This window comes from Kitasatospora sp. CMC57 (genome assembly GCF_045866025.2).
Taxonomy (GTDB): domain Bacteria; phylum Actinomycetota; class Actinomycetes; order Streptomycetales; family Streptomycetaceae; genus Kitasatospora.
This window is the reverse complement of record NZ_AP035881.2, coordinates 1-907,533: the sequence shown is the minus strand read 5'-3', so window position 1 is coordinate 907,533 and position 907,533 is coordinate 1. Positions and strand designations below refer to the sequence as shown.

Annotated in this window: 813 protein-coding genes, 3 tRNA genes, 24 pseudogenes and 1 riboswitch (1 of these 841 only partly in view); of the genes and pseudogenes, 457 read left to right on the top strand and 383 right to left on the bottom strand. The window is 71.6% G+C overall.

What is annotated here, in order from left to right; translation table 11 throughout:
* The 6 genes from aroC to ACKUU6_RS04175 all read left to right on the top strand — a co-directional run.
* Positions 1–206, top strand: the 3' end of a protein-coding gene (gene aroC, locus ACKUU6_RS04200) for a chorismate synthase (protein ID WP_407987070.1). It extends 979 nt beyond the left edge of the window; only the last 206 of its 1,185 coding nucleotides appear in the window; the start codon falls outside the window, past its left edge; the stop codon is at positions 204–206.
* Entirely contained in the window at positions 203–718 is a 516-nt protein-coding gene (locus ACKUU6_RS04195; RefSeq protein WP_407987069.1) for a shikimate kinase, read from the top strand. Before aroC ends, ACKUU6_RS04195 begins: the two co-directional genes overlap by 4 nt.
* On the top strand, positions 715–1,803 hold the full coding sequence (gene aroB, locus ACKUU6_RS04190) for a 3-dehydroquinate synthase (protein ID WP_407987068.1): 1,089 nt from the start codon (positions 715–717) through the stop codon (positions 1,801–1,803). Before ACKUU6_RS04195 ends, aroB begins: the two co-directional genes overlap by 4 nt.
* Positions 1,800–2,240 (top strand): type II 3-dehydroquinate dehydratase, encoded by a 441-nt coding sequence (gene aroQ, locus ACKUU6_RS04185; protein WP_407987067.1) that lies wholly within the window; start codon positions 1,800–1,802, stop codon positions 2,238–2,240. Before aroB ends, aroQ begins: the two co-directional genes overlap by 4 nt.
* Positions 2,241–2,281: 41 nt before the next feature.
* A complete protein-coding gene (locus ACKUU6_RS04180; RefSeq protein ID WP_407987066.1) occupies positions 2,282–3,019 on the top strand; it encodes an AAA family ATPase in 738 nt (245 codons plus the stop codon).
* A 67-nt stretch (positions 3,020–3,086) separates the two neighbouring features.
* Positions 3,087–3,896 carry an Fpg/Nei family DNA glycosylase gene (locus tag ACKUU6_RS04175; protein ID WP_407987065.1) on the top strand — a complete coding sequence of 270 codons (810 nt, stop codon included), beginning with the start codon at positions 3,087–3,089 and terminating at the stop codon, positions 3,894–3,896.
* Positions 3,897–3,903: 7 nt separating this feature from the next.
* On the opposite strand, the gene ACKUU6_RS04170 is transcribed toward ACKUU6_RS04175, so the two are convergent.
* Positions 3,904–5,022 (bottom strand): NADH:flavin oxidoreductase, encoded by a 1,119-nt coding sequence (locus ACKUU6_RS04170; RefSeq protein WP_407987064.1) that lies wholly within the window; start codon positions 5,020–5,022, stop codon positions 3,904–3,906.
* 172 nt (positions 5,023–5,194) lie between these two features.
* Here ACKUU6_RS04170 and ACKUU6_RS04165 point away from each other — a divergent pair, with 172 nt between their 5' ends.
* Positions 5,195–6,835 carry a peptide-N4-asparagine amidase gene (locus ACKUU6_RS04165; RefSeq protein ID WP_407987063.1) on the top strand — a complete coding sequence of 547 codons (1,641 nt, stop codon included), beginning with the start codon at positions 5,195–5,197 and terminating at the stop codon, positions 6,833–6,835.
* Between the two features lie 27 nt (positions 6,836–6,862).
* Here ACKUU6_RS04165 and ACKUU6_RS04160 read toward each other — a convergent pair whose 3' ends face one another.
* Together ACKUU6_RS04160 and ACKUU6_RS04155 are read right to left on the bottom strand one after the other, a co-directional pair.
* On the bottom strand, positions 6,863–7,870 hold the full coding sequence (locus ACKUU6_RS04160) for a helix-turn-helix domain-containing protein (RefSeq protein ID WP_407987062.1): 1,008 nt from the start codon (positions 7,868–7,870) through the stop codon (positions 6,863–6,865).
* Positions 7,871–7,897: 27 nt separating this feature from the next.
* On the bottom strand, positions 7,898–8,758 hold the full coding sequence (locus ACKUU6_RS04155; RefSeq protein WP_407987061.1) for an EamA family transporter: 861 nt from the start codon (positions 8,756–8,758) through the stop codon (positions 7,898–7,900).
* A gap of 119 nt (positions 8,759–8,877) precedes the next feature.
* Between ACKUU6_RS04155 and ACKUU6_RS04150 the strand changes: the two genes are divergently transcribed.
* The 6 genes from ACKUU6_RS04150 (at position 8,878) to ACKUU6_RS04125 (ending at position 13,719) form a co-directional block, all read left to right on the top strand.
* Positions 8,878–9,453, top strand: coding sequence for a helix-turn-helix domain-containing protein (locus ACKUU6_RS04150; RefSeq protein ID WP_407987060.1), 576 nt, complete (start codon positions 8,878–8,880; stop codon positions 9,451–9,453).
* Positions 9,454–9,595: 142 nt separating this feature from the next.
* Positions 9,596–10,708 (top strand): M24 family metallopeptidase, encoded by a 1,113-nt coding sequence (locus tag ACKUU6_RS04145; protein WP_407987059.1) that lies wholly within the window; start codon positions 9,596–9,598, stop codon positions 10,706–10,708.
* Positions 10,709–10,778: 70 nt separating this feature from the next.
* Positions 10,779–11,342 (top strand): elongation factor P, encoded by a 564-nt coding sequence (gene efp, locus ACKUU6_RS04140; RefSeq protein WP_407987058.1) that lies wholly within the window; start codon positions 10,779–10,781, stop codon positions 11,340–11,342.
* Between the two features lie 2 nt (positions 11,343–11,344).
* Complete coding sequence (gene nusB / locus ACKUU6_RS04135) at positions 11,345–11,785, top strand: transcription antitermination factor NusB (RefSeq protein WP_407987057.1); 441 nt, start codon at positions 11,345–11,347, stop codon at positions 11,783–11,785.
* A 127-nt stretch (positions 11,786–11,912) separates the two neighbouring features.
* Positions 11,913–12,728, top strand: a complete 816-nt coding sequence (locus ACKUU6_RS04130) for a thioesterase family protein (protein WP_407987056.1) — start codon at positions 11,913–11,915, stop codon at positions 12,726–12,728.
* Between the two features lie 124 nt (positions 12,729–12,852).
* Complete coding sequence (locus tag ACKUU6_RS04125) at positions 12,853–13,719, top strand: hypothetical protein (RefSeq protein WP_407987055.1); 867 nt, start codon at positions 12,853–12,855, stop codon at positions 13,717–13,719.
* 73 nt (positions 13,720–13,792) lie between these two features.
* Here ACKUU6_RS04125 and ACKUU6_RS04120 read toward each other — a convergent pair whose 3' ends face one another.
* Complete coding sequence (locus tag ACKUU6_RS04120; protein WP_057228131.1) at positions 13,793–14,296, bottom strand: transcriptional regulator; 504 nt, start codon at positions 14,294–14,296, stop codon at positions 13,793–13,795.
* A gap of 315 nt (positions 14,297–14,611) precedes the next feature.
* On the opposite strand from ACKUU6_RS04120, the gene pyrR reads away from it, so the two are divergent.
* The 15 genes from pyrR to ACKUU6_RS04045 all read left to right on the top strand — a co-directional run bounded on the left by pyrR (position 14,612) and on the right by ACKUU6_RS04045 (position 31,992).
* A complete protein-coding gene (gene pyrR / locus ACKUU6_RS04115; protein WP_407987054.1) occupies positions 14,612–15,217 on the top strand; it encodes a bifunctional pyr operon transcriptional regulator/uracil phosphoribosyltransferase PyrR in 606 nt (201 codons plus the stop codon).
* A gap of 79 nt (positions 15,218–15,296) precedes the next feature.
* Positions 15,297–16,601: a dihydroorotase gene (locus ACKUU6_RS04110; RefSeq protein ID WP_407987053.1), complete on the top strand. Its 1,305-nt coding sequence runs from the start codon at positions 15,297–15,299 to the stop codon at positions 16,599–16,601.
* Positions 16,602–16,651: 50 nt separating this feature from the next.
* Complete coding sequence (locus ACKUU6_RS04105; protein ID WP_407992033.1) at positions 16,652–17,158, top strand: hypothetical protein; 507 nt, start codon at positions 16,652–16,654, stop codon at positions 17,156–17,158.
* The gene (carA, locus tag ACKUU6_RS04100; RefSeq protein WP_407987052.1) at positions 17,155–18,330 is read left to right on the top strand and encodes a glutamine-hydrolyzing carbamoyl-phosphate synthase small subunit; all 1,176 of its coding nucleotides are present in this window, start codon (positions 17,155–17,157) and stop codon (positions 18,328–18,330) included. Before ACKUU6_RS04105 ends, carA begins: the two co-directional genes overlap by 4 nt.
* A 2-nt stretch (positions 18,331–18,332) precedes the next feature.
* Entirely contained in the window at positions 18,333–21,641 is a 3,309-nt protein-coding gene (gene carB, locus ACKUU6_RS04095) for a carbamoyl-phosphate synthase large subunit (protein ID WP_407987051.1), read from the top strand.
* 69 nt (positions 21,642–21,710) lie between these two features.
* On the top strand, positions 21,711–22,808 hold the full coding sequence (locus ACKUU6_RS04090) for a quinone-dependent dihydroorotate dehydrogenase (RefSeq protein ID WP_407987050.1): 1,098 nt from the start codon (positions 21,711–21,713) through the stop codon (positions 22,806–22,808).
* 112 nt (positions 22,809–22,920) lie between these two features.
* The gene (locus tag ACKUU6_RS04085) at positions 22,921–23,775 is read left to right on the top strand and encodes a dihydroorotate dehydrogenase electron transfer subunit (protein WP_407987049.1); all 855 of its coding nucleotides are present in this window, start codon (positions 22,921–22,923) and stop codon (positions 23,773–23,775) included.
* Positions 23,775–24,734, top strand: coding sequence for a dihydroorotate dehydrogenase (locus tag ACKUU6_RS04080; RefSeq protein WP_407987048.1), 960 nt, complete (start codon positions 23,775–23,777; stop codon positions 24,732–24,734). Before ACKUU6_RS04085 ends, ACKUU6_RS04080 begins: the two co-directional genes overlap by 1 nt.
* A 10-nt stretch (positions 24,735–24,744) precedes the next feature.
* Positions 24,745–25,578 carry an orotidine-5'-phosphate decarboxylase gene (pyrF, locus tag ACKUU6_RS04075; RefSeq protein ID WP_407987047.1) on the top strand — a complete coding sequence of 278 codons (834 nt, stop codon included), beginning with the start codon at positions 24,745–24,747 and terminating at the stop codon, positions 25,576–25,578.
* A gap of 282 nt (positions 25,579–25,860) precedes the next feature.
* Entirely contained in the window at positions 25,861–26,187 is a 327-nt protein-coding gene (gene mihF, locus ACKUU6_RS04070; RefSeq protein ID WP_407987046.1) for an integration host factor, actinobacterial type, read from the top strand.
* A gap of 72 nt (positions 26,188–26,259) precedes the next feature.
* A complete protein-coding gene (gene gmk / locus ACKUU6_RS04065; protein WP_407987045.1) occupies positions 26,260–26,817 on the top strand; it encodes a guanylate kinase in 558 nt (185 codons plus the stop codon).
* Positions 26,818–26,878: 61 nt separating this feature from the next.
* Positions 26,879–27,145, top strand: a complete 267-nt coding sequence (gene rpoZ, locus ACKUU6_RS04060; RefSeq protein WP_057228106.1) for a DNA-directed RNA polymerase subunit omega — start codon at positions 26,879–26,881, stop codon at positions 27,143–27,145.
* 136 nt (positions 27,146–27,281) lie between these two features.
* Entirely contained in the window at positions 27,282–28,499 is a 1,218-nt protein-coding gene (coaBC, locus tag ACKUU6_RS04055) for a bifunctional phosphopantothenoylcysteine decarboxylase/phosphopantothenate--cysteine ligase CoaBC (protein WP_407987044.1), read from the top strand.
* 130 nt (positions 28,500–28,629) lie between these two features.
* Complete coding sequence (gene metK, locus ACKUU6_RS04050; RefSeq protein ID WP_407987043.1) at positions 28,630–29,838, top strand: methionine adenosyltransferase; 1,209 nt, start codon at positions 28,630–28,632, stop codon at positions 29,836–29,838.
* 87 nt (positions 29,839–29,925) lie between these two features.
* Entirely contained in the window at positions 29,926–31,992 is a 2,067-nt protein-coding gene (locus ACKUU6_RS04045; RefSeq protein WP_407987042.1) for a primosomal protein N', read from the top strand.
* Positions 31,993–32,223: 231 nt separating this feature from the next.
* Here ACKUU6_RS04045 and ACKUU6_RS04040 read toward each other — a convergent pair whose 3' ends face one another.
* Positions 32,224–32,703, bottom strand: a complete 480-nt coding sequence (locus tag ACKUU6_RS04040) for a hypothetical protein (RefSeq protein ID WP_407987041.1) — start codon at positions 32,701–32,703, stop codon at positions 32,224–32,226.
* A gap of 204 nt (positions 32,704–32,907) precedes the next feature.
* Here ACKUU6_RS04040 and def point away from each other — a divergent pair, with 204 nt between their 5' ends.
* The 4 genes from def (at position 32,908) to ACKUU6_RS04020 (ending at position 36,997) form a co-directional block, all read left to right on the top strand.
* Entirely contained in the window at positions 32,908–33,447 is a 540-nt protein-coding gene (def, locus tag ACKUU6_RS04035; protein WP_407992032.1) for a peptide deformylase, read from the top strand.
* A 46-nt stretch (positions 33,448–33,493) separates the two neighbouring features.
* Positions 33,494–34,432: a methionyl-tRNA formyltransferase gene (gene fmt, locus ACKUU6_RS04030; RefSeq protein ID WP_407987040.1), complete on the top strand. Its 939-nt coding sequence runs from the start codon at positions 33,494–33,496 to the stop codon at positions 34,430–34,432.
* Between the two features lie 86 nt (positions 34,433–34,518).
* Positions 34,519–35,961, top strand: coding sequence for an RsmB/NOP family class I SAM-dependent RNA methyltransferase (locus ACKUU6_RS04025; protein WP_407987039.1), 1,443 nt, complete (start codon positions 34,519–34,521; stop codon positions 35,959–35,961).
* 64 nt (positions 35,962–36,025) lie between these two features.
* The gene (locus ACKUU6_RS04020; protein WP_407987038.1) at positions 36,026–36,997 is read left to right on the top strand and encodes an aldo/keto reductase; all 972 of its coding nucleotides are present in this window, start codon (positions 36,026–36,028) and stop codon (positions 36,995–36,997) included.
* Positions 36,998–37,062: 65 nt separating this feature from the next.
* Here ACKUU6_RS04020 and ACKUU6_RS04015 read toward each other — a convergent pair whose 3' ends face one another.
* Positions 37,063–38,520, bottom strand: coding sequence for an FAD-binding oxidoreductase (locus tag ACKUU6_RS04015; RefSeq protein ID WP_407987037.1), 1,458 nt, complete (start codon positions 38,518–38,520; stop codon positions 37,063–37,065).
* A 98-nt stretch (positions 38,521–38,618) separates the two neighbouring features.
* Between ACKUU6_RS04015 and ACKUU6_RS04010 the strand changes: the two genes are divergently transcribed.
* From ACKUU6_RS04010 to ACKUU6_RS04000, 3 genes are all read left to right on the top strand, one after another.
* Complete coding sequence (locus tag ACKUU6_RS04010) at positions 38,619–39,251, top strand: C39 family peptidase (RefSeq protein ID WP_407987036.1); 633 nt, start codon at positions 38,619–38,621, stop codon at positions 39,249–39,251.
* Between the two features lie 331 nt (positions 39,252–39,582).
* A complete protein-coding gene (locus ACKUU6_RS04005) occupies positions 39,583–40,050 on the top strand; it encodes a cupredoxin domain-containing protein (protein WP_407987035.1) in 468 nt (155 codons plus the stop codon).
* A gap of 91 nt (positions 40,051–40,141) precedes the next feature.
* On the top strand, positions 40,142–41,680 hold the full coding sequence (locus tag ACKUU6_RS04000; protein ID WP_407987034.1) for an ATP-dependent DNA ligase: 1,539 nt from the start codon (positions 40,142–40,144) through the stop codon (positions 41,678–41,680).
* 25 nt (positions 41,681–41,705) lie between these two features.
* Here the strand turns inward: ACKUU6_RS04000 and ACKUU6_RS03995 are convergent, their stop codons facing one another.
* Positions 41,706–42,560 carry an SCO6745 family protein gene (locus ACKUU6_RS03995; RefSeq protein WP_407987033.1) on the bottom strand — a complete coding sequence of 285 codons (855 nt, stop codon included), beginning with the start codon at positions 42,558–42,560 and terminating at the stop codon, positions 41,706–41,708.
* A gap of 167 nt (positions 42,561–42,727) precedes the next feature.
* Between ACKUU6_RS03995 and rpe the strand changes: the two genes are divergently transcribed.
* Positions 42,728–43,456: a ribulose-phosphate 3-epimerase gene (gene rpe, locus ACKUU6_RS03990; RefSeq protein ID WP_407987032.1), complete on the top strand. Its 729-nt coding sequence runs from the start codon at positions 42,728–42,730 to the stop codon at positions 43,454–43,456.
* A gap of 116 nt (positions 43,457–43,572) precedes the next feature.
* A complete protein-coding gene (locus ACKUU6_RS03985) occupies positions 43,573–44,532 on the top strand; it encodes a pirin family protein (protein WP_407987031.1) in 960 nt (319 codons plus the stop codon).
* A gap of 106 nt (positions 44,533–44,638) precedes the next feature.
* Here ACKUU6_RS03985 and ACKUU6_RS03980 read toward each other — a convergent pair whose 3' ends face one another.
* Both ACKUU6_RS03980 and ACKUU6_RS03975 read right to left on the bottom strand, forming a co-directional pair.
* Positions 44,639–46,129, bottom strand: a complete 1,491-nt coding sequence (locus ACKUU6_RS03980) for a sensor histidine kinase (RefSeq protein WP_407987030.1) — start codon at positions 46,127–46,129, stop codon at positions 44,639–44,641.
* Entirely contained in the window at positions 46,122–46,799 is a 678-nt protein-coding gene (locus tag ACKUU6_RS03975; RefSeq protein ID WP_407987029.1) for a response regulator transcription factor, read from the bottom strand. The genes ACKUU6_RS03980 and ACKUU6_RS03975 overlap by 8 nt, the downstream gene beginning before the upstream one ends.
* 325 nt (positions 46,800–47,124) lie before the next feature.
* On the opposite strand from ACKUU6_RS03975, the gene ACKUU6_RS03970 reads away from it, so the two are divergent.
* The 4 genes from ACKUU6_RS03970 to ACKUU6_RS03955 all read left to right on the top strand — a co-directional run bounded on the left by ACKUU6_RS03970 (position 47,125) and on the right by ACKUU6_RS03955 (position 49,539).
* Positions 47,125–47,421, top strand: a complete 297-nt coding sequence (locus ACKUU6_RS03970) for a hypothetical protein (RefSeq protein WP_407987028.1) — start codon at positions 47,125–47,127, stop codon at positions 47,419–47,421.
* Positions 47,422–47,573: 152 nt separating this feature from the next.
* Positions 47,574–48,221, top strand: coding sequence for a DedA family protein (locus ACKUU6_RS03965; protein WP_407987027.1), 648 nt, complete (start codon positions 47,574–47,576; stop codon positions 48,219–48,221).
* The gene (locus ACKUU6_RS03960; protein ID WP_407987026.1) at positions 48,218–48,835 is read left to right on the top strand and encodes a phosphatase PAP2 family protein; all 618 of its coding nucleotides are present in this window, start codon (positions 48,218–48,220) and stop codon (positions 48,833–48,835) included. Before ACKUU6_RS03965 ends, ACKUU6_RS03960 begins: the two co-directional genes overlap by 4 nt.
* Complete coding sequence (locus tag ACKUU6_RS03955) at positions 48,820–49,539, top strand: phosphatase PAP2 family protein (RefSeq protein WP_407987025.1); 720 nt, start codon at positions 48,820–48,822, stop codon at positions 49,537–49,539. The genes ACKUU6_RS03960 and ACKUU6_RS03955 overlap by 16 nt, the downstream gene beginning before the upstream one ends.
* Positions 49,540–49,553: 14 nt before the next feature.
* Here the strand turns inward: ACKUU6_RS03955 and ACKUU6_RS03950 are convergent.
* Positions 49,554–50,173: pseudogene (locus ACKUU6_RS03950) on the bottom strand (SAM-dependent methyltransferase); the annotation flags it as partial.
* Between ACKUU6_RS03950 and ACKUU6_RS03945 the strand changes: the two are divergent.
* The 3 genes and pseudogenes from ACKUU6_RS03945 to ACKUU6_RS03935 all read left to right on the top strand — a co-directional run.
* A pseudogene (locus tag ACKUU6_RS03945) lies at positions 50,165–50,701 on the top strand (sigma factor-like helix-turn-helix DNA-binding protein); the annotation flags it as partial. The pseudogenes ACKUU6_RS03950 and ACKUU6_RS03945 overlap by 9 nt on opposite strands.
* 254 nt (positions 50,702–50,955) lie before the next feature.
* Positions 50,956–51,135, top strand: a complete 180-nt coding sequence (locus ACKUU6_RS03940) for a hypothetical protein (protein WP_407987024.1) — start codon at positions 50,956–50,958, stop codon at positions 51,133–51,135.
* Positions 51,136–51,249: 114 nt separating this feature from the next.
* Positions 51,250–53,202 (top strand): S53 family peptidase, encoded by a 1,953-nt coding sequence (locus ACKUU6_RS03935; RefSeq protein WP_407987023.1) that lies wholly within the window; start codon positions 51,250–51,252, stop codon positions 53,200–53,202.
* 109 nt (positions 53,203–53,311) lie between these two features.
* Here ACKUU6_RS03935 and ACKUU6_RS03930 read toward each other — a convergent pair whose 3' ends face one another.
* Complete coding sequence (locus ACKUU6_RS03930) at positions 53,312–53,536, bottom strand: hypothetical protein (RefSeq protein ID WP_407987022.1); 225 nt, start codon at positions 53,534–53,536, stop codon at positions 53,312–53,314.
* A gap of 89 nt (positions 53,537–53,625) precedes the next feature.
* Positions 53,626–54,444 carry a FadR/GntR family transcriptional regulator gene (locus tag ACKUU6_RS03925; protein ID WP_407987021.1) on the bottom strand — a complete coding sequence of 273 codons (819 nt, stop codon included), beginning with the start codon at positions 54,442–54,444 and terminating at the stop codon, positions 53,626–53,628.
* A 353-nt stretch (positions 54,445–54,797) separates the two neighbouring features.
* Here ACKUU6_RS03925 and ACKUU6_RS03920 point away from each other — a divergent pair, with 353 nt between their 5' ends.
* From ACKUU6_RS03920 to ACKUU6_RS03880, 9 genes are read left to right on the top strand one after another with little or no spacing between them, the layout of a single operon-like run.
* Entirely contained in the window at positions 54,798–56,159 is a 1,362-nt protein-coding gene (locus ACKUU6_RS03920) for an ABC transporter substrate-binding protein (RefSeq protein WP_407987020.1), read from the top strand.
* Positions 56,156–57,055 carry a carbohydrate ABC transporter permease gene (locus ACKUU6_RS03915; protein ID WP_407987019.1) on the top strand — a complete coding sequence of 300 codons (900 nt, stop codon included), beginning with the start codon at positions 56,156–56,158 and terminating at the stop codon, positions 57,053–57,055. Before ACKUU6_RS03920 ends, ACKUU6_RS03915 begins: the two co-directional genes overlap by 4 nt.
* 55 nt (positions 57,056–57,110) lie before the next feature.
* Entirely contained in the window at positions 57,111–58,019 is a 909-nt protein-coding gene (locus ACKUU6_RS03910; RefSeq protein ID WP_407987018.1) for a carbohydrate ABC transporter permease, read from the top strand.
* Between the two features lie 35 nt (positions 58,020–58,054).
* Complete coding sequence (locus ACKUU6_RS03905) at positions 58,055–60,022, top strand: hypothetical protein (protein WP_407987017.1); 1,968 nt, start codon at positions 58,055–58,057, stop codon at positions 60,020–60,022.
* Positions 60,019–60,366: an L-rhamnose mutarotase gene (locus tag ACKUU6_RS03900; RefSeq protein ID WP_407987016.1), complete on the top strand. Its 348-nt coding sequence runs from the start codon at positions 60,019–60,021 to the stop codon at positions 60,364–60,366. The genes ACKUU6_RS03905 and ACKUU6_RS03900 overlap by 4 nt, the downstream gene beginning before the upstream one ends.
* Before the next feature lie 38 nt (positions 60,367–60,404).
* The gene (locus tag ACKUU6_RS03895) at positions 60,405–61,301 is read left to right on the top strand and encodes an amidohydrolase family protein (protein WP_407987015.1); all 897 of its coding nucleotides are present in this window, start codon (positions 60,405–60,407) and stop codon (positions 61,299–61,301) included.
* Positions 61,298–62,341, top strand: a complete 1,044-nt coding sequence (locus ACKUU6_RS03890) for a zinc-dependent alcohol dehydrogenase (protein WP_407987014.1) — start codon at positions 61,298–61,300, stop codon at positions 62,339–62,341. Before ACKUU6_RS03895 ends, ACKUU6_RS03890 begins: the two co-directional genes overlap by 4 nt.
* Positions 62,338–63,099 (top strand): SDR family oxidoreductase, encoded by a 762-nt coding sequence (locus ACKUU6_RS03885; protein ID WP_407987013.1) that lies wholly within the window; start codon positions 62,338–62,340, stop codon positions 63,097–63,099. Before ACKUU6_RS03890 ends, ACKUU6_RS03885 begins: the two co-directional genes overlap by 4 nt.
* A gap of 48 nt (positions 63,100–63,147) precedes the next feature.
* Entirely contained in the window at positions 63,148–64,146 is a 999-nt protein-coding gene (locus tag ACKUU6_RS03880) for an aldo/keto reductase (RefSeq protein ID WP_407987012.1), read from the top strand.
* Between the two features lie 27 nt (positions 64,147–64,173).
* On the opposite strand, the gene ACKUU6_RS03875 is transcribed toward ACKUU6_RS03880, so the two are convergent.
* The gene (locus ACKUU6_RS03875) at positions 64,174–67,284 is read right to left on the bottom strand and encodes an RICIN domain-containing protein (protein ID WP_407987011.1); all 3,111 of its coding nucleotides are present in this window, start codon (positions 67,282–67,284) and stop codon (positions 64,174–64,176) included.
* 257 nt (positions 67,285–67,541) lie between these two features.
* Here ACKUU6_RS03875 and ACKUU6_RS03870 point away from each other — a divergent pair, with 257 nt between their 5' ends.
* On the top strand, positions 67,542–68,219 hold the full coding sequence (locus ACKUU6_RS03870) for a FadR/GntR family transcriptional regulator (protein WP_407987010.1): 678 nt from the start codon (positions 67,542–67,544) through the stop codon (positions 68,217–68,219).
* Here the strand turns inward: ACKUU6_RS03870 and ACKUU6_RS03865 are convergent.
* Positions 68,216–68,596, bottom strand: a complete 381-nt coding sequence (locus ACKUU6_RS03865; RefSeq protein WP_407987009.1) for an ATP-binding protein — start codon at positions 68,594–68,596, stop codon at positions 68,216–68,218. The genes ACKUU6_RS03870 and ACKUU6_RS03865 overlap by 4 nt on opposite strands.
* 338 nt (positions 68,597–68,934) lie before the next feature.
* Here ACKUU6_RS03865 and ACKUU6_RS03860 point away from each other — a divergent pair, with 338 nt between their 5' ends.
* On the top strand, positions 68,935–71,802 hold the full coding sequence (locus ACKUU6_RS03860; RefSeq protein WP_407987008.1) for an ATP-binding protein: 2,868 nt from the start codon (positions 68,935–68,937) through the stop codon (positions 71,800–71,802).
* Between the two features lie 92 nt (positions 71,803–71,894).
* Here the strand turns inward: ACKUU6_RS03860 and ACKUU6_RS03855 are convergent, their stop codons facing one another.
* The 4 genes from ACKUU6_RS03855 to ACKUU6_RS03840 all read right to left on the bottom strand — a co-directional run bounded on the left by ACKUU6_RS03855 (position 71,895) and on the right by ACKUU6_RS03840 (position 77,258).
* Entirely contained in the window at positions 71,895–74,174 is a 2,280-nt protein-coding gene (locus tag ACKUU6_RS03855) for a beta-glucosidase family protein (protein ID WP_407992031.1), read from the bottom strand.
* 80 nt (positions 74,175–74,254) lie between these two features.
* A complete protein-coding gene (locus tag ACKUU6_RS03850) occupies positions 74,255–75,073 on the bottom strand; it encodes a carbohydrate ABC transporter permease (protein WP_407987007.1) in 819 nt (272 codons plus the stop codon).
* A complete protein-coding gene (locus ACKUU6_RS03845; RefSeq protein ID WP_407987006.1) occupies positions 75,073–75,969 on the bottom strand; it encodes a carbohydrate ABC transporter permease in 897 nt (298 codons plus the stop codon). The genes ACKUU6_RS03850 and ACKUU6_RS03845 overlap by 1 nt, the downstream gene beginning before the upstream one ends.
* Positions 75,966–77,258 (bottom strand): ABC transporter substrate-binding protein, encoded by a 1,293-nt coding sequence (locus tag ACKUU6_RS03840; protein WP_407987005.1) that lies wholly within the window; start codon positions 77,256–77,258, stop codon positions 75,966–75,968. The genes ACKUU6_RS03845 and ACKUU6_RS03840 overlap by 4 nt, the downstream gene beginning before the upstream one ends.
* Before the next feature lie 137 nt (positions 77,259–77,395).
* Here ACKUU6_RS03840 and ACKUU6_RS03835 point away from each other — a divergent pair, with 137 nt between their 5' ends.
* Both ACKUU6_RS03835 and ACKUU6_RS03830 read left to right on the top strand, forming a co-directional pair.
* On the top strand, positions 77,396–78,472 hold the full coding sequence (locus ACKUU6_RS03835; RefSeq protein WP_407987004.1) for a LacI family DNA-binding transcriptional regulator: 1,077 nt from the start codon (positions 77,396–77,398) through the stop codon (positions 78,470–78,472).
* A gap of 136 nt (positions 78,473–78,608) precedes the next feature.
* Complete coding sequence (locus ACKUU6_RS03830; RefSeq protein ID WP_407987003.1) at positions 78,609–80,096, top strand: endo-1,4-beta-xylanase; 1,488 nt, start codon at positions 78,609–78,611, stop codon at positions 80,094–80,096.
* 64 nt (positions 80,097–80,160) lie between these two features.
* Here the strand turns inward: ACKUU6_RS03830 and ACKUU6_RS03825 are convergent, their stop codons facing one another.
* Positions 80,161–80,979, bottom strand: coding sequence for a DUF1206 domain-containing protein (locus tag ACKUU6_RS03825; RefSeq protein ID WP_407987001.1), 819 nt, complete (start codon positions 80,977–80,979; stop codon positions 80,161–80,163).
* Between the two features lie 565 nt (positions 80,980–81,544).
* Between ACKUU6_RS03825 and ACKUU6_RS03820 the strand changes: the two are divergent.
* Positions 81,545–83,014: pseudogene (locus ACKUU6_RS03820) on the top strand (endo-1,4-beta-xylanase); the annotation flags it as partial.
* A 37-nt stretch (positions 83,015–83,051) separates the two neighbouring features.
* Here ACKUU6_RS03820 and ACKUU6_RS03815 read toward each other — a convergent pair.
* The 4 genes from ACKUU6_RS03815 to ACKUU6_RS03800 all read right to left on the bottom strand — a co-directional run bounded on the left by ACKUU6_RS03815 (position 83,052) and on the right by ACKUU6_RS03800 (position 88,127).
* Positions 83,052–83,816: a hypothetical protein gene (locus ACKUU6_RS03815; protein WP_407987000.1), complete on the bottom strand. Its 765-nt coding sequence runs from the start codon at positions 83,814–83,816 to the stop codon at positions 83,052–83,054.
* The gene (locus ACKUU6_RS03810; RefSeq protein ID WP_407986999.1) at positions 83,813–84,343 is read right to left on the bottom strand and encodes a SigE family RNA polymerase sigma factor; all 531 of its coding nucleotides are present in this window, start codon (positions 84,341–84,343) and stop codon (positions 83,813–83,815) included. Before ACKUU6_RS03810 ends, ACKUU6_RS03815 begins: the two co-directional genes overlap by 4 nt.
* Positions 84,344–84,465: 122 nt before the next feature.
* Positions 84,466–85,446 (bottom strand): expansin EXLX1 family cellulose-binding protein, encoded by a 981-nt coding sequence (locus ACKUU6_RS03805; protein ID WP_407986998.1) that lies wholly within the window; start codon positions 85,444–85,446, stop codon positions 84,466–84,468.
* 131 nt (positions 85,447–85,577) lie between these two features.
* Complete coding sequence (locus ACKUU6_RS03800; protein ID WP_407992030.1) at positions 85,578–88,127, bottom strand: RICIN domain-containing protein; 2,550 nt, start codon at positions 88,125–88,127, stop codon at positions 85,578–85,580.
* A gap of 424 nt (positions 88,128–88,551) precedes the next feature.
* Here ACKUU6_RS03800 and ACKUU6_RS03795 point away from each other — a divergent pair, with 424 nt between their 5' ends.
* The 3 genes from ACKUU6_RS03795 to ACKUU6_RS03785 all read left to right on the top strand — a co-directional run bounded on the left by ACKUU6_RS03795 (position 88,552) and on the right by ACKUU6_RS03785 (position 94,582).
* Positions 88,552–91,575 (top strand): RICIN domain-containing protein, encoded by a 3,024-nt coding sequence (locus tag ACKUU6_RS03795; protein ID WP_407986997.1) that lies wholly within the window; start codon positions 88,552–88,554, stop codon positions 91,573–91,575.
* A gap of 156 nt (positions 91,576–91,731) precedes the next feature.
* Positions 91,732–92,586: an amidohydrolase family protein gene (locus tag ACKUU6_RS03790; RefSeq protein ID WP_407986996.1), complete on the top strand. Its 855-nt coding sequence runs from the start codon at positions 91,732–91,734 to the stop codon at positions 92,584–92,586.
* Positions 92,587–92,785: 199 nt separating this feature from the next.
* A complete protein-coding gene (locus ACKUU6_RS03785) occupies positions 92,786–94,582 on the top strand; it encodes an alpha-L-fucosidase (protein WP_407986995.1) in 1,797 nt (598 codons plus the stop codon).
* A gap of 33 nt (positions 94,583–94,615) precedes the next feature.
* Here the strand turns inward: ACKUU6_RS03785 and ACKUU6_RS03780 are convergent, their stop codons facing one another.
* The 11 genes from ACKUU6_RS03780 to ACKUU6_RS03730 all read right to left on the bottom strand — a co-directional run bounded on the left by ACKUU6_RS03780 (position 94,616) and on the right by ACKUU6_RS03730 (position 110,908).
* Positions 94,616–95,104, bottom strand: a complete 489-nt coding sequence (locus tag ACKUU6_RS03780; RefSeq protein ID WP_407986994.1) for a universal stress protein — start codon at positions 95,102–95,104, stop codon at positions 94,616–94,618.
* 4 nt (positions 95,105–95,108) lie between these two features.
* Entirely contained in the window at positions 95,109–96,365 is a 1,257-nt protein-coding gene (locus tag ACKUU6_RS03775) for an SLC13 family permease (protein ID WP_407992029.1), read from the bottom strand.
* Between the two features lie 79 nt (positions 96,366–96,444).
* Complete coding sequence (locus tag ACKUU6_RS03770; RefSeq protein ID WP_407986993.1) at positions 96,445–98,559, bottom strand: beta-galactosidase; 2,115 nt, start codon at positions 98,557–98,559, stop codon at positions 96,445–96,447.
* Positions 98,560–98,626: 67 nt separating this feature from the next.
* Complete coding sequence (locus tag ACKUU6_RS03765; protein ID WP_407986992.1) at positions 98,627–100,372, bottom strand: cellulase family glycosylhydrolase; 1,746 nt, start codon at positions 100,370–100,372, stop codon at positions 98,627–98,629.
* Positions 100,373–100,532: 160 nt separating this feature from the next.
* A complete protein-coding gene (locus ACKUU6_RS03760) occupies positions 100,533–102,038 on the bottom strand; it encodes a glycoside hydrolase family 43 protein (protein WP_407986991.1) in 1,506 nt (501 codons plus the stop codon).
* A 14-nt stretch (positions 102,039–102,052) separates the two neighbouring features.
* Positions 102,053–104,191, bottom strand: coding sequence for a glycoside hydrolase family 36 protein (locus ACKUU6_RS03755; protein WP_407986990.1), 2,139 nt, complete (start codon positions 104,189–104,191; stop codon positions 102,053–102,055).
* 66 nt (positions 104,192–104,257) lie between these two features.
* Entirely contained in the window at positions 104,258–106,243 is a 1,986-nt protein-coding gene (locus tag ACKUU6_RS03750; protein WP_407986989.1) for a beta-galactosidase, read from the bottom strand.
* A 24-nt stretch (positions 106,244–106,267) separates the two neighbouring features.
* Positions 106,268–107,305 carry a LacI family DNA-binding transcriptional regulator gene (locus ACKUU6_RS03745; protein WP_407986988.1) on the bottom strand — a complete coding sequence of 346 codons (1,038 nt, stop codon included), beginning with the start codon at positions 107,303–107,305 and terminating at the stop codon, positions 106,268–106,270.
* An 11-nt stretch (positions 107,306–107,316) separates the two neighbouring features.
* On the bottom strand, positions 107,317–108,288 hold the full coding sequence (locus ACKUU6_RS03740) for a carbohydrate ABC transporter permease (protein WP_407986987.1): 972 nt from the start codon (positions 108,286–108,288) through the stop codon (positions 107,317–107,319).
* Positions 108,285–109,232, bottom strand: a complete 948-nt coding sequence (locus tag ACKUU6_RS03735; protein ID WP_407986986.1) for an ABC transporter permease — start codon at positions 109,230–109,232, stop codon at positions 108,285–108,287. Before ACKUU6_RS03735 ends, ACKUU6_RS03740 begins: the two co-directional genes overlap by 4 nt.
* The gene (locus ACKUU6_RS03730) at positions 109,229–110,908 is read right to left on the bottom strand and encodes an ABC transporter substrate-binding protein (RefSeq protein WP_407986985.1); all 1,680 of its coding nucleotides are present in this window, start codon (positions 110,906–110,908) and stop codon (positions 109,229–109,231) included. The genes ACKUU6_RS03735 and ACKUU6_RS03730 overlap by 4 nt, the downstream gene beginning before the upstream one ends.
* A gap of 264 nt (positions 110,909–111,172) precedes the next feature.
* Between ACKUU6_RS03730 and ACKUU6_RS03725 the strand changes: the two genes are divergently transcribed.
* The 5 genes from ACKUU6_RS03725 (at position 111,173) to ACKUU6_RS03705 (ending at position 119,877) form a co-directional block, all read left to right on the top strand.
* Positions 111,173–113,953 carry a glycoside hydrolase family 3 C-terminal domain-containing protein gene (locus ACKUU6_RS03725; RefSeq protein ID WP_407986984.1) on the top strand — a complete coding sequence of 927 codons (2,781 nt, stop codon included), beginning with the start codon at positions 111,173–111,175 and terminating at the stop codon, positions 113,951–113,953.
* A gap of 167 nt (positions 113,954–114,120) precedes the next feature.
* Positions 114,121–115,104, top strand: a complete 984-nt coding sequence (locus ACKUU6_RS03720) for an acetylxylan esterase (protein WP_407986982.1) — start codon at positions 114,121–114,123, stop codon at positions 115,102–115,104.
* A gap of 32 nt (positions 115,105–115,136) precedes the next feature.
* On the top strand, positions 115,137–116,516 hold the full coding sequence (locus ACKUU6_RS03715; protein ID WP_407992028.1) for a GH1 family beta-glucosidase: 1,380 nt from the start codon (positions 115,137–115,139) through the stop codon (positions 116,514–116,516).
* Entirely contained in the window at positions 116,513–118,795 is a 2,283-nt protein-coding gene (gene yicI, locus ACKUU6_RS03710) for an alpha-xylosidase (RefSeq protein WP_407986981.1), read from the top strand. The genes ACKUU6_RS03715 and yicI overlap by 4 nt, the downstream gene beginning before the upstream one ends.
* A gap of 89 nt (positions 118,796–118,884) precedes the next feature.
* On the top strand, positions 118,885–119,877 hold the full coding sequence (locus tag ACKUU6_RS03705; RefSeq protein ID WP_407986980.1) for a phosphotransferase family protein: 993 nt from the start codon (positions 118,885–118,887) through the stop codon (positions 119,875–119,877).
* A gap of 41 nt (positions 119,878–119,918) precedes the next feature.
* Here ACKUU6_RS03705 and ACKUU6_RS03700 read toward each other — a convergent pair whose 3' ends face one another.
* The 3 genes from ACKUU6_RS03700 to ACKUU6_RS03690 all read right to left on the bottom strand — a co-directional run bounded on the left by ACKUU6_RS03700 (position 119,919) and on the right by ACKUU6_RS03690 (position 123,616).
* Positions 119,919–120,950, bottom strand: a complete 1,032-nt coding sequence (locus ACKUU6_RS03700; protein WP_407986979.1) for an ABC transporter permease — start codon at positions 120,948–120,950, stop codon at positions 119,919–119,921.
* The gene (locus tag ACKUU6_RS03695; RefSeq protein WP_407986978.1) at positions 120,934–122,484 is read right to left on the bottom strand and encodes a sugar ABC transporter ATP-binding protein; all 1,551 of its coding nucleotides are present in this window, start codon (positions 122,482–122,484) and stop codon (positions 120,934–120,936) included. The genes ACKUU6_RS03700 and ACKUU6_RS03695 overlap by 17 nt, the downstream gene beginning before the upstream one ends.
* A gap of 79 nt (positions 122,485–122,563) precedes the next feature.
* Positions 122,564–123,616: a sugar ABC transporter substrate-binding protein gene (locus ACKUU6_RS03690; RefSeq protein ID WP_407986977.1), complete on the bottom strand. Its 1,053-nt coding sequence runs from the start codon at positions 123,614–123,616 to the stop codon at positions 122,564–122,566.
* A gap of 351 nt (positions 123,617–123,967) precedes the next feature.
* Between ACKUU6_RS03690 and ACKUU6_RS03685 the strand changes: the two genes are divergently transcribed.
* From ACKUU6_RS03685 to ACKUU6_RS03650, 8 genes are all read left to right on the top strand, one after another.
* Entirely contained in the window at positions 123,968–124,819 is an 852-nt protein-coding gene (locus tag ACKUU6_RS03685) for a fumarylacetoacetate hydrolase family protein (RefSeq protein WP_407986976.1), read from the top strand.
* An 11-nt stretch (positions 124,820–124,830) separates the two neighbouring features.
* Positions 124,831–126,162, top strand: coding sequence for an L-fuconate dehydratase (locus ACKUU6_RS03680; protein WP_407986975.1), 1,332 nt, complete (start codon positions 124,831–124,833; stop codon positions 126,160–126,162).
* Positions 126,159–126,920 (top strand): SDR family NAD(P)-dependent oxidoreductase, encoded by a 762-nt coding sequence (locus ACKUU6_RS03675; protein WP_407986974.1) that lies wholly within the window; start codon positions 126,159–126,161, stop codon positions 126,918–126,920. The genes ACKUU6_RS03680 and ACKUU6_RS03675 overlap by 4 nt, the downstream gene beginning before the upstream one ends.
* Positions 126,921–126,922: 2 nt before the next feature.
* Positions 126,923–127,918, top strand: coding sequence for an aldo/keto reductase (locus tag ACKUU6_RS03670; protein ID WP_407992027.1), 996 nt, complete (start codon positions 126,923–126,925; stop codon positions 127,916–127,918).
* Entirely contained in the window at positions 127,918–128,658 is a 741-nt protein-coding gene (locus ACKUU6_RS03665; RefSeq protein WP_407986973.1) for a (Fe-S)-binding protein, read from the top strand. The genes ACKUU6_RS03670 and ACKUU6_RS03665 overlap by 1 nt, the downstream gene beginning before the upstream one ends.
* A complete protein-coding gene (locus tag ACKUU6_RS03660; protein WP_407986972.1) occupies positions 128,655–130,112 on the top strand; it encodes a LutB/LldF family L-lactate oxidation iron-sulfur protein in 1,458 nt (485 codons plus the stop codon). Before ACKUU6_RS03665 ends, ACKUU6_RS03660 begins: the two co-directional genes overlap by 4 nt.
* The gene (locus tag ACKUU6_RS03655) at positions 130,109–130,744 is read left to right on the top strand and encodes a LutC/YkgG family protein (RefSeq protein WP_407986971.1); all 636 of its coding nucleotides are present in this window, start codon (positions 130,109–130,111) and stop codon (positions 130,742–130,744) included. The genes ACKUU6_RS03660 and ACKUU6_RS03655 overlap by 4 nt, the downstream gene beginning before the upstream one ends.
* An 83-nt stretch (positions 130,745–130,827) precedes the next feature.
* Positions 130,828–131,523 (top strand): FadR/GntR family transcriptional regulator, encoded by a 696-nt coding sequence (locus ACKUU6_RS03650; RefSeq protein WP_407986970.1) that lies wholly within the window; start codon positions 130,828–130,830, stop codon positions 131,521–131,523.
* Positions 131,524–131,596: 73 nt separating this feature from the next.
* Here the strand turns inward: ACKUU6_RS03650 and ACKUU6_RS03645 are convergent, their stop codons facing one another.
* Positions 131,597–133,189, bottom strand: a complete 1,593-nt coding sequence (locus ACKUU6_RS03645; protein ID WP_407986969.1) for a M4 family metallopeptidase — start codon at positions 133,187–133,189, stop codon at positions 131,597–131,599.
* Between the two features lie 277 nt (positions 133,190–133,466).
* Here ACKUU6_RS03645 and ACKUU6_RS03640 point away from each other — a divergent pair, with 277 nt between their 5' ends.
* From ACKUU6_RS03640 to ACKUU6_RS03625, 4 genes are all read left to right on the top strand, one after another.
* A complete protein-coding gene (locus ACKUU6_RS03640) occupies positions 133,467–134,270 on the top strand; it encodes a YhjD/YihY/BrkB family envelope integrity protein (RefSeq protein ID WP_407986968.1) in 804 nt (267 codons plus the stop codon).
* 123 nt (positions 134,271–134,393) lie between these two features.
* Positions 134,394–135,026 (top strand): dihydrofolate reductase family protein, encoded by a 633-nt coding sequence (locus ACKUU6_RS03635; RefSeq protein ID WP_407986967.1) that lies wholly within the window; start codon positions 134,394–134,396, stop codon positions 135,024–135,026.
* A gap of 83 nt (positions 135,027–135,109) precedes the next feature.
* Entirely contained in the window at positions 135,110–136,402 is a 1,293-nt protein-coding gene (locus tag ACKUU6_RS03630) for a DUF3533 domain-containing protein (RefSeq protein WP_407986966.1), read from the top strand.
* Positions 136,403–136,500: 98 nt separating this feature from the next.
* The gene (locus ACKUU6_RS03625; RefSeq protein WP_407986965.1) at positions 136,501–136,713 is read left to right on the top strand and encodes a hypothetical protein; all 213 of its coding nucleotides are present in this window, start codon (positions 136,501–136,503) and stop codon (positions 136,711–136,713) included.
* A gap of 11 nt (positions 136,714–136,724) precedes the next feature.
* Here ACKUU6_RS03625 and ACKUU6_RS03620 read toward each other — a convergent pair whose 3' ends face one another.
* The gene (locus ACKUU6_RS03620) at positions 136,725–138,155 is read right to left on the bottom strand and encodes a helix-turn-helix domain-containing protein (protein WP_407986964.1); all 1,431 of its coding nucleotides are present in this window, start codon (positions 138,153–138,155) and stop codon (positions 136,725–136,727) included.
* A 270-nt stretch (positions 138,156–138,425) separates the two neighbouring features.
* Here ACKUU6_RS03620 and ACKUU6_RS03615 point away from each other — a divergent pair, with 270 nt between their 5' ends.
* Positions 138,426–141,605, top strand: coding sequence for a M28 family peptidase (locus tag ACKUU6_RS03615; RefSeq protein WP_407986963.1), 3,180 nt, complete (start codon positions 138,426–138,428; stop codon positions 141,603–141,605).
* A 61-nt stretch (positions 141,606–141,666) separates the two neighbouring features.
* Here ACKUU6_RS03615 and ACKUU6_RS03610 read toward each other — a convergent pair whose 3' ends face one another.
* The 3 genes from ACKUU6_RS03610 to ACKUU6_RS03600 all read right to left on the bottom strand — a co-directional run bounded on the left by ACKUU6_RS03610 (position 141,667) and on the right by ACKUU6_RS03600 (position 143,937).
* Positions 141,667–141,930, bottom strand: a complete 264-nt coding sequence (locus ACKUU6_RS03610; RefSeq protein WP_407986962.1) for a hypothetical protein — start codon at positions 141,928–141,930, stop codon at positions 141,667–141,669.
* A 71-nt stretch (positions 141,931–142,001) separates the two neighbouring features.
* Complete coding sequence (locus ACKUU6_RS03605; protein ID WP_407986961.1) at positions 142,002–142,442, bottom strand: nucleotide triphosphate diphosphatase NUDT15; 441 nt, start codon at positions 142,440–142,442, stop codon at positions 142,002–142,004.
* 13 nt (positions 142,443–142,455) lie between these two features.
* Positions 142,456–143,937, bottom strand: coding sequence for an SDR family NAD(P)-dependent oxidoreductase (locus ACKUU6_RS03600; RefSeq protein ID WP_407986960.1), 1,482 nt, complete (start codon positions 143,935–143,937; stop codon positions 142,456–142,458).
* A 161-nt stretch (positions 143,938–144,098) separates the two neighbouring features.
* Here ACKUU6_RS03600 and ACKUU6_RS03595 point away from each other — a divergent pair, with 161 nt between their 5' ends.
* Positions 144,099–144,860, top strand: a complete 762-nt coding sequence (locus ACKUU6_RS03595; RefSeq protein ID WP_407992026.1) for a class I SAM-dependent methyltransferase — start codon at positions 144,099–144,101, stop codon at positions 144,858–144,860.
* A gap of 227 nt (positions 144,861–145,087) precedes the next feature.
* The gene (locus ACKUU6_RS03590) at positions 145,088–146,836 is read left to right on the top strand and encodes a glycosyl hydrolase family 18 protein (RefSeq protein WP_407986959.1); all 1,749 of its coding nucleotides are present in this window, start codon (positions 145,088–145,090) and stop codon (positions 146,834–146,836) included.
* Between the two features lie 60 nt (positions 146,837–146,896).
* On the opposite strand, the gene ACKUU6_RS03585 is transcribed toward ACKUU6_RS03590, so the two are convergent.
* The 6 genes from ACKUU6_RS03585 to ACKUU6_RS03560 form a co-directional block, all read right to left on the bottom strand.
* The gene (locus ACKUU6_RS03585; RefSeq protein WP_407992025.1) at positions 146,897–147,625 is read right to left on the bottom strand and encodes a DUF1295 domain-containing protein; all 729 of its coding nucleotides are present in this window, start codon (positions 147,623–147,625) and stop codon (positions 146,897–146,899) included.
* A 50-nt stretch (positions 147,626–147,675) separates the two neighbouring features.
* Positions 147,676–148,962, bottom strand: a complete 1,287-nt coding sequence (locus ACKUU6_RS03580) for a class I SAM-dependent methyltransferase (RefSeq protein ID WP_407986958.1) — start codon at positions 148,960–148,962, stop codon at positions 147,676–147,678.
* Entirely contained in the window at positions 148,959–149,684 is a 726-nt protein-coding gene (locus tag ACKUU6_RS03575; protein ID WP_407986957.1) for a DUF1365 domain-containing protein, read from the bottom strand. Before ACKUU6_RS03575 ends, ACKUU6_RS03580 begins: the two co-directional genes overlap by 4 nt.
* Complete coding sequence (locus tag ACKUU6_RS03570; protein ID WP_407986956.1) at positions 149,681–151,003, bottom strand: NAD(P)/FAD-dependent oxidoreductase; 1,323 nt, start codon at positions 151,001–151,003, stop codon at positions 149,681–149,683. The genes ACKUU6_RS03575 and ACKUU6_RS03570 overlap by 4 nt, the downstream gene beginning before the upstream one ends.
* A gap of 96 nt (positions 151,004–151,099) precedes the next feature.
* Positions 151,100–151,846 (bottom strand): anti-sigma factor domain-containing protein, encoded by a 747-nt coding sequence (locus tag ACKUU6_RS03565; RefSeq protein WP_407986955.1) that lies wholly within the window; start codon positions 151,844–151,846, stop codon positions 151,100–151,102.
* Entirely contained in the window at positions 151,843–152,430 is a 588-nt protein-coding gene (locus tag ACKUU6_RS03560; protein WP_407986954.1) for a sigma-70 family RNA polymerase sigma factor, read from the bottom strand. The genes ACKUU6_RS03565 and ACKUU6_RS03560 overlap by 4 nt, the downstream gene beginning before the upstream one ends.
* A 311-nt stretch (positions 152,431–152,741) precedes the next feature.
* Between ACKUU6_RS03560 and ACKUU6_RS03555 the strand changes: the two genes are divergently transcribed.
* Together ACKUU6_RS03555 and ACKUU6_RS03550 are read left to right on the top strand one after the other, a co-directional pair.
* Complete coding sequence (locus ACKUU6_RS03555; RefSeq protein ID WP_407986952.1) at positions 152,742–154,343, top strand: molybdopterin-dependent oxidoreductase; 1,602 nt, start codon at positions 152,742–152,744, stop codon at positions 154,341–154,343.
* Between the two features lie 101 nt (positions 154,344–154,444).
* Positions 154,445–155,086, top strand: coding sequence for a fasciclin domain-containing protein (locus ACKUU6_RS03550; RefSeq protein ID WP_407986951.1), 642 nt, complete (start codon positions 154,445–154,447; stop codon positions 155,084–155,086).
* A 51-nt stretch (positions 155,087–155,137) separates the two neighbouring features.
* Here the strand turns inward: ACKUU6_RS03550 and ACKUU6_RS03545 are convergent, their stop codons facing one another.
* Complete coding sequence (locus ACKUU6_RS03545; protein ID WP_407986950.1) at positions 155,138–155,620, bottom strand: MarR family winged helix-turn-helix transcriptional regulator; 483 nt, start codon at positions 155,618–155,620, stop codon at positions 155,138–155,140.
* A 141-nt stretch (positions 155,621–155,761) separates the two neighbouring features.
* Here ACKUU6_RS03545 and ACKUU6_RS03540 point away from each other — a divergent pair, with 141 nt between their 5' ends.
* The 4 genes from ACKUU6_RS03540 to ACKUU6_RS03525 all read left to right on the top strand — a co-directional run bounded on the left by ACKUU6_RS03540 (position 155,762) and on the right by ACKUU6_RS03525 (position 162,473).
* Positions 155,762–157,816 (top strand): MMPL family transporter, encoded by a 2,055-nt coding sequence (locus ACKUU6_RS03540; protein WP_407986949.1) that lies wholly within the window; start codon positions 155,762–155,764, stop codon positions 157,814–157,816.
* Between the two features lie 192 nt (positions 157,817–158,008).
* The gene (locus tag ACKUU6_RS03535) at positions 158,009–158,650 is read left to right on the top strand and encodes a transglycosylase SLT domain-containing protein (protein WP_407986948.1); all 642 of its coding nucleotides are present in this window, start codon (positions 158,009–158,011) and stop codon (positions 158,648–158,650) included.
* Positions 158,651–158,856: 206 nt separating this feature from the next.
* Complete coding sequence (locus ACKUU6_RS03530) at positions 158,857–160,296, top strand: GuaB1 family IMP dehydrogenase-related protein (RefSeq protein ID WP_407986947.1); 1,440 nt, start codon at positions 158,857–158,859, stop codon at positions 160,294–160,296.
* A gap of 341 nt (positions 160,297–160,637) precedes the next feature.
* Positions 160,638–162,473 (top strand): M1 family aminopeptidase, encoded by a 1,836-nt coding sequence (locus ACKUU6_RS03525; protein ID WP_407986946.1) that lies wholly within the window; start codon positions 160,638–160,640, stop codon positions 162,471–162,473.
* A 93-nt stretch (positions 162,474–162,566) separates the two neighbouring features.
* On the opposite strand, the gene ACKUU6_RS03520 is transcribed toward ACKUU6_RS03525, so the two are convergent.
* Positions 162,567–163,286: a DUF5995 family protein gene (locus ACKUU6_RS03520; RefSeq protein ID WP_407986945.1), complete on the bottom strand. Its 720-nt coding sequence runs from the start codon at positions 163,284–163,286 to the stop codon at positions 162,567–162,569.
* A gap of 339 nt (positions 163,287–163,625) precedes the next feature.
* Here ACKUU6_RS03520 and ACKUU6_RS03515 point away from each other — a divergent pair, with 339 nt between their 5' ends.
* Both ACKUU6_RS03515 and ACKUU6_RS03510 read left to right on the top strand, forming a co-directional pair.
* Positions 163,626–166,046 (top strand): protease pro-enzyme activation domain-containing protein, encoded by a 2,421-nt coding sequence (locus tag ACKUU6_RS03515; protein WP_407986944.1) that lies wholly within the window; start codon positions 163,626–163,628, stop codon positions 166,044–166,046.
* Positions 166,047–166,310: 264 nt separating this feature from the next.
* Positions 166,311–167,297, top strand: a complete 987-nt coding sequence (locus ACKUU6_RS03510; protein ID WP_407986943.1) for a hypothetical protein — start codon at positions 166,311–166,313, stop codon at positions 167,295–167,297.
* Between the two features lie 156 nt (positions 167,298–167,453).
* Here ACKUU6_RS03510 and ACKUU6_RS03505 read toward each other — a convergent pair whose 3' ends face one another.
* A complete protein-coding gene (locus ACKUU6_RS03505; protein WP_407986942.1) occupies positions 167,454–167,897 on the bottom strand; it encodes a DoxX family protein in 444 nt (147 codons plus the stop codon).
* Positions 167,898–168,492: 595 nt separating this feature from the next.
* Positions 168,493–169,224 carry a hypothetical protein gene (locus tag ACKUU6_RS03500; protein WP_407986941.1) on the bottom strand — a complete coding sequence of 244 codons (732 nt, stop codon included), beginning with the start codon at positions 169,222–169,224 and terminating at the stop codon, positions 168,493–168,495.
* Positions 169,225–169,426: 202 nt separating this feature from the next.
* Between ACKUU6_RS03500 and ACKUU6_RS03495 the strand changes: the two genes are divergently transcribed.
* Both ACKUU6_RS03495 and ACKUU6_RS03490 read left to right on the top strand, forming a co-directional pair.
* Positions 169,427–170,164, top strand: a complete 738-nt coding sequence (locus ACKUU6_RS03495) for an SDR family NAD(P)-dependent oxidoreductase (protein WP_407986940.1) — start codon at positions 169,427–169,429, stop codon at positions 170,162–170,164.
* Position 170,165: 1 nt separating this feature from the next.
* The gene (locus ACKUU6_RS03490; protein ID WP_407986939.1) at positions 170,166–171,227 is read left to right on the top strand and encodes an S-adenosylmethionine:tRNA ribosyltransferase-isomerase; all 1,062 of its coding nucleotides are present in this window, start codon (positions 170,166–170,168) and stop codon (positions 171,225–171,227) included.
* Between the two features lie 64 nt (positions 171,228–171,291).
* On the opposite strand, the gene ACKUU6_RS03485 is transcribed toward ACKUU6_RS03490, so the two are convergent.
* From ACKUU6_RS03485 to ACKUU6_RS03470, 4 genes are all read right to left on the bottom strand, one after another.
* Positions 171,292–174,207 carry a polysaccharide lyase family 8 super-sandwich domain-containing protein gene (locus ACKUU6_RS03485; protein ID WP_407986938.1) on the bottom strand — a complete coding sequence of 972 codons (2,916 nt, stop codon included), beginning with the start codon at positions 174,205–174,207 and terminating at the stop codon, positions 171,292–171,294.
* A gap of 180 nt (positions 174,208–174,387) precedes the next feature.
* Positions 174,388–175,398, bottom strand: coding sequence for a LacI family DNA-binding transcriptional regulator (locus ACKUU6_RS03480; RefSeq protein ID WP_407986937.1), 1,011 nt, complete (start codon positions 175,396–175,398; stop codon positions 174,388–174,390).
* Positions 175,399–175,549: 151 nt separating this feature from the next.
* On the bottom strand, positions 175,550–176,431 hold the full coding sequence (locus tag ACKUU6_RS03475; protein WP_407986936.1) for a GNAT family N-acetyltransferase: 882 nt from the start codon (positions 176,429–176,431) through the stop codon (positions 175,550–175,552).
* 250 nt (positions 176,432–176,681) lie between these two features.
* Positions 176,682–177,545, bottom strand: coding sequence for a LysR family transcriptional regulator (locus ACKUU6_RS03470; protein WP_407986935.1), 864 nt, complete (start codon positions 177,543–177,545; stop codon positions 176,682–176,684).
* A gap of 95 nt (positions 177,546–177,640) precedes the next feature.
* On the opposite strand from ACKUU6_RS03470, the gene ACKUU6_RS03465 reads away from it, so the two are divergent.
* Entirely contained in the window at positions 177,641–178,372 is a 732-nt protein-coding gene (locus ACKUU6_RS03465; protein WP_407986934.1) for an SDR family NAD(P)-dependent oxidoreductase, read from the top strand.
* Between the two features lie 31 nt (positions 178,373–178,403).
* Here the strand turns inward: ACKUU6_RS03465 and ACKUU6_RS03460 are convergent, their stop codons facing one another.
* Entirely contained in the window at positions 178,404–179,030 is a 627-nt protein-coding gene (locus tag ACKUU6_RS03460; protein WP_407986933.1) for an NAD(P)-dependent oxidoreductase, read from the bottom strand.
* 108 nt (positions 179,031–179,138) lie between these two features.
* On the opposite strand from ACKUU6_RS03460, the gene ACKUU6_RS03455 reads away from it, so the two are divergent.
* Positions 179,139–179,519: a winged helix-turn-helix transcriptional regulator gene (locus tag ACKUU6_RS03455; protein ID WP_407986932.1), complete on the top strand. Its 381-nt coding sequence runs from the start codon at positions 179,139–179,141 to the stop codon at positions 179,517–179,519.
* Between the two features lie 376 nt (positions 179,520–179,895).
* Positions 179,896–180,348, top strand: a complete 453-nt coding sequence (locus tag ACKUU6_RS03450; protein WP_407986931.1) for a calmodulin-binding protein — start codon at positions 179,896–179,898, stop codon at positions 180,346–180,348.
* 29 nt (positions 180,349–180,377) lie between these two features.
* Here ACKUU6_RS03450 and ACKUU6_RS03445 read toward each other — a convergent pair whose 3' ends face one another.
* The 8 genes from ACKUU6_RS03445 to ACKUU6_RS03410 all read right to left on the bottom strand — a co-directional run bounded on the left by ACKUU6_RS03445 (position 180,378) and on the right by ACKUU6_RS03410 (position 189,826).
* Positions 180,378–180,608, bottom strand: a complete 231-nt coding sequence (locus ACKUU6_RS03445; RefSeq protein WP_407986930.1) for a hypothetical protein — start codon at positions 180,606–180,608, stop codon at positions 180,378–180,380.
* A gap of 58 nt (positions 180,609–180,666) precedes the next feature.
* On the bottom strand, positions 180,667–181,239 hold the full coding sequence (locus ACKUU6_RS03440) for a copper resistance protein CopC (RefSeq protein WP_407986928.1): 573 nt from the start codon (positions 181,237–181,239) through the stop codon (positions 180,667–180,669).
* Positions 181,236–181,820: a hypothetical protein gene (locus tag ACKUU6_RS03435; protein WP_407986927.1), complete on the bottom strand. Its 585-nt coding sequence runs from the start codon at positions 181,818–181,820 to the stop codon at positions 181,236–181,238. Before ACKUU6_RS03435 ends, ACKUU6_RS03440 begins: the two co-directional genes overlap by 4 nt.
* A 172-nt stretch (positions 181,821–181,992) precedes the next feature.
* Positions 181,993–184,890: a hypothetical protein gene (locus tag ACKUU6_RS03430; RefSeq protein WP_407986926.1), complete on the bottom strand. Its 2,898-nt coding sequence runs from the start codon at positions 184,888–184,890 to the stop codon at positions 181,993–181,995.
* The gene (locus ACKUU6_RS03425; protein ID WP_407986925.1) at positions 184,890–186,749 is read right to left on the bottom strand and encodes an HSP90 family protein; all 1,860 of its coding nucleotides are present in this window, start codon (positions 186,747–186,749) and stop codon (positions 184,890–184,892) included. The genes ACKUU6_RS03430 and ACKUU6_RS03425 overlap by 1 nt, the downstream gene beginning before the upstream one ends.
* Positions 186,750–186,802: 53 nt before the next feature.
* A complete protein-coding gene (locus ACKUU6_RS03420) occupies positions 186,803–187,765 on the bottom strand; it encodes a hypothetical protein (protein ID WP_407986924.1) in 963 nt (320 codons plus the stop codon).
* Between the two features lie 223 nt (positions 187,766–187,988).
* Positions 187,989–188,741: an MBL fold metallo-hydrolase gene (locus tag ACKUU6_RS03415; RefSeq protein ID WP_407986923.1), complete on the bottom strand. Its 753-nt coding sequence runs from the start codon at positions 188,739–188,741 to the stop codon at positions 187,989–187,991.
* Positions 188,742–188,827: 86 nt separating this feature from the next.
* Positions 188,828–189,826: a GlxA family transcriptional regulator gene (locus tag ACKUU6_RS03410; RefSeq protein ID WP_407986922.1), complete on the bottom strand. Its 999-nt coding sequence runs from the start codon at positions 189,824–189,826 to the stop codon at positions 188,828–188,830.
* A 141-nt stretch (positions 189,827–189,967) separates the two neighbouring features.
* On the opposite strand from ACKUU6_RS03410, the gene ACKUU6_RS03405 reads away from it, so the two are divergent.
* Positions 189,968–190,315 (top strand): zinc ribbon domain-containing protein YjdM, encoded by a 348-nt coding sequence (locus ACKUU6_RS03405; protein WP_407986921.1) that lies wholly within the window; start codon positions 189,968–189,970, stop codon positions 190,313–190,315.
* A 297-nt stretch (positions 190,316–190,612) separates the two neighbouring features.
* Here ACKUU6_RS03405 and ACKUU6_RS03400 read toward each other — a convergent pair whose 3' ends face one another.
* Positions 190,613–190,921, bottom strand: coding sequence for a hypothetical protein (locus tag ACKUU6_RS03400; RefSeq protein ID WP_407986920.1), 309 nt, complete (start codon positions 190,919–190,921; stop codon positions 190,613–190,615).
* A gap of 182 nt (positions 190,922–191,103) precedes the next feature.
* Between ACKUU6_RS03400 and ACKUU6_RS03395 the strand changes: the two genes are divergently transcribed.
* Complete coding sequence (locus tag ACKUU6_RS03395) at positions 191,104–191,796, top strand: HAD family hydrolase (protein WP_407986919.1); 693 nt, start codon at positions 191,104–191,106, stop codon at positions 191,794–191,796.
* Positions 191,797–191,803: 7 nt separating this feature from the next.
* On the opposite strand, the gene ACKUU6_RS03390 is transcribed toward ACKUU6_RS03395, so the two are convergent.
* A complete protein-coding gene (locus ACKUU6_RS03390) occupies positions 191,804–192,577 on the bottom strand; it encodes a DUF2278 family protein (protein WP_407986918.1) in 774 nt (257 codons plus the stop codon).
* 237 nt (positions 192,578–192,814) lie between these two features.
* Here ACKUU6_RS03390 and ACKUU6_RS03385 point away from each other — a divergent pair, with 237 nt between their 5' ends.
* Together ACKUU6_RS03385 and ACKUU6_RS03380 are read left to right on the top strand one after the other, a co-directional pair.
* Complete coding sequence (locus ACKUU6_RS03385; RefSeq protein ID WP_407986917.1) at positions 192,815–194,044, top strand: MFS transporter; 1,230 nt, start codon at positions 192,815–192,817, stop codon at positions 194,042–194,044.
* A 138-nt stretch (positions 194,045–194,182) separates the two neighbouring features.
* Positions 194,183–195,349: an epoxide hydrolase family protein gene (locus ACKUU6_RS03380; protein ID WP_407986916.1), complete on the top strand. Its 1,167-nt coding sequence runs from the start codon at positions 194,183–194,185 to the stop codon at positions 195,347–195,349.
* Positions 195,350–195,414: 65 nt separating this feature from the next.
* Here ACKUU6_RS03380 and ACKUU6_RS03375 read toward each other — a convergent pair whose 3' ends face one another.
* On the bottom strand, positions 195,415–196,599 hold the full coding sequence (locus tag ACKUU6_RS03375; RefSeq protein ID WP_407986915.1) for an acyl-CoA dehydrogenase family protein: 1,185 nt from the start codon (positions 196,597–196,599) through the stop codon (positions 195,415–195,417).
* A 151-nt stretch (positions 196,600–196,750) separates the two neighbouring features.
* Entirely contained in the window at positions 196,751–197,659 is a 909-nt protein-coding gene (locus tag ACKUU6_RS03370) for an EamA family transporter (RefSeq protein ID WP_407986914.1), read from the bottom strand.
* An 83-nt stretch (positions 197,660–197,742) separates the two neighbouring features.
* Here ACKUU6_RS03370 and ACKUU6_RS03365 point away from each other — a divergent pair, with 83 nt between their 5' ends.
* From ACKUU6_RS03365 to ACKUU6_RS03350, 4 genes are all read left to right on the top strand, one after another.
* Entirely contained in the window at positions 197,743–198,669 is a 927-nt protein-coding gene (locus ACKUU6_RS03365; RefSeq protein ID WP_407986913.1) for a LysR family transcriptional regulator, read from the top strand.
* A gap of 128 nt (positions 198,670–198,797) precedes the next feature.
* Entirely contained in the window at positions 198,798–199,790 is a 993-nt protein-coding gene (locus tag ACKUU6_RS03360; protein ID WP_407986912.1) for a PAS domain-containing protein, read from the top strand.
* 27 nt (positions 199,791–199,817) lie between these two features.
* On the top strand, positions 199,818–200,885 hold the full coding sequence (locus ACKUU6_RS03355) for a PP2C family protein-serine/threonine phosphatase (RefSeq protein ID WP_407986911.1): 1,068 nt from the start codon (positions 199,818–199,820) through the stop codon (positions 200,883–200,885).
* Positions 200,886–201,141: 256 nt separating this feature from the next.
* Complete coding sequence (locus ACKUU6_RS03350; protein WP_407986910.1) at positions 201,142–201,948, top strand: beta-glucanase; 807 nt, start codon at positions 201,142–201,144, stop codon at positions 201,946–201,948.
* Positions 201,949–201,990: 42 nt separating this feature from the next.
* Here the strand turns inward: ACKUU6_RS03350 and ACKUU6_RS03345 are convergent, their stop codons facing one another.
* From ACKUU6_RS03345 to ACKUU6_RS03335, 3 genes are all read right to left on the bottom strand, one after another.
* A complete protein-coding gene (locus ACKUU6_RS03345; protein WP_407986909.1) occupies positions 201,991–202,701 on the bottom strand; it encodes a GH12 family glycosyl hydrolase domain-containing protein in 711 nt (236 codons plus the stop codon).
* Positions 202,702–202,965: 264 nt separating this feature from the next.
* Positions 202,966–204,048: a CU044_5270 family protein gene (locus tag ACKUU6_RS03340; RefSeq protein WP_407986908.1), complete on the bottom strand. Its 1,083-nt coding sequence runs from the start codon at positions 204,046–204,048 to the stop codon at positions 202,966–202,968.
* Positions 204,045–204,686 (bottom strand): RNA polymerase sigma factor, encoded by a 642-nt coding sequence (locus ACKUU6_RS03335; protein ID WP_407986907.1) that lies wholly within the window; start codon positions 204,684–204,686, stop codon positions 204,045–204,047. The genes ACKUU6_RS03340 and ACKUU6_RS03335 overlap by 4 nt, the downstream gene beginning before the upstream one ends.
* A gap of 376 nt (positions 204,687–205,062) precedes the next feature.
* On the opposite strand from ACKUU6_RS03335, the gene ACKUU6_RS03330 reads away from it, so the two are divergent.
* The 7 genes from ACKUU6_RS03330 to ACKUU6_RS03300 all read left to right on the top strand — a co-directional run bounded on the left by ACKUU6_RS03330 (position 205,063) and on the right by ACKUU6_RS03300 (position 215,058).
* Positions 205,063–207,531, top strand: a complete 2,469-nt coding sequence (locus ACKUU6_RS03330; protein WP_407986906.1) for a nitrate- and nitrite sensing domain-containing protein — start codon at positions 205,063–205,065, stop codon at positions 207,529–207,531.
* Positions 207,528–207,965 (top strand): roadblock/LC7 domain-containing protein, encoded by a 438-nt coding sequence (locus ACKUU6_RS03325; RefSeq protein WP_407986905.1) that lies wholly within the window; start codon positions 207,528–207,530, stop codon positions 207,963–207,965. Before ACKUU6_RS03330 ends, ACKUU6_RS03325 begins: the two co-directional genes overlap by 4 nt.
* On the top strand, positions 207,962–208,387 hold the full coding sequence (locus ACKUU6_RS03320) for a DUF742 domain-containing protein (protein WP_407986904.1): 426 nt from the start codon (positions 207,962–207,964) through the stop codon (positions 208,385–208,387). Before ACKUU6_RS03325 ends, ACKUU6_RS03320 begins: the two co-directional genes overlap by 4 nt.
* An 88-nt stretch (positions 208,388–208,475) precedes the next feature.
* A complete protein-coding gene (locus ACKUU6_RS03315; RefSeq protein ID WP_407986903.1) occupies positions 208,476–209,051 on the top strand; it encodes a GTP-binding protein in 576 nt (191 codons plus the stop codon).
* A 30-nt stretch (positions 209,052–209,081) separates the two neighbouring features.
* Positions 209,082–210,215 (top strand): FAD-dependent monooxygenase, encoded by a 1,134-nt coding sequence (locus ACKUU6_RS03310; protein ID WP_407986902.1) that lies wholly within the window; start codon positions 209,082–209,084, stop codon positions 210,213–210,215.
* A gap of 211 nt (positions 210,216–210,426) precedes the next feature.
* Positions 210,427–212,082 carry a glycosyltransferase gene (locus ACKUU6_RS03305; RefSeq protein WP_407986900.1) on the top strand — a complete coding sequence of 552 codons (1,656 nt, stop codon included), beginning with the start codon at positions 210,427–210,429 and terminating at the stop codon, positions 212,080–212,082.
* Positions 212,083–212,097: 15 nt separating this feature from the next.
* Positions 212,098–215,058: an acyltransferase family protein gene (locus ACKUU6_RS03300; RefSeq protein ID WP_407986899.1), complete on the top strand. Its 2,961-nt coding sequence runs from the start codon at positions 212,098–212,100 to the stop codon at positions 215,056–215,058.
* A gap of 16 nt (positions 215,059–215,074) precedes the next feature.
* On the opposite strand, the gene ACKUU6_RS03295 is transcribed toward ACKUU6_RS03300, so the two are convergent.
* Complete coding sequence (locus ACKUU6_RS03295) at positions 215,075–215,998, bottom strand: LysR family transcriptional regulator (protein WP_407986898.1); 924 nt, start codon at positions 215,996–215,998, stop codon at positions 215,075–215,077.
* Between the two features lie 102 nt (positions 215,999–216,100).
* Between ACKUU6_RS03295 and ACKUU6_RS03290 the strand changes: the two genes are divergently transcribed.
* Positions 216,101–216,838, top strand: a complete 738-nt coding sequence (locus ACKUU6_RS03290; protein ID WP_407986897.1) for an SDR family NAD(P)-dependent oxidoreductase — start codon at positions 216,101–216,103, stop codon at positions 216,836–216,838.
* Positions 216,839–216,998: 160 nt separating this feature from the next.
* On the opposite strand, the gene ACKUU6_RS03285 is transcribed toward ACKUU6_RS03290, so the two are convergent.
* Together ACKUU6_RS03285 and ACKUU6_RS03280 are read right to left on the bottom strand one after the other, a co-directional pair.
* On the bottom strand, positions 216,999–218,309 hold the full coding sequence (locus ACKUU6_RS03285; protein ID WP_407986896.1) for an aldehyde dehydrogenase family protein: 1,311 nt from the start codon (positions 218,307–218,309) through the stop codon (positions 216,999–217,001).
* Positions 218,310–218,363: 54 nt separating this feature from the next.
* A complete protein-coding gene (locus tag ACKUU6_RS03280) occupies positions 218,364–219,290 on the bottom strand; it encodes an NADP-dependent oxidoreductase (protein ID WP_407986895.1) in 927 nt (308 codons plus the stop codon).
* 117 nt (positions 219,291–219,407) lie between these two features.
* On the opposite strand from ACKUU6_RS03280, the gene ACKUU6_RS03275 reads away from it, so the two are divergent.
* From ACKUU6_RS03275 to ACKUU6_RS03265, 3 genes are all read left to right on the top strand, one after another.
* On the top strand, positions 219,408–219,839 hold the full coding sequence (locus ACKUU6_RS03275) for a MarR family winged helix-turn-helix transcriptional regulator (protein ID WP_407986894.1): 432 nt from the start codon (positions 219,408–219,410) through the stop codon (positions 219,837–219,839).
* 365 nt (positions 219,840–220,204) lie between these two features.
* Positions 220,205–224,110 carry a Pls/PosA family non-ribosomal peptide synthetase gene (locus tag ACKUU6_RS03270; RefSeq protein WP_407986893.1) on the top strand — a complete coding sequence of 1,302 codons (3,906 nt, stop codon included), beginning with the start codon at positions 220,205–220,207 and terminating at the stop codon, positions 224,108–224,110.
* 35 nt (positions 224,111–224,145) lie between these two features.
* Entirely contained in the window at positions 224,146–225,498 is a 1,353-nt protein-coding gene (locus ACKUU6_RS03265; protein ID WP_407986892.1) for a M1 family metallopeptidase, read from the top strand.
* A 34-nt stretch (positions 225,499–225,532) separates the two neighbouring features.
* Here ACKUU6_RS03265 and ACKUU6_RS03260 read toward each other — a convergent pair whose 3' ends face one another.
* The 3 genes from ACKUU6_RS03260 to ACKUU6_RS03250 form a co-directional block, all read right to left on the bottom strand.
* The gene (locus ACKUU6_RS03260; protein ID WP_407986891.1) at positions 225,533–227,833 is read right to left on the bottom strand and encodes an autotransporter; all 2,301 of its coding nucleotides are present in this window, start codon (positions 227,831–227,833) and stop codon (positions 225,533–225,535) included.
* Between the two features lie 142 nt (positions 227,834–227,975).
* Positions 227,976–228,197 carry a translation initiation factor IF-1 gene (infA, locus tag ACKUU6_RS03255; protein WP_407986890.1) on the bottom strand — a complete coding sequence of 74 codons (222 nt, stop codon included), beginning with the start codon at positions 228,195–228,197 and terminating at the stop codon, positions 227,976–227,978.
* A 34-nt stretch (positions 228,198–228,231) separates the two neighbouring features.
* Positions 228,232–229,023, bottom strand: a complete 792-nt coding sequence (locus tag ACKUU6_RS03250) for a GNAT family N-acetyltransferase (RefSeq protein ID WP_407986889.1) — start codon at positions 229,021–229,023, stop codon at positions 228,232–228,234.
* A 248-nt stretch (positions 229,024–229,271) separates the two neighbouring features.
* Here ACKUU6_RS03250 and ACKUU6_RS03245 point away from each other — a divergent pair, with 248 nt between their 5' ends.
* The 4 genes from ACKUU6_RS03245 to ACKUU6_RS03230 all read left to right on the top strand — a co-directional run bounded on the left by ACKUU6_RS03245 (position 229,272) and on the right by ACKUU6_RS03230 (position 234,635).
* Positions 229,272–229,724 (top strand): type II toxin-antitoxin system PemK/MazF family toxin, encoded by a 453-nt coding sequence (locus ACKUU6_RS03245; protein WP_407986888.1) that lies wholly within the window; start codon positions 229,272–229,274, stop codon positions 229,722–229,724.
* A 152-nt stretch (positions 229,725–229,876) separates the two neighbouring features.
* Entirely contained in the window at positions 229,877–231,934 is a 2,058-nt protein-coding gene (locus tag ACKUU6_RS03240; protein ID WP_407986887.1) for a phosphocholine-specific phospholipase C, read from the top strand.
* An 84-nt stretch (positions 231,935–232,018) separates the two neighbouring features.
* Complete coding sequence (locus ACKUU6_RS03235; RefSeq protein WP_407986886.1) at positions 232,019–232,813, top strand: arylamine N-acetyltransferase family protein; 795 nt, start codon at positions 232,019–232,021, stop codon at positions 232,811–232,813.
* 241 nt (positions 232,814–233,054) lie between these two features.
* Complete coding sequence (locus ACKUU6_RS03230; protein ID WP_407986885.1) at positions 233,055–234,635, top strand: cytochrome P450; 1,581 nt, start codon at positions 233,055–233,057, stop codon at positions 234,633–234,635.
* An 81-nt stretch (positions 234,636–234,716) separates the two neighbouring features.
* Here the strand turns inward: ACKUU6_RS03230 and ACKUU6_RS03225 are convergent, their stop codons facing one another.
* The 4 genes from ACKUU6_RS03225 to ACKUU6_RS03210 form a co-directional block, all read right to left on the bottom strand.
* The gene (locus ACKUU6_RS03225) at positions 234,717–235,742 is read right to left on the bottom strand and encodes a hypothetical protein (protein ID WP_407986884.1); all 1,026 of its coding nucleotides are present in this window, start codon (positions 235,740–235,742) and stop codon (positions 234,717–234,719) included.
* On the bottom strand, positions 235,739–236,662 hold the full coding sequence (locus tag ACKUU6_RS03220) for an ABC transporter ATP-binding protein (protein WP_407986883.1): 924 nt from the start codon (positions 236,660–236,662) through the stop codon (positions 235,739–235,741). Before ACKUU6_RS03220 ends, ACKUU6_RS03225 begins: the two co-directional genes overlap by 4 nt.
* The gene (locus ACKUU6_RS03215; protein WP_407986882.1) at positions 236,659–237,090 is read right to left on the bottom strand and encodes a GntR family transcriptional regulator; all 432 of its coding nucleotides are present in this window, start codon (positions 237,088–237,090) and stop codon (positions 236,659–236,661) included. The genes ACKUU6_RS03220 and ACKUU6_RS03215 overlap by 4 nt, the downstream gene beginning before the upstream one ends.
* A gap of 93 nt (positions 237,091–237,183) precedes the next feature.
* Entirely contained in the window at positions 237,184–238,566 is a 1,383-nt protein-coding gene (locus ACKUU6_RS03210) for a DUF2079 domain-containing protein (protein ID WP_407986881.1), read from the bottom strand.
* Between the two features lie 226 nt (positions 238,567–238,792).
* Between ACKUU6_RS03210 and nadE the strand changes: the two genes are divergently transcribed.
* Positions 238,793–239,623, top strand: coding sequence for an ammonia-dependent NAD(+) synthetase (gene nadE / locus ACKUU6_RS03205; protein WP_407986879.1), 831 nt, complete (start codon positions 238,793–238,795; stop codon positions 239,621–239,623).
* An 11-nt stretch (positions 239,624–239,634) separates the two neighbouring features.
* Here the strand turns inward: nadE and ACKUU6_RS03200 are convergent, their stop codons facing one another.
* Positions 239,635–240,063, bottom strand: a complete 429-nt coding sequence (locus ACKUU6_RS03200; RefSeq protein WP_407986878.1) for a nucleoside deaminase — start codon at positions 240,061–240,063, stop codon at positions 239,635–239,637.
* Positions 240,060–240,911: an LLM class flavin-dependent oxidoreductase gene (locus ACKUU6_RS03195; protein WP_407986877.1), complete on the bottom strand. Its 852-nt coding sequence runs from the start codon at positions 240,909–240,911 to the stop codon at positions 240,060–240,062. The genes ACKUU6_RS03200 and ACKUU6_RS03195 overlap by 4 nt, the downstream gene beginning before the upstream one ends.
* A gap of 94 nt (positions 240,912–241,005) precedes the next feature.
* Here ACKUU6_RS03195 and ACKUU6_RS03190 point away from each other — a divergent pair, with 94 nt between their 5' ends.
* Complete coding sequence (locus ACKUU6_RS03190) at positions 241,006–241,461, top strand: Lrp/AsnC family transcriptional regulator (protein ID WP_407986876.1); 456 nt, start codon at positions 241,006–241,008, stop codon at positions 241,459–241,461.
* 4 nt (positions 241,462–241,465) lie between these two features.
* Here ACKUU6_RS03190 and ACKUU6_RS03185 read toward each other — a convergent pair whose 3' ends face one another.
* The 11 genes from ACKUU6_RS03185 to ACKUU6_RS03135 all read right to left on the bottom strand — a co-directional run bounded on the left by ACKUU6_RS03185 (position 241,466) and on the right by ACKUU6_RS03135 (position 251,873).
* Positions 241,466–242,311, bottom strand: coding sequence for a class I SAM-dependent methyltransferase (locus ACKUU6_RS03185; protein WP_407986875.1), 846 nt, complete (start codon positions 242,309–242,311; stop codon positions 241,466–241,468).
* On the bottom strand, positions 242,305–243,075 hold the full coding sequence (locus ACKUU6_RS03180; RefSeq protein WP_407986874.1) for an alpha/beta fold hydrolase: 771 nt from the start codon (positions 243,073–243,075) through the stop codon (positions 242,305–242,307). Before ACKUU6_RS03180 ends, ACKUU6_RS03185 begins: the two co-directional genes overlap by 7 nt.
* The gene (locus ACKUU6_RS03175; protein WP_407986873.1) at positions 243,072–243,713 is read right to left on the bottom strand and encodes a LysR substrate-binding domain-containing protein; all 642 of its coding nucleotides are present in this window, start codon (positions 243,711–243,713) and stop codon (positions 243,072–243,074) included. The genes ACKUU6_RS03180 and ACKUU6_RS03175 overlap by 4 nt, the downstream gene beginning before the upstream one ends.
* Positions 243,706–244,428, bottom strand: a complete 723-nt coding sequence (locus tag ACKUU6_RS03170; protein WP_407986872.1) for a DUF6182 family protein — start codon at positions 244,426–244,428, stop codon at positions 243,706–243,708. The genes ACKUU6_RS03175 and ACKUU6_RS03170 overlap by 8 nt, the downstream gene beginning before the upstream one ends.
* Positions 244,425–245,609, bottom strand: a complete 1,185-nt coding sequence (locus ACKUU6_RS03165; RefSeq protein ID WP_407986870.1) for a hypothetical protein — start codon at positions 245,607–245,609, stop codon at positions 244,425–244,427. Before ACKUU6_RS03165 ends, ACKUU6_RS03170 begins: the two co-directional genes overlap by 4 nt.
* Positions 245,606–247,036, bottom strand: coding sequence for an FAD-dependent oxidoreductase (locus ACKUU6_RS03160; protein ID WP_407986869.1), 1,431 nt, complete (start codon positions 247,034–247,036; stop codon positions 245,606–245,608). The genes ACKUU6_RS03165 and ACKUU6_RS03160 overlap by 4 nt, the downstream gene beginning before the upstream one ends.
* Position 247,037: 1 nt before the next feature.
* Positions 247,038–247,943 (bottom strand): class I SAM-dependent methyltransferase, encoded by a 906-nt coding sequence (locus tag ACKUU6_RS03155; RefSeq protein WP_407986868.1) that lies wholly within the window; start codon positions 247,941–247,943, stop codon positions 247,038–247,040.
* A complete protein-coding gene (locus ACKUU6_RS03150; protein ID WP_407986867.1) occupies positions 247,940–249,646 on the bottom strand; it encodes a GH3 family domain-containing protein in 1,707 nt (568 codons plus the stop codon). Before ACKUU6_RS03150 ends, ACKUU6_RS03155 begins: the two co-directional genes overlap by 4 nt.
* On the bottom strand, positions 249,633–250,271 hold the full coding sequence (locus ACKUU6_RS03145) for a hypothetical protein (protein WP_407986866.1): 639 nt from the start codon (positions 250,269–250,271) through the stop codon (positions 249,633–249,635). The genes ACKUU6_RS03150 and ACKUU6_RS03145 overlap by 14 nt, the downstream gene beginning before the upstream one ends.
* A gap of 255 nt (positions 250,272–250,526) precedes the next feature.
* Positions 250,527–250,763 (bottom strand): hypothetical protein, encoded by a 237-nt coding sequence (locus tag ACKUU6_RS03140; RefSeq protein WP_407986865.1) that lies wholly within the window; start codon positions 250,761–250,763, stop codon positions 250,527–250,529.
* 147 nt (positions 250,764–250,910) lie between these two features.
* On the bottom strand, positions 250,911–251,873 hold the full coding sequence (locus ACKUU6_RS03135; RefSeq protein WP_407986864.1) for an SMP-30/gluconolactonase/LRE family protein: 963 nt from the start codon (positions 251,871–251,873) through the stop codon (positions 250,911–250,913).
* Between the two features lie 173 nt (positions 251,874–252,046).
* Here ACKUU6_RS03135 and ACKUU6_RS03130 point away from each other — a divergent pair, with 173 nt between their 5' ends.
* The 4 genes from ACKUU6_RS03130 (at position 252,047) to ACKUU6_RS03115 (ending at position 256,609) form a co-directional block, all read left to right on the top strand.
* Positions 252,047–253,534, top strand: coding sequence for an SDR family oxidoreductase (locus tag ACKUU6_RS03130; RefSeq protein ID WP_407986863.1), 1,488 nt, complete (start codon positions 252,047–252,049; stop codon positions 253,532–253,534).
* Between the two features lie 186 nt (positions 253,535–253,720).
* Entirely contained in the window at positions 253,721–255,127 is a 1,407-nt protein-coding gene (lpdA, locus tag ACKUU6_RS03125) for a dihydrolipoyl dehydrogenase (RefSeq protein ID WP_407986862.1), read from the top strand.
* Positions 255,128–255,223: 96 nt separating this feature from the next.
* Entirely contained in the window at positions 255,224–256,036 is an 813-nt protein-coding gene (locus tag ACKUU6_RS03120; RefSeq protein WP_407986861.1) for a DUF4184 family protein, read from the top strand.
* A 135-nt stretch (positions 256,037–256,171) separates the two neighbouring features.
* The gene (locus ACKUU6_RS03115) at positions 256,172–256,609 is read left to right on the top strand and encodes a MarR family winged helix-turn-helix transcriptional regulator (RefSeq protein WP_407986860.1); all 438 of its coding nucleotides are present in this window, start codon (positions 256,172–256,174) and stop codon (positions 256,607–256,609) included.
* A 13-nt stretch (positions 256,610–256,622) separates the two neighbouring features.
* Here ACKUU6_RS03115 and ACKUU6_RS03110 read toward each other — a convergent pair whose 3' ends face one another.
* Complete coding sequence (locus ACKUU6_RS03110; RefSeq protein ID WP_407986859.1) at positions 256,623–256,862, bottom strand: hypothetical protein; 240 nt, start codon at positions 256,860–256,862, stop codon at positions 256,623–256,625.
* Between the two features lie 549 nt (positions 256,863–257,411).
* On the opposite strand from ACKUU6_RS03110, the gene ACKUU6_RS03105 reads away from it, so the two are divergent.
* Positions 257,412–257,627 carry a hypothetical protein gene (locus ACKUU6_RS03105; RefSeq protein WP_407986858.1) on the top strand — a complete coding sequence of 72 codons (216 nt, stop codon included), beginning with the start codon at positions 257,412–257,414 and terminating at the stop codon, positions 257,625–257,627.
* A gap of 33 nt (positions 257,628–257,660) precedes the next feature.
* Here ACKUU6_RS03105 and ACKUU6_RS03100 read toward each other — a convergent pair whose 3' ends face one another.
* Positions 257,661–257,987: a hypothetical protein gene (locus tag ACKUU6_RS03100; protein WP_407986857.1), complete on the bottom strand. Its 327-nt coding sequence runs from the start codon at positions 257,985–257,987 to the stop codon at positions 257,661–257,663.
* 46 nt (positions 257,988–258,033) lie between these two features.
* The gene (locus tag ACKUU6_RS03095; RefSeq protein ID WP_407986856.1) at positions 258,034–258,675 is read right to left on the bottom strand and encodes a MerR family transcriptional regulator; all 642 of its coding nucleotides are present in this window, start codon (positions 258,673–258,675) and stop codon (positions 258,034–258,036) included.
* A gap of 116 nt (positions 258,676–258,791) precedes the next feature.
* On the opposite strand from ACKUU6_RS03095, the gene ACKUU6_RS03090 reads away from it, so the two are divergent.
* Both ACKUU6_RS03090 and ACKUU6_RS03085 read left to right on the top strand, forming a co-directional pair.
* Positions 258,792–259,295 carry a DUF4188 domain-containing protein gene (locus ACKUU6_RS03090; protein WP_407986855.1) on the top strand — a complete coding sequence of 168 codons (504 nt, stop codon included), beginning with the start codon at positions 258,792–258,794 and terminating at the stop codon, positions 259,293–259,295.
* Positions 259,292–260,560, top strand: coding sequence for a preprotein translocase subunit SecY (locus ACKUU6_RS03085; protein WP_407986854.1), 1,269 nt, complete (start codon positions 259,292–259,294; stop codon positions 260,558–260,560). The genes ACKUU6_RS03090 and ACKUU6_RS03085 overlap by 4 nt, the downstream gene beginning before the upstream one ends.
* Here the strand turns inward: ACKUU6_RS03085 and ACKUU6_RS03080 are convergent.
* Both ACKUU6_RS03080 and ACKUU6_RS03075 read right to left on the bottom strand, forming a co-directional pair.
* Positions 260,557–263,472 (bottom strand): FAD-binding and (Fe-S)-binding domain-containing protein, encoded by a 2,916-nt coding sequence (locus ACKUU6_RS03080; protein WP_407986853.1) that lies wholly within the window; start codon positions 263,470–263,472, stop codon positions 260,557–260,559. The two genes, ACKUU6_RS03085 and ACKUU6_RS03080, sit on opposite strands and share 4 nt — an antisense overlap.
* Positions 263,473–263,529: 57 nt before the next feature.
* The gene (locus tag ACKUU6_RS03075) at positions 263,530–265,041 is read right to left on the bottom strand and encodes an alpha/beta hydrolase (protein ID WP_407986852.1); all 1,512 of its coding nucleotides are present in this window, start codon (positions 265,039–265,041) and stop codon (positions 263,530–263,532) included.
* Positions 265,042–265,145: 104 nt separating this feature from the next.
* Between ACKUU6_RS03075 and ACKUU6_RS03070 the strand changes: the two genes are divergently transcribed.
* The 3 genes from ACKUU6_RS03070 (at position 265,146) to ACKUU6_RS03060 (ending at position 266,986) form a co-directional block, all read left to right on the top strand.
* Positions 265,146–266,045: a MerR family transcriptional regulator gene (locus tag ACKUU6_RS03070; RefSeq protein WP_407986851.1), complete on the top strand. Its 900-nt coding sequence runs from the start codon at positions 265,146–265,148 to the stop codon at positions 266,043–266,045.
* A gap of 104 nt (positions 266,046–266,149) precedes the next feature.
* Positions 266,150–266,569, top strand: coding sequence for a VOC family protein (locus tag ACKUU6_RS03065; RefSeq protein WP_407986850.1), 420 nt, complete (start codon positions 266,150–266,152; stop codon positions 266,567–266,569).
* A gap of 33 nt (positions 266,570–266,602) precedes the next feature.
* Positions 266,603–266,986, top strand: a complete 384-nt coding sequence (locus ACKUU6_RS03060) for a hypothetical protein (RefSeq protein WP_407992301.1) — start codon at positions 266,603–266,605, stop codon at positions 266,984–266,986.
* Positions 266,987–266,994: 8 nt separating this feature from the next.
* On the opposite strand, the gene ACKUU6_RS03055 is transcribed toward ACKUU6_RS03060, so the two are convergent.
* On the bottom strand, positions 266,995–267,645 hold the full coding sequence (locus tag ACKUU6_RS03055) for an MSMEG_1061 family FMN-dependent PPOX-type flavoprotein (RefSeq protein ID WP_407986849.1): 651 nt from the start codon (positions 267,643–267,645) through the stop codon (positions 266,995–266,997).
* A gap of 81 nt (positions 267,646–267,726) precedes the next feature.
* On the opposite strand from ACKUU6_RS03055, the gene ACKUU6_RS03050 reads away from it, so the two are divergent.
* The 10 genes from ACKUU6_RS03050 (at position 267,727) to ACKUU6_RS03005 (ending at position 276,361) form a co-directional block, all read left to right on the top strand.
* Positions 267,727–268,542: an SMP-30/gluconolactonase/LRE family protein gene (locus tag ACKUU6_RS03050; RefSeq protein ID WP_407986848.1), complete on the top strand. Its 816-nt coding sequence runs from the start codon at positions 267,727–267,729 to the stop codon at positions 268,540–268,542.
* A gap of 85 nt (positions 268,543–268,627) precedes the next feature.
* Positions 268,628–268,755, top strand: a riboswitch (FMN riboswitch).
* 164 nt (positions 268,756–268,919) lie between these two features.
* Complete coding sequence (locus ACKUU6_RS03045) at positions 268,920–269,591, top strand: riboflavin synthase (protein ID WP_407986847.1); 672 nt, start codon at positions 268,920–268,922, stop codon at positions 269,589–269,591.
* Positions 269,588–270,235: a nicotinamide mononucleotide transporter family protein gene (locus tag ACKUU6_RS03040; protein WP_407986846.1), complete on the top strand. Its 648-nt coding sequence runs from the start codon at positions 269,588–269,590 to the stop codon at positions 270,233–270,235. The genes ACKUU6_RS03045 and ACKUU6_RS03040 overlap by 4 nt, the downstream gene beginning before the upstream one ends.
* On the top strand, positions 270,232–271,509 hold the full coding sequence (locus tag ACKUU6_RS03035) for a bifunctional 3,4-dihydroxy-2-butanone-4-phosphate synthase/GTP cyclohydrolase II (protein WP_407986845.1): 1,278 nt from the start codon (positions 270,232–270,234) through the stop codon (positions 271,507–271,509). The genes ACKUU6_RS03040 and ACKUU6_RS03035 overlap by 4 nt, the downstream gene beginning before the upstream one ends.
* A 54-nt stretch (positions 271,510–271,563) precedes the next feature.
* Positions 271,564–272,049 carry a 6,7-dimethyl-8-ribityllumazine synthase gene (gene ribH, locus ACKUU6_RS03030; protein WP_407986844.1) on the top strand — a complete coding sequence of 162 codons (486 nt, stop codon included), beginning with the start codon at positions 271,564–271,566 and terminating at the stop codon, positions 272,047–272,049.
* Between the two features lie 77 nt (positions 272,050–272,126).
* Positions 272,127–272,399 carry a phosphoribosyl-ATP diphosphatase gene (locus ACKUU6_RS03025; protein WP_057238187.1) on the top strand — a complete coding sequence of 91 codons (273 nt, stop codon included), beginning with the start codon at positions 272,127–272,129 and terminating at the stop codon, positions 272,397–272,399.
* A 53-nt stretch (positions 272,400–272,452) separates the two neighbouring features.
* A complete protein-coding gene (hisG, locus tag ACKUU6_RS03020; RefSeq protein ID WP_407986843.1) occupies positions 272,453–273,301 on the top strand; it encodes an ATP phosphoribosyltransferase in 849 nt (282 codons plus the stop codon).
* 77 nt (positions 273,302–273,378) lie between these two features.
* Positions 273,379–273,822, top strand: coding sequence for a PH domain-containing protein (locus ACKUU6_RS03015; protein WP_407986842.1), 444 nt, complete (start codon positions 273,379–273,381; stop codon positions 273,820–273,822).
* A gap of 173 nt (positions 273,823–273,995) precedes the next feature.
* Positions 273,996–275,330: a hemolysin family protein gene (locus tag ACKUU6_RS03010; protein WP_407986841.1), complete on the top strand. Its 1,335-nt coding sequence runs from the start codon at positions 273,996–273,998 to the stop codon at positions 275,328–275,330.
* Positions 275,327–276,361: a hemolysin family protein gene (locus ACKUU6_RS03005; protein ID WP_407986840.1), complete on the top strand. Its 1,035-nt coding sequence runs from the start codon at positions 275,327–275,329 to the stop codon at positions 276,359–276,361. Before ACKUU6_RS03010 ends, ACKUU6_RS03005 begins: the two co-directional genes overlap by 4 nt.
* A gap of 6 nt (positions 276,362–276,367) precedes the next feature.
* Here ACKUU6_RS03005 and ACKUU6_RS03000 read toward each other — a convergent pair whose 3' ends face one another.
* Together ACKUU6_RS03000 and ACKUU6_RS02995 are read right to left on the bottom strand one after the other, a co-directional pair.
* Positions 276,368–278,134, bottom strand: a complete 1,767-nt coding sequence (locus tag ACKUU6_RS03000) for an AAA family ATPase (RefSeq protein WP_407992024.1) — start codon at positions 278,132–278,134, stop codon at positions 276,368–276,370.
* 459 nt (positions 278,135–278,593) lie between these two features.
* On the bottom strand, positions 278,594–279,187 hold the full coding sequence (locus ACKUU6_RS02995; RefSeq protein ID WP_407986839.1) for a uridine kinase family protein: 594 nt from the start codon (positions 279,185–279,187) through the stop codon (positions 278,594–278,596).
* Between the two features lie 218 nt (positions 279,188–279,405).
* Between ACKUU6_RS02995 and ACKUU6_RS02990 the strand changes: the two genes are divergently transcribed.
* Complete coding sequence (locus tag ACKUU6_RS02990; RefSeq protein ID WP_407986838.1) at positions 279,406–280,569, top strand: acyl-CoA dehydrogenase family protein; 1,164 nt, start codon at positions 279,406–279,408, stop codon at positions 280,567–280,569.
* 45 nt (positions 280,570–280,614) lie between these two features.
* Here ACKUU6_RS02990 and ACKUU6_RS02985 read toward each other — a convergent pair whose 3' ends face one another.
* Positions 280,615–281,049: a hypothetical protein gene (locus ACKUU6_RS02985; protein ID WP_407986837.1), complete on the bottom strand. Its 435-nt coding sequence runs from the start codon at positions 281,047–281,049 to the stop codon at positions 280,615–280,617.
* A 250-nt stretch (positions 281,050–281,299) separates the two neighbouring features.
* On the opposite strand from ACKUU6_RS02985, the gene ACKUU6_RS02980 reads away from it, so the two are divergent.
* The 4 genes from ACKUU6_RS02980 (at position 281,300) to fxsA (ending at position 285,783) form a co-directional block, all read left to right on the top strand.
* Complete coding sequence (locus ACKUU6_RS02980) at positions 281,300–281,740, top strand: Lrp/AsnC family transcriptional regulator (protein WP_407986836.1); 441 nt, start codon at positions 281,300–281,302, stop codon at positions 281,738–281,740.
* A gap of 67 nt (positions 281,741–281,807) precedes the next feature.
* Entirely contained in the window at positions 281,808–283,418 is a 1,611-nt protein-coding gene (locus tag ACKUU6_RS02975; RefSeq protein ID WP_407986835.1) for an amidohydrolase, read from the top strand.
* Between the two features lie 92 nt (positions 283,419–283,510).
* On the top strand, positions 283,511–285,124 hold the full coding sequence (gene lnt, locus ACKUU6_RS02970; protein ID WP_407986834.1) for an apolipoprotein N-acyltransferase: 1,614 nt from the start codon (positions 283,511–283,513) through the stop codon (positions 285,122–285,124).
* An 86-nt stretch (positions 285,125–285,210) separates the two neighbouring features.
* Entirely contained in the window at positions 285,211–285,783 is a 573-nt protein-coding gene (gene fxsA / locus ACKUU6_RS02965) for an FxsA family membrane protein (RefSeq protein WP_407986833.1), read from the top strand.
* A gap of 123 nt (positions 285,784–285,906) precedes the next feature.
* Here fxsA and ACKUU6_RS02960 read toward each other — a convergent pair whose 3' ends face one another.
* The 3 genes from ACKUU6_RS02960 to ACKUU6_RS02950 form a co-directional block, all read right to left on the bottom strand.
* Positions 285,907–286,281 (bottom strand): RNA polymerase-binding protein RbpA, encoded by a 375-nt coding sequence (locus ACKUU6_RS02960; protein WP_345286024.1) that lies wholly within the window; start codon positions 286,279–286,281, stop codon positions 285,907–285,909.
* Between the two features lie 241 nt (positions 286,282–286,522).
* On the bottom strand, positions 286,523–288,115 hold the full coding sequence (locus ACKUU6_RS02955; protein ID WP_407986832.1) for a hypothetical protein: 1,593 nt from the start codon (positions 288,113–288,115) through the stop codon (positions 286,523–286,525).
* A gap of 100 nt (positions 288,116–288,215) precedes the next feature.
* Positions 288,216–288,410 carry a hypothetical protein gene (locus ACKUU6_RS02950; protein WP_407986831.1) on the bottom strand — a complete coding sequence of 65 codons (195 nt, stop codon included), beginning with the start codon at positions 288,408–288,410 and terminating at the stop codon, positions 288,216–288,218.
* Positions 288,411–288,659: 249 nt separating this feature from the next.
* Between ACKUU6_RS02950 and ACKUU6_RS02945 the strand changes: the two genes are divergently transcribed.
* The 3 genes from ACKUU6_RS02945 to ACKUU6_RS02935 all read left to right on the top strand — a co-directional run bounded on the left by ACKUU6_RS02945 (position 288,660) and on the right by ACKUU6_RS02935 (position 290,470).
* Entirely contained in the window at positions 288,660–289,064 is a 405-nt protein-coding gene (locus ACKUU6_RS02945; RefSeq protein WP_407986830.1) for an ankyrin repeat domain-containing protein, read from the top strand.
* Between the two features lie 23 nt (positions 289,065–289,087).
* Positions 289,088–289,561 (top strand): GNAT family N-acetyltransferase, encoded by a 474-nt coding sequence (locus tag ACKUU6_RS02940; RefSeq protein WP_407986829.1) that lies wholly within the window; start codon positions 289,088–289,090, stop codon positions 289,559–289,561.
* A gap of 114 nt (positions 289,562–289,675) precedes the next feature.
* Positions 289,676–290,470: a CHAD domain-containing protein gene (locus ACKUU6_RS02935; protein ID WP_407986828.1), complete on the top strand. Its 795-nt coding sequence runs from the start codon at positions 289,676–289,678 to the stop codon at positions 290,468–290,470.
* 4 nt (positions 290,471–290,474) lie between these two features.
* On the opposite strand, the gene ACKUU6_RS02930 is transcribed toward ACKUU6_RS02935, so the two are convergent.
* Positions 290,475–291,200: a uracil-DNA glycosylase gene (locus ACKUU6_RS02930; RefSeq protein WP_407986827.1), complete on the bottom strand. Its 726-nt coding sequence runs from the start codon at positions 291,198–291,200 to the stop codon at positions 290,475–290,477.
* Positions 291,201–291,279: 79 nt separating this feature from the next.
* On the opposite strand from ACKUU6_RS02930, the gene ACKUU6_RS02925 reads away from it, so the two are divergent.
* Together ACKUU6_RS02925 and ACKUU6_RS02920 are read left to right on the top strand one after the other, a co-directional pair.
* Positions 291,280–292,167: a slipin family protein gene (locus ACKUU6_RS02925; RefSeq protein WP_407986826.1), complete on the top strand. Its 888-nt coding sequence runs from the start codon at positions 291,280–291,282 to the stop codon at positions 292,165–292,167.
* Positions 292,168–292,195: 28 nt separating this feature from the next.
* The gene (locus tag ACKUU6_RS02920) at positions 292,196–292,618 is read left to right on the top strand and encodes a CBS domain-containing protein (protein ID WP_407986825.1); all 423 of its coding nucleotides are present in this window, start codon (positions 292,196–292,198) and stop codon (positions 292,616–292,618) included.
* 106 nt (positions 292,619–292,724) lie between these two features.
* Here the strand turns inward: ACKUU6_RS02920 and ACKUU6_RS02915 are convergent, their stop codons facing one another.
* From ACKUU6_RS02915 to ACKUU6_RS02900, 4 genes are all read right to left on the bottom strand, one after another.
* The gene (locus ACKUU6_RS02915) at positions 292,725–293,138 is read right to left on the bottom strand and encodes a PaaI family thioesterase (RefSeq protein WP_407986824.1); all 414 of its coding nucleotides are present in this window, start codon (positions 293,136–293,138) and stop codon (positions 292,725–292,727) included.
* Between the two features lie 82 nt (positions 293,139–293,220).
* Complete coding sequence (locus ACKUU6_RS02910; RefSeq protein WP_407986823.1) at positions 293,221–294,468, bottom strand: serine-threonine protein kinase; 1,248 nt, start codon at positions 294,466–294,468, stop codon at positions 293,221–293,223.
* A gap of 20 nt (positions 294,469–294,488) precedes the next feature.
* Positions 294,489–296,015 carry a S8 family peptidase gene (locus tag ACKUU6_RS02905; RefSeq protein ID WP_407986822.1) on the bottom strand — a complete coding sequence of 509 codons (1,527 nt, stop codon included), beginning with the start codon at positions 296,013–296,015 and terminating at the stop codon, positions 294,489–294,491.
* A 69-nt stretch (positions 296,016–296,084) separates the two neighbouring features.
* Positions 296,085–298,940 (bottom strand): FAD-binding and (Fe-S)-binding domain-containing protein, encoded by a 2,856-nt coding sequence (locus tag ACKUU6_RS02900; protein WP_407986821.1) that lies wholly within the window; start codon positions 298,938–298,940, stop codon positions 296,085–296,087.
* A gap of 71 nt (positions 298,941–299,011) precedes the next feature.
* Here ACKUU6_RS02900 and ACKUU6_RS02895 point away from each other — a divergent pair, with 71 nt between their 5' ends.
* Positions 299,012–299,617, top strand: coding sequence for a hypothetical protein (locus tag ACKUU6_RS02895; protein ID WP_407986820.1), 606 nt, complete (start codon positions 299,012–299,014; stop codon positions 299,615–299,617).
* A gap of 7 nt (positions 299,618–299,624) precedes the next feature.
* Here the strand turns inward: ACKUU6_RS02895 and ACKUU6_RS02890 are convergent, their stop codons facing one another.
* Together ACKUU6_RS02890 and ACKUU6_RS02885 are read right to left on the bottom strand one after the other, a co-directional pair.
* Positions 299,625–300,617 carry a glycosyltransferase family 2 protein gene (locus tag ACKUU6_RS02890; protein ID WP_407986819.1) on the bottom strand — a complete coding sequence of 331 codons (993 nt, stop codon included), beginning with the start codon at positions 300,615–300,617 and terminating at the stop codon, positions 299,625–299,627.
* A gap of 205 nt (positions 300,618–300,822) precedes the next feature.
* Positions 300,823–301,593 carry a lytic transglycosylase domain-containing protein gene (locus ACKUU6_RS02885; protein ID WP_407986818.1) on the bottom strand — a complete coding sequence of 257 codons (771 nt, stop codon included), beginning with the start codon at positions 301,591–301,593 and terminating at the stop codon, positions 300,823–300,825.
* A 583-nt stretch (positions 301,594–302,176) separates the two neighbouring features.
* Here ACKUU6_RS02885 and ACKUU6_RS02880 point away from each other — a divergent pair.
* From ACKUU6_RS02880 to ACKUU6_RS02870, 3 genes and pseudogenes are all read left to right on the top strand, one after another.
* Entirely contained in the window at positions 302,177–302,368 is a 192-nt protein-coding gene (locus tag ACKUU6_RS02880; protein ID WP_407986816.1) for a hypothetical protein, read from the top strand.
* 37 nt (positions 302,369–302,405) lie between these two features.
* Positions 302,406–302,642, top strand: a pseudogene (locus ACKUU6_RS02875) (transposase); the annotation flags it as partial.
* A gap of 42 nt (positions 302,643–302,684) precedes the next feature.
* Positions 302,685–302,855, top strand: a pseudogene (locus tag ACKUU6_RS02870) (metallophosphoesterase); the annotation flags it as partial.
* A 34-nt stretch (positions 302,856–302,889) separates the two neighbouring features.
* On the opposite strand, the gene ACKUU6_RS02865 reads toward ACKUU6_RS02870, so the two are convergent.
* The 3 genes from ACKUU6_RS02865 to ACKUU6_RS02855 all read right to left on the bottom strand — a co-directional run bounded on the left by ACKUU6_RS02865 (position 302,890) and on the right by ACKUU6_RS02855 (position 308,474).
* A complete protein-coding gene (locus tag ACKUU6_RS02865; protein ID WP_407986814.1) occupies positions 302,890–303,765 on the bottom strand; it encodes a lysophospholipid acyltransferase family protein in 876 nt (291 codons plus the stop codon).
* A gap of 7 nt (positions 303,766–303,772) precedes the next feature.
* Entirely contained in the window at positions 303,773–304,600 is an 828-nt protein-coding gene (locus ACKUU6_RS02860) for a GNAT family N-acetyltransferase (RefSeq protein ID WP_407986813.1), read from the bottom strand.
* A gap of 154 nt (positions 304,601–304,754) precedes the next feature.
* Positions 304,755–308,474, bottom strand: a complete 3,720-nt coding sequence (locus ACKUU6_RS02855) for a tetratricopeptide repeat protein (protein ID WP_407986811.1) — start codon at positions 308,472–308,474, stop codon at positions 304,755–304,757.
* A 174-nt stretch (positions 308,475–308,648) separates the two neighbouring features.
* Here ACKUU6_RS02855 and ACKUU6_RS02850 point away from each other — a divergent pair, with 174 nt between their 5' ends.
* Both ACKUU6_RS02850 and paaI read left to right on the top strand, forming a co-directional pair.
* A complete protein-coding gene (locus ACKUU6_RS02850; RefSeq protein ID WP_407986810.1) occupies positions 308,649–309,569 on the top strand; it encodes a GNAT family N-acetyltransferase in 921 nt (306 codons plus the stop codon).
* 41 nt (positions 309,570–309,610) lie between these two features.
* A complete protein-coding gene (paaI, locus tag ACKUU6_RS02845; protein WP_407986808.1) occupies positions 309,611–310,048 on the top strand; it encodes a hydroxyphenylacetyl-CoA thioesterase PaaI in 438 nt (145 codons plus the stop codon).
* 52 nt (positions 310,049–310,100) lie between these two features.
* Here paaI and ACKUU6_RS02840 read toward each other — a convergent pair whose 3' ends face one another.
* The 10 genes from ACKUU6_RS02840 to ACKUU6_RS02795 all read right to left on the bottom strand — a co-directional run bounded on the left by ACKUU6_RS02840 (position 310,101) and on the right by ACKUU6_RS02795 (position 322,365).
* Entirely contained in the window at positions 310,101–311,357 is a 1,257-nt protein-coding gene (locus ACKUU6_RS02840) for a phenylacetate--CoA ligase family protein (RefSeq protein ID WP_407986806.1), read from the bottom strand.
* Positions 311,358–311,389: 32 nt separating this feature from the next.
* Positions 311,390–312,259 (bottom strand): SDR family NAD(P)-dependent oxidoreductase, encoded by an 870-nt coding sequence (locus ACKUU6_RS02835; protein ID WP_407986805.1) that lies wholly within the window; start codon positions 312,257–312,259, stop codon positions 311,390–311,392.
* Entirely contained in the window at positions 312,256–313,548 is a 1,293-nt protein-coding gene (locus ACKUU6_RS02830; RefSeq protein ID WP_407986804.1) for an MFS transporter, read from the bottom strand. The genes ACKUU6_RS02835 and ACKUU6_RS02830 overlap by 4 nt, the downstream gene beginning before the upstream one ends.
* The gene (locus tag ACKUU6_RS02825) at positions 313,545–314,768 is read right to left on the bottom strand and encodes a phenylacetate--CoA ligase family protein (RefSeq protein ID WP_407986802.1); all 1,224 of its coding nucleotides are present in this window, start codon (positions 314,766–314,768) and stop codon (positions 313,545–313,547) included. The genes ACKUU6_RS02830 and ACKUU6_RS02825 overlap by 4 nt, the downstream gene beginning before the upstream one ends.
* Positions 314,765–315,781, bottom strand: a complete 1,017-nt coding sequence (locus tag ACKUU6_RS02820; RefSeq protein WP_407986800.1) for an ATP-grasp domain-containing protein — start codon at positions 315,779–315,781, stop codon at positions 314,765–314,767. The genes ACKUU6_RS02825 and ACKUU6_RS02820 overlap by 4 nt, the downstream gene beginning before the upstream one ends.
* Positions 315,765–317,195: a KamA family radical SAM protein gene (locus tag ACKUU6_RS02815; protein WP_407986799.1), complete on the bottom strand. Its 1,431-nt coding sequence runs from the start codon at positions 317,193–317,195 to the stop codon at positions 315,765–315,767. The genes ACKUU6_RS02820 and ACKUU6_RS02815 overlap by 17 nt, the downstream gene beginning before the upstream one ends.
* 7 nt (positions 317,196–317,202) lie before the next feature.
* The gene (locus tag ACKUU6_RS02810; RefSeq protein ID WP_407986798.1) at positions 317,203–318,909 is read right to left on the bottom strand and encodes a class I adenylate-forming enzyme family protein; all 1,707 of its coding nucleotides are present in this window, start codon (positions 318,907–318,909) and stop codon (positions 317,203–317,205) included.
* A 179-nt stretch (positions 318,910–319,088) separates the two neighbouring features.
* The gene (locus ACKUU6_RS02805) at positions 319,089–320,453 is read right to left on the bottom strand and encodes a flavin monoamine oxidase family protein (protein ID WP_407986797.1); all 1,365 of its coding nucleotides are present in this window, start codon (positions 320,451–320,453) and stop codon (positions 319,089–319,091) included.
* Positions 320,450–320,728 (bottom strand): phosphopantetheine-binding protein, encoded by a 279-nt coding sequence (locus ACKUU6_RS02800; RefSeq protein WP_407986795.1) that lies wholly within the window; start codon positions 320,726–320,728, stop codon positions 320,450–320,452. Before ACKUU6_RS02800 ends, ACKUU6_RS02805 begins: the two co-directional genes overlap by 4 nt.
* Positions 320,729–320,748: 20 nt before the next feature.
* A complete protein-coding gene (locus ACKUU6_RS02795) occupies positions 320,749–322,365 on the bottom strand; it encodes an amino acid adenylation domain-containing protein (RefSeq protein WP_407986794.1) in 1,617 nt (538 codons plus the stop codon).
* 771 nt (positions 322,366–323,136) lie between these two features.
* Between ACKUU6_RS02795 and ACKUU6_RS02790 the strand changes: the two are divergent.
* Positions 323,137–323,403, top strand: a pseudogene (locus ACKUU6_RS02790) (hypothetical protein); the annotation flags it as partial.
* On the opposite strand, the gene ACKUU6_RS02785 reads toward ACKUU6_RS02790, so the two are convergent.
* From ACKUU6_RS02785 to ACKUU6_RS02775, 3 genes are all read right to left on the bottom strand, one after another.
* Entirely contained in the window at positions 323,359–324,009 is a 651-nt protein-coding gene (locus ACKUU6_RS02785) for a histidine kinase (protein WP_407986793.1), read from the bottom strand. The pseudogene ACKUU6_RS02790 and the gene ACKUU6_RS02785 overlap by 45 nt on opposite strands.
* 89 nt (positions 324,010–324,098) lie before the next feature.
* Positions 324,099–324,548, bottom strand: coding sequence for a DUF3237 domain-containing protein (locus ACKUU6_RS02780; protein ID WP_407986792.1), 450 nt, complete (start codon positions 324,546–324,548; stop codon positions 324,099–324,101).
* A complete protein-coding gene (locus ACKUU6_RS02775) occupies positions 324,545–325,711 on the bottom strand; it encodes a flavin-dependent oxidoreductase (protein WP_407986791.1) in 1,167 nt (388 codons plus the stop codon). The genes ACKUU6_RS02780 and ACKUU6_RS02775 overlap by 4 nt, the downstream gene beginning before the upstream one ends.
* Positions 325,712–325,783: 72 nt before the next feature.
* Between ACKUU6_RS02775 and ACKUU6_RS02770 the strand changes: the two genes are divergently transcribed.
* The gene (locus ACKUU6_RS02770; RefSeq protein WP_407986790.1) at positions 325,784–326,275 is read left to right on the top strand and encodes a MarR family winged helix-turn-helix transcriptional regulator; all 492 of its coding nucleotides are present in this window, start codon (positions 325,784–325,786) and stop codon (positions 326,273–326,275) included.
* 147 nt (positions 326,276–326,422) lie between these two features.
* Positions 326,423–327,550, top strand: coding sequence for a nucleotide disphospho-sugar-binding domain-containing protein (locus ACKUU6_RS02765; protein ID WP_407986789.1), 1,128 nt, complete (start codon positions 326,423–326,425; stop codon positions 327,548–327,550).
* Positions 327,551–327,611: 61 nt separating this feature from the next.
* Here the strand turns inward: ACKUU6_RS02765 and ACKUU6_RS02760 are convergent, their stop codons facing one another.
* The 3 genes from ACKUU6_RS02760 to ACKUU6_RS02750 form a co-directional block, all read right to left on the bottom strand.
* Complete coding sequence (locus ACKUU6_RS02760; RefSeq protein ID WP_407986788.1) at positions 327,612–329,549, bottom strand: glycoside hydrolase family 5 protein; 1,938 nt, start codon at positions 329,547–329,549, stop codon at positions 327,612–327,614.
* Between the two features lie 232 nt (positions 329,550–329,781).
* A complete protein-coding gene (locus ACKUU6_RS02755; protein WP_407986787.1) occupies positions 329,782–330,408 on the bottom strand; it encodes an SGNH/GDSL hydrolase family protein in 627 nt (208 codons plus the stop codon).
* Positions 330,409–330,470: 62 nt separating this feature from the next.
* Positions 330,471–330,890, bottom strand: a complete 420-nt coding sequence (locus tag ACKUU6_RS02750) for a hypothetical protein (protein WP_407986786.1) — start codon at positions 330,888–330,890, stop codon at positions 330,471–330,473.
* Positions 330,891–330,998: 108 nt separating this feature from the next.
* Here ACKUU6_RS02750 and sigJ point away from each other — a divergent pair, with 108 nt between their 5' ends.
* Positions 330,999–331,919, top strand: a complete 921-nt coding sequence (gene sigJ, locus ACKUU6_RS02745) for an RNA polymerase sigma factor SigJ (RefSeq protein ID WP_407986785.1) — start codon at positions 330,999–331,001, stop codon at positions 331,917–331,919.
* Between the two features lie 169 nt (positions 331,920–332,088).
* On the top strand, positions 332,089–332,958 hold the full coding sequence (locus ACKUU6_RS02740) for a hypothetical protein (RefSeq protein ID WP_407986784.1): 870 nt from the start codon (positions 332,089–332,091) through the stop codon (positions 332,956–332,958).
* A gap of 52 nt (positions 332,959–333,010) precedes the next feature.
* On the opposite strand, the gene ACKUU6_RS02735 is transcribed toward ACKUU6_RS02740, so the two are convergent.
* Positions 333,011–334,222: an MFS transporter gene (locus tag ACKUU6_RS02735; protein WP_407986783.1), complete on the bottom strand. Its 1,212-nt coding sequence runs from the start codon at positions 334,220–334,222 to the stop codon at positions 333,011–333,013.
* Positions 334,223–334,381: 159 nt separating this feature from the next.
* Between ACKUU6_RS02735 and ACKUU6_RS02730 the strand changes: the two genes are divergently transcribed.
* Positions 334,382–335,164 (top strand): sporulation protein, encoded by a 783-nt coding sequence (locus tag ACKUU6_RS02730; RefSeq protein ID WP_407986782.1) that lies wholly within the window; start codon positions 334,382–334,384, stop codon positions 335,162–335,164.
* A gap of 42 nt (positions 335,165–335,206) precedes the next feature.
* On the opposite strand, the gene ACKUU6_RS02725 is transcribed toward ACKUU6_RS02730, so the two are convergent.
* The 3 genes from ACKUU6_RS02725 to ACKUU6_RS02715 form a co-directional block, all read right to left on the bottom strand.
* On the bottom strand, positions 335,207–335,551 hold the full coding sequence (locus tag ACKUU6_RS02725; protein ID WP_407986781.1) for a hypothetical protein: 345 nt from the start codon (positions 335,549–335,551) through the stop codon (positions 335,207–335,209).
* Between the two features lie 161 nt (positions 335,552–335,712).
* Entirely contained in the window at positions 335,713–336,417 is a 705-nt protein-coding gene (locus tag ACKUU6_RS02720; protein WP_407986780.1) for a class F sortase, read from the bottom strand.
* Positions 336,418–336,543: 126 nt separating this feature from the next.
* Positions 336,544–337,074, bottom strand: a complete 531-nt coding sequence (locus ACKUU6_RS02715; RefSeq protein WP_407986779.1) for a hypothetical protein — start codon at positions 337,072–337,074, stop codon at positions 336,544–336,546.
* A gap of 411 nt (positions 337,075–337,485) precedes the next feature.
* Here ACKUU6_RS02715 and ACKUU6_RS02710 point away from each other — a divergent pair, with 411 nt between their 5' ends.
* Positions 337,486–338,139 carry a polysaccharide deacetylase family protein gene (locus ACKUU6_RS02710; RefSeq protein ID WP_407986778.1) on the top strand — a complete coding sequence of 218 codons (654 nt, stop codon included), beginning with the start codon at positions 337,486–337,488 and terminating at the stop codon, positions 338,137–338,139.
* A 7-nt stretch (positions 338,140–338,146) separates the two neighbouring features.
* On the opposite strand, the pseudogene ACKUU6_RS02705 reads toward ACKUU6_RS02710, so the two are convergent.
* The 3 genes and pseudogenes from ACKUU6_RS02705 to ACKUU6_RS02695 form a co-directional block, all read right to left on the bottom strand.
* A pseudogene (locus ACKUU6_RS02705) lies at positions 338,147–338,719 on the bottom strand (SAM-dependent methyltransferase); the annotation flags it as partial.
* A 53-nt stretch (positions 338,720–338,772) separates the two neighbouring features.
* Positions 338,773–341,520 carry a SpoIIE family protein phosphatase gene (locus ACKUU6_RS02700; protein WP_407986777.1) on the bottom strand — a complete coding sequence of 916 codons (2,748 nt, stop codon included), beginning with the start codon at positions 341,518–341,520 and terminating at the stop codon, positions 338,773–338,775.
* A gap of 70 nt (positions 341,521–341,590) precedes the next feature.
* Positions 341,591–342,220, bottom strand: a complete 630-nt coding sequence (locus ACKUU6_RS02695; RefSeq protein ID WP_407986775.1) for a TetR family transcriptional regulator — start codon at positions 342,218–342,220, stop codon at positions 341,591–341,593.
* Positions 342,221–342,340: 120 nt separating this feature from the next.
* Between ACKUU6_RS02695 and ACKUU6_RS02690 the strand changes: the two genes are divergently transcribed.
* The 3 genes from ACKUU6_RS02690 (at position 342,341) to ACKUU6_RS02680 (ending at position 344,390) form a co-directional block, all read left to right on the top strand.
* Positions 342,341–342,496, top strand: a complete 156-nt coding sequence (locus ACKUU6_RS02690) for a hypothetical protein (RefSeq protein WP_407986774.1) — start codon at positions 342,341–342,343, stop codon at positions 342,494–342,496.
* Positions 342,497–342,545: 49 nt separating this feature from the next.
* Complete coding sequence (locus ACKUU6_RS02685; RefSeq protein WP_407986773.1) at positions 342,546–342,806, top strand: DUF4190 domain-containing protein; 261 nt, start codon at positions 342,546–342,548, stop codon at positions 342,804–342,806.
* A gap of 132 nt (positions 342,807–342,938) precedes the next feature.
* Positions 342,939–344,390, top strand: a complete 1,452-nt coding sequence (locus ACKUU6_RS02680) for an MFS transporter (RefSeq protein ID WP_407986772.1) — start codon at positions 342,939–342,941, stop codon at positions 344,388–344,390.
* A 27-nt stretch (positions 344,391–344,417) separates the two neighbouring features.
* Here the strand turns inward: ACKUU6_RS02680 and ACKUU6_RS02675 are convergent, their stop codons facing one another.
* On the bottom strand, positions 344,418–346,049 hold the full coding sequence (locus ACKUU6_RS02675) for an FAD-dependent oxidoreductase (protein ID WP_407986771.1): 1,632 nt from the start codon (positions 346,047–346,049) through the stop codon (positions 344,418–344,420).
* Between the two features lie 256 nt (positions 346,050–346,305).
* Between ACKUU6_RS02675 and ACKUU6_RS02670 the strand changes: the two genes are divergently transcribed.
* The 11 genes from ACKUU6_RS02670 to ACKUU6_RS02620 all read left to right on the top strand — a co-directional run bounded on the left by ACKUU6_RS02670 (position 346,306) and on the right by ACKUU6_RS02620 (position 355,664).
* Entirely contained in the window at positions 346,306–347,400 is a 1,095-nt protein-coding gene (locus tag ACKUU6_RS02670; RefSeq protein WP_407986770.1) for a SchA/CurD-like domain-containing protein, read from the top strand.
* Positions 347,401–347,455: 55 nt separating this feature from the next.
* The gene (locus tag ACKUU6_RS02665) at positions 347,456–347,881 is read left to right on the top strand and encodes a cupin domain-containing protein (RefSeq protein WP_407986768.1); all 426 of its coding nucleotides are present in this window, start codon (positions 347,456–347,458) and stop codon (positions 347,879–347,881) included.
* On the top strand, positions 347,878–349,143 hold the full coding sequence (locus ACKUU6_RS02660) for a beta-ketoacyl-[acyl-carrier-protein] synthase family protein (RefSeq protein WP_407986767.1): 1,266 nt from the start codon (positions 347,878–347,880) through the stop codon (positions 349,141–349,143). Before ACKUU6_RS02665 ends, ACKUU6_RS02660 begins: the two co-directional genes overlap by 4 nt.
* Positions 349,140–350,378, top strand: a complete 1,239-nt coding sequence (locus ACKUU6_RS02655) for a ketosynthase chain-length factor (RefSeq protein ID WP_407986766.1) — start codon at positions 349,140–349,142, stop codon at positions 350,376–350,378. The genes ACKUU6_RS02660 and ACKUU6_RS02655 overlap by 4 nt, the downstream gene beginning before the upstream one ends.
* 34 nt (positions 350,379–350,412) lie before the next feature.
* Positions 350,413–350,667, top strand: a complete 255-nt coding sequence (locus tag ACKUU6_RS02650) for an acyl carrier protein (RefSeq protein ID WP_407986765.1) — start codon at positions 350,413–350,415, stop codon at positions 350,665–350,667.
* A gap of 1 nt (position 350,668) precedes the next feature.
* Positions 350,669–351,121 (top strand): SRPBCC family protein, encoded by a 453-nt coding sequence (locus ACKUU6_RS02645; RefSeq protein WP_407986764.1) that lies wholly within the window; start codon positions 350,669–350,671, stop codon positions 351,119–351,121.
* Positions 351,122–351,126: 5 nt separating this feature from the next.
* Positions 351,127–351,459, top strand: a complete 333-nt coding sequence (locus ACKUU6_RS02640; RefSeq protein ID WP_407992023.1) for a TcmI family type II polyketide cyclase — start codon at positions 351,127–351,129, stop codon at positions 351,457–351,459.
* A gap of 39 nt (positions 351,460–351,498) precedes the next feature.
* Positions 351,499–353,190 carry an acetyl-CoA carboxylase carboxyl transferase subunit alpha gene (gene accA / locus ACKUU6_RS02635; RefSeq protein ID WP_407986763.1) on the top strand — a complete coding sequence of 564 codons (1,692 nt, stop codon included), beginning with the start codon at positions 351,499–351,501 and terminating at the stop codon, positions 353,188–353,190.
* Positions 353,187–353,720, top strand: a complete 534-nt coding sequence (locus ACKUU6_RS02630; RefSeq protein ID WP_407986762.1) for an acetyl-CoA carboxylase biotin carboxyl carrier protein — start codon at positions 353,187–353,189, stop codon at positions 353,718–353,720. Before accA ends, ACKUU6_RS02630 begins: the two co-directional genes overlap by 4 nt.
* A 1-nt stretch (position 353,721) precedes the next feature.
* Entirely contained in the window at positions 353,722–355,098 is a 1,377-nt protein-coding gene (locus ACKUU6_RS02625; RefSeq protein ID WP_407986761.1) for an acetyl-CoA carboxylase biotin carboxylase subunit, read from the top strand.
* A gap of 197 nt (positions 355,099–355,295) precedes the next feature.
* Positions 355,296–355,664, top strand: a complete 369-nt coding sequence (locus ACKUU6_RS02620) for a hypothetical protein (protein ID WP_407986760.1) — start codon at positions 355,296–355,298, stop codon at positions 355,662–355,664.
* 64 nt (positions 355,665–355,728) lie between these two features.
* Here the strand turns inward: ACKUU6_RS02620 and ACKUU6_RS02615 are convergent, their stop codons facing one another.
* From ACKUU6_RS02615 to ACKUU6_RS02600, 4 genes and pseudogenes are all read right to left on the bottom strand, one after another.
* Positions 355,729–356,766 carry a methyltransferase gene (locus ACKUU6_RS02615; RefSeq protein WP_407986759.1) on the bottom strand — a complete coding sequence of 346 codons (1,038 nt, stop codon included), beginning with the start codon at positions 356,764–356,766 and terminating at the stop codon, positions 355,729–355,731.
* A gap of 33 nt (positions 356,767–356,799) precedes the next feature.
* Positions 356,800–357,861, bottom strand: coding sequence for a right-handed parallel beta-helix repeat-containing protein (locus ACKUU6_RS02610; protein WP_407986758.1), 1,062 nt, complete (start codon positions 357,859–357,861; stop codon positions 356,800–356,802).
* 160 nt (positions 357,862–358,021) lie between these two features.
* Positions 358,022–358,123, bottom strand: a pseudogene (locus ACKUU6_RS02605) (carbohydrate ABC transporter permease); the annotation flags it as partial.
* Positions 358,124–358,447: pseudogene (locus ACKUU6_RS02600) on the bottom strand (carbohydrate ABC transporter substrate-binding protein); the annotation flags it as partial.
* 272 nt (positions 358,448–358,719) lie between these two features.
* On the opposite strand from ACKUU6_RS02600, the gene ACKUU6_RS02595 reads away from it, so the two are divergent.
* Positions 358,720–361,119, top strand: a complete 2,400-nt coding sequence (locus tag ACKUU6_RS02595; RefSeq protein WP_407986756.1) for a glycoside hydrolase family 2 protein — start codon at positions 358,720–358,722, stop codon at positions 361,117–361,119.
* Complete coding sequence (locus ACKUU6_RS02590; RefSeq protein WP_407986754.1) at positions 361,116–362,153, top strand: LacI family DNA-binding transcriptional regulator; 1,038 nt, start codon at positions 361,116–361,118, stop codon at positions 362,151–362,153. The genes ACKUU6_RS02595 and ACKUU6_RS02590 overlap by 4 nt, the downstream gene beginning before the upstream one ends.
* A 24-nt stretch (positions 362,154–362,177) precedes the next feature.
* Here ACKUU6_RS02590 and ACKUU6_RS02585 read toward each other — a convergent pair whose 3' ends face one another.
* From ACKUU6_RS02585 to manA, 4 genes and pseudogenes are all read right to left on the bottom strand, one after another.
* Complete coding sequence (locus tag ACKUU6_RS02585) at positions 362,178–363,194, bottom strand: LacI family DNA-binding transcriptional regulator (RefSeq protein ID WP_407986753.1); 1,017 nt, start codon at positions 363,192–363,194, stop codon at positions 362,178–362,180.
* 154 nt (positions 363,195–363,348) lie between these two features.
* Positions 363,349–364,713, bottom strand: a complete 1,365-nt coding sequence (locus tag ACKUU6_RS02580; RefSeq protein ID WP_407986752.1) for a cellulase family glycosylhydrolase — start codon at positions 364,711–364,713, stop codon at positions 363,349–363,351.
* Between the two features lie 231 nt (positions 364,714–364,944).
* Positions 364,945–365,526 (bottom strand): annotated as a pseudogene (locus ACKUU6_RS02575) (SGNH/GDSL hydrolase family protein); the annotation flags it as partial.
* A gap of 80 nt (positions 365,527–365,606) precedes the next feature.
* Positions 365,607–366,831, bottom strand: a pseudogene (manA, locus tag ACKUU6_RS02570) (mannose-6-phosphate isomerase, class I).
* 184 nt (positions 366,832–367,015) lie between these two features.
* On the opposite strand from manA, the gene ACKUU6_RS02565 reads away from it, so the two are divergent.
* The 3 genes from ACKUU6_RS02565 (at position 367,016) to bla (ending at position 369,544) form a co-directional block, all read left to right on the top strand.
* Positions 367,016–367,975, top strand: a complete 960-nt coding sequence (locus ACKUU6_RS02565) for an ROK family protein (protein ID WP_407986751.1) — start codon at positions 367,016–367,018, stop codon at positions 367,973–367,975.
* A 126-nt stretch (positions 367,976–368,101) separates the two neighbouring features.
* Positions 368,102–368,542, top strand: a complete 441-nt coding sequence (locus ACKUU6_RS02560; RefSeq protein WP_407986750.1) for a VOC family protein — start codon at positions 368,102–368,104, stop codon at positions 368,540–368,542.
* 48 nt (positions 368,543–368,590) lie between these two features.
* Positions 368,591–369,544 (top strand): class A beta-lactamase, encoded by a 954-nt coding sequence (bla, locus tag ACKUU6_RS02555; protein ID WP_407986749.1) that lies wholly within the window; start codon positions 368,591–368,593, stop codon positions 369,542–369,544.
* Between the two features lie 115 nt (positions 369,545–369,659).
* Here the strand turns inward: bla and ACKUU6_RS02550 are convergent, their stop codons facing one another.
* Together ACKUU6_RS02550 and ACKUU6_RS02545 are read right to left on the bottom strand one after the other, a co-directional pair.
* Positions 369,660–370,055, bottom strand: a complete 396-nt coding sequence (locus ACKUU6_RS02550) for a peptidase inhibitor family I36 protein (RefSeq protein WP_407986748.1) — start codon at positions 370,053–370,055, stop codon at positions 369,660–369,662.
* Between the two features lie 32 nt (positions 370,056–370,087).
* Positions 370,088–371,227: a hypothetical protein gene (locus tag ACKUU6_RS02545; RefSeq protein ID WP_408649622.1), complete on the bottom strand. Its 1,140-nt coding sequence runs from the start codon at positions 371,225–371,227 to the stop codon at positions 370,088–370,090.
* Between the two features lie 28 nt (positions 371,228–371,255).
* Here ACKUU6_RS02545 and ACKUU6_RS02540 point away from each other — a divergent pair, with 28 nt between their 5' ends.
* From ACKUU6_RS02540 to ACKUU6_RS02520, 5 genes are all read left to right on the top strand, one after another.
* A complete protein-coding gene (locus tag ACKUU6_RS02540; RefSeq protein ID WP_407986746.1) occupies positions 371,256–371,666 on the top strand; it encodes a spore-associated protein A in 411 nt (136 codons plus the stop codon).
* A 172-nt stretch (positions 371,667–371,838) separates the two neighbouring features.
* A complete protein-coding gene (locus tag ACKUU6_RS02535; protein ID WP_407986745.1) occupies positions 371,839–372,282 on the top strand; it encodes a peptidase M23 in 444 nt (147 codons plus the stop codon).
* A gap of 240 nt (positions 372,283–372,522) precedes the next feature.
* Positions 372,523–373,275 carry a hypothetical protein gene (locus tag ACKUU6_RS02530; RefSeq protein ID WP_407986744.1) on the top strand — a complete coding sequence of 251 codons (753 nt, stop codon included), beginning with the start codon at positions 372,523–372,525 and terminating at the stop codon, positions 373,273–373,275.
* Positions 373,276–374,072: 797 nt separating this feature from the next.
* On the top strand, positions 374,073–374,579 hold the full coding sequence (locus ACKUU6_RS02525; RefSeq protein ID WP_407986743.1) for a hypothetical protein: 507 nt from the start codon (positions 374,073–374,075) through the stop codon (positions 374,577–374,579).
* 275 nt (positions 374,580–374,854) lie between these two features.
* Positions 374,855–376,108 carry a hypothetical protein gene (locus tag ACKUU6_RS02520; RefSeq protein ID WP_407986742.1) on the top strand — a complete coding sequence of 418 codons (1,254 nt, stop codon included), beginning with the start codon at positions 374,855–374,857 and terminating at the stop codon, positions 376,106–376,108.
* A gap of 40 nt (positions 376,109–376,148) precedes the next feature.
* Here the strand turns inward: ACKUU6_RS02520 and ACKUU6_RS02515 are convergent, their stop codons facing one another.
* On the bottom strand, positions 376,149–377,726 hold the full coding sequence (locus tag ACKUU6_RS02515; RefSeq protein ID WP_407992022.1) for an IS1182 family transposase: 1,578 nt from the start codon (positions 377,724–377,726) through the stop codon (positions 376,149–376,151).
* A 234-nt stretch (positions 377,727–377,960) separates the two neighbouring features.
* On the opposite strand from ACKUU6_RS02515, the gene ACKUU6_RS02510 reads away from it, so the two are divergent.
* The 5 genes from ACKUU6_RS02510 to ACKUU6_RS02490 all read left to right on the top strand — a co-directional run bounded on the left by ACKUU6_RS02510 (position 377,961) and on the right by ACKUU6_RS02490 (position 382,976).
* On the top strand, positions 377,961–378,131 hold the full coding sequence (locus ACKUU6_RS02510; RefSeq protein WP_407986741.1) for a hypothetical protein: 171 nt from the start codon (positions 377,961–377,963) through the stop codon (positions 378,129–378,131).
* 158 nt (positions 378,132–378,289) lie between these two features.
* Complete coding sequence (locus tag ACKUU6_RS02505) at positions 378,290–378,706, top strand: hypothetical protein (protein WP_407986740.1); 417 nt, start codon at positions 378,290–378,292, stop codon at positions 378,704–378,706.
* A gap of 380 nt (positions 378,707–379,086) precedes the next feature.
* Positions 379,087–379,362, top strand: a complete 276-nt coding sequence (locus ACKUU6_RS02500; RefSeq protein ID WP_407986739.1) for a hypothetical protein — start codon at positions 379,087–379,089, stop codon at positions 379,360–379,362.
* Between the two features lie 288 nt (positions 379,363–379,650).
* On the top strand, positions 379,651–381,603 hold the full coding sequence (locus ACKUU6_RS02495; RefSeq protein ID WP_407986738.1) for an AfsR/SARP family transcriptional regulator: 1,953 nt from the start codon (positions 379,651–379,653) through the stop codon (positions 381,601–381,603).
* A 491-nt stretch (positions 381,604–382,094) separates the two neighbouring features.
* Positions 382,095–382,976 (top strand): peptidoglycan-binding protein, encoded by an 882-nt coding sequence (locus tag ACKUU6_RS02490; RefSeq protein WP_407986737.1) that lies wholly within the window; start codon positions 382,095–382,097, stop codon positions 382,974–382,976.
* Between the two features lie 384 nt (positions 382,977–383,360).
* Here the strand turns inward: ACKUU6_RS02490 and ACKUU6_RS02485 are convergent, their stop codons facing one another.
* Positions 383,361–383,531 carry a hypothetical protein gene (locus tag ACKUU6_RS02485; RefSeq protein WP_407986736.1) on the bottom strand — a complete coding sequence of 57 codons (171 nt, stop codon included), beginning with the start codon at positions 383,529–383,531 and terminating at the stop codon, positions 383,361–383,363.
* 10 nt (positions 383,532–383,541) lie between these two features.
* A complete protein-coding gene (locus tag ACKUU6_RS02480) occupies positions 383,542–384,000 on the bottom strand; it encodes a Scr1 family TA system antitoxin-like transcriptional regulator (protein WP_407986735.1) in 459 nt (152 codons plus the stop codon).
* On the opposite strand from ACKUU6_RS02480, the gene ACKUU6_RS02475 reads away from it, so the two are divergent.
* Complete coding sequence (locus tag ACKUU6_RS02475; RefSeq protein WP_407992300.1) at positions 383,946–384,179, top strand: hypothetical protein; 234 nt, start codon at positions 383,946–383,948, stop codon at positions 384,177–384,179. The two genes, ACKUU6_RS02480 and ACKUU6_RS02475, sit on opposite strands and share 55 nt — an antisense overlap.
* A 114-nt stretch (positions 384,180–384,293) precedes the next feature.
* Here the strand turns inward: ACKUU6_RS02475 and ACKUU6_RS02470 are convergent, their stop codons facing one another.
* Positions 384,294–384,734, bottom strand: coding sequence for a universal stress protein (locus tag ACKUU6_RS02470; RefSeq protein WP_407986734.1), 441 nt, complete (start codon positions 384,732–384,734; stop codon positions 384,294–384,296).
* A 241-nt stretch (positions 384,735–384,975) separates the two neighbouring features.
* Between ACKUU6_RS02470 and ACKUU6_RS02465 the strand changes: the two genes are divergently transcribed.
* From ACKUU6_RS02465 to ACKUU6_RS02450, 4 genes are all read left to right on the top strand, one after another.
* Positions 384,976–385,644: a DUF4389 domain-containing protein gene (locus ACKUU6_RS02465; protein WP_407986733.1), complete on the top strand. Its 669-nt coding sequence runs from the start codon at positions 384,976–384,978 to the stop codon at positions 385,642–385,644.
* A complete protein-coding gene (locus ACKUU6_RS02460; RefSeq protein WP_407986732.1) occupies positions 385,641–388,208 on the top strand; it encodes a cation-translocating P-type ATPase in 2,568 nt (855 codons plus the stop codon). Before ACKUU6_RS02465 ends, ACKUU6_RS02460 begins: the two co-directional genes overlap by 4 nt.
* Positions 388,209–388,714: 506 nt before the next feature.
* Entirely contained in the window at positions 388,715–389,467 is a 753-nt protein-coding gene (locus ACKUU6_RS02455; protein ID WP_407986730.1) for an ABC transporter ATP-binding protein, read from the top strand.
* A gap of 3 nt (positions 389,468–389,470) precedes the next feature.
* A complete protein-coding gene (locus ACKUU6_RS02450; protein ID WP_407986729.1) occupies positions 389,471–392,392 on the top strand; it encodes an ABC transporter permease in 2,922 nt (973 codons plus the stop codon).
* Between the two features lie 13 nt (positions 392,393–392,405).
* On the opposite strand, the gene ACKUU6_RS02445 is transcribed toward ACKUU6_RS02450, so the two are convergent.
* Complete coding sequence (locus ACKUU6_RS02445) at positions 392,406–392,948, bottom strand: flavodoxin domain-containing protein (protein ID WP_407986728.1); 543 nt, start codon at positions 392,946–392,948, stop codon at positions 392,406–392,408.
* 188 nt (positions 392,949–393,136) lie between these two features.
* Between ACKUU6_RS02445 and ACKUU6_RS02440 the strand changes: the two genes are divergently transcribed.
* The 7 genes and pseudogenes from ACKUU6_RS02440 to ACKUU6_RS02410 all read left to right on the top strand — a co-directional run bounded on the left by ACKUU6_RS02440 (position 393,137) and on the right by ACKUU6_RS02410 (position 397,010).
* Positions 393,137–393,514 (top strand): hypothetical protein, encoded by a 378-nt coding sequence (locus tag ACKUU6_RS02440; protein WP_407986726.1) that lies wholly within the window; start codon positions 393,137–393,139, stop codon positions 393,512–393,514.
* A 28-nt stretch (positions 393,515–393,542) separates the two neighbouring features.
* Positions 393,543–394,190 carry an OsmC family protein gene (locus ACKUU6_RS02435; protein WP_407986725.1) on the top strand — a complete coding sequence of 216 codons (648 nt, stop codon included), beginning with the start codon at positions 393,543–393,545 and terminating at the stop codon, positions 394,188–394,190.
* A complete protein-coding gene (locus ACKUU6_RS02430; RefSeq protein ID WP_407986724.1) occupies positions 394,187–394,654 on the top strand; it encodes a CBS domain-containing protein in 468 nt (155 codons plus the stop codon). The genes ACKUU6_RS02435 and ACKUU6_RS02430 overlap by 4 nt, the downstream gene beginning before the upstream one ends.
* Positions 394,651–395,256, top strand: a complete 606-nt coding sequence (locus ACKUU6_RS02425; RefSeq protein WP_407986723.1) for a CBS domain-containing protein — start codon at positions 394,651–394,653, stop codon at positions 395,254–395,256. Before ACKUU6_RS02430 ends, ACKUU6_RS02425 begins: the two co-directional genes overlap by 4 nt.
* A gap of 196 nt (positions 395,257–395,452) precedes the next feature.
* Positions 395,453–395,620, top strand: a pseudogene (locus ACKUU6_RS02420) (DNA-binding response regulator); the annotation flags it as partial.
* A gap of 110 nt (positions 395,621–395,730) precedes the next feature.
* On the top strand, positions 395,731–396,027 hold the full coding sequence (locus tag ACKUU6_RS02415) for an SHOCT domain-containing protein (protein ID WP_407986722.1): 297 nt from the start codon (positions 395,731–395,733) through the stop codon (positions 396,025–396,027).
* On the top strand, positions 396,027–397,010 hold the full coding sequence (locus tag ACKUU6_RS02410; protein ID WP_407986721.1) for an Acg family FMN-binding oxidoreductase: 984 nt from the start codon (positions 396,027–396,029) through the stop codon (positions 397,008–397,010). The genes ACKUU6_RS02415 and ACKUU6_RS02410 overlap by 1 nt, the downstream gene beginning before the upstream one ends.
* Before the next feature lie 10 nt (positions 397,011–397,020).
* Here ACKUU6_RS02410 and ACKUU6_RS02405 read toward each other — a convergent pair whose 3' ends face one another.
* Positions 397,021–398,706, bottom strand: a complete 1,686-nt coding sequence (locus tag ACKUU6_RS02405; RefSeq protein ID WP_407986720.1) for a GAF domain-containing sensor histidine kinase — start codon at positions 398,704–398,706, stop codon at positions 397,021–397,023.
* 238 nt (positions 398,707–398,944) lie between these two features.
* Between ACKUU6_RS02405 and ACKUU6_RS02400 the strand changes: the two genes are divergently transcribed.
* From ACKUU6_RS02400 to ftsH, 4 genes are all read left to right on the top strand, one after another.
* The gene (locus ACKUU6_RS02400; protein WP_407986719.1) at positions 398,945–399,646 is read left to right on the top strand and encodes a helix-turn-helix domain-containing protein; all 702 of its coding nucleotides are present in this window, start codon (positions 398,945–398,947) and stop codon (positions 399,644–399,646) included.
* 60 nt (positions 399,647–399,706) lie between these two features.
* Positions 399,707–400,741, top strand: a complete 1,035-nt coding sequence (locus ACKUU6_RS02395; RefSeq protein WP_407986718.1) for a zinc-binding alcohol dehydrogenase family protein — start codon at positions 399,707–399,709, stop codon at positions 400,739–400,741.
* Between the two features lie 172 nt (positions 400,742–400,913).
* Positions 400,914–401,627: a VIT1/CCC1 transporter family protein gene (locus tag ACKUU6_RS02390; protein WP_407986717.1), complete on the top strand. Its 714-nt coding sequence runs from the start codon at positions 400,914–400,916 to the stop codon at positions 401,625–401,627.
* 413 nt (positions 401,628–402,040) lie between these two features.
* Positions 402,041–404,071, top strand: coding sequence for an ATP-dependent zinc metalloprotease FtsH (ftsH, locus tag ACKUU6_RS02385; RefSeq protein ID WP_407986716.1), 2,031 nt, complete (start codon positions 402,041–402,043; stop codon positions 404,069–404,071).
* A 799-nt stretch (positions 404,072–404,870) separates the two neighbouring features.
* Here ftsH and ACKUU6_RS02380 read toward each other — a convergent pair.
* From ACKUU6_RS02380 to ACKUU6_RS02370, 3 genes are read right to left on the bottom strand one after another with little or no spacing between them, the layout of a single operon-like run.
* Entirely contained in the window at positions 404,871–405,971 is a 1,101-nt protein-coding gene (locus ACKUU6_RS02380; RefSeq protein WP_407986715.1) for a hypothetical protein, read from the bottom strand.
* Between the two features lie 22 nt (positions 405,972–405,993).
* A complete protein-coding gene (locus ACKUU6_RS02375) occupies positions 405,994–406,230 on the bottom strand; it encodes a hypothetical protein (protein WP_407986714.1) in 237 nt (78 codons plus the stop codon).
* A 33-nt stretch (positions 406,231–406,263) separates the two neighbouring features.
* The gene (locus ACKUU6_RS02370; RefSeq protein WP_407986713.1) at positions 406,264–407,067 is read right to left on the bottom strand and encodes a sigma 54 modulation/S30EA ribosomal C-terminal domain-containing protein; all 804 of its coding nucleotides are present in this window, start codon (positions 407,065–407,067) and stop codon (positions 406,264–406,266) included.
* A gap of 918 nt (positions 407,068–407,985) precedes the next feature.
* Here ACKUU6_RS02370 and ACKUU6_RS02365 point away from each other — a divergent pair.
* The 3 genes from ACKUU6_RS02365 to ACKUU6_RS02355 all read left to right on the top strand — a co-directional run bounded on the left by ACKUU6_RS02365 (position 407,986) and on the right by ACKUU6_RS02355 (position 410,076).
* On the top strand, positions 407,986–408,297 hold the full coding sequence (locus ACKUU6_RS02365; RefSeq protein ID WP_407986712.1) for an Hsp20/alpha crystallin family protein: 312 nt from the start codon (positions 407,986–407,988) through the stop codon (positions 408,295–408,297).
* 164 nt (positions 408,298–408,461) lie between these two features.
* Positions 408,462–409,445, top strand: coding sequence for a CapA family protein (locus ACKUU6_RS02360; RefSeq protein WP_407986711.1), 984 nt, complete (start codon positions 408,462–408,464; stop codon positions 409,443–409,445).
* Between the two features lie 169 nt (positions 409,446–409,614).
* Positions 409,615–410,076: an RtcB family protein gene (locus tag ACKUU6_RS02355; RefSeq protein ID WP_407986710.1), complete on the top strand. Its 462-nt coding sequence runs from the start codon at positions 409,615–409,617 to the stop codon at positions 410,074–410,076.
* Positions 410,077–410,110: 34 nt separating this feature from the next.
* Here the strand turns inward: ACKUU6_RS02355 and ACKUU6_RS02350 are convergent, their stop codons facing one another.
* From ACKUU6_RS02350 to ACKUU6_RS02330, 5 genes are all read right to left on the bottom strand, one after another.
* Entirely contained in the window at positions 410,111–410,605 is a 495-nt protein-coding gene (locus tag ACKUU6_RS02350) for a universal stress protein (protein ID WP_407986709.1), read from the bottom strand.
* Between the two features lie 307 nt (positions 410,606–410,912).
* Entirely contained in the window at positions 410,913–411,194 is a 282-nt protein-coding gene (locus ACKUU6_RS02345; RefSeq protein WP_407986708.1) for a dsRBD fold-containing protein, read from the bottom strand.
* The gene (locus ACKUU6_RS02340; RefSeq protein ID WP_407986707.1) at positions 411,191–411,568 is read right to left on the bottom strand and encodes a hypothetical protein; all 378 of its coding nucleotides are present in this window, start codon (positions 411,566–411,568) and stop codon (positions 411,191–411,193) included. The genes ACKUU6_RS02345 and ACKUU6_RS02340 overlap by 4 nt, the downstream gene beginning before the upstream one ends.
* A 720-nt stretch (positions 411,569–412,288) precedes the next feature.
* A complete protein-coding gene (locus ACKUU6_RS02335) occupies positions 412,289–412,561 on the bottom strand; it encodes a hypothetical protein (protein ID WP_407986706.1) in 273 nt (90 codons plus the stop codon).
* 361 nt (positions 412,562–412,922) lie between these two features.
* The gene (locus tag ACKUU6_RS02330) at positions 412,923–413,363 is read right to left on the bottom strand and encodes a nuclear transport factor 2 family protein (protein ID WP_407986705.1); all 441 of its coding nucleotides are present in this window, start codon (positions 413,361–413,363) and stop codon (positions 412,923–412,925) included.
* Between the two features lie 90 nt (positions 413,364–413,453).
* Between ACKUU6_RS02330 and ACKUU6_RS02325 the strand changes: the two genes are divergently transcribed.
* The gene (locus tag ACKUU6_RS02325; RefSeq protein ID WP_407986704.1) at positions 413,454–414,026 is read left to right on the top strand and encodes a PadR family transcriptional regulator; all 573 of its coding nucleotides are present in this window, start codon (positions 413,454–413,456) and stop codon (positions 414,024–414,026) included.
* Positions 414,010–414,816: an SGNH/GDSL hydrolase family protein gene (locus ACKUU6_RS02320; RefSeq protein WP_407986703.1), complete on the top strand. Its 807-nt coding sequence runs from the start codon at positions 414,010–414,012 to the stop codon at positions 414,814–414,816. The genes ACKUU6_RS02325 and ACKUU6_RS02320 overlap by 17 nt, the downstream gene beginning before the upstream one ends.
* 248 nt (positions 414,817–415,064) lie before the next feature.
* Here ACKUU6_RS02320 and ACKUU6_RS02315 read toward each other — a convergent pair.
* The 5 genes from ACKUU6_RS02315 to ACKUU6_RS02295 form a co-directional block, all read right to left on the bottom strand.
* Positions 415,065–415,157 (bottom strand) — tRNA-OTHER (locus tag ACKUU6_RS02315).
* A gap of 168 nt (positions 415,158–415,325) precedes the next feature.
* Positions 415,326–417,143, bottom strand: a complete 1,818-nt coding sequence (locus ACKUU6_RS02310; protein WP_407986702.1) for a hypothetical protein — start codon at positions 417,141–417,143, stop codon at positions 415,326–415,328.
* Between the two features lie 404 nt (positions 417,144–417,547).
* Positions 417,548–418,150: a beta galactosidase jelly roll domain-containing protein gene (locus ACKUU6_RS02305; protein ID WP_407986701.1), complete on the bottom strand. Its 603-nt coding sequence runs from the start codon at positions 418,148–418,150 to the stop codon at positions 417,548–417,550.
* Between the two features lie 12 nt (positions 418,151–418,162).
* The gene (locus ACKUU6_RS02300) at positions 418,163–419,389 is read right to left on the bottom strand and encodes a PP2C family protein-serine/threonine phosphatase (protein WP_407986700.1); all 1,227 of its coding nucleotides are present in this window, start codon (positions 419,387–419,389) and stop codon (positions 418,163–418,165) included.
* Positions 419,386–419,850, bottom strand: a complete 465-nt coding sequence (locus ACKUU6_RS02295) for a universal stress protein (RefSeq protein ID WP_407986699.1) — start codon at positions 419,848–419,850, stop codon at positions 419,386–419,388. The genes ACKUU6_RS02300 and ACKUU6_RS02295 overlap by 4 nt, the downstream gene beginning before the upstream one ends.
* Before the next feature lie 497 nt (positions 419,851–420,347).
* On the opposite strand from ACKUU6_RS02295, the gene ACKUU6_RS02290 reads away from it, so the two are divergent.
* From ACKUU6_RS02290 to ACKUU6_RS02255, 8 genes are all read left to right on the top strand, one after another.
* The gene (locus ACKUU6_RS02290; protein WP_407986698.1) at positions 420,348–421,115 is read left to right on the top strand and encodes a PspA/IM30 family protein; all 768 of its coding nucleotides are present in this window, start codon (positions 420,348–420,350) and stop codon (positions 421,113–421,115) included.
* A gap of 352 nt (positions 421,116–421,467) precedes the next feature.
* Positions 421,468–423,261: an acetate--CoA ligase gene (gene acsA, locus ACKUU6_RS02285; protein WP_407986697.1), complete on the top strand. Its 1,794-nt coding sequence runs from the start codon at positions 421,468–421,470 to the stop codon at positions 423,259–423,261.
* 110 nt (positions 423,262–423,371) lie between these two features.
* Positions 423,372–424,313 (top strand): pyruvate dehydrogenase (acetyl-transferring) E1 component subunit alpha, encoded by a 942-nt coding sequence (pdhA, locus tag ACKUU6_RS02280; protein ID WP_407986696.1) that lies wholly within the window; start codon positions 423,372–423,374, stop codon positions 424,311–424,313.
* Positions 424,303–425,304: an alpha-ketoacid dehydrogenase subunit beta gene (locus ACKUU6_RS02275; RefSeq protein WP_407986695.1), complete on the top strand. Its 1,002-nt coding sequence runs from the start codon at positions 424,303–424,305 to the stop codon at positions 425,302–425,304. Before pdhA ends, ACKUU6_RS02275 begins: the two co-directional genes overlap by 11 nt.
* A gap of 1 nt (position 425,305) precedes the next feature.
* Positions 425,306–426,676: a 2-oxo acid dehydrogenase subunit E2 gene (locus ACKUU6_RS02270; protein WP_407986694.1), complete on the top strand. Its 1,371-nt coding sequence runs from the start codon at positions 425,306–425,308 to the stop codon at positions 426,674–426,676.
* Positions 426,673–426,915, top strand: coding sequence for an acyl carrier protein (locus tag ACKUU6_RS02265; RefSeq protein ID WP_407986693.1), 243 nt, complete (start codon positions 426,673–426,675; stop codon positions 426,913–426,915). Before ACKUU6_RS02270 ends, ACKUU6_RS02265 begins: the two co-directional genes overlap by 4 nt.
* 295 nt (positions 426,916–427,210) lie before the next feature.
* Entirely contained in the window at positions 427,211–427,852 is a 642-nt protein-coding gene (locus ACKUU6_RS02260; RefSeq protein ID WP_407986692.1) for a hypothetical protein, read from the top strand.
* Between the two features lie 215 nt (positions 427,853–428,067).
* Positions 428,068–431,685, top strand: a complete 3,618-nt coding sequence (locus ACKUU6_RS02255) for a hydantoinase B/oxoprolinase family protein (protein ID WP_407986691.1) — start codon at positions 428,068–428,070, stop codon at positions 431,683–431,685.
* A 396-nt stretch (positions 431,686–432,081) separates the two neighbouring features.
* Here the strand turns inward: ACKUU6_RS02255 and ACKUU6_RS02250 are convergent, their stop codons facing one another.
* The 16 genes from ACKUU6_RS02250 to ACKUU6_RS02175 form a co-directional block, all read right to left on the bottom strand.
* The gene (locus tag ACKUU6_RS02250; protein WP_407986690.1) at positions 432,082–433,044 is read right to left on the bottom strand and encodes a pyridoxamine 5'-phosphate oxidase family protein; all 963 of its coding nucleotides are present in this window, start codon (positions 433,042–433,044) and stop codon (positions 432,082–432,084) included.
* Positions 433,045–433,155: 111 nt separating this feature from the next.
* Positions 433,156–433,755 carry an ester cyclase gene (locus ACKUU6_RS02245; RefSeq protein ID WP_407986689.1) on the bottom strand — a complete coding sequence of 200 codons (600 nt, stop codon included), beginning with the start codon at positions 433,753–433,755 and terminating at the stop codon, positions 433,156–433,158.
* Between the two features lie 131 nt (positions 433,756–433,886).
* A complete protein-coding gene (locus ACKUU6_RS02240) occupies positions 433,887–435,362 on the bottom strand; it encodes an AAA family ATPase (protein ID WP_407986688.1) in 1,476 nt (491 codons plus the stop codon).
* Positions 435,363–435,591: 229 nt separating this feature from the next.
* Positions 435,592–436,266, bottom strand: coding sequence for a V-type ATP synthase subunit D (locus ACKUU6_RS02235; protein ID WP_407986687.1), 675 nt, complete (start codon positions 436,264–436,266; stop codon positions 435,592–435,594).
* The gene (locus tag ACKUU6_RS02230; RefSeq protein ID WP_407986686.1) at positions 436,263–437,636 is read right to left on the bottom strand and encodes a V-type ATP synthase subunit B; all 1,374 of its coding nucleotides are present in this window, start codon (positions 437,634–437,636) and stop codon (positions 436,263–436,265) included. The genes ACKUU6_RS02235 and ACKUU6_RS02230 overlap by 4 nt, the downstream gene beginning before the upstream one ends.
* A complete protein-coding gene (locus ACKUU6_RS02225; protein ID WP_407986685.1) occupies positions 437,633–439,360 on the bottom strand; it encodes a V-type ATP synthase subunit A in 1,728 nt (575 codons plus the stop codon). Before ACKUU6_RS02225 ends, ACKUU6_RS02230 begins: the two co-directional genes overlap by 4 nt.
* Positions 439,348–439,860 (bottom strand): hypothetical protein, encoded by a 513-nt coding sequence (locus ACKUU6_RS02220; protein WP_407986684.1) that lies wholly within the window; start codon positions 439,858–439,860, stop codon positions 439,348–439,350. The genes ACKUU6_RS02225 and ACKUU6_RS02220 overlap by 13 nt, the downstream gene beginning before the upstream one ends.
* The gene (locus ACKUU6_RS02215) at positions 439,857–440,078 is read right to left on the bottom strand and encodes a hypothetical protein (RefSeq protein WP_407986683.1); all 222 of its coding nucleotides are present in this window, start codon (positions 440,076–440,078) and stop codon (positions 439,857–439,859) included. The genes ACKUU6_RS02220 and ACKUU6_RS02215 overlap by 4 nt, the downstream gene beginning before the upstream one ends.
* Before the next feature lies 1 nt (position 440,079).
* Positions 440,080–440,496 (bottom strand): ATP synthase subunit C, encoded by a 417-nt coding sequence (locus ACKUU6_RS02210; protein WP_407986682.1) that lies wholly within the window; start codon positions 440,494–440,496, stop codon positions 440,080–440,082.
* Complete coding sequence (locus tag ACKUU6_RS02205; RefSeq protein WP_407986681.1) at positions 440,497–441,876, bottom strand: V-type ATPase 116kDa subunit family protein; 1,380 nt, start codon at positions 441,874–441,876, stop codon at positions 440,497–440,499.
* Positions 441,877–441,880: 4 nt separating this feature from the next.
* A complete protein-coding gene (locus ACKUU6_RS02200) occupies positions 441,881–442,801 on the bottom strand; it encodes a V-type ATPase subunit (protein ID WP_407986680.1) in 921 nt (306 codons plus the stop codon).
* The gene (locus ACKUU6_RS02195) at positions 442,798–443,238 is read right to left on the bottom strand and encodes a hypothetical protein (protein ID WP_407986679.1); all 441 of its coding nucleotides are present in this window, start codon (positions 443,236–443,238) and stop codon (positions 442,798–442,800) included. Before ACKUU6_RS02195 ends, ACKUU6_RS02200 begins: the two co-directional genes overlap by 4 nt.
* Positions 443,239–443,363: 125 nt before the next feature.
* Entirely contained in the window at positions 443,364–444,218 is an 855-nt protein-coding gene (locus tag ACKUU6_RS02190; protein WP_407986678.1) for a universal stress protein, read from the bottom strand.
* 172 nt (positions 444,219–444,390) lie between these two features.
* A complete protein-coding gene (locus tag ACKUU6_RS02185) occupies positions 444,391–444,561 on the bottom strand; it encodes a hypothetical protein (protein ID WP_407986677.1) in 171 nt (56 codons plus the stop codon).
* Positions 444,562–444,587: 26 nt separating this feature from the next.
* Positions 444,588–444,827 carry a hypothetical protein gene (locus ACKUU6_RS02180; protein WP_407986676.1) on the bottom strand — a complete coding sequence of 80 codons (240 nt, stop codon included), beginning with the start codon at positions 444,825–444,827 and terminating at the stop codon, positions 444,588–444,590.
* A 221-nt stretch (positions 444,828–445,048) separates the two neighbouring features.
* Positions 445,049–445,324, bottom strand: coding sequence for an SHOCT domain-containing protein (locus ACKUU6_RS02175; protein ID WP_407986675.1), 276 nt, complete (start codon positions 445,322–445,324; stop codon positions 445,049–445,051).
* Positions 445,325–445,518: 194 nt separating this feature from the next.
* On the opposite strand from ACKUU6_RS02175, the gene ACKUU6_RS02170 reads away from it, so the two are divergent.
* Complete coding sequence (locus tag ACKUU6_RS02170) at positions 445,519–445,878, top strand: hypothetical protein (protein ID WP_407986674.1); 360 nt, start codon at positions 445,519–445,521, stop codon at positions 445,876–445,878.
* A gap of 529 nt (positions 445,879–446,407) precedes the next feature.
* On the opposite strand, the gene ACKUU6_RS02165 is transcribed toward ACKUU6_RS02170, so the two are convergent.
* On the bottom strand, positions 446,408–447,211 hold the full coding sequence (locus tag ACKUU6_RS02165) for an exodeoxyribonuclease III (RefSeq protein WP_407986673.1): 804 nt from the start codon (positions 447,209–447,211) through the stop codon (positions 446,408–446,410).
* Between the two features lie 244 nt (positions 447,212–447,455).
* Here ACKUU6_RS02165 and ACKUU6_RS02160 point away from each other — a divergent pair, with 244 nt between their 5' ends.
* Positions 447,456–448,238 carry a GntR family transcriptional regulator gene (locus ACKUU6_RS02160; protein WP_407986672.1) on the top strand — a complete coding sequence of 261 codons (783 nt, stop codon included), beginning with the start codon at positions 447,456–447,458 and terminating at the stop codon, positions 448,236–448,238.
* Positions 448,239–448,314: 76 nt separating this feature from the next.
* Here the strand turns inward: ACKUU6_RS02160 and ACKUU6_RS02155 are convergent, their stop codons facing one another.
* Together ACKUU6_RS02155 and ACKUU6_RS02150 are read right to left on the bottom strand one after the other, a co-directional pair.
* Positions 448,315–449,475, bottom strand: coding sequence for an ROK family transcriptional regulator (locus tag ACKUU6_RS02155; protein ID WP_407986671.1), 1,161 nt, complete (start codon positions 449,473–449,475; stop codon positions 448,315–448,317).
* A gap of 337 nt (positions 449,476–449,812) precedes the next feature.
* Positions 449,813–450,100 carry a hypothetical protein gene (locus tag ACKUU6_RS02150; protein WP_408649621.1) on the bottom strand — a complete coding sequence of 96 codons (288 nt, stop codon included), beginning with the start codon at positions 450,098–450,100 and terminating at the stop codon, positions 449,813–449,815.
* Positions 450,101–450,385: 285 nt separating this feature from the next.
* Here ACKUU6_RS02150 and ACKUU6_RS02145 point away from each other — a divergent pair, with 285 nt between their 5' ends.
* Entirely contained in the window at positions 450,386–451,075 is a 690-nt protein-coding gene (locus ACKUU6_RS02145; protein WP_407986669.1) for a hypothetical protein, read from the top strand.
* 208 nt (positions 451,076–451,283) lie between these two features.
* On the top strand, positions 451,284–451,958 hold the full coding sequence (locus ACKUU6_RS02140; protein ID WP_407986668.1) for a class I SAM-dependent methyltransferase: 675 nt from the start codon (positions 451,284–451,286) through the stop codon (positions 451,956–451,958).
* Positions 451,959–452,062: 104 nt separating this feature from the next.
* Here ACKUU6_RS02140 and ACKUU6_RS02135 read toward each other — a convergent pair whose 3' ends face one another.
* The 4 genes from ACKUU6_RS02135 to ACKUU6_RS02120 are packed head-to-tail and all read right to left on the bottom strand — an operon-like array spanning position 452,063 to position 453,357.
* Positions 452,063–452,485 carry a GNAT family N-acetyltransferase gene (locus ACKUU6_RS02135; RefSeq protein WP_407986667.1) on the bottom strand — a complete coding sequence of 141 codons (423 nt, stop codon included), beginning with the start codon at positions 452,483–452,485 and terminating at the stop codon, positions 452,063–452,065.
* 10 nt (positions 452,486–452,495) lie between these two features.
* Positions 452,496–452,669 (bottom strand): hypothetical protein, encoded by a 174-nt coding sequence (locus tag ACKUU6_RS02130; protein ID WP_407986666.1) that lies wholly within the window; start codon positions 452,667–452,669, stop codon positions 452,496–452,498.
* A complete protein-coding gene (locus ACKUU6_RS02125) occupies positions 452,663–452,938 on the bottom strand; it encodes a DUF4267 domain-containing protein (protein WP_407986665.1) in 276 nt (91 codons plus the stop codon). The genes ACKUU6_RS02130 and ACKUU6_RS02125 overlap by 7 nt, the downstream gene beginning before the upstream one ends.
* 29 nt (positions 452,939–452,967) lie before the next feature.
* On the bottom strand, positions 452,968–453,357 hold the full coding sequence (locus tag ACKUU6_RS02120) for a hypothetical protein (RefSeq protein WP_407986663.1): 390 nt from the start codon (positions 453,355–453,357) through the stop codon (positions 452,968–452,970).
* Between the two features lie 73 nt (positions 453,358–453,430).
* Between ACKUU6_RS02120 and ACKUU6_RS02115 the strand changes: the two genes are divergently transcribed.
* The 3 genes from ACKUU6_RS02115 to ACKUU6_RS02105 all read left to right on the top strand — a co-directional run bounded on the left by ACKUU6_RS02115 (position 453,431) and on the right by ACKUU6_RS02105 (position 454,861).
* Entirely contained in the window at positions 453,431–453,556 is a 126-nt protein-coding gene (locus ACKUU6_RS02115) for a hypothetical protein (RefSeq protein WP_407986662.1), read from the top strand.
* A 124-nt stretch (positions 453,557–453,680) separates the two neighbouring features.
* A complete protein-coding gene (locus ACKUU6_RS02110; protein WP_407986661.1) occupies positions 453,681–454,139 on the top strand; it encodes an excalibur calcium-binding domain-containing protein in 459 nt (152 codons plus the stop codon).
* Positions 454,140–454,213: 74 nt separating this feature from the next.
* Positions 454,214–454,861, top strand: a complete 648-nt coding sequence (locus tag ACKUU6_RS02105; RefSeq protein ID WP_407986660.1) for a class F sortase — start codon at positions 454,214–454,216, stop codon at positions 454,859–454,861.
* A 7-nt stretch (positions 454,862–454,868) separates the two neighbouring features.
* Here the strand turns inward: ACKUU6_RS02105 and bioD are convergent, their stop codons facing one another.
* From bioD to bioB, 3 genes are all read right to left on the bottom strand, one after another.
* Positions 454,869–455,591 (bottom strand): dethiobiotin synthase, encoded by a 723-nt coding sequence (gene bioD, locus ACKUU6_RS02100; protein WP_407986659.1) that lies wholly within the window; start codon positions 455,589–455,591, stop codon positions 454,869–454,871.
* Complete coding sequence (locus tag ACKUU6_RS02095) at positions 455,588–456,820, bottom strand: adenosylmethionine--8-amino-7-oxononanoate transaminase (protein ID WP_407992021.1); 1,233 nt, start codon at positions 456,818–456,820, stop codon at positions 455,588–455,590. Before ACKUU6_RS02095 ends, bioD begins: the two co-directional genes overlap by 4 nt.
* Before the next feature lie 67 nt (positions 456,821–456,887).
* Positions 456,888–458,144, bottom strand: coding sequence for a biotin synthase BioB (bioB, locus tag ACKUU6_RS02090; protein ID WP_407986658.1), 1,257 nt, complete (start codon positions 458,142–458,144; stop codon positions 456,888–456,890).
* A 154-nt stretch (positions 458,145–458,298) separates the two neighbouring features.
* Here bioB and ACKUU6_RS02085 point away from each other — a divergent pair, with 154 nt between their 5' ends.
* The gene (locus ACKUU6_RS02085) at positions 458,299–459,021 is read left to right on the top strand and encodes a hypothetical protein (RefSeq protein WP_407986657.1); all 723 of its coding nucleotides are present in this window, start codon (positions 458,299–458,301) and stop codon (positions 459,019–459,021) included.
* A gap of 7 nt (positions 459,022–459,028) precedes the next feature.
* On the opposite strand, the gene ACKUU6_RS02080 is transcribed toward ACKUU6_RS02085, so the two are convergent.
* Positions 459,029–461,242 carry an RICIN domain-containing protein gene (locus tag ACKUU6_RS02080; RefSeq protein WP_407986656.1) on the bottom strand — a complete coding sequence of 738 codons (2,214 nt, stop codon included), beginning with the start codon at positions 461,240–461,242 and terminating at the stop codon, positions 459,029–459,031.
* Between the two features lie 225 nt (positions 461,243–461,467).
* Entirely contained in the window at positions 461,468–461,878 is a 411-nt protein-coding gene (locus tag ACKUU6_RS02075; RefSeq protein WP_407986655.1) for a VOC family protein, read from the bottom strand.
* A 489-nt stretch (positions 461,879–462,367) separates the two neighbouring features.
* Here ACKUU6_RS02075 and ACKUU6_RS02070 point away from each other — a divergent pair, with 489 nt between their 5' ends.
* The 5 genes from ACKUU6_RS02070 to ACKUU6_RS02050 all read left to right on the top strand — a co-directional run bounded on the left by ACKUU6_RS02070 (position 462,368) and on the right by ACKUU6_RS02050 (position 466,800).
* Positions 462,368–462,970, top strand: a complete 603-nt coding sequence (locus ACKUU6_RS02070) for a carbonic anhydrase (RefSeq protein ID WP_407986654.1) — start codon at positions 462,368–462,370, stop codon at positions 462,968–462,970.
* A gap of 73 nt (positions 462,971–463,043) precedes the next feature.
* Positions 463,044–464,519: a SulP family inorganic anion transporter gene (locus ACKUU6_RS02065; protein ID WP_407986653.1), complete on the top strand. Its 1,476-nt coding sequence runs from the start codon at positions 463,044–463,046 to the stop codon at positions 464,517–464,519.
* Between the two features lie 75 nt (positions 464,520–464,594).
* Entirely contained in the window at positions 464,595–465,644 is a 1,050-nt protein-coding gene (locus ACKUU6_RS02060) for a YihY/virulence factor BrkB family protein (RefSeq protein WP_407986652.1), read from the top strand.
* Between the two features lie 164 nt (positions 465,645–465,808).
* Positions 465,809–466,231: an ATP-binding protein gene (locus ACKUU6_RS02055; RefSeq protein ID WP_407986651.1), complete on the top strand. Its 423-nt coding sequence runs from the start codon at positions 465,809–465,811 to the stop codon at positions 466,229–466,231.
* An 86-nt stretch (positions 466,232–466,317) separates the two neighbouring features.
* Positions 466,318–466,800: a macro domain-containing protein gene (locus tag ACKUU6_RS02050; protein WP_407986650.1), complete on the top strand. Its 483-nt coding sequence runs from the start codon at positions 466,318–466,320 to the stop codon at positions 466,798–466,800.
* 39 nt (positions 466,801–466,839) lie between these two features.
* Here ACKUU6_RS02050 and ACKUU6_RS02045 read toward each other — a convergent pair whose 3' ends face one another.
* Both ACKUU6_RS02045 and ACKUU6_RS02040 read right to left on the bottom strand, forming a co-directional pair.
* The gene (locus ACKUU6_RS02045; protein WP_407986649.1) at positions 466,840–468,294 is read right to left on the bottom strand and encodes an alpha/beta hydrolase; all 1,455 of its coding nucleotides are present in this window, start codon (positions 468,292–468,294) and stop codon (positions 466,840–466,842) included.
* A 104-nt stretch (positions 468,295–468,398) separates the two neighbouring features.
* A complete protein-coding gene (locus tag ACKUU6_RS02040; RefSeq protein ID WP_407992020.1) occupies positions 468,399–470,897 on the bottom strand; it encodes a DEAD/DEAH box helicase in 2,499 nt (832 codons plus the stop codon).
* Positions 470,898–471,211: 314 nt separating this feature from the next.
* Here ACKUU6_RS02040 and ACKUU6_RS02035 point away from each other — a divergent pair, with 314 nt between their 5' ends.
* The gene (locus ACKUU6_RS02035) at positions 471,212–471,406 is read left to right on the top strand and encodes a hypothetical protein (protein ID WP_407986648.1); all 195 of its coding nucleotides are present in this window, start codon (positions 471,212–471,214) and stop codon (positions 471,404–471,406) included.
* Between the two features lie 61 nt (positions 471,407–471,467).
* On the opposite strand, the gene ACKUU6_RS02030 is transcribed toward ACKUU6_RS02035, so the two are convergent.
* Positions 471,468–472,751 carry a ricin-type beta-trefoil lectin domain protein gene (locus tag ACKUU6_RS02030; RefSeq protein WP_407986647.1) on the bottom strand — a complete coding sequence of 428 codons (1,284 nt, stop codon included), beginning with the start codon at positions 472,749–472,751 and terminating at the stop codon, positions 471,468–471,470.
* Positions 472,752–472,785: 34 nt separating this feature from the next.
* On the opposite strand from ACKUU6_RS02030, the gene ACKUU6_RS02025 reads away from it, so the two are divergent.
* From ACKUU6_RS02025 to ACKUU6_RS01920, 22 genes are all read left to right on the top strand, one after another.
* Complete coding sequence (locus tag ACKUU6_RS02025) at positions 472,786–472,998, top strand: hypothetical protein (protein ID WP_407986646.1); 213 nt, start codon at positions 472,786–472,788, stop codon at positions 472,996–472,998.
* Between the two features lie 190 nt (positions 472,999–473,188).
* Positions 473,189–474,031: a nitrilase-related carbon-nitrogen hydrolase gene (locus tag ACKUU6_RS02020; RefSeq protein ID WP_407986645.1), complete on the top strand. Its 843-nt coding sequence runs from the start codon at positions 473,189–473,191 to the stop codon at positions 474,029–474,031.
* Between the two features lie 11 nt (positions 474,032–474,042).
* The gene (gene hydA / locus ACKUU6_RS02015; RefSeq protein WP_407986644.1) at positions 474,043–475,440 is read left to right on the top strand and encodes a dihydropyrimidinase; all 1,398 of its coding nucleotides are present in this window, start codon (positions 474,043–474,045) and stop codon (positions 475,438–475,440) included.
* Between the two features lie 14 nt (positions 475,441–475,454).
* Entirely contained in the window at positions 475,455–476,471 is a 1,017-nt protein-coding gene (locus ACKUU6_RS02010; RefSeq protein ID WP_407986643.1) for a TIGR03842 family LLM class F420-dependent oxidoreductase, read from the top strand.
* Positions 476,472–476,650: 179 nt separating this feature from the next.
* The gene (locus ACKUU6_RS02005; protein ID WP_407986642.1) at positions 476,651–477,463 is read left to right on the top strand and encodes a dimethylarginine dimethylaminohydrolase family protein; all 813 of its coding nucleotides are present in this window, start codon (positions 476,651–476,653) and stop codon (positions 477,461–477,463) included.
* Between the two features lie 60 nt (positions 477,464–477,523).
* Positions 477,524–479,275 (top strand): FixH family protein, encoded by a 1,752-nt coding sequence (locus tag ACKUU6_RS02000; RefSeq protein ID WP_407986641.1) that lies wholly within the window; start codon positions 477,524–477,526, stop codon positions 479,273–479,275.
* Between the two features lie 130 nt (positions 479,276–479,405).
* A complete protein-coding gene (locus ACKUU6_RS01995; RefSeq protein ID WP_408649620.1) occupies positions 479,406–480,680 on the top strand; it encodes an MFS transporter in 1,275 nt (424 codons plus the stop codon).
* A 206-nt stretch (positions 480,681–480,886) separates the two neighbouring features.
* A complete protein-coding gene (locus ACKUU6_RS01990; RefSeq protein WP_407986639.1) occupies positions 480,887–481,714 on the top strand; it encodes an isocitrate lyase/PEP mutase family protein in 828 nt (275 codons plus the stop codon).
* Positions 481,715–481,854: 140 nt separating this feature from the next.
* The gene (locus ACKUU6_RS01985) at positions 481,855–483,081 is read left to right on the top strand and encodes an MFS transporter (protein ID WP_407986638.1); all 1,227 of its coding nucleotides are present in this window, start codon (positions 481,855–481,857) and stop codon (positions 483,079–483,081) included.
* A gap of 184 nt (positions 483,082–483,265) precedes the next feature.
* Positions 483,266–484,732 (top strand): XRE family transcriptional regulator, encoded by a 1,467-nt coding sequence (locus ACKUU6_RS01980; protein WP_407986637.1) that lies wholly within the window; start codon positions 483,266–483,268, stop codon positions 484,730–484,732.
* 140 nt (positions 484,733–484,872) lie between these two features.
* Positions 484,873–486,156 carry a SidA/IucD/PvdA family monooxygenase gene (locus ACKUU6_RS01975; protein ID WP_407986635.1) on the top strand — a complete coding sequence of 428 codons (1,284 nt, stop codon included), beginning with the start codon at positions 484,873–484,875 and terminating at the stop codon, positions 486,154–486,156.
* Positions 486,156–486,524: a cupin domain-containing protein gene (locus ACKUU6_RS01970; RefSeq protein ID WP_407986634.1), complete on the top strand. Its 369-nt coding sequence runs from the start codon at positions 486,156–486,158 to the stop codon at positions 486,522–486,524. Before ACKUU6_RS01975 ends, ACKUU6_RS01970 begins: the two co-directional genes overlap by 1 nt.
* A complete protein-coding gene (locus tag ACKUU6_RS01965; protein ID WP_407986633.1) occupies positions 486,521–488,059 on the top strand; it encodes a class I tRNA ligase family protein in 1,539 nt (512 codons plus the stop codon). The genes ACKUU6_RS01970 and ACKUU6_RS01965 overlap by 4 nt, the downstream gene beginning before the upstream one ends.
* A gap of 1 nt (position 488,060) precedes the next feature.
* On the top strand, positions 488,061–489,140 hold the full coding sequence (locus ACKUU6_RS01960) for an NAD(P)/FAD-dependent oxidoreductase (RefSeq protein WP_407986632.1): 1,080 nt from the start codon (positions 488,061–488,063) through the stop codon (positions 489,138–489,140).
* A complete protein-coding gene (locus tag ACKUU6_RS01955) occupies positions 489,137–490,435 on the top strand; it encodes an ATP-grasp domain-containing protein (RefSeq protein WP_407986630.1) in 1,299 nt (432 codons plus the stop codon). The genes ACKUU6_RS01960 and ACKUU6_RS01955 overlap by 4 nt, the downstream gene beginning before the upstream one ends.
* Entirely contained in the window at positions 490,432–490,785 is a 354-nt protein-coding gene (locus tag ACKUU6_RS01950; RefSeq protein WP_407986629.1) for a hypothetical protein, read from the top strand. The genes ACKUU6_RS01955 and ACKUU6_RS01950 overlap by 4 nt, the downstream gene beginning before the upstream one ends.
* Positions 490,782–492,140, top strand: coding sequence for an FAD-binding oxidoreductase (locus ACKUU6_RS01945; protein ID WP_407986627.1), 1,359 nt, complete (start codon positions 490,782–490,784; stop codon positions 492,138–492,140). Before ACKUU6_RS01950 ends, ACKUU6_RS01945 begins: the two co-directional genes overlap by 4 nt.
* A gap of 97 nt (positions 492,141–492,237) precedes the next feature.
* Positions 492,238–492,747 (top strand): flavin reductase family protein, encoded by a 510-nt coding sequence (locus ACKUU6_RS01940; protein WP_407986626.1) that lies wholly within the window; start codon positions 492,238–492,240, stop codon positions 492,745–492,747.
* Positions 492,748–493,935 carry an acyl-CoA dehydrogenase family protein gene (locus ACKUU6_RS01935; protein WP_407986625.1) on the top strand — a complete coding sequence of 396 codons (1,188 nt, stop codon included), beginning with the start codon at positions 492,748–492,750 and terminating at the stop codon, positions 493,933–493,935.
* A 48-nt stretch (positions 493,936–493,983) separates the two neighbouring features.
* On the top strand, positions 493,984–494,823 hold the full coding sequence (ddaH, locus tag ACKUU6_RS01930; protein WP_407986624.1) for a dimethylargininase: 840 nt from the start codon (positions 493,984–493,986) through the stop codon (positions 494,821–494,823).
* Between the two features lie 55 nt (positions 494,824–494,878).
* Positions 494,879–496,138: an ATP-grasp domain-containing protein gene (locus ACKUU6_RS01925; RefSeq protein WP_407986623.1), complete on the top strand. Its 1,260-nt coding sequence runs from the start codon at positions 494,879–494,881 to the stop codon at positions 496,136–496,138.
* 211 nt (positions 496,139–496,349) lie between these two features.
* Positions 496,350–497,840 (top strand): NCS1 family nucleobase:cation symporter-1, encoded by a 1,491-nt coding sequence (locus ACKUU6_RS01920; protein ID WP_407986622.1) that lies wholly within the window; start codon positions 496,350–496,352, stop codon positions 497,838–497,840.
* A 13-nt stretch (positions 497,841–497,853) separates the two neighbouring features.
* On the opposite strand, the gene ACKUU6_RS01915 is transcribed toward ACKUU6_RS01920, so the two are convergent.
* From ACKUU6_RS01915 to ACKUU6_RS01905, 3 genes are all read right to left on the bottom strand, one after another.
* The gene (locus ACKUU6_RS01915) at positions 497,854–499,413 is read right to left on the bottom strand and encodes a S8 family peptidase (protein ID WP_407986621.1); all 1,560 of its coding nucleotides are present in this window, start codon (positions 499,411–499,413) and stop codon (positions 497,854–497,856) included.
* A gap of 159 nt (positions 499,414–499,572) precedes the next feature.
* Entirely contained in the window at positions 499,573–501,117 is a 1,545-nt protein-coding gene (locus ACKUU6_RS01910; protein WP_407986620.1) for an APC family permease, read from the bottom strand.
* A gap of 103 nt (positions 501,118–501,220) precedes the next feature.
* Positions 501,221–502,747, bottom strand: a complete 1,527-nt coding sequence (locus ACKUU6_RS01905) for a PucR family transcriptional regulator (RefSeq protein WP_407986619.1) — start codon at positions 502,745–502,747, stop codon at positions 501,221–501,223.
* Positions 502,748–502,949: 202 nt separating this feature from the next.
* Between ACKUU6_RS01905 and ACKUU6_RS01900 the strand changes: the two genes are divergently transcribed.
* Entirely contained in the window at positions 502,950–504,134 is a 1,185-nt protein-coding gene (locus tag ACKUU6_RS01900; RefSeq protein WP_407986618.1) for an 8-amino-7-oxononanoate synthase, read from the top strand.
* Between the two features lie 7 nt (positions 504,135–504,141).
* On the opposite strand, the gene ACKUU6_RS01895 is transcribed toward ACKUU6_RS01900, so the two are convergent.
* The 4 genes from ACKUU6_RS01895 to ligD form a co-directional block, all read right to left on the bottom strand.
* Positions 504,142–505,149, bottom strand: coding sequence for a YdcF family protein (locus ACKUU6_RS01895; RefSeq protein WP_407986617.1), 1,008 nt, complete (start codon positions 505,147–505,149; stop codon positions 504,142–504,144).
* 21 nt (positions 505,150–505,170) lie between these two features.
* On the bottom strand, positions 505,171–505,824 hold the full coding sequence (locus tag ACKUU6_RS01890; RefSeq protein ID WP_407986616.1) for a hypothetical protein: 654 nt from the start codon (positions 505,822–505,824) through the stop codon (positions 505,171–505,173).
* 84 nt (positions 505,825–505,908) lie between these two features.
* A complete protein-coding gene (locus ACKUU6_RS01885; RefSeq protein WP_407986615.1) occupies positions 505,909–506,193 on the bottom strand; it encodes a hypothetical protein in 285 nt (94 codons plus the stop codon).
* A 78-nt stretch (positions 506,194–506,271) separates the two neighbouring features.
* The gene (ligD, locus tag ACKUU6_RS01880; protein ID WP_407992019.1) at positions 506,272–507,264 is read right to left on the bottom strand and encodes a non-homologous end-joining DNA ligase; all 993 of its coding nucleotides are present in this window, start codon (positions 507,262–507,264) and stop codon (positions 506,272–506,274) included.
* Between the two features lie 93 nt (positions 507,265–507,357).
* On the opposite strand from ligD, the gene ACKUU6_RS01875 reads away from it, so the two are divergent.
* The gene (locus ACKUU6_RS01875) at positions 507,358–508,419 is read left to right on the top strand and encodes an ATP-dependent DNA ligase (RefSeq protein WP_407986614.1); all 1,062 of its coding nucleotides are present in this window, start codon (positions 507,358–507,360) and stop codon (positions 508,417–508,419) included.
* Positions 508,420–508,426: 7 nt separating this feature from the next.
* On the opposite strand, the gene ACKUU6_RS01870 is transcribed toward ACKUU6_RS01875, so the two are convergent.
* Both ACKUU6_RS01870 and ACKUU6_RS01865 read right to left on the bottom strand, forming a co-directional pair.
* On the bottom strand, positions 508,427–509,584 hold the full coding sequence (locus tag ACKUU6_RS01870) for a type III PLP-dependent enzyme (RefSeq protein WP_407986613.1): 1,158 nt from the start codon (positions 509,582–509,584) through the stop codon (positions 508,427–508,429).
* A complete protein-coding gene (locus tag ACKUU6_RS01865) occupies positions 509,581–510,612 on the bottom strand; it encodes a phytanoyl-CoA dioxygenase family protein (protein ID WP_407986612.1) in 1,032 nt (343 codons plus the stop codon). Before ACKUU6_RS01865 ends, ACKUU6_RS01870 begins: the two co-directional genes overlap by 4 nt.
* A gap of 638 nt (positions 510,613–511,250) precedes the next feature.
* On the opposite strand from ACKUU6_RS01865, the gene ACKUU6_RS01860 reads away from it, so the two are divergent.
* Together ACKUU6_RS01860 and ACKUU6_RS01855 are read left to right on the top strand one after the other, a co-directional pair.
* On the top strand, positions 511,251–512,909 hold the full coding sequence (locus ACKUU6_RS01860) for a serine/threonine-protein kinase (RefSeq protein ID WP_407986611.1): 1,659 nt from the start codon (positions 511,251–511,253) through the stop codon (positions 512,907–512,909).
* A gap of 13 nt (positions 512,910–512,922) precedes the next feature.
* Positions 512,923–513,897: a hypothetical protein gene (locus ACKUU6_RS01855; protein WP_407986610.1), complete on the top strand. Its 975-nt coding sequence runs from the start codon at positions 512,923–512,925 to the stop codon at positions 513,895–513,897.
* A gap of 7 nt (positions 513,898–513,904) precedes the next feature.
* Here ACKUU6_RS01855 and ACKUU6_RS01850 read toward each other — a convergent pair whose 3' ends face one another.
* Positions 513,905–514,762: a carbon-nitrogen hydrolase family protein gene (locus tag ACKUU6_RS01850; RefSeq protein WP_407986609.1), complete on the bottom strand. Its 858-nt coding sequence runs from the start codon at positions 514,760–514,762 to the stop codon at positions 513,905–513,907.
* Between the two features lie 61 nt (positions 514,763–514,823).
* Between ACKUU6_RS01850 and ACKUU6_RS01845 the strand changes: the two genes are divergently transcribed.
* The gene (locus tag ACKUU6_RS01845; protein ID WP_407986608.1) at positions 514,824–515,327 is read left to right on the top strand and encodes a GNAT family N-acetyltransferase; all 504 of its coding nucleotides are present in this window, start codon (positions 514,824–514,826) and stop codon (positions 515,325–515,327) included.
* Between the two features lie 52 nt (positions 515,328–515,379).
* On the opposite strand, the gene ACKUU6_RS01840 is transcribed toward ACKUU6_RS01845, so the two are convergent.
* The 4 genes from ACKUU6_RS01840 to ACKUU6_RS01825 are packed head-to-tail and all read right to left on the bottom strand — an operon-like array spanning position 515,380 to position 517,577.
* Positions 515,380–515,754, bottom strand: coding sequence for a hypothetical protein (locus ACKUU6_RS01840; protein ID WP_407986607.1), 375 nt, complete (start codon positions 515,752–515,754; stop codon positions 515,380–515,382).
* A gap of 53 nt (positions 515,755–515,807) precedes the next feature.
* Positions 515,808–516,260: a roadblock/LC7 domain-containing protein gene (locus tag ACKUU6_RS01835; protein WP_407986605.1), complete on the bottom strand. Its 453-nt coding sequence runs from the start codon at positions 516,258–516,260 to the stop codon at positions 515,808–515,810.
* 37 nt (positions 516,261–516,297) lie between these two features.
* Positions 516,298–517,194 (bottom strand): transcriptional regulator, encoded by an 897-nt coding sequence (locus ACKUU6_RS01830; RefSeq protein WP_407986604.1) that lies wholly within the window; start codon positions 517,192–517,194, stop codon positions 516,298–516,300.
* Complete coding sequence (locus ACKUU6_RS01825; protein ID WP_407986603.1) at positions 517,194–517,577, bottom strand: hypothetical protein; 384 nt, start codon at positions 517,575–517,577, stop codon at positions 517,194–517,196. The genes ACKUU6_RS01830 and ACKUU6_RS01825 overlap by 1 nt, the downstream gene beginning before the upstream one ends.
* Positions 517,578–518,060: 483 nt before the next feature.
* Between ACKUU6_RS01825 and tdh the strand changes: the two genes are divergently transcribed.
* The 5 genes from tdh to ACKUU6_RS01800 all read left to right on the top strand — a co-directional run bounded on the left by tdh (position 518,061) and on the right by ACKUU6_RS01800 (position 523,612).
* Complete coding sequence (tdh, locus tag ACKUU6_RS01820) at positions 518,061–519,089, top strand: L-threonine 3-dehydrogenase (RefSeq protein WP_407986601.1); 1,029 nt, start codon at positions 518,061–518,063, stop codon at positions 519,087–519,089.
* A gap of 30 nt (positions 519,090–519,119) precedes the next feature.
* On the top strand, positions 519,120–520,337 hold the full coding sequence (locus ACKUU6_RS01815; RefSeq protein ID WP_407986600.1) for a glycine C-acetyltransferase: 1,218 nt from the start codon (positions 519,120–519,122) through the stop codon (positions 520,335–520,337).
* 162 nt (positions 520,338–520,499) lie between these two features.
* Entirely contained in the window at positions 520,500–521,315 is an 816-nt protein-coding gene (locus ACKUU6_RS01810) for a hypothetical protein (RefSeq protein ID WP_407986599.1), read from the top strand.
* Between the two features lie 304 nt (positions 521,316–521,619).
* Positions 521,620–522,537, top strand: a complete 918-nt coding sequence (locus ACKUU6_RS01805; protein WP_407986598.1) for a LysR family transcriptional regulator — start codon at positions 521,620–521,622, stop codon at positions 522,535–522,537.
* Between the two features lie 175 nt (positions 522,538–522,712).
* The gene (locus tag ACKUU6_RS01800) at positions 522,713–523,612 is read left to right on the top strand and encodes a Gfo/Idh/MocA family protein (RefSeq protein WP_407992018.1); all 900 of its coding nucleotides are present in this window, start codon (positions 522,713–522,715) and stop codon (positions 523,610–523,612) included.
* A 112-nt stretch (positions 523,613–523,724) separates the two neighbouring features.
* Here ACKUU6_RS01800 and rph read toward each other — a convergent pair whose 3' ends face one another.
* Positions 523,725–526,328, bottom strand: a complete 2,604-nt coding sequence (rph, locus tag ACKUU6_RS01795; protein WP_407986597.1) for a rifamycin-inactivating phosphotransferase — start codon at positions 526,326–526,328, stop codon at positions 523,725–523,727.
* 341 nt (positions 526,329–526,669) lie between these two features.
* On the opposite strand from rph, the gene ACKUU6_RS01790 reads away from it, so the two are divergent.
* The 4 genes from ACKUU6_RS01790 to ACKUU6_RS01775 are packed head-to-tail and all read left to right on the top strand — an operon-like array spanning position 526,670 to position 533,109.
* Positions 526,670–528,373, top strand: a complete 1,704-nt coding sequence (locus ACKUU6_RS01790; protein ID WP_407986596.1) for an acyclic terpene utilization AtuA family protein — start codon at positions 526,670–526,672, stop codon at positions 528,371–528,373.
* Positions 528,370–529,968, top strand: a complete 1,599-nt coding sequence (locus ACKUU6_RS01785; RefSeq protein WP_407986595.1) for an acyl-CoA carboxylase subunit beta — start codon at positions 528,370–528,372, stop codon at positions 529,966–529,968. Before ACKUU6_RS01790 ends, ACKUU6_RS01785 begins: the two co-directional genes overlap by 4 nt.
* A gap of 12 nt (positions 529,969–529,980) precedes the next feature.
* Entirely contained in the window at positions 529,981–531,891 is a 1,911-nt protein-coding gene (locus ACKUU6_RS01780) for an acetyl/propionyl/methylcrotonyl-CoA carboxylase subunit alpha (protein WP_407986594.1), read from the top strand.
* 45 nt (positions 531,892–531,936) lie between these two features.
* Positions 531,937–533,109, top strand: coding sequence for an acyl-CoA dehydrogenase family protein (locus ACKUU6_RS01775; protein WP_407986592.1), 1,173 nt, complete (start codon positions 531,937–531,939; stop codon positions 533,107–533,109).
* Between the two features lie 7 nt (positions 533,110–533,116).
* Here the strand turns inward: ACKUU6_RS01775 and ACKUU6_RS01770 are convergent, their stop codons facing one another.
* Positions 533,117–533,986, bottom strand: a complete 870-nt coding sequence (locus tag ACKUU6_RS01770) for a hypothetical protein (protein WP_407986591.1) — start codon at positions 533,984–533,986, stop codon at positions 533,117–533,119.
* Positions 533,987–534,097: 111 nt separating this feature from the next.
* Here ACKUU6_RS01770 and ACKUU6_RS01765 point away from each other — a divergent pair, with 111 nt between their 5' ends.
* The 3 genes from ACKUU6_RS01765 (at position 534,098) to ACKUU6_RS01755 (ending at position 539,012) form a co-directional block, all read left to right on the top strand.
* Entirely contained in the window at positions 534,098–535,675 is a 1,578-nt protein-coding gene (locus ACKUU6_RS01765; RefSeq protein ID WP_407986590.1) for an AMP-binding protein, read from the top strand.
* 96 nt (positions 535,676–535,771) lie between these two features.
* Positions 535,772–536,380: a TetR/AcrR family transcriptional regulator gene (locus tag ACKUU6_RS01760; protein WP_407986589.1), complete on the top strand. Its 609-nt coding sequence runs from the start codon at positions 535,772–535,774 to the stop codon at positions 536,378–536,380.
* 136 nt (positions 536,381–536,516) lie between these two features.
* Positions 536,517–539,012 carry a SpoIIE family protein phosphatase gene (locus ACKUU6_RS01755; RefSeq protein ID WP_407986588.1) on the top strand — a complete coding sequence of 832 codons (2,496 nt, stop codon included), beginning with the start codon at positions 536,517–536,519 and terminating at the stop codon, positions 539,010–539,012.
* 23 nt (positions 539,013–539,035) lie between these two features.
* Here ACKUU6_RS01755 and ACKUU6_RS01750 read toward each other — a convergent pair whose 3' ends face one another.
* Together ACKUU6_RS01750 and ACKUU6_RS01745 are read right to left on the bottom strand one after the other, a co-directional pair.
* The gene (locus ACKUU6_RS01750) at positions 539,036–540,583 is read right to left on the bottom strand and encodes an MFS transporter (protein WP_407986587.1); all 1,548 of its coding nucleotides are present in this window, start codon (positions 540,581–540,583) and stop codon (positions 539,036–539,038) included.
* On the bottom strand, positions 540,580–541,134 hold the full coding sequence (locus tag ACKUU6_RS01745) for a TetR/AcrR family transcriptional regulator (RefSeq protein ID WP_407986586.1): 555 nt from the start codon (positions 541,132–541,134) through the stop codon (positions 540,580–540,582). Before ACKUU6_RS01745 ends, ACKUU6_RS01750 begins: the two co-directional genes overlap by 4 nt.
* 171 nt (positions 541,135–541,305) lie before the next feature.
* Here ACKUU6_RS01745 and ACKUU6_RS01740 point away from each other — a divergent pair, with 171 nt between their 5' ends.
* Positions 541,306–541,716, top strand: a complete 411-nt coding sequence (locus ACKUU6_RS01740; protein WP_407986585.1) for an SsgA family sporulation/cell division regulator — start codon at positions 541,306–541,308, stop codon at positions 541,714–541,716.
* Between the two features lie 134 nt (positions 541,717–541,850).
* Positions 541,851–542,726 (top strand): SigB/SigF/SigG family RNA polymerase sigma factor, encoded by an 876-nt coding sequence (locus ACKUU6_RS01735; protein ID WP_407986584.1) that lies wholly within the window; start codon positions 541,851–541,853, stop codon positions 542,724–542,726.
* Between the two features lie 146 nt (positions 542,727–542,872).
* Here the strand turns inward: ACKUU6_RS01735 and ACKUU6_RS01730 are convergent, their stop codons facing one another.
* Positions 542,873–543,238: a PRC-barrel domain-containing protein gene (locus ACKUU6_RS01730; RefSeq protein WP_407986583.1), complete on the bottom strand. Its 366-nt coding sequence runs from the start codon at positions 543,236–543,238 to the stop codon at positions 542,873–542,875.
* A 228-nt stretch (positions 543,239–543,466) separates the two neighbouring features.
* On the opposite strand from ACKUU6_RS01730, the gene ACKUU6_RS01725 reads away from it, so the two are divergent.
* Complete coding sequence (locus ACKUU6_RS01725) at positions 543,467–543,817, top strand: WhiB family transcriptional regulator (protein WP_407986582.1); 351 nt, start codon at positions 543,467–543,469, stop codon at positions 543,815–543,817.
* A 51-nt stretch (positions 543,818–543,868) separates the two neighbouring features.
* A complete protein-coding gene (locus tag ACKUU6_RS01720) occupies positions 543,869–544,957 on the top strand; it encodes a mechanosensitive ion channel family protein (RefSeq protein WP_407986581.1) in 1,089 nt (362 codons plus the stop codon).
* Here the strand turns inward: ACKUU6_RS01720 and ACKUU6_RS01715 are convergent.
* On the bottom strand, positions 544,899–545,549 hold the full coding sequence (locus ACKUU6_RS01715; RefSeq protein WP_407986580.1) for a PP2C family protein-serine/threonine phosphatase: 651 nt from the start codon (positions 545,547–545,549) through the stop codon (positions 544,899–544,901). The two genes, ACKUU6_RS01720 and ACKUU6_RS01715, sit on opposite strands and share 59 nt — an antisense overlap.
* Positions 545,550–545,695: 146 nt before the next feature.
* Here ACKUU6_RS01715 and ACKUU6_RS01710 point away from each other — a divergent pair, with 146 nt between their 5' ends.
* Both ACKUU6_RS01710 and ACKUU6_RS01705 read left to right on the top strand, forming a co-directional pair.
* Entirely contained in the window at positions 545,696–545,974 is a 279-nt protein-coding gene (locus ACKUU6_RS01710; RefSeq protein ID WP_407986579.1) for a hypothetical protein, read from the top strand.
* Between the two features lie 323 nt (positions 545,975–546,297).
* Entirely contained in the window at positions 546,298–546,726 is a 429-nt protein-coding gene (locus ACKUU6_RS01705; protein ID WP_407986578.1) for an SRPBCC family protein, read from the top strand.
* A gap of 75 nt (positions 546,727–546,801) precedes the next feature.
* On the opposite strand, the gene ACKUU6_RS01700 is transcribed toward ACKUU6_RS01705, so the two are convergent.
* The 7 genes from ACKUU6_RS01700 to ACKUU6_RS01670 form a co-directional block, all read right to left on the bottom strand.
* Positions 546,802–547,194 (bottom strand): cell division protein SepF, encoded by a 393-nt coding sequence (locus ACKUU6_RS01700; RefSeq protein ID WP_407986577.1) that lies wholly within the window; start codon positions 547,192–547,194, stop codon positions 546,802–546,804.
* A gap of 369 nt (positions 547,195–547,563) precedes the next feature.
* Positions 547,564–548,283: a TVP38/TMEM64 family protein gene (locus ACKUU6_RS01695; protein WP_407986575.1), complete on the bottom strand. Its 720-nt coding sequence runs from the start codon at positions 548,281–548,283 to the stop codon at positions 547,564–547,566.
* Positions 548,284–548,324: 41 nt separating this feature from the next.
* Positions 548,325–549,113, bottom strand: a complete 789-nt coding sequence (locus ACKUU6_RS01690; protein ID WP_407986574.1) for an alpha/beta fold hydrolase — start codon at positions 549,111–549,113, stop codon at positions 548,325–548,327.
* A gap of 49 nt (positions 549,114–549,162) precedes the next feature.
* The gene (locus ACKUU6_RS01685) at positions 549,163–549,672 is read right to left on the bottom strand and encodes a DinB family protein (RefSeq protein WP_407986573.1); all 510 of its coding nucleotides are present in this window, start codon (positions 549,670–549,672) and stop codon (positions 549,163–549,165) included.
* A 111-nt stretch (positions 549,673–549,783) separates the two neighbouring features.
* Entirely contained in the window at positions 549,784–550,716 is a 933-nt protein-coding gene (locus ACKUU6_RS01680; RefSeq protein ID WP_407986572.1) for a deoxyribonuclease IV, read from the bottom strand.
* A gap of 50 nt (positions 550,717–550,766) precedes the next feature.
* The gene (locus tag ACKUU6_RS01675; protein WP_407986571.1) at positions 550,767–550,982 is read right to left on the bottom strand and encodes a DUF397 domain-containing protein; all 216 of its coding nucleotides are present in this window, start codon (positions 550,980–550,982) and stop codon (positions 550,767–550,769) included.
* The gene (locus ACKUU6_RS01670; RefSeq protein WP_407986570.1) at positions 550,951–551,811 is read right to left on the bottom strand and encodes a helix-turn-helix domain-containing protein; all 861 of its coding nucleotides are present in this window, start codon (positions 551,809–551,811) and stop codon (positions 550,951–550,953) included. Before ACKUU6_RS01670 ends, ACKUU6_RS01675 begins: the two co-directional genes overlap by 32 nt.
* A 181-nt stretch (positions 551,812–551,992) precedes the next feature.
* Between ACKUU6_RS01670 and ACKUU6_RS01665 the strand changes: the two genes are divergently transcribed.
* A complete protein-coding gene (locus ACKUU6_RS01665) occupies positions 551,993–552,187 on the top strand; it encodes a hypothetical protein (protein WP_407986569.1) in 195 nt (64 codons plus the stop codon).
* A gap of 49 nt (positions 552,188–552,236) precedes the next feature.
* Here the strand turns inward: ACKUU6_RS01665 and ACKUU6_RS01660 are convergent, their stop codons facing one another.
* Complete coding sequence (locus ACKUU6_RS01660; RefSeq protein ID WP_407986568.1) at positions 552,237–553,436, bottom strand: MFS transporter; 1,200 nt, start codon at positions 553,434–553,436, stop codon at positions 552,237–552,239.
* An 84-nt stretch (positions 553,437–553,520) separates the two neighbouring features.
* Between ACKUU6_RS01660 and ACKUU6_RS01655 the strand changes: the two genes are divergently transcribed.
* The 6 genes from ACKUU6_RS01655 to ACKUU6_RS01630 all read left to right on the top strand — a co-directional run bounded on the left by ACKUU6_RS01655 (position 553,521) and on the right by ACKUU6_RS01630 (position 560,002).
* Positions 553,521–554,699 (top strand): ROK family transcriptional regulator, encoded by a 1,179-nt coding sequence (locus ACKUU6_RS01655; RefSeq protein WP_407986566.1) that lies wholly within the window; start codon positions 553,521–553,523, stop codon positions 554,697–554,699.
* A gap of 104 nt (positions 554,700–554,803) precedes the next feature.
* A complete protein-coding gene (locus tag ACKUU6_RS01650; RefSeq protein ID WP_407992017.1) occupies positions 554,804–555,220 on the top strand; it encodes a TOBE domain-containing protein in 417 nt (138 codons plus the stop codon).
* Positions 555,221–555,222: 2 nt separating this feature from the next.
* Complete coding sequence (locus tag ACKUU6_RS01645; protein ID WP_407986564.1) at positions 555,223–555,915, top strand: glycerophosphodiester phosphodiesterase; 693 nt, start codon at positions 555,223–555,225, stop codon at positions 555,913–555,915.
* An 84-nt stretch (positions 555,916–555,999) separates the two neighbouring features.
* Complete coding sequence (locus ACKUU6_RS01640; protein ID WP_407986563.1) at positions 556,000–557,112, top strand: AI-2E family transporter; 1,113 nt, start codon at positions 556,000–556,002, stop codon at positions 557,110–557,112.
* Positions 557,113–557,322: 210 nt separating this feature from the next.
* Positions 557,323–559,311 (top strand): discoidin domain-containing protein, encoded by a 1,989-nt coding sequence (locus tag ACKUU6_RS01635; RefSeq protein WP_407992016.1) that lies wholly within the window; start codon positions 557,323–557,325, stop codon positions 559,309–559,311.
* A gap of 70 nt (positions 559,312–559,381) precedes the next feature.
* Positions 559,382–560,002 (top strand): TetR/AcrR family transcriptional regulator, encoded by a 621-nt coding sequence (locus ACKUU6_RS01630; protein WP_407986562.1) that lies wholly within the window; start codon positions 559,382–559,384, stop codon positions 560,000–560,002.
* Here the strand turns inward: ACKUU6_RS01630 and ACKUU6_RS01625 are convergent.
* Positions 559,978–560,937 (bottom strand): alpha/beta hydrolase, encoded by a 960-nt coding sequence (locus ACKUU6_RS01625; protein ID WP_407986560.1) that lies wholly within the window; start codon positions 560,935–560,937, stop codon positions 559,978–559,980. The genes ACKUU6_RS01630 and ACKUU6_RS01625 overlap by 25 nt on opposite strands.
* A 146-nt stretch (positions 560,938–561,083) precedes the next feature.
* Here ACKUU6_RS01625 and ACKUU6_RS01620 point away from each other — a divergent pair, with 146 nt between their 5' ends.
* The gene (locus tag ACKUU6_RS01620; RefSeq protein WP_407986559.1) at positions 561,084–561,929 is read left to right on the top strand and encodes a spermidine synthase; all 846 of its coding nucleotides are present in this window, start codon (positions 561,084–561,086) and stop codon (positions 561,927–561,929) included.
* A 137-nt stretch (positions 561,930–562,066) separates the two neighbouring features.
* Positions 562,067–562,237, top strand: a complete 171-nt coding sequence (locus ACKUU6_RS01615) for a hydrophobic protein (RefSeq protein ID WP_407986558.1) — start codon at positions 562,067–562,069, stop codon at positions 562,235–562,237.
* An 80-nt stretch (positions 562,238–562,317) separates the two neighbouring features.
* On the opposite strand, the gene ACKUU6_RS01610 is transcribed toward ACKUU6_RS01615, so the two are convergent.
* Positions 562,318–562,920, bottom strand: a complete 603-nt coding sequence (locus ACKUU6_RS01610; protein WP_407986557.1) for a flavodoxin family protein — start codon at positions 562,918–562,920, stop codon at positions 562,318–562,320.
* A gap of 78 nt (positions 562,921–562,998) precedes the next feature.
* Positions 562,999–563,265 (bottom strand): hypothetical protein, encoded by a 267-nt coding sequence (locus tag ACKUU6_RS01605; RefSeq protein ID WP_407986556.1) that lies wholly within the window; start codon positions 563,263–563,265, stop codon positions 562,999–563,001.
* Between the two features lie 191 nt (positions 563,266–563,456).
* Between ACKUU6_RS01605 and ACKUU6_RS01600 the strand changes: the two genes are divergently transcribed.
* From ACKUU6_RS01600 to ACKUU6_RS01580, 5 genes are all read left to right on the top strand, one after another.
* Complete coding sequence (locus ACKUU6_RS01600; RefSeq protein WP_407986555.1) at positions 563,457–563,936, top strand: flavin reductase family protein; 480 nt, start codon at positions 563,457–563,459, stop codon at positions 563,934–563,936.
* A 158-nt stretch (positions 563,937–564,094) separates the two neighbouring features.
* On the top strand, positions 564,095–564,850 hold the full coding sequence (locus ACKUU6_RS01595; protein WP_407986554.1) for a (5-formylfuran-3-yl)methyl phosphate synthase: 756 nt from the start codon (positions 564,095–564,097) through the stop codon (positions 564,848–564,850).
* An 8-nt stretch (positions 564,851–564,858) separates the two neighbouring features.
* Positions 564,859–566,262 (top strand): aldehyde dehydrogenase family protein, encoded by a 1,404-nt coding sequence (locus ACKUU6_RS01590; protein ID WP_407986553.1) that lies wholly within the window; start codon positions 564,859–564,861, stop codon positions 566,260–566,262.
* Positions 566,263–566,264: 2 nt separating this feature from the next.
* Entirely contained in the window at positions 566,265–567,371 is a 1,107-nt protein-coding gene (locus ACKUU6_RS01585) for an alcohol dehydrogenase catalytic domain-containing protein (RefSeq protein WP_407986552.1), read from the top strand.
* A 53-nt stretch (positions 567,372–567,424) separates the two neighbouring features.
* The gene (locus ACKUU6_RS01580; RefSeq protein WP_407986551.1) at positions 567,425–568,327 is read left to right on the top strand and encodes an SAM-dependent methyltransferase; all 903 of its coding nucleotides are present in this window, start codon (positions 567,425–567,427) and stop codon (positions 568,325–568,327) included.
* Positions 568,328–568,343: 16 nt separating this feature from the next.
* On the opposite strand, the gene ACKUU6_RS01575 is transcribed toward ACKUU6_RS01580, so the two are convergent.
* Positions 568,344–568,874, bottom strand: a complete 531-nt coding sequence (locus ACKUU6_RS01575; RefSeq protein ID WP_407986550.1) for an EF-hand domain-containing protein — start codon at positions 568,872–568,874, stop codon at positions 568,344–568,346.
* A gap of 130 nt (positions 568,875–569,004) precedes the next feature.
* Complete coding sequence (locus ACKUU6_RS01570) at positions 569,005–569,655, bottom strand: class I SAM-dependent methyltransferase (protein ID WP_407986549.1); 651 nt, start codon at positions 569,653–569,655, stop codon at positions 569,005–569,007.
* A gap of 122 nt (positions 569,656–569,777) precedes the next feature.
* Between ACKUU6_RS01570 and ACKUU6_RS01565 the strand changes: the two genes are divergently transcribed.
* The 5 genes from ACKUU6_RS01565 to ACKUU6_RS01545 all read left to right on the top strand — a co-directional run bounded on the left by ACKUU6_RS01565 (position 569,778) and on the right by ACKUU6_RS01545 (position 574,071).
* Entirely contained in the window at positions 569,778–570,599 is an 822-nt protein-coding gene (locus tag ACKUU6_RS01565) for a class I SAM-dependent methyltransferase (protein ID WP_407986548.1), read from the top strand.
* 508 nt (positions 570,600–571,107) lie between these two features.
* Positions 571,108–571,524 (top strand): hypothetical protein, encoded by a 417-nt coding sequence (locus ACKUU6_RS01560; RefSeq protein ID WP_407986547.1) that lies wholly within the window; start codon positions 571,108–571,110, stop codon positions 571,522–571,524.
* Between the two features lie 140 nt (positions 571,525–571,664).
* Positions 571,665–572,348 (top strand): DedA family protein, encoded by a 684-nt coding sequence (locus tag ACKUU6_RS01555; protein WP_407986546.1) that lies wholly within the window; start codon positions 571,665–571,667, stop codon positions 572,346–572,348.
* A gap of 140 nt (positions 572,349–572,488) precedes the next feature.
* Positions 572,489–573,157, top strand: a complete 669-nt coding sequence (locus tag ACKUU6_RS01550) for an O-methyltransferase (RefSeq protein ID WP_407986544.1) — start codon at positions 572,489–572,491, stop codon at positions 573,155–573,157.
* 29 nt (positions 573,158–573,186) lie between these two features.
* Positions 573,187–574,071 carry a Gfo/Idh/MocA family protein gene (locus ACKUU6_RS01545; RefSeq protein ID WP_407986543.1) on the top strand — a complete coding sequence of 295 codons (885 nt, stop codon included), beginning with the start codon at positions 573,187–573,189 and terminating at the stop codon, positions 574,069–574,071.
* A 39-nt stretch (positions 574,072–574,110) separates the two neighbouring features.
* Here ACKUU6_RS01545 and ACKUU6_RS01540 read toward each other — a convergent pair whose 3' ends face one another.
* From ACKUU6_RS01540 to ACKUU6_RS01520, 5 genes are all read right to left on the bottom strand, one after another.
* Positions 574,111–575,829 carry an amylo-alpha-1,6-glucosidase gene (locus ACKUU6_RS01540; RefSeq protein WP_407986542.1) on the bottom strand — a complete coding sequence of 573 codons (1,719 nt, stop codon included), beginning with the start codon at positions 575,827–575,829 and terminating at the stop codon, positions 574,111–574,113.
* Between the two features lie 75 nt (positions 575,830–575,904).
* Positions 575,905–576,723, bottom strand: coding sequence for a carbohydrate ABC transporter permease (locus ACKUU6_RS01535; RefSeq protein ID WP_407986540.1), 819 nt, complete (start codon positions 576,721–576,723; stop codon positions 575,905–575,907).
* Positions 576,723–577,694, bottom strand: coding sequence for a carbohydrate ABC transporter permease (locus ACKUU6_RS01530; protein ID WP_407986539.1), 972 nt, complete (start codon positions 577,692–577,694; stop codon positions 576,723–576,725). The genes ACKUU6_RS01535 and ACKUU6_RS01530 overlap by 1 nt, the downstream gene beginning before the upstream one ends.
* Before the next feature lie 30 nt (positions 577,695–577,724).
* On the bottom strand, positions 577,725–578,978 hold the full coding sequence (locus ACKUU6_RS01525) for a sugar ABC transporter substrate-binding protein (protein WP_407986538.1): 1,254 nt from the start codon (positions 578,976–578,978) through the stop codon (positions 577,725–577,727).
* A 343-nt stretch (positions 578,979–579,321) separates the two neighbouring features.
* Positions 579,322–580,347, bottom strand: coding sequence for a LacI family DNA-binding transcriptional regulator (locus tag ACKUU6_RS01520; RefSeq protein WP_407986537.1), 1,026 nt, complete (start codon positions 580,345–580,347; stop codon positions 579,322–579,324).
* A gap of 515 nt (positions 580,348–580,862) precedes the next feature.
* Here ACKUU6_RS01520 and ACKUU6_RS01515 point away from each other — a divergent pair.
* Both ACKUU6_RS01515 and ACKUU6_RS01510 read left to right on the top strand, forming a co-directional pair.
* Positions 580,863–583,520 carry a cellulosome protein gene (locus tag ACKUU6_RS01515; protein ID WP_407986536.1) on the top strand — a complete coding sequence of 886 codons (2,658 nt, stop codon included), beginning with the start codon at positions 580,863–580,865 and terminating at the stop codon, positions 583,518–583,520.
* Positions 583,521–583,605: 85 nt separating this feature from the next.
* Positions 583,606–584,115, top strand: coding sequence for a hypothetical protein (locus ACKUU6_RS01510; protein ID WP_407986535.1), 510 nt, complete (start codon positions 583,606–583,608; stop codon positions 584,113–584,115).
* On the opposite strand, the gene ACKUU6_RS01505 is transcribed toward ACKUU6_RS01510, so the two are convergent.
* From ACKUU6_RS01505 to ACKUU6_RS01495, 3 genes are all read right to left on the bottom strand, one after another.
* Positions 584,079–585,326 (bottom strand): FAD-binding protein, encoded by a 1,248-nt coding sequence (locus ACKUU6_RS01505; RefSeq protein ID WP_407986534.1) that lies wholly within the window; start codon positions 585,324–585,326, stop codon positions 584,079–584,081. The two genes, ACKUU6_RS01510 and ACKUU6_RS01505, sit on opposite strands and share 37 nt — an antisense overlap.
* 262 nt (positions 585,327–585,588) lie before the next feature.
* A complete protein-coding gene (locus ACKUU6_RS01500) occupies positions 585,589–585,996 on the bottom strand; it encodes a VOC family protein (RefSeq protein ID WP_407986533.1) in 408 nt (135 codons plus the stop codon).
* A gap of 322 nt (positions 585,997–586,318) precedes the next feature.
* The gene (locus tag ACKUU6_RS01495) at positions 586,319–587,146 is read right to left on the bottom strand and encodes a lysozyme (protein WP_407986532.1); all 828 of its coding nucleotides are present in this window, start codon (positions 587,144–587,146) and stop codon (positions 586,319–586,321) included.
* 182 nt (positions 587,147–587,328) lie between these two features.
* Between ACKUU6_RS01495 and ACKUU6_RS01490 the strand changes: the two genes are divergently transcribed.
* The gene (locus tag ACKUU6_RS01490) at positions 587,329–587,865 is read left to right on the top strand and encodes a GNAT family N-acetyltransferase (RefSeq protein WP_407986531.1); all 537 of its coding nucleotides are present in this window, start codon (positions 587,329–587,331) and stop codon (positions 587,863–587,865) included.
* A 21-nt stretch (positions 587,866–587,886) separates the two neighbouring features.
* Here ACKUU6_RS01490 and ACKUU6_RS01485 read toward each other — a convergent pair whose 3' ends face one another.
* On the bottom strand, positions 587,887–588,465 hold the full coding sequence (locus tag ACKUU6_RS01485; protein ID WP_407986529.1) for a hypothetical protein: 579 nt from the start codon (positions 588,463–588,465) through the stop codon (positions 587,887–587,889).
* A gap of 207 nt (positions 588,466–588,672) precedes the next feature.
* Here ACKUU6_RS01485 and ACKUU6_RS01480 point away from each other — a divergent pair, with 207 nt between their 5' ends.
* Entirely contained in the window at positions 588,673–588,912 is a 240-nt protein-coding gene (locus tag ACKUU6_RS01480) for a hypothetical protein (protein ID WP_407986528.1), read from the top strand.
* Between the two features lie 19 nt (positions 588,913–588,931).
* Positions 588,932–590,209 (top strand): hypothetical protein, encoded by a 1,278-nt coding sequence (locus ACKUU6_RS01475; RefSeq protein ID WP_407986527.1) that lies wholly within the window; start codon positions 588,932–588,934, stop codon positions 590,207–590,209.
* Positions 590,210–590,237: 28 nt separating this feature from the next.
* On the opposite strand, the gene ACKUU6_RS01470 is transcribed toward ACKUU6_RS01475, so the two are convergent.
* The 8 genes from ACKUU6_RS01470 to ACKUU6_RS01435 all read right to left on the bottom strand — a co-directional run bounded on the left by ACKUU6_RS01470 (position 590,238) and on the right by ACKUU6_RS01435 (position 602,211).
* On the bottom strand, positions 590,238–592,289 hold the full coding sequence (locus tag ACKUU6_RS01470) for an amino acid adenylation domain-containing protein (protein WP_407986526.1): 2,052 nt from the start codon (positions 592,287–592,289) through the stop codon (positions 590,238–590,240).
* A gap of 168 nt (positions 592,290–592,457) precedes the next feature.
* Complete coding sequence (locus tag ACKUU6_RS01465) at positions 592,458–592,946, bottom strand: glutathione peroxidase (RefSeq protein ID WP_407986525.1); 489 nt, start codon at positions 592,944–592,946, stop codon at positions 592,458–592,460.
* Between the two features lie 113 nt (positions 592,947–593,059).
* Positions 593,060–594,727 (bottom strand): sigma-70 family RNA polymerase sigma factor, encoded by a 1,668-nt coding sequence (locus tag ACKUU6_RS01460; RefSeq protein WP_407986524.1) that lies wholly within the window; start codon positions 594,725–594,727, stop codon positions 593,060–593,062.
* 215 nt (positions 594,728–594,942) lie between these two features.
* Positions 594,943–595,482, bottom strand: a complete 540-nt coding sequence (locus ACKUU6_RS01455) for an RBBP9/YdeN family alpha/beta hydrolase (protein WP_407986523.1) — start codon at positions 595,480–595,482, stop codon at positions 594,943–594,945.
* A gap of 58 nt (positions 595,483–595,540) precedes the next feature.
* The gene (locus ACKUU6_RS01450) at positions 595,541–596,950 is read right to left on the bottom strand and encodes a leucyl aminopeptidase (protein WP_407986522.1); all 1,410 of its coding nucleotides are present in this window, start codon (positions 596,948–596,950) and stop codon (positions 595,541–595,543) included.
* Positions 596,947–599,469, bottom strand: a complete 2,523-nt coding sequence (locus tag ACKUU6_RS01445) for a hypothetical protein (protein WP_407986521.1) — start codon at positions 599,467–599,469, stop codon at positions 596,947–596,949. Before ACKUU6_RS01445 ends, ACKUU6_RS01450 begins: the two co-directional genes overlap by 4 nt.
* A gap of 385 nt (positions 599,470–599,854) precedes the next feature.
* The gene (locus ACKUU6_RS01440; protein WP_407986520.1) at positions 599,855–600,982 is read right to left on the bottom strand and encodes an aminotransferase class V-fold PLP-dependent enzyme; all 1,128 of its coding nucleotides are present in this window, start codon (positions 600,980–600,982) and stop codon (positions 599,855–599,857) included.
* On the bottom strand, positions 600,979–602,211 hold the full coding sequence (locus ACKUU6_RS01435; protein WP_407986518.1) for an MFS transporter: 1,233 nt from the start codon (positions 602,209–602,211) through the stop codon (positions 600,979–600,981). The genes ACKUU6_RS01440 and ACKUU6_RS01435 overlap by 4 nt, the downstream gene beginning before the upstream one ends.
* Positions 602,212–602,435: 224 nt before the next feature.
* Here ACKUU6_RS01435 and ACKUU6_RS01430 point away from each other — a divergent pair, with 224 nt between their 5' ends.
* The 3 genes from ACKUU6_RS01430 (at position 602,436) to ACKUU6_RS01420 (ending at position 604,301) form a co-directional block, all read left to right on the top strand.
* On the top strand, positions 602,436–603,638 hold the full coding sequence (locus ACKUU6_RS01430) for a PQQ-binding-like beta-propeller repeat protein (protein WP_407986517.1): 1,203 nt from the start codon (positions 602,436–602,438) through the stop codon (positions 603,636–603,638).
* Positions 603,639–603,855: 217 nt separating this feature from the next.
* On the top strand, positions 603,856–604,017 hold the full coding sequence (locus ACKUU6_RS01425; protein WP_407986516.1) for a hypothetical protein: 162 nt from the start codon (positions 603,856–603,858) through the stop codon (positions 604,015–604,017).
* Positions 604,017–604,301: a hypothetical protein gene (locus tag ACKUU6_RS01420; protein WP_407986515.1), complete on the top strand. Its 285-nt coding sequence runs from the start codon at positions 604,017–604,019 to the stop codon at positions 604,299–604,301. Before ACKUU6_RS01425 ends, ACKUU6_RS01420 begins: the two co-directional genes overlap by 1 nt.
* A 30-nt stretch (positions 604,302–604,331) precedes the next feature.
* Here ACKUU6_RS01420 and ACKUU6_RS01415 read toward each other — a convergent pair whose 3' ends face one another.
* Positions 604,332–605,285 (bottom strand): polysaccharide deacetylase family protein, encoded by a 954-nt coding sequence (locus tag ACKUU6_RS01415; RefSeq protein WP_407986514.1) that lies wholly within the window; start codon positions 605,283–605,285, stop codon positions 604,332–604,334.
* A 191-nt stretch (positions 605,286–605,476) separates the two neighbouring features.
* On the opposite strand from ACKUU6_RS01415, the gene ACKUU6_RS01410 reads away from it, so the two are divergent.
* Entirely contained in the window at positions 605,477–607,081 is a 1,605-nt protein-coding gene (locus ACKUU6_RS01410) for a sensor histidine kinase (RefSeq protein WP_407986512.1), read from the top strand.
* A 51-nt stretch (positions 607,082–607,132) separates the two neighbouring features.
* Entirely contained in the window at positions 607,133–607,783 is a 651-nt protein-coding gene (locus ACKUU6_RS01405) for a response regulator transcription factor (protein ID WP_407986511.1), read from the top strand.
* Between the two features lie 8 nt (positions 607,784–607,791).
* On the opposite strand, the gene ACKUU6_RS01400 is transcribed toward ACKUU6_RS01405, so the two are convergent.
* From ACKUU6_RS01400 to ACKUU6_RS01375, 6 genes are all read right to left on the bottom strand, one after another.
* Positions 607,792–608,781, bottom strand: coding sequence for a TolB family protein (locus ACKUU6_RS01400; RefSeq protein WP_407986510.1), 990 nt, complete (start codon positions 608,779–608,781; stop codon positions 607,792–607,794).
* A complete protein-coding gene (locus ACKUU6_RS01395; RefSeq protein WP_407986509.1) occupies positions 608,778–610,034 on the bottom strand; it encodes an MFS transporter in 1,257 nt (418 codons plus the stop codon). Before ACKUU6_RS01395 ends, ACKUU6_RS01400 begins: the two co-directional genes overlap by 4 nt.
* Complete coding sequence (locus ACKUU6_RS01390; RefSeq protein WP_407986508.1) at positions 610,034–611,422, bottom strand: discoidin domain-containing protein; 1,389 nt, start codon at positions 611,420–611,422, stop codon at positions 610,034–610,036. The genes ACKUU6_RS01395 and ACKUU6_RS01390 overlap by 1 nt, the downstream gene beginning before the upstream one ends.
* 228 nt (positions 611,423–611,650) lie before the next feature.
* Positions 611,651–611,782, bottom strand: a complete 132-nt coding sequence (locus ACKUU6_RS01385; protein ID WP_407986506.1) for a hypothetical protein — start codon at positions 611,780–611,782, stop codon at positions 611,651–611,653.
* A 58-nt stretch (positions 611,783–611,840) separates the two neighbouring features.
* A complete protein-coding gene (locus ACKUU6_RS01380; protein WP_407986505.1) occupies positions 611,841–612,599 on the bottom strand; it encodes a hypothetical protein in 759 nt (252 codons plus the stop codon).
* 75 nt (positions 612,600–612,674) lie between these two features.
* The gene (locus tag ACKUU6_RS01375) at positions 612,675–613,367 is read right to left on the bottom strand and encodes an AAA family ATPase (RefSeq protein ID WP_407986504.1); all 693 of its coding nucleotides are present in this window, start codon (positions 613,365–613,367) and stop codon (positions 612,675–612,677) included.
* A gap of 267 nt (positions 613,368–613,634) precedes the next feature.
* Here ACKUU6_RS01375 and ACKUU6_RS01370 point away from each other — a divergent pair, with 267 nt between their 5' ends.
* On the top strand, positions 613,635–614,513 hold the full coding sequence (locus ACKUU6_RS01370; RefSeq protein WP_407986502.1) for an ATP-grasp domain-containing protein: 879 nt from the start codon (positions 613,635–613,637) through the stop codon (positions 614,511–614,513).
* Positions 614,510–615,292, top strand: a complete 783-nt coding sequence (locus tag ACKUU6_RS01365; protein WP_407986501.1) for an ATP-grasp domain-containing protein — start codon at positions 614,510–614,512, stop codon at positions 615,290–615,292. Before ACKUU6_RS01370 ends, ACKUU6_RS01365 begins: the two co-directional genes overlap by 4 nt.
* Positions 615,293–615,352: 60 nt before the next feature.
* Here ACKUU6_RS01365 and ACKUU6_RS01360 read toward each other — a convergent pair whose 3' ends face one another.
* The 3 genes from ACKUU6_RS01360 to ACKUU6_RS01350 all read right to left on the bottom strand — a co-directional run bounded on the left by ACKUU6_RS01360 (position 615,353) and on the right by ACKUU6_RS01350 (position 618,340).
* Entirely contained in the window at positions 615,353–615,583 is a 231-nt protein-coding gene (locus ACKUU6_RS01360) for a ferredoxin (protein ID WP_407986500.1), read from the bottom strand.
* Positions 615,580–616,773 carry a cytochrome P450 gene (locus tag ACKUU6_RS01355; protein WP_407986499.1) on the bottom strand — a complete coding sequence of 398 codons (1,194 nt, stop codon included), beginning with the start codon at positions 616,771–616,773 and terminating at the stop codon, positions 615,580–615,582. Before ACKUU6_RS01355 ends, ACKUU6_RS01360 begins: the two co-directional genes overlap by 4 nt.
* Before the next feature lie 181 nt (positions 616,774–616,954).
* Entirely contained in the window at positions 616,955–618,340 is a 1,386-nt protein-coding gene (locus ACKUU6_RS01350; protein ID WP_407986498.1) for a DUF2252 domain-containing protein, read from the bottom strand.
* A gap of 80 nt (positions 618,341–618,420) precedes the next feature.
* Here ACKUU6_RS01350 and ACKUU6_RS01345 point away from each other — a divergent pair, with 80 nt between their 5' ends.
* The gene (locus ACKUU6_RS01345; RefSeq protein WP_407986497.1) at positions 618,421–618,822 is read left to right on the top strand and encodes a TIGR03618 family F420-dependent PPOX class oxidoreductase; all 402 of its coding nucleotides are present in this window, start codon (positions 618,421–618,423) and stop codon (positions 618,820–618,822) included.
* A gap of 119 nt (positions 618,823–618,941) precedes the next feature.
* Positions 618,942–619,133, top strand: coding sequence for a hypothetical protein (locus tag ACKUU6_RS01340; protein ID WP_407986496.1), 192 nt, complete (start codon positions 618,942–618,944; stop codon positions 619,131–619,133).
* Here the strand turns inward: ACKUU6_RS01340 and ACKUU6_RS01335 are convergent.
* From ACKUU6_RS01335 to ACKUU6_RS01275, 13 genes are all read right to left on the bottom strand, one after another.
* The gene (locus ACKUU6_RS01335; RefSeq protein ID WP_407986495.1) at positions 619,067–620,686 is read right to left on the bottom strand and encodes a M4 family metallopeptidase; all 1,620 of its coding nucleotides are present in this window, start codon (positions 620,684–620,686) and stop codon (positions 619,067–619,069) included. The two genes, ACKUU6_RS01340 and ACKUU6_RS01335, sit on opposite strands and share 67 nt — an antisense overlap.
* A 225-nt stretch (positions 620,687–620,911) precedes the next feature.
* Complete coding sequence (locus ACKUU6_RS01330) at positions 620,912–621,712, bottom strand: DUF3050 domain-containing protein (protein ID WP_407986494.1); 801 nt, start codon at positions 621,710–621,712, stop codon at positions 620,912–620,914.
* Positions 621,713–621,729: 17 nt separating this feature from the next.
* Positions 621,730–622,698, bottom strand: a complete 969-nt coding sequence (locus ACKUU6_RS01325) for an alpha-ketoacid dehydrogenase subunit beta (protein WP_407986493.1) — start codon at positions 622,696–622,698, stop codon at positions 621,730–621,732.
* Complete coding sequence (locus tag ACKUU6_RS01320; RefSeq protein ID WP_407986492.1) at positions 622,695–623,663, bottom strand: thiamine pyrophosphate-dependent dehydrogenase E1 component subunit alpha; 969 nt, start codon at positions 623,661–623,663, stop codon at positions 622,695–622,697. Before ACKUU6_RS01320 ends, ACKUU6_RS01325 begins: the two co-directional genes overlap by 4 nt.
* Positions 623,660–624,565 (bottom strand): phytanoyl-CoA dioxygenase family protein, encoded by a 906-nt coding sequence (locus ACKUU6_RS01315; RefSeq protein WP_407986491.1) that lies wholly within the window; start codon positions 624,563–624,565, stop codon positions 623,660–623,662. The genes ACKUU6_RS01320 and ACKUU6_RS01315 overlap by 4 nt, the downstream gene beginning before the upstream one ends.
* 9 nt (positions 624,566–624,574) lie before the next feature.
* A complete protein-coding gene (hppD, locus tag ACKUU6_RS01310) occupies positions 624,575–625,606 on the bottom strand; it encodes a 4-hydroxyphenylpyruvate dioxygenase (protein WP_407986490.1) in 1,032 nt (343 codons plus the stop codon).
* The gene (locus tag ACKUU6_RS01305) at positions 625,603–626,886 is read right to left on the bottom strand and encodes a beta-ketoacyl-[acyl-carrier-protein] synthase family protein (protein WP_407986489.1); all 1,284 of its coding nucleotides are present in this window, start codon (positions 626,884–626,886) and stop codon (positions 625,603–625,605) included. The genes hppD and ACKUU6_RS01305 overlap by 4 nt, the downstream gene beginning before the upstream one ends.
* An 11-nt stretch (positions 626,887–626,897) precedes the next feature.
* Entirely contained in the window at positions 626,898–628,526 is a 1,629-nt protein-coding gene (locus ACKUU6_RS01300) for a class I adenylate-forming enzyme family protein (RefSeq protein ID WP_407986488.1), read from the bottom strand.
* 89 nt (positions 628,527–628,615) lie between these two features.
* Positions 628,616–629,113 carry a hypothetical protein gene (locus ACKUU6_RS01295; RefSeq protein WP_407986487.1) on the bottom strand — a complete coding sequence of 166 codons (498 nt, stop codon included), beginning with the start codon at positions 629,111–629,113 and terminating at the stop codon, positions 628,616–628,618.
* A complete protein-coding gene (locus tag ACKUU6_RS01290; protein WP_407986486.1) occupies positions 629,110–630,186 on the bottom strand; it encodes a beta-ketoacyl-[acyl-carrier-protein] synthase family protein in 1,077 nt (358 codons plus the stop codon). The genes ACKUU6_RS01295 and ACKUU6_RS01290 overlap by 4 nt, the downstream gene beginning before the upstream one ends.
* Positions 630,183–630,431, bottom strand: coding sequence for an acyl carrier protein (locus tag ACKUU6_RS01285; protein WP_407986485.1), 249 nt, complete (start codon positions 630,429–630,431; stop codon positions 630,183–630,185). The genes ACKUU6_RS01290 and ACKUU6_RS01285 overlap by 4 nt, the downstream gene beginning before the upstream one ends.
* Positions 630,428–630,691 carry a phosphopantetheine-binding protein gene (locus ACKUU6_RS01280; protein WP_407986484.1) on the bottom strand — a complete coding sequence of 88 codons (264 nt, stop codon included), beginning with the start codon at positions 630,689–630,691 and terminating at the stop codon, positions 630,428–630,430. The genes ACKUU6_RS01285 and ACKUU6_RS01280 overlap by 4 nt, the downstream gene beginning before the upstream one ends.
* Before the next feature lie 73 nt (positions 630,692–630,764).
* Complete coding sequence (locus tag ACKUU6_RS01275) at positions 630,765–632,066, bottom strand: class I adenylate-forming enzyme family protein (protein ID WP_407986483.1); 1,302 nt, start codon at positions 632,064–632,066, stop codon at positions 630,765–630,767.
* 303 nt (positions 632,067–632,369) lie between these two features.
* Here ACKUU6_RS01275 and ACKUU6_RS01270 point away from each other — a divergent pair, with 303 nt between their 5' ends.
* Genes ACKUU6_RS01270 through ACKUU6_RS01255 form a run of 4 tightly spaced genes read left to right on the top strand, consistent with a single transcriptional unit; the run spans position 632,370 to position 636,562 of the window.
* Entirely contained in the window at positions 632,370–633,455 is a 1,086-nt protein-coding gene (locus tag ACKUU6_RS01270) for an alpha-hydroxy acid oxidase (RefSeq protein WP_407986481.1), read from the top strand.
* A gap of 56 nt (positions 633,456–633,511) precedes the next feature.
* Entirely contained in the window at positions 633,512–634,282 is a 771-nt protein-coding gene (locus ACKUU6_RS01265) for a class I SAM-dependent methyltransferase (protein WP_407986480.1), read from the top strand.
* Positions 634,283–634,331: 49 nt separating this feature from the next.
* Complete coding sequence (locus tag ACKUU6_RS01260) at positions 634,332–635,279, top strand: alpha/beta hydrolase (protein ID WP_407986479.1); 948 nt, start codon at positions 634,332–634,334, stop codon at positions 635,277–635,279.
* Positions 635,276–636,562 carry a PLP-dependent aminotransferase family protein gene (locus tag ACKUU6_RS01255; RefSeq protein ID WP_407986478.1) on the top strand — a complete coding sequence of 429 codons (1,287 nt, stop codon included), beginning with the start codon at positions 635,276–635,278 and terminating at the stop codon, positions 636,560–636,562. The genes ACKUU6_RS01260 and ACKUU6_RS01255 overlap by 4 nt, the downstream gene beginning before the upstream one ends.
* 56 nt (positions 636,563–636,618) lie before the next feature.
* On the opposite strand, the gene ACKUU6_RS01250 is transcribed toward ACKUU6_RS01255, so the two are convergent.
* The 3 genes from ACKUU6_RS01250 to ACKUU6_RS01240 all read right to left on the bottom strand — a co-directional run bounded on the left by ACKUU6_RS01250 (position 636,619) and on the right by ACKUU6_RS01240 (position 639,712).
* Positions 636,619–637,374, bottom strand: coding sequence for an ABC transporter permease (locus ACKUU6_RS01250; RefSeq protein ID WP_407986477.1), 756 nt, complete (start codon positions 637,372–637,374; stop codon positions 636,619–636,621).
* A gap of 94 nt (positions 637,375–637,468) precedes the next feature.
* Entirely contained in the window at positions 637,469–638,425 is a 957-nt protein-coding gene (locus ACKUU6_RS01245; RefSeq protein WP_407986476.1) for an ATP-binding cassette domain-containing protein, read from the bottom strand.
* Positions 638,426–638,506: 81 nt separating this feature from the next.
* Positions 638,507–639,712 (bottom strand): glycosyltransferase, encoded by a 1,206-nt coding sequence (locus tag ACKUU6_RS01240; protein WP_408649619.1) that lies wholly within the window; start codon positions 639,710–639,712, stop codon positions 638,507–638,509.
* Positions 639,713–639,833: 121 nt separating this feature from the next.
* On the opposite strand from ACKUU6_RS01240, the gene ACKUU6_RS01235 reads away from it, so the two are divergent.
* From ACKUU6_RS01235 to ACKUU6_RS01210, 6 genes are all read left to right on the top strand, one after another.
* A complete protein-coding gene (locus tag ACKUU6_RS01235; protein ID WP_407986474.1) occupies positions 639,834–640,766 on the top strand; it encodes a 3-oxoacyl-[acyl-carrier-protein] synthase III C-terminal domain-containing protein in 933 nt (310 codons plus the stop codon).
* Positions 640,767–640,868: 102 nt separating this feature from the next.
* Complete coding sequence (locus ACKUU6_RS01230) at positions 640,869–641,156, top strand: phosphopantetheine-binding protein (protein WP_407986473.1); 288 nt, start codon at positions 640,869–640,871, stop codon at positions 641,154–641,156.
* A gap of 5 nt (positions 641,157–641,161) precedes the next feature.
* Positions 641,162–641,887, top strand: coding sequence for a hypothetical protein (locus ACKUU6_RS01225; protein WP_407986472.1), 726 nt, complete (start codon positions 641,162–641,164; stop codon positions 641,885–641,887).
* On the top strand, positions 641,884–642,633 hold the full coding sequence (locus ACKUU6_RS01220; protein ID WP_407986471.1) for a 4'-phosphopantetheinyl transferase family protein: 750 nt from the start codon (positions 641,884–641,886) through the stop codon (positions 642,631–642,633). The genes ACKUU6_RS01225 and ACKUU6_RS01220 overlap by 4 nt, the downstream gene beginning before the upstream one ends.
* On the top strand, positions 642,626–643,507 hold the full coding sequence (locus ACKUU6_RS01215; RefSeq protein WP_407986470.1) for a hypothetical protein: 882 nt from the start codon (positions 642,626–642,628) through the stop codon (positions 643,505–643,507). The genes ACKUU6_RS01220 and ACKUU6_RS01215 overlap by 8 nt, the downstream gene beginning before the upstream one ends.
* Positions 643,504–645,168, top strand: coding sequence for a condensation domain-containing protein (locus tag ACKUU6_RS01210; protein WP_407986469.1), 1,665 nt, complete (start codon positions 643,504–643,506; stop codon positions 645,166–645,168). The genes ACKUU6_RS01215 and ACKUU6_RS01210 overlap by 4 nt, the downstream gene beginning before the upstream one ends.
* A 2-nt stretch (positions 645,169–645,170) precedes the next feature.
* Here the strand turns inward: ACKUU6_RS01210 and ACKUU6_RS01205 are convergent, their stop codons facing one another.
* The 3 genes from ACKUU6_RS01205 to ACKUU6_RS01195 all read right to left on the bottom strand — a co-directional run bounded on the left by ACKUU6_RS01205 (position 645,171) and on the right by ACKUU6_RS01195 (position 646,718).
* A complete protein-coding gene (locus tag ACKUU6_RS01205) occupies positions 645,171–645,383 on the bottom strand; it encodes an EF-hand domain-containing protein (RefSeq protein WP_407986467.1) in 213 nt (70 codons plus the stop codon).
* Positions 645,384–645,498: 115 nt separating this feature from the next.
* Positions 645,499–645,867, bottom strand: coding sequence for a cupin domain-containing protein (locus ACKUU6_RS01200; RefSeq protein ID WP_407986465.1), 369 nt, complete (start codon positions 645,865–645,867; stop codon positions 645,499–645,501).
* A gap of 62 nt (positions 645,868–645,929) precedes the next feature.
* Positions 645,930–646,718, bottom strand: a complete 789-nt coding sequence (locus tag ACKUU6_RS01195) for a helical backbone metal receptor (RefSeq protein ID WP_407986464.1) — start codon at positions 646,716–646,718, stop codon at positions 645,930–645,932.
* Between the two features lie 129 nt (positions 646,719–646,847).
* On the opposite strand from ACKUU6_RS01195, the gene ACKUU6_RS01190 reads away from it, so the two are divergent.
* Both ACKUU6_RS01190 and ACKUU6_RS01185 read left to right on the top strand, forming a co-directional pair.
* Positions 646,848–647,723, top strand: a complete 876-nt coding sequence (locus tag ACKUU6_RS01190) for a hypothetical protein (protein ID WP_407986463.1) — start codon at positions 646,848–646,850, stop codon at positions 647,721–647,723.
* Positions 647,724–647,818: 95 nt separating this feature from the next.
* On the top strand, positions 647,819–648,745 hold the full coding sequence (locus tag ACKUU6_RS01185) for an AurF N-oxygenase family protein (protein ID WP_407986462.1): 927 nt from the start codon (positions 647,819–647,821) through the stop codon (positions 648,743–648,745).
* Between the two features lie 7 nt (positions 648,746–648,752).
* Here the strand turns inward: ACKUU6_RS01185 and ACKUU6_RS01180 are convergent, their stop codons facing one another.
* Both ACKUU6_RS01180 and ACKUU6_RS01175 read right to left on the bottom strand, forming a co-directional pair.
* The gene (locus tag ACKUU6_RS01180; protein WP_407986461.1) at positions 648,753–649,541 is read right to left on the bottom strand and encodes an SGNH/GDSL hydrolase family protein; all 789 of its coding nucleotides are present in this window, start codon (positions 649,539–649,541) and stop codon (positions 648,753–648,755) included.
* Between the two features lie 85 nt (positions 649,542–649,626).
* A complete protein-coding gene (locus ACKUU6_RS01175) occupies positions 649,627–650,553 on the bottom strand; it encodes a pseudouridine synthase (protein WP_407986460.1) in 927 nt (308 codons plus the stop codon).
* 92 nt (positions 650,554–650,645) lie between these two features.
* Here ACKUU6_RS01175 and ACKUU6_RS01170 point away from each other — a divergent pair, with 92 nt between their 5' ends.
* From ACKUU6_RS01170 to ACKUU6_RS01160, 3 genes are all read left to right on the top strand, one after another.
* A complete protein-coding gene (locus ACKUU6_RS01170) occupies positions 650,646–651,335 on the top strand; it encodes a pyridoxine/pyridoxamine 5'-phosphate oxidase (protein ID WP_407986459.1) in 690 nt (229 codons plus the stop codon).
* A gap of 101 nt (positions 651,336–651,436) precedes the next feature.
* Complete coding sequence (locus ACKUU6_RS01165; protein WP_407986458.1) at positions 651,437–652,450, top strand: WD40 repeat domain-containing protein; 1,014 nt, start codon at positions 651,437–651,439, stop codon at positions 652,448–652,450.
* Positions 652,451–652,482: 32 nt separating this feature from the next.
* Positions 652,483–653,052 carry a maltokinase N-terminal cap-like domain-containing protein gene (locus tag ACKUU6_RS01160; protein WP_407986457.1) on the top strand — a complete coding sequence of 190 codons (570 nt, stop codon included), beginning with the start codon at positions 652,483–652,485 and terminating at the stop codon, positions 653,050–653,052.
* 81 nt (positions 653,053–653,133) lie between these two features.
* Here ACKUU6_RS01160 and ACKUU6_RS01155 read toward each other — a convergent pair whose 3' ends face one another.
* Entirely contained in the window at positions 653,134–654,081 is a 948-nt protein-coding gene (locus ACKUU6_RS01155) for a DUF2797 domain-containing protein (RefSeq protein ID WP_407986456.1), read from the bottom strand.
* 134 nt (positions 654,082–654,215) lie between these two features.
* On the opposite strand from ACKUU6_RS01155, the gene ACKUU6_RS01150 reads away from it, so the two are divergent.
* The 4 genes from ACKUU6_RS01150 to ACKUU6_RS01135 all read left to right on the top strand — a co-directional run bounded on the left by ACKUU6_RS01150 (position 654,216) and on the right by ACKUU6_RS01135 (position 657,434).
* Positions 654,216–655,625, top strand: a complete 1,410-nt coding sequence (locus ACKUU6_RS01150; protein ID WP_407986455.1) for a DUF4190 domain-containing protein — start codon at positions 654,216–654,218, stop codon at positions 655,623–655,625.
* 152 nt (positions 655,626–655,777) lie between these two features.
* Positions 655,778–656,206 (top strand): hypothetical protein, encoded by a 429-nt coding sequence (locus tag ACKUU6_RS01145; protein WP_407986454.1) that lies wholly within the window; start codon positions 655,778–655,780, stop codon positions 656,204–656,206.
* Positions 656,200–656,457, top strand: coding sequence for a helix-turn-helix transcriptional regulator (locus tag ACKUU6_RS01140; protein WP_407986453.1), 258 nt, complete (start codon positions 656,200–656,202; stop codon positions 656,455–656,457). Before ACKUU6_RS01145 ends, ACKUU6_RS01140 begins: the two co-directional genes overlap by 7 nt.
* Positions 656,454–657,434, top strand: a complete 981-nt coding sequence (locus tag ACKUU6_RS01135; protein WP_407986452.1) for an NAD(P)-dependent alcohol dehydrogenase — start codon at positions 656,454–656,456, stop codon at positions 657,432–657,434. The genes ACKUU6_RS01140 and ACKUU6_RS01135 overlap by 4 nt, the downstream gene beginning before the upstream one ends.
* 18 nt (positions 657,435–657,452) lie before the next feature.
* Here ACKUU6_RS01135 and ACKUU6_RS01130 read toward each other — a convergent pair whose 3' ends face one another.
* A complete protein-coding gene (locus ACKUU6_RS01130) occupies positions 657,453–657,842 on the bottom strand; it encodes a hypothetical protein (protein WP_407986451.1) in 390 nt (129 codons plus the stop codon).
* 225 nt (positions 657,843–658,067) lie between these two features.
* On the opposite strand from ACKUU6_RS01130, the gene ACKUU6_RS01125 reads away from it, so the two are divergent.
* The 12 genes from ACKUU6_RS01125 to ACKUU6_RS01070 all read left to right on the top strand — a co-directional run bounded on the left by ACKUU6_RS01125 (position 658,068) and on the right by ACKUU6_RS01070 (position 673,923).
* A complete protein-coding gene (locus tag ACKUU6_RS01125; RefSeq protein WP_407986450.1) occupies positions 658,068–659,096 on the top strand; it encodes a LacI family DNA-binding transcriptional regulator in 1,029 nt (342 codons plus the stop codon).
* A gap of 499 nt (positions 659,097–659,595) precedes the next feature.
* On the top strand, positions 659,596–660,582 hold the full coding sequence (locus tag ACKUU6_RS01120; RefSeq protein WP_407986449.1) for an ABC transporter substrate-binding protein: 987 nt from the start codon (positions 659,596–659,598) through the stop codon (positions 660,580–660,582).
* A gap of 68 nt (positions 660,583–660,650) precedes the next feature.
* Positions 660,651–662,162, top strand: coding sequence for a sugar ABC transporter ATP-binding protein (locus ACKUU6_RS01115; protein WP_407986448.1), 1,512 nt, complete (start codon positions 660,651–660,653; stop codon positions 662,160–662,162).
* Positions 662,159–663,208, top strand: coding sequence for an ABC transporter permease (locus ACKUU6_RS01110; RefSeq protein WP_407986447.1), 1,050 nt, complete (start codon positions 662,159–662,161; stop codon positions 663,206–663,208). Before ACKUU6_RS01115 ends, ACKUU6_RS01110 begins: the two co-directional genes overlap by 4 nt.
* On the top strand, positions 663,205–664,191 hold the full coding sequence (gene yjfF / locus ACKUU6_RS01105; protein WP_407986446.1) for a galactofuranose ABC transporter, permease protein YjfF: 987 nt from the start codon (positions 663,205–663,207) through the stop codon (positions 664,189–664,191). Before ACKUU6_RS01110 ends, yjfF begins: the two co-directional genes overlap by 4 nt.
* 169 nt (positions 664,192–664,360) lie before the next feature.
* A complete protein-coding gene (locus tag ACKUU6_RS01100; protein ID WP_407986445.1) occupies positions 664,361–666,064 on the top strand; it encodes a ribulokinase in 1,704 nt (567 codons plus the stop codon).
* On the top strand, positions 666,061–666,741 hold the full coding sequence (locus ACKUU6_RS01095; RefSeq protein WP_407986444.1) for an L-ribulose-5-phosphate 4-epimerase: 681 nt from the start codon (positions 666,061–666,063) through the stop codon (positions 666,739–666,741). Before ACKUU6_RS01100 ends, ACKUU6_RS01095 begins: the two co-directional genes overlap by 4 nt.
* Complete coding sequence (araA, locus tag ACKUU6_RS01090) at positions 666,738–668,237, top strand: L-arabinose isomerase (RefSeq protein WP_407986443.1); 1,500 nt, start codon at positions 666,738–666,740, stop codon at positions 668,235–668,237. Before ACKUU6_RS01095 ends, araA begins: the two co-directional genes overlap by 4 nt.
* A 74-nt stretch (positions 668,238–668,311) precedes the next feature.
* A complete protein-coding gene (locus tag ACKUU6_RS01085) occupies positions 668,312–669,382 on the top strand; it encodes an aldose epimerase family protein (RefSeq protein ID WP_407986442.1) in 1,071 nt (356 codons plus the stop codon).
* Between the two features lie 192 nt (positions 669,383–669,574).
* Positions 669,575–671,053: a family 43 glycosylhydrolase gene (locus tag ACKUU6_RS01080; protein WP_407986441.1), complete on the top strand. Its 1,479-nt coding sequence runs from the start codon at positions 669,575–669,577 to the stop codon at positions 671,051–671,053.
* Positions 671,054–671,064: 11 nt separating this feature from the next.
* On the top strand, positions 671,065–672,504 hold the full coding sequence (locus ACKUU6_RS01075; RefSeq protein WP_407986440.1) for a family 43 glycosylhydrolase: 1,440 nt from the start codon (positions 671,065–671,067) through the stop codon (positions 672,502–672,504).
* Between the two features lie 72 nt (positions 672,505–672,576).
* Positions 672,577–673,923: a glycoside hydrolase family 43 protein gene (locus tag ACKUU6_RS01070; RefSeq protein WP_407986439.1), complete on the top strand. Its 1,347-nt coding sequence runs from the start codon at positions 672,577–672,579 to the stop codon at positions 673,921–673,923.
* Here the strand turns inward: ACKUU6_RS01070 and ACKUU6_RS01065 are convergent.
* A complete protein-coding gene (locus ACKUU6_RS01065; protein ID WP_407986438.1) occupies positions 673,907–674,608 on the bottom strand; it encodes a TetR/AcrR family transcriptional regulator in 702 nt (233 codons plus the stop codon). The two genes, ACKUU6_RS01070 and ACKUU6_RS01065, sit on opposite strands and share 17 nt — an antisense overlap.
* A gap of 134 nt (positions 674,609–674,742) precedes the next feature.
* On the opposite strand from ACKUU6_RS01065, the gene ACKUU6_RS01060 reads away from it, so the two are divergent.
* Both ACKUU6_RS01060 and ACKUU6_RS01055 read left to right on the top strand, forming a co-directional pair.
* Complete coding sequence (locus ACKUU6_RS01060) at positions 674,743–675,414, top strand: DUF4386 domain-containing protein (protein WP_407986437.1); 672 nt, start codon at positions 674,743–674,745, stop codon at positions 675,412–675,414.
* 42 nt (positions 675,415–675,456) lie between these two features.
* Positions 675,457–676,182: a Mut7-C RNAse domain-containing protein gene (locus tag ACKUU6_RS01055; protein WP_407986436.1), complete on the top strand. Its 726-nt coding sequence runs from the start codon at positions 675,457–675,459 to the stop codon at positions 676,180–676,182.
* A 4-nt stretch (positions 676,183–676,186) separates the two neighbouring features.
* Here the strand turns inward: ACKUU6_RS01055 and ACKUU6_RS01050 are convergent, their stop codons facing one another.
* Complete coding sequence (locus tag ACKUU6_RS01050; RefSeq protein ID WP_407986435.1) at positions 676,187–676,903, bottom strand: flavodoxin family protein; 717 nt, start codon at positions 676,901–676,903, stop codon at positions 676,187–676,189.
* Positions 676,904–677,158: 255 nt separating this feature from the next.
* On the opposite strand from ACKUU6_RS01050, the gene ACKUU6_RS01045 reads away from it, so the two are divergent.
* Positions 677,159–678,415, top strand: coding sequence for a pyroglutamyl peptidase (locus tag ACKUU6_RS01045; RefSeq protein ID WP_407986434.1), 1,257 nt, complete (start codon positions 677,159–677,161; stop codon positions 678,413–678,415).
* A gap of 21 nt (positions 678,416–678,436) precedes the next feature.
* Here ACKUU6_RS01045 and mmsB read toward each other — a convergent pair whose 3' ends face one another.
* From mmsB to ACKUU6_RS01020, 5 genes are all read right to left on the bottom strand, one after another.
* A complete protein-coding gene (mmsB, locus tag ACKUU6_RS01040) occupies positions 678,437–679,666 on the bottom strand; it encodes a multiple monosaccharide ABC transporter permease (RefSeq protein ID WP_407986433.1) in 1,230 nt (409 codons plus the stop codon).
* A 4-nt stretch (positions 679,667–679,670) separates the two neighbouring features.
* Positions 679,671–681,212, bottom strand: coding sequence for a multiple monosaccharide ABC transporter ATP-binding protein (gene mmsA / locus ACKUU6_RS01035; RefSeq protein ID WP_407986432.1), 1,542 nt, complete (start codon positions 681,210–681,212; stop codon positions 679,671–679,673).
* 68 nt (positions 681,213–681,280) lie between these two features.
* Positions 681,281–682,381 (bottom strand): multiple monosaccharide ABC transporter substrate-binding protein, encoded by a 1,101-nt coding sequence (gene chvE, locus ACKUU6_RS01030; RefSeq protein WP_407986431.1) that lies wholly within the window; start codon positions 682,379–682,381, stop codon positions 681,281–681,283.
* A gap of 227 nt (positions 682,382–682,608) precedes the next feature.
* Positions 682,609–683,709, bottom strand: coding sequence for a calcium:proton antiporter (locus ACKUU6_RS01025; protein ID WP_407986430.1), 1,101 nt, complete (start codon positions 683,707–683,709; stop codon positions 682,609–682,611).
* 134 nt (positions 683,710–683,843) lie between these two features.
* A complete protein-coding gene (locus ACKUU6_RS01020; protein ID WP_407992015.1) occupies positions 683,844–684,635 on the bottom strand; it encodes an LURP-one-related/scramblase family protein in 792 nt (263 codons plus the stop codon).
* Between the two features lie 162 nt (positions 684,636–684,797).
* Between ACKUU6_RS01020 and thpR the strand changes: the two genes are divergently transcribed.
* The 5 genes from thpR to ACKUU6_RS00995 all read left to right on the top strand — a co-directional run bounded on the left by thpR (position 684,798) and on the right by ACKUU6_RS00995 (position 690,142).
* A complete protein-coding gene (gene thpR / locus ACKUU6_RS01015; RefSeq protein WP_407986428.1) occupies positions 684,798–685,382 on the top strand; it encodes an RNA 2',3'-cyclic phosphodiesterase in 585 nt (194 codons plus the stop codon).
* 280 nt (positions 685,383–685,662) lie between these two features.
* Positions 685,663–686,859: a L,D-transpeptidase gene (locus ACKUU6_RS01010; protein WP_407986427.1), complete on the top strand. Its 1,197-nt coding sequence runs from the start codon at positions 685,663–685,665 to the stop codon at positions 686,857–686,859.
* A gap of 182 nt (positions 686,860–687,041) precedes the next feature.
* Positions 687,042–688,685, top strand: coding sequence for a phosphoglucomutase (alpha-D-glucose-1,6-bisphosphate-dependent) (gene pgm / locus ACKUU6_RS01005; RefSeq protein ID WP_407986426.1), 1,644 nt, complete (start codon positions 687,042–687,044; stop codon positions 688,683–688,685).
* 89 nt (positions 688,686–688,774) lie between these two features.
* Complete coding sequence (locus tag ACKUU6_RS01000; RefSeq protein WP_407986425.1) at positions 688,775–689,155, top strand: hypothetical protein; 381 nt, start codon at positions 688,775–688,777, stop codon at positions 689,153–689,155.
* A gap of 123 nt (positions 689,156–689,278) precedes the next feature.
* On the top strand, positions 689,279–690,142 hold the full coding sequence (locus ACKUU6_RS00995) for an alpha/beta fold hydrolase (RefSeq protein WP_407986424.1): 864 nt from the start codon (positions 689,279–689,281) through the stop codon (positions 690,140–690,142).
* Positions 690,143–690,193: 51 nt separating this feature from the next.
* Here the strand turns inward: ACKUU6_RS00995 and ACKUU6_RS00990 are convergent, their stop codons facing one another.
* Positions 690,194–690,778: a TerD family protein gene (locus ACKUU6_RS00990; protein ID WP_407986423.1), complete on the bottom strand. Its 585-nt coding sequence runs from the start codon at positions 690,776–690,778 to the stop codon at positions 690,194–690,196.
* Between the two features lie 584 nt (positions 690,779–691,362).
* Here ACKUU6_RS00990 and ACKUU6_RS00985 point away from each other — a divergent pair.
* The 4 genes from ACKUU6_RS00985 (at position 691,363) to ACKUU6_RS00970 (ending at position 693,717) form a co-directional block, all read left to right on the top strand.
* Positions 691,363–691,782 carry a BlaI/MecI/CopY family transcriptional regulator gene (locus ACKUU6_RS00985; protein ID WP_407986422.1) on the top strand — a complete coding sequence of 140 codons (420 nt, stop codon included), beginning with the start codon at positions 691,363–691,365 and terminating at the stop codon, positions 691,780–691,782.
* Positions 691,783–691,785: 3 nt separating this feature from the next.
* Positions 691,786–692,733: a M56 family metallopeptidase gene (locus ACKUU6_RS00980; protein WP_407986421.1), complete on the top strand. Its 948-nt coding sequence runs from the start codon at positions 691,786–691,788 to the stop codon at positions 692,731–692,733.
* A 116-nt stretch (positions 692,734–692,849) separates the two neighbouring features.
* A complete protein-coding gene (locus ACKUU6_RS00975; protein WP_407986420.1) occupies positions 692,850–693,425 on the top strand; it encodes a TerD family protein in 576 nt (191 codons plus the stop codon).
* A 22-nt stretch (positions 693,426–693,447) separates the two neighbouring features.
* On the top strand, positions 693,448–693,717 hold the full coding sequence (locus ACKUU6_RS00970) for a hypothetical protein (protein WP_407986419.1): 270 nt from the start codon (positions 693,448–693,450) through the stop codon (positions 693,715–693,717).
* A gap of 20 nt (positions 693,718–693,737) precedes the next feature.
* Here ACKUU6_RS00970 and ACKUU6_RS00965 read toward each other — a convergent pair whose 3' ends face one another.
* Positions 693,738–696,227, bottom strand: a complete 2,490-nt coding sequence (locus ACKUU6_RS00965) for an SCO7613 C-terminal domain-containing membrane protein (protein ID WP_407986418.1) — start codon at positions 696,225–696,227, stop codon at positions 693,738–693,740.
* A 245-nt stretch (positions 696,228–696,472) separates the two neighbouring features.
* Between ACKUU6_RS00965 and ACKUU6_RS00960 the strand changes: the two genes are divergently transcribed.
* Both ACKUU6_RS00960 and ACKUU6_RS00955 read left to right on the top strand, forming a co-directional pair.
* Positions 696,473–696,766 (top strand): LapA family protein, encoded by a 294-nt coding sequence (locus ACKUU6_RS00960; RefSeq protein ID WP_407986417.1) that lies wholly within the window; start codon positions 696,473–696,475, stop codon positions 696,764–696,766.
* 45 nt (positions 696,767–696,811) lie between these two features.
* On the top strand, positions 696,812–697,075 hold the full coding sequence (locus tag ACKUU6_RS00955; protein WP_407986416.1) for a DUF6296 family protein: 264 nt from the start codon (positions 696,812–696,814) through the stop codon (positions 697,073–697,075).
* A 9-nt stretch (positions 697,076–697,084) separates the two neighbouring features.
* Here ACKUU6_RS00955 and ACKUU6_RS00950 read toward each other — a convergent pair whose 3' ends face one another.
* Positions 697,085–697,666 carry a helix-turn-helix domain-containing protein gene (locus ACKUU6_RS00950; protein ID WP_407986415.1) on the bottom strand — a complete coding sequence of 194 codons (582 nt, stop codon included), beginning with the start codon at positions 697,664–697,666 and terminating at the stop codon, positions 697,085–697,087.
* A 47-nt stretch (positions 697,667–697,713) separates the two neighbouring features.
* Between ACKUU6_RS00950 and ACKUU6_RS00945 the strand changes: the two genes are divergently transcribed.
* Complete coding sequence (locus ACKUU6_RS00945) at positions 697,714–698,598, top strand: class I SAM-dependent methyltransferase (protein WP_407986414.1); 885 nt, start codon at positions 697,714–697,716, stop codon at positions 698,596–698,598.
* 311 nt (positions 698,599–698,909) lie between these two features.
* Positions 698,910–700,283: an FAD-dependent oxidoreductase gene (locus tag ACKUU6_RS00940; RefSeq protein WP_407986413.1), complete on the top strand. Its 1,374-nt coding sequence runs from the start codon at positions 698,910–698,912 to the stop codon at positions 700,281–700,283.
* A gap of 28 nt (positions 700,284–700,311) precedes the next feature.
* On the opposite strand, the gene ACKUU6_RS00935 is transcribed toward ACKUU6_RS00940, so the two are convergent.
* Both ACKUU6_RS00935 and ACKUU6_RS00930 read right to left on the bottom strand, forming a co-directional pair.
* Positions 700,312–701,520, bottom strand: coding sequence for a putative PEP-binding protein (locus ACKUU6_RS00935; RefSeq protein ID WP_407986412.1), 1,209 nt, complete (start codon positions 701,518–701,520; stop codon positions 700,312–700,314).
* A gap of 30 nt (positions 701,521–701,550) precedes the next feature.
* Entirely contained in the window at positions 701,551–703,407 is a 1,857-nt protein-coding gene (locus tag ACKUU6_RS00930; protein WP_407986411.1) for an FAD/NAD(P)-binding protein, read from the bottom strand.
* Positions 703,408–703,738: 331 nt separating this feature from the next.
* On the opposite strand from ACKUU6_RS00930, the gene ACKUU6_RS00925 reads away from it, so the two are divergent.
* Positions 703,739–704,395, top strand: coding sequence for a DUF6629 family protein (locus tag ACKUU6_RS00925; RefSeq protein WP_407986410.1), 657 nt, complete (start codon positions 703,739–703,741; stop codon positions 704,393–704,395).
* On the opposite strand, the gene ACKUU6_RS00920 is transcribed toward ACKUU6_RS00925, so the two are convergent.
* Entirely contained in the window at positions 704,367–705,164 is a 798-nt protein-coding gene (locus tag ACKUU6_RS00920; protein WP_407986408.1) for an inositol monophosphatase family protein, read from the bottom strand. The genes ACKUU6_RS00925 and ACKUU6_RS00920 overlap by 29 nt on opposite strands.
* Before the next feature lie 46 nt (positions 705,165–705,210).
* Positions 705,211–705,924: a beta-glucanase gene (locus tag ACKUU6_RS00915; RefSeq protein WP_407986407.1), complete on the bottom strand. Its 714-nt coding sequence runs from the start codon at positions 705,922–705,924 to the stop codon at positions 705,211–705,213.
* A 363-nt stretch (positions 705,925–706,287) separates the two neighbouring features.
* On the opposite strand from ACKUU6_RS00915, the gene ACKUU6_RS00910 reads away from it, so the two are divergent.
* Positions 706,288–707,106 carry a phosphotransferase gene (locus ACKUU6_RS00910; protein ID WP_407986406.1) on the top strand — a complete coding sequence of 273 codons (819 nt, stop codon included), beginning with the start codon at positions 706,288–706,290 and terminating at the stop codon, positions 707,104–707,106.
* Between the two features lie 54 nt (positions 707,107–707,160).
* On the opposite strand, the gene ACKUU6_RS00905 is transcribed toward ACKUU6_RS00910, so the two are convergent.
* The 3 genes from ACKUU6_RS00905 to ACKUU6_RS00895 form a co-directional block, all read right to left on the bottom strand.
* Positions 707,161–708,267 carry a ricin-type beta-trefoil lectin domain protein gene (locus ACKUU6_RS00905; protein WP_407986405.1) on the bottom strand — a complete coding sequence of 369 codons (1,107 nt, stop codon included), beginning with the start codon at positions 708,265–708,267 and terminating at the stop codon, positions 707,161–707,163.
* A 73-nt stretch (positions 708,268–708,340) separates the two neighbouring features.
* A complete protein-coding gene (locus ACKUU6_RS00900) occupies positions 708,341–709,900 on the bottom strand; it encodes an RICIN domain-containing protein (RefSeq protein WP_407986403.1) in 1,560 nt (519 codons plus the stop codon).
* Between the two features lie 53 nt (positions 709,901–709,953).
* Complete coding sequence (locus tag ACKUU6_RS00895; protein WP_407986402.1) at positions 709,954–712,185, bottom strand: alpha-L-fucosidase; 2,232 nt, start codon at positions 712,183–712,185, stop codon at positions 709,954–709,956.
* 528 nt (positions 712,186–712,713) lie between these two features.
* Between ACKUU6_RS00895 and ACKUU6_RS00890 the strand changes: the two genes are divergently transcribed.
* Positions 712,714–713,160 (top strand): hypothetical protein, encoded by a 447-nt coding sequence (locus tag ACKUU6_RS00890; protein ID WP_407986401.1) that lies wholly within the window; start codon positions 712,714–712,716, stop codon positions 713,158–713,160.
* Between the two features lie 442 nt (positions 713,161–713,602).
* Here the strand turns inward: ACKUU6_RS00890 and ACKUU6_RS00885 are convergent, their stop codons facing one another.
* From ACKUU6_RS00885 to ACKUU6_RS00870, 4 genes are all read right to left on the bottom strand, one after another.
* Positions 713,603–714,316 (bottom strand): MBL fold metallo-hydrolase, encoded by a 714-nt coding sequence (locus ACKUU6_RS00885; RefSeq protein WP_407986400.1) that lies wholly within the window; start codon positions 714,314–714,316, stop codon positions 713,603–713,605.
* Positions 714,317–714,584: 268 nt separating this feature from the next.
* A complete protein-coding gene (locus ACKUU6_RS00880; protein ID WP_407986399.1) occupies positions 714,585–715,406 on the bottom strand; it encodes an SAM-dependent methyltransferase in 822 nt (273 codons plus the stop codon).
* A gap of 113 nt (positions 715,407–715,519) precedes the next feature.
* Positions 715,520–716,212, bottom strand: coding sequence for an SDR family oxidoreductase (locus tag ACKUU6_RS00875; protein ID WP_407986398.1), 693 nt, complete (start codon positions 716,210–716,212; stop codon positions 715,520–715,522).
* A 160-nt stretch (positions 716,213–716,372) separates the two neighbouring features.
* On the bottom strand, positions 716,373–716,912 hold the full coding sequence (locus ACKUU6_RS00870) for a GNAT family N-acetyltransferase (protein WP_407986397.1): 540 nt from the start codon (positions 716,910–716,912) through the stop codon (positions 716,373–716,375).
* A 462-nt stretch (positions 716,913–717,374) separates the two neighbouring features.
* Here ACKUU6_RS00870 and ACKUU6_RS00865 point away from each other — a divergent pair, with 462 nt between their 5' ends.
* The 4 genes from ACKUU6_RS00865 to ACKUU6_RS00850 all read left to right on the top strand — a co-directional run bounded on the left by ACKUU6_RS00865 (position 717,375) and on the right by ACKUU6_RS00850 (position 721,863).
* The gene (locus tag ACKUU6_RS00865) at positions 717,375–718,475 is read left to right on the top strand and encodes a sugar ABC transporter substrate-binding protein (RefSeq protein WP_407986396.1); all 1,101 of its coding nucleotides are present in this window, start codon (positions 717,375–717,377) and stop codon (positions 718,473–718,475) included.
* Between the two features lie 85 nt (positions 718,476–718,560).
* A complete protein-coding gene (locus tag ACKUU6_RS00860; protein ID WP_407986395.1) occupies positions 718,561–719,340 on the top strand; it encodes an ATP-binding cassette domain-containing protein in 780 nt (259 codons plus the stop codon).
* Positions 719,337–720,602 carry a sugar ABC transporter permease gene (locus tag ACKUU6_RS00855; RefSeq protein WP_407986394.1) on the top strand — a complete coding sequence of 422 codons (1,266 nt, stop codon included), beginning with the start codon at positions 719,337–719,339 and terminating at the stop codon, positions 720,600–720,602. The genes ACKUU6_RS00860 and ACKUU6_RS00855 overlap by 4 nt, the downstream gene beginning before the upstream one ends.
* A gap of 13 nt (positions 720,603–720,615) precedes the next feature.
* The gene (locus ACKUU6_RS00850) at positions 720,616–721,863 is read left to right on the top strand and encodes an ROK family transcriptional regulator (RefSeq protein WP_407986393.1); all 1,248 of its coding nucleotides are present in this window, start codon (positions 720,616–720,618) and stop codon (positions 721,861–721,863) included.
* Between the two features lie 57 nt (positions 721,864–721,920).
* Here ACKUU6_RS00850 and ACKUU6_RS00845 read toward each other — a convergent pair whose 3' ends face one another.
* A complete protein-coding gene (locus tag ACKUU6_RS00845) occupies positions 721,921–722,241 on the bottom strand; it encodes a hypothetical protein (RefSeq protein ID WP_407986392.1) in 321 nt (106 codons plus the stop codon).
* A gap of 379 nt (positions 722,242–722,620) precedes the next feature.
* Here ACKUU6_RS00845 and ACKUU6_RS00840 point away from each other — a divergent pair.
* Positions 722,621–722,713: transfer RNA gene (locus ACKUU6_RS00840), tRNA-OTHER, on the top strand.
* 140 nt (positions 722,714–722,853) lie between these two features.
* Positions 722,854–723,123 (top strand): hypothetical protein, encoded by a 270-nt coding sequence (locus ACKUU6_RS00835; protein ID WP_407986391.1) that lies wholly within the window; start codon positions 722,854–722,856, stop codon positions 723,121–723,123.
* Between the two features lie 357 nt (positions 723,124–723,480).
* Here ACKUU6_RS00835 and ACKUU6_RS00830 read toward each other — a convergent pair.
* Positions 723,481–723,569 (bottom strand) — tRNA-Gln (locus ACKUU6_RS00830).
* A 410-nt stretch (positions 723,570–723,979) separates the two neighbouring features.
* Here ACKUU6_RS00830 and ACKUU6_RS00825 point away from each other — a divergent pair.
* The 4 genes from ACKUU6_RS00825 (at position 723,980) to ACKUU6_RS00810 (ending at position 726,139) form a co-directional block, all read left to right on the top strand.
* On the top strand, positions 723,980–724,543 hold the full coding sequence (locus ACKUU6_RS00825; protein WP_407986390.1) for a papain-like cysteine protease family protein: 564 nt from the start codon (positions 723,980–723,982) through the stop codon (positions 724,541–724,543).
* A gap of 10 nt (positions 724,544–724,553) precedes the next feature.
* Complete coding sequence (locus tag ACKUU6_RS00820) at positions 724,554–725,423, top strand: hypothetical protein (protein WP_407986389.1); 870 nt, start codon at positions 724,554–724,556, stop codon at positions 725,421–725,423.
* A 105-nt stretch (positions 725,424–725,528) separates the two neighbouring features.
* Positions 725,529–725,846, top strand: a complete 318-nt coding sequence (locus tag ACKUU6_RS00815) for a hypothetical protein (protein ID WP_407986388.1) — start codon at positions 725,529–725,531, stop codon at positions 725,844–725,846.
* Positions 725,847–725,914: 68 nt separating this feature from the next.
* Complete coding sequence (locus ACKUU6_RS00810; protein ID WP_407986387.1) at positions 725,915–726,139, top strand: PhzF family phenazine biosynthesis protein; 225 nt, start codon at positions 725,915–725,917, stop codon at positions 726,137–726,139.
* A 93-nt stretch (positions 726,140–726,232) separates the two neighbouring features.
* Here the strand turns inward: ACKUU6_RS00810 and ACKUU6_RS00805 are convergent, their stop codons facing one another.
* Positions 726,233–727,024: a maleylpyruvate isomerase family mycothiol-dependent enzyme gene (locus ACKUU6_RS00805; protein ID WP_407986386.1), complete on the bottom strand. Its 792-nt coding sequence runs from the start codon at positions 727,022–727,024 to the stop codon at positions 726,233–726,235.
* 160 nt (positions 727,025–727,184) lie between these two features.
* Entirely contained in the window at positions 727,185–728,297 is a 1,113-nt protein-coding gene (locus ACKUU6_RS00800; RefSeq protein ID WP_407986385.1) for an EcsC family protein, read from the bottom strand.
* Between the two features lie 268 nt (positions 728,298–728,565).
* Between ACKUU6_RS00800 and ACKUU6_RS00795 the strand changes: the two genes are divergently transcribed.
* The 4 genes from ACKUU6_RS00795 (at position 728,566) to ACKUU6_RS00780 (ending at position 730,541) form a co-directional block, all read left to right on the top strand.
* Positions 728,566–728,898 carry a hypothetical protein gene (locus ACKUU6_RS00795; RefSeq protein ID WP_407986384.1) on the top strand — a complete coding sequence of 111 codons (333 nt, stop codon included), beginning with the start codon at positions 728,566–728,568 and terminating at the stop codon, positions 728,896–728,898.
* Entirely contained in the window at positions 728,895–729,221 is a 327-nt protein-coding gene (locus tag ACKUU6_RS00790; protein ID WP_407986383.1) for a hypothetical protein, read from the top strand. The genes ACKUU6_RS00795 and ACKUU6_RS00790 overlap by 4 nt, the downstream gene beginning before the upstream one ends.
* Before the next feature lie 98 nt (positions 729,222–729,319).
* Positions 729,320–729,916, top strand: coding sequence for a TetR/AcrR family transcriptional regulator (locus ACKUU6_RS00785; RefSeq protein ID WP_407986382.1), 597 nt, complete (start codon positions 729,320–729,322; stop codon positions 729,914–729,916).
* Between the two features lie 46 nt (positions 729,917–729,962).
* Entirely contained in the window at positions 729,963–730,541 is a 579-nt protein-coding gene (locus ACKUU6_RS00780; protein ID WP_407986381.1) for a DUF4865 family protein, read from the top strand.
* A gap of 42 nt (positions 730,542–730,583) precedes the next feature.
* Here the strand turns inward: ACKUU6_RS00780 and ACKUU6_RS00775 are convergent, their stop codons facing one another.
* Both ACKUU6_RS00775 and ACKUU6_RS00770 read right to left on the bottom strand, forming a co-directional pair.
* Positions 730,584–731,702, bottom strand: coding sequence for a fatty acid desaturase family protein (locus tag ACKUU6_RS00775; protein ID WP_407986380.1), 1,119 nt, complete (start codon positions 731,700–731,702; stop codon positions 730,584–730,586).
* A 7-nt stretch (positions 731,703–731,709) separates the two neighbouring features.
* The gene (locus tag ACKUU6_RS00770) at positions 731,710–732,765 is read right to left on the bottom strand and encodes a ferredoxin reductase (RefSeq protein WP_407986379.1); all 1,056 of its coding nucleotides are present in this window, start codon (positions 732,763–732,765) and stop codon (positions 731,710–731,712) included.
* Between the two features lie 87 nt (positions 732,766–732,852).
* On the opposite strand from ACKUU6_RS00770, the gene ACKUU6_RS00765 reads away from it, so the two are divergent.
* Positions 732,853–734,043, top strand: coding sequence for a PucR family transcriptional regulator (locus tag ACKUU6_RS00765; protein WP_407986378.1), 1,191 nt, complete (start codon positions 732,853–732,855; stop codon positions 734,041–734,043).
* 55 nt (positions 734,044–734,098) lie between these two features.
* Here the strand turns inward: ACKUU6_RS00765 and ACKUU6_RS00760 are convergent, their stop codons facing one another.
* From ACKUU6_RS00760 to ACKUU6_RS00715, 10 genes are all read right to left on the bottom strand, one after another.
* A complete protein-coding gene (locus ACKUU6_RS00760) occupies positions 734,099–734,533 on the bottom strand; it encodes an AfsA-related hotdog domain-containing protein (protein WP_407986377.1) in 435 nt (144 codons plus the stop codon).
* Entirely contained in the window at positions 734,530–734,856 is a 327-nt protein-coding gene (locus ACKUU6_RS00755; protein WP_407986376.1) for a hypothetical protein, read from the bottom strand. Before ACKUU6_RS00755 ends, ACKUU6_RS00760 begins: the two co-directional genes overlap by 4 nt.
* The gene (locus ACKUU6_RS00750) at positions 734,853–735,356 is read right to left on the bottom strand and encodes an alpha/beta hydrolase (RefSeq protein ID WP_407986375.1); all 504 of its coding nucleotides are present in this window, start codon (positions 735,354–735,356) and stop codon (positions 734,853–734,855) included. The genes ACKUU6_RS00755 and ACKUU6_RS00750 overlap by 4 nt, the downstream gene beginning before the upstream one ends.
* 441 nt (positions 735,357–735,797) lie before the next feature.
* Positions 735,798–736,256, bottom strand: coding sequence for a hypothetical protein (locus tag ACKUU6_RS00745; protein ID WP_407986374.1), 459 nt, complete (start codon positions 736,254–736,256; stop codon positions 735,798–735,800).
* A 202-nt stretch (positions 736,257–736,458) separates the two neighbouring features.
* Entirely contained in the window at positions 736,459–736,989 is a 531-nt protein-coding gene (locus tag ACKUU6_RS00740) for a hypothetical protein (RefSeq protein ID WP_407986373.1), read from the bottom strand.
* Positions 736,990–737,125: 136 nt separating this feature from the next.
* Complete coding sequence (locus ACKUU6_RS00735) at positions 737,126–737,500, bottom strand: hypothetical protein (RefSeq protein WP_407986372.1); 375 nt, start codon at positions 737,498–737,500, stop codon at positions 737,126–737,128.
* Between the two features lie 152 nt (positions 737,501–737,652).
* Entirely contained in the window at positions 737,653–739,713 is a 2,061-nt protein-coding gene (locus ACKUU6_RS00730) for a hypothetical protein (RefSeq protein ID WP_407986371.1), read from the bottom strand.
* A gap of 85 nt (positions 739,714–739,798) precedes the next feature.
* Positions 739,799–741,859: a hypothetical protein gene (locus tag ACKUU6_RS00725; RefSeq protein WP_407986370.1), complete on the bottom strand. Its 2,061-nt coding sequence runs from the start codon at positions 741,857–741,859 to the stop codon at positions 739,799–739,801.
* A gap of 101 nt (positions 741,860–741,960) precedes the next feature.
* Positions 741,961–744,141 (bottom strand): DUF11 domain-containing protein, encoded by a 2,181-nt coding sequence (locus tag ACKUU6_RS00720; RefSeq protein ID WP_407986369.1) that lies wholly within the window; start codon positions 744,139–744,141, stop codon positions 741,961–741,963.
* 248 nt (positions 744,142–744,389) lie between these two features.
* Positions 744,390–744,575, bottom strand: a complete 186-nt coding sequence (locus ACKUU6_RS00715) for a hypothetical protein (protein ID WP_407986368.1) — start codon at positions 744,573–744,575, stop codon at positions 744,390–744,392.
* Positions 744,576–744,791: 216 nt separating this feature from the next.
* Here ACKUU6_RS00715 and ACKUU6_RS00710 point away from each other — a divergent pair, with 216 nt between their 5' ends.
* Positions 744,792–745,295, top strand: coding sequence for a hypothetical protein (locus ACKUU6_RS00710; protein ID WP_407986367.1), 504 nt, complete (start codon positions 744,792–744,794; stop codon positions 745,293–745,295).
* Positions 745,296–745,422: 127 nt separating this feature from the next.
* Here ACKUU6_RS00710 and ACKUU6_RS00705 read toward each other — a convergent pair.
* Positions 745,423–746,539, bottom strand: a pseudogene (locus ACKUU6_RS00705) (IS630 family transposase).
* A 169-nt stretch (positions 746,540–746,708) separates the two neighbouring features.
* On the opposite strand from ACKUU6_RS00705, the gene ACKUU6_RS00700 reads away from it, so the two are divergent.
* Positions 746,709–747,898, top strand: a protein-coding gene (locus ACKUU6_RS00700; RefSeq protein ID WP_407986365.1) for an IS3 family transposase whose coding sequence is annotated in 2 segments (ribosomal slippage) — positions 746,709–746,973 and positions 746,973–747,898 — 1,191 coding nt in all. Because the reading frame shifts where the segments join, the coding sequence is not laid out codon by codon here.
* 68 nt (positions 747,899–747,966) lie between these two features.
* Here the strand turns inward: ACKUU6_RS00700 and ACKUU6_RS00695 are convergent.
* The 6 genes and pseudogenes from ACKUU6_RS00695 to ACKUU6_RS00670 form a co-directional block, all read right to left on the bottom strand.
* Positions 747,967–748,560 (bottom strand): annotated as a pseudogene (locus ACKUU6_RS00695) (IS630 family transposase); the annotation flags it as partial.
* A gap of 33 nt (positions 748,561–748,593) precedes the next feature.
* A protein-coding gene (locus ACKUU6_RS00690) for an IS3 family transposase (RefSeq protein ID WP_407986365.1) occupies positions 748,594–749,783 on the bottom strand; the annotation gives its coding sequence in 2 pieces (ribosomal slippage) (positions 748,594–749,519 and positions 749,519–749,783; 1,191 coding nt in all).
* Between the two features lie 15 nt (positions 749,784–749,798).
* On the bottom strand, positions 749,799–750,188 hold the full coding sequence (locus ACKUU6_RS00685; RefSeq protein ID WP_407986364.1) for a helix-turn-helix domain-containing protein: 390 nt from the start codon (positions 750,186–750,188) through the stop codon (positions 749,799–749,801).
* Between the two features lie 33 nt (positions 750,189–750,221).
* Positions 750,222–750,590 carry a helix-turn-helix domain-containing protein gene (locus ACKUU6_RS00680; RefSeq protein ID WP_407986363.1) on the bottom strand — a complete coding sequence of 123 codons (369 nt, stop codon included), beginning with the start codon at positions 750,588–750,590 and terminating at the stop codon, positions 750,222–750,224.
* A 46-nt stretch (positions 750,591–750,636) separates the two neighbouring features.
* Positions 750,637–751,353 carry an RICIN domain-containing protein gene (locus ACKUU6_RS00675; protein WP_407986362.1) on the bottom strand — a complete coding sequence of 239 codons (717 nt, stop codon included), beginning with the start codon at positions 751,351–751,353 and terminating at the stop codon, positions 750,637–750,639.
* A gap of 180 nt (positions 751,354–751,533) precedes the next feature.
* Positions 751,534–753,465, bottom strand: a complete 1,932-nt coding sequence (locus tag ACKUU6_RS00670) for an RICIN domain-containing protein (RefSeq protein WP_407986361.1) — start codon at positions 753,463–753,465, stop codon at positions 751,534–751,536.
* A gap of 1,213 nt (positions 753,466–754,678) precedes the next feature.
* On the opposite strand from ACKUU6_RS00670, the gene ACKUU6_RS00665 reads away from it, so the two are divergent.
* The 11 genes from ACKUU6_RS00665 (at position 754,679) to ACKUU6_RS00615 (ending at position 762,570) form a co-directional block, all read left to right on the top strand.
* Positions 754,679–756,124 (top strand): non-reducing end alpha-L-arabinofuranosidase family hydrolase, encoded by a 1,446-nt coding sequence (locus ACKUU6_RS00665; protein WP_407986360.1) that lies wholly within the window; start codon positions 754,679–754,681, stop codon positions 756,122–756,124.
* Between the two features lie 345 nt (positions 756,125–756,469).
* Positions 756,470–757,045 (top strand): glycoside hydrolase family 97 catalytic domain-containing protein, encoded by a 576-nt coding sequence (locus ACKUU6_RS00660; protein WP_407986359.1) that lies wholly within the window; start codon positions 756,470–756,472, stop codon positions 757,043–757,045.
* Between the two features lie 381 nt (positions 757,046–757,426).
* Positions 757,427–758,212, top strand: a complete 786-nt coding sequence (locus ACKUU6_RS00655) for a hypothetical protein (protein ID WP_407986358.1) — start codon at positions 757,427–757,429, stop codon at positions 758,210–758,212.
* 118 nt (positions 758,213–758,330) lie between these two features.
* Positions 758,331–758,720 carry a peptidase inhibitor family I36 protein gene (locus tag ACKUU6_RS00650; RefSeq protein WP_407986357.1) on the top strand — a complete coding sequence of 130 codons (390 nt, stop codon included), beginning with the start codon at positions 758,331–758,333 and terminating at the stop codon, positions 758,718–758,720.
* Positions 758,721–758,854: 134 nt separating this feature from the next.
* Entirely contained in the window at positions 758,855–759,235 is a 381-nt protein-coding gene (locus ACKUU6_RS00645; protein WP_407986356.1) for a spore-associated protein A, read from the top strand.
* Positions 759,236–759,382: 147 nt separating this feature from the next.
* A complete protein-coding gene (locus tag ACKUU6_RS00640) occupies positions 759,383–759,871 on the top strand; it encodes a hypothetical protein (RefSeq protein ID WP_407986355.1) in 489 nt (162 codons plus the stop codon).
* A 459-nt stretch (positions 759,872–760,330) separates the two neighbouring features.
* Positions 760,331–760,462 carry a hypothetical protein gene (locus tag ACKUU6_RS00635; protein WP_407986354.1) on the top strand — a complete coding sequence of 44 codons (132 nt, stop codon included), beginning with the start codon at positions 760,331–760,333 and terminating at the stop codon, positions 760,460–760,462.
* A gap of 51 nt (positions 760,463–760,513) precedes the next feature.
* Positions 760,514–760,738, top strand: a complete 225-nt coding sequence (locus ACKUU6_RS00630; protein WP_407986353.1) for a hypothetical protein — start codon at positions 760,514–760,516, stop codon at positions 760,736–760,738.
* Between the two features lie 43 nt (positions 760,739–760,781).
* Entirely contained in the window at positions 760,782–761,324 is a 543-nt protein-coding gene (locus tag ACKUU6_RS00625) for a putative glycolipid-binding domain-containing protein (RefSeq protein WP_407986352.1), read from the top strand.
* 56 nt (positions 761,325–761,380) lie between these two features.
* On the top strand, positions 761,381–762,049 hold the full coding sequence (locus ACKUU6_RS00620) for a helix-turn-helix transcriptional regulator (protein WP_407986351.1): 669 nt from the start codon (positions 761,381–761,383) through the stop codon (positions 762,047–762,049).
* A 32-nt stretch (positions 762,050–762,081) separates the two neighbouring features.
* Entirely contained in the window at positions 762,082–762,570 is a 489-nt protein-coding gene (locus ACKUU6_RS00615; RefSeq protein WP_407986350.1) for a DUF3291 domain-containing protein, read from the top strand.
* Positions 762,571–762,599: 29 nt separating this feature from the next.
* Here the strand turns inward: ACKUU6_RS00615 and ACKUU6_RS00610 are convergent.
* Positions 762,600–763,040: pseudogene (locus ACKUU6_RS00610) on the bottom strand (transposase); the annotation flags it as partial.
* Positions 763,041–763,060: 20 nt separating this feature from the next.
* On the opposite strand from ACKUU6_RS00610, the gene ACKUU6_RS00605 reads away from it, so the two are divergent.
* Both ACKUU6_RS00605 and ACKUU6_RS00600 read left to right on the top strand, forming a co-directional pair.
* Positions 763,061–763,288 (top strand): transposase, encoded by a 228-nt coding sequence (locus tag ACKUU6_RS00605; RefSeq protein ID WP_407986349.1) that lies wholly within the window; start codon positions 763,061–763,063, stop codon positions 763,286–763,288.
* 224 nt (positions 763,289–763,512) lie between these two features.
* Positions 763,513–764,346, top strand: a complete 834-nt coding sequence (locus ACKUU6_RS00600; protein WP_407986348.1) for a class II glutamine amidotransferase — start codon at positions 763,513–763,515, stop codon at positions 764,344–764,346.
* 178 nt (positions 764,347–764,524) lie between these two features.
* On the opposite strand, the gene ACKUU6_RS00595 is transcribed toward ACKUU6_RS00600, so the two are convergent.
* Both ACKUU6_RS00595 and ACKUU6_RS00590 read right to left on the bottom strand, forming a co-directional pair.
* Entirely contained in the window at positions 764,525–765,958 is a 1,434-nt protein-coding gene (locus tag ACKUU6_RS00595; RefSeq protein ID WP_407986347.1) for a multicopper oxidase family protein, read from the bottom strand.
* Between the two features lie 383 nt (positions 765,959–766,341).
* Entirely contained in the window at positions 766,342–766,758 is a 417-nt protein-coding gene (locus tag ACKUU6_RS00590) for a spore-associated protein A (RefSeq protein ID WP_407986346.1), read from the bottom strand.
* A gap of 163 nt (positions 766,759–766,921) precedes the next feature.
* Between ACKUU6_RS00590 and ACKUU6_RS00585 the strand changes: the two genes are divergently transcribed.
* Positions 766,922–767,470 carry a hypothetical protein gene (locus ACKUU6_RS00585; RefSeq protein WP_407986345.1) on the top strand — a complete coding sequence of 183 codons (549 nt, stop codon included), beginning with the start codon at positions 766,922–766,924 and terminating at the stop codon, positions 767,468–767,470.
* On the opposite strand, the gene ACKUU6_RS00580 is transcribed toward ACKUU6_RS00585, so the two are convergent.
* Together ACKUU6_RS00580 and ACKUU6_RS00575 are read right to left on the bottom strand one after the other, a co-directional pair.
* Complete coding sequence (locus tag ACKUU6_RS00580; protein ID WP_407986344.1) at positions 767,460–768,686, bottom strand: cytochrome P450; 1,227 nt, start codon at positions 768,684–768,686, stop codon at positions 767,460–767,462. The two genes, ACKUU6_RS00585 and ACKUU6_RS00580, sit on opposite strands and share 11 nt — an antisense overlap.
* A 64-nt stretch (positions 768,687–768,750) precedes the next feature.
* Positions 768,751–768,954 (bottom strand): ferredoxin, encoded by a 204-nt coding sequence (locus ACKUU6_RS00575; protein ID WP_407986343.1) that lies wholly within the window; start codon positions 768,952–768,954, stop codon positions 768,751–768,753.
* Positions 768,955–769,156: 202 nt separating this feature from the next.
* On the opposite strand from ACKUU6_RS00575, the gene ACKUU6_RS00570 reads away from it, so the two are divergent.
* Positions 769,157–769,285: a hypothetical protein gene (locus tag ACKUU6_RS00570; protein ID WP_407986342.1), complete on the top strand. Its 129-nt coding sequence runs from the start codon at positions 769,157–769,159 to the stop codon at positions 769,283–769,285.
* Positions 769,286–769,424: 139 nt separating this feature from the next.
* On the opposite strand, the gene ACKUU6_RS00565 is transcribed toward ACKUU6_RS00570, so the two are convergent.
* The 3 genes and pseudogenes from ACKUU6_RS00565 to ACKUU6_RS00555 all read right to left on the bottom strand — a co-directional run bounded on the left by ACKUU6_RS00565 (position 769,425) and on the right by ACKUU6_RS00555 (position 771,795).
* A complete protein-coding gene (locus tag ACKUU6_RS00565) occupies positions 769,425–769,874 on the bottom strand; it encodes an SRPBCC family protein (protein WP_407986341.1) in 450 nt (149 codons plus the stop codon).
* A 308-nt stretch (positions 769,875–770,182) separates the two neighbouring features.
* Positions 770,183–770,356 (bottom strand): hypothetical protein, encoded by a 174-nt coding sequence (locus tag ACKUU6_RS00560; RefSeq protein ID WP_407986340.1) that lies wholly within the window; start codon positions 770,354–770,356, stop codon positions 770,183–770,185.
* A 73-nt stretch (positions 770,357–770,429) separates the two neighbouring features.
* Positions 770,430–771,795: pseudogene (locus ACKUU6_RS00555) on the bottom strand (NAD(P)/FAD-dependent oxidoreductase).
* Between the two features lie 301 nt (positions 771,796–772,096).
* Here ACKUU6_RS00555 and ACKUU6_RS00550 point away from each other — a divergent pair.
* Positions 772,097–773,818 carry an IS1634 family transposase gene (locus ACKUU6_RS00550; RefSeq protein WP_407986339.1) on the top strand — a complete coding sequence of 574 codons (1,722 nt, stop codon included), beginning with the start codon at positions 772,097–772,099 and terminating at the stop codon, positions 773,816–773,818.
* A gap of 733 nt (positions 773,819–774,551) precedes the next feature.
* Here ACKUU6_RS00550 and ACKUU6_RS00545 read toward each other — a convergent pair.
* Entirely contained in the window at positions 774,552–775,988 is a 1,437-nt protein-coding gene (locus ACKUU6_RS00545) for an EsaB/YukD family protein (protein WP_407986338.1), read from the bottom strand.
* A 1,049-nt stretch (positions 775,989–777,037) separates the two neighbouring features.
* On the opposite strand from ACKUU6_RS00545, the pseudogene ACKUU6_RS00540 reads away from it, so the two are divergent.
* From ACKUU6_RS00540 to ACKUU6_RS00520, 5 genes and pseudogenes are all read left to right on the top strand, one after another.
* Positions 777,038–777,451, top strand: a pseudogene (locus ACKUU6_RS00540) (short-chain dehydrogenase); the annotation flags it as partial.
* A gap of 110 nt (positions 777,452–777,561) precedes the next feature.
* Positions 777,562–777,813, top strand: a complete 252-nt coding sequence (locus ACKUU6_RS00535) for a UBP-type zinc finger domain-containing protein (protein WP_407992014.1) — start codon at positions 777,562–777,564, stop codon at positions 777,811–777,813.
* A gap of 124 nt (positions 777,814–777,937) precedes the next feature.
* On the top strand, positions 777,938–779,119 hold the full coding sequence (locus tag ACKUU6_RS00530) for a spore photoproduct lyase family protein (protein ID WP_407986337.1): 1,182 nt from the start codon (positions 777,938–777,940) through the stop codon (positions 779,117–779,119).
* Between the two features lie 38 nt (positions 779,120–779,157).
* The gene (locus tag ACKUU6_RS00525) at positions 779,158–779,964 is read left to right on the top strand and encodes an IS5 family transposase (protein WP_407992013.1); all 807 of its coding nucleotides are present in this window, start codon (positions 779,158–779,160) and stop codon (positions 779,962–779,964) included.
* Between the two features lie 99 nt (positions 779,965–780,063).
* The gene (locus ACKUU6_RS00520) at positions 780,064–781,872 is read left to right on the top strand and encodes a helicase-related protein (protein ID WP_407986336.1); all 1,809 of its coding nucleotides are present in this window, start codon (positions 780,064–780,066) and stop codon (positions 781,870–781,872) included.
* Positions 781,873–782,319: 447 nt separating this feature from the next.
* On the opposite strand, the gene ACKUU6_RS00515 is transcribed toward ACKUU6_RS00520, so the two are convergent.
* The gene (locus ACKUU6_RS00515; RefSeq protein ID WP_407986335.1) at positions 782,320–783,228 is read right to left on the bottom strand and encodes an AraC family transcriptional regulator; all 909 of its coding nucleotides are present in this window, start codon (positions 783,226–783,228) and stop codon (positions 782,320–782,322) included.
* A 99-nt stretch (positions 783,229–783,327) separates the two neighbouring features.
* Here ACKUU6_RS00515 and ACKUU6_RS00510 point away from each other — a divergent pair, with 99 nt between their 5' ends.
* The 5 genes from ACKUU6_RS00510 to ACKUU6_RS00490 all read left to right on the top strand — a co-directional run bounded on the left by ACKUU6_RS00510 (position 783,328) and on the right by ACKUU6_RS00490 (position 787,267).
* Positions 783,328–784,086, top strand: coding sequence for a nuclear transport factor 2 family protein (locus tag ACKUU6_RS00510; RefSeq protein WP_407986334.1), 759 nt, complete (start codon positions 783,328–783,330; stop codon positions 784,084–784,086).
* 16 nt (positions 784,087–784,102) lie between these two features.
* Positions 784,103–784,426, top strand: a complete 324-nt coding sequence (locus ACKUU6_RS00505) for a phenolic acid decarboxylase (protein ID WP_407986333.1) — start codon at positions 784,103–784,105, stop codon at positions 784,424–784,426.
* Positions 784,427–784,599: 173 nt separating this feature from the next.
* Positions 784,600–785,403, top strand: a complete 804-nt coding sequence (gene ygiD, locus ACKUU6_RS00500) for a 4,5-DOPA dioxygenase extradiol (protein WP_407986332.1) — start codon at positions 784,600–784,602, stop codon at positions 785,401–785,403.
* Positions 785,404–785,411: 8 nt separating this feature from the next.
* Positions 785,412–786,368 carry a macro domain-containing protein gene (locus tag ACKUU6_RS00495; protein ID WP_407986331.1) on the top strand — a complete coding sequence of 319 codons (957 nt, stop codon included), beginning with the start codon at positions 785,412–785,414 and terminating at the stop codon, positions 786,366–786,368.
* Entirely contained in the window at positions 786,365–787,267 is a 903-nt protein-coding gene (locus tag ACKUU6_RS00490; RefSeq protein ID WP_407986330.1) for an NAD-dependent protein deacetylase of SIR2 family, read from the top strand. The genes ACKUU6_RS00495 and ACKUU6_RS00490 overlap by 4 nt, the downstream gene beginning before the upstream one ends.
* A gap of 244 nt (positions 787,268–787,511) precedes the next feature.
* On the opposite strand, the gene ACKUU6_RS00485 is transcribed toward ACKUU6_RS00490, so the two are convergent.
* Positions 787,512–788,759 (bottom strand): transposase, encoded by a 1,248-nt coding sequence (locus ACKUU6_RS00485; protein ID WP_407986329.1) that lies wholly within the window; start codon positions 788,757–788,759, stop codon positions 787,512–787,514.
* Between the two features lie 590 nt (positions 788,760–789,349).
* Here ACKUU6_RS00485 and ACKUU6_RS00480 point away from each other — a divergent pair.
* Positions 789,350–790,453 (top strand): hypothetical protein, encoded by a 1,104-nt coding sequence (locus tag ACKUU6_RS00480; RefSeq protein WP_407986328.1) that lies wholly within the window; start codon positions 789,350–789,352, stop codon positions 790,451–790,453.
* Between the two features lie 70 nt (positions 790,454–790,523).
* Here ACKUU6_RS00480 and ACKUU6_RS00475 read toward each other — a convergent pair whose 3' ends face one another.
* The gene (locus tag ACKUU6_RS00475) at positions 790,524–791,363 is read right to left on the bottom strand and encodes an acetylxylan esterase (protein WP_407992012.1); all 840 of its coding nucleotides are present in this window, start codon (positions 791,361–791,363) and stop codon (positions 790,524–790,526) included.
* Between the two features lie 15 nt (positions 791,364–791,378).
* Here ACKUU6_RS00475 and ACKUU6_RS00470 point away from each other — a divergent pair.
* Positions 791,379–791,594: pseudogene (locus ACKUU6_RS00470) on the top strand (transposase); the annotation flags it as partial.
* A gap of 131 nt (positions 791,595–791,725) precedes the next feature.
* A pseudogene (locus ACKUU6_RS00465) lies at positions 791,726–791,902 on the top strand (IS3 family transposase); the annotation flags it as partial.
* 97 nt (positions 791,903–791,999) lie between these two features.
* On the opposite strand, the pseudogene ACKUU6_RS00460 reads toward ACKUU6_RS00465, so the two are convergent.
* The 5 genes and pseudogenes from ACKUU6_RS00460 to ACKUU6_RS00440 all read right to left on the bottom strand — a co-directional run.
* Positions 792,000–792,557: pseudogene (locus tag ACKUU6_RS00460) on the bottom strand (transposase family protein); the annotation flags it as partial.
* 41 nt (positions 792,558–792,598) lie between these two features.
* Positions 792,599–792,946, bottom strand: a complete 348-nt coding sequence (locus tag ACKUU6_RS00455; protein ID WP_407986327.1) for a hypothetical protein — start codon at positions 792,944–792,946, stop codon at positions 792,599–792,601.
* A gap of 449 nt (positions 792,947–793,395) precedes the next feature.
* Positions 793,396–793,645, bottom strand: a pseudogene (locus tag ACKUU6_RS00450) (phosphoadenosine phosphosulfate reductase family protein); the annotation flags it as partial.
* Positions 793,646–793,681: 36 nt separating this feature from the next.
* Positions 793,682–795,055 (bottom strand): pyridoxal phosphate-dependent decarboxylase family protein, encoded by a 1,374-nt coding sequence (locus ACKUU6_RS00445; protein ID WP_407986326.1) that lies wholly within the window; start codon positions 795,053–795,055, stop codon positions 793,682–793,684.
* A 10-nt stretch (positions 795,056–795,065) separates the two neighbouring features.
* A complete protein-coding gene (locus ACKUU6_RS00440; RefSeq protein WP_407986325.1) occupies positions 795,066–795,758 on the bottom strand; it encodes a hypothetical protein in 693 nt (230 codons plus the stop codon).
* Between the two features lie 310 nt (positions 795,759–796,068).
* Here ACKUU6_RS00440 and ACKUU6_RS00435 point away from each other — a divergent pair, with 310 nt between their 5' ends.
* Positions 796,069–796,668: a hypothetical protein gene (locus ACKUU6_RS00435; RefSeq protein ID WP_407986324.1), complete on the top strand. Its 600-nt coding sequence runs from the start codon at positions 796,069–796,071 to the stop codon at positions 796,666–796,668.
* Between the two features lie 70 nt (positions 796,669–796,738).
* Positions 796,739–797,401 (top strand): sulfotransferase family protein, encoded by a 663-nt coding sequence (locus ACKUU6_RS00430; RefSeq protein ID WP_407986323.1) that lies wholly within the window; start codon positions 796,739–796,741, stop codon positions 797,399–797,401.
* A 33-nt stretch (positions 797,402–797,434) separates the two neighbouring features.
* Here ACKUU6_RS00430 and ACKUU6_RS00425 read toward each other — a convergent pair whose 3' ends face one another.
* Complete coding sequence (locus tag ACKUU6_RS00425) at positions 797,435–797,974, bottom strand: hypothetical protein (protein WP_407986322.1); 540 nt, start codon at positions 797,972–797,974, stop codon at positions 797,435–797,437.
* Between the two features lie 437 nt (positions 797,975–798,411).
* Here ACKUU6_RS00425 and ACKUU6_RS00420 point away from each other — a divergent pair, with 437 nt between their 5' ends.
* Positions 798,412–799,977 (top strand): adenosine deaminase family protein, encoded by a 1,566-nt coding sequence (locus ACKUU6_RS00420; protein ID WP_407986321.1) that lies wholly within the window; start codon positions 798,412–798,414, stop codon positions 799,975–799,977.
* A 73-nt stretch (positions 799,978–800,050) separates the two neighbouring features.
* Positions 800,051–800,344, top strand: a complete 294-nt coding sequence (locus tag ACKUU6_RS00415) for a hypothetical protein (protein ID WP_407986320.1) — start codon at positions 800,051–800,053, stop codon at positions 800,342–800,344.
* A gap of 215 nt (positions 800,345–800,559) precedes the next feature.
* Here the strand turns inward: ACKUU6_RS00415 and ACKUU6_RS00410 are convergent, their stop codons facing one another.
* Positions 800,560–801,168, bottom strand: a complete 609-nt coding sequence (locus ACKUU6_RS00410) for a TetR/AcrR family transcriptional regulator (protein ID WP_407986319.1) — start codon at positions 801,166–801,168, stop codon at positions 800,560–800,562.
* A 486-nt stretch (positions 801,169–801,654) separates the two neighbouring features.
* On the opposite strand from ACKUU6_RS00410, the gene ACKUU6_RS00405 reads away from it, so the two are divergent.
* Entirely contained in the window at positions 801,655–803,754 is a 2,100-nt protein-coding gene (locus ACKUU6_RS00405; protein ID WP_407986318.1) for a hypothetical protein, read from the top strand.
* Positions 803,751–805,289, top strand: coding sequence for a hypothetical protein (locus ACKUU6_RS00400; RefSeq protein ID WP_407986317.1), 1,539 nt, complete (start codon positions 803,751–803,753; stop codon positions 805,287–805,289). The genes ACKUU6_RS00405 and ACKUU6_RS00400 overlap by 4 nt, the downstream gene beginning before the upstream one ends.
* A gap of 228 nt (positions 805,290–805,517) precedes the next feature.
* Here ACKUU6_RS00400 and ACKUU6_RS00395 read toward each other — a convergent pair whose 3' ends face one another.
* Positions 805,518–805,859: a hypothetical protein gene (locus ACKUU6_RS00395; protein WP_407986316.1), complete on the bottom strand. Its 342-nt coding sequence runs from the start codon at positions 805,857–805,859 to the stop codon at positions 805,518–805,520.
* 535 nt (positions 805,860–806,394) lie between these two features.
* Here ACKUU6_RS00395 and ACKUU6_RS00390 point away from each other — a divergent pair.
* Positions 806,395–806,610 (top strand): hypothetical protein, encoded by a 216-nt coding sequence (locus ACKUU6_RS00390; RefSeq protein ID WP_407986315.1) that lies wholly within the window; start codon positions 806,395–806,397, stop codon positions 806,608–806,610.
* Between the two features lie 180 nt (positions 806,611–806,790).
* Here ACKUU6_RS00390 and ACKUU6_RS00385 read toward each other — a convergent pair whose 3' ends face one another.
* Positions 806,791–807,078 (bottom strand): hypothetical protein, encoded by a 288-nt coding sequence (locus ACKUU6_RS00385; protein WP_407986314.1) that lies wholly within the window; start codon positions 807,076–807,078, stop codon positions 806,791–806,793.
* Positions 807,079–807,241: 163 nt separating this feature from the next.
* Between ACKUU6_RS00385 and ACKUU6_RS00380 the strand changes: the two genes are divergently transcribed.
* The 6 genes from ACKUU6_RS00380 to ACKUU6_RS00355 all read left to right on the top strand — a co-directional run bounded on the left by ACKUU6_RS00380 (position 807,242) and on the right by ACKUU6_RS00355 (position 813,935).
* The gene (locus ACKUU6_RS00380; RefSeq protein ID WP_407986313.1) at positions 807,242–807,559 is read left to right on the top strand and encodes a helix-turn-helix transcriptional regulator; all 318 of its coding nucleotides are present in this window, start codon (positions 807,242–807,244) and stop codon (positions 807,557–807,559) included.
* A 7-nt stretch (positions 807,560–807,566) separates the two neighbouring features.
* Entirely contained in the window at positions 807,567–809,816 is a 2,250-nt protein-coding gene (locus tag ACKUU6_RS00375) for a hypothetical protein (protein WP_407986312.1), read from the top strand.
* Positions 809,813–810,520, top strand: a complete 708-nt coding sequence (locus ACKUU6_RS00370) for a helix-turn-helix domain containing protein (RefSeq protein WP_407986311.1) — start codon at positions 809,813–809,815, stop codon at positions 810,518–810,520. Before ACKUU6_RS00375 ends, ACKUU6_RS00370 begins: the two co-directional genes overlap by 4 nt.
* On the top strand, positions 810,517–810,795 hold the full coding sequence (locus ACKUU6_RS00365; RefSeq protein WP_407986309.1) for a hypothetical protein: 279 nt from the start codon (positions 810,517–810,519) through the stop codon (positions 810,793–810,795). Before ACKUU6_RS00370 ends, ACKUU6_RS00365 begins: the two co-directional genes overlap by 4 nt.
* A 39-nt stretch (positions 810,796–810,834) precedes the next feature.
* Positions 810,835–813,477 carry a DEAD/DEAH box helicase gene (locus ACKUU6_RS00360; RefSeq protein WP_407986308.1) on the top strand — a complete coding sequence of 881 codons (2,643 nt, stop codon included), beginning with the start codon at positions 810,835–810,837 and terminating at the stop codon, positions 813,475–813,477.
* 83 nt (positions 813,478–813,560) lie between these two features.
* Positions 813,561–813,935 carry a hypothetical protein gene (locus ACKUU6_RS00355; protein ID WP_407986307.1) on the top strand — a complete coding sequence of 125 codons (375 nt, stop codon included), beginning with the start codon at positions 813,561–813,563 and terminating at the stop codon, positions 813,933–813,935.
* On the opposite strand, the gene ACKUU6_RS00350 is transcribed toward ACKUU6_RS00355, so the two are convergent.
* Positions 813,919–815,171 (bottom strand): IS3 family transposase gene (locus ACKUU6_RS00350; RefSeq protein WP_407986306.1). Its coding sequence is split into 2 segments (ribosomal slippage): positions 813,919–814,889 and positions 814,889–815,171, totalling 1,254 coding nucleotides; the frame shifts between segments, so codons are not numbered across the junction. The genes ACKUU6_RS00355 and ACKUU6_RS00350 overlap by 17 nt on opposite strands.
* A gap of 189 nt (positions 815,172–815,360) precedes the next feature.
* On the bottom strand, positions 815,361–815,822 hold the full coding sequence (locus ACKUU6_RS00345) for a hypothetical protein (RefSeq protein WP_407986305.1): 462 nt from the start codon (positions 815,820–815,822) through the stop codon (positions 815,361–815,363).
* Positions 815,823–816,090: 268 nt separating this feature from the next.
* On the opposite strand from ACKUU6_RS00345, the gene ACKUU6_RS00340 reads away from it, so the two are divergent.
* Positions 816,091–816,702, top strand: a complete 612-nt coding sequence (locus ACKUU6_RS00340; protein ID WP_407986304.1) for a hypothetical protein — start codon at positions 816,091–816,093, stop codon at positions 816,700–816,702.
* 55 nt (positions 816,703–816,757) lie between these two features.
* Here ACKUU6_RS00340 and ACKUU6_RS00335 read toward each other — a convergent pair whose 3' ends face one another.
* The 3 genes from ACKUU6_RS00335 to ACKUU6_RS00325 form a co-directional block, all read right to left on the bottom strand.
* Positions 816,758–817,015, bottom strand: a complete 258-nt coding sequence (locus ACKUU6_RS00335; RefSeq protein WP_407986303.1) for a hypothetical protein — start codon at positions 817,013–817,015, stop codon at positions 816,758–816,760.
* Positions 817,016–817,699: 684 nt separating this feature from the next.
* Positions 817,700–820,009 carry an FtsX-like permease family protein gene (locus tag ACKUU6_RS00330; RefSeq protein ID WP_407986302.1) on the bottom strand — a complete coding sequence of 770 codons (2,310 nt, stop codon included), beginning with the start codon at positions 820,007–820,009 and terminating at the stop codon, positions 817,700–817,702.
* A complete protein-coding gene (locus ACKUU6_RS00325; RefSeq protein WP_407986301.1) occupies positions 820,006–820,716 on the bottom strand; it encodes an ABC transporter ATP-binding protein in 711 nt (236 codons plus the stop codon). Before ACKUU6_RS00325 ends, ACKUU6_RS00330 begins: the two co-directional genes overlap by 4 nt.
* A gap of 45 nt (positions 820,717–820,761) precedes the next feature.
* Here ACKUU6_RS00325 and ACKUU6_RS00320 point away from each other — a divergent pair, with 45 nt between their 5' ends.
* The 7 genes from ACKUU6_RS00320 to ACKUU6_RS00290 all read left to right on the top strand — a co-directional run bounded on the left by ACKUU6_RS00320 (position 820,762) and on the right by ACKUU6_RS00290 (position 825,619).
* Positions 820,762–821,682 (top strand): sensor histidine kinase, encoded by a 921-nt coding sequence (locus ACKUU6_RS00320; RefSeq protein WP_407986299.1) that lies wholly within the window; start codon positions 820,762–820,764, stop codon positions 821,680–821,682.
* A complete protein-coding gene (locus ACKUU6_RS00315) occupies positions 821,679–822,431 on the top strand; it encodes a response regulator (RefSeq protein ID WP_407986297.1) in 753 nt (250 codons plus the stop codon). Before ACKUU6_RS00320 ends, ACKUU6_RS00315 begins: the two co-directional genes overlap by 4 nt.
* A 261-nt stretch (positions 822,432–822,692) precedes the next feature.
* Positions 822,693–822,965 carry a hypothetical protein gene (locus ACKUU6_RS00310; RefSeq protein ID WP_407986295.1) on the top strand — a complete coding sequence of 91 codons (273 nt, stop codon included), beginning with the start codon at positions 822,693–822,695 and terminating at the stop codon, positions 822,963–822,965.
* Complete coding sequence (locus tag ACKUU6_RS00305) at positions 822,962–823,510, top strand: PIN domain-containing protein (RefSeq protein WP_407986294.1); 549 nt, start codon at positions 822,962–822,964, stop codon at positions 823,508–823,510. Before ACKUU6_RS00310 ends, ACKUU6_RS00305 begins: the two co-directional genes overlap by 4 nt.
* A complete protein-coding gene (locus ACKUU6_RS00300; RefSeq protein ID WP_407986293.1) occupies positions 823,507–824,301 on the top strand; it encodes a hypothetical protein in 795 nt (264 codons plus the stop codon). The genes ACKUU6_RS00305 and ACKUU6_RS00300 overlap by 4 nt, the downstream gene beginning before the upstream one ends.
* A 256-nt stretch (positions 824,302–824,557) precedes the next feature.
* Positions 824,558–824,707, top strand: coding sequence for a hypothetical protein (locus ACKUU6_RS00295; protein ID WP_407986292.1), 150 nt, complete (start codon positions 824,558–824,560; stop codon positions 824,705–824,707).
* Positions 824,708–824,803: 96 nt separating this feature from the next.
* Complete coding sequence (locus ACKUU6_RS00290; RefSeq protein WP_407986290.1) at positions 824,804–825,619, top strand: DUF6042 family protein; 816 nt, start codon at positions 824,804–824,806, stop codon at positions 825,617–825,619.
* A 548-nt stretch (positions 825,620–826,167) separates the two neighbouring features.
* Here the strand turns inward: ACKUU6_RS00290 and ACKUU6_RS00285 are convergent.
* The 8 genes from ACKUU6_RS00285 to ACKUU6_RS00250 form a co-directional block, all read right to left on the bottom strand.
* On the bottom strand, positions 826,168–826,695 hold the full coding sequence (locus ACKUU6_RS00285; protein ID WP_407986289.1) for a hypothetical protein: 528 nt from the start codon (positions 826,693–826,695) through the stop codon (positions 826,168–826,170).
* 655 nt (positions 826,696–827,350) lie between these two features.
* The gene (locus tag ACKUU6_RS00280) at positions 827,351–827,536 is read right to left on the bottom strand and encodes a hypothetical protein (RefSeq protein WP_407986288.1); all 186 of its coding nucleotides are present in this window, start codon (positions 827,534–827,536) and stop codon (positions 827,351–827,353) included.
* Between the two features lie 14 nt (positions 827,537–827,550).
* Entirely contained in the window at positions 827,551–831,915 is a 4,365-nt protein-coding gene (locus ACKUU6_RS00275) for a hypothetical protein (RefSeq protein ID WP_407986287.1), read from the bottom strand.
* Positions 831,916–832,190: 275 nt separating this feature from the next.
* The gene (locus ACKUU6_RS00270) at positions 832,191–833,369 is read right to left on the bottom strand and encodes an ABC transporter permease (protein ID WP_407986286.1); all 1,179 of its coding nucleotides are present in this window, start codon (positions 833,367–833,369) and stop codon (positions 832,191–832,193) included.
* Between the two features lie 62 nt (positions 833,370–833,431).
* The gene (locus ACKUU6_RS00265) at positions 833,432–834,145 is read right to left on the bottom strand and encodes an ABC transporter ATP-binding protein (protein WP_407986285.1); all 714 of its coding nucleotides are present in this window, start codon (positions 834,143–834,145) and stop codon (positions 833,432–833,434) included.
* Entirely contained in the window at positions 834,142–835,443 is a 1,302-nt protein-coding gene (locus ACKUU6_RS00260) for an HlyD family efflux transporter periplasmic adaptor subunit (RefSeq protein WP_407986284.1), read from the bottom strand. Before ACKUU6_RS00260 ends, ACKUU6_RS00265 begins: the two co-directional genes overlap by 4 nt.
* A 9-nt stretch (positions 835,444–835,452) precedes the next feature.
* A complete protein-coding gene (locus tag ACKUU6_RS00255; protein WP_407986282.1) occupies positions 835,453–836,331 on the bottom strand; it encodes a hypothetical protein in 879 nt (292 codons plus the stop codon).
* 113 nt (positions 836,332–836,444) lie between these two features.
* Positions 836,445–836,756: a hypothetical protein gene (locus tag ACKUU6_RS00250; RefSeq protein WP_407986280.1), complete on the bottom strand. Its 312-nt coding sequence runs from the start codon at positions 836,754–836,756 to the stop codon at positions 836,445–836,447.
* Between the two features lie 530 nt (positions 836,757–837,286).
* Between ACKUU6_RS00250 and ACKUU6_RS00245 the strand changes: the two are divergent.
* Together ACKUU6_RS00245 and ACKUU6_RS00240 are read left to right on the top strand one after the other, a co-directional pair.
* Positions 837,287–838,030, top strand: a pseudogene (locus ACKUU6_RS00245) (IS630 family transposase); the annotation flags it as partial.
* A gap of 51 nt (positions 838,031–838,081) precedes the next feature.
* Positions 838,082–839,334 (top strand): IS3 family transposase gene (locus tag ACKUU6_RS00240; RefSeq protein WP_407986279.1). Its coding sequence is split into 2 segments (ribosomal slippage): positions 838,082–838,364 and positions 838,364–839,334, totalling 1,254 coding nucleotides; the frame shifts between segments, so codons are not numbered across the junction.
* A gap of 159 nt (positions 839,335–839,493) precedes the next feature.
* Here ACKUU6_RS00240 and ACKUU6_RS00235 read toward each other — a convergent pair.
* The gene (locus ACKUU6_RS00235) at positions 839,494–843,795 is read right to left on the bottom strand and encodes a ricin-type beta-trefoil lectin domain protein (RefSeq protein ID WP_407986278.1); all 4,302 of its coding nucleotides are present in this window, start codon (positions 843,793–843,795) and stop codon (positions 839,494–839,496) included.
* A 411-nt stretch (positions 843,796–844,206) separates the two neighbouring features.
* Here ACKUU6_RS00235 and ACKUU6_RS00230 point away from each other — a divergent pair, with 411 nt between their 5' ends.
* From ACKUU6_RS00230 to ACKUU6_RS00215, 4 genes are all read left to right on the top strand, one after another.
* Positions 844,207–851,733, top strand: coding sequence for a polymorphic toxin-type HINT domain-containing protein (locus ACKUU6_RS00230; RefSeq protein WP_407986277.1), 7,527 nt, complete (start codon positions 844,207–844,209; stop codon positions 851,731–851,733).
* On the top strand, positions 851,706–852,149 hold the full coding sequence (locus ACKUU6_RS00225) for an Imm10 family immunity protein (RefSeq protein ID WP_407986276.1): 444 nt from the start codon (positions 851,706–851,708) through the stop codon (positions 852,147–852,149). The genes ACKUU6_RS00230 and ACKUU6_RS00225 overlap by 28 nt, the downstream gene beginning before the upstream one ends.
* Before the next feature lie 166 nt (positions 852,150–852,315).
* Entirely contained in the window at positions 852,316–852,504 is a 189-nt protein-coding gene (locus ACKUU6_RS00220) for a hypothetical protein (protein WP_407986275.1), read from the top strand.
* A gap of 226 nt (positions 852,505–852,730) precedes the next feature.
* A protein-coding gene (locus ACKUU6_RS00215; protein WP_407986273.1) for an IS3 family transposase occupies positions 852,731–853,986 on the top strand; the annotation gives its coding sequence in 2 pieces (ribosomal slippage) (positions 852,731–853,013 and positions 853,013–853,986; 1,257 coding nt in all).
* Positions 853,987–854,861: 875 nt separating this feature from the next.
* Here ACKUU6_RS00215 and ACKUU6_RS00210 read toward each other — a convergent pair.
* Entirely contained in the window at positions 854,862–855,077 is a 216-nt protein-coding gene (locus tag ACKUU6_RS00210) for a hypothetical protein (RefSeq protein WP_407986272.1), read from the bottom strand.
* Between the two features lies 1 nt (position 855,078).
* Between ACKUU6_RS00210 and ACKUU6_RS00205 the strand changes: the two genes are divergently transcribed.
* A complete protein-coding gene (locus ACKUU6_RS00205; RefSeq protein ID WP_407986271.1) occupies positions 855,079–855,624 on the top strand; it encodes a hypothetical protein in 546 nt (181 codons plus the stop codon).
* A 125-nt stretch (positions 855,625–855,749) separates the two neighbouring features.
* On the opposite strand, the pseudogene ACKUU6_RS00200 reads toward ACKUU6_RS00205, so the two are convergent.
* A pseudogene (locus ACKUU6_RS00200) lies at positions 855,750–856,936 on the bottom strand (IS110 family transposase).
* A gap of 672 nt (positions 856,937–857,608) precedes the next feature.
* Between ACKUU6_RS00200 and ACKUU6_RS00195 the strand changes: the two are divergent.
* The 6 genes from ACKUU6_RS00195 (at position 857,609) to ACKUU6_RS00170 (ending at position 866,475) form a co-directional block, all read left to right on the top strand.
* Positions 857,609–858,007 carry a hypothetical protein gene (locus ACKUU6_RS00195; protein ID WP_407986270.1) on the top strand — a complete coding sequence of 133 codons (399 nt, stop codon included), beginning with the start codon at positions 857,609–857,611 and terminating at the stop codon, positions 858,005–858,007.
* A 373-nt stretch (positions 858,008–858,380) separates the two neighbouring features.
* Positions 858,381–858,956 carry a hypothetical protein gene (locus tag ACKUU6_RS00190; protein WP_407986269.1) on the top strand — a complete coding sequence of 192 codons (576 nt, stop codon included), beginning with the start codon at positions 858,381–858,383 and terminating at the stop codon, positions 858,954–858,956.
* Positions 858,957–860,013: 1,057 nt separating this feature from the next.
* Positions 860,014–860,934: a hypothetical protein gene (locus ACKUU6_RS00185; protein WP_407986268.1), complete on the top strand. Its 921-nt coding sequence runs from the start codon at positions 860,014–860,016 to the stop codon at positions 860,932–860,934.
* A gap of 276 nt (positions 860,935–861,210) precedes the next feature.
* Positions 861,211–864,246: a P-loop NTPase fold protein gene (locus ACKUU6_RS00180; protein ID WP_407986267.1), complete on the top strand. Its 3,036-nt coding sequence runs from the start codon at positions 861,211–861,213 to the stop codon at positions 864,244–864,246.
* Positions 864,247–864,257: 11 nt separating this feature from the next.
* Positions 864,258–865,510 (top strand): IS3 family transposase gene (locus ACKUU6_RS00175; protein WP_407986266.1). Its coding sequence is split into 2 segments (ribosomal slippage): positions 864,258–864,540 and positions 864,540–865,510, totalling 1,254 coding nucleotides; the frame shifts between segments, so codons are not numbered across the junction.
* Positions 865,511–865,569: 59 nt separating this feature from the next.
* A complete protein-coding gene (locus tag ACKUU6_RS00170; RefSeq protein ID WP_407986265.1) occupies positions 865,570–866,475 on the top strand; it encodes a hypothetical protein in 906 nt (301 codons plus the stop codon).
* Positions 866,476–866,674: 199 nt separating this feature from the next.
* Here the strand turns inward: ACKUU6_RS00170 and ACKUU6_RS00165 are convergent, their stop codons facing one another.
* The 6 genes from ACKUU6_RS00165 to ACKUU6_RS00140 form a co-directional block, all read right to left on the bottom strand.
* Positions 866,675–867,919, bottom strand: a complete 1,245-nt coding sequence (locus ACKUU6_RS00165) for a PQQ-binding-like beta-propeller repeat protein (protein WP_408649618.1) — start codon at positions 867,917–867,919, stop codon at positions 866,675–866,677.
* A 77-nt stretch (positions 867,920–867,996) separates the two neighbouring features.
* Complete coding sequence (locus ACKUU6_RS00160) at positions 867,997–868,428, bottom strand: DDE-type integrase/transposase/recombinase (RefSeq protein WP_407986263.1); 432 nt, start codon at positions 868,426–868,428, stop codon at positions 867,997–867,999.
* Positions 868,429–868,468: 40 nt separating this feature from the next.
* Positions 868,469–869,542: an AAA family ATPase gene (locus tag ACKUU6_RS00155; RefSeq protein WP_407986262.1), complete on the bottom strand. Its 1,074-nt coding sequence runs from the start codon at positions 869,540–869,542 to the stop codon at positions 868,469–868,471.
* Positions 869,539–871,842 carry a hypothetical protein gene (locus ACKUU6_RS00150; protein WP_407986261.1) on the bottom strand — a complete coding sequence of 768 codons (2,304 nt, stop codon included), beginning with the start codon at positions 871,840–871,842 and terminating at the stop codon, positions 869,539–869,541. The genes ACKUU6_RS00155 and ACKUU6_RS00150 overlap by 4 nt, the downstream gene beginning before the upstream one ends.
* Complete coding sequence (locus ACKUU6_RS00145; protein ID WP_407986260.1) at positions 871,839–872,552, bottom strand: hypothetical protein; 714 nt, start codon at positions 872,550–872,552, stop codon at positions 871,839–871,841. The genes ACKUU6_RS00150 and ACKUU6_RS00145 overlap by 4 nt, the downstream gene beginning before the upstream one ends.
* Positions 872,553–872,769: 217 nt before the next feature.
* On the bottom strand, positions 872,770–873,963 hold the full coding sequence (locus ACKUU6_RS00140; RefSeq protein ID WP_407986259.1) for a TniQ family protein: 1,194 nt from the start codon (positions 873,961–873,963) through the stop codon (positions 872,770–872,772).
* A gap of 114 nt (positions 873,964–874,077) precedes the next feature.
* Between ACKUU6_RS00140 and ACKUU6_RS00135 the strand changes: the two genes are divergently transcribed.
* Positions 874,078–876,417 (top strand): DEAD/DEAH box helicase, encoded by a 2,340-nt coding sequence (locus ACKUU6_RS00135; protein ID WP_407986258.1) that lies wholly within the window; start codon positions 874,078–874,080, stop codon positions 876,415–876,417.
* Between the two features lie 358 nt (positions 876,418–876,775).
* Here ACKUU6_RS00135 and ACKUU6_RS00130 read toward each other — a convergent pair whose 3' ends face one another.
* Positions 876,776–878,791 (bottom strand): hypothetical protein, encoded by a 2,016-nt coding sequence (locus ACKUU6_RS00130; protein WP_407986257.1) that lies wholly within the window; start codon positions 878,789–878,791, stop codon positions 876,776–876,778.
* A 334-nt stretch (positions 878,792–879,125) separates the two neighbouring features.
* A complete protein-coding gene (locus tag ACKUU6_RS00125) occupies positions 879,126–879,869 on the bottom strand; it encodes a hypothetical protein (protein ID WP_407986256.1) in 744 nt (247 codons plus the stop codon).
* Positions 879,870–880,300: 431 nt separating this feature from the next.
* On the opposite strand from ACKUU6_RS00125, the gene ACKUU6_RS00120 reads away from it, so the two are divergent.
* The 9 genes and pseudogenes from ACKUU6_RS00120 to ACKUU6_RS00080 all read left to right on the top strand — a co-directional run bounded on the left by ACKUU6_RS00120 (position 880,301) and on the right by ACKUU6_RS00080 (position 890,207).
* The gene (locus ACKUU6_RS00120) at positions 880,301–880,558 is read left to right on the top strand and encodes a helix-turn-helix transcriptional regulator (protein ID WP_407986255.1); all 258 of its coding nucleotides are present in this window, start codon (positions 880,301–880,303) and stop codon (positions 880,556–880,558) included.
* A gap of 151 nt (positions 880,559–880,709) precedes the next feature.
* Complete coding sequence (locus ACKUU6_RS00115; protein WP_407986254.1) at positions 880,710–881,588, top strand: DUF6083 domain-containing protein; 879 nt, start codon at positions 880,710–880,712, stop codon at positions 881,586–881,588.
* Between the two features lie 152 nt (positions 881,589–881,740).
* Complete coding sequence (locus ACKUU6_RS00110) at positions 881,741–885,001, top strand: DEAD/DEAH box helicase (RefSeq protein ID WP_407992002.1); 3,261 nt, start codon at positions 881,741–881,743, stop codon at positions 884,999–885,001.
* A 188-nt stretch (positions 885,002–885,189) separates the two neighbouring features.
* On the top strand, positions 885,190–885,792 hold the full coding sequence (locus ACKUU6_RS00105; RefSeq protein ID WP_407986252.1) for a hypothetical protein: 603 nt from the start codon (positions 885,190–885,192) through the stop codon (positions 885,790–885,792).
* A 13-nt stretch (positions 885,793–885,805) separates the two neighbouring features.
* On the top strand, positions 885,806–888,289 hold the full coding sequence (locus ACKUU6_RS00100; protein WP_408649617.1) for a hypothetical protein: 2,484 nt from the start codon (positions 885,806–885,808) through the stop codon (positions 888,287–888,289).
* Entirely contained in the window at positions 888,289–888,840 is a 552-nt protein-coding gene (locus ACKUU6_RS00095) for a hypothetical protein (RefSeq protein ID WP_407992004.1), read from the top strand. The genes ACKUU6_RS00100 and ACKUU6_RS00095 overlap by 1 nt, the downstream gene beginning before the upstream one ends.
* A gap of 201 nt (positions 888,841–889,041) precedes the next feature.
* Complete coding sequence (locus ACKUU6_RS00090) at positions 889,042–889,716, top strand: DUF402 domain-containing protein (RefSeq protein WP_407992005.1); 675 nt, start codon at positions 889,042–889,044, stop codon at positions 889,714–889,716.
* A pseudogene (locus ACKUU6_RS00085) lies at positions 889,649–889,906 on the top strand (NUDIX domain-containing protein); the annotation flags it as partial. The gene ACKUU6_RS00090 and the pseudogene ACKUU6_RS00085, both read left to right, overlap by 68 nt.
* Before the next feature lie 16 nt (positions 889,907–889,922).
* Positions 889,923–890,207, top strand: a complete 285-nt coding sequence (locus ACKUU6_RS00080) for a hypothetical protein (RefSeq protein WP_407992299.1) — start codon at positions 889,923–889,925, stop codon at positions 890,205–890,207.
* A gap of 181 nt (positions 890,208–890,388) precedes the next feature.
* Here ACKUU6_RS00080 and ACKUU6_RS00075 read toward each other — a convergent pair whose 3' ends face one another.
* The 4 genes from ACKUU6_RS00075 to ACKUU6_RS00060 all read right to left on the bottom strand — a co-directional run bounded on the left by ACKUU6_RS00075 (position 890,389) and on the right by ACKUU6_RS00060 (position 893,899).
* Positions 890,389–890,655, bottom strand: coding sequence for a hypothetical protein (locus ACKUU6_RS00075; protein ID WP_407986244.1), 267 nt, complete (start codon positions 890,653–890,655; stop codon positions 890,389–890,391).
* Positions 890,656–890,664: 9 nt separating this feature from the next.
* Positions 890,665–890,877 carry a hypothetical protein gene (locus ACKUU6_RS00070; RefSeq protein ID WP_407992006.1) on the bottom strand — a complete coding sequence of 71 codons (213 nt, stop codon included), beginning with the start codon at positions 890,875–890,877 and terminating at the stop codon, positions 890,665–890,667.
* A complete protein-coding gene (locus ACKUU6_RS00065; protein ID WP_408649616.1) occupies positions 890,874–893,009 on the bottom strand; it encodes a hypothetical protein in 2,136 nt (711 codons plus the stop codon). The genes ACKUU6_RS00070 and ACKUU6_RS00065 overlap by 4 nt, the downstream gene beginning before the upstream one ends.
* Before the next feature lie 443 nt (positions 893,010–893,452).
* On the bottom strand, positions 893,453–893,899 hold the full coding sequence (locus tag ACKUU6_RS00060) for a hypothetical protein (RefSeq protein ID WP_408649615.1): 447 nt from the start codon (positions 893,897–893,899) through the stop codon (positions 893,453–893,455).
* A 161-nt stretch (positions 893,900–894,060) separates the two neighbouring features.
* Here ACKUU6_RS00060 and ACKUU6_RS00055 point away from each other — a divergent pair, with 161 nt between their 5' ends.
* Entirely contained in the window at positions 894,061–895,701 is a 1,641-nt protein-coding gene (locus ACKUU6_RS00055; RefSeq protein ID WP_408649614.1) for a hypothetical protein, read from the top strand.
* A gap of 65 nt (positions 895,702–895,766) precedes the next feature.
* On the opposite strand, the gene ACKUU6_RS00050 is transcribed toward ACKUU6_RS00055, so the two are convergent.
* Positions 895,767–896,765, bottom strand: a complete 999-nt coding sequence (locus ACKUU6_RS00050; protein ID WP_408649613.1) for a DNA-processing protein DprA — start codon at positions 896,763–896,765, stop codon at positions 895,767–895,769.
* Positions 896,766–896,941: 176 nt separating this feature from the next.
* On the opposite strand from ACKUU6_RS00050, the gene ACKUU6_RS00045 reads away from it, so the two are divergent.
* On the top strand, positions 896,942–897,157 hold the full coding sequence (locus tag ACKUU6_RS00045; protein ID WP_407992011.1) for a hypothetical protein: 216 nt from the start codon (positions 896,942–896,944) through the stop codon (positions 897,155–897,157).
* 88 nt (positions 897,158–897,245) lie between these two features.
* Here ACKUU6_RS00045 and ACKUU6_RS00040 read toward each other — a convergent pair whose 3' ends face one another.
* A complete protein-coding gene (locus ACKUU6_RS00040; protein WP_408649612.1) occupies positions 897,246–897,467 on the bottom strand; it encodes a hypothetical protein in 222 nt (73 codons plus the stop codon).
* Positions 897,468–897,770: 303 nt separating this feature from the next.
* Between ACKUU6_RS00040 and ACKUU6_RS00035 the strand changes: the two genes are divergently transcribed.
* Positions 897,771–900,077, top strand: a complete 2,307-nt coding sequence (locus ACKUU6_RS00035) for a diguanylate cyclase domain-containing protein (protein ID WP_408649611.1) — start codon at positions 897,771–897,773, stop codon at positions 900,075–900,077.
* Positions 900,078–900,490: 413 nt separating this feature from the next.
* Here the strand turns inward: ACKUU6_RS00035 and ACKUU6_RS00030 are convergent, their stop codons facing one another.
* Positions 900,491–903,289: a TIGR02391 family protein gene (locus ACKUU6_RS00030; RefSeq protein WP_408649610.1), complete on the bottom strand. Its 2,799-nt coding sequence runs from the start codon at positions 903,287–903,289 to the stop codon at positions 900,491–900,493.
* Positions 903,286–903,924 (bottom strand): TnsA-like heteromeric transposase endonuclease subunit, encoded by a 639-nt coding sequence (locus tag ACKUU6_RS00025; RefSeq protein WP_408649609.1) that lies wholly within the window; start codon positions 903,922–903,924, stop codon positions 903,286–903,288. The genes ACKUU6_RS00030 and ACKUU6_RS00025 overlap by 4 nt, the downstream gene beginning before the upstream one ends.
* Positions 903,925–904,016: 92 nt before the next feature.
* Between ACKUU6_RS00025 and ACKUU6_RS00020 the strand changes: the two genes are divergently transcribed.
* Positions 904,017–904,229, top strand: a complete 213-nt coding sequence (locus ACKUU6_RS00020) for a hypothetical protein (RefSeq protein ID WP_408649608.1) — start codon at positions 904,017–904,019, stop codon at positions 904,227–904,229.
* A gap of 95 nt (positions 904,230–904,324) precedes the next feature.
* A complete protein-coding gene (locus tag ACKUU6_RS00015; protein WP_408649607.1) occupies positions 904,325–905,134 on the top strand; it encodes a hypothetical protein in 810 nt (269 codons plus the stop codon).
* Between the two features lie 232 nt (positions 905,135–905,366).
* Here the strand turns inward: ACKUU6_RS00015 and ACKUU6_RS00010 are convergent, their stop codons facing one another.
* Both ACKUU6_RS00010 and ACKUU6_RS00005 read right to left on the bottom strand, forming a co-directional pair.
* Positions 905,367–905,807 (bottom strand): hypothetical protein, encoded by a 441-nt coding sequence (locus tag ACKUU6_RS00010; RefSeq protein WP_408649606.1) that lies wholly within the window; start codon positions 905,805–905,807, stop codon positions 905,367–905,369.
* A 69-nt stretch (positions 905,808–905,876) separates the two neighbouring features.
* Positions 905,877–907,533 (bottom strand): helicase associated domain-containing protein (locus tag ACKUU6_RS00005; protein ID WP_408649605.1); only part of this gene is annotated, 1,657 nt, incomplete at its 5' end.

Here is a 907,533-nt window from a genome sequence, read left to right as displayed (position 1 = left end):
AGACCGTGGACGTGCGCACCGGTGAGCCCGCCAAGGCGCACCACCAGCGCTCGGACGTCTGCGCCGTGCCGGCCGCGGGTATCGTCGCCGAGGCGATGGTGGCCCTGGTGCTGGCCGACGCGGTGGCGGAGAAGTTCGGCGGCGACAACGTCTCCGAGACCCGCCGCAACGTGCAGGGGTACCTCGACAACCTGATCGTCCGATGACCGCACCGGTCGTCGTGCTGGTCGGGCCGCCCGGGGCGGGCAAGAGCACGGTCGGCAGGCTGCTGGCCGAACGGCTCGACGTCACCTTCCGCGACACCGACCAGGACGTCGAACAGCTCGCGGGCAAGCCGATCCCGGAGATCTTCATCGACGAGGGCGAGCCGCACTTCCGGGCGCTGGAGGTGCGCGCCGTCGAGGCGGCCACCACCGGGCACCCCGGCGTGCTCGCGCTCGGCGGGGGCGCGGTGATGGCGGAGCGGACCCGTGAGCTGCTGCGCGACCTCCCGGTGGTGTACCTGGAGGTGGCGCTCGGCGACGCGGTCAAGCGGGTCGGTCTGGACGCCCCGCGCCCGCTGCTCGCGGTGAACCCCCGGGCGGCCTGGCGCGAGCTGATGGAGGCCCGGCGCCCGCTGTACCTGGAGGTGGCCACCGCGGTGGTCGACACCGAGGGCCGTTCGCCCGAGCAGGTCGCGGACGCAGTACTGGAAGCACTGGAGTTGAAGACCCCATGAGTGACACCGTCACCATCCACGTCGGCGGCGGCGCCGGACACGACCCGTACGACGTGCTGATCGGCCGTCAGCTGCTCGGCGAGCTCGGCCGGCTGATCGGCACCCGGGCCAGGCGGGTGGCGATCATCCACCCCGAGGCGCTGGAGGCCACCGGCGAGGCGATCCGGGAGGACCTGGCCGCCGAGGGCTACGACGCGATCCTGCTCCAGGTGCCCAACGCCGAGGAGGCGAAGAGCGCCGAGGTGGCCGCGTACTGCTGGTCGGTGCTCGGGCAGACCGGCTTCACCCGCAGCGACGTGATCGTCGGCCTGGGCGGCGGGGCCACCACCGACCTGGCCGGCTTCGTGGCGGCCACCTGGCTGCGCGGGGTGCGCTGGGTGTCGATGCCCACCACGCTGCTCGGCATGGTGGACGCGGCGGTCGGCGGCAAGACCGGCATCAACATCGCCGAGGGCAAGAACATGGTCGGCGCCTTCCACCCGCCGGTGGGCGTGCTGGCCGACCTGGCCACCCTGGAGACCGTGCCGAAGCACGACTACGTCTCCGGCCTGGCCGAGGTGATCAAGTGCGGCTTCATCGCCGACCCGGTGATCCTCGACCTGATCGAGGCCGACCCGGAGGGCGCCAAGACGCCGGCCGGGCCGCACACGGTGGAGCTGATCCGCCGGGCGATCCAGGTGAAGGCCGACGTGGTCTCCGGTGACCTCAAGGAGAACGGCCTCCGCGAGATCCTGAACTACGGCCACACCCTGGGCCACGCGATCGAGCGCAACGAGCGCTACAAGTGGCGGCACGGCGCCGCGATCTCCATCGGCATGGTCTTCGCCGCCGAACTCGGCCGCCTGGCCGGGCGGTTGGACGACGCCACCGCTGACCGGCACCGCTCGGTGCTCGGCTCGGTCGGCCTGCCGTTGACCTACCGGGCGGACGCCTGGCCGAAGCTACTGGACGCCATGAAGATCGACAAGAAGTCGCGCGGCGACCTGCTGCGCTTCATCGTGCTGGACGGTCTGGCCAAGACCTCGGTGCTGGAGGGCCCCGACCCGCAGGTCCTGGTGGCCGCCTACGCGGAGGTCTCGGCGTGAGCCGGGTGCTGGTGCTCAACGGCCCCAACCTGGGCCGGCTGGGCAGCCGGGAGCCGGACGTCTACGGCGCCACCTCGTACGCCGGGCTGGTCGAGCGCTGCACCGCGCTCGGCCGGGAGCTCGGCTTCGAGGTGGAGGTCAAGGAGACCAACTCCGAGCAGCAGATGATCGAGTGGCTGCACTGGGCCGCCGACGAGAAGACTCCCGTGGTGATCAACCCGGGGGCCTTCACGCACTACTCGTACGGCATGCGGGACGCCGCCGCGCAGCGGACAGCTCCGCTGATCGAGGTGCACATCTCCAATCCGTACGCGCGGGAGACCTTCCGGCACAACTCGGTGATCGCCGCGGTCGCCTCCGGCACCATCGCCGGATTCGGGCTCGGCAGCTATGAGCTGGCGCTTCGTGCGCTCGCGGAGCAGCTGACCACCCGCTGACGCATGATCAGCCGTTATTGATCACTGGCCGGTGGCGGGCTGTGCCCGCCACCGGACCGACGTGTAGTGTCCCCGTCGGGAGGTGCTCAGTGACGCACGCAGGGGGAGGTCAGGTGCCGCCGGGCTACCCGGCCCAGCCGGTCCGGCCGCCGTACCCGCCGCAGGCGGCCACCGGCCAGTTCGCCCTGCCGGCCGGGGCGCCGGTGCAGCTGCCGCCGCCGCAGGCGCCCGCGCTCACCCTCGCGGTGCTGCTGATCGGCCCCGCCGGGGCGGGCAAGACCACGGTGGCCAGGCACTGGGCCGAACGCCGGCCGACCGCGACCGCGCACATCAGCCTGGACGACGTCCGGGAGTGGGTGCAGGCCGGCTTCGCCAACCCGCAGTCCGGCTGGAACAACGCCTCCGAGGCGCAGTACCGGTTGGCCCGGCGGACCTGCGGTTTCGCCTGCCGGAACTACCTGGCCAACGGCATCTCCTGCATCATCGACGACGCGGTCTTCCCCGACCTGCCCGCCGTCGGCCTGGGCGGCTGGAAGCGCCACATCGGGCCGGGCATGATCCCGGTGGTGCTGCTGCCCGGCCTCGACTCGGTGCTGGCCAGGAACGCCCGCCGCAGCGGCACCCGTCGGCTCAGCGACGAGGAGGTGGCCCGGATCCACGGCCGGATGGCCGGCTGGTACAACTCCGGGCTGCCGATCATCGACAACTCGCACCTCGACGTGCAGTCCACCGCGGCCGCCCTGGACCAGGTGATAGCAGCCCGGTTGGCAGGCCGCTGACCAGGCCCGGCTGTCGGTCCCACCTGCGATGATGGGCGGGTAGCCGGAACTCCTAGGGGGAGCAGCCTTGCCCGAGGGCCACATCATCCACCGCCTCGCCACCGCGAACGCCGAGGCGTTCGCGCACCGCCCGCTCCGGGTCTCCAGCCCGCAGGGCCGGTTCGCGGAGGGCGCCGCCCTGATCGACGGTCAGCGGCTCAGCGCGGCCGAGGCGCACGGCAAGCACCTGTTCCTCGGCTTCGAGGCCGGTGCCTGGCTGCACGTCCACCTCGGCCTCTACGGCGGCTTCACCTTCGGCGAGGGGCCGGCCCCCGCGCCGGTCGGCCTGATCCGGCTCCGGCTGGAGAGCGAGCAGTCGTACGCCGACCTGCGCGGCCCGAACACCTGCGAACTGCTCACCGAGGCCGAAAAGTCGGCGATCCACGCCCGGCTCGGCCCGGACCCGCTGCGCCCGGGCAGCGACCCGGGCCCGGCCTGGGAGCGGATCTCCCGGAGCCGGACCACGGTCGCTGCCCTGCTGATGGACCAGAAGGTGCTGGCGGGCGTCGGCAACGTCTACCGGGCCGAGGTGCTGTTCCGGCTCGGCATCGACCCGCACCGCCCCGGCCGGGGCGTCACCCGGGCCGAGTGGGACGCGATCTGGGCCGACCTGGTGGAGCTGATGCACGAGGGCGCCGGCATCGGACGGATCGACACCGTCCGCCCGGAGCACACGCCCGAGGCGATGGGTCGGCCGCCCCGGGTGGACGACCACGGTGGCGAGGTCTACGTCTACCGGCGGGCCGCCCTGCCCTGCCTGGTCTGCGGCACCGAGGTGCGGACGGAGAACCACGCGGCCCGCAACCTGTTCTGGTGCCCCCGGTGCCAGCAGCGCTGACGGGTGGTCAGGACAGCGTCTTGAGCGCGGCCACCGTGAAGGCGGTCAGCTCCTCGGTACGGTCGTCGAGGATCTTCGCGGCCCACTCCGGGTCGGCGAGCAGCGCCCGGCCGACCGCGATCAGGTCGAACTCGTCGCGCTCCAGCCGGTCCAGCAGCCCGTCGATGTCGGCGAGGCCGCTGCCCTGGCCGATGAACGCCTTGGTGAACTCGGTGTCCAGGCCGACCGAGCCGACGCTGACGGTGGGCCGGCCGGAGAGCTTCTTCACCCAGCCCGCGAGGTTGAGCTCCGAGCCGTCGAACTCCGGCAGCCAGTAGCGGCGGGTGGAGGCGTGGAAGGCGTCCACGCCCGCCTCGGTGAGCGGGGCGAGCACCGCCTCCAGCTCCTGCGGCGTGTTGCCGAGCTTCGCGTCGAAGTGGCCGGACTTCCACTGGGACATCCGGAACAGGATCGGGAAGTCGGGCGCCACCACCGCGCGGCAGGCCGCCACCAGCTCGGCGGCGAAGCGGGCCCGGGAGGCCGGGTCGCCGCCGTAGCCGTCGGTGCGCCGGTTGGTGTGCTCCCAGAGGAACTGGTCGACCAGGTAGCCGTGGGCGCCGTGGATCTCGATGCCGTCGAAGCCGCAGGCCTCGGCGGCGGCGGCCCCGGCGGCGAAGGCCGCGATCACGTCGTCCAGGTCCTGTCGGGTCATCGAGTGCCCGGCCTCGGAGCCCTCCAGCGGAATGCCGGAGGGGCCGACCCGGGGCGCCTGCGGGACGGGCGGCGCACCGGCCATCCGGGCCATCCCGACGTGCCAGAGCTGCGGCACGATCTTCCCGCCCGCGCGGTGCACCGCGTCCGCGACGCCGGCCCAGCCGGCCAACGCCTGCTCACCGTGGAAATGGGGTACGGCGGGACGGGTACCCGCCGAGGGATGGTCCACGTAGGTGCCCTCGGTGATGATCAGACCGACGCCACCGGCCGCCCGGCGGGCGTAGTACTCGGCGACGTCGGGCCCCGGGACACCACCCGGGGAGAACTCGCGGGTCATCGGGGCCATCACGATCCGGTTCCGCAGGCTGAGGCTGCCGAGCGAGAACGGACGGGCGAGTACTTCGGTGGCGCGGGACGCTGTGGTGCTGGGCATGTGACTCCACTTTCGGCGTGTGCGGTACAGGTGACCGAATCCGGGTGACGGGCCGTCACCTCGCAACAACTCAGTACCCGATCGATCGATTCCCAACTATCGGTGCTACATTGACAGGTTCTGGTCACCATCGGAAAGATACGGGTACCCCTGTCGGACCCTGGAGGTCGCGTTGTCCGCTCGTCCCGTCCTGCGTCGAGCGGCCCGCGCCCTCGGCGCGGCCGTACTGGCCCTCGCGGCCGTCCTGGCCGGAGGCGCCCCCGCGCAGGCCGACTTCGGCTCCGACTACCACGACCCGGTCTCCGCCGCACAACCGCTGACCAGACCGGACACCCGGTCCTGCAGCGTCGAGGTGATGCACGAACGGGCCTTCAGGAACGGCTACGGCAACCCGGCCGACACGCCCTACGCCGGTTCGCTCACCCCGCCCGCCGACTGTGCGGGGCCCTGGTCCAAGGTGGTCCTGGACCTGCACGGCAGCGTCGCCGGGCGGCAGTTCGACCGGCTGTTCACCGTCCGGGTGGGCGGCGTCGAGGTGCTGATGTCCTCCACGCCCGAGCCCTCCCAGGACGGCATCGAGTGGAAGGTCGAGCGCGATGTGACCCGGTACGCACCGCTGCTGACGGGCGCTCAGCCCTTCGAGTTCGACCTGCCCAACGTCACCGACGCCACCTACACCGGCGTCTTCGTGATCTCGGCCACGTTCACCTTCTACACCACCTCGCCTCGCTGGCCCGCCGCCCGCACCGCCGACCGGGTGCTCACCGGCGGCGGCTTCACGCTGGACCAGGCGCACCCGGGCAGCACCCGGGACTTCACCTTCCCGCAGAACCTGGAGAGCCTGACCGCCGAGGTGTACGCGCGGGGCGGGGGCGCCTGCGAGGAGTTCGCGTACGCCTCCGCGCCCGAGGAGTTCGTCCAGGCCAACCCCGGCCGGGGCTACTGCGGCCAGGGCCCGTTCCGGGAGCTGCGGATCGCCGTGGACGGCCGGGTCGCGGGGGCGGTCTGGCCCTACCCGGTGATCTACACCGGCGGCTGGGACCCGTTGCTCTGGCGGCCCACCCCCGGCATCTTCGCCTTCGACCTGCCCGCGTACCAGGTGGACCTGACCCCGTACGTCGGCCTGCTGCTGGACGGCCGCCCGCACGCCGTCTCACTCACCGTCAACGCGGCCGAGCGGCAGAGCAACGACTCCTGGACCGGCCAGCTGAACCTGTTCGCCGGCGTCGACCACGGCAGTGCCAGAACCTCCGGCGCCCTGACCCGGCACCAGGTCGCGCCCGAGGCCGCCGTGCGCACCGACCTCACCGACCTCGGCGGCAGCGGCGACTGGACGGTCACCGCAGCCCGCCACGACCTGGCCGAGGGCTGGGTGCAGACCTCGCACGGCCGGGTCACCACCGAGTCCAGGACCGACCGCACCTTCCGCTCGGCCCAGCAACTCCGCGACGCGGGCAACGCCCTGACGCTGCACAACCTCACCGACCAGAGCTGGACCAGCACCCGGCGGGGCGGCGGTCCGCAGCTCGTCAGCACCGTACGGGAGAGCGCGCCGCTGGACGTCGACTACCGCTACACGGCCGACGCGGCGGGCAACACCGACCAGCGCACCGCGATGGTGCTCGGCCACCACCGCACCGAGACCACCGGGGGCCTGCGCAGCACCGTCGACCACACCTACGCCCCGACCGCCCACCGGCACAGCGGCGACAGCACGGTCCGCACCGCCGACTCGGTCGAGACCTTCCGCAGCACCGGGCCCGGCGGCCCGTACGCGCGGACCATCACCACGCGGGACGGCTGGCCGGTGTGATGGGCGCCGACCCGCCGGAGGACGGGCTCAGCCGCCCAGGGCCTGCTGGATCGCCGCGGTGTCCTTGGTCCAGGCGAAGGACTCCGCCTCCTCGGCCGCTTCCGCCGCACCGAGCGTGCCGGTCCAGTCCCGGACCTGCTGCGCCAGCGCCGTGTCGGTGCTGCGCAGCGCGGCGAGCCAGCGGGCCGCCAGCTCGGTCCAGGCCGGGCCGGTGCCGGTGAAGTGCAGCTGGAAGCGCGGGTGGGCGAGCAGCCAGTTCTTGACCGTCGGCGCCTTGTGGGTGGCGTAGCTGTCGCAGATCAGGTGGACCTGGAGGCCGGCCGGCACGGTGGCCTCCAGCCCGTCCAGGAACTTGCGGAACTCCACCGCCCGGTGCCGCCGGTGCAGGGAGCCGACCACCTGACCGTCGGTCAGTTCGAGGAGCTCGGCCAGGCCCCGGTCGGGGTTGCCCGCGTACCCGGTGGCGCTGTGCCGGTTCTCGTCCACGCAGACCACCAGGGCCCGCTCCGGCGGGGCGAGGTAGAGGCCGACCACGTCATGGGCGCGGTCCATGGCGAGCGGGTCGGTGGCCAGCGTGACGGCCTCGGTGCGCTGCGGGGCCAGGTCGAAGGCGCGCCAGACCTTGGTGACGGTCTGCTGCGAGACGCCCGCCCGCTCGGCCAGCTCACGGGCCGACCACTGGGTGCCGAGCCGGGGCTTGCGGCCGAGCGTCTCGCCGACCACCTTGGCGATCTGCTCGTCCGTCACCGTCCGCGGGCCGCCGGCCCTGAGCTCCTCGGAGAGCCCGGCGAGGCGCTCGGTCAGGAACCGCTTGCGCCACTTGTTCACGGACTCCCGGGAGGCGTTCAGCTCGGCGAGCACGGTGTCCACCGGTACCGGCTTCGCCGCCTTGCCCTGTCCGGCGGAGGCGAGCACGATCTTGGCCCGCATCCCCATCGCGGTGGGCCGCTGCGCCAGCCCCTCCAGCGCGGAGCGCTCGGCGGCGGTCAGGTCGAACGAGGTGGTCTTGGATACGGTGCGTACGGTGCGTGCCATCCCGCAACTATAGGGACCCCCGGCTGGTCAGCCTGCCGCCAACAGCAGCGTCCCGGCCAGGGCGAGGCCCGCGCCGACCACCTGGACCCGCAGCAGCCGCTCCTTGAGCACCCCGCGCGCCATCAGGGCGGTGACCACCGGGTAGAGCGAGGCGAGCACGGCGGCGACGGCCGCCGGGCCGCTGTGCGCGGCGGCGGCGTACGCGCCGTTGGCGGCCACGTCGGCCAGGCCGACGGCGGTGAGCGGCAGCAGCTGACGCCTGGTCACGGCCAGGTCCGCGGCGGGACGGCCGGGCGGTAGTCGGCGGTACATCAGGACCAGGGCGGCGCCGCCGACCACGGTGTTGCAGACCCGCTGGACGGCGAGGGTGAGCAGCAAGCCGCCGTCGGCGGAGGCCTGCGCGATCAGCGCCATCACGGCGCCGAAGCCGAAGGCCGCGCCGACGGTCAGCGCGACCGTCCGCCCGGCGACGGCCTGGCCGCCGCGCTGCGGGCCGCCCGCCAGCGCCACGCCGAGCACGGCCACGGCGATGCCGGCGAACTGGACCGGCCCGGGCCGGTCGCCGAGCAGCAGACCGACCCCGACCGGTACGACGACCCCGACGGTGGCCAGAGGGGAGACCACCCCCATCGGCCCGAGGGCCAGCGCCCGGTAGAAGGCGAGCATGGCGAACGGCCCGACCACGCCCGCCGCGACGGCGTACCAGAGCGCGGAGGAGGCGTCGGCCAGGCCGCCGGTGGCGAAAACGGTGACCACCAGCACCACGGCGGCGGTCAGCTGGGAGGCCGCCACCACGGTGAGGGCGGGCAGCCGCCGGGTCAGTGAACCGCCGCCGAAGTCCGCCAGGCCCCAGAGCAGGCTGGCGGCGAGCGCCAGGACGGCCGTCATGAGGTCGGATTCCGGAACAGCATGGTGCACCTCGCGGTTCAGTGGAGTGGACCCGAGGAAGCGTAGTTCATCACAGTGAACTGAACGAACCATTATCTTCGACTGGCTAGGATTGCGCCGTGCCGGACCCCGACGTCATCTCCCAGGCCCTCGCCCGCAACCTCAAGCGCCTGCGCACCGAGCGGGGACACACCCTCGACGCACTGGCCGCCCGCTCCGGCGTCAGCCGGGGCATGATCGTGCAGATCGAGCAGGTCAGGACGAACCCCAGCGTCGGCATCGTGGTCCGGCTGGCCGATGCGCTGGGCGTCAGCATCGCCCGCCTGCTCGACTACGACGACACCTCGGTGGTGAAGATCGTGCCCGCCGAGCAGGCGGTGCCGCTCTGGTCCAGCCCGACCGGCGGCCGGGGCGTGCTGCTGAACGGCACCGAGGCGCCGGGCCCGCTGGAGCTCTGGCAGTGGGAGATGCTGCCCGGCGACGCCCACAGCTCCGACGCCCACCCGCCGGGCACCGCCGAGCTGGCCAGGGTGGACGAGGGGCAGCTGACGCTGGTCCTGGACGGCCACGAACACCTGGTGCCGGCCGGTTCCACCGCCTCCTACGAAGCGGCCTACCCACACGGCTACCGCAACGACGGCACCGAACCGCTGCGCTTCACGCTGGTGGTCTCGGTACCTCCGCCCGCCCGCTGACCCGGCGCGGTGGGGGTGCCGGCCCCTGACGCCCGCCCCGACACGGTGCCGACGCCGCTCCGCGCGGCATCGCCGGCCGACTCCCGGACCGATCGGGTGCGCTCGGGAGGCGGGTTGCCCCGGGGGTTCTTACGCTCGGGACATGGTTGAGGCATACGCGGCACGGCGTGAGCGGCTGAGGGAACTCTGCAGTGCCTCGGGGGCCGACGCGGCGCTGATCACCCGCGCCGCGAACGTCCGATACCTCACCGGCTGTGCTCCCTGCGGGGCGACCCTGTTGCTCACCCGGGAGCGTGCGGTGCTGGCGCTGCCCGACGACCTGCCGCCGGACGACAGCGGCGAGCACCTGCTGCCGGACGACCCGGAGGTGGCGCGCCTGCCGGTGTCCGGCGGGACGGACACCGCGCTGGCCGCCGCCGAGACCGCGGGCCGGCTGCGGGTGCGGGACCTCGCGGTGGAGGAGCACGACCTGACGGTCAGCCGGCACCGGGGCGTCGCGGGGCTGGCCGAGGGCGTCAACCTGGTCGACCTGGCCCGGGCCGTCGAACAGCTGCGCGTGGTCAAGGACGAGCACGAGATCGCCGACCTGCGGATCGCCGCCGAGATCGCCGACCAGGCGCTCGGCGAGCTGTTGGAGTCGATCCTGGTCGGCCGCACCGAGCGGCACCTAGCGATGGAGCTGGAGCGCCGCATGATCGACCACGGCGCCGACAAGGCCGCCTTCCCGGTCTCGGTCGGCACCGGCAGCCACTCCGGCCAGGAGTCCCACCTGCCGACCGACCGCCGGGTGGAGGAGGGTGACTTCCTGACCGTGGTGCTCGGTGCGCAGTACCGGGGTTACGGCGTCTCCACCGCGCGGACCTTCGTGATCGGAGCGGCTCCGGCCCCCTGGCAGGTCGAGCTGCACCGGCTGGTGTTCCGGGCCCAGCGGGCCGCCCGGGAGGCGCTCGGACCCGGCGTCCCGCAGCACGCGCCGGACCAGGCGGCCCGCGCGGTCCTCCAGTCCGGGGGGCACTCGCAGAGCTCTGCGCACCCACTCGGTCACGGCATCGGACTGGAGATCCGGGAGGCGCCGCGTCTCGGGCCCGCGGACATGGGTAAACTGGACAATCGCGTGCCGGTCACCGTCGGCCCTGGGGTGCACATCCCGGGGAAGGGCGGCGTCCGGATCGAGGACACGCTCGTGGTGCGCCCCCTCGAAGAGGGCGGGCCCGAGCTGCTCACCATCACCACCAAGGAGCTCCTCGCGCTGTAGCCGCCCCGGTGGCTGCGGTCCGCGCAATCCCTTGGTTCCTTGACAGCTATATCCAGGAGTTAGTGCGCCCGTGGCTTCCACGAACGATCTCAAGAACGGCATGGTCCTCAAGCTGGACGGGGGCAAGCTGTGGTCCGTCGTCGAGTTCCAGCACGTCAAGCCCGGTAAGGGTCCGGCCTTCGTGCGCACGAAGCTCAAGGAGGTCCTGACCGGCAAGGTCGTCGACAAGACCTTCAACGCCGGCACCAAGGTGGAGACCGCCAACGTCGACAAGCGTGGGATGCAGTTCTCCTACAAGGACGGCGAGCAGTTCGTGTTCATGGACACGGACACCTACGACCAGATCATGGTCGACCCGGCCGTCGTCGGCGACGCCGCCAAGTACCTGCTCGAGGGCTTCGAGGCCTTGGTCGCGATGTACGAGGGCTCGGCCATCTACATCGAGCTCCCGGCCTCCGTCGAGCTGGTCATCTCGCACACCGAGCCCGGCGTGCAGGGCGACCGCTCCACCGGTGGCTCCAAGCCGGCCACCCTGGAGACCGGCGCCGAGATCGCCGTGCCGCTCTTCATCGTCACCGGCGAGAAGATCAAGGTCGACACCCGCGACGGCAGCTACCTGGGTCGGGTCAAGTAAAAGTGTCAGCTGCGCGCACCAAGGCCCGTACCCGGGCCTTCCAGATCCTCTTCGAGGCCGACCACCGTGGTGTCGACCCGCAGCGGGTGCTCGCCGACTGGATCGCGCGTTCGCGCGACCCCAAGCCGGACGAGGGCATCCCGCAGGTGGGCGAGTACACCATGCAGTTGATCGAGGGATACGTCCAGCACGCCAGGAAGATCGACGACCTGATCTCCACCTACGCGGTGGGCTGGACCCTGGACCGGATGCCGATCGCGGACCGCAACGTCCTGCGCCTCGGCACCTACGAGCTGATCTGGGAGGACGGCGTCCCTGACGCGGTCGTCCTGGACGAGGCCGTCGAGATCGCCAAGGAGTACTCCACGGACGACTCCCCGGCCTTCGTGAACGGTCTGCTCGCCCGCTTCCTGGAGCTCAAGCCGACGATCCGTCGCGACTGACGCCCCGTCGGAGATGCCGCCGCCCCGCCCGGGGGCGGCGGCATTTTCGTGTTCCGCCGGGCGGGTGGGCTGACGTATGTTTGGCTACTGACGGGTAACTCTTTTTGGCGAGAGGGCGGCTCCACCCATGACCACCGCGACACGCAGCGAGTTCGACCAGGGCATCGCCCTCGGCCAGGCCGGGCCCGGCAGCTACCGGGGCGAGCTCGGCGAGGGCTGGCAGATCGGCGGCGGTGTCAACGGTGGGCTGCTGCTCGCGGTGGCCGGGCACGCCCTGTCGATGGAGCACCCCGAGCACCCCGACCCGGTCTCGATCAGCGGTTACTACCTCTCCGCCTCGACCCCCGGCCCGGTCACCGTGACCACCGAGACCGTCCGGCGCGGCCGCTCGCTCTCCACCGGCACCGCCTCGCTGATCCAGAACGGCGAGGAGCGGCTGCGGGTGCTCGCCACGTACGGGGACCTCGCGGGGCAGGAGGGGGAGGTGCGGACCAGTGCCGTGCCGTTCGAGATGCCGCCGCCGGAGCAGTGCATCGGCGTCGAGCACGCGCCGAAGCAGCTGATCGAGCAGGCCGCACTGCTGGAGCGGTTCGACCTGCGGCTGGACCCGGCGACGGTGGGGTGGGCGCTCGGGGCGCCGTCCGGGGAGGGGCGGATCCAGGGCTGGTTCAAGCTGGCGGACGGGCGGGAGCCGGATCCGCTGATGCTGCTGCTGGTCGCCGACGCGCTGCCGCCGGTGACCTTCGACCTCGGCATGCCGGGGTGGGCGCCGACCATCGAACTGACGGTCCACCTGCGGGCCCGGCCGGTTCCGGGCTGGCTCCGGGTCAGGCACTCCACCCGCAACCTGGCCGGCGGGTACTTCGAGGAGGACGCCGAGATCTGGGACGCGTCCGGCCGCCTGGTGGCCCAGTCGCGGCAGCTGGCGCGGGCGCCCAGGTAGGCATGCTCGGCGGGCGCCCGGTGTGCTCACGTTCAGTTACAGTCCTGTGACACCTGGTGCGTGTGCGATCGCGGTGGGCGGGGAGGAAGAGGGGCAAGCACCCCTCCACCTCCAGGAGCCCCCGATGAGCCGCAACGGTCGTAACCCCCGGTCCTCCCGCTGCACCGCCGCCGGTCGTGCGGCCCGGCAGGAGGGGCAGGCGTTCGTGACGGGGATCCTGACCAGTCGGGCCGACTTCGAGCGGGCGCGGGAGTGGCAGTTGGCGGAGGCGGCGGACTACGACAGCTACCTGCTGGACACCGCCGTGCTGCTGGACGAGGCGCGGCGGACCTTCGGGCTGGTCCAGGCGCGGATGTTCCACCCGGAGGACTTCGCGGACTTCTGCCTGCTGCACGGGCTCGACCCGGCGGAGCAGGGCTCCCGGGACCGGTACCTGGTCAATCCGCCGCTGCGGACCCAACTGCTGCCGTACCAGGGGGAGGAGCTGACCGGTGACTTCATCCCGCGTCTGGTCCGGGCCAGGGAGAGCGGTCTGACGCTGCGGCACGCGGACCTGCTGGTGGACGGCGGACTCTTCGAACCGGACGAGGAGACCGATCCGGCGGTGCGGCGGGCGTACCAGTCGGCGGCGGAGCTGTTCCGCCGGATGTTGGTGGGGGCCGGGGCGGGGACGTACCAGTTCCGCTGTGCGGTGGAGGGGCCGGGCGGCAGGCTGACCGCCGAGGCCAGCATCCTGCACTGGGAGGACGGCGTGGTGCGGATCAACGACGAGGACCTCGACCTGGTGGTCGCGGTGCTCTGCGCCGGCCTCTACCGCGAGCTGCCGGGCGCGGCGCTGCTGCACGGGACGCAGGGCTCGGCGGGCACGTGCGGCGAGTACCGGCAGGTGTCGTGGGCCTGGCAGAGCGGCGGGGCCGGGTACCGGCCCGCCACGGCGCAGCTGGAGGGGGTCCGGGCGGAGCCCGGGTTCAGCCTCGGCTCGATCTGCTGATGGGGAACGGCCGACTGCGGGACGGGTGCACGAAGCCCCGTCCCGCCGTGACGTTTCTGCACCTGGCGTCAGGTCAGCCAGCGTCCTCGTCCCGCACCGCGCGGCGCGCGTCCGGGTTCAGCACACCCCAGCTGATGAGCTGCTCGGTGAGGATCGAGGGGGACTGGTCGTAGATCACGGCGAGCGTGCGCAGATCGTCCTGACGGATCGACAGCACCTTGCCGTTGTAGTCCCCGCGCTGGCTCTGGATGGTGGCGGCGTAGCGCTGGAGCGGACCGGCCTTCTCGGACGGGACCTGGGTCAGTCTCTCCAGGTCGAGCACCAGGCGCGGCGGCGGCTCGGCCGCACCGCCGGGCGTACCGCCGGGCAGCAGCTCCTGCACCGGAACACCGTAGAACTCGGCCAGCTCGGCGAGGCGCTGCACCGTGACCGCGCGGTCCCCACGCTCGTACGAGCCGACCACCACGGCCTTCCAGCGCCCCTGGGACTTCTCCTCGACGCCGTGCAGGGAGAGCCCCTGCTGAGTGCGGATCGCCCGGAGCTTGGCCCCGAGCTGCTTCGCGTAGTCGCTGGACATTGGTCTCCCCGGACGAGATTGCTTCGCGTATCGCGTTGAGTGTGGGTCACGAACAGCGAGTGGTTCAGCTGCGGTTTCCGGTCGCGTTACCGATGGGTTCGGCGGCCGTCTCGTAACTCACTGTGAGGTTACGTAGAGTGAGGTAGTTGCGTCAAGCCGAATGGGGCAGTCGTGCGAACGACACCCGCAGGTCGGGGCGGCGGGCGGCGGTGATCGCGCTGTTAGGATGGCGATGGCTTCCGGCGCGACCGGGGCCCGTCCACAGACATCCTTTAAAGCCCGTCCAGTGAGGCGGGGAAGGAGGTCGGCTTCGGCATGACCACACGCATCGATACCGCGCGTCCACCGCACCAGGTGCTGGACGCCACCGACGTGGCCCGGGTGATCACCCGGATCGCACACGAGATCGTCGAGCGCGCCAAGGGCGCGGAGGACGTCGTGCTGCTCGGCATCCACACCCGGGGTGTCCACCTCGCCCGTCGGCTGCACGCCAAGCTGGCGCAGATCACCGGCCGCGACATACCCCTCGGCACCCTGGACATCACGATGTACCGGGACGACCTCCAGCTGAAGCCGGCCCGCGCGGCCGAGCACACCGAGATCCCGCCCGGCGGGATCGAGGGCAAGCTGGTGGTCCTGGTCGACGACGTGCTGTTCTCCGGCCGCACCATCCGGGCCGCGCTCGACGCGCTCAGCGACATCGGCCGCCCGCGCGCCGTGCAGCTGGCCGTACTGGTCGACCGCGGCCACCGCGAGCTGCCGATCCGGGCCGACTACGTGGGCAAGAACCTGCCGACCTCGCTGCGCGAGGCGGTCCAGGTGCAGCTCTCCGACGTCGACGGCCGCGACGCCGTCCTGGTCGGGGACCGCGACTACGCGGCCCGGTCCTCGCAGGCCCTCGCCTCCCGCCCCGGGGAGTAGCGGCCGTCGGCGCACCCAGCTCGACGCGTCCGTCCGCGATGCCCGGCACCCACGTACCGAACCTCCCCGGAGTACAGCTGTGACCAGCTACCTGATCCGTAACGCCCAGATCCTCGGCGGCGCCCCGCAGGACCTGTTCCTCGCCCACGGCGTCATCGCCGGGATCGGCACCGGCCTGACCGTCGAGGCCGACATCGACATCGACGCCCGCGGCCTGATCGTGCTGCCCGGCCTGGTGGACCTGCACACCCACCTGCGCCAGCCCGGCAAGGAGGACGCCGAGACCGTCCTGACGGGCACTCAGGCCGCCGCCAAGGGCGGCTACACCGCCGTGCACGCGATGGCCAACACCACGCCGACCGCCGACACGCCCGCCGTGGTCGAGCAGGTCAGGCAGCTCGGCCTCGACTCCGGCTACTGCGACGTGCACCCGGTCGGCGCCGTCACGGTCGGCCTGGAGGGCAAGCAGCTGGCCGACCTGGACGGCATGCACCGCTCGGCCGCCGCCGTGAAGGTCTTCTCGGACGACGGCAAGTGCGTGGACGACGCCGCGCTGATGCGCGCCGCGCTGGAGTACGTGAAGACCGTCGACGGCGTGGTGGCCCAGCACGCGCAGGAGCCCCGGCTGACCGAGGGTGCCCAGATGAACGAGGGCACCGTCTCCGCCGAGCTCGGCCTGCCGGGCTGGCCCGCCGTCGCGGAGGAGGCGATCATCGCCCGCGACGTGCTGCTCGCCTCGCACCTCGGGGCCCGGCTGCACGTCTGCCACCTGTCCACCAAGGGCTCGGTGGAGATCGTCCGCTGGGCCAAGGCGCAGGGCTGGGACGTCACCGCCGAGGTGACGCCGCACCACCTGCTGCTCACCGACGAGCTGGTGCGCACCGAGGACGCCGTCTTCAAGGTCAACCCGCCGCTGCGCACCGAGCAGGACGTCATGGCGCTGCGCGCGGCGCTGGCCGACGGCACCATCGACGCGGTGGCCACCGACCACGCACCGCACCCGGACGCGGACAAGGACTGCGCCTGGGCGGTCGCGGCGATGGGCATGGTCGGTCTGGAGACCGCGCTCTCGGTGGTGCAGCAGACCATGGTCGAGACCGGCCTGCTGAACTGGGAGGGCGTCGCGGACCGGATGTCGCACCGCCCGGCTCGGATCGGCCGGCTGACCGGCCAGGGGCGTCCCGTCTCGGTCGGCGAGCCTGCCAACCTGGTGCTCTTCGATCCCGCGTACCGTGGGACCGTGACTGCCGACAGCTTCGCCACCCGTAGCCGGAACACCCCCTTCAAGGGCCTCGAACTGCCCGGGAGGGTGCACGCCACCTTCCTGCGCGGCGAGGCCACCGTCCTGGCGGGCGAGCTCGCCGAGCCGGGGGTGGCGCTGTGATCGCGCAGGAGAAGGCGCGGATCACCGACTGGTCCGGCTACCTGGGCTGGATGGTCGGGCTGGCGATCCTGGTCGGGCTCGTCTACTGGCTGATGCGGCAGGGCTGGAACTGGCGCCGCACCCTGCAGTCCGACCTGCCGCCGCTGCCGGAGCTGCCCGCGGACCCGGGCACCCCGTTGCTGGAGGGCACCGGCCGCTACCACGGCTCCACCACCGCCGGGAACTGGCTGGACCGGGTCGTCGCGCACGGCCTCGGGACCCGCAGCCTGGCCGAACTGACCCTCACCGAGCAGGGCCTGTTGGTCCGTCGCCCCGGTGACGTGGACTTCTGGGTCCCGGCCGGGAGCCTGACGGCGGTCAGGACCGACTCCGGGATCGCGGGCAAGGTGGTCCCCGGCGGACTGCTGGTCATCACCTGGGACCTCGGGGGCACCGCACTGGACTCCGGCTTCCGGGCCGACCGCGCGGAGCAGCACACCGCCTGGGTCGAGGCGGTCGAGGCTCTGCTGACACGACGTACGACGAAGACGAAGAAGACGGAAGAGGCCATCTCATGACCGCACCTGCCCCCACCACCAAGCGCCACAGGCGGGAGCGAGTGCCCGCCGTGCTCGTCCTTGAGGACGGCCGCACCTTCCGCGGGCAGGCGTACGGCGCGGTCGGCGAGACCTTCGGCGAGGCGGTCTTCAACACCGGCATGTCCGGCTACCAGGAGACCCTGACCGACCCGTCGTACCACCGTCAGGTGGTCGTCATGACGGCGCCCCAGATCGGCAACACCGGTTGGAACGACGAGGACGACGAGTCGGAGCAGATCTGGGTGGCCGGTTACGTGGTCCGTGACCCCTCCCGGATCCCGTCCAACTGGCGCTCGCTGCGCTCGCTGGACGAGGAGCTGACCAACCAGGGCGTCGTGGGCATCAGCGGCATCGACACCCGGGCGCTCACCCGGCACCTGCGCGAGCGCGGGGCGATGCGGGTCGGCATCTTCTCCGGCCCCGCGCTGGCCGAGGAGGCCGAGCTGCTGGCCCGAGTCAACCAGGCGCCGGAGATGAAGGGCGCCGACCTGTGCGCCGAGGTCGCCACCGACGAGGTCTACGTCGTCCCGGCGATCGGCGAGAAGAAGTTCACCGTCGCTGCGCTGGACCTCGGCATCAAGGGCATGACCCCGCACCGGATGGCCGAGCGCGGCATCGAGGTGCACGTCTTCCCGGCCAACTCCACGGTCGAGGAGCTGTACGCGGTGCAGCCCGACGGGGTGTTCTTCTCCAACGGCCCCGGTGACCCGGCGACCGCCGAGCACCAGGTCTCGGTGGCCCGCGAGGTACTGGCGAAGAAGACGCCGTTCTTCGGAATCTGCTTCGGCAACCAGATCCTCGGCCGTGCGCTGGGCTTCGGCACCTACAAGCTCAAGTACGGCCACCGCGGCATCAACCAGCCGGTGCAGGACCGCACCACGGGCAAGGTCGAGGTCACCGCGCACAACCACGGCTTCGCCGTGGAGGCGCCGCTGGACCGGGTGAGTGACACCCCGTTCGGCCGCGCCGAGGTCTCCCACGTCTGCCTGAACGACGACGTGGTCGAGGGCCTGCAGTGCCTGGACACCCCCGCGTTCTCGGTCCAGTACCACCCCGAAGCAGCGGCGGGCCCGCACGACGCCGCCTACCTCTTCGACCGTTTTGTCGACCTGATGGCCGGCGCCCCGGCCCGCACCACCGCAGGGAGCTGACCGTGCCGAAGCGCACTGACATCAAGTCCGTCCTGGTGATCGGCTCCGGCCCGATCGTCATCGGCCAGGCCGCCGAGTTCGACTACTCCGGCACCCAGGCCTGCCGCGTGCTGCGGGCCGAGGGCCTGCGGGTCGTGCTGGTGAACTCCAACCCGGCCACGATCATGACCGACCCGGAGATCGCCGACGCCACCTACGTCGAGCCGATCACCCCGGAGTTCGTCGAGAAGATCATCGCCAAGGAGCGCCCCGACGTGCTCCTGCCGACCCTCGGCGGGCAGACCGCGCTGAACACCGCGATCTCGCTGCACGAGAACGGCGTGCTCGCCAAGTACGGCGTCGAGCTGATCGGCGCCAACGTCGAGGCGATCCACAAGGGCGAGGACCGCCAGCTGTTCAAGGGCGTGGTCGAGGCGGTCAACGCCAAGATCGGGCACGGCGAGTCGGCCCGTTCGGTGATCTGCCACTCGATGGACGACGTCATCAACGGCGTGGAGACGCTGGGTGGTTACCCGGTCGTGGTCCGTCCCTCCTTCACCATGGGCGGCGCCGGCTCCGGCTTCGCCCACGACGAGGGGGAGCTGCGCCGGATCGCCGGCCAGGGCCTGACCCTCTCGCCGACCACCGAGGTGCTCCTGGAGGAGTCCATCCTCGGCTGGAAGGAGTACGAGCTCGAGCTGATGCGCGACAAGAACGACAACGTCGTGGTGGTCTGCTCGATCGAGAACTTCGACCCGATGGGCGTGCACACCGGTGACTCGATCACCGTCGCCCCGGCGATGACCCTGACGGACCGTGAGTACCAGACGCTGCGTGACATCGGCATCGCGATCATCCGCGAGGTCGGCGTCGACACCGGCGGCTGCAACATCCAGTTCGCGATCAACCCGGCCGACGGCCGGATCATCGTGATCGAGATGAACCCCCGGGTCTCCCGTTCCTCCGCGCTGGCCTCCAAGGCCACCGGCTTCCCGATCGCCAAGATCGCGGCCAAGCTGGCGGTCGGCTACACGCTGGACGAGATCCCGAACGACATCACCGAGAAGACCCCGGCCTCGTTCGAGCCGTCGCTCGACTACGTCGTGGTCAAGGTGCCCCGGTTCGCGTTCGAGAAGTTCCCCTCGGCGGACGCCACCCTCACGACCACCATGAAGTCGGTCGGCGAGGCGATGGCCATGGGCCGCAACTTCCCGGAGGCGCTGAACAAGGCGCTGCGCTCGCTGGAGAAGAAGGGCTCGCAGTTCTCCTGGATCGGCGAGCTCGGCGACAAGGACGAGCTGCTGACCAAGGCCCAGGTCCCGACCGACGGCCGGATCAACACCGTGATGGACGCGATCCGGGCCGGGGCCACCCAGCAGGAGGTGTTCGACGCCACCAAGATCGACCCGTGGTTCGTCGACCAGCTGTTCCTGATCGACGAGATCGCGGTCGAGCTGGCCGAGGCCGAGCGCCTCGACCCGGAGCTGCTGCGGCACGCCAAGCGGCACGGCTTCTCCGACCAGCAGATCGGTGAGATCCGCGGTCTGAAGGCCGACGTGGTCCGCGAGGTGCGGCACGCGCTGGGCATCCGGCCGGTCTTCAAGACGGTGGACACCTGCGCCGCCGAGTTCGCCGCCAAGACCCCGTACTTCTACTCGTCCTACGACGAGGAGAGCGAGGTCGCCCCGCGCACCAAGCCCGCCGTGGTGATCCTGGGCTCCGGCCCGAACCGGATCGGCCAGGGCATCGAGTTCGACTACTCCTGCGTGCACGCCTCCTTCGCGCTCAGCGAGGCCGGGTACGAGACCGTGATGGTCAACTGCAACCCTGAGACCGTCTCCACCGACTACGACACCTCCGACCGGCTCTACTTCGAGCCGCTCACCCTGGAGGACGTGCTGGAGATCGTGCACGCCGAGCAGCAGGCGGGACCGCTGGCCGGTGTCATCGTCCAGCTCGGCGGCCAGACCCCGCTCGGCTTGGCCCAGGCGCTCAAGGACAACGGCGTGCCGATCGTCGGCACCCAGCCCGAGGCGATCGACCTGGCCGAGGAGCGCGGCGCGTTCGGCCGGGTGCTGCGCGACGCGGGCCTGCCCGCGCCCAAGCACGGCACCGCCTTCTCCTTCGAGGACGCCAAGGCGATCGCGGACGAGATCGGCTACCCGGTCCTCGCCCGCCCCTCGTACGTGCTCGGTGGCCGGGGCATGGAGATTGTCTACGACGAGCCGTCCCTCGCCTCCTACCTGGAGCGGCACGCCGGTCTGATCTCCGAGCACCCGGTGCTGATCGACCGCTTCCTGGACGACGCGGTCGAGATCGACGTGGACGCGCTCTACGACGGCGAGGAGCTCTACCTCGGTGGCGTGATGGAGCACATCGAGGAGGCCGGCATCCACTCCGGCGACTCGGCCTGCGCGCTGCCCCCGATCACGCTCGGCGGCTACGACATCAAGCGGCTGCGGGTCTCCACCGAGGCGATCGCCAAGGGCGTGGGCGTCCGGGGCCTGATCAACATCCAGTTCGCGCTGGCCGGGGACATCCTGTACGTGCTGGAGGCCAACCCGCGCGCCTCGCGCACCGTGCCGTTCACCTCCAAGGCCACGGCGGTGCCGCTGGCCAAGGCGGCGGCCCGGATCTCGCTCGGTGCCACCATCGCCGAGCTGCGCAAGGAGGGCCTGCTCCCGGCCGAGGGCGACGGCGGCACGCTGCCGGCCGACTGCCCGATCTCGGTCAAGGAGGCCGTGATGCCGTGGAGCCGCTTCCGCGACATCCACGGCCGCGGCGTGGACACCGTGCTCGGCCCGGAGATGCGCTCCACCGGCGAGGTGATGGGCATCGACAAGGTGTTCGGCACCGCGTACGCCAAGGCGCAGGCCGGCGCGTACGGCGCGCTGCCGACCTCCGGCAAGGTCTTCGTCTCGGTCGCCAACCGCGACAAGCGCAACCTGGTCTTCCCGGCCAGGGCGCTGGTCGAGATGGGCTTCGAGGTGCTCGCCACCTCCGGCACCGCCGAGGTGCTGCAGCGCGGCGGCATCCCGTCCACCGTGGTGCGCAAGCACAGCGAGGGCCCGGGCCCGGACGGCGAGCGGACCATCGTGCAGCTGATCCACGACGGCGAGGTCGACCTGATCATCAACACCCCGTACGGCACCGGCGGCCGGCTCGACGGCTACGAGATCCGTACGGCGGCGGTGTCGCGCGGCGTGCCGTGCCTGACGACCGTTCAGGCGATGGGCGCGGCCGTCCAGGGCAGCGCGGCGCTGGTGCGCGGTGACATCGGGGTGATGTCGCTCCAGGAGCACGCGGCGCTGATCAACGCCGGCCGTAAGTAGCAGGACTCTGGTGGGGGGCACCGCGGGCCGGTGCCCCCCACTTCCATGCCAGTTGAGGAAGGCTCAGCCTTGTACAAGCTCCTGTTCGACCTGGTCTTCAAGAAGATGGACCCGGAGAAGGCCCACCACCTCGCCTTCTTCTGGATCCGGCTGGCCGCCTCGGTGCCCGGTCTGCGGCAGCTGGTGAAGGCGGTGCTGGCCCCCAGGGACCCGGCGCTGCGCACCACCGCGCTCGGGCTCGACCTGCCGGGCCCGTTCGGCCTCGGCGCGGGCTTCGACAAGGACGGGATCGGGATCGACGGCCTGTCGATGCTCGGCTTCGACTTCGTCGAGATCGGCACCGTCACCGGCGAGCCGCAGGCCGGCAACCCGGCGCCCCGGCTGTTCCGCCTGGTCGAGGACCGGGCGCTGATCAACCGGATGGGCTTCAACAACCAGGGCTCGGCCCGGGTGGCCGCCCGGCTCAAGGCGCGCCCGCACACCAGCTCGACCCCGGTGATCGGCGTCAACATCGGCAAGACCAAGGTGGTCGAGGAGGTCGACGCGACCGCCGACTACGTGAAGAGCACCGAGCGGCTCGCCGAGTACGCGGACTACCTGGTGGTCAACGTCTCCTCGCCGAACACCCCCGGGCTGCGCAACCTGCAGACCGTCTCCACGCTGGGCCCGCTGCTGGTGGACGTCCGGCAGGCGGCCGACCGCTCGGTGGCGCACCACGTGCCGCTGCTGGTGAAGATCGCCCCCGACCTGGCCGACGAGGACATCGACGCGATCGCCGACATGGCGGTGCAGATCGGCCTGGACGGCATCATCGCCACCAACACCACGATCGGGCGGGACGGGCTGCGGGAGTCCGCCGCGCGGATCGAGGAGATCGGCATGGGCGGCCTCTCCGGGGCACCGCTCAAGGCGCGGTCGCTGGAGGTGCTGCAGCGGCTGCGGGAGCGGACCGCCGGGCAGCTGGTGCTGGTCGCGGTGGGTGGCATCGAGACGGCGGACGACGCCTGGGAGCGGATCACGCACGGTGCGGACCTGGTGCAGGGGTACAGCGCGTTCGTGTACGAGGGGCCGTTCTGGATGCGGCGGGTGCACAAGGGGCTGTCGGCGCGGCTGAGGGCGAGCGGCTTCACGTCGATCACGGAGGCCGTGGGCAGCGCGAAGGGGTAGCGCTTCCCCGACGGGTGGTGCCGACGGGTCGGGCGGGTGTACGGGCAGAAGTGACAGGGGGGCGTCCGGTTTGGCAGAGTGCGGCGCGAGTCTGCCGGAAAGGTGAGTTGTGATGGCCCATCCAGTTCAGACCGAGGCCGAGGTGGTCGAGTCCGCCCCGGCCGGGGCATACCGGCGGTTGGTGCTCCGGGCGCCCGAGGCAGCCCGTCGGGTCAGGCCCGGACACTTCGCCACGCTGGCTGTCGGCGGTGGTGCCTCCTCGATGCTGTTGCGGCGTGCCTTCTCGATCCACCGCGCCGATGTCGAGGCGGGCACGATCGAGTTGGTGATCGCCGAACGCGGCACCGGCACAAGGGAGTTGGTGCGCAGTCGGGTCGGCGACCGGCTGAACCTGATCGCCCCGCTGGGGACTCCGTTCCCGCTGCCCGACGGTCCGGTCAGCGCGCTGCTGGTGGCCGGCGGCTACGGCAGCGCACCGCTCCTCCCGCTCGCCGAGGAGATCAAGCGGCGCGGTGGCCAGGTCGGCTTCATCCTCGGTGCGGCCACCGAGCCGCGGCTGTTCGGGGTGGAGGCGGCCAGGGCGCTCACCCAGGACGTGCTGGTGGTCACCGAGGACGGTTCGGCCGGGCTGACGGGGCTGGCCACCGACGTCCTGGCGCAGGCCATCAAGGCGATCGACGCCACCGTGGTGCACGCCTGCGGCCCGATGCCGATGCTGCGCGCGGTGACCGCCGTCGCCGAGGAGCTGGGCACCCGCTGCTGGACCGCCGTGGAGGAGTCGATGGCCTGCGGCGTGGGCATCTGCATGACCTGCGTCCTGCCGGTGGTCGGTGAGGACGGGGTGAGCCGGTTCGTACGCTCGTGCACGGACGGTCCGGTCTTCGACGGGGCCAAGGTGCGCTGGGCGGACCTCGGTACCGTCCCCGCCGACCTGGAGGGCGCCGCCGCGATGGGGGTGCGGGGCTGATGGGGGCTCAGCAGGTCGACCTCAGCGTCCCGTTCGGCGGCCGCACGCTGCCCAACCCGCTCACCACCGCCTCCGGCTGCGCCGGGTACGGGCGGGAGCTGGCCAAGTTCGTCCCGCTGGACGAGCTGGGCTCGGTCACCACCAAGACGATCATGCCGTACGCCCGGTCGGGACGGGCCACGCCCCGGATGGCCGAGACGCCGTCCGGGATGCTCAACTCGATCGGCCTCCAGGGCGCCGGGATCGCGCACTTCGTCAAGCACGAGCTGCCCTGGCTGGCCGAGCGCGGCGCCCGGGTGCTGGTGTCGATCGCGGGGGAACGGCTGGAGGAGTTCGCCGAGGTCGCCGAGCAGCTCAACGGGCAGCCCGGGGTGATCGGCCTGGAGGCCAACATCTCTCGCCCGAACGTCGCCGACCGGGGCCTGGTCTTCGCCTGCAACCCGGCCACCTCCTACGACGTGGTGCGGGCGGTGCGCCGGGTGGCCGATGCCGAGCTGCCGGTCTACGCCAAGCTCTCGCCCGACGTCACCTCGATCACCGAGATCGCCGCCGCCTGCGTCCAGGCCGGGGCGGACGGACTCTCGATGATCAACACCACCCTCGGCCTGGCGATCGACCCGGTCACCATGCGACCGGCGCTGGCCGGGACCACCGGGGGCCTGTCAGGGCCGGCGGTCCGCCCGATCGCGGTCCGCTGCGTGTACCAGGTGCACGCCGAGATGCTGGCCGGACGCATCCCGAAGGTCCCGATCCTCGCGATGGGCGGCCTGCGCACCGGCCTGGACGCGCTGGAGTTCGCCCTCGCCGGTGCCTCGGGAGTCGCCGTCGGCACCGCCCTGTTCAACGACCCGGCCGCCCCGCTGCGCATCCTCGACGAGCTGCGCGCCGAGCTGGCGGCCCGTGATTTCACCCGTTTCACCGACGCGGTGGGGTACGCCCACCGCTCTGCCACCAGCTGAAAGGCCGTCCATGACCCTCGCTCCCTTCGGTGCCCGTCTGCACACCGCCCTGGAGACCCGCGGCCGGCTCTGCGTCGGCATCGACCCGCACGCCTCGCTGCTCACGGCCTGGGGCCTGAACGACGACATCGCCGGGCTGGAGACGTTCAGCCGCACGGTGGTGGAGGCGCTGGCCGGCGAGGTGGCGGTGCTCAAGCCGCAGGCCGCGTTCTTCGAGCGGTTCGGCTCCCGGGGTATCGCGGTGCTGGAGCGCTCGGTCGCCGAGGCCAGGGAGGCCGGGGCGCTGGTGCTGATGGACGCCAAGCGCGGCGACATCGGCTCCACCATGGCGGCGTACGCGGAGACCTTCCTCTCCCCGGACCGCGCGCTGTTCTCGGACGCCCTGACGGTCAGTCCCTACCTGGGCTTCGGTTCGCTGCAGCCGGCCGTCGACCTGGCCAGGGCGAACGGCTGCGGCCTGTTCGCGCTGGCGCTCACCTCCAACCCCGAGGGCCACGAGGTGCAGCGCGCGGTCGGCGCCGACGGTGTGAGCGTGGCGCAGGGCGTGCTGAACCGGCTGGCGGCGGAGAACAAGGGTGCCGAGCCGCTCGGCTCGTTCGGCGCGGTGGTCGGGGCGACGCTCGCGGAGGCGGGGGCGGACCTCGCGATCAACGGGCCGCTGCTGGCGCCGGGCGTCGGTGCCCAAGGGGCCACCGCGGCCGACCTGCCCAGGGTGTTCGGCGACTCGGTACGCAACGTGGTGCCCAGCGTGAGCCGCGATGTCCTCAAGCACGGCCCCTCGGTGGCGGCCCTGCGGGCGGCCTCGGCGCGCTTCGTCGAGGAGATCGCGGCCGCGGTGAAGTAACCCGCCCACGTGAGGAGCGTCACACCGGCTGCCCGAACGGGCCGTCAGGCCGGTCGATTTGCCCGGAAAAGTCCTGGTCGACCTCGGCTGACCAGGACTTTTCGTGTTCTTCTCCTGACGTGCGGCCTCAAGTTGGGTAGTGTCCGGCGGGAGGTCACCGAGGGGCGTCGAAAAATCGTCGCTCTCGCAGGTCAGAGCCCTTGGGTTCACCCTGCGGCGGTGTACTTCAGGTACCACCCAGTCATAGCTCATCCCTTCCTTCCACACCCTGAGGTGAACGGCGTGGCTCTTCCGCCCCTTACCCCTGAACAGCGCACCGCTGCGCTCGCCAAGGCTGCCGAAGCCCGTCGGAAGCGCGCCGATGTGAAGAACAAGCTGAAGCACGCCGGCGCTTCGCTGCACGACGTGATCAAGGCCGGCAAGGCCGACGACGAGGTCATCGGCAAGATGAAGGTCTCGGCTCTCCTGGAGAGCATGCCGGGCGTCGGCAAGGTCCGCGCCAAGCAGATCATGGAGCGTCTGGGCATCTCCGAGAGCCGTCGGGTCCGCGGCCTCGGGACGAACCAGATCGCTTCCCTGGAGCGGGAGTTCGGCAGCGCCGCCTCCTGACCGCCTCCTGCGCCGGTACCGGGTCGCGCCCCGGTGGTGCCCGGACCGTCCGCGATCCGGGATAATCGGTGCATGAGTGAACGTCCGCGGCTGACCGTGCTCTCCGGCCCTTCGGGGGTCGGCAAGAGCACGGTCGTCGCTCATCTGAGGAAGCAGCACCCCGAGCTCTGGCTCTCGGTGTCGGTGACCACCCGGCACCCGAGGCCCGGCGAGAAGAACGGGGTCCACTACTACTTCGTCGACAACGACGAGTTCGAGAAGCTGATCGCCAACGGCGAGCTGCTGGAGTGGGCCGTCTTCGCCGGGAACCGGTACGGCACCCCGCGTGCGGCGGTGCTGGAGCGGTTGGAGCAGGGCGTCCCGGTGCTGCTGGAGATCGACCTCCAGGGGGCCAGGCAGGTCCGCGAGTCGATGCCTGAGGCACGTCTGGTCTTCCTCGGCCCGCCGAGCTGGGACGAGCTGGTCCGCCGGCTCACCGGCCGGGGCACCGAGCCGCAGGACGTGATCGACCGTCGGCTGGAGGCCGCCAAGGTGGAGCTGGCCGCCGAGAGCGAGTTCGACACGACCCTTGTCAACAGGTCGGTCGAGCAGGTAGCAGCCGAGCTGCTAGCCTTGCTCGGTGTAGCCTGACCGGATCCTGTTTCGATCCGATCAGCATTCTGTCTTTCTCATTCTTTCGGAAGGTTTTCGCGTGTCCTCTTCCATGACCGCGCCCGAGGGCATCATCAACCCGCCGATCGACGAGCTGCTCGAGGCCACGGACTCGAAGTACAGCCTGGTGATCTACGCCGCCAAGCGCGCCCGTCAGATCAACGCGTACTACTCGCAGCTCGGTGAGGGCCTGCTCGAGTACGTCGGCCCGCTGGTCGACACCCACGTGCACGAGAAGCCGCTGTCGATCGCGCTGCGCGAGATCAACGCGGGCATGCTCACCGCGGAGGCCATCGACGCCGCCTGAGCCACGTCGCTCAGTGGAAGGGCCCGCCGGAGTTCGCTCCGGCGGGCCCTTCCGTGTGTCGAGGGCCATGGTGCGGTGCCGATCTGATGCGCCGTAGGGTTGGGCCCTACCCGCCCCTCGGCAGAGAGAGCCCGCGATGAATGCCAGCCCGCCCAAGGTCGTCCTCGGCGTGAGCGGCGGCATCGCCGCGTACAAGGCTTGCGAGCTGCTCCGCCGGTTCACCGAGTCGGGGCACCAGGTCACCGTGGTGCCGACCGCCGCCGCGCTGCACTTCGTCGGCGAGGCCACCTGGGCGGCGCTGTCCGGACGTCCGGCGGCCACCGAGACCTGGGAGCGGGTGCACGAGGTCCCGCACGTGCGGATCGGCCAGCAGGCGGACCTGGTGGTGGTCGCCCCGGCCACCGCCGACCTGATGGCGAAGGCCGCCCACGGGCTGGCCGACGACCTGCTCACCAACACCCTGCTGACCGCGCGCTGTCCGGTGGTGCTGGCGCCCGCCATGCACACCGAGATGTGGGAGCACCCCGCCACCCAGGAGAACGTCGCGACGCTGCGCCGCCGGGGCGTGATCGTGCTGGAACCCGCCGTCGGCCGGCTGACCGGTGTCGACACCGGCAAGGGCCGGCTGCCCGAGCCGGCCGCGATCTTCGAGTCCTGCCGCCGGGTGCTGGCCCGGGGCGAGCTGACCGCCGACCTGACCGGCCGTCACGTGGTGGTCTCGGCCGGTGGCACCCGGGAGCCGCTCGACCCGGTCCGCTACCTGGGCAATCTGTCCTCCGGGAAGCAGGGCTACGCGCTGGCCGTCACGGCCGCCGCCCGGGGCGCCAGGGTCACCCTGCTCTCCGCCAACGCGACGCTGCCCGACCCCGCCGGGGTGGACGTGGTGCACGTCTCCACCGCGCTGGAGCTGCGCGAGGCTGCGCTGAAGGCGGTGGCCGACGCCGACGCGGTGGTGATGGCGGCGGCGGTGGCCGACTTCCGGCCCGCCGAGTACGCCACCGGGAAGATCAAGAAGAAGGACGGGGAGGACCCCGCGCCGGTCGCGCTGGTCCGCAACCCCGACATCCTGGCCGAGCTCTCCGCGCACCGGGCCCGTCCGGGCCAGCTGGTGGTCGGATTCGCCGCCGAGACCGACGACGTGCTGGCGAACGGCCGGGCCAAGCTGGCCCGGAAGGGCTGCGATCTGCTGGTCGTCAACGAAGTGGGCGGGGGTAAGGCGTTCGGGCGGGATACCAACGCGGCGGTTCTGCTCGGCGCGGACGGCACGGAGGCCGAGATCGCCGACGGGCCCAAGGAATCACTGGCCGACGTGGTCTGGGACGCGGTGGTGGCCCGGCTCGGCGGGGCAGTCTGATCCATCTCACTTTCTGAGGGGATTGCCGCGCGTCGATTGCCGACCGTTACACTCCAGGAACCAGAGTCTTTCCGGATGTCCGGACCAACCGGACATTCAGTCAGCAGCCGCTGCAACCCCAGGGAGCGCTGTGTCTCGCCGCCTGTTCACCTCGGAGTCCGTCACCGAGGGACACCCCGACAAGATCGCTGACCAGATCAGCGACACCATTCTGGACGCGCTCCTCGCCGCCGACCCCAAGTCACGGGTCGCCGTGGAGACGTTGATCACCACCGGCCTGGTGCACATCGCCGGTGAGGTCACCACCAAGGCCTACGCGCCGATCGCGCAGCTGGTCCGGGACAAGATCCTGGAGATCGGCTACGACTCTTCGAAGAAGGGCTTCGACGGCGCCTCGTGCGGCGTGTCGGTGTCCATCGGCGCGCAGTCCCCGGACATCGCGCAGGGTGTCGACACCGCGTACGAGGCGCGGGTCGAGGGTGACGACGACGACCTGGACAAGCAGGGTGCCGGCGACCAGGGCCTGATGTTCGGCTACGCCAGCAACGAGACCCCCGAGCTGATGCCGCTGCCGATCACGCTGGCGCACCGGCTGTCGAAGCGCCTCTCCGAGGTCCGCAAGAACGGCCAGATCCCGTACCTGCGCCCCGACGGCAAGACCCAGGTCACCATCGAGTACGACGGTGACAAGGCGGTCCGGCTGGACACGGTGGTCGTCTCCTCGCAGCACGCGAGCGACATCGACCTGGAGTCGCTGCTGACCCCGGACATCCGCGAGTTCGTCGTGGAGCCGGAGCTCAAGGCGCTCGCCGAGCAGGGCATCGACCTGGAGACCGACGGCTACCGCCTGCTGGTCAACCCGACCGGCCGCTTCGAGATCGGCGGCCCGATGGGCGACGCCGGTCTGACCGGCCGCAAGATCATCATCGACACCTACGGTGGCATGGCCCGCCACGGTGGCGGCGCGTTCTCCGGCAAGGACCCGTCCAAGGTCGACCGCTCCGCCGCGTACGCGATGCGCTGGGTGGCTAAGAACATCGTCGCCGCCGGTCTGGCGTCGCGGGCCGAGGTGCAGGTCGCGTACGCGATCGGCAAGGCCGAGCCGGTGGGTCTGTTCGTGGAGACCTTCGGGACCGAGACGGTGCCGGTGCTGAAGATCCAGGCCGCGGTGTCGGAGGTCTTCGACCTGCGTCCGGCCGCGATCATCCGCGACCTGGACCTGCTGCGGCCGATCTACGCGAAGACCGCCGCGTACGGCCACTTCGGCCGCGAGGACGAGGACTTCACCTGGGAGCGCACCGACCGGGTCGAGCAGCTGAAGAAGGCCGTAGAGGCCTGATCCGCTGCCGGGCGGCGGTCATCCCTTCCACGGGGTGGCCGCCGCCTTCGGCGTTCCTGTCGGACCCGTCTGGTAGATGTTGGAGCGATGAGCAGCACAGACGAGGCCGGTGAGCAGCTCGCCCTCATCCGGGAGACGGTCCGCCGGGCCAAGCCCCGGACGTGGCGCGGTGCGCTGCTGGCCGACGAGCTGCCGGTGGCCCGGGTGGTGGTCGACAAGGGGCTGCTCAGCCTGGACAAGTTCTTCGACTACGCGGTGCCCGCCAACCTCGCCGAGGACGCCCAGCCGGGGGTCCGGGTCCGGGTCCGGTTCGGCGCCCGGGTCGGGACCGGCGGGCGGCGCGAGGGCGGGGAGCTGTACGACGGCTTCGTGGTCGCCCGGCTGGCCGCCTCGGACTTCCCCGGCGCCCTGGCGCCGCTGGCCCAGGTGCTCTCCCCCGAGCGGGTGCTGACGCCGGCTCTGCTGGCGCTCTGCCGGACGGTCGCCGACCGCTACGCCGGATCGCTGGCGGACGTGCTGCAGCTGGCGGTGCCGCCCCGGCACGCCAAGGCGGAGGCCGAGCCCTCGCCGGAGCCGTTGCCGCCGCCCCCCGCTCCGGCGCCGGGCAGCTGGGACCGGTACGTCGACGGAGCGGAGTACTTGACGGCGCTTGCGGACGGCCGCGCGCCCCGGGCGGTCTGGACGGCGCTGCCCGGGCCGACCTGGCCCGAGGAGATCGCCCGCGCGGTGGCCGCCACCCTGGCCGGCGGCCGGGGCGCGCTGGTGGTGCTGCCCGAGGGGCGGTCGGTGGCCCGGGTCGACTCGGCGCTGTCCGAGCTGCTGGGGGAGGGCAGGCACGTCGCGCTGGCGGCCGACCTCGGGCCGAAGGAGCGCTACCGCCGCTGGCTGGCGGTCAGCCGGGGCTCGGTCCGGGCCGCGATCGGGACGCGGGCCGCGATGTTCGCGCCGGTCCGCGACCTGGGCCTGGTGGTGGTCTGGAACGACGGGGACGGAAGCCACGGTGACCAGCGCGCACCGCACCCGCACGCCAGGGAGGTGGCGCTGCTGCGGGCGGCGGAGGAGGGCGCGGGCGTCCTGCTCGGCGGTCTGACCGTGACGGTCGAGGGCGCGCAGCTGCTGCGGACCGGCTGGGCCAGGCCGCTGGCCGCCGCCCGGGAGACGGTCCGGGCCGTCGCGCCCAGGGTGCGGACGGTGACCGATCTGGACCAGGGCCGGGACGCGGCGGCCCAGTACGCCCGGCTGCCCCGCCCGGCCTGGGAGGCGGCGCGCGACGCGCTGACCCGGGGGCCGGTGCTGATCCAGGTGCCCCGGCGCGGGTACGCGCCCCGGCTGGCCTGCGCGCAGTGCCGGACGCCCGCGCGGTGCCGACACTGCGAGGGCCCGTTGGCGGCCGGTTCGGCGGGGGCGGTGCTGGAGTGCGGCTGGTGCGGGACGGCCGAGCCGGAGTGGCACTGCGCCGAGTGCGGGTCGTTCCGGCTGCGGGCGCAGGTGGTGGGCGCGAAGCGGACGGCGGAGGAGCTGGGCAAGGCCTTCCCCCGGGTGCCGGTCCGGACCTCCGGGCGGGACTCGGTGCTGTCGGTGGTGTCGGGGGAGCCCGCGTTGGTGATCTCCACGCCCGGCGCCGAGCCGGTGGCCGAAGGCGGGTACGCGGCCGCGCTGCTGCTGGACGGCTGGGCGCTGCTTGGCCGGCCCGATCTGCGGGCCGGCGAGGAGGCGCTGCGGCTGTGGATGACGGCGGCGGGTCTGGTCCGTCCTGCGGGGGAGGGCGGGACGGTGGTGGTGGTCGCGGAGCCCACCGCCCGGCCCGTACAGGCGCTGGTGCGGTGGGATCCGGCCGGGCATGCGGCGGTCGAGTTGGAGGAGCGGGCGCAGCTGCACTTCCCGCCCGTGTCGCGGATGGCCTCGGTGACGGGGGCTCCGCAGGCGGTGCAGGACCTGCTCTCGCTGATCCGGCTGCCGGAGGGGGCGGACGTGCTCGGTCCCGTGCCCGCGCCCGGCGGGCGCGGGCAGGAGTGGGAGCGGGCGCTGATCCGGGTGGCACCCGGTCAGGGAGCCGCCCTGGCGGCAGCGCTGAAGGCGGCTCAGATCGCCCGGGTCGCGCTGCGGTCGCCGGACCAGGTCCGGATCCGGATCGACCCGCCGGACATCGGCTGACGCGGTATGCGGGCTGGTGGCACCTGCTGGGGGCTCGGGGAAGCTGCGTGGTCACGCGCCGGGTGTGGCTGACGCTCAGGCGAAAGTGCCTGACCATTCGCGCAGCGATCACGCCCCTGAGGCCGGCTTCGCAGTTCCCCGAGCCCCTGGGTCGTAGGCGGCGGGGGCCGTTCCCGAGCCTTGGGGCGTGGGCGGTTGGGCGTGGAGACCCGGCCTTTCGGGGCGGGTGTCTCAGCCTCGGAGCGGGAGGGTGGGGCGTTCGGGTTGGCGGGCGGGGGGGATGGCGCGGGTGAGGGGTGGGAGTTCGTCCTCGGCTTCGGGGCGGGGTTGGGCGGGGAGGGTCGGGGTGAGGTGTTCGGCGGTGGGGCGCCGCATGCCGTACCGGCGGTGGACGGCTTGCTTGGTGACGCCGAGGGCGGAGCCGACGGAGTCCCAGGAGAAGCCGAGGGCGCGGTCGAACTCGACGGCTGCGGCGACCAGGGTCTCGACGCTCTCCCGGAGTTCCTGGGCGAGCCGGACGGTGGGGGCGGGGGCCCGGCCGTAGACCACGAAGCCGGCCGAGGTGCTGGGCCGTCGTGGGCGGTAGACGTTGCCCAGTTGGGCGGTGAGGGTGCGGAGGGCGTCGACCTGGCGCCGTACCCGTTCGATGTCCCGCACCAGCAGGTGCAGGCTGGCCCGCGCCCGGGCGTCGTGGTTGATCTGCTCGGCCATGGCCTCTGGTGCCACCTTTCCCTACGTGTTTCCGGCCCGGGCCTTCGTGCGGCCCGGTCAATCCCACTTGACCAACGCCCGAGTGAGCGCCTGGTCACGCGCAAGGGGCAGACGGGATATGCCAGAAGCCCGGCCGAACCGGCAGGTGGCATTGCATAGACTGGCGGTTGGCCGTTGTCGATCGACCTTCAGGAGACCCTCGGTATGGCGATCCAGCCGATCCGGATGTTCGGTGACCCGGTGCTACGGGCCACCGCCCGGCCGGTGACCACCTTCGACAAGGAGCTGCGGCGCCTGGTGAAGGACCTCACCGAGACCATGCTGGACGCGCCCGGCGCGGGCCTGGCAGCGCCTCAACTCGGCGTCTCGCTCCGGGTGTTCACGTATCACGTGGACGGGGTGGTCGGTCATCTGATCAACCCGGACCTCTCGCTGAGCGAGGAGGAGCAGGACGGCCCCGAGGGCTGCCTCTCACTGCCCGGCCTGCGGTACGACACCAAGCGGGCGTTCGGCGTGGTGGCCAAGGGGTTCAACATGCACGGGGAGCCGGTGACCGTCGAGGGCACCCAGCTGCTGGCCCGCTGCATCCAGCACGAGACCGACCACCTGGACGGCATCATCTTCATCGACCGGCTGGACCGCGAGCAGCGGAAGGCGGCGTTGAAGGCGATCCGGGAGGCGGAGTGGGGCGAGCCGCCGGTGGTGCGGCTGTCGCCGCACTCCACCTTCGGCTCGGCGCGCTGACCCCTCCCTGACACCCGTTCAGATCCTCCGAAAGGCCCCCGCCCCCATGCGTCTCGTCTTCGCCGGCACCCCCGAGGTCGCCGTACCCGCCCTCGATGCCCTGCTCGCCTCGGACCGGCACGAGGTGGTGGCGGTGGTCACCCGCCCCGACGCGGTCTCCGGCCGGGGCCGGAAGATGGTGGCCAGCCCGGTCGCGCAGCGCGCCGAGGCGGCCGGGATCGAGGTCCTCAAGCCGGCGAAGCCGAGCGACGCCGAGTTCATGGCCCGGCTGACCGAGCTGGCCCCGGACTGTTGCCCGGTGGTGGCGTACGGCGCGCTGATCCGCCCGGGTGCGCTGGAGATCCCGAAGCACGGCTGGGTGAACCTGCACTTCTCGCTGCTGCCCGCCTGGCGCGGGGCCGCGCCGGTGCAGCACGCGGTGCTGGCCGGTGACGAGGTGACGGGCGCCTCGACGTTCCGGATCGAACAGGGGCTGGACTCCGGTCCGGTGTTCGGCATCCTGACCGAGGAGATCCGCCCGACCGACACCAGCGGCGAGCTGCTCGGGCGGCTGGCGCAGGCCGGTTCGCGGCTGCTGGTGGCGACCATGGACGGGATCGAGGACGGGGTGCTGCAGGCCGTCCCGCAGCCCACCGAGGGCATCACGCTGGCGCCGAAGATCAACGTCGAGGACGCCCGGGTCGAGTGGGCCCACCCGGCGCTCAGGATCGACCGGTTGGTGCGCGGCTGCGCGCCCGCGCCGGGTGCCTGGACCACCTTCCGGGGCGAGCGGCTCAAGCTGTCGGGCGCGGTGAAGCTGCTGACCGACAGCGCCGAGCTGGCGCCGGGCGAGCTGGCCGTGGTCGGCAAGAACAGCGTCCGGGTCGGCACCGGCAGCCACGAGATCGAGCTCGGCGAGGTGCAGCCGCAGGGCAAGAAGCCGATGCGGGCGGCGGACTGGGCCAGGGGCGTCCGGATCGAGCCCGGTGAGCTGCTCGGGCAGTGACCCCGGCCCCGCCGTTCCGGTGCCGGGCGCGGCACTAGACTGACCCTTTGCATCCGCAGCACCTTACGAGGCACCAGAGGCACCGCATGAGCACCCCCGGCACCACCCCGAACGGCAAGCGCCCCGCCCGTCCGCACCGCCGCCCGAAGAAGGACCCGGCCCGGATCGTCGCGTTCCGCGCGCTGCGGGCCGTCGACGAGCGCGACGCGTACGCCAACCTGATCCTTCCCTCGCTGCTGCGGGAGGCGGAGCAGAAGGGGATGGACCGCCGGGACGCGGCGCTGGCCACCGAGCTGGTGTACGGCACGCTGCGGCTCCAGGGCAGCTACGACGCGATCATCGCCGCCTGCGTCGACCGGCCGCTGCGCGAGGTGGACCCGCCGGTGCTGGACGTGCTGGCCCTCGGCGCGCACCAGCTGCTGACCACCCGGATCCCGACCCATGCGGCGGTCTCCGCTACGGTCGAGCTGGCCCGGGTGGTGCTCGGCGACGGCCGGGCGAAGTTCGTCAACGCGGTGCTGCGCAAGATCAGCGCGCAGGACCTGGACACCTGGCTGGCCCAGGTCGCCCCGCCGTACGAGCAGGACGCCGAGGACCACCTCGCCGTGGTGCACTCGCACCCCCGCTGGGTGGTCTCCGCGCTCTGGGACTCGCTCGGGCGCTGGCAGCCGGACGCCTCCGGGCGGGCCGCGCTTGAGGAGCTGCTGCGGGCCGACAACGAGCGCCCCGAGGTCACCCTGGTGGCCCGCCCCGGCCGCTCGACGGCGGCCGAACTCCTGGACGCCAGGCCGGAGTCGGAGCCGGGTCGGTGGTCCCCGTACGCCGTCCGGCTGGCCGAGGGCGGCGAGCCCGGCGGGATCGAGGCGGTCAAGGAGAACCGGGCCGGCGTGCAGGACGAGGGCAGCCAGCTGGTCGCGCTCGCGCTGGCCGCCGCGCCGGTCGAGGGCCGGGACCGGCTCTGGCTGGACGGCTGCGCGGGCCCCGGCGGCAAGGCCGCGCTGCTCGCCGCGCTGGCCGCCGAGCGCGGCGCGGCCCTGGTCGCCTCGGAGAAGCAGCCGCACCGGGCGCGCCTGGTGGCCCGCGCCCTGGACGGCAACCCCGGTCCGTACACGGTGATCGCCGCCGACGGCACCAAGCCCGCCTGGGCCGAGGGCACCTTCGACCGGACCCTGGTGGACGTGCCCTGTTCCGGCCTCGGCGCGCTGCGCCGCCGTCCGGAGGCACGTTGGCGCCGCCGCCCCGATGACCTGGCCGGTTTCGGTCCGCTCCAGCGCGACCTGTTGCGCGGCGCGATCCGGGCCACCCGGATCGGCGGCGTGGTCGGCTACGCGACCTGCTCGCCGCACCTGGCCGAGACCCGCGCGGTGGTGGACGACGTACTGCGGGACACCCCCGGCCTGGAGTGGATCGACGCCCGCCCGCTGCTGCCCGGTCTCCCCGGTCTCGGCGAGGGCCCGGACGTCCAGCTCTGGCCGCACCTGCACGGCACCGACGCGATGTACCTGGCGCTGTTCCGCCGTACGGCCTGAGCGACCTGACGTTCCGTCCGGAAACGCTGGACAGAGCGGTGGCGGCCGGGTGAGGGTGATCCGTATGGAGTTCACCCACCTCGGCCGCACCGGCCTGTCCGTGTCCCGCCTCTGCCTCGGCACCATGAACTTCGGCCCGCACACCACGGAGCCGGACGCCCACGTGATCATGGACGCCGCCCACGCGGCGGGCATCAACTTCTTCGACACCGCCAACGTCTACGGCTGGGGCGAGAACAAGGGCCGCACCGAGGAGATCCTCGGCAGCTGGTTCGCCCAGGGCGGCGGCCGCCGGGAGAAGACCGTACTGGCCACCAAGCTGTACGGCGACATGGGGGAGTGGCCCAACGAGGGCAGGCTCTCCGCGCTCAACATCCGCCGGGCCGTGGACGCCAGCCTGCGGCGGCTGAACACCGACCACATCGACCTGTACCAGATGCACCACGTCGACCGGGCGACGCCGTGGGAGGAGATCTGGCAGGCAATGGAGGTGCTGGTCGCCCAGGGCAAGATCATCTACGTCGGCTCCTCCAACTTCGCGGGCTGGCACCTGGCGCAGGCCCAGGAGAGCGCCCGGGCCCGGAACTTCCTCGGCCTGGTCAGCGAGCAGTCGATCTACAACCTGCTGGAGCGCACCGTCGAGCTGGAGGTGGCCCCGGCCGCCCAGCACTACGGCCTCGGGCTGATCCCGTGGTCCCCGCTGCACGGCGGCCTGCTTGGCGGCGTGCTGCGCAAGGAGCGCGAGGGCCTGCGCCGCCTGGAGGGCCGGGCCGCCGAGGCGGTGGCCGCCAAGCGCGAGCAGATCCAGGCGTACGAGGACCTGGCGGCCGAACTCGGCCAGGAGCCGGGCGACATCGCGCTCGCCTGGCTGCTCTCCCGCCCTGCCGTGACCGCGCCGATCGTCGGCCCGCGCACCCTGGACCAGCTGCACGCGGCTGTGCGGGCGCTGGACGTGACGCTGGACCAGAAGACCCTGGACCGGCTGGACGAGATCTTCCCCGGCCACCGGACCGCGCCGGAGGACTACGCCTGGTAGGCCGTTGCGCTGGCCGGGCCGTGCCCGGTGGACCGCTGCTCCGACCCACCGGGCCGCCCGGTGGGTCAGAGCGCCTGCGGGAAGTCGAGGACCCGGTCGGGGTCGTACGCGGCCTTGACCCGCTCCAGCCGGGGCAGGTTGTCGCCGTAGTAGGCGGTGCGCCACTCGGCCAGGTCGGGGTCGCGGTAGTTCTGGTAGGCGTGCCCGGAGGAGTACGGCGCCATCGTGCGGTGCGCGTCGGCCACCCAGGCGGCCGGAGGCCCGGGATCGGCGTCGGCGGGCCAGCCCGCGAAGTACTGGCCGAGCAGGACCGATCCCCGGTGGACGAAGGCGGTCGCGTCGGCCGGCACCCGGTTGACCGCGCCGCCCAGGGCGGTGAACGAGACCACCCCCTCGGCCCGGCCGCGCCGCTGGGCGAACCCGAACAGGTCGTCGACCGCCCGCCCGGGGAGGAACGCGTCGAAGAAGTGCGAGCCCGCCGCGAAGGCCTGGTCGCCCTCTCGCAGGCAGGAGGCCACGTCACGGCAGCCCGCGTAGGCGAGCATCGAGTCCAGGTACGGGCGGGTCACCACCTGCTCGGAGGTGGTCCGGCCGGTGGCGGCGAGCAGCGGGGCGACCAGCGAGCGCAGCTCGTCCGAGCCGCCGAGCAGGACGCCGCCCGCGTCCACCGAGGCGCCGTCCGGGCGGCACCAGACGTGGAAGTTCGACCAGAGTCGGTCCGGCGCCGCGAACGCCCAGTACTGCCACGCGGTCAGTGCCTCCCCGGCGTCGGGCCAGTCCCAGGAGTACTGGAAGACCGTGCAGTCCACCGCCGGGTGGGTCCGCATCCGCAGCGAGGTGACCACCCCGAAGTTGCCGTTCCCCGCACCGCGCAGGGCCCAGAACAGCTCCGGTTCGCGCTCGGCGTCGCAGCGCACCACCCGCCCGTCGGCGAGCACCACCTCCGCACCGGTCAGGCTGTCGCAGGTCAGCCCGTACGCGCGGCTGGTGACGCCGTGTCCGCCGCCGAGGGCCAGTCCGGCCAGGCCGACGGTGGGGCAGGTCCCGGCGGGGACGGTGCGGCCGTGCCGGGCCAGTTCGGCGTAGGCGGTCATCAGCGGGGTGCCCGGCCCCAGTTCTGCCTGGTCGCCCTCGACCTGCACCGAGTCCAGGTCGGCCAGGTCGACCACCAGCGGGGTGTCGCTGGACCAGCCGGCGTAGCAGTGGCCGCCGCTGCGGACCGCGAAACGGATGCCGGAACGGCGGGCGAAGCGCACGCACTCGGCGACGTCCGCGCTGTCGGCGCAGCGGGCGATCGCCTCCGGGCGGGCCTGCGGTGCGTACCGCAGGTTGCGCGGCAGGCGGGTCTGCTCGTAGCCGGCCGAGCCCGGCCGGAGCAGCACGCCGGTCAGGCTTGCCGCCAGCCCCGTCCAGTCCGGGCCGCCCGTGCGGGCCCGCGCGGTGGCGGGCCACGGGGCGAGCGCGGCGGCCGCGCCGAGCGCCAGGACGGTACGTCGGCCCACGGGGGCGGCCCGGTCGGTCATGGCTCCACGGTAGGACGACCGGTGTTCCACCGGCCGAGGGCGCGCGGAGCCGGCCCGGCAGCGGGGCGCGGACGCCGATGATGAGTGAGGATGATCGGATGAAGCCGATCACGCATCAGGTCCCCTACCACGCGCAGTGGGAGTCGCCCGAGCTGGTGCCCGGGATCCTGGCCGGGACGGCGCTGGCGGTGGACGACCCGCTCTGGGCGCAGTCCGGCGCGGCGGACCGGGAGGAGTACGAGTACTGGTCCTGGCGCCTGTGCGGGGTGGCCTGCCTGAGGATGGCGCTGGACTACTGGTGGGGCGTCAGCCCGCCCGCCGTCCGGCTCGCCGGGGAGTGCCTGGAGGCGGGCGCGTACGTCCGTCACCCGGACGGGCGCCTGGACGGTCTGGTCCACGCACCGTTCGCCGCCTACGCGGAACGCCGCTGGGGACTGCACGCCGAGGCGGTCTCCCCGCTGCCGGTCGAGCGGATCCAGGCGGAGCTGGTGGACGGGCGGCTGGTGATGCTCTCCGTCCACCCGTCGATCCGCACTCTGGACCCCGACCCGCCGCGCCCGGGCGGCCACCTGGTGCTCGCGGTCGGCGCGACCGACGACACGCTGCTGATCCACAACCCCTCCGGCTTCCCGGACGGTTCGCAGAGCTTCGCCCCGGTGCCGTGGTCGGCGTTGCCGCGCTACTACGCGAACCGGGGGATCGTGCTGGGCGGGCCGGGTGGCGAGGGCTGAGCCTCAGAGCGCGGCGCCCAGGGCGGCACCGGCGCGGGAGTAGGTTCGCGAAGGGGTCATGCACTGGCTCCGGAGATGGGTCGACGGGAGCTTCGGCCATGGGACTTGACGCTCCGTCGAGACTGCGCCGCACGGGTGCTCTGCCGTACCCCTCCGGTCGGATCCGTCCTCGGAGGACCGTCGGCAGGGCCGGACGGGTGAGCCCGCTCGACCGTGCGGGTGACCCGGCGCGTCCGGGCTGCCCGGGGTGACGCGGTGGGGCCGAAAGCTGGTCAGCGTCCTGTGGTCGCCACCGTGGCCGCGCCTCGCCCCCTTCTGGAAAGGACCCGTCGTGGACTCTCCCCGGCTCCTCCCCGCTCTCGGCGCCCTCCTACTGGCCCTGACCGTCGCCGGCTGCTCCAGCGGCTCCTCCGGAGGCGGCCCGGCCTCCGGCACGCCGACGCCGGCCGCATCGCAGTCCGCCGTGTCGCCGTCGCCGTCGTCCGCGTCGCCGTCCGCCGCGAGCCCGTCTGCGTCCGCGTCCGCCGCCGCCAGCTCGCCGGCGGCCGAAGTGCGGGTCTCCATCAAGGAGTTCACCTTCGGCCCGGACACGTTCACGGTGAGCCCCGGCGCGACGGTCACCGTCACGAACGAGGACTCCACCGCACACACTCTGACCGCCACCGGCAAGGGCGGCTTCGACAGCGGCACGATCGGCGCGGGCAAGACCGCGACCTTCACCGCGCCTACAGCGGGCGGTAGTTACCCCTTCATCTGCACCCTGCACCAGTTCATGAAGGGGACCCTCACGGTGGCCTGAGGTCAGCCCCCGCCCCGCGCGTCGCAGCCGGCGGGGGCACCGCCTCGCCGCATGATGGGAGCCCCCCGTACACCGTGGAAGGAGCCGGCCCGTGCTGCTGGAACGTCTGGCGGGGACCTCCCGCGCGGTGGCGGCCGAGCCGGCCAGGAACGCCAAGATCGCGCTGATCGCGGAGTGTCTCACCGAGCTCGGCCCGGCCGAGATCCCGGCGGCCGTGGCGCTGCTCTCGGGCGAGGGCCGGCGGGCCGGGGTCGGCTGGGCCGGCGTCCGGGAGCTGCCGGAACCGGCCGGGACCGCGACGCTCGGGGTGGGGGAGGCGGAGCAGCTGCTGACCCGGCTCGGCGAGGTGCACGGCAAGGGCGCCCAGGGCGAGCGGAAGCGGCTGCTGGACGAGCTGTTCGGACGGGCCACGGCGGAGGAGCAGGAGTTCCTGCGGGCGGTCCTGGTGGGCGAGTTGCGCCAGGGGGCGCTGGACGCGCTGATGGGTGACGCGGTGGCCAGGGCGGCGGGCGTACCGGCGACGGCGGTGCGGCGGGCGCTGATGCTGCGGGGCTCGGCCCGGGTGGTGGCGGAGGCCGCGCTGACCGGCGGGGCACCGGCGCTGCGCGCCTTCGGCCTGCAACTGGGCCGCCCCGTACGGCCGATGCTGGCGGCCTCGGCGCCGGAGGTGGCGGCCGCGCTGGAGAAGGTGAGCCCGGCGGCGCTGGAGTGGAAGCTCGACGGCATCAGGGTCCAGGTGCACCGGGACGGCGAGCAGGTCTCGGTGTTCACCCGCAGCCTGGACGAGATCACTGCCCGGGTTCCCGAAGTAGTGGAAGCGGCCCGTTCGCTGGCGGTCGAGCGGACGGTGCTGGACGGTGAGGCGATCGCGCTCGGCCCGGACGGGCGGCCGCGCCCCTTCCAGGTCACCGCCGCGCGGACCGCCTCGCGGCAGGACCCGGAGCGGCTGCGCGCCGATACCCCGCTCAGCGTGTTCTTCTTCGACCTGCTGCACCGGGACGGCACGGACCTGATCGACCGTCCGGCCGCCGAGCGCTGGGCCGCGCTGGCGGCGGTGACCCCGGCGGAGCTCCGAGTGCCCCGGTTGGTCACCGGTCGACTGCCGGAGGCCGAAGGGTTCTTCGCGGACGCCCTCGCCCAAGGCCACGAAGGGGTGGTGGTGAAGGAACCGGGCGCCCCGTACGCCGCCGGGCGCCGGGGCGCGGGCTGGATCAAGGTCAAACCCCGGCACACCCTGGACCTGGTGGTCACCGCCGCCGAGTGGGGCAGCGGCCGCCGCCGGGGCTACCTGAGCAACCTGCACCTGGCCGCCCGGAACCAGGGGGAGCCGTGTCTCGACCCCTGGGTGATGCTGGGCAAGACCTTCAAGGGCCTGACCGACCAGCTGCTCGGCTGGCAGACCGAACAGCTGCTGGCCAGGGAGACCCACCGGGACGCGTACACCGTGTACGTGCGGCCCGAGCTGGTGGTGGAGATCGCCTTCGACGGTCTCCAGCGCAGCCCGCGCTACCCGGCCGGGCTGGCGCTGCGGTTCGCCCGGGTGCTGCGCTACCGCGAGGACAAGTCGGCCGGGGAGGCGGACACGGTGGAGACGGTCCGGGCGTTGGCCGGGGCCGGCGGGTCGGGGTGAGCTCCGGTTCCGGGGCCGGTGGGGATCAGCTGCTGACCGGCAGGCCGATCGGGTTGAGCTGCGGGAGTTCGGCCCGGCAGGCGGTGGCGATCGGGGTCAGCGCGGCGGCCAGCTCGTCCAGTTCGGTACGGCGGAAGCCGGACCAGACGCGGGCGGCGGCCAGGTCGGTGGCCGCCTCCAGGGCCTGGTGGCGGTGCCGGCCGTCGGCGGAGACCGTACCGTCCCGGTCGAGCCAGCCCCGGGTGGTGAGGCGGTCGGCGGCGGCCTCCCACTCCTCGTCCGTCCAGCCGCGGAAGGGCTGGAGCTGCTCGCGCCGTGTGTCCAGGGCGCAGCGCAGGACGAGGGCCTCGCAGCCGTCCAGGCCCTCTGCGACCAGCGCCGCGACATGGCCGTCACCCCGGTGTTCGCGCAGCACGGTGGTGGCGTGCCAGAGCCGGGCGAGCGAACCCTCGGGGCGGGGCAGCGCGAGGTTGGCGGCTGCCAGGACGCGCCCGCAACAGTCCAGCCCGTCCACGGCGCGCCCCAGCAGCGTGACCGAACGGTCGATCAGATCGGGTTTGACGCTCTCCAGCACCCGTTCCAGGGTGGCCACCGCCCCGGCCAGCCGGGCTTCGAGGGCGGCCTCCGGCGTGGCCCGGGACCAGACCTCAGGGAGCGCCCGCTCGACCATCTGCGGCGCGAAGTTGAAGAACGCGGCGATCACCGGCGCGGCGTCCACCGGCCCGAGCGGGGCCGACCGCCCGGCGAAGTACCCCCGCCAACCGCCGCGCAGCCCGGCCGCCTCGTACGCGGCGCGGCCCTCGGGCGCGAAGTAGGTGAGCGCGTGCACCGGCTCGAAGAGCCACCACAACGCACGGGCGGGATGCACCGTCTCGGCCATCTGGAACCTTTCCGGTCAGGGGCGAACAGCGCTCGCGACCCTGGTGCGCGTCGGTTGTGACGCGGGTCACGAGCGATCTCACCGCTCACTTCCCGCCGCGGGCAGGAGAGATGATGTAGCCGAGCGGCAGCTCCAGCCGCCCGCACCGAGTGTGAAGGTTCCCTCAAATGGCGCAGATCAACCCGCCGGCCCCGAGCGATTCGCAGCGTCGCACCTGCCAGGTCAGTCCCAGCATCCTGTCGGCCGACTTCGCCCGTCTGGCCGAGGAGGCGGAGGCCGTCCGGGGTGCGGACTGGCTGCACGTGGACGTGATGGACAACCACTTCGTCCCCAACCTCACCCTCGGCGTCCCGGTGGTCGAGTCGCTGGCGCGGGCCACTCGTACGCCGCTGGACTGCCACCTGATGATCGAGCAGCCGGACCGCTGGGCACCGCAGTACGTCGAGGCGGGCGCCGGTTCGGTCACGTTCCACGCCGAGGCCGCCGCCGCGCCGGTCCGGCTCGCCCGGGAGATCCGGGCCAAGGGTGCCCGCGCCTCGATGGCGCTGCGCCCGGCCACCCCGATCGAGCAGTACGAGGACCTGCTGCCCGAGCTCGACATGATCCTGATCATGACGGTCGAGCCCGGCTTCGGTGGGCAGGCGTTCTTGGACATCATGCTGTCCAAGATCCGCCGCACCCGGGAGCTGATCTCCAAGCACGGCCTCGACCTCTGGCTCCAGGTGGACGGCGGCGTCTCGGCCGACACCATCGAGCGCTGCGCCGAGGCCGGCGCGGACGTCTTCGTGGCGGGCTCGGCGGTGTACGGCGCGGCCGACCCGGCGGAGGCGGTCCGCTCGCTGCGGGCCCAGGCGGAGGCGGCCACGGTTGGCGCGCCGTGGGCCTGCGCGCACTGACGGTCCGTTCTCCCTGGGGGCGGGGCCGTGGGCCTCGCCCCTGCTTTGCGTCGGGCCCTGACTGACGCATGATCGGATCACCAACGGTGTCGTCGTCCGGACGGAGCGCGTCAGCCATGAGCAACCTCGACCTCAAGCCCACTCCCACCACCTGCGGCGGGGAGGCCGACACCGGCCCGGTCAAGGATCTGCTGACCGGACGTACGGTGCAGCTCGGCGAATCCACCGTGGTCCGCCGGCTGCTGCCCAACCTGGGGCGGCGGATGGTCGGTGCCTGGTGCTTCGTCGACCACTACGGTCCCGACGACATCGCCGACGAGCCGGGCATGCAGGTGCCGCCGCACCCGCACATGGGTCTCCAGACCGTGAGCTGGCTGCACGAGGGTTCGGTCCTGCACCGCGACAGCCTGGGCAGCCTGCAGACCGTCCGGCCGCGCGAGCTCGGTCTGATGACGTCAGGTCGGGCCATCTCGCACTCCGAGGAGTCGCCGCGCGACCACGCCCCGCTGCTGCTCGGCGCCCAGCTCTGGGTCGCCCTCCCCGACGCGCACCGGCACACCGCTCCCGCCTTCGAGCACCACGCCGCGCTGCCGGTTGTCGACGCGGCCGGCCTGCACGCCACCGTCATTCTCGGCTCCCTCGACGGCGCCACCTCGCCGGGCACCACGTACTCGCCGCTGGTCGGCGCGGACCTGACGCTGCGTGAGGGCGCCGCCCACCGCCTGCCGCTTGAGCCCGGCTTCGAGTACGCCGTGCTGGCGATGAGCGGAAGCGTCGAGGTGGACGGCGTCCGGGTCGAGCCGGGCTCGATGCTCTACCTGGGCTGCGGGCGCCGGGAGTTGCCGCTGCTGGCCCGGACCGACGGGTCGGTGCTGCTGCTCGGCGGCGAGCCGTTCGAGGAGCGGCTGGTGATGTGGTGGAACTTCATCGGCCGATCGGGCGAGGAGATCGCCGAGGCGCGGGCGGAGTGGATGGAGGGCTCACGCTTCGGCGAGGTGCACGGGTACGACGGGGGTCGGCTGGCTGCGCCTGCGCTGCCGCCGGTGCCGTTGAAGCCTCGGGGACGGGTGCGCTGACCTGCGGTTGACGGTCGGACAGTTGCCCGACGAACACTGCCGTGCTGACCGGCCACGGATCCTGCTACCTCGCACTCCTGGGGCGATGCCCGGACCGCAGCGGGTCTCAGGCTTGGTGGCGGTCGCAGGTGCCGGCGTTCTGGCGGTCAGGGTGCTGATGAGGGGTCGGCGACGGCAGCAGGGTTCGGAAGGTCGTTCCGTCCGAGGTGTGGTGGACGGTGATGGTGCCCCCATGGAGGGCGGCGATCTCGCGGGCGATGGGCAGTCCCAGGCCGGTGCCGCCGTCGTCGCGGCTGCGGGCGTCGTCGAGCCTGGTGAACCGTTCGAAGATGGTCTCGCGGTCCTCGGGTGGGACGGGGGTGCCGTCGTTGGTGATGTCGAGGACGACGTTCCCGGCTGTGGAGTCCGTGGCCAGTCGGACGGTGATGGTGCCGGCGGCGTGGCGCTGAGCGTTGTCCAGCAGGTTGGTCAGCAGGCGGCCGAGCCACTGCGCGTTGCCGTGGACGGTGACGCTGTCCGGCGCCAGCAGGTGGACGGGGTGCGGCTGGGCGATGCGGCTGTGGACGGTTGCGCGGACCAGGTCGGCGAGGTCGATCTCGGCATCGGGCCGGGGCCGGCCGGGGCTGTCGAGGCGGGCGAGCAGCAGCAGGTCGGCGGCGAGTGCCTGGAGGCGTTCGGTGTCCTGGAGGGCCCCTTCGACCATCGCCTCGCGGACCGCTGAGTCGGGGTGGGTGTGGGCGACTTCGAGCTGGGTCCGTAGGACGGCGAGGGGGCTGCGCAGTTCGTGGGAGGCGTCGGCGATGAAGCGACGCTGGCGGTCGCCGGCGGCTTCGAGGCGCTCCAGCATGGCGTTCATGGTGTGGGCGAGTCGGGCGATCTCGTCGTCGCTGCCGGGGTCGGGGACCCGGCGGGTGAGGTCGCGGTCGCTGATGGTGGCCACCTCTGCGCGGATCGTCTCCACCGGGCGCAGGGCACGGCTTGTGGTGCGCCAGGTGAGGACGGCGACGGTGGCCAGGACGAGGGCGCTGAGCGCTGCCAGGGCGGCGGTGGTGAGGTCCTCGGCGGTGTCGGCGGTGTGCAGGGAGGCGCCGACGTGGATGGTGACCGGGCCGGTGGGGGTGTCGATGGTGGTTGTGGTGACGCGCTGGTGGGAGTCGTGACCGCGGTCGCCGAGGGTGTAGCTTCCGTCGTCGTCGGGAGCGAGGGCGGCCCGCCCTAGCAGGTTCTGGCTGGCGGCGGCGACGGTGCCATCTGCGTTGACGACCTGGATGAAGTCGGTGCCGTGGTCGAGCGGCAGGGGTGAGTTGAGCTGGCCGGCGGCGGCTTGGTGGGCGACGACCTGAGCCTGTTCGCGGACGCCGGTCTCGATGCTGCGTTCGAGGTTGATGCGCAGCAGGAGCAGGACGGTGCCGCAGGCGACGAGCAGCACGATGGCGACGCCGGTACAGGCCGCGGCGGTGGTCCGGGTACGGACGGAGCGCGGTGCGAGGCGTCGGACCAGGGTGGCGGTGTGCGGGTTGCGGGTGAGTCGCTGGGCCCACGCCGTGGCCCGGCCTCGTACGGCCGGAAGCAGCCGGGGGCGGTTGCGGTCAGCCACCGTCGGCCGCCAGCCGGTACCCGGCGCCGCGGACGGTCTGCACGGCGGCGCGTCCGAACGGTGTGTCGATCTTGCGGCGCAGGGCGCTGATGTGAACCTCGACGGTGTTGGGGTCGCTGTCAGGACCGCTCTCCCAGACCTGTTCGAGGATCTCTCGTTTGGAGACGGCCTCGCCGGCCCGGCGGGCGAGGTGATCGAGCACGGCGAACTCGCGGGGGGTGAGGGCGACGGGGGTGCCGCCCCGGCTGCACGTGCGGGCGGCGGAGTCGACGACCAGGTCGCCGAGCACGGTGCGCTGCGGGGCGCGGCTGCCGATGCGGCGGGCGAGCGCCTTGAGGCGGGCGACGAGGACGAGGAAGGAGAAGGGCTTGGAGAGGAAGTCGTCGGCGCCGGTGTCCAGGGCTTCCGCCTCGTCCCACTCCCCGTCCTTCGCGGTCAGCATGAGGATGCCGGCGTCGCAGCCGGCGGCCCGCAACCTGGAGCACACCCGGTAGCCGTTGAGGCCGGGCAGCATGATGTCCAGCACGATCACGTCGTACGGGTGGTCGGTGGCCCTGGCCAGGCCGGACAGGCCGTCGTGGACGATGTCGACGGTGAAGCCCTCCGCCGTGAGCCCGTGCTGCAGCGCCAGGGCCAGTCTGCGCTCGTCCTCCACCACCAGTACCCGCATACCCACAAGGGTGGCAGGTCGCCCGGCCGGGGAGCTGAAGACGCCTTCAGGTCTTCAGCAGACCTTCAGCGCGCTGCCGTCATGCTGGCCATGTCGTCCGGGCTCAGGGCTCGGATCGGTCGGGAGTCGGGTGGGTGTCATGAGGGATCCGGTGAGCGGGGCGCAGCCGCAGGAGAAGCCGAGTGTGACGACGGGGTCGGCGCACAGGTGGGCTCGCCGGCGATCGGCCCGGTCGATCGCGGCGGGCGTGGCTGTCGTGGCAGTGGTCGGAGGTGGTGCGGCGGTGGCCGCACACCATGGGCCGGAGGGGCGCCACCATCACGCGGTGGCCTCCGAACCCGGTCATGGAAGGCACGACGGCATGGGGAGCCGGAGCGGGGAGCGGTCCGACGGGCATGTCCGGGTTCCGGCGCCGTTGCCGTCCCTGGACGCGGCGGATGCGGTGGTCAAGGCGTCGTCCGCGGTTCCCGGCGGCAAGGTGGAGTCGATCCGCCCGGCCACCGAGCAAGGCGGCGGCCTTGCCTGGCAGGCCGTGGTGCTGGGACCGGACGGGGTCCGGCACCTCGTCACCGTGGACGGCGCCGACGCCACGATCACCGGCAACACCACGTCCTACGGCTGACCCGGCTTCGTCCGCGCCCCAGCGTGGCGCCTGTACGGCGGCCACCGGCGGGTGCGGGCCCGGTGAGCCTTGACCCCACGGCCGTCATCCGGCCTGCTGCCTGAAACTGGCCGCCCACTGCAATCGCACACCCCAGGAAAGGTATTACCGCGATGTTGTCCTCAACGGCCCTGCTGGCCGTCAATCCGCTCGACGCGGGTTCGCTGCTCGGTGCGTTCGGGACGCTGGGCATCGCCGTCGTCCTGTTCGCCGAGACCGGCCTGCTGGTCGGATTCTTTCTGCCGGGCGACTCGCTGCTGTTCACCGCCGGACTGCTGTGCACCACCGGCACCCACAGCGGCTCCCGGCTCGACCTCGCCCAGGTCCTGGCCGCCGCCGCCGTCGGCGCCCTCGCCGGCGCCCAGACGGGCTACCTCATCGGCCGCCGCGGCGGCCGCACCCTGCTCGCCCGCTCCCGCAACAAGCGCCTCCACGAAGGCGCCGTCCGGGCCGAGGAACTCCTCACCCGCTACGGACACACCAAGGCCGTGGTCCTCGCCCGGTTCGTGCCTGTCGTGCGCACCGTCCTCAACCCGCTCGCCGGCGCGCTCGGGGTGAACGTCCGCACCTTCACCCTGTGGCAGATCGTCGGCGGCCTCCTGTGGACCCTCGGCCTCGTGCTCGCCGGCTACACGCTGGGCTCGTCGGTACCCGACGTCGACCGCTATCTCCTGCCGATCGTCGTCGTCGTCGCCGCCGTGTCGCTGCTGCCGCTCCTGCTGGAGCTGGTGCGCTCGCGCCGCCGGGCCGGTGCCCGATGACGGCCCCCGCAACCACCCTGGCGGTGGACGGCCGCAGCATCGACGGCGGCCTGTACCTGCGCATCGACCACTGGGCCCAGCACCTGCCCACCCCCGTGCAGCACACGGTCGCCGCGTTCTCCGCGTACGGGCTGGTCCTGGTGGCGGTCCTGATGCTGTGGGCGTGGTGGCGCGCCCGTAGCGCCGACAGTGCCACCATGGCCCGGGCGCTCGCCGTACCACTGGTGGTCATCCTGGTGTTCGTGGCCGACACCCTGCTCAAGTCCTTGCTCGCAGAACCTCGACCCTGCCAGGCCCTCGATGCCGGGCGCACCCTGGAAGCCTGCCCCGGCGCTGCGGACTGGTCGCTGCCCAGCAACCACACCGTGATCGTGTTCGCCGCAGCTGCGGCTCTGTGGCACATCGAGCGACGCATCGGTCTGCCGGCACTGCTTCTCGCGGCGCTCATGGGGCTGTCCCGGGTGCTGGTCGGCGTCCACTACCCGCACGACGTCGCCCTGGCCGCCGTCCTCGGCACTGCCGCGGGATACGCCCTGACCGCTGTTGCCGGACGGGCGGACAGGCTGGTGGAGCAGGCCCGAGCGGGAGGACTGCGTCGGTGGCTGACCACGTGAGCCCGCGGCGGTGGAAGGTCGTCCTGGCCGCCGCCTGGGCGTCGTTCGCCGGGCTCGCCGGGCTGCTCGCCGCCCACGGCTGGGCGCCGTTCGCCTTCGAGCGGGCCGCCATCGACTGGTGTGTCACCCACCGGCCGCCCGCCGCCCGGGACCTCGCCCTCGCCGTCACCTCGCTCGGCACAGGCCCGGCTCCCTACCTGCTCGCGTTGGCCGCCGGCCTCGTCGCCGCCCGGGCCACAACCACGACGAGATCCTGGCGGTCCTCGGCCTGGGTACTGCTGGCGCCGGTGCTGTGGCTGGTCTCCGGGCAGCTGGTACGTCAGGGCCTGATGCACGCCTTCGCCCGGCCCCGCCCTCCCGAGGCCAACTGGGCGTTCACCGCCTCCGGCTTCGCGTTCCCGTCCGGGCACGCCTTCACCTCCGCCGTCTGCGCCGGACTGCTCGCCCTCGCCGTCGCCCGCGCACACCGGCACGCCGCGCGAGCGGCCGCCCTGGGCGCAATGACGTTCGCCGGCGTCATCGGGCTCACCCGCGTCTACCTCGGGGTCCACTGGCCCCTCGACGTCCTCGGCGGCTGGCTCCTCGCAGCCGGCTGGCTCGCCGCCGGAAGCGTCGTCCTGCGCCACCGGCCCGGACCCCACCCGCAGCCGACACCTCCGAGGACTGACGAACCAGCACTCGGGAACCCTTCTGCGGAGCGATGACGGACAGTCGATGCTCAGCAGGCCGCGCGCACCGCCGAGACCAGTCCGCCGACGCCCTCGTCCTGCTCCGACGGGGTGAGCATCGGTCGCCCGTAGGCCTCGGCGCACTCTCGGAGGGTGAAGGCCTCCGCCTACCAGCCAGGCCGCCGAGCCAGCCGACCGGGTCCTCCGGCATCTCCGAGACCCACATCGACGCTGCCGATCCCGGAGCGGCGTCCCTGCGGAAGCGTTCGACCACACCGCGCGAGCCCAGTGTCAGGCCCATCCGGCTGCCGGTGGCGGACAGCGCGCCGACCTGTTCGAGCAACGACTGCACCGCGTCCTCGGGCAGATAGATCAGCAGTCCCTCGGCGATCCACACCGTCGGCTGCGCCGGATCGTGCCCGGCCGTGGCCAGGGCGCCGGGCCAGTCCTCGTGCAGGCCGACGGGGACGGTGATCCGCTCGCAGTGCGGAACGGCCCGCTCCTGACGCAGCACCGAGGCCTTGAAGCCCAGCGGTTCGGCCGTGTCGACCTCGAAAAGCAGGGTCCCCGCAGGCCAATCCATCCGGAAGGCCCTGCTGTCCATCCCGGCTCCGAGCAGCACCACCTGCCGGATGCCGGACGCGACCGCCCGGTCCAGCAGGTCGTCCAGGAGGTCTTCGCCTTCAGCTACGCGGAGATCGCGGAGGCGGTGGAACGTTCGGAGCCGGCGGTCCGGCAGGCCGCGCACCGCGCCCGCGCACACGTCCAGGCCCGCCGCCCCCGTTTTTCCGCGGACCGCGCCCGGCAGCGTGACGTCACCGAGCGCTTCCTCGGGGCGGCGACCGGCGGTGACATCAACACGCTGATGGAGCTGCTCTCCCCGGACGTGACGGTGTGGACCGACGGCGGCGGCAAGGTCCGCCAGGCCCTCAGGCCGGTCGTCGGCCTGGAGACCGTGGCCCGCTGGTTCGCCGCCCTCGGCACCGTGACGTACCAGGGCGTCGAGCCCGGCCAGATGCGGGCGGAGCTCACCTCGATCAACGGCGGCCCCGGCGTGGTCTTCCGCGGCCCCGACCGGGTGATCGCCACGCTGACCTTCGACTTCGACCCGGAAGGCCGCATCGCGACCATCCACAACGTGGCCAATCCGGACAAGCTCCACGCCGTCGCGGCGGGTACTCGGCACGAACTCACCTGATCACAGCCCCCGTCGGGCGGCGCGTCGGTAGCAGGTCTGCAAGACCGTCCGTGCAGCCCTCGCCGGCCCGTCGTTTCCGCCGTGCGCTTCCGGCGGTGATCCCGCAAATGCACTGTCCTGACTTGGAGTTCGGCGTCTGACAGGAGGCGACGGGGGCTCGGTTCGACGGGGCTCGGGCGTCGTGCCGAGGATCTGGAATGGTGATCGGACACCAGATGACGGGCAGTCATTGTTTTTGTAGGACCGCGAACTGCGTGACGCCCGCGCAGTGGAAGGCCACCGTGCCGCAGCTCGTCGCGGTCACGGTCGAGGGCCGCGAGCACCTCGTCCCGCTCAACCTGGTCCGGACGTACGAGCCGGGGGCTCGTCAGGCCCTGACGCCGGGTGGGTGGGCGGGCGTCGGGGGTCTTCGTCGGTGGGATTCGGCCGACTGAGTAAAGCTTTCACCTGACAAGCGATCACCTGGCGTCGATCACTGGGTAATGCAACACCTGGTCGATACGATCCGCACCTGACAATCCACCAGGACATCCAGGGGGGATCGCTTCATGACCACCGATCACAACCGGCGCCGTACCGGCCTGCGGGCTGCGGCAGCCGTGTCGCTGCTGGCCGGCTCGCTGGCCGTCGGCATTCCGTCCGCACAGGCGGACCCCGGCCCGAACGGACGGGCCACGCTGGAGGGCACCGCTCCCGAGTGGACCGGCGCCGCCGCCGACGCCGGGGCCACGGCGGCATCCACGCAGGTCAGCGCCCGGGTCTACCTCTCCGGCCGGGACGCGCAGGGGCTCACCACCTACGCCGCCGCAGTGTCGGATCCGGCGTCGGCTTCGTACGGCAAGTACCTGACGCCCCAGCAGGCCGAGGACCGCTTCGGCGTGAGTCCGCAGCAGGTCCAGGCGGTCACCGCATGGCTGACGTCCTCGGGGCTGACCGTCACCGGTGACGGCCGGCACTACCTCTCGGTCACCGGTGACGCCGCGGCGGTGCAGAAGGCGTTCGCCACTCCGCTGCACGACTACCGCAAGGACGGCCGCACGTTCCACGCCCCCGCGCACGCCGCCTCCACCCCGCGTGAGCTGGCCGACGCGGTGCTCACCGTCACGGGCCTGGACAACGCGCCGCACCGGGCCAAGCCGAAGGACACCCTGCCGGGCCCCGGCGCGGGCTTCCGGAACGCTGGTCCGTTCTCGACCTACTACGGCTCGAACACCGCCGACACGCTGCCCGACGCGTACGGCGCGAAGATCCCGTACGCCGTCCACGGCTACACCGGCACGCAGCTGCGCGCCGCGTACGGCGCGGGCAAGTACACCGGCAAGGGCGTGACGGTGGCGATCACCGACGCCTACGCCTCGCCGACCATGGCGGCCGACGCGGCCGCGTACGCCAAGCGCAACGGCGACCAGGCCTACCGCAAGGGCCAGTACACCGAGGTCGTGCCGTCCAGCTACAACAGCGTGGAGGACTGCGACGCCTCCGGCTGGTACGGCGAGGAGTCCCTCGACGTCGAGGCGGTGCACGCACTCGCCCCGGACGCCAACATCGTGTACGTCGCCGGTGCCTCCTGCAACGACCCCGACCTGCTCGATGCGCTCAACAAGATCGTCGACAGCCGGCTCGCCGACATCGTCTCCAACTCCTGGGGCGACATCGAGGCCAACGAGACCTCCGACACCGCGGCCGCCTACGACCGGACCTTCAAACTGGGCGCGGTCGAGGGCATCGGCTTCTACTTCTCCTCCGGCGACGACGGCGACGAGGTCGCCAACACCGGCAAGAAGCAGGTCGACACCCCCGCCAACTCGGCCTGGGTGACCGCCGTCGGCGGCACCTCGCTGGCCGTCGGCAAGGGCGACCGGTACCAGTTCGAGACCGGCTGGGGCACCCAGAAGGCGGTCCTCTCCGCCGACGGCAAGAGCTGGACCGACTTCCCCGGCACCTACACCGGCGGCGCGGGCGGCGGCACCAGCTCCACCGTCAAGCAGCCCTTCTACCAGCGCGGGGTCGTTCCCGACTCGCTGGCGAAGGCCAACGGCCCGGCCCGGATGCGGACCATCCCCGACATCGCCGCGGTCGCCGACCCCAACACCGGCTTCCTGGTCGGCCAGACCCAGTCCTGGCCCGACGGCACGGTCTCCTACGACGAGTACCGGATCGGCGGCACCTCGCTGGCCGCCCCGGTCATCGCGGGCGTCCAGGCGCTGGCGCAGCAGGCGCGGCACTTCCCGATCGGCTTCGCCAACCCGGGGATCTACGCCCGCTACGACTCGCCGCTGTACCACGACGTGACCGACCGTCCGCTCGGCGCCGACCGTGAACTCGCCGTCGCCCGCGTCGACTTCGTCAACACTGTGGACGCCGCCGACGGCCTGCGCACCTCGGTGCGCAGCCTCGGCAAGGACAGCTCGCTGCACGCGGTCCGAGGCTACGACGACGTCACCGGCGTCGGCACCCCCGCCCCGGGCTACGTCGCCTCGTACGGGAACCCGTTCCACTAGTCCAGTCCCGACCCCGTCGCACCTGATGCCCGGCCGGCCCCGAAACCCTCGGGGGCGGCCGGGCATCCGCGCGTCCGGGGTCAGGCCATTTGCAGGCGGCGGGCGGTGTTCAGCGAGCGGTCCAGGTCACGCAGTGCGGCTCGTGCCAGCGGGTCCGTACGACCGTGCCGTCCACCGTCACGTGCTCGGTCATGGTGGTGATGCAGCAGACGCTGCCGCTGGGCGACGGCAGCTGCAAGTCGGCTGGTGGGGAGGCGGGTTGGGCCGGGGACGGGAGCGGGGAGGCTCCGGGTTGTCGGCTTCGGGACGGGCGGCGGCTCGGTTCCTGGGTCATCACCCCAGCATGTCGAGTCGTCCGGCCCCGGTCCCGCGGCGCGCCGCGGCGACCACCGAACGGCGCAGCCGGCCCGTAGCGGGGCGCCGCTAGCCGAAGAGGCGGCGCTGGATCTCCCGCCGGTAGTCCTCCAGGGTCCGTTCGAGGTGTACCACCGTCGCTGCGGCCGCCTCCTCGGGGCGGCCGTCGCGGATGGCCCGGTAGATCGCCTCGTGCTCCTCGACGGCTGCCGTGGCGCCCTCGCCGAGCATGTCGTGGATGCCGATGGCGCTGGACTGCCGCTGCAGCCGGCGGGCGTCGCGTACGGCGCTGAGCAGGAAGGTGTTGTGCGCGGCGGTCGCCACGGCGGTGTGGAAGTCGTCGTCCGCCTGGTTGAACACGTCGACCTGGGCATGGGCCACGCCGTGCCGGCACTGCTGCATGGCAACCTCGATGCTGCGCAGCTCGGCGGGGGTGGCCCGGGTGGCGGCCAGGCTGCTGGCGGCCGTCTCCTGCACCTTGCGGAACTCGAACAGCATCAGGACGTGGTCGAGGTCCACCGGGCGGAAGAAGCCGCCCCAGCGGCTGGTGATGAGCATGCCCTCGTCGTCCGCGACGAACAGGCCGCGCCCCTTGTGGGCCCGTACCCGGCCGAGCGCCGAGAGGATCTTCACGGCCTCGCGCACCACCGCTCTGCTGGTGTTGAGCGTCGCGGCCAGGTCGTGCTCGGTGGGCATCCGGTCGCCCGCCACCAGGCGCGCCTCGGCGATGTACTCGAGGATCCGCTCCGCCACGATCTCGTAGCCGGGCCGGTAGTCCCGCCGCTCCTCGCCCGAGCCGTTCACCGCTGCTGCGACCACGGCGGAGGCCGGTGCCGGTCCCGGTGATGGTGCAGGCAAGGCCGCTGCGGTCGCGGGCGTGTCGTTCATCTGTCCTGCCTCCGGGGTGACTGGCGCGAGGGCGACTGATCGCTGTGAGCCTGGCTCATCGTACCGCAGAGTGCGATGAGTAGTACTCATCTGAGTGGATCCTTTTGTATGGAGCTGGAGCCCAAGTCGGAACAAACCTTGCAAAATCAGCCTCAACGGCTCCCGTGTGGTTAATGAAGTATCAGAAAAGCGCTGCGCGAACCCTTGACGGATCTCCGGATAAGGCGGCTAATTTACTCCACGACGGCAGCGGACAGCCGTCTTCGGTACCTCGACGCCGCCCGGGGACGGCCCGGCGTCGGTTCATCCACCCCCTCCCGATCTGTCGGGGCGCCTGCACAGTGGAGTCGACCATGACCGTCAACCAGCCTTCGCCCGGCCAGAGCGCAGTGCCCGCCAGGAGACGAACGGTGCTGCTGGCCGCCTGTGCGGCCACCCTGGCACTGACCGTGGCGGCGTGCGGCAGCCCCACTCCCCAGAAGACCAGCAAGGACGGCTTCGCCCAGTCGGCCCAGACGGACGGGGCGCTGACGGTCTGGGTGGACGCGACCCGGCTGGCCGCCGCCAAGCAGTACCAGGAGCTGCACCCCGAGGTGAAGTTGGACATCGTCTCCTACGACGGCGACGCCAACGGGTCGAACTACCTCCAGACCAAGGTCCAGCTCTTCAACCGCACCGGCAAGGGCTGGCCGGACGTCGTCTTCAGCTCCCAGAACAACGAGGTGACCTGGGCGGTCGACGCGGGCTTCGCGGCGCCGCTCGACAAGGGCCTGATCCCGGCGGAGACGCTGGGGCAGTTCGCCAAGGGCGCCAACGACGTCTGCACGGTCGACGGCACGTTGTACTGCCTGCGCAACGACCTCTCGCAGGCGGTGCTCTGGTACAACGCGCCGTTGATGCAGCAGTTCGGCTACACCGTGCCGACGACCTGGGAGGAGTACCAGCAGCTGGGGGAGAAGGTCGCCGCCGAGCACCCGGGCTACCTGGTGGGCGACGCGGGGGACGCCTTCACCCCCGAGATCTACCTCTGGGCGAGCAAGTGCGGCGCCAACCACATCACGGGACCCAAGGCCGTCTCGGTGAACACCGGCGGCGAGAACTGCACCAGGATGGCCACGCTGCTGGACGGGCTGATCAAGAACAAGTCCATGTCCATCAGCGGCGTCTTCAGCACCGAGTTCAGCAAGAACCAGGCCGACAAGGTCCTGCTGATGCCCGGCCCCGCCTGGTACGGCGGTGCTGTGTTCAAGGAGACCCTCAAGACGCCGGAGAAGACGATAGGCGTGGCTCCCATCCCGCAGTGGAAGGGCGACACCTCGCCGTCCACCGGCAACGTCGGCGGCGGCACCTGGCTGCTGTCCCAGCACTCCACCCACCTCAAGGCGGCCACCGACTTCCTGAAGTGGGTCACCACCGACAACGCCTACCAGGGCGAGAAGTCCCCCGGCTTCCCGGCCTACGCGCCCGCCGCCGAGGTCTGGTTGAAGGCCCAGGGCACCGCCGGGTACTTCGTCGGCGAGCTCGGCGCGCTCAAGGACGCCTCCTCCCAGGTGTGGCCCGGCTGGGGTTCGGGCCAGTTCAGCCAGGAGAGCGTCTGGGCCGCCACGGTGAAGCCCGGTCTGACCCAGGGTCAGACCATCGTCTCCCTGCTGCCCGCCTGGCAGGAGTCGATCATCAAGCACGCCGAGTCGAACGGGTACAAGGTCTCCTCGTGACGGTCACCTCGCCCTCGGCCGTCCGCCTCGGTGGTACCGGTCAGCGCCGGGCCGGCCTGGCGTTCGTGGCCGGCTACGTGTTCCTGCTGATCGCCTTCGGGGTCGTTCCGATCGGCTACGCGGTCTACTTCGCCTTCACCGACGCCGGGGGCACGTTCACCGGGTTCGGCAACTTCGTCACCACGGCGCAGGACTTCCGGTTCCTGGACGCGGTGGGCCACGTCGCGGTGTACCTGCTGTGCTGGCTCGTCTCGCTGGTGGTGTTCGTGGTGGGCCTGGCGCTGCTGCTGCACCGCCTCTCCGCCGGGCTGACCGGCCAGGCGCTCCGCTTCCTCTACTACATCCCCGGAGCGCTGGCCGGTGCCGCGAGCGTGCTGGTCTGGCTGTTCATGCTCGACCCGACGGTGAGCCCGGTCAGTTCGCTGCTGGGGGCGCTGGGGTTCGACACCTTCGGCCAGGTCATCGCCCCGGACAACCTGCCGCTGCTGTTCACGATCATCGCGTTCTGGACCGGGGCGGGCGGCTGGATCGTCGTCATGTACGGCGCGCTCAACAACATCCCCACGGACGTCATGGAGGCCGCCCGGATCGACGGCGCGGGCGCCTGGCAGACCGCCTGGCACGTCCAGATCCCGATGCTGCGCAAGTGGATCGTCTACATGGTGATCCTCGCCTTCGCGGGCGGTGCACAGCTCTTCGTCGAGCCGCAGCTGCTCTCCCTCGCGAGCGTGGGTGTGGCCGGCCGTGACTACTCGCTCAACCAGCTGACGTACGACTTCGCCTTCCAGATGAACAACATCAACGGCGCCGCCGCGGTCTCGATGGAGCTGCTCGTCGTCAGCGTGTCGGTCGCGGGCCTCTTCGTCGCACGGTCGGGGTTCTTCGATGCCGACTGAGACCCCGGCCGGCCCGGTGGCCGGCACACCACGTACGGAACAGGAACCACGCGTCATGAACCGAGCTCCAGAGCGGGCGCCACGACGGCGGCACCGGCCCGTACGGCACACGTCGTACCGGCTGCTGGCCGGCTCCGTGCTGGCGGTGTTCGTGGTGTTCTTCGTGCTGCCGGTGCTGTGGCTCGTGCTCGCCTCGACCAAGACGGACCAGCAACTGGTCCACGGCCACCCGCTCGCCTTCGGTTCCTGGCAGGCGCTCAAGGCCAACTGGGACGCGCTGACGGCGTTCCAGGACGGCGCGGTGCTGCTCTGGCTGGGCAACTCGGCGTTGTACGCGGTGATCTCACTGGTCATCACCCTCTGCGTGTCCGTGCCGGCCGGGTACGCCCTGGCGATGACCGAGTTCCCCGGCCGACGCGCCCTGCTGGTCTCCACCCTGGTCGTGATGCTCATGCCGAGCGCCACGCTGGTGGTGCCGCTCTTCCTGGAGCTCAACGCGGCGCGGCTGATCGGCACCATGTGGTCGATCATCCTGCCGTACTCGTTCTACCCGTTCGGCGTCTACCTGACCTACATCTACTTCAGCACCGCCGTACCGAAGGACCTGCTGGCGGCCGCGCGGATGGACGGCTGCTCCGAGTTCGGGGTCTTCCGGCTCATCGCCCTGCCACTGGCGACACCGGTCATCGCGCTGGTGGGCTTCTTCAGCTTCGTCGCCAACTGGACCAACTACTTCCTGCCGTACGTGATGCTCCCCGAGAGCGACCAGATGCCGGTCCAGGTCGGCGTCGGCAACCTGCTGAGCAGTGTGCCGCAGTTCAACCCGACCGCCGGTTCGCTCGCGATCGAGCGTCCGCAGCTGGCCCTGGCGACCCTGGTGGCCATCACACCGGTCCTGGTCGTCTTCCTGTTCGCCCAGCGCTTCCTGGTCAGCGGGATGCTGGCCGGGGCCACCAAAGAATGACGCCCACGCCCTCACCCCGAACGGAGAGCCGCCCCATGTCCTCCAGCTCCACGGACCACGCCTCGGGCGAGGACGCCGCAGCCGCCCCGGTCGAGATCCGGGCCGGGGTGCCGCTGCTCGAGCCACCCGGCTGGGCCGTCGCCCAGCGTGCCCTGTTCGACCTGCTCGACCACGGCTGGCGTCGCTTCGCCCGTGACTTCACCGGCCCGGACGGCCGGCTGAACTACACCGGCTCCCTGACCACCCGCGACGGGGTGGACGACTTCTACGAAGTGTTCTTCAACTGGCCGCAGCTGTACCTCCTCGGCGGCGCCGACGACCTGCTGCCCGCCAGCGCGAAGCACTGGGAGGGCGTGACCGGGCAGCTGACCGAGCTGGACATGCTCCGCGACGAGTACGAGCGCGGCTACGACTGGTTCCACCAGGGCGAGAGCCTGCTCCTGCTCTACTTCCTCTGCATGGCAGACCCGGGGCGCTGGTCCGAACGCGCGCTGCGCTTCGCCGACCTGTACGTCGACCCGGCGCACGGCAACTACGACCCCGGGCACCGCATCATCACCCGCCCCCACAACGGCAGCGACCCCGGCCGGGAGGGCCTGTCCGAGGGCGACGTCTACCCGTGGCTGCCGAAGGAGGCCGACACGTACGGCTTCCCGCTCGAGTGGATCCCCGAGGCGGAGACGGGACCGTTCCCGCTCTCGGCGGACCCGCGCCTCGGGACGCAGATGCGGGAGCGGCTGGGCGTCGGCGACACTGCGGTCAACCTCGCCGCGGCCGGGCTGGTCCTCAACGCCTGGGTGCTGTCCGGCGAGCAGCGCTACCGGGACTGGATCGTCGACTACGTCGGCGCGTGGCAGGAGCGCACCCGGGCGAACGGCGGTCTCCTCCCGGACAACGTCGGTCCTGACGGGGAGGTCGGCGGTCTGCTCGAAGGGCGCTGGTACGGCGGCCACTACGGCTGGTCCTGGCCGCACGGCTGGCACAGCGTGGGCCACGCGGCCTGTGTGGCAGCACTCGCGGCGGCCGTGACCACCGGGGACGACCACCACCTGGCCATGGTCGCGACCACGCTCGACGCCGTCATCGCGCAGGGCAAGGTGATGCCCTTCAGCGCGTCCGACTCCAGCCTCCGGTCGAAGTGGGTGGTCGAGCTCGGCCCGGACGTCGACACGCCCACGCTCCACGTCCCGTTCCGGCACAACGACTCGGGCTGGTTCGACTACAACCCGGTCACCCCGCCGGTGCCGGTGGCGCTGTGGCACCACACCGCCTCCGACGCCGACCGCGAGCGGCTCGAGCGGCTGCGCGAGGCGGACGGCATCGACTGGCGCACCGTCAGGCCGTTCCGGGCCAAGGAGGAGTCCGGGCACGAGCGGGCCTGGTTCGCGTTCCTCGCCGGTGACGACCCCGACTACCCCGAGCGGATCCTCGCCGCCGCCCAGGCCCAGGTCCGCCACCGGCTGCGGCGGATGGATCGCTACCGCGACCTGGACGTGGACGAAGCCGACATCCACGTGTGGCAGCAGTGCAACCCCGTGGCCACCGAGGCGCTCGTCCAACTCACTTGGGGCGGCCCGCAGGTGCTCTACAACGGCGGGCTGCAGCAGGCCCGACTGCGCTACCACGACGCCGACGCCCGCCGCGCGGGCCTGCCGCCGGACGTGGCCGCGCTGGTCACCTCCATCGACCCCGGGGCGACCACCGTCGAACTGGTGAACCTCTCGCCCGAGGCGGAGCGGACGCTGATCGTCCAGGCGGGTGCGCTCGCCGAGCACACCATCACCTCGGTCCGGTGGACGACCTGCGCGGACGACGGCTGGATCGGCGACATGTACGACTACGGCCACACCGAGCCGGTGGTCACCGAGGCGGAGACCGCCTACGACGACACGTTCCTGACGGTCCGTCTGCCCGCGTCCACCCGGATCCGGTTGACCCTCCGGCTGGCACTGCGCACCCGTACCCCCAGCTACCGCACCCCGTTCGAGGAGACCTCCGCATGAAGCGCTACGCCCAGACCATCCGGCTCCGGCCCGAGCACCGGCGGGAGTACCTCGACCTCCACGCCGCCGTCTGGCCGGGCGTCGAAGCGGCCCTGCACCGGGCGCAGGTCCGCAACTACAGCATCTACCTGCACGGGGACGTGCTGTTCGCCTACTTCGAGTACCACGGCGAGGACTTCGAGGCGGACATGGCGGTCCTCGAAGCCGACCCCGTGACCCAGGAGTGGTGGAAGCTCACCGACCCCTGCCAGGAGCCCTGGCCCGACCGGGGCGAGTCGCGCCAGTGGACGGAACTCACCGAGATCTGGCACCTGGGCGCACCTGACGGCCCGACCACAGCCTGATCCGGCCCGAACCCGACCGACCCGATTTGGAGTCTCCCGTGACCCCGGCTCCCGTACTCGTCGACGCCCACCACCATCTGTGGGACCTCGCCGTACGTCCGCAGTCCTGGCTCGACGATCCCGCCCTGAAGTCGATCCGCCGCACCTTCACCCCGGACGACCTGCGCGCGACCGCCACCCGGCCGGTGGCGGGCCGTCGGCTCGGTGGCACCGTGGTGGTGCAGTGTGTGCCGGAGGTGCCCGAGACCGAGGACCTGCTCGCGCTCGCCGCGCAGGATCCGCTGATCCAGGCCGTGGTCGGCTGGGCGGACCTCACGTCCCCCGCGATCGGTGACGTGCTCGACCGACTGCTCGCCGGACCGGGCGGCAGCCACCTCCGCTCCCTGCGCCACCTGGTCCAGGGCGAGACCGACCCCGGGTGGTTGCAACGGCCGGACGTCGAAAGCGGGTTGGCGGCGGTCGCGGAGCGCGGGCTCGGATACGACGTGCTCATCCGCAGCCACCAGTTCGGCCAGGCGATCCGGCTGGCCGAACGCTTCCCGGAGCTGCCGCAGGTGCTGAACCACGCGGGCAAGCCGGCCATCGCCGACGGTGAACTGGCGGACTGGGAACGCCAGGTGAAGCGACTGGCCGGACACTCGCAGGTGGTCTGCAAGGTGTCGGGGCTGATCACCGAGGCCGTCCACGACACCTGGACGGTCGACGACATCCGGCCGGTATGGGACGTCCTGCTCTCGACCTTCGGCCCCGACCGGCTGATGTTCGGCTCGGACTGGCCGGTCGCCAACCTCGCGGGCGGCTGGAACCGCTGGGCCGCCACCGTGGACGAACTGCTCGCCGGGCACTCCGCCGACGAGACCTCGGCGGTCCTCGCGGGCACCGCCACCGCTTTCTACCGCCTCACCCGTACCGAAGAGACCCTGGGATCACGATGACGCTTGCTGTTCGTTACACGGCCGCTCGTACGTTGGACACGGCTTCGGTGGAGCCGTCGGAGCCCGGCCCGGGGGAGGTGTTGCTGGCTCCCGCGTTCGTCGGGATCTGTGGGACCGATCTGCACATCTTCCACGGCGACATGGACGCCCGGGTCGCCGCGCCCGCCGTCCTGGGACACGAGATGTCGGGGCGGGTGGTGCGGGTCGGCGCCGGGGTGGAGGGCTGGCAGCCCGGTGACGCGGTGACGGTGATGCCGTTGCGGTGGGACGGCACCTGCCCGGCGTGTCTGAGCGGTCATCAACACGTCTGCCAACAGCTGGACTTCATCGGTATCGACTCGCCGGGGGCGATGCAGCAGCGCTGGGTGGTACCGGCTTCCACGCTGGTCCGGCTGCCGGACTCGGTGGCGCTGGAGCGGGCGGCGCTGGTGGAGCCGACGGCGGTGGCCGTGCACGACGTCGGCCGGGCCGGGGTCGGCCGGGGCGAGAAGGTGGTCGTGGTCGGTGGCGGGCCGGTCGGCATCCTCATCGCGCTGGTGGCCCGGGCGGCGGGCGCCGAGGTCCGGGTGGTGGAGCTGAGTGCGCACCGGCGGGCACTGGCGGAGGAGTTGGGTCTGACGGCGTGGGATCCGGCTGCCGAGGACGTGCCCAAGTCGGTGCAGGAGTGGACCGGCGGCGCGGGGGCGGAGGTCGCGTTCGAGGTGTCCGGTGCGGCCGGGGGAGTGGAGACGGCGGTCGACGTGCTGGGCGTGCGCGGCCGGCTCTGCCTGGTGGCGATCCACCCCAGGCCCCGCGAGGTGAACCTGCATCGCTTCTTCTGGCGTGAACTCACCCTGGTGGGAGCCCGGTTGTACGACCGCTCCGACTTCGAGCGGGCGGTGACACTAGTCGCCGACGGCACGATCCCCGCCGAGCGCCTGATCAGCAGGATCGTACCGCTGTCCCAGGCGCCGGCCGCGTTCGAGGCCCTGGAGGCCGGCGGCGACATGATGAAGATCCTCGTGGACTGCACCGACGACGCTCAGGGAGCCACCGCGTGAACGCCTTCGACCTGACCGGAAAGCTCGCCGTCGTCACCGGGGCCCGGCGCGGCATCGGCCGGGCGATGGCCCGCGCGCTCGCCGAGGCCGGCGCGGACGTGATCGGGGTGAGCGCCACCCTGGAGGGCTCGGGCAGCGACGTCGAGAAGGACGTCCTGGCCGCAGGCCGGACCTTCGAGGCGATCCGCACCGACTTCGCCGACCCCGACGCGGTCCGCGCCCTGGGAGCGGACCTGGCGGGCCGGGACCGGCCGGTGGACATCCTGGTCAACAACGCGGGCACCATCCGCCGCGCCCCGGCCGCCGAGCACTCGGACACCGACTGGGAGTTGGTCCTCCAGGTCAACCTGAGTGCGCAGTTCGCGCTGACCCGCGCGGTGGGCGCCGCGATGATCGCCCGGGGTCAGGGGAAGATCATTTTTACGGCGTCGCTGCTCAGCTTCCAGGGGGGCATCACAGTCCCCGGCTACACCGCCGCCAAGCACGGCATCGCCGGTCTCACCAAGGCGCTCGCCAACGAGTGGGCCTCGCGCGGCGTCAACGTCAACGCCATCGCGCCGGGCTACATCGCCACCGACAACACCCAGGCGCTGCAGGACGATCCGGTGCGCAGCGCGGCGATCCTGGACCGCATCCCGGCCGGCCGCTGGGGCCGGGCCGACGATCTGGCGGGCGCCACCGTCTTCCTGGCCTCCGACGCCGCCGCCTACGTCCACGGCACCGTGCTGCCCGTGGACGGCGGATGGCTAGGCCGCTGACCAGCCACCCGACCGGCATCCCTCACCCTCGTCCGCAGGAGTATTGCTGTGCGCCAACGGAAGATCCCGAACACGTCGGTCGCGGTCACCGAGCTCGGTTTCGGTGCCTCGGTGATCGGCAACCTCTACCGCGAGACCCCGGCCCATGACGCGGTGGCCGCGATCGACGCCGCCTGGGCCGCCGGTATCCGGTACTTCGACACCGCACCGCACTACGGCCTCGGCCTCTCCGAGCGGCGACTGGGCGCCGCACTGCGGGACCGCCCGCGGGCGGAGTACGTCGTCTCCTCGAAGGTGGGCCGGCTGCTCGTGGCCAACGAGCGGCCGCGCGGCATCGACACCGAGGGATTCGCCGTCCCCGACGACCTGCGCCGCCAGTGGGACTTCAGCCGCGACGGCGTGCTCCGCTCCATCGAGCAGACGCTGTCGCGCTCCGGCCTGGACCAGCTGGACATCGTCTTCCTGCACGATCCCGACGACCACTGGCGGCAGGCCGCCGAGGAGGCCATGCCCGCTCTCGCCGACCTTCGCGACCAGGGCGTGATCGGCGCCATCGGCGCCGGTATGAACCAGTCGGCGATGCCCGCCCGCTTCCTGCGCGAGACCGCCGCCGACGTGGTGATGCTCGCCGGGCGCTACACCCTCCTCGACCAGTCCGCCCTGGACGACGTCCTGCCCGCGGCAGAGGAGCTCGGCAAGAGCGTGGTGGCGGTCGGCGTGTTCAACTCCGGTCTGCTCTCCCGCGACCGGCCCGTCCCCGGCATGAAGTACGACTACCGGAACGTCCCGGCGGAGGTGCTCCGCCGGGCGCGGGCGGTCGCCGACGTCTGCGAGCAGCACGGCACCACGCTGCCCGCCGCCGCGATCGCCTTCCCGTACACCCACCCCGCCGTCGTCAACGTCACCCTGGGGATGCGGAGTCCGGAACAGGTCGAGCGGAACGTGGAGCTCCACGGTCGACCCGTCCCGGACGGCCTCTGGGAGGACCTCCGGGCCCGGGGCCTGATCAGGCCCGACGTACCGGGGACGGCCTCTCCGGCGACCTGAGAAGCATGTCCTCCTCCTGAGGGGGCGTCAGCTCGTCCCGTTGACGATCTGCCAGAGCTGGCTGTCGGCGTTGGTATCGGTCGTCTGGACGACCTGAGCGCCGGCCGTCCTGGACGAGCCGGACGGTGCCAGCACCTTGCCGCTGTTCACGTTCTTGACCTTGACGTATCCGCTTACGGCGCTGGTGAGGGTCCAGTGCTGGTTCGGACCGTTCTTGTCCGACCACTGGACGATGGACGCCCCGTCCGCGGTGGAGGCCATGTAGACGTCCAGCAGCTTGCCGCTCCGCCGACTGACGATCTCGAAGCTGCCGTCGCCCACCGGGACGAACTGCCAGTGCTGGTTGTCGGCGCCGCTGTCGTTCCACTGGACGATGTTCGCCCCGTCGGAGGTCGATCCGCCGCTGACGTCGACCGCCAGGCCGCTGCTCTTGTTCAGGAGCTTGTAGTAGGCGTTGGTGGCGGGGAACGGCAAGGCGGCGAAGGCGTCCAGCGCACAGACGGTGTTGGTGGCGGAGGAGTTCTTCGTCCCGGTGCACACGACCTTGATGGTGTGAGTGCCTGGCGCGAGATCCGTCCGCTCGAACAGGGCGACCTGCTTCGTCACGGTCGGGCCGTAGGCGTCGATGCCCGACTGGGCGAGGCTGCCGTCGAGGTAGACGTCCACCTTGCCCATGTTCGGCTGCTTCATGCCGAGGTAGCGGACTCCCGTTCCGGTGAACGAGTACTGGACGTGGTCGCCCGCCCTGCTCGTGTAGCTCTCGGAGCCCTTGTAGTCGGCCGAGTCGCTCCAACTCGACCAGCCGGGACCGTAGGTGACGCCGGCGTCCTTGTCGTCGACCAGGTCCCACTGCTGCCGCACGAGCGCCTTCGACGCGGCCGAGGCGTTGCCCTGCGCGTCCACGACGTAGAGGCGGTAGTCACCGGTCGCCGCCGGGACGGTAATGCTGGTCGCGGTTCCGCCCGCGGTGGTCATGGTCCGGCCGACCGCGAACGTCGTCGTACCCGCAGGCGCCAGCCAGAGGGTCTTGCTCGCGTCACCGGCGCTTCGGACCGGAACCGAGGTCACGCCCTTTCCGGCGAACGTGCTCGCGGGCAGGAGCCGGTCCTGCACGCCGAGCCTGCTCGGCGGGACGAGGTCCCGGTACGCGTCCTCGAGGCCGGCGTTCACGGCGATGCCGTACGCCTGCGAGGGCCACACGCCGTCCGAGTAGACCTGTACGTCCTGGATGGTGCTGTTCGGGACGTTCTTGTTCGCGATCCTGCCCACGGTCCCGTAGGTGTTGGTGATGCTCAGGTCGTGCTGGCGGCCCCACGTACCGGAGTTGACCGCGTAGGCGATGTCGTGATCGAGGTCGAGCACGTTGTCGTGGAAGTCGAGGTAGGCGGATCCCTCGTCGGGGTGGAGGCCGTACTTGTGGCCGCCCGGGACGCCCTGGAGGTAGTTGTTGCTGATCACGGTGCCCGGCTGGCTGCCCAGGGTGTAGATGGGAGCGGAGTCGCCGAGCAGCTGCATCGTGTCGATGATGTGGTTGTAGCTGATGTTGTTGTTCCGCGCCGTGCTGGTCGGGACGCCGGGGCGGACCGAGTTCGCCGATCCGTCGAAGTTCCACCATCCCCAGCCGAGCGTCACGCCGGACCACGGGGTCTTCTCGATCCGGTTGTGCTGCACGGACAGCGAGTCGGCGAAGTAGGCCGACACCGCACTGGACCCCCGGAACAGCACCGCACTGTCGTAGAGGTAGTTGTCCGTGATCGTGATGTTCTTGCAGACGCCCTCGGCCTCGCTCGGGTACTTCTCGCCGTTCGTCGCGGTGTGGTCGCCGATGTACACGTGCTGGGGGTGCCCGACGGTGATGGCGGAGCCGCCGATGTCGTTCGTGTAGTTGCCGGTCAACCGGGTGTCCGAGACGTCGTTGACCATGTTGATCCCGTCGGTGCCGGTGTGCTGCACCGTGTTGCGCTGCAGGACGATCCCGTCGGCGTTCTCGATCTGGACGGCGCCCGGACCCACGTCCACGTTCCGGTAGTAGTAGGCGTGGAAGTTCTTCTTGGCGTACACCGACGCGTTGGCGTTGCCCTGCTGCCCCTGCCGGAAGACCGAACCCGCCACGTTGACCAGGTTCCAGTCGGAGTGCTCGACGGTGAGGCCGGAGAGCGTGATGTTGCGCGCGTGGTCGGTCGTCGAGGTGCCGGCGATCCGGATCAGGCTGGACACGTTGTTCGGCGCGAAGACCTGGGCGGACGTCATGTCCTCGGCGGCGGCCTTGTAGTAGTAGACCACCCGGTTGGTCTTGTCGAAGTAGAACTCGCCCGGCTGGTCCAGGAATTCGTACGCGTTCATGACCGTGTGGGTGCCGCCGGTGTTGAGGTTGCCGTTCGGCGGCCCCTGGGCGATGGCCCCGCCCGGCTGCTGGAACAGGGCCACGCGGTTGGCGCCGTCCGGAGTGGTGGTGATCTGACGGACTCCCACGATCGCGGTGGTCCAGGTCGTCGCCGACTCGATCTCGACGTCGTCCTGGTTGAGGGCGACGGCGGGTAGATCGGAGAGGCCGTACTTGGCGCCGTCGCACTGCGAACCCGACTCCCAGGCCCACGGTGCCTGCCCCGCCGTGACGGTGTACGTTCCGTAGCACCCGGCCGAGTTGACGGTCTTCGAGGCCATGACGGCGCGCTTGTCGTTGACGTAGAGCGCGCGGAGCTTGAGGTCGCGGTTGAGCGGAGCCTTCCAGATGTTCCCGCTGTGCTGGGTCCACCCGGTGACCTGGACGCCGCCGTTGAGGACGGGCTTCTCCGCCTGGTAGGCGGTGTACACGATGCGGTGGCCGTTGGTTCCGGAGTCGGCCGCGGTCAGGTCGATCGTGCTGCCGACCGGGTAGTTGCCGCCGCGGAGGTAGACGTAGATGTCTCCGGACATGGTGCTGTTCACCGTGCGCACCACGTCCCGCGCGTGCTGGACGGTCCTGAACGGCGCCGTGATCGTGCCGGGGCCGGCGTCGTTGCCGTCGGGGGCGACGTAGTACGTGGCCTGGGTGGAGGCGGCGGCCTGGGTGGAGGCCGCCATCGGTATCAGTAGCAGGGCGGACGCCACGGTGGCGAGCGCCTTCGGCCACGTGCGGGCGGTCGGGCCGGTGTTCATGTGCGGCTCCCTGAGGGTGGGCGGACTATGAGTTGCATTTATCTGCGGGATCCAGGGCCGCGTCAAGGGGATAGGCATGCATATTTTGCGCCTGGGTAACGCCTACGACATGCTTTGCTGCCATAAGCCCACGTGGAGGTTGGTGTCGTCGCGGGGAGGATCGTCGATCAAAATGACCTCTGGCACAGAGATGAGTAGTACTCATCTGGCCTGTCTCTGATCTTCTCGGGCCGGGGCCTGCCTGTTAGGTTGTCGCCGTGTCACTGACCGACAAGGCCATCGCCCGTATCCGCCAGCTGATCCAGGACGGTGAGCTGCGGCCGGGGGACAAGCTGCCGCCCGAGCAGCAGCTCGCGGCCGAGCTGGGCCTGTCGCGGAACCTGATGCGGGAGGCGGTCAAGACGCTCGTCGTCGCCCGGGTCCTGGAGATCCGGCGTGGTGACGGCACGTACGTGACCAGCCTGGCGCCCGGCCTGCTGCTGGAGGGCCTGGGTGGGGCGGTGAGCCTGCTCCAGGGGGACACGGTGCTCGAACTGACCGAGGTCCGCAGGCTGTTCGAGCCGGTCGCCACCGCGCTGGCCGCGTCCCGTATCACCGAGGAGGGCCTCGCCGAGGTGGAACGGCACCTGGTCGCGATGCGCGCGGCGCGGTACGACGTGGAGTTGCTGAACCGGCACGACGCGGACTTTCATGGGGCGGTGATCCGGGCCACCGGGAACGAGACCCTGGCGACCCTGCTGGAGCACATCTCGGGACGCACCCTGCGGGCCAGGATCTGGCGCGGCTCGGTCGACGCCGACGCGGCCGGGCGGACCATCGCCGAACACGAGGCCATCTACCAGGCCCTGGTCGCCCGGGACGCGGACCTCGCGCAGGCCGCCGCACTGATGCACATCAACGCCACCGAGCGCTGGCTGCGCGACCGCCTCGCTTAGGGGCCGTCCGACGCCCCGGTAACGGGCAGGCAGGCCACCATTCGGGTCCCGGCCGTGCTGAGGTAGGCGTGCGACCAACTGCTGCACTGCCGGACCAGCTCCAGACCCCGTCCGCAGGGCGCGTCGGCGTCCTCGGTCGCGCGTCGGACGGTGTGGCGGACCTGCCACCGTCCGGTGTCCCTGACCTCAACGGTGACGAAGGTGTCGTGGACCTTGATCAGTACGGTGACGTCGGGACTGCCGCTGTGCAGCAACACGTTCGTGACCAGTTCGGTGACGACCAGGGCGACCGAGTCGACGACGCTCTCCGGCAGCTGCCACCGCCCGGTGGTGTCACAGGCGAAGTGGCGCAGGGCCGGTACGGCGTCGGCGGTCACCGCCGTGGCGCAGACCGCCCATCCGGAAGGCCGGGGTCCGGCGGCGGCCCGTGACCCGCGGCCGCCGGGGATTCGGAGGTCTTCAGGGCCGATCGCGCTCGGTTCCCGAGCGGTCCGCAGTGACGTGATCATATTGGCTCCCGACAGGGCATTCCGGTGTCCCCACGCTGTCAGGACACCGCGCCGGGGCACCTGAAGTGATCCGGGACACGGTAAGACAGGTATACGCAAGAAATGCCGAGGGGCGGAGAACGCCCTCCCGTGGAGGCCCGGTCCGCCCTGCGATGATGGACGGGAGCCGGCACAGCCGAGAGGTACCCGGCAGAAGAGGTGATCGTATGGGCTCCCGCCTCCCGTTCGCGGCTGCACTTCCGACGGGCTTCCGGTTCGTCGGCCGGGAGCGGGAACTCGAGCTGCTGGTCGCCGCCATGCGCCGACCGCCGACGGTGGTGCTGGTGGAGGGCGAGGCCGGGATCGGGAAGTCGCGACTGGTCCGGGAGGCAGCCTCGGCGCTGACCGACCGGCTGGTCCTGACCGGCTTCTGCCACCCACTCCGCGAGCCGTACCCGTTCGGTCCGGTGATCGACGCCCTGCGGGAGGCCGGCCCCGCCCTTCCCCCTCGGGGCGTGCTCCCGCCGAGCACCGGGGCGCTCGGCCCGCTGCTGCCGGACCTCGCGGACCGGCTCCCGCAACCGCCCGCCCGGCCGGACGACCCCCGGGACGTCAGGCAGCAGCTGATCCAGGCGGTGCGCTCGTTCCTGTCCGCCCTGGGCCCGACCGTCCTGCTGGTGGAGGACCTGCACTGGGCCGACGACGCGACCCGGGAACTGCTGCTCCTGCTCCACCGCGACATGCCCCGGCAGCTGTCGCTCGCGCTCACCTACCGGGCCGACGACCTGCCCAGCGGCATGCCGCCGCTCGGCACCGCGCTGCGGCAGTCACCCGGTGCGGGCACCGTCCGGCTGCACCTTGACCCGCTCTCCGAACGGGAGGTGGACGCCCTCGCCCAGGACGTGATGGGCTCGGCCGCCGGCGCGGAGCTGGTCCGGGTGCTGTACCAGCGCAGCGAAGGCGTGCCGCTGGTCGCCGAGGAGGACCTGCGGACCCTGCTGGAGCACAGCCGCCGGCACCCGTCCGGCGAGTACGCCGGTGTGCTGGTGCGCGCCGAGGTGCCGGCCGGCCTGCGGGAGGCCGTCACCGAGCGGCTGACGAAGCTCTCGGCGGAGGCGGCGGCGGTGTCCGCCGCCGCGGCGGTCATCGGCGTCCCCGCGAGCGAGACGCTGCTCACCGAGGTCGCGGGCCTGCCGGTCGAGCTCGGCGCCGACGGTCTGTCCGAGGCGATCGACGCGGCGCTGCTCCAGGAGACCGCGGACCACCGGTACGCCTATCGTCACGCCCTGGCCCAGCAGGCCGCCTACGAGTACGTCCCGGGTCCCCAGCGCGCCCGTCTGCACCATCGGGCGGTCGAGGCGCTCAGGGCGCAGTCACCGCAGCCGCTGGTGCAGATCGCCTACCACCTCAAGGCGCTCGGCGACCGCGAGGAGTGGCTCCGGCAGGGCAGGGCGGCGGCCGACCAGGCCATCTCCGTCGGTGACCTGGGCACCGCCGCGGCACTGCTGCAACAACTCCTCGACACCCCGGCGCTGGAGATCGGGGCGCGCTCGCAGATCGCGCTCGCCCTGGCCAGGATCCTGGTCAACGGTGTCGACTCCAAGGCCAGCGCCGCCGCGCTGCGCGGGATCCTGGCTGACCCGCAGCTGGACGACGCGACCCGTGGCGACGTCCGGCTGACGCTCGGACTGCTGATGATCAACCACGACTCGGACTCCAGCGGGTTCCTGGAGGTCGAGAAGGCCGCCGCCGAGCTGCGCGGGGTACCCGAGCGGGCGGCCCGGGCGATGATCGCGCTGGCGATGAACGAGCGAGGCGACGCCGGGGGCCAGTGCTGGACGTGGCTGGAGCGCGCCGAGGAGCTGCTGCGCGACGGCCCCTACCCGGCCATGCGGGCGACGGCCCGTGCCACCCGGCTCACCCTGCTGGCGCGGAACGCGGACCCGGGCGTGTGGCCGTTGGTCGCACAGGTCCCGCGTCACTCCGAGGACCTCGAAGAGCTCCGGCAGAGCGCTCGGGCGCTCTACAACGTCGGCGAGATCGCCTTGGAACTCGGCCACGACGACCGGGGTGCCGCGCTGCTGGAGGAGGGCAGGGCCCTCGCCGCGCGGTCCGGCATGCCGCACATCGAGTGCTACAGCCGCACCGCCCTGCTCAGGCTGGAGCTCCTGAGCGGTCAGTGGGACGGCCTCGAGGAGTGCTTCGCGCTGCTGGCACAGGAGTTCCCCGACATCGTGATGGTCGCCGAGGAGCAGAGTCTGGCCTGTGCCCGGCTGGCCGCGTCCCACGGCCAGGTGGTCCGGGCCTTCAGCCGACTGGAGACCGCGACGGAGATCGGCCGGCACAGCAACCAGGTGACCGCGTCCTGCCGAGCGGCGGCGGGAACCGCCCTGCTCCAGCTGGCCCAGGGGGCGGCCGAGGCCGCCTGGGGCACCTGTGTCCCGGCCGTGGAGGCACTCCGCCTGGCCGCCGCCTGGCCGCGCGGGACGGGCCTGGTGCCGGCGGCCGTGGAAGCCGCGCTCGGCTGCGGCGAGGAGCGGTACGCCCAGCGTCTGGTCGCGGAGGCGGGCGCCGCACTGACCGGCCGGGACGCTCCGGGCGCGGTGGCGGACCTGTACACCGCGCGCGGCCTGCTGGCCGAGCAGGCCGAACCGGCCTTGGGCGCCCAGCAGTTCGGTCTCGCGGCCACGGCCTGGCGCCGGATCGGCCGGCCGTACGAGGCCGCCCGGTGCGCCGAACGGCAGGGGCGGGCCCTGGCGGACGGCGACCCGGATGCCGCCGTCAGCAGCCTGAACGAGGCGGTCGGCGTCTTCGAGAAGCTGGGAGCCTCCGCCGACGCCGGCCGCTGTCTCCGCACCCTGCGCGAACTCGGACTGGCCCGGCCCGGGGCGCGCGGCCGTCGCAGCTACGGCAGTGAACTCTCGCCGCGCGAACGCCAGGTGGCCGAGCTCATCGCGCGCGGCGTGACCAACCGCGAGATCGCTCAGGCGCTCGTCCTGTCGCCACGTACGGTCGAGCAGCACGCGGCCCAGGTCCTCAGGAAGCTCGGGGTGACCAGGAACAACGTCAAGGCCGCGCTCAGCGGGACGGACTGACCCGCGCCGGTGCCGGAACGCGCCGAACTCCACCGGTCCGCGCCGGCTGCGGCGGTACCGGTGGAGTTCGGCCTCGGTCAGGTCGCCGTGTACTAGCTGCCGTCGGCGGCCCCGACGGTGACGACCGGGTGCAGCCGCCGGGTGTGGTCGACCGGCCGGACCGGGCCGGTCAGGCGCAGCGGTACGGCGAACCGGATGTCGGTGCTGGAGGCGGAGATCCGCAGTTCCAGCGCGCCCGGTTCGACGATCCGGTGGCCCGCGCGGCCGGTGAACGAGGCCAGGTCGGCCGGGAGTCGGATCTCGACCCGGCACCCGGCGCCGGTGTCGAGCGGGATCCGCCGGTAGCCGACCAGCCGTTGGACCGGCTGCACCACGCTCGCCACCGGGTCGTGCAGGTACAGCTGGACGATCTCGCTGCCCGACCGCGCGCCGGTGTTGTGCAGCTCGAAGGCGCACCGGAACTCGCCGTCGGTGCCGGTCTCGGCCACCTCGACCTGGAGCCCCGACCAGGTGAACTCGCTGTAGCTCAGGCCGTGTCCGAAGCCGAAGGCGGGCGTCGGATCGGAGCTGGAGACCTCGCCGGCCTGACCCAGGCGTGCCGCCAGGTAGGTCGAGGGCTGGACGCCGGGGTGGACGGGGACCGAGACAGGCAGCCGTCCGGACGGGTTGACCCGCCCGCTGAGCACACCGGCCACCGCCTGGGTCCCGGCCTCGCCGGGGAAGAAGCACTGGACGATGGCCGCCGCCTCGCCGACCGCCCGCCCGAGCGCGTACGGCCGCCCGGCGAGCAGCGTGACTACCACCGGGGTTCCGGTGTCCAGTACGGCTTCCAGCAACTGCCGCTGCCTACCCGGAAGTTCGAGGGACTGCGCGTCGCAACCTTCGCCGCTGGTGCCGCGTCCGAACAGACCGGCCCGGTCGCCGAGGGCGAGCACCACCACGTCAGCCTCGCGTGCGGCCCGTACCGCCTCGGCGACGCCGTCGGTGGAGTCGCCGTCGACCGTCACGCCGCGGACGGTCACCGGCTCGGTGCCGAACTCGGCTGTCAACGCCTCGTGCAGGGTGGGGAGTTCGATGCCGAGCGGAGTCTCCGGGTGCTGGCCGCCGACGTGGACCGGGAAGGCGTAGCAGCCGAGCACGGCGGTCGGTTCGTCACCGTTCGGGCCGATCAGCGCGATCCGGGCCGGGTGGCGCAGCGGCAGCAGGCCGTCGTTGCGCAGCAGCACCACGGCCTGCTCGGCGAGTTGGGCCGCGAGCCGGCGGTTCTCGGCCCGGTCGAGGTCGACCAGGCCACGCAGCTTCTCGGGTTCGCCGAGGTCGGTGTCGGCGAGGACGGCCGGCACCGGGCTCCAGTCCGCGTCCAGCAGCCCGAGTTGGGCCTTCTGCACCAGGACCCGGTGCAGTGCCCGGTCGATCAGCGCCTCCGGGAGGGCACCGCTCTCGACGGCGTCCAGCAGCGGTTGGCCGAAGGTCTTCACGGTCGGCAGTTCCACGTCGACGCCGGCGGCCAGCGCGAGCGCGGCCGCGTCCGACCAGTCCTCGGCTACGCCGTGCAGCGTCTTGAGGAAGGCGACGCCGAAGTAGTCGGCCACCAGCGTGCCCGTGAAGCCCCAGGTGTCCCTGAGCAGTCCGGTGAGCAGGGCCTCGTCGGCGGCGGAGGGAAGGCCGTCGGTGTCGGTGTAGGCGTGCATGACCGAGCGCGGACGGCCCTCCAGGACCGCCATCTCGAACGGCGGCAGGATGACGTCCGCCCGTTCGCGCGGGCCCATGCCCACCGGCGCGAGGTTGCGGCCCGCGCGGGAGGCCGAGTAGCCGGCGAAGTGCTTGAGGGTGGCCACGATCCCGGCCGATTCCAGGCCCTGGACGTAGGCGGTGCCGACCGTGCCGACCAGGTACGGGTCCTCGCCGATCGTCTCCTCGACCCGTCCCCAGCGCGCGTCGCGGACCACGTCCAGCACCGGGGCCAGCCCCTGGTGCACGCCGACCGCCCGCATGTCGCGGCCGATCGTGGCGGCCATCCGCCGTACCAGCGACGGGTCGAAGGTGGCACCCCAGGAGAGCGGCACCGGGTAGGCGGTGGCTCCCCAGGCGGCGAAACCGGCCAGGCACTCCTCGTGGGCCAGCGCCGGGATGCCGAACCGGTTGGCGGCGGCGATCCGCTGCTGGCTGCGCAGCAGCGAGAGCGCGCCGAGCGCCGGATCGACCGGGGCGGTGCCGAACGGACGGGTCAACTGGCCGAGCCCGTAAGGCAGCAGGGTGCCGAGGTCGGGCGGCTCCTCCATCTCGTGCTGGTGCGGGGCGACCTCACCGCCCTCGTCGCTGGCACCGACCCAGACGCCGACCAGTTGGGCGGTCTTCTCGCGCAGGGTCATCGCGGCGATCAGGGCGTCCGCCCTGGCCTCCGGGGTGAGTGCGGCGTCGTTCCAAGCGGGCGACGCGTTCTGACGGCTGTTCACTTTCCTCCCATGCCCATCAGCCCCTGGACCAGGGCTCGACGGGCGAACAGGTAGACGACGAAGATGGGAAGCATGGACAGCACCACGGCGCTGAGCAGTCCGGGGACGTCCACGCCGTGTTCGGTCTGGAACTCGTACAGACCGAGGGTGATGACCTTGGTGGACTCGGACTGGGTGAGGATCAGCGGGAACAGGAAGCCGTTCCACGCCTGGAGCGCGGCGAACACCACGATCGAGGACAGGCCGCCCTTGGACAGCGGCAGCACCAGCTGCCGGAAGACCCGCCCCGGGGAGGCGCCGTCCATCGCCATCGCCTCGTAGAGTTCCGGCGAGATGTCGCGCATCGCCCCGGTCAGGATCAGGGTGCACACCGGCAGGCAGAAGGCGGTGGTCGGCAGGATGATGCCGATCAGGTGGTCGTACAGGCCGGTCTTGCTGACCACGTAGAACATCGGGACGATCACCGCCTGGGCGGGGATCGCGAGGCCGAGCAGGAACAGCCGGAACACCCAGCCGGAGGCCCGGCCCCGGGCGCGCACGATCGCGTACGCCAGGGGAGGGACGACCAGCAGCACGATGGCGACCACGCCGACGGTGACGACGAGCGTGTTGAGGAAGTCCTGGCCGAAGCCGTTGGAGAGGTCGGTGAGGTAGTTCTGGAAGGTCCACTCGACGGGCAGGCTGAGCGGGCCTTCGGTGGAGTAGTCGGAGCGGGTGCGGAAGGTCGCGATCAGCAGCACGTAGAGCGGCAGCCCGACCAGCACCAGCCAGACGATCGAGCCGAACCCGGCCAGGTAGTTGGGGCGTTGGCGCATCAGAGGCCCTCCGCCGTGGAGCGCATCCGGTCGTAGCCGGAGAGCCGGACGACAGCGAGCGAGATCAGGGTGGCGACCACGATCAGGACCAGGGCGATCGCCGAGCCCGCGCCGAAGTCGAAGCCCTTGAAGGCCTTCTGGTACATGTAGTACGCGCTCACGGTGGTGTCGGTGCCGGGGCCGCCCTGGGTGAGGATCAGCACCGTGTCGAAGGTGGTCAGGCCGCCGGCCACCATCAGGACCATCGAGGTGATGATCGTGTTGCGCAGCTGCGGCAGGGTGATGTGGAAGAACTGCCGTACGGTGCCCGCCCCGTCGACGGCCGCGGCCTGGTAGAGCACCGGCGGGATCGCCCGGGCGCCGCCCTGGTAGATCAGCGCGTGCAGCGGGGTGAACTGCCAGACACCGACGAAGGTCAGCACCGCGATCGCACCGGATCGGCTCCCTAGCAGGTTGCCGTCGCCGAACAGCCAGGTCAGCTGCGACGGCACGCCGAAGTTGGGGTCCAGGACCGCCCGCCAGACCACCGAGACGGCGGTCGCCGACAGCAGCAGCGGGACGAAGTAGACCGCCGAGAGCACCGCCCGGTTGCGCTGCGGGCCGGCGGCCCAGACGCCGAGCAGGATGCTGATCGGCGTCTGGGTCACCACGCCGAGCACGGTGAGCAGCAGGGTGGTCCCGATGGACTGGATCATCACCGGGTCGTGGATCAGGCCGGTCCAGTTCGCCAGGCCGTTGAAGTGCGGCTCGGTGATGCCGTTCCAGCTGGTGAAGGAGAGCACGGCGACCAGCAGCAGCGGCAGGATCGCGAACAGCAGGAAGAACACGGCGGCGGGAGCCGCCCAGACGAAGCCCGGCCGGGTCACCCCCGCGCCGGACCTCCCGCCGGAGGTCATGAGGTCGGCAAGGCCTGCATGGCCTTGATGAAGCCGTCGGCGTCGAGCTTGCCGTTGAAGAACTGCTGGACCGCGACGTGGATCGGGGTCATGGCGCTCGGCGGGTACGCCTGGTCCCAGGAGAGCTGGAACGAGGGTGCGGCCTTGACCAGCTCGTACTGGTACTTGGAGTACGCGGGGCTGGCCGCGGTGTCCAGGAAGTCGACCGTGTTGGTGGTGGTCGGCAGGTTGCCGATGGAGAGCTGCGCCTTGACGAACTCCTCGGAGTACATCAGCTTGAGGAAGGCCGCCGCCGCCTCCGGGTGCTTGGTCTTCTTCAGCACCGAGTAGAAGTTGTTGGTGTTGCCCACCACGTCGGCCTGGTCGCCCTTGCCGCCGCTGACCGACGGGAAGCCGGTGTAGCCGAGGCCGGACTTGGCGAAGTCGGGGTTGGCCTCCTGCTGGGTGGAGTAGTACCAGGAGCCCATCAGCTCGAAGGCCGCCTTGCCCTTCGCGACCAGGGCGGGGGCGCCGCCGTCGGTGAACTTCACCGAGTCGAAGTTGCTGCCGAAGGCACCGGCGTCCACCAGTTCCTTGAGGGTGGAGAGCGCCTTGCGGCTGTCCTCACCCGCCCAGGCCGCCTGGTCCCCGCTCAGCGCGTGCTGGAACAGGCCGGGGCCGGCTATCCGGTCGTACAGGTACTCGAACCACATCAGGGTGGGCCACTGGTCGGCGCCGCCGAGCGCGATCGGGGTCACGCCCTTGGCCTTCAACGTCTTGGCGGCGGAGACCAGTTCGTCCCAGGTCTTCGGCGGGGTGAGACCGTTGTCCGCGAGCACCTTCTTGTTGTGGAACAGCAGGACCGGCTGGGTGCCACGCATCGGCACGCCGTACGCCTTGCCGTCCACCACCGCCGAGTTGAAGACCGAGGGAAGGAAGTTGGCCTTCAGCCCCGGGTCCTCCGCGATGAAGCCGTCCAACGGGAGCAGCAGGTCGGCCTTGACGAAGGGCTGGATGGAGCCGCCGCCCCAGTTGAAGAAGATGTCGGGGGCCTGCGGGGTGTTGATGACCGTCTGCAGCTTCTGCTGGTAGTCCGCACCGGGGATGGTGTCGAGGACGATCTTGACCTTGGAGGTCTTGTTGAAGGTCTCGACGAGCTGCTTCTCGACCTTGTTGGCGGCGTCGCCGTAGACCATCACGTGGATGGTCCCGGAGCCTGCGTCGGCGGAGCTACCGCCCGACCCGCAGGCGGTCGCCGTGCCCAGGACGAGTGCGGTGGCCACAGCGATGGCGGCGAATCTCGATCCCATTACCTTGCCCTCGGTTTCGAATGTTTCGGTCAGATTGCCGAATGTTGTGGGAAACTTAGGGCCGTCCCGCGCGCCCGTCAAGGGGTCCGACGAGATCGGATCCGGGTCGTCGAGGGGCTAGCATCCGTGCCGTACACATGCCGACAACGACGTCCGCCCAGCAGGGGCAGTGCAGGAGGAGCTTCGTGAGCAGAGCGGCCACGCTCGCCGAGATCGCGCAGGAGGCGGGGGTCTCCGCGCCGACTGTTTCGAAAGTCCTGAACGGCCGGGCCGACGTCGCCCCGGCCACCCGGGAACGGGTCGAGGAGCTGCTGCGTCGGCACGGCTACCGGCGTCGGCGCGGCAGCGCCCAGGCCAGCCCGCTGCTCGAACTTGTCTTCCACGAGCTGGAGAGCGCCTGGGCGATGGAGGTGATCCGCGGGGTGGAGAACGTGGTGCGCGAGGAGGGGCTGAGCATCGTGCTCTCCGAGTCCTCCGGCCGGCTCAGCCCGGGCCAGTCCTGGGTGGACGGGGTGCTCGCCCGCCGCCCCACCGGCGTGCTGCTGGTCCTCTCCGGCCTCGACCGCTCGCAGCAGGAGCAACTGGCGGGCCGCAACATCCCGTTCGTGGTGATGGACCCGGCCGGTGACCCCGGCCAGGAGGTACCCGCGGTCGGCACCACCAACTGGGACGGCGGCCTGGCCGCCACCCGGCACCTGCTCGACCTCGGTCACCGGCGGATCGGCCTGCTCGGCGGCCCGGGCCGGATGATGTGCAGCCGGGCCAGGGCCGACGGTTACCGGGCGGCGCTCGACATGGCGGGCATCGTGTACGACCCGGAACTGGTCCGCGAGGGCGACTTCCACCACGAGGACGGACGGCGGGTCGGTCTGGAGCTGCTGGGTCTGGCCGACCGGCCGACCGCCGTCTTCGCCGGGAACGACCTCCAGGCGCTCGGGCTCTACGAGGCCGCCCGTGAACTGGGCCTGCGGATCCCCGAGGACCTCAGTGTGGTGGGCTTCGACGACCTCCCGCTGGCCCGCTGGGTCGGCCCGCCGCTGACCACGGTGCGCCAGCCGCTGACCGAGATGGCCGAGGTCGCGGCCCGTCTGGTGATCGACCTGGCCCGGGGGGTGCGTCCTGGCACGCTCCGGGTGGACCTGGCCACCAGGTTGGTCGTGCGCAGCAGCACCGCTCCGCCGCGAAGGGTTGACGGACCGTCGGACGGCCTCTAGGGTCACCGATCGGAATCGGCGGGACCGTCGAAACTTTCGAAGAAGGGACTCGAACGGGCTCCGCACTGTCAGCGTTCCACGTAACACCGCACGTCCAGCTCTCTCTGCCCCCACCCCAAAGAGAAGGGACCACCCGGTGCCAGTCCGGACGCTCCGCACCCCCAGCCCCACCCCGACCCCCAGGCGTCAGCGCCGCGCCCTCGGCGCTCTCGCCGCCACCGCCGCGGCCGCCCTGGCGGCAGCCGCCCTGCTGCCCGCCGGCCAGGCCGGCGCCGCAGGCCCCACCCTGCGCAGCCTGGCCGAGGCGAAGGGCATCTACTTCGGCACGGCGATGACCCAGAGCGACCTGAACAACTCCACCCTCACCGCCGTCGCCGGCAGCCAGTTCGGCATGCTCACCCCCGGCAACGAGATGAAGTGGGACACCGTCGAGTCCTCGCCGGGCAACTTCAACTACGGGCCCGCCGACCGGCTCGTCGCCTTCGCGCAGACCCACACGATGAAGGTGCGCGGCCACACCCTGGTCTGGCACAACCAGCTGCCGTCCTGGGTGAGCAACCTGCCCGGCAGCCAGGTGCAGGGAGCGATGCGCAACCACATCACCAACGAGGTCGGCCACTACAAGGGCAAGCTCTACGCCTGGGACGTGGTCAACGAGATGTTCAACGAGGACGGCAGCTTCCGCAACGACGCGTTCTACAACGCGATGGGCAGCGGCTTCGTCGCGGACGCGCTGCGCACCGCCCGGGCGGCAGATCCGGACGTCAAGCTGTACCTGAACGACTACAACATCGAGGGCCAGAACGCCAAGAGCGACGCCATGTACAACCTGGTGAAGACGCTCAAGAGCCAGGGCGTCCCGCTCGACGGCGTCGGGTTCCAGGCGCACTTCATCGTCGGCCAGGTGCCGTCCTCGCTGAAGGCGAACCTCCAGCGCTTCACCGCGCTCGGCGTCAACGTCGCCATCACCGAACTGGACGACCGCATCCCGCTCCCGGCGAGCAGTGCCAACCTGGCCCAGCAGGCCACCGACTACGCCAACGTCGTCAACACCTGCCTGGCGGTCTCCGGCTGCGTCGGCGTCACCCAGTGGGGCACCGGCGACGCGGACTCCTGGATCCCCGGCACCTTCCCGGGCTACGGCGCCGCCACCATGTACGACAACAACTACCAGCCGAAGCCCGCGTACACCGCCTCGGTGAACGCGCTCGGCGGAGCGACCAACAGTCCCTCGCCCTCCAACTCGCCGTCTCCGAGCCCGAGTTCAAGCCCGAGCCCCAGCCCCAGCCCCAGCCCGAGCTCCGGCGTCGGCTGCAAGGTGACCGGCGCGGTCAACGCCTGGAACACCGGCCTGACCGACAACCTCACGATCACCAACACGGGTTCCAGCACCGTCACCGCCTGGACGCTGGGCTTCACCCTGCCCGCCGGCCAGACGGTCACCTCCGCGTGGAACGCCACCATCACCCCGTCCAGTGGCCAGGTCGGCGCCCGGAACCTCAGCTACAACGGCACCATCAGCCCCGGCGGCTCGACCTCCTTCGGCTACCAGGCCAACCACACCGGCGACGCCGGCCTGCCCACCCAGTTCACCCTGAACGGCACTCCCTGCACCACCGGCTGACGCTCCGTCAACCCTAGGCGGCCCGCACCCGCCACCCCGGGTGCGGGCTCTGCAGCCAGACCTGTCACAGGCGCCGCCAGCGGGCGTTGGCGAAGGAGAAGCAGCCGAACAACAGCAGGCCCAGGGCGATCACGACCAGCAGCCAAGGGCCGACCGGTGTGGACGCGAAGGATCGGAGGGTGTCGTCAACTCCCTTGGCCTGACCAGGATCGAAGCGGACGGCCGCGACCAGCGCGAAGACACCGGCGGCGGCGAACACCGCACCACGGGCCACATTGCCGCCCGCGCCGGCGACGGTGACCGCGGTGCGGGTCCTGGGGCTCATCACGGCCGTGTCCAGCTTGCGGAGGAACTTCCGGAGGACGGCGCGGACGGCGATACCGATCCCGACACCGATTACCGCCAGTCCGACCGCTCCGACCAGGAAGCGGCCGCCCGGCTTGCCGAGCAGGGTCGCGCTCCAGTCCTGCGACTTGGTGTCGCTGTTGGAGGAAGCCCCCGCGCCGACGGCGAACGCGGCGGCTCCCCAGCAGACGACGGCGTAGAAGACGGCCCGGCCGCCGTTGAGGATCCGGGTGCCGGCCTTCCTCTGCTCCCCGCCACCGAAGACGGCCGCGGAGGCGCGCCAGAGCGCCATGCAGGCGAAGCCGACGACCAGGAGCCAGAGCGCCACCCGGCCGAACGGCTGCTCCGCCACCTGCTGGAACGCACCCTGGCGGTCGGCCTCCTCCCCGCCCCCGTGCCCGAGCGCGATCTTCAACGCCAGGTAGCCGACCCGGAGGTACACCACCCCACGGGCCACGAAGCCGGCCCGCCCGGCGACACGCAGCCACCGGCCGTTCCGGGCCGGTGCGTGAATCGTGTCCTTCGCTACGCCATTCACCGGGACGTCCTCTCTGTGCGGCACGACTCCCGCCCCTCGCGGTGCCCCCGCGTATGCCCGGCATCCGGGGCGGCCATGTCCTCGACGCGTCACGCGCCGTGGCGTCCGCTGGGCGGCCGCGGCTGCTCGACGTCGCGCACTGCTCCGACGAGAACGGGAGGCGCTGCCACTCCCGAGTTCATGGGAGCGCTCCCATTGAGTCCGCAACGGCCCACGGCATGAGTCCGGCCCCACGCTGCGGCACCCCGTCCCGACTGTCAAGAGTTTGCGCGCAGATTTGCCAACTCCCTTGGAAAGAAAGGTCGTTGGTCTTGACGGCCCACGCTGGGCGGGTATTGACTCCGGCCACGCCCCCCAACTCTGCTCGCTCCGTCCGGGGCAGTTCCGTGTGAGCGTTCACATCCTGCTCACGGCAGTGCAGGGCCGGGCCCGTCGGTATCCACGGGCGGCTCTGACGGAGTACCGAACCCCCCGCACCACCACCCCCACCTCGGCATGGCCGCGAAGCAGAGCGTCGGCCCTGCCGCCGGATCCACCTCTCCCCCCACCCAAGGAGAAGAACGCCATGTTCCGGATCGACAAACAGCACCGTCTCCGCACCAGGCTGACGGCCACCACCGGCCTGATCGTCGGCACCGTACTCGCCGCGACCGGAGCGACGGGCTGGTCGGCGCAGGCCGTCGCAGCCGGCTCGCTCGGAGCCCAGGCCGCCCAGTCCGGGCGGTACTTCGGCACCGCCGTGGCGGCCGGGAGGCTCGGCGACTCCACGTACGCGGGCATCCTGGACCGCGAGTTCAACATGATCACCCCGGAGAACGAGATGAAGTGGGACGCCGTCGAGCCGTCCCGCGGCAACTTCACCTTCGGGGCCGCCGACCAGATCGTGAACCACGCGGCCGCCCACGGCCAGCGCATGCGCGGGCACACCCTGGTCTGGCACTCGCAGCTCCCGTCCTGGGTGAGCAACATCGGCGACGCGAACACGCTGCGCAGCGTGATGAACAACCACATCACGCAGGAGATGAGCCACTACAAGGGCAAGATCTACGCCTGGGACGTGGTGAACGAGGCGTTCGCCGACGGCGGCAGCGGCCAGCACCGCAGCTCGGTGTTCCAGAACGTGCTGGGCAACGGCTTCATCGAGGAGGCGTTCCGCACCGCCCGGTCCGTCGACCCCGCTGCGAAGCTCTGCTACAACGACTACAACATCGAGAACTGGACCGACGCCAAGACCCAGGGCGTCTACAACATGGTCAAGGACTTCAAGGCCCGCGGTGTGCCGATCGACTGCGTGGGCCTCCAGAGCCACTTCGGCTCCGGCGGGCGGCCGGCCAACTTCCGCACCACGCTGTCGAGCTTCGCCGCCCTGGGCGTCGACGTCCAGCTCACCGAACTGGACATCGCCCAGGCCTCGGCCACCAACTACGCCAACACCGTCACGGACTGCATGAGCGTCGCCCGCTGCACCGGCATCACGGTGTGGGGCATCCGTGACAGCGACTCCTGGCGTTCCAGCGAGAGCCCGCTGCTCTTCGACGGCAGCGGCAACAAGAAGCCCGCCTACACCGCGGCGCTCAACGCGCTCGGCGGCACCACCGGCCCCACCGGGGGCATCGTCTCCGGCACCGTGTACACGCTCACCGACGTCGCGGCCGGCCGGGCGCTGGACGTGCCCAGCGGTCAGAGCGCCAACGGCACCCAGGTGCAGGTCTGGGACGCCAGCGGTGCCACCAACCAGCAGTGGCGGGCCAACCAGAACGCGGACGGCTCCTACACGCTGACCAGCATCGCCACCGGGAAGGCGCTGGACGAGCCCGGCGGTCAGACCGCCAACGGCACCAGGATGACGATCTGGGACTCCAACGGCGGTGCCAACCAGCACTGGCGCGCCACCCAGAACGGTGACGGCTCCTACACCCTGGTCAACGTCGCCTCCGGCAAGGCGCTGGAGACCCCCGGCGGCCAGACCGGCAACGGCAGCGCCGTGCAGATCTGGGACTCCACCGGGGGCGCCAACCAGCACTGGACCTTCAAGTAGACCGTCGGCCCGGCCGGGTGCCTCGGGCAGCTCCTCAGCGGGTCTGGGTAAATCCTCCCCAGACCGCGCCGGAGCCGCCCGGGCCCTGGCCCTCGACCCGGTAGCTGTCGCCCGTGGTCTTGCGGGTGCCGGTGGCGTGGTTGTACTGGGCGGCGAACTCGTGCTGTCCGGCCGGTACGGTCCGGCCGGGCTTGAGGACCCAGCGGTAGAGCAGCGCGCCACCGGTCTCCTGGACGGTGACCGTGAAGTCGTCGCTCGGGAGGGTCCGCCAGGTGCCGGTGTCCCGTACGTCGCCGGTCTGGGCGATGCGCAGTTCCACGGTGAGTGAGGTGAGTGGCTGGGTGGACCTGAGGGTCAGGTCGCTCTGGGCCCAGAAGACGTTGCTGTTACCGCCCATCGAGCCCTCCGACCACAGCGGCCCGTTCTGGGTCCGGGTCGCGGCCGATGGTGTCTGGCGCGGGCTGCTCGGCGTGGTGGACGGGGTTGGACCCGCGGTGGTGCTGCGGGCCGACGGCGTCGGCGTCGGAGTGGCGCTCGGGGACGGCGCGGGGGGAGCGGTGGCCGGCGGCGGCGACGGAGCGCCGACGATGGCGGCGACGGCGAAGCCACCGGTCGCCAGGATGCCGGCGGTGGCGAGGCCGGCGAGTACCGCCCGGGGCCCGGACCTCCTGATCGACGGTGTGCGGTGGCGGACGGCGGGGCCGGCCGCTCCGCGCTCCACGCGGGCCAGGATCCTTGCACGGTCGGGCTCGTGGGCCTCGGCAGCTTCCCGCAGCCGTCGGCTGATCTCCTCGTTCACCGGTTCCTCCTTCCTGCCGCGAGTTCGCCGACCGCTCGTGCGCCGAGCGTCCGTTCCAGCTCGGCCATGGCCTTCGAGGTCTGGCTCTTCACCGTACCGACCGATATGCCGAGCGCGGCGGCGGTGTCCTTCTCCGAGAGGTCGAAGGCGTGGCGCAGGACCACGCATGCGCGCTTGCGGAACGGGAGCCGGGCGAGCGCGGCCCGGACGTCCAGCACGCCGGCGACGTCCGGGCCCGTGACCTCGTCGGGACTGCGGGACCAGAACAGGGCGACCCGTCTCCGCTCGCGGACCGCGCTCCGGATCCGCTCCCGGGCCAGGTTGGCCACCACGCCGCGGGCGTAGGCGACCGGGTGCTGCGCCGCCCGCAACCGGTCCCAGCGTTGCCAGAGAGCGACCAACGCGTCGGCGGCGAGGTCGTCGGCCCCGTCCTTCTCGCCGGTCAACAGGTGGGCGAGACGAGCCAGTTCGGCGTAGTGGCGTTCGAAGAAGTCGTGGAACTCCGCGGACGCGTCGTCGAGGAGCATCTCCCTCGGTCGCCCTCTCCCTGCGATGTGCGCGTTAACAATCGGCCTGAGCGTAACAGTGGCCCGCAGTTCGACCGCACGGTGGGCGGCTCCGGGGACCTCGCCGCGGACGGACGGCACGGTCAGTGCCGGGCGAACTGGACCCGGGTCGGCTGGCTGACGTCCGCTCTGACGGCGATCCCGTCGACGGTCAGCTGTTCACCGTAGATGTCGGTGATCCTGACCGTCCCGCCGCAGCCGTTGCCGTCAGCGGCGAGGAAGTAGTTGTAGTCGGTGCGGGGCAGCTGCCGCCAGCCCTTGGCGGTCCGGAGCTCCAGCGTTGCCACCGGGTTGCGGTGGCCGATCACCTGGAGGGCGCACCAGTACGGGCTGGACCCGGTCTTGTAGCGGAGGGAGATCGTGTCGGGCGCGGCGGCGGGGCTCAGCAGCGTCCAGGTGATCGGCAGCCGGCCGACCTTGAGATCGGCGAGCTTGGCGAACGCCTGCTGGCTGAGGTCGAGTTGACCCGGTGCGCAGGGCAGCGGGCACTCGTTGACGATCCGCACCGTGACGGAGGCGCCGTTGGCGGCGCGGACCAGCACGTACGCCCCGCACGCCTTGGCCGACTCGTAGTCGGTGTGGTTCATCGCCGCGATCATCAGGTCGCCGGACGGGCCGAAGAGGCAGGCGCCGTTCCCGTCGGCCGCTTCGTAGGCGGTTGCGACTCCCTGGTTGCCCACGGCGGGCTTGATCCGTCCGGCCAAGGACCCGACCGAGGCCGCCGGCGTGATCGCGGACGGCGAGGACGTCGGTGTGGTGCGCGGGCTGCCGGAGGGCGTGGCGGAGGGAGCAGCCGTGGGCGACGGCGGCGGGCTGGTGACCGGTGGCGTCGGTGCGGGCGTGGCCTCCGCCGTCGCGGTGGGGGAGCCGGAGCCGGTGGGGACGCTTGCCGGGGCGGCCGCGACGGCCTGGCTGGCGGGACGCCCGGTGTCGGCCCCGCCCCCGGCCAGGAGCGCGGCGACCAGGCAGGCCACGACACCGGCGCCGAGCAGCGCCAGCGGGATGCCGAGGGCCCGCCGCTGCTTGCGCGGCGGCTGCTCCGCGCCGTGCTTCGTTGTCCTCATGCCCATCCGTTCGGTAGATCGAGTCGACGTGTCACTTCTCAGTGGCCGCCGGGGCCGAAAAGGTTGCCGCGATATCGGCAGACGCGGGCGGAGCGGCGGGGAGCATCGCTCGGCCCACGTCTGCCGGGTCGTCAGGACTGGTCGCCGTACACCACGCCACGGCCGTAGCCGCCCAGGTAGACCCTGCCGTACACGTCCGGGTCACCGGCGATGACGGAGACGGCGCTGCCGCCGAACTGGTGCTGGTCGTCGTTGATCCGGACCCAGCTCGAACCGCCGTCGATCGAGCGGAACAGCCCGGCGACCCCCTTCACCTTCCCGCTGAGGTAGAGCGCCTGGTACGAGGCGCCCGGCGCCGGCTTGCCGAAGCCCACGGCGGTCGCCTGCTGCACGTCGACGGTCTTGTTGAAGGCGGCCCCGCCGTTGGTGGAGTGCAGCAGACCCCGGTCCCCGCCCGCGATCCACAGGTCGCCCGCGGCGCCCGGGGCCGCCTTGAGCTGGCCGTTCCCGAGGTCGGCGCCTCGGGCGGCGAAGCTCCGGCCGCCGTTGGTGCTGGCGTACAGGGTGCCGCCGCTGAGGGCGTAGAAGGTGGTGGCCGCCGACCGGTCGGCCACCACGACCGCGTCCTTGGGCAGGCCGGAGACCGCCGCCCAGGTCGTGCCCCGGTCGGCCGACCAGGACGGCGTCCGGCCGTCGGGGGTCCAGATCACGGTGGAGCCGTCCGCCGCGACCGCGGCCGATCCGCCGCCCACGCCGTTGCCGGGTGCGCCGGCGAACGCCTTCCAGTTGGCCCCGCCGTCGGTGGACCAGGCGCCGTGCTGCTCGCCGCCGAGCCCGACCCGCACCATGAACTCCGGCTTGGACTGGGCGAAGTCGATGCCGGTGGTGTTGGTGAACAGCGGCCCGGAGAGGGCGCGGGCCGGCACCTTGGTCAGGTCCTCGTGCCGGAAGCCGCTGACGTCGCCGAGCGCGCTGATCAGCGGCTGGCCGGGCGCCTTGGCCAGGCCGAGCACCGCGGTCTCCTCCAAGCCGGCGGCCGGGACGGTCCAGTGGGTCTGGCCCGAGTGGTCCGCCGCCGTCACGTCGCGGCTGGCCCACATCCCCGACCCGGTGCCGTACAGGACGTGCCCGGAGTCGAACGGGTCGACGGCCATCGCGCCCATCCAGTGCCCGATGCTGTTGCCGACGTACGGGGCGGCGGAGCTGTCCCGCACCGAGGTCGCGCCGAGCGCCTTCCAGGAGGTGCCGCCGTCGGTCGACCGGTACAGCTCGTCCGAGGGCCACCAGCGGTCCAGGGTGGTGACCATCACCGTGCCGGGGTGCTGCGGATCGACGGCCAGGCCGGCGAAGCCGTAACTCCCGGTGGACGGTGAGACGTTCTTCCAGGCCCCGGTGGACGGCGTGTACTTCCACACCGAACCGGCCGTCACCCCGTTCGGGCCGGGGTTGTTGCCGTACGTCAGGTACATCGAACCGTCGCCCGAGAGCACCCCGTGGTGCGGCAGCTGCCCCTTCGGCTGGCCGGCCACGGACTGCCAGGTGCTGCCGCCGTCGGTGGAGCGGTACAGCGAGGTGCCCTTGTCGGCCACCCCGACGTAGATCGTCTTGCTGCCGGCAGGCCCGAAGGTCACGAAGGAGAGCCCGACGCCGCTGCTCGCGCCGTCCTTGACCGGGAAGCTCCCGACCTGACCCCACGTCACGCCGTAGTCGGTGCTGCGCCAGAGCCCGTTCTTCCGGGTGCCCAGGTAGAGGGTGCTGTGATCGGCCGGGTCCACCATGAGCCGCTCGCCCATGGACCGGCCGTCCTCGTTGCCGCCCAGCTTGAACGGCAGGTCGGTGCGCTGGAACGTCTTGCCCTGGTCGGTGGAGCGCAGGATCGCGCCGTTGCCTGCCCAGTCGTTGGTGTAGGTGCCGCTCGCCAGGTAGAGCCGGTTCGGGTCGACCGGGTCGGTCGCCAGGCTCTCGATGCCCAGCAGGTTCCAGTCCGCGCCGCCCACCCAGTCCGTCAGCGGTATCCACCGGGAGGCGGTCGCGTCCCAGCGGTAGGCGCCGCCGATGTCGGTCCGGGCGTACAGCAGGTCCTTGCGGGTGGGGTTGAAGACCAGGCCGGTGACGAAGCCGCCACCGACGATCTGCGCGTTGTTCCAGGTGTAGCCGCCCGTGCCGCCGACCTTCACCAGCTTCCACTGCTGGTTGGTGCTGCCCTTGTCGGGGTACTGGATCAGCGGCACGCCATCGCCGTTGGAGCCGCCCCACACGTCCAGCACCATGCCGGTGCTGCGGGAGACGAACTTCACCGCCGAGCCGTCCGCGTTCGCGAGCTTCCACTGCTGCGCGGGGGTGCCGCGGTCGGACTGCTGCTCGACGGCGGCGGTCGAGGCGGTGGACGCGCCCCGGATGCCGAGGACCTTGCTGCTGTTGCGGTTCACCAGCTCGTAGTAGCCGCCCTCGACCAGCTTCAGCTTCCACTGCTGGCTCGGCGCCCCGGCCACCCGGCTCTGCTGCCGGGCCCAGGCGCCGTCCGCCGTGTCCGCCCCGGGTACGTCCAGCACCTTGTCGCTGCGGACGGACACCAACTCGTAGTAGGCGCCCGGGTCCACCGTCGCGGCCTGCGAGTCGGCCTGGACGAACAGCAGGTAGGGACCGAGGACACCGGGCACGCCGAGCGCCAGACCGATCATCGTCCGGCGCCGACGGTGGCGGCCGCGCTTGGGCTGCCCGGCGTCGGCCGCACCTGCGTGCCGTCCGCGTCCGTCGGCGGTGGGACCGGTCTCGTTCATGGGCTGCTCCTTGCTTCGGCCGTTTTGTGGATCGCCCGTCAGTTGCCGCTGCTGCGCGGAAGGTTGCCCCCGGAACCGGAATCTTTTTTCGGCAGGCCACCCGTGACGCGAGGGCATCTCCGGGTGCGGGAGTACTTGACGACCCACCGGGACGGACTTACGTTCATCGCCGGCGCCTTGGGCGACGTGGTGGACTGCCGGGCTCCGGGACGGACCCCAGTCGATCGTCGGTCGCATCCGCCCGTCCGGCAGAGACTCCCGGGTCTCCGCAGGCTTGCGCATGTTAGCGCTCACATTTTTCGGACCCCGCCCACGAGAGGTCACCATGCACCAGCAACACAGGCCACCGCCACACCGGCGGCGGGCCGTTCATCTGTTCGCGGTCGTCGCGGCCCTGCTCTCCGCCGTCCTGACGGTGCCGCAGTCGGCCTCCGCCGCAGCGGTACCGGACGGGCTCACCGCGGGCAACGCCGCGCTCGCCTCGGTCGACCTGGCCGGAACGTGGAGCTTCACCCCCAAGGGCCGTGCGGCGACGACGATCACCGTGCCCGGCGGCGGCTGGTACAAGCAGGGCTTCACCGACGTGAACGAGGCGACGTACTCGCGCACCGTGACCGTGCCGAACACGGGACAGCCGCAGTCGGTGTGGATCGAGTTCGGCGCGGTGAACCACCAGGCGACGCTATCGGTGGACGGGCAGGTGGTCGCCACCCGGACCACCTCCTTCACGCAGTCGAACTTCGACATCTCCGCCTTCGCCGCCCCCGGCACCACCCACACGATCAGCGTGAACGTGAAGGGCCGCTACGCCCTGGTGAACGGGACCGGGAAGCAGACCCTGGTTCCCGACGCCGCCAACTGGTCCGAGGCGATCCCCCAGGGCATCTACCGCTCGGCGGCCCTGCGCGTGTACCCGGCGGTGTACGTCAGCGACACGTTCGTCCGCACCTCCGTGGCCAACCAGACCCTGACGTACGACGTGTCCGTGACGAACACCTCCGGCAGCTCGCGGTCGGTGACGCTGACCGGCGCACTCGCCTCGGACAACGGCACGTCGTTCAGCTACCCGTCGCTGCCGAGCAGGACGGTCACGGTGGCCGCCCACTCGACCGCCAAGGTGACGGTCGGTCCGGTGGCGTGGAACCTCGGCTCCTCCTCCTACTGGTGGCCGAACGTGCCCTACCGGGCCGGATACCGGGCCCAGCTGCACCAGCTGTCGGTGCGCGCGTCCACCGACGACGGCCGCACCAGCGACGCCAAGTACCGGTTCGGGTTCCGGGAGACCACCCAGAACGGCGAGTACTACTACCTCAACGGCACCCGCGTGAACTTCCGCGGTGACAGCCTGCAGGGCGCGGACTACGACCGGATCGACAACGGTGGCAAGGGCGACGCCTACGACACGCTGCCCGGCTTCCTCCCGCCGTCCACCGGCAACGGCGGCTGGCCGCAGGCGGTCGACAACTACCAGCGGCTCAACTACAACGTGGTCCGGATCCACCAGGAGCCCGGCAGCCCGTACATGCTCGACGTGGCCGACGAGATGGGCCTGATGGTCATCGACGAGACCGCCATCCGCGGCACCTGCAGTTGCCAGGACTTCGTCGCCGGGCACGACAACATGGTCGACCACGCGAAGGCGCTGACCCTGCGGGACCGCAACCACCCGGCGGTCGTCCGCTGGAGCCAGAGCAACGAGGCGGACATCAGCACCTTCGACTCCGAGGCGTTCGAGAAGGACCTCTACGCGGCGATGAACGGCAACGACGGCACCCGGCCGGTCAGCGCTGACACCGCGTGGAACACCAACCCGTGGCCCACCATGCTGAACGGTAACTTCGCCGTCTACTCGCACTACATCGACGGCATCGGCAAGTACGGCGAGGCGCGTGCCGATCTGCCCGGCCGGCCCGACGGTGAGGGCGAGTTCGTCTGGAACGCCTCCAACACCAAGCGGGGCTTCGAGTGGTTCGCCACCGCGACGGCGGCCAAGCGCGCCAAGGACGCCAGCGACCTGCGCCCGTACACCCTGCTGTCCGGCTGGGCGAGCTTCGTGCCCGGCGTGCGGACCACCGACTTCGTCCCCGAGGAGGGCGGTCACCCCGTCTACGGCGTGGACAACCTGTCCGACCCGTGGAGCAACCCGCAGATCCAGCGGATCCAGGCCGCCTTCAACCCGGTGGCCGCGATCGACCTGCCGTATTGGTCCGCCTCCGGCCAGTCGGACAACAACGGCAGCTTCCCGCTCCCGCAGGCGGTGGACACCTACAACTTCAACAGCAACGTCACCCGCAACATCACCGTCTTCAACGACGACTTCAGCAACACCTCCGTCACCCTTAACTGGTCGGCGCGCCTCGACCAGCCCACCGGCACGGTCATCGCGTCCGGGAGTTCGCCGCTCACCGTCCCGCTGGGGTCGCGGGTCACCCAGCCGGTCTCGTTCACCGCGCCGGGCAGCGGCAGCCGGGTGTACCTGGTGCTGTCGACCACGAAGGCGGGCAGCACCACGTTCACCGACTCGGTCGAGTACCTCAACCTGGGCAACCCGGCGGCCAACGTGGACGACGCCGCCACCGCAGTGAGCTACAACGGCAGTTGGAGCCACGCGAGCGGGGAGACCGGCCCGTACGCGGGCACGAACTCCTACAGTGACGTCACGGGCGACACGGCGGCGCTGAGCTTCGTCGGCACCGGCGTCACGCTGCACGCGGTGACCGCGCCCAGCCACGGCATCGTGGGCGTCTCCGTCGACGGCGGGACCGAGTCGCTGGTCGACCTGTACTCGGTGGCGCGCACCGGCGACGCCGCGGTGTGGACCAGCCCCCGGCTGGCCTCCGGCACGCACACCGTCCGGGTGCGCGTCACCGGCACCCAGCGGGCCGCCGCGACGCACGACTGGGGCACCGTGGACCGGTTCGAGATCGCCAACCAGCCGGTAGCGGGCACGAACTACCGCATCGTCAACCGCAACAGCGGTAAGCCGCTCGCCATAGCCGGGACCGCGGACGGCTCGCCGGCCGTCCAGCAGGCGTCCGGCAGCGCCTGGACCATCGATGCCGCCCCCGGGGGTGCGTACACCCTGAAGTACGTCCCCACCGGCAAGGCGCTCGACGTCAACGGCTACTCCTCGACCGTCGGGCTCCAGCTCCAGCAGTGGACCCCCGGCGGCGGCACCAACCAGCAGTGGTACCTGCGGCCCACCGGCGACGGCTACTTCACCGTGGTCAGTCACGACAGCGGGCTGGTGGCGGACGTGTACAACTGGGACAGCGGTGACAACGCCAAGGTCGTGCAGTACACCTCCGGCGGCGGCGCCAACCAGCAGTGGCAGCTGGTGCCCGCCTGATACCAAGCGAAGAGATGGGATGAATCAGGCTGAGGAGTGGGGACTTCGGCCCAGAGAAGCCGGTCGGCCCGCCGACCGGCTTCTTGGACATGGGATGTCCTGTTACCGTTGGCCGAGTCCGCCGGGAGGCGGTCTCGACGTGGAGGGGGCCCGCCGGTGACCCGGATCGACGCGCATCACCATGTGTGGCAGCTCGCCAGGCGGCCGCAGCTCTGGCTGGACCGGGCCGAACTGGCCCCGATCCGCCGGGACTTCACGCTGGACGGGCTTGCCCGCGAGACGCGCGCTACCGGGATCGACCGCACCGTACTGGTACAGGTCCTGCCGGACCCGGCGGAGACGGCCGAGTTCCTCGCCCTCGCCGCCGGGTCCGATCTGGTCGCCGGCGTGGTCGGGTGGGCTGATCTCACGTCGGACGAACTTCCGGACCGGCTGGCCGAGTTACGTGCCGGCCCGGGAGGCGACCTGCTGGTCGGCATCCGACACCTGGTTCAGGCGGAGCCGAACCCGTGCTGGCTGGCCCGCGCCGAGGTGCGACGCGGGCTGCGGGCGGTGGCCGAAGCCGGGCTCGCGTACGACCTGCTGACGCTCCCTCACCAGTTGCCCACCGCCATCGACACCGTACGGTCCCGGCCCGAGCTGACCTTCGTGCTGGACCACCTGTCGAAGCCGGCCATCGCCTTCGGTGAGTTGAGGCCCTGGACGAAGCTGGTCCGCGAGCTCGCGGCCGAACCGAACGTGCACTGCAAGCTGTCCGGCCTGGTCACCGAGGCCGAGTGGGACCACTGGACGGTCGCCGACCTGCGTCCGTACGCGGAGGTGGTGCTCGACGCCTTCGGGCCGTCCCGGGTGATGTTCGGCTCCGACTGGCCGGTCTGCCTCCTCGCCGCGTCCTACGCCGAAGTGGTGTCGACCGCTGGGGAGCTGATGGCTGGTCTGGCCGAGGAGGAGCGCGCCGAGGTCTTCGGCGGCACCGCCGTGCGCGTCTACGGGCTCGCAGACATCCGATAACTGAGGCGCGTTATGGCCAGGGATGGCGGAATTGCCGCCCTGTTCCGGTGATCTGACGGACATTCATCGGATCTGAGCTCTTGTCGGCGAGGTTTCGGGATCGTAAAGTCCTCGGCACCGCAAGCCGTCCCGGAGCAGCCCGGGAAGGGAATGCCGTCCTGCGGAAACGACCGGCACCCACCCAGCCAAGGAGCCCCGCATGTCCAGCGAGCAACTGAGCCGCCGCCAGCTGATCCGAGCCGCCGCCATCGCCGGGGGTGCCGCGGCCTTCGGGCTGCCGCAGATCCTGCTGGCCGACTCGGCCCGGGCGTACACGCTGCCGTCCAAGATGACCTGGTGGTACCAGGCCCGGTTCGGGATGTTCATCCACTTCGGGTCCTACAGCTACCACGGCACGGGCGAGTGGGCTTTCTCCAGCGAGAACTACACCAAGGCCACCTACCAGCCCCAGGTGTCCGCGCCGTTCAACCCGACCGGATTCAACGCCGACACCATCGCCGACCTCGCCCTGAACGCGGGCATGAAGTACCTGGTGGTCACCGCGAAGCACCACGAGGGCTTCGCGATGTACGACTCGAACGTGGCGAGCTTCACCGACACCACCGGCAGCAAGCCCTACAACCTGCGCCGCTACACCGCCTACCAGGGCGATCCGCTGGCCGCGCTCAAGAGCGCCTGCGAGGCCCGGGGCATCAAGTTCGGGCTCTACTACTCGATCATGGACTGGAGCCACCGGTCACAGACCATCAACCGCTCGGTGAACTTCACCGACATGGCGTCGATGGGCGCGCGGGCCGCCTACATCACCGACATGAAGGCGCAGTTGCAGGAACTGCTCACCCGGTACGACCCCGCCGTCCTGTGGTTCGACGGTGACTGGTGCGGCAACCCCGCCACCCCCACCCTCACCGACTGGTGGACCCAGGCCGACGGCGTCGAGCTCTACAACTGGCTGATCAGCCGCAAGCCCGACCTCATCGTCAACGAGCGGGTCAAGCGGGACGTGGGCCTGGGCGACTTCGCCTGCCCGGAGCAGACCGTGCCGGCCGAACCGCTCGGCCGGGCCTGGGAGACCTGCGCCACCATGAACGGCGCCTGGGGGTACGCCTCCTGGGCCGAGAACTCCTACCGGTCGGTCCGGACCATCATCCAGGAGTTCGTCACGGTGGCCTCGCGGGACGGCAACTACCTGCTCAACATCGGCCCCAAGGGCGACGGCACCGTCACGGCGGGCACCACCACCGTCCTCCAGGGCATGGCCAGCTGGATGGCCACCAACAAGGACAGCATCCACGGGACCAGCGGCAGCCCGTTCACCGCCGAGCCGTCCTGGGGGAAGTTCACCCGGAAGCCGGGCAAGCTGTTCGCCCACGTGTTCAGCTGGCCGACCAGCGGCACCTTGCAGATCCCGCTGGTCCAGAACACCGTCAACCGCGTTTACCTGATGAGCAGTCCGACGGTCCCGCTCAGCTACACGGTCAGCGGTGGCATCCTCAACGTCTCGGTGCCCGCCACCGCCCCGGACGCCAACGACTCGGTCGTGGTGGTCGAGGTCACCGGGATGCCGGCCGTGGTCGCCGACGGCGTCTACCAGCTGGTCTGCGCCCGGAGCGGCAAGGCCCTGGACAACGGCAACACCGCGATCGCGGGCACCCAGGTGGTCCAGTGGACCGTCAACGGCGGTGCGCCGCAGCAGTGGCGGGTGACCGGTCTCGAGGCGGGCCGCTTCAAGCTGGTCTCCGTCCGCAGTGGCCTGGCCCTCGACAACGGGGGCAGCACCGGCACCGGCACCACGCTGACGCAGCAGCCCGACAACGGGAGCGACCGGCAGCAGTGGAGCATCACCGCGCTGGGCGGCGGCTCCTACCGGCTGACCAACCGGGTGAGCGGGATGGCGCTGGACAACTCGAACAGCACGACGGAGGGCCAGGCGACGATCCAGTGGACCGTCAACGGTGGCACCCCGCAGCAGTGGAGCCTGGTCAAGGTCGGCTGAGCCGCCCGGCACCCTGCTCGGCCGTGGCCCGTGTCAGCCGGGGCCGGCTGCGGGGTGCGGCCAGACGAGCAGGACGGAGCACGGGGCGTGGTCGACGACGAAGCGACCGGCCGGCCCGAGGCTGTGCGGTCCGGGACCGGGGCGGGAACCGTCGCGGGCCAGCACCAGCAGCGAGGCGCCTGCCGCGGCGGCGACCACCTCCCGCTCGACCCTGCCGTACCCCACTCGGACGGTGGACGGCCGGCCGAGGCGTTCGGCGGCGGACCGCAGCAGGTCGGCGCCGGTGGTGGACGCGAGCTGTTCCAGGCGGGTGCCGGGATCGCTGCCCCAGCCCGCGCCCGGGTGGTCCGGGCGCGGGTGGCCGCGGCCGAGCAGTCCGGCGAACGCACCGTGGGCGGCGGCCGGTACCTCGGCTCCGGCGACGTACAGCAGGACGACCTCCGCCTCCGCCGGGGCGTGGGCGCGGGCGGCGTCCACGCAGGCGGGCCAGGTGCCCTCGGTGATCCAGACGACGACGGTCACGGTGTCACACTCCGAATGCGTGCAGTGACCCCCACAGTGCCACCACCGCCAGCACCAGGGAAGCAGGCACGGTGAGCAGTCCGAGCCGGGTGAACTCGCCCAGCCCGACCCTCGCGTCGTGGGCGTGCACGATCCGCCGCCAGAGCAGGGTGGCGAGCGAGCCGGCGTAGGTGAGGTTGGGGCCGATGTTGACCCCGAGCAGCGCCGCCAGGACCGCGCCGGGGCCGGCCGGGGCGGTGAGCGGGAGCATCACCAGGGTGGCCGGCAGGTTGTTGATCACGTTCGCCAGGACGGCGGCCAGCGCGGCGATGCCGAGCAGGGCCGACAGGCCGTCGCCCGTCGGCACGAGCTCGCCGAGTGCGTCGGAGAGGCCGTTGTCGACCACGGCCCGGACGACGATCCCGAGGGCCAGGACGAAGGCGAGGAATGGCAGGCTCACCGCGCGCAGGATCGCGACCGGCGTGGTGCGACGCCGGGCCAGGCCACGGACGGCGAGGGTCAGCGCACCGGCCAGCGCGGCCCAGGCGGGGTCGATCCCGACCGCCGAGGTGAGGACGAAGCCCGCGAGCGTGCCCGCGATGGTCAGCAGCGCGAACAGCGGCATCTCGGGCTCCGCCCCGGCCTGCTCGGCCGTGGCTCCGGCATCCAGGTCGGCGGCGAAGAACCGGCGGAACACCAGGTACTCGACACCGATCGCCACCAGCCAGGGCAGCGCCATCAGCGCGGCGAAGCGGGTGAAGGCCAGCCCGCTGGCCGCGAACGCGAGCAGGTTGGTCAGGTTGGAGACCGGGAGCAGCAGGGAGGCGGTGTTCGACAGGTGCGTACAGGCGTAGACGTGCGGTTTGGGCCGGGCACCCAGGCGCGCGGCGGTGGCGAACACCACCGGGGTCAGCAGCACCACTGTGGCATCCAGGCTGAGCACCGCCGTGATGACCGAGGCGATGGCGAACACCTGGACCAGCAGCCGTTTCGGTCTACCCGCCGAGGTGCGCGCCATCCACGCCCCGCAGGCTTGGAACAGGCCCTCCTCGTCGCAGAGTTGGGCGAGGACCAGCACGGCGGCCAGGAAGCCGATCACCGGTCCGAGCCGCTCGGCCTCCTGGGCCGCGTGGTCGAGGGAGATCGCACCGGTGCCGACCGCCAGGGCGGCGGCCGGCACCGCGACCACCGCCTCCGGCCAGCCGAACGGCCTGACCACCGCGCAGACCAGTACCAGCACCAGGAGGCCGACGGACAGTGCCTCGGCGAACGACGTACTCAGGACCCGCTCCCTTCTCGAACGATCACAGCCCTCATCGAAGCAGACCGGTCGAGCAGGGAAGGGCAGAGGGGGCTGCGACCTACGGCGTGGCGAAGACCCGTACGTCCCACGCGCCGAGGGACACCGATGTCCCGAGGGAGACCGACCCGCCGTCCAGGACGTCGGTCAGGTCCTCGGGCGCCCGGACCTCGGTGGGCTGCCAGCTCCAGTTGTGGACCACGTGCACGCGGCGGCCGTCGGGAGAGGTGCCGGTCGTCGCGGTGACCGACTCGGGCAGGTCGCGCCAGCCGCTGCGAGGCGTCGGCGCCAGCCAGGTGGCCAGCTCCCGGGCGAGGTCGCGTCCCGGTACGGTGCCGACGCAGGTCACCCGGCCCGCGCCGTGGCGGCGGGTCGTGACGGCGGGCCAGCGGCCGAAGTGCGGGTGGTCGTACTCGGCGAGCACCGTCGCGTCGACGACCGCGATTCCCTCCACCCAGCGGCTCGCGGTCGCGTCGGCGGGCAGCACCAGCGGGCTGTCGGCCGCAGCGCGCACCGGCAGGTCGGCGGCGAGGTTGCTGAACTCCTCGTACCGGACCCCGGCGGCCCTCACGAGGCGGGCGGGGGCCGCCTCGGGGCGCGCGCGGGCCTCGTGGTCGGCGTAGCCGGTACGCGGTCCGAGGACGAGGTGTCCGCCGGCCTCGGCGTAGGCGGCGAGCCAGTCGAGCATGGAGTCCTCGGCCAGGTACAGCCCGGGGACGATCAGCACGGGGTGGCGCTCGGCTGCCGACTCCGGTGGGACGCCGGCTCGTTCACCCCGGACGTCGTGCAGTTGGCGGGCGTGCAGGATCCGCACCTGGCGGCCGGCTTCGAACGCGCCACGGTAGAAGGGGTCGAAGATGCCGTGGTAGGCGGCCGGGTCCGGGCGCCCGTCGGTGGTGTCCAGCGGCGGGTACTTCTCCATCAGCCACCTGCTGGGATTCGAGTACACCATCGCGATGTCGGCGTCCGGCTCGATTCCGGCGACCAGCTGCCCCGCCTTCTCGAACTCCGCTCCCAGCCGAGCGAGTTCGGCGTACACCCGGCCCGGGCGAGCGCTGTGCGGCAGGATCCCGCCCCAGTAGGTCTCGGTGCCGAAATGCAGGGTGTGCCAGTGCCAGTACTCGATCATCCGCGCGCCGCGCGCCACCATGGCCCAGGCGGCCTGCCGCCACTGGCCGTCGAAGGCGGGCCGGTTGTCCGAAGGGCCGCCGATGGCCTGGGCGTTGGTCTCGGTGACCAGGAACGGTTCCTGGCGGGAGGAGAAGATCCGGTCGGCACTCTGGAGGAGTGCCCAGACGCCGGTGGCCTGCCAGCGGTCGTGGCCGTCGGGTGTGGGGTCGGGCAGAGCGAGGCTGTCCTGCATGTCGTAGTACGGGTTGCCCGCTGTGACGTCCAGACCGTCCGTCAGCTCGTCGTCCTCGAGTGCCGCGCGTCCGTACGAGATGCAGGTGGTGACGAACTGCTCGGGGCGGGCGTACTCGCGGGCGATGTCGGTCTGCCAGGCGATGAACTCGGTGGTCTGACGCGCCTGGAACGCCCGCCAGGCGACGTCGTACTGCGGCTGCTGGTTGCCGTCGGGCCGCCACAGGTCGGCCCAGGTGGAGAGGCGGTGCGACCAGTAGACCAGGCCCCATTCGCGGTTGAGGGTCTCCACGTCGCCGTACGTCTCACGGAGGTGGTCGACGAACCGCTGGAAGACGCCCTCGTTGTGAGGCAGGTGCACACCGGGCTCGTTGTCCACCTGGAAGCCGATCACGGCCGGGTGCGTGGCGTACCGGGCCAGGATCGCGCGGATGACGCGCTCGGCGTGGAAGCGGAAAGCGGGGTGGGTGAAGTCGGCCTCCTGGCGGGCACCCCAGCCGTGGCGCTCCCCGGTGGTCCGCTCGGCGGCGATCTCCGGGTACTGCCTGGCCAGCCAGGGCGGCACGGCGTAGGTGGGCGTGCCGAGCACCACGGAGATGCCGCGCTCGTGGGCGGCGTCCAACACCGGTTGCAACCAGTCCAGCTCGAAACGGCCGTTCGAAGGCTCCCAGGTGGACCAGACCGACTCGCCGACCCTGATGACGGTGAACTTCGCCGCCGCCATCAGGTCGAGGTCTTCCTTGAGCCGCTCGTACGGCTGGTACTCGTGGTAGTAGGCGGCGCCGAACAGGACGCGCGGGGGCAGCGGGAACATGACCGGACCTCGAAGGGTGGGGCCCCGGCCGCCCGGAGAGGGCGGCCGGGGCGGGGATGACGGATGGTCAGCCGACGGTGCCGGTCACCGTGCTGCCGGACTTGGTCACGTGGTACGTGACGGTGGCGCCGGTCCAGAAGCGGAAGGTGAACGTCACCGGGGCGTCGTCCTTGAGCGACTTGAGGAAGTCGGCCTTGACGGTGGTGGTGTTGGCGCCGTAGTCGGCGCGGTAGTTGTCGAACGACTGGTACGTGGTCCAGGAGGCCGGGCCGGCGGCGGTGCCGTCGGCGTACGTGGACTCCACGTTGGCCATCAGGGAACCGTTGAACCCGGTCGGGATGACGAGGCCGTCGGTGGTGCCGGTGGCGCCGGACATCACCGGCTTGTCGTACGAGCGCACGAAGAGCTTCCACGGCACGCCGTCGGAGAACCGGACTTCGAGGGTGGCGTTGACCCCGGCAGCACGGTCGCCGGCCAGCCGGGTGAGGGCGTCGGCGGTCAGGGTGAGCTGGTCGCCGTTGAGGGTGTAGTCGAAGTACGGCATCAGCGGGACGTTGCCCTGCCACAGCCCGGCGAACCACTGTCCGTTGCGGTTCAGGGTGATGGTCTGCGCCGCGATGGGGCCGGACTTCGGCAGGAAGACGTTGTCGGTGGAGGCGGTGCCCGAGCGGGTCCGCCAGGAGGTCTGCATCAGCGCCTTCATCTCGGGGACCTCCCACTGCATGGTGTCGCGGTTGAGGAAGTCGTGGTAGGCGTCCCAGACGGCGGTGGTCATGCCGTTGATCCGGGCTTCGTAGGCGACGTGCTCGAAGTACTTGAGCATCTCGCCGCGCTCGACGACGCCGGAGTAGGGCGAGGTGAGCAGGCCGTACTCGCCGAGGTAGACGGGGATGCCCTTGGCGACGAGGGTGTCGTGCACCCGGCGGAAGCCTTCGGTCAGGTCCGACTGGGCCTTGGCGTCGTAGGTCGGGCCGTTGGCGATGTTCACGCTGAACGGGTACCAGCTGTAGTAGTGCACGGTCGCCACCAGGTTGCGGTCGTGCAGCGAGTTGATCGTCGTCGACAGGTCGTCCAGCCAGTGCTGGGCGTTGTTGGTCTCCTCCGACGGCAGGACGAGCAGGCGGTCCTTGTTCTGCCCGCCGCTGTTGCGGACGATGTGGTGGAACGAGGTGTTGAGCTCCCGCAGGTACTGGGTCTTCTGGGCGTCGGTCGCGTCGGCGAACTGCGGCTCGTTGATGCTCTCGAAGAGCAGGGCGCGCGACTCGTCCTTGAAGGTGGTGGCGATCTGCTGCCAGGTCGAGTTGAACCGCGCCATGACGTTGTCGTGGTCGGTGGACATCTTGTTGATCCACTGCCACGAGTCGTGGTGCACGTTGATCTCGACGTAGAGGCCGTCCGCCAGGGCGAAGTCGACCACCTGCTTGACCCGCTTCATGTACGCCGGGTCGACGGTGTACGGCGCGGTGGCCGACTGGTGGGTGCTCCAGGTCACGGGGATCCGGACGCTGCGGAAGCCCTGGGCCTTCAGCCCGTCGAAGGTCGCCTTGGTGACGAGCGGGTTGCCCCAGGATGTCTCGTCGGGGATGGCGTCCAGGGTGTTGCCGAGGTTCCAGCTGGGCTGCATCGCGGCGACCGCGGCCATCGGGTCGTTGGGGACCCAGACCTTGTACGCTGCCGCCTGCGCCGAATCCGGGGCGCCCGGGGCGGCGAAGGCGGGGCCGGCGGTGAGACCGCCGGTGGTGGCCAGGGCCACCAGCAGGGCCGCGGAGCGGCGGAGCCGGCGGGTACGGGAGGTGCGCTGCACGTTCTGCACGGTTGTCCCTTTCGGTTGGAGCAAGATCCTGACGGGTGGTCAGGCCGTGATGCCGGTCACCGAGGTGCCCGACCGGGTCACCTGGTACTTCGCTGTGGCGCCCGAGTTGATGCCGTAGACGTGGTTGCCGGCCAGGCGGGCCGTTGCTCCTGACGAGTAGTCAGGAGAGTTGGTGGGGGTGGTAGTCGAACCAGTCGAAGTGGACGGTGCCTGAGGCGGCGTACATGCCGATCACCCGGCCGGTGAAGCCGCCGGCCACCTCGGTCGACAGGTAGCGGCCGTCGAGCTCGCCGAGCACGGTGAACGTCCCGTCCGGCGCCTCGATGCCGAAGGCGATCTGGTCGGGCCCGGTCCGCGGGCCCTGCGGCGGCTGCGGGGTGATCTCGAGGCCGAGGACCACCGGGCCGACGGGCACGGGGGCCGACCCCACCTCGGTGCGCAGCGGGCCGATCCGGGCGTACACCTTCACCTCGCCGGTAGCCGCCTCGATCTCGTAGTGGTGCTGCTCGTCCAGCCGGACGGCCAGGCCACCGCGCCCCTCGGTGGGGTCGACCAGGGTGCGCACCGCGCAGGACAGGTGCTGCTGGCGGCGGCCGACGAACGCCGGGTCGGGCTCGTCCAGGGAGGCGCCGACCGCGTGCAGGGTGAGCCAGCCGGAGCGCTCCTTGGTGGTGCACAACTGTGCCGGGCGCTCGCGCACCGAGATCCAGCAGGGCTGCAGCTCGGCGTGGTCGAAGTCGTCCCGGATCGGCGGCGTCGGGCCGGGCCGCAACGGCCAGGCGGGGGCAGGCGGTTCGAGCGAGAGCGGACCGACGACCGGCCAGTCGTCGACCCACTCCACCGGAGCGAGGAAGGTCTCGCGGCCGAGCACGTGCCAGCCGGGGGTGCCGCCGCCCGGCCGGACGCCGAGCAGCACCATCCACCAGGAGCCGTCGGGCGCCTGCACCAGGTCGGCGTGGCCGGTGTTCTGGATCGGATTACTGGTGCTTCGGTGGGTCAGGATCGGGTTGGCCGGGCACGGCTCGAACGGGCCCGCGGGCGTACGGCCGCGGGCGATGGACACGCCATGGCCGCGCTCGGTGCCGCCCTCGGCGATCAGCAGGTACCAGTAGTCGCCGATCCGGTAGAGGTGCGGCGCCTCGGGCGCCACGGCCGTACCCGACCACACCTTGTGCGGCTCGCCCAGCGTCTCGCCGGTGTGCGGGTCGAGGCGCACCTGCGACACCCCGGCGACGGTGCACCAGCAGGTGCCGTCCTCGTCCCAGGCCAGGTCCGGGTCGATGCCGTGCACTCCGGGCAGCAGGATCGGGTCGGACCACGGGCCGGCCGGGTCGGTGGCGGTGAACAGCAGGTTGCCGCTGTCGCTGACGTTGGTGACGATCAGCCAGAAACGGCCGTCGTGGTGACGCAGCGTCGGCGCGTAGATGCCGCCGGAGGAGGGCTGGTCGCGCGGTAGGCGCAGCTGGCTCGGCCGGTCCAGGGCGTTACCGATCTGCGTCCAGTTGACCAGGTCGCGGCTGTGGAAGACGGGGATGCCGGGGAAGTACTCGAAGCTGGAGCACACCAGGTAGTAGTCGCCGCCGACGCGGCAGATGCTGGGGTCGGGGTGGAAGCCGGGGATCACCGGGTTGGTGACGGTGCTCTCCGTGCGGTGCTGATCTGACACTTTGTCAAATCCTCTCAGTGAAGGTTGTGGTGGTCCAGGCGGAGCAGCACGGCCGACGGTGCGGCGGGAAGCGACAGGGTGAGTTCGGCGGAGTCCGGGTGCCAGGTGGGCACGGCCTGGCTCGCGGAAGGGTAGAGCAGCTCGGGCCGCAGGTCCGTGCCCAGCAGGTGGGGTAGCGGGAGGGTGGCGGTGTTCTCCGCCCCGGGGCGGCGCCAGACGGTCAGGTAGGTGACGTCGGCGGTGTGCAGGGCCAGGGCGACCCAGGGGGCGTCCCAGGCAGGCAGGCCCAGCGGCCAGGCGGGCACCGCCTGCGGCAGGTCGGCGCGTACGGACTTGTACACGGTCACCGCTTCGTGGACCAACGCCGTTGCTTCCGAGCCCAGTTCAGCCAGCTCGCCGGAGAGGTGGATCCGGCCGAGCAGCGCGGTGGCCATGGTGAAGGCCACCTCGTCGAGCGAGTCCTCGGGCAGCGGATAGGCCCACACGGCCCCCTGCTCGGGGGTGACGGCGGTGGGCGCCGCCGCCGCGATCGGCGGGTAGAGCAGCAGGTCCTGCTGGTCGCTGGTGGACTGGAGTTGGAGCCGGGAGAGCAGGGCGTAGTCCATTCGCATGCCGCCGGAGGCGCAGTTCTCGATCACCAGGTCCGGGTGGCGGTCGAGGATGCCGTCGAGCCAGTCCAGGTGGGCCCGGTTGTGCTCGAGCTGTCCTGCGGCCGGCGTCTCCTCCGGGTGGTTGCTGGTGCCCGAACCGTGGTTGGTGTTGTGGTCGAGCTTGAGGTAGCCGACACCCCACTCGCCGACCAGGCGGTCCACCACACGGTCCAGGTGGGCGCGGGCGGCCGGATGGCGCAGGTCCAACTGGTAGCGGCCGGCCGCCTCGACGACGCGTTGCCCGTCGCGGCGGAAGAACGCCTCCTCGGGCAGTGTCTTCGCCATCGGGCTGTTCACCCCGACCGCTTCCGGCTCCAGCCAGATGCCGGGGACCAGGTGCCGCTCCCGGATCCGGTCGAGGACTTCGTGGATCCCGCGCTCGCCGGGGAAGCGGGAGACGGACGGCTCCCAGGCGCCGACCGTGTCCCACCAGCTCTTCTGCTCTTCGGCGTACCAGCCGGCGTCGATGACGAAGTACTCCGCGCCCGCCTCGGCGGCGGCGTCGACCAGCGGCAGGAGGGCGGCCGTGGTGGGGTCGCCCATCAGGCAGTTCATGTAGTCGTTGAAGATGACCGGCAGCCGGGCGTGGTCGGCGTGCGGCCGGCGGATCGCCCGGCGGTAGCGGGTGAGCGTCGCGAAGGCCGCGTCCGGGCCGCCCTGCGCGGCGAACGCCAGGGCCACCGGTACGGTGCGGAACTCGGCCCCGGGCGCCAGCGGGTGGCGCCAGCCGTGGTCCTGGTCGGTGGGGCCGAACAGCGCCGCGTAAGCCGTGTTGTCCCGTTCGCCGCTCTCCCAGCGCCAGCCGCCACCGTTGTGCTCGATCTGCCAGACCCAGCTGCGGCCGGACCGACGGTCGGTCAGGCCGCCCATCGGGAGGTGGCCGAGGCTGGACCAGGTGCCCTCACCGGCCACCACGCGCGGGCTCTTGGCGCTGTTGAAGTGGAACCGGCGGTTCAGCGCGGGAGAGGTCACCCGCAGCGGGCTGCGCTGCCATCGGCACTCGGCCAGCCAGTCGTTCTCCGCCCACAGCAGGTCGGCGGCGTCCAGGTCCGCCGGGTCGCCGGAGGTGAGGCAGCCCGCGACGAGCGAGCCGACCGACTCCAGGTTCAGGATCGCCCCGCCCTCGTTGCGCAGCACCACCTCGCTGCGCAGCACCGGCAGACCGTCCGGGGACCGGTAGACGACCTCGGCGGTGAGGCCGGTCTCGGGCTCGTGGAGGTCGAGGGTGAGCACGTGCCAGTCACCTTCGCGGGCCGAACGGTGGGACCGGTGGCGCAGCCGGGCGCCGACGGCCGTGTCGATGAGGTTGCGGCCCGACCAGAAGCGGCCGTGGCCGGTGACCGTCACCTCCACCAGCGGGAGCGGGGCGCCCGGCTGCGGACACTGCCCGGTTTCGCCGGGCGAGCCGATGCGGGAGAGGCGAGGCCGGCCGTCCTCCTGGAGGGCGATCTCCAGTTCCAGGGCGCCGTGGCCCCAGCGGATCGTCTGGTCGTCGTCGGACATGGTGGATCTTCCTCCGGGGGGAGTCGAGGAGTCGTGCGCTGCGGACGGGCACTTCGGCCGTCCGGTTCAGTCGGCGCGCAGGACCGCGCAGCCGCCGGCCGGCAGGTGGTCGGCGGGGCCGCCGGTCAGCAGGTCGTGGGCGGGCCCGGGCAGCGGGGCGGCCCGGTCGCGGTGGTTGATCAGCACGTGCCAGCGGCGGCCGTCCGGAGCGTGCCGGGTGACCGCTTCGACGCCGGGAGGCAGGCCGGGCAGCGCCGGGCCCGCACCGCTCTCCCTGAGGAGCCGCTCGACCAGGGCCGCGTAGCCGGTGTCGTCGAGGCGGGTGGAGAGGTACCAGCCGACTCCCGCCCCGAAGCGGTGGCGGGTCAGCGCGGGGCTCCCGGTGAGCATGCCGTCGGTGTACGCGGCGAGCGCCTCGGCGCCCTCGGTCCGCAGCGACTCGCTCCAGGCGGTGCCGTACGAGCCGTCGGAGAGCACGGCTTGCTCGTCCCGGCGCAGTGGGCGGTACTCCTCCACCCGCACGCCCAGCGCCTCGCGCAGCGGCGCGGCCGGGTAGCCGCCGAGCCGGGAGTGCATGCGCTGGTCGACGGCGCCGCTGAAGTGCTGGACGAGCAGCGTTCCGCCGCCCTCGACGTAGCGACGGAGGTTCTCGGCGCCCGCGTCGGAGAGCAGGAACAGGGCCGGCGCAATGACCAGTCGATACCGACTCAGCTCGTGCTCGGGGTGCGCGAAGTCGGTGGTGACGCGGGCGTCCCAGAGCGCCCGGTGGGCGCGGCGCAGCGTGCCGTGGTAGTCCAGCTCGGCCGACGGCAGCCCGTCGGCGTCCATCGCCCACCAGGCGTCGGAGTCGTGCAGGACGGCGACCTCGGCGCGGACGGTGGACCCCGCGAGTTCACCGAGCCGGGCGACTCCCGCGCCGACCTCGGTCACCTCGCGGAAGATCCGGCTGTCCGGCCCGGCGTGCGGGACCATCGCCGAGTGCCACTGCTCGGCACCCGCCCTGGACTGCCGCCACTGGAAGAACAGCGCGCCCTCCGAGCCCCGGGCGATGTGGCCGAGGGAGTGCCGGAGGATCTCGCCCGGCTCCTTGCCGAGGATGCGGTCCCCGGCGTAGACGGTGTTGGTGCCCTGCTCCATCAGCAGCCAGGGAACGCCGCCGCCGAAGGAGCGGGCCCGGTCGGCGCCGAAGGCGGTGTCGGCGGCGGCGTCCACGCCGGGCGCGGCGGGGTAGTGGTCGACGGACACCAGGTCGACCTCGCGGCCGAAGGCCCACAGGTCCAGGTTCTGGTAGCCGGGTAGCATCAAGTTGGTGGTCACCGGACGGTCGCTGTGCGCGCGGATCGCGTCGCGCTGCTCGCGGTAGGCGGCGAGGGTCTCGTCCGACCAGAAGCGGCGGAAGTCCACCGCCTGGCCGGGGTTGTGGTGCCACTGGGTGGCGCGGGGCGGCTGGATCTGCTCCCAGGAGCCGTACCGCTGGCTCCAGAACGTGGTGCCCCAGGCCTCGTTGAGGGCATCGAGGGAGCCGTGGCGCTCGCGCAGCCAGACCCGGAAGGCCGCCGCGGTGTGCTCGCACCAGCAGAGTGTCACGTACTCGTTGTGCACGTGCCACAGGGCCAACGCCGGGTGGTCGCCGTAGCGTTCGGCGAGCGCGGCGGCGATCCGGGCGCAGGCGCGGCGGTATGCGGGCGCGGCCAGGCAGTAGGTGTCACGGCTGCCGTGGGTCAGGCGGTTGCCCTCGGGGGTGACCGGCAGGGCGTCGGGGTGGGCCAGGGTGAACCAGGGGGGCGGGGAGGCGGTCGGGGTGGCCAGGTCGACGGCCACGCCGGCCGCGTGCAGGCGGTCGAGCTGGGCGTCCAGCCAGGCGAAGTCGTAGCGGCCCTCCTCGGGTTCCAGCAGCGCCCAGGAGAAGACGCCGACGGTCGCCAGGTTGACGCGGGCCCGGCGCATCAGCTCCTCGTCCTCCTTCCAGACCTCCTCATCCCACTGCTCCGGGTTGTAATCGCCGCCGTAGGCGAGACCGCCCAGCCGGTCGGTCAGTCGACTCGTCGTCACGTATGGCTCCTGTCGTGGTGGGCATCAGCGGTGGAGACCCCGGAGCGGGGCGGGTGCGGTGCTCTCACGGACGATCAGTTCCGGTGTCAGCAGGACCTGTTCGTCCGTCGGCTGCACGCCGTCGGCCGCCGCGGCGATCCGGGCCAGCACCTGGCGGACGGCGATCCGGCCGATCTCCTGCTTCGGCCCGGTCACGGCCGTGAGCCGGGGAGCGAACCCCTCGGCCAGCGGCGTGGGACACAGGGCGACCACCGACGCGTCCTCCGGGACGGACCGGCCACCGGACCGCAACAGGCTCAGCAGCGGGCCGATCGCGCCCTCGTTCTGCACCACGAACCCCGTGGTGTCCGGACGGTCCGCGAGGATGCGGGCCAGGGTGCCGGCCGTGCTCTCGTACGTCCCCTCGCAGGTCCGGTGCAGGAAGCGCAGGCCGCGCTGCGCGGCCCGGTCACGGAAGCCGGTCAGCGTCCGCTCCGCGTAGCCGGCCTGACGCAGGTAGACGGCGGCGCCGTAGCCGACGAAGGCGACCTCGCGGTGGCCCAGGTCGGCGAGGTGGTCGGCGCAGAGCGCGCCGGCCGCCTCGAAGTCCTGGTCCACGCAGGAGAGTCCGCGCTGGTCGTCCGGCAGCCCGATCAGCGCGGCCGGTGTGCCGAGGGCGCGCAGCACCGGGATCCGGTCGTCGTCCAGCCGGACGTCCATCAGGATCACGCCGTCCGCGAGACCGGTGGCGGCGACCCGGCGGACCCCTTCGGGGCCCTCGTCGTTGGTCACCAGCAGCACGTCGTAGCCGTGCCGGCGGGCGGTGGCGGTGACCGCGACGGCGATCTCCATCATGATCGGCACGTTGACGTCGGTGTGCAGCGGCACCACCAGGGCGATGATGTGCGAGCGCTTGCCGGCCAGGGCGCGGGCGCCCGCGTTGGGGTGGTAGCCGAGGTCCACGACGGCCTGTTCGATCCGCCGTCTGGTCTCCTCCGCGATCGGGCGCTTGCCGCTGAGCGCATAGCTGACCGTGCTGGACGAGACGCCCGCGCGCCTGGCCACGTCGACGAGTGTCACCATCGGTTCGCCCGTCAGCCCTTGATGGCGCCGGTGAGCACGCCGGTACGCAGGTGCTTCTGCACGAACGGGTAGACGGCGACCAGCGGTACCAGGGTGAGGACCACCACGGCCATCTGCAGGGACAGCGGCGCGGTCTGCACGTGCGCGTTGCCGAAGCCGGTGTTGAGAGAACCCGGCAGGCCGTTGCCGCGGTTGACGTAGGTGAGCAGCACGTACTGCAGCGGCCACTTCTGACTGTCCGTCGGCATGTAGAGCATGACGTTGAAGAACGAGTTCCAGTAACCGACGCCGTAGAAGAGCGCGATCACCGCGGTCACCGCGCGCGAGGTGGGCAGCACGACGGACCAGAGGATCCGCCACTCGCCCGCGCCGTCCATCCGCGCCGCGTCGATCAGTTCCCCGGAGGTCCCGGAGTAGAAGGCGCGCAGTACCAGGATGTTGAAGACGGAGACCGCGCTCGGCAGGATCAGCGCCCACCACTGTCCGTAGCCGCCGAGCCCGGTGACCACCAGGAAGCTCGGGATCAGGCCGCCGTTGACGAACATGGTGATGATCAGGAGCACCAGGATGGGCCGGTGCCCGAGCGACCGGGGCCAGGAGAGCCCGTAGGCGCAGAGCACCGAGACGATCATCGACACCGCGGTGCCGACGGCGGTGATGCCGAGGCTCACCAGCAGCGCGGTGAGCACGGTGCTGTCGGCCAGCATCTCGCGGTAGGCCTGGGTGGTCAGGCCGTCCGGCCAGATCACCAGCCCGCCCGCCCGGTTGATGGCTCCCGGGGTGGAGAAACTGGTCAGCAGGATGATCCACATCGGGACCAGGACCACGGCCAGGACCCCGCCGAGCGTCAGCCCCTTGGCGGCCTGGCCGACCGTGCTCGGCGGCTCCTGCCACGGTGGACGGGCGGACCGGCTGCGGCGCCGGGAGGCGGCCGCCGCGCGGCGTTCGCCGCTCTTGCGGCCGATGGTGAGTGCATTGGTCATTTCCGGTACAACCCGTCCTCGCCGAAAGCGTGCGCCAGCCGGTTGGCGCCCCAGATGAGCAGCAGGGAGATCACGCTCTTGAAGAGCCCGGCCGCCGCGCCGTAGCTGTAGTCGCCGGTGGCGATGCCGTAGTAGAAGGAGAAGGTGTCCAGCACGTCCGCCGCGTCCTTGCCGACCGCTTCGCGCTGGATCAGGAACTGCTCGAAGCCCACCGACAGGGCGTTGCCCAGCCGCAGCACCAGCATCAGGACGATCACCCCGCGCAGACCGGGCAGGGTGATGTGCCACATCCGCCGGAACCACCCCGCGCCGTCCGCCGCGGCGGCCTCGTACAGCTCGCTGTTGATCGCGCTGAGGGCGGCCAGGAAGACGATGATCCCCCAGCCTGCCTCCTTCCAGACGGACTGGGAGGTGACGAGCAGCGCGAAGGTGTCCGGGTTGCTCATGATGTCCCAGGTACTGAGGTCGTGCTGGCGCAGGAAGTGGTTGAGCACGCCCGCGCCTCCCAGCATCTGTTGGAAGATGGTGAGCGCGAGCACCCAGGAGAAGAAGTGCGGGAGGTAGACGACGGACTGGATGAAGTTGCGTGTCCGTTCGCTGAGCACCGTGTTGAGCAGCAGGGCCAGCACGATCGGGATCGGGAAGAACAGGATCAGCTGGACGAAGCTGAGGTAGAGCGTGTTCTGCAACGACCCCCAGAACAGCGGGTCGTTCAGCAGCCGCTGGAACTGGTCGAACCCGACCCACTCGCTGTGCCAGACCCCGATCAGCGGGTCGTACTCCTGGAACGCGGTGGCCACGCCGAACAGCGGGACGTAGCTGAACACGATCAGGAGCAGGACCGCGGGCACCGTCATCAGCAGCAGCGAGCGGTCACGCCGCAGCTTGATCCGCCAGTTGAGCCGGGCCGGTGACTGCGGGCGCTCCGTCGGGGCGGTACTCACTGGCCCGTGCCGTACTTGCTCAGGACGTTGTCGGTCATCCACTGCTTCAGCCGGTCACCGCCGCCGGCCTTCCAGCCCGCGATGGCCTCCTGGACCTCGGAGACCTTCTTCTTCCCGTGGTAGCAGTCCTTGACGGCGTCCTCGACGCCCTTCGCGGCCAGGGCAGTGGACATCGCCTGCGGCATGCTGAGGTTCATGCCCAGGAACGGCGGCTTGGCGAGGTACTTGACGTTGGTGGCCTGCCAGGCGGCGTAGTCGGTGGTGATCCGGTCGTTGCCCGGGTTGCTGAGCACGTTCGAGGCGGAGGCCAGGAACGGGAAGGTGGTCGCCTGGACGTCCTTCTTGCCCTCGTCGGTGAAGGTCGGCACCCCGTTGACGCGGGTGTGGTGCTGGCCCTCCACGCCGTAGTTGACCATCGTGAACTCGGCGGTTCCGTACGGTGCGGCCAGGTAGTTGGCGACCTCGAGCAGTTCCTCGATCTGAGCGGGCTTCAGACCGGCGTTGAGGTAGCTCACCAGGCTGGCGGAGGGGCCCAGCGGGATCACGGGTGTGCTCTTGCCGTCGGCGGAGATGGCGCTGAAGGCGCCGCGCCGGTAGTCCGGGTTCGCGGCGGTCCCGGACTGGTGGTCGCTCAGGTTCCAGATGCCCATGCCGCCGCCCTGGATCAGGACCTGTCCGCTGTAGAAGCGGGTGTTGGCATTGGCGTTGTTGCCGGCCAGGGCGTCCGGGTGCATGTAACCAGAGGTGGCGAGGCGGTAGTGCCAGTCGAGGGCCTCCAGGTACTCCTGGGTCTCGTAGGCGTGGATCAGCTTGCCGTTGTCGACCTTCCACTTCTGCGGGGCGCCCCAGCAGGTGTACAGGTAGGTCCACACGTCGTCGAAGGCCCACACGCCGCGCTTGGCGTCGGTCAGTTCCTTGCCGAGCCGCATCAGGTCGTCGGCGGACTTGACCTGGTCGGCGGTGATGCCCCGGCTCTCGAGGATGTCCCGGCGGTAGAAGGTGCCGCCCGCGATGACGAAGGAACTGGAGTACGAGGGGATGCCGTAGAGCTTGTCGCCCCAGACCCCGACCTGCCAGGCGCTGGTGGGTATGGCGGCCAGGTTGGGGTACTTCTTGACCTTGTCGCCCGCCAGGTACGGCGTCAGGTCGGCGAGTTGGTTGCCGACGAGGCCGCCGGTGTTGAAGGTGGCGTTCCACCAGGCCGGCAGCTGGATCCAGTCCGGCAGCTGCTTGGCGGCGGTCATGGTCGCGATGATGGTGTCGTAGTTGTTCCCGTCCGCCGGCTTCATGGTGAGGTTCACCCCCAGCGCCTTGTTCATGGCCTGGTAGAAGGAGTTGCCCACCGGCGGGACGGTGCCCCAGAGCGGGGTGACCGCCGTGTAGTTGCCGCCCTTGCCGGGGACGCCGGAGACACTGGCGACCGGGGAGGCCGGGTAGGTCAGGAAGCCGGGATCGGTGGCCGAGCCGGCGGGACCGGCCACGGACGGGATGTCCGGCTTGACGGCGGCGCTGGCGGCGTAGGCCGGCAGGGCGGCCTTGAGGCCGGTCTCGGTGTTCGCACCGGTCTTGCGGTTGCCTCCGTCGCCGCAAGCGGTGAGGAGCGGGGCCATCGCGGCGGCTCCCGCGACGGACACGGCGGCACTGATGAAGCTCCTGCGGTTCAGCTCGGTTCTCATGGTGGAGACGGCCCTTCCACTGCGGAGTTGTCGAAGCGCTTGGATATTGCGGCGAGACTAACGACGCGTTACGGGTTCAGCAAGGCCCTGAACAATTCCAAATTTCCTCTGTGCACTGGTAGTTGACAGGCCCCCCGGGTCCATGTCAGCGTCGAAGCGCTTCGATGAATGGTCACAGCGCCACGCCTGTCCGAAGGGTTCCCGTTGACTTCCCAGCCCGTTTCCGCAGATCACCTGCCCCCGTTCCGTGATCCAGAGCTGCCGTTGCGCAAGCGCGTCGACGACCTGCTGGAGCGGCTCACGCCCGACGAGAAGCTCGCGATGCTGCACCAGTACGCGCCGGCCGTCCCGCACCTGGGTGTTGCCTCGTTCCGCACCGGCAGCGAGGCCCTGCACGGCGTGTCCTGGCTCGGGGTGGCGACGGTCTTTCCACAGGCCGTCGGCCTCGGCGCCACCTGGGACGAAGAGCTCGTCCGCCGGGTCGCCGAGGCGGTCTCGGTCGAGCTGCGTGCCTTCCACTACCACCGCCCGACCGCTTCGGGCACCGGCACCAACAGCCTGCAGGCCTGGGCGCCCGTGCTGAACCTGCTGCGCGACCCGCGCTGGGGCCGCAACGAGGAGGGCTACTCCGAGGACCCGGTGCACACCGCACGGCTCGGCGAGGCGTACTGCCGCGGGCTGGCCGGTGACCACCCGACGTACCTGCGCACGGCGCCGGTACTCAAGCACTTCCTCGCGTACAACAACGAGGACGACCGCTGCATGACCTCCTCCGCGGTGCGTCCGCGGGTGCTGCACGAGTACGACCTGGCGGCCTTCCGGCCGGTGGTCGCCTCCGGCGCCGCCACCGGGGCGATGGCAGGCTACAACCTGGTCAACGGCCGTCCCTGCCACGTCAGTCCGCTCATCGAGACGGAGCTGCGCCGCTGGGCGCGGCCGACCGGGCACGAGCTGTTCGTGGTGAGCGACGCCGAGGCGCCGTCCAACCTGGTCGACCCCGAGCACTACTTCGAGGACCACGCGCGGGGCCACGCGGCGGCACTGAAGGCCGGCATCGACAACTTCACCGACCACGGCGAGGACAGCGCAACGCCCGTCGGTCGCCTGCGCGAAGCCCTGGAGCGCGGTCTGATCGACCAGACCGACGTCGACCTCGCGGTCCGGCGGCAGCTCGAACTCCGGTTCCGGCTCGGCGAGTTCGACCCTGAGCTGGACCCGTACGCCGGGATCGGCCCTGAGGTGATCGACAGCCCCGAGCACCACGCCCTCTCCCGGGAGGCCGCCACCGAGTCGGTGGTGCTGCTCAAGAACGACGGCCTGCTGCCGCTCGATCCGGCCCGCACCCCTAGGGTCGCCGTGATCGGCCCGCTCGCCGAGATGCTGTGCGAGGACTGGTACAGCGGCACCATGTCGTACCAGGTCACCGTCGCCGACGGGCTCACCGCCGCGCTCGGTGCCCACGGCGGTGAGGTGGTCCGGGTGGAGGGCAGCGACCGGATCGCGCTGCGGTCGCGCGTCAGCGGTGAACTGCTGGGCTCCGACGCGTTCGACGTAACCGACTGGGGCCGGGGCATGCTGACCCTGCGGGCGGCCGGAACCGGCCGCTACCTCAGCCTCAAGGACGACGGCACGCTGGTGGCCGACCAGGAGATCCTCAAGAGCTGGGAGATCCACGAGACCTTCCGCCTGGAGCCGGCCGAGGACGGCGACGTGCTGTTGCGCTCGGTGCACTCCGGCCGTTACGCGGCCGTCGACCCGGCCGACGGCCGGGTGACCGTCACCGCCGACGGCCCGGAGAGTGCCGAACGCTGGCAGCGCGATCTGCTGCGCGACGGCAAGGCCGAGGCGCGGGCGGCCGCCGAGGCGGCCGACGCCGCCGTAGTGGTGCTCGGCAGTCACCCGCTGGTCAACGGCCGCGAGACCGAGGACCGGGTCGACACCGCGCTGCCCGCCGGCCAGGAGGCGCTGCTGCGCGCGGTGGCGAACGCCCGTCCGGAGACGGCGCTGGTGGTGATGAGCAGTTACCCGTTCGCCGTCGACTGGGCCGACGGGCACCTGCCCGCCGTGCTGTGGACCTCCCACGGCGGCTCGGAGACCGGGAACGCGCTGGCCGACGTGCTGCTCGGTGCGGCCGAGCCGTCCGGACGGCTTCCGCAGACCTGGTACCGGGGCGACGACCGTCTGCCCGCACCGCTCGACTACGACATCATCACCGCGGGCTGGACCTACCAGTACCACCAGGCCGCGCCGCTCTACCCCTTCGGCCACGGACTGTCCTACACCGAGTTCGCCCACCGGGACCTGCGGCTGTCCGAGCCGTCGATCACGCAGGACGGCTCCCTCGACGCGACGCTGACGGTGGCTAACACCGGCCACCGGCCGGGCAGTGAGGTGGTCCAGGTCTACGTCCGCGCCCTGGACGCCCGCTACCAGGCCCCACGCCTGCGCCTCGCCGACTTCGCCAAGATCCGGCTGGATCCGGGTGAGAGCCGGGAGCTGACCTTCCGGCTGCCGGCCGACCGGCTCGCCCACTGGGACGTCACCACCGGCGCGTTCACCGTCGACCCCGGCGCGTACGAGATCATCATCGCCCGCTCGGCCGAGCACCCGGTCCTCACCGCGCCGCTGACCGTCACCGGCCCCCGGCCGCAGCCCCGCGCGGTGGTCGAACGCCGGACCCTGGCAGTCGACTTCGACAGCCACGTCGGCAGCACCATCGTCGACGCCACCCGCACCGACGGCGACGCCGTCACCCCCGCCGACCCCACCCAGCCGGCCACGCTGCTCTTCCGGGGCGTCGACCTCTCCGGCGCGGTCCGGATCGAAGCCGAGACCGCACACGAGGTCACGGGCGACGCGAAGCTCGAATTCCGTTCCGGTGACCAGCTGTTGGCGGAGATCGACGTCCCCGCCACCGGCCACCGCCACACCTGGACCACGGTCGCCACCGAACTGAACACCCCGCCCGTCGGCCAGCAGGACCTGACGGTGACCCTGCACGGCGAGGTGCGCCTGCTGGCCTTCCACTTCGGCACAGCCCACTGAGTTCCGGGGAGGGTCCCGACAACTACCGTGTGGATCACCGGGAGTTGTCGGACCCGCCCCCGGTCACCGAGAACGGCGGCCCGCCCCGGGGGGACGGGCCGCCACCCGTACATCGCCCGGGACGGCCGTCACCCGTCCCCTCCGCTCTCCCATCCGAGGAAGCCGCCATGCCGCTCACCGACTTCGGCCTCGACGAACTGACCGCCTACCGGCCGGAGATGAACGCTCCGGAGGAATTCGACGCGTTCTGGCAACGGACACTCGCCGAAGCCCGCACCCACGACGGGGCCGTCAAGGCCGAACGTGTCACCTCGCAGTACGCACTGCGCACCGTCGAGGTCGACGACGTACGCTTCCCCGGCTGGAACGGCGAACCGGTGGCCGCCTGGCTGCTGCGCCCCGCCGGCGCGGAGGGCCCGCTGCCCGTCGTCGTCACCTACATCGGCTACTCCGGCGGCCGCGGGCTACCCACCGACCACCTCTTCTGGTCCGCCGCCGGATACGCCCAACTCGTCGTCGACAGCAGGGGCCAGGGCCACGACACCCCGGACCTGGGGATGGGCGACGGCACGCAGTGGAGCGAAGGATTCATGACCCGGGGCATCGACTCCCCGGAGAACTACTACTACCGCCGCCTGATCACCGACTGCGTGCGCGCCGTCGACGCCGTCGCGCAGCTGCCCGGCCTCGACACCGACCGGATCGTACTGACCGGCGGCAGCCAGGGCGGCGGCCTCGCGCTGGCGGTCGCCGGACTCGTCGGGGACCGGGCGGCAGCGGTGATGCCGGACGTACCGTTCCTGTGCCACTTCCGCCACGCCGCCCAGATCGCCGGCGAAGGGCCGTACCAGGAGATCGTCAAGTACCTGCGCTGGCACAGCCGCCACAAGGTGGAGCCGACCCTCGACACCCTGGACCACTTCGACGGTGTCCACTTCGCCCAACGGGCCACCGCTCCCGCCCTGTTCAGCGTCGGACTGATGGACCCGGTCTGCCCGCCGTCCACCGTCTACGCCGCCTTCAACCACTACGCCGGCCAGGACCGCACCATGACGGTCTGGCCCTTCGCCGACCATGGCGGCGGCTGCGGCTCCAACCCGCCCGCCCAGCTGACCTGGCTGCGCGAGCGTGGACTGGCGGTGCAGCTGTGACCACCACTCCCTCCGCCGCCCGGGCCTTTCCCATGCTGCCCGCCGGCTTCCGCTTCGGTGCCGCCACCGCCGCGTACCAGATCGAGGGCGCCCACGACCAGGACGGCCGCGGGCCCTCGATCTGGGACACCTTCAGCCACACGCCGGGGCGGACGCTCGGTGGCGCGACCGGTGACACCGCCTGCGACCACTACCACCGCTACCGGGAGGACGTGGAACTGCTGCGCCAACTCGGTGTGGACAGCTACCGATTCTCCTTCTCCTGGAGCCGTCTGCTGCCGGAGGGCACCGGCCCGGTCAACGCCAAGGGCGTCGACTTCTACGACCGCCTGCTCGACGAGCTGCTGGCCGCCGGGATCCGACCCGCCGTCACCCTCTACCACTGGGACCTGCCGCAGGCGCTGGAGGACCGCGGTGGCTGGCGGGTCCGGGAGACAGCCGAGGCGTTCGCCGGGTACACGGCTCTCGCCGCCGAACGGTTCGGCGACCGGGTGGAGCGTTGGATCACCCTAAACGAGCCGCACTGCTCAGCCTTCGTGGGCTACGCCGAGGGCCGCCACGCACCCGGCGCCCAGGAGGGCCGGGGCGCGCTGGCGGCCGCCCACCACCTGCTGGTCGGCCACGGCCTGGCCGTCCGGGAGCTGCGGGCGGCGGGCGCCCAGGAGGTCGGGATCACCCTCAACCTGGACCGGATCCACACCGCCTCCGACCGTCCCGAGGACCTCGCCGCGCTGCGCCGGGCCGAGGTCCTCCACAACGAGGTCTGGACCCAGCCGCTGTTCTCCGGCCGCTACCCCGCCGACGAGGCCGAGACCTGGGCCGGCCAGGCCGACGGCCCCTGGCGCCGCCCCGGTGACCTCGAACTCATCGGTGCGCCACTGGACTTCCTCGGCATCAACTTCTACCGCCCGATCACCGTCGCCGCCGCCCCGCACCGGGCGGAGGACCCCGAGCAGCGCTCCGCCGTGGACATCGGCGTCACCGAGCTGGACCCGTACGGGACCCGGCACACCACCATGGGGTGGCCGGTCGTCCCGGCCGCGTTCACCGAGCTGCTCACCGGGCTGCACGGCCGGTACCCGGAGTTGCCGCCGATCTGGATCACCGAGAACGGTTGCGCCGACCCCGACACCGTCGGTCCGGACGGCCAGGTCCACGACACCGGGCGGATCGACTACCTCGCGGACCACCTCGCCGCCGTCGCCGACGCCATCGCCGCCGGGGTCGACGTCCGCGGCTACTTCCTGTGGTCACTCCTGGACAACTTCGAGTGGGCCCGTGGCTACGACCAGCGTTTCGGTCTGGTCCGGGTCGACTACGACACCAAAACCCGAACGCCCAAGGACAGTTATCACTGGTACCGGGGCCTGATCACCGCGCAGCGCGCGCGGACAGAGGAACCTGCCCGATGAAATTCACCGACGGCTACTGGCTGATGCGCCCCGGTGTCACCGCGCGTTATGCCGCCGAGGTCGCCGACGTCCGGTCGGACGAGCACGGGATCACGCTCTACGCGCCGGTGAAGCACGTGCGCGGCCGTGGTGACACCCTCAACAGCCCTCTGCTGACGGTCGAGTGCTGGTCGCCGGCCGAGGGCATCATCGGGGTGCGCGCCACCCACCACGCCGGATCGGTGCAGCGCGGGCCGGAGTTCGCGCTGCCCGGGGCGGAGCGGAGCGCCGGGAAGGTGCGCCGCGACGGGGACGTGGTGGAGCTGGCCGCGGGCGACCTGACGCTGCGGGTGGACACCTCCCAGCCGTGGCAGCTGGAGTTCGCCGCCGACGGCCGGGTCCTGACCACGGTCGGGGAGCGCGGCACGGCGTTCGTCACCGACGACACCGGGCGTCACTTCATGCTCGGTCAACTCTCCCTGGGCGTCGGCGAACTGGTCTACGGTCTGGGGGAGCGGTTCACGCCGTTCGTCCGCAACGGGCAGGTGGTGGACATCTGGCAGGCCGACGGCGGCACCACCAGCGAGCAGTCCTACAAGAACATCCCCTTCCACCTGACCAACCAGGGCTACGGCGTCTTCGTCAACCACCTCGGCAAGGTCAGCTACGAGGTTGGCTCCGAATCGGTCGGCCAGGTGCAGTTCAGCGTCGAGGACCAGTCGCTCGAGTACTTCGTGGTCTACGGGCCCACGCCCAAGCAAATTTTGGAGCGCTACACGGCCCTCACCGGCCGTCCCGCGCTGCCGCCGGCGTGGGCGCTGGGGCTGTGGCTGACCACCTCCTTCACCACCGACTACGACGAGGCCACCGTCAACCGCTTCGTCGGCGGCATGGCCGAGCGCGGGATTCCGCTGAGCGTCTTCCACCTCGACTGCTTCTGGATGCGCGAGTACCAGTGGTCCGACTTCGAGTGGGACGCCGACACCTTCCCCGACCCCGCCGGGATGCTCGCCCGGCTGAAGCAGCAGGGGCTGCGGATCTCGGCCTGGATCAACCCCTACATCGCGCAGAAGTCGGCGCTGTTCGAGGAGGCCAGGCGCGAGGGGTACCTGGTGCGGCGCCCGGACGGCAGCGTGTGGCAGTGGGACCTGTGGCAGCCCGGCATGGCCCTGGTGGACTTCACCAACCCCGCCGCCGCCACCTGGTACACCGGCAAGCTGCGGCCGCTGCTGGAGCAGGGTGTGGACTGCTTCAAGACCGACTTCGGCGAGCGCATCCCCACCGATGTGGTCTGGCACGACGGCTCCGACCCGGAGCGTATGCACAACTACTACACCCACCTCTACAACCGGGCCGTCTTCGAGCTGCTCCGTGAGGTGCGGGGTGAGGGTGAGGCGTTGCTGTTCGCCCGCTCCGCCACCGCCGGCGGCCAGCAGTACCCCGTCCACTGGGGCGGCGACTGCGAATCGCACTTCAACGCCATGGCCGAGTCGTTGCGCGGTGGGCTGTCGCTCGGTCTGTCGGGCTTCGGGTTCTGGAGCCACGACATCGGCGGCTTCGAAGGCACCCCCACGCCCACCGTCTTCAAGCGCTGGGTCCAGTTCGGGCTGCTCTCCTCGCACAGCCGCCTGCACGGCTCCAAGTCGTACCGGGTGCCATGGGACTACGGGGAGGAGGCGGTCGACGTCACCCGCGAGTTCACGCTCCTCAAGCACCGCCTCGCCCCCTACCTGCAACGCGCGGCCCAGCAGGCACACACCACGGGCATCCCGGTGATGCGTGCCATGGTGCTGGAGTTCCCCGACGACCCCGCCGCCGCCACCCTGGACCGGCAGTACATGCTCGGCGAGGACCTGCTGGTCGCGCCGGTCTTCAGCGACGACGGCACGGTCGAGTACTACGTCCCCGAGGGGACCTGGACCAACGTCCTGACGGGGGACCAGGTGATCGGTCCGCGCTGGGTGAAGGAGCGGCACGGCTTCCACACCCTGCCGCTGCTAGCCCGGCCCGACTCCGTGCTCCCGCTCGGGGCCGACGACCAACACCCCGTCTCCGCCTGGGCGGACGGCGTCGAACTGCGGGTGCACGCCTTCGCCGCGGGAGCCGAACGCACCCTGGTCGTCCCCGACACCGAAGGCACCGGCAGCAGCGCCCGCTTCCACCTGCGCCGCGAAGGCGACCGGCTCCATGTCACCACCGACAGTCCGCACGCCTGGCAGCTGCGGATCGGCGGACCGGACGGCACCCTGCACGCCCACCCGGCGGGCACCGCCGAGGCGGACCTGCCGTACCCGGCCTGAACCCGGACCCGGCCCGAACCCGAACCTGAGGCGGGACCCCTCGTGGGGTCCCGCCTCAGGTTCGCCACCACCCCGGAAGTGCACCTGTCATGGAGAGCCTGACCAAGCGTCACCTGACCGGTGACCAACTCGATGCCCTGCTGCGCGCCGGTGCCGGCATCGGGTGCCGCCTGGAGGGTGAGCTGACCGACGGCTGGTTCAACAGCGTCCACCGGGTCCGGCTGGACGACGGCCGAGCCGCCGTGGTGAAGCTCGCTCCGCCGCCCGACGCGGCGGTCCTCCGGTACGAGCGCGGCATCCTGGCCACCGAGGCCATGGTCTACCGGCGGCTCACGACGCTGCCGCCCGGCGCCGTACCCTCGCCGCAACTGCTGTACGCAGGAGCGGAGTTCATCGTCCTGTCGGTACTGGACGGCATCCCGTGGGACAAGGCGGGCGACCGGCTGGACCCACGGACCGGGGCGGATCTGCGGCGCGAGCTGGGGGCGATCACCGCGCGCCTGCACACCCTGCGCTCCGAGGACGGCCGTTTCGGGTATCCCGCCGCCGAGTCCGCGCTGTCCGCCCCCGACTGGCGAACGGCGTTCACCGCCATGGTCGACGCGCTGCTCGACGACGCCGACCGTTGGCAGTCCCCACTGGGCGTGCAGCCCGGCGACCTCCGGGCCCTGGTGGCCGAGGGCCGCCAGGCGCTCGACGAGGTGACCGAACCTCGGCTGGTCCACTTCGACCTGTGGCCGGGCAACGTCTTCGTCCAGCCGGCCGACGGTGGGCGGCGGGCCCGCGTCACCGGGCTCATCGACCACGAACGGGCGTTCTGGGGCGACCCGGCCGCCGAACTGGTCTCGCTGGCCTTCGGTGGCGGCACCGGCCCGGGCAGCGACCTGGTGGCCGGCTACACCGGGGCGGGCGGCCGCCTGGACTTCGACCCCACCCTCCGGCACCGGCTGGCCCTCTACCACCTGTACCTGGGGCTGCTGCTGGTGGTCGAGTGCGGCCCGCGCGGCTACGGCGCGGACCACCTGGTGTTCTGCCGCGGCTTCCTCGACGAGAGCATCGCCCGGATCCGGGCGATGGGGTAGCTGACCGGCTGCCGCGCCGCGCCGGCGGTCTCAGGGAGCCGTCACTCCTGCTTCTCGCCGGAGGCGAAGCGGGAGATGATCAGCGCGACGATGATGATCGCGCCGTTCAGGAACTGGTTCCAGAGCGGCGGCACCCCGGCCAGGGTCATGACGTTGACCACGAGTTGGAGGGTGAGCACGCCGGTCAGAGCACCGAACAGCGTGCCGCGGCCGCCGTTCAGGCTGACGCCGCCGATGACGGTGGCGGCGAAGACCTGGAAGATCCAGCCGTTGCCCTGGTCGGCCGAGATGGAGCCGTAGTGGCCGGTGTAGAGGATGCCGGCGAAGGCGGCGAGCAGGCTGCCCAGGACGAGGACGGCCCAGGTGATCCGGTCGACCCGGATGCCGGCGGCGCGGGCGGCCTCGGCGTTGCCGCCGATCGCGTAGAGGGCGCGGCCGTGGCGCAGCCAGGCGAGCGCGCAGCCGGCGATCAGGAAGAGCAGGGCGCAGATCCAGATCGCGGCCGGGACGCCGAGCCAGCTGGTGCGGCCGAGGTAGGTGAAGGAGCCGGGCAGATTGACGATCGACTGGCCCTCGGAGATCGCGACCTGGAGGCCGCGCAGCAGGGTGAGCGCGCCGAGGGTGACGATGAAGCCGTTCAGGCGCAGCTTGAGGATCAGGAAGCCGTTGACCGCGCCGATGACCGCGCCGACCAGCAGGCAGAGCGGGACGGCCGTCCAGGTGGGGAAGAGCCCTAGGCCGTTGAACCGGGCGCCGTGGTCGGGCAGCACCAGCCAGACGGCGATGACCGGGGCGACGCCGATGGTGGACTCCAGTGAGAGGTCCATCCGCGCGGCGATCAGGATCAGGGCCTCGGCCAGCACCAGCAGGCTCAGCTCGGTGGCCTGCTGGCCGACGCCGAGCAGGTTGTCGGAGGTGAGGAAGGCGGGGGAGACGATGAATCCGATGATGCCGAGCACGAGCAGGACCGGGACGAGGGAGAGGTCGCGGTAGCGCGCCAGGCTGAAGCCGGGGCGGGCGGACGCGGGGACGGTGGTGGCCGAGTGCGCGCGGGCCTCAGTGGTGGGTGACATGACTTTCCTTCGTGTCGGTCGGGCCGGCCATGCCCTCCATGGCTGAGACCAGCTCTTCGTCGCTCCAGCCGTGGGCGAACTCGGCGACCACACGGCCGTGGAACATGGCCAGGACGCGGTCGCAGACCCGCAGGTCGTCGAGTTCGTCGGAGACGATCAGGGCGCTCTTTCCGGCGTCGGCGACCTCGCGGACGGTGCCGAGCAGGGATTCCTTGGACTTGATGTCGACGCCGTTGGTGGGCCGGATGGCGACCAGCACCTGCGGTTCGGCCGCCAGCGCCCGGGCGATGACCACCTTCTGCTGGTTGCCGCCGGACAGGGCGGAGACCGGGGTCGAGGGGCCGGGCGTCTTGATGTCGAGGCCGGCGATCATCCGCTCGGCGAAGGCCCGGGTCCGGGACGGCAGCACCGTGCCCCAGGGGCCGAGCTGGTCACTGACGGTCAGGGTGGCGTTCTCGGCGACGCTGCGCTGCGGGATGAGGCCCTGGAGGTGCCGGTCCTCGGGGACGAAACCGATACCGGCGGCGAGTGCGGCGGGAACCTGACCCGTACGCACCGGTCGGCCGGCCACGGTGACGGCCCCGGACTGCGGGCGGTGCAACCCGGCCAGGGTTTCGCCGAGTTGGACGTTTCCGCTGGCGGCCGCGCCGGCCAGGCCCACCACCTCGCCGGGCCGCGCGGTCAGCGCGACGTCCTGGTAGGCACCCGCCAGGCTGAGACCGGATACCTCCAAAAGTGGCGCACCGCCAATGTTCTGACGGCCCGACAGGCTCCAGGGTGCGCCCTGGGCGCTCTCCCCGGTCATCGCCTCGACCAGCGCCTGCCGGCCGAGTCCGGCGACCGGCGCGGTGACGATGTGCCGGGCGTCCCGGTAGACCGTGACCGTGGTGCAGAGGTCGTAGACCTCCTGGAGGTGGTGCGAGATGAACAGGAAGGCGACACCCTGCCGTTGAAGCGAGCGCAGCTTGTCGAAGAGCCGCTCGATGCCGCGGGCGTCGAGCTTGGCGGTCGGCTCGTCCAGGATGATGAAGCGGGCCCCGAGGGAGAGCGCCCGGGCGATCTCGACGAACTGCCGCTGTTCGACACCGAGGTCTCCGGCGCGTGCGGTCGGGTCGACGTCCACACCGTACTCGGCGAGCAACTCACCGGCCCGCTGACGTAGTTGCTTCCAGCTGATCGGCCGCATCGCAGCGTCGCTCTGCCGGTTGAGGAACAGGTTCTCCGCGACGGTCAGCGCCGGGATGATGGTGGAGCGCTGGTACACGCAGGCCACCCGGGAGCGCCAGGCCTCGATGTCGCCCGGCGCGGGGGCGGGTGCGCCGTCGAAGCGCAGGGTGCCGGTGTCGGGGTTCTGCAGTCCGGTGAGGATCGAGACCAGGGTGGACTTTCCGGCGCCGTTGCGGCCGACCAGCGCGTGCGACTCGCCGGGCGCGACCGAGATGCGGGCGTCGCTGAGCGCGACGGTGGCGCCGAAGCGCTTGCTGATCCCGTCGGCCTCGACGACAGGGCCCCGGACGGGGCTGGGGTCCGCCATGGCGGGTCCTTTCAGGGTCGTACCCGTGAGCGGCGGTGCGGCGGGGCCGTCGGTCCGCCGCCCACGGAGGTCGGTGGGGTCAGTTGCCGACGTTGTTGCCCCACAGGGCCTTGTCGTCCACGTTGTCCTTGGTGACCAGCGGGGCGGACAGCTGGTCCTCCAGGCCGTTCGGCAGCTGGATGATGGTGGACTCGTGGTCGGTAGCGCCGGGCTGGAAGGTCTTGCCCTCGGCGGCGGCCTTCGCGTAGTACAGCGCGTACTTGGCGTACAGGTCGGCGGGCTGGGAGACGGTCGCGTCGATGTCGCCCTTGCGGATCGCGTCGAACTCCTGCGGGATGCCGTCGTTGGAGACGATGGCGATGTGGCCGGGCTGGCCGACCGGCTTGAGCAGGCCCTTCTGCTGGAGCAGGGCGAGGGTGGGCTGCAGGAAGGCGCCGCCCGCCTGCATGTAGATGCCGTTCAGGTCCGGGTTGGCGGTCAGGGTGGACTGGAGCTTGGCGGAGGCGACGTCGCCCTTCCAGTCGGTGGCCAGCTCGATCACCTGGATGCCGGGGAACTTCTCCTTCATGCAGGAGGCGAACGCCTCCGAGCGGTCGCGTCCGTTGATGGAGCTCAGCGAGCCCTGGAACTCGGCGACCTTCCCCTTGCCACCGAGCTGCTTGCCGAGGAACTCGCAGGCCTTGGAGCCGTACGCCTTGTTGTCGGCACGCACCACCATGTAGACGTCGCCCTTGTCGGGGCGGGTGTCGACGCTGACCACCGGGATCTTCTTGGCCGCCAGGTTGTCCAGGGTCGAGGCGACCGCGCCGGTGTCCTGAGGGGCCATCACGATGGCCTTGGCGCCAGTGTTCTGGAAGACCTGGACGTTGGCGACCAGCTTGGTGACGTCGTTCTGCGAGTTGCTCACCGGCAGGGTGTTGAGGCCCTCGGAGGTGGCGTCCTGCTTGATGTACTGGGCGTAGGAGTTCCAGAAGTCGGAGTCCGCACGCGGCAGGTCGATGCCGATGGCCGGCTTTCCACCACCCGAGGCGGAGGCGGCCGAGTCACTGCCACGGTTGCAGGCCGTGGCAAGTCCCGCGAGGACGACCACGGCGGCGGCGGTGGCCATGATTCTGGACGAGCGAGCCTTCATGGTGCTGATCTCCTTGGCGGGGGCCGGGATTCCGCTGGGTGAGGCGGAGCGGGAGAGGGGGGCCGCAGTCATCGGATGGCTAGCGGTATCGAGGACCCTACGAGCCGGGCTGGCGGCTGACAAGAGAGAACCTCGGATGATTTTCGAAGCGTGACATTCGGGTTTCGCTCCCGTCTCACGGCGCCCGGAACGGCGCTCCGGTGCAGGGCGAGAGGAACGGTGGCGGAATCATCGGAGGACTTCTTGCCAGGAGGCGACCGCCCTCGTATGGTCATGCCACCGCAACAGTCATCCGATGTGTCGGCCTGATGGGGTACCCCGGCCTGCACGAACCACGGACGGAGATCGGGCATGAAGCTACTGCGCATCGGGGCACCGGGAGAAGAGCTCCCGGCGGTCCTCGACGAGGACGGACGCACGTTCGACCTCTCGGGGCTGACCGGTGACATCGACGGGGCCTTCCTGGCCTCCGGCGGTGCCAACCGCGTCCGGGCCGCCCTGGCCGCAGGCGAACTGCCCCTGATCGACCCGACTGGGCTCCGGACCGGCCCGCCGGTCGCCCGGCCCGGCAAGGTGGTCTGCGTCGGCCTCAACTACCGTGACCACGCTGAGGAGACCGGTGCCGCCGTCCCACCCCGCCCGGTGGTCTTCATGAAGGACCCGGCCACCGTGGTCGGACCGTACGACCAGGTGCTGATCCCGCGCGGCTCGGTCAAGACGGACTGGGAGGTCGAACTCGCCGTCGTCATAGGCAGCGAGGCACGCTACCTGGCGGACACCGACCAGGCGGCCGCCTGCATCGCGGGCTACGCGATCAGCAACGACGTCTCCGAGCGGGAGTTCCAGCTCGAGTTCTCCCCCCAGTGGGACCTCGGCAAGTCCTGCGAGACCTTCAACCCGCTCGGGCCCTGGCTGGTCACCCCGGACGAGGTGACGGACCCTCAGGTGCTCGGCCTGCGACTGACCGTCAACGGTGAGGTCCGCCAGGACGGCGACACCAAGAACATGATCTTCGACGTCGGGTACCTGGTCTGGTACCTCAGCCAGTACATGGTGCTCAACCCCGGCGACGTCATCAACACCGGCACCCCGGCCGGCGTGGCCCTGGGCCTGCCCGGTACCCCCTACCTGCGCGCGGGGGACACCGTCGAGCTGACCATCGAGGGCCTCGGCAGCCAGCGCCAGACCTTCTCCAACGCGTGAAAGGCACCACGTTGTCCGCAACCACCGCGCGGATCACCGCCGTCGACACCTACGACATCCGCTTCCCCACCTCGCGGGAGCTGGACGGGTCCGACGCGATGAACCCGGACCCCGACTACTCCGCCGCCTACGTCGTGCTGCGTTCCTCCGCAGGCGGTGACGAGGGCCACGGCTTCAGCTTCACCATCGGACGCGGCAACGACGTCCAGGTGGCCGCCATCGACGCGCTGCGCCCGCACGTCATCGGGCGTTCGGTCGCTGAGCTGTGCGACGACCCCGGATCGCTGTACCGCGACCTGATCGGCGACAGCCAACTGCGTTGGCTGGGTCCCGAGAAGGGCGTGATGCACATGGCCATCGGAGCCGTGGTCAACGCCGTCTGGGACCTGGCGGCCAAGCGCGAGGGCAAGCCGCTGTGGCAGCTGCTGGCCGACGCCGATCCGGAGTGGCTGGTCTCCCAGGTCGACTTCCGGTACATCGCCGACGCGCTGACCCCCGACGAGGCCCTGGACCTGCTGCGCGAGGGCAAGCGGGGCGCGGCCGAGCGGCAGGCCGAACTGCTGCGCCGCGGCTACCCCGGCTACACCACCTCCCCGGGCTGGCTCGGCTACTCCGACGAGAAGCTGACCCGCCTCGCCCACCAGGCAGTCGCCGACGGTTTCACCCAGATCAAGCTGAAGGTCGGCGCCGACCTCGAGGACGACATCCGCCGCTGTCGCGCCGCCCGCGAGGCCGTCGGCCCGGACATCCGGATCGCCATCGACGCCAACCAGCGCTGGAACGTCGGCGAGGCGATCGAGTGGACCAAGGCCCTCGCCGAGTTCGACCCGTACTGGATCGAGGAGCCCACCAGCCCCGACGACGTGCTCGGCCACGCCGCCGTCCGGCGCGGGGTCCACCCCGTCAAGGTCGCCACCGGTGAGCACGTGCAGAACCGGGTGGTGTTCAAGCAGCTCCTCCAGGCCGAGGCGATCGACGTCCTCCAGCTCGACTCGGCCCGGGTGGCCGGGGTGAACGAGAACCTCGCGATCCTGCTGCTGGCCGCCAAGTTCGGCGTCCCGGTCTGCCCGCACGCCGGTGGCGTGGGCCTGTGCGAACTGGTCCAGCACCTGTCGATGTTCGACTACGTCGCCCTCTCCGGTACCACCGAGGACCGCGTCATCGAGTTCGTCGACCACCTGCACGAGCACTTCCTCGACCCGGTGCGGATCAGTGCCGGCCACTACCTGGCCCCGACCGGGCCCGGGTTCTCCGCCGCGATGCACCAGACCTCCATCGACACCTACACCTACCCCGGCGGAGCGTTCTGGGCCGCCGACCTCGCGGGGGAGGGGCTGACGTGACGAGCGATCTCGCCGGGCTGACCGCCCTGGTCACCGGCGGTGCCTCCGGCATCGGCCTGGCCACCGCCCGCTTGCTCAGCGAACGCGGCGCCGAGGTCGCGGTCCTGGACCTCGACCCCAGTGGCGCTGGTGCCTCGCTGCGCGGCTTCACCGCCGACGTCGCCGACGACGCGTCCGTGCGCTCGGCCGTCGGGGCGGCGGCCGAAGCGCTCGGCGGGATCGACATCCTGGTCAACAACGCGGGCATCGGCGCGATCGGCACGGTGGAGGACAACGACGACGAGCAGTGGCGCCGGGTCCTGGACGTCAACGTGCTCGGCATCGTCCGCGCCACCCGCGCCGCCCTGCCCCACCTGCGCCACTCCGCCCACGCCGCAGTGGTCAACACCTGCTCCATCGTCGCCACCACCGGCCTACCGCAGCGCGCGCTGTACGCGGCCAGCAAGGGCGCCGTCCTCTCGCTGACCCTGGCGATGGCCGCCGACCACGTCCGCGAGGGCATCCGGGTCAACTGCGTCAACCCGGGGACGGTGGACACCCCATGGGTCGGTCGGCTGCTGGACGCCGCAGCCGACCCGGTCGCCGAACGCGCCGCGCTGAACGCCCGTCAGCCCACCGGCCGCCTGGTCACCCCCGAAGAGGTCGCGGCCGCCATCGCCTACCTCGCCTCCCCGGCCGCCGCCTCCGTCAACGGCATCGCGCTGGCCGTCGACGGCGGCATGGCGACCCTGCGGATGCGGCCGGAGCCGCAGTCATGACGCTGCGTCAGAACCGGCTCGGCCGGAGTCAGGTGACGGTGAGCGAGCTGGCCTTCGGCGCTGCGGCGATCGGCAATCTGTTCGCCCCGGTCACCGACGCCGAGGCCCAGCTGGCCGTGACCACGGCCTGGGACTCCGGCCTCCGGTACTTCGACACCGCCCCGCACTACGGCCTCGGCCTGTCCGAACGCCGGCTCGGCAGCGTCCTGCGCGGCCTGCCCCGCGCCGAGTACACGCTCTCCACCAAGGTCGGCCGCCTCCTGGTGCCCACCGGCCCCGGCGGCGGTGACGACCTGGCCGAGGGCGGCTTCGCGGTCCCCGCCACCCACCGCCGGGTCTGGGACTTCAGTGCGTACGGCGTGCGCCGCTCCATCGAGGACAGCCTCCGACGGCTGGGGGTGGACCGGATCGACATCGCCTACCTGCACGACCCCGACGACCACGCCGCGGAGGCGCTCGACCAGGCCTACCCCGAGCTGGAACGCCTGCGCGCCGAGGGCGTGCTCGGCGCGATCGGGGTGGGCATGAACCAGGCCGAACTGCCCGCCCGGTTCGTCCGCGACACCGACGTCGACGCCGTCCTGCTGGCGGGCCGCTACAGCCTGCTCGACCACCGCGGTCTGACCGAACTGCTCCCGCTCGCCGCCGAGCGCGGAGTCGGCGTGGTCATCGGCGGCGTCTTCAACTCCGGCCTGCTCGCCGACCCCCGGCCCGGCGCCACCTTCGACTACACCGCCGCCCCGCCCGAGCTGGTGCGGCGGGCGCTCGACCTCAAGGCGGTCTGCGAGAGCCACGGAGTGCCGCTGCGGGCGGCCGCCCTGCGCTTCCCGGCCGGCCATCCGGCCGTCGCGAGCGTGCTGGTCGGAACCCGCAGCGCGGCCGAGGTCGAGGACGCCGCCGCTATGCTCCGGCTGGCGATCCCGGCAGCCCTGTGGGCGGACCTGAGCGAACGCGGGCTGCTGCCGCCCGGCGTCCCGACCCCGGTGGAGGTGGGCTGATGCGCATCGCCCTGTTCATCACCTGCTTCAACGACACCCTCTACCCCGACACCGGCCGGGCGGTGCTGACCGTGCTGGAGCGGCTCGGCCACACCGTGCACTTCCCGCAGGAGCAGACCTGCTGCGGGCAGATGCACTTCAACACCGGCTACCGCCCCGACGCCGTCCCACTGGTCGCCCGGTTCGCCCGGACCTTCGCCGACTACGACGCCGTCGTCACCCCCTCGGCCTCGTGCGCCGGCATGGTCCGGGAGAACCACCCGCTGCTCGCCGAGGAGTACGGGCCGGCCGCCCTCCGCCGTCAGGTCACCGAACTGGTGCCCCGGGTGCACGAGTTCACCGAGTTCCTGACCGACGTCCTGGGGGTCACCGACGTCGGCGCGCGCTTCCCGCACCGGGTGGCCTACCACCCGACCTGCCACTCGCTGCGGGGCCTGCGGCTGGGGGACCGGCCTGAGCAGCTGCTGCGGGCGGTCAAGGACCTCGACCTGGTCGACCTAGCGGCCGCCGACTCCTGCTGCGGCTTCGGCGGCACCTTCGCCGTCAAGAACGCCGACACCTCGGCGGCGATGCTCGCCGACAAGAACGCCGCCGTCCTGGACAGTGGCGCCGAGGTCCTGTGCGCCGCAGACAACTCCTGCCTGCTGCACATCGGCGGGGGCCTGGCCCGCCAGGGCACCACCGTACGGACCATGCACCTGGCCGAGATCCTCGCCGCCACCGAAGGAGCCGCGCGATGAGCAGCGATCGCGGTGTCGTCTGGCTGGGGTCACCGTCCTTCCCGGACGCCGCTCGGGAGGCGCTCAAGGACGCCCAGCTGCGCGCGAACCTGAAGCGCGCCACCGGCACCATCCGTGACAAGCGGCTCACCGTCGCGGCCGAACTCGACGACTGGGAGGCGCTGCGGGAGTCGGCCGCCGCGATCAAGAAGCGCACGGCACGTCATCTGGACCGCTACCTGGAGCAGTTGGAGCGGTCGGTGAGCGCGGCCGGCGGCACCGTGCACTGGGCGGCCGACGCGGGCGAGGCCAACCGGATCGTCGCCGAGCTGGTGCGCGCCACCGGTGAGCGCGAGGTGGTCAAGATCAAGTCCATGGTCACCCAGGAGATCGGCCTCAACGAGCACCTGGCCGAGCAGGGCGTTACCGCGTACGAGACCGATCTCGCCGAGCTGATCGTGCAGTTGGGTGACGACCGACCCTCGCACATCCTGGTCCCCGCCATCCACAAGAACCGCACCGAGATCCGCGACCTGTTCGCCGCCGAGATGGGTCACTGGGGGCAGCCCGCGCCTGAGGGCCTCGGCGACGAACCCGCCGAACTGGCCGAGGCCGCCCGTCGGCACCTGCGGGAGAAGTTCCTCACCGCGAAGGTCGCCGTCTCCGGCGCCAACTTCGCCGTCGCGGAGACCGGCACCGTCGTGGTGGTGGAGTCCGAGGGCAACGGCCGGATGTGCCTCACCCTGCCGCCGACCCTGATCACCGTGATGGGCATCGAGAAGGTCGTGCCCGCCTGGTCCGACCTCGAGGTCTTCCTGCAACTGCTGCCCCGGTCCTCCACCGGCGAGCGGATGAACCCGTACACCTCGATGTGGACCGGTACCACGGAAGGTGACGGACCGTCGGACTTCCACCTGGTGCTGCTCGACAACGGCCGCACCGCCACCCTCGCCGACCAGGTCGGCCGCCAGGCGCTGGCCTGTATCCGCTGCTCCGCCTGCCTCAACGTCTGCCCGGTCTTCGAGCGCACCGGCGGCCACGCCTATGGCTCCGTGTACCCGGGGCCGATCGGGGCCGTGCTGACCCCGCAGCTGGTCGGGATCGGAAGTGACATCAACAACGGGGCGGCCTCGCTGCCCTTCGCCTCCACGCTCTGCGGGGCCTGCTACGACGCCTGCCCGGTGAAGATCAACATTCCGGAGGTGCTGACCCACCTGCGGGCCAGGGTGGTCGAGGCCGAGGGCCGGTCGGCGGAGGCGCTGGTGATGAAGGCCGCGGGCAAGGTGCTCGGCTCCCCGCGGCTGTTCGCGGCCGCGCAGAAGGCCACCGCCCTCGGTGGCCGGGCGCTGGCCCGCGAGGGACGGATCGGCCGGCTGCCCGGCCCGCTGCACGGCTGGTCCGACAGCCGCGACACCCCTGCACCTCCGGCCGAGTCCTTCCGTGCCTGGTGGCGCAAGAACAGGGAGAGCGAATGAGCAGCCGCGAGAGCGTCCTCGCCCGAGTCCGGGCCGCGCTCGCCGACGTACCCGCCGACGAGACGCCTGAGGACGTCCACGTCCCGCGCGACTACCGGCGCAGCCACACCGAGCCCGGTCAGGACACCGTCGCCCTGTTCGCCGAACGGGTGGCCGACTACCGCGCCACCGTCACCCGGACCGACCGGCCCGGCCTGCGCGAGGCCGTGGCCGCAGCCCTCACACTGCGCCGGGCCGGACGCCTCGCCGTACCGAGCGGGTTCCCCGACGAGTACCTGCCGAACGGCAGCTGGGTGTGGCACCGCGAACCGCTCGACGTCCCCGCGTTGGACGCGCTGGACGGCACGGTCACCCTGGCCGCCACCGCCATCGCGATCACCGGGACCATCGTCCTCGACACCGGCCCCGGCCAGGGGCGGCGCGCGCTCACCCTGGTGCCCGACTACCACCTGTGCATCGTCGGCGCCGAGCAGATCGCCGAGGACGTCCCCGAGGCGCTCGCCCGTCTGGACCCGACCCGCCCGCTCACCTTCGTCTCGGGCCCGTCCGCCACCAGTGACATCGAACTCGACCGCGTGGAAGGCGTCCACGGACCGCGCATCCTGGACGTGATCATCGTGGAGACCACCTGAGATCCGCCCCGGCGGACCGAGGACCTCGGCCGACCGGGGCAGGGCTATGCTGATTCGGATCGAACTACCGGAGGGACCGCGCCGTGCCAGTCACCGACGAGGCGATCGAGAAGATCAAGGCCATGATCGTCAGTGGTGAACTCCGCCCCGGGGCGCGCCTGCCGAAGGAGGCCGACCTCGCCGAGCGGCTCGGCCTCTCCCGCAACTCGCTGCGCGAGGCGGTGAAGGCCCTCTCCCTGATCCGGGTGCTGGACGTGCGTCAGGGCGACGGCACGTACGTCACGAGCCTGGAGCCCCGCCTCCTGCTGGACGCCCTCGGCTTCGTGGTCGACTTCCACCAGGACGACACCGTCCTGGAGTTCCTGGAGGTGCGCCGCATCCTGGAGCCCGCCGCCACCGCGATGGCCGCCCGGGTGATGTCGGACGAGGACATCGCCGACCTGGGCGCACTGCTGGACAGCCTGGGCGACAGCACCTCGATCGAGGAACTGGTCGCCAACGACCTGGAGTTCCACCGCAGGATCGCCGCCGGTTCGGGCAACTCGGTGCTCTGCTCGCTGATCGACGGTCTGTCAGGACCGACCGCGCGGGCCCGGATCTGGCGCGGGCTGACGGAGGAGGAGGCCATCACCCGCACCCGCCAGCAGCACCGCGCCATCGTGGACGCCATCGCCCACCGCCGCCCCGACCTGGCCCACGCCTGGGCCACCGTCCACGTGGGCGGCGTGGAGCAGTGGCTGCGCGACACCCTCGGCGCGGCCGGCTCCGCCCTCGGCTGACGCCCTCGGCCACCACACGAGGCCGGGTGCCGTCCGGGGCCGGCGAGCGCGCCCCGGACGGCATCTGCGCGGGTCAGCTGACGCTGACGGCGCTCCACGCCGCGGCGACCGCGTTGTACTCGGTGCTGCCCGCGCCGTAGAGGTCCTTGGCGGCGTTCAGGGCCGCGAGGCGGGCGCCCTTGTAGTCCGTGGTGGACGTCATGTAGACGGTCAGCGCGCGGTACCAGATCTTGGCGGCCTTCTGGTTGCCGATGCCGGTCACGGTCGAGGCGTTGCAGGTCGGGCTGTTGTAGGTGACACCGTTGATGGTCTTGGTGCCGCTGCCCTCGCTGACCAGGTAGAACCAGTGGTTGCCCACGCCCGAGGAGTTGTGGACGTCGAGCTGGCCGACCTTGCGGGTCCAGCAGTCGGCGGACCGGCCGTCCAGCGAGGGCTTGTCCATCCGGCGCAGCCACGGCGGGGTGGACTGGTCGCTGAACAGGTAGTCCGGGGTGTCGACGGCGTTGTTGGCGTACCACTCGACCATGGTGCCGAAGATGTCGCTGGTGGCCTCGTTGAGACCGCCGGACTCGCCGCTGTAGCGCAGGTTGGCGGTGGCGCTGGTGACGCCGTGGGTCATCTCGTGGCCCATGGTGTCGAGGTCGACCTGCTCGGGGTCGGTCACGCCGTCGCCGTCACCGGTCATCATGCAGAAGCAGCTGTCGGACCACTGGGCGTTGTCCCATTTGGTGCCGACGTGGACGAAGACGGTCGCGCCCTTGCCGTCGTTCTTGATGCCGTTCCGGCCGAAGGTGTTCTTGTAGTAGTCGTACGTCCAGGCCGTGTTGGCGTGGGCGTCCACGGCCGCGGTGGCGCGGTCCGTGGAGAACTTCTTGCCGTCGCCCCAGACGTTGTCCGCGTCGGTGAACAGCGTGCCGGAGCTCGCGCTGATCGAGCTCGACGAGACGTTGTGGGCGTCCTTGGTGGTGTGGCCCCGGGTGGGGTCGATCAGGGCGTAGCCACCGCTGGCCTGCGCCGTGGTGGCCAGGCTGACGTCGCCGGTGTACTCCGAGTGGCCGGTGCCGGCGGCCTGGTGCTCGGCGTCGTACGCCTCGATCTGCTCGCCGGTCGAGGCGTCGGTGACGACGACCTTGCCGGCCGGCTGGCCGTGCTCGCCGACTCCTGCGACGGTGGTGCGCCAGGCCAGGCGGGGGGTGCCGTCGGCGGCCCAGACCACCAGCTCGGGGGTGCTGGTGGCGGAGCTGATGCCCTCCGTGTCCCGGAGCGCGCCGCTGGCGCTGACCTGTGCGGGGACGGCCGGGACCGTGGTCTTCACCTTGGGGTCGTGGGCGTTGCCACGGGAGGAGTCCTTGAGCTTGCCGTGGGCGTCCTGATGGACCACCAGGTCGCCGCCGACGACCGGGAGTCCGCCGTAGGTGCGGTCGAACCGGACGTGCTGGGTGCCGTCGGCGTCGATGATGACGTCCTTGACCTGGAGATCCTGGCCGGTGCCGAATCCGAAGGTCCCGGCGTACCGGGTGACGTTGGCCCTGGCCTGGGCTATCGCAGCGTCGCGGCCGGGAGCGGCGGTGGCCGAGCCGGTCTGGGCGGTTGCGGCAACGAGGGCGGCGGTGACCGCAATTGCTCCGGCCGCGAGGTGGCGGCGGGGAGAGGAGATGGGGCTCACTCTGACTCCAGTTCGAGGGGTAACTGCAGCTGAATTGCTGGGACAGAGCTTGATGGTGAGCCGTCAAGAAAGCCATGCATTGCGTCGGATCTTGATGAATCCGTAGCCAAGAGCGACCGGAACTGTTCAACTCGTTGTCCAGTGCCCGATCTTGACAACCAGTGATGGTTCGCACACCGCCCCGTACGCGCCTGAGCGGCTTTCCCCGCGTTGACCTGCGATCATTCAGTGAGGAGGTCGAGGTACGGGCCGGGGTCGGCAGGAGGTCGGTGGGACCGTGACATGGGCAGCTGTCCGGCAGCGCGCCGAGCACGTCGCCAAGGCGGTGTGGCAGCGCGGGCGGGAGATCGAACTGCTGCACCGCGCGATGGCCTTCGCCGCGCTGTGCTTCGTCACCCTGGTCCCGCTGCTGATCGTGATCGCGGCGGCCTCGCCGACCGGTGGCATCGGCATCTCCGACTGGGTCATCGACGGCCTGGGCCTGTCCGGCGCCTCGGCGCAGGCCGTGAACGACCTGTTCAGCTCCCGGCGCGAGGTTCTGAGCACCACCACCGCGCTCGGCCTCGCCGGGCTTTCGTTCTTCGGGATCTCGCTCATGACCGCCGTCCAGAACGCCTACGAGCGGATCTGGCGGGTGGAGTCGGCCGCCTGGCACGCGGTGTGGCGGCAGGTGGTGGCCCTGGCCGGCCTGATCGGCTACGTCCTCGTCGCCGAGTGGAGCGGCGAGCCCTGGGGGGACACGCCCGTCCAACCGGCGCTACGGGTCTCGGCCACCTTGATCTGCGGAGTGCTGTTCTTCTGGTGGCTGCAGCGCCTGCTCCTCGGGTTCCGGATCCGGTGGCGCGCCCTGCTGCCAGGAGCGGTCGCCACCGTGGCCGCTCTGGTCGGCCTGCGGGTCTTCTCCCGGCTGGTCTTCGCGCCGCTGATCGCCTCCAACGCCATCACCTACGGCGTGATCGGCACGGTCTTCGTGGTGCAGTCCTGGATGATCGGGGTCGGGTACTGCGTCTACGCCGGAGCACTCGCCGGCGAGGCCCTCCACCGCGCGCATCCCAAGCGGTACCTGCACGGGCCGCACTGACCTCGGTACCGGACCCAACCCGTTGGGCCGAACCGGTCGGCCTTCGCCGGATGCGTTTCAGGGTGACGCGCGGCGGGACATGGGTCACCGACCGTGCAGTCCGCACCAGGGAGGCAGCCCGTCATGGCCAGACTGATCGTCACCGTGTTCGTCACCATGGACGGCGTGGTCCAGGCCCCCGGCGGCCCGGGGGAGGACGAGGACGCGGGCTTCGAGCACGGCGGCTGGCAAGTCCCCTACGTGGGCGACGACTTCATGGCCCTGATGGTCGACATCTTCGAACGGACCGCCGACCACCTCCTGCTCGGCCGGAAGACCTACGACATCTTCGCCGGCTACTGGCCGAAGGTCACCGACGAGAACAACCCGATCGCGGTACGGCTCAACGCCATGCCCAAGTACGTCGCCTCGCGCACCCTGAGCAACCCGCTGGAGTGGCACAACTCCCACCTGCTGGAGGGCGACGCCGCCGAGTCCGTGGCCCGGCTCAAGGAGCAGCTGGACGGGGTGATCATGACGCAGGGCAGCAGCGACCTCATCCACACCCTGCAACGGCACGACCTGGTCGACGAGTACCGGCTGCTGGTCAACCCGGTCATCCTCGGCACCGGCAAGCGGCTCTTCGCCGAGGGCGCCGCCCCGACCGCCTGGACCCTCACGGAGTCCCGCACCGCCGGCCCGGGGGTGCAGTACAGCGTCTACCGGCGAGCCGGGAAGCCCGAGTACGGAACCTTCCTGTTGGACGACGAGGAGTGACGGCCGGGCGTGGCTCCCCGGCGTTCGTGGTGCGCGCGGCTAGCGTGCTGCGGGGGCCGACCGATCGACGTTGACGGAGTGTCATGACCCCCGACCAGCCCGCCCCGCCGCAGGTGACCGCCCGGCAGGTGCTGCGCAACCCGAAGGTCTGGATCTTCCCGACGGTGATCGTCGGGTCGGTGGCGCTGCTGCTGTCGCTGCTCTACCTGGGCGGCATCATCAACCCCCGGGGCGACCTGCACCGGCTGCCGATCGGCCTGGTCAACTCCGACACCGGCGGCGACCTCGGCGGCACCCCGGCCAACCTCGGCCAGCAGATCACCGCCGGGATCGCCGCCGCACCCGACCCGGCCGAGGAGGTCTCCTGGCGGGTGCTGAGCCGGGCGGACGCGATGGAGCAGCTGGCCTCCGGCAAGCTGTACGGGGTCCTGGAGGCACCGGCCGGTCTGACCACGGCCGTGGCCGCCCTCGGCGCCTCCGCTCAGCCGGACCCGGCGCGGCCCACCATGGTGGTGCTCACCAACCCCGGGGTGGGCAGCCTGGCCTCCTCGCTGGCCTCCTCGATCTCCCAGCAGGCCGCCCACCAGGCCTCCAAGCAGCTCGGCGGCACGCTCACCGCCCTCCCGCCGGCCCAGGGCGGCGCCACGAGCAACGCGGCCCGCCTGCTGCTGGCCGACCCGCTGACGGTGGCGGTCGAGGTCGGCCACCCGATCGGCGCGCACAGCGGGCTGGGGCTGACGGCCTTCTACTACTCGCTGCTGCTGGTGCTCTGCGGCTTCCTGGGCGCCAACATCATCAGCAACGGCGTGGACGTCTCGCTCGGCTACGCGGCCAGCGAGCTCGGGCCGCTGCGCACCCAGCTGCCGCTGGTCCCGATCAGCCGGACCAGGACCCTGGCGGTCACCAGCGTGATGTCGGTGGTGCTCGCGGTGCTGACGTCCAGCCTGGTGATGCTGGCCACGGTGGTGATCCTGGACATGGACGCCTCGCACCTCCCGCTGCTCTGGGTGTTCTCGGTCTGCGCCAGCGCGGCGGTCGGGCTCGGGGTGCAGGCGCTGGTCGCGGCGTTCGGCGGGATCGGCCAGCTGGTCAGCATGTTCGTCTTCATCGCGCTCTCGCTGCCCTCCTCCGGGGCGACCGTCCCGCTCCAGGCGCTGCCCGGCTTCTACCGGGCGCTGGCGGTCTTCGAGCCGATGCGCCAGCTCGCCGACGGGGTCAGGTCGATCCTGTACTTCGACGCACAGGCCGACGCCGGGCTGACCCGGGCCTGGGTGATGATCGCGATCGCCACGGTGGCGGCGCTGCTGTTCGGCTTCGGGATGACCACCTACTACGACCGGCGGGGCCTGCACCGGGTGCACCCGGAGGTCAGCTGACCCGTCCGGCCACCCGGTCGGCCCTGGCGTGGTGGCCCCGGTGCGGTATCGGCAGTTGCATGGAGAGTGACCGAGTCCCCGTCGAACCGGGAGCCACCATGTACCAGATGTGGGCCGAACACGACCCGGCTGTCGAGCAGCCCTCGCTGCTGTGGCACGTCATCACCAAGGACGACCACGGGAGGTCCCTCTGCGGCCGGCTGCTGGCGGCGCCGTCGGTCTCCGGCGGCGACTCGGTGCTGGCGGAGAGCTTCTGCGGTCCCTGTATGACCTCCGTCCGGGAGGCGATGGGCCAGCCCGCCGCCGGCTGACCGCGCGTCGCTCAGGGCGCTAGCCCGGCCGGCCGCCTCGCGGCACCGGTGAGGCCGGTGTGCTCGGCCAACCTCGCGCGCAGGGCGCGCAGTTCGTGGCCGACCAGGGCGGGCAACCGGGGGGTGCCGGTTGCCAGGCCGGTGCTCTTCAGGGCGGGGCCGAGCAGCGAGATCGCGGTGTCAGGATCGTGCGCGCAGACGTGGCAGTCGGCGATCCGGACGATGAACAGCAGCCGGGTGGACGGCAGTTGGTGCGGTCCGAGCAGGTGCAGCGCGGTCCGGGCGGCGCTCGCCGCGCGCAGCGCGAGCCGGGGGTCGTCCACGGCGGCCGCCGCGTCGCGCAGGGCGGCGGCCGCACCGGACTCGACCCGGAGCCGCATCGAGGCGATCGACAGCCAGGGCACGTCGGACTCGTCCCGGGCGCCGATGTGGTCCAGGTGCAGCCGGGCCCGGCCGATGTGCCGGACGGTCTGCCGGACGTCACCCGCCAGCCCGTACGCCCGCGCCTGGCCGATCTGCGACATCGCGGCGGCCCAGTGCCGCTCCGGGGCGGCCCGGCCGATCTCGCGGGCGTAGCCGAGTGCGGAGCCCGGGTCGCCGTCCAGCCGGGCCAGGGTGCCCATGTCGCTGAGCGCGGCCACCTGGGTGGCCGGGTCGTCGGCCAGTCCCGACCAGCTGAGCGCGCGGTCGAAGCAGGCCATCGCGGTGGCGTTGCGACCCTGCTGCATCCGCAGGACGCCCGCCGCGTGGGCGTACTCGGCGGCCAGCCGGACCAGCGGGCGCCGCCGCCCGGCCGGAGTGCCGGGCAGCCGGGCGAGCACGGCCCGCAGGGTGCGTTCGACGGCGGTGGCGGTGTCCCCGTGGGAGTGCGCCTCACCGGCCCGCAGGTGGGCGGCGAGCAGCCCGGCGAGCGCGTGTGCGGTGTCCACGTCCAGCGGCGGCGCGGTCAGCGGGTCGGCGGTGCAGAACGCCTGGTGCAGCGCCGCGAGGTCGGCCGGCCCCGGCACCTCGCAGCCGGCCGCGCCGTGCAGCGGGCAGAGCATCCCGTAGTCGGGGAGCCGGGCCGGTGGCGGTCCGACCGGCGGTAAGGGGAGCGGTGGACGGCCGGTGCTGGTGCCGGGCAGCGGAGGGCGGGTGAGCTCGTGCGGGACCGGCGCCCCGGACCGTTCGCCCTGTTCCGCACGGCGGCAGGCGGCGCTCAGATCGCCGTCGGCGGCCAGCAGCCGGTCCAGCTGGTCGGCGACCCGGGGAGTGGCCCGGCGGGTGCCGTGTTCGAGCCGGCTGACCGCCGTGTGGTCGTAACCGATCCCGGTGGCGAGCTGGGCCTGGGTGAGGCCCGCCCGGCGCCGCCAGTGCCGTAGGCGCTCGCCGAACGCCGGCCAGGAGTCGCCGGCCGGCGGGGCGTTCTCGATCAGGGTCGCGCCGGTGTCGGTCCGGTGCACGGTGGTCCCTCCCCGAGTCCTTCGCGTCCTTGGACGGTACTGGACGGGCACCCGGTTCGTACATGAGGTGGTCTCAACCTCTCTGGGAACGCCGCAGCTTGACAGAGTTTGCCAACCGCACGGAGGGCCGGTGAGAGCCGTTGACGGTGGCATGACGGCGTGTGAGGGTTCCGGCACCCGAACGCTGACACCCCCTCAGCCACGCCCCCCGACGTGGCGCCGGAGCACGCCGTCGGCGTTCGAGGACCCCCACGTCCGAGGAGCCTCGCAATGAGACGAAAGATCCTGACGGCAGGGACCACCCTGGCCGTCCTGGCCGGCCTGCTCGCCGCCACCACGGCCGCGCGGGCCGCGCCCGGCCCGGCCCCGGCCCCGCCGTCGAGTGCGCTGGCCGCCGCCGTCTCGGCGGCCGACCAGGCGGCTGCGGCGGGCCTGGACGCCCTGGCCAAGGGCCCGGGCGAGAGCTACGAGCGGCACGCGGTGACCCCGTGGCTCGGCGGGCTCTACTCCGTCGCGTACGAGCGGACCTACCGGGGTCTGCCGGTGGTCGGCGGTGACGCCGTGGTGCTCGCCGACGGGCGGGGCCGGATCCACGGTGTGCAGTCGGCGTCCACCGGGCCGGTCGGCGTGCCGACCGCGCCGACGGTGACCGCCGCGGCCGCAGAGAAGACCTCGCGGGCCCAACTCCCGGCCGTGGAAACGGCTCAGGCCGGCCGCCTGGTGGTCCGGGTCAAGGACGGCCGCTCCCGGCTGGCCTGGGAGACCGTACTGACCGGCCGGACCGCCACCGCGCCCAGCACCCTGCACGTCTTCGTGGACGCCCGCTCGGGTGAGGTGCTCGACAGCTACGACGACGTCCGGGCGGGCACCGCCAACAGCAAGTGGAACGGTCCCTCCCCGACCATCAACACCACAGCGTCCGGAGGCACTTACTCACTGCGCGACCCCGGTCGTCCGGGGCTGAGCTGTGCCGACTACTCCTCGGGCGCGGTGTTCTCCAAGGCCACCGACACCTGGGGCACCGGGAACCCGACCAGCAAGGAGACCGGCTGCGCCGACGCGATGTTCGCGGCGCAGAAGGAGTGGGACATGCTCCGCGACTGGCTCGGCCGCAACGGTCACAACGGCAACGGCGGCAGCTGGCCGGTCAAGGTCGGCCTGAACGACGTGAACGCCTACTGGGACGGCTCCTCGATATCCATCGGCCACAACAACGCCAACGAGTGGATCGCCGCGATCGATGTGGTGGGCCACGAATTCGGCCACGGCATAGACCAGTTCACCCCCGGCGGGGCGAACAACGAGGCCGGGCTCGGCGAGTCGACCGGCGACATCATGGGCGCGCTCACCGAGGCGTACGCCAACCAGAGCGCGCCGTACGACGCCCCGGACTACACCGTGGGCGAGATGATCAATCTGGTGGGCAGCGGTCCGATCCGGGTGATGTACAACCCCTCGCAGGTCAGTGGGAACCCGAACTGCTACTCCTCCTCGATCCCGAGCACCGAGGAGCACGCGGCGGCGGGCCCGCTGAACCACTGGTTCTACCTGCTGGCCGAGGGCTCCAGCCCCGGCGGCGGCAAGCCCAGCAGCCCGACCTGCAACAGCAGTTCGGTGACCGGGGTGGGCATCCAGAATGCCGGGAAGATCTTCTACGGCGGGATGCTGCTGAAGACCAGCGGCATGACCTACAAGAAGTACCGGACCGCGACTCTGACCGCCGCCAAGAGCCTCGACCCGACGTGCACCTACTTCAGCCGGGCCAAGGCCGCCTGGGACGCGGTGAGCGTGCCCGCCCAGGCCGGTGATCCGACCTGCACGCCGTCCGGCAGCAACGACTTCGGGCTGACGCTCGGTCAGACCTCGGGGTCGGTGCAGCCCGGCGGCTCCACCACCGCGACGGTCAACACCTCGGTCACCTCGGGCAGTGCCCAGACGGTCAACCTGACCGCCTCCGGCGCTCCGGCCGGTGTCACGGTGACCTTCAACCCCTCTTCGGTGCAGGCCGGTTCGTCCTCGACAGCGACCTTCACGGCCGCCGCCACGGCGGTCGCGGGCACCTACACCGTCACGGTGACCGGCGCCGGCGCGGTCAGCCACACCGCGCAGTACACCCTGACGGTGGGCGGCGGCGGAAACCCCGGCGGCAACCCGCCGGACATCGACGTGGCCCAGGTGCAGGCGCACCTGACCCAGCTGAACACCATCGCCTCGCAGAACGGCGGCAACCGGCGGGCGGGCACGGCCGGGCACTCGCAGTCCGTCGCGTACCTCAAGGCCAGGCTCCAGGCGGCCGGTTACACCGTCTCCGAGCAGAGCTGCACCTCGTGCAGCTACCTCTCCAACAACCTGATCGCCGACTGGCCCGGTGGCCCGGCCGACCAGGTGACCATGTTCGGCGCCCACCTGGACAGCGTGGCGGCCGGGCCCGGCATCAACGACAACGGTTCCGGCTCCGCGGTGCTGCTGGAGAACGCGCTGGCGCTCGCCCGGGCCAACCCGACCCTGACCCGGCACGTCCGGTTCGCCTGGTGGACGGGTGAGGAGCAGGGTTTGCAAGGATCCGCCCACTACGTCGGCCAGTTGAGCTCCGCGCAGCGCAGCGCGATCAGGGGCTACTACAACTTCGACATGGTCGGCTCGCCCAACGCCGGGTACTTCGTCAACAACATCGACTCCGCGACCTCGGCGCCGATGAAGGCGTACTGGGACTCGCTGAACCTCCAGCCCGAGGAGAACGTGGAGGGCCAGGGCAGGTCCGACGACTACTCCTTCCAGCAGGCCGGCATCCCCACCTCCGGGTACGCGGCCGGTGCCAGTGCCACCAAGACGGCGAACCAGGCGGCGAAGTGGGGCGGCACGGCGAACCGGGCGTACGACTCCTGCTACCACCAGTCCTGCGACACCACCTCCAACGTCAGCGCCACGGTGCTGAACCGCAGCGCCGACGGCGTCGCGTACACGCTGTGGAAGACCTCGGTCGGGGGCACAGCGCCGGCCGACGACTTCTCCGTCGCGGTCAACCCGGCCACCGGCAGTGCCGCGCCGGGCGGTTCGGTCAGTGCGACGGTGTCCACCGCGGTGACCTCGGGCAGTGCGCAGACGGTGAGCCTGACCGCCTCCGGTGCTCCGGCCGGTGTCACGGTCACCTTCAACCCGTCCTCGGTGCAGGCCGGTTCGTCCTCGACGGTGACCTTCCAGGTGGGGTCCGCCACGGCCGCCGGCACCTACAGCATCACGCTGACCGGCTCGGGGTCGGCCACCCACGGCACCACCTACTCACTGGTGGTCGGCAGCGGTCCCGGCACCGGGACCTGGGCCGCCGGCACCACGTACAAGGCGGGTGACGTCGTGACGTACAACGGCGTCAGCTACCGCTGCATCCAGGGCCACACGGCGCAGACCGGCTGGGAGCCGCCCATCGTCCCGGCCCTCTGGCAGCGGCTGTAGCCCCATCAGACGTGCCGCGGTTCGTCGAGGGGGACGAGCCGCGGCACCGCCGTGCCCGCCGTCAGCGGGTGTCGCCGCCCCAGTCCCACCGCAGCGGGTCACCCGGGCGGGGGCGGTAGCGGGCCCGGCCGCCCGCGCCGTACGCGCCGATCTCGGTGGGCAGCGCGGCCCCGACGGCGAGCTGCTCGCCGCTCCAGCCCGTCACGTCGAGCAGCAGCCCGTCCAGCGGCCCGGCCACCAGCTCCCGGTAGGCCCGGCCGGGCCGGGGCCCGGCGTCCTCGTGGTCGCTGCCGTAGACCCGGCCCCGGAGCAGTTCGTCGTCCATGCCTGCCAGTTTCCCGGTCGGCACTGACAGGCGGAGTGTCGCGGTGCGCCGAACGGGCTCTCCGCGGCCGGTCAGCCGAGCGGGTAGCGCCAGGTGCCTGGCGGAGCCTGGTAGGCGGGCAGCCAGGTGGCGAGCACCTGGGCCGAGGGGTAGAACATCGGCTCCGGCAGGGCGTCCACGGGCACCCGCTCCCAGCCCGCGCAGGCGTGCGGTTCGGTGACCAGCGCGGGCAGGTCGCAGGGCGGGGCCAGCACGGCGGCGGTCAGCCGGGGCCGGCCGAGCCCGTGGTCGAGCAGGACGGCGAGCACCCGCATCCGCTCGGCGGGCAGCACGATGCCGGTCTCCTCGGCCAGCTCGCGCGCGGCGGCCTGTTCGAAGGACTCGCCCGGGTGGTCCACCTTGCCGCCGGGCAGGCTCCAGGTAGGCGGTTCGCCGGGCGTGATCCGACGGCCGACCAGCACCCGGCCGTCGGTGCCCGGCACGATCACGCCCGCTCCCAGTACGGGACCCACGATGCGTCAACTCCTACCAGGGGGAGGGGGCGTAGTCCTTGAGGAAGCAGCCGTACAGGTCCTCGCCGAGCTCGCCGCGGACGATCGGGTCGTAGACCCGGGCCGCGCCGTCGACCAGGTCGAGCGGGGCGTGGAAGCCCTCCTCGGCCAGCCGCATCTTGTCCGGGTGCGGGCGCTCGTCGGTGATCCAGCCGGTGTCCACGGCGGTCATCAGGATGCCGTCGGTCTCCAGCATCTCCTTGGCGCTGGTGCGGGTCAGCATGTTGAGCGCGGCCTTGGCCATGTTGGTGTGCGGGTGGCCGGCGCCCTTGTAGCCGCGGCTGAACTGGCCCTCCATGGCGGAGACGTTCACCACGTACTTGCGCCGTGCCTTGGCCGCCGCCATCGCCGGGCGCAGCTTGCTGACCAGGATGAACGGGGCGGTGGAGTTGCAGAGCTGGACCTCCAGCAGCTCGATCGGGTCGACCTCGCTGACGGTCTGCACCCAGCTGTTGGTGTCGTGCAGGTCGGGCACCAGGCCGCCCGCGTCGATCGCGGTGCCGGCCGCGATCCGCTCGACCGAGGCGGAGCCGGGCACCAGGGCCAGCGCGGTGACGTCCTCGGCGCTGATCAGCTCGCGGTGTCCGCCTTGTCCGGGCAGGGCCGGGCGGTCCACGCTGCCGCTGCCGAAGCTGCCGATCACGGTGGAGCTGGGCAGCTCACCGGCGGGCAGCGGGGCGTTCTCGGCCAGGACGAGCTCGCGGTAGGCGGCGGGGGAGCGGCGCACGGTCTGCGCGGCGTTGTTGATCAGGATGTCCAGCGGGCCGTCGGCGGCCACCTCGTCGGCGAGCGCGACCACCTGGGCCGGGTCGCGCAGGTCGATGCCGACGATCTTGAGCCGGTGCAGCCAGTCGGCGCTGTCCGGCATCGCCTTGAAGCGGCGGATCGCGTCGTTGGGGAAGCGGGTGGTGATGGTGGTGTGGGCACCGTCACGCAGCAGCCGCAGCGCGATGTACATCCCGATCTTGGCCCGGCCGCCGGTGAGCAGCGCCCGACGGCCCGTCAGATCGGCGTGGGCGTCCCGGCGGGCCCGGTTGGTCTTCGCGCAGGACGGGCAGAGCTGGTGGTAGAACGCGTCCACCTCGCTGTAGCGCTGCTTGCAGGTGTAGCAGGAGCGCGGGCGCTCGAGTATCCCGGCGATCTCGGTCGTGGTGACGGTGGTGAGGCCGAAGGCCCCGGCCGTCTCGTCGTCGATCCGGCCCGGTGCACCGGTCGCGGTGGCGGCCGTCACGGCCCGGTCGTGCGCGGTCTTGCGGGCCCGGGTCTCCTGGCGGCGGCGCTGCTTGAGCGTGCGGAACACCCCGCCGACGGCCTGCCGGACGGTGATCGCGTCCGGGTGGTCGACGTCGAGCTCGTCCAGTTCGGCGAGCACGCTGAGGCAGAGCTCCAGCCGCGCGGGGTCGATGCCCGGGCCGTACTCGATCTGCTCTTCGGTGCCTTGGGTCTCGCCCGCCATTACCGCACTGCTTCCTCTGCCGCCCTACCTGGTTACCCGGGAACTCTACGGAGTGCGGAGCGGGCGGCCAAACGTCGACCGAAAAGTAATGGCCTGAAACCAATTGCGCCCGTTACTTGTTGCTGTCTAGGCTGCGTAACAGACGAAGTGCAGAAACGACCATTACCGAGGGAGTCGGCATGAACGACTGGAACGACTGGCAGCGCAGCTGGGACCGCCAGCAGGAGTGGTACATGGCCGACCGCGAGGAGCGCTTCCGGGTGATGCTCGACCTGGTGGAGGCGGTCGCCGGGCCCGCACCCCGGGTGCTGGACCTGGCCTGCGGGACGGGCAGTATCAGCGAGCGGCTGTTCGCCCGGCTCCCCGGGGCGGTCAGCGTCGGCGTGGACCTGGACCCTGCCCTACTGGCGATCGCCCGCGGCCACTTCGCCGAGGAGCCCAGGCTCACCCTGGTCACCGCCGACCTGCGGGACCCGCAGTGGGCGGCGCCACTGCCCGAGGGCCCGTACGACGCCGTCCTCACCGCCACCGCCCTGCACTGGCTGAACACCGACGACCTGCTCCGGCTCTACGACGACCTGGCCGGGCTGATCCGCCCCGGCGGCGTCTTCCTGAATGCCGACCACACCCCCGAGCCGGACATCCCGCTGCTGCGGGCCGCCGACGAGGCGTTCCAGGCGCGCCGCCGCGAACGCGCGTCGGCCGAGGGTGTGCAGGACTGGCAGGGCTGGTGGGCCGCCGCGGCCGCCGACCCGGCGCTCGCCGAGCCGGTGGCCGCCCGCTCCACCGTCTACCGCGACCACAAGGACGGCGAGGTGCACCCGGCGGACTGGCACACCGCCCGGCTGCTCGGCGCCGGGTTCCGGGAGGCCGGGGTGGTCTGGCGCTCCGTCAGCGACTCGGTGGTGGCAGCGGTGCTCTGACGGGCGGTCGGGTGGGGTGGTCCGGTGGGGGGCCCGCCGCTGTCGGCCGGTGGGCGCACGGAGGCTTCGGTGACGAACTGTCAGGACTCTTGACAGACAGGTGGTCTAGTCCAACTATAAGCGGTGCCGTCCCGGTCGGGAGGCGCTGTGGGGGCGTGCGACCGGCCGGCGGGGCTTGCCCTGCCGTGCCACCAACCACCAACATCCACAAGTCTGTTGGAGAACCCATGCGCATACGTAGATCTGCCCGCGCCGTCGTGGCCGCGTTCGCGACCCTGGCCACGGCGGCCGGACTGATGACGGTGGGCACCGCCACCGCCCAGGCCGCGACGCCGCTGCCGACCCGGATCTTCGCCCCGTACTTCGAGGCCTGGACCGGGGCGAGCCCAGCCGCCCTGGCCGCGCAGTCCGGCGCCAAGAACCTCACCATGGCCTTCCTGCAGACCGCCACCAAGGGCTCCTGCACGCCGCTCTGGAACGGCGACACCGGGATGCCGGTCTCCTCGGCGACCTTCGGCGCCGACATCGCCACCATCCGGGCGAACGGCGGCGACGTCATCCCGTCGTTCGGCGGCTACACGGCGGACAACACCGGCACCGAACTCGCCGACAGCTGCACCGACGTGAACCAGATCGCGGCAGCCTTCGAGAAGGTCATCACGACGTACGACATCAGCCGGATCGACCTGGACATCGAGGACAACTCGCTGACCAACAGCGGCGGCATCGACCGCCGCAACAAGGCGATCAAGCTGGTCCAGGACTGGGCGGCGGCCAACGGCCGCTCGATCCAGTTCTCGTACACCCTGCCGACCACCACCGGCGGCCTGGCCGACAACGGCCTCAACGTGCTGCGGAACGCGATCGCCAACAACGCGCGGGTCGACGTGGTCAACCAGATGACCTTCGACTACTACGACAACGCGTCGCACAACATGGCGACCGACACCCAGACCGCCACCACCGGCCTGTACAACCAGCTGGCGCAGCTGTACCCGGGCCGGACCCCGGCGCAACTCTGGGGCTCGATCGGCATCATCGAGATGATCGGCATCGACGACTTCGGCCCGGCCGAGACCTTCACCCTGGCCAACGCCACCACGGTGTACAACTGGGCGCTCTCCAAGGGCGTCAACACCCTCTCGTTCTGGGCGCTCCAGCGTGACAACGGCGGTTGCGTCGGCACGGCGGGCTCCGACAGCTGCTCCGGCATCAGCCAGGGCACCTGGGACTTCTCCCGGATCTTCGCGCCGTACACCGGCGGCACCACCACCCCGGCCAACGACTTCTCGGTGACCGCGACCCCCGGCGCCGGCTCGGTCGTGGCCGGCTCCGGCACCACCGCCGCCATCTCCACCGCCGTCACCTCGGGTGCCGCGCAGAGCCTCACGCTGACCGTCAGCGGCGCCCCGGCCGGCGTCACCGCTGCGGTAAACCCCGGTACGGTCACCGCCGGTTCGGGTGCGATGCTGTCGGTCACCACCACTGCGGCCACCGCGCCGGGCAGCTACCCGCTGACCGTGAAGGCCACCGGTGCCTCGGGCAGCCACACCGCCACCTACACCCTGACGGTGACCGGCACCGGCACGCCGACGGGTCTGGTCAACGGCGGTCTGGAGACCGGCAGTCTGGCTCCGTGGACCTGCCAGGCCGGTGGTGCGGTGGTCTCCACCCCGGCGCACGGCGGCTCCCACGCGCTGCTGGCGGCGGCCACCGGTTCGCAGACCGGCCAGTGCGGCCAGACCGTCACCCTGGCTCCCAACACCAGCTACACGCTGTCGGCCTGGGTCCAGGGCAACTACTCCTACCTCGGCGTGAGCGGCGGCGCGACGGCCAGCACCTGGACGCCGGGCTCGGCCTCCTGGACCAAGCTCACCGTCCCGTTCACCACCGGCGCTTCGGGCACCGTCACGGTCTACCTGCACGGCTGGTACGGCCAGGGCAGCGTCTACGGCGACGACTTCTCGATCGTCTGACGATCCGTCCCACGGTGGCCTGGCCGTCGGCATCCCGCCGACGGCCAGGCCACCGGCACGTCAACTCCGGCGCGGCGGCCGGGGGAAGAAGCCACTGGTGCGGGCCGCGTACGCGGCCCACTCGGGACTGGCGGCGCTGCGGCCGCGTTCGGCCATCGGTTTCCCGCTGCCGTAGGCGAGCAGCCAGTTCATCAGCAGCGGACTCAGCACGGTGGCCCAGCCCGCCGGGTGGTCGGCGGCGAGCAGGAACAGACCCCACCAGACGCAGGCGTCGCCGAAGTAGTTCGGGTGCCTGGTCCAGGCCCAGAGGCCGCGGGTCATCAGCCTGCCGCGATTGGCGGGATCGGCCTTGAAGCGGGCCAACTGCCGGTCGCCGACGGTCTCGAAGGCCAGGCCGACCGCCCAGAGCGCGACCCCGACGGCGGCCGGCGGCCCGAGCGGGCCCGGCAGGTACTGGGCGACCTGGACCGGCAGTGAGACGAACCAGAGGATAGCCGCCTGCAACAGGTACACCTTCCGCAGCGCGTACCAGGGGCCGGGCCGGCGGGCCAGCATCCGGGCGTACCTGGGGTCCTCGGGGGCGCCGCGCGAACGCCACCAGATGTGTGCGGACAGTCGCAGGGCCCAGACCAGCACCAGCGCGGTCGCCAACAGCCGCCGTCCGTCGCCCCCGTGACCCGCCGACAGGCCGTACCCGGTCAGGGCGACGGCGGCGAAGGCGAGACCCCAGGCGATGTCGACCCCGCGGTGGCGCCCGCTGCGCAGGCCCACCGCGAAGGCGGCCAGCATGACCGCCAGGGCGGCGCCAGCGGTGGCGAGCAGGTTGAGGAGGAACGGGTTCACCGGGCGTCCCCCCGGGTCAGCAGGAACTGCCGCACGTCCAGGTAGCCGGAGCGGAACCCGGCCTCGGAGTAGGCGAGGTAGAGCTCCCACATCCGCCGGAAGACCGGGTCGAAGCCGAGCGCCGCGACCTCGTCCGCCCGTGCGGTGAAGCGCTCCCGCCAGAGCCGCAGCGTCTCGGCGTAGTGCGGACCGTAACTCCGGTCCTCGGTCAGCCGGAGCGAGCTGTGCCGCTCGGCGGACTGCGCCACGGCCTCGACGGAGGGGATCTGCCCGCCGGGGAAGATGTACTTGAGGATCCAGGTGTACGTCTCGGCGGTGGCGAGCATCCGCTCGTGGGGCATGGTGATGGACTGCAGCGCGACCCGTCCGCCGGGCGCGAGCACCCGGTCCAGGGTGCTGAAGTACGTCGGCCAGTACGGCCGTCCGACCGCCTCGATCATCTCCACGCTGACCACCGCGTCGTACGAGCCCTCGGCCGAGCGGTAGTCGCACTGCCTGACCTCGACCCGGTCGGCGAGACCGGCCTCGGAGATCCGGCGGCGGGCGAGTGCGAGCTGTTCGGCGGAGAGAGTCAGACTGACCACCCGGGCGCCCCTGGCAGCAGCCCGGATTGCCAACTCACCCCATCCGGTACCGATTTCGAGCACGGTGCGGCCGGGGCCGACCCGGGCCAGGTCGAGCAACCGGTCGATCTTCCGGTGCTGGGCGGTCGGCAGGGAGTGCCAGTCGGCCAGTGGTGCGCCGCTGCGCACGTCGGTGGGGAAGAGGGCCGAGGAGTAGCTCATGGTCCGGTCGAGGAAGAGCGCGAACAGCTCGTTGGAGAGGTCGTAGTGACGTTGGACGTTGCGCGGGGCGTGCTCGGTGCTGCCCAGCTCGGTGGCGGGTGGGCGCTGCACGTAGAGGCGCCGCAGCCACCGCGTGCCGGGCGGCACCAGGGTGCTCGGGTCGGTGGCCAGCGAGGTGATCAGCGCGACCAGGTCGGGGGAGTCCCAGTCGGCGGCCTGGTAGGACTCGCCGAAGCCGATCAGGCCGCCGGCACCGATCCGGCGGAGGAAGTCCCCGGGCCGGTGCAGCCGGAGGGTGGCCGCACCTGCCGGTGCGGGCACGAGCATCCGCCCGCCGGGGAGTTCGATCCGCAGGCCGTGCCGACGGGCGATCCGGGCCAGCAGGCGGCCTGCCACTGCGGCCCGTATCGGCGCGTCCGGCACCCGGGCCACGTCCGGCCAGCGGGTGGGGTCGATTCCGGCGGAGGGAGTGGTGGTCGGGTCTGCCACGGAAGTCACGACGGTGGTACCTCTCTGGGGTGGACGGGCAGGCCGCGCAGCAGCAGGCGGATGCCCTGGTAGCGGATGTGCAGGCTGACCGCGAAGGTCGCGAACGGGTGCCGAAGCACGGCGGCCAGCAGGGTGCGGACGGTGGCCGGGCGGCGCTCGCCGCGTACGGTCGCGGTGAACGCGGGTGCACCGTCGCGCTCCAGACGGATCGTCAGGTCGAGCCGCTGGTCCGGCTCGGGCAGGCGCATCCGGTAGTCGCCGTCCACCGGGAAGAACGGTGAGACGTAGAACTCCTTCGGCGTGCGCACCTGCTCCGGCCGGAGCAGGTAGCGGTGGTGCTGCCCGTAGGTGTTGTGCACCTCCGCGACGGTGCAGACCGGCCGGTCGGCCTCGTCCCGGCACCAGTAGACGGTGAGCGGGTTGAACACGTGCCCGAGCGAACGCGCCTGGGTGAGCATCAGCACCCGGCCGCCGGGCGGGTCCACACCCTGCTCGGCCAGATAACGGTCGAGGTTCTGACGCAGGCTCAGCCCGGGCGCGCCCGGGTGGTCGGCGGCGCGGAACCGGGCCAGCGGGCGCAGCCAGACCGGCACCGGCGGCAGCCGGTCCAGGTCGACCAGCCACAGGCTGGTGCGGTGCCGGAAGGCGTGCCGGAGCGGCGTGCTCCGGACGTGGGTGATCCGGGTCTCGTACAGCGCCGCGCCCCACGGCCCGGGCAGCGCGGCGGTCATGCCGGCACCCCGAGCACGCTCCGGGCGGCCTGCAGGCCGGAGCGGCAGCCGTCCTCGTGGAAGCCCCAGCCGTGGTACGCCCCGGCGAATGCGGTGCGGCCCCGGGAGAGTTCGGGCAGGCGACGCTGGGCGACGACCGTCGCGGCGGTGTAGACCGGGTGCTCGTAGACCGTCCGGGAGACCACGTGCCGCTCCGGGACCGGGCGGTGCCGGTCGTCGTTGAGGGTGACGAGGTAGTCCTCGGCGGTGTCCAGGCCGAGCAGTCGGTTCAGGTGGTAACTGACCTGGACCTGGTCGGCGTCGTCGTGGCAGTCGGCCATCAGGTAGTTCCAGGAGCCCCGGGCCCACGCGGCCTCGGGCAGCCGGGAGGCGTCCCGGTGCAGCACGGTGGGGTTGCGGGAGTAGCGGAAGGCCCCGAGCACCTCGGTCTCCGCGGGCGTCGAGTCGGCCAGCAGGCGCAGTGCCTGGTCGGCGTGGGTGGCCACCACCACCCCGTCGGCCCGGTACCGCCGCCCGTCCTCGGTGGTCACGGTGACGCCGTCCGGGTGTCGGTGCACCGAGCGGACCGGGGCCGAGCGGTGCACGGTGGGCAGGCGCTCGGCGATCCGCCGGACGTAGGTCTGCGAGCCGCCGACCACCGTGCGCCAGGTGGGCGAGCCGGTGACGCCGAGCATGCCGTGGTTCTCGAGGAAGGCGAACAGGTAGCGCGCCGGGTAGTCGCCCGCGAGGTCGGGGGCGCAGGACCAGACGGCGGCGACCACGGGGGTCACGAAGTGGCTGACGAAGTACTGAGAGAAGCCGCCGTCGACCAGGAACCGGCGCAGCGAGGGGTCACCCGCGCCGGGGTCCGCCAGCAGCCGCCGGGCCCGGCGGTGGAAGCGCGGGACCTCGGCCAGCATCCGCAGGTACCGGCCGTGCAGGACGCTGCTCGGCCGGGCCAGCAGACCGGCCGGTCCACGGGCCCCGGCGTACTCCAGGCCACAGCCCTCGCACCGTACCGACATGCTCATCTCGCTGACCCTGGTCTGCACGCCGAGCTCGCGGAACAGCCGGGTCAGCTCGGGGTAGGTGCGATCGTTGTGGACCAGGAAGCCGGTGTCCAGGGCGAGTTCGCGCCCGTCGGCCGAAGTGGCGGCCTGGGTGTGGGCATGGCCGCCGAGCCGGGAGTCGGCTTCGAACAGCTCCACCTCGGCCCCGGCCCTGCGCAGCTCGTAGGCGGCGGTCAGCCCGGACACCCCGGCCCCGATCACCGCCACCCGGCGGCCGCCGGGACTGACACGGTGCCGGGCGGTGGTGGGGGTGGTTCCGGTGTAGGTCACGGGGGCCCTCCGAGGCTCCGAAGTACTGGTCTGCACCGGTACTTCGGAGCCGGAGGTGGCGCGGATTGCTCCGATCGGGGAGGCGCCGGGCCGCCGTCAGGCGAACGGCAGCAGCAGCACCGGCGCACCGCTCGGGTGGCTCGACCCGCCGCTGGGCTCGACCGTGACGCCGATCCCGGCCGCCCCACGGATCGCGCCGTCCAGCAGCAGTGCTCCGTCGGTGGCCGGCATCAGACCGGCCGGGCGCATGGTGCCCGCGTCGTTGAACCAGAGCTCGTACGTCCGCCCGGCCGGCAGTGCCGGCATCCCGGCGGCCAGGAAGGCGGCCTGTCCCCGGCTCTGCGACCAGACCACGGTGCCGACGCCGCTCCCGGCAGGGCCGGACCTGGTCCGGGCGTCCGGGGCGGTGAGCAGTGACTCGAAACCGGCCTGCCGTTCCTGCAGCCGGAGCGCCTCCGCCCTGGCCCGGCCAGCCTCGTCGTGCTGGTGCACGGCGACGCCGCCGAGCAGTACGGCGGACGCCAAGGAGGCGGCCAGGGCCATCCTCGGCAGTGCCCGGCCGACCCGGCCAGGACGGCGGCCGGTGCCCTCCGGTTCCGGTGTGCGCGGCGGGTGCTGACGGACCGACGGCAACCGGGCCAGCACCTGCTGCTTCAACTCGGGCGGCGGGGTGGCCGCCTCGGCCGCGCCCAGCCTGGCCAGCGTGGCGGCGAACTCGGCCACCTCCTGTGCGCAGGACGGGCAGATCGCCAGATGCCGTTCGAACTCCGCGCGTTCGGGCTCGTCCAGCGCGTGCGCGGCGTACGCGCCGGTGGACGTGTGCAGATCGGGCGCGCTGTTCATGTCCCCACCCCCAGGCAGTCACGCAGACGGATGAGGCCGTCCCGCATCCTCGTCTTCACGGTACCGAGCGGCAGTGCGAGCAGCTCCGCCACCTGCGGGTAGCTGTAACCCCGGTAGTACGCGAGGGTCACCGACTCCCGTTGCAGCTCGGTCAGGGACTTGAGGCAGCGCCTGACCTGCTCGCGCTCCAGCCGTCCCTCGACCTGCTCGGCCACCTCGTCGAAGACCGGGGCGTGCGAGCGGGCGGCCACCTTCTGCTCCCGGTCGGCGGCGGCCTGTGCGGAGCGCACCCGGTCCACCGCCCGGCGGTGGGCCATCGTCAGCACCCATGGCAGCACCTCGCCGCGCTCCGGCTGATAACGGGAGGCGTTGCGCCAGAGGTCGAGCATCACCTCCTGGGTCACCTCCTCCGACTGCGCCGGATCCCGCAGCACCCGGCGGACCAGGCCGAAGACCGGTCCGGCGACCGCGTCGTACAACCGGCCGAAGGCGTCCTGGTCACCGAAGGCGGCCTTGGCCACCAGCTCCTGGAGATCAGGGCCTCGCCACTGCGGACCGGAGAGCTGGACGACGTTGCTGCTCACCGGGCCACCTCCCGGCCGTGGTACGGGCCGATGTGGGGCATACGGTTACCTCCAGAGCTGCCGGCGGTCATCCCGCCGGTCGGTGCGGACTCGACACCTGGCTTTCGGAGCCGCGCGCCGGTCGGATGGGTCCTGCCGAGCAGGTGTTCCCGGCCGGTCCGCCGGGCCGGTTCCCTCGGCTGCTGGCAAGGCCCGGACTCGGGGTGAACGAGCGGTACGCGTCCTTGTTACAGGTCCAGTCCCTGATGCCGCGTCAGGCGCCGGAAAAGAAGTTCTCGAACTCGACCCATCCGGTGACGGACCGGTACCGAATGGGCAGCGTGAGCAAGAAACCGCCCCTTCGAAACCGCCTGGCCCGGCTCGCCGCGGCCGCCGCCGTCGGCCTGGCCGCCGCGGTGGTGGCGGTCGGCGCCGGTGAACTGGTGGCCGCCTTCACCGGGCCGGACAGCGCCCCCGTGATCGCGGTCGGCTCGGCCGCGATCGACCTGACGCCGACTCCGCTCAAGGAGTACGCCGTCCGGACCTTCGGCACCAACGACAAGCCGGTCCTGCTGGCCGGCATCCAGCTCACCATGGCCGGGCTCGCCGTCCTCGCGGGCCTGCTCGCTGTCCGGCGGCGGGGACTCGGGGCGGCGGTCTTCGTCCTGTTCGGCGGCCTCGCCGTCTGGGCGGCGCTGTCGCGCCCGGTGGCCGGTCCCGCCGACGCGCTCCCCGCGCTGGCGGCGGGCGCGGTGGGAGCGGCCGCGCTGGTCCTGCTGGCCGCACTGGTCGGGCCGCCGCGGGCCGTGGCCGTCCCGGAGGACGGTCCGGTCTCCGCACGGACCGAGCCTCCGAGCGGCGGTCCGCCCCGGCGGGTGCTGCTGGCCGCCACCGGTGGCACGGTGCTGCTCGGCGGCCTGGCGCTGGCCGGTGGCCGGAGGCTGAGCGACAGCCGGTACGACGTCTCCGCCGCACGGGACGCCGTACGGCTGCCGGCCCCCGCCGTGCCCGCCCCGCCGCTGCCGGCCGGGGTCGGCCCTGGAACGCCGGGGCTGCCCCCCTTCGTCACCCCGAACCGGGACTTCTACCGGGTCGACACCGCCCTGACGCTCCCCCGGATCGACCCGCGCCGCTGGACCCTGCGGATCCACGGCCTGGTCGACCGGCCCCTGCTGATCACGTACGACGAGCTGCTGCGGTACCCGCTGGAGGAGCTGGACCACACACTCTCCTGCGTCTCCAACGAGGTCGGCGGCCCCTACGTCGGCACCACCCGCTGGCTCGGGGTGGCGCTGCCCGCGCTGCTGCGCCGGGCCGGGGTCCGCGCCGGTGCGGACCAGTTGGTCGGCCGTTCGCAGGACGGGATGACCATCGGGACCCCGCTGGAGTCCGTGCTCGACGGCCGCCGCGCCCTGCTGGCGGTGGCGATGAACGGCGAGGTGCTGCCGGTCGAGCACGGCTTCCCCTGCCGCACCGTGGTCCCCGGCTTCTACGGCTACACCTCGGCCACCAAGTGGCTGGTCGACCTGGACGTGACCACCTTCGCCGCCCACGACCCCTACTGGGTCAAGCGTGGCTGGGACCGGACAGGGGCGGTGCGGACCGCCTCCCGGATCGACGTCCCGGCGCCGTTCGCCCGGGTGGCCGCCGGTGACGTGACGGTGGCCGGGACCGCCTGGGCCACCCACCGGGGCATCGCCGCGGTCGAGCTACGGGTGGACGGCGGCCCCTGGACGCAGGCCCGCCTCGCCACCGACGCCGGGCCGGACCTGTGGCGGCAGTGGAGCCTCACCTGGTCGGGCGCCCGGCCGGGCACCCACCGGCTGGAGGTCCGGGCCACCGACGGTACCGGTGCGGTGCAGACCGAGGACCGCGCGTCCCCCTTTCCGGCCGGAGCCACGGGCTGGCACAGCACCGTGGTGACGGTCACCTGAACCCCCACTTCCCCACTCCACGCTGACCCTCCCTCAGGTTCCGGCGGCACCACAGCCTTGCCCGGAACCGGTTTTCCACCTCTTCCTAAGGAGCAGTTCCCATGTCCGTGCACACCTCCCGCCGCTCGTCCCTCGCCGCCCTGTTCGCCGCCGGCGCCCTGGTGCTCGGCCTGAGCGCCTGCAGCAGCGGTTCCGACACGGCCTCCACGTCGGCTTCCTCCTCGGCCTCCGCCTCGGCGGCCGTGACGAGCGCCTCCGCCATGGCGGCGGACCAGCCGTTCGGCGCGGCCTGTGCGGCCGTGCCGAAGGACGGCTCGGGCAGCTTCTCCGGTATGGCCAAGGACCCGGTGGCCACCGCGGCCTCCAACAACCCGCTGCTCTCCACCCTGGTCACCGCCGTGAAGCAGGCCGGACTTGTCGACACCCTCAACTCGGCGAACAACATCACCGTCTTCGCCCCGACCAACGACGCCTTCGCCAAGATCCCGAAGGCTACCCTGGACGCCGTGCTCGCCGACAAGGAGAAGCTCACCAAGATCCTCACCTACCACGTGACCCCGGACCGGCTCACCCCGGCCGCACTGGCCGGCACGCACAAGACCCTCGAGGGCAGCGACCTCAAGGTGACCGGTTCGGGACAGGACTTCACCGTCAACGGCAACGCCAAGGTGCTCTGCGGTGACGTGCAGACGGCGAACGCCACCGTGTACATCATCGACACGGTGCTGATGCCGACCTCCTGACGCACCGTCCATCCGCCGCACCGCCCTGCTCCGGCCGGGCGGTGCGGCGGGTCAGGGCCGACCGCCCGTCCTGCGGTCGGCCCGCAGCTGCTCCAGCTCCTCGGTCATCCGGCTCAGGAACCGCACCACCACGGCGAGTTCGGACGCGCTGAACTCGCTCCGGACCAGCTCCGTCCGCTCGGCGACCGGTACGAACCAGCGGCCGGCCATCCGGGTCGCGCCCGGGTTGTGGTGCACCCTGACCTGCCGGCGGTCGTTGGCGTCCCTGGTCCGCCGGACGTGCCCGGCGCGCTCCAGCCGGTCGAGCACGGCGGTGACCGCACCGGAGGTGAGGGCCAGTTCCTCGCGCAGCTTGCCTGGGGTGACGCCCTGGCCGCCGTTCGCCCGCAGGATCGCCAGCAGGGCCTGGACGTCGGTGCTGTGCAGGCCCTGGGCGTCCGCGAAGTCGTGGCCGAGCAGATTCATCTCGGAGGCCAGCCCTTGGAGCAGCAGGGCGAAGTCCCGGCTGGCGGGTGACGGGTGCTGCTCTGCCAAGGCGACCTTCCAAGGGCGGGGGTCTTCAGCCTAGCGGCCCGGTCGCGGGTCTCCGGTCGGTGATCTCTTATTCATCAAGTCTCTTGATAGTTGAGATATTATCCTCCGGTCGACCTGCCCATCCGGCCGAAGGAGCTCCCCGTGCCCGCTCGACGACTACTCGTCCCCCTGGTCCTGCTGGCCCTCTGGCTGGGCCTCGGCGGGGCCTTCGGCTCGTACGCGGGCCGGCTCTCGGAGGTCGCCACCAACGACGGCGCCGCCTTCCTGCCCCGCAGTGCCGAATCGACCGAAGTCGCGCGTCTGGCGTCCGAGTTCCAGGCCGGAGCGACCCTGCCCGTGGTCATCGTCTGGCAGGGCGAGGGCGGCCGGGTCGACGAGGCCGTCCGGCAGGGTGCGGGGCAGGCCCTGCGGGACGCGGCCGCCGTCCCCGGGGCGACCGGTCAGTCCTCGCCGCTGCTGGCCTCCGAGGACGGCGCGGCCGTGCAGGGCGTGGTCCAGCTCCGCGCCGACCTCGGGAAGGGGACCGCCGACAGTGTCCGGGCGATCCGCGACCTGGCCGCCGCCGTGCCGGGCACCGTCGTGGGTGTCGCCGGACCGGCGGCCGTCCAGGCCGACCTGGTCGGGGCGTTCGCCGGTATCGACGGCCTCCTGCTCGGAGTCGCCCTCGGGGTGGTGCTGCTGATCCTGCTCGCGGTGTACCGGAGCCTGCTGCTGCCGCTGCTGGTGATCCTGGGTGCGGTGTTCGCGCTCGGGGTGGCCTGCGCGGTGGTGTACGTCCTCGCCGACCACGGCGTGGTGCGGGTCGACGGCCAGGTGCAGGGGCTGCTGTCGATCCTGGTGATCGGTGCAGCCACCGACTACGCGCTGCTGCTCTCGGCCCGCTTCCGTGAGGAACTCGGGCTCCAGGACGACCGATTCGCCGCGATGCGGATCGCCTGGCGCCGGTCGGTCGAGCCGATCGCGGCCTCCGGTGCGACCGTGGCGCTCGGCCTGCTGGTACTGCTGCTCTCCGACCTGACGAACAACCAGGCCCTCGGCCCGGTCGGTGCGATCGGTATCGGGTGCGCCGTACTGTCCGCGCTCACCTTCCTGCCCGCGGCGCTGGTACTGCTGGGCCGGGCCGCGTACTGGCCGGCCCGGCCGCCCGCCGTCGGCGCTCCGGCGCACAGCGTCTGGCAGCGGGTCGCCGCGCTGGTGGCCCGCCGCCCCCGGGCCACCTGGGCCGCCGCACTGGCGGTACTGGTGGCCTGCGCGGCCTTCTCCCCGCTGCTCGACTCGCGCGGTGTGCCGCAGAGCGAGCTGTTCGTGAAGGAACAGCCCTCGGTGGCGGCACAGCGGCTGCTCTCCGCCCACTTCCCCGGCGGCTCCGGCAACCCCGCCGTGGTACTGACCGAGGCGGGCCGGGCCGAGCAGGTGGCGGCCGCCGCCACCGCCGTACCCGGGGTGGCGGCCGTCCGCCCGTACACCGGGGGAGCACCCGGCGCTTCGGCCAAGCAGGTCGACGGCCTGATCCGGCTGGACGCCACCCTCGCCGACCCGGCCGACAGCGACGCGGCCGTCAGCACTGTCCGGCGGCTGCGCGAGGCGGTGCACGCCGTGCCGGGCGCGGACGCCAGGGTGGGCGGCTACACCGCGCAGCAGTACGACACCCGGGTCACCGCACGGCACGACCGGTCGGTCGTCGTGCCGACCGTCCTGCTCTGCATCCTGGCCGTGCTGGTCCTGCTGCTGCGCTCGCTGCTCGCCCCGCTGCTGCTCGCCGCCACCGTCGCCCTCTCCTACCTGGCCACGCTCGGCGTCTCCGCGCTGGTGTTCCCACACGTCTTCGGCTTCAGCGCCACCGACCCCTCGGTGCCGCTCTACGGTTACGTCTTCCTGGTCGCGCTGGGGGTCGACTACAACATCTTCCTGATGACCCGGGTGCGGGAGGAGTCGCTGCGCCACGGCACCCGGGAGGGCGTGCTGCGCGGGCTGACCGCCACCGGAGGGGTGATCACCTCGGCCGGAGTCGTCCTGGCGGCGACGTTCGCCGCACTCGGGGTGATCCCGTTGGCCTTCCTGGCGCAGATCGCCTTCATCGTCGCCTTCGGTGTGTTGCTCGACACCCTGCTGGTCCGTTCCCTGCTGGTCCCGGCCCTGGTGTACGACCTCGGCGACCGGGCCTGGTGGCCGGTACGCCTGCGCCGGCGGGCGTGACGTTCTTCACCCGAGGGCCGACGGACGTACTGATGAGGCGTCAACTGTGCTCGTAGAGGGCCGAATCGGTGTCAAGTGTGGCGTCCGTCATGCCGGGACGGGGGTTTGCCGCGCCCCGTTCCTTCCCGCAGTGTCGAAAGCGCGCCCCGAGTGTGGCGCCCACTTTCACCCCACCCCCGGAGGCACTGCGGCATGCGCGCGTTCACCATCTCGAAGGTCCGAATACGGTACGACCGGCTGCCCAACCAGGTGCTCGGCATCGGTGTCGCCGGGGCGATCGCGGTTACCGCGATCCTCCCGGTCAGCCAGGCCCTCGCCGCCGAGCCTGCTGCCGCCCAGCCGGTCACCCCGGTCACCGCCCCGGTCGCGGCCGCCGCCCCCGCCGAGGCGGCCGCCCCGGCTGTCGAGCCGGTGGCGCAGCCCGCTGCGGCCCCGGCCGCTCCGGCTGCCGAGCCCGCCCCCGCCGCCCCCGCCGCGCCGGTCTACGCCGACAACCTGGACGGCTGGATCCAGCACGCCCGCGACCTGCTCGGTGCTGCCGGGAAGCCCGTCCCCTCCGCCAAGGCGATGCGCGCCACCGCGATGTCCGAGTCCACCGGCAACCCGAAGGCCGTGAACGGCTGGGACTCCAACGCGAAGTCCGGTACGCCCTCGATCGGGCTGACCCAGATGATCCAGCCGACCTTCAAGACCTACGCGCTGTCCGGGCACACCGACATCCGCAACCCCGTGGACAACCTGATCGCCAGCTCGCGCTACTGCGACGCGGTCTACGGCGGCATGGACAAGATGGCCGCGGCGCGTGGCTACGGCTCCCACTGGCACGGCTACTGAGCCCGGTCGGCCTGTAGGTTCCTACAGCAGCGCGACTACGCCGGGCGGGCGAGCTTGTGCGGATCATCAACGATTCCGCGTGAACTGGCTTTCGGCCGGGGTATCGATGAGTATTGACGGTTGGGTGCGGGGCGCCCGAGTGCGCCCGGCGGTCAGACCGCAACCGCACCCGAGGTCTACCTTCTCCCAGCCAGAGAGCCCTTTTCATGCGCTTCCTGAACGACATGTCGCCCGCTTACGACTTGACGTACGACGACGTCTTCATGGTCCCCAGCCGCTCCGCCGTGGGCTCCCGGCAGGGCGTCGACCTCTCCTCCAACGACGGCAGCGGGACCACCATCCCGCTCGTGGTGGCGAACATGACCGCCATCGCCGGCCGGCGGATGGCCGAGACGGTGGCCCGGCGCGGTGGCCTGGTGGCCATCCCGCAGGACATCCCCACCGAGGTCATCTCCGACGTCATCGGCTGGGTCAAGCAGCGCCACCTGGTGCACGACACCGCCGTCACGCTCGCCCCCGGCGACACCGTCGCGGACGCCCTATCGCTGCTCCCCAAGCGCTCGCACAACGCGGTCGTGGTGGTCGAGGGCGGCAGGCCGGTCGGTGTGGTCACCGAGTCCGACTGCCAGGGCGTGGACCGTTTCACCAGCCTCTCCGAGGTGATGTCGCGTGACCTGGTGCTGCTGGAGGAGGGCATCGACCCGCACGCGGCGTTCGAGAAGCTGAACGAGGCGCACCGCAAGCTGGCGCCCGTGGTGGATGCCGCAGGTCAGCTGGTCGGCCTGCTGACCAGGAAGAACGCGCTGCGCGCCACCCTCTACACCCCGGCCACCGACGCGGCCGGCAAGCTCCGGATCGCCGCCACGGTGGGCATCAACGGCGATGTGGCCGGCAAGGCCAAGGCGCTCGTCGAGGCCGGTGCCGACGTGCTCGTGGTGGACACCGCGCACGGCCACCAGGAGTCGATGATCAGCGCGCTGCGCGCGGTCCGCGGTCTCGACCCCCAGATCCCGATCGTGGCGGGCAACGTGGTCTCCGCCGTCGGCGTCCGCGACCTGGTCGAGGCCGGTGCGGACATCCTCAAGGTCGGCGTCGGCCCCGGCGCGATGTGCACCACCCGGATGATGACCGGCGTCGGCCGCCCGCAGTTCTCCGCCGTGCTGGAGTGCGCCGCCGAGGCGCGCCGGCTCGGCAAGCACGTCTGGGCGGACGGTGGCGTCCGGCACCCGCGCGATGTCGCGATGGCCCTGGCCGCCGGTGCCTCCAACGTGATGATCGGCTCCTGGTTCGCCGGTACCTACGAGTCGCCCGGTGACCTGCACACCGACGCGAACGGCCGCCAGTACAAGGAGAGCTTCGGGATGGCCTCGGCCCGCGCCGTGCGCAACCGGACCTCCGAGGAGTCGGCCTACGACCGCGCCCGCAAGGCGCTGTTCGAGGAGGGCATCTCCACCTCGCGGATGTTCATCGACCCGGCCCGCCCGGGCGTCGAGGACCTGATCGACTCGATCATCGCGGGCGTCCGCAGCTCCTGCACCTACGCGGGTGCGCGCAGCCTGGAGGAGTTCCACGAGAAGGCGATCGTCGGCGTGCAGAGCGCCGCCGGGTACGCCGAGGGCAAGCCGCTGCACGCCAGCTGGGCCTGATCGCCCCTCAGCCGGGCCTGATCGCCCGTCACGGCCGTGGCCGGTTCCCCGCCTGAGCGGGGGCCGGCCACGGCCGTTCCGCAGGTCCGGGCAGCGCCCGGCCGACCGCGCCGTCCAGCGTGCCGCTCTGAACGCCGCTGCGGCATGGGGCAGTTCACGCAGTGATCAGCCGGCCCGTGGCCCGCCGGTCGGGCCAAATTTCCAGTGGCATGGCCCTTTCAAAATCTCGGCATTCCTGTCACGCTCCGCCAGGTGAACCTCCGTCACCCGTCGGGCAATCGGGCCCCAGGCGATGCGCTCCCGATGTCCGACGCGACCCCCACTTGCGCCGAGAGGACATGATGAGAAGCCGATTCAGCGTCACGGCAGCCCTGACGCCGCTACTGCTGGCCGCCTCCGCCCTGGCAGGAGCCGGCAGCGCTCCCGCCCAGGCCGCCGACTGCACCCCCACGCAGGTCATAGCCAACCCGGGCTTCGAGTCCGGCACCGCTCCCTGGACGTCCTCCAGTGGCGTGGTCGACAACAGCGCCGCCGAGGCGCCGCACTCCGGTTCGTGGAAGGCGTTGCTGAACGGCTACGGCTCCACCCACACCGAGAGCCTCTCGCAGAGCGTCACCCTGCCGGCCGGCTGCTCCGCGGCGAGCCTCACCTTCTGGCTGCACATCGACACGGCCGAGACCACCACCTCCGTCGCGTACGACAAGCTGACCGCGAAGATCGGCTCCACCACCCTCGCGACCTACTCCAACCTGGACGCGAGGACCGGGTACGTCCAGAAGACCATCGACGTCTCCGCGTACGCCGGACAGGCCGTCACCCTCTCCTTCACCGGCACCGAGGACTCCAGCCTGCAGACCAGCTTCGTCCTGGACGACTTCGCGCTGGACGTCTCGGGCGGCAGCACCCCGCCCCCGACCGACTCGACCCGCACGCCCGCCGCGCCCGCGTACACGGTGAACCTCACCAGTGACAGCACCGGCGCGAACTGGACGGGCCACCAGAGCGTCAACTTCACCAACGCCTCGCCCGTCGCTCTGAGCGAGGTCTACCTGCGGCTGTGGGACAACTGGCACGGGTCCTGCCCGACCACCCCGATCACCGTCTCCAACGTCACCGGCGGCACCCCGGCCGCGCTCTCGGTGAACTGCACCGCACTCAAGATCACCCTGCCCGCGCCGCTGGCCCAGGGCCAGGGCGGCACGGTCGGCTTCGACCTCGCGATCAGTGTGCCGAGCGGTGCGGACCGGTTCGGCCGCGAGGGTGCGTTCAACTTCATCGGCAACGCGCTGCCGGTCCTCGCCGTCCGTGACGGCGCCGGCTGGCACCTCGACCCCTACACCAACAACGGTGAGTCCTTCTACTCGCTCGCCGCCGACTTCAACGTCACCCTGGACCACCCGAGCGGCGTCCTCGTCCCCGCCACCGGGACCTCCGTGGACATCCCCGGCAGCAGCGGACGGACCGTCAGCACCGCCACCGCGACCAAGGTCCGCGACTTCGCCTGGGCGGCCGGCCCGTTCAGCAAGGTCTCCGGCACCTCCACCGCCGGCGTCAAGCTGAACGTCTACTCGGTGAGCGGCATCAGCTCCACCGACGCCCAGTCGATGCTCTCCACCGCCAAGTCCGCCATCGACGCCCACGCGAGCCGCTTCGGCGCGTTCCCGTACGGCGAGGTGGACACCGTGCTCGACAACAACTTCTGGTTCGGTGGCATGGAGTACCCCGGCTTCGTGCTCGACCTGGTCAGCACCACCGCGCTCACGCACGAACTCGGCCACCAGTGGTTCTACGGCATCGTCGGCGACGACGAGTACACCAGCCCCTGGTTGGACGAGGCGTTCACCGACTACGCCACCGACCTCGCCCTGGGCAAGACCGGCACCAGCTGCTGGAACAGCGTCTCCTGGGCCTCCTCGGCCGAGAAGATCACCAACTCGATGGCGTACTGGGACGCCCACTCCTCGCGCTACTCCACCGTCGTCTACGGCTACGGCAAGTGCGCCCTGCACGACCTGCGCAGGCTGATCGGTGACACCGCGATGACCAAGCTGCTGCACGACTACGCCCAGGCGCACTGGTACGGCGTCAGCACCACCGCCGAGTTCAAGGCCGCCGCCCAGGCTGCCACCGCCACCGACCTGACGTCCTTCTGGACCACGCACCGCATCGAGGGGTAGTCGGCGAAGCCCCGACGGGGGCGTGAGGCTCCGCGCGCGGCGGACGCACCTGGTGCGTACCTCCCGTCGCGGGTGCCTCACGCCCCGACGCGTTCACCCGGCGGTGGTTGCCCGAGGTTCGCCGCGCCCGCCGGTGCCGTTGAGCGGGGTCAGGAGTGCTCGGCTGACCATGCCGACCGAGCTGGACAGCGTCGCGGCCATGGCGTCCCGGACGAACGGGATCTCGCGCAGTTCCCAGAGCGTGGCAGTGGTGCTCCAGGCGGCCTCGCGGGCGCGGTCGATGCTCCAGACACCGATCACGTGCAGCAGCGGGTCGGCCAGGTCGAGTACTTCGGGGCCGGGAAGGAGTTCGTCCCGCACCTGGTCCTCGACCTGGGCCAGCAGCGCGTTGATCCGCAGGTAGTCCGCCTCGAACGCGGCCGGCTCGCGGCCGAGCTCCCGGCACAGGTCCACGACGGACAGCGGCAGGTCGTGCTCGATGTGCGCGTTCATCCCGGCCAACGCGAACTGCAGCAGGTGGATGCCCCGGTGTCCGCGCAGCTCGAACAGCGGGCGCCAGCAGGTCGTCGGGCGGGCGCCCCGGGCGTCCGCGTCGACCGCCGCCAGCCAGCGCCCGGCAAAGATCGCGTCCAGCCGGGCCATCGCCGCCGGATCGTCGAAGTAGCCTGCGGTCAGGCGCTGTTGGACCAGTTCGGTGACGGTGAGGTACATCCCGTTGAAGACCCCGACGCCGTCACCTGGCGGCAGGGTGGCCTGCACCTGCCTCATCCGCTCGATGACCTGATCGACCGTCGGGATCTCACTGATCGTCATGGCGGGTTCAGCCTCTCGCGGCGAGCCGGTCGGATCATCCGATGGTAGCCCTGGGCGGCGGCCCTGCCGAGGGGGCGCGCGGCAACCGGGCGGGCGCGTGGCCGGGCTCTCCGGGTGGCGCGGGCGGGATTTCCCTGGCGGGCAGAAAATCCATTCACTGTATGGATCGGTGTCCATTCTGTTTCTGAATTCCCCGTCCACAGTTGACTGTTCTTTAGTAATGAATTGCTTGGCCATTGGCCAATATGCGCGCGGGCTCTGGGATGTTCTAGCAAGCGTTTTCGATCCCGGAACGCGTAGTCCCGGCCGGCCCCCACATGCCGGCCAGAGGAGGATCCCGTGCGCCCCCGCCCGCTCGCCCTGGCGGCAGCCTTTGCCGTCCTGCCGCTGACCGCGATCTCCCTCGGAGTCACCGCCGCCCAGGCCGCTCCCACCCCGAACGCCGCCTCCCCCCGCGTCGCGCTGCCGAACACCGTCACCCCGGCGGTCGCCCGCTCCGAGAAGAAGGGCGACGTACCGGCCGCCCAGCAGCTCTCGGTGGCTGTCAGCCTCAAGCTGCGCAACACCGCCGAGCTGGACCGCTTCCTCACCGCGGTGACCACGCCCGGCGCCGCCGAGTACGGCAAGTACCTGACGCCCGCTCAGTTCACCGCGCTGTACGGCCCGACCCAGGCCGCGGTGGAGCAGGTGAAGAGCTTCCTCAAGAGCCAGGGCCTGACCGTCGCGAGCGTCAGCGACAACCGCCAGGTGGTGAACGCCCAGGGCACCGCCGAGCAGATCGCCAAGGCCTTCGGCACCCACGAGAGCGCCTACCTCGACCCGCAGCAGCAGCGGACGTTCTTCGCGAACGACGCGGCCGCCTCGGTGCCGGCCGACCTCGCCGAGGTCGTCCAGGGCGTCTCCGGCCTGAACAACCACACGGTGCGCACCACCCGCCTGGCGCGGCCCCAGTCGCAGACGGCGCCGAACGCCACCCCGAACGCCACGCCCAGCGGCTTCGGCCCGAGCCAGTACGACGGGGCCTACAAGCTCAACGGCATGGGTGCGGACGGCACCGGCACGACCGTCGCCCTCTGGGAGTTCGACGGCTACAAGTCGGCCAACCTCAGCACGTACGACACCCAGTACGGCCTGTCCGGTCCCGCGGTCTCCACCGTCTCCGTGGACGGGGCGAACTACGACTCGGCGCCCGGTGGCGGCCAGGGCGAGGTCGAGCTGGACAGCGAGATCGTCCGCGGTGTCGCCCCCAAGGCGACCCAGCTGGTCTACGAGGCCCCGAACAGCGACCAGGGCGAGATCGACATGGCCGCCAAGATCGTCGCGGACAACCGGGTCTCGGTCATCTCGATCTCCTGGGGCTCCTGCGAGCCCGACACCACCGCCTCCTCCATGACGGCGGTCGACAACTCCTTCAAGCAGGCGGCCGCGCAGGGCATCTCGATCTTCTCGGCCTCCGGTGACGACGGCTCGCGCGACTGCACCCGCTCCACCAGCGGCTCCACCGTGAAGGCCGTCGACTTCCCGGCCTCCAGCCCGCACCAGACCGGCGTCGGCGGTACCAACCTCAAGGTCTCCGGCACCACTTACACCTCCGAGAGCGCCTGGAGCACCGCCGGCGGCGGCGTCTCCACGGTCTTCGCCAAGCCGTCCTGGCAGACCGGCACCGGTGTCACCGGCACCATGCGCACCGTCCCCGACGTGGCGTCCAACGCCGACCCGGCCAGCGGATTCGCGATCTACACCGCCGGCGGCTGGCAGGTCTACGGCGGCACCAGCGCCGCCGCGCCGCTGTGGTCCGGCTACGCCGCACTGTTCAACCAGAAGGCCAAGGCGGCGGGCAAGCCGGTGCTCGGCGAGGCCAGCCCCAAGCTGTACACGGTGGCCAACAGCGCGAGCTACGGCACCACCTTCCACGACACCGTCACCGGCAAGAACCAGGACTTCTCCACCAAGACCGGCTACGACCAGGTCACCGGCTGGGGCAGCCCGATAGCCGACACGCTGAGCACCGCGCTGCTCGGCGGCACCTCGACCGGCAACACCGTGACGGTCACCAACCCGGGTGACCAGAGCACCGCCACCGGTACCGCCGTCAGCCTCCAGGTCAGCGCCTCGGACAGCGCCGGCGGCCAGACCCTCACCTTCAGCGCCACCGGCCTGCCCACCGGCCTGTCGATCAGCTCGACCGGCCTGATCACCGGCACCGCGACTACGGCCGGCAGCTTCAACGTCACCGTGACGGCGAAGGACACCACCAACGCCACCGGCTCCGCCTCCTTCACCTGGACGGTCGGCACCGGCAGCACCTGCACCCCGGCCCAGCTGCTCGGCAACGGCGGCTTCGAGACCGGCACCGCCGCGCCGTGGACCGCGAGCAGCGGCGTCGTCGACAACGGCACCGGGGAGGCCGCCCACTCCGGCTCCTGGAAGGCCTGGATGGACGGCTACGGTTCCGCCCACACCGACACCCTCTCGCAGACCGTCACCATCCCGGCCGGCTGCAAGGCGACCTTCTCCTTCTGGGTGCACATCGACACCGCCGAGACCGGCACCACCGCCTACGACAAGCTGACCGTCCAGGCGGGCTCCACCACGCTGGCCACCTACTCCAACGCCAACGCGGCGGCCGGCTACGTGCAGAAGTCCTTCGACCTCTCGTCCTTCGCCGGACAGACGGTGACCCTGAAGTTCACCGGCGTGGAGGACTCCTCGCTCAAGACCAGCTTCGTGATCGACGACGCCTCGGTCGCCACCTCCTGACCTGCCCGATCCCGTACTCGTGAGTACCCCTGACGCGGCACCGCCGCCGGGGCCGGCCTTCGGGCCCGCTCCGGCGGCGGTGTTTCCGCCGTGTTTCAAGATCTACAAGCTTCTCCCACTGTTGTCGTGGTCACTGTCATACCTGCGACCGATGACGTACCCTCACGTCGTGCGTGGGGTTCCCCCGGCTCGGTCACGCAACTCCCAGCGCATACCGGCGGCGGGCCGGTCCCGCCGAACTCGCTTGGTGGGGAAGGTATCCGGATGGGCTCAGAACACTCCCAGAAGGCCGGCAGGCTTCGTCTGGTCGAGCAGCGGACGACCCAACCCGGTGCCGTGCCGATGGCCAGGACCGGTTCGGCCGGCAGCTTCGCCGAGGCCCTGAACGCGGCCGTCGAGGCGAGCGGCCTCAGTCTCGACCGGATCAGGGCCGCCCTCGCCGTCGGTGGCGTCCGGGTCAGCGTGACCACCCTCAGCTACTGGCGGCGCGGCCGCAGCCAGCCCGAACGGGCCACCTCACTGCATGCCGTCCACCTGCTGGAGGAACTGCTCGGCCTGCCGCACACCGGCCTCTCGGCGCTGCTCGCCCCGCCGCGCCCACGCGGCCGCTGGGCCGCCGCCCCGGCCGTCGGCAGCCTGCAACTGGAGGACGTCTGGCCCGGTGAGCAGCAGATATCGGACGTCTTCAGCGAGCTGGACGCGCCGCCGATCGGCGAGCTGGAGCGGCTCAGCATCCATGACGCGTACTACGTGGACGCCGAGCGGCGCGGCAACCTGCTGAGGATGCGCCAGGTGGTCCGGGCCACCGTGAGCGGCGTCGGCCGCTGCCTGGTGGTGCACAAGGCGGACGACGAGGCGACGGGCTGCCCGGAGATCACCTCCGTCCGGCACGCCCGGCTCGGCCGGGTCCGCCGTCGCCCCGAGATCGGCCTGATCGTGGCCGAGTTGATGCTCGACCGCCCGCTGGGGCTCGGCGACAGCACGGTGTTCGAGTACGAGGTGGACATCCCGCCGGGCGGCCCGACCACCGTCTACGGGCGGCGCTTCGCGGTACCGGTGCGCGAGTACGTGCTCCAGGTGCACTTCGACCCGGCGGCGGTGCCCGCACACTGCGAACGGTACGACCGCGCGCCCGGAGAGGACGTGGACCGGCGGCGGGAACAGCTCTGGATCGGCGCCTCGGCCAGCGCCCACGTGCTCTCGCCCGACCAGCAGCCCGGCCAGGTCGGCATCCGGTGGGAGTGGGAGTAGCGCGGTACGCGGGCGTGTCGACTGGGGGTCGCCCGGTGTTCGGGTGCTTCGGCCGGGAGTGGCACCGTGGCCGGGTGCTGCGGCGCGAGCCGGGGCATGGCCGCCGACTCGCAGCGCACCGCCGTTCCGGAGGGGCGGAACGGCGAGGCGGGGAGGTCAGCCGGTGACCGGTTCGGCGGCGACGCGGGCCGGCCGGCGGGCCAGGAGTCCGTCGAGGGCGAGCGCGCCCGGGCCGGTGGCGGCGATCAGCAGGAAGGCCCAGCAGTACGTCGCCGAGGCGACGCCGCCGTTCTGGATCGGCCAGAGGGCGACCTTCTGGTGCACGCTGAAGTACGCGTACGCCATCGAGCCGGAGCAGATCACCGCAGCCGTCCGGGTGCCCAGGCCGAGCAACACCAGTACGCCGCCGACCAGTTGGATCACGGCCGCGTACCAGCCGGGCCAGGTCAGTGCCTCCACCGTGCCGCCCTTCATCCCGCCCAGGACGCCGAACAGTGCGGCTGCGCCGTGGCAGGAGAACAGCAGGCCTATCGCTATCCGGGACAGGCCGACCAGGTAGGGCCGGGCGGAATCCACGGTGCTGGTGGGGATTAAGGACATCGAGGGGCTCCATGGGGGAGAGGGGACCGCTGCGACGGGGGACGCAACGGCGGCGAGCAAGGCCAGGCTCCGCCTTGTACAGGTCAAGATGCAGCGGTTTCCATGGAGCCTTCACGATTCCGTGACCGTCTGTTGATGGTTTCCTCACGTACGATTGTGAGCGTTAACATACTTATCACGCCGGGGAGTTGGAGGCCGAAACGTGACGGGACCCGGGAGCGTATCCAGCCCCCGGGCCCCTGAGATGCCACCCACTTGCACACACCGGCACGTTGAAGGGTGCGGATCATTCTGAGATCGACGTGTTCTCCCGTTGAACTACCGTGCCACGGTCAGAGGCACAGGCGGGACTTGAACCCGCATCCGTCGATGATCGTCCACGCCCGGTCGATCCGGTGATCGGCGGCGAATACTGAGACTGGAGCGAGAATCTGAGATTCATGGGACGTGCCTCTACCGCTTGGGCCACCTCGGCGCGTTGTGGTGCCGAGGGAGGGATTCGAACCCCCACTGTCGTCCCGTGGTCAGCTTCAACATCAGTTTCAGCTTGCGCTCTTCAGCGCACCCCCCGCTCGAACGGGGGGTGATCATGGGGCTACCTGAACAGGTAGCCGAACACCGCGTCGCCGACCCGCTCGTCGGTGACCTCGGTGTTGTTGGCCTCCTCGCGGGCGAACTTGACGGCCTGCTGGAGCTTCTCCAGACGCTCCGTCAGCTCGTTGACCCGGCGGGCGGGCAGTGCACCGGAGAACTTCACGGTCGTCCAGTAGCCGACCGGAATGTCCTCGTAGTACACCTCGACCTGCGCCGGGTGCTTCTCGGTGGCCTCGGCCTTCACGTGGTTGCGCGGCACCTTCTTGGTGCGGATGGTGCGCACCGGGTCGGTCTTCCAGGAGTCCGTCGACGGGTCCAGGTTCCACGACTCGGCGGCGTCCAGCACCGGGAGCTTGCGGACGAAGGTGTACAGGTCGGTGAGCTGCTTCTCCAGGAAGAGCAGGTACGGCACCGGGACGTCGGCCAGCAGGACCGTGCCGTCCACCACGACATCGGCGGCGGCCGTCCGGTTCGCCCGGTCCTTGGTGGCGGTCACGTCGAACAGCCGGGTCAGGGTCGCGGCGGTGCTGCGCAGGATGTCCTCGGCCTTCACCTGCACCCGGGTTGACTCGGGCGGCAGCTGCTCGCCCTCCTCGTCCTTCGGCTGGTAGGTCCGGGCGATGCCGGCCAGCAGGGCAGGCTTCTGGAGGTCGTGGTGAGCCTGGGTCAGCTCCTGGAAGGACTTGGACTTGACGCCCTTTTCGACGGCGATGATCTGATTCAGCTTCGGCACGCCACGGAAGCTATCAGCAAACGTTCGGATGGTCCGACCATTATTCGAGCGGTACGTGGTCGCGGGCGTACAGCGCTACCGGTCGCGGGCGGAGGGCAGATTCTTCTGGGGATGGCCCGCGCAGGCCCTAGGTCGAACGGCCGGGCGTAGGACCGGCGGGCGGCCGATCCGACCGGGGGACCGGGCGGCGGAGAGTGGAGGCATGAACACCACCACCGCAGGAACTGCTTCCCGACCCGTCGCTGTGATCACGGGCGCCTCCCGGGGCCTCGGACTCCAGCTCGCCAGGGCACTGGCCCGGCACGGCTGGCGGCTGGTCCTCACCGCCCGCAGCGCATCCCTGGCCGCCGTGCAGGCCGAATTGGCGGCCGTGACCGAGGTCGTCGCGCTCACGGGTTCCGTGGTCGACGACGACCACCGGGAGCGGCTCGCCAAGGCCGCCGAGCGGTTCGGCGGCGCCGGTCTGCTGGTCAACAACGCGAGCACGCTGGCCGGGTACGACCTCGCCGGTGCGCCGATGCCCGCACTGGCGGACTTCCCGCTGCCCGGCCTGCTGGAGACCTTCGAGGTGAACGTGCTGGCGCCGATCGCGCTCACCCGGCTGCTGCTGCCCCAACTGCGGCGCCACGGCGGCTCGGTCGTCAACCTCAGCTCGGACGCGGCTCGCGAGGCGTACGCCGGCTGGGGCGGCTACGGCGCGAGCAAGGCCGCACTCGACCACGCCTCCGCCGTCCTGGCCCTGGAGGAACCGGAGCTGCGGGTCTGGGCGGTCGATCCCGGCGACATGCGGACCGAGATGCACCAGGACGCCTTCCCGGGCGAGGACATCTCCGACCGTCCGCTGCCCGGCGACGTTGCCGTCCCCGGCATCCTCGCGCTGCTCACCCGGCAGCCCGCCTCGGGGCGCTACCTGGTCTCGGATCTGACCGGGGGGCGCTGAGATGACCACCGCACTGGAGAACCCGCTCGACTTCACCGTCCCGGCCGAACTCTCCGCCCGCGCACCGGCGGAGGCCCGCGGACTGGCCAGGGACGGCGTCCGGATGCTGGTCGGCCGTAGCCGTCCGCTCGCCACGGAGCACCGGCTCTTCGCCGACCTGCCGACCGTGCTCGAACCGGGCGACCTCCTGGTGGTCAACAACTCGGCCACCCTGCCCGCCGCCCTGCCGGGCCGCCTCCCCGACGGAACGCCGGTCACCCTCCACCTCTCCTCCGCCCGGCCCGACCGGCGCGGCCACCACCTGGTCGAGCTGCGCCGCCCCACGACCGGCGCGGCAGAGTACTTCCCGCCCGAGCTCTCACCCGCCCGGGCCGGCCTGCCGATCGCTCTCCCGGCAGGCGGCAAGGCCGAGTTGACCGCCCCGCACACGCCGCGCCTCTGGTACGCGCGGTTGGCGCTGCCCGCTCCGACCGGGGAGTACCTGGCCTCGTACGGCAAGCCGATCCGGTACGGCTACGTGGACCGCGAGTGGCCGCTCGCCGCCTACCAGACGGTCTTCGCCGACCAGCCGGGCAGCAGCGAAATGCCCAGTGCCGCGCGGCCGTTCACGCCCGAGGTGGTGGCCCGGCTGGCAGCGAGGGGAGTCCTGCTCGCCCCGGTGACCCTGCACACCGGGGTCGCCTCGCCCGAGGCGCACGAGGCACCGTACCCGGAGTGGTTCCGGGTCCCCGCCCACACCGCCGACCTGGTCAACCACGTCCGCGACAGCGGCGGCCGGGTGGTCGCGGTCGGTACGACTGTGGTCCGCGCCCTGGAGTCGGCGGCCCGTTCCGACGGTCGGCCGAGCCCGGCCGAGGGCTGGACCGACCTGGTCGTCACCCCGTCCCGCGGCGTTCGCACCATCGACGGCCTCCTCACCGGCTGGCACGAACCCCGGGCCTCCCACCTGCACCTGCTGGAGGCGGTGGCGGGGCGGCCGCTGCTGGAGCGGTGCTACGCCGAGGCGGTTCGGGGGCGGTACCTGTGGCACGAGTTCGGGGACGTCAACCTGCTGCTGCCGTGACGGTGGCGCCCCGCTCCGCGGGCGGCCCCGGTCCGGGCCGGGGCCGTCCGTGGAGCGGGTGGTGTCAGGAGCTGATGACCTCCAGGAACGGCTGGTGCGTCGGGTTCTCGCGGCTGGTGAGGTTGACGGCGAGACCGACCGTGCCGAGCGGCTGCCACACGGTGAGGGTGGTGGCGGGGCCGGTGAGGGCGGCGGTGACGTCGAGGGCGGTCCAGTCGGGGGTGGTGGAGAGGCGGCCGGTGCCGAGGGGGGTGCCAGGGGCCGGGGCGCTGTTCCACGTGAGGGTGGGTTCGGTCCAGGGGGTGGCGGCGGTGGTGAAGGCCTGGACGGTGGTCTGGGTGCCGCCGGAGTCGGCGACGGCGCCGTGCACCCAGAGGACGGCGCGGCGGACGGTGCCCGGGACGGCGGAGGTGTCGAAGGCGAGCAGGGCGCGTCGACTGAAGCCGCTGGCCGAGGAGTTGGTGTTCTTGACGGTCAGCGTGGTGGCGGTGCCGTACGCGGTGTCGGCGTACGAGCCGTCGCGGACGTAGGCGTCCCGCAGCGGTGCGAGGACGGTTGCGGTGGCGGACGGAGTGGTACCGGTCTTCCGCAGCGTGACGGTGCGGCCGGCGCCCTGGGTGCCGCCGGTCTCCACCAGGAGGGTGACGGTGCCGGAGAGGGAGAGGACGTTGACGCCGGGGGAGGGATCGGCCGAGGTCCAGCCGGGGCTGGCGAGGGTGACGGTCACGGTGGCCGCGAGCCGGGACGGGTCGGCGACGGTGACCGTCAGCACCCCGCCGGACTCCCGGAGCAGGACCGAGCAGGGCGCGGAGGCTGTGATCGGCCCCGCTGTTCCGGCGGCGAAGAAGTTGGCCGCCGTGACGCCGGAGGCGGCATCCGAAACGGCTTGGACGGAGGGCGAGTTGGCCAGCACGGTGGCCGTGGGAGCGGCGGCCCGGGCGGCGGCCGTGGCGGCCGTCGCGCCCGGCATCAGCAGGTACTCGTACGCCGCGCCGGCCGGGTCGGTGCCGTGGTCGAACCAGAGCGTCAGATAGCGGCGGGTCAGCTGCTCGGTGGTCCCGTTGGTGTTGATGTCGTGCCAACTGCCGGTGCGGGCGTCCCGCTTGGCGTGCAGCGTGGTGCCGGCCGGGAGGACGTAGCCGCCGAAGCCGGAGATCGCGACCGACCGGGCGCTGGTGAACTGCTGCGACCAGCCGAGGGTGGCGGGCTGGAGGGTGCCGTCCACGGTCAGGCCGTGGGTTCCGGTGGGGCCGAGGTTGCGGTTCTCGACCGTGGTCTCCACCGGGACACCGTCGCCGCAGCTGATGCCCGCACCCAGGCAGAGCACCGAATCGTCCAGCAGGAACCAGGACTTGCGGCCGGCGAGGGTGGAGGAGAGACCGCGCAGGTCCTGCCCGACCGCAGCGTAGGTGCCGTCGGTGGCGCCGCCCGCCCAGACGTTGTCCGGCCGCGTCGCACCCCAGGCGCCGCCCGCCGCGTCCGCCAGCGGCTTGGTGGAGACGGTGGTGCCCGGCAGTCGGTACGGGTCCACGGTGGGCCAGAAGGCGTCGGAGTACTGGCCGTTGCCGTAGTCGGCGCCCCACCAGGCGAGCAGGCCACTGTTGGTGTGCCAGCCCCGCAGGTGTTCGCCGTTGCCGGTCTCGTAGAAGGTGGTGCGCGCCGAACAGAGGCTCAGCGAGGCGGCCCAGCCGGTCCGGCGGACCACCGCGCGGTCCATCGCGAAAACCTGGGCACCGGCCGGTTCAGGCGTGGCGGTCACCGAGGAGTCGGACAACAGGGCCTGTGCGCGAGCGAGTTCGGGGACGTCCAGGTAGGCGTTGGAGAGGTAGGGGCGGTAGTGGTCCCGGGAGATCCAGCCCTTCACGGCGGTCCGCCACCCGGCGGACTGGGCGGCGGGGGCGGCACCCGAGTCGGCCAGCCGGAGGATGTGGCCGAGGATGGTGTGACCCCGGGTGTGGTCGTCCTGCTGGAGCTGGAGCAGGTCGGTGGACTGGCGGCCCCGGCTGACGGAGCGTCCGCCGACCGAGTCCATCACCAGGCCGTTGTAGAGGAACGGCGCCCAGGCGTTGGCGACGGCGTCGAAGACGTTCTGCCGCTGCGGGTCGGAGACCTGCCAGGCGGAGCCCGCGAGCAGCGCGAACAGCTTGCTCAGGCCGCCGAGCAACACCTCACCGTACGAGCCGGTGTACGGCACCCAGGTGTGCTGGATGAACGAGCCGTCGGTGTACAGGCCGTCACCGCTGAGCACGTACGGGAAGACCGGGGAGAGCGCGGTGGAGGCGGCGGCGAGCTGGGCCGAGCTGCGGCCGAGCACGCCGCACAGGGCGATCACCCGGCACAGGTCGACCCGGTTGGCGCCGGTGCTGGTGCCGCTGTAGGAGGTCAGCCGGGAGCCGGGGACGGCGTGGTCGACGGCGGCGAGGTAGCCGGTGAGCTGAGTGGCCGTCAGGCGGCCGTACACCAGGACGCAGGTGTCCAGCAGGGCCTGCGGCGAACCGATCTGCCAGTCCCACCAGTTGCCGTAGGCGGTGGCGGTCGGGGTGTAGGCGTTGGCGTACAGGTGGTCCAGGCCGGTCACGACGGCGGTGGCCAGGGCGGGATCGCCGGTCAGGCCGGTGCCGGGCTGGGCCCAGGCCAGGGCCATGGTGCGCAGGCGCAGGTAGCTGCCGGTGATGTTGGCGGAGGCGGTGCCGAGCGGCAGGTCGGGCCAGAGCGAGCCGGTGGCGGGTGCCATCGTGCCGTACTGCGTCCTGGCCCGGTCGCCGAGCCCGCGCAGGGTGGTCGCGTACGGCTCGGCGGCGGGGTCGAAGCCGGTGCCGGTGAGCAGGTCGCGCCAGCGCAGCCGGAGCGTGTCGTACGCGTCGGCGGCGGCCCCGGCCGGGGCGGCGGTGAGCAGGACGGTGCCCAAGGTGACCGACCCGACAGCGAGTTGGAGCACCCGGCGGCGGGAGAGCAGCGGGCTGGACGGCACGGCGTTCATGGGGCCTCCTGGCCGGAGCGGGTCCGGACGCGGCGAGCTGGCCGCTGGGCGCCGTGGGGGAGGCGCGGCGGCGCCCGGTCGGAGCCGTTCCGCTCCGGGCGGCACGACGGTAAGCGCTTTCCCGACGGGGAGTCAACGGCCAGGACGGTAACGGTCGCAGTGTGGCGAAGTGCGGCGGCCTCAGGGCGGGGGTGCCCCGGTGGTCCCGCGCAGGACGACCTCGACCGGCAGCTCGACGGTGCACGGCTCGGCCGGCCCGAGCGCCAGCCGTACGGCCTCGGCGCCCATCCGGGCCAGCGGCAGCCGGACGGTGCTCAGCGGCCGGCTCAGGTCCTCCGCGAGCGGGATGTCGTCGAACCCGGCCACCGAGACCTGGTCCGGCACCCTGAGTCCACGGGCCCGGAGCTCGGCCAGCGCGCCCACCGCACAGACGTCCGAGAGTGCCAGTACGGAGGTCGGCCGGGGCCCGTCGAGCAGGGCGGCCATCGCTCGGCGGCCGCCCTCCCGGCTGAACTCGGCGCTCACCACGGCGAGTTCGGTCAGCCTGACCCCGGCCTCGGCCAGGGCGTCCCGGACTCCGGCGAGGCGTTCGCCGGGCACCCGCAGCCGGGCCGGTCCGGTGATCACGGCGAACTCCCGGTGGCCGAGCGCGAGCAGGGCCCGGGTCAGCTCGGCGGCGCCGGACCGGTTCGCGGGACGGACGGTGTGGTACCCCGGACCGTGGTCGGTGACGGCCGCCACCGAACCGCCGGTGGCCCGGTACTCGGCGAGCGCCGCGTCCAGCCGGGCGGCCGCCGCCGGGTCGGTGTAGCCGGAGCCGGCCAGGATGATGGCGCGGACCCGCTGGGCGTGCAGCAGGCGGACGCCGCGCAGTTCGGTGGCCGGGTCACCGTCGGTGTTGACCACCAGGGGCAGCAGCCCGGCGGCCACGGCCGCGTCGCAGGCCCCCCGGGCCAGCGCGGCGAAGTAGGGGTCCGCCACGTCGTGCAGCAGCACCCCGACGGTGGCGGTGGCGGAGCGGGCCAGGGCCTGCGCCGGGGCGTTCGGCAGGTAGCCGAGCGCGGCCGCGCAGGCCCTGACCCGTTCGGCCAGGTCCGGACGGACCGTCCGGGCCGAGCCGTTCAGGGCCCGGGAGGCGGTGGCCAGCGACACCCCGGCCTCCCGGGCCACGTCGCCCAGCGTCACGCCCACGTCCGACCCCGTTCAGCAGTGGCAGATCCCCGATCCGGGCCGCCAGGCTACCCGTTCGGCGGGTGGCGGAGCGCGGGGGCGGGCGGGCGTGTGCCGAGAGGGCCGGCGGGCCGGACGAGGTACGGTCCGGGGCCGGCCCGTCCGGTGGCCGTCAGAGGTCCAGCTGGTGCTGGTGCGTCGTGTGCGTGGGTGTGTAGCCGAGGGCGTCGTTGATGTGTCGCATGTGCCGGTTGCTGTCGGCGGTGTCGGTCAGGAGGCCACCGAGGCCCGGATGCCGCTCATGGGCCTGGCGGATCGACTCGGCCTTCATCCAGCGGCCGAGGCCGTGTCCACGGTGCTCGGGCAGCACGCCGGTGCCGTAGTGCTGGCCGTCACCCGTGCCGGTGCCGGGAACGACGAGCTCCGTGAATCCGGCGATCGAGCCGTCGGAGGTGTCGAGGGCGACGACCGTGTGCAGCTGGTCGCCGCGCCGTTCGACGGCCTTCGCCGCAGCCCGGACCCGGTCGACGTCCCAGACCACGGCGCCGTAGTCGGTGTCCTCCATGGGCATGTCGTCCATGGCGCGACGTGAGGCGGCGAACGTTTCGGCGAGCTCGTCGGGGACGGTTCCCTGCCACGCCGCCAGCCGGTAGCCGGGATGCGGACGCTCGATGATCTCGGCGAGGGCGGTGGTGTCCACCTCGGCCAGTGGCAGGCGGGAGTACCTCAGCGTGAGGACCTTCCGGAAACCGCGCGCCACCAGGAACCGGTCGCCGGGGGCTCCGGCCTCGGCCTGCGCGATGACGCAGCGGCGGGCGTTGTCCCGGGCGGCGGCCACGGCGGCGTCGAGGAGCTGCGAGCCGACGTGCCGGCGTCGCTCCGCCGGATGGACCTGGAGGGTCAGTTCGGCCAGGTGCGCCTGTCCGGGACTGTCGAACAGGCGTAGGAAGGCGGTCCCGACGGGGATGGAGTCGGCGTCGGACGCCAGCCAGGCAAGGCGCCGGCTGTTCGCGCCGTGATCGGGGTCGGTCAGTGGGGTGATGCGAGACGACAAGGTGGCTCCGTCGTGAGGAGGTGGCGGTGGTCGGTACGCGGACTCAACTGCTGGGCACTCCTGCGCATGTGCTCCACACCTCCTTGTCGACGGCGCCGGTCCGGGGCGTCCGGTACGGCTGGCGGAGCCTAGCGGGGCCATCGGCTCTCGGCAAAGGATTAACGCACGGCCGGTGCGAGCGTGCGGTGACAGCCACTCAGCGACGGTCGCGACCAACACGGTTGCTCGGCCGCGTGCCGATCTGAGACCGTCACCGGTGGACCTGCTGGAGCCGGGTCGCGGTTCGGACCAGGTCGGCGACGGCCCTGGAGCGGCTCTGCCGGGGCCAGGCGATGACGGTGGTGACCACCGGTGCGTCCAGGACGGGCACGGCGGCGAGGTCGTCGGGCAGTTGGGCCCGGCACGACTCGGGTGAGACCGCGCAGGCCCGGCCCAGCGAGACGAGTTGCAGCAACTGGGTGTGGTCGCGGACCTGCGGGCCGGGGCCGGGCGGGTAGCTGCCGTCGCGGCAGGGCCAGCGCGGCAGCGGGAGGCCCGGCAGCCCGGTGATGTCGGCCATCTGCACGTGAGTCCGGGCGGTGAGCGGATGCCCGGCCGGCAGGATCGCGACCTGGCCCTCGGTGCTGAGCTCCTCGGTGTCGAAGCCGGCCGTCGAGTCGAACGGCCGGTGCAGCAGCGCCACGTCCGCCCGACCCTCCCGCAGGAGTCGTTCCTGCTCGGCCGGACCGCACAGGATGACGTCGACGGGGACAGCGCCGGGTTCGGCGGCGTACGCGTCGAGGAGCTTCGCCAGCAGTTCCCGGGACGCGCTGGCCTTGGTGACCAGGACCAGGGCCGGACCACCGGTCGCCGAGAGAGCCGCGCGGCGGGTCCGCCGCTCGGCGGCGTCGACCGCGTCGAGGGCGGCCCGGCCCTCGACCAAGAGCACCGAGCCTGCCTCGGTCAGCGTGACGGTACGGCTGGTCCGGTCCAGCAGCGGGGCCCCGAGCCGGCGTTCGAGCTGCTGGATCGCCCGTGACAGGGGCGGCTGCGCGATCCCGAGCCGCTGGGCGGCGCGCCCGAAGTGCAGCTCTTCGGCGACGGCGACGAAATAGCGCAGTTCCCGGGTCTCCATGCGGGCACGCTACCCCGGATCAATACCCGGGCGGTATCGCCGGGCACCCGATCGGTCTTGGACCCCGGTCGGGTTGCGCAGGCAGCATGATCCCCATGAGCGAACGAAGGATTGCGCTGATCACCGGCGCCAACAAGGGAATTGGTTACGAGATCGCGGCGGGCCTGGGCGCCCTCGGCTGGAGCGTCGGCGTCGGCGCCCGCGACGAGCAGCGCCGTGCGGACGCGGTCGCGAAGCTGCGCGCGGCCGGCGTCGACGCGTTCGGCGTACCACTGGACGTGACCGACGACGCGAGCGCGACGGCGGCCGCACAGCTGATCGAGGATCAGGCCGGGCGCCTCGACGCCCTCGTCAACAACGCCGCCATCACCGGCGGCATGCCGCAGGAGCCCACCCGGGTCGATCCGGCCACCCTCCGAACCGTCGTGGAGACCAACGTGATCGGAGTCATCCGCGTCACCAACGCGATGCTGCCGCTGCTGCGCCGCTCCGCGTCGCCGCGGATCGTCAACATGTCCAGTACGGTCGGCTCCCTGACCCGGCAGTCGGAGGCCGCCTCCGACCAGACGATCGGTCCGGTGGCCGCGGCGTACTCGCCGTCGAAGAGCTTCCTGAACGCCGTCACCCTCCAGTACGTCCGGGAGCTGCGCGGTACCAACATCCTGATCAACGCCGCCTGCCCCGGCTACGTCGCGACCGACCTCAACGGCTTCCGCGGCGTGCGGACGCCCCAGCAGGGTGCCGCGATCGCCGTCAGGCTCGCGACCCTGCCCGACGACGGGCCGACCGGCAGGTTCTTCGACGAAGCGGGCGTCGTGCCCTGGTGAACGGCACAGCAGTCGGCAGCCGCCGACGCAGTCAGTCCGCGCTACGGACACCGAGGTGCGTCCGGTGGTGGGTCGGCCGGTCGATCTCGTCCAGGAGGGCCACGGCCAGGTCGGGGTAGGAGATCCGGTCCGCGGCGTCGGCCGGGGCCAGGCTGTAGCGGCCGGTGCGGGTGCCCTGGTGGTCGAAGTCGCCGGAGGGGCCGACCACCAGCCAGTCGAGGGCGTCGGGGGCGGCGCGCAGCACCTCGGTGCCGGCGGCGTGCGAGAGGTAGAACTCGCGGTACTCCTGCGGGTAGCCCGGGGTGTCCATCAGCAGCGCGCCCGAGGCGGTCGGGAGTACGGAGGCCAGGCCGACCGAGAGCAGGCGGGGAACGCCGACGCTGGTCAGCCCCTCGACCAGGGCCGCCGACGCGGTGGCGAAGAAGTCGGGCACGGGGGCGTACGCCGCGACCACCGCGACGTCGTGAGCGGCCGCCAGCCGGGCGATCACGGCGGGGTCGGTCACGTCACCGGCGGTCAGGCCGCCCTCGGTGGCCGTCTCCGGGTGGGCGCCGGGGTCGCGGACCACGGCGGTGACCCGGTGGCCGCGCAGGCGGGCCTCGGCGGTGATCGCGCGCCCGGCCCGGCCTGCCGCGCCGAAGACGATGATGCTGCTCATGGGGAGGTCCTTCCGTCGGTGGCCGCCCGGTCGGCGACTCGTCAGGAAAGGTAGTCCCGGTGCTGGTTACCTCCGGGATACCTCCTGGCCGAGGGCTAGCCTGGCTTGATGCGAGAGCCACTGGACCCCGAGATGTTCGACCCGGTCTGCCCGTCCGACCTGTCTCCGATCAGGTTCGGCGACAAATGGGGCGGGATGGTCATCCGCTGCCTGGAGGACGGTCCGCGACGGTTCTCCGAGCTGCGGGTGCCGCTGCGCGGGATCACCGCCAAGGTGCTGACCAGTTCGCTGCGCGTGCTGGAGCGCGACGGGCTGATCGTCCGGAGCGAGGTGCCGGGCCAAGTGCGCCGGGTCGAGTACGAGTTGACTGCGCTCGGACGCAGCCTGTTGGGGCCGATGGACACCGCGTGCGAGTGGGCCAGGGTGCACTGGGACGAGCTGATCGACGCACGTGAAGCGGCGACCGGGCAGCTCCACAAGGCCGGCTGACACTTCGTCGGCGAACTCCGTACGTATGACAACGTGCTGAGGTTTCGTCAGTTCCTGACTTTCCGGTCCGTCGGGCCGAATCAGCCCTATCGGGCACTCTTCGGGGAGCCCCGGGTAGCCTTCGAGGTAATTTGGGTCGGCGTCGATCCGGCGGCACCCGCATGGTGGTTGACCTGCTGTGATATGCGGCTGACGGGTCATCGGAGACAGGAGGAGGTGTCCGGGCCACGACGGCACCGATGACCCGATAGGGCGGTCACGAAGTGTCCTCGCGGGCACTCCTGGGCGACCGCCGTCCATTTCGGGTGTCCGGCTGCTTACGGTCGTTGCAGACGGGTCGTGGCCCCACGGCCCGCAGAGACCGGAGGTATCGGAAATGCGACGTACCATCACCAAGTTCGGCAGTGTCGCGGCGGTTTCGATGTTCGCGCTGGCACTGGCGCAGCCCGCCGAGGCCGTGCAGCAGCCGACGACGGCGACCACGTCCTCGTCCGCGTACTTCGAGTTCACCGACGGCACGGACACCTTCGTCTTCAAGCTCACCGACTCGGCCAAGATCCAGCAGGCCCGGAACATCCTGAGCGGCGTGGAGACCGAGAACGTCGGCGTCATGGGCAAGGTCGTGAAGACCCCGGCCTTCTACAACTCGCCCTGGAAGTACCAGATCGCACCGAACTCGGTCTCCTTCTTCGGCATGGCGATGGAGGTGTGCGACGCGAGCATCGCCTACGTCGACGAGCACCTCAACGAGGTCGGCGGCGCGCTGCTGCCCGCCTCGACCTGGTGCCCGTGGCAGTCGAAGCTGACGCGCGAGATCACCGCGCCGTAAGGCGTACCCGCCAGGCGGGGTGCGGCCTCTTATGGCTCGGTCTGCTGGCCGGACTGCTCGGCATCCCGCTTGGGACGGTCGCGCACCGGGTGCTGGTCGACCACGTCGGAGCGGTGGACTTCCCGGCCGGGATGAAGGACGTCCGGCACCTGCCTCAGCTCGCGCTGCTCGCCGTGGCGGGGGGTCGTGATCGCGGTGCTCGGTGCGTTCGTCCCGGCTCGGGCGGCGGCGCGGCTGACCATCGCCAAGGTGCTGCACACGGAGTAGTGGAGCTCTGGCGGGGCGCGAGGAGGGGTGTTTGTGCCCCCGGGGTGGGGTTCAGGGTGTCCGGCGGCGCGGGCGGCGGAGCACCAGCAGCAGGGAGCCGACCACCAGTACGGCGTCCACGGCGAGCAGCGCCATGTTGAACGGGCCCTCGAAACCGTGGTCGTGCGCCGCCGGGGACGACTCGTTCTGGGCGGCCGGGGCGCTGGCGGGCGGCCCTACGCTGAAGGCGGTCACGCCGGAGACCTCACCGCCGCCGGTCAGGGTGAGGCGGTAGGTGGTCAGATAGGTGCCTGGGCCGGTGATCCGGACGGGGGCCACCACCCGGCGTCCTTCCACCCGGGCCGGGCCCCGGTTGACCTCCGGGCCGCCCTCGGCGGCCACCCGCAGGAAGACCGACTCGATCCCCTTCTCGCCGCCGAAGGTGAGCACCACCTCGCCGGGCGCCGCCGCGACCGCCGTGCCGTCGGCGGGGGCCGCCACGGAAAGCCGGACGGGCTCCGCCGAGCTCAGCCAGGCCAGCGAGAGCAGCACCAGGACCAGCAGGCCGAGCCCGGCGCCCATCCGGAACTGGAAGGCCCGCACCGGTCCGCGCGACCGGGGCGGGCCCTCCGGAACGACGGTCACGCGTCAGCCAGTTGGCGTTCGACCGACTGGCAGCTGCAGCTGGACTCGGCCGCCTCAGCGGCGCTCGGCCGCAGGTGCAGGTACATCGCGATCACCATCGGCAGGAACACCACGGTGTTGTAGAACAGGTGCAACTCCACACGGGGGAAAACGAGTTGGAGCACGCTGGTGGGCACCGCCTTGCCGAACAGGAAGTGCCCGCTCTGCGCCTGGACGAAGAGCAGCAGGTGCTCGATGTGGTGCCAGAACTGGATCACCAGCGCCGTGGTCCACCAGGTCCGGCCCCGGCCGACGAAGCCCCGGCGCAGCGTGAACAGGCCGATCAGCATGATCACCGCGTAGCCGTAGTGCATCCACTCGGAGGTGACCAGCCAGGGGTAGGCGAGACCGAGCATGCCCTTCGACTTGGGCACCGGCCAGCCGAGCATCCAGATCTGGTACGCCTGGGTGAGGTGTTCGGCCCAGTGCGCGAGGACGATGAACAGGAAGACGTTGAGGGAGGCCCGGTGGTGCGGCCCGTTCAACTGGTCCAGAAGTCCTCTGGGGCGTACGGCAACGGCTGGCTTGAGCAGCTCGGTCATGGGACCTCCGGTACGGCGATGCGAGGGGGCACCCGCTTCTGGGGCACCATGCTGCCCAGGTCGGACCACCCGAAACTTCTTCCAGAGTGCGCAGATGTCCCCAGGCTCCGGCCCTTGACAGCACGAAGGTCCGTACCCGGAGGGGTACGGACCTTCGGTGTCGGAGCGGACGTCAGGAGGACTCGGCCAGCCGGTCCCGTACGGCCGCCAACTCACTTGCCTCCTCGGCCAGTCCGGCCTGCTCGCAGCGCTGGATGCCGTCCGCCAGGCGCGCCCTGGCCGCGTCCGTGCGCCCGAGCGTGCGCCCCTCGATCAGGGCGGCCAGCCGGACCGCCTCGGCTCGCGCCGAGGCGCCTTCGGCGCCGCCCTCCTGGTAGGCGGCGATCGCCAGTTCGGCTGCGGCGAGGGCCGGTTCGCCCTGATCGGCCATCGCGTTCACCCGGGCCCGCTCGTAGTGCAGGGCGGCGTCCAGCTGCCAGAACGGCAGCTCCTCGCCGTCCTGCCCGGCCTGCTCGCGCACCCGCTCGGCCTCGGCCAGCCGCTCCAGCGCGGCGGGCAGCCCGTCCTGGCCCTGGGCCGCCACCGTGAGCCGGGCGAACTCGCGCAGCACGGCCAGGACCTGTTCGGTCCTCGGTGCCGTCCGGTGGGAGGCGAGGGTGCGCTCCAGGGCGGTGCCCGCGGCCTCCCAGAGACCGGCCTCCGCCAGGGCGACGGTCGCCTCCCCGGCGACCATGGTGTGGGTGTCCTGGTCCTCCCAGCCGGCCACCGCGTCGGCCAGACCGAGGTACTCCTCGGCCGCCGCGCGGTGCTCGCCCAGCGTGAACAGCCCACGGGCCAGGTCGAGTCGCACCTGTGCTCGCAGCCGCTCGTCCAGGTCAGCGACGTCGGACGCGAGCAGCACCGACTCCAGGACGGCGACCGCGTCGGGCAGTCGCCCGCTCTCCCGCAGTGCCTCGGCCAGCTGCAGCCGGACCTGGGCGGCCTCCGTGCCGTCCTCGGCCCGGTCGAACCTGGCGGCGGCCTCGGAGAGCGCTCGGATCGCGCCGCCGGTATCACCGAGATGCTTGCACGCGTGCCCGAGCAGCGCGTACGTCGGCCCGTACGGGAAGGAGGTCTCGCCCCAGCGGGCCGCCTCGGAGAGCGCCCGGTGCAGCAGCGGGACGCCGTCGCCGGGCTCGCCGCGCAGGAAGCCGAGCTGAGCCAGCTGGACCAGTACCCGGGGTGCCAGCCAGGGGAGTTCGGCCTCCTCAATGAGGTCCTTGGCCGTCCGTAGCTCGGTCTCGGCGGAGTCGGTCAGCCCCTGCCGGGCGTGCGCGTCGGCGACGTACTGGTGCGAGGTAGCCACCCGGCGGCTGTTGCCGTGGGCGGCGCTCTCCCGGCGGTAGCGGGCCATGACGGCGTCGAACCGTCGGGTCAGCTCCGGTGCCGGATCGGGCAGGGCCGAGGTCAACTCGCGGTGCACCGCCAGGGCGTGGCACTGGAGTACGGTCAGGTGGCCCTCGGCCGGGGCCTCCGGGTCGGCGGCCCGCAGTTCCTCGCTCTCGGCGAGCACGGCGTCCAGGGCGGTCCAGTCGGCGGCCCAGCCGTCCTGCTCCAGGCCCAGCACCAGCAGCCGGGCCCGTACGGCCAGCTCCTGGTCCGGTTGCCCGGCCGCCTCGAACCGGGCCCGTGCCCTGGTGATCTCGTCCCGTGCGAGCTCGAGGTCGTCCTGCTCGGTGGCGTCGAAGGCCCGTTGCAGCGCGACCTCTGCCAACAGGCAGTCCAGCGAGCCGATTTCGGGGTCCTCGGTGTGGACGTACCCCTCGGCGCCGATCAGTTCGCCGACCCGGTGCCACAGCACGTCGCTATCGGGGTGCCCGGTGGTACGCAGCGCGCGGGCCCGCAGCACCAGGCCCCGGAGGTCCTCGGGGAGCGGTTCCACCGGCGGGCGGTCGGCCGGGGCGACCGGTGCCGCCGCCTGCACTGCGGCGGCCCTGACCCCGAGGGCGAGCGGTTCGGCCAGTAGCGGCCGCTGGGCCAGCCGCCGCCGACGCCGGGCGCCGACCGCGTCGGTGCCGTTGCGGGCATCGAAGCGGTCCGCCAACTCGCTCGCCTCGGACCGGACGTGGGCCAGCAGCGTGCCGACCGTCCAGTTCCTCCCGGGCGGTCCGCTGACGTCCAGCTCCCGGTGCCCGCGGTCGGCCAGCCCGGCGGTCAGCAGCTCGACCCCGACCAGGAACTCCAGCCGGGCCAACGGGTCGCCGTGGCCGTCGAACAGGTCGCGGTTCTCGGCCAGGATCTCCAGACCGCGGGCCTCGTTGCCGGACAGCGCGCAGAACTCCAGGTGCAGGCCGATCTGTTCGGCCGTGCTGGACTTGCCCCGGGCGAACCGGTAGCCGACCAGGTGGCTGGAGACCGCCTCCTCGGTCCTGCCCTGCCGCAGCAGCGGCAGCAGGGCGTGCGCGTGGCTGGTGTACGGCTCCTCGGCGCAGGTGCGGTGGCCGTCGAAGACCGGCTGCCAGACCTCCAGCGCCCGGGCGTCGTCCCCGCCGTGCGCGTGGTGGATCGCCTGCGCCCTGATCTCGCAGGCCGGGCAGTCGCTGAACGAGGTCCGGCCCCGCCCGGCCCACAGCTCGAAGTCCTCGGGGCGGTCCTCCCCGAGGTGCGCCGCGAGGTGGAACCGCTGGGCGTAGTACGGCTGGAGCGCGTGCCCGGCGGCCCGGTAGCGGTCGCGCATCTCGGTGTGCCAGCGCCGGACGGCCGCCAACGGAACGTCGGGAACGCTCAGCAGGGCGGCGGCCACCCACTTGAACCGCCAGAAGACCTGCCGGGTGGCCCACTCGCCGAACTCCTCCGGGTCCTTGTCCCAGAGCTGCAGGATCCGGGCGAAGACCACCGGCGACTTGCGCTGCTCGCCGTCGTACTCGTATGCCTCCATCAGGTCGAGCAGGGCGGCGATCAGCAGCGAGGTGTCGTCGAACTGCTCCGCCGCCGCGACGAGTTCCTCGGCGGTGACTGTGCGGGGCCGTCCGTACGGCTGGCCGTCGTTGGCCCGCAGGGCCTCCAGTACGGCGTCCTGTGTGTCCAGCATCACGACTCCTCCTGCGGTGCGGTCGCCTCGTGGCCGAGCATGGCGTGGTCGAGCAGGCTGATGAACGACCGGTTGAGCAGCGCGCTCTCGCTGGCCCGCAGCGGGCGGCGGGTGAGCAGCACGGCCTGTCCGTACAGGGCCTCGACGGCCGTCACCACCAGATCCCGGTGGCCGATCGAGGCGGCCCGGCGGACCAGCGGGTTGAGGTGGTTCAGCACCAGCTGGGCGCGCGGCACCTCGGCCCGCAGCGAGCCGAGGATGTCGGCCCACAACCCGTCGGCATCGTCCGCCAGTTGGGCCCGGGTGCGTTCGTGCCTGGCCTCCCGGTTGTCCAGTAGCAGGGCGGGGGCGCTGGCCGGGTGGAAGCTGCGGAGCGCGACGTCGCAGTCGAACCGGCCGACCACCTCGCGGGCGATCGCCAGGAAGCCGGCCGCGGCCAGTTCGGCCTCCGGCGCGACGGTGTCCAGGTGCGCGGTCACCGTGCCGGGGTCGAGGTCGGCCACCGAGCTGCCGGGCCGGATCTCCGGGAGCCGGTGCACCAGGTCACGGTCGTAGGTGTACCCGCCGTTGACCACGCCGAGCCCGGCCGCACCCGCGATCGGGGCGACCTGGCGGAACTCCTCGACGGTACGGGCCACCAGGATCACCGGGTGGGTCCGGGCGAACTCGTCCAGCGTGACGTTGCCGTCGGTGGTCTCGAACGGGAGCCAGGGCAGCAGCATCCGGAGCAGCTCGTCATCGTGCCTGGCAAGGGACTTGACGGCCAGGTGGTGCACGCTGATGAAGCGGTGCAGCAGGGCCGGGTCGCTGGCGGACAGGCCGGTCAGCCAGTCCCTGATCCGGGCGCCGAGCGCGTCCCGGACGGCGGCCAGCGTCTCGTCCGCGTACAGGCCCTCGCGGGAGGCGGTCGGCCGCAGGCTGTCGGCGTCCACCACGCAGCGGACGAAGAAGGCCCAGTCCGGCAGGAGTTCGTCGGCCTGGTCGGAGACCAGCATGCCCTTGAGGTGCACCCGGTGGCCGGCCCGGCGGGACGGCGGCACGGCGTCGGGCAGCACGTACGCGGCGCCGCGCAGGCCGACCAGCGGGAGGTCGAGCTCGATGGTGTCCAGCGGGGTGAAGTCGAAGGTCGAGCGGCAGTAGGCGGTCAGCGCATCGCGGCGGGCCACCGGGGAGCCGTGCTTGGCGGCCCAGGGCGCGGTCACGTTGACCGTGGTGGCGGCGCCCCGGCCGTCGACGACGGTGACCTGACGGCGCAGCAGGCTCCCGTAGTGCCGGGCGAGTTCGACCACCTTGTCGGCCCTGGTCCACTCGGCGGCGTCGGCGCGCGGGACCAGGGTGACGGTGGTGCCGGGCTCGGCCTTCGCCGAGGCCGGCAGGGTGGTGATGGTGTACCGGCCGTCCGAGCTGCCGCGCCACTCGATCACCGGGGCGTCCGGTGCGGCGGCGGACCGGGTGACCACGGTGATCTCGTCGGCCACCACGAAGCAGGCCAGCAGACCGATGCCGAACTGACCGATGAAGTCCCCGCGCGCGGAGGCCAGCCCGGCCCCGTCCAGCCGCCCGTCGGCGTCCCGCTTGGAGCTGCGGCCGATGGTGGCCAGGAAGGTGTGCACGTCGGCCTCGGTGAGGCCGACCCCGGTGTCGGTGACCGACAGCCTGCCGTCGGCGACCACGGTGATGGTGGCGGGCGAGGCCGGGTCGAGCGCCTGGCGGGCGGAGATCGCGTCCACCGCGTTCTGCAGGAGCTCGCGCAGGTAGACCCGGGGGCTGGAGTAGAGGTGGTGCGAGAGAAGGTCCACCAGGCCGCGCAGGTCCACCTGGAAGGTGTGGGCGGCCGTGGGGCTTTCGGAAGAGGACACCGGTACGGGCTCTTTCGGTCGGTGCGGGTGGGTCAGGGAGGCGGACGGCGGGGCTACTTCGCGCAGCGGTCCCGGAGCGCGGTGAACGACGCGGCGGGGTCGTCGCCGTTCAGGTACTGCCAGGGCGAGCTGGTGACCGTGCCGTCGATGGCCTCGAACAGCTGCCGGGCGGTCCACTTCTCGCCCACCAGGGCGAACACCATGGCGAAGGTGTTGAACGCGGACTTCCAGCCCGCCGACCGCACGTAGTCGGGGTGCATGATCGAGCGCCCGAGCGCCTCGTGCAGCTCCGCCAGCACGTCCGGGCTGGTCAGGTAGGCGTGGTCGGTGCCGGACGGCAGGTCGAGCCAGTGCTCCAGGTGACCGAGCGCGACCAGCTCGCCGAGCGGGCTGCCGGGCGGCGCGGCCAGCATCGAGCTGCGGGCGAACTCGTGCATCTGCCGGTGCGAGCCGCCCCACTTGGCGCAGAGCTGCTGGAGCCGCTGCTTGTGCGAGCCCAAGTGTCCGGGGTGACGTCGGAGCGCCGCCTCGAAGCGGATCCGGCCCGCCTCCTTGTCCAGCGACGCGCCCCGGCCGCTGATCTGCAGGAAGTACCAGGGCGCGAGCCACTCCGGCTCGCGTTCGGCCACCTCGAACAGCTGCTGCTCGGCCAGCTCCAGGCGCTGCCCGAACACCTTCCACTGCTCCTCGGAGACATGCTGCGCCCGGGCCCTGGTCCTGGCCTCCCAGGCCCACGCCACCTGCCGGGCGCCGGAGAGCAGCAGCGGCAGCGCCGAGTCGGGTTCGCCGGCCACCGCCTCGGGGATCCACTCCTCGACCCCGCCGACCTCCGACACGCCCGCCAGCATCCAGGTCAGCTCGGACTGGTCCTGGATCGCGGTGAGGCCCGCGCGCAGGCCCGGCCAGTCGCCGGCCCCGGCCTGGCGGATCATCAGCGCCAGGGTCTCGTTGTCGCAGGCGGGATCGACCGCGGGCGGCACGCTCCGGTCGCGCGACCTCCACCGGAAGAACGTCATGGTACGGCCCTCTCACCTTTGTTCGCGGACTCCGCAGGCAGCCCGAGGGACCATCCTGGATAGGGAGTACCTATCGCCCCGAGCGCTGTGTGTTCAACGGATTATCACTGGTCGAACTGACGGCTGGTCCGGCGGGAGCCGAGCCCGCCGGGGCCAGCGGAACGATTGGTGCCGGTACGTCCCGGATCGGACGTACCGGCAGGTGAGCACGGGTCAGGCAGGGTCAGTCGCCCACCACCTCAGGGGTACCCGGGGTCAGCCAGTGCAGCCGGTCCGCCAGCCCGGCCTCGGCGAACCGGGCGTCGATCTCCGCCCGGCCCTCGGTGAAGTGCTCCCAGGAGGCATAGTGGAGGGGGACGACCCGCCGAGCCCCGAGCGAGCGCGTCAGGGCGGCGCCCTGGGCTCCGTCCATGGTGACCAGTTCGTCGCTGAAGGCCGCCACCCGGGCCGCGCCCAGGTGCAGCACGGCGGTACCGATCGAGAAGCGGCGGCCGATCTCGTCCAGCTCGGGGAAGTGGACCGTGTCGCCCGAGACGTAGACGGCCTCCTGCTCGCCCGGCACCTCGATGACGTAGCCGGTCACGTCGCCCACCGGGCCGTGCTGGCAGGGGGTGCCGGTGATCCGCAGGGTGTGCTCACCGACCGTCAGGGTGCGGGTCTCCCACGGGGAGAGGCCGACGGCCCGGCCGCCCAGTCGGCCCGCGCCGCTGACCGTGGTGAACACGGGATGGTCCGCCAGCAGGGTGCGGCCGGTGACATCCAGGTTGTCCGGGTGCTCGTCGTGGCTGAGCAACACGGCGTCGAACGGCGGAAGTTCGCTCGCTGCCAGGGCGGGCCCGGCGGTGCTCCGCAGGACGACGGGGCCGCGCCGGTACTCCGCCGGGGCGGCGTCGAAGGCCGGGTCGGTGAGCAGGCGCAGGCCAGCGATCTCCAGCAGGGCGGTCGCGGTGCCGATGTGCGTGACGGTGATCTTCAAGGCTGGTTCTCCTCGGGTGCGGGCGTGCTGGGTTGACCGGCGTCGCCGGGGTGTGGCGTCGGCGGCTAGGTGGAGGATCAGGGGGTCTAGCGGGCGGCAGGGAAGCGGCGGCGGTACTCGCCGGGGCTGGTGCCGAGGCGGTCGCGGAAGACGCGGTGCAGGGTCTCGACCGAGCCGAATCCGGAGCGGCGGCTCACCTCCTCCAGCAGGTGGTCCGACCGCTCCAGCAGCCGGCGCGCCGCCTCCAGCCGGGTCCGCTCGACGAACGCACCCGGGGTCGTACCGGTCTCGGTCTGGAACACCCGCGCGAAGTGCCGTTCGCTCAAACCGAGTCGGGACGCCAGCGCGGGCACCGACAGGTCGGCGTCGGGGTGCTCGCCGATCCACCGGCGCAGCTCGCCGACATCCTCCCGGGTGCCGGCCTGCTGGGACAGCGGGACACTGAACTGGCTCTGACTTCCCGGACGTTGGAGGTACATCACCATGATCCGGGCAACCTCGAGGGCGAGGTCGTTGCCGTGGTCCTCCGCCACCAGGGCCAGGGCCAGGTCGAGCGAGGCGGTCATTCCCGCGCTGCTCCACATCCGGCCCGAGCGGACGAAGATGGGGTCCGCCTCGACCTCGACCTCCGGGTGGTCGGCGGCCAGACGTTCGGCGGTGGCCCAGTGGGTGGCGGCGCGGTGGCCGTCGAGCAGCCCGGCGGCGGCCGTCAGGTGCGCGCCCGCGCAGGCGGAGGCCACCCGTCCGACCTCGGGCCCGACCTCACGGAGCCAGGCCGCCACCGCCTCGTCCACCCGGGGCACCGGACCGTCCGGGCCGACGTCGACCCGCCCCGGCACCAGCAGGGTGTCGGGCCGCTCCGGCCGTTCCCGGAACGACTCCCCGGCGTACAGCGGGACCCCGGAGGAGGTCGCCACCGGCCCGGGTCGCTCGGCGACCACGCGCACCTGGTACCCGGGCCGCCCGGCCGGCAGCAGCTGGCCGGCCAGCGTGAACACCTCGGCCGGTCCGGTCACGTCCAGGGCGTTGACGCCGGCGAAGACCGGGATCACGACCAGGTGTGCCAAGGCGGCTGAGGAGTTCATGGCCACAGCCTCTCCCGATGGTGCGCCGTCCGCAATGACCTGTTCCTGCAAGATCCTGCCATCGGCCGCAGGACCGCTTTCACCTGCGGTTTCGCGGGTTCGGCGGTCGGGGATGAGGGCGGGCTCGGATATTCTGGACGGATGAGCGAGAACCTGCCCGCGTGCCCGAAGTGCTCCGGCGAGTACACCTACGAGATGGACGCCCTGATGGTCTGTCCGGAGTGTGGCCACGAGTGGGCCCCGGACGGGGACGGTGCGGGCCCGGCCGAGCGGGTGGTGAAGGACGCGGTCGGCAACGTGCTCTCCGACGGCGACACGGTGACCGTGGTCAAGGCGCTCAAGGTCAAGGGCAGCCCGTCGGGGATCAAGGCGGGCACCAAGGTCCGCAACATCCGGCTGGTCGACGGGGTGGACGGCCACGACATCGACTGCAAGGTGGACGGCTTCGGTCCGATGCAGCTGAAGTCGAGCGTGGTGAAGAAAGCCTGACGAGCGGTCGGTGTCCCTCGCGGACCGGCCCGGCAGGGGGAGTCGGCGCCGCTGCTAGCATCCGCCCAGGTCGAACGATCGAACAGCGGGATCGGCGAGGGCAGGGCGGGCACGGATGAATCACGGCATGGAGCCGGAGCAGACGGCCGGGCAGGCGGCGGAGCAGGACGCCGTCCAGCTGACGGACGAGCAGCGCGCGGCGAAGGCGGCGCAGGGCCGCAGGCTCCTGCTCGGCATATCCGGGGGCGTCTGTCTCCTGGTCTTCGCCCTGGCCGGCGGGATGCTCCTGACGGGCTCTCACGGGGCCGCCCCGGCGGTGCCGGCTACGTCGCCGTCCGCCCCGGCCGGTGCTCCGTCCGCCGAACCGGCGTCGCCGACGCCGTCGGCGGAGTCTCCGGCACCGGCGACTCCCTCGGCCGATTCGCCCTCCCCGACACCGGCCCAGACCTCGCCGGCCCCGCCCACGCCTGCCAAGGCGGTGTCGGCGAAGCCGTCGGCCACCCGGCCGCCCCAGCCGACCCCGCCGCCGCGACCGGAGCCGACCCTGCCGGTACGGCCCGCCACCTGTCCGCCGGGCCAGTACCCGGTCTGGTCGGGCTGCGTCACCCTGCCGGCCCCGGTCACCACCTTCCCGCTGCCGCCGTTGCCTCCGCAGCCGACCTTTACCCCGTCCTGACCGTTGTGGGGGGCGCGATCCCGTTCAAGGGCCCGCTGCCGCCGCCGGTTTGAGAGCACGTGCGGCTCCGGGCCACCACCCTGCACGCCGGACGGCGTTCTATGATCGCAGCATGATCAAGGGCGTGATGTTCGACTTCTCCGGGACCCTGCTGCGCATCGAGTCGACCGAGGAGTGGCTCGCGGCGATCCTGGCCGAGACCGGTACGTCGCTGGGTGACGAGGAGTTCGCGGAGTGGGCGCGGCGCCTGACGGAGTGGGGGGCGCTGCCGGGCGGCGCGGCTCCGCTGCACCTGCCCGCGCACCTCGAAGGGCTCTGGCACGACCGGGACTTGAGCGCCGATCAGCACCGCGCCGCCTACCTCGGGCTGCTCCGGGAGGCCGGTCTGCCCACGGCGGATCTGGAGCAGGCGCTCTACGACCGCCACCGGACGCCCGCCGCCTGGCGACCGTACCCGGACGTGGAGCCGACGCTGCGCGAACTGCGGCGCAGGGGCGTCCCGGTTGCCGTGGTCAGCAACATCGGCTGGGACCTGCGGCCGGTCTTCCGCGCCCACGGTCTGGACGAGCTGGTCGACGCCTACCTGCTCTCCTTCGAGCTGGGCGTCCAGAAGCCCGACCCGGTGATCTTCCGGGCGGCCTGCGAGGCACTCGGCCTGGCTCCGGCGGACGTCCTGATGGTCGGCGACGACCGTACGGCGGACGGTGGTGCGGCGGCCCTGGGCTGCCCGGTGCACTTCGTCGACCACCTGCCGGTCGAGCAGCGCCCGTCCGGTCTCGCGCCGGTTCTGGAGCTGCTCGGGTAGTACCGCGCTAGTGAGGGTGCCCGGCCGCGTCGGTGTCGAGGGTCTGGGTGTTGAACTTGATCTGCCAGACGACCACTTGGCCGTCGGGGCGCTCGCAGAGCACCGCGCCGTCCTGCCAGATGCCGTCGGTGAGGTACCACTGGGTGTTCGGCGGGTCGCCCTGGTTGAGGTGGACGTCGTGGACACCGAGGCCGGTGGTGAAGCTCTGGCCGAACACGTAGATGCGGGCGGCGGCTTCGAGCTGCGGGACCAGGACGTCCAGGGCGTTGTCGCCGTCGCTGGCGATCCATGGGAAGAACCGCAGGTGCGGGTGGACCCAGTCGAGTCCGTCGATGCCGGTGATCCGGTGGCGCAGTCCCTGGACGAATCCGGCCAGGGTGTCGGCCAGATCGGGGTTGAACATCGGGCTGCCCGGCGGGTGCGGGGCGATCACGCGGTGGGCCAGGCCGGTCGCGGCGGCGAGCCACTCGAACCAGAGACGGTTGCGCAGCAGCGGGCTGCGGACGTAGTCGAGGGCGCCGGAGCCGGGGGTGGGGAGGAGCGGGTGGAAGCCGTCCGGCCGGACCCGGAGGGCCGCGATGTCGGCACCGCGCAGGTCGTCCACCAACCGGTAGCTGACCCCCACGCTGCCGGGAGCGTCCACGTCCAGCGCGGACTGGTACACGCCGACGGGGGTCTGCAGGAAGAGATGGCCGTGGTACCACTGGCCGAAGTCGTGGATCGGGTCGCGGGAGAAGTCGTGCAGGGTACCGATCGCGACCCCGTAGTTCGGAAGAGCCATACCTCCACTCTCCGCTCCCCCCGGCCGAGGCGCAGCCGACGGCCGCAGAGGTCGAGGTGAGGGTGGCGCGGAGGCGGCCGTCAGGCCGGAAAGCTCCCGTCCGGCCCGACGGTAATCATGCGGGACGCCCCGGCCGGGGTTGCCTCCCCGCGTTGTCGGTCCTGGGGGATACGGTGCTCGCTTCGATGCTTCCGGTGGCGGATCGGTGGTGCGGCTGAGCGGCGGAGGGCGTCGGGCATGGGGAGCGGGCGCAGGCTGGGGCGGCGGTTCGGGTGGCTCTGGAAGGCGTACGGGACCAGCGCGCTCGGCACCTGGCTGGCGTTCGGCGCCTTCCCGCTGATCGCGATCCAGGAGCTGCACTCGGGCCCGGTCGAGGTCGCCGCGCTCGCCTCCGTCGGGGCTGCGGTGGGCGCGGCCGCCGCTGTGCCGCTCGGCCCGTGGCTGGAGTTCCGCCGCAAGCGGCCGGTGCTGATCGCGGCGGACCTGGTGCGGTTCGCGGCGCTGCTGACGATCCCCGCCGCGTTCGCGTTCGGTCTGCTCACCTTCCTGCAGCTCCTGCTGGTGTCGGTCGTCGTCTCGGCGGCCGACATCACCTTCCGGGCAGCCTCCGGCGCCTACCTGAAGACGCTGTTGCCGGCCGGGGACCTGCTCGTCGCCAACGCCCGGTTCGAGTCCACGGCCTGGACGACCACGGTCGTCGGCCCGCCGCTGGGCGGTGTGATGATCGCCCTCCTCGGCCCGGTGGCCACGGTGGCGGCCGACGCGGCCAGCTACCTGCTCTCCGCCCTGGGCCTCTGCGCGATCGGCGGAGGTGAGCCGCAGTCCGAGCGCGGGGAGACCACCCGCCTGCGGGCCGGTGACCTGCTGGACGGTTGGCGGTACATCCTCGCCGACCCGGCGCTGCGGCCGCTGTTCTTCAACACCGCCCTGTTCAACGGCCTGGTGATGGCCTCCGGGCCGCTGCTGGCCGTCCTGATGCTCGGCCCGCTCGGCTTCGCCCCCTGGCAGTACGGCCTGGCCTTCGCCGCCCCGGCGATCGGCGGACTGCTCGGGTCGCGGTTGGCCGGGCCACTGGTCACCCGCTTCGGGCAGCACCAGGTGCTGGTGACGAGCGGGGTGCTGCGCGCGGTCTGGCCGGTCGGCCTGGCCTTCGTTGGTCCCGGTACCGGCGGGCTGCTGCTGGTGATCGGCGTCGAACTCGGCCTGATCTTCTGCTGCGGGGTCTTCAACCCCGTCCAGGCCACCCACCGCCTGGAGCGCACGGCGACCGACCGGGTCACCCGTACCCTCTCCGCCTGGGCGGTGACCACCAAGGCCTCGACCGCGCTCCTGACGGCCCTCTGGGGCGTGCTCGGAGGACTGCTCGGCCCGCGCACGGCCATCGGCCTGGCCGGGGTGCTTCTGCTGGCGACCCCCCTGCTGCTCCTGCGCCGCGCGGCAGCGCTCAGAATAGCGCCGACCCACTGACGGAGCTTCTTCGAGAATGCCCGGCGGGAGGGCGGTTCTTTCAAATTGCGCAGTTCCGGCCGGGTTGTCCTACGGGCCTTGTCGGCCGATCCGGCCGATCCGTAGCATGGGCGATTCCCGATGAAAGGCAGCAGGCCAGTGCAACCTTTCCGAATAGACATTCCCAAGGCCGACATCGACGATCTGCACCGGCGGCTGGAGAACACCAGATGGCCCGAGGAAGTGGCGGGTTCGGGCTGGTCGCGCGGTGTTCCGGTCGAATACCTCAAGGACCTGGCCGAGTACTGGCGCCTCGGTTTCGACTGGCGGGCGATCGAATCCAGGATCAACGAACTCCCGCAGTTCACCACGGAGATCGACGGGGCGAACGTCCACTTCCTGCACGTCAGGTCGCCCGAGCCGGACGCCAGGCCGCTGCTGGTCACGCACGGCTGGCCGAGCACGTTCGTCGAGTTCCTGGACGTGGTCGGTCCGCTGACCGATCCGCGGGCGCACGGTGGTGATCCCGCCGACGCGTTCCACCTGGTGATCCCGACCATTCCGGGCTTCGGCTTCTCCGGCCCCGTCCGCGAGGCCGGCTGGGACCACCACCGGGTGGCGCGGGCGTGGAAGGAGCTGATGGCCCGACTGGGCTACGAACGGTACGTGGTGCAGGGCGGCGACTGGGGAATGATGGTGTCGCTGGAGCTGTGCCTGGCCGACGCCGAACACGTGGCGGGCGTCCACGTGAACTCCCTGGTGACCTTCCCGCCGCAGGACCAGGCCGAGTTGGCCGCTCTCGACGAGGCGGAGATGCAGCGGCTGGGCAAGCTGATGCACTTCGACCTGGAGCTGTCGGCGCACCTGAAGCTCCTCGCCACGCGTCCGCAGACGGTGGCGTACGGCCTCACCGACTCACCGGTCGGCCAGCTCGCGTGGATCATGGAGAAGTACCGTGAGTGGACCGACTCGGAGCGGGTGCCCGAGGACGCGATCGACCGCGACCTGATGCTGGCGAACGTCACCGTCTTCTGGCTGACCGCGACGGCCGCCTCCTCGGCGCAGCTGTACTACGAGTCGCTGGACCGCACCAACCCCAACATCGCCGCCCGTCTGGGAGGTCCGTGGGAGCTGACCATGCCGGCGGGCGTCGCGGTGTTCCCGCACGACGCGGCCCTCCCGCTGCGCCGGTTCGCCGACCGGGTACTGCCGACCATCACGCACTGGTCGGAGTTCGACCGTGGCGGCCACTTCCCCGCGATGGAGGAGCCGGACCTGTACGTGGCGGACGTCCGGGCGTTCGCCCGCTCGCTCGGGAAGGACTGAACTGCCATACGCAGGAGGGGTGTTCGGGTCGCCGACCCGAACACCCCTCCTGCTGTCGCGCGGGCTCAGAGCAGATGGGTGTTGGGCTCCAGCCCGCACAGGACGCGCCCGTACAGCTCCAGGTTGGTGTTCGGGTGCAGGACACCGTGCAGGCTGATGGTCTGGACGTCCCGTTCGATGCGCTGCATCGGGTGGTCCGAGTAGATGGACGACCCGCCGCTGGCGGTGTTGAGGACGTCCACCGCCTCCTTGGCCCGCCGGGTGGACGCGCCCATCTCCATCCGGGCCAGGGCGCGCTCCTCGATGGACCAGTCCTCGCCGTTGCGGACCTTGCGGTCCACCCGCTCGGCCGCGCGGAGCACGTGGAACTCGGCCTCGTCGATCTTCATCGCCGCCTCGGCCACCTGACGGTGGGTCAGCGGGGCCTCGGCCTGGCGTTCGTACGTGGTGTAGGTGATCTTGCGGTTCGGCAGCCGCTCGAAGAAGACCTCCTGCGCGGCCCTGGCCATGCCCAGCGGCACGGCGGCGGCACCGGCGGCCGTGATCGGCGAGAACGGCGCCCGCCACATCGGGGACCCGGCGTTCAGCTCGGAGCGGTGCTGGTTCTGCAGCACCAGCGGGAGCATCGGCAGGATGCGCGCCTCGGGGACGAACAGGTCCTGCACGGTGGTCGTCACGCTGCCCGTGCCGCGCAGGCCCACGGTGTGCCAGTCGTCGACGACCGTCATGTCCGAGGTCGGTACGGCGATCAGCACCGGGGAGAAGCCGCCGTCCGCACCGGCCAGCACGGCCGAGTGGATGAACCACTGGCTGTGCAGCACGCCGGTGCTGAACGGCCACCTGCCGGTGAGGCCGGCACCGCCCTCGGCCGGCACGGCGACGCCGTTCGGGCTGACGCTGCTGCCGATGCGGACGTCCGGGTCGGCGAAGATCTCGTCCTGCACCTCGTCCGGGAACAGCCCGGCCAGCCAGGAGCTGATGGTCATCGTGCTGACGGTCCACCCGATGGAGCCGTCGCCGCGCGCGAGCTCGGAGATCACCTCGCAGACCGTCCGCACGTCCGACTCGTAGCCGCCGTAGCGGACCGGGACCCGCATCTTCATCAGGCCCGCGTCGGTGACCGCCTGGAGGACCTCCTCGTGCAGAGTCCGGTTCTCCTCCTGCCAGGCGGCGTGTTTCCGGATCAGAGGGACCAGCTCAGTGGCCCGACGGACGAGTTCGGCGGCCGCCGGTGCCTCGATGATCGCCATCTGTGCTCCTCGTTGCGATGACGGAACAGGAAAGTGCGGTAGTCGTCACCAGTCTGGTGGAAGGCGGCATTCGAACGCTTCTCTCACATTGCCGAGTTCTAGTTCGCCGAAATTCCTGTGAATGCCTGACAAATTTCCGGGGCGGCTGAATTCAGCCCGGGGATTTCTGCTGCTCCCTGCGGGCCGCGCCGATTCCGGCGGCGACCACCAGCACCGTTCCGCCGGCCTGGACGGCGGTCGGGGACTGGGAGATGAGGATGATTCCGGCCAGCAGGCTGATCGCCGGTTCGAGGCCGACCAGGGTGCCGTAGGTGGTCTTGCCGATTCGCTGGAGAGCCGTCATCTCCAGCAGGAAGGGCAGCAGCGGCATGAGCACCGCGATGCCCGCCGCCGCGGCGACCACGCCCCAGTCGAAGCCGGCGGCGACGGCGGGCGCGCCGAACGGGGCGCTCACCACGGCGGCGACCGTGAGCGAGAGGGCCAGGCCGTGCCGGGCGCTGAACCGGCTGCCGACGTGGGCGGTGCCGATCACGTACAGCGCCCAGCAGGCCGCCGAGGCCAGCCCGAACAGGATGCCGGTGCCGCTGACCGTGCCCGTCCAGGGGGAGGTGAGCAGCAGGACGCCGACTGCGGCGAGCGCGAGCCAGCCGAGTTCAGCACGGCGCCTGGAGGCGGCGACGGCGACGGCGAGCGGGCCGAGGAACTCGAGCGCGGTGGCGGTGCCGAGCGGTACCCGCGCGGTCGCCTCCGAGAACAGCAGCATCAGCGCCGCACTGACGGCGCCGAGCAGCGCGGTGGCGACCAGGTCACGCCGGGAGGCGGCACGCAGCGCGGGGACGAGCGAACGGCCGGTGCAGGCGAGCAGGATCACCGCGGCGAACGCGATCCGCAGCCAGGTGGTGCCCGCCGGGCCGATGGAGTCGAAGAGTTCGGTGGCGAGGGCGCTGCCGGTGTGCAGGACGGCCATCGCGGCCAGGACGAGCACCGCGCCCGGCACGCGCCGTGGGGCGTCCGTCCGGGGCGTCCGGCGGTCGGGTTCGATCGAGGTTGATGCGGTCACCCGCTCATTGGATCTCGCGGCCGTCGTTTCCGTCCACGGTCCATGGGTGGACCAACCGTCCACCATCAGTGGACAGTGTCCTCATGGAACCGACCGGTCGGCTGCCCGACCTCACCCGCCTGCGGCTGCTGGTCGAGTTGGACCGGCTCGGCACCATGGCGGCGGTGGCCGACCACACCGGATACGGGACCTCGGCGATCTCCAAGCACCTGGCGGTCCTGGAGCAGGAGGTCGGCGTGCCGCTGCTCCGGCCGGTCGGCCGCCGGGTGCGGCTGACGGCCGCCGGTGCGCGGCTGGTGGAGCGGGCGGTGGGGATCCTGGCGGCGGTGGAGGAGGCGACGGCGGAGCTGCGCGGAGGCGCGGAGCCGGCCGGGCGGGTGCGGCTGGCCAGCTTCTACACGGCGGTGGAGCCGGTGGTGCTGCCGATGGCGTCCCGGCTGCGGCGGCTCCACCCGGGGGTCGAGGTCGAGATGTCGGAGCACGAGCCGGAGGGGACCGTGGAGCTGCTCAGGTCCGGCGAGATCGATCTCGGGGTGGTGTACGACTACAGCCTGGTGCCGCAACCCTGGCCACCGGAGCTGAGCGCCCGGAGGTTCGAGGTGCAGCCGCTGTACCTCGCCGTCCCGGCCGACCATCCGGACGCGGGGCGGCCGGTCGCGCTAGCGGAGCTGACCGCCTTCGCCGAGAGCGGCTGGATCACCAACTCCCGTGGCACGGACGACGACGAGCTGGTGCACCGGGTGTGTGCGATGGCCGGTTTCGTCCCCCGGATCCCGCACCGGATGGACAGCCTGCACCTGGTCAACAGTCTGGTCGGAACGGGCCTGGGGGTGGCGCTGCTGGCGGAGTCCGGCATCGAGCGCGACCGTACGGACGTGGCGTTCCGCCGCCTCGACCCGCTGGCCGGCACCCGCCGCAGCTTCCTGCTGGCCCGCGCCGGGCAGTGGACCTGGCCCCCGATCGCCGCCGTCGCCGCCCTGATCCGGGCCCCAGGGCCGGGGAACGCCTGACGGCCGTCAGAACGGGCTGCCTCCCTGTTTCGCCGGAAACGCCCTGGGGCAGGCGCGGGTGAGTGGTCGGGGCGGTCGGCAGGATGCCCCGGGTCCGGGCGAGAGACGGCCGGGAGGTGTGTGCCGTGATGCCGGAGGAAGTTTTTGTCCCCGTCGACGGGGACGTGCTGTCCGGTGACCTGGCGGTGCCGTCGGACCGGGGGGTGGTGGTGTTCGCGCACGGCAGCGGCAGCTCACGGCACAGCCCGCGTAACCGGGCGGTGGCCGCCGTCCTGCGGCAGGCAGGGCTCGGCACCCTGCTGCTGGACCTGCTGACCGGCCGCGAGGAGCAGCGGGACCTCGTGACGGCCGAGCACCGCTTCGACATCGGACTGCTCTCGGCCCGGCTGATCGCCGCCGTCGACTGGCTCGCCGCCCGGCCGGAGACCGGCGGGCTGCCGGTGGGCCTCTTCGGTGCGAGCACCGGAGCGGCGGCGGCCCTGCGGGCTGCGGCGGAGCGGCCGGTGGAGGCGGTCGTTTCGCGCGGCGGCCGGCCCGACCTGGCCGGAGCCGACGCCCTCCGCCGGGTCCGGGCGCCGGTGCTGCTGATCGTCGGCGGCCACGATCCCGAGGTGCTGCCGTTCGTCGACGCGCGGGCGACGGAGGCCGCGATGCGCGAGGTGCTGGCCAACGGGCTCCCGCGCCTGGACCAGTTCATCACCGGTCGGACCCCGGCCGATCCGGAGGAGGAACACGCCTGGTCGGTCTCCTTCTACCGACTGGAGGACCCGGCCGGACGGATGATCGGCCTGGCCACCACGGCCGTGGACATCACCGAGCAGCACCGGGCGGCCACCGCCGCCGCCCGCGCCCGCCGCCGCCTGGCGATGATCGCGGACGCCTCCGTACGCATCGGTACCACCCTGGACCTCGACGTCACCGCGCGGGAGCTGGCCGGAGCCGTGGTGCCGGAGCTCGCCGACGTCGCCGCCGTCGACGTGCTGGACCGGGCCCTGACGGCCACTCAGCCCGCCGAGGACGACGGCGTCGCGGGGATGAGCTTCCGTGCGCTGGCCGTGAAGACTGCCTACGACTCCCCGGCGGCGGTGGCCGCCGACCCGGTCGGGGAGACCGCGCGCTAGGAGGCCGGACGGTTGGTCGCCCGCTGCGTGCGTACCGCCCGTCCGGTGCTGGTGGCGCGGGTGCGCGAGGACGACTTCGCCCGGATCGCCCGCGACGACCGGGCGGCGGCAGTGCTCAGGACGGCGGGCGTGCACTCCTACCTCGCCGTACCGCTGATCGCCCGCGGCGAGGTGCTGGGCGCCCTCGACCTGAAACGGACCCGCGACCGGCAGCCGTTCGACGCCGATGACGTGGTGCTGGCGACCGAACTCGCCGCCCGGGCCGCGCTCTGCATCGACAACGCGCGCTGGTACCAGCGCCAGCGACACGCCGCCCTCGCCCTGCAACGCCACCTGCTGCCGCACGCCCCGGCGCCGCCGTCCGGCCTGGAGATCGCCTACCGCTACCAACCCGCCGCCGGTGACGGCCAGACCGGCGGGGACTGGTTCGACGTCATCCCGGTCGTCGGCGACCGGACCGCGCTGGTCGTCGGTGACGTCATGGGCAGCGGGATCAACGCCGCCGCCACCATGGGCCAACTCCGCACCGCTGCTCGCACGTTGGGGCGCCTCGGGCTGGATCCCGCCACCGTCCTGGACCATCTGGACCACGCCGCCGCCGATCTGGAGGACACGATGACGACCTGCGTGTACGCCCTCTACGACCCGGCCCTGCACTCCTGCCGGATCGCCACGGCAGGCCATCCGCCGCCGGTGCTCGTACGCCCCGGCCGCCCGGCCGAACTCGTCGACGTCACGGCCGGTGCCCCGCTGGGTGTCGGCGCCGGCATCCCCTTCCCGACCGTCGACCTGCGACTGGACGTCAACGACGAACTGGTCCTCTACACCGACGGGTTGGTGGAACGCCGCGACCAGGACATCTACACCCGCCTGGAAGCCCTCACCGATCTGCTCAGCCACCCCCGGCGATCCCTCGAGGAAGACCTGCGACCTGCTGTTGGGAGCGCTGCGCCCCGCCGACGGCCGGGACGACGTGGCCCTGCTGATCGCCCGGGTACGTCCCGCCGACCGCGAGGAGTGAACCGACGGGTCTGCTGGTGTCCGTGGGTCAGGTCCTCCTGGAGGTGGACGGGGAGCAGCGGGGGCCGTACGTAACGGTCCGCCTGCGGCTCGGGCCCGGGGATCGGGCTCCTCCTGACGGTGCGCCAGGTCGCCGCCACCGGCACGCCGGGGTCGGCTGGTTCGATCGGATGTGCTGGAGAAGTTCGCCGCTTCGATGAGGAGTTCGGCTTCCTGCCCGTACGGGTGACTGGCTATGCACGCAAATCACCCGACTGTGCCGGAAGGGGCACTCTTCCTACGGTCGGGTGGACGTCACCCGGACGGTTCCGGCCCCTGACGGGAGATCGGCATGCAGCTGTTCTCACTCCTCCTGTCGGCGCTGCTGCCGCTGGTGGCGGTGCTGGTGCCGCCGGGCGAGCGGCCCGCCGTCGTCGACACCCGGATCGCCTTCTCCGACGGTTTCGACCGGTTGAGCGTTGGTGCGGGCGGCACCTGGGGCTGGCGGAGCACGGCGTACCGCGACGGCTGCACGGACAACCCGCAGGACTACAAGCTCGACCACCTCACCCCGGAGGCGCTGAGGTCCGAGGGCGGCGCCCTGGTGATCACCGCGCGGCCGGGGGACGCGGGGCGGTGGAACACCGGACTCCTGACCACCGGCGACTCCTGCGGCTCCGGCGGCAGCGGTGCCCAGGTGAGGACCGGCGACTTCCTGCTGACCCGGGTCCGGCTCCCGCAGGCCGGCACGGGCGCCTGGCCCGCGCTGTGGACCTGGCGGGACGGCCGCAACGAGCTGGACGTGTTCGAGTGGCACGCCGACCGGCCGCACACCCTGGAGTTCGTCAACCACGTGCGCGGCGGTGAGGGTACGTACAGCTCCTTCGACGTGGCACCCGGCGAGTGGACGTACGTCGGCATCCGGTTCGGTGAGTCCAGCACCACCTGGTACGTCGGGAGCGACCGCGACCGGCTGACCGAGGCGTTCGACGACGGTGCGGGAGTGGGGAGGGACTTCTCGGCCTATCTGGTCCTCAGCCTGTCGGTCAGCAGCGGGCGGTACCACCGTGCTCCGCAGCAGGCGGAGCCCGCCGAACTCGCCGTGGACGAGATCACCGTCTATCGCGGGACGCCACCCGGGGTGCCGCCGCAGCGGTAGTCCCCCGACGGACGCGCCCGCCGGGGGACCGGTGCCGGGCCGTCAGCCGGCGTTGACCGAGAAGGAGTTGGTGTTGAAGTTCAGGCCGCCGGCGGCGGAGGTGATCTCGTAACCGAACTGGACGTTGCCCAGGGTGATGTCGCCGATCCAGCCCTTGGAGTTCTTCATCCAGTTGAGGAGGGAGAGGATGTTCACGGTGCCGGAGTTGGTGTTGGAGCTGCGGACGAAGGAGAAGACGGCGTTGGCGCCGTTGGTCCCGCGGTAGACCGTCCAGGTGTGCCCGTCGAGGCTGAGCGTGCCCTGCGCGGTGCCGAGCGGACCGACCGGGCCGGTCTTGTTGACCCAGAGCATGATCTCGTTGGCGTTGCCCGAGTCCCAGATGTCGTACGCGGTCTCGTACGCGCCGGAGGACGGCACGCTCACGTTGAAGCTGGAGCTGACCGAGGACAGGGCGCTGAGCCTCTTGCCGACCCACTTGGTCGCGTTGGGGTACGACTTGATCCCACCGGTGTTCGGGTGGTCGGCCCAGACACCCCAGTTGGAGGGGGAGTTGGCCCAGATGGTCTGGTGGCCTGCTCCGCTGCCCCAGATGTTGTTGTAGAGCGTGTAGCCGCCGTTGCTCCAGCTGGCGTACTGGTCGCTGCTGTACCAGGTCGCCGCGTACGCGGGCTGGGCGACGAGGCCGAGGCCGGCGGTGAGGGCGGCGACCGTGCCGAGAAGGAGGGCGCGGCGCTTGGGGGAGCGCTGGTTCATGGGGGGTGCCTTCCGTGGGGGTCGAGTGCAACCCGCCGGCGACCCGCGCGGTGGTGACGAGCCGTCGCTACCCGGCTCGCGGTCCACGATAGGAGCGGCTCCGAGACGCGGGCAACGGGTCGGTGCGGTCCGCTTCCGGCCAGGTGGGAGCCGTTTCGAGGGGTCCGGGCGGTGGAACTCCGCATACGGCCCGAAGGGCATGTCGGGCACCGCCACCCGCCGCCCCGGCCCGAGTGGGCGGGCCGGAGCGGCGGGTGGCCGCGGTCAGGCCCGCGCGTCGCCGGGCCGCAGGCCCGGGGCGTCGGCGGCGGCGCGCCGGAGGACGGCGGTGTTCGCGGTGACGGTGCCGGCCTCGACCCCGTGGGCCGCGGTGACCTGGACGCTGCGCTCACCCAGGAAGGCGTACGAGGTGCGGTCGAAGATGATCTCGTCGCGGACGCCACTGGCGGGGTTGGTGCGGGCGATGGCGAGGCCGGTGCGCCCGGCGGCGTCGGTGGCACCGTCCACCAGGACGACGCCCGGGATGCGGGCCGCGGCCTGGTACAGCGCGGCGGCGAGCTGGCCGGGGACGGCCTGTTCGCGGACCAGGTCGGCGATGGTGACGAACGCCTCCTGGTCGGGTCCGGTGCCCGCGCCCTTCGTCTCGGTGTAGATCTTCCGCAGCAGGACCTCCGGGTCGGTGGGCAGGGTGCGCAGGTAGTCGTAGGAGGGGCTGTTCAGGTAGGCGCCGGTGCCCGCTTCGAGTGCCCGGCCCCCCTTCGGGGCCTTGCCCTCCTCGGTGAGCCAGCCGGTGCGGCCGTCGGCGGAGTGCCACACCTGGCGCTGGTGGGGCTTGTCGACCCAGGACTTCGACGTGCCGGTGTCGGCGTCGATGGTGCTCGCCAGGTTCGAGACGGTGCTCTCGACGTAGACGTACTGGCCCGGGCGCAGGACCAGGTCGGGTGCGGCCTGGGCGGCCGAGGAGATCCGCTCCACCGCGCCGGCCAGGGCCGCGGTGTCGCCGACCGTGACCTGGACGACGGGCGCCGCGATGCGCTCGCCCCGCGCGGGGGTGCCGTCCGAGCCGCCGAGTGTGGTGGCCGCGACGGTGGCGGCCAGGGCGAAGGCCGCCAGGGTGGTGGGCACGGCGATCAGCAGCCGGCGGCGGCTGCCGGACCCGGGGCGGACGGGCACCGTGGTGGTCTCGGCGGTGCGGGTTGTCTCGGGTGTGCGGGTGATCTCGCTCATCAGGAACTCCTCGATCTGGTGCTGCCGCCCGTGTGGGACGGCAACCGCTCCGGCCGCGGGCAGCAGGTGCCACAGCTCCGCTGGGTCGAGCGGCTGCTGCCGCTCCGGGGTGCTGGTCATCCGGTCCACTCCTTGTCCGACCGGGCCGGAACCATCCGGCCACCCTGTACTTGTCCGACCGCCCGCAGGGGTTCCGGATGATCTCTCGCGGCCCGCCGGAGTTCCTTCTCGGCCAGCGCGCGCAGCCGGGTCCGGGCCCTGGAGAGCCGGGACCGTACGGTGCCGACCGGGATGCCGAGCGCCGCGGCGGCCTCGGGGTAGCTGAGACCGGCCCATACGCAGAGCGCGAACACCTCGCGCTCGCCCCGCCGGAGTCGCTCCAACGCCGTTCTGGCGGCAAGAAGTTGTTCGTGGTCGGCGAGGCGGCCGACCAGCTCGTCGGCGAAGTCCGGGGACGGTTCGGGAGGTGGCATGCGGGCCAGGGCGGCCGCATGCCGGCGGGCGGCCCTGGCCCGGTTGCGGAGCACGTTGACGGTGATGCCCATCAGCCAGGGACGGGGTGTGCTGCCCTCGTCGCGGAGTTTCTCCCGGAGGCGCCAGGCCTCCAGGAAGACCACCGCCATGACGTCCTCGGCTCCGGCCCGGTCCCCGCTCACCCGGGCCGCGTGCTGGAGGACGGCCCCTGAGTGCTCCTGGAACAACTGCCGGAAGGCGGCGGGGTCGCCGGCTCTGATCCGTTGGTGCATCGAAAAGTCCACGCCTCTGGTTGTCCGGTGGGACCGGATCAGTTCCCGTGATCTGCGTCACAGGTGAGGGTGTCGGGAAATGTGACGGCGCGTGAACTTTGGCGCGAGGTTTCGTGGTTCTTATTCGATATGACTACTATCCCAACCGTCAACGTTCGGACAAGGTCGGTCTCCCGGGGCCACCGCCGTCTCCAAGGAGAATGCCCTGCGCGCGCGTGCGACTCGGCGGATCGCCCCAACGAAGCAGGGGTCGGCGGCCGAGCCGTCGCCCCCCTCGGCCGCCCGACGGGGTGGCCGGACCGGCCGCCGCCGGTCCCGGCTGTCACTGCGGTCCGCGCTGCTGATCCTGGCTATCGTCCCCGGTCTCGCGCTGGCCGCCCTCTGGGCGGTGACGACGGGTGAGACCTTCGTCAACTTCCAGCGGATGGCCGCCCAGGGGCAGTTGGCCCAGCAGGCCGGCCAGCCGTCCAACATCGTGTACTACAACCTCCAGGAGGAGCGGCGGCTCAGCGCCGAGTCGATCGCCAGGCCCGGCAGCGTGGCGGACCAGCTGCGTGAGCAGCGGCGGAAGACCGACGAGGCGATCGGCACCTTCCGGAAGCTGTCCGACGTGGCCACCGACGACGCGCCCGCCGAGGTGCGGGACGCGGTGCTCCAGGCCCGGCAGGCGATGGGGCAGCTCGACTCCCAGCGGGCCGCCGTGGACGAGGGCGGCTCGGCCGACCGGCAGGCGACCGTCTACCGCTACTACACCGACCTGATCGCGGTCGACCTGCGGCTGTTCGGCGCCCTCAGCCACGTGGACGACGGCAAGGTCACCACGATCTCCCAGCCGCTGGTCGCGCTGTTCTGGGGCAAGGAGATGATCTCCCGTTCGGACGCGCTGCTGGCGCGGGGCTGGCCGGCCGGGCGGCTCTCCGTGCAGGACTGGCAGCAGGTGCAGCAGGCGGTGCACGAGCAGCCGTTCCGCTACGGCACCGAGGTGGTCCCCTACCTGACGCCGGCCGAGTCGGCGAAGTGGCAGGAGATCGTCAACAGCCCTGCCTGGCAGGCCAAGACCGAGGTCGAGCAGTCCCTGCTCAGGCCCACCGCGGCCGACGCCGCCGGCAACGTGGCGCTGGCACCGAACCAGCAGAAGTGGCGTCAGGCGATGGACCAGCTGACGCCCAAGCTGGTCGCCCTGATGGAGAGCAGGACCAGCGGGGTGGTCGAGGTCGGCCTCGGCTCCATCACCCACCTGCTGTTCACCGTGGTGCTCACCAGCGTGATCGGCCTGTTCGCGGTCATCGCGGTGATCGTCACCACCTGGCGGCTGACCCGGTCGATGCGCCGGCGGATCACCGAACTCCAGGAGCAGGCCGAGCAGCTGGAGCGCAGTCTGCCCGAGGTGGTGGAACGGCTGGCCCAGGGCGAGCAGATCGACGCGGCGGCCGAGGCGGCCGCCATCGAGCAGGAGTCGCGCGGTGCGGGTGACGAGCTCGCCCAGCTCGGCCACGCGCTCAACCTGGCCCGCGCCAGCGCGATCGCGGCGGCCGTCCGGCAGGCCGACCAGCACCGCGGCTTCGAGAAGCTGCTGCAGCGGATCGCCCGCCGGACCCAGCTGCTGATCGGTCAGCAGCTGCGCAAGCTGGACGAGCTGGAGCGGCGGCACGAGGACCCGGAGGTGCTGGAGGGCCTGTTCGACCTCGACCACCTCACGGCCCGGCTGCGCCGCTACGAGGAGAACCTGGTCATCCTGGCCGGTGGCACCCCGCACCGGCGCTGGCGCAAGCCCGTGCCGCTGCTGGACGTGCTTCGCGCCGCCCAGGGTGAGGTGCAGGACTACACCCGCGTGGTGCTCGACCTGGACGGCAGCCCCTGGCTGTCCGATCGGGCGGTCGGCCCGGTCGCGCACGTGGTGGCCGAGCTGGTGGAGAACGCGCTGAGCTTCTCGCCGCCACCCACCCCGGTGGAGGTCAGGGCGGGGGCGGTCGGCCGGGGTCTGGCGATCGAGGTCGAGGACCGCGGTCTCGGCATGGACGAGGAGCAACTGGCGGCGGCCAACGAGCTGATGAGCCGTCCGCCCCGGCTGGACGTGCTGGCCAGGACCGAGGACATCCGGCTCGGCTTCCACGTGATCGCCCGACTGGCCGCCCAGCACGGGCTGCGGGTCGAGTTCCGGCAGTCGGCATTCGGCGGCACCCGGGCGATCCTGCTGCTCCCGGGCAGCCTGCTGGTCGCGGCGCCCGGCGTGCACCCGGTGGCGGACGCCCCGTCCGCCGAGGTGCTGCCGACACGCTCGCGGGGCGAGGCGCTGGCCAGGGCGACCGCCCCGGAGCTGCCCAGGAACCGCCCGGTTGCCGAACTGCCTTACGGCGGCGCGGAGTCGAGGCCGGAGCCGCAGCAGGACGGACCGTACGGGACCGGGCTCTACGGCGACCCGTTCCCGCAGCCCGACCCCTTCCCGCCGGCCGTGCCGTTCCCCGGCACCGGACCGTTCCCCGGCACCGGACCGTTCCCCGGCACCACGCCGCTCCCCGGTACCGGACCGTTCCCGCCGGTCGAGCTCGGCTACGGTGAGCCGCCGCTCCAGCAACCCGCGTCCTCCGGTGCTCCGGAGGCGGAGCCGCCACTGCCGCGCCGGATCCGCCAGGCCAGCCTGGTGGACGAGCTGCGGCTCGCGCCGGAGGAACCCAACACCCGCCCGAAGCCGCCCCGTTGGGACGAGAACCCGCTGCTCCGACCGGCCCCCCGACGGGCCGGAGCAGCGATCGGAGCGTTCCAGCGCAGGTCCAGGGCAGCCCGGGAGAATCCCGCGGCGCCGCTCGATCCCCGTGGGCAGGATCTGCCCAACCCTACGACGGAAGACCGGTCATGACGCGCACCACCGCCACCCATCAGGATCTCGACTGGCTGCTCGACGGCCTCGTGGACTCGGTGCCCGGGACCCGGACCGCCGTGCTGCTCTCCGACGACGGCCTGGTGGTCAGCCACTCGCGGACCATCGACCGCGCGGACGCCGAGCGCCTGGCCGCCGTCGCCACCGGGCAGCAGAGCCTGGCGCGTGGCGTCGGCCAGCTCTTCGACGGCGGCCCGGTGCACCAGGTCATCGTCGAGCTCGCCGAGTTGTGGCTGTTCATCATCACGGCCGGTCAGGGCACCCACCTGGCGGTGACCGCCTCCCAGGAGGTCGACGCCGAGCTGATGTCGCTGGCCATGCACAAGCTGGTGCAGCAGGTCGGCCAGAAGCTCAGCACGCCGGTGCGCGGCGACTTCGACGCCTTCGGGGCCCGTGGTGGTGGTCGGGGGTGACCCGGCCGCCGTGGTACCGGGAGCCGGCCACCGAGGAGGCCGAGGAGGACGCGGCCGACTCGATGGTGCGTCCGTACACCGTGACCCGGGGTCGGACGGCCCCGGAGCGGGACGACTTCAGCCTGATCACCGTGCTGACCACGGTCCGGGAGCAGAGCGACGCGTTCGGCGCCCCGGTCCGGCCGTCGGCGCGCGGACTGCAGCCCGAGCACCGGGTGGTGCTGGAGCGCTGCCGGCGCTCCGCTGCACTGGCCGAGGTGGCCGCCGAACTGCGGCTGCCGGTGTCGCTGGCCAAGATCCTGGTCGCCGACCTGGTGGACCAGGGACTGCTGCTCGCGCGGGCGCCGCTCGCGGTCGCGGTCGGCGGCCGGGCGGACCTCGGACTGCTCACCGCCGTACGCGAAGGTCTGCGGCGGCTCTGACCCTCTTTCACGTCCCGCACCCCCTCCCGCCCCACCGACCGGCCGCCGGCCCCCGCCGCGCGGCCGGCCGAGACACCCTGTGAGTGAGATGACAGACAGCCAGGTGGCCCAGGCCGCCGTGAAGATCCTGATCGCGGGCGGCTTCGGCGTGGGCAAGACCACCCTGGTCGGCGCGGTCAGCGAGGTCGCTCCGCTGCGCACCGAGGAGTACCTGACCCGGGCCGGGGAAGGCGTGGACGACCTCACCGGCGTCGGCCAGAAGGACACCACCACGGTGGCGCTGGACTTCGGCCGGATCACGGTCAGCCCCGAGCTGGTGGTCTACCTGTTCGGTACGCCGGGCCAGGAGCGGTTCTGGTTCATGTGGAACGACCTGGTCAACGGGGCGCTCGGCGGTGTGGTGATCGCCGACACCCGGCGGCTGGAGAGCAGCTTCGCCTCGATCGACTTCTTCGAGAGCCGGGGCATCCCGTTCGTGGTCGCGATCAACTGCTTCCACGGCCACAACACCCGTACGCCGCAGGAGATCAGGGCCGCGCTCGACCTCGACCCGGAGATCCCGCTGCTGGTCGGCGACGTCCGCGAGCGGGCGTTCGGCCGGGACACGTTGCTCGCCCTCGTCGACCACCTGATGACCCGGCCCGAGCCGACCCCCGTCGGCTGACGGCCACCCCGATCCCCGGAGACATCTGACATGGCAACACCCCTGCGCGTCCTGATCCACGGCGGCGGCATCGGCGGTCTGACCCTGGCCACCGCACTCGCCCGGCGGGGCCACCTGGTCCGGGTCGCCGAGCTGCGCGGCGAGCTGGACGCCCTCGGCGTCGGCATCATCCAGCCCTCCAACGCGCTGCACGTGATGCGGGAGATCGGTGTCCTCGCCGACTGCCTGGCGGCGGGCTTCGAGTGGGACACCCTGACCATCAACGACCCGGTCGGCAACACCCTCGCCAAGATCCCGCAGCCCCGGATGGGCGACGCGCCCGCCTGCAACGGCATCCCGCGTCCCGCGCTGGCCCGGGTGCTGGGCGCGGCCGCCGCCGCGGCGGGCGCCGAGATCAGCCTCGGCACCACCATCACCGAACTGGCCGACGACGGCTCGGGGGTGGAGGTCACGCTGTCCGACGGCAGCACCGGGCGCTGGGACCTGGTGGTCGGCTTCGACGGCATCGGCTCGCCGCTGCGCAGGCGGCTGTACGGCGAGCGTTACGCGCCCGAGTACACCGGCTTCGCCAACTGGCGGGTCACCGTGCCCCGACAGAGCGAGGTGCGGGGCGTGGTGATGAGCACCGGCGACCGGACCGCCAAGGCGCTGCTCACCCCGATCACCGAGGAACTGATGTACCTGGGCGCGGTGTTCGCCGAGCCGGCGGACTTCCGGCCGGACCCGGAGCGGGCGCACCTCCAGCTTGCCGAGCGGCTCGCCGCCTTCGGCGGACCGGTCGCCGAGGCGCTCGCCCAGGTCACCGACCCCGCCGCAGTGGTCCATTCGCGGATCTCCCAGGTCACGGTCGAGGAGCCCTGGCACGTCGGCCGGGTGGTGCTGGCCGGGGACGCGGCGCACGCCTCCACTCCGCACATCGCGCAGGGCGCGGCGATGGCGGTCGAGGACGCCCTGGTGCTGGCCGAGTCCCTGGACGCGACGGAGGACGTCCCCGCCGCGCTCGCCGCCTGGGAGGCCCGCCGCCGCCCGCGCGCGATGTGGGTGCAGAACATCTCCCGGGCGGTGCTCAAGCAGGAGACCGGCAGCCCGACCACGCCCGAGGAGGACGAGCTGTTGAAGACCGGCATCCCCGGCGCGGCCCACGTGCTGGTCCAGCCGTACTGAGCCGACGCGACCCGAGGCCACGGCCCGCTCCCACCGGGGGGCGGGCCGTGGCCTCTGTGTTTCGTCCGAAGACGGCCGGGTGAACGTCTGCCGTCGTCAGGTGCACAGCCGGCGAACAGCGACGACATCGGCGGGCAGTGGTCCATTGGTCTATACCAATTGCGCTACGCTGACCCCAGTCTGCTGTCAGAGACGCGGCTGTGGGGGCCTCATGACTGTGCATCACCTTCCTCAACCTCCTTCCGATCAGGAGCTCTACTGGTATTTCGGACCACAGCGCCGCTGGGTGCTGATCTGCACCTCGCTCGCCTTCGTGTTCACCGCGGCGACCATGCTCACCTTCTCGCTGCGCACCCCGGCCCTGTGGGCCTTCCTGGCGGTGCTCGCCCTCAACCTGGTCGCGCTCGCGCTCTCCTCGGTCAACAGCCTGCGCCAGCGCCGGCTGACCAGGCAGTCCCACGAGGTGCTGGTGAACGCCTGGCGCCCGGCCCGACTGCCCACCGTGGACCTGTACCTGCCGACCTGCGGCGAGCCGCTGGACGTGCTGGCGAACGCCTACCGCGCGGTCGCCGCCGTCGACTGGCCGGACGCGCTGACCGTCTGGGTGCTGGACGACGCGGACCGTACCGAGGTGGCGGCGTTGGCGGCCGCGCACGGCTACCGGTACGTGGTGCGCCCGGACCGCGGGCACCTCAAGAAGGCCGGCAACCTGAACCACGCGCTCACCCTGAGCTCGGCGGAGCACATCGCCATCCTGGACGCCGACTTCGCACCCCGGCCGGACTTCCTGCGCCACCTGGTGCCGTACTTCGCGGACGCCAGGATCGGCATCGTGCAGAGCCCGCAGTGCTTCGACACCGACGAGACGATGGGCTGGATCCAACGCGCCGCCGGGTCGGCGCAGGAGTGGTTCTTCCGCTGGATCCAGCCGTCCAGGGACGCCAGTGACGCCGCCATCTGCTGCGGCAGCAACGCCGTCTACCGGCGGACCGCGATCGACGCCGCCGGTGGCTTCGCCAGGCTGGAACACAGCGAGGACCTGTTCACCGGACTCGCCCTGTACGAACGGGGGTTCCGCACCCTGTACGTCCCGGTGCTGGTCGCCAAGGGCACCTCGCCGGACAACCTGGCCTCCTTCGTCAACCAGCAGTACCGCTGGGCGATGGGCAACCTGCACCTGCTCAGCACGCCCGAGCTCCGGCGGATCCGCGCGCCCTGGCGGATGCGGCTCTGCTTCTACGAGGGCATCGTCGGCTACCTGGCCACAGCGGTGAACATCTTCGCGGCGCCACTGCCGCCGGTGGTGATGATGTTCTGGTACCCGGACCAGATCCGGCCCTGGCACGTGCTGCCGCTGCTCGCCCCGCTCTGGCTCTGGCACGTCCTGCTGCCCCGGATCAGCCGGACCCGCTGGCGGGTCGAGGTGATCCGCTCCAACGTGCTGATGAGCGTGGCCGCCGGCGCCGCATTCTGGCACACCCTGCGCGGCCGCAGCGCCGCCTGGGTGCCCACCGGCGCCGGCCGGGCGAAGCCGGGCGGCCTGGCCCGCCAGGTGGTCGTGGTGTCGCTGGTCTGGCTCTGCGCCTCGATCGGCGCGGCAGGGGCCGGGTTGGCGCTGGCCATCGCCCGCAACGGGGTGGCTCCGAACTGGGGCCTCGGTCTCTACCTCGCGGTGCAGTGCCAGATCGGCATCCCGCTGATCCGTGACCTGATCCGTGAGCTGAGGCCCGCCAGGGCCGAGGCGCGGCCCGCCACCGGCATGCTGCCGCGCCGCTGGCCGGAGGCGCTGGCCGCCACCGCCGTCCTCGTGCTCACCGCCCTGCTCGCCTCCGGCTGGGTCAGCCCGATGCTGCCCTGGCTGGGCTGAAAGGTCGTCACACCGATGTCCTCGACCATGCTTCCCGACCTCCGCACCATCCCCGGCACACCCGCCCGGGCCCCGGAGCCGCCCCGGGCCAAGGGATTCCGCCCCGACATCGAGGGCCTGCGCGCGGTGGCCGTCCTCGCGGTGCTCGCCTTCCACGCCTCCGTGCCCGGCCTGGCCGGCGGATTCGTCGGAGTGGATGTCTTCTTCGTCATCTCCGGCTACCTGATCACCAGCCTGCTGGTCCGGGAGGCGATCACCACCGGACGGATCAGGCTGGGCGAGTTCTTCTCCCGCCGGGCCCGCCGACTGCTGCCCTCGGCGGCCCTGGTGCTCGGCGCGGTCGCGCTGGTCGGTGCCTGGCTGACCGTCCCGCTGCGCCGCACCGACCTCGAGTACGACGTGCTGGCCGCTGCCCTGTCGGTCGGCAACTGGCGCTTCGTCGCCCAGCAGACCGACTACCTGGCGGCCGGACGGGAGCACAGCCCGCTGCTGCACTTCTGGTCGCTCGCGGTGGAGGAGCAGTTCTACCTCTGCTGGGCGCCACTGCTGGCGCTGATCGTCCTCTTCGCCGCCCGGGCGGCCCGGCGCGGCCGGGCGGTGCGGTCGACGGTGACCGTGCTGGCCGGGCTGCTGACGGCCGGGTCCTTCGGCCTCTCGCTGTACTGGACGCACGGCTCGGTCTCGCTGGCGTACCTCGGAACGCCGTCCCGGGTCTGGCAGTTCGGAATCGGGGCGCTGCTCGCGCTGCTGCCCTGGCACCGGCTGCCCGGACCACGCCCGCTGCGGCTGCTCTGCGGCTGGGCCGGGCTGCTGGCGATCGCCTGGTGCGTGCTCGGCTACGACGCGACCACTCCCTACCCCGGGTTCGCGGCGCTGGTGCCGACCCTGGCCACCGCCGCCGTGATCCTGGCGGGCACGCCCGACCGGAGCGGCGGCACCCCGGTGCCGGGCGCCCGGTACGGCGTCGACCGGCTGCTGTCGGCCCGCGCGCCCCGGGCGGTCGGCCGGCTCTCGTACAACCTCTATCTGTGGCACTGGCCGGTGCTGGTGCTGGTCGAGGCCAGGTACGGCGCGCTCGGCTGGCCGGTGAAGGTGGCCCTGACGGCCGCCGCCGCGCTGCCCGCGGCGGCGGCGCTGCACTGGATCGAGCAGCCGCTGCGCCGCAGCCGGATCCTCTCCGAACTGCCCAGGCGGGGGCTCTCGTTGGGACTCGCCGCAGTGGTCGTCCCGGTGGTGCTGGCGCTGGTGGTCGGCACCGGGACGCTCCGGCTGCTCGGCCCCGCCGCCCCGGTCGACACGCTCGGCCTGCCGCCCGGTGCGGCGGACGGCACGTCCCTGCTGGCCCGGACCGGTGCGCCGCTCAAGGGCGGCCCGACGGTGCCGGACCCGGTGCAGGCGCGGAAGGACTTCCCGCCGGACGGCGAGTGCGAGGTGGCCCCGACCGCCACCACCAGCCCGGCCTGCCTGTTCGGCGTCACCGACAGCCCGGACCGGATCGTCCTGCTCGGCGACTCGCACGCCGGCCAGTGGTTCTCCCCGCTGCTGGCCATCGCGGCCGAACGGCGTTGGGCCCTGGAGGAGTTGGTCAAGCAGGGCTGCCCGTTGCCGGAACTCACCGTCATCAATCCGCAGTTGGGACGGACCTACCGGGAGTGCGACAGCTGGCGGGCGGCCGCGCTGACCCGGCTGCAGCAGGAGCCCAAACCCCGGCTGATCGTGGTCTCCTCGCTCAACCGCTACACCGCCGACCAGCAACTCCTGCTGGCCGGCTGGGAGAAGATGCTCACGCCGCTGCGCGCCCTGGGCGTGCCGATCGTCTACGTCCAGGACACCCCGGTGCCCGGGACGGACATCCCGGCCTGCGTCTCCGGGCACACCGGGGACCCGGCGGCCTGCGCCTTCGGCCGGGAGCAGGCGCAGTGGCCCGACCCGCTGGCGCAGGCGATCGCGGCCGGCCGACTCCCGGGCGTGCGGTCGGTGGAGGTCAACTCGGTCCTCTGCCCCGGCGCCGACCGCAGTTGCCCGGCGGTGCTGGAGCGGATCCTGCTCTACCGCGACGACGCGCACCTGACCAACGTCGCGGCGGTCGTGCTCACACCCCGGCTGGAGCGGCTGCTGACCGAGGCGGGCGCACTACCCCGGCGGGGCACCGACGGCTGGACCGAGGTGCTGCGGGACGAGTTCGACGGACCGGCGGGTAGCCGCCCTTCGGCCGCCAACTGGCTGTACGACCTCGGTACTTGCTACCCCGGCTGCCCGGCTCCGCAGTGGGGCACGGGCGAGGTCGAGACGATGACCGACTCCACCGCCAACGTCCGGCTCGACGGCAGGGGCGCCCTGGAGATCGTGCCCACGCTGGAGAACGGCCGGTGGAGCTCGGGTCGGATCGAGTCCCGCCGCTCCGACCTGACACCGCCGCCCGGCGGGGTGATGCGGATCGAGGCCTCGATCGCGCTGCCGGACGTGACCGGCCCGGCGGCGGCCGGGTACTGGCCCGCGTTCTGGACCCTCGGGGCCGGGCTGCGGGACGGCTGGACCGGCTGGCCGGCGATCGGCGAGCTGGACGTGATGGAACAGGTCAACGGCCGGGACTCGGTGTTCGGGACGATGCACTGCGGCACCCTGACCGGCGGCCCCTGCCAGGAGCCGAAGGGCCTCGGCTCGGGCGACGTGCCGTGCGCCGACTGCCGGACGTCCTTCCACACCTACGCGGTCGAGGTGGACCTCACCGCCGGTGCGGAGCAGGTGCGCTGGTACCTGGACGGCCGGGAACACCACCGGGTGACGGCCGCCCAGCTGGGCGCGGAGACCTGGGACCGGGCGGTGCACCACGGGCTCTTCCTGATCCTGAACGTGGCGGTGGGCGGCAACCTCCCGACCGCCCTCGGCGGGACGGTCACCCCGGCCACCGAGCCGGGGCACCCGATGCGGGTCCGGTACGTCGCGGTCTCGACCAAGGGCGCGACCCACTCCTGAGCCGGACAGGCGGCGATCACCGGGCCCGGTGATCGCCGTCCTCCGGTCGGTGCAGCCGGAGGACCAGCTCGGCCGCCAGGGCCTCGACCAGGGCTGGCCTGACGCCGGGCCGGGTGGCGCAGTACCAGGTGCGGACGGTGGGTTCGGCCCCGATCCGGACCAGCGCGAGGGTGTGCGAGCCGACGTACGGTGCGGCCACCCAGCGCGGCAGCACGGTGACGCCCTGACCGCTCGCGACCATCTCGATCAGGAGGTCGGTGATGACCGGCATGGTGGTGATCCGGGCGGGCCGGGCGCCGTGCGGGACCGGGAGCGGGGTGTTGGGCATCCGGCTCGGGTCGTAGAGGTCGTAGAGCACCAGGTGCGCACCGTCGAAGTCCCGGGCCGTCAGGTGCGGGAGGGCCGCCCAGGCGTGGTCCGCCGGGACCACCGCGACCATCTCGTCGTCGAACAGCGCGGTGAGCCTGAGCCGGTCCATCTGCGGGTCGGGCTTGGTGATCAGCGCGATGTCGAGGCGGTCCTCCAGCAGCGCGGTGATCAGAGTGTCGGCGGGCAGCGACTCGATCCGGACCTCGGCGCCGGGGCACCGCGCGCGGAAGCCCTGGATGACCGGCGGCAGCCACTGGAAGGTGGTGCTGCACTGCACCGCCAGGCGGACCCGGCGGTCCCGGCCGTCCAGCATCTCCCGCACGTCCCGGGTGGCCGAGTCGAGCTCGGCCAGCACCTGACGCGCCGCCAGCAGCATCCGCTGCCCGGCCGGGTTCGGCACCAGCCCGCGCCCCTGACGGTCGAACAGCTGGGTGCCCAACCGGCCCTCCAGCCGGGTCAGCCGCTGGCTGAGCGCGGGCTGACTGACGTAGAGCAGCTCGGCGGCGGCGGTCAGGGTGCCGGTGACGGCCACGGTGTGGAGGAGTTCGAGGTCACGCAGGTCGACGTCCATAACAGAGGATTATGGCTTACTTCAGAATCGATCGTGGAGTTATGGCGTGAGTCTTCGTACGGTTCTCGTATCACCCCAGCAGAACCTGACGGAGGATCAACCATGTCCGAGAACACCACAGTCGTCGTCACCGGCTCGTCCAGCGGCATCGGTCTCGAGATCGCCCGCGCCTTCCTGGCCCAGGGCGCCAACGTGGTCCTGAACGGGCGCGACCCGCACCGGCTGGCCAAGGCGGCCGCCGAGCTCGGCGCGGGGGAGCGGGTGGCCACCGTCAGCGGCGGCATCGGCGACGCGGCGACCGGCGAGGCCCTGGTGCGTACCGCGGTCGAGCGGTTCGGCCGGGTGGACGTCCTGGTCAACAACGCGGGCACGTTCGCGGCGAAGCCGTTCACCGAGGTCACCGAGGAGGAGTTGGACGGCTTCCTGGGCGGCAACCTCAAGGGCACCTACCTGACCACCCAGGCGGTGGTGAGGCAGCTGCGCCGGCAGGGCGGTGGCGGCAGCATCGTGAACATCGGCACCGTGCTGGTGGAGCACGCCATCGCCGGCTTCCCGTGCTCGGCCCCGATCGTCAGCAAGGCCGGGGTGCACGCCCTCACGGTCAGCCTGGCCGCCGAACTGGCCGCCGACGGCATCCGGGTCAACCTGGTCGCCCCGGGCATCGTCCGGACCCCGCTGCACGAGGGAAGCGAGGTGGACGCGTACGGCGGCCTGGCGCTGCTGAACCGGGTCGGCGAGGTCTCGGAGATCGCCGAGGCGGTGCAGTACCTCGCGACGGCGGGCTTCGTCACCGGCCACGTGCTGCGGGTGGACGGCGGCTACGTGACCGGCCGGGCGTGACGCCTCTGACGGCCGGTCACGGGGACTGATCGGGGGCCCGTGCCGGGGCGGACGGGAAGTCCGGGTCACCGGGTGCGTACGTGGGGGCGACGCTCCCGGCCCGGGCATGCGGAAGGAGCGGCGCACCCACGCCGCTCCTTCCCGGTGCCGATGCGGGTTCCTAGTGCAGCGGCTTGTCCAGCACCGCCTTGGTGTGGCTGAAGGTGTCGATCGAGTATTCGCCGTGGTAGCGCCCCATACCGCTCTCGCCGACCCCGCCGAACGGGAGCTCGGGCACGGCCAGGTGGGAGACCGGCAGACCGAACACCAGGGCGCCGGAGGAGGTCTCCTCGGCCAGCCGCTGCTTGGTCAGCTCGGACTCGGTGAAGGCGTACAGCGCCAGCGGCTTGTCGCGCTCGTTGACGAAGGCGATCGCCGCGTCCAGGTCGGGGACCGGGAGCACCGGGAGGATCGGGCCGAAGATCTCGGCCTGCATCACGGCCGCCTCGGGGGAGACGTCGGCCAGCACGGTCGGCGCCAGGTAGCGGGCGTCCCGGTCGTGGGTGCCGCCGGTGACGGTGCGGCCGTTGCCGAGCAGGGCGGTCAGGCGGTCGAAGTGCCGGGTGTTGACGATCCGTCCGTACTCGGGGTCGGCCGACGCGTCGTCACCGTACGCGGCCCGCACCGCCGCCACCAGCTCGGCTTCGAGGGCGGTGGCGGTGTCGCCGACGGCGAGCACGTAGTCGGGGGCGACACAGGTCTGACCGGCGTTCAGGAACTTGCCGCGGACCAGCCGTTGGGCGGTGACGGCGAGATCGGCGTCGGTGTCCACCACGACGGGGCTCTTGCCGCCGAGCTCCAGGGTGACCGGGGTGAGGTGCTTGGCGGCGGCGGCCATCACGATCCGGCCGACCGCGCCGTTGCCGGTGTAGAAGATGTGGTCGAAGCGCTGCTCCAGCAGCGCGGTGGTCTCCGGCACCGCGCCCTCGACCACGGCGACGGCCTCCGGGTCGAGGTAGCGCGGCAGCAGCCGGGCGATCGCGGCGGAGGTGGCGGGCGCCAGCTCGCTCGGCTTCACCAGGACGGTGTTGCCGGCCGCCAGCGCCCCGACCACCGGGGCGAGCGCCAGTTGCAGCGGGTAGTTCCATGGCGCGATCACCAGCACCACGCCGAGCGGCTCCCGCACCACCCGGGCCGTGGCCGGCTGGAAGACCTCCGGCACGGCGGCGGCCTTCGGCTCCAGCCACTGCTCCAGGTTCCGGACGGTGTGGTCCAGCTCGTGCACCGTGAAGCCGATCTCGGTGCGGTACGCCTCGGCCGGGCCCTTGCCCAGGTCGGCGTGGAGGGCCTGCTGGAACGCCTCGCTCTGCTCGGTGAGCAGCGCGCGCAGCGCGGCCAGCTGGCCGAGCCGCCACTCGACCGGCCTGGTGCGGCCGGTGGCGAAGGTGGCGCGCAGACCGGCCACCACGGTGGCGGGGGAAGGTGTGGTCATGGTGATCGTGCTCCCGGTGAGGATCGGTGCCTGACTGTCGGTCAACAGTCGCACTCAGGCGACGGTGACGACGATCTTTCCGCGGGTGTGGCCCTCGGCGTTCAGACGCTGCGCGTCGGCGGTGCGCTCCAGCGGGAAGGTGGCGGCGACCTCGACGGTCAGCAGGCCCTGGTCGGCGAGCTCGGCCAGCGCGGTGAGGTCGGCGGTGTCGGGCCGGACGAAGACGTACCGGCCGCCGAGCGCGAGCACGGCGCCGTCGGCGATCGAGGCCAGCCGGCCGCCCTCGGCGAGCAGCTCGGGGGAGACCTGGAGGGCGTCGCCGCCGACCAGGTCGAGGACGGCGTCCACGCCCTCCGGGGCGAGCGCGCGCACCCGGTCCGCCAGGCCCTCGCCATACGCGACCGGCTCGGCGCCGAGGCCGCGCAGGAAGTCGTGGTTGCGCTCGCCGGCGGTGCCGATCACCCGGGCGCCGAGCGCGGTGGCGATCTGGACCGCGAGCGAGCCGACGCCGCCGGCCGCCGCGTGCACGAGGACGGTCTCGCCGGGCTTGACCTCCAGTGCGCGGGTGAGCGCCTGGTAGGCGGTCAGACCGGCCAGCGGCAGACCGGCCGCGGCCTCGAAGCCGAGGGAGGCGGGCTTGTGGGCCAGGGTGCGGACGGGGGCGGCGACGTACTCGGCGAAGGTGCCGCGGCCGACCATGTCCTCGCGGACGTACCCCATGACCTCGTCGCCCGGCGCGAACTCGGTGACCGAGACGCCGACCCGCTCCACCACGCCGGAGACGTCCCAGCCCGGGATCACCGGGAAGACCACGTCCATCATGCTGTCCAGGTAGCCCGCCTGGATCTTCCAGTCCACCGGGTTGACCGACGCGGCCTTGACCTTGATCAGCACGGCGTCCGGGCCGAGCTTGGGCTCGGGGACCTCGCCGAACTCCAGGACGTCGGGGCTGCCGTAGGTGCGGTACGTGATGGCCTTCATGGCGGTGCTCCAGAACAGAAAGGGTTGATGTGCTGGATGGTTGAACCCATCAAGCAATAATTCGAAGGTAGACCTCGATGATTGAGGATGTCAAGTAATCGGGCCTACACTCGACGCATGACCCCGACCACACCACCCGAAGGATCCGAGCAGCTCATGGAGCAGCTCGCCCACGCCGCCGCCTGCTACTACCGGAGCTTCGCCGTCGTGGCCGGCGGCCAGGGGCTGACCCTGATCCAGGGCAAACTGCTCGGGCTGCTCCAGCGCCCGCTGCCCATGCGCGCCCTCGCCGAACTGCTCGGCTGCGACGCCTCGAACATCACCGGCATCGTCGACCGCCTGGAGGGGCGCGGACTGGTGCGCCGGGAGGCCGACCCGGCCGACCGGCGGGTCAAGGTCGTCGTGCTGACCTCCGAGGGCGAGGGCGCCGTCCAGCGCATCCGCGCCGAGATCACCGCGGGCCTGCCGGGTCTCGCGCGGCTGGACGCGGAGGGCCGCCGGGAGCTCTCCGAGCTGCTCGCGCGGGCCTTCTCGACGGGCGGGGCCTGACCCGGTCCGGTCGGACCGGGGCGTTCGTGATCCGTCAGGGCGTCATCTTCCACGTCGGCGCGCCCAGGGGGCCAGCGTGGTGGCCGGGAAGCGGCGCGCTCGGCGGATATGGTGTCGGTCACAGTGATCGAATTGAGCTGACGGCCCGTCAGACGACCTGACGGTCCGTCAATTCTTGGGCTGTGCACCCCGTCGAGCAGATGACGGATCGTCAGTTCTGCTGCCGATCAGGCCAGTCGGGGCCTCGCGGACCCACCGACTCGACATCTCGGGGGGTTAGCATCGGCCCGGTTGTCCGCTTCGGCCCGGAGCGCCGTGCCCGTCAGGGGCGTGCGGCGCGGTCCCCCCAGGGCCTGGCATCGGTCATGGACGGGGGAGACGGACAGGGGCGTACGACGGTGACGACGCAGATCTCCACCCGGCAGGACGAGGCGGCGGGCCCGCTCGCGCTCTACTCCGCAGGCGCGGCCCCCGCGCCCCGCACCCTGCTCGACGTGCTGGAGGCCACCACCCGGGAGCACCCGGGGGAGCCCGCGCTCGACGACGGCCACACCACGCTGACCTACCGCGCGCTGGCCGCCGAGGTGGAGGCGCTGCGCCGCCGGCTGGCCGCCGCCGGGATCGGGGCCGGGGACCGGGTCGGGGTCCGGGTGCCGTCGGGCAGCAACGACCTGTACGTCTCCATCCTGGCGGTGCTCGCTGCCGGTGCCGCGTACGTCCCGGTGGACGCCGAGGACCCGGACGAGCGGGCCGAGCTGGTCTTCGGCGAGGCGGCCGTGGCCGCCGTGCTCGGCGCCGGGCGCGCGCTCACCGTCACCGGCCGTCCGACCACCGGCCGCCCCGGGGCCCGGCCCACGCCCGCCGAGGACGCCTGGATCATCTTCACCTCCGGCTCGACCGGGAAGCCCAAGGGCGTCGCCGTCACCCACGCCAACGCCGCCGCCTTCGTGGACTCCGAGGCCGCGCTCTTCCTCCAGGAGGAGCCGATCGGGCCGGGGGACCGGGTGATGGCCGGGCTCTCGGTCGCCTTCGACGCGTCCTGCGAGGAGATGTGGCTGGCCTGGCGCCACGGCGCCTGCCTGGTGCCCGTGCCCCGGGCGCAGGTGCGCGGAGGAGCGGACCTCGGTCCCTGGCTGGCCGAGCAGGAGATCACCGTGGTCTCCACCGTGCCCACGCTGGCCGCGCTCTGGCCGGCCGAGGCGCTGATCGAGGTCCGGCTGCTGATCTTCGGCGGCGAGGCCTGCCCGCCCGAACTGGTCCAGCGCCTGGTCACCGAGGGTCGCGAGGTGTGGAACACGTACGGCCCCACCGAGGCCACCGTGGTCGCCTGCGGCGCGCTGCTCACCGGCGAGGGCCCGGTCAGGATCGGCCTCCCGCTGGACGGCTGGGAGCTCGCCGTGGTGGACGAGGCCGGACAGCCCGTCCCGACGGGCGGCACCGGCCAGCTGGTGATCGGCGGCGTCGGCCTGGCCCGCTACCTGGACCCGGAGAAGGACGCCGAGAAGTACGCCCCGCTGGAGTCGCTCGGCTGGACCCGCGCCTACCGCAGCGGCGACCTGGTGCAGGCCGACCCGGAGGGTCTGGTCTTCCTCGGCCGGAGCGACGAGCAGATCAAGCTCGGCGGCCGCCGGATCGAGCTCGGCGAGGTGGACGCCGCCCTCCAGGCGCTGCCCGGGGTGGCGGGTGCGGCCGCCGCCGTCCGGACCGCCAAGGGCGGCAACCAGCTGCTGGTCGGCTACCTGGTCACCCAGCAGGGCTGGGACCAGGCCGCCGCCGTCGAGCAGCTCCGGGCCGAACTCCCCGCCGCCCTGGTGCCGTTGCTCGCACCGGTGGAGAGCCTGCCGACCCGGACCTCCGGCAAGGTGGACCGGAACGCGCTGCCCTGGCCGCTGCCCGGTCTGACCACCGGTGGGCCCGGCGAGCAGCTCTACGGCACCGAAGCCTGGCTGGCCGAGCAGTGGACCGAGATCCTCGGTGTCCAGGTCGGCAGCGCCCAGGACGACTTCTTCGCGATCGGCGGTGGCAGCCTGGCCGCCGCCAGGCTGACCACCCTGCTGCGCACCCGCTACCCGGCCGCCGCCGTGCTCGACATCTACCAGCAGTCCACCCTGCGCAAGCTGGCCCGGCACCTGGAGCGCTCCGCCCAGGGCAACGGCGCCGCCCGCACCATCGCCCTGGTGCCCACCCGGGCCAAGGTGGTGCAGACCCTCCTGCTGCTGCCGCTGTTCACCCTGGTCGGGCTGCGCTGGACGGTCGGGCTGCTGGCCCTGGGCAACGCGCTGGCCTGGTTCGGCGACTACCCCTGGGCGCCGACCGCCTCCTGGTGGGCGGTCGGCGCGGGCGCGCTGCTGCTGTTCAGCCCGCCGGGCCGACTGGTGATCGCGGCGGGCGGCGCCCGGCTGCTGCTGCGCGGGGTGCGCCCCGGCAGCTACCCGCGCGGCGGCGGCGTGCACCTGCGGCTGTGGACCGCCGAGCGGCTGGCCGAGGTCTCCGGCGCCACCGCGCTGTCGGGCGCCTGGTTGGTCCGCTACGGCCGCGCGCTCGGCGCCAGGATCGGCCCCGAGGTGGACCTGCACTCGCTGCCGCCGGTCACCGGCCTGCTCCGGCTCGGCCGGGGCTGCGCGATCGAGGCCGAGGTCGACCTGTCCGGGTACTGGCTGGACGGTGACCGGCTGGAGGTCGGCCAGGTCAGGGTCGGCTCCGGCGCGGTGATCGGTACCCGTAGCACCCTGCTCCCGGGCGCCCGGGTCGGCAAGCGCGCCCAGGTCGCGCCCGGCTCCGGGGTCACCGGCCAGATCCCCACCGGCCAGCGCTGGGCGGGCGCGCCCGCCGTCAAACTCGGCAAGGCCGAGCGCAGCTGGCCCAAGCAGCGCCCGCCGCGCCGGGCCCGCTGGGCCGCGCTGTACGGCGCCAGCGGTCTCGGCCTGAGCCTGCTGCCGGTGCTCTCGGGGCTGGCCGCGCTGCTGGTGGTCAGCCGCTTCGTGCACCCAGGCGACGCTCTGGGCACCGCGCTGTCCGGTGCCCTGCTCGCCCTGGTGCCCGCCACGCTGGCCTACGGCCTGGTGTACGCCACCCTGCTGCTGGCCGGCGTCCGCCTGCTGAGCGTGGGTCTGCGGACCGGCAGCCACCCGCTGCACGGCCGGATCGGCTGGCAGGCCTGGACGGTCAGTCAGCTGATGGACCTGGCCCGGGGCACGCTCTTCCCGCTCTACGCAGGCCTGATCACCCCGTACTGGCTGCGGGCGCTCGGCATGAAGATCGGCAGCCGGGCCGAGGTCTCCACGGTGCTCGCACTGCCGAGCCTGACCACCGTCGGGGACGGCGCCTTCCTGGCTGACGACACCCTGATCGCCCCGTACGAACTGGGCGGCGGCTGGCTGCGGCTCGGTGAGGCGGAGATCGGCGAGCGGGCCTTCCTCGGCAACTCGGGGATGACGGCGCTCGGCCGGGCGGTGCCCGACCGGGGGCTGGTCGGGGTGCTCTCGGCCACGCCGAAGAAGGCGAAGAAGGGTAGCTCGTACCTCGGCATGCCGCCGATGCGGCTGCCCCGGTCGGCCGACACCGCCGACCAGAGTCTGACCTACGACCCGCCGGCCCGGCTGCTCTGGGCCCGGGGCCTGGTCGAGGTCTGCCGGCTGGTGCCGGTGTTCGCCTCGGCCGGGCTGGGCGCGCTGACGCTGGCCGTGCTGGCCCAGCTGGCCGCCACCGGTTCGGTGCTGCTCGCCGCGCTTCTCTCGGGTGTGGTGCTGCTGGGCGCCGGGCTGGCCGCCTGCCTGGTGTCGGCGGCGGCCAAGTGGCTGCTGGTCGGCCGGTTCCGCGCGGTCGAGCACCCGCTGTGGAGCGGTTTCGTCTGGCGCAACGAGCTGGCCGACACCTTCGTCGAGGTGCTCGCGGTGCCCTGGCTGATCGGCGCCGTGCCGGGCACGCCGGTGCTGAACGTCTGGCTGCGGGCGCTCGGCGCCAAGGTCGGCCGGGGCGTCTGGTGCGAGACCTACTGGCTGCCCGAGGCGGACCTGGTCACGCTCGGGGACGGGGCCACCGTCAACCGTGGCTGCGTGGTGCAGACCCACCTCTTCCACGACCGGATCATGCGGATGGATACTGTGATCCTTCGCGAGGGAGCCACCCTCGGCCCCGGCGGCATCGTGCTGCCCGGGAGCACCATCGGCGCGCGCAGCACCCTGGGGCCCGCCTCGCTGGTGATGCGGGCGGAGTCCGTCCCCGCCGACACCCGCTGGCTGGGCAACCCGATCGAGTCCTGGCAGTCCTGACGGACCGGCACACACAACGCAGGAGCGTACGACCCGTGAGTCCCAAGCAGGTGCCGGCTCCCGGCGTCGACCCCTACTTCCCGACCCACGGGGACGCCCGCTACCGGGTACACCGCTACGAACTCGCGCTGGACTACCGGCCCGGGCCCAACCGCCTGGGCGGCTCGGCCCGGCTGAGCGCGGTGGCGGGCGGGGCGGCGCTGGCCGAGTTCGCGCTCGACCTCGCCGAGTTCCGGATCGGCCGGGTGCTGGTGGACGGCAAGGCCGCGCACTACACCCACCGGGCGGGCAAGCTGCGGATCCGTCCGGCCAAGGCGCTCGCCGCCGGGGCGGCGTTCACCGTCGAGGTGCACTGGACCGGCAACCCCAAGCCGGTCCGCAGCCAGTGGGGCGGCCTGGGCTGGGAGGAACTGACGGACGGTGCCCTGGTGGCCAGTCAGCCGATCGGCGCGCCGTCCTGGTACCCGTGCAACGACCGCCCGGCGGACAAGGCCAGCTACCAGATCTCGGTCACCACCCCGTCCGCGTACACGGTGGTGGCCAGCGGCCGGCTGCTCACCAGGACCACCCGGTCCTCCAGCACCACCTGGGTGTACGAGCAGTCCGCGCCCACCGCGAGCTACCTGGTGACGGTCTCGATCGGCCAGTACCAGACGGTCCGGCTGATCGAGGGCTCCGCGGCCCCGTCCTCGTCGAACCGGGCGGTGCCGCAGACCGCCTACGTCCCGGCCCGGCTACTGGCCGAGTTCACCACCGACTTCGGGCGGCAGGCCCGGATGATGTACCACTTCGAGGAGCTGTTCGGCCCGTACCCGTTCGGCGAGTACGCCGTGGTGGTGGCCGACGAGGAGCTGGACGTCCCGGTCGAGGCGCAGGGCCTGGCCACCTTCGGCACCAACCACCTGGACGGTAGCCGGACCTCCGAGCGGCTGGTCGCGCACGAGCTGGCCCACCAGTGGTTCGGTAACAGCGTCACGATCGCCGACTGGCGGCACATCTGGCTGAACGAGGGCTTCGCCAAGTACGCCGAGTGGATCTGGTCCGAGCGCTCGGGCGGTCGCAGCGCCGCCGAGCACGCCGCCGCCGCGCACGCCCTGCTGGCCGGGCTGCCGCAGGACCTGCGGCTCGGCGACCCGGGCCGGAAGCTGATGTTCGACGACCGGCTCTACCAGCGCGGCGGTCTGACCGTGCACGCGCTGCGCTGCGAGCTCGGCGACGACGCCTTCTTCCGGCTGGTGAAGGAGTGGGCGGTGCGGAACCGTCACGGGGTGGTCAGCACGGCCGACTTCACCGCGCACGCCGACCGCTACGCGGCCGCGCCGCTGGACGGGCTGTTCCACGCCTGGCTGCACGACCCGTTGCTGCCCCCGCTGCCCGTGGCGCGCTGACCGGGCGTCAGGGGCGTGGTGAACTGACCGGGTGTCAGCGGCGGCGGTGGGACCGCCGGGCCGGGCGACGTCGGCGGCGCCGGAGCAGCAGCAGAACCGCGACGAGCACCGTGCAGACCGCGCCGGCCGCCCAGCCCAGCAGCGAGGGGCCGCCGCGGTCGGCCACCACGGGGGCGGCCACCCCGGCGGCGCTGTCCCCGGTCGCCGTCGCGGCGGCCGGACCGGTGACCAGGACGACGTCGTTGCCGTCGCCGCCCCGGTAACTGATCCGGTACGTCCGACCGACGGCTTTGACCTCGGCGCCTTCCGGCAGGTCGGTGAAGGTACCCGAGACCGGGCCGGCCCCGGTGTGGTCGATGAGGGTGAGGCCGGATCCGGAGAACGCGTCCAGGGTGAGCTTTCCCGCCAGCGTGACCTGGCCGGTGACCCGCAGGGCGGCCGGACCGCCGAGCGAGAGTCGACCCGCCGGGTCCTGGTGGTAGTCGCCTTCGACGGTGACCGAAGTCGCCGCCACCGTGCCCGCGTTGCCGAGGGCCCCCTTCACCACCCCGGTACCCCCGAAGGTGGTGCCGCTCCGCACCTGCGCGTCCCCGGTCAGGGTGGCGGCGGCCATCCGGACCGTCCCCGCCGCGACCTCCCAGCCGGTCGAGCGGCCGGGCCCGGAGAGGGTGAGCGCGCTGCCGCCGGTCTTGGTCACCGGCCCGGTCGCGACCAATCCGCCCGCGTACTCGGTGTCCTGGGAGTTGTCGAGGGTCAGCCGTCCCGCGGTGACGGTGGCCCCGGCGACGCCGCTGAGGTTGCGTACGGTCTGCTCGCCCGCCTTGGTCAGGTCCAGTACGGCCTTCGGGCCGGTGAGGCCGATCCCTTCGCTGGCCCGCAGGGTGCCGCCGGCGAGCGCGAGCACGCCCCCGGCGACCGTGGTCCGGCCGGTGTAGGAGAGGCCGCCGGTGAGGGTGACGGCCGCCGGGCCCGACTGGGTGAAGGAGCCCGCACCGCTGATGTTGGCCAGCGTGACGGCGGTGGTCGCGTTGCGGGTGACCAGGGCGCCGTCGTCGGTGATCCGGTCGTCGGGGCCGCTGAGCAGTGCGCCGTCCGCCCCGGCCGCGCCGGTGCCGAGCAGCAGGGTGGCGCCCCGGCCGATCGCGGTGGTGCCGTGGTAGTTCTGCGGCGCGGCGAACGTGACCGCGTTGCCCGGGGTGGGGTTCAGGGTGACGGTGCCGGTCGCGGGTGTGTCCAGCGACTGGTGGAACTGGCCGCCGGAGATGGGGGTGCCGAGGGTGACCGGGCCGTTGTAGTCGAAGGCGAGCGAGCCGTTGCCGTGCTGGTTGGCGTGCAGGTTGATGTAGGAGTTGGCGGCGGTGGCCGGCAGGAAGAACCTGGCCGTGCTGCCGTCGCCCCACTGCACGTGGGCTCCCTCGATGTTGATGCCCCGGGTGTTCAGGTCGTGCGGGATCTTCCTGAGGTTGACGGCCGGGTCGCTGAGCGAGGGGTCGGTGTCCGGGCCCTGGTCCGAGTAGCTGTAGACGCCGGTCATCACCACCTTGCCGTCCCGCCAGGTGTGGAAGTTGATGTCGCTGCCGTACTGCCGCTGGTAGAAGTCCTGACGCAGGGTCAGCGTGCGGTTCGTCATGGCGCTGACGATGGCCGACCCCTGGTTGAGCACCTTCCGGACGTTGGGGAGTTCGAGCGGGTACTCCGCCTTGCCGAAGTGCATCCCGGTGCCGTTGTCGATCAGGCCGGAGAAGGGATGGGTGCCGGCCAGGTCCAGATCGCCCCAGAGGAAGCGCGGCTGGGTCAGCAGACCGGAGCCGCTGATGGTGCCCAGGTTGAGCTGCCGGACGGCCGAGAGCCGCAGCGTGCCGTCCACCTGGATGTTGTCGGCGTTCAGCTGGAAGCCGGGCGTCTGGTACGGGTAGTGGCCGATCACCCCCGCCGGGCCACTGCCCGTGCCGTACTGGAGCGTTGCGCCGGCCTCGACGATCACGGCGGGCGGATCGGGGTTGGTGACGGTGGTGAACGCCGGTGAGCCCGGGGTCACGCTGACGGTCTGACGGCGGCGGCTCTCGGGCAGTTGGAAGTCGCTGTCCTTGGTGAGGATCAGGACGCCGTTCCCCCGCACCCGCAGCGTCCCGGTCCCGCTCAGGACCCCGGTGTACGTGCTGGTCCCGGCGGGGAGGTTGATCACGGAGTCACCGTTGAGCATGACGTCCCGACCGGCCAGGACGGTCGCGGTGATGTCGGTCGGACCGTCCGCCGCAGCCGTGCCGGAACCGGCCACCGGACCGGCGAGTACCACCAGGGCGGCGAGCAGCCGCGCGTACTGTCGAGCCTTCAACGTGCTGTTCTCTTCCCGGCCGGATGCGAATCGTACGGTCAGGAGATGGCGGCGGTCCCTGCGGATAACACTTTTCCGGACCGCGTTCTGCGGGGTCCGGGTCCGGGACCGGCGGGGCGGTCCCGGACCCGCTCCGGTGCGGCTACCGGTGGCGGAACAGGATCCGGCCACGGGTCAGGTCGTACGGGCTGAGCTCCACGAGCACCCGGTCGTACGGCAGGATCTTGATGTGGTGCCTGCGGATCTTGCCGCTGATGTGGGCGAGCACGTGGTGCCCGTTCTCGAGCTCCACCTTGAAGGTGGCGTTGCGCATGCACTCGACGACGGTGCCGTCGATCTCGATGCCTTTCGAGATTCTCGCCATGGCGTTCTCCTGTTCGATGGGTGGTGAGGGGGTGTCAGGAACGGACCAGCTCCAGGTTGGCGCCCACCCGGCGGGCGCCGATGCTTTCGAAGAGCTCGCGGGCGGCGTGGTTGGACTCGCTGACCTCCGCCGTCGCTCTGGCGACTCCCGAGCGGTGCAGCGCGCTCAGGGTGTGGGCCAGCAACGCCCGGGCGACGCCCTGCCGTTGCCGGTCCGCCAGGACGGCGATCAGGCCGATCCGGGGCTGCCTGGGCACCGGAGCCAGCCGGAGCAGGCCGACGTACCGGCCCTCCTGCACGGCCACCGCGCACTTCGACGGGTCCGGCACGGTGACCCCGTCCGGGAGGGGGATGACCTCGGCGGGCATCGACTGCCAGCCGACGGTGGCGCCGACCTCCGCGCGGATCACCCGGTCCAGCGCGCGCAGCGGGTCCGCCGCCGCCTGGCCGGCGGGCAGGACGGTCAGGCCCGAGGGCGGCGGTAGGGCGTTGAGCCCGGTGGTGCCCGGCTCGGTGGGTACGGCGTACTGCCACTCGCGGCGGTAGGCGGTGAAGCCGAGTCGCCGCCAACTCTCCTGTGACTGCTGGTCGTTGTCGTCGACCAGAGTGTACAGCGGTGTCGGCAACCGGGCCGACAGGGTATCGGCGAGCCGGTCGAAGACCGGGCCGTCCCAGGCGTCGACGCTGACGAAGGTACGTCCGTCGGGCCTGCGCCAGGCATCGGCCCGGCCGACGACCCGGCCGTCGGCCACGGCGTGCCACTGGTCATCGGAGACGTGCAGGACCGTCACCGGCCTGCCGGTCGAGTCCGCATGTTCAGGATTCATAGGTGTCTGCCTCTCAGGAGTGCTCTGCTCTCAGGCACTCCCGGCGACACCTACGTCAATCGCCCGACCGTGAAGGACAGGGGGAGTACCCACGTGTAACAGCGTTCACGGGTCCCACCTCCTGACTACGGCTTCACGGTTCGTCCGGACGGTATCAGCCTGCCGCCACCGTGCCCAACCCATTTTCGCGAGCTGCCTCCCGGTCAGGGAGCTTGATCCGCTCTGGCCGGGCTGACTAGCCTGCCGTCATGGCCGAGTTGACCCAGCAGGACGAGCACACCCCGGGCCGCTTCGGCGCCTCCGCGACCGTGGAGGTCGAGGCCCACGAGGTGGGCCGGGTGCACACCGAGTACGCCCCCGACCACGACGGTGATCCCGATCCCGGCGAGATCGTCTGGACCTGGGTGCCGTACGAGGAGCGGGACGGCCGGGGCAAGGACCGCCCGGTGCTGGTGGTGGCCAGGGAACCCGGCGGGACGCTGCTCGCGGTGATGCTCTCCAGCAAGGGGCACGACCGGGACGCGGACTGGGTACCGATCGGCGCCGGCCGCTGGGACCGCTCCGGGCGCGACTCCTGGGTGGCGCTGGACCGGGTGATGCGGGTGCACGACCAGGGCATGCGGCGGGAGGCCTGCGCGCTCGACCGGGCGCGGTTCGACCTGGTGGTGGCCGCGCTGCGGCGCCGGTACCGCTGGAGCTGACGGTTCCGGTACCGGAGTTGGCCGTACAACTGAGGCGAGGCGTTCGTCTGACGTACGACGGGCAGACATGACCTGTCCTTCGGGCGGTCCACCGCGCGCGTTGTTCTGGGGTCGCCCACCGCCCACCCTCAACCGCAGAGGTCCACTCACCCATGGCTGAACTCAACCGTCGCCGTTTCCTCCAGCTCGCGGGAGGCGCGTCCGCGCTCACCCTGCTCTCGGAGAGCATCGCCCGGGCCGCCGCCATCCCGGCCCAGGGCAGCACCGGCACCATCCAGGACGTCGAGCACATCGTCGTCCTGATGCAGGAGAACCGTTCCTTCGACCACTACTTCGGTGCGATGAAGGGCGTCCGGGGCTTCGGCGACCCCCGCCCGGTCACCCTGCCGAGCGGCAAGTCGGTGTTCAACCAGGCGAGCGGCGGCAAGGTGACCCTGCCGTTCCGGCCGCCGGGCGAGGACCTCGGAATGGAGTTCCTCCAGGGCCTGAACCACGACTGGGCCGGCGGCCAGCAGGCGTTCAACAAGGGCAAGTACGACCAGTGGGTGCCCGCGAAGACGGCCACCACGATGGCCTACCTGACCCGCGACGACATCCCGTTCCACTACGCGCTCGCCGACTCCTTCACGGTCTGCGACGCGTACCACTGCTCGTTCATCGGCTCGACCGACCCGAACCGCTACTACCTCTGGTCGGGCCACACCGGCAACGACGGCACGGGCGGCGGCCCGGTGCTCGACAACGCCGAGGCCGGGTACGGCTGGACCACGTACCCGGAGCGGCTGGAGGCGGCGGGCGTCTCCTGGAAGATCTACCAGGATGTCGGCGACGGGCTGAACGCGGCGGGTTCCTGGGGCTGGATCAACGACGCCTACCGGGGCAACTACGGCGACAACTCGCTGCTCTACTTCAACAGTTACCGCAACGCCCAGCCGGGCAGCCCGCTGTACGAGAAGGCCCGCACCGGTACCGATGCCAAGGCGGGCGAGGGCTACTTCGACCGGCTGCGCGCCGACGTGAAGGCCGGCACGCTGCCCAAGGTGTCCTGGATAGCCGCGCCCGAGGCGTTCTCCGAGCACGCCAACTGGCCCTCCAACTACGGTGCCTGGTACATCGCCCAGGTGCTGGACGCGTTGACCTCGAATCCGGACGTGTGGGCGAAGACCGCGCTGTTCATCACGTACGACGAGAACGACGGCTTCTTCGACCACGTGGTGCCGCCGTACGCGCCGTCCGGCAGCAGCCAGGGCCTGTCCACCGTCTCCACCGCGCTGGACTACTTCGGCGGCGCCACCGGCCGGGTGGCCGGGCCCTACGGTCTCGGGCCGCGGGTGCCGATGCTGGTCGTCTCGCCGTGGAGCACCGGCGGGTACAGCTGCTCGGAGACCTTCGACCACACCTCGGTGATCCGGTTCATCGAGCGGCGCTTCGGGGTGCACGAGCCGAACATCTCGCCGTGGCGGCGTGCCATCTGCGGTGACCTGACCGCGGCCTTCGACTTCGCCCGGACCTCGACCGCGCCGGTCGCGCTGCCGCCGACGGCGGGCTACTACCCGCCCGACCGCGACCGGCACCCCGACTTCAAGGCGCCCGCCCCCGCCGTCGGCACCATGCCGAAGCAGGAGCCGGGCAGCAGGCCGACCCGCCCGCTCAAGTACGCGCCGTACGTGGACGGTTCGGCGGACATCGCCGCCGGGAAGTACCGGCTGACCTTCAGCGGCGGGGCGGCGGCCGGTGCACACTTCTACGTCACCTCGGCCAACCGCACCGACGCGCCGTGGAGTTACACTGCCGAGGCGGGCAAGACGATCGCCGACACCTGGGACACCCGGAACTCCAAGGGCGTCACCGACCTGACGGTGCACGGCCCGAACGGCTTCCTGCGCCGCTTCCGCAACCCCGGCAAGAAGGCCGGCCCCGAGGTCACCGCCCGCCACAACGCGGCCACCGGCACCCTCGACCTGACCCTCGCCAACGCCGCCACCACCGACGCTCGCCTCACGGTGGTCAACGCCTACGGCGGCACCCCGCAGACCTTCACGGTCCGCAAGGGCACCACCGTCTCCGTCCCGCTGGACCTGAGCGGCTGCCGCCACTGGTACGACGTGACCGTCACCGCAGCGGGCACCGCCGACTTCGTCCGCCGGCTGGCGGGCCACGTCGAGACCGGCGCCCCCGGTCTGTCGGACCCGGGCATCATCACCTGCTGACCTCGCACCGGTCACGCGCCGTCCCGGGTACCGCCGGGGCGGCGCGCGGCCGGGGGCTTGCCGACGCCCGGCCGGTCGGGTGGAATGGTCGGTGTGGATCATTCCCTGACTCCGAGTGCCCTGACCGATGCGCAGGTGGACGCCTACCTGGCGCGGATCGGCCTGCCGCGCCCCGCCCGACCGGATCTCGCGGCGCTGGCCGCGCTCCAGCGAGCGCACCTGGGCGCCGTCCCGTTCGAGAACCTGAGTGTGCGGCTGGACGAGCCGATCGTGCTGGAGCCCGGCGCGCTGGTGGAGAAGATCACCGACCGGCACCGGGGCGGGTTCTGCTACGAACTCAACGGGGCCTTCGCGGAACTGCTCCGCGCGCTCGGCTACCGGGTGAGCCTCCTGTCGGCCCGGGTGTTCGGTCCGACCCGACCCGGGCCGCCGTTCGACCACATGGCACTGCGGGTGGAGCTGGACGGCGAAGGGACCTGGCTGGCCGACGTCGGCTTCGGCCGGTTCAGTGAGCTCCCGCTGCGGCTGGACGGACGCGGTGAGCAGACCGACCCCGCCGGGGTGTTCACGATCGTGTCGCACGGCGAGGAACTCGACATCCGGCAGGACGGCGCGCCGCAGTACCGTCTGGACCAACGCCCGTACGAGCTGGCCGACTTCGTACCGACCTGCTGGTGGCAGGCCACCTCGCCGGACTCGTACTTCCGGCGGGCCGCCACCTGCTCACGGCTCACGGAGGACGGCCGGATCACCGTCAGCGGCACCCACCTGATCCGCACCGCCCCCGACGGCTCCCGGACCGAGCAGGAACTCGACGAGACCGCCACGCTGGCCGCGTACCGGACGCACTTCGGCATCGAGCTGGACCGCCTGCCCTGACGGCGGGTCGGGGTAGGCGCAATTCCCTGACGGGAGAAGGGGGGAAGACCGGACGACCTGGCGGTCGGCCGCAGGCCGAGCAGGTCGCGGAAGACGGCCCGGCCGCCGGACAGGGCGAGGCAGAAGGCGGCCCGGGTACGGTCCGCGAGCAGTCCGGCGATCTCGGCGAGCGACACGGGTTCATCATGCCCCCGGCACGGTTCGGCGGCGGCCGAAGCGTCCCGGGTCTAGCCTGCGGGACATGAACAGCACCGAGCACAGCTTCGAGCGGTACGCCGACGTCCGGGCCGCCCTGGCCGATCCGCACCTGGTCCCGCTGCCTGCCGAACCGGGTCCGGTCGGCACGGTGGCGTGGCTGCGGGCGACGGTGGCCCGGTTCAGCAGTGGCGCCGAGCACGCCCGCCGACGGGCGCTGGTGGAGGCCGAGTTGGCGCGGCTGGACCCGGCGGCGTTGCGGCGCTCGGCCGCCGCAGGGCCCGGCGGGGACGCCCGGCTGCTCGCGGTCCGGGCGCTGGCCGAGGTGATGGGCCTGGCGGAGCCGGACGGCGTGGCGGCAGCGGTCGGCGCGGCGGCGGCGACGTACTTCGGTGGCGTGGATCCGGCGGCCGACGCGGCGGTGGCCTGGCTGCTGCCCCGGGTCGGGGGAGCGGACCAGGCGGCGGCCGCCCAGCGGATCGGCCTGCTCGTGCAGGCGTACGAGGCGACCGGCACGCTGGTCGACAACGCCCGTACCGAGCTCGGTGGTTGCACGGTACCGGCGCTGCTCGCCGAGACCCTGCGGCACGACCCGCCGGTCCGGGTGATGCGGCGGGTGGCGGTCCGGCCGACGGTGGTCGCGGGGGTGGCGATCGCGGAGGGGGACGGGGTGCTGCTGGACCTGGCCGCCGCCAACCGGGATCCCGAACTCTTCACGGAGCCACAGCAGTTCGACCCGAGCCGGTCCGGACCGCCCGCGCTCACGTTCGGCAGCGAGCCGAGGGTCTGTCCCGGCCGGGAGCACGCGCTCGCCCTGGCCATCGGAATCCTGACGCCGCAGGCCGCGCCGACACGGTCGGCCGCGTTCGCGGCGCTGCACCGGGCCGGAGCGCCGCTGCTGCTGCCGAACGCCTGGGACCACGCCTCGGCGGCCCTCTTCGCCGAGCAGGGATTCCCGGCGATCGGCACCACGAGTCTCGGTGTGGCGGCGGCGAGTGGGCTGCCGGACGGCACCGGGGTGACCAGGAGCGAGACGCTGCGGCTGGCCCGGCGGCTGGGCGGCGGCGCCTTCCTGCTGTCGGTGGACGTCGAAGGCGGATTCAGTGACGACCTGGACGAGGTGGCGGAGTTGGCCCGGGAGCTGGCCGCCGCCGGTGCGGTCGGCATCAATCTGGAGGACGGCCGGGCCGACGGCACCCTGGCCCCCGTCGGACTGCACGCCGCGAAGATCGTGGCGGTGAAGGCCGCGGTGCCGGAGCTGTTCGTCAACGCCAGGACCGACACCCACTGGCTGGGCGGCCGGCAGGCGGAGACCGCGTACCGGCTGGACGCCTACCAACAGGCCGGTGCGGACGGGGTGTTCGTCCCGGGGCTGACCGACCGGGCGGAGATCGCGGCGGTGCTGGACCGGATCGACGTCCCCCTGAACGTGCTCTACTCGCCGACCGGCCTCACCCTGCCCGAGCTGGCCGAACTCGGCGTGGGCCGGGTCAGCCTGGGATCGCTGCTGTACCGCGCGGCGCTGGGCGCCGCCCTCGGTGTGCTGGACGAGGTCAGGGCGGGCTGTCCGGTCCGGGCCGGGGCGCCGTCGTACGACCGGGTGGCGGGCCTGGCCGGGCTCTCCTGACGCGCCTGACGCCCTCTCGGGCCACGCGCCGTGACGGCAGGCGGTCGGTCCGGGAGGGCGTCAGGGGGTGGGCCGGAGAAATCAGTTGCCGAGCCGGCCGAGCCGACGGAAGGTCCAGGCGACCAGCGCGGCGGTGAGCAGCAGCAGGACGGCGGTCTCGATCAGCTGGATCGGCACCAGGTGCGAGGAGGGGTGGAACTCGCCCCACCAGCCCGCCACGCTGTCACAGTCCCTGGTGCAGAAGTTGGGCTGCCGGGTGCCGTCCGCGAGCACCGGGCCGGACTCCACCAGCCAGGCGTTGGTCGGCTGGTAGAACCCGTTGTGGACGCGGTCGAAGGGCTGGAAGCCGCTCACCACCGGATACAGGGCGGGCCGCAGGAGCCGCATCACCCCCATGCTGACCAGGCCGAGCAGGCCGGTGAGCAGGATGGCGGAGACGGTCCGGCGGCGCCAGAGGCCGATCGCCACACCGAGGGCGAAGCTGAACAGCGACCAGCTGAGCGGCATCAGGCCCAGCACCGGGTAGGTGAAACCCTGGAACGGCGGGTCGAACAGCACCGGCGAGTGGACGATGTCCGTCCACCACACCCAGCTGGACACCACGGCCAGCACACCGCTGGTCAGCGCGACGGCCGCCATCGGCACGCCGATCCGGGCGGCCAGCCAGCGGGCCGGGGTGACCGACTGCGACCAGACCAGCCGGTACGTGCCGCGCTCCAACTCCTGGGCCAGCAGCGGGGCGCCGAGCAGCATCCCGATCAGCAGCGGCAGGAAGGTCACAGCGGGCTGGAACACGTCGAGGTACAGGGCGGCGAACACCTGCACCCGCTCGGCCGTCTTGTAGCAGTTGGTTCCGTTCCAGGCCCCGGAGAGGGTGCAGTTCGCCGAGCGCAGGACGTCCGCCTGACCGGCGACGGCGAAGTGCACGGTGAGCGACATGACCGTCAGGAGCAGCAGACCGGCCGTCAGAACGAGGATCGCCGGCCTGCTCTGGCGCCAGGCCAGCCAGAGCAGGCCGCTCGGGCGCCGGCCGGGTCGGGCGCCGGTGGTGCCGGGGGTGGTGGTGATGATGCTGGTTCCGGATCCGTCGAGGGCAGTTGTGCTCATGCGGCGGCCTTGCTGTGGGTGCTGGTCGTGGGGGTGTCGGCGTCGGCGGCCGGGGCGCGCAGGTAGCCGAGCAGGAGGTGCTCCAGGCTCGGGCGCGTGCTCTCCCAGCCGTCCGTGGCGGCGGCGCCGGTGCGGACCAGGGCCGTGGTCCGGCGGCCGGTGGAGCGGCTCTCCACCACGGTGTGGCCGGTCAGGTGGGCCGGGTCGCCGGCGCCGGTCAGCAGCTGGTGGGCGTCCAGCAGCTCGTCCGCGTCACCTGCCAGCACGATCCGGCCCGACCGGACCAGCAGCAGGTGGTCGATCACCCCGTCCAGTTCGGCCAGGACGTGCGAGGAGAGCAGGATGGTGGTGCCGTGTTCGGCCGCCTCCGCCATCAGGGCGCCCATCAGCTGGTGCCGGGCGAGCGGGTCGAGATCGGCCATCGGCTCGTCGAGGAGCAGGAGTTCGGGCTGCTTGGCCAGCGCGAGCGCCAGGGCGACCCGGGTGCGCTGGCCGCCGGAGAGCGAGCCGATCCGGGCCTTGCCGTTCAATTCGCCCTGGTCGACGATCCGTTGGGCGAGGTCCTGGTCCCAGCGGGGATTCAGTTCGCGGCCCAGTCGCAGGGTCTCGGCGACCGTGAAGCTCGGGTAGAGCGGCTTGTCCTGGGCCACGAACCCGACCCGGGAGCGGAGTTCCGGCGTGTCCCGGGTCTCGCCCAGCACGCGCAGTTCGCCCTCGGTCGGGGCGAGCAGGCGGGCGCCGAGCTGGAGCAGGGTGCTCTTGCCGGCCCCGTTGGGCCCGACCACCCCGCACACCCGGCCGACGGGGAGCTGGAACTCGCAGTTTCGTAGCGCCCAACCACCCTGGTACCGCAGGCCGAGGCCCACCGCCTCCAACGCCGTGCCGCTCTGGAGCGGTCGGCTGTCCGTCGGGTGATTCACCCGTTCCTCCCCGTGTTCTCGTTCGGTCCTGCGGCCGGGGTCACCCCGGTGTCGAATCGCTGCTCCAGTACGGAGGCCATCAGCGCGGCGACGTCCTCGCGTTCCAGCCCGGCGGTCCTGGCCTCGTCCACCCAGCCGACCAGCCCCGCGCGCAGCGGTCCGTCGGCCGCTGCCTCCGGCCGGGCGAGCGAACGCCGGACGAAGGTGCCGAGCCCCGGCCTGGGCTCCACCAACCCCTCGCGTTCCAGCTCGCGGTAGGCCTTCAGCACGGTGTTGGGATTGATCGCCGTGAGCTCGACCACCTCGCGGGCGGTCGGAAGCTTGTCCCCCGGCTGCAACAGGCCCAGCCGCAGCGCCTGTTTGGTCTGCTGGACGATCTGCTGATAGGTGGAGACGCCGCTGCGCCGCTCGATGCGGTACTCGATCAAGCGCTGATCAGCCTTTCACTAGTGAATTAGTGGAATAGTGGCGGACTGCTCCGCCGTGGTCAAGCCGGTGCGACCCCGATCGGTCGCGGTGCATCAGTCGCGGTGCAGTAGGACCAGGCCGTCGTGCTCCACCAGGCGGCGGTAGCCCCGTTGTTCGTACGTCGCCAGCATCCGGACGGTGTCGGCGATGGCGCACGGCGCCTTGACGCTCGGATCGGTCAGGTCGACCGCCACCCAGTCCGGCGCCGGTGCGTCGTCCCGGCAGACCAGCGTCACCGTCGTGCGGGCCGTCAGCTGCGCCGCCAGTCGGTTGGAGGCGGCTGCCGTGGCGCCGTCCGGTATTCGGTCCAACATCGAGCGGGTCGCGACCAGCCGCGGTGAGGTCCGCCAGGCTTCGGGCATGACCACCTCGTGCAGCGGATAGAGCGGCACCGTGACGACGGTGACCAGTGCGCTCACCGCGAGGGCGCGCCGGGCGTGCTGCGGGTCGGCCCGGCGCAGGGAGTCCACCAGGGCGGCGAGGAGCAGCGGCATCAGGACCGCGCTGTAGTGGTAACTGACGCCCCAGTAGTGCGGGTTGGTGGAGACCAGCCGCCAGCCGAGGGTGGGAAGGCAGAGCAGGACCAGCGGTGAGCGCAGGCCGAGGAAGCCGGCGGTGGCGGCGAGCAGCACCAGCAGCAGCCACTTGACCGGGGGCCAGCCGAGGTGGAGGGCGGCCGACCAGAGCGCCCGGTCGTGGCCGGTGTCCGAGAGCTGCTGCCAGTAGTCGAAACCGCCCTGGGGATTGAACGCCGGCAGCAGGGCCAGCACCGTCAGCAGGGTGGCGAGCACCCCGCCGACGGCGAGCGCGAGCCCTGGTCCGGGGTGGCGGTCCGCGCGGCGGGCCTGGACGGCGATCAGTGCGCCGACGGCGGCGACGGTCAGGCCGAGATCCTCCTTGACCAGCAGCAGCGGCAGTGCCCACAGCGCCGCGGCCGTCCGGTGGCCCCGGCCGAGGGCGGTGGCCGAGAAGGCCAACAGCGGGACGGCGAAAGCGATTTCGTGGAAGTCGTCCGCGGCCGCGTTGACGATGCCCCAGGAGGCTCCGACCCCGCACCCGATCAGCAGCGCGGTCCGTGGGCCGCCCACCTCGTACGCCCAGCGGGTGAGCGGGACCACGGCGAGGGCCATCAGCAGCGCCTGGGCCACCAGCAGGGTGACGGGCGTCGGGAACACCCGGTAGGCCGGAGCGAGCAAGGCGAGCAGCGGGTGGAAGTGGTCGCCGAGGAGGTGGAAGCCAGGCCCCTTGAGCGGTACGACGGGTGCCTCCCCGTGGGCGTACGCGCGGACCGCCTGCTCGAAGATGCCCAGGTCGTAGGCCTGGGTGAGGCCCCGCCGGTGGCGGTTGACGGCAACGCAGCCGTAGGCGGCGGCGAAGGCGGCCGCGAGGGACCAGGCCAGGGCGGTCGGATGGCGCAGGGGTGGAGCTGGGCGCACGAGTAGTACCCTTTCACTATTGGAATAGTGAAAGGGTGGTGGGGAAGGGAGTGATCGTCAAACCCGTCCGCCGCGTCCGCCCCCTACCGGGACGGCGCAGGTGAGGCGGTGTCGTCGGGCCCGTCGCGGGCTTCCTCTAGAGTGCTTCCGTCCCTGTGCACGCCCGGGCCCAGGTCCGGGCGGCGCGTGCCCGACCCGCCCGTGCGGACCCGACCGAGGAGCAACCGTGACCGACCTGGCGTCCACTTCCCTGCAGCAGGAGATCGCCCGGGATCTCCAGGTGGCCACGTCCTTCGACGCGCGGGAGGAGATCGAGCGTCGGGTGGCCTTCCTCGCCGGTCAGTTGGCCGCCACCGGCCTGCGGTCCCTGGTGCTCGGCATCAGTGGCGGCGTCGACTCCACGACGGCGGGCCGGCTCTGCCAGCTGGCGGTCGAGCGGGTCAGGGCGGCCGGCCAGGAGGCGACCTTCTTCGCGATGCGGCTGCCGTACGGCGCCCAGGCCGACGAGAAGGACGCGCAGCTGGCGCTGGAGTTCATCCGCCCCGACCGGGTGCTGACGGTCGACGTGAAGCCGGCCTGCGACGCCGCGCTGGACGCGACGCTGGCCGGTGGCACGGTCTTCCGCGACGCGCGCCACCAGGACTTCGTGCACGGCAACATCAAGGCCCGGCAGCGGATGGTGGCACAGTACGCGGTGGCGGGCGCGCACGACGGCCTGGTGGTGGGCACCGACCACGCCGCCGAGGCGGTCTCCGGCTTCTTCACCAAGTTCGGCGACGGCGCGGCCGACGTGGTGCCGCTCACCGGTCTCACCAAGCGGCGGGTGCGGGCCCTGGCAGCGGAGCTCGGCGCGCCGGCCGAGCTGGTCCGGAAGACGCCGACCGCCGACCTGGAGACCCTGAACCCCGGCCTGCCCGACGAGGACGCGCTCGGCGTCACCTACGACGACATCGACGACTTCCTGGAGGGCAGGCCGGTCGACGGGAGCGCCGCCGGGATCATCGTCCGGCGCTACCGGCTCACCGAGCACAAGCGCCAGCTGCCGATCGCCCCCTGAACGCCGAGGGGTCAGCGGTAGTACCCCTCCACCACGGCCCGTACCTCCTCGAGCAGCGCGGGGCCTTCCTGCGGAACGGGGAGCCGGCCGCTGCCCGGCCTGATCTCCAGGAGCTGTTCGTTCGACAGCGCGAACACCACCCGGCGCAGCCCGGCCTGCTGGATGACGGCCTGGCACATCCCGCACGGCTGGCAGCTGGTGTACATCGTGGTCTGCGCCGCGACGGCCGGGTCCAGTTCGCCCGCGGCCCAGCGCGCCAGCTTCAGTTCCGGGTGCGCGGTGATGTCCCGGTCGGTACGGGTGCTGTTGCGTGCCTCGGCCAGTACCGTCCCGTCCGGCGCCGCCAGCAGCGATCCGAACGGTGGGTCACCGCCCTCGCGCGCCTCGGCCGCGAGGGCGATGGCGCGTCGGAGCAGGGTGTGGTCCCCGGGTGTCGTCATGACCGTTCCGTTCCGTGGAGGTGGGCGGCGACCGTGGCGAGGGCCCGCCAGGCCGTCTGCGGGTGGCAGGTCTCGCGCGGGTCGCCCTGGTAGGGGTCGAGGACGACGGTCTCGGCACCCAGGCGCCGAAGGTCGTCGAGGTCGCCCAGGATCTGTTCGAGGGTGCCCTCGCCGGCCAGCCGGTCCGGTCCTGTGACCGGTGCCGGGGTGAGCCTGAGGGCGATCCGGGGCGCCCACGCGGGGACCGGCAGCCGCAGTTCCTCGGCCGACTCCCGCAGTCGGAGGGCCGCTTCGCGCAGCCACGGCATGGTGCAGCGGAGCGGATGCCACGCGTCCCCGAGCCGTACGGCCCGGCGCAGCCCCGCGTCGCTGTTGCCGCCGACCCAGACCGGGATCCGCCGCTCCCCGTACGCGGCGGTGTCGGCCCAGGCGGCCCGGATGTCCCGCAGGTGATCATCCGTCAGCCGACCGCGCCGCTCGAACGGGATCCCGAGCGCGGCGAACTCCTGCCGCGCCCAGCCCACCCCCACGCCCAGCACCAGCCTGCCGCCGCTCAACGCGTCCAGATTGGCCGCCATCCGAGCGGTGAGCAGCGGATGCCGGTACGGCGCGATGAGCACCGTCGTGCCGAGCCGGATCCGGGTGGTCTGCCCGGCCAGCCAGGCGAGGGTGGTGAACGGCTCGTAGAAGGGCGCCGGATAGCGCTCGGCGACATCGGGCGTGATGGCGACGTGGTCCGAGACCATCAGCAGGTCGAAACCCAGCCCCTCCACCGTCCGGGCCCAGTCGAGCAGGACTCCCGGATCGGTGCCGGGGCCGAAATTGAGGACGTTCACTCCGATCTTCACAGCATCGAGCCTAGCCAGGGCACCGGGGCCGCCAGAAGGGATTCCTGCCTGTTCAGCGGGGGTTCGCCCGGGGAATCACCGGTAATCTGTGCGAATGACCGAGAGTCTTGACGCGACGGACTGGGCGATCCTGACGGAGGTTCAGCAGGACGGCCGGATCGCCTTCACGGAGCTGGCCCGGCGGGTGAACCTGAGCCCGTCGGCGACCACCGAGCGGGTCCGGCGGCTGGAGGCCGCCCGGGTGATCACCGGTTACCGGGCCGAGGTGGACCTGGAGCGGACCGGGCACGCCGTGCTCGCGGTGATCCGGCTCAAGTACCCCGGGACCCGGCACGAACCGCTGCGCCGCCTGATCGGCGAGCGCCCGGAGATCCTGGAGTGCCTGCGCACCACCGGCGACGACTGCTACGTCCTGAAGGTGACGGCCACCTCGATGGGCCACCTGGAGGAGATCGTCGACGCCCTGGCCCAGTTCGGCAGCACCACCACCAACCTCGTGCTCAGCCACACCCTCCCGTTCCGCGGCCCGCGCGCGCCCCGGACGTCCTGAGCCGTCAGGGGACCAGGCCGGTGGCCAGGACGTTGCCCTCGCTGATGTAGGCGTCGGGGTGGTTGAGGGGATGGCCGGGGTCCTCGGGGGAGCGGAGGTAGGGGAGCCAGCCTTCTGCGAGGCCGAGGTGGTCGGCCTGCTGGGCGAGTTGGGTGCAGGCCGTGGTGTAGAAGGCGTGGGCGTCCGGGCCGAGCGGGGCGTGGTGTTCGATCAGGACGGTCTGCTGCCGGACGGCCGTGAGGCCGGCGGCGCGGAGGTGGCGGTAGAGGTCACGGGTGCGGAGGAGTTGGTGGGCGTAGCCGGGGGTGCTGCCCGCCCGGCGGAAGAAGTCGGTGAAGAGGTAGGGGTCACCGGGGCGGGCGGTGATCAGGTGGGCGTCCAGGTCCTTGACGGCGATCAGCCCTCCGGGGCGGACCACACGGGCGAACTCGGCCAGCGCGGTGGCGAGTTCGGAGTCGTCGAGGTACTGGACGGTGTTGGAGCACCAGACGGCGTCGAACGAGTCGTCGGGGAGTGGAAGTTGGAGCACCGATCCCTGGCGGACCGACAGCGGCAGGCCGAGTGCGTCCGGGCCGAACCGGTCCGCGGTCAGGGCGGCGTTCTCGGCGGCCAGGTCGACGGCGGTGATCCGTCCTGCGGGGCCGAGGAGTTCGGCGATCGCGGGCAGGAAGTCGCCGGTACCGGTCCCCGCGTCCAGGACGTGCCAGCCGGGTTGTAGACCGGCCCGGCCGAGCAGGGCGAGGTACGGTTCGCGGCAGGCCCGGAAGTGGGTGTCCACGATGGCGTGGTGGGTGAAGCCCAGGCCGGTGGAGGACTGGTGGCCCCAGCGCCGGTGGTCCTCGGTCAGCACGCGACCGCCTCGATCCGGTCCAGGAGTTCGAGTAGGGCCGTGGCGACGAGGGTGGGCGACTCCAGGGGCTGGAGGTGGCCGGCCCCCGGTACGGTGACCAGGCGCCCCTGGGGGAGGGAGTCGGCGGTGTGCCGGGACTCGGCCGGGTCGACCAGTGCGTCCTCCTCGCCCGCGATCACCACGGCGGGCACGTCGGTGGCCCGCAGGGTGGCGGCGGCGTCCGGCCGGGCGGCGATGGCCCGTTGGGCCCAGGCGAGGGCCCGGGGATCGGCGGCGCGGGCGTCGGCGAGCAGCCGGGCGACCAGTTCGGGCTGCCGCTCCCGGGTGTTCGGACCGACCAGGAGGGGGGTGGTGCGTTCGATGACGGTCGGCCGGGCGGCGTCGTCCTCGATCAGGGTGGCGAACTGCAGCCGCTGGGCGTGCGCCTCGGGGCTGTCGGCGGTGGCGCGGGCGGAGAGCAGCGCCAGGCCCGCGGTCCGGCCGGGGTGCCGGGCCAGGAAGGCCATCGCGGTGTAGGCGCCCATCGAGGAGCCGACCAGGACGGCCTGCGGCAGGCCCTGGCCGTCCAGGAGTTCGGCCAGGTCGTCGGCGACCACGTCGAGGGTGGGCTCCGGCGTGCCGAGCGGCGCCGAGCCGAAGCCGCGCTGGTCGAAGGCGATCACGTGGTGGCCCCTGGCCCTGAGCACCTCGGTGTGGTGCGCCCACATCGAGGAGTGCAGCGAGAGGGCGTGCAGCAGCACCACAGCGGGCCTGGTGGTGGTCACCGGGACGCCTCCGCCTCGGCCGTGGCGATGAACTTCCTCACGTGCAGCGGGAGATCGGCGCCCCGGTGCCAGGCGAGGGCAACCGGCGCGGGCGGCAGGTCGTGTACCGGCAGGACCCGGACGGTGGGCGGCGCGATGTCCGCGAGCGAGGCCACCGAGAGGTGCACGGCGGCACCTGAGGCGACCAGCGCCAGCATCTCCGGGATGGCGCCGACCTGGTGGCGCCGGACGATCGGGCGGCCGCCCGGGGTGTACGGCGGAACCACCTCGTCCCAGACGTAGCCGGGGAGCTGACCCGGGCAGTGGAACGCGTCGTACCGGGCGATGTCCTCGACCGAGACCGAAGCGGCTCCGGCCAGGGCGAGCGGGTGCTCGACGGCGACCACCACCGCGCGGGCGTCCCAGCCGAGCACCCTGCTGACCGCCAGATCAGGTTCGCGCAGGCCGAACTTCACGATGGCGAGGTCGAGTTCACCGTGGCGCAGGCCACGGAACGGGTCCGCGATGTCGTACTGGCTCAGCTCCGCCGCCTCGGTGGCTCCGGCCAGCGCGGTGATCCGGTGGGCCACCTCGGCGGAGCCGTGGTAGCCGAGGTGGACGGTCCTGGTGAGCGGTGGTGCGGTTGTCGTCTCAGCCAACGGGAGTCTCCTCGGTGAGGCCGGCGGCGGCCTTGAGCCGGTCGGGGTGGTGTGGTTCGGCGACCACACGGAGCGCGGCGAACGGGGTGGCGACGCCGATCAGCCGGGGGACCTGGCGGAGCCTCAGACGGTCGCCGGGGGAGAGCAGTCCGTCCAGGACGGCTTCCACCAGGACGTGGTTGAGGTGCACCAGGGCCTCGGCGAGGCTGCATCCCTCGGTGGCCAGGTAGAGGTCCCGGTGACGTGCGGTGGGCGGTCCCGGCAGCTGGATCAGGGTGTCCGGCCGGGCCGGTGGCCCGGCCGGGGCGTCGAAGAGCCTGAGCAGGCGCCGTAGCGTGGTGGCACCCGTGCCGGGGCCGGGGGCGGTCCAGGCGGCGGTGGAGCCGGCGGCCACGTGGGCGAATCGGAACCGCTCCCGCAGGTTCGCCGGGTTGCCGGCGAGGAAGACCGCGCGGGTGAACGAACGGCGCCACCGTGCGCCGTCGGCGGGATCGAGGCCGAAGGCGAACTCGCAGGTTTCCCGAGCCCATTCGGCCAGGTCGAGGTGGTGGACCACCGCCACCACGAGGGTCTCCTCGGCGGCGGAGGCGACCGCCTGCTGGGCCTCCCGGAGACCGGCGACGGTGCCGAGGTCGAAGCGCTCGGCGAGGTCGGGCCGGGCGGTTCGGACCCGTCGGGCCGCCCGGTCGAGCAGCTGCTGCTGCACCGGGCTCACACGAACACCTCCCTGAGCAGCTCCGGGCTGGGCGCGGCGGCGCGCCTGCCGAGGAGCGAAGCGGTGAGCCGGTACGGGTCGACGTAGGTGTGGTCGCGCCGATGGCGGCCGAGCAGCCCGGAGAGGCCGGGCGATCCTGAGGGCCCGGGCGACCCCGCGGACTCCCTGGTGGCAAGCAGCCGTTGGGCCCGGCCCAGGCACTGCCGGAGCAGCTCCGGGCGGAAGGACTGCTCCTGCCCGGGGCCGAGTACGGCGATGAAGTAGAGCCGCATCCCGAGCCGGACGACGGGTTCGTCGTGCTCGGCCAGCGCGGTGGTGAGCAGCGGCCCGGCGTGGTGGTGGCCCCAGCCGCCGTGCCGGGCGGAGCGGATCGAGCCGTCGATCGGTACCCGGCCGACCGGGACCCGCCGGACGGTCGGACCGAGGTCGCCGAGCACCCGTTCGAGCAGTTGGTAGTCGGGGTCGAGCTCCGGGTCGTAGAGCAGCACGATCTCGTCGAAGTCACTTGCCAGCGGTACGAGTTCACGCAGCGCGCAGGCCAGGTAGTTGGGCCGCCCGTCGGCGGTGACGATCTGCCGCAGCGGGAGCCCGTGCCGGGTCAGGTCGAGGTGGACCGGCCCGCCGATCCGGCGGTGGTCCACGCACCTGCCCCGGGCCTCCAGTCCGGCCAGCATCTCGTCGAGGCCGAGCCCGGGCGGCTGGTGGGCCCGCAGGCCGGGGTCGTGCAGGCCGAGCGCCCGGTACTGTTCGGACCACAGCTCCAGTATTCGGGCGCTGGCGGGATGCACCCAGCCCTGCTCGACCGCGTCGGCGTACGGCCGCAGCGCCTGCGCCGAGGCACGCCGGTCGGCGGCGCGGAACGCCACGTAGTGGTCGCCGATCTCCTGTTCGGTGAGGTGCCGGTAGTCGGCGTCGCCCCGGGTACGGTCGAGGAACTCCCAGAAGCCCAGGGTCTGTTCGGTGGGGTGATAGGTGGTGTGGCTGTAGCGGTAGTGGACCTCGGCCAGCGGGCGGGTGGCCCGGTACATCACGTCCGTCCAGAGCAGTCCCTTCAGGTGACTGGGGGTCAGTGGCTTGGATGGCGTGATGGTGATCGGGGCCAGCAGCACCCGGCGCGGGCCGGCCGGGTCGGCGGGAGTGCCGGGAGAGCCGAGCGGAGCGGTCAGGAGATCGGCGGTCACAGGACCGCCTCCGTCGCCGCGCCGACCAGGTGGACCAGCTCGGCGCGGGTCGGCGGCTGCTGCGGGGCCTCGCCCGGCGAGGCCTGCCTGACCCGGGCCAGGAACTTCTCGTCGCCCAGCACCTCGGCCGGGGTGGCCAGCGTCATCAGCATCCTGGTGAGGCCGCGCCAGACCCTGCCGTCGGTGGCGGCGGCCGCCGCGATCTCGGCGGGACCGAGGCCCGTCCCGGACGGAGCGGGCGGGACGACGCCGTCCCGGGCGGCCCGCCAGCGGTCGATCCGGGCCTGGTCCGCTGCGGCGGACTGCTCGTACCAGGGGAGGTAGACCTCCGCCACGAGCCGCCCGGCCGCTGCCGTCAGCGGGTCGGCGGCACCGGCGGCACTCGTGGCACCGGGGCCGGGCCGGGCGGCGAGCAGGTCGGCCAGCCGGAAGGCGTGGGCCAGGGCCAGCGACATGCCCCGGCCGAACAGCGGGTTGGTGATGCAGGCGGCGTCGCCCACCGGGTACAGCCCGTCCACCGGGCTCGAAAGGGCCACCGAGCGCAGCGCGTTGGGCGGGACCGTGATCGCGTGCACCGGAGAGATCGGGACGCTGACGCCGGGCGCCAGCCAGCGGTCCAGTTCGGGCGTGGCCACGGCCGCTGCGGTGAACCCGGCCTCGGTGCGCAGCCCGGCCAACTCGTGGTCGCCGGGCAGGGTGGCCAGCGCGACGGAGAACGTTCCGGCGTCGGCGGGGTGCAGGACGCCTGCGTAGTGGTCCCAGATGCCGCCCGCCGCGTTGCCACGGTTGGGCGGGCCTGGAGGCGCCTCGCCGAGCAGGCGGTAGAACCGGGTGTAGCCGGTGAGCCCGGACGGAGCGGTGCGGTCCTCGGGGGTGGTGATCCGGGCCTCGGTCAGCCAGGCCCGGTGGGCCGCCCGGCGGCCGGTGGCGTCCACCACCAGATCGGCGGCCAGCCGTTCACCGGTGCTGGTGAGCACCGCGCGGACCCGGCTCCGCTCGTCCAGTTCCAGCCGCTCGACCGTGCTGCGGTGCCGGACGGAGACCCGGGGCAGTGCGCGGACCGCCCGGTACAGCACGAGCTCCAGGACGCTGCGGCGACAGCCCAGCGCGACCAGCTCCCGGTCGCCCGGCTCCGGTCCGGAGTCCGTGGCGGCCGCGGGTAACGCCGCCGTCAGGTCGAGCAGTCGGGCCCCGGCGTCGAGCAGCGCGTCGAGCACCCGGGGTGCCCGGTCGCGCAGCACCCGGACGCCGAGCGAGGTGAGGGTGTGCGAGTGCACGGCCTGTGGCACAGTGGGCCGTTCCTGCCCCGGCGCCTCGGGCGGTGCGTCGCCGCGTTCGAGGAGCAGCACCCGGTGGCCGGTGCCGTGCAGGGCCAGCGCACTGGCCAGTCCCGCGACACCGGCCCCGGCTATCACGACGGTAGGCATGTCAGTTCCGCCTCCCGTGGACGAAGAACACCCGTCGCACTCCGCGCTCCTCGCGCGGCGGCACGGGGTCCGGCCAGCGGCCGAAGTCGGCCCCGGGCTCGCCGGGCTGGACCGCCTCGGCGGTGTACCCGTAGGTGGCGAACAGCGCCTCGGGCTCGTCGCTGCCGAACAGCCACGGGCAGCCCCAGCCCGAGAACACCTTGAGCAGGGACGTCATCTGAGGGTGCGTCAGTGCCTCGGCGTTGACGAGGTCGGCGGCGATCCGGCTGCCGGGCGCCGAGATCGCGGCCACCCGCTGGAGGATGCGGTGGGTGTCGGCCTCGGGGATGTAGTAGAGCAGCCCTTCGAGCAGCCAGGTGGACGGGACGGACGGGTCGTAGCCGGCCGCCGTGAGCTGCTCCTCCCAGTCCGGTGAGGTCAGGTCGACGGCCACCCCGCGGTGGTCGACACGCGGGGTGAACGAGCTGAGCTGATGCTCCTTGTAGGCCAGCACGGCCGGGCGGTCCACCTCGAACCAGCGCACCCGGGACGGCCAGTCGAAGCGGTAGGCCCGGGAATCCATCCCGGCCGGTGCCAGCACGATCTGGGTGGTCTCCGGGTCGGCGGCCGCCGCCTGGAGGTAGTCGTCGAAGAACCGGGTGCGGATCGCGTTGTAGTCGGGCGTGCTCGGGACGGTCCGCGCACCGGCGGCCGGGAAGGTGGCGGCCCGGACCTCGGCGAGCAGCCCGAGACCGGTGTCGCCGGCCAGCGCGGCCGCGTACGGGTCCTCGTAGAGGCGGTCGGCGCGCTGGGTCTCGGTGGCCCGGAGGGCGGCGGTCAGCAGCGAGGTGCGCTCCACCGCGTCGAGCGCGGCGATGGCGGGTGACGCGGTGGCCACGGGGGCGGCGGTGTCCGGTGCGGCGCTCATGCGGGCTTCCCTTCGGCGGCCGGGCGGCCGGTGAGTCGGTTCCATTGCTCGGGGTCCTGCCGGAACAGCCGGTCCTTCACCTGGGTCGGCCGGACACCGGTGCCGACGGTGTGCTGCCAGTCCCGCAGGAAGGCCTCCGGGTCGAGCCGGAGCACGGTCGGGTCACCGAGCCGGGCCCCGGCCCCCGCCCCGGACCTGGCGGCCCGGTAGTCGGCGGACTCGGCGCGCAGGCCCTCGTCCAGCAGCGCGGCGAACCTGGTGGTCTCCTCGGCGCTCCACGGGTTGCGCGGGGCGACCGCGAACTCGTAGGCGGGGGTGGGTCCTTGGTCGCTGACCCGGCAGGCGACGTTGCGCAGCTCCAGGCCGGTGCGGTCGAGGGCGGTGGCCAGCGCCCGGGTGACCTGGCCGTCCCGCAGGCGTTCGCCGGCCGCGTTCGAGCGGGTGCTGCGGCCGGTGTACTCGACCCTGGGCACCCCGTCCACCCGGTCGACCACCCGGACCACGTCGCCGACGGAGTAGCGGTAGAGACCGCCGACGTGGCTGAAGACCACGTGGTAGTCGCGGCCCACCTCCAGGTCCTGCGGGTCCAGGGTGGCGGTGTCCGGGCCGAGGTCCTGGTCGGCGTCGGCGAACTCGTGGACCGCGGCGGTCACCACCAGGCTGCCCGCACTGCCGTGCCGGTCGAGGGCCACGCCGGTCGGCCCCTCCGAGGCGGCCACCGGGGCGGGCAGCGCCGTCACCCCGGCGCCGAACTCCTCGCGCAGCCTGGGCAGGTAGAGCGAGGCGAGGCCGGTGGTCCAGCAGAACAGGGCCCGCAGGTGCGGCCAGACGTCGGCCGGGCGGACGCTGCCGCGCCGGGCCGCGAGCCGTTCCAGCTCGGCGGCCCGGCGGGGGTTGGGCGCCCGGTGCGGCACGCCACCCAGTGTGCCGTCGGCGACCTCCCGGACGATCCTCGGCCACCACAGGTTCAGCTGGTACGGCAGGGCCGCGATCATCGCCGGATTGATCCCGATGACGCAGCGCACGTCGCTCTCCACCGCGAGCCGCAGGCGCAGGTACATCCGCTCCAGGTGCGCCCCGGGCTCGACGTGCACCGGCAGGGTCGCCCAGGGCGCACCGGTCCCGGGCTCCGCCGACAGCGGCTCGCCGAACCTGGACCCGAAGTCGACCTGGCTGGCGCCGACATGGGGCCGTCCGTCGCTGGTGGTCGGCGGGGCGGAGAGCGGGTCGTGCTTCAGGTTGAGCACCGCGTCCGGCCGGTCCAGCACGTCGGGGAAGTGCTCGATCAGCGGTGCCCAGGCGGCGAAGTAGAACGGGAAGAAGGTGGTGCGCATGAAGCGCGGGGTGACCGGGATCTTCTTGTGCGCGCCGGTGGTGCCGCTGCTGGTGAAGTAGACGGCGGGCTGATCGGCCGTCAGCAGGTTCGGCTCACCGGCGGCGGCCCGTTCGATCCACGGTCCGAGCGTGGAGTAGTCCTGCACCGGGACGGCCTTGCGGAAGTCGTCCAGGGTGCGGATCCGGTCGAAGCCGTGCTGCTTCCCGTATTCGGTACCGGAGTTGAACTCCAGCAGGTCGGCCAGCACCCGGCGGCGGTGGCCGTCGGCGTCGGCGAGCGCGGTGCGCAGCCCGGCCCGCTCCTGGAAGACTCGGGCGCGGTAGCGGAGCAGGCGGTCCGGGTCCTGCCAGGCCTCAGCCGAGCTCATCTTCGAGCACCTTTCGTATCGACTCCGCGGTCAGGTCCGGGTCGTCCTGCTGCTGGACCACGGTGACCGGGAGGTGGGAGATCTCGTCGTGCATCGTCTTGGCGAGGTCGTTCTGGTAGCGGCGGAAGCCGTCCCAGTTGGGCAGTTCGCCGTAGTGCTCCAGGCGGTTGAGCGCGGCGCCGGCCCCGCTGCGCTGCCAGGCGACCTCGGGTGCGACGTCCAGGTACAGCACCCGGCGCGGCTGCGGGAAGGTCCGCCACCAGCCGAGCAGCGCGCTGCCGTCCGCGCCGGCCAGCCGGGCCTTGGCGAGCAGCTTGTAGTAGTAGGAGTCCACCACCGTGGGGGTGGCGGGCTGCTCGGCCAGCCGGTCGCGCAGGTGGACGGCGGCGGTCTGGAGCATGGTGGCCAGGAAGTCCGGTGACCAGGCCCCGGCGCGTCCGGCCACCTCGCGGACCACGTCACGCCGCAGCCGGGCGAGCAGCGCGTGCTCGGGGGCGAGCTGGTCGTCGTCGACCGAGAGGATCCGCCAGGGCAGGTCGGATCTCCGCAGCCGGGACAGCGCCGAGGACTTGCCTGCGTAGTCGGGGCCGACCAGGACGCAGAAGGCCAAACTGTTTCCGGGCATGGATCGGCGCTCCTTCACAGAGGTGTGGGAGGAAGGCGGGTCGGGGCAGTCGCGCGGCGATGGAGGGTCGCTCCGCTGGTCGTCGCCGCCTTGTGATGATCGACCATGCCAATGGCACACGATCTAGTCAACGAGGGGCGCCCCCGCACCTTGACCTCGGAGCCCCTGGTTCCGTGACAGGGGTTGACCGCCGCGCCGAACGTCGGTTCGACTCCGCACACCTGGCGACCCGTCAGGCGGTGACTACTCCACCCGTCAGGCGGAGACCGCCGCCCGCAGCCGCGCGACCACCACCGCGGTGGCCTCCCTGGTCACCGGGTCGGGGTCGTCGAGGCGCTCGGCCAGCAGTTCGACCGCCGCCGTCACCACCGCCGCAGGGAGCACCACGTCACGCAGCCCCAGCATCTGGGCGGCCGCCCGCTGGCCGGCGCTGCCGTTGCCCTGGGCCGGGAAGGCCACCGGGGTGCTCCTGGTACCACGTTCGCTGCTCACTGCTGACGTACCTCCGTGCCGACTCGCGGCGGGGGCCGGTGCCCGCACTCCACCAGCACAACCGATCCCCGGGCCACGGGTTACGCCGGACGGACGGGTGACTCCGGCGGGCCGGCCACCGAGGGCGGTGGCCGGCCCGGTCCGGTCTCAGCCGCGCGGGACGGCGACCACGTCGTAGTCGGTGCCGGGCAGCGGTTCGGTGTCGAAGCGGGCGTTCGGCAGGTAGAGCCGGTCGCGGTGGGCCGCGACGGTGGTCGGGATGCGGAAGCGCGGGTCGGTGATCCGGCGGCTCAGCCGGCCGCTGCGGCCGGCGTGGTCCAGGCGCAGCACCGCGATCTCGTTGAACAGGTTGCGCACCACGAAGAGCTCGGGTCCCTGCCGGAGCAGGCCGTCGCCCCGGGTCAGGCTCTCGCCGGCGAGGTCCACCTTCCTGGCGTTCCCGCTGCGCGGGTCGACCCGGAACAGGCTGCCGGTGGTCATGTTGACCACGAGCAGGGCGCAGCCGTCGGGGGTGGTCTCGATTCCGTTGGCGCCGAAACTGCCCGGCGCCTGGTCGAACTCGCCGGTGAGCGGCAGGCGCACGACCTGGCCGGGCCGGGGCAGCCGACCGCCTGGGCCGAACGGCAGCCCGTACAGCACCGGTCGGGCGGAGTCGGTGAACCAGGCCGCCTCGGGCGTGAGCACCACGTCGTTGACGAAGGTGTCGTCCCCTGCGGCGAGCCGGTACGAGGCCAGCAGTTCGCCGGTCCGGGTGTCGAGCACCCGGGCGTCGCCGCCGCCGCCCCCGGCGACGAGGAGGCGCCCCCGGTGGTCCACCTTCATCCCGAGCGAAGGGGTACCGGCGGCGGGCCCGGGGCTGAACGGCGTACCCCGGCCGGTGGCCAGGTCGATCCGGTGGACGGCGCCGTCGGCGAGCGAGCCGACGTAGGTCCGGCCCCGGGAGTCGATGGCGATGCCCTCGGGCTGGAAGCCGTCCGGCAGCGGGAACCCGTCCGGCCAACGGTCGGCCGCGTACGCGCTGGAGGCCGGCAGGGCGGAGCGGAGCAGGGCGGTGGTGCCGACGGCGGCGCCCAGACCCAGCAGCCTGCGGCGTGAGATGTTTTCGGACATGCGGAAGCGTCCTTCCCCCGTGAAGTGTTGGCGACACTCCAGCACAGCGGGCGGGCCGCCGTACCGGAGATCCGGCCGTCTGCACAAGCGGTCCGGGTGCGTCCGGATGCGGCAGCGGTGACCATGGGACGGAACGCTGTTCTGACGCACCGTCCGCCGCAGAGGAGTCCGCCATGCCCGTCTCCCGATCCGGGCGCTGTCTGGTGACCGGGGCCACCGGCTACCTCGGCGGCCGGCTGGTGCCGGAGCTGCTCGGCGCCGGGTACGGGGTGCGCTGCCTGGTCCGGGACCCCGGGCGGTTGCGGGACCATCCGTGGCGGGCCGAGGTGGACGTGGTGGCCGGTGACGTGACCCGGCCGGAGACGCTGCCGGACGCGTTCGACGGCGTCCGGGTGGCCTACTACCTGGTGCACTCGCTCGGCACCGGGCCGGACTTCGAGGCGACCGACCTGGCGGCGGCCCGGGCCTTCGGGGCCGCCGCGGCGGCGGCCGGCGTGGAGCGGATCGTCTACCTGGGCGGTCTGGTGCCCGGCGGAGTGCCGACGGCGGAGCTCTCGCCGCACCTGCGATCACGGGCCGAGGTGGGCCGGGCGCTGCGGGCTAGCGGGGTGGACACCGCAGAGCTGCGGGCCGCGGTGATCATCGGCTCGGGGTCGGCCTCGTTCGAGATGCTCCGGTACCTGACGGAGCGGCTGCCGGTCATGGTGACGCCGAGCTGGGTCGGGACCAGGATCCAGCCGATCGCGGTCCGCGACGTGCTGCGCTACCTGGTCGGCGCGGCGGAGCTGCCCGCGGGGGTGAACCGGACCTTCGACATCGGGGGGCCCGACGTGCTGACGTACCGGCAGATGATGGTGCGTTACGCCGCGGTGGCGGGGCTGCCCCGCCGGGTGATCGTGCCGGTGCCGGTGCTGACGCCCGGGCTCTCCAGCCTCTGGGTCGGCCTGGTCACCCCGGTGCCCGGCGCGCTGGCCCGGCCGCTGGTCGAGTCGCTGCGGCACGAGGTGGTCTGCGGCGAGCACGACATCGCCCGGTACGTGCCGGACCCGCCGGACGGGCTGATCGGCTTCGACCGGGCCGTCGGGCTGGCGCTGCGGCGGATCAGGGACGACGAGGTGACCACCCGCTGGTCCTCCGCCTCGCTGCCCGGCGTCCCCAGCGACCCGCTGCCCACCGACCCGGGCTGGGCGGGAGGCAGCCTCTACCAGGACGTCAGGGAGCTGGCCGTGGACGCCTCCCCGGCCGCGGTGTGGCGGGTGGTCGAAGGCATCGGCGGTGAGAACGGCTGGTACTCCTTCCCGCTCGCCTGGGCCCTGCGTGGCTGGCTGGACCGGCTGGTCGGCGGGGTCGGACTGCGCCGGGGCCGCCGCGACCCCGGACGGCTGCGGGTCGGCGACTCGCTGGACTTCTGGCGCGTGGAGGAGATCCAACCGGGCCGCCTGCTGCGGCTGCGCGCCGAGATGCGGCTGCCGGGGCCCGCCTGGCTGGAGCTCTCGGTGGACGCCTCGCCGGACGGCGGGGCGGTCTACCGCCAACGGGCGCTGTTCCAGCCGCACGGCCTGGCGGGGCACGCGTACTGGTGGTCGGTGGCACCGTTCCATGCGGTGGTCTTCGGCGGGATGGCCCGCAACATCACCGAGCGGGCGCGTGCGGAGGGCTGACGCGGCCCGGGAAGCCGAGCGGCCGCCGCCGGGTTGTCACCGACGGCGGCCCGGCCGCCTCCAGGAGGGACCTGGGGGTGCACCGCTGGACGAAGCCGGGCGGTCAGGGCAGCATCGCAGGCGGTTCACCGTCGGGTACTGAGCGCCCGGCACCCTCACAGACGCACTCGGCACGAAGAAGGAAACATGAGCACGCATTTCGATCTCGTCGTTCTCGGGGCCGGTCCTGGCGGTTACGTCGCGGCGATCCGGGCCGCCCAGCTCGGCCTCCGCGCGGCGGTCGTCGAGGAGAAGTACTGGGGCGGGGTCTGCCTGAACGTCGGCTGCATCCCCTCCAAGGCGCTGCTGCGCAACGCCGAGCTGGCGCACATCTTCCAGCAGGAGGCCGACACCTTCGGGATCAAGGTCGACGGCACGGTCAGCTTCGACTTCGGCGCCGCCCACCGGCGCAGCCGCAAGGTGGCCGACGGCCGGGTGGCCGGCGTGCACTACCTGATGAAGAAGAACGGCATCACCGAGCTCAACGGCCGGGGCACCTTCCTCGACGACCGCACCCTGTCGGTGGCGCTCACCGCCGGTGGCACCGAGACGGTGACCTTCGACCACTGCATCATCGCCGCCGGGGCCACCACCCGGCTGCTGCCGGGCACTTCGCTGAGCGACCGGGTGGTGACGTACGAGGAGCAGATCCTCACCGACTCGCTGCCGGAGAGCATCATCATCGCGGGTGCCGGCGCGATCGGCGTCGAGTTCGCGTATGTGCTGCACAACTACGGCGTCAAGGTGACCATCGTCGAGTTCCAGGACCGGCCGGTCCCGCTGGAGGACGTCGAGGTCTCGGCCGAACTCGCCAAGCGGTACCGCCGGTTGGGCATCGAGATCCTCACCTCCACCCGGGTCGACGGGATCGACGACAGCGACCCGGCGGCCAAGGTCAGGGTGACCGTCTCCCGGAAGGGGACGCAGGAGGTGCTGGAGGCCGACAAGGTACTCCAGGCGATCGGCTTCGCGCCCCGGGTCACCGGCTACGGCCTGGAGAACACCGGGGTCGCGCTGACCGAGCGCGGCGCGATCGACGTGGACGCGCGTGGCCGCACCAACGTGCCGCACATCTTCGCGATCGGCGACGTGACCGCGAAGCTGATGCTGGCTCACGCGGCTGAGGCGATGGGCGTGGTGGCCGCCGAGACCATCGCCGACGTGGAGACCATGGAGCTCGACTTCGTGATGATCCCGCGCGCCACCTTCTGCCAGCCGCAGATCGCCAGCTTCGGCTGGACCGAGGCGCAGGCCCGCGATCGCGGCTTCGACGTCAAGGTGGCGAAGTTCCCGTTCACCGCGAACGGCAAGGCGCACGGCCTGGGTGAGGCGGTCGGCTTCGTGAAGGTGATCAGCGACGGCAAGCACGGCGAGCTGCTCGGCGCCCACCTGATCGGGCCCGAGGCGACCGAGCTGCTCCCGCAGCTGACGCTGGCCCAGCAGTGGGACCTGACGGTCCACGAGGTGGCGCGCAACGTGCACGCCCACCCGACGCTGGGCGAGGCGGTGAAGGAGGCCGTGCACGGTCTCGCCGGGCACATGATCAACTTCTGATCCACCCGGGGGCGGACGCGTGGGTCCGCCCCCGGTGGTCGGCCGAATCAGGCCGCACCCCTTGGGCTGACCAGGCAAGTTGGGTACGGTATGGCCGTGCCGTTCACCTTCAGTCACCCCGCTGCCGTCCTGCCCCTGCTGTCCCAGGGACGAGGCCGAGGTCGACTGATCGCCTCCGGTCTGGTGGCCGGGTCACTCACCCCCGACCTGCCGTACTTCCTCGCCTCGCTGGCTCCTGGTCTCTACCGCTTCGGCGAGCAGACCCACTCCTGGTGGGGCGTCCCGACCCTGGACGTGCTGCTGGCCGCGCTGCTGGTGCTGCTCTGGCACGGCCTGCTGCGGGCGCCGCTCGTCGCCCTGCTGCCGGTGCGCTGGGCGTGGGCGGCCGACCGGCTGACCGCCGCGCGGCGCCCCCGGGCCGAACTACCTTCCCAGATTGGCTGGTTGCTGCTGTCCGGCGCGATCGGCGCGGCCACCCACGTCGGCTGGGACGCCTTCACCCACCATGACCGTGCGGGCGTGCGGCTGCTGCCGTTCCTGGCCGACCGGCACCTGGGCGGCCAGCCGCTGTTCACGGTGCTGCAGTACGGCTCCTCGGCGGTCGCGCTGGCCGTACTGGGCTGGTACGTGGTGCGCGAGCTGCGGCTGATCGACGCCGAACGGGTCGCCCCGCTGCCGGCTCCGGCGTACAGCAGGGCCACCCGGCTGGCGGTGTTCGGCGTGGTGACCGCCGGTGCGGTGGTCGGTGCGGCGCTGCGGATCGACCGCTGGACGGATGCCTATCCGGGCTCCTCCGGCTGGGACCTGATCCCCACCACCGCCTTCGGCGTGGTGGCCGGGGTCGGAGCGGCGCTGGTGGCGCACGCGCTGGTGGCCAGGGCGGTCGCGGCCCGGGTGCGGACCTGGTGAGGGTGGGCTGCACCGGGCCGAGCCGACGGGACTCATGACGGTCGGTCAGCGATTGGTTCGAGTATTGACCTCCTTCGCATGGGCAGGTTAGCCTTGCCTAAGTATTGAGGTCGGCGAATCGCGAAAGAGCCACGCATGACTGTGACTTCCGCCCGGACGACCCGGCTGCTGGGCCTGACGACCTATCTGATGTCCAGCACCGGCCGCACCGCCCGGGCCAGCCTGGCGGCAAGGGTCGCGCGGCGCGGCCTGCGGCTGTGGCACGTGGCCGTCCTGGAGGCCGTGGTCGAGGCCGGGTCGCTCTCCAAGGGAGAACTCGCCGTCCGGCTGGACATCAACCCGAGCGACGTCGTGAAGGTGGTCGACGACCTGGTTGGCCAGGGCTACCTGGCCTGCACCCGTTCGGCCCGCGACCGCCGCCGGATCGACGTCTCGGCCACCCCCGCCGGCCGGGCCTTGCTGGCCGAACTGACCGAGGAGCTGACCGCCGTGGAACAGGACGTCCTGGCCCCGCTCACCGACGGCGAACGGGCCCAACTCGCCTTCCTGCTGAGCCGCCTGGCCGACTCCTGACGCCTCGCCGGGCTCAGCCGAAGCTGGAGCTGCGTACCGGCCCGGCGGACCGGACCCGGTCCCGGGAGCCGGTGAGCCAACTATTGGCCACCCGCTCGGCGAAGGCGGTGAGGGCCTGCTCCGGATCGGCCGGAGTCTCGCCGTCGCCCTCGTCCGGGTCGTCCTGGGCGGTCAGGACGGCCTCGGCCAGCTGCTCGGCCGAGCGCTCGTCCGCCGGGGCGTCCTCGGGCTCGCCGTCCTCGGTGAACGCCATACCGGACTCCCACGGGGCGACCACCACCTGCGCGAGCAGCGTGGAGATGTCGGCCGAGACGGCGGGCGGGTCGGTCCAGCAGGTGGCGTGCTCGTAGAGGATCTCGTCCGGCGCCCGCTGTCGTCGCCTTCGGAGCCGTGGTCTGGAAGCTGGGCTACTACACCGGCTCGCTGCCGCCGCTCGGCTGGTTCACGATGGACCACCCGGCGATCGCCGCGCTGGGCAACATGACCATGCTGCACGACTTCCTCGGTGTCGGCGGCACGGTCTTCGTCATGTGGACGCTCTCCTACGAGATGGTCTTCTACCTGCTCGTGGCGTCCCTGTTCGTCCTGGGTGTGCACCGGCGCAGCGCCGAGCTGTCCGTCGCGTTCGCCGCGGTCGCGCTCCTCGCCGTCGGTGCCTTTCCGCTCTACACGATCAGTCACGACCTGCCGAGCCTGCGCCGCGCGGTCGTGCTCGCGGCCGTCGCGATGGCGGTGGGGCAGTTCGCGGTGATGAGCCGCAGCAAGAGCCTGGCGGTGGCCGGGGCCGTGGTACGCCGTGCTGTTGAGCGTCCTGCTCTGGCTGATCACTCCCACGCCGGTCACCTCGCTGTCCTTGGGGACCCGGTCCGTGCTGGGCATCGGGTTCTGTGCCCTCGTGCTGGTTGTCAGCCACCTGACATTCCATCTGATCGAGCGGCCGGCTCAGCGGCTCGGCAGTCGGCTCACCAAGGCAGTCGACCGCCGCAGCGCTCACCGGGCCGGCTCGCTGGAGCCGTAGTTCGGACCGGCGGCCGCCGAGCCGGGCCCGGTCCTAGACCGTGCCCGCCGCCGTCCGGTACTCCGGGAGCAGGTCGCCGAGCAGCAGGCTCAGGTCGGCCGTGAGCGCCGCCCGGACCGGCGCGGGCGCGGCCAGCATCGGGTGGTGCCCTGCGGCGATGCTGAGCCACTGCTCCAGGACGTCGCCGACCCGGGGCGGTTCCTCGCCCGGAGCGAGGAACGTCCAGCCGGCCGTGGTCCGGCCGGGCGGCGCGGTCAGGCGGACCAGCCACACCTCCGCCGGGCCGGTGCGTTCGGCGTGGTGGATGGTGACGCCGTCCCGGTCGGCCAGTCGCCGGAGGCGTTCTGAGTGACGGAACACGCCCACCAGCCTGGCACTCCGGCGGCGACGGCGGAAGCGCTGGGCGTCAGAGGCCGAACCGCCGGGTGGCCTCCTGCTCCTGGGCCAGACGGCGCAGGCTGAGCAGGACCGGTTCGAACAGGACCGCCGAGACCACTGCGGCCTCGACCTGTTCGACCGGGGTGTGGTGGCGCTCCATCCGGTCCAGGTCGTGGACCGCGGTCCGCTCCATCTGCTCGGCGTACGGGGTCAGGTCGTCGGCGTCGAGCGGGTAGCCGAGCCGGTTGAGCGAGGCGACCGAGGTGATCAGCTCCCGGTAGACCGGGGAGAGCGGGCCGAGCTCGGCAACGTCGGTCCAGCCGAGCCGGGTGAGCATCCGGTTGACCTCCTGGGTGGCGGCGGCCACGGCAGGATCGTCCGGTTCCGGCTCGGGGGCCCGGGGGAGGGCCCAGAGCGCGGCGCCGAGCCGGATGGTGCGGCTCAGTGACTCGTCGTCGACCTGCGACAGCACCTCGCGGACGGTGGCCACCGGGATCCGGCCGACCTGGATCATCGCCCGGACCAGCCGCAGGCGGCGCAGGTGCGAGTCGTCGTACTCGGCCTGGGTGGTGTTCACCAGCTGACCGGGCATCAGGAGGCCCTCGCGCAGGTAGTACTTGATCGTGGCGATCGAGACCTGGCTCTGCTCGCTCAGATCGGCCAGCCGCATCCTCTTGTGCCTCCCCGTTGAATAGTGCCACTATCCCATATGTTGAATAGCCAGGCTATCCAATCATGGGGCGGTCGTGAGCCGTGTCGGCGCCGCCCGGTCACCAGGGGGGTGCCGTGTTCGCCAAGCCAAATCCCGGTCGTACCACCGCCGCTGCCGAAGGAGAGGTGGTCCTCTTCCTGCTCGGCATGCGGATCAATCACTTCTGGGCCGTGCACCGCTGGCTGCCGGTCGCCACCGCGATGCCCGGGATGCTGCGCGAGCTGTCCCGTGACACGGAGAGCGGCCTGATGGGCTGTCAGCTGCTCAGTGGCTCGCCGCGGACCTACTACCTGGTCCAGTACTGGGAGTCCAAGGAGAAGCTGCTGGCGTACGCGGCCGCGCCCGACCGGCTGCACCGCAGGGCCCGGGCGATGATCAACCGCTTCGAGCGGAACTCCGGTCAGCACGTGGGGATCTGGCACGAGACCTACATCGTGCCGCCCGGCAGCTACGAGTCGATCTACGGGGACATGCCGCCGTACGGGCTGGCCGCCGCCACCGGGGTGCTGCCGATCGAGCGGCGCGGCGCCACCGCCGCCGAGCGGCTGGCCCGGGCGGGGCGGGAGCAGGAGAAGTGAGCGCCCTCGGGGGCGCGTTCGGGCGGCGGGTGCTGGTCACCCTCGGCGTGGTACTGGTGTTCCGGTGGGGGCAGGCCCTGCCGCTGCCCGGGGTGGACGTCGCCGCCCTCGCCCGGTCGGAGGCCGGCCGGAGCGACCAACTGCACGGCCTGGCAGCGCTGTTCACCGGCGGTGGCCTGGGCCGGATGTCGGTCCTCGCGCTCGGCGTGGTGCCCGGCCAGGTCGCCGAGGTGGTCCTGCTGGTGCTGATCTCGGTCAGCCCCAGGCTGGCGGCGCTGGAGCGGGAGGGCCGGGCCGGGCTCGGACGGCTGGCGCAGCTCACCCGGGTGCTGACCGTCGGGGTCGGCGCCCTGCTGGGCGCGCTGCTGGTGGTGGCGGCGGCAGGCGGCCACGTCGGCCCGGGCGCCGGAGTGCTGCCGGACCGGAGCGGGCTCATACTGCTCGCCCTGGTGGTCTGCCTGGCCGGCGGCACCGCCCTGGTGATGCGGCTGGGCGAGCTGATCACCGCGCACGGCGTCGGGAGCGGACCAGCTGTCCTGTTCCTGGCCCAGGTCCTCGCGATCCTCCCGGGTCAGTTCGGGAGCCTCCGGGAGTCCTTCGGCGGACCGGCCTTCGCGGCGGTGCTCACCCTGGTGGTGGCGGTAGGAGTGGTCGTGGCGGCGGCGACGGTGACGGTCCACCGGGCCGAGCGCCGAGTCCCGGTGCAGCGGGCCAAACGGCTGATCGCCCGCATCCCGGCCGGTGGCACACCCACCTACCTGCCCCTCCCCCTCGCCCGGACCGGCCTGGGTCCGGTGGTCTGGCTCTCGCTGGCGCTGTTCGTGCTGCCCGCCCTGGCCACCCGGATCTGGCCCGGCACCGGATGGCTGCACGCGGTGGCGGCCGCGCTGATGCCCAGCAGTCCCTGGTACCTGACGGGATGTCTGGTGCTGGTGTTCTGCTTCACCTTCGGCAGTTCGATCGCCGGACTGGACGTGGTCGCGGTCACCGACTGCCTGGCACGGCAGGGCCAGTTCGTCCCCGGCATCAGGCCGGGCCCGAACACGGCGGACTACCTCGCCCATCTGCAGCTCCGGACCGCCCTGGCCGGTGCCGTGTTCGTGGGGACGGTCACCCTCCTGCCGCTCGCGCTGCCCGCGGTGCTCGGGACGGCGGACCGGCACCCCTTCAACGGCATCGGGCTCCTGTTGGTGGCCGGCCTGGGCGGGTCGGTGGCGGCCCGGATCACCGGGCAGGCCGAGGCCCTCCGAGTCGACGGGCCTTAGGGTCGGGTGGCCCGCTCCAGTTCGAGCAGGACGGAGTGGTACGGGCGCCCGGTGGCGTGCTCCATGCCGAGCTCGCACATACGGTTGGCCGAGAGGTGGGCGGTGAACTGGCGGGCCGTCACCTCGGTCGCCTCGCGGGCAGTGGCCGATTCGGTCAGCTCCCGGTGCAGCAGGCCCCGGTCGCCCGCGAACGCGCAGCAGCCCGCGTCGTCCGGGGTCACCACCTCGTCCGCGCAGGCCGCCGCGACCGTGCGCAGCTGCTCCTCGTCGCCGAGGTGCCGCATCGAGCAGGTGGGGTGCAGCACGGCCGAGCCGATCGTGCGCAGCACCGTCAGGTCGGGCAGCAGGTCGGCCGCCCAGACGATCGAGTCCAGCACCGTGAGCCCGGCGTGCAGTTCACGGTTGCGCGCGGTCAGGTACGAGACCACCTCGCGCGCGAGGCCGAGCGTGCAGGAGGAGGCGTCCACCACCAAGGGCAGCCGCCCGCCGGCGGTCCAGCCCCAGGCCGCCTCGACGATCCGGTTCGCCATCACGGCGTTGCCCCGGTCGTAACCCTTGGAGTGCCAGATGGTGGCACAGCAGGTTCCCGCCAGTTCGGACGGGATCCAGACCGGCCGTCCCGCCCGGGCCGAGACCGCCACCAGCGCCTCGGGCAGGTTCGGGCCCTGATGGCCGGCCGGCTCGCCGAAGATCCGGTTTACGCAGGCGGGGTAGTACACGGCAGCTGCGCCCGGGCGGGACGTCGGGGGCATGGTGCGCTCGGCCGCGCCCGGGACCTCGGGCAGCCAGGCCGGTACCAGGTCGGGCCGGACCGCCCGTCGGGCCAGGCCGGTGGCCGTCTCCAGCAGCCGGTCGCCGATCCGCTCGGCCGCGCGGACCGCGAGCCTGGCGGAGCGCTCCACCGCCGTGAAGTGCTCGGCGAACAGGGCGGCGGTGCGCTCCTCGCGCGGCGAGTGCCGCTGGTGCCGGAACTCCCGCATCAGGGCCCCGGTGTCGATGCCGACCGGACAGGCCAGCCGGCAGAGGGAGTCGCCCGCGCAGGTGTCCACGGCGTCGTAGCCGTACGCGGCCAGCAGCTCGGCCCCGACCGGGGAGTCGGCCGGCTGGCGCATCAACTCGCGGCGCAGCACGATACGTTGGCGCGGAGTGGTGGTCAGGTCACCGCTCGGGCAGGTCGGCTCGCAGAAGCCGCACTCGATGCACGGGTCGGCGATCGGCTCGACCCGGGGGATGGTCTTCAGACCGCGCAGGTGCGCCGCCGGATCGCGGTCCAGCACCACCCGGGGCGCCAGGATGCCGTTCGGGTCGAGCAGTTGCTTGGTACGCCACATCAACTCGGTGGCGCGCGGGCCCCATTCGAGCTCCAGGAACGGCGCGACGTTGCGGCCGGTGGCGTGCTCGGCCTTGAGCGAGCCGTCGAACCGGCGCACCGTCAGCTCGCAGAACGCGGTCATGAAGGCGGCGTACCGGTCCAGGTCACCACGGTCGGCCGGGTCGAAGGCCAGCAGGAAGTGCAGGTTGCCGTGCGCGGCGTGCCCGGCCACGGCGGCGTCGAAGCCGTGTTCGGCCTGAAGGGCGAGCAATTCCTCGCAGGCGTCCGCGAGTCGGGACGGCGGGACGGCGAAGTCCTCGGTGATCAGCGTGGTGCCCGGCGGGCGGGCCGAGCCGATCGCGGTGACGAAGGCCTTTCTGGCCCGCCAGTAGCCGCCGACGGTGGCCGGGTCGCGGGTGAAGGCGTTGGTTGCCGTGGCGACGGGCGTGATCAGCGGCAGCCCGCCGAGCAGGCCGACCGCCACCTGCTCGGCCGCCGCGAGCGTCACCTCGTCCGGGGCCCGGAACTCCACCAGCAGCGCGGCGGTCTCCCTCGGCAGTCCGGCCCAGTCGGCCGGTACGCCCGGTACGGCGGCGGAGGCGCGCAGGGTGTTGCCGTCCATCAACTCCACTGCCAGTGCGCCCGCTTCGTTGAACAGCGGCACGGCGGCGGCCGCCGCGCGGAGCGTGGGGAAGAACAGCAGCGCGGCCGAGACCAGCCGGTGCAGCGGCAGGGTGTCGAAGACCGTCTCGGCGATGAAGCCGAAGGTCCCCTCCGAGCCGACCATCAGCCCGCGCAGGATCGCGGCCGGGCTCGATGCGTCCAGGAAGGCGTCCAGCCGGTAGCCGTTGGTGTTCTTGATCTCGTACTTGGCCCGGATCCGCCGCACCAGTTCCGGATCCGCCTCGATCTCCGCCTTGAGGGCCGACAGCCCGGCGCAGAGCGCGGGTTCGCGCTCGGCCAGCAGCCGGTCGGCGTCCGGCGCGGCGGTGTCCACGATGGTGCCCGAGGGCAGCACCACGGTGAGCGAGGCCAGCGTGCGGTAGGAGTTGCGGGTGGTCCCGGCGGTCATCCCGGAGGAGTTGTTCGCCACCACCCCGCCCAGCGTGCAGGCGATCGCGCTGGCCGGGTCGGGGCCGAGCACCCGCCCGTGCCGCGCCAGCGTGGCGTTGGCCCGGGCCACCGTGGTGCCGGGCCTGATCCTGGCCCGGTCCCCCTCCACCTCGATGCCCGCCCAGTGCCGCCGGACGTCCATCAGGATGTCCTCGCCCTGCGCCTGCCCGTTGAGACTGGTGCCCGCGGCCCGGAGCACCACGTGCCGCCCGTGCCGGTGCGCGTACCCGAACACCGCCGACACGTCCGCCACCGACTCGGCGACCACCACCACCTGCGGCACGAAGCGGTACGGGCTGGCGTCCGAGGCGTACCGCACCAGGTCGGAGACCCTGCTCAGCACCTTGCCGGGGCCGAGCAGCGCCGTCAGCCCGTCGCGGAGCTCCGCCGGGGTGCCGCCGGAGCGGGCCGCCCCGACCCGGTCATGGGCGGGACCCGCCAGGACGGCCGGGCGCAGGGCCTCAGGATCGGGCTCCAGCAGCGGCATGGGCGGCACCCTCTCCTCGACCCGGCGGACCTCTCAGCTATACACGAACGACGGGCCCTAAGACCGGAGGTGCGCCAGAACGGCTCGCATCGCCTGCTCGACCGCCCGCACCGATTCGGGGGTGTGGTCCAGTACCTCGAAGCCGTGGTGGCCGTTCGGCACGTCGACCACCTCCACCTCGACCCCGGCGTCTCCGGCGGCGGTCAGGAACCCCGCGACCGTGGCCGCGATCTCCGGCGACTCCAGGCCCACCCGGGTCAGCACGACCGGTAGCCGCCCGGCGCCGCCGACCGCGGCCGTCGGGTTGAAGCGCGGGTCGACGATCCCCCGGCTCGGCAGCGGCCCGAGCACCGGGTAGCCGGCCGCCAGGCAGCGCAGCCATGAGGGCGGCGCGGCCAGCCAGTCGGTGGAGAGCGGGCCGCCGCCGGAGAAGAACCACAGCGCGACCCGGTCGCCGTCCACCCGGGGATCGGCCCGGACCAGCTCGACCGCCGCCGCGACGTCCTCGGCCGCCCGGGGGTAGTCGGCCAGTCCGTACAGGCGGTGGTCCACCGTTACCCCGACCACGCCCTGGCCCGCGGCGTACCGGCCGTAGCCGACGAAACAGGGCCAGTCGCGCGGGGTGGGCCGCAGATCGGCCGTGATCGGGCCGCCGTGCACGAAGACGATCGCCGGATGGGGGCCGTCGCCCTCCGGCAGGTAGAGGTCCACCCGGTCCAGCCGCTCGCGCGGCCGCTCGCGCGGCCGCTCGGGCAGGTCGAGCAGGAACGGGCGCAGGAACACGGGCTGGTCATCGGTGGGCGGGGCGACCCGGTGGCCCTCCCCGGCGGCGGCCCGGAGCAGCGTGTCCGCCAGCTCGGCCGGCGCGGAGAGCATCGGCCAGTGCCCGGTGGGCAGTTCGAAGAAGCCGACCCGGGGATCGGCCAGCACCCGGAACTGGGGCGGCCCGGCGGTCACCAGCTGTTCGACCACCGCGATGCTCATCCCGCCGGCGGTGCAGAAGACCCCGGTGGTCGGCAGGGCGGCGACCGCGCCGGTCAGTTTCAGCGGCTGGGTCAGGGTGCCCCGGGGCTGCGGCGTGGCCAGTTCGGTCAACCGGGCGAGCCCGTCGGGGGAGAGGCCCTCGACGCTGCCCCAGCGCTGCCACCCGTCGGCGGCCGGGGCGGCGATCGCCCAGCCGCTGTCGGTGGGGTGCAGCAGCTCCTCGCGCACCGCCGGGTCCGCGACCAGGGCGAGAGCGGCGTCGCCGTCCTGCGGCAGGCCCGCGTCCAGGTAGACGATCCGGGCGATCCGCTCCGGTCGGCGGTCCGCGGCGCCGAGCACGGGGTGGATGCCGTACCCGTGGCCGACGATCACCAGCTCGGGCGCGGCCACTTCGTCGATCAGCCGCACCAGGTCCGCGACGTGGGTCTCCAGACCGGTGTCGGGGCCGCCCTCGTCGCGGCGGTCGCCCAGACCGGTGAGGGTCGTCGGGTGCACCTCGGCGCCCGAGGCCAGCAGCCGTTCCGTCACCTCCTGCCACACCCAGCCCCCGGTGAAGCTCTCCGACACCAGTACGAACGCCGTCATGACCGTCTCCTCCTGTCGCCACGGCGGCCGGGTCGGCCGTCCGCGCTGGTCGGTACGGTAGGAACTCCCCCTGAGGGAGGTTCAAGGGGTGGCATCCTGAGGGCATGTGGAGCATCGGAGAACTCGCCGAGCGCGCGGGGGTCACGGTCAAGACGGTCCGGTACTACTCGGACCAGGGCCTGCTGCCCGAGGCGTCCCGGAGCGCGGGCGGCCACCGCAGGTACGGTCCCGAGGCACTCGACCGGCTCGGCCTGATCCGCTCGCTGCGCACCCTCGACCTGCCGGTGGCCGAGGTCGGCCGGGTGCTGGAGCGGGAGGAGCTGCTGGAGGACGTCATCGCCGGACGGCTCCGCGACCTCGGCTCGCAACTGACCGCGCTGCGCTGGCGGGAGGCCGCACTCCAGCTGCTCCGGGACTGTTCCGCCGCCGAGCGGGCCGACCGGCTGCGGTTGATCGGCGCGGTCAGCACCCCACCGGACACGGCCGTCCTGGCCAGGTTCTGGCGCCGACTGCTGCCGCTGCGCCTGCCTGCCCCGCTGGTCTCCTCGATCCTGGACGAGGCGGTGCCGCAGCCCCCCGCCGATCCGACCCCGGCTCAGGTGCTGGCCTTCGCCCGACTGCACGTGCTGGCCGAGGAGTTCTGCCGGAGCGACTGCCGGCCGGCCCCCCCGCAGGAGGAGGGCTACCGCCCGGCGGTGTTCTACGACGGTCTCGGCGAGGCGTACGCGCTGGCCAGGGCGGACCTGCTGGCGTACCGCCCGCCGGGCACCGAGGCGCTCGACTGCTTCGTCGCCGCCTACGCCGAGTCACGCGGCCTGCCGGACACCCCCGCCTTCCGGCGGCGGCTCAGCGGCCTCCTGGCGGAGAGCGCGGACCCGGTGATGGTCCGTTACTGGAAGCTGACCGCGGAGGTCTCCGGCTCGCCCGAGCCGACCATGGGCGCCGCCCACCACTGGCTGCACACCGCCCTGGACACCCAGCTCGGGCGGGCGCTGCCCGCCTGATGCAGCAGCTCCGGTGGGCGGCTGTCAGTGCCCGGTGCCAGGCTCTTACTTGCCCGGCCGACCGGCTGAGCGACCGTCAGCACCGCACGGAAGAGAGCCGTTCCATGGCCACGATGATCTTCGTCAACCTCCCGGTCACCGACCTCGACAAGTCGATCCGGTTCTTCGAGGCTATGGGGTACTCGTTCAACCCGCAGTTCACCGACGAGACGGCGTCCTGTCTGGTGATCAGCGACACCATCTACGCGATGCTGGTCACCGAGGCCCGCTTCAAGGACTTCACCAAGAAGCCGATCGCCGACGCGACCGCCGCCTCCGAGGTGATCGTCGCGCTGAGCGCGGACAGCCGGGCCGAGGTGGACGAGCTGGTGGACAGGGCGATGGCCGCCGGCGCCAAGCCCGCCATCGATCCGATGGACCTGGGCTTCATGTACAGCCGCAGCTTCCAGGACCTGGACGGCCACCAGTGGGAGTACGTCTGGATGGACGAGGCGGCGATGGCCGAGCAGCAGGCGCAGTCCTGACGCCCACCGGCGTCATCCGTCCTGCCGTCTGCGGTGGCGTCAGCTCCCGGTCCGGCCGAGGGTGGGGGTACCTGTACGCCGACTCGGGCGGCCCGGGAGCTTGTCCGCCACCGCAGTAGCGGCCCACCGAAGGCACCGCCCGCGCTGAGCCGCCGTCAGACCAACCTCGTCTTCGCCACCATCGTGCTCGGCATGCTGATGGCCGCGCTGGACCAGACCATCGTCTCCACCGCCCTGCCCACCATCGCCGCGGACCTGGGCGGCGGCGGGCTCTCCGAGGCCTGGCGCCGCTGGCTGGGCCACCACCTGGACGACTGGGACGTCACCGACCCCGCGGACCGGGTCGCCCTGGACCGCGCGGTCGAGTCGATCGCCGCCCGGCTGTACGAGGAGGAGCAGGAGCACGCCTCGGTCTGACCGGGTCGTCACTCGTAGCGGTGGAGCAGTCCCTCGCGCTCGTTCTGCTCGATCATCTCCAGGGTCAGCGCGGGGTCGCGCAGGTGGGCGAGGGTCACCTCGGCCGAGCTGGGGGCCGCGTCCGGGGCCAGCCACTGGTCGGGCTTCCAGGCGGCGCCGCGCAGGAACGCCTTCGGGCAGTGGCCGTAGACCTCCTCGACGCCGACGACCACCGCGCTGCGCGGCGGCTTGCCGACGGCGGTGAGCCGGGCCAGCAGCTGCGGATCGGCCGAGACGAAGGCGCGGCCGTTGACCCGCAGGGTGGTGTCCCGGCCGGGTATCACGAAGAGCAGCCCGACCCGGCCGGTGGCGACGACGTTGTGCAGGCTGTCCAGCCGCTTGTTGCCGGTGGCATCGGGGATCGCCAGGGTGTGGTCGTCGAGCACCGAGACGAAGCCGGGCGGCCCGCCACGCGGGGTGACGTCGCAGCTGCCGTCCGCTCCGGTGCTGGCCATCATCACCAGCGAGGAGCAGCCGACCAGCCGACGGGCTTCCTCGCCCAGGTGGTCGACCTGCTTGCGGTAGGCATACGGGCCCGGGTGCTCGTACAGCTCCCGGAGCTGGGTGGTCTCGGTCAGCGCGCCGGTCCGGAGGGCCTCGAAGGCCGTTGGTGTGGTCACGTACCGGCACTCTAGTGCCGCGGATCTTGAGGGCGGAGGGCGGCGCTGATAGTTTCGCGGAAAAACGAGACGGGGGCGGCCGTGGAGCCGATCGACGACCGGGTCAGCGAGTTGGGCGAAGGGCCGGTCTGGGACGCCAGGACGGGCAGTCTGCGGTGGGTGGACATCCCGGGCGGCAGGGTGCACAGCTCCGACGGTGGCTCCTGGCAGCTGACCGCGCCGGTGACCGCGGTGCTGCCCACCACCACCGGCTGGGCGACCGTCCTGCGGGACCGGGTGGAGCAGGACGGCCACGCCGTCCCGGTGCCGCTCGGCGGCGCCGACCGGTGCAACGATGCCAAGACCGATCCGGCCGGTCGGATCTGGGTCGGCACCCTGGCCGGGGGCGAACTCTCTCGCAAGGCAAGCCTGTTCAGAATAGATGGCGACACCGTCACCGAGCAGGTGAGCGGGGTCTCGATCTCCAACGGCCTGGGCTGGAGCCCGGACGGCCGGCGGATGTACTGGGCGGACACCCCGACCGACCGGATCAACGTGTTCGACTTCGACCCGGCCGACGGCAGTCTCCGGAACCGGCGCCCGTTCGCCGACACCGGCCTGCCGGACGGGCTGACCGTGGACGCCGAGGGGGCGGTCTGGGTGGCCCGCTGGGGCAGCGGCGTGCTGCACAGGTACACGGCCGACGGCGTCCTGGACACGGTGCTGCCGGTCGGCGTCTCGCACCCGACCAGCTGCGCGTTCGGCGGCCCCGACCTCCGCACGCTGTACGTCACCACCGCCCGGCAACCGACGGCGGACGGTCAGTTCTCGCGCCACGGCGGGCAGTTGCACGCCACCCGGGTGCCCGTGCCGGGGCTGCCGACCACCCCTGCGGTATTCCCCTCGGTGTCGACCTGACGTAGTGAAGCAGGACACAGGGACCACCCCTCCCGGCCCCCTTGCGGGCCGTGGCAGAATGACGGCAGTAGAAGCAGTGACGTTCAGCGCACTCCGGGGTCGGTGAAAATCCGAACCGGCGGTTACAGTCCGCGACCCGTCCGCAGCCAGCGGCCGGTTGACCAGGTGAAATTCCTGGACCGACGGTTAAAGTCCGGATGGGAGGTGTGCGCGGGCGAGTGGTGACCAGCGGTGCCACGGTTCTCCCCGAAGAGCCGTGGGTCAGGTGAGAGCTCTCCTGGTGAGAGCCCTGTCTGCGTACCCGTCGGTCCGCCGTTCGTCGTGTCATCTCCCAGTGCCGCCCCGGAGTCCGCGCTCTCAGCGCGAGGAGAACCCGGGTGTTCACCGGCATCATCGAAGAGCTCGGCGAGGTCGTCTCCATCGAGGAGATCGGCGACTCGTCGCGGATCCGCCTGCGTGGCCCCGTGGTCTGTTCCGACGCCGGCCACGGCGACTCCATCGCGGTCAACGGCGTCTGCCTGACCGTGGTCGACACACGTGACCAACTTGCGACCGCCACCGGCGAGTTCAGCGCCGACGTGATGGCGGAGACGCTGCACAGGTCCAGTCTGGGCGCGCTCGCCCCCGGCTCCCGGGTCAACCTGGAGCGGGCGATGGCACTCGGCGCCCGGCTCGGCGGCCACCTGGTCCAGGGCCATGTGGACGCCACCGGCGAGCTGCTCTCCCGCGAGCCCGGCGACCTGGACGCCGAGGGCCTGCCGCGCTGGGAGGTGCTGCGCTTCTCGCTCCCGCGCTCCATCACCCGCTACCTGGTGGAGAAGGGCTCGATCACCGTCGACGGCGTCAGCCTGACGGTGGTCGAGGCCGCGATCGACAGCTTCACCGTCAGCCTCATCCCGGCCACCCTCGCCCTCACCACGCTGGGCACCAAGCGCGTCGGCGACCCGGTCAACCTCGAGGTGGACGTCCTGGCGAAGTACGTCGAGCGGCTGCTCGACACCCGCACCCTGCCCGACACGCTCGCCACTCCGGACAAGGACGCCTCGTGAACTGGCTCAACGAAACCGCCTTCACCGTCTTCGGACAGTCCGTCAAGTGGACCGACATGGTGGGCAACCTGCTCGGCCTGGCCGCGCTCGCGCTCGGCTGGCGCCGCTCGGTGTGGAGCTGGCCGGTCCAGCTGCTCTCCGCCGTGGTGCTGATCGGCGCCTACCTGTCGGCCCACCTGACCGGGCTGATCGGCAAGCAGGGCATCGTGATCGTCGCCGCCGTCTGGGGCTGGACCCAGTGGCAGCGCGGCCGCCGCTCCACCGGTGAGATCGAGGTCCGGTTCGCCACCGCCCGGGAGCGCGTCCTCCTGATCGGCGGCACCGCCCTGGCCACCGTCGCGGTGGCCGGGATCTTCCTCGCCTACCCCTCGCTCTCCTGGAGCCCCTGGGCGGACGCCTACATCTTCGTCGGCACGCTGGCGGCGATGGTCGCCCAGGCCAGGGGCTGGGTCGAGTTCTGGTTCGCCTGGATCGCCGTCGACCTGGTCGGCGTCCCGCTCGCCTTCACCAGCGGCTACACCTTCTCCGGCCTCACCTACGCCATCTACTTCGTGCTGGTGCTGCTCGGCCTGCGGGCCTGGTGGCTGCGTACCCGCACCCCTCGTCCCGCCAAAGCGGCCGTCCTGCAGGGAGTCTCGGCATGACCATCCAGCCTGAGTCCGACATCCGTCAGCTGATCGACGACGCCTTCGCGCTCGACCCGGTCGAGCGGGCCATCGCCGACATCGCGCTCGGCCGCCCGGTCATCGTGGTGGACGACGAGGACCGCGAGAACGAAGGCGACATCATCTTCGCCGCCTCGGCCGCCACCCCCGAGCTGATGGCCTTCACCATCCGCTACAGCTCCGGCGTGATCTGCGTGCCGATGACCGGCGAGGAGCTGGACCGGCTGAAGCTGCCCCCGATGACCGCCGTCAACGAGGACCGCAAGGGCACCGCGTACGCCGTCTCGGTGGACGCCAGGGACGGCGTGGACACCGGCATCTCGGCCGCCGACCGGGCCCGGACCGTCAAGCTGCTGGCCACCGCCGCCACCGAGGCGGGCGACCTGACCCGCCCCGGGCACGTCTTCCCGCTGCGCGCGGTGGAGGGCGGGGTGCTGGTCCGTCCCGGCCACACCGAGGCCGCCGTGGACCTGGCCCGGCTGGCCGGGCTGCCGCCGGCCGGCGCGATCGCCGAGGTGGTCAACGACGACGGCAGCATGGCCCGGCTGCCCGAGCTGGTCGCCTTCGCCCGCGAGCACCGGCTGGCGATCATCTCGATCGAGGACCTGATCGCCTACCGGCGCCGCACCGAGCTGCACGTGACCCGTGCCGCCGTCACCCAACTGCCTACCGTGCATGGTGAGTTCACCGCAGTCGGCTACAAGGGCACGCTGGACGGCGTCGAGCACATCGCACTGGTCGCGGGCGGGCTCGACCAGGACGGCAGGGTGCCGTCCGGCGGGGACGTGCTGGTGCGCCTGCACTCCGAGTGCCTGACCGGCGACGTGTTCGGGTCGCTGCGCTGCGACTGCGGCCCGCAGCTGGAGACCGCGCTGGCCCAGGTAGCCGCGGCCGGCCGGGGCGTGGTGCTCTACCTGCGCGGCCACGAGGGCCGGGGCATCGGCCTGACCCACAAGCTGCGCGCGTACGAGCTCCAGGAGCAGGGGCGGGACACCGTGGACGCCAACCTCGAACTCGGCCTGCCCGCCGACGCCCGGGACTACAGCATCGGCGCCCACATGCTGGCCGACCTCGGCGTGCACAGCCTCACCCTGCTCACCAACAACCCGGACAAGGTCGCGGCGCTGACCGAGCACGGCATCAAGGTGATGGACCGTCGGCCGGTCGAGATCGAGGCCGGCGAGCACAACTCGGCCTACCTGCGCACCAAGCGCGACCGGATGGGCCACCAGCTGCCCAGGCTCGACTCCTGACACGCTTTCCTCAAGCACGACACCCACCCGACACCCACAGACAGGAAGAACCACGTGAGCGGCCACGGAGCCCCCGAGCTGACCCTCAAGAACTGCGCCGACCTGCGGGTCGCGGTGATCGCCGCGCAGTGGCACCAGCAGGTGATGGACGGCCTGCTGGACGGCGCGCACCGCGCACTCAAGGAGCTCGGCATCGAGGAGCCCACCGTCGTCCGGGTGCCCGGCACCTTCGAGCTGCCGGTGGCCGCCAAGCAGCTCGCCGACCGCGGCTACGACGCCGTGGTGGCGCTCGGTGTGGTGATCCGCGGCGGCACCCCGCACTTCGACTACGTCTGCCAGGGCGCCACCCTCGGCCTCACCCAGGTCAGCGTGGACACCGGCGTCCCGGTCGGCTTCGGGGTGCTGACCTGCGACGACGAGCAGCAGGCGCTGGACCGTGCGGGCCTGCCGGGCTCGGCCGAGGACAAGGGCCACGAGGCGGTCACCGCGGCGGTCGCCACCGCCGCCGCGCTGCGGGCCGTCTCGGAGCCCTGGCGCTGAGCCGACGTCCACGGGACTGTCCACGGTCCGGGACTGTTTACCGTCCGTCAGCCCGCAAGCCGTAAGGTGAGCCCATCATGGCTTCGAAGACATTCGAGGAGCTGTTCACCGAGCTCCAGCAGAAGGCCGCCACCGGCGACCCCTCGTCCTCCCGTACCGCGCAGCTCGTCCAGCAGGGCGTGCATGCCATCGGCAAGAAGGTCGTCGAGGAGGCCGCCGAGGTTTGGATGGCCGCCGAGTACCAGTCGGAGGAGGAGACGGCCGAGGAGATCTCCCAGCTCCTCTACCACCTTCAGGTGATGATGGTCGCTCGCGGGCTGACGCTCGACGACGTCTACAAGTACCTCTGAACACCTCCCTCCCGCACACCCCACGTCACTCCACAGCGAAGGATTCACCTCTCATGCTGCGCATCGCCGTCCCCAACAAGGGTTCGCTCTCGGGTCCCGCGGCGGAGATGCTCCATGAGGCCGGCTACCGCCAGCGCAAGGACCCCAAGGAACTGGTGCTGGTCGATCCGGAGAACCAGGTCGAGTTCTTCTTCCTGCGCCCGCGCGACATCGCGGTGTACGTCGGCTCCGGCCGGCTGGACATCGGGATCACCGGGCGTGACCTGCTGCTCGACTCGGCGTCCAACGCCGAGGAGGTGCTCGCGCTCGGCTTCGGCGGCTCGACCTTCCGGTTCGCCCGGCCGGTCGGCCTCGAGGTCGAGGATGTCGAGGGCCTGCAGGGGCTGCGGATCGCCACCTCGTACACCGGCCTGGTCGAGCAGCACCTCGCCGAGCAGGGCGTGAAGGCCACCGTCACCAAGCTGGACGGTGCGGTGGAGACCGCGGTCCAGCTCGGCGTCGCCGACGTGATCGCCGACGTGGTGGAGACCGGTACCAGCCTGCGCAACGCGGGTCTGGAGATCTTCGGCGAGCCGATCCTGGTCTCGGACGCGGTGGTGATCCGGCCCAAGGGCGCCGGTGAGGACGCCGGCGTCGAGCAGTTCCTGCGCCGGCTGCAGGGCGTGCTGGTGGCCCGCAGGTACGTGCTGATGGACTACGACATCCGGGCCGAGCAGGTCTCGGCGGCCGTCGCCCTGACGCCCGGCCTGGAGTCGCCGACCGTCTCGCCGCTGCACACCGAGGGCTGGGTCGCGGTCCGTTCGATGGTGCTCCGCAAGGAGGCCCAGCGGATCATGGACGACCTCTGGAGCATCGGCGCCCGCGCCATCCTGGTCACCAACATCCACGCCTGCCGGCTCTGACGAGCCCTCGGGGCGGGACCGGTCCTTCCGGTTCCGCCCCGCTCTCGTGTGTCCCGACGCCTTTCCGGAGAGCCACCGTGTCCAGCCCCGTCGAACTGCCCGTCACCTGGGCGCCGCGCCGCAACCGCGCCGTACTGGCCGGGCTCTGCGCCCTGCTGATGGTGCTGTTCAGCACACTGGCCTTCGCGCTGCCGTCCAACTGGCAGTTCAACGACCGGTTGGCGATATTCGTCAGCGGCCTGCTGTTCTCGGCGGTCGGGCTGATGCTGGCCCGCCCGAGGGTGAGCGCCGACGCCGAGGGCATCACCGTGGTCAACTTCGTCCGGCGGCACCGGCTGAGCTGGCCGCAGATCGTCCGGGTGAACTTCCGTCAGGGCGACCCCTGGGTGATGCTCGACCTCGCGGACGGCACCTCGCTGGCTGCCGTCGGCATCCAGCCCGCGGGCGGTCGGGAGCAGGCCGTCCGGGCCGCCCGGGCGCTGCGCGACCTGGTCGAGGACCACGGCGTGGCGCGGAACTGAGGGCCCGAACACACTCCTTATCCTCGTACGGATATCGTTTACGCTGGCAAAGCCGGGGCAAAGCCCCATCCTGTCCACCCACGACCAGAGGAGTGACACCTCACCTCGATGGACGATCCGTCCGGTAGTACCCGCGCCGCCTCACTTCCGACCACCGGAAGGCAGGCGGCACTGTGATCACCGCCTGGCTGCTGCTGCTCGCGGCCGTGCTGCTCATCCTCGCCAACGGCCTCTTCGTGGCCGCCGAGTTCGCCCTCGTCACGGTGGACCGGGGCGCCGTCGAACGCTCCGCCGCCGCGGGGGACCGCAAGGCCGAGAGCATCCTGAAGGCGCTCCGCCAGCTCTCCTTCCAGCTCTCCGGCGCCCAGCTCGGTATCACCGTCACCTCCCTGGTGGTCGGCATGCTCGCCTCGCCGGCCCTCTCCGTCCTGCTCAGCCCGGTGTTCACCGCGATCGGGGTGCCGGAGGCGGCCGCGCACGGGGTGTCGATCGCGGTCGGCATGGTGCTGGCCACCGTCTTCCAGATGGTGGTCGGCGAACTCGTGCCGAAGAACTGGGCGATCTCCCACCCGACCCAGGTCGCCTACGCGGTGGTCGGCCCGCAGCGGCTGTTCTCCGCAGTCTGCCGCCCGCTGATCAGCTTCCTGAACGGCTCGGCCGACCGGATGGTGCGGGCCCTGGGCATCGAGCCGCAGGAGGAGCTCGGCCACGCCCGTACCCCGGCCGAACTGGTCTCGCTGGCCCGGCACTCCGCGAAGGAGGGCGCCATAGACGAACAGTCCGCGACCCTCTTCGTCCGGACCCTCAGCCTGGCCGACCTGACCGCCGAGAGCGTGATGACCCCCCGGGTCGACGTGACCGCCCTGCAACGGGACGCCACCGCCTCGGACGTGCTCAACCTGACCCGCGCCACCGGTTTCTCCCGGTTCCCGGTTTACGTGGACAACCTGGACGAGGTCACCGGCACGGTCACCCTGAAGGACGCCCTGTCGGTGCCGGCCGAACTCCGCTCGCACACCCGGGTCGCGCAACTCGTCACCCCCGCTCTGCTGGTGCCCGAGACCCTGCCCGCCGAACTGCTGCTCGACCAGCTCCGCCGCGAACAGCCGATGGCGATCGTGGTGGACGAATACGGCGGCACGGCCGGGGTGGTGACCATCGAGGACATCGTCGAGGAGATCGTCGGCGAGGTGCAGGACGAACACGATCCGGCCGACATCCCCGAGCTGCGGCAGCTGCCGCCGCAGGACGGCCTGCCGGTCTGGGAGGCCGACGGCCGGGCCAGGACCGACCAGCTGGAGACGATCGGCCTGCACGCGCCCGACGGGCCGTACGAGACGCTCGGCGGCCTGCTCTCCGACCTGCTGGGCAAGCTGCCCGCGCCGGGTGAGCAGGCGTCACTGCCGGGCTGGCGTTTCACCGTGCTCGGCGTCGAACGCCACCGGACCAGCCGGGTGCTGGTCGAGCGGGTCGACCGGCACACCCACACCGAGGACGAGGACCGATGACCGCGCTCCAACTGGCCGCCTCGCTGCTGCTGCTGCTCGGCAACGCCTTCTTCGTCGGCGCCGAGTTCGCGGTGATCTCGGTCCGGCGCAGCCAGATCGAACCGCTGGCGGAGGCGGGCAACCGGCGGGCCCGTACGGTGCTGCACGCGCTGTCCAACGTGTCCGCGATGCTGGCGGCGGCCCAACTCGGCATCACGGTCTGCTCGCTGCTGCTCGGCGCACTGGCCGAGCCGACCATCGCGCACCTGCTGGAGGGCCCGTTCGCGACCTTCGGCGTCCCGGAGGAGCTGGTCCACCCGATCGGCTACGTGCTGGCGCTGGCCCTGGTGGTCTTCCTGCACATGGTGGTCGGCGAGATGGTCCCGAAGAACATCGCGCTGGCCGGCCCCGAGAAGGCCGCGCTCTGGCTCGGCCCGCCGCTGGACCGGCTGGCCCGCTGGCTGCACCCGGTGATCCGGTTCCTGAACGCCTTCGCCAACGGCCTGCTCCGGCTGGTCAAGGTGGAGCCCAAGGACGAGGTCGAGTCGGTCTTCACCACCGAGCAGCTGCTCTACCTGCTGACCGACTCCAAGGAGGCTGGCCTGCTCGACGAGGGACGCCAGGAGCGGCTGGAGGACGCGCTGGAGCTGGGCGGCCGGCCGATCACCGACGTGCTGCTGCCCGCCGACCAGCTGGTCACGGTCGGCAGCACGGTCACCGCCGCCGAGATCGAGGACCTCGCGGTGCGGACCGGGTTCTCCCGGTTCCCGCTGGTCGACGCGGAGGGCGGGGTGCTCGGCTACCTGCACGTCAAGGACGTGCTGGACGTCGAGGACCGGGACGCCCCGATGCCGGCCAGGCTCTGGCGCCCGGTGACGGTGCTGCGGGGCAGCCTGCCGCTGGACGACGCGCTCGGCGCGATGCGGCGGGCCGCGAGCCACCTGGCCGCCGTGGTGGACCAGGACGGCAGGCCGCTGGGCCTGGTCGCCCTGGAGGACGTCCTGGAGGAGCTGGTCGGTGAGATGCACGACCCGGACCACCGGACGGTGTAGTACCCGTCAGGACCGGCCGTCGATCAGTTCGCCGTACGCCTGGACCAGGTCGGGCAGGCGGAGGGTGGCCAGGTCCTCGCGGGACGGGGTGCCGGCGAGGGCGGAGAGGCGCAGGTCGCGGTAGGCGCAGGACTTCTCGTACAGGGTCCTGATGAAGCGTCCGTTGCCCAGGTTGTCGATCCAGCCCTCCCTGACCACGTGGGCGCAGATGCTGGCCAGCTCCTCGGTGGCGTCCCGGTCCCAGTCGTCGCCGCCGCCGGAGGCCAGGGTGCGGCCGATCGCGGTCAGTTCGGTGGGGCGGTAGCTGGGGAAGTCGACCCGGGTGGTGAAGCGGGAGTTGAGGCCGGGGTTGGTGGCCAGCAGCCGGTTCATGCCCTCGGGGTAGCCGGCCAGGATCACCACCAGCCGGTCCCGGTTGTCCTCGGCGCGCTTGAGCAGCACCTGGAGTGCCTCGTCGCCGTACGCGTCGCCCTTGCTGTAGCCGGAGTTGGAGAGGCTGTACGCCTCGTCGATGAAGAGCACCCCGTCCAGCGCGGAGTCGATCAGCTCGTTCGCCTTGACCGCCGTCTGGCCGAGGAACTCGCCGACCAGGTCTGATCGTTGGGCCTCCACCAGGTGGTCGCCGGAGAGCAGGCCGAGGGCGTGGAAGACCTGGCCGAGGATCCGGGCCACCGTGGTCTTGCCGGTGCCGGAGGGGCCGGAGAAGACGAAGTGCCGTTTCGGCGGCTGGACCGGCAGTTCCTGGTCGGCCCGCAGCCGGGACATCCGCAACTGCGCGGACAGGGCCCGGACCTGGCGCTTGACCGGTTCGAGGCCGACCATCTGTTCCAGGTCGGCGAGTGCGGCGTCCAGCGTCTGCGGGCCGTGCCGTCGCTGCGCGGTCCGGCCGGCCGGACCGATCGCGGCGGGGGCTTCGGCCCGGACCGGCAGCGGGGTGGGCTCGGGGAGCTGCGCCGGGGGCTCCGCGGCCGGGGCCTCGTCCAGTTCGAAGAACGGGACGAAGTCCTCGTCGGGCATGGGGAGTTCGCCGCCGCTGTCGTCCACCGGGACGAGTGTGTCGAGCACGCCGTCCTCGGTGGCGATCGCGGCCAGCCTGGCGGCGGTGTCCATGAAGCCGGGGTCGGCCCGGTGCACCGCGCGGTAGAGCGGGAGCGCTGCGGCGCTGCGGCCCGAGCCCTCGTAGGCGCGGGCCAGCCAGTACCGCAGCTCCTTGCGCTGGGGCTGCTCGGAGCGGCAGCGGGCCAGGGAGGCGGCCAGCGGGTGCTGGGCCTGCGCGCACATGTCGAGCCGGACCCGGGCCATCCCGGCGAACAGTCCGGCCTCGATGCCGAGCAGCTGGTCGTCGAGCAACTGGTCGGTGTCCCTGATGAGTTGCTCCCAGTCCTTGAGCAGGTAGGAGCGGCAGGCGTGCAGGAAGCGGACGGACGGGTCCTGCTCCGGCGCCGGGCAGCCGACCAGTGCGGCGTCCAGCTCGGCCAGGTGCCGGCCGTCCAGCCAGTGCGAGGCGTGCGCCAGCGCGAGGTCGCGTCCGTCCTCCAGGACCGGCTGGACCCACCAACCCAGCCAGAACCAGGAGCTGAGCGGCCGCCGGTGCCTGGCGCGCTGCTCGCCGAAGCGTTCCCGGTGGCGGTGCATGGCGAGTAACGCGCCCGAGGTGTCGCAGCGCAGCGCGTGCAGGCCGAGCCAGGCGTCGGCCATGCCGGGGTCGAGCTCGACCGCGGTGCGGAACTCCTCCTCCGCGCGGGCGTACGACCCGGCGGCGTAGGCGTCCATCCCGCGCAGCCAGGCGCGGTCGGCCAGCCGCTCGGGTCCCGCCGTACCGGAACTGTCCACTGTCACTCAGCCCCCCGCCGTGTGCACCGAAGGCACCCCCTAGTGCCTCTCCCGGCAGGGTCTGCCCCGTCGCGCCGCCGGGCACGCACTCTCGCCGCACCGGCCAAAGGCCCAAGTAGCTCCGCTACGGGGGCCTTTCTCCGGCACGCCGAGAGCACGCACCGAACGACGCTCCTGATGGGGCAGGCCCTGCCGGGAGAGGCACTAGGAATCGTACCGGGGCCGGGCTGATCCGGAAGGGTGCCGTACGGAGTCAAATCCGGCCGGGCGGGCGGTGGTTGGGATACGAAAAACGGCACCTCCGGCTCACGGGGGAACAAGCCGGAGGTGCCGCGTCTAATGTTGCGCGATCAACTAATCTCGCGCTGAGCAGAACCTAAGTCCTGAAGACTGCCCAGGTCAAGGGCGTCGGGCAGACTCACCGTGGGTACTCCGGACGATCCTCCCGGTGACTCCGTGCACCAGCAGATCGGCGTACGGGCGGCTCGGGTCGGCCGCGAAGTGCGCCAGCTCCGCCCGGCTCCAGCCCTCCCAGAACTCGGCCAGTTCCGGCCCGTCCCGCCGCTCGCCCCGGGCCCGGGCGGCGGGCTGGTCCAGTTCCAGCCAGATCAACCGGGCCAGCAGGGGGCGCAGTTCGCGCCGCCCGGCGCCGACCCCCTCGATCAGCACCGCGGGCGCGGCGGGCACTCGGCGGCTGCCCGCGAAACGGCCCAGCTCCCAGTCATAGACTTGGTGTTCGGTGCTCTCGCCGCGGCTCAACGGGTCGAGCAGCTGGGTCCGCAGTCGCTCCGCCCAGCCGAACGGCTCGGTGTGCGTCGCCAGGTCGTCCAGGTGCACCACCGGTGCCCCGCCGAGCGCCGCCGCCAGCCTGGCGGCGAAGGTGGTCTTCCCCGATCCGGCGTGACCGTCCACCCCGAACAGCCGCACCGGACCGCAGGACGGCGGCAGTGCGCGCAGCTCGGCGGCCAGCGAAACCAGCTCGGATCGGGTCATCGCACCACTTTACGGTCGGCCCGGTCCGACGTTATGGCACAGGTGTCCGAGTGATGTGCCGATCCGGACCGTGACGGCACGCCCGGTATCGGGCATACTCACATCGCCAAGCCCAGTGAACGGGCGTTCACCGCGATCCGGTGCCGCCCCGGGCCCGATCCGCCCTGCCGTACCCGAACCCAGGGACCGGCGCCCGACCGAGGAGGCGACGTACCGTCATGACCCCCGCCGCTGCCAAGCCCGTGGACCGTCAGCTTCCCAGCGAGGAGGCCAGGGAGCTGCTCGCCCTCACCAGGGACCTGGTGCGCAACGAGCTGGAGCCACGCGCCGCCGAGGACGAGGCCGCCGGACGGTTCCCGCGCGAGGTGTTCGCCACGCTCGGCGAGGCCGGACTGCTGTCGCTCCCGTACGAGGAGCAGTACGGCGGTGGCGGCCAGCCGTACGAGGTCTACCTCCAGGTGCTGGAGGAGCTGGCGGCCGGTTGGCTGGCGGTCGGGCTCGGGGTCAGCGTGCACACGCTGTCCTGCCACGCCCTGGCCACCTTCGGCACCGACGCCCAGCGCGAGCGCTGGCTGCCCGGCATGCTGGGCGGCGAGCAGCTCGGCGCGTACTGCCTCTCCGAGCCGCAGTCCGGGTCGGACGCCGCCGCGCTGCGCACCAGGGCCGACCTGGACGGCGGGCAGTACGTGGTGAACGGCACCAAGGCGTGGATCACCCACGGCGGGCAGGCCGACTTCTACAGCACGATGGCCCGCACCGGCGTGGACGGACCGCGCGGGATCAGCTGCCTGCTGGTGCCCGGCCACAGCGCCGGTCTGTCGGCGGCCCCGCCGGAGCACAAGATGGGCATGCGCAGCTCGCCCACCGCCCAGATCCACTTCGACGGCGTCCGGGTGGACCGGGACCGCCTGGTCGGCGAGGAGGGCCAGGGCTTCCAGATCGCGCTCTCCGCGCTGGACTCCGGCCGGCTCGGCATCGCCGCCTGCGCGATCGGCGTGGCCCAGGCCGCACTCGACCTGGCGGTCGAGTACGCGGGCACCCGGCAGCAGTTCGGCCGCCCGATCGCCGAGTTCCAGGGCCTGTCCTTCATGCTGGCCGACATGGCCACCAAGGTGGAGGCCGGGCGCGCGCTCTACCTCGCGGCGGCCCGTCGCCGGGACGCCGGGATGGCGTTCTCCAAGGAGGCCGCGATGGCCAAGCTGTTCTGCACGGACGCCGCGATGGCGGTCACCACGGACGCCGTCCAGGTGCTCGGCGGGTACGGCTACACCCAGGACTACGCCGCCGAGCGGTACATGCGGGAGGCCAAGGTGCTGCAGATCGTCGAGGGCACCAACCAGATCCAGCGCCTGGTGATCGGCCGACACCTGACCGGCCGCTGACCGCGGTTCCGGCGTCCGCCGACGAGCGGACGCCGGAACCGGCCGTCAGTGCCTGACCAGGCCGGCCCGCGAACGCTGGGCGGGCACCCGCACATGGCGCTCCAACGGGCCCGAGCCCGGGGCGCTCGCGTGCGAGAAGGGGCTGGTGCGCCAGTCGAACTCGGCGGGGGAGCTGCCCAGCGCCAGGCTCTCGACGGTGGCGTGCTCGATCGAGTCGCACTCCGTCAGGTCCGCGGTCGGGGCGCCGGTGCCGGGGCACAGCGCGGGGGAGAAGGGATGCCAGGCGGTCGGCAGCACCGCGTGCTGCGGCAGCCGCTCCTCGTCGCCCAGCAGGGCGATCGGGCGGTCGCACTCGGGGCAGTGCACCCGGAAGATGTCCCAGGTCTCGAGCTCGCCCGGGTCCACCCCCGGGAAGTCGTCGAGGTCGAAGCGTTCCTCGTCCTCCGCAGCGGTGCGGGAGGGCTGTTCGGCAGCAGGCATTGATCCCCCTCGGATGGGGCCCGGCCGACGTCGGCCCTGGCCAAGAGCACCATTTCCCGCTGACGGGGCCTCATAATCCTGCGTTCCGACGCAGCATGATGCACGTCGTGTGGCGCTCGCCACATTCACGCGGCATGTGCCGGAGCGTGCGCCCCCCGACCCGGTCACCCGACCCGGCCCCTGACCGTTCTCGGCCGGAACGCCCCCTGGTGTCGGCGGCCGGCTGCGCGGGGCAGTAGGTTTGCGCACTGTGGAGGATCTCGACCAACGCATCGTTCAGCTGCTCCTCGAGGACGGCCGGATGAGCTACACGGACCTGGGCAAGGCCACCGGCCTGTCCACCTCGGCGGTGCACCAGCGCGTGCGCCGCCTCGAACAGCGTGGGGTGATCCGCGGCTACACGGCGATCATCGACCCGGACGCGGTCGACCTCGCGCTCACCGCCTTCATCTCGGTCAAACCCTTCGACCCCAGCTCCCCGGACGACACCCCGGACCGGCTGGCCGGTCTGCCGGAGATCGAGGCCTGCCACAGCGTCGCCGGCGACGAGAACTACATCCTCAAGGTCAGGGTCGGCGCCCCCGGCGACCTGGAGGACCTGCTCGCCCGGATCCGCAGCGCGGCCGGGGTGTCCACCAGGACCACGGTGGTGCTCTCCACCCCGTACGAGGCGCGGCCGCCCAAGCTGTAGGGGCTGTCCGACAGCCCCGTGACCCCGGTACCGGAGCAGCACCCGTGCGGGTGCAGACTTGTGCCCCATGAGCGCATCCACCACCCGCCGGACCGTGCTGCTGCGCGGCGGTTCCGTCTACAGCCCCGCCGACCCGTTCGCCACCGCGATGCTGGTCGAGGGGGAACACATCGCCTGGGTCGGCAGCGACGGCGCCGCCGAACCGTACGTGGCGACCGCCGACGAGGTGATCGAGCTGGACGGCGCGCTGGTCACCCCGGCGTTCGTCGACGCGCACGTGCACACCACCTCGGCCGGCCTCGCGCTGACCGGCCTCGACCTGACCGGCTGCCCCTCGCTGGCCGAGGCGCTCGCCGCCGTCGCGGCCTTCGCCGGCGCCGCCGGTCCCGGCATGGTGATCGGGCACGGGTGGGACGAGACCAAGTGGCCCGAGGGCCGCCCGCCGACCCTGGCCGAGCTGGACGCCGCCGCCGGGGGCGCCGCGCTCTACCTGTCCCGCACCGACGTGCACTCCGCGCTCGCCTCCACCCCGCTGCGCGAGCTGACGGAGGGTCTGGCCGGCCGCGCCGGGTACGAGGCCGAGGGCCCGCTCAGCCGGGACGCCCACCACGCCGTCCGTCGCGCCGCCCTCGCCCACCTGACGGCGGATCAGCGCAGGGCCGCCCAGCAGGCCGCCCTGACCCGGGCCGCCTCGCTCGGCATCGGCGCCCTGCACGAGTGCGCGGGCCCCGACATCTCCTCCGAGCAGGACTTCACCGAACTGCTCGCGCTGGCCGCTGCCGGCACCGGGCCGGAGGTCTTCGGCTACTGGGGCGAACTCGCCCCCGCCGGGGTCGAGACCGCCCGCCGCCTCGGGGCCCTGGGAGCGGCCGGGGACCTCTTCGTCGACGGCGCACTCGGCTCGCACACCGCCTGCCTGCACGCCCCGTACACCGACGCCGAGCACACCGGGGCCGCGTACCTGACGGCCCGGCAGGTCGCCGACCACGTGGTGGCCTGCACCGAGGCGGGCCTCCAGGCCGGGTTCCACGCCATCGGTGACGCAGCACTGACCACCGTCCTGGACGGTGTCCGGGCGGCCGCCGACCGGGTCGGCCTGGACCGGGTGCGGGCCCGCCGGCACCGGATCGAGCACGCCGAGGCCCTCGACGAGAAGGCCGTCGCGGCCTTCGCGGAGCTCGGCCTGACCGCCTCCGTCCAGCCCGCCTTCGACGCCGCCTGGGGCGGCCCCGACGGCATGTACGCCCAGCGCCTGGGCGCCGAGCGCGCCGCCGGCCTGAACCCCTTCGCCGGGTTGCTGCGGGCCGGCGTCCCGCTGGCCTTCGGCTCGGACGCCCCGGTCACCCAGCTCGACCCCTGGGGCACCGTCCGCGCCGCCGCCTTCCACCAAACCCTGGAGCACCGGATCTCGGTCCGGGCCGCCTTCACCGCCCACACCCGGGGCGGCTGGCGGGCGATCGGCCGGGACCAGGACGGCGTGCTGGTCCCCGGCGCCGTGGCCAGCTTCGCGGTCTGGGCGGCGGCCGACCTGGTCGTCCAGGCCCCCGACTCCCGGGTGGCCGGCTGGTCCACCGACCCCCGCTCCGGCACCCCGGGACTCCCCGACCTCACCCCGGGCGAGCCCCTCCCCACCTGCCTGCGCACCGTGGTCCGGGGCCGTACGGTCTTCACCGCCTGAGAGCACCGGACCCCCGGCGACGGTGTGCCCCCACTCCGGGGTACCGTCTTCCGACCAGGATGGACCTGCACAGACAGAGAGGTGGTGCGCAGATGGCACTGCCCGTCGAGCAGGAGCACCCCGTGACGGAGCCCGACCCGGAGCCCTCCGCCCCCCGACCAGGGCGGGCCGCCCGGCTGGTGGCCGGGCTGCCCAGGACGGGCCTCGCGGTGCTCTGCGGTCTGCTGCTGGCGCTGGCCTTCCCGCCGTACGACCTCTGGCCGCTCTCGCTGGTCGGGGTGGCCGGGCTCTCGCTGCTGACCCGGGGGCGTACGGCCCGTCAGGGGGCGTGGACGGGCTTCGCGTTCGGGCTGCCGTTCTTCCTGCTGCTGCTCTGGTGGCTGCGGGTGATCGGCCTGGACGCGACCATCGGTCTGTCGGTGATCGAGGCGCTGTTCGTGGCGGCCCTGGGCGCCGGACTGGCCGCCACCTCCCGCCTGCCCGGCTGGCCGGTCTGGGCGGCCTGCCTCTGGGTCACCCAGGAGTGGGCCAGGGACCGGCTGCCGCTCGGCGGCTTCCCCTGGGGCCGGCTGGCCTTCGCCAACACCGCCACGCCCTTCACCCCGCTGGCGGCGCTCGGCGGGGCACCGCTGGTGACCTTCGCGGTCGCGCTCTGCGGCACCCTGCTGGCCTGGGCCGCGCTGCGCCTGCGCCGGGGGCCGGGCCGGGCCCCGGTGACCGCCGCGCTGGCGGCCGGCGGTGCGGTGGCGGTCCTGCTGGCGGGGTACCTGGTGCCCGTCCCGACGGCCGCCGCCGAGACCGTCAAGGTTGCGGTGATCCAGGGCAACGTGCCCAACCCCGGCATGCACTTCCTCGGCACCCCGATGACCGTGCTCAAGAACCACGCCAAGGAGACCGAGCAGCTCGCCGCCGAGGTCGCGGCCGGCCGCGCCGAGCGCCCCGACGTGGTGATCTGGCCCGAGAACTCCTCCGACTTCGACCCGTTCACCAGCCCCGAGGCGTACGAGCGGATCGACGCCGCCGTGAAGGCGATCGGCGTCCCGGTCCTGGTCGGCGCGCTGGTGGACGGCCCGGACGAGCAGCACGTGCTCAACCAGGGCATCGTCTGGGACCCGGGGACCGGCCCGGGCGCCTCGTACACCAAGCAGCACCCGGTGCCGTTCGGCGAGTACGTGCCGTTCCGGGACCAGCTGTCCAAGGTGATCACCCGGCTCCAGCAGGTCGCCCGGGACTTCTTCCCCGGCACCAGCAGCGGCGTGCTCCAGCTCGGCCCGGCCCGGATCGGTGACGTGATCTGCTTCGAGGTCGCGTACGACGAGATCGTCCGCGACACCGTCAACCAGGGCGGCCGGGTGCTGGTCGTGCAGACCAACAACGCCACCTACGCCAAGAGCGGCCAGCCGGACCAGCAGCTGGCGATGTCCCGGCTGCGCGCGGTCGAGCACGGCCGGGCCGTGCTGATCGCCGCCACCAGCGGGATCAGCGCGATCGTGGCGCCGGACGGTTCGGTGACCCAGCACACCGAGGAGCTGACGGCGGCCCAGCTGAGCGCGGTCGTCCCGCTGCGTGACGGCCGGACCCTGGCCGACCGGGTCGGTGCCGCCCCGGAGTGGACGCTCGCCATGGCGGGCCTGCTGGGCTGCGGCCTGGCGGTGCTGGGCGCGCTCCGTCGGCGCCGGAACGGCGGAACACCGGCCGCGTCCTAGCCGTTGTGCCAGGTGGTGCCCCGTAGCCGGGCCGGATCAGCCGGTCGGGCGGTGGATCGGGCGCCACGATGGAGTGGATCCGTACCGTGAGCCAGCACGTTCCCCCGGCCCCCTCGGCACCGACAGCACCGCGCGGGCGGGTGCGGCGGTTCCTGCCGCTGTCCGTCGCCGCCTGGCTGGTGGTGGAGATCTGGCTGCTGACCGTGGTCGCCTCGGCGACCAGCTGGTTCGCCGTCCTGCTGCTGTTGCTCGGTGGGTTGGTGCTGGGTGCCTGGCTGGTCAAGCGGGCCGGGCTGAAGGCGATCTCGGCGGCGATCGAGCAGAGCAGGCAGCCGCAGTCCCAGCAGCCGCAGACCGGCACCAGCATGACGGTGCTGGCGGGCATGCTGCTGATGTTCCCCGGCTTCCTGTCGGACGTGCTCGGCCTCTCGTTGCTCTTCCCGCCGACCAGGGCGCTCTGGCGGGTGTTGGGCCGCAGGTTCACCAGTACGGCGCTGCGCTCGACCGCGCCGGTGGGCGCCGACCGGCTGGCCGACGCGGTGCGGTTGCAGGAGCAGATCCGGATCCACCGGCCGGACGGCAAGGTGATCCAGGGCGAGGTGGTGGACCCGGCGCAGCCGTCCGGTCCTTCCACCGACTACCGGCCGCCGATCGACTGAGGCCTGGTGCGCTGGGTCTGCCCGGGCAGACCCAGCGCACCGGACGGGAAAAGCCGAGGGGCCCGGGCTTCGGGAGAAGCTCGGGCCCCTTCGGGTTCGGTGGCCGCTGCGGGCGGCGCTGGGTCAGGCGCTCTTGCGGGTGTCGCGGGGGTGGACCGCGAGGTTCATCCCGCCGGAGCGGAGTACGGCCAGGCGCTCTGCCAGGACCTCCTCCAACTCCTCCCTCGTCCGACGCTCCATCAGCATGTCCCAATGGGTGCGCGTCGGCTTGGTCTTCTTCTCCTCCGGCTCATCACCGTCCAGCAGCATGGCCTCCTGGCCACAGAAACGGCATTCCCAGGCCGAGGGAATCTCCGCCTCAACGGAGAAAGGAACCTCGAATCGGTGTCCGTTCTGACATGCGTACTCAACGGTCTGGCGGGGAGCCAGATCAATTCCACGGTCGGTCTCGTAGCTAGTGGCCCCGAGTCGCGTGCCGCGGAGAGCTCGCTCGCTCATGAATCGTGCCTCCCGGGCTTATGGCCCACAGGACTAGTGGTCGCTGTCATCGTCGTTCGGTCAACGCTCGGCCGTCGACGAAGATTCCCGTCCGGGGACATGCGTCGCCTGTCGTACCGCCACTGTTTGTACCCATCGTCGCCCGATTTGTCACATCTGAACGGATTTATCACCCAGCGTGTCATCAAATGTGCGGAGAGCGACCCGGTGACAGGTGGCGCGCCAGCTTACCGCTGTCCGCTCACCACACCGGACGCGGGCGGACCGCTGGGGGTTCCTTCGGCATTTCGGGGACGCTCGACGGGGTACTGGCCGAGGACTCGACCTTCAGGTCGTCCGCCGACGCCTCGGTCCTGGTGTCCCGGTGCGGCAGCAGGCTGATCACCGCCTCCCGGTGGGCGGCCGGCGCCTCGTCGTCCAGCGGGTCCACAGTGACCGGCACCTGGAGGCGGACCGGGGCGGACGCGCCGATCCGGGCGTAGCCCCGGCCCGGCGGAGTCTGGGTGGCCGGGGTGATGTCCAGCGGCCCGGCCAGGACGGCTTCGGCGGTGCCCGGGGTGGTCGGGCCGAGCACCACCCGGGCCCGGGTGGTGGCCCGGACGGTCGGCGAGATCCGGTCGTACGCGGTCAGGTCGTCGGCGACCACGACGGTGACCCGGGCCGCCCGGCCGTGCCGGAGCGGCAGCTCCAGCAACTCCTGCGGATCGGGCCTGCCCTCCGCGTGCGCCAGCTCGGTCAGCTCGGTGGGGTGGTCGAGCAGCAGCCAGAGCGGGCGGGTGACGTCCTCCGGGACCGCCACGCCGTGGTGGCGGGCGGCGTTGAGGGCGGTGAGCCGCCGTTCGGTCTCCTGGGCGGCCCACTCCAGCGCGGCCAGCGCGCCGTGCAGGCTGGTCTCCACCGTGTGCACGCCCGGCCGGTTGACCAGGCAGGCGTGCTCGCCCGTACCGGCCCCGTCGATCACCATCAGGTCGCCGTGCCGCAGCGCCTGGAGGGCGACCGAGCGGATCAGGGTGGAGGTGCCGGAACCGGCGGAGCCCAGTGCCAGCAGGTGCGGCTCGGAGGAACGGGCGCCGGTACGCCAGACCACCGGCGGCTGCTGGACGGTACTCCCGCCCTGGGCGACCGGGATGGTGCGGTGGCTGCCGTGGTCGTCGGTGAAGCCGAGCACGATCTCGCCGGGCGTGGTGACGAAGGGCTGGGCGAGGATGTCGGTGGCCAGTGGGGCGAGCGCGGTGACCCGGAGCCGGTTGGACTCCTCGTCCCAGTCGAAGCGGTACTCCCTGGACCGGCCGGCCTTGCCCTGGATGACCTGCTCCACCCGGGCCCGGGCGGCGGGCTCGGTGTCGGTGAAGTAGGCCGGGTAGACCAGGTCCAGGCCGGCCAGTCGGCCCTCGTCGTCGAACTCCCAGGTGCTGAACGCGTCCTGGTAGCGGCCCTCGGGACCGTACAGCGGGCTGAACTCCTCCGGTGCGGCCAGGTAGGGCGTGAGGGCGGCGTACAGCGCGGACAGTTTCAGTTCGACGGCGTCCGGCTCGGCCGCGGCGGCCGGGGCCTTGGGGGAGCGGCCGACCCACGCGGCGCTGGCCATCAGGGCGACCAGGGCGCCCAGGGGCCCGTGCGGGAGGAGGAAGACGCCGAGCAGGGCGGCGGCGGTGAGGAAGACCGTCGGACCGCGCTTCTCCTTGGGAGTGGCGGCCCAGCGGGCCTTCACCCAGTCGGCGTGGTGCCGCAGGCCGCGGCCGATCAGGGTGAGCGGGGCGAACATGTCGGCGGCGTGGTCGCCGGCGGTCCGGGCCAGGTCGCGGCCGCGGCTTAGATGGCGGGTCAGGGACATTCGGGACTTCTCCCCGGGCAGCTCGGGACGGGTTGGGGGGTGCGCACGGCCCGGGGCGGTTGGGAGCCGCACCCGGGCCGGAGGAGGGACTGAGCCGTCGTCAGAACTTCAGGCCACCGAGCAGGCTCGCCAGGCTCGCGCCGCCCGCCTGGATGCTGGGTGCGATCGAGGACCCCGCGATGTAGAAACCGAGCAGCGCGCACACCACCGCGTGCGAGATCTTGAGGCCGTCCCGCCGGAAGAACAGGAAGGCGATGGTGCCGAACAGGACGATGCCGGAGATGGAGAGAATCACGCGACTGCTCCTCGATCTGGGGACGGCGGGGACGCATATAAAGAAAAAAGGCGTAACCGAAAGTGCCCTAATCGTGACAAAAAGTAATAGATGATGGAACGTGGCAAACGGGTGGATCTCACCGAACCGCCTGCCTGGGGCGTAAACGGGCGGCAAAATTCGCCCGAACGGCCGCCCGGCCCACCCCGTCCCGTGTCGTCCGCTACGGTGCGGTACGGCACTACCGACCCGATCCGAGAGGGCCCAGTCATGGCCGACTCCGCACCCCAGACCCCGGACGCCGAGGTCATCGCACTCGCCGGCAAGCTCTTCGACGCGGCCCGCGCGGGCGACACCGCGCTGCTCACGGCCTACCTGGACGCCGGCGCCCCCGCCGACCTGGCCAACGACCGGGGCGACACCCTGGTGATGCTGGCGGCGTACCACGGTCACGCCGAGACCGTCCGGGTCCTGCTGGCGCACGGCGCCGATCCGGACCGGGTGAACGACCGGGGTCAGACCCCGCTGGCCGGTGCCGTCTTCAAGGGCGAGGCCGAGGTGATCACCGCCTTGCTGGACGGCGACGCCGACCCGCGCGCCGGGGCACCCACCGCGATCGAGACCGCCCGGATGTTCGGCAAGGACGACCTGGTGGCCCGCTTCGAACAGCGCTGAGCAGGGCCTTAGGCTTGGCGACCATGGAGATACGCACCACCGGTTACGGACACCCCGACGCCGCGAAGCTCGCGGCCGAGGTCCAGCAGGAGTACGTCCAGCGGTACGGCGAGATGGACCTGACGGTGATGCACCCGGACCACTTCGATCCGCCCGCCGGGTTGTTCGTGGTCGGCTACCTGGACGACGTGCCGGTGGCCTGCGGCGGCTGGCGGGTCAAGCAGGCCGGGCCCGACGACGTACGGGACGGCGACGCCGAGTTGAAGCGGATGTACGTCTCCGCGAGCGCCCGGGGCCGGGGGCTGGCCCGGGCGGTGCTGCGGCACCTGGAGCGGACCGCCGCCGAGGCGGGGCTGACCCGGCTGATCCTGGAGACCGGCACCGAGCAGCCGGAGGCGATCGCGCTGTACGGCTCCGAGGGCTACCTCCCGATCACCAAGTTCGGGTACTACCGGGACTCCCCGGAGAGCCTCTGCTTCGGCAAGAAGATCGGCTGAGGCCGGGCCCTTCGAAGCCACGATGAAGCCGGGACCGTACCGAACGGGCCCGGCTTCGCCGTCTCCGGCCGGGCCCGGGCGTCATAGCCTGGAGGCGGTACGGAGGTGAGCGGGATGTCGAAGGTACGGCCGACCGATGAGCTGCTGGCCGCCCGGATCGCCGCGCAGACCGTGGTGCTGGCCGGTCTGGAGCCGCTGGTCCGGGTCGACGGGCCGGACGCGGTGCACAGGATGCGGGTCAGCTGCCGACGGCTGCGGAGCGCCCTGCGCGAGTACGACGGGCCCGACCTGGCAGCGGCGGCCGGCTTGCGGCGGCTCGGGCAGGTGCTCGGTCCGGCCAGGGATGCCGAGGTGCTCGGGGTGGCCCTGGTCGCCGAGGCACGGGCGCTGCCGCCGGAGTGCGGGCCCGAGCTGATCGCGGCCGAAGTGGCCGGATGGGCCGGGCGGCGGGCGGCGACGACCCGCCCGGAGGTGCTGGCGGCGCTGGACAGTGCCTGGTACCGGGCGCTGTTGGGCGAGCTCGGCGAGCTGTCGGTCCGGCCACCGGACGGTACCGGCCTGCCGCCGTACCGGAAGCTGGCGCGGCGGGCCGAGCGCCGGGTCGCCCGGCGGCTGCACGCGGCCCGTGGTCTCACCGGCGCGGCCAGGGACACCGCGCTGCACCGGGCCAGGAAGGCGGCCAAGCGGGCCCGCTACCTGGGGGAGACGGCGGGGGCGGCCGGCCTGACCCGGCGGATGACGGCGGTGCAGGACGCGCTGGGAGCGCACCAGGACGCGGTGGTCGCCCGGCAGGTCCTACGGGAGCTGGCGCGGACCGGGCACCCGTTCGAGTACGGCGTGCTGTACGCGCGGCAGTCGGCGGTCGACTGCGTACCCGAGGAGATCGAGAAGCTGCTGCGGAGGGGCTGAAGGCTCAGAGCCCGGCCGAGCGGGCCGCTCCGGCGAGCAGGTCGCGGAGCATCGGGGTGGTGAGGCGGCCGGTGTTCGTGTTGCGCGGGCTGACGTGGTAGCAGCCGATCAGTTCGAGCGGTGGGCCGCCGTCGGTGGCGGGGAGGACGACCCGGGCGCCGTGGCCGAAGGCGGGCCGGGGACGGGGGATCTGCCAGCCCGCCGTGGCCAGCGCGGGGAGCAGCGCCTGCCAGGCGAAGCCGCCGAGCGCGACCACGGTGCGGACGGTCGGCCGGAGGAAGGTCAGCTCCCGGGCGATCCACGGGCGGCAGGTGTCCCGCTCCTCGGTGCTCGGCCGGTTGTCGGGCGGCGCGCAGCGCACCGGGTCGGTGATCCGGACGCCGTACAGCTCCAGGCCGTCACCGTGCACCACCGAGGTGGGCCGGTTGGCCAGCCCGAGGTCGTACAGCGTGGCGTAGAGCAGGTCGCCGGACGGGTCGCCGGTGAAGATCCGCCCGGTCCGGTTGGCGCCGTGTGCGGCGGGGGCCAGGCCGACCAGCAGCAGGGCTGCGTCCGGCGGGCCGAACCCCGGGATCGGGCGGGCCCAGTAGTCCCACTCCAGGTACGCGCGGCGTTTGACCCGGGCCGCCTCCTCGCGCCAGGTGACCAGGCGGGGGCAGGCCCGGCACCCGGTGACCTCCCGGTCGAGGGTGGTGAGGTCGGGCAGGAGGTGGGCCTGTGCTGGGTGCATGGCATCGATCCTAGGGACCGGTGGCGCCGGAGTAGCGTGGATTGCGGGTCCTTGGGTGAGGGTTGCCGAGGTGACGGCGATGATCGTTCTTGACGCTGTGTTGGCAGTGTTTCTGGTGGTGGCGGTACTGGCCGGGCTTGGGATGCGGGTGGTGCAGCAGTACCAGCGCGGGGTGGTGTTCCGGTTCGGCCGGGTCCGGGACGAGATCCGGCAGCCGGGCCTTGCCTTCCTGGTACCGGCCGTGGACCGGATGAAGAAGGTGAACATCCAGATCATCACCCTGCCGATCCCCGCCCAGGAGGGCATCACGAGGGACAACGTGACGGTCCGGGTCGACGCGGTCGTCTACTTCCAGGTGGTCGACCCCGTCCGGGCGGCGGTGAACGTGCAGGACTACGAGTTCGCGATCTCGCAGGTGGCGCAGACCTCGCTGCGTTCGATCATCGGCAAGAGCGAGCTGGACGACCTGCTGGCCAACCGGGAGCCGATCAACCAGGGGCTCGAACTGATGCTGGACAGCCCGGCGCTCGGCTGGGGCATCCAGATCGACCGGGTGGAGATCAAGGACGTGGCACTGCCCGAGTCGATGAAACGCTCGATGTCCCGGCAGGCCGAGGCGGAGCGGGAACGGCGGGCCCGGATCATCACCGCGGACGGCGAGTTCCAGGCGTCCGCCCGGCTCGCCGAAGCGGCCACCATCATGAGCCGGGCCCCGGCCGCCCTCCAACTGCGGCTGCTGCAGACCGTGGTGGAGGTCGCGGCGGAGAAGAACTCCACCCTGGTGCTGCCGTTCCCGGTGGAACTGCTGCGCTTCCTGGACAGCGCCACCCATCGGGCGGAGGCGGCGGCCGATGCACCGCCGCCACCGGCCAAGAGGGGGGTCGAGCAGCTCGAACTCCCGGACCTGGACGAGGTGCTGGCCCACCCGTTGCTGGGTGGCGGCGCCCCGGACGGCAGCACAGGATGAGAGGAGACCGAGGGCAGGAGGCGGGACGATGACCACTGCAGGTGACATCATGCACACCGGAGCCGAGTGCGTCGTGGAGCAGCAGACGCTGGCGGACGCAGCCCGGATCATGAAGGAACGCGGCGTCGGCGCTTTGCCGATCTGCGGCGAGAACCAGAAGCTGCTGGGAATCCTCACCGACCGCGACATCGTGCTCAAGTGCGTGGCCGAGGGCCGGGACCCGAGCACCGTGCTGGCCGGCGAACTCGCCCAGGGCAGGCCGATGGTGGTGGAGGCGGACGAGGACGTCGAGCAGGTGCTCCAGGTGATGGAGCAGCACCTGGTGCGACGGCTGCCGGTGATCAACCACCCGGACCACAAGCTGGTCGGGATGATCAGCGAGGCGGACATCGCGCGGGGACTGCCGCAGGAGCGGGTGGCGGAGTTCGTGACGACGATCTGCGCGGAGTAGCGCCCTTCGGTGCAGTGGATCCGCGCGTCGGCGGTCAGGCACTTCACAGGCCGGCCCCGGCGCCGGATCTCCTCGCAGTTCCCGGCGCCTCTGAACCGGCTGCCGGTCAGTTCGGGAAAGCGTAGACCGTGGTTGCGTGGGCGGCGGGAGCCTCGGTGCCCTCGGCGGTGAGAGTGACGTCCAGGAAGGCGAGGCGGCGGCCGAGCTTGGTGAGCCGGGCGTCGACCAGGACGTCGGCGCCGAGGACCGCGCGCTGGAAGGTGATGGACTGCTGGACGGTGGTCATCGGGCCGAACGAGCCGAGGGCGCTCGAGACGGCGATGACGCTCGCGGTGTCGGCGGCGGCCATCAGGGCCTGGCCGGAGAGCGCGCCGCCTTCGCGGGCGAGCTGCTCGGACCAGGGGAGCCGGAGCACGGCGTGGCGGTCGTCGGTCTCGGTGACCGAGAGGCCGAGGGCCTGCACCCAGGGCGCGAAGTTGTCGGCCAGGATCTTGTCCGCCTCGGCGGGGGTGAGAGTCACCGGGCCATTGTGGGGCTCGAGTTGGGCCCGGCGCCAGCAGGCAGGGCGGGTCGGCGAGCGGTTCGGACGCCGTGCGAGCTGCTCAGGCGGAGGTGGCGCCGGCCAGCGCGGCCCAGACCACCTCCGGGTGTCTGATGTCGCTGTGGGCGCCGGCGAACGGGGACTGGTCCTCGGCGATGACCTCGTCGCTGCGCAGCCGGTAGAAGTGCCCGGCCTCCAGGGGGTACGCCGTCCCCTCGGGCTTGAGGTCGAACTGTTCGACGCCGTCCTGCTGGAAGCCGTCGTGGCCCATGCCGCCCCAGCGGTAGGTGAGGTCCGAGGCGGCCTGGTCGTCCTCGTTGCTGAGCATCGAGGCGGCCGGGTACCACCAGCCGACCGCACGGTCCCCGAGCGAGAACGTGGACTGGAGCGGACCGGCCACCCGGTCGAAGTACGGTGCCAGGAAGCCCTGGTGGCCGTGGTCGATCGGGACCGGTGCGGCGAAGCTGAAGTGCGAGAAGGCGCCCTGCACCAGCAGCAGCGAGGCGACCGGACTGCCGACGCCCTCGGGCAGACCGGGAAGGGCGAAGGAGACCAGCCGGGCGCCGAAGCTGTGGCCGATCAGGTGGACCCGCAGCCCGTTGCCCGCGACCCGGCCGAGCAGCGGGCCGAGGCCGTTCCGGCCGATCACGCCGGCCCGGTTCTTCATCTCGTAGTAGCTGGCGGTGCGCAGTGCCTCGCGGGCGCCGCGCCAGAGCACCTTGAACGGGTTGGGGAGGCCCTGGGCGTCGCCCTGTTCGCTGGCCAGTCCCGCCAGTGCGCTGAACACCTCGCCGGTGGGTTTGGTCAGGACGGCCTCCTGGCCCCGGTCCTCCTCGGCCAGTGCGGGTGAGGTGACCAGCTCGGCGACCAGGCGGTGACATTTCGCCAACTGCTCCGGAACCTGCGGCTGTTGCTCCAGCAGGGTGGTGATCTCGGCGAGCCCGGCCTGCTGCGGAGCGGCGAACGCCGGGCCGAGCGCGGCGGCAAGTTCGGCGGGGGAGGACGGGGTGGCGGGCGTGTCGGGGGCGTCCTCGGGGAAGAGCAGCGAGGGCCAGAAGACGCCGACCACGCCGACCCTTCCCCGCCAGGCGGGGGCGAACCGGTCGATCTGGTGCGAGAGTTCGTCGAAGGTGTAGGCGTAGAGCGTACGGGCGCCGGTGTCCGAGTTGTTCCAGCCGTGCGAGAAGACGAACAGCTCGCTCACCCCCGTGCCCGGCAGCTCGGCCACCAGACCGTCGTCGTCCAGCAGGTGCCCGTCCTGGTCGAAGCGGATCTCCCAGTACGGAAGCCCCGCGATCGGGTCAGCCATGGTCAACTCACTCCTCGCCACTAGACGTTGGACATCACACGCATCAGGTCGAGCAGGCCGTGGCCCTCCAGGTAGCGGTCCCGGCCGAGCGAGGTGGCGTTGGCGCAGAGCAGCTCCTTGATCTCGCGCGGACGCCCGATGAACTCCTGCCGGACCGAAAGGAAGGCGGCGATCGCGCCGGAGACGTGCGGGGCGGCCATCGAGGTGCCGCTCTGCTCCACGTACGTCGGCAGGGTGGCCGGATCGGCGTCCGCCGAGAGCAGCGAGGCGAGCTGGGAGCGCAGCTCGCCGGTCGCGCAGGAGGTGATCCGCTCGCCGGGCGCCAGCAGGTCGGGCTTGAGGCGGCCGTCCAGCGTCGGGCCCTTGGAGGAGCTGTAGGTGACCCCGAACTCGTGCGGGCGGTCCCGGTGCGTGGAGCCGACGGTGATGGCGCCGTCGGCGTTGCCGGGGTCGGTGATGGTGGCCAGGACCGCGCGGTTGTCGGCGTCGCCCTCGCCAGGCAGCCGGCCCGCGAAACCGCCGTTGCCCGCGCTCACCACGACCACCACACCGCTGGCGGCCAGCAGGTTGACCTCGCGGCAGAGCGGGCTCTGGCCGCAGGCGTACTCGCTGGCGTCCCAGGCGCAGCCGAGGCTCAGGTTGACGCCGTGGACCACCAACAGCCGGCCGCCGGTGTTGACCTTCTCCCGGAGGTAGTAGAGCGCCTCGATCACCGCGCTGGACGAGGTGACCAGGCCGGGGCCGCGCTCGGCCAGCACCTTGAGGCTGACCAGTCCCGCGCGCGGGGCGATACCGGCGAGGGTGTGGCCCTCGTCGAGCGTGCGGGTGTGCCACGCGGGGAGGCCGCCGCCGGTCAGTTCGACCTGACCGATCAGCGGTGGCTGTCCGGCGGGCAGGCCGCCCGCGATGATGCCAGCGACGTGGGTGCCGTGCCCGGCGGGGTCGGTCAGCGGGGACTCCGGCGGTTCCGGCGTGGGGCCGCCGACGACCAGGGCGGTGAAGTCCCGGTGGAGCCCGGCGCACGGGCCGGTCAGGGTGCCGTCCGCGAAGTGCGGGTGCCGCTCGTCGATGCCGCTGTCCGCCACCGCCCAGACGATGCCCCGCCCGGTGGCGGCGTAGGCGCGTAACACCGCGTCGGCCTTGATGGTGGCGCAGGAGCGGTCGATGTGGGCGTCGAGGGTGTAGTCGGGCCAGACCCGGAAGACGGTCCGGGTGCCGGTGCGGTCGCGTGCCAGCAGCCGCTGGATCTCGGACGGGCTGAGCACGCAGCGTACGTAGCTCGCGGCCACCGGGACCGGCTCGGGCAGGCGCGGGAAGGTGGCCGCGTAGAGGTTCAGGAAGTCCGTACGGGTCTGCTCGGTCTCCGCGTCGCGGGTCAGGTCGAGCTCGATCAGCACCGGGCTGCGGTTGCCGGGCAGGACCGGGACGACCTCGCTGCGCCGCTCCGGCGTCAGGCCGACCCGGAGCATCGGGCTGACCGCGTCCCGGACGACACCGGGTTGGTCGGCCCGGGGCCGACCGGCGGGAGAGCCGGGGCTGCTGGTCATCGCGGGGGCCTCCCGTCGGCGGTGTTTCGGCGCCTCCGAAGTCCACGATCCGCTCGCCGGGACCGGCTGTCATCCGCGCTGTGCTCCGCTCTGGGCGCGCAGTGCGTCGCGAAGCAGTTCTGCCAGGTGGACGGCCCGGCGGCCGGCGGCCAGTTGGTCGATCTGGGTGCGGCAGCTGAAGCCGTCGGCGAGCAGGACGGTGTCCTGGTCGGCGGCCCGGACAGCGGGCAGCAGGACGCGTTCGGCGAGGGCGGTGGAGACTTCGTAGTGGCCGCGTTCGAAGCCGAAGTTCCCCGCCAGGCCGCAGCAGCCGGAGTCGAGCACCTGGTTGTCCAGGCCGGTCCGCCGGTCCAGCAGGCGGTCGGCCGCGGTGCCGAGCACGGCATGCTGATGGCAGTGGGTCTGGGTGATCGCCCGGACGCCGTCCAGTCGGGGCAGGTCGACGCCCTCGCGGTCGAGGAACTCGGCCAGCGTGTGCACCCGCGCCGGGACGTCCCCGGCCGCCTCGCCGAGCAGCCGGGGCAGCTCCTCGCGCAGGGTGGCGGTGCAGCTCGGGTCCAGGCCGAGCACCGGCAGGCCGGGCGGAATGGCGGCCAGGCTGCGCCGCAACACCCGCCGGGCGATGCCGAGTTGGCCGGTGGAGTGCCAGGTGAGGCCGCAGCAGACCGGGCCGTCCGGCAGCCGGACGGTATAGCCGAGCTGTTCGAGGAGTTCGACGGCGGCACGGGCCGGGGCCGGATCGAGGTGGTTGGTGAAGGTGTCCGGCCAGAGCAGCACCTCGCGGCCGCCGGGCACGGCGGTCCGGCGGCGGAACCAGCGCTCGAAGGTCTCGGGGGCCAGCGGCGGCAGGTCGCGCCGGGGGTCGATGCCGCCGATCCGTTTGAGCAGCGCGGCGGCCGGCGAACGGAACAGCCGGTTGAGCAGGCGGCGGGCGAAGGCCAGGCGCAGGGTGAGCGGCAGCCAGCCCATCGAGTAGTGCGAGGCCGGGCGCAGCCGCCGCCGGTAGTGCTGGTGCAGGAACTCGCTGCGATACATCGCCATGTCGACCTGGACCGGGCAGTCGCTCGCGCAGCCCTTGCAGCCCAGGCAGAGGTCGAGCGCTTCGCGGACCTCGGGCGAGCGCCAGCCATCGGTGACCAGCTCGCCCCTCAGCATCTCGGCCAGCAGCCTGGCCCGGCCGCGGGTGGAGTGCCGCTCCTCCTCGGTGACCAGGTAGCTCGGGCACATGACGCCGGGGCCGGGGTCCGTGCTGACGCACTTGCCGACACCGACGCAGCGGTGCACGGCGGTCAGCAGGCTGCCGCCGTCCCGCTCGTACGGGAGGGCGAGCGGGAGCAGGTCCCGGCCGGGGAAGCGCAGGTCGGCGTCGAGCGGGCGCGGGTCGACCACGGTGCCCGGGTTGAGCAGGCCGGCCGGGTCCCAGATCCGCTTGAACCGGCCGAACAGGTCGATGATCTCCGGCGGGTACATCCGGGTCAGCAGCTCGCCCCTGGCCTGCCCGTCGCCGTGCTCGCCGGAGAGCGAACCGCCGTGCGCCACCACCAGGTCGGCCGCCTGCTCCATGAACTCCCGGAACTCCGGCAGCCGCGTCGGCTCGGTGAGTGGGAAGTCCAGCCGCAGGTGGATGCAGCCCTCGCCGAAGTGCCCGTACGGGATGCCGCGCAGCCGGTGCCGTCCGAGCAGGGCGCGCAGCTCGCGGAGGTAGTCGCCGAGGCGTTCGACCGGGACGGCTGAGTCCTCCCAGCCCGGCCACGCCTCCCCGCCTCCGGGCAGTCGGGTGACGATGCCCGCGCCGGCCTCCCGGACGGCCCAGAGTTGGCGCTGTTCGGCGCGGTCGGTGACCACCGCGACGGTGGCCCGCGGCTCGCGGCGGACGGCGTCGGCGAGCTCGCGGGCGGCGTCCAGGGCGGCTCCGGGGGTGGCGCCGCCGGTCTCCAGGAAGAGCCAGCAGGCGCCCTCGGGCAGCCGGGCGAGTGCGGGCGGTCGGTGGCCGCCCTCGACCAGGGCGGCGATCAGGTCGGCGGCCATCCCCTCGGCGGTGAGCGGGCGCAGCGGCAGCAGCGCGAGGACGGCGTCGGCGGCGGCCGTCTCGTCGGGGTAGCCCGCGACCACCAGGGCGGTCGCGGCGGGGGCCTCGACGAGCCGGACGGTGGCGCCGAGCAGGACTGCGCAGGTGCCCTCGGTGCCGGTGACCGCCCGGGCCAGGTCGTAGCCGCGCTCGGGCAGCAGCGCGTCCAGGTCGTAGCCGGAGGTGCGGCGGGGCAGGTCGGGCATGCCCTGGCGGAGGGTGCCGAGGTGAGCGGCGGTCAGGTCCTGCAGCGCTCGGTGCACCTCGCCCTCGCGGCCGGGGCGTTCGCGCAGCGCGGACCGTTCGGCGGGGGAGCGGGGGCCGGTGACGGTCAGTTCGGTGCCGTCGGCGAGCAGCAGGTCCAGCGCGTGCAGGTTGTCGGCAGTCCGGCCCCAGGCGATCGAGTGCGAGCCGCAGGAGTCGTTGCCGACCATGCCGCCGAGCGTGCAGCGGCTGTGGGTGGACGGGTCGGGGCCGAAGCGCAGCCCGTACGGGGCGGCGGCCCGCTGGAGGCGGTCGAGCACGGCGCCCGGCTCCACCCGGGCGATGCGGGCGTCCGGGTCCACCGTGAGCACCCGGTTGACGTGCCGTCGGAAGTCCAGCACCACGGCGCCCGGGCCGATCGCCTGGCCGCCGATGCTGGTGCCCGCGCCGCGCGGCACCAGCGGGACGCCGTACTCGCGGCAGAGCCGGACGGCGGCGCGGACGTCGTCGGTGTCGGCGGGCCTGACCACGCCGAGGGGCGGGTGCCGGTAGTTGGAGGCGTCGTAGCCGTAGACGGCGCGTTCGGGGGTGTCGAAACGGACGTCGCCGCGGAGTTCGCGGCGGAGGGCACGGGCCAGTTCGCTGCTCGGCATGGGGAGATCATCGCAGTGCCTGGGTTACCCCGGTGGGAGGTGACGCGATGTCAAATGGCACCCTCTGGGGCATGAATGATGATCACGTCGAGCCGAGCCCGTACGTCGCCGGACTGCCGTTCGGTCAGGAGCTGAAGCTGCCGGAGTGCGTGGAGTGGGAGACCTTCCCGTTCGCGGGGACGCTGACCGTCCGCCCGCTGGAGCAGCCGGTGCTGCCCGAGCCGCCCCGGCACGGCGAGGACGGTCCGGAGAGCTGCGACATCTGCGGCCGGGCCGACCAGACCTACCTGTGGACCGACGAGCACTGGCGGTTGAGCACGACGGAGGAGCCGAACGGGCTGCCCGGCACGGTGCTGCTCTGGTCGCGGGCGCACCACGACCTGACCGACCTGCCCGCTGAGCGGGCCGCCGAGATCGGGCCGATGCTGCAGCGCGCGGAGCGTGCGGTGCTCGCGCTGGGCGGGATCGCCCGGGTGCACATCAGCCGCTGGGGCGACGGCGCCGCGCACCTGCACTGGTGGCTGTTCGCCCGACCGGAGGGGATGCTCCAGTTGCGCGGCAGCGACATGCCGCTGTGGGGCGACACGCTGCCGGCGCGGTCGGCGGCGGAGTGGCAGGCGAGCAGCAAGGTGATCGCCGCCGCGATGGCCGAGGGTGGCGGCACCGCGCACGTCTGACCCGGGGTCAGCGCCGTCCGGCCACTGCCGTGCGGGCGATCTGGCCGAGCTTGGCCACCTCGAAGGCCGGGTACGCGCCGCTGGCCAGCAAGGAGAACTTGACGCCCTCGCGGCCGTCCGGGCGGCGGTAGCCCTCGGGCAGGAAGGTGCGATAGTACTCGGCGGCGCGGTGGAAGAACTGGGGGCGCTCGGCGCGCGGCACGCACCCGGCGAGCTCCAGGACGAACAGCAGGTGCCGCACCATCCGGGTGAACAGGTACGGTCGCACCGGCGCCAACTCCTGGCGGGCCTCCAGCAGCTCGAAGCTGCTCCGGTACTGGTCGAACAGGTCGAAGTGGCTGCTGCCGGGCGAGCCGGTCGGGTGCAGGGTGTGCCGACGGCGGATCCGGACGCAGTCGCGGTCCAGCACCGCGATCCGCTGCGCGGCGAGCATCGCCCGGTGCACCACCGGGACCTCCTCGTAGCGGCCGTCCGGGAACTCCGGGACACCGGTGCGGCGGAGCAGCCGGTCCCAGACCAGCGGCGGCGCGCCGAGCAGCTCGGGGTGGTCGAGCGGCTCGAACACCCCGGCGCCCACCCCGGCCAGCAGCTGGGCGGAGCCGCCGGGCCAGACCTTGCCGCCGTGCTCCCGGCTGTGTCCGAACAGCAGCACGTCCACCGGTCCGGTCTCGGCCAGCCGGTCGGCCATCGCGGCCAGCGCCCCGGGGTCGAGCAGGTGGTCGCTGTCCAGGAACAGCAGGTACTCGCCGGTGGCGTGGGCGGCGCCCGCGTTCCGGCTCCGGCCGATGCCGACGGCGGCGTTCAGCCGGAGCATCCGCACGCGCGGGTCGCGCAGCTCGTACGCCGCCGCGACCCGCTCCGGCGACTCCGGGGAGCGGTCGACGACCAGGACCACCTCGACGTCGGGAAGCGACTGCGCGAGCAGCGAGTCCAGACAGTCCGTCAGCTGGTGGTGCCGGTCGTAGACGGGGAGTACGACGGAGATCAGCGGGTTGGGCATGGGCGGGAGGCTAAGGGCGTGCACACGGTCAGGCAAAGGCGCGAAGGGCGGCAAACCGGTGCATCCACGGACAGAGCCGGAGCATCGTGCCCGATACCTTCACCACACGCCCACCACCTGCGTGAACGCGCCGAAGGGCGGTCACACCCGGTTCGGGGTGACCGCCCTTCGGCGTGACGTCGGCTCAGGCCGGGGCCGGTGGGGCTCAGTACCAGCTGTGGGCCTGCCAGAAGCTCCAGGCAGCGCACGGGCTGCCGTAGCGCTCGTTCATGTAGCTGAGGCCCCACTTGATCTGGGTGGCGGCGTTGGTGCGCCAGTCGGCGCCGGCCGAGGCCATCTTGGAGCCCGGCAGGGCCTGGACCAGGCCGTACGCACCCGAGGACGCGTTGGTCGCGGTGACGTTCCAGGTGCTCTCGTGCTCCACGATGTTGCTGAAGCACTGCAGCTGACCGGCGGGCACGAGCTGCGCGGCGATCTCCTTCGGCGAGCCGGTCGGCGCGGCCAGGGCCTGACGCTGCTGGCTGCGGGAGGCGGCCTCGGCGTCGGCCTTCGCCTTGGCGTCCGCCTTGGCCTTCGCGTCGGCGGCGGCCTTGGCCTTGGCCGCAGCGGCGTCCGCGTCGGCCTTGACCTTGGCGTCGGCGGCGGCCTTCGCGTCCGCTGCTGCCTGGGCGTCGGCGGCGGCCTTCGCATCGGCGTCGGCCTGCGCCTTGGCGGCAGCGTCGGCGGCGGCCTTGGCGTCCGCGTCGGCCTGCGCCTTCGCGGCGTCGGCGAGGGCCTGGGTCTGCGCCTCGCCGGCCTGCTGGGCCTCGGCGGCGGCGTTGGCCGCGACGGAGGCGGCCACGGTCTGCGGAACGGCCTGAGCGGTGGGGGTGTCCTGCGGCAGCGCCAGGGCGAGGGTGGCGGAGCCCGCCACGGCCAGGGTGGCGACACCGGTGATGACGGCGTTACGGCGGTTCTTGAGGTGCTGGAGCTGCATGGAGGGGACAACCTCTTCCGTCGGGCGGAGCCGGAACGGGGCACACGGGTACCGCGAAGCGTGTTCGGAGGGAACAGGCCCGGGTGCCGTGGACTCGGACGGTCGGGACGCCCCGTCCTGGGACGGGGCTGGCGGGGGAGGGCGGGCCGGCTCTGCAGGACCGGTTGCTGCCGTGGGACTCGACATTCTTGGCAGACGGCCCCGGCGGAGGCAATGAGCGCTGATACGACTGCCGGTAGTAGACACAGCAGTGCGCCCGGCCTTGGCCGGACGCTTCGGGCGGGGTTACCCGACCCGTACTCCGCCGAAACCCCTCCGTGGCCATTTCACTGCTGACCAGGAGCGTTCGCGGGCGCTCCGGCGCCCCGAGGGTCGGTCGGCACGGGGGGCGCGCCTTCACGGCACCTTTATCTACTATCGGCGGCAGTAGGTGGCTCAGGCTCTGTGGGCGGACTCACAGGAACCGAGGCGGCGGGCTGCGCAGCGCGACCGGCCGGTCACCGTCTTCCAGGGATCGACGGGGAATGATCAGCACTCTGAAAGGATCGACCCGACACGAACCGACGGATCAAGGGTGGGCACGATGGGATTTCTGCTGCTGGGCATCTTGGCGCTCGCGGTCGGAGGGTGCGTGTGCGTGGTCTGGGCCGACCGCGGCGGGCCGCGCTGGGTGCGGCTGGTGGCGCGCGCGACGGTCGGTGCGGGCGAGCTGGTGCGGCGCGCTCAGCGGAGCCGCCGCCGAGGCGTGGGCCAGGGTGACTCCAGCGGCGACTAGAGCGTGTCTCTCAGGTGGGTTGAGCTGTTGATCGGATGTGTCTGTTCGGTTGGTGGTCAGTGATGTGATGTGGGGTCGACTTGAGCCGTTGATGCCGGCTGATCCGGTCCGTGGGCGGCGGTGGGCGGACCATCGCCGGATTTTGGAGGCCATTGCGTGGAAGTACCGGACGGGCGCGCCCTGGCGGGACCTGCCCGAGGCGCTCGGCTCGTTCAAGACCGCTCACAAGCCGCTGCTGCGCTGGGCGGTGGACGGCACGTGGGCCCGCATCTTCGGCGGCTGGGTGCTGCCGCTGGCCGTCGAACGGTGGCTGGCCTGGCCGGGCAACTATGTGGCCGAGCTGGCCAATCCGACCGTCGCCGGGCTCGAGCGGTACGGCGACACCCAGCTCTACGTCACCCGGGGCGCCGGGGCCTGGGGGCCGCCGGTCCGGGTCGGCGCACCGTCCGACATCACGGTGCTCACGCTGGCCTCGCTCCAGGCCTGATCCGGTCCGGGAGAAGGGCTGTCAGGGTGCCGGTTCAGCGCCAAGCGGCTGCTCCGGCTACCTGCTGGCGCTGCTGGGCCGGGACGTGAGGGCGGTCGACCCGGTGGGCGGCGCCGAGGTGGCTGCCGACGGCGGCCTGGGCGCGGCGGGCGAGCAGGCGGCGATCGGTGCCGGTGTCGGTGGGCATCGGGGAGTGGAAGACGAGCTCGGCGATCAGGCCCCGGGTGGCCAGGACCCGGCGGATGGACGGGAGCAGTTCGTCGTCGCCGACGTAGCCGGGGGTGGTGCAGAGGCGGCCGTCGGGCAGTAGGTAACGGATCGTCACGGGCTGGACCGGCGCCGCCGCGTCGATCGCCGCCTGGAACGCCGCCGGGCGGAACCGACCGCCCGCTGCGCCGCACCAGGTGCTGCCCTCGGGGAAGGCCGTCACCGGCCGTCCGGAGCGCAGCACGGCAGCCATCTCGCCCACCGTGCCAGGAAGTTGGCGCAGTCGGTCGCGGTCGATGAAGATCGTCCCGCCCCGTCCGGTCAGCGGTCCGAGCACCGGCCAGGACCGGACCTCGGTCTTGGCCAGCATCGGCCCCGGCCGGACGGCGCTGAACAGCACGATGTCCAGCCAGGAGATGTGGTTGGCCACCCGCAGCACGGCGCCGGGGGCGGGCGTCCCGACCACTCGCAGCCGGACGCCCATCGCGGCCAGGACCGTGCCGGTCCAGAGCCGGAGCAACGCGTCCCGCAGCCGGGGCGCTCGCTGCCAGCCCCGGGTCAGCCAGACCACGGCTATGCCGACCAGCAGGACGCCGAAGCTGCCGGCCCCGCGCAGCAGACGCAGCGGTGCGGACACCGTCGGCCCGGGGTCGGCGAGGCAACTCTCCGGCGTGCAGGGGGCGGTGGGGAGCCAGCTGCTCATGGCGCGTTCACGCGCCCGTTCCGGCCGAGAGGAAGTGCCGCAGGTAGCGCGGGTCGGTGCGCTCCAGCGAGAGCAGGACGTAGAGGTCGGCCACCCCGAAGTCCGGGTCGTACGCGGGCTCGCCGCAGACCCAGGCGCCGAGGCGCAGGTAGCCGCGGAGCAGCGCCGGGATCGCGGTCCGTTCGGACCGGGGCAGGCCGGTGGGGTCCCAGGGCCGGTGCGGTGTGACCCGGTACTCGGCCGGGGCCAGGTAGCGGGCGGCCATGGTGTCCCAGACCCCGGCCGCCGTGGCGCCGCCGTCGGCGAGCGGGATCGAACAGCATCCGGCCACCCAGGTGTTGCCGGTGTCGACCAGGTAGCGGGCGATGCCGCCCCACATCAGGTTGATCACGGCGCCGTTGTCCCGGTGCCGGATGTCGATGCAGGACCGGCCCACCTCGACCAGACCGGGGCGGACGGCCGTCAGGTTGGTCAGGTCGAACTCGCTCTCCGAGTACAGCCGCCCGGCCCGGACCGCCGCCTCCGGGCGGAGCAGCCGGTAGGTGCCGACCACCTCGCCGGTCTCGTTGTCACGCACCAGCAGGTGGTCGCAGTACTGGTCGAACGGGTCGATGTCGAGGCCGGGCACCGGTGTGTCCAGGACCGCGCCCATCCCGGTCGCGAAGACGTCGTGCCGCAGCCGCTGGGCTGCTCGGACATCCGCCTCGTCGGTGGCCAGCGAAACCGAGTAGGCCGGGGCGGGGTTGGCGCCGGGCCGGGCGACGGCGGGCCGCGTGCCAGCCGGCCGAGTGGGTCGGGTCAGAGTGGGGGAGCTCGGAGCGGTACCAAGGGCCATGACGGGTTCTCCCAGGCTTGGGTCGAGCGTGGCGATCGGTGCTGCCCTATGTCTCTCCAGATTGGTTGGCGTCGGCATGACCAGCCGGGAGAGTGGAGATGTGGACCTGCTGAATGCGCTGGTGCGGACGCCCCACGCGTCCCGGCGGCACCGCTCAGCGGGCTCGGTCGGCGGCGCGGCGGCTCAACAGACCTGCCAGGTGCAGCAGTTCGTGCACATCCGGGTCGTTGGGGAGAGGGGCGGTCAGGACCGCCGACTCGGCACGGGAGAGCGAGCCCGGCGGCCGGTGCAGCAGCGCACCCGGGTGGTGCAGGTCGTGCAGCAGGGCGGAGCCGTCCCGGGGCCCCGCCACGGGCCGTCCGGCGTACGTGACGAACCGCCCGTCCGGCGAGCAGCGGAGCGCCCGGGGCCACTCGACCGTGTCGGTCAGGTGGGGCGGTACGGGCACCGGGGTCAGCGTGAGCTGGTCGTAGAAGTGCACCCGGCCCTCGCTCGGGGCCAGGCCGCCGACCACCTGCCAGGCCGGTACGGCGAACAGGTTGCGCAGCCGTGGGGTGTCCCGGCGGAGGGTCGGACGGGGGAAGGAGCCGTCCAACTCCCACAGGGTCAGGCCGCCTTGGCGCCCCGAGCCGAGCAGTCGGCCCGCACCGGCGAAGGTCAGGTCGAGCAGTCGGCCGGACTCCTCGGGGACGGCGGCCGTGCCGAGCACGGCGCGCAGGCCGGTGTCGGTGAGGACCAGCCGCCGACCGTCGGAGAGCACCAGCCGGTCACCGGCCGGGGCCACCGCCAGCAGTTCGGCGTTGGCCAGGCCCCACGGTTCCAGGCCGATCTGCCGCAGCCCGGAGCGTCCGTCGTCCACCAGCGCGCCGGGGGTGAGCCGGAGCCCTGCCACGTACCCGGTGCCGGTCGGGACCAGCCGGGCGGCGGCCACCGCCGTTCCGGCCGCCAGCAGTTGAGGCCCGGCTGCCGAGTGCCTGACCAGCTCGAAGCGGGGGTCGTCGCCGCCGACCCGGCGGGCGGCCACCACCTGGCCGGGGCCGAGGCAGGCGACGGAGGAGTGCCCGGTCTCACCCCGGTGCAGGGCGGCCCGGCCGTCGCTGCCGAGGTCGAGGGTCTCGATCACCTCCTGGCGGTCGCCGTCGCCGGGGATGGCCAGGGCGACGGCGGGGCTGCCGAGGGCGAACGAGACGTGGTCGGCGTCGAACAGGTGCAGCCCGGTCGGCAGTCGGACGGTGGCCGCGGCGACCGCGCGGGCGGCGGCCGCCGCGACCCGGTGCGGGTCCAGCGTGGTCAGCCGGTGCAGCAGCTCCCGGTCGGCGGGATCCGGTGGACTCCAGTCGGTCGCGGTGAGCCGGGACGACAGCGGAACGGCGTCCACCAGCGGTGCGGCGCAGGTGAGTTCCCAGTACGCTGGCCAGTCGTGCTGCCGCGCCAGTTCGGCGGCGTTCACCCCGACCGGCACGGGCGGCGGGGTCCAGAGTCTCTTCGAGGGCGACCCCGAGGTCCGGTCGGCCGCGCGCAGCGCCTGCTGCTGCCCCTCGACCGCGCCGAGCAGAGCACCCCGGTGGGTCTCCGGGGCACTCTGGGCGAGGCGCTGCCAGAGCGCTACCGCCTCCGCGCCGACCGGTACGGCCTCGGCGGCCCGCCGGGCCATGGTGAGCAGTCGGCAGAGCTCGGAGAGCGCTGTGGCAAGTGCCTCGGCAGCGGGCTCCTCGGCGGCGGTCCGGTGCAGTGTCACCAGCTCCTGGCCCGCGTGTACGGCCTCGGCCCAACGCCCGGCGCGGGAAAAGTCGTTGCGCAGGTTGAGCAGCGCGTCGGCGAGTGCCGTTCGGTAGGTGGCCGGGTCCCCGGCCGCCAGCTCCCGCCACACGGCGACCGCCTCCCTGGCCGGGTCGAGGTCGTCGGACGTCCCGACGCCGCGCAGCGACAGCGTGGCCGCGTCGGTAAGTGCGGACGCCAGGCCCGCCCGGTGAGCGGCGTCCTGCTCCACCAGGCGGCGGTAGCGCTGGACCGCCTGGCGGACCGCCCGGTGTGCGTCGCCCCAACGGCCTGCCCGTTCCAGGAGCTTGCCGTACGTCGTGAGGGCTGCGGCCGGTGATGGCCCCAGGTCACCGTGCCGCCGCAGCAGTTCGACCACCCGCCTCTGGGCACTGACGGCCTCGTCCGCGCGCCCGGCCCGGCCGAGCCGGTCGGCCAGGGCGGTGAGCGCCTGCGCCAGCCGGTGCACGTACCGGTCGGGCTCGGTGGCCGCCGAGTGCTCGAGGAGCCGTACGCTCCGGTGCGCGGCCTCGACCGCCTCCGCGTCCCGGCCCAGTTCGCCCAGATGCTCGGCGTGCTCCAGGTGGATCCGGGCCTGCGCCGCCGAGTCCTCGGTACGGGCCAGCCGGTGCGTCAGCAGACGTACCGTCAGTGCGGCTCGGCCCGGTATCAGGTCGGTCGGGGTCGGGAACGGTAACTCAGCGAGGATCCGCTCCAGTAACTCCATAGGGATGTCAGGGAGTTCGGCGATACTGCTCAGGCCGGGACTGCCCGCGGCGACGGCGGTTCCGGGATCGGCGGTCAGTAAGGGGAACAGGCAGCCCGGCCCGACGTGTGGCCAGCGGGCCGCCGCCGCGGCCAGGACGGTGACGGACCGGCCTGACCGCCAGCCGGCTCCGGCCAGCGCGGCCGCAGTGGCCGGGGCCCAGGGCTGGGCCGGGTGGTCGGCCGGGTGGCCGGGCAGGGTGAGGGCGAGGAAGTCCTCGGCGAGGCGGTCCGGGGTCAGTGTGTGCAGCACGGTGCCGGGGTCACGCGGCGGGTAGCAGGCCGCGTGGTCGGCCAGCAGTGCGGCGGTCGGGTGATCCAGGCCCAGCGAGTCAATCAACTCGGTTCCGAGGTGCGACGGCTGAGGTCCGGTCAGAGTGGCTGCGAAGACGGTGCGGTTCATCACCCAGGGCGGGGAGCTGAACCGCCCGGGTCTGATCTCCCGGTGCAGGCGGGCCCAGTTGAACTGCTCCCGGTCGAGCAGGTAGACGGACAGTCCGTCCGGACCGGCCGGTGCCCGACGGCCGGTGGCGTACGCGTCGACGGCGACCAGCGCGGCCATCTGGACCGCCAGGGTCAGCCCGAACTCCGGCTGCTCCAGTGTCACCGGATCGTCCGGCGGCCGGACGCCGTACTGTTCGGCGAACGCGGCCAGCGCAGCCAGGTACACGGCGCGCCGGTCCGCTGGCGGCAGCGGGCCGAGGGTCTGCCGCGAGGTGTCCGGGAAGGCGTCCCGGAGGACGGACGGCACATCGGCGCCGCGCGCCAGCAGCAGCACCCTGGTCCGTACGCCGTCCCGGTGCAGCAGGGCGTTGCCGAGCAGCCGGGAGAGCCGGGTCGGCGGCCAGTGGTCGGCCCGGTCGATCAGCAGCAGCAGGCCGGGGGCACCGGACGGCCGGAGATCCGTACTCCCAGGCGGCGGTAACACCGCGACCGGCCCTTCGGTCGCGGTGACCACCGTCCAGCCGGACTCGACGAGCTCTCCGGCCAGTTGGTCGGCGATCCGGCTCTTGCCCTGTCCGCCCGGGGCGTGCAGCCAGCGGGCCGCCGCCGTCGGACCCTCGGCGCACCACCGTCGCAGCTCGGCCGACTCCCGCTCCCGGCCGGTGAACCCGACCACGGCGGACCGGGCGTCGAGCAGCCGGCTCGGCTGCTGGCCGAGCCAGGCGCCGTCGAGCCGCTCCGCCGCGCGCCAGTCGGCCAGCAGGTACAGCGGGACGCCCTCGGCGGACACGTGGACGTCGGCGCCGAGCAACCCGTACGCGGACCCGCCGGTGAGGGTGCTCGCCTCCGCTTGGTGGTCCGTCCGGGCCGTACGCGCAGGCCCGGCCACCGACGATTCAGTCAACATCTGGCCCCGATCAGATGTGCACGTGCGATCCGGACCATGCTGCCACCCGGCAGCCACCGTCGGCAGGCGAATGGGACGCCCGGTGCTGAGCGGGTGCAGGATCCGGGTGTGACCACGGCTCCGCCGGGCGAACCGGGTGGACAGCGGCGCCCGCGATGACCGAGGGTTCACGGCATGTCAGATCACCCGCCGCAGCCCCTGCCCGCCGGATACCGCACCCGACCCGCCACGGCAGCCGACCTCCCGGCGATCCACCGACTGGTGGAGAGCTGCGAGCAGGCCCTGTACGGAGTAGCCGAGACCGACCTCGACACCGTCGCCGCCGACCAGGCCCGCCCCGGGCTTGTTCCGGAGCTGGACACCGTGCTGGTCCACGCCCCGACGGGCGAACTGGCCGGCCGGGCCTGGGTGAACCGCCGCTCCGAGGTCCACGTGCACCCCGCCCACCGTGGCCTGGGCATCGGCGCCGCGCTGCTCGCCTGGGTGGAGGCACGGGCCCGCCGGGCGGGGACCGAGTGGGTGGCGCAGACCGTTCCCGACGGTGACCCGGCGGCCGTGGCGCTGGTGCGCTCCCGTGGGTACGAGCCGATGGTCACCAGCTGGCTGCTGGGGATCGACCTGCCCACCGAGCCGGTGCTCCCGGAGCCGGCACCGGGCATCACGGTGTGGCCGTTCCGACCGGGCGACGAGCATCCGGCGCACCGGCTCACCGAGGACGCCTTCGACGAGTGGCAGTCCCGGCGCAGGTCGTACGAGGAGTGGGCGCTGCTCACCGTCGAACGAAGCACCTTCGCACCCGCGATGTCCTCGCTGGCCTTCGCGGACGGTCAACTGGTCGGCGCCGTCCTGGCGCTGGACGTACCCGACGCCGACGAGGGGTACGTCGAACGGGTCGCGGTCCGGGGCGACCACCGCCACCGGGGGATCGCCCGGCTGCTGCTCCAGCACACCTTCCGGAGCTTCTACCACCAGGGCAGGCGCGGCTGTACGCTCTGGACGCACTCCGGTACCGGCGCGCTGACGCTGTACCAGCGGGTGGGGATGACGGTCCGCCGCAGCTCCACCGTCCACCGGAAGGTGCTCGTCGCCGGGTAGCGGGAGGTTGCCCGGCTGCTCATGGGGGAAGGCAGGACATCATGGGAACACTCGCCGGACCGGCCGTCGCGGGCCATCCGAGGATCGCCGCGCTGTACGAGCGCGACCAGACCTGCCAGACGCTGGGGATAGCCCTGGACGAGGTGGCCGCCGGGCGGGCGGTGATGCGGATGCGGGTGACCGCGGGCATGGTGAACGGCCACGGGATGGCGCACGGCGGCTACCTGTTCCTGCTGGCCGACGCGGCGTTCTCGTACGCCTGCAACAGCTACGGGCCGGTCACCGTGGCGCAGGCGGCGCAGGTCACCTTCCTGGCGCCGGCCGCCGTGGACGACGAGCTGGTGGCCGAGGCGGTGGAGCGGGTGCGCTCCGGCCGGACCGGCATCTACGACGTGACGGTGCGTCAGGCGGACGGGAAGGCCGTCGCCGAGTTCCGTGGGCACAGCGTGATCCTGGCCGGCAAGCCGCACAGCGACTGACCGGGCCGCCCTCGCCCCGCCGCAGCGGCAGGGCGAGGGCGGGTGGACCGGGTCAGGCCGGCGGGCGCTCGTCCAGGACCTGCTGAAGCTTGCCGGTGCGCGGGTTGGTGACCAGCTCGGAGGTCGGCACCCACTCGATCCCGAGGTGGTGGATCGCCCCGGCCGCCACCTCGGCCGGGAAGAGCGGGCGGGCGGCGTAGACGGCCTCGACCAGCTGCCGACCGAGCTCGGCGGGCGGCTCGTTGACGTACCCGAGGCGGAGGATCAGCCCGTCCCGGCCGTCCCAGCGGCGGTGCACCATCTGCAGGCCGACCATGAAGCCGTCGGGGTCGTTGGCGACCAGGACCGCGCGGACGTCCTCGATCGGCATCGCGACCGTCCCGACCCGGCCGCCCTCCAGGGACCGGCCGAGCAGCCGGAACCGCTGCCGCTCGGGATCGACCCACTCGGCGCGGTCACCGGCCGGGTAGCGCAGGACCGGCATCAGCGTCCGGAACAGGTTCGTGACCAGGAGTCGCCCCGGCACACCGGGGGTGGTGATCGGTTCGCCCGTCACGTCGTCGACCAGCTCGACCAAGGTGCGGTCGGGGAACGCCTCGTGCACGCGGACGTCGTCGCCCGGCACCGGCCGGCCGACCAGTCCCGCGTCGATCGAGGCGTAACCGACCGAAGCGATGGCCGCCTTGGGGAAGGCCCGGGACAGGATCGGCCGTAGGTCGGTGAAGAGCAGGTCGCCGCCGAACAGGAGCAGTTCGACCGAGTCGACGACCTGCCCGCGCTCGATCAGGTACTCGGCCACGGCGGCCAGCTTCATCGGCACGCCCGCCAGCACGTTCACACCGAAGCCGGTGATCAGGTCGACGATGTACTCGCTGGACGCGGCGGCGCCGACCGGCAGGCGGACGTTCTCCACCGGCGCGTGGTGCAGGGCGTTCTCGATGTAGAGGAACCCGCCGTAGAGTTCACCGGCCCAGAACAGATTGGCCACCCGGTGACCCGGTTTCAGCCCGGCCCGGACGATGCCCTCGCCGAAGGCGGTCACCGAGTCGGCGTGCTCGGTGCGGGACCAGACCGAGAGCTTCGGGACACCGGTGGTGCCGCCGCTCTTGTAGACGCCCGCGTCGGTCAACGGGCCGGTGAGCAGCCGGTTCTCCGGCCAGGTGTTCGCCTCCCAGAAGGCGGTCTGGTCGACGATCGGGAGCTGGGTGATGTGCGAGACCACCTCGGGCACCTCGCGGTACGCCTCCGCGTAGAACGGCGAGTGGGTCCGGGCGTGGTCGACCAGCTGTTGCAGCGATTTCGCGGGCACTGTCTCTCCTGTCGGTACAACCTGCTTGGTGGCTAAGGCAGTTCGGGCTGCCCGAGCCAGCTGCGGGCCAGCGCCTGTACGGCCGTGCCGTCCCGGTCGGTGAGCTTCTGGTCCAGGTACTCGGCGGCCCACCGGTTGGCCGGCACCCGGAAGGGCGGCCGCTCGGCGCGCAGGGTCCGCACGACGACCTCCGCCACTTCCCGGGCCGACTGCGCGGACGCCGCCCAGCCCTGGTTGCCGAGGGAGGCGACGTAGTCCGCGAAGGTGGGTGCGTACGGCCCCGAAGCGGCTTGCACCGTCCGGCGGTTGATGTCCGGGAAGATCCCGAACGAGGTGTCCCGGACGAAGCCCGGCACCACCACCGAGACCTGCACGCCGTGCGCCGCTGCGACCGGCGCCAGGCTCTCCATGAACCCCTCGACGGCGAACTTCGCCGCGCAGTACGCCTCGTTGAACGGCTGCCCGACCACGCCGTGCACGCTGCCGATCGTCACCAGACTGCCGCCGCTGACCCGCAGCAGCGGCATCGCGGCCCGGCTCACCTCGACCACGCCGAAGAAGTTGACGTCCAGGTTGGCCCGCAGCGCGGCCATGGTGGACATCTCCATGGTGGGGTCGAAGTTGGAGATCCCGGCGTTGTTGACCACCGCGTCCAGCCGCCCGTACGTGCGCTCCACGCCGGCGAGGCAGGCGGCGACGGAGTCCGGGTCGGTGACGTCGAGGCGACGGACGTCCAGGGTGACGCCCGCGCTGTCCGCCGCGTCCAGCAAGGCCCCGGCCCGGTCGGGCTCCCGCAGGGTCGCCACCGTGGTGTATCCGGCCTGGGCCGTGGCCACGGCGGTGGCGAGCCCGATACCGGAGGACGTGCCGGTGATCAGCACGATGCCGTGTTCGGCCGTCATGACGCGCTGTCCGCCAGGGCCGGGGCGCTACCAGCCGCCCGACCCTGCTCCTCGGCGGCCGCGTCGAGCAGGGGCTGGACCCCGAACGCGGGCAGGAAGGAGCAGGCGGCCAGCAGGGTGCCGCCCACCATCGTCACCCGGGCCGCGTCGAGGATTCCCAGCGGCCCGGTCAGTAGCGTGACGGCCACGCCGCCGACCAGCGCGGCCAGCGGGATCACGCCCCAGGTGAAGGTCCGGAAGGCCGCGTGCATCGCGCCCTGGTGCTGGGCGGACATCCGGGACTGCCGGATCGGCGCGCTGCACACGTTGATGCAGGACATGAAGAAGCCGTAGCAGCCCATCGTCACGGCGATCACCGGGCCTGTCGGCAGGGCGGGCGCGGCGAGCACGCCGAGGCCGACCAGGCAGTGCAGCAGCAGTGCCCAGGCCAAGGTCCTTCCGGAGCTGAGCCGTTGACTGATCTTCGGGGCCACCACGGCACCGACCAGCGCGCCCACCGCGGCCACCGACATGGCCGCGCCGAAGACGGCGACCGAGGCGCCGAGGCCCCGGTACGCGAGCACCGGGAGCACGGTGACGAAGACCGGGCCACCGCAGTTGAGCGTCACCGCCGCCAGCACCACCCGCCGCAGCACGGGGTCGGACCAGTTCAGCCGGAAGCCGATGGTCAGCCGCTGCCAGACCGAGCCGGTGGCGACGGTCCGCTCGCCCCAGGACGGCATCGAGCGGAAGCACAGGGCCGAGACCAGGTAGCTGGCCGCGTCCACCAGCAGGGCGGCCACACCGAGCGCGCTGTACAGGGCGGCCGCGATCGACGGCCCGGCCACCTCGGAGACCGAGCGGCTGCCCTCCAGCCGGGAGTAGGCGCTGACCAGGTGCTCCTCGGAGACCACGGCGGGGACGGCGACCAGGTAGCCGACGGTGAAGAAGATCGTCGCGCCGCTGATCAGCGCCACGCAGCCGAACAGCAGGGGCGTGGACAGCCAGTCCAGCCAGTACGCCACCGGGATCACCGCGACCGCGAGCAGCCGGACGAAGTCGCAGCCCAGCATCGTCCAACGCTTGTCCCAACGGTCCACCAGGACACCGGCGACGGGACCGAGCAGGGGGATGCCCAGGTACTGGGCCATCGCCACGATCCCGACCTGGAGGGCGCTGGCGTGGAGCACGAAGATCATCACGGTCGGCACCACGAAGACCGTGATCCGGTCGCCGACGGTGCTGACGGTCTGTCCGAACCAGTACAGGTTGAAGCCGCGTCCCAGCGAGACCGGCCTGCGCGGCTTCACGACTCCTCCCGGACGACCAGGTTGGAGGTCTTGCCGGTCCGGTCGTTGCTGATCAGCGCGTCGACCGCGCGGACCCGGAAGCACTCCGGGTCGTGCTGGAAGGCGGTGCTCAACGTGAAGGTGGTGGAGAGGAGTTCGGTACGGATCCGCTCGATGTCCGCCGCCGGGCCGCCGGTCAGCAGCAGGAGGTCGACGCCGGTGACGCGGCCGCGCTGCTGGGTGAGCAGGACCTGTGCCCGGCTCACACCCGGCTCCCGCTCCACCCGGTCGATGATCTCGTCCACGTGCAGGCCCAAGCCGCGCACCTGCACCACGCTGTCCCGGCGGCCGAGCACCCGCATCGCCCGGCCCGGACGACCGCACGGGCAGGACACCAACTCGCCCGCGTCACCCGTCCGGTAGCGCAGCACCGGGTTGAGCATCTCCGGGTTGAGCGTGGTGAAGTCCAGCAGTCCGTCCGGGTCGACGTGCACCAGTTGCTCGGGGAGGGTGTGGAAGGTGTCGTCCGGGCAGTCCGGGGTGTTGGTGCCGACCACCCAGGTCTCGGTGCTGCCGAACATGCCCCAGCGGCGCGCCTCCGGCGCCACCGCGGCCATGTCCTCGTTCAGTTGGGGCTGCCAGGCCTCGCCGAGCCAGAGCACCTTGCGCAGGGCCGGCAGCTTCACCCCGGCGGCCCGGGCGTTGGCGAACCACAGCCGCAGCACGCTCGGGGTTCCGCCGATCGCGGTCACCTTGCGGGCCGCGAAGAACGCCAGCCAGTCGGCGTACTCGTCCTTGGTGACCGACCCCACGGCGATCACCTGGGACCCACAGAGGTCGGCCAGCGCGGCGGCGAGGTAGTGCGCGCCCCACATCCGGCCCGCGCCCCAGGCGTTGACGAAGACGTCGTCGCGGTCCAGCGGCCGCCACTGCGCGTGGACCCCGGCCATGTAGAAGCCGGTGGGCGCGTAGCCGACCTTGGGAGCGCCGGTGCTGCCGCCGCTCTGGAACAGCCAAGTGGCGCCGACCTCGGCCTTGGGCTCCAGGTGGGCCAGGGCGACGTTGAGGTCGTCCTTCATCATCGGCGGCAGCGCGGCGAGGTCGGAGAGCGTACGCAGCCTGCCGAGACCGGCGTAGCGCTCGGCCAACTCCGGTACGGTCCGCAACAGTTCGAGCGAGTTCCGGGCGACGCGCAGCTGCGGCTCGGCCGTCTCGGCGGTCAGCGAGAAGGACTCGGTCATCGGACGTCCCCCGCCGTGCTGTTGGCCCACCACTTCGCGTGGGCGTCCCGGTAGGCGGTGAACCGGGCCTGGGTGATGCCCCGTTGGATGGTCCGGTCCGGATCGTCGAGGTCCGGGGCGATCACCCCGTCCGGTTCGAGTTCGGAGAACCAGAATTGCTCGCCGTCGTGCAGGAAGTCCACGCAGAAGAACGGGATCGGCAGCCGCTCGGCGAAGTACGCGGTGGCCTCGGCGAGTTCGGCCGGGATCTCGGCGAACTCCATGGTGCCGCCCCGGCTGGCGTTGGCCACCGGCGAGCCGTCCTCCGGTGTGCGCTTCAGGACCGCGTGGGGCTTGCCGTCGATGACGTACACCCGGTAGTCCACCGTGCCGTCGCCGAGGTACGGCTGCACCACCAGCGTGGTGTCGCCGCCCTGGGCCAGGCTGGCCAGGCCCCGGATGTCCTCCGAGCTGCGGGCCAGGTTGATGCCGCCACCACCGCACCAGCCGGCCGGTTTGACGATGGCCGGGTAGGTCATTTTCGCCAGCGCGACCTCGTAGAGGTGCTTGCCGACGTCCCGGCCGGAGCCGATCCGGATCGACGGGATCGGGGGAACGGGGGAGTCGTGCAGGTGCAGCAGGGTGGCCAGCTTGTCGTTGCCGATCAGCGAGACCTTGGGCGGGAAGGGCAGGTAGAAGCCGGCCTCCTCCAGCACCGCGTACAGCGCGTACTGGTTGAAGATGTCCATCGACTGGTAGGGCAGCGAGTACAGCGCGGTGACGAACAACGTGTCGTGCGGGCTGACCAGTTCGTCGTCCACGTAGACCCGGGGAGCGCCGCGCACGGAGCCGTCCACCGTCACCGCGTCGGGGGAGTGCCTGGTCCAGCGCATACCCTGCTGCTCGGCGACCTCCTCGTAGAGGTCCCAGAAGTAGTGCTTCCACATCGCGCCCGTCCGGGTGGACTCCCGGTCGGGGAAGATCCAGCACATCCGGCGCAGCGGGCCGGCGTCGTTCTCAGGAGTTCGGTTCACCGAGGGTCCTTCCGGTGGTTCGGGAGCACGGCCCGCCGGGCTGCTCGGACCACCAGCGGCGGCCGGGCTCCGGGAGGGTGTCCAGCGGGTCGTAGTAGGGGTGGCGCCGGTCGAGCGGCGCGTCGAGGCCGGCGTCTTCGGCCTGGCGGACCTCGAGTTCGGTGCGGTAGTTCTTCGTCCAGTACGAGATGCCGCGGATCCGGTCGTACGCCACCGCCTGGTGCACCCATCGCTTTCCGACGTCCGGGACGTCGCAGACGAGACGGGGGGTGGCGTAGCCGGGGAGGTAGCCCATGATCGCCTCCTGGAGCTGCTGGGCCTCGTGCATCGAGGTGCGCCAGTGCTCGGCGTTGGGGATCATGTCGCACAGGTAGAAGTAGTACGGAAGGATGTTCGCCTCGCCCTGAAGGGCGAAGCAGAGGTCGAGCAGGTCCTCGGGGGTGGCGTTGACGCCGCGCATCAGCACGCCCTGGTTGCGGACGTCCCGGACGCCCGCGTCCAGCAGAGCCCTGGCCGCCTCCGCGACCAGTGGCGTGACGGACTGCACGTGGTTGGCGTGGGTGTGGACGGCCAGGTTGACCGAGCGGTGGGCCGCGACCGCCGCGACCCGGCCGAGCCCGTCGAGCACCTGCGGCTGCAGCCAGTGCTGCGGGAGGCCGACCACCGCCTTGCTGGCCAGCCGGATGTCCCGTACCGAGCCGAGATCGAGCAACTGCATGAGGAACGACTCGAGTTGGGGCCACGGCACGTTGGCCAGGTCGCCGCCGGAGACCACCACGTCGCGCACGGCGGGGGTGCGCTTGAGGTAGTCGAGGATCTGCTCCTGCCGGTCGGCGGGCCGGAGCACCAGCCGGGTCTTGTCGACCTGGGGGGTGGAGTTGCCGACCAGATCCATCCGAGTGCAGTGCCCGCAGTACTGCGGGCAGGTGGAGACCAACTCGGCCAACACCTTGGTGGGATAACGGTGTGTCAGGCCCTCGACCATCCACATCTCGGCCTCGTGCAGCGAGTCCCGTTCGGACTTGGGGTGGCTCGGCCAGCGCGGGTGCCGGTCCGAACGCACGGGCAGCATGTAGCGGCGGACCGGGTCGGCGAAGAACGCCTCGGTGAAGGACTCCGGGTCCGTCGGGGCGTACGGCGCCATGGTGTTGAGCATCTGCGGTGGCAGCAGCATCGACATCATGGCGAACTCGGCCTGGTCGGCGGCCAGTTCCAGGTAGAACCGGTCGGTGAGCAGGTCGCCGACCACGGCCCGTAGCTGCCGGATGTTCTTCACGCAGTGCGCCCGCTGCCACTGGGCGTCCCGCCACTGCCGCGCGGTGACGTCGCGCCAGCCCGGCAGCCGCCGCCAGTCCGGCTCGGCGAGTGCGGTCCGGACGTACTGGTACGGCTGCCGGATCGTCTGGAGACCCATCACGGGTCTACCGGCCGGTGAGGATCGTGGCGAAGCGGGTCCGTAGCTCGCGCTTGAGCACCTTGCCGGTGGGCCCGACCGGGAATTCCTCCGGCGTCCGGGCGATGCTCACCCCGGCCAGGCCGGGGAGCCCGGTTGCGGCCAGCGCCTTGTTGGCGGCCTCCTGGACCTCCTCGGGGGTGCTCTGCGCGGCCTCGGACTGCAGGCGGACGACGGCGAACGGGCGTTGGCCCTCCCCGGCCGCTCCCGGCAGGCCGATCACCGAACAGTCCTGCACCAGCTCGGCGCAGTCGGCCAGCAGCACCTCCTCGATCGGGAGGCTGTAGACCGGGCCGCTGACGGTGTCGATCACGTCCACCGTGCGGTCGAGGTGGTAGAAGCGGCCCTCAGCGTCGCGGCGGGCCAGGTCACCGGTGAGCCAGTAGCCCGCCAGCTCGAAGGTGCCGGTGAGCTTGGGGTTGTTCCAGTACCCGGGGGTCCGGGAGGGGGTGACGACGCCGAGCATCCCGACCGTGCCGTTCGGGAGCTCCTGGCCGTCCTCGTCCAGGACGGCGGCCTTCAGCACCACTTCGAGCGGCTTGCCGACGCACCGGTCGTTACGGATGCTCTCCGGCGTGGTGACCTGGCCGAACAGCGCCATGCCCATCTCCGAGGAGCCCAGGCCGTCGATGAACTGCGAACCGGGCAGGGCGGGTTCCGTCTCCTGCTGCCGCGGCAGCAGCCAGGGCTTGATCAGCCCGGCCGGCCGCTCACCCAGCTGGACCAGGCGGCGGATGTGCCCGTAGTGCGCGCTGTCGCCGGTGTTGAACCAGGAGTGCACCTTGGCCGCGCCCTCGACCGGCAGCTCTCCGGTGGCCAACTCGACGAAGGTGCGCGGGAAGGAGGCGACCATGGTGGGCTGGAAGGCCCGCATCACCGGTTCCACCACCACGCGTCTCCAGTCCGACATCACCACGGTGGGCAGGCCGAGCAGGGTGGCGGTCAGGAAGTAGCTCAGGCCGCCCGCGTGGGTGTGCGGCATCAGCGACATCAGCCGGTCGTACGACTCGGCGGGGAAGCGCACCATTCGCGGCTGCTTGCCGTCCCAGAACTGACGGTGCGCCAGCATGGTGGACTTCGGAGTGCCGGTGGTGCCCGAGGAGTGGATCAGCGCCACCACGTCCTCGGCCGCGTGCCGGTACGGGTACACCTCGGGAAGGTCGGCCGGCCCGTCGTCGAAGGCCTGGATCTCGGCCGCCATGGCGATGAAGCGCGGGCGGGAGCGCGGGTCCTCCCGGTACGCCGCGGCGAGCCGGGTGGGATCGTCCGCGACGATCCCGACCACACCCACGTGGTTCAGGTAGCGGACCATCACGTCGTGCCGCATGGCGTCGTTGATCAGGGCGGGGACTGCACCCAGTGCGGTCAGCGCGAAGAAGTGCAGCAGTGGTTCCAGGCCCTCGCCGACCACCACGCCGACCGGTTCGCCGGGGCGGACCCCGTTCGCCCAGTACCACTTGGCGTAGCGGTCGCGCAGGGCGGCGAGGTCGAGCAGGCTGTGGCCGCGCAGCACGACCGCGCCGCGGTGGTCGGTGTGGTGGCTGTAGGCGAACGGCACCGCGCGGTTGGGGTTCACCGCGATGGCGTGGTCCAGGAAGTTGCCGGCCCCGAGCGTGGGCTCGGTCATCAGCTGCTGCCGGGCGGCGAGGGGTGCGATGGAACTCTGATCGCTCATGGCGGTCTCCCGGTGCGGGTCGCCCGGCGTGCGCTCTTGTGGAACGGCTGCCGGGTGAACTGGTCTGAGGGTTCTGGTTCTCAGTGGATCGGGGTGGTTCAGCGGATCACGGAGGTGCGGTGGATCGTGGTGGATCGGCGTGCGGCTGATCGGGTGTTCAGCGGTGGTGTGGCGGCGGTTCAGCTGGTGCGGGCGAGGATCTCCGCGACCACGCGGTGGCCGGAGCGGATCGCGCCCTCCATCAGCCCGAAGTACTCGGTGCTGGTCTCGGTCCCCGCCCAGTGCACCCGGTGGTGCGGTGTGGTCAGCGTCGGGCCGAGCCGGAGCCAGTCGCCCGGCCCGAACAGGGCGGCATAACAGCCTTGGCTGTACAACTCGTTGACCCAGTCGGTGAGCCGGAAGCCGATCGGCTCCGGCAGCATCGGGAACAGCCGGGCGGCCTGTTCGACCGCCGCCGAGCGCTGCTGCTCCGGCGGCAGGGCCGCGTACCGGTGGGCCTCGCTGCCGGTGACGAAGCCGGTCAGCACGCCCACGCCCCCCTCGGCCGGGGTGTCGTCCACCGTCGACAGCAACGGGCCCTCGGCGTTGACCGACCAGCCGGAGAGCCCGTGGTCACGCCAGACGGGGGCCGGGTAGACCAGGTTCACCTTGACCGCGCAGCCGCGTCCGGTTCGCTCGGCCGCCCGGCGTACGGGCAGGGCGGGGTGGTGGTCGACCGCGTCCGCCAGCAGCGGTGGCAGTGCCATCACCACCACGTCGGCCCGGTGCTCGCCGTGCGGCGTACGGACGGTGACCCCGTCGTCGCCCTGATGGACCGTCAGCACCGGCTCGCCGAGGCGTACTCGGTCACCGAGCCGTTCGGCCAGCAGCTCGCAGGCGAGGTGGGCGCCCCCGGCGATCCGGTCCTGCTGGGCGCCGCCCTCGAAGGCGTTGAGGTAGCGGAGGCCGCCGCCCGAGCGGAGGTAGAAGGCCATGTGCAGGACGGAGATATCGGCGGGGTCGGCGGCCATCATCTCGCCCAGGAAGAGCGGGAAGAACAGCCGGGCGTCCGGATGGGCCAGGTGCTGGTCGGCCCATTCGGCGGCGGTCAGGGTGTCCAGCCGTTCGGCGTCGGGCGTGAGCCAGGGCGCCTCGGGTCGTACGGCGGCAGCGAGTTCGGCCAGTAGCTCGAAGAGGTCGCCGAGGGCCACGGCGTTGAGCGGCGGGAACCGCCCGTCCCGGGTGGCGTGTTCGGCGCCGAGCGCGAAGCGGCTGGCGCCCTCCATCGTGGTCGGGGTGGTCTTGAGGCCCAGTTCGTCCATCAGGGCGTGCAGTTGCGTGTGCCGATCGCCGAGGTAGGCGGCGCCCGCGTCGATCCAGGCGTCCGGCCCGACCTGGAGGCCGTGGGTACGGCCGCCGACCCGGTCGCGGGCCTCGAGGACGGTGACCTCGATCCCCTGGGCCGCGAGTCCGGCCGCGGCCGTGAGCCCGGCCAGTCCGGCTCCGACCACGACGGCGCTGGTGGCGCCTCGCCGGCCGTTGCCCGTCGGGCGGGCGGCGGTCATCGGCCGCCCGCGATCCGGTCGGCGAGACCCTGGGGGGTGGGCGCGAGCACGAAGTCGTCGAAGGACAGCTCCACGCCGTGCCCCCGGGCGATCGCACTCAGCACCCGGGTCGCGATCAGCGAGTCTCCGCCGAGTTCGAAGAAGTCGGATTCCGCCGTGACCTCGGTGCTCTCCAGCACCCGGCGGAAGATCGCCACCACGCTCTCGACGTCGGTAGCGGGGGTGGCGGTCGTACCGCCGCCCGAGCTGGCGGAAGTGGTGGTGTCAACGCTCATCGAAGGTCTCCTTTGACCTGTCAGTGGGCTGTCGGTGGGTACTGGGTGCGCTTCCCGGGGTGCGCCACGGCTGTTGTGTGCCGCAGGTGCGAGGCCGCGCGGTCGACCTTTCCGCTTGCGGTGAGGACGAGTTGGGGGACCACGGTGATCCGGCTCGGCACCAGGTGCCCGGGGACCCGGGCGTTCAGGTAGGACCGGACCTCGGCGTCCAGGGCCTCGGCCGTCGAGGGGGCCCGTGGCACGACGTACGCGACCAGCGCGGACCTACCGGCCAGCGTGGTTCCCACCACGGCCGCCGCCTGCACGCCCGGGTGGCCGGAGAGATGGGCCTCGACCTCGGCCGGGTCGACCCGGATACCGCGCACCTTGATCTCGTGGTCGAGTCGGCCCTGATGGGTGAGCAGGCCGTCGGGTGAGCTGCTCACCCGGTCGCCGGTGCGGAACCGGCGCTCGCCGTCGACCACGGTGAACCTGGCTTCGGTGGCCTCGGGCAGCCCGAGGTAGCCGAGCGCGAGGGCGGGGCCGCCGATCAGCAACTCGCCCTGTTCGCTGATCTTCTGGACGACGTGCGGGAGGGCCCGTCCGATCGGCGCCCGGGTGCCGCTGTCCCAGGTCCAGCCGGGGGAGGGCGCCTCGGGTCCGTGCAGGTCGACCGCGTGGGTGATCAGGGTGGTCTCGGTGCAGCCGTAGGTGTTGAGCAGCCGGATCCGCCCGGTGTCCAGGCGGCTCCAGTCCGCCAGCCGGGCCGGGCTCGCCGCCTCGCCGCCGATCACCAGCAGGCGGACGCAGGCGGGCAGCGGCAGTTGGTCCTCGGTGAGGTAAAGCACCAGCTCGTGCCAGAAGGCGGTCGGCAGGTCGAGGACGGTGATCCGCTCCCGTTCGACCATCCGTAAGAAGCGGGGGAACGAGCCCGAGTGCGTCTCGGCGTCGAGGACGAGGGTGGCTCCTGCCGTGAGGGTCGGCAGGATCTCCTCGAAGCAGGTGTCCCAGTTCAGCGAGGCGAACTGGAGCACCCGGTCGTCGGGTGTCAGGCCGAACAGCTCTCGCAGCGAGTGGACGGTGGCGGAGATGGCCCGGCGAGGAGTGACGACGGGCTTCGGCAGGCCGGTGGAGCCCGAGGTGAAGAGGATGTAGGCCGGCGCCTCGGGGTCGACACTCAACTGAGCCGCCACCGATGGTTCTTGGTGCGGGCTGCGTGTGGCCGGGATGAGTTCGGCAGGCTGGCTCGGTTCCGTCGGCTCCGCCCCGAGATGGTCCGACTGCAGGTGTCGCAGCCCGAGTTGGTCCGCTGACGCGGGATCGGCGCCGAGGACGGTCCGGCAGTCGACCGCCGACAGCATCGCCTGCCGACGTTGCGGCGGGAATGCCGGATCGACGGGGCAGTAGACCCCGCCGGCCGCCAGTACGCCGAGCAGCCCGACAAGGGTTTCCGGCGTGTGCGTCGCCTGTACCGCAACCACGCCGGGATTGGTTCCCAGGTCTGCGGCAAGCTTGTTCGCCAGCTCGTGGAGTCGGCGATAACTCACGACGCGTCCATGGTGGATGAGCGCCGGATGGTCCGGGTTGCGAAAAGTAGTTTGCCTGAACGCGTCAAAAAGGTCGGAAGCGACCTCACTGGCGCTGAGATTGTTTGACATGCCCGCCCCAGGAATACTTCGCGAGCGCTCATTGGTGCTCGGCGATCCGGGACTCTACCTTCGAACATGTGTCGCCACAATGGTTGTTGAGGCTGTTTCTTCAAGGTCACGTGGTGGAGCTGTGAACAGGGCTGGCCTGGCAAGAAAGGCGGAAATGTGCCGATGCCCGGCTCCGGTCGGTGCGCACCCGGTTGCAAGGGGTGATCTCCGGTGGACCGTGTGCCCGTGGTGATGCGGCCAGAATTTCCGCAACGGCTTGACGTCACGTCAGAAATGGCCGATAACTGATGCGTTGGCGGTGCTCCGCCACTTCGGGCAGTTGAACTTCCTTTACCTTCAGGCTACTTCAGTGACCACGAGGTTCGGGGTCGGCGCGGTATGCGACGGCGGCCCGGCTGTCGAAGGTGCGGCACCCTGCGCGGAGGGCGCTGGAAATAGGACCTGGCAGATCGCAGTGCGGGGCGCTATGGTCAGCGGCGATGACTACTCACTCCGTTCACAGATCGGGGGTCCCGTCCGCGCAAGGTGAGTGCTGACGCTCACCTGGACCACGAATGGGGATTGCCGCCTTTCCCGCTGGCTGCGCGTGCGCGTGCGCGAGTTCGCCGTGGCGCCCACCGTGATCGAGACTGTGACCGCCCGCCGCCACGCCGGGGACTGGGCCGGGGCAGCGACCGGGGTGCCCGCGAGCGGGGCTGGCCGGCCCGGGGGAGTGGCTGCGGCGGGCACAGCCTCAGTCCACAGGAACGCCACGCCGTCCGCTTCCGGCCGGCGCGGGGCATCCCGCTGGTCGGCGGTGGTGGTACCGACCTGCGGGCCGGCTTCGTCCGAGCGCTCCGTTCGGGACAGCGACCTGACGTGATCGTGTGCTGACGGATGGTCAGACGCCGTGGCCGAGCAGTCGGCCGCCGTTTCGCACGGTGGTGGGCTTGTTCCCCCCGGGGCCGGTCGCGCACCTCCTGGGACGAGGACGATCCCCACCACGTACCGGACTCACCGCCCGACTGGGCCCGCGTGGTCGAGATCGGTTCGGGGTGAGCCGGTGGGCGTCAGCGCCCTCTCCAGGCAAGCGAGTTCGTCCAGCAGTCGGCGGCCCTGAGGTCCGAGGCCGCGTACCGCCTCCTCGGCGCGGCGCGGGTTGGCGGACAGTATGTACTCCGCACCGCCGGCCTGGACGGTCATCGCGGTCAGGTCGTGGGTGATCACGTCGTGCAGCTCCTCGGCCATCCTGGCGCGTACGGCCGCTCGGACCAGTTCGGTGCGGGCCGTCGCAGCCCGGTCCGCAAGCGAGGCCAGGTCGGCGCGGCGGGCCCGCGACCACAGCCCCGAGGCCCAGCAGAGCAGGAAGGGGAGGGAGTACGTCGCGGCGATGAGCACCAACTGCCCGGCCGAGAAGGAGCCGAGACTGCCGTCGGCGACTCCCCACGCCACGAGGACCGGTCCGGCCGCCAGTGCGCCGGCCAGGGCGGCCAACGAGAGCGGGGGAGTGCCGAAGCAGGCGCCCCAGCGGGCCAGCAGGAGGCAGCCGACCAGCAGGGGCCCGGGCCCGACACCCGCCCACCGGCCCAGCAGGAACAGGCCCAGCGCCCCGGTCCCGTCGGCGGCGACGGGACGGCGGAGCAACCACGCGTGGAGTCGGTTCACGCCGCCAGCGTAGGAGGCCCGGGGCTGACCACGAGTCAGCCGCTGAGGTGATCCGCCGTCCTCCTACCGGGGGACGCGCCGCTCGATGCTCAGGTGAGTGCGAACGCGTCGTAGCGGACGGCGTCGGCGGTGCGGGCAGCCGAGGCGACGGCGAGGGTGTGGTTCAGCCAGCGGTAGCGGTCGTCGCCCGTCTCGAAGCGGCAGAAGAGCCGGAAGTAGTACTCGCCCGGGTCCACCTCCTGGCCGGCGGCCAGCCTCCGGAGCACCTCGGGCGGCCCGTGGCGGACGCCGTTGGTGGTGAGGTGGAGGAGTGCGCCGTCGTGGGTGCGCAGGGTGGAGCGGGTGTCGAGGTCGGCGGAGCCGTCGGGGTGCAGCACCTGCCAGTCCGCTCCGCCGGGGAGGACCACCCCGGCCAGCCGGGGGCCGTCGAAGGTCCCGCCGACGATGTTGACGACCCGGCGACGGCCCAGGTGCGAGTCGCCGAGATCGAGCACCGGGGCGACGTGCACCTCGAACGCGGCCAGGTGCGCCAGCTTCACCGCACGCTCCACGTGGGGCGTTCGTTGAGCAGGACCGGGTCGAAGCCCGCGGTGCGCTTGTACGCGGCGGCGATCTCGGTGCGCTCGGCGAGCGGGACGACGTGCTCGATGTCCTCGAAGCCGTCGGGGGCGCGTTCGTGGGCGAGCCGCATCACCACCTCCGGGCCCTGCTGCCGGTTGGCGAGCTGGAGCGCGGTGGTGGCGGGCCGCCGGAGCTCCTCGTACGCGGCCGTCCCGCCGGTGGTGGCGAGCGAGTGGGCGAGCACCCGGGCGTCGATGATCGCCTGGGAGGCGCCGTTGGAGCCGACGGGGTACATGGCGTGGGCGGCGTCGCCGAGCAGGACGACGTCGTCCCGCCTCCAGCTCGGGAGGGGATCGCGGTCCACCATCGGGTACTCGTACGCGGCTTCGGCGGCCGTGATGAGAGCCGGTACGTCCAGCCAGTCGAACGTCCAGTCGGCGAAGTGCCCGGCGATGGCGGCCGGATCGGCGGGACGGTTCCAGTTGCCGCGCTCCGGGGGTTCGCCGTGCAGCGGCTGCTCGGCGATCCAGTTGACGAGGTGTCCGTCACCGATCGGGTAGGCGACGAACTTCTGGGTGCCGTCGCCCGCCATGATCATCGAACGGCCGGTCAGGAACGGCGTTCCGTAGGTCGTTCCCCGCCAGAGGACGAGGCCGTTCCACGGGGGTGCCCCTTCGTCCGGGTAGAGCGCGGACCTGACGGCCGAGTGGATCCCGTCGGCACCGACCAGCAGGTCGGAGTCGTGCCGCAGCGAGGTGATCCGGCTCCCGGTCCGGACGGCGTGGCCGCCGAGGCGCTCGCGCACGGCGTCCAGCAGGAGCAGCTGGAGCCGGCCCCGGTGCACCGAGTACTGCGGCCAGCGGTAGCCGGCGGCGAGCCCGCGCGGTTCGGCCCAGACGGCCTGGCCGTAGCGGTTGAAGTAGGCCAGTTCGGCGGTGGGGACGGCGATAGCGGCCAGCCGGTCGGCGAGGTCGAGTTCGGTCAACTCCCGTACGGCGTGCGGGAGCAGGTTGATCCCGACGCCGAGCGGGCGGATCTCCGGAGCCGCCTCGTGCACGACGACGTCCTCGAATCCGGCCGCATGCAGGCTGAGGGCGGTGGCGAGTCCGCCGATGCCCGCGCCTGCGATGGTGATCCGCACAGCATCCTCCCGAGATGATTGTTATGGCCGTAACAATCTCGTACGGGGACGCCATGCGCAAGACTCTGTCCTGTGGACCGACCAGATCTCAGATACGCCGACTACGCCCGCGACCGCTTGGCGAGCATGCCGCCACCGGCCGACCCGGAGGCGTTCACGCTCGCCCACCACCTGCTGCACCTGTCGTACCTGGTCGTCGCCGACCTGGAGAGCCGCATCCACCGGCCACGTGGCTGGACGCTCCCCGGCTTCCGGCTGATGTTCAAGCTCTGGCTGCTCGGGCCGACCCAGCCCGCCCGCCTCGCCGAACTCTCGGCGATGTCCCGCTCGGCCGTCACCAACGCCGTGAACACGCTGGAGCGCGACGGCCTGGTCGAACGCCGTCCGCTGCCCGAGGACCGCAGGGCGATCGCCGTGGCGCTGACGGCGCAGGGTGAGGACGCCGTCCGGGAGGCCTTCGGTGAACAGACCCGGCGCGAACAGGAGTGGTTCGCCGTCCTCGACCCGGAGGAGCGGGCCACCCTCACGGGACTGCTGACCCGCATCCTGGCCGCGCGTCCATAGGGGGCGATAGCGCACCGGTCGCCTCCTGGCAAGGCCCGTGGCAGAACGTCCGATTATCGATCGTACCGGGAACATCAGCTGACTGTCCGTCAGTTGCCGGTGTGCGGGCTACCGCCCGTGTTATCCGTGATCGATCAGGAGACGACCGTGCGCATACTTTTCACCGGGCCGGCTGCGCCCAGCCACCTCTTCCCGATGGTGCCGACCGCGCAGGCGCTGCGGGCGGCGGGTCACGAGGTGCTGTTCGCCAGTCCGCAGCCCGTGGACCAGCTCCGGCAGGCGGGATTCCCGATCGTCGAGATCGGTGACGGTCGGTCGCTCAAGGAGTCGTTCATGGCCACCAGCGGTGAGCAACCGCGGTACGCCAGGCCGGACTTGGGTCAGGACGAGATCTTCGAGCTGGCCGCCGCCGCGTTCGCACACGCCTCCCGCTCCACTGTGGACGGCCTGCTGGCCACCGCAGGCGAGTGGGGTGCCGACCTCCTGATCCACGACTCCTGCCTGGCGTCGGCCCAGTTGGTCGCGGCCAAGCTCAAGATCCCGGCGGCGTTGCAGAACTTCGGCTTCAGCTCGGGCCTCGACCTGGCCGCCCGGCTGGCCGCTCACTTCACCGACGTCTACGAGGCACACGGTGTGGCCGCCCCGGCGGAGACCACCCCGCTTAACGTCGTTCCGGTCTCGCTCGGCGGTGACCCGGGCGGCCTGCGGATGCGTTACATCCCGTACAACGGCGGCGGGGTGGTGCCCGGTGACCTGCTGCGCCGGGTCGGTCGGCCACGCGTCGCCGTCACCCTGGGCACCGTCGTCACCACGGTGGACGGCGTACAGGCCATCACCCGCCTGATCGAGGCCGCCGCGTCGGTGGACGCCGAGTTCCTGCTCGCGGTCGGCGACGCCGACCTCACCCACCTGGGTACCCTTCCGGCCAACGTCCGCCCGCTGCCGTGGGTCCCGCTGGCGGAGTTGCTGCGGGTCTCCGACGCGGTGGTCCACCACGGCGGCTCCGGCAGCGCGTTGACCGGTGTGCAGGCGGGGATTCCCCAACTGCTGCTTCCCCAGGGCGCCGACAACTTCCTCGCCGCCGACTTCCTCACCGCCACCGGTGCCGCCCTGCGCTCCCGCTCCGACGACGTCGACACCGCGCTGCTCACGCGCCTCGTCGACGACCAGGAGCTCCGCGAGGCCGCCGTCCGCCTCCGGGCGGAGAACGACGCCCTCCCCACCCCGGCCGCCCTGGTTCCCGACATCGAGGCCCTCGCGGCCGCGCCGCGCTGAGCGGCACGGTACGTCCACCGGAGCCGCAGGTCGTCCGATCTGCGGCTCCGGTGACAGCGGGTCAGCTCAGTGGGCGGCAGAGCAGGGCGTCGGGCACCCCGCCGTGGGTCCACTTCCAGGTGAAGGCGACGCCGGCGACGTACTCGCGGTCGGTGCACTGGCCCTTGTAGTAGCCGGGGGCCCAGTCGCTGCCGGTCGAGCCGCCGTTGGCCGGACGGTTGTCGCCGTGGTCGAACCAGACGTTGCGGCCGGAGGCGGGGAGCGGGGCGTTCGCCCGAGCGCAGAGCAGGGACGCCATCGCGGCGCCGCGAACGCTGTAGCCGACCGCGAGTTGGTCGTCCGGACACTGGAGCTTGTTGTACCCGGGAGCCCAGTCGCCGCCCGTCACGTAGCGCTCGTCGGTGACCCGAAGGTAGGGGGTGTCGGTGGGCGCGGGTTGGGCGGAGTCGGTGCACAGGCCCCGGCCGTCGCTGCGGCCGAGGCCGGTGAGGCGTTGGCCGTCGGGGCAGGCCGCCTTGCGCGCGCCGCCGTCCCAGTCGGGCAGGGCGAGCATCCGGGCCGAGACGACGTAGTCGGTGTGGTCGAGGTTGAGCATGCTCCAGTGCTCGACCTGGGCCACCGGGCCGGTGCGGCCGGGAGCGGTGATCAGTCTGCGCCAGTCCGTGATCCGCCAGTCGCCGGCGTCCTCGATGCTGAGCCGGGTGCCGTCGGGGGCGTACGAGAGCAGGGCCCAACTGTCCAGCGGTGCACCGTCCTTGGTCCAGCCGACGAGGGGCCAGACGGCGAAGTCGGTGTCGTTGGCCACCAGGATGTCGGTGAAGTTGCGGAGCCAGGCCTGCTCCTTGGCGTCGTTCGAACCGCGGCCGCCGGCGCCGAACTCGCTGATCCAGACGGGGGCGGTGAAGTGCTGCCCGGACTGGGTGACGAACAGGGCCTCCTGATCGACCACCTGGGCGAGTTCGGCCGGGGTGAAGTCCTGGTAGCGCGGGTCGTCGGTGGAGCCGAGTCCGCTGCCCGCGCCGCTGTTGGCCGGGCCCGTGTAGGCGTAGAAGTGCGCCGCGTACACCAACTTCCCTGACGCGATCAGGGTGTTGGAGAGGGTCCGGACGGGAGTGAGCATCGGGCGGCCGTGCGGGAGCCCGTTGAGCGGGATGCCGTACCAGTTGATCCCCTCCATGACGATGAGGAGGTCCGGAGCGGCCTGCAAGATGCGGTTCCCGGCGGCCTCGAAGGCCGCGTTGGTGTCATGGGAGTCACCCCTGCCCCAGTTGGGGTCGTCCATGACGTCCCGGCGGATCTCGTTGCGCAGGTCGGCGCCGACCACCCGCTTGTTCTGCCGGTAGCGCTCGGCCACGAACACCCAGTCGGCGATCCACTGCTCGGTGGACTGCCCGCTGTTCCAGCGTTCGTTGCCGTCCAGCCCGCAGCACCAACGGGCGGTGGTGGTGTGGTTGTTGAGGATCACCGCGAAGCCGTCCGCGGTGAGCGCGGCCACCACCGCGTCGAACACCTGGAGCCCGGTGGCTCCACGCAGCTGCGGGTTGGCCGCGACGGCGGTGTCCGGGACCGGGGTGGGGTCGTGGAGCAGGGCGTTGGAGAACGGGAGCCGGATGCTGTTGATGCCGAGCCCGTGGAAGTCGGCCAGGATCTTTGCCATCGGGACCCGGTCAAGCCCGAGCGGCATGTTGTGGGCGGGCTCGCCGTGCATGTGGTTCGCGGGGTCGCCGATGTCCCCACTGCCGAGCCAGGTGCCCTGGGCACCTTCCCAGTTGCCGGACTTGAGCTTGAACCGGTTGCCGTCGGCGTCGACGATCCAGCGGCCCCGGGTGCTGAGCGGACCGGTCCAGGACGCGGCGAGCTGCGCGCCGGTCTGCAGGGTCGCCGCTGCCGGGGCGGCGGACGCTGCGCCCAATCCGGCGGGCAGCCCCGACAGCAGGGCCGCCACGCACAGGGCCCGGGTGAGGGCTCTTCTGAGCGTGCCTGACCTGGCGTTTCTCACGTTCTCTCCCTTGAGGGTGGGTTGCGAGGCAGAGCAAATGCGTGAATGTACGCGTTCAGTGACCCACTCTCAGCCCTCGGGCTGCCGCTGACTACCCCTCGGTAACCACAACCTCCGTGACGATGACGGGCAGTCAGAGCCGGCGCGGTGGTCTCGCCGGCCGCCCGAAGGTCTGGACCGGCGGACACGACGAGGCCCCCCTGCCTCGGTCAGGGGGGACTCGTCGGGCCGACTACACGTCGGTCAACTCGCCAAGTCCCAGCGTGCGCAGGGTGTGGTTCGCCATCTGCAGGTGGCCGACGGCGTTGGGGTGGGCGGGGTCGTCGAGCCAGGGGATCGGGTCCGCGCCGTCGGTGAACCGGGCCAGCCAATGGGCTTCGTGGTCCACCAGCAGCGCGCCCGTGTCGTGGGCGATGTCCCGGACGGCCTGGCAGTAGGCGGGCAGTTCGGGGCGGGCCACGCGGCCGCTCACGCTGGTCAGCACGGGCGTGTGGAGCACGATCTGCGCGCCGTCGGTCCGGGCGATGATTGCCCGCAGATCGGTGTGGAACGTGTCGAGGCCCGCCAGGCCGGCCCGGGCGTCGTTGGTGCCCAGCGAGATCGACAGCACGTCCGGGGAGAACCGGCCGATCAGATGATCGTAAGCGCCGAGCACGTCGCCGGCACACCACGCGGAGACGCCGGAGTTGACGACGGTGTCGGTCAGCCGGTCGAGCTGGCAACGGATCCGTTCGTGGACGTGTTCGACCCAGCCCCGTGCCCCGTAGGTGTGCTGAACGGCCTGGGTGATGCTGTCCCCAGCCGCCACCCAGGTCATCGGTGCCGTCTGCAGCATCGGTGCCGTCGACAGCTCGATCACGTGACCATCCCCGCGCTCGCTCGCCCTCGTGCGTACCGTCCGCACGCACGGACCCTATTCGATCATGACGACTCGACGGATCCGCCCCGGCTCCCGCGCTGCCGAGCGGTGGAGCGCACCTGACCCAGCGCCAGCACGCTCAGTCCGAACATCAGGACGCCCAGCGGGACGTGCAGCGACGGTATGTGCGCCACGCCCAGCACCACCTGAACCGAGGCGAGGACGAGGAAGCCGGACGAGTACAGGATCGGGCGGGGCGAGCCGCCGCCCGGCCGCCAGGCCAGGATCGCCGCGAGGACGTACAGCATCGACGCGGCGTACATCACCCGGGCTCCGGCGCTGTGCAGCACCTCGCCCTGGTGCGTGGTCAGTAGGAGCCCGGCCGTGGTGGCCTGGACGAGGATGGTCAGGGTCTGCAGCGCTATCGCGACCTGAAGGAAGCTGAGCCTGGCCGGTGCTGCCGTCGCCCGGGTGGTGGCCATGATGCGGTCCTCTGTTCTGCCTCGCGGCGGTGGGTCAGTAGTGTCTCGGTATCCCGACGACGTGGGCCCGCGAAATGTGAGGCGAAGAGCCGAGGAGCAGTCGTGGCCGTGAGCAAGCCGACCGAGCCGGACCTGAGCGTGATCACCGGCGAGCGGCGCCATCTGATCAATCTCGCCTACCGGTTGCTCGGATCGCTGGTCGAGGCCGAGGACGCCGTGCAGGAGACCTACGCCCGCTGGTACGCGATGACGCCGCAGCAGCAGGAAGCCATCGCGTCACCCGGCGCCTGGCTGACGACGGTGGCGAGCCGGATCTGCCTGGACCTGCTCGGCTCGGCGCGGGCCCGGCGCGAGCGCTACGTCGGCCAGTGGCTCCCCGAACCACTGCCCGACCGTACGGAGTGGCTCGGCGGGCGGGTCGGCGGCGGCCCCGAGTCGGCCGACCCCGCCGACCAGGTCACCCTGGACGAGTCGGTGAACATGGCCTTCCTCGTCGTCCTGGAGTCGATGACGCCGGCCGAACGCGTGGCCTTCGTCCTGCACGACGTCTTCCGGTACCCCTTCGGCGAGGTCGCCGGGATCGTCGGCCGGACGCCCGCCGCCTGCCGCCAGCTGGCGTCCTCGGCCCGGCGCCGGGTCGGTGCCGCGAAGGCACCGGTGGGTCCGGCGGCCGGACAGGCCGGTCTGGTGCGGAACTTCAAGGAGGCGTGGGAGGCCAGGGACATCAAGGCCCTGGTCGACCTCCTCGACCCCGACGCCACGATGACCGCCGACGGCGGCGGACTGGTCGGCGCCGTCCTCCGCCCGGTCGAGGGCAGCGAGCGCATCGCCCAGTACCTGATCTTCATCGCCGACAAGGCCCCCGGTCTGACACTCCTGGAGCGGACGGTCAACGGCCTGCCCGGCCTGGTCGCCCAGCACACCGGCAGCACCGTGACGGTGGCGGCGTTCGAGCTCACCGGGGACCGGATCACCCGCATCTGGGCGGTCCGCAACCCGGAGAAGCTCGGCGCGTGGGCCCCGGCGTGACGGCGCCCGTGTCACGGAAGCCTCGTGCCTGACGGAGCGTCACCCGGGCGGCCGAAGGTGGCGGGGCCGAACGGCGCCGTCGGCAGGGAGCGCCGGATCAGCGGGGCTAGCTTCATGGACGAACGTGGGTGCCGAACCGTGCAGCCCGCGACCGTCCCGATGGAGACCCATGCGGATCCCCGCCGCCCTGGCCGCTGCCCTCGCGGTCGCTCTCGTCCCCGTCACCGCCCAGGCCGGCCCGTCCCCGCAGGCCGCCCCGCCGTACTCCGGCGACCTGGCGGTGACGGTTGCCGCGCCCGACCCGGCCGCCCCGCCCGGGGCCACCGTGCCGTTCACGGTGGTGGTCTGCAACCACGGCACCGAGACCCCGCAGGCCCCGGCCACCCTGGTGGTCAACGGGCCGCCGGCCGAAGGCATGGAGCTCTCGCCCGAGTACGGCGAGGCCACCGACGGTGGCTGGAACTGGATCCGCGTCCCGGTCGCCGAAGGGCTCCAGCCGCACCAGTGCAGCTACCTCAAGCTGCGCTCACGGACCATCAGCGGCCTGGCCGGCCCGAAGAGCTACCCCGGCGGCACCGCCGAGGTCAGCTGGGACGGCGAGCAGAAACCGGCGGACAACCTCGCCACCTGGACCTCGGAGATCTCCGTGCCGGTCACCGGTGCCCACCTCTCCCTGGCCCGGCCGCCGCTGCCTGCCGCACCCGGGAACCCGGCCGACTTCGAGGTCGAGGAGCGTAACCTAGGCCCGTCCACCGACTACCCGTGGCGCGGTCGGCTGATTGCGCAACTGCCGCCCGGCTCCTCGTTCCTGAGCTCCGCGCCGGAGGGCATTCCGTGCGACTACTCCGCTGACCGCACCACCGCGACCTGCCCCGACACGGTCGGCAACACCTGGTCCTGGCTCAACCGCGGCTTTGCCGTCCGGGTCAGTCCCACCGCCCGGCACGGCAGCACGGTCACGGCCACCCTGACCTACGAGGCCCCGGCCGATCCCGCGCCGCACGCCTTCGTCCTGAAGGTGGACATCCCGGTCCTGTGACTCCCCGGAGCCCGCCCGCCGACAACTCCCCGGCGGGCGGGCGCCCGCGCGCTCAGCGGACGCCGGTGGTGCGGGCCCGAGCCACGGCCGGCCGGGTGAGGAGCGTGACGGCGAGGGAGACCACCGCGACGGCGGTGACCGAGGCCCCCGGGGTGAGGTACTGGGCGGTGCCCCCGGCGATCGCGGCGCCCAGACCCTGCCAGGTCATCCGCCCGGCCGACTCGACGCCCTGCACCTGCCCGCGGACCGGCCCCGGAGTGCGTTCGAGCAGCTGCTCCTGCAAGGGAAGCGTGGCTGCGAAGCCGACACTCGCGAGGAACACCGCGACCGTCACCACCCCCGTCGGCGGGTGCAGCACGAACAGCAGGTACGGCGCCGCGAGCAGCAGCCGCAGCGCGAAGGCCCAGCGCCGCCGGCGGTCGGCGTCGAGCAGCCGCCCGACGGTCAGGTCGCCGACCAGCATTCCGGCCGATCCGGCGGCCAGCAGCGCACCGGCGTGGTCCGGCGCGTAGGAGAGGAACAGCGCCTCGCAGCCGACGATCAGGCCGTTGGGAACCCACAGGTTCACCAGCAGCGCCCGCTGCCCGGGGTCGGCGCAGAGCGCGGCGTTGGTGGTCCAGGTCTGCCGCAGCCCCGGACGGCGGGTCAGCCGGATCGAGTGCTCCCGGACGGTCGCCGCCACCACGGCCAGCCCGGCCGCAGTCAGGACCGCTGCCAGCACGAAGACCTGCTGGGGGCCCAGGTACCGCAGCAGGACGGCCCCGAGGGCGAAGCCGAGCACGGCCGTACCACCCGAAGTGATGTTCATCAGCGACCGGGCCATCGCGTAGGCGGAGGCCGGGACCACCTCGGTGAGCAACCCCATCCGGGTTCCCGTCCCCAAGGACTGGAAGAGCCCCAGCACCAGCAGCAGACCGAACCGGGCGGCCAGCGGCAACCCGGGTACCGCCTGGGCGGCGACCCCCAGCAGCGCGAGGCACTGGAGCACGACGAGGGTGCGGCGAGGACGACGCCCGTCCGCGACCGACATCAGCGTCAGCGCCCCGAGTACCGCGGCGAAGGTGGCCCCGTACATGCTGACGGCCGTCAGGAACGGGGAGCTGGTCTGCCGGCTGACCAGCGTGCCGAGGGCGAAGCCCGACAGGGTGTTCGCGGCGGTCGTCAGGGCGAAACCGGTGTACAGACCTGTGAATTCGGTGATGCTGAGCAGGTCGCGGTAGCCGGTGACGGCCCGCACCACGGGCGCAGAGGTGAGAGTGGGCATGAAAAAAGCCTCCGGGCGCCCGAATTGGGAACGCCGAAGGCCAACACCCTCATTCTAGCATCCCGTTGGCCCGGGAAGCGGACGGCCTCCACCCCGTCACCGGCCCGTACGCTGTCGCTACGCTGATCAGCGGTGCTGCGCCGACGAGAGGAAACTGCGATGGGATTCAAGCGCTTGCTGGCCGGGCTGGGTGCCGGAGGCGCCTCGGTCGAGACCGTCCTCGCGGACCCGAACGTGCTGCCCGGCGGCACGCTGCGGGGCGAGGTCAGGATCCAGGGCGGCAAGGTCGACCAGACGATCGAGGGGCTGACGCTCAGTCTCCAGGCCCGGGTCGAGGTGGAGGGCGACGAGAGCGAGCACCACCAGGACATCCGCTTCCAGCAGCACCGTCTCGGTGGTGAGTTCGAGCTACGGGAGGGCGCGCTGCACGCGGTGCCGTTCGCCTTCCAGGTGCCGTTCGAGACCCCGGTGACGACGGTGGGCGGCCAGCCGCTGCGCGGCATGGTGCTCGGGGTGCACACCGAGCTCGCGATCGACCGGGCGGTGGACGCGGGTGACCTCGACCCGATCGCGGTCCACCCGCTCCCCGTCCAGCAGTCCATCCTGGACGCCTTCGGACGGCTCGGGTTCCGCTTCAAGGCCGCGGACCTGGAGCGCGGTCAGATCCGCAACACCCGCCAGCGGCTGCCGTTCTACCAGGAGATCGAGTTCTTCGCGGCGCCGCAGTACCCCGGGCTGAGCCAGGTCGAGCTGTCGTTCGTCGCGGACGAGCACGCCGTGGACGTGGTGCTGGAGATGGACAAGCGCGGCGGCCTGTTCACCGAAGGCTCCGACACCTTCCGCTCGTTCACCGTGGCGCACTCCGAGGCGGCGGCCACGGACTGGGCGGACTACCTGCACCAGTGGTTGCACTCGGTGGGCGGCCGACGCGGCTGGATCTGAGCCGGCGTCGTACGCAGCGGCCCGGCCGGTACAGCGGGGGTGCTACGGCCGTTCGTCGTGCCGGCCGCTGAGCCAGGCCAGGGCCGCGAAGGCTCCGAGGGCGAAGTCGGAGTGGTCCGCGGCCGTCGGTGCGCGGCGCAGCTGGGCGGCCGCGGCCTGGCACTCGGCCAGCAGCTGGGCCCGGCAGGGGCCGTGGGCTCCGACCGCCGCCACCCGGGTGATGGGGGCGGGCACCGGCGCTCCTGCCGCCCACCAGTAGGCGACCATCAGGCCGCGCTGATAGGCGCTCCTCGGCCGAGGCCGTTTCCCCGCCTCGGCAATGGCGCTGAAGACCTCTTGCGCGGAGCGCACCCCGACGCTCTGAACCATCGCTTCGTCGACACTCATGCCGCCGACGCTACGGCCCGTCCTGCCTTCGCGCATCGCGTCGTGGGACGGCCGGGTGCCGCCCTGCCGCTTCGACCGGCCACTTTCGCGGACAACGGCCGTCGGCCCGGATAGCCCCTCCGGGTGACCGGACCCGCCACCGGCCGCGCGGAGCCGTCGGGTCAGGTCTGCCGGGAGGACTTGAGGTGGGCGAAGACCACGACGTTGTCCGTGTAGTCCTTGCGCTGCCGGTCGTACGCGCCGCCGCAGGTGATCAGCCTCAGCTGGGCCGTGTCGGTGTCCGCGTACACCTCGTGGTCCGGGAAACGGTCCTTGGGGAAGGTCTGGACCGAGTCGACCGAGAAGGTGGCGACGATGCCGTCCTCGCGGGTGATGTCGACCGTGTTCCCTGGCGTCAGCAGGTGGAGCATCAGGAAGACCGCGGGGCCGGTGGTGGTGTCCACGTGGCCTGCGACGACCGCGCTGCCGCGCTCGCCGGGGGAGGCGCCGTCCCGGTACCAGCCGACGAGGTTGCGGTCCTCCTTGGCCGGGGCCTCCAGGGCGCCGGCCGGGTTGAGTCCCAGCTCGACGAAGGGAGCCTCGACGAAGAGCTGGGGGATGCCGAGCTTGACCGGACGGGACCGGGGCAGCGCGGGCGCGACGGGCGCGGCGCGGGAGGACGTCCGGGCCGTGGGAGCGGAAACGGCCGGGGCGGCGGCGGCCACCTGCGGGGAGGTCACCGGACTGGTGTCCACGGACTGGTACATCACCATGAGGCCCAGGGCGGCCGCTGCCATCGCCCACCAGAAGGGCCTGAGACTGCCCGGGTGGGCGGCCGGGGGAGGGACGGTCGCGGGTGCACCGTTCGGCACGGTCTGACGGCCCATCGGGCCGGCTCCTCTCTCGGGGCGGAAGGGGGCGGAACGCGTCCGGGCGGCGGGGGCCGCTGCGCCCGGACGTCGCGTCGTGGCCGCCGCCCGGAGGCGACGACCACGATGCGGGGCTGCGGCCGGTCAGGCCACGCCGCCCCCGGTGTTGCGACGCCGCAGGGTGTACGCCCCGACGGCCAGGCCGCCGGCCAGCAGCGCGGCGCCCGAGGCCAGGCCCCCGCCGGAGACGGCGAGGCCGCCGCCACCGGTGTGGACGCCGCCGTGCGGCTTCTGGCCGTGCTGCCAGGAGGACTCGGGCGCGGCGTCCGCCTTGTCCTTCACGGCCTCGTCCTTCGCCGCCTCGTCCTTCACGGCCTGCTCCTTGGCCGGCTCGTGGTCCGCCTTCTTCTCGGCGGGCGGCTGATCCGGCGCCTTCTTCTCCTCGGGGGCGGCCGGGGCCACCGGGGCGGCCGGAGCCACCTTCTTCTCCTCGGGCGCGGCCGGGGCGGCCGGGGCGTCCTGCCACAGCTGCTGGTCGTCCACGGTGCGGGGCTGCTGCTGGGTGGTCTGGCCGCTGGGGGCACCGGGGACGGTCTCGGCCTGGGCAGTGGGAGCGCCGAGGACGAGGACGGCGGCGGTGGCCGCTCCGGCGAGCAAAGCGAGTTCGGAACGCATGGGGACTGCTTCCTTCCGGCGCCGCCGAAGGACTGCCGACACCTCATCGGCTGGTGAAGTCATCGGTGCGCCTCACTCACCGTCAGTTGGCCGGTCGCGGAACGCCACTGGTGGGCTCATCCGGGTGAGGACGCAAGTCCGTTCGGGGGGTGGGCTCAGCCGTTGGGAGGGGTGGCACACCCCGGTTGAGCGCTCGGCCGTGCAGGGCCGGAACTTCCGTGCGACAGATGGAACATGCTGTCGCACCGTCAGATCATGAGCCGTAGGAAGCTACTGTCCGTAGCTGGAATGACCCTCCTGGCCGCCGGGGCCTGCGGCGCGCCACCGGGCGGCTCCGGGGACACGGGTCCCGCGTCCCCCGCCGCCCTTCCACCCACCGCCGCGCCTTCGCCGGACGGGACCCCGGCCGCGGTGACCGCCGCGGCTCCGGTGACGGCTCCCGAGCCCAGCCCCGCCAAGCCCGTGCCGAGGGCGGTCGGCAATCCCGTCTACGAACTCCCGGCCACCGACAAGCTGGTGGCCCTGACCCTCGACGACGGCCCCGATCCCACCCACACGCCCGTGGTGCTGGGCCTGCTGCGGAAGTACGGGATCCGGGCCACCTTCTTCCTAATCGGCGAGAACGCCGCCGAGCACCCGGACCTGGTCCGGGAGATCGCCCGGGAGGGCCACCACCTCGCCAACCACACCTGGACCCACCCGGACCTGCGCCACCTGTCGGCGGCCCAGGTCCGGGACGAGTTGGAGCGCACCTCCGACGTGCTCCAGACCGCCGCCGGGAAACCCCTCACCTGGTTCCGGGCTCCCGGCGGGGACTGGTCACCCGTCGCCCTGAAGACCTGCTCCGAGCTGGGCATGCGCCCGATGGGCTGGTCCGTGGACCCCCGGGACTGGGCCCGCCCCGGGACCTCCCTCATCACCGAGCGCGTGCTGAAGGCCGTCCAGCCGGGATCGATCGTGCTGAACCACGACGGCGGCGGCGACCGCTCGCAGACCATCGCGGCCCTGCAGACCTACCTCCCGGTGCTGATCGACGACGGCTACCGGTTCACGGCTCCCCGGTGACGCGGGATCAGACCCGGTCGGCCGCGATGAGCAGGTACTGGAAGGAGCCGTCCTTGTACGAGTTGATGAATGCCTCCTCGATACCGGTGACGACGGACGTGGTGGCGCGGAGCTCCCGGTAGGGCAGGGTGTCGGGAGCCAGGTCGATGACGGTCTGCGGGACCAGGCGGTTGTCGGCCATGGCGAGGAGGTACTCGCGTCGGGAGTGGATGTTGCACTCGAAGTGGGCGTTGATCTGCGAGACCCACTGGGACGGCTGGCCGTAGACCGGGTTCCAGCAGCCGGTGATTGTCACGTAGCGGCCGCCGAGGCGCAGGACCCGGGAGTGCTCGGCGAAGAGGTCCTCGGGGTCCACGTACATGCTGGACTCGTTGTTCCAGGAGGCGGCGGCCTGGCCGGTCTCGAACGGCATGTTGAGCATGTTGGCGACGCGGGAGCGGACGGCGTGGTCGATGCCGAGGTCCCGGGCGCGCTGGTTGCCGAAGTCGGCCTGCTTGGCGGAGAGCGTGACGCCCTCGACGGTGCAGTTGAAGCGCTGGTGGGCCATCACCATCGAGCCGTCGCGGCCGCAGCGGGCCTCATGGTCCCAGTAGCGGGCGCTGTGGCCCAGTGACGCCGGGCGCGGCCGACGGCTCAGGGCAGCCGCTGCTCGGCCCAGATGACCTTGCCGCCGCCGGTGTACCTGGTGCCCCAGCGCTCGGCGAACTGGGCGACCAGGAAGAGCCCGCGTCCGCCCTCGTCGGTGCTGGCCGCGTAGCGCAGGTGGGGCGAGGTGCTGCTCCGGTCGGAGACCTCGCAGATGAGCGTGCGGTCGTGGATCAGCCGGACCTGGATCGGCGGGAGGCCGTAGCGGATCGCGTTGGTGATCAGCTCACTGAGTATCAGCTCGGTGGTGAACTCCAGGTCCTCCAGCCCCCAGTCGCCGAGCTTCGCGGTCACCTTGCCCCGGATGTCCCGGACGGCGGCCGGGTCGGGCGGTACGTCCCAGACCGCGACCCGCTCGGCCGGCAGGGCACGGGTCCTGGCCACCAGCAGTGCGATGTCGTCGGTCGGGTTGGCCGGCAGCAGCGCGTCCAGCACGTCGTCGCAGACCTGCTCCGGGCTGCGGTCGGCGCGGCTGAGCGAGGTGCGCAGCCGGTCCAGACCGAGGTCGATGTCCCGGTCGCGGTGCTCGATCAGGCCGTCGGTGTAGAGCACCAGGCTGCTGCCCTCCGGCAGTTCCAGCTCGGCCGTCTCGAACGGCAGGGTGACCAGGCCGAGCGGCGGCCCGGCCGCGAGGTCGACGATCTCCACCGTCCCGTCCGGCTGGACGACGGCGGGCGGCAGGTGGCCGGCCCGGGCCATTGAGCAGCGCCGGGAGACCGGGTCGTAGATCGCGTACAGGCAGGTCGCCCCGGTGATCGGCGCCTTGCCGTCGGCGGTGGCCTGCTCCTGGTCGATCCGGTTGACCAACTCGTCCAGGTGGCCGAGCAGTTCGTCGGGCGGTAGGTCGAGGGAGGAGAAGTTGTGCACGGCGGTGCGCAGCCGGCCCATGGTGGCGGCGGCGTGCAGACCGTGCCCGACCACGTCGCCGACCACCAGGGCCACCCGGGCGCCGGGCAGCGGGATGACGTCGAACCAGTCGCCACCGACGCCTGCGTGCGCGGGGAGGTAGCGGTAGGCCACGTCGAGGGCGTTCTGCCCGGGCAGGCTGCCCGGCAGCAGGCTGCGCTGCAGGGTGACGGCCATGGTGTGCTCGCGGGTGTAGCGGCGGGCGTTGTCGATGGAGACCGCCGCCCGGGCGACCAGCTCCTCGGCGAGCGAGCGGTCCTCCTCGTCGAAGGAGTTCCGCTCCCCGCTGCGCCAGAAGGCGGCGATGCCGAGGATCACGCCCCGCGCTCGCAGCGGCACCGCGAGCAGCCCGTGCACGCCCTGCTCCCGCACCTGGCGGACGCGTTCGGCGTCGTACTCCTGCCAGGCGTCGAGGGTGACGTTCAGGTCGTGCTCGACCTCGGCCTGTCCGTTCGCCAGGCTGCGGGCCCGTGGCGTGCCCGGCACCACCGGGACACTGGTGCCGACCGGGTAGAACGGACCGCCGGCATTGCTGCCGCTCAGCCCGGCCCGGCGCATCGGGGCTCCGGGCTCGGGTTCGTCACCGTGCAGGACGGCCTCGGCGAGGTCGACGGTGACGTAGTCGGCGAAGCCGGGGACGGCCGCCTCCGCCAGCTGCTGGGCGGTGCGGGAGACGTCCAGCGTGGTGCCGACGGCCAGGCCCGCGTCGTAGAGCAGCTTGAGCCGGCGCCGAGCCAGGTCGGCCTTGCCGGAGAGTGCCCGCAGTTCGGTCGAGTCGCGCAGGGTCACCACCAGGCCTGGCGGGCCGCCGTCGCGGTCGGTGGGGCGGACGTTGACGGCCAGCAGCTGGGACCCGGCGGCCACCACCTCGTCGCTGGCGGGCTGTCCGGAGAGCAGCAGCGCGGCCACCGGGCGGTCCAGGCCGAGCTCGCCGACGTGCCGTCCCTCGGCGTCGGGCGGAAGCGCGAGCAGGCGGCTGGCCTCGTCGTTGGTGAGCAGCAGCCGGCCGTCCCCGCCGATGATCAGCACGCCCTCGCGGACCGCGTGCAGCACCGCGTCGTGGTGCTCGTACATCCGGGTCATCTCGCCCGGGTCGAGGCCGTGCGTCTGCCGGCGCAGCCGGCGGCTGACCAGCGCGGCGCCGGCCAGCGCCAGCGCCAGGGCCGCCGCCGCACTGCCGAGCAGGATCGGCAGGTGCTTCGCCGCGCTGTCGCTGACCCGGCTGGTCCTGATGCCGGCCGAGACCATGCCGACCACCCGGCCGCCGCTGTCGGTGATCGGCACCACGGCCTGCACCAGGTGACCGATCGTGCCGTTGACCTCCTCGGTGATCGAATCACCGGCGAGCGCCGGGGCGGTGGTGCCGACGAACTTCTTGCCGATCCGGTCCGGCATGGGGTGGGTGTAGCGGATCGCGTCGGTGTTGAGCACCACGACGAAGTCGACGCCCGACTTGATCCGGGCGGCCTCGGCGCGGGGCTGGAGCACCGCGGTCGGGTCGGGTGAGCGCAGCGCCTCGACCATGCCGGGCGAGGCGGCGAAGGTCTCCGCCACCGCCAGCGAGCGGTTACGGGCCTCGGTCGCGGTGTCCTGGCGGGCCTGGAGCACCATCTGGGTCCCGGCGGCCACCACGAGCAGCAGCACGATCAGGACCTGGAGGACGAAGACCTGGCCCGCGACGCTGCGGGACCTGAGGGCCGCCCGCAGGCCGCCGCGCTGGTTCTGCCCGCGCCGCGCCGCCGGACCGGTTCGCTGGCGTCCGCCGTGCGGGCGCCGACCGGGGGACTCTGGTTCCGACGGGGCCCGGGGTCGACCGGTGTTGCGGGCCATACGCCATGTCTACCCCGGCCGGTCCCCCAAGGCCAAGAGGTCGGGCGTTTCCGCCCCGTCCGGCGGAGCCTCAGGAGTCGCGCCAGTGGCGACGGCCGACGCTGATCAGGCGCAGCTGACGGCGCGCCACCAGGCTGATCCGCAGCTCCAGGTCGGGTCGGTCGTCGGGGACCTCCAGGAAGGCCGTCGCGGTCGACACCAGGTGCTCGACGTACAGCTCGGCGAGCATCAGCAGGTCCTCCGGACTCCACCCCGCCGAGGCCGGCTGGGTCGCCAGCGCTCCGGCGACCTCGTCGGCGAAGCGGGCCAGCTCCCGGGCGATCGCCTCGCGCACCGGCCGTACGCCGCCGTGCCGCTCGCGGGCGAGGAACCGGACGTGTGCGCGGTGCTCTCGGACGTGGCGGGCGACCACGTCCATGGCCCGGTCGATCAGCTCCTCGGCGTCGTCGGGCCCGGCCAGCACGGCGAGCACCATCTCGTGCAGGCTGGCGAGGGACTCCTCGACCAGCGTCACGCCCAGGTCGGCGGTGTCGCGGAAGTGCCGGTAGAACCCCGCCGGGGACATCCCGGCCTCGCGGGTGACCTCCCGGACTCCGAGGCTGCTGAGGTTCTGCGCCTCGAGGAGGTGCAGTCCGGCGTCGAGGAGGGTGCGCCGGGTCTGCTGCTTCTGGGCCTGTCTGGGGCCTGCGGTGTGACTCACATCATTCAGTAAACAACTGTTTGCTGACATTGGCCAGCGTAGAGTGGAGAAATCGGCGAACAGTTGTCATCCCAAGTGTTCGCCCAATGGTCCTGTCCGATCCGACCGAGAGGCCCGCAGATGTCCCTCCTCGCCGTACTCGTCGCGCTGGCAGTGCTGGGCGGCGCGGCCGTCCACTCCTCCGGTCCGGTCTTCTTGGCCGCCAGCTGCGGCATCGTCGCCTGGCTGGCCGTCTTCGCCGTCCGCGAGCAGCTCGCCCGCGCCCGGCGGCACTGAGACCGCCACCATTTGCCGGGCGGTCCGACCCCCGAGAGGAGTCACCACCATGAACAGCACCATCCCCCGTACCCGGAGCGACGCGGACGGCATGGCCGTCGCCTCGTTCGTCCTGGGCCTGATCGGCCTGCTCTTCTTCAACCTGGTGTTCGGCCCGTGCGCCCTGGCCCTGGGCGGTCTGGCGCTGGCCCGTGGCACCCGCCGCAGGGGCCGCGCGCTGCTCGGCCTGACCCTCGGCGCCGCCGACCTGATCGTGCTGGCCGCCACCCTCGGCGCCGGACACGGCACCCTCTGGAACCTCGGCGGCTGACCACGGCCGAAGCGCTCCGCCGTCCGGGCGGTAGCTGCGCCGTGCCGCGCCCGGTCGCGCCGACCGGCGGGCCGGGAGTGGCGATACTGGGTGCCCGCTCTCCCGTCGGGGGCCCGGCCGAAAGGCTCGAGTGTGAGCACACCAACCCCTGCCGTGCCCGGCTCCCGGGGCGACCCTTCGCCGGCGGAGGACGAGCCCGGGCGGGCGAACCGCTGGCGGGCGCTGACGGTCTGTCTGGTCGCGGGGTTCATGACCCTGCTCGACATCAGCATCGTCAACGTCGCGCTGCCCTCCATCCGCACCGGCCTGCACATGTCCGAGAGCGGGATGCAGTGGGCGCTGTCCGGCTACGCGCTGGCGTTCGGGCTGGTGCTCGTCCCGGGTGGGCGGCTCGGGGACGCGTACAGCAGGCGCGCAGTCTTCATGACCGGCCTCGCCCTCTTCACGGTGGCCAGCGCGGCGGCCGGCGCCGCCCGGAGCGAGAGCTGGCTGGTGGTCGCCCGGCTGGTGCAGGGGCTGGCGGGCGGCCTACTGGTGCCGCAGGTGTCCGGCTTCATCCAGCAGCTCTTCCGAGGCGGCGAACGGGGCCGGGCGTTCGGTCGGCTGGGGTCCACGATCGGATTCTCCACCGCCGTGGGGCCGCTGCTGGGCGGGCTGCTGATCGAGGTGTTCGGCGAGCGGAACGGCTGGCGCTGGGTCTTCTACGTGAACCTGCCGGTCGGCGCGGTGGCGCTGGTGATGGCGTACCGGCTGCTGCCGGGCCCCACCGCGCGGGCGCCGGGCCGGCCGCGGTTCGACCCGGTCGGCGTGCTGCTGCTGGGCTCCGGGACGCTCTGCCTGCTGCTCCCGTTCATGCAGCAGCGGTGGCACGGCCGCACCAAGTGGCTGCTGCTCGCGGCCGCGCTGCTCCTGCTGGCCGCCTTCGCGCTCTGGGAGCGCCACTACGGCCGCAGCGGCGAGCCGCTGGTCCGGATGAGCCTGTTCGAGTCCCGCCCGTATGCGCTGGGCGTGCTGCTCGCGCTGCTGTACTTCGCCGGGTTCACCGCGATCTTCTTCATCTTCAGCCTCTACCTCCAGGGCGGGCAGCGGTACAGCGCGCTGCTGGCCGGGCTGTCGATCACACCCTTCGCGCTGGGCTCGGCCGGCTCGGCCCTGGTCGGCGGCCGGTGGGTGCAGCGGTACGGGCGGCGGCTGGTGACGGCGGGTCTGCTCCTGGTGGTGGCCGGGCTTGCTGGTGCCGCGCTCGCCGTCCACCTGTGGGCCGGACGCCACGTCGGCTGGGCCACCGCCGCGCCGCTGCTGGTGGCGGGGATCGGCAGCGGCCTGGTGGTCGCGCCGAACCAGACGCTGACGCTGGGCGAGGTGCCGGTGGTCCGGGCCGGGAGCGCGGCGGGCGTCCTGCAGACCGCCCAGCGGATCGGATCGGCGGTCGGCATCGCGGCGGTCGGCTCGGTCTTCTTCGCCGGGGTGGCGGCCCGGCCCGGGGACTGGTCCGGAGCCTTCCAACGCGGCCTGGGCGTGGCGCTCGGCTTCGTCGTGCTGGCTCTGCTGAGCCACCTCTGGGGCGGGCGCAGCAGGGCCTGACACCCGGAGCCGGGCGCCACCGCGGGGTCAGGAGCGCAGCCGGAGCACCGATTCGAGGACGTCACCGAGCACCGCGTCCGGGTCGGGCGCCGACCCCTCGGCCCGCCAGGCCACGAACCCGTCCGGCCGGACCAGCACCGCGCCCTCGGCGCTGGTGCCGTACGCCGAGGCCCAGTCGGTGCCGGGCTCGGGCGCCAGCTCGAACGCCGGGTCGGTGCCGATCCGGTACGCCTCCAGCGGGACGCCCAGCCGCTCGGCGGCCCGCTGGGCCGCCGCGAACCAGGCGCCGCCCTCCGGCCCGGTGAGCAGCGTCGGCGAGGTCTCGAACAGGTCCAGGGTGGAGAGCCGGACACCCGCGTGGCGGACCCAGACGTGCGGTGCCCGGCTGCCCGGCTCGCCCGCCGCCTCGAACCGCTCCGGTACGGCGGGGGCGGCAGGGTCGGTGCCGACCACCGCACCGACCGGGTAGCGGTAGCCGAGCGCGACGGCCAGCACGTTGGCCTGCCGGCCGGTGCCGGGCGTCGCCTCGTACCCCGGGTGCTTGTGCTCTGCGGAGCGCGCGGAGGCGCGCGCGCTGGTCGCGCGCGCCACCGGCCTGCGCTCCTCGCCGTACGTGTCCAGCAGCCCGGGCCCGGCCCAGCCACCCAGGACGGCGGCCAGCTTCCAGGCCAGGTTGTGGGCGTCCTGGATGCCGGTGTTGGAGCCGAAGGCGCCGGTCGGCGACATCTCGTGCGCGGAGTCGCCCGCGAGGAAGACCCGGCCCACGCCGTAGCGCTCGGCGACCCGTTCGGCCGCGTGCCAGGGGGCCTTGCCGGTGATCTCGACCTCCAGGTCGGGCACGCCGACGGCCGCCCTGATGTGGGCGATGCAGCGCTCGTCGGTGAAGTCCTCCAGTGTCTCGCCCCGGTCCGGCTGCCAGGGGGCGTGGAAGACCCACTGCTCCTGGTTGTCCACCGGGAGCAGTGCGCCCGGCCCCTGAGGGTTGGTCAGGTAGCAGGCGATGAACCGCCGGTCACCGACCACGTCCGCGATCCGCTTGGCCCGGAAGGTGATGCTGACGTTGTGGAACAGGTCGCCCGGCCCGTCCTGACCGATGCCCAGCCGTTCCCTGACCGGGCTGCGCGGCCCGTCGGCGGCGATCAGGTAGTCGGCGCGGACGGTGCGCCGCTCACCACTCTCCCGGTCCCGCAGCACGGCCGTCACCCCGTCGGCGTCCTGCTCGAAGCCGACCAGCTCGGTGCCGAACCGCAGCTCCCCGGTGAGTTCTCGGGCCCGGTGCAGCAGGACCGGCTCCAGGTCGTTCTGGCTGCACAGGCACCAGCCGGACGGGCTGAACCTGGCCAGGCCGCCGCCGGGGTCGATCTCCTTGAACAGCCACTCCTGGTCCAGCCCGGCCAGCGTGTCGGCCTGCAGGATGCCGTGGTTCTCGGCCAGCACCGAGGCGGCCTCGCGGATCTCCTGCTCTACCGCCGCCACCCGGAACAGCTCCATCGTCCGGACGTTGTTGCCGCGTCCGCGCGGGTGGTGCGAGGTACCCGCGTGTTTCTCGACCAGCAGGTGTCCCACACCCAGCCGGCCCAGGAACAGCGAGGCGGACAGTCCCACCAGGGAACCGCCCACGATGAGGACCGGCACCCGGTCCTCGGCCTTCGAGTTCATCGATCGCTCCAGTCTGTACGCGGCGTGCGGCAGGTCGGCGCCGACGCCGTGGTCGGAAGGTCCAGCTCCAGCCTCGGGGGCGGGCCGGGTTGACGCTCGGTCAGCTACGCCGGGGTGCCGCGGTTTCGCTCAGATGGCTTCCAGCCCTCGCGCCCCGGGTGCGGGGGAACCACGATCGAGCTCGGGCCGCAGCGGCGGCGTGACAGTCCGTGACCGGCCCCCCAGGTACCCGACTGTCCGTCCTCTGAGGAGAGCCATGACGACCCTGACCGAACCCGTGACCCGCCGTTCCGCGGCGACCACCACCCCCCGGCTCCGGGTGGTGCTGCTATGCGACATCCAGGACGGCGCTCAGCAGCGCTTCCTGGACGCGTACGAGCAGCTGCGCCACCAGGTGGCCTCGGTGCCCGGCCATGTCAGCGACCAGCTGTGCCAGTCGATCGAGGACCCGGCGCAGTGGCTGATCACCAGCGAGTGGGAGAGCGCCCGGCCCTTCCTCGCGTGGGTGGACAGTGAGGCGCACCGCGAGATGGTCCGGCCCCTGCACGGGTGCGTGCGGGACACCCGGTCCCTGCGTTTCAGCATCATGCGGGAGACCGCGGGTGCGGAGACCTTCGACGGGCCGGTGCCGGTCACCGACGGCGTGGTCCGGCACGCCCTCACGTTCACGGTGAAGCCGGGCAGCGAGCGCAAGGTGACCGAGATCCTGGCGGGTTACACCTCGCCCGCCGCCCAGGTGGACGAGCGCACCCGTCTGCTCAGGACCTCGCTGTTCATGCGCGGCAACCGGGTGGTGCGCTCCGTCGAGGTGGCCGGGGATCTGGCGGCCGCGCTGCGCCACGTGGCGCAGCAGCCCGAGGTCAGGGCGGTCGAGGAGGCCATCAACCCGTACCTCGAGCAGGCCCGCGACCTCTCGGACGCGGAGTCCGCGCGCTCCTTCTTCATGCGGGCCGCGCTGCCCGCGGTCCACCATGTGGCGGCGCCCGAGGTGCCGTCGCCCGGGATCACCCGGCACGCTCTGAGCTATCCGGTCCGGACCGGCTGCGGGGCGGCGGTCGCCGCACTGCTGGCCCGTCAGGACCGGCTCGCGGTCGAGGAGCGGACCGGGCCGCTGATGGCCAGCACCGTCTTCCAGCGTGAGGACACCGTGGTCCGGGTGGTGGACCTGACCGCCCCGCCCGAGTCGGTCCCCGACCTGGCGCTCGGCGTCGTCGGCGACCGCGCCGTGGGTGTGTTCAGCCGACTGGTCGACCTCGGCGGCCACGACCTGCGGGTCGCTCCCGAACTCGGCCGGTTCCTCGGCGAGTGCCGGATGTCCCTCGTCACCGACCGGTGTGCCAAGGACTCCTGAGCAGGTGACCAACCGTCAGGGACCTTCCCTGTCCAGCTATTCGGAGGAAGTCTTCATGACCACGCAGTTCCCACGCATCGTGCACGTCGACGAGGCCGAACCCAACCGACGACGTGGCGGCGACCTGCGCGCCATGCTCACCCCGACCGCGGTGGGCGCCACCAGCGGCTTCATGGGGCTGGCGATCGTGCAGCCGGGTGAGCGGATCGGCGAGCACTACCACCCGTACTCCGAGGAGTTCGTCTACGTGGTCGAGGGCAGGCTGGAGGTGGACCTCGACGGCGTCCCGCACGCCCTCGGCGCCGACCAGGGCCTGATGATCCCGATCGGGATGCGCCACCGGTTCCGCAACGTCGGGCGCACCGAGGCCCGGATGGTCTTCCACCTCGGCCCGCTTGCCCCCCGGCCGGAGCTCGGGCACGTCGACACCGAGGACACCCCGGAGAGCCAGCCGCCGGAACGCGCCGGGGTCGTCTCATGAGCCGACGGGTGGCGGTGACCGGCATCGGCATCGTCGCCCCCGGAGGCCACGGAGTCCGGGCGTTCTGGGAGCTGCTCACCGCCGGCCGCACCGCGACCCGCGGCATCACGCTCTTCGATCCTGCGGGCTTCCGGTCCCGGATCGCCGCCGAGTGCGACTTCGACCCGGTGGCGGCCGGGCTGGACGGCGAACAGATCGCGCGCTCGGACCGGTACGTCCAGTTCGCGCTGGTGGCCGCCGCCGAGGCGGTCCGGGACGCCGGTCTCGACGTGGCGGCCGAGGACCCCTGGCGGATCGGGGTGTCGCTGGGCACCGCCGTCGGTGGCACCACCCGGCTGGAGCGGGACTACGCCGAGGTCAGCAGCTCGGGCGCCCGCTGGGACGTCGACCACCGCAAGGCCGCGCCGCACCTGCACCGGGCGTTCGCCCCGAGCACGCTGGCCTCGGCGGTGGCCGAACAGACCGGCGCGTACGGCCCCGTGCAGACTGTCTCGACCGGCTGCACCTCGGGCCTGGACGCGGTCGGGTACGCCTTCCAGGCGATCGAGGACGGCCGGGCCGACGTCTGCATCGCCGGCGCCTCGGACTCGCCGATCTCGCCGATCACGGTCGCCTGCTTCGACGCCATCCACGCGACCTCCGAGCGCAACGACGACCCGGCGCACGCCTCCCGCCCGTTCGACGCCAACCGGGACGGGTTCGTGCTCGGCGAGGGCGGGGCCGTCCTGGTGCTGGAGGAGCTGGAGCACGCCCGGCGCCGTGGCGCCCGGGTGTACTGCGAGATCGGCGGCTTCGCCACCTTCGGCAACGCGTACCACATGACCGGTCTCACCCAGGAGGGCCTGGAGATGTCCGAGGCGATCGACCACGCGCTGGCGCAGGCCAGGGTCGACAGCTCCGACATCGACTACGTCAACGCGCACGGCTCGGGCACCAAGCAGAACGACCGGCACGAGACGGCGGCCGTGAAGCGCTCGCTGGGCGCGCACGCGTACCGGACCCCGATGAGCTCGATCAAGTCGATGGTCGGCCACTCGCTGGGCGCCATCGGCGCGATCGAACTGGTGGCCTGCGCCCTGGCGTTGACGCACGGGGTGGTGCCGCCGACCGCCAACTACGACAGCCCGGACCCGGAGTGCGACCTCGACTACGTGCCGAGGACCGCCCGCTCCGTCCCGCTGCGCAACGTCCTCTCGGTGGGCAGCGGGTTCGGCGGATTCCAGTCCGCGGTGGTGCTCCGCAGAGAGGGGGCCCCGGCATGACCCGCACCCGACCCGAGCGCCGCGCGGTGGTCACCGGCATCGGGGTGGTGGCGCCCAACGGGATCGGCGCGGACGACTTCTGGAAGGCGACCCGCGAGGGCGTCTCCGTCCTCGGCCCGGTCACCCGCGAGGGCTGCGCACACCTCCCGCTGCGGATCGCCGGCCAGGTCGGCGGCTTCGACGCCGAGGAGAGCATCGAGGGCCGCTACCTGGTCCAGACCGACCGGTTCACGCACTACGCGATGGCCGCGGCCGACCTGGCCCTGGCGGACGCGCGGTTCGACGCCGGGGCCGCCGAGCCGTACGGCGTGGGCGTGGTGACCGCCGCCGGGTCAGGCGGCGGCGAGTTCGGTCAGCGCGAGCTGCAGCAACTCTGGTCGCAGGGGCCGCACTTCGTCGGCCCGTACCAGTCCATCGCCTGGTTCTACGCGGCCAGCACCGGCCAGATCTCGATCCGCGGCGGCTTCAAGGGGCCCTGCGCGGTGGTGGCCAGTGACGAGGCCGGTGGGCTGGACGCGCTGGCCCACGCCGTCCGCACCGTCCGGCGCGGCACCGACACCGTGGTGGTGGGCGCCGCCGAGGCGCCGCTGGCGCCGTACTCGATGGTCTGTCAGCTCGGGTACGCCGAGCTCAGCCTGAGCGAGGACCCGGACCGGGCGTACCTGCCGTTCGGTGCCGACGCCTGCGGGTTCGTCCCCGCCGAGGGCGGTGCGATGTTCGTGGTGGAGGACGAGACCTCGGCCCGGCGCCGGGGCGCCCGGATCCGGGCCGAACTTGCCGGGCACGGCGCCACCTTCACCGGGGCCTCCCGCTGGGAGGAGTCCCGGCAGGGGCTGGCGCGGGCGATCCGCGACGCGCTGGAGGAGGCGCACTGCGCCCCCGACGAGGTCGACGTGGTCTTCGCCGACGCGCTCGGGGTGCCGGAGGCGGACCGGGCCGAAGCGCTCGCGATCGCCGACGCCCTCGGCGAGCACGCGGCCCACGTCCCGGTGACCGCGCCCAAGGCAGGAACCGGCCGGTCGTACTGCGGCGCCCCGATGCTCGACACCGCCGCCGCCGTGCTCGCCATGGAACAGGGCCTGGTACCGCCCACCCCCAACGTGACCGACGTCCGCCACGGCCTCGACCTGGTGACCGGCTTCGCGCGCTCCGCCGAGCTGCGGAGCGCCCTGGTCCTGAGCCGGGGCCTGATGGGCTCGAACGCGGCCCTGGTGCTGCGCCGGGCCCAGTCCTGAACACCTCACGATCCAGTCGAAGGAGAACCACCCGATGAACCAGCACCTGACGCACGGTGAGCTCGCCGAGCTGATCAAGACCCGGGCCGGCATCGCCGTCGAACCCGAGGCGCTCCGGAGCCCCACCGCCACCTTCGAGGAGTTCGGCGTCGACTCGCTGGGCCTGCTCGGCATCGTGGGCGAGCTGGAGAACCGCTACGGCCGGCCGATCGCCCCCGGCGCCGAGATGTCCAAGTCCCCGGACGAGTTCCTCGACGCGGTCAACGCGTCCATCACGGCAGGAGCCTGAGATGGCCGGCCACACCGACAACGAGATCCTCATCGCCGCGCCCGTCGACCTGGTCTGGGAGATTACCAACGACCTGGAGAACTGGCCGCAGCTGTTCAGCGAGTACGCCGCCGTCGAGGTGCTGAAGCGCGAAGGCGAACTGACCACCTTCCGGCTGACCATGCACCCCGACGAGAACGGCACCGTCTGGAGCTGGGTCTCCGAGCGGGAGACCGACCGCGACGGCCTCGCCGTCCGGGCCAGGCGGGTGGAGCCGGGCCCGTTCCAGTTCATGGACATCCGGTGGGAGTACGCGGAGGCGCCGGACGGCACCCGGATGCGCTGGATCCAGGACTTCGCCATGAAGCCCACCGCTCCCGTCGACGACGAAGCCATGACCAACCACATCAACCGCAACTCGCGGACCCAGATGGAGCTGATCAGGGACAAGGTCGAGAAGCGGATCGGGGCGTGAACACGATGCACCGCGCCCTCATCGTCGCCCGGATGAAGCCCGACTCGGCCGACGGCATCGCCGAGGTCTTCGGCAAATCCGACCAGGGCGAACTGCCGCACCTGATCGGCGTCACCGGCCGCAGCCTGTTCCAGTTCGGCGACCTCTACCTGCACCTGATCGAGGCCGAACGACCCCCGGGCCCCGAGGTCGCCAAGCTGGCCAAGCACCCGGAGTTCCAGGACGTCAGCCGGCTGCTCACGGCCTATGTCCAGGCCTACGACCCGGCGACCTGGCGCGAGCCCAAGGACGCCATGGCCCGGGAGTTCTACCGCTGGGAGCGCGTCGGCAGCGCGTGACACCACCTGTTCCACACCGCCGGAGGAGGAACCATCCACATGGCCGAGACCGAGGAACCGCCCGACTGGGTGCGGTGCGAGGGCTGCGCCGCGCTGGTCTACGGCAAGCGCTTCGTGAGGGCCCTGAGGGTCTGTCCGGAGTGCGGCCGGCACGCCAGGCTGACGGCCCACCAACGGCTGGAGCAACTGCTCGACCCGGGCTCGGCGGCGCCGATCGACCACGTGGAGCCCCTGCACGACCCGCTGGAGTTCGTCGACAGCCGGCCCTACCCGGACCGGCTGCTCGACGCCCGTACCAGCACCGGCCTGCACGAGGCCGTGGTCTGCGCGACCGGCCGGATCGAGGACCAGCCCGTCGTGGTGGCCGCTATGGACTTCCGCTTCCTCGGCGGCAGCCTCGGCTGCGGCGTCGGAGCGCTGATCACCGAGGCCGCGCACACCAGCCTCCGGCTGAAGGTCCCGCTGCTGTTGGTGACCGCCTCCGGTGGCGCCCGGATGCAGGAGGGCGTGCTCTCCCTGATGCAGATGGCCAAGACTGCGCTGGCCCTGGCCGAACTCGACGAGGCGGGCATCCTGGTGGTCTCGCTGATCACCGACCCGACGTACGGGGGAGTGGCGGCGTCCTTCGCCACCCTGGCCGACGTGATCATCGCCGAGCCGGGCGCCCGGATGGGCTTCGCCGGGCCGCGAGTGATCGAGCAGACCACCGGCGAGAGCCTGCCGGAGGGCTTCCAGACCGCCGAGTTCCTGCTCGAACACGGCATGGTGGACGACGTGGTGGCGCGCTCCGCACTGCGCCCCACCCTCGGCCGGTTGCTCGGCCTGCGCTCACCCCGCGACCGGGTGAGCCCCGTCGCGGACTCCCCGCCGGAGGAGCTGATCAGCAGTCAGCTGGACGAGGTGTTGGAACGCGACTCCTGGGAGTCGGTCCGGCTGGCCAGGCACCCGGACCGGCCGACCACCCTCGACTACGTGGGCCACCTGATCGACGACTTCCAGGAGTTGCACGGCGACCGGCTCACCGAGGACTGCCCTGCCATCGTCGGCGGGCCCGGACGGCTGGCCGGGCTGCCGGTGATGCTGATCGGGCACCACAAGGGCGGCCCCGACCTGGCCGAACGGCAGCGCCGCCGGTTCGGCATGGCGGCCCCCGCCGGCTACCGGAAGGCGGCCCGGCTGATGCGGATGGCCGCCAAACTCGGCCTCCCGCTGGTCACCCTGATCGACACCCCCGGCGCCAACCCGGGGCCGGACGCCGAACAGGGCGGCCAGGCGAACGCCATCGCCGAGAACCTGCGGCTGATGGCCCGGCTCCCGGTCCCGATCGTCTCCGTGCTCATCGGCGAGGGCGGCAGCGGCGGCGCGCTCGCCCTGGCCGTCGCCGACCGGGTGCTGATCTGCGCCAACGGCGTCTACTCGGTGATCAGCCCCGAGGGCTGCGCCGCCATCCTGTGGAAGGACCGGACGGCCGCGCCCGCCGCGGCGGCCGCCCTGCGGGTGCACGCCGGGGACCTGCTGCGGCTCGGCATCGTCGACGGCATCGTCCCCGAGCCCCCCGACGGCGCGCACCAGGACCACGCGGGAGCCGCCACCATGCTGGGCGCCGCCCTGACCGGCGCGCTCGACGAGCTGATCCCGTGGGAGCCCGAACAGCTGCTCCAGGAACGCAAGAGCCGGTTCCACGACTTCGGCCTCGCGGCGAAGCCCCCGGCGGGAAGAGGTGCTGAGTGACCACCAGGAACGTCCCCCAGGAGAACGGCCGGTCCGCGCCGGCCCGGAGCATCATCTTCGGCCCGCCGGAACCGGACCACCCGGCGGATCTGGGCCAGGTCTGCCGCAGCGTGGCGGAGCTGGCCAGGACCGCCCCGAGGCCGCCCAGCAGAATCCGCCTGCAGCACGGCGGCACCACGGTGGAGATGGAGTGGCCGGACCAGCCGGTGGCCGCCGTCGCCCCGGCCGCCGCCCCGGCTCCGGCTCAGGCAGCTGAGGAGAGCGGCCTGAGCTATGTGTGCGCGCCGATGGTGGGCACTTTCTACCTCGCGCGCGAGCCGGGGGCCGCGCCACTGGTCGCGATCGGCGACCTGGTCACGCCAGGGCAGCCGGTCGGGATCCTGGAGGTCATGAAGATGATGAGCACCGTCGAGGCGGACACGGCGGGACGGGTCGTGGAGATCCTGACGTCGGACGCCACACCGGTCGAGTTTCAGCAGCGCCTGATCGCCCTGGAGCCGGTGGTCGCGGCACCGGGTGAGGACGGCTGAGATGTTCTCGACCGTCCTCATCGCCAACCGGGGCGAGATCGCCCTGCGGGTCGCCCGGACCTGCCGTGAACTCGGCATCCGTACGGTGGCCGTCCACTCCACGGCGGACCGCGACTCCGCGGTGGTCCGGTTCGCCGACCAGGCCGTGCACATCGGCCCGGCGCCGTCCAGGAGCAGCTACCTGCACATCCCCTCGATCATCGAGGCGGCCCTCCAGACCGGGGCGGAGGCGATCCACCCCGGCTACGGGTTCCTCTCGGAGGACCCGGACTTCGCGGAGATCTGCGAGGCCAACGGCATCACGTTCGTCGGCCCGCCGCCTGAGCTGATGCAGCAGCTCGGCGACAAGGCGGTGGCCAGGGCGCTGATGGCGCGGGCCGGACTGCCCGTCCTGCCGGGCAGCGAAGGCGCGTTGAGCGGGCCGGCCGAGGCCGAGGAGACCGCGCAGCGCGTCGGGTACCCGGTGATCCTCAAGGCCGTGGCGGGCGGCGGCGGCCGGGGGATGGCGGTGGTCCGCGACCCGGCCGACCTGCTGCGCGCCTACGGGGAGACCCGGGCTCACGCGCGGGCGATCTTCGGCGACGAACGGCTCTACCTGGAGCGCTTCGTGGACGACGCCAGGCACGTCGAGGTGCAGGTGATCTGTGACCGGCACGGGTCCGCCGTCCACCTCGGTGAGCGGGACTGCTCGGTCCAGCGCCGCCACCAGAAGTTGATCGAGGAGTCCCCGGGGCCCAACCTCCCGCCGGAGCTGCGGGAGGCGATGTGCGCCGCTGCGGTCCAGGGCGCCCTGGCGGTCGACTACGTGGGGGCGGCCACCTTCGAGTTCGTCCTCGCGTCGTCGCACGAGTTCTACCTGATGGAGATCAACTGCCGTCTACAGGTGGAGCATCCGGTGACGGAGATGGTCACCGGAATCGACCTCGTGCGCGAACAGCTGACCGTGGCGGCCGGGCTGCCGTTGACGATGCGCCAGGAGGACGTCAGGCCGAGGGGCGTGGCCGTGGAGTGCCGGGTCAACGCCGAGGACCCGGACCGCGAATTCGTACCGACGCCCGGTCTGCTCACCGAGTTCGTGCCGCCGGGCGGTCAGTTCGTCCGGATGGACACCCACGCCTACCCCGGCTGGTACGTCGGTCCCGACTACGACTCGCTGCTCGCCAAGGCGGTCGTCTGGGCGCCCGACCGGGAGCAGGCGCTGGCCCGGATGGACCGCGCCCTGGGCGAGTTCAGGATCGACGGGCCCGGGCTGCGGACCACCACCGGGTTCCTGCGCCGGGTGCTCGCCCGTCCGGAGTTCCGCGCGGGAGCGCACACCACCGGGCTGGTCGACACGATGACGGAGGAGGCCCGCGCGTCGGTGACGGCCGGAGCGTGACGAGAGCTGCCGGTGCCGGGTGACCCGAACGGGTCACCCGGCACCGGCATGTGACGGATCATCAGTGATCGACTCCCCTGATGCCACGCCCCGGTGGCGGGCAACTGTGCCAAGACAGACGGTGATTGAGGTACTACTGCGACTCTCCTGCCGACGCCGTGTCGGCGATCGCCCGGAGTACCGGAAGGGCCATCCTCATGCGTTCCGCACGTACCCTGCTGACCGGTGCCGCGCTCGCGGCCACCGTCCTGCTGGCCGCCCCGGCCGCGTACGCCGAAGACGGTGCCACCGAACTGACCTGGGAGCAGAAGCAGGCCAAGGCCGCCACCACGGAAGGGCAGAAAACCTGGGAGGAGAAGCAGGCGACCGGCAAGCCGGACGGCAGCGCCACCCAGGACGAGGCGACGACCGAGTACAAGCAGCCCAAGGGCGGCGTGCAGGCCGGCGGCGGCGGTACGGCCCTCTCCGGCGGTGGGCTCGCGGTGGGCGCGGTCCTGCTGGCCGGCGGCCTCGGGGTCGGCGCCCACCTGCTCCGCCGCCGTCCGGGCGTCACCGGTACGGCCTGAGCTTCCGGCACAACGCGATCCGGCCTCGCCCTTGGTGGGCGAGGCCGGATCGCGTTGCGCGGGGTCAGGCGGGGAGCGTGCAGTCGAAGGCGTGCAGGTACGGGTTCACCGGTCGGACGTCCCGGACGTGCAGGCCGGCCTCGCCCAGCAGGGCGAGCAGGCTCTCCCTGGAGTGCTTCGCCCCACCGACGTTGAGCAGCAGCATCAGGTCCATCCCGGTGGTGAACCGCATCGAGGGGGTGTCGTCGACAAGGTTCTCGACCACCACCACCCGGGCGCCCGGGCGGGCGGTCGCCACCACGTTGCGCAGCGTGCGGCGGGTGCTCTCGTCGTCCCACTCCAGGATGTTCTTGATGATGTAGAGGTCCGCCCTGACGGGGATCTCGACCCGGCAGTCGCCGGGCACCAGCTCCGCCCGGTCGGCCAGCGGACCACCGGCGCGGAGCCGGGGATCGGCGTGGGCCACCACCTGCGGCAGGTCGAGGAGCGTCCCGTGGAGTCCGGGGTGCTTCTCCAGCAGTCCGGCCAGCACGTGTCCCTGGCCGCCGCCGATGTCGACCACGCTGGTCACGCCGTCGAGGTCGAGGAAGGCGGCCAGATCGGCCGCGGACTGGCGGCTGGAGTGGGTCATCGCCTTGTTGAACACCTGCGCCGAGTCGTCGGCGTCGTCGTGCAGGTACTCGAAGAACTCCTTCCCGTACAGGTCGGGGAAGATGTTGCGGCCGGTGCGGACCGCGTCGTCCAGCCGGGGCCAGGCGTCCCAGGTCCACGGTTCCGTGCACCACAGGGCGATGTACCGCAGGCTGTTCGGGGCGTCCTCGCGCAGCTGCCTGGACATGTCGGTGTGGGCGAAGCGGTCGTCGTCGGTCTCGGTGAAGACGCCGTAGCAGGAGAGCGCGCGGAGCAGTCGGCGGAGCGGCTTCGGCTCGGCCTGGACGGCGGCGGCGAGTTCCTCGGCGGTCATCGGCCGGTCGTCCAGGACGTCGGCGATCCGCAGCGAGGCGGCGGCGCGGACGGCGGCGGCGCAGGCCGCGCCGAAGACCAGTTCGCGCAGTCGCATCGCGGACTGGGGGGAGGTGGTCTGTTGCTGTGCGGTGGTCATCAGGGCCTCTCGGGGGCGAGGGTCGGGCGAGGGTCAGCAGCGGCCGGTCGGCTCGGAGAGCCCACAGGTGTTCCCGGCGAAGGTGTGGCCCTCCCCGGTGTCACGGTCGGCGAGGTCGGCGGGGCCGTTGTGCAGGGCGACGTTGTCCTTGACGGTGATCCGGGCGTTGGGGGCGCCCACGATGCTGCGGAAGAGCACGATGCCGCCGGACATCTCCGAGGCGCCGGTGTTGTCCTCCACCCGGTTGCCCGTCACCAGAGTGTCCTCCGCGCCGGTCAGCAGGATGCCGGTGCCTTGGATGGCACCGAGTCGGGGGGTGGCGGCGCAGTACTTGTTGTTCTCGTACACGTGGTTCTGACGGACGGTCAGGGCGCCCGCCCGGGGCACGCCCTCGTCGCCGACCACGAACACCCCACCGCAGTTGGCGGAGACGCTGTTGTGGTCGACCGTCAGGTCCCTGGCGCGGCGGAGCACGACGCCGATGCGGTTGCCGGTCAGCAGGTTGCGGCTGATCACGGTGCCCCGGGTGTCGAGAGCGCCGCCCTCCTCATCCACCGAGTTGGCCAGGAAGACGCCGGACTGGCCGTTGTCCCTGGACTCGTTGTCGGTGATCGAGGACCGGGTGGAACGCTCCAGGCTGATGCCCTGCTGGCCGTTGTCCCTGACCAGCAGGCGGTGCACGGAGAGCCCGTCGGTCCGGGAGGCGGAGAAGCCGTTCTTGGGGAAGCCCTCCACCGTCAGCGACTCGATCCGGACACCGGAGAGCACCCGGTCCGCCGTACCGGTGACGCAGAGGCCGTGACCGGCGGTGGCGCAGGCGGACCCGGACGGCCCGGCGGCCGGTGCGATCACGGTGGCGGGGCCGATCCCACGGAGCGTCAGCTTCGGGACGGTGATCTGGACGTTCTCCCGGTAGGTACCGGGCAGGAGTTGGACGATGTCTCCGGGGTGGGCGCCGTCGACCGCCTGCTGGATCGACTCGCCGGGGTGGACCACGTGCACCGGGCTCGCTGCCTGGGCCGGTGGGGCCACTCCCAGGCTCGACAGGAGTACGGCGGCAGCGCCTGCCAGGGAGTGGATGGGTCGGATGGGCATGGGGTGGTGACCTGCCTTCGGGATTCCGCCGGCGCCGGCCGGAGCACGGCAGTCGGGAGTGTGCGACCCTGCCGACGCTAGGGCGGATCACCAGCGGTCGCCACCCAAGGTGTACGGGCCGTCACCCGAAGTGAGGCATGGCCGGGCCGGACGGGCGGTGCTACTTTCCCGGGCCCTCGGCGAAGCCGTTGTAGATGTAGCGCCGGAGGAAGAGGAAGACCAGCAGGGTCGGGACGATGACCAGGACGGCGCCGGCCGAGATGGCCACCGCGGCCGGGATCATCAGGACGTCGCCGTAGTCCTCGGTGTTGAGGCGGATCTTCACCTCGGACTCGTAGTTGGTGATGCCCTCGAACTTGACCTTGACGTGCGGGTAGGTCTTGTTGAACTCGGCGGTGTAGGCGTCCATCTCACCGTTCTTCACCAGGTCGGTGCGGTGCGTCAGGACCTTGATCCCGCCCGAGACGCTGCCCGGGTCGCTCGGCGCCGCAGCCGCTCCTCCGGTGGTGGTCCCTCCGCCGCCGCACCCTGCGGCCGTCAGGGCGGCGAGGGCTGCGAACGCTCCGGCAAGGCGCTTTCTGGCCATGTGCCTGGCTCCTTCCAACGGTCTGGCCGAGGTGTCCGGCTAGCTGCCCGGAACTATGTCCGGAAGTGAATCGGTAAAGTGGAAGTTTCCAGCGCAATGCTCAATTGTTACCGACGGTTGGAGTCGATATGGAAAAAACCAGTTCAATGCGGGGTCAGTGAACTTAACAGCGCGAGAAATCCACGAAACCAGTTTATGGACACAGCGGGCGTCGAGGGCTAGGTTTGCCCCGCTCGCATCCGTGGGCCTGGTTCAGCCGATTGGAGTCCCCGATGAAGGACGTCACCCAGCTCGACCGGGGCTGGAGCCTGCACCACGACGGGTCGGTACTGCCCGCCCGGGTCCCGGGCTGCGTCCACACCGACCTGCTGACGGCCGGTCTGATCCCTGACCCGTTCATCGCGGCCAACGAGCACGAGGTGGCCTGGGTGGGCCACCGGGACTGGACCTACGAGACCGAGCTCACCGCCACCGAAGGCCACGAGCGGACCGACCTCGTCTTCGACGGCCTCGACACGGCGGCGCGCATCACCCTGGGCAGCGCCGAGCTGGGCCGGACCCGCAACATGCACCGCAGCCACCGCTTCGACGTCACCGGACTGGCCGGACGACTCGGCGTCCACTTCACCAGCGCGTATCAGGAGGCCGCCGAGGTCCGGGCGCTCACCGGTGGCCGGCCCAACGTCTATCCCGAGCCGTTCCAGTACATCCGCAAGATGGCCAGCAGCTTCGGCTGGGACTGGGGCCCGACCCTCCCCACCGCCGGCATCTGGCGGCCGGTCAGGCTGGAGCACTGGTCCACCGCCCGGCTCGCCCAGGTGCGTCCGCTGGTCACCGTCGAGGACGGCACCGGCCGGGTCGAACTCCGCCTGACGGTCGAGCGGACCGAGCAGGGCGCCGGACGGCCCCTCACCGTCCGGGCGACGGTGGGCGGCGCCGAGGCGACCGCCGTCCTCGACGGCGACGAGTCCGTGCTGGTCGTCGAGGTCGCCGACCCCGCACTCTGGTGGCCCCGGGGCCAGGGCGAACAGGCCCGGTACGACCTGGCGGTGACGCTCGCCGACGAGCACGGGCCGCTGGACAGCTGGCACCGCAGGATCGGCTTCCGCACCGTCGAGCTGGACCGCTCGCCCGACGAGTACGGGACCGGGTTCACCCTGGTGGTCAATGGCGTCCGCCTGTTCACCCGGGGCGTCAACTGGATCCCGGACGACGCCCTGGTCAGCCGGGTGACGCCCGAGCGCTACCGGGACCGCCTCACCCGGGCTGCCGAGGCCAACGTCGACCTGGTCAGGATCTGGGGCGGCGGCATCTACGAGGACGAGGCGTTCTACGACGCCTGCGACGAGCTCGGCCTGATGGTCTGGCAGGACTTCCTGTTCGCCTGCGCCGCGTACCCCGAGGAGCAGCCTCTGCGCGGCGAGGTCGAGGCGGAGGCCCGGGAGAACGTCGTACGGCTGATGCCGCACCCGAGCCTGGTGCTCTGGAACGGCAACAACGAGAACTTCTGGGGCTTCCGCGACTGGGGGTGGGAGCCGGAGTTGGCCGGCGACTCCTGGGGCGAGGGCTACTACCTCGGCATGTTGCCGCGCATCGTCGCCGAACTCGACCCCACCCGCCCCTACGCGGCCGGCAGCCCCTGGTCCGGTTCCTGGGATCACCACCCGAACGACCCTGACCACGGCACCCACCACTCCTGGGAGGTTCGGAACCGCCAGGACTACGCCGAGTACCGCGCCACCGTCCCCCGCTTCGTCGCCGAGTTCGGCTGGCAGGCCCCACCCGCCCACGCCACCCTGCTGCGGGCGCTGCCGGGGGAGGAGCTCGCGCCTGACTCGGCCGGTATGATGCACCACCAGAAGGCCGAGGACGGCAACGGCAAGCTCGACCGGGGCGTTGGCCGACACTTCGCCCCGCCCGCCGACTTCGACCGCTGGCACTACCTCACCCAGGTCGTCCAGGCCCGAGCCGTCGCCGCCGGCATCGAACACTGGCGCTCCCACTGGCCCCGCTGCGCGGGCACCGTCGTCTGGCAGCTCAACGACTGCTGGCCCGTCTCCTCCTGGGCCGCAATCGACGGCGACGGCCGCCTCAAGCCCCTCTGGTACGAACTGCGCCGCGTCTACGCCGACCGACTCCTCACCCTGCAGCCCGGCGACCGGGACGGCGCCACCGTGGCCCTGGTGAACCAGGCGGGTACGCCGTGGACCACGACGCTGACGCTGCGTCGGATGGCGGCGGACGGCACCGTACTGGCCGAATCCGCCACGGAGCTCACGGCGGCGGCCCGGTCGGTGACCGGGTGGGAGGTGCCGTCCGGGCTGGTACCTGTCGAGGGCTCCACGAAGGAGTTCCTGGTGGCCGACGCCGACGGGCTCAGGGCGGTGCACTTCGCCGTCACCGACCGCGCGTTCGCCTACCCCGTAGCCGACTTCGACGTCAGCGTGGAACCGGTGGACGGCGACCACGATAGGGTCGACGTCGTGGTGAGCGCACGCACTCTTCTCAGGGATCTCCTGCTCCAGGCCGACCGCCTCGCGCCCGGCGCCGTGGCGGACCAGGGCCTGCTGACGCTGCTCCCCGGTGAGCGGGCCCGGATCCGGGTCACGGGAAGCGGCCCGGTCGACGCCGACTCGGTGCGGGCCGCGCTGTTCTGCGTGGAACCCGCGTGAGCACACCGGCAGACCGGATCACCATCAAGGACGTCGCCGCTCTCGCGGGGGTGTCCAAGGGTGCCGTGTCACTCGCGTTCAACCACAAGCCCGGTGTCTCGGAGGGCACCCGGGAGCGGATCTTCGCGGCGGCGGCGGAGCTGGGCTGGACGCCCTCCAGCGGAGCCAGGGGCCCGGCCGGCGGCCCCCGGCTGGACAACGTCGGCCTGGCGATCTGCCGGCCCGCCAGGTCGCTCGGCCTCGAACCCTTCTACATGGAGTTCATCTCCGGGATCGAGAGCGTGCTGGCCGACCGGTCCAGCACCCTGATGCTGCGTCTGGTGCGGGACCTGAACGAGGAGATCGCGGTCCAGCAGAGCTGGTGGAAGGCCCGGCTGGTGAGCGGTTCCGTCCTGGTCGACTTCGAGGCGAACGACCCGCGCATCCCCGCCCTGCGTGCCCTCGGCCTGCCCGCCGTCGCGGTCGGCCACCCCGCCCTGACCGGCGGATTCCCCTCGGTGTGGACGGACGACGCCACCGCCGTCGCCGAGGCGGTCCGCTACCTCGCCGCGCTCGGCCACCGGCGGATCGCCCGGGTCGGCGGCCTGGCCGGGCTCGGCCACAGCGCGATCCGGGCCAGGGCCTTCGAGGCGACCGTACGGGAACTGGGCCTCGACAGTGGCCGTCAGGTCGCGACCGCGTTCGCCGACGAGGAGGGCGCCCGCGCCACGCGTTCGCTGCTGCTGAGCCCGGAGCGGCCCACCGCGATCCTCTTCGACAACGACATCATGGCGGTCGCCGCCGCCGGGGTGGCGGCCGAGATGGGCCTGACCATCCCGGAGGACCTGTCCCTGCTCGCCTGGGACGACTCGCAGCTGTGCCGGCTGACCCATCCGCCGCTTTCGGCGATGAGCCACGACGTGCACGGTTTCGGCGCCGAGGTCGCCCGGACACTCTTCGAGGTCATCGACCGGGGCAAGGCGGACTCCCGGCAGGTGGCCACGCCGTCGCTGACCCCCCGGGGTTCCACCGGGCCGCCGCGCAGCGGGAGTTGACGGGGAGCTCCGTACCTGTGGCGGTCAGCGGGCGGCCGGGCTGGTGCTCGCCCGGGGGACGAGCCTGGCCGGCTCCACGCTCTCACTCGTGCCGGTGCCGCCGGCGGTGAGGGCGAGCAGGATCTCGGTGGCCCGCGCGCTGTAAGCCCGGATGTCGCGGGTCAGCGCGGTCAAGGCCGGGCGCACGACGCGGGTGAGCACCGAGTCGTCCCAGGCGATGATCGACAGGTCCCGGGGCACATTGACCGTCAACTCCTGGGCTGCGCCCAGACCTGCCACCGCCAGGATGTCGTTGTCGTACACGACGGCGGTCGGCCGGTCCGAGCGCAGCAGCAGGTGGCGGGTCGCGCGCGCGCCCTCGTCACCGCTGTAGTCGGTGTGGATGATGACCGGCTCCGGGAGCCCGGCGCGGAGGCACGCCTCGCGGGTGGCCTCGTCGCGGACGGCCGTGTGGGCGAAGTCCGGTGGCCCCGCCACCCGGGCGATCGTGCGGTGCCCGAGGGCGGCGAGGTACCGGACCGCTTCGGTCGCGCTCTCCGCGTCGCCCGACCAGACGCTGGGCAGCAGCTCGGAGGCGGACGGCGGTCCCAGGATCACCGCGGGCATACCGAGCTTCTCCAGCACCGGGATCCGGGAGTCCTGGAGACGGACGTTCAGGACCAGCACACCGTCCACCTGCCGCTCCGCCCACCACCGCCGGTGGATCGCCGCCTCCTCCTCGGCCGAGGCGACCATGTGCAGCATCAGCCCGTACGAGGGACCGGCGAGCACGCTCTCGATGCCGCTGATCAGCTCCATGAAGAACGGTTCGTGGGTGAGGGTGGCGGCCGGCGGGCAGAGGACCAGACCGATGGCCCTGGCACTGGCGCCCTTGAGGTTGCGGGCGGCGTTGCTGGGCCGCCAGCCGAGTTCGTCGGCAATCGCCTTGATCGCGGCCCGGGTCTCCTCGGAGACGCCGGGCCGGTCGTTGAGGGCGTAGGAGACGGCAACCTTCGAGACACCTGCTCGCTCGGCGATGTCTGCGATCGTCAGCCGCTTCATGTGCCCCTTGCCCGACCGGGTCGTCCAGTTCCCGCAATCCGCGAAAGGGTCGAGTTTAGCAGTTGCACCGCCACCGACCGGCCGAAGCACCGGTGCCCCGCCCCGCGCCTCGGATCGCTCCGGGGGCGGGCCGGGAACCTCAGGTGACGTACCGTCAGCCGATTGAGCAGGCCGCGCCGTTGAGGACGAAGGCGGCGGGGATGCCGTTGGTGCCGGGGACGGAGGAGGCGTTGAAGCCGAAGCTCACGCTGCCGCCGGCCGGGATGGTGCGGGTCCAGTCCTCCTGGACGACGTGCACGGCCCTGCCGCTCTGGCTGGCCCTGGCGTTCCAGGCCGAGTTGACCTTCTGGTCGGCCGGGAAGGAGAAGTCCAGAGCCCAGCCGTTGACCGCGGCGGTGCCGGTGTTGCGGATGGTGACGTCACCGTTGAAGCCGGTGCCCCAGTCGCTGATCCGGTAGCCGACCGAGCAGGTGCCGGTGGGCGTGCCGGGGGTGGTGGGGGAGGGGGTGGGGGTGGGTGGCACGCCGTCGCCGAAGATGCTGGCCTCGTGGGAGGTTGCGCGGATGCCGTCGGCGCCGTTGACCAGCCGCTGGCCCCACGGGGTGAGCTGGGCGGGGTCGAAGCCGGTGGTCAGGTCGAGGTACTCCACGCCGCCACCGTTGCCGCTCCAGGACCAGCCGAGGTAGCCGATGCCGAGCCGCTGGGACTCGGCCATGATGGCGTTCTCGTCCGGGTCCCCGTCGGAGTGCATGTTGCCGAACTCGCCCACCATGATGGGAAGTTTGGCCTGGACGAAGTGGTCGAGATAGCTGGTGACCTCGGCGGCGGTGTCGAAGACGCCGTACATGTGGATCGAGAACACGGTGTTGTGCTGCGGGTCGGCGTCGAAGACTGCGGCCGCGTTGTCCCGCATGGTGAAGGCCCAGTCCTGGCCCCAGTTGGGCGCGTCGGCCAGCAGGGTGTGCTGGAAGCCCGCCGCACGCAGGCGCTGGACGGCGCTCTTGGTGTCGGCGGTCCAGGCGGCGTAGCCGACGTTGCCGAACGGCTCGTTGCCCAGGTTGAGGATGACGTACTTCTCCTGGCCCTGGAGGGCGCTCTTGACACCGATCCAGTAGTCGGCAGCCCGGTCGAGCGAGACGGCGCCGGACTGCTCGCCGTACCCGGTCGTGTCGTGCGCTTCGAGGATGCACACCAGGCGGTCGGTCTTGCACTGGCTGACGATGTCCGCGACCTCCGCGGCGCTGTTCCTGGTCCAGCGGTCACCCGTGGCGAGCACGACGCGGACGGTGTTGGCGCCGGTGGCCTTGATGTCCTTCAGCGCCTTGGGGGTGGTGGTGGGGTACCAGGCGTGGGCGTGGTTGATGCCCCGGGCCACGAAGTCCCGGTTGTTGGCGTCCAGCAGACGCCCGGCGCTGACGTGGAAGCCGGGGGTGTCGGCGGCCCCGGCCGGCTGCACGGCCAGCACGGAGGCGACAGCGGCGGCGACACCGAGGGCGGCACCGGCGAGTCTGAGTCTCATCCCTTGCTCCGAATTCGCTGACGCACGCCGGCCCGTCGAGTGAGCGGGCCGGCGTGGGGTGGGTGGGGGTGGCCTCCGGGGTCCGGCGAGGTGGTGCGGCTCGACCCGGGAGGCGGCTGGCACTCAGATTAGGGACGCCGAGGGGTCAGCACAACAGTGCGAACGGAATCGGTTAAGTCGATATTTCCAAGGGCTGATGGAAGCGCTTATGCCCAGGTTTAGCCAGAGCGTTCAGTCGGACAGTACGAGGTCGGCCCACGCTTCGGCGAGGACGCGGTGGCCCAATGGCGTCGGGTGGACGCCGTCGAGGACGACGAGTTCGGGTCGGCCGCTGGTCCGGGCGGCCTGGTTGAGGAGACCGTCGGCGGCGAGCAGCCGGGCGTCGAACTCGGCGGCGAGCCTGCGGACGGCATGGATGCGAGGGTCGAGGTCCTCGCGCCAGGACCACTGCTCGGGCGTGACCGCCACGAGGAACGGTTCCATGAGGACGAGCCGCACGCTCGGACGTTCACGGACCTGGACCAGCAGATCGCGGTAGTCCGCCTCCCACGCCTCGATGGCGGTGGGCCGCCCGCTGTCGTAGCGGCGCCAGGTGTCGTTCACGCCGATCATGACCGAAAGGAGGTCGGGGCGGTGGGCAAGCGTGTCCTGCTCCCAGCGGGCGTGCAGGTCGGTGATTCGGTCGCCGCCCACCCCGCGGTTGAGGACGGTGAGCGAGGGGTCCGAGGCGCGCAGCAGGTCGGCGGCGAGGTGTACGTAGCCCGTGCCGAGGTCGGTGTGCGACCTGCGGTCACGGCCGGCGTCGGTGATGCTGTCGCCTTGGAAGAGCACGGTGGCGCTCGGGGGCAGGGTCAGGGGCATGGCGGGCTTCCTCGTGGCGGGCTGACGGGCGGTCAGCGGTGGTCGGGGGCGGGAACTCGGGCACGGTAGACGGTAGCCGCGCCACGCAGCTCGGCGGGGATGCCGGTGGCGGGGACGAAGGCGCTCTCCCCGGAGTTCAGCGTGAGCGGCTGACCGGGTGCTGGGTGAGCCGAGCCGTACCGCCGACGCAGAGGAGGATCTGCGGGCCACGGCTGTCGAGGGTGACGCTACCGGCCAGGTCGAACCGTGAGAGTGCGAACTCCGCCGCCAGCGCCGGATAGTGGACCTCACCGTCGGCGCTCGGCAGGGCCGGGACGAGCGCCGGGATGGTGGGGTCGAGTCCACCACCGAGGCGAGGGCATCGACGTCGACGTGCTTGGTGCCAGGCCGCAGCGGAGGACGTTGTCGGAGTTGGCCATGATCTCGACCCCCGTCCCGCGCAGGTAGGCGTGCGGGAGCCGGGCCGCCAGGAAGAGCGCCTGGCCGGGCCGCCGCAGGCTGCGTGGTTGAGCAGGAGAGCCGCCACGATTCCCGGATCACCGGGATGGTCCTCGGCCGCCCCGGCGTACGCGGCGTAGGTCTGCGCGTACGGGCCCCGCGTCCGGCGGCTTCCTGGAGGGCCGGCGCGAGTTCGGCGACGGCCGTGCTGCCACGGGCGCGGTCGGTGCTGAGCGATTCGGCCAGGACGGTGCGGAGTGCGGTGCGCGGTTCAGCGGTGCGCAGCAGGGTGATCCACGGTGCGAGTGCGGGCGCCCTGAGCGGCGAGAGCAGATCGGCGGTCGCGGCAGGGGCGCGGAAGCCGCACAGGGCGTCGAAGTCGTCCAGGGCACAGATCAGTTCGGGCTCGTGATGGGGGTCCTTGTAGAGGCGTCCGGGCGCGTTGATCGGCACGCCGGCCGTCTCCTCGGCGGCGAACCCGGCCTCCGCCTGGGCGGTGGTGGGGTGGCCCTGGACCGAGAGGGCGTGCTCGGCCGCGAGGACCTTCAGCAGGAACGGCAGGCGGGCGCCGAAGCGTTCGCTGACGCTCCGTCCGAGTTCGCCCACGGGGTCGCGGTCGATGACGTCGGTCAGCGGTTCGGGTCCCTGTCCGCGATCCACGCGCGACGGTGCGGCCGGAAGGGCCCCCATCCACAGCTCGGCCTCGGGCCGCCCGGCCGGGCGCCGACCGGTGAGCCGGGCGAGGGCGGTGGTGGAGCCCCGGGCATAGGGGCGGATCTCGTTGACGAGCAGGCCGGCGGTCGGCCGAGGGGCGGTCATACGGCAGGACTATAGAGCGATTAGGGGCTCTGGCCACGGGTATTGTTGCTGGCTGCTCCGATATTACTAAACCTTGACTAAAGCTGGTATCGGGTTAACCTCACTTTACGTCAGCTGGAGACACGGCCTCGGAAGGCATGCAGACTCGACCCGATCCAGCCGTCTCACCGTGGGAGCTCTCACCATGCGTACCGACCGGGCCACCGGCCCTCCGCTGCTAGCCGCCCTGGACACCGGGGGTACGAAGATCGCGGGCGGCCTCGTGGACACGGCCGGTGCCCTGGTGTACCAGGTCCAACTGCCCACGCCCGGCCGGAAGAGCGCGGGGGAGGTCATGGGTGTCGTACGGCGGATCCTGGATCTGCTGGCCGGGCAGCGAGCGTGGAGCTCGGTCCGCACGGTAGGGATCGGCAGTGCCGGACCGGTCGACGTCGTGGCCGGTGCGGTGAGCCCGGTCAACATCCCGGCCTGGCGCGGGTTCCCGATCCGTCAGGAGGTGGCCGCTCATCCGGCGGTCGGCGGTCTGCCGGTGGTGCTGGGCGGCGACGCCGTAGCCATGACCGCAGCCGAGCAGTGGTGCGGAGCTGCCCGCCCGTACCGCAACGCGCTGTGCCTGGTGGTCTCCACCGGCATCGGCGCCGGACTGATCCTCGACGGGCGCCTGCACACCGGTCCCAGCGGCAACGCGGGCCACCTGGGCCACATCAGCGTCGACCTCGACGGCCGGCCCTGCCCCTGCGGATCGCGGGGCTGCCTCGAAGGTCCGGCGAGCGGTACGGCGATCGCCCGGACCGCCTGTGACGCGGGATGGCGCCCCGAAGGCGAGGGCACCTCCGCCGTGGCGGTCGCCGCCGCAGCCGCCGCCGGCGACCCGACCGCCCGGCACGCCTTCGACCAAGCCGCCCGGGCCCTGGCGGCGGGTATCGCCGCGACCGCGACCCTGGTCGAGATCGAAGCCGCCGTCATCGGCGGGGGTGTGGCCAAGGCGGGCGCCGTCCTCTTCGACCCGCTCCGGCGGCATCTGGCCACGTACGCGGCCCTACCGTTCACGGCCGGCCTCACGCTCACCCCGGCGTTCCTGGGCACGGACGCCGGGCTCATCGGCGCGGCTGCGCTCGCCCTGCCGGGAGTCGGCACGCGGTGACGCTCGTTGGTCAGCCGCTCAGCGCCCCGGTGGCGGCCTCGACTGCCGGGAGACGGCTCGCGTCCGACCCGTCGAGAGCGGTCGGATGAGCCGATGCTGTCGGCCCCGGCGCCTATCCTCGGGAGCATGACGATTCAGCGCATGGACAACGTCGGCATCGTCGTGGACGACCTCGACGCCGCCGTCGCATTCTTCACCGAGCTCGGCATGGAGCTGGAAGGCCGGATGCCGATCGAGGGAGCCTGGGCGGGAAGCGTCGTCGGGCTCGCCGGCATGCGGAGCGAGATCGCGATGATGCGGATCCCGGGTGCCCCTGGCCGGCTCGAACTGGCGAAGTACCACTCCCCGAAGGCGATCACCCCCACGCCGGAGGTCACCCCGGCGAACACGCTGGGTCTGCACCGCGTCATGTTCGCCGTCGACGACATCGAGGACACCCTCGCCCGCCTCCGGCCGCTCGGCGCCGAACTCGTCGGCGAAGTGACGCGCTTCGAGGACAGCTACCTGCTCTGCTACCTCCGTGGGCCGAGCGGAATCATCCTCGCGCTGGCCGAGCAGCTGAGCTGAGGGTGAGAAACGCCCCCCGCCCGGTCCGTGCCCTGCGATGATGCGATCGTGGAGACCTTCGAGAGGCGTCCGAGCCGACGCACGGTCCTGACCGCAGGCTTCGGGACGACACTGGCCGTGTCCCTGGGCGGCCCGGCCCGGGCGGCCGGCGGTACGCTACCGGACGCGGTGACCCGGGCGCTGGCTGACCTGGAGCGTGAACACGGCGCCCGGTTGGGGGTGTTCGCGCGGAACATGGTCACGGGTGGGTGTGTGGCCTACCGCGCCGACGAGCTCTTCCCGATCTGCTCGGTGCACAAGACGATCACCGCAGCTGCGGTCCTGAGGGACCTCGATCGGAACGGCGAATTCCTCGCCGAACGGATCCGGTACACCGAACAGGACGTCAGGAGCGCGGGCTACGCCCCGATCACCGGTACGGCCGAACATCTCGCCACCGGCATGACCGTCGCCGAGTTGTGCGCCGCCGCCCTCTGCTACAGCGACAACGCCGCCGACAACCTGCTGCTCCGTCAGCTCGGCGGCCCCACGTCGGTCACCCGCTTCTGCCGGTCCATCGGCGACGGGGTGACGCGGCTCGACCGGTGGGAGCCGGAGCTGAACTCTGCCGAACCGGGCCGGGTGACGGACACCACCAGCCCGGCCGCGATCGGGCGGAGTCACATGAAGCTCGTACTCGGCAACGCGCTCGCGCCGCACGACCGGCGGCAGTTGACCCGGTGGCTGCTCGCCAACACCACCAGCGGCGCCCGGTTCCGCGCCGGACTTCCGGAGGGCTGGGCCCTCGCCGACAAGACCGGCACCGGCAACTACGGCACCACCAATGACGTCGGCATCGCCTGGACCCCGGACCGGACCCCCGTCGTGCTGGCCGTCCTCTCCACCAAGCCGGCTGCCGACGCCCCGGCCGACGAACCCCTGGTCGCCAGAACCGCCGCCCTCCTGGCGGCGGCCCTCACCGGCCCGTCCGGGCCACCGCCGAAGCGCCCCGACGCCGGATGAGACGTCGGGACGGTGCGGCCGCTGATCGCCCTCGACGCGCGAAGCTGTGCAGGACGAGTCCCCAGCTCAAGAACTGAAGCCTCGTCACTGTTAGCGCCCGTTGCAGTACCAGAGCTCAGCCACAGAAGGGGATGGCGTACTTCACCGAGGCGTTCTCGTTGTACGTGTTGTCCAGGTTCGCGGCTTGGTGGTAGTTGAACATGTCGCTCGGGCCGCTGTAGTTGGAGTTGTAGTACACCCAGACCGTCAGGCACGAGTTGTCGACAGCCGAGGCCGCGTTGTTCTTGACGTGCTGCCCCTGGCCGTTGCCGGGGCTGTTGAAGGTGTACCCGGCGAGGTCGGGGATGCTCTGCGACACCACGAAGTGGGACCCCTGCTCGTTCGAGTTGTAGAACAGGCAGAAGTACGACTCCGGACAGTCGCTCGCGTCGGCGTGCGCGGCGGTGGCGAAGGCGGGGATGAGCAGGGCGGCGCCAAGGGCTGCCGCCGCGAGCTTGAGGGTGCGCTTCATTTCTTTCGGTCCTCCCATGGTGGAAAAGTTGTTCACTGATCGCGCAACACGACTTCGGCCTTGGCGAGTTGTTCGGTCTTCGCCTTGAGCGCCGCCGTGAAGTCGGCCTGCTGCCGAGCGATCAGTTCGTTCTGCAAGGTGGTCTCGGCCGCGAACCAGGTGTGGACCAGATTCACCTGCTGTTTGCAGACCACGTCCGCCGTCGCTACGTCGCGCTCCGGCTGCGTGGGCGAATCCCCCTGGAAGCGGCGGTCGCTGATCGCATCCAGCGGATTGGGGTAGGAGTAGCCCTTACCCTTCATGCAGCTGGACCAGGCGTCGAAAGCCCGCTTGACCTGCGGTGCCGACAGACTGGCCTTGAAGGTCTGGAAGTCGGCCTGTTGGGCAACCTCGCTCGAGCCGAGCTTCTCGGTGCCCGCCAGCTCCTTCTTCGCCTCGTCGTAGCAGCCGCCGGGCGGCACCGGTACTCCGTTGACCCGGAGTTCGGTGTCACCCGGACCGGTCTGCCCGGTGAGCGCTTTCTGCTGCTCGGCGGAGAACGTCGGCTTCACGACTGGGTGGGTCCGCGGGTCACGGTCACCGAGGTGGTAGCCGTTCGCCGTCACCTCGGCCAGGTCGGTCACGCCGTACCGACGCTCCATGAAGGTGCGGGGCCCGGTCGACTGGCCGGCCGGTGGGGTCGCCTGGTCGAGGCCGAACCTCTGCAGGCACTTCCTGCGCAGCACGGCCCCGGCCCGAGCCAGCTTCACCGAGTCCGCGTCGGAGAACAGATAGGTCTCCACGGGCAGGTGCAGCTCCGCAGCCGTCGGGAGTGCAGGTGTCGCCTGCGGCGTCTGCACCGCCTCACCGACCGACTGCCCGGCCGACGAACACCCGTTCAGCGCCAGGCACATGAGCCCGGTCAGGCCCACCAGCCTTGCGCCAGACGGCCGGTTGAAACTCTTCCGCATCTCGTCCTGCGTCCTCTTCCGCTCCGACGACGGCGGGCCGGCGGGGGAACCCTCGGCCTGGATGCAGCGTGCTGGAGGGAGGTATCGCGTCGGTCTCATCGGGTCCCGGATCGGGCGGATCGCCGGTGCGGGGTCGCGATACTGCCGCGATACCTGCGCGCGATCGTGGTCGATTAGCGTCGCGGCGCAGGTCGCGCCACCGCCCGAGCCCGGGCGCCGCACGGACGCGACCCCGTGCGAGGGAGTTCCCATGCGCCAACTCGTCCACCGCGCCACCACCGCCGTCGCGGTCGCGACCGCCGCCCTGGCCGGAGTGGTCCTCGTGCCCGGTTCGGCAGAGGCCGCCGTCTACAACGGCGCCTGCGGGAGCGGCTACACCGTCATCGACGCCCTGGAGGTCGGCGACTACGGGACCGTCTACCTCACCTACAGCCGGTCCACCGGCAAGAACTGCGTCGTGAACGTGCGCGACAACCCGGGCACCCCGCTGTACATGAACGCACTGGTCCGGGTGGCAGGCTCGCCGGACTGGATCGGCGACTACGGCCAGTTCACCACCTACGCGGGCCCGGTGTACGTCTCCGCGGCCGGCACCTGCATCGACTGGGGCGGCGAGATCGAGACCGTTTACGTGTACCGCCAGAACGTGCACTGCGGCTGACCGCCGCAGCGCACCGACACCGCGAGGTGCCGGCCCCGCCGCCTACCGACACCGCGACGTCCTGCCATCAGGACGTTCCGGCGCCGGGACGTCCTGCCATCCGAAAATGATCAAGAATGTGAGAGCAGCAATGCTTTTTACCCGTAAGGCACTTGTCACTGCGTCAATAGCGGTGTCAGCCGTTGTCGGCACCCTGGCCACGGCTTCTCCGGCGAGCGCAGGAATCTCGACCGGCTCGTACGGCGTCGGCGACTGTGACGCCCAGTGCGTGGTCCTCTACTACAACACCGGCTACGGCGGCTCGCACACGACCATCGAATCCTCCACTCCCGATGGCGGCGAGGGCGTCTACGACCTGTCGGGGTACACCTTCCAGAGCGGCGGTGCCGGGCAGGGGGAGAGCCTGAAGAACAACGCAGCCTCGGCGAAGGCCCGGGTCTGGGGCATCAACGCCAGCGTGACGGTCTACTTCAACAGCGGCTACGCCGGCCCCTGCGACAAGTTCCACAAGACCGAGTACCCGGTCGCCTGGCAGCTCTCGAACACGTACAACGAGAACGCGTCCGTTTACTTCCGGAACGTTGCAATCGACCAGGGCTGCGTCAACTTCGGTTGATCGGAGTCATGCATTCGTGGCGGCCGCGTACCCACGCGGCCGCCGTATTCCTCGTGGGAGATGTGGATGACTGTGGGGAGACAGGGCTTGCCGTCCGGGGCATCCCGCGCTCTGGTGTTTGTCGCGGCCGCGCTCATGGCGACAGCCGCCTGTTCGCCGACCAAGGACCGGACCGGCGGTGACCCCGGCGGTCGGGGCATGGACGTTCGTCCCTCGGCGGTGCCCTCGGGCCGTGTTCCGATGCCTGTCGAGAGGTTCGCTCTCACGGCCGAGGAGTCCGGCGCGGTCGACCGGGCCAAGGTCCTCCTGGCCAACGAGTGCCTGGCAGGCTTCGGCCCCGGCTCCCGGATACCGGAGCCCCCGCCGCTGGTCGCGGAATCCTCCAGGCGCTACGGGATATCGGACCGCGAGGTCGCCCGCGCCCTCGGGTACCACCTCCCGCCACCGGCCGGCGGGGCAGGCGCCACCAAGCAGCCCACCGAGGCGCAGGACACGATCCTGTTCGGAGAGACTCGTGCAGGAGAGCGGCAGTCGACAGCCCCCGACGGCCACCCGATTCCACCCGGCGGCTGCTACGGGGATGCCGAGGCCCGGCTGGACGGCGGCCCGCGCCCCGAATCCGACATCGCCGCCGCGGCGACCATAGACAAGGAGAGCTTCAAGCAGTCCCTGGCGACACCGACGGTCGAAGCCGCCTTCCACGCGTGGTCGACCTGCATGGAAGGCCGCGGCTACCACTACCAGAACCCCATGGCGTCCGTCGGGGACCGGGCGTTCGACACCGCGGAGCCGACGGAGCGCGAGAAGGCCGTGGCGCTGGCGGACATGGACTGCAAGACCGAGACAGGTCTGCTGAAGTCCTGGAGTGCGGTTGAGGCGGAGCTCCAGACACGCATGATCGAGGAGAACTCCACGGCGCTGAACCGGCTGAGCTCCTTCCAGAAGCGGAAGATCGGCCTTGCCCGCGAGGTGATCGCACGCCTCGGCGGCTGAGCTGCCCGGCCCGGCGAAGCCCGGGCGCGGCCGCCTCGGGATGAGGATCTCCGCCCACGCCCCCGCCGTCACGCAGGTGTCGGCGCGGCCCGCGTAATCCGGGATCTGCATGTCCTGCACGAAGTAGGCGCCGAACCCGTAGCCGCTGGAGTTGTAGTACAGGCACACCTGGCCGGTGGTGCAGTCGTACGCCGGAGCGGGGGCAGCCGATGCGGGTGCGGCGGTGACCATCCCGGCGGCCAGGACACTACTGGGCCACTGCGGCTGCCGCTATGAGCTGCTTGACGCGCATGACGTTCCTTCCTTTACGGGGGCGGGGGCCGTGCCCCTCGGGTGACACGGCTCCGCTTCGGGACGGTGGGGGCAGATCCGTACGGGCGGTGGTGCACCCGCAGTGACTGTTCGTCAGGACGTCTCCACCGCCTCGGGGTCAGTGGTGCTCGCGCCGGAAATGTTCCGTGATCACCGTTTCGCCGCCGTCGCGCCTCCATAACGCGCGCCCTATCGTCACCGGCCGATGCCGCACCCGAGGTTCGGTCACAGGCCCCGGACTGGTGTGACAGCGGGGTTATCCGGCTGATACGCGCCCTTCCTAGGTTGCTCCCGACGTGGACCGGTCGCGCGGGTTGCCGACTTTTTTCCAGGACACCGACGACCACCCCATCCGGGCCGGCGGCACCCAGAACCGAACCTGGGCAACCGGAACCACTGCAACACCTGATCGACCCGCAGCACCGCGACACCCAGAACCTCCGCCGCCCCGCGCCGTTGGGCGGCGGCCTTTCGGAAGGACTCTTGTGACACCCAGCAAGCCCGGTCGCTCCACGGCCCGCAGGCGCATCCTGCGCACCGCCCTCGTAGGCACGGCGATCGCCTGCGCGATCGGTCTGACCGCCACCAACGCGTCGGCCGCCGCCTTCGTCGCGAACTTCACGCTCTCCCAGTCCGACTGGACCGCCGGTGACAGCGCGTCGGCGGACAACGGCATGTCGCAGCTGGTCCTCCAGTCCGACGGCAACCTGGTGCTCTACAAGTTCACCGGAGCCGACAGCTACCCGGTCTGGGCTTCGGGGACCTACGGGGACGGCGTCGTGCGGGTCGACTGGTCGCGGTCCGGATACGTCAAGCTCCTCAACTCCTCCGGTGGCATCGTCTGCACCCTGGGCGCGCTCAACCCGGCGCCCGGCGGCCACGCCGAGCTGCGGAACGACGGCAACCTCGTCTTCCTCAACAGCAGTGGCAACGCCACCTGGGACACCGGCACCTCCAGCGGGATCGGCAACCGCAACTACTGCTACACCTGATCGACCCTCGCCGCCGGACACCTCCGCGACACGCACAGGGCGCTGCCCCGGGATGCTTCCGCTCCCGGGGCAGCGCCCTGTGCGTCTTCGGGTAAGGGCACCTGCCCCCTTGTGCAACAATCTGATGATCAGTCATCTGGTGCGCGTTCCATATTGCCGCAGGTCAGCAGTGGGCCGGGGGTTCGTGGCAGCGAGACCGGCTACGGCTGACGGCACAGAGCTGAGGGGGGATCCGGGGATGTCGGTACCAATCGTGGGCGGCGAAGGGGAGTCCGTTGCCCCGTAGGCCACGACCGATCGACCCCGACGACGGACCACTGCAGGCGTTCGCCTACGAGCTGCGGTGCCTGCGGCAGGCGGCCGGGAATCCGACCTACCGGGCACTCGCAGCCATCGCAGGCTTCAGCGCCACGACGCTGAGCGACGCCGCCGGCGGCGTGCGCAGGCCCACACTGGACGTGACGCTGGCTTATGTCGGCGCCTGCGGTGGCGATGTCAAGCTCTGGGAGAAGCGCTGGTACGCACTCGACCGCCGACTCGCCGGCAGCACCGGAGCCGAGGTGCAGGTCCGGGCGCTGAGCGTGCCGTCCGCACTGACCGTCTCGGAGGTGATCGAGCCGACGCAGGCGGACGCGGACAGCCGAGCCCTGGTGGTGGAGGCGTTCCAGGGACGGAGCTTCGAGCCCGGGCCGGTCGACGGCGAGGAGCCTGGAGCACCGCACCAGCGCCTGTGGCGGTCGCGGGCGTGGCTGCCCGTCATGGCCGTCGCCCTGGCGCTGGCGCTGACCGGCCTGCTCGTGGGTCTCAAGCGCGAGTCCGGCGATACCCCCACCGCCCAACCGGGCTGTCCGGTCGGCCCGGCCGGTGGGACCACCTTCCAGGGCATGACCTACAGCGGGAGCACCCGGGTCCGCAGCAGCGCGACCCGCAGCGCACCGGTGGTCGACCAGATCCCGTCCGGGTGCAGGCTCCAGTTCGTCGGCTTCTGCATCGGTGACGTCGAGGTGGACGTGACGGCCGGGACGCCCGATGTGCGCTGGTTCAAACTGGGCAACGGCGGGATGGTCTCGTCGGCGGTGGTACACGGCAATCCGCCGTGGGGTTTGAAGCCGGACCGCTGCCCGGGTGAGTTCCCGGCCCCATCGTCGATCTCCCTGGCGGTCACACCACGGCCCTCCGATCCCGAGGCCGTGGAACTGCGCGCCAGCGGAACCTACCTCGGCGTCGTGGGGTTCGCCGGGTACTTCTCCGACAGCGGCCAGGCCGTGCCCGTGGCGCGCTGGCACCAACTCGGCCTGATCGGTGTCGGCGTCGACGGATTCGTGCTCCCCTGGCGGATCGCGAAGCCAACGGCCGATCAGGGCCCAATCCAACTGGTCGCCGTCGCCTGCCTGGGCGGGGACGGCCCCACCGATGTGCTGGACGCGCTGACCCTCGCCCCTGCGACTCCCACCCAGCCGCGGCCGCTGTCGCTGGGCGACGCCGACCGGAGCACAGCCGCACGGACCGCCTGCCGCTACCCCGTCTAGAAGACTGATGAAGATCTTGGTGTGATCCGGGCTGCCTCCGTCAGGCGGTGGCCTGGATTTGCCAGGTCGTGCCGTTGTGGGTGAGCCCGAGGTTGATGAGGGTTCGCAGGTTGAGTGCGGCGGCACGGGTGTGGAGCCAGGACTGGTTCTTGATCGTGCCGGTGTGTCGGAGTCGTCGGTTGCCGTGGGCGACGAGCCAGGCGACGGCGCGTTCGACGGGTGGCCGCCAGCGGCGGTAGGCGGCCTGCCAGTCGGGGTCGGTGGCAGCGCGGTGGCGGGCGGCTGCGAGCAGGTCGTGGTGCGGGCGGATGGTGACGATCCGCCCGGCCTTGGCGGTGCTGCACCGTTCACGCAGTGGGCAGCCGATGCACTGATCGGTGAACTGTGCCTTCCGCTGCGACTTCTGCCCGGACGGCTCGGCCAGGGGGACGGTGTGGGCGGCCGGGCAGGTCACCGTGCCGCCGGTGGTGTCGATGGCGAAGTCGTCGAGGCTGAACCCGCCCGGGACGGCGGTCCTCAGCGGGGCGGGCTTGAGGAACAGCCGGTGCCCGGCCTGCTGCAACGCCTGGCGGGTGGGGCCGGTGGAGTAGGCGGTGTCACCGAAAGCGTCCACGGGCTCGTTCTCGTCGGCGAGCAGATCGACGGCGACGGTGGCCTCGTGGTGCTCACTGCCGCTCCCGGGGGTGAGGGCGACCGCGGTGAACAGGCCGGTTTCGGGCTCGACGGCGAGGTGGGCCTTGTATCCGTCCTGGTAGTGGCTGCGGGTCTTGTGGACGTGCCGGGTGTCGGGGTCGACGGTGGAGACGATCCGGTCCGGGGCGGTCCCTTGGGAGATGCGCCAGCGGCCGTCGCGGCCGTCGGAGTCGTCGGCGGGTTCGACGTCCTGTCCGGCGACCAGGGCCAGCAGACCGACCGCGTTCGCGGCCTTCTCGCCGAGCTGCTGGTCGGGCATGTGGCCCAGCAACCTGAGTGCGTCGCCGACCAGCGCATCGACCAGGTCCGCCCGGGCCTGCTGATCGTTCCAGGCGACGCGGGGCTTGCCCGGATCGCGGTAGTCGTGCGCGGTGCAGTGAACCGCGGCGACCGCATCGGCGCCGGGGACCTCGCGGATCACCGCGCGGACGGCGGAGATGATCTGGGTGACGGTGTCCTGGGTGGCGACCGCGTCGTCCAGCACGGTGGAATCCAGCGCCCTTCGGTGGCGGCCCTTCAGCACACCGGTCGCCTTCACGACCTCCCGCACCGCCTCGAAGACCCGGTCCGGCCGAGCCGAGCGGGCCAGCCGCCGGCGGAAGTAGGCCAGCAGCGACGAGTCGAACGCGGTGTCGTGCAGGCCCAGCCCGCAGGCGGCCTTCCACCGCAGGTCGCACCGCAGTTCCTGCACGGTCTCGAAGTCCGACAGGCCGTGCAGGGCCTGCAGCGTGATCGCCGCGGCCAGGATCTGCGGCGGCATGCTCGGGCGGCCGTTCGCCGACGGGTACATGTCCGCGAACATCCCGGCCGGGAACAGCCGGGCCCGGTGCTCGGCCAGGAACGCGAACACACTCCCTACGGGGATCAACTCCCGGCAGGTCTCCCACACGTCCGGCCCGACCGTCTCCCCGGCCCATTCCCCCATCGCCACAAAACGAGTCTGGCCCCACCACTCACACGACGGGGCCAGAACCCAACATCTTCATCAGTCTTCTAGTCCGGGTAGCGGGGAGGGACACCCGGCCCCTGCGCCGGCTGACGGTGCGGGGGCCGGGTGCGATACGGCGGTGATACGCGGCTGCGCCAGCATGGTCGCCGTTCGAGCGATGGTCCGCCTCAGACAGGGTTTCGTATGCACGTCCTCCGCCGAGTCCTCGCAGTGTTCGCCAGTGTGGCGATGCTCGCCGGCGTCGGCCTGTTCGCGTTCTCCACCCCCGCGCAGGCCGCCACGTCCTGCTCCGGCACCGTCACGTACGACGAGAGCGTCGCCCACGGCTACGTCCGGCCCGGCCACGAGTGCTCCGTGTCGAGCGGAACCCAGGGCTGCTGAGCCCTGCGTCCCGCCCTCGACGGGATGCGGGAATGCCCCCGAGGTCCCCTTCCCGGCTCCGGCGGGGTCGCCCCGTCGGCGGACCGACCAGAGCCCGACAGATCCGTATTTCCGACCGTGCCGAACCACTGGATGTTCGGCGCAAGAGAGGTTCTCCCGTGCCCAAGAAGCTCGTCTCCGTTCTCGGCGCCCTCGCGATGGCCGGAGCCGCCACCGTGATGACCGCGCCCGAGGCTTCGGCTCTCGCCGCCTCGCCGACGGAGGTCTGCGGCTCCGGCTACAAGGTCGTCGATTCCGAACAGCTGATCAACCGCGACGTGTGGGTCTACCTGACCTACAACAGCTCCAACGGCTACAACTGCGTGGTCACCATCCGCGGGACCGGCGGCTCCCCGGTGCACATGTCGGCCTCCCTCACCGTCGAGGGCAGCGCCCAGAAGACCGACACCGGCTATTACGGGTCCTACGCCGGCCCGGTCTACGGCTACGCGGCGGGCAAGTGCGTCAAGTGGGGCGGCTGGTTCAGCGACTTCGACCAGAGCTCGTACGAGAGCCCCTGGAGCCACTGCGGCTGAGCCGCCGACGGCGGCCCCGCCTCCGGACCCCGATCGCGCCCCACAGCGGTCCGGCCCGGCGGCGGGGCTTTCGGCGTTCCGCTCCGCCCGATCCGGCCCGCCGGGTGCGACAGAGAAGTTGCACCGCACCCGAAGAATGCCCTGCACGGCGCGGCCGGTTGCCGGACGGCACCGCCGGTCGCGCCGAGCCATGTCCTGTCCTTCCCTCACGAGGAGAATGGTGAATTACCATCACCTGCCGGGCCTGGTCCGGCGGATAGCCGGCGCCACGGTCGCAACCGTGGTGTTCGTTCTGCACGATCGTCGGCTACACCACTCCCACGACCATCGGCAGCACCAACCCGAACACCCCGACCGCGATCTGCGGCACCGGCTTTAAGGTGATCGACTCGCACGCCCTAGGCGGCGCGGTCGTCTACCTGCTGTACAACGGCTCTACCGCTCAGAACTGCGTCACCGCCGTGGCCACCAACCCGGACGGCAAGGTGGCAATGGACGCGACACTGGCCGCGCAGGGTGGCTCCTCGGCCGACAACCCAGGCAACTTCACGTACTACGCCGGCCCGGTGACCCTCAGCGCGGCGAACGTCTGCGTGCAGTGGGGCGGCTCCTACGCGGGCACCTCGTGGACCAGCGGTTGGAGCCACTGCGGCTGACCCCTGCTCCTCCCCGCGCACGGTGGGTGCCCCGCTGCCCGTTGTCCGGTTGTCCGACAGTCCGTTCGGACGTTGTCAGGACGTTGTACGGACTTCGTGAGGACAACGGAACGCCGGGCGCTTGTACGGGGTTGACCGCCCATCACCGGCTCAACGGTCCCTGAGAACCCGCCGTCGCATTAGATCTGGTCCGTCACCACGGTGCGCCCGGCAAACCCGCGAGCACCGTCCGGAACACCGACGGCGCGGGAGAACAAGCGAGTGGAATTCGGGATCCTGGGGCCCCTTGTGGTCCATGACGGAGCGCAGACCTGTACGGTCCCCGGCGGCAGGCAGCGGGCGCTGCTCGCGGCGCTCCTGATCCGGAACGGGCAACCGACGTCGGCGCAGTTCCTGACGGACGCCATCTGGGACGGGCACCCGCCCAGGAACGCCTCCGCCGCCCTGCGCAACTACGTGATGCGGCTGCGCAGGGCGCTCGGCGCGGCGGGTGCGCGGATCGAGACCACCGCCGGGGGCTACCGGATCAACGTCGACGCGCAGGAGTTCGACCTTCAGCGCTTCACCGCGCTGCGCGACGAGGGCATCGCCGCGCTGCGCCGACAGGACTTCGAGCGCGCCGCCGCCCGGCTGGACACCGCCCTCCAGCTGTGGCGTGGGCCCGCGTTGGCCGACATCCCCTCGGACGCGCTGCTCCGCAAGGAGGCCGGCTGGCTGGCCGAAGCCCGGCTGGACGCCGCGGAGGCGAAGCTGGAGGCACAGCTGCGGCTGGGCGGCGACGTCCGGGCGCTCGCCGCCGAGCTACAGGCACTCACCACCGAGTACCCGGAGCGGGAGCTGCTCTGGGCCCAGCTCATGACCGTGCTCTACCGCAGCGGTCGGCAGAGCGAGGCGCTGGCCGTCTACCAGCGGGTGCGGCAGACACTGATCGAGGAGATCGGCGTCGAGCCCGGCAGCGAACTGCGGGAGGTTCACCAGCGGGTCCTGCGTGGTGACCCCACCCTTGACGGGCCGACCCGGCCCCGCCCCGAGCCGATCAGCATCAACTCCGCGAGCGCCGACGCGGCAGCCGGCACAGGAGCCGATGCGGTGACCGCAGCGGGCGCGGACGCGTTCGGGCATCCGGCACCCGAGCGAACCGCGCACGGTCGACCGGCGTTCGCGGTGACACCGTGTCAGCTGCCTGCGGCGCTGCCCGAGTTCACCGGTCGTGCATGGGAGACGTCCCTGCTCACCGGCCGATTGACCGCCGGGGACCGCACCGCGCCGTTCACCGCCGTGATCTCGGGCCAGCCCGGCGTCGGCAAGAGCACGTTGGCCGGCCAGGTCGCGCACGCCACGCGGGCCGCGTTCCCCGACGGCACGCTGCACGCCGAGCTTCGTGGGACGGGCGACCGCCAGGCCCTTCCCGTCACCGTGCTCCGGACCTTCCTGATCGCGCTCGGCGTCCCCGCCGACCAGGTGCCGGTCGGACTGGAGGACCGGATCTCGCTCTACCGCTCGCTGCTGACCGGTCGCCGGGTCCTGGTGGTGCTGGACGATGCCCGCGACAGCGCCCAGGTCCGCCCGCTGCTGCCCGGCGACCCCGGCTGCGCGGCGCTGGTCACCAGCCGAAGCCGACTCGCCGACCTGGCCGGGGCACTGCCGCTCGCACTGGACGTGCCGGCGGCGGAGGAGGCCGAGCTGCTCCTGCGGCGGCTGGTCGGCACCGCACGCTTTGCAGCCGATCCGCAGGCGGCCGCCCAGGTGGTCGCCCGCTGCGGACGACTTCCGCTGGCGCTGCGGATCTGCGCGGCCCGGCTGGGCGCGCGCCCCGGCTGGAGCATGCGGCACCTCGCGGACCGGCTGGCCGACCAGCTGATGCTGTTGGACGAACTGCGGGTATGCAGCCTGGACATCAGGGCCAGTGTCCAGCCCAGCTACCGGGCCCTCGACCCCGCCGCAGCCCGGGCCTTCCGACTGCTCGCCCCGGCCACGGACGATCCCCTCTCGACCGTGCAGGCCGCCCAGGCACTACACCTTCCGCTGCCGGCTGCGGAACATCTGCTCGAACGGCTCGTCGACGCACACCTGCTGCTCACCGACGCGCCCGGCCGGTACCGCTACCCGGCCCTGCTGCGGGCCTTCGCTCGCGAGCAGGGCCGCCTGCGGCTCGGGGGAGTGCCGGCGCAGCAGGACAGGCGCGCCGCCGCCGGACGTCCGCTCACGCTCGCTGACTCGGGGTACGCGCCGGGCCACTGAGGTCTGACACGGCGTGCGGCCTGGGCGCGCGAGCTGTACATCGCGTTTTGCTCACAGAGTTGGTGACCTGACGACACCTGAGGTCTCGTTATATGCCGAGTCAGCGAGCTGAGTTACCGGCCGGCGACGGGCGTGATACGCGCCGCGTGGAGGATTCCCGTGGACTCGCGACCAGTCGGCCGCCGTACCGCCCCCAGCTCACGGAGGACCTTGGGCACGCACGCCCGTACGCGCACGAAACGCATCCGCACTCTCACTGCGCTCCTCGCGGTGGCCGCTGCGGCGGTGGGGACACCCGTCCTCTGTTGCTGACTGTCCGGCGGGGTGCTGCGAAGCCGGTCAGGTCCATCGAGCAGTACCGGTCCCCGAGTTGTGAACTCGTGGCGCTCACCGGCCCCAAGTCCTCCGCCCAGCCTCTCACCCGTCGGTGTGTCCGCCGCCGGGTCCGAGGTCAGGGCCGATCCTCTCCACCGAACCAGAAGGAACCACCCATGGCATCCGCCATCAAGACCCGCAAGACCGCAACCCGGCTGCTCACGGCCGCGGCCGTCCTGAGCGGCCTGGTGCTGAGCGCCGTACAGGCCCACGCGGCAACCGCACCGTCTCCCACCGAGGCCGTCGCCACCGTGCTGCCCGTGGTGGACATGGAGGCCACCGTCAAGGCCGCCCAGATCGACCCCCGGCGTGCCGACAGCACGCAGACCCCGGGGGCCCACGACTCGGTCCTGGCCGTCGAGCAGGCCCTGCAGGCCCGTGGCCTCCTGGACGCCCGCTGGGTCGACGGGTACTTCGGTACCACCACCGTCTCCGCCTATGCCGCGTTCCAGCGCTCGCTGGGCTACACCGGCCTGGACGCCAACGGGCTGCCCGGTGTCACCTCCCTCACCACGCTCGGGCAGGGCCGGTACACCATCACCCACCAGATCGGCGTCGGCGCGAAGCTCAAGCGCGACGGATACACCGTCAACACCCGCACCCAGAACATGCTCACCGAGGCCGAGCGCCTCGCGGGCCTCCCCTTCACCCTGGACCAGGGTTCCTACAACCCCGGCGGTGACCCGACTTCGGCGGGCACCCACGACGGTGGTGGCGTCGTGGACATCAACGTCGACGGCATGACCAGCGCCACCCGCACCGCCGTCGCCAAGGCCCTGCGCCAGGTCGGCTTCGCCGCCTGGGTCCGCAACCCCACCCAGGGCGACTGGCCGTGGCACATCCACGCCGCGGCGATCAGCGACACCGACCTGGCCACCCAGGCCCAGAACCAGACCGGCGACTACTACCTCGGCTTCAACGGCCTGGCGAACCACGCCGCCGACGACGGCCCCCGCATCGCCATCCAGACCTGGGAGGAGTACCAGCGCACCCACTGACGGCGCGCGGTACCACCCGAGCACGACATTCGAGCCGAGGGCAGTTCGCCGCCGGGTGGCGTTTGGCCCAGGCAGTCAGATGCCAGAGTGCCAACCGCCGACCGCGAGTCGTCCGGAACCTGGTCGCTGGCGGTGTCCGACTCGACGTCGTTCATCTGACGGTTTTTCAAGCTGTCTGCGGACATGGCACGCCTCCGGGAATATGGTTTGGGACCCTGTCGCACCAGGGCGGGGCCTAGGCTTTCCAACACCCTTGACACAGAGAATTGTTGAGCCATCGGGCGGAAATGGCAGACCCGGTGCTGCTGGGCGTCCGGTCACAGCACAGAGGCTAGAAGTAGCTGGATGTCACCACCCACAAAACTTGCACCGTCTTACACGGATTCACCCCAGTGCAGCTTCGGCCTCAGCGATCAGCCGTCGGGCCGTTGGCCCGCACACAGCCATCCTGGACAGCGTCCTGAACGCCTTGTCGTAGACGGCGATCTCGCCAGGAGCTGTGTCAGTGAAGGTTGCTGAGAGGGTTTCAGCAGTGACCTGCTCTTCGTCCAGCATGGTGAACGCTTCAGGGCCACATCTTCCGAGGAGCTGAGAAGGGGATCACAGCCAAGCTCACGCGGGGGAGCTTCATGACCTCGGTAAACCTCGCAAGCTGATCACGCATCGCGGCCTGGTCGCCGGACGGGTACCGGAGGACAGTCTCCTCAAGGACGATGGCGAAGCTGGTGGCGCCCTCGGTGAGCAGCGAGCCGCGTTCGAGCCTCGCGGTCACGGCATCGGCAACGTCATCCGGAGTGCCCTGGAAGTCGGTGATCGCACCCGTCAGGGCAGTGGCGTAACGAAGGGGTCTGAAGGACGCCCGGAGCGACGTTCGAGACGTAGATGCGGCACAGGCCGGTGCGCTGGAGCCTGGCCTCGAAGTCCTCGTGAGGCCGGCGCATCCCGTCCTGGTGGACCTTCTTCGACTCGGTGTACATCGAGTCGGCAGCTCGGCTCGCCGCGATGATGTCGGCCGCTTGGTCATCCGCACTGCAGGCGGAGCACCACGTCATGATGTCGGCCGGCGTCGGGGGAGTCTTGGCGCGCCCGATCCGGGAGACTTTGGAATTACTCCAAGTCACCTCCGAGGCGGTGCGCTACATGGGCAACCTGCTGCTGGAGGGGCAGAGCCAGCGGACGATCGCCACGGCGCTGGAAGTATAAGTCTTGCTCTGTCGGATCTCGGCCCGCAATCCCGGAGGCGAATACGTCGTGAACGGGGCATCCCGGCGACGGCGTCGGCCGCCCTGTGGAGCAGGTGAGAGAGCGCCGATCCGGCTACAACTCCTGGTCGCCGCGGACGACGACGACTGGGCACGGGGCATGTTGCACGCAATGCTGGCCCACCGAGCCCAGCAGTGTGCCGGCGAAGCCGCCAAGCCCGCGGTTGCCGACGACCAGGAGGTCAGCGCCACGCGCCCGTTCGAGAAGGATCTCCGCTGCGTGTCCGGACTCGACGATCTCCAGGATCTTGACAGGGGCGTCGTCCGTGGTGACCTCGGCGACGGCCTGCGCCAGCATCTTGCCGGCGACCGCTCCGAGTTCGCGGTCAACCGATGCCGGTGCCCAGCCGTAGACCGTCGGGAAGCGCCAGCACATCACTGCTTCGACCAGGGCGCCAGTCGCGGCAGCCTGTCCGAGAGCCCAGCGCAGTGCGCGTCTGGAGGGGGTTGAGCCGTCGACGCCGACGACGATCCGGTGAGGGACTGCGGTGTCCATCTCGTACCCGCTCTCGTCTCGGGAGCAATGCGGTCGCTCCTGATCCGACCGTGCACCGCAAGGTGTCGCAACTCAAGGGTCGACCGGCCCCCAGGCCGGGACCGGTTCGGCCCTCGCGACGGCCTCGTGTCTGGGCGAGCATGGGAGATGTGCGACGACGCGCCCGCCTGGGATGCACCGATGGCACAGCTCATGGCTCGCCACATCTCTCTCCGGCGTGCCGCCCAGGAGGTTGATCGCCATGACTGCTCCCGTCGGGTCGCCGGTCCGAGTAGAGGCTCGGTTGGACCTTCCGCTCTCGCGCTGGCTCTGGCTGGTGAAATGGGTTCTGGTCATCCCGCACTGGATCGTCCTGTGCTTGCTGTGGGTGGCCTTTGTCCTGCTGACCGTGGTCGCGTTCTTCGCGATCCTCTTCACCGGCCGGTACCCGCGCGGCATCTTCGACTTCAACGTGGGGGTGCTCCGTTGGTCGTGGCGGGTGTCGTACTACGCGTACGGCGGCCTCGGCACCGACCGGTACCCGCCGTTCAGCCTCCGAGAGGAGCCCGACTACCCGGCGCGGCTGGACATCGCCTACCCCGGTGTGCTCTCGCGCGGATTGGTACTGGTGAAGTGGTGGCTCCTGGCGCTGCCGCACTACCTCGTGGCCGGCTTCTTCCTGGGCGGCTTCCGTGAGGTGTGGGGCGGCGGCCTCATCGGTCTGCTCGCGCTGTACGCCGGTGTGGCGCTCGCTGTCACCGACAGGTACCCGGCCGGCATCTTCGACCTGCTCGTCGGCATGAACCGGTGGGTGCTCCGGGTTGCCGCGTACGCGGCCCTGATGACCGACACTTATCCGCCGTTCAGGCTCGACCAGGGAGGCTCGGATCCGGCTGACGGCATCCTCCTGAAGGAGCAGGCCGAGCGGTGACACCGACCGTCACCCGCCGCGACGGGCTCACCGGGGACCAAGCACAACAGCTGCTCGTGGTGCACGGGCCGAACGAGGTCGGCGCACCACCGAGCCCGCCCCTGTGGTCCCGCGTCGCCGCCCAGCTGCGCGATCCCCTGATCCTGGTGCTGCTCGTCGCGGTGGCGCTCACCGTGGCGACCGGTGACCACCCGGATGCGATCGTGATCGGGCTGGTCATCCTGGTCAACACCACCGTGGGGGTCACCCAGGAGATCCGCGCGGCCAACGCGGTGGCCGCGCTGTCCGCGCTCTCCGCCCCCGCGGCGCGGGTGCTGCGCGACGGTGAGGAGCGGGAGGTGGCGGCCGCCGCTGTGGTGCCCAGTGACGTCCTCGTTCTCGCCGAGGGGGACATCGTTCCCGCCGATGCCGAGCTGGTCGAGGCTTCGGCTCTGTTGGTGGACGAGTCGATGCTGACAGGCGAGTCGGTCCCGGTGGAGAAGGACGTGCCCGGCGACGTCGGCCTCAGCGCCGGGACGACGGTGCTGCGCGGGCGGGCGGTGGCCACCGTCACGGCCACCGGTGCGGACAGCTCTCTGGGCCGGATCGCGACCTCGCTGCATCCGCGCCCGCAGCCCACACCGTTGCAGCGCCGACTGGCCGGGCTCGGCCGGGTACTGGCGCTGGTCACTGTCGGCCTGTGTCTGGTGGTGTTCGGGCTGGGACTGGTGCGCGGCCAGGCGCTCGAGGCGATGGCGGTCACCGCGATCAGCCTCGCCGTGGCAGCGGTCCCCGAGTCGCTGCCTGCCGTGGTGACACTCGCGCTGGCGCTCGGCGCCCGCCGGATGGCTCTGCGGCATGCCGTCGTCCGAAGGCTCCCGGCCGTTGAGACGCTCGGGTCGGTCACCGTGCTGGCGACCGACAAGACCGGCACGCTGACCGAGGGCCGGATGGTGGTCGAGCGGCTCTGGGCGCCCGGATGGCAGGCGACGATCACCGGTTCGGGCTACCAACCGGTGGGGGAGGTCCACGTGGAGGGCGCAGCAGGGCTGCCGGAGGCCCAGGCTCTGTTGCGGGTGGCCGCGCTGTGCAATGACGCCATGCTGAGGCCGCCCGAGGTGGACGACGGTCAATGGACTGTCCTCGGCGACCCGACCGAGGCCGCACTGCTGGTGGCCGCAGTGAAGGCCGGCTGTGACCTCGCCGGCCTGGCCGAGGAGTATCCCCGGGTCGACGAGCTGCCCTTCGACAGCATTCGGAAGCGGATGGCAACCATGCATCGCACGCCCTCCGGGCAGCGGGAGACGTGCGTCAAGGGCGCCCCCGAAGCCGTCATCGACCCGGCCGTACTCGACGCCGACCCCGATGGGCTGGACCGGGCCCGGGAGGCTGCCGCCCGGCTGGCCGCTGACGGCTACCGGGTGCTGGCCGTCGCATCGGGGCTTCGGGAAGCCGCCGATGGTCAGGTCGAGTCCGGGCTTCGCCTGCTCGGGCTGGCCGCCTTGAGCGACCCGCCCAAGGCGGCAGCCGCCACGACAATCGCGGCTTGCCGCCGGGCCGGCATCACCCCGGTGCTGATCACGGGGGACCACCCCGCCACCGCCCGCGCGGTCGCGGACCGTATCGGCCTGTTCGAGGACGGTCAGGCGACCAGGGTGGTCACCGGCCGGGAGCTGGCCGCCGGGGCCGTCCCGGATCTGTCGCGGGTGCGGGTCTTCGCCCGTACGGATCCGCAGCAGAAGCTCGACCTGGTGGAGGCGTGGCGCGCGGGCGGTGCGGTTACCGCGATGACCGGCGACGGGGTCAATGACGGGCCGGCGCTTCAGCGGGCGGACATCGGGGTGGCGATGGGCCGGCGCGGCACCGAGGTGGCCAGGCAGGCCGCCGACCTGGTCCTGGCGGACGACGAACTCGCCACCGTGGTGGCGGCGGTGGAAGAGGGCCGCAGGGTCTACGACAACATCCGCCGCTTCCTCGTCTACGCGCTGTCCGGGGGCGCAGCAGAGATCCTGGTCATGTTGCTGGGCCCGCTCATGGGCCTGGCGCTGCCGCTGCGCGCGGGCCAGATCCTCTGGATCAACCTGCTCACCCACGGGCTGACCGGGGTAGCGGTCGGTGCCGAGCCGGTCTCCGGACACGCGATGCGACGCCCGCCCCGGCCGCCGGACGAGCATGTGTTGGGGGCCGGTCTGTGGCAGCGTGTCCTGCGCCTGGGCGTGGTGGTCACGGCGGTCGCGCTGGGTGCGGGGTTGTGGGCCGAAGGAGCCGGCCACGCCTGGCAGAGCGTTCTCTTCCTCGCCCTGCTCGCGGCCCAGCTCGGCGTGGTGCTCGGCCTGCGGGAGAGGCTGTTCACCAGGGCGAATCCGTTCCTCCCGCTGGCTGTCCTGGCCTCGGCGGGGCTCGGCGTCGCGGCGCTCTATGTGCCGTTCCTCCAGGACGTGTTGGAGACCGAGCCGCTGTCCTGGCTGGACGGCGGCGTGGTGACGGCCGCCGCAGTGGTCGCCTTCGCCGCAGCTCGAGTGGCCGGCCGACCCGGACGCCGTGCCGAGCGGCCGCGAGGGAACGGTGCGACGATCGCGAGCTGAGTCGGACCGAGTGCCGCTGTCCCGAACACCTGGTGCAGTGCGGGACGTCGATGATGGCGGCGGCGAAGGCCGGTGAGAGGGCGATGCCGCCCCGAGCAACTGTGGGTTGCTGAGGACGCCGATGGCGCGCAGCGAGACGTGTTCGGTTCGGGCCGCGAAGGCCGTGCCGATCTGGCAGGTGACGATGCCGAGCCAGGCAACGGTGGTGGCCTGTTGGTACGTCAGGTGCAGCGCGGTGCCCGCGCCGGTCGGGGCGCGTGCGCTCGTCGATGTGGGCGATCAATTGCGACTGCCGGCCCGTACTGCGCCAGTGCACCAGCCCCGCCGGCGCCCGACCAGGCCCGACCGGTCCATCGTGACCGGGGCCGCGCGGCACGGCAGGCAGCGCAGGTGGGAGGAAGCGCCCATCCGGCCCTGGCAGCAAGGGCCGACTGGTCCTGGGAGGGCCCGGAACCTTCGGCGAGGCTGGAGATCAGGGCATCCGCGCCGAACGCGAGGAGATGACCATGGACACCTGGACGCAGGACGGGCAGCGCCCGCTGCTGGTTGCCACCGGAGTCCGCAAGGTCTACCGGACGGGAACCGTCGAGGTGACGGCGCTGCGCGACCTCGACCTGACGGTGCAGGCGGGCGAGCTGGTCGGGGTGATGGGCCCCTCGGGCTCCGGTAAGACCACTCTTCTCAACTGCCTCTCCGGCCTGGACGACATCGACGCGGGCCGGGTCGAGGTGGACGGCCGCGACCTGTTCGCCATGTCGGACGCGGCACGCACCGAGCACCGAGCCCACGCGATGGGCTTCGTCTTCCAGGCCTTCAACCTGATCCCGGTCTTCTCCGCCGTCGAGAACGTCGAACTGCCGCTGCTTCTCACCGGCACGCCGCCTCGCGATGCCCGTGCCGGTGCCGTCGCGATCCTGGAGCGGGTCGGCCTCGGGAACCGGGTGGGGCACCGCCCCAGTGAGCTCTCCGGCGGTGAGCAGCAGCGCGTCACCATCGCCCGGGCGCTGGTCGCCCGGCCCGCGGTCGTCTGGGCGGACGAGCCCACCGGCAATCTCGACAGTGCCATGGCGGACCAGGTGATGGACCTACTGGCCACGCTCAACCGCGACGAGGGGCAGACCATCGTGCTGGTCACCCACGACGAGGCGATCGGCCGCCGGCTGCCCCGCCTGGTGCGGATGCGCGACGGCCGCCTGGTCTCCGACACCCGTCCCCGGCCTCCGGCCGGGGGTGCCCCCAGGGCCGAACTGGTGGGCTGACCGATGTACCCCGGCCTGCTTACCCCACTGCTCGGTATCGTCGGCGTCGCCCTGCTGACGCTGTTGCTCGTCGCCGTACGGCAACCGGTCGTCCGGCGCCTCGCGCTGCGCCAGGTCGCCCGGCGGCGTACCGAGGCGGCCCTGGTGATCGGCGGTTCCGTACTCGGCACCGCGATCATCGTCGGCGCTCTCGTCGTCGGTGACACCCTGAACTTCTCGGTCCGCCAGGAGGCGTACCGGACGCTCGGGCCGGTCGACGAGCGGATCGTCAGCACCGACACCGGAGGCCACGACGTGGCCTCCCGCCTCCAGCCGCTCGCCGCCGATCCCGATGTCGACGGGGTACTGACCGCCCAGGTGACCCAGGCCGCCGCAGTGAGCACCAGCAGTGCTGGCTCGGTTGCCGAACCGCGGGTGCTGGCCTGGCAGATGGACCTGGACGCGGCCGGCCGCTTCGGTGCGGGAGGCGGCGACTCCGGACTGCGCGGTCCGGTGCCCCCAGCCGGACAGGTCGTGCTCAACGAACCGCTCGCCCACTCGCTCGGCGTCGGCGCCGGCGAATCCATCACCCTGTATCTCTACGGCCACCCGGTCGACTACACCGTGGCGCGGGTCGTCCCGCAGCAGGGTCTCGCCGGCACCGGACTCGGCGGCCGGGTCAACCGGAACATCTTCCTGCCGCCGGGCGCACTCGACGCCGCGGGTGGCCGGGCGACGTCGGTGACCATGGTGTCCAACCGCGGCGGCGTCGAGGAGGGCGAGAAGCTCACCGACCCGGTCACCGCGAAGATCCGCGCCACGCTGGGGCCGGACAGCGCCCGTGCCGCCGTCGACACCCCCAAGCAGACCGTGCTCCAGCAGGCCCGGCAGACCGGGGACGCGCTCGGGGCGCTGTTCCTGATGATCGGCAGCTTCAGCATCATCGCTGGAGCGCTACTGCTGGTGAACATCTTCGTGATGCTGGCCGAGGAGCGGAAGGCACAGCTCGGCATGCTCCGCGCGGTCGGTCTCAAGCGTTCCCGGCTGGTCGGCTCGTTCTCCCTGGAGGGTGCCGCCTACGCGCTGGCAGCGACGGTGCCCGGGGTGGCGATCGGCCTCGGCGTCGGTTGGGGCGTGGCCGTCGTCGCGGCCCAGATATTCAAGAGCTGGTCCGTGGACGGCGGTGGCCTGGACATCGCCTTCGCGGTCACCCCCACCAGCCTGCTCAACGGCGCCGCCCTCGGCCTGGTGATCGCCCTCGCGGCGATCGTCGCCACCAGCGCCCGAATCAGCCGGTTCAACATCATCGCCGCCATCCGCGACCTCCCGGCCGACCCGGGGCACCGGACGCGACGCAGGCTGCTGGTCGTCTCCACGGTGCTCGGCCTGCTCTGCACGGTGGCCGCCGTCCCTGCCATCGCCCGTAGCCAGGCCGAGCAGACCTACCTGCTGCCCGCCCTCGCGGTCGTGCTCGCTGTGCCCGCCGCACGGCGGGTGATGCCCCGCCGGGCGGCGGACAGCCTCGCGGCCGGACTCGTCCTGCTGTGGACGCTGGTCGCCAGCGTCGTCAGGCCCGGCGTGTTCGACTCCCCGTCGATGGCGGTGTACGTCATCCTCGGCAGCCTCGCCGCGTTCTCTGCCGTCGTCCTCGTCAGTGAGAACCAGCGGACACTGGTACGCCCGCTGCGCCGCCTGATGGACCGGCCGACCCAGCAGGGCCTCGCCGCCCGGCTGGCCGCCGCCTACCCGCTGGCCAAGCGCTTCCGGACCGGGTCGACGCTGGTGATGTACACGCTCATCACCCTCGTTCTGGTCCTGCTCACCGAGATCTCCGGGATCATGAACGCCAGCGTCGACCGCGCTGTCGCGGACGCCACCGCCGGGTACACCCTGCGGCTCGACTACAACCCGCAGGCAGTCGGTGCCGACCCGCTCGCCGGCCTCGGGACTACCGCCTACGCGGGACAGATCTCCGGCGTCATCCCGCTGCTGGACGCACGCGGCCAGTCCACCGACCCCGGGCATCGCACCACGAAGGCGCTCGAGACGGCCGTCGTCGGCGTCCCCGCCGGGGCGGTCGACGCCATCACCTTCCGCGACCGGCTGCCCGGCCTGCCGGACGACGCGGCCGTGTGGACCTCGCTGGCCACCCACCCCGAGTACGTCGTCGTGGACAACTTCTTCGGCCACACCGGCGGCCCGGCCGGAAAGTACTACGTCCCCGGTGACACCCTGGCCCTGACCGATCCGGTGAGCGGTCGCACCGAGCAGAAGACCATCGCCGGCGTCCTGAACAGCGGGCTGGCCTTCTATCCCGCCACCGGCAGCAGCGCCACCGTCTACCCGCTGGTGGAGAGCCGGGCGAGCGTCACGGACCAGTTCGGCCCGCAGGCCCGGACCGCGAGCGCCCTGGTGCGCACCGGACAGGGCGCCTCGCCGGAGGAACTGGCCGGGCGGCTCCAGGGCTCCCACCTGTCGGCCAGCCTGGTCGCCACCCCGATCGCCTCCGACGTGCACCGGCTGTTCGCCGCCAACACGGCATTCTTCCGTCTCATGCAGGGCTTCCTGGCGCTCGGCCTCGGAATCGGCGTGACCGGGCTCGGCGTGGTCATGGTCCGCGCGGTCCGTGAGCGCAGGCGCACCATCGGCGTGCTGCGCGCTCTGGGCTGCCAGGCCGGTACCGTCGAGCGGTCGTTCCTGTGGGAGAGCGGGTTCATCGCGCTCGAAGGCGTGCTGCTCGGCACCGTACTGGGGGTGCTCACCACCTGGCTGATGTACCTGAAGAGCTCCGCGTTCGCCGGTCTCGAAGGCGGCTTCCCCATCGAATGGGGTCCCATCGCCACCCTGGGCGGGGCCACCCTGGCCGCCTCTCTGCTGGCCGCCGTCGGCCCCGCCCGTCACGCCGCCCGGATCAGGCCGGCGCTGGCCGTACGCCTGCCCGACTGACGAAGCCAGAGATTCACTCCGAGAGGCCCTCGCGAAGTGTTCGGGCGATCCCGTCCGCCCAGTCCTCGATCTCGGCCCAGTCGCGGTGGTCGCCGTATCGCCCTCCCATCATGCGGAAGACCAGCCGCCCGGTGATCGGCCAGTGCTCGGGTGCCACCGCACCGGCGAAGTCATGGTGGTCGACGGGGCGGAGCGCCGCCCGCAGCTCGGTCGGCAGCTCAGCCCCGCGCCTCGCCTTCAGACCGCGCAGCCGCCGGGCGACGCCAGGCCGGACGGCGCTGGTACGCCCGCCGACCAGGCTCACGCTGTACAGCCAGACCCGACAGCGGCCCAAGGTGTCGGCGTCGCGCCGGACCGACTCCACGGCCTCGGGCAGCCACTTTCCGTCGTGGACGGCGCTGCCGAGTACGACGGCGTCGAATCCGCGCGGATCCGTGGGCCGGTGCAGGGAGCCGAGGACGACTTGGTGGCCGTTGCGTCCCAGAACCGCCGCAATGCGTTCCGCGACTCCACGCGTGGAGCCATGCGCGGTCGCGTAGCCGACGAACACTTTCATGGCGTACCTCCGGGTGTGTTCGGCACTTCAAGCACAACATGCGGGTATCGGGAGTTGCGCAGTAGGGACGGTGAGTCCCCGGACCGACGGGCAACCGGCCCTGGTGCGGGCGACCCGGACGGGCAGCTCCTGGGCAGGCCGACCAGGGGCGGAGCGGGTCGGGCTCAGGTCTCGAGAGGAGGCTCTCGATGAAGAAGCAGAAGATCCTGGTCGCGTACGGAAGCAAGCACAGAGCCGCAGCGGGCATCGGCAAGGAGATCGGCCCGACGCTGCATCAGGACGGCTTCGAGGCAGCCGTCGTCCCCGCTGCGGACGCCCATGACGTGTCCGGGTACGACGCCGTGGGTTTGCGCAGCTCGCTGATCCGAGGCATCTCCGCCACCTCCCAGATATGCGGTCCACGGATGCCTGCCCTTACACAGTCTCTCGAGTCCGTGCCCGACCCGAGAGCCGAGCGTCCCCGTCCCGGGCCTGGTGAGGGCCTGTCCTGTCGGGCCGATCGACCCACCACGGAGGTCCTACCGGCCCTGTCGGTGGTGGGGCGGCGCCGCGTGTGCTGGTCGTAGGGAGGAAGCCCGCGGGTGGAGGACGATCATGCAGACCCAGACGATCCCGTATCAGCAGAGCCTGCTGCACACCAGGAGCGGCCGGACGCTCGCCGTTTCCCGGTTCGACCCGGGAGCGCTGCCGGCCGACTTGGGCCGCGTCGTGCTGGACGTTGCCTGCGAGCCGTACGACCGCACCGAGGTGTGGGCTTCACTCACGCCGACGGAGGCCAGGAAGCTGGCGGGGCTGCTGTTGCAGCAGGCCGCCGCCGTCGAAGAACCGCCGGCCGGCCGGTCGGGGCACCTGACCACTGTCGGTGTCAGCGGTGACGTCTACGCCATCACGACCCGAGGACACCTGCTGACGGTCGATCAACCCGTCTCGGAGGGCGGCACGGACACCGGACCGACGCCCGTGGAGCTGCTGGTCGCCGCACTGGCCGGTTGCATCGCCCACTACGCCGGTCGCTATCTCGACCGCCACCACATCCCGCGCGACGGGCTTCGGGTCAGCGCCGATCACACGATGGCGTCCCGCCGCCCGGCGCGGGTCGCGTCGGTCAGGCTCTCTCTGGCCGTGCCCACCCTGCCTCCCGAGCGGGCCGAGGCACTGCTCGCCGTGGTCCGGCACTGCGCGGTTCACAACACCCTCGGGCTCCCGCCCGAGGTCACAATCGTCCTGGAGCCCGAGCGATGAAGGTCGCCGAGCTGATGATCACTCCGCCGGTCACGGTGCCGCCCGAGACGACCGCGCGGCAGGCGGCGGCCCGAATGGCCGCTGAGGCGGTCGGCTGCGTCCTGGTCGCCGACGGAGGAGCCCTGTGTGGCATCGTCACCGACCGCGACCTCGTGCTGCGGGCGCTGGCCACGACCGCCGGGCCCGACACGCGAGTGTCGCAGCTGATGTCCGCGCCTGCCGTCACGGTCGAGGCCGCCCAGGACGTCGAAGTTGCCTACCGGACCTTCCGCCGCACCGGCGTACGGCGGTTGCCCGTGCTCGACGAGCACCGCCTGGTCGGCGTGCTCGCCCTCGACGACCTGCTCCTCGATGTCCTGTACCGCCTGTTCGACCTGCTGGGTCCGATCTCGTGGAGCGCGCTCCACGAGGGCGGCCCGGACGCCGACGCCCCACCGATCCGATCCCTGTGGAGGACACCATGACCAGTCAGTGGAACACCGTCGGCGAGGTCATGACCCATGCCGTCGTCGCTGTCGGCCGTGACGCGACGTTCCAGGAGATATTGGAGACGCTCCAGCGATGGAAGGTCAGCGCCGTCCCGGTGCTGGCGGGCGACGGGCGGGTGGTCGGCGTGGTCTCCGAAGCGGACCTGCTGGCGGCCGAGGACCGTCATGCGGGTCGTACCGAAGGCCTGCTCGCCGGAGGGCTGATGTCCGTGCCGGCCGTCACCGTCCACGCGGACAGCCCGACCGCCGAAGCCGCCAGGGCTATGGCCCGTGGACACTTCAAACGACTTCCGGTGGTCGACGCCGAAGACTGTCTGATCGGAATCGTCAGCCGCAGTGACCTGCTCAAGGTACACCTGCGCCCTGACGAGGACCTCGCAGACCAGGTCAGGTTCGAACTCCTGGCCGTGCTCGAGCCCCGACAGGTCTCGGGCCTCGACATCCGGGCCGAGGAGGGGCGGATCACCCTGACCGGAGTCCTTCCCGATCCCTCGGCGCTACCGGTGTTGGAACGGCTCGTCCGCGCGGTACCGGGCGTAGTCGACGCCGAGGTCAGGCTCGCCACCTCCGCGGTCTGACCAGCCGGTGGCGCTGCTCAGGCGGGCCCGCCGGAGCCGCCGGGCGGTCCGCCCCCGGTCGGCCCCACGTCGTCCGCGCCCTGTGCGGCACGGGTGGCCCGGTGGCCCATCCGACGCCGGGCCCGAGGCGGGGGCCGCGCAGCGCGGGCTCGCGCAGAATCGAAGCAGACATTCCCGGTCCGGCTTCGGTCGGTGAGGGACGACCAACCGGGAGATCGGCAAAATGCCTTGCCTCGCCGAGAAGACCGTCAAGGACCGCGTCTCGCGCCTCCTCGCCAAGCCCGGCTTCGAACGCATCCTCCAGGCTGCAGTGATCGCCGCTCAGGCCGATGAGGCCGGAAAGCATCCGGGCCGCCCGCACTGAGCCCGTCCGGACCAGCAGGTTGAGCCGATCGGCCCAAGCGCTGAGGAGAACCCGGGTGGACTGTGGTGATGAGGGCTACGGCCCTCAGGAGCACGGCCTAGGAGCTCGCGATGATGTACTGGAACGGCAACGGCACGAACGGTTGGGGCCTCGGCCTGATGAGCGTCGGCATGCTGCTCTTCCGGCGGCTGATCATCGTCGGTGTCGTCGCCCTGGCCCGCCACCCCGGCCGCCCGTCGCCGCAGCACGCCACCGGTTCGCCCACGCCTCCGCCGTGCGAGCGGTCGGCTCCCGAGCAGCTGCGCGCCGAGCGTTTCGCCCGGGGCGAGATCGACGCCGACGAGTACCGCCGACGCCCGGAAGCCCTGCGCACGGGTGCGGGCCGACCTCCGGCAGGGAGGACGTGATGATCACCATCGCCCTCGACGGCGCTGGGCTGGAGAAGCTCATCTCGGCCGCGGTCGCCGCGCCCTCGATCCACAACAGCCAGCCCTGGCACTTCCGCCTCCGCCCGGAGACTTCCATCCTCGAGGTGCGCGCCCGGAGGGAGCGCGCGGTCCCCATCACCGATCCCGAGGGCCGCGCCATGCTCATCTCCGTCGGCGCCGCCGTCCTCAACCTCCGTGTCGCCGCCCGCCACATGGGCTGGGCACCCGTCGTGCGGCTGCTGCCCGACCCCGCCGAACCGGATCTGCTGGCCGACGTAGAGCTGGATCAGCCCTCCCTTGCCACACTCCCGGCCAACGCCGAGCTCTTCGAGGCGATCTGGCACCGACACACCGTCCGCACGCCCTTTGCCGACGCGCCCGTCCCACCCGCAGTCCTCGACCGGCTGGCCGAGGCCGCCAGGGCAGAGCAGGCGGTGCTCCACCTGCCCGGCGCCGAGGAGCGGACCAGGCTGCTGGAGATCACGGCAGAGGCCGAGCGCAGCAACACCACCGATCCGGACCACCGCCGCGAGAGCCGCAGCTGGATCCAGGGCCCCGGTGCACCGCCGTACGGCATCCCGGCCACCGCACTCGGGCCGCAGGACCGCTCCGGGCATCTACCCGTGCGGGACTTCTCGGCGATCGAACCGGCCGAGCACCTACCGCCCACCGTGTTCGAGGCCGAACCGTGCATCGCCGTCCTGGCCACCGAGCACGACCGGCCTGTGGACTGGCTGCGTGCCGGACTGGCACTGGAACACGTTCTGCTGGTGGCGACCGTGCATCAGATCCGCGCCTCGCTGCTGCACCAGGCCATGGAGTGGCCCCAGCTGCGCTGGGCGACCCGGGATCCCGAACACGGGCCGGAATACGTCCAGATGCTGCTTCGGCTCGGCTACGGACCGGAAGGCGCGCCCACGCCCCGGCTGCAGGTCGGCGAGGTGCTGGACGCCGAAGGCTGAGCCGGTTCGGTCAGTCGGCCGGCAGCGGGACGTGCCAGACCAGCTCCGTTCCGCCCCCGGCGGGGGCACCGGCCTCGAAGTGGCCGCCCAGCGCAGCCGCCCGGTCGGCCAGGTTGGCCAGGCCGCTGCGCCGTCCACCCTGAGGCAGGCCGATGCCGTTGTCCTTGACGGTGAGCACCAGCTCCGCTCCGGCGTCCAGCGACACTGTGACCGTCGTCGGGCGTGCGTGCCGGGCGGCGTTGGACAGTGCCTCCTGCAGGACGACGAGGGCTTCATCCGCGACCTGGGTCGGTACGGACACGTCGAGCAGGCCGCTCATCCGCAGCTCGGGTGTGAAACCGAGAACGGTCCTGCTCCGTTCGATGAGTTCGACCAGCCGGGACCGTAGCCCTGTCGCGGCCGGGCCTGTCTCCCGGGGACGCAGGCCGAAGATGGTGGCCCGGATGGTCTTCGCAGTCTCATCCAGGTCGTCGATCGCCTGCAACACCCGGTCCATGGACTCCGGGTGCTCGATGAAACGGGTCGCACCCTGCAAGGTCATGCCAGCGGCGAAGAGGCGCTGGACGGCCAGGTCGTGCAGGTTCCTGGCGATGCGGTCACGCTCCTGCAGAAGGGCCACCTGTTCGGAGTTCCAACGCCGCTCGGCCAGCTCCATGGCGACCGCCGCCTGACCGGCGAAGCTGAGCAGCGGCTGCGACTCGTCCGCGTCGAAGAGCGGTGCGCCTTCGGCTCGCGCCACCATCAGTACCCCCCGAAGGCGATGTTCCGGCGTGCCGATCGGCACCGCGGCCGCCGGGCCGAGGCCCTCCCAGCGGGGCGGACCCGCCGTGATCCGGGGATCCTTTCGGACATCGGCGCTGACGACCAGCTCACCGGTGCGTGCGGCGGCTCCCATGAATGAGCCCTCCAGCGGGAGCACCAGGCCGCAGTGCTGGCGTTCACCCAGGCCCACCGCGATCCGTACTTCCAGTCCGCCGGAGTCGGGCAGCGGCAGCGCGACCACAGTGAGATCCGCACCCGCCACCTCGGAGGCGCGCGTGACCAGCAGGTCCAGCACCTCCTGCTCGGTACTGCCGGACAACAGGCTGCTGGTCACCTCGGCGCTCGCCGCCAGCCAGCGCTCGCGCAGCCGCGCCTGCGTGTACAACCGGGCATTTTCGATCGCCACACCGGCGGCGACGGCCAGCGTGGCAAGCACCGCCTCGTCCTCGGCGTCGAACTCGCCGCCCCCGCGCTTCTCCGTCAGGTACAGGTTGCCGAACACCTTGTCCCTGATCCGGATCGGCACGCCGAGAAAGCTGTGCATGGGCGGATGGTCGGCGGGGAACCCGTACGAGGCCTGGTGGTCGGAGATCCGGGCCAGCCGCAACGGAACGGGGTTCCGGATCAGTTCGCCCAGCAGTCCGTGACCGGACGGGAGCGGCCCGATCCGTTCCATCTGCTCGTCGGTCACGCCGACCGGGATGAACTGTGAAAGCCGCTGGTCCTCGCCGACCACGCCCAGTGCACCGTACTCGGCGTCCACCAGGCTCACCGCGGCCTCCACGATGTGCCGCAGCGCTTGGGTCAGCTCCAGGTCGCGGCCGACGGCCAGCACCGCCTCCAGCAGGCTGTGCACCCGGTCCCGGGAGCCCCTGGCGGCGTCCAGTCGCGCCTGGAGCTCGTCCAGCAGCTCGTCCAGGCGCAGCTGCGGCATCGGGGTCGGACCATCCGGTGCGCCGCCCACGGCTCCCTCCGAGTGTCGTCGGATACCCCTACCAGAGTAGTGCCGCGCCCTCGTGGCTGGCCGTCCCATGGCGGTCGTGCGCTCACGGGCTAACGCTGGAAGGAGGGCGCGACGGCCAGAACCGTCCCGCACCAGCAATTCGCGACGGGAGTGGACAGGACTCTTCCGCACCTGAACAGCCCCAGCCCCCGCGCGGGGAGGAACCACCGTGAACCGCTCAGACGACCCCACCGCAACCGCCACACCTCTCCCGGATTCCGCCGCCATCGCCCGACGCATCGCCGAACGACAGGGCCAGCTCCAACTCACCGAGGACATGCTCGCCACCCGCGCGGGCATGACCCCGACCTACCTCCGCTACCTCCTGAAAGCAGAGGCGGACTTCGACCCCGGCGGTCTGGTTCGCATCGCCCTCGCGCTGGACCTGACCTACCAGGAGCTGGTCGAAGGCCGCAGCGACCTGCCGCCAGGACAGGGCCCTGCACCGACAGTGCCCGCGCTGGTCCGCCTCACCACCCGTGAATGCTGGGACAGGGTCGGCGGAAGGGGAGTCGGCCGTATCGCACTGCCGACCGAGCCCGGTCCGACCGTCCTCCCGGTCAACTACGCCGTCGACGCCGGAAGCATCGTCTACCGCACGGACCCGGACGGCGCCGCAGCACCCGCACCAGGATCGGCGGTGTCCTTCCAGGTCGACCACATCGATGACCACCTCAGCACAGGTTGGAGCGTGCTCATCATCGGCACCGCCGAGCACATCGACAGCTCCGAGGCCATCCAGCGGCTCGAGACCGAGCACCAGATGGAACCGTGGGCCGGTGGAAGCCGACCGTTGTGGGTCCGCATACAGCCGGACACGGTCAGCGGACGCCGCATCGGCGCCATCGGCCCTGACAACCACCTGCACTGATCCAGCTGTGTCCGAGCTGTCGCCGCCCACGCCCGGGCTGCTCAGGAAGGACGTACCGAGATGTCCACCCCTGCCCGCCCCGCACCCGCCACCACCACCGCCTGGATCGTCGACCACAACGCGCCGGCCGCCGAGCACCCGCTGAGGCTGGTGGAACGCCCGCTGGCCGCGATCGATGCGCATGACCTGCTCGTCGAGATCGCCGCCTGCGGTGTCTGCCGCACCGACCTCCACCTGGCCGAGGGCGACCTCGCCCCGCACCTGCCGCACTGCACCCCTGGCCACGAGATCGTCGGACGCGTCCTGCAGGTCGGCGGTGAGCCCGGCGACTTCGAGCCCGGCGACCGGGTCGGCGCCGCCTGGCTCGCCGGCACCTGCGGCGAGTGCCGGTACTGCCGCGCCGGACAGGAGAACCTCTGCCCCCGCTCGAGCTACACCGGATGGGACCGGCACGGCGGATACGCCCGGCACGCCGTCGTCGACGCCCGGTTCGCCTACCACCTCCCCGAGGGGCCTCCGGCCGAGGAACTCGCGCCGCTGCTGTGTGCCGGCATCATCGGATTCCGGGCCCTGCAACGCGCCCAACTGCCGCCCGGCGGCCGCCTGGGAATCTACGGCTTCGGCGCCTCCGCCCACCTCACGGCCCAGCTCGCACGGTCGCGCGGTGCCACCGTCCACGTCCTCACCCGCGCGGAGGGAGCCCGTCGTCTCGCCCTCGACCTGGGTGCGGCCACCGCCCGAGGCGCGTACGACACCCCGCCGGAGCCCCTCGACGCTGCCATCCTCTTCGCTCCGGTCGGCGACCTCGTCCCCGTCGCGCTGGCCGCGCTCGATCGAGGCGGAACCCTCGCCGTGGCCGGCATCCACCTCACCGCCATACCGACCCTGGACTACCAGCAGCACCTGTTCCAGGAACGGACCTTGCGGAGCGTCACCGCGAACACCCGCGCAGACGGTCTCGCCTACCTCGCCGAAGCCACCCACGGTCGACCCGTGGTCCACGTCCGGCCTTACCCCATGGACGAGGCACCCGCGGCTCTCGCCGACCTGGCAGCCGACCGAATCACCGGTGTTGCCGTCCTCATGGCTGCCTGAGGCGGGCGCTTCCCGCGATCCGGGCGTGTCCCCGGCACGCCCTGCACACCGACTCCCGACACGCAGGCCGGCCGGGTGCCTCGACTGATCCACCCCTGACGGTCGACCCGGGGCGACAAGGTGAAGACCGCCGCCGACACTGATCCTTACCACCGGACGGGAGTACCACTCGATGACACGCCACGACCGGCTCACCCCTCACCCTGAGACGCACACCGCCTCCCGGGCCGGCTGGCTGCGTGCCGCCGTCCTCGGCGCCAATGACGGTCTGGTCTCCATCGCCAGCCTCATGGTCGGCTTGGCCGCCGGCGGGGTGAGCACGTCCACCGTGGCCACCGGCGGACTGGCAGGCCTGTCGGCAGGGGCAATGTCCATGGCCGCCGGCGAGTACGTCTCCGTCAGCTCCCAGGTTGACGTCGAGGCCGCCGACCGCGCCAAGGAGGCCAACGAACTCGCCGAAGCCCCCGAAGCCGAACTCGCCGAACTCACCGCCATCTACGAAAGCCGCGGCGTCCCTCGCGAGCTGGCCTGCCAAGTCGCAGAGGCCCTGCACGAAGCCGACCCGCTCAAGGCCCACCTGCGCGACGAACTCGGCCAGAGCGAACACACCGCCGCCCACCCCCTCCAGGCCGCCCTCGCCTCCGCCGCCAGCTTCCTGGTCGGCGGACTCGTTCCTTTCCTCGGGCTCCTCGCCTCCTCCGACTCTGCCCGCCTCTGGCTGACGGTCGCCGTCACCCTCTGCGGCCTCGCCCTCGCCGGCGTGCTCGCCGCACGCGCGGCCGGCACCACCATGCTGCGCCCCGCCGCACGCGTGGTCATCGGCGGCGGTCTCGCGATGGCTGTCACGGCCGCCGTCGGCGAACTTGCCCACGTCTCCGGGGTCTGAGCACCACCGGCGGCGGAATCGACGTCTGGGCGCTGCGGACCTGACAGCTCGTCCGTCGGTACTGAGCCGGCCCGGTATCCGAGAGCTTGTGCACCAGTCGCGGGCTCGCGCACGCGATCGACGAGGCACGCGCCTGACCGTCGCGGTGACTGTCGACTGCCGGGCCAGCCAAGGCTCACGGCTCTGCCTGAGGTTCGGGATCGCCGCGTGCGACAACAACTGGGCAGTACGCATGAAAGACGCAGTGCTGCCCAGAGGGCTGCGGGCAGACCCTGACTGTCCAGCGCGCGCAGTCTGCCGTGCGCCGGTCGGCCGCTTCTTCGCCCATCCGGCCCCACGGGCCTGGGTAGGTGGACCGATCGGCCCTGCCCTGGGCTCTTCTCGGCGACGGACGATGGGAGCGGAGGCACGAGATGATCGCACGCAGGCGCCTTCCCGCCCGACATCCGACCGGGCGGGCCAAGCCAGGGCCGCCGCCGGACCCGCCGAAGCCCGCGAAGCCCGCACCGGAATCGCCGCCGGGCTGGCGGCGCTGGCTCCTGCCGGTCGCCATCGCCGTGACCATGGTGTTCGTGCTGTTGTCCCGGATCCCGTCCGGCACGGGGACGCGGTACCCCTACACGGACTTCACCGGCAGGGTGGACGCGGGCCAGGTCAAGACGGTCGAGATCACCGACAAGGGCGCCGTCAGCGGCACCCTCAAGGACGGCACGAAGTTCACCACGCAGATCCCGACCGCGCTGGACAGCAGTGGGCTCACCCGGCAGTTGCAGTCCCAGCACGTCGAGATCACGGCGAAGACCACTGTCGGCAGCTCGGCGCTGACCACCCTGCTCGTCTTCCTGCCGCTGATCGTCCTCGTTGGGTTCTTCCTCTGGTCGGGGCGGATGGCGACGAGAGCCATGAGCGGCGGCCTCAGTGCGGTCGGACGGTCCCGGGCGAAGATCATTGAGGCGGAGCGGCCGAACACCCGTTTCGCCGACGTCGCCGGCTACGAGGGTGTGAAGCAGGAGGTCAGCGAGGTCGTCGACTTCCTGCGCAGCCCCGAGCGGTACGCCGCAGCCGGTGCCAAAGGACCGCGTGGTGTGATCATGGTCGGCCCTCCGGGCACCGGGAAGACGCTGTTGGCCCGGGCGGTCGCCGGGGAGGCGGAAGTGCCGTTCCTGTCGGTGACCGGGTCCGCGTTCGTCGAGATGTTCGTCGGGGTCGGGGCCTCGCGGGTGCGCGACCTGTTCGAGGAGGCGCGCAAGCGGGCCCCGTCGATCATCTTCATCGACGAGATCGACGCCGTCGGCGCCCGGCGCGGCGGCGGTGCCAGGCTCGGTGGGAACGACGAGCGCGAGCAGACCCTCAACCAACTGCTCGCCGAGATGGACGGCTTCGACCAGTCCACCGGCATCGTCGTGCTCGCCGCCACCAACCGCCCCGACTCCCTCGACCCTGCCCTCCTGCGGCCCGGCCGCTTCGACCGGCAGGTCACCGTGCCGCTGCCGAACCAGGCCGAGCGCTCCGCGATCCTCGCCGTCCACGCGCACGGCAAGACTCTTGCCGGCGACGTCGACCTGGACCGTGTCGCCCGGGGCACCCCGGGCTTCTCGGGGGCCGACCTGGCCAACCTCGTGAACGAGGCCGCCATCAACGCCGTACGGGCCGAGCGCACCGTGCTCACCGCAGACGACCTCGACAGCGCCCGCGACCGGGTCCTGCTCGGGCGCCGGGAGTCCTCGAACGCCCTGCTCCCGGAGGAACGCCGCGCGGTCGCCGTGCACGAGTCCGGACACGCCCTGATGGCGGCCCTGTGCGAGCACGCCGACCCGGTCGCCAAGGTCACCATCCTGCCCGCCGGTGTGACACTCGGCGCCACCGAACAGCTCCCGGAGGCCGAGCGGCACCTCTACAGCCAGGGCTACCTGGAGGACCTGCTGGCCGTCCAGCTCGGCGGCCGGGCTGCGGAACTGATCGTCTTCGGCGAGGGCTCCAGCGGCGCCGCCAACGACCTCGCCAACGCCACCGTCGTCGCCACCCGGATGGTCCGCGAGTTCGGCCTCTCCGGCGCTCTCGGGCCTGTCGGCTACGCGTCCGGCGGCACCCCCCAGTACCTCGGCGAGAACCTGGAGGACCGGCTGCGCCGTCCCTACTCCGAGCAGACCCAACGCCTGGTCGACGAAGAGGTGGCGCGCCTGCTGCGGCAGGCCGAGAAGCGGGCGGTGGACCTCCTGCGCGGCCACCGCCGCCACCTCGACGACCTCGCCGCGCTGCTGATGACGCAGGAGACGGTGGACGGAAGGGTCGTGCTCGCCATCATCGGCGCGCCGCCCCCGCCCGCACTGATCCGTACGTCGCCGGGACGTTCCCCCGCTCCCGAACGGGACGCGCCGGCACCCGCCGGGCGCGGCGGGGTCGGCATCGGTCGGACGCACGAGGGGTCCGGCGCGCAGGAATGAGCGGTCGCGGTCCGCCGTGGCCCGCGCCGGCGTCGGCGCCGGACCGTCCGGCACGGGCCCGGCCTGCGGTCGCACGCTGTCGTGCTGTGTGGAGGGTGGGAGTCCGGGAAGGGGGCGCTCTGCCGGAGGTACCGCGTGTCAGATGCTCGGATCACCGACCTGTACGAGGTGACGACGGCGCATTCGTACCTGGCGGAGGGAATGACCGCTTCGGCGACGTTCCTGCGGAAGTTGCCGCCGGGCCGCGGGTTCCTCGTCGCGGCGGGCTTGGACCCGCACGGGCGCAGGTGGCGCCGAGACGACGCATGAAGCGATCGACCTGTTGAGGGGGCGGCTCGAACCGGCTGGAGCACTCGACGCGGTGGCGCGGTAGGCCGCCGGTGGACCCTTTCGAGTGGCGCGGCCACGACGGGTTCGATTGCCCAGGTGCTGATGTGCGTGAAGACGCGGCGTGCGGTTGGGGCTGATCGGCGTCGGGATTGGGGGCGTTCGGCCCCTGGTGCCCGGATGCAAGGTGCATAGGCTGGGAAATGGCCTGCAGGGCGAGCGAGGGAGTTCGGCCGGAACGGCCTTGGGCGGTGACTGCGCTGGCCGGGGCTGATCTCGACGGCCGGGCTGAGAGGCCGGAGGGTGGTCGGCGAGACCCCGAAGGCGACCTCCATCACCTGATCCGGGCAATGCCGGCGTAGGGAGCCCACCTTGCAGGTTCCGCCATGGGGAAGGGAAGGTCCGCGTCGGCCGCAGACCATCTGCTGGGCCGACGCGGACCGCAGATGACGGGGCGCGCCGGACCGCCGGTTCACCCGGCGTCGCCTGTGTAGCGGAGCAGGGCTCCCAAACTGTCCGCAAGTGGCAGTTCATCGCTGGGGATGACGATGAGTTCGGCGCCGGTGCCGACGATCGCGCGGATGAGGGCGGCATCGGCCGGCTCCTGCCAGCAGGAGCCGATTCCGAGGGAGGCCAGCTCCTCACGGCTGAGGCCGACTTGTTTCGGTGCGACGCCGACCCACAGGCGCTGCTCGAGGTCGAACGGGTCGTTGACCAGGACGGCTTCGGCTTGTCCGTGGCGTAGGGCGGTGACGGTGGCCGCGAGCCCCTCGACCGCGCCGCTGCGGCGGGCGCGGCAAGCCAGGAAGCGGTCGACGCCGGACTGGTCGTGAGCGGAGAGGCGGCCGCGGAAGAGGTAGTCGAGTTCGTCCTCCAACAGGGCGCGTTCGGGCTGCCCCTCCCAGCCGTCGCTGTCGAGCCCGATGGTCCGATCACGCAGGCGCTTGGGCAGCTCGCGCGCGAGGGTGTTGCGGGCCCAGTGGTCGCCGGACAGGACGACGGCCTCGGCTCCGGTGCGCTCGGCGAGCCCGGTGAGCTGCTCGGCGACCTCGGGGGCGGTCTGCCGCCATTCGTGGGCCGGAGCCCGTCGGCGGGTGCGGTCTTCGGGTGCCACGCGGGCGGTGGGCCAGCGGCCGGCCTGCAGGTCGACTTCCAGTTCGGCCTCTTGGGGGCGCACGCCTGCCGGTGGGGCGGTGCGGTGCACCGCAGCGGCCACGTACGGGATGTCGGGGGCGTGCTGGAGGGCGAGCGGCATCGCGTCGGGCAACATGGTGAACCGGGCGGTGTCGTGGGACGGCGGCCGGGGCAGTTCCGCCGCGAGGGCGAGCCGTCCGTGGGCGGCGAAGACGGCCTGGCCGTGTCGGCCGGGCAGGTCGCGGTCGGTGCCGACCATGCGGACAAGGGCGCCGGTGGTGGTCATGTCGGCGCCCTGGGCGGCCAGTTCGGTCTCCACGTGGCGCCGACGCAGGCCGATGGCGCGGTCGGGGTCGTCGAGGTCGCGCGAGGTGTCGACGTAGGCGCACGCGTAGGGGCCCTGGCGTGCGTACAGCGGGCCGAGGAAGGTCAGCTTCATGACGGGTCGCTCCGATGGGCGTTCAGAGTCCTTGGGCGAGCAGGAGTTCGTGGGCCAGGCGGGCGGCACGGGCCGGCCGCTCGGGGTCGGGTTCCTGGTCGGGAATCTCCTCCAGGCCTTGGATGAGGGCGTGGATGGCCTGGCCGAGGGCCTGGACCCGGGCTTCAAGCAGTTCGACGCGTTCGACCGCGCTTTCGAGGTCGCGTCCGGTCGGGTGGGGGGCTACGTCCGGCGGGTCGCCATTCGGGTCGGGTGTCATCGTCGGCTCCCTTCGATCGAGGGTGCGGCTGGGCTATTCGGCGGGTGTGATCAGGCCGTAGTGGCCGTCGTAGCGGAGGTAGAGGACGTTGCCCCGGCCGGTGACGTCGTCGGTGTAGAACACGAACGGTTGACCGAGGGTGTCCATCCGCCGCTTCGCGGTGGCCGAGTTCATCCTGGGCGCGAGGGCGGGGCTCACCGTCAGCGGGAGGGCGACGGTGCCGAGCTGCTCGGGGTGGGGGCGGAGTTGGGCGAGTCGGTAGCCGGTGGGGGCGGCGTGGTAGAGGACGCTGTCCTCGCCGGTGTTGATCTCGGTGAAGAGATGGAAGCCGTAGTCCATGGTGGCCATCTCGAAGGCGGCCTCGTCGACGCTCTCGCGGGCCAGGGAGAATGACTTGTGGCGGATGATCTCGCGGTCCTCGGCCGGGCGGGGGAAGTGGTCGGGCCGGCGGGTGGGCTCGTCACCGTGCCGCCACTCGTGCTCGTCGGGCCTCGACTGGCCGCCGCGCTGGTTCTCCCAGTGCCTTCGCAGCCGGGCGAGTTGGAGGGCGAGGCGGTCGCGCAACAGGTCTATCGCCTCGGGCATGGACTCGGCGGCGACATGGGCGCGGGCGGCGCGGCCGTTGACGTCGAGGTTGGCCTGGGCGCCGTACGGGCGGTCGGTGGCCGGGTTGTGAATACGGGTGAGCCGGATACGCACGGACAGGACGGGTTCTCGTACCTGGTCGAGGAGGGTGAGGATCTTGTTGCGGGCGAGTTCCGCCATGCCCGGCGGGAGATCGCCCTGGGCTTCGAGCTCGATTTCGGGGGTCTGGCTGGCCACCGGGTCGGTTGCCATGGAAACTCCTCCGTTCGTGACCGTGGTCGGATGGTCGGTGGTAGCGGGTCAGGACGCCGATTTCCCGGGCGGGAGCGCCCCGGGATACCGGGCGTGACAACCCGGACGTGGCGCCGGTGAGCAGCGCGGCCCGGACGGCGGTATCGGCCGCGACGGTCCGGGCGAGTGGCTCTCCGCAGTGCGGCCGATCTGCGGGTCGAACTCGGTCATGGCCCGGCCGACCATCGTCGGGCAGGTCCAGGCGTCTACGGCGGAGCCCGCGAGCCTGGCCTGTTCGATCACCCACCGCAGCGCTTGCCCGAACATCGGCGAGCCGTCCACCCCCACCACGATCCGACGCACCGCTGGGGTTTCGTAGTCCATGGAGCACCTCGTTCGTGCTTCGAGAACAGCACCGTGCCCGGCCGGAAGGAGGCCCCGTCCTCAAACCCCGGGCTGGATCTGCGGGCCCCCGCTCGGGCCGGGAGCACCGGACTTCCAGGCTTTCACGTCGTGGCCGTCCCCGCAGTCCGCCCAGGAAACCGGTGTGCGTACTCCCAGTGTTTCGCCGTCCGCGGCGCAGGACAGTGCCGGACGGCCCAAGCGGGCCGGCGGACGGCCCATCCGAGACACCAGGCAAGGGCGGCAGCGCCGTTGCCTCCCTGTCGGCCTCCCTGTCGCGAGACCGCCACGCGCCCTCGTCCAGCTGCTCGGTGAATCTGTCGTCCGGAGTGGGGAGTTGCCTCGCGGCCCGATGTGCTTCCTATCGCGCGTATCCGTCCGGCGCAGCAGCATGGAGGAAGGCGACCGAACGAGTAAGGAGGGTTTGAGATGGCCGGAGAGTTGCTCCACAGACGCGCGCACTGGTGGCCGTCTGCCTTCTCGGAGTGGTTCGATGACTTCCCCATGGACTTGCGGATGGGGGAGCACCTCATCCGAGTGGAGGAGTCAGTAGAAGACGGGTCCTACGTGGTCAGGGCGGAACTGCCGGGGATCGATCCCGCCAAGGACGTCGAGATCACCTTCGAGGGCGGGGTGCTGACAGTTCACGCCGAACGCAGCGAGGAGAAGAAGGAGAAGCAGCGTTCCGAGTTCCGTTACGGCTCCTTCACCCGCAGCATCCGGCTACCCGAGGGCGTGAAGGACCAGGAGATCACGGCCAGTTACGACAACGGCGTCCTGACCGTGAAGGCCCCGATCCGCGAGGTCGAGAAGCCGAGCCGGCGGATCGAGATCGAAAGCAGCACCTGACCTGCGGCAGCCCAACGGCGCTGTGACCTCCGCGGCGCCGGTCGGCGGAGGCCGCTCGGCGAGCGGACACCGGCCCGATGCTGCGCACCGGCCGGTGTCCCCGCTTGTCGTGGCCTGTCCGGTGTGACACTCGACGTCTGACCACGGAGGGAGCGTGCAGCAGGATGGCGCTCACGGTGGCACTGGCCGGCGACACGATGCTCGGGCGCGGCGTCGCCGAGGCGCTGCGGCGCTCCCCGACACCGCAGACACTGTTCGCCGCCGAGGTGCGGGAGGCGCTGGCGGAGGCCGATCTCGTGATGCTCAACCTGGAGTGCTGTGTCTCCGATCGCGGGCACCGCTGGCCGAACCCGCACAAGCTGTTCTTCTTCCGGGCCCCTCCCGGCGCCGCCGACGTGCTCGCCGCGCTGGGGGTGGACTGTGTGACCCTGGCCAACAACCACGCCCTGGACTACGGCTTCGACGCCCTCGCCGACACCCGCACCCTGCTGGAACGGGCCGGGGTCCGTACGGTGGGTGCCGGTCGGGACGTCCTGGCGGCCCGGCAGTTCGTGGTCCTGGAGGCCGGCGGCGTGCGGCTGGCGGTGGTCGCCGTCACCGACCACCCCGAGGACTACGCGGCCACCGAGGAGCATCCCGGGGTGGCCTGGGCCGACCTCCGCGCGGGCATGCCCGCCTGGCTCGGCGCGCTGGTGGCCCGGGCCGCGAGGGAAGCCGACGCCGTGCTGGTCACCGCGCACTGGGGGCCCAACATGACCTCCCGACCACCGGCGCACGTGCTCGCGGCGGTCCCCCACCTGCTGGCGGCCGGGGCCACGCTGGTGGCGGGCCACTCCGCCCACGTGTTCCACGGTGTCGGCGACCGGACCATCTACGACATGGGCGAGTTCGTCGACGACTACGCCGTCCACCCGGCACTGCGCAACGACCTCGGACTGCTGTTCCTGGTCACCTTCGACGGGCCTGAGCTCGCACGCCTGGCCCCGGTCCGTCTCGAGGCGGTGCCGCTGGCCCTGGACTTCTGCCACACCCGCTTCGCCCATGGCGAGGAGTGGGAGTGGATTCGCGAGCGGTTCACCACCGCTTGCGCCGAGCTCGGCACCGCCGTGGGCGAGCGGGCCGGACGGTTGACGGTCGACTGGCGATGAGTGACGTGGAGATCGCGCTTGCACTGGATGCAGCGGCTGGTGCCCGCGCCGACCGGCAGTCGCTCTCCGAGGCCGTCTGCCGAGCCTTCGCCACTGCCGCCGGGGTGGGAATGGAACCTACGACATCTCCCACAACACCGCCAAACTCGAAACCCACGAGGTCGAAGGCGTGGAACGCCCGCTGTGCGTGCACCGCAAGGGCGCCACCCGCGCACTGCCGCCAGGCGCCCCGAGCCTGCCCGGGGACCTCGCCGGCGCGGGCCAGCCGGTGCTGGCGCCCGGCACGATGGGCCCCGCCTCGTACGTCATGGTCGGCTTCCGCGGCAACGACGCCGTCCGTACGGCGCCGGCCGAGTCTGGAGCCGTCCCCGCGCGCTGCGCATGGTGCGCGGCGAAGGGCTCCCGCGACCAACTGGAGGCGAGCGGCATCGCGGTGCGTCCGTCCTCGTGGCGCGGGCTCGCGGAGGAGGCACCGGAGGCGTACGAGGATGTCGACGCGGTCGCCGCAGCCATCGAGGGCGCCGGGCTCGCCCGCCTCGTCGCGCGTCTGGTGCCGCTGGGCGTTGTCAACGATCCGTGGGTCGGCGGACGGCGACCACCCCGTTCAGCGAGTGGCACATTCCGTCGATGATGGGGAACAGGGTGGTGGAGCCGTGCACGCCGGTTCATTCGGGGGCGGTCTCGCCTGCCGGTGGCACGACGACAACGGGGACGTGGGCATGGTGGACGACCTCGGTACTGGTCGAGCCGAGCGCGAGCCGCCCCCAGATGCCGGCGCCGCGGGAGCCCACCACGAGCAGACCCGCGTCCGCGCTGGCATCCAGCAGCACTTGGGCAGGACGGCCGCGCTCGCAGCGGACCTCCACCTCGACGAACGGCTCGCCGACCTGCCGGCGCAGCTCCTCGACCGAGTCCGTGACCTCGCGCGAGACGATGTCGTGCAGGTTCGGCGACGGCTCGCCGCTTGCCCGGTGCCAGCCCGTCATGCCCTTGTCCGATGATTCGGCGTGGCCACCGCCGTATGCACAGACGGCCCGCACCCCGACGTCGCGCAGCTGCGCCTCGCGAAGGGCGAAGACCATGGCCCGGCGGGCGTGCTCCGAGCCGTCCGTGCCGACCACGACCGGGCCGGGAGAGCTGGGTGCGGGACTGGTGCTCATGGGGACCTCCGGCAGCGTACGGCCTGCGCGCGGGATGCCAGGCACGGCGGGTCCGCCAGGTCGGAAGGAGACCGCGGCCGCCGTCCGGTCTGTACCTTCATCGTCCTCCGATGCCGCTGCGGTGGCACGTCCGCTTGCGTTGTGACCCGTGATTCGTGGGGACCGATGGGTGACTGTCCGCCGGGGAGACCGCCGTTCGCGTGCGCCCGCCGAGGAGTGACCGGTCGCCGACCCCGTTCCCTCCGCGAGACCGCATGCTGCCGTGACAACCGGACTGGCCGGCGGCGCTGGACCGACGTCTCGGCGGTCAGCTGTGCAGTGACGGTTCGTTGGCGTCAGCGTCGGTCATGCCGGCGCGGAGCAACTGGTGGCCGAGGTCGACCAGCGCGCGCCCGGCCGCGTATTCGTCGCCGATCTCCGGCACGGCCGGGTCGTGCGGGTTGCGGTGGGCTTCGGTGCGGCTCTCCAGCCGGTTGTCCCCGGTGTCGAGGACGGCGTGCACCCAGGTGACATCGCCTTCCTCGAAGAGGTCCAGGCGCAGGGTCCACGTCTTGGTGTGCATCGGTGTGTTCGTCGTCTGATCGTTCATGTCCAGACCTGTCCTTTCAGGGGATCGGTGAGGGTCTCGTCCGGGGGGATGGGCCAGTCGGGTCTCGGGGCCTGACCGGCGACGGGGCTTGTCGGTGCGGCGGCTGCCGGGGCGATGGTCGCGGCCCGGCTCTCCTGGTTGACGAAGCGGGTGAGCGCCCGGGCGCTCTCGAGGAACTGGGCGGGGAAGACGATGGTGGAGTTCTTCTCGGCGGCGATCTCGCCGAGGATCTGCAGGTTGCGCAGTTGGAGGGCGATCGGGTGCTCGGCGATGACATCGGCGGCCTCGGCGAGACGGCCGACGCTGAGGGCCTCACCCTCGGCCGCGATGATCTTGGCGCGCTTCTCGCGCTCAGCCTCCGCTTCCCGGGCCATAGCCCGCTGCATGCCCTGCGGAAACCCCGCGCTCGTACTGCCGCACGATCGCGACACCCAGATTCGGCACGGAAACCACCTTCTTCGTCCGGGGCCCGTAACTCCAGCGTGGACGAGATCGAGCGGCCGGGCATGGGCCGCCCGGCCCAACACTCCGCACCGGTCGGACGGAGTCCGGCGGGCACCGCGCGGACAGCCGCCGCCGTCAGGCGCCGGACGACCCCGTTCGTTCCCGCCTCGTCCCAGCTGTCGGGGAAGGACGGCGGGGCTCAGTCGAAGGAGACGCGGAGGTCGACCACCGCGGGTGAGCAGTCCGGGGCCGAGACGGATTCATCGAGGGGCGCTGTTCGGCGGGGCCGGCCGAATTGGTCGCCTGGACAGCGATGGGGCCGTTCGGCCCTGGTGCCGGGCGGTGGCGGGAGTATCTTGGGAGTTGGCCTGCAGGGCGAGCGAGGGAGCTCGACCGGATGGCCCCGGGCGATGGGCGGAGGCTCCGCGACGGGGTGTCTGTCGACGGTCGGGCTGAGAGGCCGGAAGGTCTGTGAGACCGGAAGGCGACCTCCATCACCTGATCCGGACAATGCCGGCGAAGGAAGCCCACCTTGCAGGTTTTCGCCTGCCCGCACAGCGCCGCTGCGAGACGCGATCACCGCCCAATATGCCGTCTGGTCGTCTCGGCCGGGGATGGACGCTCTTGCACTGGTGCCGCGTGTGGGCGTATCAGAAGGGCGTAGGGCCGTAGCCCTGGACCCCGAGCCACAGTTCACCGGTCTCCGTGTCGGTGACCTTGAACAAGCCCTCGCGCCCATCGGGGAACTGGATGAGCCCCTGCCGGGCCTGCCGGAGTTCGAAGGCGTGCTCCGCGCTGTCCGCGATGAGAGTACCGCCCCAGGACGTCAGCGGATCATCCCCTGACGCCGGCGACAGATCCGCCTGCGCCGGGAACGTCAACTCACCGCAAGTGACGATTACGGCGTCGTCGTAGGTGCTCATGGATCCAGGGTCCGCCTGCCTCGGTCGGAGCGCATCCGGACTGACACCGGGAAGCCTTGGTTCGCGACTTCCTCGTTGTTCGGTCAGCTGCGACGTTCCCGCGGCCCTCTCGCGAGCCGGGTTGTGCAACTCTTGCCCCGTGTCGCAGTAGCGCCGGCTCCGGCGCCCACGGTTTGTGCCCCTGTGGCGGGAGCCATCGCGCACGGCTCGGCGTGTGAGGTAACCGGGCATCTTCCCGTGGCATCGCCCGTGTGCTCGGCCAGCAGAGCCTCCCACGGGGTCGTCAGCTGCTGCTCGGTCACGGACACGGCGTCCCCCCGGGTGTCGCGGCTACTCGGTAGGGATGCCAACCGACGGCCCGTCAAGAGGCGGCGGGGTCCGGCACCAGGCCCGCCGTGACCAGGCCGCGCAGGACCGCCGCGGAGAGGGTCTGCACCGCCGACAGCGGCCGCACCATGACGGTGAACTCGTCGATCCGGCCCTCCTCGTCGAACTGGAGCAGGTCGATCCCGTGGATCTGCTTGCCGTCCACGGTGGTGCGGAACGGCAGGATCGCGGAGCGGCCGGGCTCGCCGCCGCCGGTCGGCTCGGCGGTGCCGTCGAACTCGCCCAGGTAGCGGAAGTCCTCGAAGGTGTGCAGCAGTACGCCGAACAGGCCGAACACCAGCGGGCGGCCCTCGAAGGGGGTGAACTTCACCGGGCTGAAGAAGCGCACGTCATCGCTGAAGAGGTCCTCGAGCGCGGCGTGGTCGCTCCTCTCGACGGCGGAACGGAAACGGTCGGCGGTGGGGTGCAGCGGCATGGCGAGATCTCCTCGATACTCATCAATTTGATTAGTCATTTTCATGAGTATGATGCAGTCGCGGACCTCGGAAGGGAAGGGGCGGAGGGAATGGCGCTGCGTCATGCGGTACTGGCCGCGCTGCTCGACGGCGAGTACAGCGGCTACCAGCTGGCGAAGGCCTTCGACATCGGCGTCGCCAATTTCTGGCACGCGCTGCCCCAGCAGCTCTACGCCGAGCTGGCCAAACTGGAGAAGGAGGGCCTGGTGTCGGGCCGTCAGGTCCTCCAGGAGGGCCGGCCCAACAAGCGGCTCTTCCGGGTCACCGAGGCCGGCCGGGGCGAACTGGAGGCCTTCGCCGAGGCGGTGGCCAAGCCGTCCTTCATTCGCGACGACCTGATGGTCAAGGTGCAGGCCGCCGACCGGATCGGTACCGCCGCCGTCCTCGCGCAGCTCGACGAGCGCGCCGAGATCGCCGCGGCCAAGGTGGACTTCCTGGTCGAGCTGCTGCGCACCCTGCGCGGCGGCGCCGACGAGGACGAGTACCTGCTTCACGGCGAGCGGATCGGGCCCTACTTGACCTGCCTCCGCGGTGTGGCGTTCGAACGGGAGACCAGGGACTGGTGCGTGCGGATCGCGGACGTCCTGCGAGCACGTGAGGAGAGCCGTGCGGAACAGAGCTGAGATCACCGAATCCGGCCGCTACCTGCGGTACGTCGCCCTCGGCGACAGCCAGACCGAGGGGGTCGGGGACGGCGACGACACCATCGGCCTGCGGGGCTGGGCCGACCGGTTGGCCGAGCAGCTGGCGGTGGTGGAGCCCCGGTTCCAGTACGCCAACCTGGCCGTACGGGGTCGGCTGGCCGGCCAGGTACGGGCCGAACAGCTCGGCCCCGCCCTGGAGTTGAAGCCGGACCTGGCCACGGTGGTAGCCGGGGTTAACGACCTGCTGCGGCCCGGGTTCGAGGCGGCGCGGGTGGCGGGCGAGCTGGAGCGGATGTTCGCCTCGCTCACCGAGGCGGGGGCCCAGGTCGCGACCGTGACCTTCCCCGACATCACCCGGATCGTCTCCCTCGCCAAGCCACTGCGCCCCCGCATTCTGGAGATCAACGACCACATCCGGGCCGCCGCCGCCCGCCACGGTGTGGTGGTTGCCGAGACCGCCCTCCCGGAGGCATCCACCGACCCCCGGATGTGGGCCGCCGACCGCCTGCACGCCTCTCCGCTCGGCCACCAGCGCATCGCCGACGCGGTGGCGGAGGCCCTCGGCCTGCCCGGCAGCTCGGGCACTTGGGCCGACCCGCTGCCTGCGCAGGCGGTCCCGACGGGCGTGCGCGCCACCGCTGCCGAACTCCGTTGGGCCGCCGCCTTCCTGGGGCCCTGGCTGGCCCGGCGGCTGCGCGGCCGCTCCTCCGGAGACGGCCGCAGCGCCCGGCGGCCAGTGCTCGGGCCGGTGGTGGCCGTCGGCGGCTGACGCCAGGTCAGTTTTCCCGCGAACGGGTGGGTCGAGGCGTCGCACTGCCCTCGTGGCGGTGGACGGCGTCCTCACCGGACCGGCAGTAGCCGGAGGGCGTCGGCGGCGACCCCCGATGCTGGCCCGGCGAACTGCTTCGAAGGTGGAGCCGATGGGGCACGGCGGTGGTGCCGGAAGGGCAGAATCGCTCGCGCTCTCGTTCACGACCAGTACGCCGTACCGGCCCGTGCAAGGCGGGGAAGGCGGGGCGGAGAGGGCAGGATTCGAACCTGCGCGGGCCCGAAGGCCCTGCTCGGCTGTTGCCAGCCTGGCACCCGATCAGCCGCTCCGGGCACCTCTCCCAGCCTCGGGGACGGTGCGTTGTCCCTTCCGGCGTGACACCACTGTGCCCGGCGGACCTGACACCGCCCTGACTCCGCCCTGACCCTGCGCTGACAGTCGGCACCCGTGGACGGGACAGAGCGAGGGGGCACGCGGACCGCGTGCCCCCTCACCTTGCTACCGCAGCGTCAGCTCACGTTGAAGTAGTAGTAGTACGTCTCGTGCGTCCGCCCGTCCAGGTCGGTCGGGTAGACGGAGAGGACGTGCTGCCCGCTGGTGTCCGGGGTCCAGGAGACCTGGGCCGTGCCGTCCGCCGCTGCGGCGACGGTGGTCTCGGCACCGAAGTCGAGAGCGTAGGTGTAGGACGCCGTGTTCTTCACCTTCGGAGCGAAGGTGAACACCCCGGTGACCCCGACCCCGCCCCCGGTGGCGCCGGATCCCGTGTCCTCCGGGTAGGTCTCGGAGGTGACGGTGGGACTGGTGTCCACGTAGGCGAACAGCCGGTTGGAGGAGCTGACCCAGCCGTTCGGGCTGTGGCTGCGCACCGTGATGACGCTGCCGCCCGCGTGGGCGAGGGCGAGCGTTACCGAGCCCGTGCCGTCCGTGGCGGCCGCCACGGTCTGCGGCGTGTCGTAGTTCACCTGCACGGTGTAGCTGTCCACTGCGGCCAGGCTCGCGTTGGGCGCCAACTGCAGGGTGAAGGGCGTGTCCAGCAGTGCCGGTGTCGGCAGGCCGGTCACCACGGGCATGGTGCTGGGGACGTAGAACCGGTAGCTGGTGGAGGGCGAGGGGTTGCCCGCCCGGTCGAGGCTGCGGACGAAGAGCGTGGCCGGGCCGTCGTCCGGTGGCGACAGCGTGAGGTTCACCGCGCCACCGAGCCGGGGAGCCCGGACGTGGCCCGGTCGGGTGTACGGGTCGGTCCACTGCGGCAGCCCGTTCGGGCCGTCGGACCAGCCGTCGACGGGGAAGTCCTGGGTCCAGCTGTACTGGTAACCCTCCACGTCCGCGGTCGAGTTCGAGGTGATCGTGAACTCGGCCGGTACCCCGCCGGGCCCGGCCTGGCCCTCCGGGAAGTTCGCCGAGGTCACCACGGGTGCGGCGGTGGGGCGGGTGACGTCGACGTGGAAGGTGCAGGGCTTGGACCAGGCGGACAACTCGGTGCCGTCGCCGCCCCGGACCTGCCAGGCGTACGTTCCGCCGTCGGCGAGCACACCCGGCGGAACGCTCGCGGCCCTGCCGCGGTCCTTGACCATGTTGTCGCCGGTGAACTCGGTGCGCTGCTCCGGGTGATCCACCGGCCAGACCGCGAAGGTGCCCGTGAGGTACTGGTCGTTCGCGTCAGCGTCGTGCAGCATCGCCGTCAGTGGCGGCGTCAGAGTCCCCAGGTACGGGCGCGCCTTGTCCGCGCAGGTGTACTGCTGGCTGTACAGGTCGGTGGGCACGCCGGGGGCGGTGTTGGACGTGGCGTACATGAGCATGCGGGGGCTGAGCCGACGCCCCAGCGCGGTGTTCGCCTCGTCCGCCTCGGACAGCCGCAGTTCGACGGAGAGCGTGTGGCTACCGGACGCGGCGGCGCTCGCGGCCGCGCTGTTCAGGTCCAGCCGCAGGTATGAGGCAGGGCCGCCGGCTGTGGTGGCCACCGTGCCCAGCAACTTCTTCTCGGCGGGCGCCCGGCGCCAGGTGACCGGGGCGGTCGGCGTCGCCGTCTGCCAGACCTCGACGGTGCGCGGGACGTAGCTCGTGGCCGAGGTCTCGCCGAACAGGAACCAGCCGGCCACCACGTGCTTCCCGGTGTCCTTGGCGGCGAAGCCCGCCAGGTCGAAGGAGGCGTAGATCCGCGACTTGTGGGTGGTGCCCTGCTCGTCGAGCCAGCTGCCCAGCGGCAGTTCACCTGTTGGTTGCGGGTAACTCGTCGTCGGCGTGGTCGCGTCGGTGTACGCCAGCGAGACCTGCGGCACCTGCTGGATCGGCGGCGCAGCGGCAGCCGACGAGGCGGACAGCATCACCCCCGCGAAGGCAACTGCGGCTGCAGTGACCAGGGTTGCAGGACGAATGCCCCGCCACCGTCCCATATGTCTTGCCATGGTTGGAAACTCCGTCCCCCGGCGCCCCGGAGGGCGATGTCGTATGGCGGGCACTCTAGTGCCAAGATCCGACACGGGCGAAGGAGTTGCGGCACCCCCCGAGAACAGCCTGCGGCGCCCGCACAACCATCCAGCCGCGTCTTCAGCAGCTGACACCCGGTCAGGCGACGACCGCCACCGGCGCCGTCCAGCCCCCTCCAGGGAGGCCGCAGGCCGCCCGAGGAGCGTCGGCGAGTGCGGTGATCCGGTCGATGCGGTAGCCGGAGTGGCCCTCGTTGTCGGGTCGGACATCGAACTGGCCCGCCCGGTTGTTCAGGGATGGTTGGTCATTCCTCGGTGGGGCCGAGGTCGGGCTGCTCGCGCAGCTCCACTGTGCGGGCGAGGCTTGTGGTGTGCAGTTCGAGCACGGTGATCTCGTTCGGTCCCGGGCGCAGGACGGGGCCGGGTACGTACAGGGAGCGCTGGGGGCCGCGGGACCAGTGGCGGCCGAGGTGGAAGCCGTTGATCCAGACGTTTCCTTTGGTCCAGCCGGGCAGGTGGACGAAGGTGTCGGCCGGTTCCTCGATGTCGAAGGTGCCCCGGTGGAAGACCGGCCCGACGGCGGGCTCCTCGGCGGGTGCGAAGGCGAGGCCGCTGAGATCGGTCAGGGGCAGCGGCCGGTTGGCCCAGCCCGTCAGTTCGGCGCCGTTGAGCAGGACGGGGCCGAGCAGGCCCTTGCGGTCGTGCATTCCTCGGCCGTAGTTCACGCGGCCCTGGTTCTCCACCAGGACACGCAGCACGCTGCCGGCCGCGGGGGCGGTGAAGGCGATGGCCCGTTCGTGGTTCTCCCGTTCGAGGACGCCGACGGGCTGGCCGTCGCTCGACCCGGGCCCTCGAACCCGGTGCCGGTCGACCCTGATCGGGGGCGCCGGACGGTGCCCGTCGGCCAAGCGGTCGGCCTTTCAGAGCCGAATGACGACGAGTGCCGTGTCATCGGTGGCGCCGCCGGGTGGGAGCAGTTCGGTGAGGACGGCGTCGGCGAGGGCGTCAGGGGTCTCGGAGCGGTGTCCCGCGAGTGCCCGTGCGAGGCGGTCCAGGCCGGCGTCGATATCCTCGCGGCGGCGTTCTATCAGGCCGTCGGTGTAGAGGGCGAGTGTGTCGCCTTCGGTGAACCGGGTGACTGCCTCGGGCCGCGCCTGGTGCTCGGGGCGGGCACCGAGCGGTGGGTCGGTGGCCCGGTCGAGGAACTCGACGGTGCCGTCGCCACGCAGCAGGGCGGGCGGGGGGTGACCGGCGCTGCTGTAGCTGATGGTGCGGGTACCGGAGTCGATGAAGGCGGTCGCGGCGGTAGTGGACTCGGCGCCGTCGACGGAGCGGGCGTAGAGGCCGAGGACTTCGAGCGCCTGGGCGGGGCCGGCAGCGACCCGGGAGGCGGCACTGAGGGCGCTGCGGAGCTGGCCCATCACGCCGGCGGCGACCAGGCCATGGCCGACCACGTCGCCGACGGCGACCGCCACTCGGCCGCCCGGGAGTTCGACGAAGTCGTACCAGTCGCCGCAGACATTGAGCGCGCCTACGGCAGGACGGTAGCGGACCGCGGCGTGGTGGCGCTCCAGCCGCCTGGGTGCGGGCAGCATGGCCTCTTGAAGCGCGAGCGCTACCTCCCGGTCGCGGGCGTGGGCCTCGCGTAGGCGTTCGTTGACCTCCTGGAGTTCGCGGGCGCGGGTGTAGAGCTCGGCTTCCAGTACGCGGGCGCGGTCGCCCTCGGGCAGGCCGTGGGTGCGGATGAGCTGGGTGATCTCCTCGACCCGGTGGACCAGCAGAACCGTACGGCCCTCGCCGTCGAGTACGGGGGCGTTGACCGGGCTCCAGTACCGCTCCTCCCACTCGCCGGGCCGGGTGACCGACTCAACGTCGTAGCGCTGCAGGGCCATGGTGTCGCGCTCGCCGGAGGCCAGGACCCGGCGCAGGGATGCCTCCAGGTTGCGGGCCCCGGTGGAGGCGGGGTCATTCGGGTTGTTGGGGAAGACATCGAAGAGGTACCGGCCGATGAGCTGCTCGCGGGTACGCCCGGACAGCCGAAGGAAGTCATCGTTGGCGTCGGCGTACACCAGGTCCGGGGTGAGTAGGGCGACCATGCCGGGCAGGGCGTGGAAGACCGTGCGGTAGTCGACCTCCTGGCCGGTCACGGCTTCGCCCCAGCACCCGGTGCGGCGGCGCGGACGACGACGACCGGGCACTGTGCGTGATGGACGCAGTGCTGGCTGACCGACCCGAGCAGGGCCTCGGTGAACCCGCCGTACCCGCGGCTGCCCACGACGAGCAGCTGCGCGCCGTCGGCGGCCTTGAGGAGCGCCGCAGCGGGATGGTCCTGGACGACGTGCTCGCGGATCTCGACCTGCGGGTGCTCGGCGGCGGCCTCCGCGACGGCCTCGGCCAGGGCCCGGTCAGCGTTGCCCACGAAGTCGAAGGACGGCAGGACCGGCGCGGGCCAGCCGTACCCTGCCGGGTACCGCCAGGCGAGCACGGCATCCACGGTGCTGCCGGTGAGCTCGGCCTGCTGGGCTGCCCACCCCAGCGCGGCCCTCGACGACGACGAACCGTCCACTCCCACGACGATCCGAGTCGATCGGCCGGTCTGCCCGCTCATCACTCGCCTCCGATGGCCGTGTGCTCACCACCGCCACCATCAATGATCGGTTCCATGCTCCTGACGGGCCGCTCGACGGCCCCGGACGTCGTGCAATCGTCCGGGCTCACGATCGTCCGAGTCTGGCCTCGACCAACCGCACGAAGTCCGCTCGGAGTTCTTGGGGCATCGTCAACGATACCCGGACCTCCGCGGCGAGTCCCGGTTCCGGGCGAACGAGGAGATCGTCCGGCAGCTGCACGTCCCACGGAGCAGGAGCGGCGGGGCGTGGAGACGGCGTGCTACGACTACTACCTGGAACGGCTCGGGCAGCGCCGCGCGTCGTCCCCATGTGGGAGGCCGTGTGCTGTGGGGACTGAGGCGGCGGGTTGTGCCGTGGCATCTGCGGAGAGACGGTGGAGGTGCCGCTGACGCTGTGAGTGCCGGTGATCCAGCGGCGAGTTCTCGCGTCACGGCCGTGCCGCGGCCGAGTCGTTGCAGGTAGGGAGTGGGTGTCCATGACCGGTATCGCGGACCGCATCGCAGAGCTGTTCCGGATCAAGGCGCACGCGGTGCTGGATCGGGCAGAGGACCCTCGCGAGGTGCTCGACTATGCGTACGCCCAGCAGGTGGACCTGTTGCAGCAGGTGCGGCGTGGCCTGGCGGACGTGGTGACGAGCCGGAAACGAACGGAACTGCAGATCGCCCAGGTGCGGAAGTCGAATGGGAAGCTGGAGGAGCAGGCGCAGCAGGCGCTGGCCGCAGGACACGAGGACCTGGCGCGGGAGGCGCTGGCCCGGCGGGCGGGTTTGCAGGGGCAGCTCAGCGGCTTGGAGGAGCAGGAACCGTTGCTGCGGGCCGAAGAGGAGAAGCTGACGGCGGCCGCGCAGCGGCTGGAGGCGAGGGTGGAGGCGTTCCGCACGCGCAAGGAGACGCTCAAGGCCGAGTACACCAGGGCCGAGGCCGAGTCCCGCATCGGCGAGACCCTCTCGGGCGTCGGCGAGGAGATCGGCAGTGTCGGCGCGGCGGTGCAGCGCGCCCGGGACCGGACGGAACAACTGCAGGCCCGCTCCGGGGCGTTGGACGAGCTGATGGCCTCCGGCGCACTGGAGGACGCCGCTGCGCCGGCCGGCCCCGACGAGGTCCGGATCGAGCTGGAGCGGATCAGTGCGGATCAGGACGTGGAGGAGGAGTTGAGGCGGCTGAAGGCGAAGCTGCCTGCAGGCCCGCGCCCGGAGGGGGAGGGCGTGCGTCGGGCGGAGTCGGGTGGGGAGTCGTCGGTGTGACCGCGCAGCTTCAGGAGGACGGGCGTGAACCGTTCGGCAGCTGCAGTGGTCCCCGCCGGAGACCGTGCCTTCGATCCTCACCCTGACGGTGAACCCACGGTGGACATCTGCTGCGAGGTCGACCGACTGGAGGGCATCGGGCAAGACCAGGATCCAGGTCCGGATCGATGGTGAGGGTCGGCTCAGTCGTGATCGATCGTCCTTCGGCTGTCGGGACGTCTCCTCGGTTCACAGGCTGGGTTCATCCCACGTCCGTGCCGGGGCGGGCGATCTGGCCCTTGCCCCCAGGCCAGGCGGTCCCGTGTCTGTCAGGCTGGAGGAGGCCCTATCGGCAACCCGGAAGGGAGTAGCCATGGAAACCGAGGCCATTCGTGCTCGGCCGGTGCAAGGAGCCGCGCCCAATCTCGCCGACTACGAGCGGGCCCGGCGCGATTTCTCGTGGGAGTCGGCGCGTGAGGCACTCGACGGGCTGCCGGGCGGCCGGGGGCTCAACATCGCGTACGAGGCGGTCGACCGGCACGTCACCGCCGGACGCGGCGAGCGCGCTGCGCTGCGCTGCGTTGCCGTGGATCGGCAGGTCAGCACGGTGACGTACGACGAGCTGGCCCGCTGGACGAACCGCTTCGCGAATGTGCTGCGTTCACTGGGCGTGGGCCGCGGCGACCGGGTCGCCTCGCTGCTGAGCCGCTGCCCTGAGCTGTACGTGTCCGTTCTCGGGACGCTGAAGAACACCTCGGTGTTCTGCCCGCTCTTCCCCGCCTTCGGACCGGTCCCGGTCGAGGAACGGCTGCGGCTGGGCGGTGTGCGGGTGCTGATCACGACCGAGGACCTGTACCGACGAAAGGTGGCGGCCCGGCGCGAGCAGCTGGCACAGCTGGAAACGGTGCTGATCGTGGGAGCGTGCACCGAGCCGCTGCCGGGCACCCGTTCCTTCGACGCGATGCTGGCGCAGGCGTCCGAGGCGTTCACGATCCCGGACACCGACCCGCAGGAGATGGCGCTGCTGCACTTCACCAGTGGCACCACCGGGACGCCCAAAGGTGCGATCCACGTGCACGAGGCCGTGGTGGCCCACCACGCCACCGCCGCGTTCGCCCTCGACCTGCATCCCGACGACGTGTTCTGGTGCACCGCCGACCCGGGCTGGGTCACGGGCACCTCGTACGGGGTCGTCGCGCCGCTCACCCACGGGGTGACGATGGTGGTCGACGCGGGGGAGTACGAGGCCCGCCGGTGGTACGGCATCCTCGCCGAGGAGCGGGTGAGCGTCTGGTACACGGCTCCGACCGCGATCCGGATGCTGATGCGGGCGAGCCCTCGGGGAAGCCCGCCCGACCTGCCGCGCTCCTTCGACCTGTCGTCGCTGCGGTTCATCGCCAGTGTCGGTGAACCGCTCAACCCGGAGGCGGTCCGCTGGGGGCAGGAGATCCTGGGCCTGCCGATCCACGACAACTGGTGGCAGACGGAGACCGGCGCGATCATGATCGCGAACTTCGCGGCCACCGAGATCAGGCCCGGCTCGATGGGCCGCCCGCTGCCCGGCGTCGTGGCGGGCCTGCTGGAGCGCGGTCCGGACGGGCGGGCAGTAGTGACGGACGGTCAGGTGGAGGAGGTCGGAACTCCGGGGCACGAGGGCGAGCTGGCGCTGCGTCCGGGCTGGCCGTCGATGTTCCGCGGCTATCTGAACGCCGAGGAGCGTTACGAGGCCTCCTTCGCGGGCGGCTGGTACCTCACCGGCGACGTCGCCCGGCGCGACGAGGACGGCTACTACTGGTTCGTCGGCCGCGCCGACGACGTGATCAAGTCCGCCGGGCACCTGGTCGGGCCGTTCGAGGTGGAGAGCACCTTGATGGAGCATCCGGCGGTCGCCGAGGCAGGGGTGATCGGCCGTCCCGACCCGGTCGCCGGCGAGATCGTCAAGGCGTTCGTCTCCCTCAAACCGGGATACGAGCCGGGCACCGGTCTGGCCCGTGAGATCACCGCTTTCGCGCGCAGGCGGCTCGGACCGGCCATCGCGCCCCGCGAGATCGCCTTCGACCAGCACCTCCCCAAGACCCGCAGTGGCAAGGTGATGCGCCGACTGCTGAAAGCTCGTGAGCTGGGCCTGCCGGAGGGCGACACCTCGGCCCTGGAGGAATCCCGATGAGCCCGCGCCGAACGGCGGCAGCACCGACTGCCTCGCGTGGCAGGACCCGCACGCACAACCGAGGCGGGCCCGCCCCGCAGGCGGCCCACCGCCGAGATCTCCTGCGGGAGATGGTACGCATCCGACAGTTCGAGGAGCGCTGCGTCGAGCTCTACAGCAGCGGCGAGGTACGGGGCTTCGTCCACCTGTGCATCGGCGAGGAGGCCGTCTCCGCGGGCGTGCTCGGCGCACTCCGACCCGAGGACGCGGTGGTCACCACCTACCGCGAGCACGGCCACGCGCTGGCCCGGGGTATCCCCGCCGAGTCGGTCTTCGCCGAGATGCTCGGCCGGGTGACCGGCTGTAGCCGCGGCCGTGGCGGTTCGATGCACCTGTTCGACGTGAGCCGGCGCTTCTACGGCGGCCACGGCATCGTGGCGGGCGGTCTGCCGGTCGCCGCCGGACTGGCCCTCGCCGACCGGATGCGCGGACTGGAACACGTGACCTGCTGCCTGTTCGGTGACGGCGCACTCGCCGAGGGCGAGTTCCACGAGACCGCCAACCTGGCCGCCCTGTGGGAGCTCCCCCTGCTGCTCGCCTGCGAGAACAACCTCTACGCCATGGGCACCGCGCTGAACCGCGAGCACGCCCAGACCGACCTGGCCGCACGCGCGGCCTCGTACGGGCTGGTGGCCTGGGAGGTCGACGGCATGGATGTGCTGGCCGTCGAGCGGGCCGCCGAAAGGGCGGCTCGGGCGATCCGGGACGGCGCCGGACCGGTGTTCCTGGAACTGCGAACCTACCGTTTCCGCGCGCACTCCATGTACGACCCGGACCGCTACCGGGACAGGACGGAGATCGAACGGTGGAAGGAGCGCGACCCGATCCAGACGCTCAGCACGCGCATGCGGGCCGAGGACGGCTTCGACGACAAGGCGCTCGCCGCGGTGGAGAAGGAGGTCGGGGAGGAGCTGGACACGGCACTCGACCTCGCGCGCCAGGGCGGGACCGAACCGGTGGAGGACCTGCTGCGCTTCGTGTACAGCCCGACCGGGGGGCGTCATGACCGGTGACGGGGCCCGTCGGGCCGAGCCGATGAGCTACCGCGGGGCGCTGCGTGAAGCGCTGCGTGAGGCGCTCTCGGCCGATGACCGGGTCTTCCTGATGGGTGAGGACGTGGGCCGCTACGGAGGGGCCTTCGGTGTCAGCCTGGGTCTGCTGGAGGAATTCGGCCCCGAGAGGGTCCGGGACACCCCGCTCTCGGAGTCAGGCTTCGTCGGGGCCGGCATCGGCGCGGCGATCGCCGGACTGCGTCCGATCGTGGAGATCATGACCGTCAACTTCAGCCTGCTCGCCCTCGACCAGATCCTCAACAACTCGGCGACCCTGCTGCACATGTCCGGCGGGCAGGTGGCGGTGCCGCTGGTGATCCGGATGACCACCGGCGCCGGCCGCCAGCTCGCAGCCCAGCACTCGCACAGTCTCGAAGCCTTCTATGCGCACATCCCCGGCATCCGGGTCCTCGCACCCGCCACCGTCGCGGACGCGCGGTGGATGCTCGCCCCAGCTCTGGCCGACCCCGATCCCGTGATCGTCTTCGAGCACGGCTCCCTGTACAACGGCACCGACACCACCGCAGACGACCCCGGACCGGTCGACCTCGACAGTGCCGCGGTACGCCGACCCGGCACCGACATCAGCCTTATCACCTACGGCGGCTCGCTGGGCAAGGCGCTGACCGCCGCCGAGCAACTCACAACCCAGAACCAGGTGGACGCCGAGGTGGTGGACCTGCGCAGCCTGCGCCCGCTCGACGACGCCACCGTCATCGGTTCGGTGCGCCGGACCCACCGCGCGGTGATCGTCGACGAGGGCTGGCGCAGCGGCGGCCTGTCCGCCGAGGTCGCGGCACGCATCACCGAGCAGGCCTTCTACGACCTCGACGCGCCGGTCGAGCGGGTGTGCGGCGCTGAGGTGCCGGTGCCGTACGCCGCGCAACTGGAGCAGGCCGCGCTGCCCCAGGTTTCCGACATCGTGGCGGCAGCGCTTCGGGCGGTGGGCTGAGATGGCCGAGTTCACGATGCCCGCACTCGGCGCCGACATGACCGAGGGCACCCTGCTCGAATGGCTCATCCACCCCGGCGACCAGGTGCACAAGGGCGACATCGTCGCCGTCGTCGACACCGCCAAGGCCGCGATCGAGGTGGAGTGCTTCGAGAGCGGCGTCGTGGAGCGCCTGCTGGTCGAGCCGACCGAGACCGTGCCGGTCGGGACGCCGCTGGCCGTGATCAACCCGGTGGGCGCCGTCACGCAGCGGCCGGCCCCGGCGGCGCCCGCCGAGCCGACAGCCGCGCCCGCACCGACGCCGCTGGTTCGTCGCCTCGCACGGGAGCGCGGGGTCGACCTGAGTACCGTGCACGGCACGGGGCCCGGTGGCCGGATCACCCGCGCCGATGTGCCGGCCGCCCCGCAGCCCGAGGCCGCGTCGCCGCAGACCCGGAGGGCGGTCGCGTCCCCGATCGCTGCCGCCCCCGTGGTGCCGCCGTCGGCGAGGACGACAAGCCGGGTCCGTGCGACGCCGATGGCACGGCGCCTGGCGGCCGAGGGCGGGGTCGATCTCGCGGGAGTGCTGGGGACCGGAACGGACGGTGCGATCCGGGTCGCCGATGTCCGGGCCAAGCTGACCGGCCCTGAGACCGCTCCCGCTGCTCAGAAGGCTCCCACCGTCGAAGTGTCGCCCACCCCCGACCGGCACGCCGAGACCGCCGGCCGTTCCGAGGCGATGCGCCGTGCCATCGGTGACCTGATGGCACGCTCCAAGCGCGAGATCCCGCACTACTACCTGTCCACCACCATCGACCTCGGCCCGGCGGTCGCCTGGCTGCGCGAGCAGAACCGCGGGCTCCCGGTCTCCGAGCGCCTGGTACCTGCTGCCCTCCTGCTCAAGGCCGCAGCGCGGGCCGCCCGTGAGGTCCCCCAGCTCAACGGCTTCTTCGCCGACGGTCGGTTCGTCCCGGCGCCCGAGGTTCACCTGGGCGTCGCGGTCTCCCTGCGCGGCGGCGGCCTGGTGGCTCCGGCCATCCACCACGCGGCCGACCTGTCGCCGGCGGAACTCATGGCCCGGCTCCGGGACCTGGTGGCCCGGGCCCGGTCCGGTCGGCTGCGCGGCTCCGAGACCACCGACCCCACCATTACCGTGACCAGCCTCGGCGACCAAGGCGTGGAAGCGGTCTTCGGCGTCATCTACCCGCCCCAGGTCGCCCTCGTCGGCCTGGGCAAGGTGGTCGATCGCCCCTGCGCCCTCGACGGCCTGCTCGGCGTCCGTCCCGTGGTGACAGCGACGTTGTCCGCCGACCACCGGGCCAGCGACGGCGCCACCGGCGCCCGCTACCTGACAGCTCTCGAACGGCTGCTGCGCACACCGGAGGAACTGTGAACCGTGACCAGGCCCTGCTCCTCGTCCAGGAGGCGCTCACCGAGATCGTCCCGGACGCGGACTTCACCACGATCGGACCCGACACCGCCTTCCGGGAAGCCCTCGAACTCGACTCGCTGGACTTCCTGAACCTGGTCGAACGAATGACCGAGCGCGCCGGCTGCCGGATCGACGAGGACGACTACCCCCGCCTGACCACCCTGAGCAGCGCCGCGGCCTTCCTCGCCGAGCGGACCTGACGCCCGTGCGGACGCGGAGAGTGGGGAGTTGCGACTGTGACAGCGGTTGTCCGCCGGACCGATCTGCACCGCTGGACCGGCCGATTGCAGCGGATGTGACCGCACCACCCACCCCAACCGGGATCGGCTCTCCCCGGTACGGGCCGTTAACGGCGTCTTGCGCGTTGCCGTCCGCAGGAGCGGTGTGAGACTTGAAGCACGCCCGGGTAATCGCCTCGCTCTCGGCCCGGCAGGGAGCCCACCGCGCCGATGCGGTTGGCGAGGGAGCTGGTGTCCTGGAACAGGAGGTGGCGGGGTGTCTCAGACCGGCCCGTACTGGTCGGGTCTGCTGCTTGGCGACCTGGCTGGAATGATCCGGCTCGCGAACAAGGCTCTGGGTGAAGCCACTGCTGCCTTGCTCGACGCGGCCGACGATGCTGCCGAGAAGGCGACGGCCGCCGAGAAGGCGCTGCACGAGCTCCGTGAGGAGATCGAGGACGACGCTTCGGCAGTTCTGCCGGACGCTTCGCCGACGGCTGACCCGCGCGCGATCGTCGTCGGCGTCCACGTCGGCACCGACGTGGAGTGCCTGGCGGCTCTTACCCGACAGATGGTCGAGCTTGCTTGGGCACGGCAGTCGAGGCAGCCCCTGCCGCCACGGCTACGGCTCCCCCTGCGAGGAATGGGGAACCTTGCCCGGACGATGGTCGGTCAGGCCGGTGACGTGCTGGAGGCCACAGAATACGAGACCATCGCCGACCTTCTCGGAGGCATGCACGAGATGGCCCAGCGCCAGCGGCTACTGTACGAGCAGATGCTCTCGGAAGCCTGCCAGGCCACCCCTGATGACATCGCCGATGCGACGTTGCTGAGCTGTTGCTATGAGCGATGCGCTAGCCACGCTGTGTCCATGGCCCGCCACGCGGCCCTCTTCGTCGGCTCCAGGCCGACCGGCTGAGCGACAGCCGGGCCCCCTGCCAGCACGACCCGCCTCTCACCCGGCGCGGTTTCACGGCAGACGCCGACCGGGTGGCCGCCAGTCCTGACTTTCGTCCGGAGGAAGCCGACACGCTCAGATATGTCGTGTTTGCGGTGTTTGATCGCCCGGTTGGATACTCGACCACGACAGGCTGCGGACACGGCCATCGCGCCGGGCGACGGAGGGAGCCGCGCGTGAAACCCAGGGGCTGGCAGTTCTGGGTGGACCGTGGGGGCACCTTCACCGACGTCGTCGCGCTCAGCCCGGACGGCCGGATGATGACGCACAAGCTGCTGTCACACTCCCCGGGGCACCTCCAGGGCCCGGCCGGGAACGGCGGTCCCACTCGTGATCCCGCGGTGGCGGGGATCCGCGCACTGCTCGGCCTGCCCGCGGACCGGCCACTGGCCGATGTCCGGATCGACGTGGTGCGGATGGGCACGACGGTGGCCACCAATGCCCTGCTGGAACGCAAGGGCGAGCGGACCGCCCTGGTGATCACCCGCGGCTTCGGCGACGCGCTGCGCATCGGCTACCAGAACCGGCCACGCATCTTCGACCGCCGGATCACCCCGCCCGAGCCACTCTACGAGCGGGTGATCGAGGCCGACGAGCGGATCACGGCCGAGGGCACCGTGCTGCGCACACCGGATCTCGATCGGCTGCGCGAAGACCTGCGAGGCGTCCATGAGGAGGGCATCCGCTCCGTGGCGGTGGTCTGCCTGCACAGCTACCTCCACCCCGCGCACGAACAGGCCATCGGCGGCCTCGCCGAGCAGCTCGGCTTCCCACAGGTGTCGCTCTCCGGCGAGGCCAGCCCGCTGATGAGGCTGGTGCCGCGCGGCGACACCGCCGTGGTCGACGCCTACCTCTCCCCGGTGCTGCGCCGCTACGTCACCCAGGTCGCCGAGGAACTACGGGGTGTGCGCCTGATGTTCATGCAGTCCAACGGAGGCCTCGCGGAGGCGGGCCACTTCCGCGGCAAGGACGCGATCCTCTCGGGCCCGGCCGGCGGCATCGTCGGCATGGTGCGGATGTCGCAACTCGCCGGCTTCGAACAGGTCATCGGCTTCGACATGGGCGGCACCTCCACCGACGTGTCCCACTTCGCCGGAGAGTACGAGCGGGTGTCCAGCAGCCAGGTGGCCGGGGTGCGGCTGCGCGCACCGATGCTGGCCATCCACACCGTGGCCGCCGGCGGCGGTTCCGTCCTGCACTTCGACGGTAGTCGGCTGCGGGTCGGCCCCGACTCGGCAGGCGCCGAGCCGGGGCCGGCGTCCTACCGTGCCGGTGGCCCGCTGACCGTCACCGACGCCAACGTGATGCTCGGCCGCATCCAGCCCGCGTACTTCCCGCACGTGTTCGGACCGTCCGGCGACCAGCCGCTCGACGGTGACCTGGTGTGCCGGCGGTTCACCGGGCTCGCCGCGGAGATCCGCGAGCGCACCGGTGATCGGCGCTCGCCCGAGCAGGTCGCCGAGGGCTACCTCCAGATCGCGGTGGCGAACATCGCCAACGCCGTCAAGCGGATCTCCGTGCAGCAGGGCCGTGATGTCACCCGGTACGTGCTGACCACGTTCGGCGGTGCGGGCGGCCAGCACGCCTGCGCGGTGGCCGACTCACTGGGCATCCGCAGCGTCCTTGTTCCCCCCATGGCCGGAGTGCTCTCCGCACTCGGCATCGGCCTCGCCGATACCACGGTCATGCGCGAGCAGTCCGTGGAGAGCTTGCTCGAACCGGCCTCGATGCAGCGGGTCCAGGCCGTCGCCGAGGACCTCGAATCGGCGGCGTGCGCGCAGCTGCTCGACGAGGGGACTCCACCCGAGCGGATCCGGGTGACCCGCCGCGCGCAGCTGCGCTACGAAGGTACCGACACCACCGTCGCGGTCGAACTGGCGGAGCCCGATGCCATGGCCGCCGCCTTCGAGACGAGCCACCGCGCCACCTACTCGTTCCTGATGGATCGCCCGATCGTCATCGAGGCCCTCTCGGTCGAGGCGACCGGGCTCACCGAACAGCCCGACCTGGGCCACCTCGGCGGACCGGGCTCCACCAGCGAGGCAGGGGTCGTACGGCTGTACACGAACGGCGCCTGGCGCGAGGCCCCGTTGCTGGAGCGGGCGGCGATGCGGCCCGGTGACACGGTGGCCGGCCCCGCGATCATCGCCGAGTCCGGCTCGACCACGGTGGTCGACGAGGGGTGGCAGGCGACGATGACACCGGTCGGCCACCTGCTGGCGGAGCGGGTGGCCGCACGAGCCGAGGCCGGCGTCGGCACCGAGGCCGACCCCGTGCTCTTGGAGATCTTCAACAACCTGTTCATGGCCATCGCCCAGCAGATGGGCGCACGGCTGGAGTCGACGGCGCAGTCCGTCAACATCAAGGAGCGACTGGACTTCTCGTGCGCGCTCTTCGACCCGGCCGGGAACCTCATCGCCAATGCCCCCCACATCCCGGTGCACCTGGGATCCATGGGCACCACCGTCAAGGAAGTGATCCGCCGCCGCGCCGGAGCGCTGAAGCCCGGCGACGCCTACGCGGTCAACGACCCGTACCACGGCGGCACCCACCTGCCCGACATCACCGTGGTGACACCGGTGTTCGACGCAGGTGGCCGACGGATCCTCTTCTTCGTCGCCTCCCGCGGCCACCACGCCGAGATCGGCGGGCTCACGCCGGGCTCGATGCCGGCCAACAGTTGCGAGATCCACGAGGAGGGCGTCCTCTTCGACACCTGGCTGCTGGTCGAGAACGGCCGGCTACGCGAGGCAGAGACGCTACGGCTGCTCACCGAAGCGCCCTACCCCTCCCGTGACCCGGCCACCAACCTCGCCGACCTGAGGGCGCAGATCGCCGCCAACCAGAAGGGAGTCGACGAGGTCACCGGGATGATCGACCACTTCGGCCTCGACGTCGTACAGGCCTACATGCGCCACGTCCAAGACAACGCGGAGGAAGCGGTCCGCCGCGTCATCGACGCCCTTGACGACGGCGCCTACCGCTACGAGACGGACTCCGGCGCGGTGATCGCCGTGCGGATCTCCGTCGACCGTGAACAGCGCTGCGCCACCGTGGATTTCACCGGCACCTCGCCACAGCTCGACACCAACCTCAACGCACCGTCAGCCGTGGTCACCGCAGCCGTGCTCTACGTCTTCCGCACCCTCGTCACCGACGACATCCCCCTCAACGATGGCTGCCTGCGCCCGCTACGCATCATCATCCCGGAGGGCTCGATGCTCGCACCCGTCTTCCCGGCCGCCGTGGTCGCGGGGAACGTCGAGACCTCACAGGCGATCACCGGCGCGCTCTACGCGGCGCTGGGTGTCCAGGCCGAGGGATCCGGCACGATGAACAACGTCAGCTTCGGCAACGAGCACCACCAGTACTACGAGACCGTCGCCTCCGGCTCCGGAGCAGGCGACGGATTCGACGGGACCAGCGTGGTGCAGACGCACATGACCAACTCCCGGCTGACCGACCCCGAAGTGCTCGAATGGCGTCTGCCCGTCCTGCTGGAGGAGTTCGCCGTCCGGCCCGGCAGCGGCGGCGCAGGGCGATGGCACGGAGGCGACGGGGCGGTCCGCCGGATCCGGTTCCGCGAGCCGATGACAGTGAGCCTCCTGTCCGGACACCGACGGGTGCCCCCGTACGGCATGGCCGGCGGATCGCCCGGCGCCCTCGGAGCCAACCAGGTGCAGCGCGCCGACGGCAGCATCCTGCGCCTCGGCGGCTGCGACCGCGCCGACCTCAAGGCAGGAGACGTGCTGGTGATCGAGACCCCTGGCGGGGGAGGCTACGGTACCGGCTGAACGAGCCCGGCTCGGCGTCCTGCTCCTTGTCGGCGCCTGCGTAGGGAGGCGCTCGGAGCGGCGCGCGAACAGTACGGCCACTTCGCACGTCCGCGCGCTACGCCCCGCCCGGGCCCGGTACGAGGGCCGGGGCGCGGGAGCTGCGCAGCCCAGTCCAAGGGGGTGAGCCCGGCGGCACCCGGGGTCGAGTCGAGCAGGCGACACCGCCCTCGACACCGGTGACAGCACACCGGAGAGCCGCGCCCTCCATCGCGCGCCATGACCCCGACGATCCGCCGGTACGGAGATCGGCGCCGAGCTCGCGGCCGGTCAGGCCCTGGTCCCACCCGGGGCGGCAGCCACTGCGGGCCGGGCGGGCCGGCAGCGGATGGGGCCACCAGGTGTGAGCGGATGACGTCACCGCGTCGGGTCGTCGGCGGTACGGATCACGCGGCCGCTGAGTTCGGTCGGCTTGATCCGGACCCACAGCTCGCGCTCGCCGCCCGCCCAGGGTGACGGCTTGTCGCGCTGTTTCAGGTGGGCCAGCGCCGGCCGGTCGTCGATCCGGTGGGCGTCACCGGTGACGAGCACGCTCCAGCCGGTGCGCAGCACCTCGTCGATCCGGTCGACCTCGAAGGCGACGCGCTGGCCGACGGTGGCGGCAAGTGGGCCGTCGGCAGCTGTGCGGAAGATCAGTGTGCCATCCAGCACCCAGTAGTTGACCGGGAGGACGATCGGACCCGTTGCGGTTCCGAGGGCCACCCGGCCGACTCCGTCGGTGGACAGTCGCTCCCAGCACTCGGAGCGTGCCAACTCTTCCAGTACCGGGTGCGCGGCGGCGCTCGCGCGGCCGGGCGGCAGGTCGAGTCCGCCGCCCAGCAACTGCGTGACCGATGTGTCCAGCACGGCGGCCAGCCTGGCCAGTGCTCCCCTTTCGACGTCGGTGGGCGAGGTTTCCAGGTACTCCAGGTACCTGACCGCCATGCCGGCCCGGACCGCGGTCTGTTCCCGGCTGAGTCCCAGCTGCTCGCGACGCAGCGCGACTCGTCTGCCCAGGTCGCCGGGGTTGCGCGGCCTGGCCTGTGCCGGACCGCCCGTGGGTTCCCCGGGCGCGGCCGGCCCGCTCCGCTCCGTCTTCGGGGAGGTGTGCGGTCGGTCTGATGGCGGGGGCGCCTGGCTGCTCGGGTCTTGGCTGGTGAAGTGGTGCAGGCGACTATCCGGACCGGGGAAGAACAGGGTGGAGTGCCCGGTGTCCGACCACAGGACTTCCCAGGGCGGTTCGCCGTCCGGCCGGTGCAGTGCGGTCACCTTTCCGTCGCGCCGCGGTACGCCGGGGCGCGTGCCTTCCACGATGACGCGGTCTCCGATGGCGGCTCTCATTGCGGTCTCCCAGGAGAATCTTCGGCGTGGAGCTCGGTGTCGGTCGGTGAGCCGACCGCGTAGATCGGTTGCGAGCGGCTCACCTTCCTCGCACAGGATTTTCAGGGATGGTCACTGCTGCGCGCTCTGCTGCGAACCGGCAGGCGATCGCCGCACGGATCCCCCGTGCGCCGCCCGTGACGATCGCCGCCCTGCCGCCCAATGCCTGCGTTCGCGCCAGCGTCGGACGACTCGAGTCCTGGCGTTGAAGGCGGTCCGCACGGTGCGTTCGGCAGCCGAGCCCCGGGGTGGCAACAGCCCGAGTTGACGGGCCCATTCGGCACCGTCGAAGGCGACTCGATCGTGTCGGACGCGGCCGGAATCGACGTCCATGAAATCGATGCCACGGATGTCGAAGGTGCGATTGTTCGGCGTGAAACCCTGGAACGGCTTGCCGTTGAACGTGCCCGTGATCCGCCATGCGACGGCGACCTGCTCCCCGGCCCCGGTGACAGCCTCAACGGTCATCGAGAAGTCGGGCAAGGCACCACGGAGCTCCGTGAAAAACTCCTTCACCGCAGCCCGTCCGCGTCGCTCTCCGAAGGGGAGGATGTCGTAAGTGGCGTCCTCGTGGACGAGTTCGGCGAACCGGTTGAGATCGCCGGTGCCGAGGGCATCGGCCGCGCTCCGGGCGACCGCGACCGGCGTGACGGGTGAGATGGGCGCGCTCATGACATTCTCCAGATGGTCGGCGGGGTGTGCCCCTTATCAGCCTCGCGCGGCGCGCGGGGCGGCGCAGCTGGGGGCACTGCTCCCTCCCTGGCCTCACGGATGAGGTGCAGGTGAGGGTGGATGGCGTCGTTCTAGGCTCCGTGGTAGAGGCGGTCCAGGGCGACGAGGATCAACTTGCCGTGGGCTTCGGCGGCGCGCAGGCGGGGGCTGAATCCCGCCGCGCTGTAGAGGGCGGGCCGGGTGCGGCTGACGTCCTCGCCGCGTCCGGCGACTGCGGCCACGAGCTGCTGGACCTCGTGGAGGTGGTGCAGATCCATCTCCTCGTTGCAGCGCGCCAGACCGACCGAGAGCAGCGTCCCCGGGTGGCCGCGGGCCTCATCGCGGACCACCACGTCGGCGCCGAGCGGCGCCTGCCCGGAGGCCATCGGGAGGGAGCCGGGTGAAGCCGTGGCCGGGGTCGATCCGAAGGTGTCCGCAGCGGCGTGTCCGACTGCCCATTCCCGGCACACCTGGGCGAAGCGTTGTTCCAGGACGGACTTTTCAAAGGACGGGCGGAAGGCCGGCCACACGTCTCGGGCCTCCTGCCGTTCGAGTGCGCTGCGGTGGGGCCGGATGACGGCGTGGTCGAAGGCGAGCAGTGGTTCGGCGATGCGGTAGTGCGTCACACCGGGGCGGAAGGCGTCCGTGGTGCCTTCGACGAAGCCGCATTCGGTCAGTAGCCTCAGGACGTGTGGTACGTCGGTTGCGGGGTGCTGCAGCCAGTCGGCGATGGCGCCGGGCGTCGCGCAGCCGTCCGTGATGGCAGCCAGGGTGGAGTGGCAGAGGGCACGGTCCCAGCCTTCCGGCTCCAGTTCGATCAGGTGGGCGGCCTTCCAGAAGAGCGGCAGCCGCGGGTTGAGGACGGTCCGGCACACCCAGGCGTCGAAATCGTGCCGGTTCGCGGGTGTGTCCTCGCCCGCCGGGTCGTGGCGAAAGGCCGGGTTCGCGCCGACGACGGCGTGGACCCGGAGGGCGAGGACGGGATCGTCGATGGTCCACAGCCGGGCGCCCTGCCGAAAGTCGAGCCGCCGGATCTCGATCTGGAAGTCGGCCGCCGCCGGGGCACCGGCGAGCAGCCGGTGCATGACCGGCATGGAGCTGCCGCACAGGAGCACTCTCGCCCGGTTCGGCCGGTCCGCGTCGCGCAGGCGGCGGCAGGCGCTGTGGATGGCTGCCGGCAGTGTGGGGCTCTGCCGTACGAGCTCGGGGAACCCGTCGATGACGACCGGAAGCGGCCGGTCCGCCGCGAGGAGCAGTAGGGTGTCGAGCGCCTCCTCCCAGCCCCGCCATTGGGGCGGTGGGCCTTCGCCGGTATGGCGAGCGAGCTGGTCGGCAAGTCGGCGCAGCGACTCTGCCTCGGCGGCCTCCTGGGCACCGAAGTAGAAGCCGCCGGTAGCGCGGGCCAGTTCCTGCAGGAGGTACGTCTTGCCCTGACCCCGGGGTCCGGTCACCATGCCGGTGGAAGGCCCGGGGCGGGGATCGCTCACGAAGCTGGCGAGCGCGTCCCACTCGTCCTGGCGGTCGAAAAGTGTCTTGGGCCGGTCGACGGCAGTGATGGCGGATCGCACGAGTGGGCCCTCCCATCGCTCGGCGGCAGCCTTCAGACCCAGTACACGCCCGCGACGGTTGCCCTGCCTCCCGAACGGCGGGGCCGGGTGGAGCCGGCGGGTGACCGGGTGGCCCTCCACCAGCAAGCCGGCTTCCTCGCCTACCAGATCGGCCTCGGACACGATGCCGACCGGGCAATTCTCGCTGTCCACCGGCACGGCGGTGATGTCGTTGCGGTGGAACAGTCCGTCATCTCGTCGTGTCGGCTCTGTCCCCGGAGCCCGCTCCCGCCGCCGACGGGCGTGCGGGCGTGCCGGCCGCCCAGCGCCGGCGGACCGCGTCCTCGTGCTCGGCCTGTTCGAGCCCCTGGTCCAGGTGGGCCAGCGCTTCGGCGAGGCGCGGAATCCAGTGCCTGCGCAGGGCGCGGACCCGCCGCCCGGTACGGTCGATCTCAGCCTGGACCAGGCCGGCCGCGGTGCGTGCCGCCGCGTACCCGGCAGCCGTCCGCACAACGGTGCGGTAGGCGGTCTCCGCGTGTGCGAGGGCGGTGTTGGCCGGCAAGGGCTCGGTGGGGGCCCGTACGGCGTCGGTGCAGACGGCCCTGGACGGGTGGCGTACGCCCATTGACACTGTCCATTCGACAACGACGTCGGCCCGGTTCGTGACGACCACCGCCAGCGCCCGCTCACCGCTCAGCAGCAGCCCGCGCAGCAGCCACGTCTCGGCCTCCTCAACCGCCGTGTGCCAGGCCTGCAGGGCGGCCTCCTCCTCGGCCGCCAACAGTCGGTGACGCTCGCGAAGGACGGCAACCTTGCGGTCCAGCAACCCGGCCCCGCGCAGCGCCGCCTCGAGCCGGTGCCGCAGGCGCAGCCGTCCCGCCCGCCCCGATTCGGGGTGCGGTCCTCCGGGGCGAGGCGGGGTCATGCGACACCGTGCCGGTCGAGCAGTTCGGACGGGACCATGGCGAGCTGGCCGCGGGGCAGGATGCGCAGTACCTCCCAGGCAAGCGCAAGGGAGGCGTCCAGCGGCCGGTTCTCGTCGGGGCGCTGGGCCAGGAAGCGGAGCTGGAAGGCCTCGTCGAGCTCCAGGTAACGCAGATCGGTGGGGGTGAGGGCAGGGAGGCCGATGAGGTCGGCGAGCTCTCGGACCTGCCGGGCCCTGGCGAGCGCGGCGAGCAGCTGGGCGGCGACGTCGAGATGGTCCTTCCGGGTGCGCCCGGGGCCGGCGCCCTTGCGCATCAGGCGGGAGAGTGAGGAGAGCGCGTCCACCGGCGGGTACACGCCGCGGGCGTGAGCCTCGCGGGTGAGGACGATCTGCCCTTCGGTGATGTAGCCGGTGAGGTCGGGGACCGGGTGGGTGATGTCGCCGGCGGGCATGGTGAGGACCGGCAGGACGGTGACCGAGCCGGAGCGGTCGCGGATGCGGCCGCAGCGTTCGTACAGCGATGCGAGGTCGCTGTAGAGGTAGCCGGGATAGGCCCGCCGGGCAGGGATCTCGCCGCGTGCGGCGGAGACCTCGCGCAGCGCCTCGGCATAGGCGGTCATGTCGGTCATCACCACGAGGACGTGCCGGCCGCCGTCGAAGGCCAGGTGCTCGGCGACGGTGAGCGCCAGACGGGGGGTGAGCAGCCGTTCGATCACCGGGTCGTCGGCGGTGTTGAGCAGCAGCACCAGCTCGCCGGCGGCCGAGCGCTCGGCGAGGGCGCCACGGACGAAGGACGCGTCGGCGTGCGTGAGGCCCATGCCGGCGAAGACGACGCTGAACTCCTCGCCGCCGGTAGTGGACTGCGCGGCGACCTGTACGGCGAGTTCGAGGTGCGGCAGACCCGCCGCCGAGAAGATGGGCAGCTTCTGCCCCCGTACGAGTGTGGTGAGCACGTCGATGGCACCCACCCCCGTGAGAACGGGCTCGGAGGGAGGCACGCGCCGGACCGGGTTGATCGGAGTACCGCCGACCTCGGCCTCGGCCGCCCCGAACACCGGCGGTCCGCCGTCGATCGGCACGCCTCGCCCATTGCAGACCCGGCCCAGCCAGCCCGGGCCGACCGGTACGCGCAGCGGGCCGCCCGCGAACGCGACCCGCATCGCCGCCGGGTCGATGCCCGCGGTGCCCTCCAGCACCTGGAGCACGGCGAGGTCGCGGTCGACCTCCAGGACCAGGCCGTACCGCTGCTCGCCCGAGGCGAGGGTGATCCGGACGAACTCGTCCCAGCCGACCCCGGTGACCCCGCCCACGACCGTGAGCGGACCGCGCAGTTCGCGGACATCCGTGTACTCGACCTCGCCCCATCTCACGGCCGGCCCCCCGGCGACAGCGCCTGCAGGACGGCGTCCCGCCGGGCGGCCACTCCTGCGGCGTCCCGGGGCCCGGTCTCCTCGCGGGCCCGCAGCAGCGGCGTGAAGTCGACGACCTCGACGGCGTCCGCCGGGGTGCCGGATTCCACCAGTTCCCGGCACCGGGCGGCGACCGCCAGGACGGCCTCCACCAGGGCGGCGGTCTTCTCCGGCGCGCAGTACGCGTCCCGCGGGGACAGCGCGCTCTGCTGGAGCACCCCCTCCCGGACCAGCCGGCCGGCCAGCACGCTGATCCGCTCCTGGTCCGGCAGCGCGGTGAGGCCGACCAGCTCGACGAGATCGGCCAGCCGGTCCGCCTCGGCGAGTACGGCGGCGACCTGCTCGCGGTGCTGCGCCCAGCCCGCGTCGCCGGAGCGCGCCCGGGCGGCGGACAGGGCTCCGGCGTCGCGGGAGAAGGAGCCCGCCCAGGAGATCGCCGGGTAGTGGCGGGCATAGGCCAGCTCCCGGTCGAGCGTCCACAGGCAGCGCACGAAGCGCTCGGTGTGCGCGGTGACCGGTTCGGCCAGGTCCCCGCCCGGCGGTGAGACGGCGCCCAGCACGGTCACCGTGCCCGGGGCGCCCGAAAGGGTACGGACGGCTCCGGCCCGCTCGTAGAAGGCCGCCAGCTCCGAGGCGAGGCGGGCCGGGTAACCCTCTTCGGCGGGGAGTTCGCCCATCCGGGAGGCGAACTCCCGCAGCGCCTCGGCCCAGCGCGAGGTGGAGTCGGCGATCACCACCACGTCGAGTCCCATGTCGCGGAAGAACTCGGCCACCGTCACACCCGTGTGGATGCTCGCCTCGCGGGCCATCATCGGCATGTTGGAGGTATTGGCGACCACGACCGTCCGGTCGGCGAGGCGACCCCCCGTCCTGGGGTCGTCCAGCTCGGCGAGTTCGGCGATCACGTCGGCCATCTCGTTGCCGCGCTCTCCGCAGCCGACGTAGACGATGACATCGGCGTGGCACCACTTGGCGATCTGCTGGAGCAGGACGGTCTTGCCGGTGCCGAAGCCGCCCGGGACGGCGACCGTGCTGCCCAGGGCCACCGGGAAGAGCAGATCGATCACCCGCTGACCGGTGTGCAGGGGTACGACGGCGTCGATCCGCGCGCGCACCGGGCGAGGGGTACGGACCGGCCACTCGGCAGCCATCCGGATCTCGGTTCCGCCGACCGCCGCGAGCACCGCGTCGGTCGGGTACGTGCCCTCGGGGGCGATCCGGTCCACCGGCCCCGAACAGCCGGGCGGCGCCAGCACGCGGTAGGGGACCGCCCGGGTGGTGACCGTCCCGAGCACGCCACCCCCGTCCGTCCGGTCGCCCGGTTCGACGGATGGGACGAAGCGCCAGGCCCGGTCGTCCGCACGGCTGCCGCCGCCCGGGACGAGCCGGTCCCCGGCACCGGCCAGCGGGCGGAGCAGACCGTCGAAGACACCGCCGAGCAGCCACGGCCCCAGCACTGCACGCAGTGGGCCGCCCCGGGGACGGGCCGGATGCCCCGGTGCCAGACCACCCGTGTACTCGTACGCCTGTACGGTAGCCACCCCGCCGCCGATCGCCACCACCTCCCCGGGCAGTCCGGCGTCACCGAGCAGCATCACGTCGTGCATGGCGAGGTCACCGGAGCAAGCCATCTCCACCAGCGGACCGGCTACGCGCAGGATCCGGTACGGGGTCACGGCTCCCACAGCACCTCCGCCTCCGCGCCCATCCGCTCCAGTGACCGGTCGGCCACGGCGGGCAGGCCGAGATCAACCACCCGTCCCGGGGCCGTCGCCAGGACGCCGCCGTCAGGGTGGTCGACGACCCGGGCATCCGGGCCGAGCAGGGATCGTGCCCGTGCTGCCAGCCGCTCGCCGTACGCCGGGTCGGCCTCGCACAGCTCGCGCAGGCGTGCGGTGATGCGCCGGCGAAGCTCCGCATAGGCTGCGCCCCGGACAGCCAGCTCGGCGTTCCGGGCGACGCCGCGGGCGCGGGTGAGGTCCTGCCGCGCCGCTGCCCGCCCGTCGGCCGCCCCGTCCTGCCGGGCGCGGCCGAGGATCGCCTCGGCCTCCCTCGTTGCGGCCGCGAGCGTGCGGTCGGCGTCCCGACGTGCCTCGGTGAGGAGCACGTCCGCATCCGCCAGGGCGGCGCGCATCAGCTCTGCGCGCACCGGGTCCAGTGCGTCGGTCGGTGGTTCGGCGTTCACGGCGGCATCACGACTGTCAGCGGCCGGGCCCCTTCCTCGAGTTCACGGCCGACCGCCCGGGCCGCGTCCGGTGTGAGGATGACCAGCTCCGCGCCCTCAGGCAGTCCGGCCCAGGCCCGCCGTACCTCCTCGGGCCGCTCGGCGACCAGTACCACCACCCCGGCCAGTGCCAGCCCGGCCACCCGGGTCCGCTCGCCGATGGCGGCCACCGCGCCCACGTCAGGCCTTCCCGATCAGCAGGATCGCCACCACCAGGCCGTACACGGCGATGCCCTCGGCGAGGCCGACGATGACCATCGCCCGCCCGAAGAGCTCCGGGCGCTCGCTCAGTGCGGCGATCGCGGCGGCTCCGGTGTAGGCGACGGCCAGCGACGCCCCGAGCGACGCGCCCGCCACCGCGATCGCGGCACCGATCAGCGCGGCCGACCCGGACCCGGAACTCGCGGCGGCTGCCGGCGCGTCGGCCCGGGCAGTGCTGTTGAGCGCGGTCACCAGGAGGGCCAGCGCACCGCCGATCAGCAGCACGTTCACCCCGAGCAGCCAGTACACGGCCGCACGGCCGCGCCGACGGGTCAGCAGGTGGGCGGCGCCGAACGCCGCGGCCAGGACCGGGAGCGCGATCAGCCAGGTGACCACTCAGCTCACCTCCGTACGTCGGACGGGCAGCCGCCAGGGCCGGAACGGCCGGCCCAGGCTTTCGAACACGCGCGAGAACAGCTCGTAGAACTCGAGCCGCAGGGCCTGGACCCCGGCCACCAGCCCTTCCAGCGCGAACGCCAGGGCATTGCCCGCGACGAACAGCAGCACCGCTCCGACCAGCGCGCCCGGCCCGCGACCGGCCAGAGCGACCGTGCCGTGCCACACCACCTGCCCGAGGGCCGCGTGGGTCAGGCCGAACGCGGCGAGCCGCGCGAAGGACACGGTGTTGGCGAAGATCCGCACCAGCACGTCGAAGAGCTGCACCCCGGTCTGCGCCGCGCCGCCCAGCCCGCCGCCGGTCGCGGCGTACAGGCCCGTACCGGCCAGCGCCAGTCCGGTGATCACCAGCACCGCCCCGGCGACCGCGGCCACCGGTGTGTGCAGATACGCTCCGCCGCCGACCACGCCCAGGCCGAGGAAGACCGCGAAACCGGCCACCCCCGACGTCGAGTACAGCGCCCTTGCCGGGCCCCCCTCCCGCCACCTGTTCACCGCCCCGGCCGCGTACGCCAGCCCCAGCAGCAGCCCGCCGAGGCCGACGGCCGCCAGCAGCAACCGCCCGGGCTCGTCCAGCGGATCCAGCCACAGCACCGGAAGCAGCCCGGTCGGACCGAAGAACTCCCCGTACGCCGCACCCGCCAGCGTGGCGGCCAGCCCGGCGGCGGCCACGAACGGCCACAGCCGCCGCAGCCGTGCGAGTCGGCGGGGACGACCGCGCCACAGCAGCAGCGCGGCCAGTACGAGCAGCAACCCGTGCCCGGCATCACCGAACATCAGGCCGAACATCACCACGTAGGCGACCCCGGCCGGCCAGGACGGGTCGAGGTCCGCGTACGGCACCGTGCCGTAGGTCGTCACCAGCGGGACGAACGACCGGTGCACCCGTCCGGCATCGCGCAGCTGCGTGGGCGGGTCGACCCCCCGAGGCGGGCGGAGCGGAAGCACCGCGCCCCCGACCTGGCCCAGCCGCTCGGCCAGGCGCGGCATGTCCACGGCGGGACACCAGCCCGCAAGGGCAGACACCTCGCCCTGCCGGACCGCGCTCGCCAGTCGCTCCTCCAGCTCCGCCTCGCCCGCCAGGAGATCACTCCGGTGCTGTCGTTCCAGCGCGTCGAGATCGGGTGGGGCGCCGGACAGGGCGGCGGATCCGCCCGGTGCGACGGTGAGACGCCGCAGCCGTCGGCCCGCCGGTCCCGGCGGTACCTCTTCGACCCGGTCGACCTCCAGACAGCCCGCCTCCGCGATCAGCAGCAGTGTTTCGCGCAGCGCCCCGGTGGGCGCCACGACCGCCACCCGCCGCATCCGAACCGGTGACATTTCCTCAGCCCAGCGCATCGAACGCCTCCGAAGGCCCGCCGCGTTCGGCCAGCACCAGCGCGGCCCGCACCCGCCACACGTCCGCGGACAGCACCGCCACGGCCCCCACCACCGGTGCGAGGCCGAAGCGGGTGCCGCGCAGCAACGCCGCGCCGTCGCGGTCGAGCACCGTCCACCAGCGGGCCTCCGCTCGCCACAGGTCCGCCGCGTCCTCGACCCCGTCCACCGCCCAGCGGGCGTCCGGCGCCAGGTGACGGCGGAACTCCTCGAACGAGGCCGCCTCGACGGCCCGCGGCCCCAGTAGCGGAACGGCGCGCCGCGCGGCCGCCGCGGACAGCGGACGCCCCATGACGTACCGGTCGCGGGCCGCCAGCAGTGCGGCCCGGCCCGCAGCCCACTGCCGCGCGGGCGGCACCGCTTCGGCGGTCCGGGCGGCGGCCGCGACCCGTAGTGCGGTGGCCACGGATGCCGGGTCCTCGCCACCCGGGTCCAGCCAGGCCGAGGCGGCCAGGGCGATTCGCAGCTCGGTGGGGCTCCCGGCCCGCGACAAGCGGCGCCAAGCGGTCGCCAGTGCCCCGAGTCGGTACGGCGGAGGAGACTCGACTCCCGTGAGGGAGCGCAGCCGACCCTCGATGTTGGCGATCTCGAACCCGCCTGCCAACACCCGGAGCGCGTTCGCACCGGCGCGCGGAAGCCAGCCGGCCAGCACCCGGAGGTGCCACAGCAGTGTCTCGGAGACCGCTCGCTGCGCCTGGGCAAGGTCGGCGTCCGGCGGGAGGTCCCTACGGTAGTGCGTTGCCGCCAACTGCCTCAGGGCATCACCGAGCGTGGGGGCGGACGCGAGTTCCCGCGCTCCTTGGAGCCCCAGGCAGCGGGAGTGCAGGGCCCGTGCCCGGGTTACCCCGCCGACCCATCCGGCGCTCACCGGAAGCTCCTCGGCTCGTCGGCCTGTGGCAGCGCCTGTGCTGCCGCCCGGTCGACCAGTGCGGGCATCCGTTCAGCAATCCGGCGGCGGGCGTCCGTCACCGCTCGATCGGCCGCCGCAAGAAGCCTGCCGGCCTCGGCCTCAGCCGGACGGCGCACTGCGGAAGCGGCCTCAACGCGGACCTGCGGCGCCTGGTCGCGGGCCTCCCGGACGATCTCCTCGGCCCGCTGCGCGGCCATCCGCCGCATGTTCTCGGCCTCTTGTGCGGCTGCGGCACGGATCGCTGCGGCCTCCTCCTGGGCCTGCGCCAGTCCGGCCAGGGACGGTCCCAGTTCCGCGGCCAACTCCGCCGCGCGGTCTGCGGGGACGCCGGTTGCACCCGGACCGGGCGATCCGGTCGGGCGGAACCGTGCCAGGAAGTCCCGGAACGTCACCACGCGAGCCCTCCTTGCAGGTCGGCCCCCACTCCAGTCTCCACGCGGACCGGCGGTTGTCATCCAAGACGTGCCCTGGCGGTGATCTGCGGGGGCAGTATGTCCGCCGGACCGGCCGGCAGCGGGGCTCAGCCGGATGCGGGTACGGTCACGACCGGGCAGTGGGCGCGGTGCAGCAAGCCGTGTGGGACGGAGCCGAGCCGCATTCCAGCGAACCCGCCTCGGCCGCGCCGTCCGACGACGACGGCCAGTGCGTTCTCGGAGGCCTTGGCCAGCTCCTCGACGGGATGTCCGCGTACCACCTGGCGGGTGACGGTGACGCCGGGGTGGTTCGCTGTCTGCTCGGTTACCGCCTCGGAGAGCTGGCGGCGGCATTTCTGGAGCACGTTTACTTCGTCCGTGGACTCCAGGAGCGACGGCTGCCATACCCACAGCGCCCGCAGCTGCGCGTCACGCGCTGCGGCGGCCTCGAAGGCGTGCTCGACGGCTGCGTGGGCCGCCGGGCTACCGTCGACTCCGACGACGAGGTGCGGCGGCTGCTCGGTGCTGTCCCCGGGTTCCAGTACCACGACCACCGGGCAGGCGGCCTGGGCGCTGACCGGTACGGCCACCGAGTTCGCGCTGAGGAACTCCTCCAGGCGGTTCAGCCGCCGTGAGCCGAGGACGACCAGGCACGCGTTGTGCGATGCGCGGCACAGCGTCCGGGCGGGCGCGCCCTCTTCCAGGACGGTGGCGATGTGGAGGCCGGGATGCCGACCGGAGAGCGAAGCGGCGGCCTCGTCGAGCAGCTGCTGTCCGGCCTTCCGTCGCCTGGAGCCGTCGGTTTCGAGCGGCCCGTGGTGGCCCGGTGACACCGCGTGGACCAGCCGCAGCGGTGCTTCACGGCGCTCGGCTTCGTCGGCGGCCCAGTCCAGGGCCGGCCGCACGCTGTCCCGCATGTCCACACCGACGACGACGGGACGGGACTCTCCAGGGCCGATCATCGCTCCTCCAGCCGGAGTCGTACCTTGCCCCCATGAGTACCGTACGGGCACCGGTAAGGCCGCCGGCAGGGCCGAGTGGCCCTGACCACGGAGGGCCGGGCGCACCTGGTCGGCCCGCCGTGCACCGCGACCAAGCGGATGATTCGCGACGCGGCCCGGCTGCGGCCAGGCCTCACACTCCTGCGGCGGTCACGACGGCGTCGGTGGCGAAGCCCAGTAGCAGGCCCAGCAGGATCATCCGGGTGGTCAGCTCCTTCGTGCCGGCACGGCGGGACACCGCGAGTAGCTCGATGATCACGTACATGATGGAGCCGGCGGCCAGGCCCAGGAACGCGATGCTCACGGTGTCGTTGACCACTTGCTGGCCGATCAGGGTGCGTCGGCGAGGCCGTGGGCGAGGGCGGCGGCGATGATGGTCGCGCCCCACAGGCCCCACGCTGCGACCGGTGCGTCGGAGGGCAGCAGGTTGGCGGCCAGCAGAGGCGGCCACGTGCGGTGGGCGGTCAGCGGGACTCGGGTGGGATCCTGCCGGTGACTTGGGGTCAGGCGCACGGCCGTGGTGGCGATCGCCGCGATCTGGAGGCCGATCAGGGCCCAGGCGAGGACCATGGCGGTCGCCGGGGGCGTGGACCGCGCCGGTTGCGGTCGGCGCGGGCGAGGACCGCGAACAGGACGGTGATACCGAGGAGGACGCCGAAGACGATCGCGGCCTCGGCGCAGCCGGGCAGACTGGAGATCAGATCCTCCCGGTGGCGTGGAGTTGGTCCCGGGGCGTCCTGCAGCAAGCCGCCCGAGTCGAGGAGTCTTCGTATCAGTGACGGTGCGCCGACTCAGGGGTGTGCGGTGTCGCGCAGCGCGGCGAGCCGCTTGCGGTACTCCTGGTCGTCGATCTCGCCGCGGGCGAACCGCTCGGCGAGCAGCTGCTCGGGCGAGGTTGGGCTCGGGGCGGCCGGCGGAGTCGGCGGCTCGGGGTGGATGGTCGAGCGGTCCAGTGCGCGGAAGAGCAGGACGCCGCCGATGACGAGCAGTGCGGTGAACAGCAGCATACCCAGGCTCATCCCGAACCAGCCCCAGCCGCTCATTCCGCCGTCGTGCCAGTACATCATCGCGGTCACCTCCCAGTGCCTCGTGGCGAGCCGCTCGGGATTGCCCGAAACCGGCTCCCACCTTCGACACTCCTCCGCCGGGGCGGCTTCGGCATGGGCCGTTCGGTCCCGTTCGGCCTGCCGACGGCCCCTACCCCCTGGGGGTAGCGCGGGAGGACAGTGGAAGGACGGACCGCGAGCGGGAGGTGGGCGCCATGGGAGTCGCCGATGTGGTGGTCGTCGTTGCCGCCGCCGTGCTGATCGGCGCTTTGGGCTGGTTCTTCTTCGGACCGCGCCGCGCCTCGTCCGCGCGGCTGGAGGGCCGGGTGCAGCGGGTGGACGTGACGGTGCGCGGCGGCTACCGGCCGGATGTGATCCGGCTGCGCCAGGGGATGCCGGCGGAGCTGGTCTTCGACCGGCAGGAGAGCGGCGAGTGCACCTCGCGGGTGGTCTTCCCGGACCTCAGGGTCCGCGCGGCGCTGCCCGCCTACCAGTGCACACCCGCACTGGTGCCGGCGGCACGACCGGCTTCGCGGAACACGGATATTCGTTCCGCATGGTCCCGCTGCCAGTGAAGGAGAGCGATCAGGTGGAGTTTCCAGTACCTGGCACACGGACGGGAGGACGTCGACGAGGCCGAATACCTCGCCCGTCGCGACGAAAGGCGGAGGGCCATCCGCTTGATCCACCCGGACTCTGAGCCCTGGGCCCGCCCGAGAGTCGGTGAGGCAGCCCTGTCCGCCCCAGATGAGACACCAGCGACCGACCTTGCCTATTCGTGGCTCTGGGAAGACCTCCGCACATTGGGCCTCGTAGCGGGCTTCCCGCCGCGATCCGGCAGGTGACACGCTGCGGCGACGGCAGCATTGCGCAGGCAGTGAACTCGACGTAAGGGCGGGCCTTCCTGACGCGACGGCGCGTCGGACCGGGGTTGGTTACGCGCTCGGCGTACTGCTCCAGGCTGTGACGCAGGGACGCGGCGGACTGCGTGGTGTGGATCGGTCGCGAGGCGGGGCAGGTGCCGAGCTGTCGGCGGCTGTTGTTGCGGCAGCCGCAGCGCGGGCTTCACCAGTTCCCAGCGCTCGGCGATGCCGGGTAACTGGGTCAGAGCTTGTGGTCGAAGACCGCCGTGACGGGCGCATGGTCGGACCAGCGCTCGGCGTGGGAGGCCGGCCGCTCCACGTAGGCCTCGGTACAGCGGCGTGCGATGCCCTCCGTTGTACAAACCAGGTCGATCCGCCAGCCGGAGTCGTTGTCGAAGGCGCGGCCGCGGTAGGACCACCAGGTGTAGGGGCCGTCCTGGTCGGGGTGGAGGGTGCGGACCACGTCGACGTAGCCGACCTCGTCGAGGACGCGGGAGAGCCAGGCGCGTTCCTCCGGGAGGAAGCCGGCGCTCTTCTGGTTGGCCTTCCAGTTCTTCAAGTCGGCTTCGCGGTGGGCAATGTTCCAGTCGCCGCAGACGATGACTTCACGGCCTTCGGACTCGGCGCGCTTGCGGAGTTCGGTGAGGTGCACCAGGAACTCGGCCATGAAGCGTTCCTTCTCGTCCTGGCGCTCGGTGCCGACCTCGCCGGAGGGGAGGTACAGGCTCGCGATGGTCAGGCCGGGAAGGTCGATTTCGACATACCTGCCCGAAATGTCGAATTCGGCCGAGCCGAAACCGATCACGGTCCGCGAAGGCTGCTGCCGGGACAGGATCGCCACGCCGGCCCTGCCCTTGCTGGCGGACGGCGCCCAGATGGCGTGCCAGCCGGGCAAGTCGCTTAGTTCGGTGGGGAGTTGCTCGGGTTCGGAGCGTACCTCCTGGAGGCAGATCACGTCCGCCTCGGTGGTCGCCAGCCACTCCAGCAGGCCCTTCTTGGCAGCTGCCCTGATCCCGTTCACGTTCACCGAAGTCACGATTGTCACTCGGGAAGGGTAACCGGCTGGTCGGGCCGCGATGTGCCCGGTCGGTCCGCGTCGTGAACGGTCTGTGAAGCCTGGTCCGATCACTGTCGGGCGAAGCCATTGGTCTTGACCATCTCAGCGGCGACCCCCTAGGGTCCTTACTGCAAAGACCTTTAATAAAGAAGGACGGATAAAGCCCGCCACTCCCACCTGCCGGAACACCGGGAGTGGGGCAGGCCCGCCGTCCTTCAGGGTGGAGGACACGGTGGGGCAGGGACAGCTCGCGGCGGCACCGGAGCCGAAGTACTGGCACCTGCGTACGGTGTTGGTGCGCACCATCGATGCGGAGTTCTCCACCGGCCAAGTCCTGCCGAACGAGCGGGAGTTGGCGTCCCGGTTCGGCGTGGCCAGGGCCACCCTGCGGCAGGCGCTCGACCAGCTGGAGCTGGAGGGCCGACTGGTCCGACGCCGTGGCATCGGCACGCTGATCGCCGCCCCCCGGGTCGGCGTCCCGGTCAGCCGGCGTGAGGAGGGCTGGCCCGGGGCCACCCGCAGCCAGTCCTGGCGCAGCATCGACTGCGTGAGCGCTCCGGCCTCCGCCCAGATCGCGCTGGCCCTCGGCATCGCGCCGGGCGAGACGGTGCACACCGTCCGCCGTCTGCGGCTGGTGCAGGGCCAGATCGTGGCCACCGAGTCGCTGCACGTGCCGGATTCGGTGCTGCCGCAGCTGCCCGCCGTCCCGCGCGTGGTCGGCGGCGAGGGCGAGCCGGCCCGCTCGGTGCTCCGGCGGTTGGAGCGGCTGGGCATCGACGGTGAGTCCCGTTCGGTGGAGCTCGGGGTCGCGGAGGCTGACCAGGCCGTCCTGCTGGAGCGTCCGCCGGGCACGCCGGTGCTGATCGTGACCACGCAGTACGCGTCGGCCGGCCGCCTGGTCGGGCTGGCCGTGTCGACCTACCGGGCCGACACCTGCAAGCTCACCTTCGGCGAGACCGGTCTGGTCGAGGTCACCGCGGTCGAGGCGCCGCAGCCGGTGGGAGCTGCTTCCTGAGGCGGTGCCACCTGCTGACAGCGTGACAGTGCCCCGCCGGCGGCTACGGCGGGGCACTTTCGTGCTCCGGCAGGGGTCAGCGGGCCGAGGCGCCCGGGGAGTCGACGGCGAAGAGCTGCTCCTCGACGGTGTCCAGGGCCACGCGCAGCGCGCCCATCGCCACCACCTCCTCGCCGAGTGCGGCGAGCACCACCTCGGGGGCCCGGAGGCAGTAGAGCGCCAGCTGCTCGCGCAGCGGCTCCAACACGCCGTCAAGGCCGGCCGCCCAGCCGCCGACCACCACGATCTCCGGGTCGAGGGCCAGCACCAGCGCGGCGACGTCGTGCACCAGCCGGCGCAGAAAGCGGTCCATCGCGACCTGGGCCACCTGGTCGCCCTCGCGGGCCAGCCGGAGGACCCGGGCCACCGCGGCCTCGTCCAGCGGGTCGAGCGGCTTGCCGGTGGTGGAGAGCAGCCGCTCAGGGGTGGCCTCCTGGCCGAGCAGGTGCAGCGCGCCGATCTCGCCCGCCGCGCCGCCGAAGCCCCGGTGCAGTCGGCCGTTGATGAGCGAACCGGCGCCGGGGCTGAGCCCGGCCATCACGAAGACCAGATCGCCCTTGCCGACCGCCGCGCCCTGCCAGTGTTCGGCGATGGCAGCCAGGTTGGCGTCGTTCTCGATCATCACGGGGCACCGGAACGAGCGGCGCAGCCGGGCTCCGAGGTCAAGGCCGGTCCAGCCGGGCATCGCGGTGCCCAGTTGGACGGTGCCTTCGCGGTCGACGATGCCGGGGCTGCCGACCGCGACCGCCCAGAGGCTGTCCCGCGAGACGCCGGCCTTCCGAAGCACCTCGGCGACGGTGGTGCGGGTCAGGGCGAGCCGCTCGTCCGGGGGGAGGGTCTCGGCCGCGCTCCTGGCGTGGCTGCCGAGCACCCGGCCGGTCAGGTCGGCCAGGATGACCCGGATCTCGTGCACGCCGATCTCGATGCCGAGGATGTGCCCGGCCTCCGCGCGGAACCTGAACCAGCGGGCCGGACGGCCGCGTTGGCGACCGCCGTCCTGCGACTGCTCGACCTCGGTGACGAGTCCGGCCTCGATCAGACCCTCGATCACGCCTTCGACGGTGGGCCGGGAGAGCCCGGTGTCGCCCACCAGCTGGGTGAGCGTGACCGCCTGTCCGTCGCGGAGCGCCCGCAGGGTCACCGCAGCGTTGATCCGACGCAACAGCGAGGAGTCTCCTCCGGTGAGCCGATCCGCCAAGTCGCTGCCCTTCCGCAGATTCGCGCGACAGCAGTGGCGCGCGTACCGAGTGCGCGGACGACGTCCCAGCGTGCCCCCGCGTGATGAACCGACCGGACTGCGCGACACGGGGTACGGGCGCCGGAGGGCGTGAGCCGGATGCTACTCGGCGGCCCATCGGCCCGCGAGCGTTTCCGCAGCTCATCACCTGTTCGGTATGAAAACGGTACGTAGCCCGCTGGTCCGGCGGCGTGCAGGGCAGGTGGTGGTGACCAGGGACGGGGCCTGTGCTGCTCAGCGCAGCGAGAGGCCCCGTCCCGCTGTCCGTCCCGGTGAGGGGGATCGGACCGCGTCGGTTCTACAGGCCGAGCAGGCCCAGGCCCAGAAGGCCGTGGTAGTGCTGCTGGCCGTGGCCGTGGTGGTGGCCGGAGCTGCCGTGGCTGTGCTGGGCCCCGCTGCTGCTGGAGTGGTACGTGGTGCTCTCGTCGTAGCTCACGTTGCTCGTGCTCGCGTGCACCTGGTGGTTGTAGTGCTGGTGGGCGCCACGGACGGGTGAGTCCGCCAGAGCGGTGCCGGCGGCCGGGACCGCGACGATGCCCGCGGTCAGGGCGACGGTTGCCACGGTCCGAGCCATGCGCTTGTTCATGAGGTGTCACTTTCGTCAGGGGAGGGACAGTTCCGCTCCTGCCACGAGCGACGCTATGAACCAGCGGCGGCAACTGCACCCCGGAGTCGGCCACTTGGGTCACCGTCCGACCGGGCGCCGACAGTCGCTCAGGTCGGCCCCCGAACAAGCCCTGAGACGACTGGGCGTCACGGGCAAGCCGGCAGGGCGAGGGTGCCGAATCACCACCAGGAAGCCCTGCTGCCCGGGTGGCACCTTCGCCTCCGGGAGACCGGCAGGGACCCAGCTCCGCAAGGACCGATCACCATGAAAGCCTCACTTCTCGCACCAGCGATAGCCGCCGTCCTGCTCGGCGCGGGCGCCGTGCCGGCCGTAGCCCACGAGGGGCCCGGAAGCGACGAGGGGCGGCACACCGCGTCCGCGTCCGTCGCGACCGGGGTCTCCCCGTTCCTGTCCCAGCAGCGCTCGGTGTTCACCCTGGCGATCCTGCTGCCGGTGCCGACCAACCACGTACACGGCGTCGGGACCGCCACGGTGCAGCTCAACAGCAACAACACCGCACGTATCACGGTCAACGCCACCGGCCTGCTCGACCAGGCACCCCACGCCATGCACATTCACGCCAAGGGAAACGGCGAGTGCCCGAACGCGAGCGCAGCCGGTATCCACAACGGCCGGCGCGCGATGAGCACCACCGATGGCCTGCCTGCCTATGGCCCGATCGGTGCCTCGCTCACCCTACGCGGCGACACCAGCCCCGCCAGTGCCCTTGCCGTGGACCGCTTCCCCTCCACCGGGACCTTCCACTACTCGCGCACCATCCAGCTCACCAGCGACATCGCCCAGCAGGTCCGCAGTGACAACGCCGTCGTCGTGGTCCACGGCATCGACTACAACGGCAACGGCCGCTACGACAACGTCCTCGGCCCCAGCGAGCTCGACCCCGCCTTCCCCATGGAAGCCACCGCCCCGGCCCTCTGCGGCCCCCTGCACTGACCGGGACTTCCTTGATCGGGCACCGTGCCGCCGGGCTTGTCGGACCGCCCTGGGCGCGATGCCCACGCCCGACCGGAGCGGCTCCGCTGACCGCAGATCACGCCCGCGACCGCGCGCCACGGTATCGGGTCCAGTCAGAGGCTTCGTGCTGCCGGCAGCCGGTATGACCTCTCCACCCAGTGCACTAGGGTCGCCTCACCGTTCAAAGATGGAGGCAGACCGGGTGTTGAGCACTCAAGGCAGTGTCACCGACTTCGTAGGCAGGTCCACCGTTGTCGGCCCGGTACCTTTCGTGCCCGAAGTTCGACTGCACCTCGCGGGGGCCGCGATCCCGTTGTGGGAGGAACTGGAAGCGTTGACGGGCGAGACCAATTCGGCGCCGCCTTTCTGGGCGTTCGCTTGGGCGGGCGGCGTCGCCATCGCGCGCTACGTGCTGGATCACCCGGAAGTGGTGAGGGGACGCACGGTCCTGGATATCGCGGCCGGCTCCGGTGTGGTCTCGGTCGCGGCTGCGAAGGCTGGTGCGGTGTCGGTTCGAGCCGTCGAGATCGACCCCTTCGCGATCGCTGCGATCAGGCTGAACGCGGATGCCAACGCAGTGAACATCCAGGCCGAGTGTGTGGATCTGCTGGGCGGGGACGGAGCACCTGCCGGCGTCGTGCTGGCCGGTGACGTGTTCTACGAGCGCACGATGGCTGCGCGGTTCCTGCCGTTCCTCGAACGCGCCTGCCGACGGGGGGCCGTCGTCCTTGTCGGCGACCCCGGCAGGGCGTACCTGCCGGCTGAGCGCTTTCAGAAGGTGGCCCAGTACGAGGTGCCGGTGTCCGCGGACCTGGAGGACAAGCCCGTGAAGACCACCACGGTCTGGCGACTGGTCGCCTGATCGACTGATGGTCTGCCCTGACGGGCCCGAAGAGGCGGGTCTGAACCCGGCAGGCCCTTGCCACCTGAGGGGGCGGCGGTCGCCGAGCCGTGAGGGAGAAGGTCTCAGGTCAGCGGCTTGGTCCAGCGGCGCCAGTGGTCCTCGCGGCCGTAGCCGGCGGCGGCCCAGGCGTGCCGGGCGCGCTCGTTGTCCTCCAGGACCATGGCGTCCCCCCGTCGGCCGCCCAGGGCGACGAACCGCTGTTCGGCGGCGGCCAGCAGTGTCTTGGAGATGCCCTGCCGCCGGTGCGAGGGCAGGACCGCGAGGCGGTAGAGCGAGGCCCGCCAACCATCCCAGCCCGCGATCACGGTGCCGACGAGCAGCCCGTCCAGCTCCGCCACGATCAGGGCTTCGGGGTCGCGCTCGATCAGGCGCGAGACGCCGGCCTCGTCGTCCGTGATGCTGGTGCCCTCGGCGGCCCGGGACCAGAAGGCCAGCAGGTCGGGCACCTCGGCCAGGTGTGCGGTGCGGATCTTGATCGTGGTCACGACGACCTGTCTAGCAGCAGTCGGCCGCCGCAGCAGAGTGGGATATCTCATTCGGCGAGACGCGCCGGGGGGACCGTGGGCGCTCGCGCAGCAGCAGGGCGGCGGTGGCGGCGGCCAGAGCGGTGAGGCCGTGCACGCCGTACGCGGTGCCGGGGGAGCCGCCGTTGTTCAGGACGATCAGCATGTCCCCGGTGGGACCACGGCTGAAGCGGCCAGCGCCCAGCCCAGCGCGCGCCGTTGGCCGTTCAGCAGCAGGGCCAGGATGACCAGGCCGGAGGCGCAGTAGCGGACGCCCTTGACCGTCAGGAAGGCCTTGCCGTCGTGCTGCGGCCAGCTGGACACCCCGAAGCCGGGTGCCATCGACTGCGGTGCGACCAGGTAGCTGAGGCCGATGTAGAGGATGAACGCGCTACCGGTGGCGGCCAGGGAGGTGGTGAGGTGCTTGAGCTTCACGGTGCTACTCCTACGGGGGAGTTGAGGGATCAGGGCCGGGTGCCGCGTACGGTGCGGACCCGGCGGTCGTACAGCGGGCGGCAGACCAGGGACCAGAGCAGCCGGGCCGGCCGGGGCAGCCCGCCCAGCACCATGGCGTGCTCGGACGGGTTGGCGTCCTCCAGCACGATGCCGAGGAAGAGCAACAGCTTGGGCGTGGGTGTGCTGGTGAGGAAGTGCTCGCCCAGCGCGTTCCACTCGGGCACGCGCAGCTGCCGGGCGGCCAGGGGTAGCAATTCCCTTTCCTCGTCGTCGAGATGCTCGGTCAGCAGCGTGCGGTGTTCGGTCAGTGCAGCCACCAGGGCGTCACGTTCGTCCTCGGCGGCGGCGGGTTCCCAGGCGAGGACGGCCGCCTCGGCGGCGGCCAGCGAGGCGGCCACCGGGGGAGCGGCGGAGCTGTACGAGGCGTTGCTGCCCTACCGCGACGCTCCGCCGCCCTCCTCGGGGTTGACCGTGGCGGTCCGCCCCGTGGCGCACACCTCGGGCGAACCGGCGGCGCTGCTGGGTCGGGAGGCCGATGCGCGGTCGCACTTCGCCCGGGCGGCGGAGATCGCCGGGCAGTGGCGGCCGGGACGGTAGCGGCCCGGAGGGGGTGGCGCGCGCCGGCGTGCGCTCGCGCCGGCGGGTCAGCCGGGTGGCAGGTGGGAGGCGGTGTGGACGTACTGGTGGCAGTCATGTCACCCGACGTACTGGAGTTGCTCTGATGCGTATTGCCCTCGCCGCCGGTGCGGCCCTGCTGATCTCGTCCGCCGGTCTGCCGCTCGCCGGGGTCGCCCACGCCCAGGACCGGGACTGCCCCGAGTTCCAGACACAGCCCGAGGCGCAGGCGGTCTTCAACATGGACCGCTCCGACCCGAACGGGCTGGATGCCGACCACGACGGGATCGCCTGCGAGAGCCTGCCGGCGGGTCTGCCGGCGGCAGCCGCCCCGAGTGGCGGCGCCAGCCCGGGTGCCGCTGCCAGTCCGGCGGGCCCGGCCAATACCGCCACTCCCGCTCCGCTGGTCCCACCGGCTCCGGCGCCGCACGGTGCGGTGGCGGCGGGCACCGGCCCGGCGGAGAGCGGCAGCACGACACTGGCGTTCTCGCTGGGCGCCGCCGCGGCGCTGGCGGCGGGTGGTGCGGTCGCGGTCCGCCGCCGTCAGGCCGCGCAGGAGAGCTGACGCTGACCGGGCCTCGGCCCTGGCCGGGACGGTAGCCCGCCGTCCCGGCCCCCGCCCGTAGCGAGGAGGAGCGCATGGCCACGTCCTTCGGCGACCGACGGCGAGCCGGGCGGTCGGCGTCCTGGCTGCTTCTCGCGCTGTCCGGACTGCTGGCCTTCGGTGCCTGGCAGCTCAGCCCGAGCGAACCGGCGCGGCCGGCCGTGCCGGTGGCCGTACCGGCGCAGGTCACCATCCCGGTGGTGGTCGCACCGGCGACGGCGGTCGACGGGCTGCCGCGCTCCGTACCGGTCCGGGTCCGGATTCCGGCCCTGGGTACTGACACGCCGCTGCTGCAGCTGACTCTCGATCAGGCTGGCGCGCTGCGCCCGCCCGACCCGGAGGACCCCGCGCAGGCGGGCTGGTACGCGGCCGGAACCAGCCCGGGAGAGACCGGCACCGCGCTCATCACCGGGCACGTGGACACCGTTCACGGCCCAGCCGCCTTCTTCGGCCTGTCCACCCTGACGGCCGGTCAGCGGATCGAGGTGGACCGCGCCGACGGCACCACCGCCCGCTTCACCGTGGACGCGGTGGAGAACCTGCCCAAGGACGGCTTCCCCGACCAGCGCGTCTACGGGGCCGCCTCACGCCCCGAACTGCGCCTGATCACCTGCGGCGGCCACTACGACCGGGCGCACGGTGGCTACCAGGACAACACGGTGGTGTACGCCCACCTGGTCTGACTGTCCGTCAGGCCGGGTGCGCCGCCGTGAAGGCGATGGCGTCCCAGCTGCCGCCGAGGGGCGGGGCCAGGAAGGACTTGGCCAGGGTGGCGAAGTCGGGCGAGTGCGGAGCGCCGTACGGGAGGGCGCCGAGCAGCGGGGCGTCGGCGGCGCGGGGGAGGTCGGTGAGGTTGCAGCGGGTGGCGAGATCCGGCTCCGCGGGCCAACTGCCGATCACCACGCCGAGGGTGTCCAGGCCGCGGCTGCGCAGCGCCTCGGCGGTGAGCGCGGTGGTGTTGAGGGTGCCGAGCCCGGCGGAGGCCACCACGAGGACCTGGACCGGGAGACCCAGGGCGGCGGTGGCGAGCGCCTGGTCGGCAAGGGTGTGGCCGTCGGCGTCGTAGCGGACCAGCAGTCCGCCCGCTCCCTCGACCAGTACCAGCCGGTGTGCGTCGGCGAGTTCGGCCACGGCGGCGGCCACCTGCTGCGGGCGCAGCGTGGGCAGGCCGGACCGGCGGGCGGCGGTGTCAGGCGCCAACGGGTCCGGGTAGCGGGCCAGTTCACGGATGGTGACGTGCGGCCCCGCCAGCCGGACGACCTCCTCGGCGTCCCCGGGCTCGGTCGCGGTGACCCCGGTCTGGCCGGGCTTCAGCACGGCCACCGACGGGGCGAGCGCGGTGACGGCCGCGGTGACGGCGGTCTTGCCGACCTCGGTGCCGGTGCCGGTGACGAAGAGGACGGTGGCGGTCATCCGGCCACCGCCGCGGCGGCCACGGCCGTGGTGATCCGGGCCAGGTCGGCGTCGGAGGTGACGAACGGGGGCATGGTGTAGAGCAGGTCTCGGAACGGCCGGAGCCAGACGCCCTCGCGGGCGGCGGCCTCGGTGGCGGCCCGGACGTCCACCGGGTGGTCGAGCTGGACCACGCCGATCGCCCCGAGCACCCGGACGTCGGCGACGCCGGGGATCGTGGCCGCCTCGGCCAGTCCCTCGGTCAGTCCGGCCTCGATCCGCTTCACCTCGGTCCGCCAGTCCTGCCGGAGCAGCAGGTCGATCGAGGCGTTGGCGACGGCGGCGGCCAGTGGGTTGCCCATGAAGGTCGGCCCGTGCGCCAGCACCGGCAGTTCGCCCTGGCTGATGCCGTCGGCGATCCTGGCCGTGCACAGGGTGGCGGCCATGGTGAGGTAGCCGCCGGTGAGGGCCTTGCCCAGGCAGAGCACGTCGGGGGAGACGCCGGCGTGGTCGGCGGCGAACAGTTCGCCGGTCCGGCCGAAGCCGGTGGCGATCTCGTCGAAGATCAGCAACACGCCGTGCCGGTCGCAGAGTTCGCGCAGCAGCCGCAGGTAGCCGGGGGAGTGGAAGCGCATCCCGCCGGCGCCCTGCACCACCGGCTCGACGATCACCGCGGCCAGCTCGTCCGCGTGCTCGGCGATCAGGGTGGCGAGCTGTTCGGCGTACGCCTCGTCCGGCTCGGCGGTGAAGCCGGCCGGCGGCTCGGCCGCGAACAGCTGACGCGGCAGCACCCCGGCCCAGAGCTGGTGCATCCCGCCCTCGGGGTCGCAGACCGACATCGGGTGGAAGGTGTCACCGTGGTAGCCGCCGCGCCAGGTGAGCAGTCGGCGCTTCTCGGGGCGGCCGATGGACTGCCAGTACTGCAGGCACATCTTGATCGCGACCTCGACGGCCACCGAACCGGAGTCGGCCAGGAACACGTGCCGCAGCGGTTCGGGGGTGATCTCCACCAGTCTGGCCGCCAGCCGGACGGCGGGTTCGTGGGTGAGTCCGCCGAACATCACGTGGCTCATCCGGCCCAGCTGGTCCCGGACCGCCTCGTCCAGCACCGGGTGCCGGTAGCCGTGGATCGCGGCCCACCAGGAGGACATCCCGTCGATCAGCTCCCGGTGCCCGGCCACCGGCTCGGCGAGCCGGAGCCGGACCCCGGCGGCGGACTCGACCACGTACGGGGTCGAGGTGCCGGGCATCGGCGCGTACGGGTGCCAGACGTGGGCGCGGTCGAGGTCGAGAAGGGTGTTCACGGTGCGTCAGTTCCTAGGCGTTCGGGGCCAGTTCGGTGCCCGCGCCACGGCGGCGGACCCGGACCAGGTCGGAGCGCACCTCGTCGTTCTCGTGCGTGCCGACGGAGCTGCCGACGGACGCGCCGACGGCCGTCTCGGCGGGCGCGTCGGTGTGGCCGCCGCACGGGCCGCAGCCGCCGGTGCCGCAGGCGTGCGCCTGCTCGGCGTCCGCGGAGCTGCCGCAGCCGCCGCCACCCGTGCCGCAGCCGCCGCCGAGGCCGGCCTCCGAGCGGTGCCGGGGCAGGGTCGGCTCGCCCGCGCCCTCCACCTCGAAGCCCGCGTCCGCGATCATGTCGAGGTCGGTCTGACCAGCCTGGCCCTCGCTGGTGAGGTAGTCGCCGAGGAAGATCGAGTTGGCGATGTGCAGGCCGAGCGGCTGCATCGAGCGCAGGTGCACCTCGCGGCCACCGGCGATCCGCACCTCGACGTCCGGGCAGACGAAGCGGACCATCGCCAGGATGCGCAGGCAGCGCTGCGGGGTGAGGTTCCACTCCTTGGCCAGCGGGGTGCCCTCGAACGGGATGAGGAAGTTGACCGGCACCGAGTCCGAGCCGATCTCGCGGAGCGCGAAGACCACGTCCACCAGGTCCTCGTCGGTCTCGCCCATGCCCGCGATCAGGCCGGAGCAGGCGGAGAGTCCGGCGCCGTGCGCCTTGCTGACGGTGTCCACCCGGTCGGCGTAGGTGTGGGTGGTGGTGATGTCGCCGTAGGTGGCTTCCGAGGTGTTCAGGTTGTGGTTGTAGGCGTCGGCGCCCGCCGCCTTCAGCCGCTCGGCCTGGTTGTCGGAGAGCAGGCCCAGACAGGCGCATACCTCGACGGCCTCGTTCGCGTCCTTGATGGCGGCGATGGTGTCGGCCACCCGGTCGATGTCACGGTCCGTCGGACCGCGTCCGCTGGCGACCAGGCAGACCCGCTTCGCGCCGCCCGCGAGCCCGGCGGCGGCGGCCTCGGCGGCCTGCTCGGGCTTGAGCCAGGTGTACTTGAGGATCTCGGCCTTGGACCCCAGCCGCTGCGAGCAGTAGTTGCAGTCCTCGGGGCAGAGGCCGCTCTTGAGGTTCACCAGGTAGTTGAGCTTGACCCGGCGGCCGAACCACTGGCGGCGCACCCGGCCGGCGGCCGCGACCACGTCGAGCAACTCGTCATCGGTCGTGGCGAGTACGGCGAGGGCCTCCTCCCGGGTGGGTGTTTCCCGGCGCAGGCCCTTGGCGGTGAGGGTGTCAAGCAGATCCATGGGCCTGATCCTGCCCGGGTGACCAGGAGTCGCGCCAGAGGGAACCACCCAGAAGATCCCCTGGAACGTGTGCGGGTTGTCACAGTCGCCCCGATGCGGTACGGCCGGGCCCCCGCGAGTCGGTTGTTCTGATCATCGGCTTAGAATCTGCGCCATGACCACGCAGGGGGAACGCCACACCCATCGGGCGCACGGCAGCCGACGCAGGATGATCGCCCTCTGCACGGCCGGCGCGGTGGCGGTCGCCATCGGCGTGTTGCTTACCGAGACCGGTGACTGGCTCGAGGGCGCCGGGCGGACCACCGCCGAGGCCAGGCGGGCATTGTCCACCGACGCCGTCCCGCCCTTGCAGCCGCTGTCGGAGAAGGACTTCTTCGTCGCCGAGCGGTACTTCCCGGCCACCCGGCCGATCGACCAGGACGGGTACAAGGCCCAGCGCACCCTGGGACACCAGGGCGAGGACTGCACGCTCACGCTGGCCGACCGCGCCCACGACGTGCTGCGCGAAACCGGCTGCCAGGGCTACGTGGTGGTCGGTTACCTGCGCGAGGACCGGCAGGTGGTCAGCAGCGTGACGGTGCTCCGCTACGCCGACCAGGCGGCGGCCGAGAAGGCCCGGCAGGTGCTGGCGGCGGACAGCGCCGCGATCGCCTTCGTGACGGCCGATCCCGCCGCCCCCACCCCCATCGGTTCACCCGCGCCGGGCGCGGCCAAGCCGGTGACCGACACTCAGGTGGAGGCTGTCGGCCACTACCTGACCGTCACCTCCTCCCGCTTCGCCGACCAGCGGCCGTCCGCCCCCGCGAACGACGGCTCGCTGGGCGCGGCGACCCGGGCGGTGTCGTTCACCGCCCGGGCGCCGTTCATGTGGCTCTGACCCCGGGTCAGGGGTAGCTGACCAAATCGGCCACGTTGCTGGCGGAGTTCGACGGACCGCCGGTGCCGTTGATCACGTGGTTGATGGTGCCGGTGCCGCCGAGCGAGACGGTCACCATGTCGTGGAACCGCACGCCGCTGCGGTTCGGGACCTCGAAGGCGTGCTCGGCCACCACCGCCGGATTGACGTTGAAGTAGCAGTAGCTGCCCAGGCCCCAGGCCTCGTGCGTGGTGACCGAGTCGGCCACCTTGTACGCGGCGTACCCCCTGGTGCCGCCGTTGGTCCAGGATGCCTGGTCCGGAGGGTCGTAGGGCATCTCGTTCTGGTAGAAGTACGTCCGCCCGCCGTTGCCGTTCCAGATCACCTGGTGCTGCTGGAAGTGCTCGACGAACAGGCCGTACATGGTGACGTCGGTGCCGTTCACCACCAGGCCGGTGGCGGCGGTGTTACTGGTCCAGCCGACGCCGCTGCCGTGGTCGGCGCGCCAGATCCACATGTGGTCGCCGATCACGTCGGAGCTGTTCACCACCAGGCTCTGGGTGGCGCGGCCGACGCCGGCGCCGCCGATCCGGAAGAAGACGTCGTGCAGGGAGGTCGGGTCGGCGGTGTGCCTGGTGGTCGCACCGGCCGGGCCGATCCGCATCAGCACCGGAGAGTCGACCGGGCCCGCGTCGATCAGCAGTCCGGCGATCTTCACACCGTCGACGTCGGCCACGGTCATCGCGGTGATGCCGTTGTCCGGGACCAGGGTCGCCAGGCCGAGGCCGAGCACCACCGTGTCGGCCCTGGTGACGTTCAGGGTCTGGTCCAGGTGGTAGACGCCCGGGGTGAAGAGCAGGTGCCTGCCCTGCCCGAGCGCGGCGTTGATCTGGGCGGCGGTGGCGCCCGGCTTCACCACGAAGAACTGGTCGATCGGCAGCGAGGTGCCCGGCTGGATGCCCGAACCCCAGCTGGTACCGGTGGAGTTGGCGCGCAGCGCGGGCATGAACACCCGGTACGCCCCGGCGCCGTCCACGTACAGGAACGGCTTCTCGCGGACCACCGGGGTCTGGCCGACCGTGGTGTACGGCGGGTTCGGGAAGGAGTTGGCCGGGGCGTTGACGTCACCGACGAAGACCATGTTCCAGTTGGAGCCGGTCCAACTGCCCCACTGCGAGTTGCGGGAGAGCCACTGCTGCTGGGAGCCGGAGCGGACCTGGCCGTCGATCTTCGAGTCGGCCATCAGCCCGCCGCTGGACCACCCGCCGTCGTCCAGCTGGAGGTTGCCCCGGACGTGCATCCGGCGGTACGGGGCAGCCTGCGAGACTGCCCAACGGTCGCTGCCCGAAGGCGGGTTGACCGAGAGGTTCTCGGCCGAGCGCCAGAAGTTCTGGGTGGCGTTGCCCTGGAACCAGTCCGCCTCGGCGTGCACCCCGCCGTTGATGGTGACGTCGTCGGGGGAGAGGCCGAGACCGGCGACCTGGGTGTAGAAGCCGACGTTCGCGTCCACGGTGTAGCTGCCCGGTTTGAACAGCAGGGCCTGGCGTTGGGTGCCGAACTGGTTGGTCTCCTGCTGCTGGAAGACCGCGTTCAGCTTGGACTGGATCGAGGCGGCGGACATCGAGGGGTCGAAGACGGCGACGTTCGGACCGAGATCGGGGTTGCCCGGGGTGACCGGCGCACCGAGGGTGAAGGACTGGGCGGCGGTGCCGTTACAGGAGTACTGCTGGAGCACCACCCCGTCGGCGGTCGAAGCGGCAGGCACGTCAAGGCACTTGCCGCTGTTGCGGTTGACGAAGTGGTAGCCGCCGCCGGTCTCCTCGACCGGCAGCCACTGCTGGTTGGCGCCGCCGCCGTACGCCCAGAGCTGGAGCTTGGCACTGTCGGCGGTCGAGACGTCGGTCACGTCGATCACCTTGGTGGCGTCGTTCTGGTTGGCGATCCGGACGTAGCCGGAGTCGGTCGGCTGGAGCTGCCACTGCTGCGCGCCGGTGCCGTTGCAGGAGTACTGCTGGACGGCGGTGCCGTTGGCGGTGGCGGCAGCGGCGGCGTCCACACAGCGGCCGCTGTTGCGGTTGACCAGCGTGGTCCAGCCGGTGGGGACGGCGGCGGCCTCGGCGGGCGCGGACGCGACCAGCGCGGCCGGGGCCAGCAGGGTGGCGGCGGTGAACAGGCTTACGGCGTAACGGTGTTGCCTTCTACTCACGGGGGTTCGCTCCTGACGTGGGGTTGGCAGGAGCATGAAAGCAGACCTGTCGAGGGGTTGGTAAGTAGTCGGGAGCGCTTTTTTCAGGACTTGAACTTAAGCGTGAAGTAACGGGTGGTCAGGAGGCGGTGGGCTGGGCGGGCCAGGCGGTCGGGCACGCGGCGGTCCCCCGGCCGCCCAGTTGGGGCCGGAGTGGTCTGGACCGGTCGACGGCTCAGGCCGTCGCCGGGCCGGCCGGCCCGGCGACGGGCGTGGAAGGGGTCAGCGCCGGGCGTACGGCCGGGTCATGATCTCCATGTTGTGGCCATCGGGGTCGGCGAAGTAGGCGCCCCGGCCGCCGAAGAGACGGTTGATCCGTCCCGGCTCCGTGTGGCTGGGGTCGGCGTAGTAGGTCACCGCCATCGCTTCCAGGCGGGCGATCATGGTGTCGAACCGGTCGTCCGGTACGAGGAAGGCGTAGTGCTGCGACTGGATCGCTTCGTCGGGCGTCTCGTAGTAGTCGAGCGTCACGCCGTTGCCGAGATCCACGGGCAGGAAGGGGCCGAACGGGGCGCTGACGGGTAGCCCCAGGATCTCGGCGAGGAACCCGGCCGACAGCTGACGGTCCGTGGCGCGGACCACGGTGTGGTTCAGCTGGACGGTGGTGACGGGCAGTTGGTGGTCGTGCGGCATGTGCGGTTCTTCTCCGAATCTGGATTCCGGTGCGACGAGGCGCCGTCAGGGCGCCGGAAGGGAAACCAGGAAGAGGGGCGGCCCTCTGGGTCGCCCGGTGCTCACGCCAAGGCCGGGCGTCTCACTCGTGTATGGCTCAAGGCCGACCCGGCAGTCACGCGAGCCATCCTAACGACCCGTCAGGACTCCTGAGAATCGAACTGAGGGGCCCGTGCCGGGCACCAGTGTGAGCGGTAACAAGATGTTAACCGGACCGGCGCAAGTTCCCCACAGGTACTGCTTTTGCCTCTCGCATACCCGTGTTTTACTGAGTCTTGACGCAGCACCAGGTCACCGGGGGGTCACCGACGGTCAGCGGGCACGGGTCCACCGTGCCCGGCCGCCGGACGGACGGCTTCCGCCGGACCGACCTGTGCTGGCGGTTACTCACCCGACAAGACCGCCCCGCCCCCGCCGTCCAGGCGAGGAGGCAGAAGGAGGCCTTCCCTCATGGATCCGTTCATCGACCGGGCTCGTACCTTCCCCCGGCGCGCCGGCCAGGCAGGCCGCGAGCTCGCCGGGCTCGCCACCGGCCAGACGCCCCAGGTGCTCTTCATCACCTGCTCGGACTCCCGGGTGGTCCCCGCCCTGATCACCGGATCCGACCCGGGTGATCTCTTCGAACTGCGCACCGCGGGCAACATAGTTCCGCCGTACCACGCGGACTCCGCCTCCGGCGAGACCGCCACCATCGAGTACGCCGTGGAGGTCCTCGGCGTCCGCGACATCGTGGTGTGCGGCCACTCGCACTGCGGGGCGGTCGGCGCGGTGGTCCGGGGCGACGACCTCAGCGTCGTACCCGCCGTCCGTTCCTGGCTGCGCAACGCCGACCGCACCGCTCTGCGCGCCGACGAGGCGGACGTCTTCGACCCGACCGTGGCCGGACCGGTGCAGCGCCATGTGCTCGGCCAGCTGGAGCAGTTGCGCGGGTACCCGGGAATCGCCCGGAGGCTGCTCGACGGCCGGGTCAGGCTGCACGGCTGGTTCTACGAGGTCCACACCGGGCTGGTCCTCGCGCACGGTTCCGACTCCGGGCTCTTCCTCCCGTTGTGACCGGCCGGGTGACTCCTGTCGTGACTCCCTTCGCACCGTCCGCCGTCCGTCCCACCAGTCAGCAGAGGACCTCATGATTCGTCGGCCCGCCCTTCGGCCCGCCGCCTTACGAGCGGATCTCGCCGCCTCCTTCGTCGTCTTCCTGGTCGCGCTGCCGCTCTGCGTCGGCGTGGCCGTCGCCTCCGGCGCGCCGGCCGAACTCGGCCTGCTCACCGGCATAGTCGGCGGGCTGCTGACCGGGCTGCTGCCCGGCAGCAGTCTCCAAGTCTCCGGTCCCGCCGCCGGGTTGACCGTCCTGGTGTTCGCCGCCGTGCAGGAGCACGGGCTCGCCACCCTCGGCGTGATCACCGCCGCTGCCGGGCTGCTCCAGATCGCCATGGGCGCCCTGCGGCTCGGACGGCTCTTCCGCGCCATCTCCGTCGCGGTCGTCCAGGGCATGCTGGCGGGGATCGGCCTGGTGCTGATCGCCGGTCAGCTCTACGCACTGGCCGACGCCAAGGCTCCCCGGAGCGGCCTCGACAAGCTCGCCGGCCTTCCGCGCCTGATCGCCGACACGGCGGCCTCGTCGGCGGCCCTCACGGCGGCCGCGGTCGGCGTCGGCACCATAGCCGTCCTGGTGCTCTGGCCCAGGATGCCCGCCAAGGTGCGGGTGGTACCCGCGCCGTTGGCCGCCGTCGCCGCGGCGACCGCCGCCACCGCGCTGTTCGACCTCGCCGTGGCCAAGGTCGAGGTCGCCGGGCTGGCCGGGGTGATCTCCCTCCCCGGCAGCGCGGAACTGTCGGCGCTCGGTAGCGTCGGCGTCCTCGGCACCATCCTGGCGTTCGCGCTGATCGCCTCCGCCGAGAGCCTGTTCAGCGCCGCCGCGGTGGACCGCCTGCACGACGGCCCGCGCACCCGGTACGACCAGGAACTGGTCGCCCAAGGCGTCGGCAACACCGTCTGCGGCGTGCTCGGCGCCCTCCCGATGACCGCCGTCATCGTCCGCAGCGCGGCCAACGTCCAGGCCGGGGCCCGTACCAAGGCCTCCCGGGTGCTGCACGGCCTCTGGCTGCTGCTGTTCGCCGCGCTGTTCCCCGCCGCCCTCTCGGTGATACCGCTGGCCGCGTTGGCCGGTGTCCTGGTGCACGCCGGGGCCAAACTGGTGCCGCTCAAGGCGCTGGTGCCCCTGTGGCGGGCGCACCGGGGAGAGGCCGTGATCCTGGTGGTGACCGCGGTGGCCGTCGTCGCGGCCAACCTCTTCGAGGGCGTGCTGCTCGGCCTGCTGCTCGCCGTCCTGAAGAGCGCCTGGGACACCTCGCACCTGCACGTGGCCGTCGAGGAGCGCGCGGACGGGGCGGCCGGCGTGACGCTGACCGGCAACGCCACTTTCCTCCGCCTGCCCCGACTGCTGGACACCCTGGAGAAGCTGCCGGCCGGCCGGATCGTCCACCTGGACCTGACCGGCCTGCGCCACCTCGACCACGCCTGCCGCAGCGCGTTGGAGGAGTGGGAGGAGCGCCACAACCGGGTGGGTGAGGCCGCGGTCGTCCGCGCGCCGGCGGCGGCCTGACCGCTGAGCGGCGCTGTCGGGGCCGCCTCTGCGGTGTCCGTGGTTCGGTCCGGCCGGTTGGGACAGACGCACGGCATGACTTCTCTCTTCCACCGCAGACACCTGGACCGCGACCGGGACGGCGACCGCGACCGCGACCGGGACCGGAACCCGGACCGCGTCGGCCCGAGCCAACAGGTCGAGGGGGCGGCCCCCGACGGTCCGACCGACCTGCCCCGGCGCTCCTGGTGGGCGGTGCTGCGTCGCACCGGCACCGAGTTCCTGGCCGATGAGCTGCCCGACCGGGCCGCTGCGCTCACCTACTACAGCGTCCTGGCGATCTTCCCCGCGCTGCTCGTCCTGGTCTCGGTGCTCGGTGTCATCGGGCGCTCCGCCACCGACGCCGTCCTGAAGAATTTGCAGAACCTGGCGCCCGGCCCGACCCGGGACATTCTGCGGGACGCCGTGAACCAGCTGCAGAACAACTCCGGCACCAGCTCGCTCCTGCTCGCCATCGGACTGCTGGGTGCCGTGTGGTCGGCCTCCGGCTACGTCGCGGCGTTCATGCGGTCCGCCAACGCCGTCTACGACATCCGCGAAGGACGCCCGATCTGGAAGACCACGCCCCTGCGGGTCGGTCTGACGCTGCTGTTGCTGGTGCTGCTGGCGGCGAGTGCGGCGATCGTCGTCTTCACCGGCCCGCTGGCGGACCGCATCGGCCGGGCCCTCGGCCTGGGCGACACCGCTCTGACGGTGTGGGCGATCGCGAAGTGGCCGGTCCTGGTCCTCCTCGTGGTGCTGATGATCGCGGTGCTGTACTGGGCGGCGCCGAACGTGCGGGACCGGGGCTTCCGGTGGATCTCGCCCGGCAGCCTGTTGGCGGTGATCCTCTGGATGGCGGCCTCCGCCGGATTCGCCCTGTACGTCGCCAACTTCTCCTCGTACAACAAGACCTACGGGACCCTGGCGGGCGTCATCGTCTTCCTCGTCTGGCTGTGGATCTCCAACCTCGCCATCCTTCTCGGCCTGGAGTTCGACGCCGAACTCTCCCGTGAACGGGCCATCGAGGGTGGCCTGCCGAAGGACGAGGAGCCGTACGTCGAGCCCCGCGACACCCGGGCCTGGCCCGACGACGAGAAGCCCTGACCATGGGCGGCCTGCGGCAGGCCGGTGACCCGGGAGGGTTTGCGAGGTGCGGGGCGGGCAAGACGGGGTTCGGGCCGTGCTCGACCACCAGGCCGGTTGACCGTCCAGGCGGCAGACCGCGTCGAACGCAGGGTGTGGCCGCCGGCTGCGGAGGGAGCAGTGCGATGCACGAGCACGAGCCCATACTCAGGGCGTTTGGCTGGGCACGGAAGTTCCCGGTGACCGGAGGCGTGCGCAACGGGCGGGCGTGGGCGAGGCAGCACCTCGACGAACTCGGCTGGACGGAGCACGCGCCGGAGACCGCCGACGCGGTCGTCCTGATCATCTCCGAGCTCATCACCAACGCTCACCTGCACGCCGTGAGTGACGCCGACCTCGTCCTCACCTGGGACGGCAAGTGCCTGTACGTCAGCGTGCACGACGATTCGCCGACGGCCCCGCGTCCCCGCGAGGCGGCAGCCGACGCCACCTCAGGCCGTGGCATGGCCCTCATCGACGCCCTCGCCGACGACTGGCAGACCAGGACCGGCCGCTCCGGAAAGACGGTGACCGCCTGCTTCCACCCGCCCACCGGGCCCGACGGCTGACACCCGGGCCGGACGGGTCGCGGCGGTCCGGCGACTGGTGGACTCCCCGAGGCAGCGCTGTCACCCCGGCGGTCTAGGCTGCCCTGATGGGTGATCCGATCAACTACGTGCGAGGGGACGCCACCGCGCCGATGGGCAAGGGCGTCAAGGTGATCGCCCACGTCTGCAACGACCTCGGCGGCTGGGGCAAGGGCTTCGTACTGGCGATCTCCAGGCGCTGGCCGGAGCCGGAGGCGGCGTACCGGCGGTGGCACCGGGAGCGGGCCGGTAACGACTTCGGGCTCGGTGCGGTGCAGTTGGTCCAGGTCGAGCGGTACGTGTGGGTGGCCAACCTGGTGGGCCAACGGGGCGTCAGGAGCAGCCGGTCCCAGGGTGTGCCGGTCCGGTACGAGGCGATCGATGCCGCGCTCGGGCGGCTTGCGCCGCAGGTGCTGGAGCTCGGCGGGGCGGTGCACATGCCCCGGATCGGCTGCGGTCTGGCGGGCGGGCGATGGTCCAGGGTCGAGCCGCTGGTCGAGGCGCGGCTGACCGGGGCCGGGGTGCCGGTCACGGTGTACGACCACGACTGACCGGATCGGTCGGTCTGCGGTCGACGGCCTGACCCGGCATCAGCAGTGGACGTCCTGGGCCGGGCGGTGGCCGGTGGTGAGGAAGTCGGTCACCACATGGTCGCCGCAGGCGTTGCCGTTGGCCAGGTAGGCGTCGTGACCGCCGGAGTCGACGGTGACCATCCTGGCCCGGGTACCCAGGGCCTGACGGAGCTTGAGGGCTCCGGAGTACGGGGTGGCCGGGTCACGCAGGTTCTGCACCAGCAGGACATCGGACGGGCCGTCAGGCGTGACCCGGACCGGCGGTTCGGCCGGCGCGGGCCAGAACGCGCAGGGCATCACGTTGACCGGCATCCCGGCGGTCAACGGGTGCTCGACCCGGGCGGCGGCAACCGCCTTGTCGTACGCGGGGGACAGGGCGGGCCAGCGCACGTCGTTGCAGAGCACCCCGACCGAGACGGCGACGGTGTTCTGCAGCGCCTCGTCCGGCGGCGCCGCCGCCACGGGGAGCGGACGCGAGCCGAGGCCCGCCAGCACCAGCCGGGCCAGCGTGGGGAACTTCTCGTCGTCGTACAGGCTCTCCAGCATCGTCTCGCGCAGCGCGTTGCCGTCCAGCACCGGAGGGTTGGCGCCGGGCCATCCGACCGGCTCGCGGTCCAGCCGGTCGGCGAGGGCGAGGAAGAGCGGCCGGACCTCCTCGGGGGTGGCGGCCAGCCGGTCCGGATTGCCCGGTGCGGCGGCCCAGGTGGCGAAGTCCGGGAAGCGGTCCTCGACGCCGACCCCGAAGGCGGCCAGCCAGCCGCGCTCGACCTTCTCCGGGTCCGGGTCGTCGTTGCTGTCGAGCACGATCCGGTCGGTGCGGCCGGGGAACATGGTGGCGTAGACGGCACCCGCGTACGTGCCGTAGGAGACGCCCCAGGCGGACAGCTTCCGCTCCCCGAGGGCCTGCCGGATCCGGTCGATGTCGCGTGCCTCGTTGGCGGTGGAGAGGGTGCGCAGCACCGGGCCGCCGTTGCGCAGGCAGGTGTCGGCGACCCGGCGGGCGGTGTCCACGTTCCCGGTGATCGAGCCGTCCGGCGCGGGCCACGGCCGGAGCTTCACCATCGCCAGGTCCTCGTGCGCCAGCCCGCAGCTGACCGGGGTGCTCGACCCGACTCCGCGCGGGTCGAACCCGACGAGGTCGTACGCGTCGCGGACCGACTGCGGCAGCTGCTTCGCCGCCTTGGACGGGCCGTTCAGCCCGCCGCCGCCCGGGCCGCCGGGAATCATCAGCAGGACGCCACGGCGACGCTCGGGGTGCTCGGCGGAGATCCGGGAGACGGCCAGGGTGATCTGCCGCCCGTGCGGCTCGCGGTAGTCGAGCGGCACGGTGACGGTGGCACACCGCTGACGGAGGTCATGACCGCCGTCCGGACAGGCGCCCCAGCCGAGCGCGGGACGGGCCTGGGCCAGCGGGGCGGAGAGGGTGAGCACGGAGGCGGTGACGGTGGCGAGGACTGCGAGGCGGTTTCTCATGCCCCGAAGTCTTCTCGGTCACCGGGCCCGCACCCATCCGGCCAGCAGGCCGGACGGTGGTGGGGAATTCCCCACCACCGGGCCGGGACTGACGGTCCGACCGGTCAGCCGTCGAGGCGGTTCACCCCGGTGACGCGGAGGACGGCGCGGCCCTCCTCGTCGGAGCCGTAGAGGTCGACCTCGGCGCTGATGCCCCAGTCCTGGTCGCCGGCCGGGTCCTCGAAGATCTGGCGGACCCGCCAGGAGCCCTCCTCCGGGTCCTCCTCGATCAGGAGCATCTTGGGGCCGCGCGCGTTGGGGCCGGTACCGAGGTCGTCGTGCTCCTCCCAGTACCCGTCCATCGCGTCCGCCCAGCGATCTGCGTCCCAGCCGTACTCGCCGTCCAACTCGCCCAGCGTGCCGTACTGTTCGAGCGCGCAGAGCTCGACCCGGCGGAACATCTCGTTGCGCACCAGGACCCGGAAGGCGCGGGCGTTGGCGGTGACCGGGGCGGGCTTGTCGTCGAGGCGGACCTCGGCGGCCTCGGGAGAGGTGGGGTTGGCCAGCTGCTCCCACTCGTCCAGCAGGCTGGAGTCGACCTGGCGGACCAGCTCGCCGAGCCAGGCGATGACGTCCTTGAGGTCGTCGGTCTTCAGGTCGTCCGGGACGGTCTGCTCCAGCGCCTTGAACGCCCCGGCGAGGTAGCGCAGCACGATGCCCTCGGTGCGGGCCAGGTCGTAGTGGCCGACATAGTCCGAGAAGGTCATCGCCCGCTCGTACAGGTCGCGGACCACGGACTTGGGCGCCAGGTGGTGGTCGCCGATCCAGGGGTGGGCCTGGCGGTAGACCTCGTACGCGTGGCCGAGCAGTTCCTCGAGCGGCTTGGGGTAGGTGATGTCCTGGAGCCGCTCCATCCGCTCCTCGTACTCGATGCCGTCCCGCTTCATCTCGCCGATCGCCTCGCCACGCGCCTTGTTCTGCTGGGAGGCGAGGATCTGGCGCGGGTCGTCGAGGGTGGCCTCGACCACCGAGACGATGTCCATCGCGTAGGAGGGCGACTCCTGGTCGATCAGCTCGAAGGCGGCCAGCGCGAAGGTGGAGAGCGGCTGATTGAGCGCGAAGTTCTCCTGGAGGTCCACGGTGAGGCGGACGATCCGGCCCTCGGCGTCCGGCTCCGGCAGGCGCTCGACCACGCCGCCCGCGAGCAGCGAGCGGTAGATCGCGATCGCGCTGCGGATGTGGCGGCGCTGGGCGGAGCGTTCCTCGTGATTGTCCGTCAGCAGGTGGCGCATGGCCTGGAAGGCGTTGCCCGGGCGGCCGATGACGGAGAGCAGCATGGCGTGGCTGACCTTGAACCGGGAGACCAGCGGCTCCGGGTCGGCGCCGATGAGGCGCTCGAAGGTCTCCTCGGACCAGCTGACGAAGCCCTCGGGGGCCTTCTTCCGGACCACCTTGCGCTTCTTCTTGGGGTCGTCACCGGCCTTGGCGACCATCTTGTCGTTCTCGATCACGTGCTCGGGCGCCTGGGCGACCACCTGGCCGACGGTGTCGAACCCGGCCCGGCCCGCCCGGCCGGCGATCTGGTGGAACTCCCGGGCCCGCAGCACCCGAACCCGCTGGCCGTCGTACTTGGAGAGCGCGGTGAACAGCACGGTGCGGATCGGCACGTTGACCCCGACGCCGAGCGTGTCGGTGCCGCAGATCACCTTGAGCAGACCGGCCTGGGCCAGTCGCTCGACCAGGCGGCGGTACTTGGGCAGCATGCCCGCGTGGTGCACGCCGATGCCGTGCCGGACGTAGCGGGAGAGGTTGCGGCCGAACTTGGTGGTGAACCGGAAGCCGCCGATCAGGTCGGCGATGGCGTCCTTCTCCGCCTTCGTGCACATGTTGATGCTCATCAGCGACTGGGCCCGCTCGACGGCTTCCTTCTGGGTGAAGTGCACGACGTAGACCGGCGCCTGACCGGTCTTCAGCAGCTCCTCCAGGGTGTCGTGCAGGTTGGTGCGGCGGTACTCGTAGAACAGCGGCACCGGACGGGTGGCCGAGCGCACGACGGTGGTCGGGCGTCCTGTACGGCGGGTCAGGTCCTCCTCGAAGCGGCGGACGTCGCCGAGGGTGGCGGACATCAGCAGGAACTGCACGTGCGGCAGCTCCAGGATCGGGATCTGCCAGGCCCAGCCCCGGTCCGGCTCGGCGTAGAAGTGGAACTCGTCCATCACGACCTGGCCGACGTCGGCCCTGGCACCGTCGCGGAGCGCGATGTTGGCCAGCACCTCGGCGGTGCAGCAGATGATCGGCGCGGTCGGGTTGACGCTGGCGTCACCCGTCATCATGCCGACCTGCTCGGTGCCGAACATCTTCACCAGGTCGAAGAACTTCTCCGAGACCAGGGCCTTGATGGGCGCGGTGTAGAAGGTGCGCTTGCCCTCGGCCAGCGCGGCGAAGTGCGCACCCGCTGCGACCAGGCTCTTTCCGGAGCCGGTGGGGGTGGCGAGGATGACGTTGTTGCCCGAGACCAGCTCGATCAGCGCCTCCTCCTGGGCGGGGTAGAGCGTGATGCCACGATCCTGCACCCACTCGGCGAAGGTCTCGTACAGCGCGTCGGGGGTAGCGGGCTTCGGCATCAGGTCCAGGAGGGTCACCGGGCCATCTTGCCTGGTCGGGAACGCCCTGGGCAAAGCTTCGGCGCGCACCTCACGGCCGCGCCGCCGCCCCGGCGGGCGGGTGACGTCTCGTCGTGCTCGAATCATTACCCTGAGTAGCGGGAAGAATTCCATCGACCGTGTACGAATCGATGGGGCGGGCGACGGAGGGCCATCCATACGCAGGCGACTCCTGGGGTGGGCCTGGCCGCAACCGGCCTCGCCGCCCTGCTGGTCGGCCCGGCCCGTGCCGATGGCAGCACCACCGTCTCGGTGACCGGCTCCCCGACGGGGTGGTGGCCAACTGTCCGCCGGGCACCGAGCTAGACGACTGGATGGTCACCAACGGCGACGGCAGCCCGCTCGGCCCGGACCACAGGGTCCGCTGGGCCACCGCCGGCGAGAACGGAATCGGTGCCTGGATCGCTCCGTACACCGGCTCCCCGACGCCCCCGGAGTCCATCACCCTGACCGGCAGCTGCACCTGCTGACGGCCTGTCGGGCCGTGCGGGCGGAGCCCCTGACAGTGCGGCTCCGCCCGCCGACCGAGGGTCAGCCCAGGGTCCACTTCTGGGCGATGCTGCTGTTGCAGGTCCACAGCTGGAGCCGGGTGCCGTCCGCCGAGGAGCCGTTCGGGGAGTCGAGGCACTTGGCGGAGCCGGGGTTCAGGAAGTCGTGGCCCGAACGGTACGTCCATTGCTGGGCGCCGGTGCCGTTGCAGGTGTAGAGCTGGATGACGGCACCGTCGTTGTGCGAAGCGCCGTCCACGTCCAGGCACTTGCCGAAGGCGCGGACGGTGCCGTCGGTGCCGACCGTCCACTGCTGGGCGGCGGCTCCGGTGCAGTTGTGCAGTTGGATGGGCGTGCGGTCGGCGCTGGAGGCGCCGGCGACGTCCACGCACATCCCGCCGGGGCCGGTGATCCGCCCGGTGTAGGGCAGGTCGGAGCTGCCGCCCCAGGTGGTGGTGTGCACGTAGTCGACGGTCATGGTCTGCGGGAAGGCCGACGAACCGTCGGGGCTGCCCGGCCAGTCGCCGCCGACCGCCAGGTTGAGGATCACGAAGAACGGGTGGTCGAAGACCCAGCGGTTGCCGCCCAGGTCGGCGGGCGTGCGGGTCTGGTAGACGTTGCCGTCCACCGACCAGGTGATCGCGGTGGGGCTCCAGTCGACCGCGAAGGTGTGGAAGGCGTCCGCGAAGGACTGCCCGGCCGGGAGGCTGTACGGGGCGCCGATGCCGCCCGCGCCCGAGTAGCCCGGGCCGTGGATGGTGCCGTGTACGGTGCTCGGCTCGCGACCGATGTTCTCGAACACGTCGATCTCGCCGCTGGTCGGCCAGCCTGCCGTGCCGAGGTCGTTGCCCAGCATCCAGAAGGCCGGCCAGATGCCCTGGCCGCGCGGGATCTTGATGCGGGACTCGAAGTGGCCGTATGCCTGGGTGAAGGTGCGGGCGGTGTTCAGCCGGGCCGAGGTGTACTGGCAGGCGCCGTACCAGCAAGCCAGGCCGGAGTCGGTGTTGCGCCTGGCGGTGATGACCAGGTTGCCCTGGCCGTCCAGGGCGGCGTTCTGGGCGCCCGGCGTGTAGTACTGGAGTTCGTGGTTGCCGTAGCCCGAACCGCCGGTCTCCAGTGTCCACTTGGCGGGGTCGACGGCCGAGCCGGACGGCCCGTTGAAGTCGTCGTTCCAGCTCTGCACGGCGACCGGTGCCGTGCCGTCGAGCGGGCTGGCGGCCCTGCCGGGGGCTGCCGGGGCGAGCAGGGCGGCCGCCAGCAGGCCGGCGCCGAGCAGGGACATGAGTCCGCCGAGCGGTCGGCGGCGTGGGCGAGTTGCAGCAGGCATGCGGGAACCACCCTCGTGTGGGGGAAGAAGGGGGATGACCTTGCTGAGAGCGCTCTCACGGCAAATCCTACGGACGTTCTTCAAGTCATGGCAATGTCAATGCGCCGACTTCTTCCTGCCGCCGCCGGTGATCGCCGACTCGATGATCCCCGTCGGCATCGTGCGCACCGCGGCCCCGGCGCTCGCCGGCTACGCCGCCGCGAGCTCAGCTCATCGGCGGTCGGCGGTCGGCGCCACCACGGGCTGACGGGTCATGTGGTGACGCAGTGTCAGAAACGAAGAAGTAACGCCCAGACACCTCGATTGTGATGTTTATCGGAGTGGTGCTGCGGCGGTGTCGCGGTGGAATGCGAAACACCGGAGAGCGTTACAGCGTGGCACTTCATTGACGGCCCGATAACTCCTACTCTCGGCTTTCTACAGCGAGGAGCGCAGCGATGAGCCGAGTGGTGCGAGCAGCCCTGTTCCAGACCTCGTGGACGGGCGATCCGGAGACCATGGTCGCGGCCCACGAGCAGGCCGCCCGGGACGCGGCCGCGCAGGGCGCGCAGATCATCGGGTTCCAGGAGGTCTTCAACGCCCCGTACTTCTGCCAGGTCCAGGAGCCCGAGCACTACCGCTGGGCCGAGCCGGTGCCGGACGGGCCGACGGTGCGGCGGATGCAGGCGCTGGCGAAGGAACTGGGCCTGGTGATCGTGGTGCCGGTGTACGAGGTCGAGCAGTCCGGTTTCTACTACAACACCGCCGCCGTGATCGATGCGGACGGTTCCTACCTCGGCAAGTACCGCAAGCACCACATCCCGCAGGTGAAGGGATTCTGGGAGAAGTACTACTTCAAGCCCGGCAACCTCGGCTGGCCGGTGTTCGACACGGCGGTCGGCAAGGTCGGCGTCTACATCTGCTACGACCGGCACTTCCCCGAGGGCTGGCGCGCGCTCGGCATCGCCGGGGCCGAGATCGTCTACAACCCCTCGGCCACCAGCCGGGGCCTGTCCGCCTACCTCTGGCAGCTGGAGCAGCCGGCCGCGGCCGTGGCCAACGAGTACTACATCGCCGCGATCAACCGGGTCGGCACCGAGGAGTACGGCGACAACGACTTCTACGGCACCTCGTACTTCGTCGACCCGCGCGGCCAGTTCGTCGGCGAGGTCGCCTCCGACAAGAACGAGGAACTGTTGGTCAGAGACCTCGACCTGGACCTGATCGAGCAGGTCAGGCAGCAGTGGGCGTTCTACCGGGACCGGCGCCCGGACGCCTACGGTCCGCTGACGGAAGCGTGAGGAGAGCTCCGATGACCCGTACCGTGATCCGCGGCGGCCTGGTGATCACCGCCGCCGAGGAGATGCACGTGGACGTGCTGGTCGAGGGCGAGCAGGTGGTCGCACTGGCCGCCAGTGGCAGCGACATCGCCGACGGCTGGACGGCGGACCGGGTGATCGACGCCACCGGACAGTACGTCATCCCCGGTGGCGTGGACGCCCACACCCACATGCAGCTGCCGTTCGGCGGCACCGAGGCCAGTGACACCTTCGAGACCGGCACCCGGGCCGCCGCGTTCGGCGGGACCACCACGATCGTGGACTTCGCGGTCCAGTCGGTCGGCTCCTCGCTGCGGGCCGGGCTGGACGCCTGGCACGAGAAGGCGGCCGGCGTCTGCGCGGTCGACTACGCCTTCCACATGATCCTCGGCGACGTGAACGAGGCCAGCCTCAAGGAGATGGACCTGCTGGTGGGGGAGGGGGTGACCTCCTTCAAGCTGTTCATGGCCTACCCCGGCGTCTTCTACAGCGACGACGGCCAGATCCTGCGGGCCATGCAGCGCGGCGCCGACAACGGCGGCCTGATCATGATGCACGCCGAGAACGGCATCGCGATCGACGTGCTGGTGGAACAGGCACTGGCGGCCGGGAAGACCGACCCGCGCCACCACGGCGAGGTCCGGCGGGAGCTGCTGGAGGCCGAGGCCACCCACCGGGCGATCAGGCTGGCCCAGGTGGCGGGCGCCCCGCTGTACGTGGTGCACGTCTCGGCCGCCTCGGCGGTGGCCGAGCTGGCGAAGGCGCGGGACGAGGGGCTGCCGGTGTTCGGCGAGACCTGCCCGCAGTACCTCTACCTGTCGACCGACAACCTGGCCGAGCCCGGCTTCGAGGGCGCCAAGTACGTCTGCTCCACGCCGCTGCGGCCGCGCGAGCACCAGGCGGCGCTGTGGCGGGGGCTGCGCACCAACGACCTCCAGGTGGTCTCCACCGACCACTGCCCGTTCTGCTTCGTCGGGCAGAAGGAGCTCGGCCGGGGCGACTTCTCGAAGATCCCGAACGGGCTGCCGGGCGTCGAGAACCGGATGGACCTGCTGCACCAGGCCGTGGTGGAAGGGAAGTTGACCCGGCGCCGGTGGATCGAGATCGCCTGCGCCACGCCCGCCCGGATGTTCGGCCTCTACCCGCGTAAGGGCACCGTCGCCCCGGGCGCCGACGCCGACCTGGTGGTCTACGACCCGAACGCCGTACAGACCGTCTCGGCCGCCACCCACCACATGAATGTCGACTACTCGGCGTACGAGGGCAGGCAACTCACCGGCAAGGCCCGCACCGTGCTCTCCCGGGGCACGGTGGTGGTCGACGGTGACGTCTACCTCGGCCGGGCCGGGCACGGCCGGTACCAGCCGCGCTCGACCTGTCAGTACCTCTAGAGAAGAGAACCGACTTGGACATCGGCCTTGTGCTCCAGACCGACCCGCCCGCCCGTCTGCTGGTCGAGCGGATGGTGCGCGCCGAGGCGGCGGGCTTCACCCACGGGTGGACCTTCGACTCGGTGGTGCTCTGGCAGGAGCCCTTCGTGATCTACAGCCAGATCCTGGCGCAGACCTCGCGCCTGACGGTCGGTCCGATGGTGACCAACCCGTCGACCAGGACCTGGGAGGTGACCGCCTCGCTCTTCGCCACCCTCAACGACATGTTCGGCAACCGGACGGTCTGCGGGATCGGACGCGGTGACTCCGCGATGCGGGTGGCCGGCCGTCGCCCGGCCACCCTGGAGCGGCTGTCCGCCGCGATGCACGCCATCAAGGAGCTGGCGGAGGGCCGGGAGACGGAGGTGGACGGCACTCCGATGCGGATCCCCTGGGTGCGGCCTGGCGCCGAACTCCCGGTCTGGATGGGCGCGTACGGTCCGAAGGCACTGGATCTGACGGGCCGTCAGGCGGACGGCTTCATCCTGCAGTTGGCCGACCCCTACCTGACCGAGTGGATGGTCAAGGCGGTCCGTACGGCCGCCGAGCGGGCCGGGCGTGACCCCGCCTCGATCACGGTCTGCGTGGCCGCGCCCGCGTACGTCACCGCCGACGACTCGCCCTCGGCGCTGGCGCACGCCCGCGAGCAGTGCCGCTGGTTCGGCGGCATGGTCGGCAACCACGTCGCCGACCTGGTCTCCCGTTACGGCGAACACTCCGGCCTGGTGCCCGACGCGCTGACCGACTACATCCGGGACCGGCACGGCTACGACTACGCCCACCACGGCCGCTCGGGCAACCCGGACACCGCCTTCGTCCCGGACGAGATCGTCGACCGGTTCTGCCTGATCGGCCCGCCCGAGGCGCAGCTCGCCAAACTCCGCCAACTGCGCGACCTGGGCGTCGACCAGTTCGCCGTGTACGCGATGCACGACGCGATCGAGTCGACCATCGACGCGTACGGGGCGGAGGTGATCCCCGCGCTGGGGTGACCGTTCGTCCTTCCGTCTACTCGGGCCGGGGTTGTTCTCCCGGCCCGAGTTGATTGTTTCGGCATCCGAAGATGGCGACCAATTCGGCGCTCTGTTGAACTCGGTGGTGCGCGGCGACCCGGACCGCACCTACCAATCGGCTGTATCGAGCCGGTTCCGACAGACCAGGGGATTGAACCGTGAACAGTGAGCTGCTGGTTTCCGACGCGAGGCATTTCCGGGTCGATTACGAGATCAACCCGTACATGCACACCGAGATCCAGCCCGACCTGGCCGCGACCGTCGCCGAGCACGAGGCGATCGTGGCGGCGCACCTGGCGGCGGGCCGCAAGATCGAGTACGTGCCGTCCGCGCCGGAGTGCCCGGACATGGTCTTCACCGCCAACGCGGCCGTGGTGCGCGGCGACCGGGCGATCCTCGGCAACCCGCCGCCGGAGCGCCAGGCCGAGGTGACCTACTTCCGCGAGTGGCTGAACTGGCGTGGGTACGAGGTCGTCGAGGTGCCCTACGCGTTCAGCGGCCAGGGCGACGCGCTGGCCTTCGGTGACCTGCTGCTCGCGGCGCACGGCCAGCGCACCGACCAGCGGATGATGCGGGTGCTGGCCGAGGAGCTCGACTACGAGGTGGTGCCGCTGCAGACCGTGAGCGCGCGCTGGTACGACCTCGACCTGGCCGTGGGCGTCGTCGGCCTGCCTAACACCCTGGCCTACTGCCCGCAGGCACTCGACGCGCCGAGCCTCCGCCGGCTGCACGGACTGGGGGCCGAGCTGATCGAGGTGTCGGTCGAGGAGGCGGCCAAGTTCGCGCTGAACATGGTCGGTGACGGCACCACCGTGACGATGACCACGGGTGCGCCGCGACTCGCCGCCGAGCTGCGCGAGCGCGGACTGCGGGTGATAGAACTCGACACCACCGAGCTGGCCAAGGGCGGCGGCGGGGTCCGCTGCACCGCCCTGACCCTCGACAACCCGCCCGGGCGGACGACCTCCTGACGACGACGCAGACGGCGCCGCCCTGAGGCGCCGATCACTACCAGCCGGGAAGTGCAAGGAATGACCGAACGATTCCTGCGGATCCGCCGCCGCCTCATCGGCGTGCTGATCGCGCTGTTCGCGGGCGCGCTGATGCTGCTCGGCGGGGCGGGAACCGCGGCCGCACACGCGGCACTGGTCTCGACCGACCCGGTGCAGAACTCGGTACTGCCGTCCGCGCCGACCGCCGTCACGCTCACCTTCGGCGAGGGCGTGACGCTCACCGCCGACTCGGTCCGGGTCCTCGACCCGGCGGGGAAGCAGGTCGACGCGGGCGACACCGGGCGCGCCGACGGCAAGGGCGACACCGCACGGGTCACCCTGCACCCCGGCCTCGGCAACGGCACGTACACGGTGGCCTGGCGGGCCGTCTCGGACGACTCGCACCCGGTCAGCGGGGCGTTCACCTTCTCGATCGGCGCGCCCTCGGCCACCGTGGTCCCCGCCGACTCGGCCCAGGGCGTCAAGGCGGACAGCCTGATCTCGTTCATGTACGACACCGGCCGGGTGGCGGCGTACGCCGCGTTCGCGCTGCTGGCCGGTGCAGTGGCCTTCGTCCTGGTCTGCTGGCCGGCCGGCGCGGCGGTCAAGCAGGTGCAGCAACTGCTGGTCACCGGCTGGCTCGGCCTGCTGGTCGCCACGATCGTCCTGCTGCTGCTGCGCGGCCCGTACGAGCGCGGCAACAAGATCTCGCAGGCGGCGGACCCGGCGCTCGCGCACGTCTCGCTGGACGGGCGGATCTACACCGCGCTGGCGGTCAGGCTGCTGCTGCTCGCCCTGAGCGGGGTCTACCTGGCCATGCTGGTCGGGCAGTCGGGCCAGCCGGGCGAGGAGCCAGCACCACGCTCGGCCCGGTCCAGGCTGGGTGTGGCCGGAGTGCTGCTGGCGGTCGGGCTGACGGCGACCTGGGTCGGTACCGACCACGCCGCCGTGGGCATGCAGGTCTGGCTGTCGCTGCCGACCGCCACCCTGCACCTGCTGGCGATGGCGGCCTGGCTGGGCGGCCTGGTGGCCCTGCTGGTCAGCCTGCGGCAGGGGATCGGGCCGACCGGTGTGCAGCGGTTCTCCCGGGTGGCGTTCGGCTCGGTGACCGTGCTGGTGCTGACCGGGGTGTACCAGTCCTGGCGCGGAGTGGGCTCCTGGAGCGCGCTGACCGGCACCGAGTACGGGCGACTGCTGCTGGTCAAGATCGGGTGCGTGGCCGTGATGCTCGCGGCGGCGTGGTTCTCGCGCCGCTGGATCGCCCGGCTGCGGACCGATCCGGCGGCCGACCGGTCCGGGCTGCGGCGCTCCGTGCTGGTGGAGGCGGCCGTCGCGGTGGCGGTGCTGGTGGTGACCACGATGCTCACCAGTGCGCCGCCCGGACGGGTGGCCCAGGAGGTCGCCGCCCTGCCGCCAGGACCGGCCGCGCCGGTGGCGTCCGGCCGGACCGCCCAACTGGTACTTCCGTACGACACCGGCGGCCGGACCGCCAACGCCAAGGGCACCGCCACGGTGGGCGTCACCCCGGTCGCGGTGGGCAACAACACCGTCCGGCTGGACCTGAGGGACCCGGCCGGACAGCCGGTGCAGGCGGCGGAGGTCCAGCTGACCTTCACCCTGCCGGCCAAGGACATCGGGCCCCTGACGGTGGCTCTGCAACCGGAGGGCACCGGCCGCTGGTCGGGCACCGCCCAGCTCCCGCTGGCGGGCGACTGGGTGGCCTCACTGACCGTCCGCACCTCCGAGATCGACCAGGCAACATCCGTGCAGCAATTGACGATTGGGAGCTGAGCGAAGCATGGGATCACGCACTGCCGAACCATGGTCCGAACCTGACAGAGTGCAGGAACCCGGCTATCCGGAACCGAGCGGGGGCGAGCAGTCTGGCAAGGTGATTCGAAACAAGCAGATCTGGCCATGGATGATTGCGGCCATCGGTTTCGTCGCGCTCGTCGGCGCGGCGGGCTTCCGGGCCACCCCCGGTGCACTGGTGGAGCCGCTCAAACAAGAGTTCGGTTGGTCGTCCGGTGTGATCGGACTGGCCATGTCGGTCAACCTCGCGCTGTACGGCGTCACCGCGCCGTTCGCCGCCGCGCTGATGGAGCGTTTCGGCGTCCGTAAGGTGACGGCCGGTGCGATGACCCTGATCGCGCTGGGCAGCGGTCTGACCGTGTTCATGACGTCGGCGTGGCAGCTGGTGATGCTCTGGGGCGTCCTGGTCGGCCTCGGCGCCGGCTCCATCTCGCTGGGTTTCGTCGCCACCATCGGCACCCGCTGGTTCGTCAAGCGCCAGGGCCTGGTCACGGGCATCCTGTCGGCCGGTGGTGCGACCGGATCGCTGATCTTCCTGCCGCTGGTGGCCTCGCTGACCGAGAGCTCGGGCGGCTGGCGGACGGCCGCGATCGTGGTGTCACTGGTGGCACTCGCCACGGTGCCGCTGATCCTGCTGTTCTTCCGCGAGCACCCCGCCGACCTGGGCATCCCCCCGTACGGCGGGGACGAGATCGTGCCGGCACCGGTCCCCACCGGCAGTGCCGCCCGGCTCGCCGTCGACGGTCTCAAGCAGGCCGCCAAGACCCGGACGTTCTGGCTGCTCGCGGTCGGCTTCGCGATCTGCGGTGCCACCACCAACGGCCTGGTGGCCACCCACTTCATCCCGGCCGCCCACGACCACGGCATGCCGACCGTCACCGCGGCGGGCCTGCTCGCCATGATCGGCATCTTCGACCTGATCGGCACCATCCTCTCCGGCTGGCTCTCCGACCGGGTCGACTCGCGCATCCTGCTGGCCGTCTACTACGTGCTGCGCGGTCTGTCGCTGCTGGTGCTGCCCTCGCTGTTCAGCGAGGAGATCACCGGGCCGATGGTCATCTTCGTGATCTTCTACGGGATGGACTTCATCGCGACCGTGCCGCCGACCGTGGCGCTGTGCCGCGAGCACTTCGGGATGTCGGCCGGGATCGTCTTCGGCTGGGTCTTCGCCTGCCACCAGCTGGGTGCCGCGTTCGCCGCCACGGCAGCCGGTGTCACCCGTGACAGTTTCGGTGACTACGCGCCGGCCTGGTACGTCGCCGGTGTCCTCAGCGTGGGTGCCGCGCTGCTGTCGATGCGGATCAAGCGAGTCCCGGTCGAGAGCGAGCCCGAGGCTCCGGCCGTCCCGGTCCCTGACCTCCTGCCCGAGGAAGCGCACAGCTGAGCAGCCCGCCCTCCCGCACACCCTGGTGGCGCCTCCGATCCGGAGGCGCCACTTCGGCGTTGGGGCCTTTCCCGGTGTGACCTGACGGATTGTCAGACGATGAAAGTGCCTGGTGGGGGAAGTGATGGAGTCCGTTCGGTTCCTTTGACGGTGTTCCGGCCGACTGGGGAACATGCCGGTAAACCCCCCTAGTGAAAGGTGCCGTCATGGCGAACACTCAGCAGGCCAAGGCCGTACTCCTCCGCGAACTGCACAAGGACGGCGTCCTGGTGCTGCCGAACGCCTGGGACGCCGGGAGCGCGGCGCTCATCGGCCAGGCCGGGGCCAAGGCGATCGCCACCACCAGCGGCGGGGTCTCCTGGGCGGCCGGCAAGCCGGACCAGCAGGCGCTCAGCCGCGACGAGATGGTGGCTCTGGTCGCCCGGATCGTCGACGCCGTGGAGCTGCCGGTCACCGCCGACATCGAGGCGGGCTACGGCCTCGCTCCGGAGGACGTCGCCGCCACCATCACCGCCGTGATCGGCGCGGGCGTCGTCGGGGTGAACCTCGAGGACTCCAAGCCGAACTTCGAGCTGTTCACGGCCGAGGAGCAGGCGGCCCGGATCCGCGCGGCGCGGCAGGCGGCCGAGGCGGCCGGCCTGCCGGAGCTGGTGATCAACCTGCGGACCGACGTCTTCCTGTTCGGGATCGGCGAGCCCGAGGGCCGACCGGCCGACGTGCTGGCCCGCGCCGCGGTCTACGCCGAGGCCGGGGCGGACAGCCTGTTCGTGCCGGGGCTGCTCGACCTCGCGGTGATCGCGGAGCTGGTCGAGGGCCAGCCGCTGCCGGTCAACGTGATGGCCGGGCCTGGTGCGCCGACGGTGGCCGAGTTCGAGGCCGCCGGGGTGCGCCGGGTCAGCGTCGGCACCGCTGTCGCCCAGGCCGCCTACACGCTGGCCCAGCGGGCCGCCGCCGAGCTGGTGGAGAAGGGCACGTACGACGAGCTGGCCGGCGCGCTGGACTTCGGCGCGGTGAACAGCAGCTTCAACCGCTGAGCGGTTGAGCGGAGCCGACGGTCGAGAGCCGTCGGCAGAGTCCCAACTCAGGTGGAACGTACGGGCAATGAGGTCCGGGCAGCATCCCGTTGCCCGGACCTTCCCGAAACCGTGCACAGCCAACCGGGATCGAGGACCCAATGACCGTCAGGACTGCCAAGAGAACGGACGCCCCGATGGGCGTCATCGCCACCCTGCGGGAGACACCGCTCCAGGTCAGGTACCTGCTGGGGGGCGTGCTCGTCAACCAGACGGGCGCGTTCGTCCAGACCTTCCTGGTGCTCTACCTGACCGCCCGTGAACTCTCCGTGGGTCAGGCGGGTTTCGCCCTCACCGCGTACAGCGCGGGCGCGGTGCTCGGCACTGTCCTGGGCGGTGAACTGACCCAGCGGTACGGGCCCAGGGCGACCATCGTCGGCGCGATGTGCACGTCGGCGGCGATCCTGGCGCTGATCCCGGCGCTGAGCGGGCCCGGGCGGTTCGGGCCGCTGCTCGCGGCGATCGCCCTGGCGGGCCTGGCCACCCAGTCGTACCGGCCGGCCGCGGCCGTGCTGCTCAGCGACCTGATCCCGGACGAGCACCGGGTGATGGGCTTCTCGATGATGCGGATAGCGATGAACGGCGGCGCCGCGCTCAGCCCGCTGATCGCGGCCGGGCTGATCCTGGTCGACTGGGACCTGCTGTTCTACCTGGACGCGGCCACCGCACTCGGCTACGCGCTGCTCGCCCTGACGCTGCTGCCGAAGGTGGCCGCACCGCAGGAGGAGGCGGTGGACAAGTCCGTCGCGGGGCTCGGCGCGTACGCGGTGCTGTTCCGGGACGGGCGGTACCTGGCCTTCCTTGCCTCGGTGCTGCTCGGTTCGGTGATCTACGTCCAGTACACCGTGGCGCTTCCGCTGAAGCTCACCGAGGAGGGGCACCCGGCCGCGCTGTACAGCGGGCTACTGACGGCCTCCTCGGTCATCCTGATCCTCTGCGAGCTGAAGATCACCAGCTATCTGAAGGGCTGGAAGCCGTACCTGGCCGGGGCCGGCGGCACCGCCCTGATGGGTCTCGGGGTGGCGGGCTACGGGCTGCCCTTCGGCTCCGGCGTGACGATCACCGCCTGCACGGTGCTGTTCGTCTTCGGCGTGATGACCAGCGGGCCGACCATGTTCGCGCACCCCGCCACCCACCCGGCGGCGGTGCGGACCCGCTACATCGCCGCCCACCAGGCCACCTTCGGGCTCGGCCTGGCGCTCGGCCCCACCTTGGGCGTCCTCGCCTGGACCACGCTGGGGAACGGGATCTGGGGGCTCTGCGGGATGCTCGGTCTGGTCGCCGCGCTCTGCGCCCGGGTGGGCATGCGGGGGAATCTTGCGAGCTGACGACGTCACGACGCACGGAGGAGCGGAGCTGCCGGAGACACCGGCCACGCGGATCCGCCGTGCATTTCCGTAGGTAGTACCCGGGGGAGTGGACCGGCCGGAGACACCGGCCGCCCATTCCCCCCGGGCGTTTCCATCGGCACACAGGCCGTCTGTGGGCCAGTGAACAAAAGGGGATGAAGACATGGGGAGGCCGGAGAAGCCGGTGGACGAGACGGGCGGCGCGGTCGCGGAGTTCGCGAGCGGGCTCCGTCGACTGCGTGCCGAGGCTGGCAACCCGACGTACCGGGACATGGCCAGGACCGCGATGTACTCGGCCTCGGTGCTGTCCAGCGCCGCCAACGGGCACCGACTGCCCACCCTGCAGGTGGCGTTGGGGTATGTGGAGGCCTGCCGGGGTGACCGGGAGGAGTGGCGGCGGCGCTGGTTGGTGGCCGCCGCCGGAGGCGGGGTGCCGGTGGTCGGGGCGCGGCCCGCGGTGTCGGTGACCGAGCCGGCCGCGGAGCAGCCGCCGCCGCTGTCGGCGGCGGCGCCGGCGTCGGTGCAGCCGCTCCCGGCGACCGCACCGCTGGGCGCCGGAGTGCCGGATGCCGGGCTGCCGCGGCCGGCCCAACTGCCACTGCGCCCGCAGGGGTTCGTGGGACGGAGCGCCGAGCTGGCCCGACTGGGCGGTCCCGGCGGCAGCCCGGTGCTGATCAGCGGGCGGGTCGGGGTCGGCAAGAGCGAGCTGGCGCTGCGGCACGCGTACGACCTGGCGGACCGTCTGGTGGACGGTCAGCTCTACGCGGATCTCGGTCCGTTGACCAAGGAGACCTTCAACCTGGCGGAGCTGGTAGGAGGCTTCCTGTCCGCGCTCGGGGTGCCGCCGGAGCGAATACCGGCCGCACCGGACCAGCAGGCGGGGCTGTTCCGCTCGCTGCTGGCCCGGCGCAGGGTGCTGGTGCTGCTGGAGAACGTGCACTGCGAGCGGCAGATCAGGCCGTTGCTGACCGAGAGCGGGACCAGTACGACCATCATGGTCAGCCGCACTCCGCTCCTGGGCCTGCGGGACGTCCGGCGGATCCGGCTGGAGCCGCTGCCCCGGCCCGACTCGGTCGAGCTGATCGACCGGGCGCTGCCCGAACGGGCCCGGGCGGACCACGCCGGGGCGGACCGGCTGGCCGAGCTCTGCGGTGACCTGCCGCTGGCGCTCGACATCGCCACCCGCAAGCTGGCCGCCAGGCCGGACATCTCGCTGCGCTGGGCGGTGAGCCGGCTGGAGTGCCCGGAGACCCTGCTGGGCTGGCTGAGCGTCGGTGACCTGTCGATGCGTGAGTCGCTCAACTCCGCCCACGTGCAACTGGGCGACCGAGCCGCCGAATTGCTCGATCTGCTGGTGAAGCAGCCGGATTCCGAGCTGCGGGCCGAGGAATCAATCCCGACCGGAGCCGACGAATTGATCGACGAGTTGGTCGATGCGGGGATGCTCGGACCGGGTGAGCGGCAGGGCACGTACCGGGTCGACCCGCTGGTGCGGGCCTTCGTCTCGGACCGCGATCCGGCCCACAACCTGCAGCCTCGCCGGGAGTTGCCCTTCCCGAAGATGCGACCGGGGACAACCGCGGGGCAGTTGACCGGTCCGGTCGAACAACTCGCTGCCGGGGCCGCTTGATCGGCCTTGCCGGACAAGGCTGTCGATCAACAGCCCCACTCGCTTGACTCGTCCTACCGAACGGCGCCGAACACAAGAACGGGGCCGGAACACCTACTCGCTCGAAGGGGCGGTAGGACGAGTAGCGAGGTGGCACAGCAATGACGAACCACAACGAGGTCGAGGTTCTGGCAATCGGTGCCGGCCCGTCCAACCTGGCCCTGGCCGTGGCAATCGAGGAGTCCGGCTCCTCCGGTCTGGCCGCCAACACCCTCATCCTGGAGCAGTACCCCGACGTGAAGTGGCAGCGCAACCTGCTGCTGCCCTTCGCCCGCAGCCAGGTCTCCTTCGTCAAGGACCTGGTGACCCTGCGCAACCCGCAGAGCCGGTTCTCCTTCCTCTCCTTCCTGCACGCCAAGGGCCGCCTGGACGAGTTCGTCAACCTCGGCACCTTCAACCCCTTCCGCCGCGAGCTCTCCGAGTACCTGCAGTGGGTGGCCAACTCCCTGGAGCACGTGGGGGTCCGCTACAACGCGAAGGGCCAGAGCGTCGCACCCCGCCGGGCCGACGACGGCACCGTGATCGGCTGGCGGGTCACCCTCACCAACGGCGACACCGTGGACGCCCGGGACCTGGTGGTCGGCACCGGCCGGGACGCCAACGTCCCGAAGGAGTTCGCCCACCTTCCCGCGGACCGGGTCATCCACAGCACCCAGTACAGCACCCGGATCGCCCAGTACCCGATCGACCGACCGGTCCGGGTGGTGGTGATCGGCGCGGCGCAGAGTGCCGCCGAGATGTTCATGGCCGTCCACAAGGACCTGCCGCTGAGCCAGCCGACCCTGATCCACCGCTCGATCGGTCTGCAGAACTACCAGACCAGCAAGTTCGTCAACGAGCTCTTCTTCCCCTCCTTCGTGGACCAGTTCCACGACAGCCCGGCCGAGTCCCGGAAGCAGATCCTCGAGGAGATCCGGCTCACCAACTACGCTGGTCTGGCCGCGCCGTTCCTCGACGAGACCTACTCGATGCTGTACGAGCAGAAGCTCTCGGGTTCGCAGCGCTCCGCCGTCCGGTCGATGACCGAGGTGCTGGAGGCCCGCGAGGAGGACGGCGAGGTGGTGCTGGAGCTGCGCGACCGCCGTACCGGCAAGGTCGACCAGGTCCGCTGCGACCTGGTGCTGCTCGGCACCGGCTACGACCAGCGGATGCCCGCCATGGTCCGTCACCTGGCCGGCCAGGTCGGCATCGAGGACATCGCGGTCAACCGCCGCTACCGGGTCGACCTCGGCGAGACCACCCGCGCCGGGCTCTACCTGCAGGGCTTCAACGAGGCCACCCACGGCATCTCGGACTCGCTGCTCAGCGTGCTGGCGCACCGGTCGCACGAGATCACCACCGACATGCTGGACCGCCGCAGCGTCTCCGCCACCCGGAGCCACTGATGGAGATCCGTCGCCTCGACCGGGCCAACCTGACCCCCGCCTACGGCATCCTCGGCGAACGTCTGCAGCCCTGGGACGCGCTCAACGCCCCCTTCGAGGGCGCCTGGTGCGTGATCAGCGGCGGCGGGGAGTCCACCCCGCACTCGCACCACGAGTACGAGATCTTCATCGCGATGGCGGGCCGCTCGACCCTGGTGGTCGACGGCACCTCCCACGAGTTCATCGCCGGCGACATCGTCCAACTGCCGCCCGGCTGCACGCACAAGGTGGTCAACGACCACCAGGAGGACTTCGAGTACTACGGGATCTGGTGGGACTCCGACATGTCGGACGCGTTCCTCGCCCGTCACCACAAGGAGAAGGCATGAGCAAGCGCGTGGCGGTGATCTCTCCCGCCCCGACCGCCAACGGAGACCTGCACCTCGGCCACCTGGCGGGGCCGTTCCTGGCCGCCGACGTCTACACCCGCTACCAGCGGGCGACCGGCCGGGAAGCCGTCCTCGGCACCGGTGCCCAGGACACCTCGACCTTCGTGGTCACCACCGCCCGACGGCTGGGCACCACTCCGGAGGCACTGGTCGCCGACTCGACCGCCCGGATCGAGTCCACCCTGGCCGCGATGGGCATCGAGGTGGACGGCTTCAGCCGGGACGAGGAGCGCTTCACCAAGCTGGTGCTGGAGTTCATCGGCCGGCTGCACGAGGCGGGCAAGGTGGTGCTGCGGCCGACCCGCTTCCCCTATCTGCCGAGCACCGGCGAGTACCTGGTGGACGGCTTCGTCAAGGGCGGCTGCCCGGTCTGCCTGACCGAGGGGTGCGCCGGGCTCTGCGAGAGCTGCGGCCACTCGTCGGCGGCCGGTGACCTGATCGACCCACGCTCCACCGAGTACCCCGACGCCGTCGTGGAGATGCGTGAAGTCCCGGTCCTGGTGCTGCCGTTGGAGGAGTACCGGGAGCAGCTGAAGGAGTACTTCGCGAGCAGCGGCGCCGCGCTCCGGCCACACATGGCCCTGGCCGTGCGGGAGATCCTGGACGGCCCGCTGCCTGACCTCCCGATCACCTACCCGATCTCCTGGGGCATTCCCGCCCCGTTCCCCGAGGTGGCCGGGCAGACCATCAACCCGAACGCCGAGACGATGGCCTGGTCCATCTACACCACGGCGCTGGGCGCCGAGAAGCGCGGCGAGGTGTTGGCCGCCGACGACCAGCTCTGGTGGCCGGAGTCCGAGACCGAGGTGGTCTACTTCCTGGGCTTCGACAACACCTTCCCGTTCGCCATCGCCGGTGCCGCGATGCTGCTGGCGCTGGGCGACCGGTACGCGCTGCCGGCCCGGTTCGTCACCAACGAGTTCTACGAGCTGGAGCACCAGAAGTTCTCCACCAGCCGGGGACACCTGGTGTGGGGTCAGGACCTCGCGGACCGGCTGCCCCGGGATGTCGGCCGGTTCCACCTGGCCGCCACCAGCCCGGAGAACCAGCGCACCAACTTCGGCTGGGGAGCCCTGGAGGCCGTCACCGGCGCCCGGCTGATCCAGCCGTGGAACCGGGTGGCCGCAAAGGTCGAGCAGTGGGCCGGGCGCACCCTGCCGGTCTCCGCCGCCTCCCGCTTCGCCGCCGACCGGATCACCCAACGCTTCGCCGCCGCCTACCAGTTGCCCGCCTTCAGCCTCGGCCGTGCGGCCGAGACGCTGGCCGAGCAGCTCGGCCGCCTGGACCGCTGGGAGGTGACCGAGGAGCTGGCCGGGGACTTCTGCCACCAGGTGGAGGCCGTCCTGCGCGGCGCCGCCCCGATCCTGATCGACCTGGCCGCCGCGGTCCTGGACGACACCGCCGTCCGGGACCGGGACGAGACCACCGAGATCACCCCGAAGGCCCTGCCCCGGCTCACCGGTGGGGCGGTCTGAGATGGCAACCGAAGCGCGTCGGGTGCTGGTGGTCGGGGCGGGGGTGACCGGACTGCTCACGGCGGTACGGGCCTCGCTGGCCGGTCACCAGGTCACCGTGCTGGACCGGGGGGCGATCCCCAACCCGGGCTCCACCTCCTTCGACCAGCACCGCGCGGTCCGGGCGCTCGACCCGGCAGACCTGGCAGGGACCAGGCGCACCGCGGTCGCGCACCGCAGGTGGCTGGCCATGGAGGCCCTGCTGGGCACCAAGTTCTACCGTCAGGTCGGCATGCTCTCCGCCTGGCCGGCCGCCGAGATCGACCAGGTGACCGCCGCTGCGGCCGACGCCGCCCTCCCGGTCACCCTGGTCGACCCGGCCACCCTCCCGCACGTGCGGTTCCCCGCCGACTCGGTCGGCGTGCTGGAGCACCAGGGAGGTGTCCTGCTCGCCGACCACGCCCTCGCGGCGGTGGTCCGCTGGCTGGCCGAGCAGCCCAACGTCACGCTCCGCCCCTGGCAGGAGGTCAAGGCCGTGGACCCGGAGACCGGCGAGGTGCACCTGCCCGACGCCGAGACCCTGGAGTCCGACCTGACGCTGATCGCCACCGGCCCCTGGTCGAAGAACCTGGTCGACCTGCCGATGCTGCTGCACCGTCAGACCCTGGTCTACCTCAAGCCGCCGGAGGACCTGGCAGCCGTCTGGGAGCAGACCCCCGGCATCGGCCGGATCGGCTCCGAGGGCACCGCCTGGCTGCTGCCGCCCGGTGAGGGCACGCTGCTCAAGGCGAGCTCGGCCACCGTCTGCCGAGAGGCCGACCTGGCCGCCGACGGCAGCCCGGCCGAAGAGCTCCGATGGGCCGAACAGGTGCTGTCCGAGCCGATCCTGACCGACCCGAAGCGCTACACGGTGATGGCGGTCAAGCGCTGCCACTACCTGGTGGACGCCGGCACCGGCGCCGCCCACCTGATCCAGCTCGGCCCGAAGACCTGGGCCAGGACCGCCAGCGGCGGCGACGGGTTCCGTACCGCCCCGCTGGTCGCCGACCGCATCGCGGCGGCTCTCGAAGACACCGACTACCTTGGAGGAGAAACGAAATGACCGCCGAAGACCGAGTGCTGCTGGTGATCGGCAGCGGACTCAAACTCTACCGCGAGTACATCATCGAGTCCGCCGCCCGGCGGGCGGCCGAACTCGGCCTCAAGCTGGTGCTGGTCAACAACCTCAAGCCCACTTGGCAGCAGGAGTACTTCGACGAGATCACCGTGGTCAACGTCTTCGACCACGAGCAACTGCGGGACGCGGCGCGGGAGATCGCCGGTCGCCGGACGATCGTCGGGGTGGCCTGCTACGACGAGCCGCTGGTGATGCCGGCCGCCGAGCTGGCCGCCGAGTTCGGGGTCCCCGGTCTGGGCCTGGAGGGTGTGCAGGGCTGCCGGGACAAGCACCGGACCCGCTCGCTGCTCTCCGCCGCCGGACTCCCGCAGCCCGGCTTCGAGTTGACCGACACCCTGGAGCAGGCCCGGGCGGTGGCCGACCGGATCGGCTACCCCGTGGTGGTCAAGCCGCGCGCCCTGGGCGCCTCGATGGGTGTCGTACTCGCCGAGGACCAGGCCCAGTTGGACCAGGCGTACCTGGTCGCCTCGAACGCCAGCCTGGTCGGCGACGAGCCGTTCCGCGGCGGGGCGATCGTCGAGGGCTACGCCGTCGGCCCGGAGATCAGCATCGACGGGGTGGTGCACCGGGGCGAGTACCGGCCGATGTTCATCGCCCGCAAGGAGACCGGACACCACCCGTACTTCGAGGAGATCGGCCACGTCGTGGACGCCGCCGACCCGCTGCTCCAGGACCAGGAGCTGCTGGACGTGCTGAGCAAGGCGCACGAGGTGCTGAACGTCGAGAACGGGATGACCCACACGGAGGTCAAGCTGACCTCGTACGGCCCGGTCATCATCGAGATCAACGGCCGGCTCGGCGGGGACCTGATCCCCTTCCTGGGCCGGATCGCCACCGGGATCGACGTCGGCGAGGTGCTGGTGGAGGCCGCGACCGGGATCCGCACCGACATCTCCTTCACCCGGCGCGAGGTGGCCGGCATTCGGTTCGGCTACCCGACCGAGGACGTCACCGTCCGCGAGGTGCGGGTGCCGACCGGCCTGCCGGGACTGGTGACCGCCGCTCCGATGGTCGAACCGGGCACCGAGCTGCGGCTGCCGCCCGGCGGCTACCTGGCCAGGCACTCCTTCGTGGTCTCCCAGGCCGAGGACCGGGAGGGCGTCACCGAACGCCTCCGGGAAGCACTGAACGCAGTCGAGTTGGACGCAGATCCGCTGGAACGAAAGGACGTGAGTGCGGTGCTGGAGATGCCTGCAGGGCTGTTGGACGTGGACAAATGAGGATCGACTACGACGGACGCCAGTTCCGGAAGCTCGAATCGACCGACGGTGTGGTGGCGGTCTACCACCAGCGGGACGACCTGGTCTGGGCGGACTTCGCCGGTGGCCCGGTCCGCCGGGGGAGCGTGGCCGGCACCTGCAGCGAGGACGGCACGCTGCGCCTCGCCTACACCATGGTGCTGACCGGCGGAGAGGTGATCGCGGGGCACTCGACGAACACCCCCGAGGAAGGCGCGGACGGCGAACTGCTGCTCCGCGAGGAGTGGGAGCGGTACGGCCCGCACGCCGAGACCGGAATCTCCTACCTGTCGGAAGTGACGACACGTCAGAAGCAGGAGGCAGTGCGATGACGATCGACTGGGAGAGCCTGCGGAGCCAGGTGGACGGCCGGGTCAGCCGGCCGGGGGAGCCCGGCTTCGAGGAGAACAGCAGCGCCTTCAACAAGCGCTACGCGGGCGTCACGGCAGCCGGGGTGCTCTCGGTGGCCAACGTGGCGGACGTTGCCCGGGGGATCGCCTGGGCCCGCTCGCAGGGGCTGCCGGTGGTGGCCAGGGGCGGTGGCCACAGCTACGCCGGGCAGGCCGTCACCACCGGGCTCGTGCTCGACCTCCAGGGTCTGGACGCGATCACGGTGGACCGGGGCTCGGAGCTGGTCCGGGTCGGCGGTGGGGTCCGGGCCGGCCAGCTGTACGCCGAACTCCAGCGCCACGACCTGGCGGTGCCGCTCGGCAACTCGAACGACGTAGGGATCGGCGGCCTCACCCTCGGCGGGGGTGTGGCCGCGGTCTCCCGGGCCTTCGGCCTCACCTGCGACGCTCTCGTGGAGACCGACATCGTGCTCGCCGACGGCACCCTGGTGACCTGCAACGAGCACGAGAACTCGGACCTGTTCTGGGCCTGCCGGGGCGGTGGCGGTGGCAACTTCGGGGTCAACACCTCGTTCACCTTCCAGGCCAGGCCCACTGTCGCCAGCTCCACCTGCCTGCTGATCTGGCCGCTGAGCGACGCGGCCAGGGTGCTGCCGGTGATGCAGCTGATCATGCAGGGCGCCCCGAACGAGTTCTCCGCCCGGATCGGCGCCAGCCGCTCCTCCGGGGACGACGGGATGGTCTCGGTCATCGGCCAGTTCCTCGGCCCCGCCTCGGAGTTGCGGAAGCTGCTGGCCCCCGTCCTGGACACCGTGGTGCCCGACCGGGCCGAGATCGAGGACCGCACCTACTGGGAGGCAAAGGACTACCTGCACCACGAGACCTCCGGCGACCCGTTCGCGGTCCGCACCAGGACGGTCACCGAGCCGCTCTCCGAGGAGGCGCTGCACACCGCGCTGACCATGCTGGCCAAGTGGCCGGGCAGCGGCAACCCGGACGGCGCCGGCCTGGCGCTCTTCACCTGGGGCGGCGCGATCAACAAGGTCCCGGCCACCGAGACCGCCTTCCCGCACCGGGACGTGCTCTTCCTGGTCTCGATGGACACCTCCTGGAGCACCGAGGACAGCGCCGAGGTCCGGCAGGCCAACCTGGACTGGCTGACCGAACTGCACTCCGCGATGGGCGAGTTCGCCCGGGACGCCAGCTACGTCAACTTCACCGACCCTGACCTGCCCGGCGCCCAGGCCGCCTACTTCGGCCCCAACCTGGACCGACTGCGTCAGATCAAGCGCCGGTACGACCCGGACCGGGTCTTCCACTTCCCCCAGGGAATCTGACAGATCTCCGCCCCCTCTTCCGGCATCTGACATACCGCCGTTCGACGAGCCGTCAATCGACGTACCGTCTTCCCACCGAGCACGAGAGGACCCTGACATGTCGCCCGATCTGCGCGGCGCGATGCGGAACTTCGCCACTGGAGTCTGCGTCGCCACCACCTACGCCGACCTCGAGGGCGCTCGCCGCCACGACGCGGTCACCCTCAACTCCCTGACCTCGGTCTCGCTCGACCCGCCGCTGGTCTCGCTCTCCCTGCACCGCGACTCGCAGTTCCTGACCGATCTGCTGGAGACCAAGAAGTGGGCGGTCTCCATCCTCGACTGCGAGGCCGAGCCGCTTGCCCGGCGGCTCGCCAAGGGCCGGGACGACCGGGCCGAGGCGGTCGGCGCGCTGCCGGCCACCCCGGGACCGATCACCGGGGCCCTGGTCCTGGACGAGCAGAGCGGCCTGGAGTGCGTGCTCTGGGACAGCTTCGACGTCGGCGACCACACGATGGTGATCGGCGAGGTGGTCTCCACCGGCGTCCGTGACCTTCAGCCCCCTCTGCTCTTCCTGCACGGCAGTTTCCAGCACCTGGCATCCGCCAGTACTTCCAAGGAGTCCTGAATGCCGAACAACCCGGCAGTCCCGAACACCGCCGCCGACATTCTCGCCGCCGCCAAGGCGCTGGCCCCGCAGCTGCGGGAGCGCTCGGTCGAGATCGAGCAGAACCGCCGGATGCCTGCCGACGTGGTCGAGTTGATCCGCGGCACCGGAGCCTTCCGGATGGGCTTCAGCAAGGCGTGGGGCGGCCCGGAGCTGACCTCGGTGGAGCAGACCGAGGTGGTCGAGGCACTGGCCTACGGTGACGCCTCGGCCGGCTGGGTCGCGATGATCGGGATGGACTCCGGCCTCTACGCCAACTTCCTGGACGAGGTGGTGGCCAAGGAGATGTTCCCCAGCATCGACATGACCACGGCCGGGCTGCTCTTCCCGACCGGCAAGGCCGACCGGGTCCCCGGTGGCTACCGGCTCAGCGGGCGCTGGCAGTTCGGCAGCGGCGTCACGCACGCCGACTGGGTGGTATCCGGTGCGTTCATCACGGAGAACGGCCAGCCCTGGCCGGCCGACGGTCCGCAGGACTCGATCCTGCTGGCGGTCCCGCAGTCCGACATCGAGGTGATCGACACCTGGAACACCACCGGCCTGGCCGGCAGCGGGAGTTGTGACTACACGATCACCGACGTGTTCGTCCCCGAGAACCGCACGATGACCTTCGCCGCCGTCCGCAACGGCGCGGGCCCGCTGGCCCAGCCCGAGGTGCACATGCGCAACATGCCGGGCGTCCCGCTCGGGGTGGCCCGGGCCGCGCTGGACTGGGTCCGCGAGCAGGTGGTCGCCAAGTCACAGCCCGGTGGCGGTGGTTGGAACGACAACTGGCGGATGCAGGTCGCCCTAGCCGAGTGCGAGGCGGACTTCAACGCCACCCGGAGCGCGGTCTACGGCGCGATGCGGCGCCAGTGGGAGGTGCTGGAGGCGGGCGGCACGATGGACGACATGACGGCCGACGAGCGCGCGGCGCTGCCGCTCTCCCGGCTGCACGCCTTCCGGACCGCCCGCTCGATCGTGATGCGGCTCTACGACCTGATGCAGACGGGGTCGATCTACCGCCCGAGCCCGCTGGACCGCTGGCTCCGCGACACCATGACGATGTGCCAGCACGTGGTGGCCCAGGACAAGATCCTGCAGACCGCCGGTGCGTACCTGCTGGGCAGCAAGCCCGGCTTCCCGCTGAGCCTCGGCATCACCGGCTGAGAGCAGCCCCGCAGGACCTCTTCCAACACCCCGGAAGGACACACCCTCATGACCGACCTCCTCACTCCCCCCGTCGCGACCCGGCGGCAGGCGCGCATCCGGCACTTCCTGATGTGCCGCCCGGACCACTTCGATGTCACGTACACCATCAACCCGTGGATGGACCCGGCGAAGCCCACCTCCAACGACCTGGCCGTCGCGCAGTGGGAGGTGCTGCACAACCTGCTGGTCTCGCTCGGCCACCACGTGCAGACCATCGACGCCGGGGCCGGTCTGCCGGACATGGTCTTCGCCGCGAACGGCGCCACCGTGGTGGACGACAAGGTGCTGGTTGCCCGGTTCCGGCACCCCGAACGGGACGGTGAATCGCAGCACTACGTCGAGTGGTTCAGGAAACAGGGGTTCGTCGAGGTCGTGCAGGCGCAGTACCCGAACGAGGGGGAGGGCGACTACCTGACCACCCGTCGGGCCATCCTGGCCGGCAACGGCTTCCGCTCCGACCCGCGTTCGCAGGCCGAGGCCGAGGCACTGTTCGGCCGCCCGGTGGTCGGACTGACCCTGGTGGACCCGCGGTTCTACCACCTGGACACCGCGCTGGCCGTGCTGGACGAGGACGAGGTCATGTACTACCCGGCCGCCTTCACCCCGGAGAGCCGCCTGGTACTGGAGACGCTGTTCCCGGACGCGGTGCTCGCCGACGAGGCGGACGCGGTGGTGTTCGGTCTCAACGCGGTCTCCGACGGCCACAACGTGATCCTCCCGGAGGCCGCCACCGGCCTGGCCGCCAAGCTGAGGGCCCGGGGCTTCCGCACCCACGGCGTGGACCTCTCCGAGCTGCTCAAGGCGGGCGGCAGCGCCAAGTGCTGCACCCTCGAACTCCGGCACTGACCCGCCCGGCACCCACCCCCCACCCCGTTCCTTCCGTGACAGGAGACGCACCACCATGACCGAGCAGCCCTGGATCATCGTCGGGTTCGTGAACGTCCTGCCGTACATCAAGGAGTTCGCTCCCGGTTCGGTGATCGTCATCGACGAGCCGGACGTGATCCGCAAGAGCAACGTCAAGGCCGCCCTGGAGGGCGCCGAGATGCTCCGCGAACTGATCGAGTGGGAGTATCAACTCCCGGCCTCGGCAGACGAGTTCTTCAACACCTATCCTGATCTGGAACCGGCCCTGGTCTCGCCGCTGGTTGAGTACGCCACCCCGTTCGCGGCCCGGCTGGCCGAGCGGTACGGGGTGCCGGGCGCTGGTGCCGGCGCGGCGCAGGTGCTGCGGGACAAGTCGCTGCTGCGCAAGGTCACCCGGGCGGCCGGTGTGCCCAACCCCGCCTCCCGAGAGGTCTCCTCCGTCGACGAGGTCCGGGAGTTCGCCGCCGTGTACCCGGGCTCGCTGGTCCTCAAGCCGGCCAACCGGCAGGCCTCCGTCGGCACCAAGGTGCTGCACTCGTTGGAAGGCCTGGACGCCGCCTGGGAGGAGTGCATCCAGCAGGACGAGGGCCTGGTGGTGCCGGACCGGGAGCGTGAACTGCGGATGCTGATCGAGCAGTTCGTGAAGGGCGAGGAGTACAGCGTCGAACTCCTGGTCCGCGAGGGCGAGGTGCTCTTCTCCAACGTCACCGGCAAGCTGCTGTTCCCCGGACCGCGCCCGATCGAGATGGGACACACCGTCCCGGCCGCCGGGATCTCGGACGAGCTGAGCGAGCTGCTGGTGGCGCAGACCGAGACCGTCATCCGGTCGGTCGGCTTCGGCAGCGGCATCATCCACTGCGAGTGGATCGTCAGCGACGGCCTCCCGTACCTGGTCGAGTGCGCCGGACGGTTCCCCGGTGACGGCATCCCGATGCTGATCGAGGAGGCCTACCGGATCAACCTGGCCGGCGACTTCTACACCGTCATGCAGGGCGGCCGGCCCGCGCCGATGCCGCGGCGGGCGGCGGGCGGCGCGGCGGTCCGCTTCCTCGAGGCGGCGCCCGGCGAAGTGGTCTCGGTCAGCGGGGTCGAGGAGGCGCGCGAACTGCCGGGCGTGCTTTCGCTCACGCTGAAGCCGGCCCCCGGCGACACCGTCCACGAGCTGCGCAGCTCCTGGGACCGGGTCGGCTCGGTGATGGCCCGCGGAGCCGACTCGCTGGAGGCGTTGCGGAACGCGGAGGCGGTGGTCGACGCGGTACGGATCGAGACCGACCCCACCACCGCGGAGCGGTGAGCCGAAGTGCCGTGGCCGGACGCGCCGTACCCCGGGAACCGTACTCGGCGGTCGGCGCGTTCTCGGCGTGCCCTGACCCCACGACAGCGGTCCGCCCGGTAAGGTTCCCGGGCTGTTTCCGGCGTGAAACGGTTCGGTCCCCGGGCTAGGCAACGGGCGGTGCAGTTGGGATCATCAACGCCACCCCACCGCGATCACCCGGGAGTTGCCCTTGTCCAGCCAACTGGTCCACCCCGACCGCCGGGTCGAACTGCTCCCCGACGTCGCGCTGACCGATCCGCGGTTCGCCAACGAGGACCTCCGCCCGGTGCCGGTGGCCGAGCGGCGCTGGACCACGTACAACTTCCTCGCGCTCTGGGTCGGGATGGCGCACAACGTGCCGTCCTGGACGCTGGCCTCCGGTCTGGTCGCGCTCGGCATGGACTGGAAGCAGGCGGTCCTCACCATCGGACTGGCCAACCTGATCGTGCTGGTCCCGATGCTGCTGACCGGCCACGCCGGCACGCGGTACGGCATCCCGTTCCCGGTCTTCGCCCGGGCCTCGTTCGGTCTGCGCGGTGCCAACCTGCCCGCGCTGCTGCGCGCCGCCGTGGCCTGCGCCTGGTTCGGCATCCAGAGCTGGATCGGCGGCTCCGCGATCTTCCTGCTGGCGGGTGAACTGATCGGCTCCGGCTGGCTGGAGGCGAGCACGGTCGGCGGCTACCCGTGGACCCAGTGGCTGTCCTTCCTGCTGTTCTGGCTGATCGAGATGCTGGTGATCGCCCGGGGCATGGAGACGCTGCGCCGGTTCGAGAACTGGGCGGCGCCGTTCGTGATCGTCGGTGCGCTCGCGCTGCTGGTCTGGATCTCCGTCAAGGCGGGCGGCTTCGGTCCGCTGCTCTCCCAGCCCTCCGCGCTCGGCTGGGGCAGTGGCTTCTGGCAGGTCTTCTTCCCGGCCCTGATGGGCATGATCGGCTTCTGGTCCACCCTGTCGCTGAACATCCCGGACTTCACCCGCTTCGGCGGCAGCCAGCGCGCCCAGGCGGTCGGCCAGGCCCTCGGCCTGCCCACCACGATGACGCTGTTCGCGCTGCTCTCGGTGCTGGTGACCTCCGGCTCGCAGGCCGTCTACGGCGCGCCGGTCTGGGACCCGGTGGCGCTGGCCGCCAAGATGGACAGCACCGTCGGCATCCTGTTCGCGCTGCTCACCGTGCTGATCGCCACCCTGTCGGTGAACATCGCCGCCAACGTGGTCAGCCCCGCGTACGACCTCGCCAACCTGCTGCCGCGGTTCGTCACCTTCCGCACCGGCGCGCTGATCACCGGGGTGGTCGGAATCGTGATCTTCCCATGGAAGCTGGTCTCCGACCCGGCGTTCTACATCTTCACCTGGCTCGGCACGGTCGGCGGCCTGCTCGGCAGCGTCGGCGGCGTACTGATCGCCGACTACTGGCTGATCCGCCGTACCGAACTCGTGCTGGCCGACCTGTACCGCCGCGAGGGCGGCTACTGGTACAGCGGTGGCTGGAACTGGCGCGCCGTCACCGCCCTGGTCGTGGGCGGCCTGTTGGCGGTCGGCGGTTCGCACGGCGGCCCGTTCCCGGCCGACGGCCTGATCCCGCTGCTCAAGCCGCTGGCCGACTACGGCTGGGCGGTCGGCCTCGGGGCGGCCCTGGTGCTCCACACGGCGCTCACCCGGCTCGCCCCGCCGCGGTCCGGGTGAGCGCCACGCCGGGTCAGAACCGCAGGGTCCAGGTGTCCAGGTAGCCGCTGAAGTAGCGGAGGACGTCGGTGACCCGCAGGCGCCAGGTGCCGTTGGCGGTCTCACTGGAGGCATCGACGGCGAAGACACCGGTCAGGTCGGGGCTGCCGTCGGAGATCTCCTCTGCCTTGATCAGGTACACCGTGCCGTCGGGGGCGATGAGTTCGACCCGCAGGTCGCCGCTCCAGCCGTGCTTGATGTCGAGTTCGACCTCGAGCTCGGCGGGGGCCCGACCGGAGATGCCGGTGACGGTGACGGGTGACTCGACCGGGCCGTTGTCGGTGATCAAGTCGGTGCTGTTGGTGAAGCGCGGCCCCGGCGGGCGGACGGGGGAGCTGCCGGTGTAGAGCAACCGGTCGGCCGAGCCCTCGCCGAGGTCGTGCAGCGAACCGGTGGTGGCGCTGCCGGTGAGGGCGGCGGCCACCTGGGCCGGGGTGGCGGTCCGGTGGGCCGCCAGGTAGATGGCGGCCGCGCCGGCCACGTGCGGGGCGGCCATCGAGGTGCCGGACATGGTGGTCTCGCCGTCCTCCCACCAGGTGGCGGCCGAGACGATGTCCGAGCCCGGCGCGAACAGGTCCACCAGCGGGCCGTAGTTGGAGTAGGAGGCGCGCCGGTCGGCACTGGTGGTGGCGCCGACGGTGAGGGCGGTGGCGACCCGGGCGGGCGAGTGCGCGGAGGCGTCCAAGCCATCGTTGCCCGCCGCCACCGTGTAGGTGAGGCCGGTGGCTATCGAGTTGCGGACGGCGGTGTCGATCGCCTCGTCCGGATCGCCGCCCAGGCTCATGTTGACCACCGCGGGTTTGACGGCGTGCGAGGTCACCCAGTCGACGCCGGCCACGACCTGTTCGGTGGTGCCCTCACCGGAGTCGTCGAGCACCCGGACGGCGACCACCCTGGCCTTCTTGGCCACGCCGTGCAGGGCGCCCGCCACGGTGGCCGCGACGTGGGTGCCGTGCCCGTGGCCGTCCTCGGCGACGGTGTCGCCGTCGATGGCGTCGTAGCCGTAGACGGCCCGGCCGCCGAAGTCGTGGTGACTGATCATCACCCCGGTGTCGACGATGTACGCGGTCACCCCCTGGCCCGCCGTGTCCGGGTAGTCGTAGCGGTGGTCCAGCGGCAGCCGGCGGTGGTCGATCCGGTCCAGGCCCCAGGACGACGGCGCGGTCTGCGTGCTGGTCGCGTCCAGCCGCACCCGGCGGTTGGGGACCACCGTGGCGACGGCCGGGTCGGCCGCCAGCCGGCGGGCCTGCCGGGAGTCGAGCTCGACCGAGTAGCCGTGGAACGCCGCGTCGAAGCTGCGGCGCAGCTTCCCGTGGTACCTGGCCGCCAGCTCGGTGCCGGAATCGGCCTTCAGAGCCCGGGACTTGAGGATCACCAGGTAGCTGCCTGGGACGGTGCCCGGTGCGCCGTCCCCGTGCACCACCCCCTCCTGGCCGGCGGCTGTGGCCGGGGCCGCGCCGCCCGCGACGGCCAGCGCCGCGGCGAGCAGCAGCGTGGCCGGGGCACGGTGGGACAGCAGGAATCTGCGGAGCATGTCTTCCCCCCTCGCTCGACCCGCGTCGGGGTGACGCGGGTACGCCGGGGGAGGCCGTGCCGGACGATCGCGTGGTTCTCCCCCCACCCGTACGAGCCTGACGGACAGTCAAGTCGCTGGCAAGGGTGATCGGTTGATCGGCACCGCACTGCCGTCGGTTCAGTCCTCGACGATCAGGGAGGGGGTGTCGTGCCGCAGGGTCCGCCCCCGGAAGTACGCAGGGGCGCGGTGCTGCCAGAGGAGCATCAGGACCAGGCCGAGCAGCAGCAGGCCGAAGCCGATCAGGAAGACGGTGCCGACGCCGAACAGCGAGGTGCCGGAGCCGTAGTCCGGGTCCCAGGTGTCGACGGCGGTCTTGGCGAAGACCAGGGTGAGCAGCACCGCGCCGGTCAGCGGGAAGAGGCCCTTGAACAGGAAGTCCCGTACGGAGTGGGTGAGTTCGCGTCGGAAGTACCAGACGCAGGCGTACGAGGTGAGGCCGTAGTAGAAGCAGATCATCATGCCCAGCGCGAAGATGGTGTCCACCAGCACGCTGTCGCTGATCAGGGTCATCACGGTGTAGAAGACCGCCGTGCCCACCCCGGAGACCAGGGTCGCGGTGGAGGGGCTGGCGAACCGGGGGTGGACCCGGGCCAGCCGGGCCGGGACGGCCTGGTAGGTGCCCATCGCGAGCATGGTGCGGGCGGGCGGCAGGAAGGTGGTCTGGAGGCTGGACGCGGAGCTGGCCAGGACGGCGACGAAGACCAGGATCGCCAGGCTGCCGAGCACCGGATCGGCCAGCGCGGCGAAGACGTTGTCCTCGGTCTCTGGATTGCCCAGACCGTACGAGGTGCTGCCGACCCCGGCGAAGCGCTGGGCCGCGACCGCGATCACCAGGTAGCTGGTGAGGATGACCAGCATGGTGAGCAGCGCGGCCCGGCCGGGGGTCTTGGCGCTGCCGCTGGTCTCCTCGTTGACGGTCAGTGAGGTGTCCCAGCCCCAGTAGATGAAGAGCGAGAGCGACAGCCCGGCGGTGAACGCGGCGAAGGACTCGACCGCGAACGGGTCCAGCCACTGCCAACTGAACCCGATGGCCAGCTCGGAGCGCCCCTGACCGGCCTTGACGAACGCGAACACGGCGAACAGGGCCAGCACCACCAGCTGGAGCGTCACCAGGACGTACTGCACCTCCTTGGTGAGGCCGACCCCCCGGTACGCGACCGCGGTGGCGGCGGCGACGAAGGCGACGCAGGTCAGGACGTTGACGCCCTTGTTGTCCGCCAGGTCCGCCAGGCCGGGATGGCCGAAGACCCGGGCCAGGAGGAGGTAGAGGAAGGAGACCGCCACGCCGGCCAGATTGGAGAGCACGATGATGGTGGCCACGACCAGACCCCAGCCGCACATCCAACCCACGTGCGGGCCGAACGCCTTCGCCGTCCAGGTGAACGAGGTGCCGCAGTCCGGCATGACCCGGTTCAGCTCCCGGTAGGCGAAGGCCACCAGCAGCATCGGCACGAACCCGGCCAGGAACACGGCGGGCATCTGCAGGCCGACCTGACCGACCGTCGGCCCCAGGGTCGCGGTCAGCGCGTACACCGGCGCGACCGAGGAGACGCTGAGCACCACGCTCGACACCAGGCCGACCGCGCCGGAGCGTAGGCCCTTCTCCTGCAGGTCCGGCTCCACCAGGTGTTCGCCGTCGGTACTGCGGTCGCTCGCGCGCACTAGGGCCTCCCGACAGGGATCATCGGCGCGGCGGCGGCGCGGTGTCACGGACCGGTGCGCCGACCCGCGCGGAACCACCCGTGCGGCGGTGCGCCCGGGGCCGTCACTGGGCGTCGTGCGCGAGCAGGGCCACGTAGAGCGAGGTGAGCTGCTCCAGGTCGTCCAGGTCGAGGCCGAGCCGGGCCTCGATGCTCTGCAGCCGCCGGTACAGCGCGGGGCGGCTGATGTGCTGCTGCTGGGCGGCCAGCGACTTGTTACGGTTGGTCCGCAGGTAGGTGCGCAGCACGTCCAGCAGGTCGGGGTGGTCCAGCAGCGGGCCGAGTTCACGGGTCACGAAGCCCTGGAGCTCGGGGTCGTCGCGCAGCAGCCGGACCAGGCCGCGCAGCCGGACGTCCCGCAGCCGGGCCACCGGACCGGTCGGCCGACAGGCCAGTGCGGCGTCCGCCACGTGCACCGCCTCGACGAAGGAGCGGCGCACCTCGTCCAGCACCGGGCAGCCGAAGCCCGCACCGACCACCACCCGGCCGGGGGCCAGCTGCTCGTGCAGCCCGACCGCGAAGCGGTGCAGCTCCGCCTCGGCGTCCACCGTGCTGAGCAGGACGGCGGTGGTGTCGCCAGGCCCGATCCTGGCGGTCAGGGCGGCCAGCCGGTGCTCGCTCAGAGTGCGCCCGACCGCCTCGGGCAGGCCGTCCAGTGGCTCGCGCGGGCGGACCACCACCGGGACGAAGGTGCGCCGGTCGACCGGCAGACCGGCCGCCCTGATCCGGGGGAGCAGCTGCTCGGGGCGGGCGGTGCCGGTGGCGAGGTCGGTAAGCAGCGCCTCGGCCGCCTGGTCCTCCCAGCTGCGCTCGCGGTCACCGAGCAGGCGGTGCACGGCCAGCGCCTCGGCCGCCCGCCGCCCGAGCAGCGCGGCGGTGCCGGCCTGCCCGAACAGCACCAGCTGACCCCACTGGCGACCGCGCGCCTCGAGCGGGTGGACCGTCCAGCCGTCCGGCGCCGAGGTCGCCAGCTGACGGGATATCCGCTCCCAGTCCCGCAGCAGCGCACCCAGCGCGGCCGGTTCACCGGCCGAGGCGAGCACCCGGTGCGCGGGGCTGACCACCACCGCCGGACAGCCCGCATGGGCCGCGATCTCCTCCAGCAGCCGGTGCAGCGGCACCCCGGCCAGGTTGAGCGCGGTGAGCGCGGTGCCCATCCGTTCGGCCTGGTCGAGCGCCGCGAACCGGCCGTGCAGCAGCCGGGCGTGCACCTCCTCGGTCAGCCGCGCGAACGGCGCCGGGCGGCGCAGCACCACCAGCGGCACCCCGGTCCGCTCGGCGGCCCGCCGCATCGCCTCCGGCGTCCGGCGGAACGCCCGCCCCAGGCCGAGCAGGACGGCCGCGACGTCGGCCCGGCGCATCGACTCCACGTACTCCACCTGGGCCCGCTCGTCCCCGGCCAGCAGCACGCCGGTGGTCAGCACCAGCTCACCACCCGTCAGCATCACCGCCACGTCGGACGCCTCCGCCACGTGCAGCCAGCGCACCGGCCGGTCCAGCCCCTCGGCGCAGGCCGCCACCTCCGGGTCCCACTGGGCGACCAGCTCCAGGGCGAGCACGTCACGTACGGTCAGTCGGGTCCGGTCGGTCAAGCGGTCCTCCGCGCTGAGTGGGGGTCACCGGAGTGTGCCACGCCCGGCGGGCCGCGCGGTCCGGCCGCCGCCGGGGCGGGTGAACTGAGCCACACGGCGAGCCGTCGGCAGCGGAGATCCCGCAGGTCACAGCCGTCCGCCGGGCGACCGCGAGCGGAACGGACCGTTGCCGGACGGGCGGGCCGGATGACAGAGTGCGGCCATGGTCAACTCCGCCGCGCCCGTCACCACCCCGCTGCCGGCTCCCGCCGCCGTCTTCGACTGGCTGGACCAGGCCGCCGGCCTGCGGGCCGCCGCCGGGCTGACCCGGACGCTGCGCAGCCGCCCCGCCGAGGACCCGCTGCTCGACCTGGCGGGCAACGACTACCTCGGGCTGGTCCGGCACCCGGCCGTGACCCGGGCGGCCGCCGACGCCGCGCTGCGCTGGGGCGGCGGCGCCACCGGCTCCCGGCTGGTCACCGGTACGACCGCGCTGCACACCGAACTCGAAGAGGAACTGGCCGCCTTCTGCGGCGCCGAGGCAGCGCTGGTCTTCTCCTCCGGGTACGCCGCCAACCTGGCCGCGCTGACCGCCCTGACCGACCCCGACACGCTGATCGTCTCGGACGCCCACAACCACGCCTCGCTGATCGACGGCTGCCGGCTCTCCCGCGCCGAGGTGCACCGGGCGCCGCACGACGACCCGGCCGCCGTGGCCGAGGTGCTCGCCGCCCGCACCCGACCGCGCGCGCTGGTGGTCAGCGACTCGGTGTTCTCGGTGGACGGCAACGCCGCCCGGATCGGCGAGCTCTCCGCCGCCGCCCGCGCGCACGGCGCCGCACTGCTGATCGACGACGCGCACGGTCTGGGCGTGCTCGGCCCCGGCGGCAGCGGCGCGGTGGCCGCCGCCGGACTGGCCGGAGCGCCCGACACGGTCGCCACCGTCACCCTCTCCAAGTCGCTCGGTTCGCAGGGCGGCGCCGTGGTCGGCCCCCGACGGGTGATCAGGCACCTCACCGAGACCGCCAGGACCTTCATCTTCGACACCGGCCTCGCCCCCGCCGCCGCCGGAGCCGCGCTGGCCGCGCTGCGCCTGCTGCGGGCCGAGCCGCACCGCGCCGACCGGGCCCGCAAGGTGGCCCGGATGCTCTCGGCCCAGCTCACCGCCGCCGGTCTGCGGGCCAGCATCCCGGACGCGGCCGTGGTCTCGGTCCGCGCCCCCGGCCCGGAGGCCGCCGTGGCCTGGGCCGCAGACTGCCGCACCGCAGGCCTCGCGGTCGGCTGCTTCCGCCCGCCGTCCGTGCCCGACGGCATCTCCCGGCTCCGCCTCACCGCCCGCGGCGACCTGACGGACGCCCAGATCGCCCACGCGGTGGAGGTGGTCCGCCGCACCGCCCCGCGCGGGTGACCCGGCGTCAGCCGTGTGCGCCGGCCGCACTGCCGAGCAGTACCAGGAGCAGGAGCGCGCAGGCGTTGGTGACGGGGTACGACACCAGTACGGCGACGAACTCGCGCAGGACGGCGCTCGGCCAGTAGTAGCCCGCCGTCGGCGCGCCGGTCACCTGGCCCGGGACGCCGGCCCGGCGGGTGATCAGCGCGGTACGCAGGACGTGGAAGTCGTTGGTTACCACCAGGCAGCGGTAGTGCTCCCGTTCGGCCGACATCACGGCCGCGCTGAACTCGAGGTTCTCGGCGGTGTTGCGGGACCGGTCCTCCAGCCGGATCCGGTCGGCCGGGACCCCACGCCCCGTCAGGTACCCGGCCATCGCGGCGGCCTCCGAGCACTGCTCGTCGGAGCCCTTGCCGCCCGAGACCACCAGCACCGGCGGCCGCCCCCGGGCGTCCTGCGCCGCACAGAGCTCGTACGCGCGGTCCAGCCGGGCGGCCAGCAGCGGGGGCACCTGGTCGCCGTCGACCAGTCCGGCGCCGAGCACCACCAGGAAGTCCGCGTCCCGGCGCACCGGCAGCCGCCCGTACAGCCAGGAGTACCCGAGGAAGCAGAGCAGCAGGAAGGCCAGGTACCCGGCGGGCAGCAGGACCGCGCCCGCCACCACATGCAGGGCCGTGGAGTCGACCCGGACGGCCGTCCAGAGCAGCGCGAGCACCCCGAGCACGGCCAGACCCGCGCCGAGCGACAGCAGGTTGGCCAGGCGTCCACCGCCCTCCTGGCGGGCCATCACCACGCCGTTCGCGAGCAGGCAGACGGCCACCGCCACGGCGGCGAGCACGGCGGCGAACGGGGTCAGCACCTCAACGGCGTCCAGCACCCGGTCCGGCAGCCGGTCGAGCTCGCCGAAGACGCCCAGCAGGAAGAAGGCGGCCGCGAGCCCGAGCAGCACGGCATTGCTGAAACGGCGGCGGTCCCGGCGGACGTTCCGGCCGAAGACCACCAGGAGCAGGGTGGCGAACGCGTAGGCGATCATTTGACTGATCCTAGGCGGCGGTCAGCGCTCTGCGAGCGGTACGCCGTTCCAGCGCCACCCGGTGAGGCGAGGACGGCCCGGGAGCTCGGCGCGGCCGGTGGACCAGAGCAGGGTGGGCCAGGGGTCGGTGTCGGTGGGGGAGTCGGGGAAGAGGCGGGCCAGCACCCGGGCGCAGAGGTCGGCGGGCGGGTTCCAGGCCAGGCCGAGGCCCTCGGACAGGTCATGGGCGTGGACGAGGATCTCCACGATGCCCATGGCGGTGAAGCCCTCGGGGTCGGAGACGCCGAAGACGTGGTGGGCCCGGACCTGCGGCGGTGTACAGCGGGCCATCGCCGCCAGCAGCGCACCGGTCGCCTCCAGCACCTGCAGCATCCCGGCGGGCCCGGCCGCACGGTCGGCGCCGATCGCGTTGGCGGGGCCGCCCGGCCGCTTCCGTTCCCAGCTGAACGGCACCTCGCGGTCCGGCGCCGGCGTGCGCGGGCCGAGCTGGGCGGCGTACGCGAAGAGGTCGTCGGCCAGGTGCTCGGCCGTCTCCCAGCAGGTCCACTCCAGCGACCCGGCGTTCCGCTCCCAGGCCGCCACCTCGGAAGACTCGCGGAGGGTGTCAACGGCGAGCCGGAGCGCCAGGTCGAGGTCGTCGGGTGTCACCGGCTGGGGTGAACGGATCACGGTCATGCCGGGACGGTACCCCGCCGCTCGGCGCGGATGCCGGTCATTACCGACGGATGCCAGAGCTGACGGCCGGTCGAAACACGACGCTCAGTCCTGGGACGGACGGGCGGCCCAGCGCCGCGTCACCGTGTCGTACAGGTAGGCGCAGCCCTCCGCCTCGGTGTCGAAGCTCGCTTCGACCCACTGTTCGCCACGCTCGTACACGGCGACGTACCAACGGCCGTCGAGCCCCTCGCCGAGGACCGGGACCGACTCCGGGATGTAGACGAAGGACTTCAGGTCCCGGGTGTTGACGCCGTAGACCCTGTCACTCACGCCGAACGCACGCAGCGCCGCCACGAGCTGGTGCCGGTCCATGCCTTCGGCTTGCACGATGCTCCATCCCGTAGACCCAGGTACCCCGCGGCGCAGGGCTCCTCGATCGTACCGGCAGCGGGGCGGGCGACCGCCTCAGTGCTTGCGGGCCCGGCTGGGCTGGACACGGGGTGGTTCGCCCTCGGCCTTGGGGTGGTCGGGTGGGTACGGCAGGTCGCCGACGCCCTCGGCGGCCTGACGGGCCGCCAGTTCCAGGAGGGGGTCGAGGCAGAAGGCGTGGTCGGGCAGGTCCGCGTGCACGTCGCCGAGTTCGGCGTAGCGGGCGGGCATGGTGCGGATGGTGAAGTCCTGCGGGGAGACCTGGTCCAGCTCCTCCCAGCGGAGCGGGGCCGAGACGGTGGCCTCGGGGTGCGGCCGGACGGAGTAGGGGGAGGCGATGGTGCGGTCGCGGGCCATCTGGTTGTAGTCGACGAAGATCCGCTCGCCGCGCTCCTCCTTCCACCAGTTGGTTGTGACCTTGCCCGGCATCCGGCGCTCCAGCTCCCGGCCGAGGGCGATCACCCCGTGCCGGCAGTCGGTGAAGGTCCACTCCGGCACCAGCGGTACGTACACGTGCAGGCCGCGGCCGCCGGAGGTCTTCGGCCAGCCGCGCAGGCCGTGTTCGTCCAGGACGGTGCGCAGCTCGTGGGCGGCCCGGACGGCGTCGCCGAAGTCGGTGCCCGGCTGCGGGTCGAGGTCGATCCGGAGCTCGTCGGGGTGTTCGGTGTCCGCGCTGCGGACCGGCCAGGGGTGGAAGGTCAGGCAGCCGAGGTTGACCGCCCAGAGCACGGCGGCCGCCTCGGTCGGGCAGATCTCGTCGGCGGTGCGGCCGCTGGGGAAGGCGATCCGGGAGGTCGGCAGCCAGTCGGGCAGGCTCTTGGGGGCGCGTTTCTGGTAGAAGAACTCGCCCTCGATCCCGTCCGGGAAGCGCTGCAGGGTGGTCGGCCGGTCGCGCAGGCCGCGCAGCGCGCCGGGGGCCACCGCGAGGTAGTACTCCGCCACGTCCCGCTTGGTGTACCCGTGCCCCGGGAAGTACACCTTGTCCGGATTGGAGAGCCGCACCGCCCGGCCGTCCACGTCCAACTCGATCGCCGTACTCGCCATGCCCCCACGCTAGGCCGACCGTGCCAAGCCCGCGCGTTGTGGCGCGCACAGGAGCTGACGGACCGCCACCATCGGGGTATGGAACTCCCCGTGCTGCCCCCCGTCTCGCCGATGCTCGCCAAGGCCGTCACCCGGATCCCGCCCGGCCTGCACTACGAGGCGAAGTGGGACGGCTTCCGGGTGATCGTCTTCCGGGACGGCGACGAGATCGAGCTCGGCAGCCGCACCGGCAAGCCGCTGACCCGGTACTTCCCCGAGGTGGTCGAGGCGGTGCGGGCCGAGCTGCCGGAGCGGTGCGTGGTCGACGGTGAGATCGTGATCGCGCACGACGGGCGGCTGCACTTCGAGGAACTGCTCGAACGCATCCACCCCGCCGCCTCCCGGGTCCGCACGCTGGCCGAGCGCACCCCCGCCTCGTTCGTCGCCTTCGACCTGCTCGCGCTCGGCAGCGACTCCTACCTGGGGCGACCGCTGAGGGAGCGCCGGGAGGCACTGGTGGCCGTCCTGGCCCGGTCCGGTCCGCCGGTCCACCTGGCGCCGGCGACCACCGACCGGGCGGTGGCCGAGCGCTGGTTCGGCCAGTTCGAGGGAGCGGGTCTGGACGGGCTGGTGGCCAAGCAGCTCGACCAGCCGTACCAGCCGGGGGTCCGGGCGATGTACAAGATCAAGCACACCAGGACCGCCGACTGCGTGCTGGCCGGCTACCGCGAGCACAAGAGCGGCCCGGTGGTCGGCTCGCTGCTGCTCGGGCTGTACGACGAGTCCGGGCGGCTCCAGCACGTGGGCGTCTGCGCCTCGTTCACGACCGCCCGCCGGGCCGAACTGGTCCAAGAGTTGGCGGAGTTGCGCCTGCCCGATGGGGCCGAGCACCCCTGGATGGCCTGGCAGGACGAGGCGGCCCAGGCGGCGGGCCGGCTGCCCGGCGGGCAGAGCCGCTGGAGCGGCGGGAAGGACCTGAGCTGGGTGCCGCTGCGCCCCGAGCGGGTCTGCGAGGTGGGGTACGACCACATGGAGGGCACCCGGTTCCGGCACACCACCCAGTTCAAGCGCTGGCGGCCGGACCGGACGCCGGAGTCCTGCACCTACGAGCAGCTGGAGGAGCCGGTGCACTACGACCTGGCGGAGCTGCTGGGGTCCTGACGCCGGGTCAGGGGAGCACGGTGCAGGGCAGCGGGTCGAAGCCGTTGAATCCCTGGGTCAGGTAACTCGTGGCGTAGGCACCGCTGGAGAGGATCCAGACCGGGTCGCCGGACTGCACCGCCCGCGGTACCAGGACCGGGGCGGGGGCGTAGGCGTCGTCGCTGTCACAGGTCGGACCGGCCACCACGGCCGGGACGTACTCCGCGTCCGGGTGGGTCGGGAAGACCAGCCGGTACTGCACCTCGTCCATCTCGTAGAGGCCGTTGAACTTGCCGCAGCTCAGGTAGAGCCAGTGCTGCGGCTCGCCGTCCGGTCGCCGGCGGGAGGACAGCCGGTAGACGTGGGCCCGGATCGCGCCATGGTCGGCGACCAGGTGGCGGCCGGGCTCGATGACGAAGTCCAGGGCGCCGCCCGCGAGTTCCCTGAGCCGGTCGGTACCCTCGCGGATGACGGCGAACATCTTGTCCAGCGGCGGGCCGAGCGGTGTGCCGTGCCGGTCGTGGTAGCCGAGCGCCGGAAGCCCGCCGCCGAGGTTGACGTGGTCCAGCCGGATGCCGCGTCTGCCGAGCGTCACCAGCACCTCCGCCAGCAGCTCGAAGGCGTCCTGCCAGGCCTCGGTGGTCATCTGCTGCGAGCCGACGTGCACCGACAGGCCCGCCGGGGTGAGCCCGGCCGCCCGGGCGGCCTCCAGCACCGGCACCGCGTCCGCCGCCGAGCAGCCGAACTTCCGGCTCAGCCCCCAGAGCGCGCCCTCCCCGCTGGTGGCCAGCCGGCAGAAGACCCGCGCGCCCGGGGCGTGGGCGGCGATCGCCGCCACGTCCTCCAGGCTGTCGGTGGCGAAGTCCCTGATCCCCAGCCGGTACGCCTCGGCGATGCCCCGGTCGGACTTGACCGTGTTGCCGTAGTGGATCCGGCCGGGCGGCACGCCGGTGCGCAGCGCCTGGGCGATCTCGTTGGGACTGGCCGCGTCGAACCCGGCGCCCTGACCCGCCAGGTGGGAGAGCACATGGTCCACCGGGCAGGCTTTCATGGCGAACCGTACCGAGACCCCGGGCAACTCCTCGACCAGCGTTGCGTAGCGTTCGCCGATCCCTGCCAGGTCGTAGACGATCCGGTCCCCGGTGGCGGTGGCAAGCGCGGCTCGCAGTCCGGCGCTCGGGATCACTTGGCGGCGTCCTGTCCGCGCCACGACCTGAGGCCGAGCAACTTCTCGCCGAGCTCGTCGAGTTCCGGACTGCCGTAGCGCTCCCACTCGGGCCGGACGGCGTCGCCGACCAGGGTCCAGTTCCACTCGGGGGTGCTGAGGGTGCGCCAGGAGTTGATCCGGGAGGTGCGCAGCTCCTCGTGCTCCTCCAGGGCGGGCATCATCGAGAGGTACTGGACCGCCCGGACACCGTCGGCAGAGGTGTTGGCGGCGACGCCGTGAGCGAGCAGGCCGTTCCAGATCAGCAGGTCACCGGCCTCGAGTTCGGGCCGGACGACCGGGAGTTCGGTGCGGTCCACGGCTGGCCGGATGGGGTCGCGGTCGGCGTGCTGCGCGGCCTGCCACTGGTTGAACTGCCGGAAGAGTTCCGGGTTGCACTGGAAACCGCCGTGGTCCACCCGGGTGTCGTTGAGGGCGATGATGCCCTGGACGCGCTGCGGGAGGATGCCCTGGGTGGTGTCGACGTCCCAGTGCAGTTCGATGTCGAAGCCGGTCTCGGTGGGTTCGATCAGGGAGCGCGAACGGTTGCCGGTGTTGGGCGGGTTGAGGTTGATCCGGTCCAGGGTGACCCAGAGCTCCTCGCTGTCCCAGACGTCGACGAAGGCGTCGTAGACCCGCCGGTTCTGCCGCATGCTCCACTGCAGCTGGTGCTGGTACGCCTCCACGAAGCCGTAGACGTGCAGGTGGCGGTCGAGCTCGTCCCGGTAGGGGCGCTCGGGGTACCAGGTCTCGGGGCGGTCGGGATCCATCTCCTGGAACTCCCAGGCGAAGTTGAGCAGTTGACGGGCTTCGTCGGCTGGCACTGCCTGCTTGACGATCACGTATCCGTACGTCTGCCAGAAGGCGAAGTCCTCTTCGGAGAGGACGCGCAGCGGGCGGTCCTTTCGGATCTCGCGCAGTGTCGTCCGCGCCAGGTAGGTCTCGCCGTCCGCGCTGAAGTACGGTCGGTCGGTTGCGGCGCGGTGGAGATACCGTTCGGGCGTCGGCATGCAGTCACTCCAGGTCGGGTGGTCAACGTGGCCCGGATTCCCCTCGGGGGAAAGGGCGTTGGAAGTCAGGCCGTGGGGAATGGACGTCGCACGGGCCGCTTCCCCCAGATTGGACTAGACCAACTTTCGGCGTCAAGCCTTTCCGGTCGACAACTCGGTTCGACGGCCCGATAACCGGTGGAATTCTGCCCTGACGGACGGTCAGGGAGTGACGATAAGGGCAGGGAAAAGCGGCCGGAAGATTATGTGCAAGGGGAGAACAAAGAATTCGGTGCGGCGCGTCGAAGGAGCGCGTGCTGACTGCGGGTCGGCTGCCCGATCACCCCGGCACGGGCTCCGGAAGGTCGGCCCCGCCGGAGAAGCTGCGCAGCGTCGGCCCGGCCGGCGCGGCCGGATGATCGTGTGCGGCCGGGTCGGGGGCAACGGGTTTCGGGCCGCGTGGAAGTCCAGGCCACGGAGAGTGACCACGAACCATCCTTCGCCCGTCTGTGCGAGGGGCCGTTCGATCCGGTAAGGACGACCTGGAGCGGTGAAGTTGTGACCTATCATCGCCCGCGGGCCGGAACCCGTCGGCCGTGGACCGCGTCACTCTGGGTGGCCACATGCGGTGTGGACCGACCTCTCGGGGGTGGAGACAGATGGACGACGCGACAGCCAAGGCCGGACCGCAGGACCAGCGGTGGGAGCTGCCGGACTACGAGCACGGGCGCGAGCTCGGCGCGGGCGCGGCCGGGCGCGTGGTACTGGCCCGGCACCGGGCCACCGGGACGCCGGTGGCGGTCAAGTACCTCTCCGGACCGGCGGCCGACCACGAGGGCTTCCGCGCCGAGGCCGAGCTGCTGGCCGGCCTGGACTCCCCGTACATCGCGCGGCTCTACGAGTACGTGGAGAGCCCGTACGGGTCCGCGATCGTCATGGAGCTGATCGACGGCATCTCGCTGCGCGACCTGATCAGGGCCGAGGGCGCCACCGGGCCCGAGGCCGCCCTGACCGTGCTCAAGGGTTCGCTGCTCGGCCTGGTCGCCGCCCACCGGGCCGGGGTGGTGCACCGCGACTACAAGCCGGGCAACGTCCTGGTCGCGGCCGACGGATCGTCCAAGCTGGTCGACTTCGGCATCGCGGTGAAGGTCGGCGACACCGGCGGGATCGCCGGGACCCCCGCCTACATGGCTCCCGAGCAGTGGGCCGGCCGGCCCGCCGCACCCGCGACCGATGTCTACGCCGCGACGGCCACCTTCTTCGAGTGCCTGACCGGCGCCAAGCCGTACGCCGGCACCACGCTGATCGAGCTGGCCGTCCAGCACACCGAGGCGGAGATCCCGGCCGAGCAGGCGCCCGAGGCGCTGCGTCCGCTGATCCTGGCCGGCCTGGCCAAGACGCCGGAGCAGCGGCCGGACGGTGCCGCCCTGCTGGTTGAGCAGCTGGAGGCGGTGGCGGGCGCCGCGTACGGGCCGGACTGGGAGGCCAGGGGGCGGCACCGGCTGGCCGCGCTGGTCGCCCTGCTGCCCGGGCTGCTGCCGTACGGCGGGGCGCCGTCGGTGGGCAGTACGTCCTTCGCGAGCACCACGCTGGGGCAGACGGCGGGCGGGGCCGTGCGGTTCGGTCGGCGGGCCAAGCTGCTGACCGCAGGTGTGGCGGTGGTATTGGTGGCCGGCGCACTGGCCGGGGTCGCGGTCGCGGGGGCGGCGGTCGGCTCGGCGGGAAGTACGGTGGCCGCGCCGAAGGCGACCACCACGCTCGGGCCGGCAGGAGCGGTGGTGCCGGTGCCGTCCGATACCGCGTCACCCAGTGCCTCGGCTTCGCTGTCGCCCTCGCCGTCCGCGGAGCCGAGCGCCACAGCCTCGGCGACCCTGGCTCCGCCGGTGCCGAGCCCGCCGAGCCCGAGCGCCAAGGCTCCGACGCCGACCTTCTCCGCCACAACCTCAGCGATACCGACACCGACCGCCGGTACGCCGACGCCGACCGTGACGCCGTCCGCCCCGCCGCTGAAGGTGTCGTACATCGCGGGCTCGTCGAGCTGCACGCCGTCGTACATGACGGTTTCGGGGACGGTCAGCACGGACGGGGCCGCGGACGGCACGCTGACGCTGACCTGGACCAGTAGTTCGTCCAGGCTGCCGATAGCCATCCACACCGTCGCGCTACCCAAGGGACAACGGACCGTCAAGTTCAGCGACTCGATGCCGTTCGGCGCGGCCTCGACGCTGAACGTCAGGCTGGCCAGCACACCGGCCGCCGACCGGGGGCAGAACTCGACGTTCAGCCTGAACACCATCACGTGCAACCCGCCCCGCTGAGAGCAGGACAGCCATGACCACTCCACCGGCGTCCGAACCGGACCACACCGTACGCCTCGGCAAGCCCGAGGACGACGCGCCCGCACCCGTGGTGGCGCTCGGACCGGTGCGGCCGTCGAAGCCCGCTGCTTCCGAGGAGACCGTCCGGCTCGGCGGTCCGGACGCCGGCCCGAACGAGACGGTGCAGCTCGGCGGGTGGGTGGTTGGTCCGAACGAGACCGTCCAGCTGCGGATCGAGCCCGAGGCGGTGGCGCTGGACGAGGAGCTGACGGTCCGGCTGAGCCAGGACGAGTCCGCCGGCACCGTGCGGCTCGGGCCGCCGCCGGCCGGGAGCACCGTGCAGCTGCGGCTGCCGGCGGAGGCGCTCGGCTTCGAGAGCGCGACCTTCCTCGACCCCGAGGTCTGGCCCGCGCCGACCGCCGTGGACCGCACCCGGCCCGACGCTCCCGCGGTCGCGCCCGCTGAGCCCGGTGCACCCGTCGAGCCCGCTGCACCCGTCGCGCCCGAGCCGGACGGTCTGCGCAGGTTCGGCCCCGGCGTCCCGCCCCAGGCGGCCGCCGTCTGGCACGGCACCGCCGAACCGCCCCGCAAACGGCGGTGGCGGCGCTGGCTGATCCTCCCGTTGCTGCTGGCGATGCTGGCCGCCCTCGGGTACTGGGCGTGGCAGCAGTACGGCCGTCCCATGGTGGTCAACTCCGTTGCGGTGCAAGCGGATCCGGCGCCGCTGACCTGCGACGGGACCCAGGTGGTCCGGGCCACCCTGGCCACCGACGGCGGTGGTGGGGACGTCCGCTACCGCTGGCGCCGCAGTGACGGTACGGACTCCGGTGAACTCGTCCAACACATCCCGCGTGGCCGTCGTGCCACCGAACTGGTGCTCCGCTGGTCCTTCCACGGCCAGGGCTCGATGGACGCCACCGCCACGCTGGAGCTGCTCGCCCCGGAGCCCCACACGGGGGCCGTCTCGTTCACGTACGACTGCGCCTGACCACCCGTCAGTCGAGCACGGCCGAGGTGCGGGGGAGCACCTGGGCGGTGAGGGAGGGATCGGTCAGAACGGGTTCGTCGGTGCGGGCCCGGGAAAGGGCGGCGGGGGAGAGGCGCGCGGTGGCCAGAGCCGGGCCGTCGGGGCCGGCCTCGGCGAGCAGGGTGCCGTCGGGGTTCCAGACGGCGCTGCCGCCGCAGCCGTGGTACGGGCCGCTCGGGCCACAGTGGTTGGCGAGGAGGACGTAGCCGGTGTTGTCGAAGGCGCGGGCCGGGAGGACGGTGGCACGCTGGTGCGCGCCGCTGCCCCGGCCGAGCATGGCGCCGAGCAGGTAGGCGTGGGCCCCGTCCAGGGCGGCGGCCCGGGCGTGTTCGGGGAAGCCCAGGTCCCAGCAGATGCCGAGCCCGAGCCGCCAGCCGTCCAGCGTGAGCGTGCAGCCCTCGGTGCCGGGGCTGAAACCGGCGGCGCGTTCGGCAGGGGTGGCGTGCTGCTTGTCGTAGCGGGTGACGAAGCGTCCGTCCCGTCCCAACACCAGCGCGGAGATCCGTAGTTGGCCGCTCTCCTGGTCGCGGGTCGGCGCACCGACCACCACGGCGGTGCGGCTCTCGGCGCAGGCGGCGGCCAGCGGGTCGAGCCGGGAGTCGTCCGCACCGAGGGTGTGGGCGGCGGGATCGGCGACGATGCCGTGCAGCTCGTACCCCGTGAGGAACAGCTCCGGCAGCACCAGCAGCGCGGACCCTTGGTCGGCGGAGCGGCGGACCAGCTCGGCGGCGGTGGCGACGTTGGTGGCGACGTCGAGCGCGACACAGGCGGCCTGACCGGCGCCCAGGGTGAGAGCGGCGGCCGGCAGGGCATGAAGATCACTCATGGACGGCCAGACTACAGCCGGACCGGGGATACTCGGGGACCGCCCTCGAACAGGAGACCGTGTGATCACCGCAGAGACGCTCCGGACCCCCAGGCTGACGCTGCTGCCGTTGCTGGTGGAGCACGCGGAGGAGATGACCGTCGTGCTGTCCGACCCGGGTCTGCACCGCTTCATCGGGGGTGAGCCGCTCGGTGCCGGGGAGCTGCGGGCGCGATACGGAGGGATGGCGGCGGGTTCGGGTGACCCGGGGGTCGGGTGGCTCAACTGGGTGCTCCGCCTGGAGGAGCGCGGGTGTTTGGTCGGTACGGTCCAGGCGACCGTGACGGCAGGGGAGCACGGGAGCACCGCCGAGATCGCCTGGGTGCTGGGGACGCCCTGGCAGGGGTGCGGTCTCGCCGCCGAGTCGGCCCGGGCGCTGGTGGGTTGGCTCCGGGAGCGGTCCGTGGCGGCGGTGATCGCGCACGTGCATCCGGACCACCGGGCGTCCGCCGCCGTCGCGACGGCCGCCGGTCTGGTGCCCACCGAGGAGTGGCAGGACGGCGAGGTCAGGTGGCACCTGCCCTGACGGCCCGGACCGCGAGCGGAGCCGGCAGGGCAGGTGGCTCGGAGCAGGCCGCTCAGACCTCCAGGTCGGACTCGATGCGCTTCAGTTGGTGGCGGGCCATCGCGAGGTTGGCCCGACTGCGGTCCAGGGCGAGGTAGAGGAAGAGGCCCTTGCCCGAGCGGCCGGTGAGTGGGCGGATCAGGTGGTACTGGCTGTTGAGCGAGATGAGGATGTCCTCGATCGCCTCCTTGAGGTTCAGCAGTTCGATCGCGCGGACCTTGGCACGGACCACGTCGGTGTTGCCGGCGGCGGCCACGTTCAGGTCGAGTTCGGCGCCGCCGCCCAGAGTGCCCAGCGCCATGCCGCTGTTGTAGTCGACCAGGGCGACGCCGATGGCGCCGTCGATCGAGCTCATGACGTCCTTGAGGGCGGCCTCGGTGTTGGCCATGGTGGCTCTCCTTCGCTTTGGTGAGGTTTTTCGGGACGGGTGATCGGGGCTGGTCATTCGCGGTCCTGGCGGGCCAGCACGGCATCGGACAGTTCGGCTATCCGCCGACCGGCCCGGCGGGCTTCGAGATGCAGGCGGCCGATGTTGGCGTCCGGCCCGGCCAGCAGGGTGAGCACGACGTAGCTGCCCGCCGCGTACGTGGCGGTGTAGCCGAGTTCGCCCCGGGTGAGCAGTTCGCGGAACTCGCCCTGCCCGGTGGCCTCGGCCAGTCGGGCGCCGACCCCGAGCGCGGCGGCGGTGAGTGCCGCGACCCCGGACGGCTCCAGGCTCCGGGTGTCGTGGGCGACCACCAGGCCGTCGGTGGTGGCGACCAGGCTGCCGGTCAGGTGCGGAACTCTGGCCCGGAGCGCGCTCAGCTCTTCCAGCAGACCGGGGCCGGCCAGTAGTTCGGGATCGATCAGGACGGGGGGCCGACGGCCGGTGAACTGTCGCAAGGTGCGCTTCATGACTCGTTGGGGCGGACGGTACGGACGGGTGGAACACTCACAGTCGGGCCTCCAGGCCGGCTCGGATCCTGAGCAGCAGGGCGACGTGCGGATCTGACGGGTCGTACGCCGGTGGAGCGGCGAGTCGGGGCGGCGTGGGGGCGATGGGCCAGGGCATGGGGGCGACGGGTCCGGCCGGCACGGGTGCGGCTGCGGGTGGTGGGACGGGTGGTGGGACCGGCTCGATCAGGCCCCCGGCTGCCAGGTGCCGGACGTCCAGCACGGTGCCGTACGCCGACCGGCCGAGCAGCAGCGCGATCTCGGCCGGGGTGCGCAGGCCGTCGGCGGCTTCCAGCACGGCCCGTCGCCGCCGGGTGCAGCCGCGCGGCACGCTGCCGGGGCGGCGGTGCAGGGCGGCCGAGTCCAGTTGGGGCGAGGGCCAGACCCGGTCGAGCAGGGACCGTCTGCGCCCGACGGCGGCGCGCAGCTCCCGGACGGTCATCGGCCGGGCCAGCGTGAACAGCGGCGCGGGCGCCGGGGCGTACCTGATCTCCCCCTCGGAGCGGCTCAGCACGACGTAGGCGGCGTCCAACGCGGCCGTCAGTTGGCAGAGTTGGAGCTCACCGGCGGTGACGCGACCGGACCGGACCAGCTGCTCGGCCATTGTCCGTCCGGTGGTCAGGCAGGCGTCGAGCTGTTCGGCCCAGTCCGCGTCGGTCAGCCTGCCGCAGCCGGTGAGCAGGGCCCGCACGTCCGGCGCGACCGGGCTCTGGGCGTCCACCACCGCGCCGTCGACCAGGTGCAGGGTGCCCGCGCTGCCGTACAGCGCGCCGGTGGCGCGGGAGGCGGCCAGGTCGGCGAGGGCGGTCTCGATCGAGCCGGCGGGGGCGAAGCCCGAGCGGCGCCGCCGGGGAAGCCGAGGGGCGGGTGCGGGGGCGTGCAGGGTGGCGGTCATCAGTCGAGCACCAACTGCTGGGCGATCGCGGCGAGCCGGAGTCTGGCCAGGGCCAGGTTGGCACGCTCGCGGTCCAGCCGGAGGTAGAGGATCAGGTTGCTGTCGAAGGCGGTCTCGACGAACCGGACCAGGTGGTACGCGGCGGCCGAACTGAGGATCAGGTCCTCGGCGGGCGCGGTACCGGCCGCCGGGTCGGCGAACGAAGCGCTCTGGGTGACCGCCCTGGCCAGCTCGGTCGCGTCGGCGGCCCCGGCCTCGTGGTCACCGCCGGGGCCCTCCCCGGCCGTGCCGAGCGCCAGCCCGCTGGTCCAGTCGACCAGGCTGACCCCGAGCGCACCCGGAACTCCCATCGCCTCGGCCAGGCAGTCATCGATTCCCGGCAACGGTCCGCATCCCTCCCGCCGTACCCGTGGCAGGGCACACCTGTGGTCCCGCGCTCACAGGCGGTAACCTTTTGCGGGACGTAACGCTAGCCCGGTCCGCCCGATCGTGGGTCGGATTCGGGCATATTCCTCGGGCATATGCCCGAATCTGCTAGAGGGACAACTGGCGCCCGGTGGAAGCGGTCTGGCGGGTAGTCGGCTGATCCTGGCTGCTCGGCTACGGCGGCCCGTGGGTCGGCCGGCGCTGGCGGTCCGCGAGGGCGTTCGGTACCGCCGTCCGGGTGGTGAACGGCACGGCGGCGGGGCGGTGGCGGTGGGCTCGGGGACGATCGTGAAGCCGAGCTGTGGCGGCCGTTAAGAATTCCTCGATGGACCGCAGCCGCGCTCAGCAGGCAGATTGCACAGTGCTGTGCGGCTCCGGTGAAGATCCGGTCCGGCCGTCGGCAGTCCAGTCCGTCCCACCGTGCGTCAGGAGCCGTCGCCGTGAAGGCACTCGTCAAGCAGAAGGCCGAGCCGGGACTCTGGCTGATGGACGTCCCCAGGCCCGTGATCGGCCCGGCCGAGGTGCTGATCAAGGTGCTGCGGACCGGGATCTGCGGCACCGACCTGCACATCAGGAACTGGGACGGCTGGGCGCAGCAGACGATCAGGACGCCGCTGACGCTCGGCCACGAGTTCGTCGGCGAGGTGGCCGAGATCGGCGCCGGGGTGACCGACGTCAACGTGGGCGACCTGGTCAGCGGCGAGGGCCACCTGGTCTGCGGCAAGTGCCGGAACTGTCTGGCCGGGCGCCGCCACCTGTGCCGCAACACCATCGGCCTGGGTGTCGGCCGGGACGGCGCGTTCGCCGAGTACGTCGCACTGCCCGCCTCCAACGTCTGGGTGCACCGGGTGCCGGTCGACCTGGACGTGGCCGCGATCTTCGACCCGTTCGGCAATGCGGTCCACACCGCGCTCTCCTTCCCGCTGGTCGGCGAGGACGTGCTGATCACCGGCGCGGGTCCGATCGGCATCATGGCCGCCGCCGTCGCCAAGCACGCCGGCGCCCGCAACGTGGTGATCACCGACGTCTCGCCGTACCGGCTGGACCTGGCCCGCGAGGTCGGTGTGACACTCGCGCTGAACGTGGCCGAGGAGTCGATCGAGGACGGGCAGCGCAAGCTCGGCATGCGCGAGGGCTTCGACGTCGGCCTCGAGATGTCCGGCCGCCCCGAGGCGATGCAGTCGATGATCGCCAACATGACGCACGGCGGCAAGATCGCCATGCTCGGCCTGCCCGCCGAGCAGTTCCCGGTGGACTGGGCGTCCGTCGTCACCTCGATGATCACCATCAAGGGCATCTACGGCCGGGAGATGTTCGAGACCTGGTACTCCATGTCGGTGCTGCTGGAAGGCGGCCTCGACCTGAGCCCGGTGATCACCGGTCGCTACGCCGCCGCGGACTACGAGGCCGCCTTCGACGAGGCCGCCGGCGGCCGCTGCGGCAAGATCATCCTCGACTGGACCGTCTGACCCCCGTCAGCTCAGCAGGTAGGAGCCCCTGTGTTCGACAACGTCCGCGACGACCTCGCCGCGACCCTGACCGAGATCCGCGAGGCCGGGCTGTTCAAGCCGGAGCGGGTGATCGGCAGCCCGCAGAACGCCACCGTGACCGTGACCGGCGGCGGCCAGGCGGGGGAGGTGCTGAACTTCTGCGCCAACAACTACCTCGGCCTGGCCGACCACCCCGAGGTGCTCGCCTCGGCCAAGGAGGCGCTCGACCGCTGGGGCTACGGCATGGCCTCGGTGCGTTTCATCTGCGGCACCCAGGACGTCCACAAGCAGCTCGAGGAGCGCCTCTCCGGCTTCCTCGGCCAGGAGGACACCATCCTGTACTCCTCCTGCTTCGACGCCAACGGGGGTGTCTTCGAGACGCTGCTCGACGACCGGGACGCGGTCATCTCGGACGCGCTCAACCACGCGTCGATCATCGACGGCATCCGGCTCTGCAAGGCCCGCAGGTACCGGTACGCCAACCGCGACCTCGCCGACCTGGAGAAGCAGCTCCAGGACAGCCAGGACGCACGCCGCCGGCTCATCGTCACCGACGGCGTGTTCTCCATGGACGGCTACATCGCGCCGCTCCGGGAGATCTGCGACCTGGCCGAGCGCTACGACGCGATGGTCATGGTCGACGACTCACACGCCGTCGGCTTCATCGGTGAAGGCGGGCGCGGGACCCCCGAACTCCACGGGGTCATGGACCGCGTCGACATCATCACCGGCACCCTCGGCAAGGCGCTCGGTGGGGCCTCCGGCGGGTACGTCGCGGCGCGAGCGGAGATTGTTGCGCTGCTGCGCCAGCGCAGCCGACCGTACCTTTTCTCCAACTCCCTGGCCCCCGTGATTGCCGCCGCCTCCCTGACCGTGCTGGACCTGATTGAGCATTCCGGGGACCTGCGTGACCGGCTGGCCGCCAACACCGCGCTGTTCCGGGCCCGCATGACCGCTGCCGGATTCGACATCCTTCCGGGATCGCACCCCATTGCTCCCGTTATGGTTGGTGACGCGGCCCAGGCTGGTCGGCTGGCCGAACTGCTGCTGGCCCGCGGCGTTTACGTGATTGGCTTCTCCTTCCCCGTGGTTCCCCACGGGCAGGCCCGTATTCGGGTTCAGCTTTCCGCCGCTCACTCCACCGAGGACGTGGAGCGCGCTGTCGAAGCCTTCGTGTCCGCCCGCGCCGAGCTTGCCGCCGAGCTTGCCGCCCAGGTTGGGGCGTAGCGCGTCGAACGCCGCCAGACCGGGATCGCGCTGACCGCCGCTCCCGCCGGACAGACCGCCGCCGGACAGACCGCCGGCTCCACCCGAGGACAGGGTGGGGCCGGTCGGGCCCTTGCCGAAGGTGGTGCCCAGCAGTGACATGCCGCCGTTCATCTGCTGGGTGTGGGTGTCCTCGTTCTCGGACAGGTTGCGGACCACGGTGTCCATCTTGTCGGCGGTGCCGCGGAACGAGTTGAGGATCCGGGTGAGCACGTCCGTGCCGACGGTCTTGGCGACCTCCTCGGCGACCGCGATGGCCAGCTTGCCGAACGCGTCACCGGGCTTGCCGACGTCCAGGCTCTCGACCACCCGGCGGAACGAGCTGCCCGCGCTGTCCACGTCGTCGGAGTGCTTGCGGATGTCCAGCGCACACTGGGCCATCGCCGCCACGTCGACGCCGAAACCCTGGCCCGCGCCACCGCTGCCCGAGCCGCTGGGGAGCACCTTCGCGACCGCGGCGTCCGCCAGGTCGGCGATCGGCTTGGCCAGCTCGTGGCCGAGCCGGGAGACCGCCTCGTCCAGGAGCTCGGTGAGGACCACCTTGCCGGCCGCGATGATGGCGGGTGTGCTCAGCCCGAAGGTGGCCGAGGAGGCCGCCAGCTGGGCCTGGATGTTGATCAGTTGGACGATCGCCTGGCCCTTGCACACCTGGATCACCAAGGCGGCGGCCTTGATCCCGGTGGAGGCGACGCCCAGGACGTCCACCACCATGCCGGAGTACTTGGATATGGTCCCCCAGAGCTCTGCCAGCTTGTCCGCGGACTCGCCGTGGTAGACCTCGGCCAGCTGGGCGAGCGCCTTGTCGGCCGCCATCTGGGTGGAGTCGATCGCCGATGCCAGCTTGTCCAGCTGGTCGGCGAGTCTGGTCAGCTCGTCCTCGTTCGCCTGGGGCCAGTTCACTCCGAGGAGTTTCAGTACGAACGCCAATTCCGAAGGTAACTCCAGTGCCATTGCTGCTGCCCCCCAGCTGCTCGTGGTCGGCCCGTGATCGCAGAACGCGACGATACACACGGAAGTCCGTTACCACTACAGAACCTTGGCCTCGTGTGGAAGCTGTATCCGGTGTGCTGACTGTGTGTCGTCGCTCGTAGCGTAGTAGCCGGGGCCGACAACGGAACGGGCGGTGAAGTCCTGGTACAACTCCGTTACGGCGTGGGGAAGATGGGGACCGGCGAGTTTCGGCCACGGCTGATCCGAAAGGGAGCGGTTCCGACCGGGAGTCGCGCGCTGGCAGAATGGGGGAGTGATCGACGCGAGACGGTTGCGGACCCTGCGGGCCGTGGCCGACCACCGGACGGTGACGGCCGCCGCCGCCGCGCTGTACCTGACCCCCTCCGCCGTCTCCCAGCAGCTCGCCGCACTGGAGCAGGAGACCGGCCACGAACTGCTCGCGCGGGACGGCAGGGGAGTGCGGCTGACCGCGGCGGGCGAGATCCTGCTGCTCCACGCCGACCTGGTGCTGGCCCAGCTGGAGCGGGCCGAGGCCGACCTCGCCGCGTACCGCGAAGGCGCCGCCGGTGAGGTGACGGTGGCGGCGTTCGCCACCGGGATCGCGCTGGTGGTGGCCCCCGCGATCGGCGCGCTGGCCGGGACCGCGCCCGGCGTACGGCTCCGGGTGCTGGACGCCGAGGGGGACGCCAGCGTCCCGATGGTGCTGGACGGCCGGGCGGACCTGGCGGTGGCGGTGGAGTACCGGGGAGCGCCCCGGGCCGACGACCAGCGGCTGACCCGGGTGGCGCTCTACGCCGAGCCGTTCGACGCGGTGCTGCCGCTCGGCCACCCGCTGGCCACCGGCGCGGGCCCGATCGCGATGGCCGAGCTGGCCACCGAACCGTGGATCGGCCCCTACCCCGGCAACCCGTGCCACGACGTGGTGCTGCTGGCTTGCGAGTACGCCGGGTTCCAGCCCCGGCTGGTGCACTCCTCGGACGACTTCCGCGCGGTGGTCGCGCTCGCCTCGGCCGGTGCCGGGGTGGCCCTGGTGCCGCGATCGGCGCTGCGGGGGACGGACCTCGCGGCGGTGGCGGTCCGCTCGGTGGACAGCGCGCTGGCCACCCGGAAGGTGTTCGCGGCGGTCCGGACGGGGGCGGAGCGGCACCCGCTGATCCGTCCGGTGCTGGCGGCGCTGAGTGCGGCGGCCGCGCCGCTGGCGGTGGAGTGACCAGCCGGCCACGCTGCCAAGTGTGCCGGTGATGGCTCGTTCTGACTGATCAGCACCCGTCCTGGCATATGCTGCTGGGCGTGGCCGGGCACCACGACGGCGTGGCGCCGCCGCTGGACGAACGGTTGGAGTACACCCGATGAGCGAGCACGTCCCGGACTCCGCGACCGAGCCGATCCCGGTCGGGGTGATCGGTCTCGGCGACATCGCACAGAAGGCGTACCTGCCAGTGCTGGCCGCCCTGCCGGGCCTGGACCTGCGGCTGATGACCCGGGACCGGGCCAAGCTCGACCGGATCGGCGACGGCTACCGGATCCCGCAGCGCTACACCGACCTCGGCGAACTGATCGACAGCGGGCTGCGGGCGGCCTTCGTGCACGCCGCCACCGACCAGCACGTACCGATCGTCACCGCGCTGCTGGAAGCGGGCGTCGACGTGTACGTCGACAAGCCGCTCGACTACCACCTTGGGGCCGCCCGGCGGCTGGTGGACCTCGCCGAGCAGCAGGACCGCTCGCTGATGGTCGGCTTCAACCGCCGGTACGCCCCCGGCTACGTGATGGCCAAGGAGCGGCCGCGCGACCTGATCGTGCTCCAGAAGAACCGCGAGGGCCTGCCGGAGGCCGCCCGGACGCTGGTCTACGACGACTTCATCCACGTGGTGGACACCCTGCTCTTCCTGGCCCCCGGCGAGATCGAACACGTCGACGTCCGGTCCCGGGTCCAGCACGGCCTGGTCGAGCACCTGGTGCTGACCCTGGCGGGCGACGGCTTCACCGCCCTGGGCATCATGAACCGCCTCTCCGGCTCCACCGAGGAGATCCTCGAGGTCTCCGGCGGCGACTCCAAGCGGGCCGTGCACAACCTCGCCGAGGTGATCGACCACCGCGGCCAGCCCACCGTACGGCGCCGCGGCGACTGGGTCTCGGTGGCCAGGCAGCGCGGGATCGAGCAGGCCGTGACCGGCTTCCTGGACGCCGTCCGGGCCGGCAAGGTGCTGTCAGCCCGGGACGCGCTGCACACCCACGAGCTGTGCGAACGGATCGTCAAGGAGCTTACTGCGCAGGCTGGTTGATCCTTCTACCGGCGCTGCCCCGGCGTCCGGGTTCCAGCACGGCTCGTCACTGGAGAACCCGGACGCCGGAAGGGCGGTGCCATCTCCTCGACCGTCCGTCCCCGGCGGCCCGTCAGGACAGGATCTCGACGTACCCGTCGGTGCCGTGGATGCGGATGCGCTGACCGTCCCGGATCAGCCGGGTGGCCCGGTCCACGCCCACGACGGTCGGCAGGCCGTACTCGCGGGCGATCACGGCGCCGTGGGTCATCAGGCCGCCCACCTCGGTGACCAGGCCCGCGATCCCGACGAACAGCGGTGACCAGCTGGGGTCCGTGAACGCGGTGACCAGGATGTCGCCCGGCTGGAGGTCGGCCTCCGCCATGTCGAGGATGACACGGGCCCTGCCCTCGACCGTCCCGGCGGAGACCGGCAGGCCGATCAGGGCGCCGGGCGGCACGTCGTCGCGCCGGTAGGCCCCGGTGAGGGCCTCGCCGTCCGAGGTGAGGACCCGGGGCGGGGTCAGCGCGTGGTACGAGCGGAAGGCGTCCTTGCGCTCGCGGATGAGCCGGCCGTCCGCCCGGTTCGAACGCACGGCGTCGTGGAGTTCCTGGAACGTGAGATAGAAGGCGTCCTCCACCTCGGGCAGCACTCGGGCCCGCACCAGACGTTCGGCCTCCGCCATCAGCGCCTGCTTGTAGAGGAAGTAGCGGCTCACGATGCCGTACTTCGGGTACTCCCGGTACCCGACGAAGGCGCGGACCTGATCGATCATCCGCTTGGTCCGGTCGGCCTTCCGGTCGCCGTCCGGCAAGGACCGCAGGCGGGACAGGACATCCTGCGCCTTCTGCTCCGCCTTCTGCCGCCCCTGCTCGAACCGCCGTGCGGCGGCGCCCGGTTCGAAGTTCCTGACGTTGTCGAGGATCGCGGGCACCAGCGCGCTGGGGTGCTCGCGCCACCGCGGCCGGGTGATGTCGATCTCGCCGACGCAGCGCATGCCGTACCGGTCGAGGTACGCCTCGACGGCGTCGCGCGCCTCGGTCCCGCCCGCGAGCTTGGGCAGCTCGTCCAGGTAGCCGTCGTCCTCGACGCCTTCGAGGAACGCCACCACCTCCGCGTGCGGGCGGATCACGTCCGCGACATCGAGCAGGGCCAGCCCCATCTCCGACGTGATGTTGTCGGGGGCGGACAGGGTGAGCGTGTCCGCCGCGTTCTTCTCGCCGAGCCACTCCTGCAGCTTGTCGTTGAGCCACCAGGTGGCCTCCATCGACGCCATGATCGCCTGGATGTTCAGCGGATCGCCGATGACGCGCTTGTGCTCCTCGAACGCCTCCAGCAGCGCGTCGAACAGGGCCGGCCCGGACTTCGCCCGGAGATCGCGCTCCAGCGCGGCGACGGACACCCGGGTGCGTTCGATCAGCTCGGCGACGACGGCGGGATCGACCTGGGCCGGATCGACCTCGGCCGGGGCGGTGGTCGGCGGCTCGCCGGGGCCCGCGTCCGGGAGCGCCGGAAGGAAGTCCCCGCGTTCGAGGACTGTCTCCAGCGCATCCCTGACCAGCGGATCGCCCCTCCCCAGGACGTCCAGGAGCGTGGAGCGGCTCGCGGGCGCGGCCAGGCGCGGGGTGACGTCGACGAACAGCCGCCCGGCCGCCTCGTACATCGGCACCATGGCCGTCAGCTGCCACATCGAGAGCCCCAGCGGCCGCATGGGGTCGGTCATCATCTGCCCGTGGCCGACGGAGACGTAGACGTGGTCTTCCTGGTCGTCGGCCTCCGGGACGGGAAAGAGCGTCGTGATCGGCCGGCTCTGCACGATTCGGAACTCGTCGTCGGCCAGGCACCATTCGATGTCCTGCGGGCGGCCGAAGTGCGCTTCGATCCGTCGCCCGAGGTCCACGAGGCGCAGGACCTGAGCGTCCGTCAGCGCCGGCTGCCCTTGGAGCTCCGGATCGACGGTCACCTCCTCCGTACCGCCGCCCGGCAGGGCGTGGACGGCACGCTGCTTGGCGGAGATCGTCCTGCCGACGACCTCACCGCCCCGCACCTTGAAGACGTCCGGGTTCACCAGGCCGGAGACCAGGGCCTCGCCGAGGCCGAAGCCCGCGTCCACGGTGGCGACCTTCCGGTGGCCGGTGACCGGGTCGGCCGTGAACAGGATGCCGGACGCCTCCGGGAGGACCATCTGCTGCACGACCACGGCCATCCGGACCGTACGGTGATCGATCCCGTTGCGCTGACGGTAGGTCACGGCCCGCTCGGTGAACAGCGAGGCCCAGCACCGGCTGACGTGCCGGAGGATCTCCGCCGCTCCCACCACGTTCAGGTACGTGTCCTGCTGTCCGGCGAAGGAAGCCGTCGGCAGGTCCTCCGCCGTCGCGCTGGACCGGACGGCGTAGGCGGCCTGCTCGCCGAGCCGGCCGAGTGCACCGGTGACCGCCGCCGCGAGCGCGTCCGGGAGGGCGGTCTCCTCGACGGTCCGGCGGATCCGCGCGCTGAGCGAGCGGACCGCCTCGCGGTCGTCGGGGTCCAGGTGCGCCAGCCGGTCGAGCTGCTCGTCGATCGCCGGCGCCTCCGCCACGATCCGCCGGAAGGCGTCCGTCGTCACGCAGAAGCCGTCCGGCACGCGGGTGCCGTTGATCCGCGACAGCTCGCCCAGGTGCGCCGACTTGCCGCCGACGAGCGCGACCTGCGTTGCGTCGACGTCCTGAAGTTCCACCACGTACTGCTCACTCACTGCGATACCTCCGAGACAGGCGCGTTCCGTTGCACTGCTGTAGCCGATCGAATCACCGGCGCCGCCCACTCCGTCGAACCTCCGGCCGGGCGCGTCCTGACTGATCCGACGTCATCGTGTCCTTTCGCAGGTCGGGGGCAACGGTGGACGATTCTGCGTCATGATCCGGGCCTTGTGGCAAGCCCCCGGGTGCGCTATATGTTGGGAGTGGCAAGGAGAGGATTTTCTCCTTGCCTTCGTCGTTTGCCCTCCTCGGAAGCCGTCACTCCGCTCCACCGTCGCTGTCCAAGAACAAGCATGCATGCTTGATTTGTTTCTGAGGGCCTGTCACGCTGCTGCCCGTGGGCGGAGCGGAGCCGGCTGGGGAGGCCAGGGTGCTGCGGATCGGGAATGCGTCGGGGTTCTACGGGGACCGCTTCGAGGCGATGCGGGAGATGCTGACGGGTGGGCCGCTGGACGTGCTCACCGGGGACTACCTGGCCGAGCTGACCATGTTGATCCTGGCCAGGGACCGGCTGAAGGACCCGGGACTCGGGTACGCCCGGACGTTTCTGCGGCAGTTGGAGGAGTGCCTCGGGCTGGCGATGGACCGTGGGGTGCGGATGGTGGTCAACGCGGGCGGGCTGAATCCGGGCCGACTCGCCGAGGCGATCGGGGAGTTGGCGGCCGGCCAGGGGGTGCCGGTGCGGCTGGGCGTGGTGGACGGGGACGATCTGCTCGGGCGGCCGGAGCTGCCGGGCGGTCTGTTGGCGGCCAACGCGTACCTCGGGGGCCAGGGCATCGCCGAGTGCCTGCGGGCCGGGGCCGACCTGGTGGTGACCGGGCGGGTCACGGATGCGGCGTTGGTCTCGGGGGCGGCCGCCGCACACTTCGGCTGGGGTGCGACCGACTTCGACGCGCTGGCCGGGGCGGTGGTGGCGGGTCATGTGCTGGAGTGCGGGGCGCAGGCGACCGGCGGCAACTACGCGTTCTTCCGCGAGCACGACGTGACGCACCCGGGATTCCCGCTCGCCGAGGTGCACGCCGACGGTTCCAGCGTGATCACCAAGCACCCGGGCACCGGCGGTTCCGTCACGGTCGGAACGGTCACCGCCCAGCTGCTGTACGAGACTTCGGGCGCTCGCTACGCCGGTCCTGACGTGACGGCCCGGCTCGACAGCGTCCGGCTGTCCGGGGACGGCCCGGACCGGGTGCGGATCAGCGGGGTGCGCGGGGAGGCGCCGCCGCCGACGCTCAAGGTCGGGCTGAACCGGCTCGGTGGCTGGCGCAACGAGGTGGTGTTCGTACTCACGGGGCTGGACATCGAGCGCAAGGCGGAGCTGATCAGGCGTCAACTGAATGGCAAGGTCAAGGCGTCAGAGGTCCGCTGGACGCTGGCCCGGACCGACCAGCCGGACGCGGCCACCGAGGAGACCGCCTCCGCGCTGCTCCGCCTCGCCGTCAAGGACCGCGATCAGCAGGCGGTGGGCCGGGCGTTCACCACGGCCGTGGTCGAACTCGGTCTGGCCGGCTACCCCGGCTTCCACCTCACCGCCCCACCCGGACCGGCCGCCCCGTACGGCGTCTTCGAGACCGCGTACGTGGACGCGGCGAGCGTCCCGCATCGGGCGCTGCTCCCGGACGGCACCCGCCGCGCGATACCGCCCGCGCCGCTCACCAGGCCGCTGGAGCGGGTCGAGGACCCACCGCTGCCACCGCTGCCGCCCGCCGGGCCGACCCGCAGGGTGCCGCTCGGGCAGGTCTTCGGGGCCCGCAGCGGCGACAAGGGCGGTGATGCCAACCTCGGCGTCTGGGCTCGCACCGAGGCCGGCTGGTGCTGGCTGGCACACCGCCTGACGACCGGGATGCTGCGCGAACTCCTCCCGGAGACCGAAGGGTTGCCGATCGACCGGCAGCTGCTCCCGGAGCTGCGCGCGGTGAACTTCGTGATCACCGGGCTGCTCGGCGAGGGCGTCGCCGCCCAGCACCGCTTCGACCCGCAGGCGAAGGCGCTCGGCGAGTGGCTCCGCTCCCGGCACGCCGACCTCCCGGAGGAACTGCTGTGACCACGCTGCCGACCCACCTCGACCCGGCCGGGCCCGAGTACCGCGCCAACCGGGAGGCGATGCTGGCGAAGCTGGCCGCGCTGGACGCGGAGCACGCCAAGGCGCTGACCGGGGGAGGCCCCAAGAACCTGGAACGGCACCGGAGCCGGGGCAAGCTGCCGGCCCGGGAGCGGATCGAGCTGCTGGTCGATCCGGGGTCGCCGTTCCTGGAGCTCTCCCCGCTGGCGGCCTGCGGCAGCGACTACCCGGTCGGCGCGGGGCTGGTCACCGGGATCGGCGTGATCGAGGGCACCGAGTGCGTGATCACCGCCAACGACCCGACCGTACGCGGCGGCGCCAGCAACCCGTGGACGCTGCGCAAGGCCCTCCGGGCCAACGAGATCGCGCTCGGCAACCGCCTCCCGCTGATCAGCCTGGTGGAGTCCGGCGGGGCCGATCTGCCCAGTCAGAAGGAGATCTTCATCCCGGGCGGGGCACTGTTCCGTGACCTCACCCGGCTGTCGGCGGCGGGCGTGCCCACGGTGGCGGTGGTGTTCGGCAACTCCACGGCCGGCGGTGCGTACGTGCCCGGGATGTCGGACCACACGGTGCTGGTGCGTGACCGGGCCAAGGTCTTCCTGGGCGGGCCGCCGCTGGTGAAGATGGCCACCGGCGAGGACGCCGACGACGAGTCACTGGGCGGCGCCGAGATGCACGCCCGGATCTCCGGCCTGGCCGACCACCTGGCCGAGGACGAGCACGACGCGCTGCGGATCACCCGCCGGATCGTGCACCGCCTGCACTGGCGGAAGGCGGGCCCCGGCCCCGACCCGGCCGCCGCGCCGCCGAAGTACGCCGACGAGGACCTGCTCGGCCTGGTGCCGGGCGACCTCAAGGTGCCTTTCGACCCGCGCGAAGTGATCGCCCGGATCGTCGACGGCTCGGACTTCGACGAGTTCAAACCGCGTTACGGCCCCAGCCTGGTGACCGGCTGGGCCGAGCTGCACGGGTACCCGGTGGGCATCCTGGCCAACGCGCAGGGCGTGCTGTTCAGCGAGGAGTCGCAGAAGGCGGCCCAGTTCATCCAGCTCGCCAACCAGCGCGACCGGCCACTGCTCTTCCTGCACAACACGACCGGCTACATGGTGGGCCAGACGTACGAGCAGGGCGGAATCATCAAGCACGGCGCGATGATGATCAACGCGGTCTCCAACAGCAAGGTCCCGCACCTGTCCGTGCTGATCGGCGCCTCGTACGGGGCCGGGCACTACGGGATGTGCGGGCGGGCGTACGAGCCGCGCTTCCTCTTCGCCTGGCCGAGCGCCAAGTCGGCGGTGATGGGCCCGCAGCAGCTGGCCGGGGTGCTGTCGATCGTGGCCCGGCAGTCGGCGGCGGCGAAGGGGCAGCCGTACGACGAGGAGGCCGACTCGACGATCCGGGCCATGGTCGAGCAGCAGATCGAGGCCGAGTCGCTGCCGGTCTTCCTCTCCGGCCGGCTCTACGACGACGGGGTCATCGACCCCCGCGACACCCGCACGGTGCTCGGTATCTGCCTCTCCGCGATCCACAGCGCCCCGGTCGAGGGCGCGCGCGGCTACGGCGTCTTCCGGATGTAAGGGACCTGACCGATGATCACCTCAGTACTGGTCGCCAACCGGGGCGAGATCGCCCGCCGGGTCTTCCGGACCTGCCGGGACCTGGGCATCGGCACGGTGGCCGTGCACTCCGACCCCGACGCCGACGCGCCGCACGTCCGGGAGGCCGACACCGCCGTCCGGCTGCCGGGATCCGCGCCCGCCGGGACCTATCTGCGGGCCGACCTGCTGGTTGCCGCAGCGCTCAGCACCGGGGCGGACGCCGTCCACCCGGGCTACGGATTCCTGTCCGAGAACGCCGAGTTCGCCTCGGCGGTGCAGGCCGCCGGGCTGACCTGGATCGGGCCGCCGGTCGAGGCGATCGCCGCGATGGGGTCCAAGACCGGGGCCAAGCGCCTGATGGCGGCGGCCGGGGTGCCCGTGCTCTCGGTGCCGGCCGAGCCGACCGCAGCCGACCTGCCGCTGCTGGTCAAAGCGGCGGCCGGCGGTGGCGGCCGGGGGATGCGGATTGTCCGCGAACTCGCCGAGCTGCCAGGCGCTTTGGCGGCCGCGCGGGCGGAGGCGGCGGGCGCCTTCGGGGACGACGAGGTGTTCTGCGAGCCCTATCTGCCGAACGGCCGGCACGTCGAGGTGCAGCTGCTCGCGGATGCCCACGGCACGGTCTGGGTGGTCGGCGACCGGGACTGCTCGCTCCAGCGACGGCACCAGAAGGTGATCGAGGAGGCCCCGGCGCCCGGCCTGTCCGAAGCCCTGCGGACGGAGCTGCACCGGGCCGCGACCGCCGCCGCCCGGGCGATCGGCTACCGGGGGGCCGGGACGGCCGAGTTCCTGGTCACCCCCGAGGGCCGGTGCTGGTTCCTGGAGATGAACACCCGGCTCCAGGTCGAGCACCCGGTGACCGAGTGCGTCACCGGCCTCGACCTGGTCGACCTCCAGATCCGGATCGCGGAGGGCGAGGCCCTGCCCGCCGAACCCCCACCGGTCCGGGGCCACGCGATCGAGGCCCGGCTGTACGCCGAGGACCCGGAGCAGGACTGGCAGCCCCGGACCGGAACGCTGCATCTGCTCGAAGTGCCGGGCGTCTCGGTCGAGTTCGGTACGGGAGTTCGGGACACCGGGCTACGGCTGGACTCCGGGGTGACCGACGGTGCCGAGATCGGGCCGCACTACGACCCGATGCTCGCCAAGCTGATCGCCTGGGCGCCCAGCAGGGCCGCCGCCGCCCGGCTGCTGGCTACCGCGCTGAGCCGGGCCCGGATCCACGGCCCGGGCAGCAACCGGGCGCTGCTGGTCGCCGCGCTGCGCCACCCGGCTTTTCTGGCAGGGGAGTTGCACACCGGCTTCCTGGCCGAGCACGACCTCGGGGACAAGGGTGAGAGCCTCGCCCTGCCCATGCTCGCGGCGGCGCTCTCCGAGGCGGGTGGCTCGCCGTTCCCCCAGGGCTGGCGGAACCTGCCCTCGCAGCCGGAGATCAGGCGCTACCGAGCGGCCGACGGCACCGAGCACGAGGTCCGCCACCGGCTCACCCGGGACGGACTCCAGGGCCATCCGGGCGTCGAACTGGTCGAAACCCGGAGGGACTTGGTCACGCTGCGGGCCGAAGGCCGGACACACACCTACCGGATCGCCCGGTACGGCAGCACCCTGCACCTGGACGGACCCGCCGCCGCCGTCACCCTGACCGCACTACCGCGCCTGCCCGAACCGCAGGCCGAACCCACCCCGGGTGCCCTGCTCGCCCCGATGCCGGGCACCGTCACCAGGACGGCCGCCGCACCCGGTGACCACGTCACCGCCGGGCAGCCGCTGCTCTGGCTGGAGGCGATGAAGATGGAGCACCGGGTCAGCGCACCCACTGACGGAGTGCTCACCGAACTGCGGGTCGCCACCGGCCAACAGGTCGAGCCCGGCACCCTGCTGGCCGTCGTCCGGCCGCACGACTGAGACCGGTTCACGGAACCCACCCACCGCACGGAAGGGACCTTCGCCATGTCCGCACCGCTGCTCAACCCGGCCGAACCCGAGGAGCACCAGGCCCTGCGCCGAGCCGTCGGTGACCTGGCCCGCCGCTACGGTCCCGAGTACTTCCGTCGTAAGGCCCGCGCGGGGGAGCCCGTCGACGAGCTCTGGGCCGAGGCCGGGAAGGCGGGCTACCTCGGTGTCAGCTTGCCGGTCGAGTACGGCGGCGGTGGCGCCGGGATTACCGAACTCGCCATCGTGCTGGAGGAGTTCGGCGCCGCCGGATGCCCGCTGCTGATGATGATCGTCTCACCGGCGATCTGCGGCACGGTGATCGCCCGCTACGGCACCGAGCAGCAGAAGCTGGCCTGGCTGCCCGGACTCGCCGACGGCAGCCGCCGGATGGCCTTCGGCATCACCGAGCCGGACGCGGGCTCCAACTCGCACCGGCTGACCACCACCGCCCGCAGGGACGGCGACGGCTGGCTGCTGACCGGCCGCAAGGTGTTCATCTCGGGCATCGACCACGCCGACGCGGTGCTCTTCGTGGCCCGTACCGAGGACGCCAGGACCGGCCGCCTGAAGCCCGCGCTGTTCGTCGTGCCGCGCGAGACGCCGGGCTTCGAGTACCGCGCGATCCCGATGGAACTGCTCACCGCCGAGAAGCAGTTCCAGGTCTTCCTGGACGAGGTGCGGCTGCCCGCCGAGGCGCTGGTCGGGGCGGAGGACGCCGGTCTGGAGCAGCTGTTCGCCGGACTGAACCCGGAGCGGGTGATGACCGCCGCCTTCGCCCTCGGCCTGGCCCGCCAGGCGCTCGCCACCGCCACCGACTACGCCAGGGCCCGTACCGTCTGGGACACCCCGATCGGCGCCCACCAGGCCATCGCCCACCCGCTGGCCCAGTGCGCGATCGAGATCGAACTGGCCCGGCTGATGATGCTCAAGGCCGCCCAGCTGTACGACCAGGAGTACTACGTGGCGGCGGGCGAGGCCGCGAACATGGCCAAGTACGCGGCCGCCGAAGCCGCCTGCCACACCGTCGACCAGGCCGTGCACACGCTGGGCGGCAACGGCCTCACCCAGGAGTACGGGCTGGCCGCGCTGCTCACCGCGACCCGGGTCAGCCGGATCGCCCCGGTCAGCCGGGAGATGATCCTCAACTACGTGGCCCAGCACACCCTGGGGCTGCCCCGTTCGTACTGACGATCCGTCAGGAGCGCTTCCACCAGCGGCGCGGGCGGTCTGCCCCCGGTCCCTGCTCGGGGCCGGTCTGCCGCTGGTCGCCCTGCTCCTGCTCGGCGAGGGCCCGGCGGGCGGCCTCTGCCGCCGCCGGGTCGTCGTACTCACGGGAGATCAGCTCGATCCGCCCGGTGGAGTGGTCGATCCGGACGGTGTCGAGCGCCATCCGGTCCAGGTCGGCGATGGCGTCCGCGTGGGTCTCCCGGTGGAGCGCGAGCATGGTGAAGGAGGGGTCGCCCTCGCCGAGGGTGATCTCCTCGGAGAGCAGGACGTTCATCAGCCGTTGGGCGGCGGCCGAGGGGAGTTCGTCGCTGACGGCCATGTGCAGCATGAGCTGTTCGAGGCCGGTGTCGAGCCAGCGGGCCTGGGAGACCCAGACGCAGTGGACCTCGGGGAACTCCCGCAGCCGACGGAAGACCGAGTTCCGCAGGGCCACGGCCAGCGGGTGGGTGGACCAGGTCAGCTTGAGCATCTGCCCCGTGCCGGGAATACCCTGCTCGGAGACCGCCCGGACCAGGAGGGAGGCCGGGACGACCACCCGCCATCCGTCCGAAGCGGTGGCGATCAGCCGCCTGGCCCCGATCTCGCGCACGACCTCCAGCAGCCGCAGGGCGTCGGCGTAGAAGGTGTCCGAGGCCTCGTCCACGTGCTGCACCGCCGCCGCGGTGGCGCAGATCTGCAGGGCCGTGGTGCCGTCGGTGTGGGTCAGGTAGTAGAGCGAGCCGTCCGGATGGACGGGCACGAACGCGCCCTCGGCCAGCAGGCTGCGGACGACCCCCGCCATGGCGGCGTCGGAGTCGCTCCGGGCGATGAGCTCGGCCAGGGCCGCGTCGAGTGTCATCGGGCGATCATAGGACAGCACAAATCCGTTGCGGCGCTCTGTCGCCCCCAGCCGTCAGCCGCCAGGCTGGGGGCGTCCGCTCCATCCGACGCCCGCTCAGGAGGCACCTTTATGGCGTTCCGTAGCGAATACCCCGACATCGATCCGCTCGACCTGCCGATCCACGACGCGGTGCTCGGCGGCTTCGCCGCGCACGCGGACGTACCGGCCCTGATCGACGGACTCACCGGACAGTCCGTCAGTTACGCCGAGCTGGACGGTGCCAGCCGCCGGTGTGCGGCGGGTCTGGCCGAGGCCGGGGTGCGCAAGGGCGACCGGATCGCGCTGTTCAGCCCGAACACGGTCGCGTACCCGATCGCCTTCTACGGGGCCACCCGGGCGGGCGCCACCGTCACCACGGTGAGTTCGCTCAGCACGGCGGCCGAACTGGCCGGGCAGCTCCGCGACAGCGGCGCCCGCTGGATCATCACCATCGCGCTCTTCCTCCCGGTCGCCACCGAGGCCGCCGCCGCACTGGCGGCCGAGGGCAGCCCGATCGAGGAGATATTCGTCTGCGACCGGGCCGAGGGCCACCGCTCGCTGGCCGACCTGCTGGCCTGCACCGGCCCCGAGCCCACCCCGGCGATCGACCCGGCCACCGACATCGCCGTCCTGCCGTACTCCAGCGGCACCACCGGCCTGCCCAAGGGCGTGATGCTCAGCCACCGCAACATCAGCAGCAACCTGCTGCAGACCGACGCGGTGCACGTCACCTGCCCGGGCGAACGCATCTTGGCCGTCCTGCCGTTCTTCCACATCTACGGGCTCACCTCGCTGCTCAACCACCCGCTCCGCTCCGGCTCCACCGTGGTGGTGCTGCCGCGCTTCGACCTGGAGCAGTTCCTGCGCACCATCCAGGACCAGCGGATCGAGGGCGTGTTCGTCGCCCCGCCGATCGTGCTGGCGCTGGCCAAGCACCCGCTGGTCGACCGGTTCGACCTGTCCTCGGTCCGCTACGTGCTGAGCGCCGCCGCCCCGCTGGACGCCGACCTGGCCGCGGCCGCCGCCCGCAGGCTCGGCCTGGAACGGATCCACCAGGGGTACGGGATGACCGAGCTCTCACCGGTCACCCACGTGGTGCCGCTGAACGACCCGAACCCGCCCGCCGGGACGGTCGGCCGGCTGGTCGCCTCCACCGAGCTCCGGGTCACCGCGCTGGACGGGTCGGGCACCGACCTCGGCGTCGGCGAGCGCGGTGAACTCCTCTTCCGCGGCCCGCAGGTGATGCAGGGGTACTTCGGCCGGAAGAGCGAGACCGACGCGATGATCGACGCGGACGGCTGGCTGCACAGCGGGGACGTCGGTGTGGTGGACGAGCAGGGCTACCTGTTCGTGGTGGACCGGGTGAAGGAGCTGATCAAGTACAAGGGTTACCAGGTCGCGCCCGCCGAGCTGGAGGCGCTGCTGCTCACCCACCCCGAGGTGGCCGACGCCGCCGTGATCGGCGTCACCGGCGCGGACGGTGAGGAACGGCCGAAGGCGTTCGTGGTCCGCACCCCCGGCAGCCGGCTGACGGAGCAACAGGTCGGCGACTTCGTGGCAGGGCAGGTGGCGCCGTACAAGAAGGTCAGGGCGGTCGAGTTCATCGACCAGGTGCCCAAGTCGGCAGCCGGGAAGATCCTCCGCCGTCAGCTGCGCGACCGGACCTGAGCGGCAGGCGGTCCCGCCGGTCTGACAGGATCGGCGGGACCGCAACGGCAGTGGTACGGGGGCAGCACCGACCGCAGGCAACGGAGGAGGGCCGGGATGACCACCCAAGCCGCTCGTACCCCGCAGCAGGATCGCAGCCGGGCCACCCGGCGCCGGCTGCTGGAGGCCGCCGTGGAGTGCCTGGCCGAGCTGGGCTGGAACGGCAGCACGGTCGCAGTGGTGGCCGAGCGGGCCGGGGTCACCCGGGGCGCGGCCCAGCACCACTTCCCGACCCGGGAGGACCTCTTCACCGCCGCCGTCGAGTACGTCACCGACGAGCGGCTGGCCGCCGTCCGGGCGGACACCGAGCGGCTGCCGCCGCCGGGCGAGTCGCGGACGGAGGCGGTGGTGGAGCTGATCGTCCGGCTCTACACCGGGCCGCTGTTCCGGGCCGCGCTGCACCTGTGGGTGGCCGCGGCCACCGAACAGGCCCTGCGGGAACGGATCGTCGCGCTGGAGAATCACCTCGGCCGCGAGGCGCACCGGGCGGCGGTCGAGTTCCTGGGCGCCGACGAGTCGCACCCCGGCGCCCGGGAGACGGTTCAGGCCACACTGGACCTCGCACGGGGTCTGGGACTGGCCAATCTGCTCACCGACGACGGCCCGCGCCGGGCCGGAGTGGTACGTCAGTGGGCCAGAACCCTGGACGCCGTGCTGATCACCTGAAAAGCTCAGCCCTCCTGCGGGTGTACCCCACCTGACGGACCAGCAGTAGCCGCCCTCTCCACCGCCGTGCAGTCTGGTGGAAGCCGATTCGCCCCGGCCACACCGGGGAAGGTATCTGACAGGTGATCCCCTGATCATGCATGGCAGCGAGCGCAACGCAGCGGACGGCACCGGCCCGGCGGCGGGTGCCGCTCCGTCGCGTCCGGAGGGGCATCCGCCACTGGGCGAGCGCCTGGAGGGGCACCGGCTGGTCCCGCTGGCGACCGCCCTGGTCGAGGGCGACGGCCGGATCCTGCACTGGAGCGAGGACGCCGAGGCGCTCACCGGCTACCCGGCGGGCGAGGCGGTCGGCCGGTACGCCGCCCGGCTGCTGCTCCCAGAGACGGATCGGCAGCGGGCCTTCGAGCTGTTCGAGCACATCATGGCGGGCAAGGGCTGGTCCGGGGTGTTCCCGATCCGGCACCGGAGCGGCCGGATGGTGGAACTGGAGTTCCACACGTACCCCATCGTCGGCCCCGGGGGCGAACTGCTGCTGCTGGCCACTGCCACCGACGTCGGCTCGCTGCGCCAGGTCGAGGGCGACCTCGCGGTGCTGGACGGGATCTTCACCCAGTCGCCGATCGGCATGGCCGTCTACGACACCGAGCTGCGCTACGTACGGCTGAACGACGCGCTGGCCCGAATCAACGGCCTGACCGTGGCCGAGCACCTCGGACAGCGGATCAGCGAGATCCTGCCGGGTATCAACAGCGCCGAGATCGAGGCGGTGATGCGTCAGGTGCTGGCCACCGGGCAGCCCGTGGTGGACGCCCGCTCGCACGGCCGCACCCCCGGGGACCCGCGCCGGGAGCGGGCCTGGTCCGCCTCCTACTTCCGGCTGGAGGACTCCACCGGCCGGGTGCTCGGGGTGAGCTCCTCGATCATCGACGTGACCGAGCGGTTCCAGGCCGAGGCCCGGGCCTCCCGGGCCCAGGAGCGGCTGGCCCTCCTGGCCGAGGCCACCGCCAGGATCGGCACCACGCTCGACCTCCAGCGCACCGCCGAGGAGCTGGTCGAGGCGGTGATCCCGCGATTCGCCGACTTCGCCACGGTGGACCTGCTGGAGCCCGTGCTGCGGGGTGAGGAACCGTCATATCTGCAGCCGGACCGAGGCGTCATGCTGCGCGCGGTGGCGGTCGGCGAGGCGTACGAGTCGGGCATGACCATCGCGGCGGACGCGGTCGGCGCCACCTCGGAGTACGACTCCAAGCGGGTCTATACCGAGTGCCTGCGCAGCGGGCGTCCGCTGCTGCGGCCGCACGTGGACGAGCAGGTGCTGGCGGCGTTGGTGAACGAGCAGTCCCGGGTCGGGCCCGGGGTCCGGGCCGGTATCCACTCCTACCTGATGGTGCCGATCCTGGCCCGTGGCATGGTGCTGGGCGGCTCGGAGTTCGTCCGGATGCGCAACCCGGAGCCGTTCACCGCGGCCGACGTGGCGCTGGCCGAGGAGCTGGTCGCCAGGACCGCGATCGCGCTCGACAACGCCCGGCTCTACCGGCGCGAGCGGGAGACCGCGCTCACCCTCCAGCGGAGCCTGCTGCCGCAGGAGATCCACCGCACCATCGGCCTGGAGATCGCGTACCGGTACCTGCCGAGCAGTGTGGTGAGCGAGGTCGGCGGGGACTGGTTCGACGTGGTGCCGCTCTCCTGCGGACGGGTCGCACTGGTGGTCGGCGACGTGATGGGCCACGGCATCCGGGCGGCCGCGACGATGGGCCAACTCCGTACCGTGGCAAGGACGCTGGCCACCCTCGACATGCCGCCGGACCAGGTGCTGACCCGGCTGGACGAGACCGCGATGGGCATCGGCGAGGGCCAGTTCGCCACCTGCATCTGCGCGGTCTACGACCCGGTGGACGGCACCTGCACGATCGCCTCGGCCGGCCACCTGCCGCCGGTCCGGGTCGCCCCGGACGGGACTTCACAGGCGCTCGCGCTGCCGCCGGGCGTACCGCTCGGGGTGGGCGGGGTGACCTTCGAGAGCACCGAGTTCACCCTGCGCGAGGGCAGCCTGCTGGCCCTCTACACCGACGGCCTGGTGGAGCGCAGGGGCGAGGACATCGACCACGGCATCGGCCTGCTGGCCCAGACCCTGGCCGGGCACGGCCGGACGCTCGAGGAGAGCTGCGACGCGGCGCTCGCGGCGCTGGTCCGGGACGGTACCGAGGACGACATCGCGATGATCATGGCCCGTGCGCTGCCGATCCCCGCCGACCGGATCGCCACCCTCGAACTCGACGGCGAGGGCCCGGCCCCCAGCCGGGCCCGCCGCTTCACCCGCAGGACGCTCGACGAGTGGGGCCTCACCGCCCTCTCCGAGTTCGCCGAGCTCCTGGTCAGCGAACTGGTCACGAACGCTCTGCTGCACGCCGACGCGCCGCGCCGCCTCCGCCTCTTCCGCGACCGCACCCTCACCGTCGAGGTGGCCGACTCCGGCACCCAGGCCCCCCGCCTGCGCGCCTCCGCCGAGGAGGACGAGGGTGGCCGAGGCATGCACCTGGTGAGCGAACTCGCCCACCGCTGGGGCACCCGGCAGACCAAGGACGGCAAGGTGGTCTGGGCGGAGATGGAGCTCGACTACCGCTACCGGTGAGCTGACGGTTGAGCAGCGGGTGGTCAGTGCACCAGTTCGGACGGCCGCGTGGCTGACGTGTCGTCAGCGGTGCGGCGCCGGAGTAGGTGCCAGGAGAAGGCGGCGGAGCAGAGGAGCAGGGCGGCGGCGATGAAGGCGGCGATGTTCATGCCGTGGACGAAGGCCGTGCGGCCGGCGGTGAGGAACTGGTCGCCGAGGGGGCCGGGGAGGGCGCCCGCCGCCTCGACCGCGTTGCCGAGGGACTCCTTGGCCTGGGCGGTCACGGCGGGGTCGGTGCCGGCCGGGGTGACCAGGGTGGCGGCGTAGATGGCGGTGACCACCGAGCCGACCAGGGCGATGCCGAGGGCGGTGCCGAGCTCGTAGGCGGTCTCCGAGACGGCCGAGGCGGCGCCGGACTTGTCGGCGGGGGCGGCGGTGAGGACCAGGTCGGCGGAGAGGGTGTAGACGATGCCCTCGGCGGTGCCGACGGCCAGGAAGGAGCTGCCGAGCACCAGGTAGCTGCTGTCCTGCCGGACCCAGCCCAGGACGGCGATGCCCAGGCCCATCACCAGCAGGCCGCCGACCAGGGTGACCCGGGCGCCGGTGCGTCGGGCCAGCCGGGCGGTCAGCAGGCCACCGACCACCGCGCCGACGAAGGCAGGGAGTTCGGCCAGTCCGGCGGTCAACGGGGAGTAGCCCCGTACCAGTTGGAGGTACTGCGACATGAAGAAGATCACGCCGGACAGACCGATCAGCGAGGCGAGCGAGCCGAGCACCGCAGCGGTGAAGCGCGGGTCGGTGAACAGCCGGACGTCCAGCAGCGGGGTGGGCAGCCGCAGTTGGCGCCGGACGAAGACGGTCAGCGCGGTGGCGCCGAGCGCGAAGGTGACGGGCACCGGCCAGTGGCCGAGGCCGCCGGCGGCGGCTTCCTTGACGGCGTAGACCACACCGATCACACCGCTCATCGAGAGCAGGACGCTGAACACGTCCCAGTGGCCCGGGTTCGGGTCCCTGGACTCCGGCAGCAGCCAGGCGCCGAGCACCAGGAGCAGGGCCAGGACCGGCAGGTTGAGCAGGAAGACCGAACCCCACCAGAAGTGCTCCAGCAGCACGCCGCCGACCACCGGGCCGAGCGCGGCACCGGCGGTGGCGCCCGCGCCCCAGATGCCGATCGCGGTGGCCCGCTCCCGGGCGTCCGGGAAGAGGCTGCGGATCAGCGAGAGGGTGGACGGCATGATGGTGGCGCCCGCGACGCCGAGCAGTGCCCGGGCGAGGATCAGCCAGCCGGCGCTCGGCGCGTACGCGGCCAGCAGCGAGGCGGCCCCGAAGGCGCTGGAGCCGAGCAGCAGCAGCTTCTTGCGGCCGATCCGGTCGCTGAGCGCACCCATGCTGACCAGCAGGCCGGCCAGGACGAAGGAGTAGCTGTCGCCGATCCAGAGCAACTGGGTGCCGCTGGGGTGGAGGGTCTCGCTGATCGAAGGCAGGGCGAGGGAGAGGACGGTCGCGTCGAGCGCGACCAGGGTCACCGCCAGCACCAGGACGGCGAGGCCGACCCAGCGCTGCCGGAAGGCGGATCGGTCGAGGGTGGTCATGATCGGTCGGGGCTCCTGAGGGCGCCGCCGAGGAAGAGCTCGGCGAGCGAGTAGGCACTGTCACGGGGGGCGAGGCGGCCGTCCTGGACGGCCCAGCCGACGCCGGCCACCAGGTCGAAGAAGGCTTCGCTGAGCCAGCCGGCCGAGAGTTCGATCCGGAACACGCCCTGCTGCTGGCCACGGAGGAAGAGGGCGCGGACCCGTTCGTCCTGGACCTCCCAGAGTTCGTTGATCTCCGGGTCGTCGAAGAGCTGGTTCTCGCCGGCCAGGAAGGCGCAGAGCGCCGCGTCCGGGACGACCGCGTCGACCAGGCGGCGCAGCGCGGCCTCGGCGTCGCCGTCGTCGATCGCGGCGGTGTCCAGGGCGGTGGCGAACTTGCGCAGGCCGAGCGCGCCGACCTCGCGGATCAGTACGTCCCGGCCGGGAAATATCCGGTGCAGGGTGGCCCGGCTGATCCCCGCCGCCCGGGCGATCTCGTCCAGGTGGGCGGTGGGACGGCGGGAGAGCACGCCGACGGCGGCTTCGAGGACGGAGTCACGGTCGGTGGCCATGAGTCGAGTGTAGATCATATGAGACGTTGATGTCTCACGTGAATAACGGGCGGCTCGGGCAGGGCTGTGAGCTGCCAGGTGGTAGCCGCCCCGCCCGAGGTGGCATGAGTCGGGCCGCTCCGGGCAGACGTGGCCCCGCCCCTGTCCGTGCTGCCGCAGAGGACTCCGCCCGTGCAAGAAGTGATCGCCCACGGTGTACCGGCCCTGATGGTCGGCCTGGAACCGCCCCGGATCGAAGTCTGCCTGGAGTACCGGCCCGACGATCCGTACGCGGTGAGCATGCTCGTCGGGGCGCCGGGTGCCCTCGGCGGTTGCCCGGTCGGCTGGGTCTTCGCCCGGCAGCTGTTGGTTGACGGTGTCACGGCCTCGGCGGGCCTGGGGAACGTCCGGGTCCGGCCGTACGACCCCGAGCAGACGGCGGTCGAGCTCAGGGTGGGTGGCGATCTCACCGTGCTGCTGGTCCGGACCTCGGCCGTCCGCCGCTTCCTGGCCGCGACCTACCAGGCGGTGGCCCCGGGAGCGGAGTGGCGGCGGATCGGGTGGGAGGAGGTGTTGGCCCGGCTGACCGAGGACCGCCCCTGAGAGATGGCCGGTAATACGACGGCGAAAGTGGGGTAAAAGTGGACATTGGGTGCCACTTTCCTGGATACAGGCATGCCTGCGGAAGTCGGGGGTAGGCGGCGGTCAACGATGTGTCGGACGACGGAAGGTGTGTCATGGCAGTGTCCAGTGAGACTTCGCTGACTCTCACGTACTCGGCGGGGGCCGGCGCAGCCCGTCTGCCCGAGCTTGCTGATCTTCCGGTGATCGAGAACCCGTCGGCGGTCGCGCCGCAGGACGCGAGGGAGCTGGCCCGGGCGCTGCTGGTGCGACTGGCGGACCTGGAGGAAGGTACGCCGGCGTACTCGTACGTGCGAGGGACGCTGATCGAGCTGAACCTGTCGCTGGTGCGGTACGCGGCGGGGCGGTTCCGGAACGCCAAGGAGCCGATGGACGACATCGTGCAGGTGGGGACGGTCGGGCTGATCAAGGCCATCGACCGGTTCGACCCCGACCGGGGGCTGGAGTTCTCCACCTTCGCGCTGCCGACGATCATCGGTGAGATCAAGCGCCACTTCCGGGACACCACCTGGGCCGCGCACGTGCCTCGGCGGATGCAGGAACTGCGGCTGACGCTGGTGAAGGCGCAGGAGGAGCTGGAGCAGCGGCTGGACCGCGCCCCGACGGTGGCCGAGCTGGCCGAGCGGATGGAGGTGAGCGAGGAGGAGGTCGTGGAGAGCATGACCGCCACCAACGCGCACACGGCCGGCTCGCTGGAGATGCGGCTGGCAGACGACTCCCCGGACAGCACGCTCATGAGGCGGCTGGGCTACGAGGACAGCCGCATCACCCGGGTGGAGGACCTCGAGTCCCTCAAGCCCCTGATCGCGGCCCTTCCGGAGCGGGACCGGCTGGTGCTCTCGCTGCGCTTCGTCGGTGAGCTGACGCAGGCCCAGATCGGTGAGCGGCTCGGCGTCTCGCAGATGCACGTCTCCCGGATGCTCAGCCGCACGCTCGCCAAGCTGCGTGCCGAGCTCACGCCCGAGGACTGACTCCGCGCCGCTCGTGCCGTTGATGCCCGAGCGGCGCCCAGCCGGTGGGCCGCCCCCTCAGGTGGCGGCCCACCGGCTGGGGCCTGTATCCGCCGGGCGGGCCTGATCCGACGCGAATTGTCAGACAGGCCCCAGCACGCGGTCGCTCAGGCGAACGGGCCGTTGTAGAACGGACCGTAGTAGGCGCCGTACTGCTCGCGGTAGGCGGCGTCGCCCTCGTGCTTGTGCGGGTCGAACTCGGGGCTGTTCTTGATCTCGTCCTTGCTGCGGTCCACGTAGACCTTGCGGTCGTTCTCGTCCACGCGCACGATCGTGCCGGCCGGGAGCAGGACGTGCTTGCCGAAGATCCAGGGGCCGGTGTCGACCACGAGGTAGGAGGAGTCGGTCTCCTCGGAGAGTTTGTCGATCTTGCCGATGTGACCGTCGGTGGCCTCGACGTGGTAGCCGATGAGATCGATCCCGGAGATGTGGCCGGAGGTGGAACGGAACTTCCAGATCTCGATGCCGCTCATGCGGTCTTCCTCTCCTAGTGCGCTGCTGCGGGCTGTTCCCGTCGGCGCGTCCTGAGCAGTCGGCTGCCCCCGTCCCCGGACTTCATGCCACCTGATCCGACTGCGGTCGCCTCCCGGGGGTTTGCCCCGGCGGCTATGGGTGAGACGAGTACGCACGGCGCTCCTGTGCGCCGCCAACTCGGCCGTCCTGAAGGGCAGCTGATCCCCACTCGGAGGAGGGAACCGCTGATGACCGACACCTCGCGCCTGCCCGGCGCGCTCGAACACCACTGGGACTGGCAGATACGTGCGGCCTGCCGCCGCCAGGACGCCGCGCTGTTCTTCCACCCTGCGGGTGAACGCGGCGACGCCCACGACGCGCGGGACGAGGCGGCGAAGCGGGTCTGCGGCCGCTGCCCGGTCCGTGCCGCCTGCCTCACGCACGCGTTGCAGGTCCGCGAGCCGTACGGCGTGTGGGGCGGGCTCACCGAGGACGAGCGCGCGGCGCTGCTGCGGCGGAGGGCGAACCGGAGCAAGAGCGCGGACAGGAGCCGGGTCAAGGGCCCGAGCAAGGGCCGGAGCGCCGGCCGGGCCGCCTGACCGGCAGCCGTCGGAGGGAGACGCTTCGTGGTTCTGTGGAGCATTCTGCGCATGTTGGTCCTGGCGGCCGCCTCGGCCCTGGCGGCCTTCGTGGTGGTCAGCGCGGTCGAGTTGACGGCCCGTCGGCTGACGGCGAGACGGCCCGGAGGTGGGGCGCTGCCCTTGGTGCGCAGGTGCCGCAGACCGTTCCTGCTGGCGGCCACCGCCGGACTGATGCTGGCAGGAGAAGCCTCGGCGGGGCTCGCGCCCACGCTCAGGGGTGCCGTGCGGCACGGGCTGGTGCTGCTCTGCCTGGCGGCCTGCGGCTGGTTGGCCGCCCGGCTGATCGCGTTGCTGATCGAGACGGGGGTCCGGCTGTCGGTCCGGCGCCAGGACCCCGGCCGGATCCGCCGGGCCCGCACCCAGGCCGGGATGCTGCGCCGGGTCTGCCAGGCGGTGATCGCGGTGGTCGCGCTGGCCGCGATGCTGATGACCTTCCCGGTGGTCCGGACCCTGGGCACCAGCCTGCTGGCCTCCGCCGGACTGGTCGGCGTGGTGGCCGCGATGGCCGCGCAGAGCACGCTCGGCAACCTGTTCGCGGGGATCCAGATGGCCTTCGGCGACATGGTGCGGATCGGTGACGAGGTGGTGGTGGCGGGGGAGTGGGGCACGGTGGAGGAGATCACGCTCACCTACGTGGTGGTGGCGACCTGGGACCAGCGACGGATCGTCATGCCGGTCTCGTACTTCGCCGGCCGGCCGTTCGAGAACTGGTCCCGCAACGACCCCCGGATCACCGGAACGGCCCTGCTGTACCTGGACCACAGCACCCCGATGGACGAGCTCCGGGCGGAGTTCGACACGCTGCTGGCCAAGTGCGAGCTCTGGGACGGCGAGGGCAGTGCGCTGCAGGTGGTCGACACCACCCCGTCCAGCATCGTGGTGCGCGCCCTGATGACCGCCCGGAACGCCGGTGACGCCTTCGACCTCCGCTGCCACGTGCGTGAGCACCTGGTGGGCTTCCTGCGCGAGCACCATCCGGGTGCCCTGCCGAGGCTGACCGTGGTCGGCTCCGAGGGCTCCGAGGGCTCCGAGCGTGACGTCAGGGCCGACCAGGGTGGGGGTGGAGCGGTACCGGCGGCTGCCACTCGATCATCATGATCGTGGCGTCGTCGGTGAGCACGCTGTCCTGACTGTCCAGCACCGCGTGGATCAGCCGCCGCAACGCCTCCGGCGCGGCCTCGCCGGCCGCGGTGGCCCGGCGGATCACGAAGTCCGCGAAGCGGTTCAGGCCGAACATCTCGTGACCGGTCCCCTTCGCCTCGATGATGCCGTCGGTGAAGGTCAGCACGCGATCGCCCGGCTCCGGCGACGCACTGTGCACCGTGCGGCCGACATCGACCAACTGTGCCAGCCCCAGAGGTGGTTCGGGCGGCGTGTCGAACGCTTCGGGCACCACCTCCTGACCGCGGATCAGCAGCGGCGGCGGGTGGCCGCAGTTGGACCAGTGCAGTGTGCCGCTCGCGAGATCGAGGCGGAGGAACACCCCGGTCGCGAAGCGGTCGGGGAACCACCGCACCATCGCCTCGTCGATCGTGTGCACCAGGCCGGGGAGGTCGGCCCCGTTGCGGCGGGCGTTGCGGCAGGCGGCGAGCGCGACCGCCGCCGTCAGGCCGGAGAGCAGGTCGTGGCCCATGCCGTCGAGCACGGCGGCGTGCAGGACACCTGCGGCCAGCGAGTTGGTCGAACGCATCGCCGCCGAGGTCGTAGGCCGGCTCCAGCACGGCCGTCGACACCACCTGGTCCGTACAGACCGTCCGGGGCGGCAGGAAGGTGCGGACGAGTTCGGCCGGGAGCGTCATCGCCTCGGCGCGGACCCCGCGCGCGTAGGAGTCGCTGGTGTCGCGCTTGGAGGTGATCACCATGGCCAGCAGGGAGGCGAGCATCCGGCAGCGGCGCAGGACCGACTGGTCGAGGCTCGCGGTCTCGACGCACAGCACGCCGAGCCGTTCGGCTCCGTCCACCAGCGGGAAGTGGGCGACCAACCCGCCGTTCGGGTGCTCGTCGACCCGGAGGGTGGAGGTACGGAAGGCCCAGCCCGCCTGGGTGCCCTCGATCGGCAGCGGCCGACCGCCGGCGATGGGGAACAGGATGTTCTGCTGGATGTCGGCGAGGTAGACGACGCTGCCGCCGATCCCGAGCGTCTGGGTGTACCGGTCGGCCAGGGCCGGGACGTCACCGGGCTCCAGGGTGCGGCCCGCGGTGAGGAAGTCCTCGATCAGCTGCTCGCTCGGGTTGAGGGGTTCAGGCGCCATGCCTCCACCCGAACCCAGGTTCCGCCTCCCGGCGCGGTGGTGCCTCCCGCCGCGCCTCCCGGTTCAGCCGGACGGCTCAGCCGGCACGTACCGGCTCGGGACCTGACGCACCGTCGGAGACGGCGGAGTGAACGGATTTTTCAGGGGCAGACGCGTCACGACGGCCTCAGGAAAGGACGAACTGCGATGTCGCACATAGCGGAGTCGGTCGAGGTGGCGGTGCCGCTGATGGCCGCCTACGAGCAGTGGTCACGGGTCACGGCGTTCCCGCGCTACATGCACGGTGTCGAACAGGTCGTGCAGACCTCTGACACGACGGTGCACTGGGTGGCCGGGGTGGACGGCGTGCAGCGCGAGTTCGAGACGGAGATCACCGAACGGGTGCCCGGCGAGCGGATCGCCTGGCGGTCCGTCAGCGGCACCGAGCAGTCGGGCGTGGTGACCTTCCACGCGCTGGGTGACCGGCAGACCCGGGTGATGATCCAGCTCGACCACACGCCGCACGGGGTGCTGGACACCATCGGCGACCGGCTCGGCTTCGTCGCCCACGAGGTGCACCGCTGCCTCCAGGACTTCAAGCAGCACGTCGAGAGCGACCCCGCGCAGCCCGGCTGATGCGCGGTTCGGCAGCCGGTGGAGCGGCGGCGGGCCCGGAACGACCGTGGAGGTCGTTCCGGGCCCGTCCGGTTGTCAGCTCTGGTTGTAGAAGCCGGTCTCGTCGAGCGGACGGTCGATCACCATCACCTCGACGTCGGCCGGGGTGAGCAGGAAGACCCGGCGGGCGATCCGCTCGATCCCGCCCTGGGTGCCGAAGACCAGGCCGGAGGCGAAGTCCACCATCCGCTTGGCCTCGGCGCCGGTCATCTCGGTCAGGTCCATCACCACCGGGACGCCCGCGCGGATGTGCTCGCCGACGGTGCGGGCCGCCTCGAAGCCGGTCGGCTTCAGGGAGATGATCTTCGCCGGGGCGGGGACGGCCACGGCCGACTCCTGGGTGGCCCACGAATCCTCGTAGACCGCGGCGGGGTAGTTTCCGGAGGGCATCAGCCACCCGTTGTGGTGCTCGTCGCGAAGTGCTCCCATTGCCGCGCCTCCCTCTCTCGTCCCGTACTCGTCCCCCCGGGCGACCACGTCAACTGACGCGTCATCCATCCGTCGGAACTGTCCGAGTATCGCACTGATCACCGCTTCGGTGCCCGTTCGCGACCGCCGTGCGGGGCGTGGCTCGCGGGACAACCCGGATTTTCCGGGCATCTCCTGCGACGTCGCTGCTCGCCGAACGGTTCCGCGCGTAGACCATATCGGTGTGCGTCAGGCCACAGTTGACTGCTCGTCAACAGTCCTGTAACGGATTCACCCACCGGTCGTGTCGCCCGATCGGCCTCCGGGGCCGGGCCGACGGTTCCATCCTGGCGGATCGCACCGACAGGGGACAGTGAATTCGACGGTGCGTCAGCGACCGGGTGACGGCACGGCGGAGAGAGCCGGTGCCTCGTCGGTGGCCGGCCCGGTAGCCGGACCGGTGGCCTGCTGTCGGCGGGCGGCCCGGTACGCCCGCCAGGCGGACACCAGGGTGAACAGGCACATCAGCACGATCAGCGCGGCCGAGATCAGGAAGGCCGGTGAGTCCGGGTGGCCGGAGCTGGCCCCGGCGATGACGTACGCGGCCGTGCCCGGCGCCACACCCAGTGCAGTGGCGACGGTGTACGGCAGGACCCGGACCCCGGAGAAGGCGGCGGCGTAGTTGGCGGCCTGGAACGGCACCCCGGGGACCACCCGGACCAGCAGCATGCTGCGGAAGCCGTGCTCGCTGAGCCGCCGGTCCAGGGCGGAGACGATCCTGCCGCGCAGCAGCGGCCGCACCGCGTCCCGGCCGAGGGCCCGCCCGAGCCAGAAGCCGAGCAGCGCGCCCAGCGTGGTCGCCGCGACGGCCACCGGTACGCCTTGGGCGGTGCCGAGCACCATGCCTGCGGCACCGTTCAGGGCGGGTTTCGGCACGAAGGCGAGCGTGGCCACCGCGTAGACCAGCAGGAAGACCGGGATCGGTACGCCGTCCCGCAGCAGGTCGATCGGGTTCCAGAGCAGCAGGCTGCCGGCGGCCGCCGCGAGGACCGCGAGCAACGCCCCCAAGCGGAACCACGGCGACCGGACCACGCGCGACACGACAGGCATCGGGTGAGTCTACTTTCCGCCCGGACGGCCGATCACACCGCTCAGGCCCCGGCGAGGAAGGGGAGCAGGGCGGCGAGCAGCTCGGCGGGCGCGTCGAGCGGGATCAGGTGGGCCGCAGTGGGGAACTCGACCAGGCGGGCGCCCGGGATCCCGGCGGCGTACCGGCGGGAGATCTGCTGGTAGTCCGCGACGTCCAGCAGGCCGATGCCGACCAGGGTGGGCACGGTGACGGTGGCCAGGTCGACGGGATGGACGCCCTGCGAGTGCTCGCCGCGGGCGTCCTGGTGCACGAGCGAGGTCCGGACCGGGCCCCTCAGTCGCTCGGCCAGGTCCGGGGCGACCTCCGCCCAGCTTCGGGACGGACCGCGCAGCCACATGTCGAGGTTGACCGAGACGGCGGCCTCCGGATCGCCCGCCGCCAGCGCCGCCGTCTCGGCCTCGTCGTACGCCACCAGCTCCGCCGACCAGTCGTACCCGGGCCAGTGCGCGGCCAGCATGGTCAGTGACCTGACCCGTTCCGGATGGTCGTGCGCGAAGCCGAGGGCGATCCGGCCGCCCCAGGAGGTGCCGACCAGGTCCGCCCGCTGGTGGCCGAGGTGGTCCAGCAGGCGGCGAAGGTCGTCGGTGTCGCGGTACGGACCGGCCGGGCGAGCGGACTCCCCGAAGCCGCGCAGGTCGTACCTGATCACGGTGTGCCGCTCGGCGAGCGCGGGCGCCACGCGGTCCCAGAGCTGGTGGTCGGTGACGCCGGCGTGCACCAGGAGGACGGGTGAGCCCTCGCCGGTGACGGTGTACGCGAGGTGGCCGAGGTCGTCGGCGAGGGTGATCATCCGCAGATGATCGCACCGCCTCCGGGGCAGTGCCAGCGGTTATCGCAGGTCAGGCACCCACGGTGCCGTCGACGCCCTCGCGGAGGAAGTCGGCGTGCCCGTTGTGGCGGCCGTACTCCAGCAGGACGTGCACCATCACCATCCGCAGCGAGACCTCCTCCTCCCACCTCGGCTGGTAGCCCGCCAGGTCGAGTGACTCGGCGGCCAGCTCTATCCGGCGGGAGTTCGCGACCTCGGCCTCCCAGGCGCCGAAGGCCTCCTCCCGGGTGGAGTTGCTCGCGTCGTAGGCGGCCTGGAAGTCGATCTTGTCGGACCAGACCATCGGTGCGTCGTGGTCCTGGAAGACCCGGCGGAACCAGGCACGTTCGACCTCGGCCAGGTGCCGGACCAGGCCGAGCAGGGTGAGGGTTGAGGGCGGCATCGAGCGCTGCCGCAGCTCCTCGTCGGTGAGCCCCGCGCACTTCATCGCGAGGGTCGCCCGCTGGTAGTCCAGGAAGGCGCGCAGCATCTCGCGCTCGGTGCCGAAGTTCGGGGGGCCGATCCGGGTGTCGTCGGTCACTGCTCGTGCTCCTCGTCGGTGCTGATGGGGCGACGCTGGCGCGTCCGTACTGGAGAGCCGGGCCCAGTATCGCGGTCAGCTGCCGGACGGGATCAGGCGGGTGACCCGCCGTCAGCTGCGGAGCTGCTTGAGCAGGGCGATGTCGGCCGCGTGCTTGGCGCCTTCGACGCGGGCCGGGTCGTGGCGGCCGTCGGGAGTCTCGATGATCAGCGGGACGCCCTCGGTGGCGGGGTGGGCGAGCAGGCGGCCGAAGGCGGCGGCGCCGATGTGGCCCGCGCCGATGTTGGCGTGGCGGTCCTTGCGGGCACCGGTGACGTCCATCGAGTCGTTGGCGTGGATCAGCCGGAGGCGGCCGGGGCCGACGGCGGCCAGCAGGGTGTCGAGGAGTTCGGTGACGCCCTCGGGGGCGGCCAGGTCGTGCCCGGCGGCGAAGGCGTGGCAGGTGTCCAGGCAGACGCCGACCCTGGGGTGGTGGTCGAGCGCCTCCAGGTAGGCGGCCAGGTCCTCCATCCGGGAGCAGAGCGAACTGCCCTGCCCGGCGGTGGGTTCCAGCAGCAGCCAGGGGGCGTCCTCGCCGAGCGCGTCCAGCCGGTCCAGCAGGGGTCGGACGTCCGTGCGGACCTGGGCCATCGCGGCCGCGTACCGGGAGCCGCCGTCGGCGGCCCGGCCGACGGCCGAGCCGGTGTGCACCACCACGCCGAGCGCGCCGATGCCGTGGCCGCGCTCCAGGGAGTGCCAGAGCGACTCGGCGGAGCGCTCCCGGGTGGCGGTGGAGTCGGAACCGAAGTTGATCAGGTACGGCGCGTGCACGTACGCCGGGATGGCGGCGGCCGCGCAGGCCTCGCGGAACTCCGCGTCCCGTGCCGGAGTCCCGGCCGGCGTGGCCCAGCCGCGCGGGTTGGCGACGAAGACCTGGACAGCCTCCGCGCCGACCCGCTCCGCGTACGCCAGCCCGGTGCCGACCAGCCCGCGACCGGCCACCGGCACATGGGCGCCGACGGGGTTGCGGGTGGCGGGAACGGGCGGCTGAGCTGCGGTGTTCATGGCCACGAGGGTAGCGGGGGCACCGCCGTGGCCGTCGGGCGTGAGGGGGATCAGACCTCCTGGGTGGCCGCCCAGCCCGCGAAGGCGGCCCAGGCGGCGGCCGGGAACTCCAGGTGCGGGCCCGCCGGGTTCTTGGAGTCGCGGACCGGGACGACGCCGTGCGAGGCCGCGAGGTTCAGCGCCGGCTGGACGCAGTTGCCTCCGGAGGCCCCGCTGTAGCTGGACGACTGCCAGTCAGCCCGGTTCAGCTCGGTGCTCGTCAGCATGGTGTTGGTGCTCCTTCGCTACCTTTTCAACGAGGTTCAGCGACGCTTCCGGTGACAGGGCGTCAGCCCGTGCCAGGTCGTAGGAGAGCCGCAACTCTCGTACCGTGTCGGGGTGTTCGATCAGCACACCGGCGTGCGGCGCCTCGACGTACCCCGTGTCGGGGATCCCGTCCGCAAAGGACATTAGCGTCATGGACCCCTCCAGCAACGCGTGCGCACCCCTGGAGGTCTCCAGCACCTGGATCACGACCTTCCTTGACCGGACGAGATCAACCAGGTGTCCCAACTGATCAGCCATCGTGCCGAATCCGCCCACCGGGCGACGAATGGCATTTTCCGCCAGAAGCCACCACAACAACGGACGTGTTGGACCACGGAGCAGCTCCTGACGGCCCAGCCGGGCGGCCACCTTCTCCTCGATGGTCTCCGGCGGGGCCAGCGGCAGCCCCGCCTCGAAGACCGCCCGCATGTACCCCTCGGTCTGCCCGAGGCCGGGGATCAGCTCGCCGCCGTACTCCAGCATCTGGCAGGCCCGGGGCTCCAGTTCGGCGTACGACTTGAAGAAGCCGGGGAACTGGCCGCGGGTGATGTGCGGCCAGAGCTTGGAGAAGATCCCACCGGTCTCCAGTGCCCCGTCGAGCCGCTCGGCGAACTCCCGGGTCGGGGTGCGGCGGCCGGTCTCTATCTGCCCGACCAGCGATCCGGTGTACCCGAGCACCTCACCCAGGTTCTCCTGGCTGAGCCGGGCCCGGGAGCGGTGTTCGCGCAGTTCGGAGCCGAACAGGGCCAGCATCGATTCGGAGGGGTCGAGTTCGCGTGGGCCGGGCATGTGTCGGTGCTTCCCCCTGGTCGGCGGGCCCGGCCGAGAGGGCGGTCGGGTCTGTCGGCTGGACTGTTGGACCGTCAACCCTGGTGGCGGTCGCTCTCCGTGTCGATGCTGTTACCAAGCTAGTCGATCGGGATCACCGTCGGCGGGGCAACGAGGCAGAGCGCGACAGCGGAGGTCGGCCATGGGTGAGTTGGCGGAACGGATCCAGGAACGGGCCCGGCCCGGGTGGACGGCGGGGGAGGGCCGGGGGTTCGACCGGGCCGAGTACGTCTCCGGCTCGGCGCTCTCCTTCGGCGAGTGTGGCTGCCCGATGCCGGAGTGCCCGATCCGGGCCGGGGACGGGGAGCGGCTGAGGCTGGACCGGGGGACGCGGTAGCGCCCGCCACCGCCGAGGGGGCGCGAGGCCGGCGCCCCACGCCCTGCCGCTACGCCGTGCGTACGCTCCGGCGGTCCGGGTCGTCGCTCGGCGCCGTTTCCGGGGAGGGGCTCCGGCGGAGGGCGCCCGCGCCGAGCACCAGCGCGGCGGTCAGTGCGGTGACCACCGTGAAGGAGACGGTCAGTGAGGTGGTCTGGGCAATCAGGCCGACCACGGCGGGGGCGACGAGGCCGGAGGTGTACGTGACGGTGGCGACGCCCGCGATCGCCCGGTTTGGGTTGCCGCCGGTGCGCCCGGCCGCCGCGAAGGCGAGCGGGACCACCACCGCGATGCCGATGCCGATCAGGGCGAAGCCGGGGATGGCCAGTACGGGCGAGTCGGAGCCGATCACCAGCAGGCCGCCCAGGGTGGCGACGCAGCCGCTCGCCCGGACCGCCCGGACCGGGCCGAGCCGGCGGACCAGCAGGTCGCCCGTCAGCCGGGCCGCCGTCATGGTGGCGGCGAAGGCGGTGAAGCTGGCCGCCGCGACGGTCGGCGAGGCGCCGGTGACGTCCCGCAGGTAGACGCCGCCCCAGTCCATGCTGGCGCCCTCGGCGAAGACCGCGCAGAAGCCGACCAGGCCGATCGCCAGCGCCGAGCGCGGCGGCAGGGCGAACCGCGGCGGCGCGGCCTCGCCCTCGGCCGGCCGGACGTCGATCAGCGCGCCGCAGACCGACCAGCCCAGCACCGCGAGGACCACCGCGGTGACCGCCAACTGCGCCCGGGCGTCGAGCTGCTGATGCGCCGCCAGCATGCCGAAGCCGGAGGCGACCAGGCCGCCCGCGCTCCACATGCCGTGCAGGCCGGACATGATCGAGCGGCCGAGCCGCTGCTCCACCTCCACGCCCTGGGCGTTCATCGCCACGTCGGCCATCCCCGCGGCGCCGCCGTAGACGAGCAGGGCGAGGCAGAGGGCGGCCAGGCCGGGCGAGAGCGCGGGCAGGGCGAGGGAGAGGCACCAGAGCACCAGCAGGCCCCGGACGGCCGCCCGCGCGCCGTACCTGTGGACCACCCGCCCGGCCAGCGGCATGGACAGTGAGGCGCCGAGCGCGGGGGCGACCAGGGCCAGGCCGAGCTGACCCGCACTCAGGCCGAGGTGGTCCTGGATCCACGGGATCCGGGTGACGAAGCTGCCGGCGACCGACCCGTGCACGGCGAAGACCAGGGCGATGCGCACCCTGGCCCTGCGGGCCTGCTGGTCACTGTCCATGACGTGATTTTCCCCTTCTGGCTGACTGTCCGACAAACTATCAGGCAGGTACCCTGATAGATAGCTCTGGAAGGATGCCTCCTCATGACCATCGCGCGCACGGCCACGCCGAGCACCGCCCGTGCCATCAACGACCGACTGGCCCTGGAGCTACTGCTCGCCCACGGCCCTCTCACCGCGCCCGAACTGCGGACCCTGACCGGTCTGTCCCGTCCCACCGTGGCCGATCTGCTGGAGCGGTTGCAGCGCGGGGGACTGGTGGCCGTGGCCGGCGAGAGCGGTGAGCAGCGGCGCGGCCCGAACGCCCGGCTGTACGCGCTGGTGGCCGACCGCGCGCACCTGGGAGCCATCGACGTCCGCTCCACCGGGGTCTCACTGGTGATCGCCGACCTGACCGGCCGTACGCTGGCCACCGCCGAAATCCCGGCCGGCCCCGGGCACGGCGGGGACCTGGTCGAGCGCACCGTCCAAGCGCTGCTCGACGCCGCCGCGCGGGTCGGGGCCGGGCAGCTGCACACCGTCGCGGTCGGCGCCCCCGGGATGGTCGACCCGGCCACCGGGGTGCTGAACAACTCCGGCCAACTGCCGCGCTGGCACGCCGAGCTGCTGGAAGCGCTCCGGGCGTGGCCGGAGACCGAGGTGATCCTGGAGAACGAGGTCAACCTGGCCGGGATAGCCGAGCACCGGATCGGCGCCGCGCAGGGCCGGGAGGACTTCGTGCTGCTCTGGCTCGGCCACGGCGTCGGCGCCTCGGTGGTGCTGAACGGCCGGCTGCGCCGGGGTGCGTCCGGCGGCACCGGGGAGATCGGCTTCCTGCCGGTCCCCGGTACCGGCATGCTGCCCAATGCGGTGGGGTGCGACGGCGGCTTCCACTCGCTGGTGGCCGCCGCGGCGATCTGCGAGCTGGCCAGGACGCACGGGCTGGCCGTCCCCGAGGGCGGCCCGGTCGAGCAGGCGGAGGGGGCGCTGAGGCTCGCCCTGAAGACGGGCGCGACGGCCTTCCTGGACGAGCTGGCCGAGCGGATCGCCGTCGGGGTGGCCGCCGTCTGCGTGGTGATCGACCCCGGCTGCGTGGTGCTCGGTGGTGAGATCGGCCGGGCCGGTGGCGCCGCGCTGGCCGCGCTGGTGGAACGACGGCTGGCCGGTCTGTCACCGTTCCGGACCGAGGTGCGGGCGGGAGCGGCCGGAGGCGGGGCGGTGCTCGCCGGGGCGGTGCTGACGGCGGGCGACGCGGTCCGGCGGGACCTGTTCGGCGAGCCCTGACAGGGGGCGGTGCCGGAGGGCGGCTGACGGGTCGTTGGCTGACCAGCGCCCCGATGCGGCAGGATGGCGGCGACAGCCACGAGCAGCAGCACACGGGAGCAGCCATGGGCCAGGCCGACCGGCCGGTCAATCCGTACCGCATCGGCGAGGCCGCCGCGATGCTGGGTGTCAGCGCCGACACCGTGCGCCGCTGGGTGGACGCCGGACGGCTGGCCGCCGAGCGGGACGAGCACGGGCACCGGATCGTCGCCGGGGCCGAGCTGGCCGCCTTCGCCCGTGAGCTGGCCAAGCCGGAGAACGCCGAGCCGGAGGGCCGTCCTTCGTCGGCCAGGAACCGGTTCCCCGGCATCGTGACGAACGTGGTGCTCGGTGACGTGGCCGCGCAGGTGGAGATCCAGGCCGGTCCGTTCCGGGTGGTCTCGCTGATCAGCCGGGAGTCCGCCGAGGAGCTGAACCTGGTGCCGGGCGCCCCGGCCACCGCCGTGATCAAGTCCACCAACGTCGTGGTCGAGCGGAGCTGACGATGCCTCACCAGGTGCTCGCCGTCGCCCACCGGGGCGACCCGTACCGCCACCGGGAGAACACCCTGCCCTCGGTCGAGTCGGCGCTCGCCGCCGGGGCCGACGCGGTCGAGGTGGACGTCCAGCTGACCCGGGACGGCGTCCCGGTGCTGCTGCACGACCTCACCCTGGACCGGCTCTGGGGCGACCCGCGCCCGGTCCGCCGGGTCACCCTGGCCGAGCTGGAGCAGATCGGCGGCCCGGGGCTGCGGATCCCGACGCTGGCCGAGGCGGTCAAGGCGGTGGCCGAACACCCGGGCGCCCGGCTGCTGGTCGACCTGGACGACCCCGGGCCGGCCGCCGCCGCGCACGCCGTGGTGGCCGGGCTCGGCGCCGAACGGCTGGTCGGCTACTGCGGCCCGGTCGGGGCGATGCTCGCCGTCCGGGCGCTGGACCCGGAGGCCGAGCTGTCGCTCACCTGGAAGCTGCCCCGGATGCCCGTCCCGGCCCTGCTGGCCGACCTCCGGCCGCGCTACCTCAACCCGCCGTTCGGCCTGGTGGACGCCGGGTACGTGGCCGAGGCCGCCGGTGCCGGACTGGCCATCAGCGCCTGGACGGCGGACCGGCGGCGGACCATGGCCCGGCTGCGCCGGGCCGGGGTGGCCTCGATCACCAGTAACCGGATCGCGCTGTTGCGCCGGGCGCTGGAGCGGTAGCCGCCAAGGTGTGCCGAAACGGACGTTTCGTCAGGTCCTGTGCTCAGATGAGCTGATCACCAGCAGCGCCGGGACGGAGGCCGAATGTCAGCGGAGCCCGCGTGGACCGAGCTGCCACCGGAGGACCGCCGCCCGGCGCAGCAGATGCTCCCCCCGGCAGTCCGGGCGACCGCCGCCTGGTCGCTCGCGGTCATCCTGTTCATCGCGGTGGCGACCCTGGTGGTGTACGCCTTCGTCGCGCTGCGCGCCGCCACCATCCCGATGGTCCTCTCGCTGCTGGCCACCGCCCTGCTCCAGCCGGTGATGCCCTGGCTGGTCGGGCGCGGGGTCAAGCGCGGTACGGCGGCCGGGCTGACCTGTGCGGTGCTGGTGCTGGTGGTATGCGGAGTGCTCGGAATCCTGACCAACTCCCTGGTGCACAGCGCCCCGCAGATCGCGGCAGCGCTGCGCGACGCGGGCGACCAGCTGGCCGACTGGCTCGGTCCGGTCGGCGAGAAGCTTCAGTTCGCGCTCTCCCAGTCGGCCGGCACCGGCAGTTCGCTGGTCGGTTCGCTGGCCAGCGGCGTGCTCTCCGGGCTCGATCTCGCGACCCAGGCGATCACCGGTGCGGTGCTGTCGCTGGCCCTGGTGTTCTTCTTCCTCCGGGACGGCCACCGCAGCGGTGACCTGGTCCGCTCGATGCTGCCGGCCCGGCAGGCCGGGACGGTGGTGGCCTGTGGCGAACAGGCGTTCAGGGCGATGGCCGGTTTCATGCGGGGCACCACGCTGATCGCCCTGATCGACGCCACCTTCATCACCGTCGGCCTGTTGATCCTCGGTGTGCCGGGGGCGCCCGGGCTGGGTGCGCTGGTCTTCATGGGCGCGTACATCCCGTTCGTCGGGGCCTTCCTCTCCGGCACCGTCGCGGTGCTGGTCGCGCTGGCCGACGGCGGCCTGGCGACCGCGCTCTGGACGCTGGGCGTCGTGCTGACCGTGCAGATGATCGAGGGCAACATCCTGCAGCCGGTGATCCAGAGCCGGACGGTCGAACTGCACCCGGCCACCATCATGTTCGCCGTGGTGGCGGGCTCGGGCGTGGCCGGCATCCTCGGTGCGCTGCTGGCGGTCCCGCTCTGCGCGGCGGGTCTCGGCGTCGTCTCGGTGCTGCGCGGGACGGCGGGCCGTCCGCGCGGGACCGCGGGCCGGGACGAGGAGTAGGGGTTCCCACTTCGCTTGCCTTGTGCCGGAGTTGGCGACAGTGACGAGTTATCAGGTCAGTTGTCCCGGACTGTTGACTCGGAGTCCAACAGTCGGGATTCTCGTGACACCGTGCACGCGCAACACGACTGAGTGGTGATCATGACTCGACACGCGCACAGCAGGCACAGACTCCTCGCGGTCCTCTCCTTGCTCCTCGCCCTGGTGGCGATGGCGCTGGGCCCGATGCCAGGGGCGGCGGCCCAGTCCGACTGGTGGACGCCGACCGCCCGCCCGACGCCCGACTCCGGGATCAACGTGACCGGCGCGCCCTTCCAGGGGACGGACGCCAAGGGCCAGGTCCGGGGATTCGTCGACGCGCACAACCACCTGATGTCCAACGAGGCGTTCGGCGGCCGGCTGATCTGCGGCAAGCCGTTCTCCCAACTCGGCGTCGCCGACGCGCTGAAGGACTGTCCGGAGCACTACCCCGACGGTTCACTGGCGGTCTTCGACATGATCACCAAGGGCGGCGACGGCCGGCACGACCCGGTCGGCTGGCCGACCTTCAAGGACTGGCCCGCGCACGACTCGATGACCCACCAGCAGAACTACTACGCCTGGGTCGAGCGCGCCTGGCGCGGCGGAGAGCGGGTGCTGGTCAACGACCTGGTCACCAACGGCGTGATCTGCTCGGTCTACTTCTTCAAGGACCGCAGCTGCGACGAGATGACCTCGATCCGGTTGCAGGCCCAGAAGACGTACGAGATGCAGGCGTACATCGACACCATGTACGGCGGCCCGGGCAAGGGCTGGTTCCGGATCGTCACGGACTCCGCGCAGGCCCGACAGGTCGTCCAGCAGGGCAAGTTGGCGGTGGTGCTGGGGGTCGAGACCTCCGAGCCGTTCGGCTGCAAGCAGATCCTGGACGTCGGACAGTGCAGCAAGGCCGACATCGACCGGGGGCTGGACGAGCTGTACGGGCTCGGGGTGCGCAGCATGTTCCTCTGCCACAAGCTCGACAACGCGCTGTGCGGGGTCCGGTTCGACGAGGGCGCGCTCGGTACGGCGATCAACGTCGGCCAGTTCCTGTCCACCGGCACCTTCTGGCAGACCGAGAAGTGCGCGGGCCCGCAGCACGACAACCCGATCGGCCTGGTCCCGGCGCCGAACGCGCAGCAGGACCTGCCGGCCGGGGTGAGCGTGCCCTCGTACGCCGCCGACGCGCAGTGCAACGCGCGCGGTCTGACCGAGCTCGGCGAGTACGCGGTCCGCGGCATGATGAAACGCAAGATGATGCTGGAGATCGACCACATGAGCGTCAAGGCGGCCGGCCGCGCCTTCGACATCATGGAGACCGAGTCGTACCCGGGCGCGCTCTCCTCGCACAGCTGGATGGACCTGGACTGGATCGAGCGGGTCTACAAGCTCGGCGGTTTCGTCGCCCAGTACATGAACGGTGCCGAGGCGTTCAGCGCCGAGGCCAAGCGCACCGACGCCCTGCGGGACAAGTACGGCGTCGGCTACGGCTACGGCACCGACATGAACGGAGTCGGCGGCTGGCCCGGACCGCGCGGTGCCAACACCGCCAACCCGGTGCAGTACCCCTTCCGGAGCGTGGACGGCGGTTCGGTGATCGACCGTCAGACGGCCGGGCAGCGCACCTGGGACATCAACACCGACGGGGCCGCGCACTACGGCCTGGTGCCCGACTGGATCGAGGACATCCGGCAGGTCGGCGGCCAGGGTGTGGTGGATGACCTGTTCCGCGGCGCGGAGTCCTACCTGCACACCTGGGGCGCCACCGAGCAGCACCGGGCCGGAGTCAACCTGGCCGCGGACTCGACCGCCACGGCCAGCTCGGCCGAGTCGAACCCGTTCACCAGCTACGCGCCCGGCCGGGCCGTGGACGGCGACGGGGGCAGCCGCTGGGCCAGCGACTGGAGCGACGACCAGTGGCTGCAGATCGACCTGGGCTCCGAGCAGCTGGTCAAGCGGGTCACGCTGGCCTGGGAGCGGGCGTACGGGAAGGCGTACCGGATCGAGGTCTCCACGGACGGGACCACCTGGCAGTCCGTCTGGTCGACGACGACCGGGGACGGCGGCCTGGACACCGCGCAGTTCGCCGGGGTGCCGGCCCGGCAGATCCGGGTGCACGGGCTGCAGCGCGGCACCCAGTGGGGCTACTCGCTGTACGACGTCGGCGTGTACAGCACCTGACGGCTCGCGACCGGACCGGCCCTCGGCCGGTCCGGTCGGCCATCTTCCAGTACGGAGGGGAGCACCACCCATGGCACGGATGCCGTCCGCCGACCGGCGCCGGCAGCTCACCGAGGCCGCGATCCGGGCGATGACCCGGGACGGCGTGGCCCGGACCACGACCCGCTCGATCGTCGCCGAGGCGGGTCTGTCGCTGAGCGTCTTCCACTACTGCTTCGACTCCAAGCAGGCCCTGCTGGAGTCCGTCATCACGACCATCACCGAGCACTCGGTCACCATGGTGCGGGGCGCGATCCAGCCGCAGGCCACCCTCCGCGAGACCGTGCGGGCCGGCTTCCGGGCCTACTGGGAGCACGTGGCGGCCAACCCGGCCGAGCACATGCTGACCTACGAGCTCACCCAGTACGCCCTGCGCCAGCCCGGCTTCGAGCACCTGGCCCGGCGGCAGTACGAGCTCTACACCGAGACCTACCGCGAGCTGATCGAGGAGGCCGGCAAGCGCACCGGCGCCGAACTGCTCGTCCCGGTCGGGGTGTTGGCGAGCTATCTGGCGGCCATGACCGACGGACTGACCGTCAACTACCTGGTGCTCGGAGACGCGGAGGTGGCGGCGGAGGTGCTCGACCTGGTCACCGACCACGTGGCGGGGCTGGTCAGGGCGGCGGATCAGCCGGACGGCGGGGGGAAGTAGGCGTCCATCCAGCGATCGAGTTCGGAGAAGACCCGGGCCCGGGCGGTCTCCCCGGACAGCACCAGGTCGTGCATCCCGCCGTCGATCCGGACGGTGGTGACGTGGCGGCCGAGCCGGGGCGCGAGCGCCGCGATGTCGTCCGCGCGCAGCACCGCGTCGGTGTGCAGCAGCGCCGGATCCCACTTGGTGGTGACGGTCGAGGCGGTGGAGGCCATCAGCAGCACCGGGCAGTCCACCCGCAGGCTCCGCCGGACCTCGCGGTGGCCGCGCTGGATCGCGGCCAGCCAGCCGGCGTACAGCGGGAAACCCTCGGCGGGCTTGAGCGCGAGGTCGAAGTCCCAGCTGCCCCGGTGGTCGCGGTGCAGGCTGTGCACGTAGTGCGGGTTGAGCGGCGCGGGCAGCTTGCGCAGTGCGGCGAAGCGGCCGAGCGCCTCCAGGGCGGGCGCGCCCAGGGTGCGCAGCGCGGGGGCGGTGGGCATGGCCAGGAACGGGCTGTTGAGGAAGAGCCCGTCGACCAGGCCCCGCCCGGCCCGCCGGGAGGCCCACAGGGCGGCGACCAGACCGCCGGTGGAGTGCCCGTTGACCAGCAGCCGGGTGTGGCCGTCCTGTTCGCGGATGATCCGGACGGCCGCGTCGAGCTCCTCGTCGTAGGCCGACAGGTCCCGGACGAAGTTCGGGGACTGGTGGGGCCTCAGCGAGCGGCCGTACTTGCGCAGGTCCAGCGCGTAGAAGGAGAAACCGGCGGCGACGAAGTGGTCGGCCAGGTTGGTCTGGAAGAAGTAGTCGGTGTAGCCGTGCAGGTAGAGCACCGCCCGCTGCGAGCCCGGCACCAGCCGCCGGACCAGGGTCGCGCTGACCGCGCCCTCCTCGTCGGGCGCCAGCGGCAGCTCGGCCGCCTCGTACGGCGCACCCAGGATGTCTTCTCGGAACTCCACTGCGGCACCCAACCTCTGCTCCGACCTGCCGTGGCAGGACCACCGACCCCCGACTCTACCGGCCGGTAGTCCCGGGCGCGGGGACCGGCCCTCCGGCGGGCCTATGCTGCGGACATGCCGACAGACACCCTGACCGGAGGTACCGCATGAGCCCCGAGGACCGGCTGCCGGTCGAGCGGGCGGTCGGGCTCGGCACGGCGAAGCTGATGCCCGATCTGGACTGCGACGACGGCTGGCTGCTGACCCTGGACGGCACGCCGCAGTCGTACGTCGACCTGGCCGACCCGACCCACCTCGAGTTCGAGTACACCCAGCGGATCGCCCACCTGCTGGACGCCGTCGCCCCCGCAGGGCAGCCGCTGGACGTCCTGCACCTGGGCGGCGGCGCGCTCACCGTGCCGCGCTACCTGGCCGCCACCCGGCCCGGCTCCGGACAGCGGGTGGTCGAGCTGGACGGGCCGCTGGTCGAGTTGATCGCCGATCAGCTGCCCTGGCCGGACGGCATCGAGGTGCAGGTCGGTGACGCCCGCGAAGCGCTGGCCGCCACCGCGGCCGGGTCGGTGGACGCCGTGGTCGCCGACGTCTTCCACGGCTCCCGGACGCCCGGGCGGCTCACCTCGGTGGAGTTCGTCCGGCTGGCGGCCGCCGCGCTGCGCCCCGGCGGCTGCTACGCGGCCAACCTGGCCGACGGTCCGCCGCTGGCCTTCGCCAAGGCACAGGCCGCCACCGTCCGTGCGGTCTTCCCGTACGTCTGCCTGGCCGCCGAACCCTCGATGCTGCGGGGCCGTCGCTACGGCAACGTCCTGCTGGTCGGCTCCGACCGGCCGCTCCCGGTGGCGGAACTGACCCGCGCGCTGGCCGCCGACGTCTTTCCGGCCCGGCTCTGCGACGAGACCGAACTCTCCCGCCTGGTCGGCCGCACCGCCCCCGTCACCGACGCGACCGCCACCGACTCGCCGCCTCCGCCGGAGGGCGCGTTCAGTGTCGGCTAGGGGCTGTCTGACGGGAGCTCAACTCCGCTGGGACGGTTCCGCCGGGGGAGTGAGCCCACGGAAGCGGGGCACACGAGGCTGCACGGTGCGACCCGTTGCCACGGGTCCGCCACTAGTCATCGTCCGTGGAGGTTCTGATGGTTCCGCTTCTTCTGGTCCTGCTACTGGCCCTGCTGCTCTTCGGCGCGGGCTTCGCACTGAAGGCACTGTGGTGGGTCGCGGTGATCGTACTGGTCGTGTGGCTGCTGGGCTTCGTCGCGCGTGGCACGAGTGCGTCCGGGAGCCGGGGCCGCTGGTACCGCTGGTGACGACGCATAAGGGAGAGGCCCCGACCGGCAGATCTGCCGGTCGGGGCCTCTCCCTTATGCGTCCATGCGTCTACGCGTCGTCAGGAGGCGGGCACGGGCCAGGGGCGGCCGGTGAGCGCGGAGGCGACGTGGTGGAGGTTGGCGGCCATGGTGCGGCCGGTGCGGTGGGCCCACTCGTGGCCGCGGTCCTCGTCCAGGTAGTCGGGGCCGGGGCCAGGGCCGAGGTGCCAGTAGGTCCAGGCCTGGGCGGGGATGGTGTAGCCGATGTCGACCAGGCCGCCGCAGATCTCACTGATCACGTGGTGGGCGCCGTCCTCGTTGCCGGTCACCACCACCCCGGCCACCCGGCCGTACGCCACCGGCCGGTCGTCGTCGGTCTCGGAGATCATCGCGTCCATCCGTTCCAGCACCCGCTGCGCCACGGAGGACGGACGGCCCACCCAGGTCGGGGAGGCGATGACCAGGATGTCCGCCGCCAGCAGTTTCTCGTGGACGCCGGGCCAGTCGTCCCCGGCGCCCTCGTCGGTCTTCACGCCCGGCAGCAGATTGAGGTCGACCGCCCGGACCGTGGCGACCTCCACTCCTCGTGAGGTCAGCTCCGCGCCCACCACGGACGCCAGTGCCTCGGTGTTGGACGGTTCGGGGGACGGCTTCAGGGTGCAGTTGATGATGAGAGCTCGCATGCGGGCCCGCCTACCCCGTAAATCGTCTCGAACTCCCGCACAACGGTGGATTCCACCCTATCGGTCCTGTGGCGCCGGTCAGTTGGCCGCCCGGCGGGCGGCGAGGTTTCCGATCACGACGTAGACGACCGCCGGGATTCCGTAGTCCAGGACCACTTGCAGCGCGTGGTCGGAGACCGTGAAGAGCCCGCGCGACCAGTCGGCGAGCCAGTCGGCGGCCGAGTGGAACCAGGTGACGAGGGTGTTCCCCCGGCTGGCGCCGAGCAGATCCATGAAGATCCAGATGACCAGGATGCCTGCGACGATGTGGGCCACTGCTCTGATGGCCGAATTCATGCCTCTCATGTGTTCCCGCCTTGCCCGGATCCGCTCCGGCAAACCGGCTGCGAGCGTCAAGTCCCTTGATTCTCGCGGTGGTTGTCCACCTGTCGGCCCGGCGCGGAGCAGTCGGCGGACCGGCCTCCCCGCAGTCTCGTCGCGCGAAGCGCAGAATCGGGGTTCCGAGGTCGGTGCGGTCGGTGGCGAAGGGCAGGACGATGACTGAGTTCGACGCTTTCGTGGAGTTGCTGGACTACCCCATGTACGTGGTGACCGCCGTCGCGGGAGAGGAACGCGGCGGCTGCCTGGTGGGATTCGCCGGTCAGTGCTCCCTGGAGCCGGCCCGGTTCGCGGTGTGGCTCTCCAAGGCGAACCACACGTACCGGGTCGCGCGCGACGCGGAACTGCTCGTCGTGCACCTGCTGCCGTCGCACCGACATGACCTGGCCCAGCTGTTCGGCGGTGAGACCGGCGATGAGCGGGACAAGTTCGGCCAGGTCCCGTGGAGCCCCGGGCCGAACGGGACGCCCGTCCTGACGGAGGCGCTCGCCTGGTTCGCGGGCCGCATCGAGCACCGGGCGGACTGGGGGGACCACGTGGGCTTCTCGCTCGCCCCGATCGCCGGGTCGGCCGACACCGACGGCAAGCCGCTCGCCTTCCACGACGCCCACGACATCGAGGCGGGTCACCCCGCCTGACCTCCCGTCAGCTGACGATGGGATGGTTCGTCCCCGTATGCACGGCGCACCGCCCGTGAGCCGAGCGCCCCGTGGGAACTCTTCGCGCCCTACCGGTGACCGCGGGTGGCGGAAATGATGAGCGTACCCAGGTGGGCATGCGGCGGAAGGAGCTCGTGGTGTTGCTTCTCATCTCCCCGGACAGTGTCGAGGAAGCCCTCGACTGCGTGAAGGCGGCGGAGCACCTCGACATCGTCGACGTCAAGAAGCCCGACGAGGGCTCGCTCGGCGCCAACTTCCCTTGGGTCATCAGGGAGATCCGCGACGCGGTGCCGGCGGACAAGCCGGTGTCCGCCACCGTGGGCGACGTCCCGTACAAGCCGGGCACGGTCGCGCAGGCCGCGCTCGGCGCGGTCGTCTCCGGCGCCACGTACATCAAGGTCGGCCTCTACGGGTGCACGACGCCCAACCAGGCCATCGAGGTCATGCGTGCGGTCGTCCGGGCGGTGAAGGACCACCGTCCCGACGCGCTCGTGGTCGCCTCCGGCTACGCCGACGCCCACCGGATCGGCTGCGTCAACCCGCTCGCCCTGCCCGACATCGCGGCCCGCTCGGGTGCCGACGCGGCCATGCTCGACACCGCCGTCAAGGACGGGACGCGGCTGTTCGACCACGTGCCCCCGGACGTCTGCGCCGAGTTCGTACGGCGGGCCCACGCCGCCGGTCTGCTCGCGGCCCTCGCGGGCAGCGTCCGGCAGGTCGACCTCGGCCCGCTGACCCGGATGGGCACCGACATCGTGGGCGTGCGGGGAGCGGTCTGCGAGGGCGGGGACCGCAACGCCGGGCGGATCCGGCCGGAGCTGGTGGCGGCCTTCCGCGCGGAGATGGACCGGCAGGCCCGGGAGTACGCCGTCGGCGTCCCCGCCCAGAGCTGACCACCGGCATGCCGACACCCGAGGGGGGCAGCGTCCCCGGACGCCGGGCCGCGCGGTTCTCCGTCGTCGATCCGGCCACCGGGGAGACCTTCGGCGAGGCCCCCGACCAGCAGCCGGGGGAGTTGGACGAGGTGGTGGCCCGCGCCGAACGGGCCTGGCGGGGCTGGCGCGCCGACCCCGCCGTCCGGGCGACGGCGTTGCGCGGCGCGGCCGACGCCGTCGAGGCGGCCGGCGACGGCCTCGCGCGGCTGCTCACCCGGGAGCAGGGCAAGCCGCTGGCCGAGTCGTCCGCGGAGGTCGCCCGTACCGCGGCCCGCCTGCGGTACTTCGCCGACCTGGCGCCCCGGACCCGCCGGATCGACGACGGCCGCCCGGTGCGCAGCGAAATCCGCTGGCGTTCCCTCGGGCCGGTCGCCGCGATCGTGCCGTGGAACTTCCCGCTCCAGCTGGCCGCGGCGAAGTTCGCGCCCGCGCTCGCGGCGGGAAACACCGTGGTGCTGAAACCCTCGCCGCTCACTCCGCTGTCGACCCGGCTGCTCGGCTCCGTCCTCGCCACCGTCCTGCCCGAGGACGTCCTGACCGTGGTCACCGGCCGGGAGCCACTCGGTGCCCGTCTCGCGTCCCACCCGGGCATCCGCCATGTCACCTTCACCGGTTCGGTGCCCACCGGGCGGGCCGTCGCGTCAGCGGCCGCGGCCTCGCTCGCCCGGGTCACCCTGGAGCTGGGAGGCAACGACGCCGCGGTCCTGCTGGACGACGTCGACGTGGAGCGGATCGCGGACCGGCTGTTCTGGGCGGCGTTCCGCAACTGCGGGCAGGTCTGCATGGCGGTCAAACGGGTCTACGTCCCGGCCCGGCTCCACGCCGAGGTGGTCGAAGCCCTCGCCCAGCGCGCGAAGAGCGTCGCGGTCGGGCCCGGCCTCGACCCCGACACCCGGCTCGGTCCGGTCAACAACGCCGCCCAGCTGGCCCGGGTCGGAGAGGTCACGGAGCAGGCCCTGGCGGACGGCGCCCGGGCAGCGGCCGGCGGCCACCGGCTGGACGGGCCGGGGTACTTCTTCGCTCCCACGATCCTCACCGACGTCCCGCCCGGCAGCCGGGTGGTGACGGAGGAGCAGTTCGGACCGGTGCTGCCGGTGCTGCCGTACCGGAGTCTGGACGAAGCCGTCGATGCGGCCAACAGCACCGGCTACGGACTGGGCGGCTCCGTCTGGGGCACCGATCTCGACCGGGCCGAGGCGGTGGCCGACCGGCTCGAATGCGGCACGGCCTGGATCAACCACCATGCCGAACTCTCCCTCGCCCAGCCCTTCGCGGGCATCAGGGACAGCGGAGTCGGTGTCGCGGGGGGAGCTTGGGGGCTCTACGGAAACCTCCGGCCGTTCGTCGTCCACCGCCCGCAGGAGGCGTGACGATGAGGTTCCGTGCTGCCGTGCTGCGCTCGTACCAGGACCCGTTCACCATCGAGGAGGTGAGCCTGCCGACCGAGCCCGCCGAGGGCGAGGTTCTGGTCGAGATCGCCGGCGCCGGGATGTGCCGGACCGACCTCGCGGTCCGGCGGTCAGGCGGCCGCAGCCCGTTGCCGGCCGTCCTCGGCCACGAGGGCGCCGGGGTCGTGATGCGGACGGGCGGTGGCCCGGACGCCGCGATCGACGTGGGTGACCACGTGGTGCTGAGCTTCGACTCCTGCGGACACTGCCGGAGCTGCCGGGGCGCCGCACCCGCCTACTGCGACTCCTTCGCCGCCCTCAACCTCTACGGAGGACGCGAGGAGGACCCGCCGCGACTCACCGACGCGACCGGGAGGCCGCTGGCTCCCCGCTGGTTCGGCCAGTCCTCCTTTGCCGAGTATGCGCTCGTCCCGGCCCGCAACGCCGTCCGGGTCGACCCCGCGCTGCCGCTCGAACTGCTCGGGCCGCTCGGCTGCGGCTTCCTCACCGGCGCCGGAGCCGTGCTGAACACCTTCGGCGCCGGCCCCGGCGACACCCTGGCGGTCCTCGGCGCCGGGGCCGTGGGCCTGGCCGCAGTGCTGGCGGCCACCGCCGCCGGCGTCCTGACCGTGGCCGTCGACCGGCACCCCCGCCGGCTCGCCCTGGCCGAACGGTTCGGCGCGATCCCGCTTGCCGCCGACACGGCCGGACTGGCCGAACGGATCCGGCGGCTCACCGACGGCGGCGCGCAGTACGCCCTGGACACCACGGCCTCGGCCCCGCTCATCAACACCGCGCTCCGAGCACTGCGCCCCACCGGCTGCCTCGGCCTGGTGGCCCGCCTGCACACGGCGCTGTCCCTGGAGCCGGGAACGCTCGACCGGGGCCGCAGCATCCGCCACATCTGCGAGGGCGACGCCGTACCCGGGCTGCTGATACCCCGGCTGACCGGGCTGTGGCAGGCCGGCCGCTTCCCGTTCGACCAGCTCATCCGCACCTATCCGCTGGCCGACATCAACGAGGCCGAACGCGACTGCGAGGCCGGCCGCGTGGTCAAACCCGTCCTGCTCCCGGCGGGAACAGGACGGTGAGCGAGATGCCCAGTGCCGCGAATCCACTCCCCACTCCCGCCCACGGAGGAAGCATGGCCGGAACGGCGCCCCAGCAGACCGATCTCGAAGGCGTGGACGGAGGCGTGGGCCTGACCGCCCTCCTGGTCGCCGCGGCACGGGCGATCGAGACCCACCGCCACGACAGCCTGGCCCAGGACGTCTACGCGGAACACTTCGTCCGCGCCGCCCCGGCCTGTGCGGCCTGGCCGGTACGCATCGCACAGGTCCCGGACGGGGACGCGAACCCGCTGTGGGGGCGGTTCGCCCGCTACTTCGGGCTGCGGACCAGGGTCCTCGACGACTTCCTGCTCCGGTCGGTCGGTCCGACCGCCCGTCAGGTGGTCCTGCTGGGCGCGGGGTTGGACACCCGCGCCTTCCGGCTGGACTGGCCGTCGGACACGGTGGTCTTCGAGATCGACCGGGCGGGCGTGCTGGCCTTCAAGCAGCAGGTGCTCACGGACCTGTCGGCCGACCCGAGGGTGAAACGGGTCCCCGTACCGGTGGACCTGCGCGCGGACTGGGTCGGCGCGCTGACCACCGCCGGCTTCGACCCGTCCGTGCCGAGCGTCTGGCTGGCCGAGGGACTCCTCTTCTACCTACCGAGCCACACCGAGACGGACCTCATCGACACGGTGGACCGGCTGACCACCGCAGGCAGCGCGCTGGCCTTCGAGGCGAAGCTGGAGAACGACCTGCTGGCGTACCGGGACAGCGCGATCTACACGGCGACGCGGGAGCAGATCGGCATCGACCTGCTCCGGCTCTTCGACCTGGGACCACGACCCGACTCCGCGGGCGACCTGACGGCCAAGGGCTGGTCCACCTCGATGCACACGCCCTTCGAGTTCACCCGCCGACACCGACGCGGCCCCCTCCCCGAGCCGAACGACGCGCTGGAGGGGAACCGGTGGGTGTTCGCGCACAAGGGCAGCTGACGACGGACGGACGGGGTCAGACCCGGGCGGCCGTCAGCTCGTCGCCCGGGATTCCGGCCAGGTCCGGGGCGTAGTACTCCTCGATGCCCCTGGCCCACGCGGCCACGGTGATGCGGTCCTCGGCGTCCGGGCCGAAGGCGTCGAAGAGCGCGTGGATGTTCGCCTCCCCGAAGCCGATCGCCGTCATCAGCGACACGAACAGCGGGCGCTCGATCAGGCCGTCCCCGTCGGGGTCGCCGAGTGCGGAGAGCGCCTCGGCGAACTCGGCGATGGTGGGACCGAAGCGCTCGGGATCGAGCACGAACGGGCGGAACGCCTCGACGCTGATCACACCGTCGCCGTTGGCGTCCAGTTCGGTGGCCAGCGTCGTCCAGTAGCGGCGGAACGCGGCCCGGATGGCGGCCTTGGCACCGTCGTCCGAGGCGACCGCCGCCTCCAGGACGCGGTCCGTCATCAGGTCGAAGTCGTCGGAGTCGAGGACTCCGTTGCCGTTGGCGTCGAAGAGGGAGAAGACCAGCTCGACCCGCTCGGCGGCCTCAGTTCGCATGTGCGTCACCTGTCGTCTGTGGCCCGTCGGTGCGGGCCTGGCTACTGCGTACTCCGGCTCAACCCGTGCCGGGAGGGAGACGTGACGGTCAGACGGTCACGGGTACCGGAAGGAGTGAGTGCACCGGCGGTCAGACCGGCGGGTCGTCCTCCCTACGGGCGAGCAGGTAGCCGCGGCGGGTCTCGGCCTCCTCCGGGTAGGGGGCCCGTTCCAGGCGGGCTTCGACGGTGAAGCCGGTGAGCAGCCGCTCGACGGTGGCGAGGTCAAGGAAGTGGAAGTCGACCTCGACCCGGTGGTCCCACCACTCGGTGAGGTGCCTGACCTCGGTGCCGAGGTGGAAGGCGAGGAGGAGCAGGCCACCGGGGCGCAGGGTGCGGTGGATCTCGGCGATCGCGGGGCGCAGTTCGGCCGGCTCCAGGTGGATGACCGAGTAGAGGGCGACGGCTGCGCCGAACTCGCCGTCCGCAGCCGGGAGACGGAGCAGGTCGCCCTCACGGAACTCGGACTCCGGGTGGTCGCGGCGGGCCAGGGCGACCATGGCGGGGGAGAGGTCGATGCCGACCGGGCGGGCGCCGTGCGCGGCCAGCCAGCCGGTGACGTGGCCGGGGCCGCAGCCCAGGTCGGCGACCGGGGCGCCGGGGTCGGTCTGCTCCAGCAGGGCCCTGAGCAGCGCGCGGTCGAGCGGCTTGCGGGCGAGCTCGTCGCCGATCCGGCGCCGGTACTCCTCTGCCACCGTGTCGTAGCTCTGCCGGACCCGGTCGTGGTGCGGGAACTCTGCCATCGGCCCAGGATGGCAAACGGTCGCCGCGCCTCGCCGGCCGGGGCCCAACGCGGTGTCAGACTGCGGACGGGGTCGCCTTGTCCGGCTCGGTCCGGTCTTCTGGCTCGGTGAAGGGAACTGTCGTGGAGGAACTGTCGGCGATCCCGGAGACGGCGCTGTGGACGCTGTACCAGCGTGCCAGCGAGGCCCGCAGGCCGGACGCGACGCTGTTCGATCCGAAGGCCGTCGAGCTGGTCGACCGGATCGACTACCCGTTCGCTGATCGGTTCGGCACCAGCGGCACGCTGGCCCAACTGCAGGCGCTGCGGGTGGCCTGCTTCGACCGTGAGGTGGCGGACTTCCTGGTCCGGGAGCCGCGCGGCACCGTGGTCTGCCTGGGGGAGGGGCTGGAGACCCAGTACTGGCGGGTCGACAACGGTCGAGCCCGGTGGCTCACCGTGGATCTGCCGGAGATGGTGGCGCTGCGCGAGCAGGTGCTGCCGCCCGGGCCGCGGCAGCGCTGTCTGGCTGCCGACGTCACCGAGCTGGGGTGGGCCGACGAGGTGGACCGAAGCCGTCGGGTGATGGTCACCGCGCAGGGCCTGTTGATGTATCTGCGGCCGGCCCAGGTGCGGGCCCTGATCGCAGGCTGTGCCGAACGGTTCCCCGGTGGCTCGCTGGTACTGGACGCCGTGCCGCGCTGGTTCAGCCGGCTCACCCTGAGCGGCAGGATGCGGACCCACGCTTACCAGTCGCCGCCGATGCCGTGGGGGATGGACGCGGGTGAGCGGGACAGGCTCGGCACCGCCAGTACAGCGGTGGCCGCGGTGCGGGACGTCCGTCCGATCGGTGGGCGCGGGCTGGTCGGCGCCCTGCTGCCGCTCGCGCTGACCGTCCCGCCGCTGGCCACCCGTCGTCCCTCGGTCGCCGTCCTGGATTTCGCCGAGCGGTCCGAGCGCTCATAGACGGTGGGCTGGTGGGCCGCGGTGCCCGGGCGTCCCCGCGGGCGAGGACGGATGGCCCACCAAGGTCACACCCTGCTTGTGGCAACCGCTCGGCCGCTCCACTGGTCAGCAGTACGTCCGGGCCTTCTTGCCGGACGCCGCCCCGACCGGCAGGCCGTCAGAGCCAGCAGCAGACCGACCGCGGCCACAGCAGTTGTCGAACGCCTCATCAGTTCCCCGCTCGAAGACTTCCGGCCATCCTCGGGGGCCTCACCCAGGGGCATAAGTCCAATCCCGGCCAGCTTGCACGAAGCGGCATCCTGCCAAGTCTGCTGGCCGACGGTGTGGACGCGCTGATCACCACACTCCGGGCGCCGCCCGCTCCTGGCTGGACCGGCGCTGCGCGTTGCGGAAGGCCTGACGGCCCGACCACCCGCCACGGCACGGTCGTGCCCGACGGCCCGGCCGGCTCCGGAACCAAGGAACGAGGTGAGGCGTCGTCCATTCGGGAGCAACTTGAGGCGGCGGAATGTTGCTGGAAACGCTGCTGGACACGGTGGCGGTCGTGCTGACGCCGGACGTCGGAGCAGCCGGACGCAAGGCTCGGAAGCTGACTCGGGCGTTCGAGGCGGGGGAGGCGGTGACCTTCGAGGGGTGCGTTCTCGGCACTCGCCCGTACTGCCGACCCACGCTCGGCTTCCTGACCGTCTCCGGTACCGGGTTGGCCACGTCGCCCACCGAGGCACCCGGGCTGAACAGTCGGCCCGTCCCGTTGCCGCAGGTGCAGCTCGTCCGCGTCCGCGACCGGGAAAGCACCGACCCGGCCACCGTCCGGCGCTGGTGGAGGGTGGCCGAATGCCGCGACGGCGAGAACACCGTCCTGATCGCCTGCGCGCCCCAGTACCTGCGGTTGCTCACCGTCGCCCTGGAGTCCGGCGGGAACTGACCCGGGCTTCGGGGCGTGACTGTTACCGGGTGGAACTGCCGACCGGGTTAGGCTGCCCTGGATCATCCACGACGCTCCCGACCCCCTTGACCGTCGCCGACTCTCGCCGGCCGAGGTCCCTGCCCCGGAGGTATCCGACCTTGCACATCGACGTATGGCTGGAGAGCGTGCCACCGAACGCGGTGTACGCGCTCGTCGGCGCGATCATCCTGCTGGAGAGCCTGGGCATCCCGCTGCCGGGCGAGATCGCGTTGGTGACGGCCTCCGTGCTGGCCGCCAGCGGCGTGGTCAACCCCTGGCTGGTGGCGGCGTGCGCGACCGCCGGTGCGATCGTCGGCGACTCGATCGGCTACTCGATCGGGCGCAAGGGCGGCAAGCCGCTGTTCGAGAAGCTCGGCCGGAAGTTCCCCAAGCACTTCGGGCCCGACCATCTGGCCACCGCCGAGCGGTCGTTCCAGAAGTGGGGCATGTGGGCGGTCTTCTTCGGCCGGTTCATCGCGCTGCTGCGGATCTTCGCCGGGCCGCTCGCGGGCTCGCTGAGGATGCCGTACTGGAAGTTCCTGATCGCCAACGTGCTCGGCGGCGTCATCTGGGCCGGTGGCACCACCTGGCTGATCTACACCGTGGGCAAGGCCGCCGAGCAGTGGCTGAAGAGCTTCTCCTGGATCGGCCTGATCCTGGCCGCGCTGTTCGGCGCCGGCTCCGCCTGGATCCTCAAGCGGCGGGCCGCCAAGCACCGGGCCGAGCACCCGGAGACCACGGGCGGCCGGCCCGTCGAGGCCGCCGCCGAGGTCGACGCGGCGGCGGCTCCGGCGGCCGACTGACGGACCATACGTCCCTCGGACCGCCGGTGACCCCTCGTCAGAGGTCACCGGCGGTTTCTCGTACGGACCCGTGGGCGGTCAGGTCGGTGGGCCGGGGCCATGATCTAGGGTGGAGCCGATCACCGACACGGGAGGCCGCAGTGGGTCAGGAACAGTGGACGAAGGTCGACGAGTACTTCAGTGAGCAGCTGATCGGGGACGACCAGGTGCTGACGGCGGCGCTGGCCGCCGCTGACGAGGCCGGTCTGCCGCAGATCGCGGTCGCGCCCAACCAGGGCAAGCTGCTCCACCTGCTGGCCAGGACGGCCGGGGCGAAGCGGATCCTGGAGGTCGGCACGCTCGGCGGGTACAGCACGATCTGGCTCGGGCGGGCGCTGCCGGCGGACGGGCAGCTGATCACGCTGGAGATCGACGCCCGGCACGCCGAGGTAGCCCGGCAGAACCTCGAACTGGCCGGACTGGGCAAGCAGGCCGAGGTCAGGGTCGGCCGGGCCGCCGACACGCTGGCGGCGCTCGCCGCCGAGGGTGTCGAGCCGTTCGACTTCTACTTCATCGACGCCGACAAGGTGAGCAACCCCGACTACGTGGCCTGGGCGGTCGAGCACTCGCACCCGGGCACCCTGATCGTGGTGGACAACGTGGTGCGCGGTGGCGCGGTCGCCGATGCCGACAGCACCGACCCGAGCGTGCTCGGCACCCGTCGGCTGCACGACGAGCTGGCGGCCTCGGACCGGGTGACGGCGACCTCGGTCCAGACGGTCGGCACCAAGGGGTACGACGGCTTCACCCTGATCCGGGTGGAGCGGTAGGTCTTTCGCGGGTGAGCAGGGAGCACGGAATGCGGATCGGACTGCTGGGCACCGGCCCGTGGGCGCAGCGGGTGCACGCACCGGCCCTGGCCGCCCACCCGGAGGCGGAGTTCGCCGGGGTGTGGGGCCGACGGCCGGAGGCGGCGGCGGAGTTGGCGGCCGGTTTCGGCGTGCCCGCGTTCGACGAGGTCGAGCGGCTGCTCGCGGAGGTGGACGCGGTGTCGATCGCGCTGCCCCCTGCGGTGCAGGCCGAGTACGCGGTGCGGGCGGCCGAGGCGGGCAAGCACCTGCTGCTGGACAAGCCGGTGGCGCTGACGGTCGATCAGGCGCGTGACGTGGTCGAGGCGGCGGAGCGGGCGAAGGTCGCCTCGGTGGTGTTCTTCACGCTGCGGTTCGGCGCCGACCAGGCCGCCTGGCTGGCCGAACAGGCCGCGCGGAGCGGGTGGTTCACCGCCCGTGCGGAGTGGTTCGGTTCGGTCTTCGCACCGGACAGCGCCAGCCCGTACGCGGACTCACCGTGGCGGCGGGAGAAGGGTGCGCTGTGGGACGTGGGCCCGCACGCGCTCTCGATGCTGCTGCCGGTGCTCGGCGACGCGACCGAGGTCACAGCGGTGTCCGGGCCGCTGGACACCGTCCACCTGGTGCTGCGGCACGTCGGCGGCGCGTCCAGCACCCTGACGCTCAGCCTGACCACCCCGGTGGCGGCGGCCGTGGACGGAGTGGTGGTCGAACTGCGTGGCGCGGCAGGCCGGTTGGTGATGCCCGACCGGAACGAGAGCCCGCAGGCGGCGTACGCCCGGGCGGTCTCCGCCCTGCTCGCCTCGGCGGCGGACGGGACGGCGCACCCGTGCGACGCCGCCTTCGGCCTGCGAGTGGTCGAGCTGCTGGCGGAGGCGGAGCGGTCGCTGCACTGACTACGGGTCACGGCGCTCCGGCTCGGCGGTGACGAGCGGTCAGCAGCGGCGCGCGTGGGCGGCCGCGAGCACCAGGTACACGCTCGCGGTCCAGGTGTAGGCACGGTCCCGAAGACCTTCACCGGTCACGGCGTCGAAGTTCTCGGCGAACCCGTGGCTCTCGCAGAGCCCGCGGAAACGACGGCTGACCTCGTCCGCCAGGTCGACGTGGCCGGCTCGGCGCAGGCCGTCCTCGACCAGCAGCGTGGACGGTGCCCAGATGGGGCCGCGCCAGTAGCCGTCGGCCTGGTACAGCGGCGAGGCCGGGTCCTCGGTGGCGAGACCGAAGTCGGTCAGGTGGACCCGGATCCGCTGCGCCAGGTGCTTGCTGACGGCAGCGGGCAGCTCCGCGCCGAGGACGATCGGCATCAGGTTCAACAGGCTGCGGCTTCCCCAGGTGCGGCCGTCCTCGACGCTGCGGCTGACGAAGTGGTCGTCCTTCCAGAGGTGTTCGAGCAGGTCCCCGAGCAGCTGGTCGGCAGCGGCGGCATGCCGGGCCGCGTCCCGGTGGCGTCCCAGTTCGGTGGCGGTGGCCGCCAGTTCGCGGAGCTGGAGGACCAGGAACGCGGTCAGGTCGGCGCTCTCGATCACCCGCTCCCGGTCGAAGGAGGTGGAGTTGTCCCAGCCGCTGTCGTTGCCGTGCTGGTAGTGCGGCAGTGCGCTGCCGGGCGCGGTGCGGAAGCCGGTCCAGAAGTCGGTCCAGCGCTCCAGCTGACGGTAGGCGGTCTCCAGCTCCGCGCGGCCGAGCGGTTCCCCGAGGGTGCCGCGCAGCATCCGCAGGGCCCAGCCGTGGATCGGGGGCTTGACGAAGTTGTAGAGCACCTCGGAGTGCGCCACCGAGTCAGGCAGGGCGCCGGCCTCGTCCTGGTGGTCGAACGGCACCTGGTACTGGTCCCAGGCGAGAGCGGGCCGGCCTTCGCCGAGGGCCAGGGCGTTGAAGCAGTGGTCCCAGCTCCAGACCTTGTCCATCCAGTGCTTGGACATCAGGACCGACGGGCGCCGCAGGAAGCCGGCCGGGCCGACGGTGGCGGACCACATGACGTACGCGGCGAGCCCTGCGGCGGGCGTGTCGCTGCTGCGCCAAGGAGCGACGTCGTCCACGAAGGTGTCGTAGCGCTGCCGGTCGAGGCGTGCGGCCTCGTCGAAGCCCACCCCCGGGACGTACCGCGTGCGGCTGCTCCGGTACTCCTCGACGGCCACCTCCCAGGGGAGGCCGTCCTCGCCGAAGGTGACCCCGCGCTCGCCGGCGCCGAGCGCCTGACCGCCGTCGTGCTGCGTGGCGGCACCGAGCAGGGGGGTGATGCGGTACCGGCGACCGGTCTCGTAGCTGGTGAAGACGTACGCGCCGGCGATGGGGTCGTGGAGGAAGTAGGTGCCGCTGAACGGTGTCAGCCGCGCGGCCGCCGCGCTGAGGCGCAGGCCGAGGCCCCGGCCCCGCAGGCGCAGGGTGTCGGCCGCCTCGAAGGTGGCGTCCAGCTGCCCGTCGTCGTGGTGCCAGGACAGCAGGCCGGGTCTGGCGGTGACGGTCGCCTGGACGGCCGCACTGTTCCGGCGGGGGACCAGCCGCAGCACCGGGTGCATGCCGGTCTGGTGGGAGACGAGGTGGACGTCCTCGGAGACGGTGTGCAGGGCGGTCACGGGCGAGAGGGCCAGCCACGAGCCGAAGGTACTGAACGGGATGTCCTGGACGGAGAAGACCGGGCCTTGGTCGGCGGTCATGAAGAGGGGGGTTCCTTCTGGGTCGGCAGGACGCGGCTGCTGACGGCAGCGCGTCCCGGTGGAGATGAGGGGCCGTCAGTCCTTGACCGCGCCGGTGGTGACGCCGGCCGCGACGTACCGCTGCGCGAGGACCAGGATCAGGGTGGCGGGGATCGACGCGACGACCGCGGTGGCCATGATGGCGTTCCACTGCTGGTTGTTGTTGCCGATGTAGTGGTAGATCCCGAGCGTGATCGGTTGCCGGACTCCGCCGCCGTCGAGGGTGCTGGCCAGCACGAAGTCGGACCAGGCCCACAGGAACGCGAAGAGCGAGACGGTGACGACGGAGTTCCTGCTGATCGGCAGGACGATCGACCGGAAGGTCCGGATCAGCCCCGCTCCGTCGACCCGGGCGGCTTGCAGGAGCTCGTCGGGGATCCCCGACATGAAGGCGGAGAAGATCAGGACGGCGAAGGGAACGGCAAGCGTGGAGTCCGCGAGGATCAGTCCGGGGACGGACCCCAGGAGCCCCAGCCGGAGGTAGATCGAGTAGAAGCCCATGGCCAGGATGATCCCGGGGATCATCTGCGCGATGAGAAGAAGGAAGGAGATCAGGCCACCGGCCCGGGGGCGCAGTTTGGCCAGCGAGTAGCCGGCCGGGGCCGCGACCAGGACGGTGAGCAGCACCGTGCCGATCCCCACGACCAGGCTCGTCCCCAGGTAGGGGAGCTGCTGGTCGAGCACCGCCCGGTAGCCGTCGAGGGTGCCGTGGGTCGGGAACAGGCTCGGGGTGGCTCCCCGCATGTCCTCGTCGCGGGTGAAGGAGTTGTTCACCATCCAGTACACGGGGAACAGCATCACGGCGGTCAGGAGCACGCCCAGCGCGGTGCTCCACCAGGAGCGTCGGTTCGTCATCACGCCTCCCGCTGCTTGTGCTGGAGCCGGATGTAGACCAGGCCGAAGGCCAGCGCGATGACGACCAGGAGGTTGCCGACCGCGGCGCCCGGGCCGAAGGCCGGGAGCTGACTCCCGAAGCCGAGCCGGTAGGACCAGGTCGCCAGGGTGGTGGACGAGTCGGCGGGGCCGCCCTTGGTCATGATCCAGATGATGTCGAAGACCTTGAGCGTGTAGACCAGGCCGAGCAGCAGGGTGATCGCCGAGACCGGGCGCAGCAGCGGGAAGGTGATGCGCCGGAACCGCTGCCAGGCGTTCGCCCCGTCGATGGCAGCCGCCTCGTGGAGGGCGTCGGGAATGGACTGCAGGCCGCTGTAGAGGACCACCAGGTTGAACGGGATGCCGATCCAGATGTTCGCGATGATCACGGACGCCAGTGACCAGGTGGGGGAGGTGAGCCAGTGCACCGGACCGACGCCCACCGAACCGAGCACCCAGTTGACCAGGCCAGAGTCGGAGTTGAGGAGCCAGCTCCAGGTCGAGGCGGAGACGATCAGCGGCAGCAGCCACGGCACCAGGAAGAGGGCCCGCAGGGTGGCGGAGAGCCTGAACCGCCGGGTGAAGAAGACGGCGAGCGCGAGGCCGATCGAGTACTGGAACCCGAGTGAGACGGCCGTGAAGACCACAGTGTGCAGCAGCGCGGGCAGCAACGTGGCGTCGCTTAGGACCTCCTGGTAGTTCGTCAGGCCGCTGAACGGGGCGCCGCCCTGGACGAACGAGCGGACCGTGTAGTGATGGACGCTCAGATCGAGATTCCGGTAGAGCGGGTAGGCGTAGAACAACGCCAGGTAGCAGAGGACCGGGGCCAGGAATCCCCAGGCGGCCCACTGGGTGGAACACGGCCGGACGCGGCCCCCGAGGGGAACAGCGCCTTCCCGGCGCGCCGGCTCGGCGCGGGTTGAGCCGGGGTGCCGCGCATGAGTTCGCGTCATGCTCTTCATGGTGCCGAGACGCCCGCTCTCCTACTTGATCTTGTTCTGGGCGGCGGAGAGCGCGGCCTGGGGGCTCTGGGCTCCGCTGAGGACGGACTGGACGGCGGTGCGGAGCTGCTCGGAGATGCCCGGGTACTTGGTGCCGAGGTTGTCGCTGGTACGCCCCTTGGCGCCGTTGACGGCCTTCACCCAGACGTCGAGGTCGGGGTTGGCGGCGACCTGCTTGGCCTGGACCGCGGTGGTGGGAGCGATGTACGAGAGGGTGGTGTCGGTGGCCAGGGAGCTATCGGCGTTGGTGAGGCAGTCGACGAGCTTGGCGGAGGTGGGGTACCGGGCGCTCTGCTTCTGCACGGGGACGGTGACGAACTCGCCGCCGGTGGGCGCGGGGGCCACACCGCCCGCCTTCGCCGGGACGGGGATGATGCCGAAGTCGAAGCCGGCCTTCTTGGCGCCGGCGAGCTGCCAGGTGCCGTTCTCGGCGAAGGCGTAGTCGCCGGAGGCGAACTCCTGCCAGCTGGTTGTCTGGGTGTTGTTGATGACGGAGTTGGGGGCGTAGCCCTTGCCGAGCCAGTCCTTCCACAGCGCGACCGCGTCGACGGCGTTCTGGGAGTTGAGTTCGGTCAGCTTCGCGCCGGAGCCCCAGAACCACGGCAGGAACTGGAAGGTGCCCTCTTCGGTGCCGATGCCGGAGAAGGTGATGCCCTTCTTGCCGGAAGCGATGACCTTGGCGAGGGCGGCGGTGAGGGAGGGCCAGTCGGTGACGGAGGCGACGTCGACGCCGGCGGCCTTGAGGACGTCCTTGTTGTAGTACAGCGCGAGGGTGTTCGCGCCGATGGGGACACCGAAGGTCTTGCCCTCGCCCTGGCCGGCGGCCAGCAGGTTCGGGGCGATCTGCGAGGTGTCGGCCTTCGTGTCCTCCGTACTGGTCAGCACACCAGCCTCGGCGAGCGTGGACACCACGGGGTTGTCGACGATCAGCACGTCGGGGGCACTGCCCTGCTGCGCGGCAAGGAGGGTCTTGTTGGTCAGGTCCGAGGTGTCGAAGGCGGTCCGCTTGATGGTGACACCGCTCTGCGAGCCGCAGCTCTCCAGCAGCTTCGCCCACTGCGAGGAGCCGTCGAACTGCGGGTACGGGTCCCAGACCGTGAACGAACCGCCCTGCCCGGCCGAATCCGAGCCGCCCGAGCCCGAGGAACAGGCGGTCGCGGCCGTCACCACGGCCAGGGCCACCGCCACCGCGCCGAGTGCGCGGGGCCGTCTACGGGGGTGAAACGCGATCGTCATGGGGGCTCTCTTTCGGTCAGTCGAACCGGTTCGGCGAATCGGTTCGATGAACATAAGCCGACCCTGCCATGACGTCAACGGGTTGCGTAAGATCTCGGAAACATCCGGATCGAACCGGTTCGATGCCGTGGCGCGGCAGGGCGTAGGCGTGACCCGGTCGGCGGATGGCCATCGATGACGGAGCGTCGCGAGAGAGGCGGTGGTCCGAGGTGGGGCTCGCTGTGCGGACGCGTCACGCAGTGCTGCGCGCACCGACGGCGCCGGGCGGATCAGGGCTGGAGCCGCCCGACGGCCTGACTCCTCGTCAGCGCTGCGGCGGGACGGGAGAAGGAGCGCCCAGGGGTCAGGCGCGGGCGGCGGGAGCCGGCGCGGTGCTCGAGCGGAGGGAGATGGGCGGGGCGAGCAGAAGATGTCGCGGCGGGGACTGCGGGGCCGCGATCCGTTCGATCAGCAGCTCGACCGCCCGGGTGGCCATCTCGGCGGCCGGGACGTCGGCCGAGGTGAGCGCCGGTCGGAACTCCTCGGCCCAGCGGCGCGCGGCGACACCGGCCACCGAGAAGTCCGCAGGTACGGAGCGTCCGGCCTCGGCCAGCGCGTGCTGGATGCCGGGGAGCGCGGCCTCGTTCAGCGTGGCGATCGCGGTGACCTCGGGGTGCTCCCGCAGCAGCCGCTCGACGGTGGCCTGCCCGGCGCCCGCATCGTCGGCGCACGCCAGCTCGACGCCCGTGACGCCCCGCTCGGCCACGCTGTCGACGAAACCCTGCCGCCCCCGGAGGCCGGGGCCGTAGCCGGCGGCGATCAGCTCGGCGGACCGGTTGATCAGGGCGATCTGACGGTGTCCCAGGTCGGCGAGGTGGTGCACGCACCGCGCGATGAGCGCCGCGTAGTCGACGTCCACCCAGCACATCGCGTCGGGGTTGGCCGTGCGGCCGATCCCGACGAAGGGCACGGTGGTCCGGCCGAGCCGGTCGACCCGGAGGTCGTGGAGACGGATCTCCATCAAAATCAGCCCGTCCACCCGCCCGCCGCTGACCAGGCGCTCGAAGGACCGCTCGTGGTTGCCGCCCGAGGAGGACAGCAGGACGTCCAGATCCGCCTGGGCGGCGGCCTCGACCACGCCGGCCACGAACTCCAGCTGGATGTGGGTGAGCGAGGCACCGGCCGGGGGGATCACCAGGCCGAGCGTGCGGGTGCGCCCCTCCTTCAGGGCTCTGGCTGCCGCGTTGGGGCGGTAGTCGGAGTCCCTGATGACCTTCTCGATGCGCTGCCTGGTCTCGTCGGAGACCGGCCGCTTGCCGCTCAGTGCGTACGAAACCGTGCTTCGCGACACGCCGGACAGTCGGGCGATCTCCCCGATGTTCATCGCCATCGCCTCTCCCCTCGTGGAGTGTCGAGCCCGCGCGGGGTGCGGCAGAGGACATCGAACCGATTCCGGATCGTAACCCCCGTCATGGACCTCGGTCAACGCGGACGCCCGCCGGGGGCCCGAGCGGGGTGCGGCGGCCATAGGCCAGGCCCGGCATGCGAGGAATCGAATGCGCCGACTCCTTGCGCGAAGTGTTGACGGCCTCGGAAGGCGCCTCTATGTTTCGTCGAATCGATTCCGCGAATCGGTTCGACTCCCCGGCGAGGCCGCCGTCGGCCTCCCGGGTCACGAGTGGCGACCATGTCGCCTCCACCGCGTCCCGTACCGGGCCGACGCATGCCGGTCACCAGGCCGGCCGCGTAAGGACGCCCCGCTGCCCTGCTGCTCAGCCGCGCGCCGGCCTCCGTTCTCCTCCCCCGAACAACCGGAGAGACACTGTGCAACCCATCCCCCGTCGCGGCGCGAGAGCGCGCACGGCGATCCGCTTCCCGATCCGGTCGTCCCGTCGCCTGACCACCGTGCTCCGAGCCGCAGCGGCCGCAGGCGCGGTGGTCGCTTCGCTGCTCGTGGTCCCCTTGAACGCGGTCGCCGCGACCGACCAGCTCGTGGTCGACCTGGGCACCTCCACGGGTGCCGTCCACGGTGGCGCGGCCGGCTCGCTCTACGGCGTGTACGGCGAGGGCCTGCCCAGCCGCAACCTGCTCGAAGGCATGAACCTGCAGACGGTGTCGACCAAGGCGCAGGACGGCCCGCAGCACCCGGGGGCGGACGCGCTGGAGATGGTGACCCCCTTCGCCGACACCGGCGGCAAGGACGTCTACATCTACATGACGGACATCTACCGGGGCTTCCCGTACGAGTGGCCGGGCAGCAACGGTGCCGAGCGGCTCGCCGACTACAAGGCGAAGATCACCAAGCAGGTCCAGCAGGTCCTCACCACCGGCGACTACCAGGACCACATCGTCTTCGTCCCGTTCAACGAGCCCGAAGGCAACATGTTCGGCACCGGGAGCTGGAGCTACGACAACGTCTCCTGGCGCACCGACCCGGCCGCCTTCTTCGCCGCCTGGAAGGACGTCTACCTGCTCATCAAGGGCCTGGCCCCGGACGCCCGGATCGCCGGGCCCAACACCAGTGCGCTGTACGACCAGATCCAGGGTTTCCTGGCCTACGCCAAGGCCAACAACGTGGTGCCCGACGTCATGACGTGGCACGAACTCTCCTCACCGTCCAGCGTGCGCACCAACGTGGCCAAGTACCGCGGTTGGGAGAAGGCGGTGGGCATCGGCCCGTTGCCGATCAACGTCAACGAGTACGGGTACAACTACCACCTCTCGGTGCCCGGCCAGGTCATCCAGTGGGTGTCGGCCATCGAGGACTCCAAGATCGACGCCGACCTGGCGTACTGGAACATCGACGGCAACCTCAACGACTCCGCCGTCGAGGCCAACCGGGCCAACGGCCAGTGGTGGCTGTTCAACGCCTACGGCCAGATGACCGGCAACACCGTCAAGGTCACCGCGCCGCACCCCAACGTCCAGTACACGCTGCAAGGCGTCGCCAGCCTGGACACCGCCAGGAGGCAGTCGCGGATCCTGCTCGGCGGCCAGAGCGGCAGCGCCGACGTGGTGGTCGACAACGTGAGCGCCTCGGTCTTCGGCGGCACCGTGCACGCCACGGTCCAGGAGATCCCGTGGACCGGCCAGGTCGGCGACTCGGCCCAGCCGCTGCGGCTCCAGGACACCGAACTCCCGGTCAGCAGCGGAAGAGTGACGATCCCGCTCACCGGCCTGAACGCGATGTCCGCCTACCAGGTCATCCTCTCCCCGGGTGGCAACGGCACCAAGCCGGCCGCACCGTCGGTGAGTTGGCGGCAGAGCTACGAGGCCGAGGCCGCCGGCTACACCGGCGGCGGCTACTCGAAGAACGGGCCCGAGGGATCGCCGTCCAACGTCGCCAAGTTCGCCACCTCCGGCGGCTACGACGTCGGCGGCCTTCGGACCGGCTCCGACGGCGTGCTCTCCTTCAGTGTCACGGTGCCGACCACCGGGACGTACGACCTGAGCGTCTTCGCCAACTCGTACAACCTGTACGGCCTGGTCCAGTCGCAGGGGCCGACCAACGTCTTCCTGCGAGTTGACGGTGCGTCACCGCAGGAGCTGCGGCTGCCGCTCGGCTACAAGTGGGTGGTGTGGGGCCACACCGACACCCAGGTCCAGCTGACGGCCGGTACGCACACCCTCACGCTCGCCGCGCAGGACGCCACCCTCGGCAGCACGAAGGGCGACGCCATCATCGACAAGATCGACCTCGCACTGCACGATGCCGCCGTCTCCGCCCCGGCGATCTACGAGGCCGAGTACGCCACCCTGACCGCGGGCGCCCATCCGGTCTACACCGTCGCCAACGCCTCCGGCGCGGGCGTCACCGAGCTGGCCCGCGACGAGACCGCCACGTTCTGGATCCACTCACCCACCGACGGCCCGGCGACGATCAGCACGGACCACTTCGGAGGAGGCAAGGCGCGCCTCGGCCTGAACGGCGAGTCCGTGGCACGGCCCCTGGTCGGCGGCACCACCGCAGGGACGAACAGCATGACGGTCTTCCTCTCGGCCGGCATCAACAAGGTCACGCTCAGGGGCACCACCGGAAACCTGCGCCTGGACCGCCTGCGGGTCACCCCCGCCGCCGGAGCGCTCGCCACCACCGTCTACCAGGCCGAGGACGGCACGCTCGGCGGAGCCGCGAAGGCCACCACCGACTTCACCTTCGCGGCCGGCGGCAGGTCCGTCACCGCGGTGGGCGACGGCGCCGCCAACTCCCTGAAGGTGAACGTCACCGCGGCCAAGGCGGGCCGCTACGCGCTCACCATCCGCTACTCCAACGGGGAACAGGCTCCGGCCACGCACTACAACCCCGACCCCGTCGCCCGCCACGCCGACCTGTCCGTGAACGGCGCCACCACGCAGCGGGTGCTGTTCCCGACCACCTTCCACTTCAACGCCTTCAAGGACCTGACCGTCCCGGTCACCCTCAAGCAGGGCTCCAACACGCTCACCTTCACCGCCGACGAACTCCCCGACTTCGACGGCACCACGTACAACGCCTTCCAGCAGCGGTCGGCCTTCGCGCCGGTCTTCGACCAGTTCGCCGTGACTCCGCTGACGACGCTCTAGGTCCCGCACGGTCCCGGTGTCGTCGCCACGACCGGCGCACCGGGACCGCGCTGTTGAGCTGCCCTCATTCACTTCGGGAGATCACATGCACCGGTACCGCTTCCATGCGTCGGCCAGAACCACCGCGCTCGCGGCGCTGCTTGCCTCGCTCGCGGCCGTCGCCCTGCCCGGCACAGCCGCCCGGGCCGCTGACACCACCGTGGCGGTCGACTTCTCCACCGTCGGGGGCACCCCCACGTACCGGGCCTCGGGCACCATCTACGGGATGACCGAGAACGGCTCGCTTCCGCAGGAGCACTTCTTCCAGGACATCAAGTGGAGGTTCGAGCGGGCGGGCGGCGCCCAGCTGGACGGCCAGGGGACAGGAGGATGGCTGGCCGGCAAGTACGACCGCCGCTGGAACTCCACCCTCGCCCAGTACAGGCGCACCAAGGCGCTCGGCGGGACCTTCGCCATCCTCCCGCACGACCTCTGGGGCTCCGACGGCAGCGTCATGCCCACCTACCCGGGGGACAACGGCGACTGGTCCGACTTCGACGCCTTCTACAACCTGTGGTCTCAGTCGGTAGCCGGGCCCAGCAGGGCGTCGCTGTAGGGGTTGCCAAACTTGCCTGCGGGGTCGAACTGCTGACGCAGATTCAGGAAGTCGGGCAGCCGCTCGTAGTGCGCGATGGCCTCGGCGGTGGGGGAGACCGAGACCTTGCCCCAGTGCGGACGGGCCCCCAGCTCCAGCAACTCCCGCTCCACAGTGGCGAGTACGGGCGTGACCGCCTCCAGGTCCGGCTTCCAGGTGAAGTGGAAGGCGACCGAGTCGCGGCCGTACGAGGGACTGAGCCACCGCGCGTCGGCGGCCACCGTGCGGACCTCCGAGATCAGCAGCAGCGGCGCGAGCTGCGGGCCGAGCCTGCGCAGCACGGCGACGGCTTCGGCTGCTGCGGCGCGGGGCAGCAGGAACTCCGACTGCAGCTCCGCGCCGCTGCTCGGGGTGAACTCCGGACGGAAGTGCGGCAGCCGTTCGTGCCAGGGGCCGGGAACGCCGAGCTGGGCGGTGCAGTTCTCGGTCGGCATGCCGGGGACCGGGTGGTGGGGTGTCTCCGCGAGCCGGGCACCCGGGATCCGGGCCGGGGTCTCGTCCTCCAGCTGCTTGACCCAGACCCGTCCGGTGTCGGAGCCCCAGTCGGTGAAGAGGCTGACGCTGTAGCCGCAGGCGTGGATCTCGTCCAGGTGCTCGGCGTAGTCGGCCAGCGCGAGATCCAGGTGCACGTGCTGGCGCAGCGTGAAGGTCGGGCGCAGGGCCAGGGTGAGGCTGGTGACGATACCGAGGGCGCCGAGGTTGACCACGGCGCCGTTGATCGGGTCGCCGGCGAGGGTCGACAACTCGCCGTCGGGGCCGATCAGTTGCAGACCGACCACGTCGGCGGCGAGGGAGGGGTTGGCGTCGCCCGAACCGTGGGTGCCGGTGGCGCAGGCGCCGGCCACCGAGATGTGGGGCAGGGAGGCGAGGTTGCCCAGCGCGTACCCGGCGGAGTGGAGGTGCGCGGCGAGTTCGGCGTAGCGGGTCGCCGCGGAGACGGTGACGGTGTCGCCGGCGATCTCGATACGGGTGGGCAGCCGGTCCAGCACGACCAGGTCGCCGGTGGTGTCGGCGACGGTGCTGAACGAGTGGCCGCTGCCGAGGGCGCGGACGCGGTCGCTCGCGCGCACCAGCTCCTGGAGCTCCTCGACGCTCCGGGGCCGGTGCACGGCCCGTGCGGCGAACGTCAGATTGCCCGCCCAGTTGGTCAGCGCGCCTGTGGTGGTGGTCATGGGGTGTCGCGGCCTCTCGTGGTCGTGTCGCGGACCGCTGCCGCGCCGGTCGTCCTGGCGTGGCGTCCGATGGTCGGCCGGACTATTCGTTATGGCGAAAAACAAACTATCCCGCCAGGGCCCCGGCGGGAAGACCCGGATCGATGAGGAGAGTCTCTGCAGCTCATGCCATGCGGCGGGGGTGGCCGGCGCCTTCGGAGGTGGCCGTGCGGTGCGCTCGGCTCCGCACGGCCCTGCATCCCCGGGGGAGTGCGTTTGGCGCTTACCTCAGCGGCTGAAGTGTCGCCTCATGGCTGTCGTAGGGACGGGTGATGATCTCCATGCCGTGGCCGGCCGGATCGAGGAAGTACACCCCGCGCCCGCCGTGGTGGTGGTTGATCTCGCCGGGCTGCTTCATGTGCGGGTCGGCGTAGTACGTGATCCCGGCCTGCCGGATCCGTTCGAACGCGGCGTCGAACTCGTCCTCGGAGATGAGGAAGGCGTAGTGCTGCATGGTGATCGACTCGCCGGGGATGGACGCGAAATCCAGAGTGACGCCGTTGCCGGTGGCGACGGGGATGAACGGGCCCCACGCGGTCCCGACCTCAAGGCCCAGGATCCTCGCCAGAAACTCGGCGGATTCCCGGTTGTCCCGGGCGTGAACGATGGTGTGATTCAACTCGACTGGCATGTGTGGAATGCCTCCGTAAGGCACCTCGCGGACACCTCCATGCCTCACCCAGCCGGTGACCGACACGCGATGCCGCCGCCGACGACCCTATGCGGCGCAGGCCCCGCAGTCGAGTGGCAGGGGCGGCCGAGTGCCCGGCGCAGGGCCGCCGGCCGGCCGCTCGTCCACCGTTGGCCAGGAAGGTCCGCCAGCTGGTCGAGTCGGCCAAGCGCACTCCCAAGGGCGGCTTGACCTGGTACGACACGGCTGGCGGACCTTCGAAGGGTGTGGCTGTCCGGTGAGGCGGCGGATGCTCGGAACCACTCGCCCAGTTGACGAGGGGTCAGCCCTTGGCGAGGGCTTGGAGGCGGTCGTACGCCCCGTTGAAGTAGTTCTGGTCGCCGGGAAGGGTGCCGGAGTCGGCGTACTGCCAGATGGTCTGGTAGCTCCAGCCCGCCGGCAGGGTGCCGACGGTGGAGGCGTAGCGGGCGATCCAGAGCGGGTTGGTGGTCCCGAAGGCGGAGCTGTTGCCGGTGCAGGTGGTCCACCAGTCGGTGGTGGTGTAGATCGTCGGGTAGCGGCCGGTGCGGGTGTGGACGGTGTTGCTGAAGTCGCGGATCCAGGTGACCATCCCGGACTGGGTGAGGCCGTAGCAGGTCGCGCCGTAGGGGTTGTACTCGATGTCGAGGGCGGGCGGGAGGGTCTTCCCGTCGGCGGACCAGCCGCCGCCGTGGTTGACGAACCAGGCGGCCTGGGTGGCGCCGGAGGAGTTGTTGGGCAGGGCGAAGTGGTAGGCGCCGCGGATCAGGCCCGCGTTGTAGCTGCCGTTGTACTGCTGGGCGAAGTACGGGTTCGTGTAGCTGGTGCCCTCGGTGGCCTTGACGTAGGCGAAGCGGGCGCCGTTGGCCGCGGCGGTGCTCCAGCTGACGTTGCCCTGCCAGCTGGAGACGTCCATGCCCTTGGTCTGGGTGACGGTCAGGGTCTGGACCGGGCTGCCGGATCTGCCCTCGTGGGCCGCGACGGTCGAGCCGGCGAAGTCGAGCTCGGGGTGGAAACCGGCGGGGGCGCCGCCGGCCGCCTGGGCCGGTACGGCGGCGGCACCCAGCAGCAGGGCGCCGGTGGCGGCGGCCAGGGCCGCCCGGTGGAGGAGACGGAAGGTGAGCACGGGCACTCCTTCGAGTCGGTGTGAGGGAGAGCAGGCTAGTCATGCACCGGACATGGTCACCATGGCGCGTAGACCACATGACGAGGGGTCAGAAGATGTGGGATCCCACCATGGCGAAGCGCGCGGCAGACGCTGTGGCACGATGCGGGCGGGGCCGATGGTCGGCCCGGGAGACGGGAGAGCGAACGATGACGTCGGAGACCTTCGCACTGACCTTCCGGCCGGCGGGGCCTGCCGATGTGCCCGCCTTGGTCGAACTGGTGGAGTCGGCCTACCGGGGTGACGCCAGCCGGGCCGGCTGGACCACCGAGGCGGATCTGCTGGACGGGCAGCGCACCGACGCCGAGGGGGTGGCCGCCGCGATCGCCGCGCCGGGCGGCGTGGTGCTGCTGGCCGAGCGGGACGGCGAGCTGGTGGCCTGCTGCCAGCTGGAACACCGGGGCGAGACGGCGTACTTCGGGATGTTCTCGGTGCGGCCCACGCAGCAGGGCGGCGGTCTCGGCCGGATGGTCCTCGCGGAGGCCGAGCGGGTGGCGCGGGAGCGGTGGGGCGTGACCGCGCTGGAGATGACGGTGATCGTCCAGCGGGCGGAACTGATCGCCTGGTACGAGCGGCGCGGCTACCGGCGGACCGGTGAGCTCTCGCCGTTCCCGTACGGCGACGAGCGCTTCGGGGTGCCCCGCCGCCCGGACCTGCGGTTCGAGAAGCTGGTCAAAGCGATCTGAGCGGACGGAGCCCCGGGTCCGTCAGCCGCCGTACAGGCTGCGGCAGACCCGGGCCTGCTCGGAGCCCGGTGCCCACTGGCCGAGGCGTTCGGCCTCCGCGCACAGCTGGAGCGAGGAGAGCGCGTCGGGGGCGGTGGCCGTGGCCGTGGGCGACGCGCCGGGCCGGGGCGTCCTGGCGGGCTTCGCGGCCTTGGGGGAACGGCTCTGACGAGGGGTCGGGGCGGCGGACGCCTCTGCATCGGGCGGGGGCGGGCTGCTGCTCACCGCCACGGGTGAAGGCGTCGGCAGTGGCGGGGGAGGTGGCAGCGGGAGCGGGGAGGGCAGCTCGACCGGGCTGGGTGACGGCGTGTCGAGTACCGACGGCGCGGGCCGCTCCGGATCCGCCGCGCAGGCGCTCGGCAGCCAGCAGAGCCCGGCCAGCACCACCGCTCCGCCCGCCGCCCAGGCCACCCGTCGCCGGACCCGGCTGCGCCGCGACGGCAGCGGCGTCACCGGCGGCTCCCACGGGGCCGGGGGCGGCGGCTGCGGGTCCCACGGGTTCTGGGGTGGTGGCTGCTGCTCCCACCCGTACTGCCAGGGTGCCTGCCACTGCTCGCTCACGCTGCTCCTCCCGCCCGGGGGCCGCCGCCGGTGGTCGGGGCCACCGTGCTCAACGAGCCACCGGCACGGGCGGAGCGGGGCCGGGAGCTTTCCGTCCGGGGGTGCGCCCTCGTCATCCGGTGGGCGCCGCTGCGGATCGGGCTGACGCTGCGCCAGGTGGGGGTGGTTCGGGTGCGGGCGACGGGCGGTCGGATGATGCTGGGCGGTATGGAGACCAACACCGATCGAGACACCGCCGCCCCGCTGGTCGAGGTGGCCGAGTTCCGTACCGACAGCCGCTACCGGCTGGTGCACTTCGCGGGGGCGGGGTGGGAGCCGCTGGCACCGGAGGAGTTCGAGCCGAGGGTGCACGAGCTGTTCCCGGACCTCGACCCGCACGACTCCGTCAAGGTGCGGTGGGCGGACCGCCCGTGGGAGTGGCCCGCCTGGCATCCCGGGGAGGCCTGACGCGCCGTAGGCTGGCCGGATGACAGCCGGGGGCGGATGGCAGGACGGGTGGACCGGCGGACGGCGGGCCGTTCAGCTCGGGGACGTGGCGGACTTCAACGCGCAGTTCGGACGGCCGGGGCCCGGCGCGTTGCGGCAGGCGCACCACTACTCGTGCCTGGCCGCGTTCTACACCCCGGACCCGGCCGTGCTGGTGCTGCCGCTCCAGGTCGAACCGGAGTGGACGGAGTGGCTGGCCCGGGTGCTGCGCTGGGATCCGGTCGAGGTGTACAGCGGGATCGCCCCGGACACCGGTCTCGCCGAGGCGCTGGCGGCCCGGCCGGGGCTGCGCGAGCGGATCAATGGCTCCGGTCTGCCGGTGCGGAGTTGGGGCGGGACGGGACCGGTGGTACGGCGGTTCGAGTCCAAGGCGGAGTCGCACCGGCTGTTCCGGCGGCTGGCCGCCGACCACCCGGCGGTCCGGGTGCCCGAGCAGTGGCGGCCGGGCTCGCGGTGGCGGCTGGCCGGACTGCTCCGGGCCCGCGCCGCCGCCGGGCTGACCAGCGTGGTCAAGGCACCGTACGGGGTCGGCGGCCACGGTACGGCTGTCCTGACACCCCGCCAGGTCCGGACCGCGGGCGGCGCGCTCGCGGCGCTGCGACGGTTGCGGGCGGAGACCGGCCGGCTGCCGCTGCTGGAGGAGTTCGTGGCGGGGCACGGTCCGCTGCGCGACCTCAGCTTCGACGGGGTGATCGGGCCGGAGGGCGCGGTGCACGCGGTGGGCACGGCCGTGATGCACATCGAGGGCACCGGCTACCGGGGTGCCACCGTCGGCCCGGACGCGGTGCCCGGCTCGCTGGCCGGGCCCGCCGCCGAGTTCGGGACCGCGGTCGGCCGGGTGCTCGCCGAGGCGGGCCACCGGGGCTGGTACGACCTGGACTTCGTGGTCGACGGGCTCGGCCGGCTCGCCCCCACCGAGACCAACCTGCGGCTGACGGGACCCTCGGTGGCCTTCATGCTGGCCGCCCGCCTGGGCGACGCGGCCCGCCACGTCCGGACCCTGGACCAGCTGCCGCTGGGTGCCCGGCTGCCGCAGCCCGCGCTGCTGGCCCACCTGGCCCGGCTCGCCGACCGGTGCGCGGCGCTCGGGGTGGGGCTGCTGCCGACCATCCCGACAGCCGGGTTCGATCCGCTGCCGTTCGCCGGGGTGGCGCTCTGGGCGGACACCGTCGAGCAGCTGGACGCGGCCGAGTACCTGCTGCGGGCCGCCAACCAGGCGCTCGCCGACCCGTTCGCGGGCGTGCTCGGCGGGCGCTGAGGGGGCGGCTCGGCGAGTGGTGGAGGGGTCACCGCTCTCCCGGCCGGCTCCGGTGCCAGGCGAGGAAGCCGATCAGGACCGCCGCCGCGCCGATCAGCGAGACATTGAACCCGTAGACCAGTGCGGCCTGCCGGGGCCAGTCGGTGGCGCGGCTGGTCCGGTACCAGTTGTCCTGCGGCCACCAGGCCGCGAGCAGCCAGGTGACGGCGAGTCGGGTGGCCAGAGTCAGGCCGGGCGGGCGGCCGTTACGGGCCAGCAGGGGGCCGCCGAGCAGCAGGAAGGCCAGGCCCAGGCCGAAGCCCGCGAACTCGACCAGGTAGAGCAGTTGGAACAGCGCGTCCCACGGCGACGGCACCCGGGACAGGTCGGTCGAACCCGGCCAGAAGCCGTCCGTCAGTACGGCGGCGGCCAGCGCCCCGGCGGCCGTGACGGCCGCCCACCTGGTGCCGGGGCTGAGCCGCCCGTACTCCGCCGCCAGGAAGCCGCCGCCCTTGGCGCCGGAGCGGGCCGCCTTGGCCGACCCCGCGCCGCTCCCTCCGGGTGCGGCGTGGTCGCGCGGCGCGGGCAGCGGCAGCGCGCGGATGTCGAGCTTGCCGGCCCGGGTCCTGGGCAGGGCCGGGAGCGGTACCACGGCCTCCGGCAGCAGGCGGTCCGGCAGCCGTTCGGCCAGGTAGGACCGCAGGGCCCAGGGCTCGGCCCTGGCACCCTCGGCCGCCACCACGTACGCGACCAGCCCGGTCCGCCGGGGCCCGGTCTCCACCTCGGCGACCGCGCTCTCGCGGACCTCCGGGTGGCCGCGCAGCAGCACCTCGACCGTCGCCAGCGAGGCGTCCGCCGCCGGGTCGTGGCCCTCGGCCCGGCCGACGAACTCCAACAGCCCGTCCGGCCGCAGCACCCCGATGTCGCCGGTCCGGTAGACCCGGCCGTCCTCGACGAAGCGTTCGGCGGTGAGTTCGGGCCGCTTGAGGTAGCCCCGGCCGACACCGGGCCCGGAGAGACAGATCTCGCCCGGCGTGCCCGGCGGCACCGGCCGCCCGGCCGGGTCCAGCAGCCGGATGCCGGTGCCAGGGAACGGCCGGCCGATCAGCGACAGCCGCTCGGGGTGGTCGGGCTCCTCGGCCAGCGTGGCGGTGTCGAACCAGGCGCTGTCCACCGCCGCCTCGGCCACGCCGTACACATTGACGTGCCTGACCCCGGGGCCTAGGTAGCCCTGCAACCGCAGCTGCTCGTCCAGGTACCACTTCTCGGCGCCGACCGAGAGCAGCCGGACGCCTCCCAACTCCAGTCCCAGCGGCTGGAGATGGGCGAACAGGCGGCGGAGGGTGTGGGCGTTGGTCTCCATCACGGTGATCCGCTCGCGCAGCAGCAGCTCGTGCAGCTCGGCGGGGGAGGCGGTCCGGTCCAGGGTGAAGTTGCGCTGCGCCAGCACCAGGACGCCGCCGCTGCACAGCGCCCGGATCCAGTCGGCGGTGAAGACGTCGAACTCCAGCGTCGCGGTCTGGAGGAACCGGTCCTCGGCGGTCAGCCCGTACACTTCGCGCCAACCCCGGTAGGAGTGCAGCAGGTTGCGGTGCTCGATCAGCGCGCCCTTGGGCAGGCCGGTGGAGCCCGAGGTGTAGAAGACGCAGGCGAGATCGGCCGGTCCGGCCGGATCGGGCAGCGGGCCGTGGTGCTCGGGGAGCTCGGTGCTGTCCAGGCAGAGCACAGTCCGCGCGGCGGCGTCGGTGAGGCGCACCCGGTACGCCTCCTGGGTGATCACCACCAACGGGTCGGCCTCACCCAGCACATGACGGATGATCCGATCCGGACCGGTCGGCTCCACCGGTACGTAGGCCGCCCCTGTCTTGAGCACGGCCAGCACGGCGGTCAGCAGGTCCGGGGTGCGGCCCAGCGCGACGGCCGCGAACTCGCCGCTGCGCAGACCGAGTTCCCGCAGGTGGTGGGCCAGCCGGTCGGCCCGATCGTCCAGCTCGCGGTAGCTGAGCCGCTGCTCGCCGCAGACCAGCGCCGGAGCGTCGGGCGTCAGTCGGGCGTGCTCCTCGAAGAGTTGGTGAACCGTCCGGTCCTCGGTCTGCTGCACTGGTCCGCCCTTCCCCCCGGGGGGACGGTCCCGCGCCGCCCCATGACAGTGTGCAGGCAATGAGGGCAGTGAACCGACGGTGAACGTACGGTAGTTGCAGACCTGTCACCTGGCGGGCACAGCACGGAGCCCGGCCGGGCGGACCGGCCGGGCTCCGAAGGGGTCAGGTCAGGCGGGGAGGTTGGCCTCGATCAGGGCGACGAGCTCGGGGGCCTCGGGCTCGGTGCGCGGACGGATCCGGGCGGCCACCGCGCCGTCGGGGGTGATCAGGAACTTCTCGAAGTTCCAGGAGACGTCACCGGCGGTGCCCTCGGCATCGGCCGACTTGGTCAGCTCGGCGTAGAGCGGGTGCCGGTCGTCGCCGTTCACGTCGAGCTTCTCGAACAGCGGGAAGGAGACACCGTAGGTGGTGGAGCAGAAGGTCTGGATCTCCTCGGCGGTGCCGGGCTCCTGGCCCATGAACTGGTTGCACGGGACGCCCAGCACGGTGAAGCCGCGGTCGGCGTAGCGCTGCTGGAGCCGCTCCAGGCCCGCGTACTGCGGGGTCAGGCCGCACTTGGAGGCGACGTTGACCAGGAGCAGCGCCTTGCCCTTGTAGTCGGCGAGCGAGGTCGCCCGGCCGTCGAGGGTGCGCAGCGGGATGTCGTACAGGCTCACGAGGGAGTCCTTCCGGTGGAACGAACGAGGATGGCCGAGCCGCACAACCGTCGGGAGGCGTGCGGTATTCCGTCGCGACCCTGTCAGGCGGGGATCGTCAAGGCCGGGACCCGTCAGGCCGGCGCGCCGAAGTTCTGGGTCCACCACGGGCCGCCGGAGGCGAAGTGGGTGCCGAGGCCCATCTCGGTGAACGCGCAGTTGAGGATGTTGGCCCGGTGGCCCGGGCTCTTCATCCAGGCGTCCATCACGGCGGCGGCGTCCTGCTGACCCCGGGCGATGTTCTCGCCCCAGGTGCTCCAGCGGTAGCCCGCCGCCTCGATCCGGGGCTGCGGGCCGTTGCCGTCGGGGTTGGTGTGGCTGAAGAAGTTCCGGGCCGCCATGTCGTCGGAGTGGCCCTGGGCGGCCGCCTGGAGCTTGCTGTTGGCCTTCACCGGGCCGCAGCCGTTCTTCGACCGCTCGGTGTTGACCAGGTCGAGCACCTGCTGTTGGGCGGCGGCCGAGCGGTTCGCCGCAGCGGTGACCGGAGCCGGGGGCGCGACGGAGGTACGGGCGGGCGAGGGCGCGGCCGGGCTCGGGGTGAGGGTGGGGCTGGGTGTCGGCGCTGGCGTCGCGGAGGGTGAGGCGGTCGGGGTGGCCGAGGACGGGGTCGGTACGGGCGACGGGGAGGTGGCCGGGGCGGAGACGGGCGCGGCCGCGTCGACCTGGACCGGCTGGGCCGTGACCCCTGCGACGGCCGCACCGTCGATCAGCGGCGGGGCCTGCGGCGAGGAGCTCCGGTCGGCACCCACGACAGCGACCACCGCGACGGCGGCCACCGTGGTGCCGATCACCGCGACCAGCACCCGTCGGCGGGCGCGCGGCTTGGCTCGGCGCCGTCCGCCGCCGCTCCTCCCGGGCCGCTGGGCGGCCGCCCGGCGCGCGGCCGCCCGGCCACCGGCCGGCACGGCGGGGACGTCCGACGGGGGCGTGAGGTCGGTCGGGGTGCCGCCCGGGTTCGACGGAGAGCCGATCGGGAACGCGACCGGCTGGTGCGGTACGGGCACCAGCGCCAGGCCGGCCAGCAGGCCCTCGGCCGGGAAGAGCCCCTCCCACTGCTGCGCGCAGTACCCGCACTCGCGTGCGTGCCGGCCGATCCGCTTGCGCCAGAGCGCGCCGGGAGCGCCGTCCCACTGCGCCGTCAGCTCGGCCAGCTGCGGGCAGGCGGGCTGGACGGCGAGTGCCCGGACCACCACCCGCGCGGTCTCCAGCTGGCCCTTCATCCGCTGCACCCGGACCGCCGCGTGCTGCGGGGACAGCTCCATCGCCTCGGCCAGCTCGGCCCGACTGAGCTCGCCGGCCGCCTCCAGCCACCACAGCGAGAGCAGCTCTCGGTCGTCCTGGTCCAGCCAGCGGGTGGCCTCGGCGACCTCGCGGCGCTGCCCGGCCAGGCCGAGCCGGACGATGGTGAGGTCCACGAAGTCCGCTCCGGGGTCGGCGGAGTCGTACGTCAGCCCGATCGGGATCTGGGCCTGGCCGGAGACCTGGTGGCGGCGGCGGACCTGGTTCATCGCGATGGCGACCAGCCAGGAGCGGAACCCGGCCGGATCGCGGAGCGAGGGCAGGTGGTCGACCGCGCGGAGCATGGTCTCCTGCACCACGTCGTCGGTGTCGGGGTGACCGTTGAGGGCGCGGCCGACGATGTTGTAGACCAGCGGCAGGTGAGCCCCGATCAGTTCGTCGGTGGCCTGCTGCTCACCGGCCTGCGCCCGGCTCACCATCCGCTCCGCGTCGTACCTGTCCATCCGCCTGGTCCACCTTGTCCGTCGGCCGGTCCGTACTGCCCTGTCGTGAATGGGAGATCAGCGGGCCGTCCGCCGATAACGGAAAATCTTCCGGGAGCCGGCGACGCCCGGTACCGACGGGAGCGTAATCGATGGCCGGCCGGGCCTTTCCGCGCCTCGGGGCCGGGGGCCGGGCCATGGCTGTGACCAAGGTCACCGGAAGCGGCGTGCCGGGGTCAGGCCGTCAGCTCGGCCAGCAGTGCGCGGCCCTGCGGCCAGTTGCCGAGGGCGGAGGCGGTGTTGAGGTGGCCGCCCCGGCCGACGGCGGCGAACGTCGCGCCCCAGGCGTCGGCGAAGGCCCTGGCCCGGTCGGCGGTGCACCACGGGTCGTCGTCCGAGGCGACCACGGTGGTACGGAACGGCAGTGGGGCGAGCGGGACCGGGCGGAAGTTCACCAGCTCGGGGACCTCGGCGGTGTCGATGTCGGCGGGGGCGACCAGCAGCGCGCCCAGCACCTTGGCCGTCAGCTCGGGCCTGGCTCCGGTCGCCCAGTGCGCGACGGTGATGCAGCCCAGGCTGTGCGCGACCAGCACCACCGGCGCGTCGGCATCCGCCACGGCCCGGTCGAGGGTTGCCACCCAGTCGGGCCGCTGCGGCGCGTCCCAGTCGGCCTGCTCGACCCGCCGGAACCTGGCCGGGTCGGACCGCTCCCAGTAGCTCTGCCAGTGCTCGGCCTCGGAGTTCTGGTATCCGGGCAGGATCAGGTGGGTGCTCATCGGAGGTTCGGCCCTCTCTACGGCGGACGGCGGACGGTGGACGGTGCGGGCACCGACCTTAGTCTCCGCGCGGGAGCAGGTAGTCGATCAGGGTTCGGACGCCGACGCCCGTACCGCCGGGGACCCATTCGCCGTCGTCGGTGTCGGAGAGTGCCGTGCCCTGGATGTCCAGGTGGGCCCAGGGGATGGTCGGCGGGACGAACTCGCGGAGGAAGAGGCCCGCGAGCAGGGCGGTGCCGTGCCGGACGCCGATGGTGTAGTTGGCCAGATCGGCCACCCGGGAAGCGAGTTGGCCCCGGTACGCGTCGGGCAGGGGTAGCGGCCAGAGCTCCTCGCCCGCCCGGCGTCCGGCGGTACGGAGGTCCTCGACGAGGGTGTCGTCGGTGCCCAGCACGGCGGTGATCCGGCGACCCAGGGCGACGGCGGCCGCGTCGGTGAGGGTGGCGAGGTCGATGATGGCGTCCGGCGTGCTCTCTCCGGCCAGGGACAGGGCGTCGGCGAGGATCAGACGGCCCTCGGCGTCGGCGTGCCGGATCTCGACGGTGGTGCCGCTGCGCATCCGCAGCACGTCGCCGACCCGGACCGGGTCCGCGTTCGGCATGTTCTCGGTCAGCGGCAGCCAACCGTCCACCGCGACCGGGCAGTTCAGGGCGGTGAGAGTGGACATGGCAGCGAGGACGGCCGCCGCTCCCGCCATGTCCGCCTTCATGGCGGCGAGTTCGGCGTTCGGCTTGAGCGAGAGGCCACCCGCGTCGTAGGTGACTCCCTTGCCGACCAGGGCGATCCGCCGTACCGCCGGGGTCGCGGGCCGGTAGCCGAGCCGGACCAGCCGGGGTGGCTGCAGGGAGCCACGGCTGACGCCGAGCAGGCCGCCGAGCCGCTCGTGGGCGATCCGGTCGGCCTCCCAGACCTCGCACTCCAGGCCGGTGTCGGCGGCGATCTTCCGGGCCCGCTCGGCGAACTCCGGTGGGGTGAGCGCCTCACCGGGCTCGTTGACCAGATCGCGCGCCAGCAGCACGGCTTCACCGACCCGCAGTCCGGCGGCGAGCGCGGTGCGGGCCTCCGGGGTGCCTTCGGTGACCAGGTCGATCCGCTGCCCGGGGACGGGCGGGGTGGTGAAGTACCCGGCGAAGCGGTACCCGCCGAGCAGGTAGCCCTCGACCAGCGCCCGCAGTTCGGCGCCGGGGACGCGGACGGCCAGCCGCCGGTAGCCGGGCACGGCCCTGGCCAGCCGGGCACCGGCCGCGCGGGCGGTGTCGCGGTCGTACTTGGCCCGGGGGCCGCAGCCCAGCAGGACGGTAACGGGGTGGCCGGGCAGGTGCAGGGTCTGGCCGGGCGTGCCGGAGAAGCCGCTGCCCGCCAGGAAGGCGGGACTCAGGTCGGCCGGCAGCTCGTCGGACCAGACCGGCGTCACCACGGCCTCGGCGTCGAGCGGCTGATCGGGCGTCAGCCGCCACTCGGCGCTCATGCGGTCCGCGCGGCGCGGCGGGCCGCGCCCCACGCCTCGAGGTCGGCCAGGTACCGCGCGGCCAGCTCGCCCATCCCGTTGGCCGGGCCGACGGCGGCCCAGCCCCGAGCGGCGGAGACGGCGTACGGGTCGATCCGGAGCGCCTGGAGGTAGCAGTCCTCGGCGAGCAGCGGCTGCCCGGCCCGCGCGAAGCAGTCGCCCGCCGCCGCGTAGCCGAAGGCGGTGGAGACCGGACCGAGCCGGGCCGTGCGCAGGTAACTGTGTGCCGCCTCCTCGTACTTGTCCTCCTTGAGCAGACCCTCCGCGACCTCGATGTGGGTTTTGGGCTCGTACGGGTCGAGGGCGAGCGCCTCGGCGACCAGTCGGTGTGCCCGCTCGTTCTCGCCGAACGCGTAGAACTCCTTGGAGCGGCTCTCCACACAGGCCCGGAGGTTCTCCCGCCGCAGGAACTCCTGGTACTCGCCGACGGCAGGCACCGCCCTGGCCAGCTCCTCGGCGCGGTCCATGTCGGCGGCCAGCCGGACGGTGTCCCGCTGCAGGAAGGGTACGTAGCTGACGCTGCGGTAGAACCGGCTCTCCATCATCATCTTCTCGAACGGCGAGTACTGCGGATCGGCCAGCAGCTCGGCCAGCGCCTTCTCGCCGAGCTCCCGCCAGGCGAGCGCGGTCTTCAGCGAACCGGTCTCCCGCGCCTCGTAGATGACCGAGAAGACGGCGATCACGAACCGCAGGTGCGTCGGGCAGGCCGGGTGCTCGACGATCGCCGAGGAGTTGGCCGGGGCGGTCACCGAGGGCCGCCCCACCGAGCCGACCCAGCGGACCACGTCGAGCCAGTGGTGCAGCCGCAGCTCGGCCGCCGTGCTGAGCTCGGCGGCCGGGGTGAAGGGGATCAACTCCCGGACCAGCTTGATGAATCCGAGCCGGTAGAGCACTACGGCGACCTGGTGCTGCCGCTCCGCGTCGTACGTGGCGAACTCCGCCACCCACCCGCACAGGGTGTCCCAGGCGGGGGTGCGCAGGCGGCCCGGGAGTTCGGCGGGGTGGGCGACGGCGAACTCCGTCAGCCCGGACTCGCGGATCAGGTTGGTCCGGAAGGCGGGTGGCATCAGCCGCTGCCAGTTGACCTGCGGCGGGGTGCCTCGCTCGGCGAACTCGAAGGCCAGGGTGGGCAGTCTGGCGTACAGGCCCGGCGAGGCGGACTCGCCGAGGTTGAAGTACGCCGCGTGCATCCGGTAGTGCCAGTTGTTCGCGTACGGGCGCTCGGGGTCGCGGGTGGCGGCCTGCCGGACCACCTCGGCCAGTGGCTCGTCACCGGCTTTCAGGCAGCTCGCCACCAGCCGGTCGCGGGTCGCGGAGGCGCGCGGCGCGGCCCGGAAGGCCCGCTCGGTGAGCACCCGGGCGAACTCGGCCTGCCCGGTCTCCTCGGCGCACTCCGCCGCGTGCAGCAGCGCGAACCCGGTTCCGTACGGCCCGAGCCGGGCGGCGTGCAGGAAGCCCGCCAGCGCCTCCTCGGGCCGGCCCGCCCGCCGGTGTGCCTGAGCGCTCTGCATCCGCAGCTTCACACAGCTCGGGTCGATCGCCAAACCCTCGGTGAGAGCCCGCTGTTCGGCCTCCGTGTCGCCCAGCCTGACCGCCATCTCGACCCTGCGGTCGATCAGCCGCCGCCTGGTCTCCAACAGCACCAGGGCGTCGTCCTCGTCGGTGGCGGTCAGCTCGTCGACGGACTGTTGGGCCGCCGTCAGCCGGGCGGCCGCTCCGGCGAAGTCCTGCTGCCGCTCGGCGTACATCACCTCGCGCAGGGCAAGGCGGGCCTCCAGGACGGTGCGCTGAAAATCGGTCAACTCGCCCGCCAGCTCGGCGAAGAGGCGGTTGGCCCGGTCGAGGTGGTGCGGGACGGCCGAGTCGTCACCGCCGTGCCGGGCCAGCAGGTAGCCCCAGCCGGCCACGGACTGGACGTGTGTCAGGGTGGGCGCCGGGTGGTCGACCAGCGGCCGGTAGGCGGCCGTCGTCCGGTCGGTGAGACCTTCGAGGCCGAACAGCGCCACCGCTCGGGTGGATTGGAGCCCCGCCGTCACCGGGTCCTGGCAGGCCGTGCCGTTGAGGTCCGCCGGTACGACGTCCAGCACGGCGGGCAGCAGACAGGCGGCTATCAGCCAGTGCGCCAGACCGGCCAGGTCCACGGCGTCCAGGTCGGCGCGGTGGCGGTACGCCTCGGCCATCCGCCGCCAGGCGGGGGAGGCCAGCTCTTCGGGCAGTTCGGTCGGATCGGCGGCCCGGTAGCGGTGCAGCCGGGACTCCTCGACCAGCAGCCGCCGGTAACTCGCGGGCATCGTCATACCGAAACGCAGTGCACCCGGAGTGCGCTTCTCGAACCGACGGGCCGCCAGGATCGCCGCCCGGGCCTGAATGACCGTCAACGGGCTCTCGGCGCCGTCGAAGTACGGGCGGTGAACCTCGAAGGTCAGCCAGCTCGGGGCATTCACCCCGGCTGTGCCGTGACTGAACTGCCAGCGGTCCACGGTGCCATTCCCATCGTTGTCGAAGTGCCTCGGAGTTGCCCCCGAAAGTGCCGGCGGCGCGACCCGAAGTGCCGTCGGCGCCCCGCCGGAGAACTGAGATGCGCCCTGCGACCAGCGGTCACAGGGCGCAACACCAGGGGGACGGATCAGGTGGCGTCGTCCATCAGACAGGTCCAGCAGTCAGCCGCACCCGTGGTGATCTCGACCTCGTCCGCAAGGGACTCCCAGGACTCGTACGACATTTCGTACTCCCTTCACCGAATGACCGGACACGTATATTCGCGCCGGTGCTGGTGAGGGGAAACTATGACAGGCCGTCAGGTTCCGTCAAGCGCAATCCGGCGTATTTCTGGCGTAATTCGAGCGACCTTGTCAGGTATTGCAGTCAGGGTGTCACTGAAGCCTTCAAGTCGTGAATCCTGGAGAGGAAGAGATCGACTTCCTCGTCCGTCGTCCAGTAGTGCGGGGAAACCCGCACGAGGCCCGCCGGGACGGAGACCTGGACCGCCGACCCGACCAGGGCGTCGACGAGTCGGGCGCTGTCCACGCCGGGGGCCGAGAAACTGACGATGCCCGAGTGGGAGGACGGCTCGGGCGGGGTGGCGAGGGTGTAGCCGATATCGGAAACACCCGTCCGTGTTCGCTCCGCGAGCCGGAGGACCCGGTCGGCCACGGCGGTGAGGCCGACGGTCTCCAACTCCGCCAGTGCGGCGGCCAGTCCGGCCATGCCGACCATGTCGTACATGCCGCCCTCGACCCGGGCGGTGGTGGACCGCTCGGGGAGCCGGTAGCTCAGCGGGCCCGGGCCCTTCATCAGTTCCGCGGCGCCGTCGAAGCCGAACCAGCCGGTCGGGGTGGACCTGAGCAGATCCAGCCGCCCGGCCCGGCAGAAGAAGACGCCCGTCCCCGGCGGCCCACCGAGCCACTTGTGGCCGCCCGCAGCCAGGAAGTCGACGGGGGTGTCCGCGAGCGAGAGCGGCAGGGCGCCGAGGCTCTGCACCGCGTCCACGCTGACCAGGGCACCGACGCGGGCCGCGAGGGCGCAGACCGCGTCCAGGTCGATCCGGAAGCCGGTGGCGAAGTTGACGTGGCTGACGGCGACCAGCCTGGTCCTGGGGCCGATCGCGGCGGCGAGGTCCGCCATCCGGTAGCCGCCCGCGTGCATCGGCACCCAGACCGGTTCGACACCGAGCCGGGAGAGCCCGGTCCAGGGGCGGACGTTGGCGGGAAAGTCACGGTCGAAGAGCACCACCTGGTCACCCGGCCGCCACTCCAGACCGTCCGCGACGAGGTGCACGCCCGTCGAGGTGTTGGGTACGAAGGCCACTTCCTCCGGGGTGCAGTCGAGCAGCCGGGCCATCGACCTGCGGGCGGCCAGGCGGGTCGCGAAGATCCCGCCGAGCCGGGCGCTTCCGTACGGCAGCACCTCGGTCAGCACGCTCCGCATCGCGCTCACCGCGGCGGGCCGAAGCCGGCCGAAGCCGGCGTGGTCCAGGTACGCGCTCTCCGTCACCGGGCCGTCTCCCCGACCGGCCGGGGCGGTCGGCCCGGGGCGCCGGCCGTGACCGCCGCCCAGGCCGCGACCAGCAGCGGGACGCCGTGCAGCAGCAGCACCCACTGCGGCACCCAACCGGGTTGCAGGGCAAGACTGGTGACGAGCAGCCCGGCCATGAAGCCGCTGTTGACGACGATCTGACCGAGGCCGAAGGCGCGGCCGCGCCGGTCGTCGGGCAGTCGCTGCATGGACTGCTTGAAGGTGATCTCGCTCAGGGAGTCGCCCAGCCCGGCGACCACGGCGCAGAGCAGCCGGGGCCACCAGCCGTCCAACCAGAAGATGCCGATGAACCCCGCCGACATGACGATGGTCGCCAGGCAGAAGACCACCATCGGGTTGCGCTCGATGACCCGCTTGGCCAGCGGCCTCAGCCCGAAGCTCGCCAGCAGCAGACCGGCCGCCCAGCAGGCCCAGACCGAGCCGGAGACGAAGGTGGGCGATTCGGGCCGCAACTCGCTGCCCAGGATGGGCAGTCCGACGTGCTGGGAGGCGCTGCCGAAGGCGTCCAGACCGCGCAGCACCACCAGCACGGCCAGACCCGCGCCGACCAGCAGCGGCCAGGCTCCGGTCCGGTCCCGCCGGGCACCGGCCGCCGATCCCGGCTCGCGCATCCGCAGCCGGAGGGCGGTGAGCACCAGCGCCGAGAGCGCGTAGGTGCCCGCGTCCAGGGCGAAGACGCCCCGGTAGCCGATCAGCGGCACCAGCACGGTGGCCAGACCCATGCCGAGCATGAAGGCGAGGCCCTTGAGCCCGGCCAGCACGCTGTTCACCACCTGGGTGCGCTCCCCGGCCAGGACCGGTGTCGCAGCGGACAGCGTGCCCTCGAAGACCGAACGGCCGGTGCCGATCAGGGCGACGGCCGCGTACAGCCACCAGTTCTGCACCGCGTCCGGCAGCAGTGCGAGCAGGGCGAGCATCAGCATCCGGACCAGGTCCGCGCCGATCATCACCCGCTGTCGGTCCCAGCGGTCGCCGTAGCGGTGGCCGAGGCGGCCGCCGGCGATCGCGCCCGCGTACAGCGCGGTGCTCACCAGGCCGGTGGCGAAGGCGGAGTGGCTGCGCTCCCAGACGAAGACCGACAGGCAGATGAAGTCGAGCGAGTAGCCGATGTCCGAGATCGCTTTGGCGGCGAGGAACACCCCCAGGTCACGGCGGGACGCCTGGGGCGCCGGGCCGGTGCGGGTCACCGCTGCACCAGAAGCATCCGTCGCACCCTCCGCTCGCTCCGCCGGGTGTGCCGCCCCAGTGGGCATCCGGACCGGGACCAGCGTCCCAGTGGTTGATCGAATTGGGTAGAGGGCAATTGCCGGGAGACCGTGCACGCGGACGGCCACGCTCGAGCCGGCGCCTTCCGGGCCTGGTGGGGCCCGTTATCCTCCTTGGTCACTGGACGCGGGAGGGGTGGGCCGGGGTGTACACGGGGGAGCAGGTCGGGTCGATAACGCTGGACGAGCCCGAGGGTGGTGGTGCGCCGACGGAACAGTTGGCGGCGGCGCCGGGCGGGCCGTCGCGCCGTCAACTGCTGCTCGGTGCGGCCGCACTGGCGCTGGGCGGATCGGCCTGGTGGTTCGGCCTGCGAGGGGAGCGGGAGCCGGAGCAGCGCCGGGCCGCCGTCTCCGGACCCGAGCCGCTCTGGACGTACCGGTGCGAAGTGCCGCATCTCGCACAGCGGTTGACCGGCGCCGGGACGGTGCCGCTGGTGGCGACCGCCGACGAGCTGTACCTGCTGGCACCGGACAGCGGCACTGTGGTCAAGCGGATCGAGCTGCTGGGCGGAGGTGCAGGGTCGGCCGCCGATGACCTGCTGGCGGCGGGCACTCTGGTCCACCAGGCCGGTGTCGGCCGGTTCGTCGCGTACGGAGCCGGGCCCGACCGCTCGACGGCGATCCCGCCCGAGGCCAGCCGGTACGGCCGACTGCTCGGCGCGGACGGGGATGTGCTGTTCGGGCTGGGCGGCCTCGCCGACGGTCTGCTGTTCGCGCTTGAGCTGCCGACCGGCAGGGTGTGGTGGGTCCGGTCGAACCGCGAGGGCGAGGGCTTCCTGACGGCTCTGCAGCCCGCACTCGGTGGCCGGTTGGTGGCGCGCAGCTCCCGGGACGAGGTGGTCGCGCTGAGCGCGGCGGACGGGTCCGTCCTGTGGAGCACCCCGGCCGACCAGGCGCTCAGCTGGCGGGAGTGTGACGCCGAACGGGTCTACACGGCCCGGCGCGCCAACGGTGTCCGGGCGCTCGGGCTGGCCGACGGCAGGCCGGGCTGGGTGGTCGAGGACGAGAGATCGCGTCCGATCCGGCCGCTGGCCGCCGACGGTGCGCTGTACCTGCTGCGCGACACCGGCGAGGTGACCCGGAACCAGCCCGCCGACGGCAGCGAGGTGTGGTCCTGCCGACTGCCGTTCCGGCTCGACTCCCGGTGCCGGCCGGTGGCGGTGGGCGGGACGCTGTTCGTCCCCGGTCCGGCCAGTGGCGGGGTGTGGGCGCTGGACATTGCGACGGGTGCCGTGCGGTGGACCTTCCGGGACGCCGAACCGGGCGTCCAGGTCTGGCGGTTGAACACCGACGGCAGGCGGCTGTTCGCCGGTCACGACCGGGTGGTGCACGCGCTGCCGGTCAGCTGAGCGTGCGGTCGCCCGACGTGCTCTCGTCGTCCCCGCTGCCCCCGGTCCGGTGCTCCCGGGATCCACCGAGCTCAGGACGGGGCTGCTCCGCTGGTCACCATGCGCATGACCAGGGGGACGGCGGGGAATATGACAACTGGTCAGTCCGGAGAGCCGAGCCCGTCCGGCACCGATCATGCTCGCAGCGCGATACGGTCTGTGCACAGGAGGTGACGGCATGGTGGACACGCAGGTCTGCCCCGCGTGCGGGGGCGGTCGGTTGACCGAGAAGACCGAGCACACCGTCGAGACCGACAGCCGGGGTGACCAGGTGGCCCGAGTGCACCGGTACGTCTCGCCGTGCGGCCGCTGCGGTGGCGCCGGGGAGGTGACCGGCTGATGCGGCTGGTCTTCCGCTGCCAGGAGTGCGAGCTGCACTACCTGCCGCCCGAGGAGCTGCAGTACGGCGACGGCAGTCCGGCCAGTCCGGTCTGGTGCAGCGCCTGTCAGGCCAGGATGGCCGCCTGCGGCATCGCCGAACCGCCTGCGGCGGCGGCGGTCGCCCTGCTGGCCGCACGTGCGGCGGCCGCGGCGGTCGAGTTGGCCGCGCCCCGGCAGCTCCGCCCCGCGCGGGCGGTGCGGTCGGCCCGGTCCGGCCCTGGCACCCGGAGCCGGCTGCGCTGAGCGCGCGCTCCACAGGGGGCTGACCCGGCGTCAGCCCAGGTAGTCGTCGAGCCGGGCCAGGGCGAAACCCTGTTCGGTGACGGTACGCAGGACCTGACGGGCCATGTCGGTCATCGACCCGGACCAGTCCTCGGTGCCCCGGAAGTGGGTCAGGATGATGTCGCCCGGGTGCAGCCGCCGGTCGAGCTGGCGGTACTCCATCCGGTCCGGGAAGGCCTCCTCGTTCCACATCGGCACCGCCGTGATGCCGCAGGAGCGGGCGGCGCGCAAAGTGTCGGTGGTGTACTCGCCGTACGGCGGCCGGAACAGCACCGGGCGGACCCCGATCTCGCGTTCGAGCTCGTCCTGCTGGCCGCAGATCTCGGCCCGCTGCTGGGTGTAGTCCAGTCTCCGCAGGTCCTTGTGGTTGACCGTGTGGTTGTTCACCCGCACGCCCTGCTCGTTCAGGTCGCGGAAGTAGCCGTAGTCACTGCGGGCGAGGTAGCCGGAGACGAACGCGCTGAAGGGCAGGCCGAGTTCGCGCATCATCCGGTTGAACCGGAGGTCCTTCTCCTTCCCGTCGTCCACGGTCAGGAAGACCACCCGGTCCTCGGTCGGTACCCGCCGCACCAGCGCGGGCAGGTCGTCCGCGACCCGGGTGACGTGTGCCCCGGCGCTGAGGACGGGCTTGCGGGCGGGCGCGGGCGGAGCCGTGAGCGGTACGGAGTCCAGGCCCCAGTCCCGGGCGGACTCGGCCTGCTGACGCTCGGTGAGCACCCGGTCGGCGCCGGCCCGCAGCGCGCTGTCCTCCTGCTCGGCGGCCCGCCCTGGCAGCATGGCGGGCCGGCCCGGCAGGGCGGCGGCCTGGAGCGCGACCGGCGGCTGGGGAGCCCGGGAGGCCGCTGTCCCCCCGCTCTCGGCCGGGCTGCCGCAGCCGACCGCGGTGAGCGCCAGGCAGACGCCAGTGGCCAGTCGGGCCCAGGACGCCCGTGATCCGAATTGCATACGTACAGATCATCCGGACGAGGATGCGAGGGCGAAGCAGGCGCGCCGGGCAGTCCACCGGATGCCGTACCGGACGGCCCGTGGGTTGCCGTACCGGACGGGCCGTCAGGTGGGCCCGCGACTTTGGTCGCGGTGCGGTCGCGACCAACGGCGACTGCCCGTGGGGCCCCGGCTCGCCTACCCTCGCACGAGTGGTGATCGAGCGGATCGTGAGCGGGGCGGGAACGGTGGTGGCCAGAGCGCTGCCCGGACCGTGGCGGCGGGGTGTCGTGCTCCGGGAGGGCTCGGCCGCGCTGCTGGTCGGCCTGGTGAGCGGCGGCCTGGGGTCGGTCGGCGCGGACGGGCCGGTGCCGGGCACGGTGATCGGGCTCGGGGCGGCGTTGCTCTTCCTGCTCCGGCGCGGGCTGCCGGGCCTGGCCCTGGTCGGCGCGGCGATCGGCAGCGGCACGCTGGGCAGCTGGCTGCCGCTGCTGATGATCACCAGCTGGTCGGCCGGCCGCCGGATCGCGCGGGCCCGCCACGCGGTGGCGCTCTTCCTGCTCTCCTTCGTCCTGATGACGGCCGTCTCGCTGCTCACCGACCTCGACGAGATGCCGCTGCCAGCCCTGATCGGCGTCGGTGTCGGCGGCTTCCTGCTGCTGGCCGTGCTGCCTGCGGTCTTCGGCCGCTACCGGGCCCAGCGCGGGGCCCTGCTGATCGCCCTCCAGGAGCGAAACGAGCAGCTGCTGCGCGAGCGCGCCATGATCGCCAGGCAGGCCCGGCTGCGCGAACGGCACCGGATCGCCCAGGACATGCACGACAGTCTGGGCCACCAGCTCGCGCTGATCTCCGTGCACACCGGCGCGCTGGAGGTGGACCGCAGCCTGACCCAGGGTCAGCGCGAGGCCGTCACGGTGCTCCGGCAGGCGGCGGTCGGCGCGATGCGGGAACTGCGCGGCGTGGTCGGTCTGCTGCGCGACGAGTCCACCGGCGAACCCCAGGAGGTGGGCGGCATCGGCGAGATCGAACGGCTGACCGGCGCCTCCCGGGCGGCGGGCACCGAGGTCACCCTGAGCCGGACCGGCGGGGTCAGGGAGCTCACCCCCGCCACCGGCCACGCCGCCTACCGGATCGTCCAGGAGGCGCTGACCAACGCGCACAAGCACGCCCCCGGCGCGCCGATCGGCGTCGCGCTGCGGTACGAACCGGACGCGCTGCTGGTCGAGGTGGTCAACGGCGCGGGCACCGCCACACCCACCGCCGCCGTCAGCGGTGGCCAGGGGCTGACCGGTCTGCGTGAACGCACCCGGCTGCTCGGCGGGATGCTGCACGCGGGGCCCGCCCCTGACGGCGGCTACCGGCTGGCGGGGGTGCTCCCGTACGACGGCTCCGGCGGGCCGGTGACCGAGGACGACCCGGACCTGCCCGCCGCCCCCGCCGAGGAGCTGCCTCGGCGGCGGCCCGCACTCGGCTGCGCGGTGGTGGTGGCGGGCGTGCTGCTCAGCGTGCTCGGCCTGCTGCTCTGGGGCGGCGTCAAGTTCTTCGAGTCACTGGACCGGGCCACTCTGCCGGACGCCCGGTTCGACTCCTTCCAGGTCGGCCAGTCCGAGGCGGAGATCCGCGCCCAACTGCCGCCCGGGAGCCACCTGATGACGAACGGCTACCCGGCGGCGGGCCCGGCGGTCCCGGCCGGGGCGGACTGCGCCTGGTTCACGTCGGACCACCAACCGGACCAGCTCGCCAGCTCCAGGGTGTCCCGGCTGTGCTTCCGCGACGGGGTGCTGGTGGAGAAGGTGCACTACCGTGCGGACGACTGAGACCGCCGTCGACCGGGTGGCGGCACCTCACCGGACGGAAGGCCAGCGCACGTGATCCGAGTCCTCGTCGCCGACGACGAGCCGCTGATCAGGGCGGGCATCAGGATGATCCTGACCAGCGCCGAGGACATCGACGTGGTCGCCGAGGCGACCGACGGGCAGCAGGCCCTGGAGCTGGCCAGGGAGCACGCGGTGGACGTGGTGCTGCTGGACATCCGGATGCCGGTGCTCGACGGCCTGAGCGCGCTGGCCGAACTGCCGCGCTACGCACCGGCGGCCAAGGCCCTGGTGCTGACCACCTTCGGTGAACGGGAGAACGTCCTGCGGGCCGTCAGTTCCGGCGGGGCGGGCTTCCTGCTCAAGGACACCGCCCCCGCCGAACTGATCCTGGCCGTCCGGGCCGCCGCCGGAGGCCACGCCTTCCTCTCCCCGGCCGCCACCCGGCACATCGTGGACAGCCTGGCCACCACCCCGGCGGCCGGCGCCCGCGCCGAGGCCGCCCGGCGCAGGCTGGCCGCCCTCTCCCCGCGCGAACGCGAGGTGCTCGACCTGCTCGGCGAGGGCCTCTCCAACGCCGACGCGGGCAGCAGGCTGGCGATGAGCGAGGCCACGGTGAAGACGTACGTCAGCCGGATCCTGGCCAAGCTCCGGTGCGAGAACCGGGTGCAGGCCGCGCTGCTGGCCCGGGACGCGCTCTCGTAGGTCCGGCGTCAGCCGACCGCCACCGGGGAGGAGGCGCCCGGGACGGCGAGCCGGGGTGTGCCCGCGCCGTTGGCCGGGACGGACCAGAGGTCGGTGGTGCGGCCGTCCGCGTTCGGGAGGGCGTAGGCGACGGTGCTGTCGTCGAGCCAGGCGGCCTGGTCGTCGACGCTGCGGGATTCGGCGAGCGGCTGTTCGGTCATCGTGCGGAGGTCGAGGACGTAGAGCCGCCAAGGGGAGTCGGTTCCCTCGCTGACCCGCTTCTTGAAGGCGATCCGGGAGTTGTCGGGGGAGAGGGACGGGCACTCGACGTTCTCCCGCAGGGCGGTGGCGGACCAGGCGGCCAGGTCGCCCTCGACCAGGTAGGTACGGCCGTTGGTGGAGGCGGTGGCGTAGAAGCGGTTGTCGTCGCGGGCGAAGGTCACGCCCCAGTAGTTGATGTCGGGGGCGTGGTAGCGGGCGCCGTCGATGGTGAGCGGGATCTGTTCCATCGACTTGATCAGGTAGCCGGTGTTCAGGTCGAGGATCGAGGTCCGGGTGGAGAACGCGGAGGTGGCGTAGGAGTCGCCGGTGGCGAACATGGTCCAGGCGAGCATCCGTCCGGAGGCCGACACCCGGGCCCGGTTGGGGATGCCGGGGAGGGTGATCCGGCGGGTCTCCCGCAACTGGCGGTCGAGGACCACCACATCGGCCCTGGCCGGCAGGCCGGGGAGCCGCTGGAGGCAGAGGGCGGTGTCGCCCGCGGCATGGAAGCGCTCGCAGGAGGGGCCGCCCACCACCGAGGCGGCGTCGGGGCCCGGTGGTCGGTACGCGACCCGGCCGGTGTCGCTGTCCCGGTAGTAGAGCCGGGGTCCGGCCAGGGTGAACGAGGAGTCGGCGGTGGTCCGTTGGGGCTCGGCGTGCTGGCGGGCACGGAGGACGTAGCCGAGCGAGCCGCCGCCGAGCAGCAGGACTGCCAGCAGGACGACCGCGAGGCGGGCGCGCGGGGAGAGGGCGTTCACGCAGCAGTGCCTTCCGGGGACGAGGGGTGCCTGAGCAGCAGCCAGGCACCGGTCAGGGCCAGGGTGAGCAGGGCCAACGCGGCATACAGGGCGGGGCGTTGGCCCCAGAGGGTCCAGGCGGCGCCGAATCCGGCGGTGCCGAGCAGACGGGTCAGGGCCTGTCCGGTCTGCAGCAGCGCCAGGCCGCCGGCCCGGCCGGACGCGGGCAGGACCGGTCCGGCGAGGGCCATCAGCACACCGTCGGTGGCCGCGTAGAACACCCCGAGCAGCACCAGGACCAGGACGATGGCCACCGGCCGCAGCGGCGTCAGCAGCACGGTGTACACGCCGAGCAGGGCCAGGTGCCCGCAGAGGAACGGCAGTCGGCGCCCGACCCGGTCGGCGATCCGGCCCGCCGGGACCGCCAGCAGCAGGTAGCTCGCGGCCACCCCGAGTGGCAGCAGCGGGAACCAGCCCGGTGACAGGTCGAGTTCGCGTTGCAGCAGCAGATAGACGAAGGAGTCGCCGACGGTGGCGGCGCCGAGCAGCCCGGCGGCGGCCAGGACGCGCCGGAAGGCGCGGTCGCGGAGAGCGGCGAAGCGCTTGGTGCGTACGGGAGTCGCCCTGGTCTCCGCCCGGCCGCCAGGGACGTACAGCAGCAGCACCAGCACGCCGAGCAGGCCGATGCAGAAGCTGACCACGAAGACGGCGTCGTACGCGTCGGCGGTCGCCCAGAGCACGGCGAACGCGGCGAGCGGGCCGAGCAGGGCACCGGTGGTGTCCATGGCGCGGTGCACGCCGAACGAGCGGCCCAGGGTCTCCGGCGGGCCGCTGAGCGAGATCAGGGCGTCGCGCGGGGCGGTCCTGATGCCCTTGCCGATCCGGTCGGCGGCCAGGGCGGTGGCCAGGCCGGCCGTGGCGCCGCCCGCGAGCAGCAGGCCGAGCCGGGAGCAGGCGGAGAGCAGGTAGCCGATCCCGGCGATTCGCTTGTGCCGTCCGCCCCGGTCGGCGGCGTGACCGCCGATCAGCCGGACGAGGGCCGAGGCGCCGTTGAACAGGCCGTCCAGGAAGCCGAACTGGAGCGGGGAGAGCCCCAGGCCGACCACCAGGTAGAGCGGCAGGACGGCGGTCACCATCTCGGAGGAGACGTCGGTGACCAGGCTGACCGTGCCGAGCGCGATGACGGTCGCGGGGACCCGGCGCCCCGCCCCGCCGCCGGTGGGCGGCGAGGCGGGAGCGTCGTCCCGGCGGCCGGTGGTCGCCAGGTACGTCATCAGTGGCAGCTGTACTTCGGGCTGGTGTCCTTCACCTGGCCGTCGATGCCGACGTAGGTCCAGCCGTAGCCGGTGTCGGTGAAGTCGAGCTTCAGCACGCCGTACTGGCCGCTGATCCGCTTCTGGCTGTTCGGCTGCACGGTCTCGATGTCGTAGGGCTCGGCGCCGCCCATCCCGCCGACGATCTCGACCATGCCGGCCGAGGTGGCCTTGCCGTCCGGGTCCTGCGGCGCGAACCGCTCGTAGTGGTGGTCGTGCCCGTTGAGGATCAGGTCGGCCTTGGCGGCGTACAGGATCTTCCAGACCGGCTTGGAGACCGGGTCGTTGCCGTGGCCGCCGGAGGAGTACAGCGGGTGGTGCCAGTACGCCGCGATGCAGGACTTGGCGTTCTTCGCCAGGTCGGCCTTGAGCCAGTCGATCTGGGCGGTCTGGTCGAAGGAGTTGGAGTCGAGGGCGATGAAGTGCCAGTTGCCCTCGTCGAAGCTGTAGTAGCTCTTGCCCTGCGGGTAGGCGATCGCGCCGAAGTACTCCTTGTACCCCGCCAGCGAACCCGCCGGGTCGTAGGTCTCGTGGTTGCCCGGGATGGGGTGGGTCTTCGCCTTGAAGGCGCCCCAGCTCTTGTCGTAGTACGCGCGGTAGTCCGAGATCCGGGCGTCGTCGTACTGGTTGTCACCCATCGTCAGGTAGAACTTCGGGTTGATCTGCTGGGCGAGCGCGGCCGTCTTCGGGTGGGCGCAGGCGCTGTCCGCGGCGGTGCACTGAGCGGCGATGTCACCGGCCGCGACGACCGTGAAGGCGCCGGTCGGCGTGGTCGGGGACGGGCTGGGTGTCGGCGTGGGCGTCGGGGTGCCGCCGCCGAAGTTTCCGTAGACCTCGACGCCGTAGAGCGAGTAGCCGTACGAGGTGCCCCGGGCGGTGCCGTAGACGCGCAGGTAGCGGCCCTTGCCGCTGAGGCCGGTCCAGTCGTCGGTACCGCCGTTGCCGGCGGTCTCGTTGGCGATCCTGGTCCAGGTCGAGCCGTCGTCGGAGAGCTCGACGCGGTACGTCTTGCCGTACGCGGCCTCCCAGTTGAGGGTGACCCGGCTGACGGTGGCGGTGGCGCCGAGGTCGACCCGGAGCCACTGCGGGTCCTTGCCCTCGATGCTGGCCCAGCGGGTGGCCGCGTTGCCGTCGAAGGCGTTCTGGGCGCCGTAGGAGGAGCCCTCGACGGAAGAGGCGGTGGCGGGCTTGCCGGTCGAGATGACGGTGTCGACGGCGGCGCCGGCCCGTGCGGGCGCCACCAGCAACAGGCCGCCGACCAGCAGGAGGACGGCGGCGAGGACGGCGGCGACGGTGCCGGGGCGGGTTGCTCCGGTCAGTCGTTGGAGGGGTTGAGGGTGCAGGCGCATGTCTGAACTCCCTGGCCTGGGAAGGGGCGAGAGCTAGGTACTGGAACGGACCGCTGCTCCCCTCGGACGGGGGATGGCGCTCCAGCGGCCGGGTCAGAGCTCTCACTGAGCGCGTCATGCCCCGAGGTCAGGACACCGCGCCGAGCCGCCGCGGTGAATGCTAGCGGTTAGGAAAGTTTCCTACCAGTGGTCGGCCGACCTGATTCCGGACCCCTTCCCGGTCCGGGATCAGTGCCACTGGGAGGACGTGCCGCTGCCGCCGAGGGCCCAGACCAGCAGCAGGATCAGCCCCACCACCAGCAGCACCATCAGTACGCAGCCCGATATCCCGACCAGTCGGGATGATCTCTTCTCGCTCACCCGCCCATCTCAGCGGGGTGGTCAACGAACAGTCAAGTGTGCGACCCGGTACGAACGTTCAGGCCTCGGCGGCCAGTCGGGCGAGCGCCGATTCGGCCAGGTCCAGCTCCTCGGTCCGCTCGGCGCGCAGCGTCGGCAGCAGCGCCAGCGCGGCCCTGGCCGCCTCCGGCGCGGCGTCCGGGTCGGCCCGGACGGCGGCGACCGCGGCCTGCAGCGGCATCGGGGTGAGCGCGGTCTCCCAAGCGGACCGGTGCTCGGCCGTGGCGTAACGGGAGGTCAGGAACTCGATCGGGGAGAGCGCCAGGCCGTCGGCCCCGTCCGCGCGGTCCGGCTCGGTGAGGCGGTGCTCCGGGAGCAGCCAGGCGATGCCGTCGCGGGCGATGAGTTCGAAGGCCCGGTTCTCGTCCGGGACCGCCGAGCTGCCGGTGGTGGCGGCCGCCAGCAGCCGGGTGAGCATCCGCTCCTCCCGCTGATCGGCAGTGCGTTCCGGGTACGGCCGGTCGCCGATCATCTGCTCCAGGTGGTACCGCTGCCCCCAGTTGCCCACCCAGCGGTGCAGCGCGCCCGCCCTGGTCTCCCGGATCGCGGCCAGCGCCAGCGCCCGGGTGGTCAGGTCGCGCCGGGCCAGCACCGCCGCGTTCTCCGGTCCGTCCTGCGTCAGCGCCGACCGGACGGCGGCCACCGCCGGGCCGTCGTACCAGCGGAGGGTCCAGCTCTTCCGGGCCGGGTCGAACAGCGGCTCGACCTTGACGCGGTGCTGGGTGCCGAGCCGCTCGGCGAGCCGGCGGAGGCGCGCCTCACGTGAGGTAGGGGGCATGACCGCACCCTAGCCAGCCGACCCCGGCGCGCCGCGCGACCCGCCCGGCGGCTCACCCGTCCTGCCTCATGGGTGTCACACGGAGAGCGGCTCGCCGAAGCCGATCCGCCGGAGCTCCAGGGCGCCCGGCCGGGAGAGCAGCACGGTGCTCGCGCAGCCGTCCACCGGACCGGCCGAGGCGGCCAGCCTGGCATGCAGCCGGGCGGTGGCCCGGCGGTGCCTGGCGAAGGCGTACGCGGAGACCCGGCGGCCCCGGGCCCGCTGGCCCTGCTTGGCCTGGGTCGGGCTGCTGTCCAGCACGATCAGGTGCAGCCGGCGGCCCTGCCGGGTAGCGGTCCTGGAGAGCCAGCCGCGCACCCAGGGCAGCGTGCCGCAGTCGTGCACCAGCAGCGGACCGCCCGTCAGCAGGGCCCGCCGCAGCCGCAGGTAGTGCCGCAGCCGCACCAGCGGCCGGTACAGCGCGTACGGCAGCCAGCCGGGCAGGCGGCCGGCCCAGTGCTCCCGGCTCTGCTGGGAGTCGATCACCGGCGCTCTGGCGCAGCGCCGCATCAGGGTGCTCTTGCCGCTGCCCGGGAGCCCGGAGACCACCACCACGTCGTCGGCCGGGTAGAGGAGCACCGGGGGCGTGGGCCGGCGCCGGAGGTCGTGCAGCCCGCGCGGCCGGAGCGGCTCCGGCCCGGTGGGGCCGCGGGAGCCCCTGGGGCGGCCGGGTATCCGTGGTCCGTCCGGAGCCGTCCGGACGGGGCCCGGACTGACGGTCTCGTGCACTGCCCCTCCTTCACGATCCCGATGACCTGCCCTGATCGGACAAGTCTTCATCAAGAGAGAGTAATGGGCCGGTCCGGCGCAGGGCCCGACGGCGGCCGACTGGCGCCTGCCCGCAGCGACTTCGGGACCCGCCCGTGACGTTCCGGATGGCATCGTGGCCGGTCCGTTGCCGATTCCTTACGGTGCGAATGATCTTGGGTCGGCCTGTTCGTGGCATTCTGTCGGTCTCTGACGGGCAGACAGTGGGCGGGGTAGGGGGCGGTGCGGATGAGGTTCTGCTTTCTGGTGGAGGAGCAGTACCGGAACGACGGCATACCGGTGGACGTGGTCCGGCAGCTGGCGGACTGGGGCCACCGGGTCGACGTGCTGCGCCCTGGCGGCTCGCTGCTCGACCTCGGGCGGCTGGTCCGGGCGGGCAGTCACGACGCGTGGGTGCTGAAGACGGTCTCCGGCGGACCGGGGCTCGGCCTGCTGGAGGCCGCCGCGGCGGCCGGGCTGACCACGGTGAACGACGCCCGGTCGATCCGGTGCGTACGGGACAAGGCGAGCGCGGCGGTCCGGGCGGCCGGCCTCGGGCTGCCCGTCCCCGAGACCTGGGCGGCGGCCCGGCTGTCGGACCTGGCGCAGATACCCGCCGACCGCTACCCGCTGGTGGTCAAGCCGGCCGAGGGCAGCCAGGGGCGGTCCGTGCACCGGGTCGACGACCCTGGGCAACTGGTGCTGGCCGCCGGTGAGTTCGCGGGCGAAGGAATGCTGATCGCCCAGCCCTGGGTGCAGAACTCCGGCATCGACCTCAAGGTCTACTGCGTGGACGGCGAACTGTTCGGCACCGAACGGACCTCACCGCTGGTGCCCGGCAAGCGGAAGGAGCGGCCGGTGCCGCTCAGCGCCGAGGTGGCCGCGATCGTCACCGAGGTCGGCGCGGTCTACGGGCTCGACCTGTACGGCGTGGACGTGGTGCTCGGCCCCGACGGGCCGATCGTGGTCGACGTGAACGACTTCCCGAGCTTCCGTCAGGTGCCGGACGCCGTGCCCCGCGTGGCCCGGGCGATCATCAACCTGGCCCGGCGAGGCGCGACGACACCGGCCCCGGTGCTGCCGGTGCCCAGGACGGCGCTGGACGCGGTCGGCGGGGGCGTGCGATGAGGGTCGGCGTGATCGCCTGCGACCCCCGGCACCCGCTGCTGACCGCGACGGCGGCGCTGCTCACGGCGGCCGGGCACTGGGTGGAGTTCGCCGCCCCCGACCCGGCCGACCCGGCCGACGTCTACCTGCTCAAGGCCCGGACGCCGGCCGCGCTGGGGCTGGCCAGGCGGTTGGAGGCGGCGGGTGCGGTGGTTCTCAACTCGGTCGGTGCCACCGAGCGGTGCCAGGACCGGGCGCTGATGGCCGAACTGGCCGGGGAGGCGGGCCTGCCGTTCGCCCCGTCGCTGTCGCCCAACGCGCTGCGCTATCCGCTGGTGGTGAAGAGCAGGCACAGCCGCAAGGACGACCTGGTCGCCAAGGTGCAGGACCCGGCCGGACTGGCCGAGCTCCGGCGGCAGTGGCCGGACGAGCCGGTGGTCCACCAGAAGTTCGCCGAGGGGGACGGCTGGGACCGCAAGCTCTGGGTGGTCGGCCGCCAGGTCTTCGGCGAGCTCCGCCGCTCCGAACTGGCGGCCGGTACCGGCAGCGAGAGCTGGACCGTGCCGTTGGAACTGGCCGAACTGGCGCTCTGGGTGGGCGAGGTGTTCGGCCTGGACGTCTACGGCGTGGACGTCCTGGAGACCGGAGGCGCCCCGCTGATCGTGGACGTGAACGCCTTCCCGGGCATCCGGGGCCAGCAGGGCGCCCCGGAGGCCGTGGTCCGGCTGGTCCAGCGTCAGCGCCCGGTCTCCGCGCGGGAGAGCCGCTGGCCACCGGGGCTCGGCGGCCGGCGGAGCTGACCCGACGCCCGCAGGGCCTGGCCCGTCGGAACGGTGGACCGGGCGGGCGTCGGGGCGGCGTCACCAGTCCGGCGCGACCTGTTCGCCGGTGTCGGTGCGGTGGATGGTGATGGCTTCGACCGGGCAGAACTCGGCCGCCTCGGTGAGCTGGTCGAGGTGGACCGGGGCCGGGGCCAGCAGTTCGGCCCGGCCGTCCGGGCCGAGGGTCAGGTCGGCGGGTGCGGTGGCGGCGCAGGCGCCGGTGCCGACGCAGCGGGTGCGGTCGACCCGGCTCTCCAGCGGGGCGCTCACCAGGTGACCGGGAGGGTGAGCGGGCTGCGGGTGAGCAGGCCCTCGCGCCACTCGATCCGCTCGACGGGGTGGGCGAGCCTGAGCTCCGGCAGCCGGGCGGCCAGGCTGTGCAGGCCGGACTCCAGCTCCATCCGGGCCAACCAGGCACCGAGGCAGTGGTGCGGCCCGGCGCCGAAGGTCAGGGTGGACGCCCCGGCCGGGGCGAACAGGTCCGCCCACTCGCCCTCGGCGGGCACGGGGTGGACCGCCGGGTCGTGGTTGGCCGCGAAGGTGTCGGCGGCCACCACCGCACCGGCCGGGATGGTGACCCCGCCGATCTCCAGCTCCTCGGTGGCCCGCCGGAGCATCCCCGGCAGCGCCGTCCGGTCGCCCAGCGGGATGGTGCGCAGCAGCTGTTCGGTGGCGACGCCGGCCTCGTCCCGGGAGGCGCCGATCCGGGCCCAGGCCGGGCGGTCCTCGGTGAGCAGGAAGACCAGCGCGTTGCCGAGCGTGGTCATGGTGGTCTCGTGCCCGGCGACCACCAGCCCGAGCACCAGCTTGGTGAGCTGCATCTCGGTCACGCCGTCGGTCTCGTCGGCCGCCTGGACCAGGCTGCTGACCAGGTCGTCGCCGGGGCTCTTGCGCCGCTCCAGCACCAGATTGAAGCTGAACTCGGCGAACTCCGCCATCGCCCGCTGGATCTCCTCGGCGGTGTACGCCGTGGTGGAGAGCGCGTGGTCGCTCCAGTCGCCGAGCTTGCGCAGGTCGAGCCCGTCCAGGCCCATCAGCCGGCTGATCACGGCGACCGGCAGCCGCCGGGTGTAGCCGGCGACCACGTCGGCGGGGGCCGGTTGGGCCACCAGCTCGTCGATCAGCTCCTCGACGACCGTGGAGACCCACGGGCGCCAGCGCTCGATCGCCCGGGGGGTGAAGGCGCGTTGGACGGTGCGGCGAAGCTTCTGGTGCTCCACGCCGTCGATGTTCAGCAGGCCGTCCGGGTCGTCCAGCAGGTTCGGGACGACGGAGAGCTCCGGCGCGTCCGGCGCGTAGAGGGAGGCCCGGTCCAGGCGCGGGTCGGTGAGCGCCTGCCGGACGTCGGTGTGCCGGGTGAGCAGCCAGGCCGGGGTGCCGGTGGGGAGTTCGGTGAGCCGAGGCGGACCCGGTTCGGCCTGGCGCAGGCAGTGCAGGGGGACGAGGGGAGCGGTGGTCATGACTGCTTCTTCCTCTGCTGGTGGTGCCGAGGGATACTGGGCCGGGGGACGGGGCGGAGATCGACGGAGCGATTCCGGGCCAGCACTGACCGTAAACCCCGGGGTGTCGCGCCCGACAGGGCGCGAACCGGCCAGCGACCGCACCGTTCCGGTCACGAGCGCCCCCGGCACCACCAGTCGGTCAGATCCCGCTCTCGGCCGGGAGCCGCCCCGCCTTGACGGCCGTGACCAGTTCGGCGTGGTCGGCCTCGGTCCGGTCCGCGTACGCCACCGAGTAGGCGGCGATCGCCTCGTCCAGCGCCTCGTTCTTGCCGCAGTAGCCGGAGACCACCGCGGCGTCCACGGTGTGCGCGTGCGCCCTGGCCAGCAGCGCGCCGGTCAGCCGGCCGTAGTCGTCGAGCTGTCCGGGCTGCAGCGCGGCCGGGTCCACACTGCCCTTGCGGTTGCGGAACTGGCGGACCTGGTAAGGGAGTCCGTCCACCGTGGTCCAGCCCATCAGGGTGTCGCTGACCACCTGCATGCGCTTCTGCCCGAGCACCACCCGCCGCCCCTCGTGGACGGCCGGCCCGGCCACTCCGTACCCGGCCCTGGCCAGATGCGGCAGCAGGACCGAGGGCCTGGCCTCCTTGACCTGGAGGACCAGGGCCTCGCCGCGCTGGTCGAGCAGCAGCACCACGTACGAGCGGGTGCCGACGCTGCCGGTGCCGACCACCCGGAAGGCCACGTCCTGGACGCTGTACCGGGACAGCAGCGGGTGCAACTCGGCCGGGACGGTGGCCAGGTAGTCGGTCAGGGCCGAGGCCACCCCCGAGGCGGTGCGGTCGTCGACCTCGCTGAGCACGGGCGGGGCGGGGGTGAAGCGGTACCGGCCGTCCCCGTCCGCCACGGTGGCCTTGGCGGCGAACCGGGCGCTGGTGTTGCGCAGCGCCTTGGCGGCCACCGCGCTGATCACGTCCCGGAGTTCGTGCGCGTCGGCGACGGCGACCAGCTGCTCGTCGGCGATCGCGTTCCACGCCTCTATGGCGGGCATCGCGGCCAGCACCCGCATGGTCCGACGGTAGGAGCCGACCGTGTCGTACGCGGCACCCCGGCACTCGTCCTCGCTCGCGCCGGACTGACGGCCCGCCAGCACCAGGCTGGCGGCCAGCCGCTTGAGGTCCCACTCCCAGGGGCCGGGGACGGTCTCGTCGAAGTCGTTGATGTCCATCACCAGCCGGCCCCTGGCGTCGCCGTACAGGCCGAAGTTGGCGGCGTGCGCGTCCCCGCAGAGCTGGGCGGTCAGGCCGCTGGTGGGGCTGACGGCCAGGTCGTGGGCCATCAGCCCGGCGGAGCCGCGCAGGAAGGCGAACGGCGAGGCGGCCATCCGCCCGGTGCGGATCGGCGCCAGGTGCGGCAGCCGTCCGACGTTGGCGGACTCCACCGACGCCACCACGTCCGGCCGGTCGGCCGGCAGCTCCAGCCGGCCGTGCGACTCGCGCGGCGTCTTCTCCCGCAGTCGCTTGCCGCGGCGTCTCGCCCCGCCCTGCGGCGGCCAGGCCGCGAACCCCTCGACGTCGAACTCCCGCACTGTGACCCCTCCCGTACCCGGTTGACGGGAGGTACCGTACCGCGCGCCGACGCCGCCGAGCAGGCACGTAGCATTCCGGCATGGCTCATGACCTCGGCGCCCTCGGTGACTCCTTCCACGACTTCTGGCGGGAACGCCACCTGGCCACCTTCACCACGCTGCGCCCGGACGGCACCCCGCACGTCGCCCCGGTCGGGGTGACGTACGACCCGGAGACAAGGATCGCCCGGGTGATCAGCAGCGGCAGCAGCCGGAAGGCGCTCAACGTGCTGGCCGCCGGGGAGGCCGGGCTGCGGGTGGCGGTCTGCCAGGTGGACGGGGCGCGGTGGTGCACGCTGGAGGGCAGGGCAGTGGTCCGGTCCGAGCCCGAGGCGGTCGCCGAGGCGGTACGCCGGTACACCGAGCGGTACCGGGCGCCCAGGGTGAACCCGGCGCGGGTGGCGATCGAGATCGCCGTGGACCGGGTGCTCGGGCGGTTCTGAGCGGTTTCCCCACGGTTCTCGGCCAGAGTGAACAGTGGGACGTTTATCGGCTGTTGAGCCGGGCGGGGCAGCATCGGCGGAGTCGAACTCACGTACCGTCAGATTGCGAAGCCCTCACCGTGAACGAGCAGGACACCGCCAACTTCCAACGGCTGCTGGACCGGCTGGCCGGCTACTTCGAGGCGGACGCCGGGACGGTCCGGAGCGGTGACCCGCTCCGGACCGAACGCACACTGCCGACGAGTCAGTTGACCGCGACGGCGGACCAGGCGGCGGCGACCGCGGCGTACTCGGTGCTGCCGGCCCCGTAGAGGTCGGTGGTGGCCTTGAGGGTGGCGGTGCGGGCGCCCGCGTAGTCGGTGCCGGAGGTCATGTAGACCGTCAGCGCGCGGTACCAGATCTTGCCCAGCTTTTCCCGGCCGATGCCGCCGACGGTCGAGCCGTTGCAGGTCGGGCTGTCGTAGGAGACGCCGTTGACCACCCGGGCGCCGCTGCCCTCGGCGAGCAGGAAGGCGAAGTGGTTGGCCACGCCGGAGGAGTAGTGCACGTCCAGGCCGCCCACGCTGGAGCTCCAGCAGTCCGCGGACTTGGTGTCCTTGGACGGCTTGTCCATGAAGCGCAGCGCCTCCTTGCCGAAGCCCGGCTTCACGATCTCCTCGCCGATCAGGTAGTCACCGGGGTCGCCGGCGTTGGCGGCGTACCACTCCACCAGGGTGCCGAAGATGTCCGAGGTGGCCTCGTTCAGGCCGCCGGACTCGCCGGAGTAGGTGAGCTTGGCGGTCCGCGAGGTGACACCGTGGGACATCTCGTGCCCGGCCACGTCCAGCGAGACCAGCGGGCCGAAGACGTTGCCGTCCCCGTCGCCGTACGTCATGCAGAAGCAACTGTCTTGCCAGAAGGCGTTGTTGTAGGCGCTGCCGTAGTGCACCCGGTTGTACGCGCCCTTGCCGTCGCCGGCGATGCCGTTCCGCCCGTGCACGTTCTTGTAGTAGTCCCAGGTGACGTTGGTGCCGTACTGGGCGTCCACCGCCGCGGTGGCGCGGTCGGCGTTGCTGCCGGTGCCCCAGTGGTTGTCGGCGTCGGTGAACAGGGTCGCGGGCGCCCGGCTGAAGCAGATGGTGCCGAAGCACAGGTCGGTCTTGTTGGCCGCGTCACCGGTGTAGGTGTTGCCCCGGGTCGGGTCCTTGAGCTGGTAGGTGGAGCCGGAGAGGGTGGACTCCAGCGGGACGGTGCCGCCGTAGAGGGACTGCCCGTCGCCGGTGGCGGTCTCGATCGCGTCCCAGGCGTCGATCTGTGCGCCGGTCCGGGCGTCCACCAGCACGGTGCGGGCGACCGGGTTGCCCAGCGAGTCCTGCCCGCTCGCGGTGGTCTGCCAGGCCAGCCGGGGCGCTCCGTGTAGTGCGTCGATGACCAACTGCGTTGCGGATTCGGCCTGCTGGACGGCCTTGCCCTCCGCCCTGGCGGAGCGGTTCAGCTCACCGACGGCCAGCTGCCCGGCGCGGTCGGCGGAGACCGAGGGCGTGGTGGAGGCGACGGCTATCGGGCCCGCCACGGCACGGTCGGTGGACTTGGCCGCGCCGCCGGGTGCCAGATGGACGACCAGGTCGCCGCCCAGCACGGGTAGCCCCGCGTAGGTGCGGTCGTACCGGATGTGCCGACTGCCGTCCGGATCGGCCATCACGTCCCGGACGGTCCGGCCCTCGCCCGCCACAGCGGTCCGATCGAGCGCGGCCTCGGCACCGGCGGGGCCGGCCGAACGGGAGGCCGCGCCGTCGGGGGTGACGGCCGGGGCGGCGGCGGTGAGCGTGCCGGCGGCCAGGGCGACCACGGTGGCGACGGCGGCGGTTCGCATGCGGATGTGCATCGTGCTCCTCGGATCTCGGGGGCGCCGGAAGGACCGAGCCATGGGTCGGCCCGGTCCCCGGGCGGGATGCGATGAGACAGACTGCGAACCGGCAGCGAACCGTCGAGCGCACGGGTGAGGGGGAGGCGCTGTACGTCGGAGGACTGGGAGGGGGACGCTGCCGGGACGCCTTTCTACATGTACCGGTCAGGTTGTGTCCAGAGTGCGTTCCCCACCGGCCTCCTGTCAGTCCGTCAGCTCCTCGAACGCCGTCTGGACGCTGGTCCAGAGCTCGACCCGGCCCGCCAGGGCGGTCCGCACGGTCTCCCCGCACTCGTCCCACTTCTGCTGGTCGTCACCGCACAGGTCGATCAGCATCTGCATCGCCATCGGCGTGTGCTGCTCGCCGTCCACCTCGATGTGGCGGGCCAGGTAGTCCTTGAAAACGGTGAGGGTGCCGTCCGGGTCCTCGATCCGGATCACCTGCTCGAACATCTCCGGGATCAGGTCCTCGCGGCCGAAGGCGAAGGCCGCCGCCCGGCAGTGCACCGGCGCGTTCTCGATGATGCTCCAGGTGATGGAGGTGAAGTCGGCCGCCGCCGCGGGTACTTGCGCCAGCTTGAGCGCCTCCGGCACCGGGGTGCCACTGCCCAGCAGCTCCAGGAAGGCGGTCATCGGCGCGGTGTCGGCGCCCGCCTGGCGCATGCCGTCGAGGTACAGCTCGAAGTGGCTGGTGAAGCCCTCTCCCAGCTGGTCGCTCTCCTCCACCAGCACGATCTCGTTGATCAGTCTTCGGCTCGCGGTCGGACCGGTCGGCAGCCACGGCACGTCCACGCTGGTGAGCTCGCGTTGAAGGCTCTTCAGCAGCGACATGAAGTCCCAGACGGCGAAGACGTGGCGTTCGAGGAAGGCGCGGACCCGGGGCCGGCTGTTCAGCTCGGCGTAGACGGAGTGGTCCACCACCTGGCGGCGGAGCGGCTCGATGGCCGCCTGGAGGCCGGACAGGCCCGGGTGCGTACGGTCCCAGCTGTAACGGTTGTCGGACATCTCTGCTCCCGGGAGGCTCAGTGTGCGAGGACGGCGAGAACGGCGTGCCGGAGTTGGTCCCGGCCGGGCTGGAGAGCCCGGTCGAGCTCGCGGGCGAACGGCAGTACGGCGCCGTCCGGGCGGGTGATCCGGCGGGGTGGGGCGGTCAGGCGGTACTGCTCGGCGGCGGTGGCCAGGATCTCCGCCCCGATCCCACAACTGCGGTTGGAGTCGTCGATCACCACCAAGCGCCCGGTCTTCTCCAGCGAGGCGCCGAGAGCCTCCCAGTCGAAGGGATGGAGGGTGCGCGGGTCAAGCACTTCGACCGAGATTCCGTACGCGTCCAACTCCCCAGCCACGGCCAGGGCTTCGTGCACCAGATGGCCGACGGCGACCACCGTGACATCGGTGCCGGGCCGGTGGACCCGGGCCCGGCCGAGCGGGACCGCGGTGAGCGGCCCGGTGACGTCCTCGCGGACGCCGAGCGCCGCCGCCGGGGCGAAGACCACCACCGGGTCGGGATCGGCGATGGCGGAACGGAGCAGTCCGTAGGCGTCGGTCGGGGTCGCGGGCACCACCGTCTTCACGCCCATGTGTGCGAACAGCCCGTACGGATGGTCCGAGTGTTGCCCGGCCCAGCCGTCCCGGGAGCCCGAGCCCGGTACCAGGCAGGTCAGCGGCACACTGGCCTGACCACCCGTCATCAGCGAGAACTTGTGAGCCTGGTTCACCAGTTGCTCGAAGGCCAAGAAGAGCAGGGCGGGAATCTGGAACTCGATCACCGGCCGCAGCCCGGCCAGGGCCGCACCGACCGCCACCCCGGTGAAGCCCTGCTCGGAGAGCGGGGTGTCCACCACCCGCGCCGACCCGAACCGCTTCTGCAGTCCGAGGGTGGGCCCGGCCAGGCCGGCCCCGATGTCCTCACCGAGCAGACAGACCGAGGGGTCCTCGGCCAGCGCGTCGGCCAGCGCCCGGTTCAGTGCCTTGGTGTACGAGAGCCGGCTCATGCCGCCGCCCCCGCCCTCGGCCGTAGTCCGCTCGCGTACAGGTGGTCGGAGGCGCCGGCCGGATCGGGCGCGGGTGAGCCGAGCGCGAACTCCCGTGAGCCCCGCAGCTGTTCGGCCACCTCGGCGTCCAGGGTGGTGGTGTCCCCGATCAGTGCCGCAGCCCGGGTGAGCGGGTCGCGGTTCCGCCAGGATGCGACCTCCTCGGCCGTACGGTAGTCCAGCTTGATCCGCCGCTCCATGGTGTGGTGGCCCTCGAACCGGTACGTCCGGCACTCCAGGAAGCTCGGCCCACCGCCCTCCCGGGCACGGGCGACCGCCGCCAGCGCGGCCGCCCGGACGGCCTCGGTGTCCATCCCGTCCACCGTCACCGCCGGTATGCCGAAGGCCTCGGCCCGACCCAGGACGCTGCCCGCCACCCCGATAGCGGCCGGCAGGGTGGTGGCGTAGCCGTTGTTCTCGCAGACGAAGACCACCGGAACCCGCCACATCGCCGCCAGGTTGAAGGACTCCAGCAGGACACCCTGGTTGAGCGCGCCGTCCCCGAAGAAACTCGCCACCACTCTTTGCTCACCCGTCAGTTGGGCCGCCCAAGCGGCGCCGACAGCGATCGGCGCACCCGCGCCGACGATGCCGTTCGCGCCCAAGATGCCGAGCGAGAGGTCGGCGGCGTGCATCGAGCCGCCCCGGCCCCGGTTCAACCCGCCTTCCCGGCCGGTCAGTTCGGCCAGCAGACGGGCCGGGTCCGCGCCCTTGGCGAGCACGTGGCCGTGGCCCCGGTGGGTGCTCGTCAGCCGGTCCTCCGGCCCCAGCGCCGAGCAGACCCCGACCGCGACGGCCTCCTGGCCGACGTACGGATGGATGCCGCCGATGACGTCGCCGGAGCGGACCAGCTCCAGGGCCAGTTCCTCGAAGCCCCGGATCAGCCGGACCATCCGGTACCGGTCGGCGGGAGAGTCCAGGCTCATACCGCTCCCCGCCAGATCGGCGGGCAGAACTCCGGGTCCGCGTAGTCGGGGCGTCCGTCGGCCGTCCGGCGGACCAGGATGTCGTGGTTGTAGGCGACCTGGGTGCCGTCGGGCCGGGTGTGCGCGCGGTACTCGTTGGCGCCGTCCTGGAGATGCAGCGAGACCGCCCGGCGCGGGGTCGCCGCCAGGTTGGGGCCGCTGCCGTGGTAGGTGCGGCAGTGGTGGAAGCTGACGTGGCCGCGCGGGATCACCATCGGGATCTTGCGGACCTGGGCGCCGTTGAACTGGGCGTTCTCGATCAGCAGTTGCTCCAGCTCGCTGCGGTCGCGCTGGGCGAAGTGGCGGCTGGAGTCCTCCTCGGCCGGCCGCTCCTGCCAGCGGTGACTGCCATCCACCATGGTGATGGTGCCCAGCTCCTCCCCGCAGTCGTGGAACGGCACGAACGCGGTCAGCATCCGTTCGGAGGTGCTGGTGGCCCAGTAGTGCCGGTCGAAGTGCCAGGGCACCCGGTTGCTGGGTTCGCCCGCGATGGGCGGCTTGTAGATCAGGGTGGCCTGGAAGACCCGGATCTCCTCGGCCTCGGCCAGTAGCGCGGCGACGGCCCCGAGCAGCGGCTTGCGCAGGATCCGCCCGATCGCCTCGCTCTCGTAGTGCACGTAGTCGTTGTGCCGCTGCACCGGCCCGTGCGACGGATCCCAGGCGGCCAGGTTCGGCGGTCGGACGGCCAAGGCGCGGTCGCGGTGGCCCTCGTAGTACTTCTCGGTGGCGTCCTGGAGGAGGTTGAGCTCCTCGTCGGTGAACAGCTTCCGGGAGAGGTACCAGCCGTGCTCGGCGTACCCCGCCACCTCGGCCGGCGTCGGCAGCAGGGCCCGTTCGGCCTCGGTCAGTTCGAACTCGGTCATCGGTGCTCCTCAGGTGGCCGGGGCGGGGGTGGAGGTGACGGTTTCGGCGGCGGCCGGGGTGGCGGTGACCGTCGTGGCGGCGTGTTGGCGCTCGACGGCCTCGTACAGGGCCCGGATGTTGGCGGAGCCGAAGGTTCCCGCACCTTGACGCTCTATCAGCTCCAGGAAGAAGGTCCGCCGGTCGTGCGCCGAGCGGGTGAAGATCTGGTACAGCTGGCCGCCGTGGTCCTGGTCCACCAGCACGTTCAGCTCGCGCAGGGTCTCGACCGGGACGCCGGTGGCCCCGATCCGGTCAGGTAGCGAGTCGTAGTAGGTCTGCGGGGTGGTGAGGAACTCGACGCCGCGAGAAACGAGTTCGCGTACGGCGGTGGCGATGTCGCCGGTGTGGAAGGCCAGGTGCTGGACGCCCGGGCCCCGGTGCCGGTCCAGGAAGGTGTCGATCTGACCCGGCGGCCGGGCGGTGTCCGGCTCGATCAGGGTGAAGGTGACCAGGCCGGACGGACTCTGCACCACGCTGGAGTCCATCGCCTGGGCGCCGACCTCGATGTACTCGTCGAAGATCCGGTGAAAGCCGAGCGCCTGCTCGCAGAACTTCACCGCACCGGCCAGCTCCCCGGCCGGGACGCAGAGTGCGGCGTGGTCCAGGAACTGCAACAGGTCAGTTGTGGCGGCCGGCTGCTCCGGATCAGCGACGAAGCGCAGGGCCACGTCGCCGAAGCCCGCCACCAGGCCGGGCGCCAGCGGTCGGGCTCCGTTGCGGAGCGCCTGGTCCAGTGCGGCCGCCGGATCGGTGCAGCCGAGTGCGAAGACCGCCACCCCGTCGCCGTGCCGGGCCACGAACTCGGCCACCGGATGGACCGGTTGGTCGGCCGAGCAGAGCAGGAGGCGGATCGCGCCCTGGCTCACCCAGATCCGGCGGACGCCCGGTTCGGTGGCGGCCGGTGGCTCCGGGGTGAAGGCGTACGCTTCGACCAGGTGGGCAGCGAACCGGTCCGCGTCGGCGCAGTGGAACTCGACGTGGGCGATGCTCTGGACGGTCAACGGGTCTCTCCCGGCTGGTGTCTGGTGGCGCGGGTGGACGGCGGCCCGAAGATCAGGCTGAGGTTGTGACCGCCGAAGGCGAAGGAGTTGGAGAGTGCGGCTCGGACCCGGCCGGTGCGCGCGGTGCTGCGGACGTGGTCGAGATCGCAGGCGGGGTCGGGATCGTCCAGATTGACGGTGGGCGGCAGTTCGCCCCAGGCCACGGCCAGTACCGAGACCACCGCCTCGACCGCACCGGCCGCACCCAGCAGGTGACCGGTGGCGCCCTTGGTCGAGCTCACGGCCGGCTGCCCGGTGCCGAAGACCGTATGCAGCGCGGCGACTTCGGCCAGGTCGCCGAGCTTGGTGCCGGTGCCGTGCGCGTTGACGTAGTCGATGTCACCGGGAGTCAGACCGGCGCTGCGCAGCGCCAGGCGCATCGCGTCGGCCGCTCCGGCGCCGTCCGGACGGGGCATGGTGGGGTGGTGCGCGTCGGTGCTGCCGCCCCAGCCGACCAGGTCGGCGTAGCCCGCCGCACCTCGGGCGTCAGCGTGCTCGGCCCGTTCGACCACCAGGGCAGCGCTGCCCTCACCGAGCACGAAGCCGTTCCGCCGGGCGTCGAACGGACGGCTGGCGCGTCCGGGGTCCTCCCAACCCTGGGCCAGCGCATGGGCATTGGTGAACGCGGCGGCAATGGTCGGATGCAGCGAGGACTCGCTGCCGCCGCACACCACCACGTCCGCCTCGCCGGCCCGGATCAGCCGGAGCGCCTCGGCGACCGCCTGGGCCCCCGCCGCGCAGGCGGTGACGGGTGCCGAACTGTAGCCCCGGACACCGTGCTTGATGGCGATCCGGGCGGCCGCCATGTTGGCCAGCATGCCGGGCAGCAGGTAGGGGCTGACGGCGGGCCGACCGCGCTCAAGACGGCGGTGCGACTGCTGCTCGAAGGTCTCCAGGCCCGCGCCGCCGGTGCCCAGCACCACGGCGATCCGGTCCGGGGCGACGTCCCGGCCGACCACGATCCCGGCGTCGGCCAGCGCGTCGTCGGCGGCGGCCAGCGCCAGCAGTACGAACCGGTCCACGCAGCGGGTCCCGGTCGGCGGCAGTACCTCGCGGCCGTCGATCGCGGGAGCGATCCCAGCGGCCCGCAGCCAGCCGAACGCCGGGTGGCCTTCGGGGACCGGGCCGATGCCCGTGCGTCCGGCGGTGAGCGCCTCGAAGACCTCCGGAACCTTCCGGCCCAGGGGCGTGAACAGGCCGAGGCCGGTCACCACGGCGCCGGTCACGGGGCCAGAACTCACCGGGGCGGCGGTCACCGGGCGATCCCGGTGGTGCTGCTCGCGAGGTGCCACTCGCGGAGCAGGACCTTGCGGACCTTGCCCGTGGGCCCGAGCGGGATGCGGTCGTCCGGGACCATCAGCACCCGGCGTACGGTGGCGGCCACCCGTTCGTCCAGTGAGGCCGTCACTTCCTTGGTGCGGTCGGCCAGTTGGTCGGCCTCCGGATCGAGCTGGAGCAGCACGTCGGTGACCACGTCGTCACCCTCGCGGACCGCGACCACCGTGCAGTCCAGCACCTCGGGGCAGGCAGCGAGCACCCGCTCCTCGGACATCGCGGTGTACAGCCGGTGCCCGTCGGGGAGTTCGACCGAGTCGACCGCGCGGTCCACGTGGTAGTAGTAGCCCTCCTCGTCCCGGTACACCAGGTCGCCGGTGAGGAAGTAGCCACGGACCCGGGTGCGGAAGGTGGTGACCGAGTCGTTCCAGTAACCGAGTGCCAGCGTGGGGGAGTTGGTGCCCAGTTCGCCGATCTCGTTCGGACCGAGCTCGGTGCTGTCCGGGCCGAAGACGGCGCAGTCCACGAAGGCGTGCGGGCGGCCGACGCAGCGGCCGTAGCGGTCGGTGTCGCGACTGTGCGTGATGAAGAAGTGCGAGTGGCCCATCTCGGTGGAGCCGAGGCCGTCCACGAACACCGAGCCGGGGGTGCGGACCCGGCCCGCGCGGGTGACCTCCTCACGGGAGCCCGTGGCGATCAGGCGGCGGATGTGCGCCTCGTGCGCGCAGTCACCGGTGTTCCACCAGAGCGCCACGCTGTTTAGCTGACGGCTGCTCAGGTTGTGCCGGGCGAGGTCGGCCCAGGTGGCCGCGAAGCCGATGACTCCGCGTGGTTGCCAGCTCTCCACCGCGTCCAGTACGCCCGCGCCGCCCTGCGCGGAGAGCAGCGCGAGCTGGGCCTGCGAACTCAGCGCCAGATTGGTGATGATCAGTGTGGCGGCGTGCGGGGAGGGCAGCGCGGAGAGCATCCGCTCCGAGCCCTGTGGGCGCGGCAGCGCCAGGCGGTGCCGGATCGCCGCGTACAGGCTGTCGTGCGAGTGCACCACGGCCTTGGGCAGGCCGGTCGTGCCGGAGGAGTGGGTGATCGCCACCGGGTCGCCGCCCCAGTGCCGGTACGGCTCGGGGGCGGCGGCCGGGTCGCCGTCGGCGAGCGAGGCGATCTCCGGCAGGAGCGGGGCACCCGGGTCGTACCCGGTCAGCAGCTCGAGGTGGGCAGGGTCGGTCAACACACCGGTGGCGCGGAGCCGGTGGATGTAGCGGGCCGCCTTCTGGCCGTCCAGGTTGGGGTTGAGCAGCGCCGGGATCGCGCCGAGCCTGGCCAGCGCCAGGAAGCCGAGCACGTGGTCGGCGGCGGCGCTCGCGTAGATCACCACCGGGTCGCGGCGGCCGATGCCGAGCTTGTGCAGGGCGGCGGCTCGGGCGCGGACGGCGCGGTCCAGCTCCCGCAGCGTGAAGGGCTGCCAGGCGGCGTGGTCGTCGACGGGGGTGTCGAAGGTCAGCAGTGGTTCGTCGAGGCCCTCGCCGAGGGCGATCCGGGTGGTCAGGACGTTGCCTGCGCCCACGGCGGGGTCGTCCGCCAGTCGGGCCCGGATGCTGCGGATGCTCACGGTGGATCTGTCCCTCCCGATGGCCGGTGGCCATGCCGGTGAGATGAGCCGCTGGCGGGCAGCGGCGGAGGCTGGTGATGTGGTGTCAGTCAGGCGGTGAGCAGTACGGCCACGGCCTGGCCCGGGTCGGCGGGGTCGGCCTGTTCGGCGGCGATCAACAGGAGCTGGTCGGCGTCGCCGTCGGCCAGCAGCAGGGACGCCAGTTCAAGGGCGTCGGGTGGCACCTCGCCCGGTACGGGGACGATCGGTGGGCTGGTGGCCACCACCGGGCCGGTCAGGTTCCAGCGGGCGGCGAGGTGGCCGAGTACCGCGTTCGGGTTGGACTGGAAGAACAACAGTGGTGGTACGCGGCGGTGGCCGGCGGCTGCCGCGCCGATGGCTCGGGCGGTGCCCAGGTCGCCGCTGGCGCTGGTGAGCAACAGTCCGGTGCGGCCGGGTAGTTCGCGGTCCCAGGTGCGGAGGCAGCGTTCGGCGGCGGCTACGATGAGTGGGTTGAACGGGGAGTCGGTGAAGCCGGGCAGCCGGGGCAGGGCGGTGTCGCCGGGCTCGGGCCAGCGGCCCTGCGCCAGCACGCGGAGAACGCTCATGCCGCAGCCACCAGCAGTGCGGTGTTGGCGCCACCGAAGGCTGAGTTGAGGCTCAGCGCGTACCGGAGCGCCCGCGCCCCGGACCCGACCTGCCGAGGCTCGTTCAGCACCAGATCCAGCGCACACTCCGGATCCGGCCCGAGCCACCCCGCGTTGACCGGCAGCAGGCCGGCCCGCAGTGCCTCCACGGTCACCACCAGCTCGAGCAGGGCCGACGCCTCCAGGGCATGCCCGTGCACCGACTTGCTGGAGCTGACCGGCGGCGGGTTCGGCCCGAAGACCGTGTGCAGCGCGCGCACCTCCGCCTGGTCCGCGAGCGGTGAGCCGGTCGCGTTCGCGTTCACGTAGTCGATCTGACCAGGAGCCAGCCCGGCTCGGCCGAGTGCCGCCCGGATGGCCCGGGCGAGCCCTGAGCCGTCGGGTGCCGGGCGGCAGACGTGGTAGCCGTCGCCCGCCCGACCCCAGCCCGCCAGCACGGCCAGTACCTCGGCGCCGCGCCGGAGTGCCACCGCCTCGGATTCCAGCACCACAGCCACCACGCCGTCGCCGAGCATGAGCCCGCTGCGGCCGGCGCTGAACGGCCGGGCCGTGCCGTCCCGGGCCAGTGCCCGGCCGGCGTCGAAGACCGCGAAGGTGTCCGGTTCGACCAGGTAGCCGGCCGCGACCAGCACCCGGTCCTGCCGTCCGGTGACGATCAGGGCCGCGGCGTCGGCCACCGCCGTACCGGCCGCCACGCAGGCCCCGGTGTACACCCGGCCCGAGCCCCAACGCTCGTGCACGGGTGCGCAGTCGGCAGCGGTGACCGGGTCGCCGTGCCGGGCCAGCAGGAGTGGACCGCCGGGCACGCCCGCCTGGTCGGTCGCCTCCGTCAGTACCGTCGTGATCGCTTCGCCGAGGACAGGGGAGCCCGGCGCCAGCGCGGCCCGGCGGGCCTGGCGGTGCGTCACGTCGAAGCGGTCGACCGGCCCGAACCCCGGCGTGCCGTGCAGGGCGGCGGCGAGCAGCGGCCCGATCCCGGCACCGAACGCGGAGCGCACTCCGACTCCCGTGACCGCGACCCGGATGCCGGTCATGGTTGCCCACGTCCGGCCGGGCCGACCGCACCCCGCAGCAGCTCGACCGCGTCGGTGACCGTACGGACCGCGTCCACCGCCTCGTCGGGCAGCTCCAGGTCGCCGTAGCGCTGCTCGAACTCGGCGATAAGCCAGGTGAGTTCGAGCGATCCGAGCTGCTCCTCGACCGTCTCGGGCGGACGGTCGTGGAAATGCGCCAGTACGGTCAGCACCTCCGCCCGGTCGGGCAGCGGCGCCCTGGTCACGCCGGGGTACCGGCGGCGGCGAGGCGCTTGGCCACGTCGGCGGTGAACTCGTCCAGGGTCATCAGCGCGGTGCCCTCCATGTCGTCCAGGTCGAACTTCACGCCGTACTCCTCCTCGACCTGGACGGCCAGGTCGGCCAGCGCGAGTGACTCCAGGTCGAGACCGGCCGGGCCGAGGTCGGTGTCACCGGTGGCCTCGGAGACGTCGTAGTTCATCGCGGTCAGGGCGGCGAGCACGAACTCGCGGATGGCGTCCTGCATCGGGGGCTCCGTTCAAGGATCGATGGGAGGTGAGCGACTCCCGGGCATGGCCCGGGGCGGTGGTACAGAGGGGTCAGCGCCCGGTCAGTGCCGCCGCGCGCAGCCCGGCCGGGTCGCGCAGCAGCTTGCCGGTGGCGGTCCGGGGGAGTGCCGGCAGTAGGGACAGCCGCCGGGGGCGTTTGTAACCCGCAAGCCGGAGTTCCAGCCCGGCCCGGATCTGTTCGGCCCCGGCGCCGTCGGCCGGGACCAGGTAGGCCGCGACCGCGCCGGACTCGAACACCACCACGGCCTCCCGGACTTCGGGCAGCGCGGTCAGGGTGTGCTCGACCTCGGTCAGGTCGACCTTGAGGCCGCCGATCGAGACCTGGGAGTCCCGTCGGCCGAGCACGGTGAGCAGGCCGGTCGCCCGGTCCAGCTCGGCGGCGTCACGCGTGTGCAGCCATCCGTCGGACCAGCGGCTCGGATCGGTGAGCCCCAGGTACGGCGAGTCGGCCCGTGCGATGTGCAGTTCGCCGTGCTCGATGCGCAGTTCGAGACCGGGTACCGGCCGGGTGCCGGGGTACAGGGTGCCGGTGAGATCGGCGGCGATCACACCGAGTTCTGTCATCCCGTACATGGTCCCGAGCGGCACGCCGTACCGTTCGCCGATCGCCGCGGCCACGCCCCGCCTGGTCAGTTCCCCCGCGACGATGATGCGGGTGAGCTGGGGCAACGGGCGCGGGACGCGGACCCCGGCGAGCAGTTCGGCGTGGAACGGTACCCCGATCACGGTGGTCGGGGAGCCGTCCTCGGCGATCGCGGCCAGGATGCCGGCCGCCGTCATCCGTTCCGGCAAGTTGAGTCGGACCCCGCTGTGCAGGCTGTGCAGCAATCCGCCGACCAGGCCCAGGACATGGACCACGGATGAGAGCAGCACGGTCCGCTCGCCCGCCTGTGGGAAGCCGGACAGAGCGCGGTAGCAGGCGAGTTCGCGGAGCAGGTCGGTGGCCGTCCGGGCGATCACCTTGGACGGTCCGGTCGAGCCGGAGCTCAACTGCACCAGCACGTGCGGCGATCGGGCCGGTCGGCCGTCGGGTAGCGGGACGGCGACCGGTTCGATCTCGCTGAACCCGCGCAGCCCCGAAGCCGGGTGCCGGTCCGCCTCGACCAGTACCTGCGGGGCGAGCCGGGCCAGCGCCGCCGCCACCTCGTGCTCCGTCAGCCGGTGGTCCAGCAGGCAGACCTGGCCGCCCAGCCGCCAGGCGGCGAGCAGGGTGCTGACGTAGCCGAGCGAGGGCGGCAGCCGGATGGCCACCGTACCGCCGGGCGCGAGCCCGGCGGCGGTCAGTCGCGTCACCTGGTCGGCGACCAGGGAACGCAAGTCGGTACGTGTCACCGGCTTTTCGAACCGGAGACACTCTTCTTGACCGGGACCGGCCAATAGGAAGTGCTCGACCCAGGCTTCCGGTGGTCCGGAATGCGGGGGCGGAGAGCTGGGGAAACCGGTCAACGCCACTCCACGAATGGGGGAGACAAAGATGGCAGTCGGTTCACTTTCAGCGGCTCGGAATTCCGCGTTCCCCGACCCTGGCACAGACGATTGGATCGGGTCAAGGTCTATACCAATGAGGGATCGGGCCCCTACGCTGCCGAGCCGGGAGCGGCCCGCACGCGGTCGCCCGGGAGGGTGTGGCAGCCGATGGATCCGCTGACCTTACGGGAGATCGAGGAGGACGCCCGTAGGCGGCTCCCGGTCGCGATCCGGGAGTTCATCGACGGGGGCAGCAGCCAGGAACGGACGCTGGCGGGCAACCTGAGCCAGTACGGCAGATGGGGCTTCCGCCCCCGCGTGCTGGTGGACGTCTCGACTGTGGACCTGACGGTGGACCTGCTCGGCAGCACGCTCGCCGCGCCGATCGGGGTGGCCCCGATGGCCTACCACCGGCTGGTCGACCCGGAGGGCGAGACCGCCACCGCCCGGGCGGCCGGGCGGCACGGACTGCTCACGGTGGTCGCGATGTTCGCCAGCCGGACGGTCGAGGAGATCGCCGCCGAAGCCACCGGACCGCTCTGGCTCCAGCTGTACTGGCTGCGTCGGCGGGACGTGCTGGCCGGTCTGCTGGAACGGGCCGAACAGGCCGGCTACCGGGCGCTGCTGCTGACCGTGGACGCCCCGAGGATCGGCCGTCGGCTGCGCGACCTGAGGAACGGGTTCGCCGTTCCACCGCAGGTCAGGGCGGTGAACCTGGAGCCGGAGCTGATGACGTCCACCGGCCGTTCGGCGGTCGGCAGGTCCGCGATCGCCACCCATGCCGAGGAGCAGTTCGAGACCACGCTCACCTGGTCGGACCTCGCCTGGCTGCGCGAGCGGACCAGCCTGCCGCTGGTGCTCAAGGGCATCCTGACCGCGGAGGACGCCCGGCTGGCGGTCGGGCACGGCGCGGATGCGGTGGTGGTCTCCAACCACGGCGGCCGCCAACTCGACGGCGCCGTGCCCACCCTGACCGGCCTCCCCGAAGTGGTCGCCGCCGTCCCGGCCGACTTTCCGGTGCTGCTGGACGGCGGCGTCCGCTCCGGCACCGACGCCGCCACCGCGCTGGCGCTCGGTGCCCGGGCGGTGCTGGTCGGTCGCCCGGTGCTCTGGGGCCTGGCGGCCGGCGGTGAGGCCGGGGCGGCCCGGGTGCTCGGGCTGCTCCGGGACGAACTCGAACACACCCTGGCGCTGCTCGGCCGCCCCCGCCCCGGCGACCTCGACCGCAGCGCCCTCGCCGATCTCGGCGTCTGATCCGCGCTCATATCCCGCGGATACCTCGTGCATATCCAATGAAAGGCGGTACCGCAGTGGACAGGTTCTCCGACTGGGACTGGGAGAATCCGGAGGAGCTGGCCGTCCGGATGGAGGAATTCAGCGCCGGAGTGGCGGACTGCGAGAAACTCGAAGCGATATCCGGCACACTTCCGCACAGCCGCGAGGATTTCCTCGCCCTGGGCCTGACCGGAATCGAGTTCGCCGCATTCAAGACCGCCCACCCGCAGGGTCTCGGCACCGATATCACCCCACTCACCGGCCCCGGGGCCACGACCGAGCCGGGCACCCTCTACCGGGTCGACGGTGAGCGCTGCTTCACCCAGCTCGACATCTCCCGGCCGCTGCCGTTCGCCGATGCCAGCGTGGACTGGGTCTACGCCGAGCACCTGATCGAGCACGTGCCGCTCCCCGTGGCGCTGGGCTGGCTGCGCGAGTGCCACCGGGTGCTGCGCCCGGGCGGCGTGCTGCGGATCACCACCCCGGACCTCCGGCGCTACCTGGCCGGCTACGTGAACGACGACGGCTTCCTTGGGAGGCACCGCCGACGGCTGAGCATGCTCGGCTTCGGGCCGCCCATGCCCGAGCGCAAGGCGTTCCTGGTCAACCAGATCTTCCGGTACTACGGCCATCAATGGATCTATGACCAGGAGGAGTTGGAGTACGTGTTGGGTGAGGCCGGTTTCGGCCCCGAGGCGGTGCAATTGTGCGCCTATCGTGAAGGCATGCACACCGAGATTGCAGATCTCGACACCGCGTTCCGCAGCGACGAGACGATCTATGTGGAGGCGTGCCGGCGAACCTGACGAATGGTCAGTCGGAATCCCTGTACCCGAAAGGAGGTTGAGCGGCATCATGCCACTCGACCCACAAGTCCTGGCGCTCCGGGCCCGGCGCGCCGAGGCCGGTACACCCCCCCTCTACACCCTGACCCTGGACCAGGCGAGGGCTGCCGACCTGGCCGCCGTGCAGGCGGCGGGTGGCACCCCGGAGCCGGTCCACTCGGTCACCGAGCTGGAGGTCCCCGGCCCCGGCGGATCGCTCGCCATGCGGCTGCACCGGCCGCACGGTGGCGCCCGACTCCCGGCGCTGGTCTACCTGTTCGGCGGCGGTTGGACGCTCGGCTCGCTGGACACCTGTGACGCGATCTGCCGCCGGCTGGCCAACGCCGCCGGCTGTGTCACGGTCTCGATCGGCTACCGGCGCGCCCCCGAACACCCCTACCCCGCCGCCGTCCAAGACTGCTACGCGGGCACCGCCTGGCTGGCCGAACACGCCGCTGAACTGGGCCTGGACCCGGACCGGATCGCGATCGGCGGCGACAGTGCGGGCGGTAACCTGGCCGCCGCCGTCACCCTGCTGGCCCGCCGCGCGGGCGGCCCCGCGCTCCGCCACCAGCTGCTGGTCTATCCCAACACCGCGTACCGGGCGGACACCGCCTCGGTTCGCGAGAGCGAGGACCCGCTGCTGTTCAACCGGCACTCGGTGGACTGGTACTGGAGTCACTACCTCAAGGTCGAGGCGGACGGTGACGACCCGTTGGCCTCGCCGCTGCGCGCCGACGACCTGTCGGGACTCCCGCCGGCCACTGTGATCACCGCCGAGTACGATCCGCTCCGGGACGAGGGGGAGGCGTACGCCGCCGCGCTGACGGCGGCAGGGGTGCCGGTGCTGGCCAGGCGGTACGACGGCATGGTGCACGGCTTCTTCGCCATGGCGGGCACCCTGGACTCCGGTCGCGCCGCCCAGGACTGGGCGGCGCGGCGGCTGCGGGCGGCCTTCGGGACGGGCGAGCCGGAGTGACCCTGTACCTGGACCAGTTGCACGGTTCGCTGGCCGATCCGCTGCTGGACTCGATGACCTTCCTGAACGAGATCACCGACCGCCACCCGGAGGCGATCTCGTTCGCCCCCGGGCGCCCCTTCGAGGGCTTCTTCGAGACCGATCGGGTGGCCGAGTACCTGGACGTCTACGTGGAGCACCTGCGCTCGGAGCGTGGCCTGATGGAGGACCAGGTCCGCAGCACCCTGTTCCAGTACGGCCCCACCAAGGGCATCGTGGCCGAGCTGATCGCCCGCACCCTGGCCAACGACGAGGGACTGGCGGTGGCCCCCGAGGCGCTGGTGGTCACGGTCGGCGCGCAGGAGGGCATGGTGCTGGTGCTGCGCGCCCTGTGCGCCGACCGGGACGACGTCCTGCTGGTCAGCTCGCCCTGCTACGTCGGCGTCACGGGCGCGGCCCGGCTGCTGGACATCAGCACCGTGCCCGTGCCCGAGGGCGATCCGGCGGCGGTCGTGAACGCCGCCCGGGCGCTGCGGGCCGAGGGCCGCCACCCCCGGGCGCTGTACGTGGTGCCGGACTTCGCCAACCCGTCCGGGGTGAGCCTGCCCACGGCGGTGCGCCGGGAGCTGCTGGCCGCCGCCCGCGCCCAGGGCCTGGTGGTGATCGAGGACAACCCGTACGGCTTCTTCACCCGTACCGGCCGCACCCGGCCGACCCTGAAAGCGCTGGACGAGCACCGAGTGGTGGTCCACCTGGGCTCGTTCGCCAAGACCTGCTTCCCCGGTGCCAGGCTCGGCTACGTGCTGGCCGACCAGGAGGTGGTGGCGCCGGACGGCGGGGTGACGCTGCTGGCCGACCAGTTGGCCAAGCTGAAGAGCATGACGACGGTCAACACCCCGGCGCTCAGTCAGGCCGTGATCGGCGGTCTGCTGATCCGGCACGACTTCCGGCTGCGGGCGGCGAACGCCGCTGCGGTCGCCCACTACGCGGCCGGACTGAGCACGCTGCTGGCCGAGTTGGAGCGGACGTTCCCGGCAGCCGAACGGGCCGCCGGGCTCGGGGTGAGCTGGAACCAGCCGGAGGGCGGCTACTTCACCGTGCTCTCGGTGCCGTTCCGGGCCGACGCGGCGGCGGTGCGGCGGTGCGCGGAGGAGTACGGCGTGCTCTGGACGCCGATGGCCGACTTCTACCCAGGCGGCGGCGGTGAGCAGCGGCTGCGACTCTCGTCGAGCAGCCTGACGGTCGCTCAAGTGAGAGAAGGAGTAAGGAGACTGGCGGCCTTCATCCGGGCCGAAGTCGGATGAAGGAACGCGGGAGCGGGGCGGGGCCGACCGGCTCCGCCCCGCTCCCGCGCCTGTAGTCAGCGCACCCGCTCCGCGAACAGCCGGGCCGACCACCAGACCGTCACCACGGTGAGCACTGAGACGATCAGCAGGCTCTGCCAGACCGAGCTGTCCCCGAGCCGGCCCGCGAACAGGGCGCGCATGCCCTCCACGGCCCAGTAGAAGGGGTTCCACTCGGCGATGGACCGGAGCCACTGCGGCGCCAGCGCGAGCGGCAGCAGTACGCCGGAGAGCAGCGCGATCGGCTGCGCCACCGTGTTCACCACCGGGGCCAGCGCGGCGTCGCTGCGCACCAGCAGCGCCAGGCCGTACGAGATGGCGGAGGTCATCAACGCCAACAGGGCGAGCAGCAGATAGGCCAGCAGCAGGTTGAACGGGCCGACCGAGAGGCCGAACGGCAGCGCCAGCAGGGTGATGATGACCGCCTGTGCCAGCAGCGCCAGCACCTCGCGCAGCGCCCGGCCGAGCAGCAGGGCGAGCCGACTGACCGGGGTGACCCTGGACCGCTCGATGATGCCGGCCCGTAGCTCACCGAGGAGGCTGTAGCCGGTGAACAGGCCGCCGAAGATGACCAGGACGGCCAGCAGTCCCGGCACGTAGATGCGGTACGCCTCCTGGTAACTCCCGGCTCCCAGGACCTGCTTGAGAAGGGGCGCGAAGAGCAGCAGGTAGAACAGCGGCTGGACCACGCCGACCACCAGCCAGATCGGCGTACGGACCATCAGCAGCACCTGACGCTGGAACACCAGCCAGGTGTCGCGGGCAAGCTTCATGGGACGGTTCTCCGGCTTCGGACGGCTTCGGACGGCTTCGGGCGCGCTTCGGGCGACGTCGGACGGCGTCGGACGGGCGTCGAGGTGGGCCGCGTCAGGCGAGCGAGCGCCCGGTACGGGCCAGGAAGACGTCGTCCAGGCTCGGGCGCTGGAGTTGGACGGTGGCGGGCACCACGCCCGCGCCGTCCAGGGTGCGGAGCAGATGCGGGATCGCCGAGGCCCCGTCCCGGACGTAGAGCCGCAGGCCGCCGTCCTCGGGGGTCTCGACCCGGTGCAGTCCTGGCTCGCCGCGCAGGGCCCCGGCGGCCTTCTGCACCAGGTCGGCGTCGGTGAGGCCGACCAGGACCACGTCGCCGGAGATCTCCTGTTTGAGCTCCTCCGGGGTGCCCTCGGCGACGATGCCGCCGTGGTCGATGATGCCGATCCGGTCGCAGAGCGCGTCGGCCTCGTCCAGGTAGTGGGTGGTCACGAAGACCGTCATGCCCTCGCCGCGCAGCCGCCGGATCTCCTCCCAGACCTGTGCCCGGGCGGCCGGGTCGAGGCCGACCGTCGGCTCGTCCAGGAACAGCACGGCGGGCGAGTGGATCACCCCGAGCGCGATGTCCACCCGGCGGCGCTGGCCGCCGGAGTACGTCCGGCAGTGCCGGTCGGCGAACTCGCCGAGCTCGAAGGCGGCGACCGCCCGCTCGGCGCGCCGCACGGCCTCGGCCTTGCCGAGGCCGTGCAGCCTGGCCTGGTGGACGAGTTCCTCCCGGCCGCTGACGGTGTCGGTGGTGCCGCCGCCCTGGGCGACGTAACCGATCCGTCGGCGTACCCCGGCCGGGTCGCGGCGCAGGTCGGCGCCTGCGACGGTGGCCTCGCCGCCGCCCGGACGGATCAGGGTGGCCAGCATTCGCAGCGTGGTGGTCTTCCCGGCGCCGTTGGGTCCGAGGAAGCCGTAGATCTGGCCGGCGGCCACGCTGAGGTCGAGGCCGGTGACGGCATCGACCGTGGTGGCCTGGCGGCCGTTGCCGGACTGGTAGGACTTGCGCAGCCCCGTGGTCTCGATCAAGCCGGAACTCCCGTACTGGGGGGGGCTGGTCAGGGGAGGGCCCGAGGGCGCCTCAGGGCGGCCGCGATCGGGTACTGCGAGTCACCCTAGGGGCTGCACGGACTCCGGAACAATGGTCTGGACCAACCGGTTTCCATTCTGACGGGCCATCAGGGCCAGCTGCTCAAGCCGGTCAACTGCCGTGCGTGCGCCACCCTTCGCGCGGAGTTCCGCACCGAGCCGCTCCGCCCCGGCGCGCAGGGCCGGTTCGTCCAGGGCCCGGCGCAGCGCCTCGGCGATCTCGGCCGGGCTCGCCCGCTCGAAGGGGATCCGCAGCCCGGCTCCGGCGGCGGCCACCCGCTGCGCCACCAGCGGCTGGTCGTGCCGGATCGGCGCCAGCACCGGCGGCACGCCGTACGAGAGCGCCTCGCCGGTGGTGTTCAGGCCGCCGTGGCCGAGCACGGCCGCCACCCTGCCGCCGGCCAGCAGGTCCAGAATCGGTGCCCGCTCCACCGTCACCGTGCCGTCCGGGAACTCCGGCCAGAGCTCGCGCGGTGCCAGTACGACCGCCTGGACGCCCGGCCCGAGCAGGTGCAGCGCGGCGGCGGTCCGGCGCAGGAAGTCCGCCGTCAGCTCCTCGGCCAGGGTGCCCAGGGAGACCAGCAGTTGGCGCCGGGTCAGGTCCAGCCGGTGCCAGGGGAATTTCGGCTGGGCCGGGCGGTCGGTCAGCACCGGGCCGACCAGGGCGAGAGCACCCCCGGTCCCGCCGGCCTGGGATTCGCCGGCCAGGGATTCGCCGGTCAGCGCGAGCACCAGGTCGGGGGAGAAGCGCGGGTCCAGGTACTGCTCGGCAGGGAGCCCGGCCCGCTGCCAGAGACCGCGCAGCCGCTGCTCGATCCACGGCTCCAACTCGGGGAACGGCCGCCCCAGCTCCATCAGCCCGGGCGCCAGCGAGGCCCAGCGCAGGCCGTGCCGGTATGCCGTCAGGGCGCCCGCTGGAGTGTGCTGGTCCACCACCAGCACATCGGGCCGCCGGCTGCGGACGGCGGCGTCCAGCGCCTTGGCGGTGAACCGCGCGTACGGCACCACGAAGCCGTCCCAGAGCGAGTGCACGGCCGCCGGGCCCGAGCCGCCCTGCGGGCGGAACAGCCGGGAGCCGGTGCCCAGGATCTCGCTGCCCGGGTCCAGCAGCTGCCGCAGGGCGGGCTCCGAACCGGTCCAGACCACCCGGTGGCCGCGGGCCAGCAGCTCGCGGCCTAGACCAATTGTGGGAAGTACGTGTCCGGTCAGTGGCGGCACAACGAGCATGAAACCACTGGTCAGAGGGGTATGACGAGCCATCAGGGAGGTCTCCACCTGCTCGGGGGCACCCGCGTTCGGAGCGGAACGCATCTTGTGCCGCTCGCGGGGCGTGGGAATACTAGCCCGGGTGACCGCACTGGAGGCGGTGGCCGTCCACCTTCCCGACCTTGCCGAGCCCGTCGAGGCGGTTGGGGAACGGATCGGTCTGACCCCGCGTCAACTCAAGCTCTTTCGCCGCTTCCACGGCCTGGACCAGGTGCGCCTGGACCCGGACGGGACGCTGCTCGACCTGCTCACCGGCGCCCTCGGCGCCCTGACCGAACTCCGGGGACGGGAGCACAAGGTCCGGTACGTGCTGCACGCCCGCAGCATGCCGGTCTCGACGCCCTACCCGGCCAACCCGCTGCACGAGCTGCTCGACCGCTTCGGCCTCGGCCACGCCAACGCCTTCGCGGTCACCCACCACGCCTGTGCGGCAGGTCTGCTGGCCATCGACCTGGCGGGCAGACTGCTCGCCGCCGAACCCGACCCGGACGCGCTGGCCCTGGTGCTGACGGGGGAGAAGACCTTCACCAGGGACGCCCAACTCGTCCCGGAGACGGCGATTTTCGCCGAAGGCGCGGCCGCCTGCCTGGTCCGGGCCGGGGGCGGCCGGGATGAGGTGCTCTCCTACGCCGTCCGGCAGCTCGGCGAGTTCGACGGCCGGCTGGCCGAGGATCCGGAGCTGCTGGCCGAGTACCAGCGGGTCTATCCCGAGGCGATGGCCGAGGTGATCCTGCAGGCGCTCGACCAGGCCGGGATCGGGCTGGACCAACTCGCGCTGGTCCTGCCGCACAACGTCAACAGCGTGTCCTGGCGCGGCCTGTGCCGTCGTCTGGGCTATCCGGTGGAACGGGTGGTGCTGGACAACGTGGCCTCGGTCGGGCACAGTTTCGCCGCAGATGCTTTCATCAATCTTCACACTGCCACCGCGCGGGGCCTGCTCCGGCCCGGTGACCGCTACCTGATCGTGGCCTCCGGTCTCGGTGCCACCTTCTCGGCGATGGCCGTCCGTCACTGACGGGACTTCTCCCGCAGCTGACGCACCATCAGATCCACTCTCCGCCAAGCCGGCTACTGCTCCGCTGTCGAGCCGTGCCATGCCCGATGGGACGTACCACCGATGGACGACATCACTCTTCCGGCCGACCTCGCCCTCCGTGGCCGGGTGCTGACCGGCATCGGCACCCTGCTGCCCCGGGTGCTCAGGAAGGAACTCCCCGAAGTCCCGGAGAACGCCTGCCTCTTCGACGACCTCGGGCTCACCTCGGCCGGCACTCTGGAGCTGATCCTGGAGCTGGAGGAGGCGTTGGACATCCAGGTCGACGTCGAGCAGATCGGCGAGGACGACCTGCGCTCGGTCGCCAGCCTGGCCGACTTCGTCGCCGGACACACCATCGCCGAGGGCTGATCGGAGTGCCGCCGCACCAGGCCGGGCCGCACCTCAGGACCGGCGAAGGCGGACTGCGGATCAGCCGGGCGCTGACCCAGCGGTTCGACGGCCGCTCGGAGACCTCGCTCGACCCGGACCTGCGGGTCTTCGCCGGCGACCTGGCCCGGCCGTACGGGCTGGCGCTGCGTGAGGACCTGCTCGCCGAAGGCGCGGGCCAAGCGTACGGCGAGATGGGCGAGGTGCTGATCGACCGGCTCGGGCTGACGGCGGACCAGCCGGTCGACCTGCTGATCCTGGCCTTCGCGGTGCCGGACGTCCAGCCCGGCCGGGCCGTCACCCTGCACCTGGCCCGCCGCTGCCCGGGGCGACCGCTCGCCTTCGCGATCGGCGACCAGGGCTCGGCGGCGCCGTTCACCGCCCTGCGGATCGCCGACCAGTACGCGCGGACCGGAGCCTGCCGCCGGGCCGTGGTCCTGATCCTGGAGCAGACCACACTGCACTACCTGCCCGCCGGTCCCGTGACGCTGCCGAAGCGCCACCAGGGCGTCCTGCTGTTGCTCGAACCCGCCACGGAAGGAACGGACATGACGGTCAGTCAGGGGCGTGGCCCGCTCGGCGGAGGCCATCCGGACCAGCCGCTGACCGGGTGCTGGGCCGGACTGGCGGGAGAGGCCGGCCCGGTGCGGGTCACCGATCTCGACGAACAGTTCGGCCGTTGGTCGGCGCTGGACCAGCCGGCCGTCCGGTGAGCACCGACACGGTCACGCTCTGGGTGATCCCGACCGATCAGCCCGCGCCCGTGGTCGACCGCCTGCACCGGCTGCTCGACCAGGGTGAACGCGAGCGGGCCCGGGCCGTGCCGGACCCGATCCGCCGGTCCAGGTTCGTGGTGGGCCGGGGTGCGGTCCGGCTGCTGGCGGCCCGGCCACTCGGGCTGTCCCCGGTCGAAATCGCCTGGCGGCGGGGCCCGCACGGAAAGCCCGAGCCGGTGCACAACCCAATTGGCGCGCGGTTCAGTTGGTCAGGCTCCGGGCCGCTCGCGGTGCTCGCCGTCGCGCACGGCCGGCCGGTGGGAGCCGACGTCGAGGAGCTGCCCGCCGAACGCGTGGCGGTCCGGGTGGCCGGTCGGTACTTCCCGCCCGAGGAGGCCGGATTCGTCGCCGAGGGACGGTCCGCGCGGCACCGCTCGGCCCGGTTCGCTCAGCTCTGGTGCCGCCGGGAGGCGGGCGTGAAGGCGTACGGAGGGCGGCTCGCCCAGGGCCTGCCGCTCCGGCTGGCCGGCCGGAGTCCGCTCCGGCTCGATTCTCTCAACGGCCTTTCACCCGGCCCCTGTTGGATTCGCGACATCCGGCTGCCCGGGCCGTTCCGGGCCGCCGTCGCGCTGGACGGCCCGGCGCCCTTCGTGGTCCGCCGTCGGACCTGGACCTCGTACACCCCACCCGACCTCGAACCACCCGACCTCGAACCACTCGAACCAGGAGCAGCCGATGACTGACCTCCACCCGTCCGGAGCGGCCACCCTGCTGCCCACCGACGTCCCCGGTGTGGTCCTCTACTCCGGCGCCTTCGAGGCCCTGATCGCCGACCTGCGGCTGGGCATCGAGACGCTCGGCGCCGACGAGCCCTTCGACCGGATCGCCGTCCCGCCGGTGATCTCCCGGGCGCTGGTCGAGCGGGCCGGGTACGTCAAGGCGTTCCCGCACCTGCTCGGCACCGTGCACAGCTTCACCGGCACCGCCTCCGAATGGGGCGAACGCTCCGGCCGTCCGGACTGGCACACCGCCCAGCAGATCGGCGACCTGGTCCTGCTGCCCGCCGCCTGCTACCCGCTGTACGCCACGCTGGAGGGCCGGGAGCTCACCGAACCGGTCAGGTTCGCCACCTCGGCGCACTGCTTCCGGCAGGAGGGCAGCCACGAGCCGGGCCGCCTGCGCAGCTTCCGGATGGCCGAGTACGTCACCGCCGGGAGTCAGCAACACTGCGAGGAGTGGCGTGCCCGCTGGCTGGACCGGGTGGCCGACTGGCTCGCCGCGCTCGACCTCAAGGCCGCCGTTGAGGTGGCCGACGACCCGTTCTTCGGCCGGGCCCGGCGGATCTTCCAAGCCGCCCAGCGCGCCCAGGAGTTGAAGTACGAGCTGCGGGTCGAGCTGGCCGACGGGCTGGTCCAGGCGATCGCCTCGGCCAACTGCCACAAGGACACCTTCGGGACCGTCTTCGGCTTCACCGCCGACGGCGAGCCGGGGCACACCGCCTGCGCCGCCTTCGGCCTGGAGCGGATCGCGCTGGCGCTGATCCACGCCCACGGGCCGCACCTGGCGCACTGGCCGCAGTCCGTCCGGCTCGCGCTGACCGGGGGCCGGGGCCGATGAGCGTGATCACGGTCCGGTACGACGGCGGCAGCTCCGGCTCGGGGCCGCTGACCTTCGGCCAGGACAACATGATCCTGTGCATCCGTCGGGACGACCCCGACCAGATCAACAAGCACGCGGTCTGGCCTGTCCCGCCCGGCACCGGGGTGCCCGAGGTGCTGGCCGTGCTGCGGCAGCTGGCCGAGCGGCACGAGTCGCTGCGCACCCGGTTCCCGGCGCCCGGTCCCGACGGGGAGGCGCGGCAGGAGGTGCACGCCGCCGGGGCGTTCCGGGTGACCCTGGTGGAGGCCGGTCCGGATGACGAACTCGACGTACTGGCAAATGAGTTGGCGCGGAAGGACCGGCCGGTCGGATTCGACCTGGCGGTGGACTTCCCGATCCGCTACACCCTGCTGACCCGGGACGGCCGACCGGTCCGGCTGGCGGTGGTGGTCTGTCACTCCGGTGCGGACGGCGCGGCCACCTCCCGGCTGTTCGAGGAGTGGTACACCCTGCTGAGCGGCGGTGAGCTCGGGCCGCTCAGCGCGCCCACGCCGCTGGAGGTCGCGCAGTCCGAGCGCACCCCGGTGGGCCGCCGCCGGGCCACGGCCTCGCTGCGGCACTGGGAGAAGATCCTGCGCACCAGCCCGCAGGCGGTGTTCGCCGACTCGGGCCTGACCGGGCCGCCCGGACGGCTGGCCACCCTGGCGATCCGCTCGCCCTCGGCCGCCACCGCACTGGCGGCCGCCGCGCAGCGGACCGGCGCCAGCCCGTCCAGCGTGCTGCTCGGCGTTTTCGCCGCCCTGGTCGCGCACCGGGCGGCGCAGCCCAGACTGGTGATCGCCGCGCTCTCCGCAAACCGGCACCGGTCCCAACTGGCTAACCACGTCGGCAGTTTGGCCCAGGATGCGCTGCTCGCCGTGGACACCGGTGCGGCGGACCTGGACGAGGTGATCGGCCGGACCAAGGCCGCCGCGCTGGCGGGCTACTGGCACAGCACCTTCGACGCCACCCGGATCTGGGAGCTGATCGAGGACGTTGCCCATCTGCGCGGCTCGCGCTGGGCCCGGCAGGTGGTGGTGAACGACCTCAGCATGACCATTCCGGACGCCGCCGCGCAGGCGCGCCCGATGCCGTACACCGATCCGGAGCTCAGCTGGTACCCGGACGAGGAGGTGCCGGTCCGGGTCATGCTCAACATCTGGCGGGTCAGGGACTGCGTCGAACTCTCGCTGCACACCTGCCCGCAGGTGTTCGACCGGGACGACAGCGAACGGCTGGCCCGGGGTCTGCTCACCCTGGTCGAGGCGGCGGCGAACGGACCGGTGGCGCTCGACCGCCTGACCGGGCTGACCGGCCTGGCACCCGGCGTACGGGAGGGCGAGTGGGTTCAGGTCGACGGCTCGTGGATCGATCTGGCGGCCGTCCGGGACCTGCTGCTCCAGGCGCTGGGCGCCGACACCGGCCCGTCGGCGGCGGTGGAGCACGGGCGGCTGACCGCCAGACTGGACTCCGGCGCGCGGACGCTCACGCCGGTCGAGGCGCACCGCGCGGTGCTGGCCGGACTGTCGGAGTGGCAGACCGCGATGGCCCCGCAGTACTACGTGATCGACGGGGCCGTCCCGGCCGAAGGAACCGGCCGGGACGGTGGGGTGACCGACTGGCAGACCCGGTTGGGCTGAGATCAGGCGTTCTGGGCGGCCCAGAACTCGTCGAAGTTCAGCACGCCGTCCTTGCTGGTGTCGGCCTTGTTGATGAGTGCCTGGGCGACGGTCTCGGTGACGTACGGGTCACCGAGCTCCGCCATCGCCTTGGTGTACTCGGCCGCGGTGATGAAGCCGTCGCCGTTGGCGTCGAAGCGTGCGAAGACCTGCTTGGCGGTCTCGATGTCAGCCATGGTGGTACCCCTCCTGATGGGTCGTGGTGCAGGTACTTTATCGGCCCATCGAGGGAGGTACGGACGCCGGACCCCCGACCGTGACATCCCAGGTCGGACGTCCGGTGAGGGGCGGTCAGGCGGACCGCTTCGCGTAGTCCGCGTAGCCCTGCCAGTCGATCAGCACGCAGGGCTCGTCACCGACCACCCAGGCGTCGTGCCCGGGAGCGATGGTCATCACGTCACCGGGGCCGAACTCCTGCTCCTCGCCGTCGTCCATCCGGACCGCGATCCGGCCCGAGACGCAGTACCCGGTGTGGGCAGCCTCGCAGCTCTCGGTGCCCGCGATCGGCTTCACGTGCTCGGACCAGCGCCAACCCGGCTCGAAGGTGGCCCGGCCGACGGCCATGCCGTCCATGTCCACCAGTGCCAGCTGTCCCTTGCCGCCCTCGAAGGGACGGACCTCCTCGGGACTCTCCAGACTCTTCCGCAGCAGACCGGTCATCACGCCATCTCCTTCAGCGGCCGCCCGGACGTGCTCTCCCGTCGGGAGGGCGGCCCTTCCTCTCACGGTACGCCGCCTGCCGGGAGGTCTCCCTTCGATGGATCGCCCCAGGTCAGGGGTGGTCCGGCTGACCGCAGGGCCCGGTCGAGGGCAGCTGCCAGGACCTGGGGCGCCTCGGCGAGGGAGGGCCCGTACCAGGTGAGGTGACGGCCGCTCAGCAGCGCCGCCGGGACGCCCGGAAAGGCCTCGGGGCCGTCCTCGGCGGTGAAGCGGTACGGCTCGTCCGGCAGCACCACCAGCTCAGGGTCGGCGGCCAGCAGCTCGCCTATCGGGATCGCCGGGTACCGCTCCGGGTGCTCGGCGTGGATCAGCCGCACCCCGAGCCGCCGCAGCACGTCCCCCGCGAAGGTGTCCCGGCCCAGCACCATCCACGGCCGCCGCCAGATCGGTACCACTGCCCGGACCTGCGACCGGTCGGGCAGCCCCTGCCAGGCCAGTTCGGCGGCGTCCAGCCAGCCCGGCCTGGCCAGGCCCAGGTCGCCGGTCAGCAGCGCCGCCAGCTTGGCGAACGCCTGCGGCAGCGTACGGACCTCGGTGACCCGGACCGGCACCCCGGCCGCGCGCAGCGCCGCCAGGTCCACGGCCCGGTTCTCCTCCTCGTTGGCCACCACCAGATCCGGCCGCAGCGCCACGATCCGTGCCAGATCCGGATTCTTCGTCCCGCCGACCCGCGCCACCGCCAGGTCGCCGGGTTCGGTGCACCAGTCCGTCACCCCGACCAGCAGCTCCCGCCCGCTCGCCGCGATCGCCTCGGTGAGCGAGGGCACCAGCGACACCACCCGCATCGTCATCCGCCCACGCTACCGCCGGTGTTCCCCGGAACGGGCGCGCGGGTGACAGGACCGTCACGGGGCGGCCACCAGGGTGAACCGAGCCGGGTGCCGGGGCGTGGCGGGCCGACGGCGGGGTACCCGCAGGGCATGGGACTGATTCGCAGGCGCCGTCACCAGGACTTCGTACCCGAGCCCGGCGGGGAGGACGTGGCGGCCGAGCTGGCCGCGCTGTCGGCCGAGATGGAGCGGGAGCTACCGGAGAAGCACGCGGCCGTCCGGGAGGCCTGGTACCGGCGGAAGGGTTCACAGCGCGCCAAGTCGCTGGTGGGTACGGTGGCCCGGGTGCTGGGGCGGGGCGGGCTGGCCGCGGCGAAGGGCGCGGGGTACGGCGGGAAGGCGCTGGCGGACCGGCTGGTGACGGCCGCGCCGCGGATCCCGGTCCGCGGCCTGGCCACGCTGCGCGCGCAGCACCCGACCGCGGTGACCCCGGAGGAGCTGGCCGAACTGATCACGCTCGGAGCGTGCCGGTCCTCGGCCGCGCTCGGCGCCGGGGCCGGTGCGGCGGCGATGCTGCCGGTGCCTCCCGCGATGGCGGTGGAGATCGCGGCCGAGACGCTGTCGGTCGCGGCCGTGGAGATCAAGCTGATCGCCGAGCTGCACGAGATCTACGGGACGCCCGCCCTCGGTACGGCCACCCAGCGGGCCGCCGCCTACCTCGGAGCCTGGGCCGACGGACGCGGGATCGACCGGATGGCGCTGATCCGGCCGGCAGGGCTGGCCGCGATGGCCGTCGGTTCGGAGGTGCGGCAGAAGGTGCGGAAGCGGCTGGCCAGGAGCACGCTGCGCAAACTGCCCTCGCTGATCCCGCTGCTGATCGGGGCGGGTATCGGCGCCACCATGAACCGCCGGGACACCCGGAGGCTGGCCGACCGGGTGCGGGCCGACCTGGCCGGGCGTGCTCCGCTCGACGCCGGGTACTGGGCGGCAGCCGCGCCGGGCGCCGGGCGCGCCGTGGAGTCCTGACGGTCAGAACTGTTGACGGTCAGTCTAATAATCTCTAGCTTCTCGGGCAGAGGGGCGCGCCGTGCCCTTCGGCGAGCCCGAGGAGGAGAGAGCCGATGACCACCGCAGCCGGCCGCAGGCCGACCGTCAGGACCGCCCCCGAGGAGTGGCCGGAGGAACGCCGCCGGACCGCCGAGCGGCTGCTCGCCTCCTCCGCCAAGGTCTCGTTCGACCCGCTGACCGAGGTGGACTGGGCCTCCCCGCCGGTGCCCGGCCGCTACTACAGCCCGGCGCACAACCTCTCGCTCTACGGCACCCCGCTCTGGGACGCGCTGACCGAGGAGCAGCGGATCGAGCTGAGCAAGCACGAGGTCGCCAGCATCGCGAGCGTCGGCATCTGGTTCGAGGAGATCCTGATGCAGATGCTGCTGCGGCACGCCTTCGACCGGGACCCGACCAGCGCACACGTGCAGTACGCGCTCACCGAGATCGCCGACGAGTGCCGGCACTCCGTCATGTTCGCGAAGATGATCTCCTGGATGGGCGTGCCGGCGTACGGTCCCGGACGGCTCTCGCACGAGCTCGGCCGGCTCTTCAAGGCGATCTCGACGCACAGTCAGACCTTCGGCGGCACCATGTACGTCGAGGAGATCCTCGACGCCTTCCAGCGCGAGCTGATGAACGACGAGTCGATGCAGCCGCTCACCCGTCAGGTCTCCCGGATTCACGTGATCGAGGAGTCCAGGCACATCACCTACGCCCGCGAGGAACTGGTCCGCACCAGGGTCGGCCCGGTGCGCCGCCGCTACGAGCAGCTGCTGCTCGGCCTGGTGGTGCACCGCTCCACCGTCGGCCTGATCAACCCCAGGCTGTACGCGGTTGTGGGCATCGACCCGAAGGCCGGCCGCCGGGCCGCCCGGAACAACCCGCACTGGCGCGCCACCAAGAAGCAGATGGCGGCCAAGGCGATCGACGTACTGGACCGGGCCGGCCTGGTCGGCCGAACCAACCGCTGGCTGCTCCGGTCGGCCGGGGTGATCTGACGGTCACTCAGAGCGGGGACAGCTCCGGGCGCTTGGCCTCGACGTGGTCGCCGGAGGACTCGCCGCGCAGGCGTCGGCCGACCCACGGGACCAGGAACTCCCGGGCCCAGTGCAGGTTCTCCCGGCGCTGCTCGGCGACCGAGAGCGCCGGGGCGGTCGGCCACGGCGCGTCCGGGTCCTGCGCGGCGGTGAGCGGCAGGCCGACCGCGCGGGCCGCCAGCAGGGCGACCCGCTGGTGGCCTTCGGGGGAGAGGTGCAGCCGGTCCTCGCTCCAGGCCCGCCGGTCGTGCACGGCGCGCAGCGACCACAGGTCGGCGACCGCGCAGTCGTTGCGGTCGGCGATCGCCCGCAGGTGGCCGTTGTAGGTGGCGATCTTCCCGCGCAGCAGCCCGAGCAGCGGGATGCCCCGGGTGTCGAAGCCGGTGCAGATCAGTACCCGGCCCGCGTGCTGCCGCAGCTCCAGCACGGCGGCCTCGAAGCGCTCGGCCGCCTCGTCCGGATCGCTGCCCGGGCGGAGGATGTCGTTGCCGCCGGCGCAGAAGCTCACCAGGTCGGGCCGGATCTCGGCGACCCTGGGCACCTGCTCGGCCATCACCTGGTCGAGCAGGCGGCCGCGCACGGCCAGGTTGGCGTACCGGAAGTCGGCTTCCGGGCGCTGTTCGGCGAGCAGCTGGGCGAGCCGGTCGGCCCAGCCCGCGTACCTGCCGTCGGGTCCGGGGTCGTTCAGACCCTCGGTGAAGCTGTCGCCGAGGGCGACGTACGAGCCGAAGTCGGTGGTCTCCTGGTAGTCAGCCATGAAGACGATAGTTCACCTTGTGAAGTTCCTTACGCGAACGTATGTGGCACCCGAAGGCCGTGATCTTCGCCACCCCGAGCGGCGCTCAACCCTCCGACGGCCAGGCCGAGAGCCGACGGGCGCTCTCGAAGCGCATCGGAGCACCGGTCACCGGGTCGGTGAACTCCAGCGTGTGGGCCAGCAGTTGGAGCGGACGGCGGAAATCGTCCGGGGCGGCCTCGGCCAGCACCTCCGGGTAGAGGGGGTCGTGCAGGATCGGGATGCCGAGCGCGCTGAGGTGCACCCGGAGCTGGTGGGTCTTCCCGGTCTCCGGGAGCAGCCGGTAGCCGCCGAGGCCCGCCCGGTGCGTCAGCAGCTCCACCACGCTGCTGCTGTTCGGCGGGCCCGGCACCTCGCGGGCCGTCAGTTCGCCGCGCTCCTTCACCAGGTGGCTCCGCACCGTGCGGGGCAGGCTCAGCTCCGGGTCGAAGGGCGCGACCGCGCGGTACTCCTTGCGGAACCGGCGCTCCGCGAACAGCGCCTGGTAGGCGCCCCGGTACTCCGGCCGTGCCACGAAGAGCGTCAGCCCCGCGGTCAGCCGGTCCAGCCGGTGGGCCGGGCTCAGCTCGGGCAGCGCCAACTCGTTCCGCAGCCGGGACAGCGCCGTCTCCACCACGTGCCTGCCACGCGGCGTGACGGCCAGGAAGTGCGGCTTGTCGGCCACCACGATCCGCTCGTCGCGGTGGAGCACCGTCACCGGGAACGGCACCGGCACCTCCGGCTCCAGCTCGCGGTGGTACCAGACGTAGGCACCCGGCAGGTACGGCGCACCGGCCGGGAGTACCCCCGCCTCCCCGTGCACGGCGCCCTCGGCGAACATGGCGTCGACCAGAGCGGGCGGCACCGGCAGCCGGTCGACCAGGTAGTCCCGCACCGTCGCCCAACCGCCGTCGAAGGGCAGCCGCCGCCGGACCGGATCGACCCCGCGCCGCTGCGGCAGCGGGGCGGGCGGTACGGCGGCTCGGCGTCTCATGTCGAGCCAGCCTAGTCCAGTGACCGAGGCCGGTCCGGGACTCGGCCCAGGGCAGAATGGGACCCGAACACCGAGAACTGGGAGGCAGTACCGTGACGCGACCGGCCCAGCAGAGCGAAGAGTTGGCGACGCTTCGTCAGCTGCTGCGCTCCCGACCGCCGATGGACCGGGAGCTGCCGGCCTTCGTCCCGGCCGACGCCCCCGAGGACCCGGCCGCCCTGCACGTGTCCTGGCTGCTGGCAGCGATGACCGCCGAGCTGCCGGACGCCCAGGTGGTCACCGTCTCCACCTCGGACGGCGACGGCCACGCCGACGCCCGGGTGCTGGTGCTGCGTGACATCGACCCGGCCACCGGCGGCTGGAGCTTCTTCGCCGACCGGCGCAGCCCGCTGGGCGAGCAGCTGGCTGTCACCCCCTGGGCCGCCCTCACCTCGTACTGGCCCGCCGTCGGCCGCCAGGTCCGGGTGCGCGGACCGGTCGAGGCGGTCGACCGGCAGGACGCCCCACCCGCCGAGCGGGGTGTCGGCCCGGCCGGTCACACCGCCGCCGTGGTCGGCCGGCAGAGCCAGCGACTGGGCAGCACGTCCGAGTTGGAGGCCACCTGGCAGGCGGCCGCCGCCGAGGTCGCCGCCGCTCCGACCGCGCCGGTGCCGGGACTGACCCGGTACGTGCTGCGCGCGGAGACGGTCGAGTTCTGGCAGGGCGACCCGGGCCGCCGGCACATCCGGCTGGCGTACGAGCGGGCCACTTTCGGGTGGGAACGGGGACTGCTCTGGCCGTGACGGGCCGCCGTCCGTGACGGGGCGTCAGCGCACGGCGGCCGGGCTGGGAGGGCGGCCGGGCCGCGTGCGATGATCGCCGTGTGCTCAGGGTGCCCGGACGAATGGTCCTTCGGCGGAGCCGGTCCGCCGGACCGGTCTCGGCGCTGGGGGCTGCCCTGCTGCTGGTGCTCGGCCCGGCCGCCGCCCCGGCGGCCGCCGACGGCAGCCCGCACCGCGAGTTCACCGTCCAGGACGCGCGGATCACCGAGTCCAGCGGCCTGGCCGCCAGCCACCGCCACCCCGGCGTCTACTGGACGCACAACGACAGCGACGACGGCCCGTACGTCTTCGCCGTCGACTCCCAGGGCCGCACGGTCGCCACCGTCACCCTGCGCGGGGTCACGCTGCGGGACGCCGAGGCGATCGCGCTCGGTCCGGACAACCAGCTCTACCTGGCCGACATCGGCGACAACTTCAACGGCAAGTGGCCCGAGGTCTGGATCTACCGCTTCGCCGAGCCCGCCCAGCTGGGCGACCAGACCGTGCAGGCCACCCGCTACCGGGTCCGGTACGCGGACGGGCCGCGTGACGCCGAGGCGCTGCTGGTCCACCCGGTCACCGGCCGGGTGTACATCGCCAGCAAGAGCGACAAGGACCAGGGCCACCTCTACCAGGGGCCCGAGACCCTCTCCACCACCGCCGTGAACACCTTCACCGGCATCGCCGACGTCCCCTGGGTCACCGACGGCGGCTTCTCGCCGGACGGCACCGAGGTGGTGCTGCGCGGCTACTTCTGGGCCAAGCTCTACGACTGGAAGGACGGCAACATCACCGCCCCCCGCTCGGTGAGCGTCCCGTTCCAGCGCCAGGGCGAATCGGTCACCTTCGCGGCGGACGGCGGCTCCCTGCTGTTCGGCAGCGAGGGCAAGCAGAGCGAGGTGTGGCGCGTTCCGCTCGGCAGACCGACCCCGAGCCCGACTCCCACCCCGCCGCACGCGTCCCCGTCCCCGTCCCCGGCCGCACCGGCCGCCGCCCCCGAACCGAGGAACGAACCGAACCACGCGGGCGCCCTGCTCCTGGCGATCGCCGCCGTCGGCGCCCTGTTCCTCTGGCGCAGGGGCCGCACATCCGACTGAGGCCCACGTCACCCACCATGAAGGAGCCGTTGATGGCCGTCATCCACAACACCACCATGAACCCGGGCAAGCTCGAGCTGCTCACCGAGTGGCTGCCGCAGCAGAGTTGGTACCTCGGCGCGGGCCGGGTGCCGGTGCTCGTCAAGGCCGGCGGGTTCCGGCTGGACGACCCCGAGGGCGAGGTGGGGATCGAGCTCATGGTGGTGGTGGACACGGCGGCGGCCGATCCGGTGGCGTACCTGGTGCCGTTGGCCTACCGGGGTGCCCCGAACGGGACCGGCCCGGAGGCGGGGCTCATCGGTACCTCCGAGCACGGCGTGCTGGGTACCCGGTGGATCTATGACGGGACCGCCGACCCCGTCCTGATGACCGAGCTGGCCGCGCTGCTGAACGGGAAGGCCGTCCCGCAGCAGCAGAGCGAGAGCGACGCCCCGGACCCGACCGTCACGGTGCACCCGGTCGGCGCCGACGAGTTCAGCTACGAGGTCGTCCGGGTCCTGCGACCGCTGGAGGGCCCGGCAGGCCCGGGCCAGGTCGTCGCGGGCTGGGTCTGGCCGGACGGCACCTCCGCCCGAGGCGTCTTCGCCACGGCCCTGCCGTAGCGGTCCCGCTCAGCGGCGGCCGGGTGGTCGGGCGGTCGGGTCGGCCGGTGTTGCGGCGGCCGGCCGCCTGCCTCCCGCCGGTCAGAACAGCGCGGCCTGTTCGGCCGGCCGGGCGCGGAGCTGTTCGGTGAGCCCGGTGCACGGGCCAGGCGGGGTGGGCCGTAGGGCCCAGCCGATCAGCAGCCGGGTGTCCAGCAGCACGGGCGTGGCGCCGCTCTGATCGGGCGTCAGGAAGAGATGGCGGCCGATCGGTGGGTGCAGCGTGCCGCCTAGGGTGGCGCCCCCAGCGAGGGCGGTGACCTCGCGGTAGGCGGTGGGTGGCCCGTCGGTGAGGCCGAACAGGTCCACCTGGTCGGTCACCGGCTCGGACGGGAAGAGCTCGATGGCGTGGCCCGCCAGCACCCGGAGCACCTGGGCCCGCAGCGCGTCGACCGCCGCCACCCGCTCGTCCGGCGGGGGCAGCCGCCACCAGCCGCCGACCTTCGCCTTCGCGGTGAACCGCTCCCTGGCCAACCCGGACTGTGCCACCGTCAGCTCGGCCCTGCGGATGCCCGGCAGCGAACCCCGGGCGACGAACGTCCAGGCCAGGGCGGCCTGTTCGACCAGCCGGGCGGTGCCGCGCTGCTCGGCGGTCAGGCCGACCTTGGCCAGGCCGGGGCCGAACCAGGCGAGGTAGAGGCGGTACGTCCGCCCGTCGTCGAGGATCTGGTCCCTGGCGAGGGCCAGACCCTGGTCGGCGTCCTGGCAGGAGCCGCACTGGCCCGCCTTGCCGCCCGGCTCCAGCTCGGCCGCGACCGGACACGGGTGGTGGCGGTGCGCCGTCCGGATCCCGACGCAGCGGCGCGGGCCGACCACCGTCCAGCCGACCCGGCTGCCGGTGGCGACCTCGCGCTCCAGCACCCGGGCCCCGCTCGCGGCGGTGAGCCGGGGAACGCCGTCACGCCAGCGCAGGCCGGTGGCCGTCCAGCCGCCGGCCGCTGGGCTGTTGACCGCCCGGTCGGTGACCGCCTGCCCCGGGTTGCTCGTCATGGGACGTGAGCGTACGGGTCGGCACTGACAGAGCCGTCCCGCGGGGCGAATCCATTGGGAGTGCGGTCTGATGATCGGCTATATTCGCGCAGCCGTCGGACCCGACGGCAGTGCAGCTTCGGGGGAGTCCCACGGTGTCGTCCGAGTCCGACCAGTCCAGCAGTTCGAGCAGCAGCGACACCGGCGGTAGTGACACCGGCACCAGCCAGAGTGGCGGCAGCGACATCGGCAGCAGTGACACCGGCGGCGGCTCTGCGGAATGGTCCCCGCCGTCCGGCAGCGACAGCGTCCCGGAGCCGGCTGCGAGCGCGCCGTACGAACCGCCCCCGGCGGACGCCAACCCGTACGCGCCCCCCTCGGACGGCTTCACCTCGTACGCGCCGCCGGCCGATCCGTACGCGCCGCCCACGGGTCCGTACCCGCCGTCGCCCGGGCCGTCCGGCGCGGTGCCGTACGCGTACCCCGGTCAGTGGGCCGGCGCCCCGGCGCCGTACGGGCAGCCGTACTGGACCGGTCCGCAGGCGCCGCCGCAGGGGAGCAACGGGCTGGCCATCGCCTCGCTGGTGCTCGGCATCCTGGGGTTCGGCTGCTGCCTGTGGGCGCTCGGCCTCGGCTTCGGCATCGCCGCGCTCGGCCAGATCCGCCGCCGTCCGCAGCGGGGCAGGGGGCTGGCCATCGCGGGCATCGTGCTCTCCTGCGTCTGGGCGGTGCTGACGATCGGGCTCGCGGGTGTGTTCGTGGCGAAGGGCGATCTGGACGACATCGCCGACCGGACCAACGTCTTCAGCCTGACGCCCGGCGACTGCACGAAGGAGAGCAGCGGCGACCACGGCGCGGTGGTCCGCCGGTTCACGGTGGTGCCGTGCACCCTGCCGCACCTCGGGGAGGTGTTCGGCACGGTCACGCTCCCGGATGACCAGGGGGCGAACGCCCCCTATCCGGGGGACAAGGTGCTGCAGGACGCCGTCGCGAAGGAGTGCGTCCAGCGGCAGTACGAGTACGTGGCCGACTACCTCGCCATACCCCGGGAGGTGGACGTCACCACGCTCTACCCGGACCCCACCGCCTGGAAGTCGGGCGGCAAGCGGCTCGGCCTGTGCGTCTTCGAGTCGAAGGAGAACCTGACCCGGACGCTCCGTCAGGAGACCGCAGGCGGTACGGGCGAGCAGCGCAGCTACCTCGCGGCCTCCAGGGAGCTGAACCAGGTGCTCGACCAGTGGCCGATGGACGAGCCCGAGGACGCCGATCCGGGCGTCTACCAGGAGTGGGCCCGCAAGCTGGTCAGCGCCGCCCAGATCGAGAAGAGCCAGCTCAACGCCGCCCAGTGGTCCGACCCGGTCCGCGCGCAGGTGGCCCCGCTGCAGGCCGAGCTGGACCAGGTCATCGCGCACGCGGAGAAGCTCCGGAAGACGGCGGACACCGGCGCGCAGGAGGACGAGGTGCTGGAGCTGGAGGACCTGGCCCGGGGCCCGGCGGACACCAGGCTCCGCACCGCCCTCAAGCTCCCGACCAGCGCCCAGGCCGCCCGCCCGGCCACCGTCTGACGCTTCGTCACCCCTCGCCGCCCCGGTTCCCGCCGTACGGGACCGGGGCGGCGCCGTCGGTTGGCGCGCCGCATTCATGTACAGAAACCTTGACATGGTGTCGGCTCTGCTTGACACTCGGGATGTCTGGTTTTCTTGACATTGGGAGTGGGATGGCAATCGAGGAGAAGCGTGCCTGGACGATGCTGCTGGTCAGCATCGGGGCCTACGGGGCCTACCTGGTGGCGGTGCTGGACCGGCCCGAGGGAGCGGGTCTCACACAGGCGCCGTACGTGACGGCGCTGCTCTGGTCGGTCGGTGGGGCGATCCTGACCTCGATCGTGCTGCACGTCGCGATGACCACGTTCTCGCCCAAGGAGGAGAACGTCCGGGACCAGCGGGACCGGGAGATCCACCGCTTCGGCCAGTACGTCGGCCAGTCCTTCACGGTGATCGGTGGCGTCGCCGGGCTGGTCCTGGCGATGGCGGGGCAGGACCGGTTCTGGATCGCCAACGCGATCTACCTGGCCTTCGTGCTCTCCGCGGTGCTGAGCGCGGCCGCGAGGATCGGGGCCTACCGGTTCGGGCTGCACCCGTGGTGAAGCCGACCCGGGTCACCAACGTGATCCGCACCCTGCGATTCACCCACGGCGAGATGACCCAGGCCGAACTCGCCCGCCGGATCGGGGTCACCCGACAGACCGTCATCGCCATCGAGCAGGGCCGCTACTCGCCCTCGCTGGAAGTGGCTTTCCAGATCGCCCAGGTTTTCCAGGTCCCGCTGGACGACGTGTTCCAGTACCCCGCCGCTGCCGCCCCCGCTGCCGCCACCGAGGAAGAAGCCCGCCCGTGAAGGCCGTCCTGCACGACGTCTACGGTCCGCCCGAGGTGCTGCGGGTCGAGGAGACCGACCGGCCGGTGCCCGCCGAGGGCGAGGTGCTGGTCCGGGTGCACGCGGCGGGCGTCGACCCGGGAGTGTGGCACCTCACGTCCGGCCTGCCGTACCTGATCCGCGCAGCGGGCTTTGGCCTGCGGGCCCCCAAGCAGCGGATCCGGGGCCTGGCCGTCTCCGGCCAGGTGGACACGGTCGGCCCGGGGGTCACCCGGTTCCGCCCCGGCGACGAGGTGTACGGCATCGCCGCCGGCGCGTTCGCCGAGTACGCCTGCGCCAAGGCGGACAGGCTCGCCCACCGCCCGGCGAATCTCACCCACGCGCAGTCCGCCGCCGTCCCCGTATCCGGCCCGACCGCCCTCCAGGCCGTGCGCGACGCGGGCCGTCTGAAGCCCGGCCAACGCGTCCTGGTGATCGGCGCGGCCGGCGGTGTCGGTACCTTCGCGGTCCAGATCGCCAAGGCCCTCGGTGCGCACGTGACCGGGGTGTGCAGCACGGGCAAGGCGGACCTGATCCGCTCGCTGGGCGCCGACGAGGTCATCGACCACACCCGTACCGACGTCACCGACGGCGGCCGTCGGTACGACCTGGTCCTCGACATCGCCGGCAACCGCCCGCTCGCCCTGCTGCGCCGCACGCTCACCCTGGACGGCACTCTGGTGATCGTCGGCGGCGAGAACGGCGGCCGTTGGACCGGCGGCAGCGGCCGACAGGTGCGGGCCCTGCTGCTCTCCCTCTTCCTCCGGCAGCGCCTGCGCGGCCTGATGGCGAGTGAGCACCACGCCGACCTCGACACCCTCACCGGCCTGATCGAGAGCGGTGAGGTGACCCCGGTCCTCGACCGGACGTACCCGCTGGCCGAAGCTCCGCAGGCGGTCAACGACCTGATGGCGGGTCGGTCGCGCGGCAAGCTGGTGATCCAGGTGCGGGGGGACTGAACTCCGGCTCGCTCGGCGTCAGGTCCGGGCTTCCCATCCGGTCGCGCCGTGGTACCAGTACGGCGGACCGGCGAGGGAGCTGTGGGCGGCTCGGGCCTGACGGGCCGACCACGCCGCGCCACCGGCTCCGGCGGCGAAGGTGGCGAGGCCGACCAGGAAGACGACGGCGGCCGCCAGGTAGCCGAAGGAGAGCAGCAGTTCCCAGGTCAGAGCCTGTGCTGCGGTGACCAGCAGGAGCACGCCGATCCGTGCGGGCACGGTCAGCCGTGCCGTCAGCAGCCCGGTGACCAGACCGAACAGGACGGCGGGTCCCAGCGTGACGAGCAGCCCGAGGGCCAGCATGAAGAGCAGGGCGAAGATCACGGCGGGCGCTCCGGTCCATGGGACGGCAAGTGGTGACATCGCCATTCTGGCAGATGATTTGAACGTGTTCAAGACGGTGCTGCCGGGGCGCGTTCGAGGGGGCACGGACGTGCAAAGATGGCCGAACGGGGCATGATCACCCTGATCAGCGGTTCGGGGAGTGGAAATCCTGGCCCGCTGGTAGAGGTCCGCGGTGATCTCGTGCAGTGTGTGAGCGTGAACAACAAGTACGCTCTGCGGAACGCCATCAGGAAACCAAGGGGGCCGTTCGTGGGGACCGACAGTGCCGAGCTCCGGCAGCCGGTGATGGCGGACGTGGCGAAGCTCGCCGGGGTGTCGCACCAGACCGTCTCGCGGGTGCTCAACGGCGCGCCACACGTCCGCCCCGACACCCGGGACCGGGTGCTGGCAGCCATCCGGGAGTTGGACTACCGGCCGAACTCGGCCGCCCGGGCGCTGGTCACCAAGCGGTCCCAGACGCTCGGCGTGGTCAGCTTCGACAGCACGCTTTACGGTCCGGCCTCGATGCTGGACGGGATCGAGCAGGCCGCGCGCAGCGCCGGGTACTTCGTGAGCGTGGCGAGTCTGCGCTCGCTGGACAGCCGTTCGGTGCAGGAGGCGGTGGACCGGCTGCGTGACCAGGGCGTCGAGGGCGTGGTGGTGATCGCGCCGCAGATCTCGGCGGTCTCCGCGGTGGCCAGGCTGAACAGTTCGGTGCCGGTGGTCGCGGTCGGTTCGGGGAACCAGGCACGGGTGCCGATGGTCTCGGTGGACAACCAGGCGGGCGCCACGGCGGCGACCCAGCACCTGCTGGACCTCGGCCACGAGACCGTCCACCATCTGGGCGGTCCGACCGGCTGGCTGGAGAGCCAGGACCGGCAGGCCGGCTGGCGGCAGACGCTTGAGGCGGCCGGGGCCCGGGTCCCGCAGGTGTACAGCGGTGACTGGAGCGCCCGCTCGGGCTACCAGGCCGGGCTGCGGTTGGCCGAGGATCCGGAGGTCAGCGCGGTGTTCTGCGCGAACGACCACATGGCGCTCGGGCTGCTGCGGGCGATGCACGAGGCGGGCCGGTCGATCCCCGGCGACATCTCGGTGGTCGGCTTCGACGACATCCACGAGGCGGCGTACTTCACCCCGCCGCTGACCACCGTCCGACAGGACTTCGGCGAGCTGGGCCGCCGGGCGCTGGAGCTGCTGGTGGACGCGGTCGCGGGCGCCGGACAGGCTCGCGAGCACGCGCTGATCTCGGCGGAGCTGGTCCTGCGCCGCAGCAGCGGCCCGGCCCCGGCCCGCGCCTGAGCCTGCGCGAGAACGTCGCTCGCCGTTGGCAGCGCGAGAACGTCGCCCGCCGCTGAGCGTGCGCGAGAACTGACCCCTGGTCGGCCGCGCAGCGGCGCGCTCACGCCTGCCCTGGAGCCCGTGCCGGGTGGCCCTGACGCCTGCCTGCCGGGAGTCGGCACGGGAGTCGGGCAGTAGCCGCGCTGCGCCGACGCCTGCCCGGAGCGCGGCCCGCAGCCGCCCGTACGAGGCGCCATCCGCCGCCCCTGCCGGGAAGCGCCGACCGAAGATCCGGTAGACCGCCCGCCGCGAGCGAACGCCGCCCCCGGTCAAGATTCGGTAACTGACCGCCCAGCCCTTGCCCCGGCGAATTGTTAGCGTTAACAATCTCACTCAGACGAAACACTCCCGGCATCGCCCGTTCACCGCGGACGCCGCTCGGAGGACCCACCTTTCGTGCTCGGGTCGCGTATCGCCCCCGGTCGCATCCCGCAAGCCCCCACCCGAGAGGAACCCCCAAATGTCCAAGAGAGCTGCGGTGGCCCTGATCACCACCGCGATGGCCGTTGCCCTGACCGCCTGTGGTTCGGGCGGCGGTTCGGGTGACAAGGCGGGCGGCAGCGGCGACAAGGCGCTCACCGTCGGCTTCTCCCAGGTCGGCGCGGAGAGCGGCTGGCGCACCGCCAACACCAAGTCGGTCCAGGACGCGGCGAAGAAGGCCGGGATCACCCTCAAGTTCTCCGACGCTCAGCAGAAGCAGGAGAACCAGATCAAGGCGATCCGCTCGTTCATCCAGCAGAAGGTGGACGTCATCGCCTTCTCGCCGGTGGTCGAGTCCGGCTGGGACACGGTGCTCAAGGAGGCCAAGGACGCCAAGATCCCGGTCGTCCTGACGGACCGTGCCGTCGACTCCAAGGACGAGTCGCTGTACGCCACCTTCCTCGGCTCGGACTTCGTCGAGGAGGGCAAGAAGGCCGGCGACTGGCTGGTCAAGGAGTACCAGGGCAAGACCGACCCGGTGAACATCGTCGAGCTCCAGGGCACCACCGGTTCCGCCCCGGCGAACGACCGCAAGGCCGGCTTCGGTGACGTCATCAAGGGCGACGCGAAGTTCAAGGTGGTCGCCTCGCAGACCGGTGACTTCACCCGCGCCAAGGGCAAGGAGGTCATGCAGGCCTTCCTGAAGTCCCAGCCGAAGATCGACGTGCTGTACGCGCACAACGACGACATGGCGCTCGGCGCGATCCAGGCGATCGAGGAGGCCGGCAAGACGCCCGGCAAGGACATCAAGATCATCTCGGTGGACGGTGTCAAGGACGCCTTCACCGCGATGGCCGCCGGCAAGATCAACGTCGACGTCGAGTGCAACCCGCTCCTCGGTGACCAGCTGATGGACCTGATCAAGAAGGTCAAGAAGGGCGAGACCGTCGAGCGACGGATCAAGACCGTCGAGGGCGTCTTCACCATGGACCAGGCGGCCGCCGCGCTGCCGACCCGTCAGTACTGACCGAACACGGTGTGCGGGCGGCCGTCGGCGGACGGCCGCCCGCACGCCGACCACGAGAGGAGGAGCGGGTGCAAGCGCAACCGGTCCTGGAAGTACGGGGAATCCGTAAGGAGTTCCCCGGCGTGGTGGCACTGGACGGGGTCGACTTCCGGCTCTTCCCCGGTGAGGTGCACGCGCTGATGGGCGAGAACGGCGCGGGCAAGTCCACCCTGATCAAGGTGCTCACCGGCGTGTACGAGTCGGACGGCGGCCAGGTCACCCTGGCCGGGCAGACGGTACGGATCGGCGGTCCGCTGGAGGCCCAGCAGGCCGGCATCAGCACCGTCTACCAGGAGGTCAACCTCTGCCCGAACCTCTCGGTCGCGGAGAACATCTTCATCGGCCGCGAGCCGCGCCGCTTCGGCATGATCCACTGGTCCGAACTCCGGCGCCGGGCCGCCGCGTCGGTGGCCGCGCTCGACCTGGACATCGACGTCACCACCCCGCTGAACAGCCACTCGATCGCCGTCCAGCAGCTGGTCGCGATCGTCCGCGCGGTGGACGTGCAGGCCAAGGTACTGATCCTGGACGAGCCGACCTCCAGCCTGGACCGCGACGAGGTGCGCCAGCTCTTCACCGTGCTGCGCCGACTGCGCGACCAGGGCGTGGCGATCCTGTTCGTCTCCCACTTCCTGGACCAGATATACGAGATCTGCGACCGGCTGACCATCCTGCGCGGCGGCCGCCAGGAGGGCGAGTACCTCACCAGCGAGCTGAACCAGGGCCAGCTGGTCGCCCGGATGATCGGCGGCGAGCTGACCGGCCTGGCCGAGCTCGCCGACGCCGCCAGGACCGAGCCCACCGGCACCTCCTTCCTGCGCGCCGAGGGCCTCGGCCGCCGGGGCGCCGTGGAACCGTACGACCTGGCCATCCGGCCCGGTGAAGTGGTCGGTCTGGCGGGCCTGTTGGGCTCGGGACGGACCGAGGCGGCCCGACTGCTGTTCGGCGCCGACCAGAGCGACCAGGGCACCCTGAAGATCGACGGAACCGTCACCGCGCTGCGCAGCCCCCGGGCCGCGATCGGCCACGGGATCGCGTTCTGCTCGGAGAACCGCAAGACCGAGGGCCTGGTCGGGGAACTGACGGTCCGGGAGAACATCGTGCTGGCCCTGCAGGCCGCCCGGGGCTGGACCCGCCCGCTCTCCCGCTCGGCCCAGGACGAGCTGGCGATCCGCTGGATCCGCGCCCTCGACATCCGCCCGAACAACCCCGAGGCGCTGATCCGCAACCTCAGCGGCGGCAACCAGCAGAAGGTCCTGCTGGCCCGCTGGCTGATCACCGACCCCAAGCTGCTGATCCTGGACGAGCCGACCCGGGGCATCGACATCGGTGCCAAGACCGAGATCCAGAAACTGGTCGCCAAGCTGGCCGGTGACGGTATGTCGGTGCTGTTCATCTCCGCCGAGCTGGAGGAGGTGCTGCGCCTCAGCCACCGGGTCGGGGTGCTGCGCGACCACCGGCTGGTGGCCGAACTGCGCAACGACGGCACGCTCACCCCGGAGCGGATCATGGCGACCATCGCGAGCGGAGCCACCTCATGAAAATGGTGACCAAGCACCGCCTGTTCTGGCCCGCCGCAGTGCTGATCGCGCTGCTGCTCGCCAACCTGGCGTTCACCCCCGACTTCTTCGCCATCCGGGTCAGGGATGGCCACCTGTACGGCAGCCTGATCGACATCCTGCACTTCGGCTCGCCGCTGATCCTGGTCGCGCTGGGCATGACGCTGGTGATCGCCACCGGCGGGATCGACCTCTCGGTCGGCTCCACCGTGGCCATCGCCGCGGCGCTGGCCTGCCTGCACATCAGTGACTCCGCCGACCCGGGCAGCGTCGGTACGGTGCTGACGGCGGTGGCCATCGCGCTCGGCGTGGCGCTGGTGCTCGGCGCTGCGAACGGCGTCCTGGTGGCCAGGGTCGGGGTACAACCGATCATCGCCACCCTGATCCTGATGGTCGCCGGGCGCGGTGTGGCCCAGCTCATCACGGACGGTCAGATCATCACCGTCACCAGCGAGCCGTTCAAGTTGATCGGCGGCGGCTACTGGCTCACCGTGCCGTTCTCGATCCTGCTGGCGGCCGTGGTCGTGCTGTTCGCCTCGATGCTCACCCGGCGCACCGCACTCGGGATGCTGCTCGAGTCGGTCGGCGGCAACCCGGTGGCCAGCCGGCTGGTCGGCATCCGGGCGGCCGGGCTGATCGGTCTGGTCTACGTGGTGAGCGCGCTCTGCGCCGCACTGGCCGGGCTGATGATCAGCTCCAACGTCTCGGCGGCCGACGGCAACAACGCCGGACTCTGGATCGAGCTGGACGCCATCCTCGCGGTGGTGATCGGCGGCACCTCGCTCAACGGCGGGCGGTTCTCGCTCGGCGGCACGGTGCTCGGTGCACTGGTGATCCAGACCCTGTCCACCACCGTCTACACCATCGGCATCCCGCCGGAGACCACGCTGGTCTTCAAGGCCGTCGTGGTGATCACCGTCTGTCTGGTCCAGTCGCCGGTGTTCCGCGCCAAGGCCGCCCGCCGCAGGTCCGGCGCGCGGCACGGCAGCCGGCCGGTGGCGTCGAAGAAGCTGGAGGTCGGCGCATGAGCACCGACACCGTCCTGTCGAGGTTGGGCCGGCACGGCCGGAGCCAGATCCCGATGCTGGTCACCTCCGTCCTGCTGGTGGTGATGTTCGCGGCGGGCTCGGTGAGCTACGACGGCTTCCTCTCCGGCCAGGTGCTGCTGAACCTGCTGATCGACAACGCCTTCCTGCTGGTGGTCGCGGTCGGCATGACCTTCGTGATCCTGACCGGCGGCATCGACCTCTCGGTCGGCGCGATGGTCGCGCTGTCCACCATGCTCTCCGCCTGGCTGGTCCAACTGCACGGCTGGCCGCCGCTGTTGGTGATCCCGCTGGTGCTGGCGGTCGGCACCGGGGCGGGTCTGGCGATGGGCTGGGTGATCCACACCTTCGAGATCCAGCCGTTCATCGTCACGCTGGCCGGCATGTTCCTGGCCCGTGGCCTCTGCTACACCATCAGCATCGACTCGATCTCGATCACCGACCCGACGTACACGTCGATGGCCCAGACCAGGATCCCGCTGGGTGACCTGTTCATCTCGCCGAGCGTGCTGGTCGCGCTGCTGGCGGTCGGGGTGGCCTTCGTGGTGCTGCACTACACCCGGTTCGGCCGGAACGTGTACGCGCTCGGCGGCAGTGAGCAGTCCTCGGTGCTGATGGGTCTCCCGGTCTCCCGGACCAAGATCGGCGTCTACGGCGTGAGCGGCTTCTGCTCGGCGCTGGGCGGCGTGCTGATGACCTTCTACATGCTCTCCGGCTACGGACTCCACGCGGTGGGCCTGGAGCTGGACGCGATCGCCGCGGTGGTGATCGGCGGCACGCTGCTCACCGGTGGCTCCGGCTACCTGCTCGGCACCGTGCTGGGAGTGCTCGTGCTCGGTCTGATCCAGACCGTGATCAGCTTCCAGGGCACGCTCAGCTCGTGGTGGACCCGGATCGTGATCGGCGCCCTGCTGTTCGTCTTCATCCTGCTGCAGCGGCTGCTGACCTCGCGTCGACGAAGCTGACCGTCACCCCACGCTCCGCCCGCTGGACCGGCCCACCCGCTTCGGTCGCCCAGCCGCGCGGCCCCGTTCCCAGGAGCTTCCCCGGAACGGCGGACCGGCCGCCGGGCCCGCACCGTCGCGGACCCGCCCGGCGGCCGGCACCAGACCCACTCTCAAGAAGGACGTGAACGTGCCACCGACACCCGAGACCTCAGAGCGCTACGTCGTCGGCGTCGACTTCGGAACCCTCTCCGGCCGCGCCGTCGTGGTGCGAGTCAGTGACGGAGAGGAGCTCGGCACCGGCGTCCACGAGTACCCGCACGGTGTGATCGAGACCCGACTGCCCGGCACCGACGCCCTGCTGCCGCCCGACTGGGCGCTCCAGCACCCCGAGGACTGGCGTCAGGTACTGCGTACCGCCGTCCCCGCCGCGCTGGCGGCGAGCGGCGTCGACCCGGCTGCCGTGATCGGCATCGCCACCGACTTCACCGCCTGCACCGTGCTTCCCGTACGGGCCGACGGCACCCCGCTGGCCGAGACCGAGCTCGCCGAACACCCGCACGCCTGGCCGAAGTTGTGGAAGCACCACGCCGCCCAGGGGCAGGCTGACCGGATCAACGAGCTGGCCCACCAGCGCGGTGAGAAGTGGATCGGCCGGTACGGCGGCAAGATCTCCGCCGAGTGGCAGTTCGCCAAGGCCCTCCAGCTGCTGGAGGAGGACCCGACGGTCTACGCCGCCACCGAGCGTTGGATCGAGGCCGCGGACTGGATCATCTGGGAGCTCACCGGCGCCGAGAGCCGCAACACCTGCACGGCCGGCTACAAGGGCATCTTCCAGGACGGCAGTTACCCCTCCGAGGAGTACCTCGCCGCCCTGCACCCCGACTTCGCCGACTTCGCCCGCACCCGGCTGGAGCACCCGCTCGCCCAGCTCGGCTCCCGGGTCGGCTCGCTGACCGCCGAGGCCGCCGCCTGGACCGGCCTGCCCGAGGGCATCGCGGTCGCCGCGGGCAACGTGGACGCCCACGTGGCCGCCCCCGCCGCGCAGGCCGTCGAGAACGGCCAGCTGCTCGCCATCATGGGCACTTCCACCTGCCACGTGGTCAACGGCGCAGCCCTGGCCGACGTCCCCGGCATCTGCGGTGTGGTCGAGGGCGGCATCGTCCAGGGTGCCTACGGCTACGAGGCCGGGCAGAGCGCCGTGGGCGACATCTTCGCCTGGTGGCTGCGGCAGGGTCTGCCCGCCGACTACCTGGCCGAGGCCGAGGCGGCCGGCGAGGACGCCCACCAGCTGCTCACCCGCAAGGCCGCCGGCCAGCCGGTCGGCGGGCACGGACTGGTCGCGCTGGACTGGCTGAACGGCAACCGCTCCACTCTGGTCGACCACCACCTCTCCGGCGTGATCGTCGGCCTCACCCTGGCCACCCGCCCCGAGGACGTCTACCGCGCGCTGCTCGAGTCCACCGCCTTCGGCACCCGCACCATCGTCGAGGCGCTGGAGCAGGGCGGCGTCCCGGTCACCGAGTTCATCGTCACCGGCGGTCTGAAGAAGAACGCCCTGCTGATGCAGATCTACGCCGACGTGCTGCGCCGCCCGGTCTCGCTGGCCGCATCCGCCCAGGGCCCGGCCCTCGGCTCGGCGATCCACGCCGCCGTCGCCGCCGGGGCCCACCCCGACGTCCGGACCGCCGCCGCCGCGATGGGCCGGGTCGAGCGCGCCGCGTACCTGCCCGACCCCGAGCGGGCCGACGCCTACGACGCGCTGTACGCCGAGTACGCCGAACTGCACCGGCACTTCGGCACCGCCGCCGACAAGCAGCTGCACCGGCTGCGCCGCATCCGCAACACCGCCCTGACGGCCCAGGCCGCGACCCGGAACAGCGAGGAATCATGACCGACCCGATCGAGCTGCTGCGCCGTCAGGTCAGCGACCTGCACCAGGAGCTGGTCCGCTACCAGCTGGTGGTCTGGACGGCCGGCAACGTCTCCGCCCGGATCCCGGGCCAGGACCTGATGGTGATCAAGCCCAGCGGCGTCGCGTATGACGAACTGACACCCGAGAACATGATCCTCTGCGACCTCGACGGCAACGTGGTCGAGGGTGAGCACAGCCCGTCCTCCGACACCGCGGCGCACGCCTACGTCTACCGGCACATGCCCGAGGTCGGCGGCGTGGTGCACACCCACTCCACGTACGCCTGCGCCTGGGCCGCCCGGGGCGAGGCCGTGCCGTGCGTGCTGACCGCGATGGCCGACGAGTTCGGCGCCGAGATCCCGATCGGCCCGTTCGCCCTGATCGGGGACGACTCGATCGGGCGCGGCATCGTGGACACCCTGGGCGGGCACCGCTCGCCGGCCGTGCTGATGAAGAGCCACGGCGTCTTCACCATCGGCAAGGACGCCAAGTCCGCCGTCAAGGCCGCCGTGATGTGCGAGGACGTCGCTCGCACGGTGCACATCTCCCGCCAGCTCGGCGAGCCGCTGCCGATCGCGCAGAGCGACATCGACAGCCTCAACTTCCGCTACCAGAACGTGTACGGCCAGCAGCCCGTTAAGGAGACCCACGCATGAAGTCCACCGAGGTCCGTGAGGTCTGGTTCCTGACCGGCAGCCAGGGTCTGTACGGCGAGGAGACGCTCCGTCAGGTCGCGGCGCAGTCCCAGCAGATCGCCGAGAGCCTGGGCGGCTCGCTGCCCGTCAAGGTGGTCTGGAAGCCCGTCCTGACCGACGCGGGCGCGATCCGCCGGGTCTGCCTGGAGGCCAACGCGGCGGACGACTGCATCGGCCTGATCGCCTGGATGCACACCTTCTCGCCGGCCAAGATGTGGATCGCCGGACTGGACGCGCTGCGCAAGCCGCTGCTCCACCTGCACACCCAGGCCAACGTCGAACTGCCTTGGGGCACCATCGACATGGACTTCATGAACCTGAACCAGGCCGCCCACGGCGACCGCGAGTTCGGCTACATCCAGTCCCGGATCGGCGTCACCCGCAAGACCGTCGCCGGTCACGTCAGCGACCCCTCGGTGGCCGTCCGGATCGCCTCCTGGGCCCGCGCCGCGGCCGGCCGCGCCGAGCTCACCTCGCTCAAGCTGGCCCGCTTCGGCGACAACATGCGCGACGTCGCGGTGACCGAGGGCGACAAGGTCGAGGCCCAGCTCCGGTTCGGCGTCTCGGTCAACACCTACGGCGTCAACGACCTGGTCGAGGTGGTCGACTCGACCGGCGACGCCGAGATCACCGAGCTGGTCAAGGAGTACGAGGAGCTGTACCGGCTCGCCCCCGAGCTGCGGCTGGGCGGCGAGCGGCACGACTCGCTGCGCTACGCCGCCCGGATCGAGCTCGGCCTGCGCGGCTTCCTGGTGGAGGGCGGCTTCAAGGCCTTCACCACCAACTTCGAGGACCTCGGCGGACTGCGCCAGCTCCCCGGCCTGGCCGTGCAGCGGCTGATGGCCGACGGGTACGGCTTCGGCGGCGAGGGGGACTGGAAGACGTCCGTCCTGCTGCGCACCCTCAAGGTGATGGCGCAGGGCCTGTCCGGCGGCACCTCCTTCATGGAGGACTACACCTACCACCTCGAGCCCGGACGGGAGTTGATCCTCGGCGCGCACATGCTGGAGGTCTGCCCGAGCATCGCCTCCGCCACCCCGTCCTGCGAGATCCACCCGCTGGGCATCGGCGGCCGCGAGGACCCGGTCCGGCTGGTCTTCGACGCCGAGCCCGGCCCCGCCGTGGTGGTCGGTCTGGCGGACATGGGCGACCGGTTCCGGCTGGTGGCCAACGAGATCGACGTGGTCGAGCCCGCCGCCCCGCTGCCCAGCCTCCCGGTGGCCCGCGCGGTCTGGCAGCCCCGGCCGGACTTCCGGACCTCCGCCGAGGCCTGGCTGGCCGCCGGCGCCCCGCACCACACCGTGCTCAGCAGTGCGCTCGGCGCGGAGGAGCTGGACGACCTGGCCGAGATGCTCTCGACCGAGCTGGTCCTGATCGACGCCGACACGACGATCCGTCAGCTCACCAAGGAGCTGCGTTGGAACCAGGCCTACCACCGCCTGGCGCAGGGTTTCTAGTCCTAACGAGTCCCTGGGGCGGCGTCCGAACCGGGCGTCGCCCCATCCGTCTTGAGTGAACGGAGCACCGTGCGATGACCGGTGACCTGACCATCCAGCACCACCACGCGGGCGAACTGCCGGACGGCCGGGCGGTCGACCGCTGGGTCTTCGGTACGGCGGGCAGCGTCACGGCCGAGGTGCTCAGCCTCGGTGCCCGCCTCCAGTCGCTGCACGCGCCGGACCGGGACGGACGCCGGGCCAACGTGGTGCTCGGTGGCACCTCGACCGGCGACCTGCTCGGCGAGGCCGCGTACTTCGGCGCCACCGTGGGCCGCTACGGCAACCGGATCGCGGGCGGCCAACTGCCGCTCGACGGCACGGTGCACCGGCTCGCCGCCCAGCCGAACGGCCACACCCTGCACGGCGGGCCCGACGGCTTCGCCACCAGGGTGTGGAACGGTACGGAGGTGCGGGACGGCGACCGGGTGGGTGTCCGCCTGGAGCTGCACAGCCCGGACGGCGACCAGGGCTTCCCCGGCGCGGTGGACGTGTCCGTGACGTACCTGCTGGACCGTGCGGGCGAGTTGACGATCTCGTACGAGGGGGTCACCGACGCCCCGACGGTGGTGAACCTGACCAACCACGCCTACTTCAACCTCGGTGGCGAGGGCAGCGGGATGGTGCTGGACCACCTGCTCCAGGTGGCCGCGGACCAGTACCTGCCGGTGGACCGGGAGTTGATCCCGTTCGGCCCGCCGGAGCCGGTCGTGGACACGCCGTTCGACCTCACCGCGCCGACCGGTCTGGGCGGGCGGGTCTCGGCGGCACACCCGCAGATCTGGCTGGCAGGGGACGGGTACGACCACAACTGGGTGCTCAGGCCCGGCGAGGGCCTCCGGCAGGCGGCCACCCTGCTGCACCCCGGCAGCGGCCGGCGGCTGGACTGCCTGACCACCGAGCCCGGGCTGCAGGTCTACACCGGCAACCACTTCGACGGCCGCCTCACCGGCCCGGGCGGCAGCCCCTACCGCCGGTACGCCGGGATCGCGCTGGAGACCCAGCACTTCCCGGACTCGCCGCACTTCCCCGACTACCCCTCCACCGTCCTGCGTCCGGGGGAGCGGTACCGGTCGACCACGGTCTACCGGCTGTCGGTGGAGTGATCCGAACGAGATCGTCGGGGGCCTTGACCCTCGTTCTGTGAGCGTTAACATTCTCGACACGCGGCCGATACGAACGGCGGGGTGTCGGCGGTATCCACGAGCCCCAGTGCCGAACCGCCGCCCCCGCCGTGCCGTTGAACGGCCGCACCTTCGCCGGTGCCCGCGGGGACGCCACCCTCGAAGGGACCCTCCATGAGCCGTACCCGCTCGTACCCCTGGATCGCCTTGGTGGTCGCGGTGCTGGCCCTGCTCGGCAGCACGCTCGCCGAGCGCCCCGCCACCGCGGCGGCCGGGCGGACGTACACCAACCCGGTCAAGTCCCAGAAGGGCGCCGACCCCTGGCTGGAGTACTACAACGGCAACTACTACCTGGTCACCACCTCCTGGTCGTCCGAGATCACCATGAGGAAGTCACCGACCCTGGCCGGGCTGGCGACCGCGCCGAGCGTGCAGATCTTCAAGGACACCAACCCCAAACGGTGTTGCAACATCTGGGCGCCCGAGATCCACTTCTTCAACAACAAGTGGTACCTCTACTACGTCGCCGGGCAGGGCATCGCCGACTACAACGCGACCCAGCGCCTGCACGTGGCCGAGAGCGTCGGGACCGACCCGATGGGTCCGTACGGCTTCAAGAACGACCTGGCCGCGCCCGGCAGCGACACCTGGCTGATCGACGCGAGCGTGCTCAAGGTGGGCAGCGCGCTCTACCTGCTCGGCAGCGCGTTCAGCGGCGGCACCCAGAATCTGGTGATCGCGCCGATGAGCAACCCGTACACGGTGAGCGGTGCGCTGAGCGTCATCTCGACGCCGACCTACGCCTGGGAGAAGTCCGGTGCGGCGGTCAACGAGGGCCCGGAGCCGCTCTACCACAACGGCAAGACCTTCATCGTGTACTCCGGGAGCTACTGCACCACGCCGGACTACAAGCTCGGTCAGCTCGAACTGACGGGCAGTGACCCGCTGTCGGCCTCCTCCTGGACGAAGAAGTCGACGCCGGTGTTCCAGCGCAACGACGCGGCGGGGGTGTACGGTCCCGGCCACAACGGGTTCTTCAAGTCGCCGGACGGCACCGAGGACTGGATCGTCTACCACGCCAACAACTCGGCGGCCGGCGGCTGCGACAACAACCGCACCACCCGGGCGCAGAAGTTCAGCTGGAACGCGGACGGCACCCCGAACTTCGGCACCCCGGTGGCGCTCGGCACCTCGCTGGCCGGCCCGTCCGGGGAGACCGCGGTGACGCCGGGCAGCTACAGCTTCGTGAACCGCAACAGCGGCAAGTGCCTCGACCTGGCCGACGGTTCGCCGGCCGACGGGGCGAACGTGCGGCTGTTCACCTGCAACGGTTCGAACGCCCAGAAGTGGCGGGTGGAGGACCAGGCGGACGACACCAGCCGGCTGGTGAACGTCGCCAGCGGCAAGGTGCTCGACCTGGCCGACTGCTCAGCCGCCGACGGTGCGGACCTCCGCCAGTGGTCGTGGCTGAACAACAGCTGCCAGCGCTTCCGCCTCGTGCTCAGCGACTCCGGCGGCTGGGTCCGGCTGGTGAACGCGAGCAGCGGCAAGGTTGCCGACGTGACCAACTGCGGTACGGCCGACGGCACCGACGTACGCCAGTGGTCCTGGCTGAACAACGCCTGCCAGCAGTGGCAGATCACCGCCAACTGAGGAGAAGCGCGATGACGAAGACCCGTTCCCTGACGATCGGCGCCGCGCTGCTGGCGGCCCTGATGCTGCCGGTGGCCCCCGCGCAGGCGGCCGTCCCGGCCTCGCCCGCGGTGTCGTACACCAACACCCTGATCAGCCAGCGCGCCGACGGCCAGATCTACAAGCACACCGACGGCTTCTACTACTTCACCGCCACCGCCCCCGAGTACGACCGGATCATCCTCCGCCGGGCCACCACCATCCAGGGCCTGTCCACCGCCCCCGAGACGGTGATCTGGACCAAGCACGCCAGCGGCGCGATGGCCAACCACATCTGGGCGCCGGAGATCCACTTCATCGACGGCAAGTGGTACGTCTACTTCGCGGCCGGGGACTCCGCCGACCAGTGGAAGATCCGGATGTACGTGCTGGAGAGCTCGGCCGCCGACCCGGTCACCGGCAGCTGGACCGAGAAGGGCCGGATAGCCACCCCGATGGACAGCTTCTCGCTCGACGCGACCACCTTCGTGGTCAACGGCGTCCGCTACCTGAGCTGGGCGCAGAAGGACCCGGCGATCGCGACCAACTCCAACATCTACATCGCCAAGCTGGCCAACCCCTGGACCATCAGCGGGACCCCGGCCCGGCTCACCGTCCCGACGTACGCCTGGGAGTCGGTCGGCTACAAGGTCAACGAGGGCCCCGCGGTGATCCAGCACGGCGGCAAGGTCTTCATGACCTTCTCCGCGGCCGCCACCGACAGCAACTACTGCCTCGGCCTGCTCACCGCCTCGGCGAGCAGCGACCTGACCAACCCGGCCTCCTGGACGAAGACCGCCACCCCGGTCTTCACCAGCAACGCGGCCACCTCCCAGTACGGCCCCGGGCACAACCAGTTCACCACCTCCGAGGACGGCAAGAGCGACATCCTCGTGTACCACGACCGGGGCTACAAGGACATCGTCGGCGACCCGCTGAACGACCCCAACCGCCGCACCCGGGTGCAGAAGCTGTACTGGAACGCCGACGGCACGCCGAACTTCGGCATCCCGGTCGCGGACGGGGCCACCCCGGTCCGGCTGTCCTCCTACAACTACCCCGACCGGTTCATCCGGCACTGGGAGTACCGGGCCCGGCTGGACGCCGACGTCACCAACCTGGCCGACTCGCAGTTCCGTACCGTGCCCGGTCTCTCCGGCTCCGGCACGGTGTCGGTGGAGTCGGCCAACTTCCCCGGCTACTACCTGCGTTCGCGCAACGGTGACGTCTGGGTGGAGAAGAGCGACGGCTCCACCGCCTTCAAGGACAGCGCCAGCTTCCACCAGCGCCCCGGCCTCGCCGACCCGGCCGCCGTCTCCTACGAGGCGTACGGCCTGCCGGGCCAGTACCTGCGGCACTACGACTACCTGCTCCAGATCCAGCCGGTGAGCACCACGGTCGGCAAGGCCGACGCGACCTTCTACCAGCAGTAGGCCCCCACGTTCGCGGGTCCGGCCGTTCGCCCCCGACAGTCGGGCCCGTCCACCCCAGAAGGAGCAGACACCTTGTCAGGAACCCTCCGCCGGCTGGCGGCCGCACTCGGCGCCGCCCTGGCCCTCGCCGTCGTACCGGTCACCGGTGCGTCGGCCGCCGCGCCCCCGGCCGGCTCGACGACGCGGTACACCATGACCGCGTTCACCAACACCAGCGAGTCGAACATGTACGTCTACGACTCCCCGGACGGCACGGGCTACCGGCTGCTCAAGTCCTCGGCGTACACGCCGCCTTCGGGCCTGATCCGGGACCCGAGCATCATCCGGCACACCGACGGCAAGTACTACATCACGTACACCACCGACTGGTCCGGCAACACCATCGGCTTCGCCTCCAGCACCGACCGGGTGAACTGGACCTTCCTCGGCAACCACACCATCCCGCTGGCCGGCCTGCAGCGGACCTGGGCGCCCGAGTGGCACGTGGACACCGACGGCAGCGTCAACGTGATCGTCTCGCTCTCCACCTCGGCCTCCGGCGCGGACTTCCAGCCGTACCGGCTGACCGCGACCAACTCGGCGCTCACCTCGTGGACCTCGCCGACCCCGCTGGCCGGTATCACGGGCAACCACATCGACACCTTCGTGGTGAAGATCGGCTCGACCTACCACGCGATCACCAAGAACGAGACCACCAAGTACCTGGAGCACGCCACCGCGAGCAGTCTCGGCGGCCCGTACACCATCACCGGCACCGGCAACTGGGCCGGCTTCGGCAACTGGGTCGAGGGCCCGGCGCTGGTCCAGCTCGACAACGGCGGCTGGCGGATCTACTACGACGGCTACAGCGCGCATAAGTACTACTACAGCGACAGCTATGACGGTCTGGCCACCTGGACCACACCGACCGAGCTGCCCGGACTGACCGGCTTCGCCCGGCACTTCACCGTGCTCAGGGAGACCGTCCCCGGCGGCACCACGCTGCCGGTCAACACCACCCGCTCGCTCCGGTCCGTGAACTTCCCGGACCGCTACGTCACTTCGCGCTCCGGGCTGGGCTACCTCGACCCGGTGAGCTCGACGAGCAGCAGCACGGTCAAGCAGGACGCCACCGTGACGGTGGTGCCCGGTCTGGCGGACGCCAACTGCTACTCGCTGCGCGCCGCCGACGGCCGCTACTTCCGCCACTGGGACTTCAAGCTCCGGCTGGACGGCAACGACGGCTCCGCCGCCTTCCGGGGCGACGCCACCTACTGCGCCCGGCCCGGTTCGGCGGCGGGTTCGGTCTCGCTCGAGTCGTACAACTACCCCGGGCGCTACCTGCGCCACTACAACTACGAGCTGCGGGCCGACCTCTACCAGGACAACGACACCTTCCGCGCCGACAGCTCCTTCCAGGTGGTCAGCCCCTGGGCGTGAGGCGCTGCCCGGCCGAGGACCAGCCTCGCTGCCGGAGACCTTCGAGACCGTCCAGGAGCAGGTCCAGGGCGAACTCGAACTCGAACTGATCGTCACAGCCGGGGCCCACGACGGACTTCTCGTCGTGGGCCCCGGCCGTCGCGAGTTCGGCGACGTACGGGTAGTGCGCCGCCATGGCCCGCAGCACGGCGGGGTCGGCCGGGGAGGCGCCGGGGGAGACGTCGAAGAGCTCCTGGGTGAAGCCGAGCATCCGGCTGCCGAGAGCGTGCATCGCGTGGTGGGTGAGGTCGACGGAGAAGCCGCCGGTGCGGAACAGGCCGATCACCGAGTCGGTGTACCCGAGCAGCGCCGGGGTCGGCGCGGGGCGGGACTGGATCACCTGCGAGGCCCAGGGGTGCCCGAGCAGCGCGCTCCGGGCGGCGAGGATCCGCGCCCGGACGGCGCTGCGCCAGTCCGGGCCGGGGACGGCCGGGCCGATCTCGCCGAGCACGCAGTCGACCATCCCGTCCAGGAGCTCGTCCTTGTTGGCGACGTGCTTGTACAGCGCCATCGGCACCACGCCCAGCTCCTGCGCGAGCCTGCGCATGCTGAGGGCGTCGATCCCGGTCGCGTCCGCGAGCGCGACGGCGGCGCGCAGCACCCGCTCGCGGCTCAACGGTGCCCGGGGGGCCGGTTCCCGAGTCATCGTCAGCTTCCTCAGCTCTCTCAGTTCCGTCGTGATCCGCCCGGACGACCGGCGGCTCGTGTTGACGAGTGTACGGCGTACGCCTAACCTCTGTCTCGGGTGTACGCCGTACACCACTCCCTGGGAGGGTACTGATGAGCTCCATCAGAAGGACCGCGTTGGTCACGGGCGTGCTGTTCCTCGTCACCGAGGTGGCCGCGATCGCCGGCCTGCTGCTGTACGGCCCGGCGTTGAAGGACGCCGGCTACGTGCTCGGCGCCGGAGCCGACGCCCGGGTGTTCGCGGGGGCGCTGTGCGAGATCGTGCTCGTGCTGGCGGTGATCGGCACCGGGATCGTGCTGTTTCCGGTGGTCAAGCGGTGCAACGAGGGAGCCGCGCTCGGGTACGTCTGCGGCCGGCTGCTCGAAGGCGCCGTGATCGCGCTCGGGATCATCGCTGTCCTGTCGGTGGTCACGCTGCGGCGGGAGGCGCCGGGCGGGGAGGTGGCCACGGTGGCCAGAGCGCTGGTGGCCGTCCACGACTGGACGTTCCTGCTCGGGCCCAACTTCGTGCTCGGGGCGAACACGCTGGTGCTGGCGGTCCTGATGTACCGCTCGCGGCTGGTGCCCCGCTTCATCGCCGTGCTGGGGCTGGTCGGTGGCCCGCTGATCTGCGCCTCGGCCGTCGCCGTGCTGTTCGGGGTGTACGGGCAGGTCTCCCCGCTGGGGTCGCTGGCGGCCGTGCCGGTGTTCGCCTGGGAGGTCACGCTCGCCGTCCGACTGATCGTCAAGGGCTTCGATCATGTTGCGCGGTTGCCGGCGGCGTGACCCGCGTGGGACCCCGGGGGCGGCGGCTGGCATGCTGCTGCTGTGGAGAAGCCGGAGATCTGGATCGAATTCGCCGCCGAGCTGCACCTCTTCGTCGGCGCGAGCCGGCGGGCGGGCTGGTCGGCGGTGCGGACCGACGGCGTCTCGACGCTCGGTCACGTGGTGGAGTCGCTCGGCGTGCCGCTCACCGAGGTCGGCGCCCTGCGGGTGGGCGGTGTACCGGTCCCCACCGCCCACGTGCCCGAGGCCGGGGAGCGGATCTCGGTGGAGGCCGTGACCAGGCCCCAGCAACTCCCGGGACCGGCCCGCTTCCTGCTCGACGTACACCTCGGCACGCTCGCCCGCCGGCTCCGGTTGCTGGGCATCGACGCGGCGTACGAGAACGTGGACATCGGCGACCCGGCCCTGGCAGCCCGCTCGGCCGCCGAACAGCGGGTCATGCTCTCCCGCGACCGGGGGCTGCTGCACCGCCGCGAACTCTGGGCGGGCGCCTACGTGTACAGCCACCGCCCCGCCGAGCAACTACGGGACGTGCTCTCCCGGTTCGCCCCGCCGCTCGCGCCCTGGACCAGGTGCACGGCCTGCAACGGGACGCTGCGCGACACCGCCAAGGCGGAGGTCAGGCAGCAGCTCCGGGACGGGACCGAGCGTTCGTACGACGTCTTCGCGCAGTGCGCCGACTGCGAGCGGGTGTACTGGCGCGGCGCCCACCACTCGCAGCTGGAGGCGATCGTGACGGCAGCGGTGGAGGAGTTCGGCCGAGTGTGAACCGTCAGCGGTGCTCGGGGTTCTCGAAGTCGAAGCGGCAGCCGGCGTCCCACTCCGAGCGCTGGTTGCCGTGGGCCGGGATGCCTCCGGCGTCCTTCAGCAGGCGGGCCAGGTGGAGCTGGTTCCAGGTCATGAACGTGGTGTTGCGGTTGGTGAAGTCGTTCTCGGGGCCACCCGAGCCGGGGTCCAGGTAGGACGGCCCCGGGCCGGCCGGGCCGACCCAGCCCGCGTCCGCCTGCGGGGGGACGGTGTAGCCCAGGTGCTGGAGGCTGTAGAGGACGTTCATCGCGCAGTGCTTGGCGCCGTCCTCGTTGCCGGTGATCAGGCAGCCGCCGACGCGGCCGTAGTAGGCGTACTGGCCCTGGGAGTTGAGGATCGACGAACAGGCGTAGAGCCGCTCGATCACCTGCTTCATGACGGAGGAGTTGTCGCCCAGCCACACCGGCCCGGCCAGGGTGAGGATGTCGGCGGCCATCACCTGGGAGTAGACCACCGGCCACTGGTCGGTCTCCCAGCCGTGCTCGGTCATGTCGGGCCAGACACCGGTTGCGATGTCCAGGTCCACCGCCCTGATCACCTCGACCTGGACGCCCTGGCGCTCCATGATGCCGGTGCTGATGTCGATCAGCCCCTGGGTGTGGCTCCGCTCGGGGGACCGCTTGAGCGTGCAGTTGATCACCAGGGCACGCAGATCACGGTGGGAGGCGGCTGGCTCCGACATCGGTGGGACTCCCTCGGGCGCGGCAGGCCGACGGGCCCGGGGCCCTTCGCTGCGGTGGTATCGCTGCATCAGTCCTCCCAGCCGACCAGGGTGTTGCCGCCGCCGCACGGCGGGCTGGGCCGTCGGCCTGAACGGGTACACCCGGCCGGGGTCGATGGGAGTCCGGCAGCGCGAGACCCAAGGGCGGTCCCCGGGACCGGGCATTCCTCCGGTTCGGGCCCGAAAGCATCGCAGTTCTGTGTAATGTCACATGCCATGAGGCTCTCCCTTGTCGCCGTGCTCGCGGCGAGCGCGTTGCTCCCCGCTCTCGCCGTCACTCCCGCCCAGGCCGGGCAGGCGCCCTGTGCCGTCGTGGCGCCCCAACGAGGGGCGGAGGAGCGGCGGTTGGCGGATCCGCGGAGCGCCGAGCTGGTGACCGGCGGTGGGTTGGGCGGCTTCACGGCGCGGTTCCCTGCGGCGCTGTGCAGCGTCCGATCGGCGCCGGAGGCAGAGGAGTTGACGGACTCCTGGGGCACGGCGCTCTGGCAGGCGGCGGTGAACCGGAGCCAGGGACGGCGCCCCGGTGGCGACCTGGCGCCGGCCGACGACCGGCCGTTGTACTGGGCCCGGCTCGCGATGGTTGACCAACTGGCTGGCTGGAAACCGCAGTTCACTGTGGACGCGGATGCGCTGCGGGCCCGGTTCGAGGACGCCTCGCGCGGGCTGAAGGAGAACGACTTCGGGACTGCCGCAGGAGTGAAGCGGATCTTCGTCAGCGGATTCGACCCGTTCGGCCTCGACGGTGACCTGCGGACCGCCAACCCGTCGGGTTCGGCGGCGCTCAGTCTGAACGGGCGGCGGGTGGTGCTGGACGACGGCAGCACCGCCGAGATCCGCGCCGTGGTCCTGCCGGTCCGCTACGCCGACTTCGACCACGGCATCGTGGAGCGGGCGTTCGCCCCGAGGCTGGCGGCCGGTCCCCGAGCGGCCGACCGGATCACCACCATCAGCCAGGGCTACCCGGGCCTGTTCACGGTGGAGGCCTGGGCCGGACGGGCCCGCTCCGCCGATCCGTACCCCGACAACACGGGGGCGCTCTCCGGCGGCACCTACCAACACCCGGTGGTGGCACCGGGGATGGGCCCGGGCGCGGAGTTCATCCCGACCACCCTGCCCGGGGCGGCCTGGGAGGCGGCGGCCCAGAGCCCGTACCCGGTGCTGGTGAACACCGAGGTGACCGAGATCCCGGCGGGGGAGAGCGGACCGGTCGACCGGGCCGAAGGACCGACCCCGGGGTCGCGGGCGGTGGCGGGCGGGGGAGGCGGCTACCTGTCCAACGAAGTGGCGTACCGGAGCAACCGGCTGCGGCTGGAGCTGCGCCCTGAGCTGCCCGGCGGCCACCTGCACACGCCCGTGCTGACCGGCCTGCCCGCCGACCGGACCCGGCTGACGGGAACGGAGTTCGAACAGAACGAAGTGGCGATCACCGCCGAGGTCCTCACCCTGCTCAGGGCGGGGTGGCTCGTGCGGTGACCGCCACTGGCGGACGGTCGGTCAGGAACCGACCTTGCGCTTGTTGTAGACGTCGAAGCCGACGGCGGCGAGCAGCACCATGCCCTTGATGACCTGCTGGTAGTCGGTGCCGATGCCGACCAGCGACATGCCGTTGTTGAGGACACCGAGCACCAGGCCGCCGATGATGGCGCCGAGCACGGTGCCGACACCACCGGTTGCGGAGGCGCCACCGATGAAGGCGGCGGCGATCGCCTCGAGCTCGAAGTTGATGCCGGCCTGCGGGGTGCCCGCGTTGAGGCGGGCGGCGAAGACCAGACCGGCCAGCGCGGCGAGCACGCCCATGTTGACGAAGGCGAGGAAGACGACGCGCTTGCTCTTGACGCCGGACAGCTTCGCCGCCGCCTCGTTGCCACCGATCGCGTAGGTGTGGCGGCCGAGGATCGAGTTGCGCATCAGGTAGCCGAAGCCGACCAGCAGGCCGCCCAGGATCAGCAGCACGATCGGCACACCGTGGTAGCTGGCCAGCAGCATGGTGAAGACCGCGACCGCCGCGGTGATCGCCGCCAGCTTGGCGACGAACATTCCGACCGGCAGCAGCTCCAGCCCGTACGAGGCGGCCTGGCGGCGGCCCCGGACCTCCTGGAGCACGGCGATCGCCAGCACGGCCGCGCCGATCAGCAGGGTCAGGTTGTGGTAGTTGGTGTTCGGGCCGACCTGGGGGAGGAAGCCGCTGCCGATCTTCTGGAAGCCGGTCGGGAACGGGGCGATCGACTGGCCCTGCAGCAGGATCTGGGTGCCACCGCGGAACAGCAGCATGCCGGCCAGCGTGACGATGAAGGACGGGATGCCGATGTAGGCGATCCAGAAGCCCTGCCAGGCTCCGGCGACCGCGCCGATCAGCAGGGAGACCACCAGGGCCACCGGCCACGGCACCTGGTGCTTGACCATCATCACCGCCGAGGCGGCGCCGACGAAGGCGGCCAGCGATCCGACCGAGAGGTCGATGTGACCGGCGATGATGACGATCATCATGCCGATCGCCAGGATCAGGATGTAGCCGTTCTGCTGGATCAGGTTGGTGATGTTGAGCGGCTGGAGCAGGATGCCGTCGGTCCAGAACTGGAACAGCAGCACGATCAGGGCCAGCGCCACCAGCATGCCGTACTGGCGGACGTTGCCTCGCAGGGCACGGGTCAACAGCGCTCCGGTGGAAGGCCGTTCGGTCTGCGGCTGCACCGGTGCCTCGGGGGACTCGGTCGTCTGGGCCATTGCCTTACACCTGCTCGTGTCGTTGGTCCGCGGTCTGGGTCATCAGCCGCATCAGGGATTCCTGGGTCGCCTCGGAGCGGTCCACCTCACCGGTGATCCGGCCCTCGGTCATGGTGTAGATCCGGTCGCAGAGGCCGAGCAGCTCGGGCAGTTCGGAGGAGATCACCAGGACCGCCCTGCCCTGCGCGGCGAGGTCGGCGATCACCGTGTAGATCTCGGCCTTGGCACCGATGTCGATGCCCCGGGTCGGCTCGTCCAGGATCAGCACCTCGGGCTCGGTGAAGATCCACTTGCTGAGGACGACCTTCTGCTGGTTGCCGCCGCTGAGCTTGCCGGTCTCCGCGAACACCGAGGGGGCCTTGATGTTCATGGACTTCCGGAACGACTCGGCGACCTTGGTCTCCTCGTGCTGGTTCACCCAGCCCCGCCGGGCCACCTTGCCGAGCGCGCTCAGCGAGATGTTGCGGCTGATGTCGTCCATCAGGTTGAGACCGAGCTGCTTGCGGTCCTCCGTCACGTACGCGATGCCGTGGCCGATCGCCTCGGGCACCGTACGGGTGCGGATCTCCTTGCCGTCCAGCAGCACCCGGCCGCCGGTGTACCGGCCGTAGGAGCGGCCGAAGACGCTCATCGCCAGTTCGGTACGGCCCGCGCCCATCAGGCCGGCGATGCCGACGATCTCGCCGCGGCGGACGTTGACCGACGCTCCGTCGACCACCTTGCGCTGGTGGTCGAGCGGGTGCTGCACCGTCCAGTCCTCGATCGCCAGGGCGATCTCGCCGATCTGGGGAGTGCGCTCGGGGTAGCGGTGTTCCAGGTCACGGCCGACCATGCCCCGGATGATCCGGTCCTCGGTGATGCCCTCGACCGGGATGGTCTCGATGGTCTGCCCGTCCCGCAGGATGGTGACCGAGTCCGCGACCCGGGCGATCTCGTTGAGCTTGTGCGAGATGATGATGCAGGCGATGCCCTGGGCCTTGAGCTCCAGGATCAGGTCGAGCAGCTTGCGACTGTCCTCGTCGTTCAGGGCGGCGGTCGGCTCGTCCAGGATGAGGAGCTTGACCTCCTTGGCGAGCGCCTTGGCGATCTCGACCAGCTGCTGCTTGCCCACGCCGATGTCGGCGACCCGGGTGTGCGGGTTCTCGTCCAGGCCGACCCGCTTGAGCAGCTGCTGCGCGTGGGTCAGGGTGCGGTTCCAGTTGATGAAACCGCGCTGGGCGTGCTCGTTCCCGAGGAAGATGTTCTCCGCGATGGAGAGGTACGGGACCAGCGCGAGTTCCTGGTGGATGATCACGATGCCGCGCCGCTCGCTGGCGCGGATGTCGCGGAACTCGCAGGGCTCGCCCTGGAACTGGATCTCGCCCTCGTAGGTGCCGTGCGGGTAGACCCCGCTGAGCACCTTCATCAGGGTGGACTTGCCCGCGCCGTTCTCGCCGCAGATCGCGTGCACCTCGGCGGGTGCCACGCTCAGGTTGACGTTCGAGAGCGCTTTGACACCGGGGAAGGTTTTGGTGATCGAACGCATCTCCAGGATGGGTCCGGCCATGATGGTGCATCCGTTCGCCGGGTGGCCCGCTCCGGGTGGGAGCGGGCCACGGGGATGGTGAGGGGAGGCTACTTGAGCTGGTCGGCGGTGTACTGGCCGCCGTCGACCAGGACCTTCTGGTAGTTCTCCTTGTCCACGCTGACCGGCTGCAGCAGGTAGGCGGGAACCGTCTTGGTGCCGTTCTCGTACTGGGTGGTGTCGTTGACCTCGGGCTTGCCACCGGTGAGCAGCGCGTCGCCCATCTGGACGGCCACCTTGGCGAGCTCGCGGGTGTCCTTGTAGACGGTCTGGGTCTGCTCACCCGCGATGATCGACTTCACCGAGGCCAGCTCGGCGTCCTGGCCGGTGACGATCGGCAGGGTCTTGCCCGAACCGTAGCCGACGCCCTTGAGCGAGGACAGGATGCCGATCGAGATGCCGTCGTACGGCGAGAGCACCGCGTCGACCCGGGCGGAGGTGTACGACTTGCTGAGCAGGTTGTCCATCCGGGACTGGGCCACGCCGCCGTCCCAGCGGAGGGTGGCGACCTGGTTGAACGCGGTCTGGCCGCTCTGCACGACCAGCTTCTTGTCGTCCAGGTACGGCTTGAGCACGCTCATCGCACCGTTGAAGAAGAAGTTCGCGTTGTTGTCGTCCGGGGAGCCGGCGAACAGCTCGAGGTTGAAGGGGCCCTTGCCGTCCTTCAGGCCGAGCTTGTCGACGATGTAGGTGCCCTGGAGGACGCCGACCTTGAAGTTGTCGAAGGTGGCGTAGTAGTCGACGTTCTTGGTGCCGCGGATCAGGCGGTCGTAGGAGATGACCGGGATCTTGGCGTCGGCGGCCTTCTGCAGCACGTTGGTGAGCGAGGAGCCGTCGATGGCGCCGATCACCAGCAGCTTGGCACCCTTGGTGATCATGTTCTCGAGCTGCGAGACCTGGTTCTCGACGACGTTGTCGCCGTACTGGAGGTCGGTCTTGTAGCCCTTCGCCTGGAACTCCTTGGCGATGTTGTTGCCGTCGTTGATCCAGCGCTCCGACGACTTGGTCGGCATCGCGATACCGACGAGGCCACCCTTGGCGTTGCCGCCGCCCTTGGCAGCGTCGTCCCCAACGCCGTTGGAGCTCTGGCCGCAGGCCGCCAGGGTGAGCGAGAGGCCCGCCGCAGCGAGTCCGATCGAGAGCTTGCGCACTGTTCCTCCAAGAGTGACCACACCGCTCGAGTGGGGGCGGCGGTAGCCCTGAGTGTTAACGCTCACAGAAACGCCGTCAAGGCCCTTCAGGGTCACCGTTCTGTCTCGTGCCACCGGTTTGACGAGGAGGATTGTTAGCGCTAACAATCTCGCAGGGCACGCGCCCCCGGCCATTGTGTCGAGCCGCCGGCTCCCGCGACCGACCGGCCGCGCGGGCCGGGAACGGATCAGGGACTGACGGCGAGCACCAGGAAGGCGGCCATGATGGCCAGGTGCACGCCGCCCTGGAGCGGCGTGGCCCGGCCTGGCATGACGGTCAGGGTGCCGACGGCGATGCTGAGGGCGAGCAGGATCATGTGGGTGGCGCCGAGGCCGAGCACCAGCGGTCCGCTCAGCCAGACGGAGGCCAGCGCGACGGCCGGGATGGTCAGGCCGATGCTCGCCAGGGCGGAGCCGTGGGCGAGGTTCAGGCTGGTCTGCATCCGGTCCTTGGCGGCCGAGCGGACCGCCGCGATGGTCTCGGGGAGCAGTACCAGCATGGCGATCACCACGCCGACCACCGAGGCCGGCAGGCCGGCGTCGGCGACCACCTTCTCGATGGTGGGCGAGACGCCCTTGGCCAGTCCGACCACCGCGACCAGCGCCAGGCCGAGCAGGGCGAGACTGGTCCGGGCCGCCCGGGCGGTGGGAGGGTCGGCGTGCTCCTCGCCGTCCGGCATGCCGCCTTCGGCGGTGAGCGGGAGGAAGTAGTCCCGGTGACGGAACGTCAGGGTGCCGACGAAGAGCCCGTACACGATCAGCGAGGCGCCCGCCGCGAAGACCAGCTGGGTGGTGGAGAACTGCGGCCCCGGCTTGCTGGTGGTGAAGGTCGGCAGCACCAGGCTGAGCGTGGCCAGGGTGGCGATCGCACTGAACGCGGCGCCGGTGCCCTCCGGGTTGAAGACCGCCACCCGGTGGCGGAGCGCGCCGACCAGGATGCAGAGCCCGACGATGCCGTTACAGGTGATCATCACCGCCGCGAAGACCGTGTCGCGGGCCAGCGTCGCGTTCTTCTCACTGCCGTCGGCCATCAGCGTCACGATCAGCGCGACCTCGATGACGGTCACCGCGACCGCCAGCACCAGCGAGCCGAACGGTTCGCCGACCCGGTGCGCGATCACCTCCGCGTGGTGCACCGCCGCCAGCACGGCCGCCGCCAGGAACGCCGAGATCAGCACCACCAGCGCGGTGGGCAGCGATCTGCCCCAGGTCAGAACCAGCAGCACGAAGGCGAGCGCGGGCGCGACGGTGGTCCACTGCAGGGCTGCACTGCGGGCCTTGGTGATCATCCCCCGAGTTTTCCAGGGCCGGGCCGTCAAGCAGCTCGGCCCGGCGGTCTCGGCGTGTCGACGCGTTGGCGGACGGCGGAGCCCCGCCGTCCCGACTGACCGGGGGACGGGGCTCGGCGCAGCGCGGGGCGTCTCTAGCCGAAGCCGCGGGCGTCCTGCTTCAGCGCGGTGTCCACGGTCAGCGCGGTCGCCACGACCAGGCTGATCAGCGGGTCGGCGAGCGGGCGGTGGATCTGGAGCACGTAGTTGTCGGCCGTGGTGAACATGGTCTTCGCCAGGCCCTCCCAGGTCTTGGTGATCCGGGCGATCTCGGTGTCCGTCTCGTCGACGATGGAGAAGTTCCAGGCCCGCCAGTTCTCCGCCTTGACGGCGCCGATCTTGTGGCCGCCGGCCTCCAGCGCAAAGTTGATCTTGCCGATGGCGTTCTGCTGGACGATCTGGCCGACCTCGTGGCCGTCCGGGCGCTGCACGATCACCCGTGACTTGATGAACTTCGCCGGGCGGGTCAGCAGCAGTGCCGGGACGCCCTGCGCGTCGCGGATCTCCAGCTTGTGCGTCAGGTACTGGTCGATGGAGAAGAAGAGTCGTATCAGCTTGCGCAGACCGCTCTGGCCGACCTGGACCACCGAGCCAAGCGTGCCGCCCTGCTGGTCGAAGACCGCGTACTCGTTGGTCAGCTCGATCAGCTTGGCCTTCTGGTTCACCACCAGGACCGGCTCGGAGAAGAGCGTGCCGCCGCCACCGGAGACCGGTCCGACGCCCGCCTGCTGCTGGACCTGGCGCTGCACCTTGGCGGGGTCGCCGGCCACCGGGGCAGTCGGCTGCCCGGGGATACCCGGGGTGTTCGTGTTCTGGGACATGGCGGGCACGTTAGGCCCACCGCTCCGCGGATGGCCATTTCGTTCTGCACCGTCCCCCGGCTCCAGGGGGTCTCATGGTGGCGACCACCTGGACGTTTGGGTGCTGCTGGTAGCAGTTGACCCCATATCCCGACGGGCGGGACGTGGTCCATCTCACACCGGCGTCGCCGCGGTGTCGAAGCCCGGCGCGAGGGTCGCTCCCGGGCGGCGAGGTGTTAGAAATCCCTGGTGAACGAACTCCCCGAGCCCGCGACCCTCCGCGTCTTCGTCGCGCTCGCCCCACCCGACGAGGCGAAGGACGAACTGGCCCGGGTCCTGGAGCCCGCCTATGTCACGTACCCGCGGCTGCGGTGGAACCGGATCGAGGACTGGCACATCACCCTGGCGTTCCTCGGCGCACTCCCCGCCACGGCGGTCCCCGCACTGCAGCGGGCACTCGCCGGAGCGGCGGCGGCGCAGCCCGCGCTGGACCTGCGACTGCGAGGCGGCGGCCACTTCGACGAGCGGCTGCTGTGGGCCGGGATCGACGGGGACCTGGACGGACTGCACCTGCTCGCCGCCGAGGTCAGGGACGTGGTCAGGGCCTGCGGGATCGAGTTCAGGGAACGGCCGCTGCGTCCCCATCTGACCCTGGCCCGGTCCCGCCGCGACGATCCCGTCGGCGTGCCGCAGGCCGTCGACGTCCTCACCGGATTCGTCGGACGACCGTGGCGGACCGAACGCCTGCACCTGGTCGGCGGCGCCGTCACCCCCGGCCCCGGGCCGATCCGCTACCGCGACCTGGACGCGTGGCGACTGGGGCCTGTCTCTTGAATCCCGCCGGGCGGGCGGCCCCCACGTCCCTCGACGGCTTGTCGTCGGTCGCCGATGCGCTGCATCAGGCTTCTTCCTCCGCACCGCCGATGCACGCACCCGAACACCGCCCGCTGATCCGACGGGATTCAAGAGACAGGCCCTGGGCGGCCCCGGCTAGCCGGGCGGCACCGGCCCGGGCTGACCGGTGGTCTCCGTGGCCGAACGGTTGGGAAACGAGGAGAACCGCTTCGTATGCTTCGCGCGTGGTGTCGAGGGAACGGCACTGGGAGAGGGACGGATGAAACGATTTGGCAGGGCACTGACCTCCGGCGCGCTCGGTGGCGTACTGGCGCTGACGGTGGGGTGCTCAGGGGGCGGGGCTCCGAAGGCGGAAGAGCGGGTGTCGGCGAGCCCGTCCGCGCCGAAGACCTCCTCGGCGGTGATCAGCATCGAACCGGGCAACGGGAGCACCGGCGTCCGACCGGCCGGTGCGCTCAAGGTCTCGGTGCAGGGTGGGAAGCTCACGGAGGTCAAGGTCGCGGCGAAGGACGGCGGCGTGGTGCCCGGGACCTTCACGGCGGACGGCTCCGGCTGGACGCCCGCCGGCGACCTCGCGGTGTCGACCGAGTACCGGGTCGACGCGCACGCCGTGGACGCCGACGGGGTGGCGGCCGGCCTCCAGGGCGGGTTCAGCACGCTGACGCCCGGCAAGGGCGCGGGCCCCTTCGACAACATCGCCGACGGCCAGACCTACGGGGTTGGCATGATCGTCTCGCTGGAGTTCCGCGTGCCGGTCAAGGACCGGGCGGCGGTGGAGCAGGCGGTCGCGTTCGACACCGGCGACGGCACGGTGGTCAAGCCGCACTGGTTCTCCGCGCAGCGGGTCGACTTCCGTCCGGAGAAGTACTGGAAGCCGCAGAGCCGGGTGACCGTCAAGTACCGGCTGAAGAGCGTGGAGACCTCGCCAGGCGTCTACGGCGAGGTGGACAAGGACCAGACCTTCACGGTCGGCCGCTCCCGGATCAGCACGGCCGACGCGAGCAGCAAGCAGATGGTGGTGCAGGAGGACGGCAAGCCCGACGAGACCGTGCCGATCAGCGCCGGCGCCAGCTCCCCGGCCTCGCAGAACACCTTCAACGGCACCATGGTGGTGATGGCGAAGGAGGGGACCGCCGTGATGGACTCCAGCACCGTGGCCAACCACGAGGGCGCGGCCTACCGGGTGGAGATGCCGCACGCCCTGCGGCTCACCCCGACCGGGACCTACGTGCACGGCAAGAACGTCGCCCAGAGCATCTTCGGCCGGCAGAACGTCAGCCACGGCTGCATCGGCCTGTACGACGGGCCCGGTGACGGGCGGTCCGACCTGCCCGGCGGCAAGTTCTACGACGCGGCCATGGTGGGTGACGTGGTGACGGTCAAGAACTCGGTCGGCGGACCGGTGGCCCCGGACAACGGCATGAGCGGTTGGAACATCGAGTGGAGCAAGTGGTGACCGCCCGGAGCGTTGCCGCCGTCTGACCCGACGTCACCGCTGCTTCGACGGCGAACGGCAACCGGCGCGAGCCCGGTTAGGCTGCCCTCTGGCAGGCCCGCCCCCGCAGGGCGGGCCGAGCCGGTCGCCAGAGGGCGGCGCCGTCCGCCACCGGGCAGCGCCGACGGACGAAAGAGGACACGATGGTGCACGCAAGGGCAGGCCGGCAGGCCGAGCCGCAGGATCTGGTCGACGTCGCCCGACTGGTGACGGCCTATTACGCGCTGCGCCCCGACCCGTCGGAGGTCGGGCAGCGGGTCGCCTTCGGCACATCCGGGCACCGGGGGTCCTCGCTGGACACCGCCTTCAACGAGGACCACATCGCCGCGACCACCCAGGCGATCTGCGAGTACCGGGCCGCGCAGGGCACCACCGGGCCGCTCTTCCTCGGCATCGATACCCACGCGCTCTCCGAACCCGCCCGGGTGACCACCGTCGAGGTGCTGGCCGCCAACGGCGTGACCGTGCTGCTGGACAGCGCCGACGGCTACACGCCGACCCCCGCGGTGTCGCACGCGATCCTCACCCACAACCGGAGCAACCCGGCCCGGCGGGCCGACGGCATCGTGGTGACGCCCTCGCACAACCCGCCGGCCGACGGCGGTTTCAAGTACAACCCGCCGCACGGCGGCCCGGCCGGCTCGGACGCCACCGGGTGGATCCAGGACCGGGCCAACGAACTGATCCGGGGCGGCCTCGCGGACGTGCGCCGGATCCCGTACACCCGTGCGCTGGCGGCGGAGACCACCGGGCGGTACGACTTCCTCGGCACCTACACCGAGGACCTGCCCTCGGTGCTGGACCTGGACGCGGTCCGCGCCGCGGGGGTCCGGATCGGGGCCGACCCGCTGGGCGGGGCCTCGGTGGCGTACTGGGGCCGGATCGCCGAGACGCACCGGCTCGACCTGACGGTGGTGAACCCGCTGACCGACCCGGCCTGGCGCTTCATGTCGCTGGACTGGGACGGCAAGATCCGGATGGACTGCTCCTCCCCGCACGCGATGGCCTCGCTGATCGGCCGTCGGGACGAGTACGCGATCGCCACCGGCAACGACGCGGACGCCGACCGGCACGGCATCGTCACGCCGGACGGCGGCCTGATGAACCCCAACCACTACCTGGCCGTCGCGATCGACTACCTCTACCGGCACCGCCAGGACTGGCCGGCCGGAGCCGCGGTCGGCAAGACCCTGGTGTCCTCGTCGATGATCGACCGGGTGGCGGGGGACCTGAAGCGCCAACTGGTGGAGGTGCCGGTCGGGTTCAAGTGGTTCGTGGACGGGCTGCTGAGCGGATCGATCGGGTTCGGCGGGGAGGAGTCGGCCGGGGCGTCGTTCCTGCGCCGCGACGGCGGGGTGTGGACCACCGACAAGGACGGCATCCTGCTCGCTCTGCTGGCCGCCGAGATCACCGCCGTCACCGACCGCACGCCGTCGCAGCACTACGGCGAACTGACGGACCGTTTCGGCGCCCCGGCCTACGCCAGGGTGGACGCCCCGGCCGACCGGGCGCAGAAGGCCGCGCTGGCCAAGCTGTCGGCCGAGCAGGTGAAGGCCGCCGAGCTGGCCGGCGAGCCGATCACCGCCGTCCTCACCGAGGCCCCCGGCAACGGCGCGGCGATCGGCGGGCTCAAGGTCTGCACCGAGAACGCGTGGTTCGCGGCCCGGCCGTCGGGCACTGAGGACGTGTACAAGATCTACGCCGAGAGCTTCCACGGCGCGGACCACCTGGCCCGGGTGCAGGAGGAGGCGCGGGCCCTGGTGGGCGAGGCGCTGAGCGCCGTCTGACCCGGTGTCGGGCCCTCTCCCGGGGCATCCGCCTGCGGGGAGTGGGCCCGGTCGTCCGGTGGCGACCGGGGAGGGACTAGGATTTGGCCATGTCGAACCCCGATGGGCTGCTCGTCGACATCGCCGCGATGGTGGAGTCCGAGCACAGTAATCAGATGCCCCTGACCGTGGTCGTCCCCGGCGCCGTCATCACCGGACGCCTGGCCCCGCAGAGCCTCTGGCAGGAACGGATCGCCGAAGTCCTCGCGGCTTCGGAGCATCTCAAACCCTTTGCCACGCTCTTCACGACCCCCGACCCCGCCGGCGCGGACGGTCCCCCGACCGCCGCCCGGCCGACCCACCTGCACCTGCACCTCGCCCGGATCCTCCAGGGCAGCTACGGCCTTCCGCACACCGGCGGCATGTACCGGATCGCCATCGCCGACATCAGCAGCTGGACCGTCGGCGACCTCAGCTACACCGACCAGTAGGCCGCCGCACCCGACCCGAACCCCGGGCCGGGCGGGGCCTGGACCACGAGGGTTCAGGCCCCGGCCGGTACGGTCGCGGGAATCGGTCCCGCCGGGCGTCCCGGGTGTGTGATCGTTGCCCGCATGCCGATCTTCTCTTCGTATGACCATGTCGGAATCTGGTACGAATCGGCCGGTCAGGGCGATCCCCTGGTGGTGCTGGGCGGTGGGCCGGGGACGGATTCGCGGTACCTGGGCGACCTCGGTGGGCTGGGTGAGCACCGTCGGCTGATCTTCGTGGACGGGCGGGCCACCGGGCGCTCTGAGGTGCCCGAGGACCGGAGCACGGTGTCGTTCGTCGCGCAGGCGCGGGACGTGGAGGAACTCCGGCTCCACCTGGGGCTGGAGCGCTTCGACCTGCTGGCCCACTCGGCAGGGTGTCTGACCGCGCAGGAGTACCTGGCGGCCCGTCCGGGCCGAGTACGGCGCGCGGTGCTGGTGACCCCGGTCGGCCGGGTCGAGCGGGAGCCCGATCCGGTGGAACTGGCGGAGCTGCGGGCGGCGCGCTCCGGTGAGCCCTGGTACGAGAAGGCGGCCGAAGCGCACCGCCGGCTGACCGAGGGCGAGGCCACCGGCGCAGAGCTCGCCGTACTGCAGAGCTGGACCCTGCCGTTCTCCTGGTACCGGTGGAGCCGGGACCGCCTGGTGGATTACCGCCACGAGCACGCCACCTCACTGCCGTGGCTGCGGGACGCCTTCTACGCGGGAGCCCCGGGGCCCGGGGAGCTACCGGACCGGCTGGCCCGCCTCGCGGCCGGGACAACTCCCGTACTGGTGCTGGCCGGTGCGGCCGACGCCCTGATCGGGACGGTACCTGCGCGGCGGGTGGCGGAGAGCCACGCCGACGGCCGGCTGGAGATCCTGACGGAGTCGGGACACCGGCCCTGGGTGGAGGAGCCGGAGCGCTTCGTCGCCGAGGTGACCGCGTTTCTGGCCGAAGCGGAGTAGCGGCGAAAGCTGGGCTCCCGCGTCGGCGGGAGCCCAGCCTCCGGCTAGGGCCTAGAGGTGTGGGGTGATGGCCGGCAGCAGGTCCTTGAAGGTGCGGCCGCTGGCGGGAGCGCCGATGGCGGTCATCTGCCAGCCGGTGCCGATGCGTTGGACCTTCGCCATGATCTGGGCGGTGTACGGGCCGCCGCCGGTGAGGGTGTAGCGGGCGAGTTCCTGGCCCGTGCTCTCGTCCACCAGGCGGCAGAAGGCGTCCTGGACGGCCTGGAAGGTCTGCCCGGTGAAGGAGTTCACGGTGAAGACGATCTGCTGGACCCGGGCGGGGACGCGCTGGAGGTCCACCAGGATGGACTCGTCGTCGCCGCCCGGGACCGATCCGCCGGTCAGGTTGTCACCGGTATGGCGGACCGAACCGTCGGCGCTGGTGAGCCTGTTGAAGTAGACCACCTCCACCAGCTCCCCGCCGGAGGCGAACAGCACCGCCGAGGCGTCCAGGTCGATGTCACGGGCCGTCAGCCTGGCGAGGAAGCCCTTGCGGGGCGCTGCCTGCCAGCCCAGACCCATGCGCACCACGCTGAGGTCACCGCCGTCCGACTTGCGCAGGCTGATTCCTTGGCCCTTGGCCAGGTTCACACTCACGGTGGCTCTCTCCTTCTACGGACACGTCCGGGGCACGACCCCGCCGAGTACTCCGACCTGTCAACTCCCGAGGGACGCGATCCGTTTCACCGGTCGGCCCGTCGCGCGCTGCCGGGGCGTCGAGTCCACAGCACTCTAGATCCGGAGCGGGCGGTCCCAGCAGCCGGATCCGGTCGAACGCGGGAGGGCGAGAGGGAGGATCGCCGGGAGCTGCCGGCGGATTGCTCCGATGGAGTGCAGGACGTCCTGTGCGGGTGGTGTTGACGGTCGAAGCCGGTGGCTCTGGGCCAGGCTGGCCCCCGCCGGGAGAAATCTCCGGCCACTCCGAAGCCTGGAAGCAGCGTGGGACAGCTACGAGTACGCAGGCATCGCTCTGCTCCCCACACAGGCCACCGCCCTCGAGGCGGTGCACAAGACCACTGACGACGCCACCATGCAGGTCATCAAGACCTACCAGGGGCCCGAACCGCAGGCCGCCTGACTGGGGTCCAGGCAGGGCTCGGTCTCGCGTTGTGCCCTGCCAAACCTCAGTAGGATGAACGGCCACCGCCGTGCCGCGCGGTACCGGACCGGGAGGGGACGTCATGACGCAGGGCGCGGACGTGCCCGATCAGGGCCGCAGGCGGGGGCAGGGGGAGCTGGAGGCGGCGCTGTTCCGGGTGCTGGGCCGGGCCGGGGGGCCGGTCACGGCGGCGTGGGTGCAGGAGAACTTCGACGGGGAGTTGGCGTACTCCACGGTGATCACCATCCTGTCGCGGCTGCACGAGAAGGGTGCCGTGACGCGGGTGCGGGACGGGCGGTCCTACCTCTGGACACCGGCCGCCGACGGGGCGGGTCTGGCCGCGCTGCGGATGCGGCGGGTGCTCGACCGGGAGGCTGACCGTGACGCGGTGCTGGCCAGCTTCGTCACCGCCCTGTCGCCCCACGACGAGCAGCTGATCCGCTCGCTGCTGGCCGGGACCGACCCGCAGTCGGGGCCGCAGGCGAGCGGGCGGGAGGGTTGAGCGGTGGGGTTCTTCGTCTTCCTCCCGCTGATCCTGCCGCTCACCGCGCTGCCGATCGCCCGCCTGGCCGAGCAGCACCTGCACCCGCGTACGGGAGCCCGGCTGCTCACCGGTCTGGCGGCGGTCCTGGGCCTCTGCAGCACGCTCTGCCTTGTGCTTCTCGGCGTGGTGGGCACCGCGCAGATCCCCGGCAATCCGCTGCCCGACGCCTGGGCCGACCCGGCGGTCCGGGAGGTGGTGCCCTACGACGAGGCGGTTGGCACCGTCTCGATCGCCGCGCTGCTGGCAGTGACCGTCTCGGTGGCCGTCGCCGGCTGGCGGCACTGGCGGGTCGAATCCGGTGCCAGGCGGGCGCTGGCCGCCGTGCCGGGCAGCGGTGAGGTGGTCGTGCTGCCGGACGACGCCCCCTACGCGTACGCCGTTCCGGGCCGACCGGGCCGGATCGCCGTCTCGACCGGGATGCTGGCCTGCCTGGAGGCCGGGGAGCAGCACGCGCTGATCGCGCACGAGCGGGCCCACCTGAGGGCCCGTCACCACCGGTACCTGCTGCTGGTACGGCTGGCGGCCGCCGTGAACCCGTTCCTGCGCCCGCTGCGCGAGGCGGTGTCGTTCGGTACCGAGCGCTGGGCCGACGAGGAGGCCGCCCAGGCGGTGGGGGACCGCCGTCTGACGGCCCGTGCGGTGGGCCGGGCGGCGCTCGCCGGGCCCTCGGCCGTACCGGTCGGGCTGGCCGGCTTCGCCGCGCCCGGGCCGGTCCCGCGCCGGATCGCCGCCCTGCTGGCCCCCGGTCCCGGTCCCGGTCTGCGCGGCTGGCCGCCGGCGCACAGCCGTACGGGCGTGGCCGCGTTGGTCGCGGCGGTGGGGACCACGGTGTCCGCAGTGTCCTCGCTGAACGCGTGCCTGGCGCTGCTGCTGGTGCTGCACGTGGTGCCGATGAACCCGCTGGGCTGAGCGGGCGTCAGGGCCCGGTCGGGGGCTCGGCTTCGGCTCGTTCTCTACAGTGCTGTAGATTCACAGCTCAGCCGCCGGGTCTCCGGAACCCGGCCGGGAACTTCAGGAGGGGCATCGTGGGAGTCTCGCTCGCCAAGGGTGGCAACGTTTCGCTGACCAAGGAGGCGCCCGGCCTGAGCGCCGTCATCGTCGGTCTCGGCTGGGACGTCCGGACGACGACCGGCGCCGCTCACGACCTGGACGCCAGCGCCCTGCTCTGCAACGCGAGCGGGCGGGTGCTGACCGACCAGCACTTCGTCTTCTTCAACAACCTGAAGAGCCCGGACGGTTCGGTCGAGCACAGCGGCGACAACCTCACCGGCGGCGGTGACGGCGACGACGAGCAGATCAAGGTCAACCTCGCGGCCGTCCCGGCCGACGTGGCCAAGGTCGCCTTCCCGGTTTCGATCTACGACGCCGAGAACCGGCAGCAGAACTTCGGCCAGGTCCGGAACGCCTTCATCCGCGTGGTCAACCAGGCCGACGGCACGGAGATCGCCCGGTACGACCTCACCGAGGACGCCTCGACCGAGACCGCCATGATCTTCGGCGAGCTCTACCGCAACGGCGACGAGTGGAAGTTCCGGGCGATCGGCCAGGGCTACGCCTCCGGCCTGCGCGGCATCGCCCAGGACTTCGGCGTCAACGTCTGATCCCTCCACCGTAAGGACAGCGGTGCACCCTCCCCAGGAACAATCCGGTGCGGTCCGGCAGGCCGACGCGACGGCGTGGTCACCTCCGGAGCGGGAGACCAGAGCCGTCTTCCAGCCGGTCGAGGTCCGGTTCGAGGACGGCCGCTGGGCGGTCGGCCGGATCAACGCCTGGTGGCAGGCCGAGGACGGCCGGCTCTGGTGCAGGCTCCGGGTGATGGGCGACGGTTCGGGGGCCCGCTGGCAGCCGTACGACCCGGACCGGGTGACCCTGCTCCCGTCCCACGGCACCTGAGCGTGCGGGCCCGCGGGGGATCAGGCCATCCGGCGCAGCCCCTCGCGGGCCCGGCGGGCGTCCCGTAGCCGCTGCTCGTAGGTGGCGCCGAGCACCAGCAGGAGCAGCCCGGCGGCGGCCAGCGGGAGCCAACGCGGCAGCACGTCCAGCACCTGGACGACCAGTGGCGCCAGTTCGTGGCAGGCCACCAGCAGCAGGGTGCCCGCGCCGAGCACCAGCGGGGCCCTGAGCAGGCGGCGGGCGCCGAACACCGTCAGGGCCAGGGCGAAGGCGCCGAGCAGCAGCGGGCGCGGCCAGTGCGGATCGGTCCAGGTGGCGAGCAGGCTGGGCAGCAGGGCCGTGCCGAGACCAGGTCCGTACGTGGTCCAGGACGGCGCCGACGGCTCCCGGCGCCGCCGCAGGTGACCGATGGTCAGGGCGGCCACGGCGACGCTCACCGTGTACGGCTCGGGCGCGGTCACCTCGGCGAGGACCAGGCGGACCCAGGAGGCGAGGATCAGCAGCGCCGCCGCTGCCGGTCCGGCCAGGCGTCGGCTGTCCGGGCGCAGGGCGGCGACCCCGAGTGCCAGCAGGCCGGCCACCGTCAGCAGCAGGCTCGACGCGTCGGGGTGACCGGCCGTCAGCACCAGGGCGAGCGGTGTCAGCGCGTACCCCGAGAGCTCCACAGCGAGGCCGAGACCGCCCCGGCGGGTCGCGGCCGGGACGGACAGGGCGGTGACGGCGAGGACCGCGAAGGCGTACTGGTGCGGAGCGAGCCCCGCCGTCGTACCGGCCGTCACGGCGACCACCGCGAGCGCGAGGACGGCGGCCACGGCGGGCGCGGAGGCCCACCGGACCGGCAGGGTGGCGGCCAACAGGGCGGCCAGCACGGCGAGTACGGACCAGACGGCGATGGTGGTCGGCCGGTCGGCCCCGGCCCGGAGCACCGCCGCCACGGTGCTCGGCGCGACCAGTACCAGCGCGGCGGCCGGGCCGTCCGGTCGACGGACCAGCGCGGCGGTGGCCCCGGCGGCGAGCAGGACGGCCCAGGCGGCACCGGCCCGGAGCGGCAGCTGAAGCACCGCAGGCAGCAGCAGGACAACCGGGGCCGCGATGGCGAGTGCCGCGCCGGACAGTTGCCGGGCCGCCGGTCGCCGCCCGGTCCGGGCACAGCGGGCGGCCGCCGCGCCGAGCACCGCGACGAGCAGCCACGGCAGCGCGAACGGAACCGGGGCCAGTGCCCAGGCCGCGTGGGTGGCGTCCCACCCGAACCAGGTGCTGCCCCACCGGGCGGCCGGGCCGAAGTACGCGGTCACCAGGGCGGGCAGACAGGAGAGTTGGGCCAGGACGAGGGTGGCGCCCGCGAGGCAGAGCAGGCCGAGCCAGGCGGAATCGTGCCGAGGCTGGGCGGCGGTCAGGGCGAGCACGCAGGCCAGGGCGAGCAACGCGCCCGGGATGGCGTACCCGGCCGCGATCCAGTCCGTCGGGAGGGCGAAGCGCAGACTGCCGCCGACCCCCGTGAGCAGGGCGGCCCCGGCGACTGCGGCAGCCACGGTGCGCGGTTCGGTGGCGAGCAGGGGGACGGGCAGCGCGGGAGACAGGGCGACCGCGAGGCCGAGCCCCGCCAGCAGTGCCAGCGGCAGGCAGGAGGGCCGGGCGTCGGCGAAGGTGGCGGCGTCCACCAGTCGACCGCCGGCCGGCAGGCCGCCGAGCAGTGCCCACCCGGCGGCGGCGTACACCTGGGCGGTGGCGTAGACCGGGGCGGTGACGCGGGCCGTGAGCGCGAGGTCGAGCAGTGCGGTGGCCAGGCAGGCGACGGCAAGGCCGGTGGGGCTCGCATCGATGGCCAACGCAGCTAGTAGACAGGGGAGTTGGAGCAGCAGCAGAGCCGCCGGCAGCGGTCCGCGCAACCGCACCGCCGCGCCGTACGCTGCTGCACCGGCGGCGGTCAGTACGGTGGCGGCCGCCCAGTAGCCGGCGGCATCGATCCGGTCGAGGGCGACGAGGCCCACGGCGCGGGTCGCGTACCAGTCGAGCAGGACCAGCGACAGTCCGAGGGCCGCCGCAGTCTCGGCGGTGGCGGTCAGCCCGCGCCGACGCAGCGGCAGGGGCGCGAGCAGTGCGCACACCGTGACGGCGGCGAGGATCAGCGCCTTGACCCCGAGGTCGAGCCGGCCCCAGCTGACCACGGTGAAGACCAGCGCCGCGATGCCGACCAGCAGACCGCCCAGGACCAGCAGCACGGTCTGCGCGGACGGCCCCGAGACCTCCCGGCCGGTGGGAGGGACGTACGGCGCGTGCGGCGGCGGATCGGGCAGGTCCTGCCGGGCGCGCAGCCCCGCCAGCAGGTGGTCACGGTGCAGCAGCAGCGACTGCCGCTGCGCGTCGAGGCTCGCCAGGGTGAGGGTCACCCGCCAGAGGGCGGCCGCGTCCGCGCCGAGCAGTGGCAGGCGGCACTGCGGGCAGCGGGCGACGGGGGCGGGACCCAGGGGCGAAGCGCAGCCCGGGCAGGTGGGCGAACCGGTGTTCATGCCGGTGATTGTGCTGGCCACGCCGCCGGGGCGTCATGAGTACGGGTACTCATGTTCCGACCGGACGGGACGTCGCGCTCCCTTGGGGCCGGGCCGCCGGGCGAGCGGGCGGTGCGGACCGGTCGCATGCTGGAAGGGATCTTGTCCGTCGCGGGTAGGAGAGAAGAGGTCTGCTGATGGGTTTCCGGTCTGCCGGTTCGGTTCACGGAACGACGCCGAAGCGCACTCGGACGAGCGCGACGTGGGTGGGGGTGGGGCTGTTCGCCCTGGTGCTGCTGGTACTGCTGATCTTCATCCTGGAGAACACCCAGCAGGTCGACGTGGCGTTCTTCGGCACGCACAGCCACCTGCCGCTCGGGGTCGCCCTGCTGCTGGCCGCCGTCTGCGGGATCCTGCTGGTGGCGATCCCCGGCACCGCCCGGATCCTGCAACTGCGGCGGGTGGCACGGCGGAACGCGGCCCTTCCGGCATCGCCCCCGCCAGCGCCCACGGAGACCGTCGTACCCCCGGAGCCGGCGCCCGAGCGGGACCTGGAGTGAGCGGGACCTGGAGTGAAGGACCGGACGAGGACCTAGGAGAGCGCCATGGCCAGCCAGAGATTCGCCCTGACCTTTCCCGGCGATCCGGGATCGCACGGTGAGCAGGACGTCGTGGTCGTCGAGTCCACCGGCGTGACAGGACCGGGCGGCCACCCGGTCTACGCGGACCCGACGGGAATCGTCCGCGCCGAGATCAGCGACCGCGGCGAGGTGCGGATGCTCGCCAGCGGCGGCCACCAGATGCCGCGCACCCCGATGACGGCGGAGCCCGTCCCGGGCGGTGGGGAGCAGGGCGGACTCCCGTCCTGACCCTCCGGCTCACTCGGTGGACCGGAGGTGGCTGCGCTGCCCGTCGTGGTCGAAGATGCCCAGGATGTCGGCCGGGCCGCCCTGTGCGCCGATGGCGTGCGGAACCATGGTGGAGAACTCGGCCGCCTGCCCTGCCTCGACCACGATCCGCCGCTCGCCGAGCAGCAGCACGATGGTGCCGGACAGCACCGTGAACCACTCCTTGCCCGGGTGGACCTTGAGCTGGGCCTTCGGCGCACCGGCTGAGGCCGGCGCTGGTCTGGTGATCCGCATCCTGGCCACGTGGACGTCGGGATTGCGGCTGAAGGTCCACTGGGTGAGCCCCCGGGACGGGTCGTGGTGAGGCCGGATCACCACGTCGCTGTCGTCCGGGGACTCCACCAGCTGGTCGAGGGTGGTGCCCAACGCACGGGAGATCGAAGCCAGTTGGTCCAGGCTGATCCGCCGGTGGCCGGTCTCGATGCGGCTGAGGGTGGAGGGGCTGAGGAAGCAGCGCTCGGCCAGCTGGTCCAGCGAGAGGCCCATCGCGACCCGCAGTCCCCTGATCCGTTTGCGCACCAAGGCGTCCAGGGCGCCGTCTTCTTGCGTCATGCGCAAGATGCTATGCGATATCCGCAAGCTCTCGTAGGGTCGGCGCCATGGCCCACCACACGCACCAGCACCACCACCACACCGGACAGTCCGAGGCGGACGAAGCAGCCCTGGCCGCCATCCTCGACCTCGATGCCGAAGTCCTGAGCGCCCACCTCTCCGAGCTGACCGCCTGGCTGGCGGACCTCACCCGCGACGACGCGCCCGTACGCCGGATCCTCGACCTCGGCAGCGGTACGGGGACCGGCACCCTCGCCCTGCTGCCACGGTTCCCCGACGCCGAGGTGGTGGCCGTCGACCAGTCCCCGTACCTGCTGCGCCACCTGCTGGACCGGGCGCACGGACGCGGTCTCGCCGAGCGGGTGCGCACCGTCGAGGCGGACCTGGACGCCGGGTGGCCCGACCTCGGCCGGGCGGACCTGGCGTGGGCCTCGGCGTCCCTGCACCACCTGGCGGATCCCGGCCGGACCCTGCGGGAGGTGTACGCGGCGCTGCGGCCCGGGGGCCTGCTGGCCGTGGTCGAGATCGAAGGCTTCCCGCGCTTCCTGCCCGAGGACATCGGCCTCGGCACGCCGGGCCTGGAGGAGCGCCTGCGGGCCGAGCTGGCCGGCCTCCGGGCGGAGCAGATGCCGCTCCTGGGCGCCGACTGGGGGCCACGCCTGGCCGAGGCCGGGTTCACCGTCGAGGCCGAGCGGCTGGTCACCATCGAACTGGGCCACCCGCTGCCCGAGGCCACCGGACGCTACGCCCAGGCCCTGCTGCGCCGGACCCGGGACGCCGTGGGCGACCGATTGAGCGCGGACGACCTCGCCGGACTGGACGTCCTGGTCGACGGTGAAGGGCCCGAGAGCCTGCTGCGCCGCGAGGACCTCGTCGTCCGGGCCGAACGGAGCGTCTGGGTGGCCCGCCGTCCGGCGCGGCCGACCGGGTGACGGTGCCTCACCGCCCTCAGCGTGGCCGACGGGCACGGGGAAGCGGCGTGTGCGAACGTGGGGTCACCCGTCCCGAGAGGAGTGGTCATGTCGTCGAAGCGCCGTCGTAAGAAGAAGGCCCGCGCCAAGCGCGGGGCGAACCACGGTCGTCGTCCCCAGTGCTGAGTGCTGAGCGCTGACCGAGCGGTCACCTGCGGTTGCTGACGGCGCCGCAGGTGACCGCTCTGTCGTGCGCGGCAATCGGATGCCAATCGGCTGACAAGCCGCGACGGTCATGCTGTCCCCGTAACACCGGGGACGAGGAGGACGGCATGCCGGAGAACAGCGGAACGGGCAGACACGCAGTCGTGGCCGGGGCGGGCATCGGGGGGCTGCTGGCGGCCCGGGTGCTTTCGGAGACGTACGAGCGGGTGACCGTGGTGGACCGGGACACGCTCCCGCAGGCGGGGGTGCCGCGCCGGGGGGTGCCGCAGAGCCACCACGCGCACGGGGTGCTGTCGCGGGGGTTCGAGGTGATGGAGGAGTTCTTCCCCGGCCTGGGGGAGGACCTGGTCGCGCAGGGCGCGCTGGTGCGGGACGCGCAGGCGGACGTGCGGTGGTTCAACGACGGTCACGAGCTGCGGGTCGGGGACTCGGCGCTGCCCTGCCTGATGGTCAGCCGGCCCGCGCTGGAGACCTACTTGCGTTCGCGATTGGCGGCGCTGCCCGGGGTGGAGCTCCAGGACCGGTGCGAGGTGCTGGAGCCGGTGGCGGACGCGGCCAACGCCCGGATCACCGGCGTCCGACTGCTGCGGGTCAACGCCGAGCCGCAGACGGTGGCCGCCGATCTGTTCGTGGACTCCACCGGGCGCAGCAACCGGGGCGTCGCGTGGCTGCGCGGACTGGGCTACGAGCCGCCGGAGGAGGAGCGGGTCGACTCCAAGGTGGTGTACGTGACCCGCGAGTACCGGCGGCGGCCGGGCGAGGCGGCGGCCGACGCGTACGTGGTGGGTGCCTCGGCGTCGGCGCCGCGCGGCGGGGTCGCGCTGAGCGCCGAGGGGGACCGCTGGCTGGTGACGCTGTTCGGTATGAACGGTGACGACCCGGCGGTGGATCCGGAGGGCTTCCACCGCTTCGCCGGGCGGCTGCCGGTGCCCGACCTGCACCGCCTGCTGGAGCGCCTGGAGCCGTTGACGGAGCCCCGGGCGATGCGGATCCCGGTGTCGGTCCGGCGCCACTACGAGCGGATCGACCGGATGCCGGCCGGCTACCTGGTCTTCGGTGACGCGTTCTGCCAGTTCAACCCCTCGTACGGGCAGGGCATGACGGCCGCCGCCCTCCAGGCGGTCGCGCTGCGGGACTGCCTGGCCGGGGGGAGCGGTCCGGCGGCGATCCGGGAGTACTTCCGGCGGGCGGCGCAGGCGGTGAGCGTGCCGTGGGACATGTCCGTCGGCGGCGATCTGCGGTTCCCGTTCGTCGAGGGCCGCCGCACGCTGAGGGTGAGGCTGCTCAACCGGTATGTGGCGCGGCTGCACCGGGCGGCGGCCGTGGACGGCGAGGTGACCAGGGCGTTCCTGGCGGTGGCCAACCTCAAGTCGCCGCCACAGGGGCTGTTCGCGCCGAAGGTGCTGGCCAAGGTCCTGTGGGGCCGCCCCGGCGGAGCCGGGGAACGGTCGGCGGCGCGACCGGCCCCGGCACCGTCGTAGGCTCCGGCCATAGGGTGCTGACGTACCGTCAGGCGGCCTGCCGGGCCGGGTCCGACCCGAGGAGCACCTGACGGAGTTCGGCGGTGCACATCATGAAGCCGTCAGGGGTCGGCAGGCGTTCCAGGTAGTGGGCGAGGTCTGAGCCCAGCGCGAAGACCCGGACGGGCGTTCCGGCCGCGTGGGCGGACTCCACCACCCGCCGTACTCCGTCCAGGACGGCCGGGTGGCGGGTCTGGTAGGACTCGGCCACCAGGTGGTTGCCGCGGTCGGCGGCCAGGTAGAACTGGACCAGGTCCTTGACACCGACGAAAAGTTCCCCGGCGCCCGCGGCGCAGATCGCCGGGGTGGCGTGCACGGCGGCGGGCGTCTCGATGAAGGCGGAGAGCTTGACCCCGGGCGGGAGTTGGAGGTGTGCCCGGAGCTGGGTGAACTCCTCCGCGTCGTTCAGGAACGGTACCGAGAGGTGCACTCGGCCCGCTGCGTCGCCCAGCCGCTCGCGCAGGGAGCGGAGCACGGTGTGCAGCGCGTCCCGGTACTCGGCGGAGCCGAGCAGCCAGCGAGCGCCGTGCAGGCCCAGTTCGGGGTTGGGTTCGACCGCGACCGGGGCCAGGCGGGTGACCCCGGCGGCGTGGTCGGAGCGGAGGTCGAGCAGCCGCAGGACCAGCCGCTGGTCGGGCAGCAGCGCGTCGGCGAAGGCGCACAGCCGGTCCGCGACGGCCCGCCCGTACGCCGCGACGGCGGCTGGGCCGCCGTCCAGCGCGTCGAGCGGCCGCAGGCCGGCTGCCAGGCAGAGGAACTCCTCCCGGATGAAGAAGGACTCGACCCGCTTCGCGTTGGGCCCGCAGGCGTTGACGGTCTGGATGTCCTGGAGGTCGGCGATGACCGCGCAGGCCGAGCCGAGGTCGTCCACCGACGGACTCCCGGCGGACGGGTCCGAGGTCCCGGTGTCCGGGTCGGGCCCGAGGACGATCGACTGGCTCTCCAGGTCGAGCGTCACCTCGCCCACCAGGTCGGCGAGATCGGCCTGGTCGACCCGGAGCACGGGGATGCCCCGGCCTCGGCAGAGCGACTGCATGTGGCCGGTCAGCCCGCCGGAGCCGCAGACGACGGCACGGGCCGCCACGATGGCCTCGTACAGCGCGGCTTCCAGGGAAGGGGCGATCAGGATGGATCCCTCGCGCGGAGTTCTCGTACGGTTGCAGGTGCCGCGCAGAACGCTCTGCGTGCCACCGGTCAACAGGAATCCCTGAATCCGTCGCCCGTTCACCTAGTCCTCCAGCTCCTCGTCGTTCGCCAGTCCCAGTTGGCGGCGCAGCTGCCTCGGCGTCACGGAGACGTCGGTGAGCCGTTCGACCGCGGCGCGGTTGACGACCGTCCTGAGCAGCCGGTCGCACTGGGATTCCTCCAGACGGAGGGTCAGGAGTTCGCCCACGGACCGTAGTCGGGCGCCCAGTTGGGCATCGATCAGTTCCCGCTCGGTTCGGGTCCGGGTGGCCAGCCTCTTCGCCTCCAGGAGAACAGCCTCCTCGTAGCCCTCCGGGGCCGCTTCCTCGATGTTGCTGACATGGCCATGGAATTGAGCCAAGTTTCGGGCCAACCTGCTTTCCCGAAGCTCCAGTTGCTCTATCGCGCACGCGGCCACCGCGATCGAGTGGTTCTTGATGGCGGCGAGATTGAAGGTGAACGCACCGGTCCGGCCGTTCCGCACGATCTCGTCACCCTCGCGCAGCACACCGACGGCGGAGACCGGACCGGCCGGTTCCCCGTCACGGCCCAGCAGCGTCCCGTGTCCGTCCACCTCCAGACCTCGCCCGGTGCGCGCGTGGGGCACCGCGATGCCCTTCCGGAGCAGATTGCGCCAGAGCGACTGTCCGACCCTGCTGTAGTCCGACTCCCGGCCGAAGTTGGACACCACCAGGTCGGCCTCGACGGCGTGCTTCTCCTCCGGAGTCGTGACCGTGACCACCAGCCGTCCCGATTCGGCCGGAGCGATCCCCTCCACCTTGCCGACGAGCAGCTGCACCGGCCCGTCCACCGGGTCCATCGCGCGCTCGATGACCGACATCGTGTACTCCACCGCACCAACCCGGAACGCGGCGATCGCGGTGCCGAACTCATCCAGCAGGCTGCGCAGTTCGGCCGAAGGAATGCGGGCGAGGACTTCGGGCAGATGCGGCTCCCACGCCTTCGCCACCCGCTCGGCCACCACCGCCGGGTCGATGTCCGGGCGGTTCCGGACGACCACGGCGCACGCCGCCTCCCACTCGGCGCCGACCCGGCCGAGGAACTCCTCACGATTCCGGTACGTCTCCAGCAGTGAGGTGGGGCAAGGGAGTTGTAACACTCCGTGCTCGTGGCCGCCCGGGTAGGTCCGGAACATCGTCCCGGTCCTGGAGATCAGGTGGATCCGCCCGGTGTGGCCCCGCCGCAGCAGCAGGCCGGCGGAGTCGTAGGCGCTCAGGACGGAGCCGACGATGGCGACCGTCGCCTCGGGGGGCAGCGCCTGGAGCTTATGGACACCGGCGGCGGAGTACGGGTGCCGTACGAAGGACGGGTGTGCGTGCACGCCGGCGGCGAAGGGCGGCTCCCGCTGCTCCAGGCCGGTGGCGAGGACGACGTGGTCGGCTGACAGAACCGCGTGGGTTCCCTCTGGATGACGCACCGTCACCTTAACGACAGAACTCTCCAGTTCGAGGTCGACCGCCTCGCCTTCCGCCTCGATGAGCACGACGCCCGGACCGGCCTCCCGCCTCGCCTCGCTCAGGCGGTCGATCAGGTAGTCCTGGAAGATTCGCCGGGGTGCGGGTCCCTGCTCGACGAACTCGCATTCGGCCCAGGGCGCGGGCCAGTCCCGGCGGTCCGCCTCGCGGTTGGCCCACCGGACGAAGTCGTGGACGTCCTCCCGGAACGCCGACATCCGACCGGCCTGGATGTTGAACACGTGGTCCCAGGGATTGCCGTCCCGGTGGTAGGCGACACCGGCCGACCGGTAGTCCGACCGCCGCTCCAGCAGGACCACCTCAAGCGGCCTGCGCGCGAACCGGAGCAGCCGGATCGCCGTGGCCGTGCCGGCCAGACCCGCCCCGACGATGAGCACCCTTGGACACGTGCCTGTTCGACTCATGGTGAAGCCTCCCGTGGTAGGGACCGGAGGAAGCGGATCGTCCGGGCACCAGGCTAGGGGAAGCGGCGGGGGTGGAAGGGCGTGTTGCCTGAGGTGATGAGGTGTCAGAAAAGCTGGAAGGGTGTGTAGTTGTGGACCAGTGAGAACGGGGCCAGCGGCTGCGAGGGCATCGGCCTGCGGCCTCCAGTGCGACGGGCCTTGCGCACCAGACGGACCGCTTCGGTCCGCAGCCGCGCAGCCTGCCGAGTGCGGACACGTCGGCGGGTCGAGACGGCCTTCCGAGGGCGGCGGTCTACCGTGGACCAGCGATCTCGGGTGCTGGGAGGAGCCGATGTGCTGGAGCGCCGAGGCGGATCTCGTCACCGGCACCGTCGTCACCGGGCTCGGTGTGGCCTGCCTCAGTGGGGTGCGCCGGTTACGACAGCTGCCGCTCGCCGCGCTGCCTCTGCCGCTCGGCGTGCACCAGCTGGTGGAAGCCGCGGTCTGGCTCGGCGGTGAGGGGAGGGCCGTTCCGAGGGTCGCTCAAGCCGCCCGGATGGTCTGGGCGCTGATCGCCATGCCGGTCCTGGTGATCCTGGTCCCGTTCGGTGCCTGGTATGCCGCCGGGCGGCCCCGGCGGCTGCTCCCGTTCGTCCTGCTCGGCGTCGCCACCGCCGTGCCCCTGGCGGTGGCGGTCCTGGCCGGACCGGTCAGCGCCGAGGTACACGGGCACACCCTCAGCTACGCCGTCGGCATCCCGCTGGCACCGCTGCTGCTGGTCGCCTACCTGCTCGCCACCCTCGGGCCGCTCCTCCTCCACCCCGACCCCGCCCTCCGGCAGCTCGGATGGGCGATGGCCGCCGCAGCGCTGCTCTGCACCGTCCTCTGGCGTACCGCCTTCGCCTCCACGTGGTGCGCGCTCGCCGCCCTGGTCAGCGTCCTGCTGCTGCGCTGGGTCCGGCAGCCGGCGGTCCATCGTGCTACCCCTGACTGCGGATCAGCTCCATGAGCGAGGCATGGGTCTCGGCGTCGGCGACCGCGATCAGGCCGCGTCCGGCCGGTCCGAGCGGGCCGCCGTCGATGCCGGTGAGCACACATCCGGCGGCGCGGCACAGGGCTATCCCGGCGGCGAAGTGCACGCTGGCGGACAGGTCGCCGCCGTCGGTGACGTACGCGGCGCGCTTGCCCGCCGCCACCCAGGCCAGGGCCAGCGTGGTGGACACCACCCGGGGCCGGAACCGTTCGACGAATCCCGGGTGCGCCAGCAGTTCCACCGCCCGGAAATCGGGCGCGCCTGGGAACGGGGGATCGAGGTTGACGTCCACCAACCGTGTCGCGGAGGTCGGAGCCAGCGGGAGGTCGGTCCCCTCGCGCCGGACCCGGGCGGTCACACCGTCGGTGAAGAAGGTCTCGCCGCTGAACGGGTCGGCGACCGCCGCCGCTCCGTCGCGGAGCGCCACGTTCACCGCCACCAGCTGGTTGCCGACGGCGTAGTTGAGCGTGCCGCACAGGGGGTCGACCAGCCACTGGCGTACCGCCTCGGCCGCCCCCTGGTGGCCGCCCTCCTCGCCGAGCACCGCGTCCTCGGGACGGGCGGAGCGGAGGACGGCGAGGATGGTCCGCTCGGCCTCGACATCGGCGGCGGTGGCGAAGTCCCCCTCGCCCTTGTCGAAGCGCGCGAGCCGCCGGCCGTACATGCTGCGCACCACGTCCGCTCCGGCACGGGCTGCGGCCACCGCGACCCCGGCATCGTCCAGGTCTGTGTAAGAGTCGATCATGTCGTGCAGGGTATCGACGGTCCGGCCGTCAGCGTCTGCCGGGCCGTCAGATGGCGCGGTGGACCCGCAGCTCCCGGCAGCGCCAAGAGAGTTGGCGAGCGTCGGGCCGGGGCTTCCGGTGGCCCCACTGCCCGGCCGCGACGGACAGGTTGACGATGATCCAGGCCCGCCAAGCGGGGCCCACGCCCCGGCCGTCGGCGTACACCTCGCGGCCGTTCACGGACCAGCGCACCGAGTCGGTGCCGAACAGGCAGCTGACGGTGAGCCACTGGCCCGGCGTGACCAGGCCGTCCAGGTAGGCCGAGTCGCCGGGGCGGACGTGGTTGGTCAGTTCGAGCATCCGGGGGTGCCCGTCGTGGTACTCGAGGACGTCCACCTCGCCGTGGCCCGGCTGCGGGTGACCGGGGGAGAGGTCGCGGCCCCAGGTCCAGATCGCCGGCCAGGCACCCTGTGTGGCGGACAGCAGGCACTGCGCCTCCAGCAGGTCACCGGGCCGGAGTTCGAAGCCGCCCTCGGTGTTCTCGGTGGTCACCAGCGGGGTCCTCCAGCGGCGCGAGGTCTCGCGGACGGCCGTGAACCGGTCTCCGTCCGGCCCGTAGCCCGGAACCAGGTGGTCCAGCTTGTTGTCGTCGGGGTTGGCTCCACCCGGTGGGTAGGCGGACGTGACGCCGGCCGCCCACTGCCTCCGGTCGGAGAACGGGGCGTCGAACACGACGGTCTGCCCGGCCGGAGGACTGCTCGGGAAAGGCGATTCGGTCACCGGACACTCCTGGGTTCGCGCGGTCGGTTCACCACGGGTATGCCCGGAGGGTCGTGCACCGAGCGCCTGGTCAACCGGCGTGCGGGAGCGCCAGGACCGGCGGACGGGGGTGTGGAGGGGCGGGCGCGGCGGCCCGAGATCCAGTTCTCTCGAATGTGTGCCCGCCGAGTGCGTGTGGTCGGCGTCGGCGGCCTCCGCGCGCTCCTGCCGCCCGGACCGGCGGTCCGCTGTCGGCCCGGGTGGCCAGGCAGCGGCCTCCCCGGCGGGGACTGGACCGCAACCCGGCAGGAGTTTGGCACCGTCCTGAACACCTGCGAGCCCAAGTGACACCATGCGTTGACGGATTGTCAGCGGGGGGCGTACATGACGGATCGATGGGGCACTCACGGGGTCGAGCTGCTGGCGGATCGCGTGGTCAAACGCTTCCGGTCCCATAGTGACGGCGAGCATCGGCGGGAGTGGGTCGGTCTTACTCTCCTGGACCGGTACGCCCCGGGCCTGGCTCCCGTGCCTCTGCGGGCCGACCTGTCGGCGGATTCCCCGACGGTGGAGATGTCCCGCCTGGGTGGGGCGCCGCTACGGGGGCAGCGCCTTTCGCGCGGTCAGTTGGAAGCCATGGCCGGAGCTCTGACCATCCTCCACGGGGCTGTCCCCGGGCATGTGGCGGCGCGGCTGCCGAACCGGCTGTGGAATCAGCTCCAGGCCGTTCAAGGTGTCCGGGCTCGGTGGCAGCAGTTGACGGCCCTGGTGGCGGACCCGACGGTTGCCCGGGCGGTTGCCGCCGGGATGTGTTGGCTGGAGCAGTCGGAGCTGGAGTCGGGGAAGGGGTTGGACGGTTCGCCCGTCTTCGGCCAGGCGGATGAGAACCTCGCCAACTTTCTGTGGGACGGAACACGGGTTCGCCTGGTCGACTTCGAGGATTCCGGGTGCAGCGACCGCGCTTATGAGCTGGCGGACGTGGTCGAGCACGTCTCGGCGTGGGTGGACAGCGAGGTGGACGTTCCGTACTTCCTCGACCTCTTCGAGCTGTCCCGAGGTGAGGCGCATCGGTTGGTCGAGTGCCGGCGGCTCTTCGCGCTGCTGTGGCTTCTCGTTCTAGCGCTCGAGGATCCGGCCGGTCGCCGGAACCCGCCGGGCACGGCCGGGCGGCAGGCGGAACGGCTGCTGGCGCTGTTGGACTGACGCCGCCGTTTCCCGGGACCTGGGCGGGGAGGGGCTCAGGTCCCGGGAGTGGGGTCAGCCGGCGGTGAGGGTGGTCCAGGTCTGGTTGGAGCCGCGGTTGCAGTCCCAGAGCTGGAGCTGTGTGCCGTCGGCCGTGGAGAAGCCGGGGACGTCGAGGCAGCGGCCGGAGACGGGGTTGCGGTAGCCGCCGTTGTAGGGCTGCCAGACCTGGTTGGCGCCGCCGTGGCAGGCCCAGAGCTGCACCTTGGTGCCGTTGGCCGTGCCTGCGCCCGCCGCGTCGAGGCACTTGCCCAGGGAGCGCAGGGTGCCGTCGGTGTAGGCGGACCAGAGCTGGTTGACGCCGCCGCTGCAGGACCAGGTCTGGACTGCGGTGCCGTCGGCCGTGCCGGCGCCGCTGACGTCCAGGCACTTGCCGGCGATGCCGGACTGCACGCGTGCGGCGGCCGGGGCCGGGTTCTTCAGCCACCCGGCGCTGTCCGCCGCCTGGATGCCGCGACGGAAGGCGTCGGCCATCTTCTGGTACCCCGCGTCGTTGGGATGCAGGGCGTCGGCCAGGTCGGCCGTCGTCAGGCTGCTCATGTCCACGTACGCCACGTGCTTGCCCGCCGCCTGGGCGTCGCTCACGATCTGGGGGATGGCCTGGTTGTACGCCGCCCGGTACTGCTCCTCCGTGCCGCTGGTGGAGACGACGAGGGAGGCCACCAGGACCGTCGCGTCGGGGACGTCGGCGGTGATCTGGTTGACCAGCGACCTCAGCCGGGTGGAGGCCGTGGAGGGCTGGTAGTTCCCGTTGAGGTCGTTGGTGCCGATCTCCAGCGTCACGACGTTGGGCCGGTAGCGGGTCAGCGGAGCGTCGGCGAGTGCGGCGATCTGGTCGATGCGGTAGCCGGAGTGGCCCTCGTTGTCGGGATCCGACATCGAACCGCCCCGCCCGGTGCCGACGAAGTCCAGCGGGTGGCCGTCCGCCGTGAGCCTGTCCCACAACGGAGCCCGGTAGCCGTTGCCCGTGCTGCTGCCGACGCCCCAGGTGATCGAGTCGCCCAGCGGCATGACCCGCAGCGGCGTGTTGGCGGCGGCGGAGGCCGAGGTCGCGCCGGTCACCGCCGTTCCGAGCGTGGCGGCGACGAGCGAGATCAGGGGGAGTACCCAGGACTTCTTCATGCAGGCCTTCTCTTCCGTGAGTCGGGGCGCTGACTGACGCGCCGTCAGAACGGCACTCTGTTGACAGGTGCCGTCACCAGCCGGTCGGCAGACCGGAGATGAACGAGGTGAGCCGGTCGGCGATGAGCCGGTCGTCGTGGGCCGAGTAGTGCCAGTCGCAGCCGAGGAAGTCCAGGCCGGAGCTGTCGAGCGCCCAGGCGCGGACCCCGCCGTCGCCGGCGTCGTTGCGTGCCTTGACCACCTGCTGGACGTGGTCGGCGTACTGGCCGGCGGCGACCGCCACGATGGTCGTCCCGGTCCCGTACCGCGTGCGCAGCTTCTGGAGGAAGTCGCCGTAGGCGTTGCGGTAGGCGGCAGCGAGGCTGTCGGCGGTCCACGGCTCACCAGGGTTGACGGCGGTCGAGAAGTCGTTGGTACCGAGGTTGACCACCACGACCTGAGGATGCCAGGTGCCGGAGTTCTGCCAGACGTCGCCGGACACGTTCAGCAGGGCGCGGTCGTAGAAGCTCCGGTAGGTGACGTCCGGTGAGCCTCCGTTGAAGTTGCGCACCATGCCGAGGCCGGAGTAGCCGTTGATCTGATAGTCGGCGTTGAACTGCCGTGCGGTGAGGGCGCCGTAGCTCACGTCGGCGTTGGTGCTGTGCCTGAGCTGATCCCCGGTGCAGGCGCGGGAGGTCGAGAGGTTGCCGTAGCCCGCCGTGAGGGAGTCGCCGATAAACTCGATCTGACGGCTCCGGGCGGCCGGCTTGCCCAGTACGGCACCGCCGGACGCGGCGACGAAGCCGCCGAACGTACTGGTGTCCCAGGGGGTGTCGTTGCGCTTGACGAGCCGGACGGTGTGCGTGCTGTTCGACAGGCCGTTGATCCAGTGCGTGGTGTTGCCGGGCGTGACGAGCGTGACGACGGTGGCCCCGTCGATCTGGACGTCGTAGTCGGCGGCCGAGTCGTCGAGCACGATCCCCACGCCGGTGCCGCTGACCCGGCCCTCGAAGTACACGCCGGGCCAGCTGTACTGCACCGTGCTTCCGGCGTCCTTGACCCGACCGGCGGTGTGCACCTGCGCCAACACGCCTGACACGCGGACCAGTCGCCACTGCTGATTGGCCCCGCCCCAGTCGGTGAACTGGACCACCTTGGCACCGTCCGCAGTGGAGCCGTTGTCGACCTCGACGGCCTTGCCGCTGTTGCGGTTGATCAGCCGGACGTAGCCGTCCGCCGAATCCGCCAGCCGGAACTGCTGGTTGGCGCTGCCCGCGTCGCTCCACTGCACGAGGTCCGCGTGGTCCACGGTGGAGTAGCCGTAGACGTCCAGCACCTTGCCCGAGTGCTGCGCCTTCAGCCGGTAGTAGCCGCCACCCGAGTCGACGAACTGGAACCGCTGGTTGGCGCCGTCATGGCGGGTCCACTGCGAGAGGGCCGCCCCGTCGGCCGTGCTCGCTCCGGCCACGTCGAGTGCCTTGCCGCTGCCCCGGTTGACCAGCACGTACCAGGCACCGGTGTCCACGGTGGCCGCCCGTGCCGTCCCGGCGGCCCCCAACCCGGTCAGCAGGGCCGCCAGGATGGCGGTCACCGCGGTGAGCACACCCGTACGTCTCCCGCGTCGCCACCACCACGCGCTGAGTGTCGGTCGCATGCCGTCCCTCTCCCCTCGTCTTCCTTCTTCCGAGTGCGACAGTGCTCGCCCGGCTACACCGCGGTGAAGCTCCACAGCAGGTTGGAACTGCTGTTGTAGGTCCACTGCTTGGTGACGGAGCCCGATGTGACGTTGCCGCCGCCGTCGAGGACCAGACCGGTGGTGCGGTTGGCGACCGAGTAGTGGTCGCCGCCCCGGTGGGTGATGGCCCACTGCTGGTTGGTGCCGCCGTTCCAGGCGGCCTGCCGGGCGGTGGAGCCGTTGGCGGTGGCGCCCCAGCCGTCCGCGACCATGCCGTTCGTGCGGTTGACCAGTCGGTAGTAGCCGCCTCCGACCGGCTCCGCATGCCACTGGAGGTTCGAACTGCCGTCCCAGGTCCACTGCTTGAGGTCCGAGCCGGAGGCGACGTTGCCGCCGCTGTCCAGGGCGAGGCCGTTGGTGGCGTTGGTGATCCGGAAGTACGTGGCCGGGTTGAACTGGACCCGCAGCGAGGTGATCTGGTCGTTGTTGCCGGTGACCCTGAGGTCCGGATTGTCGGCGGTGAAGGTCCAGGAGGTGCCGGTGAAGTTGTCCCCGGAGTACCCGACCACCTGGTAGCCGGGAGCAGGCCGCAGGGAGGAGAGAGTACGCGTGCCAACTCCGGCTGCGGTCAAATCCGTTGCGGTGTAGTCGCCGAGCGCGAGCGTGGCGTAGGCGCCGCTGTAGCCGACGTCCGCGAAGCCGATGGCACCGGCGGCGGGTCGCAGGCCCGGGATGGTGCCGGAGAAGGCGAACTTGAGCACGTAGGCGTTGGCACCGTACGGAGCCGAGGAGGGCAGGGCGATCGTGAGGCCGGACGCGCTCTGGGTGGGCGTGGGCAGGTCGATGTAGGTGCCGGCGGTGGTCCCCAGGAGCTTCACCGACGAAAGCGAGGAGAGACCGATCCGGTCCGAGCCGAGCGTCTTGACGGTCAGCGAACTACCGGGCCAGCCAAGGACGGTGGCGTACAGAACGGTGCCGGCCTTGTTTCGGGTGAAGCGGATGTCCTGCGGCGTACCGGCGTGGGGCGTGGTGAACGCGCCGCCGCCCATCTTCGTCGGACCCTCGCCGTACGCCGTCCAGGCGCGGGTCGAGTACAGCGACTCGCCGAAGCGCTTCAGGTGGTCCCCGATGGCGAGCAGGACGTCCTTCTGCGCCTGGGGGATGGTGCCGTCGGCCATCGGCGCGATGTTCAGCAGCATGTTGCCGTTCTTGCTGACCCGGTCGATGAACGAGTGCAGCATCTGCTGGGTGCTGTAGTAGCCGATGCCCTGGGTCCAGCACCAGCTGGAGCTGGAGATGCTGTCGTCGGTCAGCCAGTACGGGGAGGTGACGTCGGCCGGGCCGCCGCGCTCGTAGTCGAAGACCTCGCCCTTGCCGTTCAGGCCGTCCTTGTAGGTGGCGACCACCTCGCGGCCCCAGCCGTTGGCCTGGTTGTAGTAGTACGCCAGGAACTTCAGGCGCTGCGTCTCGTCGACGGCGCTCAGGTCGAAGTCCTGCCAGAGGATGTCCGGTTGGGCGCGGTCGATGACCTCCTTGAGCTTGTCGTACCAGAGCTGGTTCTGCGCGGCCGAGCCCAACTGCCCGTAGAGCTTCTTGAGGCTGGGATCCGTCTGGGCGGGGACGAACTCGTAGAACCCGTTGAAGTTGTAGGCGTGGTGCATGGCCACCAGCAGCTTCAGACCCTTGGCGCGGATCGCCGTGGAGAAGAGCTGCAGCAGGTCGAGCCCCGGTCCCTTGTTCACCGAGTTCCACTCGTTGACCTGACTGCCCCACATGGAGAAACCGTCGTGGTGCTCGGCAACCGGCCCGGCGAACCTGGCACCGGCATCCACGAACAGCTGCGCCCATTCGTCGGGGTCGAAGTTTCCACCCGCGGACTTCAGCTTCGGCGCGAACTTCACCGGGTTGCCCGCCAGGTCCCGGGCTCCGTTGATGAAGTTGTGGTACGGCCAGGCGGACGGCTGGCCGTAGACCGCGATGTGGTGCTGGTTGGCGGAGTTCCCGGCCTGGTACATGTTGCGCGGGTACCACTCGTTGCCGTACGCGGGCACGCTGAAGACGCCCCAGTGGAAGTAGATCCCGAACTTCGCGTCCTGGAACCACTCCGGCGCCGCCGGGTGCTGGTCCACCGAGCTCCAGTCAGGCGTGTACGTGCTCGGCGCCGCCTGGGCGATCCCGGCACCGAGTGCGCCTCTGGCCATGGCCGCCGCGGCCACCAGGGTGGCGCCGGCCAGAAAGTTGCGCCTGCTGAACGAGCTTGTCATGGACACGTCCCTTGCGCTCGAGGGGGAATGGGGGAGTGCTGGGGTTCGAGCAAGTGGCCCGGCGGGCGATGGGCGCCGCTTGTTACGAATGAAGGTCCGCCATGTAGCCATGGGATGTCAACGGGTGAGCGGCGACCGGAATGGGCTGCTGGTGGAGTGGTTTGCCTATTTTCGTGACGGTCTGTCATGAACTGCGGCGCGGGCAGACATGGAATGTCTGATGCTGGCTCATGGTCGGTCAGGCTCCTTGAGGGCCAAGGATCGACGGGGTGGATTCTCCGTCGATGGCGCGCGCGAGGTGTCCCGGTCGGGCCTGCGTTGCTGCGCCTGTTCCGGTGTGAACATATGCTCGGCACCCCGTAAACATCCCATGTCTGAGCGGCCGAGCGGGCGGTGACTGCAACGGCGTGGGACTGACGTCATGTCACCCGCCCCTGGCGCTGGGGGAGCGGCCTGATCTTGTCATTCGACCCAGGGCCCTGGATTCTGGCGTGGTCAAGGTTGTGCCAGGGGATGGGGCAAGTCGCGGTGATCGAGTCCGTCAGGTACCCCTCGCAGTGCTCGGGCTGTGGCTCGGAGACGGAGTGCGTCGGCGTTCAGGCGTTGGTCGGGCAGAGGCTCGAATGGGACATCGGCTACCACTGCCCAGTCTGTGACGACGCGTCGTACGAGTGTGGTCCAGGAGGAAGCCGGATACCTGACGACCTGCGTCGGCGTCTTCTGGCGGAGCACGGTGAGGCGCGGCTCGTACTGAGTGATCCTCTCGCCGGCCCGGCCGTCGTGATGAAGGTTCTTCGCGCCGAGCTCGGCGGAGAACTGGCAGAGGCGAAGGCGGCACTTCAGCAGATCAGGGCCGGCGTGTTCGCAGGGACGATGCCGGAGATGACTCTTCTCGTTCACCGCTTGCGGACTGCTGGTGTCAAGGCGGCGGCCGAACGTGCGGAGCAGTGTGACGAAGCCTCAGCCCCTTGCTGATCCCGGGCATGGCGAGGTGGAGGCAGCGGGCTTCGTCGAGGGCGCCAGCGTGACAGGGGGGAGGAGTGGGACGGCACCCCCAGGCGCCTGTGGCTGATGCCTGGTGAGGTGAATAGTTGCTGGGCGAGGTGGCCCTGGCCGACTCCGGCAGGTTGGGCATGTGCCCATCCGGCCCGGTCGCCGGGAGGGGGTCGGCAGACCTTCGCAGTGAAGGTTCACTTCGGCTGATCGGGCTTGTCTGCCTTGCCCGTTGCCGCCGCCTGCCCGGTATCCCTGACGGCCTCGCAGAGGCAGTGCCCGAAGCCGGGCAGTCGGCGTGCTCCGGCCATGATCTTCCTCTCGGAGGCGCGCCGAAGAGGCCGAGGAACGCGCTGTCGCCATCCCCTGGGGGCAGGCCCGGTGTGCTGCCGGGGCGCTGCGTTGCTCCGTCCGTGTAGGGGGATCAGTGGGCTGCGGTGCGGATCGTGGCGGTGAGGTCGGTGGGGGTGCCGTGCCAGGGGGCGCCGTGGCCCGGCAGGATCCAGGAGGTCGTCAGGTGGGTGAGGCGGTCGAGTGACGCGAGGGCTTGGGCGGGGTGGTCCGTGAAGGGCGCGGGCTGGGGACCGGTACGGCCGGTGAGTACGTGACGGGTGGTCAGCGCATCGCCGACGCAGACCGCGTCCACGGAGGGCAGGTGGACGGCGACGCTGCCGGGTGAGTGGCCCGGCATGGCGATGATGACCGGGCTGCCGGGCAGGGCGAGGACGTCGCCGTCGGAGATCTCGGTGACCTCCTTGAGGTATTCGGTTCGGAGGCCGTTCTTGCGCAGCCCGTACCAGAAGAAGCCCAGGGCGGGGGCCGGCCGCATCGGTCCCGCCGGAGCCTTGGGCTTCTCGCCGGTTCGTGCGCGGTGCGCGTCGGCACTGTGCACGTACACCGGGACGCCGTGATCGCGGCGAAGACGTTCCGCGAAGCCGATGTGGTCGCTGTCGCCGTGCGTGAGGATCAGGCCACGGATGTCGGCCGGGGTCTTGCCGAGGGCGTCCAGCTCCTGCTGGAGGTCACTCCAGTGGCCGGGGAGTCCGGCATCGATCAGGGTGATGCCTTCGGGGGAGTCGAAGAGGTAGCAGGCCACGATGTCGGTTCCGAGCCGGTGCAGGTGCGGGGCAAGTTCCATGACGTCACTTCCGTTGCGGCGGACGGGGGTTGGCCAGATTCGGTGGCTGGATGGTGCGATACCTACGCTACTTAGCTTCCTTGGCTATGGTCAATAGCTTTTGGTGCAGGAGTGAGGTGGCACCTCGGCCATTGGCGGCACTGATCGCCGGCGGAGTGAGCGCAAAGCACAGCGCTGTACGCAGATGGGTGGAGCGACACCCGCCGCGCCCGGGCGGGGCGGGTGTCCCCGTGGCCCCTGGCGGGTCGGGGCTCCGGGCCCGCCGGGGTCAGAGGGTGCGGGCAGTCGCGCCGTAGCCGAGTACCTTCGACGGGGTCTGAGCGTCCACCGCGTGGCCCGGGGTGGGCCGCCAGTCCGCCATCAGGGTCAGCCCCGGCTCGACGAGTTCCATCCCCTCGAACCAGGACGCGATCACGTCTCGCGGACGGACGTGGAGCTGCTGGCCCACGCCGGCGAGGTAGGCGTCGGTCATCCGACCGACCTGGGCCCGCGTCTCAGGGTCGGCCAGGTCGTCGGACAGGTGCGAGATCGCCAGGAAGCTGCCGGGCGCGCAGGTGTCCCGGTAGCGGGCCACCAGCTCGGCCGGGTCGTCCTTGTCGTCGACGAACACCAGCAGGCCGCCCATCAGAATGCCTACCGGCCGGCTGAGGTCGATCAGCTCGCGGACCCTGGGGTGCTCCCAGATCCGCTCCGGGAACCGGCCGTCCGCCTCGACCATCGCCACCAGCGGCTCGTCCGCGAGGATCTCCTCGCCGTGCAGCACGGCCGAGGGCTCGTGGTCCACGTACACCACCCGGGCCTTCGGGTTCCGGGCGTGCGCCACCTCGTGCACGTTACCCATGGTGGGCAGCCCGGACGCGAGGTCGACGAACTGGTCCACCCCCTGCGTGAGCAGGTACCGCACCGTACGTCGCAGCCAGTCCCGGTTCGCGCGGGCGAGCAGCTCGACGCTGGGCAGTATCGACCTGATCCGCTCGGCCTTCTGCCGGTCCACATCGAAGTTGTAGAGCCCACCCAGGTAGTAGTCGTAGATCCGCGCGATGTTGGCGGATTCGACGTCGGCCACCGGACGCCCGGTGCTTGTGGTCATGGGGATCCCTCGCCTCGAATGGCGGCACATCACGACGGCATGCCGTCCACCGCCCGCGAGTATAGTGACGCCCCATCAACTCCGTTGCTGAACAGCACTGTTGAGCCAGGGCTTCAGCCGAGCTGTCCGGTCGGCCGCATGGTGATCTGGTTGATGTCCACGCCCGGAGGCTGGTTGAGGGCGAAGGCGATCGTGTCGGCGATCTGCTCGGGGGTCATCGCGTCGCCGGGGGTGCCGCCGCGCTCGGCCCAGAAGGCGGTGTCCACCACTCCGGGGGCGACGACGGTGACGCCGACTCCGTCCCTGCCGACCAGCAGCCGGGTGTTCTCGGCCAGCGCGTGCGCGGCCCACTTGGTGACCGAGTACAGGTTGCCGGGCGTGTTGCGCACCCCGGCGACGGAACCGATGAACACGATCCGGCCCTTGGACGCCCTCAACTGCGGCAGGGTCTCGCGCACCAGGAGGGCCGGGCCCAGAACGTTGGTGAGGACCATGGCGCGCATGTCCTCGGGAGAGTGGCTCTCCAGGTTGCCGGGCAGCGAGAAACCGGCGTTGGCAATGACGTTGTCCAGCCGACCCCATGCCTGAACCACCCGGCGCACGGCGGCGGCGACGTCCTCCGCCTCGGCGGCGTCGCCAGTGATCGTCAGCAGCCGCTCACCCCCTCCGGCCGAAGCGGCGAAGGCGGCCAGCTTGCCCGCGTCACGTCCGGTGACCGCCACACGGTGCCCCTGCTTGAGGAGGGTACGGGCGGTGGCGGCACCGATCCCGGTCGATCCACCAGTGATCAGCGTGACGGGCTCCATGCAACGGCCTCCTCGGCGGCGTGGTCATCAGTTCCCCAAAACGCCTGCACTATACGTGGGGTGAGCGGCTGTCAGGGTTGTCACGCGCGTACCGACTGCGCTCAGCCACGCTTGTGGTTCGGCGCGGTCCTCAGTTGGATCTGCGCTGTCGAGCACAGGTTCAGTCGAACCGGGTGGCCGATGACCGCACGCCGAACCACTGCTCGGCGCCCCAGGCCTCGAAGCGCTCCGCCTCGGTGAAGCCCAGCTTCGCCGCGAGGCGCATCGAGCTCGAGTTGGCGGTCTGGGTGTAGAGCACCACCGGCTCACCGGGCACCGCGCCGGCGAACCGGTCGAGCGCCGCCGTGCACGCCTCGGTGGCGTACCCGTGGCCCCATGCCTGCGGTAGGAACAGGTAGCCGAGCTCCGTCTCCCCGGCCTCCTGACGGTGGTTGTCCGGGGCGTGGGGTTTGAGCTGGACCGTACCGATCATTGCTCCGTCGAGCTCGACCACGAACCAGCCGGGGCGCTGTCCGGGCACCTCCGGCATCGTGCGTTCGAGCTCGGCGCGCGGCTGAGGGCCACCGAGGTAAGCGTTCACCTCCGGCGAGGCGTTCAGTTCGATGGCTGCCGCGCGGTCCCGGGCTTCGGATGCACGGAGAACGAGCCGCTCGGTCCGTATCGGGGCAGGTGGCCAGGCGGCGAGTCCAAGATCAGTCATGTCTGGCAAGCTATCGCACCCTCGCTGGGCAGGAGGCTCCAATGGCTGTCAGCGGCAGGGGTTCTGACCGTCGGCCCGCAAGGCCTCGTCCCACTCGGTGAGTAGACCAGCCGTCAACGAGCGGTGCGGGGCCGGTCGCTGCACCCGTCGCGCGAGGGTGCGTGTGCCGAAGTGTTCAACCCTGACCCGGCAGTTGCCGGACCGCTGCCCGCCGAGGGCGTCGGCGCCGCTGGGGGTCAGCCGGGCGTGCGGTGATCCGATCGTTACGACGCGGTGTCTGCCCTGGGTCTGGCGGGGTCGTTCCACAGCGCGTATGTTCCCGCTCACAACATTCAATCCGCAGTGCTTTCCCGCACGGTGACCATCGCACCGGTGCCCTGTCTCCCCGCCTCCGTCCGTCACCCCTCGGCACCCCTGTGCCTCCGGCACCGGCTCGGCCGTGCCCCGAAAGGACCTGCCCCCATGTCCAAGAGACTCCTCGCCGCCACCTCCGTTGCCGTGCTCCTGCTGACCGCGGTGACCGCCTGCGCGAGCTCCAGTTCCAGCTCCTCCAACGGCGGGGCGGCCAGCGGCAAGAAGGCGAAGGTCGGCGTGATCCTCCCCGACAGCAAGTCCTCCGTCCGCTGGGAGACCGCGGACCGGACCTACCTCACCGCGGCGTTCAAGGCGGCCGGGGTGGACTACGACATCCAGAACGCCGAGGGCGACAAGCAGGCGTTCCAGACGATCGCCGACCAGATGATCACCAGCGGTGTGGACGTGCTGATCACCGTCAACCTCGACAGCGGCACCGGGAAGGCCGTCCTGGACAAGGCCAAGGCGCAGGGCGTGGCCACCATCGACTACGACCGGCTCACCCTGGGCGGCTCCGCCCAGTACTACGTCAGCTTCGACAACACCGAGGTCGGCAAGCTGCAGGGCCAGGGCCTGTCGAAGTGCCTGGGCGACCTGGGGGCCAAGAACCCCGTCGTCGCCGAACTCAACGGCTCGCCCACCGACAACAACGCCACCCTCTTCGCCGGCGGCTACAACAGCGTCCTGGATCCCAAGTACGCCTCCGGCGAGTACGCCAAGGGCCCGAACCAGTCCGTTCCCGACTGGGACAACGCCCAGGCCGGGACCATCTTCGAGCAGATGTTCACCAGTGCGCCGAACATCGCCGGCGTGCTGGCCGCCAACGACGGCCTCGCCAACTCGGCCATCGCCGTCCTGCGCAAGAACCACCGCAACGGTCAGGTCCCCGTCACCGGCCAGGACGCCACCGTCCAGGGCCTGCAGAACATCCTCGCCGGAGACCAGTGCATGACCGTCTACAAGGCGGTGAAGAAGGAGGCCGACGCGGCCGCCGCGCTCGCCATCGACCTCGCCCACGGGACCAAGGGCAAGGGCACCAGCACCGTCCACGACCCGGTCGGCAACCGTGAGGTCCCCGCCGTCCTGCTGACCCCGGTGGCCATCTTCAAGGACAGCGTCCGCGACGTCGTCACCGACGGCTACGTCGCCAAGAGCGAGCTGTGCACCGGCACCTACGCGGCCCTGTGCACGGCGGTCGGCATCAACTGAGCCGACGTCAGGCCGCACCGGCCCCGCGCATCCGCCGGACCGTGCCGGGCCGTGTACTCCCTACCCCTTCCAGGAGCCAACCCCCATGACACAGCCACCGGTCCTGCGCCTGCGCGGGATCGACAAGAGCTTCGGTCCCGTCCAGGTCCTGCACGACGTCGCGCTGACCGCCCACGCGGGAGAGGTGACCGCGCTCGTCGGTGACAACGGCGCCGGCAAGTCGACCCTCGTCAAGTGCATCGGCGGGATCCACACCGCCGACGGCGGCGAGTACCTGTTCGAGGACCGACCCGTGCAGGTGCACAGCCCGCGCGACGCCGCCGCGCTCGGAGTGGAGATCGTCTACCAGGACCTCGCGCTGTGCGACAACCTCGACATCGTCCAGAACATGTTCCTGGGGCGCGAGCTGCGCCGCGGCCTCGTCCTGGACGAGGCCACGATGGAGGAGAAGGCTGCCGCCACCCTCAAGGCACTGTCCGTGCGCACGGTCACCTCGCTGCGCCAGAAGGTCGCCAGCCTCTCCGGCGGCCAGCGCCAGACGGTGGCCATCGCCAAGGCCGTCCTGTGGAACAGCAGGCTCGTCATCCTCGACGAGCCCACCGCCGCCCTCGGCGTCGCCCAGACCGCCCAGGTCCTGGAACTGGTACGACGCCTGGCCGACAACGGCCTGGCCGTCATCCTCATCTCCCACAACATGAACGACGTCTTCGCCGTCTCCGACCAGATAGCCGCCCTCCACCTGGGCCGCATGGCTGCGCAGGTCAGGACCTGCGACGTGACCCACGCCCAGGTCGTCGAACTGATCACCTCCGGCCGCAGCGGTGACCTGGGCCTCGACCCGAACTCCAAGGGAGCCGCCCTGTGAACGCGCCCGCCCCCGCCGCCTCCCACCGGACCGACCAGCCGGCCGCGGATGCGCCGCCCGCGCCCACCCTCGGCGACCTCACCCGCACCTACGTCGCCCAGCTGCGGGCCGGCGAACTCGGTGCCCTGCCCGCCCTCGGCGGCCTGGTCGTGCTCGGCGTCTTCTTCGCCGTGCTGCGCCCTGTCTTCCTCTCCAACCTGAACTTCGCCAACCTCCTCACCCAGAGCGCCGGCAGCATCGCCATCGCCATGGGCCTGGTCTTCGTCCTGCTGCTCGGCGAGATCGACCTCTCCGCCGGGTACGCCAGCGGCGTCTGCGCCGCGGTCCTGGCAATCCTGCTGACCAACCACGGCTGGCCCTGGTACGCGGCGGTGGCCGCCGCCGTGCTCACCGGCGCAGCCATCGGCCTGCTGCTCGGCACGCTGGTCGCCAAGGTCGGCATCCCCTCCTTCGTTGTGACGCTGGCCGCGTTCCTCGGCTTCCAGGGCATCGTGCTCATCCTGCTCAAGGAGGGGACCAACATCTCCCTCCACGACCCCACCGTCCTGGCCATCGCCAACGACAACCTGAGCCCCGCCCTCGGCTGGATCCTGCTGGCCGGCTGCGTCGCCACCTCCACCGCGCTGCAACTGCGGCGCAGCCGTACCCGGCGCAACCGGGGCCTGCCCGGCACTCCAGCCGCCCTGCTGGCCGCCCGCACCGCCACCATCGCGATCGTCGGCGGCGCGGCGGTGTTCTTCCTCAACGAGGAACGTAGCCGCAACGTCGTGGTCGCCTCCCTCAAGGGCGTGCCCCTGGTCGTCCCGCTTATCGCCGCCCTCGTCCTGGCGGGTACGTTCATCCTCCAGCGCACCCGCTACGGTCTGCACATCTACGCGGTCGGCGGCAGTGCGGAAGCAGCCCGCCGGGCCGGAATCAACGTCCCCCTCATCCGGATCAGCGCCTTCGTGATCTGCTCCTGCCTGGCGGCCGTCGGCGGCATCATCGCCGCCTCGCGCGGTAACTCGGTCGACCCCAACACCGGCGGCAGCAACGTCCTGCTGCTGGCCGTCGGCAGCGCCGTCATCGGCGGCACCAGCCTGTTCGGCGGCCGCGGCCGGGTCGTGGACGCCGTGCTCGGCGGACTGGTCGTGGCCGTGATCCAGAACGGCATGGGCCTCATGGGGTACAGCTCCGGGGTCAAGTACGCTGTCACGGGCTCGGTACTGCTGGTCGCCGCCGGCGTGGACGCCCTCTCCCGCCGCCGCTCCGTCCAACGATGAGGTTCGCGCCCCGATGAAGGCTGGTCCCTCCCAGGAAGAGATCCGCCAGCACAACCTGGGCGTCCTGCTACGCCACGTCCACCTGGGCGGGCCCACCTCACGCGCCGACCTGGCCGCCCGGATGGGGCTCAACCGCAGCACCATCCTGGCGCTGGTCAGCGACCTCACCTCGGCCGGCCTGGTCCACGAGGAACTTCCCACCATGACCGGCCGCGCCGGCCGTCCCTCCCTCGTGGTCCGGCCCCGGCCCACCCGCGCCCACGTCCTGGCCCTGGACGTCGGGGTCGAACGCCTCACCGTCGCCCTGATCGGGCTCGGGGGAGTGTTCCTGGACCGTCGCGAATGCGCCTGGCCCCCGACGCGCCCCCAGGACCCCGCGGAGGTGGCCGACATCCTGGCCGGCTACGCCCGGCAGATGCTGGCCGCAGCCCCTTCGGGAAGTTCCTGCGTCGGGGCCGCCGTGGCGGTGCGGGGCATCATCCGCCAGACGGACGGACGGGTGAGCCTCACCCCCAACATGGGCTGGAAGGACGTCGACTTCTCCGCGGAACTCACCCGGCGGCTCGACCCGCGCACGCCCGTCCTGGTCGCCAACGAGGCCAACCTCGGTGCCCTCGCCGAACACCGGCGCGGCGCCGGCCGCGGCAGCCAGAACCTCATCTACCTGCACGGCGAGATCGGCATCGGCGCGGGCATCGTCATCGACGGCGAACTGCTGCGCGGCCACCACGGCTACGCCGGCGAGATCGGCCACACCACCGTCAACCCCCACCATGGCCGGCCGTGCGGCTGCGGGGCCCGGGGCTGCCTGGAAGCCGAGGCGGGCGAGCGCGCCCTGCTCGAAGCCGCGGGCCGTGACAGCCACCTCACCGGCACCGACGCGGTACGGGCGGTGGTCACCGCCGCCGACCGGGGTGACGTCACCGCCCGCGCGGCCCTGCAGCGGGTCGGGGACTGGCTCGGCATCGGCGTCGCCAATCTCGTCAACCTCTTCAACCCGGACCTGATCATCTTCGGCGGCACCCTGCGCGACGTCTTCCTCGGCTCGGCCGCCCAGGTCCGCAGCCGCGTCAACACCAGCGCCCTCGCCGCCTCCCGCGCGGACCTGCGCCTGCGGGTCAGCGAACTCGGCAACGACACCGTCCTGATCGGCGCTGCCGAACTCGCCTTCTCCGAACTCCTGTCACGCCCCCTGGTGACCCTGGGCCACGCCTCGGAGCCGCTTCCCGTCCGGGCTGCGGGGGCGGATCCGGCGTCCTGACCACGTGCGCCGGAGCGGATGGTCGAGGGCCGACGGTTTTTTGGAAGGGGGTCGGCGCTACGGCACGAGGGGGCCGATCGCGATGGAGGTGTACCGAACCGGGCTGCTGCCGCAGTTGGCCGTGGCGGTGCCGTCGCCGAGGCGCAGCCCGCTGGTGACACTGATACCGGACTCGCAGGTGGCGTGCACGGCCCAGGCACGCCTCGGTTCGATGCCGGAGCAGACGCCGACCCCGAACGGGCCGGAGGGGTAGGCCGTACACCAGCCGCCGTTCGGGCCGGGGATCCACGTGGACTCGGCGTGCGCGGCGGACGGGGCGACCAGGACACCGGCGGAGGCCAGGAGGACGGTCATCAGCAGTGCGGCGGTGCGGCGCATCGAGGTGGTCCTTTCGAAAGCGGTCGGGCACGGAGATCCGCGGATCGGGCGAGCGGAACGACGGCCCAGGGCTGTGCAGGACGGGTGAATCCTGCGGGGATCGTGTGATGACTGTCAACGGGCGATGACATGGACAGGCGAATACGCGCCACCTTTACCAGGCGGCAGCCACCGCCCTGAGGTCGCGGCCCCGCAGCACCCGGGCTCGGATGGGGGGCGACGGCGTGCCGGTTCGCGGCGACGCCCTGCCTCCCGGCAGGCAGGGCGCGGCCGCCCACCGGCCCATCAGCGCCCCGTCAGCCGTAGGTCAGGCCGCCGTCAGCGTTTGCGGGCACAGTGGTGTCACGCCGAAGGGGCAGCGCACCGCCCCCGAGGCTTGGGAGAGGTGCCCGGAGTGGCTGATCGGGTGCCTGGCCGGTAACGGCCGAGCAGGGCCTCCGGGTCCACGCAGGTTCGAATCCTGCCCTCTCCGCCCAGCTCATCCCGGGCTCGCTCGACCGGTTCCGCCTTCAGTCGCAGGATGGCGCCCTCGGGTTTGCGATGCCGGGGGTGGGTGACACGTAGAGCATGGGTAGCTACGTAATCACAGTCCCCGGGACAGTCCAGCGACCGGTGGGGGAGGAGGCGCGCCACGCTCTGCTGGCCGTCGTGCACGGCGCCGACCCCGACGAGGTCGGCGCGGAGGTGCCCGACCTCGACGTGTTGACCCTCGACGAGCCGGAGGGAACGTTCGTCCTGCGCCTGGAGGTCGAAGCCGCAGACCGCACCGCCGCCGGGGAAGCGGCGTTGGGCCTGGCCCGGCGGGCTTTCGCAGCGGCCGGGTTCGAGGAGAGTGCGGTGGCTGTTGGTATGCCGGTGGTCACGGGCATCGACGTCGGCTGATCTTTCGGACGCGCTGGTCCTGGTCGCTCCCGGGCGGCGCGTTCGTGATACCTGCTGCTGGAGATGGCCGCCGTCTCAGGGGAGCGGCCGATCCCCTTGTCCGCTGTCCCCGCTCGGCCCGGCAGGCCCTCACGCGTACTACCGGCCATACTGGATGGGAACTTTGACGGTATGCCAGGTTTGTTCTGCGGGAGAGCGGTCAGACGAAAGAGCGGGTAGCGGTTCCGGGCGTCGACCCCCCCGGATGCTCGGGACCGCACCCTCGCGCAGACTCGGCCGCCGCAGGCTCCCCCCGCCCGGCGGCCGGGGTATGCCGGGCATTCCGGGCCGCTGCTTCCTGGCCGGCCGTTGCTGTTGCGGAGAGGGCAGGATTCGAACCTGCGTGGGTCTGAACCCGACCAGAGCCAGAGCCCCGGCCCCCGATAAGCCGCTCCGGGCACCTCTCCCAACGTTTGCGGCTCGGTTTCCCGTGCCGTTTACATGGACAACAGTGCCCGGTCCTCCTGATATCCGGCTGACCCCCAGCTGACGTATGCCACCATGAGCCTTCGTCGCGCTGGACGGGCCGACGATGCCCACGCCGCCGCTCGCCGAAAGGGTCGGTCGGCCCTGATCCACAACGGCACAGTGTCGGGCCGCGATGTCCCGGGCGGGCACCCTCATTTCCGTATGGTCAGCCGACTGCCATATCTGGCGCCCTTCCGTATGGCAGGTGCCGCTGGGCCGCTGCAAATATGACGATTCATCCCTTGGATTGATGGTTTCTGCACTTACTGTCTTGGTCCTGCCAATTCGTGCTGTCATTGCTCTGCCAGATCCCCCGGCACGCATCGCACTTTCGCGGGAAGGCAGGAAGATGGGCAGATCCACGTTCGCGGCCACGGCGGCGGCCGTCGCACTGGCGGTTTCGGCGCTGGTCGCCGCCAGTGGCAGCTCGGCCCACGCCGAGGCGGGGCAGGACAACATCGCCATGTACAAGCAGGAGAAGTCCCAGTGGTGTTGGGCCGCCTCCGGACTGACGATCGCCAAGTTCCAGGGCTACGGCAGCACGCAGACGGACTTCTGCGACCGGGCCCATCCCTACTACGGCTGCAACAACCAGCCCGCCACGCTCGACGACATGGCCAGGGGGTGGAACAGCCTCGGGATGACCCATCCCGGCTCCGGCCTGAGCAGCGCGGCCACGTTCAACCAGGTCTACACCGACGTCAAGGCAGCCCGGCCGGTCGCCGCCCGCATCGGGTGGACGTCCGGGGGTGGCCACATGAACGTCGTCTACGGCTTCGACACGTCGAACAGCACCATCGCCGTCGCCGACCCGTGGCCGGACACCGCCACCTACACGTGGTGGAACTACAACGACTACGTCAGCAACAGCTCGTTCAAGTGGACTCACTCCCGGATCGGCATCTCCCGTTAAGGCAGGCGGCATGCACGGAACACGAACGACCAGCCCGCGAGTGGCCTCCCGCCGCTCCCGCCTGACCACCGTCCTGGTACTGGGCGCGTCCGCACTCCTGTCCGTCGCCGGTCCGGCCCAGGCGCTGGAGCCCACGGACCCGCTCCCGGCGGACATTCCTGACTACCGGGCCGCCCTCGACCTGGTGAGGTCGGCCGACGTCCGCAACGCCGTCTGCCGCTTCCTCGGCGTTCCGGTACCCCAGGGCGACGGAGCCGGGGCGCCGCAGGCGATCCCCGACAAGGCCGACCCCTGCGAGGGAATGCCGGCGTTCACCGTGAAGGACCCGCTGGCCCTGAACGAGGTCGCCCCCGGTTTCGTCGCGGGGACGTCGCTGCCGACCGCCACGGAGGCGGTCAAGCTGAGCTATCTGGTCGCCGCACTGGACGTTCCGGTCAACGGGCGGAACGTCACCGTCATGCTCGCTTCCACCGAGGGTGGCGGCTGGCACCTGGCGGCCCTGCGCGACGGCGACAGCGACGCCACGTACGCGGGCAAGGCCACGGTGGGCACCCTGGTATTCACCGAGCCGCAGATCCGCGGTTGGTACCAGCTGAAGCTCACCACCGTCGAACCGCTCAACGACCAGGCACGGCAGGGTCTGAACGGTCAGTCGTCGGTTTCGCTGAGTGGCTATCAGAGGCTGGTCAAGGCCCGCTATGCCGACAAGCTGCCCGGTTCGGAGTACGACACCGCAGGCATGTCCAGCGGCTACGGCGTCGCCACGAGCGCGGAGGCCGCCTCGCTCTCGACACCCGTGCTCGTCGGTGGTTCGAGCGCGGTCCTGGCGCTCGCGGGTGGCGCCTTCGCCTTCCGCCGGAGGCGCACCACCAGCGGCTGAGTCCGGCCCCTCGCCCTGGCCGAAGGGCGGGGCGAGGGGGCTTCACCGCAGGAACGTGACTGCGGGAAAGGCCGGGGACGGCCCGTCGAGCAGGTGCCCCGGGCGGTGGCGCAGGTGCTCGTCGAAGAACGCGAGCGGGTACGCCTGCTGGATCTGGACCGCTTGGTCGGGATCGAGGGAACCGATCACGTCCTGGAGCTGCTGCCTACTGACGGCCTGTCAGCCTCCTTCGACCCGGGCCAGGTCAGCCTGCGCGAGGTCCGAGGCCCCGAACTGGAGGCGGTCGCACAGGGCCTCGGACTGACCCCGGCGGCGGTTGCCGGGGACGCCTGCGTTGCGTCGAAAGGGCGGCCGAGGCTTCTGCTGCCCGTCCGGTCCCGGCCCGTGCTCGCCGGACTTCCCCCTGCTGCGCACGGCCTGTGACCGCCACGGCCTGCTGGGCTGCTAACGCCTACTCGCCCCCCGGACCGGCACGGCCGGACAGCAGCCAGGTGTTCGCGCCGTCGATCGGCGTCCCCGAGGACATCGCCAACGCCAACAGCATGGCCTGCTTGGCTGCGCGCACGGCCGGATCGGGAGCGGACCGCCTCACCGTCGACATGGGTGACCACCTCGGCCGTCCGTCGACCGTCACGGCGGCCGTCCACCATGACGGCCTGGAGCGCCGGATCCGGGTCGGGGGCCGAGCGGCGATCGTACGGACTCTCGTGCGCTGAGGCCTGTGGCCGTGCGGGCCGGCCCCCGTGGAGACCGGCCCGCGGGCTGTCGGCCGGTGCGGCCAGCGCGACGCGTCGGGTGCTCGACCGGGCTCAGAACTCGGAGTTGGCGAACCAGCGCGCCAGCAGCTCCCGGTCTCCCGTGTGTTCGAGGACCGCCGCGTCGAGGGGCAGGCGGCCGTAGACGAGCAGCAGCAGATCGGCTGCGGTTCCCTGGACGGCCGCATCAGGGGCGTCCGCTCCTTCGCGGGCCGGGTCGAGCCCGAAGCCGTCGGGCCGCAGCCGGATCAGCCAGTCGCCGTCCCCGTCGGTGGAGCGGAACCGGATGGTCTCGCCGTTGCCGCGCAGGTTGGCCACCTTGGGGGCAAAGAAGGTGGCGGAAGGCAGGTTGACCAGGAACTCGTCGACGCCGTCGACCGCGAGCGCACGGTCGATTTCGGACCGGATCCCCAATGCCTGCTCCGCGTCGACCCGGTGCAGCAGGGTCTCGAACAGCATCCGTCGCGCCCAGAACCTGGCGTGCGGATCGGCGCCCCACGCCCACATCGGGGTGTCAGGGTCGGTCGCCGCGAACGCGCCCGCCGCCTCGGTCGCGCTGTCGGCCAGCCAGGCGGCCCAGCCGTCCGCCCGCTCCGGCAGCCGCAGGTCGACGTCGCGGCTGCGCGGGGGCTCCTGGATGCGCGTGCGCAGCAGGACCGAGAACCAGCGCTGCACGCTACCGGCATGCCGGACCAGGTCGGCCAGCGTCCAGCCGGGGCAGTTGGGCACCGGGGTCGTCAGGTCGACGTCCGTGACAGTCGCCACGAACCGGGCGGTCTCGGCCGCGACGGCGGCGCGGTGGTCGACCGGGGACGGCCCGGGGGTGGGACTGTCAGAGGTGTTCATCGTGTCGTGCCTCTCGGAAGATTGACGGTTCTGACGGTGCCGTACCGGGAGCCCGCATGTCGTTCTACCCTGCACGGTCGGTCGAAGCCAACTCCGGACCGTGGCGTCAGCCTCGCGAAGGTCAAGCCCACTGAACGGCGCACCGGGACCACCCGGTGGATCAGGGAACGTCGGGGCCGCCTGCCTTGGCGAGTTCGGCGAGGACGCTGATCGGCTCCTCGGCGGAGTCCACGCCCTCCTCGTCTGCGTCGAGGAACGAACCGGTGGCCTCCTGCTCGCCGAGATGCGGGTACTTCTCGATGAGGAACCGGCGCCGGTAGGCCAGGCCGGCCGTGTCGACGATCCGTTCCAGCATGGACCAGTTGAAGGTGCTGCCCACGAGGATCCCGACTCCGGGAACGACCTTGGCGAGGCCCTTCTTGGTGAGCCGTACGCCGAATGCCTTGGAGAACTGCACGGAGACCTGGGTGACCAGGGACTCGCTCAGGACATCCCAGGTCTTGCCACGGACGAGTGCCTGGGTGAGCCGGGATATGTCGGCCATCGCGGCGGTCTTCGCGGAGGCCGTGCCGGCCGTACCGGCGTTGACCACGGACATCACGAACAGCTTCTCGGCGGGCGATTCCGGGTCGTAGCCGTAGGACAGCGACACATGGCCGACCACCCGGGAGGCCAGTCCGAGGACGATCGCGGCGTCGCCCGCGAGGGCGCCCACGATCATGCCTCCCGAGGGCGCTGCCGCAGCCCCCGCCGAGGCGGCGACGACCAGCTCCCCGCCCGAGATCACCAGCCCGGCCGTCGCTCCCGAAAGCGCTGCGGCGGCCGGGTAGTACCAACTGGCCGCGCGCCCCCGGGCCGCATCGACCTGCTCCAGGTCGAGTCGGCGAAGGTCGGCCAGCGAGGTCACGTCGTGGCCGCGCTTCTGGTGGTGCTTCACCACCCGTGCCGGGGTCAGCCCCGCACGGGACAGCCGCCCCACCGTCTGCCGGGTGGACTGGACGGCCGCGCCGCTCCAGCCGGGCAACGCGTCGGTGGCCCCGCGCGCGGCGGTGCCCGCCTTCTGTGCGCCCTTGGCGATGATCTCCTGTCCGCGTGTCACGGCGGAGCGGGCCCGTGGGTGCTTCTCCAGCCCCATGGCCGCGCGCTTGCCGAGTTTCGCTGCGCCGGCAGCGAGTTGTTCACCGGCTTCGCCCATCGTCCGGGACAGCGGACGGCCCCTGAAATTCTGGATGTCACGCCACGCTTCGAGCTCGTAGGCCGAGGGTTCAGTCACACGGAGATCGTAGGTCTGCCGCACGTGCCGCGACGGGGAGTTGGGGAGTTCTCCGGGAATCGGTGCCGCCTGCCGGCCCCGGGGGCTTCGCCGTCGAGACCAGCAGTCACCGTAGCGGTCCAGTCCACGGCGCCTACCGGCGCGATCGCGACCACCGTCGCGGACGGATCCCGGGTACGGTCCCGTCACCCGACCGGAAGCGGCTACCGTCGTCAGCACAGGCCCGGCCCGGGGCCGGGACAAGCCGACACGGAGAGGGATGGTGGGGATGAGCGCCCAGCCCGCCGAACACAGCGGAGGCCACCTCGGGCTGCCGCCGATGGACACCGTCCAGGAACTGCGCGCCGCACTGCGGGCCGGTCACGGCTTCCCCGGCGACGCCGAACACCTCGACGCCGAGCTCGCCGAGCAGCTGCTGCGCCGGGTCCCCGTCGACCAGGTCGCGGAGGTCCACGAACTCGGCACCGTGGTCGACCTGGTCACCGTCGCCGAGATCCTCGCCGCCTACCGGGGCCGGGTCCACCTGTCCGCCGACCGCGAGGCCACCGCCGCGACCGACGAGGTCGTCGCCGAACTGCTCGCCCGGCAGGGCGCCGAGTGAGCCACCCCGACCGCCGGGACGGCGAGGTGGTAGCCGTCGTCACCGACCGAGCCGCGCAACGGGCCAAGGAGATCGGCGCCGACGACGCCCTGGAGCGCCTGCGCCGCGAACTCGAACACCAGCCGCGCCTCGGACGGCTGATCCGCACCGTCACCGAAGGCGGCCAGCGCGTCGAGCTGTACTCCACCCGGATCGAAGCCGACCCCGCTCTCGGCCACCCCGCCCTCAACGTCGTCCACGCCTACGCCCCCGCCCCGCCGTGGCCCCCGACCGTGCGCATCGCCGCCGTCGTCCCCGAGGACCCGCCCCGTCCCGAGCTGTAGGGAACGGGCCGGGCTCGCTCGTACCCCGCTACTCACGGGCGGAGCCGGTGGACGTTCAGGAGTGGCCTTCTGTACCTACTGGTATGTACAGTGAGCTCATGGCGACCCAGGAGCGGCTGATCGAGAGCACCCAGGAACTCCTCTGGGAGCGCGGCTACGTCGGCACCAGCCCCAAGGCGATCCAGCAGCGGGCCGGCGTCGGGCAGGGCAGCATGTACCACCATTTCGACGGCAAGCCCGATCTCGCGGCCGCCGCCCTGCGGCGCAGCGCCGAGGAGATGCGCGCCGTCGCCGAGGAGCGGCTGGCCGGGCCCGGTACCGCCTACCAGCGGATCGAGGCGTACCTGCTGCGCGAGCGCGAAGTGCTGCGCGGCTGCCGGATCGGCCGGATGGCGCAGGACCCCGAGGTGGTCGCCGACCCCCGGCTGCGGGCCCCGGTCGAGGAGACCTTCGACTGGCTGCGCGGCCGGATCGCGGAGGTGATCGCCGAGGGCCGGGCGGCCGGCGAGTTCGGCGACGGCGCCGACCCGGCGGACGCCGCGGCCGCCGTGGTCGCGGTCGTCCAGGGCGGCTACGTGCTGGCCCGGGCCGCCGACAGTGTCGAGCCGTTCCGGCAGGCCGTACGTGGAGTCCTCGCCCTGCTCGCCGGCCTGAAGACGCCGGCGCTCAACGCGTCGGGCAGAGACGGGTCCTAGCCTCCGTACCCCGCAGACAACACCCTCCCGACCGGAGAGGACCACCGTGCACGCGATGCAGTACGAGATCACCCTGCCCGCCGACTACGACATGGAGATCATCCGCAAGCGGGTCGCCACCAGGGGCCACCTGATGGACAGCCACCCCGGGCTCGGCCTGAAGGCGTACCTGATCCGCGAACGCGGCGACGGGAGCGGTTCGCCGGTGAACCAGTACGCGCCGTTCTACCTCTGGCACACCGTCGAGGGGATGAACAGCTTCCTCTGGGGCCCCGGCTTCCGGGGCATCGTCGCCGACTTCGGCCGTCCGGTGGTCCGGCACTGGCTGGGTGCCGGGTTCCGAACCGGCCCGGCCGTGGACGCCGTGCCGCTCACCGCCACCCGCCGCATCGAACCCATCCCGGAGGGCACCGACCCCGCCGAGGCGGTCGAACGGGCACTCGCCGAGCTGCCCGACGGCGAGGCGCTGCACAGCGCCGCCGTCGCCGTCGACCCCGACCGCTGGGAACGGCTGCGCACCGCCCTGTGGCGGGGGAGCGCGCCTGAGCAGGACGGCACCCGGTACCAGCTGCTGCACCTGTCCCGTCCGGGACTCCACGAGCTGCCGGCCGGCCGGCACTGGTGAAAGGACCCGTCGCGATGGCCCACCCGGGTTCAGTACCGGGAATCAGGCCGCGACGAGCTCCTGCTTGCGGTCCGGCGTCTTCGCCTTGGGTTTCCGGTTCGGCAGGGAGAGACGGAAGACCTTGTGCCAGGCGGAGAACACCTGCTTGGGCAGCGGTCCGGTGACGTACTCCAGCTCGTACTTGTCGAACAGCGCGCGCACCTTCACCGCGACCTCGGCGTACCGGTTGCTCGGCAGGTCGGGGAAGAGGTGGTGCTCGATCTGGTGGGACAGGTTGCCGGTCATGAAGTGCATGGCCTTGCTGCCGCTGATGTTCGCGGAGCCCATCATCTGGCGCAGGTACCACTGGCCGCGCGTCTCGCCGTTGATCGACCGGCGTTCGAAGACCTGGACGCCTTCGGGGAAGTGCCCGCACATGATCACGGAGTGGGTCCAGACGTTGCGAACCACGTTCGCGGTGAAGGTGGCGGCGAGCGTGGTGAGGAAGGAGGGGCCCGACAGCAGCGGGTGGATCACGTAGTCCTTGAGCACCTGCTTGCGGATCTTGCGGCCCACCGCCCTGGCCCGCGCGCGGAACTCCGGGTTCTTGCGGCGGCGCTTCTGCAGGTTCTTGCCGAGCTCCAGGTCGTACGCGGCGATGCCGTACTCGAAGAAGCAGGCGTTGATGAAGTTCCACAGCGGCTGGCCGAGGTGGAACGGATGCCACCTCTGGTCCTCGTCGACGCGCATGATGCCGTAGCCGAGGTCGTTGTCCTTGCCGATCACGTTGGTGTACGTGTGGTGCAGCTCGTTGTGCGAGTGCTTCCACTGGTCGGACGGCGAGACGTGGTCCCACTCCCAGGTGGTGGAGTGGATCTTCGGGTCCCGCATCCAGTCCCACTGGCCGTGCAGGACGTTGTGGCCGATCTCCATGTTGTCCATGATCTTCGCCACGGACAGGCCGGCGGTGCCGATCAGCCACGCGGGCGGGAAGATCGAGAACAGCAGGACGGCCCTGCTGGCCAGTTCGAGCTTGCGCTGCGCCGAGATGACCTTGCGGATGTAGGCGGCGTCCTTCTCGCCGCGGTCGGCGAGCACCTCGTCGCGGATCGCGTCCAGCTCGCGGCCGAGCTCCTCGATCTGGTCCGCGGTCAGGTGGGCGGTGGGGTCGGTGGCGGTCACGGTGCTCCTACCGTTCGAGGTCGCAGGGGCCCGCCGCGGCGGACACGCAGGTCTGGATGAGGACGCCCGGCTCGGCCTCGGTGATCTCGCCGGTTCGCAGGTCACGGACGGCGCCCGCCTTGAGTGGCGTGACACAGCCGAAGCAGATGCCCATCCGGCACCCGGAGGGCATGAGCACCCCGGCCTCCTCGCCGACGTCCAGCAACGGCGTGGCGCCGTCCGCGTCGACGGTCCTGCCGGTGGCGCTGAACGTGACCTCGCCGCCGTCGCCGGCGACGACGATGCGGGGGCGGAAGCGTTCGACGTGCAGGCGCTCCTGGGCGCCGTGCCCGGTCCAGTGCTCTTCGGCGGCGTCGAGCAGGCCCGTGGGCCCGCAGGCCCAGGTCTCGCGCTCGGCCCAGTCGGGCACGAGTTCCTCGAGACGGGCGAGGTCGAGCCTGCCGTCGGTGTCGGTGTGCACCTCGGTGAGGCGCAGCTTCCCGTCCGCGACCAGGCCGTGCAGTTCGGCGCGGAAGATCACGTCCTGCGGCCGGGGCGCGCAGTGGACCATGACGGCGTCCTCGAACTCCGTGTCGCGCAGCATGCCCATCACGGGCGTGATGCCGCTGCCGGCCGTCAGGTAGAGCACCTTGGCGGGCTCGGCCGGCGGCAGCACGAAGTCACCGGCCGCCTGGTCGAGCTGGACCAGCGTGCCCGGGGTCGCCCGGTGGACCAGGTGGTTGCTGACCTTGCCGTCCGGGATCGCCTTCACGGTGATCGTGACGCGGCCGTCGCTGCGGTGCGTCGGCGAGGTGATGGAGTAGGTGCGCCACAGGCGCGTGCCGTCGACGTCGACGCCGATCCGCACGTACTGACCGGCCGTGTGGCCGCGCCAGCCCCGTCCAGGCCTGATGACGACGGTCGCGGCGTCACCGGTCTCGAGGTGCACGGCCTCGATCCGCCCGCGCAGGTCGGCGCCCGCACGCAGCGGGCTGACCAGGTCGAGGTAGTCCGACGGCAGCAGCGGCGTCGTGACCATCTCCAGCAGTTTCCACGCCCTGCTGCGGAGGGCTGTACTCGTCATGACTCCAGCTTGCTGCGCCTCAGGGCGTAAAGTCCTGACCGTAGGACGTAAATTCGGTCAGCTGAATTGTTCGCAGGGAACAGAGACGTGAGCCATGTAATCCGGAGGGCCAGTGAACTGGTCCTGGACGAGACGACGGTCACCGCGCTCCGGGCCGCGCTGAGGACCACCGCCGACGAGGTCGTCGAGGCGATCATCGACGAGGTCCCTCCTTATGCCAACGCCCTCTCCGGCCGTATGGGCGACACCATCCGCCGATCCGTCCGCACCGCTCTGGGGCACTACCTGGACCTCGCGAGCGGGCACGCCACGGGCGGCGACGCCGGTGCCGCGGCCTACGAGCTGGGCCGCGGCGAGGTGCGCGACGGCCGTTCGATGGACGCCCTGCTCAGCGCCTACCGCGTCGGCGCCCGCGTGGCCTGGCGTGGCCTGGCAGCCGGTGCCGTGCCCGCGGGTCTGCCGGCCGCCGAGGTCGCCAAGTTCGCCGAGCTGACCTTCGCCTACATCGACGAGCTCTCCGCCGCGAGCGCCGCGGGCCACGCCGACGAACTGGCCTCCCAGGGCAGGGCCCACGAGCGCCACCTGGAACACCTGGCCCGCGACCTCCTCGCCGACGCGAGCCCGGACGTTCTGCTGGCCTCGGCTCAACGGGCCCGGTGGCAGCCCCCGGTCTCGCTGACCGCGGTCCTGCTACCCGCCGCCGAGACCCGGCCCGCCTACCGCGCGCTCGACCCGGGCACTCTCGTCCTCGAGGATCTGCCGGACGCCACCGGTGTGCTGCTCGTCCCCGACGCGGACCGGTCACACCTCCTGCGACAGCTGACCGACCGCACCGCCGTGGTCGGCCCGGCCCGGCCGTGGACCCGGGCGTCCGCCTCGTACGCACGAGCCGTACGCGCGCGCTCCCTCTCCTCCGACATCCGCGACACCGAGGACCACCTGCCCGAGTTGGTGCTGAGCGCCGACGCGGACGCGTTCGCAGACCTGCGGGCCCGGGCCCTCGCACCGTTGCGGGCCCTGCCTGTCGCGACCGGACGGCGGCTGGAGGAGACGTTGCGGGCGTGGCTGCTGCACCAGGGCCGGCGGGAGGAGGTGGCGGCGGCGTTGTTCGTCCATCCCCAGACGGTCCGCTACCGGATGTCGCAGCTGCGGGAGCTGTTCCCGGACCTCGCATCACCACATCGGGTCCTTGAACTGACACTGGCGGTGGGCGGAGTGGCGCCACGTGGCCGCCGTCCTGGGAAGGACGTCAACAGCCCTTCAAACGAAGCTGTTTGACGTTCCGTCAGCTCATCTCGGCCGAGGGTCGAGGTGCGGTGACGGGGTTCGACCGTCAGAGTCCTTGGGAGGTGAGGGTGGCGGAGAAGACCGTGCGGTCGTGCTGGACGGCGGTGATCCGGGCGTGGGGATGGCCGAGGGATTCCGCGGTGATCCAGCAGGGGGCGTCGAGTTCGACCCAGCGGAAGAACGCGGCGTCCATCGCGACGGGGAGGGCGGGGTGGGTGGCTCGGGCGGCCTGGCGGGTGGCCTCCAGCAGGAGCATGTCCGGAGCGTGGTCGACGGGGTGGTCGAAGAGGACGGGATGGTCGAGGATCCCGGGGGCGGTGCCGGCGAAGCCCGGCGAACCATGGTGCTCGGCCGCCCAGTAACGGGTGAACCCCAGCGGATCGAGGGCCTGCGCCAGCTCCAGGGAGGAGCGCAGCGCCTGGTCCGGGCCGGATCCCTCGCCGACCGGCGTCTGGTCGAGAACGGACAGGCGGAGAGTCACGCCTCCACCTCCGACAACCCGCTCCCGGCACCGGCCATCGTGGCCGGCACGATCCGGAAGTCCCGCTGCAACACCAGGTTGTGCAGATCGGCGGTGACGATGGCGCGCAGCGTGGGCACCTCTGCGGCGGCCTGCTCGTCGGTGAAGACGTTCAGCGGCCACTCGCCCACCGTCGCGCCGCGCACGTGCGGGTGGTGGAAGCCGGCGCCGTAGTGCGCCAGCAGCGTGATCGGCTGGATGCCCGTCTCGCGCTGCTCTGCCCAGGACAGCCGCCAGGCCGCGAACACGCCGTCCGTTCCCCGCTGGACGCCGGTGGCGGTCACCTCGCCCCGGCCCAGCAGCGGGCGCTCGTCCAGCTCGTGCAGGACCTGCTGCCTGCCGTCCCGCAGGTCCGCGAAGTGCCCCAGCTGGGGAAGTTGCCCCGGTGGCGGGTGTAGGAGGGGGCGGTACAGGAGGGGTCCAGCGGCGGGTACGCCAGGACCTGCGCGGCCAGCGGCAGCTCCCGGTCACGGCAGGCCATCGCGGCCACCGCGGCCAGCGTGCCGCCCGCACTGTCGCCACCGACCGCCACCGCGGTTGGCCCCGCCTCGGCGGCGGCCTGCGTGAACGTCCAGTCCAGCGCGGTCAGCACGTCGGCCATGGCTTCCCGGTGACGGTGGGCCGGTGACAGCCGGTACTCCACGCTCACCACCGTGCAGCCGGAGATCCGGGCCAGGTCGGCGGTGGCGCCGTGCCAGCCCTCGACCGACCCCGCCCGCCAACTGCCGCCGTGGGCCCACACCAGCCAGCCCACCGGCCGCGCCCCCGGCGTGAAGACGCGCACGCCCACCTGGCGCGGCCCGGACGGAAGCCGGACGGAGCGCCACCGGAAGACACCCGGTCCGGCAAGTTCCTGGAAAGCCACCGCTGTACCCCTTCTGACGGTCTGTTCATGGCAACCCTGCCGTTCTGTTCGAGCCCCAACCAGGCCCCTGGGCCTGAAAGCACCGGTATGCGTAGCACTGCCAGGGACAGGTAACCGGCACGCCGCGGACACTCCGGCGGACGCGCCGTACCGGGCACCCCGTCGGCCGCCGCCCTCGACCTGCTCGCCGCCACGGTCGCCGCGCAACCGTCCCGGGTCTCCATGAGCGACGCAGCGGACCACGTGCCGATCGCGCCCTGACGCACCGTCGGCGAACCACGCGCGGGCAGCTGACCGGAGAACCGCCCCGTGGCGCGGGTGGCGCTCGTACGTCGAGCACCACCCGCACCGGGAGTCACGTCACATGGTGATCGGCCCGGCCTCGACGTCCCCGTAGGCGATCCCGTTGTTGACGACCCAGGTCTTCGAGAACTCCTGGCAGCCGGGGAAGGCCCCGACGCCGCCGCTGGGCACGGTGTAGAGCGTGGTGCCGCCCGGCCACATCAGCACCGTGGTGTTGGTGCCGGGCGTCCAGTTCACGGCGCCCGAGGTGCCGCACCGGTAGCCGATCTGCACGTGCAGGTAGACGTCGGTGGAGCCGCCGGTCGCGATCACCTTGCCGTGCAGGTAGCCACTGCTGTCCTGGTAGACGCACGGCAGCAGGCTGTAGCCCTGCACGGTGACGGGGGCGTAGCGGCAGACGTTGTCCCCGGGGTGCGCACTGGCCGTGCCGACACCGGTCACGGTGGCGGCGGCTGCCAGGGCCGTGGTGGCGGTGGCCAGTCCGAGCGTCCGGCTGAGCGAAGGACGGAGGTTCATGACAGTTCTCCCCACTGATAACTGGATCATGGCGCACCTCCCGACCGCCGAAAGACGGTGTCCGGTGAGCGCGTGACGCGATCCTGACAGCAGCGAGATCCCCGGACGAGCTATTCGGCCGTCCCCGAATAGTGATCGAACCGGCCGGGGGGGAGAGCCGCTGGTGGCGGTCCGGGCCGGGCCGCCACCAGCGGGGCCGGGCTCAGGCGAAGGCGACCCGGGAGACCCGGGCGCGGTAGAACCTGGGGGTGTGCGTGTGCCCGAGGGAGAGGGTCTGCGACTGGATGAACTCGCCCTGGGGGTCGAAGAAGTCGACGCGGTGGTTCCACCATGCACCCGGCTGGTTCGGGTCGGTCCCCGCGAGCGCCTGGATCCAGAGGCTCTCGCCGGTCTTGAACCGGGCGTAGGACTTCACCCCGACCGTCCCGAGTGCCCTGCCCCCGAGGGTCGGCACCCACGGCGTGACGGTGCCGTCCGCCTTGGTGACCCGGCCGACGGTCGTGCCGTTGGTCATGAGGAGGAACTGCGGGTCGCTGAGGTCGGCGTCGAGGCTGTGTCCGCCCCTGAGCGGGAACGTCTTCACGTTGTGGAGCTGGAAGTCCGTGTTGCAGGTGCCCGACCAGCTGTACTTGATCAGGCATTCAAAGCCGAGGACCCACAGGTGGGTGCCGTCGTACCAGACGCCGTGCGCGCCCTTGAAGGTGAACTCGGTGACCTTGGTCAGGCTGCCCATGTCGTCGGACCTGCCGGCCTGCGGAGCGTAGACGGTGACGAAGCCGTCGATCGGGTGGTTGCCCGGCCCGCCGAAGCCGCTGTCACTTGTCGCTGGAGACGACGATGACGGCTCCCACGCCCGGGATCCGCTCGATCTAGGGGGTGGCCGACCACAGCAGGGCGTCGGTGTCGCCGATGTCGACGATCCCTACCCGCCCGTAGGAGGCGGTGGTGAGGGCGACCCATCCGTGCGCGGTGGTGTCGCGGAACTTCACGTCCGACAGGTTCTGCCAGGTGTTGAACCCCCTGACGGTGTCGGTCGGCGCCGTCCAGGACCAACGGCAGTTGGCTGCGGTCCAGGGGCCGGCCGCCGGGTGGATCAGGATCTGGCTCTTGGCCTGCTCGCAGACGGCCACGTCGTACGAGCCGATGGTCGAGGCCGAGGCCGAGGCGGCGGGCAGGGCGAGCGAGGCCAGCGCTCCGCCGGTGGCGGTGGCGGCCATGCCCTTGAACAGTGAACGGCGATGCATGTGCTCCCCCGACGATCGGCTCTTCGTTTCCATGCGAACGTATCCCACACGCGTCTGACTGGATGTCAGGGGATCGGGAGCAGACCGAGAAACGGCGCCGGCGGTGTCCGGCCGGCGCCGTCACTCTGGTCACTCCCTCGGTGCGGCTGGTGTCATGAGGGCTTCTTGTCGATCACCAGGTCGGCCTCGGGGGTCTTGACGACGTTCCCGGGAGGGCCGGCCGGGTTGCTGGTGTTGTTGTCGGTGTCGGGGTCGTGGGTGTCGGAGCTCGCGGTGGCGATGTTGCGGATCTCCGAGCCGTTGCCGACGTAGGCGGGGTCCAGTCGGACGGTGAACACCCAGCGGTGGGAAGTACCGGAGGCGATCGCGGCCGGACCGCAGGTGACGGCCTGGCCGGCGGCGGTGCAGCCGTCGGCGGAGGACACGAACGCCAACTGGGCGGGGAGGGCGTCGTGGAACACGACGTTGAGCGCGTCGGAGGGCCCGTTGTCGGTCGCGGTCACGGCGTACTGGAAGGTCTCGCCGGGTGCGACCGGGGTGCTGGTGACGGTCTCCTTCGCGGCGGAGACGTCGGCGCTGGGGGTGCCTGCGCCGCCGCCGGGCAGGTCGGCGGTGGAGGTGTCGTTGTCGGTCCTGGGGTCGATGTTGTCGGCGGTGACCGTGGCGGAGTTCTTCAGGTTCGTGCCGTCCCCCCGGTAGGCGGGGTCGAGTCTGACCGTCAGGACGTACTGCTCGCTCTCGCCGACCTTCAACGGTGTGGGTCGCGTGCAGGAGACGACGGTGCCGGTCTCGGTACACCCGGGCGGGGTGGAGGAGATGTAACGCAGCTCTGCGGGCAGCTTGTCGGCGAGGGCCACGTTGTACGCGTCGGCGGAGGGGCCGTTGTTCACGATCGTGATCAGGTAGTCGAAGGTCGCGCCCGGTGTCGGTGGTGTGGTGCCGACCGCCTTCTTGGTGACCCCCAGGTCCGCGGTGGGCGGGTTGACCTTGGCACCGGGCGGGCCGGCCGGGGCGCTGGTGTTGTTCGCGGGCACGGGGTCCTTGGTGGCGGAGCCCACGGTGGCGGTGTTGAGGATGTCCGAGCCGTCACCCCGGTAGCCGGGGGCGATCTTCACCTTGATGGTCCAGGTGAGGGAGTCGCCCGCGCTGAGGTTGGGCCGGGGGCCGCAGGTGACGGTGGCTCCGGCGGCGGTGCAACCGTCCGGCGAGGAGACGAAGCTGAGCATCGCGGGCAGCTTGTCGGTCGCGGTGACGACGGTGGCGTCCGAGGGGCCGTGGTTGGTCGTCGTGATCCGGTAGTCGAAGGTCTCGCCGGGGGCGACCGGCGTGTCGGTCGCCGCCTTCTTGACCACCGACAGGTCGGCTGTGGGGCTGGACAACCCTCCCGGCGGGTCGGCAGGCTTGCTGGTGTTGTTGGAGGGGTCGGGGTCGGCGGCGTCGGATTTGGAGGTCGCGGTGTTCTTCAGGTCGGTGCCGTCGCCCCGGTAGGAGGAGGCCAGCTGGACGGTGATCTTCCAGGAGGTGGAGCTGCCGGCCGCGAGCGTCTTGACGGGCCCGCAGGTCACCGTCTGGCCGGTGGCCGTGCAGCCGTCCGCCGAGGAGACGAAGGAGATGGCGGCGGGCAGCTTGTCGGTGATCATCGCGTTCGGGGCGTCGGACGGACCGCTGTTCTTGGTGGTGATCAGATACTCGAACTGCTGCCCGGGGACCACCGGTCCGGCACCGACACCGATCTTGGTGGTGGACAGGTCCGCCTTGCGGTCGAAGGGGCCGTCCGGCCGCACCGGCGGGTTGGCGTTGTTCGCCTGAGCCGGGTCGTGGGCGTCCGAGTCCGTGGTGGCGATGTTCCCCAGGTCCGAACCGTCGCCCTCGTAGGAGGGGCTCAGCCTGACGAGAATGCTCCAGTTCTTCGTCACGCCGACCGCCAGGTCCACTGGGCCGCAGGTCACCTTCTGTCCGGCGGCCGTGCATCCGTCCTCGGAGGAGACGAACGTGATCCCTGCGGGCAGGGTGTCGTGCGCCATGACGTTACGGGCCACTGACGGGCCCGCGTTCCTGGTGCTCAGCGTGTAGGTGAACGTCTCGCCCGGCGCCACCGCCGGTAGGGCCGCCAGGGCCGGAGCAGCCGGCCACAGGGCCGCCACAACAGCCAGCGTGGCTGCTGCCGTCCGGCGGGTCGGCCACCGTCGGCCGGAGGTTCTCATCGTGCGCATCGGCTCCTGCTTCGTAGTCGGGACGGTCCTTCGCCGGGCAGCGGAGATGGCGGACCGGCGGGGGAGGGCTGGTGCTGACCGGGGGTCAGGGGATGGTCTTGCCGATGCCCAGGTCCGCCTGGGGCTGGCTGACGCTGCCGCCGGGCGGTCCGGCGGCCGGGCTGGTGTTGTTCGCGGGATCGGGGTCCTGGGTGGCCGAGGTGGCCGTCGCCGTGTTGCGGATGTCCGAGCCGTTCCCCTGGTAGGAGGGGTCGAGCCGTACGGTGAACACCCACGCCTTCGCCGTGCCCGGGGCGAGCGGGCCGGTGGCGGCACACGTCACGGTCTGGCCCGTGGCGCTGCAGCCGTCCGTGGAGGAGACGAACGACAGCATCGCCGGGAGGGCGTCGACCGCCTTGACGCCCACCGCCTGGGACGGTCCCGCGTTGGAGACGGTCACCTGGTAGGCGAAGGTCTCCCCGGGAGCGACCGGCGTACTCGTGACCGGCTTCTTCGCGGTGGAGAGGTCGGCCCGGGCCGCCGCCGTACCGCCGGGCGGCCCGACGGCGGCGCTGACGTTGTTGCCGGGCTTCGGGTCGGGCCCGTCCGCCTTGGAGGTCGCGGTGTTCAGCGCGTCGCTGCCGTTGCCCGTGTAGGCCGGATCGAGGCGCACCGTGACCGTCCAGGACACCGACTGCCCCACTTTCAGGGCCGCGACCGGCCCGCAGGTGACCATCCGCCCGCTTGCGGCGCAGGCCGGCGAGGAGGAGACGTGGGCGAGCGGGCTGGGCAGCAGGTCCGTCATGGAGACGTTGATGGCGTCAGCCGGTCCGAGGTTGCTGGTAGTGATCCGGTATCCGAAGGTCTGCCCCGGGATCACGGGCCCCTGGCCGAGACTCTCCTTGGTGGTCGCGACGTCGGCGGGGCCCGCTGTGACCTGGGTGATGGCGGTGGCGGAGTTGTCGGCGATGTTCAGGTCGGCGCGGTCGGCCGGCGCGGTGACGGTGGCGGTGGCGGTGATCGTGGTCGGTGACGGTGGGGCGGTTCCTGTGACGGTGTACGTGGCGGTGCCGCCGCGTTTGAGGTTGGCGGTGGTGTCGGGCGCTCCGCTGCCGGACGCCCCTGAGCAGGAGCTCCCCGAGGATGCAGTACACGTCCAGGACACCCCGGTCAGTGCGGGCACGGTCACCCGGACGATCGCGCCGGCGACATCGTTGGTGGTGTCGTTGGACACGGTGACCGTGTAGGTCACCGTGTCGACGCTCGCCCGGACGCTGGCGGGTGAACCGGTCATGGTGGCGGACAGGTTGACCGGAACGTTGATCTTGAGGTCTGCGACCTCGTGATTGTTGGTCGCGGCGCCGGTCGAGGCGGAGAAACCGACCTTGAGCGTGGCAGGCAGCTTCGGCTGACTGGTGATCGTCATGACGTCGAAGTCGGTGATCAGCTGGGCGAAGGCTGTGCCCGGTCCGGTGTCGGACCAGAGGGAGAACAGCACCTTGCCGCCGCTGGGCCGGACGGAGATCCTCACGGTGCGCAGCTTGGCCCGGCTGCCCGTCTCGACGGATCCGCCGGGGGCGGCGACGCCCGTGCCGAAGCGGTATCCGGTGGTCCTGTCGCCACCGCCGCGCAGCACGATGTTGTCCGCGGCCGGGCCCGGTCCGCCGTTGCCGACGGAGGACGACGAGAAGTTACCGTACTCGTCGAAGCCGACGCCCAGGAACGCCCCGGGGACACCGTTGGTGTTGCACCCGAACCAGCCCACACTGCACGCGTACCCCAGGGCTCCGCCGGATGCTCCCGTCCCGTTGGCGGAGCCGCCGTCGGCGAGGAAGAAGGACATGCCGTCGCCGCGCCTGCCGCTGTAGCTGGTCCCGCCCCACGAGGCGTACTGGAACTCGGCGGTGATGCCCAGGTCCGTCGGGAAGCCGTCGGTCATCTCCCAGGTGCCGGCCTGGTTGGTGGACGTGCCGGTCAGGCGCATCCAGCCGCTGTCGAACGTCACCGAACCGCTGGTCTGCCCGCTGTTGGTGGCCGAGTCGAAGGTCTCGTGCACAGGGAAGGCGAGGGTGCCCCGGTGAGCCGCTCCGCCGGGCGGCAGCGCCGGGCGGGTACGTGGTGCGGCCCCGGTGGCCGAGGAGGTGACCAGGGCCAGCACGGCCAGCACGGCCAGGACGACGGCGAAAGCGGAACGGAACGGAGCCGGCCGCCCTCGGCGCGGCGCAGCGGTCGTCCGGAGGCTCCGGCCCCAGGCGCGGCGCGGCCGCCTCATGACCCGGCCCGGTGACGGCCGGGGGTGGCCCGGCGCAACCGGCGGGCCAGCAGCACGCCCGCTGCCCCGGCGAGGAGGAACCCAGCCGTGGTGGGGGGCAGCCAGCCGGGCAGGTCGGCGCCGGTGCCAGGCAGTTCGCCCCGGCCGGGGACGTGCGGTGGGGCAGGGCTGGTGGTCGTACTGGTCGGCTTCGGTGCCGGGACCGGTGTTGGTGTCCGGGTTGGCTTCGGGGTCGGTGTCGGTGTTGGTGGGATCGTGACCGGGAGCGGTCCGCCGTCGGGGCCGGTGGTACCCGCCTGGTTCGAGTTGTTGGCCGGTACGGGGTCGGGGGTGTCGGAGACGGCGGTGGCGATGTTGTCCACCACTCGGCCGGTGCCGCGGAAGTCCGCCGCGAGTCGGACGGTCAGGTCGAACCCGGCTGTTCCGCCCACGGCCAGGGGCCCGGTCGGACGGCAGGTGACGGTGCGACCGGTCGCCGTACAGCCGTCCGACGCCGAGACGAGGGCCAAGGGGGCCGGGAGCGGGTCGGTGATCGTCACGGCGCGTGCGTCGGACGGGCCGTGGTTGGTCACGGTGACGCGGTAGGTGAACACGTCTCCGGGCGTCACGGAGGTCCTTCCGGCCGGGAGGACCGCTCGTTTGGTGGTCTCCAGGTCTGCGCTCCCGGCCAAGGTGGGGACCGTCCAGATAGCCGAGTCGTTTGCGGGGTTCCCGTCCTCCGGGCCTCGGACGACGGCTGTGCCGCCACCGAGTGTGGCGGTCGGGGGCGCCGAGGGTGCGACGAGTACGGGCAAGCTGACCGAGAGCGCACCCGGGGCGAGGATGCACTGCACCTGCCGCCCGCTGTCAGAAGCCGTGCACTCCGGGGGGAGGCCCGAGGCCGGGACGGTGGTGTGCTCGGGCATCGTGATGACGACAGTGGCGGGCTTCCTCCGGGTGGAGGGTCCGTGGTTGGTGACGGTGAAACGGGCGGTGGTCCGTTCACCCGGCCGGACCGCCGGGGTGTCGGCGGCCGCGATGCTGAGGTCCGCGGCGGGAGGCGCGGGGTGGACGGCCGCGTCGGGGTTGGGCAGGCCGGTGGCGGTGGCGGTGTTGTCGTCCTGTCGCTGGTCCGGGGTCGCCGAGCTCACGGTCGCGCGGTTGACGACGTCCGATCCGTCCCCGTCGTAGGCGGGATCGAGGCGGACGGTGACGGGGTACGTCTTCGAGGCGGCGGGTTCGAGGCTGTCGGCAGCCGGACAGGCCAGCGTCGCACCGTAGCTGTCGGCCGGTCCGGTGCACCCGCCGGTGGAGGAGACGAAGCTCAGCATGGTCGGCAGCTGGTCGGTGACCGTCACCGTCGCCGCCGTCGAAGGACCGTGGTTGACCACGGTGATCAGGTAGTCGAAGGTCTCACCGGGGGCCACCGGCTTGGTCCCCGCCGGTTTCTTGCTGATCGTCAGATCGGCGACCGGGCCGGTGGTCGATCCGTCGGGCAGGCCGGCGCCCGGGTGGGGGCCGGTGTTGTCGGCGGGGACGGGATCGGGGGTGCCCGAGACCACGGTGGCCTGGTTGGCGATGTCCGACCCGGTCCCGCCGTAGGCCGGGTCCAGCCGTACGAGGATGACCCAGGAGGCCGTCGCGAGCGGAGCGAGGAGGGGTAGCGGCCCGCAGGTGACCTTCTGCCCGTTGGCCGTGCAGCCGTCCGCCGAGGACACGAAGGCCAGCGCCTTCGGGAGGCGGTCGGTCACCTGGACGTCCCGCGCTGCGGAGGGACCGCGGTTGAACACGGTGATCGTGTACCGGAAGGTCTCACCCGGTGCGACCCGGCTGGACCGGACGCGTCCCAGTGCCTGCACGTCTGACTGGGCCTCGACGGCGGCGGCCTCGGTGCCGGACCCCAGCGATTGCCACGCCGGGTCCGCGAGCGGTACGTGCAGCTGCGCCCGGCACTCCGGCGTACGGGCGGGAGCCGCCGCGAACGGGTTGGGCCTGGTGTCCGGGCTCCGCTGCACGAGCGGCCCCGGGACGTCGCCTTCGCAGCCGACGGTGCTCCCGACCGCAGAGCCGGCAGGAGCGGTGCAGACTCCGACCAGTGCGAGGGCCGCGACCGTGGTCGTCAGCGTGGCTGCAAAGCGGCGGACCTTCGTCGGCGGGGTGACCCTCCGCGAGGCGTACGCCTCGGTGCCTACCGTCACGCGTCATCTCCTGGGGGGGGTCGCTCAAGGCCCCACCCATACCCGGGATAGATACGACAATATGCTCCCACGTCAGATGATCACTGCTTCGGCGGCATGTGGAGGTCCGCTCCAGAACCTGAAATGTTCGGTAAGGGCCTTCTGTCGCACGGCAGCTGACTGGGCGTTTCATAGCACCGCAGCTTCCCGGTGGAGACGGACCGGGAGGCCCACCACCCCGAAGCGGATGGTGGGCCTCCCGTGGCAGGTCAGTGCACGAGGGCGCGAGTCGGCTCCGGGTTCGCGACTTCGGTGGCCCAGGCGTCGAGGCTGCCGGGGAGGGGGCCGCTGGGCAGGGTGCGGCGGGGCGGTGCCTGGCGCTTCTTGTTGGACAGTGGGGCGTTGTGGGTGGTGGTGCCGGTGACGGCGTTGATGACGATCTCGTTGACGAGCATGGCGTGGGGGCGCCGGTGCGGTCGTCGCCGAGGGCTTCGGCGGCGGCGATGAGGCCGCCTGGGGTCAGGCCCACGATCCCTCGGCTCCGGGGCCGGGCACGGTTCGCAGGACGTCGCCATGGACAGTCCTGCCAACCGCCCGGCGCTCCCTGAATAGTGGGCTCCGAGACCCGGCGATTACGCCGGTCGGCTCTGCAACCGGGGTGGGGATTCGGTATGGCAAGGCAGGTTCGGGGGCCCGATCTCGGCGCGCTCCACCGTAGTTCGTCCGTCATCGGCATCCCCGGGGTGATCTGGCAGGTCGGGCGACGGTTCGTCCTGCTGTTCTGCGTGGCGCTGCTCATCGGGCTGGTGGTGATGCGGCCGGACAACGCCGTAGTGAAGGCCGTGATCGTGGTGGGGATCCCGCTGGCGGTCTACGGCATCGCCTTCTCCTGGCGCTGGTTGGCAGGACGGCTCGGCATGTGTCAGTGCCATCTCCGCGAGGACGGCGTGACCGTGACCGACCTCTTCGGCCACGTCCGGGACGCGGTCGCGTGGCGCGACATCGCGACGGTCAAGGAGACCAACGCGACGGGGATTCTCATGGCCTTCCGCCGCTTCGAGTTCCAACGCCGTACGGGACATCAGTCGACGGTGATCGTCCTATCGATCCACCGCGCCTTCGCGAGGGACCTCACCCGCCTCGCCAACGAGAAGATCGGCACCTCAGGGTCCTGACCCGGAGCGAGAGACGGTCGACGGCCAGGGTGAAGGTCCGTGATCAGTCGGAAGCCTGGTCACCTGGCTCAGGTGGATCTGCGGCAGGAGTGATGCTGCGACCGGAACCGATCGCCAGGTTGCATGATCACGCGGCGGGAGCGGGTCGTCCACCCCAGCGCAGGCTTTTCTCGCTGCGGATGCGTGCGCGCTCGCGACGTTGGGCGGCCAGCGCGTCGGGGCGACGGGCGTTGGCATTGCGCCAGCGCAGGTAGGCGTGCAGCGCACGGGTCTGAACCGGGTGATTGGGGCGGTTCGAGTCCGCCAGGGTGAACTGCCGCAGCGGCCCGAAGTGCGCCTCGATCGGGTTGGCCCAGGAGGCGTTGGTCGGGGTGAAGCAGAGCTCCACCTTGTTCTTCCGGGCCCATTGGCGGATCTTGGTGCCCTTGTGGGCGGAGAGGTTGTCCATGATCACGTAGACCGGGGCGCCGTCTGGGCGGGCGGCACGGATCGACTTGAGTGCGGTAAGAGTGTTCGCGGTTCCCTTGCGGCGATGGTTGACGCCCCAGAGGGTGGCGTCGCTGATGGAGTAGCAGCGATGGAAGTAGGTCACGCCGTGGGTACGGTGGTAGGTCGCCGGGACCCGGTCAGGCCGGCCCTGCTCGGCCCAGCAGGATCCGCCGGTCGGGCGTATGCCGAGCGGCCCGAACTCGTCGAACGCGAAAACGCGGTCAGGGAAGCCGTCCAGGACGTGCTCGATCCGGTCCAGCTTGGCGTCGCGGTCGGGGTCGGTGGACTCCTTCCAGGTCTTGGTTCGCTGGAAGGTGATGCCGCGTCGGGTGAGCAGGCAGCGCAGCGCCTCGCGGCCGATGCGGATCACCCGGCCGTGCACGCGGCGGAGGTAGGCGGCGAGCTTGCGGATGGACCAGGGTGAAGGGCTGGGCGAGCTTGGTCGGGCGGGTGGTGGCCGTCTGGACGACGAAGTTCTCGTCATCAGAACTGAGTTGGCGGGGACGGCCTCCCGCTCACCGAGGGTCCAGACAGGCCAGGCCGATCTCGTTGAAGCGGTGAACGATGTCGCGCACGGTGTCCTCGTCGGCCGCCGCCAGCTGGGCGATCACCGGGACGGGGTTCCCGCCGGCCGAGGCCGGCAGCGTCATCGCCCGCCGGTAGCGCACTGAACTGGTACTGCCCCGACGCACGATCTGCTGCAGCCGCTGCCCCTCCTGATCAGTCAGTCTGCGGACCCTGACCGGCTCTGCCACCACGCCTCCACACAATGGATGGAGGTCAGCCCCCATCCAATCGGCCCCAGCCCTCGCCCGGGCAGAAACGCGGTGAACCTATGCGGTCAGAGCACTAGTGAGCTGCTCTGAGTTTGGTGGAGTCCCTGAAGCCAGGGTTACGATCCTGGCGTAAGGAGAACCGCCTGCTGTGCCAGCACCACGTAAGTACCCCGACGAGCTCCGTGAGCGCGCGATCCGCGAGGTCCGCACCACGGGCCGCCCGATCGCGCACGTCGCGCGGGACCTCGGCATCCACAAGGAAGCCCTACGAAACTGGGTCCGCCAGGCCGAGGCCGACGCCGGAGAGCGCGACGACCGGCCGACCAGCGACGAACTCGAGGAACTCAAGCAACTACGCCGAGAAAATGCGGAGTTGCGGCGGGCGAACGAGATCCTCAAGGCCGCCAGCGTGTTTTTTGCCCAGGAGATCGACCGTCCCCGGACGAGGCCGAGCAGGTGATCGACCACCTGCGCGACGGCTTCGGGGTCGATCCCGTATGCCGGGTTCTGGACCTGTCACCGTCCACCTACTTCGCCCGCAAGCAGCGGCCGAAGTCCGCCCGACGGCTCCGCGACGAACAGCTCATGCCACTGATCGCCCAGGTCCACGACGAGTCCGGAGCCACCTACGGTGCCCGGAGGATCACACGCGCGCTCAGGCGCAAGGGCGTAGAGGCCGCCCGGTGCACGGTCGAGCGGCTGATGGCCGAGCTGGGCATCGAAGGCGTCATCCGCGGCCGGCGGCGCCGCACGACGATCCCGGAGCCGACCGCGCCCAGGCCACCGGACCTTGTCGACCGCGACTTCACCGCCGAGCGGCCCGACCAGCTGTGGCTCGCGGACATGACCTACGTGCGGACCTGGTCCGGCTGGGTCTACGTCGCGTTCGTCCTGGACGTGTTCTCCCGGACGATCGTCGGCTGGCAGGTCGCTGACCACATGCGGACCGAACTCCCTTTGGACGCGCTGGAGATGGCCCTGTGGCGCCGGAGAATTAAGAAGGGCTCCGGGCTGATTCACCACAGCGACAGGGGGTCGCAATACGTGTCCATTCGCTACACCGAACGGCTTTCGGAGATCGGCGCCGCCGCGTCGGTCGGTTCCGTCGCGGACTCGTACGACAACGCGATGGCCGAGGCCCTGAACGGCACCTTCAAGGCCGAGTTGATCGAGATGCAGGGGCCGTGGACCGGGTTCGAGCAGGTCGAGCGGGCGATCTTCCAGTGGGTCACGTGGTACAACGAGGAACGGCTCCACTCCGCCCTCGACTACCTGCCGCCGGCCGAGTACGAACGCGACTACTGGCGGACCCAGGCCGCCACCCCGCAGTCCGCCTGAACACACAATCACGGACTCCACGAAACTCGGGACAGCTCACTAGTGTGATGCGCCAGAAGTTCTGATGGTTAGTTTGACTCTGTTCTCTGGTTGTCGGCGCCGACTTTGGTGAGGTAGTCGGCGAGGGAGTTGAGGATCTCGTCGGCGGTCTTGGTCCAGATGAAGGGCCGTGGGTTGTTGTTCCAGGTGTCGATCCACGCGGTGATGTCGTCCTCCAGTGCCTTGACGGACTTGTGGACGCCGCGGCGGGTGAGCTTGTCGGTCAGCAGGCCGAACCACCGCTCGACCTGGTTCATCCAGGAGGCGCCGGTCGGGGTGAAGTGGATGCGGAAGCCCGGGTGCTTGCCCAGCCACGTCTTGATCTCGGCCGTGTTGTGGGTGGCGTAGTTGTCACAGACGAGGTGAACGTCGAGCCCGGCGGGCACCGCCTTGTCGATCCGGACCAGGAACTTCCTGAACTCGATCGCGCGGTGGCGGCGGTGGAGCTGGGATATGACGGTTCCGTCGGCGATGTTGAAGGCGGCGAACAGGCTGGTGATGCCGTGCCGGTAGTAGTCGTGGGTCCGGCGTTCGGGCATGCCCGGCATCATCGGCAGGACCGGCTGGGATCGGTCCAGCGCCTGGATCTGGGACTTCTCGTCCACGCAGAGCACGACTGAGCTGTCCCGAGTTTCGTGGAGTCCGTGATTGTGTGTTCAGGCGGACTGCGGGGTGGCGGCCTGGGTCCGCCAGTAGTCGCGTTCGTACTCGGCCGGCGGCAGGTAGTCGAGGGCGGAGTGGAGCCGTTCCTCGTTGTACCACGTGACCCACTGGAAGATCGCCCGCTCGACCTGCTCGAACCCGGTCCACGGCCCCTGCATCTCGATCAACTCGGCCTTGAAGGTGCCGTTCAGGGCCTCGGCCATCGCGTTGTCGTACGAGTCCGCGACGGAACCGACCGACGCGGCGGCGCCGATCTCCGAAAGCCGTTCGGTGTAGCGAATGGACACGTATTGCGACCCCCTGTCGCTGTGGTGAATCAGCCCGGAGCCCTTCTTAATTCTCCGGCGCCACAGGGCCATCTCCAGCGCGTCCAAAGGGAGTTCGGTCCGCATGTGGTCAGCGACCTGCCAGCCGACGATCGTCCGGGAGAACACGTCCAGGACGAACGCGACGTAGACCCAGCCGGACCAGGTCCGCACGTAGGTCATGTCCGCGAGCCACAGCTGGTCGGGCCGCTCGGCGGTGAAGTCGCGGTCGACAAGGTCCGGTGGCCTGGGCGCGGTCGGCTCCGGGATCGTCGTGCGGCGCCGCCGGCCGCGGATGACGCCTTCGATGCCCAGCTCGGCCATCAGCCGCTCGACCGTGCACCGGGCGGCCTCTACGCCCTTGCGCCTGAGCGCGCGTGTGATCCTCCGGGCACCGTAGGTGGCTCCGGACTCGTCGTGGACCTGGGCGATCAGTGGCATGAGCTGTTCGTCGCGGAGCCGTCGGGCGGACTTCGGCCGCTGCTTGCGGGCGAAGTAGGTGGACGGTGACAGGTCCAGAACCCGGCATACGGGATCGACCCCGAAGCCGTCGCGCAGGTGGTCGATCACCTGCTCGGCCTCGTCCGGGGACGGTCGATCTCCTGGGCAAAAAACACGCTGGCGGCCTTGAGGATCTCGTTCGCCCGCCGCAACTCCGCATTTTCTCGGCGTAGTTGCTTGAGTTCCTCGAGTTCGTCGCTGGTCGGCCGGTCGTCGCGCTCTCCGGCGTCGGCCTCGGCCTGGCGGACCCAGTTTCGTAGGGCTTCCTTGTGGATGCCGAGGTCCCGCGCGACGTGCGCGATCGGGCGGCCCGTGGTGCGGACCTCGCGGATCGCGCGCTCACGGAGCTCGTCGGGGTACTTACGTGGTGCTGGCACAGCAGGCGGTTCTCCTTACGCCAGGATCGTAACCCTGGCTTCAGGGACTCCACCAAACTCAGAGCAGCTCACGACTGCCTTCTCCGGCGGGTGGTGGTAGAGGCCGACGACATCGACGACCTTGGCGACGAACTGCGGGTCGGTGGACAGTTTGAAGGAGTCCTGCGGATGGGGCTTGAGGTCGAACTTCTTCCAGATCCGGCCGATGGTCGACTTCGACAGGCCGGTGCGTTGGGCCATCGAGGCCCGTGACCAGTGCGTGTCCCTGCCCGCGGGTGACTCCAGGGTGGCGATGACGACCTCCTCGACCCGGTCGAGAAGGATCGAGGGTGGCCGGCCCGAGCGGGGTTCGTCCTGCAGGCCGTCCAGGCGGTGGGTGATGAACCGGGCGCGCCGGCGGTCCACGGTCGACCTGTCGATGCCGAGGTCGGTCGCGGCCTACTGGTTCGTCCCGCCCTCGTCGCACCGCAGTACGATCCTGGCCCGCAACGCGAGGAACTGCGCGGTCTTTGCCCGCCGTTCCCATTGCGTCAACTGCCGCCGCTCGGCATCGTCCAGGACCAGGTCGGCCTTGGGCCGGCCGATCCGGCCGGCGGCCTCCAGGCCCGCGATCCGCTCTGCGGCGAAGGCCCGGCGCCATTTGCCCACCGTCTTGGGCGGAACGCCGACGGCTCGTCCGACAGCCGCATTCGACGCACCTTCAGCGCATGCCAGGATGATCCGTGCCTTCTCGGCCAAGCGCCGCTGCGGCAGCTTTGACCGACGCACCAACTCAGCCCTCTCGGCCTCGGACAACGTGATCGGCACAGCTGACGGCCCCGACGCGACAGGGCATCAGAGTACTGACTAACCATCAGAACTTCTGGCGCATCACACTAGATAGGACGCCAGGCCCACGGTGATGTCGAGGTGGCCGGTGGCGTCTGCTCTGCGGCCGCGTTCGAGAGGCTTCCGCGTGGCTGCGCAACGCCAGGCATGGGTCGGTCGGCCAAGCTGACGCCCGGCCACGCCTTCGAATCGCGTGGCCGGGTCTGGAGTCCTGGTTTGAGCATGCGCGGATCGCCCGCGAGGGGGTGGCGCGTACGTTCGCCGAAGGTGTGGTGCCGGCCCTGGAGGATGACGGGATGACGGGATGTCGGTTGTGGCGCAGGAACCCGCGTGCGGTGCCGGAGCGGTGCCTACCGGCAGAGGGGACGCCGAACGGAAGTGCGCGGTCCGGGAGGTGAGCACCGCTCAGGGGACAGAGCCACTGGATGATCGGGGTTTCCGGATTGACGGGGCCGCTCGGGACGTCAATGCAGTTGCCGCTGTTGATGTCGACCAGCGAGAAGGTGCCGTCGCCGTGGTCGGCCGCCTCCCACAGCTGACCGGGGCCGCCGGAGGCGGTCTTCTGCACCGCCGCCGCTCCGTCGGCCACGGAGTCCCCCAGCACGGCGGCGTTCTTGCCGCTGTTGGCCGCCGTCAGGGTGTAGACGTGGCCGCCCTGCGGCGCACCCGCGGCCGAGGCGTCTCCCGCCGGGGCGAGCGCGAGTCCGGCGGCGGCCAGGCAGGTGGCGGACGCCGTGGCCATGAGTCTGGCGGCGAGCCTTCGGGAGGTGGGCAGGGGCGGCCCTTCTTCTGGGTGGGGACGTGCGCGTCTTCTGCGCGGAGACGTGCGGGTCGAGAGGGCTGGGGCACTCAGGAGGTGCCCGCCGGGACCGCCGCCGCCGCTCCTCGCTACAGGCCGAAGAGGAGACGGCCGGGGGTCAGGTCAGGACGGGATGATCTGCCATTGCTGCTGCGTCAGTGACGCGTACGGCTGCTGTTCGATGTTGGCGCCGTCGGCGGTGCCGCCCTCGTCGACGGCGAGGCAGAGGCCGCTGTAGCGGTTGATGAGGAAGTAGTGGCCGTCACCGGTGGGCGTGACGGCCCAGTGCTGCTGGGGGGCGCCGGCGTCCGACCAGATTCCGACGTTGCCGCCGTCCGCGCGGGAGAGGCCCGCGACCTCCAGGAGCTTGCCGCTGCCGACACCCTTGATCTTGTAGTAGCCGTCGCCGGTGCTGGTGAAGGTCCACCTCTGGTTCGTCCGGTTGAGCCAAGGCCATTGCAGGACGTTGCTGTTGTTCGCGGTGCCCCCGCCCTCCACGTCGGCGACCTTGCCGCTGTGTCGGGCGACCAGTCGGTAGACCGTGCCGTCACCCGGCAGCGTGGTGGACACCAGTGCCGGCTTGAGCGACCGGCCACCGATCCTGACGCCGCTGATGTTGGCGTAGCCGCCGGTGGCCGCGTTGACCTGGATCCGTACGAAGCCGACGTTCCGGTTGGGCCACTCCACCAGCTTGGGTTTGCCGTTGCCGGCCCAGGTGCCGGTGGCGACCTGGGTGAAGGTGACTCCGTCGGTGCTGGTGAGGATGGTGTAGGAGGTGATGTCGCCGTCGGTGGAGTTGTTGCGGTTCCACTGCTTGGGCAGGTTCTCCAGGGTGGAGACGTTGCTCCACACCCCGCCCAGGTCGATGGTGATGGACTGCGGCAGCGGCAGGCCCCAGGTCGACCAGCAGGTTTCGTAGCGAACGTCGCTGAGTCCGTCGATGGCGCCGAGCGGGCTCTCGCCGGTGTGGAAGGCGGTGGCGTACGCGTTGACCGGTGTGACGGGGTGCTCGGCGCGCAGTGGCTGGGTGGGCAGCGGCGGCCTTGAGGTGTTGGGGCTCCAGGCCGCGCCGACTTCGGCCAGCCGGTTGACGATGTTGGTGTCCAGCATGCCGTTGCGGTTGGGTGGGCAGTTGAGGATGAACGAGGTGTACTTCGGTTCCAGGTCGGCCAGGTGCGAGAGGATCGCGGCCTGGCTCAGGAGGCTCTCGGTCGGGGTGGTGGGGTGCCAGAACCAGCCGTTGCTGATGGTCTGTCCCTGCATTCCGGCGTAGGTGTTGCCCACGGGTGCCGTGACGCCCAGCGGCTCCTCGAAGAAGAGCGCGTCGCTGAGGAAGGGCTCCGACAGTCCGCCGATGTCGATCATGACGCAGTCGGGCTGAAGCTCCTTCACCAGTGAACGGATCCTCTGGTAGGAGACCGCCTGCTGTCCCATCTGCCATGAGTAACCGTCAGTCATGAAGATGTCAATGGGGCCGTAGTTGGTCAGCAGCTCGGTGATCTGGCCGAGCATGTAGGTCATGTCGCCGGGCTGGATGGCATCGTTGATTTCGAGCCCGGTCACCTTGTGCCGGCTCTCCCACGCCTCGACGCCGAAGGTGCGGTCCCAGATCGAGTAGTAGAACCCGACCTTCAGCCCCTTCGCCCGGAAGGCGTCGCAGTAGGCCTTCACCACGTCCTGCCTGTAGGAGCTGTTCGCGACGTTCTGGGTACCGTGGGCGCTGGGCCACAGGGCGAAGCCGTCGTGGTGCTTGGTGGTCAGGATGCCGTAACTCATCTTCGCGGCGGCCGCCGCGTCTGCCCATTGCGCGCAGTTGACGCTCGGGGGAGCGAAGAGGGTGGGGCTCTGATTCGGTTCCGCCCACTCCTGGTTGGTGAAGGTGCCCAGGCTGAAGTGGTTGAACATGCCGAACCGCATGTCGACCATCTTGCTCAGGTTGGTCTGTGTGTCCGCGGCGGATGCCTGCGACAGAAGGCCGGAGAAGCCGGGGACGATGGGCAGGGCGGTCACGGCGGTCGCCGCACCCGCCGCCCCGAGAAACGTACGGCGAGTCATTCGTGATGAGGACACGGCCCACTCCTGTGGATCGACGGCATTGGTGGCGGTGAGGACGAGGGCCCCGTGCGCAACGGCGAGGCCCGCCGGGGACGACGGCCATGCGGGCGTCCCTCGGGCGGGTGATCGGCTCCGGCACGGACTTCTCCTGGCAGTTCGCAGGACGGGTCACGCTGCCATAGCAGGACTTGAACGCAGCGGGTGTTCGGCAAAGCATCGGATGTATTAACAGGCATCAGCCGACGGCCTGTCCAGGGGTTTGACAGAAATTGCCAGACCAACCCCAACATGGCAGCTGACTGGCGCGGTTGAGCTGCGGACTGGGTAACTCAATTCATTGGATGTGTTTGGCCTGGCGTCGGCTGTGGCCGTGCCACCGAGATCCCGCGCCCTCGATGGTTGCCCTTGCCGTCGGCCTCGGTGCCTCGCCATGCACTTCTGTCGCCCGGCGGCACGGCTGGAGGCCGCTGCGCTCCCGCTTTGCTGCCGTGCGCGAGCGGTCCCCGGGAGAGGCCGTCGAACGTCCGGCGCGGCATGGGACTCGACCTCCCCGGGCCGCTCCTGGCCGGGCCGGCGGCCGCTGACCGCCGCTTACGCCTTGCTCGCGCTGCGCCACCCCGTGGGGCACATGGTCCAGGCGTACCGATGAGGGCATGGCCTCGACACCGATGGACCGATGCCTATCGAGTGAATGGCAGGCTGCACCGTGTACCGACCAGGCCATATCGACCCTGTCCGCGCAGCGGCTCTCGCTGCCCTCGACGCGCGGCCTGGCCAACGTTCTGGGGCGGGGTGCGGATCGGACCATGTGCCGGCAGCGCGGACTGGCAGAGCCAAGCCAACTGCCGCCCGCGCCGAAGAGTGTGAGCGCTCACGGGAGGCCCGTCAACACCTCTGTCAGGACGAGATTCTGATGACGCCTCAGTAACGGACAGGTTGCGGCAGGGTACTTGACGGCCTCTCATGTCCCATGGTTTTCTCCCTGCAACACGCCGGATGTTCGACTTTCAAGTTGTTAGCGCTAACAACCCGTCGAGAGTCCGGTCCCCCACTCCAGCAGGGGTCACGTCTTGCCGCCGCCTCGGACGTATCGTGCCCGGTCCGCACGCACCGAGAAGGACCGACCGCTGCTCAAGTCGCCCCTAGGAGGGTGCAGATGAACGTTCCCGGTACAGCTCCACGAACCTCGACGCGGCGCGGATGGCGGCCGCGGATGGCCGCCCTGCTCTCGATGGTCTTCGTGGCCGGCTTCCTGGCCATGGTGAACCCGTCGTCCGCCTCGGCGGCTTCGGTCGACACCGGCAAGTGGTACGTGCTGGTCAACCGCAACAGTGGCAAGGCGCTGGACGACTACAACTTCGCCACCGCCGACGGTTCTCCCCTCGTCCAGTGGACCCGCTCCGGCAACGAAGCCCAGCAGTGGCGCTTCCTGGACTCCGGCAGCGGCTACTACCGCCTGCAGAACCGGAACTCCGGCAAGGTCCTGGACAACTACAACTGGTCCACGAACGACGGCACCGACGTCGTCCAGTGGAGCGACCTCAACGCGACCAACCAGCAGTTCCGCCTCGCCGACTCCCCCGACGGCTACGTCCGCCTGCTGAACCGTCTCAGCAGCAAGGCCCTCGAGGTCCAGGGCGCCTCCACCGCCGACGGCGGCAAGATCGTCCAGTACGCCGACTGGGGCGGCAGCAACCAGCAGTGGCAACTCGTCCCCGTCGCCAACGTCTCCACCGGCACATGCGCTCTTCCGACGACCTACCGCTGGACATCGACGGGTCCGCTGGCGGAGCCGGCGAACGGGCAGCTCGCGCTGAAGGACTTCACCACCGTGAAGTACAACGGCAAGAACCTGGTCTACGCGACCACCTCCAACGGCACGTCGTGGGGCTCGACGGCGTTCAGTCCCTTCACGAACTGGTCGGACATGGGGGCGGCCACCCAGACCGCGATGAGCCAGCCCGCGGTGGCGCCCGAACTGTTCTACTTCGCGCCCAAGAACGTCTGGGTGATGGTGTCCCAGTGGAGTCAGTGGCCGCTCTACTACCGCACGTCCAGCGACCCCACCAACCCCAACGGCTGGTCCGCCGCGCAGCCGCTGTTCACCGGCAGCCTCCCCGATGGCCCCCAGGGCCAGAAGGAAGCCCCGATCGACCCGACCATGATCGCCGACGACCAGAACATGTACCTGTTCTTCGCCGGTGACAACGGCAAGATCTACCGGGCGAGCATGCCGATCGGAAACTTCCCGGGCAGCTTCGGCTCCTCGTACACGACGGTCATGAGCGACACCTCGAACCTCTTGTTCGAGGCGCCTGAGGTCTACAAGGTCAAGGGTCAGAACCAGTACCTCATGATCGTCGAGGCGCAGGGCGCGAACCGCTACTTCCGCTCGTTCACCGCCTCCAGCCTGAACGGCCCCTGGACCGTCCAGGCCGGCAGCGAGAGCAGCCCCTTCGCGGGCAGTGCCAACAGCGGTTCCACCTGGGCCCAGGGCGTCAGCCACGGTGACCTGATCCGCGACACCGCCGACCAGACCAAGACCATCGATCCCTGCAACCTGCAGTTCCTCTACCAGGGCCTCCTCAAGAACGTCCCGGCGGGCACCGACTACCTGAGCCTGCCGTACCGGCCGGGCCTGCTCACCCTGCAGCGCTGACCCGCCTGATCGCGGTGGTCGCGATGTGATGCGGTCCGCCGACGTGTGGACGAGCTGTCCACGCGTCGGCACTCCACCTGCTGACCGGTTGTCACCGCACCGAGGAACCCCAGCCGCGCATCGGCTGGGGTTCCTCATCCTGTGTGCAGGCAGTTTCCGGGCCCCCGCTGGGAGCCCGGACTGGGGTCACTGTCGCCGGCCCGGTCGAGGTCAGGGCCACGCGCATGCTGAACCTGAACGAGATCCTTCCGCACGCCCGGGGTTTCCGGGCAGCCGAACACGTTGGCCGCCTACCTGATGGAGCACACCGCCCGGGGGAGCGGAACGGTCCGGACCACCTCCACGGTGACCACTCCGTTCGCCACCCCCTGGCGCGCGGTGGTGACCGGTTCCACGCACGCCGAACTGGTCCACAACGCGGAGCTGGTGCTCAACCTCGCCCCCGTCAATGCGCTGGCCGACACCTCGTGGATCAGACCCGGCGAGGTCTTCCGCTGCCAGCTCACCACCGCCGCCGGCACGGCGGGCGTGGACTTCGCCGTCGCCCGTGGTCCGCAGTACATCGAGTACGACTCCGGTTGGTACGACCCCGAGCGCAGTAGCACTGACGCCACCAAGTCCATCCCCGAGATCGACCTGCCCACCGTCCTCTCCAACGCCGCCGCCAAGGCAATCGGCCTGCTGCTCTGCGTCAACCCCATGGCGCTGGCCGACGCCGACAGTCTGTTCGGCCTCTACAAGAGCTGGGGAGTCGCGGGCGTCAAACTTGGCTTCATCAACGACGGCACCCAGGCGACGACGAACCAGATGGTCGGGACAGCCAACTATCCGTCGCCGGCCCCGGGGCGCGGAGCGAACAGGCTGCCGCCGGGCCGCTGCGTTGGCTCTCGGGGTCGGGATGCGGGCGGGAACCGCGGCTGACCAGTTGATGCCAAGCGTCGCCCGGCTGCTTCCCGCGCCTGCGGGGCTGCACCGGGACGTCGGCGTCTGCGGGCATGACACGGTTGAGACCACCGCGATACCTCCGCGCACCACGATGGTGTCCAGGGCGGGAGGCTGACCCAGTGGCCCCCTGCTGACGGACCGGAAGGGGACGCGGGGCGACATGCGGACGAGGGGCAAGCAGCTGGCCATGAGGGCAGCGGTGACCGCGATCAAGGCTGTCGGCGCATGAGGTCTGCCGTGCATCAGCGACTGGCTGCCTTGGCGGGGTTCATCTGCCTCGCGGTGGCCGGTTGTTCGGCACCGGGGTCGTCGGCTACCGGAGCGGTGCCGGTCATGCAGACTCCGTCCGTTCTCCCGGTGAGTGCCGATCCGAACCTTCCGATCGAGACGTATCTCTTCTCCGAAGCGGAGGCGGAGACGTTGGCCAGGGCGGGAGTCGTGCTGCGCAGGGCGTGTCTGCAGCGGTTCGGACTCGACTACGCCGTCAACCCCCCAGGACCGCCGACCGGACCGCTCACGTTCATGGACCGCCGGTACGGAGTGACGGACCGGGTGGAGGCGGAGGCCAACGGTTACCACCTGGGCGACCGTGACCCCCGCACCCATCCGGTCCGCCCGGCGCAACTCTCCGCCGAGCAGCAGGAGGTGCTGACCGGGCACCTCCCGGGGGAGTCCGCTGCGGACGGCGCGGAGCTCCAGGTCAACGGCGTGCCGGTACCACCCGGTGGCTGTTACGACGAGGCGAAGCGGGGTCTGGCCGGGGTGGGGGAACTGGGCCCGAGCAGGGTGGCCCAGCAGGCCAACTTCCAGACCTTCAAGGACAGCATGTCGGCGGCGCAGGTCACTCGGGTGTTCGAGGCGTGGTCCCGCTGCATGAAGGAGAAGGGTTACGTGTACCCCAATCCGATGGATGCCATGAGCGACCCTCGCTTCCTTGGGGACTCACCCACGCCGCTGGAGGTCCAGGTGGCGACGGCTGACGTGGCCTGCAAGCAGCAAGTCGACCTGATCGGCACCTGGTTCGGGGTCGAAGCCGCCTTGCAGAAGGAATTGATCGCGCGACAGCAGGCCGATTTCACGGTGGCGCTCGCAGCGAAGACCGAGGAACTCGCCAAGGCCGACGCGGTGCTGCGCGATCGGTGAAGCAGTGAAGCAGTGGGCTGACACTTTTTCACGTCCGGGCGCGCCCACCTTCTCCTGGCATGCCGAGGGGATTGCACTCACACCCGGAACGTCCATCCAGAGAGGACCGGAGATCAAAATGAAGCGCACCCTCAAGTTCGCGGCAGCAGCCCTGGGCGCTGCCCTGCTCGTCCCCACCCTCGCCACCGGCGCGCAGGCAGCCGTCAGCGATTGCGGGGAGGGCCAGTTCTGTCTCTTCTACAACTCCAACGAGCAGGGCTCCCACATGGTGGTGCGGTCGAGCATTCCCGACCTCGCCGGGTACACCTTCACGAGCCCGGGCAACGGCCAGGGCCAGCACGTCAAGAACAATGCCGCATCGGCCGTCTCCAACGTGTGCATGACGGTCTGGGTGAATTTCTACTCGAACTACGGCGGACCGCGTGACATGTTCAACTACCGCAACGCCGCGAACCTGGTCAACACGTACAACGAGAACGCCTCGGTGAAGTTCGCCTCCGACTGCTGAGCCCTGCCCGCCCGTTGAACCGGTCCCGTGCGCGTTCCGACCTGCCGGGACCGGGCTTTCCCCTCACCCGTTCCACCATCACCTCCGGAGCATCAGCGCTCATGAAGCGAAGCATCAAGCATATCCTCGCCCGCGTGGCGGTCGCCGCGGTCGCCACGGCGGGCGCCCTGGTCGCCGTCCCCTCGGTGGCGCAGGCCGCCACCTACAACGGGGTCTGTGGTTCGGGCTACCGCGTCATCGACTCGGTAGAGCTCGTGGGTGGCACCGCGTTCCTGACCTACGACAGTTCGACCGGGCAGAACTGTGCCGTGACGGTCCGCACCAACCCCGGCGACAAGGTGTACATGCTCGCCTCCATCAGGGTCGGCATCCCGAACAGCCCCTGGCACAAGGACGGCGACTACTACGGCACTTACGCCGGACCGGTCTACGTGAGCGCGCCCGGCCAGTGCATCGACTGGGTTGCCCAGATCGACCAGTCCTCGTCCGTGAGGTTCGACATCCACTGCGGCTGAGCCGGCGGGCACGACGGGGGTGTGCGGCCCGTGTGGTCGGGCCCGGCGGCGCGATACCGGTCCGAGACGGCGGTGGGACGCGGGGGCGCCATGCTCGTCTGGTGGCTGACAGTCCGGTCGGCCGCTTCCTGGAGAAGGATCCACATCATGTACGGAACAGCGCGCCGGCTCGCGGTCGGAGCAGCGATGCTGCTCTCGGCGACCAGCGTCTTAGTCCTCCCAGCTGCTCCCGCCAGTGCGGCCGGCTGGGGCTGCTCGGGATCCGAGGTCAGCGGTTCGCCGTACGCCGTGACCACTGGCGGGGGCGCCGTCTACAGCTACGTGCACCTGTACTGGGACAGTTCCACAGGGGAGAACTGTGCCGTCAACGTCAAGGTCGGCCGGCTCTCGGGCACGCCGACCCTGACGGAGGTCGCACTGACGGCCTGTCGCGAGGACAGCCCGGTGGGCGGCGGACCCACGCAGTGCACCGCCATCGAGTACCCGATGGATCCGAGCCGCTCCGACATCTACTACAGCTCCTACGCCGGTCCGGTCACCGTGAACGGCGCCGGGCACTGCATCATGGTGACCGGCATCACGTACGACACCAACGGCAACAGTGCCGAGTACCGCAGCCGGATGTTCCACTGCTGAGCCGGTCGACCTGACGCACCGTCCGGCCGCCGCGTCGAACCACAGCGGCGTGGTGCGGTGCCCGGAACAGTGAGTGCGACCGGCCGTTCGGGGGGCGCGCCGGTCCTGCTGCGCAGGCTTCGCACCGAGCCGCTGCCCGGCCCTGCTCGCGGGCGAAGGCCCGCAGCAGGGCCGGGCAGCGGCTCGTCCACCTTGTGGGCGAAGGATCCGTGCGGGCACCTACTCCCTCCTAGCTCTGGGCCGGTGGCTGGGGTACGTCCTCGGCACGGGCGTCCCCGATCGCCGTGCCGGCGTGGGTGGGCTGATCACCGCCACGCCGGGCGCGTCCCGCTCCCGGCTGGACCGGTGCTGCGCATCGCCGACGGCCTGACACCCCCGGTTGAGTACGGATACTCATTCCCCTCTTGATCCCGCGTTGTCAGGATGGTGGCCACACGAAAGATCCTGAGGGGGACCAAGATGCGTACGAAAATTCTCGCGGCCGTGGCGGCGCTGGCGGCGTGTGCGGTGGCCGGTGCGTCGCCCGCGTCGGCGGCGGACGTCCTGCTCCCGCACCCCGGGCCGGATGGCCTGGTGTGGGTGCCCGAGTAGACGGGCGACGGCGGGGTGGTGTCGGGCGGGGCGTGGACCAGCCTGCCGACTGTGCTCACGGTGGCCTGCGAGGGCGGCGGCAGCGTGCGGGTGACGATGCGGTCGGAGCTGGAGACGGAGGTTGCCGCGTTCACGGTGGACTGCCCGGTCGGAACCGCAGGGGTGGGGTCGGTGTCCATGGCCCCGGGCGTGGTGGCGGCGGGATCGTTCTCCGTGCAGGTCGACGCTTCCGGTGAGGCGATCCGCTGGGCGCTGACGGTGACACAGCCGGAGTAGCCGTTCGGTGGTGTGGCGGGGGGCTCGTACTACGGTGGCGGGCATGACCGTGCCGAGCTGGGAAGTGACCGCGAGTCAAGGATTCGAGACCGCCTGGGTGGAGCTCGGTGCCGACCGGCTGACCGCGCGCGGGCGGGTGGTCGGCACCGTCCCGGAGCCGTACTGGCTCACCTACCGGCTGGAGACCGACGCCGGTTGGGTCACCCGCCGACTGTCGGTCACCGCCGACACGGCCGGCGGCACGCGGGAGCTGGACCTGCGTCGGTCCGAGGACGGCCGGTGGACGGCCGACGGCCGGGACCTGCCCGTGCTGGCCGGTGCCCTGGACTGCGACCTGGGGCTGTCGCCGCTCACCAACACCATGCCGGTGCTGCGCCACGGCCTGCACCGGGCGGGGAGTGTGGAGGACTTCCTGATGGCCTGGGTCTCCGTGCCGGACCTGGCCGTTCGGCCGTCCCGGCAGCGGTACACCCACCTGGGGGCCGGGGTGGTCCGGTACGCGTCTGGGGACTTCGCCAGTGAGCTGACGTTCGATCAGGACGGACTGGTCCGCGACTACCCGCAGCTGGCCCGGCGCCTGGGGTGACCCGTCCGGCCCGGCGGCTTTCTATCTCCAACCTGCGTTGTTCCTAGAATGGCGGGGTGAAGGATATCGATGCGATCGCGGTGTTGCAGGACCCGGTGCGACGACGCCTGTACGAGTACGTGGTGGCGCAGGGCCGTGAGGTCGGCCGCAACGAGGCCGCCGAGGCGACCGGGATGGCGCGCACGCTCGCCGCGCACCACCTGGACAGACTGGCCGAGGCCGGACTGCTGGAGAGCGGCAGCCGCCGGCTGACGGGCCGTTCGGGGCCGGGGGCGGGCCGGCCCGCCAAGGTGTACACGCGGGCCCCGGGCGAGCATGCGGTGTCGCTGCCCGCCCGGGACTACCGCACCCTCGCCGAGCTGCTGGCCGAGGCCGCCGAACAGGCCGGGCTGGACGCCGGGCTGTACGCCGCCGCGCGCCGCCGGGGGGAGGGGCTGCGTGGTTCGGGGGAGGCCTGTGGCGGGCTCGACGAGGCGATGGAGGTGCTGTCGGCGCGGGGGTACGAGCCGCACCGAGAGGGCGCGGAGGAGGGCCACGAGGTGGTGCGGATGCGCAACTGCCCCTTCCATGCCGTCTCCGAACGCTTCCCGCCGCTGGTGTGCGGCATGAACCTCGCGCTGCTGGAGGGGTTGATCGGTGCGGACGGTCCGGTCCGGGCCCGGATGGACGCCCGGCCGGGGGAGTGCTGTGTGGTGGTCGAGCCTTCTAAAAACAATAATCGTTGACATAGAAAAGCATGCCGTGCTGGGATGAGGCCATGACCGTATCCGCGCCCGGCGCCCACCTCGCCCAGCTCAACGTCGCCACCCTCCGGTACCCCCTCGACGACCCCCGGATCGCCCCGTTCGTCGAGATGCTCGACCCGGTCAACGAGGCCGCCGACCGTACGCCCGGCTTCGTCTGGCGGCTCGCCGAGGAGGGGGAGAACGACGCCACCGGCCTTCGGCCCGCAGGGGAGAACGTCATCGTCAACCTGTCGGTGTGGGAGAGCCAGGAAGCCCTGTGGGACTTCGCCTACCGCAGTGGGCACCTGGAGGTGATGCGGCGTCGGCGGGACTGGTTCCACCGGCACGTCGAGGCGCACATGGCGCTCTGGTGGGTCCCCGTAGGTCACCGGCCCACGGTCGGTGAGGCGTTGGAGCGGCTGGCCGAGCTGCGGGAGAAAGGGCCGTCCCCGCGTGCCTTCACCTTCGCCTCCTCCTACACCGCCGCCGAGGCGGACCCGCAGCCGGAGGCGGCGGTGTAGGAGTGCCCCCGCTCTTCGGCCGGTGTGACCTGGCCCGGCGTTCGCCGACGACGTTGCGGCGCCCGCGTTGGCGAGGGGGCCTTCGTGTGGAGGATCCTGACCCCGCGTCGGACCCGGGCGGGGGTGAACTTGTTCGGTTCCGCCGGCTTCTCCCAGAGGTGGCGGAGTTCGGCGAGAGCCGGGCGGGCGAGGCGGAGCTGGGTGTGGGCGGCGATCACCAGCCAGGTCCAGCGGTCGGCCGCCGCCGAGTCGCGCAGGCAGGGCCGGGTCCAGCCGAGCGTCTGCTTGAGCAGGCGGAACGTGTGCTCCAGGTGGAAGCGGCGCAGGAACGACCGCCAGCAGCGGCCCACGACGTTCGGGGCGGCACCGGTGCGCGACGACCAGAGCCAGACCGGCCGGTTCACCCCGCCGCTGGGCAGCTTCTCGACGGCCAGCCGGATCACCGTGCCTTCGAGGAGCGGTAGGTCGCCCTTGCAGATAGGGGACAGGGATGGGGCCGGGCGTTGACGCGATCCTCTGTGTGGTGCGGACCGGGGGCGCTTCGCGGCGGCTGCCGAAGGGCTTCGCGCCGTGGCCGACGCTCCACTGGTACTTCACGTGGTGGCACGGCGACGGCAGCGTGGAGCGCATCCACGACGGGCTGTTCGCGCTGTGGCGGTACTCGTTCGTCAGACTCGGTCTTCGTCTCGTTGAGCGTCGTGGTGCTGCTGGAGCCTGACGCGCTCCAGAACCTGCACGGCATTGGCCCCGGTGGCCGGGTGAGTGCGAGCGCGGAGCGTCTGGCGTGGCGATCATCTGAGGGGCTCGCGAAAATGAGAGGGCCGGGGAACCAGCCCCCGGTGGGCGTGTCCGGGCCGGGGGCCAGAGGATTCTGAGCCGGCGAGGCCGCGCGGGATCTGCGCCCGTCGCAGCAGGTAGCAGTTGGAACACAGGTGATCGCACATGTGTCGATGGCTCGTCTACTCGGGGACCCCCATGTTGCTCGACACCATCCTCTACAAACCCGCCCATTCGCTGATCGACCAGAGTCTGCATTCCAAGCTGGGTGTGGAGACGACGAACGGTGACGGGTTCGGCATCGGCTGGTACACGGACAACGACGACTCTCCGGCGCTCCTCAGGGACGTCGGTCCCGCCTGGAACAACCGCAACCTGCGGGAGGTCGCCGAACACGTGCGCTCCCCGCTGTTCTTCGCCCACATCCGCGCGTCGACGGGGACGGCGGTGCAGCAGTCGAACTGCCACCCCTTCCGGCACGGCCACTGGATGTTCATGCACAACGGCGCCATCACGGATTTCCACCTGATGCGCCGGGACCTCACCCTGCTCGTCGACCCCGCGCTCTACGCCGACATCGAGGGGACCACGGACTCCGAGGTGATGTTCTACCTGGCCCTCACCCTGGGCCTGGACCAGGACCCGCCGACCGCCGTCGCCAGAATGGCGGGAGTGGTGGAGCGCGTCGGCCGCGACCACGGTGTGGAGCTCCCCCTACAGATGACACTCGCCATCACCGACGGCGAACGCCTCTGGGCCTTCCGCTACTCCAGCGGGCACAAGTCCCGGTCGCTGTTCTACAGCAGCCGTGTGGACACACTGCGCAGACTCCACCCCGATGTCGCGTTCCTGCAGGGCATCTCGGAGGAGACCCGCCTCATCGTCTCCGAACCCCTTGGCGACCTGCCCGGTGCGTGGAACGAGGTACCGGAAAGCAGCTACGGCGTCATACAGCCCGGGGCGGACGAGCTGAATACCTTCAGGCCGGAACCGGTATGACACGGTGACTGACGCACACAGCCGATGGATGAACCACTCGCCGCCGAACACGGGCTGCTGTGGCTGCGCACCCCGTCGACGGTCGCACCTCTCGGTGCCCGAGTGCCGCCTTCGCCGTTCATTGAACACTCCCCAGCCGGCCCGACAGGGTGACGACCGTCCCGGCTGGGGCGGCTGTTCATGGTTCGACGTAGTCGACGGTCTGCATCATGCCGAGGTCTTCGTGGTGGAGCTGATGGCAGTGGGCGAGGGTGCGGCCGGTGAAGTGCTCGTACTTGACCAGGAAGGTGACGCTTTCTCCGGGTGTGCCGCCGGTCAGGCCGATGGTGTCGTGCCAGATCGGCGGCTGTAGCCGTTGGCCGTTCCTGTGGGTGACCAGGACCTGGTTGGTGTGCAGGTGGAAGGGGTGGTTGAAGGCAGGGATGGTCTCGTCGGTGCGGATGGTCCAGCGTTCGACGGTGCCCAGGCGCAGGGTGTGGTTGGCGTAGGAGGGGTCGAAGAGGCCGTAGGCGGGGTCGTGGGTCAGGTCCCCGTCGGGGTCGGCCGCAGGGGTGGGATTGGTGCCCAGCATGCGGAAGGCGTTGGGGAATGCCCCGGCGAACACACGCGGGTCGGCGTGGAAGACCACCTCGCGGTCGGCGGTGGGGTTGGTGATGTCGTTCTCGTCGAGGAACGGCCGGCCGGGCGGCATCGAGGTCGGCAGCTCCATCGGTGGTTCGACGGGCTCTCCCACGACCTGAATCGTCATCAGGGGCCCGGGCACGCGCTCGGCCCGCAGTTCGTAGGTGCCGGGCACATCGCCGCGGATCAGTACGTCGGCGCGGTTGCCCATGGCCAGGTCCACCTGTTCCCGGGCGACCGGCGTGGCGAAGGTGACGCCGTCCTGGGCGATCTGGTGCATCGTCAGATGCCGGCTGCCTGCGGTGACCTGGAGGTTGAGGGCGGTGAAGGCCGTCGCGGCGACGAGCCGCCAGCGCTGGAGCTCGCCGGGGCGCAGGGTGATGGTGGGGTTGAGCGCACCGTTGACGGTGAAGGTGGAGGGGACGTTTGCCACCCAGTTGCCGGACGTGAAGGCGGGGACCCGGCCGTCCTTGAGCTTGAGTTCGTTGATGCAGACGACGATGTCGGCGGCGGCCCTGATCTGGGGCACGTCGTCGCTGTCGTCTTCGACAATGATCACCCCGGTCATGCCGCCGACGATCTGTTCGGTGGTGGCTCCGTGCAGGTGCGGGTGGTACCAGTAGGTCCCGGCGGGGTGGTCGGCGGGGACGTGGATGGTTGTCGTGTACTGCGGCTCCGGAAGGCCGGCGGTGACCTGCTCCTCGGTGCGCGGTGCGAACTCGCGCAGGACGTTGTCGGCGTCCCCGGAGGGGGAGACATGCATCCCGTGGGTGTGCAGGTTGAAGCTGTTGGGGTGGTGCGGGGTGTTGTGGCCGCCGCTGTGGGGCGGGTTGGGCGGCAGCCCGTTGACGTGCGTCAGCCGCAGGGTGTCCCCGCCGCGTACGCGCAGGGTCGGCCCCGGGATCGTCCCGTTGTAGGTCCGCGTGGTGACCTGGCCGTAGCCGGGAACGGAGACGTCCGTGAGTCGGACGTCGAGCGTCTGCTCAACCACCCGCGACTCCGGGCCGGGACCCGGCTGCGGGGCGGATACCGTCGGCGGTGGGAGGAACGTCGTCTCCACCGCCGCTGCGCGAGCGGCGATCCCCTCGGTTGCCACCGCGAAGCCGGCGGCGGCCTTGAGGACCGCGCGACGACTGAACCTACCGCTGTCTCCCATATCGGGGCAATCTAGATCAAGCAGTGCGAAATGCCCTGGCGGCGCACCGTCCCTGGCCGCAGACCCTCCCATCGGCCCTGCCGCCGCGAAGGCTGGTCCCGGCCACACCGTCCGTATCGAGGACGGAGCGGGCCTGGGTTCAGGCGCGTCGCGGGGCCGGACGGGTACCCGCCGCGAGGGGGCCGGTGCGCCGACCGGTTGTGCGGAGGATCGAGCGGTCAGCCGCAGTGGGAGTCGAAGCCGCCGCTGATGTTGTCGCCGATCCCGCCCTCCCAGTCGATGCAGGAGTTCGGTGCGTAGAGGTACACCGGGCCTGCGTAGGTGGTGTAGTAATTCTCGTCGAGGTCCGCCCAGGTGGAGGCGCCGGCCTTCTTGAGGCCGGCGAGCATCTGCAGTGCGGGGCCCGGGCTGTTGCGGATCGTCACCACGCAGTTCTTGCCGGTGGAGCGGTTGTACGTGAGCCAGACCGTGCCGCCGGAGTTGAGGTCCCGGTGGTCGATGCTGCTGTAACCCGAGCCGCAGGCTCCGTTGTACGAGGCCGCCTGGGCGGCCGTCGGTACGGTCACCGCGGTGGCGCCGGCCACCAGGGCCAGCACTGCTGCCCGGGCGACGGTTCGCTTGCTTCGCTGGTGCATCTGGTGCTGCGCTCCACTCTCGTCCGATCCGCCACGGGCCGTTCCCGGACGGAAGTCCCAGAGCGTAGACGGTGGCGGTATCAGCCATGTATCGGCGCGGGGCGCGGGTGGTGACGGCCGGTCCGAATCGGACAGCCGACTGCGGTCGGTCGATAAGGAGGCGTTGAACGCCTCGCCGGCGGCGTTGCCCGCGGAACTGCCGACCGCGCTTGTCGACCTGGTCATTCCGGCCGCAGTGCAGGCGTCGGCGAACGCCTTCGACGTGTACTGGGTGGATTCAAGCGGTCGTCGCAACACCTCTGTGAGCGAGGCGACCACTCTGCCGAGGCGGAGGGTCGCTCTCGCAGAGCGGTTCGCCGGTGACCCGATCCAGGCCCACGTCGGCGAACTGCTCGGCTGGGTGCGCGGCCGGCTGGACCAGGAGGACTTCGCCGCCCGGGCGCTGGAGGTGCTCCTCGGTGGGTGCGCGGCCGTCCTCAGCCTGGGGATCGAGCTGCGGGCCATCGCCCGTCCGCAGGACGGCTTCGCCGAGCGGGCCCACCTGCAGGCGGCCCTCCCGGACGGAGCGCGGGTCCACTGCTCGGCGCCGACCCTCCGCCTCCGCGCTCCACGGCGGGTCCGAGCGCGGTCGGTGAGCCGGCGTACGAGCGTCGGCGACTCGGGTTCGCGGGCTGACGGTGGCGAGGCCGGTCCGGCGCGGCTCACCAGGTGACTGGCAACTCCCGCAAGCCGTGCACCACCGAGGAGGTGCGGTACTCCAACTCTTCGAAGGGAACTGCCAGTTGAAGACCGGGAAGACGGCGCAGCAGGGTGCCGAGCGCGATCCGGAGTTCGTAGCGGGCCAGCGGCTGCCCCAGGCACTGGTGCACGCCGAAGCCGAAAGCGAGGTGGCGGCGGGCGTCCCTGGTGACATCCAGCTCGTCGCCGTCGGTGAACATCTCCTCGTCCCGGTTGGCGGTGGAGACCATGCAGATGACGCCCTCGCCGGCCCGGATCAGGGTCCCGTCCAGCTCGACGTCCTCCAGCGCCACCCGAGGGATGCCGTGGTGAACGATGCTCAGGTAGCGGAGCAGTTCCTCCACTGCGCCGTTCATCAACTCGGGCTCCGCCCGCAGGCGCTGGGCCTGGGCCGGGTTGCGGAGCAGGGCCACCGTGCCGAGCGCGGTCATGTTGGCAGTGGTCTCGTGCCCGGCGACCAGCAGGAGCAGGCCCATCGCGGCGGCCTCGCCGAGGGTGACCTCGCCGCGTGCCACCAGTCGGCTCAGCAGGCTGTCGTCGGGCGTGCGCCGCTTGGTCTCGGCGAGTTCGACCAGATAGCCGGTCAGCGCCTGCTGGGCGGCGGCGACCTCGTCGATGTCGGCCGTCAGGTCCAGCAGGGTGCGGCTGTGCTGCTGGAAGAAGTCGTGGTCGGTGTAGGGCACGCCGAGCAGCAGGCAGATCACCAGCGAGGGGACCGGCAGGGCGAACTCGGCGACCAGGTCCGCCGGTCCGTTGCCGGCGGTCATCCGGTCCAGTGCCTCGTCGACGATCCGCTGGATCTGCGGGCGCAGCGCGTCCACCCGCTTGATGATGAAGTCCCCGGTGAGCAGGCGGCGTTGGCGGGCGTGCTCGGGGTCGTCCAGGCGGATGAAGCTGGGGGTGGTGCGGGCGACCAGTTCCCGCCGGCCGGGGGAGAGGAACGGGAAGCCGGGGTGTCGGGCGTCTGCGCTGAAGCGATGGTCGGAGAGGACCGCGCGGACCTGCCGGTACCCGGTCAGCAGCCGGCAGCCGGTGCCGTCCCAGAGCCGGGCCTCGCCGATCGGTGCGCTGCGGTGCGCCTCGCGGTACGCGGGCGGCGGGTCGAAGGGGCAGCCGCCGGGGGCGGCGGGGAGATCGGTGACGGCGGGTCCGGTGTGGCTCGGCTGTGTGGCGGGGGTCTCGATGCTCATCGGGCAGCGGTCCTTCCAACATCCAACGGCGGTGGCGTCCGTACGGGGGCGCCCGGGGGTCGGTTCAGTCGGGCCGGCCAGACAGGGTGATGGCGCCGCCCGGGCAGAGCGCGGCCGCGAGCCGTACGTCCGGAGCGGAGGCGGGCCCGGGTTTCGGGTCGAGCAGCCGGACGAGGCCGTCGTGCTCGCTCTGGTCGAAGACGCCGGGGGCGGTCAGCACGCACTGGCCGGAGCCGCAGCACCGGTCCTGATTGACGGTCACCTGCATGGTGGGCACCTCGGTCTCAGTGTGAATCGGTTTCCCTAGGCAACCAATTCACCGTAGCCCAGTGCGCATCGCATACGAAGAGGTAGCGCGGTCCATGCTGGAAATGGCGGGAAACCGCCCGTCGGGTCCGGGTCGAAGCGGCCGTGTCAGTCCTTGCCCCGGGCTCCTTCGTCAGCAGTCCCAGTACCGGGAGCGCAGCCCGATGGTGCGGACTGATGCGGGACAGCCGGTCGGCGAGCAGCTGGGAACGTTCGGCGCGGATCCGGGCGAACGCCTCGCGGCCGTGCTCGGTGAGGGCGATCAGGCCGGTCGGATGTCGCAGGCCCTCTAGGGCGCGCCGCACCGGATGGCGGACGAGCCTCTGTGGGGGCGAGTGCACGCCGCGTCGGCGCTGGGAAGCTGATCGCTCGGCCCGCGTGAGGGCGCCCCGGTCCGCGTTGTGCGGACCGGGGCCAGGTGGTGCGGGTGTGTCAGAGGTTGCGGCGGTAGCCGCCGGTGGCGGTGCCGCGGTCCTCGATGAAGTGCTTGAAGCGCTTGAGGTCGCCCTTGACCTGGCGGTCGGGCATGCCGGTCATGTCGGCTGCCTTCTCGGCCATGCCTTCGGGCTGGAAGTCCATGGTCATCTTGATGTGGGTGTGGGTGGCGTCGATGGGTTCGAAGGAGACCATGCCGGTCTGCTTGATGTCGCCGCTGGTGGTGCGCCAGGTGACGTGGTCGTCGGGGGTCTGGTCGACGATCTCGGTGTCGAACTCGCGGCTCACTCCGGCGATCTTCGTCTTCCAGTGGTTGTGCCGGTCGTCGATCTGGGTGATCTCCTCGACGCCGTCCATGAACTTCGGGAAGTCCTCGAACTGGGTCCACTGGTTGTACGCGGTGCTGACCGGCACGTCCACGTCGATCGATTCCTGCACCTTGCTCATCACTCACTCCACTTCCTGGAATCGCACAGTTTCGGGCATCGGCCGCCTGCCCCGCTCCGTCGCGGGCATGCGAGCCCACCACCGATGCCGTCTCCTGCGCGCCAGCGGGGCAAGCGGACCCGGCCGGTGGAGTGACGCCGGACTCAGGGAGGGCCACCCCGAGGAACAGCGCGATCGTGGTCAGGTAGGCCCAGACCAGCAGCGGCCCGTAGACGGCGTGGAACGATCCGCTGAGCCGCAGGTAGAGGGTGAGTGCCCAGGCACGCACCCCGACGACGCCCGCTGATCCGATTTCCCAAGAGGCAGCCCTAGAGGTGGTTCGCCGAGGGGAGTCGGCCGCGTGTGTGACGAGCCGTCAACCGTCGACGGGCCGTCCGGGGGAGCAGTGCGTCCCGACGCCGGGCCCGGCGGCCGGGCCGGGCGCCGAGGGCGAGGACGACGGCCAGGAGGACGGGCGCGAACAACAGGATCAGGATCGACACGGGCGGTCCTCTCGGGGGTGGACGGCAGGGTGATCTTCTCCTGATGACCTGCCCTGCCGTCCGCCAAACCCCGTCAGGAGCCGGTCGGTGCACCCACTTCGGCCAGATGTGTGCGCACCTCCTCGGCCGACAGGTAGGTGTCGGTGCGCTCGAAGGCCCGCAGGGTGGCGGTCTGCCGGGCCAGGAATCCGGTGCGCACGTAGTCGTCCCCTGCGGTCGCGTTCAGGATCCAGTTCGCCAGCACGCGGCTCCGGGCGACCGTGGTGGGCAGGGCCATCAGGTGGTAGCTGCGTGACCAGCTGCGCGGCCGCACCGGAGAGTTCGATCCCGAGCGGTTTCGAGACGGCGTCCGCTCCGCCGAGGTCGACGACCAGCCCGAGGTCGCGGTGCCGGTAGGGCGTCAGCGCGTACCCGCGTACGGTCGCGACCAGGTTGTCCGCTGCGACCTTGCCCTGCCGTCCGGCGTGCTGGGCGGTGGGCGGGCAGATCGCGTCGGCCTGAGGCTTGGACAGATCCGGTACGGCTGCGGCGTCCCCGAGTGCGAAGACGCCGTCGAGCCCGGGGACGGTCAATTCGGGTGTCACCGCCAGGCGCCCGGCGCGGGTGTCCGCGCCGAGCCCGGCCACCAGGGGACTGGCGGCCACACCGGCGGTCCAGATCAGGGTGCGGCAGCCGAGCTCGCGGCCGTCGGTGAGGGTGACGGTCTCGGCGTCGACGCGCACCACCGAGGCTCCGAGCGACACGTCGATGCCCCGCCCCCGCAGGACCTCGAGCGCTCGGCGACCGAGCCGGTCGCCGAGTTCGGGCATCAACCTGTCGGCGACGTCCACCAGGTGCCACTGGATCAGACCCGGGTCGAGCCGCGGGTAGCGTCGGGCCGCCGCGGAGGTGATCCGCTGGAGGCAGGCGGCCGTCTCGGTTCCCGCGTAGCCCCCGCCGACCACCACGAACCGCAGTCGCGAAACGCGTTCCGCCGGGTCGGTCGCGGCCGAGGCCAGGTCAAGCTGGGCGATCACGTGGTCACGGACGTAGGCGGCCTCGGCGAGCGTCTTCATACCGCGGGCCTGTTCGGCCAGGCCGGGGATGTCGAAGGTGCGGGTGACGCTGCCGGGAGTGAGGACGATCAGGTCGTACGGCTCGTTCGCCACCTCGTCGGTGATCTTGCGGACCACGCAGATCTTCGCCTCCGGGTCGATGCCGACGGCCGACCCGGGCAGCACCCTGGTCCGCCGCAGCAGTCGGCGCAGCGAGACGGCGACCGACTGCGGAGTGACCACCCCGGCCGCGACCTGCGGCAGCAGCGGGAGATAGAGCTGGTAGGAATCGGGGGTGACGAGGGTGAGCTCCGCCTCGTCGGGCCGCAGGCGGCGCTCCAGCCTGCGGGCACAGGCCAGGCCCGCGAAGCCGCCGCCGACGATGAGGATGCGTTGACGCTGCACTGGTACGCCTCCGGGAGGATCGCCCGGCTCGCGGACGGCGGTGACGACTGGTCACCGGCGGGCACCGACGGCGCCGTTGCGAGTCCGTGGCAACTCGTCTGGCCGCTGGGCGACGGGACAAACCAGACCCACCTTCGCCCTGCGTTCCGCGTAATTCGGGGGTTCTGGAGTCCCTGCCGGGTTGAAGGTGCAGGTCAGTGGGCTGGGGGCTGGTGACGCGGCCGGATTCGCCTAGAGACGCGATTTTTCTGATTCGCCTGCGCTGACCTGGAGTTGGTCCATAGGGTCTGGAGTCGTGTACGTGAAGACGACGAAGCGGGAGAACAAGTCCGGCACGGTCCGGTACCTGCACCTGGCCCACAACGAGTGGGATCCGGTGAAGGGCCGGGCGGTCCCGAAGGTCCTGTTCACGTTCGGCCGTGAGGACGACCTCGACCGGGACGCGGTGAAGCGCCTGGTCGCGTCTCTATCGAGGCTGCTGGAGCCGGGCGAGGCACTGGCGTCGACGGCAGCGGGTGACCTGGAGTTCGTCTCATCGGTCCCCTTCGGCGGCACCTACGTCCTCGATCATCTCTGGCGGCAGCTGAGGATCGACAGGATCGTCGGGCAGGTCGGGCAGCACAAACGGGGCCGGCGCCGGGACATGTCAGTGACCGAGCGGGTGCTGTTCTCGCTGGTCGCGAACCGGGCCCTGGCCCCGTCGTCGAAGCTGGCAGCCGCGGACTGGGTCACGCACGACGTGCACATCGAGGGCCTGCCGGCCACCGACGACGACGCCTGCTACCGGGCGATGGACTGGCTCCACGAGGTGACCGACGACCTGGAGAAGCGGGTGTTCGACGAGGTCGCGAACCTCCTCAACCTCGAGGTCGACCTGCTGTTCTTCGACACCACCAGCACCTACTTCGAGCTGGAGGAGGCCGACGAACCCGCCGCCCGGGACGACAGGGGCCGTCTCCTGACGGACGATGGCCCAACCGCCGAAGAGGACGGCGAGCCCGCGGAGCAGGCCGGGTTCCGCACTTTCGGCAAGTCGAAGGACTCCCGCGACGACCTGCCGCAGATCGTGATCGGGATGGCCGTGACGCGGGACGGGATCCCGGTCCGCGTCTGGTCCTGGCCCGGCAACACCGGTGACCAGAAGCTGATCCGGCAGGTCAAGGACGACATGCGGGACTGGACCCTGAGCAAGATCGTGTGGGTCACCGACCGGGGATTCTCCAGCGAACGCAACCGCCGCTACCTCCGCCAGGGCGACCACGCCTACATCGTCGGCGAGAAACTCCGCTCCGGCAGCCCGGAGGTGAAGGCCGCCCTGTCCCGCCAGGGCCGCTACAGCGAGATCGCCGGGAACATGCGGGTCAAGGAGGTGCGGATCTCGGAGACCGAACGGTTCGTGATCTGCCACAACCCCGAAGCCGCCACCCGTGACCAGCACATACGCGAACAGCTCGTCGCCCAGCTCACGACCCTGATCGAAGGCACCGACAAGCTCAGCGACTTCAAGCGCGGCGAGCTCCGCGGCAAGCTCGCCGACAAGCCCGGCCTCAACCGCTACCTCCGCACCACCCCGGCCGGCAAGCTCCGCATCGACACCGCGAAGATCAAGACCGAGGAGAACCTCGACGGCAAATACCTGCTGCGATGCTCCGACCCGCACCTGTCGGCCGAGGACATCGCCCTGGGCTACAAGCAACTCCTCGAAGTCGAGCGGGGCTGGCGGGACATGAAACAGATCATCGACCTGCGGCCCGTCTATCACCGGCTCGAGGAACGCATACGCGCACACGTCGTCCTCTGCTGGCTCGCCCTGCTGCTGATCCGCATCATCGAGACCACCACCGGCGAGACCTGGACGACTGTCCGCCGCGAGCTCGACCGGCTCCACCTCGGCACGTTCACCGGCCCCACCGGCCTGTTCCGGCAGGTCACCACCCTCACCAAGCCCCAGACCGACCTCCTGGCCAAGCTCGGCATCCCCGCACCGAAGCAGATCATCGCCCTCGAACCCGCACCCCGCTGACCAGCACGAACACCAGCGCCTAGAGAAACGCTTCTCAGGCGCCCTCACCCATGTCCGCGCAGGTCAGACCCCAGATTCGTGACTCCAGGCCGCTGAATTACGCGGAACGCAGGTTCGCGCGCGGCTTCGGAAGAAACCTCGAAACCGAAGAGTTTGCCCGCCGCGATCGGGGTCAGACGAAGCCCTGAGACCGTCGGACGCCCAGCTCATCCCCCTGGCTGTTCGGCGTCCACACCCCCCGGACGGTCTCGGGTGAGTGGCCCCGGCGCGACGAGACGATCTGTACTCGGCCGCGCTGGGGCACCACCTGTTTCGCCGTCAGCTCGCCTGATCGGCTTGGTGGGCGGCGCCGGTCCGATCGAGGCGGCGGCCTGCGGTGGGTCAGTGGCGCTGGCCCTCGTTCGCCTGGCAAGTGGCGTGAATCCCGGACCGGGGTCGCGTGTGGTTGGACCTGTTGGGATGTGTGCGGGGGGGTGTGGTGAGGCCGCTCGGGGCCGGTGGGGTGTTCTGGGCGGGTTGTCGGGTTGTCGGGTTGGTGGGGCGGGCCAGGTGCCGCGTGGCGCCGGTTGTCGGGTGGTGGTGCGGGGTTTGTGTCGCCGGTCCGGGGGCAAGCGCCCCGATTCCCGACATCGCGATGACGGCGAGGCGAGGGAATCCCGGTTGCCCGGCTCGGTCGGCTGCCCATGACGGGATCCTGTCCCCTCCTCCGAGCAGGGCCTCGACCCCCGGGAAATCAGCCGCCGAAGGCGGTGGCTGCGGCGGCGAGGATGGCGAGGGCGGGCTGGGCGATGTCGGCCGCGGAGGCGAGGATCGCCCGGAGGCGCTCCACCCGGGTGGGTCCGGCCGGCTCGGCGACGGCCGGGTCGCGGGCGATCTCGTGGACGAGCTGCGCCGCAGTCTCCCGGTCGGCGTCGGACAGGTCGCGGCTGGAGAGCAGCAGGGCGAGCAGCCGGCCGAGTTCCGGGGCGCCGGAAACGGTGGCGTACGTGTGCTGGAAGTCCCGGACCACGGTGTCCGTCGGGCGGTTGATGAAGGTGGTGTTGGTGCCCTGGAAGTAGAAGTTCTCGGTCACGGAGGCTCCTGAGGTGAGGACGACACGGCAGTCGGTGAGGTGCAGGTGCCGCGGGAGGGGCCGCGCGTCGGCGGCCGGGCCGGCGGGCCGTAGCCGCGCCCGGATGGCGGCTTCGGCAGCGAGCACGCGGGCGAACGCGTCCGGCGCCGCATCCGGTCCCGGGGTGGTCACGGCGTGCAAGGCCCGGGGAACGGTGGTCGCCCGGGTGGCCGCGGGGAGGCGTCGCCGGTGCTCCGCGTAGGTGTCCAGCGGCCCGGGGGACCGCGGGTCCGGTGAACTCGGCCCGAGCGCCTCGGCGATCCCGCCGAAGAGGTTCCGGAAGTACCGCGGCGTCGCCTCCTCCACCGGGAAGATGATCCGCCGGTCGGACCGCTCGCCCGGCCCGGCGGTGGGGAGGAGCACCAGGCAGGGCAGCAGCGCCGGGTCCACCCCCAACCGGGCGGCCAGCTGGTAGGCGCCGGCCGGGTCGTACGGTTGCCAGCGCAGCCACTGCATGGCCCCGAGGCGGCGGAAGAGCCCGGGCTCCAACCGGCGTCTCCAGTACCGCCGCGCCTCGCTCCAGGGCGGGTACCGCTCGATGACGAACACCCGGGTGGCCGGCCCGGACAGTGCGTGCAGGTCGTGGAAGTGGGTACGGACGTAGGTGGCCAGCTCCGGGTCGGCGTCGGTGTAGAGCAGGACGCCCCACAGCCGGGGCTCGCCCTCGACGTCCGGAAGGTTCATCGCCAGCTGCAGGGTCTCCAGCAGCGCCGCCGGGTTACGGGCCGCGCCCATGCTGTACATGGCACGGGCGGGCTGTTCGATGCACAGGAACAGCAGGTCGCCGTCGTCCACGCCGAGTTCGTCCAGCCGCCGGTGATCGGGGAGACGGGTGTTGGTCGCCGGGTCGTCCAGCCAGACGCGGAGTGGCGGGTGGGCCGGATCGAGCGGCTCGGCGAGCCCCCGGCGGCGGGCCTCGGCGGTGGCGGCGTCGATCAGCTCACGGACGGGCGTGGCGTCGGGTACCGAGAGTTCGAGGACGTTCCGCTCGGCCTCCGCGTCCAGGGCCAGCCAGCCGCCGTCCCGCCGGGTCAGCTCCCGGGCGAACTCCGTGCCCATCGGCTGGTGGAACCCGGACCAATCATCCTCGTGGACCCTGATCCACAGTCGCACGGGTAACTCCACCGCCGTCTCGCGCCCTGGCCTCCTCGGACACTGCGATGCTACTGGCGGAATGACGTTGCGTCAGGTGATCGATCCCTTCCGTCGGGCGGGGGTGCTGTCGCCTGCTGTGACCTGCACAGATGAGCGCGTCCCCCCGTAGGCCACGACAGTCCGATCCGGCCGCCGAACACCGGATCCTGCACGCCGTCCGCGCCATGGCCAAGGGGAGGATCACGGTCCTGGTCACCCACAATCTCGCCGACACCCGGCTGGCCGACCGCATCCTTGTTGTGAGCTCCGGGCGCATCGTCCAGGAGGGCAGCTACGACGACCTGGCCGCCGACCGGGACGGGCTGTTCCACGAACTGCTCGACCTCCAGTTCGACCGCTCGGCCGGCCCAACGCGCCGCCGAAGGTCACCGATAAGGCCGAAGGTCACCGATAAGAAGGTCGGTGGACCGGGCGGGCTGCTCCGCCCGTCCGGTCCACCGACCTGGTGCCACGAAGTCGCGGTGCCACCGGCCGCCGCACGGCCATGGTGGTCCGTTCGCGGCCCGGTTGTCGGTGGCCTCTGGCACCCTCCGATCAGGGGGTCTGCCGCTGGGAGGTCAGGCGGCCATGGGCCCGTCCTCGGAAGGATCCGCGCGATCCGGACGTGATCATGAAGGAGGCGGGGTTCGAGCCGCTGGAGCCCTACCCGGCACGAGCGCTCCGTGGCGGTGCCGCCACCTGGTGTGCGGCCGCGAGGCCTCCCCGCGGTTGGGCAACATCGCATCGGGCCGTCAAGGCGGGTGCCTGCGCTGCTCCGGCCGGGTTCCGATTCCCCCCGATGAAGCCGTCGGCCTGATGCGGGCCGCGGGGCCCCCGACCGAACCACCACCGGGAAGCAGCGCGACGGCCAGCACGACGACCAGAAGCAGCGGGCCGGGCAACCAGAAGCACCGGGCCGGATGGCCAGGAGCGGCCGGCCGGGAAGCCATGGTGGAGCGCCAGTAGCGGACAACGGCGTCGAAGCGTTCGCGCACTCCCTGCAGGCCGAACTCGCCCACCGGCACGTCGGGGTCGGCATCGCCTACCTGAACTGGATCGACACCGACATGGTCCACGACGCCGACCAGCACACCGTCCTGCGGAAGCTGCGCGCGCACATGCCCCGCCTCGCCCGCAGGGTGTACCCGGCGCACACCGTGGCGGCGCGGCTGGTGAGGGCCGTCGAACGGCGCTCTCCGGCCGTCTACGTCCCCGGCTGACTGCGCGCCGTCCAGCCCGTCCGCGCCGCCCTGCCACCGCTGGTCACCCGCCTGTCCCGCACCGAAGTGCCGCGCATCGCCGCCCACCACGCCTTCCGCGCCACCGGCCTGCTCGGCGCCGGGGGCCGGGACGCCACCACCCCCGGCGGGCCGCACCGGCTGCGGTGAACCGATGCCGGTGCGGAGCGGTGCCGGGTACCGTGGGCGGTGTGAAGGACCAGCACGAATGGCGCGTCGCGGTGGACCGGGGACTTGTCGTCCAACCGGTCTGCCGGCACCTGGACGCGATCCGGGAAGTACCCGCCCACCCGGCCGCCGGTTGTGAGGACTGCCTGCGGGAGGGCAGCACCTGGGTGCACCTGCGGGCGTGCCTGAGCTGCGGACACGTCGGCTGCTGCGACAGCTCCCCCCGACAGCACGCCCACCGCCACGCTCACAGCGCCGACGGCCATCCCGTCGCCCGATCGCTCGAACCCGGCGAGGGCTGGGCCTGGTGCTACACCGACGAACTCTTCCTGCTCCCCGCGTGACCGCACGGGCGGAACCGCAGGTGAGGGCACCGGTCGGCGTCCGGCCGGGCGAGCCGCCCGACTCGTCCGCAGCGGCGCCCGCGCACGGGCCCGTCCGACCGGCGCCTTTCCGTACACTGAGGGCATGCGACAGCGCCCCGGAGGGCCGGGAGACGGGGCCGAGGGCCTGTTCGACCTGGATGAACTCGTAGCCGCCTCGGCACCGGCCGGGGAGGTGGCCGAGCGGTCGTTCCGCGACGGGGAGCAGGCGCGCAGGCTGCTCGACGTGGCCGAGATCTACGCCGAGCCCGCAGCCGCGCGCTCCTGGCGGGGGCGGCAGATCATCGCCCGCTTCCCCCGTGCACGGCTCGTCGAGACGGACTCCCACTGGCGCATCCCCGACCTGCACGGCAACGCGGGCAACGTGGAACGCTGGGTGCGGATCAAACGCGGCACCCTGGTCCTCGGCGAGCGGAAGTCCTTCGGCATCCGCCCCAACGGGCGGTCGGCCGACTGGATCGCCCCGGCCCTCTCCAACGGGTGCGCCATGGCCTGCGCGTACTGCTATGTCCCGCGTCGCAAGGGGTTCGCCAACCCGATCACCGTCTTCACCAACGCCGAGCGCGTCCTCGCCGCCGTGGAACGGCATGTCGCGGCCACCGGTCCCAAGCGCGAGCCCAACCAGTGCGACGAGCGCGCCTGGGTCTACGACATCGGGGAGAACGGCGACTGCTCGGTCGACGACCTGATCAGCGACAACACCGCCGACCTGGTCCGGGCCTTCCGCCGCCTGCCCACTGCCAAGGCCTCCTTCGCCACCAAATTCGTCAACCCCGACCTGCTGCGACTCGACCCCCGGGGCCGCACCCGCATCCGCTTCTCCGTGATGCCGCCCGACGACTCCAGGCACCTCGACATCCGCACCAGCCCGGTCCCGGAACGCCTCTCGGCGGCCGCCGACTTCCTGGACGCCGGCTACGAAGTGCACTTCAACCTCTCCCCGGTGGTCATCCGCCCGGGATGGGAACGGGACTGGGACGAACTGCTGCGCGCCATGGATGACACGCTCCCGGGCCGGGTCAAGGACCAGGCCGCCGCGGAGGTCATCATGCTCACGCACAACCGGGACCTGCACGAGGTCAACCTCGGCTGGCACCCCCGCGCCGAAGAAGTCCTGTGGCGGGAGGACCTCCAGCAACCCAAGCGTTCCGAGAACGGCAGCTGGAACGTGCGCTACCGCACCGGCGTCAAGGCGTCCGCCGTCGAGGCGCTGCGCGTGCTGATCGACGCTCGTGCCCCGTGGCTACGGGTGCGTTACGCGTTCTGAGAGGACGTTCGCGTCGCTGAAGAGCCTATCCGAGTGATCTGTCCGACGCCCGCTGGGCCCTGGTGGAGCCGATCCTGACCGCCTGGCGAGCCGAAAGGCAGAAGACCTCGCTGGGCCTCGGCGGCAAGGTCGCCGACCTGCGCGAGGTCATGAACGCGATCCTCTATGTGAACCGGACCGGGATCGCCTGGCGCTACCTGCCGCACGACCTTCCGCCCCACACCACGGTGTTCTCGCACTTCAGCGCCTGGACCGCCGACGGCACGATCGAGAAGCTCGGTATCCGGCTGCACCGCCTGGTGCGGGAGAAGGAAGGCCGGCAGCCCGAACCGACCGCCTGCGTGATCGACGCCCAGAGCGTCAAGACCGCTCCCAGCGTGCCGACTGCGACCCAGGGCATTGATGCGGGCAAGAAGATCGTCGGCCGCAAGCGCAGCATCGTCGTCGACACGCTCGGCTTCCTCCTGCTCGTCACGGTCACCGCCGCCGGCGTCTCCGACAACGACGCCGGAAAGCAGCTCCTGACCCAACTCGCCACCACCCACCCCACGATCACGAAGGCGTGGGTCGACACCGGCTACAAGACCCAGGCGATCGAGCACGGGGCGAAGCTGGGCATCGACGTCGACGTCGTCCCACGAAATGCCCAGGTCAAAGGCTTCTCGGTCGTCCCGCGGAGATGGGTCGTCGAGCGCAGCTTCGGCTGGATCATGCTGCACCGCCGACTCGCCCGCGACTACGAGACCAAACCCGAGCACTCCGAGAGCATGATCCGCCTCGCGATGATCTCGAACCTCGCGAAGCGAGCAACGGGCGAAAGCACCATAACCTGGCACAATCCATGAACTTTCCCTCAAACGAGCAGCACGTCCTCTGAGAAGTTCGAGGCGATCTGCCGCGCCGGCTCCCTGCGCACTGCCCTCGCCGAGGTCGATTGCCTGGTCGTGGACGAGATCCACTTGCTCGGCGACCCGGTCCGCGGCCCGCTCCTGGCGCGGGTGCGCGAGGACGCGGCGCGGGTGCGGATCGTCGGCCTGTCCGCCACCGTTACCAACGCCGACCAGGTCGCCGCCTGGCTCGGTGCCCGCCTCATCCGCTCACCCTGGCGCCCCACCCGCCTGACCTGGCAACTGCCCGCCATGCCACTCGAGGCGGTCGCCGCCGACTGGACCACGCGCAACTACGCCCACACCCGCCGCACCGTCGACCTCGCCCGCCACCACACCGCCGACGGCGGCAGTGTCCTGGTGGTCTGCGGCAGCAAACGCTCCGTGCGTACCACCGCTCTCGCCCTGGCCCAGGACCGCGGTGTCGATACCGCCGGCGCCGACCCGGACGACAGCGACCTCGTTGAGCGCCTGTGCACCAAGGCCGGGGTGCGCCTGCACTACCGCGACCGGCCCCACAAACGCGACGCCGAACACGCCTTCCGCACCCGCCAGGCTGACATCCTCGTCGCCACCTCCACGGTTGCCGCCGGAGTGAACCTGCCCGCCCGTGCCGTCATCGTCCGCGACACCCAGACCGGCATGAGCCGCATCGAAGTGTCCATGGTCCAGCAGACGTTCGGCCGCGCGGGGCGCATCGGCGCGGGCGAGCGTGAGGGCCACGCCTGCCTACTCACCGCTCCCAGCGACCGCCACTACTGGCAGGCCCGCCTGGCCGCCGGATACACCGTCACCTCCCGCATCCGTGACCGCCTGCCCGACCATCTCCTCGCCGAGGCCGTCCAGATGCGCATCGCCACCCTCACGCAGGCCGAGACCTGGTGGAAGAGCACCTTCGCCTTTCACCAGGGTCACCACCCCTTCGACCCCCTTCACGACGCCGCTGACTTCCTCACCGACACCGCCTACCTCACCCGCACACCCGACCCCGACGGCGCCGACGGTGGTGAGGACCGTCTGGAGGCCACCGAACTGGGCCGTCTCACCAGCCGTTTCATGGTCGACGCTGACCTCGCCTCCACCCTCGCCGACGCCACCACCCACCTGATGGTCCCCATCGACCCGGACACCGCCGAAGACACCCTCATCACCACCCTCGCCACCCGCCTGCCCACCCTCGAACAAGCCCCCTTCACCGACCGCGCCAAAGCCGAGCTCTACAACGTCCTGCGCATCCTCGGCCGACCCGGCGGAACCCACCCCGACAACCAGGACCACGAAGGGGAGGAAGAGGAGTGGCAGCCGGTCGCGGGCGACCTCGCCCGCGCCGTCCTGCTCCTGGTCGCCCGCGCGCCCCGAGCCTTCCGCGGCCGGCCCGCCTACATCCGCGGCATCCCCGCCGACTCCATGGCACCCGTCCTCGACGACGCCCAGCGCTGCCTCGCCTGGCTCGGCGCCCAAGGCTCCCTCGCCACCGTCCACCCCTGGATCGCCATCACCGCCGCCGACCTCGCCAGCCGCATCCGCTGGCGCACCCTGAACCGCTCCGGGTTTGCCCTCGCCCCTGGGCGGGGCGGGGGCCGGCTGCTGTGGATGTGCGAACAGATGGCCACCCCCGCCCACACCCACGCCCTGGTCCCCGGCATGTGGCAGGCCGCCTGCGCCCGCGGCATCGACTCACCCGACTGGCCCGGCACTACCCCACCCAGCGCCTGCCGCCTCAACCAAGCCGACTACCGCACCCTCCTGAACGCCCGCGCCACCGGCACCGCCATCACACTCCATCCCGACCACGCCCACATCAGCGCGCCGCGCGGAGCCACCGTGATCACCTGGAACGGAACCGCCACCGCCCGGCACCGCTGACGCGCCCGTCGAGGTTCCCTATCCGGCGTCCGGGTCTGTAAAAAGAACGGCTCTGTCCCGTAATCGGCCGATTACGGGACAGAGCCGTTCAATGGACAGACCACGCGTTCCCGAACCGGTGCGCCAGGCAGTCACACCTAGGAGTGGCCAAAGCGGACTCCACCCCGGTGATGCCGTACAGAAGCGGCATAAGGTCCTCCGGGGCGGCTTGTTGGCGTCGGCACTCTCCGAGCTACCGCGCGGCCCCATTTCCCATGCCCGGCGCCGACCAGGATCACCCCATCGAGCAGGGGATCTGGCCTTCAACGACGCCTGCACAAGATCGCTGACACGCCCATGACCTGCACGTCGAGGGTGGGGCGGTTCGCCGAAATGATCGACCGCGTGAGCGCGGTGGACGATTCAGGCTGCGCGAGGATGCTGCAGCCGACCGGGCCATGTCGACGGTCAGGGGCGTTGACGCGCGCGGAAGACGCCAGGGGGCAGGCCGGTCTCCCGGGTGAAGAACTTGCCGAAGTTGGTGGGTTCGGTGAAGCCGAGGCGGCGGCCGATGGTGGCGACGGGCAGGTCGGTGTGGGCCAGGAGGCGACTGGCTTCCAGGGCGACGCGCGCGTCGATGAGGGTTTTGGCGTTGCGGCCGGTGGCGGCTTGGCAGGCGCGGTTGAGGGTGGGCAGGGAGTAGCCGATCCGGGCGGCGTAGGCGGCGGCGCTGCGGGTAGTGGCGAAGGAGCGTTCGAGTTCGTGCTGGAAGCGCAGGAACGTGTCGCCTCCGGTGGTGGCGGGTCCGGGCGGGCTGCCGTCCGGGGTGGGGAGTCTGGCGATGCGGAGCACGAGTGCGGCGAGCAGGTGACGCAGGAGCTCCGCGGTGGCCGCGCTGCCTGGGTCTCGCACGGCGCTTCGGTATTCGGTGGCCAGTTCGTCCAGGGCGGCGGTGAGTGGGGTGTTCTCGTGTGGTGCGAGGTTCCGGACGGCGGGGTCGAAGGGGGTGAGCAGGGTGCGGGCGGCCTCCAGGGGCGGCAGGAAGGCGGGGGTGAACAGCACGATGGTCGCCTGGACCGGGGCGTCTGGGTGGAGGGGGCGGGGCAGGCGTAGTACCCGGCCGGGGGCCACGTGCAGCAGAGTGCCCGGTGGCGAGGAGTGATCGTGGAAATCGACCATGGTGACCGCTTCACCCGCGGTGACCACGATGATCTGATGGAAATCGGTGCGGTGTACGCCGAGAAGTGACTGCTGGGAGAGTTTCCTGGCCAGTTGCGCAATGCTGGTCACTTCGATGCCCAGCGAGGTGCGGTCTGGGTTGTGGAAGCCGTACTCGGCGAGGTGTGCGCCTGCGGCCCGATGCTCGCTTTTGACCATGATGCTTCCGGATCTTACCTCGCGCCTGTGGCGCACCTGGCCGAAGGTGGAGGTGCGACTGGCGGGGACGGCTCCGCCTCCGCATCGGAAGGGACTGTCATGGGCAACAAGGAACTGGTTCTGCAGGCCGCCGATGAGCTGTTCGGCAAGAAGGACCCCTCCGCGGTGGACCGCTGGGTCGCGGCCGGCTACCGCCAGCACAGCAGTCTGGCCGCGGACGGCCCGGAGGCGCTGCGCGACCTGGTGGCCGGTCTGCCCGACGGTTTCCGCTACGAGGGCGCCCGGGTGATCGCGGACGGCGACCTGGTCGCGCTGCACGGCACCTACCACGGCTTCGGACCGGACCCGCTGGTGGCCTTCGACCTGTTCCGCGTCGATGCCGACGGCAAGCTGGCCGAGCACTGGGACGCCCTCACCCCCGTCGTGGCGAACACCGCTTCGGGCCGCTCGCAGACCGACGGGCAGGGAGCGCCGCGTGACCTGGAGCGAACCGAGGCGAACCGGGCGCTGGTCCTGGAGTTCGCAGAGCGGGTGCTCAAGGGTGCCGACTACTCGGTGCTGACCGACTTCATCTCGACCGAGACCTACCTTCAGCACAACCCGGAGGCCGCCGACGGCCTGGACGGCTTCGGCGCCGCCGCCGCGAAGTGGGGCGAGCAGGGCAAGAACCTGGTCTACAAGACGGTGCACAAGGTCGTCGCGGAAGGCGACCTGGTGCTGCTGCAGTCCGAGGGCGAGTTCGGGGTGCCGGTGGCGTACTGGGACCTGTTCCGGGTCGCCAACGGCAAGATCGTCGAGCACTGGGACGTCATCGCGCCGGTCCCGGCCGAGCTGCCGCACTCCAACGGCCTGTTCTGAGCGGCTGGAGGACGTCGTGAGCACTCTGACCTACGCCGGGAAGAAGTTCCGGTTCACCGTGGACAACGGCACGGTGTTCCACAACACCTACGCACCCGACGGCACCGAACTGCGCTACGAGACCGTCGCCGGCCCCGGCACAGGCACGGTCGAAGACGTCGACCTGCACGCCGCCGAGGTCGCCACCGGGGTGTTCCTGGTCGGCTGGACGGAGAAGTCCGGCATGAGCATCACCCATGCCATGAACATGAACAGCAACACGGTCCACGCCTTCTGGACCTACGAGACTCCCGACGGCCGGGTCGGCGAACTGCACACCGGCACCCTCGAAGAGCTCTGAGGACAACCGACGGCGAGCGGCCGGACCGCGCCCGCGGTCCGGCCGCTCGCCGCCTGGCACCCGAAGTTCCCCGGCGCCCGTGCCCCCTTGCGCCCGCCGCCTCCGAGGCATCCTGCGGCCGACGTCCGCGATCCGACTTCTTCCCTCCGCGATCCGACTGTTGAGGAGTACCGGTGACCACCGAGCCCGGCACCATGCCCGCCGTCTTCGTCGGCCACGGCAGCCCCATGAACGCCCTGGAGTCCAACCAGTGGACTTCGGGCTGGGCGGAGCTCGCCCGATCCATGCCCCGTCCGCGCGCGATCCTGTCCGTCTCCGCCCACTGGTACGTGCCGGGCGTCCGCGTCACCGCGGCCGAGCAGCCCCGCACCATCCACGACTTCGGCGGCTTCCCGCCCGCCCTGCACCAGGTGCAGTACCCCGCGCCGGGCTCCGCCGAGCTGTGCCGCCGGGTGACCGAACTGCTCGGCCCGCAACCGGTGGCCGCCGACCAGCGGTGGGGCCTGGACCACGGCACCTGGTCCGTGCTGGTCCACATGTACCCGGGGGCCGACATCCCGGTCCTCCAGCTCTCCGTGGACGAGAACCTCACCCCGCGCGAACACTACGAACTGGCAAGACGCCTGCGCCCGCTGCGCGAGGAGGGCGTGCTGATCCTCGGCTCCGGCAACGTGGTGCACAACCTGCACACCTACGCCTGGGGCCTGACCCGCGACGAGCTCTTCGACTGGGGCGTCCGCTTCAACCAGCGGATCCGCGAAGCCGTCCCCGCCGGCCGCGTCGACGAGCTCGTCGACTACGAGCAGTGCGGTCAGGACGCCCTGTTGTCCGTGCCGACCCCCGAGCACTACCTGCCGTTCCTGTACGTCATCGCCCAGTGCCGCCACGACGAAGGCATCCAGGAGCCGGTCACCTTCCCCGTCGACGGGTACGACGGCGGCGGCGCGATCTCCATGCTCTCCGTCCGGATCGGCTGACACCCGCCATGACCCCGAACGCCCTGCGCCTGGACGCCTACCGGACCGCGATCGCCCTGGACACCCCGCCCCGGCCGCTCGCACCACCCGCGCCCGCCGAGGACCTGCCCGCCCTGACCCGCGCCGCGCTCCGGCTGCTGGCCGGCGACCCGGCCGCCCTGCGGCTCGGGCTGACCGCGAAAGACCTCGAACAGGCCGACGACACCCGCGCCCGGCTGCTGCTGCGCACCGTACTGACCGTGCGCGCCCCCGGCCCGCTGCCCGCCGGAGCCGCCAGGATTCTCGACGCCCTGCTCGGCGGCGAACGCCTGGCCCGGACGGTCACCGACCCCGCGCGACTGCCGACGCTCGCCGACCAACTGCCCACCACCGCCTACCGGGCGGCCGACCGCACCACGCTCTGGCAGGGCGACATCACCACACTCGCCGCGGACGCGATCGTCAACGCCGCCAACAGCGCGATGCTCGGCTGCTTCGTCCCCATGCACCCGTGCATCGACAACGCCATCCACAACGCCGCCGGGCCCGGACTACGCGACGACTGCCACACCGTCATGGAACTCCAGGGCCACCCGGAACCCACCGGTACCGCCAAGATCACCCGAGGTGGCCGGCTGCCCGCCCCGTACGTCCTGCACACCGTCGGCCCCATCGTCGACGGCACCTCCGGCCCGGACCACGAACAGTCACTGGCCTCCTCCTACCGCGCCTGCCTCGACCTCGCCGCCGAGACGGGCGGCATCCGCACCGTGGCGTTCTGCTCCATCAGCACCGGCGTCTTCGGCTTCCCCAAAGCACCGGCCGCCCGGATCGCACTGGACACCGCAGCCGACTGGCTCGACCAGCACCCAGGCGTCCTCGACCGCGTGATCTTCAACGTGTACGCGGACCACGACCACGCCACCTACCTGCACGCCCTGACCAGACCCGCACCCGACCCGCTCGAAGGAAACCTGTCGCGATGAACACCCACCACGTGCCAGGCTCCGACCTGGCGGTCGCCGCCCGCACCGTCCGCACCTGGCTGGACGAGGCGGACCGGGTCCTGGTCACCGCGGGATCCGGACTGAGCGCCGCCGCCGGGTACGACTACGGCAACCAAGAGCGACTGAAGGAGCTCTTCCCGGCCCTGCACCGGATGGGACTGCGCTCCCGCTACATCGTCGGCGTACACCTTCCGCCCGCCCTGTGGTGGGGCTACTGGGCCGTCCACATCGACGACATCCGCTACACCCCCGGCCCGAACCCCCTCTACCAGCGGCTGCGGGCACTGGTCTCGGACAAGGAGCACTGGGTGATGACGTCCAACGTCGACACCCTGTTCGCCCGCAACGGCTTCGACCCGCAGCGGATCTTCACCCCGCAGGGCGACTACGGCCGCTACCAGTGCACCAGCCCCTGCCTGCGCACCACCTGGGACAGCCACCCGCTGGTGGAGCGGCTGCTCGCCGCGTACGACCCCGCCACCGGTGCGATCACCGACCCCGCCGCCCTGCCACGCTGCCCCAACTGCGGCGAGGACGTGGAGATCAACGTGCGGATCGGGCCGCAGTTCGTCGACGAGCCCTACCTCCCGGCCGGCAACCGCCTCCAGGAGTGGCTGAACAGCGCCGACAACGGCACCCGGCTGCTGATCCTGGAGTTCGGAGCCGGATTCAACACCCCCGGCGTCATCCGGACACCCGGCGAACACCTCACCCGGCACCTCCCCGGCGCCCGCCTCGTCCGCGTCAACCCCAGCCACTCGCAGATCCCCGCCGACCTCCGCGACCAGGCCCTGCCCGTCCCCTTCAGCACCGACCGCGTACTCGACGCACTCGACGGATGCGGGCCGAACGCCGTAGGGGCCCCCTCGGCGAGGTAGCCCAGACGCCGAACAGGACTTGGCTCCAGGGCTTCGCCGATCTCGTCGTCCGCGACGAACGCCAGCGGCCAACCCATGCCGGGCCGCTCTCCGGTCTTGCCCACCCGCGCCCGAAACCGCGGACCGCATTCGAGGGCGCCGCGATGTATCGCCGTCATCGGCGACTTGCTAGAGGTGGACGACGACCAGGTCGCCGCCGAGCCTGCCAGGAGCGCCGAATGAGGAACCCGCAAGAGGGTCACGGCTACGCTCGCACCCATCTACGACCAGGACATGTCGACCGGTGAACCGCGCCACGATCAGCGGTGCGGCGGTGGGTGAGGAGGTCGGGTAGGGGACCGCCGTGCCAGCCCTGGCTGACCTGGCCGCGGGGGCAGGTGACTTGTCGGCGGTCGAAGTCGATGTGGAAGTCGTCCCGGTCGAAGCCCTCGTTGCGGTGGTGCTGGCTGGTGGGGTTGCCCGGCAGCGGCCCGCTGACGGTGACCTGGTGTTCGCGGGCAGCTCGTTCCAGGTGGACCAGGGAGGTGTACCCGCCGTCGACCAGGTGCTCGGCGGGCAGCAGCCCACGGCGCGCCAGACGGGTGTGGATGCCGGGCAGGGCCTGGCCGTCGTTGGTAGCGGCCGAGGTGGTTGCCACGTCCGTGATCACGTTGACACTGCCGGCGGCGCACGTCTCGGTGAGGTGGGCGGCGAACCCTTTCCAGCGGATGATGTGCCCGTGACGGACGTAGCGCGCCGTGATGTCGTAGGGAGAGACGATCGCGGCCGAGGAGGGCGGCAGCCCGCCGTCATCAGTGGTTCGCCAGCGCAGGCGGCCTGCCCCGTCGCGGTAGTAGTTCTGCACGATGATCCGCCGCAGTGCCTCGGCCGCTGGCCCGGGCCGGTAGCCGGGACCGTGCCGGTAGAGGTGTCCCAGAAGCCGATCGGCGTCGTCGCCTGCGGCGAGGATCCGGGTCTTGGGCCGGGTGGGGTTCTTACCCAGACGCACCGGACGGCCGTAGCGGCGCCCCCAGTCCTCGTCGACCAAGCCGGTCAACAAGTGCGAAGCGGTGCGGGCGACTTCCTCCAGCGCGGCACGGACCGCCTCGGTGATCAGTTCCAGGCGGGTCAGGTCGCGCACCGCGGCCAGGATATGGGTGGAGTCGGTGCGCTGCGTGGTGCGCTCGCTTACGAGTCCGGCTTCTTTCAAGCGCGCGAGCGCCAGGTCGAGGAGGCGGTCGGCGCGGTCGTCGTGCGTGAGGCGCTCTCGGAAGTCGGTGAGCACGCTGTGGTGGAAACCGGGATCGTCCAGCTCCATGGCCAGGGCGTATTTGAAGTCGATGCGGCAGCGGACCGCTTCCGCCGCCTGACGGTCCGACAGGCCGAGCAGGAACTGCAGCACGCACACGGTGGCCAACTGGGCCGGTGAAAGACCGGGTCGGCCATCGCGCGGATACCAGCCCGCGAAGTCCTCGTCGCACCACAGCCCGTCCAACCGGTCCCGTACCCACATCGCGGTCGTACCACCCGGGTTGCCCGCCCGCGCGACCTTCGCGGTCAGAGTGGGGACTTGCTCACCGGAACGGGGGCGGAGCGACAACTGACACCTCGACAACTGCATCGGTCTTCGATCAGCCACGAGCATGCCCGCTGGCCAGGCGGGCACACCGGGAAACTCCAAGATCCCCGACAGAGTCAAGCTTAGCCCCGCGTCCGCGAGGCATGGCAGCGAAAGCCCCGGGCACGGTCGGTTGTGGATCATCCCGATAGGCGGGCCATGGCCGCGCCCGGTACCCGGTGCCCGTGGTCTCACCTCTGTCGGCCCGCAGTAGTCCGGCCTCTGGTGTTCCTTACAACGGACGTTTCCGCGGGCCCAAGCCTGAGGGCCGGCCCGCGCACTTTCGGCGATCACTTCTCCCCCTCCCCGAAACCGGCCGAACTCGACCGCACGTAAGCCGAGGCGTGTCGGCACGAGTCGGTGATCGTTGTCCCTCACGAGCGTCCGGAGCAGGACGTGCGGGTCCCTCTGGGCGGTCCGCGCGATCCGCCGACTTGAACGGGCGGCCGACGGTGCATCGTTGATCTGCAGGCATGGGGCAGCACATGACCACACGAAGGGCCTTCCTCGGCTCCGCCGCCGCGGCCGGTGCCGTGAAGCTTCTCGGCACCGGCCGACCGTCGGCCGACCGGGTAGGCCGGCGCGATTCCCCCGTGAACGGGCAGCAGGCGCGTGCGGCGCTCATCCAGGTCGACACGGACACGCAGAAGCACTACGACGCGCTGCGGGTCGGGGTGGCGGCGCACCTGTCGCCGGTCATCGTGGTCTACAACGACTACGCGGGCGGTCTCTTCACGCTCGTGCACGACGGGGCGCGGATCTCTGAGCACCCGGTTTCGGAAGTATTCGAGCTGGCGAAGTCGGTCGCGCATGCGCCGTTGGGGATCTTTTCGATCCTGGCTCCCTGTCTGGACAGCTGGGTCCCGAATCTGCCCAACGCCGATCACCTGGATGCGCACGACCTGCGGACGGTCGCGTTCGAGGGACCGCGGTCGACCGAGTGGATCACGCCGCTCAAGGCGTTCGGGGACACGCTCTCGGCTGCTCGCCGCGCGGTCGGGTCCGCGGATCTCGCCCCCGATCTGGAGGCGTCGTGCAGGAGGATCCTCGATGCGGCGCTCCGGTTCATCGACCGGAGCACGGCGGCGGGTTCGTTCGACATGAAGTCGTTCGAGGACTTCTCGGGCAGCCTGTACGAGGACATCGGTACCACCATGGACTGGGCGGCGAGGGTCCAGATCGAAGGTGTCAAGGACATCATGACGCGGTGGCGGGCGAGGGTCGGGGAGAAGGACTGGGCGGACCTCTACATCGTCGTCATGTCGATCTGGACGACCTCCGCACTCAACCAGAACAGCATCATCCTCAGGCAGTACCTGAACGCGGCCAAGGTGGACAGCCACCTGATCGACCTGATGATGGCTCAGTTCCCGGCCGACCCGGTGGCGGTGGCCCTGGACAACCTGGCGCGGATCGTGCAGGACAACGTCGCGGCCGAGATGGTCTTTCCGCTGGACCGGAAGCTCGCGGACGCGCTGAAGGGCCAGGAGGACCTGCTGGCCCCCGCGATCCAGAAACAGCTTGCCTGCCCGTTCCAGAGCAAGCAGAAAGCCGCGAAGGCGGCTGCCCGTGGGGCGTTGCCGATGTGACGGTTCGTCGCCGAGCCGCGGGAACCGGTCCGGCGCTGGCAGGGGCCGGCCGGGTCGGTGCCTGCGTCCGCTACGTCACGGACGCCGCGAAGGCGAGCGTTGCGGGGATGTGGTGCCCGCCGCCGCCCTCGTGCCCGTTGTAGGTGTAGGCGCTGATCTCCTTCGGGCCGAGGTAGTGGTTGTAGGAGGCGAAGACGGTCTCTGGCGGGCACACCTCGTCCATCAGCGCGACCGAGTACAGCGCCGGGGCGGTGGCGCGGGCGGCGAAGTTGAGGCCGTCGAAGTACGACAGGGTGCCGAAGACGGTTTCCACCTTGTCGCGGTGGACCTTGCAGAAGTCGGCGATCTCCTTGTAGGGGAACTCGTCGGTGATCTCGGTGGCGCGGCGGATGTGTTGCAGGAACGGGACGTCCGCGATGACGCCGGCCAGGTCCGGTACCAGGCCCGCGACGGCCAGGGCGAGGCCGCCGCCCTGGCTGCCACCGGCCACCACGACGCGGGCCGGGTCGATGCCGGGATGCGTGCGCACGGCGTCGACCGCGCGAACCGCGTCGGTGTAGAGCCTCCGGTAGTAGTACGAGGCCGGGTCGAGGACGCCGCGGGTCATTGACCCGGGATGGGCCGGACCCGCGCCGGGCGCCTCGTCGGATGTGTCGCCGACGGACCACCCGCCGCCCTGCCCGTGGGTGTCCATGATCAGGTGGGCGTAGCCCGCGCTGGCCCACAGGAGATGGTCGTGGGGCAGTCCCCGCCCGCCGCCGTACCCGACGTAGGTGACGATCGCCGGCAGCGGGCCCTCGGCGCCGCGCGGGCGTACCAGCCAGCCTCTGATCGCCTGCCCCGCGAAGCCGGGAAAGCTGAAGCTTCCCCCTGGACTTGGACACCTGGAGACTGGGACGTGAGGTTCCAGAGGAAGTAGAGCCAGGTGAGCAACGAGCAGGGCAAGCGGTACTCAGAGGAGTTCAAGCGGGACGCCGTGGCGTTGGCCCGGTCCTCCAGCAAGACGGTCACCGAGGTGGCCCGGGACCTGGGGGTGAGTCCCGAGGGCCTGCGGAGCTGGGTCAAGCAGGACAAGGCTGACCGCGGTGAAGGCAATCCGGGCGAGCTGACCAGCGCCGAGCACGAGGAGCTGCGTCGCCTGCGCCGGCAGAACCTCGAACAGCAGAAGACGATTGAGGTCCTGAAAAAAGAGCGACCGGTGATCGAGGTCTACCGGTTCACGCGGCGGAGAAGGCCACCTACCCGGTCACGTTGTTGTGCCGCATCCTCGGCGTGCCCCGCTCCTCCTTCTATGCCTGGGTCGACGGGCAGGAGGCGCGACGCGCGCGCCTTCGGGCCGATGACGCGCTCGCCCATGAGATCACGGTGGTCCACCTCGCCTCCAGGGGCGCCTATGGTGTGCCACGCGTGCATGCCGAGCTGCGGCGGCTGGGCCACGGGGTGAACCACAAGCGGGTCGAGCGGCTGATGCGTGAACGCGGCATCGCCGGGATCACCCGACGCCGGCGCCACTCGCTGACCCGCCCGGACAAGCAGGCCCGCCCCGCACCAGGCCGGTGCTTGGGTATCCGCCGTCGGCGATCGTCGTGGTTCGGCCGACGGCGGCCTTTGCCCCGGGCTCGGCCCAGGCCTTGCAGTCGTTTCGGTTGCCGGGCACGGGACGCCCGACGGCGACGACCAGCCGGGTGTCGGCGTCGACGACGACCTGGTGATTGGTGGAGTAGCGGTAGTTCTTGGACTTCTCGGCGATGCTGTGATCGCGGGTGGGGACCAGCGTGCCGTCCACGATGAGCACGGTGTCCTTCCGGAACCGCTGCCGTTGCTTGAGTGCGAGCAGGGGTCCGAGGTGGCCGACGACACGGTCTGCTGCCGACTTCGAGAGCCCGAACAGTGGCGCAAGCTGCCGCAGTGTCAGGTTCGTGCGCCAGTAGGCCGCGACAAGGAGCGCGCGGTCCTCCAGGGGCAGCGACCAGGGTCGTCCCGGGTGCACTGCGTCGGCACCCTCGCGCCGCAACATCGTGATCAGCTTGCCGAACGCACCTGGGCTCAGCCTCGTGAACGGGCCTATCCAGGACGGCGCTGACGCCGTGATCACACCAGGCACGCCAAGATCATCCCACTGGCGCGGCGGCGGAGCGGGGCTGTTCAGAATCCCGGGATGAAGTCGGGGTTGATCCCGAGCGCGGTGACTCTATCGCGCACTTCTTCGATGAAATCGACGAGTTCCGGGAGGAGGCTCTCCCAGGTCACTGGGGGGATCGGAGCGTCTGCGGCGAAGACGGAGCCAACCTGCCAGCCTTCATCGCTCGCCGTGATCCGAACTGCTCCGAGCACGTCGTACGTCATCGAGTCGAACGTGAAGTTCCCTCGCTCGCCATCCGGGAGACGGAGCCAGAGCGAAAGGGCGCGGGCCAGTTCCGCCACCGGGAACCTCTCCTCGTTCCACAGCGTGCGGCTCCCGTCGCTGATGGCCAGGTCCGCTTCGATGTCCACGAGCAGCACCGCGACGGGGGCGGAGCTCGCGGTGAGTCCACGACGACGCAGATCCGGCGCGCCGAAGTTCCGACAGGCGAACTTCAGTGCTTGATCACCTCGTGCAGAGCCCAACGGCTCATCGCATGGACGGAACATCTCAATCTAGACAACCCTAGCCGGAGCGCCCGGCCCAGCCGGGCGCACGCCACGTATTACGGGACTGAACCGCCCCGGGTTCGGTAGAGATCCCGATTACGGGCCAGAGCCGTTGATCAGACACTCCTCGTGCAGACGCCGGGCGGTGGGGGAGCCGGGGTGAAGACAGGTCAGGTCAGCGGTGCTCCCAGCTCATCGGGCGGTAGGAAGGCGTGCGCGCCGCCTTCTCTGGCGTTCCGGCCCGACGCGGGCAGCGACTCTCCGGACCGGAGTGCCAGGGTGAGTTGGGTGCGCGAGCGGACGCCCATCTTGCGGTAGGCGATGACCTCGGGGAAGTTGTGGCCGGTGTCCACGTGCAGCAGCGAGAACGGGATGGCCGCCGGCGCTCGCCTTCAGCGCCAGGTGCAGCATCACGATGGAGTCCTTGCTGCCGGAGAACAGGATCACCGGCCGCTCGAACCCACCTGCCACCTCGCGGAAGATGTGCACCGACTCCGCCTCCAGGGCGTCCAAGTGCGAGAGCGCGAACGGTGGCTCGGTCTCGCCGGGGCCGGTCTCCAGCGGGCTGTCCGCCACGGTGGCGAACCTGATGCGCCGTCACGCCCCTCTTTCGGCCCTCGCTTCCGCTTCCAGGCGGCCGTGCAGGTGGTCGAGGTACGTCTCGCTCTCGGGCTTCATCAGGACGCTGCGCAGGATGCGCGCCTCCGGACGGTCTGTGGCGAGCCCCGAGCCGCGCTTGCCGAACGCTGCCGCCGAGATCCGCGACAGACTGACGAACAGCGGATCCGGGGCCGTCGAACAGCGGTCGGCCACGGCCTCGGAGGCGCGGTCGACGGCGGTCATCGTGAGGGCTGCCGTCTTCGGGAAGTAGGTGACGATGTCGAGTTCGGGCCGCTGGAAGAGGGAAAACTCCTCCGAGTCGGTCAGGAGCCCGGCCCACCGTACGGCGGCTCGGCGGCCGGCCGCCAGGATCGAGCCCAGGCCCGAGGCCGTCAGGGGGATGACCTGCAGGGTCAGCCACAGGGCCGCCGCGGCGGCGCCCGGGCGTGAGCACTCCAGGCTGATCTCGCCGAGGTGGGGCCTGCTCGAGGTGTAGTAGGTGTAGGGGGAGTCGTGCCGGTAGAACCGGGTGACGTCCGGGTCGGCGAACAGGACGGCCCCGCAGCCGTAGGGCTGGAGCCCGTGCTTGTGCGGGTCCACCACCACCGAGTCGCACCGGCTGATCGCCCGCCAGGGGGCCGGATCGCCGAGCGGCCGGGTCGGGTCGTCGGCCAGGAGGCGGAAAAAGCCGCCGTAGGCGGCGTCGACGTGGACCCGGACTCCGGCTTCCCGGGCGAGGTCGGCGATGCTGTGGACGGGGTCGACCGCGCCGGTTCCGGTGGTACCGGCGGTCGCGACGACGGTCCCGATTCGGCCGGTGGCGAGGAGACTGCGCAGTTCCGACACGTCCATGCGGCCGTGTCCGTCGGCCGGGACGAGGTGCACCGGAACGCCCAGCAGGTGGCACATGCGGGCATGGGTGTAGTGCGCCTCCTCGCTGACCGCGATGCCGAGCCCCGGGTGGGATTCCCGGGCGACGAAGAGGGCTTCGAGGTTGGCCATGCTGCCGCCCCCGGTCAGGTGTCCCAGCGGTGTGCCGAAGCCCACCATGCCGGCCAGTTGGTCGATGACCTCCTCCTCGAGCCCGGTGGTGGCGGGCCCGCCGTCCAGCGCGTGGTTGTTGGGATTGACGAGCATTGCCGCGAGCTGCCCGACCACGGCGACCGGGTGGGGAGGTTTGATCATCTGTCCGGCGTAGCGGGGGTGGAAGAACGGGTAGCAGCCGCCCAGCGCCTTCGCGAGGCGCTGGAAGGCGTCCTCCATCCGTTCCTCGTCGACGGTGGTGGCCGGGTGGTGCACAGGCCCGCCGTGCTGCTCGGTCCAGGACCGGTGCTCGTCGACTGCGCGAAGGAGCCATGATGAGAGGTCCATGGGTTGCCTTTCAGGCCGGTGGTCGTGGTGGTCGGCTCCCGGCGGCCGAGCAGTGCCTGGCTTGGTGGAGCCGATCGAGGACCAGGAGGGAGTCGTCGCCGCCGAGGAGGGAAGGCCGACGGCCGACGAATCGGGCGCAGACGCCGTGGTGGGCGGCAGCGGTTTCGTCGAGGGCGTCGAGCAGGGTGCGTCGAGCGGGGCAGTCGGCGCGGCAGGAGAGAGCGTGGTGGTTGCCCCACAGGCCGAGCTCGGTGACCAGGGCACGGTGGTCGGCCGACCAGAGGCCGGAGAAGCCCTCGACCGGCAGGTTCGGGGGCATCATCGCCGGCCGGACGGTGCGGTGGTAGGCGGCCTGGTCGAAGGTCGCGGTCAGTGTCATGGCTGCGGCTCCGGCCCGGAGGGCGTGCGCGGCGGCTTCCGCGCCGGCGCGGCGGCAGCCGTCGGCCCGTGCCTGCCGCAGGGCTACCACGGTGAGCTGGTTGAGGGCGAAGAAGAGCCGGTGCCCGGCTTTCCACCTCTCCAGGGGCCCGGCGTGCGCCGGCCACCCCGAGCCCGGCTCGGCAGTGAGGCACAGGCCCGCCAGGCGGGCCGCCCGGGCGAACGCGGTGCGCTGGTCCGTACCGGCGCAGGCGTAGCCGGCGGACAGGGTCGCCTTCAGGGAGTGGGCGAGGTGCAAGGCCGGGTGACCCGAGGAACGGGTCACCGCGAAGAACTCGTCGTAGCAGCTCTCCCGAGGACTAGGGCGTGGGGTGGGCGGCCCGGGGCTCGGCCTCCTGCGGCTGGTCCCCGCTGCCCGTACCTCCATGAGGGATCGCGGAAGGTGGTCCGGATGCGGGAGGTGGAGGGCGGGAGCGGGCGTGGTCATGGATGCCATCCAATGACGGCTAGCAACGGAGCGCGCGCCGGATGAGCCGAACAGGAGAACTCCGGAGCTTCGGGTTGCGGCGTATGCGCACTTTGCTTAGCTGACAGTGGCCAAGGACAACTCTTCGCAATCGCTCTGGAGTGCCGCCATGACGCTTTCCCGTCGCTGTCCGACTGCTCTCGCCGCCCCGGTGGCCGCCCTGCTCTGGCCCGCCGCGGCCATGGCCCATGTCCCCGGTCCGGTGACCGGGGTACGGTCCTTGACGGCCGTCACCTGCGTCATCGGCGGATCCGGAAGCTTTGCGAACTCCGCCAACACCGCGCAGGGCATCACCAACCTGAGCCCGCGCAGCGTGGACGTCACCGCGTCGGCCTCCGGCTCGTGCCTGGACCTGCGGACCGACAAGTCCGCCACCGGCGGTCACGGCATCGTCAGCAGGGCGGTGAACATCACCGGCCATCTGGACGGCGCCACCTGCGTCCTCGCCTCCGGCCACTACGAGGCGACGGCGACCTGGACCCTCGACGACAGTTCCACCGTCACCAGCACCAACTCCATCGACATCGCGGCCGGCAACTTCCTGGAGAACGTCCCCGGCCTGGGAGCGGTGGGCACCGGGCTCTTCTCCGGCGCCACGGTCGAGAACAACACCGTCCTGACCAACGCCCTCGCGAACACCACGGCGTGCACCACCACCACCGGCCTCAAGAACTACACCTTCGTCACGCAGGTCAACGTGGTGCAGTAACCCCGCCACCCGCCGGTGCGTAGGAGGCCTCCGAACGGACCGCTCCGCACCGGCACGAAGGAGTACACGGATGGACGTCATCGGCGCGGGCTTCGGCCGCACGGGCACCGCCTCCCTGCAGGAGGCGCTTCATACTCTCGGGTACGCACCCTGCTACCACTGGCGGACCCTGTTCGAGGAACCGGCTCGGGAGGCACAGTGGCACCAGGTCCTCGCTGACCTCGAAGCAGGCAGGCTGCCCCGGTGGGACGCCGTCTACGCCGGGTTCAACGCGGCGGTCGACTGGCCCACCGCGGCGTTCTGGCGAGAGCTCACGGAGTTCTACCCCGCGGCCAAGGTGGTCCTGACGGTCCGTGACCCGGAAACCTGGTACGCCAGTTTCGCCCAGACCATCGGCGTCTCGATCGGGGCCACGGAGCCCCGGGGCGAAACCCGCGAGGCGATGGCCGCACACGGCATCACCGGCGCACCGGCGTGGGACGAGCTGGCACGCCGCGTCATCGCCGGCCGGGTCTTCGGCGGCCGGGCGGACGACAGGGAGCACGTGCTGGCGGTGTACCGGCGCCACGTCGCCGAGGTCGTCGCTGCCCTGCCCGCGGAGCGGCTGCTGCTGTTCGACCCCGCGGACGGCTGGGGTCCACTCACCCGGTTCCTCGGTGTCGCAGAGCCGCCGGAGGAGTACCCCCATGTCAACCAGCGGCCGGACTTCTGGCGGCTGTGCGCCCCCACGTAACCCGTCGGGCCGTCAACAAGCAGGCAAACAAGGTTAGTTGATGGCCAGAGTGGCCACGCTGTCGATCCTGGAGACGGTCCCCAGTCCAAGCGTGCAGGCGAGCACGTCGGTGGACGGGCCGACGAGCTGGTAGACGACCGAGTCGCCGGCGAACAGCCCGGAGGTGACCGTCCCCGTCACGGTGGTGGTGAGCGCGGCGGCGGCGAGGTTCACGGTCCGGGTGCCGGTGACGACGGAAGTCGCACCGTTGTTCCAGGTGAAGCTGATGGTGGTGGCGGCGGTGCTGAGCAGGGTGAGGCAGGAGTATGACGGGATGGTGACCTGATGCACCGTCACGGGTGCCGAGGTGATGGCCGGCACGCTCAGGGAGGTGCAGGTGTTCAGGTCCCGGGTGATGGTCACGGTGGTACTGGCGGGTGTGAGACCGAGCGGCGGCGAGTACGTCGAGGAGTCGCTGCTCGGGGCCGTACAGAGGATGTCCCCCGTGGCGGCCTGCGCCGGCGAGCCCGCCAAGAGCGTTCCTGCGGCGAGTGCCAAGGCGCCCGACAGGCCGATGACAGAGTTCCGCTTCACTGAGAAGCCCCCTTTATTCCGAGGACCCGATTCTCCTCGGCCGCAGCCCAGGCGGCCAGCGGTCTCCCGGCCACAGCGCACGGTGTGCGCCGGCAAGTCCCACAGGCCGCTCCGGTCATCCCTCGCACGTCGCCTTCGCCCCGGTGAGCCGGAACCACTCGCCAGGGTGCCGAGCCCAAAGGAACAGACAGCCCATAACCGGGTGAAACGGTCGTCCTGGAGGGGCCGGTCGCCGGCCCGCACGGCTCGTACGGAGCTGACGGGCGACTGCAAGTGGCCGGTCCCCGCCGGTCGCCGGTTGCGTACTCGCCTGCGGGAGCCCGTGTCGCAACAGCCGGTACGCGAGGCGAGGTGCGTGAGCACTCCTTCGGGTGGTCGGTGAACGACACACCCGCGGCCCCGGCACGCCCCCTGTGCCCAGGCCCGACGATACGGTCATGATCTCGCTTCGCCATGCCACCACGGTGGCGCTCGCCGTCTGCCTCACCCTGATCCCCCTGGCTTCGGCTCAGGCGGGGCAGGTGCCCGACCGGGCTGCCCGGTCCGGCTCCGTCGAGACCCGTGTCGACGCCTATCTGGACGGCGTCAGGAACGACCCGGCGCAGCTCCGGGCATTCCTGCGGGACCTGCCCAAGGGCGGTGACCTGCACAACCACCTGTCCGGTGCGGTCTCCACCGAACTGCTGATCCAGCTCGCGGCCGAGGACGGCCTGTGCGTCGACCGGACCACACTGACCGCCCTCGCCCCACCCTGCACCGCCGACAGCCGCCCGGCCACGGACGCGCAGAGCGACCCGGACTTCCGCCGGCAGGTCATCCGAGCGTGGTCGATGCAGGACTTCACCCCGGGCGCGGAGAGCGGCCACGACCACTTCTTCGCCACCTTCGGCAAGTTCGGCGAGGCCTCCTGGCGCCACCCCGGCCGGATGCTGGGCGAGTTCACCGACACCATGGCCGGACAGCGCCAGACCTACCTGGAGACGATGCTCACCCCCGCCTCCTCCGGTGCCGCGGCGCTGGCGGCCAAGGTCGGCTTCGACCCCGACCTCCCACAGCTGCGCGACAAGCTGCTCGCCGACGGCGCCATCGCCCAACTGGTCGCCCAGGCGAGGTCCGACGCCGACAAGGCGATGGACGAGTACCGCACCGCCTCACACTGCGACACGGACACCCCCGCACCGGGCTGCGCGGTGACGGTGCGCTTCATCTCGCAGGTCTCCCGCGCCTCCACGCCCGCCCGGGTGTTCACCCAGCTGCTGCTCGGCATGGAACTCGCCACCCGGGACCCGCGGTTCGTCGCCGTCAATCTGGTCCAGCCCGAGGACGCCCCGGCAGCGCTGGAGAACTACGGCCTCCAGATGCGGATGCTCGACTACCTCCACCCGCTCTACCCGGACGCCCACATCAGCCTGCACGCCGGCGAGTTGGTCCCCGGCCTGGTCAAGCCGCAGGACCTGACCTTCCACATCCGTGAGGCCGTCCTGACCGGACACGCCGAACGGATCGGCCACGGCGTGGACCTGGTCCACGAGGAGGACTCGGACGGTCTGCTGCGCACCCTCGCCGACCGGCACGTCCTCATCGAGGTCCCGCTGACCAGCAACGAGCAGATCCTCGGTGTCTCCGGCGCCGATCACCCCTTCCCGCTCTACCGCCGCCACGGCGTCCCCACCGCCCTGGCCACGGACGACCCCGGTGTCTCCCGGATCGACATCACCCACGAGTACGAGAAGGCCGCCGCCACCTACGGCCTCGGCTACCGCGACCTCAAGAACCTCGCCCGGACCTCGCTCGAGTACGCCTTCCTTCCCGGCCGCAGCCTCTGGCGGGACCGCGACCACTTCGAGCCGGCCCCGGAATGCGCCGACGCCCGCCCCGGCGCCGACCACCCGAGCGCGGCGTGCGACGCGCTGCTCGCAAGCAGCCCCAAGGCCCAGCTCCAGTGGCAGGAGGAGTGCGCGTTCGATGCCTTCGAGACGGCAGTGCTGCAGCGCACCGACTGAGCGGCGCCCGGGGCCCTGGGGCGAGCCGGAATCCACCGGCTCGCCCCAGGATCGGGTGCTACACCCTGTTCGGGTGAGCCCCACCGGGCTCCGGGTCTGCCGGTCCTGGTCCGGACACCGGGACGAGGCGGAGCCGGCTCGGTGGCGGTGTGAGCAGGATGTCGGGCCGGGGCGCGTCGTCGCCCCGGCCTTTCGGCACGCCGAGCAGGGCGTGAAGGGCAGTCAGGTGATCGGCCACGGCCTGGTCATGCCGGACGCCCAGGGCGAGCTGCTCACCGTCCGTCACCTGCATCTGCTCCCGCGTCTCGTCGGCCGACTCCGGGGCGATGGCCGCGAGCAGTTCCCCGGGGACGAGCCGGACTACTGAGGTTTTGGGAGTGTCTTTAGACCGCCGACCGCTGGACCTGGACCGTCATCACGGCCCACACCCAGCTCCGCCTCGAGCGGTTGCGGACCTGATCGCCGGGCCGGTCCTGCCGCGAGGTGGTCGGCGGCCCGCTGGACGGCCTCCTGGACGTCACCGACCGGCGGGAGGGTCAGCTGCTCGGCGACGAGGCAGGGGCCGCTTGCACCCCGGTGATCTCAGGGCCGGCGTTCCAGCTCCTCCTGCGGGTAGACCGCGTTCAGCAGGTTGTGGACGAAGTGCTCGAGGTTCTCCAGGCCGGCGGCGGTGGTGGCCACGCTGCCGGGGCGGTCGACCAGGAGGTGGAGGATGGCGCCGTGCAGGGCGAGCGTGACGACGGCGGCCTTGTCGGGAGTGACGGGGAGGCCCGCGACCCGCTGGGCGAGTTCGAGGCCGGTGAAGTCGTCGGTGGCCACCCGGTCGAGGATGGTGGCCAGGCGGGGGTCGCGCGCCGCTTCGCTCCGCAGCTCGAAGTAGGCGAGCATGCGCGGTCGGCCGGGCCCGGCGACGTTCTCCAGTAGTCCTCGGAGTAGGCCGGCCAGCCCTTCGCGATCGCGGGGCCCCGGTCCGCCGGCTGTCAACTGTGCAGCAATCTGGGCGTACTGCTCGACGCAGCGCTCGGCCGCCGCGCGCAGCAGGGCTTCCCGGGTCGGGAAGTAGTTCTTCGTGGTCCCCACGGGCACTTCGGCGGCCGCGTCGACGGCGCGGTGCGTCAGGCCGCGTCCGCCCGCGTCGGCCAGGACGTCGATCGCCGCGTCGCGCAGCGAGTTCCGGCGGTCTTGGTTCACCACGTGCTCCTTGCTCCTCGGCCCCTTGCTCACACTACCCCAGCCGTGGTACTACAGGTGTGGTACCACAGTGGGGGCTGTCGGCCTGCCAGAGGGTGAGCAGGGTTCCACCGTAGGGGCCGGCGGGCGGTTGGGGAACCGGCGCCATCGGGGGAGGGCGGACGGTCGAAGGGCGGACGATGTCCGTCGGGCCGGTCCGCGAAGAACGACAGGTCGGGGGAGGGGTATCCGGTGCAGCAGCGGATCGGCGAGTCGGTTCGGTCGCTGCGGCGGTACCATCGTGCGCGGGCCCGGCGCACCGGGACGTCCGGCCACCAGCTGCCCTGAGGCCGCCAACAGGACGACACTCCGCGTGAAGTGACGATCCGTCAGAGATCGCTCGCCTCCGGTACGCGCGGCCCGGAAAGCAACTTTCACCTGCGCACCGCACACCCGCACCGTTCGCACAGCGTCTTCCGGCACGTCCACTCAGCGGTCAGGAGAACAATGGGCACGAGCCTCCACGGTCAGAGCGCACTGCTGGACACGTTGGTCCCGTACTGGCTCGGCCTGGAACGGACAGGTGAAGCTCTGCTCCGCTCCAAGGGCCGCGACAGCGGGCCCGTCGTCCAGGTGATCGGCGGCAGAGGCGCGGGCAAGAGCGCCCTGCTGAACGCCCTCTACGAGGCCTACCACAACCGACTGCCGCTCGCCCACGCCGATCTGGACGCGCCGGGCTTCGGCCACGCCTCACTGGTCGGCCTCGCGGAGAACGAAACCCCGAACTCCTCGCCGGTCACCAGCCTGCTCTACCTGCTCTCCGACCAACTCGGCCTGAAGGTCGAGAGGTTCGGCCACGGCCTGCAGTTCCGTCGGCTCTCGGTCGGCCTGCTGGTGGTCAGCACCTGGCAACCCGTCGGGATCACCGAGGAGGCGCCGGGCCGTCCCGAAGGTCTCCGGGCGGCCGAGCGGCGGCTGTTCGAGATCCTCCGGACCGAGAGCAACGACCAGCGGCGGCGCAAGGAGGTGCTGCGCCAATGGCTGGACGCGCTGCTTCCCGCCGTCAGCGGCGCCGTCGGAGTACCCGCCGGCCTGGACCCGATGTTCCAGGCCGTCGCCAGGACGGCCCGCGAGCTGCTGCTCGCGGCCCGCCCGGACCGCGGGGCGCTGCGGTGGTGGCACGACCAGCTGCCGATGTTCACCGGCGACGGCCTCCAGCGGCTGCTCCCCTTCGTCCTCGGCTTCCGCGGCATGGCCGACTGGCGACAGAAGGCCGAGGCCCTGCTCGTCGCCGCCTTCCTCGCGGACATCGACGAGAACTACGGCTGGCACAGGCACCACAACGACGCCCCGTACCCGCTGCTCCTGCTGGACAACCTGCACACTCCGCAAGGGGCGCGGGTCCTGCGGGTGCTGCTGCTCGCGTACCAGCAACTGCCCCGGACCACCCGGCACGTCACCAGGCCGGTGATCGTGGCGAGTTCGCTTGGCGACGCCACGGCCGACTCCGTCACCGCACTGGCCGACGCCACACGTGCCGCCGACCGGCCGCCCGGCGGCCACGCTGGCGGACCCCACGTCCTGCGCCTCGGCCTGCCACCGGTCGGGCGCGAGGAGATCATAGGGATGCTGAGCCCGCTGGACTGCCCCCGCCACCTGCCGTTGCTCGTCGAGCGGCTCAGCGGCGGCCGTCCGTCCACCGCCCGCCTGCTGGTGGACGCCGCCGCCCAGCTGGTGCCGGCGGCCGGCGTCCTGCGGATGACCGACTTCGTCGCGCTCCTCGACGGGACGGCAGGCGGTGACCTCGTCACCCGGTTGCTGCGGCAACTGCTGCCGGCCCCGCACCTGTTGGACCGGCTGACCCTGCTGTCGGCGGCCCTGGACGGCGCTGCGGCCCGCCGGCTCTGGAGCTCCCGGTATCCCGACGACAACGCGTTCAACCGCGTGCACGAAGCCGCCGAGCACCTGGACCCGACCCGGTGGAACCTCCAGCCCTGGTCGGCCGCCGACCCGCCCGCCCCCTTCGTGACCGACCGGGCCCTGCGCTCGCTCCTGTTGCTCCGGCTCCGCACCGGCCTCTCCTCCGAGGACTGGGGCCAGACCCAACGACGCCTGCGGTCCGGCTACGCGCCGCCCGACCCCGCACTGCCACCCGACCCCCAGCAGGTCAGGTACCTGCACCACAGCCTCGCCCTCGGCGAGGCGAACCTGGTCGTCCGGTACCTGCACCGGCGCTTCGATGAGGACGGACTGCACGCGTGGCTGGCGACGGTGAACCAGATCTGCGCCGCCCCGCTCACACACGAGGACTCCCTCCTCCAGGCGCCGCCCCTGGAGCTCGCCCTCTGTCCCAGCTGCACCGGCCCCACCGCCGAACACGTCCACCTGGCCATCAACCGGCTGGTCCGCGCACTCTGGCGGCAGTCCGACCCACTGACGGTTCCTCAGGACGCGTCCATCGAACGCGTCGAGTCCGCGCTGGGCACCCTGTACGAGCACGTCACTGAGAGCCACGCCCTCCAACGAGCCCATCGGGACTGGCCCAAGTCCCTACGGGAGGGCGTCCAAGCCCCTGATCTGCCGATTTCGGGAGGACTCCGCCCATGAGCATCCTCAATCCGCGCACCTGGGGCACCCTGACCCGATGGGCGGTCGGTACAGCGGCCGTCCTGCTGCTCGTGGCAGCGGGCTGGACGGGCCACGCGCTGCTCCAGCCCAGCCTGGACTGCGCGCCCGGTGTGCAGAAGCGCGGACCCCAGCAGGAGTGCACCGGGGTCAGCGACGGCGGGTTCAGCTTCGCACCGGCCCTCGACGACGTCTCACGCCGGATCAAGGCCGAGAACGACCGGATCGCCGGCCGGCCGCACGCCACCGTCGCGTTCATGGTGTCGATGGTCGGCGCCAGCGACGTCACCCAGCAGCAGATCCTCCGGGAGATCCAGGGCGCCTACCTCGCCCAGTACCGGGAGAACCGGGACAACAACCTGTCCCCGGCCATCCGCCTGGTCCTCGCCAACCCGGGGTCGGGCGGTGCCCAGTGGCGGTCGGTCGCCGACCAACTGGGCACGATGGCCCGCTCGGCAACCGACAACCTGCGGGCGGTCGCCGGCTTCGACACCAGTGTGAACACCACCAAGGAGGCCATCGGCTACCTCACCAACACCCTGCGCATCCCGGTGATCGGCGGCCTGATCACCGCCGACGACATCGCCAACAGCGACGAACACCCCAGTGCCTTCCCCGGCCTCGCCCGGGTCGTGCCGACCAACACCCAGGTCGCCGACACGCTCGCCACGTACGTCGGCAAGCGGGCGACTCCCTCCACGACCAAGGTCGTGGAGGACCTCCGAGAGGACGACAACTACATCAAGAGCCTGCGCGTGGCCTTCGGCAAGCACACGTCCCTGCCGTCGGAGCAGTTCCGCTCACCGGGCGACATCCTCGCGACCGGCAACCTGTCCAACGACTTCCAGCAGATGGTCTCCAGCCTCTGCACCTCGAAGGTCGAGACGATCTACTTCGCCGGGCGGTACACCCAGCTCCGGCAGTTCCTCAACGAACTCGGCAAAAGGGGCTGCCGAGACAAGACGTTCACCGTCGTCACCGGCGACGCCGCCGACACCCTGGCCTCGGATCCCGAGTTCAACTGGGAGATCCTGAAGACGAACAAGGAGAACGGCCGGATCGTCGTCCAGTACGCCGCCGTGGCCAACTCGGCCATGTGGGACCAGGGAGAGACCGTGAACGGTGGCTCGAAGGATGAGCTCACCCACCTGACCGCCGAGCTCGACAAACAGGACCTCAAGGGGTTCGGACCGGTCGACTTCCGGGGATCGCGGACGATGATCGCCCATGATTCGGTCCGGACGGCGGTCGCCGCGATCCGCAAGGCCGCAGTGCTGAACCCGATACCCGGTCTTCAGGACACGCGCGACAAACTGCTCCGACTCCACGGCGACGCGCGCATCAACGGCACCAGCGGCTGGATCTGCCTGGACAACAACGGCAACCCCGATCACAAGGCCCTGGCAGTGGTCGAACTCGACCCCGAGGCCCCGACCAAGGAGAAGGCCATCAGGGTCAAAGCCCTGACCTGGGCCGGGGATTCGCCTCCCGAACCGGACTGCCCCACCAAGAAGTGACCGAAGCCGGCCCCACGGAGTCGTGCACGGGCGCGTCCCGCGTTGTCGACGCGCCGGCCGTCAGCGGGGCCGGGGACCGGAGCGGTGGCGATGCTCCGCTTCCAGTGCCCGGCCCCGCGCAGCCAGCCGGTGTCGGCGATCGTCGTTGCCCGGCGGAGCTCAACGCCGTACGGCGTAGGCGCGCTGACGGGCGGTCGACCACGCTGGGGCCACCACCGCGTCACGGCCTCACTGGCCGACGGAGGTGTTGGTGCTCCAGACGGCGTTGCCGATGCCCTCGCCGCCACCGCCGGCCTGCTCGCCAAGGCCGGCGGTGGCCACCTCGCCGCCTACACCACCGAGGTGGAGCACAAGCTGCCCGGCCGCCGGAGACTGTTCGCCGACCTGGTGCTCCGAGACCCGGGCGCGGACGTTCCCGTCCTCCTGGTGGAGGTCGACCGCGACAACGAGGGCAACGGGACGCTGCTCGACAAGCTCGCCGCCTACCGCGCCTGGTGCGAGCTGCCCGCCCGCTACACCATCCGCAAGGCCTTCGAGGCATCCCTCGAGGTCGTAGGACCCGCCACCCACGACCTGCGCCTGTGGTCCGCCCTCTACCCGCCCACCGGCCGAGCAGGCCTGCCCCCGTCGCCCTCGTCCTGGAGCCCGGCCGCAAACGCCCCGCCCCGGCACCGCACCCCTCACCGCGGAGCAGAAGAAGGCCAAACCCGAACGCGACCACCAACGGATGCTGCGCCGCCTCGACACTCTCGAAGCCGCCTCCCGCGCCACCTGGAAACCCCGCCACTACACCGGCGAGGGCATCACCGCCCGCTCCTACCACCGTGCCCTGCTCGTGGTCGCCACCACCCTGCCGTGCGCCGCTTCGGCGCCGGAGCGGAGATCTGGATCCGCTTCGGCCGGCCCGGCTGGCACTCCCTCGCCGACGCTTTCGCCAACGAGGACGGCGACGAGCTGGGACGAGAGGCAGTAGGTCGCCTAACCCGGCCCCGCAGGCGGACCGGACCCGTGCGGACGAACTCGCCCGTGCCCTGGCCGAGCGGGACTGTCCTGGCGATCTTGTGGCCGATAGCGTGGTGATGGCTGGTGCGACCAAGGGACGGGGATGAAGATGCGGGTCACGTATGACGTCAAGGCCGGCATGGTCTACGTCTACTTGGTCGATGCCATTGCTCCTGGTGAAGCGGTACGGCAGGTGATCGCTGGCGAGGACATGGCTGCGGTGCTCGACTTCGACGCGGACGGGTGGTTGTTGGGGGTTGAGCTCTCTACGAGTCGGTTGCACCCCGATCTCTTGGCAGTCGCCCAGCAAATCGGGTGAGCCCTGCCTCGATCACTGCGCACCTGTTACTCGTTGGCTCCGCACGCCCCCAGGACGTCAGCGCACCACAATGCCACCTTGATCGGCAGGACAGGCACTAGCGGCAGGTCGTGCTCCCGGCGGGGCAGCCGATAGAGCTGGTCGGCAATGGTGGCAACGTCCGGCACCGGATCTCCTCTGCTATCCCGCTTCACTCGGCTCGGACAGCAGAGCATCGGCCTCGGAAGCGGGGATCTTTTGCCAGCCGGCGAAGTCGGGCGTCACGTAGCTGCCCAGACCTTCGACGCGTCCGTTGCGGCTCAAGCCGCGGCGCCAGCCGAACGCGACGCCCAGCGTCTCGGCGTGATGCTCGAAAGCGGCCGGTGCCCGTCCGACGCACTGCACCAGGAAGGCCCACTCTGTCGAGGGCGCCCCGTCCTTGAAGTTCCTGTACATCCGGCCTTCGCGGAAGAACTCGGTCTCGGTCATGACACGCTCCCAGATCGACCTTCACCTCCAAGTATCGGCACTCGCCAGTGGCGGCGCCCAGCCCGCTCGCGAGGGGCATGCGGCATGAATGATTCCTGTGTGCGACATTCTATGTGTGCCTACTGATGAATTCTGTGATAGCTTATCGGTTAGGAGGTATGTGATGTCTGAGATCTTCTCGGCGGTTGATGCACTGATCGCCAAGGCCCGGGACGGTGGTGACCTGCCGCAGCCCGCCGAGCGGGAGCGCCTGCGCAAGGCCGCCGGCCTCACTCAGGTCGAGGTCGCCGAGGCCCTGGATGTACGACGCGAGACCCTCGCCCGTTGGGAGAGCGGCAAGGCACACCCGCAAGCCAGTAAGCGCGGCGCCTACGCCTTCCTGCTGGCCGGCCTCGCCGACATCCACGGCACTCAAGGCCCCGACGGCTGGCTGATCCCGGCCCGTGCCGCCAAGCCCGCCAGCACCGAGAAGGGGGAGTGAGAATCTGATGGACCGCCAGACGTACAACGCCGAGCTCGCCGGTCTGCGCGAGCTGCGCACCGAGATCGGCCAGGCCGAGAAGACGGTCGCGGCCGCGCAGAAGGAGCTGGACAAGCTCGCCGCCCAGCGCTCGCGCCGCGTGGCCGGGCTCGCGGGGTACGAGAAGGCCGACGCCGCCACGGTCGCCAAGGCGTCTGGCCTGACGCTGGCGGACGTGGTGCGGATCGCGCCGCTGCTGGACCCGACCCCGGCCGCCGTCCGTACCGCCAGGGCGGAGGACCAGGCCGCCGCCGTTGTCCCGGCCGCCGCGCCGGTGCAGGCCCCGGTGGCCGAGCCCGCGCAGCACCCGGAGCCCGCAGGTGCGCTCACCCCGGCGTTGACCCGACCGGCCCCCGCCGTCGAGCAGCCGGCCCCGGCTGGTGTGACGGCTGCGGTGCCGAGCGAGGTCGAGGACCTGGCTGTTGTCGTCGTGGAGGTGCCGTCCGAGGTCCCCGCCGCTTCGGTCGCTTCGGTCGCTGCCCCGGCCCGTCTGGCGGTGGAGTCCGGGCCGCGTGAGCTGCCGACTCTCCCGGAAGGCCCGGACGGTGCCCGCTTCGAGGCGGTGACCACCGGCCTGGTGTCCAAGCGCCCGAACTTCACCCAGCAGGCCCGCGCCACCGTGTTCCTGGACGCGGCGACCGGTGACCTGGCGGTGCGCGACCAGGTCGTGCGGCTCACCCTGGGTGCGAAGTCGCCGGGGGAGATCCTGGACGCGGTCCTGGCGACCGCGCCTGGCACGGAGCGGATCTACGTCACCGCGGGTGCCCCGTGGCACGTCGGTGCCGAGCGGTACTCGACTCTCAAGGACGCGGTCGCGGGCTGGCTGAACACCCCCTCCGAGCGGTGGACGACCGCGGTGGGGGCGGGCCGGGACAAGCTGGCTGGGCACTTCGTCCACCAGCGTCAGCCCGTCGGCCGCTACGCCCCCGCTACTGCCCCGGACACCGCGATGGTGGAGATCCGGTCGATGGGGGAGTGGTTCGACGCGGACGGTGCCGACGTCGCCACGTGCCGCCTGGCGTTCACGCTGCTGTGGCAGGCGCTGCGCCGGCACTGGGACGACGCGGTGCTGATGGGCTCGCCGTCGCAGACCGGCCGGGACCTGTGGACCCGCACGATCCCCACGAAGGGGAAGTGGGCGGGCGGCTACCCAGTCCTCTCCGAGGAGCTGCGGGGTCTGCTGCACGCCACCGGCGGCCAGGGCCGCACCGAGCTGATCCTCCCGCCCCGGGTGCCGGAGCAGCTTCCGGCGCTGGTGGAGTACGACCGCACGTTCGCCTACGCGAAGCACCTGTGGAAGTCCCCGGTCGGCACCCCGACCCGCATCACCGCCGCCTCGTTCGCGGCGATGACGGAGGCGGAGCAGGCGAAGGCGCTGATGTCCTGCTCGCACTGGAACATCCGCGTGACCGTCCCGCAGGGGTGGAATCACGTCGGTCTGCTCCCGGCGCCGGTGACCGGTGACCGCGCCTGGGTCTACCCCTCGGAGCCCGGCACCACGTTCACCACGTGGGCGGGCGGCGCGGAGGTCCACCTCGCTCTGTCGAACCACATCGCGCCGTGGAAGGTCGAGATCCTCGGCGGCCTGGTGTTCGAGGACGGCAAGCCGCTGGACGACTGGGGCAAGAGGCTCAAGGCGGCCTGGGCGGACCTGACGAACCTCTCGAAACTGCACGGCGACGAGCGGCAGATGCAGGCGGCCTACCTCGCCTCGCGCGCGGTCCGCTCGGTGCTGCTGTTCGGCCTGGGCGGGTTCGCGCAGCGCCCGCGCCTGGTCTCCGGCACCACGCCGGCCGGGGAGGCGCTCCCGGCCGGGGTGGAGATCCTCGGCCAGGACGGCGAGGTGGTGACCTGGCAGCGGCAGGCCGGGTTCTCCCGCGACCCGTACGCCCACCCCGAGTGGGCCGCCTACGTGTGGTCGGGCGCGCGGGCGGCGCTGCTGGACATGAAGTACCGCGACGGCAAGGAGGTCGTCGGTGTCGCCGGAGCCCTCCATGCGAAGCCGGGCACGGTCGTGTACTTCGGTACCGACGGCATCGCCCTGACCGAGCGTCAGCCGTGGCCCTACCGGGGCGAGGTGGGCGACTACCTCCTCAAGGGCCACCTCACCGGCCCGGTCCCACACCCCACCAGTCAGGAGCAGTACCTCCAGCTGCGCGCCCAGGGCCGTGCCGCTCTCGCCGCTGCCAACGTCCAGACGATCGGGGGTGACCGATGAGTCCGGGGACGCCGCAGAACCCGAACGAGGCCGCGCAGTTGACCCAGCAGCTCCTGGACGAGGGGTACACCAAGCGGCAGGTCGCCAAGATGCTAGGCCGCGACGCGAGCCTGGTGAGTCAGTTCTTCACCAAGGGCAAGGGCGCCGCGTTCGTCGGGGCGCTGCGCCAGATGGTGCGGGCGGTCCGGGGTGGCGAGCGGGACGCCGAGGCGCTGTCCGGTATCGCGGCTGAGAACACGAAGCGGCGTACCACCAAGACCGGCCAGAAGGCGCGGGTGCGGGGCAAGGACACGATCGGCACCCCTGGCGGCAGCATGGCCGGCCGGGCCGGGAAGCAGGCCATCAGGTCGGGCGCCGCCCACCTCGCGCCGGTCGTCCACGAGACCGGCCAGGCCGGCGGGAAGCTCGCCTTCACCGTCCGGATGAAGGCCGACCAGTACGTCTACTCCGCCGGGTCGGAGAAGGACTCCCCAGGGGTACGCCGCGGCTTCATCCCGCGCGCGGACGGCACGGAGGAGCGCACCTACGGCTCCAGCTCATCCGGCGGGTTCGATGCCGCGGAGTGGTCCCAGCGCGTCGCCGACCACCACGGCGACGTCACCGAGGCGATGAAGGAGTGGCTGGTGGAGACCGGCCGCGCTGTCGAGGATGCCGACATCCAGTACCTCGAAGTCCGCGCCTGGGTCCCAGAGGTGAACGGATGACGGAGCATCCGATGTTCGGTCAGCCGAGGCCGGCCTGGTTCCGGGGATCCGCCGACAAGCTCGCCGTCCTCAAGGAAGCCGCTACGAAGGCCGGGGTCGTCCTGCAGCAGGACGTCACGCCCTCGGTCGACGAAGCCCAAGGCCTCGAGGAAGCACTGGCCGAGATTCTGCAACGGCGCGGATTCGAAGCCGGCTGGGAGATCAACGCGTTCGGTTCCCTGGTCGAGAGCCTGATCGACGGCCTCCACCAGTACGCCTACCCCGACGAACACTGACCCTCAGCACCACCCGGCATCCGAGGAGATCACCGCGCCGTGGACACCACGACCAGTACCGCCATCGAGCAGGACGTTCCGTCCGGGCTGCGTGGCCAGGCTTTGCTGCCCGCCCAGGCCGAGCCGCCCGTCCTGGTGAACCCGCTGCCGCTGCACTGGTTCCAGAAGGACGCTGTCGCCGCCGCCGTGAAGGCCGTCAAGAACGGCGGCCGCGCGACGATCGTCGCTGCGACCGGCTCCGGTAAGACGTTGATCGCGGCCGGGTGCGCCCGGCGTCTGGCGGCGAGGGGTCTGGTGCTGGTGCTGGTGCCGACGATCGAGTTGCTGGAGCAGACTGCCGCCGCCTGGTCGCTGAAGGGCGGCCGCCGGGGTCTGGCGGTCGCGGCGTGTTCGCGGGCGGAGGCGCTGGAGAGCGCGGAGGCCGGCGGCCGCGTCGACGCACATGTGACCACCCGGGCCGCCCGGATCGCGGACCTGGTCGCCAAGGCCGAGCCCGGGGACCCGGTGACCGTCTACGCCACCTACGCCTCCCTTGAGCGGATCGTCGCCGCGCACAAGGACTTCGGGCTCCCCGTCTGGGACGCCGTGGTCATCGACGAGGCCCACCGGACGGCAGGCTCGGAGGGGAAGGCGTGGGCGGCGATCCACTCCGACGCCAAGGTCCCCGCGCTGCGGCGGCTGTACTTCACCGCCACCCCGAAGATCGCCGACGACTCGAAGGCCAAGGCCGGGCTGGCCGACCTCACCGCAGGCGGCGACGGCCAGGGCGCGGAGCAGCTGCCCGCGCTCTGCTCCATGGACGACCCGGCCGTCTACGGCGAGACGGTGTTCACCTGGACCCTCGGACAGGGCATCGAACACGGCTACCTCGCCGACTACCGGGTGCTGGTCCCCGTGGTGACGGATGAGGACCTGCGCGAACTCCTCAACCTCCCCGCCGTCGCCGACCTCCGCTCCCAGCGCTCCAACGAGGAACTCCTGCGCATGGCCCTGCAGATCGCGGTGCTGCGCGCCGTCGCCGACCTGCAGCTGCGCCGGGTCATCACTTTCCACTCCCGCGTCACCGCCGCCCGGGAGTTCGCCGCCACCATGAACGCCACCGCCGAACTGCTGCCCATCGCCGACCGCCCCGAGCGGGTGACCGCCCTCGCGGTCGCTGGCTCCGACAAGCTCAAGGACCGCCGGGCCGCGTTCGCCACCTTCACCGCCTCCACCGGCGAGCGGCCGGGGGAGGAGGGCGAGGAGTGCTGCATCATCTGCAACTCCCGGCTCCTGAACGAGGGCATCGACGTGAGAAGTGTGGATGCGATCGTCTTTTCGGATCCGAAGTCGAGCGTCATCGACGTGGTCCAGGCCGTCGGCCGGGCCCTGCGCCAGGCCTACCGGCAGGGCAAGGTCTCCTGGATCATCATCCCCGTCTACCTCCCCACCCCCGAGATCGGCGACGACACGATGGCCGCCGACCCGGCCGAGATCACCGACGCGGGCGAGGCCGTGAAGGCCGAGGCCGACGACGAGATCGAGGCGTCCTCCTTCCGCACGATCTGGCGCGTCCTGCGCGCCCTGGCCGCCCACGACGCCCGCGTGGTCGGCCGGATCACCGAGCTGCGCACCAAGCGGGCCGGGGAGAAGGAGGACGTCACCGAGGCGGAGGCGGGCGAGGAGTCCGGCGAGGCCGGGGACAACGGGCAGCCAGCCGCCCCGGAGGAGGCGCCGGTGGACTGGCTGCGGATCAACGCCCGCAAGCACGCCGCCCAGATCCTGCGCACCGTGAAGCTGCGCGCGTTCAACCCGCACGCCACCGAGTGGCAGCGGATGTTCGACCTGGCCGCAGCATTCCAGGCCGGGCACCACCACCTCGACCCCACCGACAAGACCCACGACGCCGCGCTCATCTCCTGGCTGGACCGCCAGCGCTACCTGCGCGGCGCCGGTCTGCTCTCCCCAGTGCGGATCCACGAGCTGGACCAGCTCGGCATGATCTGGGACAAGCACGCCCGCTCCTGGGACCGCGGCTACGCCCACGCCCGCGCCTGGGCCGAAACCCACGGCCACCTCGCGGTCCCGGCCGCCGAGAAGCTCGACGGCCACGCCGTCGGCGCCTGGGTCGGCCGCCAGCGCAAGAACACCAAGCTGACGGCAGATCAGGACGCCAAGCTCACCGCCCTGGACGCGATGTGGCGGATCGAGCCGGACTGGAACCGCTCCTACCGCCGGATGCTGGCCTACCTCGCGAGCGACGGCACCCTGGAGGGCCCGGCCAACCGCACCGGCGGCGAAGCGGACCCGACCTTCCGGCCCGGGGCGTGGCTGCGCAAGCAGGAGAAGGCCACCGCCGACGGGAAGCTGACGGTCCAGCAGACGGCCCTGCTGGACGCGCTGTCCACCGTTCAGGCCGAGCAGCAAGTGCAGGAGGAGGACCAGGAGCAGGACCAGGGCCCGGCCGAGGGCTCGGTCACCTGGACCGCCGAATGGACGTGCGGCGCGTGCGGCGACGGAGGAGACGCGCAGTTCGAGGACGGCACCAGCGTCGACGCCGACCACGACTGCGACCAGGACGACGGTCCCGAGATCGGCTGGGAGGGCCGGGCCGAGTGCTCCGCCTGTGGCTGGTCCACCGAGACCGACTTCCCCGACGGCGAGTACATCGAGTCCAACCACCACTGCGCCACCGACCAGTAGCAGCACACCGCCCACGGGGGCGGCCCGGCCGCCGGGCCGCCCCCGTCACCCTCTCTTCGCTGACCCGGAAGGCAGTACCCGCGATGACCGACACCACCCCTCCCGGCCCCGCCACCGCGCCCGCCCCGCTGGAGCTGCTCTCCAGCCGTAGCCAGCCGCTGCCCGCCCACCGGGACCTGGGCCGGGCGATCCTCGACTCGGCGCTGGTGCGCGGTGCGATCTGGCTGCGCTGGTCCGGCCACGACGGGATCCGCACCCTCCACCACGGCGACGGCCTCGCCCGCGGCTGGGTGGAGAAGGACCTCGACGGCCACGAGGGCTGGGCCGCCCTGGTCGACGGGCGGCTCGTCGCCACCCGCGACGGTGACGGCCGCACCCAGCCCGTTCTGCACGCCGAGTCCTGGGAAGCCGGGGTGAACCGCCCCGGGTTCGGTAGAGATCTCAGGTTGTGGCTGTGACCAGGGGTTTCGTGGTCGACAGGTAGTAGTTTTCCTCGTACTCGACAGGCGGGACGTGGCCTATCTCACCGTGGAGTCGTCGGTGGTTGTACCAGTCGGTCCACTCGGCGGTGGCGAGCTCGACGTGCGAGAGCGTCTTCCAGGGCCGCTGGGGCTTGATCACCTCGGTCTTGTACAAGCCGATGGTGGATTCCATCAGGGCGTTGTCGTAGGCGTCGCCGACGGATCCGATCGAGGCCGCGATATCGGCGGCGTCCAGGTGCTCGGCGAGCCGGAAGCTCGTGTACTGCGACCCGGCATCCGAGTGATGTATCAACTCGCCTCGCTGGTGGGGGAATCCGTCGCGGTCGCGCTGCCACAGTGCCATGTCCGGCGCATCCAGGACGAGCCGGGCCTCCTTGGTGGTTGCGGCCGACCAGCCGACGATACGGCGGGAGAAGGTGTCCACGACGAAGGCGACGTAGACGACTCCGGACCAGGTGGCGATGTGCGTGAAGTCGGCGACCCAGCAGCGGTTCGGCGCGCTGGCGACGAAGTTGCGGTCCACGAGGTCCGGGGCGCGTTCGGCGGCCGGGTCCGCGATGGTGGTGATGACCTTCTTGCCGCGCACGGCGCCGGCGATGCCGAGTTCGCGCATCAGCCGCTCGACAGTGCAGCGGGCAACCGTGTGGCCTTGCCGGCCCAGCTCACGCCAGATCTTCCGGGCCCCGTAGACGCGGTAGTTGGCGTTGTAGACCTCCTTGATCAGCGGCTTGAGTTCCTCGTCGCGCACGGTGCGGGCGGCAGGCTGGGCCAGGCGCTTGCGGTGGGCGTAGTAGGTGGAGGGGGCGATGCTGCAGCCGTGCTCGGTCAGCACGCGGCAGATCGGCTCGACGCCGCCGAAGCGGCCCCGGTGCTCGTCGATGAACGCTACGAGCGCAGGTGTGGCCGGTCGAGCTCGGCCGCGAAGAAACTCGCTGCGGCCTTGAGGATCTCGTTGGCGCGCTTGAGCTCGGCGATCTCCTTCTTCATCGCCTTGATCTGCGCGGACTCCTCTGTGGTCGTGCCCGCACGCTGTCCGGAGTCGACCTGGTCGCGCCGGACCCAGTTGCGCAGCGTCTCGGCGGAGCCGATGCCCAGCTTCTCCGCGACGGCCCGCAGCGCGGCCGACTCGTTCGGGTAGTCACCGAGGACCTCGGCGACCATGCGCACCGCACGACGGCGCAGCTCAGGAGGGTAGGAAGAGGGACGTGCCATGACTCGAATCCTTACACGAAATCGAGTCCCCACCGAACCCGGGGCGGTTCACCACTGCTTTGCCTACCGGCCTTGACACACAGGCGCAACACCTAACTGAACGGCGTTGGTACTAGGCCGGCACGAGCAGGCGGCGGTGTGGCTGCAGATCTGGGCTGACCTGGGGAGGACGCCGAGGACCATCGATGCCTACGCCCGCGGACTGACCGAGTACCTGCTGATGTGCGAGCGGGACGACGTCGACCCGGTGACCGCGAATCGCGCGCACATCGCTGTCTTTGTCCGGGAGTTGACGTCGCGGCCGCACCGGCGGGGTGTGAACGTGGTGTCGATCAACTCCGGTTCGGCCCGCTCCTCGCCCGTCCGGACCGCCCGCTCGCAGGCCCGCATGAGCAGGGTCATCAGAGAGCCGATGTGGCCGGTGGTGCGCGCGAACAGGTCGTCGGCCAGGTCGTCGGCCAGCATCCCGGGATACTTCTCGGCCAGCACCAGACGTTGTTCCAGAGCCAGTAGCAGGCTCCGCCACTGGAGGCGCCCCCGCTCGTCCTCGATACGGAACGGCTCCAGCCCCAGCGGGGTGACCCGCCGTTCGAGCTGGGGGTCCAGGTAGAGCCCCTTGCCTCTCAGATCGTGGCCGATGAACAGCAGCATCGCGGGAACTCGTTAGCGATGAACTTGAAGTGGTTGCTCAGCTCCGTCCCGGACTTGCTCTGGAACTGAAGGAACTGAAGATCGTCGACTTTACCGACCGCAGGAGCTCGGACACCGGCTCTGAACTGCGACTATCCATAGACTACATGTCCGTGACGGTGCCTCACGTGCTTCTGGTGTCGCCCGATGGGGTAGTTCTCAAGTGCCCTCGTCGGGCGGACCGTATTTCACTGTCCACCAACAACAAGATCGACTATGTTGCGGTGCCATGAGAGGCAGAGACCAGTCGGTGGACATTGCTGGACTCGATGGTGCCTGGAACAGGTCGTGGCCCAAGTGCCCGCCGGAGGCCCGACGTCTGCGCCACCGGTTCCCGGAGCGGTGGGTCCGCTTCCACGCTCTCCCGGGGAGCAAGAGGTATGCGACCTCGGACGCCGAGCACGCCGAGATCCTGCGTCGCCACCACGCGCTTCTGGAGGATCTCCTCGGCGAGGTCACGGTCGGCGATGGAGGATTGGTGGCAATCACCTGCTCGTGGTCCGCGACCGGTTTCCCGACTCCGCGAGACACTATGGTCGCTGCCACCACGCCCGGGGCCGCGCACTGGCGAAGCGATGACCTGGCCGTCGAGCCGGGCTTCCACTCATGGCAGCACCACTACGTCTCCGCGACGGACCTGCACGATCCCGCACTGGACCGGCTCCTGCTCTGTGTGGCCGACGACATGACCTCCGGCGTCATCCTGACCGAACCCGCCTGCGCGTGGGCTGTCCACCCCTATGACGGCGGCGTGGACCTCTTCGCCGAGAGCACCAAGGTTCGTGACCAACTCGCCGGCAGATATGCCGAGTGGCTGCCGTCGAGGCCGAAGGGGACGTGACCTGGAACGGCGTCAGGAAGACGAGGGAGGCTCGACAGCTCCGGCCAGGCGGAGATCACGACTGACCTTCCCCTATGTGGGGGTCGGCGCCGGAGAGCACATCGAGGTAGGCATCCCAGAGGCCGGTGCCGGTGAAGCCTTGGTAGGTGCCGAGGAGACTACGGCCGATCAGCTCCGCGCCCCGGCGCCTGCCGATGTCTACCGTCTCCTGGGACACGGCAGCCAGCTCGAAATCCTCCACCGACCCGTCGAGACCGTAGAGCGGCCGCAGGAAGACCACCGAGCCTGGCATAGCGGCCAGGATCTCTTCCACGACCGTCACCTCGGAGTCGTCCTGCGCCGGGCCACCGGTGGGTTGAGGCGCCGAGGGCCGCCTGTGGTCGGTCATGCACCGAGCATGTCACGGCCCTGCTCCGGCCGGAAACCCGCATGCCGACCACGTGGTGCGCTCCCAGGGCCGCGGCAAAGTGACGCTTCGTCCGGTTTGGTGATCACGTGATCCCGAGGGGGGTGTGGGGGCTTCTGGCGTTGCGTCGCAGGCCGGCTGCGATGTTGGTTGCCCCAGCGAGTCGGAGTGCGCCGATGGCGAGGTTTCGCCCGGTGGCCATCGCGCGGGGTGCGTTGCCGGTCCGTAGTTGGGAGGCGTCCTCGGCGAAGGTGGTGTCCCGGACATGGTGCAGTGGGGATTGTACTCGCGTCCGAGGAGGATCAGCTGGTTGAGGTGGGCGGCCTTACCCGTGACGGCCAGCGCGTGGCGCCCGGAGAACGTCCAGGGCACTGGGCGGAGGAGCCGTCCCGCCAGTGCGGGACGATCAGGCGCCCTTGACCTCGATCAGCTGATGACAGCGCGCGCATACATGAAGCGGACCGTGCCACCCAGCAGTCGGCCCTCAGCGGTGCGCGTCTCCCGCGATGGTCAGCACAGGAGCGTATCTGTAGAGCCAAGCCAGCCGTCGGCTGGCTTGGCTGGTTCCAGAGGCTGGTGCTGACGGGGGATCTACTCGGTGTGCAGCACCGAGGCGATGGTCGTCCTGGCCGCCGCCCGGGCCGGGACCAGGGCGCCGAGGACGGCGATCGCCACACCCGCCAGGAGCATCGCGGCCAGCTGCGGCGCGTGCCACACGTCCTTCATGTGCTCCGGGAAGTCGACCACGCCGACATGGTCCACGGCGAGGCGGTGGGCCACGATCCCGAGCGGGATGCCGAGCAGACCGCCGGCCGCGCCGAGCCCGGCGACGGAGGTCACCGTCATCACCACCACCTGCCGGGGGGTCATGCCGATCGACTTGAGCATGCCCAGGTCCCGGCGCCGCTCGCGGGTGTTGAGGAGCACGGTGTTGAAGACGCCGAGGGAGGCGACGGCGGTGAGCAGCACCGTGAACACCGTGGAGAAGGTGATGACGGTGGCGGTACCGGCGTTGCTGGAGTCGAGGACCGACGCGTGCAGGCCCGGGTCGAGCGCCGCGACCGCCTCGGCGTAGGCGCGCGCGTCGGCGCCGGGGGCGAGCCGCACCGTGTACTCGGAGGCGGGGGAGCCCGGTGCCAGCTGGGTGTAACTCTCCCAAGTGGCTTCCAGAGCACGGGCGTTGCCCTCGATGACCTGGCCCACCACGGTCGCGCTGATCTTTCTGCCGTTCAGCTCCAGGGTGACCCGGTCGCCGAGTTTGAGGCCGCGCTGGGTCAGGAAAGCCGGCCCGGCAACGACCTCGCCCGCCGCGGCCGGTGCCCGGCCCCGGACGATGCTGTGCTTGTACCCCGAGTCGTCGCCCCGGTAGAAGTCGGCGAAGACGGGCTGGTTCTGGCCGGTCATGTTCGCCTGGGACAGCGCGCGGGCCCGTACGCCCTTCGCGCCCGGCAGGGAGCGCAGCTGTTCCTCGATCTGCACGTCACTGAGGCGGGGCGGGGTCCCGTCCTTGCCCGACCCCCCGGTCGTCACATGGATTCGGGTGCCTCCGTCCTCCTTCCCGACGTTGCCGAAGGCCGCCATGGTGCTGGTGAGTCCGGTCGACAGGGTCACCGTGGTGACCCCGAGGACGATGGCCGCCAGGGTCAGCAGGGTGCGGGCGGGGCGGGCGAAGGGCTGGCCCAGGCCCAGGCTGACCGGGCGCGGCAGCCGGGTGGCTCCGAGCATCCGCTGGACGCGCAGCCCGCGCCCGGTCCGCGGCGCGGCGCCGGCGCTGATCGCCCGTGCGGCGGGCAGCCGGTGGGCGCGCAGGGCGGGGACCATCGCGGTCAGCAGAACGAGGAGGGGCATGCCCACGAGGCAGGCCACGGACACCCACGGGCTGATGTCGCCGACCGAGGCCCGGCCCACGTCGATGCCGGTGAACGCGACCTTCAGGATCGGCCCGGCCAGCGCGTTGCCGGCCAGCGTGCCAAGGGCGCAGCCCACCACGGCCGGTACGGAGAGCATTGTCAGGTAGACGGCGACGACCTGGTTCGGGGTGAAGCCCAGGGCCTTGAGGACCCCGATGTGGCGGTACCCGGAGACGACCGCCCCGCTGACCACGTTGCCGACGATCAGGACGGAGACCAGCAGACCAAGGACACCGAAGAGCGTCATGAACGGGAGATATGAGTCGGCCAGCGCGGAGAAGGCCTGCTTGAGGGTGAGGTAGGTCTGCGTGCCGGTCAGTGCTTCCTCGGGCAGTCCCGTGGTGGCCCGTGCCAGCCCGGCGCTTAGCTCGGCCTCCGTGGCGGAGTCCGTGAAGCGGTAGAGCATCTGGGCGGAGGTCGGGTGCAGTGTGCTCATCGTCTCGGGTGAGACCCAGGCGCTGGCCGACTTGCTCATGCTGGTGGCGAATCCGACGACGGTCAGGGGTGCTCCGCCGGGGACCTCCAGCCTGGTGCCGAGCAACGCCGTGCCGGGGGAGCCCTGGACGGACCAGTTGACGACGATCTCGCCGGGGGCGGTGGCCCAGTGGCCCTCCAGGAGCTCGATCCGGTCCACCGGGCCCGCCGGATCGGCCCGGCCCACCACACTGAGGGTGCCGCCCGCCATCCAGAGCCAGTCCTTGGGGATGTCGACGACGGCCTGCCCGAACGGTCCGGCCGCGGCCGCCACCCCGGGCTGCCGGGCGGTCCGCGCCAGCTGCTCCGGGGAGACCTTCGTGGTGTCGAAGGCCGCCACCGTGTGGGCACCGCGCTGTTCGGCGTAGGCCTTGTCGAAGGGGCTGGAGGCGGCGGTCAGCAGGGCAAGTGCGAGCAGGACGGTCGTGGTGGAGCAGAGCACGACGAGTCCGACGACGAAGGTCTGGAGCCGGCGGCGCTTCACGGCCGCTCGCGAGGCTCTCCACACGGCGCTCACGCGGTCGCCTCCAGCGTGCTCTCGCGGGCGACTCGGCCGTCGGCGACTTCGATGAGGCGGCTGGCGCAGCGGGTGGCCAGATGCGGGTCGTGGGTGACGATCAACAGGGTCTGGCCGATCTGGTTGAGGTCGATCAGCAGGTCCATCACCTGCTCGCCCGACCGGCTGTCGAGGGCACCGGTCGGCTCGTCGGCGAGGAGCAGCGCCGGGCGGTTCATCAATGCCCGTGCGACGGCTACGCGTTGGCGCTCGCCTCCGCTCAGCGTGGCCGGATAGTTGTTGCGGCGCTCGGCGACGCCCAGTTCGTCCAGGAGCTCCAGGGCACGGCGGCGCGCCTGGCGGGCCGGGGTGCCGGTCAGCTGCGCGGCCAGGGCCACGTTGTCCAGGACGGGCAGGTCGTCGATGAGGTTGAAGAACTGGAAGATCATGCCGACGTTCCGCCGCCGGAACAATGCCAGGCCGGTCTCATTCAGCTTCCCGAGGTCATGGCCCTGCACCTCGACCGTGCCCGAGGTCGGCCGGTCCAGGCCGGCCACCATGTTGAGAAGGGTGGACTTGCCACAGCCGGAGGGGCCCATCACGGCGACCGCGTCGCCCGCCCGGATCTCCAGCGACAGGCCGTCCAGGGCCTTCGCGTCGCCGTACTCCTTGTGTACGCCGTCCAGCCGCACCACTACCTGCCGGGCACCGTCATGATCAGTTGTCATACCTCGAACCTAGGCCGGGGCCGATGGCGGGACGTCACCCCCCGGATGTATCTGTTCGGGGAGGTCATCCTGGGGATGTACGGAGCCGCGTCCGGGGTGCCGATGCGGGGCGCCTCGTACACCTGCGAGGATGAGCAGGTGGGGGAATCTTGGACGGTCTGGCTGGTCATGGCTCTGGCGGCCGTCGGCGCCGCCGGTTGGCAGTACGCGGCGGCGGTGCGCGCGCGACGGCTGCACCGGGCGGCCATCGAGGAGCGCGGCTGGCTCCTGGAGCGGGAGCGCGAGAGCGCGTCCCGGACCGCTGTCGACGCCGAACGCGCCAGGATCGCCGCCGAGCTCCACGACATCGTCAGCCACAACGTGAGCCTCATGGTGGTCCAGGCCGGGGCCGCCCGCGAGGTCCTGGCCACGATGCCCGAGGAGGCGGCGGCGGCAATGAGCGCCGTCGAGACCGCCGGACGGAACGCGATGACTGAGCTGCGGCACCTGCTCGGCCTGCTCGCACCCGCGCAGAACGGCGACGACGAACCCTATGACGTCGATCTGTCACCGCAGCCGAGCCTGAGCCGGCTCAGCCCGCTGATCGACCGGATCGCCTTCGCCGGCCTGCCCGTGGAGATGCGCATCTCCGGTGAGCCGCGCCCGCTGCCGACCGGGATCGACGTCACCGCCTACCGGATCATCCAGGAGGCCCTGACCAATGCCCTCAAACACGGGGACGGAGCGAAAGCCGAGGTGACGGTGCGATACGCGGACAATCACCTGCGGGTCGAGGTGCTAAACAGCGGGCCGAGCGTCCTGTCGGGCGGCCGGCCCGCGACGGCCCCGGGCAAGGCGGACGGGACGGGCCGCGGGCTGCTCGGCCTTCGGGAGCGGGTCGCCGTCTACGGCGGCGATCTGGACGCTCGCCGCCGCCTCGGCGGCGGCTACCGCGTCCGCGCCCGGATCCCGCTGGACCGGCCATGACGACGCGCACCGAGCCCGCCCCTCGCGTCGTGATCGCCGACGACCAGGAGCTGGTCCGCACCGGCTTCCGCCTGATCCTGACCGCCCGTGGCCTCGACGTGGTGGGCGAGGCCGGTGACGGAGCCGAGGCCGTGGCCGCCGTGCTGAGGCTGCGGCCCGACGTCGTCCTGATGGACATCCGGATGCCCGTCATGGACGGCCTGGAGGCTGCCCGCCGCATCCTCGCGCAGGCCCCGGACTGCCGGGTGATCATGCTGACCACCTTCGACCTCGACCAGTACGTCTACGCAGCCCTTGCCGCCGGAGCCAGCGGATTTCTGCTCAAGGACGTCACCCCCGCGCATCTGGCCGCCGCCGTACGCCTGGTTGACACCGGTGACGCCCTGCTCGCACCCGCGATCACCCGCCGCCTGGTGGAGCGCTTCGCCCCCAGCCCGCCCAGAACCGGTTCGGGTCTCGCAACCCCGGCCGTCCACCGAGACCTGGCCGCGCTGACGCCGCGAGAGCGCGAGGTGCTGACGCTCATGGGCCAGGGCCTTTCCAATTCCGAACTGGCGCGGGAGCTGACGCTCAGTGAGGCGACCGTGAAGACCCACGTGGCCCGGATCTTCGCCAAGCTGACCCTGCGCGATCGGGCCCAAGCCGTCGTCCTCGCCTACGAGACAGGACTCGTCTCACCGGGCGAGGCCGCCGACACCGCCTACCCCTGCCGCGGTGACCGTGCGCGAGTGGATGGAACGGATGACTGACGGACAGTCTGAGGAAACGACATCACCCGGAGACCGCAGCCGGCCGACACGTCGTGATACTGAAGGGAAACGTCCTGGTCACAGCGGTGGCGTCTGACACCGAAGGTGAGAACCCACACCCCCACCAGCCGGCTGTCGACCACACCGAACCCGCCCAGTAGATCGCTCACGCAAGAGGGACCGACCCGCTGACAACCCGTCAGCCGCTACCGTCATCCTGCGGACCGTTGCCACGGCCGCCGCCGCACCCGGGAGGGGCCGATGAGTCCGCAGTCCGAACCCGTCCCCGACCCGGGCCAGGCGCAGCCGTCGATCACCGCGTCCGTCACGATGTCCGGGGTGGAGGCGCAGATCCTGCGGGACCTGGCCGCCGTGCTCGGCCGCACCCCGGAGGAGCTGGCGATCGAGCACGCCGCCGGCCTCCTGCCGATCCCCACCGAACCGCTGCCGCCGGTGGACTGGGCGCTGTTCGACGGGCCGCCGGACCTGGCCACCCGCGCCGACGAATGGATGCACGAAGGCACCGGCCGGTGACCGCCACCGCCCCGCTCGGCGTCGCGGTCGCCGACACCTCCGTCCTGCTCGCGGCCTTCAACCGCAAGGACGACCTGCACCAGCAGGGCGCCGACGCTCTGTCCCTTGCCCGGGTCCTGATCGTCTCCCCGATGGTGATGACCGAGCTCGACCACCTCCTGGCCCGCCGCGCCGGAGAAGCCGAGGCCATCAACGCGGTCACGAGGCTCGGCGCGCTCGCCGGACAGGGCTTCGTCGTCCTCCCACCCACCGACGGCGCCTGTACGCCGACGCCGAAGCCCTGCTCCGCCAGTACCAAGGCCTCGCCCTCGGCCTGGCCGACGCCGCCAACGCCGTCCTCGCCTGGCGCCTCCAGAAGCCGGCCATCCTCTCCTTCGACCACCACTACCAAGACGTCCTCGCCCCGCCGAAGGGCGGCCCGCGAATCGACATCCACCCGGGCCCGCTCCACCGCCGACGCCCCGCCCTCCCGACTGTCAGGGCCGCACGGTAGCGTTGCCGTCACACCGAGCGACGAACCACGGTGCGGGAGGGGAACGGCATGAACGAGACCGACCAGGCCGACGAGCAGGACACAGTCCTCGACACCGAAGCGGACACGGACCCGCCGTTCACCTGGCACACCACCCGCGCCGCCGCCTTCACCGTCCAGACCGACCTGGCCGACGCGGCGAAGGCCGCCCCGGGCAGCGACGAGTGGAACGACGGCCTGCTCAACGCCTCGATGTACTACCGAGTCCCCGACCGCGCCGCCGCCGAGCTGCGCCGGATCGCCGACCTCGCCGACAGCCTCTCCCAGGGCCTGGAGAAGCTAGCCCGGGTGTCCGACGACGATGACTGGGAGAGCTTCGATCCGGCGGCCGTCGACCTGCCGGCCATGACCGCCGAGGTCCTGCAGTTCGGCCTCTTCGCCGACGCAATACTCGTCGGCGCGGCCGACCAGCACCGCGAAGCGCTCTCCGAGCTGGCCAACCCGACGTTCGACAGCGCCTACGCCGTCTGGAACGCCGACAAGCACGACCTCGCCGAATCCCTCCTGGGCCACCTGCGCGTCCTGATCGGCACGAACCCCGGCACCGGCCGCACCTACGTGTACCGCTGGCTCCTGCTGACCGAGTTCACCGCCCGGGCCATCGACGGCGACCTCGCCGCCGAGAACATCCTCAACGCGGTCGGCCTCGGCGCCGACCGCGTACACCGCGCCAAGGCCCTTGGTTTGAGCGACTCAACCGACCCCGCCTTGCGAAAGGCCATCGCCCAAGCCGAGCGCGACCTCGCCGCCCGTCGTTCCGAGTTCGCCAGGTGGGCCGACGCGGTCCTGGCCCGCACCAACTGAGCCGGCGGCGGAGCGGAGCATGCGGCCGCCCCGACGCCCACGCCCGTCGCATGCGCGAATCCCACCGCGCCGCGCCCGCCGACCCGTACCCCGCAGCGGTGCCGCGTGAATCCCCGGAAATGGCCGGGCCCCTCACGCTCGTCGACGTGAGAGGCCCGGCCATCAGCGTACGCAACGCCTTCCAGCCAGAACCGGCGATCAGCCTTCCCGCAGCGCCCGCGCCCGCCATCCTGGAAGCGGCTTCGGGAGGGGAGAGATGGACTTCGAGTACGACTGCTGGGACTGCGAGGCGACCAACTCGGTGTACGGCGAACCGCTTGGCTTCTTCAGCGTCCACAGCTACCGGCTGCCCTACGACTGGACTTGCTTCAACTGCGGCGCCGTCAACATCACCCCCGACGACTGACCCCGGCGTCGGCAGGACCGCTCAGCACGGCGCGGGAGCCCACCGGAGGCGGCGTAGCCTACCGACCGACGGCACACCGACGATCTTGGGGGAGCCATGGCCGAGACGGCCTCTCTGCTGGACTGGACCGATGACGAGATGCGCGGGGAGCACCTACGCCGCGCCGCACGGGGAGGCTGGTCGAGGATCCGCCCCATGGCGGCGATGATGCTGATCATCGGCTCCGTCATGGAGGGCGCGCCCTTCACCCGCGAAGAGCTCGGCCCGTTCGTCTCCACGACAGACAACCCCACCGGCCTGCTCACCCACTCCTGCTGGGACACCGGCGACGACTTCGACGAAGAAGCGACCGCCGAAGCCGCCGCGGCCCTGCCCGGCCAGATCGCCGACGCCACCCGCTACGCCGCCCACTACGGCCTGCCGCCGCTGGAGACCATCGACGACGTCATCACCCTGCTCGTGACGGCCAAGGTCCTGCACGAGCTCCCGGACGACGCCGGCGTGCTGCGCCTGCACCCGGCCAGCCCGCTGCCGTTCCCGAGCGAGGTCCTGCCGCTGAGCGCCGAGGAGGAGCAGGTGCAGCGCGAGCTGCGGATGAGCCTGGTCTACTCCGACGACTCGTTCGAGATCATCGGCATGTTCGAACCGGACGGGCGCCGCATTGAAGAGGTCACCACCAGCCTGCAGCGCCTGGCCCGAGCCATCGACGGCGACCCCCACGACGCCCGCCAGGCGGTCCTGCTGCTGCTCGGCGAAGGCGACTTCACCGCCACCGAGGAGGACATCACCTCGGTCGCCGAGCACAAGGTGTTCCGGCTGCGGTGCGACTGGGAGAAGTTCGACCAGAGCCGCATCTCCATCCACGGCGTCAACGACGACGGCCAGCTCGTCGTGACCCTCCCGGAGGACTGACAGCGCCACCTGGCCGACGGGGTCGGGAACTGCGCCCGCCGAGTGTCGCGTGTTGGTCAGCTGTCCCGTTCCGCGCCGCAGAACTTCGCCAGCCACCTGAACAGCGGGCGTGCACTCGGACACATGCGCCTTCGCGAGCTCAGCGGCTGGGATGTGGGACCAGCAGCTAGAGGGGGATGATCCTCGTCAGCCGGACGACGTAGTTGTGGCTGTCGATGACGTACTCGACCAGGCCACGTCGGTCAACCGACGCAATCCGTTGACCTGCGTCTTTACGCGCGCCTGAGTGCGTACCCTCCCTTGCTGTGCAAGATCACTTCCCAGAGTGCTGGTCGGAGTGCTGGGTCGACCGCGCCCTCTCCTGGCGCGGCGGCTGTCGCACTCCGCGAACCGACGGCCACGCACTGCTGGCGGCCCTGGGGTTCCTCACCGCCAGCCCGTGCGGGCGCTGCGGGGCGGGTGGTTGCCCGGCGGGCCGGGGGTTGTCCACGGACCCTGGCCCACCGGAGCGCTGTGACGGTCTGTCAGCGGACGGATAGCTGGAGGTCCTAGTCGCGGAAGTCGACGGCGTACCAGGCGATGACCTGGGAGGCGGCCTTGAACATCTGCTGATGGATGGGGACGAGGACGGGGAACTTCAGCTGGACCTCGTAGGCGGGCCGGAAGGGGTAGGGGCCCAGGGTGGCGACGGGGACGTCCAGCAGCGGGTTCGGCTCGACCTGAAGGACGTCGGCGACGTCGCTGTCCAGCATCCTGACGATGGAGGCGCCAATCGCGCCGGCGCCGGGGGCGACCTTGCGGTCCAGCCAGTCGAAAATGCTGTGGGAGAGCGTGATGCCCTCGTCGGAGGGTGCGCGGTAGCGGACGGCGTCGGCGAGGACCTGGTCGCACTGGTCGAGGGTGCGCAGGTTGTACTTGTCCTGGACGCCGATGATCCGTCCGCCGACCCGGAACAGCTGGACCAGTTCGTCGATCTGGCGGGGGTCGGTGTGGAAGCCGAACTTGATCGCCAGCTGGAGGTTGTAGACGCCCATGTAGCCGAGCCCCTGGACCTCCAGGCACTGGCTGATTGGCATGCCGTCCCGGCCAGGTTCCAGCCGGGGGCCCGGCCCTTCTGGCGGACGGCGGTATGAACTACCGCGGGCTCCGGCTGGTGATCCGGCCGGAGCCCCGCGGGGTGGTTTGCGTCGGTGCGTCAGGTCTTTTCGCAGTTGACCGGGGCGGTGATCGCGACCCTACAGGTGTCGGTGCCCAGACCGCCGTCCGCACCCAAAATTCAGGGCAACGGTTGATGGTGTCGTTGCCCGCTTGGCCGTTCACGGAACCGCCCTTGTCGACGAAGTTGACTCGGTCGGGTGATGTCCAGTCGGTGCGTGCATGAAGGCAGGGCCTCCTGTCCAGCTCGGGATTGTCGAAGTCCAAACGAGCCGGCCAGGAGGCCCTGTGTTGAAGTCTTGCGTTCCGATGACCGTGTCGTCCAACTCGGTTACCCGGTCGTGTGATTGCCTCGCTCACCGGTTCGTCAACGCGGGCGGCCGTCCGGACAGCGTGCACTGCTACGACTCGGACATGACGGACGCCGAGTGGATGGTGGCGCGGGACGCGATGCCGGTCCCGCCGTGGCTGGAGGGCCAGGGCGGACAGCTGACACCCGCGGCGTCGACGGGGTGCGGCGGAAGGCCGGGATGGATCTCGTCCGTCCCGGCCTTCCGTTCGGGGTTGGCCGCTCGGTCAGCGAAGGAACAGAGGTGGGAGCAGGACGACCGCCACCATGCCCAGGACCAGCAGGAGTGCCAGTCCGAATCCGCGCAGGATCCGGCCGGGCAGCGGGCCGGAGGCCAGGGCGGTGAAGGCCGCCCCGACCACCAGCACAATCAGCAGGAACACGCCCGCGATGAACAGGACTCCTAGGGCCATCGGGTCAGCCTGCCTCAGGGGGTGTAGGGACTGTTGAAGGTGGCGCCGGTGTCGTCGCAGTGCTTGACCCTACTCGGGATGTCACCGGGGGCGTTGCCGAGCACCGGGAACGGGATCCCGATGTTCCACGGGTTGCCGCCGCTGCCCCGGGCCTGGACGTCGCACTGCGAGAAGGCGTTCCCGGCGTCGCTGTTGACGCCGGGGATGTTGGAGAAGTTCTTCCAGTCGCCCTTGTGGACCGGTCCGCCGGTGGGCTTGCCGGTGTTGTCCACCAGCTTGCCGTCGAGGTACAGGTACAGGTCGGGCATGTAGCTCTGGTAGACCAGGCCGTACTGCGGGTCGGAGTCGACATTCGGGAAGTTCTGGGTCGGCTTGACCGAACCGTCCGCGCAGAACGCCATGCTGATGTTGTGCCAGATCGGCGGGGCGTTGCCGATGGTGTTCCCGAAGGTGTTGTAGCCGAGCGGGCCCCAGTTCTTGAAGAACATCTGGTAGATCTCGTCCACCAGCTGGGCCACGGCCGGCTGCACGTCGGTGCGCGCCTTGACCTTGTCGAGCCAGGCCTTGTAGTTGTCGTTGATGCTGGTCTGCGCGGTCATGGCACGGTAGCCGTGCACGCCGCCGCCGACGTGGCGGACGTCCACGCAGCTGTTGTCGGGGCTGAGCCGGGCGCCGCGGGTGTGCGGCAGGTATGCCTGGCCGGGGGTGTCGCCGTCGGTCAGCGGGTCGGCGTGCAGCGTCTGGCCGCCGCTGTAGCGGTAGGCGTCGATGACGTCGTACGACAGGTCGGGCTCGGGGATGCCGTAGTCCTTGGCCACCGCGTGGATGACGCCGGTGACGAACTTCGGCAGGTGGGCGTTGCCGACCAGGGTCTCGCCGTCGGCGAACTCGCTACCGGGGATGATCTTGTTGGTGTCGTCGAGTAGGTAGCTGACGCTGACCTTGCTCTTGATCTTGTAGCTGTCCTTCGAGGCGTACGCGGCCGACGGGGCCAGCGTGGGGTCGGGACGGCGGTTGGACATGCCCATCCAGACCGGCAGGGACATGGTCGGCGCCGAGCCGTCGGCGTTCACGGTCTGGCCGCCGGCCACGATGTCGCCGTACCACTGCTGTGCCACCGCCCGGACGTTCGGCGCGGCGCAGGGCTGGGCCACGAAGGTGCCGCAGGCGGGGTCGGCGAGGATGCCGCTCACGTTCTTGGAGCTGTCGGACCAGAGCGGGCCCTGGTTCGCCAGACCGGCCGCCCAGCGGTAGAGCGTGCCCATGCCGCGCATCGGCGTGTTGATCTGGGAGGGCATGTTGCTGTCGAGGCTCTGGTTCGGGTCGAAGACCGACACCGCGTCGAAGGAGCGCTCGACGAAGCGGCCCTGGACCGGGACGACCGCCATCGCGTCGAAGGCGATGTCGGCGTCGCCGGTGCCGCCGTCCGTGACGCTGGACAGCCGGACGGTGGGCTTGCCGTTGAACATGAAGACCCCGACTGGGACCCAGCGGTTGCCCGTCCCCGGCTGGGAGATGACGCGGCTCCGGGTCCCGTTGGCGGTCTCCACCTCGTACTTGGCCTGGGTGGTCTGGGTACCGTGGTCGGGCAGGTGCACTAGGACGCGGGCCGGGCCGTTGAGCGCCTGGTCGAAGTTCCAGGTACCGGTCACCCGCAGCTTGCCGCCGTTCGCGTCGGCGGCCCGGGTGTGGGCGAAGTAGAAGTGCCCGCCGAAGCCGGCGCCCAGCTGGTGGAAGTCCACCTTTGAGGGGTACTTGCCCGCCGAGTCCGAGGCGAAGTCCAGCGAGAAGCTTCCGTTGTTGGGCGTTCGGGAGCAGCCCGGGCGCACCGAGGGCACGTCGGACGGCAGGTCGTCGACGACCAGCGCGCCGGCCGGCAGGCCGGTCAGGGTGCAGTTGGGCGGGTAGGCGGTGCCGTCCGCCTCCTCCGGGTAGGTGGTGTTGAAGCGGATGACCTCGTTGCCGCAGCTGTAGGAGCAGTCGCTCTTCCAGGTGGCCGGCTGGTTGTACCAGCACTTCAGGTCGTACTGCCCCGCCGCGTTCTGGTGCGCGCACGGGCCCGACTTGGCCCCGGCCACCTCGGGCGCGTTGGGCTGGAAGGACTGCCCGGGGCGGCAGTTGTTGCTGTCGTTGCAGAACTGGTTGGCCGGCGGGGAGACGGTGTACCGGTTGAGGGTCGCCAGGTTGGCGTCCGCCCCGTTCCACCAGGCGGCGCGGAAGCCGGGCACGGTCTTGCCGGGGGACTCCAGGCCCTCGATCGGGTAGGCGGCCCAGCCCATGATCTTCTCGGGGTACGGCCAGTCCTGCGGGTGCGCGGCGTCCGCGTAGCTGTTGTTGTTGAGGAACGGCTTGCGGTTGGCCGGGTAGTTGGGGTTGGCGGGGTTGTTCGCCCAGCCGAGGCCCCACGGGCTGCCGTCCGAAGTCTTCGGGTAGAAGCCGGAGTTGTAGGCCCAGGCGGCGTAGAACCAGTTCTCCGGCTTCAGCGGGTCACCGTTGTTGATGGTCATCCCGGCCCGGCGGGTCGTGTTCCACTTGTCCTGAATGGTGCGCAGGCCGGCCGCGATGTTGGCGGCGTAGTCCAGTGCGACGGCGCGCTGGGTCTGGTACGGCAGGGCGGTCTGGCCGGTCGGGGTGAACTCCGCCAGGCGCATGCCGTCGGTCTGCTGGGTCAGGCCGTAACCGCAGTCCGCCTTGGCGAAGTTGACGTCCCAGTCGTCGGCGGTGGAGGCGTTGTAGACCTCCCGGCCGTAGAAGTTGCCGATCAGCGGGTTGGCGGTGACGCCGGGCACGGCGGCCCGGGTTGCCTGCCACATGTTGGACTCCTGGGCGATGACGCCCAGCATGATCTGGGCCGGCACGTGGCCGCCGCCGTCCAGCGGGATCGACGGGAACAGGCCCTGCGGCGTGTACGCCGGCATGCCCAGGTTCTTCCAGTTGGCTGGGCGCTGGGTGTTCAGGTTGCCGACGATCGCCTGGTCGACGGCCCACTCCACCTGACGGGGCTTGGGCTGCATGGCCTGGTTCCGCGGGTCGTTGCGCGGCACCGCGCAGACCCGCTCGGCCTCGACCGGGTTGGAGGAGGAGCCGGCGGTAGCCGGGACGGCCAGCAGCCCGGCGCTCACGGCTCGGCCCTGCGGAGCGGGGGTGGCGGACCCGGTGGTGAGGGCGGCGGCGGGCGGGGCGCTGTCCGCGCCGTTGGCGGCGGAGGCCGTCGGCTGCACGGTGAAGCCAGCCGACTTGCCGGTGTCCGGCACGCTCAACTGGATAGTGACCGGCCGGGGTTCGGTGCCGGTGGGGGCCACGGGCTGCGGGGTGCTCTGGTCGGCCCAGCGGGTGCGCTCGACCACCGAGCGGCCCTCGGTGGAGACCGTCGCGTCGATGGGGGCGGTGACCTTCTTCACCGTGCCGGGGAGCTTCCCGGTCTTGGTGGGCGCGCCGGTGATGACCACCTTGCCCTGGGCGGCGGCGGTCAGGCCGAGCTGGTCGATCGCGCCGCTGGCCAGCAGGTCAGGGCGGGGCTGGGCGGCCGGAGCCTTACCTGCGCGGCCCGCGAGGCGCTTGACGGTGGACTCCTTCTCGGTGTGGTCCATGAAGACCACACCGCCCTCGGAGTCGGCCTTCAGGTGGAACGGGACGCCATCGGTCCTGGTGAGCTCGGTCCGCCTGCCGTCCTGCTCGATCCGGACCATCCGGTTGCTGTCGGCTGCCACGTAGGAGCCGTCCTTGGCCGGGACGGCGGAGGAGACCTGGCCGGGAACCTCCAGCGGGGCGGCGACCTTCCCGGTGGCCGCGTCGACGCGGATCAGCCGGGTAGCGGCCTTGTCCTCGCCGCCGCCCTGGGTAAGCACGACCTGCTCGTCCGCGCCGCAGCCGGGGCTGTAGTAGGCGAGCGATGCCTTCACGTCGAGCTTGGTGACGGCGCCGCTCTCCAGGTCCACCACCGCACTGAAACCGCCGCGGGCGAACAGCTCGGGCCTGTTGGTGAAGGTCCGGGGCGCGTAGACGGCGACCATGCGCTTCCCGGAGCCGGTGACACAGGCGTTGCCGATCCACTGGTCGGCGTCGAAGCCGGGTTCCTTGAGGGTGGCTGCCGTGTTCCAGGCGTAGCCGGCCTTCGCGTCCGCGGTCAGCACGTGGAAGCCGTCGGCGTCGCCGGAGGTGGTCCAGGCTCGGTCGGCGGACTTCTCCCAGCCCTTGCCGAGGATTTCGTTCCGCTGCTCCGGCTTAATCTCTGACGGGCTGTCGGAGACGGGGGTGGTCGGCGGTTGCGGTGTCCGGGCGTCGGCGAACGCGGGGGCTGCCTGGAGTAGGGACGCGGCTACGACTGCGGCCGCGACGGCTGCGATCGGGCGTGCGGCCCTGGGTGGGGTCGACCTCATCGGCTCCATACCTGTTCTTCGTGGTCGGTCCGGATCGTTCGGGCAGTCGGGTGCTTCGTGGCTGCCGGTGTGACCGGTATCCGCCGGCCGCTGTCGACGGCTGGAGAGGACGGCCACTCGGTATCCCGCTGCGGCTCGACAGCCGATCCGGATGCGTGGTTGATGTGACAAGTCATGTGCCGGTGCGGGCGCATGACGGATCGACGGTTCGGCGTTCGGAGGCGGTGCTCCGTACGCCGTCCGGCGAGGACTGGACAGGTGGGGCAGTGCGGGGATCAGCGCCGGAGCGCTTCGACGGGGGCGATCCTTGAGGCCCGCCACGCCGGGTAGGCGCCCGCGACCAGCCCGGTCAGCAGGCCTAGCAGAGGTGCGCTCGCCACCGCGGCCGGGGGGAGGACCGGGGTCCACTCCTTCGCGGCGGAGACTGCCACGATGCTGACCGTCCCCAGGGCCGCTCCGACCAGGCCGCCGAGCAGGCCGAGCAGCGTCGACTCGGTGAGGAACTGGCAGGTGATGTGCCTGCCACGCGCACCCAGCGCGCGCCGCAGCCCGATCTCCCCGGTGCGCTCCATGACCGCGACCAGGGTGGTGTTGGCGATGCCGACGGCTCCGATGAACAGGCAGACTCCGGCGAGCAGGAGGAAGAGCTGGCCGAGGTCCGACTTGACCCCTGTGCGCAGCGTCTTGGGATCCGGCGGGGGTACGGCGCGCAGCCACTGCGGATGGTCGGGGCGCAGTGCCAGAGCGGCTTCGCCGGCGATCTGGGTCGCGGCGCCCTGGCGGGTGGTGACCAGCATCCTGGCCCGGTCGTCCGTGGGCTGTCCCCACTGCCGCTCGGCGGCCTTGCGCGGCACGATGACCGACATGAGCAGGTCCGGCCGGCGCTGGACGTCGCTCAGGATGCCGATGACGGTGAACGCGGTGCCGTCGACAAAGACGGCTGGACGGTTGTACACCGAGGTGATGCCGAGCCTGCGGGCGGCTGCCGCACCGAGGACCGCAACGTGCTCGGCGCGCTGCTCGTGGAAGGTGTCGAAGACTCTGCCTTCGGCCAGGGACGGGCCTGCGGCGGCCAGCAGTCCCGGTGAGGCCGCCAGGAGTTGGGCCTGGGAGTCAACGGTCGCCGCCTGCGTCACGCCGTTGGCGATCTGCTGTCCCGGTCCCAGCCGCACCCGCCAGCTCACGCCGGCTGCGGTGACGCCGTTCAGGGCGGTCATCCGCGTGTCGGCGTCGGACGGGAACGCGAGCGGGGCGGTTCCCTCCGGGCTGGTGGCCACGTCCTCCACGGTGACCTCGGTGGCGGTGAGCTCGTCGAAGCGCTCGTCGATCTGGGCCGCGGCGGTACCTGTGAGGCCGAGCACGGCGATGAGGGCTCCGACACCGAGGACCGTGCCGAGAGCGGTCAGTGCCGAACGTCCGGGGCGCTGCAGGACACCGGCGACCGCTTCGGACATGAGGTCCCTCAGGGCCAGTCGGGAGCGGGCCGGCCGGGGACCGGCCGCGGGCTTGCGGCTAATCACAGCTGCCTCTCGGGCTCTGTCTCGGTCAGGTGGCCGTCCCGGATGGTCACTGTGCGGCGCGCGCGGCGTGCCACCTGCTCGTCGTGGGTGATCACCATGATCGTCATGCCGTCCCGGTGGAGTCCGTCGAACAGGTCGAGGATCGAGGAGGTGGTGGTGGAGTCGAGGTTGCCGGTGGGTTCGTCGCAGAGCAGCAGGGAGGGCTCGGCTGCCAGGGCGCGCGCGATGGCGACTCGCTGGCGCTCGCCCCCGGAGAGTCTGGTCGGCAGTGCCGAGGCGCGGTGAGCCAGCCCGACACGGGAGATGACCTCGGCCGCGCGCTCGCGCCGGACGCGGCGGGCGATGCGCTGGTAGAGCATCGAGAGCTCGACGTTCTCCAGGACTGTGCGGTGGGGCAGTAGGTGGAACGCCTGGAAGACGAATCCGATGCGGGTTCCGCGCAGTGCGGTGCGCCGTGCGTCCGACAGCGTTGCGACGTCCACGCCGTCCAGCAGATGCCGGCCCGTGGACGGGGTGTCGAGCAGGCCGACGATGTTGAGGAACGTGGACTTTCCTGCGCCGGACGGGCCGACCACCGCGAGGTAGTCGCCTTGATGCACCGTCAGGTCGCCGGGGTGCAGTGCCGTCACGGAGGGCGGGCCGGGATAGGTGAGTCCGACTCCCTGGAGCTGGAGAACCGGCTCGGGGAGCAGCGCGGCGGTAGCGGTCATGGCCGCCCTCCGCGCGGCTGGACTCCGACCACGACCTCGTCGCCGGCGGCCAGTGCCGTCGGTCCCTCGGCCGTCACGGCCACGAAGCCGTCGCCGGACGGGCCCGGCTCGACCGTGACCTGCTGCACCGATCCGTCCGGCGCCAGGACGCTGACGCTGCTGCGGCCGTTAGCACCGGCCGACAGGGCGGAGGCGGGCACCGCGAGCATGGCGCTGCCGGAACTGGCGGCCGTCACGGTGAGGCGGGTGTCCTGACCGACCAGGTCAGCGGGCAGGGGCTTGTCGGGCTTGATCCGCACCGGGTAGCCCGTGGCGCCGGATCCGCTCTGGTCGGTCTTGGCCTGTGCGGCGGTCTCGGAGACGGACACCACCGTTCCGGTGGCTCTGGTGCCGGTGCTCTCACGGAGGATCTCGGCCTTCTGCCCGGGCCTCAGGAGGCCCTTCTGCGGGGCCGTGACCGTTGCGTCGATGACCAGCTCTCCGGTCGAGATCGACATCAGCTTTTCGCCCGGGGCCTGCCCCACGGTGGCTGACACGGCGTCGGCACGGGCCGGCAGAGGGTCCAGGTAGACGACCTCGGACATGGGAAACACGACGGCTCCCGCGCCGCCGTCCCCGGCCGCCGGCGGCATGGCAGACGGGGACGCGGTCGGCTGCGGGGCTTGCGTCTCGGGGGTGCTGCCGCCGGTCATCCGGTCGTTGGACGCGGTGGCGGTTCGGACCGGCTGGTATCCGTGCGTCTTGTAGAAGGCCGTCACGGCCCGTTCGGTGCCGGCCGCGAAGGTTCCCTTGGGGTCCGGCGCGGTCGGGTGACCGATGTCGGCCAGGGCGCGCTGGAGCTGCTCGACGTCCTCGCCGGTGCTGCCGGTGCGCAGGTCCCGGTAGGCGGGAAGCGCCCCGTTGAGGGTGAGGACCGGTCGGCCCGACACCTCGAAGAGCTGCTGGCCGGGCAGGACCGCTTCGCCCTGCTTGACCTTGACCTTGGTGACGATCGCACGGGCGCCCGGCACACCCGAGGGGGCGCTTCCCTGAACGGCCAGCGCGGAGGTCGCGACGACTTTGCCGCGCAGGACCACGGTGTCGCTGATGATGCGGCGCTCGGCCACTGCAGTCAGCCGATCCGGCGCGGGAGCGGCCATCTCCGCCGCGACCTGGGCCGGAGACTTCAGCATCTTGGTGGCCAGAGCTCCGCCGGCGCCGGCTACCAGGGTCGTGGCGATGACGACGACGAGCAGCCTGTGCCGTCGGCGGATCTCGGTGTCGGGGGCAGTGCGGGACGGTGTGCGGGACTCGGACACGCCTGTCGCTCACTTCCCGCCGGCGAGCACGCCGGCGGCCTTCTTGATCGCCCGGTCGAGTTCCCCGCGCTCTGCGCGCAGAGCCTGGGCGTTCTGTTCCTGTGCGGCCTTCTGCAACCTGGCTTCGGCGTCGAACCAGGTCTTCGCGACCCCGGTCCGCCCGCGGCAGGCAAGGTCTGCCAGAGCGGTGTCGATCTCCGGCTGGGTGACGTCGCTGCCGGTGAACCGGCTGTCGTCGCTGGCGTCCAGGGGCTCCTTGTAGGAGCGGCCGCTCTCCTTCATACAGGCGGACCATTGCTTGAACTTCTCGGCGACCTCGGGCTCCTGCTTGGAGCGGATGAACGCCTCGTTGGCGAGCCGCTGGGCGAGCTCCCCGTAGGTCTTCTGCCCGCCGCCGAGCGCCTCCGCCGCCTGCCGCCCACAACTCGACAGTGTCGCGGGATCGAGCACGTCGGTCCCATCGACGAGGCCGACCCGAAGGGCGGCGTCGTAGGCGGCCTGCTCGGCCAGGTCCGGGTGGTAGCCACGCTTGGCGGACAGTCCCTGGTCGTGGATGCCGTAACGCCAGTCGGTCAGGGTCTTGGGCCCGAGCTTGGGAAGGGCGGGGGCAGGCGTCCACGCCGTGTTGCCGCTCTTGCGGACACAGTCATGGGTCAGTGCGGTGGACGCCTTTCGAAGCTGCGCCTGTTCTGCGTCCGAAGGCAGGTAGGCCTCCATCGGAAGCTTCCAGGTCATCGGGTTCGCCTCGTCGAACGCCACGGTCTCGAAAGGCTCCTGTCCGGCGCCCTTCACGCCTGCGGGCGCGACAGTCTGCGAGCAGGCGGCGGCGGCCAGACAGATGATGCCGGTGAGCGAAAGGACGATTGACCGGCGAGCGGAAAACAGCATCGGATCTCCCCGGGACGCGCGCGGCGCGGCCCGTCAACAAGAATTGGAAAGAAGTCGGATGCGGCCGACCGGCGAGTGGTCGGGTGGGTGCCGGTCGGCCGCCGTGTCGCGTACTACACGAAGTTGAAGGACGCGTTGTTGTTGTAGGTGCTCTTCAGCTGGAACCAGCTCGAGAACGGCGAGAGGATGTCAGTGGCGCCCTTGTATCCGCTGTTGTAGTAGAAGGCCGCACGGAAGCTGGTGTGACGGTTCTGGGCAGAAGCGGCGTTGTTCTTGAGGGCCGCGTTCGAGCCGGCCCTGCCGTTGTCGCAGAAGTGGAGGGGCATTCCCCCGCTGACGCCGTCGTCGACGTTGTTGAAGTCGTAGACCGGCCAGCCCATGTTCCGGTGGGACCCCGCGTACGAGGAGTTGTACCAGAGGGTCACCCAGAAATTTTCGGCGCTGGTGCTGGCGCTGCAGGCCTTGGGGCTCCACAGGAGTTCTGAATTGTTCACTCCCTCGTTCGCATGGGCTGCGGCCGGTGTCGTCATGGCGCTGGCGGCCAGTAGTGTGGAAGCGCCCGCGAAAACGGCGCGCGAATACCATGAAGTCATCATTGGGGATCAATCTCCATCATCATCCCAGCGGCGACCGGGGCATGCACGGTGCGCTCGAGCCGGGAAGGAAGCCATAGGAAGCCTGCAGAGAAAGCGCGACAGGCACAGATTCATTACAGCATCCCCATAAGCCACAAATCGGACATGCTACCCAGGGTGAGGTCACGGCTGGATACCGTTCGTTGACGATCCACTTGACTCCCCCCATCCGGCGGGGGTGACGCGCACAACCCCGCCGACCGGCGGGGTTACTAGTGTGATGCGCCAGAAGTTCTGATGGTTAGTCAGTACTCTGATGCCATGTCGCGTCCGGGGCCGTCAGCTGTGCCGATCACGTTGTCGAGGCCGAGAGGGCTGAGTTGGTGCGTCGGTCAAAGCTGCCGCAGCGGCGCTTGGCCGAGAAGGCACGGATCATCCTGGCATGCGCTGAAGGTGCCTCGAATACGGCTGTCGGACGAGACCTTGGCGTTCAGCCCAAGACGGTGGGCAAATGGCGCCGGGCCTTCGCCGCGGAGCGGATCGCGGACCTGGAGGACGCCGGCCGGATCGGCCGGCCCAAGGCCGACCTGGTCCTGGACGATGCCGAGCGGCTGCAGTTGACGCAGTGGGCCCGGCGGGCGAAGACCGCGCAGTTCCTCGCGTTGCGGGCCAGGATCGTACTGCGGTGCGCCGAGGGCGGGACGAACCAGCCGGCCGCGACCGATCTCGGCATCGACAGGTCGACCGTGGACCGCCGGCGCGCCCGGTTCATCGCCCACCGCCTGGACGGCCTGCAGGACGAACCCCGCTCGGGCCGGCCGCCCTCGATCCTTCTCGACCGGGTCGAGGAGGTCGTCATCGCCACCCTGGAATCACCCGCGGGCCAGGACACGCACTGGTCACGGGCTTCGATGGCCCAACGCACCGGCCTGTCGAAGTCGACCATCGGCCGGATCTGGAAGAAGTTCGACCTCAAGCCCCATCTGCAGGACTCCTTCAAGCTGTCCACCGACCCGCAGTTCGTCGCCAAGGTCGTCGACGTCGTCGGCCTCTACCACCACCCGCCGGAGAAGGCGGTCGTGCTCTGCGTGGACGAGAAGTCCCAGATCCAGGCACTGGACCGATGAACCGCCCCGGGTTCGGTGGGGACTCGATTTCGTGTAAGGATTCGAGTCATGGCACGTCCCTCTTCCTACCCTCCTGAGCTGCGCCGTCGTGCGGTGCGCATGGTCGCCGAGGTCCTCGGTGACTACCCGAACGAGTCGGCCGCGCTGCGGGCCGTCGCGGAGAAGCTGGGCATCGGCTCCGCCGAGACGCTGCGCAACTGGGTCCGGCGCGACCAGGTCGACTCCGGACAGCGTGCGGGCACGACCACGGAGGAGTCCGCGCAGATCAAGGCGATGAAGAAGGAGATCGCCGAGCTCAAGCGCGCCAACGAGATCCTCAAGTCCGCGGCGAGTTTCTTCGCGGCCGAGCTCGACCGGCCACACCTGCGCTCGTAGCGTTCATCGACGAGCACCGGGGCCGCTTCGGCGGCGTCGAGCCGATCTGCCGCGTGCTGACCGAGCACGGCTGCAGCATCGCCCCCTCCACCTACTACGCCCACCGCAAGCGCCTGGCCCAGCCTGCCGCCCGCACCGTGCGCGACGAGGAACTCAAGCCGCTGATCAAGGAGGTCTACAACGCCAACTACCGCGTCTACGGGGCCCGGAAGATCTGGCGTGAGCTGGGCCGGCAAGGCCACACGGTTGCCCGCTGCACTGTCGAGCGGCTGATGCGCGAACTCGGCATCGCCGGCGCCGTGCGCGGCAAGAAGGTCATCACCACCATCGCGGACCCGGCCGCCGAACGCGCCCCGGACCTCGTGGACCGCCAGTTCGTCGCCAGCGCGCCGAACCGCTGCTGGGTCGCCGACTTCACTCACATCGCCACCTGGTCCGGAGTCGTCTACGTCGCCTTCGTCGTGGACACCTTCTCCCGCCGTATCGTCGGCTGGTCGGCCGCAACCACCAAGGAGGCCCGGCTCGTCCTGGATGCGCCGGACATGGCGCTGTGGCAGCGCGACCGCGACGGATTCCCCCACCAGCGGGGCGAGTTGATACATCACTCGGATGCCGGGTCGCAGTACACGAGTTTCCGGCTCGCCGAGCACCTGGACGCCGCCGATATCGCGGCCTCGATCGGATCCGTCGGCGACGCCTACGACAACGCCCTGATGGAATCCACCATCGGCTTGTACAAGACCGAGGTGATCAAGCCCCAGCGGCCCTGGAAGACGCTCTCGCACGTCGAGCTCGCCACCGCCGAGTGGACCGACTGGTACAACCACCGACGACTCCACGGTGAGATAGGCCACGTCCCGCCTGTCGAGTACGAGGAAAACTACTACCTGTCGACCACGAAACCCCTGGTCACAGCCACAACCTGAGATCTCTACCGAACCCGGGGCGGTTCACACAACATCAGATGGACCAGTCACTGGACACACCCGGGACACAGGCCGGGCCCGCAGCGTATGTCGTGCTGCGGGCCCGGTTCTGTTCTCTTCAGCTTGGCGCGTCTGCAGCCTTGTTTATACGGCTGGTTGTCAGGGGTTGGTGGGGAGTGCGGGGGTGTTGATGGTGGGGATGCTCCAGGTCTGGGCGGGAGTCGTGTTGCAGTCGTAGATGGTGAGGCGGGTGCCGGCGGTGGTGTTGTTGCCGGGGAGGTCGAGGCAGCGCTTGGAGCCGGGGTTGTAGAGGCTGCCGTCGGGGCGGGGGAGCCAGGTCTGGTTCCAGGCGCCGGGGGTGCAGGTCCAAAGGCTGATGCCGGTGCCGTTGGCGGTTCCACCGCCGGTGATGTCGAGGCATTTGCCGCCGGCGCTGATGGTGCCGTTGGCGGGGTTGAGGGTGAACTGCTGGGCCGGGCTGTTGTTGCAGGTGTAGAGCCAGACGCCCTGGGCGGTGTCGTTGCCGGGGATGTCCAGGCAGTTGTTGCTGGCGGCGTGCCGGATGACGGTGGTGGAGGCAGTGGTGGCGGAGGCGCCGTCGTAGACGGCGAGGTTGCTGATGCTGCCCTTGAAGCTGACCATAAGAGGATCTGGGTATTGGTAGCGGCCCATGACGAACTTTCCGCTGGGTGCGGGGCTGGTGGTGGCGTTGTGGTAGTTGCTGCCGGCGAGGGTGCCGTCGACGTACAGGCTCATCTGGCCGGTCGTGGCGTTGTAACTGGCGGTCAGCTGGGTCCACTTGCCGACCTGCACGAGGGCGGAACTGTTGGTGGTGTTGGTGAAGTCGTAGGGCCACGAGTCGTCGTCGGCGGTGGCCAGGGCGAACCGCCAGGCCTTCCCGCCACCGGTGCCCTCGCTCCACAGGATAAAGCTGCTGGCGTGGGTGAGGTTCTGGCTGGCGATGATGCCGCCGGCGGTAGTGGACTTGGCCCAGGTGCTGATGGTGAAGCTTTTTCGGGTGTCCACCACCGGGCCCGTGGTGGCCAGCGCCGAGTCGGAGCTGTTGAAGGTGGCGACGTTGGTGCTGCGCCCGTCGACGGTGTCGTTGCCGAAGGTGACGTTGGTGTTGGTGGCGTTGTAGGTGGTGGGGTTGGACGCGGCCGAGGTGCTGTTGGCGGTGTCGTTGAGCTTCCACTGGGCGGTGGGGGCCCGGGTGTCGCCGCGGTAGTGGTCGTTGGTGAGGCCGGTGACGGCCTTGTTCGTGGCGACGCCGGGCCATACGTGCAGGTTGCCGGTGGCGTCCAGGGCCCACAGGTCGGGGACGCCGTCGTCTGTCTGGTCGCCGTCGGCGCCGACCGTGGGGAAGGCTGTGGTGGTGAAGCCGGAACCGATGGGGGTGGCGGGGCTGGTGGTGACGGCGGTGACGACGGTGAAGTCGCCGAGAGCGTCGCTGCGGGCCGCGGTGGTCAGTGCGTACTGGAAAACGCTCCCGGTACTGCGGTCCCTGGCCCACAGGGCGGGGGCGGTGTCGGTACCGATGTTCAGGGTGTTGCCGGGGACCATCAGGTCGCGGTTGTCCCAGCCGCCGGTGGCCACCAGGACGGGCGCGCGCAGCGAGACGGCGTTCTTGGGCGGGTAGTACCAGAGGCTGCCGGATTCGACGGTGAGGATTCCGGTGGCGTCGGTGAACTTACCGCTGGGGGTGCGGGTGGTGCTGGTGGAGCCGATCGGGGTGATCTGAGAGGTGTACTCCCAGGTGCTGTCCTGGTGGTACCCCGTACAAGCGGCTGCTGTGCCCGTGCAGTTGGGCCGGTCCAGCGTGGTGGCCGCACCGAGGGGGAAGTGGCCCGGGTCAGCCTTGTTGTTGGGGTAGTAGTGGAGCTCGTCGCCACTGTCGCGGTGCACGAAGAGGTCGTCGGCGTTGTTGCCGGGGTCGCGGGAGCCGCGGTGGGTGATGTGGAAGGCATTCCAGGTCTTGCCTTCGGGCGCCTGAGCGGCTGGGGCGGCGGTGCCGGTGGGGGGCACGTTGGTGTTGCCGGGGTCGGTGGCGCGGCCGTGGGTGACGAGGTTGCCGGCGGTGTCGGGGACGAGGATGTCGGGGCGGGCGTCGCCTGTGGTGTCACCGAAGGCGACGGGGCCGGGGGCCCAGGGGACGTAGAAGGCGTACGAGAGGGTCTGGGAGATGTTTCCGGCGTTGTCGTAGACCTGCGCGTACAGGATGTTGGTGCCCCAGTGGGTGGGCTTGGTGGTGATCTCGGTGACGTTCAGCGGGGTGCCGTTGCTGCCGCAGACCTGTTCGTGGGTGGCCATCTGCGGGTCGTAGCTCCACCGCACGCAGGCCAGTCCCGAGGCGAGCAGCCCCGAGGGGTTGGGGTCGGAGGCGGTGAAGGGGATGTGCCCGGTGTCCCCGAGGCGCAGGTTGGTGGTCTGGCCGTTGCCGGCGGGCGGGAACTGGGTGCTGGGGTCGGTGAAGGTGCCGAACGCGGCGATCGGCGGGGTGGTGTCCACGGCGAAGTGACACACGGGGCCGCCCGGGCCGCGGAGGATGCCGTCGTCGCCCTGCGTCTGCCAGCCGTAGTTGTGGCCGTCCTTCAGCGTGCCTTGCGGGACGGTGTAGGAGGCGCGGCTGCCACTGGGTACGAAGCCTGACCAGCCGTTGCTCACGCTGGGGGCACCGGCGAGGGCGTTGTCCCAGATGTTCACGAACTCGGTGAGCTGTGCCTGGTTGTAGCTGCTGACCACGGAGGTGAGAGTGGTGCCGGTGCCGGTCACCCAGCCGTACTCGGACAGCGGCGCGTTCCAGCAGGCGTCCGTGTTCGGGGCGGTGACGCGCTGCGGGCTCGGCAGCGCCTGCGGGTCGGTCGGTGTCAGCGGGACGTGGTCGTACTCGGTGGAGAGGATGGCGGTGTAGCTGAACCGCTTGAGGGCGTTCCTGTCACCGGTGCCCTCCTTGCCCACGAGCGCGAACGCCAACGGGGTGCCGGTGTTGGCCAGGGCGTTGCGCATGGGGGCGGTGACGTTGAAGTCGATGCCGAGTTCGCCGGGGCAGCCGGACTGGCCGTTGCCGGGGACGCTGCTCTTGCCGTCGACGTACTCGTAGGTGGTGTAGTTGTTCCAGTTGACGGTGTCGGTGAAGGCGGCGGCCCGGTAGAGGCTGAGCGGGTAGCCGGTGGTGCAGGAGAAGTCGGAGGAGCTGGTCTGCGAGATGTGCAGGTTCGCGTAGTTGATGACGGTGGTGCTGAGGTAGCCGTTGAGGTTGAACTCGTACAGGGACCGCTCGATGCCGTATGGGGATTCCCAGCCGTTGTAGCCGACACCGGGATGGTCGCGGGGGAGCGAGCCGGTGCGGTCGAAGTTCCCCGCTGTGGTGTGGGCCTGCATCACCCAGGCGTGGTGGCTCTTGCCCCGCGCGTCGTTCGACCACACCGGGTCCACATAAATCGGGTAGCTGGTGTTCGCCCCGTCCAGCAGCTCAGGGCTCGGCGACAGCCGGATCACACCGACGCCCTTCGCATCCGCGCTCGCAGAAGCGGGGACGTCCGCAACCGTCGCCGTCGACCCGGGCCCGTCCGTGCTGCTCGGCACGTCCGGCGTCTGCTGCCCCGTACCAAGGGCGTCGGATGCCGGGGCGCTCCGCGTGCCGGCAACGCTGTTCAGGGACATCGCAGCCACACTGCCGCTGGTGGCGGCCGGTGCCGCGGCGGACCACATCTTCGGCGTGGGCGCGGTGAACACGATCTCGCCACCGCTGGTCGCCCGCAGGTCCCCGTCCGCGGCCGAGGACAGCTCGAGACCCTTGGAGACAGTGGGGAAGCTGAGCGCGCGCACGGCCGGGTTCGCCGCAGCGGCCGGTGTGTGCAGCACCAGCACGGTGGTGTAGCCACCGAACTTGGTCGCCGTCACCTTCAGGTCGACATCCGGCGCCACCGAAGTGAACAACGCACTGTTGCCACTGACCACCGGAGCCGGCAGCGCGCCGGGGAAGGGTGAGCCCACGGCAAGCTGCTTGCCGTCCTTGGTGGTCATCGTCGCCAGCGGCCCCGTACCGCCACCGGAGATCACCAGCTTCTCACTCGCCGCCACCGGCGACAGCGAACCATCCGCACCACGCACCAGCGTGTCGTCCAGCGCAGCCCACGAGCCGTCAGCGCGCCTGGTGCGCTGCGCCTCCAGGTTCTGGTCCCGGCGTATTTTGCCGGCCGGGGTGGCGACCGAGGTGCTGTACTCGTCGGTCAGGGCGGGGATCGGTACGTCCTTACCGGTCCGCTTCGCCTCCGCGATCGCGACGTCCGCCGGGCGGGGTTGCAGGTTCTCGCCCGCATGCTTGGCGTCCCCGGCCAGGACCGCTGCCTGGAAGTCGGCGGTGGCATCTGCCTGGGCGGACGCGGGGGCGAGAGTGAGCAGGCCGGCCGCCAGGGACAGGACAGCTGCCACCGAGCCCGCCCGCAACGCCCGCTTCACGGGGCGAGGGTGAGGGTCCGTCAATTTCTGATGGACCGTCAAATAAATGGACTTGGTGGGGCGCACGCGATCCTCGTAATCGGCTCATTCTCTGGCGCTGGAGTCGCAGAGATCTTCCGTACGTTTCCAGGGCTTTGTCGGTCCGTCAACATCGCTATTCAACGATTGCCCTTTTTGAGGTAGAGGGAACCCATAAGAGCCTCAGTGGCCTGCGTCACAATTTGGCTATAGCTGATATATCTCTGCAGGTCAGCACCCTCTTGCCATAGGATCCGCTCCACGGTCACCGTTCTAGGTGACAGCACATCACATCACTCTTCAACTCTGGAGTTGCAGGTGTCAGTTCGTAGAAAGAGCCGAACGGAAGTCGGCTTCCGAAGGCGAATAGCCGGACCTTTGGGGCTGGCAGTGATGGCCTCGCTCCTGGGTCCTCTGGCCACTCAGGCCGCAGCTGCCGCACCGGACTTCTCCCGTATCTGGGCGCCCTCCAACACCCCGCTGCCGGGCACACCTTCGGTCCCTGTCACCAAGGCAGCCAAACCAGCTGAAGCCACGCCGCACTACGCCGTGCCCAAGCCATCAACTCCGCAGGCCCGCAAGACCTCCGGCAAGCCCGAAAGCGCCACGGCACAGGTGAGCGGAACACCGGCCAAGGCCGGAAATCTCCCGGTATGGGTGAACACCGCCCCGCCGCAACCCCCCTCCCGGAGCAAAGCCGAAGGCCCAGCGACAACGGTCACCGCAGTGACGGTGGTCCAGTCCGACGAAACAGCCGCAACCGCCGCAGGCGTCAACGGCCTCCTGCTGTCCCTGTCCGCCACCGCAACCACCCCGACAAGTGCAGCTCCCAGCGCCCGCACGGAGACCGGTGCCACCACCGCGCCGGTACAGGTCGGCCTGGACCTGGCGGCGCTGGACGCCGCGACCGGCGGCCAGTTCGCATCCCGCGGACGACTGATGTCGCTGCCGGCCTGCGCCCTGACCACCCCTCAGGTCCAAGCCTGCCTGGTCCGCACCCCGGTGGCCACCCACTACGACGCGGCCACCAAGCGCGTGACCGCCGACGTAGCCCTGTCAACAGCCCCCACAGCAGCCGCTGCGCCGGGTTCGGGAGTGGTGAAGTCGTCCTTCTCGGCTGCCGCACCGGCAGCCCCTGCAGCCGTGCCGGCGTCCACGCCGATGCTGCTGAGCGCGGAAGCTGGATCGTCCGGCGGTGGCGGCACCTACAGTGCCACCAGTCTGAGCGCCTCCTCCGGCTGGTCAGCTGGCGGCTCCACTGGCAACATGACCTACAGCTACGGCATCCAGGTGCCGCCGGCTCTAGGCGGTGCGGCTCCTGCGGTGTCGTTGGGCTACAACTCTTCTGCTGTGGACGGCAGGACGTCGGCGACCAACGCGCAGGCCTCCTGGATCGGTGACGGCTGGGACTACAACCCCGGCTTCATCGAGCGCACCTACAAGCCGTGCGACAAGAACGGCATCACGGGCTCCGGAGACCTGTGCTGGGGCGGCTTCAACGCCACCCTCTCCTTCGGCTCGCACTCCGGACCGCTCGTGCGTGCCACTGACGGTCCGGTCGCCTCGGACGACGCCACCGGCATCTGGCACCTCAAGGGCGACGACGGAACGAAGGTCGAGTTCGGCACCGGCGCGGCCAACGGCACCGACAACGGTGCCTACGCGAAGGTCACCGACAGCTCCGGCACGGTCTACTACTTCGGCCTCAACCACCTGCCCGGCGGGGACAAGAGCGACCCGGAGACCAAGTCCGCCTCCACGGTCCCCGTCTACGCACCCAACAGCGGCGACCGCTGCTACGACCCGGCCAAGGGCAAGGCGTCCTGGTGCCAGATGTGGCAGCGCCTGTCACTGGACTACGTGGTCGACGCCCATGGCAACCTCACCACCTACACCTGGGCACCGGAAGCCAACTTCTACTCCCGCGGCGGCGGCCAGAACAACGGCAACGGTATCTCCACCTCCTACACGCGTGCCACGACGCTCCAGCGCATCGACTACGGCCAGCTCCTCGACGCCCAGGTCGCGGCGAAGGGCGGTCTGCAGCCCGCGGCCCGGGTCAATTTCACGGTCGCCGAGCGCTGCCTGGCCGCCGGAACGGCCTGCGACGTGGCGAATCGCACAGTCGCGAACAAGACCAACTGGCCCGACGTACCCGTCGACCAGGAGTGCAAGTCCACCGGAACCTGCACCATCTACGGCCCCACCTACTTCACCACCAAACGCCTGACCAGCATCGGAACCCAAGTCCGGGTCAACAACGCCTGGCAGGACGTCGACAGCTACGCCCTGACGCATTCCTTCCCTGACCCGAGCGACACCACCAGCCAGAAGGCTCTCTGGCTGGATTCGGTGCAGCGCACCGGCAAGACCGCCACTCCCAACGTCACCACCCCGCCGGTGACTTTCGTTCCGGTGATGCTCCCCAACCGAGTGGACGGCACCGACCTGCTGCCGGCACCACCGCTGATGAACCGCCCGCGTATCCAGCAGATCAAGAACGAGATGGGCGGCGTCCTCAACGTCGACTACAACCTCGCCGACTGCTCACGCATCAACCACGTGATGCCGACCGCCGAAGACAACAACACCAGGGCCTGCTACCCGGTGCGCTGGTCCCCGGCCGGCTCGCTGCCCGGTGCGGACCCGGTGCTCGACTGGTTCCTGCACTACACCGTACGCTCCCTGACGGAGAACGACTTCGCCACGGGCGCGCCCGCGAAGATCACCACCTACACGTACGGTCCGGCCGGTTGGCACCGCGACGACAGCGAGTACACCGACGGCAAGAGCCGCACCTGGGGCGACTTCCGCGGCTTCGCCACGGTGACCGTCACCACCGGCGACGGCAACGACGGCCCCAAGAGTAAAACCACCACCACCTACCGTCAGGGCATGGAGGGCGACACCCGAAAGGACGGCACACCCCGCGCCGTTCCCCGCCTCCGTGACGCCCTGGGCAACGATGTCACGGACGTCGACTGGCTCGCCGGGCAGGCTCTGCAGGACGAGGCCTTCGACCGAGCTGACAGCACCGTCGTCGTCGCTCAGAGCATCAACAAGGCCAGCGGTGAAAAAACCACCGCCACACACATCAGGGGCAGCGGCCTGCCCGATTTGGTGGCCCGCTATGGCACAACCACCAGCAGCACCACCAACCGTGCTCGCAAGGCTGACGGCACCTGGCGGACCACAACAAAGACAAGTACCACCGACCCGGACCACGGGAACCGGCTGAGCACCTCGCTCGACCAGGCTGACGGCCTACCGGACCAGTGCTCCCGACTGACCTACGCCACAGGCGCAGACCCGCAGCGCGCAGATCTGCCCGCCGAGAGCGTGACCGTCTCTGGCGCTGCTGCCTGCATCGCGACACCAACGGCAGCCAACACGATCTCCCGCAGCAGGGTGCTATACGACGGCCTGACCCAGGGCCAGGCCGGCAAGGCCGGAAATCCGACCGGCCAGCAGGTCCTGGACCGCTATGACGGCACAGGTACACCAGTGTTCGCCACCACCTACGGCGGCACATTCGACATCTACGGCCGGGTGACATCGGCGACGGACATCAACAGCACCGACGACCAACACCCCAACGGCGCTACCACCACCACTACCTACACCTCCGGCTCAGCCGGTGAACTGCCCAACACCGTCACGGTGGCTGTCCCGATCCCCGGCTCGGCAACGGCGGCGACCTGGGACAACGTCACCAACCTTGATGTCCGCAGGTCGTTGCCGATCACCACGACGGACTCCAACAGCAAGACGACCACCAGGACCTACGACGCTCTGGGACGTACGACGGCGGTATGGGCAGCGGGACGTACTCCGGCGTCGAAGCCGAACGCGAACCAGACCTTCGCCTACACCGTCTCCAACGTGACCGGTACGCCGTCGACGATCACCACTTCGTCACTGATGCGGGACGCCGCAACGCCTGTCTACATGCGTCAGGTGACACTGCTGGACGGCTTCGGGCGGACCCGGCAGACCCAGTCCACGCCGGCCAGCCCCGGCTACCAGGGCCGGATGGTCACTGACACCCTGTTCGACTCGCAGGGGCGCACTCGCACCGCCAACGCGCCCTGGTACAACGATGCCGCCGCACCGTCGGGCACCCTGGTCATGGGCGTCGACAGCAGCATCCCTGCCCAGACCCGGATCACGTTCGACGGCTTGAGCCGTCCGGTCACCTCGGCGTTCTGGTCGTTGGGAGTTCAGCAGTCCCAGACGGTCACCGCATACCCCGGCGTGGACCGAACCGATGTCATCCCGCCGCAGGGGTCCTGGCCCACCAGTACCCTGACGGACAGCCGGGGACGCACCAGCGAGTTCTGGCAGTACACCACGCCCACCGCCACCGGTGTGGCCGCCGACGCGGCCGTCACCCGCTACACCTACACACCGGCCGGACAGCCGGCCACCCGGGTGGACGCGATGGGCAACACCTGGAGCTACGGCTACGACCTACGCGGCCGCCAGATCACCGCGACCGACCCGGACACCGGCGCCACCACGCAGACCTACGACACGGCGTCACGCCTGGCCACCACCACCGACGCCAAGCAGCAGACCCTGGCCTACACCTACGACCTGATGGGACGTAAGACCGGCCTGTACGACGGCACGGTGACGGCCGCCAAGCAGCTCGCCGCCTGGACCTTCGACACCGTCGCCAAGGGCAAGCCCACCTCCTCCACCCGCTTCGTCGGTGGCAGCACCGGCCAGGCGTACACCACGACGGTCACCGGATACGACGACGGTTACCGCGCCACCGGCAGCACCGTCACGATTCCCGGCACCGAAGTCGGCCAGGCCGCGGGCACCACCTACGCCTATACCACCGGCGTGCAGTTCGACCCGGTGACCGGCAACCCGAAGCAGGAGACCACGCCAGCGCTCGGCGGCCTGCCGTACGAGGAAATCGGCTTCTCGTACAACAGCTACGGACAGCTGATCTCCTACGGCGGTGCGACGACCTACGACGCGCAGACGGCGTATGACGCATTCGGGCGTCCGGTCCGCTCCACCATCAACCCGTGGGCCACGCAGGTGGTGACCACCACCGATTACGACCAGGCCACCGGGCGGGTGCGCTCACAGTTCCTGGACAAGCAGACCTCCACCACCGGAACCGTCCAGCAGACCAGCTACACCTACAACCCGTCCGGCACCATCACCTCCATCACCGACGTCCCCGACAACAACCCGTCGGCGACCTCCCGCCAGTGCTTCACCTACGACACCCTCGGACGCCTCACGACGGCCTGGACCGACACCGGCACCATCACCACCCCCGACCCACTCCAGCACAAGACCCAGGACCAAGGAGCCTGCACCAACACCACCCCCACCAGCGCAGCCGTCCCCCCGGCCAAGACCACCGTCGGCGGCGCCAACCCTTACTGGCAGGACTACACCTACGACCTCACCGGCAACCGCAAGACCCTGATCCAGCACAACCCGGCCGGTGACACCACCAAGGACACCACCACCACCCAGACCTTCGGCACACCCGAAACGGTCAACACCCCGACTGAGCCTCTCACCGCAGGCGGCGGTACCGGCGGACCGCACGCCCTGCTCACCAGCAAGGTCACCGGCAACGGCGCCCCCGGCCTGACCGGCACCACCCAGTACGACGCGACCGGCAACACCACCAAGATCGGCAACTCCAAGGCCGACCGCACCCTGCGCGCCGGCTACATCATCAAGTCCGGCGAGAGCCTCCGCACCAACAGCACCCAGTTCGCCATGCAACCGGACGGCAACCTCGTCCTCACCTCCCTGCGCACCGGCGACGTCCTGTGGTCCAGCAACACCCAGAACCACCTCGGCGCCTGGGCGACCATGCAGGACGACGGCAACTTCGTCGTCTACGACACCGCCCGCGTAGTGCTGTGGTCCTCCAACACCGCCGTCGGCGCGGGCAGCGGCTACTTCGCAGCCCTCCAGGACGACGGCAAGTTCATCGTCTACGCCCCCGGCTACGTAACCAAGTGGGCCACCAACACCTGGAACCCCATCGACGCCGCAGGCGGCGCCACCTACACCTGGAACACCGAAGGCAAACTCGCCTCCATCACCCAGGGCACCACCACCATCGCCACCTACGTCTACGACGCCGACGGCAACCAACTCATCCGCCGCAACCCCACCAAAACCACCATCACCCTCGGCGCCGACGAACTCGTCTACGACACCAACACCAAACAGTCCACCGGCACCCGCTACTACCCCATCCCCGGCGGACTCACCATCGTCCGCACCGGCGCCGGAACCAACCCCGGCACCTTCGTCGCCCAACTGGCCGACCACCACGGCACCAACACCACCAGCATCGACCTCACCACCCTCGCCACCACAAGGCGACCGACCGACCCCTTCGGCAACCCCCGCGACACCCTCCCCTCCGTCAACACCTGGGGCGGAGACAAGGGCTACATCGGCGGCACCAAGGACTACAACACCAGCCTCACCAACCTCGGCGCCCGCCAATACCAACCCACCACCGGCCGCTTCATCAACCCCGACCCCATCCTCGACACAACCGACCCACAACAGTGGAACGGCTACGCCTACAGCAACAACAACCCCGTCAACCTCAGCGACCCCAGCGGACTCCGTCCCGACGGAGTCTGCGGCGGATTCGGCACCTGCTCAGATTTCCAGGGCAACATCACCCACGAATCCTGGACTAAAACCAGCGATGGCGACTGGAACGTTGCCTACTGGGACAACGTGATCAGCACCAAAGAACACCCCCAGCGTGCCGGCGCAAACGTCACCCTCATCTACCCAAGCGGAACAAAGCGAAGCCGCCTCCGTGAGAGCTTCGACGCGATGGGGTTCATTCCAGGGCTGAACATCATCGGCGCGGTAGGCGGCACCGTCATGGACCTCCAAGACGGCCACTACCTCGATGCCGCCCAAAGCCTTATAGGTGCCATCCCCGGCGCCGGAATAGCAGCAAAGGCTGGGAAAGCAGCAAAAGCCGGAAAGGCACTCAGTGCAGCCGAAAAGATCGATAACGTGGCCGAGGCAGCCGCTGATGCAGTCGACTGCCTAGCTTCCGCCGCCCCCCACAGCTTCCTGCCCGGAACGCTCGTGCTCATGGCAGACGGTACGACAAGGGCCATCGAGGACCTCCAGGTTGGCGATCAAGTCCAAGCCACTGATCCCGAAAACGGCCAAACCGAAGCCAAGCCAGTTATCGCCACAATCCGCACACCGGACGACCATGAGTTCACCGACCTGACACTGCAGAAGACCGGTGACACCCTCGGCAAGACCGAGAAGCTCACCTCCACCCAGCACCACCCCTTCTGGGACGCCACCACCCGACGCTGGACCGACGCCGCGCAACTGCAGCCAGGACACGAGGTTCGCCAACCAGACGGCCACACCCTCACCATCACGTCAGTCAAAAATTACCGAACCGCCCCCCAGCTTGCGCATGACCTGACAATCGCTGACATCCACACGTACTATGTGGTGGCGGGGGCCACGCCGGTCCTGGTTCATAACACTGGCGGCAACGGGCATATGTGCGATATCTCTGTGGCGTCGGCAGATGGAAGCACGAGCGATATCTCGCTGGAGAGCGGCGATATGACGCCTGAAGAGGCTGGGCTAGGGTATCCCAACAACTCGGCTTTCACGCATACGGAGCATCGATTCTCGCGCATGGCAGGTGCTTCCACAGGGCCGAAGGTTTCGCTGCCGAATGACCCATTCGCTGGCAATTTCCCGTTGAGTTCAGGTGATGCGGTTAGGATGCAAGGCCAACTCCCTCCCTGCTCGCGATGTAAGGGTGCGATGAACCGTATGGTCAACGAGTTGGGGGTGTCGGTCACGTATGAATGGTCCGGCGCCAAGGGGGCTGGGTCATGGACAGCTGGAAGAAGGAGGCGCTAACAATGAGATTGACTGCCGTAGAAGTTGGGTTCTTCGAGGATTACGAGGACGAAGAGGCCCTTGAGGTGGGCGTTTCCGGGGTGGATGAGTCCGGCGCCCCGAGATCGTTCTCATTTCAGCGATCCACGTACGAACCAGATGAGCAGGAAATCCAGTCTGGAATGGATTCCTACAACGTCTCCACTGAGCGAGGCTTCACCGTATACGGCTGCCTGCGAAGCGTGCGACTTTCCAATATGGTTCTCACGCTGGAATTCACCGCTGAAGATGCAGAGATTCTTGAGATTTCAACACCCGTTGAAGTGAATCTAAGTGAGGCGCAGGCAGATGGGGAAAATCTGCCTCGGAAGCTTCGTGAGATTCTGGACTGGGGCTCTCCTGAGAAGCGGCCTGATTTGATTGGGTTGGACGTCTAGGAACCGTCCACCGGGGCGTAGGTCGTGCTTCTTGAGGGGCTCCGTCACGTCATTCCCTTATGAAGAATTCGACAGCCTGTACATGCGAGGGTCCCCTCCGCGCTTCTACGCGGAGGGGACCCTCGGGTCGTTTGACGGAAACGTCAGCGGACGACGGCTGCGGTGGGTGGGCCTCGGCATTTGTGCGGCGCTCGCCGCCTTCGCCTTCGGCCTCACCCGCGTACCAAACGCCGAACAGGTCTTCCTGGTCGTCGGCCTCGTGATCATGACCACCTGCGTGTTCACGTTCACCGCCTCCATGCGCCGCAGCCGCCGCGACCGCCGCCTCGCTGGCGTTGGCAGGCGACGGGCCTGAGAAGCGATTCCCAAACCGAAGGTAGGGTCACGTTTTCCCAGGTGAGGTGTGTGGCCGTCGCTCGGTAGGCATGCTCGGAGCGTCGTGTCGGCGTGGGGCGTGGTTGGAGGTGGCGGATGCCGTCGGTGCTGGGGGTGTTGGAGCGGCGTGAGCGGGTGGCGCTGGCCCGGGCGGATGAACCGCCCCGGGTTCGGTGGGGACTCGATTTCGTGTAAGGATTCGAGTCATGGCACGTCCCTCTTCCTACCCTCCTGAGCTGCGCCGTCGTGCGGTGCGCATGGTCGCCGAGGTCCTCGGTGACTACCCGAACGAGTCGGCCGCGCTGCGGGCCGTCGCGGAGAAGCTGGGCATCGGCTCCGCCGAGACGCTGCGCAACTGGGTCCGGCGCGACCAGGTCGACTCCGGACAGCGTGCGGGCACGACCACGGAGGAGTCCGCGCAGATCAAGGCGATGAAGAAGGAGATCGCCGAGCTCAAGCGCGCCAACGAGATCCTCAAGTCCGCGGCGAGTTTCTTCGCGGCCGAGCTCGACCGGCCACACCTGCGCTCGTAGCGTTCATCGACGAGCACCGGGGCCGCTTCGGCGGAGTCGAGCCGATCTGCAGGATCCTCACCGAGCACGACTGCAGCATCCACCCGTCCACCTACTACGCCCACAAGAAGAGCAAGCCCTCCGCGCGGGCCGTGCGCGACGCGGAGCTGACCGAGGTCATCAAGCGGATCCACCGCGAGAACTACGACGTCTACGGGGTCCGCAAGATGTGGGCCGCCCTCAAGCGGGCCGGCCGCACCGACGTGGCGCGCTGCACCGTCGAGCGGCTGATGAAGGCTGAGGGCCTGTCAGGAGCCCTGCGGGGCAAGAAGGTCACCACTACGGTCCCGGACGAGGACCGGCATGTCCAGCGGGCCCCGGACCGGCTCAAGCGGCAGTTCGTCGCCTCCGCCCCGAACCGGGTCTGGGTCGCGGACTTCACCTACGTGCAGTCCTGGTCCGGAGTCGTCTACGTCGCCTTCGTCGTGGACACCTTCTCCCGCCGTATCGTCGGCTGGTCGGCCGCAACCACCAAGGAGACCCGGCTCGTCCTGGATGCGCCGGACATGGCACTGTGGCAGCGCGACCGCGACGGATTCCCCCACCAGCGAGGCGAGTTGATACATCACTCGGATGCCGGGTCGCAGTACACGAGCTTCCGGCTCGCCGAGCACCTGGACGCCGCCGATATCGCAGCCTCGATCGGATCCGTCGGCGACGCCTACGACAACGCCCTGATGGAATCCACCATCGGCTTGTACAAGACCGAGGTGATCAAGCCCCAGCGGCCCTGGAAGACGCTCTCGCACGTCGAGCTCGCCACCGCCGAGTGGACCGACTGGTACAACCACCGACGACTCCACGGTGAGATAGGCCACGTCCCGCCTGTCGAGCACGAGGAAAACTACTACCTGTCGACCACGAAACCCCTGGTCACAGCCACAACCTGAGATCTCTACCGAACCCGGGGCGGTTCACCACCCCCAGCCCCGCCTGGCGCGACACAGTGGAGCTGGCCGCATGAACGTCACCGAACTTCTGCGGCGACTGCAGGCCGAGCAGGACGAGACCGCCACGGGTGTGACGGAACTGCGGGCGGCCACCCTGGGTTCCGTTCCGTGCCGTGACCTAACGGCGTTCTGGGCGTCTGATCCGGCTTCGAGTAGACCAATCCTGGCTGTCGTACGGGGGCCGGTCCGTCCGTCGAGGGTGCTGTGGGGCGGTCGGGTTTCGGTGACTGTCGGTGGTCGGTGGTCGGTGGCCGGGCCGTTCGGGGTTGGTCGGGCGGCCGGGAGCGGGGTCCTTGCCTGGGGGTTTTCTCGAATTGACGGTCCGTCGGAAATGCCGCCGGAAAATGCCGCCGGTTTCGGTGCCGTTTTCCGCTGCCGGATTGGGCTGAGGTTTCCGCCGGTTTGGTCGGCTACGGCGGTCGTCGGATTCGTGGGTGGAATTGTCTGGGCCAGCTCGTCGTCCCGGGCCGTCCTCGCGGGTGGGGAGCTGTCCGCCGTCGCCTCGTGCTGCGCCAGCCCGTCGTCCTCGTGGTCCTGGCCGTCGTGGTCCTGGTCGTCGTTCCCATCGCCCGCCGGGGTCGCCGGATCTGGCGCTGCGTCAGGCTGTTGTCCTGCACCGGCGGTTGGCCGCCCTTCCGCTTCCCGGTGGCGGGCCCGCCCGGCCGCCCGCCCGACGCCCAAGCCGCTGCTGCCGGTCTGCCCGGGTCGTTTCCGGTGCGTGCCTGGTGTTCGAGGACGCACGGCGGTGTGAGAGGCTTCGGCGCTCCTTGCACCACGTCTCACCTGGGGGAACCCGTGCGGGCTCGTCGCCGCCATCACCTGCTCACCATCGTCGCCGCTGTCGCCCTTGCCGGGATGGCTGCTTGCTCCAGTGCGACGGGATCGGCCCCGGCCGTCTCCTCCACCCGGGCGACCCAGCCGCCGGCGCCGGGGTCGCCAGCGGTGTCGACGGGGCCAGCCGCGACCCCGGCCTTCGACCCCGTCATGGCCCTGGCGAAGTCGGACGCGAAGCCGTATTCGGCTGGGATCACCATGACCACCGAGATGGACGGCGATGGCATCATCAGCGCCTTCGGGCAGATGAACTTCGGTGAGAAACTCAGCGCGCGGGTCGAGGTACGTGCCAGCGATCCGGACGGGGACGGGCCCCTGGTGCACTACGAGTCGATCATGACGGAGAGCGCCGCCTACGGCCGGGACCTGGGGAAGAAGGGCCCGTGGTTCGAGCAGCCCCGCGAGGCGGACGCCACCGTGTCGGACTTCCGGGTCTATGCCCGGGCGCTGGCCGGGCGAGGTGCGGCCGCGCTCAGGGGCGCGGAGACACGCGAGGGCGTCGCCACCGTCCACCTGACCGGCCGCTTCGACCCGGAGGAGCTGGCCGTCATCGACTCGCGGGTGGCCCGCTCGATGGCGCAGAAGGGAGTCAACGGCTTCGACTGCGACCTGTGGATCGACCAGGACGGCCGTCTGACCCGCTACGAGCAGCGCTTCGCGACGAAGACCTACAAGGCGCTCAACACCGTCATCTTCAAGGACTTCGGCCCCCCGCAGGCCTTCACCGCACCGACCGTCGGCTGACCATCACCGGAGCTGCCGGTCCACCTGCCGTCCTCGACCCGGCTCGGCCTGCTGTGGCTGCGCCGTGGCCGTCGTCGTGCTTCTCGGCCGCCCGCTCTGCACCGCTGGTCCGGCGTCATGCCTGCTCATGACGCTACTGCTGGACGCGTGCCGTCGCGGAGCATGGCGAATATGACGTCGACCCGGCGTCTGGCCAGGCAGAGGAGCGCCTGGGTGTGTCGTTTGCCCTGGCTGATCTTCTTGTCGTAATAGGCACGGGACGCCGGGTCGCTGAGTGAGGCGAACGCGGCCAGGAAGAACGCCCGTTTCAGCTGCTTGTTGCCCCGGCGGGAGGGTTGCTCGCCGCGTATAGAGGAGCCGGAGCTGCGGGGCGCGGGGGCGAGACCGGCGTAGGAGGCCAGGTGGGCGGCGGTCGGGAACGCGCTCGCGTCGCCCACGTCGATCAGGACCCGGGCGCCGGTCCTGGTGCCTATGCCAGGCATCGAGGTCAGGATCTGTGACAGCGGGTGCTCGTCCAGCAGTTCCTGGATCCGCTTCTCCAGGAGCTTGCGCTGGTCGAGGACGGCCCGCAGCGAGCCGGCCAGGCTGGGCACGATCAGCGCGGCCGCCTCGGTGCCTGGGACGACCACGGTCTGTTCGTCGAGCGCGGTGAGGAGGTCCTCGATCAGGCGCTCGAACATGCGCGGGGCCAAGGGCCGGGCGGTGCTGTGCAGTCGGCGGCGTCCGGCTTTGCGCAGAGCGGCCGGTGAGCCGAACCGCTCCAGCAGGGCGAGGACCGCCGGGTGGTCCAGTCGCGGTCCCAGCACGCGCTCCAAGTGTGGGTGGATCTGGGTGAGCAGACCGCGCAGGCGGTTGGCGATGCGGGTTGCTTCGCCGGCGAGGTCATCGTCGAAGCCGACGATCATCTCCAGTTCGGCGACGGTCTCGTCGGTGAGCTCGATGGCGCGCAGGGTGTGGGGCATGGTGCGGGCGGCGTCCGCAATGATGAAGGCATCGCGGGCATCGGTCTTGGCCTCGCCCGGGTAGAGGTCGGCGATGCGGCGCATCGTCAGACCGGGCAGGTAGGCGACACGGCAGCCGGCGTCCCGTGCGACCGCCAAGGGCAGGGCGCCGATGCAGGCGGGCTGGTCGACGACGACCAGGACGGTGCCGTTTTGGCGATGAGCTTGTCGAGCACGGCCCGCAGCTTGGGTTCGCTGTTCGGCAGCCGCTTGTCGAAGACCCGCTTGCCGGACCGGGTCACCGCGGTTCCGTGGTGCTCGCCCTTGCCGACGTCCAGGCCCAGGAAGACATCCACGTCGCTGGTGTCGATCACACTGATCCCTTACGAGGTTGTGCTGTCCCGGCCTCGTTGGCGTGGCATCAGTCGCCGGCATCCACGTTACGAAGAGCCTCCCAGCACGCTGGTGGTCCTGCCCCTATCAGCGGTCTACCGATGCCTCCGGCCCGGTGACACCACCCCCCCCGGATCATGCGAACTACAAGGGGGAACAGTCATGCCGGTCCGGAGGCCGGGAGCCCCGTTGCGGGGCCACGAAGACGGTAACGGGGGGTCGCGTCGGTGACGTGCGGGGGAGGGCCGGTTCCCCCGTGCCGGGCTGGTCCGCGACAGCCGCGACAGGGGGCCCGCGGTGCTCCTCCCGTCCCGGTCGAGCCGGTCCGGGCCGGGCCCGTCCCTGGACCGCCCGCACTGCTGCTGTGCCTGGCCGGTTGTCCTGGCGGTGTGGTGGCTGGCTTCTTCCCGGGGTGGGACAGGGGTGTCTCAGGGCTTGTCCCACCGGTGTCTCACCGTGCCGGTTATGTCCGTTTTGCTGGGACGGTCTCAGGCCGTATCCGCAGGTGGGAGCGTTTTCGGTCCGGGTTGGGACAGGGTGTGGGACACGGCCTCGCGGCGGTCCTGACTGTCCTCTGACAGGCGATCTTGACCGATTGCCAAGTGATCTTGACTAGTGGTCACCAGCAGTAGGCCTGGCATGCTGTGGCGGTGTCGAAGAAGCAGAAGCGCGCGGTGACCCTTGCCGACATGGTCGCGGCCCTGACGCCACCAGCGGAGGAGGAGCCTGGCGCCTCATACGTCGACCCGCCCGTGGCAGCCCGCGGTTTCACCGATGCCGGCGGCACCTACTGGCGGCTCGCCCGCGGGCCGCTGGACCCTCGCCGGGCCAAGCGGCTCGCAGTCGAGGCCGACGTTATGTCGATGGGAACGTCCTACGACGACGAGGTCGGATGGTGGCTTCCCCGCTTCCTGACGGAGACCGAGCGGCCGGCTGCCTGGCTCAAAGCGCGAGCCTGGCTCGGTGCGGCCGACCTGCCGGTCCACGAGGCGTACGAGTTCACCGCGGACGACGGCCGCGTTCTCCTCTTCATCGAGACGTACTGCTGACCTCGATCCCGCACCAGCACCTGCGTGCCCGGGCACTCTCGGTCCGGCAGTCAAGATCACCTGTCAATCGGTCACGATCGCCTGTCAGAGGACACTGACAGTCTCAAGTTAGTTTGACGTGTCTCATCGAAGTTTGACCGGCGTGGATCTGTCTCATCGAGGGTTGATCGAGTCCAGGGGGAGCGAGCTTCGAGGGTGGGGACTCTCGTAGTCGGCTGTCGTGGCGGGGAGGAATTCCCTGGCCAGGGCGGGCGTGTTGTGGGACGGTTCGGTTCGTTAAGCGGAGAGGTGGAGTGTGTGGGTATCGACTACTGCTACGAGATCGTCGTCCCCGCCCAGAACGTCGTCAGGGCGTTGACCGAACTCGCTGGGCTTGCGCCGAGGACGCGTCGACTGCCGCAGACGACGGTGGCCCTGCCGGGGGGGCGACCAGCTGCTCCTCCCGTTCACCTCGAACTTCAAAACCGACCAGGTCGACTGCTCGGACGGCAGCACACTGCACCTCGACACCACGCTCATGTTCGGCGTCGACGACGACGCGATGCGCGAGTTCGCCGAGACCGTCCGAGGGGAACGCGACGAGCACGGCAGGCTGGCGGTCGGATACATCTACCTCGCAGTCGAGTTCACGTCCTGGTGGCACCCCGGCTACGTGTCACTGCGCTTCACAGCGGCCACGACGGGCATGAGCCAGGCGTTCGAGCGGTCCGCCAGCATCCGGGAGGTTTTCACCGCGCTGACCGCCGCCAGCGGAGGGATCTGCTGTCTGCTCGACACCGAGAGCGTCACCTGGCAGATCTGCTGGCTGAACGGCGAACCGGTGCAAGCCACCGTCCCCGGCGCGCGTTTCGCCGGCCACCAGGACCTGGTGGCGACCTGGCCGCCTCCGGACGGGCTGCGCGCCGGGACCCCCGGCCGGACGAACTGGACGCGGACGGTCTCGGCGTAACCAGTGCCCACACCACCACGTGCCAGCTACGCCGACGACGTGGCCCAGCATCCGACGCCGAACGCTCAACCCGCCAGCGGAAGCGCTCGGCCGCAGGAGTCGGTCAAACTCCGCTGAGACTCGTCAAACTTCGTTTAGACGGGTCAGGCCCGCCGCCCGGGTGCCGGTGCCGGGCTGCCGGTGGCCCCGGCTGCTGCTGTCGGGCCGTCAGGCCAGGCCCGGCGTAACCGTGCTGCCGCTCCGTCAGGCCGGGCCGGGCGGGAGGGTGCTGGCGGCCTGTCAGGCGCCACCCCGCCCCGGGGGGCCGTAGGCCGCCACCGCGCCGGTCGCCGGCCTGCTGCGGGGCCGTCAGGCCCCGGCTCCCGGCCACCCACCGGTGCGGCCGCCAGGCCGGCACCCCTCTCGCGGCCGCAGGCCGCCCGTGTGAGGGCCAGGTGGAGCTGGAGGGCCAGGAGGACCGACCGGGTGGTGGGGTCCGGCCGCCGTCCGGGCCCGCTGCTCCTGGTGGCCGTCCCCGGCCCGTCTGCCCGCCGCTGCGCCCAGCCCGCCGGTCCGCCTCCTTGCCCGGTGCCCGGCGATGCGCTCCTCGCCCCGGTGTCAGCCCGCGCATTCACTGCTGACGGCCCGCCGCCGTACGAATTCGTGGACCGCCCAGAATTCCACCGATCGTGCCGCCCGCCGGGCTGCTCTCCAAGGCGGCCGTACTTCACTTCTGCGGCCCGTGGATTCACGGTGCGAAGCAGCGGCCGGTGACTGCGAATCTGCGGTTTGTTGTCACTGGGGGATCGGTTGGTGTCACCGCTCTCCAGGGGTGGTGGCGTCCGGGGTGGAGAAAGTAGTGAGTGTCACCGCGGTGCAGATGTGTGGTGACATCAGGAGATGTCAACCAGTGACATGTTGATGCAGATTCCTATGCCGGTGGCCGGCTTGACGGGCCCGGGCCTGAGGACTCAGCAGCAATGGCTGCGTAGGGCGAGGGGCAGGTCAGCGAGAAATCCCTGCGCAGATTCGATCGTTGTTGAGGGGTGGGGCGGTGGGTGTCTGGGAGACTCGGCGGGTGTCTGAGCAGCCGTTGACGTTCCTTCCGCTTTCGTACGCCGCGAGACCACCGCGGCTGGTCGTCGTTGCCCCGCAGGGTGACGACTGGGTGCGGTGGGCGGCGGCTGCGCTCGCCCGGTTGTCGAAGGTGTGGGGGTGCAGCGGCAGTGTGGTCCTGCCCGCCGAAGCGATCGAACATCCGGCGCTGCAGCGGTGCCTGGCCCGACTGCAGTCGGACCATGTCGTGCCGTACGTGCCATCCTGGGATACGGCTGATGAGATCACCCCGGGACTCATCGAGGGGCTCCTTGCCCGGCATGTCATTCCTGATGAGGCAGCTCGGGAGGAGTTTGAGCGGTCGGTGCGGAAGGAGTCCTGGAACGCCCCTGTCGTGGCGGAGGCCGAGGCGGCTGCTACTGCACTGCGCTCGCGTCTTGCTGTCAACCAGCGAGAGGACTTTCTTCATGTGCACCACTTGTTCGACGCCGATGACGATCACTCCCTGACACCTCTGGCATCGGTGGCGACCGCGCCGCTGATCGGCGTTCCGAAGTCGCTCGTCACCACAGCCGCTTCTCTCGCCTACGCGATGCATGTCGGAGTGCAGGAGACCCTGCTCGAAGGCCTCGTTGAGTCCCGACAGTGGCTGGAAGCGGCTGCCCGGCGAGACGAGTCGCCGCTTCTGGGTGATTTCCACCCCGCTGCAGGACCGGACGCGCTCGCGATGATGTCTCACCAAGCCGGCCTTTGTGTCCAGGTACGACGGGGTTACCAGCCGGCGCAGGCCACGATGGTGCTTGGTGACAGGCCCGAGGACTTCGCGCTGGCTCAGGTGCTGAGGCAGCTCCACGATTCTGTCGTGTGGCTGCCCGGGGACGAGGTGTCCCTTGCTTCGTTCTGGCTGTTTGACCGGGGCCACCGCATTGTCCCGTCTCGTTGAGGTTGCATGATCTGTATCTGCGGTGACCTGAGCTGCTGCAGGTACAGCGAGACGGACATTTCGGGTGTTCTGCAGGTCTCGTCTCCGCGCTGACTCCGTAACACTGCAGGTAGTTGAGGGGGTGTCAGCGGTCCTGCAGGTTTTATGGGATTTCTGCAGGTGCATCGAGACTGCCTAGGTCCGTGGTGGTGTCGGAGCGGTGCAGTGGTCAGCGTTGGTGTCTGCCGTAGGCCGTACGATCACGGCACCGCGAGTGCTGGATGCGAGGGGTGCCACGTGAGTCAGAGCGAGTCGTGGATCGTCGAGGATGTCTCGATCGAGACCCATGCTGCCGATCAGTTCGACCATGCCTCGGTCGCCAGGGAGATCGCGGACATTGTGCGTGTCTCCCGTCATTCACTGGCGATCGGTTTGTTGGGCGGCTACGGCACGGGCAAGTCTTCGGTGGTGCGGCTTTTGCGGGAGGAGCTGGGGTCGAACCAGCGGTGGGCTGTTCTGCACGTCAGCGCCGAGCGGCACAGCGGAGTGGCGCGCGGCCGTGGCCTTCTCTACGGGTTGATCGACGAGGCCCGGCGGACGGGGGCGCTTACGCCTGCGGAACAGCAGGGACTTCGGGCCGGGCTTGAAGGCGCCCAGCAGCAGGTCATGAAGAACGTCGTGAAGGAAGACGGCAAAGGCGGCTGGAAGAAGTACGTCTTTGCGGTGCTGCAGGGGATCGCCTGGATGGTGATGTTGAGCCTGCTGGCCTGGTTGCTGGGTGCGGCGGTTGTGGGGGTGGCCCACTTCGCGGGCGGCTGGCCGGAGGTGAAGGCGTGGGTGTGGTTCACCGCTGCGGGTTCCGCCGGCCCGGTTGGGTTCTTGTTGAGTGGGGCGGTGGCGGGGGCGCTGATCGTAGCCGCGAAGGAGGCCGCGCAGAACTTCCTGAAGGGCTACGACATCACTCTCAGCACTCCGAGAGCGGACACCGCTGACGAGTTGGAGCAGGCTTTCCTGAGGCTGATCAAGCGTGTCAACTGCCGTGTTGTCGTCGCTATCGACGACATCGACCGGCTGGCGGCCAGTGACGTGCTGGAGGCCCTGTCGACAGTGCGCAGCCTTCTGCTGGTGGGCGCCCACCTCGACAGGCCGCCGGTGTTCCTGCTGTCCTGCGATGAAGCTGTCGTGCGTGAAGCCATCATCGGGGTGAGGCCCGGGTTGGCCCACCGGCCGACTGGCTCCGCGCTGTCCGGGGCGGCGGAGAGCAAGGACGGTGAGCACAAGACTGGCGCTGCCAAGCGCCGGGCGTTGGAACAGGCAGCGGACGAGTACCTCAACAAGTTGTTTACGGTGCGGATTTCGTTGCCTGAGCACCTCGGACTCGACATGCGTGAGTACGCGGGAAAGCTGCTCGAGTCCCATCCGATCATCCGGAAGGTGCCGGGCACGGCCCTCCTCGACACCGTACTCGACGTGCTCATTCACGACGGGGTGCGCGATCCCCGGCACGTGATCCGCCTTCTGAACGGATTCCTTGCGCACTACCGTCTGGCTGAACGCCGCGAGTCGGCACCCGCTGGGGCCGCTGCCCGCATCGCCAAGGGTGAAGTAACCGGCTACCCGCTGGAGTTGGCGAGGTTGACGGTTCTGCAGTACGACTTCCGGGGCATGTTCGATGACGTGCAGCGGGAACGCGACCTCTTGCACCTCCTGGACGACGCCACTGCGGCCGACGGGAAGCTGAGCGATCCGGACCCACTCCTTGCCCCCTACCTCGTTTCGGCGCGGACCGAGCAGGCCGACGACTCGAGCCTCGACTACGAGACTCATTCCGCACTGGTGTACCTGCGTACTGTCGGTCCATTCACCCGCCCGCACCGTGCACCGCTGCTCGGCCCCCTGCTGGCACTGGGGTCGGAGCCGGACAGCCGTCACCTGGGTGGCGAGACCGCCCGTGCCATCCGGGAAGAACTTCGAAGCCGAAATGTCCCGGGCTTCGCCGCACGTCTGCAGCAGCCGGACGGCCGCCTGCGTGTGCTCCAGGCCGCTGAGATCACTCTCACGAACGCCCGGCGTGGGCTGGCACTGGACAACACTCTTGTCACCGTGGTCCGAGGACTCGGCCAGCAGCAGGCAGCCCTGAGCGCAGATGAGGCGACCCGACTCGCGGACACTGCCATCCGCCTTCGCGGTGCGCTGACCACACCACTCGAGGCCGTCGATATCGCGGTACTCCTGGCTCTTGGATCCTCTTCCAACCACTCTGCGCTGCGAGCCGAGTTGCGCCAGGCCCCTGAGAGCGGCGACCGGCGTCGGGCCTGGGCTGCTGTCCTTCTCGACCTCGTCCACAGCCCTCACGGTCCGGACCTGGCACCTGTCCTGGACGGATACTTCGAGACGCTCGCCGGCGATGGCGACGCAGAAGACCTGCGCCACTGGACCGACTCCTGGCAGCAGGAGCCCGAGCGTGCCCGTGAGACATGGCCGAGCAGTGCCTACGCCTTCCTTCTGGCCGGTGGAGCGACACATGGGGACGACACCTCGGAGATCCCGATGATCACGCAGATCGTCCTGGACGGCGCGGACCGGCACAGCTGGGACCGCCGAATCGCACTCGGACTGCTCGACATGCTCCAGGTCCCCGGACAGCTACGCCGTGCCGCCGTGGAACTCCTGCACCACGTGGTCATGCCCGCAGACGGATGGGGCCCAGTGGCGCGTCCCGGGCAGACGCTGCTGGCATCATCCACCGTCGCCGTTCACCTCGTCGACGGCGTCGCCACCCATCTGACCGAGGAACAGGACGACACCGTGGCGGCCCAGACCGCATCCCTGCTGCGCTCCTGGCTGCCGAACTGGGTCAATACGGCCAACCGCACCGCCATCGACCTCACCGTGAAAGCCATCGTCGAGACCGCGGACTCGAGCGAGGAGCTCGCCCAGACCACCCGCCAGTTGCTCGACATGCTGCCCGAACAGGACGCGGCCGGCTACGCCGAGGCCCTGGCCGACAAGCTGAACCCCCAGCCCCCGGCTATCGTTCCCGTCGCCTCCGCTCTGCGTAACACCCTGATCGGTTTTCTGCACAGGGCGGACGGCAGCGGCAGTGCCATGGAGGCCGCTGCCGCGCGGGTGCTGGACAAGCTCACCGAGGGGATCGAGGCGGACAGTGCCACCGGCGTGTTTGCCCGCCAGGGCCTACCCCACGTGTTGTCGACCCCGCAGGGGCAGGCACAGGCCTCCGTCCTTGCCCGGCGTCTCATCGACGCGATCCCCATCCAAGCCACACAGCACGCTGAACCGCCCCGGGTTCGGTGGGGACTCGATTTCGTGTAAGGATCCGAGTCATGGCACGTCCCTCTTCCTACCCTCCTGAGCTGCGCCGTCGTGCGGTGCGCATGGTCGCCGAGGTCCTCGGTGACTACCCGAACGAGTCGGCCGCGCTGCGGGCCGTCGCGGAGAAGCTGGGCATCGGCTCCGCCGAGACGCTGCGCAACTGGGTCCGGCGCGACCAGGTCGACTCCGGACAGCGTGCGGGCACGACCACAGAGGAGTCCGCGCAGATCAAGGCGATGAAGAAGGAGATCGCCGAGCTCAAGCGCGCCAACGAGATCCTCAAGGCCGCAGCGAGTTTCTTCGCGGCCGAGCTCGACCGGCCACACCTGCGCTCGTAGCGTTCATCGACGAGCACCGGGGCCGCTTCGGCGGCGTCGAGCCGATCTGCCGCGTGCTGACCGAGCACGGCTGCAGCATCGCCCCCTCCACCTACTACGCCCACCGCAAGCGCCTGGCCCAGCCTGCCGCCCGCACCGTGCGCGACGAGGAACTCAAGCCGCTGATCAAGGAGGTCTACAACGCCAACTACCGCGTCTACGGGGCCCGGAAGATCTGGCGTGAGCTGGGCCGGCAAGGCCACACGGTTGCCCGCTGCACTGTCGAGCGGCTGATGCGCGAACTCGGCATCGCCGGCGCCGTGCGCGGCAAGAAGGTCATCACCACCATCGCGGACCCGGCCGCCGAACGCGCCCCGGACCTCGTGGACCGCAACTTCGTCGCCAGCGCGCCGAACCGCTGCTGGGTCGCCGACTTCACGCACATCGCCACCTGGTCCGGAGTCGTCTACGTCGCCTTCGTCGTGGACACCTTCTCCCGCCGTATCGTCGGCTGTTCGGCCGCAACCACCAAGGAGACCCGGCTCGTCCTGGATGCGCCGGACATGGCGCTGTGGCAGCGCGACCGCGACGGATTCCCCCACCAGCGAGGCGAGTTGATACATCACTCGGATGCCGGGTCGCAGTACACGAGTTTCCGGCTCGCCGAGCACCTGGACGCCGCCGATATCGCGGCCTCGATCGGATCCGTCGGCGACGCCTACGACAACGCCCTGATGGAATCCACCATCGGCTTGTACAAGACCGAGGTGATCAAGCCCCAGCGGCCCTGGAAGACGCTCTCGCACGTCGAGCTCGCCACCGCCGAGTGGACCGACTGGTACAACCACCGACGACTCCACGGTGAGATAGGCCACGTCCCGCCTGTCGAGTACGAGGAAAACTACTACCTGTCGACCACGAAACCCCTGGTCACAGCCACAACCTGAGATCTCTACCGAACCCGGGGCGGTTCACACTGGAGCTCACCGCAGCGGTGGACGTGCTGATGGACGACGCAGTGCTGCGGGATGAGTGCCTGCCCGCAGCACTGGCCAAGGTCCAGCAGTGGATGAACTACAACCACGCCGCTGCAGCCGCGGGATTCGCCGCCCGATACGCCGACCACCCGGCGGTCAGTGACCAGTGGCTTGTGTGGATCGCGCAGAACTGGGGAGGCCTCGCACCGGAGCACCGCGACCGTGCTGTACGGGCATCAGGCCGCAACGAGCTGCACGCGTCCTACGGAGCCGCCCAGTTGACACCGTTCCTTCTCGACCATGTGGTGGGCAGTGACGACCTTGCCGTTTGGGCGAGTGCTCCGCGACTGTGGGCCGCACTGAACGATGACCAGCGCGCTCGCTTGCTGGCAGCCGAAGGCGGTCACTGCCCGGAACTGTCGCAGTGTGCCGCCGAGGCTCCCGCGGAGGTGCTGTGGGCGGCACTGCAGCAGGCGGGTGCGAACCTGACCCAGACCCTCGACCTCCTGCATGACGCTCCCGGCACGCCCGCCGCCATCGAATCATTCGTCAAGGAACTGATCGGCGCGACCAGTTGGCAGGGGGACACGGCGCAGAAGGCGGTTTCAGCGTCCAATGACGCCACCCCCCTGTGGCCCATGGCCATTGAGGCTGCTTCCCACGGGCGGGAGGCCCTGGGCCGGGCCGCTGACATGATCCGGACTCTCGCCACGGCACACCCCCAGACCGTGCCGTCGACATTCGCTGCCGACTTTGCCCCGCTGGTCCACCGATGCGCGGACGACTCCAGCGCTCAGGCGCTGGGACGGGCAGTTGAACCGCTGCCGGCCCAGGCGCGCGCCATTGCGAAGACGCTCACCGGAGCGAACAACACCGTTGGGGAGCAGAGGCGGCGCAATGCCGCCTTCAAGAAGGCCGCAGGAGTGAACCGTTGACCCGGAGCCGGGAAGCGCCCCGGCTCCGGGTCGACGGCCCGGGCCGCGCCGGTTCGGGTTGGCGCCGGTTCGGGTCGGCGGATCGGCAGGCCTGGCGGGACAGGGCCGGGTGCGGACCCGCATACGGCTCGGGCTGTTTCGGAGTGCGGCCGACAGCTGGTCCTGGGAATCGGAACGCAGTACGGGCCTGCCATGGCTCTCACAGAATGGGCAGGGAGCAGGCGCGCATCCGGCGGCTATCGCGGGTGAGGGCGGTGTGGTCGATGACTGTCCAGACCTGACGGTCCATCGTGATGATGCGGCCGGTTTCTGCGTGGACAAGAAGGCTAGTGGTGCCGGGGCCGGCTCCTACGTCGATCGGCAGCCAACGCTGGTGGGTGCCGAGGCGGGGGAAGATGAGGTTGGTACGCCCGATGTCGAGGCGGATCACCTCCGAGAGTGGCGAGGTCCACATGGGCGCCCCGTCGCTGAGGCGGTAGCCGCGCAGGTGCTCGCCCTCGCCGGTGACAAGGACGTCGCCGCAGACGGCGGCGGCGCCTTGGGTCGCGCTGCTGGTGAAGTCCAGGCCGATGGACCAGTCCACGCTTCCGCTGGCTGACTGCCAGGTGTGCTGCCAGCGGATCCGCCCGGTGGCGCGATCCAGGACCCGTACGGCGACGTAGGCCTGGCAAGCCCCGCAGGCGCTCGGCTTCCTCGCGTGGAAGCTGTTCGCGTCGCCGACCTCGACGAAGTGCCCAGGGCACAGGGGTTGGCCATAGGTGTCCCAGAAGTGCATTGTCACGACGTGGGAGCTGCCGACCCCGATCAGGGCCCGTCCTGGATCGTCGGCCCGCCACCTGACCTGGCCCGTACGGGAGTCGAGGCCGGCGATCTGAGAGGAGAGCCAGGCGTCGTCGGCGATGCCGATCAGGGTGTCCGCCGGGGTGATGTCGGGCGCGGTTGCTGCGGCAGGGGTGTCGAGCGGGGTGTTCCAACGGATCCGGTCCCCGCGCGGGTCGATTCTGCCCCAGCACTCGGAGTCAATCATGTCTATCCCGCCGCCTGCGGCGAGGTAGGGCTCCTTGCCAGCGTGGTCGCTCCACAGGAACGGGTCGATGCGGGTGCGGGGCGTGTGCCAGCGAGTCTGCCCGGTCCGCGGGTCGCAGCCGGTGGCCTTGAAGTGCTTGTCGGGCCGGGGCGCGAGGACGACGAGGTCCTCCCCGAACGCTCCGCACCCGGCGAGGAGGTTCTGGCAGGGGAGGTCGAGAACGTCGCGGTCGGACGGGTCCCACGGCAGCTCCCACAGGGTGGTGCCGGTGGCGAGGTCGATGACGTCGCGGCGGTCGACGAACACCCCGTCGATGGTGGTGACCGTGCTCAGGTACCCGTAGTGGGGGGCGAGAGGGCGCTCCCACAACGGCGCGGCTTCCGGGGGGAAAGGGGCGGTACGGGCGGGGGCTGCCATGATGCTTGTCTCTCGCAGTGGGCCGGGCTGGTGGAGAAGACCGGGCAAAGGGGCAGGCAGGGCCGCCCCGAGCCGGTTCAGGCGGCGCTGAGTTGGCGGTGGTAGGCGTCGACGGCGCGGGGGAGCAGTGCGTCGAGCGCCGGGCGGGTGCGGGCGTCGGACAGGTGGCGCAGCACCGCGCGCAGGGCGCGTTCGGCGATGGCTTTGCTGCACGGCGTGAGGGCTCGGGCGGCGGTGAGTCTGATACCCCGTGTGCTGCAGGTGGAGCGCAGCGCGGAGTCGGGGTGGTCGCGGAGGGCGCGGTTGTGGTCGATGGCGATGGCGTTGGGGGTGGGCCGGCTCTCGAGGGTTTCGGTGAGCGCCCGGGCCACGGTGGTGTCGTTGGGTTGGTCGATGAGGCGGGCCATGGTGATGGCGCCGGTGGCTTCGTCGACCGCCAGTAGCAGGTGCAGGGGAGCGTGGTGGTCGTTCAGCGGGATGCGGGTGGTGTCGATCGTCCAGGTGGTCATGGCGTGGGTTCTTTCGGGTGGTGCGGCCGGGAGTTGGGGGTTATGCCTCGAAGGTGGGGTGGTCGAGGAAGTCGGCGGCCTCTTCGAGGGTTTCCGCGGTGATGGCTTCTGTGCCGTCCTCGATGGCGATCTGCGCGGCCATCGAGATCAGAGGCGCGAGGTGCTCCATGCGCCCTTCGGTCATGCGGTACAGGAGCGCAGCATGTTCGAGCAGGCCCTGCCTCTTGTGGTGGTGCAGCCGCAGCTTCTCGTCGAAGCCGTGCAGGGTTCGTCCCCAAACCTCGCTGTAGGGAAGGGGGTTGACCCACAGTGTCGGGACGGAGTTCCGCGGTGTGGGGGTGTGCCGGGTGTCGGTGGGGCGGGGGAGTGCGGGGCTGCGTTCGCCGCGGGCTTCGTGCAGGATCTCCCGCGCGCCCGTGCCGCACCAGAACACGGTCAGTCCGATCTCGGCGGCCAGGAAGTCGAAGAAGTCGAAGGTCGGCTGGATGTCGCTGTTGCGGAGCCGGTCGACGCCGTCGACCAGGATCAGGCGGGTTCTGGAGGCGCGCATGACGTGGACCACCGGCCCGGTCCAGTCCTTCATCCGCAGGAGGGCCTTGCCGTCGACGTCCCTGCGGTAGAGGTCCCAGCCGAGGAACACGGCGATCTGGGCGGACCAGTTCACGGCGTCGTCGCGGCTGGGCGGTGCGTTGACGCAGATGACGGGGATGCGGTTGGGGTCGATGCCGTACAGCTGCTCGATGCGGCCCTGGTGGCCGCGGCCGATCAGGTGTGCCAGGGCGGTCTTGCCGGTGCCGCGTTCACCGTCGACGGCGCCATGGACGCGTGCTTGGACGCATCCCCGGTTGACCCGCAGCAGGCGCCTGGCCACCTTCAGCCCACGCTCGACGTCAGGCGTGGCGACCAGACCGAGCGAGGCGTGGTAGAGCACCCTCGGGTCGTCCTCGCCCAGTTTGGTACCGGCGGGGGCGCAGTCCTGCAGGTCTGGCGCCACCACCGGGCAGCGCACGCCGGCGTCCCAGCCGGAGCGGATGGTCATCAGCTCTGGTTCGGTGACGGCCCCTGGTGCCCGGCCCGGGCTGAGCGCGGCCTGGTCCGTGGAGGCGGCACTCATTGCTCTGCCCTGCCTTCGTCCGGTCCGAGGTCCTCGGGACCGTAGGGGGGAAAGCCGTCGAGACCGCTGATGTCCCAGTCGAGGGCAGCGAGGACGTCGTCCGGCGGGTGCGCGGCCTTCTTCGGGGGATGCGGATCGACGAACAGGTCCGCTGCGGGCCCATCGAGGCTGCGGTAGGGCGTGATGGTGGCCGGGTTGATGGCGGGGAGATCCCCCAGCGGTTCGCGCCGTGGTGCGGCGGTCTCGAGCTTGCGTCCCTGGAACGAGGCCGGCACCACGGTGCGGGCGGGTGCGTGGCCTCGCCGGGCACGCTCACGCAACTCGTTGACGGCGCGGGCGATCGCCCTCTCGTCGCGGATGCTGCCACCCGCCGCGACGTGGGCGGCGGTGGCCTGCTCCCACACGCGCTCGGTCCACGGGTCGTCGATGAGCCGGCGGAAGACGAACGGCACCTCCACCCACGGGTCCTGGCCCTCCTCGGCCCGATGGTTGTACAGCCAGGCGACATCCGGCTCGTAAGGGTTGTAACGGGCCTCCCACTTGCCGCGGCGCCCCGTGATCCCGGAAGGCCTGCGGAAAGGGATGAGTGCGTCACCGAGACTGTAGGTGCGGTTGTTGATCTGGAAGCCCTTGCGGGTGACCGTCACCCACTGCGCCGGCAGCAGCTTGCGGTTGTCGCCTGGAGTCTGCGGTAGTGCCCGGTAGCCGGCCAGCGAGACGGCAGCGGCGTACATCTGATTCGGAGCCAGAATCAGACCCGGAGTGTAGGGGCTGCGCAGCCCGCCCTGCGGCGTCTGCTGCCATTGGAGGGTCACCCACTCACTGAACATCTCCTGGAGCTGGTTGACCGTCCACAACGGCTGCTTGTCGACACCTTTGCCGCGCAGTTCGAGCTTGCGGGCGGTGTGACCGGCGACGTGCTGGCTGAACTTCGTCTTGATGGTGCGCATGGCGCGCTCCACGACCGCCTTGTCGGTGGGGGTGCGGGTGCGGGCATGACGGACCTCGATACCCAGTTCTGCGCAGGCGGAGGAGAAGACGCTGCCGGTGTAGACGCGGCCGTGGTCGATCACCACGGTCTGGGGCCGGATCACCGGCCGCGCGGCCGCCCCTTCCATCCGCGGGTCGGTCGCCAGCAGTTCCTCATAGGGCAGGTCGGAGCCGTCCATCAGGGTCAGTGGTGACCAGCCGGGCCTGCCCGGTACCGGAGCCAGCGCTTGGGCGATGGTGAAGACCGCGTCCAAGGCCCGTGTGGCCCGCCCGCCCAGCCGGGCTCCGCGCGGCCCGTCGCCGGTCTGCCGGGGGACGATCATCTCACCGATGATGCTCCGGGTGGCGATGTCGATCGCGATGGTCGCCTCGACGGGCGTGGGCCGCCCGTCATCGCCGATGGCGAGGATGTCCAGCCCGGTGGTGTCGATCTGCACCAGCTCGCCCGGAACCCGCGCCACTGTGGGCGTGTACGGGGGTGCCGGCCGGTTGTGCCCGGCCACGCGGCGAGCGGTCGGCCCGGCCACGTCGTCCACGGAAATCCCCAGGCGCTGCAGCAGCTTGTAGAACGTCGAGCGCGGCACTCGCAGCCGCGCCCGCTCGAGCGGATCGTCGAGCTCCCGCCGGTAGCGCTCGTCCACGGCACCCTCCAACCGCTCCCACAGGCGCTGCGCCGTGCCGGCGGACTCCCCGCTCTTCGCCTCGGCATCCAGCACATCCCACAGCAGCGCCACCACCCGCGGATCGGTGCGCCCGTACGGGGAGGCGCCGCGGGTCCTGCGGCCGTCGACCAAGCCCATCACCCCTTGAGCGCGCCATGCCCGGCACCTGCGCTCGACCGTCGCGGCGGAGACGTCGCGGCCCAGCGCCCGCAACTGCCGGGCCTTGGCTTCGTAGCGCTCCTGCAGGGTGTGCAGCGCGGGATCGTACTCGGGCCACGGCGCGGTGGTGGCCGGGACGTTCGGGCTCTGCCGGTGCAGGACCTGTTTGACGTGGTGCTCCCATTCCAGTGCCTGGCTGCGCACATGGGCGGGGAGGGCTTCGAACTCGCCTTTACGGTAGGGAAGTTGGTGGAGCTCCTGAGGATGGTCAAGCCGATCCAAGACCGCGAAGTCGCCAGCTGCGACAACTGTCGCGAGCAGGCAGGTGACCGCATCCACGCCTTCTTCCCGGGGCTCCATCGACACCCGGTGGCCCTGCAGGACGCTGACCGTGTAGGTGTGGCCGCCGAACCGCACGGTGTCGCCCAGACTCAGGCCCGGGCCGGTGCCCGGCGGCTGCGATGCCCTGATCCGTGGTGCCCGGCTCATGAGCGCACTCCGCTCGCCCAGGCCAGGGAGGTCGGCAGAAGAGGTTCGTGCCAGTCGATCTCTAGCAGTTGACGCCAGATCAGGTGATGGGCGAGTTCCACCGCTGCCAGACGGGGCAGTCCGCAGCCTGCGGCGCCGTCCTCGATGGGACGGGGACAGGCGAACGCGGACAACAGCATCTCCACGGCGTGCGGATCGCGTCGGCGGGGGTCGCGCGCGCTGAACAGCAGCCGCTGGTTGGCCAGCGGCACGCCGGTGGGAGGGGTGGTGATGCCCAGCTCCCAACCTGTCCGCTGGACGGTCTCTTTCAGGACCTGCTCCTGGCGCCGCCAGGCGTTGCCGGGTGCCTGCGGCTCCACCGCGAGCAGGAGTCGCTCGCCGGAGCGTCGGCGGACGGCGAAGTCGGGTCGCAGGGCACGGCGTCGGCCGTGCTCGTCCCAGCGCAGTTCCACCGGGCACACACTGAACGCGGCGATGCCCGGATCCCGGTCGAGTCCGGCGGCGACCTGCTGCTGGCGCAGCGAACCGCAGGCAATGACCTTCCCGGTCCTGGACACCCAAGCGTCCGTGACGAAGCCGCGTCGTCCCCGGTGGGCGACAGGAGGAGCGACGTGCGGGAGTTCCTCGACCGGCAGATCGCCTGCCTCGGCAGCGGGCACCTCGCGAAGACGCCCTCGCGCATCGAGGTAGGCGACGGAAATCTCCAACACGCGGCCTCCTCGGGACAGTCGGTTGCGAAACGTGCTCACCCACAATCGCCGCCGGACGGCGCAGCCCGCAGTGCCAGCTACCGTTGCCACACGAACGGGCGACATTCGTGCCCCGAGTCCTTGCCAAGCCACTCGGAGAGAGGTAAGGACGGAAGGAGGCCAGCGGACCGGTGACATGACGGCCGGTCAGCACATGACCCGGGCGCCGACCAAGGAGTCAGATACGTTCGTGCAGGTTGGTCCACTGCCACGGCAGACATGAGCGGGCATCGACGGAGGTGTGAGGAGCGTCGTCCGCGTGCACGGCGCAACGCACCGGTCCCCGGCGGGGCCCCGCGCCGAGCAGTACCGGGCTCGCCGCCTCGCGGACAAGACGATGATGACGGGATAGCCACTCCACGACCGGTACCCGCCCCACAGCCGCATCCACCCCCGCCAGGCTGGCCAGCACCTCCAGTCGGTACAACAGCGCCGCCCGCCTGCTCTCGCCGGCCTCCCTGCCGCGGCCGTCATCCCAGCCACCCTCGAGCACCGAACGGCGTTCCCGCTCGAATCCCAGCAGAACCCGCGCGAGGGCAGCCGCCTCCGGATAGACCAGCAGCGGAGCCGTACTAACCGCACCGCTCCCAAGGCCCGCGCGCTGCTCGCGCAGGCGCCACAAAGGTGCCTGCGGCGCCTGGCGCCACCACCAGCCGACGATCGCGAACGCGTCGGCGACCAGCGCCGCGCCGCCCGGCCCGAACCGGCACTCCAGCAACAGCCGGTACCGGTGCGCGCGCAGCACCTCCGGTACCGGCGTCAGATCGAACGAACCGCGCGCATCGTCGCGAGTGCCATCCGTCCACCGGCGGTGCCTCAGGCAGACCTTCCACGGATCGGGCCAGGCCAGCCACACTCCACCGCCGGCCCCGCGAGAGGCGGCGCACAACGGGCAGGCCCGCACCAGCGAGCCGGCCTGCGGTGCCCACGGCCAATGCCACCGAGGCCGGTGTCCGGGCAGCAGAAGAGGTTCCCTGAGGTTCGGCAGTGCCCGCTGCAGAGTGTGCGGGGCGCAGCCCGCCAGGACCGACAATCGCTCGAGCGCCGGACGGCTGAGGTAGACCTCGGCCAGGGATGGGGCGAGAGCCTTCCGGCCGGGATCACCTTCCCCTACGTCCTGCAGGAGGTCGTCGGGGTTGCGGCCGTTGGCCCCGGCCAGCCGCCACAGGTACGACGAGGTGGACTCGTAGGCGACGAACCGCACCCGCAGCGGCTCCGGCTTGGACGGCACCCACCACGCTTCCGGCTGCCAACCCCCGTCCACGACTACCCCCGTTCCCACCGCCCGCCCTGCCAACAGCGCCACCGACCACGGCAGCTTCTGTGCGGAGTAGCACACCAACAACTTCCCGCACCAGGACAGTTCACTCAAACGACGGACACCCGCCAGTTGTCCCTGCGTATACGCAAAGACAACTCGCACGCTGCCCTCACCACCACCGGCCCAGCCGGTGCCCGCACCGCTACCGCTCCCCGGGAGGCCACCGTGCCGCGGCCGCCATCAACCCTGACCACCACCCTGCGCTCCCGGCAACGAGACGCCGCCGACGCCGCACTCAACGCCTTCGCCCTGGGTGCGGCGCGCGCCACCATCGTCATGCCCTGCGGCACAGGCAAGACCCACGTCGGCGTCCACGTCACCGACGCCACCGCCCCCGACGGGCGCGCCCTGGTACTCGTCCCCACCCTGCAACTGCTCAACCAGACCGCGCGGGTCTGGTACACCTCCGGCCGCCCCGGCCGCTACCTGGGCCTGTGCTCCGACGAGAGCCCCACCGAAAGCGTCATGGCCGACGTGATGACGATGGTCGGCGATGCAGCCACGCTCACCCGTCAGATCCGCTCGACCATCGGCCCCGTCAACGTCTTCGCCACCTACGCAGCACTCGAGAAGATCATCACCTCCCACGCCCGCCATGCCCTGCCCCGCTGGGACCTCGTCGTCGTCGACGAAGCCCACCGCACCGCCGGCGCGCTCGGCAAGGCATGGGCCGCGATCCACGACGCCACCGCCATCCCCGCCCGCCACCGGCTCTACCTCACCGCCACCCCGCGGATCTGGGACGTCAGCATGCCCCTCGCCAACGAGGCCATCGCCTCCATGGACGATCAGGGCCTCTACGGCCGCTTCGTCTACAGATACTCCCTGGCGCAAGCCATTGCAGACGGCCAACTCGCCGACTACCGCATCAGCGCACCCGAGATCCACAGCTCCGAGCTGCGCTCCTACCTCGTTGGGCAACGCGACCAGCCCGACATCCCCGGCGCTGACGGAATGCGCGTCGCCAGCGCCCAGCTAGCCCTGCTACGGGCACGAGAGGAACACGACATCCGCCGCACCGTGGTGTTCTCCCGGTCGATCGCCAACTCGGAAGCCTTCGCGGAAACCCTGCTCGACACCGCCCGCCACCTTCCCGGCCACGCCGACCACCTCTGGGCGGCCAGCATCCACTCACGGCACACCTCCACCGAACGAGCCCACCGCACCCGGCACTTCGCCCGCCCACCCGCCCGACCGCCCCACGGCACCCGCTTCGGCGACCTGAGCGTCCTGTGCAACGTCCGCCTCGCCATCGAAGGCGTCGACTTTCCCCTCGCCGACTCCGTCCTGTTCGCCGACCCCAAATACAGCACCATCGACACCGTCCAGGCCGTCGGCCGGGCCCTGCGGCCAGCCCCAGGCATCAGCAAGTGCTCCACCCTGGTCATCCCGGTGTTCTTCGGCCCTGGCGAGCGACCAGAGGACGCCACCCTCGGCACCCCCTACCACCTGCTCTACCAAGTCATGATCGCCATGCGCGCCTACGACGAGCACTTCTTCCACCGACTCATCAAGAACGGCAAGCCCACCCCCTGCCACACCCCGCTCCCCGCTCCCCGCCCCGAACGTGCGGAGGAGATCGCCCCTCTACTGGGTCTGCGCACCATGGACCCCCACCCCGACCAGTGGCTGACCGGCCTGGAAGCCGCTGCTCGCTATCAGCAACAGCAGGGCCACCTCAACGTCGACAGCGACTACGTCGACGACGACGGATTCCACCTCGGCTGGTGGATCGGTCACCAACGCAGCCTCAAACAGGTCGGCAATCTCCAACCCGAGCGCGTCACAGCCCTCGCCGTGTACGGCATGCGCTGGTCCCACCCCAGCACCAGCACCGAGCACCGCCTCCACCTCGCCCGTGCCTATGCCGGTCAGAACGGTCACTTGCTGCCCGAACCAACTGACACCTTCCGCGGCCAACCCCTGGGTGCCTGGCTCGCCGAGCAACGGCACAAGCACAACGCCGGCACCCTGCCTGATGACTACCAGTGCACCCTCCAGGGGATCGACCCCTGGTGGAACCCCCGCTGGCCCCATGAATGGCAGCGCACCTACGCCCGCGCCCTCACAGCAGCACGCAACGACCGCCTCGCCGCCCCCGTCACCCGTGCCCAAGCCGACGCCAACGACCTCACCCGCTGGCTCGACCAGCAATTCGACCTCTTCCCCACCCTCCACCTGGGGCAGCGCGACCAACTCGGCGGCCTTCTCGAAGGTGATCCCCTCGCCATTGGCTTGCGCCGCCCCCGCAGCACCCGCGAACGCGACTTCGCCCAGGCACTGCGCTCCGCCCGACGATTCCGCCGGGACCATCACCACCTCGACGTCCCCGCCGACCACATCGACCGCCGACACCGCGTCCATCTCGGATGGTTCATCGCATGCATGCGCAACGACGTCGCGCGACTGAACCGGGAGGAGATCAATGCCCTGGAAGCGCTGGGAATGGAATGGATCCCCGGCCTGACCGCACCCGCCACGGCTGCCGCAGTTCGCTGCGCCTGAAGCCACGGCACGGGCCGAAGAAGCCCGACAATCACCCACAGGCGTGCCACGTCGCTTGCTCACCTCATACCCTAGCCACATCGGAACCACTGACCGCGACCAGCACGGTCTGTCAGGCTGCTATGGCCAAGCCCAGGCGGAGCAGGTCCCCAGCAGTGGCCTGGCGTAGATCAGTGGGTAGGAGCTGCGAGCAGGAAGGGCACCCGGTAGCCCCCTTGCCCTGGCCGGACCTACCAGCCGGCGCTCGGCCCTCCGCTGACTGGTGTGCCCGCCCTCCAGTTTCGCCGGGTGGTGCTCGCACAACTGCTCCCACGGCGCGCACTTCTCAGGGGCCCAAGCCACGGCCCCGCAGGGCCCCTCAGGCCGGGGGCTGGCCATGAATGGCCGAGGCCGCTGTCCATTGGCGTCCGAGGGCTTGGAGGCGTTGCCCTGCGGTGAGAACGCTGGCGATGCAGCGGTATCCGTGCGAGGGGGAGTGCTGCACCACGCCGATCCGGCTGGACGCCAGGAACTCGAGCGCCTCCACGATGGAAGCGGGCTCCGCGTGGTGCTGCCGGGTCCGCAGTTCACGTCGAAGCGACGTGAGGTCGAGCCAGCCGCCTTCCTCCAGGGGGTCCTGCGCCTCGGCGTTCAGGATCTCGATGAGTACGTACTCCAGTGCGCTGCGCTCTTCCAGGGCCTTCCAGTGCACGCTCAAGGCGTCGCGGCGGTCAGCGCACGGCAGTTCAGGGGCGACCAGGTCACTCAACTGCGTTTGGGTGAGAGGAGCGTGGTCCTGGCGCCGCACGGCTTCGGCCAGCAGGCCTGTTTCGATGACGGCGATGGCCGCGTCGTCGTCAGCCTCCTTCAGCATCGTGCCCTGGAAGCCGGGCCCGACAAGGAGAGTGACGGCAGCGCCGAGAGCTTCCCGGTGACCGGGCAGGCGGAACAGGGACTGCTCCGTGACCCTTCCGGCGGCGGCGGTCTTGGCCTCGATGGCCAAGACCTTCGCGGCTGCCCCGATCCCGTGACGTACCGTCCCGTCGGCGGCCCCCGGGCCGCCAACGTGCCGGCCGGGCATGCCCAGGTAGCCCAGGGCGGCGATGGTGGCCTTCTCCAAGCGCCGGGGGTCCGCGCTGTCACGGGCCGCGCTTTCCAGCTCTGCGGCGATGGCTTCGCCGGCAGAAACGGGCAGTGGGGCGCTGCTTGGCAGGTCACCGGGACGCTGGCCCGTACCGGCGGCGCTCGCCGGCAGGGCCGGCGTCCTACCTGCGGACTGGCGGGGCAAGGAGTGCTCGAACGCACGGCCCAGGGCGGTCAGGCGGAAGACGGTGTGCGAGGGGCGTGCGACCAGGCCACACGCCTCCATGAGGTTGAGGCGGATGGTGACAGCTGTCCGCGACAGCGGCTTCCCGCGGCTGGCGAGGTAGAGGCTGCTGCGCTCCGCCAGAGCACCGGACGTGGCTTGGCCGGCGGTGTCAATCTCACTGAGCAGCTCACCGAAGAAGCCGATCGAACTGTGCGCGATCCGGGCCAAGTCCACTGGCTCGCCGGACTCCACCCAGGCACGGGCGGCCAGCGTGGCGGTCCAGGTCGTGGACGACGTCCGTTGGAGCAGGCCCAGCGCTTTCAACGTGTCCTTCGCGGTGCGCCCGGTACTGGCGCTGCGTGCGTTGGGGAAGGAGTCCTGGACGAGCTGGGCGAAATCCGCATCCGTGATGGAGGGGATAGCCGCTTCGGTGAGCGTCCTGAGCGCGTCCAGCATGCCGCCGTCCGCGGTGACGCCGGGGACGTAGAGACTCGCGCCGTCCGCGCGGCTCGCCAGGGCATTGTCGTCGAGTGAGCCGATGAGATCCGTGATGGCACCTGCCGCAGGTGGGAGTTGAGCGACTTCGTGGCCCTCTCGCGTGGGCTTGCCCAGTACCAGAGTCGGCAGGAGTCGCTGCCCGGCCTCGGTCAGGTGGAACTGGCCCGTGTGGTGGTCGACCATCCCGGTGACCACGAGCCATGTCGTCCGGTTGTGTACCGGGCTGGTGGTTTCCCACAGCAGGTCGAACTCCTCGCGCGCCAGGACGCGCAACTGCTCAAGCGTCCGAGGAGCGTGTGCGAGGGCTTCCATCAGTTCACCGACGAAGCGGGTGTGATGGTGCAGAAGTTGGACGAGAAGCCCCGGGTCGTCAGCTCGATGCCATGCAAGAGCTGCCGAGGTAGGCAGTAACTGCGAGCCCTTCCGTGACAGAAGTCCGGCACGAACGAACCGCTGAAGTTGATGCTGATCCAGACGCTCAAGGCTATTGCCCTGCGATGATGCGACTGCGCTGACATCGGGCAGAACCTTGTCGGCATCCAGTGCCGTGACAAGCTCATGGAGCGCGGCGATCCAGGTGTCCCGCATTCCTGGGAGAACGGGCATACCAGTCGACCGCTGGTCCCATGTTGGGGTACGCGCTGCTTCGCTCATAGCAGCGCATTTTCGTGCCATGGGAGATGCTGCACCCATCGTTTGGATGAACTTCGCTTTTCATGGAGAGGCTGGCGTAGGCTATTGCGGCATTCTCAACGCTGATCTGACGGCCCATCACGGGTGTCCTGCCCCCCCACACTCCGTCCGTGGACTTCCTCCGGGACCACGCCCCCAGCGCCGAGCGAAGAAAGCGCTGCGCGGGGCTGAGGGTCGGGCCCGACAACCCGCACATGTGCCGCCGAACTGCCCAAGTCGAGGCTGGTTCTCATAGGAGCCGGGGCTGGTTTGGGGCGCAGCGCAGCAGTCCGCACGGTTCCTGCTCGAAGTGCCGCAGCCATCTCGAGGCGTGCATGGCCGTCAGTGTGTGGAGCAGGTCTTCGGTGCTTTGACCGCAGCTGCGCGCTGTACTTTCGGGGTCGATGCGGCAGCGGGCTTCTCCCGGCTCGCACCAGGCGGCGATGGTCAGGGCGGCCAGCCGCGCTGCGGGGGAGTGGCCGCGCAGGGCGGGATCAGTGGTGAGCGCTTGGGCGCGGTGGCCGGCGCGGGGCCGCCAGGAGGATGCGAGTTCGGTCGCGACGACGACCTGTTTGTGGTTCTCAGCGGTGGTGAATCCGCTGTCGCAGGTGAGGAGTTCGGTTAGTGCGTTCTCGGGGGAGGGGAGCTGAAGGGAGCGGAGCCAGCCGGTGGGTACGGGGATGTGTCCGCCGGGCCGGATGCGTAGGACGCAGAGCACGGCGAGCAGCCGGGCTTCGCCGCTGATGTGTTCGGGGAGGCTGGCGGCGGTGTAGCCGAGGGCGGCTTTGACGGCGTGGCGGCGGACTTCGCTGGATCGGGCTTCGCCTCCGCCCCGGCGGCGCACCTTGCTGCGGCCTTCCGGGAGAGGCTGCGGTGCGGGGTGCTCGGGGAGGTCGACCGGGGCCGCGCCGGGGACGGCGCGGGCGCATCCTGCGCACATGTCGGCCAGCAGCCAGGTGCGGGCTCCGTGGCGGTGGAAGAGGACGAGGAGCACTTCGCCGTCGCAGCCGCGGTGGCGCCCGTGCCAGCGGCACCCGCTCTGCCCGCACGCGCACGTGCGCAGGTGCCCGGGCAGTCTCTCCGGGCCTGCGTGGGAGCCGAGATGACGCACTGCCACCTCCCGCAGCACACTGCCGGGCCCGACGGGCCCGGGGCCGGGACAGGAGATGGCGGTGCAGCGCACCGAGCGCAGGCCCGGGTCGATCACTACCGACCACACCCCACCTGGCACCAGCGCGCCGCCGTGCATCCCGGTCCTTCCCGTCACTCGCGCCGGCACCACCGAAGACGGCCGAGCCGGGCCCCGGTCCGGGCGGCGGACACCCTAGTGCAGACCCCTGCACTGCCCGCCGGGCCGCAAAGAGGACGAAAATAGGGCAGAGGTCTGCACTGACAGGGCAGGGGTCTGCACCGTGCGATAGCACAGTGATCACCCCGCCGCCCGACCCCGACCTCGCCGCGCTACGCCTCGAGCTGGCACGGCTGCGGGCGGAGCACGGCTGGTCCTACGACCAACTCGCCGAACGCAGCGGCCTTTCCCGCCGCACCCTCATCGAGATCGAGCAGGGCCGCACCATCGGCACCCTCGCCACCTGGCACGCCCTGGCCCACGCTCTGGGCGTGCCTTTCGCCAGCCTCACCGAGGCCCTCTGCAACGGCCACACCCCACCCGCCGGAGCCTGAGCACCGCGCCCGTCGGCATCACCCGAACGGGAACCAGGAATCGAACCCCCATTCCGAAGAGGCGGCCCGGACGGCGCCGATACGGCCGACCGGGCGAACCACGACTCGGCCTGACCCCATCTCATGGCTCACACCGTCCACTGTCGCCCGCATGGCACCCAACTCCTGCCCGCCGGGCCACAACTGGGACGGCAGCCGCAAGGGCCCCAAGACCACCCGGGCCCTGCGCATCGACCCCTCCAGCCCCACCAGGCTCCTGCGCTCGGCCCGCATGGCGACCTGCCACTTCTGCGGCAACGCCATCGAATGGTGCCACCGCGCCGACGGCACCCCCATCCCCCTCCATCCCCACGAGCTGCCCACCCGCCACGTCCCGGGCATCCACCGATGGCACCTCGCCGGCGGCATCGCCCACACCGGCGCGCCGAACACCGCCTGGTGCCGCATCACCCACCGCGCCCTGTGCCCCGCAACCACCCACACCCCGGCCCCGGCCCCGGAACTTCAGCAGCTGCGCCGCACCCTCGCCCTGAGGACCCGTCACCTCATCGACCATGCCGGCTTCCAGCCCCGCCCCGCGCCCATCACCCCCTCGGCCGCCGCCGAGACGCCCACGGAGGTCATGCGGCTGCCGGTCGTCCAGCTGCTCCACATCCGCTACCTCGCCCCGCGCCCGCTGCCCGCGATCCGCTGCGTCGCCCAGACCCTGCGCCGAACCCGCTGCCGCAACCCCGTCGCCGACGAGCACCTGCCAGGCCGCTGGATGCTCATGCCCACCGACCCGCCCGCAACCGGCGGACGCCGTCACCTCGCCGACCACCTGCTCCCCGCTGAGATGGCCGTCTACGACCTCACCCACCTACACACCAGCGAGCAACTGCGCTGGCGCGGCCAGCGCTGCCCCGCCCACGCCCACAGCCGCGCGGCCGACATCGCCCTCACCCAGTGGGAGCCCTTCGACGCCTTCACCCACTACCGGCACATCCGCACCCACATCCCCACCCCGGCGGGCCGGGACGACGCGTCATGACCGAACCCACCGCGTCCATCTCACTGACCACCCCCGCGCCGCTCGCCGCACCCGTTCCACCCGTACTCCCGGGGGAGACGGCACTTGCCCTTGGCCTCCTGCAGGGCAGTGCCTCTGGTCGGGGCGTCGCCCGTGCTGTCAGAGTGAGCGCCGTGCACGAAACAGACGCCCAGGGCAGTGATCTGACGGTCCCGCAGCTCATCCATGCCAGGTGGGGGAGTGTCCTGCCGCAGGAGGGCCTGTTGGCGCGGTTCACCGAACCAGGCTGGAGCTACCAGGAGCAGCTGCCCCGCGCGTGCCCCGACTGCGGGGCGGTGCTGCACTCGCTGCGCCGCCCGTACGAGTCGGGCGGACGTCAGTACCGCTACGTCGCCTTGGTCTGCCCGGCCTGCCCGCGCACCTTCACCCTCGCCGACCTCGGCGTGAAGACCTACGACAAGCTCCTGCGCCCCACCGGCACTGTGCAGGCTGAGCCCGCCGCGCCCGCCCCGAGGCGGCGCGGGCGCACCGCCGCCCCCACAGTGCCGGTTCGTACCGCGGCCCGGCTGCTGGCCGGCCTCGACTCCGGCCCGTGCCCGACCGGCCCGGGCGTCACCATCACACCGGTCCGCCTGCCCCGCCCGGCCCGCGAGCCCGCCCCCACCGCGTACTCCTCCCCACCTGCGGGACCGGCGGCTCCGGCGTGGCCCGAGGACCTGCCGCTGCCCGCGGAGAAGGAGACCCGCGCCCTGTGGTGGGGCAAGATCACCAACCCCTCCTGGGCCCCGCCCGAGCAGGCACTGCGCGCCGCCGACGACGTACGGGTCATCGTCCCGGCGGGGGAGCGGTTCGACGAACTGCGCGCCGCCCTGAGCGGTTTCGGCGCCCGGGTGCGCACCGCCGCTCACTGGGCGGAGGACGAGGTGGTGACCACCCTGTCCGACCTCGGCGCGCCGGTAGAGCTGGCGGCCTGGCCGGGCGGCGGCCACTCACCTGTCACCGGGCCGGCGGCGTACGCGGCGCGCGACGCCTTCGCTGCCCAGTGGGACGCCCTGGATGGACTCCCCGACACCGGCACCGAGGCGTTCACCCCCGTCGAGGACCTTGCCCCGGCCGACTGGAAGGGCCTGTTGCCGCACCCGTCGTTCAACCCGGTCCAGGCCGCCACCGTCCCCGCCGTCATCGACGGCGACGAGCACGTGGTGGTGGTCGCCCCCACCGGCGCCGGCAAGACCGCCATCGGCATGGTCGCCGCCCTCACCGCCCACCGAGGCGGCCGCAAAGCCGCCTGGCTCGTACCCCAACGCTCCCTCACCGACGAACTCGACCGCGACCTCGCCACCTGGCGCAAAGCCGGCCTGCGGGTGGTGCGCCTGACCGGCGAGGCCGCCGTCGACAACGACCTCATCCGGGACGCGGACCTGTGGGTCGCCACGACCGAGAAGTTCGAGGCGATCTGCCGCGCCGGCTCCCTGCGCACCGCCCTCGCCGAGGTCGGGTGCCTGGTCGTGGACGAGATCCACCTCCTCGGCGACCCGGTCCGCGGCCCCGTCCTCGAAGCGCTCCTGGCGCGGGTGCGCGAGGACGCGGCACGGGTGCGGATCATCGGCCTGTCCGCCACCGTCGCCAACGCCGACCAGGTCGCCGCCTGGCTCGGCGCCCGCCTCATCCGCTCACCCTGGCGCCCCACCCGCCTGACCTGGCAGCTGCCCGCCATGCCACCGGACGCGGACGCCGCCGACTGGACCACCCGCAACAACACCCGCACCCGCCGCACCGTCGACCTCGCCCGCCACCACACCCAGGACGGTGGCAGCGTCCTGGTGTTCTGCGGCAGCAAACGCTCGGTGCGCACCACCGCCCTCGCCCTGGCCCAGGACCGCGGTGTCGACACCACCGGCGCCGACGCCGACGACAGCGACCTCGTGGAGCGCCTGTGCACCAAGGCCGGGGTGCGCCTGCACTACCGCGACTGGCCCCACAAACGCGACGCCGAGCACGCCTTCCGCACCCGCCAGGCCGACATCCTCGTCGCCACCTCCACGGTTGCCGCCGGAGTCAACCTGCCCGCTCGCGCCGTCATCGTCCGCGACACCCAGATCGGCATGAGCCGCATCGAAGTGTCCATGGTCCAGCAGATGTTCGGCCGCGCGGGGCGCATCGGCGCGGGCGAGCGTGAAGGCCACGCCTACCTGCTCACCGCTCCCGGCGAGCGCCACCAATGGCAGGCCCGCCTGGCCGCCGGATACACCGTCACCTCCCGCATCCGCGACCGCCTGCCCGACCACCTCCTCGCCGAAGCCGTCCAACTGCGCATCGCCACCCTCACCCAGGCCGAGACCTGGTGGAAGAGCACCTTCGCCTTCCACCAGGGCCACCACCCCTTCGACCCCCTCCACGACGCCACCGACTTCCTCACCGACACCGCCTACCTCACCCGTACCCCCGGCCCCGACGGCGACGATCGCCTGGAGGCCACCGAACTCGGCCGCCTCACCAGCCGCTTCATGGTCGACGCCGACCTCGCCTCCGCCCTCGCCGAAGCCGCCACCTACCTGCCCGTTCCCACCGACCCGGACACCGCCGAAGACACCCTCATCACCACCCTCGCCACGCGCCTGCCCACCCTCGAACAGGCCCCCTTCACCGACCGCGCCAAAGCGGAGCTCTACACCGTCCTGCGCACCCTCGGCCGGCCCGGCGCCACCGGCTCCGACGGCCAGGAGCAGGAAGAGGAGGAAGAGGAGTGGCAGCCGGTCGCGGGCGACCTGGCCCGCGCCGTCCTGCTGCTGGTCGCCCGTGCGCCCCGGGCCTTCCGCGGCCGGCCCGCCTACATCCGCGGTATCCCCGCCGACTCCATGGTCCCCGTTCTCGACGACGCCCAGCGCTACCTCGCCTGGCTCGGCGCCCAAGGCCCCCTCGCCACCGTCCACCCCTGGATCGCCGTCACCGCCGCCGACCTCGCCAGCCGCATCCGCTGGCGTACTCTCGCCCCCACGCGTGGCGCCGGCCGGTTGCTGTGGATGTGCGAACAGATGGCCACCCCCGCCCACACCCACAACCTGGTCCCCGGCATGTGGCAGGCGGCCCGCGCTCGCGGCATCGACTCCCCGGACTGGCCCGGCACCACACCGCCCAGCGCCTGCCGCCTCCCCCCGGCCGACTACCGCACCCTTCTCAACACCCGCGCCACAGGCACGGCCATCACCCTGCACCCGGACCGGGCGCACATCCGCGCGCCGCGGTCGGCCACCGTGATCACCTGGAGCGGCGCCGCCACCGCCCGGCACACCACCACCGACGGGCTCGTCGAAGCCCTCTACCCGTCCCCGCGGCCCGACGACCCGTCGGCGGGACGCACCGGCGCCGCCGTCTTCACCCGAGGCGACCGCACCGCGGCCGGTTGGGCCGCCGCCTACAACAGTGCGAACTGAACCGCTCAGGAAGCCGGCGGTCCGGGATCGGGCGGTCCGTGCTGACCGCCGGTCCCACCAGGCGGCACCGCACTGCCGCGCGTCCCTTCCTTCTGCGCCACCCACAGCAGACAGGTGTAGCATTTGGGTAGGGTCTACTTTTTGGGGGTTCCGTGGTGAGGATCAGCTTCGGGGGTGAACGGGTCGACGTGCCCGATGACTTGGGCCGGGCGCTGCTGGCGGCCCTGCGGGAGCAGCCGGTGGAGCCGCCGCAGGCGTCGACGTTCGAGGAGCTCACCGGTCTGGTCGAGCGGATCGGCGGGATCTCCCGGCACCTGACGGTGGTGAAGGAGTTGGTGTTGTCCCGTGCGGACGCCACCGGCGGCTACTCCAACCGCCGTGCCCTGGGCGACGCGGCCGGCATGTCCCCCTCGCAGCTGGGCCGGGTCTTGGAGGGCCACGGCCTTCCTCGCGACCGGCGCAGCGGCGGCGTCGACCTGGTCGTCGCCTTCCGCACCACCGACGACGGCACGCTCCACCTGGCCACCGAGACCGAGGTGGCCGGCCTGCCCGAGTTCACCCTGCCGTACATCCCGGCGGAGTGGGCGACGGAGCCGACGGAGTTCGCGGGCCGGGAGCTGATCTTCTACTACCGCCCGCAGGTCCCGATCGCGGTGGCCGACCTCGGGCGTACCGCGGGCTACACCCTGCGCCCCGACGGGCTGGGCCTGATCGCCTGCGTCACCGAGCCGGTCTTCGACGCCCTGTTCGGTGACCCCCGGCTCGATGCGACCCGTTCCAACGGACGCTGAGGAGCGACGCCCGATGTCCGACGAACTGCTGAACTCGGTCGACGCCCTGCTCTCGACCGTGCGCACCGGCCTGCCGGTCCCGGCGGAGCGGCAGCGGCTGCGCCTGGCGGCCGGACTGACCACCACTCAGATCGCGGTCGCCCTGCGGGTGGACTCGGCCCTGGTGCGGGGCTGGGAGGACGGCAGCGCCGTTCCGGGGTCGGACATCACCCCGGCCTACGCCCGGCTCCTCGACGGCCTGGCCGCACGCTTCCCCGCCCCCGAGCAGCCAGCCGCCCCGGTACAGGCCCCGGCCGCTCCCGCGCCGCAGGCCACCGCCGACCCGACACCGCAGCAGCAGGTGACGCTGGATCAGAACCCGGACGGCTCGCTGGTGCTGTTCGAGCCAGCGCCCTGCGTGCAGTGCGGGCGCCCCTCGGTCTACCGCGCCCAGGGCCGCCCGATGCACCTCGGCGGCCTGTGCCGCCCCGCCGCCCAAGCGCCCGTGGCCACCGCGCCGCAGCCCACCCCCGCACCGGTCGTCCAGCCGGTGCCGAGCACCCCGCCCGCCCCTTCCGCGCCCGTTGCGGCTGCCCCGGCTCCGGTCACCGCCGAGCCGCTCCAGCCCTCCGCCGCTGCGCCGTCTTGGCCCGTGCCCGCCGCGTCCCTGGCTCCGGCAGCCCGGGGAGGCCAGCGCCCGGCCGCGGCCCGTACCCCGGCTCGTTCCGCCACGACGCGGCCCTCAACGCCCGCTGCGGCTGCTGCCGCCAGGTGGTGGCCGGTGGTCGCCCTCGACGTCGCCGAGGACGGCACTTGGCTGCTGGACGTCCCGCAGGTCCCGGCGCCGGCCGGGCCGAAGCTGGGCGACTGGTTCGCTTGGCTGGGCACTGGGCTGCCGTTGCGCGTCGAGCGGGCCCACCCCTCCGGCCGGGGCGGCGACGGCACGGTCTGCCTGACCGCCGCCGCACTCAAGCAGCTCGGCCTGCCCGCCACCCTGCCCGCGACGGAGAAGGCCTTGGCCGCGCTCCAGGTGAAGCTGGCGAAGGCCGCCGCTGGCGTCGGGATGGAGATCAGCGACGCGATCGGACCCACGTTCCACGTCTTTCGCCGTAAGGGATCGGCCGGTGGCCAGAAGACCTCGGTGCGCATCACCGTCGCACCGTGGCTCGGCCAAGGCGACGCCCGCCAGCAGGCCACCAGCACCCTCGCTGTCCCGCTCGCCACCGCCCCCGACGGCACCAAGGACGGGCTCACCTTCGCCCGCCGCTTCCGGGCCTTCACCACCGACCTCGGCGCAGCCCCCGGCGCGACGACCGCCACCACCGCGATGCTGCTCCTGGACGCGGTCCGTCCGCGCGAGGAGTGGGTCAAGGACGCGGCGACGGGGGAGTGGTCCTCCCACCTGCGGGAGGGCGCCCTCCCCAAGGGCGACCTGTGCGTGCCGCCGGCGGCCGGGGCCCGCCACCACCTCACGCGCGAGCTGCTCTCCGAGGGCGGGACGGTGTGCGAGGAGGAGGACTACAAGTGGTGGGCCCGCGAGCTCACCCCCCAGGAGACCGGCCGTGCCTTCGCGGTCGCGGTCGACGTCTGCGCGTCCTACCTGTCCGTCACCGACTCCCTGCGCTTGCCGTCGGGCCCGCTGGAGCCGACGCGGAACCCGGACTGGGGCGGCGGCAAGACCGCCGGCCTGTGGTGGTGCGACTTCACCACCACACCCGTGGACGAACTGCTGCCTCACCCGGCGACCTTCCACGGCCGGCCCCCGGCCGGGCCAAGCTGGTACGCCACCCCCACCGTCGCCTACATGGCCACCACTTACGGCTTCGACCCGGCCACTATCACCGACGCCTACCTGTCCACCCACACCGTGCCGCCGCTCAAGGAGTGGACCGGTCGGATCCGGGCCGGGTACAAGCGGACCTACGCCGATCTCGGCCTGACCGACGGCCAGAGCGCGACCGAGTTCCTCGCCGCCTACGCCGTGCACAAGGACGTCGGCATCGACCCGGTCCGCGCGGACGCCCTGGTCCTCGCCGGGCTGTACAAGTCCATCTATAAGGGTGGCATCGGCAAGTGGGCCGACTCCGCCCGCCACCTGGACGACCAGACGTGGCAGACGAAGGTCGCCGCCACCTGGTCCTACCGGCCCGAGATCCGCTTCCACATCATCGCCGCCGCCCGGATCGCCGCCCACCGCCGCCTGCGCAAGACCTTCCAGCTGACCGGCCGGGCCCCGTTCGCGGTCAACGTCGACTCCTACCTCTACGCCGCCGACGCCCCCAACCCGCTGGAGCTCCTGCCGGTCAAGGACGACGGCACCCCCGTCCCTGGAGCGCTGCGCCTGGGCATCGCCCCGGGCAGCCACAAGCACGAGTCCTCGATCCCGCTGCAGGCGGTGCTCGAGGCGATGGGCCGCCGTGAGCACCCCTCCAAGCTGACCCACCAGTACGCCACCGACGGCACCCCGGTCGACCAGGAGCCGGCCGGCACCGGCCACGATGAGGAAGGCGGGAACTGATGGCCGGCTCCGGGACCCGGGGGATGTTCGGGCGGGTGCGCGAAGCGCTGTTCCCCTCCCGCACCGCCCCGGTGCAGTCCACCACCCAGGCCGGACACGTACGGGACCGCAAGTACGGCGGCAGCACCAAGGCCATGGCCGCCGCGTACAGCGTCGCGCCGCGCACCGTGCAGCGCTGGATCGACGGCACCCGCCACCCCACCAAGCACGAGCAGCAGCTGCGCCGCGAGGCACTGGAGGTGCAGACCACCGAGCGCGGCCGGGAACGCAGGGCCCGTCAGCTGGCGCAGCGCGGCACGATCTCCGGCATCAATGCCCGAGTCGGACGCACGATGACGTTCGAGATCCAGGGCTCCGACGCGGTCCGGGCCCGCGACATCCACCTCAACCTCACGGGCGAGCAGGCCGCCGCCCTGGCCCGCGCCGAGAACGAGGAGGACGTGCGCCACGTGATCGGCGAAGCCCTCGCCGACTACTTCAACGGCGGCTCCTACGGCGGCTTCACCGCGGACGACTTCACCTTCGACCCCGACGACTTCAACCTGAACTGACCCACGTTGTCATCAGCGCCATCCTGGCCTTCGACGGCGACCCCGAGCAGGTCCTGCCGATCCTCGCCCAGCTGCGCACGGCCGCTCTGGGAAACCGCCGCTGATCCGGTCCGGGAGCAGCCGTCCCGGCCTCCCGGCCCGGGCCGTTCCATCCCACCTTCGGGTGGACTTCCCGCCCCTGGGGCCGGGCAGGTTCCGGTGGTGACTGACACCGACCTGTTCACCCCCGGCTCCACGGTGGTGCGCCGCGATGTTCACGCCGGGCAGGTGTGGACCGCGATGCCGCAGCGGGTGGTCGCCGACACCGGCCACGTGCTCACCCTGGCCTACTGGCCGGGGATCGAGAGCCTCGCCCCGATAACCTGGATCACCTCCACCCGCACCGGCGACCAGTCCGCGCGCGAGCGGATGCTGACGGAACTGGCGTCCCAGACCTGGACCCTGGACCGCTACCGCTGGACCGGAACCACCCTGCTGTCGCACTTCCTGGCAGGGGAGTGGTTCTCCGTGCACTGCTTCCAGGACGCCTTCGGCGAGCCGCTGCGCTGGTACGTGAACTTCGAGAAGCCGTATCTCCGCCGGCCGGGGGTCGGCATCGACACCCTGGACCTCTGCCTGGACCTGGCCGTCAGCCTCGACCTGTCCGGCCACCACTGGAAGGACCGCTCCGAGTACGCGCAGTTGCGGCGCCTGGGCGTGATCGACGACTACCTGCACCGTCAGGTGGTACGGGCCCAGGGGTGGGCGATCACCATGCTCGACAACGTGAGCGGCCCGTTCGCCGACGGCTGGCCGACCTGGGCACCCGATGCGTCCTGGCCGCTGCCCGAACTGCCCGCCGATGCCGACCACGTCGCCGACCAGGCCCTGCGGTGACAGCCGCGGTGCTCGTGCGGGTGTGCGCCGCCCTGCTCCACGACGGCCACCTGGCCCTGATCCGTCGCGACCGGCCGGGGTCCAGCACTCGCTGCCAGGCGGCCTGGTCGAGGAGGGAGAGGACCCGCTGACCGCGCTGCGCCGGGAGCTCCTAGAGGAGCTCGGCCTCGACCCGGACGCGCTCCCCGTACCGCCGGTGCTCCGCTTTGCCCAGGACCAGGAGACCGAGCGGCCGGGACAGCAGACTCTTCCGCCGTCGGCACCTGGTCTTCACCGCCCACCTGCCCGACGACCTCCGCCAGGCCGTCGCCGCGACCGAGCAGGACGACCCCGAGCGGGCACCGGTGGTCTGGCTGCCGCTCGCCACAGCGGCGGGCCTCCACCTCTACCCGGCCATCGGCCCGGTCCTCGACCAGACCACCCAACCCGGCACCACCATCGAACCGCTGCTGCTCCCCGCGATGACCGGTGCCGCCTACCAGTGGCGCTGAACTTGGCGTGACGAACGGCGGGGGAGAGCTGCACGCCGTGCATCTCCTCCATCAGCTCGGACACATCCTTGGCCCCAAGGCCGCACGTCCCGCTGACCGTTCGTCAGCGGGACGTGGTGGGCCGAGCCGGAGCTGATAATCGGCCCGCCGCTCTGATACGACGGGCTGTCAGTTGTCGGCTTCAGACAGCCTTCGTGGTGAGGAGCGCCGCAGCTATGGCATCGGGCGGGAGCATCAGGTCGATTGCCGGATGGGTGCCGCCGTCGAGCGGGACGAGCATGCTCGCCGCCCATCCCTCGGCGGCGAGGGCGGCCTCCCGCGGGGCATCCGCGCGCATCGGCAGGACGGTCAGCAGGACCCAGCCGCTGAGGCGGGCTGGCCCGTGCCGCGGGTGCCGGTGGTGTTCAGCGAGACGGTCGCCGACGGCGGTCGCCTGCTGGCGGTACACGCTGCCAACTTAGCGGCACCAGCCCCGGGCGTCCCAGGCCGCGTACACCGCGTGCGGTGCGGTGATCTCGCTCCGGGCGGCGTCGACGGTCGCCCGGCAGACCAGGCCGGAGGCCGGGTCGTGGGCGCGGGCGAGGGCCCTGATGTCCAGGAGCGGTGCCAGGGTGCGGACGGCCGGGGCGAGCCGACGGCGGATCTGACGGGGGATCGGCACCGGCCTCACGCGTCGTCACCATCCTCGTATTCGTCCTCGTACTCGACCTCGTCCTCCGGGTCCGGCATCACGTCGGCCACGGGGCCATACTTGATGAGGGTCTCGGTGATGCTGCCCAGCTGAACCCGCAGGGCGTCCACACTGGTGACGAGGCCGAACACCTCACGGCCACGGGCGTTGGTCTGGGTCATCTTGGCGAGCGTGAACGCGGCCCGGCTGGCGGCCTTGATCGAGTTCTGCAGGATGCGGCGCTGCCGTGCGTCCTCGGTCTCCGTGGTGCTTCCGCTCCCGGTCTTGCCGTCGAGCTTCTTCTTGAGCTCAGCGATCGACGCCTCGGCGTCCACCGGGCTGGCGGCGTAGACCAGGTCCCACTCGTAGTCGATGGAGACCACCGCGCCGGCCTTGTCGACGACCGGCTCGCCATCCCGGACCACCGCACCGTCGATCTCTCGCGCGGCGGTGTGGAACTGCTTGGGCAGGATGCTGGGGTCGGCCGCGACGTGTGCGTAGGCGATGGAGTGGAGCATCCGCAGCCCGCCCTGGGTGCCGGCCAGCAACGCAAGCAGGGCGTTGGGGGTGTGCCGCAGCGGCGCGGTGCGCACCTCACGGGCTGCGGCGAGCTTGGAGCCGCGGTCGCGGGTGATGAAGCCGGAGACGATCGCGGCGGTGCCGCCGAGCACGGTCAACTCGGCCACCGCGTTGGTCTCGTCCAGCAGCGCCCGCTCGAGGATGTCGTCGAGGACCTTCAGGGCGTCGGTGCCGCGGGTCAGCGTCCAGTTGCGCTTCCACACCGTGTCGGTGATGGTGCCGCCGTTGCCGAGGGCGCGGGCGTACTGGTCGATGGCCAGGGAGCTGCGGTAGGCGGACAGCGCCATCGACGCGATCCGCTCGCTCACCTTCTGGCGGTCGGCCCTGCCGATGCCGAACTCCTGCTTGAGGAGCCGGTTCATCCTCTCAGCGTGCCCGGCGAGCATGTACTGCTGGTGCAGGGCCACCGACCACAGGCGGTGCGGCGGCAGGCCGAGGAGCTTGTGCATCGTGTTCGGGCCGACCTCGCCGAGCAGCACCTTGTACGTGTCGGCGTCGACCAGGTGCTCGCGCAGGGCGTGCCGGTAGACGCGCTGCATGCCCTGGGTGTACTGCGCGCCCTCGTCCCACGGTGTGACGTGGACGTGCAGGTTGGCCACTAGGTCGTCGCGGGCGGCGACCAGGTCGGGCAGCGGGGTGCCGTCCTCCGTCACGGCGCCGACCACCACGATGGCCGGGAAGGTCAGGGTGTGGCCCTCGCGGCGGGTCGCCTCAGTGAGGACCTTCTCGGCCAGGCCGCGGCGTACGCGGGCGGCCATCTCGGTCACCTTTGCGCGGGCCGAGCGCTGGTCGGCCGGCCGGCGCGGGCCGGAGCGGTCCACCGGGCCGATCACGGCGGCGACGCACGCCGCCGCCGCCTCGTCGATGTTGCCGCCGGTGCGCGCCAGCCACATGCTGACGAGCCGGCTGTTGCCGTCGCCGGCGACGGTGTAGGTCTCCTCGACGCCGTCGTCGTAGATGACCCGGACCAGGAACAGCGTCATCGGCTCCTTGATGCCGTGCTGCAGCACGCTCTCGGTGTAGACGTTTCGCTGGCTCTGGGCCCCGTACGTCTGGCGCATGCTCTCGGTGATCGCGTCGGCCAGGGCCTGACGGTCCGCCACCCGAACCACGAAGAGCGCCCTCGGCTGCCCGGTCGCCTTGTCGATGAAGGTCTTGTAGATGACCGGGGCGTTGTTCTCCTGCTTGTCGTCCATCGCGGTGTGCAGCTTGTGCACCCACCGCTGGTTGAGGAAGTCGGGCAGCACGTCCAGGTCGGTGAACCGCCGGTGCGGCGGGATGGCGTACAGGGTGCCGCCGACGACCGGCTTGGCCATCAGCAGGCCGGTGTCAGCGGTCTCGCCGACTGCCTCGACCAGCTTGCGCAGCAGCACGGGGTTCACGGCACCGCCGGTGACCACGGTGGCCGCGTCCTCGTCCAGCGAGTTCGCCGGGTTGTCCAACAGGTCCTTGCGGAAGCCGCGCAACTGCGTGACGGGCGCCGGGTCCGGCACCTCGTCGGGGCGCCGCAGTAGTGGGGGAAGACTGTCGTTCTCGAACGCATCGAGGCTCATGAAAAACGCCCTTCGGGGACTGGCGCGCCGCAGGTTGAACCCTGCCGTCCCCGGCATCGGGCCAGGGACTCCACTGCGCGCCGTCACGAGGGCGGCGGGCGTCGTCACGGCTCCCCACCGGCTCACGGTCCGATACGTCGCCATGCCGACCGGCGTTCCACGAAACTAGGTGAGCCACTGGTCGGTCCCGAAGGTGCCAGCCGCTCTTCACTTCCCAGGTCCAACCCTGCGAGGTGCAGTTCCGTATAACCGGAGCGGTACGCGGCCGACGCACCACTGGCGCACCGGCACCTGCCAGTCTAACCCACGGATAGCTCCACCCGGCCACAACTCCGTTGTCCACAAGGCATTGAGGCGACCCACCACCCCTCCTCCCGGGCATGGGCGAGGTGGCCGGCACCACGGCGGCCTCACCCGCTGCTCTTGAGGAACCCCCGGCCGTTCTACAGTCCCGTCCAGCCGGCCGGCGGCCGGCCTTCGCCCGAGAGTGGGTGCCAGACGGGGGCGGCGGGTCCGTGCTGGGTGAGGTCTTCGAGGCGGGCGGCGAGCAGCTCGGTGGTGGCGGGGTTCTCCTCGGCGGCCAGCAGCAGGTCCTCCACTGCCGTGGTGACCGAGGCGGCCTGGGTGCCGGTGAGGACGACCAGCACGGTGGGGAAGGTTCGCCAGCGCCGCTCCCATGCCCGTCCGTTGCCGCCCTGGCCGGGCTGCTGCCAGAGCCGGGCGCAGGCGGCCAGTTGCTGGGCGGCCTGCTCGGTGCCCGTGCTCGGCCGGTGGAGTTCGACGAACGCGCGCAGCCGTCGGAGACGGCCGCCGGTGCACGCGGTGTAGGCGAGTTCGGCGGCGGGCCGGTACGCGGGTCCGGCCGGGGCCGCCGGGTCGACGGGATGCACGGGGCCGGCACCAGGTCGAGCGGGCCGAGGCGAGGAGGTGACCGTGGCCGAAGCAGACCCTGCGCCCCAAGCACCCCCCAGGTGTCCGCACGGTGCGAGATCATGAGGTCACCAAGCAGGACGAAGCGCCCCACCACGGTGGGGCAGGGCGGGCGGGTGCCATGGCGAACGCAATACAGGCAGTGGTCTTCGACTACAAGACGGTCTTCCAGAGCGGCACCGTGACCCCCCATCCCGGCATGGCACAGGTACTCCACCTCCTGAGCAGCCGCGGCGTCGGCTGGGTCCTCCTGACGACCGACCCGTTCGACGTGCGGCACTGCGCCTCGGCCGGGCTCCCCGAGCCGGCCCTGCACCTGTCCCAGCGCGACATCCCCGAGCAGAAGAACCGCGGCAGCCACCTGTGGCTCACCGAGGCCGCCCAGCGGCTCGGCCTCGCCACCACCCAGCTCGCCCTGGTCGGCGCGAGCGAACTCGACTGGCGGACCGGCGTCAACGCCGGCGTCGCATTCATCCGGGCCCGCTGGGCCCCCGGCACCCTCAGGCAGGTCGCCCTGACGGCGCAGGACCCCGCCCACCTCTACTGGGTCCTGGACCGGCACCTGCTCCACGAACCGCAGTGGTTCTTCGCCATGGACGACGCATCGCGGAACTACAAGGTGCGCTCGCTGTTCCCGCCGGAGGTGCGCTTCGAGGGCACCAACCCGAGCTCCTTCACCCTGCTGGACATCTTCACCTACGACAAGGACGTGACGGCCGGCAACAGGAGCGCCCGCGACATCCTGATGCTGCACGTGCTCAGCGCCGCCTACCTGGAGGGGCTGCTTCCTGCCCGCTCCTGGTTCTGCGTGTACCCGAGCAGCACGCCGGGTGCGGTCAACCACCAGCTCTCGGACTTCATCGAGGTCGCCAAGGTCATGACCGGCTCGTCCTACAAGGACGACCTGCTGGTCCGGGCCACCCGGGCGACCGACACCAGCAGGGCCCGTGCCAACGGCCGCCACGGCGAGGTCACCATCGCGACCCAGGCGAACACCGTGCACCTCAACCCCGCGCACCGGAGCGCCCTGGCGAAGGGGAAGACGGTCGTCGTCTTCGACGACTTCACCACCGACGGCATGAGCCTGGACTGGGCGAGGAACCTGCTCACCACGGCAGGTGCCACCCAGGTCATCGGGGTGACCATCGGCAAGTACCGCAAGCCGTACACCTTCTTCACCCCTCGGGCCGGTGTCGCGATCGACCCCTTCACCCCGAATACCACCCTGACGCCGGCCGACTTCACCGCCGAGCAACGCCAGGTGCCCACGGGTACCGGGCCGGTCGACCACGTCGCCGAGACGATGCGCCGCGCCGTGAACGAGGACACCGGCCTGCCTCCGCTCGGGCCCGCACCCGCCTCCCGCACGGTGCTCACCCCAGAGACGAGGGACCTGCTGGACCGGCTCCGCGCGACGTCGATGGTCCGGCGGCCGATTCGCCCGGGCGTCGTGGAGTCGGGCCTCAAGCCCAGGAACGGCCGGCAGCACCACGTCGTCGACTTCCTCGATCAGCTCACGAAGATCGGCCTCCTCACCTGGAGGGCGGACTACCACTCGAGCGAGAAGATGCCTCTGTGGTGGCTCTCCTTCGACGGACAGCCCTGCGCCTGGTGGTACAACACACCTGAGACCGAGAAGGTGATCGGCGAGCTGTGCGCGGCCACCGGGATCATCTGGGAGCCGGTGCGAGCGAACTTCGGCGAGACCGAGCGCCGCGAAGCCGTCGCCCGAATCGAAGCACGCCGGGCCGCAGGCGAATGACGTGACACCGATGGACGGCGCGCCCCACGTCCGGGGCGCGCCGAACACCATTGCAGGCACGGTGGCTACAGGCCGCCGAACGTGAGCTGCTGATACGGCTCCACCGGCTTCACCTGCTGGGCGGGAGCCGAGCCAAGCCGGGCGAGCACGTCGTCCACCGTGGAGACCTCGACGGCCCGGCCGTCGGCCACCATCTTGGCGGCCCAGCTCTCCTGCGCGACCAGGGACCGTAGGAGGAAGACGTGCTTGCCGTGCTCGGCGGCGATCCGGGCCTGCATCTTGGCGCCGGAGGTCCGGGACGCCTCGATCACGATGCTGCCCAGGGCACTCCCGCTCGTGACCACGTTGCGCCGGGGGAAGGTCCACGTCGTCGGCCGGGACTGCGGCCAGAACTGCGAGAGCACCGCGCCGCCGGAGTGGACGATCCGCTGGGCCAGCCTCTCGTTGGCCGCCGGGTAGACCTTCGAGGCGATGCCGTGGCCCAGAACGGCGACGGTTCGGCCGCCCGCGTCCAGGGCGGCGGTGTGCGCGGTGGTGTCGATCCCGAGGGCCAAGCCGGAGAACACGGCGACGTCGGCCGCCACCAACTCCTTCGACATCCGCCTCGCCCGGCTCAGGCCGTCCTCGGTGGCCCCGCGGGTGCCGACGACGGCCACCGAGCGCAGGTCCGCGTGCGCCAGCTCGCCCAGGTAGAAGAGGAACGGCGGCCGGTCGGGGACGGCACGCAGATTGGCCGGGTAGGCGTCGTCCAGCACGGTGACGATCCGGGCGCCGGCCGCCGACGCGCTCGCCAGTTCGGCGGCGACGCGCTCACGTGCTTCGGGCAGATGCGCGAGCGCGGCCCGCAGGAGCGGGAGGCTCTTGTGCGCGACCTCGGACTGCTCGGGAAGGTGGCCCTCGAACACGGCCTCCAGGCCCTCGGGACTCTCGATGACGCGGGCGAGCAGGCTCCAGTCCACGGACTTGTCGCCAAGACGCAGCGCGCAGACCGCGAGCAGCCCAAGGTGCGCTTCGGCAAGCTGGCCGGGCAGCAGCCCCTGCTGCGGGGGCACGGAGGCGTTCATGATCGTCCTTCTACTTGCGGCCCAAAACTGTTCGAAGGGCAGTGCGATGACACCTGGGCCTGCTCCCATCATGGCGCACCGCACCCACAGTGCTCCAGGCAGCGCACCGGCCTGCTCGGCGACTTCCCGCTCCCGACCCGGCTACGCACCGGGGCTCGATCGGTGGGAAGGAGGACTTGCCGCTGGAGCTGACGCAGGAGGCCGGCCCGAACCGGCTGGAGTGCCCGGACTGCGAGCAGACCCGCAGGGTCGAGAAGCTGGGCCCGCTGGTGCTGCCGCTGGCCACCCACCGTGAGCTGCTGGCCGCCCGCGTCGCGGTGCCCGCCGATCCGTGGTGGGAGGTGCGGGTGTGGCACGCCAAGCTCTACCCAGTAAAGGACCGCGTCGCGTGAGCGTCGGGACGCCGGTACCCCGCCCTCAGCACCGCGTCTGACCGCTCATGTGCCGCGGCACCCGAGGCTCCCGGTACGAGCATCAGCCTCAGCGCCAGTGCAGTTCGATATGTGCGGCCAGGAGCTGCAGAATCCAGATCACCGAGCCCGCACCGACTGTGGACCCGACACCGACGAGTAGTTGCTCGCCCATCCGGACCCATGCCGGTTTCCCAGCCCGCTTCATGGCCTGCTGCGATGGCTGTGCCCGGCGTTCCACGCCGTCCCACCCTGCCGCGCCCTGCACACTGTGCGGCTCGAACTCGTTCACGCTCTTCTCCATTCGTCTCATACATCACAGGACAGGGCATCGGTCGAAGACCTGGTGCGAGTCCAGGTCCCACGCGGCCGCAGCGCAGACGCCTGGAACGCCTGGCAAGGGCTCAGCCACAAATGAGGCGCCGCCGACATCCGATGTGTAGTCAGACCCCTGACGGCGGCGATGCATTCAGATGTCCCTTCCGATGCGGCTACTTCAACCTGTCGCCTACGCTTCCGTCAGGCGCCTGTGTTGCGCCAGCTGCAACGGTTGCCAATCGGCGGCAACGCGGGAAGAACCTGACGAGGGGGTAGCGTGCTGGAGAAGCGAACCGGGCAACCTGCGCGGCAGACGCCGGGGGAAGAGCCGGCAGTCGCGGCCTTCATTGGCTTCCTCAACCAGCTCTTCACCGCCCTGGCTGTCTCCCTCACCCGTTACGCGGCCCGCGTCAATCGGGACAAGGGCTCGGTCTCCCGCTATCTCAGCGGTCGGCGTATCGCCCCCACGGACTTCATCGAAGAACTCTTGCGCCAGGTCGCGGACGTCACGGGTAGCCCCGTCACTGATGATGTCCGCGTTCAGGCTCACCATCTGCGCCTAGAGGCGTTGCGGGTGCGCAACGCCTCCCAATATGAGGTCGAGCAGCTCCGCGAGAGCCTCGGCGCCGCCGAACGCGAGCTCCACCTCGCGAGCGTCCGCGAACGCGCCTTACTGCGAGCGGTGGAGGCCGCCGAAGACCAGACTGGGCGGGCCGAACAGCGCTTCCGCCAGCTAGAGAGCGACTGGGCCGCCGCCCACTACGCTTCCAAGTTCTCAGAGCTGGACATCTACGCCCAGCCCGACGGTTCGGACGAGCTCCGGGACGAGATTCGCGGCCTCAAAGCAGAGTTGGACGCACTGCGGAGCGAGCTATCCCGTGCCCAGACGATGAGGTACGACGCGGAGGAACGGTGCTTGCGCCTGGAGGCGCGCCTCTTGGCCGCGGAAGCGGCACTGCAGACGGAGCGTACGCGTGCGCGCGAGAAGGCCGCCCTCGAGCTGGAATCGCCCCCAGAAGACAGGGTCGACCCGGAGACGCTGCATCGAGTCTTGGCCGACATCAACACCGCCCAGAATCTGGCCAGCACGCTGCAGGCCGTGGTGGGGGGCGCGGTGCACGGGCTCGGGTTCGACGTGGCTACGGTGAGTCTGGTGCGGCCGGACGGCGACCTGGTGGTCGCGGCGGCCTGGGCGATCGAGGAGAGCGCCTTCGACGGTCACCCTGATCTGCTCGGTCAGGTCGGCTCGGGCAAGTCGTGGGAGCGGATGTTGAGCGTCGCCGACCACTGGGGCACGCTGCGATTCCTGCCTGCCGAACGCCTCAGGGCCGTCGGCACCGACATCCCCAGCTGGACCGGTGACGGTCCGCCGCCGACACACCCCGATGACTGGCACCCGCAGGACATCCTGATCGCTCCGATGTACAAGCCCGATGGCGATCTACTCGGAGTGCTCTCGGTCTACCAGCCGCGCTCCGGCAAACGCCACAACGTCTCCTCAAACGGGGCACTGGAAAAGCTCTCCCTCCAGGCGTCGATCGCGATCGGCAACGCCCGGCTGCGGGCCGAGATGCAGCGGGCGCTGGCCCGGCTGGAGAAGGAGCAGCAGGCCCTGCGGGCCAGCGAGGAGAGCTTCCGGCAGACCTTCGAGTACGCGCCCAGCGGGATGGCCGTCACCGAGCTGCACGGCGCCGCGATGGGTCAGCTGACCCGGGTGAACGACGCGCTCTGCCGGCTGCTCGGGTGGCCCCGGGCGACGCTCCGTCAGCAGCGGTTCGCCGATCTGGTGCACCCGGACGACTTGGAGCTGCTGCAGCGGACCAGTGCCGAGGGGGGCAGGGCCGAGCTGCGGCTGTCCCGGCGGGACGGCGGCTTCCAGTGGGTCTGTCTGCGCAATTCGGTGGTGGCGGACGCGGCCGAGGGGCCGAGCTTCCTGCTGACCCACGTCGAGGACATCGAGGAGCGCAAGCGGCACGAGTTCCAGCTCGCCCACCGGGCCAGCCACGACGCGCTGACCGGCCTGCCCAACCGCGAGGAGCTCAGGGCCCGACTGGCCCGCCGGCTCTGCGCCGAGCCGCAGACCGTCAGTGCGGGCGAGCAGCACGTGCATGCGGTAGCGCCCGGCGCGGCGGAGAGCCCGTCGGCGCACCGGCGCACCCCGTCCGGTCCCAGCCACCAAGGCGGGCAGCCCAAGGGCCTCGCAGTGCTCTTCGGCGACCTCGATGGATTCAGGACTATCAATCACCGGTTCGGCCACGCCGCTGGCGACGCGGTGCTGGTAGAGGTGGCCCGGCGGCTTCAACAGGCGAGCCACGATGGCGACACGGTTGCTCGCTTCGGCGGGGACGAGTTTGTGGTCCTGACCGACGGCATCGGCTGCGAGGAGGCCGAGGCCCTCGCCCACCGGCTGCGCAACGCCGTTACTCCGCCGATGCGGATCGATGGACGGGCGGTGCGGGTCGGCATCAGCCTGGGGATCGGCTGGGCCAGTTGCGGCATCAGCATCGACGAGGTGCTGCACCAGGCCGACATGCGGATGTACAACGAGAAAGAGGGCCGCAGCGGCGCGGTGCGCCGCCCCTGACCGAAGCTCAGTGGGAGACCGAAGCCCCAGGTATGGACTGGAACGCCGCAGCCTCCGGGTGGGCAGTCACCACCCGGGAGCGCCGCTTTGGCAGCTCGGCGGGATGCACGCCCCCAGTGTCCGTGCCCGGTGATCATGACTGGTAGTCGGGTGCCCTGAACTGGTGTGATCAGTTCGGTGGTTGAGTGGTCTGAGGTGTTCTTCGTGTGGTGGTTGGCATTGATGCAGGCGGGATGGGCAGTCAGTTTCATTGGATGGTAGTCAGGTTGACTGGGTGTCTCGGGGCGGGCTGGTGGAAGGGGGGAGGTGTCTTCGGAGGCCGGTCATGCTTTCGTCTGCCCGCGTACGTACGTCGAGGTCGATGAAGACGCCGATGTTGAAGCGTGCTTCGGTCGGCCAGGAGGCTTGGGCGGTTACGGGAGTAGTCGCCGGATGGCTCCGGCTCCGAAATCCGCGACGTAGATGTCGCCGCTGGTTGCCGTGGTCAGTTGCCCGGGGTTGGTGAGGCCGGTGGTGATTTCTCGGATCTTGTTGTTGTTCAGGCTGAGGACTCGTCCCCCGTTGAAGTCGCTGAGCAGGACGGATGACCCGGCGAGGGCGATGCCGTTCAGTCCGGCGAGCCGGTGGTCCTGCAGGAGGTCCGTGGCGGCCGTGTTCGCATCGGCCCGCGGGATGCTCCACAGCATGTTGTAGTCCTGACCCGTAGAGGGTCCTGGCGATGGGGCACATAGGACCCACAGGAATTCTGTGCTGGCGGTCACGGCGACCGGGGTTCCATGGATGCGGGTGAGCTCTTCTGATGCGCCGTCCATCTCCACCCGGTACACCATGCCGTCGTGCATGGCGGTGAGCAGTGCGTTGCCGTCCCATGCGAAGGCCATAGGCACGCCTTCGGCATTTGGGTCTACGATTTCGCTGCTCTGGTAGTCATCGTTCTGGTGCAGGACGAGGATTCTGCGCTCGCCGACGACGCGAACGGCTAGTTCCCCGTCTCGGCGCGCGGCGATCGTGTCCGTTCCCCGGTCGTGGGCGGAGACCGGGGGTACTGCGGTAATCATTCGGTATGCCCCGTCCTTCACGTTGACCCGCCAGATGTGGCGCCCGCGAGTGCTGACCGCTAGGCCTTGCGGGGTCCAGGCGATGCCACTGACGGGAGGTAGGCCGGTGAGCAGTGCGGTGTCGGTCCAGCGGGGGTGCGCGGCTACGTCGACGCGGGCTTCTGCGTAGCAGCCGTCGTACTGACAGCGCAGGGTGGTGATGCCTGGATCCTTCGCGCGGGCGACATTGTTTTGGAAGAAGGCGATCTTCTTGTCAGTTGTCTCCACATCTGGGCTGTCCATCGGCGCGGTCCACGTCGCAGTGCCGTCGGTGTAGTGGCCGAGTACGCGCAGCGGCACTTTGTCATCTCGGCGCAGGCGCAGGAAGCCCGGCTCGATGCTGATTCGCATGAGGCGCTCGTCATGGACGGGAGCGCTCGGTTGGCCGTCAAACAGTGATGAGCTGTCCCACGCCGGGCGCAGTGGACCTCCGAGGTGGTCGCGGGCCCAAGCCGGTCCGACCTGCTCGCGGGAGCGAGATGAGTGCCACTCCACGTAGTGACCCACGTGGTAGGTCTGGCGGGTCGGCACCACACGCTGACTGGCGATCCCGGCTTCCTGGACTTCCAGCCGAACACCGGCGACCTCGAGCGGTTGCTGCCCGAGGGCATCTCCGTACAGGGGAACATCCACTTCCACGACGCGGTACCAGCTTGAGCGGCGCGGATCGCGTACCAGCCAAACAGTGTGGGCCGGCCCGTGGCGCGTTCCGTCGACCAGGTGGACGCGGTGCTCACCGGGAGAGACAGCGGAGACGTCGACGACCAGCGTTCCTGGCCGGAAGCTGCGTGTGGTCAGCGGCACTGTGTCGTCCAGCCAGACCTGGGTTTGGGATCCGGCCCGTTCAACCCACAGGGTGAGCTCGCCCTGGTGGTACTGATATCCGCGGATCGCTGGTGCACGGTCGATATCGCGGTCCAAGAGGTCGAGCAGGGCACTGGCGTGAGCGAGGATGCGCAGACACTCCCGACGCGATACGCATGGCAGGTTCGGCTTGTCCTTGTGGGAACGGTCTCCTTTGAAGAGCCCGATAGCGCCGGCGAATAGCTGGACCATGCGGTCCTTGTCGCCATCGCGGTCGGAGATCCGGATTGGGTTCGCCTTCTCCTTGAAGGCGGGCTTGATCAGCTGGTCGCCTATGGCGGAACTGCCTGCCCGCTGCTGGACTTCGTCCTCCAGCCGGCGGAATGCGGCAAAGATGGCTTCGTCGTACAAGTCAGCGCGCAGCGGCGCCTCGCACGAGTCCACGATCTCCTCCCGCAGCAGGGTGAGGAGCACATCGAGACTGTGGTCCTGGATCGGTACCGGCTGCTCCTTACCTATCCCAGCGGGTGCACCTGCGAGGGCTTGAGCCGCAGGAGTGTCGGTGAGCCTATGGAGTAGCGAAGCAGCCGCTGCTGTGCGTTCACGCTCAGCGGTCTCGGCGTATCGCAGGAGTTCGTCCACCCCATGCACGTGCCGGTACGGTCGCAGTCCTGGCCGATGCAAGGTGAATTCCCACATCCACGGCTGCTGGGATTGCCGGGAGCTGCCAGTCCAGAATCCAGGGAGCAGATCGACGAGGACCCTGACGCGTGCCACCTTTTCGCGGGCGTCCTCGACCTCCAGCGGGACTTCCCTCTCCTGCGCGTCGGTGGCTGCTGATGGGGTAGAACCCGTGCCCTCTTCGTTCGACGCGGCACTGACGGCCGTGCTCTGATCGTCGGAACGGTTTGGTGCGACGATCGGCAGTCCCTCGTGTACGGCGAATGCCTCGCTGTTGGCGATGAGCGAGATCTCGGCAGGGCTGGTGTCGTTGCGTTCGAGGTCGACGGTCCAGGCCACGAATCGTGCCAAAAGCCGTAGATCTTCGGCGCCGCCCCTGCAGGCGGCTACCCCTCGCAGGGTCAGCCGGACTGGGTCGTTGCTGGAGAATCCGTGTGACTGCCAGGGGCGAAACAGCAGGGTGTCAGGGATGGCGAGAAGCGCGGCCTGAGCGTCTTCGATACCGAGCTCTCTGTCTACACCGAGGTCCACTGCGGTGAAGGTGGGCCAATCGCCCCGCTGCTTCATCAGGGTGTAGACGGTTTGCAGTAGTTCTTGGGTACCAGCGTCAAGCTTCGCTTCCTGAGTCACGACACGATTCTGCCTTCACTGACAAGTTGCGTGGACCATTTTGAGCTGGTCGGTCGAGGGTCACCGTGAGCAGTCGGTGGGGCCCGCTCAAGATCGCTTTCAGGATCGGCGAGGTGTTCACTTCGAGCACCTGCGTCTGCGAGGCCAGCGACCCGCGCCATCGCGGTGCTGCCGCCATGGCGCGGATGCCGGTAGCCCGACAACCACCGCACGTGGGCCGCGAGCACCGGGTCAGGGGGCCGCGTGATGCGATAGTCCCAGCCGACAGTTCGGGCTGCGGCAGCCATCGCGGCGGCATGGTCGACCAGGCGAGCAGGGACGCCCTCGCTGCCCGCGCAGTCGACCAGCAGGTCGCTGCCGTCCCGTAGCCGTGCCATCAGGCGCGGGGCATGCACGGCAACAATGCCGTCCTCTCCCAGCCACGCTAGCTCCACCGGGCTGCAGGCCAGCGCGACCACCTGTGGATCGTGGTCCAGCAGCATGACCTGGGTGCGCATCGCGCCGAAGCCGTAGTGCACCAGGCGTCCGGTAGACGCGGACCACCACCACCCAGGAGCGATCCGCCGCCCGGGCGGCCGCTGCTGGGACTGCCACGTGCAGGACCAGGAACGGCGGAAGAGGAAGCGGGAGGCCAAGGCCCTCGCGCAGCTCGAGGCGGCCCGGCACGGCCAACGCCGCGCTGCGCCCGTGCTGGACGTGCCGGGGCTCGATCGGCGGGAAGGAGGAGTTGCGGCTGGAGCTGAGGCAGGAGGCCGGCCCGAACCGGCTGGAGTGCCCGGACTGCGAGAAGATCCGCAGGGACAAGAAGCTGGGCCCGCTGGCGCTGCCCGCTCCGACCCGGCGGGAGCTGCTGGCCGCCCGCGTCTCCGCGCCGGCCGACGCGTGGTGGAGGTTGCGGATGCAGCACGCCACGCTCTACCCAGCCAAGGACCGAGGGTGAGCACCCGTGGCTGCTTCCCTCCGGGCTCGGCGGTCTGCGGGAACCGGGGAAATCCGTTGGTGGCGATCAAGCTAAGCGCTCTAGCCTCATGAGTCATGACCACTGGGGAGACCACCGACGACCGCTTCCTCCAGGCCCTCCTTGCTCGCTTTCAGCGTGTTGACGTGCTGGCCGAGCACACCATGACTAACTCGGTCCATTGGAGGGTTGCCCCGGGCAGCGCTCTCGCCGGGGACGACGTCAAGACCGACCCCCACCAGCTCTCACACAGCGCACACCACGCCCTCGTCGTGGCGATCGACCATCTCCAGGCCCTCGCCGCTTTGGTCCGCGGCACCGAGAAGGACGGCGTACGCGAGATGCAGCTGCACTCCTACGCCCCGTTCACCCTGCTACGCGCTGCGCTCGAGAACGCCGCTCGCGCAGTTTGGCTGCTGGGCCCGGCAGCTCGGCGCGAACGGGTGCACCGCTGCCTGACCATGCACCTCGCGGACCTTGCGAGCATGGAGAAGAAGGCGAAGCTGGTCCAGGCCCCCCTGGACGTCTATCCGGAGCGCAACGAGCGGATCCTGAACCTGCTGAGAGGAGCGGGCGTACCGGAATCCGAGCTCGTCAAGAAGAAGCTCCGGATGCCGGACTGGGCGACCGTCGTCGCCGATGCGGGCGACCTGGCGAAGGTCGAGAACGCGGTGCTGCTGTGGAGCCTGTGCAGCGCACTCGCGCACGGTGACTTGGGCGGCACCCTGACCGTGCTGGACCGCGATCTCATGGCCACGAACGGCGACGTCAGCTGGGCCAGGGTCAGCGCATCCCCGGAGAGGGTTCTGACCGCTACCAGCGCGGCACTCGTGATGGCCGAGTACGCCTTCAACCTCTATGCGGTGCGCGCACGCGCTCCGTACTGACATCGTCGGAAGACCGTCTCCGATTGGCCTGTCGCGGGTGATGCGCGACCCCTGTCGTGTGCTGTGACCTGCACGGATGGGCACATCTCCTCGTGGTCGATCCGGGTGGGACAGCTCCGCGCGACAGCCCCGGACGCAAACGGGGTGCGGCACGGGACCCCGTGTCGCACCCTGCACAGCTTCCGCCCTCAACACCGGCCATCCCCTGCGCATCCCGAGCATGTACGCCGCTTCACCCGGGAATGGTGGGTCCGGAGACTGCACCGTGCTGACCACCTGCCTTACCGTCGTAGTGCTCGCGTTCAAGTTCGTGCAGCGGGTCGGACGAGGGCGGGAAGATGGCGCTGGTTTGGTGTGGTTTCTCTTGTACAGGGCGCTGCTTTGCTGCGATCATCCGCGCACGCTGAATGCTGCTGAGCTTGCCCCGCGCCTTGGCCACCTGCTTCCTCGTCATCTGGAGAGCCTGCCGCGTAGCGCCCGCCTCCTGACGCAGTGGTCGCCGTGCCGACCCCTTGGTTGATCTGAGTTGGGACTCCAGCGCCTCAAGACGAATGCTGAGCTCTCTCACCCGACCTGTGAACAGCTCAATGTCGTCCCTAACCCGGGCGTATGCGGCGTGGGAAGCATCGCCGGACAAAAAGGTCACCACCCCATTCACCCTGTACTGGGTCAACGTCTCAGCTCCATCATCGCGTCGGAGCCCTCGTGTCGCTCCCTGCCTGCCCGGGCCCCGCCCTCTGCTCTACTCCCAGCGGATGCCGAGTTCGGTGAGGCGGTTGGCGCGTTCGGTGGGGATTGTGGCGCGTCGTAGGCGGCTGTTGGAGATGAACAGTCCCAGTCCGACCTCGACGGTGGTGCCGTCGGCGAGGACGAGCTCTTCCTTGTGCTTGCGTCCGACGTTGAGGTGGCCTTCTCGGGCCCGGTACTGCGCGGCCGCGGCGAGGTTGCGCCGTTCCTTCTCCCCGTGCGGCACCTTCACCGGCGGCAGCTCCTCGGCGGCCAGCGGCTCCAACCCCAGCACGTGCTCGACCAGCCACTGCTGCGCCGGGCCCAGCTTCTCCCATCCGACCCGCTGCGCCCGCGCCCACCCGGTCAGGTCTTCGCCCTGGACGACGACGGCCCCCGGATCGCCCGCCAGCGATCCGCCGGCCTTCACGTGCCGCCAGGCCAGGGCGAAGCACCGCTGCCACTCGACCGGCCAGGCCGGGCACCAGGCGGGGTCGATCGCGTCGAGCGCGGCCTTGCGCTCGGCCGACAGCGCCCCGGACCAGTCGAGACTGGTTTCCCCGGCCTCCGCCCGCTTCTCCAGTGCCTCGATCCGCCGCTGCGCGGTGCGCAGGTTCTTGAGGATCGTGCCGACTGGCCGCCCGTTCCACACCGCTTCGTTGGGTGGGCAGGCGTGCCCGTGCTCGGCCGCGTATCCGGCGACCGCGGTGAGGTTGTCGGTGAAGGCGGAGTCGAACGCGGACCAGACCATGCCGAGGTCGGCCAGCTCCTTGACGCGCTCGTCGTCGAGAACCCCGGCCGCCTTGTAGCGGCGCTGGTCGGCCACCCAGGAGCCGAGCCGGTAACCGGAAGGCGCGGCGTACGCGTAGGCGACCTTCACGTCCCCGAACGCCTTCTTGTAGGCCAGCAGCTCCTCCAGCCCGCGCCGGAACTCCTCACGCTCCGGCTCCAACACCCGGGTGCGGACGAATGCGGCGATGACCGCCGGATCGCGCTGGGTGGAGAACTGGAGCAGCTGCTCCCCGGCTGGGCCGGACTGGCGCTCGTCGGGGTCACCGGCGTGCCGGGGCTCGCGGGCCGGCCGGGTCTCCGACTGCGGCAGGGCCAGGCGTTCGACGGCGGCCGCGTCATGGGACCGCAGGGCCATGAGGAGCTTGGCCAGCCCGTCGAACGCCTTCGACGAGAGCAGCTCCGCGCCGGTCTCGCCGGGCCCGAGGATGACCGGTACCACGATGGTGGCCACCTTCCCGCTCCCCGGCTTCATCCGCAGCGCCCGGCCCACCGCCTGCACCAGGTCGACCATGGAGCCGCGCACGTCCGCGAAGAACACGGAGTCGCAGTCGAAGGTGTCGACGCCCTCGCTCAAGACCTTGACCGAGGCGAGGACGTACCGGAGCAGCCGGAGCCCGTCGTCGGCGATCAGCGAGGAGAAGTCGGCGAGCGTCTGCCGGCGCTCGGCGGCGGTGTGTTCGGACTCCAGCCAGCTGGCACCGATCAACTCCGGGGCTGGGTGCAGCGCGGAGTCCTGCTCCCACAACACCTTCGCCACGTCCCCGAGGCCGGTACTCAAGGCCCGGGCCTCCGCCACGAAGTGATGGAACGACAGCACCCGGGCGAGGTCCCACTCGGCGGCGGCGGTCAGCACGGCCGTCTGCAGGGCCGCCAGCCGAGCA

What these genes read in the sequence shown, in the direction of transcription:
- ACKUU6_RS03575 (WP_407986957.1), bottom strand. Translation starts at nt 149,684, where the DNA reads ATGACCGCCGCGCTGCCCGGGCCGTGGGGCGCGGCGCTGTACGAGACC.
- ACKUU6_RS03025 (WP_057238187.1), top strand. Translation starts at nt 272,127, where the DNA reads ATGGCTTCGAAGACATTCGAGGAGCTGTTCACCGAGCTCCAGCAGAAG.
- ACKUU6_RS03080 (WP_407986853.1), bottom strand. Translation starts at nt 263,472, where the DNA reads ATGCCGCTGCTGGAGCCCGATCCTGAGGCCCTGCGCCCGGCCGTCCTG.
- ACKUU6_RS00795 (WP_407986384.1), top strand. Translation starts at nt 728,566, where the DNA reads ATGAGCGCCCAGCCCGCCGAACACAGCGGAGGCCACCTCGGGCTGCCG.
- ACKUU6_RS02810 (WP_407986798.1), bottom strand. Translation starts at nt 318,909, where the DNA reads ATGAGCGATCAGAGTTCCATCGCACCCCTCGCCGCCCGGCAGCAGCTG.
- ACKUU6_RS01630 (WP_407986562.1), top strand. Translation starts at nt 559,382, where the DNA reads ATGGCACGGATGCCGTCCGCCGACCGGCGCCGGCAGCTCACCGAGGCC.
- ACKUU6_RS03360 (WP_407986912.1), top strand. Translation starts at nt 198,798, where the DNA reads ATGCCGGAGGAAGTTTTTGTCCCCGTCGACGGGGACGTGCTGTCCGGT.
- ACKUU6_RS01045 (WP_407986434.1), top strand. Translation starts at nt 677,159, where the DNA reads ATGAGGCTCTCCCTTGTCGCCGTGCTCGCGGCGAGCGCGTTGCTCCCC.
- ACKUU6_RS01610 (WP_407986557.1), bottom strand. Translation starts at nt 562,920, where the DNA reads ATGCGAGCTCTCATCATCAACTGCACCCTGAAGCCGTCCCCCGAACCG.
- ACKUU6_RS01175 (WP_407986460.1), bottom strand. Translation starts at nt 650,553, where the DNA reads ATGAGACGCCGAGCCGCCGTACCGCCCGCCCCGCTGCCGCAGCGGCGC.
- ACKUU6_RS03310 (WP_407986902.1), top strand. Translation starts at nt 209,082, where the DNA reads ATGGCAACACCCCTGCGCGTCCTGATCCACGGCGGCGGCATCGGCGGT.
- ACKUU6_RS00115 (WP_407986254.1), top strand. Translation starts at nt 880,710, where the DNA reads ATGGCACCCAACTCCTGCCCGCCGGGCCACAACTGGGACGGCAGCCGC.
- ACKUU6_RS01615 (WP_407986558.1), top strand. Translation starts at nt 562,067, where the DNA reads ATGGTTCCGCTTCTTCTGGTCCTGCTACTGGCCCTGCTGCTCTTCGGC.
- ACKUU6_RS01315 (WP_407986491.1), bottom strand. Translation starts at nt 624,565, where the DNA reads ATGACCGAGTTCGAACTGACCGAGGCCGAACGGGCCCTGCTGCCGACG.
- ACKUU6_RS04120 (WP_057228131.1), bottom strand. Translation starts at nt 14,296, where the DNA reads ATGTCCAGCGACTACGCGAAGCAGCTCGGGGCCAAGCTCCGGGCGATC.
- ACKUU6_RS00675 (WP_407986362.1), bottom strand. Translation starts at nt 751,353, where the DNA reads ATGGCCACGGCGTCCGCCACCTGCCTGGCCGCCGCCGGACTCGCGCTC.
- ACKUU6_RS01980 (WP_407986637.1), top strand. Translation starts at nt 483,266, where the DNA reads ATGGGGAGGCCGGAGAAGCCGGTGGACGAGACGGGCGGCGCGGTCGCG.
- ACKUU6_RS01185 (WP_407986462.1), top strand. Translation starts at nt 647,819, where the DNA reads ATGACCACCGCAGCCGGCCGCAGGCCGACCGTCAGGACCGCCCCCGAG.
- ACKUU6_RS00865 (WP_407986396.1), top strand. Translation starts at nt 717,375, where the DNA reads ATGTCCAAGAGACTCCTCGCCGCCACCTCCGTTGCCGTGCTCCTGCTG.
- ACKUU6_RS02055 (WP_407986651.1), top strand. Translation starts at nt 465,809, where the DNA reads ATGCACGAGCACGAGCCCATACTCAGGGCGTTTGGCTGGGCACGGAAG.
- ACKUU6_RS03700 (WP_407986979.1), bottom strand. Translation starts at nt 120,950, where the DNA reads ATGTCACCCACCACTGAGGCCCGCGCGCACTCGGCCACCACCGTCCCC.
- ACKUU6_RS02905 (WP_407986822.1), bottom strand. Translation starts at nt 296,015, where the DNA reads ATGACCAGCAGCCCCGGCTCTCCCGCCGGTCGGCCCCGGGCCGACCAA.
- ACKUU6_RS02030 (WP_407986647.1), bottom strand. Translation starts at nt 472,751, where the DNA reads ATGCCTGCTGCAACTCGCCCACGCCGCCGACCGCTCGGCGGACTCATG.
- ACKUU6_RS03755 (WP_407986990.1), bottom strand. Translation starts at nt 104,191, where the DNA reads ATGTCCGACGACGACCAGACGATCCGCTGGGGCCACGGCGCCCTGGAA.
- ACKUU6_RS00280 (WP_407986288.1), bottom strand. Translation starts at nt 827,536, where the DNA reads ATGGCCCTAGGAGTCCTGTTCATCGCGGGCGTGTTCCTGCTGATTGTG.
- lpdA (WP_407986862.1), top strand. Translation starts at nt 253,721, where the DNA reads ATGAGCACGCATTTCGATCTCGTCGTTCTCGGGGCCGGTCCTGGCGGT.
- ACKUU6_RS03455 (WP_407986932.1), top strand. Translation starts at nt 179,139, where the DNA reads ATGCGAGAGCCACTGGACCCCGAGATGTTCGACCCGGTCTGCCCGTCC.
- ACKUU6_RS03510 (WP_407986943.1), top strand. Translation starts at nt 166,311, where the DNA reads ATGGGCTCAGAACACTCCCAGAAGGCCGGCAGGCTTCGTCTGGTCGAG.
- ACKUU6_RS02800 (WP_407986795.1), bottom strand. Translation starts at nt 320,728, where the DNA reads ATGAGCGTTGACACCACCACTTCCGCCAGCTCGGGCGGCGGTACGACC.
- ACKUU6_RS03390 (WP_407986918.1), bottom strand. Translation starts at nt 192,577, where the DNA reads ATGGCTCTTCCGAACTACGGGGTCGCGATCGGTACCCTGCACGACTTC.
- gmk (WP_407987045.1), top strand. Translation starts at nt 26,260, where the DNA reads ATGAGTGAACGTCCGCGGCTGACCGTGCTCTCCGGCCCTTCGGGGGTC.
- ACKUU6_RS00785 (WP_407986382.1), top strand. Translation starts at nt 729,320, where the DNA reads ATGGCGACCCAGGAGCGGCTGATCGAGAGCACCCAGGAACTCCTCTGG.
- ACKUU6_RS01900 (WP_407986618.1), top strand. Translation starts at nt 502,950, where the DNA reads ATGGTCAACTCCGCCGCGCCCGTCACCACCCCGCTGCCGGCTCCCGCC.
- ACKUU6_RS03410 (WP_407986922.1), bottom strand. Translation starts at nt 189,826, where the DNA reads ATGAACTCCTCAGCCGCCTTGGCACACCTGGTCGTGATCCCGGTCTTC.
- ACKUU6_RS00485 (WP_407986329.1), bottom strand. Translation starts at nt 788,759, where the DNA reads ATGTGGGTACGGGACCGGTTGGACGGGCTGTGGTGCGACGAGGACTTC.
- ACKUU6_RS01735 (WP_407986584.1), top strand. Translation starts at nt 541,851, where the DNA reads ATGGCAGTGTCCAGTGAGACTTCGCTGACTCTCACGTACTCGGCGGGG.
- ACKUU6_RS03005 (WP_407986840.1), top strand. Translation starts at nt 275,327, where the DNA reads ATGACCGCGCTCCAACTGGCCGCCTCGCTGCTGCTGCTGCTCGGCAAC.
- ACKUU6_RS03615 (WP_407986963.1), top strand. Translation starts at nt 138,426, where the DNA reads ATGAGACGAAAGATCCTGACGGCAGGGACCACCCTGGCCGTCCTGGCC.
- ACKUU6_RS00275 (WP_407986287.1), bottom strand. Translation starts at nt 831,915, where the DNA reads ATGAGGTCGACCCCACCCAGGGCCGCACGCCCGATCGCAGCCGTCGCG.
- ACKUU6_RS01955 (WP_407986630.1), top strand. Translation starts at nt 489,137, where the DNA reads ATGACCGCCGAAGACCGAGTGCTGCTGGTGATCGGCAGCGGACTCAAA.
- ACKUU6_RS01895 (WP_407986617.1), bottom strand. Translation starts at nt 505,149, where the DNA reads ATGATCGCCTACGCGTTCGCCACCCTGCTCCTGGTGGTCTTCGGCCGG.
- pdhA (WP_407986696.1), top strand. Translation starts at nt 423,372, where the DNA reads ATGGTACGCATCCGACAGTTCGAGGAGCGCTGCGTCGAGCTCTACAGC.
- ACKUU6_RS02895 (WP_407986820.1), top strand. Translation starts at nt 299,012, where the DNA reads ATGAATGATGATCACGTCGAGCCGAGCCCGTACGTCGCCGGACTGCCG.
- ACKUU6_RS01200 (WP_407986465.1), bottom strand. Translation starts at nt 645,867, where the DNA reads ATGACCGGTCTGCTGCGGAAGAGTCTGGAGAGTCCCGAGGAGGTCCGT.
- ACKUU6_RS03665 (WP_407986973.1), top strand. Translation starts at nt 127,918, where the DNA reads ATGCGCATCGCCCTGTTCATCACCTGCTTCAACGACACCCTCTACCCC.
- ACKUU6_RS00445 (WP_407986326.1), bottom strand. Translation starts at nt 795,055, where the DNA reads ATGGACCTCTCATCATGGCTCCTTCGCGCAGTCGACGAGCACCGGTCC.
- ACKUU6_RS02415 (WP_407986722.1), top strand. Translation starts at nt 395,731, where the DNA reads ATGATGTACTGGAACGGCAACGGCACGAACGGTTGGGGCCTCGGCCTG.
- ACKUU6_RS01750 (WP_407986587.1), bottom strand. Translation starts at nt 540,583, where the DNA reads ATGACCACCCTCGACCGATCCGCCTTCCGGCAGCGCTGGGTCGGCCTC.
- ACKUU6_RS03965 (WP_407987027.1), top strand. Translation starts at nt 47,574, where the DNA reads ATGTTGTCCTCAACGGCCCTGCTGGCCGTCAATCCGCTCGACGCGGGT.
- ddaH (WP_407986624.1), top strand. Translation starts at nt 493,984, where the DNA reads ATGACCGACCTCCTCACTCCCCCCGTCGCGACCCGGCGGCAGGCGCGC.
- ACKUU6_RS03485 (WP_407986938.1), bottom strand. Translation starts at nt 174,207, where the DNA reads ATGAACGCCGTGCCGTCCAGCCCGCTGCTCTCCCGCCGCCGGGTGCTC.
- ACKUU6_RS03150 (WP_407986867.1), bottom strand. Translation starts at nt 249,646, where the DNA reads ATGAGCTCGGCTGAGGCCTGGCAGGACCCGGACCGCCTGCTCCGCTAC.
- ACKUU6_RS00945 (WP_407986414.1), top strand. Translation starts at nt 697,714, where the DNA reads ATGGCCCACCACACGCACCAGCACCACCACCACACCGGACAGTCCGAG.
- paaI (WP_407986808.1), top strand. Translation starts at nt 309,611, where the DNA reads ATGGGAACACTCGCCGGACCGGCCGTCGCGGGCCATCCGAGGATCGCC.
- ACKUU6_RS00730 (WP_407986371.1), bottom strand. Translation starts at nt 739,713, where the DNA reads ATGCGCACGATGAGAACCTCCGGCCGACGGTGGCCGACCCGCCGGACG.
- ACKUU6_RS03555 (WP_407986952.1), top strand. Translation starts at nt 152,742, where the DNA reads ATGGGCAGCGTGAGCAAGAAACCGCCCCTTCGAAACCGCCTGGCCCGG.
- ACKUU6_RS02175 (WP_407986675.1), bottom strand. Translation starts at nt 445,324, where the DNA reads ATGATGTACTGGCACGACGGCGGAATGAGCGGCTGGGGCTGGTTCGGG.
- ACKUU6_RS00930 (WP_407986411.1), bottom strand. Translation starts at nt 703,407, where the DNA reads ATGAGTCGAACAGGCACGTGTCCAAGGGTGCTCATCGTCGGGGCGGGT.
- ACKUU6_RS01775 (WP_407986592.1), top strand. Translation starts at nt 531,937, where the DNA reads ATGTCCGCACCGCTGCTCAACCCGGCCGAACCCGAGGAGCACCAGGCC.
- ACKUU6_RS02585 (WP_407986753.1), bottom strand. Translation starts at nt 363,194, where the DNA reads ATGAAGCGGCTGACGATCGCAGACATCGCCGAGCGAGCAGGTGTCTCG.
- ACKUU6_RS03905 (WP_407987017.1), top strand. Translation starts at nt 58,055, where the DNA reads ATGTCCTCCAGCTCCACGGACCACGCCTCGGGCGAGGACGCCGCAGCC.
- ACKUU6_RS03145 (WP_407986866.1), bottom strand. Translation starts at nt 250,271, where the DNA reads ATGCCCGGAAACAGTTTGGCCTTCTGCGTCCTGGTCGGCCCCGACTAC.
- ACKUU6_RS00575 (WP_407986343.1), bottom strand. Translation starts at nt 768,954, where the DNA reads ATGCAGGTGACCGTCAATCAGGACCGGTGCTGCGGCTCCGGCCAGTGC.
- ACKUU6_RS00315 (WP_407986297.1), top strand. Translation starts at nt 821,679, where the DNA reads ATGACGACGCGCACCGAGCCCGCCCCTCGCGTCGTGATCGCCGACGAC.
- ACKUU6_RS01050 (WP_407986435.1), bottom strand. Translation starts at nt 676,903, where the DNA reads ATGTCGGAGCCAGCCGCCTCCCACCGTGATCTGCGTGCCCTGGTGATC.
- ACKUU6_RS03375 (WP_407986915.1), bottom strand. Translation starts at nt 196,599, where the DNA reads ATGGCGATCATCGAGGCACCGGCGGCCGCCGAACTCGTCCGTCGGGCC.
- ACKUU6_RS01575 (WP_407986550.1), bottom strand. Translation starts at nt 568,874, where the DNA reads ATGCGAACTGAGGCCGCCGAGCGGGTCGAGCTGGTCTTCTCCCTCTTC.
- ACKUU6_RS00850 (WP_407986393.1), top strand. Translation starts at nt 720,616, where the DNA reads ATGAAGGCTGGTCCCTCCCAGGAAGAGATCCGCCAGCACAACCTGGGC.
- ACKUU6_RS03810 (WP_407986999.1), bottom strand. Translation starts at nt 84,343, where the DNA reads ATGCTCCTCGACGACGCGTCCGCGGAGTTCCACGACTTCTTCGAACGC.
- ACKUU6_RS02855 (WP_407986811.1), bottom strand. Translation starts at nt 308,474, where the DNA reads ATGTTGACTGAATCGTCGGTGGCCGGGCCTGCGCGTACGGCCCGGACG.
- ACKUU6_RS02045 (WP_407986649.1), bottom strand. Translation starts at nt 468,294, where the DNA reads ATGAGAAACCGCCTCGCAGTCCTCGCCACCGTCACCGCCTCCGTGCTC.
- ACKUU6_RS00920 (WP_407986408.1), bottom strand. Translation starts at nt 705,164, where the DNA reads ATGATCGACTCTTACACAGACCTGGACGATGCCGGGGTCGCGGTGGCC.
- ACKUU6_RS01500 (WP_407986533.1), bottom strand. Translation starts at nt 585,996, where the DNA reads ATGCCAGTCGAGTTGAATCACACCATCGTTCACGCCCGGGACAACCGG.
- ACKUU6_RS00205 (WP_407986271.1), top strand. Translation starts at nt 855,079, where the DNA reads ATGACCACCGAGATGGACGGCGATGGCATCATCAGCGCCTTCGGGCAG.
- ACKUU6_RS03240 (WP_407986887.1), top strand. Translation starts at nt 229,877, where the DNA reads ATGGCTGAACTCAACCGTCGCCGTTTCCTCCAGCTCGCGGGAGGCGCG.
- ACKUU6_RS02130 (WP_407986666.1), bottom strand. Translation starts at nt 452,669, where the DNA reads ATGCTGATCGTCCTGAACAACGGCGGCTCCCCCGGCACCGCGTACGGC.
- ACKUU6_RS02960 (WP_345286024.1), bottom strand. Translation starts at nt 286,281, where the DNA reads ATGAGCGAGCGAGCTCTCCGCGGCACGCGACTCGGGGCCACTAGCTAC.
- ACKUU6_RS02885 (WP_407986818.1), bottom strand. Translation starts at nt 301,593, where the DNA reads ATGCAGCTCCAGCACCTCAAGAACCGCCGTAACGCCGTCATCACCGGT.
- ACKUU6_RS01480 (WP_407986528.1), top strand. Translation starts at nt 588,673, where the DNA reads ATGGAGACCAACACCGATCGAGACACCGCCGCCCCGCTGGTCGAGGTG.
- ACKUU6_RS01250 (WP_407986477.1), bottom strand. Translation starts at nt 637,374, where the DNA reads ATGAAGCTTGCCCGCGACACCTGGCTGGTGTTCCAGCGTCAGGTGCTG.
- ACKUU6_RS00860 (WP_407986395.1), top strand. Translation starts at nt 718,561, where the DNA reads ATGACACAGCCACCGGTCCTGCGCCTGCGCGGGATCGACAAGAGCTTC.
- hydA (WP_407986644.1), top strand. Translation starts at nt 474,043, where the DNA reads ATGACCCGTACCGTGATCCGCGGCGGCCTGGTGATCACCGCCGCCGAG.
- ACKUU6_RS03590 (WP_407986959.1), top strand. Translation starts at nt 145,088, where the DNA reads ATGCGCATACGTAGATCTGCCCGCGCCGTCGTGGCCGCGTTCGCGACC.
- ACKUU6_RS00995 (WP_407986424.1), top strand. Translation starts at nt 689,279, where the DNA reads ATGCCGATCTTCTCTTCGTATGACCATGTCGGAATCTGGTACGAATCG.
- ACKUU6_RS02205 (WP_407986681.1), bottom strand. Translation starts at nt 441,876, where the DNA reads ATGTCACCGGTTCGGATGCGGCGGGTGGCGGTCGTGGCGCCCACCGGG.
- ACKUU6_RS03235 (WP_407986886.1), top strand. Translation starts at nt 232,019, where the DNA reads ATGGTCGGTGTGGATCATTCCCTGACTCCGAGTGCCCTGACCGATGCG.
- ACKUU6_RS00385 (WP_407986314.1), bottom strand. Translation starts at nt 807,078, where the DNA reads ATGACCGAGACCGAGTTCTTCCGCGAAGGCCGGATGTACAGGAACTTC.
- ACKUU6_RS00545 (WP_407986338.1), bottom strand. Translation starts at nt 775,988, where the DNA reads ATGGGCACGGAGTTCGCCCGGGAGCTGACCCGGCGGGACGGCGGCTGG.
- ACKUU6_RS02020 (WP_407986645.1), top strand. Translation starts at nt 473,189, where the DNA reads ATGAGCCGAGTGGTGCGAGCAGCCCTGTTCCAGACCTCGTGGACGGGC.
- ACKUU6_RS03495 (WP_407986940.1), top strand. Translation starts at nt 169,427, where the DNA reads ATGAACACCACCACCGCAGGAACTGCTTCCCGACCCGTCGCTGTGATC.
- ACKUU6_RS03325 (WP_407986905.1), top strand. Translation starts at nt 207,528, where the DNA reads ATGACGCGCACCACCGCCACCCATCAGGATCTCGACTGGCTGCTCGAC.
- ACKUU6_RS02865 (WP_407986814.1), bottom strand. Translation starts at nt 303,765, where the DNA reads ATGAGCAGCTGGCTCCCCACCGCCCCCTGCACGCCGGAGAGTTGCCTC.
- ACKUU6_RS03740 (WP_407986987.1), bottom strand. Translation starts at nt 108,288, where the DNA reads ATGACCAATGCACTCACCATCGGCCGCAAGAGCGGCGAACGCCGCGCG.
- ACKUU6_RS03230 (WP_407986885.1), top strand. Translation starts at nt 233,055, where the DNA reads ATGAACAGCACCGAGCACAGCTTCGAGCGGTACGCCGACGTCCGGGCC.
- ACKUU6_RS02360 (WP_407986711.1), top strand. Translation starts at nt 408,462, where the DNA reads ATGGCGCTCACGGTGGCACTGGCCGGCGACACGATGCTCGGGCGCGGC.
- ACKUU6_RS03250 (WP_407986889.1), bottom strand. Translation starts at nt 229,023, where the DNA reads ATGAATCCTGAACATGCGGACTCGACCGGCAGGCCGGTGACGGTCCTG.
- ACKUU6_RS02350 (WP_407986709.1), bottom strand. Translation starts at nt 410,605, where the DNA reads ATGAGCACCAGTCCCGCACCCAGCTCTCCCGGCCCGGTCGTGGTCGGC.
- bioB (WP_407986658.1), bottom strand. Translation starts at nt 458,144, where the DNA reads ATGGATCTGCTTGACACCCTCACCGCCAAGGGCCTGCGCCGGGAAACA.
- ACKUU6_RS02430 (WP_407986724.1), top strand. Translation starts at nt 394,187, where the DNA reads ATGAAGGTCGCCGAGCTGATGATCACTCCGCCGGTCACGGTGCCGCCC.
- ACKUU6_RS02835 (WP_407986805.1), bottom strand. Translation starts at nt 312,259, where the DNA reads ATGACGGCCGAACACGGCATCGTGCTGATCACCGGCACGTCCTCCGGT.
- ACKUU6_RS03835 (WP_407987004.1), top strand. Translation starts at nt 77,396, where the DNA reads ATGCCGACAACGACGTCCGCCCAGCAGGGGCAGTGCAGGAGGAGCTTC.
- ACKUU6_RS01985 (WP_407986638.1), top strand. Translation starts at nt 481,855, where the DNA reads ATGACCGTCAGGACTGCCAAGAGAACGGACGCCCCGATGGGCGTCATC.
- ACKUU6_RS02925 (WP_407986826.1), top strand. Translation starts at nt 291,280, where the DNA reads ATGATCGTTCTTGACGCTGTGTTGGCAGTGTTTCTGGTGGTGGCGGTA.
- ACKUU6_RS02345 (WP_407986708.1), bottom strand. Translation starts at nt 411,194, where the DNA reads ATGAACGATCAGACGACGAACACACCGATGCACACCAAGACGTGGACC.
- ACKUU6_RS03960 (WP_407987026.1), top strand. Translation starts at nt 48,218, where the DNA reads ATGACGGCCCCCGCAACCACCCTGGCGGTGGACGGCCGCAGCATCGAC.
- ACKUU6_RS00605 (WP_407986349.1), top strand. Translation starts at nt 763,061, where the DNA reads ATGGGGCCGGGCGTTGACGCGATCCTCTGTGTGGTGCGGACCGGGGGC.
- ACKUU6_RS03875 (WP_407987011.1), bottom strand. Translation starts at nt 67,284, where the DNA reads ATGAACACCGGCCCGACCGCCCGCACGTGGCCGAAGGCGCTCGCCACC.
- ACKUU6_RS01295 (WP_407986487.1), bottom strand. Translation starts at nt 629,113, where the DNA reads ATGAGCGTTCTCCGCGTGCTGGCGCAGGGCCGCTGGCCCGAGCCCGGC.
- ACKUU6_RS02890 (WP_407986819.1), bottom strand. Translation starts at nt 300,617, where the DNA reads ATGCCCAACCCGCTGATCTCCGTCGTACTCCCCGTCTACGACCGGCAC.
- ACKUU6_RS01000 (WP_407986425.1), top strand. Translation starts at nt 688,775, where the DNA reads ATGTCGAACCCCGATGGGCTGCTCGTCGACATCGCCGCGATGGTGGAG.
- ACKUU6_RS00940 (WP_407986413.1), top strand. Translation starts at nt 698,910, where the DNA reads ATGCCGGAGAACAGCGGAACGGGCAGACACGCAGTCGTGGCCGGGGCG.
- ACKUU6_RS03470 (WP_407986935.1), bottom strand. Translation starts at nt 177,545, where the DNA reads ATGGAGACCCGGGAACTGCGCTATTTCGTCGCCGTCGCCGAAGAGCTG.
- ACKUU6_RS03925 (WP_407987021.1), bottom strand. Translation starts at nt 54,444, where the DNA reads ATGAACGACACGCCCGCGACCGCAGCGGCCTTGCCTGCACCATCACCG.
- ACKUU6_RS00160 (WP_407986263.1), bottom strand. Translation starts at nt 868,428, where the DNA reads ATGACCACCTGGACGATCGACACCACCCGCATCCCGCTGAACGACCAC.
- ACKUU6_RS02190 (WP_407986678.1), bottom strand. Translation starts at nt 444,218, where the DNA reads ATGATCGGCCCTGGAGAGTCCCGTCCCGTCGTCGTCGGTGTGGACATG.
- ACKUU6_RS01230 (WP_407986473.1), top strand. Translation starts at nt 640,869, where the DNA reads ATGGACGACATCACTCTTCCGGCCGACCTCGCCCTCCGTGGCCGGGTG.
- ACKUU6_RS03530 (WP_407986947.1), top strand. Translation starts at nt 158,857, where the DNA reads ATGCGCTTCCTGAACGACATGTCGCCCGCTTACGACTTGACGTACGAC.
- ACKUU6_RS04085 (WP_407987049.1), top strand. Translation starts at nt 22,921, where the DNA reads ATGGCCCATCCAGTTCAGACCGAGGCCGAGGTGGTCGAGTCCGCCCCG.
- ACKUU6_RS02715 (WP_407986779.1), bottom strand. Translation starts at nt 337,074, where the DNA reads ATGCGTTCCGAACTCGCTTTGCTCGCCGGAGCGGCCACCGCCGCCGTC.
- ACKUU6_RS00880 (WP_407986399.1), bottom strand. Translation starts at nt 715,406, where the DNA reads ATGACCACAAGCACCGGGCGTCCGGTGGCCGACGTCGAATCCGCCAAC.
- ACKUU6_RS03660 (WP_407986972.1), top strand. Translation starts at nt 128,655, where the DNA reads ATGAGCAGCGATCGCGGTGTCGTCTGGCTGGGGTCACCGTCCTTCCCG.
- aroB (WP_407987068.1), top strand. Translation starts at nt 715, where the DNA reads ATGAGTGACACCGTCACCATCCACGTCGGCGGCGGCGCCGGACACGAC.
- ACKUU6_RS02990 (WP_407986838.1), top strand. Translation starts at nt 279,406, where the DNA reads ATGACCCCCGCCGCTGCCAAGCCCGTGGACCGTCAGCTTCCCAGCGAG.
- ACKUU6_RS01570 (WP_407986549.1), bottom strand. Translation starts at nt 569,655, where the DNA reads ATGGCAGAGTTCCCGCACCACGACCGGGTCCGGCAGAGCTACGACACG.
- ACKUU6_RS03695 (WP_407986978.1), bottom strand. Translation starts at nt 122,484, where the DNA reads ATGGCGGACCCCAGCCCCGTCCGGGGCCCTGTCGTCGAGGCCGACGGG.
- mmsA (WP_407986432.1), bottom strand. Translation starts at nt 681,212, where the DNA reads ATGGCCGGACCCATCCTGGAGATGCGTTCGATCACCAAAACCTTCCCC.
- ACKUU6_RS03900 (WP_407987016.1), top strand. Translation starts at nt 60,019, where the DNA reads ATGAAGCGCTACGCCCAGACCATCCGGCTCCGGCCCGAGCACCGGCGG.
- ACKUU6_RS00225 (WP_407986276.1), top strand. Translation starts at nt 851,706, where the DNA reads ATGGACAGCTGGAAGAAGGAGGCGCTAACAATGAGATTGACTGCCGTA.
- ACKUU6_RS03920 (WP_407987020.1), top strand. Translation starts at nt 54,798, where the DNA reads ATGACCGTCAACCAGCCTTCGCCCGGCCAGAGCGCAGTGCCCGCCAGG.
- ACKUU6_RS00650 (WP_407986357.1), top strand. Translation starts at nt 758,331, where the DNA reads ATGAAGCGCACCCTCAAGTTCGCGGCAGCAGCCCTGGGCGCTGCCCTG.
- ACKUU6_RS02930 (WP_407986827.1), bottom strand. Translation starts at nt 291,200, where the DNA reads ATGCACCCAGCACAGGCCCACCTCCTGCCCGACCTCACCACCCTCGAC.
- rpe (WP_407987032.1), top strand. Translation starts at nt 42,728, where the DNA reads ATGGCGCAGATCAACCCGCCGGCCCCGAGCGATTCGCAGCGTCGCACC.
- ACKUU6_RS01995 (WP_408649620.1), top strand. Translation starts at nt 479,406, where the DNA reads ATGATTGCGGCCATCGGTTTCGTCGCGCTCGTCGGCGCGGCGGGCTTC.
- ACKUU6_RS00770 (WP_407986379.1), bottom strand. Translation starts at nt 732,765, where the DNA reads ATGACGAGTACAGCCCTCCGCAGCAGGGCGTGGAAACTGCTGGAGATG.
- ACKUU6_RS01730 (WP_407986583.1), bottom strand. Translation starts at nt 543,238, where the DNA reads ATGAGCGGCATCGAGATCTGGAAGTTCCGTTCCACCTCCGGCCACATC.
- ACKUU6_RS02640 (WP_407992023.1), top strand. Translation starts at nt 351,127, where the DNA reads ATGCACCGCGCCCTCATCGTCGCCCGGATGAAGCCCGACTCGGCCGAC.
- ACKUU6_RS03610 (WP_407986962.1), bottom strand. Translation starts at nt 141,930, where the DNA reads ATGGACGACGAACTGCTCCGGGGCCGGGTCTACGGCAGCGACCACGAG.
- ACKUU6_RS01475 (WP_407986527.1), top strand. Translation starts at nt 588,932, where the DNA reads ATGACAGCCGGGGGCGGATGGCAGGACGGGTGGACCGGCGGACGGCGG.
- ACKUU6_RS03690 (WP_407986977.1), bottom strand. Translation starts at nt 123,616, where the DNA reads ATGAAGGCTCGCTCGTCCAGAATCATGGCCACCGCCGCCGCCGTGGTC.
- ACKUU6_RS00400 (WP_407986317.1), top strand. Translation starts at nt 803,751, where the DNA reads ATGAGCATCCTCAATCCGCGCACCTGGGGCACCCTGACCCGATGGGCG.
- ACKUU6_RS02645 (WP_407986764.1), top strand. Translation starts at nt 350,669, where the DNA reads ATGGCCGGCCACACCGACAACGAGATCCTCATCGCCGCGCCCGTCGAC.
- ACKUU6_RS03300 (WP_407986899.1), top strand. Translation starts at nt 212,098, where the DNA reads ATGTCCTCGACCATGCTTCCCGACCTCCGCACCATCCCCGGCACACCC.
- ACKUU6_RS00355 (WP_407986307.1), top strand. Translation starts at nt 813,561, where the DNA reads ATGACCGACACCACCCCTCCCGGCCCCGCCACCGCGCCCGCCCCGCTG.
- ACKUU6_RS01110 (WP_407986447.1), top strand. Translation starts at nt 662,159, where the DNA reads ATGAAAATGGTGACCAAGCACCGCCTGTTCTGGCCCGCCGCAGTGCTG.
- ACKUU6_RS01650 (WP_407992017.1), top strand. Translation starts at nt 554,804, where the DNA reads ATGGGCCAGGCCGACCGGCCGGTCAATCCGTACCGCATCGGCGAGGCC.
- ACKUU6_RS02650 (WP_407986765.1), top strand. Translation starts at nt 350,413, where the DNA reads ATGAACCAGCACCTGACGCACGGTGAGCTCGCCGAGCTGATCAAGACC.
- ACKUU6_RS00100 (WP_408649617.1), top strand. Translation starts at nt 885,806, where the DNA reads ATGTCCGACGAACTGCTGAACTCGGTCGACGCCCTGCTCTCGACCGTG.
- ACKUU6_RS03070 (WP_407986851.1), top strand. Translation starts at nt 265,146, where the DNA reads ATGTGGAGCATCGGAGAACTCGCCGAGCGCGCGGGGGTCACGGTCAAG.
- ACKUU6_RS02325 (WP_407986704.1), top strand. Translation starts at nt 413,454, where the DNA reads ATGGCGCTGCGTCATGCGGTACTGGCCGCGCTGCTCGACGGCGAGTAC.
- ACKUU6_RS01380 (WP_407986505.1), bottom strand. Translation starts at nt 612,599, where the DNA reads ATGCCCCCTACCTCACGTGAGGCGCGCCTCCGCCGGCTCGCCGAGCGG.
- ACKUU6_RS03435 (WP_407986927.1), bottom strand. Translation starts at nt 181,820, where the DNA reads ATGACCGAGCTGCTCAAGCCAGCCGTTGCCGTACGCCCCAGAGGACTT.
- ACKUU6_RS01180 (WP_407986461.1), bottom strand. Translation starts at nt 649,541, where the DNA reads ATGGCTGACTACCAGGAGACCACCGACTTCGGCTCGTACGTCGCCCTC.
- ACKUU6_RS03520 (WP_407986945.1), bottom strand. Translation starts at nt 163,286, where the DNA reads ATGACGATCAGTGAGATCCCGACGGTCGATCAGGTCATCGAGCGGATG.
- ACKUU6_RS02290 (WP_407986698.1), top strand. Translation starts at nt 420,348, where the DNA reads ATGACCGGTATCGCGGACCGCATCGCAGAGCTGTTCCGGATCAAGGCG.
- ACKUU6_RS03840 (WP_407987005.1), bottom strand. Translation starts at nt 77,258, where the DNA reads ATGGGATCGAGATTCGCCGCCATCGCTGTGGCCACCGCACTCGTCCTG.
- ACKUU6_RS00820 (WP_407986389.1), top strand. Translation starts at nt 724,554, where the DNA reads ATGCACGGAACACGAACGACCAGCCCGCGAGTGGCCTCCCGCCGCTCC.
- ACKUU6_RS02795 (WP_407986794.1), bottom strand. Translation starts at nt 322,365, where the DNA reads ATGTCAAACAATCTCAGCGCCAGTGAGGTCGCTTCCGACCTTTTTGAC.
- ACKUU6_RS03715 (WP_407992028.1), top strand. Translation starts at nt 115,137, where the DNA reads ATGCTGCCCGCCGGCTTCCGCTTCGGTGCCGCCACCGCCGCGTACCAG.
- ACKUU6_RS01460 (WP_407986524.1), bottom strand. Translation starts at nt 594,727, where the DNA reads ATGGACAGGTACGACGCGGAGCGGATGGTGAGCCGGGCGCAGGCCGGT.
- ACKUU6_RS02955 (WP_407986832.1), bottom strand. Translation starts at nt 288,115, where the DNA reads ATGTCCCTGACCCGCCATCTAAGCCGCGGCCGCGACCTGGCCCGGACC.
- ACKUU6_RS01345 (WP_407986497.1), top strand. Translation starts at nt 618,421, where the DNA reads ATGGCTCATGACCTCGGCGCCCTCGGTGACTCCTTCCACGACTTCTGG.
- ACKUU6_RS03930 (WP_407987022.1), bottom strand. Translation starts at nt 53,536, where the DNA reads ATGACCCAGGAACCGAGCCGCCGCCCGTCCCGAAGCCGACAACCCGGA.
- ACKUU6_RS01260 (WP_407986479.1), top strand. Translation starts at nt 634,332, where the DNA reads ATGCCACTCGACCCACAAGTCCTGGCGCTCCGGGCCCGGCGCGCCGAG.
- ACKUU6_RS01160 (WP_407986457.1), top strand. Translation starts at nt 652,483, where the DNA reads ATGGCCGTCATCCACAACACCACCATGAACCCGGGCAAGCTCGAGCTG.
- ACKUU6_RS03280 (WP_407986895.1), bottom strand. Translation starts at nt 219,290, where the DNA reads ATGAAGGCCATCACGTACCGCACCTACGGCAGCCCCGACGTCCTGGAG.
- ACKUU6_RS01695 (WP_407986575.1), bottom strand. Translation starts at nt 548,283, where the DNA reads ATGCCTGTCGTGTCGCGCGTGGTCCGGTCGCCGTGGTTCCGCTTGGGG.
- ACKUU6_RS02670 (WP_407986770.1), top strand. Translation starts at nt 346,306, where the DNA reads ATGACGACCCTGACCGAACCCGTGACCCGCCGTTCCGCGGCGACCACC.
- ACKUU6_RS01590 (WP_407986553.1), top strand. Translation starts at nt 564,859, where the DNA reads ATGCCGACACCCGAGGGGGGCAGCGTCCCCGGACGCCGGGCCGCGCGG.
- ACKUU6_RS03345 (WP_407986909.1), bottom strand. Translation starts at nt 202,701, where the DNA reads ATGAACCAGCGCTCCCCCAAGCGCCGCGCCCTCCTTCTCGGCACGGTC.
- ACKUU6_RS03350 (WP_407986910.1), top strand. Translation starts at nt 201,142, where the DNA reads ATGCAGCTGTTCTCACTCCTCCTGTCGGCGCTGCTGCCGCTGGTGGCG.
- ACKUU6_RS01130 (WP_407986451.1), bottom strand. Translation starts at nt 657,842, where the DNA reads ATGGCGATGTCACCACTTGCCGTCCCATGGACCGGAGCGCCCGCCGTG.
- ACKUU6_RS03155 (WP_407986868.1), bottom strand. Translation starts at nt 247,943, where the DNA reads ATGAGCGCCGCACCGGACACCGCCGCCCCCGTGGCCACCGCGTCACCC.
- ACKUU6_RS04170 (WP_407987064.1), bottom strand. Translation starts at nt 5,022, where the DNA reads ATGCCCAGCACCACAGCGTCCCGCGCCACCGAAGTACTCGCCCGTCCG.
- ACKUU6_RS00420 (WP_407986321.1), top strand. Translation starts at nt 798,412, where the DNA reads ATGATCTCGCTTCGCCATGCCACCACGGTGGCGCTCGCCGTCTGCCTC.
- ACKUU6_RS01760 (WP_407986589.1), top strand. Translation starts at nt 535,772, where the DNA reads ATGACCACCCAAGCCGCTCGTACCCCGCAGCAGGATCGCAGCCGGGCC.
- ACKUU6_RS03160 (WP_407986869.1), bottom strand. Translation starts at nt 247,036, where the DNA reads ATGCCTACCGTCGTGATAGCCGGGGCCGGTGTCGCGGGACTGGCCAGT.
- ACKUU6_RS01325 (WP_407986493.1), bottom strand. Translation starts at nt 622,698, where the DNA reads ATGAGCCGGCTCTCGTACACCAAGGCACTGAACCGGGCGCTGGCCGAC.
- ACKUU6_RS03385 (WP_407986917.1), top strand. Translation starts at nt 192,815, where the DNA reads ATGGGGAGCGGGCGCAGGCTGGGGCGGCGGTTCGGGTGGCTCTGGAAG.
- ACKUU6_RS03655 (WP_407986971.1), top strand. Translation starts at nt 130,109, where the DNA reads ATGAGCAGCCGCGAGAGCGTCCTCGCCCGAGTCCGGGCCGCGCTCGCC.
- ACKUU6_RS03845 (WP_407987006.1), bottom strand. Translation starts at nt 75,969, where the DNA reads ATGACCTCCGGCGGGAGGTCCGGCGCGGGGGTGACCCGGCCGGGCTTC.
- ACKUU6_RS02395 (WP_407986718.1), top strand. Translation starts at nt 399,707, where the DNA reads ATGTCCACCCCTGCCCGCCCCGCACCCGCCACCACCACCGCCTGGATC.
- ACKUU6_RS01700 (WP_407986577.1), bottom strand. Translation starts at nt 547,194, where the DNA reads ATGGGAGCACTTCGCGACGAGCACCACAACGGGTGGCTGATGCCCTCC.
- acsA (WP_407986697.1), top strand. Translation starts at nt 421,468, where the DNA reads ATGGAAACCGAGGCCATTCGTGCTCGGCCGGTGCAAGGAGCCGCGCCC.
- ACKUU6_RS02610 (WP_407986758.1), bottom strand. Translation starts at nt 357,861, where the DNA reads ATGCCCATCCGACCCATCCACTCCCTGGCAGGCGCTGCCGCCGTACTC.
- ACKUU6_RS01240 (WP_408649619.1), bottom strand. Translation starts at nt 639,712, where the DNA reads ATGCTCGTTGTGCCGCCACTGACCGGACACGTACTTCCCACAATTGGT.
- ACKUU6_RS02060 (WP_407986652.1), top strand. Translation starts at nt 464,595, where the DNA reads ATGACTTCTCTCTTCCACCGCAGACACCTGGACCGCGACCGGGACGGC.
- ACKUU6_RS00380 (WP_407986313.1), top strand. Translation starts at nt 807,242, where the DNA reads ATGTCTGAGATCTTCTCGGCGGTTGATGCACTGATCGCCAAGGCCCGG.
- ACKUU6_RS01640 (WP_407986563.1), top strand. Translation starts at nt 556,000, where the DNA reads ATGTCAGCGGAGCCCGCGTGGACCGAGCTGCCACCGGAGGACCGCCGC.
- ACKUU6_RS02515 (WP_407992022.1), bottom strand. Translation starts at nt 377,726, where the DNA reads ATGGGGGAATGGGCCGGGGAGACGGTCGGGCCGGACGTGTGGGAGACC.
- ACKUU6_RS00895 (WP_407986402.1), bottom strand. Translation starts at nt 712,185, where the DNA reads ATGACAAGCTCGTTCAGCAGGCGCAACTTTCTGGCCGGCGCCACCCTG.
- ACKUU6_RS00295 (WP_407986292.1), top strand. Translation starts at nt 824,558, where the DNA reads ATGGACTTCGAGTACGACTGCTGGGACTGCGAGGCGACCAACTCGGTG.
- ACKUU6_RS04195 (WP_407987069.1), top strand. Translation starts at nt 203, where the DNA reads ATGACCGCACCGGTCGTCGTGCTGGTCGGGCCGCCCGGGGCGGGCAAG.
- ACKUU6_RS04160 (WP_407987062.1), bottom strand. Translation starts at nt 7,870, where the DNA reads ATGGCACGCACCGTACGCACCGTATCCAAGACCACCTCGTTCGACCTG.
- ACKUU6_RS01635 (WP_407992016.1), top strand. Translation starts at nt 557,323, where the DNA reads ATGGCGCTGGGCCCGATGCCAGGGGCGGCGGCCCAGTCCGACTGGTGG.
- ACKUU6_RS01060 (WP_407986437.1), top strand. Translation starts at nt 674,743, where the DNA reads ATGAGCTCCATCAGAAGGACCGCGTTGGTCACGGGCGTGCTGTTCCTC.
- ACKUU6_RS00310 (WP_407986295.1), top strand. Translation starts at nt 822,693, where the DNA reads ATGAGTCCGCAGTCCGAACCCGTCCCCGACCCGGGCCAGGCGCAGCCG.
- ACKUU6_RS00265 (WP_407986285.1), bottom strand. Translation starts at nt 834,145, where the DNA reads ATGACCGCTACCGCCGCGCTGCTCCCCGAGCCGGTTCTCCAGCTCCAG.
- ACKUU6_RS00735 (WP_407986372.1), bottom strand. Translation starts at nt 737,500, where the DNA reads ATGCATCGCCGTTCACTGTTCAAGGGCATGGCCGCCACCGCCACCGGC.
- ACKUU6_RS04025 (WP_407987039.1), top strand. Translation starts at nt 34,519, where the DNA reads ATGAGCACCCCCGGCACCACCCCGAACGGCAAGCGCCCCGCCCGTCCG.
- ACKUU6_RS02235 (WP_407986687.1), bottom strand. Translation starts at nt 436,266, where the DNA reads ATGACCCCGCCTCGCCCCGGAGGACCGCACCCCGAATCGGGGCGGGCG.
- ACKUU6_RS03720 (WP_407986982.1), top strand. Translation starts at nt 114,121, where the DNA reads ATGCCGCTCACCGACTTCGGCCTCGACGAACTGACCGCCTACCGGCCG.
- ACKUU6_RS01585 (WP_407986552.1), top strand. Translation starts at nt 566,265, where the DNA reads ATGAGGTTCCGTGCTGCCGTGCTGCGCTCGTACCAGGACCCGTTCACC.
- ACKUU6_RS02740 (WP_407986784.1), top strand. Translation starts at nt 332,089, where the DNA reads ATGCGGATCCCCGCCGCCCTGGCCGCTGCCCTCGCGGTCGCTCTCGTC.
- ACKUU6_RS02880 (WP_407986816.1), top strand. Translation starts at nt 302,177, where the DNA reads ATGGGATTTCTGCTGCTGGGCATCTTGGCGCTCGCGGTCGGAGGGTGC.
- ACKUU6_RS02095 (WP_407992021.1), bottom strand. Translation starts at nt 456,820, where the DNA reads ATGCCCGGCACCTCGACCCCGTACGTGGTCGAGTCCGCCGCCGGGGTC.
- ACKUU6_RS00055 (WP_408649614.1), top strand. Translation starts at nt 894,061, where the DNA reads ATGGCGAACGCAATACAGGCAGTGGTCTTCGACTACAAGACGGTCTTC.
- ACKUU6_RS00715 (WP_407986368.1), bottom strand. Translation starts at nt 744,575, where the DNA reads ATGCTCGTCAACGAGATCGTCATCAACGCCGTCACCGGCACCACCACC.
- ACKUU6_RS02690 (WP_407986774.1), top strand. Translation starts at nt 342,341, where the DNA reads ATGTCCCTCCTCGCCGTACTCGTCGCGCTGGCAGTGCTGGGCGGCGCG.
- ACKUU6_RS00965 (WP_407986418.1), bottom strand. Translation starts at nt 696,227, where the DNA reads ATGAACACCGGTTCGCCCACCTGCCCGGGCTGCGCTTCGCCCCTGGGT.
- ACKUU6_RS00580 (WP_407986344.1), bottom strand. Translation starts at nt 768,686, where the DNA reads ATGAGCATCGAGACCCCCGCCACACAGCCGAGCCACACCGGACCCGCC.
- ACKUU6_RS00345 (WP_407986305.1), bottom strand. Translation starts at nt 815,822, where the DNA reads ATGCTGCTGTTCATCGGCCACGATCTGAGAGGCAAGGGGCTCTACCTG.
- ACKUU6_RS03490 (WP_407986939.1), top strand. Translation starts at nt 170,166, where the DNA reads ATGACCACCGCACTGGAGAACCCGCTCGACTTCACCGTCCCGGCCGAA.
- ACKUU6_RS00375 (WP_407986312.1), top strand. Translation starts at nt 807,567, where the DNA reads ATGGACCGCCAGACGTACAACGCCGAGCTCGCCGGTCTGCGCGAGCTG.
- ACKUU6_RS01145 (WP_407986454.1), top strand. Translation starts at nt 655,778, where the DNA reads ATGGCAATCGAGGAGAAGCGTGCCTGGACGATGCTGCTGGTCAGCATC.
- ACKUU6_RS03705 (WP_407986980.1), top strand. Translation starts at nt 118,885, where the DNA reads ATGGAGAGCCTGACCAAGCGTCACCTGACCGGTGACCAACTCGATGCC.
- ACKUU6_RS01355 (WP_407986499.1), bottom strand. Translation starts at nt 616,773, where the DNA reads ATGACCACCGCTCCCCTCGTCCCCCTGCACTGCCTGCGCCAGGCCGAA.
- ACKUU6_RS00875 (WP_407986398.1), bottom strand. Translation starts at nt 716,212, where the DNA reads ATGGAGCCCGTCACGCTGATCACTGGTGGATCGACCGGGATCGGTGCC.
- ACKUU6_RS02730 (WP_407986782.1), top strand. Translation starts at nt 334,382, where the DNA reads ATGGGATTCAAGCGCTTGCTGGCCGGGCTGGGTGCCGGAGGCGCCTCG.
- ACKUU6_RS03850 (WP_407987007.1), bottom strand. Translation starts at nt 75,073, where the DNA reads ATGCGCCAACGCCCCAACTACCTGGCCGGGTTCGGCTCGATCGTCTGG.
- ACKUU6_RS00910 (WP_407986406.1), top strand. Translation starts at nt 706,288, where the DNA reads ATGACGGATCGATGGGGCACTCACGGGGTCGAGCTGCTGGCGGATCGC.
- ACKUU6_RS03395 (WP_407986919.1), top strand. Translation starts at nt 191,104, where the DNA reads ATGATCAAGGGCGTGATGTTCGACTTCTCCGGGACCCTGCTGCGCATC.
- ACKUU6_RS01525 (WP_407986538.1), bottom strand. Translation starts at nt 578,978, where the DNA reads ATGACGATCGCGTTTCACCCCCGTAGACGGCCCCGCGCACTCGGCGCG.
- ACKUU6_RS00805 (WP_407986386.1), bottom strand. Translation starts at nt 727,024, where the DNA reads ATGAACACCTCTGACAGTCCCACCCCCGGGCCGTCCCCGGTCGACCAC.
- ACKUU6_RS00255 (WP_407986282.1), bottom strand. Translation starts at nt 836,331, where the DNA reads ATGCTGTTTTCCGCTCGCCGGTCAATCGTCCTTTCGCTCACCGGCATC.
- ACKUU6_RS01425 (WP_407986516.1), top strand. Translation starts at nt 603,856, where the DNA reads ATGGTGGACACGCAGGTCTGCCCCGCGTGCGGGGGCGGTCGGTTGACC.
- ACKUU6_RS02935 (WP_407986828.1), top strand. Translation starts at nt 289,676, where the DNA reads ATGTCGAAGGTACGGCCGACCGATGAGCTGCTGGCCGCCCGGATCGCC.
- ACKUU6_RS02295 (WP_407986699.1), bottom strand. Translation starts at nt 419,850, where the DNA reads ATGAGCGGGCAGACCGGCCGATCGACTCGGATCGTCGTGGGAGTGGAC.
- ACKUU6_RS01390 (WP_407986508.1), bottom strand. Translation starts at nt 611,422, where the DNA reads ATGCGCCTGCACCCTCAACCCCTCCAACGACTGACCGGAGCAACCCGC.
- ACKUU6_RS03075 (WP_407986852.1), bottom strand. Translation starts at nt 265,041, where the DNA reads ATGACGGCGTTCGTACTGGTGTCGGAGAGCTTCACCGGGGGCTGGGTG.
- ACKUU6_RS01755 (WP_407986588.1), top strand. Translation starts at nt 536,517, where the DNA reads ATGCATGGCAGCGAGCGCAACGCAGCGGACGGCACCGGCCCGGCGGCG.
- ACKUU6_RS01190 (WP_407986463.1), top strand. Translation starts at nt 646,848, where the DNA reads ATGGGACTGATTCGCAGGCGCCGTCACCAGGACTTCGTACCCGAGCCC.
- ACKUU6_RS02580 (WP_407986752.1), bottom strand. Translation starts at nt 364,713, where the DNA reads ATGAGACTCAGACTCGCCGGTGCCGCCCTCGGTGTCGCCGCCGCTGTC.
- ACKUU6_RS01280 (WP_407986484.1), bottom strand. Translation starts at nt 630,691, where the DNA reads ATGCAGGACGCCATCCGCGAGTTCGTGCTCGCCGCCCTGACCGCGATG.
- ACKUU6_RS02275 (WP_407986695.1), top strand. Translation starts at nt 424,303, where the DNA reads ATGACCGGTGACGGGGCCCGTCGGGCCGAGCCGATGAGCTACCGCGGG.
- ACKUU6_RS00925 (WP_407986410.1), top strand. Translation starts at nt 703,739, where the DNA reads ATGTGCTGGAGCGCCGAGGCGGATCTCGTCACCGGCACCGTCGTCACC.
- ACKUU6_RS00155 (WP_407986262.1), bottom strand. Translation starts at nt 869,542, where the DNA reads ATGAGTGCCGCCTCCACGGACCAGGCCGCGCTCAGCCCGGGCCGGGCA.
- ACKUU6_RS01680 (WP_407986572.1), bottom strand. Translation starts at nt 550,716, where the DNA reads ATGAACACCGCAGCTCAGCCGCCCGTTCCCGCCACCCGCAACCCCGTC.
- ACKUU6_RS01520 (WP_407986537.1), bottom strand. Translation starts at nt 580,347, where the DNA reads ATGGCGATGAACATCGGGGAGATCGCCCGACTGTCCGGCGTGTCGCGA.
- ACKUU6_RS02380 (WP_407986715.1), bottom strand. Translation starts at nt 405,971, where the DNA reads ATGAAGCTGACCTTCCTCGGCCCGCTGTACGCACGCCAGGGCCCCTAC.
- ACKUU6_RS02850 (WP_407986810.1), top strand. Translation starts at nt 308,649, where the DNA reads ATGTCAGATCACCCGCCGCAGCCCCTGCCCGCCGGATACCGCACCCGA.
- ACKUU6_RS00165 (WP_408649618.1), bottom strand. Translation starts at nt 867,919, where the DNA reads ATGGCAGCCCCCGCCCGTACCGCCCCTTTCCCCCCGGAAGCCGCGCCG.
- ACKUU6_RS01720 (WP_407986581.1), top strand. Translation starts at nt 543,869, where the DNA reads ATGTTGGTCCTGGCGGCCGCCTCGGCCCTGGCGGCCTTCGTGGTGGTC.
- ACKUU6_RS03405 (WP_407986921.1), top strand. Translation starts at nt 189,968, where the DNA reads ATGAGCGAGAACCTGCCCGCGTGCCCGAAGTGCTCCGGCGAGTACACC.
- ACKUU6_RS02140 (WP_407986668.1), top strand. Translation starts at nt 451,284, where the DNA reads ATGGAGGCAGACCGGGTGTTGAGCACTCAAGGCAGTGTCACCGACTTC.
- ACKUU6_RS01210 (WP_407986469.1), top strand. Translation starts at nt 643,504, where the DNA reads ATGAGCGTGATCACGGTCCGGTACGACGGCGGCAGCTCCGGCTCGGGG.
- ACKUU6_RS02465 (WP_407986733.1), top strand. Translation starts at nt 384,976, where the DNA reads ATGACTGCTCCCGTCGGGTCGCCGGTCCGAGTAGAGGCTCGGTTGGAC.
- ACKUU6_RS01990 (WP_407986639.1), top strand. Translation starts at nt 480,887, where the DNA reads ATGGCGAACACTCAGCAGGCCAAGGCCGTACTCCTCCGCGAACTGCAC.
- ACKUU6_RS03860 (WP_407987008.1), top strand. Translation starts at nt 68,935, where the DNA reads ATGGGCTCCCGCCTCCCGTTCGCGGCTGCACTTCCGACGGGCTTCCGG.
- lnt (WP_407986834.1), top strand. Translation starts at nt 283,511, where the DNA reads ATGGCACTGCCCGTCGAGCAGGAGCACCCCGTGACGGAGCCCGACCCG.
- ACKUU6_RS04105 (WP_407992033.1), top strand. Translation starts at nt 16,652, where the DNA reads ATGGTCGGGCTGGCGATCCTGGTCGGGCTCGTCTACTGGCTGATGCGG.
- ACKUU6_RS01960 (WP_407986632.1), top strand. Translation starts at nt 488,061, where the DNA reads ATGGCAACCGAAGCGCGTCGGGTGCTGGTGGTCGGGGCGGGGGTGACC.
- ACKUU6_RS03625 (WP_407986965.1), top strand. Translation starts at nt 136,501, where the DNA reads ATGTACCAGATGTGGGCCGAACACGACCCGGCTGTCGAGCAGCCCTCG.
- ACKUU6_RS01935 (WP_407986625.1), top strand. Translation starts at nt 492,748, where the DNA reads ATGCCGAACAACCCGGCAGTCCCGAACACCGCCGCCGACATTCTCGCC.
- ACKUU6_RS02070 (WP_407986654.1), top strand. Translation starts at nt 462,368, where the DNA reads ATGGATCCGTTCATCGACCGGGCTCGTACCTTCCCCCGGCGCGCCGGC.
- ACKUU6_RS01270 (WP_407986481.1), top strand. Translation starts at nt 632,370, where the DNA reads ATGGATCCGCTGACCTTACGGGAGATCGAGGAGGACGCCCGTAGGCGG.
- ACKUU6_RS04010 (WP_407987036.1), top strand. Translation starts at nt 38,619, where the DNA reads ATGAAGCCGATCACGCATCAGGTCCCCTACCACGCGCAGTGGGAGTCG.
- ACKUU6_RS01535 (WP_407986540.1), bottom strand. Translation starts at nt 576,723, where the DNA reads ATGACGAACCGACGCTCCTGGTGGAGCACCGCGCTGGGCGTGCTCCTG.
- ACKUU6_RS01205 (WP_407986467.1), bottom strand. Translation starts at nt 645,383, where the DNA reads ATGGCTGACATCGAGACCGCCAAGCAGGTCTTCGCACGCTTCGACGCC.
- ACKUU6_RS02565 (WP_407986751.1), top strand. Translation starts at nt 367,016, where the DNA reads ATGCGTACCGACCGGGCCACCGGCCCTCCGCTGCTAGCCGCCCTGGAC.
- ACKUU6_RS01320 (WP_407986492.1), bottom strand. Translation starts at nt 623,663, where the DNA reads ATGAGCCTGGACTCTCCCGCCGACCGGTACCGGATGGTCCGGCTGATC.
- ACKUU6_RS00170 (WP_407986265.1), top strand. Translation starts at nt 865,570, where the DNA reads ATGGACGACGCAGTGCTGCGGGATGAGTGCCTGCCCGCAGCACTGGCC.
- ACKUU6_RS02620 (WP_407986760.1), top strand. Translation starts at nt 355,296, where the DNA reads ATGCGTTCCGCACGTACCCTGCTGACCGGTGCCGCGCTCGCGGCCACC.
- ACKUU6_RS03110 (WP_407986859.1), bottom strand. Translation starts at nt 256,862, where the DNA reads ATGGCGTTCACCGAGGACGGCGAGCCCGAGGACGCCCCGGCGGACGAG.
- ACKUU6_RS02025 (WP_407986646.1), top strand. Translation starts at nt 472,786, where the DNA reads ATGACCTTGCTGAGAGCGCTCTCACGGCAAATCCTACGGACGTTCTTC.
- ACKUU6_RS00405 (WP_407986318.1), top strand. Translation starts at nt 801,655, where the DNA reads ATGGGCACGAGCCTCCACGGTCAGAGCGCACTGCTGGACACGTTGGTC.
- ACKUU6_RS01600 (WP_407986555.1), top strand. Translation starts at nt 563,457, where the DNA reads ATGACTGAGTTCGACGCTTTCGTGGAGTTGCTGGACTACCCCATGTAC.
- ACKUU6_RS00130 (WP_407986257.1), bottom strand. Translation starts at nt 878,791, where the DNA reads ATGCGGGACACCTGGATCGCCGCGCTCCATGAGCTTGTCACGGCACTG.
- ACKUU6_RS03270 (WP_407986893.1), top strand. Translation starts at nt 220,205, where the DNA reads ATGGACGGGGGAGACGGACAGGGGCGTACGACGGTGACGACGCAGATC.
- ACKUU6_RS00950 (WP_407986415.1), bottom strand. Translation starts at nt 697,666, where the DNA reads ATGACGCAAGAAGACGGCGCCCTGGACGCCTTGGTGCGCAAACGGATC.
- ACKUU6_RS00495 (WP_407986331.1), top strand. Translation starts at nt 785,412, where the DNA reads ATGACCCCGAACGCCCTGCGCCTGGACGCCTACCGGACCGCGATCGCC.
- ACKUU6_RS00530 (WP_407986337.1), top strand. Translation starts at nt 777,938, where the DNA reads ATGCGACAGCGCCCCGGAGGGCCGGGAGACGGGGCCGAGGGCCTGTTC.
- ACKUU6_RS01065 (WP_407986438.1), bottom strand. Translation starts at nt 674,608, where the DNA reads ATGACTCGGGAACCGGCCCCCCGGGCACCGTTGAGCCGCGAGCGGGTG.
- ACKUU6_RS02405 (WP_407986720.1), bottom strand. Translation starts at nt 398,706, where the DNA reads ATGCCGCAGCTGCGCCTGGACGAGCTGCTGGACGAGCTCCAGGCGCGA.
- ACKUU6_RS01715 (WP_407986580.1), bottom strand. Translation starts at nt 545,549, where the DNA reads ATGCGTTCGACCAACTCGCTGGCCGCAGGTGTCCTGCACGCCGCCGTG.
- ACKUU6_RS03855 (WP_407992031.1), bottom strand. Translation starts at nt 74,174, where the DNA reads ATGACCCTGCGCGAGAAGACCGCCCAACTGGTCGGCGTCTGGGTCGGT.
- bioD (WP_407986659.1), bottom strand. Translation starts at nt 455,591, where the DNA reads ATGACCGCCACCGTCCTCTTCGTCACCGGCACCGGCACCGAGGTCGGC.
- yicI (WP_407986981.1), top strand. Translation starts at nt 116,513, where the DNA reads ATGAAATTCACCGACGGCTACTGGCTGATGCGCCCCGGTGTCACCGCG.
- ACKUU6_RS01540 (WP_407986542.1), bottom strand. Translation starts at nt 575,829, where the DNA reads ATGACCGCCGACCAAGGCCCGGTCTTCTCCGTCCAGGACATCCCGTTC.
- ACKUU6_RS02985 (WP_407986837.1), bottom strand. Translation starts at nt 281,049, where the DNA reads ATGCCTGCTGCCGAACAGCCCTCCCGCACCGCTGCGGAGGACGAGGAA.
- ACKUU6_RS00430 (WP_407986323.1), top strand. Translation starts at nt 796,739, where the DNA reads ATGGACGTCATCGGCGCGGGCTTCGGCCGCACGGGCACCGCCTCCCTG.
- ACKUU6_RS03290 (WP_407986897.1), top strand. Translation starts at nt 216,101, where the DNA reads ATGTCCGAGAACACCACAGTCGTCGTCACCGGCTCGTCCAGCGGCATC.
- ACKUU6_RS01745 (WP_407986586.1), bottom strand. Translation starts at nt 541,134, where the DNA reads ATGGCCACCGACCGTGACTCCGTCCTCGAAGCCGCCGTCGGCGTGCTC.
- carA (WP_407987052.1), top strand. Translation starts at nt 17,155, where the DNA reads ATGACCGCACCTGCCCCCACCACCAAGCGCCACAGGCGGGAGCGAGTG.
- ACKUU6_RS00510 (WP_407986334.1), top strand. Translation starts at nt 783,328, where the DNA reads ATGGGCAACAAGGAACTGGTTCTGCAGGCCGCCGATGAGCTGTTCGGC.
- ACKUU6_RS01660 (WP_407986568.1), bottom strand. Translation starts at nt 553,436, where the DNA reads ATGGACAGTGACCAGCAGGCCCGCAGGGCCAGGGTGCGCATCGCCCTG.
- ACKUU6_RS02250 (WP_407986690.1), bottom strand. Translation starts at nt 433,044, where the DNA reads ATGAGAGCCGCCATCGGAGACCGCGTCATCGTGGAAGGCACGCGCCCC.
- ACKUU6_RS01490 (WP_407986531.1), top strand. Translation starts at nt 587,329, where the DNA reads ATGACGTCGGAGACCTTCGCACTGACCTTCCGGCCGGCGGGGCCTGCC.
- ACKUU6_RS00095 (WP_407992004.1), top strand. Translation starts at nt 888,289, where the DNA reads ATGGCCGGCTCCGGGACCCGGGGGATGTTCGGGCGGGTGCGCGAAGCG.
- ACKUU6_RS01155 (WP_407986456.1), bottom strand. Translation starts at nt 654,081, where the DNA reads ATGACGAGCAACCCGGGGCAGGCGGTCACCGACCGGGCGGTCAACAGC.
- ACKUU6_RS02655 (WP_407986766.1), top strand. Translation starts at nt 349,140, where the DNA reads ATGACCCGCACCCGACCCGAGCGCCGCGCGGTGGTCACCGGCATCGGG.
- ACKUU6_RS02040 (WP_407992020.1), bottom strand. Translation starts at nt 470,897, where the DNA reads ATGCCGAAGCCCGCTACCCCCGACGCGCTGTACGAGACCTTCGCCGAG.
- ACKUU6_RS00740 (WP_407986373.1), bottom strand. Translation starts at nt 736,989, where the DNA reads ATGGGCAGCCTGACCAAGGTCACCGAGTTCACCTTCAAGGGCGCGCAC.
- ACKUU6_RS01835 (WP_407986605.1), bottom strand. Translation starts at nt 516,260, where the DNA reads ATGAAGCGCACCTTGCGACAGTTCACCGGCCGTCGGCCCCCCGTCCTG.
- ACKUU6_RS02330 (WP_407986705.1), bottom strand. Translation starts at nt 413,363, where the DNA reads ATGCCGCTGCACCCCACCGCCGACCGTTTCCGTTCCGCCGTCGAGAGG.
- ACKUU6_RS00490 (WP_407986330.1), top strand. Translation starts at nt 786,365, where the DNA reads ATGAACACCCACCACGTGCCAGGCTCCGACCTGGCGGTCGCCGCCCGC.
- ACKUU6_RS01705 (WP_407986578.1), top strand. Translation starts at nt 546,298, where the DNA reads ATGTCGCACATAGCGGAGTCGGTCGAGGTGGCGGTGCCGCTGATGGCC.
- ACKUU6_RS01025 (WP_407986430.1), bottom strand. Translation starts at nt 683,709, where the DNA reads ATGATCACCAAGGCCCGCAGTGCAGCCCTGCAGTGGACCACCGTCGCG.
- ACKUU6_RS02145 (WP_407986669.1), top strand. Translation starts at nt 450,386, where the DNA reads ATGAAAGCCTCACTTCTCGCACCAGCGATAGCCGCCGTCCTGCTCGGC.
- ACKUU6_RS02485 (WP_407986736.1), bottom strand. Translation starts at nt 383,531, where the DNA reads ATGCTGGACGAAGAGCAGGTCACTGCTGAAACCCTCTCAGCAACCTTC.
- ACKUU6_RS02480 (WP_407986735.1), bottom strand. Translation starts at nt 384,000, where the DNA reads ATGACCAAGCGGCCGACATCATCGCGGCGAGCCGAGCTGCCGACTCGA.
- ACKUU6_RS03305 (WP_407986900.1), top strand. Translation starts at nt 210,427, where the DNA reads ATGACTGTGCATCACCTTCCTCAACCTCCTTCCGATCAGGAGCTCTAC.
- ACKUU6_RS01850 (WP_407986609.1), bottom strand. Translation starts at nt 514,762, where the DNA reads ATGAGTGATCTTCATGCCCTGCCGGCCGCCGCTCTCACCCTGGGCGCC.
- ACKUU6_RS00900 (WP_407986403.1), bottom strand. Translation starts at nt 709,900, where the DNA reads ATGCGACCGACACTCAGCGCGTGGTGGTGGCGACGCGGGAGACGTACG.
- ACKUU6_RS01860 (WP_407986611.1), top strand. Translation starts at nt 511,251, where the DNA reads ATGGACGACGCGACAGCCAAGGCCGGACCGCAGGACCAGCGGTGGGAG.
- ACKUU6_RS00515 (WP_407986335.1), bottom strand. Translation starts at nt 783,228, where the DNA reads ATGGTCAAAAGCGAGCATCGGGCCGCAGGCGCACACCTCGCCGAGTAC.
- ACKUU6_RS00985 (WP_407986422.1), top strand. Translation starts at nt 691,363, where the DNA reads ATGACGCAGGGCGCGGACGTGCCCGATCAGGGCCGCAGGCGGGGGCAG.
- ACKUU6_RS03910 (WP_407987018.1), top strand. Translation starts at nt 57,111, where the DNA reads ATGAACCGAGCTCCAGAGCGGGCGCCACGACGGCGGCACCGGCCCGTA.
- ACKUU6_RS03035 (WP_407986845.1), top strand. Translation starts at nt 270,232, where the DNA reads ATGACCATCCAGCCTGAGTCCGACATCCGTCAGCTGATCGACGACGCC.
- ACKUU6_RS02725 (WP_407986781.1), bottom strand. Translation starts at nt 335,551, where the DNA reads ATGAGTGTCGACGAAGCGATGGTTCAGAGCGTCGGGGTGCGCTCCGCG.
- ACKUU6_RS01415 (WP_407986514.1), bottom strand. Translation starts at nt 605,285, where the DNA reads ATGCAATTCGGATCACGGGCGTCCTGGGCCCGACTGGCCACTGGCGTC.
- ACKUU6_RS02530 (WP_407986744.1), top strand. Translation starts at nt 372,523, where the DNA reads ATGCCTGTCGAGAGGTTCGCTCTCACGGCCGAGGAGTCCGGCGCGGTC.
- ACKUU6_RS03420 (WP_407986924.1), bottom strand. Translation starts at nt 187,765, where the DNA reads ATGACGTTCTTCCGGTGGAGGTCGCGCGACCGGAGCGTGCCGCCCGCG.
- accA (WP_407986763.1), top strand. Translation starts at nt 351,499, where the DNA reads ATGGCCGAGACCGAGGAACCGCCCGACTGGGTGCGGTGCGAGGGCTGC.
- ACKUU6_RS02560 (WP_407986750.1), top strand. Translation starts at nt 368,102, where the DNA reads ATGACGATTCAGCGCATGGACAACGTCGGCATCGTCGTGGACGACCTC.
- ACKUU6_RS01765 (WP_407986590.1), top strand. Translation starts at nt 534,098, where the DNA reads ATGGCGTTCCGTAGCGAATACCCCGACATCGATCCGCTCGACCTGCCG.
- ACKUU6_RS03890 (WP_407987014.1), top strand. Translation starts at nt 61,298, where the DNA reads ATGACGCTTGCTGTTCGTTACACGGCCGCTCGTACGTTGGACACGGCT.
- ACKUU6_RS03745 (WP_407986988.1), bottom strand. Translation starts at nt 107,305, where the DNA reads ATGGTGACACTCGTCGACGTGGCCAGGCGCGCGGGCGTCTCGTCCAGC.
- ACKUU6_RS03135 (WP_407986864.1), bottom strand. Translation starts at nt 251,873, where the DNA reads ATGTCCGAAAACATCTCACGCCGCAGGCTGCTGGGTCTGGGCGCCGCC.
- ACKUU6_RS02735 (WP_407986783.1), bottom strand. Translation starts at nt 334,222, where the DNA reads ATGCCCACTCTCACCTCTGCGCCCGTGGTGCGGGCCGTCACCGGCTAC.
- ACKUU6_RS03065 (WP_407986850.1), top strand. Translation starts at nt 266,150, where the DNA reads ATGGCCACGATGATCTTCGTCAACCTCCCGGTCACCGACCTCGACAAG.
- ACKUU6_RS01915 (WP_407986621.1), bottom strand. Translation starts at nt 499,413, where the DNA reads ATGCTCCGCAGATTCCTGCTGTCCCACCGTGCCCCGGCCACGCTGCTG.
- ACKUU6_RS01770 (WP_407986591.1), bottom strand. Translation starts at nt 533,986, where the DNA reads ATGACACTCGACGCGGCCCTGGCCGAGCTCATCGCCCGGAGCGACTCC.
- ACKUU6_RS01165 (WP_407986458.1), top strand. Translation starts at nt 651,437, where the DNA reads ATGGTCCTTCGGCGGAGCCGGTCCGCCGGACCGGTCTCGGCGCTGGGG.
- ACKUU6_RS00845 (WP_407986392.1), bottom strand. Translation starts at nt 722,241, where the DNA reads ATGCGCCGCACCGCCGCACTGCTGATGACCGTCCTCCTGGCCTCCGCC.
- ACKUU6_RS01370 (WP_407986502.1), top strand. Translation starts at nt 613,635, where the DNA reads ATGAGGTTCTGCTTTCTGGTGGAGGAGCAGTACCGGAACGACGGCATA.
- ACKUU6_RS00600 (WP_407986348.1), top strand. Translation starts at nt 763,513, where the DNA reads ATGTGTCGATGGCTCGTCTACTCGGGGACCCCCATGTTGCTCGACACC.
- ACKUU6_RS01530 (WP_407986539.1), bottom strand. Translation starts at nt 577,694, where the DNA reads ATGACGCGAACTCATGCGCGGCACCCCGGCTCAACCCGCGCCGAGCCG.
- ACKUU6_RS01120 (WP_407986449.1), top strand. Translation starts at nt 659,596, where the DNA reads ATGTCCAAGAGAGCTGCGGTGGCCCTGATCACCACCGCGATGGCCGTT.
- ACKUU6_RS02340 (WP_407986707.1), bottom strand. Translation starts at nt 411,568, where the DNA reads ATGGCCCGGGAAGCGGAGGCTGAGCGCGAGAAGCGCGCCAAGATCATC.
- yjfF (WP_407986446.1), top strand. Translation starts at nt 663,205, where the DNA reads ATGAGCACCGACACCGTCCTGTCGAGGTTGGGCCGGCACGGCCGGAGC.
- ACKUU6_RS02685 (WP_407986773.1), top strand. Translation starts at nt 342,546, where the DNA reads ATGAACAGCACCATCCCCCGTACCCGGAGCGACGCGGACGGCATGGCC.
- ACKUU6_RS01970 (WP_407986634.1), top strand. Translation starts at nt 486,156, where the DNA reads ATGGAGATCCGTCGCCTCGACCGGGCCAACCTGACCCCCGCCTACGGC.
- ACKUU6_RS03340 (WP_407986908.1), bottom strand. Translation starts at nt 204,048, where the DNA reads ATGACCAGCACCCCGGAGCGGCAGCAGCCGCTCGACCCAGCGGAGCTG.
- ACKUU6_RS02000 (WP_407986641.1), top strand. Translation starts at nt 477,524, where the DNA reads ATGACCGAACGATTCCTGCGGATCCGCCGCCGCCTCATCGGCGTGCTG.
- ACKUU6_RS02615 (WP_407986759.1), bottom strand. Translation starts at nt 356,766, where the DNA reads ATGACCACCGCACAGCAACAGACCACCTCCCCCCAGTCCGCGATGCGA.
- ACKUU6_RS03785 (WP_407986995.1), top strand. Translation starts at nt 92,786, where the DNA reads ATGTCCAGCGAGCAACTGAGCCGCCGCCAGCTGATCCGAGCCGCCGCC.
- ACKUU6_RS00300 (WP_407986293.1), top strand. Translation starts at nt 823,507, where the DNA reads ATGAACGAGACCGACCAGGCCGACGAGCAGGACACAGTCCTCGACACC.
- ACKUU6_RS01450 (WP_407986522.1), bottom strand. Translation starts at nt 596,950, where the DNA reads ATGAGCGCCGAGTGGCGGCTGACGCCCGATCAGCCGCTCGACGCCGAG.
- ACKUU6_RS00710 (WP_407986367.1), top strand. Translation starts at nt 744,792, where the DNA reads ATGGCAAGGCAGGTTCGGGGGCCCGATCTCGGCGCGCTCCACCGTAGT.
- ACKUU6_RS01645 (WP_407986564.1), top strand. Translation starts at nt 555,223, where the DNA reads ATGCCTCACCAGGTGCTCGCCGTCGCCCACCGGGGCGACCCGTACCGC.
- ACKUU6_RS03430 (WP_407986926.1), bottom strand. Translation starts at nt 184,890, where the DNA reads ATGCTGGACACACAGGACGCCGTACTGGAGGCCCTGCGGGCCAACGAC.
- ACKUU6_RS03685 (WP_407986976.1), top strand. Translation starts at nt 123,968, where the DNA reads ATGAAGCTACTGCGCATCGGGGCACCGGGAGAAGAGCTCCCGGCGGTC.
- ACKUU6_RS00905 (WP_407986405.1), bottom strand. Translation starts at nt 708,267, where the DNA reads ATGAAGAAGTCCTGGGTACTCCCCCTGATCTCGCTCGTCGCCGCCACG.
- ACKUU6_RS02150 (WP_408649621.1), bottom strand. Translation starts at nt 450,100, where the DNA reads ATGAACAAGCGCATGGCTCGGACCGTGGCAACCGTCGCCCTGACCGCG.
- ACKUU6_RS00615 (WP_407986350.1), top strand. Translation starts at nt 762,082, where the DNA reads ATGACCGTATCCGCGCCCGGCGCCCACCTCGCCCAGCTCAACGTCGCC.
- ACKUU6_RS03200 (WP_407986878.1), bottom strand. Translation starts at nt 240,063, where the DNA reads ATGACGACACCCGGGGACCACACCCTGCTCCGACGCGCCATCGCCCTC.
- ACKUU6_RS02675 (WP_407986771.1), bottom strand. Translation starts at nt 346,049, where the DNA reads ATGAACTCGAAGGCCGAGGACCGGGTGCCGGTCCTCATCGTGGGCGGT.
- ACKUU6_RS03505 (WP_407986942.1), bottom strand. Translation starts at nt 167,897, where the DNA reads ATGTCCTTAATCCCCACCAGCACCGTGGATTCCGCCCGGCCCTACCTG.
- ACKUU6_RS03245 (WP_407986888.1), top strand. Translation starts at nt 229,272, where the DNA reads ATGGCCGAGTTGACCCAGCAGGACGAGCACACCCCGGGCCGCTTCGGC.
- ACKUU6_RS03795 (WP_407986997.1), top strand. Translation starts at nt 88,552, where the DNA reads ATGCACCAGCAACACAGGCCACCGCCACACCGGCGGCGGGCCGTTCAT.
- ACKUU6_RS03130 (WP_407986863.1), top strand. Translation starts at nt 252,047, where the DNA reads ATGCCCGTCTCCCGATCCGGGCGCTGTCTGGTGACCGGGGCCACCGGC.
- ACKUU6_RS03460 (WP_407986933.1), bottom strand. Translation starts at nt 179,030, where the DNA reads ATGAGCAGCATCATCGTCTTCGGCGCGGCAGGCCGGGCCGGGCGCGCG.
- ACKUU6_RS02390 (WP_407986717.1), top strand. Translation starts at nt 400,914, where the DNA reads ATGACACGCCACGACCGGCTCACCCCTCACCCTGAGACGCACACCGCC.
- ACKUU6_RS02550 (WP_407986748.1), bottom strand. Translation starts at nt 370,055, where the DNA reads ATGAAGCGCACCCTCAAGCTCGCGGCGGCAGCCCTTGGCGCCGCCCTG.
- ACKUU6_RS00870 (WP_407986397.1), bottom strand. Translation starts at nt 716,912, where the DNA reads ATGACTGATCTTGGACTCGCCGCCTGGCCACCTGCCCCGATACGGACC.
- ACKUU6_RS02375 (WP_407986714.1), bottom strand. Translation starts at nt 406,230, where the DNA reads ATGACACCCGACCCGAATGGCGACCCGCCGGACGTAGCCCCCCACCCG.
- def (WP_407992032.1), top strand. Translation starts at nt 32,908, where the DNA reads ATGGCGATCCAGCCGATCCGGATGTTCGGTGACCCGGTGCTACGGGCC.
- ACKUU6_RS03315 (WP_407986903.1), top strand. Translation starts at nt 208,476, where the DNA reads ATGACAGACAGCCAGGTGGCCCAGGCCGCCGTGAAGATCCTGATCGCG.
- ACKUU6_RS00290 (WP_407986290.1), top strand. Translation starts at nt 824,804, where the DNA reads ATGGCCGAGACGGCCTCTCTGCTGGACTGGACCGATGACGAGATGCGC.
- ACKUU6_RS00480 (WP_407986328.1), top strand. Translation starts at nt 789,350, where the DNA reads ATGACCACACGAAGGGCCTTCCTCGGCTCCGCCGCCGCGGCCGGTGCC.
- ACKUU6_RS01545 (WP_407986543.1), top strand. Translation starts at nt 573,187, where the DNA reads ATGCGGATCGGACTGCTGGGCACCGGCCCGTGGGCGCAGCGGGTGCAC.
- ACKUU6_RS03525 (WP_407986946.1), top strand. Translation starts at nt 160,638, where the DNA reads ATGAGAAGCCGATTCAGCGTCACGGCAGCCCTGACGCCGCTACTGCTG.
- ACKUU6_RS02440 (WP_407986726.1), top strand. Translation starts at nt 393,137, where the DNA reads ATGAAGAAGCAGAAGATCCTGGTCGCGTACGGAAGCAAGCACAGAGCC.
- ACKUU6_RS02815 (WP_407986799.1), bottom strand. Translation starts at nt 317,195, where the DNA reads ATGGGTCTCCAGACGATCCGGCAGCCGTACCAGTACGTCCGGACCGCA.
- ACKUU6_RS04045 (WP_407987042.1), top strand. Translation starts at nt 29,926, where the DNA reads ATGAGCAGCACAGACGAGGCCGGTGAGCAGCTCGCCCTCATCCGGGAG.
- ACKUU6_RS02455 (WP_407986730.1), top strand. Translation starts at nt 388,715, where the DNA reads ATGGACACCTGGACGCAGGACGGGCAGCGCCCGCTGCTGGTTGCCACC.
- ACKUU6_RS03805 (WP_407986998.1), bottom strand. Translation starts at nt 85,446, where the DNA reads ATGAGGACAACGAAGCACGGCGCGGAGCAGCCGCCGCGCAAGCAGCGG.
- ACKUU6_RS03190 (WP_407986876.1), top strand. Translation starts at nt 241,006, where the DNA reads ATGACCGAGAGTCTTGACGCGACGGACTGGGCGATCCTGACGGAGGTT.
- ACKUU6_RS01560 (WP_407986547.1), top strand. Translation starts at nt 571,108, where the DNA reads ATGTTGCTGGAAACGCTGCTGGACACGGTGGCGGTCGTGCTGACGCCG.
- ACKUU6_RS01075 (WP_407986440.1), top strand. Translation starts at nt 671,065, where the DNA reads ATGACGAAGACCCGTTCCCTGACGATCGGCGCCGCGCTGCTGGCGGCC.
- ACKUU6_RS00570 (WP_407986342.1), top strand. Translation starts at nt 769,157, where the DNA reads ATGGTGCGGACTGATGCGGGACAGCCGGTCGGCGAGCAGCTGGGAACG.
- ACKUU6_RS01940 (WP_407986626.1), top strand. Translation starts at nt 492,238, where the DNA reads ATGTCGCCCGATCTGCGCGGCGCGATGCGGAACTTCGCCACTGGAGTC.
- ACKUU6_RS00150 (WP_407986261.1), bottom strand. Translation starts at nt 871,842, where the DNA reads ATGAGCCGGGCACCACGGATCAGGGCATCGCAGCCGCCGGGCACCGGC.
- ACKUU6_RS00825 (WP_407986390.1), top strand. Translation starts at nt 723,980, where the DNA reads ATGGGCAGATCCACGTTCGCGGCCACGGCGGCGGCCGTCGCACTGGCG.
- ACKUU6_RS02085 (WP_407986657.1), top strand. Translation starts at nt 458,299, where the DNA reads ATGACCACGCAGGGGGAACGCCACACCCATCGGGCGCACGGCAGCCGA.
- ACKUU6_RS00565 (WP_407986341.1), bottom strand. Translation starts at nt 769,874, where the DNA reads ATGAGCAAGGTGCAGGAATCGATCGACGTGGACGTGCCGGTCAGCACC.
- ACKUU6_RS02910 (WP_407986823.1), bottom strand. Translation starts at nt 294,468, where the DNA reads ATGGCTGACCCGATCGCGGGGCTTCCGTACTGGGAGATCCGCTTCGAC.
- ACKUU6_RS01840 (WP_407986607.1), bottom strand. Translation starts at nt 515,754, where the DNA reads ATGGCCAACACCGAGGCCGCCCTCAAGGACGTCATGAGCTCGATCGAC.
- ACKUU6_RS02410 (WP_407986721.1), top strand. Translation starts at nt 396,027, where the DNA reads ATGATCACCATCGCCCTCGACGGCGCTGGGCTGGAGAAGCTCATCTCG.
- ACKUU6_RS04020 (WP_407987038.1), top strand. Translation starts at nt 36,026, where the DNA reads ATGGAGTTCACCCACCTCGGCCGCACCGGCCTGTCCGTGTCCCGCCTC.
- ACKUU6_RS02445 (WP_407986728.1), bottom strand. Translation starts at nt 392,948, where the DNA reads ATGAAAGTGTTCGTCGGCTACGCGACCGCGCATGGCTCCACGCGTGGA.
- ACKUU6_RS00635 (WP_407986354.1), top strand. Translation starts at nt 760,331, where the DNA reads ATGCGTACGAAAATTCTCGCGGCCGTGGCGGCGCTGGCGGCGTGTGCG.
- ACKUU6_RS03535 (WP_407986948.1), top strand. Translation starts at nt 158,009, where the DNA reads ATGCGCGCGTTCACCATCTCGAAGGTCCGAATACGGTACGACCGGCTG.
- ACKUU6_RS03465 (WP_407986934.1), top strand. Translation starts at nt 177,641, where the DNA reads ATGAGCGAACGAAGGATTGCGCTGATCACCGGCGCCAACAAGGGAATT.
- ACKUU6_RS02900 (WP_407986821.1), bottom strand. Translation starts at nt 298,940, where the DNA reads ATGCCGAGCAGCGAACTGGCCCGTGCCCTCCGCCGCGAACTCCGCGGC.
- ACKUU6_RS02490 (WP_407986737.1), top strand. Translation starts at nt 382,095, where the DNA reads ATGGCATCCGCCATCAAGACCCGCAAGACCGCAACCCGGCTGCTCACG.
- ACKUU6_RS02075 (WP_407986655.1), bottom strand. Translation starts at nt 461,878, where the DNA reads ATGCCGCACGACCACCAACTGCCCGTCACCACCGTCCAGCTGAACCAC.
- ACKUU6_RS01335 (WP_407986495.1), bottom strand. Translation starts at nt 620,686, where the DNA reads ATGCACATCCGCATGCGAACCGCCGCCGTCGCCACCGTGGTCGCCCTG.
- ACKUU6_RS01290 (WP_407986486.1), bottom strand. Translation starts at nt 630,186, where the DNA reads ATGACCGGCATCCGGGTCGCGGTCACGGGAGTCGGAGTGCGCTCCGCG.
- ACKUU6_RS00625 (WP_407986352.1), top strand. Translation starts at nt 760,782, where the DNA reads ATGACCGTGCCGAGCTGGGAAGTGACCGCGAGTCAAGGATTCGAGACC.
- ACKUU6_RS02245 (WP_407986689.1), bottom strand. Translation starts at nt 433,755, where the DNA reads ATGAGCGCGCCCATCTCACCCGTCACGCCGGTCGCGGTCGCCCGGAGC.
- ACKUU6_RS01925 (WP_407986623.1), top strand. Translation starts at nt 494,879, where the DNA reads ATGACCGAGCAGCCCTGGATCATCGTCGGGTTCGTGAACGTCCTGCCG.
- ACKUU6_RS04130 (WP_407987056.1), top strand. Translation starts at nt 11,913, where the DNA reads ATGACCACCGCGACACGCAGCGAGTTCGACCAGGGCATCGCCCTCGGC.
- ACKUU6_RS02425 (WP_407986723.1), top strand. Translation starts at nt 394,651, where the DNA reads ATGACCAGTCAGTGGAACACCGTCGGCGAGGTCATGACCCATGCCGTC.
- ACKUU6_RS01365 (WP_407986501.1), top strand. Translation starts at nt 614,510, where the DNA reads ATGAGGGTCGGCGTGATCGCCTGCGACCCCCGGCACCCGCTGCTGACC.
- ACKUU6_RS00230 (WP_407986277.1), top strand. Translation starts at nt 844,207, where the DNA reads ATGGCCTCGCTCCTGGGTCCTCTGGCCACTCAGGCCGCAGCTGCCGCA.
- ACKUU6_RS01010 (WP_407986427.1), top strand. Translation starts at nt 685,663, where the DNA reads ATGAAACGATTTGGCAGGGCACTGACCTCCGGCGCGCTCGGTGGCGTA.
- araA (WP_407986443.1), top strand. Translation starts at nt 666,738, where the DNA reads ATGAAGTCCACCGAGGTCCGTGAGGTCTGGTTCCTGACCGGCAGCCAG.
- ACKUU6_RS02450 (WP_407986729.1), top strand. Translation starts at nt 389,471, where the DNA reads ATGTACCCCGGCCTGCTTACCCCACTGCTCGGTATCGTCGGCGTCGCC.
- ACKUU6_RS01675 (WP_407986571.1), bottom strand. Translation starts at nt 550,982, where the DNA reads ATGCTGACGAGCACCGAGCTGAACCGGGCTGACTGGCAGTCGTCCAGC.
- ACKUU6_RS03630 (WP_407986966.1), top strand. Translation starts at nt 135,110, where the DNA reads ATGACCCCCGACCAGCCCGCCCCGCCGCAGGTGACCGCCCGGCAGGTG.
- ACKUU6_RS01670 (WP_407986570.1), bottom strand. Translation starts at nt 551,811, where the DNA reads ATGCCCGGCCCACGCGAACTCGACCCCTCCGAATCGATGCTGGCCCTG.
- infA (WP_407986890.1), bottom strand. Translation starts at nt 228,197, where the DNA reads ATGGCGAGAATCTCGAAAGGCATCGAGATCGACGGCACCGTCGTCGAG.
- ACKUU6_RS04015 (WP_407987037.1), bottom strand. Translation starts at nt 38,520, where the DNA reads ATGACCGACCGGGCCGCCCCCGTGGGCCGACGTACCGTCCTGGCGCTC.
- ACKUU6_RS01975 (WP_407986635.1), top strand. Translation starts at nt 484,873, where the DNA reads ATGACGAACCACAACGAGGTCGAGGTTCTGGCAATCGGTGCCGGCCCG.
- ACKUU6_RS03295 (WP_407986898.1), bottom strand. Translation starts at nt 215,998, where the DNA reads ATGGACGTCGACCTGCGTGACCTCGAACTCCTCCACACCGTGGCCGTC.
- ACKUU6_RS02920 (WP_407986825.1), top strand. Translation starts at nt 292,196, where the DNA reads ATGACCACTGCAGGTGACATCATGCACACCGGAGCCGAGTGCGTCGTG.
- ACKUU6_RS00640 (WP_407986355.1), top strand. Translation starts at nt 759,383, where the DNA reads ATGTACGGAACAGCGCGCCGGCTCGCGGTCGGAGCAGCGATGCTGCTC.
- ACKUU6_RS02105 (WP_407986660.1), top strand. Translation starts at nt 454,214, where the DNA reads ATGGCCACGTCCTTCGGCGACCGACGGCGAGCCGGGCGGTCGGCGTCC.
- ACKUU6_RS02540 (WP_407986746.1), top strand. Translation starts at nt 371,256, where the DNA reads ATGCGCCAACTCGTCCACCGCGCCACCACCGCCGTCGCGGTCGCGACC.
- ACKUU6_RS03225 (WP_407986884.1), bottom strand. Translation starts at nt 235,742, where the DNA reads ATGAGCACAACTGCCCTCGACGGATCCGGAACCAGCATCATCACCACC.
- ACKUU6_RS00270 (WP_407986286.1), bottom strand. Translation starts at nt 833,369, where the DNA reads ATGTCCGAAGCGGTCGCCGGTGTCCTGCAGCGCCCCGGACGTTCGGCA.
- ACKUU6_RS01945 (WP_407986627.1), top strand. Translation starts at nt 490,782, where the DNA reads ATGACGATCGACTGGGAGAGCCTGCGGAGCCAGGTGGACGGCCGGGTC.
- ACKUU6_RS02860 (WP_407986813.1), bottom strand. Translation starts at nt 304,600, where the DNA reads ATGGCCCTTGGTACCGCTCCGAGCTCCCCCACTCTGACCCGACCCACT.
- ACKUU6_RS02825 (WP_407986802.1), bottom strand. Translation starts at nt 314,768, where the DNA reads ATGACCGAGTCCTTCTCGCTGACCGCCGAGACGGCCGAGCCGCAGCTG.
- ACKUU6_RS03635 (WP_407986967.1), top strand. Translation starts at nt 134,394, where the DNA reads ATGGCCAGACTGATCGTCACCGTGTTCGTCACCATGGACGGCGTGGTC.
- ACKUU6_RS00670 (WP_407986361.1), bottom strand. Translation starts at nt 753,465, where the DNA reads ATGACTCGCCGTACGTTTCTCGGGGCGGCGGGTGCGGCGACCGCCGTG.
- ACKUU6_RS03565 (WP_407986955.1), bottom strand. Translation starts at nt 151,846, where the DNA reads ATGAACAGCGCGCCCGATCTGCACACGTCCACCGGCGCGTACGCCGCG.
- ACKUU6_RS01215 (WP_407986470.1), top strand. Translation starts at nt 642,626, where the DNA reads ATGACTGACCTCCACCCGTCCGGAGCGGCCACCCTGCTGCCCACCGAC.
- ACKUU6_RS01830 (WP_407986604.1), bottom strand. Translation starts at nt 517,194, where the DNA reads ATGACCGCCACCCTGCACGCCCCCGCACCCGCCCCTCGGCTTCCCCGG.
- ACKUU6_RS04155 (WP_407987061.1), bottom strand. Translation starts at nt 8,758, where the DNA reads ATGACGGCCGTCCTGGCGCTCGCCGCCAGCCTGCTCTGGGGCCTGGCG.
- ACKUU6_RS03115 (WP_407986860.1), top strand. Translation starts at nt 256,172, where the DNA reads ATGACTGTGACTTCCGCCCGGACGACCCGGCTGCTGGGCCTGACGACC.
- ACKUU6_RS01665 (WP_407986569.1), top strand. Translation starts at nt 551,993, where the DNA reads ATGGGTGAGTTGGCGGAACGGATCCAGGAACGGGCCCGGCCCGGGTGG.
- ACKUU6_RS00325 (WP_407986301.1), bottom strand. Translation starts at nt 820,716, where the DNA reads ATGACAACTGATCATGACGGTGCCCGGCAGGTAGTGGTGCGGCTGGAC.
- ACKUU6_RS01330 (WP_407986494.1), bottom strand. Translation starts at nt 621,712, where the DNA reads ATGTCCGACAACCGTTACAGCTGGGACCGTACGCACCCGGGCCTGTCC.
- ACKUU6_RS02180 (WP_407986676.1), bottom strand. Translation starts at nt 444,827, where the DNA reads ATGGTCCTCGCCTGGGCCCTGATCGGCCTCCAGATCGCGGCGATCGCC.
- ACKUU6_RS02335 (WP_407986706.1), bottom strand. Translation starts at nt 412,561, where the DNA reads ATGAGCACCTACGACGACGCCGTAATCGTCACTTGCGGTGAGTTGACG.
- ACKUU6_RS00370 (WP_407986311.1), top strand. Translation starts at nt 809,813, where the DNA reads ATGAGTCCGGGGACGCCGCAGAACCCGAACGAGGCCGCGCAGTTGACC.
- ACKUU6_RS00285 (WP_407986289.1), bottom strand. Translation starts at nt 826,695, where the DNA reads ATGCCAATCAGCCAGTGCCTGGAGGTCCAGGGGCTCGGCTACATGGGC.
- ACKUU6_RS01605 (WP_407986556.1), bottom strand. Translation starts at nt 563,265, where the DNA reads ATGAGAGGCATGAATTCGGCCATCAGAGCAGTGGCCCACATCGTCGCA.
- ACKUU6_RS04040 (WP_407987041.1), bottom strand. Translation starts at nt 32,703, where the DNA reads ATGGCCGAGCAGATCAACCACGACGCCCGGGCGCGGGCCAGCCTGCAC.
- ACKUU6_RS01455 (WP_407986523.1), bottom strand. Translation starts at nt 595,482, where the DNA reads ATGAGCACCCACCTGATCCTGCCCGGATACCAGAACTCCGAGGCCGAG.
- ACKUU6_RS00390 (WP_407986315.1), top strand. Translation starts at nt 806,395, where the DNA reads ATGAAGATGCGGGTCACGTATGACGTCAAGGCCGGCATGGTCTACGTC.
- ACKUU6_RS00340 (WP_407986304.1), top strand. Translation starts at nt 816,091, where the DNA reads ATGAGAGGCAGAGACCAGTCGGTGGACATTGCTGGACTCGATGGTGCC.
- ACKUU6_RS03285 (WP_407986896.1), bottom strand. Translation starts at nt 218,309, where the DNA reads ATGACCACACCTTCCCCCGCCACCGTGGTGGCCGGTCTGCGCGCCACC.
- ACKUU6_RS00885 (WP_407986400.1), bottom strand. Translation starts at nt 714,316, where the DNA reads ATGGAACTTGCCCCGCACCTGCACCGGCTCGGAACCGACATCGTGGCC.
- ACKUU6_RS03600 (WP_407986960.1), bottom strand. Translation starts at nt 143,937, where the DNA reads ATGGCGGGCGAGACCCAAGGCACCGAAGAGCAGATCGAGTACGGCCCG.
- ftsH (WP_407986716.1), top strand. Translation starts at nt 402,041, where the DNA reads ATGATCGCACGCAGGCGCCTTCCCGCCCGACATCCGACCGGGCGGGCC.
- ACKUU6_RS02750 (WP_407986786.1), bottom strand. Translation starts at nt 330,890, where the DNA reads ATGGCCACCACCCGGGCGACGGCAGCACCGGCCAGGCTCAGCTTCCTT.
- ACKUU6_RS02595 (WP_407986756.1), top strand. Translation starts at nt 358,720, where the DNA reads ATGAAGGACGTCACCCAGCTCGACCGGGGCTGGAGCCTGCACCACGAC.
- ACKUU6_RS02110 (WP_407986661.1), top strand. Translation starts at nt 453,681, where the DNA reads ATGCGTATTGCCCTCGCCGCCGGTGCGGCCCTGCTGATCTCGTCCGCC.
- ACKUU6_RS00065 (WP_408649616.1), bottom strand. Translation starts at nt 893,009, where the DNA reads ATGAGCCTCGATGCGTTCGAGAACGACAGTCTTCCCCCACTACTGCGG.
- ACKUU6_RS01780 (WP_407986594.1), top strand. Translation starts at nt 529,981, where the DNA reads ATGATCACCTCAGTACTGGTCGCCAACCGGGGCGAGATCGCCCGCCGG.
- mmsB (WP_407986433.1), bottom strand. Translation starts at nt 679,666, where the DNA reads ATGGCCCAGACGACCGAGTCCCCCGAGGCACCGGTGCAGCCGCAGACC.
- pyrF (WP_407987047.1), top strand. Translation starts at nt 24,745, where the DNA reads ATGACCCTCGCTCCCTTCGGTGCCCGTCTGCACACCGCCCTGGAGACC.
- ACKUU6_RS01505 (WP_407986534.1), bottom strand. Translation starts at nt 585,326, where the DNA reads ATGACCACCACCACAGGCGCGCTGACCAACTGGGCGGGCAATCTGACG.
- ACKUU6_RS02940 (WP_407986829.1), top strand. Translation starts at nt 289,088, where the DNA reads ATGGAGATACGCACCACCGGTTACGGACACCCCGACGCCGCGAAGCTC.
- ACKUU6_RS03585 (WP_407992025.1), bottom strand. Translation starts at nt 147,625, where the DNA reads ATGCTGGCCGCCTTCGCGGTGGGCCTGCGCAGCGGGCGCCACCGCGGG.
- ACKUU6_RS02080 (WP_407986656.1), bottom strand. Translation starts at nt 461,242, where the DNA reads ATGCTCCTGCCAACCCCACGTCAGGAGCGAACCCCCGTGAGTAGAAGG.
- ACKUU6_RS02805 (WP_407986797.1), bottom strand. Translation starts at nt 320,453, where the DNA reads ATGACCGCCGCCCGCCCGACGGGCAACGGCCGGCGAGGCGCCACCAGC.
- ACKUU6_RS01195 (WP_407986464.1), bottom strand. Translation starts at nt 646,718, where the DNA reads ATGACGATGCGGGTGGTGTCGCTGGTGCCCTCGCTCACCGAGGCGATC.
- ACKUU6_RS01965 (WP_407986633.1), top strand. Translation starts at nt 486,521, where the DNA reads ATGAGCAAGCGCGTGGCGGTGATCTCTCCCGCCCCGACCGCCAACGGA.
- ACKUU6_RS01890 (WP_407986616.1), bottom strand. Translation starts at nt 505,824, where the DNA reads ATGACCGTGATCCGTTCACCCCAGCCGGTGACACCCGACGACCTCGAC.
- ACKUU6_RS01080 (WP_407986441.1), top strand. Translation starts at nt 669,575, where the DNA reads ATGAGCCGTACCCGCTCGTACCCCTGGATCGCCTTGGTGGTCGCGGTG.
- ACKUU6_RS01865 (WP_407986612.1), bottom strand. Translation starts at nt 510,612, where the DNA reads ATGCCGACGCCCGAACGGTATCTCCACCGCGCCGCAACCGACCGACCG.
- ACKUU6_RS02660 (WP_407986767.1), top strand. Translation starts at nt 347,878, where the DNA reads ATGAGCCGACGGGTGGCGGTGACCGGCATCGGCATCGTCGCCCCCGGA.
- ACKUU6_RS01095 (WP_407986444.1), top strand. Translation starts at nt 666,061, where the DNA reads ATGACCGACCCGATCGAGCTGCTGCGCCGTCAGGTCAGCGACCTGCAC.
- ACKUU6_RS00435 (WP_407986324.1), top strand. Translation starts at nt 796,069, where the DNA reads ATGACGCTTTCCCGTCGCTGTCCGACTGCTCTCGCCGCCCCGGTGGCC.
- ACKUU6_RS03365 (WP_407986913.1), top strand. Translation starts at nt 197,743, where the DNA reads ATGGAACCGACCGGTCGGCTGCCCGACCTCACCCGCCTGCGGCTGCTG.
- ACKUU6_RS00745 (WP_407986374.1), bottom strand. Translation starts at nt 736,256, where the DNA reads ATGAACCTCCGTCCTTCGCTCAGCCGGACGCTCGGACTGGCCACCGCC.
- ACKUU6_RS02050 (WP_407986650.1), top strand. Translation starts at nt 466,318, where the DNA reads ATGGGTGATCCGATCAACTACGTGCGAGGGGACGCCACCGCGCCGATG.
- ACKUU6_RS00365 (WP_407986309.1), top strand. Translation starts at nt 810,517, where the DNA reads ATGACGGAGCATCCGATGTTCGGTCAGCCGAGGCCGGCCTGGTTCCGG.
- ACKUU6_RS00050 (WP_408649613.1), bottom strand. Translation starts at nt 896,765, where the DNA reads ATGAACGCCTCCGTGCCCCCGCAGCAGGGGCTGCTGCCCGGCCAGCTT.
- ACKUU6_RS03550 (WP_407986951.1), top strand. Translation starts at nt 154,445, where the DNA reads ATGTCCGTGCACACCTCCCGCCGCTCGTCCCTCGCCGCCCTGTTCGCC.
- ACKUU6_RS04125 (WP_407987055.1), top strand. Translation starts at nt 12,853, where the DNA reads ATGAGCCGCAACGGTCGTAACCCCCGGTCCTCCCGCTGCACCGCCGCC.
- ACKUU6_RS03000 (WP_407992024.1), bottom strand. Translation starts at nt 278,134, where the DNA reads ATGGACGCCTACGCCGCCGGGTCGTACGCCCGCGCGGAGGAGGAGTTC.
- ACKUU6_RS03095 (WP_407986856.1), bottom strand. Translation starts at nt 258,675, where the DNA reads ATGCGGCTGGCCGATCTGAGCGAGCAGAGCCAGGTCTCGATCGCCACG.
- ACKUU6_RS01395 (WP_407986509.1), bottom strand. Translation starts at nt 610,034, where the DNA reads ATGACGTACCTGGCGACCACCGGCCGCCGGGACGACGCTCCCGCCTCG.
- ACKUU6_RS01950 (WP_407986629.1), top strand. Translation starts at nt 490,432, where the DNA reads ATGAGGATCGACTACGACGGACGCCAGTTCCGGAAGCTCGAATCGACC.
- ACKUU6_RS02995 (WP_407986839.1), bottom strand. Translation starts at nt 279,187, where the DNA reads ATGACCCGATCCGAGCTGGTTTCGCTGGCCGCCGAGCTGCGCGCACTG.
- ACKUU6_RS01510 (WP_407986535.1), top strand. Translation starts at nt 583,606, where the DNA reads ATGCACCGGTACCGCTTCCATGCGTCGGCCAGAACCACCGCGCTCGCG.
- ACKUU6_RS01725 (WP_407986582.1), top strand. Translation starts at nt 543,467, where the DNA reads ATGACCGACACCTCGCGCCTGCCCGGCGCGCTCGAACACCACTGGGAC.
- coaBC (WP_407987044.1), top strand. Translation starts at nt 27,282, where the DNA reads ATGAATGCCAGCCCGCCCAAGGTCGTCCTCGGCGTGAGCGGCGGCATC.
- ACKUU6_RS03730 (WP_407986985.1), bottom strand. Translation starts at nt 110,908, where the DNA reads ATGAGAACCGAGCTGAACCGCAGGAGCTTCATCAGTGCCGCCGTGTCC.
- ACKUU6_RS02720 (WP_407986780.1), bottom strand. Translation starts at nt 336,417, where the DNA reads ATGGGCCGTCAGACCGTGCCGAACGGTGCACCCGCGACCGTCCCTCCC.
- ACKUU6_RS02435 (WP_407986725.1), top strand. Translation starts at nt 393,543, where the DNA reads ATGCAGACCCAGACGATCCCGTATCAGCAGAGCCTGCTGCACACCAGG.
- ACKUU6_RS01655 (WP_407986566.1), top strand. Translation starts at nt 553,521, where the DNA reads ATGACCATCGCGCGCACGGCCACGCCGAGCACCGCCCGTGCCATCAAC.
- ACKUU6_RS04080 (WP_407987048.1), top strand. Translation starts at nt 23,775, where the DNA reads ATGGGGGCTCAGCAGGTCGACCTCAGCGTCCCGTTCGGCGGCCGCACG.
- ACKUU6_RS00665 (WP_407986360.1), top strand. Translation starts at nt 754,679, where the DNA reads ATGGCCGCCCTGCTCTCGATGGTCTTCGTGGCCGGCTTCCTGGCCATG.
- ACKUU6_RS03935 (WP_407987023.1), top strand. Translation starts at nt 51,250, where the DNA reads ATGACCACCGATCACAACCGGCGCCGTACCGGCCTGCGGGCTGCGGCA.
- ACKUU6_RS03800 (WP_407992030.1), bottom strand. Translation starts at nt 88,127, where the DNA reads ATGATCGGTCTGGCGCTCGGCGTGCCCGGTGTCCTCGGTCCCTACCTG.
- ACKUU6_RS03450 (WP_407986931.1), top strand. Translation starts at nt 179,896, where the DNA reads ATGCGACGTACCATCACCAAGTTCGGCAGTGTCGCGGCGGTTTCGATG.
- ACKUU6_RS01620 (WP_407986559.1), top strand. Translation starts at nt 561,084, where the DNA reads ATGAGCCCCGAGGACCGGCTGCCGGTCGAGCGGGCGGTCGGGCTCGGC.
- ACKUU6_RS01875 (WP_407986614.1), top strand. Translation starts at nt 507,358, where the DNA reads ATGGAACTCCCCGTGCTGCCCCCCGTCTCGCCGATGCTCGCCAAGGCC.
- ACKUU6_RS02625 (WP_407986761.1), top strand. Translation starts at nt 353,722, where the DNA reads ATGTTCTCGACCGTCCTCATCGCCAACCGGGGCGAGATCGCCCTGCGG.
- ACKUU6_RS02945 (WP_407986830.1), top strand. Translation starts at nt 288,660, where the DNA reads ATGGCCGACTCCGCACCCCAGACCCCGGACGCCGAGGTCATCGCACTC.
- ACKUU6_RS02975 (WP_407986835.1), top strand. Translation starts at nt 281,808, where the DNA reads ATGAGCGCATCCACCACCCGCCGGACCGTGCTGCTGCGCGGCGGTTCC.
- ACKUU6_RS02700 (WP_407986777.1), bottom strand. Translation starts at nt 341,520, where the DNA reads ATGGCCCGCAACACCGGTCGACCCCGGGCCCCGTCGGAACCAGAGTCC.
- ACKUU6_RS03995 (WP_407987033.1), bottom strand. Translation starts at nt 42,560, where the DNA reads ATGGCCGAGACGGTGCATCCCGCCCGTGCGTTGTGGTGGCTCTTCGAG.
- ACKUU6_RS02370 (WP_407986713.1), bottom strand. Translation starts at nt 407,067, where the DNA reads ATGGCAACCGACCCGGTGGCCAGCCAGACCCCCGAAATCGAGCTCGAA.
- ACKUU6_RS02470 (WP_407986734.1), bottom strand. Translation starts at nt 384,734, where the DNA reads ATGGACACCGCAGTCCCTCACCGGATCGTCGTCGGCGTCGACGGCTCA.
- ACKUU6_RS03985 (WP_407987031.1), top strand. Translation starts at nt 43,573, where the DNA reads ATGAGCAACCTCGACCTCAAGCCCACTCCCACCACCTGCGGCGGGGAG.
- ACKUU6_RS04145 (WP_407987059.1), top strand. Translation starts at nt 9,596, where the DNA reads ATGGTTGAGGCATACGCGGCACGGCGTGAGCGGCTGAGGGAACTCTGC.
- ACKUU6_RS01855 (WP_407986610.1), top strand. Translation starts at nt 512,923, where the DNA reads ATGACCACTCCACCGGCGTCCGAACCGGACCACACCGTACGCCTCGGC.
- ACKUU6_RS01420 (WP_407986515.1), top strand. Translation starts at nt 604,017, where the DNA reads ATGCGGCTGGTCTTCCGCTGCCAGGAGTGCGAGCTGCACTACCTGCCG.
- hisG (WP_407986843.1), top strand. Translation starts at nt 272,453, where the DNA reads ATGCTGCGCATCGCCGTCCCCAACAAGGGTTCGCTCTCGGGTCCCGCG.
- ACKUU6_RS02270 (WP_407986694.1), top strand. Translation starts at nt 425,306, where the DNA reads ATGGCCGAGTTCACGATGCCCGCACTCGGCGCCGACATGACCGAGGGC.
- ACKUU6_RS00320 (WP_407986299.1), top strand. Translation starts at nt 820,762, where the DNA reads ATGTATCTGTTCGGGGAGGTCATCCTGGGGATGTACGGAGCCGCGTCC.
- ACKUU6_RS01690 (WP_407986574.1), bottom strand. Translation starts at nt 549,113, where the DNA reads ATGATCACCCTCGCCGACGACCTCGGCCACCTCGCGTACACCGTCACC.
- fmt (WP_407987040.1), top strand. Translation starts at nt 33,494, where the DNA reads ATGCGTCTCGTCTTCGCCGGCACCCCCGAGGTCGCCGTACCCGCCCTC.
- ACKUU6_RS03975 (WP_407987029.1), bottom strand. Translation starts at nt 46,799, where the DNA reads ATGCGGGTACTGGTGGTGGAGGACGAGCGCAGACTGGCCCTGGCGCTG.
- pgm (WP_407986426.1), top strand. Translation starts at nt 687,042, where the DNA reads ATGGTGCACGCAAGGGCAGGCCGGCAGGCCGAGCCGCAGGATCTGGTC.
- ACKUU6_RS02065 (WP_407986653.1), top strand. Translation starts at nt 463,044, where the DNA reads ATGATTCGTCGGCCCGCCCTTCGGCCCGCCGCCTTACGAGCGGATCTC.
- ACKUU6_RS02665 (WP_407986768.1), top strand. Translation starts at nt 347,456, where the DNA reads ATGACCACGCAGTTCCCACGCATCGTGCACGTCGACGAGGCCGAACCC.
- ACKUU6_RS00590 (WP_407986346.1), bottom strand. Translation starts at nt 766,758, where the DNA reads ATGCACCAGCGAAGCAAGCGAACCGTCGCCCGGGCAGCAGTGCTGGCC.
- ACKUU6_RS03275 (WP_407986894.1), top strand. Translation starts at nt 219,408, where the DNA reads ATGACCCCGACCACACCACCCGAAGGATCCGAGCAGCTCATGGAGCAG.
- ACKUU6_RS00955 (WP_407986416.1), top strand. Translation starts at nt 696,812, where the DNA reads ATGGCCAGCCAGAGATTCGCCCTGACCTTTCCCGGCGATCCGGGATCG.
- ACKUU6_RS00015 (WP_408649607.1), top strand. Translation starts at nt 904,325, where the DNA reads ATGACCACTGGGGAGACCACCGACGACCGCTTCCTCCAGGCCCTCCTT.
- ACKUU6_RS01580 (WP_407986551.1), top strand. Translation starts at nt 567,425, where the DNA reads ATGGCCGGAACGGCGCCCCAGCAGACCGATCTCGAAGGCGTGGACGGA.
- ACKUU6_RS01085 (WP_407986442.1), top strand. Translation starts at nt 668,312, where the DNA reads ATGACCGGTGACCTGACCATCCAGCACCACCACGCGGGCGAACTGCCG.
- ACKUU6_RS02170 (WP_407986674.1), top strand. Translation starts at nt 445,519, where the DNA reads ATGGGAGTCGCCGATGTGGTGGTCGTCGTTGCCGCCGCCGTGCTGATC.
- pyrR (WP_407987054.1), top strand. Translation starts at nt 14,612, where the DNA reads ATGACCACACGCATCGATACCGCGCGTCCACCGCACCAGGTGCTGGAC.
- ACKUU6_RS03770 (WP_407986993.1), bottom strand. Translation starts at nt 98,559, where the DNA reads ATGTTCCCGCTGCCCCCGCGCGTCCTGTTCGGCGCCGCCTACTACCAC.